General features: G+C 65.8%; 768 protein-coding genes, 1 tRNA gene, 3 rRNA genes, 41 pseudogenes and 1 riboswitch (2 of these 814 cut by a window edge). Of the genes and pseudogenes, 449 read left to right on the top strand and 364 right to left on the bottom strand.

The features are described from left to right. From OH799_RS04640 to OH799_RS04630, 3 genes are all read right to left on the bottom strand, one after another. Positions 1–404 carry the 5' portion of a response regulator transcription factor gene (locus OH799_RS04640; protein ID WP_357264826.1) on the bottom strand. Its footprint begins 307 nt before the window's first position, so the window shows 404 of its 711 coding nt (coding positions 1–404); it begins with the start codon at positions 402–404; the stop codon falls past the left edge of the window. Positions 405–1,113: 709 nt separating this feature from the next. Continuing rightward, positions 1,114–1,392 carry a hypothetical protein gene (locus OH799_RS04635; protein WP_357264828.1) on the bottom strand — a complete coding sequence of 93 codons (279 nt, stop codon included), beginning with the start codon at positions 1,390–1,392 and terminating at the stop codon, positions 1,114–1,116. Positions 1,393–1,776: 384 nt separating this feature from the next. Continuing rightward, positions 1,777–2,157 carry a hypothetical protein gene (locus tag OH799_RS04630; protein ID WP_406276114.1) on the bottom strand — a complete coding sequence of 127 codons (381 nt, stop codon included), beginning with the start codon at positions 2,155–2,157 and terminating at the stop codon, positions 1,777–1,779. Between OH799_RS04630 and OH799_RS04625 the strand changes: the two genes are divergently transcribed. Genes OH799_RS04625 through OH799_RS04610 form a run of 4 tightly spaced genes read left to right on the top strand, consistent with a single transcriptional unit; the run spans position 2,056 to position 3,636 of the window. Next, a complete protein-coding gene (locus OH799_RS04625; RefSeq protein ID WP_406281805.1) occupies positions 2,056–2,430 on the top strand; it encodes a DUF2267 domain-containing protein in 375 nt (124 codons plus the stop codon). The two genes, OH799_RS04630 and OH799_RS04625, sit on opposite strands and share 102 nt — an antisense overlap. A 5-nt stretch (positions 2,431–2,435) precedes the next feature. After that, positions 2,436–3,290 (top strand): Vms1/Ankzf1 family peptidyl-tRNA hydrolase, encoded by an 855-nt coding sequence (locus tag OH799_RS04620; protein WP_406276112.1) that lies wholly within the window; start codon positions 2,436–2,438, stop codon positions 3,288–3,290. Further along, positions 3,268–3,447, top strand: coding sequence for a hypothetical protein (locus tag OH799_RS04615; protein WP_406276110.1), 180 nt, complete (start codon positions 3,268–3,270; stop codon positions 3,445–3,447). Before OH799_RS04620 ends, OH799_RS04615 begins: the two co-directional genes overlap by 23 nt. A 21-nt stretch (positions 3,448–3,468) precedes the next feature. After that, a complete protein-coding gene (locus OH799_RS04610) occupies positions 3,469–3,636 on the top strand; it encodes a hypothetical protein (RefSeq protein ID WP_406276108.1) in 168 nt (55 codons plus the stop codon). 7 nt (positions 3,637–3,643) lie between these two features. Here the strand turns inward: OH799_RS04610 and OH799_RS04605 are convergent, their stop codons facing one another. From OH799_RS04605 to OH799_RS04575, 7 genes are all read right to left on the bottom strand, one after another. Next, positions 3,644–4,429 carry a SigB/SigF/SigG family RNA polymerase sigma factor gene (locus OH799_RS04605; RefSeq protein WP_406276106.1) on the bottom strand — a complete coding sequence of 262 codons (786 nt, stop codon included), beginning with the start codon at positions 4,427–4,429 and terminating at the stop codon, positions 3,644–3,646. Then, positions 4,419–4,850 carry an anti-sigma factor gene (locus OH799_RS04600; protein ID WP_357264834.1) on the bottom strand — a complete coding sequence of 144 codons (432 nt, stop codon included), beginning with the start codon at positions 4,848–4,850 and terminating at the stop codon, positions 4,419–4,421. The genes OH799_RS04605 and OH799_RS04600 overlap by 11 nt, the downstream gene beginning before the upstream one ends. A gap of 177 nt (positions 4,851–5,027) precedes the next feature. Beyond that, on the bottom strand, positions 5,028–5,711 hold the full coding sequence (locus tag OH799_RS04595) for a PAS and ANTAR domain-containing protein (RefSeq protein WP_406276104.1): 684 nt from the start codon (positions 5,709–5,711) through the stop codon (positions 5,028–5,030). Between the two features lie 83 nt (positions 5,712–5,794). After that, positions 5,795–6,214, bottom strand: a complete 420-nt coding sequence (locus OH799_RS04590; protein WP_357264836.1) for an STAS domain-containing protein — start codon at positions 6,212–6,214, stop codon at positions 5,795–5,797. A gap of 199 nt (positions 6,215–6,413) precedes the next feature. Continuing rightward, positions 6,414–8,546, bottom strand: a complete 2,133-nt coding sequence (locus OH799_RS04585) for a catalase (protein ID WP_406276102.1) — start codon at positions 8,544–8,546, stop codon at positions 6,414–6,416. A 574-nt stretch (positions 8,547–9,120) separates the two neighbouring features. Then, positions 9,121–9,639 carry a DUF6328 family protein gene (locus tag OH799_RS04580; RefSeq protein ID WP_406276100.1) on the bottom strand — a complete coding sequence of 173 codons (519 nt, stop codon included), beginning with the start codon at positions 9,637–9,639 and terminating at the stop codon, positions 9,121–9,123. Next, the gene (locus OH799_RS04575; RefSeq protein ID WP_406276098.1) at positions 9,626–10,048 is read right to left on the bottom strand and encodes a ChaB family protein; all 423 of its coding nucleotides are present in this window, start codon (positions 10,046–10,048) and stop codon (positions 9,626–9,628) included. Before OH799_RS04575 ends, OH799_RS04580 begins: the two co-directional genes overlap by 14 nt. 98 nt (positions 10,049–10,146) lie before the next feature. Between OH799_RS04575 and OH799_RS04570 the strand changes: the two genes are divergently transcribed. The 3 genes from OH799_RS04570 to OH799_RS04560 are packed head-to-tail and all read left to right on the top strand — an operon-like array spanning position 10,147 to position 11,727. Then, positions 10,147–10,746: a nucleotidyltransferase family protein gene (locus OH799_RS04570; protein ID WP_406281803.1), complete on the top strand. Its 600-nt coding sequence runs from the start codon at positions 10,147–10,149 to the stop codon at positions 10,744–10,746. Beyond that, positions 10,747–11,001 (top strand): BON domain-containing protein, encoded by a 255-nt coding sequence (locus OH799_RS04565; protein ID WP_406276096.1) that lies wholly within the window; start codon positions 10,747–10,749, stop codon positions 10,999–11,001. It abuts the gene before it with no gap. A 6-nt stretch (positions 11,002–11,007) separates the two neighbouring features. After that, the gene (locus OH799_RS04560) at positions 11,008–11,727 is read left to right on the top strand and encodes a metallophosphoesterase (RefSeq protein WP_406276094.1); all 720 of its coding nucleotides are present in this window, start codon (positions 11,008–11,010) and stop codon (positions 11,725–11,727) included. Positions 11,728–11,741: 14 nt separating this feature from the next. On the opposite strand, the gene OH799_RS04555 is transcribed toward OH799_RS04560, so the two are convergent. Continuing rightward, on the bottom strand, positions 11,742–12,161 hold the full coding sequence (locus OH799_RS04555; protein WP_406276092.1) for a CBS domain-containing protein: 420 nt from the start codon (positions 12,159–12,161) through the stop codon (positions 11,742–11,744). 214 nt (positions 12,162–12,375) lie between these two features. Between OH799_RS04555 and OH799_RS04550 the strand changes: the two genes are divergently transcribed. The 4 genes from OH799_RS04550 (at position 12,376) to OH799_RS04535 (ending at position 14,631) form a co-directional block, all read left to right on the top strand. After that, positions 12,376–13,314: a glycosyltransferase gene (locus OH799_RS04550; RefSeq protein WP_406276090.1), complete on the top strand. Its 939-nt coding sequence runs from the start codon at positions 12,376–12,378 to the stop codon at positions 13,312–13,314. 130 nt (positions 13,315–13,444) lie between these two features. Beyond that, a complete protein-coding gene (locus OH799_RS04545; RefSeq protein WP_406276088.1) occupies positions 13,445–13,786 on the top strand; it encodes a hypothetical protein in 342 nt (113 codons plus the stop codon). A gap of 75 nt (positions 13,787–13,861) precedes the next feature. After that, on the top strand, positions 13,862–14,320 hold the full coding sequence (locus tag OH799_RS04540; RefSeq protein WP_406276086.1) for a hypothetical protein: 459 nt from the start codon (positions 13,862–13,864) through the stop codon (positions 14,318–14,320). Then, the gene (locus tag OH799_RS04535) at positions 14,317–14,631 is read left to right on the top strand and encodes a hypothetical protein (protein WP_357264860.1); all 315 of its coding nucleotides are present in this window, start codon (positions 14,317–14,319) and stop codon (positions 14,629–14,631) included. The genes OH799_RS04540 and OH799_RS04535 overlap by 4 nt, the downstream gene beginning before the upstream one ends. Before the next feature lie 426 nt (positions 14,632–15,057). Here the strand turns inward: OH799_RS04535 and OH799_RS04530 are convergent. After that, positions 15,058–15,306 (bottom strand): annotated as a pseudogene (locus OH799_RS04530) (CsbD family protein). Between the two features lie 217 nt (positions 15,307–15,523). Between OH799_RS04530 and OH799_RS04525 the strand changes: the two are divergent. Then, complete coding sequence (locus OH799_RS04525; RefSeq protein ID WP_406276083.1) at positions 15,524–17,035, top strand: FAD-dependent oxidoreductase; 1,512 nt, start codon at positions 15,524–15,526, stop codon at positions 17,033–17,035. Positions 17,036–17,350: 315 nt separating this feature from the next. On the opposite strand, the gene OH799_RS04520 is transcribed toward OH799_RS04525, so the two are convergent. Both OH799_RS04520 and OH799_RS04515 read right to left on the bottom strand, forming a co-directional pair. Next, entirely contained in the window at positions 17,351–18,274 is a 924-nt protein-coding gene (locus tag OH799_RS04520) for an NAD-dependent epimerase/dehydratase family protein (protein WP_406276081.1), read from the bottom strand. Beyond that, positions 18,271–18,948 carry a TetR/AcrR family transcriptional regulator gene (locus tag OH799_RS04515; RefSeq protein ID WP_406276079.1) on the bottom strand — a complete coding sequence of 226 codons (678 nt, stop codon included), beginning with the start codon at positions 18,946–18,948 and terminating at the stop codon, positions 18,271–18,273. The genes OH799_RS04520 and OH799_RS04515 overlap by 4 nt, the downstream gene beginning before the upstream one ends. Before the next feature lie 77 nt (positions 18,949–19,025). On the opposite strand from OH799_RS04515, the gene OH799_RS04510 reads away from it, so the two are divergent. The 3 genes from OH799_RS04510 to OH799_RS04500 all read left to right on the top strand — a co-directional run bounded on the left by OH799_RS04510 (position 19,026) and on the right by OH799_RS04500 (position 21,082). Next, complete coding sequence (locus OH799_RS04510) at positions 19,026–19,670, top strand: MFS transporter (protein WP_406276077.1); 645 nt, start codon at positions 19,026–19,028, stop codon at positions 19,668–19,670. A gap of 222 nt (positions 19,671–19,892) precedes the next feature. Then, positions 19,893–20,315 (top strand): hypothetical protein, encoded by a 423-nt coding sequence (locus OH799_RS04505; RefSeq protein WP_406276075.1) that lies wholly within the window; start codon positions 19,893–19,895, stop codon positions 20,313–20,315. Further along, positions 20,312–21,082, top strand: coding sequence for a class I SAM-dependent methyltransferase (locus tag OH799_RS04500; protein WP_406276073.1), 771 nt, complete (start codon positions 20,312–20,314; stop codon positions 21,080–21,082). Before OH799_RS04505 ends, OH799_RS04500 begins: the two co-directional genes overlap by 4 nt. Positions 21,083–21,239: 157 nt before the next feature. On the opposite strand, the gene OH799_RS04495 is transcribed toward OH799_RS04500, so the two are convergent. The 4 genes from OH799_RS04495 to OH799_RS04480 form a co-directional block, all read right to left on the bottom strand. Continuing rightward, a complete protein-coding gene (locus tag OH799_RS04495; protein ID WP_406276071.1) occupies positions 21,240–22,100 on the bottom strand; it encodes an SDR family oxidoreductase in 861 nt (286 codons plus the stop codon). Between the two features lie 103 nt (positions 22,101–22,203). Beyond that, positions 22,204–23,241, bottom strand: coding sequence for a PP2C family protein-serine/threonine phosphatase (locus OH799_RS04490; RefSeq protein ID WP_406276069.1), 1,038 nt, complete (start codon positions 23,239–23,241; stop codon positions 22,204–22,206). Between the two features lie 359 nt (positions 23,242–23,600). Further along, complete coding sequence (locus OH799_RS04485) at positions 23,601–24,299, bottom strand: pentapeptide repeat-containing protein (protein WP_406276067.1); 699 nt, start codon at positions 24,297–24,299, stop codon at positions 23,601–23,603. Positions 24,300–24,569: 270 nt separating this feature from the next. Next, entirely contained in the window at positions 24,570–26,777 is a 2,208-nt protein-coding gene (locus OH799_RS04480; RefSeq protein WP_406276065.1) for a protein kinase domain-containing protein, read from the bottom strand. Positions 26,778–27,295: 518 nt separating this feature from the next. Between OH799_RS04480 and OH799_RS04475 the strand changes: the two genes are divergently transcribed. The 3 genes from OH799_RS04475 to OH799_RS04465 all read left to right on the top strand — a co-directional run bounded on the left by OH799_RS04475 (position 27,296) and on the right by OH799_RS04465 (position 30,113). After that, positions 27,296–27,436, top strand: coding sequence for a hypothetical protein (locus OH799_RS04475; protein ID WP_406276063.1), 141 nt, complete (start codon positions 27,296–27,298; stop codon positions 27,434–27,436). Positions 27,437–27,452: 16 nt separating this feature from the next. Next, positions 27,453–28,598 (top strand): LLM class flavin-dependent oxidoreductase, encoded by a 1,146-nt coding sequence (locus OH799_RS04470; RefSeq protein ID WP_406276061.1) that lies wholly within the window; start codon positions 27,453–27,455, stop codon positions 28,596–28,598. 120 nt (positions 28,599–28,718) lie between these two features. Beyond that, on the top strand, positions 28,719–30,113 hold the full coding sequence (locus tag OH799_RS04465) for an APC family permease (protein WP_406276059.1): 1,395 nt from the start codon (positions 28,719–28,721) through the stop codon (positions 30,111–30,113). Positions 30,114–30,159: 46 nt separating this feature from the next. On the opposite strand, the gene OH799_RS04460 is transcribed toward OH799_RS04465, so the two are convergent. Continuing rightward, on the bottom strand, positions 30,160–31,035 hold the full coding sequence (locus OH799_RS04460) for a VOC family protein (protein WP_406276057.1): 876 nt from the start codon (positions 31,033–31,035) through the stop codon (positions 30,160–30,162). Between the two features lie 85 nt (positions 31,036–31,120). Here OH799_RS04460 and OH799_RS04455 point away from each other — a divergent pair, with 85 nt between their 5' ends. Together OH799_RS04455 and OH799_RS04450 are read left to right on the top strand one after the other, a co-directional pair. Then, on the top strand, positions 31,121–32,071 hold the full coding sequence (locus tag OH799_RS04455; RefSeq protein ID WP_406276055.1) for an Lrp/AsnC family transcriptional regulator: 951 nt from the start codon (positions 31,121–31,123) through the stop codon (positions 32,069–32,071). Between the two features lie 237 nt (positions 32,072–32,308). Continuing rightward, on the top strand, positions 32,309–32,929 hold the full coding sequence (locus tag OH799_RS04450; protein ID WP_406276053.1) for an HAD family hydrolase: 621 nt from the start codon (positions 32,309–32,311) through the stop codon (positions 32,927–32,929). Between the two features lie 142 nt (positions 32,930–33,071). Here OH799_RS04450 and OH799_RS04445 read toward each other — a convergent pair whose 3' ends face one another. Next, positions 33,072–33,791 carry an SDR family NAD(P)-dependent oxidoreductase gene (locus tag OH799_RS04445; protein ID WP_406276051.1) on the bottom strand — a complete coding sequence of 240 codons (720 nt, stop codon included), beginning with the start codon at positions 33,789–33,791 and terminating at the stop codon, positions 33,072–33,074. 100 nt (positions 33,792–33,891) lie between these two features. Between OH799_RS04445 and OH799_RS04440 the strand changes: the two genes are divergently transcribed. The 3 genes from OH799_RS04440 (at position 33,892) to OH799_RS04430 (ending at position 35,557) form a co-directional block, all read left to right on the top strand. Continuing rightward, a complete protein-coding gene (locus OH799_RS04440; RefSeq protein ID WP_406276049.1) occupies positions 33,892–34,749 on the top strand; it encodes a helix-turn-helix transcriptional regulator in 858 nt (285 codons plus the stop codon). A gap of 116 nt (positions 34,750–34,865) precedes the next feature. Then, complete coding sequence (locus OH799_RS04435; protein ID WP_406276047.1) at positions 34,866–35,153, top strand: ribbon-helix-helix domain-containing protein; 288 nt, start codon at positions 34,866–34,868, stop codon at positions 35,151–35,153. Further along, positions 35,150–35,557: a hypothetical protein gene (locus OH799_RS04430; protein WP_406276045.1), complete on the top strand. Its 408-nt coding sequence runs from the start codon at positions 35,150–35,152 to the stop codon at positions 35,555–35,557. The genes OH799_RS04435 and OH799_RS04430 overlap by 4 nt, the downstream gene beginning before the upstream one ends. An 18-nt stretch (positions 35,558–35,575) precedes the next feature. Here OH799_RS04430 and OH799_RS04425 read toward each other — a convergent pair whose 3' ends face one another. The 3 genes from OH799_RS04425 to OH799_RS04415 form a co-directional block, all read right to left on the bottom strand. Beyond that, positions 35,576–36,460, bottom strand: coding sequence for an LLM class F420-dependent oxidoreductase (locus tag OH799_RS04425; RefSeq protein ID WP_406276043.1), 885 nt, complete (start codon positions 36,458–36,460; stop codon positions 35,576–35,578). Between the two features lie 104 nt (positions 36,461–36,564). Next, positions 36,565–36,777 (bottom strand): hypothetical protein, encoded by a 213-nt coding sequence (locus OH799_RS04420; RefSeq protein WP_406276041.1) that lies wholly within the window; start codon positions 36,775–36,777, stop codon positions 36,565–36,567. Then, positions 36,771–36,995 (bottom strand): hypothetical protein, encoded by a 225-nt coding sequence (locus OH799_RS04415; RefSeq protein ID WP_406276039.1) that lies wholly within the window; start codon positions 36,993–36,995, stop codon positions 36,771–36,773. The genes OH799_RS04420 and OH799_RS04415 overlap by 7 nt, the downstream gene beginning before the upstream one ends. 230 nt (positions 36,996–37,225) lie before the next feature. Here OH799_RS04415 and OH799_RS04410 point away from each other — a divergent pair, with 230 nt between their 5' ends. From OH799_RS04410 to OH799_RS04400, 3 genes are read left to right on the top strand one after another with little or no spacing between them, the layout of a single operon-like run. Then, positions 37,226–37,537 carry a nuclear transport factor 2 family protein gene (locus OH799_RS04410; RefSeq protein ID WP_406276037.1) on the top strand — a complete coding sequence of 104 codons (312 nt, stop codon included), beginning with the start codon at positions 37,226–37,228 and terminating at the stop codon, positions 37,535–37,537. A 43-nt stretch (positions 37,538–37,580) separates the two neighbouring features. Beyond that, complete coding sequence (locus OH799_RS04405; RefSeq protein WP_406276035.1) at positions 37,581–38,756, top strand: alkaline phosphatase family protein; 1,176 nt, start codon at positions 37,581–37,583, stop codon at positions 38,754–38,756. A gap of 54 nt (positions 38,757–38,810) precedes the next feature. Further along, positions 38,811–39,134 (top strand): hypothetical protein, encoded by a 324-nt coding sequence (locus OH799_RS04400; protein ID WP_357264902.1) that lies wholly within the window; start codon positions 38,811–38,813, stop codon positions 39,132–39,134. 10 nt (positions 39,135–39,144) lie between these two features. Here the strand turns inward: OH799_RS04400 and OH799_RS04395 are convergent, their stop codons facing one another. After that, positions 39,145–39,567, bottom strand: a complete 423-nt coding sequence (locus tag OH799_RS04395) for an MmcQ/YjbR family DNA-binding protein (protein ID WP_406276033.1) — start codon at positions 39,565–39,567, stop codon at positions 39,145–39,147. Positions 39,568–39,712: 145 nt separating this feature from the next. On the opposite strand from OH799_RS04395, the gene OH799_RS04390 reads away from it, so the two are divergent. Further along, positions 39,713–40,933, top strand: a complete 1,221-nt coding sequence (locus OH799_RS04390; protein WP_406276031.1) for a transcriptional regulator — start codon at positions 39,713–39,715, stop codon at positions 40,931–40,933. 169 nt (positions 40,934–41,102) lie between these two features. Continuing rightward, the gene (locus OH799_RS04385) at positions 41,103–41,495 is read left to right on the top strand and encodes a DUF779 domain-containing protein (protein ID WP_406276029.1); all 393 of its coding nucleotides are present in this window, start codon (positions 41,103–41,105) and stop codon (positions 41,493–41,495) included. A gap of 68 nt (positions 41,496–41,563) precedes the next feature. Here OH799_RS04385 and OH799_RS04380 read toward each other — a convergent pair whose 3' ends face one another. Further along, entirely contained in the window at positions 41,564–43,153 is a 1,590-nt protein-coding gene (locus OH799_RS04380; RefSeq protein ID WP_406281800.1) for a succinic semialdehyde dehydrogenase, read from the bottom strand. Between the two features lie 241 nt (positions 43,154–43,394). On the opposite strand from OH799_RS04380, the gene OH799_RS04375 reads away from it, so the two are divergent. Genes OH799_RS04375 through OH799_RS04360 form a run of 4 tightly spaced genes read left to right on the top strand, consistent with a single transcriptional unit; the run spans position 43,395 to position 47,109 of the window. Then, positions 43,395–45,731: a nitrate- and nitrite sensing domain-containing protein gene (locus OH799_RS04375; RefSeq protein WP_406276027.1), complete on the top strand. Its 2,337-nt coding sequence runs from the start codon at positions 43,395–43,397 to the stop codon at positions 45,729–45,731. A 1-nt stretch (position 45,732) separates the two neighbouring features. Then, positions 45,733–46,158: a roadblock/LC7 domain-containing protein gene (locus tag OH799_RS04370; RefSeq protein WP_406276025.1), complete on the top strand. Its 426-nt coding sequence runs from the start codon at positions 45,733–45,735 to the stop codon at positions 46,156–46,158. Next, positions 46,155–46,529: a DUF742 domain-containing protein gene (locus tag OH799_RS04365; protein WP_406276023.1), complete on the top strand. Its 375-nt coding sequence runs from the start codon at positions 46,155–46,157 to the stop codon at positions 46,527–46,529. The genes OH799_RS04370 and OH799_RS04365 overlap by 4 nt, the downstream gene beginning before the upstream one ends. Further along, positions 46,510–47,109: a GTP-binding protein gene (locus OH799_RS04360; RefSeq protein WP_406281797.1), complete on the top strand. Its 600-nt coding sequence runs from the start codon at positions 46,510–46,512 to the stop codon at positions 47,107–47,109. The genes OH799_RS04365 and OH799_RS04360 overlap by 20 nt, the downstream gene beginning before the upstream one ends. Positions 47,110–47,267: 158 nt before the next feature. On the opposite strand, the gene OH799_RS04355 is transcribed toward OH799_RS04360, so the two are convergent. From OH799_RS04355 to OH799_RS04335, 5 genes are all read right to left on the bottom strand, one after another. Then, positions 47,268–47,765 (bottom strand): hypothetical protein, encoded by a 498-nt coding sequence (locus OH799_RS04355; protein ID WP_406276021.1) that lies wholly within the window; start codon positions 47,763–47,765, stop codon positions 47,268–47,270. 32 nt (positions 47,766–47,797) lie between these two features. Then, positions 47,798–48,211 (bottom strand): NUDIX domain-containing protein, encoded by a 414-nt coding sequence (locus OH799_RS04350; RefSeq protein WP_406276019.1) that lies wholly within the window; start codon positions 48,209–48,211, stop codon positions 47,798–47,800. A 94-nt stretch (positions 48,212–48,305) separates the two neighbouring features. Further along, a complete protein-coding gene (locus OH799_RS04345; RefSeq protein ID WP_406276017.1) occupies positions 48,306–49,415 on the bottom strand; it encodes a winged helix DNA-binding domain-containing protein in 1,110 nt (369 codons plus the stop codon). A gap of 15 nt (positions 49,416–49,430) precedes the next feature. After that, positions 49,431–50,381, bottom strand: coding sequence for a M56 family metallopeptidase (locus tag OH799_RS04340; protein ID WP_406276015.1), 951 nt, complete (start codon positions 50,379–50,381; stop codon positions 49,431–49,433). After that, entirely contained in the window at positions 50,378–50,758 is a 381-nt protein-coding gene (locus OH799_RS04335) for a BlaI/MecI/CopY family transcriptional regulator (RefSeq protein ID WP_406276013.1), read from the bottom strand. The genes OH799_RS04340 and OH799_RS04335 overlap by 4 nt, the downstream gene beginning before the upstream one ends. A gap of 130 nt (positions 50,759–50,888) precedes the next feature. Between OH799_RS04335 and dinB the strand changes: the two genes are divergently transcribed. Next, complete coding sequence (gene dinB / locus OH799_RS04330; RefSeq protein WP_406276011.1) at positions 50,889–52,130, top strand: DNA polymerase IV; 1,242 nt, start codon at positions 50,889–50,891, stop codon at positions 52,128–52,130. Between the two features lie 73 nt (positions 52,131–52,203). Here the strand turns inward: dinB and OH799_RS04325 are convergent, their stop codons facing one another. After that, positions 52,204–52,605, bottom strand: a complete 402-nt coding sequence (locus OH799_RS04325) for a nuclear transport factor 2 family protein (RefSeq protein ID WP_406276009.1) — start codon at positions 52,603–52,605, stop codon at positions 52,204–52,206. Positions 52,606–52,868: 263 nt separating this feature from the next. Here OH799_RS04325 and OH799_RS04320 point away from each other — a divergent pair, with 263 nt between their 5' ends. From OH799_RS04320 to nuoN, 14 genes are all read left to right on the top strand, one after another. Next, positions 52,869–53,288, top strand: coding sequence for a hypothetical protein (locus OH799_RS04320; RefSeq protein WP_357264930.1), 420 nt, complete (start codon positions 52,869–52,871; stop codon positions 53,286–53,288). A gap of 500 nt (positions 53,289–53,788) precedes the next feature. Next, positions 53,789–54,157, top strand: coding sequence for an NADH-quinone oxidoreductase subunit A (locus OH799_RS04315; protein WP_406281794.1), 369 nt, complete (start codon positions 53,789–53,791; stop codon positions 54,155–54,157). Between the two features lie 51 nt (positions 54,158–54,208). Beyond that, a complete protein-coding gene (locus tag OH799_RS04310; protein ID WP_406276006.1) occupies positions 54,209–54,763 on the top strand; it encodes a NuoB/complex I 20 kDa subunit family protein in 555 nt (184 codons plus the stop codon). After that, entirely contained in the window at positions 54,760–55,530 is a 771-nt protein-coding gene (locus OH799_RS04305; protein ID WP_406276004.1) for an NADH-quinone oxidoreductase subunit C, read from the top strand. The genes OH799_RS04310 and OH799_RS04305 overlap by 4 nt, the downstream gene beginning before the upstream one ends. Then, positions 55,530–56,864 carry an NADH-quinone oxidoreductase subunit D gene (locus OH799_RS04300; RefSeq protein ID WP_406276002.1) on the top strand — a complete coding sequence of 445 codons (1,335 nt, stop codon included), beginning with the start codon at positions 55,530–55,532 and terminating at the stop codon, positions 56,862–56,864. Before OH799_RS04305 ends, OH799_RS04300 begins: the two co-directional genes overlap by 1 nt. Then, complete coding sequence (gene nuoE, locus OH799_RS04295) at positions 56,861–57,574, top strand: NADH-quinone oxidoreductase subunit NuoE (protein WP_406276000.1); 714 nt, start codon at positions 56,861–56,863, stop codon at positions 57,572–57,574. Before OH799_RS04300 ends, nuoE begins: the two co-directional genes overlap by 4 nt. Next, complete coding sequence (gene nuoF, locus OH799_RS04290) at positions 57,574–58,896, top strand: NADH-quinone oxidoreductase subunit NuoF (RefSeq protein WP_406275998.1); 1,323 nt, start codon at positions 57,574–57,576, stop codon at positions 58,894–58,896. The genes nuoE and nuoF overlap by 1 nt, the downstream gene beginning before the upstream one ends. Positions 58,897–58,919: 23 nt before the next feature. Continuing rightward, on the top strand, positions 58,920–61,430 hold the full coding sequence (locus tag OH799_RS04285; protein WP_406281792.1) for an NADH-quinone oxidoreductase subunit G: 2,511 nt from the start codon (positions 58,920–58,922) through the stop codon (positions 61,428–61,430). Further along, complete coding sequence (nuoH, locus tag OH799_RS04280) at positions 61,423–63,315, top strand: NADH-quinone oxidoreductase subunit NuoH (protein ID WP_406275995.1); 1,893 nt, start codon at positions 61,423–61,425, stop codon at positions 63,313–63,315. The genes OH799_RS04285 and nuoH overlap by 8 nt, the downstream gene beginning before the upstream one ends. Beyond that, positions 63,312–64,142, top strand: a complete 831-nt coding sequence (locus OH799_RS04275) for an NADH-quinone oxidoreductase subunit J (protein ID WP_406275992.1) — start codon at positions 63,312–63,314, stop codon at positions 64,140–64,142. Before nuoH ends, OH799_RS04275 begins: the two co-directional genes overlap by 4 nt. Continuing rightward, positions 64,139–64,438: an NADH-quinone oxidoreductase subunit NuoK gene (nuoK, locus tag OH799_RS04270; RefSeq protein WP_029892786.1), complete on the top strand. Its 300-nt coding sequence runs from the start codon at positions 64,139–64,141 to the stop codon at positions 64,436–64,438. The genes OH799_RS04275 and nuoK overlap by 4 nt, the downstream gene beginning before the upstream one ends. 1 nt (position 64,439) lies before the next feature. Then, positions 64,440–66,326 carry an NADH-quinone oxidoreductase subunit L gene (gene nuoL, locus OH799_RS04265; protein WP_406275988.1) on the top strand — a complete coding sequence of 629 codons (1,887 nt, stop codon included), beginning with the start codon at positions 64,440–64,442 and terminating at the stop codon, positions 66,324–66,326. Further along, positions 66,323–67,948 (top strand): NADH-quinone oxidoreductase subunit M, encoded by a 1,626-nt coding sequence (locus OH799_RS04260; RefSeq protein WP_406275985.1) that lies wholly within the window; start codon positions 66,323–66,325, stop codon positions 67,946–67,948. Before nuoL ends, OH799_RS04260 begins: the two co-directional genes overlap by 4 nt. Positions 67,949–68,104: 156 nt before the next feature. After that, a complete protein-coding gene (nuoN, locus tag OH799_RS04255) occupies positions 68,105–69,652 on the top strand; it encodes an NADH-quinone oxidoreductase subunit NuoN (protein ID WP_406281789.1) in 1,548 nt (515 codons plus the stop codon). A gap of 68 nt (positions 69,653–69,720) precedes the next feature. Here nuoN and OH799_RS04250 read toward each other — a convergent pair whose 3' ends face one another. Genes OH799_RS04250 through OH799_RS04235 form a run of 4 tightly spaced genes read right to left on the bottom strand, consistent with a single transcriptional unit; the run spans position 69,721 to position 73,093 of the window. Beyond that, on the bottom strand, positions 69,721–70,056 hold the full coding sequence (locus tag OH799_RS04250) for a winged helix-turn-helix transcriptional regulator (RefSeq protein WP_406275982.1): 336 nt from the start codon (positions 70,054–70,056) through the stop codon (positions 69,721–69,723). 49 nt (positions 70,057–70,105) lie between these two features. Continuing rightward, positions 70,106–71,308: a DUF418 domain-containing protein gene (locus tag OH799_RS04245; RefSeq protein WP_406275979.1), complete on the bottom strand. Its 1,203-nt coding sequence runs from the start codon at positions 71,306–71,308 to the stop codon at positions 70,106–70,108. After that, complete coding sequence (locus OH799_RS04240; protein ID WP_406275976.1) at positions 71,305–71,625, bottom strand: hypothetical protein; 321 nt, start codon at positions 71,623–71,625, stop codon at positions 71,305–71,307. Before OH799_RS04240 ends, OH799_RS04245 begins: the two co-directional genes overlap by 4 nt. Further along, complete coding sequence (locus tag OH799_RS04235; RefSeq protein WP_406275973.1) at positions 71,606–73,093, bottom strand: S8 family serine peptidase; 1,488 nt, start codon at positions 73,091–73,093, stop codon at positions 71,606–71,608. The genes OH799_RS04240 and OH799_RS04235 overlap by 20 nt, the downstream gene beginning before the upstream one ends. Positions 73,094–73,393: 300 nt before the next feature. Here OH799_RS04235 and OH799_RS04230 point away from each other — a divergent pair. Further along, positions 73,394–73,621: pseudogene (locus OH799_RS04230) on the top strand (cytochrome P450); the annotation flags it as partial. Between the two features lie 247 nt (positions 73,622–73,868). Here OH799_RS04230 and OH799_RS04225 read toward each other — a convergent pair. The 5 genes and pseudogenes from OH799_RS04225 to OH799_RS04205 form a co-directional block, all read right to left on the bottom strand. Then, entirely contained in the window at positions 73,869–74,465 is a 597-nt protein-coding gene (locus tag OH799_RS04225; protein ID WP_406275970.1) for an HdeD family acid-resistance protein, read from the bottom strand. Between the two features lie 99 nt (positions 74,466–74,564). Next, on the bottom strand, positions 74,565–75,191 hold the full coding sequence (locus OH799_RS04220; protein ID WP_406275967.1) for a maltokinase N-terminal cap-like domain-containing protein: 627 nt from the start codon (positions 75,189–75,191) through the stop codon (positions 74,565–74,567). A gap of 182 nt (positions 75,192–75,373) precedes the next feature. Then, entirely contained in the window at positions 75,374–76,309 is a 936-nt protein-coding gene (locus tag OH799_RS04215) for a hypothetical protein (RefSeq protein ID WP_406275964.1), read from the bottom strand. A gap of 549 nt (positions 76,310–76,858) precedes the next feature. Next, a complete protein-coding gene (locus OH799_RS04210) occupies positions 76,859–77,083 on the bottom strand; it encodes a hypothetical protein (protein WP_406275961.1) in 225 nt (74 codons plus the stop codon). After that, positions 77,071–77,250 (bottom strand): annotated as a pseudogene (locus tag OH799_RS04205) (hypothetical protein); the annotation flags it as partial. The gene OH799_RS04210 and the pseudogene OH799_RS04205, both read right to left, overlap by 13 nt. A 438-nt stretch (positions 77,251–77,688) precedes the next feature. On the opposite strand from OH799_RS04205, the gene OH799_RS04200 reads away from it, so the two are divergent. Then, positions 77,689–78,657 carry a hypothetical protein gene (locus tag OH799_RS04200; protein ID WP_406275958.1) on the top strand — a complete coding sequence of 323 codons (969 nt, stop codon included), beginning with the start codon at positions 77,689–77,691 and terminating at the stop codon, positions 78,655–78,657. 606 nt (positions 78,658–79,263) lie between these two features. Here OH799_RS04200 and OH799_RS04195 read toward each other — a convergent pair. Beyond that, the gene (locus OH799_RS04195) at positions 79,264–79,779 is read right to left on the bottom strand and encodes a putative immunity protein (protein ID WP_357264970.1); all 516 of its coding nucleotides are present in this window, start codon (positions 79,777–79,779) and stop codon (positions 79,264–79,266) included. Between the two features lie 371 nt (positions 79,780–80,150). Beyond that, a complete protein-coding gene (locus OH799_RS04190; RefSeq protein WP_406275954.1) occupies positions 80,151–80,882 on the bottom strand; it encodes a TioE family transcriptional regulator in 732 nt (243 codons plus the stop codon). Positions 80,883–80,943: 61 nt separating this feature from the next. Between OH799_RS04190 and OH799_RS04185 the strand changes: the two genes are divergently transcribed. Continuing rightward, positions 80,944–82,146 carry an erythromycin esterase family protein gene (locus OH799_RS04185; RefSeq protein WP_406275951.1) on the top strand — a complete coding sequence of 401 codons (1,203 nt, stop codon included), beginning with the start codon at positions 80,944–80,946 and terminating at the stop codon, positions 82,144–82,146. Positions 82,147–82,564: 418 nt separating this feature from the next. On the opposite strand, the gene OH799_RS04180 is transcribed toward OH799_RS04185, so the two are convergent. Beyond that, entirely contained in the window at positions 82,565–82,873 is a 309-nt protein-coding gene (locus OH799_RS04180) for a CopG family transcriptional regulator (RefSeq protein WP_357264977.1), read from the bottom strand. Then, positions 82,870–83,154: a hypothetical protein gene (locus tag OH799_RS04175; protein ID WP_357264979.1), complete on the bottom strand. Its 285-nt coding sequence runs from the start codon at positions 83,152–83,154 to the stop codon at positions 82,870–82,872. Before OH799_RS04175 ends, OH799_RS04180 begins: the two co-directional genes overlap by 4 nt. 698 nt (positions 83,155–83,852) lie before the next feature. Here OH799_RS04175 and OH799_RS04170 point away from each other — a divergent pair. Then, a complete protein-coding gene (locus tag OH799_RS04170; RefSeq protein WP_406275945.1) occupies positions 83,853–84,029 on the top strand; it encodes a hypothetical protein in 177 nt (58 codons plus the stop codon). Positions 84,030–84,177: 148 nt separating this feature from the next. Here the strand turns inward: OH799_RS04170 and OH799_RS04165 are convergent, their stop codons facing one another. From OH799_RS04165 to OH799_RS04155, 3 genes are all read right to left on the bottom strand, one after another. Further along, the gene (locus tag OH799_RS04165) at positions 84,178–84,756 is read right to left on the bottom strand and encodes a TetR/AcrR family transcriptional regulator (RefSeq protein WP_406275942.1); all 579 of its coding nucleotides are present in this window, start codon (positions 84,754–84,756) and stop codon (positions 84,178–84,180) included. After that, the gene (locus OH799_RS04160) at positions 84,749–85,414 is read right to left on the bottom strand and encodes an alpha/beta fold hydrolase (protein ID WP_406275939.1); all 666 of its coding nucleotides are present in this window, start codon (positions 85,412–85,414) and stop codon (positions 84,749–84,751) included. The genes OH799_RS04165 and OH799_RS04160 overlap by 8 nt, the downstream gene beginning before the upstream one ends. A 240-nt stretch (positions 85,415–85,654) precedes the next feature. Further along, positions 85,655–86,308 (bottom strand): TetR/AcrR family transcriptional regulator C-terminal domain-containing protein, encoded by a 654-nt coding sequence (locus tag OH799_RS04155; RefSeq protein WP_406275936.1) that lies wholly within the window; start codon positions 86,306–86,308, stop codon positions 85,655–85,657. A gap of 85 nt (positions 86,309–86,393) precedes the next feature. On the opposite strand from OH799_RS04155, the gene OH799_RS04150 reads away from it, so the two are divergent. The 5 genes from OH799_RS04150 (at position 86,394) to helR (ending at position 93,074) form a co-directional block, all read left to right on the top strand. After that, positions 86,394–87,878, top strand: a complete 1,485-nt coding sequence (locus tag OH799_RS04150; protein WP_406275933.1) for an FAD-dependent monooxygenase — start codon at positions 86,394–86,396, stop codon at positions 87,876–87,878. A 194-nt stretch (positions 87,879–88,072) separates the two neighbouring features. Continuing rightward, on the top strand, positions 88,073–88,624 hold the full coding sequence (locus OH799_RS04145) for a DUF402 domain-containing protein (RefSeq protein ID WP_406275930.1): 552 nt from the start codon (positions 88,073–88,075) through the stop codon (positions 88,622–88,624). 266 nt (positions 88,625–88,890) lie between these two features. Next, the gene (locus OH799_RS04140; RefSeq protein ID WP_406275927.1) at positions 88,891–90,093 is read left to right on the top strand and encodes a site-specific integrase; all 1,203 of its coding nucleotides are present in this window, start codon (positions 88,891–88,893) and stop codon (positions 90,091–90,093) included. Between the two features lie 451 nt (positions 90,094–90,544). Continuing rightward, entirely contained in the window at positions 90,545–90,766 is a 222-nt protein-coding gene (locus OH799_RS04135; protein ID WP_406275924.1) for a hypothetical protein, read from the top strand. Between the two features lie 106 nt (positions 90,767–90,872). Then, entirely contained in the window at positions 90,873–93,074 is a 2,202-nt protein-coding gene (gene helR / locus OH799_RS04130) for an RNA polymerase recycling motor ATPase HelR (protein WP_406275921.1), read from the top strand. A gap of 71 nt (positions 93,075–93,145) precedes the next feature. Here helR and OH799_RS04125 read toward each other — a convergent pair whose 3' ends face one another. Further along, on the bottom strand, positions 93,146–93,892 hold the full coding sequence (locus tag OH799_RS04125) for an ATP-dependent DNA ligase (protein ID WP_406275918.1): 747 nt from the start codon (positions 93,890–93,892) through the stop codon (positions 93,146–93,148). An 8-nt stretch (positions 93,893–93,900) separates the two neighbouring features. Here OH799_RS04125 and OH799_RS04120 point away from each other — a divergent pair, with 8 nt between their 5' ends. After that, the gene (locus tag OH799_RS04120; RefSeq protein WP_406275915.1) at positions 93,901–94,857 is read left to right on the top strand and encodes a tyrosine-type recombinase/integrase; all 957 of its coding nucleotides are present in this window, start codon (positions 93,901–93,903) and stop codon (positions 94,855–94,857) included. Between the two features lie 730 nt (positions 94,858–95,587). On the opposite strand, the gene OH799_RS04115 is transcribed toward OH799_RS04120, so the two are convergent. Then, the gene (locus OH799_RS04115) at positions 95,588–95,839 is read right to left on the bottom strand and encodes a hypothetical protein (RefSeq protein WP_406275912.1); all 252 of its coding nucleotides are present in this window, start codon (positions 95,837–95,839) and stop codon (positions 95,588–95,590) included. Positions 95,840–96,033: 194 nt separating this feature from the next. On the opposite strand from OH799_RS04115, the gene ligD (OH799_RS04110) reads away from it, so the two are divergent. Together ligD (OH799_RS04110) and OH799_RS04105 are read left to right on the top strand one after the other, a co-directional pair. Continuing rightward, positions 96,034–96,978, top strand: a complete 945-nt coding sequence (gene ligD, locus OH799_RS04110) for a non-homologous end-joining DNA ligase (RefSeq protein ID WP_406275909.1) — start codon at positions 96,034–96,036, stop codon at positions 96,976–96,978. Positions 96,979–97,057: 79 nt separating this feature from the next. Then, positions 97,058–97,228 (top strand): hypothetical protein, encoded by a 171-nt coding sequence (locus OH799_RS04105; RefSeq protein ID WP_406275906.1) that lies wholly within the window; start codon positions 97,058–97,060, stop codon positions 97,226–97,228. A 143-nt stretch (positions 97,229–97,371) separates the two neighbouring features. Here OH799_RS04105 and OH799_RS04100 read toward each other — a convergent pair whose 3' ends face one another. Both OH799_RS04100 and OH799_RS04095 read right to left on the bottom strand, forming a co-directional pair. Then, positions 97,372–97,683 carry an EthD family reductase gene (locus tag OH799_RS04100; protein WP_406275903.1) on the bottom strand — a complete coding sequence of 104 codons (312 nt, stop codon included), beginning with the start codon at positions 97,681–97,683 and terminating at the stop codon, positions 97,372–97,374. Between the two features lie 860 nt (positions 97,684–98,543). After that, positions 98,544–100,211 (bottom strand): GMC oxidoreductase, encoded by a 1,668-nt coding sequence (locus OH799_RS04095; protein ID WP_406275900.1) that lies wholly within the window; start codon positions 100,209–100,211, stop codon positions 98,544–98,546. Between the two features lie 310 nt (positions 100,212–100,521). On the opposite strand from OH799_RS04095, the gene OH799_RS04090 reads away from it, so the two are divergent. Both OH799_RS04090 and OH799_RS04085 read left to right on the top strand, forming a co-directional pair. Further along, a complete protein-coding gene (locus tag OH799_RS04090) occupies positions 100,522–101,805 on the top strand; it encodes a cytochrome P450 (RefSeq protein WP_406275897.1) in 1,284 nt (427 codons plus the stop codon). A 57-nt stretch (positions 101,806–101,862) separates the two neighbouring features. Beyond that, entirely contained in the window at positions 101,863–103,107 is a 1,245-nt protein-coding gene (locus OH799_RS04085; protein WP_406265588.1) for an IS701 family transposase, read from the top strand. A gap of 281 nt (positions 103,108–103,388) precedes the next feature. Here OH799_RS04085 and OH799_RS04080 read toward each other — a convergent pair whose 3' ends face one another. Then, positions 103,389–103,595, bottom strand: coding sequence for a contact-dependent growth inhibition system immunity protein (locus OH799_RS04080; RefSeq protein WP_406281786.1), 207 nt, complete (start codon positions 103,593–103,595; stop codon positions 103,389–103,391). Positions 103,596–103,630: 35 nt separating this feature from the next. Here OH799_RS04080 and OH799_RS04075 point away from each other — a divergent pair, with 35 nt between their 5' ends. From OH799_RS04075 to OH799_RS04060, 4 genes and pseudogenes are all read left to right on the top strand, one after another. Further along, on the top strand, positions 103,631–103,972 hold the full coding sequence (locus OH799_RS04075; RefSeq protein WP_406275894.1) for a hypothetical protein: 342 nt from the start codon (positions 103,631–103,633) through the stop codon (positions 103,970–103,972). 107 nt (positions 103,973–104,079) lie between these two features. Beyond that, positions 104,080–104,430: pseudogene (locus OH799_RS04070) on the top strand (hypothetical protein); the annotation flags it as partial. Positions 104,431–105,180: 750 nt separating this feature from the next. Next, positions 105,181–105,660, top strand: coding sequence for a winged helix-turn-helix transcriptional regulator (locus OH799_RS04065; RefSeq protein WP_406281783.1), 480 nt, complete (start codon positions 105,181–105,183; stop codon positions 105,658–105,660). Between the two features lie 458 nt (positions 105,661–106,118). Beyond that, on the top strand, positions 106,119–106,943 hold the full coding sequence (locus tag OH799_RS04060) for an enoyl-CoA hydratase/isomerase family protein (RefSeq protein WP_406275891.1): 825 nt from the start codon (positions 106,119–106,121) through the stop codon (positions 106,941–106,943). A gap of 688 nt (positions 106,944–107,631) precedes the next feature. On the opposite strand, the gene OH799_RS04055 is transcribed toward OH799_RS04060, so the two are convergent. Next, the gene (locus OH799_RS04055) at positions 107,632–110,412 is read right to left on the bottom strand and encodes a BTAD domain-containing putative transcriptional regulator (protein ID WP_406275888.1); all 2,781 of its coding nucleotides are present in this window, start codon (positions 110,410–110,412) and stop codon (positions 107,632–107,634) included. A 216-nt stretch (positions 110,413–110,628) separates the two neighbouring features. On the opposite strand from OH799_RS04055, the gene OH799_RS04050 reads away from it, so the two are divergent. From OH799_RS04050 to OH799_RS04035, 4 genes are all read left to right on the top strand, one after another. Then, positions 110,629–110,865 carry a hypothetical protein gene (locus OH799_RS04050; protein WP_406275885.1) on the top strand — a complete coding sequence of 79 codons (237 nt, stop codon included), beginning with the start codon at positions 110,629–110,631 and terminating at the stop codon, positions 110,863–110,865. Then, complete coding sequence (locus tag OH799_RS04045) at positions 110,862–112,526, top strand: PrsW family intramembrane metalloprotease (RefSeq protein WP_406275882.1); 1,665 nt, start codon at positions 110,862–110,864, stop codon at positions 112,524–112,526. The genes OH799_RS04050 and OH799_RS04045 overlap by 4 nt, the downstream gene beginning before the upstream one ends. Positions 112,527–112,558: 32 nt before the next feature. After that, positions 112,559–113,092, top strand: coding sequence for a hypothetical protein (locus OH799_RS04040; RefSeq protein ID WP_406275879.1), 534 nt, complete (start codon positions 112,559–112,561; stop codon positions 113,090–113,092). Positions 113,093–113,275: 183 nt separating this feature from the next. Next, on the top strand, positions 113,276–114,439 hold the full coding sequence (locus OH799_RS04035) for a hypothetical protein (protein WP_406275877.1): 1,164 nt from the start codon (positions 113,276–113,278) through the stop codon (positions 114,437–114,439). Between the two features lie 597 nt (positions 114,440–115,036). On the opposite strand, the gene OH799_RS04030 is transcribed toward OH799_RS04035, so the two are convergent. Together OH799_RS04030 and OH799_RS04025 are read right to left on the bottom strand one after the other, a co-directional pair. Continuing rightward, the gene (locus OH799_RS04030) at positions 115,037–116,278 is read right to left on the bottom strand and encodes a lipase family protein (protein WP_406275875.1); all 1,242 of its coding nucleotides are present in this window, start codon (positions 116,276–116,278) and stop codon (positions 115,037–115,039) included. A gap of 655 nt (positions 116,279–116,933) precedes the next feature. Further along, positions 116,934–117,485: a hypothetical protein gene (locus OH799_RS04025; RefSeq protein ID WP_406275873.1), complete on the bottom strand. Its 552-nt coding sequence runs from the start codon at positions 117,483–117,485 to the stop codon at positions 116,934–116,936. Between the two features lie 1,084 nt (positions 117,486–118,569). Between OH799_RS04025 and OH799_RS04020 the strand changes: the two genes are divergently transcribed. The 4 genes from OH799_RS04020 (at position 118,570) to OH799_RS04005 (ending at position 120,387) form a co-directional block, all read left to right on the top strand. Beyond that, a complete protein-coding gene (locus OH799_RS04020; protein ID WP_406275870.1) occupies positions 118,570–119,004 on the top strand; it encodes a hypothetical protein in 435 nt (144 codons plus the stop codon). Between the two features lie 125 nt (positions 119,005–119,129). Further along, positions 119,130–119,768, top strand: a complete 639-nt coding sequence (locus OH799_RS04015) for a site-specific integrase (protein WP_406275867.1) — start codon at positions 119,130–119,132, stop codon at positions 119,766–119,768. Further along, complete coding sequence (locus OH799_RS04010) at positions 119,762–120,184, top strand: tyrosine-type recombinase/integrase (RefSeq protein ID WP_406275864.1); 423 nt, start codon at positions 119,762–119,764, stop codon at positions 120,182–120,184. Before OH799_RS04015 ends, OH799_RS04010 begins: the two co-directional genes overlap by 7 nt. Continuing rightward, positions 120,160–120,387 (top strand): hypothetical protein, encoded by a 228-nt coding sequence (locus OH799_RS04005; RefSeq protein ID WP_406275861.1) that lies wholly within the window; start codon positions 120,160–120,162, stop codon positions 120,385–120,387. The genes OH799_RS04010 and OH799_RS04005 overlap by 25 nt, the downstream gene beginning before the upstream one ends. A gap of 325 nt (positions 120,388–120,712) precedes the next feature. Here OH799_RS04005 and OH799_RS04000 read toward each other — a convergent pair. After that, positions 120,713–121,372 (bottom strand): annotated as a pseudogene (locus tag OH799_RS04000) (nitroreductase); the annotation flags it as partial. A gap of 147 nt (positions 121,373–121,519) precedes the next feature. Here OH799_RS04000 and OH799_RS03995 point away from each other — a divergent pair. After that, on the top strand, positions 121,520–122,170 hold the full coding sequence (locus OH799_RS03995) for an FMN-dependent NADH-azoreductase (protein ID WP_406275858.1): 651 nt from the start codon (positions 121,520–121,522) through the stop codon (positions 122,168–122,170). Positions 122,171–122,505: 335 nt separating this feature from the next. Here the strand turns inward: OH799_RS03995 and OH799_RS03990 are convergent, their stop codons facing one another. Beyond that, a complete protein-coding gene (locus OH799_RS03990; protein WP_406275855.1) occupies positions 122,506–122,991 on the bottom strand; it encodes a MarR family winged helix-turn-helix transcriptional regulator in 486 nt (161 codons plus the stop codon). 116 nt (positions 122,992–123,107) lie between these two features. Here OH799_RS03990 and OH799_RS03985 point away from each other — a divergent pair. The 8 genes and pseudogenes from OH799_RS03985 to OH799_RS03950 all read left to right on the top strand — a co-directional run. Further along, positions 123,108–124,230, top strand: a pseudogene (locus OH799_RS03985) (FAD-dependent oxidoreductase); the annotation flags it as partial. Positions 124,231–124,470: 240 nt separating this feature from the next. Beyond that, positions 124,471–124,845, top strand: coding sequence for a hypothetical protein (locus OH799_RS03980; RefSeq protein ID WP_406281781.1), 375 nt, complete (start codon positions 124,471–124,473; stop codon positions 124,843–124,845). A gap of 617 nt (positions 124,846–125,462) precedes the next feature. Next, the gene (locus OH799_RS03975; RefSeq protein WP_406275852.1) at positions 125,463–126,659 is read left to right on the top strand and encodes an NAD(P)/FAD-dependent oxidoreductase; all 1,197 of its coding nucleotides are present in this window, start codon (positions 125,463–125,465) and stop codon (positions 126,657–126,659) included. A 388-nt stretch (positions 126,660–127,047) separates the two neighbouring features. Then, positions 127,048–127,944, top strand: a complete 897-nt coding sequence (locus OH799_RS03970) for an RNA polymerase sigma-70 factor (protein ID WP_406275849.1) — start codon at positions 127,048–127,050, stop codon at positions 127,942–127,944. A 96-nt stretch (positions 127,945–128,040) separates the two neighbouring features. Beyond that, positions 128,041–128,211 (top strand): annotated as a pseudogene (locus OH799_RS03965) (iron-containing alcohol dehydrogenase); the annotation flags it as partial. Between the two features lie 705 nt (positions 128,212–128,916). Then, positions 128,917–129,657 carry an SDR family oxidoreductase gene (locus OH799_RS03960; RefSeq protein WP_406275846.1) on the top strand — a complete coding sequence of 247 codons (741 nt, stop codon included), beginning with the start codon at positions 128,917–128,919 and terminating at the stop codon, positions 129,655–129,657. Beyond that, positions 129,654–130,139 carry an alpha/beta hydrolase gene (locus tag OH799_RS03955; RefSeq protein ID WP_406275843.1) on the top strand — a complete coding sequence of 162 codons (486 nt, stop codon included), beginning with the start codon at positions 129,654–129,656 and terminating at the stop codon, positions 130,137–130,139. Before OH799_RS03960 ends, OH799_RS03955 begins: the two co-directional genes overlap by 4 nt. Before the next feature lie 306 nt (positions 130,140–130,445). Then, positions 130,446–131,360: an MBL fold metallo-hydrolase gene (locus OH799_RS03950; RefSeq protein ID WP_406275840.1), complete on the top strand. Its 915-nt coding sequence runs from the start codon at positions 130,446–130,448 to the stop codon at positions 131,358–131,360. A gap of 553 nt (positions 131,361–131,913) precedes the next feature. Here the strand turns inward: OH799_RS03950 and OH799_RS03945 are convergent. From OH799_RS03945 to OH799_RS03935, 3 genes are all read right to left on the bottom strand, one after another. Further along, positions 131,914–132,372 (bottom strand): SRPBCC family protein, encoded by a 459-nt coding sequence (locus tag OH799_RS03945; RefSeq protein WP_406275837.1) that lies wholly within the window; start codon positions 132,370–132,372, stop codon positions 131,914–131,916. 929 nt (positions 132,373–133,301) lie between these two features. Further along, entirely contained in the window at positions 133,302–133,925 is a 624-nt protein-coding gene (locus OH799_RS03940; RefSeq protein WP_406275834.1) for a hypothetical protein, read from the bottom strand. 132 nt (positions 133,926–134,057) lie between these two features. Then, the gene (locus OH799_RS03935; RefSeq protein ID WP_406275832.1) at positions 134,058–134,438 is read right to left on the bottom strand and encodes a winged helix-turn-helix transcriptional regulator; all 381 of its coding nucleotides are present in this window, start codon (positions 134,436–134,438) and stop codon (positions 134,058–134,060) included. Positions 134,439–134,578: 140 nt separating this feature from the next. Between OH799_RS03935 and OH799_RS03930 the strand changes: the two genes are divergently transcribed. Further along, entirely contained in the window at positions 134,579–134,986 is a 408-nt protein-coding gene (locus OH799_RS03930; RefSeq protein ID WP_406275829.1) for a RidA family protein, read from the top strand. A 742-nt stretch (positions 134,987–135,728) separates the two neighbouring features. Here the strand turns inward: OH799_RS03930 and OH799_RS03925 are convergent. Next, entirely contained in the window at positions 135,729–136,532 is an 804-nt protein-coding gene (locus OH799_RS03925; protein ID WP_406275826.1) for a maleylpyruvate isomerase family mycothiol-dependent enzyme, read from the bottom strand. Continuing rightward, a complete protein-coding gene (locus OH799_RS03920) occupies positions 136,529–137,050 on the bottom strand; it encodes a TetR/AcrR family transcriptional regulator (RefSeq protein ID WP_406275823.1) in 522 nt (173 codons plus the stop codon). Before OH799_RS03920 ends, OH799_RS03925 begins: the two co-directional genes overlap by 4 nt. Positions 137,051–137,218: 168 nt before the next feature. Here OH799_RS03920 and OH799_RS03915 point away from each other — a divergent pair, with 168 nt between their 5' ends. Continuing rightward, positions 137,219–138,007 carry an SDR family NAD(P)-dependent oxidoreductase gene (locus OH799_RS03915; protein ID WP_406275820.1) on the top strand — a complete coding sequence of 263 codons (789 nt, stop codon included), beginning with the start codon at positions 137,219–137,221 and terminating at the stop codon, positions 138,005–138,007. Between the two features lie 64 nt (positions 138,008–138,071). On the opposite strand, the gene OH799_RS03910 is transcribed toward OH799_RS03915, so the two are convergent. After that, positions 138,072–138,338, bottom strand: coding sequence for a DUF4158 domain-containing protein (locus OH799_RS03910; RefSeq protein WP_406281778.1), 267 nt, complete (start codon positions 138,336–138,338; stop codon positions 138,072–138,074). Positions 138,339–138,794: 456 nt separating this feature from the next. Between OH799_RS03910 and OH799_RS03905 the strand changes: the two genes are divergently transcribed. The 8 genes from OH799_RS03905 (at position 138,795) to OH799_RS03870 (ending at position 145,235) form a co-directional block, all read left to right on the top strand. Beyond that, on the top strand, positions 138,795–138,926 hold the full coding sequence (locus tag OH799_RS03905; RefSeq protein ID WP_406275817.1) for a hypothetical protein: 132 nt from the start codon (positions 138,795–138,797) through the stop codon (positions 138,924–138,926). A gap of 180 nt (positions 138,927–139,106) precedes the next feature. Beyond that, entirely contained in the window at positions 139,107–140,231 is a 1,125-nt protein-coding gene (locus OH799_RS03900; RefSeq protein WP_406275815.1) for a tyrosine-type recombinase/integrase, read from the top strand. Next, complete coding sequence (locus OH799_RS03895) at positions 140,228–140,551, top strand: helix-turn-helix domain-containing protein (RefSeq protein WP_406275812.1); 324 nt, start codon at positions 140,228–140,230, stop codon at positions 140,549–140,551. The genes OH799_RS03900 and OH799_RS03895 overlap by 4 nt, the downstream gene beginning before the upstream one ends. Beyond that, a complete protein-coding gene (locus OH799_RS03890; protein ID WP_406275809.1) occupies positions 140,548–141,843 on the top strand; it encodes a hypothetical protein in 1,296 nt (431 codons plus the stop codon). The genes OH799_RS03895 and OH799_RS03890 overlap by 4 nt, the downstream gene beginning before the upstream one ends. A gap of 755 nt (positions 141,844–142,598) precedes the next feature. Beyond that, the gene (locus OH799_RS03885) at positions 142,599–143,900 is read left to right on the top strand and encodes a cytochrome P450 (RefSeq protein WP_406275806.1); all 1,302 of its coding nucleotides are present in this window, start codon (positions 142,599–142,601) and stop codon (positions 143,898–143,900) included. 168 nt (positions 143,901–144,068) lie between these two features. Beyond that, positions 144,069–144,308: a 3-oxoacyl-[acyl-carrier-protein] synthase III C-terminal domain-containing protein gene (locus OH799_RS03880; RefSeq protein ID WP_406275803.1), complete on the top strand. Its 240-nt coding sequence runs from the start codon at positions 144,069–144,071 to the stop codon at positions 144,306–144,308. Next, on the top strand, positions 144,308–144,661 hold the full coding sequence (locus tag OH799_RS03875; RefSeq protein ID WP_406275801.1) for an alcohol dehydrogenase catalytic domain-containing protein: 354 nt from the start codon (positions 144,308–144,310) through the stop codon (positions 144,659–144,661). The genes OH799_RS03880 and OH799_RS03875 overlap by 1 nt, the downstream gene beginning before the upstream one ends. 166 nt (positions 144,662–144,827) lie before the next feature. Continuing rightward, positions 144,828–145,235 (top strand): zinc-binding dehydrogenase, encoded by a 408-nt coding sequence (locus OH799_RS03870; RefSeq protein WP_406275798.1) that lies wholly within the window; start codon positions 144,828–144,830, stop codon positions 145,233–145,235. Between the two features lie 103 nt (positions 145,236–145,338). Here the strand turns inward: OH799_RS03870 and OH799_RS03865 are convergent. Then, positions 145,339–145,980: pseudogene (locus OH799_RS03865) on the bottom strand (asparagine synthetase B family protein); the annotation flags it as partial. 279 nt (positions 145,981–146,259) lie between these two features. On the opposite strand from OH799_RS03865, the gene OH799_RS03860 reads away from it, so the two are divergent. The 5 genes from OH799_RS03860 (at position 146,260) to OH799_RS03840 (ending at position 148,984) form a co-directional block, all read left to right on the top strand. Further along, positions 146,260–146,817: a hypothetical protein gene (locus OH799_RS03860; RefSeq protein WP_406275795.1), complete on the top strand. Its 558-nt coding sequence runs from the start codon at positions 146,260–146,262 to the stop codon at positions 146,815–146,817. After that, the gene (locus tag OH799_RS03855; protein WP_406275793.1) at positions 146,790–147,047 is read left to right on the top strand and encodes a hypothetical protein; all 258 of its coding nucleotides are present in this window, start codon (positions 146,790–146,792) and stop codon (positions 147,045–147,047) included. The genes OH799_RS03860 and OH799_RS03855 overlap by 28 nt, the downstream gene beginning before the upstream one ends. 288 nt (positions 147,048–147,335) lie before the next feature. Next, positions 147,336–147,674: a hypothetical protein gene (locus OH799_RS03850; RefSeq protein ID WP_406275790.1), complete on the top strand. Its 339-nt coding sequence runs from the start codon at positions 147,336–147,338 to the stop codon at positions 147,672–147,674. A gap of 215 nt (positions 147,675–147,889) precedes the next feature. Then, positions 147,890–148,384, top strand: coding sequence for a GNAT family N-acetyltransferase (locus tag OH799_RS03845; RefSeq protein WP_406275787.1), 495 nt, complete (start codon positions 147,890–147,892; stop codon positions 148,382–148,384). Positions 148,385–148,390: 6 nt separating this feature from the next. After that, positions 148,391–148,984: a hypothetical protein gene (locus tag OH799_RS03840; RefSeq protein WP_406275784.1), complete on the top strand. Its 594-nt coding sequence runs from the start codon at positions 148,391–148,393 to the stop codon at positions 148,982–148,984. Positions 148,985–149,414: 430 nt separating this feature from the next. On the opposite strand, the gene OH799_RS03835 is transcribed toward OH799_RS03840, so the two are convergent. From OH799_RS03835 to OH799_RS03825, 3 genes are all read right to left on the bottom strand, one after another. After that, complete coding sequence (locus OH799_RS03835) at positions 149,415–149,918, bottom strand: DUF3291 domain-containing protein (protein ID WP_406275781.1); 504 nt, start codon at positions 149,916–149,918, stop codon at positions 149,415–149,417. Then, entirely contained in the window at positions 149,911–150,558 is a 648-nt protein-coding gene (locus OH799_RS03830) for a helix-turn-helix transcriptional regulator (protein ID WP_406275778.1), read from the bottom strand. The genes OH799_RS03835 and OH799_RS03830 overlap by 8 nt, the downstream gene beginning before the upstream one ends. A gap of 807 nt (positions 150,559–151,365) precedes the next feature. Beyond that, entirely contained in the window at positions 151,366–152,241 is an 876-nt protein-coding gene (locus OH799_RS03825) for an alpha/beta hydrolase (RefSeq protein WP_406275775.1), read from the bottom strand. 78 nt (positions 152,242–152,319) lie between these two features. Between OH799_RS03825 and OH799_RS03820 the strand changes: the two genes are divergently transcribed. From OH799_RS03820 to OH799_RS03810, 3 genes are all read left to right on the top strand, one after another. Beyond that, positions 152,320–152,940, top strand: coding sequence for a TetR/AcrR family transcriptional regulator (locus tag OH799_RS03820; protein WP_406275772.1), 621 nt, complete (start codon positions 152,320–152,322; stop codon positions 152,938–152,940). A 203-nt stretch (positions 152,941–153,143) separates the two neighbouring features. Then, positions 153,144–153,305 carry a hypothetical protein gene (locus OH799_RS03815; protein WP_406275769.1) on the top strand — a complete coding sequence of 54 codons (162 nt, stop codon included), beginning with the start codon at positions 153,144–153,146 and terminating at the stop codon, positions 153,303–153,305. After that, positions 153,281–153,724: a hypothetical protein gene (locus OH799_RS03810; RefSeq protein WP_406275766.1), complete on the top strand. Its 444-nt coding sequence runs from the start codon at positions 153,281–153,283 to the stop codon at positions 153,722–153,724. The genes OH799_RS03815 and OH799_RS03810 overlap by 25 nt, the downstream gene beginning before the upstream one ends. Before the next feature lie 62 nt (positions 153,725–153,786). Here the strand turns inward: OH799_RS03810 and OH799_RS03805 are convergent. The 4 genes and pseudogenes from OH799_RS03805 to OH799_RS03790 form a co-directional block, all read right to left on the bottom strand. Continuing rightward, positions 153,787–154,386, bottom strand: a pseudogene (locus OH799_RS03805) (Sir2 family NAD-dependent protein deacetylase); the annotation flags it as partial. Positions 154,387–154,435: 49 nt separating this feature from the next. After that, complete coding sequence (gene lexA, locus OH799_RS03800) at positions 154,436–155,098, bottom strand: transcriptional repressor LexA (protein WP_406275763.1); 663 nt, start codon at positions 155,096–155,098, stop codon at positions 154,436–154,438. 539 nt (positions 155,099–155,637) lie between these two features. After that, on the bottom strand, positions 155,638–157,917 hold the full coding sequence (locus tag OH799_RS03795; protein WP_406275760.1) for a molybdopterin-dependent oxidoreductase: 2,280 nt from the start codon (positions 157,915–157,917) through the stop codon (positions 155,638–155,640). Between the two features lie 37 nt (positions 157,918–157,954). Next, positions 157,955–158,449 carry a nitroreductase family deazaflavin-dependent oxidoreductase gene (locus OH799_RS03790; RefSeq protein ID WP_406275757.1) on the bottom strand — a complete coding sequence of 165 codons (495 nt, stop codon included), beginning with the start codon at positions 158,447–158,449 and terminating at the stop codon, positions 157,955–157,957. A gap of 783 nt (positions 158,450–159,232) precedes the next feature. Here OH799_RS03790 and OH799_RS03785 point away from each other — a divergent pair. The 3 genes from OH799_RS03785 (at position 159,233) to OH799_RS03775 (ending at position 162,759) form a co-directional block, all read left to right on the top strand. Next, positions 159,233–160,558: a family 1 glycosylhydrolase gene (locus tag OH799_RS03785; RefSeq protein WP_406275754.1), complete on the top strand. Its 1,326-nt coding sequence runs from the start codon at positions 159,233–159,235 to the stop codon at positions 160,556–160,558. 397 nt (positions 160,559–160,955) lie between these two features. After that, on the top strand, positions 160,956–162,068 hold the full coding sequence (locus OH799_RS03780) for a Tn3 family transposase (protein ID WP_406275751.1): 1,113 nt from the start codon (positions 160,956–160,958) through the stop codon (positions 162,066–162,068). Next, the gene (locus OH799_RS03775) at positions 162,061–162,759 is read left to right on the top strand and encodes a tyrosine-type recombinase/integrase (RefSeq protein WP_406275748.1); all 699 of its coding nucleotides are present in this window, start codon (positions 162,061–162,063) and stop codon (positions 162,757–162,759) included. Before OH799_RS03780 ends, OH799_RS03775 begins: the two co-directional genes overlap by 8 nt. A 1-nt stretch (position 162,760) precedes the next feature. Here OH799_RS03775 and OH799_RS03770 read toward each other — a convergent pair. Then, positions 162,761–163,353 (bottom strand): annotated as a pseudogene (locus tag OH799_RS03770) (recombinase family protein); the annotation flags it as partial. Between the two features lie 180 nt (positions 163,354–163,533). Here OH799_RS03770 and OH799_RS03765 point away from each other — a divergent pair. Further along, positions 163,534–163,959: a hypothetical protein gene (locus OH799_RS03765; protein ID WP_406275745.1), complete on the top strand. Its 426-nt coding sequence runs from the start codon at positions 163,534–163,536 to the stop codon at positions 163,957–163,959. A 171-nt stretch (positions 163,960–164,130) separates the two neighbouring features. Here the strand turns inward: OH799_RS03765 and OH799_RS03760 are convergent, their stop codons facing one another. After that, entirely contained in the window at positions 164,131–165,504 is a 1,374-nt protein-coding gene (locus tag OH799_RS03760) for an FAD-dependent monooxygenase (RefSeq protein WP_406275742.1), read from the bottom strand. 34 nt (positions 165,505–165,538) lie between these two features. Here OH799_RS03760 and OH799_RS03755 point away from each other — a divergent pair, with 34 nt between their 5' ends. Continuing rightward, positions 165,539–166,225 carry a TetR/AcrR family transcriptional regulator gene (locus tag OH799_RS03755; RefSeq protein WP_406275739.1) on the top strand — a complete coding sequence of 229 codons (687 nt, stop codon included), beginning with the start codon at positions 165,539–165,541 and terminating at the stop codon, positions 166,223–166,225. 141 nt (positions 166,226–166,366) lie between these two features. Here the strand turns inward: OH799_RS03755 and OH799_RS03750 are convergent, their stop codons facing one another. Both OH799_RS03750 and OH799_RS03745 read right to left on the bottom strand, forming a co-directional pair. Then, positions 166,367–166,657, bottom strand: coding sequence for a hypothetical protein (locus OH799_RS03750; protein ID WP_406275736.1), 291 nt, complete (start codon positions 166,655–166,657; stop codon positions 166,367–166,369). 87 nt (positions 166,658–166,744) lie between these two features. Then, positions 166,745–166,963 (bottom strand): DUF4158 domain-containing protein, encoded by a 219-nt coding sequence (locus tag OH799_RS03745; protein WP_406275733.1) that lies wholly within the window; start codon positions 166,961–166,963, stop codon positions 166,745–166,747. 391 nt (positions 166,964–167,354) lie between these two features. Here OH799_RS03745 and OH799_RS03740 point away from each other — a divergent pair, with 391 nt between their 5' ends. After that, positions 167,355–168,074 carry an SDR family oxidoreductase gene (locus tag OH799_RS03740; RefSeq protein WP_406275730.1) on the top strand — a complete coding sequence of 240 codons (720 nt, stop codon included), beginning with the start codon at positions 167,355–167,357 and terminating at the stop codon, positions 168,072–168,074. Positions 168,075–168,384: 310 nt separating this feature from the next. Continuing rightward, positions 168,385–168,579, top strand: coding sequence for a hypothetical protein (locus OH799_RS03735; protein WP_406275727.1), 195 nt, complete (start codon positions 168,385–168,387; stop codon positions 168,577–168,579). Between the two features lie 10 nt (positions 168,580–168,589). On the opposite strand, the gene OH799_RS03730 is transcribed toward OH799_RS03735, so the two are convergent. Beyond that, positions 168,590–169,579, bottom strand: coding sequence for an NAD(P)H-dependent flavin oxidoreductase (locus tag OH799_RS03730; protein WP_406281775.1), 990 nt, complete (start codon positions 169,577–169,579; stop codon positions 168,590–168,592). A gap of 64 nt (positions 169,580–169,643) precedes the next feature. Continuing rightward, entirely contained in the window at positions 169,644–170,342 is a 699-nt protein-coding gene (locus OH799_RS03725) for a TetR/AcrR family transcriptional regulator (RefSeq protein ID WP_406275724.1), read from the bottom strand. 238 nt (positions 170,343–170,580) lie between these two features. Between OH799_RS03725 and OH799_RS03720 the strand changes: the two genes are divergently transcribed. Beyond that, positions 170,581–172,302 carry a GMC oxidoreductase gene (locus tag OH799_RS03720; protein ID WP_406275721.1) on the top strand — a complete coding sequence of 574 codons (1,722 nt, stop codon included), beginning with the start codon at positions 170,581–170,583 and terminating at the stop codon, positions 172,300–172,302. Between the two features lie 405 nt (positions 172,303–172,707). Next, the gene (locus OH799_RS03715) at positions 172,708–174,273 is read left to right on the top strand and encodes a serine hydrolase (protein ID WP_406281772.1); all 1,566 of its coding nucleotides are present in this window, start codon (positions 172,708–172,710) and stop codon (positions 174,271–174,273) included. Positions 174,274–174,764: 491 nt separating this feature from the next. On the opposite strand, the gene OH799_RS03710 is transcribed toward OH799_RS03715, so the two are convergent. The 7 genes from OH799_RS03710 to OH799_RS03680 all read right to left on the bottom strand — a co-directional run bounded on the left by OH799_RS03710 (position 174,765) and on the right by OH799_RS03680 (position 184,004). Beyond that, the gene (locus OH799_RS03710) at positions 174,765–176,249 is read right to left on the bottom strand and encodes an aldehyde dehydrogenase family protein (RefSeq protein WP_406281769.1); all 1,485 of its coding nucleotides are present in this window, start codon (positions 176,247–176,249) and stop codon (positions 174,765–174,767) included. Between the two features lie 522 nt (positions 176,250–176,771). After that, a complete protein-coding gene (locus tag OH799_RS03705) occupies positions 176,772–178,301 on the bottom strand; it encodes a GMC family oxidoreductase (protein WP_406275718.1) in 1,530 nt (509 codons plus the stop codon). 136 nt (positions 178,302–178,437) lie between these two features. Next, on the bottom strand, positions 178,438–178,638 hold the full coding sequence (locus OH799_RS03700) for a ferredoxin (protein WP_357265046.1): 201 nt from the start codon (positions 178,636–178,638) through the stop codon (positions 178,438–178,440). Then, on the bottom strand, positions 178,635–179,876 hold the full coding sequence (locus tag OH799_RS03695) for a cytochrome P450 (protein WP_406275714.1): 1,242 nt from the start codon (positions 179,874–179,876) through the stop codon (positions 178,635–178,637). Before OH799_RS03695 ends, OH799_RS03700 begins: the two co-directional genes overlap by 4 nt. 570 nt (positions 179,877–180,446) lie before the next feature. Next, the gene (locus OH799_RS03690; RefSeq protein WP_406275711.1) at positions 180,447–182,837 is read right to left on the bottom strand and encodes an ATP-binding cassette domain-containing protein; all 2,391 of its coding nucleotides are present in this window, start codon (positions 182,835–182,837) and stop codon (positions 180,447–180,449) included. Between the two features lie 301 nt (positions 182,838–183,138). Further along, the gene (locus OH799_RS03685; RefSeq protein ID WP_406275708.1) at positions 183,139–183,549 is read right to left on the bottom strand and encodes a VOC family protein; all 411 of its coding nucleotides are present in this window, start codon (positions 183,547–183,549) and stop codon (positions 183,139–183,141) included. Positions 183,550–183,554: 5 nt separating this feature from the next. Beyond that, positions 183,555–184,004 carry a helix-turn-helix transcriptional regulator gene (locus tag OH799_RS03680; RefSeq protein ID WP_406275705.1) on the bottom strand — a complete coding sequence of 150 codons (450 nt, stop codon included), beginning with the start codon at positions 184,002–184,004 and terminating at the stop codon, positions 183,555–183,557. Positions 184,005–184,223: 219 nt separating this feature from the next. On the opposite strand from OH799_RS03680, the gene OH799_RS03675 reads away from it, so the two are divergent. Together OH799_RS03675 and OH799_RS03670 are read left to right on the top strand one after the other, a co-directional pair. Continuing rightward, on the top strand, positions 184,224–192,746 hold the full coding sequence (locus tag OH799_RS03675) for an amino acid adenylation domain-containing protein (protein ID WP_406275702.1): 8,523 nt from the start codon (positions 184,224–184,226) through the stop codon (positions 192,744–192,746). Between the two features lie 37 nt (positions 192,747–192,783). Continuing rightward, the gene (locus tag OH799_RS03670; protein ID WP_406282941.1) at positions 192,784–193,329 is read left to right on the top strand and encodes a hypothetical protein; all 546 of its coding nucleotides are present in this window, start codon (positions 192,784–192,786) and stop codon (positions 193,327–193,329) included. A gap of 66 nt (positions 193,330–193,395) precedes the next feature. Here the strand turns inward: OH799_RS03670 and OH799_RS03665 are convergent. Continuing rightward, positions 193,396–193,497, bottom strand: a pseudogene (locus OH799_RS03665) (4-hydroxy-2-oxovalerate aldolase); the annotation flags it as partial. Between the two features lie 236 nt (positions 193,498–193,733). Here OH799_RS03665 and OH799_RS03660 point away from each other — a divergent pair. The 3 genes from OH799_RS03660 to OH799_RS03650 are packed head-to-tail and all read left to right on the top strand — an operon-like array spanning position 193,734 to position 197,623. Then, positions 193,734–194,564: an alpha/beta fold hydrolase gene (locus OH799_RS03660; RefSeq protein ID WP_406275699.1), complete on the top strand. Its 831-nt coding sequence runs from the start codon at positions 193,734–193,736 to the stop codon at positions 194,562–194,564. After that, the gene (locus tag OH799_RS03655) at positions 194,551–196,395 is read left to right on the top strand and encodes a non-ribosomal peptide synthetase (RefSeq protein WP_406275696.1); all 1,845 of its coding nucleotides are present in this window, start codon (positions 194,551–194,553) and stop codon (positions 196,393–196,395) included. The genes OH799_RS03660 and OH799_RS03655 overlap by 14 nt, the downstream gene beginning before the upstream one ends. Positions 196,396–196,402: 7 nt before the next feature. Next, positions 196,403–197,623, top strand: coding sequence for a cytochrome P450 (locus OH799_RS03650; protein WP_406275693.1), 1,221 nt, complete (start codon positions 196,403–196,405; stop codon positions 197,621–197,623). Positions 197,624–197,709: 86 nt separating this feature from the next. Here OH799_RS03650 and OH799_RS03645 read toward each other — a convergent pair whose 3' ends face one another. The 5 genes from OH799_RS03645 to OH799_RS03625 all read right to left on the bottom strand — a co-directional run bounded on the left by OH799_RS03645 (position 197,710) and on the right by OH799_RS03625 (position 204,384). Continuing rightward, the gene (locus OH799_RS03645; RefSeq protein ID WP_406275690.1) at positions 197,710–198,546 is read right to left on the bottom strand and encodes an aminoglycoside adenylyltransferase domain-containing protein; all 837 of its coding nucleotides are present in this window, start codon (positions 198,544–198,546) and stop codon (positions 197,710–197,712) included. A gap of 97 nt (positions 198,547–198,643) precedes the next feature. Next, positions 198,644–198,844 carry a DUF6186 family protein gene (locus OH799_RS03640; protein ID WP_357272117.1) on the bottom strand — a complete coding sequence of 67 codons (201 nt, stop codon included), beginning with the start codon at positions 198,842–198,844 and terminating at the stop codon, positions 198,644–198,646. After that, the gene (locus tag OH799_RS03635) at positions 198,841–199,248 is read right to left on the bottom strand and encodes a hypothetical protein (protein ID WP_406275687.1); all 408 of its coding nucleotides are present in this window, start codon (positions 199,246–199,248) and stop codon (positions 198,841–198,843) included. Before OH799_RS03635 ends, OH799_RS03640 begins: the two co-directional genes overlap by 4 nt. 222 nt (positions 199,249–199,470) lie before the next feature. Continuing rightward, positions 199,471–202,371: a UPF0182 family protein gene (locus tag OH799_RS03630; RefSeq protein WP_406275684.1), complete on the bottom strand. Its 2,901-nt coding sequence runs from the start codon at positions 202,369–202,371 to the stop codon at positions 199,471–199,473. A gap of 513 nt (positions 202,372–202,884) precedes the next feature. Beyond that, positions 202,885–204,384: a mannitol dehydrogenase family protein gene (locus OH799_RS03625; RefSeq protein WP_406275681.1), complete on the bottom strand. Its 1,500-nt coding sequence runs from the start codon at positions 204,382–204,384 to the stop codon at positions 202,885–202,887. A gap of 99 nt (positions 204,385–204,483) precedes the next feature. Between OH799_RS03625 and OH799_RS03620 the strand changes: the two genes are divergently transcribed. Next, positions 204,484–205,476 carry a sugar-binding transcriptional regulator gene (locus tag OH799_RS03620; RefSeq protein WP_406275678.1) on the top strand — a complete coding sequence of 331 codons (993 nt, stop codon included), beginning with the start codon at positions 204,484–204,486 and terminating at the stop codon, positions 205,474–205,476. A gap of 53 nt (positions 205,477–205,529) precedes the next feature. Further along, positions 205,530–205,782: pseudogene (locus tag OH799_RS03615) on the top strand (sugar ABC transporter substrate-binding protein); the annotation flags it as partial. Positions 205,783–205,815: 33 nt separating this feature from the next. Here the strand turns inward: OH799_RS03615 and OH799_RS03610 are convergent. Further along, entirely contained in the window at positions 205,816–206,727 is a 912-nt protein-coding gene (locus OH799_RS03610; protein ID WP_406275675.1) for a serine hydrolase, read from the bottom strand. Then, positions 206,724–207,608, bottom strand: coding sequence for a LysR family transcriptional regulator (locus OH799_RS03605; protein WP_406275672.1), 885 nt, complete (start codon positions 207,606–207,608; stop codon positions 206,724–206,726). Before OH799_RS03605 ends, OH799_RS03610 begins: the two co-directional genes overlap by 4 nt. A gap of 104 nt (positions 207,609–207,712) precedes the next feature. Between OH799_RS03605 and bla the strand changes: the two genes are divergently transcribed. From bla to OH799_RS03575, 6 genes are all read left to right on the top strand, one after another. Next, on the top strand, positions 207,713–208,657 hold the full coding sequence (bla, locus tag OH799_RS03600) for a class A beta-lactamase (protein WP_406275669.1): 945 nt from the start codon (positions 207,713–207,715) through the stop codon (positions 208,655–208,657). Positions 208,658–209,259: 602 nt separating this feature from the next. Beyond that, positions 209,260–209,964 (top strand): LuxR C-terminal-related transcriptional regulator, encoded by a 705-nt coding sequence (locus tag OH799_RS03595; RefSeq protein ID WP_406275666.1) that lies wholly within the window; start codon positions 209,260–209,262, stop codon positions 209,962–209,964. Positions 209,965–210,323: 359 nt separating this feature from the next. Further along, entirely contained in the window at positions 210,324–211,568 is a 1,245-nt protein-coding gene (locus tag OH799_RS03590; protein ID WP_406275663.1) for an IPT/TIG domain-containing protein, read from the top strand. 719 nt (positions 211,569–212,287) lie between these two features. Continuing rightward, positions 212,288–216,715, top strand: coding sequence for a beta strand repeat-containing protein (locus OH799_RS03585; protein ID WP_406275660.1), 4,428 nt, complete (start codon positions 212,288–212,290; stop codon positions 216,713–216,715). 121 nt (positions 216,716–216,836) lie between these two features. Next, positions 216,837–217,832, top strand: a complete 996-nt coding sequence (locus tag OH799_RS03580) for a hypothetical protein (RefSeq protein ID WP_406275657.1) — start codon at positions 216,837–216,839, stop codon at positions 217,830–217,832. 339 nt (positions 217,833–218,171) lie between these two features. Then, the gene (locus OH799_RS03575; protein WP_406275654.1) at positions 218,172–218,936 is read left to right on the top strand and encodes an alpha/beta fold hydrolase; all 765 of its coding nucleotides are present in this window, start codon (positions 218,172–218,174) and stop codon (positions 218,934–218,936) included. Positions 218,937–219,040: 104 nt separating this feature from the next. Here OH799_RS03575 and OH799_RS03570 read toward each other — a convergent pair whose 3' ends face one another. Further along, positions 219,041–220,051: a DUF6492 family protein gene (locus OH799_RS03570; RefSeq protein WP_406275652.1), complete on the bottom strand. Its 1,011-nt coding sequence runs from the start codon at positions 220,049–220,051 to the stop codon at positions 219,041–219,043. Between the two features lie 91 nt (positions 220,052–220,142). Here OH799_RS03570 and OH799_RS03565 point away from each other — a divergent pair, with 91 nt between their 5' ends. The 3 genes from OH799_RS03565 to OH799_RS03555 all read left to right on the top strand — a co-directional run bounded on the left by OH799_RS03565 (position 220,143) and on the right by OH799_RS03555 (position 223,607). Further along, on the top strand, positions 220,143–220,307 hold the full coding sequence (locus OH799_RS03565) for a hypothetical protein (protein ID WP_406275649.1): 165 nt from the start codon (positions 220,143–220,145) through the stop codon (positions 220,305–220,307). 39 nt (positions 220,308–220,346) lie between these two features. Continuing rightward, on the top strand, positions 220,347–221,144 hold the full coding sequence (locus tag OH799_RS03560) for an alpha/beta hydrolase family protein (RefSeq protein WP_406275646.1): 798 nt from the start codon (positions 220,347–220,349) through the stop codon (positions 221,142–221,144). 456 nt (positions 221,145–221,600) lie between these two features. Further along, positions 221,601–223,607 carry a polyprenyl synthetase family protein gene (locus tag OH799_RS03555; RefSeq protein WP_406275643.1) on the top strand — a complete coding sequence of 669 codons (2,007 nt, stop codon included), beginning with the start codon at positions 221,601–221,603 and terminating at the stop codon, positions 223,605–223,607. Positions 223,608–223,684: 77 nt separating this feature from the next. On the opposite strand, the gene OH799_RS03550 is transcribed toward OH799_RS03555, so the two are convergent. Next, the gene (locus OH799_RS03550) at positions 223,685–224,275 is read right to left on the bottom strand and encodes a transposase (RefSeq protein ID WP_406275640.1); all 591 of its coding nucleotides are present in this window, start codon (positions 224,273–224,275) and stop codon (positions 223,685–223,687) included. A gap of 177 nt (positions 224,276–224,452) precedes the next feature. Continuing rightward, positions 224,453–225,697 carry an IS701 family transposase gene (locus OH799_RS03545; RefSeq protein WP_406265588.1) on the bottom strand — a complete coding sequence of 415 codons (1,245 nt, stop codon included), beginning with the start codon at positions 225,695–225,697 and terminating at the stop codon, positions 224,453–224,455. A 113-nt stretch (positions 225,698–225,810) separates the two neighbouring features. On the opposite strand from OH799_RS03545, the gene OH799_RS03540 reads away from it, so the two are divergent. Further along, on the top strand, positions 225,811–227,445 hold the full coding sequence (locus OH799_RS03540) for an IS1182 family transposase (protein ID WP_406275637.1): 1,635 nt from the start codon (positions 225,811–225,813) through the stop codon (positions 227,443–227,445). 297 nt (positions 227,446–227,742) lie between these two features. Here OH799_RS03540 and OH799_RS03535 read toward each other — a convergent pair whose 3' ends face one another. From OH799_RS03535 to galT, 5 genes are all read right to left on the bottom strand, one after another. Next, complete coding sequence (locus OH799_RS03535) at positions 227,743–229,065, bottom strand: aminotransferase class V-fold PLP-dependent enzyme (protein WP_406275634.1); 1,323 nt, start codon at positions 229,063–229,065, stop codon at positions 227,743–227,745. A gap of 261 nt (positions 229,066–229,326) precedes the next feature. Then, entirely contained in the window at positions 229,327–230,613 is a 1,287-nt protein-coding gene (locus OH799_RS03530) for an MFS transporter (RefSeq protein ID WP_406281766.1), read from the bottom strand. 47 nt (positions 230,614–230,660) lie between these two features. Beyond that, on the bottom strand, positions 230,661–231,788 hold the full coding sequence (locus OH799_RS03525; protein WP_406275631.1) for a PLP-dependent cysteine synthase family protein: 1,128 nt from the start codon (positions 231,786–231,788) through the stop codon (positions 230,661–230,663). 820 nt (positions 231,789–232,608) lie between these two features. Then, positions 232,609–233,706, bottom strand: a complete 1,098-nt coding sequence (gene galK / locus OH799_RS03520) for a galactokinase (protein ID WP_406275629.1) — start codon at positions 233,704–233,706, stop codon at positions 232,609–232,611. Beyond that, entirely contained in the window at positions 233,703–234,818 is a 1,116-nt protein-coding gene (gene galT / locus OH799_RS03515) for a galactose-1-phosphate uridylyltransferase (protein ID WP_406281763.1), read from the bottom strand. Before galT ends, galK begins: the two co-directional genes overlap by 4 nt. Positions 234,819–235,337: 519 nt before the next feature. Between galT and OH799_RS03510 the strand changes: the two genes are divergently transcribed. From OH799_RS03510 to OH799_RS03475, 8 genes are all read left to right on the top strand, one after another. After that, positions 235,338–236,375, top strand: coding sequence for an extracellular solute-binding protein (locus OH799_RS03510; protein WP_406275626.1), 1,038 nt, complete (start codon positions 235,338–235,340; stop codon positions 236,373–236,375). 42 nt (positions 236,376–236,417) lie between these two features. After that, positions 236,418–237,476: an ABC transporter ATP-binding protein gene (locus OH799_RS03505; RefSeq protein ID WP_406275624.1), complete on the top strand. Its 1,059-nt coding sequence runs from the start codon at positions 236,418–236,420 to the stop codon at positions 237,474–237,476. After that, positions 237,473–239,269, top strand: a complete 1,797-nt coding sequence (locus OH799_RS03500; RefSeq protein WP_406275621.1) for an ABC transporter permease — start codon at positions 237,473–237,475, stop codon at positions 239,267–239,269. Before OH799_RS03505 ends, OH799_RS03500 begins: the two co-directional genes overlap by 4 nt. A 25-nt stretch (positions 239,270–239,294) precedes the next feature. Continuing rightward, positions 239,295–240,704 (top strand): adenylosuccinate lyase family protein, encoded by a 1,410-nt coding sequence (locus OH799_RS03495; protein ID WP_406275618.1) that lies wholly within the window; start codon positions 239,295–239,297, stop codon positions 240,702–240,704. After that, positions 240,685–241,728 (top strand): LacI family DNA-binding transcriptional regulator, encoded by a 1,044-nt coding sequence (locus OH799_RS03490; protein WP_406275616.1) that lies wholly within the window; start codon positions 240,685–240,687, stop codon positions 241,726–241,728. The genes OH799_RS03495 and OH799_RS03490 overlap by 20 nt, the downstream gene beginning before the upstream one ends. A gap of 767 nt (positions 241,729–242,495) precedes the next feature. Beyond that, positions 242,496–244,301: a DUF3556 domain-containing protein gene (locus OH799_RS03485; RefSeq protein WP_406275613.1), complete on the top strand. Its 1,806-nt coding sequence runs from the start codon at positions 242,496–242,498 to the stop codon at positions 244,299–244,301. A 26-nt stretch (positions 244,302–244,327) separates the two neighbouring features. Beyond that, a complete protein-coding gene (locus tag OH799_RS03480; RefSeq protein ID WP_406275611.1) occupies positions 244,328–245,740 on the top strand; it encodes a phytoene desaturase family protein in 1,413 nt (470 codons plus the stop codon). Positions 245,741–245,942: 202 nt separating this feature from the next. Next, positions 245,943–247,973: an FAD-dependent oxidoreductase gene (locus tag OH799_RS03475; protein WP_406275608.1), complete on the top strand. Its 2,031-nt coding sequence runs from the start codon at positions 245,943–245,945 to the stop codon at positions 247,971–247,973. 12 nt (positions 247,974–247,985) lie between these two features. Here OH799_RS03475 and OH799_RS03470 read toward each other — a convergent pair whose 3' ends face one another. From OH799_RS03470 to OH799_RS03455, 4 genes and pseudogenes are all read right to left on the bottom strand, one after another. Next, positions 247,986–264,413, bottom strand: a complete 16,428-nt coding sequence (locus OH799_RS03470; protein ID WP_406275605.1) for a type I polyketide synthase — start codon at positions 264,411–264,413, stop codon at positions 247,986–247,988. A gap of 275 nt (positions 264,414–264,688) precedes the next feature. Then, positions 264,689–275,971 (bottom strand): annotated as a pseudogene (locus OH799_RS03465) (type I polyketide synthase); the annotation flags it as partial. A gap of 94 nt (positions 275,972–276,065) precedes the next feature. Beyond that, a pseudogene (locus OH799_RS03460) lies at positions 276,066–283,520 on the bottom strand (alpha/beta fold hydrolase); the annotation flags it as partial. 541 nt (positions 283,521–284,061) lie between these two features. Continuing rightward, on the bottom strand, positions 284,062–284,718 hold the full coding sequence (locus OH799_RS03455) for a hypothetical protein (protein ID WP_406275602.1): 657 nt from the start codon (positions 284,716–284,718) through the stop codon (positions 284,062–284,064). A gap of 18 nt (positions 284,719–284,736) precedes the next feature. Here OH799_RS03455 and OH799_RS03450 point away from each other — a divergent pair, with 18 nt between their 5' ends. Next, positions 284,737–284,973 carry a hypothetical protein gene (locus OH799_RS03450; protein ID WP_406275599.1) on the top strand — a complete coding sequence of 79 codons (237 nt, stop codon included), beginning with the start codon at positions 284,737–284,739 and terminating at the stop codon, positions 284,971–284,973. A 382-nt stretch (positions 284,974–285,355) separates the two neighbouring features. Here the strand turns inward: OH799_RS03450 and OH799_RS03445 are convergent, their stop codons facing one another. Then, complete coding sequence (locus tag OH799_RS03445) at positions 285,356–286,129, bottom strand: IclR family transcriptional regulator (protein WP_406275596.1); 774 nt, start codon at positions 286,127–286,129, stop codon at positions 285,356–285,358. A 65-nt stretch (positions 286,130–286,194) separates the two neighbouring features. Between OH799_RS03445 and OH799_RS03440 the strand changes: the two genes are divergently transcribed. The 4 genes from OH799_RS03440 to OH799_RS03425 all read left to right on the top strand — a co-directional run bounded on the left by OH799_RS03440 (position 286,195) and on the right by OH799_RS03425 (position 289,994). After that, entirely contained in the window at positions 286,195–287,352 is a 1,158-nt protein-coding gene (locus OH799_RS03440) for a cupin domain-containing protein (protein ID WP_406275593.1), read from the top strand. Further along, on the top strand, positions 287,349–288,179 hold the full coding sequence (locus OH799_RS03435) for a fumarylacetoacetate hydrolase family protein (protein WP_406275590.1): 831 nt from the start codon (positions 287,349–287,351) through the stop codon (positions 288,177–288,179). The genes OH799_RS03440 and OH799_RS03435 overlap by 4 nt, the downstream gene beginning before the upstream one ends. Before the next feature lies 1 nt (position 288,180). Then, positions 288,181–288,801 carry a maleylpyruvate isomerase family mycothiol-dependent enzyme gene (locus OH799_RS03430; RefSeq protein WP_406275587.1) on the top strand — a complete coding sequence of 207 codons (621 nt, stop codon included), beginning with the start codon at positions 288,181–288,183 and terminating at the stop codon, positions 288,799–288,801. Between the two features lie 416 nt (positions 288,802–289,217). Next, positions 289,218–289,994 carry a PP2C family protein-serine/threonine phosphatase gene (locus OH799_RS03425; protein ID WP_406275583.1) on the top strand — a complete coding sequence of 259 codons (777 nt, stop codon included), beginning with the start codon at positions 289,218–289,220 and terminating at the stop codon, positions 289,992–289,994. Positions 289,995–290,075: 81 nt separating this feature from the next. Here OH799_RS03425 and OH799_RS03420 read toward each other — a convergent pair whose 3' ends face one another. Next, positions 290,076–290,912: a glutamate ABC transporter substrate-binding protein gene (locus tag OH799_RS03420; protein ID WP_406275581.1), complete on the bottom strand. Its 837-nt coding sequence runs from the start codon at positions 290,910–290,912 to the stop codon at positions 290,076–290,078. A 419-nt stretch (positions 290,913–291,331) separates the two neighbouring features. Here OH799_RS03420 and OH799_RS03415 point away from each other — a divergent pair, with 419 nt between their 5' ends. The 5 genes and pseudogenes from OH799_RS03415 (at position 291,332) to OH799_RS03395 (ending at position 297,749) form a co-directional block, all read left to right on the top strand. Then, entirely contained in the window at positions 291,332–291,979 is a 648-nt protein-coding gene (locus OH799_RS03415) for an alpha/beta fold hydrolase (RefSeq protein ID WP_406275578.1), read from the top strand. Positions 291,980–292,053: 74 nt separating this feature from the next. Then, positions 292,054–292,149 (top strand): annotated as a pseudogene (locus OH799_RS03410) (MerR family transcriptional regulator); the annotation flags it as partial. 223 nt (positions 292,150–292,372) lie between these two features. Continuing rightward, the gene (locus tag OH799_RS03405) at positions 292,373–292,729 is read left to right on the top strand and encodes a hypothetical protein (RefSeq protein ID WP_406275575.1); all 357 of its coding nucleotides are present in this window, start codon (positions 292,373–292,375) and stop codon (positions 292,727–292,729) included. Positions 292,730–292,987: 258 nt separating this feature from the next. Then, a complete protein-coding gene (locus tag OH799_RS03400; RefSeq protein WP_406281760.1) occupies positions 292,988–294,292 on the top strand; it encodes an amino acid permease in 1,305 nt (434 codons plus the stop codon). Between the two features lie 1,360 nt (positions 294,293–295,652). Then, a complete protein-coding gene (locus OH799_RS03395) occupies positions 295,653–297,749 on the top strand; it encodes a CARDB domain-containing protein (RefSeq protein WP_406275572.1) in 2,097 nt (698 codons plus the stop codon). Positions 297,750–298,943: 1,194 nt separating this feature from the next. On the opposite strand, the gene OH799_RS03390 is transcribed toward OH799_RS03395, so the two are convergent. Then, complete coding sequence (locus tag OH799_RS03390; protein WP_406275569.1) at positions 298,944–300,191, bottom strand: MFS transporter; 1,248 nt, start codon at positions 300,189–300,191, stop codon at positions 298,944–298,946. Positions 300,192–300,312: 121 nt separating this feature from the next. Between OH799_RS03390 and OH799_RS03385 the strand changes: the two genes are divergently transcribed. Beyond that, positions 300,313–301,281 carry a LysR family transcriptional regulator gene (locus OH799_RS03385; RefSeq protein WP_406275566.1) on the top strand — a complete coding sequence of 323 codons (969 nt, stop codon included), beginning with the start codon at positions 300,313–300,315 and terminating at the stop codon, positions 301,279–301,281. A gap of 96 nt (positions 301,282–301,377) precedes the next feature. Here OH799_RS03385 and OH799_RS03380 read toward each other — a convergent pair whose 3' ends face one another. Beyond that, the gene (locus OH799_RS03380) at positions 301,378–304,914 is read right to left on the bottom strand and encodes a CHAT domain-containing protein (RefSeq protein WP_406275563.1); all 3,537 of its coding nucleotides are present in this window, start codon (positions 304,912–304,914) and stop codon (positions 301,378–301,380) included. 65 nt (positions 304,915–304,979) lie between these two features. Between OH799_RS03380 and OH799_RS03375 the strand changes: the two genes are divergently transcribed. Both OH799_RS03375 and OH799_RS03370 read left to right on the top strand, forming a co-directional pair. Continuing rightward, entirely contained in the window at positions 304,980–305,336 is a 357-nt protein-coding gene (locus tag OH799_RS03375; protein WP_406275561.1) for a hypothetical protein, read from the top strand. Continuing rightward, positions 305,333–306,208, top strand: a complete 876-nt coding sequence (locus OH799_RS03370) for a hypothetical protein (protein WP_406275558.1) — start codon at positions 305,333–305,335, stop codon at positions 306,206–306,208. The genes OH799_RS03375 and OH799_RS03370 overlap by 4 nt, the downstream gene beginning before the upstream one ends. Before the next feature lie 252 nt (positions 306,209–306,460). On the opposite strand, the gene OH799_RS03365 is transcribed toward OH799_RS03370, so the two are convergent. The 5 genes from OH799_RS03365 to OH799_RS03345 form a co-directional block, all read right to left on the bottom strand. After that, the gene (locus tag OH799_RS03365; protein WP_406275555.1) at positions 306,461–309,904 is read right to left on the bottom strand and encodes a protein kinase domain-containing protein; all 3,444 of its coding nucleotides are present in this window, start codon (positions 309,902–309,904) and stop codon (positions 306,461–306,463) included. Between the two features lie 324 nt (positions 309,905–310,228). Then, the gene (locus OH799_RS03360) at positions 310,229–310,534 is read right to left on the bottom strand and encodes a hypothetical protein (protein WP_357270947.1); all 306 of its coding nucleotides are present in this window, start codon (positions 310,532–310,534) and stop codon (positions 310,229–310,231) included. After that, positions 310,489–310,965, bottom strand: coding sequence for a hypothetical protein (locus tag OH799_RS03355; RefSeq protein ID WP_406275551.1), 477 nt, complete (start codon positions 310,963–310,965; stop codon positions 310,489–310,491). The genes OH799_RS03360 and OH799_RS03355 overlap by 46 nt, the downstream gene beginning before the upstream one ends. Before the next feature lie 2 nt (positions 310,966–310,967). Beyond that, positions 310,968–311,117, bottom strand: a complete 150-nt coding sequence (locus tag OH799_RS03350; RefSeq protein WP_406275548.1) for a hypothetical protein — start codon at positions 311,115–311,117, stop codon at positions 310,968–310,970. 182 nt (positions 311,118–311,299) lie between these two features. Continuing rightward, a complete protein-coding gene (locus tag OH799_RS03345) occupies positions 311,300–311,458 on the bottom strand; it encodes a hypothetical protein (RefSeq protein ID WP_406275546.1) in 159 nt (52 codons plus the stop codon). A gap of 169 nt (positions 311,459–311,627) precedes the next feature. Here OH799_RS03345 and OH799_RS03340 point away from each other — a divergent pair, with 169 nt between their 5' ends. Next, positions 311,628–311,798 (top strand): hypothetical protein, encoded by a 171-nt coding sequence (locus OH799_RS03340; protein ID WP_406275543.1) that lies wholly within the window; start codon positions 311,628–311,630, stop codon positions 311,796–311,798. Positions 311,799–312,346: 548 nt separating this feature from the next. Here OH799_RS03340 and OH799_RS03335 read toward each other — a convergent pair. From OH799_RS03335 to OH799_RS03310, 6 genes and pseudogenes are all read right to left on the bottom strand, one after another. Beyond that, positions 312,347–312,607 carry a hypothetical protein gene (locus OH799_RS03335; RefSeq protein ID WP_406275540.1) on the bottom strand — a complete coding sequence of 87 codons (261 nt, stop codon included), beginning with the start codon at positions 312,605–312,607 and terminating at the stop codon, positions 312,347–312,349. Positions 312,608–312,650: 43 nt separating this feature from the next. Further along, on the bottom strand, positions 312,651–312,842 hold the full coding sequence (locus OH799_RS03330) for a hypothetical protein (RefSeq protein ID WP_406275537.1): 192 nt from the start codon (positions 312,840–312,842) through the stop codon (positions 312,651–312,653). After that, entirely contained in the window at positions 312,815–313,165 is a 351-nt protein-coding gene (locus tag OH799_RS03325) for a hypothetical protein (RefSeq protein WP_406275534.1), read from the bottom strand. The genes OH799_RS03330 and OH799_RS03325 overlap by 28 nt, the downstream gene beginning before the upstream one ends. A gap of 277 nt (positions 313,166–313,442) precedes the next feature. Continuing rightward, positions 313,443–313,748, bottom strand: a complete 306-nt coding sequence (locus tag OH799_RS03320; protein ID WP_406275532.1) for a hypothetical protein — start codon at positions 313,746–313,748, stop codon at positions 313,443–313,445. A gap of 528 nt (positions 313,749–314,276) precedes the next feature. After that, positions 314,277–314,867, bottom strand: a complete 591-nt coding sequence (locus tag OH799_RS03315; RefSeq protein ID WP_406275529.1) for a C40 family peptidase — start codon at positions 314,865–314,867, stop codon at positions 314,277–314,279. 454 nt (positions 314,868–315,321) lie between these two features. Then, a pseudogene (locus OH799_RS03310) lies at positions 315,322–315,471 on the bottom strand (catalase); the annotation flags it as partial. A gap of 79 nt (positions 315,472–315,550) precedes the next feature. On the opposite strand from OH799_RS03310, the gene OH799_RS03305 reads away from it, so the two are divergent. From OH799_RS03305 to OH799_RS03295, 3 genes are all read left to right on the top strand, one after another. After that, positions 315,551–316,603, top strand: coding sequence for a fused (3R)-hydroxyacyl-ACP dehydratase subunits HadA/HadB (locus OH799_RS03305; RefSeq protein WP_406275526.1), 1,053 nt, complete (start codon positions 315,551–315,553; stop codon positions 316,601–316,603). Between the two features lie 235 nt (positions 316,604–316,838). Next, positions 316,839–316,994 carry a hypothetical protein gene (locus tag OH799_RS03300; protein ID WP_406275523.1) on the top strand — a complete coding sequence of 52 codons (156 nt, stop codon included), beginning with the start codon at positions 316,839–316,841 and terminating at the stop codon, positions 316,992–316,994. A 369-nt stretch (positions 316,995–317,363) separates the two neighbouring features. After that, complete coding sequence (locus OH799_RS03295) at positions 317,364–317,813, top strand: response regulator (RefSeq protein WP_406275520.1); 450 nt, start codon at positions 317,364–317,366, stop codon at positions 317,811–317,813. Positions 317,814–317,884: 71 nt separating this feature from the next. Here OH799_RS03295 and OH799_RS03290 read toward each other — a convergent pair whose 3' ends face one another. After that, the gene (locus tag OH799_RS03290) at positions 317,885–318,241 is read right to left on the bottom strand and encodes a MerR family transcriptional regulator (protein ID WP_406275517.1); all 357 of its coding nucleotides are present in this window, start codon (positions 318,239–318,241) and stop codon (positions 317,885–317,887) included. Positions 318,242–318,385: 144 nt separating this feature from the next. Between OH799_RS03290 and OH799_RS03285 the strand changes: the two genes are divergently transcribed. From OH799_RS03285 to OH799_RS03265, 5 genes are all read left to right on the top strand, one after another. Continuing rightward, entirely contained in the window at positions 318,386–318,805 is a 420-nt protein-coding gene (locus OH799_RS03285) for an Hsp20/alpha crystallin family protein (RefSeq protein WP_406275514.1), read from the top strand. Positions 318,806–318,994: 189 nt separating this feature from the next. Continuing rightward, positions 318,995–319,174: a hypothetical protein gene (locus OH799_RS03280; RefSeq protein WP_406275511.1), complete on the top strand. Its 180-nt coding sequence runs from the start codon at positions 318,995–318,997 to the stop codon at positions 319,172–319,174. Beyond that, positions 319,171–319,455 (top strand): cold-shock protein, encoded by a 285-nt coding sequence (locus tag OH799_RS03275; RefSeq protein WP_406275508.1) that lies wholly within the window; start codon positions 319,171–319,173, stop codon positions 319,453–319,455. The genes OH799_RS03280 and OH799_RS03275 overlap by 4 nt, the downstream gene beginning before the upstream one ends. A 653-nt stretch (positions 319,456–320,108) precedes the next feature. Continuing rightward, entirely contained in the window at positions 320,109–320,834 is a 726-nt protein-coding gene (locus OH799_RS03270) for a cytochrome D1 domain-containing protein (protein ID WP_406275505.1), read from the top strand. Next, the gene (locus OH799_RS03265) at positions 320,819–321,766 is read left to right on the top strand and encodes an IPT/TIG domain-containing protein (RefSeq protein ID WP_406275502.1); all 948 of its coding nucleotides are present in this window, start codon (positions 320,819–320,821) and stop codon (positions 321,764–321,766) included. The genes OH799_RS03270 and OH799_RS03265 overlap by 16 nt, the downstream gene beginning before the upstream one ends. 29 nt (positions 321,767–321,795) lie before the next feature. On the opposite strand, the gene OH799_RS03260 is transcribed toward OH799_RS03265, so the two are convergent. Together OH799_RS03260 and OH799_RS03255 are read right to left on the bottom strand one after the other, a co-directional pair. Continuing rightward, complete coding sequence (locus OH799_RS03260; protein ID WP_406275499.1) at positions 321,796–323,094, bottom strand: cytochrome P450; 1,299 nt, start codon at positions 323,092–323,094, stop codon at positions 321,796–321,798. 619 nt (positions 323,095–323,713) lie between these two features. Further along, positions 323,714–324,136 carry a winged helix-turn-helix transcriptional regulator gene (locus OH799_RS03255; RefSeq protein WP_406275495.1) on the bottom strand — a complete coding sequence of 141 codons (423 nt, stop codon included), beginning with the start codon at positions 324,134–324,136 and terminating at the stop codon, positions 323,714–323,716. 85 nt (positions 324,137–324,221) lie between these two features. Between OH799_RS03255 and OH799_RS03250 the strand changes: the two genes are divergently transcribed. Together OH799_RS03250 and OH799_RS03245 are read left to right on the top strand one after the other, a co-directional pair. Next, entirely contained in the window at positions 324,222–325,007 is a 786-nt protein-coding gene (locus tag OH799_RS03250; RefSeq protein ID WP_406275492.1) for an SDR family oxidoreductase, read from the top strand. Then, entirely contained in the window at positions 325,004–325,594 is a 591-nt protein-coding gene (locus tag OH799_RS03245) for a pyridoxamine 5'-phosphate oxidase family protein (RefSeq protein WP_406275489.1), read from the top strand. The genes OH799_RS03250 and OH799_RS03245 overlap by 4 nt, the downstream gene beginning before the upstream one ends. On the opposite strand, the gene car is transcribed toward OH799_RS03245, so the two are convergent. The 3 genes from car to OH799_RS03230 all read right to left on the bottom strand — a co-directional run bounded on the left by car (position 325,548) and on the right by OH799_RS03230 (position 331,556). After that, positions 325,548–329,024 carry a carboxylic acid reductase gene (car, locus tag OH799_RS03240; RefSeq protein WP_406281757.1) on the bottom strand — a complete coding sequence of 1,159 codons (3,477 nt, stop codon included), beginning with the start codon at positions 329,022–329,024 and terminating at the stop codon, positions 325,548–325,550. The two genes, OH799_RS03245 and car, sit on opposite strands and share 47 nt — an antisense overlap. A 349-nt stretch (positions 329,025–329,373) precedes the next feature. Beyond that, positions 329,374–329,859 (bottom strand): glutathione peroxidase, encoded by a 486-nt coding sequence (locus OH799_RS03235; protein WP_406275487.1) that lies wholly within the window; start codon positions 329,857–329,859, stop codon positions 329,374–329,376. Positions 329,860–329,972: 113 nt separating this feature from the next. Continuing rightward, on the bottom strand, positions 329,973–331,556 hold the full coding sequence (locus tag OH799_RS03230) for a succinic semialdehyde dehydrogenase (RefSeq protein WP_406281754.1): 1,584 nt from the start codon (positions 331,554–331,556) through the stop codon (positions 329,973–329,975). A 274-nt stretch (positions 331,557–331,830) separates the two neighbouring features. Between OH799_RS03230 and OH799_RS03225 the strand changes: the two are divergent. The 4 genes and pseudogenes from OH799_RS03225 to OH799_RS03210 all read left to right on the top strand — a co-directional run. After that, a pseudogene (locus OH799_RS03225) lies at positions 331,831–331,926 on the top strand (aldehyde dehydrogenase family protein); the annotation flags it as partial. A 5-nt stretch (positions 331,927–331,931) separates the two neighbouring features. Beyond that, a pseudogene (locus OH799_RS03220) lies at positions 331,932–332,327 on the top strand (FAD-binding protein); the annotation flags it as partial. Positions 332,328–332,352: 25 nt separating this feature from the next. Then, a pseudogene (locus OH799_RS03215) lies at positions 332,353–332,499 on the top strand (TetR/AcrR family transcriptional regulator); the annotation flags it as partial. Between the two features lie 119 nt (positions 332,500–332,618). Beyond that, a complete protein-coding gene (locus OH799_RS03210; protein ID WP_406275484.1) occupies positions 332,619–334,205 on the top strand; it encodes a GMC family oxidoreductase in 1,587 nt (528 codons plus the stop codon). A 5-nt stretch (positions 334,206–334,210) separates the two neighbouring features. Here the strand turns inward: OH799_RS03210 and OH799_RS03205 are convergent, their stop codons facing one another. Then, positions 334,211–334,429, bottom strand: a complete 219-nt coding sequence (locus tag OH799_RS03205) for a DoxX family protein (protein ID WP_406281751.1) — start codon at positions 334,427–334,429, stop codon at positions 334,211–334,213. A 278-nt stretch (positions 334,430–334,707) separates the two neighbouring features. Between OH799_RS03205 and OH799_RS03200 the strand changes: the two genes are divergently transcribed. After that, positions 334,708–335,907 carry a cytochrome P450 gene (locus tag OH799_RS03200; protein WP_406275481.1) on the top strand — a complete coding sequence of 400 codons (1,200 nt, stop codon included), beginning with the start codon at positions 334,708–334,710 and terminating at the stop codon, positions 335,905–335,907. A 48-nt stretch (positions 335,908–335,955) separates the two neighbouring features. On the opposite strand, the gene OH799_RS03195 is transcribed toward OH799_RS03200, so the two are convergent. Next, on the bottom strand, positions 335,956–336,921 hold the full coding sequence (locus tag OH799_RS03195) for an AraC family transcriptional regulator (protein WP_406275478.1): 966 nt from the start codon (positions 336,919–336,921) through the stop codon (positions 335,956–335,958). Between the two features lie 824 nt (positions 336,922–337,745). Between OH799_RS03195 and OH799_RS03190 the strand changes: the two genes are divergently transcribed. Continuing rightward, positions 337,746–338,498, top strand: a complete 753-nt coding sequence (locus tag OH799_RS03190) for an LGFP repeat-containing protein (protein ID WP_406275474.1) — start codon at positions 337,746–337,748, stop codon at positions 338,496–338,498. 49 nt (positions 338,499–338,547) lie between these two features. Here OH799_RS03190 and OH799_RS03185 read toward each other — a convergent pair whose 3' ends face one another. Then, positions 338,548–339,189: a TetR/AcrR family transcriptional regulator gene (locus OH799_RS03185; protein ID WP_406275471.1), complete on the bottom strand. Its 642-nt coding sequence runs from the start codon at positions 339,187–339,189 to the stop codon at positions 338,548–338,550. A gap of 20 nt (positions 339,190–339,209) precedes the next feature. Here OH799_RS03185 and OH799_RS03180 point away from each other — a divergent pair, with 20 nt between their 5' ends. Then, on the top strand, positions 339,210–340,031 hold the full coding sequence (locus OH799_RS03180; protein WP_406275468.1) for a class I SAM-dependent methyltransferase: 822 nt from the start codon (positions 339,210–339,212) through the stop codon (positions 340,029–340,031). Positions 340,032–340,244: 213 nt separating this feature from the next. Here the strand turns inward: OH799_RS03180 and OH799_RS03175 are convergent, their stop codons facing one another. The 7 genes from OH799_RS03175 to OH799_RS03145 are packed head-to-tail and all read right to left on the bottom strand — an operon-like array spanning position 340,245 to position 346,453. Then, positions 340,245–340,805 (bottom strand): TetR family transcriptional regulator, encoded by a 561-nt coding sequence (locus OH799_RS03175; protein WP_406275465.1) that lies wholly within the window; start codon positions 340,803–340,805, stop codon positions 340,245–340,247. A 43-nt stretch (positions 340,806–340,848) separates the two neighbouring features. Further along, positions 340,849–342,315, bottom strand: a complete 1,467-nt coding sequence (locus OH799_RS03170; protein WP_406275463.1) for an AMP-binding protein — start codon at positions 342,313–342,315, stop codon at positions 340,849–340,851. Then, complete coding sequence (locus tag OH799_RS03165; RefSeq protein ID WP_406275460.1) at positions 342,308–342,910, bottom strand: energy-coupling factor transporter transmembrane component T family protein; 603 nt, start codon at positions 342,908–342,910, stop codon at positions 342,308–342,310. The genes OH799_RS03170 and OH799_RS03165 overlap by 8 nt, the downstream gene beginning before the upstream one ends. Then, positions 342,907–343,587, bottom strand: coding sequence for an energy-coupling factor ABC transporter ATP-binding protein (locus OH799_RS03160; RefSeq protein ID WP_406275457.1), 681 nt, complete (start codon positions 343,585–343,587; stop codon positions 342,907–342,909). The genes OH799_RS03165 and OH799_RS03160 overlap by 4 nt, the downstream gene beginning before the upstream one ends. A 40-nt stretch (positions 343,588–343,627) precedes the next feature. Next, positions 343,628–344,755, bottom strand: coding sequence for a thiolase family protein (locus OH799_RS03155; protein WP_406275454.1), 1,128 nt, complete (start codon positions 344,753–344,755; stop codon positions 343,628–343,630). Beyond that, positions 344,752–345,834: an AMP-binding enzyme gene (locus OH799_RS03150; RefSeq protein ID WP_406281748.1), complete on the bottom strand. Its 1,083-nt coding sequence runs from the start codon at positions 345,832–345,834 to the stop codon at positions 344,752–344,754. Before OH799_RS03150 ends, OH799_RS03155 begins: the two co-directional genes overlap by 4 nt. Positions 345,835–345,868: 34 nt before the next feature. Next, positions 345,869–346,453, bottom strand: coding sequence for a biotin transporter BioY (locus tag OH799_RS03145; RefSeq protein WP_406275451.1), 585 nt, complete (start codon positions 346,451–346,453; stop codon positions 345,869–345,871). Positions 346,454–346,686: 233 nt separating this feature from the next. Between OH799_RS03145 and OH799_RS03140 the strand changes: the two genes are divergently transcribed. Both OH799_RS03140 and OH799_RS03135 read left to right on the top strand, forming a co-directional pair. After that, positions 346,687–347,229 carry a hypothetical protein gene (locus OH799_RS03140; RefSeq protein WP_406275448.1) on the top strand — a complete coding sequence of 181 codons (543 nt, stop codon included), beginning with the start codon at positions 346,687–346,689 and terminating at the stop codon, positions 347,227–347,229. A gap of 164 nt (positions 347,230–347,393) precedes the next feature. After that, entirely contained in the window at positions 347,394–348,089 is a 696-nt protein-coding gene (locus OH799_RS03135; protein WP_406275445.1) for an NUDIX hydrolase, read from the top strand. A 162-nt stretch (positions 348,090–348,251) separates the two neighbouring features. On the opposite strand, the gene gndA is transcribed toward OH799_RS03135, so the two are convergent. Together gndA and OH799_RS03125 are read right to left on the bottom strand one after the other, a co-directional pair. Then, positions 348,252–349,697: an NADP-dependent phosphogluconate dehydrogenase gene (gndA, locus tag OH799_RS03130; RefSeq protein ID WP_406281745.1), complete on the bottom strand. Its 1,446-nt coding sequence runs from the start codon at positions 349,695–349,697 to the stop codon at positions 348,252–348,254. Positions 349,698–349,859: 162 nt separating this feature from the next. Beyond that, a complete protein-coding gene (locus OH799_RS03125) occupies positions 349,860–350,537 on the bottom strand; it encodes a FadR/GntR family transcriptional regulator (RefSeq protein WP_357271053.1) in 678 nt (225 codons plus the stop codon). Between the two features lie 215 nt (positions 350,538–350,752). On the opposite strand from OH799_RS03125, the gene OH799_RS03120 reads away from it, so the two are divergent. The 4 genes from OH799_RS03120 (at position 350,753) to OH799_RS03105 (ending at position 355,284) form a co-directional block, all read left to right on the top strand. Further along, entirely contained in the window at positions 350,753–352,234 is a 1,482-nt protein-coding gene (locus tag OH799_RS03120; RefSeq protein ID WP_406275441.1) for an amino acid permease, read from the top strand. Beyond that, positions 352,231–353,349: an asparaginase gene (locus OH799_RS03115; protein ID WP_406275438.1), complete on the top strand. Its 1,119-nt coding sequence runs from the start codon at positions 352,231–352,233 to the stop codon at positions 353,347–353,349. The genes OH799_RS03120 and OH799_RS03115 overlap by 4 nt, the downstream gene beginning before the upstream one ends. Further along, a complete protein-coding gene (locus tag OH799_RS03110; protein WP_406275435.1) occupies positions 353,349–354,779 on the top strand; it encodes an aspartate ammonia-lyase in 1,431 nt (476 codons plus the stop codon). Before OH799_RS03115 ends, OH799_RS03110 begins: the two co-directional genes overlap by 1 nt. A 208-nt stretch (positions 354,780–354,987) precedes the next feature. Then, on the top strand, positions 354,988–355,284 hold the full coding sequence (locus OH799_RS03105; protein WP_406275432.1) for a putative quinol monooxygenase: 297 nt from the start codon (positions 354,988–354,990) through the stop codon (positions 355,282–355,284). A gap of 8 nt (positions 355,285–355,292) precedes the next feature. On the opposite strand, the gene OH799_RS03100 is transcribed toward OH799_RS03105, so the two are convergent. The 3 genes from OH799_RS03100 to OH799_RS03090 all read right to left on the bottom strand — a co-directional run bounded on the left by OH799_RS03100 (position 355,293) and on the right by OH799_RS03090 (position 357,982). Next, positions 355,293–355,724, bottom strand: a complete 432-nt coding sequence (locus OH799_RS03100) for a transposase (protein ID WP_406275430.1) — start codon at positions 355,722–355,724, stop codon at positions 355,293–355,295. Positions 355,725–355,877: 153 nt separating this feature from the next. Further along, positions 355,878–356,918, bottom strand: a complete 1,041-nt coding sequence (locus OH799_RS03095; RefSeq protein WP_406275427.1) for an LLM class flavin-dependent oxidoreductase — start codon at positions 356,916–356,918, stop codon at positions 355,878–355,880. Positions 356,919–356,962: 44 nt separating this feature from the next. Then, on the bottom strand, positions 356,963–357,982 hold the full coding sequence (locus OH799_RS03090) for an alpha/beta hydrolase (RefSeq protein ID WP_406275425.1): 1,020 nt from the start codon (positions 357,980–357,982) through the stop codon (positions 356,963–356,965). 904 nt (positions 357,983–358,886) lie between these two features. Between OH799_RS03090 and OH799_RS03085 the strand changes: the two genes are divergently transcribed. Continuing rightward, entirely contained in the window at positions 358,887–360,437 is a 1,551-nt protein-coding gene (locus OH799_RS03085; protein ID WP_406275422.1) for an acyl-CoA carboxylase subunit beta, read from the top strand. 211 nt (positions 360,438–360,648) lie between these two features. Here the strand turns inward: OH799_RS03085 and OH799_RS03080 are convergent, their stop codons facing one another. The 7 genes from OH799_RS03080 to OH799_RS03050 form a co-directional block, all read right to left on the bottom strand. Further along, a complete protein-coding gene (locus OH799_RS03080; protein WP_406275419.1) occupies positions 360,649–361,233 on the bottom strand; it encodes a hypothetical protein in 585 nt (194 codons plus the stop codon). Further along, positions 361,215–361,874, bottom strand: a complete 660-nt coding sequence (locus OH799_RS03075; RefSeq protein ID WP_406275416.1) for a TetR/AcrR family transcriptional regulator — start codon at positions 361,872–361,874, stop codon at positions 361,215–361,217. Before OH799_RS03075 ends, OH799_RS03080 begins: the two co-directional genes overlap by 19 nt. Positions 361,875–362,226: 352 nt before the next feature. Beyond that, positions 362,227–362,445, bottom strand: a complete 219-nt coding sequence (locus OH799_RS03070) for a hypothetical protein (RefSeq protein WP_406275413.1) — start codon at positions 362,443–362,445, stop codon at positions 362,227–362,229. 98 nt (positions 362,446–362,543) lie between these two features. Then, positions 362,544–363,485 (bottom strand): helix-turn-helix domain-containing protein, encoded by a 942-nt coding sequence (locus OH799_RS03065; protein ID WP_406275410.1) that lies wholly within the window; start codon positions 363,483–363,485, stop codon positions 362,544–362,546. Between the two features lie 64 nt (positions 363,486–363,549). Next, the gene (locus tag OH799_RS03060) at positions 363,550–364,614 is read right to left on the bottom strand and encodes a fused (3R)-hydroxyacyl-ACP dehydratase subunits HadA/HadB (RefSeq protein ID WP_406275407.1); all 1,065 of its coding nucleotides are present in this window, start codon (positions 364,612–364,614) and stop codon (positions 363,550–363,552) included. A 192-nt stretch (positions 364,615–364,806) separates the two neighbouring features. Further along, positions 364,807–366,219, bottom strand: coding sequence for a lipase family protein (locus OH799_RS03055; RefSeq protein WP_406275404.1), 1,413 nt, complete (start codon positions 366,217–366,219; stop codon positions 364,807–364,809). A 230-nt stretch (positions 366,220–366,449) separates the two neighbouring features. After that, positions 366,450–367,673, bottom strand: a complete 1,224-nt coding sequence (locus OH799_RS03050) for a lipase family protein (protein WP_406281742.1) — start codon at positions 367,671–367,673, stop codon at positions 366,450–366,452. 297 nt (positions 367,674–367,970) lie between these two features. Between OH799_RS03050 and OH799_RS03045 the strand changes: the two genes are divergently transcribed. Beyond that, the gene (locus OH799_RS03045; RefSeq protein ID WP_406275401.1) at positions 367,971–368,204 is read left to right on the top strand and encodes a hypothetical protein; all 234 of its coding nucleotides are present in this window, start codon (positions 367,971–367,973) and stop codon (positions 368,202–368,204) included. Positions 368,205–368,214: 10 nt separating this feature from the next. Here OH799_RS03045 and OH799_RS03040 read toward each other — a convergent pair whose 3' ends face one another. Then, positions 368,215–368,445 carry a hypothetical protein gene (locus OH799_RS03040; protein ID WP_406275398.1) on the bottom strand — a complete coding sequence of 77 codons (231 nt, stop codon included), beginning with the start codon at positions 368,443–368,445 and terminating at the stop codon, positions 368,215–368,217. Between the two features lie 214 nt (positions 368,446–368,659). On the opposite strand from OH799_RS03040, the gene OH799_RS03035 reads away from it, so the two are divergent. The 4 genes from OH799_RS03035 to OH799_RS03020 all read left to right on the top strand — a co-directional run bounded on the left by OH799_RS03035 (position 368,660) and on the right by OH799_RS03020 (position 370,770). Then, positions 368,660–369,193, top strand: coding sequence for a DUF2599 domain-containing protein (locus OH799_RS03035; RefSeq protein ID WP_406275395.1), 534 nt, complete (start codon positions 368,660–368,662; stop codon positions 369,191–369,193). A gap of 34 nt (positions 369,194–369,227) precedes the next feature. Then, positions 369,228–369,887 carry an NAD(P)H-binding protein gene (locus OH799_RS03030; RefSeq protein ID WP_357271097.1) on the top strand — a complete coding sequence of 220 codons (660 nt, stop codon included), beginning with the start codon at positions 369,228–369,230 and terminating at the stop codon, positions 369,885–369,887. A gap of 64 nt (positions 369,888–369,951) precedes the next feature. Then, positions 369,952–370,254 carry a putative quinol monooxygenase gene (locus OH799_RS03025; protein WP_406275391.1) on the top strand — a complete coding sequence of 101 codons (303 nt, stop codon included), beginning with the start codon at positions 369,952–369,954 and terminating at the stop codon, positions 370,252–370,254. Between the two features lie 288 nt (positions 370,255–370,542). After that, entirely contained in the window at positions 370,543–370,770 is a 228-nt protein-coding gene (locus OH799_RS03020) for a hypothetical protein (protein WP_406275388.1), read from the top strand. Between the two features lie 246 nt (positions 370,771–371,016). Here OH799_RS03020 and OH799_RS03015 read toward each other — a convergent pair whose 3' ends face one another. Next, positions 371,017–371,904 (bottom strand): helix-turn-helix domain-containing protein, encoded by an 888-nt coding sequence (locus OH799_RS03015; RefSeq protein WP_406275385.1) that lies wholly within the window; start codon positions 371,902–371,904, stop codon positions 371,017–371,019. An 89-nt stretch (positions 371,905–371,993) separates the two neighbouring features. Further along, positions 371,994–372,215 (bottom strand): DUF397 domain-containing protein, encoded by a 222-nt coding sequence (locus tag OH799_RS03010; RefSeq protein ID WP_406275382.1) that lies wholly within the window; start codon positions 372,213–372,215, stop codon positions 371,994–371,996. 323 nt (positions 372,216–372,538) lie between these two features. On the opposite strand from OH799_RS03010, the gene OH799_RS03005 reads away from it, so the two are divergent. From OH799_RS03005 to OH799_RS02990, 4 genes are all read left to right on the top strand, one after another. Next, positions 372,539–373,336, top strand: a complete 798-nt coding sequence (locus tag OH799_RS03005) for an SAM-dependent methyltransferase (protein ID WP_406275379.1) — start codon at positions 372,539–372,541, stop codon at positions 373,334–373,336. A gap of 222 nt (positions 373,337–373,558) precedes the next feature. Then, the gene (locus tag OH799_RS03000) at positions 373,559–373,795 is read left to right on the top strand and encodes a hypothetical protein (RefSeq protein ID WP_406275376.1); all 237 of its coding nucleotides are present in this window, start codon (positions 373,559–373,561) and stop codon (positions 373,793–373,795) included. 262 nt (positions 373,796–374,057) lie between these two features. Next, a complete protein-coding gene (locus tag OH799_RS02995; RefSeq protein WP_406275373.1) occupies positions 374,058–375,320 on the top strand; it encodes a PucR family transcriptional regulator in 1,263 nt (420 codons plus the stop codon). Positions 375,321–375,424: 104 nt separating this feature from the next. After that, positions 375,425–375,859, top strand: a complete 435-nt coding sequence (locus tag OH799_RS02990; RefSeq protein WP_357271120.1) for a CBS domain-containing protein — start codon at positions 375,425–375,427, stop codon at positions 375,857–375,859. A 3-nt stretch (positions 375,860–375,862) separates the two neighbouring features. Here OH799_RS02990 and OH799_RS02985 read toward each other — a convergent pair whose 3' ends face one another. Further along, on the bottom strand, positions 375,863–376,288 hold the full coding sequence (locus OH799_RS02985; protein WP_406275370.1) for a pyridoxamine 5'-phosphate oxidase family protein: 426 nt from the start codon (positions 376,286–376,288) through the stop codon (positions 375,863–375,865). Positions 376,289–376,398: 110 nt separating this feature from the next. Between OH799_RS02985 and OH799_RS02980 the strand changes: the two genes are divergently transcribed. The 10 genes from OH799_RS02980 to ligD (OH799_RS02935) all read left to right on the top strand — a co-directional run bounded on the left by OH799_RS02980 (position 376,399) and on the right by ligD (OH799_RS02935) (position 386,644). After that, positions 376,399–377,685, top strand: a complete 1,287-nt coding sequence (locus OH799_RS02980) for an aminotransferase class V-fold PLP-dependent enzyme (protein WP_406275367.1) — start codon at positions 376,399–376,401, stop codon at positions 377,683–377,685. Then, positions 377,682–378,968 (top strand): heavy-metal-associated domain-containing protein, encoded by a 1,287-nt coding sequence (locus tag OH799_RS02975; RefSeq protein ID WP_406275364.1) that lies wholly within the window; start codon positions 377,682–377,684, stop codon positions 378,966–378,968. The genes OH799_RS02980 and OH799_RS02975 overlap by 4 nt, the downstream gene beginning before the upstream one ends. Next, on the top strand, positions 378,965–380,506 hold the full coding sequence (locus tag OH799_RS02970; RefSeq protein WP_406275361.1) for a decarboxylase: 1,542 nt from the start codon (positions 378,965–378,967) through the stop codon (positions 380,504–380,506). The genes OH799_RS02975 and OH799_RS02970 overlap by 4 nt, the downstream gene beginning before the upstream one ends. Continuing rightward, on the top strand, positions 380,506–381,831 hold the full coding sequence (locus OH799_RS02965; RefSeq protein WP_406275358.1) for a pyridoxal-phosphate dependent enzyme: 1,326 nt from the start codon (positions 380,506–380,508) through the stop codon (positions 381,829–381,831). The genes OH799_RS02970 and OH799_RS02965 overlap by 1 nt, the downstream gene beginning before the upstream one ends. Positions 381,832–381,905: 74 nt before the next feature. Next, positions 381,906–382,535: a TetR/AcrR family transcriptional regulator gene (locus tag OH799_RS02960; protein WP_406275355.1), complete on the top strand. Its 630-nt coding sequence runs from the start codon at positions 381,906–381,908 to the stop codon at positions 382,533–382,535. An 87-nt stretch (positions 382,536–382,622) separates the two neighbouring features. Beyond that, on the top strand, positions 382,623–382,856 hold the full coding sequence (locus tag OH799_RS02955) for a hypothetical protein (RefSeq protein WP_406275352.1): 234 nt from the start codon (positions 382,623–382,625) through the stop codon (positions 382,854–382,856). 18 nt (positions 382,857–382,874) lie between these two features. Then, positions 382,875–383,975 carry an SPFH domain-containing protein gene (locus OH799_RS02950; RefSeq protein WP_357271143.1) on the top strand — a complete coding sequence of 367 codons (1,101 nt, stop codon included), beginning with the start codon at positions 382,875–382,877 and terminating at the stop codon, positions 383,973–383,975. 39 nt (positions 383,976–384,014) lie between these two features. Next, the gene (locus tag OH799_RS02945; protein ID WP_406275348.1) at positions 384,015–384,413 is read left to right on the top strand and encodes a cold-shock protein; all 399 of its coding nucleotides are present in this window, start codon (positions 384,015–384,017) and stop codon (positions 384,411–384,413) included. Positions 384,414–384,560: 147 nt separating this feature from the next. Then, the gene (locus OH799_RS02940; RefSeq protein WP_406275345.1) at positions 384,561–385,646 is read left to right on the top strand and encodes an ATP-dependent DNA ligase; all 1,086 of its coding nucleotides are present in this window, start codon (positions 384,561–384,563) and stop codon (positions 385,644–385,646) included. Beyond that, positions 385,643–386,644, top strand: coding sequence for a non-homologous end-joining DNA ligase (gene ligD, locus OH799_RS02935; RefSeq protein ID WP_406275342.1), 1,002 nt, complete (start codon positions 385,643–385,645; stop codon positions 386,642–386,644). Before OH799_RS02940 ends, ligD (OH799_RS02935) begins: the two co-directional genes overlap by 4 nt. Positions 386,645–386,678: 34 nt before the next feature. On the opposite strand, the gene OH799_RS02930 is transcribed toward ligD (OH799_RS02935), so the two are convergent. The 3 genes from OH799_RS02930 to OH799_RS02920 all read right to left on the bottom strand — a co-directional run bounded on the left by OH799_RS02930 (position 386,679) and on the right by OH799_RS02920 (position 389,508). Next, positions 386,679–387,437: a DUF4190 domain-containing protein gene (locus tag OH799_RS02930; protein ID WP_406275339.1), complete on the bottom strand. Its 759-nt coding sequence runs from the start codon at positions 387,435–387,437 to the stop codon at positions 386,679–386,681. Between the two features lie 279 nt (positions 387,438–387,716). Then, complete coding sequence (locus tag OH799_RS02925) at positions 387,717–388,379, bottom strand: helix-turn-helix domain-containing protein (RefSeq protein ID WP_357271157.1); 663 nt, start codon at positions 388,377–388,379, stop codon at positions 387,717–387,719. Next, positions 388,363–389,508, bottom strand: a complete 1,146-nt coding sequence (locus OH799_RS02920) for an acyl-CoA dehydrogenase family protein (RefSeq protein WP_406275334.1) — start codon at positions 389,506–389,508, stop codon at positions 388,363–388,365. The genes OH799_RS02925 and OH799_RS02920 overlap by 17 nt, the downstream gene beginning before the upstream one ends. 474 nt (positions 389,509–389,982) lie before the next feature. Between OH799_RS02920 and OH799_RS02915 the strand changes: the two genes are divergently transcribed. Both OH799_RS02915 and OH799_RS02910 read left to right on the top strand, forming a co-directional pair. After that, the gene (locus OH799_RS02915; RefSeq protein WP_406275330.1) at positions 389,983–391,413 is read left to right on the top strand and encodes an SDR family NAD(P)-dependent oxidoreductase; all 1,431 of its coding nucleotides are present in this window, start codon (positions 389,983–389,985) and stop codon (positions 391,411–391,413) included. A gap of 60 nt (positions 391,414–391,473) precedes the next feature. Next, positions 391,474–391,866: a DUF2784 domain-containing protein gene (locus OH799_RS02910; RefSeq protein ID WP_406275327.1), complete on the top strand. Its 393-nt coding sequence runs from the start codon at positions 391,474–391,476 to the stop codon at positions 391,864–391,866. Between the two features lie 25 nt (positions 391,867–391,891). Here the strand turns inward: OH799_RS02910 and OH799_RS02905 are convergent, their stop codons facing one another. Continuing rightward, on the bottom strand, positions 391,892–392,653 hold the full coding sequence (locus tag OH799_RS02905; protein ID WP_406275324.1) for a thioesterase II family protein: 762 nt from the start codon (positions 392,651–392,653) through the stop codon (positions 391,892–391,894). A 177-nt stretch (positions 392,654–392,830) separates the two neighbouring features. Continuing rightward, positions 392,831–393,811, bottom strand: a complete 981-nt coding sequence (locus tag OH799_RS02900; protein ID WP_406275321.1) for an MBL fold metallo-hydrolase — start codon at positions 393,809–393,811, stop codon at positions 392,831–392,833. Positions 393,812–393,894: 83 nt separating this feature from the next. Between OH799_RS02900 and OH799_RS02895 the strand changes: the two genes are divergently transcribed. Then, positions 393,895–394,845: a LysR family transcriptional regulator gene (locus tag OH799_RS02895; protein WP_406275318.1), complete on the top strand. Its 951-nt coding sequence runs from the start codon at positions 393,895–393,897 to the stop codon at positions 394,843–394,845. On the opposite strand, the gene OH799_RS02890 is transcribed toward OH799_RS02895, so the two are convergent. From OH799_RS02890 to OH799_RS02880, 3 genes are all read right to left on the bottom strand, one after another. Further along, the gene (locus tag OH799_RS02890) at positions 394,830–395,774 is read right to left on the bottom strand and encodes a serine hydrolase (RefSeq protein ID WP_406275315.1); all 945 of its coding nucleotides are present in this window, start codon (positions 395,772–395,774) and stop codon (positions 394,830–394,832) included. The genes OH799_RS02895 and OH799_RS02890 overlap by 16 nt on opposite strands. A 70-nt stretch (positions 395,775–395,844) precedes the next feature. Next, the gene (locus OH799_RS02885) at positions 395,845–398,166 is read right to left on the bottom strand and encodes a hypothetical protein (protein ID WP_406275312.1); all 2,322 of its coding nucleotides are present in this window, start codon (positions 398,164–398,166) and stop codon (positions 395,845–395,847) included. Positions 398,167–398,501: 335 nt separating this feature from the next. Continuing rightward, positions 398,502–399,128 carry a TetR/AcrR family transcriptional regulator gene (locus tag OH799_RS02880; RefSeq protein WP_406275309.1) on the bottom strand — a complete coding sequence of 209 codons (627 nt, stop codon included), beginning with the start codon at positions 399,126–399,128 and terminating at the stop codon, positions 398,502–398,504. A gap of 120 nt (positions 399,129–399,248) precedes the next feature. Between OH799_RS02880 and OH799_RS02875 the strand changes: the two genes are divergently transcribed. Further along, complete coding sequence (locus OH799_RS02875) at positions 399,249–400,301, top strand: nucleoside hydrolase (protein WP_406275306.1); 1,053 nt, start codon at positions 399,249–399,251, stop codon at positions 400,299–400,301. Between the two features lie 67 nt (positions 400,302–400,368). Continuing rightward, the gene (locus OH799_RS02870) at positions 400,369–401,250 is read left to right on the top strand and encodes an amidohydrolase family protein (protein ID WP_406275303.1); all 882 of its coding nucleotides are present in this window, start codon (positions 400,369–400,371) and stop codon (positions 401,248–401,250) included. Between the two features lie 77 nt (positions 401,251–401,327). Here OH799_RS02870 and meaB read toward each other — a convergent pair whose 3' ends face one another. From meaB to OH799_RS02855, 3 genes are read right to left on the bottom strand one after another with little or no spacing between them, the layout of a single operon-like run. Further along, entirely contained in the window at positions 401,328–402,368 is a 1,041-nt protein-coding gene (meaB, locus tag OH799_RS02865) for a methylmalonyl Co-A mutase-associated GTPase MeaB (protein ID WP_406275300.1), read from the bottom strand. After that, positions 402,365–404,644 carry a methylmalonyl-CoA mutase gene (scpA, locus tag OH799_RS02860; RefSeq protein ID WP_406275297.1) on the bottom strand — a complete coding sequence of 760 codons (2,280 nt, stop codon included), beginning with the start codon at positions 404,642–404,644 and terminating at the stop codon, positions 402,365–402,367. The genes meaB and scpA overlap by 4 nt, the downstream gene beginning before the upstream one ends. After that, entirely contained in the window at positions 404,644–406,500 is a 1,857-nt protein-coding gene (locus OH799_RS02855) for a methylmalonyl-CoA mutase family protein (protein ID WP_406275294.1), read from the bottom strand. Before OH799_RS02855 ends, scpA begins: the two co-directional genes overlap by 1 nt. Positions 406,501–406,677: 177 nt before the next feature. Here OH799_RS02855 and OH799_RS02850 point away from each other — a divergent pair, with 177 nt between their 5' ends. Continuing rightward, positions 406,678–407,361, top strand: coding sequence for a TVP38/TMEM64 family protein (locus OH799_RS02850; protein ID WP_406275291.1), 684 nt, complete (start codon positions 406,678–406,680; stop codon positions 407,359–407,361). 101 nt (positions 407,362–407,462) lie between these two features. Here the strand turns inward: OH799_RS02850 and OH799_RS02845 are convergent, their stop codons facing one another. Beyond that, the gene (locus OH799_RS02845) at positions 407,463–407,831 is read right to left on the bottom strand and encodes a nuclear transport factor 2 family protein (protein WP_406275288.1); all 369 of its coding nucleotides are present in this window, start codon (positions 407,829–407,831) and stop codon (positions 407,463–407,465) included. Positions 407,832–408,577: 746 nt separating this feature from the next. Between OH799_RS02845 and OH799_RS02840 the strand changes: the two genes are divergently transcribed. Together OH799_RS02840 and OH799_RS02835 are read left to right on the top strand one after the other, a co-directional pair. Next, a complete protein-coding gene (locus tag OH799_RS02840) occupies positions 408,578–408,856 on the top strand; it encodes a hypothetical protein (RefSeq protein ID WP_406275285.1) in 279 nt (92 codons plus the stop codon). A gap of 80 nt (positions 408,857–408,936) precedes the next feature. Further along, positions 408,937–409,269 (top strand): ArsR/SmtB family transcription factor, encoded by a 333-nt coding sequence (locus OH799_RS02835; protein WP_406275282.1) that lies wholly within the window; start codon positions 408,937–408,939, stop codon positions 409,267–409,269. Between the two features lie 5 nt (positions 409,270–409,274). Here the strand turns inward: OH799_RS02835 and OH799_RS02830 are convergent, their stop codons facing one another. The 6 genes from OH799_RS02830 to OH799_RS02805 form a co-directional block, all read right to left on the bottom strand. After that, a complete protein-coding gene (locus tag OH799_RS02830; RefSeq protein ID WP_406275279.1) occupies positions 409,275–409,436 on the bottom strand; it encodes a TerD family protein in 162 nt (53 codons plus the stop codon). A 72-nt stretch (positions 409,437–409,508) separates the two neighbouring features. After that, entirely contained in the window at positions 409,509–411,230 is a 1,722-nt protein-coding gene (locus tag OH799_RS02825; protein WP_406275276.1) for an urease subunit alpha, read from the bottom strand. Further along, a complete protein-coding gene (locus OH799_RS02820) occupies positions 411,227–411,544 on the bottom strand; it encodes an urease subunit beta (RefSeq protein WP_406275273.1) in 318 nt (105 codons plus the stop codon). The genes OH799_RS02825 and OH799_RS02820 overlap by 4 nt, the downstream gene beginning before the upstream one ends. 9 nt (positions 411,545–411,553) lie before the next feature. Next, positions 411,554–411,856, bottom strand: coding sequence for an urease subunit gamma (locus OH799_RS02815; protein WP_357271322.1), 303 nt, complete (start codon positions 411,854–411,856; stop codon positions 411,554–411,556). 79 nt (positions 411,857–411,935) lie between these two features. Further along, complete coding sequence (locus OH799_RS02810; RefSeq protein ID WP_406275270.1) at positions 411,936–412,382, bottom strand: PaaI family thioesterase; 447 nt, start codon at positions 412,380–412,382, stop codon at positions 411,936–411,938. A 190-nt stretch (positions 412,383–412,572) separates the two neighbouring features. Beyond that, entirely contained in the window at positions 412,573–413,280 is a 708-nt protein-coding gene (locus tag OH799_RS02805; protein WP_406275267.1) for a hypothetical protein, read from the bottom strand. A gap of 151 nt (positions 413,281–413,431) precedes the next feature. On the opposite strand from OH799_RS02805, the gene OH799_RS02800 reads away from it, so the two are divergent. From OH799_RS02800 to OH799_RS02750, 11 genes are all read left to right on the top strand, one after another. Next, positions 413,432–414,418, top strand: a complete 987-nt coding sequence (locus OH799_RS02800) for a FecCD family ABC transporter permease (protein WP_406281739.1) — start codon at positions 413,432–413,434, stop codon at positions 414,416–414,418. Further along, on the top strand, positions 414,415–415,506 hold the full coding sequence (locus OH799_RS02795; RefSeq protein WP_406275264.1) for a FecCD family ABC transporter permease: 1,092 nt from the start codon (positions 414,415–414,417) through the stop codon (positions 415,504–415,506). Before OH799_RS02800 ends, OH799_RS02795 begins: the two co-directional genes overlap by 4 nt. Next, on the top strand, positions 415,503–416,423 hold the full coding sequence (locus OH799_RS02790; RefSeq protein ID WP_406275261.1) for an ABC transporter ATP-binding protein: 921 nt from the start codon (positions 415,503–415,505) through the stop codon (positions 416,421–416,423). Before OH799_RS02795 ends, OH799_RS02790 begins: the two co-directional genes overlap by 4 nt. A 52-nt stretch (positions 416,424–416,475) precedes the next feature. Continuing rightward, complete coding sequence (locus tag OH799_RS02785; RefSeq protein WP_357271308.1) at positions 416,476–416,868, top strand: BlaI/MecI/CopY family transcriptional regulator; 393 nt, start codon at positions 416,476–416,478, stop codon at positions 416,866–416,868. Between the two features lie 43 nt (positions 416,869–416,911). Next, the gene (locus tag OH799_RS02780) at positions 416,912–417,850 is read left to right on the top strand and encodes a M56 family metallopeptidase (protein WP_406275258.1); all 939 of its coding nucleotides are present in this window, start codon (positions 416,912–416,914) and stop codon (positions 417,848–417,850) included. Positions 417,851–418,025: 175 nt separating this feature from the next. Next, a complete protein-coding gene (locus OH799_RS02775) occupies positions 418,026–419,645 on the top strand; it encodes a DEAD/DEAH box helicase (RefSeq protein WP_406275255.1) in 1,620 nt (539 codons plus the stop codon). A 3-nt stretch (positions 419,646–419,648) separates the two neighbouring features. Further along, positions 419,649–420,494, top strand: coding sequence for a DMT family transporter (locus tag OH799_RS02770; protein ID WP_406275252.1), 846 nt, complete (start codon positions 419,649–419,651; stop codon positions 420,492–420,494). A gap of 170 nt (positions 420,495–420,664) precedes the next feature. Further along, positions 420,665–422,101 (top strand): GuaB1 family IMP dehydrogenase-related protein, encoded by a 1,437-nt coding sequence (locus OH799_RS02765; RefSeq protein ID WP_406275249.1) that lies wholly within the window; start codon positions 420,665–420,667, stop codon positions 422,099–422,101. 249 nt (positions 422,102–422,350) lie between these two features. After that, positions 422,351–423,733, top strand: coding sequence for a hemolysin family protein (locus OH799_RS02760; RefSeq protein ID WP_357271293.1), 1,383 nt, complete (start codon positions 422,351–422,353; stop codon positions 423,731–423,733). Then, positions 423,726–424,790, top strand: coding sequence for a hemolysin family protein (locus tag OH799_RS02755; protein ID WP_406275246.1), 1,065 nt, complete (start codon positions 423,726–423,728; stop codon positions 424,788–424,790). The genes OH799_RS02760 and OH799_RS02755 overlap by 8 nt, the downstream gene beginning before the upstream one ends. Further along, positions 424,787–425,806 carry a 3-methyladenine DNA glycosylase gene (locus OH799_RS02750; RefSeq protein ID WP_406275243.1) on the top strand — a complete coding sequence of 340 codons (1,020 nt, stop codon included), beginning with the start codon at positions 424,787–424,789 and terminating at the stop codon, positions 425,804–425,806. The genes OH799_RS02755 and OH799_RS02750 overlap by 4 nt, the downstream gene beginning before the upstream one ends. 86 nt (positions 425,807–425,892) lie before the next feature. On the opposite strand, the gene OH799_RS02745 is transcribed toward OH799_RS02750, so the two are convergent. The 12 genes from OH799_RS02745 to OH799_RS02690 form a co-directional block, all read right to left on the bottom strand. After that, positions 425,893–426,651, bottom strand: a complete 759-nt coding sequence (locus OH799_RS02745) for an NAD(P)H-dependent oxidoreductase (protein WP_406275240.1) — start codon at positions 426,649–426,651, stop codon at positions 425,893–425,895. Positions 426,652–426,780: 129 nt separating this feature from the next. After that, positions 426,781–427,353 carry a hypothetical protein gene (locus tag OH799_RS02740; protein WP_406275237.1) on the bottom strand — a complete coding sequence of 191 codons (573 nt, stop codon included), beginning with the start codon at positions 427,351–427,353 and terminating at the stop codon, positions 426,781–426,783. 714 nt (positions 427,354–428,067) lie between these two features. After that, on the bottom strand, positions 428,068–429,414 hold the full coding sequence (xerC, locus tag OH799_RS02735; protein WP_406275234.1) for a tyrosine recombinase XerC: 1,347 nt from the start codon (positions 429,412–429,414) through the stop codon (positions 428,068–428,070). 340 nt (positions 429,415–429,754) lie between these two features. Then, complete coding sequence (locus OH799_RS02730) at positions 429,755–431,737, bottom strand: hypothetical protein (protein ID WP_406275231.1); 1,983 nt, start codon at positions 431,735–431,737, stop codon at positions 429,755–429,757. A 39-nt stretch (positions 431,738–431,776) separates the two neighbouring features. Further along, positions 431,777–433,009, bottom strand: coding sequence for an MBL fold metallo-hydrolase (locus tag OH799_RS02725; RefSeq protein WP_406275228.1), 1,233 nt, complete (start codon positions 433,007–433,009; stop codon positions 431,777–431,779). Between the two features lie 64 nt (positions 433,010–433,073). Further along, a complete protein-coding gene (locus OH799_RS02720) occupies positions 433,074–434,816 on the bottom strand; it encodes a hypothetical protein (protein WP_406275225.1) in 1,743 nt (580 codons plus the stop codon). A gap of 31 nt (positions 434,817–434,847) precedes the next feature. Continuing rightward, positions 434,848–436,590, bottom strand: coding sequence for a hypothetical protein (locus OH799_RS02715; RefSeq protein ID WP_406275222.1), 1,743 nt, complete (start codon positions 436,588–436,590; stop codon positions 434,848–434,850). Positions 436,591–436,632: 42 nt separating this feature from the next. Further along, on the bottom strand, positions 436,633–438,363 hold the full coding sequence (locus tag OH799_RS02710; RefSeq protein ID WP_406275218.1) for a discoidin domain-containing protein: 1,731 nt from the start codon (positions 438,361–438,363) through the stop codon (positions 436,633–436,635). Then, positions 438,360–438,863, bottom strand: coding sequence for a hypothetical protein (locus tag OH799_RS02705; protein ID WP_406275215.1), 504 nt, complete (start codon positions 438,861–438,863; stop codon positions 438,360–438,362). The genes OH799_RS02710 and OH799_RS02705 overlap by 4 nt, the downstream gene beginning before the upstream one ends. Then, positions 438,860–442,846, bottom strand: a complete 3,987-nt coding sequence (locus OH799_RS02700; protein WP_406275212.1) for a discoidin domain-containing protein — start codon at positions 442,844–442,846, stop codon at positions 438,860–438,862. Before OH799_RS02700 ends, OH799_RS02705 begins: the two co-directional genes overlap by 4 nt. Then, positions 442,843–445,047 (bottom strand): hypothetical protein, encoded by a 2,205-nt coding sequence (locus OH799_RS02695; RefSeq protein ID WP_406275209.1) that lies wholly within the window; start codon positions 445,045–445,047, stop codon positions 442,843–442,845. The genes OH799_RS02700 and OH799_RS02695 overlap by 4 nt, the downstream gene beginning before the upstream one ends. Before the next feature lie 51 nt (positions 445,048–445,098). After that, positions 445,099–447,495 (bottom strand): DUF6603 domain-containing protein, encoded by a 2,397-nt coding sequence (locus tag OH799_RS02690; protein WP_406275207.1) that lies wholly within the window; start codon positions 447,493–447,495, stop codon positions 445,099–445,101. Positions 447,496–448,017: 522 nt separating this feature from the next. On the opposite strand from OH799_RS02690, the gene OH799_RS02685 reads away from it, so the two are divergent. After that, positions 448,018–448,503 (top strand): hypothetical protein, encoded by a 486-nt coding sequence (locus OH799_RS02685; protein ID WP_406275204.1) that lies wholly within the window; start codon positions 448,018–448,020, stop codon positions 448,501–448,503. Between the two features lie 150 nt (positions 448,504–448,653). Continuing rightward, the gene (locus OH799_RS02680; protein WP_406275202.1) at positions 448,654–448,821 is read left to right on the top strand and encodes a hypothetical protein; all 168 of its coding nucleotides are present in this window, start codon (positions 448,654–448,656) and stop codon (positions 448,819–448,821) included. A gap of 1,244 nt (positions 448,822–450,065) precedes the next feature. Here the strand turns inward: OH799_RS02680 and OH799_RS02675 are convergent. From OH799_RS02675 to OH799_RS02665, 3 genes are all read right to left on the bottom strand, one after another. After that, positions 450,066–451,133 carry a terpene synthase family protein gene (locus tag OH799_RS02675; RefSeq protein WP_406275199.1) on the bottom strand — a complete coding sequence of 356 codons (1,068 nt, stop codon included), beginning with the start codon at positions 451,131–451,133 and terminating at the stop codon, positions 450,066–450,068. A 96-nt stretch (positions 451,134–451,229) separates the two neighbouring features. Continuing rightward, the gene (locus tag OH799_RS02670) at positions 451,230–452,297 is read right to left on the bottom strand and encodes a polyprenyl synthetase family protein (RefSeq protein ID WP_406275196.1); all 1,068 of its coding nucleotides are present in this window, start codon (positions 452,295–452,297) and stop codon (positions 451,230–451,232) included. A gap of 17 nt (positions 452,298–452,314) precedes the next feature. After that, a complete protein-coding gene (locus OH799_RS02665) occupies positions 452,315–452,773 on the bottom strand; it encodes a hypothetical protein (RefSeq protein ID WP_406275193.1) in 459 nt (152 codons plus the stop codon). Between the two features lie 383 nt (positions 452,774–453,156). On the opposite strand from OH799_RS02665, the pseudogene OH799_RS02660 reads away from it, so the two are divergent. Further along, positions 453,157–453,354: pseudogene (locus OH799_RS02660) on the top strand (IS110 family transposase); the annotation flags it as partial. A 309-nt stretch (positions 453,355–453,663) separates the two neighbouring features. Here the strand turns inward: OH799_RS02660 and OH799_RS02655 are convergent. Further along, positions 453,664–455,175, bottom strand: a complete 1,512-nt coding sequence (locus OH799_RS02655) for an ISL3 family transposase (RefSeq protein ID WP_406281736.1) — start codon at positions 455,173–455,175, stop codon at positions 453,664–453,666. A gap of 110 nt (positions 455,176–455,285) precedes the next feature. Here OH799_RS02655 and OH799_RS02650 point away from each other — a divergent pair, with 110 nt between their 5' ends. From OH799_RS02650 to OH799_RS02595, 12 genes are all read left to right on the top strand, one after another. Continuing rightward, positions 455,286–455,486 carry a DUF1918 domain-containing protein gene (locus OH799_RS02650; RefSeq protein ID WP_406275190.1) on the top strand — a complete coding sequence of 67 codons (201 nt, stop codon included), beginning with the start codon at positions 455,286–455,288 and terminating at the stop codon, positions 455,484–455,486. A 228-nt stretch (positions 455,487–455,714) separates the two neighbouring features. Continuing rightward, positions 455,715–457,214, top strand: a complete 1,500-nt coding sequence (gene istA / locus OH799_RS02645; protein WP_406265554.1) for an IS21 family transposase — start codon at positions 455,715–455,717, stop codon at positions 457,212–457,214. Then, entirely contained in the window at positions 457,211–458,002 is a 792-nt protein-coding gene (gene istB / locus OH799_RS02640) for an IS21-like element helper ATPase IstB (RefSeq protein ID WP_406265551.1), read from the top strand. Before istA (OH799_RS02645) ends, istB (OH799_RS02640) begins: the two co-directional genes overlap by 4 nt. Before the next feature lie 703 nt (positions 458,003–458,705). Continuing rightward, positions 458,706–458,891, top strand: a complete 186-nt coding sequence (locus tag OH799_RS02635; RefSeq protein WP_406275187.1) for a hypothetical protein — start codon at positions 458,706–458,708, stop codon at positions 458,889–458,891. Beyond that, positions 458,888–459,958 (top strand): polyprenyl synthetase family protein, encoded by a 1,071-nt coding sequence (locus OH799_RS02630; protein WP_406275184.1) that lies wholly within the window; start codon positions 458,888–458,890, stop codon positions 459,956–459,958. The genes OH799_RS02635 and OH799_RS02630 overlap by 4 nt, the downstream gene beginning before the upstream one ends. A 135-nt stretch (positions 459,959–460,093) precedes the next feature. After that, positions 460,094–461,167: a terpene synthase family protein gene (locus OH799_RS02625; RefSeq protein WP_406275181.1), complete on the top strand. Its 1,074-nt coding sequence runs from the start codon at positions 460,094–460,096 to the stop codon at positions 461,165–461,167. Beyond that, positions 461,074–461,301 carry a transposase gene (locus OH799_RS02620; RefSeq protein WP_406281733.1) on the top strand — a complete coding sequence of 76 codons (228 nt, stop codon included), beginning with the start codon at positions 461,074–461,076 and terminating at the stop codon, positions 461,299–461,301. The genes OH799_RS02625 and OH799_RS02620 overlap by 94 nt, the downstream gene beginning before the upstream one ends. A 344-nt stretch (positions 461,302–461,645) precedes the next feature. Further along, positions 461,646–461,900, top strand: a complete 255-nt coding sequence (grxC, locus tag OH799_RS02615; protein ID WP_406275178.1) for a glutaredoxin 3 — start codon at positions 461,646–461,648, stop codon at positions 461,898–461,900. A 447-nt stretch (positions 461,901–462,347) separates the two neighbouring features. After that, positions 462,348–463,733 carry a cytochrome P450 gene (locus tag OH799_RS02610; RefSeq protein ID WP_406275175.1) on the top strand — a complete coding sequence of 462 codons (1,386 nt, stop codon included), beginning with the start codon at positions 462,348–462,350 and terminating at the stop codon, positions 463,731–463,733. Between the two features lie 390 nt (positions 463,734–464,123). Further along, entirely contained in the window at positions 464,124–464,906 is a 783-nt protein-coding gene (locus tag OH799_RS02605; RefSeq protein ID WP_406275172.1) for a methyltransferase domain-containing protein, read from the top strand. A 145-nt stretch (positions 464,907–465,051) separates the two neighbouring features. After that, positions 465,052–465,855 (top strand): dimethylarginine dimethylaminohydrolase family protein, encoded by an 804-nt coding sequence (locus OH799_RS02600; RefSeq protein ID WP_406275169.1) that lies wholly within the window; start codon positions 465,052–465,054, stop codon positions 465,853–465,855. A gap of 22 nt (positions 465,856–465,877) precedes the next feature. After that, positions 465,878–467,599: a carbamoyltransferase gene (locus OH799_RS02595; protein ID WP_406275166.1), complete on the top strand. Its 1,722-nt coding sequence runs from the start codon at positions 465,878–465,880 to the stop codon at positions 467,597–467,599. A gap of 532 nt (positions 467,600–468,131) precedes the next feature. On the opposite strand, the gene OH799_RS02590 is transcribed toward OH799_RS02595, so the two are convergent. Then, the gene (locus OH799_RS02590) at positions 468,132–468,488 is read right to left on the bottom strand and encodes a hypothetical protein (protein ID WP_406275163.1); all 357 of its coding nucleotides are present in this window, start codon (positions 468,486–468,488) and stop codon (positions 468,132–468,134) included. Positions 468,489–468,694: 206 nt separating this feature from the next. On the opposite strand from OH799_RS02590, the pseudogene OH799_RS02585 reads away from it, so the two are divergent. The 4 genes and pseudogenes from OH799_RS02585 to OH799_RS02570 all read left to right on the top strand — a co-directional run. Further along, positions 468,695–468,925, top strand: a pseudogene (locus tag OH799_RS02585) (transposase); the annotation flags it as partial. Positions 468,926–469,171: 246 nt separating this feature from the next. Beyond that, a complete protein-coding gene (locus OH799_RS02580) occupies positions 469,172–470,821 on the top strand; it encodes a fatty acid desaturase (RefSeq protein ID WP_406275160.1) in 1,650 nt (549 codons plus the stop codon). A 235-nt stretch (positions 470,822–471,056) separates the two neighbouring features. Further along, positions 471,057–472,460: pseudogene (locus OH799_RS02575) on the top strand (aldehyde dehydrogenase family protein). 281 nt (positions 472,461–472,741) lie between these two features. Then, positions 472,742–474,409: pseudogene (locus tag OH799_RS02570) on the top strand (GMC oxidoreductase). 561 nt (positions 474,410–474,970) lie between these two features. On the opposite strand, the gene OH799_RS02565 reads toward OH799_RS02570, so the two are convergent. Continuing rightward, the gene (locus OH799_RS02565; protein WP_406275157.1) at positions 474,971–477,148 is read right to left on the bottom strand and encodes a malate synthase G; all 2,178 of its coding nucleotides are present in this window, start codon (positions 477,146–477,148) and stop codon (positions 474,971–474,973) included. A gap of 442 nt (positions 477,149–477,590) precedes the next feature. Here OH799_RS02565 and OH799_RS02560 point away from each other — a divergent pair, with 442 nt between their 5' ends. From OH799_RS02560 to OH799_RS02540, 5 genes are all read left to right on the top strand, one after another. After that, positions 477,591–477,776 carry a hypothetical protein gene (locus tag OH799_RS02560; protein WP_406275154.1) on the top strand — a complete coding sequence of 62 codons (186 nt, stop codon included), beginning with the start codon at positions 477,591–477,593 and terminating at the stop codon, positions 477,774–477,776. Positions 477,777–477,818: 42 nt separating this feature from the next. After that, positions 477,819–478,004, top strand: a complete 186-nt coding sequence (locus tag OH799_RS02555) for a hypothetical protein (RefSeq protein WP_406275151.1) — start codon at positions 477,819–477,821, stop codon at positions 478,002–478,004. Positions 478,005–478,062: 58 nt separating this feature from the next. Further along, the gene (locus OH799_RS02550) at positions 478,063–478,608 is read left to right on the top strand and encodes an HNH endonuclease (protein WP_406281730.1); all 546 of its coding nucleotides are present in this window, start codon (positions 478,063–478,065) and stop codon (positions 478,606–478,608) included. Positions 478,609–478,636: 28 nt separating this feature from the next. Continuing rightward, positions 478,637–478,909, top strand: coding sequence for a WhiB family transcriptional regulator (locus OH799_RS02545; RefSeq protein WP_406275148.1), 273 nt, complete (start codon positions 478,637–478,639; stop codon positions 478,907–478,909). Positions 478,910–479,035: 126 nt separating this feature from the next. Further along, complete coding sequence (locus tag OH799_RS02540) at positions 479,036–480,700, top strand: VWA domain-containing protein (RefSeq protein ID WP_406275145.1); 1,665 nt, start codon at positions 479,036–479,038, stop codon at positions 480,698–480,700. A gap of 94 nt (positions 480,701–480,794) precedes the next feature. Here the strand turns inward: OH799_RS02540 and gcvP are convergent, their stop codons facing one another. The 7 genes from gcvP to OH799_RS02505 form a co-directional block, all read right to left on the bottom strand. Then, complete coding sequence (gene gcvP, locus OH799_RS02535) at positions 480,795–483,605, bottom strand: aminomethyl-transferring glycine dehydrogenase (RefSeq protein ID WP_406275142.1); 2,811 nt, start codon at positions 483,603–483,605, stop codon at positions 480,795–480,797. A 155-nt stretch (positions 483,606–483,760) separates the two neighbouring features. Beyond that, positions 483,761–483,860: riboswitch (glycine riboswitch) on the bottom strand. Positions 483,861–484,335: 475 nt separating this feature from the next. Next, positions 484,336–484,893: a MerR family transcriptional regulator gene (locus OH799_RS02530; protein ID WP_327115458.1), complete on the bottom strand. Its 558-nt coding sequence runs from the start codon at positions 484,891–484,893 to the stop codon at positions 484,336–484,338. A 188-nt stretch (positions 484,894–485,081) separates the two neighbouring features. Further along, entirely contained in the window at positions 485,082–485,555 is a 474-nt protein-coding gene (locus OH799_RS02525) for a bifunctional nuclease family protein (RefSeq protein WP_406275138.1), read from the bottom strand. Positions 485,556–485,712: 157 nt separating this feature from the next. Further along, on the bottom strand, positions 485,713–486,516 hold the full coding sequence (locus tag OH799_RS02520; protein ID WP_406281727.1) for a MerR family transcriptional regulator: 804 nt from the start codon (positions 486,514–486,516) through the stop codon (positions 485,713–485,715). A gap of 94 nt (positions 486,517–486,610) precedes the next feature. Further along, entirely contained in the window at positions 486,611–487,096 is a 486-nt protein-coding gene (gene garA / locus OH799_RS02515; protein ID WP_357271253.1) for a glycogen accumulation regulator GarA, read from the bottom strand. Between the two features lie 168 nt (positions 487,097–487,264). After that, the gene (gene gcvH / locus OH799_RS02510) at positions 487,265–487,663 is read right to left on the bottom strand and encodes a glycine cleavage system protein GcvH (protein ID WP_406275135.1); all 399 of its coding nucleotides are present in this window, start codon (positions 487,661–487,663) and stop codon (positions 487,265–487,267) included. A 42-nt stretch (positions 487,664–487,705) separates the two neighbouring features. Next, positions 487,706–488,356, bottom strand: a complete 651-nt coding sequence (locus tag OH799_RS02505; RefSeq protein ID WP_406275132.1) for a CDP-alcohol phosphatidyltransferase family protein — start codon at positions 488,354–488,356, stop codon at positions 487,706–487,708. 164 nt (positions 488,357–488,520) lie between these two features. On the opposite strand from OH799_RS02505, the gene OH799_RS02500 reads away from it, so the two are divergent. The 4 genes and pseudogenes from OH799_RS02500 to OH799_RS02485 all read left to right on the top strand — a co-directional run. Beyond that, positions 488,521–490,209 carry a GMC oxidoreductase gene (locus tag OH799_RS02500; protein WP_406275129.1) on the top strand — a complete coding sequence of 563 codons (1,689 nt, stop codon included), beginning with the start codon at positions 488,521–488,523 and terminating at the stop codon, positions 490,207–490,209. A 50-nt stretch (positions 490,210–490,259) separates the two neighbouring features. Then, a complete protein-coding gene (locus OH799_RS02495) occupies positions 490,260–491,657 on the top strand; it encodes a DUF2252 domain-containing protein (protein WP_406275126.1) in 1,398 nt (465 codons plus the stop codon). A 102-nt stretch (positions 491,658–491,759) separates the two neighbouring features. Further along, the gene (locus OH799_RS02490) at positions 491,760–492,656 is read left to right on the top strand and encodes a nuclease-related domain-containing protein (RefSeq protein ID WP_406275123.1); all 897 of its coding nucleotides are present in this window, start codon (positions 491,760–491,762) and stop codon (positions 492,654–492,656) included. A gap of 111 nt (positions 492,657–492,767) precedes the next feature. Further along, a pseudogene (locus OH799_RS02485) lies at positions 492,768–493,253 on the top strand (phosphatase PAP2 family protein); the annotation flags it as partial. A 61-nt stretch (positions 493,254–493,314) separates the two neighbouring features. Here the strand turns inward: OH799_RS02485 and OH799_RS02480 are convergent. Then, entirely contained in the window at positions 493,315–495,246 is a 1,932-nt protein-coding gene (locus tag OH799_RS02480; RefSeq protein WP_406275120.1) for an acyl-CoA dehydrogenase, read from the bottom strand. 101 nt (positions 495,247–495,347) lie between these two features. Between OH799_RS02480 and OH799_RS02475 the strand changes: the two genes are divergently transcribed. Genes OH799_RS02475 through OH799_RS02465 form a run of 3 tightly spaced genes read left to right on the top strand, consistent with a single transcriptional unit; the run spans position 495,348 to position 498,564 of the window. Beyond that, positions 495,348–496,001: a TetR family transcriptional regulator gene (locus OH799_RS02475; protein WP_406275117.1), complete on the top strand. Its 654-nt coding sequence runs from the start codon at positions 495,348–495,350 to the stop codon at positions 495,999–496,001. Further along, on the top strand, positions 496,001–496,933 hold the full coding sequence (locus OH799_RS02470; RefSeq protein ID WP_406275114.1) for an ATP-binding cassette domain-containing protein: 933 nt from the start codon (positions 496,001–496,003) through the stop codon (positions 496,931–496,933). Before OH799_RS02475 ends, OH799_RS02470 begins: the two co-directional genes overlap by 1 nt. Then, on the top strand, positions 496,930–498,564 hold the full coding sequence (locus OH799_RS02465) for an ABC transporter permease (RefSeq protein ID WP_406275111.1): 1,635 nt from the start codon (positions 496,930–496,932) through the stop codon (positions 498,562–498,564). Before OH799_RS02470 ends, OH799_RS02465 begins: the two co-directional genes overlap by 4 nt. A 339-nt stretch (positions 498,565–498,903) precedes the next feature. Here OH799_RS02465 and OH799_RS02460 read toward each other — a convergent pair whose 3' ends face one another. Then, positions 498,904–499,758: an LLM class F420-dependent oxidoreductase gene (locus tag OH799_RS02460; RefSeq protein ID WP_406275108.1), complete on the bottom strand. Its 855-nt coding sequence runs from the start codon at positions 499,756–499,758 to the stop codon at positions 498,904–498,906. A gap of 137 nt (positions 499,759–499,895) precedes the next feature. Between OH799_RS02460 and OH799_RS02455 the strand changes: the two genes are divergently transcribed. The 15 genes and pseudogenes from OH799_RS02455 to OH799_RS02385 form a co-directional block, all read left to right on the top strand. Continuing rightward, positions 499,896–501,416, top strand: a complete 1,521-nt coding sequence (locus OH799_RS02455; RefSeq protein WP_406275106.1) for a threonine/serine exporter ThrE family protein — start codon at positions 499,896–499,898, stop codon at positions 501,414–501,416. Between the two features lie 8 nt (positions 501,417–501,424). Continuing rightward, positions 501,425–501,601, top strand: coding sequence for a hypothetical protein (locus OH799_RS02450; protein WP_406275103.1), 177 nt, complete (start codon positions 501,425–501,427; stop codon positions 501,599–501,601). Positions 501,602–501,751: 150 nt separating this feature from the next. Then, positions 501,752–503,446, top strand: coding sequence for a bifunctional metallophosphatase/5'-nucleotidase (locus OH799_RS02445; protein WP_406275100.1), 1,695 nt, complete (start codon positions 501,752–501,754; stop codon positions 503,444–503,446). A 301-nt stretch (positions 503,447–503,747) separates the two neighbouring features. Beyond that, complete coding sequence (locus OH799_RS02440) at positions 503,748–505,775, top strand: SDR family oxidoreductase (protein ID WP_406275097.1); 2,028 nt, start codon at positions 503,748–503,750, stop codon at positions 505,773–505,775. 18 nt (positions 505,776–505,793) lie between these two features. Continuing rightward, positions 505,794–506,012 carry a cold-shock protein gene (locus OH799_RS02435; protein ID WP_406275093.1) on the top strand — a complete coding sequence of 73 codons (219 nt, stop codon included), beginning with the start codon at positions 505,794–505,796 and terminating at the stop codon, positions 506,010–506,012. Continuing rightward, the gene (locus tag OH799_RS02430; RefSeq protein WP_406275090.1) at positions 506,009–506,299 is read left to right on the top strand and encodes a TauD/TfdA dioxygenase family protein; all 291 of its coding nucleotides are present in this window, start codon (positions 506,009–506,011) and stop codon (positions 506,297–506,299) included. The genes OH799_RS02435 and OH799_RS02430 overlap by 4 nt, the downstream gene beginning before the upstream one ends. 138 nt (positions 506,300–506,437) lie before the next feature. Further along, positions 506,438–507,434: pseudogene (locus OH799_RS02425) on the top strand (glycine betaine ABC transporter substrate-binding protein). Positions 507,435–507,436: 2 nt separating this feature from the next. Next, positions 507,437–507,688 (top strand): annotated as a pseudogene (locus OH799_RS02420) (Fic family protein); the annotation flags it as partial. A gap of 233 nt (positions 507,689–507,921) precedes the next feature. Continuing rightward, positions 507,922–508,134: a hypothetical protein gene (locus tag OH799_RS02415; RefSeq protein ID WP_406275087.1), complete on the top strand. Its 213-nt coding sequence runs from the start codon at positions 507,922–507,924 to the stop codon at positions 508,132–508,134. Between the two features lie 95 nt (positions 508,135–508,229). Continuing rightward, complete coding sequence (locus OH799_RS02410; protein ID WP_406275085.1) at positions 508,230–508,514, top strand: hypothetical protein; 285 nt, start codon at positions 508,230–508,232, stop codon at positions 508,512–508,514. Positions 508,515–509,224: 710 nt separating this feature from the next. Beyond that, a complete protein-coding gene (locus tag OH799_RS02405; RefSeq protein ID WP_406275082.1) occupies positions 509,225–509,581 on the top strand; it encodes a YbaB/EbfC family nucleoid-associated protein in 357 nt (118 codons plus the stop codon). A 9-nt stretch (positions 509,582–509,590) separates the two neighbouring features. After that, positions 509,591–509,890 carry a hypothetical protein gene (locus tag OH799_RS02400; protein ID WP_406275079.1) on the top strand — a complete coding sequence of 100 codons (300 nt, stop codon included), beginning with the start codon at positions 509,591–509,593 and terminating at the stop codon, positions 509,888–509,890. Continuing rightward, complete coding sequence (locus OH799_RS02395) at positions 509,887–511,116, top strand: DUF6973 domain-containing protein (RefSeq protein WP_406275077.1); 1,230 nt, start codon at positions 509,887–509,889, stop codon at positions 511,114–511,116. The genes OH799_RS02400 and OH799_RS02395 overlap by 4 nt, the downstream gene beginning before the upstream one ends. A 208-nt stretch (positions 511,117–511,324) precedes the next feature. Continuing rightward, a complete protein-coding gene (locus OH799_RS02390) occupies positions 511,325–511,660 on the top strand; it encodes a hypothetical protein (RefSeq protein ID WP_406275074.1) in 336 nt (111 codons plus the stop codon). 210 nt (positions 511,661–511,870) lie between these two features. Further along, positions 511,871–513,440, top strand: a pseudogene (locus tag OH799_RS02385) (3'-5' exonuclease); the annotation flags it as partial. Positions 513,441–513,665: 225 nt separating this feature from the next. On the opposite strand, the gene OH799_RS02380 reads toward OH799_RS02385, so the two are convergent. From OH799_RS02380 to OH799_RS02360, 5 genes are all read right to left on the bottom strand, one after another. Further along, positions 513,666–517,697, bottom strand: coding sequence for a TIGR02680 family protein (locus tag OH799_RS02380; RefSeq protein ID WP_406275071.1), 4,032 nt, complete (start codon positions 517,695–517,697; stop codon positions 513,666–513,668). Next, a complete protein-coding gene (locus OH799_RS02375) occupies positions 517,694–518,950 on the bottom strand; it encodes a TIGR02678 family protein (RefSeq protein WP_406275068.1) in 1,257 nt (418 codons plus the stop codon). Before OH799_RS02375 ends, OH799_RS02380 begins: the two co-directional genes overlap by 4 nt. Before the next feature lie 34 nt (positions 518,951–518,984). After that, a complete protein-coding gene (locus OH799_RS02370; protein ID WP_406275065.1) occupies positions 518,985–520,517 on the bottom strand; it encodes a TIGR02677 family protein in 1,533 nt (510 codons plus the stop codon). Between the two features lie 56 nt (positions 520,518–520,573). Beyond that, a complete protein-coding gene (locus OH799_RS02365) occupies positions 520,574–521,698 on the bottom strand; it encodes a TIGR02679 family protein (protein WP_406275062.1) in 1,125 nt (374 codons plus the stop codon). A gap of 422 nt (positions 521,699–522,120) precedes the next feature. Beyond that, the gene (locus OH799_RS02360; RefSeq protein ID WP_406281724.1) at positions 522,121–523,125 is read right to left on the bottom strand and encodes a zinc-binding alcohol dehydrogenase family protein; all 1,005 of its coding nucleotides are present in this window, start codon (positions 523,123–523,125) and stop codon (positions 522,121–522,123) included. 223 nt (positions 523,126–523,348) lie between these two features. On the opposite strand from OH799_RS02360, the gene OH799_RS02355 reads away from it, so the two are divergent. Together OH799_RS02355 and OH799_RS02350 are read left to right on the top strand one after the other, a co-directional pair. After that, the gene (locus tag OH799_RS02355) at positions 523,349–523,987 is read left to right on the top strand and encodes a TetR/AcrR family transcriptional regulator (RefSeq protein ID WP_406275059.1); all 639 of its coding nucleotides are present in this window, start codon (positions 523,349–523,351) and stop codon (positions 523,985–523,987) included. A gap of 2 nt (positions 523,988–523,989) precedes the next feature. Then, positions 523,990–525,693 carry an FAD-binding dehydrogenase gene (locus OH799_RS02350; protein ID WP_406275056.1) on the top strand — a complete coding sequence of 568 codons (1,704 nt, stop codon included), beginning with the start codon at positions 523,990–523,992 and terminating at the stop codon, positions 525,691–525,693. 59 nt (positions 525,694–525,752) lie between these two features. Here the strand turns inward: OH799_RS02350 and OH799_RS02345 are convergent, their stop codons facing one another. Both OH799_RS02345 and OH799_RS02340 read right to left on the bottom strand, forming a co-directional pair. Further along, positions 525,753–526,703: an antibiotic biosynthesis monooxygenase gene (locus OH799_RS02345; RefSeq protein ID WP_406275053.1), complete on the bottom strand. Its 951-nt coding sequence runs from the start codon at positions 526,701–526,703 to the stop codon at positions 525,753–525,755. Between the two features lie 10 nt (positions 526,704–526,713). Then, positions 526,714–528,117, bottom strand: a complete 1,404-nt coding sequence (locus OH799_RS02340) for an amidohydrolase family protein (protein WP_406275050.1) — start codon at positions 528,115–528,117, stop codon at positions 526,714–526,716. Positions 528,118–528,313: 196 nt separating this feature from the next. Here OH799_RS02340 and OH799_RS02335 point away from each other — a divergent pair, with 196 nt between their 5' ends. Further along, on the top strand, positions 528,314–528,721 hold the full coding sequence (locus OH799_RS02335; RefSeq protein WP_406275047.1) for a hypothetical protein: 408 nt from the start codon (positions 528,314–528,316) through the stop codon (positions 528,719–528,721). Between the two features lie 55 nt (positions 528,722–528,776). Here the strand turns inward: OH799_RS02335 and OH799_RS02330 are convergent, their stop codons facing one another. From OH799_RS02330 to OH799_RS02320, 3 genes are all read right to left on the bottom strand, one after another. After that, entirely contained in the window at positions 528,777–529,160 is a 384-nt protein-coding gene (locus tag OH799_RS02330) for a VOC family protein (RefSeq protein ID WP_406275044.1), read from the bottom strand. Positions 529,161–529,320: 160 nt separating this feature from the next. After that, entirely contained in the window at positions 529,321–530,163 is an 843-nt protein-coding gene (locus OH799_RS02325; RefSeq protein ID WP_406275041.1) for an IclR family transcriptional regulator, read from the bottom strand. Positions 530,164–530,403: 240 nt separating this feature from the next. Then, on the bottom strand, positions 530,404–530,673 hold the full coding sequence (locus OH799_RS02320; RefSeq protein ID WP_406275038.1) for a three-helix bundle dimerization domain-containing protein: 270 nt from the start codon (positions 530,671–530,673) through the stop codon (positions 530,404–530,406). Positions 530,674–530,958: 285 nt separating this feature from the next. On the opposite strand from OH799_RS02320, the gene OH799_RS02315 reads away from it, so the two are divergent. Both OH799_RS02315 and OH799_RS02310 read left to right on the top strand, forming a co-directional pair. Then, the gene (locus OH799_RS02315) at positions 530,959–531,435 is read left to right on the top strand and encodes a nuclear transport factor 2 family protein (RefSeq protein ID WP_406275035.1); all 477 of its coding nucleotides are present in this window, start codon (positions 530,959–530,961) and stop codon (positions 531,433–531,435) included. 201 nt (positions 531,436–531,636) lie between these two features. After that, positions 531,637–532,686 (top strand): aminotransferase class V-fold PLP-dependent enzyme, encoded by a 1,050-nt coding sequence (locus OH799_RS02310; RefSeq protein WP_406275032.1) that lies wholly within the window; start codon positions 531,637–531,639, stop codon positions 532,684–532,686. 205 nt (positions 532,687–532,891) lie between these two features. On the opposite strand, the gene OH799_RS02305 is transcribed toward OH799_RS02310, so the two are convergent. Beyond that, entirely contained in the window at positions 532,892–533,968 is a 1,077-nt protein-coding gene (locus OH799_RS02305) for a diacylglycerol kinase (RefSeq protein WP_406275029.1), read from the bottom strand. A 1-nt stretch (position 533,969) separates the two neighbouring features. Then, a complete protein-coding gene (locus OH799_RS02300) occupies positions 533,970–534,761 on the bottom strand; it encodes an SDR family oxidoreductase (protein WP_406275026.1) in 792 nt (263 codons plus the stop codon). Positions 534,762–534,862: 101 nt separating this feature from the next. Between OH799_RS02300 and OH799_RS02295 the strand changes: the two genes are divergently transcribed. Continuing rightward, complete coding sequence (locus OH799_RS02295) at positions 534,863–535,744, top strand: helix-turn-helix domain-containing protein (protein WP_406275023.1); 882 nt, start codon at positions 534,863–534,865, stop codon at positions 535,742–535,744. Positions 535,745–535,889: 145 nt separating this feature from the next. Here the strand turns inward: OH799_RS02295 and rrf are convergent. The 3 genes from rrf to OH799_RS02280 form a co-directional block, all read right to left on the bottom strand. Then, a 5S ribosomal RNA gene (gene rrf / locus OH799_RS02290) occupies positions 535,890–536,006 on the bottom strand. Between the two features lie 105 nt (positions 536,007–536,111). Further along, positions 536,112–539,249 (bottom strand): 23S ribosomal RNA (locus OH799_RS02285). 336 nt (positions 539,250–539,585) lie between these two features. Next, positions 539,586–541,104 (bottom strand): 16S ribosomal RNA (locus OH799_RS02280). The 16S, 23S and 5S rRNA genes sit together here, the layout of an rRNA operon. A 938-nt stretch (positions 541,105–542,042) precedes the next feature. Between OH799_RS02280 and OH799_RS02275 the strand changes: the two genes are divergently transcribed. From OH799_RS02275 to OH799_RS02255, 5 genes are read left to right on the top strand one after another with little or no spacing between them, the layout of a single operon-like run. Continuing rightward, positions 542,043–542,921 (top strand): glycosyl hydrolase family 32, encoded by an 879-nt coding sequence (locus tag OH799_RS02275; RefSeq protein WP_406275020.1) that lies wholly within the window; start codon positions 542,043–542,045, stop codon positions 542,919–542,921. A gap of 9 nt (positions 542,922–542,930) precedes the next feature. After that, positions 542,931–544,451, top strand: coding sequence for an L-fucose/L-arabinose isomerase family protein (locus tag OH799_RS02270; RefSeq protein ID WP_406275017.1), 1,521 nt, complete (start codon positions 542,931–542,933; stop codon positions 544,449–544,451). 2 nt (positions 544,452–544,453) lie between these two features. Next, positions 544,454–545,935 (top strand): FGGY-family carbohydrate kinase, encoded by a 1,482-nt coding sequence (locus tag OH799_RS02265; protein WP_406281721.1) that lies wholly within the window; start codon positions 544,454–544,456, stop codon positions 545,933–545,935. Positions 545,936–545,993: 58 nt separating this feature from the next. After that, entirely contained in the window at positions 545,994–546,455 is a 462-nt protein-coding gene (locus OH799_RS02260) for a thioredoxin family protein (protein WP_406275015.1), read from the top strand. Beyond that, the gene (locus OH799_RS02255; protein WP_406275012.1) at positions 546,452–547,462 is read left to right on the top strand and encodes a glycoside hydrolase family 172 protein; all 1,011 of its coding nucleotides are present in this window, start codon (positions 546,452–546,454) and stop codon (positions 547,460–547,462) included. Before OH799_RS02260 ends, OH799_RS02255 begins: the two co-directional genes overlap by 4 nt. Here the strand turns inward: OH799_RS02255 and OH799_RS02250 are convergent. Continuing rightward, complete coding sequence (locus tag OH799_RS02250) at positions 547,453–547,959, bottom strand: hypothetical protein (protein ID WP_406275010.1); 507 nt, start codon at positions 547,957–547,959, stop codon at positions 547,453–547,455. The genes OH799_RS02255 and OH799_RS02250 overlap by 10 nt on opposite strands. Before the next feature lie 78 nt (positions 547,960–548,037). On the opposite strand from OH799_RS02250, the gene OH799_RS02245 reads away from it, so the two are divergent. From OH799_RS02245 to OH799_RS02235, 3 genes are all read left to right on the top strand, one after another. After that, the gene (locus tag OH799_RS02245; protein WP_406275008.1) at positions 548,038–548,373 is read left to right on the top strand and encodes a hypothetical protein; all 336 of its coding nucleotides are present in this window, start codon (positions 548,038–548,040) and stop codon (positions 548,371–548,373) included. Further along, the gene (gene xylB, locus OH799_RS02240; protein WP_406275005.1) at positions 548,370–549,776 is read left to right on the top strand and encodes a xylulokinase; all 1,407 of its coding nucleotides are present in this window, start codon (positions 548,370–548,372) and stop codon (positions 549,774–549,776) included. Before OH799_RS02245 ends, xylB begins: the two co-directional genes overlap by 4 nt. A gap of 188 nt (positions 549,777–549,964) precedes the next feature. Then, on the top strand, positions 549,965–550,132 hold the full coding sequence (locus OH799_RS02235; protein WP_406275002.1) for a hypothetical protein: 168 nt from the start codon (positions 549,965–549,967) through the stop codon (positions 550,130–550,132). Between the two features lie 158 nt (positions 550,133–550,290). Here OH799_RS02235 and OH799_RS02230 read toward each other — a convergent pair whose 3' ends face one another. Continuing rightward, a complete protein-coding gene (locus tag OH799_RS02230; RefSeq protein WP_406275000.1) occupies positions 550,291–551,172 on the bottom strand; it encodes a hypothetical protein in 882 nt (293 codons plus the stop codon). A gap of 89 nt (positions 551,173–551,261) precedes the next feature. Between OH799_RS02230 and OH799_RS02225 the strand changes: the two genes are divergently transcribed. Further along, positions 551,262–551,471 carry a hypothetical protein gene (locus tag OH799_RS02225; RefSeq protein WP_406274997.1) on the top strand — a complete coding sequence of 70 codons (210 nt, stop codon included), beginning with the start codon at positions 551,262–551,264 and terminating at the stop codon, positions 551,469–551,471. Here OH799_RS02225 and OH799_RS02220 read toward each other — a convergent pair. From OH799_RS02220 to OH799_RS02205, 4 genes are all read right to left on the bottom strand, one after another. Then, positions 551,460–552,350: a hypothetical protein gene (locus OH799_RS02220; protein ID WP_406274994.1), complete on the bottom strand. Its 891-nt coding sequence runs from the start codon at positions 552,348–552,350 to the stop codon at positions 551,460–551,462. The two genes, OH799_RS02225 and OH799_RS02220, sit on opposite strands and share 12 nt — an antisense overlap. A 213-nt stretch (positions 552,351–552,563) precedes the next feature. Further along, positions 552,564–553,139 (bottom strand): hypothetical protein, encoded by a 576-nt coding sequence (locus tag OH799_RS02215; RefSeq protein ID WP_406274991.1) that lies wholly within the window; start codon positions 553,137–553,139, stop codon positions 552,564–552,566. 159 nt (positions 553,140–553,298) lie between these two features. Further along, positions 553,299–553,781 (bottom strand): adenosine-specific kinase, encoded by a 483-nt coding sequence (locus OH799_RS02210; RefSeq protein ID WP_406274989.1) that lies wholly within the window; start codon positions 553,779–553,781, stop codon positions 553,299–553,301. 131 nt (positions 553,782–553,912) lie between these two features. Continuing rightward, positions 553,913–554,230, bottom strand: a complete 318-nt coding sequence (locus OH799_RS02205; RefSeq protein ID WP_406274986.1) for an ArsR/SmtB family transcription factor — start codon at positions 554,228–554,230, stop codon at positions 553,913–553,915. An 84-nt stretch (positions 554,231–554,314) separates the two neighbouring features. Here OH799_RS02205 and OH799_RS02200 point away from each other — a divergent pair, with 84 nt between their 5' ends. After that, the gene (locus tag OH799_RS02200) at positions 554,315–555,085 is read left to right on the top strand and encodes an SDR family NAD(P)-dependent oxidoreductase (protein ID WP_406274983.1); all 771 of its coding nucleotides are present in this window, start codon (positions 554,315–554,317) and stop codon (positions 555,083–555,085) included. A gap of 298 nt (positions 555,086–555,383) precedes the next feature. Here the strand turns inward: OH799_RS02200 and OH799_RS02195 are convergent. Beyond that, positions 555,384–556,613 (bottom strand): annotated as a pseudogene (locus OH799_RS02195) (alpha-isopropylmalate synthase regulatory domain-containing protein). Positions 556,614–556,864: 251 nt separating this feature from the next. On the opposite strand from OH799_RS02195, the gene OH799_RS02190 reads away from it, so the two are divergent. The 5 genes and pseudogenes from OH799_RS02190 to OH799_RS02170 all read left to right on the top strand — a co-directional run bounded on the left by OH799_RS02190 (position 556,865) and on the right by OH799_RS02170 (position 559,931). Continuing rightward, the gene (locus OH799_RS02190) at positions 556,865–557,536 is read left to right on the top strand and encodes a FadR/GntR family transcriptional regulator (protein WP_406274980.1); all 672 of its coding nucleotides are present in this window, start codon (positions 556,865–556,867) and stop codon (positions 557,534–557,536) included. Next, positions 557,533–558,351: pseudogene (locus OH799_RS02185) on the top strand (ABC transporter ATP-binding protein). Before OH799_RS02190 ends, OH799_RS02185 begins: the two are co-directional and overlap by 4 nt. Positions 558,352–558,451: 100 nt before the next feature. Further along, positions 558,452–558,871 carry a YciI family protein gene (locus OH799_RS02180; RefSeq protein ID WP_406274977.1) on the top strand — a complete coding sequence of 140 codons (420 nt, stop codon included), beginning with the start codon at positions 558,452–558,454 and terminating at the stop codon, positions 558,869–558,871. Further along, on the top strand, positions 558,775–559,329 hold the full coding sequence (locus OH799_RS02175) for a DUF6596 domain-containing protein (protein WP_406274972.1): 555 nt from the start codon (positions 558,775–558,777) through the stop codon (positions 559,327–559,329). Before OH799_RS02180 ends, OH799_RS02175 begins: the two co-directional genes overlap by 97 nt. 101 nt (positions 559,330–559,430) lie before the next feature. Beyond that, positions 559,431–559,931: a hypothetical protein gene (locus OH799_RS02170; RefSeq protein ID WP_406274969.1), complete on the top strand. Its 501-nt coding sequence runs from the start codon at positions 559,431–559,433 to the stop codon at positions 559,929–559,931. A gap of 109 nt (positions 559,932–560,040) precedes the next feature. Here OH799_RS02170 and OH799_RS02165 read toward each other — a convergent pair whose 3' ends face one another. Beyond that, on the bottom strand, positions 560,041–560,544 hold the full coding sequence (locus OH799_RS02165; protein WP_406274966.1) for a hypothetical protein: 504 nt from the start codon (positions 560,542–560,544) through the stop codon (positions 560,041–560,043). Further along, positions 560,541–560,870: a hypothetical protein gene (locus tag OH799_RS02160; protein WP_406274963.1), complete on the bottom strand. Its 330-nt coding sequence runs from the start codon at positions 560,868–560,870 to the stop codon at positions 560,541–560,543. Before OH799_RS02160 ends, OH799_RS02165 begins: the two co-directional genes overlap by 4 nt. Before the next feature lie 60 nt (positions 560,871–560,930). Between OH799_RS02160 and OH799_RS02155 the strand changes: the two genes are divergently transcribed. Beyond that, positions 560,931–561,524: a TetR/AcrR family transcriptional regulator gene (locus tag OH799_RS02155; protein ID WP_406274961.1), complete on the top strand. Its 594-nt coding sequence runs from the start codon at positions 560,931–560,933 to the stop codon at positions 561,522–561,524. Positions 561,525–561,542: 18 nt separating this feature from the next. On the opposite strand, the gene OH799_RS02150 is transcribed toward OH799_RS02155, so the two are convergent. Beyond that, positions 561,543–562,193, bottom strand: coding sequence for an HAD family hydrolase (locus tag OH799_RS02150; RefSeq protein WP_406274958.1), 651 nt, complete (start codon positions 562,191–562,193; stop codon positions 561,543–561,545). A 197-nt stretch (positions 562,194–562,390) separates the two neighbouring features. Here OH799_RS02150 and OH799_RS02145 point away from each other — a divergent pair, with 197 nt between their 5' ends. Continuing rightward, positions 562,391–563,059 carry a PaaI family thioesterase gene (locus OH799_RS02145; protein ID WP_406274955.1) on the top strand — a complete coding sequence of 223 codons (669 nt, stop codon included), beginning with the start codon at positions 562,391–562,393 and terminating at the stop codon, positions 563,057–563,059. Between the two features lie 219 nt (positions 563,060–563,278). Here the strand turns inward: OH799_RS02145 and OH799_RS02140 are convergent, their stop codons facing one another. The 3 genes from OH799_RS02140 to OH799_RS02130 form a co-directional block, all read right to left on the bottom strand. Then, positions 563,279–564,463, bottom strand: coding sequence for a sulfotransferase family protein (locus tag OH799_RS02140; protein ID WP_406274952.1), 1,185 nt, complete (start codon positions 564,461–564,463; stop codon positions 563,279–563,281). 63 nt (positions 564,464–564,526) lie between these two features. Beyond that, positions 564,527–565,303 carry an SDR family oxidoreductase gene (locus OH799_RS02135; RefSeq protein ID WP_406274949.1) on the bottom strand — a complete coding sequence of 259 codons (777 nt, stop codon included), beginning with the start codon at positions 565,301–565,303 and terminating at the stop codon, positions 564,527–564,529. Next, entirely contained in the window at positions 565,303–566,466 is a 1,164-nt protein-coding gene (locus tag OH799_RS02130; protein ID WP_406274946.1) for a hypothetical protein, read from the bottom strand. The genes OH799_RS02135 and OH799_RS02130 overlap by 1 nt, the downstream gene beginning before the upstream one ends. 82 nt (positions 566,467–566,548) lie before the next feature. On the opposite strand from OH799_RS02130, the gene OH799_RS02125 reads away from it, so the two are divergent. From OH799_RS02125 to OH799_RS02085, 9 genes are all read left to right on the top strand, one after another. After that, the gene (locus OH799_RS02125) at positions 566,549–567,448 is read left to right on the top strand and encodes a helix-turn-helix domain-containing protein (protein WP_406274943.1); all 900 of its coding nucleotides are present in this window, start codon (positions 566,549–566,551) and stop codon (positions 567,446–567,448) included. 9 nt (positions 567,449–567,457) lie between these two features. Next, on the top strand, positions 567,458–568,390 hold the full coding sequence (cysD, locus tag OH799_RS02120; RefSeq protein ID WP_406274940.1) for a sulfate adenylyltransferase subunit CysD: 933 nt from the start codon (positions 567,458–567,460) through the stop codon (positions 568,388–568,390). Continuing rightward, positions 568,390–570,225: an adenylyl-sulfate kinase gene (gene cysC, locus OH799_RS02115; protein WP_406274937.1), complete on the top strand. Its 1,836-nt coding sequence runs from the start codon at positions 568,390–568,392 to the stop codon at positions 570,223–570,225. Before cysD ends, cysC begins: the two co-directional genes overlap by 1 nt. 333 nt (positions 570,226–570,558) lie before the next feature. Continuing rightward, positions 570,559–571,251, top strand: a complete 693-nt coding sequence (locus OH799_RS02110; protein WP_406274934.1) for a GPP34 family phosphoprotein — start codon at positions 570,559–570,561, stop codon at positions 571,249–571,251. Between the two features lie 254 nt (positions 571,252–571,505). Further along, entirely contained in the window at positions 571,506–571,634 is a 129-nt protein-coding gene (locus tag OH799_RS02105) for a hypothetical protein (RefSeq protein ID WP_406274931.1), read from the top strand. Next, a complete protein-coding gene (locus OH799_RS02100; RefSeq protein ID WP_406274928.1) occupies positions 571,634–572,347 on the top strand; it encodes an SDR family oxidoreductase in 714 nt (237 codons plus the stop codon). Before OH799_RS02105 ends, OH799_RS02100 begins: the two co-directional genes overlap by 1 nt. 23 nt (positions 572,348–572,370) lie before the next feature. After that, positions 572,371–572,787, top strand: a complete 417-nt coding sequence (locus OH799_RS02095) for a hypothetical protein (RefSeq protein ID WP_406274925.1) — start codon at positions 572,371–572,373, stop codon at positions 572,785–572,787. A 455-nt stretch (positions 572,788–573,242) separates the two neighbouring features. Further along, on the top strand, positions 573,243–575,039 hold the full coding sequence (locus OH799_RS02090; RefSeq protein WP_406274922.1) for an acyl-CoA dehydrogenase: 1,797 nt from the start codon (positions 573,243–573,245) through the stop codon (positions 575,037–575,039). A 42-nt stretch (positions 575,040–575,081) separates the two neighbouring features. Beyond that, the gene (locus OH799_RS02085; protein WP_406274919.1) at positions 575,082–575,705 is read left to right on the top strand and encodes a QsdR family transcriptional regulator; all 624 of its coding nucleotides are present in this window, start codon (positions 575,082–575,084) and stop codon (positions 575,703–575,705) included. 35 nt (positions 575,706–575,740) lie between these two features. Here OH799_RS02085 and OH799_RS02080 read toward each other — a convergent pair whose 3' ends face one another. Both OH799_RS02080 and OH799_RS02075 read right to left on the bottom strand, forming a co-directional pair. Then, a complete protein-coding gene (locus tag OH799_RS02080; RefSeq protein ID WP_406274916.1) occupies positions 575,741–575,992 on the bottom strand; it encodes a transposase in 252 nt (83 codons plus the stop codon). After that, positions 575,938–577,140 carry a transposase gene (locus tag OH799_RS02075; RefSeq protein ID WP_406274914.1) on the bottom strand — a complete coding sequence of 401 codons (1,203 nt, stop codon included), beginning with the start codon at positions 577,138–577,140 and terminating at the stop codon, positions 575,938–575,940. Before OH799_RS02075 ends, OH799_RS02080 begins: the two co-directional genes overlap by 55 nt. Before the next feature lie 552 nt (positions 577,141–577,692). Between OH799_RS02075 and OH799_RS02070 the strand changes: the two genes are divergently transcribed. Continuing rightward, positions 577,693–591,585 (top strand): amino acid adenylation domain-containing protein, encoded by a 13,893-nt coding sequence (locus tag OH799_RS02070; RefSeq protein ID WP_406274911.1) that lies wholly within the window; start codon positions 577,693–577,695, stop codon positions 591,583–591,585. Between the two features lie 94 nt (positions 591,586–591,679). Here the strand turns inward: OH799_RS02070 and OH799_RS02065 are convergent, their stop codons facing one another. Further along, a complete protein-coding gene (locus tag OH799_RS02065; protein ID WP_406274908.1) occupies positions 591,680–592,705 on the bottom strand; it encodes a transposase in 1,026 nt (341 codons plus the stop codon). 35 nt (positions 592,706–592,740) lie between these two features. On the opposite strand from OH799_RS02065, the gene OH799_RS02060 reads away from it, so the two are divergent. Next, a complete protein-coding gene (locus OH799_RS02060) occupies positions 592,741–592,947 on the top strand; it encodes a HEAT repeat domain-containing protein (RefSeq protein WP_406274906.1) in 207 nt (68 codons plus the stop codon). 130 nt (positions 592,948–593,077) lie between these two features. After that, entirely contained in the window at positions 593,078–594,241 is a 1,164-nt protein-coding gene (locus OH799_RS02055; protein ID WP_406274903.1) for a MarP family serine protease, read from the top strand. A 19-nt stretch (positions 594,242–594,260) separates the two neighbouring features. Here OH799_RS02055 and OH799_RS02050 read toward each other — a convergent pair whose 3' ends face one another. Continuing rightward, positions 594,261–594,845 carry an NAD-dependent epimerase/dehydratase family protein gene (locus OH799_RS02050; protein WP_406274900.1) on the bottom strand — a complete coding sequence of 195 codons (585 nt, stop codon included), beginning with the start codon at positions 594,843–594,845 and terminating at the stop codon, positions 594,261–594,263. 291 nt (positions 594,846–595,136) lie between these two features. On the opposite strand from OH799_RS02050, the gene OH799_RS02045 reads away from it, so the two are divergent. After that, on the top strand, positions 595,137–595,328 hold the full coding sequence (locus OH799_RS02045) for a hypothetical protein (protein ID WP_406274897.1): 192 nt from the start codon (positions 595,137–595,139) through the stop codon (positions 595,326–595,328). Positions 595,329–595,583: 255 nt separating this feature from the next. After that, positions 595,584–596,159 carry a hypothetical protein gene (locus OH799_RS02040; protein WP_406274894.1) on the top strand — a complete coding sequence of 192 codons (576 nt, stop codon included), beginning with the start codon at positions 595,584–595,586 and terminating at the stop codon, positions 596,157–596,159. A 220-nt stretch (positions 596,160–596,379) separates the two neighbouring features. On the opposite strand, the gene OH799_RS02035 is transcribed toward OH799_RS02040, so the two are convergent. From OH799_RS02035 to OH799_RS01995, 9 genes are all read right to left on the bottom strand, one after another. Beyond that, positions 596,380–597,339 carry an AraC family transcriptional regulator gene (locus OH799_RS02035; protein WP_406274891.1) on the bottom strand — a complete coding sequence of 320 codons (960 nt, stop codon included), beginning with the start codon at positions 597,337–597,339 and terminating at the stop codon, positions 596,380–596,382. A 677-nt stretch (positions 597,340–598,016) separates the two neighbouring features. Beyond that, positions 598,017–598,196: a hypothetical protein gene (locus OH799_RS02030; protein ID WP_406274888.1), complete on the bottom strand. Its 180-nt coding sequence runs from the start codon at positions 598,194–598,196 to the stop codon at positions 598,017–598,019. A gap of 502 nt (positions 598,197–598,698) precedes the next feature. Continuing rightward, positions 598,699–598,824 (bottom strand): hypothetical protein, encoded by a 126-nt coding sequence (locus OH799_RS02025; RefSeq protein ID WP_406274885.1) that lies wholly within the window; start codon positions 598,822–598,824, stop codon positions 598,699–598,701. A gap of 233 nt (positions 598,825–599,057) precedes the next feature. Next, positions 599,058–599,384 (bottom strand): porin PorA family protein, encoded by a 327-nt coding sequence (locus OH799_RS02020; RefSeq protein WP_406274882.1) that lies wholly within the window; start codon positions 599,382–599,384, stop codon positions 599,058–599,060. A gap of 153 nt (positions 599,385–599,537) precedes the next feature. Then, positions 599,538–601,091 (bottom strand): bifunctional 3-(3-hydroxy-phenyl)propionate/3-hydroxycinnamic acid hydroxylase, encoded by a 1,554-nt coding sequence (locus tag OH799_RS02015; RefSeq protein ID WP_406274879.1) that lies wholly within the window; start codon positions 601,089–601,091, stop codon positions 599,538–599,540. Further along, positions 601,088–601,444, bottom strand: a complete 357-nt coding sequence (locus tag OH799_RS02010; RefSeq protein WP_406274876.1) for a DoxX family protein — start codon at positions 601,442–601,444, stop codon at positions 601,088–601,090. The genes OH799_RS02015 and OH799_RS02010 overlap by 4 nt, the downstream gene beginning before the upstream one ends. Beyond that, the gene (locus OH799_RS02005; RefSeq protein WP_406274873.1) at positions 601,441–603,345 is read right to left on the bottom strand and encodes an acyl-CoA synthetase; all 1,905 of its coding nucleotides are present in this window, start codon (positions 603,343–603,345) and stop codon (positions 601,441–601,443) included. The genes OH799_RS02010 and OH799_RS02005 overlap by 4 nt, the downstream gene beginning before the upstream one ends. Continuing rightward, positions 603,342–604,280 carry a fumarylacetoacetate hydrolase family protein gene (locus OH799_RS02000; protein WP_406274870.1) on the bottom strand — a complete coding sequence of 313 codons (939 nt, stop codon included), beginning with the start codon at positions 604,278–604,280 and terminating at the stop codon, positions 603,342–603,344. The genes OH799_RS02005 and OH799_RS02000 overlap by 4 nt, the downstream gene beginning before the upstream one ends. After that, positions 604,277–605,410, bottom strand: a complete 1,134-nt coding sequence (locus OH799_RS01995; protein WP_406274867.1) for a VOC family protein — start codon at positions 605,408–605,410, stop codon at positions 604,277–604,279. The genes OH799_RS02000 and OH799_RS01995 overlap by 4 nt, the downstream gene beginning before the upstream one ends. A 100-nt stretch (positions 605,411–605,510) precedes the next feature. Between OH799_RS01995 and OH799_RS01990 the strand changes: the two genes are divergently transcribed. Beyond that, on the top strand, positions 605,511–605,678 hold the full coding sequence (locus OH799_RS01990) for a hypothetical protein (protein WP_406274864.1): 168 nt from the start codon (positions 605,511–605,513) through the stop codon (positions 605,676–605,678). A gap of 19 nt (positions 605,679–605,697) precedes the next feature. Here the strand turns inward: OH799_RS01990 and OH799_RS01985 are convergent, their stop codons facing one another. Continuing rightward, positions 605,698–607,917, bottom strand: coding sequence for an MMPL family transporter (locus OH799_RS01985; protein ID WP_406274861.1), 2,220 nt, complete (start codon positions 607,915–607,917; stop codon positions 605,698–605,700). 267 nt (positions 607,918–608,184) lie between these two features. Here OH799_RS01985 and OH799_RS01980 point away from each other — a divergent pair, with 267 nt between their 5' ends. Next, the gene (locus tag OH799_RS01980; RefSeq protein WP_406274858.1) at positions 608,185–608,847 is read left to right on the top strand and encodes a TetR/AcrR family transcriptional regulator; all 663 of its coding nucleotides are present in this window, start codon (positions 608,185–608,187) and stop codon (positions 608,845–608,847) included. Positions 608,848–609,047: 200 nt separating this feature from the next. Here the strand turns inward: OH799_RS01980 and OH799_RS01975 are convergent, their stop codons facing one another. Next, positions 609,048–609,233, bottom strand: coding sequence for a hypothetical protein (locus tag OH799_RS01975; protein WP_406274855.1), 186 nt, complete (start codon positions 609,231–609,233; stop codon positions 609,048–609,050). Between the two features lie 90 nt (positions 609,234–609,323). On the opposite strand from OH799_RS01975, the gene OH799_RS01970 reads away from it, so the two are divergent. After that, positions 609,324–610,094 carry a DUF6882 domain-containing protein gene (locus tag OH799_RS01970; protein WP_406274852.1) on the top strand — a complete coding sequence of 257 codons (771 nt, stop codon included), beginning with the start codon at positions 609,324–609,326 and terminating at the stop codon, positions 610,092–610,094. Between the two features lie 167 nt (positions 610,095–610,261). After that, positions 610,262–611,173, top strand: a complete 912-nt coding sequence (locus OH799_RS01965; RefSeq protein ID WP_406274850.1) for a methyltransferase domain-containing protein — start codon at positions 610,262–610,264, stop codon at positions 611,171–611,173. A 57-nt stretch (positions 611,174–611,230) separates the two neighbouring features. Here OH799_RS01965 and OH799_RS01960 read toward each other — a convergent pair whose 3' ends face one another. After that, entirely contained in the window at positions 611,231–611,509 is a 279-nt protein-coding gene (locus tag OH799_RS01960; protein ID WP_357270343.1) for a hypothetical protein, read from the bottom strand. Positions 611,510–611,890: 381 nt separating this feature from the next. Between OH799_RS01960 and OH799_RS01955 the strand changes: the two genes are divergently transcribed. The 3 genes from OH799_RS01955 to OH799_RS01945 all read left to right on the top strand — a co-directional run bounded on the left by OH799_RS01955 (position 611,891) and on the right by OH799_RS01945 (position 613,544). Beyond that, entirely contained in the window at positions 611,891–612,046 is a 156-nt protein-coding gene (locus tag OH799_RS01955) for a hypothetical protein (RefSeq protein ID WP_406274847.1), read from the top strand. A gap of 229 nt (positions 612,047–612,275) precedes the next feature. Beyond that, complete coding sequence (locus OH799_RS01950) at positions 612,276–613,097, top strand: SAM-dependent methyltransferase (RefSeq protein ID WP_406274844.1); 822 nt, start codon at positions 612,276–612,278, stop codon at positions 613,095–613,097. Between the two features lie 90 nt (positions 613,098–613,187). Further along, positions 613,188–613,544 (top strand): hypothetical protein, encoded by a 357-nt coding sequence (locus tag OH799_RS01945; RefSeq protein WP_406274841.1) that lies wholly within the window; start codon positions 613,188–613,190, stop codon positions 613,542–613,544. Positions 613,545–613,566: 22 nt separating this feature from the next. Here OH799_RS01945 and OH799_RS01940 read toward each other — a convergent pair whose 3' ends face one another. Both OH799_RS01940 and OH799_RS01935 read right to left on the bottom strand, forming a co-directional pair. After that, positions 613,567–614,592, bottom strand: coding sequence for an NADP-dependent oxidoreductase (locus tag OH799_RS01940; RefSeq protein ID WP_406274838.1), 1,026 nt, complete (start codon positions 614,590–614,592; stop codon positions 613,567–613,569). Positions 614,593–614,648: 56 nt separating this feature from the next. Beyond that, the gene (locus OH799_RS01935; protein WP_406274835.1) at positions 614,649–615,422 is read right to left on the bottom strand and encodes an SDR family oxidoreductase; all 774 of its coding nucleotides are present in this window, start codon (positions 615,420–615,422) and stop codon (positions 614,649–614,651) included. A gap of 66 nt (positions 615,423–615,488) precedes the next feature. Here OH799_RS01935 and OH799_RS01930 point away from each other — a divergent pair, with 66 nt between their 5' ends. Further along, on the top strand, positions 615,489–616,202 hold the full coding sequence (locus OH799_RS01930) for a TetR/AcrR family transcriptional regulator (protein ID WP_406274832.1): 714 nt from the start codon (positions 615,489–615,491) through the stop codon (positions 616,200–616,202). 69 nt (positions 616,203–616,271) lie between these two features. Then, the gene (locus tag OH799_RS01925; RefSeq protein ID WP_406274829.1) at positions 616,272–617,078 is read left to right on the top strand and encodes an LLM class flavin-dependent oxidoreductase; all 807 of its coding nucleotides are present in this window, start codon (positions 616,272–616,274) and stop codon (positions 617,076–617,078) included. A 9-nt stretch (positions 617,079–617,087) separates the two neighbouring features. Here OH799_RS01925 and OH799_RS01920 read toward each other — a convergent pair whose 3' ends face one another. Continuing rightward, the gene (locus tag OH799_RS01920) at positions 617,088–617,711 is read right to left on the bottom strand and encodes a LysE/ArgO family amino acid transporter (RefSeq protein WP_406274826.1); all 624 of its coding nucleotides are present in this window, start codon (positions 617,709–617,711) and stop codon (positions 617,088–617,090) included. A 73-nt stretch (positions 617,712–617,784) separates the two neighbouring features. On the opposite strand from OH799_RS01920, the gene OH799_RS01915 reads away from it, so the two are divergent. Further along, on the top strand, positions 617,785–618,669 hold the full coding sequence (locus tag OH799_RS01915) for a LysR family transcriptional regulator ArgP (RefSeq protein ID WP_406274823.1): 885 nt from the start codon (positions 617,785–617,787) through the stop codon (positions 618,667–618,669). 471 nt (positions 618,670–619,140) lie between these two features. Here the strand turns inward: OH799_RS01915 and OH799_RS01910 are convergent, their stop codons facing one another. Next, positions 619,141–620,046 carry a helix-turn-helix domain-containing protein gene (locus OH799_RS01910; RefSeq protein ID WP_406274820.1) on the bottom strand — a complete coding sequence of 302 codons (906 nt, stop codon included), beginning with the start codon at positions 620,044–620,046 and terminating at the stop codon, positions 619,141–619,143. A gap of 573 nt (positions 620,047–620,619) precedes the next feature. On the opposite strand from OH799_RS01910, the gene OH799_RS01905 reads away from it, so the two are divergent. Both OH799_RS01905 and OH799_RS01900 read left to right on the top strand, forming a co-directional pair. After that, positions 620,620–621,552 (top strand): SAM-dependent methyltransferase, encoded by a 933-nt coding sequence (locus OH799_RS01905; protein ID WP_406274817.1) that lies wholly within the window; start codon positions 620,620–620,622, stop codon positions 621,550–621,552. 7 nt (positions 621,553–621,559) lie between these two features. After that, positions 621,560–622,264, top strand: coding sequence for a DUF6081 family protein (locus OH799_RS01900; RefSeq protein ID WP_406274815.1), 705 nt, complete (start codon positions 621,560–621,562; stop codon positions 622,262–622,264). Between the two features lie 292 nt (positions 622,265–622,556). On the opposite strand, the gene OH799_RS01895 is transcribed toward OH799_RS01900, so the two are convergent. Continuing rightward, positions 622,557–622,745 carry a hypothetical protein gene (locus tag OH799_RS01895; RefSeq protein ID WP_406274812.1) on the bottom strand — a complete coding sequence of 63 codons (189 nt, stop codon included), beginning with the start codon at positions 622,743–622,745 and terminating at the stop codon, positions 622,557–622,559. Between the two features lie 410 nt (positions 622,746–623,155). Here OH799_RS01895 and OH799_RS01890 point away from each other — a divergent pair, with 410 nt between their 5' ends. Beyond that, positions 623,156–623,452 carry a hypothetical protein gene (locus tag OH799_RS01890; RefSeq protein WP_406274809.1) on the top strand — a complete coding sequence of 99 codons (297 nt, stop codon included), beginning with the start codon at positions 623,156–623,158 and terminating at the stop codon, positions 623,450–623,452. 317 nt (positions 623,453–623,769) lie between these two features. Beyond that, complete coding sequence (locus OH799_RS01885; RefSeq protein ID WP_406274806.1) at positions 623,770–625,185, top strand: AIM24 family protein; 1,416 nt, start codon at positions 623,770–623,772, stop codon at positions 625,183–625,185. Positions 625,186–625,201: 16 nt separating this feature from the next. Here OH799_RS01885 and OH799_RS01880 read toward each other — a convergent pair whose 3' ends face one another. Beyond that, positions 625,202–626,473 carry a metallophosphoesterase gene (locus tag OH799_RS01880; protein WP_406274803.1) on the bottom strand — a complete coding sequence of 424 codons (1,272 nt, stop codon included), beginning with the start codon at positions 626,471–626,473 and terminating at the stop codon, positions 625,202–625,204. Between the two features lie 89 nt (positions 626,474–626,562). Next, the gene (locus OH799_RS01875; protein WP_406274800.1) at positions 626,563–627,072 is read right to left on the bottom strand and encodes a mycothiol transferase; all 510 of its coding nucleotides are present in this window, start codon (positions 627,070–627,072) and stop codon (positions 626,563–626,565) included. A gap of 291 nt (positions 627,073–627,363) precedes the next feature. On the opposite strand from OH799_RS01875, the gene OH799_RS01870 reads away from it, so the two are divergent. Further along, positions 627,364–627,705: a hypothetical protein gene (locus tag OH799_RS01870; RefSeq protein ID WP_357270191.1), complete on the top strand. Its 342-nt coding sequence runs from the start codon at positions 627,364–627,366 to the stop codon at positions 627,703–627,705. A gap of 103 nt (positions 627,706–627,808) precedes the next feature. Here the strand turns inward: OH799_RS01870 and OH799_RS01865 are convergent, their stop codons facing one another. Continuing rightward, positions 627,809–629,128: a glycosyltransferase 87 family protein gene (locus tag OH799_RS01865; RefSeq protein ID WP_406274796.1), complete on the bottom strand. Its 1,320-nt coding sequence runs from the start codon at positions 629,126–629,128 to the stop codon at positions 627,809–627,811. Between the two features lie 1,554 nt (positions 629,129–630,682). On the opposite strand from OH799_RS01865, the gene OH799_RS01860 reads away from it, so the two are divergent. The 3 genes from OH799_RS01860 (at position 630,683) to OH799_RS01850 (ending at position 633,773) form a co-directional block, all read left to right on the top strand. Then, a complete protein-coding gene (locus OH799_RS01860; RefSeq protein ID WP_406274793.1) occupies positions 630,683–631,606 on the top strand; it encodes an ABC transporter substrate-binding protein in 924 nt (307 codons plus the stop codon). 118 nt (positions 631,607–631,724) lie between these two features. Continuing rightward, positions 631,725–633,128, top strand: coding sequence for an MFS transporter (locus OH799_RS01855; protein ID WP_406274790.1), 1,404 nt, complete (start codon positions 631,725–631,727; stop codon positions 633,126–633,128). Positions 633,129–633,503: 375 nt separating this feature from the next. Next, positions 633,504–633,773 (top strand): FAD-dependent oxidoreductase, encoded by a 270-nt coding sequence (locus tag OH799_RS01850; protein WP_406274787.1) that lies wholly within the window; start codon positions 633,504–633,506, stop codon positions 633,771–633,773. A 312-nt stretch (positions 633,774–634,085) separates the two neighbouring features. Here OH799_RS01850 and OH799_RS01845 read toward each other — a convergent pair whose 3' ends face one another. Both OH799_RS01845 and OH799_RS01840 read right to left on the bottom strand, forming a co-directional pair. Continuing rightward, a complete protein-coding gene (locus tag OH799_RS01845) occupies positions 634,086–635,201 on the bottom strand; it encodes a zinc-binding dehydrogenase (protein WP_406274784.1) in 1,116 nt (371 codons plus the stop codon). Then, positions 635,198–636,094, bottom strand: a complete 897-nt coding sequence (locus OH799_RS01840; protein ID WP_406274781.1) for a fumarylacetoacetate hydrolase family protein — start codon at positions 636,092–636,094, stop codon at positions 635,198–635,200. The genes OH799_RS01845 and OH799_RS01840 overlap by 4 nt, the downstream gene beginning before the upstream one ends. A gap of 171 nt (positions 636,095–636,265) precedes the next feature. On the opposite strand from OH799_RS01840, the gene OH799_RS01835 reads away from it, so the two are divergent. The 4 genes and pseudogenes from OH799_RS01835 to OH799_RS01820 all read left to right on the top strand — a co-directional run bounded on the left by OH799_RS01835 (position 636,266) and on the right by OH799_RS01820 (position 639,397). Beyond that, positions 636,266–637,006 carry a GntR family transcriptional regulator gene (locus tag OH799_RS01835; RefSeq protein ID WP_406274778.1) on the top strand — a complete coding sequence of 247 codons (741 nt, stop codon included), beginning with the start codon at positions 636,266–636,268 and terminating at the stop codon, positions 637,004–637,006. A 129-nt stretch (positions 637,007–637,135) separates the two neighbouring features. Continuing rightward, the gene (locus tag OH799_RS01830) at positions 637,136–638,011 is read left to right on the top strand and encodes a VOC family protein (RefSeq protein WP_406274775.1); all 876 of its coding nucleotides are present in this window, start codon (positions 637,136–637,138) and stop codon (positions 638,009–638,011) included. Between the two features lie 418 nt (positions 638,012–638,429). Beyond that, positions 638,430–638,729, top strand: a pseudogene (locus OH799_RS01825) (protein kinase domain-containing protein); the annotation flags it as partial. Positions 638,730–639,076: 347 nt separating this feature from the next. Further along, complete coding sequence (locus tag OH799_RS01820; RefSeq protein WP_406274772.1) at positions 639,077–639,397, top strand: DUF4345 family protein; 321 nt, start codon at positions 639,077–639,079, stop codon at positions 639,395–639,397. Here OH799_RS01820 and OH799_RS01815 read toward each other — a convergent pair. Beyond that, positions 639,387–640,814, bottom strand: a complete 1,428-nt coding sequence (locus OH799_RS01815) for an amino acid permease (RefSeq protein ID WP_406274768.1) — start codon at positions 640,812–640,814, stop codon at positions 639,387–639,389. The genes OH799_RS01820 and OH799_RS01815 overlap by 11 nt on opposite strands. A 284-nt stretch (positions 640,815–641,098) precedes the next feature. On the opposite strand from OH799_RS01815, the gene OH799_RS01810 reads away from it, so the two are divergent. The 3 genes from OH799_RS01810 (at position 641,099) to OH799_RS01800 (ending at position 644,370) form a co-directional block, all read left to right on the top strand. Further along, entirely contained in the window at positions 641,099–642,286 is a 1,188-nt protein-coding gene (locus OH799_RS01810) for a serine hydrolase domain-containing protein (RefSeq protein WP_406274765.1), read from the top strand. A 67-nt stretch (positions 642,287–642,353) separates the two neighbouring features. Continuing rightward, positions 642,354–643,346: an LLM class flavin-dependent oxidoreductase gene (locus tag OH799_RS01805; RefSeq protein WP_406274762.1), complete on the top strand. Its 993-nt coding sequence runs from the start codon at positions 642,354–642,356 to the stop codon at positions 643,344–643,346. A 253-nt stretch (positions 643,347–643,599) separates the two neighbouring features. Continuing rightward, complete coding sequence (locus OH799_RS01800) at positions 643,600–644,370, top strand: siderophore-interacting protein (RefSeq protein ID WP_406274759.1); 771 nt, start codon at positions 643,600–643,602, stop codon at positions 644,368–644,370. 117 nt (positions 644,371–644,487) lie between these two features. Here OH799_RS01800 and OH799_RS01795 read toward each other — a convergent pair whose 3' ends face one another. The 4 genes from OH799_RS01795 to OH799_RS01780 form a co-directional block, all read right to left on the bottom strand. Then, on the bottom strand, positions 644,488–644,877 hold the full coding sequence (locus tag OH799_RS01795; protein WP_406274757.1) for a hypothetical protein: 390 nt from the start codon (positions 644,875–644,877) through the stop codon (positions 644,488–644,490). Between the two features lie 179 nt (positions 644,878–645,056). After that, the gene (locus OH799_RS01790) at positions 645,057–646,151 is read right to left on the bottom strand and encodes an ABC transporter substrate-binding protein (RefSeq protein ID WP_406274754.1); all 1,095 of its coding nucleotides are present in this window, start codon (positions 646,149–646,151) and stop codon (positions 645,057–645,059) included. Next, the gene (locus OH799_RS01785) at positions 646,112–646,999 is read right to left on the bottom strand and encodes an ABC transporter permease (RefSeq protein ID WP_406274752.1); all 888 of its coding nucleotides are present in this window, start codon (positions 646,997–646,999) and stop codon (positions 646,112–646,114) included. The genes OH799_RS01790 and OH799_RS01785 overlap by 40 nt, the downstream gene beginning before the upstream one ends. Further along, entirely contained in the window at positions 646,989–647,795 is an 807-nt protein-coding gene (locus OH799_RS01780; RefSeq protein ID WP_406274749.1) for an ABC transporter ATP-binding protein, read from the bottom strand. The genes OH799_RS01785 and OH799_RS01780 overlap by 11 nt, the downstream gene beginning before the upstream one ends. 341 nt (positions 647,796–648,136) lie before the next feature. Between OH799_RS01780 and OH799_RS01775 the strand changes: the two genes are divergently transcribed. Both OH799_RS01775 and OH799_RS01770 read left to right on the top strand, forming a co-directional pair. Next, entirely contained in the window at positions 648,137–649,825 is a 1,689-nt protein-coding gene (locus OH799_RS01775) for an ATP-binding protein (RefSeq protein ID WP_406274747.1), read from the top strand. Next, positions 649,807–650,478, top strand: coding sequence for a response regulator (locus tag OH799_RS01770; RefSeq protein ID WP_406274744.1), 672 nt, complete (start codon positions 649,807–649,809; stop codon positions 650,476–650,478). Before OH799_RS01775 ends, OH799_RS01770 begins: the two co-directional genes overlap by 19 nt. Positions 650,479–650,493: 15 nt before the next feature. Here OH799_RS01770 and OH799_RS01765 read toward each other — a convergent pair whose 3' ends face one another. Continuing rightward, complete coding sequence (locus tag OH799_RS01765; RefSeq protein ID WP_406274741.1) at positions 650,494–650,931, bottom strand: hypothetical protein; 438 nt, start codon at positions 650,929–650,931, stop codon at positions 650,494–650,496. Between the two features lie 43 nt (positions 650,932–650,974). Between OH799_RS01765 and OH799_RS01760 the strand changes: the two genes are divergently transcribed. From OH799_RS01760 to OH799_RS01745, 4 genes are all read left to right on the top strand, one after another. After that, complete coding sequence (locus tag OH799_RS01760; protein WP_406274739.1) at positions 650,975–652,027, top strand: Gfo/Idh/MocA family oxidoreductase; 1,053 nt, start codon at positions 650,975–650,977, stop codon at positions 652,025–652,027. An 85-nt stretch (positions 652,028–652,112) separates the two neighbouring features. Continuing rightward, positions 652,113–653,003 carry a bile acid:sodium symporter family protein gene (locus OH799_RS01755; RefSeq protein WP_406274736.1) on the top strand — a complete coding sequence of 297 codons (891 nt, stop codon included), beginning with the start codon at positions 652,113–652,115 and terminating at the stop codon, positions 653,001–653,003. A gap of 98 nt (positions 653,004–653,101) precedes the next feature. Continuing rightward, positions 653,102–654,697, top strand: coding sequence for a serine/threonine-protein kinase (locus tag OH799_RS01750; protein WP_406274733.1), 1,596 nt, complete (start codon positions 653,102–653,104; stop codon positions 654,695–654,697). Positions 654,698–654,983: 286 nt separating this feature from the next. Next, a complete protein-coding gene (locus tag OH799_RS01745) occupies positions 654,984–655,775 on the top strand; it encodes a M50 family metallopeptidase (protein ID WP_406274730.1) in 792 nt (263 codons plus the stop codon). Positions 655,776–655,918: 143 nt separating this feature from the next. Here the strand turns inward: OH799_RS01745 and OH799_RS01740 are convergent, their stop codons facing one another. Then, a complete protein-coding gene (locus OH799_RS01740; RefSeq protein ID WP_406274727.1) occupies positions 655,919–656,425 on the bottom strand; it encodes a gluconokinase in 507 nt (168 codons plus the stop codon). Positions 656,426–656,905: 480 nt separating this feature from the next. Between OH799_RS01740 and OH799_RS01735 the strand changes: the two genes are divergently transcribed. The 3 genes from OH799_RS01735 to OH799_RS01725 all read left to right on the top strand — a co-directional run bounded on the left by OH799_RS01735 (position 656,906) and on the right by OH799_RS01725 (position 659,636). Next, on the top strand, positions 656,906–657,313 hold the full coding sequence (locus tag OH799_RS01735) for a hypothetical protein (RefSeq protein ID WP_406274724.1): 408 nt from the start codon (positions 656,906–656,908) through the stop codon (positions 657,311–657,313). Positions 657,314–657,371: 58 nt separating this feature from the next. Next, complete coding sequence (locus tag OH799_RS01730) at positions 657,372–658,292, top strand: dienelactone hydrolase family protein (RefSeq protein ID WP_406274721.1); 921 nt, start codon at positions 657,372–657,374, stop codon at positions 658,290–658,292. 219 nt (positions 658,293–658,511) lie between these two features. Continuing rightward, entirely contained in the window at positions 658,512–659,636 is a 1,125-nt protein-coding gene (locus OH799_RS01725) for a PQQ-dependent sugar dehydrogenase (protein ID WP_406274718.1), read from the top strand. Between the two features lie 62 nt (positions 659,637–659,698). Here the strand turns inward: OH799_RS01725 and hutI are convergent, their stop codons facing one another. From hutI to hutH, 4 genes are read right to left on the bottom strand one after another with little or no spacing between them, the layout of a single operon-like run. Next, positions 659,699–660,859: an imidazolonepropionase gene (gene hutI, locus OH799_RS01720; RefSeq protein ID WP_406274715.1), complete on the bottom strand. Its 1,161-nt coding sequence runs from the start codon at positions 660,857–660,859 to the stop codon at positions 659,699–659,701. After that, a complete protein-coding gene (locus OH799_RS01715; protein WP_406274712.1) occupies positions 660,847–662,202 on the bottom strand; it encodes a formimidoylglutamate deiminase in 1,356 nt (451 codons plus the stop codon). Before OH799_RS01715 ends, hutI begins: the two co-directional genes overlap by 13 nt. Then, entirely contained in the window at positions 662,199–663,929 is a 1,731-nt protein-coding gene (gene hutU, locus OH799_RS01710; protein WP_406274709.1) for a urocanate hydratase, read from the bottom strand. Before hutU ends, OH799_RS01715 begins: the two co-directional genes overlap by 4 nt. 14 nt (positions 663,930–663,943) lie before the next feature. Next, positions 663,944–665,488, bottom strand: a complete 1,545-nt coding sequence (gene hutH / locus OH799_RS01705; RefSeq protein WP_406274706.1) for a histidine ammonia-lyase — start codon at positions 665,486–665,488, stop codon at positions 663,944–663,946. An 86-nt stretch (positions 665,489–665,574) separates the two neighbouring features. On the opposite strand from hutH, the gene OH799_RS01700 reads away from it, so the two are divergent. The 4 genes from OH799_RS01700 to OH799_RS01685 all read left to right on the top strand — a co-directional run bounded on the left by OH799_RS01700 (position 665,575) and on the right by OH799_RS01685 (position 668,319). After that, positions 665,575–666,363, top strand: coding sequence for an IclR family transcriptional regulator (locus OH799_RS01700; protein WP_406274703.1), 789 nt, complete (start codon positions 665,575–665,577; stop codon positions 666,361–666,363). Positions 666,364–666,443: 80 nt separating this feature from the next. Next, positions 666,444–666,890 (top strand): MarR family winged helix-turn-helix transcriptional regulator, encoded by a 447-nt coding sequence (locus tag OH799_RS01695; protein WP_406274700.1) that lies wholly within the window; start codon positions 666,444–666,446, stop codon positions 666,888–666,890. 2 nt (positions 666,891–666,892) lie between these two features. Further along, a complete protein-coding gene (locus OH799_RS01690) occupies positions 666,893–667,315 on the top strand; it encodes an organic hydroperoxide resistance protein (RefSeq protein ID WP_406274697.1) in 423 nt (140 codons plus the stop codon). Between the two features lie 17 nt (positions 667,316–667,332). Next, a complete protein-coding gene (locus OH799_RS01685) occupies positions 667,333–668,319 on the top strand; it encodes a zinc-binding dehydrogenase (RefSeq protein ID WP_406274694.1) in 987 nt (328 codons plus the stop codon). On the opposite strand, the gene OH799_RS01680 is transcribed toward OH799_RS01685, so the two are convergent. The 3 genes from OH799_RS01680 to OH799_RS01670 all read right to left on the bottom strand — a co-directional run bounded on the left by OH799_RS01680 (position 668,307) and on the right by OH799_RS01670 (position 673,404). Next, a complete protein-coding gene (locus OH799_RS01680; RefSeq protein ID WP_406274691.1) occupies positions 668,307–669,866 on the bottom strand; it encodes a phytoene desaturase family protein in 1,560 nt (519 codons plus the stop codon). The genes OH799_RS01685 and OH799_RS01680 overlap by 13 nt on opposite strands. Positions 669,867–670,087: 221 nt before the next feature. Further along, positions 670,088–672,052, bottom strand: a complete 1,965-nt coding sequence (locus OH799_RS01675; RefSeq protein WP_406274687.1) for an erythromycin esterase family protein — start codon at positions 672,050–672,052, stop codon at positions 670,088–670,090. 56 nt (positions 672,053–672,108) lie between these two features. Beyond that, positions 672,109–673,404: a PucR family transcriptional regulator gene (locus OH799_RS01670; protein WP_406274684.1), complete on the bottom strand. Its 1,296-nt coding sequence runs from the start codon at positions 673,402–673,404 to the stop codon at positions 672,109–672,111. A 90-nt stretch (positions 673,405–673,494) separates the two neighbouring features. Here OH799_RS01670 and pruA point away from each other — a divergent pair, with 90 nt between their 5' ends. From pruA to OH799_RS01645, 5 genes are all read left to right on the top strand, one after another. Then, positions 673,495–675,132 (top strand): L-glutamate gamma-semialdehyde dehydrogenase, encoded by a 1,638-nt coding sequence (gene pruA / locus OH799_RS01665; protein ID WP_406274681.1) that lies wholly within the window; start codon positions 673,495–673,497, stop codon positions 675,130–675,132. Next, positions 675,132–676,091 (top strand): proline dehydrogenase family protein, encoded by a 960-nt coding sequence (locus OH799_RS01660; protein WP_357270079.1) that lies wholly within the window; start codon positions 675,132–675,134, stop codon positions 676,089–676,091. The genes pruA and OH799_RS01660 overlap by 1 nt, the downstream gene beginning before the upstream one ends. Positions 676,092–676,257: 166 nt before the next feature. After that, the gene (locus OH799_RS01655) at positions 676,258–677,712 is read left to right on the top strand and encodes an amino acid permease (protein WP_406274678.1); all 1,455 of its coding nucleotides are present in this window, start codon (positions 676,258–676,260) and stop codon (positions 677,710–677,712) included. Positions 677,713–677,887: 175 nt separating this feature from the next. Continuing rightward, a complete protein-coding gene (locus OH799_RS01650) occupies positions 677,888–679,330 on the top strand; it encodes an amidase (protein ID WP_406274675.1) in 1,443 nt (480 codons plus the stop codon). A 58-nt stretch (positions 679,331–679,388) separates the two neighbouring features. Then, the gene (locus tag OH799_RS01645; protein ID WP_406274672.1) at positions 679,389–679,901 is read left to right on the top strand and encodes an Lrp/AsnC family transcriptional regulator; all 513 of its coding nucleotides are present in this window, start codon (positions 679,389–679,391) and stop codon (positions 679,899–679,901) included. A gap of 22 nt (positions 679,902–679,923) precedes the next feature. Here OH799_RS01645 and ald read toward each other — a convergent pair whose 3' ends face one another. The 3 genes from ald to OH799_RS01630 form a co-directional block, all read right to left on the bottom strand. After that, complete coding sequence (gene ald, locus OH799_RS01640; RefSeq protein WP_406274669.1) at positions 679,924–681,030, bottom strand: alanine dehydrogenase; 1,107 nt, start codon at positions 681,028–681,030, stop codon at positions 679,924–679,926. Between the two features lie 502 nt (positions 681,031–681,532). Next, entirely contained in the window at positions 681,533–681,964 is a 432-nt protein-coding gene (locus OH799_RS01635) for a nitroreductase/quinone reductase family protein (protein ID WP_406274666.1), read from the bottom strand. Positions 681,965–682,071: 107 nt separating this feature from the next. Beyond that, complete coding sequence (locus OH799_RS01630) at positions 682,072–682,479, bottom strand: TIGR03668 family PPOX class F420-dependent oxidoreductase (RefSeq protein ID WP_406281718.1); 408 nt, start codon at positions 682,477–682,479, stop codon at positions 682,072–682,074. A gap of 407 nt (positions 682,480–682,886) precedes the next feature. Here OH799_RS01630 and OH799_RS01625 point away from each other — a divergent pair, with 407 nt between their 5' ends. After that, positions 682,887–683,303 carry a hypothetical protein gene (locus OH799_RS01625; RefSeq protein ID WP_357270061.1) on the top strand — a complete coding sequence of 139 codons (417 nt, stop codon included), beginning with the start codon at positions 682,887–682,889 and terminating at the stop codon, positions 683,301–683,303. Between the two features lie 64 nt (positions 683,304–683,367). Here OH799_RS01625 and OH799_RS01620 read toward each other — a convergent pair whose 3' ends face one another. After that, positions 683,368–684,066, bottom strand: coding sequence for an MBL fold metallo-hydrolase (locus OH799_RS01620; RefSeq protein ID WP_406274663.1), 699 nt, complete (start codon positions 684,064–684,066; stop codon positions 683,368–683,370). Positions 684,067–684,255: 189 nt separating this feature from the next. On the opposite strand from OH799_RS01620, the gene OH799_RS01615 reads away from it, so the two are divergent. The 6 genes from OH799_RS01615 (at position 684,256) to OH799_RS01590 (ending at position 687,471) form a co-directional block, all read left to right on the top strand. Continuing rightward, positions 684,256–685,110 carry a helix-turn-helix transcriptional regulator gene (locus OH799_RS01615; RefSeq protein WP_406274660.1) on the top strand — a complete coding sequence of 285 codons (855 nt, stop codon included), beginning with the start codon at positions 684,256–684,258 and terminating at the stop codon, positions 685,108–685,110. An 81-nt stretch (positions 685,111–685,191) separates the two neighbouring features. Continuing rightward, the gene (locus tag OH799_RS01610) at positions 685,192–685,962 is read left to right on the top strand and encodes an SDR family NAD(P)-dependent oxidoreductase (protein WP_406274657.1); all 771 of its coding nucleotides are present in this window, start codon (positions 685,192–685,194) and stop codon (positions 685,960–685,962) included. Between the two features lie 205 nt (positions 685,963–686,167). Next, positions 686,168–686,566, top strand: coding sequence for an NUDIX domain-containing protein (locus OH799_RS01605; protein ID WP_357273324.1), 399 nt, complete (start codon positions 686,168–686,170; stop codon positions 686,564–686,566). Between the two features lie 78 nt (positions 686,567–686,644). Further along, entirely contained in the window at positions 686,645–687,019 is a 375-nt protein-coding gene (locus OH799_RS01600) for a MerR family transcriptional regulator (protein WP_406274654.1), read from the top strand. Then, positions 687,016–687,183, top strand: a complete 168-nt coding sequence (locus tag OH799_RS01595) for a hypothetical protein (protein WP_406274651.1) — start codon at positions 687,016–687,018, stop codon at positions 687,181–687,183. The genes OH799_RS01600 and OH799_RS01595 overlap by 4 nt, the downstream gene beginning before the upstream one ends. Beyond that, positions 687,184–687,471, top strand: a complete 288-nt coding sequence (locus OH799_RS01590; protein ID WP_406281715.1) for an LLM class flavin-dependent oxidoreductase — start codon at positions 687,184–687,186, stop codon at positions 687,469–687,471. Between the two features lie 108 nt (positions 687,472–687,579). On the opposite strand, the gene OH799_RS01585 is transcribed toward OH799_RS01590, so the two are convergent. The 3 genes from OH799_RS01585 to OH799_RS01575 all read right to left on the bottom strand — a co-directional run bounded on the left by OH799_RS01585 (position 687,580) and on the right by OH799_RS01575 (position 692,305). Next, positions 687,580–688,080: a flavin reductase family protein gene (locus OH799_RS01585; protein WP_406274648.1), complete on the bottom strand. Its 501-nt coding sequence runs from the start codon at positions 688,078–688,080 to the stop codon at positions 687,580–687,582. Between the two features lie 763 nt (positions 688,081–688,843). Next, positions 688,844–690,115, bottom strand: coding sequence for a cytochrome P450 (locus OH799_RS01580; RefSeq protein WP_406274645.1), 1,272 nt, complete (start codon positions 690,113–690,115; stop codon positions 688,844–688,846). A 360-nt stretch (positions 690,116–690,475) separates the two neighbouring features. Continuing rightward, on the bottom strand, positions 690,476–692,305 hold the full coding sequence (locus tag OH799_RS01575) for an acyl-CoA dehydrogenase family protein (protein ID WP_406274642.1): 1,830 nt from the start codon (positions 692,303–692,305) through the stop codon (positions 690,476–690,478). 189 nt (positions 692,306–692,494) lie between these two features. Here OH799_RS01575 and OH799_RS01570 point away from each other — a divergent pair, with 189 nt between their 5' ends. Beyond that, positions 692,495–693,217 carry a hypothetical protein gene (locus OH799_RS01570; protein ID WP_406274639.1) on the top strand — a complete coding sequence of 241 codons (723 nt, stop codon included), beginning with the start codon at positions 692,495–692,497 and terminating at the stop codon, positions 693,215–693,217. 908 nt (positions 693,218–694,125) lie between these two features. On the opposite strand, the gene OH799_RS01565 is transcribed toward OH799_RS01570, so the two are convergent. The 7 genes from OH799_RS01565 to OH799_RS01535 form a co-directional block, all read right to left on the bottom strand. Beyond that, complete coding sequence (locus tag OH799_RS01565; RefSeq protein ID WP_406274634.1) at positions 694,126–695,382, bottom strand: cytochrome P450; 1,257 nt, start codon at positions 695,380–695,382, stop codon at positions 694,126–694,128. Positions 695,383–695,549: 167 nt separating this feature from the next. Beyond that, positions 695,550–696,782 (bottom strand): cytochrome P450, encoded by a 1,233-nt coding sequence (locus OH799_RS01560; RefSeq protein ID WP_406274631.1) that lies wholly within the window; start codon positions 696,780–696,782, stop codon positions 695,550–695,552. Between the two features lie 11 nt (positions 696,783–696,793). Next, positions 696,794–698,068, bottom strand: coding sequence for a cytochrome P450 (locus tag OH799_RS01555; RefSeq protein WP_406274629.1), 1,275 nt, complete (start codon positions 698,066–698,068; stop codon positions 696,794–696,796). Next, positions 698,065–698,670 carry an ATP/GTP-binding protein gene (locus OH799_RS01550; protein ID WP_357273307.1) on the bottom strand — a complete coding sequence of 202 codons (606 nt, stop codon included), beginning with the start codon at positions 698,668–698,670 and terminating at the stop codon, positions 698,065–698,067. The genes OH799_RS01555 and OH799_RS01550 overlap by 4 nt, the downstream gene beginning before the upstream one ends. Beyond that, the gene (locus OH799_RS01545) at positions 698,645–698,989 is read right to left on the bottom strand and encodes a DUF742 domain-containing protein (protein ID WP_357273304.1); all 345 of its coding nucleotides are present in this window, start codon (positions 698,987–698,989) and stop codon (positions 698,645–698,647) included. Before OH799_RS01545 ends, OH799_RS01550 begins: the two co-directional genes overlap by 26 nt. Beyond that, on the bottom strand, positions 698,986–699,411 hold the full coding sequence (locus OH799_RS01540) for a roadblock/LC7 domain-containing protein (RefSeq protein ID WP_406274625.1): 426 nt from the start codon (positions 699,409–699,411) through the stop codon (positions 698,986–698,988). Before OH799_RS01540 ends, OH799_RS01545 begins: the two co-directional genes overlap by 4 nt. Then, positions 699,411–700,793, bottom strand: a complete 1,383-nt coding sequence (locus OH799_RS01535; protein WP_357273300.1) for a sensor histidine kinase — start codon at positions 700,791–700,793, stop codon at positions 699,411–699,413. Before OH799_RS01535 ends, OH799_RS01540 begins: the two co-directional genes overlap by 1 nt. A gap of 662 nt (positions 700,794–701,455) precedes the next feature. Here OH799_RS01535 and OH799_RS01530 point away from each other — a divergent pair. After that, on the top strand, positions 701,456–701,887 hold the full coding sequence (locus tag OH799_RS01530) for an SRPBCC family protein (RefSeq protein ID WP_406274622.1): 432 nt from the start codon (positions 701,456–701,458) through the stop codon (positions 701,885–701,887). Between the two features lie 277 nt (positions 701,888–702,164). Here the strand turns inward: OH799_RS01530 and OH799_RS01525 are convergent, their stop codons facing one another. Further along, positions 702,165–702,884, bottom strand: a complete 720-nt coding sequence (locus OH799_RS01525) for an SDR family NAD(P)-dependent oxidoreductase (RefSeq protein WP_406274619.1) — start codon at positions 702,882–702,884, stop codon at positions 702,165–702,167. A gap of 84 nt (positions 702,885–702,968) precedes the next feature. Between OH799_RS01525 and OH799_RS01520 the strand changes: the two genes are divergently transcribed. Together OH799_RS01520 and OH799_RS01515 are read left to right on the top strand one after the other, a co-directional pair. Then, positions 702,969–703,520: a TetR/AcrR family transcriptional regulator gene (locus tag OH799_RS01520; RefSeq protein WP_406274616.1), complete on the top strand. Its 552-nt coding sequence runs from the start codon at positions 702,969–702,971 to the stop codon at positions 703,518–703,520. 24 nt (positions 703,521–703,544) lie between these two features. After that, positions 703,545–704,330, top strand: a complete 786-nt coding sequence (locus OH799_RS01515; RefSeq protein WP_406274613.1) for an alpha/beta fold hydrolase — start codon at positions 703,545–703,547, stop codon at positions 704,328–704,330. A 187-nt stretch (positions 704,331–704,517) separates the two neighbouring features. Here OH799_RS01515 and OH799_RS01510 read toward each other — a convergent pair whose 3' ends face one another. The 3 genes from OH799_RS01510 to OH799_RS01500 all read right to left on the bottom strand — a co-directional run bounded on the left by OH799_RS01510 (position 704,518) and on the right by OH799_RS01500 (position 708,408). Beyond that, positions 704,518–706,056, bottom strand: a complete 1,539-nt coding sequence (locus OH799_RS01510; protein WP_406274610.1) for a DHA2 family efflux MFS transporter permease subunit — start codon at positions 706,054–706,056, stop codon at positions 704,518–704,520. A 218-nt stretch (positions 706,057–706,274) separates the two neighbouring features. Then, on the bottom strand, positions 706,275–706,931 hold the full coding sequence (locus OH799_RS01505) for a hypothetical protein (protein ID WP_406274607.1): 657 nt from the start codon (positions 706,929–706,931) through the stop codon (positions 706,275–706,277). 649 nt (positions 706,932–707,580) lie between these two features. Next, positions 707,581–708,408, bottom strand: a complete 828-nt coding sequence (locus OH799_RS01500) for an SDR family oxidoreductase (protein ID WP_406274604.1) — start codon at positions 708,406–708,408, stop codon at positions 707,581–707,583. Positions 708,409–708,544: 136 nt separating this feature from the next. On the opposite strand from OH799_RS01500, the gene OH799_RS01495 reads away from it, so the two are divergent. Together OH799_RS01495 and OH799_RS01490 are read left to right on the top strand one after the other, a co-directional pair. Further along, on the top strand, positions 708,545–709,108 hold the full coding sequence (locus tag OH799_RS01495) for a hemerythrin domain-containing protein (protein WP_406274602.1): 564 nt from the start codon (positions 708,545–708,547) through the stop codon (positions 709,106–709,108). Between the two features lie 140 nt (positions 709,109–709,248). Next, positions 709,249–709,932 (top strand): PAS and ANTAR domain-containing protein, encoded by a 684-nt coding sequence (locus tag OH799_RS01490; protein ID WP_406274599.1) that lies wholly within the window; start codon positions 709,249–709,251, stop codon positions 709,930–709,932. A 132-nt stretch (positions 709,933–710,064) separates the two neighbouring features. Here OH799_RS01490 and OH799_RS01485 read toward each other — a convergent pair whose 3' ends face one another. After that, complete coding sequence (locus OH799_RS01485; protein WP_406274596.1) at positions 710,065–710,223, bottom strand: hypothetical protein; 159 nt, start codon at positions 710,221–710,223, stop codon at positions 710,065–710,067. 223 nt (positions 710,224–710,446) lie between these two features. On the opposite strand from OH799_RS01485, the gene OH799_RS01480 reads away from it, so the two are divergent. Next, positions 710,447–710,641, top strand: coding sequence for a hypothetical protein (locus OH799_RS01480; protein WP_327115101.1), 195 nt, complete (start codon positions 710,447–710,449; stop codon positions 710,639–710,641). 107 nt (positions 710,642–710,748) lie between these two features. Here the strand turns inward: OH799_RS01480 and OH799_RS01475 are convergent, their stop codons facing one another. Then, on the bottom strand, positions 710,749–711,588 hold the full coding sequence (locus tag OH799_RS01475; RefSeq protein WP_406274593.1) for an RNA polymerase sigma factor SigF: 840 nt from the start codon (positions 711,586–711,588) through the stop codon (positions 710,749–710,751). Between the two features lie 315 nt (positions 711,589–711,903). Here OH799_RS01475 and OH799_RS01470 point away from each other — a divergent pair, with 315 nt between their 5' ends. Both OH799_RS01470 and OH799_RS01465 read left to right on the top strand, forming a co-directional pair. After that, on the top strand, positions 711,904–712,275 hold the full coding sequence (locus OH799_RS01470) for a hypothetical protein (RefSeq protein WP_357273276.1): 372 nt from the start codon (positions 711,904–711,906) through the stop codon (positions 712,273–712,275). Between the two features lie 58 nt (positions 712,276–712,333). After that, positions 712,334–712,687 carry a hypothetical protein gene (locus OH799_RS01465; RefSeq protein ID WP_406274590.1) on the top strand — a complete coding sequence of 118 codons (354 nt, stop codon included), beginning with the start codon at positions 712,334–712,336 and terminating at the stop codon, positions 712,685–712,687. Positions 712,688–712,767: 80 nt separating this feature from the next. On the opposite strand, the gene OH799_RS01460 is transcribed toward OH799_RS01465, so the two are convergent. Genes OH799_RS01460 through OH799_RS01450 form a run of 3 tightly spaced genes read right to left on the bottom strand, consistent with a single transcriptional unit; the run spans position 712,768 to position 714,668 of the window. Further along, positions 712,768–713,685 carry an aminotransferase class I/II-fold pyridoxal phosphate-dependent enzyme gene (locus tag OH799_RS01460; protein ID WP_406274587.1) on the bottom strand — a complete coding sequence of 306 codons (918 nt, stop codon included), beginning with the start codon at positions 713,683–713,685 and terminating at the stop codon, positions 712,768–712,770. A gap of 47 nt (positions 713,686–713,732) precedes the next feature. Then, positions 713,733–714,260, bottom strand: a complete 528-nt coding sequence (locus tag OH799_RS01455; protein WP_406274584.1) for a phosphopantetheine-binding protein — start codon at positions 714,258–714,260, stop codon at positions 713,733–713,735. 15 nt (positions 714,261–714,275) lie between these two features. Beyond that, the gene (locus tag OH799_RS01450) at positions 714,276–714,668 is read right to left on the bottom strand and encodes an acyltransferase domain-containing protein (protein WP_406274581.1); all 393 of its coding nucleotides are present in this window, start codon (positions 714,666–714,668) and stop codon (positions 714,276–714,278) included. 504 nt (positions 714,669–715,172) lie between these two features. On the opposite strand from OH799_RS01450, the gene OH799_RS01445 reads away from it, so the two are divergent. Next, positions 715,173–715,246: transfer RNA gene (locus OH799_RS01445), tRNA-Pro, on the top strand. Between the two features lie 85 nt (positions 715,247–715,331). Here the strand turns inward: OH799_RS01445 and OH799_RS01440 are convergent. Together OH799_RS01440 and OH799_RS01435 are read right to left on the bottom strand one after the other, a co-directional pair. Next, a complete protein-coding gene (locus tag OH799_RS01440; RefSeq protein WP_406274578.1) occupies positions 715,332–716,588 on the bottom strand; it encodes a hypothetical protein in 1,257 nt (418 codons plus the stop codon). A 224-nt stretch (positions 716,589–716,812) separates the two neighbouring features. Then, complete coding sequence (locus tag OH799_RS01435) at positions 716,813–717,106, bottom strand: helix-turn-helix domain-containing protein (RefSeq protein WP_406274575.1); 294 nt, start codon at positions 717,104–717,106, stop codon at positions 716,813–716,815. Between the two features lie 563 nt (positions 717,107–717,669). On the opposite strand from OH799_RS01435, the gene OH799_RS01430 reads away from it, so the two are divergent. Genes OH799_RS01430 through OH799_RS01415 form a run of 4 tightly spaced genes read left to right on the top strand, consistent with a single transcriptional unit; the run spans position 717,670 to position 720,130 of the window. Next, positions 717,670–718,104, top strand: a complete 435-nt coding sequence (locus OH799_RS01430; RefSeq protein ID WP_406274572.1) for a hypothetical protein — start codon at positions 717,670–717,672, stop codon at positions 718,102–718,104. Further along, a complete protein-coding gene (locus tag OH799_RS01425; protein ID WP_406274570.1) occupies positions 718,101–718,622 on the top strand; it encodes a hypothetical protein in 522 nt (173 codons plus the stop codon). Before OH799_RS01430 ends, OH799_RS01425 begins: the two co-directional genes overlap by 4 nt. After that, positions 718,619–719,149: a tyrosine-type recombinase/integrase gene (locus OH799_RS01420; RefSeq protein WP_406274567.1), complete on the top strand. Its 531-nt coding sequence runs from the start codon at positions 718,619–718,621 to the stop codon at positions 719,147–719,149. Before OH799_RS01425 ends, OH799_RS01420 begins: the two co-directional genes overlap by 4 nt. A 21-nt stretch (positions 719,150–719,170) precedes the next feature. After that, the gene (locus OH799_RS01415; protein WP_406274565.1) at positions 719,171–720,130 is read left to right on the top strand and encodes a DUF2637 domain-containing protein; all 960 of its coding nucleotides are present in this window, start codon (positions 719,171–719,173) and stop codon (positions 720,128–720,130) included. A 68-nt stretch (positions 720,131–720,198) separates the two neighbouring features. Here the strand turns inward: OH799_RS01415 and OH799_RS01410 are convergent, their stop codons facing one another. After that, positions 720,199–720,609 (bottom strand): hypothetical protein, encoded by a 411-nt coding sequence (locus OH799_RS01410; protein ID WP_406274562.1) that lies wholly within the window; start codon positions 720,607–720,609, stop codon positions 720,199–720,201. Positions 720,610–720,972: 363 nt separating this feature from the next. Here OH799_RS01410 and OH799_RS01405 point away from each other — a divergent pair, with 363 nt between their 5' ends. Beyond that, entirely contained in the window at positions 720,973–721,470 is a 498-nt protein-coding gene (locus OH799_RS01405; protein ID WP_406274559.1) for a hypothetical protein, read from the top strand. Between the two features lie 240 nt (positions 721,471–721,710). Here OH799_RS01405 and OH799_RS01400 read toward each other — a convergent pair whose 3' ends face one another. Next, positions 721,711–722,295, bottom strand: coding sequence for a hypothetical protein (locus OH799_RS01400; RefSeq protein ID WP_406274556.1), 585 nt, complete (start codon positions 722,293–722,295; stop codon positions 721,711–721,713). A 350-nt stretch (positions 722,296–722,645) separates the two neighbouring features. Between OH799_RS01400 and OH799_RS01395 the strand changes: the two genes are divergently transcribed. The 16 genes and pseudogenes from OH799_RS01395 (at position 722,646) to OH799_RS01320 (ending at position 734,840) form a co-directional block, all read left to right on the top strand. After that, a complete protein-coding gene (locus OH799_RS01395; protein ID WP_406274553.1) occupies positions 722,646–723,839 on the top strand; it encodes a hypothetical protein in 1,194 nt (397 codons plus the stop codon). After that, a complete protein-coding gene (locus OH799_RS01390) occupies positions 723,827–724,627 on the top strand; it encodes a hypothetical protein (RefSeq protein ID WP_406274551.1) in 801 nt (266 codons plus the stop codon). The genes OH799_RS01395 and OH799_RS01390 overlap by 13 nt, the downstream gene beginning before the upstream one ends. A 108-nt stretch (positions 724,628–724,735) precedes the next feature. Continuing rightward, complete coding sequence (locus OH799_RS01385; protein ID WP_406274548.1) at positions 724,736–725,947, top strand: hypothetical protein; 1,212 nt, start codon at positions 724,736–724,738, stop codon at positions 725,945–725,947. Next, positions 725,935–726,687: a hypothetical protein gene (locus OH799_RS01380; protein ID WP_406274545.1), complete on the top strand. Its 753-nt coding sequence runs from the start codon at positions 725,935–725,937 to the stop codon at positions 726,685–726,687. The genes OH799_RS01385 and OH799_RS01380 overlap by 13 nt, the downstream gene beginning before the upstream one ends. A gap of 62 nt (positions 726,688–726,749) precedes the next feature. After that, entirely contained in the window at positions 726,750–727,007 is a 258-nt protein-coding gene (locus OH799_RS01375; protein WP_406274542.1) for a hypothetical protein, read from the top strand. Between the two features lie 147 nt (positions 727,008–727,154). Next, entirely contained in the window at positions 727,155–727,418 is a 264-nt protein-coding gene (locus tag OH799_RS01370; protein ID WP_406274539.1) for a hypothetical protein, read from the top strand. Positions 727,419–727,454: 36 nt separating this feature from the next. Beyond that, on the top strand, positions 727,455–727,712 hold the full coding sequence (locus OH799_RS01365) for a hypothetical protein (RefSeq protein ID WP_406274536.1): 258 nt from the start codon (positions 727,455–727,457) through the stop codon (positions 727,710–727,712). Next, a complete protein-coding gene (locus tag OH799_RS01360; protein WP_406274534.1) occupies positions 727,702–728,187 on the top strand; it encodes a hypothetical protein in 486 nt (161 codons plus the stop codon). The genes OH799_RS01365 and OH799_RS01360 overlap by 11 nt, the downstream gene beginning before the upstream one ends. A 241-nt stretch (positions 728,188–728,428) precedes the next feature. Further along, positions 728,429–729,109 (top strand): hypothetical protein, encoded by a 681-nt coding sequence (locus OH799_RS01355; protein ID WP_406274531.1) that lies wholly within the window; start codon positions 728,429–728,431, stop codon positions 729,107–729,109. An 11-nt stretch (positions 729,110–729,120) separates the two neighbouring features. Beyond that, positions 729,121–729,423: a DUF2786 domain-containing protein gene (locus OH799_RS01350; protein ID WP_406281712.1), complete on the top strand. Its 303-nt coding sequence runs from the start codon at positions 729,121–729,123 to the stop codon at positions 729,421–729,423. A gap of 49 nt (positions 729,424–729,472) precedes the next feature. Continuing rightward, a pseudogene (locus OH799_RS01345) lies at positions 729,473–729,976 on the top strand (hypothetical protein); the annotation flags it as partial. Between the two features lie 145 nt (positions 729,977–730,121). Further along, positions 730,122–731,645: a bifunctional DNA primase/polymerase gene (locus OH799_RS01340; RefSeq protein ID WP_406274528.1), complete on the top strand. Its 1,524-nt coding sequence runs from the start codon at positions 730,122–730,124 to the stop codon at positions 731,643–731,645. A gap of 250 nt (positions 731,646–731,895) precedes the next feature. Then, the gene (locus OH799_RS01335) at positions 731,896–732,132 is read left to right on the top strand and encodes a hypothetical protein (RefSeq protein ID WP_406274525.1); all 237 of its coding nucleotides are present in this window, start codon (positions 731,896–731,898) and stop codon (positions 732,130–732,132) included. Between the two features lie 468 nt (positions 732,133–732,600). Beyond that, positions 732,601–733,899 (top strand): hypothetical protein, encoded by a 1,299-nt coding sequence (locus OH799_RS01330; RefSeq protein WP_406274522.1) that lies wholly within the window; start codon positions 732,601–732,603, stop codon positions 733,897–733,899. A gap of 93 nt (positions 733,900–733,992) precedes the next feature. After that, positions 733,993–734,359 (top strand): annotated as a pseudogene (locus tag OH799_RS01325) (single-stranded DNA-binding protein); the annotation flags it as partial. Positions 734,360–734,489: 130 nt separating this feature from the next. Then, entirely contained in the window at positions 734,490–734,840 is a 351-nt protein-coding gene (locus OH799_RS01320) for a hypothetical protein (RefSeq protein WP_406282938.1), read from the top strand. On the opposite strand, the gene OH799_RS01315 is transcribed toward OH799_RS01320, so the two are convergent. After that, positions 734,785–734,961 (bottom strand): hypothetical protein, encoded by a 177-nt coding sequence (locus tag OH799_RS01315; RefSeq protein ID WP_406274520.1) that lies wholly within the window; start codon positions 734,959–734,961, stop codon positions 734,785–734,787. The two genes, OH799_RS01320 and OH799_RS01315, sit on opposite strands and share 56 nt — an antisense overlap. Positions 734,962–734,970: 9 nt before the next feature. Between OH799_RS01315 and OH799_RS01310 the strand changes: the two genes are divergently transcribed. The 9 genes from OH799_RS01310 (at position 734,971) to OH799_RS01270 (ending at position 747,067) form a co-directional block, all read left to right on the top strand. Beyond that, positions 734,971–735,756, top strand: coding sequence for a hypothetical protein (locus OH799_RS01310; protein WP_406274517.1), 786 nt, complete (start codon positions 734,971–734,973; stop codon positions 735,754–735,756). A 96-nt stretch (positions 735,757–735,852) separates the two neighbouring features. Then, positions 735,853–736,236, top strand: a complete 384-nt coding sequence (locus OH799_RS01305) for a hypothetical protein (protein ID WP_406274514.1) — start codon at positions 735,853–735,855, stop codon at positions 736,234–736,236. A gap of 484 nt (positions 736,237–736,720) precedes the next feature. Beyond that, complete coding sequence (locus tag OH799_RS01300) at positions 736,721–738,742, top strand: polyprenyl synthetase family protein (protein ID WP_406274511.1); 2,022 nt, start codon at positions 736,721–736,723, stop codon at positions 738,740–738,742. Between the two features lie 1,123 nt (positions 738,743–739,865). Continuing rightward, a complete protein-coding gene (locus tag OH799_RS01295; RefSeq protein ID WP_406274508.1) occupies positions 739,866–741,869 on the top strand; it encodes a polyprenyl synthetase family protein in 2,004 nt (667 codons plus the stop codon). A 540-nt stretch (positions 741,870–742,409) separates the two neighbouring features. Next, entirely contained in the window at positions 742,410–743,237 is an 828-nt protein-coding gene (locus tag OH799_RS01290) for an alpha/beta fold hydrolase (RefSeq protein ID WP_406274506.1), read from the top strand. A gap of 672 nt (positions 743,238–743,909) precedes the next feature. Next, on the top strand, positions 743,910–744,158 hold the full coding sequence (locus tag OH799_RS01285; protein WP_406274503.1) for an SDR family oxidoreductase: 249 nt from the start codon (positions 743,910–743,912) through the stop codon (positions 744,156–744,158). A gap of 106 nt (positions 744,159–744,264) precedes the next feature. Continuing rightward, positions 744,265–744,945: a DUF4158 domain-containing protein gene (locus OH799_RS01280; RefSeq protein WP_406274500.1), complete on the top strand. Its 681-nt coding sequence runs from the start codon at positions 744,265–744,267 to the stop codon at positions 744,943–744,945. Between the two features lie 435 nt (positions 744,946–745,380). Continuing rightward, positions 745,381–746,151, top strand: a complete 771-nt coding sequence (locus OH799_RS01275; protein ID WP_406274497.1) for a 2-phosphosulfolactate phosphatase — start codon at positions 745,381–745,383, stop codon at positions 746,149–746,151. A 91-nt stretch (positions 746,152–746,242) separates the two neighbouring features. Further along, positions 746,243–747,067: a TnsA-like heteromeric transposase endonuclease subunit gene (locus OH799_RS01270; protein ID WP_406274494.1), complete on the top strand. Its 825-nt coding sequence runs from the start codon at positions 746,243–746,245 to the stop codon at positions 747,065–747,067. Between the two features lie 770 nt (positions 747,068–747,837). Here OH799_RS01270 and OH799_RS01265 read toward each other — a convergent pair. The 5 genes from OH799_RS01265 to OH799_RS01245 form a co-directional block, all read right to left on the bottom strand. Then, complete coding sequence (locus OH799_RS01265; RefSeq protein WP_406274491.1) at positions 747,838–749,676, bottom strand: heavy metal translocating P-type ATPase; 1,839 nt, start codon at positions 749,674–749,676, stop codon at positions 747,838–747,840. 60 nt (positions 749,677–749,736) lie between these two features. Beyond that, complete coding sequence (locus OH799_RS01260; protein ID WP_406274488.1) at positions 749,737–750,663, bottom strand: hypothetical protein; 927 nt, start codon at positions 750,661–750,663, stop codon at positions 749,737–749,739. Between the two features lie 56 nt (positions 750,664–750,719). After that, positions 750,720–750,932, bottom strand: coding sequence for a copper ion binding protein (locus OH799_RS01255; protein WP_406274485.1), 213 nt, complete (start codon positions 750,930–750,932; stop codon positions 750,720–750,722). 634 nt (positions 750,933–751,566) lie between these two features. Next, a complete protein-coding gene (locus OH799_RS01250; RefSeq protein WP_406274482.1) occupies positions 751,567–752,958 on the bottom strand; it encodes an MFS transporter in 1,392 nt (463 codons plus the stop codon). Positions 752,959–753,087: 129 nt separating this feature from the next. Further along, positions 753,088–753,933, bottom strand: a complete 846-nt coding sequence (locus OH799_RS01245; RefSeq protein ID WP_406274480.1) for a hypothetical protein — start codon at positions 753,931–753,933, stop codon at positions 753,088–753,090. A gap of 565 nt (positions 753,934–754,498) precedes the next feature. On the opposite strand from OH799_RS01245, the gene OH799_RS01240 reads away from it, so the two are divergent. The 4 genes from OH799_RS01240 (at position 754,499) to OH799_RS01225 (ending at position 758,066) form a co-directional block, all read left to right on the top strand. Continuing rightward, positions 754,499–754,606 (top strand): heavy metal-associated domain-containing protein, encoded by a 108-nt coding sequence (locus OH799_RS01240; protein ID WP_406274477.1) that lies wholly within the window; start codon positions 754,499–754,501, stop codon positions 754,604–754,606. Between the two features lie 524 nt (positions 754,607–755,130). Next, the gene (locus OH799_RS01235) at positions 755,131–755,517 is read left to right on the top strand and encodes a hypothetical protein (protein WP_406274474.1); all 387 of its coding nucleotides are present in this window, start codon (positions 755,131–755,133) and stop codon (positions 755,515–755,517) included. Positions 755,518–755,622: 105 nt separating this feature from the next. Further along, positions 755,623–756,750, top strand: coding sequence for a PLP-dependent cysteine synthase family protein (locus OH799_RS01230; RefSeq protein WP_406274471.1), 1,128 nt, complete (start codon positions 755,623–755,625; stop codon positions 756,748–756,750). After that, a complete protein-coding gene (locus OH799_RS01225; RefSeq protein ID WP_406274468.1) occupies positions 756,747–758,066 on the top strand; it encodes an MFS transporter in 1,320 nt (439 codons plus the stop codon). The genes OH799_RS01230 and OH799_RS01225 overlap by 4 nt, the downstream gene beginning before the upstream one ends. Positions 758,067–758,815: 749 nt before the next feature. Here the strand turns inward: OH799_RS01225 and OH799_RS01220 are convergent. Continuing rightward, entirely contained in the window at positions 758,816–759,715 is a 900-nt protein-coding gene (locus OH799_RS01220) for an alpha/beta fold hydrolase (RefSeq protein ID WP_406274465.1), read from the bottom strand. A gap of 28 nt (positions 759,716–759,743) precedes the next feature. Next, the gene (locus tag OH799_RS01215) at positions 759,744–760,334 is read right to left on the bottom strand and encodes a TetR/AcrR family transcriptional regulator (protein WP_406274462.1); all 591 of its coding nucleotides are present in this window, start codon (positions 760,332–760,334) and stop codon (positions 759,744–759,746) included. Positions 760,335–760,509: 175 nt separating this feature from the next. Here OH799_RS01215 and OH799_RS01210 point away from each other — a divergent pair, with 175 nt between their 5' ends. From OH799_RS01210 to OH799_RS01190, 5 genes are all read left to right on the top strand, one after another. Next, the gene (locus tag OH799_RS01210) at positions 760,510–761,934 is read left to right on the top strand and encodes an MFS transporter (RefSeq protein ID WP_406274459.1); all 1,425 of its coding nucleotides are present in this window, start codon (positions 760,510–760,512) and stop codon (positions 761,932–761,934) included. Positions 761,935–761,968: 34 nt separating this feature from the next. Continuing rightward, the gene (locus OH799_RS01205; RefSeq protein WP_406274456.1) at positions 761,969–762,247 is read left to right on the top strand and encodes a hypothetical protein; all 279 of its coding nucleotides are present in this window, start codon (positions 761,969–761,971) and stop codon (positions 762,245–762,247) included. Next, complete coding sequence (locus OH799_RS01200) at positions 762,247–762,615, top strand: hypothetical protein (RefSeq protein WP_406274453.1); 369 nt, start codon at positions 762,247–762,249, stop codon at positions 762,613–762,615. The genes OH799_RS01205 and OH799_RS01200 overlap by 1 nt, the downstream gene beginning before the upstream one ends. A 209-nt stretch (positions 762,616–762,824) precedes the next feature. Next, complete coding sequence (locus tag OH799_RS01195; protein ID WP_406274450.1) at positions 762,825–763,559, top strand: MFS transporter; 735 nt, start codon at positions 762,825–762,827, stop codon at positions 763,557–763,559. Further along, positions 763,556–764,347 carry an MFS transporter gene (locus tag OH799_RS01190; protein ID WP_406274447.1) on the top strand — a complete coding sequence of 264 codons (792 nt, stop codon included), beginning with the start codon at positions 763,556–763,558 and terminating at the stop codon, positions 764,345–764,347. The genes OH799_RS01195 and OH799_RS01190 overlap by 4 nt, the downstream gene beginning before the upstream one ends. A gap of 216 nt (positions 764,348–764,563) precedes the next feature. Here OH799_RS01190 and OH799_RS01185 read toward each other — a convergent pair whose 3' ends face one another. After that, complete coding sequence (locus OH799_RS01185; protein ID WP_406274444.1) at positions 764,564–765,406, bottom strand: alpha/beta fold hydrolase; 843 nt, start codon at positions 765,404–765,406, stop codon at positions 764,564–764,566. A gap of 538 nt (positions 765,407–765,944) precedes the next feature. Next, positions 765,945–766,169: pseudogene (locus OH799_RS01180) on the bottom strand (transposase); the annotation flags it as partial. 258 nt (positions 766,170–766,427) lie between these two features. On the opposite strand from OH799_RS01180, the pseudogene OH799_RS01175 reads away from it, so the two are divergent. The 7 genes and pseudogenes from OH799_RS01175 to OH799_RS01145 all read left to right on the top strand — a co-directional run. Next, positions 766,428–766,904: pseudogene (locus tag OH799_RS01175) on the top strand (hypothetical protein); the annotation flags it as partial. Positions 766,905–767,319: 415 nt separating this feature from the next. Then, positions 767,320–767,751 carry a nitroreductase/quinone reductase family protein gene (locus OH799_RS01170; protein WP_406274441.1) on the top strand — a complete coding sequence of 144 codons (432 nt, stop codon included), beginning with the start codon at positions 767,320–767,322 and terminating at the stop codon, positions 767,749–767,751. Positions 767,752–768,193: 442 nt separating this feature from the next. Further along, positions 768,194–769,153 carry a DMT family transporter gene (locus OH799_RS01165; RefSeq protein WP_406274439.1) on the top strand — a complete coding sequence of 320 codons (960 nt, stop codon included), beginning with the start codon at positions 768,194–768,196 and terminating at the stop codon, positions 769,151–769,153. After that, a complete protein-coding gene (locus tag OH799_RS01160; RefSeq protein WP_406274436.1) occupies positions 769,150–770,292 on the top strand; it encodes a phosphotriesterase in 1,143 nt (380 codons plus the stop codon). Before OH799_RS01165 ends, OH799_RS01160 begins: the two co-directional genes overlap by 4 nt. Positions 770,293–770,840: 548 nt before the next feature. After that, positions 770,841–771,248, top strand: a complete 408-nt coding sequence (locus OH799_RS01155) for a group II intron reverse transcriptase/maturase (protein ID WP_406274433.1) — start codon at positions 770,841–770,843, stop codon at positions 771,246–771,248. Positions 771,249–771,562: 314 nt separating this feature from the next. Next, a complete protein-coding gene (locus tag OH799_RS01150; protein ID WP_406274430.1) occupies positions 771,563–771,751 on the top strand; it encodes a hypothetical protein in 189 nt (62 codons plus the stop codon). A 107-nt stretch (positions 771,752–771,858) separates the two neighbouring features. After that, on the top strand, positions 771,859–773,127 hold the full coding sequence (locus tag OH799_RS01145) for a wax ester/triacylglycerol synthase domain-containing protein (RefSeq protein ID WP_406274427.1): 1,269 nt from the start codon (positions 771,859–771,861) through the stop codon (positions 773,125–773,127). A 155-nt stretch (positions 773,128–773,282) separates the two neighbouring features. On the opposite strand, the pseudogene OH799_RS01140 reads toward OH799_RS01145, so the two are convergent. Continuing rightward, positions 773,283–773,472: pseudogene (locus tag OH799_RS01140) on the bottom strand (IS256 family transposase); the annotation flags it as partial. A gap of 365 nt (positions 773,473–773,837) precedes the next feature. Here OH799_RS01140 and OH799_RS01135 point away from each other — a divergent pair. Together OH799_RS01135 and OH799_RS01130 are read left to right on the top strand one after the other, a co-directional pair. After that, complete coding sequence (locus OH799_RS01135) at positions 773,838–774,941, top strand: SDR family oxidoreductase (protein ID WP_406274424.1); 1,104 nt, start codon at positions 773,838–773,840, stop codon at positions 774,939–774,941. A gap of 2 nt (positions 774,942–774,943) precedes the next feature. Next, entirely contained in the window at positions 774,944–776,152 is a 1,209-nt protein-coding gene (locus OH799_RS01130; RefSeq protein WP_406274421.1) for a cytochrome P450, read from the top strand. A 40-nt stretch (positions 776,153–776,192) separates the two neighbouring features. Here the strand turns inward: OH799_RS01130 and OH799_RS01125 are convergent, their stop codons facing one another. The 3 genes from OH799_RS01125 to OH799_RS01115 all read right to left on the bottom strand — a co-directional run bounded on the left by OH799_RS01125 (position 776,193) and on the right by OH799_RS01115 (position 779,681). After that, positions 776,193–777,149 carry an aldo/keto reductase gene (locus OH799_RS01125; protein ID WP_406281709.1) on the bottom strand — a complete coding sequence of 319 codons (957 nt, stop codon included), beginning with the start codon at positions 777,147–777,149 and terminating at the stop codon, positions 776,193–776,195. A gap of 61 nt (positions 777,150–777,210) precedes the next feature. Further along, positions 777,211–778,581 carry an aldehyde dehydrogenase family protein gene (locus tag OH799_RS01120; protein WP_406274418.1) on the bottom strand — a complete coding sequence of 457 codons (1,371 nt, stop codon included), beginning with the start codon at positions 778,579–778,581 and terminating at the stop codon, positions 777,211–777,213. After that, positions 778,581–779,681 carry an AMP-binding protein gene (locus tag OH799_RS01115; protein ID WP_406274415.1) on the bottom strand — a complete coding sequence of 367 codons (1,101 nt, stop codon included), beginning with the start codon at positions 779,679–779,681 and terminating at the stop codon, positions 778,581–778,583. The genes OH799_RS01120 and OH799_RS01115 overlap by 1 nt, the downstream gene beginning before the upstream one ends. Before the next feature lie 130 nt (positions 779,682–779,811). Between OH799_RS01115 and OH799_RS01110 the strand changes: the two genes are divergently transcribed. The 10 genes and pseudogenes from OH799_RS01110 to OH799_RS01065 form a co-directional block, all read left to right on the top strand. After that, complete coding sequence (locus OH799_RS01110) at positions 779,812–786,462, top strand: SDR family NAD(P)-dependent oxidoreductase (protein ID WP_406274412.1); 6,651 nt, start codon at positions 779,812–779,814, stop codon at positions 786,460–786,462. A gap of 72 nt (positions 786,463–786,534) precedes the next feature. Further along, the gene (locus OH799_RS01105; RefSeq protein WP_406274409.1) at positions 786,535–786,801 is read left to right on the top strand and encodes an acyl carrier protein; all 267 of its coding nucleotides are present in this window, start codon (positions 786,535–786,537) and stop codon (positions 786,799–786,801) included. Between the two features lie 36 nt (positions 786,802–786,837). Continuing rightward, positions 786,838–788,085 carry a wax ester/triacylglycerol synthase domain-containing protein gene (locus OH799_RS01100; RefSeq protein WP_406274406.1) on the top strand — a complete coding sequence of 416 codons (1,248 nt, stop codon included), beginning with the start codon at positions 786,838–786,840 and terminating at the stop codon, positions 788,083–788,085. Positions 788,086–788,373: 288 nt separating this feature from the next. Next, positions 788,374–789,588, top strand: a complete 1,215-nt coding sequence (locus OH799_RS01095; RefSeq protein ID WP_406274403.1) for an acyl-CoA dehydrogenase family protein — start codon at positions 788,374–788,376, stop codon at positions 789,586–789,588. Between the two features lie 211 nt (positions 789,589–789,799). After that, entirely contained in the window at positions 789,800–790,558 is a 759-nt protein-coding gene (locus OH799_RS01090) for a MerR family transcriptional regulator (protein ID WP_406274400.1), read from the top strand. A 649-nt stretch (positions 790,559–791,207) separates the two neighbouring features. After that, positions 791,208–792,023, top strand: coding sequence for an oxidoreductase (locus tag OH799_RS01085; protein WP_406274397.1), 816 nt, complete (start codon positions 791,208–791,210; stop codon positions 792,021–792,023). Positions 792,024–792,569: 546 nt separating this feature from the next. Continuing rightward, on the top strand, positions 792,570–793,172 hold the full coding sequence (locus OH799_RS01080) for a TetR/AcrR family transcriptional regulator (protein WP_406274394.1): 603 nt from the start codon (positions 792,570–792,572) through the stop codon (positions 793,170–793,172). Positions 793,173–793,233: 61 nt separating this feature from the next. Beyond that, positions 793,234–794,142 carry an alpha/beta hydrolase gene (locus OH799_RS01075; RefSeq protein WP_406274391.1) on the top strand — a complete coding sequence of 303 codons (909 nt, stop codon included), beginning with the start codon at positions 793,234–793,236 and terminating at the stop codon, positions 794,140–794,142. Between the two features lie 565 nt (positions 794,143–794,707). After that, a complete protein-coding gene (locus OH799_RS01070) occupies positions 794,708–795,160 on the top strand; it encodes a hypothetical protein (protein WP_406274388.1) in 453 nt (150 codons plus the stop codon). A gap of 1 nt (position 795,161) precedes the next feature. Next, positions 795,162–796,121, top strand: a pseudogene (locus OH799_RS01065) (IS1380 family transposase); the annotation flags it as partial. Between the two features lie 138 nt (positions 796,122–796,259). On the opposite strand, the gene OH799_RS01060 reads toward OH799_RS01065, so the two are convergent. From OH799_RS01060 to OH799_RS01015, 10 genes are all read right to left on the bottom strand, one after another. Beyond that, positions 796,260–797,567 carry a fatty acid desaturase family protein gene (locus OH799_RS01060; RefSeq protein ID WP_406274385.1) on the bottom strand — a complete coding sequence of 436 codons (1,308 nt, stop codon included), beginning with the start codon at positions 797,565–797,567 and terminating at the stop codon, positions 796,260–796,262. 170 nt (positions 797,568–797,737) lie between these two features. Continuing rightward, on the bottom strand, positions 797,738–798,655 hold the full coding sequence (locus tag OH799_RS01055) for a patatin-like phospholipase family protein (protein WP_406281705.1): 918 nt from the start codon (positions 798,653–798,655) through the stop codon (positions 797,738–797,740). 362 nt (positions 798,656–799,017) lie between these two features. Then, positions 799,018–801,102 (bottom strand): DUF3556 domain-containing protein, encoded by a 2,085-nt coding sequence (locus tag OH799_RS01050; RefSeq protein ID WP_406274382.1) that lies wholly within the window; start codon positions 801,100–801,102, stop codon positions 799,018–799,020. Then, on the bottom strand, positions 801,099–801,302 hold the full coding sequence (locus tag OH799_RS01045) for a DUF3556 domain-containing protein (protein WP_406274379.1): 204 nt from the start codon (positions 801,300–801,302) through the stop codon (positions 801,099–801,101). The genes OH799_RS01050 and OH799_RS01045 overlap by 4 nt, the downstream gene beginning before the upstream one ends. A gap of 267 nt (positions 801,303–801,569) precedes the next feature. Continuing rightward, positions 801,570–802,511, bottom strand: coding sequence for a competence protein CoiA family protein (locus OH799_RS01040; protein WP_406281702.1), 942 nt, complete (start codon positions 802,509–802,511; stop codon positions 801,570–801,572). 969 nt (positions 802,512–803,480) lie between these two features. Then, entirely contained in the window at positions 803,481–803,822 is a 342-nt protein-coding gene (locus tag OH799_RS01035; RefSeq protein ID WP_406274377.1) for an Lsr2 family protein, read from the bottom strand. A gap of 454 nt (positions 803,823–804,276) precedes the next feature. After that, positions 804,277–804,891 (bottom strand): NAD(P)-dependent oxidoreductase, encoded by a 615-nt coding sequence (locus OH799_RS01030; protein ID WP_406274374.1) that lies wholly within the window; start codon positions 804,889–804,891, stop codon positions 804,277–804,279. Further along, positions 804,888–805,142: a hypothetical protein gene (locus OH799_RS01025; RefSeq protein ID WP_406274372.1), complete on the bottom strand. Its 255-nt coding sequence runs from the start codon at positions 805,140–805,142 to the stop codon at positions 804,888–804,890. The genes OH799_RS01030 and OH799_RS01025 overlap by 4 nt, the downstream gene beginning before the upstream one ends. Positions 805,143–805,178: 36 nt before the next feature. Next, entirely contained in the window at positions 805,179–805,697 is a 519-nt protein-coding gene (locus OH799_RS01020; RefSeq protein WP_406274370.1) for a DUF4254 domain-containing protein, read from the bottom strand. Positions 805,698–806,441: 744 nt separating this feature from the next. Beyond that, on the bottom strand, positions 806,442–807,188 hold the full coding sequence (locus OH799_RS01015) for a DUF6597 domain-containing transcriptional factor (RefSeq protein WP_406274366.1): 747 nt from the start codon (positions 807,186–807,188) through the stop codon (positions 806,442–806,444). A gap of 63 nt (positions 807,189–807,251) precedes the next feature. On the opposite strand from OH799_RS01015, the gene OH799_RS01010 reads away from it, so the two are divergent. Next, a complete protein-coding gene (locus tag OH799_RS01010; protein ID WP_406274362.1) occupies positions 807,252–807,833 on the top strand; it encodes a TIGR03086 family metal-binding protein in 582 nt (193 codons plus the stop codon). Here OH799_RS01010 and OH799_RS01005 read toward each other — a convergent pair. Both OH799_RS01005 and OH799_RS01000 read right to left on the bottom strand, forming a co-directional pair. Next, a pseudogene (locus OH799_RS01005) lies at positions 807,795–808,080 on the bottom strand (hypothetical protein); the annotation flags it as partial. The gene OH799_RS01010 and the pseudogene OH799_RS01005 sit on opposite strands and share 39 nt — an antisense overlap. 4 nt (positions 808,081–808,084) lie before the next feature. Then, on the bottom strand, positions 808,085–809,062 hold the full coding sequence (locus tag OH799_RS01000; protein ID WP_406274359.1) for a LysR family transcriptional regulator: 978 nt from the start codon (positions 809,060–809,062) through the stop codon (positions 808,085–808,087). A gap of 595 nt (positions 809,063–809,657) precedes the next feature. Here OH799_RS01000 and OH799_RS00995 point away from each other — a divergent pair. The 6 genes from OH799_RS00995 to OH799_RS00970 all read left to right on the top strand — a co-directional run bounded on the left by OH799_RS00995 (position 809,658) and on the right by OH799_RS00970 (position 817,857). Continuing rightward, positions 809,658–809,861, top strand: a complete 204-nt coding sequence (locus tag OH799_RS00995; RefSeq protein ID WP_406274356.1) for a hypothetical protein — start codon at positions 809,658–809,660, stop codon at positions 809,859–809,861. A 675-nt stretch (positions 809,862–810,536) separates the two neighbouring features. Continuing rightward, positions 810,537–810,953 (top strand): hypothetical protein, encoded by a 417-nt coding sequence (locus OH799_RS00990; protein ID WP_406274353.1) that lies wholly within the window; start codon positions 810,537–810,539, stop codon positions 810,951–810,953. A gap of 6 nt (positions 810,954–810,959) precedes the next feature. Beyond that, positions 810,960–811,361 carry a type VII secretion target gene (locus tag OH799_RS00985; RefSeq protein ID WP_406274350.1) on the top strand — a complete coding sequence of 134 codons (402 nt, stop codon included), beginning with the start codon at positions 810,960–810,962 and terminating at the stop codon, positions 811,359–811,361. Beyond that, positions 811,358–812,083: a hypothetical protein gene (locus OH799_RS00980; protein WP_406274347.1), complete on the top strand. Its 726-nt coding sequence runs from the start codon at positions 811,358–811,360 to the stop codon at positions 812,081–812,083. Before OH799_RS00985 ends, OH799_RS00980 begins: the two co-directional genes overlap by 4 nt. Then, positions 812,083–814,107 (top strand): hypothetical protein, encoded by a 2,025-nt coding sequence (locus OH799_RS00975; protein ID WP_406274344.1) that lies wholly within the window; start codon positions 812,083–812,085, stop codon positions 814,105–814,107. Before OH799_RS00980 ends, OH799_RS00975 begins: the two co-directional genes overlap by 1 nt. A gap of 828 nt (positions 814,108–814,935) precedes the next feature. Beyond that, positions 814,936–817,857, top strand: a complete 2,922-nt coding sequence (locus tag OH799_RS00970) for an AAA family ATPase (protein WP_406274341.1) — start codon at positions 814,936–814,938, stop codon at positions 817,855–817,857. Between the two features lie 201 nt (positions 817,858–818,058). On the opposite strand, the gene OH799_RS00965 is transcribed toward OH799_RS00970, so the two are convergent. Continuing rightward, positions 818,059–819,057 carry a dihydrodipicolinate synthase family protein gene (locus tag OH799_RS00965; protein WP_406274338.1) on the bottom strand — a complete coding sequence of 333 codons (999 nt, stop codon included), beginning with the start codon at positions 819,055–819,057 and terminating at the stop codon, positions 818,059–818,061. A gap of 208 nt (positions 819,058–819,265) precedes the next feature. Here OH799_RS00965 and OH799_RS00960 point away from each other — a divergent pair, with 208 nt between their 5' ends. Then, entirely contained in the window at positions 819,266–820,510 is a 1,245-nt protein-coding gene (locus tag OH799_RS00960) for an IS701 family transposase (protein WP_406265588.1), read from the top strand. 1,051 nt (positions 820,511–821,561) lie between these two features. Here the strand turns inward: OH799_RS00960 and istB (OH799_RS00955) are convergent. Together istB (OH799_RS00955) and istA (OH799_RS00950) are read right to left on the bottom strand one after the other, a co-directional pair. After that, positions 821,562–822,347, bottom strand: a pseudogene (istB, locus tag OH799_RS00955) (IS21-like element helper ATPase IstB); the annotation flags it as partial. Continuing rightward, positions 822,348–823,909, bottom strand: a pseudogene (istA, locus tag OH799_RS00950) (IS21 family transposase). A gap of 663 nt (positions 823,910–824,572) precedes the next feature. On the opposite strand from istA (OH799_RS00950), the gene OH799_RS00945 reads away from it, so the two are divergent. Further along, positions 824,573–825,343 (top strand): hypothetical protein, encoded by a 771-nt coding sequence (locus OH799_RS00945; RefSeq protein WP_406274335.1) that lies wholly within the window; start codon positions 824,573–824,575, stop codon positions 825,341–825,343. Positions 825,344–825,746: 403 nt separating this feature from the next. Here the strand turns inward: OH799_RS00945 and OH799_RS00940 are convergent, their stop codons facing one another. The 3 genes from OH799_RS00940 to OH799_RS00930 all read right to left on the bottom strand — a co-directional run bounded on the left by OH799_RS00940 (position 825,747) and on the right by OH799_RS00930 (position 829,509). Then, positions 825,747–827,051 carry a cytochrome P450 gene (locus OH799_RS00940; protein ID WP_406274332.1) on the bottom strand — a complete coding sequence of 435 codons (1,305 nt, stop codon included), beginning with the start codon at positions 827,049–827,051 and terminating at the stop codon, positions 825,747–825,749. Further along, a complete protein-coding gene (locus OH799_RS00935; protein ID WP_406274329.1) occupies positions 827,041–828,336 on the bottom strand; it encodes a hypothetical protein in 1,296 nt (431 codons plus the stop codon). Before OH799_RS00935 ends, OH799_RS00940 begins: the two co-directional genes overlap by 11 nt. A gap of 1,026 nt (positions 828,337–829,362) precedes the next feature. After that, complete coding sequence (locus OH799_RS00930) at positions 829,363–829,509, bottom strand: hypothetical protein (protein ID WP_406274326.1); 147 nt, start codon at positions 829,507–829,509, stop codon at positions 829,363–829,365. A 404-nt stretch (positions 829,510–829,913) separates the two neighbouring features. Here OH799_RS00930 and OH799_RS00925 point away from each other — a divergent pair, with 404 nt between their 5' ends. Continuing rightward, a complete protein-coding gene (locus OH799_RS00925) occupies positions 829,914–830,120 on the top strand; it encodes a glycerate kinase (protein ID WP_406281699.1) in 207 nt (68 codons plus the stop codon). Between the two features lie 291 nt (positions 830,121–830,411). Further along, a complete protein-coding gene (locus tag OH799_RS00920; protein ID WP_406274323.1) occupies positions 830,412–832,754 on the top strand; it encodes a hypothetical protein in 2,343 nt (780 codons plus the stop codon). 176 nt (positions 832,755–832,930) lie between these two features. Here the strand turns inward: OH799_RS00920 and OH799_RS00915 are convergent, their stop codons facing one another. Then, positions 832,931–833,923 (bottom strand): LacI family DNA-binding transcriptional regulator, encoded by a 993-nt coding sequence (locus OH799_RS00915; protein WP_406274320.1) that lies wholly within the window; start codon positions 833,921–833,923, stop codon positions 832,931–832,933. A 1,155-nt stretch (positions 833,924–835,078) separates the two neighbouring features. Between OH799_RS00915 and OH799_RS00910 the strand changes: the two genes are divergently transcribed. The 3 genes from OH799_RS00910 (at position 835,079) to OH799_RS00900 (ending at position 838,191) form a co-directional block, all read left to right on the top strand. After that, entirely contained in the window at positions 835,079–836,377 is a 1,299-nt protein-coding gene (locus OH799_RS00910; protein ID WP_406274317.1) for a cytochrome P450, read from the top strand. 233 nt (positions 836,378–836,610) lie between these two features. Next, the gene (locus OH799_RS00905; protein ID WP_406274314.1) at positions 836,611–836,889 is read left to right on the top strand and encodes an SRPBCC domain-containing protein; all 279 of its coding nucleotides are present in this window, start codon (positions 836,611–836,613) and stop codon (positions 836,887–836,889) included. A 57-nt stretch (positions 836,890–836,946) separates the two neighbouring features. Next, entirely contained in the window at positions 836,947–838,191 is a 1,245-nt protein-coding gene (locus OH799_RS00900; protein WP_406265588.1) for an IS701 family transposase, read from the top strand. Positions 838,192–838,375: 184 nt separating this feature from the next. Here OH799_RS00900 and OH799_RS00895 read toward each other — a convergent pair whose 3' ends face one another. The 4 genes from OH799_RS00895 to OH799_RS00880 all read right to left on the bottom strand — a co-directional run bounded on the left by OH799_RS00895 (position 838,376) and on the right by OH799_RS00880 (position 840,600). Continuing rightward, positions 838,376–839,179, bottom strand: coding sequence for an SDR family NAD(P)-dependent oxidoreductase (locus OH799_RS00895; protein WP_406274312.1), 804 nt, complete (start codon positions 839,177–839,179; stop codon positions 838,376–838,378). A gap of 172 nt (positions 839,180–839,351) precedes the next feature. Then, positions 839,352–839,690: an ArsR/SmtB family transcription factor gene (locus OH799_RS00890; protein WP_406274309.1), complete on the bottom strand. Its 339-nt coding sequence runs from the start codon at positions 839,688–839,690 to the stop codon at positions 839,352–839,354. After that, positions 839,687–840,136, bottom strand: a complete 450-nt coding sequence (locus OH799_RS00885) for an SRPBCC domain-containing protein (protein ID WP_406274307.1) — start codon at positions 840,134–840,136, stop codon at positions 839,687–839,689. The genes OH799_RS00890 and OH799_RS00885 overlap by 4 nt, the downstream gene beginning before the upstream one ends. Before the next feature lie 308 nt (positions 840,137–840,444). Further along, positions 840,445–840,600: a recombinase family protein gene (locus OH799_RS00880; RefSeq protein WP_406281696.1), complete on the bottom strand. Its 156-nt coding sequence runs from the start codon at positions 840,598–840,600 to the stop codon at positions 840,445–840,447. 132 nt (positions 840,601–840,732) lie between these two features. On the opposite strand from OH799_RS00880, the gene OH799_RS00875 reads away from it, so the two are divergent. Further along, on the top strand, positions 840,733–841,338 hold the full coding sequence (locus tag OH799_RS00875; protein WP_406274304.1) for a GNAT family N-acetyltransferase: 606 nt from the start codon (positions 840,733–840,735) through the stop codon (positions 841,336–841,338). Between the two features lie 212 nt (positions 841,339–841,550). Here OH799_RS00875 and OH799_RS00870 read toward each other — a convergent pair whose 3' ends face one another. From OH799_RS00870 to OH799_RS00825, 10 genes are all read right to left on the bottom strand, one after another. Beyond that, entirely contained in the window at positions 841,551–842,804 is a 1,254-nt protein-coding gene (locus tag OH799_RS00870; RefSeq protein WP_406274301.1) for an ABC transporter substrate-binding protein, read from the bottom strand. Between the two features lie 15 nt (positions 842,805–842,819). Continuing rightward, positions 842,820–843,575 (bottom strand): ABC transporter ATP-binding protein, encoded by a 756-nt coding sequence (locus OH799_RS00865; RefSeq protein WP_406274298.1) that lies wholly within the window; start codon positions 843,573–843,575, stop codon positions 842,820–842,822. After that, positions 843,572–846,307: an ABC transporter permease subunit gene (locus tag OH799_RS00860; RefSeq protein WP_406274295.1), complete on the bottom strand. Its 2,736-nt coding sequence runs from the start codon at positions 846,305–846,307 to the stop codon at positions 843,572–843,574. Before OH799_RS00860 ends, OH799_RS00865 begins: the two co-directional genes overlap by 4 nt. Before the next feature lie 611 nt (positions 846,308–846,918). Then, positions 846,919–847,227, bottom strand: coding sequence for a hypothetical protein (locus OH799_RS00855; protein WP_406274292.1), 309 nt, complete (start codon positions 847,225–847,227; stop codon positions 846,919–846,921). A gap of 398 nt (positions 847,228–847,625) precedes the next feature. Then, a complete protein-coding gene (locus tag OH799_RS00850; RefSeq protein WP_406274289.1) occupies positions 847,626–847,982 on the bottom strand; it encodes a hypothetical protein in 357 nt (118 codons plus the stop codon). Between the two features lie 226 nt (positions 847,983–848,208). Then, on the bottom strand, positions 848,209–849,711 hold the full coding sequence (gene aspA / locus OH799_RS00845; RefSeq protein ID WP_406274286.1) for an aspartate ammonia-lyase: 1,503 nt from the start codon (positions 849,709–849,711) through the stop codon (positions 848,209–848,211). A 127-nt stretch (positions 849,712–849,838) separates the two neighbouring features. Beyond that, complete coding sequence (locus OH799_RS00840) at positions 849,839–850,774, bottom strand: D-2-hydroxyacid dehydrogenase (RefSeq protein ID WP_406274284.1); 936 nt, start codon at positions 850,772–850,774, stop codon at positions 849,839–849,841. Next, the gene (locus tag OH799_RS00835; RefSeq protein WP_406274281.1) at positions 850,771–852,210 is read right to left on the bottom strand and encodes an aldehyde dehydrogenase family protein; all 1,440 of its coding nucleotides are present in this window, start codon (positions 852,208–852,210) and stop codon (positions 850,771–850,773) included. The genes OH799_RS00840 and OH799_RS00835 overlap by 4 nt, the downstream gene beginning before the upstream one ends. Positions 852,211–852,342: 132 nt before the next feature. Further along, positions 852,343–853,620: an NAD(P)/FAD-dependent oxidoreductase gene (locus tag OH799_RS00830; RefSeq protein WP_406274278.1), complete on the bottom strand. Its 1,278-nt coding sequence runs from the start codon at positions 853,618–853,620 to the stop codon at positions 852,343–852,345. Between the two features lie 26 nt (positions 853,621–853,646). Next, positions 853,647–854,321, bottom strand: coding sequence for a haloacid dehalogenase type II (locus tag OH799_RS00825; RefSeq protein ID WP_406274275.1), 675 nt, complete (start codon positions 854,319–854,321; stop codon positions 853,647–853,649). Positions 854,322–854,665: 344 nt separating this feature from the next. Between OH799_RS00825 and OH799_RS00820 the strand changes: the two genes are divergently transcribed. From OH799_RS00820 to OH799_RS00785, 8 genes are all read left to right on the top strand, one after another. Beyond that, entirely contained in the window at positions 854,666–855,583 is a 918-nt protein-coding gene (locus tag OH799_RS00820; RefSeq protein ID WP_406274272.1) for a transporter substrate-binding domain-containing protein, read from the top strand. Positions 855,584–855,637: 54 nt separating this feature from the next. Beyond that, entirely contained in the window at positions 855,638–856,507 is an 870-nt protein-coding gene (locus OH799_RS00815; RefSeq protein WP_406274269.1) for an amino acid ABC transporter permease, read from the top strand. Then, positions 856,504–857,271, top strand: a complete 768-nt coding sequence (locus OH799_RS00810; protein ID WP_406274266.1) for an amino acid ABC transporter ATP-binding protein — start codon at positions 856,504–856,506, stop codon at positions 857,269–857,271. The genes OH799_RS00815 and OH799_RS00810 overlap by 4 nt, the downstream gene beginning before the upstream one ends. Before the next feature lie 2 nt (positions 857,272–857,273). Beyond that, positions 857,274–858,422, top strand: a complete 1,149-nt coding sequence (solA, locus tag OH799_RS00805) for an N-methyl-L-tryptophan oxidase (protein WP_406274263.1) — start codon at positions 857,274–857,276, stop codon at positions 858,420–858,422. A 177-nt stretch (positions 858,423–858,599) separates the two neighbouring features. Further along, entirely contained in the window at positions 858,600–859,853 is a 1,254-nt protein-coding gene (locus OH799_RS00800) for an aspartate aminotransferase family protein (protein ID WP_406274260.1), read from the top strand. 84 nt (positions 859,854–859,937) lie between these two features. Continuing rightward, positions 859,938–861,392, top strand: coding sequence for an NAD-dependent succinate-semialdehyde dehydrogenase (locus OH799_RS00795; RefSeq protein ID WP_406274257.1), 1,455 nt, complete (start codon positions 859,938–859,940; stop codon positions 861,390–861,392). Positions 861,393–861,429: 37 nt separating this feature from the next. After that, positions 861,430–862,110: a GntR family transcriptional regulator gene (locus tag OH799_RS00790; RefSeq protein ID WP_406274254.1), complete on the top strand. Its 681-nt coding sequence runs from the start codon at positions 861,430–861,432 to the stop codon at positions 862,108–862,110. A gap of 323 nt (positions 862,111–862,433) precedes the next feature. Further along, complete coding sequence (locus tag OH799_RS00785; RefSeq protein ID WP_406274251.1) at positions 862,434–863,105, top strand: GntR family transcriptional regulator; 672 nt, start codon at positions 862,434–862,436, stop codon at positions 863,103–863,105. 461 nt (positions 863,106–863,566) lie between these two features. On the opposite strand, the gene OH799_RS00780 is transcribed toward OH799_RS00785, so the two are convergent. Beyond that, entirely contained in the window at positions 863,567–863,821 is a 255-nt protein-coding gene (locus OH799_RS00780; protein ID WP_406274249.1) for a hypothetical protein, read from the bottom strand. A 1-nt stretch (position 863,822) separates the two neighbouring features. Then, a complete protein-coding gene (locus OH799_RS00775; protein ID WP_406274246.1) occupies positions 863,823–864,494 on the bottom strand; it encodes a TNT domain-containing protein in 672 nt (223 codons plus the stop codon). A 711-nt stretch (positions 864,495–865,205) separates the two neighbouring features. Here OH799_RS00775 and OH799_RS00770 point away from each other — a divergent pair. After that, the gene (locus OH799_RS00770; RefSeq protein WP_406281693.1) at positions 865,206–866,561 is read left to right on the top strand and encodes an acetamidase/formamidase family protein; all 1,356 of its coding nucleotides are present in this window, start codon (positions 865,206–865,208) and stop codon (positions 866,559–866,561) included. An 88-nt stretch (positions 866,562–866,649) separates the two neighbouring features. Continuing rightward, entirely contained in the window at positions 866,650–867,114 is a 465-nt protein-coding gene (locus OH799_RS00765) for a hypothetical protein (protein WP_406274243.1), read from the top strand. 215 nt (positions 867,115–867,329) lie between these two features. On the opposite strand, the gene OH799_RS00760 is transcribed toward OH799_RS00765, so the two are convergent. Beyond that, a complete protein-coding gene (locus tag OH799_RS00760) occupies positions 867,330–867,836 on the bottom strand; it encodes an alpha/beta fold hydrolase (RefSeq protein WP_406274240.1) in 507 nt (168 codons plus the stop codon). A gap of 70 nt (positions 867,837–867,906) precedes the next feature. Between OH799_RS00760 and OH799_RS00755 the strand changes: the two are divergent. Further along, a pseudogene (locus OH799_RS00755) lies at positions 867,907–868,239 on the top strand (hypothetical protein); the annotation flags it as partial. A 910-nt stretch (positions 868,240–869,149) separates the two neighbouring features. Continuing rightward, the gene (locus OH799_RS00750; protein ID WP_406274237.1) at positions 869,150–870,502 is read left to right on the top strand and encodes a cytochrome P450; all 1,353 of its coding nucleotides are present in this window, start codon (positions 869,150–869,152) and stop codon (positions 870,500–870,502) included. 141 nt (positions 870,503–870,643) lie between these two features. Here OH799_RS00750 and OH799_RS00745 read toward each other — a convergent pair whose 3' ends face one another. From OH799_RS00745 to OH799_RS00730, 4 genes are all read right to left on the bottom strand, one after another. After that, positions 870,644–872,389 (bottom strand): ABC transporter permease, encoded by a 1,746-nt coding sequence (locus OH799_RS00745; protein WP_406274234.1) that lies wholly within the window; start codon positions 872,387–872,389, stop codon positions 870,644–870,646. Beyond that, a complete protein-coding gene (locus OH799_RS00740; RefSeq protein ID WP_406274232.1) occupies positions 872,386–872,580 on the bottom strand; it encodes a hypothetical protein in 195 nt (64 codons plus the stop codon). Before OH799_RS00740 ends, OH799_RS00745 begins: the two co-directional genes overlap by 4 nt. Before the next feature lie 35 nt (positions 872,581–872,615). After that, positions 872,616–873,635: an extracellular solute-binding protein gene (locus tag OH799_RS00735; RefSeq protein WP_406274229.1), complete on the bottom strand. Its 1,020-nt coding sequence runs from the start codon at positions 873,633–873,635 to the stop codon at positions 872,616–872,618. Positions 873,636–874,653: 1,018 nt separating this feature from the next. Continuing rightward, a complete protein-coding gene (locus OH799_RS00730; RefSeq protein WP_406274225.1) occupies positions 874,654–875,064 on the bottom strand; it encodes an RDD family protein in 411 nt (136 codons plus the stop codon). 659 nt (positions 875,065–875,723) lie between these two features. Between OH799_RS00730 and OH799_RS00725 the strand changes: the two genes are divergently transcribed. Continuing rightward, a complete protein-coding gene (locus OH799_RS00725; protein ID WP_406274222.1) occupies positions 875,724–877,313 on the top strand; it encodes an HAD-IB family hydrolase in 1,590 nt (529 codons plus the stop codon). 201 nt (positions 877,314–877,514) lie between these two features. On the opposite strand, the gene OH799_RS00720 is transcribed toward OH799_RS00725, so the two are convergent. The 5 genes from OH799_RS00720 to OH799_RS00700 form a co-directional block, all read right to left on the bottom strand. After that, positions 877,515–878,324, bottom strand: a complete 810-nt coding sequence (locus tag OH799_RS00720; protein WP_406274219.1) for a DUF1868 domain-containing protein — start codon at positions 878,322–878,324, stop codon at positions 877,515–877,517. Between the two features lie 72 nt (positions 878,325–878,396). Beyond that, a complete protein-coding gene (locus OH799_RS00715) occupies positions 878,397–879,290 on the bottom strand; it encodes a patatin-like phospholipase family protein (RefSeq protein WP_406274217.1) in 894 nt (297 codons plus the stop codon). Between the two features lie 85 nt (positions 879,291–879,375). Further along, positions 879,376–880,677, bottom strand: coding sequence for a fatty acid desaturase family protein (locus tag OH799_RS00710; protein WP_406274214.1), 1,302 nt, complete (start codon positions 880,675–880,677; stop codon positions 879,376–879,378). A 489-nt stretch (positions 880,678–881,166) separates the two neighbouring features. Further along, a complete protein-coding gene (locus OH799_RS00705; RefSeq protein ID WP_406274211.1) occupies positions 881,167–881,604 on the bottom strand; it encodes a hypothetical protein in 438 nt (145 codons plus the stop codon). 18 nt (positions 881,605–881,622) lie between these two features. Beyond that, positions 881,623–882,204 (bottom strand): hypothetical protein, encoded by a 582-nt coding sequence (locus tag OH799_RS00700; protein WP_406274208.1) that lies wholly within the window; start codon positions 882,202–882,204, stop codon positions 881,623–881,625. Between the two features lie 1,210 nt (positions 882,205–883,414). Between OH799_RS00700 and OH799_RS00695 the strand changes: the two genes are divergently transcribed. Together OH799_RS00695 and OH799_RS00690 are read left to right on the top strand one after the other, a co-directional pair. Next, positions 883,415–883,921: a Rid family hydrolase gene (locus tag OH799_RS00695; RefSeq protein WP_406274205.1), complete on the top strand. Its 507-nt coding sequence runs from the start codon at positions 883,415–883,417 to the stop codon at positions 883,919–883,921. 1,604 nt (positions 883,922–885,525) lie between these two features. Beyond that, the gene (locus OH799_RS00690) at positions 885,526–885,711 is read left to right on the top strand and encodes a hypothetical protein (protein ID WP_406274202.1); all 186 of its coding nucleotides are present in this window, start codon (positions 885,526–885,528) and stop codon (positions 885,709–885,711) included. 184 nt (positions 885,712–885,895) lie between these two features. Here the strand turns inward: OH799_RS00690 and OH799_RS00685 are convergent, their stop codons facing one another. Both OH799_RS00685 and OH799_RS00680 read right to left on the bottom strand, forming a co-directional pair. Further along, a complete protein-coding gene (locus OH799_RS00685) occupies positions 885,896–887,296 on the bottom strand; it encodes a sensor histidine kinase (RefSeq protein WP_406274199.1) in 1,401 nt (466 codons plus the stop codon). 32 nt (positions 887,297–887,328) lie between these two features. Beyond that, positions 887,329–887,613: a winged helix-turn-helix domain-containing protein gene (locus OH799_RS00680; protein ID WP_406274196.1), complete on the bottom strand. Its 285-nt coding sequence runs from the start codon at positions 887,611–887,613 to the stop codon at positions 887,329–887,331. A gap of 824 nt (positions 887,614–888,437) precedes the next feature. On the opposite strand from OH799_RS00680, the gene OH799_RS00675 reads away from it, so the two are divergent. After that, positions 888,438–889,070: a hypothetical protein gene (locus OH799_RS00675; RefSeq protein ID WP_406274193.1), complete on the top strand. Its 633-nt coding sequence runs from the start codon at positions 888,438–888,440 to the stop codon at positions 889,068–889,070. Positions 889,071–889,396: 326 nt separating this feature from the next. Here OH799_RS00675 and OH799_RS00670 read toward each other — a convergent pair whose 3' ends face one another. Next, positions 889,397–889,756, bottom strand: coding sequence for a hypothetical protein (locus tag OH799_RS00670; RefSeq protein WP_406274191.1), 360 nt, complete (start codon positions 889,754–889,756; stop codon positions 889,397–889,399). 715 nt (positions 889,757–890,471) lie between these two features. Between OH799_RS00670 and OH799_RS00665 the strand changes: the two genes are divergently transcribed. Further along, positions 890,472–891,134 carry a thioredoxin family protein gene (locus OH799_RS00665; protein WP_406274188.1) on the top strand — a complete coding sequence of 221 codons (663 nt, stop codon included), beginning with the start codon at positions 890,472–890,474 and terminating at the stop codon, positions 891,132–891,134. A 254-nt stretch (positions 891,135–891,388) separates the two neighbouring features. Here the strand turns inward: OH799_RS00665 and OH799_RS00660 are convergent, their stop codons facing one another. The 6 genes and pseudogenes from OH799_RS00660 to OH799_RS00635 form a co-directional block, all read right to left on the bottom strand. After that, a complete protein-coding gene (locus tag OH799_RS00660; protein WP_406274185.1) occupies positions 891,389–892,015 on the bottom strand; it encodes a suppressor of fused domain protein in 627 nt (208 codons plus the stop codon). An 82-nt stretch (positions 892,016–892,097) separates the two neighbouring features. After that, complete coding sequence (locus OH799_RS00655) at positions 892,098–892,754, bottom strand: DUF2625 family protein (RefSeq protein ID WP_406274182.1); 657 nt, start codon at positions 892,752–892,754, stop codon at positions 892,098–892,100. A 483-nt stretch (positions 892,755–893,237) separates the two neighbouring features. Next, the gene (locus OH799_RS00650; protein ID WP_406274179.1) at positions 893,238–894,413 is read right to left on the bottom strand and encodes a hypothetical protein; all 1,176 of its coding nucleotides are present in this window, start codon (positions 894,411–894,413) and stop codon (positions 893,238–893,240) included. A 298-nt stretch (positions 894,414–894,711) separates the two neighbouring features. Beyond that, positions 894,712–895,449 (bottom strand): FAD-dependent monooxygenase, encoded by a 738-nt coding sequence (locus tag OH799_RS00645; protein ID WP_406274177.1) that lies wholly within the window; start codon positions 895,447–895,449, stop codon positions 894,712–894,714. A 199-nt stretch (positions 895,450–895,648) separates the two neighbouring features. Beyond that, positions 895,649–895,895, bottom strand: a pseudogene (locus tag OH799_RS00640) (integrase core domain-containing protein); the annotation flags it as partial. A gap of 691 nt (positions 895,896–896,586) precedes the next feature. Next, a complete protein-coding gene (locus OH799_RS00635; RefSeq protein ID WP_406274174.1) occupies positions 896,587–897,765 on the bottom strand; it encodes an alpha/beta hydrolase in 1,179 nt (392 codons plus the stop codon). A gap of 676 nt (positions 897,766–898,441) precedes the next feature. On the opposite strand from OH799_RS00635, the gene OH799_RS00630 reads away from it, so the two are divergent. The 5 genes from OH799_RS00630 to OH799_RS00610 all read left to right on the top strand — a co-directional run bounded on the left by OH799_RS00630 (position 898,442) and on the right by OH799_RS00610 (position 910,997). Continuing rightward, positions 898,442–899,689 carry an MFS transporter gene (locus tag OH799_RS00630; RefSeq protein ID WP_406274170.1) on the top strand — a complete coding sequence of 416 codons (1,248 nt, stop codon included), beginning with the start codon at positions 898,442–898,444 and terminating at the stop codon, positions 899,687–899,689. Between the two features lie 109 nt (positions 899,690–899,798). Continuing rightward, the gene (locus OH799_RS00625; RefSeq protein WP_406274167.1) at positions 899,799–902,948 is read left to right on the top strand and encodes a non-ribosomal peptide synthetase; all 3,150 of its coding nucleotides are present in this window, start codon (positions 899,799–899,801) and stop codon (positions 902,946–902,948) included. After that, a complete protein-coding gene (locus tag OH799_RS00620; protein WP_406274164.1) occupies positions 902,945–909,325 on the top strand; it encodes an amino acid adenylation domain-containing protein in 6,381 nt (2,126 codons plus the stop codon). Before OH799_RS00625 ends, OH799_RS00620 begins: the two co-directional genes overlap by 4 nt. Beyond that, the gene (locus OH799_RS00615; protein WP_406274161.1) at positions 909,322–910,533 is read left to right on the top strand and encodes an ornithine decarboxylase; all 1,212 of its coding nucleotides are present in this window, start codon (positions 909,322–909,324) and stop codon (positions 910,531–910,533) included. The genes OH799_RS00620 and OH799_RS00615 overlap by 4 nt, the downstream gene beginning before the upstream one ends. An 11-nt stretch (positions 910,534–910,544) precedes the next feature. Further along, positions 910,545–910,997, top strand: a complete 453-nt coding sequence (locus tag OH799_RS00610) for a hypothetical protein (RefSeq protein WP_406274158.1) — start codon at positions 910,545–910,547, stop codon at positions 910,995–910,997. Between the two features lie 72 nt (positions 910,998–911,069). Here the strand turns inward: OH799_RS00610 and OH799_RS00605 are convergent, their stop codons facing one another. The 4 genes from OH799_RS00605 to OH799_RS00590 all read right to left on the bottom strand — a co-directional run bounded on the left by OH799_RS00605 (position 911,070) and on the right by OH799_RS00590 (position 913,927). After that, on the bottom strand, positions 911,070–911,783 hold the full coding sequence (locus OH799_RS00605; protein WP_406274155.1) for a hypothetical protein: 714 nt from the start codon (positions 911,781–911,783) through the stop codon (positions 911,070–911,072). Between the two features lie 45 nt (positions 911,784–911,828). After that, positions 911,829–912,533 carry a hypothetical protein gene (locus OH799_RS00600; protein WP_406274152.1) on the bottom strand — a complete coding sequence of 235 codons (705 nt, stop codon included), beginning with the start codon at positions 912,531–912,533 and terminating at the stop codon, positions 911,829–911,831. Then, complete coding sequence (locus OH799_RS00595; protein ID WP_406274149.1) at positions 912,530–913,114, bottom strand: SMI1/KNR4 family protein; 585 nt, start codon at positions 913,112–913,114, stop codon at positions 912,530–912,532. The genes OH799_RS00600 and OH799_RS00595 overlap by 4 nt, the downstream gene beginning before the upstream one ends. Positions 913,115–913,255: 141 nt before the next feature. Further along, positions 913,256–913,927, bottom strand: a complete 672-nt coding sequence (locus OH799_RS00590) for a DUF2625 family protein (protein WP_406274147.1) — start codon at positions 913,925–913,927, stop codon at positions 913,256–913,258. 308 nt (positions 913,928–914,235) lie between these two features. Here OH799_RS00590 and OH799_RS00585 point away from each other — a divergent pair, with 308 nt between their 5' ends. Beyond that, the gene (locus tag OH799_RS00585) at positions 914,236–918,570 is read left to right on the top strand and encodes a hypothetical protein (RefSeq protein ID WP_406274144.1); all 4,335 of its coding nucleotides are present in this window, start codon (positions 914,236–914,238) and stop codon (positions 918,568–918,570) included. Positions 918,571–918,608: 38 nt separating this feature from the next. Here the strand turns inward: OH799_RS00585 and OH799_RS00580 are convergent, their stop codons facing one another. Continuing rightward, positions 918,609–922,746, bottom strand: the 3' portion of a protein-coding gene (locus OH799_RS00580; protein ID WP_406274141.1) for a hypothetical protein. 212 nt of this gene lie beyond the right edge of the window; only the last 4,138 of its 4,350 coding nucleotides appear in the window; its start codon lies off the right edge, out of view — the gene reads right to left on this strand; it ends in the stop codon at positions 918,609–918,611.

Here is a 922,746-nt window from a genome sequence, read left to right as displayed (position 1 = left end):
AGAACCATCTCCTGCGGCGTCTCGCGCTCGGCGGTGATCCGTGCGCGACGGCGTACCGCGCGCATACGGGCGGTGATCTCCTTGATCTCGAACGGCTTGGTGACGAAATCGTCGGCGCCCGCCTCCAGCGCGGCCACCACGTCGTGGGTGTCGTCGCGGGCGCTGACCACAATGATCGGCACGTCGTGGTCACGGCGGATCTCCCGGATGCATTCGAATCCGTCCATACCGCCGAGCATCAGGTCGACGATCATCACATCGGGGACGCCGTTGCTGCGCAGATGGGTGAGGGCGTCCTCGGCTTCCCCCGCCTCATCGACGTCGTAGCCCTCGTCTTCCATGGCGAGTCGTAATGCGCCACGGACCCGGTCGTCGTCTTCCACGATCATCAGGTTTGCGCTCAAGACCTTATCCCTTGCAGACATGCGGATCCGTGCCATATGCGGAGAATCGCATCCCCATACCGACGCGACATTCCGCTTTCGAGCAACCTTGCCTGGTTACGTTTACCCGAACATACCGTCCGGTAAACCCGGCGGGCAGCCGCGCTCATCCGCCGCCGACCGCGCCGCCAACGGCCGTTGGAGCGGTGATCGGGCCGAAGACGGTCGAGCGTGACTCACCGTTCGGTGACAGCCAGACCGGCCGTGTCGCTACCCAACTCGATTCGGCCAGAACGTCTCTGCCCGCGCGGGGCATTGCTCGGCGGCGGCGCCGAGCGCCGGGCCCAAGGCCGAACATTGCCCCACTCGCTCTCTGCGGAGTCGAGGTCGATTCAGGTGCACCGGTGACCGGGCTCACGCCATCGCTCAAGCCGAGCGGCGCGCTCCGACGCCGACTAACCGGCGGAGAGATGATCGCGCACTCGGCGGCGGGTGCGGGCAACCATGGGTGGAACCGCGAGAACATCCGACTCGCGCCGCGCAGAGCCGAGCAGCAGATCTCTCGATAGGTGGGTGTTCGACCCCGGCGGTGGCAGATCGCGGCACACGTTCGGGAGATGGTGGTGATGCTGGGTGACGCCATGCCAGATGGCTGGAAGTAGGTACGGTCCGACTGGTTGGGGCGAGAGGCGCGATGCCATGGCCGTAAGCCCGATCCCGATCAGGGGTGTCACCGGTCGGGGTGCTCGAGCCGATTGAAATTGCTCGGCGTCCCATCAGGCCGCTGTTCCTGGTAGCGAAAATGCAACCGCCGCGCGTCGAACGTGGCGAACCATTCATCCCAGTCCACAGTGCGCAGCACCGCCCCACCGTACCCGGGGAAATCGAAGCGCAGCACACCGAGCCGCCCGTTGTACTCACTGCCGGGCAAGGTCGCGGGGCGGGCTCCGCGTTGCTCCGCCCAGCGCCGGATCACCTCATGACTCGTCGTCGTGCGGGTGTCGTTCATGCGGTCCGCCCGCTGTGCGGGGGGAGGGATTTCCGTTGCGTGTCTCGGCGACCTCGAACTGCCCGACCTGGGGTTTCGGGTGCCTGGTCGTCGCTGGTCGTTCATGACGAACTCCTCGAGCCGTTGGCATCGTTTGTCCGGCTTTCCTTCACGTACCCCACGCCACCGACGCGCAAACCGTCCGGGTTCACCGTCCGCCGAACGTCGTTGTCGATTCGGCTCCACTGAGGGCCGGCTGATTCGGATGGGAGTGCACGGGTACCCCCCGACGGCGAGGGCGACTGTCCGAGGTTCGGTTGGCCTGCTGCCCGTTATAGCCGATCACCTCGGTTATCGGCGCGCCGCTTCGGTGTCGCGTCGAGACATCGCAGAGCGAGGAGGAGATCAGCATGACCCGCCCGGTCCCACCGAATCCGAGCCCGATCCCGCCGGAACCGATACCCGACCCGATACCGCCGAGCCCCACCCCCGAGCCACTCCCCGATCCGGAACCGCGGCCGGTCCCGCCGACTCCGGAGCCGGAGCCCCCGCCACGCCCAACACCGGCACCAGGGCGGCCGCGGCCACCGATACCGGATCCCGGACAGCCGTTCCCGACCCCGCAGCCGCCGGGGCCGACACCGGATCCTGCGCCACCGGATCCCATGTGACCGCCGCGACTTCATCGGCCATGTCCAAGCCGAGGCGCGGCTGGCGAGCCGCGGCGAGGCGGAAGGCGCGACCCGCGCCACCCTGGAGACGCTCGCGGAGCGAATCCCGGAGCATCTGGCCGACAAGTTGGCCTCCCAGCTGCCCCAGGAACTTTCCGAGCATCTGCGCCGCGTCGCGGCGTCGCGCGAAAATGAGGCAGGCGACCGATTCGATAGCGAGGAATTCCTCGTCCGGGTCGCCCGGCACGCGCACACCACCGAGCCGAAGGCCGCGGAAGAGGCCAAGGCGGTGCTGACCGTACTCGACGAGGCGACTACCGGCGATCTGACAGGCAAGACGCGTGCTGCCTTGCCGCAGGACATCCGCCAACTTCTGGGAATCGGGTGATATCGATGGCCGAGTTTCGGCAGATCATCGAACGGGACGGACCGTTCGCTTCGATATGCTTCGACAGTTCGCACGACACCGAGGATTCGGCGCACCAGCTCGAGCTTCGCTGGCGTTCGATCGACGCCGAACTGGACGGCGCCGGCGCGAGCCCGCGGATCAGGGAGCTGCTGGAGCAGGCGATCGCCGATCGGCCTGCGACCGAGGGCAAATGCGGCAGGCTGCTGATTGCCGACGGAAACGAGGTACTCGCCGATCAGCGATTGCCGAACCCGCCGGACACAGAGGTCGTACGGGTATCGCCGCTGCCCTATCTGCTGCCGCTGATCGAGTGGGAAGCACAGCGGGTACCGCATGTGGTCGCGGTAGTGGACCGGGTCGGCTCGGAGCTGTATTCCCTCGATGAGCACGGCGCCGAACTAGCGAAAAGCCTTCGCGGTGTGGATCACCCGGTGCACAAAGTCCGCCACGGAGGCTGGTCGCATCGCACGCTCCATAAGCGTGTCGAGGAGACGACGCGGCGGAATATCCACGAGTTCGCCGCGGAGGTGACCAGGCTGGCCGATACCGTGCATGCGCAGATCATCGTCCTCGCCGGAGAGGTCGAGGCACGGTCTAGCTTGCATGCGGCGATCGAGCCGCACGGCCGGGACATCGTCGAAGCCGAATCCGGGTCGCGCGCGCCCGGTTCGGATCCGGTGGCCCTGGACGCGGAGGTCCACGAAATCCTCGACCGCGTGGCGGACGACCGGCGTGCGAGCGTGCTCGCCCGGTTCGCCGCCGAACTGGGGCGAGCCGGCGGCCTTGCGGTGGAAGGCCCTCCGCGATCGACTAGTGGTGACCGGGCCGAGACCGAATGAGTTGATCGGCCCGGCCACCGACGAGTCCGCACCGACGGTACGGCGGGCCGACGAGGCGCTACCCGTGGCCGCGTTGGCCACCGGCGCCGAGGTCACTCCGGTCGACGAGGCGGCCGCCCCGGCCGACGGGGTCGGCGCGCTGCTACGACATCGATAACGACAGCCCCGAGGAGGAGTCATGCAACGAGGCAACAGCAAGCACGGACCGGTCCGCGACGAACAACTCGCGCACGAATTGGAAGGCACCCTGCGTGGCAACCGATCGAGCCGAGCCGAGGAATGGCGGGAACCGGAACCGCCCGCCGACGACGACGCAGACACGCCCGATCGCGTCGAACGGCCCTGACTGGCGGTCAGTCCCGCAACGCCTGTTCGCGCAGCTGGTTCAACGTTCTGGAAAGAATGCGCGAGACGTGCATCTGGGAGACGCCGAGGCGGTCCGCGATCTGGGTTTGCGTCATTGATTCGAAGAACCGCATCACCAGGACTTGCCGCTCACGGTCGGGCAGCTCCTCGATCAGCGGCCGGACCGCAAGGTAGTCCTCCACCACGTGGTAGGACGTTTCCTCGGCGCCGAGGCTTTCCAGCAGCGGCAACGACACGTTCTCGATGTCGTCACCCGCGACTGCGTCGATGGACGAGGACTGGTAGGCGTTACCTGCGATGAGGGCCTGGGTTACTTCGACCAGGTCCACATCCAACGCTGCGGCGATCTCCCTGGCTCGCGGCATACGACCGAGGCGTTGGGACAGTGTCTCCACTGTGACGCCGATGGTCAGCTGGATCTCCTTGACGCGGCGAGGCACGCGCACCGCCCAGGTGTTGTCGCGAAAATGCCGACGCACCTCACCCATGATGGTCGGCACCGCGAAAGACAGGAAAGACGATCCGCGGGTGACGTCGAACCGGTCCGCCGCCTGCACGAGACCGAGGCGTGCGACCTGCAACAGATCATCGAAGTTCTCGCCGCGGCCGGAGAATTTCCGAGCGATGTGGTCCGCCAGCGGCAGGCATCGGCTGATCAACTCCGATCGCAGGGTATCTCGGCGGGGGTCATCGGGCTCCAGTGCGGCGATCTTCTCGAACAGGGGCTCTATGTTGTCGTAGCTGTCGCCGCGCGATCTCGATTCAGCGGTCATCCGCGACACCTCGAACCCAACTGAAGTCCACGATTGTCGGGTATCCGCCGAGCATCCCGTCGTAAGGGCTTTGCGCAGCGGCGATCGAATCAGTCAGGGTCCGGACGATGTGCCAGCCGAAGCCGCCTCCGTTGACCGCCGATGACGAGACGGCGACCGAGGAGACGTGGACGAACATCTGATTGGTGTCATAGGTGAAGTTGCAATCGATGGCCGACTCCGAGACGGCATCCAGGATGAGAGACGTCGCTACCTCGTCCAGCGCCAGCCGGATGTCGGTCACCTCATCGAGCGCGAAATCCGCGATGAGCGCGACGGTTTCGGCCAGGGCGCGCAGCATGGTCAGCTGCTCCAACCGGGCAGGCACTCGTACGCCGATCGTCGTCGTTTCGGTCGAGGATCGGGAAGTCCACTCGCCCATGCCCATCACCACCTCGTTCTCGCAGCCGACCGGAGACGGTCGGGTACCGCTCCCCGCGTTCCCGACCACACGAGCCCAGCGCTCGCGGCAATCGGAATACAAGAGGCCGCGACTTCCTCAAACCGTGGCGTACCCGTCGCATGATGCTCGAAACGGCTACGCTTCGAGCCACCGAAGTCAACCGTTTCGAACGCGCTCGTGTGCGGTGAGCAGTAGATGGTCGAAACGGGTGCGCAAACCGCTCGCGGAATCCGCCAGCGATGCCAGATCGGCGACCAACCGCTCCGCCAGCGCGCGCAGTTTGACGTTGGTTTCCTGCGAACGCCAACTGAGCACGCGGAACGCCTGCTCGGGACCGATGCCGTATACCAGCATGAGCGCACCTTTGGCCTGCTCGATCACCGCTCGCGTGGCGTACAGCTCCGGGAGCGCGTCATCGAGGGCTTCCTGCCGGTGCTCTTCGAGCGTGTCGGTGACGTCGATGTAGTACCCGGAAGTGCCGACCACCTGGTCGTGCTCATCATTCATAGTGTCGGCCACCACGATCACATGGTGGACTCGCCCGCCCGTGTCGATGATCCGGTGGCGGCTGGAGAACGGCTCGGTGTTCTCGATCGACTTCTCCAGCGCGCTCGCGACCTGTGCCCGGTCTTCGGGATGCTTGTGGGTCAGCAGAAGGTCCGTGGTCGGCGTGATACTTCCCGGCGGATAGCCGTGCATTTCCGCTACTTCGTCGGACCATTCCCAGCGGCGATCAGCGAACCAGAACCGGAAGGCACCAACGTTCTGCGGCGTGCCGAACCCGATCACCTGGCTCAGCACCAGGCTGTCCTCCGGCGGTAGCGACCCACTTTCAGTCATATCGCCAGTATCCTTTGTGGCCACACGCCACGCGAGCACACTACGCCACGCCACCCGGCGGGGTGCCTCTCCTGTGGAACCGCTCAGCCGTGCAAAGCGGCCCGCATCGAGGCATACCGGTGAAACAGCCCGCGGACCTCGGTGACCTCGAGGGCACGCTCGATCACCTGGCGTCCGGCCACGATACGGAGGTCAGGGCCACCACGGGCGTCTCGGTTTTGTTTGACCGCGCCCAGCGTCGCCGCGACCCGCAGGCTGAGGAATCGCGCCGCGCGCAAATCGACGACGATCGCGTGGCAGTCCGACTCGGCGGCACGATCGAGCGCCTGGAAGAACTCGGAGAAGGCCGCGGCGTCGAGTTCCCCTTCGACTCGGACCACGACGCATTCCCGGCGGCGGTCCACGTGCTGCGCCCACAATCGGGCCTTCCCGCGGGGTTTGGGCCCCGAGCCGTTCCGATGTACTCCGTCGGCGTGCTCCCGGAGCAAAGAAATGGCGGACATAACAGAACCTCCCGTACAAGGGGGGATTTCCAGCCCTACGCGGCGGGGGCGGCGGTCAGCGGATGGATGTCGCAACAAGGTTGTCGCTACTTCCGCCGATCGGCGGGCCCGGGGTTCGTGCTCTCCGCGTCGAACCGGGGTCGGCTGTAGTCTCAACCTGCCTCTCAGTCTGTCATGGTCCGGCACTGCTGTCATAGGTTCAGGCGGGAACTGCTGCTGTGGAGCGGCGCCATATCCGGTGACTCGCGATCGCGTCGGCGAAAGCGTCGATGAAAGTCGCCTCCACTTTTCCACCTGATGTCGGGGTCACGACGACGCCATTGGAGGTGGCGAGGTCCGAGTCCGGCGGCATGTCGGCGGCGATGCCTGCCACACGCAGCACCAAGCTGCCTGCGCCGAACGCCGCGATCGGCTTCGCGTGCTTGAACGCCTCCAGAAGAAAGTGCACGGCGGTGCCGTTGCGTGAAATAGTCTCCGCCGCGCTCGGGCCGCCCGCGACGACCACCGCGTCATAGAGCACCGACGCGGTGGTGGCGACGGACCGGTCGACCGTGAACACTTCGCTGTCGTCGTTGCGCACTGCGCCGCCGTGCAACCCCAGGACCTCTACCACCGCGCCCCGCTCGGTGAGTGCCGCGCCGACAGCGCGCACACCCGCCGCGTCGGCGCCGTCGGCGACCAGCACGGCGACCTTCCGGGTGGCGATGGTGTCCATGGTCGTGTTGCTCTGCGACAGCGCCGGGGAGGTCATGGTCGGTTCGATCTTCTCCGTCTTCGCCGGCGCGGACATGCCCAACTCGACCGCGACCCGCACGGCCAATTCCGGGTCCACGTGGGACAAGTGATCGAGCACCTGGCTGCGTATGTCGGGTACCGCGACCTTGCCCAGTTCGAAAGCGAACGCTTCGACGATGTGCTCGGCCTCGGTCGGCGACATGCTGCGCCAGAACATGCGCGGCTGACGGTAGTACTCCTGGAAACTGTCGGCGCGCCGCCGCATCTTCTGGCCGCTCACGTGCTGGGTGTAGTGCTGGAACACCTCCGAAGACGCCAACGCGGGACAGCCGCCGCCGAGCGAGTTCTTTGTGTAGCTTGCTCTGCCCTGTGGGATCGCGTGCTGGCCGAATCCGTCCTGCTGATGGTTGCGGTCGTCGGCGACCGGGCGATTGATCGGCAACTGCGCGAAGTTGGGTCCGCCGAGCCGGATCAGCTGGGTGTCCAGGTAGGAGAAGTTGCGCATCTGCAGCAGCGGATCATTGGTGAAGTCGATACCGGGTACGATATTCGCGGTATGGAACGCCACCTGTTCGGTTTCGGCGAAGAAGTTGTCGGGGTTGCGGTTCAGCACCATGACGCCGACCGGACGGACCGGTACCAGCTCCTCGGGAATGATCTTGGTGGAGTCGAGCAGGTCGAAGTCGAAGTCGAACTCGTTCTCCTCGGGTATCAACTGCACACCGAGTTCCCACTCCGGGAACTGTCCCGCCTCGATGGTCTCCCACAGATCGCGCCGATTGAAATCGGGGTCCCTGCCCGCGATCTGCTGACACTCGTCCCACAGCAGCGAGTGCACGCCCAGCCTCGGCGTCCAGTGGAATTTGACGAAGGTGCCCCTGCCCTCGTCACCGACGAATCGGAACGTGTGCACGCCGAACCCTTGCATCATCCGATAGCTGCGCGGCAACGCCCGGTCCGACATCAGCCACATGATCGCGTGCAGCGACTCCGGCTGCAACGCCACGAAATCCCATAGCGTGTCGTGCGCCGAGGAAGCTTGCGGAATTTCGTTGTGCGGCTCGGGCTTCACCGCGTGCACGAAGTCAGGGAACTTGATGCCGTCCTGAATGAAGAAGACCGGGAAGTTGTTCCCGACTAGATCGTAATTCCCCTGCGCCGTATAAAACTTCGTCGCGAACCCACGCACGTCGCGCACCGTATCCGCGGAGCCGCGGGAGCCGGCCACCGTTGAGAATCGAACAAACACGGGAGTTCGAATGTCCGGGCTGGTCAGGAACTTCGCCGCCGTCACATCAGCCAGCGAATCGTCGTACGGCTGGAAGTACCCGTAGGCACCCGCACCTCTCGCGTGCACCACTCGCTCAGGTATGCGCTCATGGTCGAAATGGGTGATCTTCTCTCTGGCGTGAAAATCCTCGAGTAGCGTCGGGCCACGTTGACCCACCCCAAGCGCGTTGTCTGTGCTGTCCACCCGCACACCCTGCTGCGTAGTCAGATAGCCCTGCTCGCGGTCGACTCGGCATTCGGCAAGCTGGCGCTGCTTGGCGTCGGCATCGGAATCGGAATCAGCGCGACCGTTCGTTGCCTTGCCCACCATTGCTCCTTCCTGCTTTCCACACGCGTACGCGCGGAAGAAATCGGTCTTGTTGTCGACTGCCCGCATACAGCCGTGACAAACAACCGCGTCGTCCGCGGCTGCCCGACCGCTCATCTTTTCCGATCGGCCGGACCGGACCGGGAACGTGGCGGCTGGCCGCCGCGCATTGTTTCGGTCGGCACCGCGAGGGCATATCCGGCACAAATCGGATCCACACATTCCCACCTGGCCGAGTGGCAACGCGCACTGTCGGCGTGCCGCTGGCCGCTACGGCTGGGATCGGATCGCAATGGAAACATTGACCGCCTACCACCACGCCGCACCATCGCGCACGGGTGATGTCTTCTCGTCGGAATCGGCAATGTCGTGACCACCGGAGTCGCCTCCGGTCGCGGCCACCGCCGAGTAGCAGGCAGAAGGCACAGTTCTGACCATCGAGCGGGGGCAAGCCGGAGAACGGATTGGGAATAGCCGTCCGGGCTACCGATTGAGAGCGGGTGATCGAAGTGGACTTGCGCGGCACGGTTGACATCGTCTGCGGCGCTGCCCGCGGTGCGAGCGGTGAGGCGTGTCAGCGGTCCACCCGCATGCTGGTCCTGCGCCACCGCCACGGCGCGACCAGCCAAATCGCAAGGAAAAGCGCTGCGACGACGGCGCCGGCGAACACCCCTTCGGCGGTCCCCGCGACCACAGCGACGACCAGAACCACCGCACCGGTGAGCGCGAGGCCGAGCAACGCGACACCGGCGAGCGCGCAACGGTGTGCCGCCGCCACCACGCTATCCAAACGGTGGCGCCGGAAGAGGATTCGATGCCAGGAGACCGGGGCCACCAAGAACACCGTCGCGCCGATCGCTGCACCGACAGTGGCGAGGTAGAGCAAGCGCAGCGGCTGGGAGAGTTCGCCGAAGGGGGCCTGGAACGGCAGAATCAGCAGCGCACCGACGAGGAACTGCACCCCGGTCTGTACAACCCGCAGTTCCTGCACCAGATCGCTCCAGTTGCGATCGAGCCGCTCTACCTCGGTTTCCCGGCGCGCCTGCCGATACCAGTCGTCATCCTCACTCGCGCGGTCGTCACTTTCGCGCACCGGCGGTCTCCCGGCGATTGCGCTTCTCGATCGCCGAGACGAGTTCGTCCTTGGTCATCTTCCACCGGCCGGTGATTTTCAGCTGGCTCGCGACGTCGAGGAGATGTTTCTTGGTCGCGTTGGCGTTCACTCCCTCGGCTGTCTCGCCCTTCGCGTTCGGCCCGCCGCTCTCGGCCCGCTCATCGGAGGGTCCACGCTGGGCTTTGGGTTCCCAATGGTCGCCGACCTTTTCGTAGCTGTGCTTCAGCGCGCTGTAGGCCACACGGTGTGCCCGTTCTTCGCTGCCGTATTCCTTCAACGCGGAATCGTGTGCCTTGGCGAAGGTCCGCTGCGCCTTGTCTCCCGACCGCTGCAGTGTGCTCGGCAACTCGGACTTCTTTGCGTCACCACGTGCGGTTGTCTTGGGCATTTCCGGCGCTCCTTCCTTGTCGAATCGACATACGGGCGGTCGCCGATCAGCCCGTGGCGGTCCGCCTCGTACGTAGTCGCGTACCCGGTCAGCGCACGATTAACCCAGCATTCCCCGGGTACCACCGCAGCATGGCAGCGACGATCGACCAACTGCTGCACGCACTGACTCGCGCGGTGAACGCGCTGTCCGGCGCCGGTATCAAGTTCGCGGTGGCGGGTGGATGCGCGATTTACGCGCGGGGCGGCCCGGTCAGCCATCACGATGTGGATATCTTCGTCAAACCGGAGGACGTATCACAGGCCGTGCACACATTGGCGCGCAGCGGATTGCGGGTGTGCGATCCGCCAGAGGATTGGCTGCGCAAGGTCTACGACGGCGATGTACTGATCGACGTGATCTTCCGGCCGAACAACCGGGAAGTGACCGACGATTTGCTCGACCGCGCCAGCATGATGCGGATCGGGCCCGCAGCGGCGCCGGTGATCAGCGGCACCGATCTCATGGTGGACAAGATGCTGGTCTTCGATGCGCACCGGCTCGACCTCAGCCCGCTGCTGCACACTGCCCGTGACGTCCGCGAACAGGTGGACTGGGCAGCAGTGCGCGAGCAGACCGCCGCGTCACCCTACGCCAGGGCGTTTCTCGGTCTGCTCGACGACCTCGGCATCACCGATACGCGGAGGAAGGCGGACTGAATGGAGCAGCCCCAGTACCTCGTTGCCCATCTGCGCAGGGCTCTCGCCGAAGATCCGCGGACCGCGGAACTCGGCGTGCACGTGACGATACGCGGCGACGTGGTCGTGCTCGGCGGCGAAGTGAGCAGCGAGCGCGTCAAACAGCAACTGGAAACAATAGTGCGCGAACAGCTTCCGCAAGTGCGGATCCACAACGACGTTCACGTCACCCACCTCGCCGCGCCCGCTGACATCGAAGATCTCGGAAGGGGCTGAACGGAAATGCGAATCGCGGCAGTCGGCGATGTCCACCTCGGTGCGGAATCACGCGGTCAATACCGGGCTGCGATGGTGGAGCTGCCCGAGCGTGCGGACATCCTTCTGCTGGCAGGCGACTTGACCAGGCACGGCACACTGGAGGAAGCCGAGGTCGTGGCGGCGGAGTTCAGCGGTATCGGTGTCCCGGTCGTCGCGGTGCTCGGCAACCACGACCACCACAGTGACGTCGAGCAAGACATCGTGAACCTGCTGACCGACCACGGCATCACGGTGCTGGAGGGAACGGCGGCGCGCTTCGATATCGACGGACACAGTCTGGGCGTCGCAGGTACCAAGGGCTTCGGCGGTGGGTTCGCCGGAAAATGCGCCAGCGTTTTCGGCGAGCGCCTGATGCGCGAGTTCGCCGCGCATACTGTGGAACTCGCAGGATCGCTGAGCAGCGCCCTGGCCGAATCGGGCGCCGACGTCACGATCGCGCTGACGCACTACTCCCCCGTCAGTGACACCTTGCACGGTGAACCGCGGGAGATATACCCATTCCTCGGCTCCTACCTGCTCGGTGAGGCTATCGACGCGACCGGCGCCGATCTCGCACTGCACGGCCATGCGCACGCCGGCGCCGAACGGGGCACCACCCCGGGCGGCATCCGGGTGCGCAACGTGGCCCAACCGGTGATCCGTTCGGCGTACGCGGTTTACGAACTGCATCCGGACGGGGCCTGATCGGCGCAGCGGGATCAGAAGTCGGTCGAGACCGCCTCAACCGTGCTACCCGCCTCGGCGTTGCCCAGCGATGTCGCGACGTCGGCCTGCGCGATGATGCCTACCAGACGGTGGTTCTCCAGGACCGGTACGCGCCGTACCTGATGCTGCGACATGACCGACATGACTTTGCGGACGTCGTCGGTCGCGTCCACGGTCACCGGCACGCCTTCGGCGAGTTCACCCGCGTCCACCCCGAGCGGGTCTTTACGTTCCGCGACCACCTTCAGCACGATATCGCGGTCGGTCAGCATGCCTTTCAGCCGATCGTCCTCGCCGCAGATCGGCAGCGCCCCCACGTTCAACTCCGCCATCCGTTGCGCCGCGGTGACGACCGAGTCGCTGGAGCGCACACATTGGACGTCCGCGGACATGATCTCTCGTGCGATTGTCATCAGAGTTCCTCCTCCTCGTGACGGAATGAGTGCGCCGGCCGTCCGGCCACTCGTTGTCCGCGTACCCGGGTCCAGCACATGTACACGTTCGCCTGCCCCCGGGTTTCGGACGTGGTGGCGCGGGCACTCGGCAGATATGGAAGCTCCGACGACTCATTCGAACGGGGCAACGAGATCTCTGAACGTCCTCGTCTGGCATGTGCACGGCTTCTGGATGACCTCGTTCGTACAGGGGCGCCACCGATATCTGTTGCCGTATGACGCCGAACTCGGTGATTGGGCACGGGGCCGCCGCGGTCGCGACTGGCCCGGCAATGCCATCGAGATCGCACCAGCCGACCTCGCCGACGAAGACATCGATGTCGTTGTCCTGCAACGTCCGCACGAACTGGACCTGGTTTCGGAATGGCTGCGCCGGTCCCCCGGCTCCGACCTTCCCGCGATCTACGTCGAGCACGACACGCCACCCGAGCACGCGGCGCTCACGCGGCATGTCCTGGCCGACCGCACCGATATCCAGCTCGTGCACGTCACGCACTTCAATCGGCTGATGTGGGACAACGGGCGGTGCCCGACCACGGTCATCCCGCACGGCGTGCTCGATCCAGGGCATCTCTACACCGGAGAACTCCCGCGAGCCGCCACAATCATCAACGAGCCGGTGCGGCGCTGGCGGATCACCGGCACTGATCTGCTCGATCCGCTGTCCGACGCCGCACCGATCGACGTCTACGGGATGGGCACCGAGGGGCTACACAGGGCACTTCGGGTCGATCCTCAACGGGTGTGCGGTGTCGGCGACTTCACGCAGGATCGCTTACACGTCGAGTTGGCCCGCCGGCGGGTCTTCGTGCACGTTCCACGCTGGACATCCCTGGGCATGTCGGTGATCGAGGCGATGTACCTCGGGATGCCGATCGTGGCGCTCGGCACCACCGAGGCCTCGGCATCCATCCCGGCAGAGGCAGGTGTCGTGTCCACCGAGCCGGGCATCCTCGCCGAGGCGATCCGTCAGTTCCTGCACGAACCGATGTTCGCCCAGCTGACGGGAAAGGCCGCCCGGCATTGGGCGCAGGCCAACTTCGGCATCGACGAGTTCGTCGCGAGGTGGGACCGCCTGCTGACCTACATCGCCGACGGACAGGGCGGATAAGTAAGCAGTCCTGGTGGCCGGACTGGACAGCGGCCGCCACCGAACGGCTCCTGCGGACACCGGTTGGTCCGCTTCGAACGGGGTATCCGGTCGAACACCCCGTTCGAAGTCAGGACGAAAGGACATCCTCATGCTTCCCGGACCCGATGAACCCACTCAGCGATACGACCCTGCCGGGCATGGCCTGCCCCGGGAGCACAGCTTCCCGGACCACGCGAGAACCGCCCGGAGTCATGCGGGCGAAGCCATCGAAGACGCTCGGAATTGGCCCGGGATGATCCTCGTCGGGGTCGGCGTCGTCACCGTCGCGCTCACCTTGACCGCCGCGGGCTACGGCTTCGAAGGCTGGGCCGTCATCGGAGGCATCGTCGCCGCGGTGTGTCTGCTCACCGGCGTATTCCTGATCATCGCCGAGCATCGAAAAGTCAAGGCGCGCGAAGGACGTGCGCTGACCGATCCAGGCGGCCACTGATTCGGCGCGGTCGAGCGGGGTATGCCAAATCGTGACGCTGTGCGTTACCAGCGGTTTCGATTCGGAGGAGACGACATGACACACCATCGCTACCGTGCGACGCGGGCCTTGCTGATCGCCGGTGTGCTAGTGACGGGCCCGGTCCTGGTCGGGTGCGCGGATGACAAGGACGTCGATTCCCCGCCCACCTCCCCGACCGATGCCACGGTTTCGATCACGATGCCTACGCCGAGTTCGTCGCAGGTGCCCAACACCGACGAGATCACCCCCGAGGCCGCGAAACAGTTGTGCGACATGATCCGTCCGGAAATCGACCGCTGGCGCGGCCAAGGACCCACGGTCGGCAAGGTGAGTTTCAACGGCACCGTACACAATTGGGCCGCCCGCAACGGAGGCCTGAACGACACGGTCGTTCGAGATCGCTCAGTCGTCGACGCCATCACCACCCAGAACTGCCCGGATGTGCGACAGCAGGCGCTCGAGGCGCTCGACATCCCGGATCTAGCCTCGGGCCTCGCGGGGTTCGGCCGATGAGAGCGGCACATGCCATAGCGGCTTGCCTGGTCACGACTGCTGCCGTGGTCGGTTGCGGTGACGAGGCGAAGAAGGCGGTGAATCGCGGCGGCGACACAAAATGCAGCGAGTTCGTCGCCCAGGACGCGGACAAACAGCGCATTACGGTCACGAAATTCTTGGAGCAGGAACGCAGTGGCAACGCGCCGCCGAGCGAGGATCGCACCATCGACGCCGCGGTAGCGGCGATCGAACTGATGTGCTCAGCGCAGGCCAATCCGGACACGCCGATCCGCAAGGCTGACCTCTCGGGTGTCCTCGTGCCCAAATAGCTGGTCGCGCCGCGGCCCGGCACTGGAGGCGGCGCGCGTTGATCCGGCCCCCGGCCTCCGGCCCAATGCCGCCGAGATGCCAGCCACTTCCGACCGGCAGTGGAACACGTGGAACAGTAAGGCAAAAATATGACGAGTACAACGACGCGCCACCACCAGAACGTCGTCGATTTATTGCTCGTGCAGCACAGCAGAATGCGCGAATTAGTCGATGAGATGCTGTCCGCATCGGACAGCGAACTTCGGGAACCGCTAGAGGAGTTGGCGCGCTTGCTGGCTGTACACGAGGCTACCGAAGCCGCACTCCTACACACCGCAGCGCGCTCTGGGTAATTCGGTACTCCGGGCAATTCATTGGCGGCCGGTCGGAATAAAAAGGGTTGTCCGACTAAAGCCTGACAACCCCTCCGTCACCGCCGACGTGGACTACTGTCGTCCGCTCTGGTGGGCACGCTGACGCTTCTCATCGACCGCCGCCTCGGCGCGCTCCTTCTCGGCGGCCGCCTCCTTCTGAGCGGCTTCGCGCTGAGATCCGGCCTTGTCTTGCTGGGCCTCGCCCTCGTCCCGCAGATCGTCCTTTCCGAAGACCGTTCCGGCAACCTACTTGACCTTGCCCTTGACGCCTTCCACGGCGCCTTCGAGCCCTTCCCGGGGTCCGCTCTTGTGTTCGGCCACGATATCCACCTCCGAAATATCGGTTACCAGGGACATCGATCGCGTACCGGGGGTACACAGGCTCAATCAGGACCCCACGCTGTCGGGGTTCTGGATTGCGACCGCCGAATATGGGTCGGCACGGCGGGATGAGCAGAAGTACCTTCGGCGGGAACCGGCGTATACGCATATTTTGCCGAGTGCGTTTCAGCACGTCGGTACCGGCTATGCCGGACCCATGACGTCATTGTGGTTGCATGATGCCCAGGTGCCGGCGCGGTTGCGGCTGACGCCCGGATCGCGCTTCGACACCGTCGTGATCGGCGCCGGGCTCACCGGTCTGGTGACCGCGTTACTGCTCGCACAGAGTGGCATCCAGGTGGCGGTAGTCGAAGGGCGGCGCGTCGGCACGGGCACTACCGGCGCCACCACCGGAAAGATCAGCCTCCTCCAGGGAACTCGCGCACAGCAGATCGCGCGCCACCATGCCGACCGCACCGTCCGCGCCTACGTCGACGCCAATCGCGAAGGCCAGGAGTGGTTGCTGCGCTTCTGTGCTCAGCGTGGGGTGCCGGTGCAGCGGGCGTCGGCATTCACCTACGCGCAGACCGAGTCCGAAAAGGCCGCGGTGCGAACCGAATACGCCGCGACGCAAAAGGCGGGGCTGCCCACCGAAATGGTCGACGAACTCGACCTGCCCTTCCCCAGCCACGGCGCCGTACGGCTGCCGGACCAGGCGCAGGTCGACCCGATGAAACTGTTGGCCGCGCTGGCCGCCGAGGTCGAATCCCATGCCGCGCCGATCTACGAATCGACGCTGGCCCGGGCGGTGCACCACGACCGAGATGGTGACCTGGTGATTGCGACCGAGCATGGCGACCTGGCCGCGGGCATTGTCATCCTCGCTACGGGCACACCGATTCTGGACCGCGGCGGGTTCTTCGCGAGACTCACCCCGCAGCGCTCGTATCTGGCCGCTTTCCGCGTGAACGAACCCATTCCGCACGACATGTATATCAGCGCGGGACAACCCACCCGGTCGCTGCGCTACGCCCCGGAATCTGAGGGCGATCTGCTGCTGGTCGGCGGCAATGGCCACGTGGTCGGCCGCGGCGGCTCGACGCGCGCGAAGGCCGCCGACCTGGTGAGTTGGACGCAGACCTGGTTCCCCACCGCCGAACCGATCTACCAGTGGTCGGCCCAGGACTATGCGCCGGTCGGCGAGCTGCCCTACGCAGGACCCCTGCTGCCCGGTATGGAGCGCATCCTGGTGGCCACCGGCTATGCCAAGTGGGGCATGACCAACGGTGTCGCGGCCAGCATCGCTCTGGCCGGAAGGCTTACCGGCAAACCACCGCGCTGGTCCGGAGCGTTCGCCAGCTGGCGTCCGGACGAACTGAAAGCGCTCCCGGCCGCGGCCCGCGTGAATTCCGCAGTGGCCCGGCACCTTTCGACAGACTGGCTGCGGGTCGTTGTGAATGGCTCCAGCTACGGCGAGGTTCCGGCCGAAGGCGGCGGCTCTGTCGAACGACACGGACTGCGGCCCACCGCCACCTGCACGGTCGACGGCACTACCACCCGACTGTCCGCGGTGTGTCCGCACCTGTACGGCATCGTGCACTGGAACGACGCCGAGCGCACCTGGGACTGCCCGCTGCACGGCTCCCGGTTCGCGCCCGACGGCACGCTGCTGGAAGGTCCAGCCACCAAGCCTCTCACCGTCTTTCATGCCTCGGAGGATCCGCGCTGACCCAGCTGGCGGGCCCGACCCGTGAGGTTCAGCCTCGACGGCATGGAAGACCAGCCCTCTACGCCTCGACGGCCACTCCTCCTCTCCCCTGCCCGACCTCGGCGTTACCACCGACCACCGCGCGAGCCGGACGCCCCCGACGGCGACTGGCATGGGTCGAGCCCCGAGTTCGTCCTGAGGGGATCCGGCGTCGAGGCGGCGGCTTACGACCTTTCGGGTGCTGCGAGCGCGCTGGTTGCTGTGGCCGAGATTCTCCACGCCCAAGTTCGGAACCTTATAGAGCGTTTGGTGGCGGCAATATACCTGTCGGGAATGTCAGAGTCTGATACATGTCACTGGTAAATCGTGCCGCAGCTTGCCGATCTCGAGTAGTTCGTGGATCCATGTCGGCACGGTGATTCGGTGACGTGCGATTTCCCGAACGGTCGCGGCGGCGACGGCGGCGGTAGCCAGAGATTGTCCACGGCCGGCCGCCCACCGTATCGGCCCGTTGGCAGCTCGGGCGAGTACCACCCATCGGTCGCTGCCGGGCATTCGCTGTGGTGCGAGCGCTCGTAGCGCCGGCGCCCACGTGAGACCGGCCAGTCCGGCGGTGGCGAGACGGGAGTCCAGTCTCAGGTAGGTGCGGACCGGGACACCGAATTCGCGCGTGAGCCGGTGTTGATCGGCGAAGTCGACGCGCAGCGCCGGGAACGGCTTGCACCCAGCTTGTTCGGGAAGCTTGAAATATGCAGGCTTAGTGAAGTTGCGGATGCTGGTGCCGTCGGGGTCGGGGAAGTGCTCTCCCATCAGTCGGTAGGTCCAAGCCGTGGCGGCGGGGCCGTGGTGTTCGCCAGAGCCGAGGCAGATCATGATGTCGACCGGGCCGAGGTCGTTCGACAGCGTGTCAACGGCGAGCAGGGTTGTCAAGCCGGGCGCCAATCCGACTCCGAGTACTACCGGCCCCTCGACATGCTGTAATGCCTGCACGTATGCGGAGGTCGCGGAGATCTCGACGAACGGAATCCCGTGGTGGGCACACTCATCGGCAAGCCGGACATCTTCGGTGCCTGCGCAATTCACCACGACCGACACCTCGGCCAACGCGGTCCTGAAACTCTCCACGACGGTGACATCGACCACCCGGTCCGCACGTGCTGCATCGCGTCCGGCCGTCAGCGCCGGGATGCCGTCCGTGCGTAGCATTCGTACCAGGTGTGCGCCGACCGCTCCGTATCCGCCCAGCACCAGCACACTCATCGAGCGTCCTTCGGCCCGCGCGTTGCCATGGTGTTCCCGCGCGACAGTCCTGGCGGGAGCAACTGCAGGGTGAGAGCGTCGGTGGCCCAGGATTCCCACTCGGCACCAGTCCAGCCGCGTTGGTGAACGAGCAGCCCGTAGGTCTCCGGGGCGAGCACGGCGAGCGCGACGTCGGCGGCTCGGGCCCCGGTGATGCCCGCCCGCAGTGGCGTCTTGGCGGCGAGAGCCTCGGCGAGGTGTAGCTGGACCAGGTGACGCTGGGTGATATTGGTTTGCCAGAGCTCGGCGAGTTCAGGGTCGGTCGTGGCGGCCGACCGGATCACCTCGAGCAGCGGACTGACACGGGCGTAGATCGTTGCCGCCGCGGCGACTTGAAGCCGGATCTGCTCGGCGGGCGCAGCCGCCACCGCCGCCGCGAACCACGGACGGTCGATGGTGGCGACCGGTTCGGTGTCGCCGGCGATCTCGACGTCGAGTAGTTCGGACAGGATCGCGCGCTTGGTGGCGAAAGTGAAGTACAGCGTCTGCACTGCCATGCCCGCCTCATCGGCGATGGCCTTCATCGTGGTCGGCGTGTAGCCGCGGGTGGTGAATAGTTCCCGTGCGGCTGCCAGCATTTTGGCTCGGTTGGCCGTCGTCTTGGCCGCCCGCACACCGGTGCTTTTCCCTGTCATGCCTTAGATACTACTTGACTAGAGTAGTACTCTAGTCAATTCTGACTGTAGTGATGCTCTAGCGAGAGGATGTGCTCATGGCGAGCAGAGGTGTACTCGGGGCAAGAGACCGGCTGATCCTGCTGTTGATCACCGTCGTCCATCTCGTCGTTTTCCTGGACACGACCGTGCTGAACGTGGCGCTGCCCAGCATCGGCGCGGACCTCGGTCTAGACGAGGCGGGACTGGGTTGGGGGGCCAACGCCTATCTGCTGGCCTTCGGCGGATTTATGCTGCTCGGCGGGCGCGCCGCCGACCTGCTCGGTCCGCGCCGGGTGTTCGCGGGCGGCCTCGCGGCCTTCACGGTGACATCCGCGCTGGCCGGTTTCGCCACAATGCCGGCAGCCCTCATTGCCGCCCGGGCGTTGCAGGGCCTCGGCGCGGCCGTGGTGATCCCTGCTCAGCTGGCACTGCTCGCCACGACGTTCACCGAACCTGCCGTGCGCAACCGCGCCTTCGGCGTGTGGAGCGCCATGGGGGCGGCGGGCGCGGCCATCGGCACAGCGGTCGGTGGACCACTTACCGATCTGTTCGACTGGCCGTCGATCTTCCTGATCAACCTGCCTGTGGTGTGCTGGCACTGGCCCTTGTCCGGGTGCTGCCGCCGGATCCGGCACGGTCGAATCGTGCCGTCGGCCGGCTCGACGTGCCCGGCGCGATCACCGGCACCGCAGCGCTGCTGATCATCGGCTACGCCATCGGCGCACTCGGCGACGAGTCGACCCGCACCGTGGCGGGCGCCCTGATCGTGACCGGGCTCGCGCTGCTCGCCTGCTTCGTATTCGTCGTTCCAGCACAGCGCCGCGGTCTTCACCCTCATCTACGACCGCCTCCTGCGACATGTCGCGGGGGCTCGCGGACTGAGCGAGAACGAACGCCGCGCCCAACTCATACACTGGCGCACAGTGTCGGAACGCCTCGGCGTCGCCGATATCCCGCACACCTGGCAGGACATGGAAGAACTCCTCGAATCCTACGAGCACAGCACGGACTTCGCGTATTCGCAGGCCGGACGGCGCCTCGCGAACGCGCTCATCGATCAGTTCGCGACCCGCTGGTTCCCGCGGCCACTCCGCTGGTTCGGACGCTGGCTGGCCCTGACCTTCTCCGAAGAACACGTCATCAACACCCTTGGCATCACACGACCGCCGGCGGCGTTCAGTTACGCGGTGCGCCGCCTGGCCCGCCCAGCAGTGTTCGCCAAACGACACCTGCTGCCGGATCCGCGAAACGTATTCCGGCTCAGCGACATCATCACCGAGCACAAGAATTCCGCACTGGTCAAATCATCAGCTTCGAGATCTGCAACCGCACGGCGTGAACGATGAACCAGCGCTGGGTCCCTGCGCGATATTCGCGGACTGCCGAGTACCTGTTTCCGGCGTCGCAGGTGGCGGTCGCGGCATTGGGTCTGCGTCACGGTGATGTTCTGCTGGACAGCGCTACGGGTACGGGAAACGCTGCCGTGGTCGCCCTCGATCGTGGGGCACGAGTCATCGGTGTGGATTCCTCACCCGAGCAGATCGACGCGGCCCGTGAACGACTCCCGACCACGGATGCCGAGTTCGTCGTGGCCGATGCAGAAGACCTTCCGTTGCCGACAGCACATGTCGACGCCGGCGTGTCGGTGTTCGGGATCATCTTCGCGCACGATCGAGCACGTGCTCTCTCGGAGTTGGTGCGATGCGTGCGCCCCGGTGGACCGGTCGCGTTCACCACGCTCAGCGCAGAAGGGTGGCCGAACAGGGCACGGACGATACTGGCCGACGAACTGGATGCACCGCCGCCGTCTTTCCCGAGTCTGTGGAGCAACCCCGAAGCGGCCGAGCGAGCAGCGGCGAGTTCCGGGCTGGAAACGATCGAGGTCCGATCCCACGCGTTGCGGTTGCCGCTGGATGGGAAGCGAAGCCTCGCCGATCAGGTCACCGAGCGGATGGGTGGACTGGCGGCCATGCGAACGCGACTGGAGACGCTCAACCGGTGGCACCAGGCGAGCACCCGACTGGACGAATACCTTGATGCGTGCGCACACTCCGACACTCACGCCCCCGTGCTGGTCGATCCCTATCTCTTGGTGACAGGGCGCAAACCCTGAACGGAGCAGGGAAACGTTCAGCCGTACGTTGGACCCTCGTGGACGCGGGACCGGCGACCCGGGGAAGCCATGGCGGCCGATCCGTGTCGCGGCGGCCGGCAAGTAGCCGCGGCAGCAGCCGGGCCGTACCGCCTCCCGTGCGAGGACCGCGGCAGCGTCAGCGTGCGGGGGCCGCGGCGTTCTGATCGATGTAGCGAGTCATCGCCCAGTTCAGACCGCGCATCGCCAGAGTGTATGCGGGCGGGATGTAGCGCTGCGCCCAGAAGCCGACGCGGATGTCGGACGAGGTGAAGATCAGATATTTGTCGCGCTCGACGCCGCGCACGATCGCCCGAGCGGCCGCTTCCGGCGTGACCGCGTGCCGCATGAACAGTGACATACCGCGCCGCACCGCGTCGGCCGTGGGATCCACGCCCGCGATGTCGACGCGGTTGACCATCGGTGTAGCCATCGCCCCCGGGCACACCAGGCTCACTCCGATGCCATGGCGGCGCAGGTCGAACCGGAGCACCTCCGACACCCCGCGCAGACCGAATTTTCCCGCGCTATAGGGCGCGTGCCATGGCAGGCCGAACAGGCCCGCGGCCGAGGATACATTCACGATGTGGCCGCCGCGTCCCGCCGCGATCATCGGCGGGACGAACTCCTCGATCATGTGGATCGGACCCATCAGGTCGATGTCGATGGTGCGCCGCCACTGTTGGTGGGTCAGGCGATCGACGGTGCCCCAGGTCGCGATCCCCGCGACGTTCATGACGATGTCGACGCTGCCGACGTCGGCGTGCACCTCGGCCGCCAGCGCGACCACTTGGTCATGGTCGCTGACGTCGGCGGTCGCGGCGAGGTGAACGGTCGCTCCTGCCGCCCGCGCGTCGTCAGCGGTCCGGTGCAGGCCATCCTCGGCGATGTCGGTGAGGACGAGGGCGGCGCCCTCGGCCGCGGCCGCGAGCGCCGTGCTGCGGCCGAGACCGCTGGCCGCCCCGGTAATCAGACAGGTTTTGCCGCCGAACTTCGTCATAGTGGACGACCATACGCAACCATGAACAGCATTGTCTATGAAAGGTAGACCGCAGAGAAGCTACTGTTCGGGCAACTGTGATGGCCGTTGTCTGCTTCGATATTCACCGATCCGCACATCGCGGAACCGAAGCCACCGCGACGGTGATGTTGTCACCGCCGCCGGAGCGCAACGCGAACTCGACCAGGCCGCGGGCCGCCGCCAAAGGAGTGCCCGCTGTCGCCGGTCCCGCCAGGGCGGCTGGAGCGGGCAGATAGTTCCACAGACCGTCGGAGCACAGCAGCAACACACCTGGGCCGACGGTGCGTATTGTCCGCACGCAATTGTCCGCCCACGGCCTGGGCGGGCTGTCCGCGCCGAGCCAGCGGATCAGGGTATGCGCACGTGGATCGTTCATGGCTGCGCGCTCGTCCATCGCGCCCGCGTCGACGAGGGCTTGGGCCCACGAATCGTCGGCACTCAGCCGCTGCGACGGCGCGTTCCACGCCCCGTCCGCAGAATCGGCCCGCAGCCAATAAGCCCGGCTGTCACCCACGTTGGCGATGGTGATCTCGGTTGTCTCCGCGGCGTGCGGCACGATCGCGCAGACGTAGGTGCACGACGGAGCCGGGCCGTCGGCGACATCGACATCCCGGACCGCCTGCGCCGCCGCCGCAAGCCCGGTCATGATGGCCTCGGTCGGTGCCTGCCCGCCCGCGAGTGCGGTGACGGTCGCGTGCACGCCGGCTCGGACCGCGGCACCGGAGGCCACCTGCGGCTGTGTGGAGGTGGACACGCCGTCACTCACCGCTATCACGGTGGCTGCGGGTGCCCCAGAGGTCGCGCCATCGACCACAGCGGCTGCGACCGCATCCTCGTTGCGTTCATGGACGAGGCCGCGATCGGTGATTGCCGCGACCGTCCCGAGATCGGCCTCCCAGCGATCTCGGCGTGCTTGCGGCCGACAGCATTCCACGCAACGCCCTTCGGCGTTGTAGCGGTCGCTGCCGCAGCCCGCGCACGGGCCACGTGGACTCGGATCGTGGCTCGGCAGCGCAACGAACCGGTACCCGAGTTCGCGTCCGCACGCTGGGCAGACGTTGCTGTCCAGGCCGACGGCGGCGCACCCCGCGCAACGTAGGTCGATCCCATCGTCGCTCATCGGCGTGTCCTCGGGCCGCCCATGCCCATCGATACCGACGCGGCGGCGGCGTTGTTCGCATGCAGTGCGCCCGGCCGTATCCGCAGTGGCCCGTTGCTGGTGCAAGGTTTCACACCGTCCTCCTTCATCTCCCCGGCCCGGCGACTCCGCTCGGAATAGTACGGGAGCTTTCTCGGAGGCAGATCCCGTGTCGGCTCGATCTAATCCGGGCCGCGACCGGCACAGTGTCCGATATCGGACATAAGGGGCAGGCGAGCAGTTTGGCGTCTTGACGACGCACAGCACTCGCTGCAAGGCCGCACCGGGCGCAGGACGGCCTTCGTCGGGAGTTCTACCGAGCAGTCGGTCGACTGCGCACGTCAGTCCGCGACGGTGACGCCGATGGCCCTCGCGAAGACAGGCGCCAGGGCCATCAGCTGCATGCTGCTGATCGTGGCGCCGCGCAGCGCGTCGAGTCCGTCGGTGATGTCCAGGTCGGCCGCACCACGCAGGTCCACCTTCGACAGCCGGGCCTTGTTCAGCGATAGCCCGCCCAGCCGCGATCCGGGGACGATGATCTTCGTGAGCTCGGCATCGCCGAAGTCGCAGTCGCGCAGCACACAATCGATGAAGGAGACCTCACGCAACCGGGCGGTGCGGAAGTTGACCGAGTCGAGCTTGCAGCCCTCGAATCGCACTCGTCGCAGGCTCGCACCGGTGAAATCGACACCGGACAGGGCGCCGGCGACCAGCTCGCCGTCCATCCAGACCGTGTCGGCGAGTTCGGTACCCACCCAGCGGACATGGCGCAGCCATACGTCGGTGAACCGGGTGTACCGCATGCTTCCCCGGTTGATCACCATCGAGGTGAACGCGGACTCGCTGAACCGCGCGTTCGGCACGTCGACGTCGTCGAACCGGCCGCCGTCCACCCGCACACAGTCGTAGTCGCCTTCGGGCTCGAAGTCGCCCTCCGGTGCGGTGAGGTATTGGGCGTAGGGCAGGTCATCGAGCTCACGCGGCATGCGCTCCTCCAGTTCGTCGCGGCGGTCGGTCGCCTCGCGAGTATGGCGGTCCACGCCGACAGCTTCGACGGGCCGGGTGCGACCGTGGACTCACTCGCCGGTCGCATTCGAACCGAGCGGTACGGGTGTGGGCAGGTAACGCTGTTGCGGCGTGCTCATGGTCTGCTGGGCGGCAAGCAGATCCGCTGCGCGGGCCGGCCACGGTATCGCCAGTCATCTCCAACAGGTGTTCGCTGCTGACCATTCTCGGACATCACTGCACGAACAACTTTCAACCTGACTACGCAGGGCGGCGACCAAGGCGTATGGGCTGCAGCAAATTTGCTAGACCACCCGCTCGAGCGCACGCAGGTCTGCATCCAACTTTCTGAACAACCAATAAATGGCGACGAACGCTAGCCCGGAGGCCGCGCACAACCCCAGAACCGAATCGCGCACGAGCGGAAGCTCCGCAGGCTCGAGTGCACTGAATCCGGCCAGCACCCCGACCAGCGGTACCGACGCCGTCACCGCGAGATAGACCGTGGTTCTTCGACGCTGCGCGCGAAGATCAGCGGAGTCGCGCGCCGTGGTGCGGCCGTGGCGCAAATAGATGGGATAAACACAGCGGACAACGTAGAACGTCGAAAGGAAAAACGTGTAGGCCACCGAGATGGTGCCCGTCACCAAAACGGTCGTTGCCGCATGGACGAGCATCCGCGCCGGGAGTTCGGTGAACCAGACAAGCAGCATCACCCCCGTCACAGTTCCGAGAACCGCGAACAGCAGCGTGTTCATCGCACATAGATCGCCCCAGAAAAGGGTTCGCGACCGCACCCGCGCGAGCATTACCTCGTCGTAGCGTCTGCCATCGCGCAAGCCGCGAGGAACAGCGAGCAAATCATGCGATATGTATACGTAGACGAGGACGGACAGCGGAAAGGCACAGAGATAGAAAATGATGGTGCCCTTGTAGAGCTGCCAGGCGGTGGCATCGGGCAGGCGCGCGGCGATCAGTTCCTCGAGGTGCGCGGCCAGGTAGACATGAGCCAGGCCGACGCCGACCATCGAAGATGACCACAGAATGGGGGTGGGCCGTCGTGAAAGTCGTGCCCGCCAACTGTTCGGCAGCGGATAGACAAGGTCGCGGGCCCTCTCCTCGAGGCACAAGTCGAGCTGCTGGGCCAATTCCGATCCGCACGAGTAGCGGTCTCCGCGGTCAGACGACAGACACTTCAGAAGCACTCGGCGCAGCGCCATGGGGCAATCCGAAGGAAGATCCGCCAAGAACTTGGACTCGACCGGTCTGCGCCGCAGTTCGAGCATGCGGGCCAGCGACGTCTCCGACTCGCCTGCGAATGTTTCGTCCGCGAACGGGCGTCGTCCGGTGAGCAACTCCCACAGCATGACAGCCAACGCGAAGATGTCGCTTCGGGTGTCGAGGTCGGCAGCAGTCGCCGACAAGTCCGGATGGCAGGCTTCGAGCTGTTCGGGCGACATGTACGCCAGTGATCCGCCGAAGTACGCCAGGGGATTCGTACCTGTGACGCGTGTGCTGAAGCTGACGTTGAAGTCGGCCAATTTCGGGATTCCCTCCGCGCTCAGCAGCACGTTCGCGGGTTTGATGTCTCGATGCAACACCCCTCGTTCGGACGCATGCTCGAGTGCCTCCGCGAGTCGGCGGCCCAGCCAGGCGACGGTCTCCGGCCATGTCAGTGCGGCGGTTCGTGTCCGAATGGCAGATTCTGTGGGCCGAACCTCGCCCTTATCGGCAAGTACATTGTCGATGGCATCGAGCAGCAGTTGCCCACTACGGTGTTCCGCGGGCGTCGTGCGTTGTAAGCGCAGCACATCGAGCAGCGTTCCCCCAGGTAGGTACTGCATATAGAGCAGCTTCAGGTCGCCATCGGCGATGAGTCGCTGGTCGTAGATACGCACGATGTATTCGTGGTCCAATTGGGCGAGGGTCTGTGGCTCGTTGCCGTGGTTGTGGGAAATCTTGACCGCGACCAGTCGCTGCATCGATTGTTGCCGAGCGAGATACACCTTGGCGAAGGCGCCGGCCCCGATTCGCATCAGCAGGTCGAAATCGTCGATATGGTCGCCGACGTCGATGGCGTCGAGGACTACTTGGGCACTTGGACGAGCAATCATCGTGCTGCGGTAATCGCCCATGAGCCGTGCCGGTTCAGGGCCGGTCGCCATGGCGGCGGCCTCAGCGATCATGGTCGCCGGCGCGTGCGAGCCCCGGCGCATGGCGTGGAATTCCTCGTAGACCAACTCGGCTGGAAGCGGACCATTCTGCAGCTCTGCGAATTCCGCACGATATTCGCTCAGTCGTTTGGGAAAGTGATGACGAAGCCAGCGGTATTCGAGGTCGATCTTGATCAGTTCGATCAATATCGTTCGCCGCTGAGCCGGTTCATGGGGTAGGTATGCCGACAGGTCGGGTGGGGACCCGGACGCCCAAGCCTCTGAAAACAGTGCCACGACAGTGGCAAGCGCTGTGCGGGTTCGTTCAGCTGAATCGACCAGATCGATCGGCTCGTGCATCGGTAGCTCGAGATCAGCCCCAGGCGATCACATGGCGGCTACGCGCGATGTGGCCCGGTATCGTGGTTGCCCCACATCATCTCCTTATCGCCAGTCCTCCCTGCTCAAGGGTATCGCTCCGAAACGAGCGCGTGGGTGTCGACCGGGGATCGGCCACGGCAGACTTGCTCAGGGCGGAGCACCGGAGCCCGCTGGCGCTGCTCGTGCACTACGTCATGAGTCGGAGGGCTCGATCGCGGCGCCGCGATCGAAGTACAGCGAGTCCATGCCGATTACCAGGAGGATCGCGTAGCTGCTCCCGGTCCGCTCTCTGGTGAGACGGCGGGCCATGCCCATTCCGGACAGGGCCTGCGCCGATGATCAGTACGTCGATATCCCGCGTCATCGAGGTACCCGTTTCGTCTGGTCCGCCGACACTGGGGGCGAACGCTGCGGCCAGAGTATATGTTATTTGAGGTTACCTCTAGTTGTGGATAGTGACAGGCGTGGCACTCGAATAAAAACCGCGGTGGTCCCAAATGGTGACTCCGGCCCGCCGAGCGCTCAGCATGGATCACTGCGGCGCCCAAAAGGCGCACTGCCTCTCCTATCCGCGCAATGTGTCGATCGCCGACTACACCGACACCCGCTTCAACGACATATTGCCCCCGGCCTCCTGAAGGGAGTTGGCTCAGCATGAGTCTGTCGTTCCACTGGTTCCTACCCACCTATGGTGACTCCCGCAGCCTGGTCGCGGGCGGGCACGGCACCTTTATGTCCGGCGACCGTCCGGCCAGCCTGCGCTACTTGAACCAGATCGGCGCGGCCGCCGAGGACAACGGCTTCGAGGCCGTGCTGACCCCCACCGGCGCCTGGTGCGAGGACGCGTGGCTCACCACGGCCATGATGGTGGATACCACCGAGACGCTGAAGTTCCTGGTGGCGTTCCGGCCCGGCCTGGTCAGCCCGACACTCGCGGCGCAGATGGCAGCCACCTTCCAGCGGCACTCGCGAGGCAGATTACTGCTGAACGTCGTGACCGGCGGCGAGCTACACGAACAGCAGGCCTACGGCGACTTCTTGGACAAGACCCAGCGTTACGCACGCACCGGCGAGTTCCTGCACGTGGTGCGGGAGCTGTGGAACTCGACCGAGCCGGTCACCTTCGACGGCGAGCACATCCGCGTGCAGGAGGCACTGCTGGGCAACCGGCCGGACCCGCTTCCTCCGGTGTTTTTCGGCGGCTCGTCGGAACCGGCCGGTCCGGTGGCGGCCCGCTACGCCGACACCTACCTCACCTGGGGCGAACCGCTGCTCGCGGTGAGCAGGAAGCTGGAGTGGATTCGCAGCCTCGCGGTGGACAACGGGCGTGTGCTCGACTACGGCCTGCGCGTCCACGTGATCAGCAGGGACACTTCCGAGCAGGCGTGGGCCGAGGCCGATCGCCTGCTCGCGGGCATCGAACCGGCGGATGTCGAGCGGGTGCAGGCCAATCTGGCCCGCAGCGAATCCGAAGGCCAGCGCCGGATGTCTGAGTTGCACGGCGGTCGTACCGATCGGCTGGAGATCGCGCCCAACCTCTGGGCGGGCGTCGGCCTGGTGCGCGGCGGCGCGGGAACCGCGCTGGTCGGGTCGCACGCCGAGGTCGCCGAACGGCTGGTCGAGTACTCGAAGCTTGGCATCACACACTTCATCCTGTCCGGCTACCCGCACCTCGAAGAGGCGTACTGGTTCGGCGAGGGGGTGCTGCCCATCCTCGAACGCAAGGGGCTGTGGCGACACCCGAACCGCACTGTGCGGGTCGCCGCCGCCACGCCCTTCGCGGTGTCGTCCAGCAGCTGAGCACCGCGCGGCCGGTATGGCCGTGACACCCCCAGTTATCGGTTCGTCGCCCCACGCGGCGAGAATCGTCTACCGTTCGGTCTACCGGCCGCGACCGGTAGACCATTTCGTGAGGGAGTCATGACCACCGCACCAGCTGGGCGATGGCGCCGCCGCCTGCCCGACACCGCGACGATCGCGGCAGGCGAGCCTACGCTCGCGCGCAGGCTCGGCCGGCTCGATCTCACCGCCATGGGCGTCGGAGCCATCGTCGGTGCGGGCATCTTCGTCATCACCGGCGTGGCCGCCGCCGAGAAGGCCGGGCCCGCGATCATGCTGTCGTTCGCCTTGGCCGGAACCGTCTGTGTGCTGGTGGCGCTGTGCTACTGCGAGCTCGCGGCGATGGTGCCCGTCTCCGGCAGCGCCTATGCCTACACCTACGCCACGCTCGGCGAAGGCCCGGCGTTCCTCGTCGGGTGGAACCTGCTGCTGGAGTACGTCATCGCCGGTGCCGCGGTGGCGATCGGCTGGTCCGGGACGACGGTGTCGGCACTGGACTCATTGTTCGGCATCACCATCCCGAAGGCGCTGGCCGGCGGGCCTGCCGAAGGCGGCGTTGTGAACCTGCCCGCCGTGCTGATCATCGCCGCAATCGTCGCGGTGCTGGTCGGCGAGGTGACGCTCACAGCGCGGATCACCAAGGCGCTCGTGGGGGTAACCATTGGCGTGTTGGTGCTGGTGGTGGCCGTCGGCGCGCCGCACATCGACGTCGGCAACTGGACGCCGTTCGCGCCGTTCGGACTCGGCGGCGTCATCGGTGGAGCAGCAATCGCGTTCTTCGCGTTTCTCGGCTTCGACGTCGTGGCCACATCGGCGGAGGAGGCCCGTGAGCCGCGCCGGGACGTGCCGTTCGCCATCATCAGCACGGTGCTCATTGCCACTCTGCTCTACGGGCTGGTCAGCGCGGTGCTCACCGGCATGGTTCCGTTCGCGTCACTGAACAACGGTGCGCCGATCGCAACCGCGTTCGGCGCTCTGCAGATCGGCTGGATCGGCGACGTCATCGTGATCGCTTCGATCATCGCCCTCACCAAGGGACTGCTGTTGATCGTGTACGCCCAGGCGCGGCTGATGTTCGCGATGTGCCGCGACCGACTGCTCCCGTACGGGCTCGCGGCGACCGGCAAGCGCTCGACCCCGGCGCGGCTGACGTTGCTGCTCGGCGGCCTCGGCGCGGTGATCGCGGGGCTGCTACCGATCGACATAGTGGTCGAGCTGGTGAACATCGGCGCGCTGTCGGCGTTCGCGGTGGTGTGTGTCGGGGTGCTGGTGCTGCGCCGGGTGGAGCCGGATCGCGAGCGCCCGTTCCGCACCCCGCTCGTTCCGCTGGTTCCGGTTCTCGCGCTGATCGGCTGTGTACTGCTCGCGACCACCCTCGATGTGCTCACCTGGGTGCGGTTCGCGGTGTGGGTGCTCGTCGGCAGCGCGGTCTATTTCGGCTACGGACGCGAACGCTCCACGCTGGTAGGGGGTTGACGCACCGCCACTGCTTCTCCCGACCACCCGGCACCCAAGTCCTGAGTCAGGCCTCCACGAAGAAAAGACCGGCGCCGTAGGCGTCGCGGGCGGAGACGAAGAACCCTTCGGCCGTCCCATGGGTGGGTACGCCCGCGTCTTCGATGATGCCGCGCGCGACGCCGAGTTCGTCCACCGCGATAGTCATGGCGGCCAGATATGACGGGGCTGGGATAGGTTCGCGCGGCAGCACGGCAACAGCGTCCGACGCGCGCACGATTTCGAGCTGCCCGGCGCCCATCTCCAGCACTGCCCGCGCACCATTGCGCACGGCCGACGCACCGAGTATCCGGCAGTAGCGTTCGGTGATCGCGGCGGCCTCGGCGTCGACGGCGACGATCAGGACAGCCGTGATGCCACGGGCTCCGTTCGGGTGTGATAGGTAGCGTGGCTGGTGCACGTACTCGCGGGTGAGATGTTGGGCGACGCCGAGCATCGCCTCCGGCGTCGAACTCGGATCCACGTGCACCGCGCGCGCCCGAACCGTGCGGGGACCGTCCTCGGTCTCGACGTCTCGCTCCAGGTCGAGGATCCCGGAGGCGTGCACGCCTGCTGCGACGAGCTGCCCACGCGCCGCCTCTATGTCGCCGGTTTCGAGATTCAGCAGCCGGAAGCCCTCGTAATCGTCGGCCATCGCCTTGGTGTGCCATGGGTCTGGCGCAGACTCGTCGACGATACCGAGTAATTCGAGGTAAGAGCCGCCGAACAGCGCGCACCGATTGGCGGTGCAGCCTTCGGTGGGCAGCTCGCCGGGTCGGGCGCTCAGCAGGTGCCGCGAGCGTGGGCTCAAGGTGAACCCGAGGTCGGTGTATCGGCGTTCCAACCCATCCAGATCGCGAGTCAGAATTCCGGTGTGGTGAATGGCATCGATCGTTTTCTGCACACCGCCCATCCTGTTCAGTTCATGGTCCCCGGGTCCTTCACCGCGGCCGATACGCCGGAATCCGACACTGCCCTACCCTGACAGAGTGGATTCGGTCAGCTTGGACGTCGTCGACCGGAGACTGCTGCACGCATTACAACTCGACGGCCGCGCGCCGTTCAGCCGCCTCGCACCGGTACTGGACGTCTCCGAGCGGACCCTTGGCCGTCGCTACAGTCGACTGCTCGCGACTGGAAGACTGCGTGTGACCGGGGTGGCGGACACCAGACGCGTGGGCAACGCCGAATGGCTGGTTCGCCTGCGCGTGCGACCGGATGCCACCGCCGCCCTCGCTCGGGCGCTGTCTCGCCGCGCCGACACCGCCTGGGTGACGGTGGTGTCGAGCGGCGCGGAGATCGCCTGTCTGTTCCGCGTACCGGCCGAAGCGCCACTTTCCGAACTTGCCCGCCACCCAGCCGTGCTCGCCATAGACGTATACCGGGTACTTCGACATTTCATGCAACACCGCTGGCAGGGCCGAATGTCGGCGCTGTCGGCCGAGCAGGTCGCGGCATTGCGGACACCCCCGCAGACTGGTGCCGGACCGATCGTCCTGAGCGACCTCGACGAGCGTCTACTGCCCATGCTGGCGGCCGACGGGCGGGCAGCGTATCCGCAGCTCGCACGGGCGGTCGGCTGGTCGGAATCCGCGGTGCGCCGTCGAGTCGACGAACTGCGCCGTGCCCGGCTCCTCGGCTTCGATGTCGAGATCGATCCCGCACTGTTCGGGTTCACCGTGCAGAGCCTGCTGTGGCTGACTGTCAGCCCTGGGCGTCTCGTTGCCGTCGCGAACACCTTGGCCGCCGACCGAGAAGCGGCGTTCGTCGGTGCAACGACCGGAGCGAGCAATCTGCTGGTCTGCCTCGTCTGCCGAGACATCGACGCGCTATATCACTACACCACCGAGCGGATCGCCGCGCTGGACGGGATCGAGCGAATGGAAGTCAGCCCGATCAGCGGCTACGCCAAGCGCGCCGCTCCGCCGCGATCCGCCTGACGCAAGGTCCAGTCGGATGCAGAATCTTCGCGGAGCAGCGGCTTCCACCTTTCTCCGGTGAGCCCATCGCAATAGCTGGGCGGCAGCGTTCGGACAGGCAGTCGGGCTTCAGACGTCACGCTGCAGCGAAGACAAGCCCCACAGCTCTTGCGATACGGCCGTGGCAGACGCGAAAGATTTCGAGCATCGGTCGGTTGCTGTCCGGGAATGCCGCGGACGCTGGTTTAGGGTCGAGTGGTGACCTGGACAGTGGGATTCGACCTCGATATGACGCTGATCGACTCGCGACCCGGTGTCGCACAGGCCATCGACACCGTCGCCGCCGAATTCGATCTCCCGCTGTCTGGCGCCGAATTCGCCGATCGGCTCGGGCCGCCACTGGCCAGCCTGCTGGTCGAAGCCGGGGCCCCGGAGGAACTTGTTCCCGCGCTTGTCGCGCGCTACCGCGCGATCTACCCGTCCATCGTGTCCGGCATCCCCGCAATGCCAGGTGCGCAGGCCGCGTTGGCCGCGATCCAGGCGCGCGGCGGGCGGGTACTCGTCGTGACCGGCAAACACGCCCCCCTCGCTCGGCTGCACATCGACGAACTCGGCTGGCGGATCGATTATCTGGCGGGTGATCTGTGGTCGGCGGCCAAGGCGACCGCGTTGCGCGAGCAGCGGGCGGATCTATTCGTCGGCGACCACGTCGGCGACATGCGCGGAGCGCGGGCCGCCGGCGTGGTCGCGGTGGGCGTCACCACCGGGCCGTGCGCGGCCGACGAGCTGCGTGCGGCGGGTGCCGACGTCGTCCTCGCGGACCTGACCGAGTTCCCCGGTTGGCTCGCGACGCAGCTCGGCGCGGCCGTCGCGGGTTAGCGGCGGTCCGCTCGGTGTATCGGGCGGTGCAGGTATTCGGCGGGATTACCACATCGTGGGTCCCGGTCGGAAAGTAGCCCCGCGACGCCGACGTGATAACTCTGTTCGAGGGCGCCGTGTGCGGTCTAGTCGCCGAGACCCCTCACCACGGCACGGGCCCGGTGCGGTCGAAGAATGTGCCCGTCGGCCCGTCCGGGCCGATCGTGGACAGCTGGACGACGGCGTCGGTCCCCTCGGTGACGGTCTGGAAACCGGAGTGTCCATTCAGATCTGTCGCGGTGTACCCGGGGTCGGCCGCGTTCACCTGAATGCCCGGCAGTGCGCGCGAGTACTGCGAGGTGATCATGTTCAGCGCGGTCTTCGACGCCGGATAGGGCAGGCCGAGCAGTGTGGATTCGATCCGGCTCGGGTCCGAGGTCCGCGTCAGTGAGCCGATGCCGCTGGAGACCATCACGATCCGCGGTTGTGCGGCGGCGCGCAGCAGCGGCAGGAACGCATTTGTCACCTGCACCGGACCGAACACATTGGTCTCGAACACCGCGCGGAAGTCGGCAGCCTCCACGTCCTGCGGCGTCTTGCGGGTGCCTCCGATACCCGCGTTGTTGACGAGCACGTCCAGCTGCGGCGTGCGCTGCCCGACCGCCTCCACTGCGGCGGCGATCGACGCGGCCGAGGTGACGTCGAGCTGGACGAACTCGACATCCAGCCCGATCTCGGCGAGTTCCGTCGCAGCTTCCTTGCCCCTCTCCGCGTCCCGTGCGCCCAGGAACACCCGCCAGCCCAAGCCCGCGAGCCTGCGCACGGTTTCGCGTCCCAGCCCCTTGTTCGCGCCAGTTACCAGGGCCGTTGTCGTCTCACTCATGCCATGAGCATCGCGTTCGTGCGCGCGGCGTACCAGGGCCCCCAACTCCTGGGAGTAGCGATCCCACCCCGGCTCGAACCGGCTGCGGCATGATCGGACCGTGGATCGAACCGAACTGGCCGCATTGCTCAGGCAGGCACGCGACCGGGTGCGCCCGGGCGACGTCGGCCTGCCCGCGGGCTCGCGCCGACAGGTTCCCGGGCTGCGCCGCGAGGAAGTCGCTCAGCTCGCAGGCGTCAGCGTGGACTACGTGGTGCGGTTGGAGCAGGGGCGTGGTCCCCGCCCGTCCAGCTCGGTGCTCGCCGCGCTCGCCCGCGCGCTACGGCTGAACGATGAGGACCGCACCCTACTTTTCCAGTTCGCGGGCGCCGCGCCACCGCAGCAGGGCCGGATAGAAATGGTCGTCCGGCCGAGCGTATTGCGCCTACTGGACCGTATGGCGGATCTGCCCGCGCTGGTGCTGTCGGCGAAAGCCGACGTGCTGGCGTGGAATTCGATGGCGGCTGCGCTGCTCGGCGACTTCACCGCCTGGCCGCCCGCACAGCGCAACATCATCTGGCAGCGTTTCCTCGGCACCGATCGTGGGCGGGTCGCTATGACGCCCGCCGAGGCCGACTACGCCGCGATATTCTCGGTCGCTAGCCTGCGCAGCGCCCGCGCTCGCTACCCCGACGATCCGGACCTGCTCCGCCTGATCTCCGAATTGCGTTCCCGCAGCCCACGGTTCGAGCAGCTGTGGAACGAGCGGCGCTCCGGGCAGTGGCGCAGCGCGAGCAAGACCGTCGACCACCCGGAGTTCGGGCCGCTGCGGCTGGAGTGCGACACCCTGCTGGTTCCGGATACCGACCAGGCCGTGGTCGTCTACTCCGCGGCCCCAGGCAGTCGCGAAGCCTCGGCGCTGGATCTGCTCCGGGTTACCGGAACGCAACAGTTCACGGTGGCGGAGCCTTCCGGTTAGGCCGAAACTACTCCCGCGGGCTGCAGCCGCAGCTTAGGTGGCGGTACACCCCTGCTCTGGCGCAAAGCCGCGTAATCGCCCTCCCGGCGGGCGCAGCGCCGGGATACAGTCGTGGTATGCCGTCGCCTCGGGACCATAGAACGCGGAAGGTCACCGTCACACTGCCTGAAGATGTCGTCGCGATTTTGGAACGGTGGCGCGCGGCCGGGAACATCGATTCGGTATCCGCGTTCGTCGCCGCATCGGTGCGGGCGGGGATCAACCAGTCCGAATCGCTGGCCAAGCTGGAGGAGGTCTTCGGCGGACGCCCGCCGCTGGATCTGATCAACCGCGCCCGCGCCGCACAGGGGTTACCGCCGCTGTCCGAAGAGGAGGCGGGCGGACCGCACGCCGGCGCCGCGTGAGGGCCGGGGCTCTGGGTGGCGTCGTCTTCGACGCCGCCGCCGTCATCGCGTTCGCCAACCGCGCCAACTACGCCCAGGCGGTCGCCTGGGCGACGGTGAGCGCGGGCAACACCATCGTGGTCCCGAGCACCGTCCTCGCCACGGCGCGGGCGCATATTCGGGCCGACCGGCTCGACATCCTCGCAGTGTTGCTCGGACTCCCGCACACCGTGATCCCGGCATTCGATCGAACGACCGCGGAACGCCTCGGCGTCGACATCATCGGCAACCCGACGGCCGAGGCGCTGATCGCGGCGGGCCACGCCACCCGCGAAGCGGTCACGCGGGATTGGCCCTGCCTTACCAGCCGTCCGAAGAAGCTCCGCCAGATCGATCCCCGCGTGATCATCGACCCGTTGCCCTGACATTCGGCCGTGCGGCGGTCAGCGCAGTAGGTGGATGACGGGGGCGAGCTTTTCCATACTGTCCTCGAGAACGGTGACGTAGCTGATGCCATAACGGTCGCGGCGGTCACGAAGACGATCGGCCATCTCCTCCGGGGTGCCGATGAGCAGGATGGGGTGCTCTTCCGGGGTGTCTGCGACATCGGGAGGCAACGCGGGGCCGAAGATCTCGAGGACGCTCGCGCGTTCGGCGGGCGGGACCACGCGCTGCACCAGGATGTTGAACTCGACCTTGTCCAAGCGAGGGCCGAGCAGTTCGCGCACGTAGGCGACGCGCTCCTCCGTTTCGGCAAGTCCAGCCATCTGCAATGGCGCGCCGTTGCGTGCGGCAGCCGCGCCGGTGAAGGCGATGATATCGGCGTGCTCCGCGGCCACGCGCAGCAGCCGGTCGCCCCAGCCGCCGATGAGCAGAGGCGGACCGTACGACTGCACGGGCCGCGGCTGGTACTCCGGATCGGCGAACAGCCGGCGCAGCGTGATCACCGTGCTCTCCAGGTGCTCGACCCGCTTGCGCCCGCTCTCGAACGGGATTCCCGCGGCTTCGAACTCCGCCTGCACATAGCCCGCCCCGAGGCCGAGTTCGACCCGTCCGTCGGTGAACTGATCGGCGCCCGCCACGTCGCGGGCCAGCAGCACCGGGTTGTAGAAGGGGGTGTTGAGCACGAACGTGTTCAGCCGTACCCGCTCGGTCGCCTCGGCGGCCAATATCATCGCCGGGAACGGCGCGGGCAGGCCGAGGTGGTCAGCGACGCCGATCACGTCGAAGCCGAGTTCCTCTGCCCTACGGCACTTTTCGATCCAACTCGAGCGGGATTCGGGAACCACCATGTTGACACCGAACCGGAAGGGGCGCTGCGCAGTCACGCCTCTTGTCTAGCGAATCGGGTTCGGCGCAGTCACCCCACCCCCACGATCACCGGGTTCAGCACTGAGCGAGCGTGCCCGCCATCTCCCCTATCCACATGTGCTCACCTGCGCAGATGTAGCGGTTGCCCGCGGCCGTGGGCGTCTCCAGGGCGAAGGCGGTGTGCCACCGCGAGATCGCGCACGTCCACCGTGGCCCAGCCGACGCGGGGCGAGCCGGGCATGTCCCTGGCCAGCAGCCTGCGCACCGGCTCATGCGAGGTGCTCGTCGACGCGGACCGCACCGGTCCGAGCACCATGCCGAGGTTGATCACCACCAGCTCGAATCCGCCGTCGGCTGGCAGCTTTTCGGCGAACTCCCAGGCCGCCCGCTCGGCGAGCGTTTGCTCTTCTGACAGGCCGGGCTGCGCTCGACCACCGCCCAGTCCGCCTCGGTGCGCAGCGTGTCGTCGGCGTGGCCGTGCGTGATAGCTGTGATCGAGGAGGTCAGCACCACTCGGCGCACCGCGCCGACGGCGACGTAGGCGCGCAGCACCCGCAGGGCTCCCTCGGCCCGCCGTGGTGATCAGCTCGTGCTCGTCGTCCGGCGGGCGGTGGGGAACGGCGAGGCGACGTGCAGCACTTCCGCATCGCATCTGCTCTGGTGGACGATGTCATGCAGACCTTCGCCGCGCTGATCGAGCCGAGCGCACCGCCACTGAACTAAGGTGGATGCCAATTATTCGCTGCCTGACGCTTCCCCCTTGATCCGAGAGGAAGACACGGATGACCGCACAGCTGGATCCGACAGTGCAGGAATTCGTCGACGCGCTCAACGCCAACGATCAGGAGCGGCTCTTCGCGGTGCTCACCGAGGACGCGACCATGTCCGACGACGGCGTGGAACGCAAACTCGCCCAGTGGACCGAATCGGAGATCTTCGGCAGCAACGCGCGCATGCAGGTCGAGTCTGTCGGCGACGGCGGCACCGAACTCTTAGCCGACTACACCAACTCACGCTGGGGTTCGATGCGCACGAGCTGGCGGTTCACCATCCGCGACGGTAGGATCAGCCGCTTCGAAACCGGGCAGGCCTGAGCGCCCTTGCCACCCGGATGCCGAAGTTGACATTCTGACGGGCGTGTTCGTTGCGCCCCGTTACGGTACGGGCTCCCTGGCCGATTTGTTTCCCTCCGTCCTCGCAGGGCTCGGCGTCCCCGGTACCGACGACCGCCTAGGTCTCGAAGTCACCGCCGCCAGGGTCTGTGTCCTCTTGGTGGACGGGCTCGGCGCCGACGCGCTGGCCGCGAATCCCGCTGCGGCGCCGTTTCTTTCCGGCCTCCCGCCGGTCACGCTGACTGCGGGATTTCCGACGACGACCGCCACCAGCCTGGGTTCGCTAGGTGTCGGCGTCCCGCCCGGCGAGCACGGGATCGTCGGCTATCTGCTCAACATCCCCGGCTACGAGCGGCTGCTGAATCCGCTCGCCTGGCGGCTGCACGGCGCAGCGGACAAATCGGATCTGCGGACCGAACTCGTGCCAGAGGAATTCCAGCCCATCCCAACGGTTTTCGAGCGTGCCGCCGCCGACGGTGTCGCGGTCGCCCAGGTGTCGCCGCGCTACCAGGAAGGGACGGGATTGACGAGGGCCGTGTTGCGCGGCTGCGCGTTCCGCCCCCAGGTGTCCTTCGGCGATTTGGTCGCCACCGTGGCCGAGGCGATGCGTGCCGGACCGCGCACGCTGGTCTACACCTACTACGGCGATCTCGACCTGACCGGGCACGTGCGCGGGCCCTCCTCCCTGGCCTGGCGCTGCGAACTCGCCAACGTCGACCGTCTGGCGGCGGCCATAGCCGAACAGTTGCCACCCGACGCCGCACTGATCATCACCGCCGATCACGGCATGGTGGAACTCGAGGATCGCGTCGATTTCGACACCACCGCCGTGCTGCGCGACGGCGTTCGCCAGCTCGGCGGCGAGGCGCGTGCCCGGCACGTCTACACCAGAGCCGGCGCGGCGTCCGATGTCGCAGCGACCTGGCAGGGCATGCTCGGCGCGGATTTCGCGGTGCTCACCAGGGACGAGGCCGTGACAAGCGGGTGGTTCGGGCCACGGGTCACCCCTGCTGTCGCCGAACGCATCGGCGATCTGGTCGTCGTGTCCCGCGCGCGGCGCGGCATCATCCGTAGCGGTGTCGAACCATTGCAGTCGATGCTGGTCGGCCACCACGGCTCGCTGACCTCGGCCGAGATGAACGTTCCGCTGCGGGTCGTCCACGCGGCCGGTCCGCGTAACATCGGCGCGCACTGGCTTTAGGCTGGACACCGATCGCGCGGGCATCACCGCGCGAGGAACATTCAGGAGGAGCACATGAACGCCACGCTGTCACGGACCGGCCGGACCGGCCTCGGGGTCGTGGCGGTCGCCATGGTGCTCGCGGGCTGCACCGATATCGAGCGGGCCCTCAATCGCGGTGGCGACACGCCGTGCAGCGAGTACATCAAGCAGGACCAGGACACCAAGCGCACGACGATCACCAAGTTCGTCAAGCAGCAGAGCAAGGACGACCACGAGCCCGCGGGGACCGCAGTGGACGCGACGATAGTCTCGGTCGACCTGCTCTGCGGCAGCCAGGCCAACGCCGACACCCCCATCAAAAATGCCGACGTCGCAGGTATTTTTATCAGGAAGTGACCGGGTCGGGTCACCGCGGCGGATGAGCGGCCAGCCAGTCGGTCGCTCGTTTCCGTGAGGCGCGGGCCAGCCAAGCGTCCTGGATCACTTCGGTGAGCTCCTGACGGCTCAGCTCGCCGATTCGGCTGCCGCGCACCAACACCGATGGGTGCCCGTCGAAATGCGGAGTGGTGAAGAACGGCGAGTCCGGGTCTTGGACCAGTGCCTGCTTATCCGACTCCGACGGCACCCACAACACGATCACATCGGTGTAGCGTTCGCTGGTCTCCGGATCGACGGCATCCAGGCGCGCGTTACGAAAGAAGACGAACGATTTCCCTCCGACCTGATAGATCGGGTTACCGTGTGGTCCGTCGACCCGTGCCACATGCGGCATGCCGGATGCCACCTCGTGTACATCGGCGAGGCGTGCCCGCCGCGGAACGGTCGCCATGTCAGCAGCGTAGGCGCTCGCGACCGCCTCGTCACCGAAACAGTGGTCGCCCGGCCGGTCTGCCATCAAAGCCGCCCGCATGCGACGCGCGTACGCCAGAATGAGAGAGCGAATGTGAGCTCACACGAGGATGGTGTTCTTCCAGGTGGCACAGTTCCATACCCTCACTCAGCAGCGGGTCGAACTGGAACGAGAATGGGAGCGCTGGGCGACGGTGCCGAATACCGCGACGCCACGCCCGCCTCGAACCACTTTGCTACGCGACGAGGTAGCGCAATCCTGGCGGCGGTCGCTGCACACCGTCGATCCTGGCCGCACAGTCGCACCCGGACTGGACGACATCGGCGAGCTGTGGGCCGAGTCCCCGCTGCGCGGCCCGGTAACCGAGCTGGCGACCGACCTGCGCGGGATCGCCGAGGACTCCGGGTACCTGGCCGCGGTCACCGACGGCGCGGGCACCATCCTGTGGTCGTGCGGTGATCGCGCCATGCGCAGGCAGGCAGAGCGAGTGAACTTCGCCCCGGGCGCCCGCTGGGACGAAATACACATGGGCACCAACGGTTTGGCGCTCGCCTTGCGCACCGGCCGCCCCTCGTCGGTGTTCTCCGCCGAGCATCTGGTCGCCGCACTACACGGCTGGGTGTGCTATGCCGCGCCGATCCACGGTCCCGACGGCACACAGGTCGGCGCCCTGAATCTGTCCAGCTCCTGGGACCGCTCGCATCCCGCGGTGCTCACCTCGGTACGGGCCCTTGTCACCGCGGTCGAGACGATCTTGCGAGCCAGCGAGCCAGCGCCGCCGGCAGGGATTCGGCTGGAATGCCTCGGCACCGCACGGCTGCTGCGTGACGGCAGGCCGCTGCGGCTGCCGCCCCGGCAGCTGGAGATCCTCACGCTGCTCGCGCTCGAGCCGGACGGTTTCACCCCCGAGCAGCTGCACACCGCAATCTACGGCGACCGCGCGGTTTCCACCAGAACATTGAAGGCCGACGTTTCCCATCTGCGCCGCGCCACCGGCGGCGAAATCAGCAACCGCCGTTACCTTTTGACCGGCCCGGTGGCCTGCGACGCCGTCGACTTGCTGGCCGCCATCGCGGCGGGCAACACGACAGCGGCGGTGTGGCTGTATCGCGGCCCGCTGCTGCCCGGCTCGGACACACCTGGCGTGGTGAAGTGGCGCGATCACCTCGACGTCGGCGTGCGGACCGCGGTTCTGGCCAGCGACAGCGCCGAGCACGCCGTGTCATTCGGCGAGCGCGCGGCGGATGACATCGAGGTGCACGAACACGCCTTGCGGCTGCTCCCATCCGACGATGTTCGCCGTGCGATGGTCACTGCCCGATTGCATACCGCATTGCGTGCCTAGCCTTCTCACACCAACCTCGCACCAACCTTCGCAGACCATAGTGACTCGGACGGTGAGGTTCGCGAGGAGCAAGTGTCATGAGTTACCCCAAGCCGGGATCCGATTCCGGTGTCATAGGCTGCGCCAAGTGTTGGGCCTGCGCCATCGGTGGTGGCGAGGCGGCCGGGTGATGTCGCAGCGGATTCATCGGGTGGACATTACGGACCGGGCGAGGATGGTCCTGCGTCAGATGATCGAACAACACGGCGCGGTGCTCTTCCACCAGCCCGGCGGAGGCTGCGATGGCGACGCTCCGGTGTGCCTTCCGGTCCGGGAGTTCCGGGTCGGCCGGGGGGATGTGCTGCTGGGGAATCTGCCTTGGCACACGCAATTCTGGATGAGCAGCGAGCAGTACGAACTCTGGAAGCACACCCACCTCACCGTGGATGTGGTGAACAGCCGGCACGCGCCGGAAGCGACCGAGGGAGTGTGCTTCACCCTCAGGTCACGGCTGCTCACCGACGAGGAAGCAGAGGCGCTGGCGGACGCACCGCCGCGCACCGGAGCCGACCGGTTGGCATAGGCCTGCACATGCGGACCGGCGGGGCGTCCGCCCGGGTGGGGCACGACCACCCGGGCGGACGTCGAGCGTCAGCGGCCGGGCAGGTGGCGCAGATTGCGGGCGATGGTCATCAGCAATGGATGCCACTTGTCATGCGGGAACAGTTTTGGTGGATCGAGGTTCAAGAACCGGGTCACTACGACAGTTTGGGGTTCGGTGAATTTCAGCAAGCCGTCGGGGCCGTGCCGGCGACCGACGCCGGAGATGCCCATGCCACCCATCGGCGCCGCAGTGGTGCCCCAGGCAGGCGCGTAGCCCTCGTCCACACACACAGTTCCCGCGCGCAACTGTCCGGCGATCCGCTCGCCGTCGGACTTGCTCGCCGCCCATACCGAGGCGTTGAGGCCGTAGTCGCTGTCGTTGGCCAGGCGCACGGCCTCGGTGACGCTGTCGACCGGGTAGATCGACACCAGTGGACCGAAGGTCTCGTTGCGGCCGCATTCCATCTCGTCGGTCACCTCCACCAGCACGGTGGGCTCGAAGAACAGCGGACCCAGGTCCGGGCGGGCCTTGCCGCCGGTGAGCACTTTCGCGCCCTTGGAGGTGGCGTCGGCGACGTGTTTGGACATGGTCTCGAGCTGGGCCTCGGAGATGAGGCTGCCGATGTCGGTCGAATAGTCGTAGGCCGCACCCAGTTTCGCCGCATTGACGGCGGCGACGAACTTCTCGGTGAACGCCGCGGCGATCGCGCGCTGGACATACAACCGCTCGATCGAGATGCACAGCTGCCCCGCGTTGGAGAAGCAGGCGCGCACGGCGGCCTTGGCAGCGGCGTCCAGATCGGCGCCCTCGGCCACGATCATCGGGTTCTTGCCACCGAGTTCGGCGGAGAAACCGATCAGCCTACGGCCACAATGCTCGGCCAGGGTGCGTCCAGTCTGCGAGGAGCCGGTGAACATCAGGTAGTCGCAGCCCTCGACGATGGCGGTGCCGACGACGGTGCCCGGGCCGGGGATGACCGCGAGCAGATCGCGTGGCAGACCAGCGCGGTAGAGCAGCTCCGCGGCGGCCAGTGCGGAGAACGGTGTCTGAGTGTCGGGCTTGACCACCACGGCATTGCCCGCGATCAGCGCCGGGATGGCGTCGCCGACCGACAGCAGCATCGGGTAGTTCCACGGTGCGATCACGCCGACCACGCCTTTGGGCTTGGCACGGACGGTGGCGCGGTTGAGCACAGGAAAAGCGCCGGGGACCTTGTGTGCGCCGAGCAGGCCCGGTGCGACCTTCGAGAAGTAGCGGGCCGCGAACATCATGCCCATGATCTCTTCCTGGGCCGCCCAGCGCGCCTTGCCGGTCTCGGCCTGCACCACATCCATCAAGAACTCACGGTGCTCCACCACCAGTGCCCGGTAGCGTTCCAGCACCGCGGCGCGCTCAGGGACCGGACGCAACGCCCACGATGCCTGCGCCACCTGAGCTTTCTCGAAGGCGGCCGCCACGTCCGCGGCGGTGCCCACCGGCACGGTGCCCAGCGGCTTGCCGGTAAACGTTTCGGCGATCGTCCTGTGTTGACGCGTCTCGGGCTCGGCCAGGGCGGCGAGCGCGCTCAGGCGGTCGAAGACGGCGGCTTTCGGCGCGGACATCGTGGCCTCCTCCTTGTAAGTAACCGCAAGATACAGATAATCTACGCTATCCCAGACCCGATCAGGAGCCGCTCCACACGGTCGGCGATTACGGACCTGGACATCGAAGGTGATCCCGTCCGCGCTCCACTGCGAATTCCCTTGTGGCACATCCGAAATGATGTCAAGTCACATTTGAATGCAATCATTCGGTCATACCGGCCGCGTAATGTCAAACCGAGTCCCGCTCAACGAGACATGCCATCGGGCAGGCGGTGATCTCGAGTACGTTGGGCAAATGTTCAGAAGGAGGCTCGGTGTCCGCGGCCGGATTTTGGCCATCGCACTCATTCCGAGTCTGACTCTCCTACTAGTCGGCGTGGGCACGGCCGGATACCTGGTGTTCAAGGGCGGCTATGCGCGGGTGTGGGCCATCCAAGTGCAGAAGTCGACACCTTCGGCCCGAGAGTTCACCGAGTCCGTCCAGCTGGAGCGTCGCCTGACCCTTGCCAAACTCGCTGGCGACCACGACGCCGCACCAGCGCTCGCCTCGGCGAGGGTGCGGGTCGACAAGGCGGTTGCCGAGCTACGCAGCGCCTCGGGTGGGCTGCAAACACTCGCATCGTCCTTGATCGGGGAGAAGGTCACCCACTTCCTGAATGTGCTGGACCGGCTCCCGACGGTGCGAGCACAGGTCGACACCGGAGCATTGCCCATTCTGGAGGCGTACGCGTTCTACAACGATGGGCTGCGGGCCATTCCGACCGCCACGCAGATCGCCCAGCAGTTCTCGCCGGACCCGGAGATCGCGATCGAACTCGCGGAGGGTCTGCGGCTGTTCTACGCGGCGGAGGCGATGTCGCGTAGCAACGCGCTGGCTCTGGCCTTGGTGAACGCACATGATCAGGCGACCTTCCCGGTGGCGGAATACCTCAGCCAAGTCGGCTACTACCACGCTCAGATCGACTATCTGACCAGCGAATTCGACGCACCGCAGCGTGATGCCGCAAAGGCGGCGGCCGCCTCCCCCGCATGGCGGCAACTGAGCTCGATGGAAGACGCCCTGACCCGGCGTGCTCTGCAGAGCCCCTCAGACGACGGTCAGAACACGACGACATCCGGCAACGTTCCCGAACTGCCGTGGAGTGTAGCGGACTGGCAGAACGCGGCGACCGATGTCAACCGTGGGCTGATCGACATCTGGATCAACCAGAACAAGCAGGCCCAGGAGGTCGCCGAAGACAAGGCGGGGGGCTCCGCGCTGACCTCGCTGCTGTTCGGCATCGTGGTACTGCTGGTCGCGATCGCGGGTTTCGTCGTCGCGGTCAAGCTGGCCAATCGGATCATCCGCAGGCTGAAGCTGCTGCGTGGGGAAACCCTCGCACTCGCCGACGAGAGTCTGCCCGACATGATGCGGCGCCTGCGCGCGGGTGAGCTGGTGGACCCGGCCGAGGAGACGCCACTGCTGGACTACGGGCAGGACGAGATCGGCCAGGTCGCCAAGGCATTCGGCCGCGCACACGCTGCGGCAGTAGCGGGCGCGGTCACCGAGGCTCGTACTCGCGAGGGGGTGAAAGCGGTATTCCTCAATATCGCCCACCGCAGTCAGATCGTGGTGCACCAGCAGCTGGAAATCCTCGACGAAGCCGAGCGAGGGCAGGAGGATCCCGCCTTGCTCGACACGTTCTTCCGGCTGGATCACCTAGCCACCCGGGAACGCCGCAATGCCGAGAACCTGGTCATCCTCGGCGGCGGCCAGCCCGGTAGGCAATGGCGTAACCCAGTGGACCTGATCGCTCTGGTGCGCAGCGCCATCGGCGAAACGCTCGACTACTCGCGTGTCCGCCTCGCCCGGCAGCCCGAGATTCAGATCGTCGGTTCCGCCGTCGCCGACCTGATCCACTTGCTCGCGGAACTGATCGACAACGCCACCTCGTTTTCCCCGCCACAGTCACGCGTGGAGGTGAGCGGAAACGTCGTCGGCAAGGGCGTGGTCGTCGAGATCGAGGACCAGGGCATGGGCATGCCCGCCGACGAGCTGACCAAGACGAACGAGATGCTGCGCAACCCACCGGATTTCGGTGTCGCCGCGCTGTCCGCCGATTCTCGGCTCGGTTTGTTCGTGGTCGCTCAGCTCGGCGTTCGATATGGGGTCTCGGTTCGGCTGGTCGAGTCCGACTACGGTGGCATCCGCGCCATCGTGCTCATCCCGTCCGCGCTCATCGCCCGCGAAACCGGCATGCCCACACCGAGATCGGAGGTATCCGGCGCAACGCCCGCGCGGACGTCGGCAACAACGCCCGCGCACCAGTCCCCCATGGACATGGCGGACCAGAGCAAGGCGTCCGTCGCCACGCTGGTCGCCAAGCCGACCGCGGCGGACCCGACACCGTCCGAGGACGCGACGGCCGCACCGACCGGTGACGTCGATGTCAGGCCAGCGCTGCCGCGCCGCAACCGCCAGGCGAATCTCGCACCGCAACTGAGCGAACCGGCCGCAACGCCGACCGAGCCGCAACGACAGCGCACAGCCGAACAGGCCCGCGATCTCATGTCCGCCATCGAAAACGGCACCAGGCAGGGCCGCAAACCTCTCTCCCACGACAATCCGAATCCGGACGATCAGAAAGACTAAGGTGACTTCATCCAACCCAGGTGATCTCAATTGGTTGCTCGACGATCTCGTCGACCGGCTGGCCGGTGTGCGGCATGCGGTGGTGCTGTCTACGGATGGATTGCTTCTCGGCCGCTCCGCCGCGATAACGCGGGAGGACGCAGAACATTTCGCCGCCATGTCCTCCACCCTCTACGGTCTCGCCCGCAGCGCGGGTAGCCGCTTCGATGGCGGCGGCGTGCGCCAAGCGGTCATCGAACTCGACCGCGCCGTGCTGTTCGTGACCTCCGCCGGCGACAACGCCTGCCTGGCGCTGCAGGCCGCCGAGTCAGCGAACTTGGGCATGGTGGCCTACGAGATGAACCTGACCGTCCAGCGCGTCGGCACCTATCTGTCCACCACTGCGCGGCAGGACCTCGTCGGACAAGTCGAGCCGAAGCTGCCATGACCCATCCGCGTGAGCCCTGGTTCGACGAGGCGGCAGGTCCGCTGGTGCGTCCCTACGCGCTCACACGCGGACGCACCAGGGGATCCGGACCCGAACTGGATATGCTCACGTCCGTGGTCGCGGACGAGTCTGCGCCCACGCTGCGCAGGAACGAACCCGAGTACACCGAAATCCTCCGGCTATGCCGGGTTTCGCAGACTGTGGCAGAAGTGTCCGCCCGGTTGCGGTTGCCGCTCGCGGTGACCAAAATCCTCGTCGGTGATCTGATCGGCGACGGGCAATTGATCTTCCGTGCCCCCGTTCCGACGGAGGCCGGACCCGATGACCTCAACATATTGCGAGCGGTACTGGATGGAATCCGAAAACTTTGACCCGAGCGGCACGCCGCACCTGGCCGCCTCGGTCAAGATCCTCGTCGCCGGCGGGTTCGGCGTCGGCAAGACGACCATGGTCTCGGCAATCAGCGAGTGCGCCCCGCTGCGCACCGAAGAGCTGATCACCGAGGTGAGCACCGGCGTCGACGACCTATCGGGCGTCGAGCGGAAGACCACGACCACGGTCGCGCTGGACTTCGGCAGGCTCACCATCGACGGCAATCTCGTGCTCTACCTGTTCGGCACCCCCGGCCAGGACCGGTACTGGTTCCTCTGGGACGAGCTCGCCCGCGGCGCGCTCGGCGCCGTGGTGCTGGCCGATACCCGCAGGCTGGGTAATTCCTTTGCCGCCGTGGACTTCTTCGAGCGCCGCGGGCTTCCGTTCATGGTCGGCGTCAACTGTTTCGACGGCGCGCCACAGTACACCGCCGACGAGGTGCGCGACGCCCTCGACCTAGATTCGATCACCCCGGTGATGCTCTGCGACGTCCGCGACCGCGGTTCGTGCAAGACCGTGCTACTGACCCTGGTGGAACATCTGATCGCGCGTGCGCAGCGCGCGCCGGTCACCACCTGACTTCAGCCCGCACGCACTGTGTCGAGATAGTCTCCGACGATACCTTTCGCCTCCCTGTCCTCGAGGCAGCCGATCAACCAGTGTGCTTGCCGAGCGCCCATCGCGCGGCCGCCGCACGGGACACTTCGTCGGCTGGGTGTATCCGTACTACTGAGTGCTCACGCCTGCCGCAGCCAGGCGAGGAACAGCAGCATGCCGCCAGTAGCCAGCACCAGCGCGACCAGGGCAGGCCACCGCGGCCCGTTCCGACCGAGCAAGCCACGGACGAGCCGCACCTGGAATGTGCCGATACCTGCCAGGATCAGCAGCCAGACCGGCAGAAGGCCGACACCGAGCCCGGCATGCACAGCCCAGGCACCTGCCAAAGTGGGCCCACCCCAGGAACCTTCCAGGTTCTCATCCGCTACCAGCGGGTAGCCGATCCCCCGGAGCGCGGCGACCACCGCGAGGAAAGCCAGAAACCAGGCGAGCAGGCCGACCGCACCGCTGAGCACCGAGTGCGAGAGCGACCGTGCCACCGAAAATCTATGCGGTAGAACGGTTTCGCCGAGCATCCGCCGCGGCACGCGCAGCCTGGTCGCGATTCGTCGGATCGACAGCGGCAGCACCCAGAGCGCGTACGCGGCATAACGCAGCAGCACTCGAATCCACGGCATGGCCTCGACGATAGCGATCTCGGTTCCGCGTTTCACCGCAGCCGGCCCACGCGCACCAGATCATCGAACAGCAACTGGTCGACCGGTGGCACAAGCGACCGGTCGGCGTAGGAGAACCACGCGACCTCCTCGATCTCACTGCTCGCGGCCAGCGTTCCGCGGTAATCGGCGGTGTAGCAACTCATCCGCACCACTGGGACGTCCCCGGGCCCGTGGACCGCCTCGTAGGTGCCGACGTGCGCGACTGTAGCCGGTAGCAGCGCGACCGTGAGCTCCTCCTCGATCTCGCGCAGCAACGTCTGCAGATCGGTCTCCCCACGCTCGCGCTTACCACCGGGAATGTAGAAGACGTCCTTGCCGCGCGGTCTGGCGCACAGAATCCGACCACCCTCGATCCGCACCCACGCGACCGTATCGATCAACCGCTCCACGCGCCCGTCCGCCACTGCCGCAGCCTATCGCCGTCGCGCATGTTCGGCCGAGCGGGAACCCGCTTCCGACCGCGAATGATGTCCGGGTTGCCCATACAACGCGATAGCGCTACACGGCCCGCGCCGTGAGCATCTCACGTCCCGTCACGAGCGCGACGCGCTCGATGGCGGCGTCGAGTTCTCGCTTCGGCAGCGGTGCGCCGTCGAACATGGCGATCTCGATCGCGTCGTCGGCGAGTTCCCACGTGCCGACGATGCGTCCGCCTGCGACGACGATCGGCGAGATCCACCCCGCGGTCCTGCTCACCTTCGCCCGGTGGTCGCCAGGCAGCAGGACACCGTCTCCAGTGCCTGGTCCGAGCACGTACTGGTCGAAGGCGCCGAGGAGGTGCACTGATGTGGCCGGCCTCGTCGCGGCGAGGTCGTCGAGGTGTTCGGTCGGCAGAAAGCCGCGGCGGCCTTCCACCTCGACTTCGCCGAGCCGGTCCTCCGATTCGGCGAACCAGCGCCGCACCGTCGCCTTGCGCAGGCTGCCGCGGCTGAGCCAGGCGTCGAACGCTTCCGGTGTCGCAGGGCCGTAGGCGCCCAGGTATCCGATGATCGCGAGCGGTGCCGCGGCGTCCGGGTCCGGAAGGCCCTTCCAGTCGCGGACCAGATGCGCGGGGCTGGTAAATGTCACCTTGGCGCCCCGCGCGGGTCCGTGGCAGAGCACGCCCTGCCAGGCCAGTGGTTTCAGCAGCGCGCCCCAGCCGGAGCGCAATTCCGCGCCGAGCCGGTGAAACCCGGGTTCCGACACGACCGCATCGACCAGTTCCGCACGGCTGAGCACCACACCGTCGAGCACCCGGGCGACCACCTCGGACAGCGCCGCGACCTCCGTGGGCGACGCTCCGAAGTTCTTCTGCCAGGAGGGCTTCTCCCAAGTGCGAGCCGAGCCGATGAGGGCGAGGCAAGCGGCGGCAAGGTCCGGCGTCAGCGTGTGCAGGGTGCCGCGCATTGCCCAGGTCTTCATCAGCGTACCGTCGTCGAGGGAGCGAACCAGCGCGCTCGAATCCGGCTTCATGCTGCGCAGCGCCACCGCCAGTTCCGCGGCAGAGGTGACCTGGGACTGCACCCCGCACAACCGTCGGGCAACCTCGACCGCACCGTCGTCTGCGCGCGACTCGACGTATTGGCGGCGCAGCCGCCAGGCGAAAACCTGGTCCCAGGTGACGCGCACCTGTCCTCCTATTGTTCAGGTCAGCAGCGCGCCGAGAAAAGGCACAGTCGCGGCCGCGAGCATCGAACCGATCACCGTCATCGCAATCACACCGACCAGCGCGGTGCAGTTGGTCGCCCGCCGGATCGTACCGACAGGATCGGCCAGCCGCTCCGCCCGCGCCAGCACCGCGGTGCTCGCCGCGCTCAGCGCGCCAGATGGCGCGGGCTCGGCGATACCGACAATCGCGAGCAGCCCGCCGAGCAGTGGCAGCGAACCGTGCTCCTCGGCAGCCTTGTCGTCGGCGCACATCTCCAGCAAGCGGGCGATCTCGGCCGCACCGGCGGTGACAAAACGAAGGCCGGGCAGCGTGGTGGCGACCGCGTGCAGCAGCGCCGTCAACGGTGCGTGCCTGCCGGACAGATGCGCGCGTTCGTGGGCGAGGATCGCGGCGAGCTGATCAGGTGTCAACGCCTCGAGCGCGGCGCTGGTGACGACGATGGTGTCGGGGCGGCCTGGTACGCAATAGGCTTGGCGCTCAGCCGAGTCCAGCACGACCGCGCCGACGCCCGGCACCCGCCTGCCGACCAGGCGCACGGCGCTCGCGTGGGCACGGGTGCGCCTGCGCATGTGCACGACGACGCTCACCGCACGCACCACGAGCGCGACCGTGGCCGTAACCACCAGTGTCGCCACCGCGAAGGTAGCCGCCTGGGTGGCCGCAGCGCCGTGCGCGTGGATCGGCGTCCACAGAATCGCGAAGCAGGCGCGCAGCGCGTCTTTCGGATGTCCCCAGTAGGTGGCGAATTCGATGGTCAGCGTGATCGCCGTGGCCGTCCACGCGGTCAGCGCACCGACGATCGCGGCGAGCCAGGCGATCACGCCGAGCCGCGGCGCGGCGCCACGACGGGTGAGGCGACGCAGCACGGGGGGACCAACGGCCGCCACCGCGCTGCCGTACAACGTCAGCGCGATCGCCAGGCTCACGGTACTTCTGGGATTTTGCGCGCCGATAGCTTGCGCAGCGCAGCGCGCAGGCCTGCCGACTCCTCAGCGCTGATCCGGTCGACGAAATGGCTGAGCACCAGGTCCGAGCGTCCGCCGGAGCCGAGCGCCTCCAGCATGAGCCGGGCGCTGTGCTCCTCCCTGGTGAGCGTCGGCCAATACCGATAGGCCTTGCCGGAGCGCTCGCGCGCCAGCCAGCCCTTGCGATGCAGGTTGTCCATGGTCGACATGACCGTGGTGTAGGCGATGTCCCGCTGAGTCGACAGTTCGTCAAAGATCTGGCGCACTGTTGTGTCCTCTGCGTCCCGATCCCAGATGCGGTCCATGATCACCGCCTCCAGGTCCCCGAATCCACGCATACTACCGACTCCCTCATGCCTAGCTGTGCCCTGTCGTGGGAACAGGGTACCTGGCAGACCCGGCTTACTACTGAGTGAAATCGTAGATTCGACTGCGCCCACCTGGCCCGTCAGCCGGGTATGGGAACATATGTTCGTGTCCGATTTACCCGCACTCGGATCCGGCAGACCCCGGATCCTCCCGCGGGCCGAGGCGTCGATCCTGCATGCCGACCTGGACTCCTTCTACGCCTCGGTCGAGCAGCGCGACGATCCGCGCCTGCGTGGCAAGCCGGTGATCGTCGGCGGCGGCGTGGTGCTCGCGGCCAGCTATGAAGCGAAGGCATTCGGCGTGCGCACCCCGATGAACGGCGGGCACGCGCGGCGTCTGTGCCCGCAGGCGATCGTGGTGCCGCCGCGCATGTCGGCCTACGCCGAGGCGAGCAAGGCGGTCTTCGAGATCTTCCGCGACACCACGCCGGTCGTGGAGGGCATCTCCATCGACGAGGCGTTCCTCGACGTCAGGGGGCTACGCCGGATCGCAGGCGAGCCGGTGGCGATCGCGCAGCAGCTGCGCGGCGAGGTGCGTGATCGGGTCGGCCTGCCCATCTCCGTGGGGATCGCCCGCACCAAATTCCTCGCGAAGGTGGCCAGTGCGGTCGCCAAGCCCGACGGGTTGCGCCTGGTACCCCCGGACGGCGAGCTCGATTTCCTGCACCCGCTACCGGTCGACAGGCTCTGGGGCGTCGGCGATGTCACTGCCCGCGTGCTGCGTGAGCATGGCATCACGCGAGTCGGCCAGCTGGCCGAGCTGGGCGAGAGCCCATTGCGCGCAATCCTCGGCCCGGCTGCAGCCCACCACCTCTACGCACTGTCCTGGGCGCGAGACCCGCGCCGGGTCGAGACCGGCAAAAGGCGCCGCTCGATCGGCGCCCAGCGCGCTCTCGGCCGACGCCACCGCCCGCCCGACGAGATCGAGGCCTATCTACACGGCCTCACCGACCGGCTCGGCAGACGCCTGCGCGCCGCCGACCGTGTGTGCCGAACCGTGGTGCTACGCCTGCGTTTCGATGATTTCACCCGCGCCACTCGCTCGCGTACCCTCGCCCGGGCCACCGACCACACCGGGACAATCCTGCGCGCGGCCGACATCCTGCTGGCCACAGCCATGCCGATGATCCAGGAGCGCGGCCTCACCCTGATCGGCCTCGCCCTGACCAACCTCGACAACGCCAACGCCGTCCAGCTGACCCTGCCGTTCGAAGTGCGCTCCGCCAACACCCTCGACGCGACGCTCGACAGCCTGCGACAACGCTTCGGCTCCGCCGTGGTTACCCGCGCGGCACTCCTCGGCCGCGGCGAGGGCCTTTCCGTGCCGCTGCTTCCCGACTGACAACCTCGCGAGGAATCGGCCTCACCCGTCGAGTTGCGCGAACGCCCGAGAACCGCAGCCTCGCGCGTCAGGGCTACCCCTCCGTGGCGGCCAGCGCCTCCTGTTGGATCCGCTCGAACTGGACGCCCATGGCGGCCGAGAGGGCTTGGGCACCCGACAGCGGCCGCACCATCACCATGAGGTCGTCGATCTTGCCGTTCTCGTCGAAATGCAGGAAATCGCAACCATTCACGGTCTTCCCGCCGACCGTGGCCTCGAAGACCAGCGCATGATCGTCCCCGTCGGCCCCGGCGATCTCGCGCACGTAATGGAAGTCTTCGAACACACGCAACACGGCGCGCAGTATCGCTGCGGTGATCGCCTTGCCCGGATACGGCTTGTACGCCACCGGACTGGTGAACACGACATTCTCGGCCAACAGTTCCTCCACCGCCGCGATGTCCCTGGCCTCGACGGCCGCGCGGAACGCGTTCATTCGATACCTCCGTATATGCAACTAGTTGAATAGGGCCGCCTCGACAATAGCCCACATCTTGCCGCCGGGCACCACGACGCAGTTCGGCCGCGATATGAACGACTTGTGCAGCATCTGATCAGGACGACGGGATGCTCGACCGACGGGCGGTTCTTCTCTGCAGCGCCGAGCCGGGCGGAACAGCGACCGGGTGCCGAGCCGCTGCGCGACGCACGGAAGCGATCTGAGCGAACCTGCCCCGCGGCAGCCCGCACGGACGTACCATGCCGTTCGTGGCCGATTCCGCTGGTTCTACCGCACTGCGGGTCCTCGTGTACAGCAGCGACGCCGATACCCGACGCCAGGTGATCCTGGCACTGGGCAAACACCCGCACTCCGAACTCCCCGAACTCGACTACCTGGAGGTGGCTACGGCCCCCGTGGTGATCGAGCAGATGGATGCGGGTGGTATCGATTTGGCCATCCTCGACGGCGAGGCGGCCCCGACGGGCGGACTCGGCATCGCCAAACAGCTGAAGGACGAAATCGACCAGTGCCCCCCGGTTCTGGTGCTCACCGGCCGTCCGGACGACGCGTGGCTGGCAAAGTGGTCGCGCGCCGAGGCATCGGTCGCTCATCCGATCGACCCCATCCGTCTCACCGAGGCCGTCGTAGGGTTGCTGCGCGACCGTTCCGCGGCCTGAACCCGGACGACTCCGGCGTGCGAAGCCGCCGCGACTCATAGCGATCATCAATAGATAGTCGGTCACCGTCGTCCGTGCCCGGACAACCGAGACCCGATCGATTCATCGCCGTCCTGACAACCGCTGGGCCACCGCTCCCCATCGCCGATTCCGACTCTGAACCCGCTCGGATCCACAAAGACGTCGGTGACAGCAACAGGCCAACGGCGCAACTGACCGATCGCCCGATGTCACGTGAGGCCGTCTCCGGATTACCACCGTTTCAGTCATAAATCGACGTACCGAATTCGATCAAACGCTGCATCGAAACGAGTTGTGTCTCGACCGTTCAGTTGTAGGCTGTGCCCTAGCTCACACGGAAGCGGGAACGGTATGGACCCGCACCGGAGCAAGCCGAGGGGCGAGTCTGGCCGAGGCGGACAACGACGTCAGCCCGCCTCGGACGCTGTTGTCACCAGCTCCAGCCCGCAAGGAGGGGAAGGGCAGTCGTGAACATCGAGATGCCGACTCTTGTACTCGGCGCGATCGCTGCGGCGTTCGCGCTGTTCTCCATCGTCATGGCGGCCCTTGTCGGCCCGAAGCGCTACAACCGGGCGAAGTTGGAAGCCTACGAATGCGGTATCGAACCCACCCCGCACGCTGTCGCGGGCGGGCCGGGAAACGTTACCGGACAGCGCTTTCCGGTGAAGTACTACCTCACCGCCATGCTGTTCATCATCTTCGACATCGAGATCGTGTTCCTCTACCCGTGGGCTGTCCACTTCGATGCGCTCGGTCTCTTCGGTCTAGCCGCGATGGCGTTGTTCATCTTCAACGTCTCTGTGGCCTACGCCTACGAATGGCGCCGCGGCGGTCTCAGCTGGGACTGAACGCCGCACGACCGCATTCGTAGACGACAAGTGGAAGTGAGTCAGTAGAACATGGGTCTCGAGGAAAAACTGCCCAGCGGGTTTCTGCTGAGCACGGTCGAGGATTTCGCTGGATACCTGCGCAAGGGCTCGCTGTGGCCCGCCACCTTCGGACTGGCCTGCTGCGCCATCGAGATGATGGCCACCGGCGGAGGCCGATTCGACATAGCGCGCTTCGGCATGGAGGCATTCCGCGCCTCACCCCGCCAGGCCGATCTGATGATCGTCGCGGGCCGGGTGAGCCAGAAGATGGCCCCGGTGCTGCGTCAGGTCTACGACCAGATGACCGAGCCGAAATGGGTGCTGGCAATGGGCGTCTGCGCGTCCTCCGGCGGGATGTTCAACAACTACGCCATCGTCCAAGGCGTCGACCACGTGGTGCCGGTCGACATCTACCTGCCCGGCTGCCCGCCCCGCCCGGAGATGCTGCTCAACGCGATACTGGCACTGCACGCGAAAATTCAGGAGATGCCACTCGGCGTCAACCGCGAGGAAGCCATCCGTGCCGCCGAACAGGCCGCGCTCGCCTCGACGCCGACCATCCGGATGGAGGGTCTGCTGCGATGACCTTCGATGCCTCCGACAACACCGATACCGCGCACGACGCGACCGATGCCGCGGCCACCGCGGGCCCCGAAGGTACACTGCCCGACGAGGATTCCACCCAGTCCGGCACCGAGGTGATCGGCGTGCGCCGCGGCATGTTCGGCGTCACCGGCACCGGCGACACCTCCGGCTATGGCCGCCTCGTCCGCCCGGTCACCCTGCCCGGCAGCACACCCACGCCCTACGGCGGCTACTTCGACGAGGTGGTCGACTCGCTGCGCGCCGCGCTCAGCGCGGTCGGCACCCGCTTCGACACAGCGCTGGAGAAGGTGGTCGTCTTCCGCGGCGAACTCACCTTGCACGTGCGCCGCGAGCACCTCGTCGCCGTCGCCCGCGCGCTACGTGACGACCCCGCGCTACGTTTCGAGCTCTGCCTCGGCGTGAACGGCGTGCACTACCCGGAGGACTCCGACCGCGAACTGCATGCGGCCTACCACCTCATGTCGATTACGCACAATCGCCGTCTGCGCATGGAGGTGTCCGCGCCGGACACGGACCCACACATCCCCTCGCTCTACGACGTGTACCCGACCACCGACTGGCATGAGCGCGAGACCTATGACTTCTTCGGCATCCTGTTCGATGGTCACCCCTCACTCACCCGGATCGCCATGCCGGACGACTGGCGAGGCCACCCCCAGCGCAAGGACTACCCGCTCGGCGGGATCCCGGTCGAATACAAGGGTGCGCGCATACCGCCGCCCGACGAGCGGAGGACGTACAGCTGATGAACGACACCGACACCCGGCCCGACGTCACCGGTGACACCGGGCCGGAGCCCACCGCGGTCACCGTCGCGGGACAGGACTGGGATCAGGTCGCCGAGACGCTATCCGGCGCGGGCGAGGAACGCATCGTGGTGAACATGGGCCCGCAGCATCCATCGACGCACGGCGTACTGCGGCTGATCCTGGAGATCGAAGGAGAGACGGTCACCGAGGCCCGCTGTGGAATCGGGTATCTGCACACCGGCATCGAGAAGAACCTCGAATTCCGCAACTGGACCCAGGGCGTCACCTTCGTCACCCGCATGGACTACCTGTCGCCGTTCTTCAACGAGACGGCGTACTGCCTCGGCGTGGAGCGGCTGCTCGACATCACCGAGCAGATCCCCGAACGCGCCACAGTCATCCGCGTCCTGCTCATGGAACTCAACCGCATCTCCTCACACCTCGTCGCGCTGGCCACCGGCGGGATGGAGCTCGGCGCGCTCACCCCGATGCTGTTCGGCTTCCGGGAACGCGAGCTGATCCTCGACGTCTTCGAGACCATCACCGGTCTGCGGATGAACCACGCCTACATCCGGCCCGGCGGTCTCATCCAGGACCTGCCCGACGACGGGGTCTCCAAGGTGCGCGAACTGCTCGCCCTGCTGCCCAAGAGGCTGCGCGATATGGAGCACCTACTCACCTCGAACCCGATCTGGAAGGCCCGCACGCAGGACATCGGCTACCTCGACCTGCAGGGATGTATGGCGCTCGGCATCACAGGACCCGTGTTGCGCGCCACCGGCCTTCCGCACGACCTGCGCAAGACTCAGCCGTACTGCGGCTATGAGAACTACGAATTCGACATCCCCACCACCACCGGCTGCGACTGCTACGGCCGCTACGTGATCCGAGTGGAGGAGATGAAGGAGTCACTGAAGATCGCCGAACAGTGCCTGGACCGGTTGCGCCCCGGCCCGGTGATGGTGGACGACAAGAAGATCGCCTGGCCCGCCGACCTCCAACTCGGCCCGGACGGACTCGGCAACTCACCCAAGCACATCGGCAAGATCATGGGTACGTCCATGGAGGGTCTCATTCACCACTTCAAGCTGGTCACCGAGGGCATCCGGGTACCGGCGGGCCAGGTGTACGTGGCCGTCGAGTCGCCGCGCGGCGAACTAGGTGTGCACATGGTCAGCAACGGCGGCAGCCGGCCCTACCGGGTGCACTATCGCGATCCCTCGTTCACCAATCTGCAAGCAGTCGCGGCGATGTGCGAGGGCGGCATGCTCGCCGACGTCATCGCCTCGGTCGCCAGCATCGACCCGGTCATGGGCGGAGTGGACCGATGACGGAAATCCTGCTGAAGCTCAGCACCCGGCCCGAGCCGTACCCTCCGTTCGTACGCGAGCGGCTCGAGACCGACGCCGAACAGATCATCGCGCGCTATCCGCATCCGCGCTCCGCACTGCTGCCGCTGCTGCACCTGGTGCAGTCGGAGGAGGGCTACGTCACCGGAACCGGCATCGAATTCTGCGCCGAGCAGTTGGGCCTGACCGGCGCCGAGGTCACCGCCGTGGCCACCTTCTACTCCATGTATCGGCGCACACCGACCGGCGACTACCACGTCGGCGTGTGCACCAACACGCTGTGCGCGGTCATGGGCGGTGACGCCATCCTCGCCGCCCTCGAGCGCCACCTGGGCATCGAGCACGGCGAGACCACGGCGGACGGGTCGATCACGCTCGAGCACGTCGAGTGCAACGCGGCCTGCGACTTCGCGCCCGTGGTCATGGTCAACTGGGAGTTCTTCGACAACCAGACGCCGGAATCGGCCCGCGCGTTGGTGGACGCGCTGCGCGCTGGACAGCAGGTGACGCCGACCCGTGGCGCGCCGCTGTGCACGTTCAAACAGACCGCGCGCGTTCTCGCCGGATTCCCGGACGAACGCCCCGGCGTCCTCGACGGAGTCGCGGGCGAGGCGACCCTCGCCGGTCTGCGCGTCGCACGCGAGCAGAACATGCAAGCGCCTGGGCCACAACAGGATTCGGAGGGCGCCTGATGACACTTACCCCTGTACTCACCAGGTACTGGGACGAGCCGCAGTCTTGGACGATCGACACCTACCGCCGCCACGACGGCTACCAGGCGCTGCGCAAAGCCCTCGACATGGACCCCGACCAAGTCATTCAGACCGTCAAGGACGCGGGCCTGCGCGGCCGCGGCGGCGCGGGCTTCCCCACCGGCATGAAGTGGAGCTTCATCCCGCAGGGCCCCGGCCCCGACGGTGTCAGCAAGCCGCATTATCTCGTGGTCAACGCCGACGAATCCGAACCCGGCACGTGCAAGGACATTCCGCTCATGTTGGCCGCACCGCACGCGCTGATCGAGGGCGTCGTCATCGCGGCGTACGCCATCCGCGCCGCCCACGCGTTCATCTATGTCCGTGGCGAAGTCGTTCCGGTGCTGCGACGGCTACAGGCCGCGGTGGCGCAGGCCTACGAGGCCGGGTTCCTCGGCCGCGACATCCTCGGGTCCGGCTTCGACCTCGAGCTGATCGTGCACGCGGGCGCGGGCGCCTACATCTGCGGTGAGGAGACCGCGCTGCTGGATTCGCTCGAAGGCCGTCGCGGACAACCGCGACTTCGCCCACCGTTTCCCGCCGTCGCGGGCCTCTACGCCTGCCCGACCGTGGTGAACAACGTGGAGTCGATCGCGAGCGTTCCGCCGATCATCCATAACGGCACCGCCTGGTTCCGGTCCATGGGCAGCGAGAAATCCCCCGGCTTCACCCTCTACTCACTGTCCGGACACGTGGCGAGGCCGGGACAGTACGAGGCGCCGCTCGGCGTCACGCTGCGCGAGCTGCTCGGCTACGCCGGCGGCGTCCGCGCCGGACACCGGGTCAAGTTCTGGACCCCGGGCGGTTCGTCCACGCCGCTGTTCACCGAGGAGCACCTCGACGTGCCGCTCGACTACGAGGGCGTCGCCGGGGCTGGATCCATGTTGGGCACCAAGGCACTACAGATCTTCGACGACACCACCTGCGTCGTGCGTGCGGTGCTGCGCTGGACCGAGTTCTACGCACACGAGTCCTGCGGTAAGTGCACCCCGTGCCGGGAGGGCACCTACTGGCTCGTTCAGCTGCTGCGGCGGATCGAGGCCGGCCGCGGCACGGAATCCGACCTCGGCAAACTTCTCGACATCAGCGACACCATCAACGGCAAGTCGTTCTGCGCCCTCGGCGACGGCGCGGCAAGCCCGATCATCTCCTCGCTGAAGTACTTCCGCGAGGAGTACGTCGACCATCTGCGGCTCGGCGAATGCCCGTTCGACCCGGCGCGCTCCACGGCATGGGCCGAGGCAGGAGAAAAGGTTCGATGAATCCAGTATCGCGTAGCGATTCGATGAGGCGTGGCGGTCGGGCGACGAGTGGGCCGGCCATCGCGACCAGCAACACCAGCGGGCTGGCTCCGGCCGATCTGGTCACCGTGACCATCGACGACACCACCGTCAGCGTACCCGCGGGCACCCTGCTGATCCGGGCCGCCGAACTGATCGGCATCCAGATCCCCCGCTTCTGCGACCACCCGCTGCTCGACCCGGTAGGCGCCTGCCGCCAGTGCCTGGTGGACGTGGAGGGCCAGCGCAAGCCGGTCGCCTCCTGCACCATGGCTGTCGCCGACGGCATGGTGGTGCGTACCCAGCTCACCTCCCCCGTCGCCGACAAGGCGCAGGAGGGCGTGATGGAGCTGCTGCTGATCAATCACCCCCTCGACTGCCCGGTGTGCGACAAAGGCGGCGAATGCCCGCTGCAAAACCAGGCAATGTCCACCGGCCGTACCGAATCCCGGTTCGACGGCGAGAAACGCACCTACCCCAAGCCGATTCCGCTGTCCACGGCCGTACTGCTCGACCGGGAACGCTGTGTGCTCTGCGCCCGCTGCACCCGCTTCTCACAGCAGGTCGCGGGCGACCCGTTCATCGAATTGATGGATCGCGGCGCGCTGCAACAGGTCGGCACGGCGCAGGCCGAACCGCTGGATTCCTACTTCTCCGGCAACACCGTGCAGATCTGCCCGGTCGGCGCACTCACCGGCACCAGCTATCGGTTCCGTGCCCGCCCGTTCGATCTGGTGTCCAGCCCGAACGTGTGCGAGCACTGCGCCTCCGGCTGCGCACAGCGCACCGACCATCGGCGCGGCAAGGTGCTGCGCAGGCTTGCGGGCGACGACCCGCAGGTCAACGAGGAGTGGAACTGCGACAAGGGGCGCTGGGCCTTCGTCTACGCCACCGAACGCGACCGGCTCACTACGCCGCTGGTGCGCGGGTGGGACGGCAAGCTCGCGCCCGCTTCCTGGTCCGAAGCGCTGGCTGCCGCCGCGGAGGGACTCGCCGCCGCGTTCGGCAATGCCGGGGTGCTCGTCGGCGGCCGGGTCACCGAGGAGGACGCCTACGCGTATGCCAAGTTCGCGCGAATCGCCCTCGGCACCAACGACATCGACTTCCGCGCCCGCGTGCACTCGGTGGAGGAGGCCGATTTCCTCGCCGCCCACGTCGCGGGTCAGGGCACCACAGTGACCTACGACAGCCTCGAGGCCGCACCGGTCGTCCTGCTGGCCGGCTTCGAACCCGAGGAGGAGTCGCCCATCGTCTACCTGCGGCTGCGCAAGGCGGCTCGCAAGCATCGCCTGCCGGTCTACTCAGTGGCGCCGTACTCCTCGCGCGGGCTCGATCGCATGTCCGGCCGCCTCCTGCAGGCCGTGCCCGGTGCGGAACCGTACCTGCTGGACGCCATCCGTACCGGCGAAAAACCCACGCCCGCGACTAATTCCACCCAGCTGGCCGACCTGGCCGGCCTGCTGCGTGAACCCGGGGCCGTGATCATGGTCGGCGAACGGATGGCGGGCATCCCCGGTGCGCTGTCGGCGGCCGTCCGGCTCGCTGATGAGACCGGAGCCGCGCTCGCCTGGGTCCCGCGCCGAGCCGGAGAACGTGGGGCCGTCGAGGCGGGCGCACTCCCCGGCCTGCTGCCCGGCGGTCGCCCGGTCGTGGATTCCCGTGCTCGCCAACAAGTCCGGGCCGTATGGAACGTGCCCGAACTGCCAGGCACCGTCGGCCGCGACACCGCGGCCATCCTGGACGCCGCCGCCGGCCTCGGTGCATTGGTAATCGGCGGCGTCGACGTCGCCGATCTGCCCGACCCGGTCGCCGCGCTGGCCGCCGTCGACGCCGCGCGGTTCGTAGTCAGCCTGGAACTGCGGCACAGTCCCGTCACCGAACGCGCCGACGTGGTTTTTCCGGTGGCCTCGGCCATGGAGAAATCCGGCACGTTCCGCACCTGGGAGGGCAGGCCTCGACCGTTCGCCGCCACGCTCGGCGACGATATGGTGCGCCGCCAGTCCGCCCCGCTGTCGGATCAGCGGGTGCTGCACGCCATCGCGGACGAAATGAGGGTGCGCCTCGGCCTGCCCGACACCGAATCCGCCCGCGCCGAACTCACCGAGCTCGGCGCGTGGGACGGAGCGCCCGTCGCACCGCCCGCGAACCGGCCGCATCCGCTCCCCGAGCTCGGACCGGGCGCCGCGGTGCTTGCCAGCTGGCGGATGCTGCTCGACCAAGGCCGCATGCAGGACGGCGAACCGAATCTGGCGGGCATCGCCCGCCCACCCGTGGTGCGCCTGTCTGCCGCGACGGCCGCCGAAATCGGCGTGATCACCGACGATCCGGTTACGGTCGCCACCGACCGTGGTGCCGTCACACTGCCGCTGATGATCAGCGACCTGCCCGATCGTGTGGTCTGGCTGCCACAGCACTCGCCGGGCTGCTCCGTCGCCGAGCAACTCGCCGTCCAACCCGGTGGCATCGTGCACCTGCGACGCGCCGACGAGAGGATGAAGGAACACCGTCATGAGTGATCTGGCTGCGCTCTTCACGGCGTCCACGGGGCCCTCTGTGGTTACGCACGCTGCCTCCTACGGGCCCGACGCGACCGCCGGTTTCGGACACGACCCGCTGTGGCTCGTGATCGCGAAAGCTCTCGCCGTCTTCGTCTACCTGATGTTCATTCCGCTGATCGCCGTGCTGGCCGAACGAAAGATCGTGGCACGCATGCAGATGCGGATCGGTCCCAACCGGACCGGCCCGTTCGGCTCGCTGCAGAGCATCGCCGACGGCGTGAAGATGGCCCTCAAGGAGGACATCGTCCCGGCGATCGCGGACAAACCGATCTTCATTCTGGCGCCGATCATCTCGGTAGTGCCCGCGTTCATGGCGTTCGCGGTCATCCCATTGGGGCCCGAGGTGTCGATTTTCGGCAACCGAACGGCGCTCCAACTCACCGACCTGCCGGTGGCGGTGCTGTACATCCTGGCGATCACCTCGATCGGTGTGTATGGCATCGTGCTGGCCGGATGGTCGTCCGGCTCCACCTACCCGCTGCTCGGCGGCCTGCGCTCGACCGCACAGGTCATCTCCTACGAGATCGCGATGGCGTTGTGCTTCGCCACCGTGTTCCTGCTCGGCGGCACCATGGCCACCTCAGGCATCGTCTCCGCGCAAGAGGGCACCTGGTATGTCTTCCTGCTGCTTCCGTCGTTCTTGATCTACTGCGTAGCCATGGTCGGCGAGACCAACCGGGCGCCCTTCGACCTACCCGAGGCCGAGGGCGAGCTGGTCGGCGGCTTCCACACCGAATACTCCTCGCTCAAGTTCGCCATGTTCATGCTGGCCGAATACGTCAACATGGGAACGGTTTCCGCTCTGGCGACCACCCTGTTCCTCGGCGGCTGGCGTGCGCCGTGGCCACTGAGTATGTGGGATGGCGCGAACTCCGGCTGGTGGCCGGTGCTCTGGTTCACCGCCAAGGTGTGGACGTTCCTGTTCGTGTTCATCTGGCTGCGCGGCACGCTGCCGCGTCTGCGCTACGACCAATTCATGAACCTCGGCTGGAAACTGTTGATCCCGACCTCCCTGTTCTGGGTCATGGTGGTGGCCACCGCGCGGGTGCTGCAAGCCGAGGGCTATCACGTGCAGACGCCGATCCTGGTGATCGTCGGCCTCGTGATCACCGGGCTGATGGTTCTCCAGTTCCTGCGGGCGGGCCGGGCAAAGGGCGCGCCGCCACCGGTCGACGAGCCCGCGGCCGCAGGCCCGACGGTTTTCCTCGGCTTCCCGGTGCCACCGCTGCCCGCCGACGTCCGCTCCCGAGACGCCGCCGAAGCCGGACTTCTGGACCCGCTCGCCGGATTCATGGTCACCGCCGCCACCATGTTCAAGAAGCCCAACACCGAGTTCTATCCGGAACAGAAGGTGCCCACCGCGCCTCGCTACCACGGCAGGCACCAGCTCAACCGGCACCCGGACGGCCTGGAGAAGTGCATCGGCTGCGAACTGTGCGCATGGGCCTGCCCCGCCGATGCGATCTACGTGGAAGGCGCCGACAACACCGAGGCCGAACGCTATTCGCCGGGTGAACGTTACGGCCGGGTCTACCAGATCAACTACCTGCGCTGCATCGGCTGCGGGTTGTGCATCGAGGCGTGCCCCACCCGCGCACTCACCATGACCAACGACTACGAACTCACCGACGACAACCGGGCCGACCTGATCTACGAGAAGGACCAACTGCTGGCCCCGATGCAGCCCGGCATGACCGCGCCGCCGCACGCGATGTACCCCGGCGCCGACGAGGCCGACTACTACCTCGGCAACGTTCCCGACGGCCCGCCGGAAACCGCCGCCGACGGCGCAGGCGTTCCCGAGCAGTCCACCCCCGCGGCCGCGAAAGGAGCAGTGCGGTGACCGACCTGATCCTGGCCGCTGAGCCATTGACCCGCACCTCCACGGGGGAGGCCGTCCAATTCTGGATCCTCGCCCCGCTGGCGGTGATCGGCGCGCTCGGCACGGTGTTCGCGCCCAAGGCCGTGTACTCCGCAATGTGCCTGGCCGCGACGATGATCGCGCTGGCCGCGTTCTACATCGCCGAGGATGCGCTGTTCCTCGGCGTCGTGCAGATCGTGGTCTACACCGGCGCGGTGATGATGCTGTTCCTGTTCGTGCTGATGCTCGTCGGCGTCGACTCCGCCGAATCGCTGAAGGAAACTATCCGCGGCCAGCGCCTCGCCGCCGCCGCGGTAGGCCTCGGCTTCGGCCTGCTGCTGGTCGGCGGCATCGCCAACGGCGTGCGCGACGCCGGAATCTCCTTCCCCGCCAGCGGTTTCGCGGGACGCGACGTGATCGGCGAGCTGGCCGAGCTGATCTTCGTACGCTACGTGTGGGCCTTCGAGCTCACCGGCGCCTTGTTGATCACCGCAACCATCGGCGCGATGGTGCTCGCCCACCGCGAACTGTTCGGGCCGCGGATGAGCCAGCGCGAGGTGTCCCGCCGCCGTTTCCGCGAAGCGGGCCACCGCGCCACTCCGTTGCCCACCCCGGGCGTGTACGCCCGGCACAACGCGGTCGACATCCCGGCGCAACTGCCCGACGGCTCCTTCGAGGAACTCTCGGTCAGCACCATTTTGCGGCACCGTCGCACCAGGGCGCTCACTGAAGCGGCCGTCCTCTCGGTCGGCACCGCGAGCTCATCGAACGGGACCGAGACTCAGAGCGACGAGGAAGGCAATCGGTGAATCCAGAGAACTATCTGTTCCTGTCCGCCCTGCTGTTCACGATCGGCGCGGCCGGCGTACTGCTGCGGCGTAACGCCATCGTGGTGTTCATGTGCATCGAACTGATGCTCAACGCGGTGAACCTCGCGTTCGTCACCTTCGCCAGGTTGCATGCCAATCTGGACGGACAAGTGTTCGCGTTCTTCACCATGGTGGTCGCCGCGGCAGAGGTCGTCGTCGGTCTTGCCATCATCATGACCATCTTCCGCGCCCGCCGCTCGACCTCGGTCGATGACGCCAACCTGTTGAAGTTCTGAGATGGACACGGCAACGCTCTGGCTGCTGCCCGCCCTCCCTCTGGCGGGTGCGATCGTCCTGCTGCTCATCGGACGCTACTGCGACGTATGGGGTCACCTGCTCGGCACCACGATGGCGCTGGCCTCCTTCGTGGTCGCCGGGATCGCGTTCTTCGCCATGCTCGGGCGCGATTCCGCCGAACGTGCGGTGCACTCGGATCTGTTCAGCTGGGTTCCGGTGGCGGGCCTCCAGGTCGACGTCGGACTCCAATTAGATCAGCTCTCAGTGTGTTTCGCACTGCTGATCACCGGCGTCGGCTCGCTGATCCACGTGTACTCGATCGGCTACATGAGCCACGACCCGGCACGGCGGCGGTTCTTCGCCTACCTCAACCTGTTCCTCGCAGCTATGTTGCTGCTGGTGCTCGCGAACAACTACCTCGTGCTCTACCTCGGCTGGGAGGGCGTCGGCCTGGCGTCCTACCTGCTGATCGGGTTCTGGCACGAAAAGCCTTCGGCCGCAACGGCGGCCAAGAAGGCGTTCGTGGTCAACCGGGTCGGCGACATGGGTCTGGCGATCGCCATGATGATCATGTTCGCGACGTTCGGATCGATCGGCTTCCGCGACGTGTTCGGTGCCGCGCCCGCCGCCAGCGAGGGCACACTCACCGCGATCGGCCTGTTGCTGCTGCTGGCCGCGTGCGGAAAGTCCGCGCAGGTGCCGCTGCAGTCCTGGCTCGGCGACGCGATGGAGGGCCCCACCCCGGTGTCGGCACTCATCCACGCGGCCACCATGGTGACCGCGGGCGTCTACCTGATCGCACGGTCCAACCCGATCTTCGACCTCGCGCCGAACGCGCGGCTCGGGGTCGTGCTGGTCGGCGCGGTCACGCTGCTGTTCGGCGCGATCGTCGGCTGCGCCAAGGACGACATCAAGAAGGCTCTGGCCGCCTCCACAATGAGTCAGATCGGATATATGGTACTCGCCGCGGGCCTCGGACCCGCCGGATACGCCGTCGCCATCATGCACCTGCTCACCCATGGCTTCTTCAAAGCCGGATTGTTCCTCGGCGCCGGTTCGGTGATGCACGCGATGGACGACGAGACCGACATGCGCCGCTACGGCGGCCTGCGCACGCTGCTGCCGATCACGTATGTCACCTTCGGCCTGGGCTACCTCGCCATCATCGGGGTCCCGCCGTTCGCCGGGTTCTTCTCGAAAGACCGGATCATCGAGGCGGCGTTCAACCAGGGCGGCATAAGTGGCTTCGCGCTAGGCACGGTGACTCTGCTCGGTGCGGGACTGACCGCGTTCTACATGACGCGCGTCATGCTGATGACCTTCTTCGGTGAGCGCCGCTGGAAACCGGACACCCATCCACACGAAGCGCCCGCGGTGATGACCGGACCGATGATCCTGCTCGCGATGGGCTCGGTCGGGGCAGGTGCCCTGTTCGTCCTCGGCTCCTCACTGCAGAACTGGCTCGAACCGGTGGTCGGCGCCCACCATGGCGAGGAAGTCGTCCCCGCGGCCATAGTCACAACGCTCGCGCTACTGGTGGTTGCCGTCGGCGTCGCGGGTGCCTACTACCGGTACGCGCAGCGTGCGGTTCCGCAAACCGCACCGGAAACCGTGTCGGCGCTGACTGTCGCGGCACGCAGGGACCTCTACGGTGACGCGTTCAACGAGGCGACGTTCATGCGTCCCGGACGGCATCTCACCCGGGCACTGGTCTTCCTCGACAATCGCGGCATCGACGGGATCGTCAACGGGACCGCTGCGATGATCGGTGGGCTGTCGGCACGGATCCGGCGGGTGCAGTCCGGGTTCGTGCGCTCGTATGCCCTGTCCATGTTCACCGGCGCGGCCCTGGTGGCCGCCGCCCTGCTGGCGGTGAGGTTGTGGTGAGCGATTTTCCCTGGTTGACGACGCTGTGGTTGGCGCCGATCGTCGGAGCGGCGATCGTACTCGTGCTGCCCGCCGCGCAACGCACCCTCGCCCGCTGTGTGGCGCTGGGCTGCTCGCTGGTGGCCTTGATCCTCGGTATCGGGCTCGCGGTGGAATTCGATCCCGGCGGCGCACAGTACCAGTTCGTTGAATCCCACCAATGGATTCCGGCGTTCGGCGCCGGTTACACGCTAGGGCTGGACGGGATCGCCCTGGTGCTGGTCTTGCTGACCGCTGCGCTTGTTCCGCTGCTGATCCTGGCGGGCTGGCATGACGAACGCGAGGTGGGCAGCGGCAAACGGGTCGCGCACACCTACGTTGCGCTCATCCTGCTCGTCGAGGCGATGGTGCTGATTTCCTTCGTCTCGCTGGACATCCTGCTGTTCTACGTGTTCTTCGAGGCGATGCTGATCCCGATGTACTTCCTCATCGGCGGCTTCGGGCCACGCACCGGGGACGTGCAACTGCGTCAGCATCGTTCGCGGGCGGCGGTGAAGTTCCTGCTGTACAACCTGTTCGGCGGGTTGATCATGCTGGCCGCGGTGATCGGCTTGTACGTGCTCACCGCCCGCGAAGGGCTGGGCGAGGGATCGTCGGGGACGTTCGACCTCCGCGCCGTGGTCGCGGCCGCCAACGCGGGACAGCTCGGCGCGGGGCCCGCGGTGCTCAATGCCCTGTTCCTCGGGTTCATGTTCGCCTTCGCGGTAAAAGCACCGCTGTGGCCACTGCACACCTGGCTGCCGGACGCCGCCGTCGCGGCGACACCGTCAAGCGCGGTGCTGATGATGGCAGTGGTCGACAAGGTCGGCACGTTCGGCATGCTGCGCTACTGCCTGCCCCTGTTCCCCGACGCGTCGGGAACCTATGCACCGCTGGTGATCACGCTCGCTGTGATCGGTATCGTCTACGGCGCGCTGCTGGCGATCGGGCAGACCGACGTGATGCGCCTGATCGCCTACACCTCGATCTCTCACTTCGGCTTCATCATCCTCGGCATCTTCGCCATGACCAGCCAGGCCCAAACCGGCGCGACGCTGTACATGGTCAACCACGGCATCTCCACCGCCGCACTGTTCCTGGTGGCCGGATTCCTGGTATCGCGCCGCGGCACCCGGCTGATCGCCGAGTTCGGCGGCGTACAGAAGGTGGCCCCGGTGCTGGCCGGGACATTCTTCATCGCCGGTCTCGCGACCCTGTCACTGCCTGGGCTCGCCCCGTTCGTCAGCGAATTCCTCGTGCTGGTCGGCACATTCACCCGCTACCAGTTCGCCGCGGTAGTTGCCACCGGCGCACTTGTGCTCGCCGCGCTGTATGTGCTGTGGCTCTACCAGCGGATGATGACCGGACCGGTGAAGGACGGCAACGAGCGGATCTACGACCTGGTGCCCCGGGAACTCGCCGTGGTGGCCCCGCTGATCGCCGCGCTGCTGTTCCTCGGCGTCTACCCGAAGGTCCTGACGGACTTCATCAATCCCGCGGTGAGCCAGACGCTCACCACCATCGGCCGGACAGATCCCGCGCCGCCGACACCCACGCTGCCCGAGGCAGGTTCAGCCGAACACCCCGGAGGTGCCCACAAATGAGCCGACTGATTGCGCGCCTTGACGTCACCGTCGCGGGAATGTTCGCCGCGATGACCGCCTTCTCGAGGACGGCCTGAAGTGAGCGACTTCGACTACGCGACAACGCTCGCCGCGCGTGTGCCCGCGCCGAGCATCGAATACGGCTACCTGTCCCCCATGCTGATCGTGTTCGGCGCCGCCGTGCTCGGTGTGCTCGTCGAGGCGTTCCTCGGGCGCCGCTACCGCTACGGCACGCACCTGGCGTTGAGCCTGGTCGGGCTGGTGGCGGCGCTGGTGGCCGTGGTGGCGCTGGCGGGCACCGAGTCCACCGCGATCGCGGGCGCCGTGGCGATCGACGGCTTCAGCCTGTTTCTGCAGGGCACCATCCTGGTGGTATCGATCCTCGGCGTCCTGTTCATCGCCGAGCGCGGCGCCGAACCCCATGTCGAAGCCCGTTCCGGCCCGGGAACTTGGAGTCTGGCCGCCGCCACCCTCGGACGCGGCGTGGATGCCTTCACGCCGCAGGCTTCCGCGGTACCCGGCAGCGCCACCGAAGCGGCGGCGGTGCGCGCGGGTGTCGCGACCACCGAGGTGTTCCCGCTGACGCTGCTCGCGGTCGGTGGCCTGATGCTGTTCCCGGCCTCCAACGACCTGCTCACCATGTTCGTCGCGCTCGAGGTGCTGTCGCTGCCGCTGTATCTGCTGTGTGGGTTGGCGCGGCGCAATCGGTTGCTCTCGCAGGAGGCGGCGCTGAAATATTTCCTGCTGGGCGCCTTCTCCTCGGCGTTCTTCCTCTACGGTGTCGCGCTGCTCTATGGGCAGGCAGGCACGGTGCGGCTCGGTGGAATCGCGGACGCCATCGCTCAGCACCCGGACAACGCGATGCTGGCACTGCTCGGGGTCGCGATGCTCGCGGTCGGCCTGCTGTTCAAGATCGGTGCGGTGCCGTTCCAGTCGTGGGTGCCGGACGTGTACCAGGGCGCGCCCACCCCGATCACGGGCTTCATGGCCGCGGCAACCAAGATCGCGGCAGTCGGCGCGTTGCTGCGGGTCCTGCAGATCGGGGTGCCGGGTCTGCGCGATGACTGGCGCCCGATCCTGGCGGCCGTCGCGATCGCCACTATGGCGGTCGGCGCGGTCATGGCAATCACGCAGACCGATGTCAAGCGCATGCTCGCGTATTCCTCGGTGGCCCATGCCGGTTTCATCCTCATCGGTCTGGCGGCGGCGAACGGTCGCGGTGTCGCGGCGGTGCTGTTCTACCTGCTGGCCTACGGCCTCGGTACACTCGGTGCATTCGCGGTCGTCAGCCTGGTCCGCGAATCCTCCGGTGCCGAGGCCTCCAGCCTGCCTCAGTGGGCGGGGCTCGGCCGCCGCTCCCCTTGGCTGGCCACGGTTTTCGCACTGTTGCTGCTTTCTTTTGCGGGTCTGCCGCTCACCAGTGGCTTCGTCAGCAAGTTCGCCGTCTTCGAAGCGGCCGCCATGGGCGGCGCGACGCCGCTGGTGATCGTCGGCGTGATCTGTAGTGCCATCGCGGCATTCTTCTACATTCGGGTAATCGTGCTGATGTTCTTCACAGACCCGCCCGCCGACGCTCCGCTGATCACCACCCCTGCGCTCACCACGACGATCGTGGCCGTCGCCGCGGCGGCTACCCTCGTGCTCGGCGTGTTCCCGCAGCCGCTGCTCGATGTGGCTGAGCGGGCGGCGACGTTCGTCCGCTGATCTCGTGGGCGCGGCCCGGCTGGTGCTGCCGCTGTCAACAGTGGAGGCGCCGTCACGTTCCGAGCCGATCAGCTTCGACGGTAGGAGGCCCGCTCGCGAGCGTGGTAGGCCTGTCGGGCCTGATCGACTTTGTCCAGGTTGACCGACCATTCGGCGAGTGTTGCGGCCAGTGGTGCGAGGCTGCGTCCCAGTGCGATGATCTCCAACTCCACCCGGGGTGGGGCCTCGGGGTGATAGGTGCGCACGACAAGCCCGTCGCGTTCTAGTTGCCGGAGCCGCTGTGTCAGGACCTTGGGCGTGATCGTTGTGATGCGGCGTTCCAGTTCACTGAATCGTTGCCGACCGAACTCGTTGAGTGTCCACAGGATCGGCGTGGTCCAGCGGCTCGAGACACGATTGACCACTGGTGCGATTGGTAGGCCAGTTCCGGAGGGAGCTGCGATGCGGTCTCGGTCACCCCGGACTACGTCGCCACGCCGGGACCCGCAGGTAGGTTGCGGCTCGCAGCAGCCACTCCACCGGCCCATACCGGAACCGACCCAACCAGCAGGCGCTGAGCGCGAGCTGGACGGCGTAGGTTAGTAGCGCGATGCCCAGCACACCGGCGGGCGGGACCGCGTCTACCAGGGCGAACCCATACCCGGTGTAGACAACCATCAGGACGATCGACTGCCCGATGTAGTTGGAGGCCGTCATCCGTCCTGCCGGTGCGAGCCCGCCGATCGCCCGCGCCGTGCGCGCCGACCGGGTCAGGCAGAGGATGCCCGCGATGTAGGCGAAAGTCATGAGCGGATTGACCAACTCCTGCACTCCGACCCAGAGTGTAGGCGGCTGAATCCAATTCATCGCGTCGGCGAAAGTCACCGCCGACACCGGAAGCCCGATCGCCATACCGCCCGCGAACGCTCGCGGCGCCCAACGGGCCACCGTCTTCTGGTCGGTGAACAGCCTCCGCTTACCCGCGGCCATACCAATCAGAAACATGCCGAGGCTGGTCACCCCCTGGGTGAGCCAGATGAGGGCGATGAACGCGGGCGCCAGCCACATCTGGTTGGCGAAAACGTCCCCGGCGTTGCCCGCATATCCGTCGTGTATCCGGTTGATGCCGAAAAAGGTCGCAAGCCCGGAGATCGCGCCGCCACCACCCGGTAGGAACGCCCACGCGCACCAGCCCGCGTACAGCACCGCCCCGGCGATGACCGCGGTGCGCGGCTTAAGGTCCTTCAGGATGATCAGAGTCAGGCACAGGTATGCGTACAGGGTGAGAATGTCGCCGATCCACAGGAGGAATACATGTGCGAGCCCGACGACCAATAACGCTGCGCAGCGCCGCAACAGGCGTGCGTTCGCCGAGACCCCTGCTCGCTGCGCCGCCGCGATCTGCAGCGTGAACGAGTAGCCGAACAGGAAGGCGAAAAGCAGGTAGAACCTACCCGCGAACAGCGCGTCCACCAGCCCGCGCACCGCCTCGTCGACCGGCCCCTGGAATCGCGGCCGCGGATCGTCGTCGGTGCCGGTGTACGACCACAGCGTGGTCGCGACCGTGACGTTGGTGATGAGGATGCCGAACAGTCCGAACCCACGCAGGATGTCGACCTCCGCGATCCTCCGCGCCATCGTGGTCGCGGGAAGCACGGATTCCATCGGCCCGGTCATAGTCCGAAACTAGGCGAACGCACTGGAATGACGCGACCGTCGTCGGACCGGTTCCCGCGCCGATTATAGCTCACTGACCGCGACCTGCGGCGTAATGACAATGGCCGCCACTGCGCGACCTCGAGATAGATCTGCCCCTCGACGGTGAGGAAGCCCGACTGCCCGTCAGCGGAGTCGGAAAACGCGGCGACGGCCGACTCCCCAGTGCCCGAGGACAACTCGGCGCACCCGCGCTCCCCACGGATGATCGGCTGCACGATCTCCTCGTCCAACCGCACCGCCTCGACAGGTATCGGCCTACCGAACAGATCGGTCATGCTCCGACTCAGCCGGGTCGCGACGATCTGGTCGAAGCTCGGACTGCGGCACGATCATCGACTTCAGGTCCGGTAGGCTGCCGATCCGCTGGGTCGCGGGCCGTCCCGGCGCGTCGGTCTGGGGTGAGCCGGTCTCACGCAGTCGGGCTCGCACCTCCGCAGGCGTCTTGCGTCCGGCCGCGGCCCCCGTCATGCCCTGGTAGCTCGCGACGGCGCCGACTACGATCGGCGACGCACTCGAGGTGCCGCTGAACACGTCGGTGTACCACAGGTCCTCGTCGGAACCGCCTTGTAGATCCCCATACCCGGTGGTGGTGACCTCCAGCCCCCAGCCCTGCACGTCGACACGCTGTCCGTAATTGGAGAACGCCAGCCGCGATCGCGCGGGGCCGTGATCGTTCCCGTGGAACCCGGGCGGTGGCGCGCCCGCGCCGACGATGATCGCCCCGGAATCGGCCGCGCCGCCCCGGAACGGGTTGCGCCATGTGGTCGGGAACTCCGCGGGCCGCGTGTCATATAGCGCGGCGTCGAAGTCTTCGCCGCCGTTGCCACCGGCCTCCACCACAATGACACCCTTACCGATCGCATAGCGGATAGCCGCCCAGTCGTCGGGCCACCATTCGATCGCGATGTAGCCGCGCTGGTCCGGCCTGCCCGCGTAGTCGAATCGCGGTCCGGGACGGTGCAATTCGAGCAGAATCACATCGCCAGCGCCCAACGCGTCCGCCGCTGAACGGATCGCCGCCGCCGACCCCGACCCGAAGACCGACACCGCACGGATATGCGCCTCGGGCACGATGCCGGTGATGCCGTAGGGGTTCACGTCACCACTGATCTCGCCTGCGACAGCGGTGCCGTGGTCACGCCAGCCCTGATCCGGTGACGGGTTGCCGCCGATCACCCCGCCCTGGTTGTTGTGCAGATCTTCGTGGGTGAACCGCCACGCGCCCTCGACATCCACCACGCGCACGCCTTCGCCGCGCCCACCAGGCACCCCCCAGGCCCATCGTGCGTCGATCCCCTGCGGGGCGGAGTCCAGATATCCTTGGCGTTCTTCGAGATTCGGAGTCGCAGGCGGTGCGTCGGCGACTGGCTTCGCGAAGCGCACGACACCTTCCGGCGCGATCGGCGGTTCAGCGGGCGGCTTCACATAGGCCGCCTCGACGGCGTCGTCCGCACGCAATCGCTCGGCGACGCCGTCGAGATCATCGGTGACGCCGCGGACGAAGAAGTAGTTCAGGTACTCGGCGCCTGTTCCCGCATGCGGGGTGCCGGTCAGCCTGCTCTGCAATCGGTTGGCCGGTCCGAAGATTCGGCCCAATTGGGCGCCCGCCGGAAGCAAGTCGTTCACTCGCGACTGTCCGTCGCGGTTTTCGCTGAGGGCGATAGGTGTGATCTCGGAATCGGTGCCGCGGGTGACCACGATCAGCTCGGCGGGCGATCGGAGCTCACGGTGCTGGGATGCCATGGTGCATAGTCAACCTTGTGCGCGGGCTGGCCGCCACCGCAATCGTTGGCGCGGTTACCGTGACCGGCACCGACACCTTGTTGGCGGATCCAGAGAGAGTTCGGCGCATTGCTGCTGATGTAGGCAAGTTGGGCGAGCTTTGTTCCGAGCGGTCGGTGATTCATAGTCGTATCCCTTGTACGGCAAGGACAGTGAGGTGAACTGCATTGAATTACCTTGTACTCCAATAGCTTTCGGATCTTCGAGTGGCCCTCGATCACCGTATTCGAATCCGCTTCGGATCAGGAGCGGGACCGCCCCGGAATTCGCTCGTATCTGGCATGGAGCACCGGGCCGCACACCTGCCCCGCCAAGTCAGTTGCATACCTGGTCGTGCAGGACGCTATCGATCAACTCCTCGACGCCCTCCCCGAGATGCAACTGGCCGTACCTGCAGACAAGCTGGTCTGGTGGCCTGACCCGTTCCACCGGGCTATGGCCGCATCGCTGGTCGTCTTATCCCAGTCCCCTCCGCTGACGCTGGCGTAAGAAGCGTCAGATGGAGCTCCCGATGCATAACCATTTCGCGCACAACCGATTACGTGCATCAGAATGAACCCGGAAACGGTTGAAGCGGCCCAATCTGCGCTTCCACGTCAGCAGCGTCGCCACCCTGACAGCGAAACCCGCCAGCTTCCCACGGCATACGAGAGATCAGCGATCATCGCCTCCCTACGGACCACCACCGTTGTCGGGGTAGCGGAAGTCCATTGCTGAACTCCCGCTACCCGACCAGTTACGGATTCAGCCGCGGGTTCGGGGCGAGCGAGGGCAACTCGACCGCGCCGCGGCGGACGACTGCGACGCCGAGCACCTCCGTCGACCCGATCACGATCAAGCACAGCCCGATCGCCCAGCCGAGCGCGTTCAGCGAGTCGGACGGCAGGACACCGACGATCACGCCCAGCATCATCGTGGCGAGGCCGAATACCTCCTGCCGTCCCTTGCCACGCAGGTCGTCGACCCACACCGCCACAGTCGCATGGCAGATGCCACGAATCGCCCACGCCGAACCGATCCACAACGACAATAGCTGCGCCGAGTTACCCCCCGCGAAGCACAGCGCGGCCAGCAAGGCCGACAGCACGCCGCTGACGAACACCAGTACGCGAAGCGCCGTGGCGAAGCGAGCGCCGAACGCCACGATCATTTGAAGCACTCCATGGAACAGCAGATAAGCGCCGCACAGCATTTCCGCCGTCGGCAGCGACTTGTGTGGCCACACCGCCAAGGCCACACCCATGATCATCGAACAGGCACCGGCCACCAGTACCGTCTGCCGGGCGCCGCCGGCCAGTGGTTCCGTACGCCCTTCGACCTCGGTTTCGGGCATAGCAACATGATATGACGACTTCTGTTCGCGGGGTGTTTGCCTTCGCTACGCAACGCCGAAGCGAATTCTCGAAATTCCAGTCCCCCAGGCCGCGGGCGTTCAACGTTCCCTTGGTCTCTCGGCGAATGACAAGAACACACTGCGGGCGGCCGCTCCCTCGGCAGTCCGCCACGGGGCAATAACATAGCCCGAACCACATGCCTCGGCGGGTGCGCCGGTAGCATCCAGCAGACGATGGAGGCGCACGGCTCGCTGTCCGACCGGAATGTCGGTGTAGGACAAGCTCTCCTGCGCTGGGCCGAATTCGTTTGTCGGGATGATCGTCTCGGCAGCATGTATCGCGACGGAGGGGTCCGAGGTGCCGCTTTCGCTCTGCGCCTGCGGCTTCGCCCGCCCGGCGAGCAATGCGACGATCTCAGCCACCGCGACCGGATCGCGCGCAGCGTCGTAAATCCATCGCTTGCCGAGGACACCATGCAGCGCGGTCCCCACAAGCCCCTCGTCGGCACCCGCCAGCGGCGATGCGCGATAGGTCAGCGGTACATGGTAAGCCCACGCCAGCTCGGCCGCATGGTCGGTGATCGCCATGAACTCGATCCCGACCTCACCACCGGGATCGTCCAGGCGGAACCCGCCGGCTATCCGTAAGTCGGGCTCACCGTCGCCGCGATACCACGTGCGAGTCGGCAACCAGGAACTCAGCAGCACCAACTTGGTTGGAACCATCGCGGTTCGGTAGATGACAGACATACGGAGCCTCCTGCACGCCGACGCTGTATCGGAGTGTAGCCAGGGTTCCGACCAGCCCATCCTTCACGCATCCGCCCTGGTTCAGCCGACTGAGGGTCGGACCACGATCCTGGTCGTTCAGGCCAGCCCACGCTCTCGGGGACGGCCTTCTCAGCCCATCACGCCTCGACGCGGGCACCGAGATCGGTGCCAGGCGGTTTGCGGCGCGCTTCTGCCAGGAGTTCGTCGAGTTGCGCTTCCGCGCGTTCGGCGCGAGCCAGGGTTTGGGCGCGGGCTTCGTCGAGCGCCTCGATACGGTGGGTCGCCTCCGCGCGAACCTTCTCGACGGCCGCCGCGGCATCGGAACGGACAATCGCGAGATCGGCGGCGGCGGCGCGGCGGGCTTCGGCGAGCTCGGCACGGGTGGCGTCGAGTTCAGCACGGACCCTGCGCCATTCGTCGCGTGCCTCGTTGGCGGCTTCGACTCGTTCAGCGGCGGCATGCTCGGCGCGTTCGGTCGCGCGTTCTGCCTCGGCGGCACGCTGGACCGCGAGGTCACGTTCGGACCTGGCGGCCGAAACCTGTGCGGCCGCTTCACGCCGCGCCTGCGCGATTTCCGTTTCGGTGCGCCGCTCCGCGCGCTGGACCTGTTCGGCGGCGTCCTGCTTGATGCGTTCGATCTCTTCGGTGCACTCGCGACGCACGGTACGGATCTCAGCATCGGCGTCGCTGCGCGCAGCGAACACATCGTCGGCCGCCTGTTTGGTGACACGTTCGACCTCATGTAGCGCGTCCTCGCGGGCCGAATTCGCCTCGGCGACCTGCTCTTCCGCCTGTTCGGCGGCGTTGGCCGCGTCGTCGGCCGCGGACTCGGCGAGGGTCCTGGCTTCGTCCGCCTGCCTGCGCGCTTGCTCGGCCGCGACGGAGCCGACCTCTGCCTCCGCGATACGCCGCGCCGCGTCCGCCTGCACCGCCTGCACTTGGGCCTCGACGACGGATGGGTCGGCCAGCGTAGACAATTCGGCGACCGCGGCGTTCAACGTGCTCGTCAGCTGATCGGCGAGTCCGCGAAACTGGGTGAGCAACTCATCCGCCCGCAATCGCGCAGCTGTCACCGGCCCTTGCTGCGTCACAGTGACGGAACCGGCGGGTACCTCCGACTCCTGTTGTTGCCGTTGACGTTCCCGCCAAGCGCGCCATCGCGTGTGATCCGGATGGTCGCAGTACTCCGACGGCCGACCAGGCCCGCCGCCGCGCGTGATGGGACGGACACAGCCCGGATAGTTACATACGGTGGACACCAATGAATCGTAGGTTGATTTCATCAGATATGAAGAATTGGCACCAACGAAACGTCCGGTGCCACGCCACCCAAACTCGATTCGTCAGATCCACTGAGTCGCGGAAATTCTATTTACACCACCAGGCTGTCGGCCCTGCCGCAGCCTCTCCTCACAGCGCAGATACTCGCCAACCGATCGCGGCAAGACCATCACAACAACTCCCTTACCGAATGGTGAACGAGCCGATACCGCAACCACAGTCGCATAATCTGTCAAAACGGGATGCCACCACCAAAGCTGGTCGGCCATGATTGGCGGCGCGCTCACATCGAGCTCACCGGCTGCGCCAGCAATCAGCGCCTCTGACCGCAGCGTGCCGGCTTACAGGCTCCCGAGTTTCCGCAGCGTATGCGCAGATTTCGAGCCCGGCTCGGCGGCGAACAGATCCAGTCCGCAGCACGACGGCTGGTCGGGCAGCGCGATGAGCTCGCCGTGGAGGGTCAGTTCACCCACGACCGGGTGGTGTAGCACGTACGCCCGGTACCGGACCTGCGCGACCGGGTGCTCTGCCCACGTCCGCGCGAATTCTGCGCTCAGATCCTGCATGGGTCGATATGCGCCGTGAGTCCGGAGTCGCCTCGATGCGGCCCGAGCAGAACGCGCAGATGCGCCACATGCTCGCGTGCCGCCCGCGCCCAACCGGTGCGGTGCAGCTCGCGGAGGTAGGGCTCGGTGAACAGCAGATGTGCGAGCGTGCGACGGTTCTGGCGACAGCGCTGAAAAGTCGCCGAACACCGTCACGGCGAGCTGGTTCCAGCCGACGATCTGGGTGTGCCGACCGACCAGCAGAGCTGGCGTCATCACGAACGATTGCAGCAGGTAGCGCAAGCTCAGAGGCGCTTCCGACTGGTTTGTGGTGCGATCTCGAACGTTGATGGCCTAATCAGCCCGCCACCCGCGCCACACCTCGTCCTGACGATCAGCGGGAATCGCGTAACCCCGCACCCAAACCTCCACACCGACATGATCTTCCACGCGGTGATGCAATGATCGTCGAGCCCGAGAGCGGTTTCCGAACACCGCTCAGGTCAACAACCGGTAAGGAAAGTGGTGAACTCTCACTGACGACGGTAAGGAACCTTCCCTCCGACGATGTGGTGGGTGTCGAATGAGGTTCTGACCGAACTGTTCTTGAACGAGAGACTCGGATATTGCGTTACACCACGCCCGCACCGCCAGTAGATATCACTGCGGAGGTGCCGGGAATCGCCGACTACGCCCGCACCACCATCCGCCTACACCCCCGGCAGGGGCAGCCCGGCGTCTCGGACAGTCATATCGGCGGCCCTCTGTGGTGGCCGGCCGACGAGCCGTGGCCCACCTGCACCGAGCCGTACCTGGTGTGGGTGCCGTTCACGAGACCTGACGGGGTCCGTGGGAAAAGAATGGTGCCGGCCGAAGTCGATGTACCGAACTACCTGGTACCCATCGCGCAGTTGTGGCGGCACGACTTCCCCGAGATCGACTACCCCGACGACACCGATGTGCTGCAGGTGCTGTGGTGCCCCAACGAGCACGAGCAGCTCGACAGGTGGGGCCCCACGGTCCAGCTCGTGTGGCGGCATACCGAGGGCGGTACCGCGCTGCTGGATTCGGCTCCTGCTCCTCACCAGGTCTCCTACGACTTCTACCTGCCACAAGCGTGTTCGCTGAACCCCGAACGGGTCGATGAGTACCCGGATCGTGAGGTGTATCCGCCGGAGCTGAGAGAGCGACTGCGGCAGTGGGAGATCGCCCATTACCCCACTGCTTCCCATGACGCGGTGTACGACGAGGAGCAGGTCGAGAAGTATGGGTGTACCTGTTATCAGTATCTGCTGTCGGTGGCTCCGGGCTGCAAAGTCGGTGGATGGACCTCGTGGCACTCGACCGACATGTATGCCGTGCCCTGCTTCGACTGTGGGGGCGAGACACGGCAACTGCTGCAACTGGACAGCTCGGAGTGGGATGGCGGTTCAGGGCCGCGCTGGAAGCCGGTCGTGGACGCGGGCACGGAGTTGCCGTCGGACGCAGAGCCGGAGAGTGAGCCGACAGGGCTGAGTCACGGTCGCTACGGAGCCATGACGATCTTCACATGTCGGACCGATACCCGGCACGCGCCGCGATTCACCATCCAATGAAGTGGGCCGCCGAGCGTGCCGCCCGGCGGTGTATATGCACTTTGCGGTCGTGACTGTTCGCGCTGTCCGGAAAATCTTTGTCCTGTCCCATTGAAATTGAGGCACGTTCGGTCTGCCGAGTGGCAGTTATTCGTGAGATAGACCTCGAGCCGAGTGTCTAACGGATCATGAGGCAGATTGTCGAGTTGCCGTCTCGATGGAAGTCGGCCATTGGTCGATGGAGGCTGGTCCCGACTTCGGCGAGGTAGGCCAGGCGAGTGCCGAAGTTCGCGCGGTGGATCGGTGATGGTGTTGCTGAGCGCGGAGAATGTCGGGCAGGGCAGCGACGTCGTATTGGGATGCCCAGCAGCTCATACCGCGATTGCTCGCAAATTTCTTTCACAATTCGGCGGTCAGGAGTCGGCTCGACCCTTCTGCCTGGGTGGCTGGTGTCCTGTCACCGCGACGAGCACGATGAAAACCAGTTCGGCTTCCGCAGTTCCGCCGAGCTCGATCGGCCCGAGGGCTGGGCGGCATGGGAAATGACCAGGGCGGAGTTCGAGCGAGCCTGGCCCGCAGCCGCGTAGGGCCGGGCGCGGCGGAAGCGGATGAGTGGCAGGCTTCAGATCAATCGAAGACGTGCCAGCAGATGGCGCTCCGGCGTTGTTGATCGTCGAGAACGAGTTCACGGATTGCGGTAGGGAGGTGCGCCCGCTGCCACTCCCGTTCCTCGGCCCGAGCTCGAGCGGCGTCGTGGGCTGGGACACGTGCGCTGGCCGCCCTGATGGCGTACGCCGCAGCGCCCAGGTCATGGGCGGCGACGTGAGCCACCGCAACCGCCTGACCCGCCGACAGTGCGGCGAACTTCGCTGGATTCGGCATCCCGCGCGCCGCGGCATTCGCCTGGAACGCCGCTCGGTGTGCGTCACTCATACGCACCTCACCGCGGATCCAGGCTCGACCGGTATCTATAGCGTCGCGGGGCCGGCTGTCACCTGATTGATGATCCTCGAACAGATTCAGCACGTGCTCGGCGCACAAGAGGGCCCAGTCAGCCAACAGTCGGTGGTGTTCGTCCGTCAGGGTGCCCCCACGTCGGACGGTGATCAGCCGAGGATCACGCTCTTTCGGGAGAATCGGCACACGCTCATTCCTACCATTCACGAAGTTCGCCTGTTCGGTGACCGCTGCGGTCGCTTCTGGGGCTGAAGTGCGCGGCACAAGGTGGAGTGGACGACACCATGGTGGGCGGCGATGGAGGTGACGGACTCCCCCGCCGGCGTGGCGGCCGCGGGCGATGTCGAGCTGGTCGTCGGTGATCGCCGTGGGTCGGCCGCCGCGACGCCCGGCGGCGGCACGTAGCCCGTCAAGGGTGCGTTCGCCCATGAGGTCGCGATCCATCTCGGCGCGGGGCGGCCACGGCGAACAGCAGCCGGTCGGCGAGTGCACGACCGGCTCAGCGGGAGTTGCTAGGCGGCTGAATCAGGTCCGTGGTTGACGAGACCGTGGTGTAGTCACTCGGCCTTTGTCCGGGTCGGGGCCGGTCGGTAGTCGAGGTAGGCGTCCAGTGCGGCGGCGCCGGTGAGCATGGCGCGGCTGCGCGCTGAGAGGCGGGCATGCCAGTCGCGCAGTGTCGACTCGAGGGGTGCGACTCCTCCGGCGGAGCGGATTCGGGCAATCAGCGGGGCGATCTGCGCCAGCAGGTAGCCGCCCCGTCTGAGCTGGTGGACGAGGAGGGCGTCGCGCACGTCGGCCGCGCTGTAGACGCGGTAGCCCGTCTGCGGGTCGCGGCGTGGTCGTACCAGGCCTGCTCGTTCCCATTTTCGCAGGGTGGCTGGGCGGATGCCGAGTCTTCTGGCCAGGGGGCCGACGAATGTGTCGCCGCGTTCTTGCGGTACCGGATCGAGGTCGCGCAGCGCGGCTTCGACGGCCTGGAGAGTGTGGCGGTCATCGAGAAGCTGGGCGTGACTTTCGTCGATGAGCCGAAGCGCGGCCTCGGTGTCGTCGCGATGGATCGCCTGCATGATCGACGCGGCCGTGTGGTGGCCGTGCCCGGGCAGGAGAGCGAGGAACGCGCGCAGCGCTTGTGCGTGCCATGGCGTGTAGGTGCGGTACCCATGCGGAGTGCGTTCGGCGCCCGGAAGGATGCCGTCCGCCTCGTAGTTCCTGACCGCCTGCGCGGACAGCCCGTGCTCGCGCGCAAGGTCAACGGGCCTGAGTCGGCCACTGTTTTGAAGGTTTCGCACCACTTACCTACCAATACCGCTAGAAAGTTTCAACAGCTGGTTCAACGATAGCGTTAACAGCATGACTGCTTCTATCAAAGACGCCGCACATGTCGTCGACGCTTCGACCGTGATGGGGTTGCTCCCGGCCCGGCCGCGGCTGCTCGCCCTGGGCGAGCCCACCCACGGCGAGGACGCTCTGCTCGACCTGCGAAACAACCTCTTCCGGCAGCTCGTCGAGCAGGAGCGCTACCGGACGATCACGATCGAGAGCGACTGCATGGTGGGTCTGGTCGTGGACGACTACGTCACCTCGGGCACAGGAACTCTCGACGACGTCATGGAGCGGGGCTTCAGCCACGAGTGGGGCGCCTTCGCGGCCAACCGGGAGCTGGTACGTTGGATGCGCGCTTACAACGACGGCCGGCCCGTGTCAGAGAAACTGCGCTTCGCCGGTTTCGACGGCCCGCTGGAGATCACCCACGCCGCGAGCCCTCGGCAGGCCCTCGCCGCACTCCACGCCTACCTGACCGCCTGGGTTGACGCCGACCTGCTTCCCTGCACCGCGGAAACGCTCGACCGCCTGCTCGGCGCCGACGATCGTTGGACCAATCCCGCCGCGATGAGGGACCCGTCGCAGTCCATGGGTCGGACGCCCGAGGCAAACCAGCTGCGGCTGCTCGCCGACGACCTAGTAGCGCTGCTCGACGCGCAGGCGCCACACCTGATCGAGGCGTCCGCACCGGACGACTGGAACCGGGCCCTCCTGTACGGGCGCACCGCCACCGGCCTGCTGCGCTACCACTTCTGGATGGCCGACACGTCACCGAGCCGCATGACGCGGCTGCTCGGCGTGCGGGATTCGATGATGGCCGCCAACCTGCTCGCCATCGCCGAGCGGGGCCCGGCGCTGGTGAACGCCCACAACGGCCACCTCCAGCGGAACAAGAGCAGGATGCAGATGGGCGACCTGCCGGTGGAATGGTGGAGCGCAGGGGCGATCGTCAGCGCCCAGCTGGGCGAGGAGTACGCCTTCATGGCTACGGCCCTCGGCACGATCCGCCACCGCGGTGTGGAAACTCCATCTCCGGACACCATCGAAGGGCTCCTGTACGCGCTTCCGGAGGACCGATACGTCGTCGACGCCCGCCGACTGGCCGCTATCGTGAGCGAAGTGATGCCCGCTCCCCGCGTGTCCGCGTGGTTCGGCTACTCTCCGCTGGACCCAGCTCACGTGGCCAGCGCCGATGGGATCGTGTTCGTCAAGGACGCCCCGCCGAGCTAGGCTCCTCAGCATTCAGCGCCGACTGGCCGGCAACGGTCAGGTAGCGACCGGGCGCCGCCGGCCTACTCGTCGACGGTGTCCGGGTCACGCAGTGGGCGTAGCGCCCTGTCGGTACGCGGGCTGAAGGCATACCGGCGGAGGCTCGCCGTTTCGTCAGATACATAGAGAGTCAGGACAGGCCAGTAAGAACCGTGTCACGATCGGCACTCGGGGAAGCTCGGCGTGGCGGTCACGGTGTGGGTGTAACTTGCCCTTGACCAGGCGAAGCCTCAGTGCCCCGACAAGTCCGCCGAGTCCAAGAAATGCGTCGAGTAGTGAGCGATGGCGCGGCGGATCCCGGGATGTACTGACTAACCCGACGACTCGGCAGCGCGCAGGAGCCGGAAACCACTTCCGGGGCTGACGTGAGTACCGGGTGTCAGGCGGACTTGGACAGCCCGGATAGAGCGCGGATGGCGTCGGTGAGTGAGATCGGGTGATCGTGCTCGATCGCGGCGAGCCCGGTCTCGAGCAGCTGGCGCATCAGCATGGATTGTGTGATGCCGCGATCGGCTGCGGCCGTTTTGATCCGCTGGTCCAGCTCGCTGGGCATCTTCAGCGACCTCGACACCATGATCCCGTCGGGGCCGGGAGTCGGAGGCAACTCGACTTCCTCGTCGGTGAACTCCAGACGCCCGGCAAGGGCGGCCATCTCTTCCGGGGTCTCGGGCCATTCGGGTGTGCTCATCGCGTCTTCTCCCACTTACTGAATTCCTGCAGTTGATCCGGTGTCATCTGCTGGACCGCGACGATCTGCCGATCGAATCCATCCAGCGCACGCAGGGTGACGATCAAAGGCCGACCGGCGTCTGTGCGCGCCCAGATGGTCAGCGCCCACAGCCCGGTCACCGGGTCGATACCGCGCCGCGGCCATCGACGTTCGGCGTAGAGCACCTCGATCACCTCGTGACGCTCGATCCCGGCCATCGCCAGCACGGCATAGGCGCCGTACCACCACTCGTAACCCACCACCCGATACTACCGCCTGGGTACCACGCATGTGGTACCCAAACGAGTGGGGGCCGAGGCGGCGCGGCCCGAACTATGCCAGGAAGCCACCCCCTGAACTCGAGCGCCAACCAAGAACCACTGCCTGCTCCCAGCACCAATCCCAAAACGCAACTCAAAGACGACGAGACGGCCGCACTCAACGCTCGGTAGATCGTTTTGCCGGCGAAACCACCCAGGGATATCGCGGCCCGAGCCGTCATTGCTGACCGCCGATAAGTGAACCTTATCGGCGGTCAGATTCGGGCGGACCCTTGAAATCGTCAGCAGGTATTTCGTTTACGTTTAGTTACATCATACGAAACGTAACTGCTACGTAACTGCCGAAAAACTAGCTCCCCCTGGACGCTCGTACCAGAGCTGTCGTCTCGCATCGGATCTGTCGTAAGCCTGGCTAGTTCTCATCCAATCCGTCGGAAACGATCACGAGCTCCAGGTGCAGCGGCAACGATGGACCGGTGCTGAACAACCGCGGGAGTCAAGGCGATCCAGCACCGCTCGACACTGAAGACTTCGATGTGGTTCTCGAGATCTTGACTGGCAAGTGCCATGGCGGTGATCGCCACAGGAGTGGATGAGATCGGGGCGCCGGTGAGATCGTCCGGTCGTTCAGATGCTAGAGAACATCCGGGCTGGTATTGGTCGGCGACGCTGGGGCGATGATCGGATTAGAATCGAGGGTCGAGCGAGATCTTCTGATCGCCCCGGATTCCGACCCTGACGTGGTGAATATCGTGTCGCAGCCGTTCTGGCTGTTCTGGCGGGACAAACGCGATTCGGAGTTCCGTCATGCGCCGGACTTCCTGGTCTGTTTGCCGGTGGTCGCGGGCTGGTAGTCGATTCGCGTCCACTGGACTTGATCCGAGACCGGGACGGAACGGAGTCGCGTTCGCCAAGACGTCCTGGGCATGCGCGATGGTTGACTGGGGGGCTACGCGCTGTGGGATCGCCTGGATCCGAAGTACAACCGTAGACCGCCAATCCCTAGTCGGTTACGCGGCGGGCAGCCCGGAGTCCGCGGTCGACGAAGTCGATCATCCAGTTGAAGCTGACGTCCGGGTCGCCAGTCCATTGGAAACCGTTGGATGCTTGCAGCGATGCGAACCCGTGGAATGTGCTGCGCAGACTGCGAAGCGCGTGATCCATTTCGTCTTCGGGGATGTTATAGCCGCGTAGTACTGCCGTCATCGAATCCGACAGGCGGGTACTGGGTTCCAGCAGCGGATCGTCAGGGCCGGTGAATTCGGCACCGATCGTGGCGGAGTACCGGCCGGGATGGGCGACCACATAGACGCGGAACGCGCGCGCGAAGGCCGACAGAGCGTCCGCGCCGAATAGTCCGTGCATGGCGTCACGGATCTCACGGTCGAGTTCGGTCATGGCCAGCACCGCGATGCCGCGCCGTAGGTCGGCCAGGTTCTCGACATGTTTATAGAGGGAAGGCGTTCGGACGCCGAGCCTTTCGGCCAGCAATCCCATGGTCAGATTGCCGTAGCCGACGTCGTCGGCGAGCTCGGCACCCGCCCGAACGACGTCGGCTGTGCTGAGTCCGGCTCTAGGCACGGGCATGCTCCTCGAGGAACGACAGGGCGAGTTCGGCGACACGGTCGGGGGAATCCGCGTGCGGGTAGTGCCCGGAGCCCTCGGCCAGCTCGGCCCGGCCCAGTCCCGCGGGCATCAGCGCCACGATGGCATCGCCTTCGGCCTGGGGGTCGGCGAAGTCGGGGTCCTCGGTGCCCATGATGATCAGTGCGGGACTGCTGACGTTCGCCAGCTGCGCGTCGGCGTCGGCCGGTGTGGACTTGCCGGTCTTCAGGAACTCCGCGAACCGGCCGGGTTCGCGCAGCTTCACCGACAGCTCGGCCATGTAGTGGTCGTAGTCGGCGGGCTTGACCGGATAGGCGGCATTCAGGTACCTCATCCACTGGCCGAGGCTCTTGAAGATCATCGCCGCCATCAGGTGCGTCATGCCCCTGCGGTAGCGCGAGACGGTGAATACGGCGCCAGCGGCGAACTTCTGGGTCTTGATGAACAGGTTGAGTTCGATGATCCCGCTGACGAGATCGGGGGCTTGGGCCGCGGCGATGGTTGCGGCGGCGCCGGAGAGGGAGTGGCCGATGATGACGGCGGGACCGCCGAGATGACGGATCAGGGCGAGCAGGTCGTCCGCGATGTCGGCGCGAGAGATCGCGTCACCGCCATCATGAGACCTCCAGTTCATGCTGGATCCCCATGTCCGCGCAGATCGACTGCCGCCACCCGATACCCCGCCGCGACCAGTTTCGGGGCCAGGAACCGGTAGGCCTGCCGACGGTCACCGGATACCGTGCGACAGCACGACCAGTGGCCCTGCCCCGCCCACGTCGTAGGCGATATGTCCACCGTCGATAGTCAAGTACTCGGTCATGTCGAACTCCCGAAGAGCTGGTAGCTAATAATGATAGCCATAAAGCTAACATTATTAGCTACAGGAGTCCGTGGATCGTGGTGAGCCGATTCCGACGAGGATGACGCGTAGGCCGTGGTCGAACTCTTCGTCGGGGTCGGCGGCAAAGAACTCGGTGACCATGCCAGCGGTCAGTGGATAGCGTTGGGAGTCGACGGCTGCGCCGATATGGTCCGCCTCGTACGGGTTCCCCTCGGCATACTCCGCGCCGGAGTGAGCCTGTTCCTCGATGACGAAGCCGACGGTGTAGTACAGCAGGATCGGGAAGACGCGCCGCGCCTCACGCTTGGCGAAGCCGGCGTCTTCGAGGGTGCGCAAGGTCAGTTCCACGGTGCGCCACATGACTTCGTCGCTGACGTAGGTGCCGGCCAGCACCTTCGCACCGTCGCGGTAGCGCAGCATCGATTGCCGCAGGCGGCTGGCGAGATCGACCAGCCAATCCTGCCAGCTCTGCCCTCGCCGTGGCGCCTCGATGCCGTCGACGGCGGAGACGAAGACGGTTCTGGCCATGGCGTCGAGCAGTTCTCGTTTGTTCTTTACGTGCCAGTAGAGCGCGGGTGCTTGAACATCAAGCGCCGCAGCGACTTTGCGCATAGTCAGTCCATCCAGGCCGACACCGTCGAGTAGTCCCAGCGCGGCCTCGGCAATGGACTGGGCATCGAGTTTCATCTTCGCCTCCGATCTTCGAATCCACTTGACAGATTAACAACGTTCTATTTAGCTTAACCACATTCAATTTAACATTGTTAAGGAGATGGTCGTGGAGACAACTGATGTGGTGATCGCCGGCGGCGGACCGGTCGGACTGATGCTCGCCTGCGAACTGCGGTTGGCCGGGGTCGAAGTGACGCTGGTCGATGGGCTGCGGGCGCGCACCGGCGCATCGCGGGCGGGTGGCATCCACGCCCGGACCATGGAGATCTTCGACCAGCGTGGCTTGTTGGAGCGACTACTGCCACAAGGACGGCCGATCCAGGCTGGTCACTTCGGTGGGCTGCCCCTGGACTTCACCGACTTCCCCACCCGCCACCCCTACATGCTCGCCGTCCTGCAATCGGCGATCGAACGTGAACTCGACCAGCGCGCAGCAGAACTCGGCGCTTCCGTGCACTGGGCCTCGCCGGTTGCCGGCTTCGACTCCGACACGGCGGGCATCGAGGTCGGACTCGGCGGACCCAACCCGCGCAGCATCCGCGCCGCCTACCTCGTCGGCTGCGACGGCGGCCGCAGCGTGGTCCGTAAGCTCGCCGGCATCGAGTTCACGGGCACCGACGCGACCATGACCGGAATGATTGCCGATGTCGAACTGTCCGATCCGCCTGCCGAAGCCTTCTTCGGACAGCGTCGCGGTGCGGGCGATTTCTCGGCAGTCCAATTCCAGCCCGATTGGTACCGACTCGTGGTCCAGCGGCACGACCGCGTCCTCGAACGCGGCATCGAGCTGAGCTTCGAGAATTTTCGCGCCAACTTCACCGAAATCGCGGGCACCGACTTCGGGATGCACAGCCCTCGGTGGGTCACCCGCTACAGCGACGCGGCCCGCCTAGCCGACCGCTACCGCGCCGGCCGCGTCCTCCTCGCCGGCGACGCCGCCCACATCCACTACCCCGCCGGCGGCCAGGGCCTGAACATGGGTGTGCAGGACGCGGTGAACCTCGGCTGGAAGCTCGGCGCCACGCTGCGCGGCAACGCACCCGCCGACATCCTCGACACCTATGAGACCGAACGGCGTCCGATCGCCGCCCGCGTTCTGCACAACACCCGTGCACAGACCGCCCTGTCCCGCTCGGGCGCCCACACCGACGCCCTGCGGGACATCATGAGCGATCTCATCGACCTCGACGAAGTCCGCCAACGGCTCGGACACATGATCACCGCGCTCGACATCCGCTACGACATCAAGGGCGATCACCCACTCACCGGCCGCCGCATCCCCGACGCCGACCTCACCACCGCGACCGGCGACACCCGCGCGCACGAACTGCTCCGCGCTGCGCGACCGATCCTGTTGCTGCTCAACGGAACCGAAACCTCCTCGGTCACCGGATGGGACGACCGCGTCGACGTCGTCCGCGCCACTGCCCGTACCGAGTACTGGGTGATCCCGCGCGTAGGCAAAATACCCACTCCCGCAGCCGTACTCATTCGCCCAGACGGTTACGTCGCCTACGCGACCACCGCACCTGGGGACGAGGGACTGACCGATGCCCTGACAGCATGGATCGGCACGGCATCCTGACCGCAACAGGCGTCGGTTTCGCACCGGAGGGACAGCCACCGACGCCACGTACGTCGACGCCACAATCCGTCCACTTCGGCATGGAGCTTTCATCCAAACCACGCCGGGCCCGACAGTCCAACACTGCTGCCCGATCACTAAGCTGCGTTCTCGTGACATCCTTCGCCGCAGGTCGAACGATCGTTATCCGGGACATGATCTACGGGAGATCGTTCACCGAGTGGCCGCAACGGGTGATCGAGGATCGCGGTGACGAACTCCGCGTGCTCCTCACTCCGGGGACAAAGGGACTCGGCCCGGCATTGTGGATAAAGTCGATGCGCGAGGACGATCCCGGGGCACGCCGCGAACTGCTGCAGGCCTATGCGCGCCGGGAGTGGGAGATGGCGCCCTGGACCTGGCAGCGAAACACCCGGCTGGCCATCATGTACACCGACCGCTACTTCGCCATCGCGCCGATGTGGAACGAGCGCAGAGAATTCCGCTGCTGGTACGTCAACTTCCAACTCCCCTTCACCCGAACCGCCGATGGCATCGACACCAGCGACCTGCACCTCGACCTGATCGTCGACCCGGACCTGACCTATCACTGGAAAGATGAGGACGAGTACGCTCTCGCCATCCGCCTCGGACTGGTACCGGTCGAATGGCAGCATGCCATCGATGCGGCTCGTGGTCAGGCGGTGGCGATGGTCGAGCGCCGCGATGGCCCGTTCAGCGAGGACTGGCGCTCGATGCCGTTGTAATCCGAGAGGATTCGTCATGGCATCGCAGGATGACCAGAACCGACACCGGTGGCAGAACGAGCTCGATGTCGCCGAAAGTCGCGACGTCGGGCGTTACGCCTGCGCCGGGTGGTAGGCACCCGCTGGTGCGCCGAACTTCGAACGCGACCGTCCTGAAACGGACCCACCGATGGGTTGCCGATCGTGTCGTAGGGTGAACTCTCGCGCCGGATACCGTGTGGCGCAGACAGCCAGCCAGTCGCCGACGTGAACACGGGAGCCGAGCCATGGACGATCGAGCCAGCGTCGTCGCAGTGCCGGAGTCGGTGCGCACGGAATTGCGCCGTGGCGTGCGCAGCGTGCTGGTGGATGCCACGGCGCTGCGCCTGGTGCGTGATCGATTCGACGACGATCAGGCAGGCTCGTTGCGCCGGTATCTCGAGGCCTCGCAATCGGCGAATACTCTGCGCGCCTACCGCACCGACTGGGTCGCCTGGGCAGCGTGGTGTACGACCGAGGGCAGGCAGGCACTGCCCGCCGATGCCCTCGACGTCGCCGTCTACCTGGCCGCAGCCGCCGACGCGCGCCGCGCCACCAGAGGATGGGCATTCAGCCCGGCGACGTTGGAACGCAAGTCGGCCGCCATCGCCGCGGTGCATGCCGCGAACGGGCTGCCGTCACCGACGCGTTCGGACGTTGTGCGCCTCACTCTGCGTGGTGTCCGCCGTACCCGCCGCACCCAGCCCGCACGCAAACGTCCCGTTCTCCTGCACACCCTTGACCAACTCCTGGCTGGACTTCCCGAACCGGGCTGGCCCACCGAACCTGCTCGCCGCCGGGATGCGCTCGCGCTGCTCGTCGGTTTCGCCGGGGCGTTGCGCCGCAGCGAGCTTGCCGGCCTGCGCATCGGCGACGTCTCGGTGACCCTCGATCACGGCACTGGCGAACCGATCCTGCTGATCCGGCTGCCCGCCACCAAAACCGACCCTACCGGCGCCGCCGAACAACGCGTAGCACTCCCGCGCGGCCGCCGCCCCGCCACCTGCCCGGTCTGCACCTTGGCCGAATGGCTGCGTCTACGCGAAGTTCATTGCGCCGCAGGAACTTTGGGTGTCCGCACTTGGCTGGCTGACCTGCCCGCCACCGACCCCGTCATCCACCGCTGCCATGGCTACACCGGCACCGTCGCCAACGGGGACCTCCCCCTCTTCCCCACCATCACCCGGCACGGCACCATCTCCGACCGCCCGATGTCCGGCCGCGCCGTCGCCGAACTGGTCAAGCGGTATGCCGCCCGAGCCGGATTCGACCCCGACCTCTTCTCCGGCCATTCACTGCGCGCGGGCTTCGCGACGCAGGCCGCACTCGGCGGTGCCAGCGACCGGGAGATCATGCGCCAGGGCCGCTGGTCCAATCCCCGCACCGTCCACGGCTACATTCGCACCGCGAACCCCCTAGAGGACAACGCGGTGACCAAACTCGGGCTGTGAGCTCGCCTTTCGCGCATTGTTGATTTGATGGCGAAACGGCATGGCGCAGCGTCGGGAGCCGATTCACGAAGGCGAGAACACGCAGCGCATCTCTATGTGGGCCAGTTGCAGGGCCGATGCACTGATGGATGCCGCGGCCCACCCTGGATATCGATCGAGTTGCGCGAAGGTGCCGGTCGTCGAACTCGGCCTGATTCCGGTTGACCGTCTCGATCGACAGCGCCACGGTCTCGCCCGCGCTTAGGTTGTCCGTGCACAGCGGGCAAGGAAAAAGAAAAGGAGAGTACTTACTCCCTTCCACTCTCAACATATAGCGCACCGGGGGGCTTGCGGCAAGACCCGGGTGGTGCCGCAGAATTGCCCGGCCAAAGCCAGAACCCGAGGAAATGGGAGTCGCGAAGTGCTTGTGTTGTTGGCGACGGATGAATCGCGCGGGGACGTCGAACCGCTCATGGGACTCGCAAAGCGGATGCGGGAACTCGGCGCGGAGGTGCGGGTGTGCGCGCCGCCGGACGAAGACTTCGCGCAGCGACTGGCCGGTGTCGGCGTGCCGCTGGAGACCCGCGCACGAGCGACCGCCGTGGCCGGCACGATCTGCACCGACTGGGCGACGGTGGCGGCGAGGCTGCTGCTCGACGCGCTCAGCCGAAAGGAGCCGCCGATGTCCGCGTGAACCACGCGGGATCATCGAGCCGAGGAAGGGCCCGCAACTGGATACCGTCCCTCGGCCAATGGGAAACCGCCGAACCCAACATCTGTTCAGCCACTGTGAGGGGCACGTGTCAACTCGAGAGTACGAAGACGAATTGCGGTCCGAGCGGAGCTACGTGGCCGGGCTCTACACGCGGCTAGACGCCGAGCGCGCGAAAGCAAAGGGCAAGTACAACGCGGCGTTGCGGGGAAACGGTGGGTCACCCATGGAACGGGATGTGGAGGTGCGGGCCCTGGCCAAAGAGGTGAGGCGGCTGGACGTGGCCGACAACGGACTGTGTTTCGGCCGGTTGGACACCCTTTCGGGCCAACATACCTACATCGGCCGGATCGGCCTCTTCGACGAGGAGAACGACTTCGAACCGCTGCTGCTCGATTGGCGGGCACCGGCGGCGCGCGCATTTTACGTCGCCACCGCCGCGAACCCGGAGAACATGTGCCGGCGCCGCCAGTTCCACACCCGCGGGCGACACGTGGTCGATTTCACCGACGAGGTGCTCGGCCGCCCCGATGGTGGCGAGCGAGGGGACGCGGCCCTGCTCGCGGCGGTCAACGCGCCGCGCGGTGACGGGATGGGCGACATCGTGGCGACGATCCAGGCCGAGCAGGACGAGATCATCCGACTCGATCACTCCGGGGTCCTCGTGATCGAAGGTGGCCCGGGCACCGGGAAGACCGTGGTGGCGCTGCACCGTGTGGCGTACCTGCTCTACACCCAGCGGGAGCGGATGGAACGACATGGCGTGCTCGTGGTCGGGCCCAACCCGGCGTTCCTGGACCACATCACCCACGTACTGCCGTCGCTGGGCGAGTCAAATGTGGTATTCACGACCACCGGCGAGCTCGTGCCCGGGCTGCGCGTCACCGCCGAGGACACCGCGGAAGCCGCGCGGCTCAAGGGTTCGCTGCAGGTCCTGGACATGCTCGCGGCGGCGGTCGCTGATCGGCAGCGGTTGCCGGAGCATCCGCTGCCGATCGAACTGTCGGACGTCACGGTGCGGATCGACGCCGATACCGTGGAGTGGGCCAGGGAGGAGGCGCGCGCGAGCGGGCTGCCACACAACGAGGCCCGCGTGGTGTTCCGCGAGATCGTCACGTGGGTGCTCACCGAACGGGCGATAGGCCGGATCGGCCGGGGCTGGCTGACCCGGGCGGACCGCGAAGCATGGGAGCAGCTGCGGGAGGACCTCCTCGAGGAGCTCGCGGACCATGACACGTTCACCGCCGCGCTCGACGAACTCTGGCCGGTCCTGACGCCGGAAACTGTGCTGGCACAGCTGTACACCTCCCCCGAACGACTGCGTGCGGCGGGCGCCGCCGCGGCGCTGTGGCGCGCCGACGGAGACGCCTGGACGGTGTCGGACGTGCCGCTGCTCGACGAGCTGGTCGACCTGCTGGGCCGCGACAAGCCCGCCGACCGGACCGCCGAGCGGGAACGCAAGGACGAGGCCGAGTACGCCGCCGGCGTACTGGACATCATGGTCAGCCGCGAGGACCTGATGGACGACGAGGACCATCTGCTCGCCCAGGACATGCTCTACGCCGAGGACCTGGCGGATCGCTTCCTCGAGCGCGACACCCGGCAGCTCGCCGAACGCGCTGCCGCGGACCGGGACTGGACCTACCGGCACGTCGTGGTCGACGAAGCCCAAGAACTGTCCGCGATGGACTGGCGGGTGCTGATGCGGCGCTGCCCGGGCCGATCCTTCACAGTGGTCGGCGATCTCGCTCAACGCCGGTCTGTGGCCGGAGCGACATCGTGGGACACGATGCTGGAGCCGTACGTGCCCGGCCGCTGGGTGTACCGGTCGCTGTCGGTGAACTACCGCACTCCGGCGGAGATCATGACCGTCGCCGCTGCGCTGCTCGCCGAGTTCGCACCCGGGGTCCAGCCACCGGCGTCGGTCCGCGCATGTGGCGTCCGGCCATGGTCCAGGCAGGTCACCGAGGACGAACTGCCGACTGCCATCGAGGAATTCGTACGGGACGAAGCCGGGCGCGAAGGAACCAGCGTCGTGATCGGGCCACCGGGTATGCCTGGCGTGGTGACAGCGTCGGAGACGAAGGGCTTGGAGTTCGACGCCGTCCTCGTCGTGGAACCAGAACGGATCCTCGCCACCGGCCCACGCGGCGCGGCCGAGCTCTACGTCGCACTCACCCGCGCCACCCAACGCCTCGGCGTCCTACACCAGGACCCATTGCCGCAGGCCCTGACTGGACTTGCCGAAACCGGGACACCCGACCAGGCTGGGAATCAGCGGTTGGCGTAGCGATTCGAGTGCGGGATTATGGTGCGCTCGGCCCTGCCCCAATCCCGGGGTGGCAGCCGCGGCGGAGCAGTTCAACCATTGAGTTCGCTCGAGGCACATTTCACTTGTCGCGCTTCCTTGTCGGGACGGAGCCCGCGCCAGGATGGGTGTCGAAGCCGACCGTCGCTGGTCCATTCAGTGAACGAGACTTCGCCGACGACTAGGGGCTCGACCCAGATGGCATCAGGAACGTCGGTGTCGGCGGTCGGCGTTGTGCGTTGCAGGGGTTGGAGTCTCGTCTTCAGGTCATCGAGCATCGGTTGGGTGAATCCGGTGCCGACATTGCCGATATAGGTCAGTGTTCCGGCGTCGTCATAGACGCCCATGAGCAATGAACCGATCCGTCCTGCTCGGCGGCCGGTGCCAGGCCGCCAGCCGATGATGACAACTTCTTGGTCGTTGACATTTTTGACCTTGGTCCAGAGCGGGCTGCGTCGTCCGGGGAGATAGGGGCTGTCGAGGCGCTTGCAGACGATGCCTTCCAGACCGAGGCGTCGAGATTCAGCGAGGATGTCGGCGCCAGAGCCATGCAGACGCGGCGGAACTCGCCAGTGTGGGCCCTGGAGGCCGAGTTGCTCCAACAGTTGCCGGCGCTGCTCGTAAGGCAGAACGATCAGGGAACGGGTGCCGATATGGAGGAGGTCGAAGATGACGTAAGCCGCTTTTACGGAGACGATGAGAGCTCGGATCGCTGCGGGGTCGCGCTGGTGCATTCGTGGTTGCAGTGTCTCGAAGGAGCTTCGGCCGTCGGTGGTGAAAGTGACGATTTCTCCGTCCATGATGGCACGTGCGGGAGCTCGTGGAATACCTGCGGGTGGCACCGAATCCGCAGCGCCTTCGGCGTTCTCCCTCGGCGCCGCCGCTGGGTTCGGTGAACCTCGTAACTGAAAGGCTTTACCCCACAAGGGGATACGCCGCGCGGACCATCAATCACCAGCTGACGGTGCTTTCGGAGTTCTATGCCTTCGCGATCGACGTAGACCTCGGCCCGTTGATGAATCCGGTCCCGCAGAGGACCGGCCGCGGTGGGGCCAGGCCCAATGCTCACCGCAATCCGATGGAACCGTTCCTGGTGTCACGGCGAGCGAAATACCGGCAGAAAGTGCCCAAGCAGTTGCCGCGTTCGATCCCCGATCATGCCGTGGAGAACCTGTTCGCGGCGCTGCGCAGCGATCGGGATCGGGCGCTGGTGGCGTTCTACTTGTCGTCAGGTGTTCGTGCATCGGAACTGTTGGGAGTGCGACTCGACGGCATCGATGCCGGACGACGGACCATTCAGGTGATCTCCAAGGGAACCCGAGAGCTCGCCGAAGTTCCGGCCTCGGCAGATGCATTTGCGTGGTTGGCTCTCTACCTCATGCAGGCTGCCCAGCAAGGATGTCTGGAAGATGGGCTTGCCTGGCACACCTTGCGCCGCCCGCATCGACCGTTGACCTATCACGCGATGCGGGCAGTCCTGATACGCGCCAACGAGGCGCTGGGAACGAACTATTCCTTGCACGACCTGCGCCATACCGCAGCGGCGCGCATGGCGGCCGACCCAGCGTTCACGCTGGTTGACGTCCAGTCGATTCTGCGGCACGCATCGATCACCACGACTCTGCTCTACACCAGACCACGCCTGGAGGATCTGATCGCCAAGGTGACCGAGCACCATGCTCGCCCACGCCCTGCCTCAGACATCCAGTTCGGGGCCGGATACGACCCGGCACAGGTCCGCGAACTGCTTGGGTTGCCCGAGTGAGCATTCATTCAACGACGGTGGCACGCAACGTCATCGAAGTGCCTAGAGACCACCGATACGGGCCCTCCGGCCGCGTCTATCTGCTCGCCGGCTACGACGCAGGTCAACCTCCACCCCGACGCCCCGCCGACGGCCCCGGCACCGCACTGCTCACACACGACATCGGCACGCTGACCGCGATTCTGGTCCAGCGGCTCGATCCGCTGATGCCGCCCGGCCCCACCAGTCGACAACGATGGATTCGACATCTGCGAGTAGTGCTGGAATGGCTTGCTGAATGCCCCGGGGACACTTGGGAGGAGCGGTGGTTGGCCAGCGGGGCCGACGAGGCACCACGGGCATGGGCGCGACAGCTCCAAAACCAAGGGCGGATCACCCGCGCCTTCGACGGGCACGGCGCGCTGACGGCTCTGGTGATCGCACGCGTCATCCGACGGTCGTATTCGTTTCTGTTATGCACCCAATTCCATGACTTGGCTCAGCGATTCACCCTGTTCAACGACGCGGAATCCTTCAACCGACTGCGGGAGCTGGAGTCCTACCGGATCCAGGTGAGACGGCTGCAGATGGACGCCGAGACCTGCCTGATTCGGGTCATGATCCGCACAGGCAAACCGTTGGACGCACCCGCGGCTACACCGCGGTCTTCCCTGAGGAAGTCATCCGACATCACCAAGAATTCATCGCCCGCCGACGAACCTTGCGCGAGTCCAGAGAATACCGCGACGCCTCACCCACTGAATGGGCCGAATTCGAGCAGCACTTCCTTCTCCGGCGTGTGGAGCTCGGCGACTGCTTCCGCCCCTACGGCACACCATGCATCCACGAACACGCTTGCACCCGTTGCCCGTTCCTGCGCCTGGACGCCACCCAGCAGCCCCGACTCGAAGAAATGCAGGACAACGTCCAGGCGCGCCTGGAGCAAGCCCGTCAGAAACAATGGCTCGGCGAGGTCACCGCTCTCCAAGAAACTCTGCGCCATATCGAATCCAAGAAATCCCAAGTCGTTCCCACCCGGAGCTGATACGACCGCGCCACCACAACTGCGAGAACAGCTACCTACGGAACTCGCCGAACAGTTCAACTTGACCAGTTAGACCGGTTGGTATTATTCAAGCGATTGTCGAGCAACACGTTCGAGTTCGCGAGAGGACCGACGATGGCGGCGAGGCGGGCGTGACCGGGCTGCCGCATTACGCGGCCATGCTGGCGATGGCTGGCAGCCTTCCCACGGATGACTCGCGATGGAACTACGAGGTGAAATTCGATGGCATCCGCGCTACCGGCTATATCAGCCACGACCTGCGGCTCCTCTCGCGCAACTGCAACGACATCACCGCGGCCTGGCCCGAAATCGCGCCGATCGCTCCCACTGACCCGGCGTTCGTCGTCGACGGGGAGATCGTCGTGTTCGACGCCGGCGGGCGCCCGTCGTTCGGGGCGCTGCAGCCGCGGATGCACCAACGCAACCCCGGCGCGATCCGCGCCCTAGCAGACACCATTCCCGCCACCTACATCATCTTCGACCTGCTCCATATCGGCGATCGTTCACTGATCCACCTGACCTACCAGCAACGGCGAGAACTCCTCGAACAGCTCGATCTCCACGGTCCACACTGGCAAACACCGCCTCGACTAAGCGGCCCCGGCGCAGCGATCCTCGGAGAGTCACGACGCCTCGGGCTCGAGGGCATCGTCTGCAAACGCCTCGACAGCCCCTATCTGCCCGGTCGACGCAGCCCGCTCTGGACCAAAGTGAAAAACGTCCACGATCAGGAGGTGGTGATCGTCGGCTGGAAACCGGGCACTGGTCGGCGGGCCGGGCACATCGGCTCACTACTGATGGCGGTTCACGACGACACCGGAAAACTGACCTACATCGGCAACGTCGGCACCGGATTCACCCAAACGATGCTCAACATCCTACGCGCGAAACTCCAACTGCTGCAACGCACCACGGCCCCCGTCGACGCCCCTGTCGCTGACGCCATCTGGGTTGAACCCGAACTCGTCGGTGAAGTGTCTTTTACCGAATGGACCGGCGACAGCCGCCTTCGGCACCCGTCCTGGCGCGGACTGCGGCCCGATAAGGAACCGAGCGAGGTCAAAATGCCTTTATAGGATCCCCGGCAGCCGCACGGTCGATGCGCCGATCGCGGCATGCACGCTCACCGCCCGACTCAACGCCCACGGAATCAGCGTGCGTGCTCAACGCAACAGTGCGCTGATCGAACTGGCCGGCGAGCTTCCAGGGCCGATCCTGGCACAAACCGCCGACATCCATATCTCCACCGCGGTCCGCTGGAGCACGCTCGCCGCCCGCGACTGGACCCACTACCTCGCAGCGCACGAACGCCCACTCGACCAGTAGCGACCCCGATCGCGAGCGGAGAAGAACTCAACGACGATTTCACTCGGAATGCCCTGTAATGCCGAAGAGAGTGCGGGGACCGATTCCGCGAGGATGTGGCGAACATCGCTCACCGCGGATACGGCGGTGCCTCAGGGCCAGGCTCAGCACGTGCCGTTCTGCACCGGATAGTGGATGACGACCGCACCACCGGTGGCGTAGTTGGCGACATCGGCAGCCACCTGCTGGCCCTGCGGAGACGCCCTCGCCGCGGTCATTGCCGCAGCGTCAGCGAACTCGGCCTCGAAGACCGCGAAGTACGGCGTCTGTCCCTGCGTCGCTGCCACCTCGAAGCTGTAGCGCCACGCGAGCAGGCCGGGCATGCGCGTGACCAGCGGGAGGTGGTTGCTCACGTAGTAGTCGCGGAAGTGGTCGGGATCGGCGGGCTCGGGATACAGGACCATCAGCTTGTGCATAACAACCTCCGTACAACCTCCGTTCAGCGGCGAGCGACCACAACACCCCGGAGTGCGCGATCAACGCGAGGTGGACAGTAGATCAGACTCCACGCCAAGATCAAGTGCATTGCGGATGAGCCGATCATCGGACCGGTGACCCAGCCCAGCCGGCGACACGACAATTCACCACCACGAACGCACTCATCTGCCGCATATCGCGCTGACCGAACCGGCCACACCTCCGGGTTGTCGACTGAACGCCTTTGCCGTGCAACAGATCCCACGACGAACGAATATTGCACGTTCGAATATCGCGCATCCGCCACTCCGACGAGGGCCATAGCCCATCCCAACTTGCCAAGTTCAGAGAAGGATCCCGTCGAACTTCACCGCGTAGGCCCAGTGCTCTTCGTCACCGGGGAGGGTCCCGGCCGTCGCCGGCATGGCCGCGTACTGCGGCAGCCAGCTCACGCCTGCCTCTGCATGGCCAGTCCTTCCAACGGCATGGAACGGCGTTCACCCTGCCTGCATAATACCGACTGGTCCGGTCGTTTGATGTGAAGGCAGAGCTCGGCCATCACTGCGACGCCGGTCAGTGAACTGTGCTCGTTCAATCGCGGCGCGTCAGCCGGGGAGTCCCCATACTTGTCGCGTGGCTATTCCCGATTGAAGGCTGTTCTACTTCGTGGCCGTGTTGTCTACGCCGCCCGCATTGCGCACTCTGCTGCCTGATGACTGGGCGGATTGGCTCGATCGCTGGCCGGTACCTGCACCTGGCACAGCCGTTCGATGCATTGTCGCGCAAGGTAGCGAATCGGATATCCGACCGAAGACGAACGCCGAGCGCTGTAGCCCGTCCAGACTCCGACGGCCATCAACTATCCCCCAGAACGAATGATCTCTTCGATATTGCGCTCAGCCAGCGCGCTGATCGTCAACGATGGGTTCACCGTTCCGGTGCTGCCGGGCACAGCAGCCCCGTCCATCACGTACAGGCCGCGATAACCACACACCCGACCGTACCCGTCTGTTGCACGTCCGAGCACTGCCCCGCCCAACGGATGTGAGGTGATCGAGGCGTCCCCTGGGGGGGCCATGGGCCGGCAGTGGCAGTCCGCCTTGTCGTTGACCTCCTGCGCTCGGGCGAGGTAGCCCGCCGCGCCGTCGCCTGGCCACTGCAGGTCCACCCGCCCGTTGGTCGGGTTGTACACGAACCGGCCGCGGGTGTCGTCGAGCACCATGCCGAGCGATCCGAGAATGCCGATGTCGTAGGGCGGCGCGCCGGGGATGTACCAGTTCTCCAACGACACGGGTGCGCCCGCCTCGTCCAGAATGCGGCTCGCGGACGGCGTGCCCTGGGTGCCCACATCGAGCGAGCTGAGCGTCCGCGCCAAGCCCACATCGCCATTGCTGCCCCAGCCTTCGCCGATGTGCTCGTTCAGGTTCGGTAGCGCGCCGGTCGCCCGCGCGCGCACCAGTAGCTCGGAGGTGCCGACCGAGCCCGCACCGAGAAACAACGTGTCGCAGGTCAGCGTCCGGGTTAGGACCACCTCGCCGGTAGGTGCCAGTTTGGACACCGTGACCGTATAACGACCCGACGCTCCCGGCTCCCTGGCGATGGCGTCCACACGGTGGCCGGGGTAGACCCGGGCACAGCCGGTGTCCTCGGCATAGCGAAGGTAGTTCTGATTCAGATCGAACTTCGCGCCGTTGGAATTGCCGAGGTTCGAACAGCCGACCGTCGCCGACGGCCTCGATCGTCCGGCAAGCTCGTCGCGGATAACGTTCCAATTCCACATACCGTCGATGCGCTGCGGCGCGTAGTCGGCCGCGCGGACCTGATCGTCCCAGGCCCGCGAGTGCGCGAACGCGATCGAGTGATAAAGGTCGTACGGCATCGGGCTCGGCCGCAACGTCTGTCGGACCCTTGGGTAGTAGACGTCATGCATCTCGCGGTAATCGACCACACCACGGAACACGTGCTCGAAGAACCGCTGCTCCGGCTCGATCATCACCCCGGTGAACACCACCGAGCCACCGCCCACGCACGCACCGCGCCACACGTCGATACCTGGGTAACTGGAAACGTCGAGCACCCCGCCGAAAGGATCGACCGACACAGGGATCCTGGTCGCGCCGGTAAAGGTGGTGCGGTGCCAGAAGCCGCGACCATCCGGAACGGCGTCGGCAGCGAAGATGTCGCGCCACGGATCATTCGGCCAGCGCGACCCACGCTCGAGCACCGCGACCTGGGTCCCGGACTGCGCAAGGCGCAGCGCGGTGATCGACGCCCCGAACCCCGATCCGATGACGATCGCAGGCACATGGTCGGCCGGATCCGGCAGCGGCGCGAAGATCTCCGGGACCAGGATGCGATACATCAACGATCTCGAGCTCAGGCTGTAGTCTTCGGCCCACGCCGGAGGCGTGGCCGTCGCGAGCGTGCTCAACCCCGCAAGACCCACCATCACAGCGGCCAAGCCGGCGCCCTTGACGAAACCGCGCCTGTCCATCGTGCCCGTCACCTGATCGGAATGCCGCTCCATCACATCCCTATCCCTCGTCGTGAGCGTCCGGAAAACTCGGTTACGCGGGGCGGGTCGTTGGGACATAGTGACGACCATCGCCATGTCCATGTCGATGCTTGCTGAACCAGGCAAAGGTCCTTTCGACCAACCTACCTGCGTGGCAGTACTACGAACCGGTGTCGGTGCGTTTGACCACCGTGACGGCCATGCGCAGCGCCTTCCGCCCACGTCACCAAGATCGCTGACGGCCGATAGCCGAAGAATAACTTAGTCGACCGTGCCAGCAGCGGCGCTCTATCATGAGAGGTGTCCAGCGTGGGAGGTGACAATGTTAGCGCGCGCATGGATCCGGTGGCTGGTCCTGCATCGCCTGCCACGGTCTTATCTGCTGTGGTCGGCGCGTCGGGGCGATCCCTTCGCACAGATGGTGATCGGCCCGGATCGCGGGCTCGGCTCGTCGCACTTCATGGAGGAGATCCGGCAGCGGGGCCGGATGCACCACATGTCGGGATTTTCCGTGACCGCGGACCATGAACTGTGCCGATTGATCTTGCGGGATCGCCGCTTCGGCGTGGTCACGCCCAACAATCAAGCCCTGCCGAAGCCGATCCGTTGGGTGATGACGAAGACGGATCTGGAACTGCCCAACCTCGCGGAACCACCCGCGATGCTGGTGACCGACCCGCCGAAACACACCCAATACCGACGCCTGGTCGGGCAGGCATTCACTCCGAAGGCGATAGCAAAACTGCGTGAGCGAGTTGTCGAAGTCACCGATGACCTGCTCGAACGCCTCGGGTCGACGCCGCGACCGGATCTGATCGGCGACTTCTCCGAGCAGTTGCCCATCGCGGTCATCGCCGAGATTCTCGGGTTGCCTGCCCAGATGCATTCCACCCTGCTGAAGTGGGGAGACACCGGTGCGCCGCTGCTCGAACGCGGCCTGACCTGGACCACTTTCCGCCGCGCCATCGAAGACCTGGCAGAGGGGCAACGGTACTTCGACCAGCACATCGCTGGGCTCAACGCCGAACCGGGCGACGACGTGCTCAGTATGTTGGTGACCGGTGGCGAGCTCACCCGCCGCGAGCAGATTGCCAACGCCGCCCTGCTACTAGACGCCGGATTCTTGACGACGGTAAACATGCTCGGCAACGGAATCGCCCTCCTGACAAGCCATCCGGACCAGCTGAAACTGCTGACGGCGCAGCCGGAGCTGTGGCCGGGCGCGGTCGAGGAAATCCTGCGCTACGACGGTCCGGTGCGGATAACGGGCCGCGTTGCGAGCTGTGACGTCGACATCGCCGATCAGCACGTCAAATCCCGTTCCTTGATCCTGCTCTTGCTGGCGGGCGCCAACAAGGACCCCGCCGTCTTCCCCGATCCCGAACGATTCGATGTGACCAGAGCCAACGCCGCGGAACATGTCTCGTTCGGCAGCGGGGTGCACAGCTGCCTAGGAGCCAGCCTCGCCCGAATGGAAGGAGCCATCGCGCTGCGAGCCCTCTTCGAGCGGTATCCGGATCTGTGCCTGGACGGCCCGCCGATCCCACGTGACCTGGTGAACCTGAACAGCTACCGTTCCATGCCCGCCAAACTATCTGCCAACTAATAGTGCTTTGTTAGGTGGTGCGAGATGTGTTGTGGTTGAACGGTGTTGGGTGAGGAGATGGAGTTGGTTCGTCCGGTGATCGAGGAGTTCGCGGCGGAGATGTTCGCCGGGTTCGCCCGTCGGGATCAGCGAGCAAAGGGACAGTTGTATCTGCGGGGCCTACTCTGCGACGGTAAGCGCAAGTCGATGCAGCCCATGGCGGCACGGCTGGGGGTGGATCATCAGCAGTTGCAGCAGTTCGTGACGACCTCGACGTGGGACCACAGCCAGGTGAGGGCGCGGCTGACCAGGTGGGCGGCACGGTTCGTCGATCCCGACGCATTGGTGGTCGATGACACCGGTTTCCCGAAGGACGGCACATCCTCACCCGGGGTGGCGCGGATGTATTGCGGGGCGCTGGGCAAGCGCGGGAACTGTCAGATCGGGGTGAGCGTGCACGCGGTCACCGACTGGTCCTCGGCCGCGCTGGATTGGCGGCTGTATCTGCCCCGTTCCTGGGACGACCACACCGCCACCGACCCCGCCGAAGCCCAGCGGATCGCGGCGCTGCGAGCACGCTGCGCGATCCCCGGCCACGCCCGGTTCCGGGAGAAATGGCGACTGGCCCTGGACATGCTCGACGAAGTCGCCGCCTGGGGCATGCCCGCACGCCCGGTGATCGCTGATGCCGCCTACGGCGACAGCACCGCCTTCCGCGCCGGGCTCACCGACCGAGGACTGGCCTATGTGCTGGCCGTCTCGGCCTCGACCAGCGTCCATCCCGCCACCGCCCGACCGGTGGCACCGACCTACTCCGGGTTCGGACGGCCCAGAACCCGCACCGACTACCCCGACAAACCCATGACCGCGAAGACGATGATCACCACCGCCGGCCGCGCGGCAGGACGGTTCGTCACCTGGCGGCGCGGCAGCCGCAAGACCCCAGGAAATCCCGGCGCGGTGATGCGGTCACGGTTCCTCGCACTGCGGGTGCGCCCGGCCAACCGCAACATCACCCGCGCACCCGACGGCAGCCTGCCCGAATGCTGGCTGCTGGCCGAATGGCCCACCGGAGCCCCGGAACCCACCGACTACTGGCTGGCCACCCTGCCACCGAGCATCCCGCTACGAGATCTCGTGCAGCTGGCGAAAATCCGTTGGCGCATCGAGCACGATTACCGCGAACTCAAAGACGGCCTGGGTCTGGACCACTTCGAAGGCCGATCCTGGACCGGCTGGCACCGTCACGTCACCCTCGCCTCCATCGCCCAAGCCATCTGCACCACACTGCGCCACACCCCAAAAGCCCCTGCGCAGGCCTGACCCTCTACGCCGTCCTGCGCCGACTCCAACACCTACTCGCCACCTGGACCGGACACTGCCACACCTGCCACCAACCCCTACCCACCCGAAAACAACCACCTCACACCTAACAAAGCACTACTAAGGCGTGTCTCATAAGTCCGGTGTGCGGTACGGTCTTCTGACCGCTTTTCTGGCACCCTGCGGCTGTCTCACCCGCCTGAGCCTCTCGGCGCAGCGGGGATGAGGCGGAGGCAGGACGCAATGTGTACTCGACCCTCGTGCGGTGGCCAAGGTTTCGGTCAACCGCTGGAAAGTTCATCGGCTACTTGCCTCAGCCATTTCGAGATCGTGAGCCCCTCACACCTTGGGTCGTGGCTGGCGCAGGCTCTCGCCAGCCACACCTCGGCCATCTGCTGGTCGCTCGCACCGGAGTCGAGCAGAACCTGAATGGCTTCGCGAACAGCCTCGACCTGTTCGGGAGGTTCGCCGATCCTGAAGTTCCGGATGACGCCATCGGTGAGTCCGCTTCGAGGTCGAAGTCTTGGTGGAAGTAGGCCTGCGCAAGATATTCGATCTCTGGACCGTCCACTGCCACTCCTGTTTCATCAGCCCGATGGTCGGGATCTGGACTCTGATCCTGAAAATGCTGCAAGCGGTCGCCGACGCGGCCGGTGCGATCGTGTCGGTGGTGAGCGGGGACTCCACCATCGCCCGCGCACACCGGCACGCCGCCGGTGCCCGCCGCGACGGCGCCGGACAGGCCGAGCCACCCGGCGGGGTCGAGGTCGAACCGACGACCACGCCCTGGGTCGTTCTCGGTGCGGCTGGACCACGAAGACCCATCTGGCCACCGAGCAGGGCCGCAAGACCCTGTCGATCGTGATCACCGCGGGCCCCAGCCGCCGTTGGACAACGCAGCCAGGAACCGCCGCAGTCGATCCGTCACCGACGGCCTCAAATTGCACCGACACCTGATGCGGTCGGCAGGTCATGTCCACACCCTGGTCATCCTGCGCTCCGGCACCCACGCCCGCTTTAGCACAAACCGTTTCCACGACACCTGGCACGTGTTGTCGGACGATCACGGCGCACACCTGCTGGCACGGTTGCTGTAGGGCCTGTCCTACCAGACTCGTCCAGGCACGATCGTGCTCATCGACCGCCCGTTCCTCACCCGAACCCGTTCGACGCCGACCCGGCCGACCCTATTGTTCTGGTTCCCGGCTGGTGCCGGACGTTCTCACCGCACGCCTGAACACGCTGGTCACATACGGCGTGATGGAGAAGGTGCCCTACCGGGAACCGGGAGAGCGGGCTCGCTTCTCGTACGTGCTCACGGATGCGGGCCGGGAACTCCTCGTCGTCCTGCTCGCCCTGCAGCACTGGGGCGACAAGCACCTGCCGTGGCCGGACGGGCCGAGCATCCTGCGCCAGGTCGAGGGCACCGAACGACCAGTGCACGTCGGGTGCAACGACGATGACGGAAGCGAAGTCGACGAAAGCTCCATGGCACTGATTCCGACCACCGCCTCCCCCGGCCGGAAGCAGCGCAGCTTCCAGTTCCGAGACGCGACCCTCCCAGGCTCTATGACCGGACATGAACGAACGAGGCGGCCTTGCGGCCCGCTCCGTGTAATCCGGAGCAGCGGGCCTTCGTCGGCGGCCGCCGCGCCTGACGGCTGGCCGGCCGCTGTTCCCGCAGCGCCGTCCATGTCCTGCGTCCGCTGCAGATGCCCCCGACAGCGTCTCCTTGACCAGTCTGGCTCGCCGGTCGTACTGGCAGCCCGCCTCGCCGTCACATGCGCCAGACCGGCAGCCCCAGCGTGTAATCGGCCCGGTCTGCGAGGGGATGCACGGTTGTTTCTTCTTACCTGCCGCGTTCCTTTGCCTGTGGGGGACCTTGCACGTGCTGCACGCCGTCGTCCCGTGGCAGGACCTGCCCGAGCCGCCCGCTCCCGCCCAGCAGTCGTACGTGCCAGCTGGCGGGTGATAGTAAACTCAGCTATACGGTGCATGGTTCGGGGCGTCTGTGGCCCCGAACGAGTACCCGGCGTCGATGTGGAGGTGAGTTCTGTGCCGTCAGGAAGGCACGTGTCCGGCCCCATGGATGACGAGCCAGCCTGTTCCATGGAGCGGAGCCTGCAGATACTCGGCGAGCGGTGGACTCTACTGGTGCTGCGTGAGGTCCTCTACGGAAGGCACCGGTTCGCCGAAATTCGGTCATCTCTCGGCATCGCGTCGAACCTGCTCAGTGACCGACTCAAGGTTCTCGTCGACGCCGGAGTGCTGCGGACACTGGCGTACCAGGAGGCCGGCAGCAGGCACCGGCAGAGCTACCATCTGACGCCGGCCGGGCTCGAACTGCAGCCCGTCCTGGGTGCGCTGCAGCAGTGGGGTGACCGTCACCGTCCGCGGCCCGCGGGTCCCTCCGTTTCCCAGCGGACCCGCTCCACCGGTCGGGCCGTCCACGTGGGATTTCTCGATGACGATGGTCGCGAGGTTCCCATGGAGGATGTGTCGCTGATGGCAGCACCTGACCCTCAGAGCTCATCCCTCAGCCAGTCCGGCTGAACGCGTCCCGCCAACGAGTTCCCGATCCCGCCCAGCCGACTGCAGCAGTATCCGGAATGCGGCGGAACGGCAGGGGTGCCGGCAGCCCACAGGACCCGCGCTGGGGCGGTACACAGAGAACCTGCCCGCACTCCAGTGAGCACTCCTAGGTCCATGGATCTCTCGAGGGTCCGGGCAGTCACCGAGGCTCCCTCCTGACACTCCTTGCTGCGGCGTCAGGATGCGCGAGAGCCTTCGCGGACTGAGCCATGAATATCAGCAAAAACCCCCACCTGCATCACCTCCCCCTCCGGCGGCTCGCGGCGCCATCCGCGCAGCCGGACGGCGGACGTGCCTGCTCAGCACCGATGCGGTGACAGTCCGGTGCCCTCGAACTCGCCGCTTCCCTCGAAAGTGGGGGCCTAGTCAGGCGTAGGCTGAGTTGCATTTTTAAAGTCAGACCCTCTAGAGTCGTCCCCATGAGCAATCACTCGCAATTTCATGTACATGCGGTGTCGCCGTCCTACTGGAAGGTGACCTTCGAGAACGCCCCGATCAACCTCATCGACCTGGACACCGTCGAGCAGCTTGCCGATCTGGTGACCTGCATGGAGGAGGACCCCGATCTGACCGTCGTGGTGTTCCAGAGCGCCAACCCCGACTTCTTCATGGCGCACTTCGACCTCCTGTCCGAAATCGAGCGCGTGTACAGCACGGCAGTGGGCCCCACCGGACTTCTCCCCTTCTCGGACAACCTTCTGCGCCTCAGCAAGGTCCCGGCTGTCACGATCTCGGCCATCAACGGCCGCGTCCGAGGAGCCGGAAGTGAGTTCGTCCTGAACACGGACATTCGCTTCGCCGGTACCAACGCCATCCTGGGACAGCCCGAGGTGGGCTTCGGCGCCGTACCCGGTGGCAACCCGATGGGGCGACTGGCCGAGTTGGTGGGCCGGGGCCGCGCGATGGAGATCGTGCTGGGAGGAGACGACTTCCCGGCCCAGCTCGCCGCCGAATACGGCTACGTCAACCGCGTTCTTCCCGAGGGCGAGCTGGACGACTTCGTCGACATCTTCGCCCGCCGCATCGCCGGCTTCAGCAAGGCTGGGGTCTCCGGCGCGAAGGAGTTCGTCGACGCGGCCACCGCAATACCAGCGGGGGACTACGCAGCCGCTATGGCCGCCTTCAGGCGCACGGCGGGGCGGCCGGAGAACGCGGATCGCGTGCGCAGCCTCTTCGAACGCGGCTTGCAGCAGCCTCAGGGAGTCGAACTCGATCTTGGCAAGCACGTCGCCGAGAAGTTCTGAGCCTCTCGGGCGTTTGTGCCGTCACCTGCTCCATGGGGGCATGCGCGGACGGATGCCCGCGAAGCGCAACGCAACCCGGAACACGGCGCCGCGTGCGAACGGCAGCCGCTGTGCTTCCCCGTCACAGCGTGAGAACGATCAGGAGAGCTGACATGACGACGAGCGCACCCAACCGCACAGACGTTTTCTTCGCCTCAGGGGGCGTTAGTTTAGCCCCGCCGCCGCACACGCTTAGCTCCGTCAACCTGATGCTGACATCGGTAGGCTCGAGACCGGGTCCGCTTGCCCGACCGGCGGCATGATTCAGCGGCGGAGGGGATATGGGCATCTCGCCTGATGAACAGGCAGCGTTCGAACTTGCTCGTCAGTGGCTGGGCGCTCTCGCACGTGATGCCAGCGAACGGGCTTCCTCGGGCGATCCGGAGTGGGTCCGACTCCGCGACGAATACAGTGCCCGGCTGCGGTAGTTGAGGGCAGGCGATTCGGCAGCGGTAGAGCACATATTCGGCGCTGACCACCAAGCGCTGATGTCCCAGGTCAGGAAGCCCACAATGGACTTTGCCGGAGCCCTGTCGATCTCGCTCGCTCTGGCGGGCAGGTAGCCACAAAGACCGACATGGCCGGTGGCAAAGTCCCAGCTCAGACGTTCATCAGACACCTTCAAGATCAAGTAAGTTCGGTCTATCGACTACCGGCCCACGCTGGCGTTGAGGAGCTTGGATTCGATCTCGACGGCGTCGGGGTGGGCCAGCGGTTCGAGGACATCGAGTGCTCGGGTCCACGCTTGGGACGCTCCAGGATGGTCACCCGCCGCCTGCAATACATCGCCGAGGTGGTCGAGGCTCTTCGCCTCCAGGTAAGGGCTGCCCAGTTCGCGGAACAGGACGAGTGAGTCGCGGTAGTACCGCGCGGCCTCGGTGTACTGGCCGAGATTGTGGTGTGCGCGCGCGAGGCAGTGGAGGTTGTGGGCGGTGCCGTCTCGATCTCCGATCCGGTCCAGTAGGGGTTTCGCCTCGATGCAGTGGGCGAGGGCTTGCGCGTGGTGGCCTGCTTTGCCGTGGCACCAGCCGATGGCGGTGAGTGTGAACGCCTCCCAAACGTGGTTGCCCGCCTCGCGACACAGCCGCAGCGCGTCGCGGGCCTGCAGCAGTGCCCTCGTGTGGCGCTGGCACAGGTCGTAGGCCGAGCTGAGGGAGAAATGGGTGATGGCCATACCGGTGGTGTCGCCGAGGTGCGCGTAGAGGTCAAGGGCGCATTGCAGGTGCTCGAGAGCCTCGTCCTGGTTGCCCAACAGGATTTCGGCTCTGCCGAGGAGGAGGTGGCAAGAGGCCCGGGCGTCGTCGTCGCCTAGGCGGTCGGCGGCTGCGAGTGCCGTGCGCTGTGACTCGGCGCGGTGCGCCAAATATCCTCGTCTGCTCAGGTACGTGCTGTGCACCCAGGGCAACTGCCATGCGTGCACGTCCAGGCCTGCGCGGACTGCGTTTGCCGTCGCGGCCAGCAGCGTGTCGTGCTCCGCGGTGAGCCATTCCATGGCCTGGTGGTAGTCGGTGATGGGTAGGTGCGGGATGTGGTCTTGTGCTGCGGTGGGTTTGATCGGTGGCCAGTGCGGTGCCAGATGCCGTTCGGCGGCGAACCCGGTGTGCAGGTAGAAGTCGAGGCATCGTCGCAGTGCCGTTCGCCGGTCGTGCTCGGTGTCCTCCAGCTCGGCCAGTTCCGCCGCGTACGCGCGGAGCAGGTCGTGCGAGCGGAAGCGGCCGGGGCGGTGCTCGTCCACGAGGTGCGTCCGCGTCAGCTCGTTCAGCAGCGTGCGGGTGTGCGACAGGTCGATCCCGGCAAGCGAAGCCGCGGCGAACCGGTCCGAGTCGGGGCCGGGGTGCAGGCTCAGCAGCCGGAACAGCCGGGCCGCTTCAGGGCTCAGCGTGCGGTAGGACCAGGAGAACACCGCTCGCACGCCCGAGGTCGTGCCGTCCGTCTCCAGCGCGTCCAGCCGCGCTCGCTCGTCGCGCAGTTCGCCGGCGAGCGCGCTCAGCGGGAACGCCGGGTTGCTCACCGCGCGGCCCGCCACCACCGCCAGGGCCAATGGAAGTCGGGCGGAGTGCGCGACGAGCCGCGCCACCGCGTCGGGTTCGGCGGCAACCCGGTCGGGTCCCAGTCGCCTGGTGAGAAGCGCCACGGCCTCGGTCTCGTCGAGCACGGTCAGGGGGACGGGCACCGCGCCCTCGTGGGCGACCAAGCCGGAAGACCGGTCCCGACTGGTGATCACCGTGAGGCAGTTCGCGTCGCCGGGGAGCAGAGGTCTGACCTGTTCGGCGTCGTAGGCGTTGTCCAGCACCACCAGCACTCGTCGGCCGGTCAGCATGCTGCGGTACAGCGCGGCCCGCGCGTCCAGACCGGCCGGGATCTGTTCTGGCTGCACGCCGAGTGTTTCCAGGAAACCTTGCAGCACATTCGTTGGAGGCAGTGGGCTGCCCACTCGGTCGAATCCGCGCAGGTTCACGTAGAGCTGTCCGTCCGGGAACCTCCCGGCCTCGCGGTGCGCCCAGTGCAGCGCCAACGACGTCTTCCCCGCCCCGCCGGTCCCCGTCACCACGACGATGCCCGCGGCGGCGTTCAGTGCGTCCTGGAGCAGACCGAGTTCGCGGGTACGCGAGACGAACCACGGTGACGGTGCCGGTAACTGCCGCGGCACCGGCTCCGAGACCTCGACCGTTCGCCGCTCGGCGGGAGGACGCGGTACCTCCGAGGTGAGCATCTGCTGGTGCAGACGTCGCAGTTGATCGCCGGGTTCGACGCCGATCTCTGCCACGAGCCGGGTACGGAACGTGCGGTACCGCGTCAACGCCTCCGTCCGGCGCCCGCATTGGTACAGGGCGAGCATGTGCTGACCGGCGAGCCGCTCGTCGAACGGGTTCGCCGCCGTCGCGGTCGTCAGTTCGGTCAGCAGTTCGGCGTGCAACCCGAGGTTCAGTGCCACGTCGTGACGCTGAACCTCGGCGGTGAACCGCTCTTCCCGCAGTTGGTCGCGCACCGACGCCAGCCACGGGCTGTCCAGCCGGTCGAACGGCACGCCGCGCCACATCCGAAGGGCGCGGTCGAACAGGGCCAGCGCTCGCCGTCCTTCCGCCGCTTCGCGAGCCTGTCCGAGGAGGCTGTGGAACAGGTGCAGGTCGACGGTTTCGGTGTCGATGTGCAGCACATACCCGCCGCCCTGGCGAGCGATGTCGAATCCCGCGACGTCGTCGGTCAGCACGGCCCTGAGCCGAGACAGGTAGCTGTAGAGCGTGTGCCGGGCTCGTACGGGGGGATGCTCACCCCAGACACGGTCGACGAGCTGGTCGGCGGTCACGATCCTGCCTGCCTCGACGAGCAGGATCGCGAGCACGGCCCGCCGGCGGGCGTGCCCGATGTCCAGATCCCGTCCGTCGACCTGAACGCGGACGTCGCCGAGCACGGCGAACTCGACCCCCACAGTAACCCCTGACTCCGTTCAGTACCCTCTCACCTGCTGATTCAAGGTTAGTGCAAGGTACGTACAGGCCTCATCACCCAAAGTAGTAGTCCCGAGGCCGGCGCTCGTGCCGGCTCGAGCACAGCGCACTGGAGGGTAACGATGGACGAGGTGCTCGGCGCGGATGCCCGCGCTTGTCGTTCTCGTACCCTTCGGCCGGCACGCGGTAGGCCTCGTATGAGGCTTCACCGCGGCCGCCCGGCGGTGCAGCTCGTCTTCGCCGTGGTCCAGCCGGTACTCGTGGTCGGTTCGGCGCTGGCCGGCCTGGTCGTGACCCAGCCCGCCGACGCCGTGTCGGACGGAACCGGACCTGCGTGGATCAGTGGCATCTCCTTGCTGGTCGCCGTGGGCGCACGCGTGATCGGTGTCGCGCACGGCGAGCGGCTCGTCGGTAGCGGGGTGCGTTCGTTGTGACCCGGGAAATCATGGGTGATTCCGGCGGCGGGAAAGGGCTGGGATACGAACCCGATCCGCACCGACGGACCATAGCGACCTGCGCGGTAATCGGTGGCGTCCTCGCGCTGGTGCCGCTGCTGCTTTTTCTGACCAAGCCGACAATGGAGATTCCAGCCGGCGGGTTCTCCGGCGGCTTCGGGGTCTCGGGGGCCGAGGCGTCCCGGTCGTTCTCCGTCGGATTCCTGTTCGTCTTCCGACTCCTGATGCTTTTCGTCCTGTATCGGGCGGTGCGCCGCCGTTGGCTGGCCGCCCCCGCCGCACCGGTGACTCGCACGCTGGTGGTCATGGCGTCGGTGCTGGCCGCACTGTCCGTCCTCCATTTGCTCGTGGCGGCCGTGCAGTTCGTCCAGCCGGAGTACCGAGTGCCGGAAATGGCTGCCGCGAGCATGAACGCCGGCACCAGTGCGCAGCTGTGGGCGTGCATGATCCTTGGCGGCGACCGACTCCTTCGCGCCCGTGCCACCGACGACGAGCGGCTCCGGCGTCGGGACCGGAACAGTCAGCTGTTGCTGGCATTCGTCTGTACCCTGCCGTCGATCGCGGTCCTGATCAAGCTGATCCACGGGATGGTCCAGAGCGGGGCGGATCTGGTATCCGCCGCACTGCTTTCGCTGCCCACGACGGCGATCGCGCTCTGGACCGTGCACCGGATGCAACGCTATCGGCGGATGCCGTTGCGGATCCTGTTCGCCGGGTTCGGCTGGGGCGCGGTGGTGGCCACCGGACTCGGCCTGGCGCTGCCGCTCCTGTACGACTCGCTGAGCTACCAATTGCTGGGCCACAACAGGGTCGTCGCGATCATCGACGGCTTCAAGGCGCCCGTCGTCGAGGAGCTGGTCAAGGCTGTCGGCGTGCTGCTGATCGCCGTCGTGGCGCGGCGGTGGGTCACCGACCTGGTGTCCGGTCTCGTCGTCGGTGCCGGTCTCGGTCTGGGGTTCAACTTCGTCGAGTCGATGTTCTACATGGCGGCCCCGAGCATGGGCGGCGCCCTGTACCAGCACTGGGTTCGGCAGGTGGTCGGGATCATGTTGATGCACGTGGCGTTTTCGGCGCTGGTCGGTGCGGCGATCGGCGCCGCCCGGCAGGTGCGGAACCCGAGGACACGGCTCGCTGTGATCGGCTGCGGGTTGCTGACCGCGATCTGCGGCCACTACCTGTACAACAGCCTGATCTCGTTGCTGCCATCGATGTTCCGGGTCAGCGAGCCGATGTTCGCCTTGGTCGTGCTGCCACTCCTGGTTCTGCTGCTCCTCGGCATGTTCCTCTTCATGTACCTCTTGCTGCTGCGCCGCGGCCTGCGTTACCAGGGGGCCGCGCTCGCCGTCGAACTTCGGCACGAGGCGAACAGCGGGTACGACGTGGTCACCGCCGCCGAGCTGCCGGTGCTGCTCAGCCCCGCCCGCAGGTTCCGCACCCGCGTCGACGCCTTCCGGCGCAATGGTCCGCGTGCCTACCGTCGGCTGTCCAGTCTGTACCAGGCCCAGCTCGATCTGGGTATGTGCCACTGGCACCAGGCACGTCAGGACCCCGACCGGGCGGACGTGGACCTCGCACTGCTGCGGCGGCGCGTCCAGGACCTCAAGACCGGTCTCGAAGTCCGCACAGGTGGGGGTCGTTGATGCATAACGTGTTCGGGCGGGCCGTCCTTCTCGTGACCACCATTCTCACCGCGCTGCTGCTCACCCCGGCGACAGCGGTCGCCCAGTGCACCAGCGGTCTGGTCAACACCCTGGGCGGCCCGGGAGACGATGGCTGCGGCGGTATCTACCCCGCCCTCGGCTCAGCGGCGGCGGTGGCCGCCGCCCTCAGCGCCGCCGCGCTCCACGCCGCGGTCAGCTATGCACGGGGTCAGGTGGATGGCGGCCAAGAGTTGCGCGTCAACCACTTCAATGGCGAATTCATAAAAGGCGACGTGCGTGGTGATGTGGTCATGAAGGGCGGGACCATCGAGGGCAATGTGTACGGCAATGTGGTCATGTGGGAGGGCGCGACCATCACAGGCGATGTTTACGGCGACGTCGTCCAGATTGGCCCGGCGAATTCGATTGACGGTGACGTCGGCCAGATCAGCTCGGCCGGCGCGAATTCGATTGGCGGTAGCGTACAAGGCAAGGTAGTCCAAGCAAGACGTGTCTCGGGCACGATAACAATCGGCGGTCGCACGGTCATTTCACCGGTCAGGTGAATGGGTCTATGGAGCGCGAATTCTGACACAAAATCCACCAGGGTCGCGGTTTCATGGCTTCCGCTCTGCGCGAAGCGTCTCGCCGAAACCCCGCGGAAACCTTGAATTCCCAGTTCGGAGCCCCGGGACTGGCGTTCGTCAAATCGATAGAAATGTATTCACGTGCAACGAAGGGGAATTCTGATGAACCGCACGAAAATAGGCAAACATATCTTGGCGCGCACGCCGTACAACCAAATAGTCTCCGCAGTCTCGCTCGCCTTGTTCATCACGGTGTTCGTGCTGGCGCGGTGGATCGGCCTGCTCGTCGTCTTCGTGCTGTGGCTGGCGGCACTGTTGTACGCGGGATACGCCTTCACGCGCCGGGAGTTCGCCGAGGCGGCGCGAATGCGCGACGAGGACCGACGTGCCCACGAGGACCTGATCGCCCGGCGCCGGAGGCTGGGCCAGCACATGGACGTGACCTATGAGGAGCGCTCGCTCTCATTGGCCGCCCGATTCGGGCGCGTCGACCAGAACGTCGCGGAGAACGGGGATCCGAGGCACACGGCCAGCGCACGGCACGCGGCAGAACTCGTCGCCGAGGGCGTGCTGCGCATGCCACTCGGCGGCTTCCCGGTCACCGTCTTCGACCTCGAGGTGGTCAACGAGTTCGACCTCGGCAACCTCGCCAGGATGGGCAGGGCCGACCAGGCGGTCGAGTCCGCGAAGTGCTACCTGACCGTGTGTGCTGTGACACTGCCTTACCCCCTGCCTTACCTGTCCTCGCTGGCCGCCTGGAACACCGGGCTGGTAGAAGAGATCGCCCAAGTGGTGGACGTCGGTGTTCCCGCGGAGTTGCGGCACACCGACGATCCCGGGTTCGCCGCCCTCTTGCTGTCCGTCCCGGAGGTGCTGCGAGCCGCGCACAACCTGAACCTGCTCTGGACGGTCAGCGGAGACCAGCTGGTCACAGCGACAATGACCAGCACCGGTATCACCCCGGAGAGCGCACTGCGGCGTGCCACCGACCTGGCCGCATTGGCCGGCGCCTTTCCCTGGGGCAGGCTGGAACCCTACCAGCGGGACACCACAGGCATGCCGGTGCCGTGGCAGCCGCACCGCAGCCCCTTCCTCGTCCACCAGTGGTGGATGACGAGCGACCTCTTCGGCCCTGGCGTGCTGCGCTGGGCACACGGACCGCTTGGCGCCACCGGGATGTACGCCTTCGAGAGCGTCGGAACGGACCTCGGACAGCCGCGCCAACACCCCGGCGATGGCCAACCCGGCACGGCCGTCACCCGGGCGCAGCCCGGATCCGGCGGGGACGGGCAGTGCGGTGGTGTTGTCAGTCGTGAGACCGCGTAACGGTCAGGACATACCAAAGAACTGCCCGTCCCCGGGCACGGCACCCGCCGGAACGGTCACGCCCCACCGCTTCTGGGCATCCGAGCGATCCGCGCCCGGACACTCAAAAACTTAGGGCTCCCCGATGACAGGCCTCGACGGCTCGCCAGCAACCATGCCGGACATGAGCGATCGGACAAGAGAGCAGTTTTGCCATCGGATGGGCGTCGACCCCTTGCAGTTGGCCCTGTCGAAGGTCGTGCCTTGGGCAGGACACGCAAAACATGGGCAACCGGAAAACGCCTGTTCATCGTGGGTAGGCACCCAATCTGTGGGTTGCGGTGAACGTGAGCGGGTCAGCCGATCGTTCCCATGTTCGCAGTGCCTCCGGTGGGGTTCGTCGTATTCGGCACCGGTATTGATGACCCGTCATGCGATCGACGTGAGCGGATGGTGGTGGTCGAGGTCTGGTTCACGGGTGGGACTGATAACAGGTGGAGTGCACACGTTCCGCGTGCTGGCGGTCGCCTGCGGCGGTGACCCCATCCACCCCCGCCACACGGCGGTGACCCCATCCACCCCCGCCACACCATGGCGGCGGGGGCCCGGGGCATCAGTTCATGCGGCGGTGGGGTCGAACTCGGCGGTGACGCGGTCCACGAGTTTCTTGGCTTGGGGGCTGTCGTGGTCGGTGGGCAGCTCCACGGGCTGTCCGTTGATCGGGACGGTTACCGGCCGACGGTTCGCCAGTATCTTCCCGGCACCGTCGCCGAGCGGTACACCGGCCGAGGCGAGGATGCGGCCCATCCCGGTGTCGGCGCCGACCGGCGGGAGGGCTACGACGCCCTGCGGCCACTGCGCGCCTTCGATTTCGAAGAACTGATGGTAGCCGCCTATGTGCTGGTACCCGACCTGTTGCAAGTACAATTCGTCTGGCGTCGAGCCTTGCGTTTGACTTATCTCTTTGTTGAACGTGCCTTGGAACACGCCGCTGGCGGGGTCGAAGTGTGCATAGTGGCCTGACACGGACGCCTGTGTCTCGAGCAAGTCGAACATAGCCTTCATACCGTCGGGAGCAGGCTGGTTGTTCTTGGAGTAGAGAGCCTTGGCGCTATCGATGTCGGGCGGGTTCCACATGTGCGGGACGATATCGAGGTCGTTGGCATAGCGCTGCACCCGTTGCAGGCGTTGGGTGGTGTAGTTGACGAATTCCTGATTGCAGAAACTCGGTCCGGCGGTCGAGAGCACGCTGATCCTGGCTTTCTCGGATTCGTCCCATAGCCACTGGGTGTCGCGCAGGAACAGGGCGAGCGTGGGTGACAGGGCACCACCGAGGCTGTGGCCGGTGACGGTCAGGTCGATAGCCTTGTCGTGGAGCGTGCTCAGGAACACGGGCAAGGTGCGACCGGCACCGGGACGGTCGCCGGAGGGGGTGATATTCGTGAGGGTTTTCACCCCGATGGCCGTGCCGATCGTGTGCGAGGCGGCGAGATTCGCGAACCACGGCGTCTGGAGAATGAAGCAGTCCTCGACGAGCCAGTCGAACACCAGTGCGTCGGTGCTGCCTGCCATGGCGATCACGTACCGGGAGCGATCCTCGGTGCTTCGCACCATGTACATGGCGTTGACCGCGTACAAGTCGGTGTCGAACAGCGCGACCCCAGGACCCCATACGATCTCCCACCCCCCGATGACCTCCTGGTTGGTGTGGAGATACTGCTGGATCTGCTGATAGAGCGTGCGCTCCAAGTCGCTGTCTTCTTTGCTGATGCTGTTGACCAGATTCGCGTACTCGCACAGCTGGTATGTGATCTTGTCTTGCAGAGTCGGCTCGTTGATCGTCGTGGATCGTGCAGTCATGTTCCGCTCCTTGCCGTATGAGTTTCATCCGAAACAGAGAGGAGAAAGCGGTGACGCGCATTCACAGGCCGGGTCCGCAGCGGGGACAGATCATCCCGGACCGGTAGCTGTGGATACGAGTCTAATCCGAAAATGGGGTGCGGGGGTGGGTATGTCGGTGGTCAGGCGGCTGGGGCGAGGGTGACGGTGTAGCCGAGTGCTTCGAGTTGGCGGATGTGGTTGCGTTTGATCGTGTCGGGGGTGGTGTGGCGGGTGAAGTGGTTGGGTCCGAGGTCGGTGAAGCGGGGCGCGCACCCGCCGCCTCCGTGCCGCCCCCGGACTCCTCTTCCGGTGAGGTACAGGGCATCTCGCCGGGCAGGCCGTGGCGGGCGAAGGTGGCCGTGGTGGCCGCAGTCGTGGCATCGGCGCCACTGCTCGCACCACCCGACCCGCCGGGCCAGACACAGGAGGCAGAGGTACCCGCACCGATCGCAGCACCTGCCCCGCCACAGTTCCCGGCCGGCTGCTACCCCTTCCAACGGGGCTGCTGAGGGGCATCGGGATGGGAAGACGACGTAGTCGCCGCGGATCGGATGCGGCGGCATTGATGTTCATGGCCGTCATCGCTGGGCTGGTGCGGAAGGCCCACCTCGGCCCTGTACGGTCGTGACTGCTTTCACCTGGCTGGGGTGAAGGAATGCTGTTCGGCGTTCTGCAGGTAGCCCAGGTACTTGCTGGGCTCCTGGCCGCGGAACAGGCGCAGCAGGAAGCTCGTCGCCGTACCCGCATGGAATTCCCAGTCTTCGCCACGGGCGGATTCGAGCGCGATCTGCCACGAGGCGGGGTCGGTATCGGGCCTGGCGACCCAGTGGAGGTAGTAGCCCAGGCTGGAGTAGGCCCATAGGACGGGGCGAACGCCGGGTTCGTTGAAGATCAACGGTTTCGTCTGGTCTTCGGGGTCGTCGTCTTCTTCGTCCTCCCAGATGATCTCCAGTCCGCGCATGCGCTCCTGGTGGATCAGCACCTGATCGTAGTTCTTATCAGTCGCGTACGGCTGCAAAAGGACCGTGTCATTGCCGATCAGGCCCGGACCCAACGCATCGACCAACGCGCGGAAATCGCCGGGGGTGCTCGCTCCCAGGGCTTGGCTGGCAGCTTCCCAGTCGGTCGGTGTGCTGCGGTACAGCTGGACTCCCAGGAGGTCGCGGATATCGTCGAGGTCGCTCATTCGTGTCCTTCATATGGCTGTCCGAATTCGTGGACACCACCCTTGTCCGATTTCGTGGTGCCGTCCAAATTCATGGACAGGCGCCGTCCAGATTGGTGGACGTAGCCAACCGAGACGACACGGTCTCTGGACAATTACGCGCGACCGGCGAACTGGGTACCGGGCAGGTGAGCTGATCGGGCTGGATCGGATCGAGGGCCTCAACCGGGTGGGTTCAGGCCCTCGACAAGGTGCCGTCCCCACGCCAGTGGGAGGCACCTGAACCCGGTGTTCGACTGCATCCCACTGCGCGAGTCCGGGAGATGAGGGCAGCATCGGCAACAGAATCGCTCCATGTGTTCTCCATAGGAACTGTAGGTGTCCAGGACCGCTGGCGGGGTGTCCGGCGGGCGTCCATCCCATCCAACAGCTGGTGAGGGGCGCTACCGGCCGATTCGCTGCACAGTTCTGGACGGAAAACCGATTCCGTCGGCCGATTCCGGACATCTGGACCCGGCCCGGACGGTTCCGGACGCTCTCTGGACACAACGCGTGGTCCTCGGATGTGTCCTCGTCTGAACACCGAATGTCGGCGGCGGACCTGCGGCGGGGTGATCTGCTGTTTCATGGGAATCGACCCATTCGCGTGAGTGAGAGTGGTCGGGGTCGAGAACGCCAGCTCGACCCGGTAACCAACCGCCACAACTTGTTTCAGTCTCGACTGCATCCCACCCCCGTGGGCCCGGGCGCCAGCCGCTGGGCCCGAACGATTCGCCCGCCCGGGCGAGTGAAGGACCGAGCATGACCCACCCCGAACCCTCTCCGCCGTCGCCGCGTTGCCGCCCCCGCAGGAGCGGGCAGTCACCTCCGCCGACATGGACATGGCCGGCCGCGCTGGTGGTATCCGTGCTCGTACCGGTCACTTTCGTTTTCACGTTCCTGCTCATCAGGACCGGCGTGCAGGCCACAGTGGCCTGTGCGCTCGCGCTGGCGGTGGTCACCGGCGTCGTGGTCTGTGTCGTGCCCGTCCGCCCGGCCTTCCCCACCGCCGGGGCCCGCCGGTGGGGCGCGCGGTGGCCGCGCTGCTCGGTGCGGAGGAGACGAAATGACCGACCGTGGACCCGGCTCGACCGCAGAATTTCTGTCCCTGCTGCGGCAGATGGCGCAGCAGTCCCCGCGTAGCAAGGGCCAGATCGCGGCGTTCTCCGGCATCCCGCGCAGCACCGCCTACAGCTTCATGTCACCGGCCAACACCGCTCTACCCTCCAACCCGGACCAGGTCCGCGCCTACGCCCAGGCATGCGGGCTGACCGCGGCCGGTATCGAGCAGTTGATGCGGTCCTGGAAGCAGCTCGATGCCGCCCGAGGTCGATCCGCTGTCGAGGAAACCATCCACCTCACCCCGCCGCCGGCCGAGCACACAACCTGGCACCCCCCACCCGGCTTGGCCGACATCCTCGACACCGGTGACACGGGTCGAAGCGTCCATATCGCCGGTGATGCGCAGTTGACTGCACCATCTGACCATCCTCCATCATGACGACGGTTCCGCTGTTGTGTTGGAGGAGAACTGGATTGGATATCCGTCAACAATTGATGCAAGGCCGAGTCCCGCTTCCCTGTCCCGGATTGGTCGTCCCGACCGACCGTGCACACCCACCATTCGTGGTGCTGGATCGCGCCGACGTCGAGATCGCCGCGGTGACCGAGTATCTGGCCGAGTTGGCACTCGGCGACTCCAGTCCCCTGACCTGCCGAAGCTACGCCTACGATCTGCTGCGCTGGTTCCGCTTTCTCTGGATACTGGACGTCGACTGGACGCAGGCCGCACAGTCCGAGGTGGCTGTGATGGTCGGATGGCTGCGCACCGCGCCGAATCCACAGCGTCGACGCCACAAGGCGGGGTCTCCAGCTCCGGGAACGGTCAACCTTCGCACCGGCAAACCGGCCCTCGCCGCCGGGTATGCGCGCACGACCATCAACCACGCCTTGTCGGCGGTCAGCGGGTTCTACGCCCACCACGATCGCTTCGGTCGTGGCCCGGTGATCAATCCGGTGCCGGTGTCACCACAACGGCGAGCAGCGCTGGCCCATCGGAGCCCGCTGGAACCGACGCCGCCGACCCGCCGTGCCCGGTCCCCGGCCTTGAGGAACGCCTTCACCAAGCCCAGCACACGCTTGCATCTTCCGGCATTGCGGTCTCCTTCCCTTCTCGTAACCGCTGCCGCCCTTCCCCATGCGCGCGGGCTTTCCCCGGCTCGGAGTACTGCGGCGGCTCCGTCATCGCCGGCGGCACCGTGTTGAACCAGATCAAACGGCTCTGCACCGAACTCGCCGAACACCATCCGGCTTTCCGGACCGTGCAGTTCACCCCGCACGACTTCCGCAGACTCTTCGCCACCGAACTGGTCAACAACGGCCTGCCGATCCACATCGGGGCAGCACTTCTCGGCCACATGAACATTCAAACCACCCGCGGGTACGTCGCGGTCTTCGACGAGAACATCGTCCACCACTACGCTGCTTTCTCGAAGAACGCCGACGGCTCCGGCCGGCCGACGAGTACCGGCCCCTCGCTGACGGAGAGTGGGACGAATTCGATGAGCACTTCGACAAACGCAAGGTCGAACTCGGGTCATGCGGACGGCCCTACGGGACCGGCTGGCAGCACGAACATGCGTGTGTCCGCTGCCCGATGCTGCACGTCGATCCCCGGATGATCACCCGGCTCGATGAGCTAGAGGACGACCTACTGCAACGCCGCCAACGCGCGAAGGAAGAAGGCTGGGCCGGGGAAATCGAAGGAATCGACATGACCCTGACCTTCCTGCGAGCCAAACGAGACGACACCCGGCGCCGGGTCCAACGGCCTACGGTCACACTCGGGCTACCAGGCGCACCACGGCGCCGGGCCAGGAAGTGAACCCATTCCCGCGAGTCCTCATCTTTGCCGATGAGAGCATCTGCGGGGCCGACCCTTTGTTGTCAGTGGCGGCCAGTACAGCCGATCCTAGCGGGCGACTCCGACAGCAGTGGGGCACAGCGAGTCTCGTTCGGGTCGTCGAAAGCCGAATGCCATAGCCACACCGGTTTCAGGAGGGCGCCACTGGGGAGCCGGTCGACGTCGAGCCGGATCACAGCATGGCCTTCGTGGAGGGCATGTGCGGAAATAGCCTGTGATCGGTTACGCGGGCGGGGCAGGAAACAGTGCCTCGACCAGCCGAGGAGCAATCGCGTCGCGGAGCGTCGTCGACGAACGTGACCGTCTCGTCGAGCGGCGCCCGGCCGGTTCGGGCGTCGCCCGCGGTGACGCTTTCGTACCCTACCGATACGCCACAGAACAGGACCAGCTCGTCCGGTGGTGAAAGGACCTCCGCGACGGTCCGGTGGAATTTCGCCCACGCCATCTGCGGGCAACTGTGCAGCCCTTCGGCGCGCAGGAGCAGCATGACGGTCTGCAGGTACATGCCCACGTCGGACCATTGAGGTCGGCCCATACTGCGGTCGATGTAGCAGAACAGGGCGGTGGGTGCGCCGAAACAGTCCCAGTTCGCGGCAGCGGCCCGCTGACGCGCCTCCAGGTCCTCTCGCGGAATTCCGAGCGCGCCGTAACGCTGCTCGCCGAAGGCGGACCGGCGCTCACAGTAGGGGGATTTCAGTGCGGGCGGGTACATCTCGTATTCCGGTTCGTCCCAGGGGTCGCCCGATTCCAGTCGCTCGCCGGCCCGCTTCTTGATCTCGGCCAAGGCCGAGCCGGTCACCGCGTACACGTGCCACGGTTGAATGTTCGATCCGGACGGCGCCCGTGCCGCGGCGGACAGCACGCGCTCCAGCACTTCCCTCGGGACCGGCCGGTCGGTGAACCCGCGCACTGCTCGTCGGCTCGTCACCGCCTCATAGACGTCCATGATCTCCCGCCTCCATCTACTCGATGGGTCTGCCTTCCCTACCCCATCAATGGTATCACTCGATACTGTATTGTTCGATACGAGTCTCTGATATCGAATCCCCCGCCCGCGGCGTCCGCTGCGGGCACAACACCTCGGAGAAAGCTCATGGCTACGCTGCTACACATCGACTCGTCCGTATTCCCTGTCGAGGCGTCCTCGTCCCGTTCGGTCACGGCCGCTTTCCGCAAGACATGGGAGGAGTGGTACCCGGAGGGCTCGGTGATCTACCGCGACCTCGCCGCCGACCCTGTTCCTCACATCACCGCCGACGCCTGGTCCGCTGGATACGCCACCCCCAATCAGCGCACCCCGGGGCAGTCCGCCGTGTTCGCGGCCCGGGTGAAGCTCATCGAGGAACTGGAGTGGGCCGACGTCGTCCTGATCGGCGCCCCCATGTACAACTTCTCAATCCCGTCGACCCTCAAGGCGTGGCTGGACAACGTGCTCTTGCTCGGCCGGACCGCCGGAGAGACTCCCTCTGCCCTGGGTACCCCGGTTGTCGTTGTCGCCAGCCGCGGTGGCTCCTACGCGCCGGGTACCCCGCGTGAGGGCTATGAGTTCGTACAGAACTACCTGGAGGCCGTCCTCGGGGACATCCTCGGCCTGGAGCTCGACTTCATCGTCCCGGAACTCACCCATGCCCCTCGCAATCCGGCCATGTCCGAACTAATCCCCCTCTACGAGGCGTCCCGCCGACGCGCGCTCGAGGAGGCGACCGCCAAAGCCGAGGAACTCGCGGAGCGCCTCACTGCATAATTATCCCGACCCGGCAACGCCGCGTGCCCCCAGCCGGGACGTCACACGACCTCCCGGACGCCTGCGCCGATTCCGACGGCGTTGTGGGACCTGAGGACAGGCCGCCCGGCAATGTGAACAGCCAGGGCCCGGTTCGCATCGAAATGACGATGATCGCGGGGGCGGGGAAAGCGCAGCTGCCCGGCAGTCACGCCGACCGCTCGCCCTCCTCGGCAACTCGGCCCTGACCAGCCACTGGTTATTGGGTCGAAGGTTCGAGGCAAGCGACCCAGGCTTCCTGGGTCCGGTTCGCCGTGGAGCAGCAGGAGTGCGCCGCCGCGGCCGACAACGGGCGCCTACGCCTCGTGGCCTGCGGGATCGGCGAGCCGGGTCAGGAGATCCATCAGCTTCTCGGGCTCACCGCGCCTCAGTTCGGCAACCAGACGCTCGGCCAGCGGCTCCGCCGCCACGTGGGCCGCATCGAAGAGCTCCAGTCCTTGCGCTGTGATCTCCACTGCCCGGATCCGTCGATCACCCGCAACGGCCTTGCGTACGGCAAGGCCCTTGTGTTCCAGGTCGTCGACGATGCGCATGATCCCGGCCTTGTCCGACCCCGTCGCCGCCGCCAGATCCCGCTGCGGCGTGGGCCCGTGATCAACCAGCTCGATCAGCACCGCGAAATGCCGCAGCTCGATGCCGAGCGGCTCGAGCGCCTGACTCATCACCGCGGCCGCATGCCAGTGCGCCCTCCGCAGCATCAAGCCGAGAGCGAATGGCGAGGAATCCCCAGGACGGCCGGTCGCACGCGAGGACGTGGTGTGGTCAGGAGCATCGGCAGCCATGACGCCAGATTACTTCATTCGATACGGTATCGCATGAAACTAAATGACCGAGTCAGGCGGCTGGTTCGACCTCGCGGGGAAGCGGCGGCGATCATCCACGTGCATCTGCTCGGCAAGTGAGCAATTTCTTTTCGGGCGAGCATCAGATCGCAACGTCGGTTCTCGTGATCGGCACCGGCGGGGCGGGTTTGCGTGCCGCTATCGAGTTGGCCGAGCGTGGAGTCGACGTGCTGATGGTAGGTAAACGGGCGACGGCGGATGCGCACACCACACTGGCGGCAGGTGGGATCAACGCCGCACTTTCGACAATGGACCCCGAAGACAGCTGGCAACAGCACGCCGCCGACACCATCAAGGAGAGTTACCTCCTCGCCCGTCCGGAGACCGTGCGAATTGTTACCGAGAACGCTGCTCGCGGAATCGAAGACCTGGAGCGGTGGGGAATGCCGTTCGCCCGCGAGCCGGATGGGCGGATCCCAGCGGTTCTTCGGTGCACACACTTATCGACGGACCGCGTTCGCCGGTGACTATACCGGGCTGGAGATCCAGCGGACACTCGTGAACCGCGCTACCCAGCTCGGCATACACATTGTGGACACCTGTTATGTGACGCGAATTCTGGTGCACGACAACATTGTGTTCGGCGCCTACGGGTTCGATCTCGTCAACGGTCGACGCTATGTGATCCACGCTGATGCCGTCGTCCTCGCTGCGGGCGGTCACACCCGAATCTGGCGGCGCACGTCGTCGAGGCGCGATGAGAACACTGGTGACTGCTTTCGCGTCGCCCTGCTCGCCGGTGGTCGAATCCGAGATCCGGAGCTTGTGCAATTTCACCCCTCCGGGCTCATCGAACTGGAGAATGCCGCCGGCACGCTGGTGTCGGAAGCGACGCGTGGTGAAGGCGGGATCCTCCGGAATGCCGGAGGCGAGCGGTTCATGCAACGGTATGACCCGGAGCGGATGGAACTGTCGACCCGTGACAGGGTGGCGCTGGCCGCCTACACGGAGATCAAGCAAGGCAGGGGAACCGCGAACGGCGGTGTCTGGCTGGATGTGTCGCACCTGCCGCGGGAAACGATCAGGCGGCGGTTGCCGCGTGTCTATCAGACATTGCTGGAACTGCAGATGCTCGACATCACCCGCGATCCGATCGAGATCGCGCCCACCGCGCACTACTCGATGGGTGGTGTCCGGGTGCGGTCGCAGGACCACGGAACCGACGTCGAGGGCCTCTACGCGATCGGCGAAGCATCGAGTGGGCTACACGGCGCCAATCGCCTCGGCGGCAACTCGCTGATCGAACTCCTGGTGTACGGCCGGATCGTCGGCGAGGCCGCAGCGCGGTACTCCGCCGAACTATCCGTCCAGCGCCGATCACAGGGCGCGCTCGCCGATGCGGGCAGCGAGGTGGACGAACTCCTGACCACCGATGGCAAAGAGAACGTGCGCGCCTTACAACGAGCCCTCCGCAACACGATGACCGAGCACGCCGGGGTGGTCCGCGACGACACCGGAATTCGAGCCGGCCTATCCGATCTCGATCAGATCGAGGAACGGATGAACAACATCGGAGTACATCCCGACCCCGCCGGCTTCCAGGATCTGGCACACGCGTTCGACCTGAAATCCTCCGCGATCGCCGGCCGCGCCACGCTGGAGACCGCCCTGGAACGACGCGAAACGCGCGGGTGCCACAACCGCTCCGATTACCCCGAACTCGACCCAGACCTGCGCGTGAATCTCGTCTGGTCCGGACCCGGCCGAATCGAACGAGAAGACATCCCGGACATCCCCGATGACCTCGCCCAACTCATGCAGGAAGTATCCACGGCCGGGAAGCTGGTCGAATGAACGTACGGTGAGAAATCGCGCCCCGCGGTGAGCGCATCGCCCGTGCGGCTGCGCATCCCTGCCTTGTTGTCGGTGATCACGGTGTGTTGCCGTGCTGCGCCGCGAGAGTTGTCCTGCTGAGCTCGTCGGGCTGGCAAGGCATCCCCATCCTCATCGAGGGCGTGCTTACGGATCCGCGCCGCGACCTTCCAGTCGACCGGCCAACTCGGCAGCCTTGGCGGCAACCGGGTGGTCCCTGCATGCGGTCGTCGTTGCAGACGATCCCGTCGTCGACCAGGGCGGAGCGTTGCACGTCGAGCCAGCCCATATCGTCGTAACTGATGACCGAGGAATGCCCGTTGTGCTCGTAGTCCAAGGGCGGTACGTCGAAGGTCCACACATCGGCACCGGTGCTGGTGGTCGAGGCTTGAAAAAAGGGCGTGCTCGGGCGGCAGACCGCACCAGCCGAGCCGGGCCCAGCAGATGCTGATATAGATCTTTGTCAGGGCGGCCTTATGCCACCCGCGGAGGGCCGGCGTTAGTGTGTGCTACCTCTCCTCCGCGGGTTGTTACGCCGGGCGGGCAGTTGGTGTCTCCATGTCGAGTCCACAACACGAGGAGACATGATGAACGGGAACATGACGAACGGGAACGTCGAGGTAGTCGTCGTCGGCGGCGGGTACGGGGGCGTGACGGCGGCCAACCGCCTGGCTCGGCGCGATGGCGTGTCGGTGACCCTGGTCAATCCGCGTCCCGAGTTCGTCTCGCGGATCCGCCTGCACCAGCTCGTGACCGGCTCCGACGACGCGGTCGAGGGCTTCGGTGAGGTGCTGGGCGGGAACGTCCGGCTGGTGGTCGATACTGCGACCCGGATCGACGCCGCCGGGCGCCGGGTGTCGCTGGCGGGCGGTGGCACGCTCTCCTACGACTACCTCGTCTACGCGGTGGGCAGCGGCGCCGCCGATCCCGGCGTGCCCGGAGCGGCGGAATTCGCTCATTGGTTGTCGGACTTCGAGGGGGCGCAACGACTGCGGTCGGCGCTGGATACAACGTCCGCGTCGGCTTCGGTGACCGTGGTCGGGGCAGGCCCGACCGGCCTGGAGACCGCCGCCGAGCTGGCGGAAGCGGGCCGCAAGGTCACCCTGGTCTGTGGCGACGTGCTCGGCCCCTCCCTGCACGCCCGGGTCCGCCGCCCGGTCGCCCGCCGGCTCGCCGTGCTGGGTGTGACCGTCATCGAAGGTCCCGGTGCGCGGGTGCGGGCAGTGACACAGGACGCCGTACTGCTCGACGACGGCCGCTCGCTGCCCAGCGCGGTGACCATCTGGACTGCGGGATTCCGTATCCCGGACCTGGCCGCCCGCAGCGGGCTGCGCACCGACACCGACGGCCGCCTGCTCACCGACGCGACCCTGACCAGTGTGGACGACATGCGCATCGTCGCAGCCGGGGACGCGGCGGGCATGACGGACCAGCCGTTCCGGATGAGCTGCCAGGCCGCCGTGCAGCTGGGCCCGGCAGCCGCCGATACGATCCTGCGCCGGATCGCGGGGAAAACACCCGCTCGCGTCCGGATGTTCTTCGCCGGGCAGTGCCTCAGCCTCGGCCGAAACGAAGGCGTCACCCAGTTCTCCTACCCGAACGACAAGGTGAACGCGCTCAGCATCAGCGGGCGGCCCGGTGCCGGCGTCAAGGAGATCGCCTGCCGGTTCACCCTCAACAAGTTGGTGTTCGGGGCACGCAAGGCCAGTTCACGCGCATCCCACGGCGACAGCACCGGCCGCGTGGCAGCGCCTCAGCCGGAACAGACGCCCTCCGGCACCCGACACACCGCTTAGGGTCTGTCCGGCCGATCATGCCGCAGACTGGGGGTGTGGCACGCGCTCCCCCAGAGGGGGTACCCCCAGCGGCATTGTCGTCGGTTGCCGACGCTCCGCGTCGACGCCCTCCTCCGCCCTGCAGCTGCACGCCCCCGCCCTCGGCCGTGTTCGAGCGGGGACCCCATCACCCGCTCACCGTCGCTACCGAGGGCACCGCCGATTTCCTGCGACCCGATCGGCCGGACAGGTTCCAGCCGTCACCCCTTCTCCGGCCGGACCGGCCCACGTAGGACCGAGCCTGATCAGTGGCGAGGCTGCCGCCGACAACCCCGTCGTCAGACCGGGAACATGATGCACGGCCGGCTACCGGCCCACCGGGCGACCGCGAGAGAGCGAAACGTAGGACATGAGCGACCACGGCACCGACCCCGCGACCGAGCCCTTCGTCGCCCACCGCAACCTGCTGTTCACCGTCGCCTACGAAATGCTCGGATCCGTGGCGGACGCCGAGGACGTCCTCCAGGAGACCTGGCTGCGATGGGTCGAAGTCGACCTGGCGCAAGTGCGGGACCAGCGCGCCTACCTGGTACAGATCACGACCCGGCAAGCACTCAACCGGCTGCGCACCCTCCAACGGCGCAAAGAGTCCTATGTCGGCCCCTGGCTGCCCGAGCCCCTGCTCACCGCGCCGGACGTCGCCGAGGACGTCGAACTGTCCGAGAACCTGTCGCTGGCACTCATGCTCATCCTCGAAACCCTCTCACCGACCGAACGCGCCGTCTTCGTACTGCACGAGGTCTTCGACTTCGGCTACGACGACATCGCGGCCACCATCGGCAAGAGCCCCTCCGCCGCGCGCCAGATCGCCTACCGCGCCCGCCGGCAGGTCGACGCCCGCCGACCGCGCACACCGGTTTCCCCCGAAGAGACCCGGGCAGCGCTCAATTCGTTCCGGTCCGCCCTCGCGACCGGAAACCTGCAGGGGTTGCTCGACGTACTCGCCCCGGACGTCGTGTTCGTCAGCGACGGCGGCGGCCTGAAGCTGGCAGCCCTGCGGCCCGTCGTCGGCGCCGACAAGGTGCTCCGCTACATGGCCGGCAGTGTCGACAAGGCCGGCGGCGCCTTCACCAGTGAGCCCGCGACGATCAATGGCAACCCCGGACTCATCCTGCGCGTGGACGGCGTGATCGACGGCGTACTGGCCTTCCACGTGGACAACGCCCGCGTCACCAGCCTCTACTACGTCCGCAACCCCGAAAAACTCACCCACATCGAGTCCGAAACGCCCCTCACCTCCCGCTGAAACTCCCCGTTCTCTTCTTCGCGGTCCTGCAAGCAGATCGGGACCACAGCCTGCCGGCGGCGATTCTCACCGGTGCGGGCTCGGTGTTCTCCTCCGGCGGCAATGTCGACGTACCTGGCCGGAGTCGCTTTCGCCTTCGCCGGATCGGGCCTGCACCACAAGATCTGCCACGTCCTCGGCGGCGCCTACGACCTGCCGCACGCGCAGCCTCACGCGATCGTTCTGCCCCGCGTGTTGGCCTTCAGCGCCCCCGCGTCAGTCGATGTCCAGTGGCAGCCGAAGCGTTTGTCGGCTGTCCCGTGGTGCTTTTCCAGCGATTGAGTGAAGTCGGATCAGGGCGTCTGCGAGGGGGATGGCCTCCTGCTCGATTCGTCGGGACCACGCGGGTCCTGCTGTTACGACGAGGTCGTACGCCGTGGCTTCACCGAGGGTGAGGTGTCCGAGCTTTGCTGAAAGGGTGGGATTCGGCGGCCGTGCCCACTCACCCGAGCAGGCCGCATGGAGGAGCCTCCACGGTTCGAGGGGATCGACAATTTCTTTGACATGGCGTGCCGATGAGCAGCGGGTCGATCACGATTGAGCTCGTCTTACCGGCCAATATTGACACGGTTACGCTTTCGGTTGAAGCTGGTGACCGGTGTGAACAGCAGTCTTGTACGGTGCGGTGGGTCGCTGTGCACAGCGCGGCGCGAGGCTGCGTTCACGTGATCGTGGCAGTATGGGGCCGATCGGCGAGCTTACGTTCGAGCGCGGCGCTCGGGATGGGCGGTGCCGGTGACCGTCGCCGCGACGGACCTGCTTGCCGGGCCTCGGCTATGCCGGAGCGGGAGCCGCACAACGCCTCCGTTCCGTCCGGCTGGCGCTTGACGTTTCCGCGTGTGTGGCAGATCGAGATCGCAATTCACCCGTCGTGTGCTGAATACAGGGGAATCTCGTTGACCCTGTAGTGCTACTCGAATGGAAGGAATGTGTATGAAGATCGTCGTGATCGGCGGCACCGGGCTGATCGGTTCGAAGCTTGTTGCTCGGCTGAGTGAACACGGCCACGATGCAGTTCCGGCCGCGCCCAGTACGGGCGTCGACACGCTTACCGGTAAGGGAGTGAAGAAGGTGCTCCAAGCCGTGGATGTCGTGGTCGATGTCTCCAATTCGCCGTCGTTTGCCGATGACGACGTCATGGAGTTCTTCCGGACCTCCACGACGAACCTGCTCGACGCTGCCCGCGAGGCAGCCGTCGAGCACTACGTGGCACTGTCTGTGGTGGGCACCGAGAGGTTGCCCGAGTCCGGGTACTTCCGGGCGAAAGCGGCGCAGGAGGAGCTGATAAAGGGTTCGGGGTTGCCGTACTCGCTCGTGCACGCCACCCAGTTCTTCGAATTTGCCGGCGCGATTGCCGATTCCGCTACCGACACCGGCAAGGTGCGGCTGCCGGGCGCGGCTCTGCAGCCGATGGCTGCCGACGATGTAGCCGCAGCCGTCGGCGAAACCGCGGCGGGTGCCCCACTGAACAGCACGGTCGAGGTCGCGGGGCCGGAGGTGTTCGGCCTCGACCAGTGGATCGGTATAGTGCTCACCTCGCGTCACGATCCACGCGAGGTGATCACCGATCCGCAGGCTCGGTACTTCGGGACGGTCCCCGACCGCGAGCTGCTGCCCAGCGCGGGCGCGCGCCTCGCACAGACGCGATTGTCGGAGTGGCTGACCCGTCAGTGACCCTATCGTGCGCGCTCGTCTATGTCGCCGCTTTCGCGCCGGCACAGGGCGAGCCCGTCCAACTGGCACTGGATCCGATCCGATTCCCCGGCAGTCAGCTGCTCCCGCCCGTCTTGCAGGTCAAGGCCGTCGACGACGCTCACGCGATCGGCGGCCGGAACCTCGACGGCTACGTCGCCGCCGACGCATTCCACCGGGTGTTCGCGCCGGATGTCAGCGATGCGACGGCTGCCACCATGCTGGCCCACCAGCGCTCGATCGCGCTGTGGGCCAACCTCGAGCCGTCCGGGCCGACCTCGTGGTCGAACACGCCGAGCTGGTCCCTGATCCCCACCGGCGACAACATCATCCCGCCCGCCTCGCAGCGCTTCATGGCGAGCCGCATCGGGGCGCACACCACCGAGATCGCCGCCTCACACGCTGTGCTCGTATCCCAGCCAGTCGCCGTCGCCGATGTCATCACCACCGCAGCAGGCAGCTGATGAGAAAGTCGAACCATGGACCCGCAGCCGAGCGGCACGGCCGCTGGCGTCGGCGGCGCGAGCAAGAACCCGGACCTGGCGATCACCACAGCACTCGTCGGCGCGGACCCGACGTGTAGAGCGTTGCGGGCATCAGGTCGCCGGCCAGCGACGAACCGGATCTCGAGTAGTGGCCGGAGCACCCAGCGCGGCGCGACGGCCGCTCCTCGGGCGCCACAACGACTGCAAAACACCGATCAGCTACTCCGACCGCCCTGGGCATCCGGGGCGCCGACCCCAGACACATACGACCGCGAGGAGACGACAATGAGCTCGGATAATCCCTCACAATCCGGCGGGCAGGCGCTCGACGAGTTGGTTCCGTCGCGCTACGCGCTGCAGGTCGGCGACATCGAGGTGCTGGTGATCAGCGATGGCGTTCTACCGATCGCAGCCGAGACGATCGCCTACAACGCCGACTCGGCGGACCTGGCGGCCTGGCTGGACGACATGTTCCTGCCACCGGAAGTGCTCGAGTGGCCGCTGAACGTCGTCGTGGTGCGTAGCGGTGACCAGACCGTGCTCATCGACGCGGGTCTGGGCCTGGAGTTCCCGGACTTCCAGCAGGCCGGGCGGTTGGCCATGCGACTGAAGGCCGCCGGCATCGACGTCGCATCCGTGACCGATGTGGTGCTCACCCACCTGCACATGGACCATATCGGTGGGTTGCTCGGTGACGGGCTGGGGCACGAACTGCGTCCGGACCTGCGGGTCCACGTGGCCGCCGCCGAGGCCGAGTTCTGGGAGGCGCCCGATTTCTCCCACACCTCCATGCCCGCCGGAGTGCCGGACGCGCTTCGGTCGGCCGCCACGCGGTTCCTGGAGGAGTACCGCGGCCGACTGCGGTCCTTCGAGACGGAGCATGAGGTGGCACCGGGGGTGGTCGCCGTTCGCACCGGCGGGCACACCCCCGGGCACAGCGTTGTTCGCCTGGCGTCCGGCAGCGACCGTCTGACGTTCGCCGGAGACGCCGTGTTCCAAGTCGCGTTCGACCGCCCCGACTGGTTCAACGGCTTCGAACACGACCCCGAGGAGGCTGCCCGCGTGCGCGTCCGTCTCCTGCAGGAGCTGGCGGCGAACCGCGAGGCGCTGGTGGCCACTCACCTGCCGTTCCCGTCCGTCTGCCACGTCGCGACCGCTGGCAACAACTTTCGTTGCGTTCCGGCAGTCTGGGACTTCTGACCGCTTCGGCTCCGACCAAGAATCCAGCCCCTGTTCGGCGAGCGGGAACGTGGATGCGTTCCCGCTCGCGCCGGCAGCGACGATCGCGCCCCGAACCACTTGCGTATCGCGACTCTTCTCGGATCTGTTCCGCGGTGAGCCCGGAGTGTGTTCCACTGCTCGGTGCCCGATCAGCTTGGGGGCGCGAGTATTCTTCGGCACCCTTTCCCGGTGGCGGCACAAGAACAGAGGAAGACCTCACACTCGTCGCCGACATCACCGTCAGAGCTCGTTTCGGCGAGCAAACGTTCGGAAAAGCGCATCGCCGGAACAGAGTCAGTTTCCGGTCTCAGGCCAAGCAGGTGCGCTCCGGAAGCGAGGCGCCAGGGTCATCCTGCTGAGTCCCGTTACCGATGACGGCATGGTCTCCTTGGATTGGTCGGGTGATACTCGAGTTGATCACCGTTGGGCATCCTTGAGGCCTCGGCGCCGATACGGCTGCGGACCGATCTCGACGCGATTCTCCGGTCCGACTCGGCTGCGCCGACCGGGGCTGTTCCGTCGGCCGGGTGTTTCAGGTCTGATTGGTTCCGTCGGTACGGGCCTCGACGGCCTCGACTGTCTTGTGGAATGCGTTTCGCAGGACGCTCTGGCCGACGGTGCCGACCACGGCTCCGACCGCGCGGCCCTTGAGGTTCTTGCCCTCGCGCACCACCGTGACATCAATATCGGTCTTGCCGTCGGCGCGGGGCGCGAAGGTGTAGGTGTGGCCCGAGTTGCCACCCCACAGATTGGAATCAGTGGTCGTCATGACAACGCGGTGGGGGTTGGACCAGTCGTAGTGCAGGCGTTCCCAGATACCGCGTGATCCCTCCGTGACATCGGCTTCGGTGGGGCCGCGGTGGTGCACCTCGAGGTATTCGTCGGTGCTGTTCCCGAACAATTGCTCGCGGTCGGGTCCGAAGTCGGTGAGCGCCGCGAGGAACTCTTCGGGTGTCGCGGTCGTCGTCTCGGTGAAGTGGAGAGTGGCCATGGATTCTCCCTTCGACATGAATCGTGAATGGTCGTGGTCGCGACAAACCGACGATGGCGTGCGCGCCCATGGTGCGCGCCAGTGAATATGCACATCGCTACGGTGAATCGCGGGCAACGTACCAATCCAACAAAGTCTAGAGCCGATAGCGCGGGACGAGAACCCGATCCAGGTCTCTGATATGGAACCGCCATTTTCCGGGTCAGTGCGCTGTAGCCGAGTAACGATGTGCTGTGATCAAACCCTTGCGGATCGCGCGGTCAACTTGCCGCCGTTGTGCTATTCGTATTCGTAACCGTGTGGCGCAAAAAGTCTCCAAAGCAGCCGCCACGCAGGACCACGCTTATGTAGGGCCGCGGCCGAGCACCGGTCTCGATCGCCTCGCCCGCTAGCGGCTCAACACCCTGGCAGGTCTCGGCAACCGCCCAGGATCGCCGGGGACTACAGATCAGAAGGTTAAGAGCCCAGCTGAACCGCGTCAGAATGACGCGAACGGCACCTCAGCCTGACACTCTCCGCGTCATCTCCAGGTGTGGCGTTGGCCCGTACCCCAACACCACATTCAGTTGCCTCGGGCCGATCGACCCGAAGGCATTCCGACGTGAGCCCGGGTGCATAGGGGCAACCGGCGTGAGCGAGCAGAACTCTGGGCGGGCCCGGGGAGGAGCGGGCCGGCCGGCAGCGGCGGATCAGGATCCAAGCCCGACCGGCACAAGACTGCTGCGCGGCAGTCTCTACCGAAGTATCCGCGCCTCCACAGGGTAGGAACCGAATACGCCGGAAAGGGTCCGCGGGAGGACGACGATTTCGTCGCTATCGCCGGAGTTTGTCCATCGCGCGCCGGGCCTGCTGTTCGGTGGTCCGCTGGATGTCGTCGATATCGGCGGTGGTTGTGGGCGCGACACCATGGGAGTGGCTGAGTTTGAAGCTCATGGCCACTTCGATATAGAGGTTGTCGTCGAGGACGCCGATCTGATAGTCAACCCGGTAGTCTCCCCGAATTCGATGACATCGCGCTCGAAGTATGCCTCTTGCCCGAGATTCGGCACGTCACCCCTCGACCTGTACTCCATGTGAGGCTCCCATGAGGGGTTCCCCTCGCTCTCATAGATGGTGCTGGCGCGGCGGTGTGAGGGCCATACCGAGGCGGAGACGGAGATCGTTGCGTCTACAGCCGTTCCCTCTATCTCCGGGGCCTGCGCATACGGGCCGCGCACATCGCTCGATGCAGTGCAGTCGTGGTAGCGATCGCCGACAATAGGGTTGTAGTCTCGCTCTCGCGTGGTCGAATTGGCGCCGGTCCATTTTCGTAGCACCGAGCCGTCGATGAGACCGCAGGGATTCGTCGCGTTTTCCGCGGCGTAGGTCGTCTTCGTCCAGGGGAGCTTGCCAGAGGACATCGAGTCGAATGCGATGGAGGCGACCGCGACGACGACCATTCCCGCAATCAGCAGTGTGATCCACACTATGCGGCGCGATGTGCGTGGCTTGCACAGCCGTGGCGTGACACCGCGCCACGGCTGTGCGCTGTCAGGGTGTTCGGTGTGCGACATCGGGATCCACCCAGACCACGGCCACCAGCTCCCCCTCGCTGAATGAGAGAAACGGAGAACTCCCCTGCTGGCGTCAGGACCAGCGGGGGAGTTGTCCGTTCAGGCGGTTGCTGGGTCAGTCCTCGGCGACCGTCAGGCTTCGAAGCGCTGCCGGGCGGACTCGATGTGCCGGAAGTATCGGTAGGTCCAATCGCACATCCCATCGACCGTCGCCCGCAGTCCGTGGCCCGCTTCGGTGAGGGTGTACTCGACACGGGGCGGGACGGTGGGGTGGACGATCCGCTCGGCCAGGCCGTTGCGCTCCAGCATGCGCAGGTTCTGGGTGAGCATCTTGTGGCTGATGCCCTCGACGCGGCTGCGTATCTGGCTGAAGCGCAGGGTGCCCTCCCCCAGGGCTTCGATGATCAACAGCGCCCACTTGTTGGCAACGTCGGAGAAGATCTCCCGCGCCAGGGAATCGGCGCGCCGCAGGTCGGCATCCTCGGCCGAGCCGCTGAACTGCTTGGTCACCATCAGGTTCCTCAGTCACCGAAAAGTGCGTTCTTCCATGTCAACGCACACTCTCCTACAGTGCCTGAGTAACTACAAGAGACCGCAGTGGTCTGGTTTGACGAACACGGACTTACAGGAACCCGGACAAGGAGACCGACAGCATGGCCATCACCCTGAAGAACCCCGATGGACTGCCGAAAATCGATGTCTACCGGCAGGTGGCGATCGCGTCCGGTTCGAAGCTGGTCTTCATCGCCGGGCAGGTCGCCTGGGACGCGGAAGGGGCCACGGTCGGCGAAGGCGACCTCGCCGCGCAGGTTGAGCAGTGTTACCTCAACATCGCCACCGCACTGGACGAGGCCGGCGGTTCCTTCGATGACGTAGCGAAACTGACCTTCTACGTCCTCGACTGGACTGCCGACAAGATGCCCCCGCTCCTGGAAGGAATCGCCCGGGCGGCCGCGAAGCTGGGATTCACTCCGGTGCCGCCGACCACACTGATCGGCGTCGCGGCCCTGGATGTCCCCGAGCATCTGGTCGAGATCGAAGCCACCGCAGTCCTCGACTGAAAAAGTGCCACTGAGCGCCGAAGCAGCCGGCTGGTGTAGGTCGGCGGCGGTAGTCCCCGATCAACCGGCCGCGCCGACGTGACGCCGGATCGGTGGCCGCCTGCCACCGGCCCAGCGCCGCGGCCGACGCCTTCATGTACTTCGCGAGGCTGCGCACCGAGGCGTGGCCGGACAGCGCCAGCAGCATCGGCGTCGGGCCGGAGGGTTAGGAGGTAGTCGCCGAGGGTGTTGAGACAGGCGACGCTGCACGCGACAACCCGGCTGGTGTCGCTCGGGCTCCAGTGAACCTGGCGATGATGCTGGTGCGGCGCACCACCGCCGGATCCTCGGGCTCGACACCGGTATATGGGGTCCAATGACGTGAAAAGTCGCGCTAAGCAGTTTCGGGCTGGTGAGACCCTGGATACGACCGTCGCCGGTCCGCGCGGGTTCCGGCCTGCTGGCGGGAGCGGTGGTTCGGTGATGTGAGGGTTCCTGACTGGCAGGGACCCCGAGCGACGGCACCTTCGAAGGTATCGAGATCAGGTCTGTAGGGGGCGGGCGGCAGGAGCCGCCGCACCCTGCTGACTGTGTTCTGTCGATAGTCTCTCTGCGATCGATGCATAGGGCGGTTCCAGCGCCCGTTCTCGACCTCGAATTCCGCGACGTCGGAGGCAGGTCGGCCCTCCCTTCACCGCGCCAGCATCGACATCCTCCGCGCCGCCGCCATCGCCCCGATTTTGGCGGGCTTCCCGGGTCCTGATCAGATGACGTTGACGGCGTCGAGGAAGCGGGTGGCGAGTTCGGTGTCGCCGGTGACCGTCACGTCGCTGTCGCGCCAGGACGACCGCTGCGTGCCCCAGTCGGGGAAGGTCAGCGCGGGGGCGGTGACGTGCGCGGCGACCGCGCCGTTGGATGGAGGCAGGCCGCCTGCCTCGTCGATCCACCAGGTCCCGCCACCGGGGCCGGTGAGAGTCAGTGCGACGCGGGCGTCGAGCCCGGCGACTGGCGCCTGCGTGACCTGATTGCGCAGTACGGCGATCATCCACGTCAGGAGCGCGCGCATCCTGTCTGCATCGGTGTGCGGCACGGGCCGGCCGAGCGCTGGGGCCATGTCGTGGCGTAGGTGCGTGTGATGGTCGAAGACGAGTGCGCCGCCGATCATCAGACCCATGCGGTAGCGACCGAGTTCGGCCAGCCGTACCCGCACTCGGGTGGCGGGCGTGCGTCTCACGACGTCCAGGAGCGTGGTGGCTCGACGGCTGGCGCGCTGGTACTCGGCCATCACATCAGCACGGCTCCAGTCTCGCCGTCGGTCGACGGGGTCTTCGTTCAGCTGTTCGAGGCTGGCGGCGAAGGTCGTGCGCAGCCCGGCGGGTGTGTAGAAGTTCCGCGCCGTCGCACCGATGTGGGCGACGACGTCGGTGATGCGCCATCCAGCTGCGGCGCTGGGCGCGGTCCATTCGTCGTCGGTGAGGCTGCTGGTGAAGTTCAGCATCTCGGCGCGTTCGGCGCGGAGGGCGGCGACGATGTTCGGCAGGTCCGCCGCGGGCAGGCGATCGGTCATGTTGTCTTCTTCTCTGATTGTGAGGTGGGACGGCGGATCGCCTCTACGGCCGCGTCGTACAGATCGAACTGGTCGACCTGTCCGCCCAGGCGCTTCCACTCTTCTGTTGCTGCCTGAAGGCAGGCGATCGCCGCGGCCGCGATCGCGCGCGCCTGCAGGGTGCGGCGGTCGGAGTCGGGCAGTCGCGGCTCGATCAACGGCGTGAGCAGGTCGTGCCAGCGAGCCTGCTTCTCGGCGTGCCCAGCGCGCAGGCTCTCATTGCCGAACAGCAGCGTGATCATCTCGAGCCGGCGCTCGGCACTCAGGTCGATCTCCCCGAGCACCTGGAACGCCGCGCGCAGCGACGTCCACGGGTCCTCATCGGCCGGGCGTTCGGCGAAGCGGGCGGCGATCAGCTCGCCCTGTTCGGGCAGGCCACTGAGTGCGAGGTCTTCCTTGTTGCGGAAGTAGTTGAACAAGGTTCGGCGAGAGACACCCGCTGCGGCGGCGACCTCCTCGAGTGTCGTGTCGTCGTACACCCCTTGGCGGCGAACAGTTCGAGGGCGGTTCGGGCGAGTAGCGAGCGGACCACCGAGCGGGTCTGCTCACGAAGAGGTGCCGGTACCTGAGCCATGCACCAATGGTACATCTCTTCGTGTTATGCAATAACTTGCACGACGTGCAGCAGTGTGCGTAGAGTGCATGTCATGAGCAAAATTGACTATCGCCACCAGACCGTCATCGTCACCGGAGCGAGTTCCGGGCTCGGCGCGGAATTCGCGCGCCAGTTGGCCCGTCGCGGCTCGGATCTCGTACTCGTCGCCCGCCGAGCGGACCGGCTCGAGAACCTGGCCGACGAACTCACCCACGCCCACGGCGTCGCGGTGACCGTCGTCGCCCGCGACCTCGGCCTGCCCGACGCCGGCCGCACGCTGCGCGCCGAACTCGAATCCCGCGATATCTACGCCACCGGACTCGTCAACAACGCCAGCTTCGGCACCCACGACGCCCTCACCGACGAGGATCCAGACCGCCTGCAGAGCATGATCGCGCTGAACGTCAGCGCGCTGGTCGACCTCAGCCGCGCCTACATCGACCCGCTGGCCTCCGCCGACACCGGCGTCCTGATCAATGTCGCGAGCCTGCTGGGCTTCCAGCCGACCCCGTACATGAGCGTCTACGGCGCCACCAAGGCCTTCGTTCTCAGCTTCACCGAATCGCTGTGGGAAGAGAACCGCGACACCGGTCTACGCGTCCTCGCCGTGTGCCCCGGCGCCATGCAGACCGAGTTCTTCGACGCCGCCGGTAGCCAGTCGGCCGACTACGGCGCGAAGCGAGCCACCCCTGCCGACGTCGTCAGGACGGCCCTCGACACGCTCGACCGCCGCTCCGCGCCCCCGTCGGTGATCACCAACGGCCGCCCGCTGGCCCTCGCCAGCAAGTTCCTGCCGCGCCGCCTGATCGTCCGGTTCATGGGCCGGATGGCCCGCCGTTAGCGGGCGCTGCTCCTGTGTCGCCCTCACCAGCAGCAAAGGAACAACATCATGACCATCACAGAAGTCACCTCACAGCCCCCCACGGACCCGGAGCGCTTCGGTCACATCCTCGCTGTTCTACTCGGCCAAGTAGTCGACCAGGTTGACCGGGCACCTCCAGCAGATCGGCCAGGAACATGCCCAGGTACCAGACCGTGACCAGCTGGGCCGCGAAACCCAATTGATTGCTATCGCGACGCCGCTCAGCGATCAGCTCGTGGTCGTGGTCGTGGTCGTTGTTGTCGTCGTCGTCGAGATGGAAGAACCGTTCCAGATCGACTCGCGTCAACACTCCGAACTGGCCATACCCAGGCGCCGCACCCTCATCCCGCACAGTCGCTCAGGAAACCACGAGCACCGCAACAATGCTCAACAATCACCCGAATCGGTCGATCCGACCCAACCGTCTCCACTTAGCGCGACTTTTCGCGCCACTGGACCCCAGCCCGCCCTGACCAGTCCGGTGCTGGTCAACTCAGGAAACTATCCGCGGCATCGGCCCCACATCGGGGTAGGGCCGCCAGTACCGTCGTACTTCTCGAATCGCCATGTCCACGCCATGTCCGTCTCCCGGGCTGTTGAGTTCTGGATATACGGCTGCGATACGTGCTGCGAAGCCAGCGTAACGAGCCGATTCCTCCGTGATGTCGCACTTCGCGAGCATCAGGCGGGGTGACCCATCTGAGGTCTTAGCGCCGGATCGGGCGGATTTGCTCCTCGACTCCCGCAGATCGCCAAAGCAGCGGGGTTGTCGTCATCGCGGGTCCACCAGCTCGTCGCCGAGGCTGATCTCGACGCCTTCGACACCGCGGTGGGCGCCCTACGGGTGCACATCGTCGACCAATGGGGCGACAACGCGCTCCAAGGCATCGGCCTCTAGCAGGTCTTTTGTGCGCAATGTTGTATCAGATGCAACACTGCACAAGTTGCGAGGATTGCGCTGACGTGCTGGTCTGCCGCGATTCACGGTAATGCACCAAGGAGCGACACACCAGCTTCACCAGGCAATATCGCCGGACATATGGACAAGATGCATCAATGTTGTATCTAATGCAACACCATGGAAGGGGTTGCCGAGCCGCCTGGTGCGGCTCATCTGGTGCTCGCTGATGGTGTTGTACATCTGGACCCCGAGCAGGCGGTGTTCCAGGCGATGCTGGACGGCTGGGAACGTCAGCAGCGAACTCGATTCCTGAAGGACGATGCGACGATCCGGCCCCGGCTGACGTTGCTGCGACGGATGGCCGAGTTCACGAATGCCTATCCGTGGCAATGGGAACCGGCCGATGGCGAGGATTTCATCACTCATCTGCGGTCGGCGGACCGTAAGCGGCCGATCGTCATGTCGACCGCCCGTGGATACGAGTTAGCGATCACGCTGTTCATGGAGTACGTCACCGACCGTCGCTACGAGTGGCCGTCGGTGTGCTCGCAGCGATTCGGGCAGGTGCCTCAGCAGGTCTTTCACGAGGGCAATTCCGTTGCCCACGTTGCTGACTTCGAGGGACAGCCCGGTCGTCGGCCGTTCACCTACGACGAGGTGCAGGCGTTTTTCGACGCGGCCGACGGCCGGGCTGAGCAGATCAGTAGACACGGACGCAAGGGAACGCTGGTCGCGATGCGTGACTCGGCATTGTTGAAGACCGTCTACGCCTTCGGATTACGCCGCCGGGAGGCGCACGGGCTCGATCTCAGCGATCGGCGGCGGGCTCCGAAGATGCCCCAGTACGGGGAGTATGGGGCCCTGTTCGTCCGGTGGGGCAAGTCCTCCAAGGGCAGTCCACCCAAGCGGCGGACGGTCCTCACTGTGCCGGAAATGGACTGGATCGTCGATGTCCTCGAACACTGGGTGGGAGAGGTTCACCCGCAGTTCAATCCCGGGGCGCTGGCATCGTTGTGGGTGAGCGAACGCGCTGCGCGCATGTCGATGCGCAGCATCAATCTGGCTTTCGAGCAGGCGCGTGCGGCGGCCGGGCTCCCGGCCGAGCTGGATTTGCATGCGCTGCGCCATTCTTATGTGACGCACCTGGTCGAATTCGATTATCTCGAGCGGTTCGTCTCCGAGCAGGTCGGCCACCGCTACGCCTCCACGACCGCGATCTACACCGGGGTGTCGGACGAGTATCGGACTCGGCTGATCCGCCGGTCGATGCAGGGCCACGACGAGCTATGGGAGACCAAATGATCAAGAAGATGGGTTACAGCTGGAACTTGCGGAAGGTGATGGCGCAGAAGGACTTGTTCCAGACCAGCGACCTCGTTCCTCTGCTGGCCGAACGCGGCGTTCATCTGTCCCGTGAGCAGGTCTATAGGCTCGTTACGCAGCCGCCGCAACGGTTGCTGATGGACACACTCGTCGCCTTGTGCGACATCCTGGACTGCACGCCGAACGACCTGATCGAGGTCGAGGTTGTCAATGTTCAGGTCGCCAAGACAGCCGGCGACTCCCCTGGGCCCCGGCCGCAGGCCCGCCGGACAACCATCCGCCGCCCGGGGCCGGCGTGACCAGCCCGCGCAAACCAGCCGAGTCGCGGCAGGCCGTAGTGGACCTGGCCGCTCGTCACGTCGCGGCCGTGATCACGGGTATCGAGTTCGCCGACGCCCGCGACTTCGTTGACCGCGCTGCGGGGACCCGCGCGTTTCGCCAGCTCGAAGCCCATCTCTCCGACCATCCCGATTCCCTGGTCTCGGGATCGTCGGATGCGCCGATCCCGGTCCAGCGGCTCGCGGAGCTGCTGTCGGAGGCCGGTCATTCCACGGTCGTCGTTCCACGCTGTCTGCGCTGCGGGAAGCCGAAGGAGTTGCGCCACATCGTTCCCGGCGGCCGCGCCTGCGAATCGTGCTACCTCCACTTCCGCCACCGCGCGCCGTGTTCGCGCTGCGGGCGTGATCGCCCGGTCCGCGGAAGAGACGAGCAACAGCGACCCCTTTGCGCCACCTGCTGCCGCGGCCGCAAGGTCGAGAATTGCGGAGCCTGCGGCCGGCTGCTGCGCGTCGCGGCCCGCCGCGACGACGGGGCAGCGCTCTGCCCGAACTGCTACCACGCACCGGAAAGCCGCTGTCACAGCTGCGAACGGACCGCCCCGACCTACGCCCACACCGACGAGGGGCCGATCTGCAAGGGCTGCTACCAGCGGCCCAAACGGCGCTGCGGAGCCTGCGGCGACGTCCGGGGCATGGACTGCCGCGCAAGCGCCGAGGAGCCGGACATCTGCGGCCGCTGCCGCGCCCGCCGCAAACGCGCTTGCCTGATCTGCGGAACTTTTTATCCAGCGAATCCCCTTGCCCGCCAACCTGTTTGCCTGCCATGCCGGGACGCCGGGCACATCCTCGAGCCGGGCCTGGCCGAGCCGGCGGACCGGACCCGGCGGCGAGCGCACGAGACCACTCACGATGCCTTGCGGAACAAGCTCAGCGACCTGCTCACCCACTCCGACCACGGAATTCCCGACCAACTCGCACCGCTGATCGGGGTCTTCGACACCGTTCCCCGGCCCGCGAACGTCATGAACTGGCTCCAGAAACGCGGCAGTGGACCGTGCCTGCTGCGCGAACTCGCGCTTCGCGCCCACACCGAACCCATCACCCACGAACTCCTCGATGGATATCCGCAGGGTTATGCCCTGCACCGAGCCCGAGACCTGCTTGTCCACGCCGGAATCCTTCCCGAACGCACCGAGCTGCTCGACCGCGTCGACGTCTGGCTGGACAACCTGCTGCGCGAACAGCCCGAGCACCACGCGAAACTGCTGCGGCCCTTCGCATCCTGGCAAGCGCTGCGACGGGCCCGGAATTGAGCGCGACACCGGCCGATCACCAGGAACGCCGCCACCTACATCCGCTCCCAGGTCACTATCGCCCTGAACTTCCTGACCTGGCTCGACGCTCACGGCAAGACCCTGGCCACCGCCACACAGGCCGACCTCGATCGCTGGCTCGACACGGGAACCCAGACCAACTATTTCCTGGCCACCTTCATCGATTGGGCGAACAAGCGCGGCCTCTGCGACCTCACCGTCCCGAGCCGGGCCCGCACCGACCCGGACACCTTCCTCGGCGAAGACGACCGCTGGACGACCCTGCGGCGATGCCTGCACGATGCGAGCCTGCCCCTCGATATCCGCGCCGCCGGCATCCTTGTTCTGCTATTCGGCCGCACCACAACAAGTTTCGCGCACCTGACCGTAACCGATCTGGAACGGGTCGACAGCGATACCTACCTGCGACTCGGGGACTTCACCGCGCTGCTGCCCCCGGCCGCCGCCGCGGTCTTCCACGCACTCGCCGACGCGACCACCGCCCGGGAAACCTTCCACCGCACGGAACCGCACACCCGCCTACTGGGCATCGACATCCACACCGCCACACGATGGGCCCAACGAACCCGACGAGACTGGACCGACTACCTCGCCACCCGAGCCGCCGATCAAGCGCACGCCATAGGGCAACGATCTATAAGCAGCGCTAACTCGCCTCAGGTCCCCCGGTATTGGGACGTGTCGGGCTGAAAGCCCAACCTCCCGGTTGTGGTTACGCACGGTAACCTCAAGAGGTGACTCGTTTTGCTGCGCTTGGGGTGGTTCGGGTGGTGGGAATGGTTTTTCGGGCCGGGGGTGATCCATTGCGGGTATTGACCGCGTTACCAAAGTATGGGGAAGTGGTACGGGTCGGGGTGGGAAAGTGGCAGGCCTTCGTGGTGTGTGAACCGGAATTGCTGTGGCACGTCTTGTCCGACCATCGGACCTACGACAAGGGCGGGGTGCTCAAGGAGCGGGTTTCCACACTGATTGGTAATGGGTTGTTGACGTGTGGGCACGCTGAGCACCGCAGGCAACGTCGGATGGTACAGCCAGCGTTCAGCCGCACAATCACCGCGGGCTACGTGTCAAAAATGCCTGATGCGATCACCGCGATTATCTCGGATTGGCGTGCTGGTCACGTGATCGATGTGCTCGACTTTACTCATGTGGTGAGTGCCAGGGTCACCTGTGATGCGTTGTTCGCCACCGGGCGCAGCGGGGATGGGTTCGAGCAGATGGCTAGTGACCTCGATATTTTCATGACACGAATGTATAAAACGTTGTTGGTTCCTTCGGCGGTGTGCTCATTCATACCGGGAAACCGCCGTTATCAGGCTGCGGCAGCGCGGTTACGTGGTATTGCCGGCGATATCGTCGATGCCGCCGGCGGTGAAGGTGATCACGGCGCGATCCTGTCAAGATTGAACGCGGTCCGTGATGAGGATGGGCGGGGTATGTCGAGGACGGAACTTATCGACCAAGTCACGACGCTCATGGGGGCTGCGGTGGATACCACCGCAGCGGCGTTGGCTTGGGCGCTGTACTTGCTCGCGGAACACCCAGATGCCGCTGATCGGGTATTCGACGAGGTCGAAGCTGTGCTATCCGGGCAGACTCCGACCGCGGATGATGTACCTAAGCTGGAATTCACCCAGCGAGTGGTCAACGAGGCATTGCGGCTTTACCCGCCGGCGTGGATGCTCACTCGTGTCACAACAACCGCCACTGAGCTTGCTGAGCAGCGGATTCCAGCGGGCACCACGGTGGTGTGTAGTCCCTATCTGGTCCATCACCGTGCTGATCTGTATCGGGACCCTGACCGTTTTGACCCAGAACGCGAGAATGGCGATCTGCCGCATGGTGCGTTTTTACCATTTGGTGCCGGGGCCCGTAAATGCATCGGCGATAGGTTCGCGGTGGCCGAATTAACTTTGGTATTGGCGATGGTGACTCGGCAGTGGTGGTTCGAGCCGATACCCGGGGCTCGGATTCGGCCCGCGGCAAGGATGGTGCTTGTGCCCGAGTCCTTACGGCTGCGCCTGGTTGCGCGCTGAATTACCGGGCAGTCACCCCGTTTTACCGCCAGGAAAGATGTGATCTGTGCCCATGGTCTCTCCGCAGGGTGAAGTCACCGCCGCCCGCAGCAGGGAAGAACACGGCATCCAAGGAAGCCAAGGCGGTGAAGGTGTGGCTGCGGCCGCTACGGAGATCGAACCCCTCCGGTGGTTGTGGACGGCGTGGTCGTCACCGCTGCGGCCCTGAAAGCACTTGATATACCCGAAGATCGGGTGCCACAAAACCTAGACCGAATCGGAAACACCGCCTCGGCCAGCATTTTCAGCGTGCTGCATGAGCGGATGGCCGACTCTATAAAACACGGTGATCATCTGGTCCTGTCCGGTATCGGGGCCGGGTATATCTGGGGTTCGCTATGCCTGCGGCACTATGCGGTAAGTAACTGATGCGAGCGGCGGTCGCACTCGGGACGGACCAGAACGACCCATTGCGATGTCTGCATGTCGGGGACTGGCCGGCACCGACGGTGGATGATCCGGATTGGACCACCATTTCGGTGGTCGCGGCCACGCTGAACCATCACGACCTGTGGACGTTGCGCGGTTCGGTGCCCGGGAAGCAACGCCTGCCAATCGTGCTCGGCTCGGATGCGGCTGGTATCGATGAGCACGGCAATGAAGTGATCGTGTACCCGGTCATCGGGGATCCAACTGCGGGGAACGGTGACGAGACGTCACACATCAACGTTGGACCCGAATCAGTCGGTGCTGGGGGAGGTATACGACGGAACCCTTGCTGAACGGCTTGCGGTGCCACGCCGCAACCTGATTCCGAAGCCGTCGGGGATGTCTTTCGAGGAAGCCGCGTGTCTTCCCAGCGCGTGGTTGACCGCTTACCGGATGCTGTTCGACCGAGCGGAGTTGTCCTGTGGCGATATCGTCTTGGTACAAGGCGCAGGTGGAGGAGTGGCTACCGCACTGATCATGCTAGGCGCTGCGGCTGGTTTTCGGATGTGGGTGACCAGCCGCACCGAGCAGCGCCGGAGAAACGCCGAGAAACTCGGTGCTGAGGCGACATTCGAGCCGGGTACGCGATTACCGCAGCGAGTGGACGCGGTCATGGAAACCGTTGGCGAGGCAACCTGGTCGCACTCCATCCGCAGTGTCCGCAACGGCGGTCGGGTGGTGATCAGTGGCGCGACAACCGGCGCTAACCCATCGGCGGAATTAACCCATGTTTTCTACCGCCAGGTCAGCATCGTCGGCTCGACTCTTGGCACCCGCGAGCACCTGAAACGGCTGACGGATTTCTGCACCCACACACGCCTTGAGACCAACCATCGACCGCGTACTGCCGCTGGAACACGTCGGTGAAGGCCTCGAAGCGATGACAGAGGGCGTTGCTTTCGGCAAGATTGTGGTCACACTGTTGTCCTGAATGTGCCATTGTGTCGGTTCAGGCACATTCAGGACCCGGTTACACCGCCACCGGGTATGTGGGTTCCTTGATGTCGGGTTTGACGCGGTGTTCGACGAAGATGCCGTGCCAGATCATGAACACCAGGAGTGTCCACAGCCGGCGGCTGTGGTCGGAGCGGCCGTCGCGGTGGTCGTCGAGCATCCGGGCCACGGCGGCTTTGTCGAGCAGGTGGTCGGTCTGGGAGTCGGTGATCTGGGCGCGGGCCCAGTCATACAGCTCGGTGCCGCGCAGCCAGTGTCGCAGTGGTACCGGGAAGCCGAGTTTCGCGCGGTTCAATACATGCTCGGGCACAATGCCATCCAGCGCCTGGCGCAGTGCGTATTTGGTGGTGTCGGGGGTGATCTTCTCGGACAACGGGATTCGCTCGGCGACCGCGAAGACCTCTGAGTCCAGGAACGGCACTCGCAGCTCCAGCGAGTTCGCCATGGTCATTTTGTCGGCCTTCACCAGGATGTCGCCGCGCAACCAGGTGAACAGGTCCAAGTGTTGCATCCGGGTCACCGGGTCCAAGCCCTCGGATTCAGCGTAGATGCGGGCGGTGACGTCCTGGTGCGTCCACTCCGGGCGGAATTCCCGGAGCACCGCGCGCAGCTGCGCGTCGTTGAAACTGCGGGCATTGCCGTAGTAGCGCTGCTCCAACGGCAGCTTGTCGGTACGCAGCAGCACGGTACTAGGCTCGCCATCAGCATCTCTGAATGCTGGGAAGACCGCTTCCTGCGAAGCTGTGCCTGTGCCAGCACAGCGGAATCGGGGGGAGTTACCGGGTGAAAAGCGATATTCACGTGCTCTGAGGTCCTTTCAGCTGGGCCATGCCGCGCCGTTGCCGACGAAGGATGACTGGACTAAAGGCTGTTTCAGCTGGTATTTCTCAGTAAATACCGCGTGTTCAGAACATCGCTACTCCACCGGTTGCAATACATGACTGGTGACGTCGCGGTATTGCGTGCGTGCGGCATCCTGGTTCTGCTGACCGTCACCGACATCGAACAGGCCGACGGAGAAACCTACCTGCGACTCGGGGACGCCACCGTCCTGCTGCCTGCGGCCGCGGCGGCAGTGTTTCACGCACTCGCCGCAACGACCACCGCGCGGGAAACCTTCCACCGCACCGACCCGAACACGCGCTACCTGTTCCCCGGCCGCTCCCCCGGCCGACCGGCCGCCGCCCACATCCTCGCTCGCAAACTCCGAGCCCATGGAATCCGCACGTTGACCTCGCGCAACTCCGCCCGCGCCGCCTGGGCACACGACATCCCCAGCCCCATCGCCGCGGACCTGCTGGGCATCGACATCAGCACCGCCACACGATGGGCACAGCGGACCCGCCGAGGCTGGACCGACTACCTGGCCACCCGAGCCGCCGATCACCTGAGGACCGCCTGGAATTCTGCCAGCGCACCAGCAACGCCCGGGCGGGCAATGTCGTCGCGGCATCGGGGTATTCCGCCGTGCTCAAGACCATCGACGCGGACGTGAAGACGCTCCTGGCGGCGAACCCAGGGATGTTCACCGCGAGCAGGGCCAAGGAAGTCATGGTTGAGATCCGGGACTTCCAGACCGCCGGGGTCGAATCGTTCGCGCGAGGCTGCCCGTTCTACGAGCAGAAGCCCGGCCGTATGGACATCATGGGCAAGCGTGTTGGTGTTAAGGGTGAGTATCTTGAGAACTGCATCCAGTCGATGCAATTACTCGTCGACGAGCTCTGAACTCGGTGACCTGCCGAGGTTAGTAGTCCCGTCGCGACCGTGATTGGCGGCAGTCGTCGGCGGGCCTCGTCGTTAGACGCCGCGTCCAGGTAGCCGTGCAGGGAAGTATTCGGGATACCGGTCTTAGATCCGCCGCGCCAATATCCCTGTCCCGCAATCCAAGACTTCCGAGTCGGCTCGACGCGCCCACACTGCATTCCTTGTCCTTGGCGATGGTCACTGAGGCCCGGATCTCACACCGACGCAGGATGGCAATACCGCTATGCCACCAGTCTTCACGGCTTCACCATGCCCGACACCGACGCCTTCAATCTCGCCGCATTGCAGCGCCACGGGGACCGACTGCTTCCCCTACTCGATCAAAACCTGACGCAGCTGGATCCCGGGTCATCGTTCCGACGTCGCCTGGGCGTCGTCAGTGGGCAGGTGGGCGCTGATGTGCCCCGGGCGCATCACCTCACCAGTGCTGTCGTACAGGGCGACGGCGGTGACATCGATTCCGTCCCTGGAAGGTTGCTGGCGGTCCCTGGCTCACACCCTGGCACCGACCACCGCCTCATTCTCGATGCACTGCTCGACGCCACCGCACAATTGAAGGCCGAACTGCGAGAACGCCTCCGAACCTGATACAGCCACGACCTCGACATTCCGGCGCGGACCGATTCGGCACCCCCACGCCGCCGATGTCCGCGATGAAGCTGGCGCTGTCCATCGAATACCGCAGGATGGCAATACCGCTATGTCACCAGTCACTAAGCCATGCTGCCTACCACGACATTTCACTGCATCGGCGCAGATGTCTGCCATGTCGGAACCAGTCGCGGTGGGGGATGATGACCGCCATGGATATCGAGTCGGTCCGCATCCACCAGCTCGGCCCTGACGACTGGCACCGCTTCCGCCGCATCCGGCTGCTGGCACTAGCCGAGGCCCCATACGCCTTCGGCTCCACCCTGGCCCAGGCACGGACCCGCACCGACCAGGACTGGCGAGACCTACTCGCCGCCCGCACCCAGTTTCTTGGCACCGCAGGCGATCACGATCTCGGTACCGTCGGCGCAATCGCGGAAAACAATGCCGCTCATCTGATCTCGATGTGGGTGACCCCCGAGGCACGCGGCACCGGTGTCTCCGACCTCCTCGTCCGCTCTGTCGTCGACTGGGCCACCGCCAGCGGCTACCCAGGTATCTACCTGGAGGTCTCCGACGGAAACGAAACCGCCGAACGCCTCTACCACCGCCACGGCTTCCGCCGCACCAGCGCCGCAGGAGCCATCTCCCCCGAAGATCCGCGCCTGGAATTCGAAATGCGGCTTACGCTACCGGCGAACCCGTAGCGCCCGGTGACGGGTGCCCACGCACGCCTTGGCTTGCTGTCGCAGTTGACCCGATCGGCTGCCCGCGCCCTGCGGTCGCAACGGTCGACGGCGCGGGTGGGCAGCGCGCGGTGCGCTGGCCTCAGCGTCTGCGGCGCCGGGCAGAGGCGCGGGACGGATGATGGGCTGGATGGGTCCTCGGTACTCTGCGAAGACCTTGAGGATCCCGCCCAGGTCTTCGCCCAGAGTTTCCGGCTCACCGGCCGCCTGCACCGCCCCAACCGGACTCTGAGCAAAGTTCTTCTCGCCGACGGGCTCAAACTGGTGAGCTCCGACAAAGGCCTCCCGCCTCGCGCCCGCCGCGATATCCAAGCCGCCACCCGCGCCGGACGATTCCAGGCACGAGATCAAGAACTGGCCATGACCATCGCCGCAGGTGCCGTCCTATGCCTGGGCGCACTCCTCCACAACCATCCGGGACGCGACGATGCCGAGGCCACCGACCAGGTGATCGAAGACCTATTGCGGATGTTCGGACTCCCGCCCGAGGAAGCGCACGAAATCAGTCGGCTCCCGCTGCCCTTTCTCGCTACCTCACCACAGGATCACTCGGCTGCCTGAACGCTCCACACCTCGACCCGAATCTGTTGAATTTCACCTAACCGGGCCCTATTCGTTATCAGGTCAGCGTCCAAGCTTCGGGCTGACTGAGCGGTTCAGGGGGCAAGGTGCCCCAGAAGAAAGTCATCCGCGCCGGTGACAGATGCAATTCCCGGCAGATCGCTTCGCTCCAATACCACTGATTGTCCTGCGCGATCGCTACAACGACCAAGCCTGGAGCCAGAAGTGTCACTGAGTTTTGGCCAGCAACGCACATTCATGCCGCAGCGCGCGCTTTCACCATCGTCCAGATCCCTTGGTCGACACGGCTTCCGGGCGCGCGCTCTTGCCGATTATCAGTCGGTTTCAGGAAGCTCGGCGGTGTGGCTGCCTCAGGTCAGTCACTGCATAGCGCGACGGGCTGCATTGCGCCTTGGGTTCGGGAGCGCGGTTACGCGAAGGCTTGCGCTTCCTCGGCCGAGTAGTTCTCCCGCAGCGAGAATGCCAGGGGCGAGGGGCCATTCGCGCGTAGCGCTTGCAAGCGGGCCAGCGCATCGTCCAGGGTCGGTGTCTGCCCGGCAGGTATCCACCACAGCACGATCATGTCATCGCGGGGACGCTCGAACCAGTCGCTGCGCCGACGCAGGAATTCCAGATGGCCACTGCGATAGACATAGTTCCAGAACGCTTCTCGCGTCTCCCACACAGATAGGTTGACGATGACATTCTCGCCGAGCGGGCGCATGGAGGTGGCGTCAACCCCGGAATCGTCCACCAGGCGCCATAGGTAGCCCAGTGAGCGCTCGGCGAGAGCATTGATCGGCTCGAGCATGGAGGTGAAGCCAGCCATGCGCGGATCGTCCAGAGGGTGCTTGAGGATGGCCGTGTTCAGTTCGGCGAGGTGATAACCGGTCATGCGGTCACCCCACCATGCCCACAACTCTATGTCAATCATAATTGTCTTTAGAGAGTTCTACGGCGACGCAGCAGATTCCGGGGCGGGCGTCGATGCGCACGCGCACCTCCTCGGAGTTCCCGAGCAGACCCTCCAGCAAGGCGAGATTCATGCCGCACACCAGGGGCGGATACGCCTCGGCGAGGGCATGGAATGGACAGTTGCGCATGCGGAGGGTGCCATTGTCGGCGAAGGGTTCATAACCGCGAGCACGAAGTAGATCGGCCACTTCGGGTAGGTCGTGCACGGGTGTGCCCCGTGCTGCCCGCCCTTGTTCACGGGCCGCCTTCTGCAACTCGACATCCAAGCGCGCCTCCTCGGCGATCTGAGCCAAAAGGCTTGCGGCCGTCCGATAGTCGCGCGGTGGCAGCGAGACCTGATGTTCGGCCGCAGCCCGACGGTAGAGCTTGGCGGGTCGTCCCGCGCCCGGCCCCGACCGGCCGGACAGCCGCCGGCTCTCGGTCTCGAGCAACCCCGCCTCGACCAGCTTGTCGAGGTGATGCGCAGCCAGCGTGCGCTGAATCCCGGCCGCGGTCGCGGCCTCATTGCGACTCACCGGCTCACCACGAGCCGCGACGTATTCATACAGCCGCCGTCGAACCGGGTCCTGCAGCACACCTATGGCATCGATGTCTTTCACTTGCCCATTCTAAGAATAATCGACATGAGAGATAGAAGGCCCCGCCCGACGCGGGTTCATCCACCCGGAACGCGCAGTCGCGGGTTCCACCGGGCGCAGGGCAATCCGTACTTACCCAGCACAGCGTGACCTACGGCAGGCAGTCACAGATTCCCCCGTTTCACGCAGCCTGGACCAAAGTGATGCCACGATCGGCTACCAATCATCAGCTGACCGACGTCCGCTCATGCCGCGATCAGGTCGGTTAGCCGGGCCGCATGGGTTTGTCGGGTTGTCTAGCGGATGGTCAGCGTGGGGTCCGCCTATCGGAACCAGATGGAGTGAATCGGGTGGGTGTCTCTTGCTCGTCGCGGCGACCTTCTTGCGATCAAAAGTAGATCCGTCCAATACGCCCTTGAAGTCGACTGACGCGTTGTTGACTGTGCCGAACGTCAGTTCCGCTCGAGCGGCGGCAGGGCCGCGAGTAGCACTACTGCCGCGGCGGGAGCGAACAGAAGGGGGATCATGCGCACGGATGTCTCCTACGAATCGAATGAACCGAACGGGATCGAACGCACTCACACGCGAGACAACGCACCCGCGAACCCAACATCCTGCCAGTGCGGGGCACCTCGTCGCACCATCATCGGCACATCAGCGTAAGACGTTCTAAACCGCATCAGTCAAGCTGGCTTCAGTTAGGGCGAGTGAGCGACAATGCCGCGATCCGCGCGATCCCGAGGGCCGCGGCACCGGTCGACGAACGCACTCAACTGCCGATGAGCGCAACCACTCCGGGCGCTTGGTCGGTGCTGCGTCGGCTTGGCGTTAAAGCAGATGTGTGGTGAGGAATTCGATCTGGTCGGCGAGGATCTTTTCAACTACCGGTGGGTGGTAGACGGTGAAGTGGTCGGCGTCGTAGCGGTTGAGGGTGGCGCGGGGCGCGGTGGCCGCGACTCGTCCTGCGATCGCGGGGTCGATGAGATTCTCCTGGTCGCAGGCGCAAACCAGCAGTGGGCAGCGCACGCGAGGCGCGGCCGACGCGGCGTTGTAGAAGAGCATGTCCAGACCGGACGCGGCGGTAATCCGGTTGTCGAAGTCGTATCCGGCGGGCATCACCGATCGCCAGCCTTCGAGTGCGCCGGGCTGGTTGACGAAGGCCAGTTCGCCCGGACGGCCGACCAGCGGCACGTAGCTCCTCGGGAGCCGCAGTGCGGCGCGTACCAGATCTGAGACGACGGGGAAGGTGAGCCGCAGCAGATGCCGTAAGCCCGCGCGGGAAACGACGGCGCGTCCGCTGAAGACCGGGCATTGGACGACTGCGGCGCGCAGGTTCTGCTGGCGTGCGGCGGCGGCCAGCACGTGGCTGGCACCGAAGGAGGTGCCCCATAGTGCGATTCGGTCCGCATCAAGTTCGGGTCGGGACCGAGCGAAGGTCAGTGCGGCGTCGACGTCCTGGGCGTATCGGCGTTGATCGACGAGTTGTCGTGGTTCGCCGCCGGATTCGCCGAGGTGGCGGAAGTCGAAGGCCAGCACGGCCAGTCCCGCGTTCGCGAATGCTTGTTCGTACTGGGCGAGCATCATCGCGTGGGTGGCTCCGCCTCCGTGGACGAGCACCACGACCGGGTGCGGCCCTGCCGATTCCGGCAAGGTCAGCCAGGCCGCGCATTCGTCGCTGCCCGAGTGAAAAGTGGTTCGGATCATCATGACACCTCGATTGGGTACGTTGTACGTGAACGACACAGAGTCAATCACGTACAACGTACTTAAACAAGGAGGGGTATGCCCGCGCCCAGAAAATTCAGTCGGGAGCAGCTGCAAACGGCGGCGTTGAACTTGGTCGACGAGCAGGGATTGACGGGGTTGACCATGCGCAATCTCGCCGCCGAACTCGGCACCGGGGCGATGACGATCTACAACTATGTCAACGGCCGCGAGGGCCTAGAGGAACTCGTGGCCGCTGCGGTGATGAGCCAGGCGCGGTGGGCTGAGACCGGTGACGACTGGGCGGCGCAGGTGGCGGCGATTGCCGAGGGAATGTGGCGGGCGGTGCGCGCACATCCCCATGCCATCCCGTTGATCTTGACCCGCCGCAGTTCCGACGTCGCCACGCTCGCCCACGCCGAGGCTCTGGTGCGAGCGCTGTCCAGCAGCGGAAGGTCAAGCCAGGAACTACTCGTAGCCTTCCGTACGGTGTTGGCATACATCACCGGCTTCGCCCAGGCTGAGCTCACAAGCCCACTATCCGCCGCTACACCCACGGTCGTCACCGAACGCATCGCCGCCCTGCCCGCCGACCTATTCCCGAAGCTGATCGAAATCGCCGCGGTCGCCGCCAACAGCGACCCGCAAGACGAATTTCGCGCCGGTTTACAACTGATCCTGACCGGCCTCCAGGCGTGAGGGGAGAACCGGCTATGCGCTCGACGCCGTCTGGAGTCCGTCCGGGATCGTTGCAGTGGCGAAGCCCGGCGGGATCCCAAGGGCAATCTCGTGTCCCACGCTTTGACAATGGTGATCAGCCCACCCTTGTCCGAAACGCGCACTTCAACCCACCATTGCTCACACGCAGTGCACCCCAATGCCCTGCAGCGCACGGATAACGGATGCCGCTCGACGCATTGATTTTGCGGCTGCTCATCGAAACGGCCTGCCGCCGGGGCGGTCTGATCCGGCTCACCGTCAAGGACCTCAACATCGCGGACTGCCTCGTTCGCCTCCACGAGAAAGGAGGCACGGTGCGGTGGCAACCGATCTCGCCCACTTGATGCAGCGGCTGCTCGATCATGTCGAGGCGCGCGGTGGCTCGCAGGCCACCGAGCGAGTACTCCGTTACCGCGACGGAAGGCCAGCGGGGCGGCGGCGCCTTGACTACTTGTTCACGCGGTCCAGACGTCTCCTTCCTTGGGCAGCGGCACTTGGGGTCAGTGCCCATTGGATACGGCACACGACGTTGACCTTCGTCGAACGGCAGTTCGGAATCTCTGTCGCGCGAGCATATGCGGGTCACGAGGACGGCCGTTCCACCTTGGGGCCAGTCACGTTTACCTACACCAAGGCCGGGCTGCTGGACGTGATCGAGGCACTGGTCGCGTTGACCGGCGAGCCTCATCCGCTGCTACCGAACTCCAATCGGCATCCCCTGTCCCCGAGCAGCGTGCAACGGCCCAGCGAACCCGACTCATGAGTTAACGTAACGCGCTATGAACACACACATGTGGCAAACTCGCTGCGGAATGGGTGTCCTTAGTCGGGCTTGAGCATCCCGCCACAGCGCTCACAGTCGACCATCCGGAAACCGTCGGTGTCGGCAATCACCGCGTCCGCGTCGGGCGCGACCTCCAGCCCGCGTCGGTGATCGCCGCGGCCGCGAAGCCGGAATTGGCCGCCTCCAGCCGCTCGGCCAACGACATCCGCGAGATCACCCCCCCCCCCCCCACCACACACAACCCAGGCAGCACACTCGCGCGTAGATGCCGTGCAGATCGATCACCCGGCGATGTCCCGCCTTCATGTGCAGCAGGTCCACATTCTGGGTGATCAACCCCGTCACGACACCCAAGCGTTCCAGCCTTGCCAGCGCGCGATGCCCCAGATTCGGCCTAGACTGTCCATCCGACGCCAGCCGACGTGATTGCGCGCCCAGTATCGCTGCCGGAACACCGGGTCGCCGACGAACTGCTGATACGTCATGGGATTGCGCGGCGGCGAGGACGGACCACGGTAGTCCGGAATTCCGCTGTCGGTCGAGATCCCCGCGCCGGTCAACGCTACGACCCGGCGCCCATCGAGCAGCTGTACCAGCCGCTCGACCATGGCGCCGGGATGCGGCCGCGTGCTGTCCGACATGCGGTTCAGGGTACGACGCCCGCCGCGCGGACCGGTGACGCGACCGCGTTCATACGCGCCGCATCACCGAAACGACCTTGCCCAACACGACCGCTTCGTCGCCGTCGATCACCTCGTAGGCGGCGTTGCACGGCTCCAGGAACACATGCCCGTTGCGCCGGCGGTACACCTTCACCGTCGCCTCGCCGTCGATCATCGCCGCCACGATCCCCCCCGAATGCGCCTCGTGCTGCTGGCGGATCACCACGATGTCCGCGTCGCAGATCGCCGCGTCGATCATCGAATCGCCGCGCACGCGCAGTCCGAACACTGTGCCGCGCCCGACCAGTTCACGCGGCAGCGTCATGGTGTCGTCAGCATGCTCCTCGGCCAGGATCGGCGTGCCCGCCGCGATGTCGCCGATCACCGGGACCGGCACCGAATCCTGGGCCGTCTCCCGTATTACCGAGCCCTGCAGGAACATCCGAACATCGATCGAACGCGAGACCGTCCGGCTGCGACGCAGAAACCCGCGCTCCTCCAAGGTCTTCAGATGCTTCGACACCGATGACGAGGACCGCAGCCCCACCGCGGCGCCGAGCTCGCGGGAATTCGGCGGATACCCATACCTGACCACCCAATCCCGAATCGTGGCGAGAATCCGCTGTTGACGCGGCGGCAGCGTCGAGGTGTCGAGGTGCTCGAACGCATCGAGCTGGTCATATCCGGTCACCCGGGAATGGTAGAGGTGCCGACGTACAAGCGGCCTCAACGGGGCACACGGCTCGTCGCGGCGAGCGGCGTCAGAGCGCCCGCCAGCAAGGCGTGCGCGAAAAGGCTGTCACGAGCGGTGCTACGACCCTGGCGCTTCGCACGCAGACCTGCACGCCAGACGCAGTACGCGCACTGCGCGAGATCTCACAACGCCATCCAGGCGGCACCAAGGTTCACATCCTGTTTCACGGCCGCACCGAGACCGCGCACTTCGCGATCGACCCACGCTGGCCGTCCACGTATCGCCCGCCGTTGCGAGGCGACCTGAAGGCGCTGCCCGGGCCGAACTGCATCACTGTCCGAGTAGCGGGTCACCAGCTGACGCCGACACCCACCGAACGCGCGGCACCCGCCACGAAGCATCGCGACCTCTACATCGCCAATGTTCGGATCCGGCAATTTACGGGTCGCGATCGAACTGCGTTCGATGCTCTCGATGCCCGGATGTGACGTCGTGCGAAGTTCGAGCCGATCTCCGACGCTCGACCGCTCCGCCTGCTACTCGGTCGCAGGCGGGTGGCTGACCGCCAAGTCCGGCACCGCACCCGCATACCGTTCGATCTCCACCAGTGTGAGCTGCCCTGTGCAGCCTTGACTGAGGGTGGAGGTGGGCCGGTCGGCGGTCAGCGCGTTCGGGTTGCCGTGACGGCAGAACGTCGGATCGTCCGGATCGGGGTCATACCACGCGCCGGTGGACAACTGTGCGATACCCACCCGCACCGAGTCATCGACCACGAGCCCGGCCAGACAGCTGCCGCGACCGTTGAAGATCCGAACGATCTCGCCCTCGTGCAGGCCGCGAGCCGCGATGTCTACCGGATGCAACCGGACCGGTTCTCGCCCAGCGACTTTCGACGACTGGCTGTGCGCGCCGACATCCAACTGGCTGTGCAACCTGGTGCGCGGCTGGTTGGCCACCAATTGCAGCGGGAACCGTGCGGCAGCCGGACCACCGAGCCATTCCTCGGGCTCCAACCACACCGGGTGCCCAGGGCAGTCAGCGTAGCCGAAGCCGTCGATAGTCTCGGAAAAAATCTCGATCTTCCCGCTCGGCGTCGTGAGCGGAAACCGGTCCGGGGCGGCGCGGAACTCCGCACCCAGCACCTGGTCCGGATCGGGCACCGGAAGCTCGAGGCTCTCGCTGGCCCAGAATGCATCGAAGTCCGGCAGGACGTGTCCCGCGACGGACTGGACCAGCCGCCACTCCTCGTACAGATGCCGCAACCAGTCGCCCGCGGAACGCCCCTCGGTGAATTCCTCACCGAAGCCCAATCTTTCGGCCATCTCGGCGAACATCCAGTAGTCGTCGCGCGCGCCGGCGTGCGGCCGGGTAAGTGCCCGCATCGGGAAGAACACTCGGTCGGCCTCCCCGACGCCGTAGTCGTCCCGCTCGATCGACATGGTCGACGGCAATACGATGTCGGCGTGACGCGCGGTGGCCGTCCAGAACGCATCGTGCACCACCACGGTGTCCGGGCGCGCGAACGCCGCACGCAGCCGGGCCAGATTCTGGTGGTGATGAAACGGATTTCCGCCGGCCCAGTACACCAGCCGGATATCTGGGTAGACCAGATCGATGCCGTTGTACTGGAAGGACAGACCGGGATTCAGCAGCATGTCGGCGATTCGCGCGACCGGGATGAAGGTCTCGATACCATTGCGCCCCTGCGGAAATCGCGGCACCGGAATACGCGCTGGCTCACCAAGACTCGCAGCAGACCCGTAGCCGTGCCCGAAACCACCACCCGGAAGACCGATCTGCCCCAGCATCGCCGCAAGCACCACCCCCAGCCACAGCGGTTGCTCGCCGTACTGTGCGCGCTGCAGCGACCAGCTCACCGTCACCAACGTCCGCGCGGCGGCCATCTCGCGCGCCAACATTCGGATACGGTCGGCGGGCACGCCGGTGATCGCAGCGGCCCACTGCGGATCCTTCACGATTCCATCCGCCGCACCGCACAGGTAATCAGCGAACCGGTCGTAGCCGACGGTGTATCTGTGCAGAAACTCGTTGTCCGCCAATCCCTCCGCGTCCAGAACCTGCGCCAGCGCCAGCATCAGCGCCGCGTCGCTACCCGGAAGCGGAGCGATCCACTCGGCCTCGCCTTCCTGCGAGGTGTCGTCGCGCAGCGGACTGATCGACACAAAGCGGCAGCCCCGCGCCCGCGCCGCGGCGATCCAGGTCCGCGCGTTGTGCCGGGACACCCCGCCCGGCGACACGGCCGCGTTCTTCGGCGACAAGCCGCCGAACGCGACGACCAGTTCGGAGTGCTCAGCCAGCACGGTTTTGGCCGTCGCACGCTGCATCACCCAGCCGATGTCGCCGATCACGTGCGGCAGCAACACCGTAGCGGCGCCCAAGCTGTAGCTGTTCGCATGCCGGACATAGCCGCCGAGACAATTGAGGAACCTGTGCAGCTGGCTCTGCGCGTGATGAAACCGCCCCGCGCTTGCCCAGCCGTACGATCCGCCGTACACCGCCTCCGCACCGTGCTCGCCGTAAACCCGGCCGAGCTCACCAGCCAGCAGATCCAACGCCCTCTCCCACGCCACCGGGACGAACCGGTCCGAACCTCGCGGCGCCGCGCCCGGCCCGTTCTCGAGCCATCCCCGGCGCACATACGGTTGGTCGATTCGCGTCGGATGATGTTGGGCCGAAGCGACATTCTCGATCAGCGGCATCGGCTCCGGGTCCCCGCGCCACGGCCGCACCGATGTCAGCCGCTCCCCATCGCTACTCGCCTCGAATGCGCCCCAGTGAGTCAGATGCGTGGTCACCGGTCAACCGTAGCCGCCCCACTGACAGCGGGCCGTTTCATTCCGCAGTGCTGTGAGGGAGGCGACGCAGCTCGAAGATTCGAAACAAGCGACCGCCAGAGAGTTCATACTCCATCTCGTAGCCGGGCCAGAACTCGACGGCCAGATCCCAGGCGCGCTTGCGATCGACACCGGTGATCTCGCGGACCGCGACCCGGAACTGCTCGCCCTTGCGCCGGACCGTGGCGGTTCCAGCGGCGCGCAGATTCACCGACCACACCGGGTGATCGGGACTTCCCCAGTTGGAACCGAGGATCAAGAAGTCCTCTCCGAGCGGGACGAACAGCAGCGAAGTTGTGCGTGGAATACCGGTCTTGTGTCCCGCGACGGTGACCTCGATCGAGGGCAGACCGGCCACATCGAGCACACCCATCCGGCCACCGGTCGCGCGCCGAATCAGCCGCTCCAATGGCAGCACCACCGGCGCGCAGCGCATCACCCAGCGCTGCTGGGCAACGCGCCGGGCCAACCGAGGCAACGGATTCGGAACCATACTCGAATCCTGACACGCCCGGGCCCCGAGATGAATCGACAAGCCGGGAGCGAGGGCCATCTCACATGGGCCGCGGCGGACAGCGCCGAGCCGCGGGGACGGCGATGCGCACCGGCCGGAACTCATGACTCAGACGACGGCGATCGCCGCACACATCCCAAAGGCGCAACGGCCTGCAGCGCGACGCGGGCATTGGCTACACGGTCCCATTTCTCCTGGAGCGCGCGGGCGTTCGGCTGCGTCGGTTCGCGCCGGCGCCGTCGCGGTCGCGTTGACTGGCTTGGCAACCCGCACGTAGACGGCGAGTCAGGCCACCAAGGCCCCCACCTCGCATACAACGGCCCCCGCCCGAGGCTTCAAACTTTTCCACGCGCTGGTCGTCGGGCAAACGGCTTGCTCCGGAATCGGCGCCTCCTCTTCGATGCGAGCAAGGGGGGTGACGTGAGATTTGCACTGACTGGATCGGCGGAAGTGTTGGGAATACATGTTTAAATGCTAATATCTACGTAACTACATGTAGATTACGGTGGTCGATTCCCTAGGACCCCGCCCGTCAACCGGCGCAGCAGCACCCCGCGGACGGCCCCCGTGCACAGCTTCTTTGCCCGAATTCCCACTCCCCTTCGCCGACGCCCACCTTTCCGCGCCCTCCCCTGCCCCGCTTCGACAAAAACGGACAATCGACCAGTTACCCTGTTCCCCGTGGTACCCACCTCGAGTCGGTGCGCGTCGGCGTACCGGCGATCCACGAGCGCCCGTCACCCCTCTCGGAACAGGACTTGGATGCGATCACGCCGTCGCCATGTCGTGGCCGCGCTCACGGCTGCCGCTGCGGCATTCGTCATGGGTGGCACCGCGCCGGCCGCCGCCCGACCCGTACCTCCGGCCCAGGTCACGCCGATGGGCGCGGATTTCCTCTGGGGCGTGGCCGCATCCGGCTACCAGTCGGAAGGGCACGCGCCCGACAGCAACTGGTCCCGCTATGTCACGTCCGGGACGACGGAGGACCCGTACGTCGATTCGGTCGAATTCTTCACAAAGACTGATGCCGATGTTGCGCTCGCAGCCAGCCTCGGGGTACAGGTCTACCGGATCAGCATCGAGTGGGCCAGGATCCAACCCAGCGCTGGCGTCTGGGACGAGGCTGGTCTCAGATTTTATGACCACGTGATCAATTCGATCACCGCGGCGGGCATGCGACCGATGCTGACCATCGACCACTGGGTCTACCCCGGCTGGGAAGTCGACCGCGGCGGCTGGGGCAGCCCGAACATCCTCGAGGATTGGCTGGCAAACGCACGCACCGTCGTCGACCGCTTCGCCCACAGCAACCCACTCTGGGTGACCTTCAACGAGCCCGCCTTCTACACCGTCAACGAACTGCGGCACGGCGGCATCTCCCCCACCGCCGCGCCCGCCATGCTCGACCGGATCGCCCAAGCACACAACAGCATCTACGACTACATCCACAGCATGCAGCCCGGCGCCCAGGTCACCAGCAACGTCGCCTACATCCCCGGCGGTGAAGACCTCGTGAACGGACCGCTGGTCAGCAAGATCAGCGCGAAATTGGACTACATCGGTATCGACTACTACTACGGGCTCTCCCCGGAAACCCTCCTCGCCGGCCCCCCGGACTTCCAGAAGCTCTGGACACAGGCCCTGCATCCCGAAGGCATCTACTATGCACTGCAACACTACTCACGCATCTTCCCTGGCAAACCGCTCTACATAGTCGAAAACGGCATGCCAACAGAGAACGGCGAACCCCGCGCGGACGGCTACACCCGCGCCGACAACCTCCGCGACACCGTCTACTGGCTCCAACGCGCCAGGGCCGACGGCATCAACCTCATCGGCTACAACTACTGGAGCCTTACCGACAACTACGAATGGGGCTCCTACACACCGCGATTCGGCCTCTACACCGTCGACGTACTCACCGATCCCACCCTTACACGCAAACCCACCGACGCCGTCCTCGCCTACACCACCATCACCCACAACGGCGGGGTCCCCGCCGGCTACCGCCCCACCCGCATTCCCAAATCTTGCTCTTTCGTCGACGCCGCTGCGAGTTGCACCGACCCAGTCACAGTGCCCGAGTAGACAAACCGAACATTCACCAAGTTCTGGACACCGCTGCCACTCGCCACACATATGACTGTCATCGATGCGGCCGGGCACAACCGACAGCGAGCCACCCGGCTCGGGGGTGCCGGTAAGAATCGTGTCACCAACGGCAAATCAGCATTCCGGATGTGCGGGGCTGTTTGCGGTGTAGCTTGCGGCCGTGGCTCGGGAGTTGGATCAGAAGAGCTGATCGACCGCTGGACGCTCGTCGGTGACAAGTTGGAGTTGGTGGCTGGCAAGCGCGGCGCAACCAAGCTCGGATTTGCTGTGATGCTGCGGTTTTACACCGAGCGAGGGCGTTTCCGTGCGGCTGGGCCGAAATCCCGGACAACGCGGTCGAGAACCATAGTACCGTGACTTTTCAAGCCATCCGGTGACCTCGGTCGCGGATCGGGGATTCATCCCTGAGGACGTGTTGGCCGAACGGCTCCTGCTGGGGATCTACGCCTACGGAACCAACACCGGCATCCGGTCGGTCGCCGGTGGCGACCACGGCCACAGTGAGGAGGATATCCGCTATGTGCGCCGCCGCTATGTGCGCCGCCGCTATCTGACGGCGGAGGCCGCGCGGCAGATCGGCATCGAGATCGCCAACGCCACCTTCCAGGTGCGCAGTGCGAGCGTGTGGGGCGAGGGCTCGACGGCGGTCGCGTCGGATTCGACGCATTTCGGGTCGTGGGACCAGAACATCTTCACCGAGTGGCATTCCCGCTACAGCGGGCGTGCCGTGCTGATCTACTGGAGCGTGGAGAAGGGATCGGTGGTGATCCACTCGAAGCGGATCAACTGCTCCGCCAGCGCGGTTCACGCGATGGTCGAAGGAGCGGTCCGTCACGGTACCGAGATGACCGTGGAATCGAACTATGTGGACAGTCACGGCCAGTCCGAAATCGGGTTCGGTGTCACGAAATTGCTGGGTTTCGACCTGCTGCCGCGGATCAAGCGGATCAACAAGTGCAAGCTGTATCGACCGGCCGCCGGGGAGGCGGATCTGTGGCCGGAGTTGCGGCCGGCGCTGACGCGACCGATCCGCTGGGAGTTGATCGCCCAACAGTACGACCAGATGGTGAAGTACGCGACCGCGATCCGTACCGGAACCGCGTCGACCGAGGCCATCCTGCGGCGGTTCATGAAGGCCAACGCCAACCACCCCACCTACCAAGCGATGATCGAACTCGGGAGGGCACAGAACACCATCTTTCTATCAGTTACGTGGAATCCGACCGTGGGACAGATGATTTCCCACGGCAGCGACCACGAACTGAGGAGATGCATTGGGCGGCACGGTGGTGCTGGAGAAGTGGCCGGTCCTGGGCCGGCACGAACGAGCGGCCGAATGGTTGCTGGTGTGGACCGATCTCGGGCGGGCACCGCGCACGATCGACGCCTACGCCTGCGGGCTCGCCGAGTATCTGGCCGTGTGCGAGTGGGAAGGCGTCGACTCTGTCACGGCGAACCACGCACATATCGCCGTCTACGTGCGTGAACTGACCGAGCGGCCCAGCCGTTGGGGTGCGAACGTCGTGTCGATCGATTCCGGCGCTGGTCTCGCGAACGCCACGATTCAGCAGCGCCTGGTGCCTGTGCGGCTGTACTACGACTACCTCATGGAGGAGGGCCTGCGAGAGTCGAATCCGGTTGGCCGGGGCCGCTATACGCCAGGCAGAAGCCGTGGTGGGCATGATCGCGGTCTCGTGCCCCGGCTGACGAAGCTGCCGGGGATTCCCGCCGAACAGCAGTGGCTCGAGATCCTGTCGGTGGCGGCCGCAGAGCCGATCCGCAACCGCGTGATGCTCGCGCTGGCCTACGACGCCGCTCTGCGGCGGGAGGAGTTGTGCTCGCTGCGCACCGACGACCTCGATCCGGCCCACAGGACCCTGCGAGTACGGGCGGAGACAACGAAGAACCGGCTGGAACGAGTGGTGCCCTACTCGGCGCCGACCGGTGTGCTGCTGTCGGGGTATCTGGCCCACCGGGCGAATATCAGCCGAGCCCGTGGCCGGTTATTCCTGTCGGAATCACGCCGCAACCGCGCGCAGCCGCTGACCTTGTGGACCTGGTCGAAGGTCGTGCGCCGGATCGCGCTGAGGGCCGGAGTTCCCCAGTTCTCGACTCACACGACTCGGCACCTGTGGTCTTCTGGCGTTCCAGGACCCGGTAGACCGTCGCCCGGCTGACGGAGAACAGTTCTGCGAGATCGGCGATGGTGTGCTCGCCGGATCGATGCTGCTGCAACAAGTGTGACTGCTGGCTGACCGACAGCTTGGGCTGCTTACCTTTCAGCTTGCCCTTGGCCTTCGCGACGGCCATCCCCTCGCGTGTCCTCATCCGCAGCAGGTCGACCTCGAATTCAGCGAAGGTGGCCAGGATGTTGAAAAACATCTTGCCATCGGGTCGGCGGGATCGTAGATGGTGCCGCCCAACGACAGCTTCACACCGCGTGCGACCAGGGAGTCACCGATCTCACGGGCGTCGGGCACCGAACGGGCGAGCCGGTCGAGTTTGGGGACGACCAGGGTGTCGCCGACGCGGACGGCCGCGAGAGCTTGGTCGAGACCTGGCCGGGTGCGGCGAATGCCGGTGAGGCCGTGGTCGAGGTAGATCCGGTCTTCTGCGACTCCGAGGCCACACAGCGTATGTCGCTGGGCAGTCAGGTCCTGCTCGTCGGTGGAGCAGCGAGCGTAGCCGATGAGAGTTGCGGTCACACGGGAAGCGTACGGTAGACCTCCCCTCAGCGGACAGATCAGCGGACACCCTAAATGAGACGGCATCTCGCCTGGTCGGCACATCCAGACAAAGGTTCTCCCGTGTGTCCGTTGGAGGTTCGGCTTACGGCCGCTGAGGTCGCGCGGTCTGCCGGGGCATTGCCGCTTTGCCCAAAGCCGCGATGCCCACCGGTGACACCGCATCGGTCTTCATGTACCTGGTGACACGATCCTTAACGGCACCCTATGAGCCGCGCCGACATCGCCGCCTTCCTCGTCTCCCAGCTCACAGACACCCGCTACCGCCTTCGGGACGCAGTGGACATTTTCAAGGCGACGATCACGGTCGAGAACACGCGGTCGACCTATGCGGCAGCGCTGGAAAAGCTGGTGGCAGATTTCGGGGCCGACACCGATGTCGCGTTGCTGGGCGAGGAGCCGCATCGGGTGAGTGGCTGGTTCACCTTCGTGTGGGGCGGCAAGGCGGCCAAGACCTTCAACATCCGGCTGACCGCGCTGGGCCGAGGACCGTGCGTCCACACCGGTGTTGATGAAATTGTCCGGCCATACCTCGGTTCGCAGCCTCGCCAAACACACTCGGGTGTCCGACGAGGGCTGTGCCGGTACCAGGCCGACAGCGACCCGGCCGCACGTCGGCGACCGTGCCGCTGAGCTCTAGGCCACGGCCGTAAGGCGCTCGGCTCGTTGATCTTCCGTAGGCACACGTCAGCCGCTTCGAACCGCGCGCGTTGCGGCAAAGTAGTGCGTTTGCTGGCGATGTTGATCTTCGAGACACTGCCGCGGCTGGTTCGAACGGCGCGGGCTGCGACAGCACAGGGCGTGCTAGCCGTACGAACGGCTCACGAAACCGTCAGGGCGGACCAGCACTGTCCCGTACAGCCAGCCATCCACGCGGTGCACCGGAATGTCGGCCTCCACGTCGGGATCGGCCGTGAGTACGCACCACTGCGATCCGACGAGATCTAGCGTGGACACCCCGTCGGCCACCCACATGTGCGGCAGGCGGGATCCCGGCGACCCGTCGAGGTCGAGGGCGACGTCCTCGGTGGACGGGAGTTCCGCGCCGCCGTACCGGTAGCCCATGTGCACCACCGGCGCGTTGATCGCCCCCGCTGCCTTGCGCGCCTCTGCCATGTCCTTTCCCCAGTGCAGGGACGGATCGTTGAACCGCAGGAGCGCCTGCTCCATCGTCATGAGGGCCACCGGATGGCGTTCGGCGTGATAAGTCTCCAGCAGCTCGGGTCCGGCCTCACCGCGCAGCACGTGCGCGAGCTTCCACGCCAAATTCTGCGCGTCGGCGACGCCGGCGTTCAACCCGAATGCGCCCAGTGGGGGGATCGCGTGCGCCGCGTCGCCCACCAGGAAGACCCGCCCGACGGAGAGCCGATCGGCCACCTGGCCGCGCCCCCGGAACCTCAGCACACTGCGGATCTCCACCTCGATCGACGGGTCGCCGAGCGCGGTGCGGATGAGGTCGGGAGTCGGCTCCGTGTCGACACGGGTGAGGAACACCCACTCGCGTTCGCCGTCGACGGTCACCAGCAGACCGGTCGCGTCCGGATGCTCGATATTGCACATTGCGAACGGCGTGCGCGGACGCAGATCAGCACCGAACAGAACACTCGTCGTCTCCTTACCGATCACACCGGGACCGGTGAGGCCGATGCCGAGGACCTGCCGAACCCGGCTGCGCACCCCGTCGGCCGCCACCAGATAGCGCGCCCGCACGACACGCCCGTCGGACAGGGTCGCCGTCACGCCGCCGGAGTCCTGCTCGAACGAGTCGAGCGCCACGCCGAACTCCACGTCGCCGGCCTTGGTGATCAGCACGCGGTCGAGCCGGTTCTGTGCGCAGGTGCCGCGGATCCGGGCCGGTGTGTAGGTGAGCTCGGCCGCGGTTTTCGTCCTCCACTCCTCGCTTTCGGTGAAGTCGGCCTCTGCGAGCGTGCGCCCTCTGATCTTCCCCGCCCGCAAGTCGACCGCGGCCTCGTTGACCGCTTGATCCAGGCCGACCTCGCGCAGGATCTCCACCGACCGCGACCCGATGCCGGTGGCCCTGGGGTGGGGCGACAGCTCCGGCTTCTCCTCGACGACGAGGGGCTTCACGCCGTGGTGGCGCAGCAGTACCGCGAGCGTCAGCCCGATGGATCCGCCGCCGGCGATCAAAACATCTATGGATACAGTGTGCCCGTTCATGGGCACACTGTATCCACTTCGGTAGACTCTGTCCATGTCGCTTATCTGGGAACGTGAGCCGTACCGGTCGAAAAGGCAGGTCCTGAGCGTGGAGCGCATCGTGGACGCGTCCGTCGCCATCGCCGATACCGAGGGGCTCGACGCGCTGTCGATGCGCCGCGTCGCCGCCGAGCTGTCGACCGGCACGACCTCGCTTTACCGCTACGTGGACAGCCGCGACGACCTGCTCGACCTCATGGCCGATGCGGTACAGGACGACCACGTGCCGCTGACGGGAGACTGGCGCGCCGACCTCGAGGCGTACGCCCACCACGAGCGCGAGCTGTGGCTGCGGCACACCTGGCTCGCCCCGCTGCTGGCCACCCGGCCATCGCTCGGCCCCAACTGGCTGCGCGGCCTGGAACACGCCCTCACCGCAGCCGCCCCGCTGACCTCCGACATCGCCGACGCGGCCTCGGCCGTCGGGCTGATCAGGGACTACGTGCGCGGCGCGGTCATGCGCGACCTCGCCGAGAAACAGACCCAGCGGCGCACCGGTCAGACCGAGGACCAGTGGCGCGCCGCCGTTGCCCCCTACATGCGCAAGGTCATCGAGAGCGGCGCATATCCCCGGGTTTCGCGCATGACCAAATCCGCCGACCTGAGCACGGCCGAACAGTTCTCATACGGGTTACGCCGCATCCTCACCGGGATCGCGGACTCTCAGCAGACGGCAAAGTGATCACGAATGCAGCGAGGCCGATCCCGCCCGAACGGGGGACCATCTACGCGACACACTGCATTCGGCATTACAGCTCACTTTGCTTGGCTACATCCATACTGCTGGGCGGGCCAGCCTGAGCGCCGCTACTGAGACCCCAAATCAGCGACGCGAGCGCTGGTGCCGACGACGTGGGTGAACGACACGGTGAACCCCGGATGCCAGCCCATCACCTTCAGCAGCATCTCCGGCAGGTCCACCCGCGGGATCATCGCGGGTGGACCTGCCGGAGCGGCGGCGCGGATCGATCAGGCTCGGCGGGTCCGGTACCGCCGACAACGCTGCCACGTGCAGTTTCCCGTCCTCGTCCACCGATGCCGGAGTGTCCTCGCGCAGCCGGGCGGCCAGTTCCCGGTAGGCGGCGGCGAGGCTTTGCGCCAGCTCACCCAGCACAGAGCGCGGGTTCTCGGGCAGGCCGAGCGTTCATACCGCTGCCGCGGGCTTGTTCCCACGCCATACCGGACAGCAGATGCGCGCGGGTCACCCCATTTCGAGGAGTGCTCGGCGAATACGTTGCGGTGCTCGAGATGCCGGTGAAACTGCTCCAGCAGGCACAGCGTGTATCCAGCGCGGTCCACCGTCTGCTCCGAGCTGGACACTGAACCCGAGGCGGTTGCTGTCGCGGCGCCGCTCAGGGATCAGCTTGCAGTCCTCGTCGTCCAGATGGAAGAACCACTCCCTTGCGGCCCCAAGGGACATACCGAGGACGCGGCAGCGGTGGTGGCATTCGCGCTGTCGGGCCAGGCAGGCTACCTCAACGTTTCCCAAGCCAGCCGAGGTCGACAATTCTCAGGTCTCGGCGGGACTTGCGCATGATGTGCCCGACATCGCCGGCGCAGGTTGCCGACCCAGCCTTGCGTACGTTTTGTCCCGTTCAGTGGGATGTCAGCCGGAGGCCGAGAGCAGCCGGGACCATACTTCGGGAGCTCATGCGCGCCACTGTTCGGCATCATCGGCGACTCCGCCGAAACAGTCGACTCGCGTGCGTGATCGGACATCACAAACGCCGGACACCGGCGACGGTACGACAGATCAAAGGAGATCCCATGGACCTGAAAACGAAGTTCAGGTTGTACCAATTCTCGGTGTGGTGCGGCATACTCGTCGCGATCGGGGCGGCGGCCGCTCCCTGGAGACCACGAGATACCCGGGACCGACCTCCGCCGACCTCGCCGAGACCGTTGCCCTGGTCGAGAAGCACGACCGCCGGATTGTCGCTCGCGAGGTCGACACCCGCGACTTCGACGCCCTCGCCGCCGCGGTCCGCGAGGGCGTCGTGGAGCTCGGCGGCCTTGATGTCGTCGTGGCTAATGCCGGCATGACCACGGCCGCCCCGACCTGGGAGATCGACGCCGACCACTGGCGCGAGAGCATCGACGTCAACCTCACCGGCGCGTTCCACACAGCGAAGGCGACCGTGCCGATCCTGCTCGAGCAGGGTCGCGGTGGCAGCATCGTGTTCACCGGGTCCGTCGCGGGCATTCGGGGCCTACCGTTCCTGGCTGCCTACGTCGCCGCCAAGCATGGCGTCGTCGGGCTGGCCAAGACGCTCGCGAACGAGCTCGCCGAGTACCGGATCAGGGTCAATACTGTGATCCCGCACGGCGTTTCGACCGATCTCCACGTCCCCGAGCTGTTCGAGTTGATGGAGTCGGCCCCGAACCAAAAACTGCTGTACATACCGGGCCTGCCCGAGGCCGTCAGTACCGTTGACGACATCGCCGCCGCAATCGCCTGGCTCGCCTCCGACGAAGCTCGCCACATCACCGGAATCCAGCTCCCCGTGGACCTCGGCCGGACCAACCGATGAGCCGCACGCACCGCTGACCTCGGCGATCCTCATCCAGCCGGCCCCGGCCGGGGTGGGGCGAGCGACCTCAGGCGCCGAGCAGCGTTCAGTTCCCCTTGCGGAGGTGACCGGTCACCACTGTCGTGGTGTAGCTGTTGTTGTCGGCGTAGCTATTCTCACGGATGAGATGAGGGCGGGCGCGAATGGCCCGATCGCGAAGGACTGCTCGTTCGTTGATGCCTGGCCGGCTGCGTCGGCCCGGTCACCGTGCCTCGGTGACGCGACGCCGTTACCGGCCGAACCAGGAGACACCACCGACAGGAGGCAAACGATGGCCGACAACTCCGTCGCGGTCCTGCGCCGCTGGCATGATTCCGGCGGTATCTGGCGCGTGGTCGGCCACCGATCCGGCGCGGTCACCGTCGCGCTCTACCCGTGTACCGGCGGCGAGGAAGTCGATCGCTTCACCTCCGCCGATCCAGACCTGATCGGTTTCCTCGGCGACCGGCACAGCAGCGAGGACTGATCGCAGCCGCTCACTCCTCGGCCGGGCGGCAAGTGATATGCGCGGTCGCGCCCGACCACAGCCGCTCGATCACTCGCGCAGCCGGTTCCACGGCGGTGACCATGCCGACGCCTTGCCCGGCGTCCACGGGCGCGACGTCGGGATCGTTCGCGGCGATCCCGGCGGCCAGCGCGTTCTTCGCCGACGGGTCCGCGGCGAGCATGCCCTCCCGCCCGTTCCAGCGCTCGGCGAACCCGTTGCGTAGCACTCGCGCGGGAAACCTTGCAGGCCAAGGCAATTCCATCCCGACGTCGAACGCGCGGGTGACCACCGTATCGTTGCTCCGCGCGGCTAGCAACGCTTGGCGACCCGCCTCCGACAGCAGTGATTCCGAGCAGGCTGCCAGGCAGGTGCCCAGCCACGCGCCGCTCGCTCCCGCAAGCAGCACCGCCGCCAGGTCCGACGACGAACCGATCCCACCGGCGGCGAGCACGGGAACCGACGCGACATCCAGCACCTCGTCCAGGAGTGGCAGCAGCGGCCTCGTCACCGCGCCATGTCCGCCACCTTCCATACCGCGTGCCACGAGAAGACCTACACCGGCGTCCTGCGCACACCGCGCGTCCTGCGCGCTATACACCTGGGTTGTCGGGACGATCCCCGCAGCCGTGACTCGGGCAACCCAGTCGAGGTCGACGCCGAAGCTCACCGAAATCAGCGCGGGCTGGGCAGCGATCGCGACGTTCAACAGCTCCGGCTGCGCGGCGACGACCCAGTCCACCAGACCGATGCCGAGCGGCCCGTCTATTCCGCGGACATGCGGCAGTTCTCGTTCCAGCGCTGCGACCGACCCGGTGCTGCCCATCCCGATCATGCCGAGCCCGCCGGCCGCGATCACCGCCGCCGCCAGCCGCCCGCCCGCCACCCCACCCATCGGCGCGTTGACCAGCGGAATGCGCAGACCCATCCGTCGCGACCATGCGGTCGCGGCACTCGGCTCGTCCGACGGAGATAGCTGCATTCCGAACTCTGTCACGTGCCCCATACCAACACACCGCGACAACGGGGTTCGGATCGGCGGTGGGTCAGCCGCGATAGCCGAGCATGTCCAGCAATGCGTCGAGCTGGAGTTCGAACAGTTCGTCGCGGTCGGCGAAGGTGTCGGTGCCGTACATGTCGAAGACGTCGGCGCTCACCACCCCGATCAGGCTGACCCAGAACGTCACGCCGCGGGCGACCAGCCAGTCCGGCAGGTCGAGCTGGAATTCGTCTCGGATACGCGCGAAATCACCTGCGAGCGGGGCGGATGGGCGTAGCTCACGATCGGGTGCGGCGAGCAGGTCCGCCTGGTGAGCGCGAGCGAACAGTGTCTGCATCGTGGCGATCACCCGGGTGCCTGGCGCGACGGTCTCAGCCGCCGGAGCGTCGTAGCCGGGCACTGGTGTGCCGAACAGCAATCCGTAGCGGGCGGGTTCGGCCAGCGCCCAGCGCCGGATGGTGCGGCCGACGATGCGCAGGTGTTCGATCGGATCGTCGGCATTGTCCGTCAGGCTGGCGTCGACCTCGTCGCCGAGCGCGTTGTAGCCGTCGATCACCAGCAGCGTGAGCAGTTCATCACGGCTGCGAACGTACCGGTAGACGGCCGAAGAGACCACTCCGAGGTCGCGGGCCACGGCACGCAGCGACAGCGCCGTGGCGCCATCGGTCGCCAGGTGTTCCCGTCCGATGCGGACGATGTCGTTCATGGTCTGGACCCTGGCGCGGGCGCGAGGTGTCGTCGGCATACCAGACACCTTGCACGCCTTCGAGAGCAATGTCAACCATTGTGAGCGCCGCTCTTGAACCGCCGAAGGCTGCTCGGCTAGCGCGGGAGGTAGCACCTTCACAGCAGTAGCGTGCAGCCCGGTCGGCGATCAGCTCGCTGTCGTGGCAAAAGATCCGAGGCGGAGCCACATTGCGAGGCGAAACCTACCCGGGAGTAACGTTAGCCGAGTCACTGGCGACACGATCGAGGAGTTTCACATGGACCAGCGGACGACGGATTTCGATGTGCTGATCGTCGGTTCCGGGTTCGGCGGCAGCGTCACCGCGCTCCGGCTGGTGGAGAAGGGCTACAAGGTCGGCGTGCTGGAAGCAGGCCGACGCTTCGCCGATAACGAGCTGCCCAAGACCAGCTGGGAGCTGAAAAAGTTCCTCTGGGCACCCGCCCTCGGCTGCTACGGAATCCAGCGGATCCACCCGCTGCGCAACGTCCTCATCCTCGGCGGCGCCGGTGTCGGAGGAGGCTCGCTGAACTATGCCAACACGCTGTACGTACCGCCGGAGCCGTTCTTCCAGGACGCGCAGTGGCGCGACATGACCGACTGGCGCGACGAGCTGACTCCGTACTATGCGCAGGCGCAGAAGATGCTCGGCGTGGTGCGCAACCCGCACATGACGCCCGCCGACAAGGTCTTCCAGGCAGTCGCCGACGACATGGGTGTCGGCGACACATTCGTGCAGACACCGGTCGGCGTGTTCTTCGGCGAACCGGGAAAGACCGTAGCGGACCCGTACTTCGGTGGCGTCGGCCCCGAGCGCACCGGCTGCGTCGAATGCGGCGACTGCATGGTGGGCTGCAAGTACGGCGCGAAGAACACCCTCGTGAAGAACTACCTGTATCTCGCCGAACAAGCCGGCGCCGAGGTGATTCCGATGACAACCGTCACCGCACTGCGCCCGCACCCCGACGGCACTTGGGACGTGTCCACCGCTCGCACCGGTGCGTGGGTCCGTAAGCGGCCGCAGACGCTGACCTCGGCGCATGTCGTGCTCGCCGCGGGGACCCGCGGTACCCAGAAGCTGCTGTTCGCTATGCGCGACAAGGGTGTGCTGCCGGACCTGTCCGATCGGCTCGGCGTGCTGACCCGCACCAACTCGGAGTCGATCGTCGGTGCGGCAACCAAGAAGGTCACCCCGGGCGTCGACTTCACCAAGGGTGTCGCGATCACCTCGTCGATCCATCCCACCTCCGACACCCACATCGAGCCGGTCCGCTACGGCAAGGGCTCCAACGCGATGGGCCTGCTGCAGACGCTGATGGTCGACGGCGGCGGCCACATCCCGCGCTGGCTGCGCTTTCTCGGCCTGGTGCTGCGGCATCCCATGAACCTGCTCAGCTTCCTGAGCACCAAGAACTGGAGCGAGCGGACCATCATTTCGCTGGTCATGCAGCACCTGGACAATTCGATCACGACCTACACCAAGCGTGGGGTGTTCGGCCGCAAGCTCACCAGCAAGCAGGGGCACGGCGAGCCGAATCCCACCTGGATTCCGATGGGCAACGAGGTGACCCGCCGGGTCGCCGAGAAGATCGGCGGCATCGCGGGCGGCAGCTGGGGCGAAATCTTCAATATCCCGCTCACGGCCCACTTCCTCGGCGGCGCGGTAATCGGGGCCGACGCGGAGCACGGCGTGATCGACGGCTACCACCGCGCATTCGGCTATCCGACGCTCAGCGTCGTCGACGGTGCGGCAGTCTCGGCCAACCTCGGTGTGAACCCGTCGCTGACCATAGCCGCCCAGGCCGAGCGGGCGGCGGCGTACTGGCCGAACAAGGGCGAGGTGGATGCCCGGCCACCGGTGGGCACCGGCTATCAGCGCATCGCCCCGATCGCCCCCGCCGAACCGGTGGTTCCGGTCAGTTCGCCTGCGGCGCTGTCACTTCCGATCGTCGAGATTCGGGAGACACCCGCCGCCGGATAGGACACTGACCGCCGGCGTTCCTCGGTGCGAAAACCCCACTGGACCGACCCACGCCGTGCACTCGGCAGTGGCCATGCGCGTACTACCTCGGGATCCTCAGGTTCGCATCGACGCGGGTCGCCGAGCACGGTATGGCCCAGAGCGTCCGTTGGACGCTCCGATACATGACCGGGAGCCGGCGTCCCAGAAGTCGGTCCCACCCGTCGCGGGTGTCGTTCCCCGTACGTCGCGCTGGGGCCCGTCTGCGTCTGCGATCCCGCCCGCTAGCTTTCCGCGCCGAGAGATATCGGAAACTTCCCGCGCAGCAACATCATCTCCACTAGTCTGAACTGGTCTTTTGTCGCTATGACAGCCAGGAGGCGACCTGTGAGCACACTACGGCGCGCACTGCTCGGTCCCGCGGTGATGGCGGCCGCCGCCGTTCTCACCGTTTCAGGCTGTAGCGGCGACCAGCGATCGGACTCCTCTTCCGGCGACGGCAGGCCGACCGGTTCCGCCTCGATGCCCAATCAGATTGCCGGAGTCCCCATCCCGGACGGACAGATCGGTGATGCGGTGGCCCAACTCGACCAACTCGCCGACGGCTTGCTGGCGTCCTCGGGCATCCCAGGAATGGCGGTCGCCGTCATCCATGGCGGAAAGATGATGTACAGCAAGGGGTTCGGCGTCCGCGACGTCGTCACCAAAGAAAAGGTGGACTCGGACACCGTTTTCCAGCTCGCGTCGATCTCCAAATCCGTCGGCGCGACGGTCGTCGCCCGCCGGATTGCCGCCGGGGGCGTCGCATGGGACACCCCGGTGCGCCGACTTCTGCCATCCTTCGTACTCGCCGACCCTTATGTCACCGATCACGTCACGATCGGCGACCTGTACTCCCACCGCTCCGGGCTGCCGGATCATGCGGGCGACCTACTGGAAGACTTGGGATACGATCGCCAGCAAGTGCTCGACCGGCTGCGCCTGCTGCCGCTCGGCCCCTTCCGGGACTCTTACGAGTACACCAATTTCGGGGTGACCGCGGCCGCGACCGCCGTGGCGGCGGCCGCGGGCACCGACTGGGAGACGCTGTCCCAGCAAACGATCTACGGTCCGCTCGGCATGGACTCGACCAGCTCGCGATACACCGACTTCGCGTCCCGCGCGAACCGCGCCGATGGCCATGTCCTCATCGACGGCAGGTATGAGGTGGCGAATCCACAACGCCAACCCGATGCGCAGTCCCCGGCAGGTGGGGTCAGCTCGTCGGTCGCCGATATGGCCAAGTGGATGGCTATGGTGCTCGCGAACGGCTCCGCGAACGGTCATGTTCTCGTGCCGCCTAACGAGCTGCTGCCCGCCATCTCGCCGCAGGCGGTGTCGGTGCCACCGAAAGCGCCGGACGCGCGGGCCGGATTCTACGGGTTCGGCTTCAACGTGAGCGACTCCGCTGCGGGCCGGGTCGTGCTCGGCCACTCCGGGGCGTTCAGTCTCGGCGCGGGAACCGCGTTCACGTTGATTCCCTCCGCTGACCTCGGCATCGTGACGTTGACCAACGCGGGGCCGATCGGGGTGCCCGAAACGCTGAACGCCGAGTTCGCCGACCTCGTCCAATTCGGGAAGATCCAGCAGGACTGGCGCGCCCGGTATCGCGAGGCGTTCAAACCACTCGCCGCACCGACCGGCGCACTGGCCGGCAAGCAGCCGCCCGCCGATGCCGCTCCCGCGCAACCCTTGCCGAGCTACGCGAGCACTTACGAGAATGCCTATTACGGCCCGGCGACGGTCACCGCCACCGACAACTCCCTGACCCTCGCCCTCGGCCCGAGGAACACGACCTTTCCACTGAAGCACTGGGACGGCAACACATTCGTCTTCACCCCGACGGGCGAGAACGCCAACCAGGGCACGATTTCCCAGGCGATCTTCGATAGCGGCAGGCTCACGCTGGAGTACTACGACAACGAACACCTCGGCGTTTTCACCCGGCCGTGAGAGGGCGCTTTCAGCCCGCACGTCGATCTGACGACGTCGCTCGAGCATCCCGGACCGGCTCCGCTACGGCACCAGTTCGACAACCGCACCCGCTGTGAGGATGCCGACGACGCGCAGGCATCAGGTACACCCACTCGGTCCGGGAACCGGACCGTTGTACGAGTCGCAGATCTCGGTAGGACACTCGCTGATCGTGTTGTCGCGTGGCTTCCCCCGCCAGACTTCACAATTGCGTACGATGGCTGCGCCGGGGACGTGGCGGCGTCTGCTCGGCAACGGGGAAGTGACCCGCCCGGACAACGCAACAGTACCGGGCGGGTCACACTTTCCACGGCCCGCGCCGCTGCGAGGCCTGCCGTCGACTGCGTTCGATCAGCAGGTCGACCAAGGGCGACAACCAACGAGAGCCATAAGCCGCCCAGGATGATCCGATCCCATGGTGTCCGTCGCCGTTGCCGCGGTTGTGAACTGCACGCCGTGATCGGACGGACTCAGACGGTGATGCCCGGCCCATGTCCGACCGGTACGCCGGAAACAATTTCTCTCGGCAGGTCGAGGGCGGGATCGACGGAGATCGTCTTCTGCAGCAGATACTCCTGCACCGCCCCGACGCCGTGCTCGCGCCCGAGTCCGGACTCTTTGTAACCACCAAAAGGAGACCCGAGATCCGCGGCGAATGTATTGACGGAGAAGGTTCCCGTCCGAATTTTCTTTGCGATGCCGAAACCGTGTGTCGAATCGGCAGTGAAGACGGACCCGGCCAGACCATAGCGGCTTTGATTGGCGATACGGATGGCATCCTCCTCACCCTTGTGCGCGATCAAAACGGCTACCGGCCCGAATATCTCGTTCTGCGCGATGTCCATGTCGTTGGTGACGTCCGTGACCAACGTCGGTTCGATGTACCAGCCTTCCGAGAGATGCGACGGTCGTCGGCCACCGGTGCGTATCGTTGCTCCTTGCTCAACGGCCCCGGCAAGATGAGCTTCGACTCGCTCCAGGTGCGACTTACTGATCACCGGTCCCACCACCGTGTCAGCGTCACGCGGATCGCCCACCTTCAGCGCTTCGAAAGCACGCGTGAATGCCTCGGCGTAGAACTCGTACTGTTCCTCGGGAACAAGAAACCGGGTCTGAGCGACGCAGCTCTGGCCGGAATTGGTGGCAACACTCGCTCCCACGAGAGTGGGAACGACAATCTCGGGATCGGCATCCGCCAGGACTATCGCCGCCGATTTTCCGCCGAGTTCCAAGACCACCGGTCGAATCAGTTCGCCGCACGTTGCGCCGATCTTCTTGCCGACTTCGGTGGATCCGGTGAAGCTCACCATGTCGACGCCGGGATGTCCGACGAGATACTCCGACTCGCCTGCTCGCGCCGCCACGATGTTGATGACTCCAGCGGGGAAATCGATCTCCTGCAACAGATTTCCGAGATTGAAGATCGCCAGCGGGTTCGGTTCCGTCGCTTTCACAACGACCGTGCATCCGGCGATCAGCGCGGGACCGATCTTCTGCGCTACGGCCGGAAGAGCGAAGTTATAGGCAGGAAATATCGCGACAACACCCACCGGCTCCTTGACCACCAGGCTTTTGCCCGCCATCGGAATGATGCCGACCGCATCCGCCGATCCCGCAAACGGGGACAGATCGCTGACACGGAGCTCACTGGTCTCCAGCGACTTTGCGACTTCGGCAGCATAATTCAGACTCATCACCGGCGCGACGGCCTGATAGACCCGCGAGAGCAGATGGCTGCAGCCCAGCTCGTCGGTGACCAGCTCGGCGAGTTCCTCCGCGTGTGCGGCGATCGCCGCCGCAAGGCGGACGAGATGCTCACCGCGCTGCACTGGAGTGAGATGCGGCCAATCGGAGTCGTCGAAACTCTGTCGGGCGGCGGCGACTGCCGCGTCGATATCCGCGTCGGTCGCGGCCGGCACCGAACCGATCGGCTTGCCGCTCGCGGGCGAAATCACCTCGAATCGGTCGTGTGAGGACGTCTTTCGCCAAGATCCCCCAATAAAGAATCCAGTGAATTCGCGGTTGATCACCCGAAACTCCTCTCACAGGCATGGCCATATAGTCGGCGCGTTGTTCGCCCACTTGAACCGAGTTGAACTCGGTTCGATTCCACTGTACCTCTGCAGTGATTCACTTCACAAGCAATTCCATTACTGAACTGACTTCAGTTTTAGACAATCTGCCGTAGCGCCCGCAGGCCGGTGACCAGCAACTTCGGCGGCGTCTCGCCCGCGCCATTCCCGGTATCGGCGCCTCGCCGAGTTGGGGATGACTCCCTTGCTACGACTGTGAGATTGAAGCTGGCGAGTGCGAGATAGACGGTCGACTCCCCAAGTCCTGAGCGGATACATCGGCATTGGCTTCGGCGCAATGCATCCGGAGGAGGAAGTCGCGGGCTGTTGACGCCGCTTCGACGCTCCGGGCCTGGTCGGGATAGTCATGCCCGTGCCCTTTCCCGTCCCGAATGCTCGGTCCGGCTAGGCGAAGGTGCCCTTGATGAAGTCCGCGCACCTTTCGGCGATCATCATCGTGGTGGTATTGGTGGGCACACCGACAATCGTTGGCATGACCGACGCGTCGGCGATGTACAGCGCATCGAGACCATGAACCTTGCAGTCCTGTCCCACAACCGCCCACGGACTGCCCCCGTCGCCCATCGATGCCGTGCCCACGGCGTGCGCGTATGTGTTCTTCGCTTCCAGGACTGCCTTGGTCAGTTGACCAGTCGTGACGACCGCCGGCCCTGGCCACAGCTCGTCGCCGACGTACTTCGCGAGTGGTCCGGAGTTCATCACCTGCCGCGTGAGTTCGACGCCCTGCACCAAACGGCGGAGATCATCGGGATGATGCAGGAGATTGAGCAGGATCCGCGGGTCTGTGTCGGGATCAGCAGATCTGATCTCGGTATATCCGATCGAGTACGGGCGAACCAGTCCGACGGCAACAAGAACCGAGCCGGATTCCAGGGTGAAGGGAATCACGTGTAGGTCGATGTCTGTTGAACTGCCCGGCCCTGCCGCACCCGTCGTCAAGACGACCTCCAATGGCGGCAGGAGCTCCCCGATGGCCTCCGCATCGCCGGAATAGGTCATGTACACCAACGGATGATCGCGGAGATTGCGGCCAACGCCTTCCAGCGGCACTTCAACCGAGATATCCAACTGCTCGAGCACCTCAGCCGGCCCGATTCCGGATCGCATCAGGATCGACGGCGTACCGATAGATCCCGCACACAGCACCACCAGATCCGCATCGAGGCGCTCGCCGTCGGCGAGCAGGACCGCACGCGGTCGTCCGTTCACAATCTCGAGCCGGTCGACATCAGCGCCGCCACGAACCGCAAGATTCTCGCGGTGGCGGGCAGCCGCGAGGTAGGTCACCGCGGCGCTCTGCCTGATTCCGTCCTTCTGGTTCAACGGGATCGGGCCGACGCCGAGCTGGCTTTCACCGTTGAGATCGTCGACCATCTGGTAGCCGAGGCTGACGGCCGACTCGACAAAGGCCGCCATGAACGGCCTCAGTCCGTCCCCTTCGCTCCATCGCTTGATCGGGACAGGTCCGTCGATGCCATGCAGTGGACCCCCGACAGGATCGTTCTCGAGTCGCTTCAGATACGGCAAGACCTCGTCCCACGACCACTTGTCCAAGCCAAGGCCTACCCACTGCTCGAAATCGCGCCGGGTCGGGCGCAGCGCGTTCGTGGCGTTGACCGAAGACGATCCACCCATCACCTTGCCGCGCAGAACCGGAAGTACTCCCTGCTCGACAATGGCGAAGGTAGGCGCATTGGCGGAGCCAGGGATGTGGTCGTCCGATACGTAGCCCCAGTCGTGTGACGTGAACCCGAAAGTGAAGGCGTCCTTCACGTGCTCATGGAGATCATCGACCGTCGGATAGTCGGGCCCCGCCTCGACGAGTACGACTTCGTTGTCTCGATCCTCGGACAGCCGCGCGGCCACGACACAACCACCGGAGCCACCTCCGACGACCACTATGCGTCTTTTCATTGCGTGCCTCCTCGAGGGGCGTCTGTCGGTGGTGTGGTCATTCGGAGGCGCATGCAGGGCTGGATTCGCGCGCCATCACGCAGCGGTCGAAAACATCGACTGCCCGCTGCTTTCCGCTCGCGGCCGAATCGACGAGTCACTGCGCGCTCAGGGTGATGGCCCCCTCGGGGCAGGTACCTTCCGCGTCGGCGGCCGCCTCCACCTGGTTGTCGGGCACCTCGATCGTCTGATCCCGTATCGTGACGTAGCCCTCCTCGTCGCAGGCGAGCAGGTCCGGAGCCATCGAATAACAGCGGCCGTGCCCAGTGCAGCTTGTGCCGTCGACCGTGATTCTCACGACTTCACCTCCCAGGCCAGCGGAAGCCGAGTCAGGGTCATCATCGCACCGCCGCCGCGCTCGGTCAGCTCGTCGTTGCCCGCGATGTGGAAGTCCGGGATCACCCGCAACCACTCCTCGACCGCGAGCTGCAGCTCGCGGCGCGCGAGATGGGCGCCCAGGCAGCGGTGGGGTCCGTTGGCGAAGCCCATATGTTGGTTGCGCTGGCGATCGATGAGGAACTCACCGGCCCGGTCGTAGACCCGCGGATCTCGGTTCGCTCCGGAGACGAGCGCGTAGACCATATCGCCCTGCTTCAGCTGAACGCCGTGAAACTCGATGTCGCGCGTCACCTTTCGGCCGTCGCCGAAGACGATCGTGTACAAGCGCAACACCTCCTCCACCGCGGACGGGATCAGCTCCGGCTCTTCGATCAGCTGCCGGCGATGCTCGGGGTGCGTCGCGAGGTGCCGGAACAGGTAGCCGAGCGTGCCGCGTGTCGTGTCGAGCCCCGCCAGCACGAGCACCGTGAGCATGTCCAGCATCTCGGCGTCGGCGAGCGGACGATCATCGAAGGTCGAGTGCAGCAGGTGCGTGGCGAGATCGCCCTCACGAGGCACCAGATCGGTGCGTCGCTCGGCCAAGGCGGCGACCCAGTACTCGCGGATACCGTCGAGCGCTTTCCCCATCGGCTCCAGACCGGCGGGGTCGCCGCTGAACCCGCCGAAGAAGTCCTCGACCCACGGCACGAAGAGGTCCGCGTCGCAAGGATCGATGCCGATTACGCTGAGGAACGCCTCGGTGGGAAAGCGCAGGGCGAACTCGCCGACGAAGTTGGACTCGCCCGAGGGGGCAACATCCTCGACGAGTCGGCGGCAAAGGCCGCGCATTGTCGGCTCCGCATCGTCGATTGCGTGCGGCGAGAACCACGCGTTCACGATCCGTCGGTACTTGATGTGATCAGGAGCGTCGATCTGCGTCGGTACGAAGCGATAGATCGGGTCCGGCTGCCAGGGCGTGATCGACTCGCTCGAGAACAGCTGCGGCGATTTGTAGATGTCGCGCACCGCGTCGTGGCGGGTGAACACCCAGTAGCCCTGGGCGAAGGTGTTGAAGAAGACCGGGCTCGTCTCGCGCAGTTCGTCCGCCACCGCCCAATGGCAGCCCGCCGCCTGCGGAGGAGCGAAGTCGCGATGCATCACCGGACATCCGCCCAGGTCTCGCTCGGGCGTCTCTGAATTGCTTGCGGTCTGCGTCATCGCGTCGTCTCCTCGGTCGGATCGATGTCAGCATACTGAACTGATTTCAGTTTTACTAGAAAACTGAAAGGTCGATCCGGTTTGTCAGTTCGACGTGTGCGACTCGGATCGGACATAGTCGGATCAGCCGACCTGAACCGCCGACCCACGAGCTGTCCCATGCGGCCAAATGCCCGCGATCGCGCGGCAACTGCGGTTTGGTCTGGGCAAGCGCGGGCACACAACCGCTCCCACCCCATCCGCTCACCCCGCAGCAGACCGCCGATGTCCTGATTCGAGACCCAACCGCGACGGCGAATACTTCACGAAACACCGGACGATGGCGTGCGACGACCAAACTCCGACAGCGAGCGCTTCTATCGCCGAGGCCGAACCCTTCTTTTGTCGACAGAAACGGCACACCGCCGCAGTCGCAATCAGAGCAGGCAATCCAGTGTGCTCCACAGGACCGAATATTTTCCGGCCGAATGCCGAATGCCGAATGCAATTGCCCGCCTGTCGAATTCGTCTCGCCGAAACCGACCTCGAGCGACGCGGCGATGGCCAGGGCCCTTCCCTCGCGGGAGTCGGTCAGGTGCCGACGTAGGCCGCAAGGTGCTCGCCGGTGAGCGTGGAGCGGGCAGCGACGAGGTCGGCGGGGGTGCCCTCGAAGACGATCCGGCCGCCGTCGTGGCCGGCGCCGGGTCCGAGGTCGATGATCCAATCGGCGTGCGCCATGACCGCCTGGTGGTGCTCGATGACGACGACCGACTTGCCGGAGTCGACGAGCCGGTCGAGCAGGCCGAGCAGCTGCTCGACGTCGGCGAGGTGCAGGCCGGTGGTCGGCTCGTCGAGGACGTAGACGCCGCCCTTCTCGGCCATGTGGGTGGCCAGCTTGAGCCGCTGTCGCTCGCCGCCGGACAGCGTAGTGAGCGGCTGGCCGAGGCTGAGGTAGCCGAGGCCGACATCGGCGAGCCGGTCGAGAATGGCGTGCGCGGCCGGAATGCGCGCCTCGCCGGCGCCGAAGAACTCCTCGGCCTCGGCCACCGACATCGCGAGCACCTCGCTGATGTCGCGGCCGCCGAGGTGGTAGTCCAGCACCGATGCTTGGAATCGCTTCCCCTCGCACTCCTCGCAGACCGTGGCGACGCCGGCCATCATCGCCAGGTCGGTGTAGACGACGCCGGCGCCGTTGCAGTTGGGGCAGGCGCCCTCGGAGTTGGCGCTGAACAGCGCAGGCTTCACGCCGTTGGCCTTCGCGAACGCCTTGCGGATCGGGTCGAGCAGACCGGTGTAGGTGGCCGGGTTGCTGCGCCGCGAGCCGCGGATGGGTGCCTGATCGACCGACACCACACCCTCCGAAGCGGGGATGGAGCCGTGGATCAGCGAGCTCTTGCCGGAGCCGGCGACGCCGGTGACAACGCAGAGCACCCCGAGCGGGATGTCGACGTCGACGTTCTGGAGGTTGTGCGTGGTCGCGCCGCGAACTTCCAATGTGCCGGTGGACTTTCGCATCTTGTCCTTGAGCGAGGCCCGGTCGTCGAAATGGCGGCCGGTGACGGTGCCGCTGGCCCGCAACCCCTCGAGGGTCCCCTCGAAGCAAACGGTGCCGCCCGCCGTACCGGCACCGGGGCCGAGGTCGACGACGTGGTCGGCGATCGCGATCGCCTCCGGCTTGTGCTCGACGACGAGCACCGTGTTGCCCTTGTCGCGCAGCCGCAGAAGTAGCTCGTTCATCCGCTGAATGTCATGGGGGTGCAGTCCGATGGTGGGCTCATCGAAGACGTAGGTGACGTCGGTAAGCGAGGAGCCGAGGTGGCGGATCATCTTGACGCGCTGAGCCTCGCCGCCCGACAGCGTGCCCGACGACCGGTCGAGCGAGAGGTAACCGAGTCCGATCTCCACGAACGAGTCGAGGGTGTGCCGCAGCGCGGCGAGCAGTGGTGCCACCGACGGCTCATCAAGGCCGCTGACCCATTCGGCCAGGTCGCTGATCTGCATCGCGCATGCTTCGGCGATGTTCATCCCCTTGATCTTCGACGAGCGGGCAGCCTCGCTGAGCCGGGTACCACCACACTCGGGGCAAGTGGTGAACGTGACCGCCCGGTCCACGAACGCCCGGATATGCGGCTGCATCGCCTCCTTGTCCTTGGCGAGCATCGACTTCTGAACCCGCGGGATCAGCCCCTCATAGGTCATGTTGATGCCCGCGATCTTCATCCTGGTCGGCTCGCGGTAGAGGAAGTCGTCCAGCTCCTTCTTCGTGTATTCGCGGATCGGCTTGTTCGGGTCGATGAAGCCCGACTCCTTGTAGAGCCGCATGTTCCAGCCGCCCGCGTTGTAGCCGGGAACGGTGATCGCGCCCTCGGCAAGCGACTTGGAGTCGTCGAAGAGCTGGGCGAGGTCGATATCGGACACCGCGCCCCGGCCCTCGCAGGACGGACACATGCCGCCGGTGATGCTGAAGCTGCGACGCTCCTTCACTGTCCGCCCGGCACGCTCCAGAGTGACCGCGCCCGCGCCACTGACCGAGGCGACGTTGAAGGAGAACGCCTGAGGTGAGCCGATGTGCGGCTGCCCGAGTCGGCTGAAGAGGATGCGCAGCATCGCGTTGGCGTCGGTGGCGGTGCCGACCGTGGAGCGGGGGTCGGCACCCATCCGCTGCTGGTCGACGATGATCGCGGTCGTCAGCCCGTCGAGTACATCGACTTCAGGCCGGGCCAGCGTCGGCATGAAGCCCTGCACAAAGGCGCTGTAGGTCTCGTTGATCAGCCGCTGCGACTCCGCGGCGATCGTGCCGAACACCAGGGAACTCTTACCCGAGCCGGAGACGCCGGTGAACACTGTCAGCCGGCGCTTCGGGATTTCGATGCTGACGTCCTGGAGATTGTTCACGCGTGCGCCGTGTACACGGATCAGATCGTGACTGTCGGCAACATGCAGCGCGGGCGACTGCGTGCCCTTCCTCGTGGCCGTGCTCATCGTGTCTCCATCTGTTACGCGGGGCCGCCTTCGCGGTCGCCGTCGGCATCGCCTGGCTTGATCTAACCAGCTTCGAGCAGTACGTCTGGTTCGCCTTCGCATCGGCCCGCGGAGCTACTAGGCCACGGCCGCGGCGTGCCCGCCGAGGCGTCGGACCAACCGCCGGCCGCCGCGCCTCAGCTTCCCGGTCGGACATCTCGCTCACCTCGCGTCAGGGCCTGGATGCGGCGGGGAGATGGGGAACCATCAGCAGCGCCGCGCCGTCCCAGTCGAAGGACAGCTATTACCAGGTACGGACGGCTCAGCGCAGCTCCTGGATGCGGACCAGGTTGCCCGCGGGATCGCGGACGGCGCAGTCGCGAACCCCGTACGGCTGCTCGGTCGGCTCTTGGACGACGTCGGCATCGCCGGCCTGCAGCCGCTCGAAGGTGCCGTCGAGGTCCTTGGTGGCCAGGAGGATGCCTGCGTAGGTGCCCTTGGCCATCATCTCGACGATGGTGCGGCGCTCGTCGTCGGTGATGCCGGGGTCGACGGCCGGCGGGTGCAGGACGATGGAAGTGCCGGGCTGGTCGGCGGGGCCGACCGTGAGCCAGCGCATCCCGTTGTATCCGACGTCGTTGCGAACCTCGAAGCCGAGGGTGTCGCGGTAGAAGGCCAAGGCTGCGTCCGGGTCGTCGTGCGGGAGGAAGCTCGAGTGAATGGTGATGTCCATAGCGATCAGGCTAGGTGCGGCTCGGTCGCCGGCGCTTCTCGATTCCTGATCGGTCTGGTCACCTGTTTCGCGATGCAGGACGGCATCTCCACCTTCGCGAGCGCCGCCTGGCGCCGGTAGGTGCTGGGTGGCATACCGACCAGCTCGGTGAAGCGAGTGCTGAAGGTGCCCAGCGACGCACAGCCGACCGCGAAGCAGACCTCGGTGACGCTGAGGTCGCCGCGACGCAGCAACGCCATCGCGCGCTCGATGCGCCGCGTCATCAGGTAGCCATACGGCGACTCTCCGTAGGCGCGCCGGAACTGGCGGCTGAGGTGCCCTGCCGACATATGCGCGTCGCGGGCCAGTGCCTCGACGTCCAGCGGCTGCGCGTACTCCCGGTCGATCCTGTCGCGGACGCGGCGCAACCGCGCGAGGTCGCGCAGGTGCTGCGCAGCGGCGGGTTTGCTGGTCACATGTGAGATCGTACGTCCACCGGAATCGCCTCAGCGCCCCCCACGCGTCCACCATAGCGCGACCCGATCCCGAAATGTTCGAGTGGCACATTGTTGGCAATTCAGCTTCGGCGCGCGCCGTGCCAGCTCAGAATGAAACTTGGCACCACTACAACGCAGTAGTTAACTTGTGGTAACTACCCGGGGTAGCTACGGCGCGGTCAGGATGAAGGTCTCGTCATGCAACAGTCTTCCGCTCCACCGATCGACACCGGTATCGGTCTGCCCGAGGGGGCGTTCCCGCTGTCGTCAGCGCAGCGCGGAATCTGGTTTGCTCAGCACATCGCGGGCGATATCCCGATCTCCATCGCCCAGTACGTCGACCTGGCCGGTCGGATCGACCTCGACCGGCTGGCACCGGCGGCGCGCCAGGCAGGGCGCGAGTTCGGCACCGGCTATCTGCGACTGGTAGACATTGATGGCCATCCATTCCAGTGCTTCGACCCCACTCTGGACGACAGTGCGCGGATCGTGGATTTCCGGCGTGAACCCGACCCTGTTGCCGCCGCGCACGCCTGGATGCGCGACGAATACTCGGCACCCCTCGATCTGATGAGTGATCGGCTGGTCTGCGTCGTCATGCTGCGGATCGCCGACGACCACTGGTTCCTGTACTGGCGGATTCATCACATCGTGCTGGACGGCATGGGCGTGTCGACCATGGCACAGCGTACCGGCGAGCTTTATACCGCGGCGATCGAGGGAAGACAGCCTCCCGCCGCACAAGCCGAGAACCTCAGGAAGATCGTCGACGCCGATCTGGCGTACCGCAGCTCCGACCGCTTCGCGGCCGACCGGGAGTACTGGCTCCGGCACCTCGAAGGGATGGCCGACCCGGTGAGCCTCGCGGGCCGCAACGCCAACGTCGACGCGCACCCGAGCCGCGTCGAGGGCACGCTGGCGCAGGACGCGGCGGAGTTGCTGGAGACGGTCGCGAAGGCGGCCTCCTCCGGTGTGGCACCCACGTTGGTCGCCGCGTTCGGCGCCTATCTCGCCGCGACGACCGGTGCACCAGAGGTGGTATTGAGCCTGCCGGTTTCTGCGCGCACGACGGCGATCATGCGGCGCTCCGGCGGCATGATCGCCAACGTCGTCCCGCTGCGACTCACGCTGGATCCGACCACGACCGTCGCCGAGGTGATCAGTGCCGCGCAACGCGAGCTGACCGGCGCGCTGCGGCGGCAGCGGTACCGTCAGGAGGACATCTTCCGCGACCTCGGCTGGCCGATGGATGAGGTCGCGTCGTTCGGTCCGTCGGTGAACCTGATGATGGTCGACACCAGGGTCCAGCTCGGCGCGGTCACCGGACAAGCGCATGTCTTGACCGCAGGGCTGATCGACGACCTGTATGTCAATCTGTATCCCGGTGTGGGCGGTGAGAGCACACACATCGATTTCCAGGGCAACGCGAACCTGTACAGCGACACCGAATTGGCCGCGCACCACAGCCGGTTCCTGCGGTTCCTGCACCGGTTCCTCGCTGCCGGACCGGACGCGGCGCTGTCGACGGTGCCTGTCGTGTCCGACGACGAGCTGGCCGAGCTGACACCGGCACGTGGACCGGCGGGTGTCCCGCCCCGGACGCTGCCCGAGATCCTGACCGCCGGTGCGAAGCTCGACCCTGAGGCGATCGCTGTTCGAAGCGGCGCGACCAGTCTGACCTACCGCCGGGCAGACGAATACACCAACCGACTCGCGCGCGTCCTGATCGCCTCCGGTGCCGGGCCGGAACGCAATGTGGCGATATCGATTCCGCGCTCGATCGAGTCCGAGCTCGCGATGCTCGCGGTGGCCAAGACGGGCGCCGCCTTCGTGCCGATCGACCCGACCTATCCCGCCGACCGGATCGAGCACATGGTCGGCGACAGCGGGGTCGTCGGCGGGATGACTGTGGCGGCCGCGCGAAAGTCGCTGCCGGACCAGGTGAACTGGCTGATCCTCGATGAGGAGGCGACCGGCCGGAGCATCGCCGAGCAGGACGCGGCACCGGTCGACGACACCACGCGGCGTGCCGCGGTGCACCTGGATCAGGTCGCGTACATCATCTACACCTCGGGATCGACCGGATTACCCAAAGGCGTGCTGGTCTCGCATCGGGGATTGGCAAATCTGGTCGCGAGTTCCGGTCGCCGGTTCGGCATCGGTGCCGGTTCCGTGATGGCACACGCAGTTTCGCCGAGTTTCGACATCTCGATCGAGGAGACCCTTGTCACCTTCGCCGCCGGTGCGACGCTTGCTGTCGTCCCGCCGTCGGCGTGCGCGGGCGAGGAGATGGCGGAAGTCCTCCGCGCGCAGCACGTCACCCATCTCAATGTCACGCCGGCAGTCGTGGAATCTCTCGACCCGGCGACACTACCCGACCTGCGCACCGTCATTGTCGGTGGCGACGCCTGCCCAACCGACCTGGTAACCAAGTGGTCCGACCGTGTTCTTCTCAACGGATACGGGCCCACCGAAACCACTGTCACGGTGACGTTGAGCGACGCGTTGACACCAGCCGCGCCGGTCACCATCGGTGGCCTCGTTCGCGGCGTCTCCGCGGTCGTGCTCGATCCATGGTTGCGACCAGTGGCTCCGGGCGTAATCGGTGAGCTGTATCTCGCCGGTGCCGGCGTGGCGCGCGGCTACCATCAGCGCAACAGCCTCACCGCAGGCCGATTCGTCGCGAACCCGTACGCGTACGGCGAGCGAATGTACCGCACCGGAGACTTGGCCCGCTGGACCAAGAGTTCCGGCATGTTGGAACTGGCCTACCATGGCCGCAGTGACTTCCAGGTGAAGGTGCGCGGTTTCCGTATCGAGCTCGGCGAGATCGACGCCGCCCTGCAACGACACCCGGACATCGACTTCGCGATCACCGTCGGCACCCAGACCGACTCCGGGGCCACCGTGCTCGCATCCTACGTGCTTCCCAAGCCAGGTGCCGAGGTGCATCCGGAAGCACTGAAAGCTGCTGCCGGTGAATCGCTTCCGTCCTACATGGTGCCGGCCGCGGTCGTGGTGCTGGACAGCATCCCACTGACACCGCTGGGCAAGGTGGATCGTAAGGCGCTGCCCGAACCTGATTTCGGTGCCCACGCGTACATGAGCCGACCGCCCTCGACTCCGCGCGAGGAGGTGCTGGCCGCGTTATTCGCCGAGGTTCTCGGGCTGGACTCGGTGGGCGTCGACGAGAGCTTCTTCGCACTCGGCGGCGACAGCATCGTGGCTATCCAACTGGTCTCGAGGGCGAAGAGCGCCGGGGTCGGCTTCAGCGCACGGGATGTGTTCGAGCGCAAGACCGTTGCCGCACTTGCCGCGGTGGCCGGGGAAGTGCGTGCCGAGTTGGTACACGAGCTGCCCGGCGGCGGCGTCGGTGTCGTCGAGCTCACGCCGATTGTGCACGCGATGCTGGAGCAGGGAAGTACCTGGCGCCGGTGCGGCCAGGCCGTCTTGATCGGTCTCCCGGCGGGCGTCGACCGCGCCCGGCTCGTCGCGGCCGTGCAAGCACTACTCGACCACCACGACGTGCTGCGCTGCTCTTTGCGGAACGCCGAACACGGCTGGGAATGGGTCGTCGCCGAGCCTGGTTCGGTCGAAGCAGACACTCTGGTGGATGTCGTGACAACAAGTCCCGACGTGGACCAGACCTGCGAACACGAATTGCAGCGCGCCGCCGATCTGCTCGACCCCGAGAACGGAATCGTCGCGCGCTTCGTGTTGATCGATCGAGCGGACGCCGCTCCCCTGTGCTGGCTGGTGCTGCACCACCTCGTGACCGACGGCGTCTCGTGGCGCAACCTGCTACCGGATCTGGTGACCGCGGCCATGGGCGGCGCCCTCGCTCCGGTCGGCACCTCGTTCCGACGTTGGGCGCACGGACAGCTCGAGCACGCGGCCGGACGCAGTGCCGAACTGCCCGTCTGGCAACACATCCTGACCACGCCCGATCCGCCGATCGGCACGGGCACACTGAATCCGGCCGTCGACGTCGTCGCCACCATGGCGACCTTGCAGACCACCGTCGCGTCGGACGTCGCGAACACAGTACTCACCACAGCGCCGGACCGGTTCCACTGCAGCGCCGACGATGTGCTGCTAGCCGGGCTTGCAATGGCGGTGAGCCGCTGGCGCGACCGAAGGTCATCGCTGTTCACGCTGGAGGGCCACGGGCGCGCGGAGGCCATCCTGCCCGGCGCCGATGTCGCGCGCACGGTGGGCTGGTTCACCAGCGTGTATCCGGTGGCCGTCGATCTGACGGGCATCGACCTCGGCGACGCGTTCGCCGGCGGCCCCGCGGCGGGCACCGTGATCAAATCCACCAAGGAACAGCTGCGCGTGGTGCCGGACAAGGGCATCGGCTTCGGCTTGCTGCGCTACCTGAACGCCGAGACCGCCGACGCGCTGGTGGACGCGCCGACCCCGCAGCTCAGCTTCAACTATCTGGGCCGATCGGCAACCGGCGGCGCAACCGGAGCCTGGCTGCCACGACGCTTCGCGGCAACGCAGGATGACCGAGCGCCGTTGGCCGCGGTCGTCGACATCAATGCCGTGTTGACCGACACCGGCCTGGAAGTGACCTGGGCCTACGCTTCCCGGCTTCTCGATGCGGCCGACGTCGGAGAAGTCGCCGAACTCTGGGCGGACGCGCTGCGCGCTCTGGGGGACCACGCCAGGACCGTGGGCGCGGGCGGGCACACGCCGTCCGACTTCGACCTCGTCCCGGTGACCCAGCGGCAGATCGACGCGTGGGAGCGCACCTATCCGAATCTTGCCGATATATGGCCGCTCTCGCCCCTGCAGTACGGCCTGTTCTTCCACGCGCTGTACGACCCCGACACCGCCGACGGCTACACGATGCAGTCGCTGCTCACCCTGGCGGGCACCGTCGACGCCACGCGATTACGCACCGCCGCACAGGCAGTGGTGGCACGACACGACAACCTACGGGTCGCCTTCGCGGAAACCGACGACGGGCCCCGCCAACTCGTCCTGACCGACGCCGACATCCGCTGGCAGGAGATCGACCTCACCGGAGTAGCCGATGCCGGGGAGCGGCAGCGGGAGCTCGACCGGGTGATCGCCCTGGACGCGAGGACCCGATTCGAGCTGACCTGTCCTCCGCTGGTGCGTTGCACGCTCGTGCGTACCGCCACCGACCGGTACCGGTTCGTGCTGACCAATCATCACCTTGTGCTGGACGGCTGGTCGACGCCGCTGCTGGTGCGCGAGTTACTGACGCTGTATGTCACCTCGGGCGACGCCTCCACGCTGCCGTCCGCGCACTCCTACCGCAGGTTTCTGTCCTGGCTGCGCGAGCAAGACTATGCCGCGTCGACCGCCGCATGGGCGCAATACCTGGCCGGCATCGACACCCCCACACGAGCAGTCCCGACACTGGCCGGGATGGGCTCGATCGAGAGCGCGATGGTGTCGGCCGACCTGTCCCAGGACACGGCCGACCGATTGGAAACGGTCGCGCGCGATTCAGACACCACAGTCAATACGATTGTGCAGGCAGGCTGGGCGATGCTGCTGGCAATGCTCACCGGCCGAACCGATGTGGTGTTCGGCGCAACGGTGTCCGGTAGGCCACCGGCACTGGCCGGTGTCGAAGAAATGGTCGGGCTGTTCATCAATACGCTGCCGGTGCGCGTGCGGCTCGATCCCACCGAGAAGGTGGTCGACCTTCTGGCCCGCCTGCAGAGCGAGCAGGCGCGGCTGATGGACCACCAACATGTCGGGCTCACCGCCATCCATCAGGCCGTGGGCCTCGCCGAATTGTTCGACACGCTCACCGTTTTCGAGTCCTACCCGATCGACCGGGAAGCGTTGTCGAAGCCGCTCGACATCGCGGGGATGCGGGTGATCGACGTCGAAGGCGCCGACGCAACACCATATCCGCTGAACCTGATGGTTGTTCCACTCCGCGGCAGCGATGGGCACAACACGCTGCGGATCACCCTGAAGTTCCTGGCCGACCAGCTGGACCCCGCGGCAGCCGGGCCCATGCTCGATCGCTTCGTTTGGTTGCTGACACAGCTCGTCGGCAACCCACGCGCCCTGGTGTCCCAGCTGCAGTACTGCGACGACGAGGAACGCGCTGCCCTGTTGCCCGTTCGCGGACCGGAGCCCGTGTCACCCCAGACCCTTCCTGAGATTTTCTGCGCCGGAGCGCAGATCGACCGCGACGCCATCGCGGTGAGCGCGGGCGAACTGACGGTCTCCTACGGCGAAATCGACGCCTGGTCCAACCGCCTCGCCCGAGTCCTGCTACGCCGAGGTGTCCGACGGGAGGTGTCCGTCGTGCTCGCCCTCACTCGGTCGCTGGAATCAGTGGTGGCGGTGTGGGCGCTGGCCAAGACGGGCGCGGCCTTCGCACCACTGGATCCCCACTATCCGGTCGAGCGGATCGAGCACATGCTCACCGACTCGAAGGCGCCGATCGGCGTGACTGTCACGGTGATCGGCGAGACCTTGCCGGACACCATCGACTGGCTGCTGCTCGATGACCTCGAGACGATTCGACGCGTCAGGACGGCCTCCGATGCGCCCATCACCGACGAGGAGCGCGGCGGCCCCATTCATATCGATCAGACGGCCTACCTGATCTACACTTCGGGCTCCGCCGGCAAGCCGAAAGCTGTGCTGCTCAGCCATCGTGGCGTGGCGAATCTGGTAGCGGCCCAACAGGAGTCACTCGGTCTGGATCCGACGGCCTGCACGCTGCATGTGGCCTCACCGAGCTTCGACGCGTCGGTCTCCGAGCTGCTGGCCGCGCATGGGGCCGGCGGCAGGCTCGTGGTCTCGCCGCCGGATGTCTACGGTGGCCCCGACCTGGATCGGCTGCTGCGCACCGAAGGGGTCACCCACGCGGTGGTCACGCCATCGGCGCTGGCGACGATGGACCCCACCGGCCTCGACCACCTGCGGGTGCTCGCTGTGGCAGGCGAGGCCGCGACGCCGGAATTGATCGAGCGGTGGTCGACCGGGCGGCGAATGGTGAACCTGTACGGTCCGACGGAGTTCAGCATTTGGGCGACCGGGCCCGCGGAACTCGTCGCCGGCGAACTGATCACCATCGGCGGGCCGATCCGCGGTGCCGCCGGTATGGTGCTCGATACCTGGCTGCGCCCGGTGCCGGTCGGCGTCGCGGGTGAACTGTATCTGGCCGGTCCCGCGCTCGCACGCGGCTACTTCAACCGATTCGAGATGACCGCGGGTCGATTCGTCGCCGATCCCTACGGCGAGCCGGGCGAGCGGATGTATCGCACCGGCGACATGGTGCGCTGGGTCCCCGGGCACGGCGGCGCGTACGAGCTGGAGTACCTGGACCGCAGCGACTTCCAGGTCAAGATCCGCGGCCTACGGATCGAACTCGGCGAGATCGATACCGTGCTGTCCCGCGACGAACAGGTCGAATATGCGGTGACGATCGGCCGCGCCGGACCGGCAGGGGCGACTGTGCTGGTGTCATATGTATTGCCCGCCCAGGGCGTCGAGCTCGACATCGCACATTTGCGCGCCGTCGCAGCCGATACCCTGCCCGCGTATATGGTTCCGTCCGCCTTCGTCGTGCTGGATGCGATCCCGCTCAACGCGGTCGGCAAGCTCGATCGGGCAGCGCTGCCGACACCGGAATTCACGGCCGAGCAGACCGAGTACCGAGCACCCTCGACACCGACCGAGGAAATTCTCGCCGCCATCTACGCGGATCTGCTCGGTCTCGATAAGGTCGGTGCCGACGATTCCTTCTTCGCCCTCGGCGGAGACAGTATCATCACCATCCAGCTCGTTTCCAGGGCAAGGCATCAGGGCATCAACTGCACCCCGCTGCAGGTGTTCGAGCACCACACCGTCGCCGCACTAGCCGCGGCCGCCGACACCGCAGCCCGCGCCTTCGACCCCGTACCCGGCGGGCTCGGGCTCGACGTAGTGTTGCCGATCCGGCTCGGCGGCACCGAACCAGCGCTGTTCTGCATCCACCCGTCGTCCGGACTGTCATGGAGCTACCTGGGATTCGCGGACACACTGGGACCGGGTAGACCAATCTATGGACTGCAGGCACCGGACCGGGGGGGCCACGAAGCACCGGCACGCTCGATCGAGGAGTTCGCCGATCGGTACATCCGCGAGATCCGCGCCGTGCAGCCCACCGGGCCGTACCACCTGCTCGGGTGGTCGTTCGGCGGACTCATCGCGCACGCGATGGCGGCGAAGCTGAAGAACGCCGGCGATCCCGTCGGCGTCCTCACGCTGCTGGACACCGATACCGCTGACATCGATGGTGACAGCATCGAGTGGCTCAGCGCGGGCGCCTTCGTCAATACTTTCGGCCCGATCTTCGGTATTCACGATGTGCCTGCTGAGGCGTCCGCACAGGAGGCCGCCGATCTGCTTCGTGCACGGCTGGGCGGTTTTTCGCTCTTCGACTCAGGCACCATCGAGCGGATGGCCCGGTCGTACAACGCAGGGATGCAGGCCAGAACGGGATACCAGCGTCCCGTATTCGACGGCGATATCGTGTATTTCAGCGCTACCGTCGACACCTCGGACATCTTCGGTCCGGCCGGCTGGCGGCGCTATGTTACCGGCGAAATCATCAACCACGACATCGACGTCACCCACGACGAACTGACCGCCCCACACGTGCTGCCGATCATCGCGCGCATACTGGACGAACATTTGGCAGGTCGAGGACGAGTTCCGAACAAGGAGTCGTAGACGCCACGAGGCGGGACTGGACGGTATCGTGCATGGTGTGGCGGACCGGGGGATCGAATTCAAGCCGGATGCGGATGACCCTAAGCGGGTAAAGCTGACCAGGGGCTTACCAAAAGGGGTTTCACGGGCAGAGATTACCTTTCGTGTAGAAGGCGGCCTCAGAAGCACGCGGGTGGTACGACGTTCCGAAGCGGAGTTCGCGCATCTTCGGACTGCCGTCGACAACGTGTACGAAGGCCCGTGGGGCGAAGCGAAACGACTGTCGCTGACGGAAGCCGGACGCTACATAGCTCACGCCCAAGAACGAATAATGCTGAGGGAAAACGAGGTCCGTCATAGGCGAGAGTCCGTTGACCTGACTTGCCCATGGTGTGAACGGCAACGGACCTACATCGGCGTTCTCGGTTTCATCACCGGACATACCGGCCTGATGTCCGACCATCCGAGTGAGTGGGGCCAGCAGGTTGTCGAACAACACGCCTACCGATGCGATCAGTGCGGCTCCATGATGTTCTTCGCCGACGGTTTCCTGGCCCATCCCTTGCCGGGCCGGACGACCATCGACGAGCGCACTCCCGATTGACTCGGCGGCGTTACCATTCGTGTCGTCGACCTGGGCGACTAATTCCCGCTGATGGGGCCTCGCGGTACTCACATCGGCCTCGGTGCAGTGGGTGGCCACGCGCACCGACCGGACGCCCGGCCGGTAGGCGTGCTCGAGTTCTTTGATGGTGCCGATGCCGGCAACCATCTGGACGACGGTCGTTGTCGGTAGGAGTGGGCGCAGACAGCACCCGCCTGGCAACCATCGCGCTACCCGCGAGCTGATCGCGGTGAGTTCGGCACACACATGCATAACCGATCGCCACCTCCCATCGTTGGGAATTCGAGGCCGATGGGGGCACCGCATCACTTGCTATTTTCTGCGCGGGAGTCGGCCTCGGCGCGACTCATCGGGCCCACGGACCAGGTGGTACTCACAAGCACATGTCAATAGCGATCGTCAATGGAATACGGTTGAGCTACCACATGGTCGGCGAAGGGCCGTTGGTTCTGCTGATCATGGGAAGCGGCAGTCCAGGCCGAGCGTGGCGGACCTACCAGGTGCCCGCCCTGGTACAGGCCGGATTCCGGGTCGCGACGCTCGACAACCGTGGGATCGCCCCGTCCGAGGAGAGTGCCGACGGCATCACCATCGACGATCTGGTGGCCGATTCGGCTGCATTGATTGAGTATTTGGGCACACCTGCGCATGTCGTGGGCACCTCGCTCGGTGCACTCGTGGCGCAAGAACTGGCCCTCGAGCGTCCCGAACTGATAGATCACGCGGTGATGATGGCGACAGCGGGTCGCCCGCATCCGATGCTGCTCGCGCTCAATGCCGGCGAGCGTGAACTCCATGACGAGAATGTCCGACTGCCACCCCGATACGGTGCAGCCATCAAGGCAACACTCCATCTATCACCCCACACCCTCGAAGACCCCGCAGCGGCCCAACACTGGCTCGACATGTTCGAGTTCTCGGCCTCGGCGACGGCAGCGCCCGGCGTGCGGGCGCAGCTCGGCATCGACTACTCGCGCAATCGACTCTCCGACTACACGCGGATCACTACGCCCAGCTTGATTATCGGATTCTCCGATGATCTGCTTGCGCCGCCGAAGTACTGCCGGGAAGTTGCCGCAGCGATACCTGACGCCCGCTATGTCGAAATCGACCGATGCGGCCACCTCGGCTACCTCGAGCGGCCCGAGGAAGTCAATCGCGTGGTGATCGACTTCCTATTCGGCCGGACACATCAGGATCATGATCGCCCGTAACCCCCAGGCTATTCCCATTGCTGGTGGTGATGTAATGCGCCAGGCTAGTCCCTCGCTTACAGTCACGACCGTGCAAACACCTGATGAGGTGCCGCTCCAACCACCGAATCGGACCTGGTTGCAACGGCTGGACGAACGAGCTTTCGGTGTGGCGCACGAGGTTGCGCTGACAAGTAGCCAGTTAACGCTGACATACCAAGATCTAGATCACTGGATCGGTCGAATCTGCCGGAAATTGACCGAAGTCGGTGTCGCCAAATCGGATTCGGTTGCCGTAGTGGTCCCATACCGACGCGATGCCCACACGACCGCAGCGATGTTGGCGATCTGGCGACTCGGCGCGGTATACGTGCCACTCGCCGCGGATCAGCCCCCGGAACGAAAACGATCGATGCTCGCGGTTTGCGCGGTTCGGGTAGCGCTGCTGGTGCCGGGACATCCACCGCCGGTGCTGCCGGAAGAGCTCGTCACGGTGCCGATCCCGCCGCCCGAATCCGCCGACACCACAACACAGGTTCTCCCGACGTACCCGGCCATCGACCCGGAAGACCTCGCCTATGTGATCTTCACCTCCGGCTCCTCGGGCGCGCCGAAAGGTGTCGCCGTGCCGCATCGAGGCATCTCAGCCATGGCGGACGCCACCGCGGCGGCACTCGAACTCCGACCCGGCGCACGCATGCTGCAATTCGCACCGGCTTCCTTCGATGCCTCGATCGCGGAAATCACCTCGACGCTCGGCGCAGGTGCAACGGCGGTATTCGCCGCGCACGATCAGCTGATCGACGGGGTAGGGATCGCCGAAGTCATTGTCGCGGAACGCATCAGCCACGCGATCATGGTGCCATCCGTGCTCGCGGCGATACCGGAGCACCGGATGCCACCTGGACTGCGACTCATCATCGCGGGCGAGTCGGCGAGCTCGGCCGTGGTCGAGGAATGGACCGTACGGCACCATCTCATCAATTCCTATGGCCCGACCGAAACCACCGTGTGCGCCACAATCAGCGATCCGCTGGTCGGTTCGCGGCTGCCCATCCCGATCGGCCGCGCCATCGAGGGCACCACTCTGCGGATCGTCAGCGACGATGGCGCCGGCTCGGAGCCTGGTGCCGCAGGCGAGCTGTGGATCGGAGGGCTCGGGGTGGCGCGCGGATACGTGGGATCGACACTGGAGACAGCCGCCGCGTTCGTCGACGACCCGGTGACCGGTCAAAGGTTCTATCGCTCCGGCGATCTCGTCCGGCAGCTGTCCGATGGGCAGCTCGAATTTCTCGGGCGGATGGACCGGCGCATCAAGTTGCGCGGTCGTCGCATCGAGCCGGGCGAAATCGAAACCATCGCGCTGCGCTGCCCCGGTGTCCGCCAGTCGGCGGTGGTAGCAACCGACACCCAACTGGTCTGCTGTGTCGTGGTCGACGGTGCGACCAGTGCGAGCGAGATCCGAGGTTTCCTTGCCGAACACCTGCCCGGCCATCTGCTGCCCGATCGCGTCGAGGCTCTGATCCAAATGCCGCGTACGCCACACGGAAAGATCGATTATAATGCCGTGGCAGAATCGGTCCGACGGCCCGGCTCGAGTCGCACCGCGCCGGAGACGATGACACCGATGGAGCGGAGGCTGTGCGAACTGTTCGCGGAAACCCTGAGCCTGCCCGAGTTTCACCCCGCAGAAAGCTTCTTCGATCTCGGCGGCGAATCCATGGAAGCCGCGAAGCTCGCCCGACGGATCCGCACCGTCCTCGGTGTGGAGATGACGATGCGCATGTTGCTCGATGCCCCATCGCCCGCGCAATTGGCCCCGCTGCTGCCGATTTCGGAATCGGGTTGGTGACCAGAGGATGACCACGCTGTTCCGGTCGACGAGCCAGGATGACATGCAGGTGTGGGATCTCACCGAACCGACAACACACTTGCGAGCGGATATAGCGGAATTCTGGCGCAACCGACGCCGTCGGCAGCCTGTCTTCTGGCACGACGGTGCGCCCGACCACCCCGGATTCTGGGTTGTCTGCGGCTACGACCCCGCGGTGACCATTTACCGCGACAGCAAACGGTTCACCTCGCAACGGGGTAACGTCTTGCTCACCTTGCTGGCGGGCCGGGACAATGCGGCGGGCAAAATGCTCGCAGTGACGGACCCGCCCCGGCACACCCGGTTACGTCGCCTGATGACAGCGGCGCTGACACGAACCGCGGTGCGCGCGCTGGCACCCCGCATTCAGGAACGCACCAGGCGATTGCTGGCCGAGTGGTCGGGTTCGGGCAGTTTCGATTTCGCGGAAGAGATCGCCTCCCGTATCCCGATCTGGACCATCTGCGATCTGCTCGGCATTCCGGACAGCGAACACGACGTGCTGGTCTCGTTGACCAAGCAGGCCCTCAGCTCCGCAGACGCCGCGCAGTCGGCTGTCGCGGCTTCGGCAGCGCGCCAGGAGATATTGCTCTGTCTGCTCGACCAGGTGGAAACCCAGCGGCGACAACCGGCGAACGGCCTGATCACCGCACTAATCGGCGAGGAATTCGAGGATGCGCCGCTGTCGGACGACCAGATCGTCACCAATTGCTACAGCATCATTCTCGGTGGCGACGAGACGAGCCGGCTTACGATGATCAACGCGGTATACGCGTTCGCCGGAGATCCGCGACTGTGGGATCGATTCAAGGAAGCCGACGACCTAGGCACCGCGGTCGAAGAGATCATCAGATGCTTCGCCCCCACAATGCATTTCGGACGGGTTGCGAACACCGACGTGGAGATACACGGCGCGCAGATCACGGCGGGAGAAATCGTCACGATGTGGAATGTCTCCGCGAACCGGGACGAGACCCGATTCTCCGATCCCGATGCGGTGTTGTTCGATCGAAAGCCCAATCCCCATCTGGCATTCGGGTACGGCGCCCACTTTTGCGTCGGCGCACACCTGGCCCGCTTGGAGATTGCCATCGTGCTGGACGAGATGCGGCGCTCAGCCCGAACCGTCGTCTCCAAGGGCACACCACAACCGTTGCATTCGAACTTTCTGCACGGGTATGCCACCTTGCCGATCGAGTTCGGATAGCCACGGCGTGGATTCGCCGATTCGCCGGCAACGCCTCCTCCACGCCGGCGCAGCCGTACCGCTCGGCCAACTCCCGTGGCCATGCCCTACGGGGCCAGGTCAGTGGCTGAGCGCTCCGGCCATGGGGCGGTTGTTTCGGCAGCGGTTTCTTCAACACGTTCGCGTACCCAGAGGAGGAATCTCCGCACGTCGGCGGTGGGTAGCGGGAGTGCTGCCGTGCGAGGACGCTGGAAGCTGCGTAGTCCGGTTTCGATGAGAGGTTGGAAATCGTTCTCGGACATGGCGATCATCTGTGCGGCTTTGCGCTTGGCCAGCCATCGGCCCGTGCGGCAGAACGCTACCGAGCGGCAGCCGTTGAGCACCTGGTTGTCGGTCAGGTGGCCTTCCCCGTTGGTGTGCTCACGAACCGAGGCCAGAATCGCGGCAAACAGGTCGCGGCGTATTGGTGGTGCAATAACCTGCCGCACTGGGCTCCCGTATAGGAGACGGCCGGTCTGATGGGCGATGGAGCGATCGATGACATACCAGAAGGCCGGTGATTCCGTCGAATCGAAGCTGGCGCGGTTCGACAGCAGCGGGCCGGTGTTGAGATCCAGGAGATATCCGGCCTCATCGGACGGACGAACGACGAAGTCCGAGTCGTAAACCACCAGCTCCAGCCCGGCTGCGGGGCAGGGCAGAGCGGGATGGGCGAGCGATTCGGCCAGTGTGCGCACAGCTTGCCCGGGAAGCGCCGGGTCGGCTACTACCGTCACATCGATGTCGCTGCGCCTGTGCCGATAGTCCTCGAGTGCGATGGACCCCACCGCGAAGACGCTGACGAGATGAGGCCCGCAGACGGCGCGGGTGCGCTGAACGAGGTCTGCCAGGTATGGACGCAACTCGGCGGGCAGGGATTGTGGGTCCACGAGGGTGCCGGTCATGTGGCCAGTATTCATCAGGGCTCGCGCCGGATACGGCTGTTCTCCGGCTGCGCTGGGACGCCGAATCCGGCCGGACGGCGAAAATGCGCATTAGCCCCTACCGCGCGAGAAAGTGCCAGCCGAGCCATGCCCACACGAGTACAGCGGCGACCCTCGCCGCCCGAGTACGGGTCAGGTACGCGATCGTTTCACCTGCGGGCGCGACCAGATCCCGGCGCACACGCGTGACCGCGACCACGCCGATCGTGGCCACCAGCACCAGCACGAACCCGACGATAACGACTGCCCGATCGCTCATCTCGACACCAGCCACCAGCCGACACCCAGCCACACCAGCCATCCCGCGAACCGCAGTGGCCACTGCTCGAGTGCCGGATCGAGCAGCGTCGATAATGTCGGGTGTTCGGCACTCGGCCGTGTCCAGTCCGGTTGCCGCGCCAACGCATACACCTCCCACCCCGCCGCCACAACCAGCAGCGTCGACCAGACGACCGCGCCGCGCCGCAGCCGAGCGGTGCGCGGACTCTGCTCGGGCCTCGCGCGCCAGGCCAGCACCGCAACCACGGCCGCCGGCACCCCCACCAGTGCAGTTGCCGACCAGCTGAACGGTCGGGTGGCGGCCCCACCCGCTGCCAGCACAGCACTGGCAGCCAGCAGCGGCACGCGCCATGATGGTTCCGAACGCGCTGGTTCCCTCGTCACATTGGCAGAATAGGGCGCTCGGCGACCGGATTCGGATAGGTTCGGGCCGCGTGGCCGGAGTCTCGATTACCGAGCGCAGTCGTACCTGGCACGCCGGGCGCAGACACGCATCAGCCGTAGCCCGTGCAACCGACCAGGACAGTGGGACTGGTGGCAAGGGCGTAGTCGAATTGTTCGTACCGCAGAAGGCGGGTCGAACACCGACGCTAGCTGACGGATGCGTCACCGGCCGGGACGGTTGAGGTCGTTCAACTGCTGTTGGAGACGGTCGAGGGCAGCACGGATGGCGTTCATTTGCGCGTTGAGTTCGGCGATCTTCGCCTGATCCACACCCGGCGGGGATTCCGCTGGTGGAGGCGCCGCCGGTGGTGGTGAGACGGACTGCTGGCCTGGTGGCGGCGGTGCTGCGGGGCCACCGCCGGGTGCGGTGGCGAGCCGGCCGGTGCCGGCCCCGAATACTTGGTCGAGCGCCTCTGCGAGGGTCGGGGCGTAGCCCACGCGGACGCCGCCGGTGCCAGGTTCGCGGTAGCTGACCAGCACCCGCGCCAGCTGCGGGAAAGTCGATCCGTTGGGGGTTGTCGAGATCCGCTCGGTGAAGAGCGGTTCAACGTAGAGCACTCCCCCATCGGCGATCGGCAGGGTGAGCAGGTTGCCGTACTGGATCCGATTCGAACGCTCGAGCAGCGTTCGCTCGGACGCCACTCTGGTGTCGGAGATCATCGAGTTCTGGATCTGCTGCGGACCCTGGGTGAGGGTGTCGGTGGGCAGCTGCAAGATGCTGATCTTGCCGTAGTTCTCGGGATCAGAGTAGGCAGAGACGTAGGCGGAGAGGAACTCCCTGTTGAACCCGACCATCGCACTGGCCAGCCGGAACGACGGCTCGGCGTTGGCACGGTCGCCGAGCAGAACGTAGAACGGGGGCTGATGCGGATTGGCGTCAACGGTCGGGTCGCTGGGCACCGACCAGAAAGCGTTGGTGGTGAAGAACTCTCGCGGTTCATCCACATGATATTTGGCGAGCATCTCGCGTTGGATGGCGAATAGGTCCTCCGGGTACCGGAAATGGGCTCGCAGCTCTGCGGTGATCGACTCCTCGGGTTCGACCGTGCCGGGGAAGACGTTCATCCACGCCGCAAGGACCGGGTCCTGACGGTCGACTTGATAGAGGGTGACCGTGCCGTCGTACGCGTCGACCGTGGCTTTGATCGAGTTCCGCACGTAGGAGACCGGTCGTGGGGACCGCGTGCGGCTGTCGCTCGAATCGGGGGCTTCGAGCGTGCTGCGTTTTGCATAGGGGTAGCCGTCGATTGTGGTGTACGCGTCGACGATCCAAACGATTCTTCCGTCCACGACTGCCGGATAGGGGTTGTTGTCGGTCGTCAACCACGGCGCGACGAGTTCGACGCGATGGCGCGGATCCCGATTGAAGATGATCTTCGATTCGGGACCGATCGCCTTGGAGAAGATGATGTTGCGTTCGGTGTAGGTTGCGGCGAAGGCCAAGCGGTTCAGCCAGTTCCCGATCGGGACGCCGCCGGCGCCGGTGTAGGTGTATTTGGTGGTGTCTGTGTCGTATTCGCGGGGTTCGGTGCCGCCGCCGACGATGGCATAGTCCGGGCTGGCGTGGGCGATGACTTCGCCGTAGTAGACGCGGGGCTGATGCACGGGGATCACTTGGTGCCTGGAGGCTTGGGACGCGATGTCGCTCACCGTGTAGATCGGGTATCCGCTGTTGCTGCTGGCAGCATCACCTGCGGCCTCGCGGACGGCGGCGTTGACGCGGTTGGCCGGTGCGGCGACGAACCCGTTTCCGTGGGTGTAGACGGTGTGCCGGTTGACCCAGTGGCGCTGGTTGCCGCTCAGTGCGCTCGGGGTCAGCTCGCGGGCGGCGACCACGTAGTCGCGCAGGTCCCCGCCGATGCGGTAACGATCCAGGTCCAGATGCGCTGGGAAGCTGTAGAAGTTCTTCAGCTGTTGCTGCTGGGTGAACGTTCGCGAGAGCACGTTCGGGTCGAGCAGTCGGGCGTCGGCGATCGTGGTCACGTCCGCCGGAACATCGGACGGCGACTTGGTGCCGACTCCGGAGTAGGCCTGATACTCGACCCGGTCGCTGCCGATCCCGTACGCCTGCCGGGTAGCTGTGATATTGCGTTCGATGTAGGCACGTTCCATGTCGGCGGCGTTCGGGCGGACCGAGAACTGCTCGACGGCCAGCGGCCAGACGGCGCCCACCAGGATCGACGACAGCAGTAGCAGCGCGGCGGCCATCGCCGGGATGCGTAGGTCCCGAACGACTACAGCGGCGAAGACCGCCACAGCGCAGATGACGGCGATCGCGAAGAGAATGAGGCGGGCGGGAAGCACCGCGTTGATGTCGGTATAGCCGGCGCCGGCGAAGGTGGGTTCTTTGCTGTCGCTCGAGAGCAGTGAATACCGGTCGAGCCAGTAGGCGGCTGCCTTCAAGGCTATGAATACGCCTGCGAGCACCGCGAGCTGGACGCGGGCCGCGCGGGTTGGTCCCGCCCCGTTTCCGGACAGGCGCAGTCCCCCGAGCAGATAGTGCGTCGAGAAGCTGGCCAGGAACGCGAGGACGATGGCGACGAACAGCCAGTTCACGACGAGTCGATAGAAGGGCAGATCGAAGACGAAGAACCCGACATCGTGTCCGAACTCGGGATCCGACACACCGAAGGATCCACCGTGGATGAACAGTTGGACTGTCATCCAACTCGACTGCGCGACGAGGCCGCAGATGACGCCCAGTGCCGCGGCGATGCCCAATCCGAACCGCAGTGGCCACCGGATCACCATCACGCGATACGGCCGGAGACTGTCTTCTTTCCCTGCGCCGGGAAAGTAAAGGGGGCGGAACCGGAACGCGAGCCACATTGCCGCGAAAAGGGCGCCGCCGATGAACAGTGCGACCGCAACAAACAGCGACAGACGTGTGAAGAGCACGGTGCGCCAAACACCGCGGAATCCGACTTCACCGAACCACAGCCAGCTGACATAGACGCCGATCAGCCGGGGAATGACCAGCAACGACACAACGAGCATCGTGACGGCGATCAACAGCACCCGAGTGCTGCGATTCAACCGCCGCAGGCCGTGGCGTGTACTCATCTCCCACTCCCATGGCTGCGTCACGCCGAGCGGTATACGGCCGACGCGAACCACCTCGCTTGATATTACCGTGACCACGACCGCTACGGGTCTTCCCGCGCTGGTGCGGCCTCCTTTCAGTGTGACCGGTATCGGGCCGCCCGTCGATGGATGTGGCCATCGTCGGCGTCCGTGAGCACTTGATTCAACTCGACAACGTCCAAGCCAGCTGAACTGTGACGGCATCAGTCACCCGGGCCGTCGCCCTACGACACGGTTGTCGACACAACCACAGAAACGCCCGCCGAACTGGCCAGAGCCGTACTGCGACGACAGCCGAGCACGCACGAGTGACGCCGTCCTGACCTATAGTCAACGCCGGAGGTCACCGCACGGAAGGCGATCACCTCGGCGAGCACGTCCACCACCACAGGATCGGCGCGACCGCGGGTGATGGGGGCGGGCCCGCACCGTTCACCAGCACCCGATCGCCCGCGTCCAGTCGGCCCTTCCGGACCGCCGCACGCATAACCGTCACCGCCTTTCGGTGCGTGCGAACTCGGCCACCGTCGCCAAGGCGCCATGGGCGTGCAGTGAATCCAGCGCCGCGATATAGGCGCGGACGAACCGGGGCTGGTCTATCAAGTCGCCGAATACCGCGCGGTCGCTGAGGAAGGCGGTGGGGTCACCGTGTTGGCGGCGGGCGAGCGGCGTCAACCGCTCGCAGAGCCGGTCGACGACCTCGATCGGCTCACCCTGCTCGTCGATGCCTTCGGCATAGCGCGCCCAACCGGCGACAATGGCTGCGGCACAGCCGATCTCACCGCCCGCGGCGAGCTGCTGACGAATGACCGGCAGCAGCCACTTCGGGATGCGGTCGGAGGATTCGGCGCACAGTCTGGCAATGGTGTCGCCGATCGCGGGGTTGGAGAACCGCTCGATGAGGGTGTGCTTGTACCAGACAAGATCGACTCCGGGAACGGAAGGAAGGGTGGGTGTCGCCTCGTGATCCATGTAGCGGAACAGGAAACGTTGGAAGACCGGGTCCTGCGCCGCCTCGTGCACCAGTCGGTAGCCGCTCAGATATCCCAGGTAGGCAAGTGCCTGATGGCTTGCGTTCAACAGCCTCAGCTTCATCAGCTCGTACGGTGCGACGTCCGCGACGAGTTGCACGCCGGCGGCGCCGAAATCCGGCCGCCCGAGGGCGAACGAATCCTCCAGCACCCACTGGGTGAACGGCTCGGTCACGACCGGCCACCGATCCTCCAGACCATAGCGTCGCGAGATCTCGGCGATCGCCTCGGGCGGTGTTACCGGCGTGATGCGGTCGACCATGGAGTTCGGAAAACGCACTTCGCGCTCGACCCAGTCGCCGAGGCCAGGGTCGCGCATCCGCGCGAAGGCTCCGAAAGCAGCGCGCGCGGCCTGCCCGTTGCCCTCGATGTTGTCGCACGACATGATAGTGAACGGTGCGATCCCACGCACCCGCCGCCGCGCCAGTGCCTCGGTGACGAGCCCGAACACGGTGGCGGGCGCCGCATCCGTCTCGAGGTCGGCGCGAATCACCGGATTTGCGGCGTCGAATTCGCCGGTCACCGCGGAGGAGTTGTAGCCACCTTCGGTGATGGTGAGCGAGACGATCCGGGTTGCCGGATCGGCGAGCTTCTCGAGTACGGCCTCGGGATCGTCGGGCGCATAGAGGTATTCGACGATCGAGCCGATCACGCGTGTGGACCATGTGCCGTCGGGTTCGATCACCGCCAGCGTGTATAGAGCGTCCTGCTCCGCCAGCGCATCACGCATCCGTTGGTCGGCGGGCAGCACACCCACGCCGCAGATCCCCCACTCGCGGGCGCCGCCGCGTTCCAGCAGCCGGTCGATGTACATCGCCTGATGGGCGCGATGGAATCCGCCGACGCCGAAATGGACGATGCCGGTCGAGATCCGGGACCGATCGTAGGTAGGTACGGAAACTTCCGGGATGAGGCTACCGATCGTCGCGGCACTCAGCGCAGTACCTGCGGTCCGAGTCATAACCACCCCTCGACTGTTGTGTTCATCACATCGCAATGCTAGCGTGTTGAGCAATTGTTCACGAGCTGAGCAAATTTTCACAGCCGATGAGGAGCTCGTGTGGCCACCGAACCATCCCGGCCGGGAACACCGGACGAGATCCGGCTCGCCTTGCGAGCCGCGCAGCTCTACCACCTCGAGGGCGCCACTCAGGCGGATGTCGCCGCCAAATTGGGCGTTTCCCGCCCGACCGCCGGGCGGCTCATCGCCCGCGCCCGGGCGCAGGGGCTGGTGCGCATCGAGATCAATGTCCCGGACGATCTGCGCTCGGCCGTGCACGCTGATATCGAGAGCCAGCTCGAGGCGACGTTCGGGCTCATCGAGGCGGTCGTACTCGGTGAGGTACCCGACCGGTCCGCGGCGAGCCTGCTGCCGTTGGGGCGCGCAGCGGTCGGAGTCCTGAATCGCCGGCTGCGGCCGGACGACACTCTCGGATTCACCTGGGGCCCGGATACAATCGCGGTCGCGCATGAACTGTGGACGAAGTCGGCCCGCTGCGCGACCGTTGTCCAGCTCGACGGATCGATGACCTCGGGCGACTATAAGACCGGCGTGGACTACACGCTCGGCCGCTGCGCTACCCAGCTGCAAGCCACCCCCGTTCGGTTGCACGCCCCGCTCTACGCGGATCCGGCGACGGTGACCGCCTTGGAAAACGACTCGATGCTCGGCCGCGCTATGGCACTGGGCCGCGGCGCCGACATCATGATGTTCGGCGTCGGACCGGTCTCCACCGCCACCACCCTGTTCGAAGGCAGCTACCTCGACACCGCGATCCTCGACGAACTGCGCGGACTCGGCGCGGTCGGTGAGATCGGCGGTCGATTCTTCCACGCCGACGGCAGCGACGTCGCAGGATCCCTTGCCGCACGCACCGTCTCGGTCGGACTCGACGCCATTCGGGCCTGCCGAACCGCGCTGCTGATTTCCGGCGGAAAGACCAAGCACGAAGCCGTCCTCGGCGCGCTGCGGGGCGGACTGGCCACCATCCTCGTCACCGATAGCGAGTGCGCGCGGTGGCTGCTGGAACAGAAGGAGAGCGCTGCCCGATGACAAACACCGCCCGATGAGAAAGCAGGCGAAAGCCGCGGCGGCCGTGATTAGGGGTGGGCGGTTGCGCGGGCGCCAGATCGTTCACCTCCGGCAGCAACACCATCGCGATGGTCTCGAACTCGCAGGTGCAGGACACCATCGCGCGGTCCGGCGAGTTCGAACGTGCAAACCCCAGCACGATACTCGAATTCGTGTCGTTGTCGGAGAACGAGGCGCGCGCCGAGATCATCGCTCGGTAGCCACACACGGTGGCGAATTCGATTCGTGATGGTCAGCAACTTTGAAACCCCGCAGTGGGCGAAGAACGACCTGTCGAACTACTGGACCACGGCGCTCTCATCATCTGATTTCAGCGTGACGTAGCTGGTCGCGGAGGGCTCGTGCTATGCGTGCCATGAGCACGTCGGCTTCGGGTTGAGTGGCGGCCGGTATGCGGGACTCGGTGAGCGCGGCGATCGCGAAGGTTTGGCCGTCGGAGTGTTCGACGACGCCGACCTCGTGCCGCAGGTTCAGCAGGGTCCCGGTTTTGGACGACCACCTCGAGGCGTCGGAGCTGAAGTCCGGTGCCAGGCGGTGCCGTATCAAGTTGTGTGCCATGAGTTCGCGCACGCGCTCGGATACGTGACGATCGATCTCCGACGGAGTCCACAAGGCCTGTAACAGGTCGACAAATGCCCGGGCCGAGCCCGAGTTTGCTCTGGTGACATCGAGTTGAGCGAGCTGGTGCCCGTGCCCGGCGGTGCCGCCTCCGATGGCCAGCGAGTGAGCCAGATGGACCTCGGCGGTGTCGAACCGTTCGGAGGGGGTCTGGGTGAGATCTCGCATCAAGTGCCGGGCGGTGATCCCGTGGACTTTCCACTTGCGCAGTGTTGCGGTGATCTCGGCTGGCGGCGTCATGTCGAACAGTGCGTCGGCGGCTATGTTGTCGCTGATCGACGTGCTCAGGTACAGCAGGTCTTCGATAGCGATGCGGGCGGGGTGCCGGAATCTGCTCAACCCTGTGGGGCCGGGGGTCGTCATGCGGCCAGGAGCTACCTGCACCGGCATAGAGCCGTCGAGTTCACCGCGCCGGATCCGGTCGAGAGTGACCGTCGCGAGCGGGATCTTGATCAGGGAAGCGATCGGAAACTGTACGTCGGGCTCGATGCCGAGTTCACACCCCGTATGTAGGTCGCGGACCAGGAACGAGCCACGAAGGCCGCCGTCGTCCAGCTCAGCGCGTAACTCCTGGATCAGCGCCTCCCGATTCACGCGGTCTCCATCGATTCGGTGATACCGAGGCATCGTGCGATAGCCGGCCACAGGCGGGTGCGCAGGCGGTCGGCATCGTCATGGATACTCGCCGTGATATCGAAGCCGCGCGCGAGCCGGAGTTCACCGATGGGTCGCCACTGTAGTTCGAGTTCGTGGGCCTGCGCGGTGGAGCACACCAGCAGGTCGGCCGACCCGAGGACCGCCGCGGTAGCCTCGGTCAGCGCTGCGACCGTCACCTGCGCAGGTTGTAGTCCCACAGAGTCGCGGACGCGCAGGACGCGATCACGAATATGGGGCACGTCGTCTTCCGGCTGGATCCACACCCGGCGTCGTGGTGGTCGGCTGGACCGCCCGACCCGAAGAGTCTCCAGGAACACCGCGCCAGGACGTAGCCTCGCGGCGCTGGCCACGCCCAGTGGCACGGTCCAGATTCCCTCCTCAGCGGGTACCGCGGTAAGGGCGGCACGTACTTCGTGGGTCCGCACCAGTTGGACTCGGTCGCCGGGTGTGCCTCGGCAAAACTCGAGGTATATCTCGTGTGCTCGGGCCTCGGCGTCGAGTTCGGCGAGGCTGCGGGTGGTGCAGATGTCGGGCACAGCTAGGCGCAGCGGGCGCAGCCGTGCTCGCTTCGCGTCTTGTTCCATGGTGTCGGCGAGCCGGACCAGACGTTGCGCCGACACCAGCATGTCCTGACCGAACCGCGTGAGGCTCGCTCGGCGGGTCGAGCGGTCGAACAATCGCTCTCCGAGATGACGTTCCAATGCAGCGATCCGGCGGCTGGCGACCGACTGGGGAATCCGCGCGGCCGCAGCGCCCTGCGTGAAGCTCCCCGTCTCACTCACACTCACGAACGCCCGGCAGCCAGCGATGAGGTCCACGCAGACACTCTATGCAGCTTTGGCATCGAACTTCTCGATTCTGTCTTGGACAGCATGAACAGGCTCCGCAACGATTCCGATATCCGTCGCGACGAGAGGAATTCATGCCCACTCCACCCATCCGTCGAAATGTGCGAGCCCCGATCATCACTCGCCGCGCTCTTCTCGGGGCCGCGGCACTTCTACCGCTGGCCGCATGCACGAACGGCAGGCTTCCCCCGGCCGTCGTTGCGCCATCCTCCTCCCCGGATGCCGCGACGAACGCTCGGCATGACCGCCTGGTCGAGTTGGAACGAAAGTTCGACGCACGCCTCGGCGTATATGCCCTCGCTACCGGCACCGGCACCTCGATCGCCCACCGGGCCGATGAACAATTCGCGTTCTGTTCGACCTTCAAGGGCCTGGCGGTGGCAGCGGTATTGCACCGTAATCCGCTCTCGCACTTGGATACAGTCGTCACCTACGCCGCAGACGATCTCATGAAGTCCTCGATCATCACCCGGCAGCACGTGACAGCGGGAATGACGATCGGTCAACTCTGTGACGCCGCGGTTCGATATAGCGACGGCACAGCCGCCAATCTCCTGCTCCGCGATATCGGGGGGCCGGCGCAGCTGACGGCATACGCCCGCGACCTCGGCGACACGGTCACGCGGATGGACCGGTTCGAGCCGACGATCACCGAAGCCACGCCAGGAGATCCGCGCGACACAACGTCTCCACGGGCATTCGGCACCGACTATCAGAAAGTTGTTTTGGAAGACGCCCTCTCGACCGAGAAACGAGCATTTCTCCGCGACCTGCTGGAGCGCAACGCCACCGCGGCCGGCGCCCAACGCATCCGAGCCGGCCTGCCGCAGGGCTGGACCGTGGCGGACAAGACCGGTACCGGCGACTACGGCACGCTCAACGATATTGCCATTGCGTGGCCTCCGAGGTCGGCGCCTCTCGTTATTGCGATCATGTCCAGCAAAGCCACCAAACACGCCGAATACGATCAATCCCTCATTGCCGAGACCGCCGCCTACGTGGCAGACACCCTCACATGAGCGGATCGTCGTGTCCGATAGCTCCACCGTGGCTACCGCACTGGTGGATGTAGTGCCGACCGTGGCCATCACCATCACCGGCGTAAGACCACGTGCCCCATCCTGTTCCATGGCCGCGCGCAGTGCCACCGGATCCATGGACAAGTCGGCGCGCGTCGCGACGAAACGCACCCCCGCGCAACCGAGAACGGCGGTGTCGCTACTCCGGTGTCGGCCGAACACGCCTACCACCGAGGGGCAGCGCTGGTGGCGAACTCGTTCCACACAGCGCGAGAGATCCGGCTGGTCTTGGGCCGGCCCCGAACGCCCCGCATTCTCCATGCCTGGCAGCCAATCCGAAAAAGGACGAAAACGGATCATGAGACACATTGCCCGGGTACCGGTCCAGGGGTCTTAATGGTATAGAGCCGGCGCTTAGAGGTCGGGCGCCCCAGGTGGGAAACCGCGCCACTACGGGCGATCGAGGTGAAGGTGGACGCAATCCCAGCCGGCGTCAAGGAGGAATGATGCGGTCGCTGAATCCTTGCGGCTATCGGTCCGGAGAGAGCACGAAGGTCATTGTCGCTCTGCTGATGCCGGGCTTCACAAAGGGGTGCTAGGGGATGCTCGAGGGGGCCCGTGCAGTCTGCCGAAGTGAAGAGTCCGCGTTGCGGATAGTCATCGTCTCGCCGATCCGGCTCTACCGCGAGGGGCTGGCGTCGGTACTGTCCGCGCTCGGCTGCATCGGTGAGATCGCCACGTGCGAGCATCCCGTCGACGGACTCCACCTTGCTCGCCATGTCGTCCCGCACATCCTCCTGCTGGACATGTCCGCGGAGAACAGTTCGGCGAGCGCTCGTCTGTACGCCAGAGAATTCCCGGAGACCAAGATCGTGGCTCTCGCGCTCCCGGAAACGGAGCAGCGTGTCGTCGCCTGCGCGGAAGCGGGAGTGGTCGGGTACGTCCCGCGCGAAGGATCTATCGACGATCTTGTCGCGACGATACGGCATGCCGCACAGGGGAAAACGCTGTGCTCACCGGTGATCGCGGCCGGACTGATGCGGCGCGTCGCAACGCTCGCCAACGAAAATCGTCTGCGCGGCTCACGCCCACTGTTGACCGCCCGCGAGGCGCAGGTCGCTGATCACATCGCGCTCGGCCTGAGTAACCGTGCGATCGCCACGTGCTTGGGAATCGAGGTGTGCACCGTCAAGAATCATGTGCACAACATCCTGGAGAAGCTCGGTGTGACTCAACGCGCAGACGTGGCCGAGCATCTCGGGCACAGAATCCGATCCCTCCCGGACAACTGCCGTCCGTCCGAGTGACCGAGCTATCCGGATCCGGGTAGCTGACCGAGCCCGTCAAGTTTTCATCTTGACGATGTCGCCGCAGTGACACAAGCGCACCGCAGTGATTGCGGTAGCTCCGAGCGAAGAACCCCTCGAAGCTGCAATCGTCTCCGATGCTGGACGCGCTGAACCGAACCGGCGACGAGGCGTCGGCGCGACCATGGGTCCGGATCCGGGTTCACTCGAAAACGGATCCGAGGACTCATTGTCCGAATGCCGGTGCTGGAGCGTTACTGGATAGAGCCGGGCCATGACAACAGTCGGCACACCGGTGCAGACGGAACCCTCTATATCCCGCGTCACCCTCTCCACCACATCAACAAGGAGGCAGCGCCATGCCTACCATCACTTCGATCTCGCCGACATCGGGACCTACCTCGGGATTCAACAGTGTGGTCATCACCGGCACCGACTTCACCGGTCCCACGACCGTGCGGTTCGGTACGACCGCAACCACTTTCACCATCGATTCCAGCACGCAGATCACTGCGATCGCTCCGCCGGGGACGGGTACGGTGCAAGTAACGGTCACCACTGGTGCCGGTACGAGTAACGGTGTTTCGTACACCTACGTATCGGTTCCTACGGTTCCCACGGTGGCTTCGATCACTCCGAGTTCTGGGCCGGTGACCGGCGGGACTTTGGTCACCTTGACCGGCACCGGGTTCACGGGTGCTACCGCGGTAAGATTCGGCGCTACTCCGGCGACGTCCTATTTCGTGTTGTCGGACAACCTGATCATCGCGTTGTCTCCTGCCGGGACGGGTACGGTGCCGGTCACGGTCACCACTGCGGGTGGTACGAGTGCTGGCGTTCCGTTCACGTATGTGCCGGTTCCCACGCTGACTTCGATCAGTCCGAATTCGGGGCCGGTGACCGGCGGGACTACGGTCACCTTGACCGGCACCGGGTTCACGGGTGCTACTGCAGTGTTTTTCGGTATTCTTCCGGCGACTTCGTTCACGGTGAATTCGGATACGCAGATTACCGCGGTCACTCCGGTGGGCCTCGGCACGGTACCGGTCACGGTCACCACTGCAGGCGGTACAAGTAACAGTGTTTCCTACACCTATGTGTTGCTTCCGATCCTGCTTTCGTTGATTCCGAATTCGGGTCCGTCCGCTGGGGGGACTACCGTCACTCTGACCGGTGTGGGCCTTTCCGGTGCCACAGGTGTGAGTTTTGGTGCTACGCCGGCAATTTCGTTCACGGTAGTGTCGGACACGCAGATAACGGCGGTTGCTCCTGCCGGGCTCGGTACAGTGCAGGTGACGGTCACCACTGCGGCCGGTACGAGTAATGGGCTGCCGTACACTTACGTGTCGGTTCCCACGCTTCCCACCGTGGCTTCGATCACTCCGAATTCGGGGCCGGCGATCGGGGGAACTCTGGTGATTTTGACCGGCACCGGGTTCACGGGAGCTTCCTCGGTACGTTTCGGCGCTACTCCCGCGACATTCTATTTCGTATTCTCGGACACGCTGATCATTGCGTTGGCACCTGCGGGGACCGGTACAGTGCCGGTCACGGTCACCACCGGGGCTGGTACGAGTAACGGCGTTTCCTACACCTACATCTGAGCCACCACCTGCATGCGCCTGCCGAGCTGAGGCATATGCGATCACCGATGGGACCGACCCGGATTCACGGGCCGGTCCCATCGCCGTTGTTGTTTCGGCAACCCTGCCCCGACTTTTCAGTCGACTTTTACCGTAGCGTGCCGGTTCGGCCAGTTGGTTCCAGACGCGATACCACTATGGGGCCGTTGAGGGTTTGCCGAAGGCGTGAGCGGGACGTGTTTATGGCGAAGTGGTTCAAGCAGCCACAGCAGCGCCGGTGAGAAATGTGGAGTTTGCACACCATCCGAGCTGTTATAACAGGAGGAAGACTTCGTCTGGGCGGGACGCTGTCCCAGGCGCTTTCGAGTGGCGGAGCGATCGGGTGAGCAGATCTGGCGCCTGAGACAAGCTCGGTACTCGAGGTACGGCCGCGAGTCGTCGAGCGGCGCCGCCCCTCGCGGTCGGCGAAACCATCGGCGACCGGTCTCGGCGCTGCGCCGACGACGGCACCACCGCGTCACCGAAAACGACGCTGCCACAACGTCCGACAAGGCCCTCCTAGCCTCGCTTTCGGCGCCGTCAACGCCTGGCAACAATCCGAAAACGGACCAAAACGGATCGGAAGACACGTTGCCCAGGTGCCGGTCTAGGGGTGTTAATGGAAAGTGCCGGGCCACTAAGCGAATCGGGCACCCCCCGGTGCAGAGGAACCATCAACCCAGCAACAAGGAGGCAGCACCATGCCTACCATTACTTCCATATCCCCAACCTCAGGGCCCGCCAATACCAGTGTCACGATAACCGGCACCGGCTTCGACCCTATTGTCACGACCGTGAAGTTCGGCAACGTGTCGACATCTTTCACGGTGGACTCGCCCACCCAGATCACGGCCATCGCCCCCGCCTATTTGTCCGGTACGGTGCTGGTCACCGTCACCACCTCGACTGGTGGCACCAGCAACGGGGTTCCCTTCAACTATGTCGCGGTTCCCGCGTTGAACAGCATCAGCCCCAACCAAGGGTCGACCTCGGGCGGGACGACGGTCACGCTCACCGGATCGGGTCTGACGGGAGCCACCGCGGTCAACTTCGGTGGCACACCCGCGACTTCGTTCACCGTCAACTCCGACACGCAGATCACTGCCGTATCCCCTGCCGGCACTGGGATCGTGCCGGTCACGGTCACCGGCCCAGGGGGCACCAGTGGTGCGGTCCCCTTCATCTATGTCGTGATACCTACTATCACTTCCATCTCGCCGACCGCGGGACCCCCGTCGGGCGGTAACACTGTCACGATAACCGGCACCGGGTTCACCGGCCCGCTGACCGTGCGGTTCGGCACGACCGCGACCATTTTCACCATAAACTCCCCCACGCAGATCACTGCCATCGCCCCTCCTGGGACCGGAACCGTGCAGGTCACCGTCACCGGCTCGGGTGGAACCAGTAACGGCGTCGCCTACACCTACGCCGCGGTCCCCAGCCTGACCTCCGTCACTCCCAGTTCAGGGCCGGCGGCCGGCGGGACAACGGTCATCCTCACCGGAACCGGGCTGGCCACTGCCTCCGCGGTCAACTTCGGTGGCACACCCGCGACTTCGTTCATCGTCAACTCCGACACGCAGATCACCGCCGTCGCCCCCGCCGGAACCGGCACTGTACAAGTCACCGTCACCACCGCGGGCGGAACCACTAACGGCGTCGCCTACACCTACGTCTCGGTTCCCACCCTGACCACGCTGGTTCCGAGCTCAGGCCCAGGCGCGGGCGGGACAGCAGTTGTCCTCACAGGGACAGGACTGACAGGAGCCACCGCGGTCAACTTCGGTGGCACACCGGCAACCTCGTTCACCGTCAACAGCGCAACCCAGATCACTGCCGTCGTCCCCGCCGGAACCGGCACCGTGCAAGTCACCGTCACCACCGCGGGCGGAACCAGCAACGGCCTTGCCTACACCTACATTCCGGTACCCACCCTCACCACGGTGGTTCCGAATGTGGGCCCCGTAACGGGCGGGACAACGGTCGTCCTCACCGGTACGGGACTGACGGGAGCGACCGCGGTCAACTTCGGTGGCACACCGGCAACCTCGTTCACCGTCAACAGCGCAACCCAGATCACCGCCGTCGCACCCGCCGGAACCGGCACCGTACCAATCACCGTCACCACCGGAGGTGGAACCAGTAACGGCGTCGCCTACACCTATGTCGCGGTTCCCGCACTGACCACGGTGGTTCCGAATGTGGGCCCCGTAACGGGCGGGACAACGGTCGTCATCACCGGTACGGGACTGACGGGAGCGACCGCGGTCAACTTCGGTGGCACACCGGCAACCTCGTTCACCGTCAACAGCGCAACCCAGATCACCGCTGTCGCCCCGGCGGGGACCGGGACCGTGCAGGTCACCGTCAACACACCGGGTGGAACCAGCAACGGCGTCGCTTTCACCTACGTCGCCGTACCCACGCTGACCACTCTGGTTCCGAGCTCAGGCCCAGTCGCGGGCGGGACAACGGTGGTCCTCACGGGCACGGGCCTGTCCACTGCCTCCGCCGTGAACTTCGGTGGCACACCGGCGACCTCGTTCACCGTCAACTCCGACACGCAGATCACCGCGGTCGCCCCGGCCGGAGCGGGCGCCGTGCAAGTCACCGTCACCACCGCGGGTGGAGTCAGTAACGGCCTCGTCTACGCCTACGTCGTGGTCCCCACCCTGATCACAGACGTTCCGAATGTGGGCCCGGTCTCGGGCGGGACAACCGTCGTTCTCACCGGCTCGGGATTGACAGGAGCCACCGCGGTCACCTTCGGTGGCACACCGGCAACCTCGTTCACCGTCAACTCCGACACCCAGATCACCGCCGTCGCCCCGGCGGGGACCGGGACCGTGCAGATCGCCGTCACCACCGTGGGTGGAGTCAGTAACGGCGTCGGCTACACCTACGTCGCGGTTCCCACCCTGGCGACGGTCGTTCCGAATGTGGGCCCGGTATCGGGCGGGACAACGGTTGTCCTCACGGGCACGGGATTGACGGGGGCCTCCGCGGTCAACTTCGGTGGCACACCGGCAACCTCGTTCACCGTCAACTCTGCCACCCAGATCACCGCCGTCGCACCCGCCGGAACCGGCACCGTACCAATCACCGTCACCACCGCGGGTGGAACCACCAACGGCGTCGGTTACACCTATGTCGCGGTTCCCGCACTGACTACGGTGCTTCCGAATGTGGGCTTGGAAGCTGGTGGGACAACGGTCATTGTCACCGGCACGAGCCTGTCCACTGCGTCCGCGGTCACCTTCGGTGGCACACCGGCAACCTCGTTCACCGTCAACTCCGACACCCAGATCACCGCCGTCACCCCGGCGGGGACCGGGACCGTGCAACTCACCGTCACCACCGCAGGAGGAACCAGTAACGGCGTCGCCTACACCTACATTCCGGTACCCGCCCTGACCACCGCTGTTCCGAACATAGGCCCGGCATCGGGCGGGACATCCGTCATCGTCACCGGCACTGGACTGACAGCAGCCACCGCAGTCAACTTCGGTGGCACACCGGCGACCTCGTTCACCGTCGACTCCGCCACCCAGATCACCGCCGTCGCCCCGGCGGGGACCGGAACGGTGCAACTCACCGTCACCACCGCGGGTGGAACCAGTAACGGCGTCGCCTACACCTACATTCCGGCGCCCACCCTTGCCATCGCACTTCCGAATGTAGGCTTGGAAGCTGGCGGGACAGTTGTCGTCCTCACCGGTGCTGGACTGACGGGCGCCACAGCGGTGAACTTCGGTGGCACACCGGCAACCTCGTTCACCGTCGACTCCGCAACCCAGATCACGGCAGTCGCACCTGCCGGGACGGGAACCGTGCCACTCACCGTCACCACCGCAGGAGGAACTAGCAACGGCCTCGCCTATACCTACATTCCGGTACCCATCCTGACTACAGTGGTTCCGAATGTGGGCGTCGAGGCGGGCGGGACGATAGTTGTCCTCACCGGGACGAGCCTGTCCACTGCCTCGGCGGTGAACTTCGGTGGCACACCGGCAACCTCGTTCACCGTCGACTCCGCCAACCAGATCACCGCCGTGGCCCCGGCGGGGACCGGGACGGTGCAACTCACGGTCACGACAATAGGTGGAACCAGTAACGGCGTCGCCTACACCTACATTCCGGTACCCACCCTTACGGCGGTTGCTCCGAATGTGGGCCTGCAAGCCGGTGGTACGACGGTCATCGTCACCGGCGCCGGACTGGCGGGCGCCACTGCGGTCAACTTCGGTGGCACACCGGCGACCTCGTTCACCGTCGACTCCGCAACCCAGATCACAGCGATCGCACCTGCCGGGACGGGAACGGTGCCACTCACCGTCACCACCGCGGCAGGAACCAGTAACGGCGTCGCCTACACCTACATTCCGGCACCCACCCTGACCGCAGCGGTTCCGAATGTGGGCCCGGAAACGGGCGGGACAACGGTCGTCCTCACCGGAACGGGGCTGTCCACAGGAGCCTCCGCGGTCACTTTCGGTGGCACACCGGCGACTTCGTTCACCGTCAACTCCGCAACCCAAATCACGGCCGTCGCCCCCGCCGGTACCGGGACCGTGCAAGTTACCGTCACCACCGCGGGAGGTACCACCAACGGCGTCGCCTACACCTATATTCCGGTTCCCGCCGTGACCATCGCACTTCCGAATGTCGGCTTGGAAGCCGGTGGGACGATAGTCGTCCTCACCGGGACGGAACTGACCGGAGCCACAGCGGTCAACTTCGGTGGCACACCGGCAACCTCGTTCACCGTCGACTCCGCCAACCAGATCACGGCAGTGGCACCTGCTGGGACGGGAACCGTGCAACTCACCGTCACAACCCCGGGTGGAACCAGCAGCGGCATCGCCTACACCTACCTCGGGGTACCCACCCTGAACACGGCGGTTCCGAACACCGGCCTGGCCGTCGGCGGGACGCCGGTCATCCTCACCGGGACAGAACTGACTGGAGCCACAGCGGTCAACTTCGGCGGCACACCGGCAACCTCGTTCACCGTCGACTCCGCAACCCAAATCACGGCGATCGCCCCCGCTGGGACGGGAACCGTGCAACTCACCGTCACAACCTCCGCAGGAACCAGTAACGGCATCGCCTATATCTATATCTGACGGCTGATGCGGCTGGGCCGCTGGCAGGTTGCTGCCGGCGGCCCAGTCTCGTTGCGGTTGAGCGTATAGCGACAGAGCCTCCGCCACCGTGACGGAGGCTGCAGGGGTAAGGGGGCTTTCGTTGGCGACTGTACTGAAGATGCTCCTGGCGGAGCGGCATCTCAAAAGTCATCCGGATTTTCTGGCCGCGTACGACAAGTGCGCTGCCCTGCTCGACCCGCCCATTCCCTCTGGTCATGGGCCGGCGAAGGCGCAGTACTACCAGTGGCTGTCGGGCCGCATGATCGGGCTTCCCCGCGACTACCACTGCCGGGTGCTCGAGAAGATGTTTCCGGGCTGGACGGTCGAAGGATTGTTTCAGATGGCCGACTCGGTACCGGCCGCAACTCGACCGCACGAGGTAGGTCCCTCCGGCGCCGACGTCCAGCTCCAGGCGTTCCTCGGAGCTGAGATGACCACCCGGGGTGCCACTGTGGTGTACCCGACGTTCGAGCTGACCGGGCCATCCGTTAACGCACTCCGGAAGGCTGGAATTTCCCGTCAGCGCACATTCGGGAAGAAGGACAGTGCGTTCGCGGACCGACATCACGTCGATGTCCCGGTGGTTGTGGCGGAGAACGATGTTCGAGGGTTGCTGTACGTGTCCTCCCTGCTCCAGCGCCGCACCAGCATTCCGATCACCCTCGAGTGCGACCGCGACATCGTCGCGCGCTGCGACCGCCCGTTCATCAGTTTCGGACTGAGCAGCAACGACTGCACCCATCTGTATCTCGAAACCGTCGAGCGTCCTCTCTTCACCATCCGCGACAGCCCTGCCGAGGACGGCTCCAATTCGGAGTGCCTGGAGCTGACCGATGGAACCCGGTATGTCTCGAGCGACAACCGCAACATCGGCATCATTGCGCGGGTGCGACCGAGCCCGGATCGGCACCCCGACCGATACTGGATATATTGCGCGGGCTTGGGTCGGCGCGGCACGGCCGGGGCAGGGTGGTATCTCGCCAACTATTGGCGCCCTCTACAACAGCGTGTCGGCGATCGTGAGTTCGTCGCGGTCATCGGCGTCCACAAGTACTCCGACCAAACGGCCGGTTTGGAGCATCTGTTGATCGAATAAACCACCAGTGGATGAGCGGCGCGAGCGTGGACCGAGCACGGCCGGCGGCACGAGAAATTCTCATCTGGTGCTCGACCACGCCTCCGCGCCGCTGGATCGGCAGCTGTTCATGCGAAGCTCAAGCCGGCCGCTGTCCTCGAATCACTCGGAGCAGGACGTCACCGCGCCGGCGAGCCGACAACAGCTGGAGATCCGACCGCAACCTCACCTCGACGCCGCCGCTCCGGAGACATTCTTAGCCATGGGAATATAGCAGGACCAGTAATTCCGTTGGGAGTCATACGCTTTCGAGCAGCGAACCCACGCCGGCGAGGTCGACCCGTCCGATTGTCGCCGCGTATGAAACGTGAGGACGACGAGGCATTCTCGATGAGCACTTTTGTTTTGATTCACGGTGGAAGCCACGGCGCGTGGTGCTGGTACAAAATGATCCCTCGGCTCGAGTCGGCCGGGCACCGGGTACTGACACTGGATCTTCCCGGACACGGCGTCGATCGAACTCCACTCGAGGGACTCACCCAGCACGACTACGCCGCAGCCGTCGAAGCAGTCCTGCGCACCCTCGAGGAGCCTGCAGTGCTGGTAGCCCATTCGATGGGGGGAATGACGGCGTCCTTGACCGCCGAGCGCTGCCCTGAAAAGATCGCCGCTATCGTGTATTTGGCCGCCATCGTGCTGAACGGAGGGCGGTCGATGATGACCGACCCGGACATGGCGCGGCTTTTCGGAGAACTGAGCTCTTCTCTAATTTTGGATGAGCAGAACGCAGCGAGCATCTTCCCCCCGGAGTTGGCGATTCGGTGTTTCTACGGCGACTGCGACGCCGCGGACACCGCTTTGGCGCTGCGCTTGTTGACCCCCGAACCCAACAGCGCGATGTCCACGCCGATAGATGTGACCGCGCAGCGTTTCGGCACCGTTCCGCGTTTCGGGATCCAGACCCTGAACGACGGTCTTCATCCTGCCGATCTCCAACAGATGATGTACAAGCGGAATGATTTTGCCGAAATCGTGAGCCTGCCGACCGCCCACTCGCCATTCCTGTCCGCTCCGGACCTGCTCACCGAACAACTTTTGTACTTCGCCGACCGAGCCCGGTCCTGAGTTTCCGCGAGGCATCAGCGCTGATAACTACGATTTTCTGGCAACCGCACGGCGCGCTCCACGCCGCAAGACGTCGGATTCACCGGCATGGCCGGTGCGCCCGATCATCGGTCCGCATGCACCTCGGCACAACCCAATGGCCGGGCGGCAGGGGCGATACGAAGGGCGCCTTGGTCGAGATCGAGCATCAGCGGCCCCTGGGTGGTTTGCAGCTGCCTCCGCAACTGGTCTGGTATGTAATCCATGGTGGCTATTCGGTTGCGGTAGTTGAGGAAGCTGTGGCAACCGATTGCCTGGATACCTGCTCGACGGGTGCTGGTGACGGCATCGGTCAAGGTCCATACAGCGTTTTCGACGGGCTGGATGATGTCGATGGCGTCCAGGTGGCGAGACCGGATCCGTTCCCTGAAGAACTTCGCCGCGAAGTGCCGGTAGAGCACATACTCTGAAGCGCCGGTCCATTTGGCATGTTCTACCGTCGTGAGGAACGCCTCCCAGAACGGTCGCTCGTGCTGATGCTCGACTCGCCGCATCAGATCGGCGAGAATCTGCCTGTCGAACACCATGTGGTGTTGCATTCCGCTGTAAGGGTCGACGGGACGCCACTCGGCGAGCAGCCTGGTCGCCGCGGCGATCGCGGAGTGATGAGAGGGCAGCCCATGCTCGCGAGTATCGAGGCGCCACTGCAGCGGATACCCAAGCGCCAGGCAAGCTCTGCCCTCCTCGTCGATGAACACGACGTTGTCGACAAGTGTGTAGTCCGCGTCGAGCACGAGGATGTGCTCGGCCGCACCCGGTAGGATCTCGAAGCAGTCCAGTTTGATCAGTTGCTGGAAATACCACGACGAATTGTGGTGATCGCCGCCCCCCGCGCGCAGAGTCGCTTCGATCATCGCGGGCTTCGGCGACACCGATTCCTCGCCGATCCACCGCACCACGCCGCCGACCCTCACCTGCGCCGCCAGTCGAGCCGACCCGACGACATTCACCGACCGGATCGGGTTGCGACTGTAAGTGATCAGCCCCGCGATACAGGTGTCCAGACTGGCAAGGTCCTTGGCTGCTACCGGGATCATGACATCGATCGCTGGTAGGCACGCACTTTCGCTGGCCACGTTCACTCTCCCCGAAGGCTGATCGGCACAGGCAACCATAGCCAAGACATTCGGCGTATGGTCCGGCCCTGACGTTTTCGCGGTTGGTCGTGTGGGCGGCATCGAGGTCGTCGTCCTTCTCGCCGAGTCGACGGCGCAGTTCCGCGACTTACTGCCGTCGTTCCAGCGCGCCAGCCGATGGTCGTGCCGTTGGAGTTCTCTGGCCGACCCACAGGACAACCCTCGGCCCGCCGCGCTGATTCCGCTGGTGGCGTAACCGATTCCCGGCACGCGACCATAGAACTACCGTGGCCGCATGCACTCACCGATCACAGGCACAGCCGCCGGCGTGCCGTTCACCGCCCTGCCACCGGCCGACAACGGACCCGCGCCGCTGATCGTCACCTGGCACATGCTAGACGCGCCGAGGTCGAACGCCGCGTTCGCTGCCGCGTTGCCAATGAACGACCTGCCCGCGTGGCGGGTGCACCTCGGCATGCCGATGTGCGGGGCGCGCATGGTCGACGGCAGCACCGCCGCCGTCTTGGAGCTGATCCGCAAGGACGCTCTGATGTCCTTTCTGTACCCGTTCGTCCGACAGGCGACCGAGGAGTTCCCGGCCGCACTGGCGTCGATCCGTGCGCAACTGCCGGTCGACGACGGCCCGATCGGCGTGCTCGGCGGCTCGCTGGGCGGGGCCGTCGCGCTGCGGATCCTGGCCGGCACCGAGATTCCGGTTGCCGCTGGCGCCGTCGTGAACGCCGCTATCCGGATGCGGTCCGTCGTCGACCTGTTCCCCGGCGACTACCGGTATGACGCCGAGTCCGACAAGGCCGTCGACAGCCTGGACTTCGTCGCCGAAGCGGGCGCCATCGCTGATCGCGCGCCGCTGCTGGTCGTCAGCGGCGAGCTGGATCACCCGGCGCTGCGTGCCGACGCGTTCCGCCTCGTCGACGCTTTAGGGGAACGGTCCGAACTGCTGTCGATCCCTGGTTTGGCACATCCGCTCGCCGACGAGCCCGGCATCGAGCCCGCGCCACAGCTGCCGCCGGCTCGCGAGGTGGACGCCGGCCTGACCACGTGGTTCCGACGCCACCTCACGGATGCAGGCTAGATGTGTTTCTCAGGACGGGTTCCACGGTGGTGAGGTTGAGTTCCACCGCCGCTGTCGGAAGCATTCGCACGGTTCACATTTCGACCCCATCCTGCCCTGCGGCAGATAGATTTCCGGCCAGTAGGAGCGGCTGGTGTCATCACCCCGCCCGCATAGGCGGTGCGGAAGGCGTCGGCCCCCGGTGAAAGCGAACCCACCCAGACCAGATACAGCACCGGCAGCAGGGTAAGTGTCAGCCCGATCGAGCGGCTGCACTACGCTGGGCGATCTCGCGTTCGCCGAGCATGCTTTGCCGGTCCCGGTAGACACGCTGTCCGCCGAAGTTGTCTACGCTGGCTCTGGCCCACGTGCGCATCAGAATTGGCCGATACGAACATCTTCCGCGCGATGGTGGTGTCCCATTGCCATTGATCGGCGGTGTGTAGATGACCGATGTAACCATTCAGGAGTGCCCACGTGCCACGTGCAATCGATTCCGCTGTCTTCCCGCATCTGGATGCGGACCTCGACCGGGTCCGTGAGGTTCTCGGGCCCATACGGCTGCCGGGCAGGCCCGAACTGACCGCACTCACAGACGATGGACCCGACACCTCCCGCCGCCTGGTCCGGCCCACCGTGACCTTGCTGTCGTACTACCTACTCGCCGATCCCGCAGCCCCGGCCGACGACCGGGCGGTGCGCGCCGCCGCCGCTGTGGAGTTGCTGCATCTGGGCTCGCTCTACCACGACGACGTCATCGATCACGCGTACGAGCGTCGAGGTCGCCCCAGCGCGAACGCGGTGTGGGGATCGCGCATGGCCGTACTGGGTGGCGACTCCGTGACGGCGTCGGGCGGGCGCATGCTGATCGAACTCGGCCAGCGCGAAGGGCTCGCAGGATCGATCGCGAGTGCGCAGATGTGCGCGGGCATGGTGATCGAGGCAGCCGACCAGTATGTGGCCTCCCGCAGCGAGCAGGCCTACCTGGACGCGATCGACGGCAAAACAGCAGCGCTACTCTCGCTGGCCTGCCGGGTGGGCGCGATGCAGGCCGGCCGCTCCGAGGAGCAGGAAGAGGCGCTCGCGCTGTTCGGTCGACACTTCGGGCTGGCCTACCAGCTGTATGACGACATCCTCGATCTGACCTCGACCGCCGAAGAGATGGGCAAGCCCGTCAACGCGGATCTGCCCGAGGGCATCTACACCCTTCCCGTGATCCGCGCGGCTGCCCGCGACCAGAACCTTGCCCGCCTGCTACGCAGGGCAATGACGGGTGAGGAAGCCGCACACGCCCGCGAGTTGGTGATCGCTTCCGGCGCCGTGGACCAAGCACAGGCGATGGCCGAGGAATTCCTAGGCCAGGCTGCCGGTCAGCTCGCCGCCGTGCCTGTTGACCCGCGGGCCCGTGACGCGATGATCGCCTACGTCCGGTCCGCACTCGATCGGCGAACTGCTGGTTTCGCGGTTCCCCGGCAGCCGGCGCAGCCATCCCGAGCGCACTTCGAGGCGCTCTCGCCGGAGGTCGCGCAATGGTTGAGGAATTGGATGGTGGACACCGGCCTTGCCCTCTCCGCGGCCGAGGCCGACCACCACCGATGGGCAGGCGCGCTCCGAATCCCGGCAGATGACTTGACCCCCGCGGACGCGGCCCGTGAACAGACCAGCGTCGGCCTTGCCGTGCTGGCCTTTCTGTGGGACGACCTGTTCGAGGATCCGCAGTTGAGGGATCCGGAGGCTGTCACCGCGCTCAGGCGTGGGATGGTGGCGATGCTGCGCCAGGACCCGGAGAAACCGTGGAGGTCCGGTGCGATCCCGACGGCGTGGGCGAGTTTGTGGCCGCGCCTGCGCGAGGGCCGGACCGCCCGCTGGCAGGAGCGGTTCCTGGACAGCCTCGAGGCGTGGTTCGGAGCCTGCGAACGCGAAGCGCACCATCGCATCAATGGCTATATCCCCGCCACGGCCGACTACCTGCCGCTGCGGAGGTCGACCAGTGGCATCGACATCGCCCTCGCCTGCGTGGAGGTGTACCAGGACCGGGAACTGCCGTCGAAGCTGCGCAACCACCCGGTGATCCGGCGTCTGGAGGAACTCGCCTTCTTGGTGACCTTCGTGGAGAACGACCTGGTATCACTGGATCGGGACGAGGCCGACCATGTCCCTTACAACCTGGTGCGGGCGGTCCGTCACGAGACCGGCTGCACCCGCCGCGAAGCCGTCGACCAGGTGCAGCGCCGGTTGGCCGATCAGCGCGCCCAGCTCGAGGCGGTGCTGCGCTACGCTCCCGCGCTCTTCCGCATTCTTCCCGGCCTGTCGGGCCAGGGGAAAAAGTACGCGTCGATGTACGAGGTCATCGCGCAAGGGGCGCTCCGAGTGAATCAGAGCGATCGGTACACGCAGAACTCCACTTCCGCGGCACCGGACCTGGAACGCTTGCGCCGTGAGATCTACCTCCCGGCCGACGAACCGGCTTTTACCGCACCGTAAGCCCCCAAGCCGGCGAAGCACCGAGGGGTCTTGGTAACAACAACGGCCTAGGGTGGTTGGTGTCGAATGGGTGTGTTTCATCGGTGACGTGAGCTGGTTGGTGGGGGCTTATCAGTCGACCGGTATCGGTGGTTGCTGGCGGTAGTCGGACGAGTCTGGTTGTGGCTGTTGATGTTCGGGCTCATGGTGTCGGGCGTTCGGGCTCGATGGGTGGGTGTCAGGCGGCGACTGCGGTCCAACCGCCTGTGGTGTGGGCGATGCCGAGGACTGCGAGGCGGGCGAGGTTGTGCGCAGCGGCGAGCAGTCCGCTCCGAACGCGCCAGCCGGGCCCGCATATCGACCAGAACGGTGTGCACAAACCCTGGATAGTCGAAATCCAGGCCCCCGGCCGCGTACTTCCAACGGGCATCGAACGCGAACCGCTCCACCGCCTCCCGATCCGAAAGCCCCTCGACCCGCTGCAGCACCATCACCACCGCCACGATCATCGGCGGCACCGACCGCCGCCCGACATCGGTGAACAGATCAGCGAACATCTCATCCGGGAACAACCGGACACATTCCCGGTGCAACACACCATAAATCGAGTCCTCACCCACCCGCCCGGCGCAGAACTCGACCGTCGACCGCAGCAGATCACCCTGACTCGGTACACGCCCCAACGTCACCCGAAGCATTCTGCTCGAGACAGGCCCGCACCGCACGAAAAACACCAACCACCTAGTAGTGCTTTGTTAGGTGTGAGGTGGTTGTTTTTCGGGTGGGTAGGGGTTGGTGGCAGGTGTGGCAGTGTCCGGTCCAGGTGGCGAGTAGGTGTTGGAGTCGGCGCAGGACGGCGTAGAGGGTCAGGCCTGCGCAGGGGCTTTTGGGGTGTGGCGCAGTGTGGTGCAGATGGCTTGGGCGATGGAGGCGAGGGTGACGTGACGGTGCCAGCCGGTCCAGGATCGGCCTTCGAAGTGGTCCAGACCCAGGCCGTCTTTGAGTTCGCGGTAATCGTGCTCGATGCGCCAACGGATTTTCGCCAGCTGCACGAGATCTCGTAGCGGGATGCTCGGTGGCAGGGTGGCCAGCCAGTAGTCGGTGGGTTCCGGGGCTCCGGTGGGCCATTCGGCCAGCAGCCAGCATTCGGGCAGGCTGCCGTCGGGTGCGCGGGTGATGTTGCGGTTGGCCGGGCGCACCCGCAGTGCGAGGAACCGTGACCGCATCACCGCGCCGGGATTTCCTGGGGTCTTGCGGCTGCCGCGCCGCCAGGTGACGAACCGTCCTGCCGCGCGGCCGGCGGTGGTGATCATCGTCTTCGCGGTCATGGGTTTGTCGGGGTAGTCGGTGCGGGTTCTGGGCCGTCCGAACCCGGAGTAGGTCGGTGCCACCGGTCGGGCGGTGGCGGGATGGACGCTGGTCGAGGCCGAGACGGCCAGCACATAGGCCAGTCCTCGGTCGGTGAGCCCGGCGCGGAAGGCGGTGCTGTCGCCGTAGGCGGCATCAGCGATCACCGGGCGTGCGGGCATGCCCCAGGCGGCGACTTCGTCGAGCATGTCCAGGGCCAGTCGCCATTTCTCCCGGAACCGGGCGTGGCCGGGGATCGCGCAGCGTGCTCGCAGCGCCGCGATCCGCTGGGCTTCGGCGGGGTCGGTGGCGGTGTGGTCGTCCCAGGAACGGGGCAGATACAGCCGCCAATCCAGCGCGGCCGAGGACCAGTCGGTGACCGCGTGCACGCTCACCCCGATCTGACAGTTCCCGCGCTTGCCCAGCGCCCCGCAATACATCCGCGCCACCCCGGGTGAGGATGTGCCGTCCTTCGGGAAACCGGTGTCATCGACCACCAATGCGTCGGGATCGACGAACCGTGCCGCCCACCTGGTCAGCCGCGCCCTCACCTGGCTGTGGTCCCACGTCGAGGTCGTCACGAACTGCTGCAACTGCTGATGATCCACCCCCAGCCGTGCCGCCATGGGCTGCATCGACTTGCGCTTACCGTCGCAGAGTAGGCCCCGCAGATACAACTGTCCCTTTGCTCGCTGATCCCGACGGGCGAACCCGGCGAACATCTCCGCCGCGAACTCCTCGATCACCGGACGAACCAACTCCATCTCCTCACCCAACACCGTTCAACCACAACACATCTCGCACCACCTAACAAAGCACTACTAGGTGGTTGGTGTTTTTCGTGCGGTGCGGGCCTGTCTCGAGCAGAATGCTTCGGGTGACGTTGGGGCGTGTACCGAGTCAGGGTGATCTGCTGCGGTCGACGGTCGAGTTCTGCGCCGGGCGGGTGGGTGAGGACTCGATTTATGGTGTGTTGCACCGGGAATGTGTCCGGTTGTTCCCGGATGAGATGTTCGCTGATCTGTTCACCGATGTCGGGCGGCGGTCGGTGCCGCCGATGATCGTGGCGGTGGTGATGGTGCTGCAGCGGGTCGAGGGGCTTTCGGATCGGGAGGCGGTGGAGCGGTTCGCGTTCGATGCCCGTTGGAAGTACGCGGCCGGGGGCCTGGATTTCGACTATCCAGGGTTTGTGCACACCGTTCTGGTCGATATGCGGGCCCGGCTGGCGCGTTCGGAGCGGCCGAACCGCATCTTCGACACCGTGCTGCAAGTCGCGCACCGGGCAGGGCTGGTGGGCCGTCGCCGGGTGCTGGACTCGACCCCGTTGTATGACGCGGTGGCCACGATGGACACCATCACCCTGGTCCGGTCGGCGATCCGGGGCCTGTTCACCGCCGCCGATGCGGAGCTGGCAACGATGTTGCGGGCGCGGGTCAGCAGCGGTGACGATTACGCCAGCGCGGCCAAACCGGTGATCGATTGGGACGACGAAGCCGCCCGCGCCCAGTTGATCGATTCCCGCGCCGGTGACGCGATGGCAATGCTGGCGGTGCTCGACGGGTGTGAACTCGAAGAGCCGACGGGCAGGGCCGCGCAGCTGCTGGCCACCGTGGTGGGCCAGGACATCACCGAAGGCGATGACGGCTGTTTCCGTATCGTGCGGGGTACCGCCGCGGACCGGGTGATCTCCACCGTCGATCCCGAGACCCGTCACGGGCACAAGACCTCGGCTCGCGGGTTCGACGGTTACAAGGGCCATATCGCCGTCGATCCCGACAGCGAGATCATCACCGCCACCACCGTCACCCCCGGCAATGCCGGTGACGCCGACGCCGCTGAGGGCCTGCTCGCCGATATCCTGCCCGCCGAAGCCGAAGCCGAAGCCGAAGCCGAAGCCGAAGCCGAAGCCGAAGCCGAAGCCGAAGCCGAAGCCGAAGCCGGTGGGGTGGCGGTGTTCGGTGATGCCGCCTACGGCGCGGGTGAGTTGCTGAAGCGGTTGGACGACAACGGGATTGGCAACCGGATCAAGGTGCAGCCCTCGCCGTCGGTGAAAGGGCATTTCGCCAAGGACCGCTTCACCATCGACCTGGACCGGCGGACGGTGGCTTGCCCGGCAGGGGTCACCGCGACGATCGGCGCCCGCACCGGGCGTCGGACCGGCACCGCCTGTTTCGGCGTCGCCTGCACCGGGTGCCCACTGCGCGCGCAGTGCACCACCGCGGCCGGTGGCCGCACGATCACGGTCGGTGCTTTCGAGGAATACCTGGTCACCGGTCGCGAGCGCCAACGCGATCCGGCTTGGAAGGCCGACTACCGTGCCACCCGGCCCAAGGTGGAACGCAAGATCGGGCACCTGATGCGCCGCCGCCACGGCGGACGCCGCGCCCGCATGCGCGGACGAGTCAAAGTCGCCGCCGACTTCGGACTGCTCGCCGCTGCGCACAACCTCGCCCGCCTCGCAGTCCTCGGCATCGCCCACACCACAGGCGGTTGGACCGCAGCCCCCGCCTGACACCCACCCATCGAGCCCGAACGCCCGACACCATGAGCCCGAACATCAACAGCCACAACCAGACTCGTCCGACTACCGCCAGCAACCACCGATACCGGTCGACTGATAAGCCCCCACCAACCAGCTCACGTCACCGATGAAACACACCCATTCGACACCAACCACCTAGGACCTGTCACGTTCCGTGACAGCTCGCGGGCCACCCCGGATCGTGAGAATGGAACCGGGCATCCATCACCGCCGGCGCCAGGAGTTGCGCCACCCAGCGCCGGCCGCGCCGAGCACTGGAGTGTGGCCTCAGACGCGGAACCGGCGGGCCACGTCGTGCAGCGCGGTTGCCAGCTGGTCGACGTGGCCGGCGGGGGTGAACTGGGCCGGGGTGACCCGCACACAGTCGCCGCCCGTGACCCCGCCACGCCGGACCGTGAAGATGCGGTACGTGTCCAGCAGGTAGCCGGCGATGGCCTCGTTGTCGGCTTGCGAGGTCCGACCGGAAAGCCGGAACGAGGTGATCGCGCCATACATCGACGAGTCGTCCGGGGTCAAGATCTCCAGGTTGTCGATCTGCCGGACCTGATCGACCCAGCGGTTACGCAGGTAGCGCAGCCGGGCTTCCTTGACAGAGGCGCCCAGAGCCTCATGACAGTCCAGAGCGGTCGGCAGGGTGAGGAAGGCAGCCACGTCCAGGGTGCCGGAGTGAACCCGGGAGCGAATGTCGCCGGCAGGGTAGGTTTCGTCGGCGAAGGCCGCGTCGATGTCTGCCAAACGGTTCTTGCGGACGTAGAGGAACCCGACACCGAGCGGCGCGTTGATCCACTTGTGCAGGGAGAACCCGGCGAATTCCGCATCCAGGTCGGGAATGGTGAAGTCGAGCTGACCCCAGGAGTGGGCCGCGTCGACGATCACGTCCACGTCCCGCTCCCTGGCCATCGCCACGATTTCCCGTACCGGCACGACCAGGCCTGTGCGGTTGTTCATATGGCTGAGCAAGAGCAACCTGACCCCGGGATGGTCGCGCAGCGCCCGGGAGTAGGTGTCGAGAACTGCCTGGCGGGTCGGCGGTTCCGGGATCACGATCCGCACGATCTCGACGCCACGCCGGTGCCGCAGTGCGTTCACCGCGTACTGACAGCTGTGGTAGTCGAGGTCGGCATACATCACGGCATCGCCTGGCCGCAGCCGGTTGTAGCCGGCGATGAGATTCTGCAGCGCCTCGGTGCCACCACGGGTCAGGGTGACCTCCTCCGCGGACACACCGGCCGCCGCGGCCAGGCGTTCCCGGATGTGTTCGAGTTCCGCTTTATAGGTGGTTCTCAGCAGGTACGAGTTCAACTGGTTGAGCCGGTCCATGTTGCGCAGGTACTCACGGCGCACCGGTGCCGACATAATCCCGTAGTAGCCGTTCTCCAGGTTGATGACTTGCGGGGTCACCGGATATTGGTTTGCCACCGTAGTCCAGAACCGCTCGTCCCTGGCGACCTCGTCGAGACCGCGGCCCGAGGGCGCCACCACCGGCGTGATATCCGATCTCCCGTCCTGGGTGTGGTCCCCTCGCAGGATGCCGGGCGCAACGGCACCGGCACCGAGCCCGGCCAACAGCCGACGCCGAGACACAGACATAACCATTCCTCTCAATAATTGCCTTGCACCGCAAGGTTTTTCGACATGCAGGGCCCACCGCTCCCGGTGGGCCCTGTCCCGGATCTACTGCAGCAGCATCTTCCGATCGCATCAAAGTCGGACTTCCCGCTGCGGTATGCACTCGACATAATCTGCGCTGTGCGTGCGACCGGTGCGGGACCGCAGCTGGTCGGGTTCCTGCTGTGGCCGGGTCCGATGTCGAACGTCTGGCGCGGATGTGACGTGTTCGCGACCGTGCGATCAGCGCATCCCGTCGGTTGCGTCGTCCGCCCCCGCGGGGACAGTTCCTCGACTGGCCGCGGGCACATTCGGCGGCCGGAACCGACCTACCGGGTGAGCGCCTGTGGTGGAGACAGCTGTGGGCCGGAAACGGTCGAGGCCGTGTAGTGCGAATGTCGCGATGACGCCGATCAGGCTGAGTCCCAGCCAAATCGCCCAGTCCGCTGCTGCGTCATGGGCGGCGCCGACAATGGCACCGGTGACGAGATTGCCGATCAGGATGCCGACACCCACGATGGTGTTATAGAAGCCGTAATGAGTCGCCACCAGTCTTCCACTCGAGAGTGTCACCACGGCGTCCATCTCGAATGGAAATATCGCCGCCGTGCCGACCGCCAGGATTGCGGCCGAGACCAGCAGTGCCCCGACCGCGGCTGCGACGCCGAATCGGTCCGGTCCGGATACAACCGCCAGCGGTACGAACGACGCGGTCAGGATCCCCATGCCGACGACCAAGCTACGGCCGGTCCCCCATCTCGCCTTGAACCATGCGGTGATTCGCAACTGCCCGGCGACCGCTACCACTCCGGATACCACGAACACCGCCGACACCAGCAGCTGCGATCGTGCGCCCGCGATGAATTCGGCCTGCAACGGCAGTGCGAGATACACCTGGAATGACAGCACATACGAGCCGATCATCGCCAGCGCGAACCACACGAACCGCCGGTTGGCAACGACCGTGCGCCAATCGTCGAGCACCGAGGGCTTCTCCGCCGCCGTCTCCGTGCGCCGGGCGGGCAAGGCGAACAGCTGCGCCACGGTCAGCGCCGCGAACACCACCGCCGCCGCACCCGCGGTCACCCGGAAATCCACCGCCATCAACGCCAGGCCGACCAGCGGACCGGCCAAGATGCCCGCCTGATAGAAGATGTTGAACACCGCGAACGCTTCCACCCGACGTTCCCCGGTATCGGCCGCAAGGTAGGCGCGCACCGCCGGATTGAACAGGGCCCCGGCGAAACCCGTTGCCGCCGACGCGATCAACAAACCAGGCAGTGAGGTCGCGAATACCAGCAGCGCGAACCCACCGGTACGCAACAGACACCCCACCACGATCAGCGGCTTGTACCCGAGCCGGTCGGCCAGTGTGCCGCCGACCAGGAACATGCCCTGCTGGGAGAAGTTCCGCACGCCCAGCACCAGCCCGACCGCCCACGCCGCCAAACCGAGCGGACCCGCCAAGTAGCCCGCCAGGTACGGCATCAACATGTAGAAACCCAGGTTGATGCCGAACTGATTGACCATCAACAACCTGGCGGCGAGGTCGAAACTACGGAACTTCCGGAACACCGTCACGAGACCGCCTCCTCGACCAGGGACAGCGCGCGTGGATCGACCACCGTCGCACAGCGAGTCCAAGACTGGACCACCCGCTCGCTCGGATGCGCGATAGTGTCCGGCTCGATCGGCGGGGCGCCGTCCAGCAGTCCGTGTTCGGCGCAGTACCGATCGTTGTAGACGGTGTCGAAATAGCGGTGCGGACCATCGGGGAACACCGCAGCGACTGTAGCGTCGGCGTCATGGGTGCGTGCCGCCCAGCCCGCGACCAGCGCCACGGCTCCGACGCTCCAGCCGCCGGCGGCATAGTGGGTCGCGGCGAGGGTGCGGCATGTCCACACCGCCTCCGACGGCGCTACCCAGTGCACTTCGTCGAAGGCGGCGTAGTCGATGTTCGGCGGGTAGATACTCGATCCCAGGCCGCGCATCAGGCGAGGGCCCGCGGGCTGACCGAAGATCGTCGAAGCCACCGTGTCCACGCCGATGAGCTTCAGGTCCGGATTGAATCGGCGCAGCACCCGGGCCACTCCGGCCGAGTGTCCGCCGGTGCCTACCGCGCACACCAGCACATCCACCACGCCGAGCTGTTCGATCAGCTCGAGCGCCAACGATTCGTAGCCGTCGACGTTGTCCGGGTTGCTGTACTGGTCCGGGCACCAGGCATCGACATCCTGGTCGAGCAGGTCCGCGACCCGATCGCGACGGGCTTGCTGCCAGCCCCCGATCGGGTGCGGCTCGGACACGACGTCCACCTGCGTGCCGTAGGCGGCGAGCATTCGCGCGACGATGGGCTCTAGACCGGGGTCGGTCACCACCGTGACCGGGTGGCGGTACACCATTCCAGCCAGCGCCAAACCCAAACCTAATGTTCCACTCGTGGATTCGATGATCCGCGCCCCAGGCGCCAGCTCGCCACGGACTTCCGCCCGCCGCACCATGTGCAGCGCGGGACGGTCTTTCATACCGCCGGGGTTGGCCGCTTCGATTTTGGCCCAGAACCCGCGCCCGACCGGTGCCAGCGGGGCGCCGACCCACAGGACGGGAGTGTTCCCGACCAATGCGTGGGGATGCCGGGCCGCGCCCGGCGCGGCACCAATCTCTGCGGGTATCTCGGTGCGCCTGTCGAACACAATCTTGTTCATGACTGTCGCTTCCTGTATCTGGACCGCCATCAAGACGGTCCGAACGATGAATGGGCAGCGAACACCGGCCGACGACCCGGCAACGTCGGCCTGGCGCTGACCTATCAGCGTCGCGCGATACAGAACCGCGTGAGTAGATCCCGCCCACCAGCAGCGGGCAGGGACGTCGCCGGTGGACCACGGACACCGCGGCCGGGTGGCGAGAAGACGACCGCGAGGACAACCGCGGCCGCATCCAACATCAACGCCAACAGTTGAAGCGATAGGGCCCTCGTCCCTGTGCTTGGCAGCACCGACTTGACGAGGCAGTGCACGATGTGCGGACCGCAGTCATCATCCGAATCTGTTGCAGCCCCGTGGGTGTGCTCCTCCGGCACAGAATGCGCACGGGAGGTGAAGTGCCCGACTACCGAGGCGGGCGATGGAGGCCGGTGCGCATGGGATCCCAGCAGTGCACAGTCGATCATGTGTGCCACGAGCAGCACCGACACGACAAGTGCGACCACGACTCCGCCGCGCCGCAACCGACCGAGAGAATTCACAATGTCCGACTATAGCAACCTACCGCTACGGGGTATACCTATCCGGAGAGCCGAAACGGGGCGCCACAACGATAACCGCGGCGCTACCGCTGTCCCCGCGGACGGCACACTGATCACCCGATGCACAGCCGAACACACCCGCGACACCACGGTGGCGGGCGACGACCTCACCCGACTCCACCGGTAGCGGCGGCTGCGCCGGGGGCGTTGGGCCAGGTGCTCGACGACGGGCGATAGCCGTCCATGCCGTCAGCGGCCGGAACCCGGCTAGCGCGGGATCACGAGATCCGACGTGCTCCGGCCGACGGTACCGCCACGAGGGTTCGGGGCGCTGCGAAGTCCTCGGTGTGGAACCGCGTCGCGATGGCCGCGGCGATGTGCCGCGTGTGCTCGGCGTCGGCGAGCGCGATGATGCTACCGCCGAAGCCACCACCCACCATGCGAGCTCCGTAGGCGCCGGCCGCCAGCGCCGTATCGACCGCGGCGTCGAGTTGCGGTGTGGAGATTTCGAAATCGTCGCGCAGCGAGGCATGCCCTGCGGTCAGGATCGACCCGATCTCGCGCGGATCGTGACGACCGCGCAGAGTGTGGAGGACCGCGAGCACCCGGGCGTTCTCGGCGACGACATGGCGGGCCCGCCGTCGCAGCACAGGATCGCCGATCCGATCCGTTTCGGCTACATCGGTGACTTCGCGCAGCGCGCGCACGCCGAGCGCCGCGGCGGCCTCCTGACATTCGGTGCGCCGCTTGCCGTATTCGCCATCGACCAGCTGATGCGGAGTATTGGTGTCGACCACCAGCAGTTGCAGGCCCGCCGCGGCCAGATCGAACGGGATCTGTGTGTGCTCACCCTTGGCGAAGTCGAGGAACAGAGCGTGCCCTGCGGTGCACAGCACCGAGGCCGACTGATCCAGGGTGCCGGTGGCCGCGCCGACGTAGGTATTCTCCGCGGCCCGGCCGATGTCGATGAGGTCGGTGTCGGCGACGGGCAGCGCGAACAGGTCACGCAACGCGATCGCCACCGCACACTCCACAGCCGCCGAGGACGACAGCCCGGCGCCGACCGGCACCGCGCCGTCGAGCTCCAGTGTCACGCCCGCGACCGCATGTCCGCGACGGAGGTATTCGTGCACCACACCCAGCGGATACCTGGCCCAGCCGGACACGTCGGCCTCTGCCAGTCCCGTGATCGGCGCGTTCACCGACTCGCCGGGATGCTGCCGTGAGGAAACCCGTGCCCTGCCGTCGCCGGTCGCCACCGCGGTACAGGTCACCACCTGCGGGACGGCGATCGGCAAGGCGTAGCCGTTGTTGTAGTCGGTATGCTCGCCGATGATGTTGACCCGCCCGGGCGCCGCCCATACCCCGCTGGTCACCGCATCTCCCGCAATTCGGCCGCGACCGTCTCCGGCGTGGTGTCGCTGATGAACACCGACATACCGGACTCCGAACCGGCCAAGTACTTCAACTTGTCCGCCGCCCGACGGGTCGAGAACAGCTGCAGGTGCAGCCACCAATCCTCGCGGGCCACACCGGATCCCGGCGTCGGCGCCTGATTCCACGCGGCGATATACGGCATCGGGCTGTCGAAGTAGTGCGCAAAGCGTTGCAGCACATCCAAATACAGTGTCGCGAATGCATCGCGCTGCGCAGCCTCGAGGTCGGGAAGGTCGGCGACGCGACGATGAGGATACAGCAGCACCTCGTAGGGCCAGCGCGCGAACGGCGGCACGAACGCCGTCCACTCCTCGTTGGCCGCCACTATCCGCAGCCCGGCCGCGCGTTCGTCAGCCAGCAGGTCACCGAACAGGTTGCCGCCGTGGGACTTCCGGTAGCGTCGCACATTCTCCGACATCCTGGTCACCCGCGGCGTGACGAATGGGTAGGCATAGATCTGTCCATGCGGATGCGACAGCGTCACCCCGATCTCCGCACCGTGGTTCTCGAAGCAGAACACCTGCCCGATGCCATCGATGTCCGCCAGTTCCGCACTGCGCTGCGCCCAGGCGTCCACCACCAATCGGGCGCGCTGAGGATCCAGTTGGGCGAAGGAGGAATCGTGATCGCTGGTGAAGCACACCACTTCACAGCGGCCGAAGCCGTCGCGCAGCGGCGTCAGCGGTGAGCCCGCGACGGTCGCGCCAACCGATCCCGCCCCTTCTGTGTCCGGCACTGCACCGGGCCCGATCGGGTCTTCGTGACTGGTGGACAGCGAGGGGAACCGATTCTCGAAAACGACCACCTGATACTCGGATTCGGGGATCTCGGTGGCCCGCTCCGGCGTGGACGGGCACAGCGGGCACAGATCGGCAGGCGGCAGGAAGGTCCGGGTCTGCCGGTGCGAGGCAATCACTACCCACTCGCCAAGCAGAGGATCGAAGCGCCGCTGCGAATGCGTGGTGGTCTGTAGCGGCTCGCGAGTGCCGGTCGCGGTGCGCGGAACGCCCGGGTCGGCGTCGAAGTACAGGATCTCGCGGCCGTCGGCCAGCTTCCGGCGGGTGGTGATCACTGGGCCGCCCGGCGGTAGACCTGGGCCGAGGTGGGTGGGCGGTGAAGTGGCGGCGGCGCCATGGCGACCTCCGATCGTCGCTCGAGGATTCGGTCGGACAGTACACCGACGACCGTGAACACTCACATCGGATGAATCGGAGCGGCCGGCGCCGTGAATGCGGTGCCACCGCCCTCCCTGCGGACGGAGGCAGCGCGGGCAGCGCACGACCCTGTCTCGCGCCGCTCCCGCGACACATCCTCGCGAGTCACGACTGCCGCAGCACCTCTCCAGGCGGAGACCGTCGATTGGACTGCGGACAAGGTCGGCACTGGACGGATCGCTCTGCTCGTGCGAGCTCGTCGGTGTGCCACATAGCTATTGACAGCGCGTTGGCTGGGATGGTTTCCTCTAGCAGGTCGGTAGATCGATCTACCACCTTGCGGATGGCTACACGGCGCGCCTTTCGGCCCTCAGTAGTCGCGGAGGTCATGTGTTTGCGCGAGAGGGCGTTCATCGATGAAGGCCACCAAGTCGTTCGTTGCGCTGTCCCTGGTAGCGGTGCTGGCATGGGCGGGCTCTGCGTGTGGGCTGACATCTGGGCCCACCGCGACCGCACTGACCATCTACACGGCACGCCCGAGCAGCATCTCGCAACCGGTGATCGACGCGTTCGAGGCCGCGAACCCGGAGTACAAGGGACGCGTACGGTTGCTCACCCTGGGGGCAGGCGAGGTGTTGGAGCGAGTCCGGGCCGAGACGCATCGCCCCCAAGCGGACATATGGTGGGGCGGCACACCACAGCAATTCGGCGAAGCCGTGCAAGCCGGCGTGTTGTCCCCTGCTCGTGACGACGTCATCGCCCGTGTTCCGGAACAGTTTCGAGGGTCGGACAATTTGTGGCTGGGCGAGATGCGCACAGTCAACCTGATCTTCTACAACCACGCGATGGTGGAGCCCGGGCAGGCGCCGAAAGATTGGGACGATCTCATCGCGCCGGCACAGAAGGGAAAGCTGCTGATCCGTGATGTAGCGGCGTCGGGAACGATGCGCAGCATCTACGGGGCTTTGATCGGTCGTTCCTATACTCGAACCGGCGACCCCCAGCCGGGTTATGACTTTCTGCGCGCTCTGGACCGCAATACCGAGGCGTACGTCCCGCATCCGAACGACCTGTATCTGCGCGTCCAACGGCAAGAGGCGCCGATCAGTGTCTGGAATCTGCAAGACATCCTGGTACAACGGGCCAAAGGCGCGCCGTTCACGCCGGTGGCACCGACATCGGGTGCACTGATGCAGCTCGACGGTGTCGGCAAGATCAGAAGTGGACCGCACGGCGGCAACGCAGACGCCTTCCTGGAGTTCCTGCTCCGACCCTCCACTCAGCAGATGTTGGCGGACCGGGCGTTTCAGCTCCCGACGGTGCCGCTCCCGCGGGATCCGGCCTGGCTGGCCGGAATCGATCTACACGAGATGTCGGTGGATTGGGCGACGGTGAATCGCGAGGAGGACAAGTGGATCGACTATTGGGTTCAGAACATCAAGAACCACCGCTGACAAAGCGCTGAGCAATTAACCTCCGGTCCTGTTGGAGACATCGTGATACCGATCGAACTCGATCACATTCAGAAGACCTACGACACCACCACCGAAATAGCCATGCACGCCACCATCGCCGCCGGCGAGCTGTTCACACTGCTCGGTCCGTCCGGATGCGGCAAGTCCACCCTGCTGCGGATCATCGCGGGCTTCGTCGACCCCACACAAGGTCGAATTCTCTTCGAGGACAAGGACGTCACGACGATGGCGCCCAACCGCCGGGACACCGGCATGGTGTTTCAGAACTACGCGCTGTTTCCCCACATGACCGTCGCCGAGAACATCGCGTACGGGCTGCGAGCGCGCAAAGTCGACAAGAAGTCGCGTGCCGCGCGTGTCGCTGTGGCGCTCGATCAGGTGGGGCTCGCCGGATACGGACACCGCCGAATCGACCAGCTCTCCGGCGGACAGCAGCAGCGTGTCGCGCTCGCTCGGGCAGTGGTCATCGCGCCATCGGTGCTGCTGCTGGACGAACCGCTGTCGAACCTGGATGCGAAGCTACGGGAGGAAACCCGTGCCGAGATCCGGCGGGTGCAGTCGGAAGCCGGCATCACCACCGTCTACGTCACCCATGATCAGGCCGAGGCGATGGCGATGAGCGACCGTATCGCAGTGCTCGATCGTGGTCGCGTGCATCAGATCGACACGCCGTGGGCCGTGTACCACCGCCCCGCCACCGCCTTCGTGGCCCGCTTCATCGGGCGCAGCAATGTGGTGCCGGTTACGGTCGTCGAGGTGAACGATCACGAGGTCGGTGTCAAGCTCGCTGGCGGGTCGTCCATTACGGTACCGATACCGGCATTCGGCCCGATCGGTGTCGGTGACGAACTCGCGCTGTCACTGCGTCCGGAAGCATTGGAATTCGCCACACCACAGCGAGCTGTCGCCGAGGGAAAAGTCACCGACATCGAATTCAGCGGCGCTACAAGCACTTATACCGTAGTAACGCCGGATCTGACGTTGCGGGTCTCGGTGTCCGACGCAATCGGCCGACCACGGATAGGTGACAGTGTCTCGATCGGTATCGCTTCCGGGCACCCATGGTTGGTGCAGCCATGACCGCCGTCACCGCCGAAGAAGCCTCGCCCGCCCCAGACGCCCCGAGACCACCGGGATCCGCGCCGAGCCGCTGGAAGAAAATGCGTCGCCGGCTGCCGGGCAGTTCCAGCGCAAGGTTCGTCTACCTGCCGACGGTGGCGGTTGTGGCAGTTCTCCTCCTCTTCGTCGTCATTCCCATGGTTTACACCGCGATCTCGAGCACGCGAGGCAAAGGCGCCCGGGCGAACTACGAGACATTCCTCCATGGTGGGTCGGGCACGGCGCTGGTGCTGTCGGTGGGGATCTCGCTCGCGTCGGTTCTCGGGTGCGGCATCATCGGCACTCTGCTCGCGGTCACGATGAACCGCTTCGATTTTCCGGGCCGTCGAATTCTCGAGGTCGCCGCGATTCTCCCGATGGCACTGCCGCCATTGATCGGCGCGGTGTCGTTCGTGCTGCTCTACAGCGTGACCGGCATCGTGCCGCGGACACTCTCGCAGTGGTTTGGTATCGATCCGGGTACGGTGGCGGTGAACGGCGTCGGTGGTGTGGTGCTGGTGCACGTATTCACGATGTTCCCGTTCTTCTACTTGCCGGTGGCCGCTGGGCTGGCCGGGATGGACTCGTCGCTGGAAGCCGCCGCGTACAACCTCGGCGCCAGCCGGATTCGGGTGTGGCGCACGGTTGTTCTTCCGATGCTGACTCCGGCGCTGGTATCCGGCGCCCTGCTGACGTTCATGATCTCGATGGCGTCGTTCACCGCTCCGCAGCTCTACAACGTGCAGACGCTGACGATGCAGATCGTCGCCACCAAGACCGGCGGTAACCAGGAACTGGCTGCCGCTCAAGCGACGGGGCTGGCGGTTGTGTCGATCTGCTTTCTCGTCTCGATGCGGTGGTATCAGGGTCGGCGCGTGCACCGCAGTCTGTCCAAGGGGATTCAGCGTGACCGGACCGCGAGCCGAGGGCCGATACGCTGGGTGGCCGCGGTCGCCGCGACAGTACTGGCCCTGGTGCTGATGGCGCCCGTGCTTACCGTGGTGCTGGTGTCGTTTTCGGTGGACAACTCATGGACGACACAGATCCTGCCGCCCGCCTACACGCTGGGCAATTACGCCACGCTGTTCACCGATCCGGGCAGTCTGCTGCCGATGTCGGTCAGCGTCCAGATGAGCTTTCTCGCCACGGTGGGGGCCGTACTGGTCGGTGTCGCCGCGGCGTACGTCGTCGCCCGCTGGCGCGGACCCGGCCGCGGTGTGATCGACATCATGGTGATGCTGCCGTGGGCCCTGCCCGGTACTGTCGTCGGCGTCAACCTGGTCAACGCGTTCGACGAACCGCAACCGAGCAATCTCGGGATCTCGCTGGTCGGGGCCTTGTGGATCCTGCCCGTCGCGTATTTCGTTCGATTCGTGCCGCTGGTATTCCGGTCGACCGGCGCGGCGCTGGGCACCGTCGATCCCGCACTCGAGGAGGCCGCGCTCAGTCTCGGATCCGGCCCGCTACGGGTATTGCGCACGGTCACGATCCCTTTGATCGCCAAAGGCGTTGTCGCGGGGGCATTGCTCGCCTTCGTCGACGGTGTGGGTGAGTACGTCGCGTCGGTGGTCGTCTATCCGGCCAGTTTTCCGCCGCTGTCGGTGGAGATCTACCACCGCATCTACTCGTCCGAATTCGGCACCGCTGCCGCCTACGGAACGCTGCAGATCGCGTTGATCCTCGCCGTTCTGATAGTCAATAACATTCTGCAACACAACCGGCGGCAACGGCGCCATCAGTCTGCGGCGCCGGTAGTCACTCGTGCGGGAATCTGACCACGACAGGAACGGATACTGATACATGGCAAAGCGATTCACCTCCGGCCGAGTGCCGCCGAGCGAGATGGAACCGATTTTCGATACATCGGCACGTTGGCAATGTTGGCTCGATGTCGAAGCGGCGCTTGCTCTTTCGGAGTCCGAACTGGATCTCATCCCTCCAGATGCCGGCTCCGCAATTGCCCGCGGCTGTCAGCTGGACCGGCTCGATGTAGCTCGCATCGAAGCCGAAATGGAACGAACCAGCCACCCCTTGATGCCCTTGATCGTCGAACTCAGCCGCACCGTGGAGCCACCACACGGCCGATGGGTGCACTGGGGAGCCACCACCCAGAACATCACCCAGACGGGCGACACGTTATTGCTGCGTCGCGCCTGCGTCCTGATCCGGAAACAACTGCTGAGCATCCTCGCCGCGCTCGCCGAACTCACCGACCGCAGCGCGGACATGGTCATGGCCGGCCGCACCCACGGCCAACACGCTGTGCCGATCACCTTCGGATACAAGAGCGCCGCGTGGATCGACGAGTATCTGCGCCATCTCGAGCGGCTCGACCAGCTGGCGCCGCGGCTGTTCGTCGCCCTGCTCGGTGGCGCTGCGGGAACCTCTGCGTCGCTGGGCGAGCAAGCCCCGCAACTGCAGCGACTCGTGGCCGACCGGCTCGGGCTGGCGCTGATGGCCGTTCCTTCCCGCAGCATCGGCGATCATCAGGCCGAACTGGTCACCGTGCTCGGGCTGGTCGCTGCGACCAGCGGAAAGATCGCCCGCGAGATCTATCAGCTGATGAAGACGGAATACCAGGAGGCGGAGGAGCCCATCCCGGCCGGCACAGTGGGCAGCTCGACGATGCCGCACAAACGCAATCCGCAGCTGTGTCAGGACGTCATCGGTATCACTGCCGAGATTCGGGCATTGGCACCGCTGGCTCTCGAATCGGCCATGGGTGAGCACGAGGCCGACCACGCCTCGTCTGTGTTGTTCGATACGCAGCGGCGTGCTTGTGAGCTCACCGCGGAATCATTGGCGCGCATCGAAGTCATCGTCGCCGGACTGCGTCTGGATCGAGAACGCATGCGCCGCAATCTCGATCTGTCCGATGGCATGATCTTGTCCGAGGCGATCATGCTGCGGCTCGGTCGAACCCTTGGTCGGCAAACTGCACACGAGCTTGTCTACGACGCGGCCCACACTGCGATAACCACCGATGTACCATTCGCTGCCGCCCTTACCGCGGATGCCCGCGTCGCCGGTAGGCTCGATGCCCAGGCCATCGAAAGTTTGCTCCAGCCCGACGCGCACCTCGGATTCGCCCCGGTCATCGCGCGTGAGCAGGTCGACCGGGCTCGTGCGGCGGTTGTTCGCTGCGCAGGAAGCGACCGCGCCGGCGCGGAGTGGGAGGCGGGCGCAACAGGTGACGAATCAGCAAGATGAGACCCGACACGCTACTTTGCAAGACGTAGCGAACCGGGCAGGCGTGTCCCGGGCGACCGCGTCCTTGGTCGTCCGCGGCACCGGCCGGGTGTCACAGCGGACGCGTGACCGCGTCCATCAGGTGATGGACGAACTCGGCTATGTCTACAACAGAAGTGCCGCTTCGTTGCGAGCCGGTCGCAGCAACGTCATCGGTGTACTGGTCACCACAGTGACCAACCCCTTCTTCGCCGAGGTGATCGTCGGGCTCGAACAGCGTCTGGCCCGACTGGGCTACGTGTCGTTGCTGGCGAACACCCTCAACGATGCCGACCGCCAGGCGCGGCTGGTCACTTTTCTCCAGGAGAGCAACGTCGCCGGTGTGGTGATGGTGCCAGCCTTCACCACCGATCCGCGTACCCTCCAATCGTTTGCCGCCCGCGAGATCCCACTGCTGTTCTTGACCCGCGCCGCAGGTGAGGACCCGGACCTCTACCTGCGCACCGATGATGTCGCTGATGGCGATCTGGCGGCAGATCATCTGTTCTGGCACGGGTGCCGCACCGTCGCCTATCTCGGCGGGCCGGCGGATTCGGTTGCTCGGCGCGACCATCTCGCCGGAGTGCGGGCCGCGGCGGAACGCCACAACCTCGCGCCGGTGCGGCTCATCGACATCACGTCCCCAACAACCGCGCGCGGGGGTCTGGCGGCCGGGCGCCAACTGCTTGCCAGCGAAGCGGCGTGCGATGGCATCATTTGTCATAGCGACGACATCGCGCTAGGTGTCTATCGCGCGCTCCACGATGCCGGACGGGCCACGAGCATCCCAGTGATCAGCTTCGACGATGTCGGCCATGCCGAGCTGATGGAGCCGCCACTGACCACGATCCGCCGCCAGCCGCTCGAGTTCGGCCGCCGGGCGGCCCAGCTGCTGCACGACCGACTCATCGGCGATGCCACCGGGCCGGTGACCACCGTCCTCCCGTCCGAGTTGGCCATCCGACGGTCCTGCGGTTGCTGCCCGGATTCGACCCGCACGGACTGAAAACCGGGTATCGGCGGCGCCGACCGCCACGCGACGGGCGGATTGAGCGTCGCGGAACCCGGCGAGCCCGGATTTATGACCGCCGATCGCCATCCGGATCGACGGCTGGGCGAGTTCGGCCTTGATGCGCTGAGTACCCTCGCGGACGGTCGAATCGGCGTCCACATCCATGCCCGGGGTGATACCCCAGTTCAGGCGCGGTGTAGGGGGCTCGAGGTAGCGCATTGTGCCAGCTGCACAAAAGGTGGCGAAAACTCTGGGATGCGGGGACATAGCCCGCACCGGCCCATTTCCCTACATTTTGAATGTAATACGCGTCACATACCAATTCGATGGTGAGAAAATCGTGCAGCAGGTAGCCGACATACCCCACGTTCTGGGGATCCGGAATCCAGCCGAGCCCTGTCTCGCCGACGATTTCGCGGTCATCCTGTTCCGCTGCATGGCAGCCAGGGTCCATGGTCAGCCAGGTCGAACCGGCTACGACATTCGATGAAGCGCGATACCAATCTCCGAATGCGCGGCGGAAATCGTGATCGCCGAGGGCGGATGGGGCCTCGAATCCGTGGACGGCGCAGAGGCGCTCGGCGCAGTGCCGGTCGCCCATGTAGTGGCCAGCATTAGCGCACCTGCCCGAGGATACGAATCCCACGATAGGAAAAGGATAGAAGACGACCGTCGTACGAGCGGCAATCCACGCCACTATCCGGTTTTCTGACATCGATGTCGAGCATTCGGAATACGGTCGCATAGAAAGGGCTGCAACCATGGGTTTCAAAACGGGAGATTTCCCGCCCGTCGACGTCGATACATTTCTCGACAAACCACTGCGGGAACGCATCCGAGTTCTCACATCACATTGGGTGGAATACGGCTTCGGCAGTCCGAAGATGATTCACACCATCTACGTCGTGAAACTACTCGTGCTCTATATCCTCGCAGGCGCGGCTGTGGTGACCTGGACCTCCGGCGTCGGCTCGTTCTGGGAAATCGGCGCTTGGTGGAACGAGCCGATCGTCTACCAGAAATTCGTGCTGTGGACGGTGCTGCTGGAAGCCATCGGCCTCGCGGGATCCTGGGGTCCGCTTGCGGGCAAGTTCAAGCCGATGACCGGCGGCATCCTTTTCTGGGCGCGGCCGGGAACCATCCGCCTGCGACCATGGAAGCGGGTGCCGCTGACCAACGGCGATATCCGCACCCGTCTCGATGTCACCTTCTACCTTGCGTTCCTGCTGACACTGCTGACCGCGATCTTGCTTCCCGGGGTTTCGAGCGCTGCGCTGCCGGCCGGCACCTCCGGGCTCATCGATCCGGAGCTGCTGATCGCACCGATCGTGCTGTATGTCCTGTGCGGTCTGCGGGACAAGACGATTTTCCTCGCGGCCCGCGGTGAGCAATACCTGCCCGCCCTGGTCTTCTTCGCGGTGCTGCCGTTCATCGATATGATCATCGCGGCGAAACTGCTGATCTGCACCGTCTGGATCGGCGCGGGGGTTTCGAAGTTCGGGCGTCACTTCACCAACGTCGTCCCTCCGATGATGTCCAACAGCCCCACCGTGCCGTCCAAGTGGGTCAAGCGGCTGCACTACCGCGATTTCCCGCGCGACCTTCGCCCCTCCAAGGTCGCCTCGTTTCTCGCGCATGTCGGCGGCACCACAGTAGAGATTGTCACGCCGCTGGTGCTGCTGTTCTCGACTGATCACCGGCTGACGCTGGCCGGTGTGGTGCTGATGGTGGTGTTCCACTTCTTCATCATCTGCACCTTCCCGCTGGCGGTGCCACTGGAGTGGAACGTCCTGTTCGCCTACCTGTCGGTATTCCTGTTTCTCGGCTACCCGGCGGCCGATGGCTACGGCGTCGCGGATATGTCCTCGCCGTGGTTGACCGCTGGGATCGTCTCAGCACTGATATTCTTCCCGATCCTCGGCAATCTGCGCCCTGATCTCGTCTCGTTCCTGCCGTCGATGCGGCAGTACGCGGGCAACTGGGCCTCGGCACTGTGGGCCTTCGCCCCCGGCGCGGAGGAGAAGCTGAACACGCTGCCGCACCGGCCGACCCGGAATCAGGTCGACCAGCTGCAGGCCACGGGCTACCCGAGGGCGGTCGCCGAGATCACCATGCAACAGGCCATCGCGTGGCGATCCATGCACAGCCAGGGCCGCGGCCTGTTCTCCCTGCTGTACAAGCACATTCCCGATCTCGACCGATGGACGGTGCGTGAAGCCGAGTTCGGCTGCAACTCGCTGATCGGCTTCAACTTCGGCGACGGGCACCTGCACACCATCGATCTCGTCAATGCCGTGCAGTCCCGGATCGGGTTCGCGCCCGGGGAGTGGCTCATCGTCTGGGTGGAGTCGCAGCCGATTCACCGCGGCACCCAGCGGTACCAGGTCATCGATGCGGCGCTCGGGGTCATCGAACGCGGCACTTGGGAGGTGCGCGACGCAGTGGAGGCGCAGCCCTGGCTGCCCGAAGGTCCGATCCCGCATCTGGTGACATGGCTTCGCATGGATGACCCAGAATCGGCACGCGCGGCCGAACCCGCCCACGAGCCGCCGCAGTGGGTCGGCTGACCACGGCCATCGGAACGGAGAGCGATATGAGCACGGCACTTGTGGTCGGCAGCGGCCCCAACGGTCTCGCCGCGGCGATCGTTCTGGCCAAAGCCGGGGTTCAGGTCACCGTGCTGGAGGCAGCGCACGATATCGGCGGCGGCGCCCGCACCCATGAAGCGATCGTGCCCGGTCTGCTGCACGACCAGTGCGCGGCCATCCACCCGATGGCGGTGGGCTCTCCGTTCCTGCGGTCCCTCGACCTTGCGCGCTACGGACTCACCTGGGCGTGGCCGCAGATCGACTGCGTCCACCCGCTCGACGATGGCAGCGCCGGAGTGCTGCGCCGCTCGATCGCCGAGACCGCCGCCGGGCTCGGCGCCGACGGCCGCGCCTGGCGCCTGCTATTCGAACGTCCCACCGCCCGCTACGACCGCATAAGCCCGGACATCATGCGTCCGCTACTGCGAGTACCCCGCCATCCCCTGAGCCTGGCGCGGTTCGGGATCCCCGCGCTCGCCTCGGCTGACCTCCTCGCGGAGGTCTTCCGGACACCACAGGCGCGCGGCCTCTTCGGTGGCGTCGCCGCCCACGCCTTCTCCCCACTGCACCGACCGCTCAGCGCTGGCATCGGCCTGGGCATCCTCACCGCGGGCCACGCCTATGGATGGGTCGTCGCGGCAGGCGGCTCGCAGCGCATCACCGACGCCATGGCGGCGCTGCTCGGCGACCTCGGCGGCAAGATCGAAACCGGCGTGCGAGTGGCCTCCGGCGCGGACCTCCCCGCCACGGACATCGTGCTGTGGGACCTCGCGCCGTCCGTCGTCGCGGAGATCCTCGCCGACCGGCTACCCGCCCGAGTCAGCGAAGCCTATCGCCGTTTCCGTTACGGCCCCGGGGCCTTCAAAGTCGATTTCGCCGTCGAGGGCGGCATCCCCTGGACCGCCGCGGCGGCTCGCCGAGCCGGAACCGTGCATCTCGGCGGAACTTACGCCGAGATCGCCGCCACCGAGCGCGACATCCATGCCGGACGCATGCCCGAGCGGCCGTTCGTGCTGGTCGGCCAACAGTACCTGGCCGACCCCGCACGGTCGGTCGGTGACGTCCACCCGATCTGGACGTACGCGCACGTCCCACACGGCTACACCGGCGACGCCACCGAGGCCATCATCAGCCAGATACAACGCTTCGCCCCTGGCTTCCGTGACCGCGTCATCGGCACCACCGTACGCACAACCACGGGTTTCGCCGAGTACAACGCCAACTACGTCGGCGGCAACATCATGACCGGTGCCAAAGACATCCCCCAGCTCATCTTCGGTCCACGAAAAACGTTGCAGCCCTATGACGTCGGCATTCCGGGCCACTACCTGTGCTCCGCCGCCACGCCACCGGGCCCTGGCCTGCACGGCATGTGCGGCGCCAATTCCGCCGAACGCGCCCTGCGCCACCTCCGCTGACGCCACAAGCGCGCCACCGTCGGATCCGATGCGGACAGCAGCCTGGCCCGCCACCAGAAGTCACTGCAGTCAGCGCGGCATGAGTGGGAACGCCGATCACTCGAGCCGAACAACGGCGAGTGTTCGATGCCCAGAAGAAAAGTGGGTACAACGCGTGGCCGTTCGCATTGCGAGGGTCGCGGACCGTCATTAAGTTCATTCCATGGGATCGGTTTTTCCGCGTTTACTCTCGCCGCTCGAACTGGGGCATGTCACGCTGCGCAATCGCGTGGTGATGGGGTCGATGCACACCGGCTTGGAGGAACGGGAGTGGCACATCGACCGGCTGGCCGCGTATTTCGCCGAACGGGCCCGCGGCGGTGTGGGCCTGATCGTCACCGGCGGGTACGCGCCCAATCGCGAAGGCTGGCTCTCGGCGTTCGGCGCCGCGATGCTCACCGAGGCCGACGCGCAGCGACACCGTCGCATCACCACGGCGGTACACGAGGCCGGGGGCAAGATCGCGATGCAGATCCTGCACGGTGGCCGCTTCTCGCATATTCCCAACAACGTGTCGGCCTCGGCCGTGGCGTCGCCACTCAGCCCGTTCGAGCCTCGGGCGTTGACCGAGCAGGAAATCGAATCGACGATCGCCGACTACGCGCGCTGCGCGCAGCTGGCGGAACGGGCCGGATACGACGGAATCGAGGTGATGGGCGGCGAGGGCTGGCTGATCTGCCAGTTCCTCGCGCCGTGCACCAACATCCGAACCGACCGATGGGGTGGATCGGCGGCCAATCGACGGCGGTTCGCGCTCGACATCGTTCGGCGGATCAGGGCGGCGGTCAGCGATGACTTCTTCATCATGTTCCGGATGTCCATGGCCGAGTTGGTCGAAAACGGACAGACCTTCGAGGAAATCGTCGAGCTGGCGAAGGATTTGGAAGCCGCCGGAGTGGACGCCCTCAACACCTTGATCGGCTGGCACGAGTCGCGGGTGCCGATCAGCGCGACCTTGGTGCCGCGGGCCGCGTTCGTCGAATACACCGCCAAACTCAAGGCACACGTGAGCATCCCGGTGTGTGCGTCGTATCGCATCAACATGCCCGAGGTCGCGGAGGAGATCCTGGCCCGCGGCGACGCGGATCTCGTCTCGCTGGCCCGGCCGTTGCTGGCCGACCCGGAATGGGTGAACAAGGCCGCCGAATCCCGAGTCGACGAGATCAACACCTGCATTGCCTGCAACCAGGCATGCCTCGACCATTCCTTTCTCGACCAAACAGTATCCTGCCTGGTGAATCCGCGGGCCTGCCACGAAACGCTGCTGCAGCTGCTGCCCACCCGGCGCGCTAAACGTGTCGCTGTTGTCGGCGCAGGCCCGGCCGGCCTGTCGGCCGCAATCGGGCTGGCCGAGCGCGGCCACCACGTCGAGCTCTTCGAAGCCGACGACAGGATCGGCGGCCAGTTCGATTTGGCTCGCCGCATCCCCGGCAAGGAGGAGTTCAACGAGTCGATCCGGTACTTCCATCGAAAGCTCGAACTCACCGGTGTCAGAGTGCATGTGAACACTCGCGTCACCGCCGAACAGCTCGCCGCGGGCAACTGGGACGAAGTCGTCCTGGCCACCGGCGTGCGCCCCCGCATTCCCGACATCCTGGGAATCGACCACCCAATGGTGCTGTCCTACCCGGAACTGATCCGGAGCGATAAGCCCGTCGGCAAGCGTGTCGCCGTCATCGGCGCGGGCGGGATCGGTTTCGATGTCAGCGAATTCCTCGCAGTCGACGGGCAGAGGGCCCTGACCCTCGAGGAGTGGCAGGCCGAGTGGGGCATCACTTACGACGACCGCGCGCCCGGCCAATTGACCACGCGCAGACCCTCCCCCGCCGTCAGAGACGTGACAATGCTGCAGCGAAAGTCGGGCCCGTTCGGAAGAAGCTTGGGCACAACGACCGGCTGGATCCACCGCGCGGCCCTGGAAGCCAAGGGAGTCAAGCAGATCGGCGGCGTCAACTACGAGCGGATCGACGATCGCGGCCTGCACATCAGCTTCGGCAACAACCGGGAAGACCGGCGCGTGATCGACGTCGACACTGTCATCGTCTGCGCCGGCCAGGAATCCGTCCGAGACCTCGAAGACCAACTCGAAACCCTCGGCATACGGGCACACGTCATCGGCGGAGCCGAGGAAGCCAAAGAACTGGACGCCAAACGTGCCATCAGCCAGGGCACCCGTCTGGCAGCCGAAATCTGAGCCCGCAACCCCCTACTCCGTCGTCTGTTGGTCGAGGAAGGCAAGGAGCTCTTCGGGATTGCTCGCTGCTGCGATGACGGCGCGGTCACTACGGGTGTCGGATTCGGGTTCTTTCACGGTTTCGGCCAGCGTTGCGCGGATGCGTTCGACGAAGTGCTCCTTCTCGCCACCAGACGACATGGTCGACAAAAACGCTCGAAGCGAAGCGATATGGTCATCGGCCGGAGACGTGGCTGGGCTGGTATCCAGCCGTGAGCGCAAGAATTTCGCCACTGCGTCGACAGTCGGGTAGTCGAACACCAGCGTCGACGGCAGCTTCACACCTGCCGCCTCGGCCAGCCGGTTACGCAGCTCGACACCGCCGAGTGAATCGAATCCCATTGTGCTGAACGGCATCTCGGCGTCTATTGCCGCCCCGGACGGGTAACCGAGGACCGCCGCGGCATGGTCGCGCACGAATCCGAGCACGAGCGCTTCCCGTTCGTCCTCCGGCGCGGCGGCCAAGCGCGCGGCCAACCGGCGGCCGGCTGCGGCGCCGTTCGTCGCGCGCAGTGCCCGTGCGGACGCCAGGCTTCTGAGCACATCGGGCAACAGACCCTCTCGGGCTTGCGCTGCCAGGGTGAGCTTGTCGAATTCGACACAGGCGACCATGGCCTCATCCGAGGCGACCGCGGCATCGAATAGCTCGGTCCCCTCGTCGTTGCCGAGCACCTTGATTCCCATACGCTCCAGCCGTGTCACCGCCGCCCGCTCCAGATGGCCGGTCATGCCGGTGCTTTGGTTCCACGGTCCCCAAGCCACCGACAAGGCGGGCAGCTGCTGGGCGCGGCGGGTGCGCGCGAGACCGTCGAGAACCGAATTCGCCGCCGAGTAGTTGCCCTGCCCCGGCGAGCCGAGCACCGCCGCAAGCGAGGAGAACACTACGAACGCCGAGAGATCGTGAGCTCGAGTAAGTTCATCCAGGTTCAGCACACCGTCGACTTTGGGTGCGAGCACGCGATCGATCTGCTGCGCGGTCAGCGATTCGATCATAGCGTCGTCGAGTACTCCTGCGGAGTGGATCACCGCCGTCAACGGGTGCTCGGTCCCGATCGAGTCGAGCACAGCCGCCAACTCATCCCGGTCACCGACATCACAAGCGACGACCCGTGTTTCGGCTCCCAGGCTGGCCAGCTCGGCGACCAGTTCCGCGACGCCGTGGCCCGCCTCGCCTCGGCGGGACACTAGAAGCAGGTGTTCGACGCCGTGTGCGATGACCAGATGCCTGGCCATCACCGCGCCCAGTCCAGTGGTACCACCGGTGATCAACACGGTGCCGTCTCCGAACGCGGTACCGTGGGTGTCGGCCTCGGAACCACCGCGGGCGATCAGCCGTGGCACGAACATTCGCAGGTCACGTACCGCTACCTGAGCCTGTCCCGACTCGAGCACGCGCCACAGGACATCGGCGCGCACAGCCTGCCCCGAAGACGTTTGTAATCCGGCGTCGCCGTCATGGTCCAACAGTACAAATCGGCCGGGGTGTTCCGATTGGGCGCTGCGGACCAGCCCGATCACCGCGGCCGCGGCCAACTCCACCGACTCGTTCGGCAGTCCCGCCGCACGGCGAGTCGCCACCACGAGCCGGGTGTCGGTCAACCGTTCGACCGACAGCCAGGAGCGCAGCATATCCCAGGCCGTGTGGACCGACTGCCGAATTGCCGCGGCACGCTCACCGCCCGGACCATGCTCGCCCACGGCGGAGCTCTCGGCGAGCGACCACACGACTACGTCCGGAATATCGTCGGCTGCAACGAGTTCCGCAACATCGGTGTAGTGGCGTTCGATTCCGGGTATCCGCGCCGAACCCAATGTTGCGGGCACCCAACCCGACGGCAGCGACGGTGCGGCAGGCAGCGCGAAGTCGGTCCATTCCAGGTGCAGCGGCACCGTGCGGCGCGCTGTGCTCGTCGCGGCCAGAACGTCGGCATCGATGAAACGCGCGCCGACCGCATCAATGCTCACGACGACCTCACCTGCGTCATCGACAGCGTCGATCCGGGCCTGCCCGCTCTCGTCCCGGACCATTCTCGCGCGCACCGCCGCCGCGCCGGGACGCCACAGCCGCACTCCGGTGAACGAGAAGGGCAGCAGCACCCGCCCCGGAGACGCTGGTGATTCGGAGTCGCGGATCGGCTCGTCGAGAGCGGGGTGCAAACAGGCGTCCAAGAGTGCGGGATGGATGCCGAACGCGGACGCCGAGTCGCTCACGGATTCATCGAGGGAGACTTCGGCGAACGTCTGCTCGCCGCGGTTCCACATCGCGGTCACGCCCTGGAATACCGGGCCGTAGTCGAAACCTCGCTCTGCCAAGCGGTCATAGAGGGATCCGTCGTCCGACGGCAGAGCACCCGGCGTCGGCCACAGCCCTGCCCCTGAATCCGGGGCGCGGTCATCGACGGCGGTCAGGGTACCGCGTGCGTGCGGTACCCATGGGTCCCCGTCGGCGGCTTCGGAGCGGGAGTAGATCGCGAACGTGCGTCGGCCATCGTCGTCGGGCACGTCGACGCTCAGCTGCAGATCCACTTCGGAATCGCTGGCGAGCCGGAGTGGGGCTTGCAGCAGCAGCTCCTCGATACTGTCGACGTTCAGTCGTGCTCCTGCGGCCAGTGCCATTTCCACGAAGGCTGTCCCAGGTAGCAGTACCGAGTCGAGTACCGTGTGGTCGGCTAGCCAGGGATGAGTCCGTATTGACACGTGCCCGGTGAACAGCCATTCGTCTTTTCCGGCGAGTTGCACCGCGTTTGTCAGCAACGGATGCCCGAACGAGCCGGTCGTGACCTCTGCGGTGGTCTGAAGCCAGTACCGCTGATGCTGGAAGGCATACGTCGGCAAAGTCACCCGAGTCGCGGTCGGAGCCAAGGCTGTTGCGGCCACTGCCAGACCGGCGCAGTGGGCACGGGCCAACTCGACAGTGACCTGTTGTGGTCCGCCATGGTCGCGTCGCAGCGTGCCCAGCACGGCCACTCGATCGGCGACACCGAGCGCTTCCGCTGTCGACTCGACCCCGATTGTCAGCACCGGATGGGGACTTATTTCGATGAACGCGTTCACCCCCGCACCGATCAATGCCTCGATCGATTCGGCGAACCGTACCTCCTCCCGCAGCCCCCGGTACCAATACCCCGCATCCAACGACTCGGTATCGATGTAGTCTGCGACCACGGTCGAGAAGAACGGCACCGAACCCGATACCGGGGCGACCGGAGCCAACTCCGCCGATACCCGATCCCGAATCGATTCCACGGCCGTCGAATGCGACGCGTAGTCCACCGGGATCCGTTTAGCCCACACGCCCTCGTTGGCGCACTCGGCCAGGAACTCGTCCATCGCTGATGCCTGCCCGGACACCACGACCTGTCCTGGACCGTTCACCGCTGCCACCGACAGCCGGTCCCCGAACCCGGACAGACGCTGCCCGACCGCGTCGACGCTCGAGCCGACCGACGCCATACCACCGGAACCGGCGAGTTCTTCTGCTACAGCGCGAGAACGCAGCGCCACCACTCGTGCACCGTCGGACAAGGAAAGTCCACCAGCGACAACGGCCGCCGCGATCTCACCCTGCGAATGTCCGATCACCACCGTGGGCTCTACTCCGCTCGAGCGCCACAACCGGGCCAGCGACACCATCACCGCGAACAACACCGGCTGCACCACATCTACCCGTTCCAGCGACGCTGCTTGCGGGTCTCTGCGCAGCACCGCGGTCAGCGACCAGTCAACGAATGGCGCCAACGCCGCTTCGCACTCGGCGATGGATTTCGCGAACACCCCACCCGCGGCCAGCAACTCCGCACCCATCTGTTCCCACTGGCTGCCCTGCCCCGGGAACACGAATGCCACCTGCCGCGCGGTAGCACGACCGGACACCACGCCATCGGTGTCCTCGACGGACTCCGCCAACCTCGCCAACCCGGCTTTCAGGTCGGCGGACTCTCGGCCCACGACCGCAGCACGCCATTCCAACTGTGAACGATGCCGCAGCAACGAGTACGCCACATCCGCCGCACCCGCGTGCGGGTGATCGACCAACCATTCCCGCAACCGAACCGCTTGATCTCGGATCCCCTGCCGCGTCTTCGCCGACACCACCCATGTCACGTACCCATCCGAGTCCGGTTCCGCGACAGTGGGTTCGGCTGAATTCGACCGCGGTGGTTCCTCGAGAATCACGTGCGCGTTGGTGCCGCTGATCCCGAACGACGACACTCCCGCACGACGCACCCGCTCACCCGCGGGCCACGGCTGTGGCTGGGTCAGCAACCGCACCGACCCCGCCGACCAATCCACATGCGGGCTCGGGGCGTCGACATGCAGGGTCTTCGGCAGAGTCTCGTGCCGCATCGCCTGCACCATCTTGATCAACCCGCCCACACCCGCCGCCGCCTGCGAATGCCCGATATTCGACTTCAACGACCCGAGATACAGCGGCTCCTCGCGCCCCTGTCCATAGGTCGAGATCAACGCCTGTGCCTCGATCGGATCACCCAACGTCGTCCCGGTTCCATGCGCCTCCACCGCGTCCACATCCTCCGGACGCAAGCCCGCAGCCGCCAACGCCGCCGCGATCACCCGCTCCTGGGACGGACCATTCGGCGCGGTCAAACCATTACTCGCACCATCCTGATTGACCGCGGTACCACGCACCACCGCCAACACGGTGTGACCCAAACGTTGTGCATCCGACAACCGTTCCACCACCACCATCGCCGCGCCCTCCGACCAGGTGATCCCGTCGGCGGCTGCCGAAAACGGCTTGCACCGACCATCCCGAGCCAAACCACGCTGCCGGGAGAACTCCACGAAGACCATCGGCGTGGCCATGACTGTCGCACCACCCACCAGTGCCAGCGAACTCTCTCCCTGACGCAGCGCCCGACATGCCGTATGCAACGCCACCAGCGATGACGAACACGCCGTGTCCACCGTCATCGCAGGCCCCTCCAAACCCAGCGCATAGGCCACCCGGCCCGACACCACACTCCCCATGACACCGGTGACGGCGTACCCCTCGACCTCGGGCCCGGCCTTATGCGCCAAAGCCGCGTAGTCCTGATACATCGCGCCGGTGTAGACACCGGTGTCGCTGCCCCGCAACGACGTCGGGTCGATCCCCGCATGTTCCAGAGCCTCCCACGACACTTCCAACAGCAACCGCTGCTGCGGATCCATCGCGGTGGCCTCACGAGGGCCGATTCCGAAGAAGCCCGCATCGAAATCGGCCGCATCCCGCAAGAACCCGCCCTCCCGCACGTAGGACGTGCCCGAATGTTCAGGATCCGGATCTATCAGGCGTTCCAGATCCCAACCACGATCGGACGGAAACGCACTGATCGCATCGGTTCCCGACAGCACCAGATTCCACAGGTCGTCCGCGGACGCGACACCGCCGGGATAACGGCAGGCCATTCCCACAATCGCGATCGGCTCATCGGCCCGCACCCGACGCGCAGGCTTCTGCTGCCGCTGTCCAACGGGGGCGCCCCCGACTCGGGACCGGATGAAAGTGGCCACCGCCCGGGTGGTGGGGTGGTCGAAGACCAGGGTCGACGGCAGCCGGAGACCGGTGACTACGCCGAGCCGGTTGCGGAACTCCACCGCGCCCAACGAATCGAAACCCATGTCACTGAACGGCGTATCGACATCGACCTGGTCGCCCGAAGCATGACCTAACACCGCGGCAACCTGATCGCGCACGAACTCCAGCACAACCGCATCATGTTTATCCGGCGCTCGAGACGCCAACAGTGTCGCAAGGGCCTGCCCCGGAATCGCTTTCGATCCGGAGTCCCCACCACCACTGGCGGCGCGACGCGGCAACGCCACCAATGACTGCAGCACACCGGGCAACAGACCCGCACGAGCCTGGGTGGACAACGCCGCGATATCGAGGTCCACCGCAACGACACACGGCGCGCCCACGCCGCCCGCCAGATCCAGAAGTGCGAGCCCTTCGGTTTCGGCCAATGGCCGAAATCCGTTGCGTGACAACCGATCAACCGCAGCAGCGCCGATATCGGCCGTCATTCCGCTGCCTGGACCCCATGGACCCCAGGCCACAGACACCGCGGGTAGGCCCGCGTGGCCGCGGCGCCGCGCCAGCGCGTCCAGCACCGAGTTCGCCGCCGCGTAATTGCCTTGCCCCGGCGATCCGAGCACCGCCGCGGCCGACGAGAACAACACGAACGCCGACAAGTCCCGTTCCACTGTGAGTTCATGCAGGTTCAGCGCCGCATCCACTTTCGACGCGAGCACCCGATCGACCTGCTCGGACGTGAGGGTATCGACGGTGGCGTCGGCCAGCACGCCCGCCGCATGGACAACAGCCGTCAGTGCGGGGCCGTCCGAGATATCGTCCAGCATCCTCGCCACTGCGGCACGATCGCTCACATCACAGGACAGCACTCGGGTCCGAGCCCCGAGTTCGGTCAGCTCGGTCACCAGTTCCGGAACGCCCTCGGCCCGCTCACCACGCCGAGACACCAACACCAACTCGCGCACCCCATGCGTAGCGGCCAGATGCCGCGCCACCACCGCACCCAAACCACCGGTGCCACCGGTGATCAACACCGCACCCGAGCCGACCGCCCACCCGTCACCCGACCACAACCCCTCATCGAGACGCTTCGCGCCGCTCGCCCGCCTCTCTACCGACCCGGTCGCCGGTGCCTCGCAGGGAACCAGCTGCGGCGCCAGCAGTGCACCCGCGCGCACCGCCAGCTGCGCCTCCTCGGTGGCCACGGCCTCTGCGATCAGTTCCGGGGTCACCTCGCCGTCGCGATCGACGTCCAGCAGGACGATTCGACCAGGGTTCTCCGATTGCGCGCTGCGCACCAAGCCCCAGGTGGCTGCCGCGGCCAGATCAGGATTCTCTCCGGGAAGACCCGCGCCATTGCATGTCACCACCACCAGTCGTTGCTCGGTCGCGGGAAGCCGCAACCACGACTGCACTGTTGCCAGCACCGTGTGCACCCGACTGCGCACAGCCTCGGCCGAAACCGACGACTCACCGTTCACAACCGACAACTCGCGACCTGAATCCGACGACTCACGGTCGAAAGGCGACAACTCGCGGTCGGACCACACCAGTACATCCGGGATGGTGTCCGCATCGCGGGAGGTGACCGTGCGCCACTGCACTTCGTAGAGCCGGTGTCGAACGGTGCCCAGCGCGTGGCTGCTCACCGGCCGCGCCTGCAGTGACTCGACCGTCAACACCAGAGCACCGGTGTCGTCGCCGAGCTCGAGCATGATGCTGTGTTGGTTTGCGGCATGCCCTTGGCCATCATGGTTATGCTCCGCTGCCGCCTCGGGCCTGACGCTCATGCCGCGGTCGGCTCCGATACGTCGGATCCGGGCCTGCACAGCCGTTGCCCCCGGACGGTACAACCGGACACCGTTGAACGAGAACGGCAGCGGCACTTGGTCGGCCGCGAAGCCGTCGGCCATCTCCTGTACCGCGGCATGCAACCCGGCATCCAACAGCGCGGGATGGATGCCGAACCGGGCACCCGCCATCGCCATCTCGTCAGGTAACCGCACTTCCGCCAGGACATCACCGCTGCCGTCCCGCCACAGGCGATCCACCCCCTGGAACGCGAGCCCGTAATCGAGCCCGCGCGCGGCCAGGCGGTCGTACAGTACCTCGCCAGGCGTCGCATCGTCCTGCGACATGTCCAGGTCGTACACCGGAGTATCCATCGCCGAGCCCGGCGCCAGAATGCCACGCGCATGTGTGATTCCGCTCGAGCCCTCCGACGGTTCGCCGACTGTCCGCGACGCCACGACAAACGGCCGCCGTCCGTCGTCATCAGGCGCTTCGACAGTGATCTGGATGTCGACCTCGGTTTCGGCGGCGATCCGCAGCGGCGCTTCCAGGACAAGCTCCTCGACGATCTCCACGCCCAACCGAGCACCGACCGCGAACGCCAGCTCCACGAAACCCGTTCCCGGAAACAACACAGCGCCGAATACCCTGTGATCGGCAATCCACGGATGCGCTGCCGTCGAAAGCCTGCCGGTGAACAACCACTCGTCCTTACCCGCCAGGGAGATCGCCGCCCCCAGCATCGGGTGGTCGATCGGCATCAGACCCGCACGCCCCACATCACCGACGCCGACGACCGGCTGTGGCCAGTACCGCTGGCGTTGGAATGCATAGGTCGGCAAGGAAATTCGAGGCGTCGACCGCCCTGCGTACATGCGACGCCAGTCCACCGTGAGTCCCGCAACGTGCGCGGTGGCCAGAAAGGTGGTGAACTGCACAACCTCGTCCGCGCCGCGCCGGGCGGTGGCAGCCACCACGGCCCGGGTCTCGACCTCCGGCTCGAGCGCCAGGCACTGGCTGGTCATTGCGGCCAGAACGGCGTCCGGGCCCACCTCCAGAAACCGTCGTGCCCCGGCGGCGACCAACGCCCGCACCCCCGGAGCGAACCGCACCGCCGACCGCACCTGACGCACCCAGTACTCCGGATCGGTCAACGCACCATCGGCCACCTCACCGGTCACATTCGACACGATCGACAACAACGGCTCCCGATAGGTCAACCCCACTGCCACTGCGCGGAACTCGTCCAGCATCGGTTCCATCCGCGCTGAATGGAACGCATGGCTGACCCGCAACCGATTGGTCTTCACCCCGGCGACAATGAGTTGTCGCTCGACCTCTTCGACGGCATCCAGGTCACCGGACAACACCACCGCCTCCGGACCGTTGACCGCCGCGACCGACAACCTGCCCCCGAAGTCGGCCACCATGGCGCGCGCTCGGTCCTCGGAGACGGCTGCCGCGAGCATCGCGCCACCTTCCGGCAGTGCCCCCATCAGCCGGCCTCGCGCCGCCACCAGTGCGCACGCGTCCTCGAGCGACCACACCCCCGCCACATACGCGGCAGCGAGCTCGCCGATCGAATGCCCCGCAACCACATCCGGTGTGAGCCCGAACCACTCCAGCAGCTGGAACAGCGCCACCTCGAACGCGAACAACGCCGGCTGCGTGAACTCCGTGCGATCCAGCAGTCCTTCGGAGGCGGAAGCCGGGTGAGCATCGCAGGAACGAGGAGCGGAGCCCGCCTGGAGCCGATCATCGAAAACAGCCTCGGCGAACATCACCTCCCGCAACGGCCTCCCGAGCAGACTGTCGAACGCCGTGCAGATCTCGTCCAATGCCGCAGCGAACACCGGGAACGCCCGGTACAGGTCCGCGCCCATGCCAGCTCGCTGCGCCCCTTGACCGGTGAACAGGAAAGCCGTTTTTCCCGCCCCGGCGATGCCGTCTACCACGCCTGCGGTCGACGCACCGGAGGCCAGCGCGGCCAAGCCGGCGAGTAACTCGCCGCGGTCGCGCCCGAGGACGACACCCCGTCGATCAAGCAACGCCCGTGAGTCCGACAACGACCGCGCCACCGCCCACACATCCACATCTGGACGCTCGACCAACCATGCCCGCAACCGGCTCGCCTGTCCCCGCAACCCCTGCGCCGACTTCGCCGACACCACCAACGGCACCACAGCGACATCGACGATGTCGACGTCCACTCCGGCAGACCCGGGCTCGACCGGCGATGGTGGTGTCGGCGCTTCCTCGAGAATCGCGTGCGCGTTCGTGCCGCTGATTCCGAACGACGACACCCCTGCGCGCCGCACCCGACGACCCGTCGGCCAGGGCTCGGGCTCGGCCAACAGCCGGATGCTGCCTGCCGACCAATCCACGTGCGGGCTCGGCGCATCGAAGTGCGCGATCTTCGGCAGTATCTCGTGCCGCATAGCCTGCACCATCTTGATCACACCCCCCACCCCGGCAGCCGCCTGCGTATGACCGGTATTCGACTTCAACGCACCCACTCGCAGCGGCTCCGACCGATTCTGCCCATAAGTGGCCAGCAACGCCTGCGCCTCGATCGGATCACCCAACGTCGTTCCGGTCCCATGCGCCTCCACCGCGTCCACATCCGCCGGCACCAAACCCGCGTCGGCCAACGCCGCCGCGATCACCCGCTCCTGCGCCGGACCGTTCGGCGCGGCCAAGCCGTTGCTGGCACCGTCCTGGTTGACGGCAGTACCACGTACCACGGCAAGCACGTTGTGGCCCAGGCGTTGTGCGTCCGACAGCCGTTCCACGACGAGGACTCCCGCACCCTCCGACCAGGCCGTTCCGTCGGCGGCGGCAGAAAACGATTTGCATCGGCCGTCCGGTGCCAGGCCGCGCTGCCGGGAGAAATCCACGAAGATCAACGGCGTAGACATCACCGTCACCCCGCCCACCAATGCCAGCGAACCCTCCCCCTGGCGCAGCGCATGGCAGGCCATATGCAAGGCGACCAGCGACGAGGAACACGCCGTGTCCACCGAGATCGCGGGCCCTTCCAAGCCGAATGCATACGACAACCGTCCGGACACCGCGCTCCCGGTCACGCCGGTCCCGATATATCCTTCGACCTCGGGACCGGCCTTGCGCACTACGTCCTCGTAGTCCTGGTACATCCGTCCCATATAGACACCGGCATCGCTGCCCCGCAGCGACAACGGATCGATCCCCGCGTGCTCCAACGCCTCCCACGACACCTCCAACAACAACCGCTGCTGCGGATCCATTGCCGCCGCCTCGCGCGGACCGATCCCGAAGAAGCCCGCGTCGAAATCGGCCGCGTTGTGCAGGAAACCGCCTTCTCGGGTGTAGGAGGTACCCGGGTTGTCCGGGTCCGGGTGGTACAGGCTTTCCAGCGGCCAACCGCGATCGGACGGAAACTCACTGATGGCATCCGTGCCCGACAACACCAGATCCCACAGATCATCCGGGGATTCGACACCACCCGGATACCGGCAGGCCATACCCACGATCGCAATCGGCTCATCGGCGCGCACTCGACGTGCAGGCTTCTTCCGCTGCTCGGCACCAGGTGTGTCCTCGATCCGTGATCGGATGAACGCCGCCACCGCCCTGGTTGTGGGATGGTCGAAGACGAGGCTGGCGGGTAACCGCAAACCGGTGGAGCCGGCGAGTCGGTTGCGGAACTCCACCGCGCTCAGTGAATCGAAACCCATTCCACTGAAAGGCTTCTCGACGTCGACGAACTCGCCGGAGGCATGACCGAGCACCTCGGCAACCTGCTCACGCACGAAGTCGAGAACGATCGCGTCGTGCTTGTCCGGCGCCGCCGACGCCAATCGAATTGTCAGGTCCCCACCACCGCTGCCGGCGCGGCGTGGCGCGGACACCAACGATCGCAACGGGCCCGGCAACAGGCCGGCGCGAGCCTGAACGGTCAACGCTGACATGTCGAAATCGACCGCGGCGACGAACGGTACGTCCGCGCCGCCTGCCAGGTCGAACAGCGCAAGCCCGTCGGCTGGGGCAAACGGTCGAAAGCCCATGCGCGACAGTCTGTCGACTCCGGCCGCGCCCAATTCGGCCGTCATACCGATATCTTGATTCCACGGACCCCAGGCCACCGAAACCGCGGGCAAGCCCGCGTTGACGCGACGCCGCGCCAACGCGTCCAGCACCGAGTTCGCCGCCGCGTAGTTGCCCTGACCCGCCGATCCGAGAATCGCCGCGGCCGAGGAGAACATGACGAACGCCGACAGATCATGATCGACAGTGAGATCGTGCAGGTTCAGCGCCGCGTCGACCTTCGGCGCCAGCACCCGGTCGACCTGCTCTGCTGTGAGCGTGTCGACGGTGCCGTCGGCCACGACACCCGCGGCGTGGATGACGGCCGTCAGCGCGGGACCGTCGGAGATCTGGTCGAGCATCGTCGCCACGGCGGCGCGATCGCTCACATCACAGGCCAGCACCCGCGTTCGAGCCCCGAGTTCGGACAACTCGGCCACGAGTTCGGCGACACCGTCGGCCCGAGCACCGCGCCGAGACACCAACACCAGATCGCGCGCACCATGTGCCGCGACCAGGTGCCGGGCCACCAGCGCGCCCAATCCGCTGGTGCCGCCGGTGATCAGCACCGCACCCGGGCCGCAGACAATGGTGGAGCCGGCCGCTGACCCGTCGCGACGAGCCAGCCGCGGCGCCAGCAACACACCCGCACGCACCGCCAGCTGCACCTCGTCGGACCGGACGGCCGCCGAAATCAGTTCGGGGGCCACCTCGCCGTCGCTGGCGTTGTCCAGCAAGACAATCCGACCGGGATTCTCCGACTGAGCGCTACGCAGCAGCCCCCACGTGGCCGCCGCTGCCAAATCGGTGTCCTCACCCGGCAGACCCGCTCCATTGCGTGTCACCACAACCAGTCGCGCATCGACCGCTACCGGAAGACGTAACCACGATCGAATCGTCGCGAGCACCGTGTGCAGGCGTCGCCGCACGGCGTCCGCGGACAATGATCCGACCTCGATCGACAGTGATCCATCACGGGCCGACGACGGGTCGGTGTCATCGAGGAACCACACCACTACGTCGATTCTGGGCCGCTCCGCGCCATCGTTCGTGTCCGGACCGTTGTTCCCAGCGATCGCGGCCAGCGCGGCCATGTCCGGGTACGTCGCGTCGAATCCGGGTACCGGCGTCGAACCCACGACCGCGACCCGCCCGATGCTCGTACCAACCTGTGCGCGCGATTCGACGGCACTCCACTGAACGTCGTAGAGCCGATGGCGACCGGCGGATCGACCATCGTTCAATGCCCGACTGTGCACCGGACGCGCCTGCAGCGCCTCGACGGTCAACACGAGAGCACCAGCGTCGTCGCCGAGCTCGACCCGCACACTATCGGCTCCGCTGCGCCGAATTCGCGCCTGCACGGCTGTCACCCCGCGGCGGTACAACCGCACACCGGTGAACGAGAACGGCAGCGGCGCCTGGTCCTGCGGAAGGTCCGCGGTCAGCACCTCCCCAGCGGCATGCAGTGCGGAGTCCAGCAACGCGGGATGTATGCCGAACCGGGAAGCGTCCGCACGGACCTCGGCAGGCAACCGCACATCGGCCACAACGTCGCCGCCATCGCGCCACAAGCGAGTCACACCTTGGAACGCGGGCCCGTAACCGAGTCCGCGCGCGGCCAACCGGTCGTACATCATGTCACCGGGCGTCACGTCGTCTTCCGCTGCCGGCACGGCCGCATTGTCGTATGCCGGAACATCGATCGCCACGCCGGGAGCGAAAATACCGCGCGCGTGGGTAATTCCGCTTGCTCCTGCGGACGGTTCATCGACCGTCCTGGAGGCTACGACGAACCGCCGGCGCCCGTCGGCGTCCGGTGCTTCGACAGCGACCTGGACGTCGATCTCGGCCCGGTCGTCAAACCGCAGCGGCGCTTCCAACACCAGCTCGTCAACGGTCTCGAAACCCAATCGAGCACCGGCCGCCAGGGCCAGTTCGACGAAACCCGTCCCTGGCAGCAATACCGTGTCGAATATCTTGTGATCGGCAATCCACGTTTGCAATGCCGTCGAAAGTCGCCCGGTGAAAAGCCACTCGTCCTTGTCGGCTATGGCGACCGCCGCACCCAGCAGGGGATGGTCCATCGATACCAGACCGGCACGACTCACATCGCCGAGGCCGTCAGTGGCCGGCACCCAATACCGTCGACGTCGGAACGCATAGGTTGGCAACGGAACTCGACGTACGGACCGGCCCGCGTAGAGGGGGCGCCACTCCACCTCGAGTCCCGCCGTGTGGGCGGCGGCGAGGAATGCGGTCAATTGAGCGACCTCGTCTTCACCGCGCCGTCCGGCAGCGGCCACCACCGACCGGGTCTCGACATCGGGTTGCTCGGACAGACACTGGCGAGTCATCGCCGCGAGGATCGCATCCGGGCCGAGCTCGAGGAACCGCCGAACTCCGGTCGCGGCCAGCACCTGAACACCCGGAGCGAACCGCACGGCCGCCCGTACCTGACGTACCCAGTACGACGGATCGGTCAACTCACTATCGACGACGGCGCCGGACACATTCGACACGACCGGCACGGTCGGCTGGTGATAGGTCAACCCTTCGGCCACTACCCGGAACTCGTCCAGCATCGGCTCCATCAACACCGAATGGAATGCATGACCGACCCGCAACCGAGAAGTCTTCACTCCCTCCGCCACCAGCCGATCCGCAATCTCCTCGACACCCTCCACGTCCCCCGACAACACCACTGACGACGGGCCATTCACCGCAGCAATCGACACCCGCCCCCCGAACTCGGAAAGCACCGCGGCCGCATGTTCCTCCGACACCGCCACCGCCGCCATCGCCCCGCCCGCCGGCAACGCACCCATCAACCGCCCACGCGCGGCCACCAGCGCACACGCATCCTCGAGTGACCACACACCCGCCACATATGCCGCCACCAGCTCACCGATGGAATGCCCTAGCAGCACATCCGGACGCAGACCGAACGACTCGACGAGCCGATACAACGCCACCTCGAACGCGAACAACGCCGGCTGCGTGAACTCCGTGCGATCCAGCAGTGTCGACTCGCGGCCGCTCGCGCCCTCGCCGGGCGCCACACCATCCTCGGCGAACATCACATCCTGCAATGACAGCGCGGAGCTCCTCGAGGGGTGGTGGTCGGTCGACGGGTGATCCCGGCCGAGAAGCCGATCCAACACGGCGCAGACCTCATCCAGCGCTGCCGCGAACACCGGAAACGCCGCATACAGCTGCTTACCCATGCCCGGCTGCTGCGCGCCCTGACCAGTGAACAGGAACGCCGTGCGTCCCGAGCCGACGCTACCGCGAACCACACCGACACCGCGGGTGTCCGCACCATCGGCAAGGGCTGCCAGACCCGCCAGCAACCCTTCTCGGTCCCGCCCCATGACCGCGCCGCGCCAGTCCAACCGAGCGCGCGACGTCGCCAAGGAATACCCGACATCCCACGCGTCCACGTCGGGATTACCGATCATCCACTGCCGCAATCGATCGGCCTGCGCACGCAAAGCCTCGCCGGACCTGGCCGATACCAGTAGCGGAACGATATTCGACCCGACGGCTTGCGCAGCAACCGTCTCCTCGGAATCGATCGTCTCCGGATTACCGCCGCACGCCTCGGTGACCGGATCTGCGGGCGCCTCCTCGAGGATGAGGTGGACGTTGGTACCACTGGCCCCGAACGACGACACACCCGCGCGCCGGACGCGTTCTCCGGCGGGCCACGGCTCGCTGTCCTGCAGTAGTCGCACCGTGCCCGCCGACCAATCCACGTGCGGCGTGGGCGCATCCACATGCAGTGTCTTCGGAAGAAGGGAATGGCGCATGGCTTGCACCATCTTGATCACGCCCCCCGCCCCCGCCGCCGCCGACGTATGACCCACATTCGATTTCACCGAACCCACCCGCAACGGCCCATCCGCACGCCGCCTGCCGTAAACGCTGATCAACGCCGACGCCTCGATCGGGTCCCCCAGCATCGTGCCGGTGCCGTGCGCCTCGACCGCGTCGATATCCGAGGGCTCCAGACCGGCATTCGCCAATGCCTGCTCGATGACACGTTCCTGCGATGGGCCGTTCGGCGCGGTCAACCCGTTGCTCGCACCATCGTGATTCACCGCACTGCCACGCACCACCGCCAGGACGGAGTGACCGAGTCTGCGTGCGTCCGACAGCCGCTCCAGCACCAGCACACCGAGGCCCTCGGAAAACCCCGTCCCGTCGGCGGCGGCCGCGAACGCCTTACACCGCCCATCCTGCGACAAAGCGCGCTGACGCGCGAAGGTGATCAACAGAGACGGATCCGACATCACGGTGACCCCGCCCGCCAGGGCGAGTGTGGCCTCGCCGTGCCGCAACGCCTGGCACGCCAGATGCAATGCCACCAGCGAGGACGAGCACGCGGTATCGACCGACACGGTCGGGCCTTTGAATCCGAACGTGTAGGAGATTCGACCGGACAACACGCTGTTCTGGACACCGAGGTAGGCATGGCCTTCCGTCTCGGCGGTGATGCTCGGGGAGCCGACGCGGGGACCGTAATACTGGTGGTTGACGCCGGCGAAGACCCCGGTGTCACTGCCACGCAACGACTCCGGGTCGATCCCCGCATCCTCCAATGCCTGCCACGACGCCTCCAACATCAGACGCTGCTGTGGATCCATCGCCGCGGCTTCCCTCGGACTGATTCCGAAAAAGCCGGCGTCGAAATCGCCGATGGAGTCGAGGAAGCCGCCTTGACGGGTGTAGACCGTGCCCGGCACATCCGGATCCGGGTTGAACAACCGCTCCAGATCCCACCCCCGGTCGGACGGGTAGTCCCCCACCGCATCGGTGCCGGAGGCGACCAGATCCCACAGTCGCGCAGGAGAATCCACCCCACCCGGATACCGGCAGCTCATCCCGACAATGGCAATCGGCTCTCGCGCACGCTCCTCCAGCTCCTGGATCTGCCGATTGGCGGCACGCAGGTCGCCGGCGAATTTCCGCAGCGTCTGGGTGAGTCGTTCCTCGATACTCATGGTCGTCCGAACTCCTCGTCGAGCAGATCCAATAATTCGCTGCCGGAATGGGCAGAAAGGTCGTCGTATTCGTCGCTCTGCCGCCGGTCACCGAGGTGGGACCGAAGACGGTCGCTGATGCCGAGCAGTCGGGTGACGGCCGCAGCGTCCTCGCCCGCCCCGGCGAGGACGCGGTCGACCATCGCCTCCAGTCGGGCGAGGTCTTCGGCTACGGCGCGTTCCGCGGGGGCGTCCATAGCGGCGATCTGTCCGCGGAGGAAGACGGCCAGTCTCGCCGGGGTGGGGTAGTCGTACAGTGCGGTCGTGGACAACTGCACACCGACTGCCGATTGCAGCCGGTTGCGGAGTTCCATCACGCCGAGCGAATCGAACCCGAGATCTGCGAACGGCCGGCGCGAGGCGATCACGTCCGCACTCGCCGGTCCCTGGACAGCCTCGACCTGAGCGACGATCACGTCGATGATGAGGCGATCCTGCTCGCCTGGCGAGGCGCCCGCCAGCTGGGCCATCAGCTCCGGCGTCCGGCTTGTCTCGCCGTAGCCGACGCTGTCGGTCGCATCATCCATACCCGGCTGCCGCACATCCGCCACACCGATCGGCTGCAACCAGTACCGCTGGTGCTGGAACGCATAAGTGGGCAACGAAATCCGCGACACAGCACGGCCCTCGAACAGCAGCATCCAGTCCATACCGACACCCACCACATGGGCTTGCGTCAGCGCCGACACGAACTGGGTCGACTCCTCGACCGAACGCCGGGCAGCCGCGACCACCATCGACTCGGCCTCGACATCCGGAGTCCCGGCCAGACGCTGCCCAACCAACACCGACAGCACCGCATCCGGTCCGATCTCCACGAACCGCCGCACCCCCGCCTCGACCACCGCGTCGATTCCGGGCCCGAAGCGCACACAGCCACGCACCTGCTGCACCCAGTACCCCGGATCGGTCATCTCCGCACCGACCACGGCACCCGAAACGTTCGACACGATCGGCACCGTCGGCTTGTGGTAAGTCAATCCTTGGGCGACCCTGCGGAACTCGTCGAGAATCGGCTCCATCATCACCGAATGAAACGCATGACTCACCCGCAACCGGGTGGTTTTCACGCCCTGCACGGCAAACGCGTCCTCGATCTCGGCGATCGCGAACACATCGCCGGACAACACCACCGACGACGGACCGTTCACCGCAGCCAACGACACCTGGCCGTCGAACTCGGGCACCACAGTGGCCGCACGATCGTCCGACACCGCTACCGCCAGCATCGCCCCACCCGCCGGCAGCGACCCCATCAACCGACCACGCGCCACCACCAGAGCACACGCATCCGCCAACGACCACACCCCCGCCACGTACGCGGCGGCCAACTCACCGATCGAATGCCCGATCAGCATATCCGGCACCACACCGAACGACTCCAGCAACCGGAACAACGCCACCTCGAACGCAAACAACGCCGGCTGCGTGAACTCCGTCCGATCCAAGAGTGTTGATGCGCGACCGCTCGCTCCATCGCTGGCGGCCGGATCGTCCTCGGCGAACATCAACTCCTTCAACGACACACCGAGCAGCGGATCGATCTGGGCGCACACCTCGTCGAACACTGTCGCGAACACCTCGAACGCCGCGTACAATCCCGCGCCCATGCCGGCACGCTGCGCACCTTGACCGGTGAACAGGAACGCGGTCTTGCCCGAACTCGCTGTCGCCGCGATCGCCCCTGGCGCACCCGTCGCCAACTCGGCCAGACCGGCCAGCAGTTCGTCACGATCACGCCCGACGACGGCTCCGCGGCAGTCGAGCAGGGCCCGCGACGTCTCCAAGGAGTACGCGACATCCCACGGGTCCGCGTCATGATTGTCGATCGCCCACTGCCGCAGTCGATCGGCTTGGGCGCGCAGGCCCGATTCGGAACTCGCCGACACCAGCCACGGAACCGCTGGGCCGGGGTCGGGGCGGTCTGCGGGCGCGGGCCGGGGACGCGGAACTCGAGGAACAGGTGCTTCTTCCAGGATGGCGTGGGCGTTGGTGCCGCTGATGCCGAACGAGGACACCCCTGCTCGGCGAATGCGTCCGTTGCGTAGCCACGGTGTGTCCTCGGTCAGCAACTCGACCGCGCCCTCCGACCACTCCACATGCGGGCTCGGCGCATCGACATGGAGTGTCTTCGGCAGAGTTTCGTGCCGCAGTGCCTGCACCATCTTGATCACGCCCGCGACGCCTGCCGCGGCGACGGTGTGGCCGATATTCGACTTCACCGACCCGATTCGCAGCGGCCGATCCGGTCGATTCTGCCCGTACGCGGCGATCAGTGCCTGCGCCTCGATCGGATCGCCCAATGTCGTCCCGGTGCCGTGCGCCTCCACCGCATCCACATCCGAGGGCTCCAACCCGGCATTCGCCAACGCCGCCGCGATCACCCGCTCCTGCGACGGGCCATTCGGCGCCGTCAGACCGTTGCTCGCACCGTCCTGATTCACCGCGGTCCCGCGCACCAGAGCCAACACGTCGTGACCCAGCCGCTGCGCGTCCGACAACCGCTCCAGCACCAGCACGCCGACACCCTCCGAAAACGCGACGCCGTCGGCCGCGGCGGAAAACGCCTTGCACCGCCCATCCGGCGAAAGACCTCGCTGCCGTGCGAAATCGATGTACAGGTCGGGCCGGGCCATGACCGTCACACCGCCGGCCAACGCCAGTGAACTCTCTCCCTGCCGCAGCGCCTGGCACGCCAGGTGCAGAGCCACCAGCGACGACGAGCAGGCGGTATCCACGGTGACAGCAGGCCCCTCCACACCGAGGACATAAGCTACCCGGCCGGACAGCACACTCTGCGTATTGCCGGTGAGCCGGTATCCCTCGAGATCTCCGACCACCCGATCGGCGTAATCCGAGAGGCACGCTCCGGCGAACACTCCGGTATCGGTGCCGCGCAACGATGTCGGGTCGATACCCGCGGATTCCAATGCCTCCCAGGACGCTTCCAGCAGCTGACGTTGCTGCGGATCCATCGCGGACGCTTCCCGTGCGCCTATCCCGAAGAACCCGGCATCGAAATCACCTGCGCCATCGAGGAATCCGCCCTGACGGGTGTAGGAAGTGCCAGGCTTGTCCGGGTTTGCATCGAACAAGTGCTCCAGATCCCAGCCGCGATCCGACGGGAACTCGCCGATCGCGTCGACTTCGGAGGCAACCAGTTTCCACAGCTCGTCCGGGGAGCCGACCCCGCCGGGAAACCGGCAGCTCATCCCCACGATGGCGATCGGATCAGCTGTCGACACCCGACGCGGAGCCCGCTGGACAGGTTCGACCGTCGTTGTCGGCTCGACCCGGGACAGCACCAACTTCGCCACCGCCGCCACGGTCGGGTGGTCGTACATCAAGGTCGACGGCAACGGCAGACCGGTGGCCTTGGCCAGCCGATTGCGGAACTCCAAGACGCCGAGCGAGTCGAACCCGATACCGCTGAACGGCTTGTCCACGGCGATCGAGTTCGCACCGGCGTGGCCGAGAACAGCCGCGGCCTGGACTCGAATCATCTCGACGATGATCTGTTCCCGCTCGGCCGTCGAACGGCCCTGCAGTTGTGCCGCCAGACCCGACGACTTGCTCGCGGGCCCGACCATCCGGCGATACGCACGCGGCGTCAGTCCGCGCATGATCGCATGCGACTCAGCAGGACTCGTCTCGACAAGAGCGGTTCGGTCGACCCGGGCCGCCACGAATAAGGGCCGTCTGCTTGCCAATGCCGCATCGAACAGCGCCATGCCCTCCGCGTCGCTCAACGGCGCGAAACCCTGTCGGCGTAACCGGGCGAAGTCGGCCGCACCGGTCATACCGGTGCGCTCCAGCCACGGCCCCCATGCCACCGACGTCGCGGGTAGACCGGACACCTGCCGGTGTTGCGCCAGGGCATCGAGGAAGACATTGGCAGCGGCATAATTGGCCTGGCCCGGATTACCGATCAACCCCGCGATCGAGGAATACAGCACGAACGCCGAGAGATCCAGGCTTTTGGTCGCCTCGTGCAGATTCCATGCCGCATCCACTTTCGGCCGCAGCACCTCCGCGATCCGCTCCGCCGTCAACGCGGCGAACACGCCGTCGGCCAGCACTCCCGCGGCATGGACGACGCCGGTCAACGGATGCTCCGACGGTATCGCCGCCACCATCGCATCCACTGCGGCCCGGTCGGCCGCGTCGCACGCGATCACCTCCACGTGCGCACCGAGCGCGCTGAGCTCGTCCCGGACCTCGGCGGCGCCGGGGGCGTCCGGGCCCCGCCTACTCGTCAACACCAGCCTGCGCACGCCGTATTCGGTGACCAGATGCCGCGCGGCCAACGCACCGAGCCCCCCGGTACCACCGGTGATCAGCACAGTGCCATCGGGCCGGAAGGACCCATGCCGTTCTGCGCCAGCCACGACCGCGAGCCGGGGTGCGTATGCCGTCCCGCGCCGCACCGCTACCTGATTGTCACCGACCAGGGTCGAAACCAGGACCACGGCGTCCCTGTAATCCGTCTTCTCGTCGATGTCCACCAGGAGAATCCGGTCCGGGTTCTCGCTCTGCGCGGTCCGCAGCAGACCCCATGCCGTCGCCGCGACCAGGTCCACCGATTCATCGGGATGCACCGCCACCGCCTGCCGCGTCACCACGACGACGGTCCCGTCCCGAGTCAGCAGCCGCTGCACTCGCACCGCCAATGCGGTGACCGAGTCCCGCACCGCCGCAGGAAGATCGCGGTCGGCCCGCGCATCGCCGAGGCGCAGCACCATGGCGGGGCTTTCGGCGATGGTGACGGTCTCGCCGTCATCGGCCGCTCCCCAGGCTTCAGCCACGACGTGCCGGTCCACAGGTACGGGGAGCGGTACCCAATCGACGCCGTAGCCGGTGTTGTCGGTCCGACGCTGCGCCGCGCCGAGCGCATCGGTCGACAAAGGCCGCAGGGTCAACTCCCCTACCTCGGCCACGAGCATGCCCGACGCATCGGCAAGTGTCATCGCGATCCGCTCATTCGCTGGCGACGAGCCGGCCGCGACCGCCCTGACCCGCAACGCCGTCGCTCCCGTCGCGTGCAGTACGATGTCGGCCCAGGAGAACGGGACGGCAACCTCACCAGCCCGGGTCACGGGAACCAGCCCACCGACCAGGACCGCGTGCAGCGCCGCGTCCACCAATGCCGGTTGTACACCGAATCCCGTGACCTCCGACCGAACCGATTCCGGCAGAACGACTTCGGCGAACACTTCGCCATCACGCCGCCACAAGCCGGTCAGTCCCCGGAACGCCGGTCCATACTCGTAACCCGCCGCCGCCAGGTCCGCATAGGCGGCATCGATCTCCACAGCCATCGCGCCGACCGGCGGCCAATCCGCCATGCCGGTGTCGATCGACGGCAGGTCCGACTGGACAGTGACGGTCGCGACCGCATGGCGGACCCACCCGGCCTGGTCCGCTGCGTCCGCTCCGTCGTCAGGGTCGCTGCCTGTGGCACGGGAGTACACCGACACCGTCCGCGCACCCCTCTCATCCGGTCCGCCCGCCATCACACGCAGCTCGACTGTGCCTGCGGACGGCAACGGCAACGGCGCTTCGATGACCAACTCCTCGAGCCGAGGGCAATCCACGACGGTTCCGACGTGCAGCGCCAGCTCCACCACAGCGGCGCCGGGCAGCAATACCACCCCAGCGACGGCGTGATCAGCCAGCCACGGGTGGGTCATCAACGACAACCGCCCCGTCAACACCACCCCGTCGGAGTCCGGCAACCGCACCATCGCACCCAACAACGGATGCCGCGCATCCTCCAAGCCCGCCCCCCGCACATCCGACACCCCCACCGGCTGCAGCCAGTACCGCTGATGCTGGAAGGCGTATGTCGGCAAATTCACCTGAGAGGCCATCGGCGCCAACGCCACCGCTGCGACCTCTACACCTACACAATGCGCCTGGGCCAGGGCGGTGGAGACCTGCTCCGGTCCCCCATGGTCGCGCTTCAACGTCCCGAACACAGCCACACGATCCGCCAAACCGATCGCCTCCAGCGTCGACTCCACCCCCATCGTCAACACCGGATGCGCACTCACCTCGATAAACGCATTCACGCCCGCACGCGCCAATACCTCAATCGACTCCGCGAACCGCACCGGCTCACGCAACCCCCGATACCAATACCCCGCATCCAACACCTCGGTATCGACATAATCCGCGAACACGGTGGAAAAGAACGGGACGGACCCCGACATCGGCGCCACCGCGTCCAGCTCGGCCGATACCCGATCCCGAATCGACTCCACCGCGCTCGAATGCGACGCATAATCCACCGGAATCCGCTTCGCCCACACCCCGTCGGCCGCGCACGCCGACAAGAACTCGTCTATGGCCGACGCCTCTCCCGACACCACCGTCTGCGCCGGACCATTCACCGCCGCCACTGAAAGCCCCTCCCCAAAACCGGCCAACCGCTCCGTGACCGCATCAACGGTCGAATTCACCGACGCCATACCGCCACGGCCCGCGAGTTCCTCCGCAACAACCTGAGAGCGAAGAGCCACCACCCGCGCACCATCGGATAACGAAAGCCCACCCGCAACCACAGCCGCCGCAATCTCACCCTGCGAATGCCCTACCACCACAGCAGGTTCAACCCCGCTCGCACGCCATAACCGCGCCAACGACACCATCATCGCGAAAAGCACAGGCTGAACCACATCCACCCGGTCCAGCGACGCCGCACCCGGCTCTCCCCGCAACACCGCTGTCAACGACCAATCCACAAACGGCGCCAATGCCGCTTCGCACTCCACGATCGCCTCAGCGAACACTCCACCGGCGCTCAACAACCCAGCAGCCATCCCCACCCACTGACTCCCCTGCCCCGGGAATACAAACGCCACCCGACGCGACAAAGCACGACCGGACACCACACTGTCCACGCCTTCAGGCTGCTCGGCTGCCGACGCGGTCAGGTCCGCCAACCCAGCCTTCAACTCGGCCAACTCCCGCCCCACTACGGCAGCCCGCCACTCCAACCGTGCACGGTGACGCAACAACGAATGCGCCACACCCGCCGCATCCACCTCCGCACGCGACTGCAACCACTCGCGCAGCCGAACAGCCTGGTGTTGCAACGCCTCCCGGCTCTCCGCGGAAAGGGTCCAGCACAGAATGTTCGCACCACGTTCGACAGCAACAGGTTCGGTGTGAGCCGGCGAGGGCGCCTCCTCCAGGATCATGTGCGCGTTGGTGCCGCTGATCCCGAACGACGAGACCCCCGCACGACGCACCCGGTCACCGGTCGGCCAGGGTTCCGCCTCGGTCAGCAGCCGCACCGCCCCCGCGGTCCAGTTCACATGCGGGCTCGGCGAGTCGACATGCAATGTCTTCGGCAGTGTTTCGTGCCGCAAGGCCTGCACCATCTTGATCACGCCACCCACGCCCGCTGCGGCGACCGCGTGACCGATATTCGACTTCAGCGATCCGAGACGAAGCGGCTGCGCATCGGAGCGATGACGTCCGTAGGTCGCGATCAGCGCCTGCGCCTCGATCGGATCACCCAGCGCCGTCCCGGTGCCGTGCGCCTCCACCGCATCCACATCCGACGGCACGAGACCGGCGTCCGCCAAAGCCGCCGCGATCACCCGTTCCTGCGACGGACCGTTCGGCGCGGCCAGTCCATTGCTGGCGCCGTCCTGATTGATCGCGCTGCCGCGGACAACGGCCAACACGTTGTGGCCGCGGCGACGGGCGTCCGACAAGCGCTCTACCACCAGCACGCCGACCCCCTCGCACCATGTCACGCCGTCGGCGGCGGCGGCGAACGCCTTGCACCGCCCATCGACCGCCAACCCCCGCTGGCGCGCGAATTCCACGTACAGACTCGGGCTCGCTACAACACTCACCCCGCCCGCCAACACCAGGGACGCCTCACCATGGTGCAGCGTCCGGCAGGCCAGATGCAGCGCGACCAGCGACGACGAGCACGCGGTGTCGACCGTGACCGCAGGCCCCTCCAGGCCGAGAACATAGGCGACACGGCCGGATATCACGCTGGGTGACGTCCCGGTCAGCCGGAAGGCCTCGTATTCGTCGGTCACCGCACGCGAGTAACCCGACGAGCCGGCACCGACGAACACGCCGGTGTCGGTGCCGCGCAGCGAGGCAGGGTCGATCCCCGCGTCCTCCAACGCTTCCCAAGAGACTTCCAGCATCAACCGCTGCTGCGGATCCATCGCGGCCGCCTCACGCGGACCGATACCGAAAAAGCCGGCGTCGAAAGCGCCCGCATCAGTCAGGAATCCACCTGCCCTGGCGTAGGTGGTGCCTGGCTTGTCCGGATCCGGATCGAACAACCGCCCTAGGTCCCATCCCCGGTCCGACGGGAACGGTGTGATCGCATCCCGGCCCGCCGCGACGAGGTCCCACAGGTCCTCGGCCGAGGCAACGCCGCCGGGGAAGCGGCAACCGATGCCGACGATCGCGATCGGCTCATCGGAACGAGTGCGACGCGTCATCCGCCGCACACCGAGATCCACACCTTCGAGCCGTGAACGCACCAGGCGCGCCACCGCGGTCGGGGTCGGATGGTCGAATATCAACGTGGTCGGCAACTCCACACCGGTGGCCGTCACCAGACGATTACGCAGCGTTTGCCCGCTCAACGAATCGAACCCGAACGCGGTGAACGGCCGGTCGGGATGCACGGCGTCGGGCGAATCGTGGCCGAGCACTGCCGCGGCCTGCTCGGCCACCACCGCGAACACCAACGCCTCGCGTTCGTGTTCGGGAACGGCGAACAGCCGCGGCGCCAGCGGACCTGTTATGACAGCGCTTCGACTCTCGGCCGAAGAAACGATGCGCTGCGGCGGCACAGTGGAGTCCGCGATCGCGGACTCCACTGACTCGACCGCGGGAAGCGTCCAGCACTGCCGCCGTTGGAACGCATACGTCGGCAGGTCCACCCGCGCGGCGGGTGCGGCCAACACCTCCGGTGTCACGTCGATCCCGACGCAGTAGGCGTGTGCCAGCGCGGCAGCGAATTGCTCCGGGCCGCCATGGCCACGCCGCAGCGTGCCCACGACAGCCACGTGATCGGCTTTGCCGACCGAGCCCGCAGTCAACTCGATCGCCGCCGACACCACCGGATGCGGGCTGACCTCGACGAACGCGTTCATCTCGAGACGGATCAACGCCTCGATCGCTTCGGCGAAGCGCACCCGTTCTCGCAGGCCCTGATACCAATACCCGGCATCCAACCCCGCTGTGTCCATAAACTCCGCGGTCACCGTCGAAAAGAACGGCACCGAACCCGATTTCGGGCGGATCGACGCCCACTCGGCCAGCAACCGATCCCGGATCGGCTCTACCGCCGCCGAATGCGACGCGTAATCGATCGGAACCTGCTTCGCCCACACCCCATCGGCCGCACACCCGGCAAGAAACTCAGCCAACGCCTCCGACTCGCCCGATATCACCGTCTGCCCCGGTCCGTTCACCGCCGCGACCGACAACCGATCACCGAACGGCGCCACACGGTCGGCCACCGCGTCCGCCGCCAGACCAACCGACGCCATGCCGCCCGAACCGGACAACACCTCGGTGAGAACACGAGAACGCGCCGTCACCACTTGTGCCCCATCGGCCAACGACAACCCGCCGGCCACCACCGCCGCCGCGATTTCGCCCTGCGAATGCCCCACCACCGCGGCCGGCTCCACCCCACCGGCCCGCCACAACCGCGCCAACGACACCGATACCGCGAACAAAACCGGCTGCAGCACATCCTCCCGGTCCAGCGACGCCGCACCCGCCTCCCCCCGCAGCACCTCTGTCAACGACCAACCCACGAACGGCGCCAACGCCGCCTCACACTCCGCGATCGACTCCGCGAACACACCCCCCGACGCCAACAACGCCGCGCCCATCCCCACCCATTGACTTCCATGCCCCGAAAACACGAAAACCGCCCGCCGGGACGCGGCACGACCCGTCACCGCAAAGGGCTCGCCCACAGCCGGATCGACCAGTGCGGCCAATCCCGCGCTCATCGCGTCGAGGTCGTGTCCGACCACCGCACCCCGCCACACCAACGGCATGCGCGAACGGATCAGCGAATACCCCACCTCGGCCGCACCGACTCCCGGGCAATCGGCCAACCACTCCCGCAGCCGAACGGCCTGCCCCCGCAACGCCTCCCGACTCTGGCCCGACAACACCCACACCAGCGGCCGCGAAGTATCCGTGTCCGCTCCATCCACAGACGCCGCGGGCGCTTCCTCCACAATCACATGCGCGTTCGTGCCGCCCATACCGAATGACGACACTCCTGCCCGGCGCAGCGCTACGGTATCAATCGCAGCGCTGGCTCGGCCCTCATGGCTATGCTCCAATGCGGCCTCGGGCCCAGCGCTCGACACCGCAGCAGGCCAGTGCTGCGTCGTGGTCTGCACCCGCAAACCCAGCGTATCGAGCGGGATCCGCGGATTCGGAGCGTGAAAGTTCAGACTGGGCACCAGCTCCCGATACCGCAGGCACAACGCCGTCTTGATCAGACCGGCGATCCCCGCGGCACCTTCCAAATGCCCGATATTGGTCTTGACCGAACCGACCGCCAACGCCGCGCCCGCAGGCCGACCTACGCCATAAGTTTCCCCGAGAGCCGTCGCCTCCACCGGATCGCCTGCGGGCGTGCCGGTGCCGTGCAGCTCCACATAATGCACCGACCCCGGTTCCACCTCCGCCGCCGCCAGTGCCGCCCGAACAACATTCGTCTGCGCCGCCACGCTGGGCGCGCTCAACACCTGACGCTCGTTACCGCTGTTGACCGCACTACCACGGATCACCGCGTAGACCCGGTCACCATCGGCGACCGCACGCGCAAGCGGCTTGAGCACGACGATGCCGCCACCTTCACCACGGACCGTGCCATCCGCGCGTTCATCGAAGGTATGACACTTTCCCGACGGGGAGTGCGCACCGAAGTGTTCGTAACGCTCGCCGCTCAACGGCGACAGAATCAGATTCAGCCCACCCGCCAACGCCACATCGCATTCGCCGCTACGCAGTGATTCACACGCCAGATGCACCGCCACCAACGACGAGGACTGCCCGCTGTCGACAACCATGCTAGGGCCGGTGAACCCGTAGTAGTTGGAGATCCGGTTGGCGGCCACACTCCTACCGACCGCCCACAACGAATGCCTGCCGACACCGGATTTACCTTGCGCGGCCACTATTTCGGCGAAATCGGTTCCGGTGCAGCCCAGGAACACCCCGGCCCGGGCGCCATTCCGGTCACGGTAGCCCGCGTCTTCCAACGCTTCCCAGCTCAGCTCGAGACCCAGCAACTGCTGCGGATCGATCGACCGCGCCTCATTCGGTGACACACCGAAGAAGTCGGCATCGAATTCCGACGCCGAATCGAGGAACCCCGCCGTCTCATCGATCCCCGGACGATCAGCCGGAGCCGAACCGACAGCGTCACGGCCCTCGCGCAGCAACCGCCAAAAGCTCTCGAGATCGACCGCACCCGGCAACCGGCACGACATACCGACAATGGCAATCGCACCGCTCGTAAGGTCCGGTGGTACGCCCCGCTGCCTCCTCGGGCCGCCGTCTCGCAGCGCGGGGGCAATCGCATTCGCTGCTTCAACCATCGGCCCGCACCTTCGCCTCGAGCCAGCGCCGTATCTCCTCCGCCACTCCGGAGGACTTCCCTCCGATGATCGAGAAGTGGTCCGCGTCGATCTCCACCGTCTCGCCCGTGTGCAGCCAGGCCGGCACCCGCTCGACGAGCTCCCCTCCGGGCAACGGCGTTGCCGCACTCAGGCTCAACATCGGCGCGACGATCGACGCGGGTTGCCGTTCGTCGAATATCTGCATGTACTTGGCCATGGCGACCAGGCCGTGGTCACCGATCTCGGTCATCTCGTCGCCGAGATCGAGCAGCGAGCCCATCGCACTCACGAACACCCGCCTACGTTGCTCCGCATCGTCAGGCGAATAGGGGTCGAGCAATATCACCGCCGCGGGACCGTGCCCATTCTTCTCGAGGCGATGCGCCAACGCCTGCGCGATCGCACCACCCGCCGAATAGCCGACGAGAACGACCGGTCGCGAGTCCCCGGCTTCTTCCACAATCGCCGCGAGGCAATCCAGCAACCCCTCCCACGACCTGGGCAACAATTCCCCGGACCGGGTTCCCGGCAGGCGCAGCACAGTTATCGGGTAGTCGGCGCCGAGCTCACGCGCCAGCCGACCGAACATATGCGGTCCGGTCCCGACCATGAACGACGGAACACAGATCAACGAAGGGCCGACTGGAGCACGGTCGCTCCGCAAGCTTCGCTCCGTCCCTCTGCTCAGCGGTATCGGGGTCGGGAGAACCGGCAGATCGTCGATGGTGGTGAAGGTCTCGGCGAGCTTGGCGATCTCCAGCAACATCGGTATCGCGGTGTCGACTCGCCCGCGCCGGTGCGCGGCCACGACCAGATCGGTGAGCCAGTCCCGAGTCCCGGTTTCCACTGTGGTGTCCGGCATCGGCAACGAGACCCGCACCGGAGCCCGACCCGCGAACAACGGCCCCCAATCCACGTCGATCCCCGCATGGTGAGCGTGCGCGAGGAATGTCAGAAATTGCGTCACCTCGTCGACACCGCGGCGGCCCGCCGCCGCGACCAGCGGCGCGACATCCCCGGGCCGACCGGCTAAGCACTGCCGGGTCATCGGCACCAGCACTTCGTCCGGCCCGATTTCCAGGAAACGCCGCACACCCATGTCCACCATGGCGTCTACCCCGGCCTCGAAACGAACCCGGTCGCGTGCGTGACCGACCCAGTACATCGGTTTGGCGGCAGCCACGCCCGCGACCATGCCGAACACGGTGGACACCACCGGCAACAGTGGTCGGCGGTAGGTCACCCGGTCGGCCACGGCGTCGAATTCCGGCAGCATGGGATCCATCGCGCCATCGGTGGACGGTGTCCCCGTCAACCGATCCCGCGCCACAACCAACGCGCAGGCATCGGCCGGCGACCACATCCCAGCCACGTACGCGGCAACCAACTCGCCGAGCGAATGCCCGATGAGCACATCCGCAGTGATCCCGAACGACTCGACCAGCCGGAACAACGCCACCTCGTACGCGAACAGTGCCGGCTGCGTGTACTCCGTCCGATGCGGCCACGCAGTTCGGTCCACCCCGGCTTCGCCCACATCACCGAAGACGATGTCCTTCAACGAAACATTCAGCAGCCGGTCGAACTCGGCGCACAGCTCGTCGAACGCTGACGCGAACACCGGAAACGCCGCATACAACCCGGCACCCATACCGACCCGTTGCGCACCTTCCCCGGTGAACAAGAACGCGATCTTCCCGTCGACCGGCACACCCTCGGCCACACCCGGCACAGCCGATCCCGGCAGACCTTCTGCCAGATCGGCCAACCGGGCCAGCATGGTATTCCGGTCAGCTGCGACGACCGCCCCGCGCCACTGCATGCGGCCTAGCCCGGTCAGCAGCGAATGGGCCACGTCCACCGGTTCCACGTCCGGATGCACCGACAACCACTCACGCAGTCGAGCCGCCTGCGCACGCACTCCCGCTTCGGATTTCGCCGATATCAGCAACGGCACCATCGCCGATGCCACCGCGCCGGAGCCTGATGCGCTCGGCTCGACCACGCGCCGGGGACTCGCGGGCGCTGCCGCAACATCGACCCGGGACAGCACGAACGCCGCCAACGCCGCCGCAGTGGGATAGTCGAACACCACTGTCGACGGCAATCGCACATCACAGGTTTTGGCGAGCCGGTTACGAAGCTCCACCCCAGCCAACGAATCGAACCCGAGCTCGGTGAACGGCGCATCCGGATCGATAGCATCAGCGGAGATATGTCCCAACACACCGGCGACCTGCTCACGAACAACGTCGAGCACAATCGCCGTGTGATCCTGCGCTGGTGCGGCGGCCAACCGCCGCACCAATGTCCCGCCATTGTCCGCCGCGCGCCGCACCGGCACCGTGACGATCGAATGAAACATACTCGGCAGAGTTCCACTGCGCGCCTGCGCCGACAGCACCTCGGTGTCGAGTTCTATCCCGACCACCGCTGGCGCCACTGCGGCGATGGCGCGATCGAACAACGCCAAACCATCCCAGGTCTCCAGCGGGCGCACCCCTGTTCCGGCCATCCGCGCCATCGCCACGCTGTCCAGACCGCTGGTCATGCCGCTGCCCTGGTTCCACGATCCCCACGCGATCGACACCGCGGGCAGGCCCGCCGCCCGCCGGTGCGCAGCCAGCGCGTCCAGGAACGCGTTCGCCGCGGCATAGTTGCCCTGCCCCGGCGAACCCATCACCCCCATAATCGATGAGAACAACACGAACGCCGAGAGATCCACGCCCTCGGTCAACTCGTGCAGATGCCACGCAGCCTCCGCCTTCGACGCCAGCACCCGGTTCAGCTGCTCGGCGGTCAGGGTCTCGACGGTACCGTCATCGACCACGCCCGCCGAATGGATCACCGCGCTCGGCACGAACTCGTCCGGCAACTCCGCCAGCAGCGCCGCCAGCGCGGCACGATCGCTCACATCGCAGGCCGCCACCCGAATCTGCGCGCCGGACGCCGTCAACTCGCCCACCAACTCGGCTACCCCGTCGGCCTGCATACCTCGCCGCGACACCAACACCAACCGGCGCACACCATGCACTTCGACGACATGCCGAGCGACCAGTGCTCCCAAACCGCCAGTGCCACCGGTGATCAACACCGCACCCGCCCCGAACGCCGAAGCGGCTTCGATGACGGTGTCCGCGTGGGCCTCCATGGTTGTGGAGACTGCCGCCTGCGACCCTGACGCTCCCCGCCCCGTCGCCGCGGCCGATTCGGCGTGCCGCCGCAACCTCGGCACCTGGATGGCGCCGCCGCGCACGGCCAGCTGCGGCTCGTCCGAACCGACCACTGCGGCGATCATGTCGGCTGTCAGGCTCTCCTCGACACCTGCGTCGAGGAGAATGAACCGCCCCGGATGCTCGAATTGAGCACTGCCCACCAAACCCCGCACGGCTGCGCCCGCCGGATCCGGCGCTTGACCTGTCGCTCCCCGCGTCAGCACGACCAGTCGCGAGTCGCTGAGCCGCTCCCGACTCTGCCACTCCTGCAACAGCTCCAACGTCGATCGCAGCCACACGCGCGTCCGGGCCACCACATCACCGTCACCGCTGGGTGACCACACGACCAGCTCCGGCACCACTCCACCGTCGAGCAACCCCGCGAGTCCGGTGTTATCGACACCGAGCATCGCAATCTGCCTTGGAGTGCTCTTATCCAACGACCGCACTTCCGCCCCGGAGTCACCCGGCACCGCCATCCATTCGACTTCGAACAGCGATACACCACGCCCGGCGCCCTTGTTCAGCGTCGTGGCGTCCACGAGACGGACGACCACCGAATCGAGGCTCAGCACCGGTGCACCGGCGTCGTCGAAGGCGACCACCCGCATCCGCCCGGCGTCCAATCGCACCAGCCGCATGCGCACGGCCGTCACCCCACTGCGATACAGCCGCACTCCGCCGAACGAGAACGGCAACGGCAGCTGCCCCGCCGGCACGTCGTGCGCGAATTCGGTGATCAGCGGGTGAAAGGCGGCATCCAACAACGCGGGATGTATCCCGAACAGCGCTGCCTGATCGCCGGATTCGCCATCGAGCGACACCTCGGCGAGCAGATCGTCACCGTCACGCCAGACCGACCTGACCCCCTGGAACACCGAACCGTAGCCGATCCCCATGTCCGCCAACTGGTCGTACAGCCCATCAATCGACACAGGATCGACGCCGTCGGGCGGCCAACCTCCGGAAACCGCCGATTCGACCCACGCCGGAGCGGCCTCCGCAACCGGCGTCAGCATGCCGTTGGCATGCGAAACCCATTCGGCCACATTGTAATTCTCATCAGAGACAACACGGGAATGGATCACGAACCGACGCCGGCCCGCACCGTCGGCGGGTTCGACGCCGATTTGAATATCTACTGCAGTGTCGTCCGCCAACAGCAGTGGCGCTTCCAGCAACAGCTCCTCGACGAACTCCGCGCCCGCCTTCGCGCCCGCGGCCAGCGCCAGTTCCACAAAACCGGTCCCGGGCAACAGCACCGAACCGAAAGCCGCGTGATCCGCGAGCCACGGATGAGTACGCACTGACACCCGACCCGTGAACAGCCATTCGTCCTTGCCCGCCAACGGCACGCCGCTGGTGAGGAGCGGATGATCCGATGACCCCGCCGAAGAACCACCACCGAATGGCTTCAACCAGTACCGTTGGCGCTGGAACGCGTAGGTGGGCAAGGACATCCGGCGCAGCGCCCGGCCCCTGAACAATGGTCGCCAGTCCACCTCGATACCAGCGGTGTGTGCTTGCCCCAGCATTGTCACACACTGCGTCACCTCGTCGACCGAGCGTCGAGACCCGGCAGCCACCACAGAGTCCGCCTCGATGTCCGGGTATTCGGCCAGGCACCGGCGAGTCATCGAGGCCAGCACCGCGTCCGGCCCCACCTCCACGAATCGTCGTATTCCAGCCCGCACGAGAGCGTCCACACTCGGCGCGAATCGCACACACTCGCGCACCTGCTCGACCCAATACTTCGGCTCACACACCTCATCGGCTGCCTGCGCACCCGAGACGGTCGAGAAGATCGTGACGGTCGGCGCGCGATAGGTCAAACTTTCGGCTACAGCATGGAATTCGACCAGCATCGGGTCCATCCGCGCCGAATGGAACGCGTGGCTGACCCGCAATCGTGACGTCTCGACCCCCTGGTCGGACAAGGTTCGCGCCGCCTCGTCGACGGCGTCATTATCACCGGACAGCACCACCGACGACGGACCGTTCACCGCCGCGACCGACAGTCGATTCCCATACAGCGCCACGATCTCTACGGCACGCTGCTCCGTCACAGCGACCGCCACCATCGCCCCGCCCTCCGGCAACGCACCCATCAAACGACCCCGTGCCGCCACCAGCACACACGCATCCGCGAGTGACCACACCCCCGCCACATACGCTGCGGCCAACTCCCCGATCGAATGCCCGACCAGCACATCCGGAGTCACACCGAACGACTCCAACAGCCGGAACAACGCCACCTCGAACGCGAACAACGCCGGCTGCGTGAACTCCGTCCGATCCAACAGTCCTTCGGAGGCGGAAGCCGGGTGAGCATCGCAGGAACGAGGAGCGGAGCCCGCCTGGATCCGACCATCGAATACAGCATCGGCGAACATCACCTGCCGCAACGAACCACCGAGCAACCGGTCGAACTCCGCGCACACCGCGTCCAACGTCTCCGCGAACACCGGGAACGCCGCAGCCAGCTCCGCCCCCATCCCCACCCGCTGCGCACCCTGACCGGTAAACAGAAACGCCGTCTTGCCCGCCCCGGCCGTTCCCTCGACCACTCCTGGCGACGACGAACCGCTCGCCAACTCCGCCAGGCCCGATACCAACTGCCCCCGATCGCCGCCGACCACCACAGCGCGGCGATCCCACTTCGCCCTGGTCTCGATCAGCGATGACGCCACGCTCCACAGGTCCGCAGCCGGATGGTCGATCAGCCATTGCCGCAACCGATTCGCCTGGGCGCGCAACGCAGCACCAGACTTCGCCGACACCAGCAACGGCAGAACATCCACCGTGGCCGTGGGAACCGCGTCATCCTCGACCGAGGAGACAACTGGCAAGGGTGCTTCCTCGAGAACAATGTGCGCGTTGGTACCGCTGATTCCGAACGAGGACACTCCCGCCCGCCGCACCCGCTCACCCACACGCCACGGCTGGGCCTCGGTCAACAACCGGACCGTGCCTGCCGACCAATCCACATGCGGCGACGGCACATCCACATGCAATGTGCGCGGCAATGTCTCGTGCCGCATGGCTTGTACCATCTTGATCACCCCACCCACACCCGCGGCCGCCTGCGAATGCCCGATATTCGACTTCAACGACCCCACCCACAGCGGCACCGCACGACCCTGCCCATACGTCGCGATCAACGCCTGGGCCTCGATCGGATCACCCAACGGCGTCCCCGTCCCATGCGCTTCCACCGCATCCACATCCCCCGGCTCCAACCCCGCCGCCGCCAACGCCGCACCGATCACCCGCTCCTGGGACGGACCATTAGGCGCAGTCAAACCATTCGACGCGCCGTCCTGATTCACCGCGCTACCACGAACCACCGCCAAAACCTCATGCCCCAAACGCTGTGCATCCGACAAGCGCTCCAGCACAAGCACACCCACCCCCTCGGCCCACCCCGCTCCATCCGCCGATGCCGAAAACGCCTTGCACCGCCCATCGCGTGACAAAGCCCGCTGCCGGGAAAACTCCACAAACGACAACGGCGTCGACATCACGGTCACACCGCCCGCCAACACCAGTGACGTCTCCCCGCGCCGCAAGGCCTGGCAGGCCACGTGAATCGCCACCAACGACGACGAACACGCGGTGTCCACCGACAACGCCGGGCCCTCCAAACCCAACGTGTACGCAACCCGACCCGACACCACGCTGCCCGCCGACCCGGTACCCGCGTACCCCTCGGCAACCGGACCCGCCGCCATGGCCATATGCTGATAGTCAGCATGCATCACGCCCGCGATTACGCCGGTGTCGCTGCCGCGCAACGAGGTCGGATCGATACCCGCGTCCTCCAAGGCCGCCCAGGACACCTCCAGCATCAGCCGTTGTTGCGGATCCATCGCCGACGCTTCACGCGGACCGATCCCGAAAAACCCCGCATCGAAATCACTGATCCCGGAAAGGAAACCGCCCTCCCGCGTGTATGTCTTCCCGAACCGGTCGGGATCGGGATCGAACAACCCCTTTACATCCCAACCCCGGTCCACCGGAAACCCGCCCACGGCATCCGAACCGGAGTGCACCAGATCCCACAACTGTCCCGGCGACTCGACGCCACCCGGATACCGGCAGCTCATCCCCACGATCGCAATCGGCTCGTCGATCCGCGCCCGTAACTTTGTCAGCTCGTCGCGAGTCTCCATTAGCTCGACGGTGTACTTTTTCAGGTACTCAAACATGCGTGCGGACGAATCGCCAGCGCTTGTGTCCACGGTGTCACATCCAAATCCAGCGTATTCAGTGTCGTCGAAGAAGCCCGACGGCGAGCGGGGCCATCGGGCTATTGATATCGGTCGGTCAGGTGTCGGTTCCGAGGCGGCGACTCGCCGAATACCGATTGATTCGACCGCTTGACAACCCCTTGGTGAACCGAGACTCCTTTCACTGCGGTGAAAGGTACGCCGGAAGTGTCATAGGTCTTGCCCGACTCGAGCCCCGCGGCCGGTGCCCTACTTCCCAGAAGACGAAATCAGCACTCATCCAACATCTCTCTTCGCCGAGCAGGCAGCAACAGAGGCGCCCATGTTGCCTGCTGAGCAGCAGCTTGCCAGCGGTATCGGGTTCTCGCAACTCGTGCAAACGCTCGCTCCTGAGCAGGCCGCGGCCAAGACTTCGTTCGCCCGAATCGAGCCCGGTCACCGCTGGTCGAGCACACATAGCGGCGGGATCTGCCGGCGCTGCTGCGTGAGCGGCCACGGCGTTTCGCGTCGCGGAACTCGGTGGTCAGGAGTGTGTCCCGGCGGGTGTCCGGACGACTATTTCGCCACCCAGTTCGTAGTCACCGGACAGCTGTAGCCCGTCTCCGCTCCAGAATCGCCCGGGGTCATACCAGTTGGGGCTGCGGTGCTGCGGCAGCAGTCCCATCGCCTGGTATGTCACAGCCACGATCTCCGCGCAATACGCGCTCTCCAACTCGCGGGCGGCTGCCTGGCGCAGCTTGTGGCGCGGCAGGCGCGCCCGGCCGCGTAGCCAGCGCCCGGCGAGACCGGCGGTGGATGGGAACGGGGTTCCGTCGAGCCGGGCAATGGTGCGCAGCAGGCTGTCTTCCATCTCTTGGGTGGCCGGACGGTTCAATTGGCGCAACCATGCCTGCTGACCGTAGCGGTGCGCCCACACCAGTACAGCATCGCGCAGATTGTGCAACTGAACGCCACGGTGCGCGACTCCCGACCACATGTCGGGCAGAGACCGGCCGAGCTCCGCATGCCAGATCAATGCGGGCAGATCGTCGATCACGACCGACATACCGACATGATTCACCGGACTGTTCGTCGTCATCCGGATCGCCCGGTCGACTGCCGAATGACCACGGAACAGCCAAATGTCGCCAGTTCTGGTGAGCTCGAGCGCTCGGTCCAGACTGATGCCCGCACCCGTCATGGCAGTAGCCTATGCGGTATGAGGTGGTGGAAGGCAGTGGGATTGGCGGGTGCGGCCGGTGTGGTCGCCACCGGTGTGGTGATCGTGCGCGCCGATCGCCGCCGCCGTGCCTACACCCCAGATCAGGTCCGCGAACAACTACACCTGCGATTCGCCCGAGCGACGCCGGCTCAGGCCGCTGCCGAAAGCACCCCTCCGGCACCGCGGGACGCCTCTGGTATGCGCGGGCGCATCCGACGTTTGTTTCGGCGCTGACCACAGCCGGGAAGCGCAGGGGGCCGCGGTGGTCGTCGGATGGGTAGAGCTATTCAGTCGCGTTGGTTCGGCGCCGGGCAGGCTTCGGGGCACGTGGACGACGGCGAGCACTGGGCTGTCAGCGTGTGATTCGATACCACTAACGGTCGGTACCGACCTGCTGATGTCGAGTGTCGATGCGCCTTCGATGTTCCCGCCGACCGCGGACGGAGAGTTTCCGAGCAGCACACGCCCGGACTGCGTGCTCTCATGGAGCAGCGAATGACTTTCCCCGTCCGGGACGTAAATGCTGATCGGTGGCGCTGGGCTGTCGAGCACGACGAGATGCCGGACGCCCGTCCTCGCCGAGAATGTAGCTCCATCCATGTAGTGCATGTCTCGCTCAGTCGCCTCTGCCGGATTCGATGGCACCGGCCGCTCGATGGAGCGTGGCGACGAGGGCCGGCAACTGATGACGGTCGTAGCGGACAGTCGGCATCGAGATCGAGAGGCCAGCGAGCGCCGTGCCGTCGGCGTCCCGAACCGGGACTCCGATCGCGACCACACCTCGCTCCGACAGGCCGTTGTTGAGCGCGAACCCGGCACGGCGGACGCGGGTCAGCTGGGCCCGAAGGCTCGGCACGTCCGGCCGTTCGTCGGGGCGCTCGACATACCGCTCCGCGGCATACAGTTCGTCCAACTCAGCCGGGTCGAGGGCCGCGAGCAGCACCAGGCCGGCGGTAGTTCGGTGGGCCGGGAACACCATACCCTCGCGCGAACCCACCCGGAGGGCGTGCCGACACTCGACGCTTGCGATGAACCGCGTCGTGTCGCCCGTGCGGATCGTCAGGTTCGCCGACTCGCCCACGACGTCGACGAGCCGCTGGAGATGCGGCAGGGCAGCAGTCCGGAGCCGCGACGTACGGGTCTGCGAGTGCGTTGCGAGTTCGAGGACCGGACCAGGGTGGTAGACACGCTGGTCGTCCTGAACGGCGAAGTCGCGGTAGACGAGCGTCCGCAGCAATCGGTGGGCCGTCGACCGCGCCACCCCGAGCCGCTCGGCGACCTGGCTCACCGTGAGCCCGCCCTCCAGCTGCAGCATGACCGCGGCCCGGAGCGCGTGGTCGGCACTGGTCACGACGTACGTCGGCGGGGTCTTCGGTTCAGCGTTGCCCATGCCTGCTCGTTCCGCTGTCCAGAATCTCGTGTTCCGCTGATGCGACAAGTGTCAATGTAGGCGACATGAGCACGACTGACATCCCTGTCCGCTTACAGGCGGTCGCGCTGCCGGACCAGCCGGAGGTGACTCCTGCGCTCGAGGAGCTGTACCGCGGCTTCGAGCAGGAGCTGCTCGTTCCGCTGTGGACCGAGATCGGTGACCTGATGCCAGCGCATCCGCGGTCGCGCGCAGTGCCGCACCTGTGGCGATGGGAGAACCTGCTCCGCCTAGCCGAGCAGGCGGGCGACATCGTCCCCGTCGGCCGCGGCGGTGAACGTCGTGCGATCGCGCTGGCGAACCCGACCCTCGGCGGTCGGCCGTTCGCCACCCCGACGCTGTGGGCGGCGATCCAGTACCTCATGCCCGGCGAAGACGCCCCCGAGCACCGCCACACCCAGCACGCCTTCCGTTTCGTGGTCGAGGGCTCGGGGGTGTGGACCGTGATCGGGGGCAGCGGTGAGGTGTCCGTCGGCGACGCCGTCCCGATGCGCCGCGGCGACTTTCTGCCGCAGGCCGGCTGGAACTGGCACGCGCACCACAACGCGACCTCGGAGCCGATGGCATGGATCGACGGGCTGGATATCCCATTCCAACACGTCATCGAGTCGCAGTTCTTCCAGTTCGGTCGCGAGGAAATCAGCGAGCCCGAGCGAATCACCTCGGAGCGCTCGCGCTCCGAGCGCCTGTGGGGCCACCCAGGCCTGCGGCCGCTCTCCGTGGGCGAGGTCGCCCCCGGCTCGCCGCTGCTCGCCTACAAGTGGGAGCACACCGACGCCGCCCTGAACGACCAGCTGCTGCTGGAGAAGAAGGGGTACGGTGGCACCGTCGAGCCCGGCCACGCGGCCGTCCGCTTCTCCAACCCGCACAACGGCTCCGACGTACTGCCGACCATCCGCGCGGAGTTCCACCGGACCACCCGCGGCGCGGAAACCGCACCGGTTCGTGAGACCGGGTCGTCGGTCTACCAGGTCTTCGACGGCTCCGGCACGGTGACCGTCGGTGACAAGACCTGGTCGGTCACCCGCGGCGACCTGTTCGTTGTCCCGTCGTGGGAGCCCTTTTCCGCCAAATCGGAGGCCGGCGACACCGACTCCGACTCCGGTGCACTCGACCTCTTCCGTTTCTCCGATGCGCCCGTCTTCGAGGCGCTCCAGCTCAACCGTCAGGAGACCACCCGATGAAGCTCGCCACCCTCCGTGTCAACGGTGGCACCCGCGCAGTCCGGCTCGACGGTGATCTCCTGGTCGACCTGGGCTACGACGACCTCGGCGCGCTCTTCGCTCAGGACGAGTGGCCCACGATCGCCGCCACCGCCACCGGTGAGACCTGGCGGGCCGAGGGCGCCGACCTCGCCGCCGTCGTGCCCAATCCGTCGAAGGTGATCTGCGTCGGCCACAACTACACGAACCACATCAAGGAGATGGGTCGCGAGCTCCCGAGCTACCCAACCCTTTTCACGAAGTTCGCCGACACCCTCATCGGTCCGAACGACCGGATCGTGAAGCCCGCCGAGACCGACGCCCTCGACTGGGAGGTCGAACTGGTGGTCATCGTCGGCAAGCCGGTCCGCCGGGCGACCGAGGACGAGGCCGCCGCCGCCATCGCGGGCTTCACCGTCATGAACGACGTATCGGTGCGCGACTGGCAGTTCCGAACGATCGAGTGGACCCAGGGCAAGATCTGGGACTCCTCCACGCCCGTCGGCCCCTACGTCGTGACTCCCGACGAGGTCGGCGGCGTCCGCCCGGCGCTCGAGGTCAAGACGGTCGTCGACGGCCAGGTCATGCAGCACGACGACACCGGCACGCTGCTCTTCGACCCCGTGCACCTCATGCAGTACATCTCGACCGTCATCCGGCTCAACCCGGGCGACATGATCGCCACCGGGACGCCCGCCGGGGTCGGCCACGCCCGTGAACCCAAGGTCCACCTCGTCGGCGGCGAGACCGTCGTGACGGAGATCGCCGGCCTCGGGGCATGCACCAACCAGGTCGTCAAGGAGTCGTGAGGTGCGCACGCACGCGGACTCGCTGAAGTGGGTCGAGCATGGTACGGAGCTGCTCGCCGCGCAGGTGACCATGCTGGAGGAGCAGGAGATGGCGGAGCCGAGCGCCCTGCCCGGCTGGACGCGCAAGCACCTCGTGGCGCACGTCGCCGCCAACGCGGACGCACTCGCCAACCTCGTGCACTGGGCCAGAACCGGTGATCGCACGCCGATGTACTCCTCGATGGACCAGCGCAACGCCGACATCGAGTCCGGTGCGAAACTGTCCGCGACCCAGCTGGCGGCATGGATGAACGAGGCAGCGCGCAACTCGGCCGTCGCGATGGATGCCCTGACCAGGGAGCAGTGGCGCGCCGAGGTCGTCACCGCGCAGGGCCGGACCGTGCCGGCCACGGAGATCCCGTGGCTGCGGGCGCGCGAGGTGTGTGTGCATGCCGTCGACCTCGGCACTGGCCTGACCTTCGCAGATCTCCCCGACGAGTTCCTCTCCGCGCTCGTGGCGGACATCCAGCTCAAGCGCGGTCTCGATGAGGTTCCTGACGGGCAGCTACCCGAGGTCGCCGCCTACCTCGCCGGTCGTCCCCATTTCCTCGCCGACGTCCACGACCTCGGCCCTTGGCTCTGAGGAAGCGGCAACCTGGACGTGAATCGTCACGGCGGCCGGTGGACCCGATGGTCCGCGATCGGGTGCGAGCGGTAGTGCCCGTGGTGAACAGCAGGGCGCCGTCCCGGGCCTCGCGCATGGCCGGCGCGAGCCACCGTGATGCCGTCTCGGCAATGTGCTCTCAGGGCCATTCGGCCCTATCGAGTACCGCGGTTGTTCTGCTGAAGTGGGTACCGAATGATGCGCACACCCGAGTATGTCGTGGAATGCGCTCCGGTCTTTCATGCGATAAATGGGCATGAACCGAACAGGTCTGGACGATCCATGACGAATTCAGAAGCCGACGAACCGGGTGACGGACACGGAAATTCTTCTGCGCGCTCTGTGAGAGAGTCAGCGTCGCAAAGATTTTCGACGTGGCGGGTGTCATGGGTGCTATGACGACTGCCGCGTCGACCTGTCGTGAGGTGCTGCGGTCCGCCGGAGCCTCGTGGGATTCGGTGAGCAGACGTGGACCGCGCTCCATCAACGCCGACGCAGTCGCCGCGATCTCCGACCCGAGTACGGGTCGCATCGCCTGCGTCGTCGCCGACGGTGTCGGAGATCATCTGCTGGCGGCGCGAGCGGCACGGGCTTGTGTCGCGGTCGCCGCGCGAGTCGGCGCCCGCGCTGGAGCGCGAGCCGCAATCCTCGCCGCACAACGGGAATTGCTGCGTGAATTCCCGCAGCCTGAAGCGGACACTGTCCTGGTCGTCGCGGTGCTTCCGGCATCCGACCAGCCCGACGCGCCATGCGACATCGCTTGGGTCGGTGACTGTCGCGCCTACCGATGGAACGGGCGAGTGTTGCAGCAGATCACCACCGACCACACCGTCGCGGAGTTCTGGCGAGCTCGTGGGCGCAAGCCCGATCCCGGGATGGATCACATCGTCACCACCTCGATACGCACCACTCGTCCATCCGACATCGGACACGCCGCCACGGGATCCAGCAACGGCAGACTGCTGCTGTGCACCGATGGCGTGCACAGGCGTCTTGGTATCGCCACGATCAAATCGACGCTCGCGGACAACACAACAGCCCGGCTCGCCGCGGACTCCCTGGTGGACAACGCACTGTGGATGGGAGGAACCGACAACGCCACCGCACTCATCACAGACGGTAGACCACCTATCGCCGACGTGGACAGCGATCCGCTCGAGACCACTCGATGAACACATTCCGGGATGCTGCCATCCCCTCCCACCGGGTATCACTTCTGTGTGTCCTTGTCGGTGGGAATCGGTGGAGTCCGATCAGTACCGGTCGACGGTGGGCGGCGTCAGCGTCGAGTCCCGGAGCGGACCGATAGTTTCCTCGAACGCCTTCGTCCAAGAACCGTCGGCGATCATTTCCTCGATCGCGTCGTTGATCCTCGCCCGGGTCTGCTGATCGCCCTTCTTCAGCCCGATGCCGTACTTCTCTATGGTGAACGTGTTGCCGACCAGCTTCAGTTCGCCTGATGCCTGCCCAGCGAAACCGGCGAGGATGATGTCGTCAGTGGTCACCGCGTCCACCGAACCGCTGCGCAGGGCTTCGACGCACCGCGAGTAGGTGTCCAGTTCCACCAGTTGGACGTCCTTGGCGTAGTTGTCCTTGACGTACTGCGCCGGGGTGGAGCCTTCGACCGAGCAGAGCTTTTTATTGCCGGTCAGCGACTCGACACCGATGACATCAGTGGTCTCCTTTTTCACCAGCAAAGACTGCCCGGCCACGAAGTACGGCCCGGCGAAGTCGACTTTCTCCTTGCGTTCGTCGGTGATCGAGTAGGTGGCAACGATGAAGTCCACCTCGCCGTTCATGATCATCGTCTCGCGTCGAGCTGTCGGCGCCTCTTCGAAGGTGATGCCGTCGGGCCGCACGCCGAGCTTGCCGGCCACGTATTCGGCGATCTCGACGTCGTACCCTTGATACGAGCCGTCCTTGTCACGAAAGCCCAGTCCGGGTTGGTCGAACTTGATACCGATGGTCAGTTTCCCCTCCCTCACGTGATCATCGGTGGTCGCGGTGTCGCTGCCGCCACCGCAGGCGGTAGCGACGAGGGTGACGGCGATCGCCCCGATAACGAGGCGGAATAGTCGGTTGATCCTCATCGCATTCGGTTCCCTCTCACGCTGAGCCGTCAGGCCGGATCGGAGGCCCGGGCGCTGACGGTAGGTCATTTTTCCCGGGACTCCGAGCGCCCGTATCGAATGCCTTCCCAACAGTGGAAATGTGTTCGTCCGCGTAAAATAGCGACTCTGCAGCTCCGCACCGGTCACTGCCGGACGTCGGCGAATTCGCCGGTACCGACTACGCCGAAGCAGCGTGCTCAGTGCATCGCGATAGTCAATGGAATTGCAATAGTCAATAAAGGCGAAGCCGCCGCAGGCCCGGGCCATCCGGGAACTCAACGCCGAGCACGATCACGGAGTCCGCACATCGCCCCGCGGCAGTGCGTCCTGCGCACGTTTCGGGTACTGCGATGGAAAGGCTTGACCCTGACCCTGCGTCAGGGTTGGAGCCTTGTCGCATGACGAACAACATCACTTCCTCGGCTCAGTTCGCTCCACCGATCGGAAGGTTCCACGAGGTCGACGGCCGTCGCATTTTCGTGCATCGGTCGGGCAGTGGCGGACCAGCCGTCGTGCTCCTGCCGGGCGCGAGCGCGGTGGGGCTTGACTATTTCGGTGTCCAGCAACAGGTTTCGCAGTTCACCACCGCCGTAGTGTACGACCGCGGCGGCACGGGCTACAGCGATCCCCTCCCGCTGCCGCGCAGCGCCGCCGCGGTCGCCACGGAACTGCACGAGCTGTTGCACGCCCTGAATATCGCCGCCCCATACGTGCTCGCGCCACACTCCCTGGGCGGCTTCTACGCGCATCGGTTCGCGCAGCTGTACCCGCAGGAGGTGGCCGGCCTGGTCTGGTTGGACGCCCTGCACCGCGACGTCCCGGTGGTCGCTCTCACCGTGTTGGGCGCCGACCCCGCCCAGCCGGAGCGGGCGCGGCAAGAGATGCATGACGCCAAGACGAGAATGGACGCGGCCCTGGTGAGCGCGGTCTCGCACGGGAAACAACGGATCCTCTCCGACACCTCCCACCACCGGCTCTGCGTCGACCGCCCTGATGCCGTGGTCCAAGCGATCCGCTACGTCGTCGACCGGGCGGCTCGCCCCTAGACTCGGCATGACCATGCCCGACGATCAGAGGTGAACGGTTGCTTACGATCAGCCAGCTCGCGGCGACCGCCGGCGTGACCGTGCGCACCGTTCGCCACTACCATCACATCGGTCTGTTGCCCGAGCCCGAGCGTGATGCCTCCGGCTACCGCCGTTACAGCGCGCAAGTGGCGGTGGATCTCATTCGGATCAGGACTCTCGCTGATGCCGGTGTTCCGCTGGCCCGTATCTGCTGCATGCACAGCCGACCGAGTTCGCCGCGGCCATTACCGACATCGACGCCGAATTGCGACGCAAGGTCGACCAGCTCACCGAATACCGCCGCCGGATCGCTGAATTGGACAGCGGCGAAAGGCTTGTCCTGCCCCCGAGGTGGTCGCCATCCTGAACCGGATGCGCAGTCTCGGGGTCAGCGAACGGAGGGTACGACTCGAGCGCGACTCGTGGATTCTGATGCAGGCACTGGATCCACGCGCCATGCCGCAGCGGATACGGGACAAGAATGCCGGCTTCGACGATCCCGAGACGACGCGCCTGTATCTCGCCTGCGATCAATCAGTCGACTGGGATCCGCACGATCCACGCCTGGACGCATGGGAGATCAAACACCAACGAGACAGCAGCCGGCCGGGGAACCTGAAGCTGATCTCTTCCCGGATCTCCGAGGAAACACCGGCGGCATGGCAACGCATCCTCGATGCGCTCGCCGACCGCGCCGAGCGGCGCCGGATCGCCGGGCACGCCAGCTGAAGCCAGCACCGTGGCCACGTCCGACAGCTGAGGCAAAGTGTGTGACGAATCCCACTTCACTGCTATCTTGCCTGAATTCAACTGAGCTACGGAGGCTCGATGGCACTCAGCCGCAAATCAGACGTGAATCCCCCAGCAAGGGATGGGGCGCCGCCGGTGACTTCCACCCACGAGGGAGAGGGAAACCCTCCGGGTGGGGCATCGGGGCGGCCAGTCCGGATCCTCCACAAGGGCGGGTTACGGCAACGGCACCTGACGATGATCGCCCTCGGCGGAATCATCGGTGCCAGCCTGTTCGTCGGCAGCGGATCGGTCATTCAGACCGCCGGACCGGCGGCCGTGTTGTCCTATGCCCTCGGCGGGGTGCTCGTCATCTTCGTCATGCGAATGCTCGGTGAAATGGCCACCGCCAAGCCCACTCTCGGTTCGTTCATGGAGTATGCGCGAGAGGCCCTCGGTGAACGTGCCGGCTTCGTCGTCGGGTGGTTGTACTGGTATTTCTGGGTCGGCGTGGTCGCCTTCGAAGCCGTCGTCGGCGGCAAACTCCTCGGCGGATGGTTCCACGTACCGGACTGGGTGTTCGCGCTGGTGCTCATGTTCATCCTGACGGCCACCAACTTGCTGTCGGCGCGCTCGTTCGGCGAGACCGAGTTCTGGCTCGCCTCGATCAAGATCGCCACCATCATCGTATTCCTCTCCGTCGGTGCGCTTGTCGTCCTCGGGCTCTGGCCGGGCTCGCAGCTCTCGGTCGCCAACATCGGTCAACACGGCTTCATCGTCAACGGTGGGTTCTCGATCCTGCAGGGCGTCGTGGTGGTGATCTTCTCCTACTTCGGTGCAGAGATCGTCACAATGGCGGCCGCCGAATCGGAGCACCCGGCCAAAGCAGTGGCCAAGGCCACCAACACCGTGCTGTGGCGGATTCTGCTCTTCTATATCGGATCCGTGGCCCTGTTGCTGATGATCACCCCATGGACGGAGATCCCCGGCGACTCCAGCCCGTTCGCGGCGGCCTTCGACAAGTTCGGCCTTCCCGCGGCCGAGCAGATCATGAATGTCGTCGTGCTCACCGCAGCACTGTCCGTCCTCAACTCCGGCCTCTACACCGCCTCTCGGATGTTGTTCGCCCTCGCCAACCGCGGATGGGCACCGAGCTGGACCAAGGATTGCAACCCCCGCGGGGTTCCCTGGAAGGCGATCCTGCTCAGCACGATCGTGGGCTATGCGGCGGTCGTCATGAACTACGTCTCACCAGATCGGGTGTTCTCGTTCATCATGAACTCCGCCGGGGCGGTGGCCCTGTTCGTCTATGTCATCATCGCCCTTTCCCAGCTGAGCCTGCGCTCCCGCATGACCGACGAGGAGAAATCCGTGCTCGGCCTGAAGATGTGGCTGCATCCGTGGCTCGGCATCGTCACCGTTCTCGGAATCGTCGTCATCATCTTCTCGATGAGCCTGATCGAGGCCACCAGGCCGCAGCTGTGGCTGAGCCTCGTCAGCCTCGGCTTGCTCTTGGTGGCCTACTCGGTCACGCAATGGGTGCGCCGCCGCGCACGAACCTGACCGTCCCGCTCCTGAGATGGCTTCGCCTCTCCCGAGATTCGCGGCCGTCGAGGAGAGACGTCCTACTTGTAGGACACAGTGATGAGTAGTTCGGTCCCACTCGAATGAAAACTCGCGACGGACGGTGCATTCGGCGCGAGTCGGGTCCGAGATGGAACCGGGCGCCCCGTGAGGTGCGCCTTACGTTCCGAAAGAATCGCCCGAATCCCCGAACCGAGGAGCCATCCCCGTGGCTACCGCCGACCCCGCGGCGTCGCCTACCGCGTTCGTCGTGGTTCCCGAACATGTCTGCGATGCCGTGCCTCGTCCGTCGTCGTCCCAGCATAGCGGTGATGGGGTTGGTCCCGGCAGCGTGTAATCGGGTTGAGGTGACGACGGTCGGGGCTGCCCGTGATGTGCGTCGAGATCACGGCGTGTCTCTATGCCGCGTGGTGCTCGCCCCGATCGGCCACTCGATAGTTCGCCGAAATATTCAGGCAATCACCGTGATTGGGGTGCTGGTTCGTCGTGTGCCGCGGGTGGCGGTGTGTGGGTCCCAGCGGTTTCTGGTGATGATGACGGCGTGGAGGTGGCGCAGGATCGTCGCGACAATGGCCTTATCGGCCGGGACCAGCGCCCGAAGCCGCGCAAAACGCGCGTTTCGGTTGCGATCACCCCGCGACAAGCCCCTACCGTTACCCACGAACGTCCTCCTACTGCGATGGGACACCGAGCCCGACAAGCGCATCAGGAGGACGCTCCCTCGTCCAGACACCCGGCGCATAGAACGACCTTCAATGCCGCGACGGCAGCCCGAGCGACCGGGCGATCGCGCTGAACCACTCAACAGCCCAGCACCGGCGCCACGCTTCGACCTGACGAGCAGCAACATCCCGGACCCCCGCGCCCAAACATACACGCCGACAGGGTTATTCACTCGGCGATGCGGTGATCCTTAGGGGACAAGAACGATTCGCGGACACCGCCTCTGACCAGCTCGTGACTCGCAGCGTTGCGTGGCAGCGTTTTCGCGTTGTCAGGTGGCGCCAGAGCGGAACCGGCAGGATCACCGAACGGATTTCGGGGTATGCAATTTCGGGGATCACGCTTTGCCGAGCCTCTGCGGCGTGCTGGAGGGGCTCGACGTTGTCCGGGTTCCGTTCGGCTCGACAGCCGGTCCGGGATCGGGGTTCATCTGAAAACGGACGAAAACGGACATCGGGATTCATTGTCAAAGTGGTGCTGCGGAGGCGTTACTGGATAGTGCAGTGTCCCAAGCGAATTCGATGCTGCTGCGCCGAAAGTCCACACCGCGCGGCACCGTCGGAGGCCACCAATGCCTTCTCGACTGCGGAACCGCTGAGCGATATGGGGGAAATCAATGACCACACCCGTCCCGCTCCGTGTAGCGCTGGTCAACGGTAGCTTCGAGGCGCCCGTCGTCACCAATTACGAATTGTTGCCCGACGCCTCGCAAACGCAGGCACCCAAGCGCGTTCCTGGCTGGCGGACCACCGCAACCGATCACCAGATCGAGCTGTGGCACTCGGGCTTCAACGGCGTGCCCGCGGCGGACGGCGCCCAGTTCGCCGAGCTCAATGCCAACCAGGTCTCCACGCTCTACCAAGACCTGCCGACTACCCCCGGCACCACACTGTACTGGCGGGTGTACCACCGCGGCCGTAACGGCCAGGACACGATGGCGCTGGACATCGGCGCGCCGAGCGCGGTGGTCGAGCAGCGGCGGTTCACCGACGGCAACACCGCCTGGGGCTCCTACTTCGGCACCTACACCGTCCCGGCAGGCCAGACGAGCACCCGCTTCGCCTTCCGTTCCGTGTCCGCCGCCGGCGGAAACCAAGCGGTCGGAAACTTCCTGGACGGGGTGTTCTTCGGGACCGCGCCCCTGGTGGAACTCGCCAAGACAGCCATCCCCGAGGGGCCGCTGGAGGTGGGTGAGGTCATCACCTACCGCATCACCGCTCGAAACGAAGGTGGTGGCGCTGCCGAGGCACTCACGCTGACCGACGCCATCCCTGCCGGGACGACGTACCTGCCGGGGTCCATGCGCATCGTCGACGGTCCCAACACCGGAGCGAAGACCGACCAGAACGGGGATGACCAGGCATATTTCGACGCCCAGGGCAACCGGGTCGTCTTCTACCTCGGCAACGGCGCCTCCAGCGGGCAGCCTGGCAGCCTGCCCAACACCGAGACCCTGCCCGCAGGGACCACGGTGGAATACCGGGTCACCATCGACCAGAGCAGCGCCGGCGGACAGGTCGCCAACACCGCCACCGCCACCTACGAAAACCGCCTCGGTCCCACCCCGGAGCCACTGACCGCCACCTCCAACGAGGCCATCACCCCGGTCCTGCCGGCCGCCGACCTGAGTGTGGCGAAATCGGCCGACGCCACCACTGTCACCGTCGGCGAAACCGTCACCTACCGCATCACCGTTCGCAACACCGGACCCAACCAGGCCACCGGCGTCACCGTCATCGACCAACTCCCCGACCATCTCATCTTCCTGTCGGCCGCCGCCTCCCAAGGCAGCTACGACCCGGCCACTGGCCTGTGGACCATCGGCGACCTCGCCGACGGCGCCACCGCCACCCTCACCCTGCAAGCCAAGGCCACCGCGGCCGGCCCGATCACCAACACCGCCACCGTGGACGGGAACGAAACAGACCTCACCTCCGCCAACAACACCGACACCGTAACCATCTGCGTCGAACGTGCCTCCTCCTGCTGCGACCCCTGCACCCCACACCCACAACCCCCCGGCTCCTGCTGCAGCAGCGTGGACATCGACCCGACCGGCTGCAACGCGCTGACCTGTACTCCGTCGGGCCTGCTCGTCCCGCAGACCCGTGTCATCGGAAGCTCCGGCCCGGCACCGGCCCGGATCGCCAACGACCAGCAGTCCATCGACGTCGTCGTGCAACGCCCGCCTGCCGATGACTGCCCGCAGAACTACAGGATCCAGGCATACCTGACGCCTCTGCGTGGCGAGGCCGGTCGAGTCGCTGATGTCGACCTGCGGCCGACCCGTGTCAGCAATGACTGGGCGAACACGGCATTGCAGGTCACGCTTCCCGATCCTGGCGTGTACCTGGTGATCGGCGATATCGACACGAATATCTGCGCGATCATCGACTACGGGGGCGGCACGAACCTGTGGACCGAGGTGCGCCTCATCCATGTGCAGTCCGGCGCCGTCGAATTCGCACCCCGCATATCAGCCCAACACCAGTTCCGGGCAGCGCCAGAGACCCGCTTCCAGCATTGTTCCCACGGTCCGACCTCGCTGTCCGGGCTCGTCACCGTGACCGCGGCGCAAGGGTCGAAAACTGTCCGCGTGCAAGCGATCCTGCACGGCGGCGGCCCAGGCGACGGCATCGACGATGCCACGCTACAGACCTCGTACTTCCAAGGAGACCGTTCCTACCTGACATACGTGAAAATCGCCGACTAGCAGACCCGCTGAATACCGAGGTGTCGAGGCCGACAGCACGGGGCGAGTGACTCTTCCGGGACACCCGTGCTGTCGACACTTTCCACGGATGCTTGATCCCAAGAGGTTTGGGTGGCCGATTCCACGCCGGTCGGAGGCGGCCGCTCTGCGCATCGCCCACCCCCTTGGAATCGAGCATCTCAATCTGTCGGTCGATAAGAGCAAGCAGCTCATCAGCGCTGGCGGCCGCCTCGACGGCCACGCGAACGCTGCGAGTCGGGGATTCACGTTCGGCTGCGGCCTCGGCCAGCGTCGAACGGATTCGCTCGACCAACCGCTCCTTACTCATCGGCAGACGTCGTCGCCAACAACCGCCGCAGTGAGACGATCTGGTCATCGACCATCGACCATCGACACGGTCGCGGTGGCTTCCCAACGCGAACGCAAATATTTCGCCTCTTGCCATATTGCGCGGCGGTGCAACACCTGGCGATGGTTCGGGTCGGTCGGGAGGGCCAAGGTCTGGGCGGCGAATCGTTCGATGTCGACCATGTTTTCATCGCCCATAGCACCGACGCGTAGGAGATGACACCGCGCAAGCGGCAGCCTCGGCGGAGTCGATTTCCCAAATCATCTCCACCCGTGACCTTTCGGTTCGAGTGCGGCAAAGTGTAGGTGGGTAGACACATGTGGTCGACATGTCGTGAGAGACCGAACCACGGCACCTGGACAGTCGGCACTGTCGATCTCCAACCTGTTCCGGTCGTCTTCGGACAGTTTGGAACAGCCCCTCGAGGAGGGAGGTGGACACATCGTTCACCGGAAGATGGAAAGGATTTCCTTGTTGTTCTCGGCAACCACATCCACTGCTCCGCGTCGGATATTTGCCCGCGTGGCCATCGCAGGCACAATCGCTGCTGTTCCTCTGACAGCATCCACGATTCCGGCCTCAGCCGATCCGGCGACACCCGCAGCCGTCGGCACCGAAATCAGCCACGAGCGTTGGGCGGACCGTCCCAGCTTCCAGGACATCGACCGTGACCGCGGACGCGGTGATGATCGGGGATGGGACAATGACCGCGGGCGTGGTAATGATCCGCTGTGGCGAATGTTCCGCAATCTCATACCGGGTGGGCTGTTCGGTAGCAGCTGAGCGGGATTCACGCAACGCAGCGGCCCACACCCGTCTCGCTGTCGGGCCGCTGTCGCTTTTCTTCATGCAGCCCGGACATCTTCGGCCGACGCGGCGGGCTCAGGGTCGGACAAGTGGGTCCGTTTGGGCAGCAGGAGCGGGGTGGCGAGCAGGAGAATGCCAGACATGGTGATCGCGGCGAGCGGGCTGGTGAGTGTGGCGAGGATGCCCCAGATCACCATCAGGGCAGATTGTAGGAGTTTGCTGCTGACACTCCATGTAGTGAGGACTCGGGCGGCATGATCCGCGGGAACTCGTTGCAGGCGTTCTGTTGCGTAGATCGGATTGAAGATGCCCATGCAGGTGATCAGCAGGCCCTCGACGATGATCACGGTGAGGAGTCCGGGAATGCCGGGATGGATGAACGCGAGACCGAGTGGGAAGAGCGATCGCAGCCAGCCGGAGATGATCATGACCCGGTGCCGGCCGTAGCGGGTCACGAGGCGTGCGGAGAGGCGGGCGCCCACGAAGCCGCCGAGCGCCGGGATGCCGAAGGCAAGACCGTATTGCCAGGCCGGGAAGTGATACTGGCCAAGCAGGAGGACGGACAGGAGCGGAACAGTGGCCATGATCAGGCCGCTGACCAGGATTGAGTTGAGGAAAAGGCGACGCAGAGCGCGGTCGCGGAGGATGAACCGCCAGCCGCCGAGGAGGTCGGCTCCGCGTAACCTGGCGGCCGGGTCACGGAGTGCTGCGACGTCGCCTCCACGGATGCGGAGGACCCCGAGCGCGGACAGCAGGTAGCTGAGGGCGTCGGCCATGACAGTGATGACCGGACCGAGCAACCCGATGAGCGCGCCACCGAGCGGCGGGCCTGCCGCGGTCGCCACCCAGCTCGTGCCCTCGAATTTTCCGTTCGCGACAAGGAGGTGCTCGCTACGGATGAGATACTTCAGATATGCGCCGGAGGCGGCGGTGAAGGCGATGCTCGCCGTCCCGGAGATGACCGAGACGACCAGCAGTTGGCCGTAGGACAGCAACCCGAGGACGTACGCGATCGGAACACTTGCCATCGCGACGAACCGGATCAGGTCCATCGCGATCATCACCGGACGCTTGGCTCGGTGCTCGATCCACGGCCCGAGCGGGAACGCAACAATCGCCGCGACGGCAAGCCCAGCCGCCTCCAGAAGGGAAATGGCGAATGCCGGCGAGTGCAGCACTCGAACCGCGATCAGCGGGAACGCTCCGAAAGCAATCCACGTGCCGTATGTACTGACGGCGTAGGCCGACCACAGCCAACCGAAGCTGCGCCCCAACTGCACGTGCATGCGACTCCTTCGCGACAACCGATGTTCGGGTCTCTGAATCACATCAGCCGCACCGGCGCAGGATCAAACAACCGACTCCCCGGCAAGCCACAACAATCAGTTGGGTACGTAAGCTAGATCAATGGATACCGAGGCGGTGCGATCGTTCGTCCGCGCGGCCGAGCTCGGACAGCTGCAACACGCGGCCGACGAGCTCGGCGTGACGCAACAGGCCGTGTCGAAGCGGATCGCAACCCTCGAGCGCGTACTCGACATCCGGTTGTTCACCCGTACCGCGCGAGGGGTCGAGCTGACACTCGACGGCCAGGCGTTTCTTCCTCACGCACGAAACATCATCACGGGAGTCGATCGCGCCATCACCGCGGTCAGGCCAGGATCGCGGGCCCTTCGGATCGACGTTCTCGGCCTGCGATCCGCGCAGGCCGTCGTCCTGCACGACTATTGGCGGTCGCATCCCGAAACCGACCTCGATGTGGTGACCCTCAGGGTCAACGACCCGCGCGTGGCGGTCGCCGCCGTCCAAGCAGGCGATATCGACGCCTCATTCCGCACGGTCACCGACCTGGCCACGCTGCCGCGGGACGTGCAAATGATCCACGCCTTCGACTCCCCGCTGGAACTGCTCGTCGGCCCGAGACATCCGCTCGCTTCCGCACGAACACTGACACCACCTCAGCTGCGCAAGCACCGGATCTGGGTACCGGGTATCGCCCCGCGAAGCGAATGGGCAGAGTTCTACGATCAGCTCGCCACCGAATTCGACCTCCGTGTCGACGCCGCGGGCCCGAACTTCGGCAACGAGGTACTCCTCGATATCCTCGCGGACTCCGCAGACGTGGCCACCCTCGTAGGCGCGCGCGACCGGTACATCTGGCCGACGAACTACGACCTACGCCGCATCCCGATCGTGAATCCGACGCTCGCATACCCGCTCTCGCTCATCCTCCCCAGAACGAATCCACACCCAGGACTCCGGGCAATCATCACCCACTTCGGAAGCCTGACACCGCTCACTGAGACAGCCTGGCTCCCTTCCTGGGCCACGACACCACACCGCAGCGACGGAGATATCGAACACACCCGACGCTAACGGTCGCTTCCACTCCGACAGTTCCCGTCCGATACGGACCCCGACCTTCGAGAGCGGGGCTGCTGGTGATCGAGGCGTTCCACCACCACGAGTAGCTCAATCGCCGACGTGCACGTGGGCGGCCCACCTGGTCGGCACGGCTGGATAGGCGTTACGCATGCGGCGCATCGTTTCGGTGAGCGCGGTGGCCGCCTCGGCCGTGTCGGCAGGCCGGGTGCCGTGCGCAGTGAGCGCCGCGTAGACCGCCTCGGCGGTCTCGGTGCTGTCCGCGGTGTGCCACAGCGTGCCGATGACGCCACGGAAGCCCGCGAGGTGGAAAGCCGACGCCAGGTTCAGCGGCTCATCCAGCAGTACCGGGTCGGGGCCCGCGGTGTCGCACGCGGACAGGAACGCGAGTTGTGCCTGCGTGGTGCGCAGGTCGCGCACGAATGAGGGCACGAACATCCCGTCGCTGAGCATCAGTCCGCCTTGGTCGGGGTGCTTTGCCGAGCTGACCGCCTGGCCGTGGCAGGCGAAGTGGGCGATCGCGTGCTCGTGCAGGCCTTGCTTGATGGCCTCCGGATCGGCGGCGGAGTCGATGAGCACAGTGGAGCCTGGCAGCAGCCCCGCCACCGCCTCGGCCTCGGCGCGGGCGCTCGGCAGCACGGGCACGCCTCGACGCTCGCCGACACCGACGATGAGCGCGGTGTGGCGGGCGTGGTGCGGCCGAGGCGTGGTCAACGTGTCGGCGAGCGCGGTCAGCGACGGCGTGTACGAGGAGACGACCCGGTCGAACACGGTCTGCCCCGCGCCGTCGCGGTGCCTGCCCGCCGCGTGCAGTGGCAGCTGGGCCGTGATTCCGATCGGGCACCACCACAGCCGCGTCGTCGTGACGTGGTCCAGCACCGGCCCGGCCGTGGTGTCCCACAGCCATTCCAGTACGGCGTGCACGTCCAGCTGGGCCTGCTCGCGCCGTTCGAACGAGCACGCCGGGTCCTTCACGTCGGCGAGCGCCGCTCGCAGCCGCCTGACCTGGGCGCGGGCGGTGGTCTCGGTCATCTGCCGTAGCGGCACAGCCTCGACGGGCTGCCAGTAGTCGGCGGGCACCACCAGCGCGGTGCCCGCGGCGCTGACGACCACCGCGGTATGCCCGGCCGTGCGCGTGCGCAGGACTTCGAGGTTCGGCGGCGCCAGCAGATCCTCGAACCCCGGCACCGCCCGCGCCTCGGCGAGCAGTCGGTCCCGCCGCACCGCGAGCCGCCGGATCTGTTCGACGGCCTGTGGTCGCGGGTCCCAGTCTCGGGTGGAGGTCCGGCCGTCGAACTCCACCTCGATGTGAAACGTCACGTCGGCGTACGCGTCGGCCTCAGCGAGCTCGCGCTCGACCTCACTGAGCTCCTCGGCCAGCTGCGGCCGTATCTCACGCAGTCGCGCCCAGCCTCGGCGGATACCCCACGCGTCGCCGAACAGTACGCCGCGGCACCGTTCGATTAGCTCCAGCGCCCGGTCGAGCTGGCAAGACCGCACTCCCGCGTCCGCCACCCGGTCGGCGAGGCCGTCCAGCTGCCGCACGGCCTCCAGCCTGCGGTACCGCGACAGGGCCCGGCTGACCGTGGCGGGAATGGCGGCAATCACGCGTTCCTGCGCGTCCAGCCATGTCGCCGGGTCCGCCTCGGCGAGCATCGCGGCCTGGGCCTGTTCGCAAAACATCTGGTACTGCGCGCTGGTGGCCGGGTGTGCGGAGACCGCCCGGTAGTGGGTGATCGCGAGCTGGCGGAGCTGGTCGGCACGCGGCCCGCCGAACCTGGCGAGCTCACGGGCCGAGCGCGCGAGTGCGATCGCCCGCAACGGCCACCAGTGGTGGGCCTGCGGTGTCTGATTGACGGCTTTCTCCGCGAGCTCGAGCGAGTCGTCCAGCGCGTCGAGGTCGCCGCACTGCCGGTATCGGTGGTACAGCACGTCGGCGATGGTGCTCTCGATCCGCGGAACGTCGGGGTGATCGGGAGCCACTAGCGCGAGTGCGGCCCGATAGGCACGTTCGGCCTCGCGGAACGGTTCCGCGTCCGTCACCTTCGTGGTGACCGCTTGGGTCTGCACGGCGCCGGCGTAGTTGTAGAGCATGCCGACCCGGCGTACGTCGTCCGCCGGGATGGTGGCCACGGCAGCCGCACCTGCGTCGACGGCTTTGGTGAACAAGCCGTGGTCACCGGCCTCGGCCGCCTTCTCGGCCGCCATGGACAGCGTCGACCAGCGCAACGGAAGATTCGAGTCGCCGGGTGGGGTCAGCGCGACGGCTTCCTCCGCGATGGTGACGGCCTCTTGGCCCGCGGCGGGGTTGCCGCCGACTTGGAACTGCATGATCAGCGCGGACGCGAGTGTGGAGAGCCGGAGTGCGCGCTGGCCATGGTCTGCGGGCGGCAGGTCCAGCGCGGCGCGGGCGGCATCAACCGCCTGCTTCGCCTCGTCGTGGGAGCCGGTCCGCATGGCGGCGGTCGTCGCGGAGTTGGCGAGTGCCTCCAGCAGTTCCGCCCGGCCTGCGTCGTCCGGTGATGTGGTGAGCAGCGCTTCGGTCACCGTGTCGTAGGCGAGCGCAATCGCGTCGGTGTCGCCGCCGATCTCCCAGAGGTCGTTGTGCGCGTGGTGGAGGTCCAGCAGCGCGTCCAGCCTGCCGTCGTGGTCCAGCGGCAGCCCGATGGCGAGCACCCACGCCTGGTCACGTCGCTGCATGAGCACATCAAGCGTGACCGACTGCTGCTGCAGGCTCCGGACCAGGTCGTACTGCGCCTGGAGAACGCGGGGATCGCGATGGCAGGTCAGCAGGAACCGCGCAATTTCGGGACCGATCCGGCCGCTTACCTCTTGCTCGAGCTGCCGGAGCGCGGGCACCGTAGCCGTGTTGCCGTAGTCCCGCTCCAACGCGTCGGCGAGGTCACGGCATGCGACCAGCGCACCCATCAGGTGGATGGGCGTCCGAGCGCCCGCGTAGAGATCGGACTGGTACTGGGCGAGCTCCAGCACGACGTCGCGCCACACCGGGCGTTCCCGCAGCGCCAGCTGGGCAGCGGCCCGGTAGTCGGCGAGGATCTTCCCCGGCCGCCTGCCTGCGTTCACTTGTGCTCGGGCGCGGTCGACCAGCCTGCGGGCGCGTTGCGGATCGTCGCGGGGTGTGCGGGCGATCGTCCAGTTCAGCCCGTTGAGGACGATCTCGCGGTAGATATCCGTACCGTCGTGCTCGTCGAGCATGAGCAGCAACTTGGCATGGTCGGCGGTGAGCGCGGCCTTCATTCGCTCGTCGTCCAGCACGTTCATCAACGCCGTGTAGGCGTTCGCGAACAGCGCCAGCGACTCTCGGTCCTGGTATTCCTGGAACTCGTCGCGTGCCTCGTCCAGCGCCCGGTACTGCGGCATGGCGGTGACGCGCGAGACCGCGGGATCACCCGGCCTGCCCGCGATGGCGGCCGAGATCTCCCGGTCGACCAGGCCGGTGAACCCACTCTGCGCTTGGAACCGGTGCCAGTGCGCTTGGGCGAGGTGGAGCAGCAGGTGCCGAGGGCACTGCTGCGGCGGCGGCAGACTTGCGGCGAGCAGTGCGCCGACGTCGCCGGTGTACTCGAAGTTCTCAACCACCAACTGGACGTCGTCGTACACTCGCACCCCCCAATCCCTTTCGGTCCACGGTAGCGTTATCTGGATCGCGGAGAAGGAGGTTCGCAGTCGGTATGGCACCAACGACCGGTCCTCGGGTCGAAGTCCTGTGCGAGCTGGCGGGAGAGGCGCTGACCGAACGCGCTTCTCGCTACGGCGTCGCGGACGTGCTGGCCAGAATCGTCGCGGCGGCCGAGCGAGGCGACGTGTCCGAAGCAGACCTCGACCTGCTCGACAACGCCTTCGCCCGGCACGGTATCGACAACCTGACACGGGCGCACCGCGGCTTCGAGCCGTGGAAGGGAGCGCGGGGCGTCGTGGTCACCGCGTGGGTGTGCCCCACGGGTGCGTGCACGCGTGCCGCGACCGACGAACGTCCGTTCTGCCGGCTCACCGGGCAGCCGTGCCGCGTAACCAGGATCGACCTGTGAACGCGTTTCTCACCGAGCTCGGCAAGAACCTGGCTACCCGCTGGGCTTCCGCGCTCGCGCTGCCCGCAGCGGTTTTCGTAGCCGTCGTCGTTGTGGCGGTCATGCTCGGGCCTTCTCACGCACTCGATTTCAACCTGTTACGGACGAGACTGACAGCGGCGTCGACCGGGCCCGCGCTGGTGTCGGCCGCGGCGACGTTCCTCGCCGCGACCGCCGTGGTGGGGTTGGTGGTGACCGCGCTCGGCGGCGTCGTGATCGCCGCATGGGGAGCGACAGGCACGGGTGCCGGCAGGCCGTTCGTCGTGCTGCGCCACCACCGTTGGCGGCGGGCAGCGGCGAAGGCGGACGCCGCGGTCAAGGCAGTGCTGGCCGACCGATCGGACCTTCGCGCCAAGAGCAAAGCGCGTCGGGCCGTGCTGCGGCGCGACGCGATCTCCGAGATCGAACCGGCATGCCCAACGTGGGCGGGCGACCGGCTGCGGACCGTGGACGACCGCGTCAGCCGTGGCACGGGACTCGACCTGACCACGACGTGGCCGCGGCTGTGGCTTGTGCTGCCCGAGGCTGCGCGGACCGAGGTGACGATGGTCCAGGAACGGTGTGCCTCCGCCGCCCGCACCTCGGTATGGGGCTTGGCCTATCTGGCAGTCGGTGTGTACTGGTGGCCAGCGCTCGTGCCGGGCGTATGCGCATTGCTGATGTCACCCCGTCGGATCCGCCGTGCGGTGGGGGTATACGCGGACCTCGTGGAGGCTTCGGTCGACCTGCACGCCCGGGACGTTGCCAACCAGCTCGGGTTCGAGCTGACGGGCAGGTTGACACCGGCGATCGGCGAGCAGTTGACCGAGGTGCTGCGGAAACGGCCTAGGTAGCTGGTGTCGGCCCAGCTCTCCGGTAATCCCGGCAGGCTGCAAGATAAAACATTGCCGCTGGTCATGGGCACGATCACTGACTTACCAGAGCGTGAGTAGCCCGTCCTTGCACCACGAAGCAACGCCGTGACCAGCACGAACACAACACGGCCTTACGACCGCATGACGAGGCCAGTATCAATGGCCATCTGTAGGTCGTCAGCGCCGAACGAGCCGGAGAAGCGGTCCGGTCGCCGGGATTGTGCCGGAGCGTCAGTGTCTGTCGAAATAGGGCTCCGCCAGGGCTTCTCGGAGAAAGGACCGCGGTAGTCCGGGTGCCGACGTCGGGTCCATATCGAGGGCAGCCAGTATCCGATGCATCGGCCAGCCCTCGTCGGCTGCGAATCGGGTCAATCCGTGCTCAGCACACCGCGTGAGCGCCGGGACGGCAAGGGCGATCGCCTCGTCCGGTCGTCCGGACGCGGAAAGGGTTGCTGCCCAGAGGAGTTCGGCTGACGTCAACGCGCGGGGGCGGTCGAAGGTGGCGATTTCGCGCACCAAGCGTTCGGCGCGCGTGCACGCTTGCTCGGCTGCTACGTGCGAGTGGTGATCGAGCAACAGCCGAATCGCCGTGTCCTGCTGGAGTTCCGCTGTGAGTCTGTGTAGCCCGTCCGGCTGATGGAGGTCGAGTGACAGCTGGATGAGCTCGTCATGGTCATCCTGATCGATCGGTAGTCCGATGCGCACGCGTTCGTTCACGATGCGGGCGGCCAGCCGGGGCAGGGAGAGGTTGGCCGCGATCTTGGCTCCCTCCGCCAGCCGCGCCTCCGCCGCGTCCCGGTCGCCGCGCAGCGCCTTCACCCGGGCCCCGATTCCGTAGGTGGCGTTCATGAATTCGACGAGGGCGCCTTCGGGGCCGAGCGCGGCGCTGTCGTCGAGCAGTTCCTCGGCGCCGACGAGGTCGCCGCGGTGGTATTGCAGCGCGCCGAGCAGTGCGGATGCCAGCGTAGCCCCGTGGGTACGGTTTCCGATCGTCCGTGCCATTGCGAGTGCCGTCCGCAGGTCGGATTCGGCCGCCGCGATATCGAGCTGTTCGTAGGCCGCTATCGCGCCCATGCAGTATCCGTAGACGACGGCGAATGGCCCGTTGCATTTCGGGCGATACGGTGCGACCCAGTGTTGCCAACGGCGAGCCTCGTCGAAATCGAAGCGGTTCAGCGCGCATGTGGACCCGGTGCTTGCGGCGACCATGGCGAAGAAGGGATCGAGCTGTCCTTCCGCCCCCTCCACATGCAAAAGCTGCTCGATCACCTCCGGCAGGCGACCGTAGTTATCGGTGAAGTTGCCTGCCCCAGTGCGGATCAAGGATGCCTCCACCCGCATGGCGGCGGCGGCCTCGTCCGGTACACCAGCATCCAGCACCGCATCGACCAGATCCAGTGCGGTGCGGGCCGCCAACGGCCGTTGTAGTGCGACGGTAGCCCAGGCCACCAAGAGCTGTACCCGTGGATTGGTCGTCGCGTACGCCGACGGCAGTTTCGCGACGAGGCCGAGCACGGTCGCCATCTTGGCCTGTTCCAGTAGTTCCCGCCCGTGTTCTTCGATAATCCCGACCGCGCCGGTAACCTCGTTGGCTGCCAAGGCGTGATCGACGGCCTCGTTGAGCATCTTGTGATCGGCGAACCATTTCGAAGCGGTCTGGTGCAGCCGTCGGAGCCGGTCGGGGTTGTGCCGGGTGAGCCGGTGCCGCAATATATCTGCGAAGAGCCGATGATAGCGGAACCATGTGGACTCATCATCGAGTCGATGCAGAAACAACTCCAGATGCTCGGCTTCCTCCAGCATTTCCTGCCCGTAACCCACCCCCGCGAGCGCATCGGCGAGGTCGCCGCAGACGGTCTCGGTCACCGAGGTCGCCAGCAGGAAGTCGAGTAGGGCGGGGTCTAGCGTGTCCAGGATGTTCGATTCGACGTATTCGCTGATGGCGTAGTTGTGCCCGGACAGTTGCCCGATACATTCGGCGGGATTGTCCTTGCCGCGCAGCGACAGTGACGCGAGTTGCAGTGCGGCCGCCCAGCCCTCGGTCGATTCCTGCAGGCCGGCGACGTCGCTCGCGGCCAACTCCAGTAGATTGATGTCGACCAGGAAGGAATTGGTTTCTGCTTGGTTGAATCGCAGGTCGTTGGAGTCGATTTCGACAAGCTCGTCACATACCCGCATCCGGCTGATCGGGAGCCCGGCGAGGCTTCGGCTGGCAACGACGATGCGCAGGTGGTGGCAGGCATTGTCGAGCAGGAATTCCATCGTCGCGATGGCTGCGCGGTTGGTCACCCGATGCCAGTCGTCGATCACTATCGCGAATGTCTCTCCACTGGAATGGATTTCGTTGATCAGCGCGGTGACGACGTAGCGGGTGGCATCGGTGGCTCGTTCCTCGAGAATCTGATCCAGTTCGGCGCCGAGCGAAGGTCGTGCGCGGCGGACCGCCTCGACCAGGTGCGCCAGAAACCAGACGGCGTTGTTGTCATCGGCATCGATGGTGAGCCAGGCGACCTGGGTCTGATCGGCTGCCATCGTCTTCGCCCACTGGGCGGCCAACGTGCTCTTTCCGAAACCAGCCGGCGCATGAACCACCGTCAACCGGCGCTGCTTGCCCTTCCGCAGGATCTGCAGCAGCCGGGGCCGGTCCACGAGTGCCCGCGGCGGTGTCGGCGGGCGGAACTTCGTCAGCGCCGTCGGCGGAGGTGCGGCCTGGCGCACCGCGCTCGCGCGTGACGGAACATCCGGCAGTGCCGGATACCCGGACTGCCTCGGAGGGCCGGGGCCGGTGGCCGGAGCCCAGCTGCCCAGCACGTCCCGCAACTGGCGTTGGTAGGCGGCAGCGGATTCCGGGCGCGCCCGAGGGTCGCGTGCCATAGCTGTCTCGACCGCGGCGACAGCCTCGGCGGGAATCCCAGTTCCGCGCAGGTCCGGGATCGGTTCGGTCATCACACGCAGGAATTGCGCGATGACGCGTTCGTTGGTCCGGCGCTCGAAGGCCGCATGCCCGGTCAGCAGGCAGAACAGCGTCGCACCGAGACTGTAGATGTCCGAGGCCGGGTTGGGTGGTTCACCATCGAGAACCTCGGGTGCGGTGAATGCCGGGGTGCCGGTGATTCGCCCGGCCGCGGTCTCGAAGCCACCACTGATGCGGGCGATGCCGAAGTCGGCCAGCTGCGGTTCATCGTAATCGGAAACCAGGATGTTGGCGGGCTTCACATCGCGGTGAACGGTCCGGGCGGCATGCGCGGCTGCCAGGGCTCCGGCGATGCGTTCCCCGATCGACAGTACTTCGCCCCACGGGATCGGCCCCTTCGAGCGCAGCCGGCTTTCCAGTGATCCCCGAGAGAGGAAGGGCATGACGATATAGGGTCGGCCGGTAGCCGTGATGTCGGCCTGCAGGATCTGCACGACGTTGGGATGCCCATACAGACGTCCCAGCGCGTGCTGCTCGCGGACGAAGCGCTGTCGGTCTTCACCAGCGAATTCTGATGTGAGGACCTTGATCGCAACGGCGCGGTCCAATGATCGCTCGGTGCAGCGGTACACGACGCCGAATCCGCCCCGTCCGATCTCCTCGGCGTCGAAGAATCCGGCCGCGGCCAGTTCCGCGGCCAGTTCAGCCGCGAGATCGACCTGCAGGTCACGCTGGGTTGTGGCGGGTTCGGATGCCGACATGACACGCGCCCTCGGTCACCATGCCGGATCCGCGTCATTCGGCGCTGCCGACCGTGGCCGAAAGACGACTCCATCCGCGTTGTGAAGGTAGGTAACCATTCGATCACCTCATGAAGCAGAAACCTTGACTACTTCTGATCATAGACGATCGCTATGGCGTCCGAGGTTTGTGTCGCGGCCGATGTGAGGTAGTCCGGCGGTGGTAGTGAGCACCCGAGTTCACACCCTGCTACCGCATCCGGCAGCAGAGCTCGACTCGGCTGCCTCAGCGCGGCAGCGATGAGGAAGGAAGAAATGAATTCATTGAAGACCCACTTCGATGGCTTACAACCACAGCTCGGGAGGATCGTCGATTTCGAGCCCCGCCCGCCGGGCGATGATCACCATTTTCTTATCCCATTCGCGGTGCATGCGTAGCGCTTGGCGCAGTTCACCGAGCTGTTCGGCCATCAGCTGTGTCTGCGCGATTGCGGTGTCACTCAGCGTCTTTGCGGCGTCCGCCTTTGTCTTCGTCATGCTGGCGTCGAGATTCTTGCGGCTGAACCACGTCGTCGCGATGGAAGAAACGACCGAGGAGCTGGCGATCAGCACGAACGCCGCGAAGATCGGCGACTGCGAGATGCTGTCCATGCTGCCTCCTCTTGCATCGACGCGCGTAAGTGCTTGACGTCATTCCATACCTGCTGGCGCTTCCAGAGAAATGCGACGCCGAGCCCGATGACCAACGGGCCGCCGAGCACTGTAGCGGGCGACAGAGCATGACGCTGGATCTGCAGCAGCAGTACCTGCGCGCCGTATGCCACCAGCGACCAGCCCGTCGCCATCAAGCCGATCTGCTCGACGAGGTAGCCCCACACCCAGCGTGAGAGCACCCCACCGAGTGTGAAGACGCAACCCGCCGTCATCAACACCAGCCATACCATCCGGAACCCGGGGGGCAGTGACGCGGCCGTCGACCCCGGCGGTGCCCCGTGGAAGAACTGAAGCACCGCAGAGACCCCGAACACCACGCATAACACCACCTCGAAGGGGTCATAGTGCACCACTCCCAAACGTTGCATGATCACTGTCCCTTCCCGACCGACGTCACCTTGCCGCGGGCCAGCTCGACAGCCCGAAGCCCGAGCAAAACCGCGACGGCAGCGAGGATGTATTGCGACAAGGCCCAGGTGCGTACCGGCTCGCTTTCCAGGTCAGAGAGCAGCTTGTCCATAGTTCTCCCCTCGTCGGCCCTGCGGATCGCGCAGGCGCATATCGGGGCCGTCGACAGAGTCCATCTCAGTGTCGGGCGTGGTCGCGAATAGACGCGACCTTGTCGAACCGCTGGTATGCGCGGGTGTCCCAGGAGCTTCGCAACTCGGAGGCCAGCGGCTCGTTCTCGTACGCCGGGCGGTTTCAGCGGTCTCTGATCGCGCAGCGCACCCAGTAGGCATCCCGACCGTCGAGCCGATAGATCGCACTGCCCAGGAAACCCGGTACCAGACCGCCGGGGAGATCGGTGTAGTCGGTGATCGGATGCCCCGAAGCGCCTGCATCCCAGCCGGTGTCGTCCAATTCATCGTCAGCGGCTCGGCACCGACCGTCGCGTCCGGGCGGGTTTCGCTGAAATACCCGATCACACCGGTGTATCCGACATTTTTGATCGCCGGCGGGTCGATGAGCCGGGGTGAAAAGTCGATGAGCTCAGCCATGATTACTTCACTCCTCCGAGATATTCGCGAACATGGCCGTCGGTGCGAAGGTTCGCGTCGAGCTGCTTCTCGTCTCAGCCGACGAGGCGGGCCGTCCGCAGGGCGAAGTCCTCGACAAGATCGCGGTGGCGGCCTCCGATATCTTCGGACATCTGGTGAGTGACGGCACCGCAAGACATCTGTCAGCCGTCCACTCCCGGTAACCAATCAGCGCGCGGATCAGCGACGCGACAGCACAACCCGATTCGCGAGGGCGGCCCGGCTGGAGGCGTCGATACTGTCAGCCGGCATCTGCCGCTCACCCCCCTTCGTGTGATTGCTCGTCGACGCATGAATTGCGCCGACAACCATTAGAAACCCGCCACACCGGGTTCGTCAATCAGTTGCGCAAGTATTCGATTCGCGCGACGCGGAAGCGGAATGACCGACCATCGCACCCGAAGGCCGGGCAGACGATGCCTGCACCGCACTCGATCGACTTCGCCCCGGCAAGCACCCAGCCACCTTGTGCGGCGCGAGGTGATCGCTCCCCGAACTCGCTGATACCGCAGCTGGTCATCGAAAACACCGACGCCGCAGCGGTATTGGTCGCCGAACCGACCAAGATTGCGGCTCTTTCCGATCGGCGACTCCGCCAATAGAATCCGACCGGCTCATGGCCCTGAGCACCGACGCATCCGGTCACGAGAGCTCGAATCGGTGGCTGCAGGGTTCACAGTAAATCGAGGAGGACCGCGACACCCGCGACCGGTCAGCGGAAGTCGGTCGCGTGGTCTTTCGTCCACTGCCCGAACGTGTGCGCGGGGCGACCGGTGACCTCCTCGATGATCGTCGACACCTGCGGTGGTGCGGCTGTTCCGGGCTTCCATCCGGCCAGGACGGCCTCGACGTCGATCGACGGCATGGTCTCGCTCAATTCCGCACGTGCCTGTTCGACGGAGATCACCTCGAAAGCGATCTCGCGGCCGATGGCCGCACCGATGTGCCGCAGGGTCAGTGACTCGGGGCCCATACGGCGTAGGCGTGGCCGTGGTGACCCGGCTCGGTCAGAGCGGTCACCGCGACCGCTGCGAGGTCCACTCGTGGACGGGTGCGGTCCGCGCGTCGGCATATGGCACACGGACGACGCCCTCGGCGCGGATGGACTTCTGCCACCACAACAGTGCGTTCGTGGCGAACATGCCGGGCCGAATGAATGTCCACTCCAGACCGGACGCCTCTATGGCGGACTCGACGACGGCATGCATCCGGGCAATCGGGTTGCGCTTGGGTTTCCCTGCAAGACGGCCCCGGACGACAGGAATACCACGTGCCGTACCACGGCGCTCTCGGCCGCCGCCACGAAACCGTCGATCCCGTCGGGCTTGGCGTCGAGGAACACGCGCTCCGCGCCTTCGAGTGCGGCGGGCAGCGTTTCGGGGCGTTCCAGATCGGCCGGGACGACGTGGCCGCTCGGGGGAAGCCGGCCGTGTGGGGTTCTCCGCTCGTCAGACGGGCCTGCTCGCCCCTTGCGATCAGGCCCGCCGCGACGACCGACATTGCCTCTGGCTCCGAAAACGACTGTGACCATGACGGCAGCGTAGGCCGCGAGATTACTATCGGTCGCGAGATTACTATCGGTAAGGACATTCCTTTGGGGCTCTGCCATTTCTGCTGGGCACCATGAATAGAGGCGCCAGAAGCGCCATTGAATCGGGCCATGCCCACCGAAGTTTCGATGCCAGCCGGCGGAGGCTATGAGCCTCGTTACGACACGCGATCACCGGTAGTAGCACACCAGCAGCGAAGAGTTGTCGACTGTGGTCGCGGCCGCCCGGGCGTGAGCACACCGGCTGGTCGCCGAGGGGTTATGAGGCGAACCCCCCGCCGGTAACGTAACCCATGGGGCCCATGCAGTAAGCGGAGACCGGTCCAGGGGCAAAGAACGTCCCGCTCACTACTCCGGTTGCTCCCGGAGTATTCATGCCGAAGCCCCAGCCGGGACCGAGGACCAAACAGTTGTAGCCCGCCACGCCGGCGGTATCGCTGAGGATTCCGTCGATAGGCGCCCCGAGCGGCCCGGGATTCACAACCGGTACGGCTGATGCTTGACCGGCCCCTACGACGAGGAGCGCCGCGGCCGCCAGGGCCGAGCCGAGTGCTGCTTTGACCATTGCCTTACCTTCTTTCACGATTCTCGCGTCTGCGTCCAGCGAGCCAAGGAAACGTTGTGAGTGTGTCTGGCCGATGCACAGCGCCGCGTAGTGCGGCGCTATGGCAATCTCTTTGCGCCAGCCAATCATGCTGACCACCAGCGCAATCGCCGACTAGACAGCATACAGTTACCACACAGCATACATTGGCCGCCACACTGCCCCCAGCTTTTCGCGGTCCAGAATTCGATTTCGAGCGGCGAATCGTCGTATCGAGTTCGCCTGCGTCGGTTGGCTTCTGCACCGGGAGCGACGCGGGTGGATCACGAACCGCCGACAACTCGGCACACACCGTGGCCGAGGCTCGTTCGACGACGACGAACGGTCGATGCTGCCGCAAGCCGATCGAGACGCCGGGGAAGCTCAACGATCCTCGGCGACGGCGAAAGCCGTCTCGCGGTACGCGCCGTAGCGGGCGGTGCAATCGGGCCGCTGGCCGGCTTGGAGGATCCCGGCTCGACAACCGTGGGCGCACCGCCCGCCGCTTGGTCAGAATCGGCGCGCTCCGGCATACGGCATCGATGAGATCGGCGCGAATTTCACACCGGTCCCATAGGTTGCGGCGTGGATGACGTTGCCATCTCCCGCATAGAGGGCGGAGTGGCTGCCGCCGTAGAAGGACACGACATCGCCCGGTCGTAGATCGTCCTGCGACGCAGGGCTGCCCGCAGCGAGCTGCTCGTAGCTGGTCCGCGGCAGTTCCTGGCCAGCCTGCCGGTAGGACCACTGCACCAGTCCGGAGCAGTCGAAGGCAGACGGCCCCGCCGCGCCGCCCACGTAGGGCGCGCCCAGTTTGGTCAGGGCGGCGTCGACGGCACGCTCACCCAAGGACTTCTCCGGAGCCGGGGGCGCGGGTGGCGTGAATCCTGGAATACTCGGAAAAACGAGAAAACCGGGTAAGGGAATTTCCTCGGCGCTCTCCGAGCTGCCCGCACCCGGGAACGGCTGGGCGACTGCAGGTGCGGCAGCTTCGATCACTCCGACGGCCGCAAGGGCAACAGCCCCCGTGGCGAGAGCGAGTGTGCGGCATGAAGTGCGTTGCGAGCGTTGATCAGGTCGAACATCGGCGCTGAACGCCATGATGCGGTCCTCCGATCTACGTCGGCAGGCCCGGTGAGACGCATCCGGTATCGCAGGACTTCACCAAGCCTCGAATGAATTCGAAACACCACGGTGTTGTCAATCCAGCGGATCCGAAGAGTCATATTTCAGCACAATCTCTAATTCGCAAAGCCGGACACACCGGAATTCGATAACAAAACGATAACTGGAAACTTTCCATGGTCACACGCATATTCGGAAAGGAAAACGCGATGTTGTCGACCAGCCGCTGGCGCGCCACGTCGTCGAGGACCTCGCGGACCATCGATACGCCAGCCCGCCGACGGGCGGAAACCGCAGGAGCGGCGTGCGGGCCGCCCTTCGAGTTCGGCACGCACACCGGGCCGCCAGGGTTTTGCGGTGGCGCATCGCGCCATCCTTGGCGCACGCCCGCACGACCGCACGACCGCACGACCGCACGGTGGGCGCGTGCGCCGAACGCTCCGCCGCCCTTGGCGTGCGGTGACGTTCGGGCACCCGCTCCCGGTTGAGGTCGTCATCTTCTCGATCAAAGGGGCGTAGTCGAGCAGAATCGGGCCGTCGAACCGACCGTCAACGAGCGCTCGTCGCTGGGGAGCGGGATACCCGCGTGGTGAAGCCGCGAAACGGCGTGCGATGCGGGCTGACCGGAAAATCGCGGTCCATTGGGTAGATTCCCCGCGATGTCCAGTAACCGTTCGACGTCCGGTGAGACCGAAGTGATCGATCCCGCAGTGCTTACGTCTTCGATACTCGGGCGGCGGTACCGCACCTGCGATTACTACGAGGTCGGGCGCGAGAAGATTCGCGAGTACGCCAGTGCGGTGCGAAACTACCACCCCGCGCATTGGTCAGAGGACGTAGCGGCCGGCTTCGGCTACGACAGTCTGCTGGCGCCACCGACCTTCGGCTCCGTGCCCGGCTATCTGGCCTATGCCGAGGTGTTCGACATAATCCTGCCCGGTTACGAACTGGGCAACATGATCCAGACCGATCTGATGATCGAGTTCCACCGCCCGCTGCTGGCCGGTGATCGAGTCGGCTTCGAGATGTGCCTCGACTCGTTCCGCCCAGCGTTCGGCGGCGACCTCATCGGACTGCGCCAGACCATAGTCGACCAGAACGATCGGCCTGTCCTCACTTCCCGGACCAGCCTGTTCGGCCGCGCCAACGGCGCACTCCCCCGCTCGGTCGATGCGATCGTGATGCACGGCGCACACCCGGACGCGCGGAAGTCACACCGGACGCCGCCGCGGTACGTCGGTACTCAGACCTCCGAGCCGGTGCGCCCCGTGCCCGCGGCTACAGCACCCGCGCACGCGCTGTCCTTCGACGCGGTGGCCATCGGCGACGAGTTGCCCCCGCGCACGCTCGCGCTCAGCCGTGGCGACCTGGTCAACTATGCCGGCGTCGCAGGCGATGCGAACCCGATCCACTGGAGTGCCGAGATCGCCACGCAGATGGGGCTCGATACCGTTGTCGCCCAGGGCATGCTGACGATCGGGCTCAGTGTGGACTTCTTCACCTCGTGGCTCGGCGACCCCGGTGCGGTGCGGGCCTACAACGTGCGGCTGACCAGCCCGGTTCATGTCACCGAGACCGGTGGGCGAATCGAGTTCCGCGGCCGGGTGAAAGACCTGGATCCGGACACGCGGACCGCTACGGTGGCGATCACCGCCGAGCACGACGGACGCAAAATCTTCGGCCGCGCGACGGCCGAGGTCGCCCTCGCCTGATCGCACGCCCCTATCGCGCACCACCGCTCCGCGGATTCGTGGCCGCCCGGCGACGGCGGGATCGACGTTCTGGTGATCGGCGAGGTGTCATGGGTGCGGACTCGGTGTGTTTGGTCCGGAGGAGTCGGGGCACGTTGGACACGGAGCAGGCGCTGCCAGTATCGGCGGTCCCGCGCTCCGCATCCATGAAGCGGGCATCCCCGCCCGCTCGCGCCCGAAAGGACCGGTATCTGTCGTGGTTGCGCTTCTCGCTGCGGTCGGCTCTGCTTCCCTGGCGGTCATAGCGGCACATGTCACGGTCGTCGCCCGCAGCTTGGCGGAACTGCGATCGCCGCGCCGCGAGGGCGCGCCCGACCGCGCCGAGCAGACATCCTGCACCCCCACGGTCTGATTCCCACCAAAACACCGTTCAGACGCCGAGTCCCGCTGGTCGCCGTCACGTCTCCACCCGACCGAAGATCGGATACGATCGCTGGTACCTCTTCGGTCCAGCAACCGGCCGCTGAGATGGCCGGCATGCTGCTGGCGTCACCATTGGTGATCGGAGGCCCCGTTGTCGGTGCTTGCCGACGACGGCATGTGCTGTCAGTCCTACTTCCCGAGTGCACCCGACCGGCGGCGTCCGCGCGGCGTGACCGATCGGTCGACCTGCCTCGGGTGGTCGTCGCCGTGGAGTTGCCATGGCAGGAACTCTCACGCCGCACTCCTGGAACCCGACCACCCACACCGCCGACCCTTTCGCCCGTGAAGGAGCATCCGCATGACCGTCCCCGGCCGTCCCATCGACATCCTGCTCGTCGAGGACGACCCCGGCGACGAGTTGATGACCCGGGAAGCCTTCGAAGACAACAAGATCGGCAACACGCTACACGTGGTCCGCGACGGAGAGGAAGCTCTCGATTTCCTCTACCGCCAGGGCGCACACGCGGAGGCGCCCCGTCCGGATCTGATCCTGCTCGATCTCAACCTGCCCAAGTACGACGGGCGGCAGGTCTTGGAGAAGATCAAGGCCGACCCCGGCCTCGGGCACATTCCTGTGGTCGTGCTGACCACATCGGCAGCCGAAGAGGACATCCTGCGCAGCTACCGGCTGCACGCGAACGCGTATGTCACCAAGCCGGTCGACCTCGACCAGTTCGTCGCCGCGATCAAACAGATCGACGAGTTCTTCGTCCAGGTCGTGCGCCTGCCGCGCTGCCACTCGTCATAGTTCGCTCGACGGCCGCCGAATCAGAGCCATCCGGTACGCCGTTCCGGAGGCTCGACCGCGGCAGCAACGATTTAAATGCCCTCGGGCGGTGATTCTTCCGCGCCGCGAAGGCGAACGTTGTCGGCCTGCAACCGGTCGTTGTCCACGTGCAGGTCGGCGTTCGCGTCCTCCAAGTCGAGAATGCGCCCGATTCCCGCCAGGTTGACTCCTGCGGAGACCAGCTCGGTGATGCGCTGGAGGCGGGCCAGATCATTGGCGCTGTAGCGGCGCGTGCCGCCTCCACTGCGCTCTGGAGTCAGCAGACCGTGGCGCTCGTACAGCCGCAACGTCTGCACGCCGATGCCGGCGAGCCCGGCGGCCACCGAGATCCCGTACACCGCTTGATCGGGATCCGGCAGATGCCCCGACGCGCCTCGCTGCTGCACCATCCATCCCCACTTCTCCATTGCGAACAATATTTCCTAGTCTAGCTCCTTGAACTCACCATCTCTCAATGGTATAAAAAATCTACATCAGATGACATAGGTTATCTGCCCTACGATAGAGAATGGAGTGAGTTGGAGGTGGCGACCATGCTGATGCGTACCGATCCGTTCCGTGATCTGGACCGTCTGACGCAGCAGGTGTTCGGCACAGCGGCCCGCCCTGCGGTGATGCCGATGGATGCCTGGCGCGCGGGCGACGAGTTCGTGGTCGAGTTCGACCCGCCCGGCATCGACCCCGAGTCCTTGGACCTGGACATCGAGCGCAATGTGGTGACGGTACGAGCACGTCGCCCGGAGCTGGATTCGGGGCGTGAGATGATCGCCGCGGAACGTTCCCGCGGCGTGTTCAGCCGCCAACTGTTTCTCGGCGAGACCCTGGACACCGACCGCATCCGCGCCGACTACACGGACGGCGTCCTGCGTCTGATGATTCCGGTGGCGGAGCAGGCCAAGCCACGCAAGATCGAAATCGCCCACGGTAACGGACGCAAGGCCATCAACGTCTGATCCGCGCCTACTCCGATACGCACCGCCGTCGGAAGCGAGGTGATGCCGAAATATCTGCAACGAGTGTCATATCCACCCCTTCGTGCGGGCCCGGGAGACCGGGCCCGCACTCGGCGGAAACGCGAAAGGCGTTGCCGCATTGGGGATTATCCCCTAGCACATGGATCACCTGATGGAGTAACCTCGATCATGGCACCCACCGAATACCGGTATACCCCGCCGAGACCGTCCACCACCGAAGCCACTGGCACGCCCGAGACCCCGATCGTCTGGCCCGACCCCAGCCCCCTCGACGCCTGGTGGCGGCACATTATGCACGTCGACCGACCTCGGCACGGTCGCGTGCCCGCGGCCACCCAACCCACGTGATCGGTCGGCAGCAGCGTCCCAGCACGACCGCGGAGTCCTGGCGCCGCGGCATCGTGGTCTGGTTCAACGTCGAGAAGGGTTTCGGATTCCTGCAGCCCGACGACGACCCCACGCCGGTATTCGTCGAGTACACCAGCATCGAGACCACCGGCTACAAATCCCTTGCCGCCGGCCAACCAGTCATCTTCACCGCAACCGTGCGCAAACGCGGCCCTGAGGCTATTGCCGTGCGTCCGCTGCTTCCCGGTCCAACGAACGCCGGAACCGCCGCCGGCGGCTGACCGGCCGAGCACCTACAGCAGAAGCGACCTGACAGCGTCAGACCGCGCGACTGGCGCGGGCACGGTATTGTACCCTCGCTCATCGCCTGGACGCGGGCCACCGGGATTGCGTGGCCCGCGCCGAGGAGATCTGTCGGAAGCTTTTGGGGGGCAAGCATTTCCGTGGCCCGACATATGGCGGTTGGACGCAGAGCTGACGCCGGTGCGGGAATATGCCTCGACCACGCGGTTCGATCGCACTGGGAGTCGGGCCGTGCGGCGAGAAGTGATCTTTTACTCAATTCCCCTAGCAATAGTCGAATTCGATGAAACAAGGCAGTCGGAATCCGCCCTGAGGCTCTCAGAAATCCTGGCTTGCGCACGATTTCCAGCTCGGTTTGCGCCCAAATCTCAGCGCTTCCGGCGTGTCGCGAAGTCGATGTGCGCGAATTCCGGTGTGCCGGCCGACTCGTAGTGTAACGATGGTGGCACTGCCGAGGGGGCGCTGATGTCGAAGGTGTCGAAAGAGTTTTACGCGGTGACCAGCCGGGACATTCCTACAGGCAGGCCCGAGCCGGTGTGCCTTTCTACCATCTCTCGGCCATCTGGCCGTTCGCCATCCTGAAAAGTTAACTATTCAAAGGGGGATTCTCATGTTCACCACTGCGTGATCGTTGTCTCTGCTCGGCCCCGACACCGGGGACCTTGCGCCCGCGGTGCTTTCGGCCGCCGACACCGTCTTGCCGGTGGGTGGCGGCCCCCTGGGGGTGGCGCTGTCTCCCGACGGGGCACGCGCCTACGTGGCCGGCAGTACGTCGAACACGGTCACTGTGCTCGACACCGCGACCGACGGTGTCGTCGCGACCATTCCTACAGGTGCGGGGCCGAGGCTCTTTGCTTTCGCACCCGACGGGGGTCACCTTTATCTGACCGTGGCCGAGGATGGCTTGCTCACCGTGATCGACACCGCCACCAACACGATCACCGCGAGTGTCCCGGTGGGAGCGGCACCCACTGGTGTATCAATCACTCCGGACGGCGGCCACGTCTATGTGGCGAACCAGGGCAGCGAATCGGTCAGCGTGATCGACACCGCGACCAATACCGTCACCGCTACGATCGCGGTGGGAGTGCTGCCGAGCGGTGTGGCGGTCACTCCGGACGGGACCCGCGCCTACGTAGGCAACACCCTCGGCGACACCCTCAGCGTGATCGACACCGCCACCAACACCGTCACCGCTACCGTCCCTGGAGGCGGCGGCCCCTCGATAGTGGCGATCACCCCGGACGGCACGCGCGCCTACGTCAGCAACAACTTCGCCAGCACTCTCAGCGTGATCGACACCGCCACGAACACCATTACCGCTACCATCCCGTCGGCGTCGTGCCGCGTTTCGTGACCATCAGCCAGAACGGCGCCCACACCTATACGGCGAACTACGGCTCCAACACCGTCAGTGTGATCGACACCGCCACCAACACGCTCACTGGAAACCTGCGAGTCGGGCAAGGCCCGAGCGGTGTCGCGGTCACCTCGGACGACTCCCTGCTCTATGTCACCAACACCGACGACAACACGCTCAGCGTCATCCCTCTGACCCTGGTTCCACGGGAAGGGAGCACCGCGGGTGGCACCCTCGTGACCATCAACGGCCACAACCTCGCCAATGCCAGCGCCGTGCACTTCGGCACCACCGAAGCCACCATCCTCACCAACACTCCCACCTCGATCACCGTCGTCACCCCTGCGGGGAGCGGAGCAGTCCCTGTGACGATCACCACCCCGGGCGGCACCGGACCTCTGGGGTACTTCATCTACTTCCCACCGCCGCTGATCAACAGCATCAGCCCCGCCGAAGGCTCCCCCGACGGCGGCACCGCTGTCATCACCGGCTTCAACCTGTCCGGCGCGATCGCCGTGTCCATCGGCCCCAGCCCCGTCATCATCCAGTCCGCCACGCCCACCCAGCTCACCGTCAGCACCATCTTCGGACAAAGCCCCGGCACGTTTCCGGTCATCGTGACCACCCCGGGCGGCAGCGTCGACGATCTCACCTACACCTACCTCGCTGGCCCCAACATCAACAATGTCGACCCGAGCGCCGGGCCGGCTACCGGCGGCAACGTCGTGACCATCACCGGCAGCAGCCTCGCTCACACCGACACGGTGACCTTCGACGGCATCCCGGCTAGCTTCTCTGCCATCTCCGACACCACGATCAGCACCATCGCCCCGCCCCACCCCGCCAGCCCAGGAATCACCCTCACCGTCACCACCCCCGGCGGCCAGAGCTCCTGGACCTACAGCTACGAGCAATCCCCGGCCCTCTGATCCGAGCGCGTTGCATCGCCGGACCCTTGTCAATAGACAGTGAGCGGAGGTGATTTGGGAAAGTCGACGGGCAGGGACACCAGCGCGCGGTGGAACGGGCCGGGCCGCCAGACCAGGTCCTGCGCCGGGACGGCGAGCCGCAGCTCGGGCAGGGCATCGAGCAGCTGATCGATGGCGTCCTGGGCGATGAGGTATGCCGCCGACCTGGCCGGACAGGCGTGCGGTCCGAGACTCCATGCGAGATGAGCTCGGTTGTCGGTGTATTCACCCGTATTGATAGCGGGGTCGTTGTTGCAGCCGGTCATGCTGATCACGACCGGCTGGTGCGCGGGCAGCCAGACGCCGTCGATGAGGATGGGCTGCTTCGGGTAGCTGACGCAGTAGTTGGCCCCTGGCGGATCACTGAACAGCACCTCATCGAGGGCGTCGCGGGTCGACAGGCTACCGCCGAGGATGCCGCTCGCGAACCGGTGGTCGGTGAGCATCAACCGCAGGGTGTTGACGATCAAGTTCTGCGTCGGCTCGATTCCCGCGCCGTACAACGTGACCAGCTGGTGGATCATCTCCACGTCGTCGAGGGCAGCGGGGTGCCGCAACAACCGCGAGGTGATGTCGTCGCCCGGTTCTTTCCGCTTCGTCTGCACCAGGCTGTAAAGCGCGTCGGTGATCATCGCGTTGCCCTTGGCCGCGTTGACGCCCTCGAAGATGGCGGCCATGCCGGTCGCGACGTGCTGCCCGATATCCGGTGGGCAGCCGAGTATGGCGTTGAGCACCGCGAAGGTGAGCGGAAACGCGTACTGGCTGACCAGTTCCGCCGCGCCGTCCTGGCAGAAGGCATTGATCAGCGGAAGGGCGATCTGCTCGATAGTGGCGTGCAGGGCATGCAGATCGACCTCGGCGATGGCCGCGACGGTGGCCTGCCGATAGCGCAGGTGTTCCAGGCCCGCGCTGCGCAAGGCATTGGGCCTCCACTCCAGCATCGGCAGGATCGGGCACTCGCCGGGGATGTTCTTCTGCCAGGTGCGCGGATCGGCCGGAAAGTGCTCGGGGTCGTGGAGAATGCGCAGGGCCGTGTAGTAGCCGATGACCAAGGTGGCGGGCACATCCGGTGCCAACTCCACCGGAACGAGGGGACCATACCTGTCGCGCATCTCGTCGTAGGCGCGGTGCGGATCCGCCGCGAATGCCTCCGAATACAGTGCGACCCTAGGGCCGTCGGTGTCGATCGGCGAACCATGCTGGACGGGGCAGCCAGAATCGGACGTCGACGTGGGTGGCGGGAAATGTGGCGTGGTCAAAAGACGGGACTCCAAAAAGGAAACAAGCATTCGACGCGTGTTCGGTACGCGCGGCACGCGGCTCGGTCACATGCCCAGCTTTTGTACGGGTAACGGTTTTCAGGTCGATCGGCGCGCGCCTCGATCGGGGCGGGGTACAACTGGACCCGTGATCGGTTATCTCCCTTCCTGATCGGTCTACGGCATTCCCTCGCGCCCAGCTGATCGAGGCTAACACCTGGCAGCCCATGGGGAATGGTATTGGAACCATCGTTGTGGATGAGTGTCTGACGCATGCCGAAGAACGCTTGCCGGACCGGACGAAGCACTTGCCCGGATTCACAGCGTCAGGCGCCGAGGTCCGATCGTGTAGGTACTACTGGCATTGACGCGGCCACCTCGTCGCGGCAGATTCTGTGTCAGAGCGGCCTTTGTCCTAGACGGACCTTGATACAGTGACGACTTCTCACATCAACGTGAAGGATCTCATGAACCGTGCCATGCTGAATGTCATTGCCAATTTCGCGCCCTCGAAGAGTTTTTCGTGAGCTACCAGCCGGACAAGACCTAAACTTTTGCTGAACATCGGCCCCGACGGTAGCGGCCGGATACCGGGCTGCAGCAGGTGCCACGTCGCGCACTGGGCACCTGGTGGTCCGCGTACCGAACGTCACACCGCCGCGGACGCGGTGTCATAGACCGTGCGCGCGGCGGCGATCTCGCCTTGGTGGGTTTCGGTCCAGGTCACCAGAGCCTGGATGGTCTCGTGCAGGCTGCCGCCGAGCTCGGTGAGTTCGTAGTCGACCCGCGGCGGAACTACCGGGTGGACGGTCCGGCGCACCAGACCGTCCCGTTCCAGGTGCCGCAGGGTGCGGGTGAGCATGCGCTGGCTGACTCCGTCGATCTCACGCTGCAGCTCGGTGAACCGCATGGTCCGGCCCGCGAGCAGCGCGATGGCCAGCAGCGACCACTTGTCGGCGATCCGGTCGAGGATCTGGCGCACCTCGCAGTCCTCGCGGGAGTCCCACTGTTTGGCCGTGTAGTCGACGGTATCCGGACAGTAACTATGGGACATCAATGTGCCGTCTTCCATAGCAGTCAATGGTGACGCATGATGCTGTCAGTTACAAGGAGTAACTGACCGGCTCATCGGTAACTTGAAAGGAAGGCATCCGGTAGTGAGTGCATACGCAGGCAAGAAGGCCGTGGTCACCGGCGGCACCCACGGCATGGGGCTCGCGATCGTCGAGGCGCTGCTCGCCAAAGGAATGGAGGTGGTGCTGACCGGCCGCAATCCGAGGACCCTGGACGAAGCTCGGACCCGGTTGGCCGGACGCGCAGCACATATCGTGGCTTCGGATGCCGCGAGCATGACCGATATCGATGACCTCGGGGCCGTGGTCGAGCAGCAACTGGGCCGTATCGACGCGCTGTTCGTCAACCACGGCACCGCGGAATTCCAGACGCTCGACGAGGCCACCGAGGAGTCGTACGATCGCCAGTTCGCGGTCAACACCAAGGGTGCGTTCTTCACCGTGCGCAGACTCGCGCCACTGCTCGCCGACGGAGGCGCGATCGTCTTCACGACCGTCGCGAACGACGTGGTCTTTCCCGGACTCAGCGCGTACTCCGGATCGAAGGAGGCGCTCCGGGCGATCTCCCAGGTGCTGGCCGCGGAGTTGCTGCCGCGGCGGATTCGGGTCAACGCGGTGGCGCCCGGATTCATCGAGACGCCGACCATGGGCGTGGTCGGACTGACCGAGCAGCAGCGCGCCGACTTTCTCGCACAAGGCGAGCGAAGTACACCACTGCGGCGCAACGGAACAGTCGACGAGGTCGCAAAGGCGGCGCTTTTCCTCGCTTTCGACGCAACTTTCACTACCGGCGTCGAGCTTCCCGTCGACGGCGGCTGGGGACAGGGACTCACGGTTCCGTCCGACAATACGACCGGAGCGGCGGCATGACGCGCAAGGTCGGGTCGTTCGCGGAGATCGAGGCGGAGTTCAACGCATTCGTCGGTCGCATTGTCTACGCCACCATGGTGACCGTGGACGCGCAGAACCGGCCACGCACCCGGGTACTGATTCCGGTGTGGGAGAACGTCGACGGCCATCCGCTGGGCTGGCTCGCCACCTACAAGACGCCGGTCAAGGCGGCGCATATCGCGCGAAATCCGCACGTGAACTTCTCGTATTGGGCGCCGAATAACAATTCGGTCGCGGTCGATGCCACGGCGAGATGGGTCGATGATCCCCAGACCAGGCAGCGGATCTGGAACCTCTACGCGCGAACCAGCCCACCGGGAGCCGGGTATCACCTGGGGCAGTTCTGGCGTTCGCCCGACGATTCGCAGCTGCACATCATGCGTCTGGATCCGTGGCGGATTCAAGTTATTCGGGGCATGGATCTGCGTAGCCGGATCTGGCAGATTCCGGCCGAGACGGATGGCGGGGTGCCGGATGCGCGCCCCAGAGAAGAGGCACCCGGGTCGACCCGCGCGACGCTTACAGCAGGCCCCGAAGTTCTAGGTCGGTCGCGTATTTCTCGATGAGCCCACGCGACACGTGCGGAATATCGTGACCGGCACCGATATTCGCGGCCTGGACAGCGGATCGGAATTTCTTCGTGGGAAGGGCGGAGCCGCGAGCGGCAGGAGCCGGGCACCGGTAGGCGTGCAGCAACGGCAGCAGCGAGGCTTGGCGCTGCTTTTCCGGTAACGCCCGCAGCGCGGTCTCGAAGCGGGCGAGCCACTCGCCGTAGTCGGCGATCCGCTCGATCCGGTGACCTGAGTCGATCAGCCAGTCGACGAACTCGTCGAGCGAGACGCCGTCGTCGTGTGGGTTGAGCACGTCGAACGTCTGGAACCCCGCGGTGGCCGCGGCGCCGAGGGTCGTGATCGCCTCGGCGGTGAAGTCCGCGGGCAGGCCGTCGTAGTGGGCGCGCGGCCGGTGGCCCTCGGTGTCAATGCGGTAGAAGGAGAACGGCGCGATCCCGGTGGCGATCAGGCTCGCCAGCAATCGAGTGAACATGTCCGGCACGTTGAGCTGACCGGCGTAGCGGCTGTGCGCCAGGATCATGTCCGAACGGAATACCGCGACCGGCAGACCACACAGGTCGTTGGCCTCCCGCAGCAGCACCTCCCCCGCCCACTTGCTGTTGCCGTAGCCGTTGGCGTAGCTCTCGTCGACAGCGCGCGTCGCGCTTATCTCACGGATGTCGCTGTCTTCGTCGAAGTCGGGCGAATCGATCTGCGCGGCCACCGCGACGGTCGACAAATAGGTGAACGGCTTCAGCCGGGTGGTGACGGCCAGGCGGATCAACTCGGCGGTGCCGACCACATTCGGCCCGAACAGCTGCCGGTACGGCAGCACGTGGTTGACCAGCGCGGCCGGGTGCACGATCAGATCCACGCTGCCGGCGAGCCGGTCCCACGTCGCCTCGTCCAGGCCGAGGTTCGGCTCGCCGATGTCGCCGGCGAGCACCTCGAGGTTCGTCGCGGCCAGTTCCTGGAAATGCTGGATCAGCACTTGGTCGCCGCTGTCGAAGGCGGCGTCGAGGCGTTTGCGTGCGGCGGTCTGGTCGCCGCCGCGCATCAGGCAGATCAGCGTGCCACCGATCGCGTTCAGCCGCTCCAGCCATGCCAGGCACAGAAAGCGGCCGAGGTAGCCGTTCGCGCCGGTGAGCAGCACGGTCCGGGTGGGGCCCGCGGGGTGTGGCAGCGCTGCCGCGTTCGCAAGGGTGCCGGCGTCGAGGAATTTGTCGAGCGTGAGCTCGTCCGCGCGGACCCGCGAGCCGTCGCTATGCACGGAGGCGAAGGTCGGGCGCGGATCGCCCGAAACTCGCTCGGCCGCAAGGTAGTCCGCCACCTCACGCAGACCGTTGGCGGGGCTGATCACCACCGACACCGGTACCTCGACGCCGAAGATGTCCTGCAGCAGGTTCGAGAAGGACAGCGCCGAAAGGGAATCACCACCGAGGTCGGTGAAATGCGCGTCGGGTCGCAGGTCGGTGCTCGCGCAACCCAGCAGTGCCCTGGCGGCGCGGCTCACCGTCTCCAGCACAGGCAGATCGGCCGCGGCGCGGCGCAGGTCGAGTAACTCCTTGGCCTGGCCCTCGGCCAGCTCCGCGTACAACTGCTCCAAACGCTGCCCATAGCGCTCTTTCAGCTTGGGCCGCAGCAACTTCCCGATGCCGCTGAGCAGTCCGTTGTCGGTGGTGAATGGCTGCGTCTCGATCAGGAAGGCGCGCGGAATCTCATAGGAATGCAGGTCGGCGTCCACGGCGAGCTGCTGCAGCGACTCGCTCAGCGCCGCCTCTAGTTTGCCGCGGTCGCCGTCTGCCGACGCGTCATCGGTGGGCACGATCACCGCGAGCAGGTAGGCGCGTTCGCTGCTGCCGTACACGAAGATCTGCCGGATCAGTGGGCTGGTGGCGTAGACGGCCTCCAGATGCGATACGGCGACGAATTCGCCCTGGGACAATTTCAGCACGTTGTTGCGGCGGTCGACGTAGACCAGCCGATCGGGTTCGAGTTCGGCGACGATGTCGCCGGTCTTGTAGAAGCCGTCCTCATCGAAGACCTCGGCGGTGATCTCGGGCCGTTTGTAGTACCCGGGAATCATGGTGGTGCTCTTCAGTAGCAGCTCGCCGCGCGGATGCGGTTTGTCGGTACGGAAGTAGCCCAGCTCGGGGACGTCCGCGAGTCGGTAGTCGAGCACCGGCGGCCGCCGCACCTGGTTGTCGATCAGGATGCCCCCACCTGCCTCGGTGGAGCCGTATCCGTCGTGCAGATCCAGGCCGAGCACGGACTCGATGAAGGCTTTCATCTCCGCTGCCACCGGCGCGCTCCCGCAAATGGCCGTCATCACGCGCCCGCCGAGGAAGTCTTGGCACAGTTCGGCTTTCACCTCCGCTTCCAGCGCGGCGCGATCGATGCCCGGTCCGCCGCGCCGGTCCACTTCGCTCTGATAGCGCTGGAACACCATGTCGCACACGCGCGGGACGAAGAACAGCTCGGTAGGGCGGGCCAGCGCGACGTCGTCGAAAAGCGTGGACATGTCGCTCTCGGCGGTGAAATACGCCGTGCCGCCGCGCGCGAGCACACCGGTGAGCGACACGCGGCCGGCGACGTGGCTCATCGGCATGTAGTTGAGGTTGATCGCGGCTGCCTCCGGCCGGTCCAGCCACGCCGCGGTGACCAACCGTTCGGTGTACATCGCACCCTTGGGCGTACCCGTACTTCCCGAGGTGTAGATCAGCAGCGCCAGCGGGTCGTCTCCCGACTCAGCAACGAACAGCGGCGCAGGCGGCAGGCGACGTCCACGCTCGAGCACCTCGTCGAGCGATTCGACGACGACCGGGCTGCCCGCGGCCGCCAGCCGTTCACGTGCCGCCTCGAACGCCGCCCGCTGGCCGTCGTCGCGTGCGTGGTAGTCGAAGACCACCAGACACTCGGGCGCGGGACCTGCCAAGACGCATTCGACGGCCGCGTCCAGCAGTTCTGGTGTCGCGGCGAGCACCCGCGGCACGGTCTCCCCGACGATCGCGGTCAGCTGGGCGACGGATGCAGTGGACTGGAGAGGAACGGCGACCAGTCCCAAGTGGACGCAGGTCAAGTCGAGTGTGGTGTAGTCACTGCTCGTGAATCCGAGCATGGCTACGAAATCACCTGCGCGCAGCGGATTTTCCGCGTCGCCGTGCCACGCGGCGGCAATCGTGCGGACCCGTTCCCACAACACGCCGTAGGTGAGGGTGTCGAAGCGTGGCAGTAGCGTGCGCGACGTGCGGCCGGTGGTCTCGTCGGTCCGCAACTGCACCGCACGCTGCCCGAGGGCGGGCCGGTCGGCATAGCCGACCATGACCTGCTCGACGATCTGCGCGAGCCGCAACCCGGGCTTGCGGATCGCCTGCACAACCTCCGCACCCGGTGTGGCATTGCGGATGTCTTCATGTTCGGCGTACAGCTCGGCGATGCGGCTCATCACCCCTGCCTCGCGCGTCCCTGCCTCCACGGCCGACCTCCTTTTTCTGGAAGACGCCTCCGACCTTGAATAAGTTAGCTTGCCTAATCATTCTAGGCCGATCATAGGCTGTGGCAAGTGCCAGTGGCACGAGACACGACATGCCAAATGTCGCAAATGTGCGGTGGATTTTCTTCCGTGTCGCGCTCAGCCGCCGGTACCAGGTCTACCGGGCCTGTTATCCCCGAACTCCAGGAGCGGGATGTCTACCGCAGCGCGTACACCAGCACCACGCTGCGGCAACATCTCGACCTACTCGAGCCCAGCACCCCGGCAGTCCTGCCGCCCCCGAGTTCTGCGTCGTCGATCTTCAGAGAACGGATTCGATCGCCGACACCAGTTCCGGCGCGTCGGGCGTGACGGTTGGACGGAAGCGGCCCGCCACCTTGCCGTCCCGGTCGATCAGGAACTTCTCGAAGTTCCACTGGATGTCACCGGCGTTACCCTCGGCGTCGGCGGTCTTCACCAAGGTCTGATACAGGCCGTGCCGGTTCTCGCCGTTGACCTCGGCCTTCTCCAGCAACGGGAAGTCGACGCCGTAGGTAGTGGCACAGAACTGCTGAATCTCCTCCGCGGTACCCGGCTCCTGGCCCATGAACTGGTTGCACGGCACGCCTACCACGCTGAACCCGCGCGACCCGTAGGCCTTCTGCAGGTCCACCAGGCCGGAATACTGCGGCGTCAGCCCACATTTCGACGCCACGTTGACAACCAGGACGGCGTGGTCACCGACCAGGTCGGACAGCGTCGTCGGCTCACCGGACAGTGTGCGCAGCGGTACGTCTCGAAGGCTCATTCGTATCGGACCTGCCAATTCTTGATTCCGTTGATCCACCCCGAGGGCCACGGTACCGGATCGAGCAGGTGCGGGCTCGGGCGCGATGCCGGACGGGCGGTGCGGAACGGTACTCAGCGCAACCTGGTTCGGCGCATGAGCCGCAGCGACATCAAGGTCATCTTCAGCTGTTTGCCGTAGGGCTGACCCGATCGCGCGGCGAGCACCTGGCGCTTGAGCACGCCGACGTTCACTGTGTCGGTATACTTGAGCAGGCCCTCGTCTCCGTGGCGAATGCCGACACCGGACTGCTTCACCCCGCCCGACGGCGTGGACTTGGCGGCATAGGTCGCGACGAACCCGTCGTTGATGTTGATGCTGCCGGCCTGGAGCTGGGCGGCGATCTGGTTGGCATGCCTCGGATTCCGGCTCCATACGCTCGCGTTCAGTCCGTAGTCGGTGGCGTTGGCGAGGCGGACCGCCTCCTGCTCGTCGTCGAACGGGTACACCGTAACGACCGGGCCGAAGGTTTCCAGCGTTGCGTGCGTCATCTCGGGGGTCACCCCGGTCAGCACGGTGGCCTCGTAGAAAGCGGGGCCGATGTCCGGGCGCGCTTTGCCGCCGACGTGGACCGTGGCACCTTTGGCACGCGCGTCCTCGACGTGGGCGGCGACCCGCTCGAGATGCTGCGGGGAGACCAGGGAACCGAACTCCGGCGCGTAGTCGTACGCACCGCCGATCTTGCCGTTCAATTCGTCTGTAGCCGCGACCAATCGGCGCACGAACTCGTCATGGATACTGCGGTGCACGTAGATCCGCTCGATGTGCATGCACGCCTGGCCCGAGTTGGCGAACGCGGCGAAGACCGCCCCGGGGATCACCTCGTTCAGATTCGCGTCCTCGAGCACGATCATCGGGTTCTTGCCGCCGAGTTCCAGACCGCAGCCGATGAGGTTACGTCCCGCCTGTTCGCCGACGACCCGCCCGGTGGCGGTGGAGCCGGTGAACATGACGAACTCGACGTTGTCGATCAGGGCGGGTCCGATATCCGGCCCCTCGCCGCACACCACCTGGACCAGTCCGCGCGGCAGCCCGGCACGGTGCAACAGTTCGACCCCATAGAGCACGCACAGGGCCGTCTTGTTGTCCGGCTTCAGCATGACTCCGTTGCCCGCCATGAGTGCCGGCATGGCATCGGACATGGCGATAGCGAAGGGGAAATTCCACGGTGCGATCACCGCGACCAGCCCCTTGGGCCGACGCTCCTCGGTCGAGGTAGTCAGCAGCGGCATGGGGCCCCCGCGCCGTTTCGGCCGCAGCACCCGGCGTGCGGTCTTCAGATAATGGCTGATCACCATGGGCACGTCACAGGATTCCTCGACGGCCATCCGGCGGGTCTTGCCGCAACCGATCTGGATGAGGTCGGCGATGGTCTCCACTTCGACCAGGATCAGCTCGTGCAGACGCTCGAACACACGCAGGCGCTGCCGCAGCGGCAGTGCGGACCATTCCCGCTGCGCTGCGCGCGCTCTCGCGCACGCCGCAGCCACGTCCTGCGGTCTCGACTGCGGCAGTTCACCGACGGGCGCGCCGGTGTAGACCTCGGTCATCGTGAACGGCGCCGCGCTGCCGTCTGCGGCGACCAACCCGGTCAGCCGGTCGATCATCTCGTGGGTGATCCTGGCGGGTACGGCGGTCTTCTCGGTATCTGTGCTCATCGGATCTTCTCCATGACGTCGGGCATCACCGCAGGTGTCGGGCGTTGCCGCACCCAAATTAGAACACGTTCCGGTTCGATTCCATACTATTCGCAGCGGAATCCGGCGCGTACCTGCCATGACCGGAGAATTTTCGCGCAGCGTCCGTGACGATCGACAGTGCCCAGGTCGGGCAGTAGCCGCGCGCTCGACGTCGGCACGCGCCTGCAAGGCCTGGACGTCGAAAATCTCGAACTCGGCGTGCTTCGGAACGTGAAATGTCTCCGGCGCCGCCACGACAGTGAAGAAGGCGTTCCTGGAGCTGGGCGGCAAGTCGGCGTTCATTGTGCTCGACGACGCCGATACCGCGGGAGCTTGCGCGGTGGCGGCATCCCGCGGCCGCCGACCTGGGCGGCGGAGAAGGTCGCCGAACTGGAGTCCGACATGGGCCTGCCCGCGCAAGCGTTGCAGGCGACCGTGGCGTGCTACAACCTGCACGCCGCGGAGGGCAAGGACCCATTGCTCGGCAAGAAGCCGCAATGGGTCCGTCCGCTCCAAGGCCCGCTGGCCGCCTTCGACCTGCGCGGCTCCACCGCGGGGTTCACCCTCGGCGGGTTGCGCACCGATCTCGATTCGCGGGTGCTGCACGTCTCGGGCGAGCCGATCCCGGGGTTGTTCGCGGCGGGCCGGTGCACGTCCGGTCTGTGCGCGGGCGACTATGTGAGCGGCGCGTCGCTGGGCGACGGCAGCTTCTACGGGCGCAAGGCCGGCGTCGCGGCGGCCGAGAACTGAACCGTCCCGGCTCACCTAGATCCGCGCCCTCGGCCCGGACCCGGACCCGGATGTCGTCGAATCGCTCGAACTGCTTTACGCGGGTGCGCTGGTGCGCGCGGGCTTGGGTTACGGGTCCTATGCCGAGCTCGCCGACCGGATCGAGCAATCCGCGCTGCTCATCCTGCGCTAGCGCCGACCACGGCCGAGCCACCTCGACTCCGATGACTTCGCCGGGTTGGCCGGAAACCGAACCCTGGGCGATCGCTTGCTCGTATCTTTGCCGTAGTCGGTACAGATCGGAGTAAAACAGTGCAACCAGATGGGCACATCGCGGATTACGTCGTCGTCGGGTCGGGATCCGCGGGTGCGGTCGTGGCCAATCGGCTCAGCGCCGATCCCGGAACGACCGTGGTGCTGCTCGAAGCAGGCCCACCGGACAAGAACAAGTTCATTCATATCCCCGCCGCGTTTGCGAAACTCTTTCGCTCCGAGGTGGATTGGGACTATCTCACACAGCCGCAGCCGGAACTGGCGAACCGCGAGATCTACTGGCCGCGCGGCAAGATGTTCGGCGGCTCGTCCTCGATGAACGCCATGATGTGGGTACGTGGATTCCGTGCCGACTACGACGAGTGGGCGCTGCTGGCGGGTGCGGAGTGGAGCTTCGCCGCGGCCGTCGAACAGTTCCGTCGGATCGAACTGGTCGAGAACGCTCAGTATCCCGACGAGGGGACCGACGGACCGCTGCACATCTCCCGCCAACGCAGCCCGCGCGACCTCACCGCCGCGTATCTGGCCGCGGTCGAGGAGGCGGGCTACGACGTCGAGCCGCCGAACCGGCCGCAGCCGGAGGGGTTCAGCGAGACCATGGTGACTCAGCGCGGCGGGCGCCGCTGGAGCACCGCCGATGCGTACTTGCGGCCCGCCCTGCGTCGCCCGAACCTCACGGTGCGCACCGAGGCGCTGGCCACGAAAGTGCTCTTCGACGGCACGCGCGCTGTCGGCGTGGAATACCGCAGGGGCGGCGGCACGCACACGGTGACCGCGCGGCGCGAGGTCGTGCTGTGCGGCGGTGCGATCAACAGCCCTCAGCTGCTGATGCTTTCGGGCATCGGCGACCGCGACGAGCTGACCCGCCAGGGCATCGAGGTCCGCCGGCACGCGCCGGACGTGGGGGCGAACCTGCAAGACCATCTGGTCGCGGCTGTCGGCTACAGCGTAGCGTCCGATTCACTGTTCGCCGCCTTGAAACCGCGCCAGCTGCTGGACTACCTGCTCCGGCACCGCGGCATGCTCACCTCGAACGTGGGCGAGGCGTACGGGTTCGTGCGCAGCAGGCCGGAGTTGGAGGTGCCCGACCTGGAGCTGGTTTTCGCACCCGCCCCGTTCTTCCACGAGGGACTGGTCGACCCTACCGAGCACGGCGTGGTCCTCGCGAGTGTGCTGCTGCGCCCGCACAGTCGCGGGCGGATCACGCTGTCCTCGGCCGATCCGTCCGCCAAGCCGCTGATCGATCCGCGTTATCTGTCCGACAGCGCGGGCGCGGACCGTGCGGCCATGATGGCCGGGTTGCGCATCTGCGCCGACATCGCGGCCGAGCCGTCGATGAAAGCGGTGCTCGGCCCGCTGATCTACCCGCCGCAGGCGCCCACCGAACGGGAAGCCGTCCTCGAACTGACGCTCAACGCCTACTCGCACACCCTCTACCACCCGGTCGGCACGTGCCGGATGGGCACCGACACCAGTAGTGTCGTCACGCCGCGGTTGGAAGTCCGTGGTGTGCAAGGACTACGGGTCGCCGACGCCTCGGTGATGCCGCTGATCATCCGCGGCCACACGCACGCGCCCGCAGTATTCATCGGCGAGCAAGCGGCCAAGTTCATCCTCGCTGGGTAGTGGGCTCATGACGCCACGAAAAGCCCCAGCGAGGCGGCCGCCAGCGCGAGATACGGCAGCGGGTACCCGATGTGCGAGTACCACCGCGCCCGCACCACGGTGAGCCCGGCGCCGACGAAGTAGGCGACCAAGCCGACGGCGGCGGCAGCGCCGATCGGTGGAACCGCGCGACCGGCCAGCAACCCGGCCCCGCCGACGGCCTTGACGAGGGCAAGTGGGAACAGCGACGACTCCGGAACCCGTACGCGCGCATGTTCCCACGCACCCAGTCGGCACGAACGACGTCGATGGTTGCGGCGCGGCGGAAATCTCTCGTCGGCTGCGTCACGATGCCGATTCCGCCGCTATGACTTGCTATGGGCCGCTGCGTCGCTCGGCAGCCGTCCCTTACGTTTTGGTGTCTACCGGTTCCGTTCTGAGGCAGGTAACGCGCGTACCACGCACTCCGCACGTGCCGAAGACCGAGAATTTCGGTATCAGCCCGAACCGGTTGGGAGACAGCATGTCCGAGCAAGCGATCCAGCTGCCCACCGCTGGAGAGTCCACCTTCGAAACCTTTGACCGAATTCGTAAGCGAGGCGAGGTCGTTCCTATCGAATTGCCAGGCGGTGTGCCCGCCTGGATGGCGACCAGCTACCGGGCCGTCAGTGAAGTCCTCGATGACAAGCTGTTCAGCAAGAGTGCGACGCGATGTCCCGCCTTGCAGGACGGCACCATTCCGGCCGATTGGCCCTTACGCTCGCTGACCGATATCGACCACATGCTCAACAAGGACGGTCTCGACCACCGGCGGCTGCGCAAGACCATCAGCCAGGCGTTCACGCCGGCCAGGGTCGCCGCGCTCGAACCACGCATCGAAAAGATCGCCGCGAACCTGATCGCGAACTTTCCCAGCGGCGACCGAATCGATCTGGTCTCGGCCTTCACCACGCCGTTCCCGGTCCGTGTGATCTGTGCACTGTTCGGCGTACCGATGGCGGCACAGCCGCGGCTCAAGGACTGGACCGCGACGATGGTGTCGCACACCAGTACGGCTGAACAGGCGCAGAACGCGATGGCAGGCATGATGGGCTACTTCACCGAGCTGCTGGAGTGCAAACGGCGGGAGCCGGGCGATGACCTCACCACCGCCCTGCTCCACGCCGACATGGAGAACGAGCTGACGATCGATGAGCTGTGCAACATGCTCTGGATAGTGATCGTGGCCGGACACGAGACCACCGTGCACCTGTTGGGCAATGCCGTCGTAACGCTGTGCACCCATCCTGAACAACGCGCCAAAGCGCTCGCCGAGGACCGATGGGCCGATGTCGTGGAGGAAATGCTGCGGTACAAGTCGTCTGTCGTCGGCGCCCTCATGCGATACGCACGCCACGATGTGACCGTGGCGGGGGTCGATATTCCCGCGGGCAGCATGATGATGTGGTATGGCGGAGTAGGCAGGGACGCGCGGCACTATCCGGACGCCGATACGTTCGATATCGACCACGACCATCGGGACCAGTTGGCGTTCGGTCGCGGCCCGCATTTCTGCCTCGGTGCGCCACTCGCCCGACTCGAGAGCCGCATAGCACTCTCCATGCTGTTCAATCGCTTTCCGCGGTTGAGCCTCGCGTGCGATCCGACGGATATCGAGTACGCCCCGCAAATCAGCACCAACGGCCCCCTCGAGCTTCCGGTGCGACTCGATTCCACCACCTGACGACGTGGGCCGGATGCGGCTCCCCGCGTCCGGCCCCCTCGGCTGCGGTCAGTGCGTCGCCACCGACTCCCGAGCACCGCCGCGCTCGGTGAGTTCCGCCAACCTGCGGCGCCGGAAATCCCGTGGCGTCTCACCGAAACGCGCCTTGAATGCCGCGGAGAACCAGGCGGGGGTGAAACCACTGCGGATGGCCAGGTCGCGGATGGGCACTGCCTCCCGTGCCGGGTCCTCGAGCAGGTCCCGGGCGGCGCGCAGCGCCTCGTCCCGACGCACATCACGGAACGTGGTACCCGACTGCTGCAGGACCGTTCGCAGCTGCCGGGGAGACCAGCCCAACGCGTGTGCCACCGCGGGCAATCGCACGTCACCATGACCTACGTTCGCCCGCACATATCGCCGAATCTGCTCGGCGATATGTGCGTGATGAGCCCGCTGCGGTTGGGTGTCTCCGAGCGATATCAAGGACAGCAGCTCGGCGAGCCGATCGCAGACCGCGTTGAACTCACGGTCGGAGAGATTCGACTGCTCGGCGTGGGTGCTGCGGATCAGGGCCTGAGTGATCCGGCCGAGGCCGGAGCCCAGGTCGAGCACCCTGCCCCCCGAGCCGGAAGACCCCGTGCGATGGTCGATCTCGGTGCGTGGCACCTGGAACGCGTACGCCGATAATTCCGGGATGTATTGCTGGCACACGTCATCGAGGGCGGTCAGCGCCGCGTGGCCGGGATGCGTCCAGGTCACCTCATCCCGATAACGGACCGAATATAAGCCCTGTTCGGGGAGGACGACCCAGTAGAAGTCGTCGCAGGGGCCGTGACGGATGTTGGTCCGCGTTCGGGAGGACGTGCAGGTTCCGCGCTGCTCCCAGCGCAGCAACCGATATACCGTCGACTCCTGAACCGTCAGCCCCGAATGCCACCGATCGGGATCGACGTACTCATAGTCCATCGGAACGAAGCTGTTGGCGACCATGGTCCACGACTTCGAATCACTCGCGGTCACCTCGTAGCATTTCATGGTGACAATCCCAACCTATCGCCGTCGAGCCACCGATACCGTATTGTGCACCAACACAATACGGTTGCACCATAGACAACGCCCAGTTCGATCTCGGCATCCGTCCACATATAGACGCCAGTCGTAGTACCAGGCACCGGATGCCACGGTCTGAGGCAGTGTTGCCAGATCATTTCCGTATCGAGACGAGTGCGGCGAAAGTGGAGCGTGCCAAGGGTATTGACAGCGTCCTGACCTTGTCGCTGTCTGTCTGATCCCGCCAGCCGGGCAAGAAGAAGGCCTTCCCAGCGCCAGACCGGGAATATCTCGGCTCGCTGCTCGACCCGGCGGACGAGCACCCCGAGCTGCTCGAGCCGTTGCGGCGGCACATCGCCGACAACCTCAACCAGCAGGGCACCGCGCCTGCTGCCCGTGCACACCGATACGGTGGACTACCGGCTCGAGTGGATCGGGCAGCTGACCGGGATTCGATCCGTCGCAGCCGTCAAGCTGCGGTATCTGCGCTTAGCGCTGGTGGCCCGGACGTCCCGGGCGAACTGATCACCAGACGACAGGCCCAGCAGGCGAACCCGGTGCGGTCTTGTCCTCGCTCACAGGCTCGAACACACCGACAAACTCAGCGAGACACTGTTCACCCACACCGTCACGGGCTAGATTTGCCACAACCGGATCGAACGCGCGCCACTTTGTCGTCAGCGTGTCAAAACGGCCGACTTCGTCACCAAAGAATGATGCCGCCCTAACGATCAGCAGCACGCACCGACTCAGGAGATGTCGTGTGTCTGACCACTCGTAACCAGCCAACATCTGTTCAGGGAGATCCCTTGGAACCGCTGATCCGCAACCGACCAGGCACACGCAATGCAGTCGCTACCACCCTCGTCACCGCGGCCCTGCTCGCCGCTCCCCTCGGCTCGACCGACGCCACCGCGCGTCCCATCGGCCCCTTCGACGTCGGCGGAGCTATCGAAGTCGAATACGACCAAGCAGGCGGCCCCGCCTTATTCGGCGACGCCACCAGCCCCGAAGCCGACGCCGCCCGCGGCGGCCGCTATCAAACCTTTCAGCGCGACGCCTCGATTTACTGGCACCCCGGCACCGGGGCCAACCAAATCGGCGGCGCCATCCGCGGCAAATGGGGCAACCTCGGCTTCGAGAACGGATTCCTCGGCTACCCCGTCACCCGGGAAGCCGCCACTCCCACCAAACCCGGCGCCTACAACCACTTCCAAGGCGGCTCCATCTACTGGTCTCTCGGCACCGACGCCCACCAAATCGGCGGCGCGATCCGGGACAAATGGGGCAGCTACGGCTGGGAAGCCAGCCCCCTCGGCTTCCCCATCACCGACGAAACCGCTGCCCGCAAAGACAACGGCCGCTACAACCTCTTCGGCGGCGGCGCCATCTACTACTCCCCACGCACAGGAGCCCACGTCGTCTGGGGCGCCCTACGCGATACCTGGGAAGCCGCAGGTTCCGAAGCCGGCCGCTACGGCTACCCCACCAGCGACGAATACGACTTCGAAAACGGCAAAGCCCAAGACTTCCAAGGCGGCCGCATCACTTGGACTCCCTGAAACGAAATGAACCGGCCCGGCGAACTCGCTGCACCACCGAAGATTCGAATCAGCGGGGCAGCGCCCCGGCGATAACCGCGGTTACCATCTTGCGGACTGCTCCGGCCTCGGGCGGTGCGCCTTTCCGGTCGGCGAACAGCAGGTGCCCGGCCCCGATCAGCGTGGGAGCGAGTGTGTCGACGTCGGCATCGGCGGCGATGCGACCCAGTTCACGCTCCGCGGCGAGGTAGGAGGCGATCATGTTCGCAGCTTCCGTGAGGATCGGGATACCGGCAGGCCAAGTCTGGCGCAATCGTCCGCGCAGCTCGTCCCGGAAAACGAGGAGGGCGACGATTGCCACAGCGACCGACCCGAACAGCGCCGTCAGCGCGTCAGCGAGGTTGTCGGCGATCGTGCCGGTCCCGGCGGAGTCACGCAGGGCGGCGGCCTGAGAATCCATCCGATGGATGCGATCGAGCACGAATTCGGCGAGAAAGACGTCGAAGTCATCGAAGTGCCGGTGTAGAACACCCTTGGCACAGCCTGCCTCCGCCGTGACCGCCCGGCTGGTCAGCGCGCTCGGCCCGTCCCGGAGCAAGACCCGCTCGGCAGCGGCGAACAGCTGCTCCCGTACGTCACGGATAGCCAACCCGGTCGGCACCGCGCACCCCTCCTTGCCTCGCTCGGTACCACTCGATTGACGAGTGGGCACACGCCCACTATGGTGGGCGCATGCCCACTCTACCGCCGGAGCGAGCGCGTCTGTCCGAGAATCAGCCACACCGACATCGACAGGTAGCAGAGTCGTTCGGCTCGGACCCAGAGCGCTACGACCGGACCCGGCCCCGCTATCCCGACGCCATGGTGGCTCGCATCGTGGCCGCCAGTCCCGGCCCCGACGTCCTCGACGTCGGCTGCGGCACCGGGATCGTGGCCCAGCAGTTCCAAGCGGTCGGCTGCAAGACACTCGGCGTCGAACCCGACGCGCGGATGGCCGACTTCGCGCGCCGCAGCGGAGTCGAGGTCGAGGTGGCCACGTTCGAAGCCTGGGATCACGCCGGGCGGGAATTCGACGCGGTCGTCGCCGGACAGGCCTGGCACTGGGTCGACCCGGTCGCCGGCGCTGCCAAGGCTGCGCAGGTGCTGCGCCCCGGTGGACGGCTGGCGCTCTTCTGGAACGCGTTCCAGCCCCCACCTGATGTGAGTGAAGCCTTCGCGGCGGTCTACCGTCGGGTCATGCCCGACTCGCCGATCTATCAGCGCGGGATGCCCAGCCCGGACGGGTACTCGGCGCTCTGCGCCAACGCCGCCGACGGCATCCGGCAGGTCGGCGGGTTCTGCGCCCCTGAGCAGTGGCAACTCGAATGGGACCGGCCCTACACCCGGGACGAGTGGCTGGACCAGCTACCTACCCATGGCTTCCACACTCAACTCCCACCGGCCGAGCCGCGGGAAATACTCGCGGGGATCGGCGCCGCCATCGACGCAGTGGGAGGCACCTTCACGATGCGTTACACCGCTGTGGTGGTCACTGCGGTACGAACCGCCACCTGAGCCGCGGGTGCCGCCTGCCCCGGTAAGGATGGCGCCTGCCGCCTTCGACCATCCGGGATCGCAAGTTTTCGAGTCTCCTGGCTCGCCTGGGCGATTCATCGGCCGCAAGTCGAATATTGCCAGCCGGGCGCAGCACTGCCCGCGAAAGGCGACGGCGCAGCAGAATGCCAACGTGGGATCTGACGAAAGTTCGATCGCCGCGCCCGGGCCGGGTCAACCGTGCAGCCCGCGTTCGAGCAGCGACCACGCACGTATGGCTGTCTCCTCCCGGGAAGGCGGCGCCGTCTTCGCGAGCATCGCGGCGAGCATCGCGATCGCCATGATGACGTCCGAGGCCGTCACGTCCGCGCGCAGCGCGCCACGCCTGTCCGGGTCGTCGAGCTTGCGGTTTATCAGGTTGATCAGGCGCCACGCGACCTGGAAGAGGCGAGGGTCGTCCGTGCCGGCGGGATCGAGCATCGCGATGAACGCCGCCGAAGAGGCGAGCTGTGCCACGATCACGGCGAGAACGTGGTCGACGGTCGCGTCCGGATCCGCCGCGATTGTCTCGACCTCACTGATGTTCTCCTCGAACACGGCCAGCGCAATGCTTTCGCGATTCGGGAAGTGGCGATACAGCACGCCCTGCCCTACCCCGGCGGTGCGCGCGATCGAGCTGAGCGGCGCGTCGAAGCCGTTCTCCGCGAAGACCAGCCGTGCAGCCCGAATCAGTGCGGCTCGGTTTCCCGGTGCCGCCCTCGGCCCGCGGTTCGCCCGGCGTGGTGCTATTGCCATTCCTGAAACATTAATGCACCGAATCCGGTGGCTCGGCCCGCTGTCAGGTGCACCGACGGACCACCGCATGCGACCCGGATTCGGTGGTCTGATCCTTCGACCCGTCCCCGATGTCGATGGGTCGCCCGGCGCTGCGGTGGGTGGCGAGAGTAAGGGACAGAGCCCGCCGATCGAGCTTTCCACGCGGTGTGCGCGGCAGGCTGTCGACCGCCAGGACTTGGACCGGCATACTCGGACTCGGCAGGGTCGCGCGCAGGTGCCGCCACATTTCATCGGAGCTCGGAGCATTGTCGTCCACCACGATCGCAGCCGCAGGCACCTCGCCCATTCGCACGTCGGGCACTCCGACGCAGGCGGCCTCCGCGATACCCGGTATCGCGATGAGCGCCGCTTCGACGGCCGCAGGTTCCACGTTGAGTCCCGCCCGGATGAGCATGTCGCTGTCACGGCCGAACAACTGCAGGCGGTCGCCGACCACTCGGCCCCGGTCGCCCACCGACATCCACCCCTCGACGGGACCGTCCACCACACCTTCCTCCGTCAGATAGCCGTCGAACAACATGTCGCTGCGCACGAACACCCGGCCGTCTCGGATCTCGACCTCGACGCCGTCGAACAGTTCACCCGCCGAATCCCCGTCGGCTGTCCCGAGCCCCCGAGAGAACGACACGAAACTCAATTCGGAGGCGCCGTAGAAGTGCACGAGAGACGCGTTCGGCACGATCTCCTGCAGCGCTCGGCGTCCCGGGTACGGCCATCGGGCCGCCGAGGACAGCACCCCGCGGACGCGCTCGACCGGAGCCATTCCCGACCGCACCACGTCCCAGGCGATCGTCGGCACCGAATACAGGTGTGTGGGCCCGTCGCGCAGAGCCTGTACGACTGGTCGCAGGTCCACCGACGCACCTCGGGTGAGGGCATGCAAGGCGCCGTACAGGAAATGTGTGTGATCGAGGACGCCGGGCACCGAGACCCGACTATGGCTCGCGATGTCGAACGTGCCGTCCGAACGATCGAGAGTCGTGGCCCACGATCGTTGATTGCGTACGAACAACTTCGGTTCACCGGTAGTTCCCGAGGTGATGCCGACCAGCAGTTCGGTGTCGGGATGAGCTCGGCCGACCGGACTGTCGGATTCCAGCGCGACAGCCGTATGGACGATCCCGCAATATCCCAGCCTGCGCAACCGGCGGTGTTGTTGCGACGCAGCCACGACGGCACCGGGTTTCGCGAGCTCGAGCACCCGGGCCAGCTGACTCGGCAGCAAGTGCCGGTGCAGCAGCACGACGCTGACACCGGCGTGCATCGCCGCCGTCACGACGACAAGCGATCCGACATCCGACGTGGGTAGCACGGCAACCCGGTTCATGCCGCAGAGCCCTGCGGCAGTGCGAGTGACCCTCGACCAGAACTCGCGATAGTCGACGCTCTCACGTCTGGAAACGATGGCTGTCGACTCCGGATGGTCGGCGGCTTGTCGGGCGATACGCTCGGCCGGCAACTCAATCATCGCCCACTCCCCTCGCGGCAAGGGCGTCGCCCATCGCATCCGCGGTGCGAAGCGCCCGGACCAGCACGGGCGTGGCCAGTGCCGTCATCGACCATTGCAGCCCGCGAGCGCGCCGTGCCTGAGCGACGTCGTGAACGATCCCGGTCAGCAACGGAACACACCGGATAGCCAGAGCCAGCACGAGCCCCACCCGATCGGGATCGACGCCGACCTTCCGTAGCGGTCCGAGTGCACGCGTCACGGTGTCGAGCATGTCCGTCACGCGAGTGGTGAGCGTGACCAGCGCCGCGAGCGCCACCGAGATCAGCAGGACGCCGCTCACCACAACAGCCCGTGCCGGCGAGGTGATCAAAACTTGGAACACTGCGATGATCAGCACCACCCACACCACCGGACGCAATTGCGCCAGAACGACTTTCACCGGAATACCAGCCGCCGCGAGGAATCCCGCCACCACCATGCCGGCAAGACCGACCTGCGGCGGGGTGCGCACGAACACCGTCACCGTCACGATCGATGCGATCAACAGCACCAGTTTCAGCCCGGCGGGCATCCGGTGCAGCAGCGAGTCACCCGGGAGGTACACGCCGATCATTCGACCAATTCCCGGTAGGCGGGAACGGCGTCGTCCGGGGTTCCATCGAACACCACGCCACCGTCGTCGATGACGATGACCCGCTCGAAACTGTCCAACAGCGACAGCTGATGCGTCACTACGATCACCTGCTGGTCCATGGAATCCAGTGCCTCGGCGACCACACGGGCGTTCCGTAGGTCCAACAGGGTGGTCGGCTCGTCGGCGACGATCACCTCAGGCCTGCGGATGAGGACGGCGCCGATGGCGAGCAACTGCTTCTGCCCGCCGGACAACAGGTGGGCGGGATGGTCGGCGTGCTCGTCGAGCCGGAACCGAACCAGCATCTCCTCGACGCGCGCCGCAACCTCCTGCTTGCTCAGTCCCGTTCGCCGCAACGAGAAGGCGAGATCCTCCGAGACCGTGGGCATGACGATCTGGGTATCGGGATCGGTGAACACAAACCCGACCTTGCGCCGCACCTGCGCGCCCTTCCTGGCTGCGTCGACTCCGTCGACCGTGACGGTGCCGGAGGTCGGCGTCAGCAGTCCGTTGATCATGCGCGCCAAGGTCGATTTGCCGGAACCGTTCGACCCTATGATGCCGACACGGCGCTCGCGGATGCGTAAATCTACGTCGCGCAGGACTTTTCGATTCCCGAAGGCATGGCTCACCGAGTGGAAAATGATCTCGCTCACGACTGCGCCCTGTGCTCTCGGTTCACTCGCTGACACTCGCTCACGACACACGCTCCACAAGCATGGCGATGCCTTGCCCGCCGCCGATCGCACATGCCGCGAGCCCGACTGCGGCTCCGCCCTGGCGGAGCATCTGACTTGCCAACCGCACCAACAAGATAGCTCCCGACGCACCCCAAGGATGACCGAGTGCGATGGCGCCGCCCTGTGGACAGATCTTTGACTCGTCCAGTCCCACTTCATCCGACACTGCCAGCACCACCGACGCGAAGGCCTCGGTGATCTCGATGACATCGAGATCAGCCGTGTGGAATCCGGTCCGCCGCAACAGCTTACGTATGGCCGGTACCGGTCCGAGACCAGGAAAGGCAGGGTCGGATCCGGCCACCGCGGAGCCGAGTATTCGCAGCGCCGGCAGCCCCGCTGCCCGCGACGCACTGGTGACCGCCACTACCGCAGCCCCGTCGGAGATGCCACACGAGTTGCCCGCTGTCGCCGTTCCGTCTGCCCCGAAACCGGGGCGCAGCCGCGCGAGCCTGGCCTCGGTCATCCCTGCGCGAATGCGTTCGTCCCGGTGCATATCGCCGATCGGCACGATCTCAGCCGAGAAGTCGGCCGCCGCGGCGAGCGTGTGCGAGCGCGCCGCATAGGCATCCTGCCGCTCACGGCTGATACCACGGAATCGCGCTAGATCGTCCGCGGCCACACCCATGTCGGGATCGGGAAAGCCTTGCGGCGCAAACGGAGCGCGGGAGTATCGCACCGGGTCGGCGCCCGGTATCGGCGGCCAGAACCGCCACGGTGCCGTGCTCGCCGATTCGACGCCACCAGCCAGAATGAGCTCGTCCGCGCCGCTGTGCACACGCCACGCCGCCTGCATGACCGCGTCGAGGCCGGATCCGCACTGACGATCGATGGTGACACCGGGAACATGCACTCCCAAGCCGGCCTGCAATGCCGCGATTCGGGCCGGATCGCCGCCCGGCCCGAGGCAGTTGCCGAGGACCACATCGTCCACCTCGGCGTCGATCCCGGCACCGCGCAGCGACGACAGCACGTCGCGCAGCACAGGGGCGGCCAGATCAGTGGTAGTCAGATCGGCGAACCCGTGTCCGGCGTTGCCGATCGGCGTTCGACGCGGCGCTACCAGAACGGGAACATGGTTCATGTCAGCAAGTCTTTCAGGCGACCACGGGCAACCTTGCCGTTGGCAGTCCGCGGCAGCGACCTGAGCAGCATCCAGCGACGGGGAATTGCCTCCCTCGTCAGCACCCGACGTGCCCGCGAGCGAACATCATCGAGCCTCGCGGCGCCATCGAGTTGCACTGCCGCCGTGACGATTTCGCCGAACACGGCATGCGGAGTTCCGATAACGGCCGCGGCCGCGACGCCCTCGAGCGTCTCGAGGATGCGCTCGACATCCTCGGCGACCACCGTGGTGCCGCCGACATTGATCGCATATTCGCCCCTGCCCCGGACGGTCAGCTCGCGGTTGTCCCCGAGCTCCGCGAGGTCGCCGACGCCGAACCACTCCGGCGCTCCGATCACACGGTAGGGGGACCGGACGTAGAGCAGCCCACCGCGAACGTCGGCATCGACGCCGTCCACCAGTCGAAGCGGCTCGGGCACGCGCCGCGCCGCGACAAGCGAGACTTCCGCGGACCCGTAATACTCGATGATCTCGATGCTCGCCGCCGCTGTCCGAGCGCCGTCGTCCAGCGCGATGCCCGCAACGATCGCGGTACGCAGCTTCGGAGCACCACGGACCACCTCACGCAGGACAGCGGGGACAGCGTGCACCACCGTGGCCTGGGACAGGTCGTCGGTGACGCACGCACCTCGCCACAGCGCATGCAGCGCACCGAACAGATGCATCGTCGCGTGTAACGGGCCGGTGATCAGCACACGGTCCGCGGGCTCGACGCCGGTGATCGTGGTGAACGCGGGGAAACTGTCGAACCAGGATGCCGCCGTCCGGGCCAGAGGCTGTGGACGTCCGGTGGAGCCCGACGTCGCCACCAGCAGAAACGCTGACGGCGGAATGCTCGGGCGGTCGGGACGTGCATCGGGGTTCTCGACTACCGCCGGGACGCCGCGCCGCGCCGCGGCACAGACGCAGATCAAAGCGTCCGGAACCGCGAGCGCCGACGCGTCGTAGACGACCGCGTGCGGTCCCTGCCGGTCGATCCACCGCTCGATCGCATCATCGAGTTGCCGGTAGGTGTAGATGCGGCCGTCGAAGTCCATCGCGGGCTGATCGCCCCCGCCGCCGAGTTCGAGACTATGCACCGATCACACCGGGGTACGCACGGTGTACTCCCTTGGCGACCACAGTCGCGACGGCAACTTTTACCAGGTCGCCTGGAATAAACGCGAAGTTGGTGGTGGCGGCTGGACCAACCGCGAGGTCTGTGCGGAGCACGAGCCCGATGGTGCCGAAGAGATAGACGATCAGAATCCCGCCGACCGCGTTGACGAGCAGACCGAGAACAATCGGGTATCGCGGTAAAATTCGGCCGGTCAGCAGGCCGATGAACAAGACTGCGGGAATCCAGCCGATGAGGTAACCAGCACTGGGCCCTGCCAGCGCGGTCAATCCGGTACGGCCACCGGACAGCAGCGGCAAACCGATCATCGTCAGCGCGAGGAAGACCACCACGGCCGCCGTGCCCTTGCGGCCCCCGAGCACCGCGCCGGCCAGGATGACACCGAGGGTCTGCACGGTGATCGGCACGCCACTGAATCCCACTGTGATGGCGCCGGGCAGACCCAACGCGGCGATCAGCGCCGCGAACACGGCGATCTGCGCCATGTCCCGCGCGGAAATTCCGGCCTGCGACTCCCGAGAGTTCTCGACACCCTCCACGACGACATCCTCCGCTACACAACTTGAACGACGTTCAAGATAGCAAACCGCACGGGTGGCGGGCCGCCCGAATCCGGTTTGCGGCACCGATGCGCAAGCTCTGCCGGACTCCTAGACTTGGAAACTGCGGCACGGTCGACCATCGAGGCGCCATCGCGACTCAACGGCCGGCGTATCTAGAAGTCCCGATCCAGCCAAGGCCCGAATTCGCTCCCGTTCCCGGAGGAGGCCACATGTCCGATCCGTCGCACATGAAAGTCTGCCTGTTCGGCCGGGGGTGCACTTGTCCCACCGTCACGCTGTTTCTCGCCCCCGAGCCCCTGATCCCTGGCGGCAGCATATTGCACCTACTAGAACAGGCGCCGCTCGCCGACGACACAGCCGCGCCGAGCCTCGACGCAGGATTGGTCGAGTCGGTGCAGACCGAGTCGGCTTCCGCCGATCCAGGATGGCTGGTGCGCATCGAGTTCCAGGCGTTCCGATCCGATCTCCCGGACCCCGGCACGGTTCGTGCCGTCTTGCACGATCATCACATCTCCGACACCGCACCGATAGGTCTGGACGTCGGCGACCCCGCCGAACTGACGCGGCTGGCGCTACTCCCGGAGCGGCTCATCGGATTCCGCCGCACCGAGGACTTTCAGCAAGACGCGACACGCAGCGCGATGTTCACGGTATACCGCCATTTCGAGGTCGATCAGCGCATCCGCCTGATGTACCACGGCTTCGCCGATCCCGCGACAGGCTGGTTCACGCTGCGCACCGCGATCGCCTGAGCGCTCGGTACCGGACTTCCGATCAGGGCCTGCGGTGTCCCGTCGACGGACGCGCATGGCTGTAGCCAGTCCGCCCATCCGCTCCTCGGTCCGACCGGTGCCAACTCGCGAAGCAGGTCCAGTGCCCGCGCCGATCACTCGCGCGGTGGGGCAAGATCGACGATATGGGCTCCACCCCGGGACAGCGTCTCCCCGAGAAGATCAATGACTTCCGCGTGCTCGCGAACACCCGGCTGGCCGATTTCCCACGCATCGACATTCCGGATGCTCCGGGTACTCGCCGCGCGGCGGTTCTGCTGTGCGCGGTTGAACTGGACGGACGGCTGTCGGTGATCGTCATCAAACGGGCTTACCGTGGCCGCAACGCCGGCCAGTGGGCACTGCCTGGCGGCCGACTCGACGAAGGCGAGACTCCCGAACAAGCCGCGATGCGCGAACTACACGAAGAACTCGGCCTGACAGCAGATCCCGCCGATCTCATCGGCAAGCTCGACGACTTCCCTGCCGCATCGGGATTCGCGATCACCCCGATCGTCATGGCGCTGACCGACACCACCGATCTATGCCCCAGCCCCGACGAGGTCCACTCCGTACACCTGGTCGATCTCGCTCGGCTCGCCGCCGAGGACACCCCGCACTGGGTCCACGCCGACGACGCAGTACGACAAGCAGTACTTCGCGACAACGCCCCGCCGACCGACGAAACCGGCCTTCTCCAAATGCGACTCGGCCCGAACATGACCATCCACGCGCCGACCGGCGCACTGCTCTGGCAATTCCGCGAGATCGTCCTCCTCGGCCGAACCGCATCCACCGCCCGAGTCGCCCACTTCACCCAGCCCGATTGGACCCATCGCTAAGCCGCGATCAACCGGACATGGCTACGGCTGTGCACCTGCGCACTGTCGCTCGAGGCGAGACCGTTCTGCGGTGCTTCGGTGAATTCCACCGCGATGTTCGCTGCGGATGAAGTGGGCGAACAGGGTCGTGGCCCGGTTCAACGGCACTATGCCGACGTGGTGTCAGTCTGCGGAGACTTCGCTGCGGTCTCCGCTCCAGAGGGTGTGGAACTTACCGTCCGCGTCGATGCGCTCGTAGGTGTGCGCACCGAAGAAGTCGCGCTGGCCCTGGGTGAGGGCGGCCGGGAGCCGCGCGGCGCGCAGGGCGTCGTAGTACGACAGCGACGATGCGAAGGCAGGCACTGGAATTCCGAGCAGGGTGGCGGTGGATACGACTCGCCGCCAGCTGTCGATGGCCGTTTCGATCGCGTCGCGGAAGTACGGCGCGAGAATCAAGCTCGGCAGTGCGGGGTTCTCGTCGTAGGCATCTTTGATCCGGTTCAGGAATCGAGCCCGGATGATACATCCGCCGCGCCAGATCGTTGCCAAGTCGCCAGGGTGCAGGTCCCAGTTGTACTCCGCACTGCCTGCGGCGATCTGGTCGAAGCCCTGCGCGTACGCGACAACTTTCGACGCGTAGAGAGCCTGCCGAATGTCTTCGGTGAATTGCGCTGTGTCGGTGGGCTTTTCACCGAGTTTGCCCGGAGCGAGGCCGGCCGCGGCTTTCCGCTGCTCGCGGGAACCGGACAGTGCTCGCGCGAATACCGCTTCGGCGATCCCTGTCACCGGTACACCGAGATCGAGGGCGGCCTTCACAGTCCAGCGACCGGTGCCCTTCTGCTCAGCCGCGTCGACGATGACATCGACAAGCGGTCGGCCTGTTTTCGCGTCGACCTGATTCAAGACCTCGGCCGTGATTTCGACGAGGTAGCTTTCCAAGTCTCCAGAATTCCACTGGGTGAACACCTCGGCGATCTGCTTCGCACCGAAGCCGAGCGCATCGCGGAACAGATGGTAGGCCTCGCCGATGAGCTGCATATCGGCGTACTCGATGCCGTTGTGGACCATCTTGACGAAGTGCCCGGAGCCATCGGGGCCGATATGTGTGCAGCACGGCGTCCCGTCGACGTTCGCCGCGATCGATTCCAGCAGGGGTCCGAGCGAGTCGTACGACTCCTTCGGACCGCCGGGCATGATGGCGGGACCGTTCAGCGCACCCTCCTCGCCGCCGGAGATGCCTGCGCCGACGAAGTTCAGTCCACGCTCTTTCATTGCGGCTTCACGCCGAATGGTGTCGGTATAGAGCGCGTTACCGCCGTCGATGATGATGTCGCCCGGCTCCATGGCAGCGGCGAGCTCCTCGATGACGGCATCTGTCGGATCGCCCGCCTTGACCATGATCAGCACCCGGCGCGGCTTCTCGAGTGCCGCGACGAACTCTTCGATGGTTTCGGTGCGCACGAAGTCGCCGTCCGCGCCGTGTGCCTCGAGGAGTGCGTCGGTCTTGCCGATGCTGCGGTTGTGCAGCGCCACCGTATAGCCATGCTTGGCGAAGTTTCGGGCGATGTTGCTACCCATGACCGCCAGGCCGGTAACCCCGATCTGTGCGCGCGCTGTAGAGGACGCCATGAACCCGCTCTCTTCGTTCGATAGATGTAATTGGGTGACCGCGCGACGCTGCGCGGCGGCATCGTGGAGTTCTTCCACAACACCTCGACCTTTCTACCCCTTACCCGCACGGCAATGAACGAGCGACGTCTCCTGCCGGCCGTCTTGCCATTGTCGCCGTGATCACTCGCCGATGCGGCCCAGGGTCTCGGCTACTCGCGCCAGATGCTCGGCCATCGCCGAACGAGCGCCCTCCGGCGAACCCACCTCGATAGCCCGGACAATGGCCTCGTGTTCCCGATCGGAATCGGCGCGGCGGTCTTGGGTCAAGTTGAGGAACTCCGACTGGATGTCCAGCGCTCTGCGGGTGTCCGCGACCAGGGTGGCCAGCATCTTGTTTCCACTGGCGGCCGCGATCGCGGTGTGCAACTCGCCGTCGTATCGGACCCATTCATGGTCATCGGCGGCGACGGCAAGTTTGCCGAGTATCTCGTCAAGCCGCTGCAGTTGATTCAGTGAGCGACGTTCGGCCGCGAAGCCCGCGGTGGGGATCTCGATGAGCTGGCGAGCCTCGATCAGGTCTTCGGCATCCACACCGGCGAACGTCAGTTGCGAGCTCTCCTTCTTGGAGACGACGAAAGTGCCTCGACCGGTTCGTGTCTCGGTGAGGCCCAAAGTCGCGCAGGCATGCAGCGCTTCCCGGACCACCGGACGGCTCACGCCGAACTGTTGAGCCAAGGCGAGCTCGGCGGGTAAGCGGTCGCCAACCGCATATTCCTCGCTTTGGATCAGGCTTTTCAGCCGACGAAAGACCGCTTCTGTGGCGCCGATGCGCTGGACCCGTCCTTCTTCGACCGTCACGTGACCCAGTATGGAGATCCGCTGTTATGGCGTCAAAACGCTTCGTCCAGCACGTATTGGCAGCGGAAACTCCCGCGTTGACAGCGGGTGTGACCTACGTTACCGTATTCCTGTCTTACAGCCTGACAGCATGGCAGCTTTACTGACCTGCCGCTCTCGATGAGGGGGAGCGGCGGGCTGTCTCGGAGGCTGAAGCAGGCCCAAGGAAGGTTTCGATGACACACCACGATGAACTGTCGGCCCGGCCAGCCGCGACACCGGCACCGAAGCTCGACCTCGGCGATGTCGGCTATCAAAAACGGCTGCGCAAGCGCCACATGCAGATGATCGCGATCGGCGGGTCGATCGGCACCGGACTATTCCTCGGAGCCAGCGGCCGCATGGCACTCGCCGGCCCGTCATTGGCCATCGTCTACATCGTGTGCGGCATCTTCACGTTCATGGTCGTGCGCGCGCTCGGCGAGTTGGTGATGTACCGCCCCTCCTCCGGGGCGTTCGTCTCCTATGCGCGCGAATTCCTCGGCGAGCGCGGAGCATATTCGGTCGGCTGGCTGTACTTCCTCAACTGGTCGACCACACTGGTTGCCGATATCACCGCCGTAGCGCTGTACGCGCACTTCTGGTCGCTGTTCGTACCGATACCCCAGTGGGTGCTCGCACTCATCGCGCTGGCTGTAGTCGTGGGACTCAACGTCGTGTCGGTGCGACTGTTCGGTGAGCTGGAGTTCTGGTTCGCGTTGGTCAAGGTCGGCACCATCGTCGTCTTCATGGTGCTGGCCGTGGCATTCATCGTCACCGGCACGTCCGTCGACGGAAATGTCCCCGGCATCTCGATGATCGCCGACAACGGTGGCTTCTTCCCACGCGGTCTTGCTCCGATGCTGACGATCGCGCTCGGGGTGGTGTTCGCATTCGGCGGAACGGAGATGATCGGCGTGGCCGCTGGCGAATCCGACAACCCCGGCGCCGTCGTTCCGAAGGCGGTCAACTCCATCATGTGGCGGATCATCCTGTTCTATGCCGGCTCGGTTGTCCTCTTCACGCTGCTGCTGCCGTGGACGGCGTACTCCCCCGACGAGAGCCCATTCGTCACGGTGATGAGTTCGATCGGTATCCCGCACGCTGGTGACGTCATGAATCTGGTGGTTCTCACCGCCGCGCTGTCGAGTCTGAACGCGGGTCTGTACGCGACCGGTCGCACCCTCCGGTCGATGGCCGTGGCCGGGACGGCGCCGCGCTTCGCCGCGCGGATGAACCGCCATGGTGTTCCTTACGGCGGGATCTTGATCACCAGTTCGGTCGGCATCGCCGGTGTTGTGCTGAATCTGCTCATGCCGCAGAAGGCATTCGAGATCGTGCTGAACCTAGCCGGGCTGGGCATCGTCGGCACCTGGGCATCGATCATGATCTGTCACTGGATATTCGTGCGGAAATCGCAGCGGGGCGAGTACCGTCGACCGGATTTCCAGCTGCCCTTCGCGCCGGTCCTCAACATCTTGACCCTCGGATTCCTGGCCATGGTCGTCGGACTGATGTTCTTCGACGCCGAGATCGGGCGAATCACCCTCGCGGTGTTTTCCGTCCTCGTCGCCGCCATGATCGTGGGATGGTTCCGAATCAGGGGCCGTCTCGATCCGGACGTTCTCGGCCCGGTTGACCGGCCCGGCGCGGCGACCGCTGGAGTGCTGGGCGAATGACCTATCGAGAAGCCCGTGCCCACGAGGATTCAGCGCCTGCTCCGGCAACGCTTGCGGCACATCACCACTCGGCATTGCGGGTCCGTATCCTCTACACCGGAGGCACCTTCGGGATGGCCGATGGGGGCGCGGGTTTGCGCCCCCGTTCGGGGATCGGCGACGAAATCGCCGATATCATCACCCGATTCGAGGATGCGGAGGGCAGGTCGGTCGAGTTCCGATATGCCGAATTCGACCGCGTCATCGATAGCGCCGATGCCGGCCCCGAGACCGCATGCCGAATTGCTGAGTGGGTCCGGTCCGGCACCGAATCGGCACAGCCGGATGGTGTCGTCGTTATCCACGGGACCGACACGATGGCCTACATGGGTGCCCGCATGGCGTTCGAATTGCGTGAGATCGATGTTCCGGTCGTGCTGACCGGCGCCCAGATACCCTTGGGCCACCCTGGCAGCGACGCGCGAGACAACCTGCACCTGGCATTGCATTCGATTGCCGCGCAACCAGGTCCAGGGACATTTATCGCATTCGGCTCGACACTGCATCGCGCCGTGCGAGCCAGCAAACGCGCCTGCGACAACTACGACGGCTTCACCACACTCGGCGAATTCGCACCGCCCCCGTCCCCGCCTCCGGCACTCGCCACGCGGAGACACAGTGCAGCGACCCGCTTGCCGGTCGGGCTGCTCACTGTATTTCCCGGCATGCATGCCGACCTTCTCGCCGCAGCAATTCGTCATTACCCCGGCGGGATCATCCTCGAATGCTATGGCTCCGGCACGTTGCCACTGGACGGGTCAGAAACAATCGAGGCGATTCGGAGCGCAACTCGGCACGGAACGCCGGTCGTCGTCATCACCCAGTGTGACAGCGGTTCGGTTGATCTGGAGCGATACCTGCCAGGACGAACTCTGCTGGACGCGGGCGCCATCAGCGGAGGAGACATGACCAGAGAGGCGGCGCTCGCCAAACTTGGCTACCTCGTCGATCTCGGGCTCTCCGGTCGACAATTGCACCGTTGGATGACGACCAACCTGCTCGGCGAGTTGTCGAAGCTCGCCGCGCCCACAGCAATCCATAGCCAAGACACCTACCTGACTGCCTGGAGTCGATAATGACCGACAGCACCCGCACCGAACGTGACTCCCTGGGCGCCCGCACTGTGCCCAGCAGCGCTTACTGGGGCATCCACACCGCACGCGCGCTGGACAATTTCGCCATCACGGGCGACAGCATCGGACGATACCCCGCGCTCATCATTTCGCTCGCCGCGGTCAAGCAGGCTGCCTGCCGTGCCAACCGAGAACTCGGCATCCTGGACGCCCGACGCGCCGACGCGATCGAATCAGCTTGCGACGAGATCAGGGCCGGCGCGCTGCACGATCAATTTCCTATCGACCCGATCCAAGGCGGCGCGGGAACTTCGACGAACATGAACACCAACGAGGTCATCGCCAACCGGGCGCTGGAATTGCTCGGCCACGACCGTGGAAGCTACGCCGAACTCGATCCGCTCGACCATGTCAACCTCGGGCAATCCACCAACGACGTTTATCCGACAGCCATCAGACTCACTGTCGTTCAACACATTCGGGAACTCGTCGCCGCCTTGGGCCGGCTCGCGGACACATTCGGCGGCAAGGCGACCGAATTCGCCGATGTCATCAAAATGGGCCGTACCCAGTTGCAAGACGCCGTGCCGATGACGCTGGGACAGGAATTCGACACCTTCGCGGTCATGGTGCGCGAGGATCGCGACCGGCTCGAGGAAGGCATCGCACTGCTGTGCGAAAGCAATCTCGGCGGCACCGCGATCGGAACCGGAATCAACGGCCATCCGCGCTACCCCGCACTGGCATGCGCCCACCTGGCCGAGCTCACCGGAGAGCTCGTCATACCAGCGGCCGACCTGATCGAAGCGACCCAGGATTGTGGCGTCTTCGTCCAAATCTCCGGAATCCTCAAGCGGGTCGCGGTCAAGCTGTCGAAGACGTGCAACGACCTGCGTCTTATGTCATCCGGTCCCACAACAGGTTTCGGTGAAATCAACCTGCCCCCGGTACAAGCGGGGTCATCGATCATGCCAGGGAAGGTCAACCCGGTCGTCCCGGAGATCGTCAATCAGGTCGCGTTCGAGGCCATCGGAAACGACCTGACCGTCACGATGGCCGCCGAGGCCGGGCAACTGCAACTCAATGCCTTCGAACCGATCATCGCCTACAGCTTGCTGCGCACCACGACGCACCTGACCGCCGCCGTCGAGGCGTTGGCAACCAGATGCGTCGCGGGCATCACCCCTAACCGCGACCACTTGGAACAAGGGGTCCGACGCTCCATCGGCATCGTCACGGCCCTGACCCCGCACATCGGATACGCCGCCAGCGCCCTTATCGCCAAGCAGGCGCTGCAAACCGGAGAATCTGTCAGTGACATCGCGATCGAACTCGGACTCCTCGCCCGAGAAAGAATCGACGAAATCCTCGCGCCACGCCGACTCGCGGGCATCACCGCTCCCTCGGCGGAAACCACCGGGCCCCGCGAGTAGCCCATGTCGCCGGTGGTAACACAGGACATCGCCATCCTGCGATTCGATCTCCACGACCGATGGCTCGCCGGCCTTGCCAGAGCTAGTGCCTTGTCTCGAAAGGTTGACGAGGTAATTCGAGTGATCGGAAGGTCGCTTCCCCCGGTTGGCGGTGGACGGCTGCGCCCAGGTACCGGTATACGCTCGGCCGATGGATTCGACTGTTTACGTGATTGCCGATGTGACGTCCAGCCCGGAGAACGCCGATCGGCTGGGCGAGGTGATCCAGCAGTTTGCGGAGGTCTGCCGCACCGAGCCTGGTTGTGTCGATTATGACGTCTTTCGGTCGGTCGAGCAGCCCGAGCGGTTCGTCAGTATCGAAACGTATGCAGATGCTGAGGCATTCGCAGCACACCGGGATTCAGCGCACTTCCAGGAGATCGGTGCGGCTGAACTTCTGCCCCTCATTACGTCCCGCGATGTACGGACATTCACGGGCTCAGAGTCGGTTGCGCCGAAGCGCTAGTGCCTGTGTCAAGCAACGTTGGCCAGGTAATCGGGTAATCGGATCTTGGAGTTGACGGCGAATTCGCGCTTGGGTTCGGCGTGTTGGTTGCGCCAGCGGATGGAGGCGCCGATGGCGTCGTCCTGCTCCCCGTGGCTGCGGTGGTCGGTGCCGTTGAGCGCGATGTAACGCAGCGCGGCGAACTCGGACTCGATCCAGTTCAGCCAGGACGAGTAGGGCGGTGTGAACACCAGCTCAACGTTGTTTGCCGCCGCCCATTCCCGCACTTCCCGGCGTTTGTGCGGCGAGAAGTTGTCCGCGATCACGTACAGCTTCTCTGCCCGCCAGCGGGCAAGCAGGATCTCGAGGAATGCCAGGAACTCCGTCCATCGCTTGCGATCTCGGATCCGGTAGTACATCTGGCCGGTGGCCAGGTCGAGCGCACCGAACATGTGCCGCACGCCCGTACGGGAACGTGCCTACACCGCAATTCTTCCTCGCCATCGGCTTCGTCGGCTTGGGCATCGCGACACTTACGCTGCAGCTGACGTAGCACCGGGCCGGGTTTGCCCGGTACCGCGATGTGTCTGCAGTGGCTGGCGAAAGATTTCTTGTCAGGCCGCCGTGCCGGGCTGGCGCACGTCGGCGCGATCGCGCGACAGGCCGGTGAGCCGCGCCAGCCTGCGGTGCGATTCCAAGCGAACGGCACGGTCGTAGGTACTGGTGTGCACGAGGATCTCGTCGGCGCCGGTCCTGGTCACCAACCGCTCCAGCTGATCGGCGACCTCCTCTTCAGTGCCGTGAATATGACCGCGCAACGCTTCGTCGAGTATCCGGCGCTCCCGGTCGGTCATGGTGAGCGCTTCGATCTCAGAGGGCGGAATCAGGGTCGGGAATGTGCCGTGGGTACGTGAGTACGCAGTGGACCATGCCTCCGGCAGCAGCAGTCGATGCGCCTGCCGAGTGGTATCGGCGATGACGACCGAACCCGAGACCATCACGTAGGGTTCGGCACCGGGGGTTGCGGGACGGAACCCGGCCCGATAGCGCTCGATGGCCGCGATCATGCGGTCTTCGCCGCCCACGGCAGCGATCACCAGCGGGAGTCCGAACCGAGCGGCACGCTCCGCACCGGATCCGGTCGCCAGCAGGAACGCCGGAATGCGCAGCCCTTCCGTCGGCCAGGCGTGCACGCCCTCCTGCCCGCCGTGAGCGAAGTACGCCAGCAGCTCGGTGAGCTGGGCGTCGAAGTCCTCGGCGTCGCGCTTGTCATGCCCGAGCGCTCGCCGCACGCCGTTGGTGAAGCCGACCGACCGACCCAGCCCCATGTCGATGCGTCCCGGATACAACGACTCCAGCACGCCGAACTGCTCGGCCACAATCAGCGGCTGATGGTTGGGCAACATCACTCCGCCGGTACCGATCCGGATCCGTACGGTCGCGGCGGCCGCGGCGGCCGCGAGCACGGTGGGCGCCGAGCCCGCCACGCCGGGCACGCTGTGGTGCTCGGACACCCAGAACCGGTGATAGCCCCACTGCTCGACGAGCCGGGCGAACTCGACGGTCTCCCGCAGCGCCGCAGAATGGCTCTGGCCGCGCCGGACCCGCGAACGGTCGAGGACGGAGAACCGGATAGAGCGAAGTGCCGAGGTCATACCGGTGTCAACGCCACGGTGACGCACTGATTCCGCGGCGCCGTTCACTGGGACTTCGACAGCTCCAGCGCCTGCGCCAGCACCTGCCACGCCTTCGGCAGTTGCGCCTCGAAATCCGGCCAGGTGTGCATTCCGTCGGCCGTGTACTCCACGGCGGCGGGAATTCTCAATGCGGCGAGCCGAGCGGCGAACAGCTCGGTGCACGACCGTGCCCCAGCCTCGAGCGCCGCGCCGCCGCCCGCGGTCGCCAACGCGTCCACGATCGTCGACGAGTTCGCCACCGCCATCAGGTCTGCGCCGGTGGGCAGGCCGGTGGCCGCCGAGAGGTAGATCGCGGTGCCGCGCAGCGCTTCGGCGTTCAGCACACTGTCGTGCGCGGCCCATTCGGGTCCGACCGGCGGACCCCAGAGGTTGTCGACGTCGCCGCCACGTGAGGCGACCGTGATCGTGGTGACGGCGTGACCGAGCGGGTCGGCGGTGGAGTAGCATCCGCTCATCCCGGCGACGGCGCGGTACCAGCCAGGGTGGCGCTGGGCCAGCATGATCGCGGCCTGCGCCCCCATCGACACGCCGGCGATCGCCCGCCTGCCGTCGGAACGCAGCAGCGATTCCACGATCGGCGGAAGCTCGGTGGTGAGGAAGGTCTCCCAGCGATTGAGCCCCAACTGGGTGTCGTGACGGACCCAGTCGCTGTACATGCTGCCGGTGCCGCCGGCGGGCAGCACCACGTCGACCGGTTTGTCCGCGAAGAACTCCGCTGCCCTGCCCTTGGTCAGCCAGGCGGAGGTGGCGTCGCCATCGACGCCGTCGAGCAAGTACAGGACCGGCCGAGGCGCCGCTCCGCTACCGCGCAGGACGTCGACGGTGATGACGCGGCGCATCGCCGCCGAGGCGATCGACAACCGCTCGCGCTGCGGCGCGACCTGCTCGAGCGAGACCAGGCCGGTCCGGGTCATGTCCGGATCGACGACGGGCGGCGGCGTGGGCGGCGGCACCGGATCGGCAAACACGGTCGCAGCGCTCACCGAGGCGATGACCACCATCGCCGCCACCGTGATCAGCACTCGGAGACTCATCCGGCCGCAGGAGCCCGTTCTGCCTGTCTGGCCCCGGCGTACTCGCTGTGCTCCTCGAACAGCCGTGTACGGACCTCCAGCTGTTCGAGCCACGATGGTCACAGGTACTCCTTTGCGCACTCCGAGACATCAGGGCGCAGTCGACGACAGCGACCAAATGTCAGGCCGAACGCCCTGACTACCTGATCGTTGGGCGAGGTGACAACAACCATGGGGCCCTGCTGAGGCAATCCACAACCGCTCGAATCACCGACGGCCGCTGCCAGCGCCCTTGTCGTGACACCGCCGGGCACGCCATGGCCGGGGTACCCCGCCGAGTGTGCGAGTTTCGATGCCGGCGCCTCGGTACTCGCGCTCAGCTGTATGCCCGTCATGCCTCCCGAAGTTTAGCGACGGATCGTGATGGAATCGAGATATGCTGGAAAGTATCAGGAAGTCATCAGAGTCGACATTCGCAGTTGGCTGAACCACAAGCACTCGAGCAGATCCGAGGCACTCGGCGCGTCGGACTGTCACAATTTCCGCGGCGCCTCGTTTCGGCCTCGTGAATTTCCTATCCTGGCGATTTCGTGGGTTTCCGACAGTGCGTGACGCAACGACGACCACGCATTCCGGTGGTCACCATAGAGACGTCCGACGGCCGCGGATAGGCCCCCCGCGACGGCGTAGGAACCATTCATCGGCGCGACGGTGCGCGACTGGTAAGTTGCACAAATCGCCGCGCGCCGCGGCGCCGATGCGGCTCCTGCCGTGAGCCACGGGCGTGGCGGGCAAAGCGGCGAGCCGTCCCATGAGATCATCCCAACGCGTGTGCAGCAGGACTCACCACCGATAACATCGAGCGCCGTGCCCATACGGCGAGGCGACGAGTTCGAAGGGCGAAATACCACAGATGAGCGGTACGCGAGAAAAGCTGGACGAGCTGCGAGGGATCCTCGAGCTGGCCGAAGAACCCGCCGGCGAAACCGGAATCGCGAAGCGCAAGAGCAAGGGCATTCCGAGCGCGCGGGAACGGGTACGCGCACTGCTCGACCCGGGCAGCTTCGTGGAGATCGGCGCCCTGGTGCGCCAGCCGGGTACCTCCGATGCCATGTACGGCGACGGCGTGGTCACCGGCCGGGGCCGCATCGACGGCAGGCCCGTCGTGGTGATCGCGCACGACCAAACCGTGTTCGGCGGCTCCGTGGGGGAGATGTTCGGCCGCAAGGTCGCCAAGGCGCTGGACTTCGCCACCGACAACGCCTGCCCAGTGGTCGCGATCAACGACTCGGGCGGCGCTCGCATCCAGGACGCGGTCACGTCGCTGGCCTGGTACGCACTCATGAGCCGCCGCCAGGAACGACTGTCCGGTTTCGTGCCGCAGGTGTCGATCATGCTCGGCAAATGCGCGGCGGGGTCGGTCTACGCTCCGGTCAATACCGACATCTTGATCGCGACCGAGAAGTCGTACATGTTCGTCACCGGGCCGGAGGTGATCAAAGAAGTCACCGGTGCGGAGGTGACCATGGAGGAACTCGGCGGAGCGCAGGTCCAAGCAGCCAACGGCACCATTCATCACGTCGCCGCCAGCGAGCAGGACGCGTTCGATTGGGCCAGAACATATTTGAGCTACCTGCCATCGAGCTGCCTGGAGCAGGGACCGATCGTCAACCCGGGCATCGAGCCGGAGATCAGCTCGCACGATCTGGAGCTGGACTCCATTATCCCGGACTCGGACCGGGAGGGCTACGACATGCACGAGATCCTGCTGCGCCTGTTCGACGACGGCGAGTTCCACGAGATCAGCGCCGCCACCGCGCAAAATCTGATCACCGGTTTCGCCAGGGTGGATGGACGCAGCGTCGGCGTGATCGCGAATCAGCCGCTGGCCCTCGGCGGCGCCATCGACGCCAAGTGCTCAGACAAGGCGACGCATTTCATCCGGCTGTGCGACGTCTACGGGCTGCCGTTGATCTTCGTCGTCGACACCCCTGGCGTGCTGCCCGGTGTCGAGGAAGAGCGTAGCGGCGTGATCAAGCGCGGCGGGCGGTTCTTCCGAGCGGTGATCGAGGCGACCGTCCCGATCGTCACCGTCGTGGTGCGCAAGGCCTACGGCGGCGGTTACGCGGTGATGGGCTGTAAGCAGCTGGGCGCCGATATCAGCCTGGCCTGGCCCACCGCACGGATCGCGGTGATGGGCGCGGAGAGCGCCGTGAGTATCGTCGGCAAGCGCCAGCTCGCCCAAGTGCCCGCCGAGCAGCGGGAGGCCGCGCGGGACTTCTTGATCGACCAGTACAACACGACCGTCGCCACGCCGTGGATCGCGGCCGAGCGTGGCTATATCGACGCGGTGATCGAGCCCTCCCGGACCAGACTGGAGATCCGCCACGCGCTGCGGCTGCTGCGCGAGAAGGAGGCGAGCGTGGAGCCGAATCCGCGCAAGCACAGCCTCTTCCCGGTCTGATCCGATCCCACCGCGCCAAGCGGTTATGTTGTGTCACACCAGAACCGGCTGCCCATCGTGGGATGTCCGGTGATCGACACCGAACCGGGCGCCCCGGGGCCCTGATGTGCACAGCGTTGCCGGACCTCTTCGCTCGCCGTGTTGTGGGCTGGCCCGCGACCTGCCCGCTGCGCCCGTCTCTACCAGCGCTGCGGGCACGCCGCGCTCCTGGTCAGCCATGACTACCCCAGCTGAGATCGGCGGCCGTCCATTCCGATTCCCACTTGTGCAGGCGCCGCCGGTCCAGACCGCGACGCAGCAGGAAGTAGCCGCCCGTGAGCACGACAAAGACGCCGAGCGCCGCGCCCGAGGTGAGCAGGACCGCCTTGCTGGCCGCCTGGGTCGAGGACGGCGGCTCCACGATGGTGCCACCTTCGTTCGACCAGATCGAGACCGTGGAACCCGGCTCGACGACGGTGGTCGACTGGTAATCGCCCGTGTGCGTCACGCCGTCGGTATCCTTCCAGGACACCCGCGCGGGCATGATCGGCGCGTACAGCGGCGCCTTGCCTGTCTCGATCACGGTCGCGTCGACCTGGTGCAGCTGCGCAGTTCGAGCTTGCACCGCTGCCGTTTCCGTGCGATACACCCGACCACCGACCGTCATGGCAAGCACCGGAACGACGAGCACAAACACCAGTGCGAGAAACATCGCGACCCCGGCTTGCAGGCGGTCTTCCTTCCGTCGCAGCGGATTACGGTCCAGCCCGACGCGTCGGCACGTCCGGCGGTACATATTCACCGACCCTGTAGACATGACGGTGACTCCTCGTTCCGGAATTCGGTTGTGATAGTGACGAGGGTGTCGAAGAACTCTTCGACGAGAGCAGACAGGCCCATCGGGTCCGGGCCCGCCGCCCAGGTTTGCAACGCGGCGAGCAGCATGCCCGCACCGGCGCCTACCGCGGCGGCCGGACGTGGATCCGTCAGCGGATCCACCCCCAGCCTCGCCGCGATGATCCGTACCGATTCGCGCTGCCCATCGATGCGGATGCGCTGATAACCGGCGAACAGCTCGGGCTCGTCCTCAAAACGCTGAAACAGCGCCCAACGCCGCGCCAGCAAAGCCGCGCGGGCTCCGCCGTATTCGGTGGCCAGCCAGTCGTGGACGGCGTGGTGATAGGCGGTCAGCGGCGGCTCGCCGATCGGGCGGCGGCGCAGGGCTTCGTTGAACAGGTGCACATCCTGGTCGACGTCGCCGAGAATCGCCTCCTCGATGGAGGCGAAATGCCTACTGAAGGTGCGCCGGGTGACGCCGGCCCGCACCGCGATGTCCTCGACAGCGACCGCCTCGAGCCCCCGCTCGGTGAGCAGATCGAAGGCGGCACGCGATAGCGCCTGTCGACTACGCCGCGTGCGCAGCCGACGACCATCGAGATCGACACCGTCGTCGCTCATGTTCAAAGGCTACCACCTTATTGTCTCATTGGGACAATACTTTGCCCTTTCTTCGCTTGCACGACGCGGCTGGCTCCGCCGGGGTGAGTTCAACCCTGCTCAGCACTCCGCTGTCGACGTAGCGTCCGATGGCACGAGTATTCGTCTCGGTTGTCACATGCCCAAGTTCAGCGACACCCAATCAGTCGCCGAGCTGTTCGGCGTGGTCACCGCGGAGACGCGCGAGGCAGAGACCGCCGGATTCGTGATGGACCACGTCTATCAGCCGCCCGTTATCGGCAGACCAGACGAGCCGAGGCCGGATACATGTACGGGTCGGCGATCTTGTCGAGATAGAGCGCGCGCCAACCAGCTAGCTGGAGTAGTCGATGCGGGGTAGGTCTGTCGCGGGGAAGCGCAGCATGAGGAACGCGCCGTCGGGGCGAGGACAGCCGCGCTGACGCGGTCGGTCGGGATCTGGATCGGTATGTGTGGTTTGCGCCTCCGCGCGCAAAAGCTCGTCGCGCTGGACGCGCCAGACAGCGGAACCACCGATCCTGCCGCGCAGCGCGCCTCTTCGACGATCAGCCATCAGCTGTGGGGCTCCGGCCGGTGCCGAGCTCGCGACGCAGGCGAAGGACGACGCGGCACCCGATCGACTTCGACCGATTGGGCGCGCTCGAGCCGCCGTCAGATGTCGGACGGCTGATCCAGAGTCGATGGATGACGTTCCCGCAGTGCCTCGATGAGTTGGCTGGTGTATTCGGGCGGCGCGGCGTGGACCGAGAGAAGGTTCGCGACCGCACGGTACGCGGCGAGATCGGCGTTCTTGTCCAGATAGAGCGCACCGGTGAGCTGCTGGAGATAGACGATGTCCGGCAAATCCGGCTCGGCGAAGCGCAGCATGGTGAACGCGCCGTCGGCGAGCGCGGGCCCGCCGACATGGTCGGCCAGCACCTGCACGGTGATGTTCGGTCTGTCCGTGGCGCGCAGCACGTGGTCCAACTGCGCGAGCCACACCTGCGATCCGCCGATCCCGCGGCGCAGCGCAGCCTCCTCGACGATCAGCCACAACTGCGGCGGATCCGGTCTGGTCAGGATCTCCTGGCGGCGCATCCGCAGCGCCACCCGCCGTTCGATCGATTCCTCGTCCTCGTTCGGGTGCGCGAGAACCATCAGCGCGCGGGCGTAATCCGGAGTCTGTAAAAGCTCGGGGACCACACGCGGCTCATAGCAACGGATCAACTGCGCAGCCTGTTCCAAGCCCAGGTAGGTGTCGAACCACTTCGGCAGCCAGTCGGTATCACGATGCCACCAGCCCGACGTGTTGGCCTGCTTGGCCAGCTGCTTGAACTCGGCGCGCTCGTCTTCGTCGATGACCCCGTACAGATCGAGCAGATCGAGCAGGTCGCGCTCCCGGAATCCGGTGCGGCCCAGTTCGAGCCTGCTGATCTTGGAATGCGAACCCCGGATCGCCTCGCCCGCGTCTTCGAGCGAGATGCCGCATGCTTCCCGCAGTCGCCGCATCCGCCCGCCGAGAATCATCCGCAGGACAGTCGGCCCACCCTCGTCAGCCGGAGTTGTTCCGCGAGCGATGGATTCGTTGTGATACCGCACTACCGAAGCACGCATTCCACGAGTCTTGCATGTGCGTTGTTCACATTCCAGATCGAAACCGCTCGGTCCGAAGAAGGCGCTAGCGCAACAGCACCTCCGCCGTCGCGCGGCCGAACAGCTTGTGCCCGTGGCAGGTCGCAGTCAGTGCGATGGCGGCGGATCGGCGGATCGGGTCCAGTTCCTTGACGCGGCCGCGGAATTCGATCGCGCTGGCCTTGTCCGCCGGCACCGGCGCGAACCCGGCGAATCGAACTCCGTAATTCGTCACGGCGGTCGGATCACCCAGCCACTCGGTGAGATACCCGGCACCGAGTCCCATCGTCAGCAGCCCGTGCGACACCACATCGGGCAGGCCCGCCCTGCGCGCGACGAGATCGCTGAAGTGGATGGGATTCGAATCACCGGAAACTCCCGCGTAATTCACCAGGTCACCCCGGGAGAGGACCATCGTGCGCGGGGTCAGTTCCATACCGACCGACAGCTCCTCGAAAGCGAATACAGTACGCGGCGTCCTGCGCCGCTCGTCCGGATCAGGGTGTGCCACGTGGTCGAATCGCTCCACCATGCCCGCGTGCTCGTCCCTGGCACGCGCGGCCGCCGCGTCGGACCGGTCGCCGGCCGACTGTCCGGTCATGATCACGCCCGCGACCGCCGCGCGCAGGTCGGTGGCGATTTCGACCCCGGTCTGCGCCACCGCCGTGGTGTGGGTGGTCTGCAGCACCTCTTTGTGCTGGTTGCTGAGCACGTTCTTGGTGACCATGAAGTCCTTGTCACCGAACTGCCGGAACGACTCGATATAGGAGTCGCACCACAGCTTGTCGCCCGCGACAATCGGCCGATGCACCCGGATGGACTGTTCGGTCTGCAATACCTGCCCGAGATCGTAGCCCGTGAGCCAGGACTCGAACATCTTGCGCTGCACCAGCATCAGAACGATGGAGGAGAAAGTCAGCGGCGCGACCAGCGCCTCGAAGCCCAGCTCCGCGGCGGCGCCCTCGTACCGGTGCGCCGGATGACCGTCCTGCACGGCCCGCGCGAACTCCCGGATCTTCTCCCGTCCTACCTCATAGTGCTCGGTCATGCGGAAATGCCGCCCGACCAGCGCCGTGGCCTGTTCGGACGCGGTGGTCGTAATGTCGTTCATCTGCCTCTTTCACGAATCCGGCGTCACCCCGCCTGGACCGGCCCACCGTACCGAAGCCGCGACGACGACGCACTGCCGCCCCGGACAGTTCGGACATCGCAGCAACCGACCGACCGGGACCGGGCCGGGCATCAATCGTGGTAGTCCGGCACACCGCAACATCGGATGTCCCCGGGCAATACCGGCGAACCGTCAGCACTCGCTCGGCGCAGGCACTCCTCGCAGCCGATCGTCCAGCCAGAGCATGGCCTCCGGATAGCCGAGAGCCGCCGCGACGATGTGCTCGCCGAGCACACTCCGGTACACCGCGGGAACGCCCAGACGGCACTGTTCACGATAGAGATTACGCGCGCCCTCGGCGGGGATCCAGAATTCCTGCTCCCCGTTGTAGATGTACAGGGGGGTCGCCGACTTCATGTCGGCCATCCTGGTCACGCGGTAGATGTCCGTGGCCAGATCCGAATGCAGTGGATCGGGAATGTTAGCGGCGATATCGATCGGCAGCATCAGCACGCCGACCACTCCGAAGCTGCTGCCACAGAGGTCCTTCAGCCGCGACGTGGCCGCCCACTGAGCGAGATTGTTCATCCTGGCCAGGATCTCCGGCCGTTCCCGGCCGATCCCGAACACCGCACCCATGAACACCGCCGAGGCGAGATTGCCATTCATGCTGCGGGCCAGGATCTCGTAGTCGGCGGGCACGCCGCCCAGCGCGGCGCCGACGATCACCTCCGCCAATTCCGGTGCGTAACTGGAGATCAGCTTTACCGCACCGTGCGTGGCGATGGCACCGCCGGAGTACCCCGCCATGCCGAACCGACTGGCGCCGAACTCGTCCGGCAGCAGTCCGCGGACGGCTCTGATCGCGTCCAGCACCGCGTGACCGGCCACGACCGGTTCGGCATAGGCCATCGAGGGGCCCTCGTGGTCCGGGATCAGCACGGCGTACCCACGCAGCGCCGCCGCATGGGTGGTCGGCGGGACGAAGTCGGTGAAACTGGTGTCCGAATTGGCTCCGTGCGCGAGGGTGTATCCCGGAGTACAGGTGCGGCCGAGCGCGTCGATCGGCAGGTTGTTCACCACAACCGGCCGGGGGCCGGGACCCGGCCAGGCCGCGGTGGGAACGATGAGCGTAGCCGTGGCGTAGGAGGGGGCGCCATGGGCGTCCGCGGTCCGGTACTTCAGCAGCAGAGCCCGCTGGATCGGCATCAGCATCAGCGGGGCGGTTGTCGCGCTGACGTCGCGGTAATCGATGACCTGTCCCTCGGTCAGCTCGCCGAGATTCGCGGGCCAGGCGTCGAACATCGGATCACCGATCGGCGCGGGCAGGGTGGCTTTGCGAAGCGCCGCCAGCGAGGGCGATAGCGTGGCCGCCTGCTGAGTCGGCGAAATCGGGTCCGGCACAGGTGTGATCGGTGGTGGGGGGATTATCCGGTCGATGAATTGCTGCAGGCCGGGTAGCAGTCCGCCCGGCGGCGGGAACATGCCCGACACGTCGGGCACTGCTGGCGCCGGTGGCGTGGGCAACGGCTCGGCGACGGCCTGCCCGGCCATAGCCGGACAAACAACGAGCAACGTGACCGCGATGGCACGTAAGCATCTCATGGCACATGCCTCTGGGTGCGACGTCAGGTTCGTCTGGCGCCCGGGCAACGCGGCCTTCGGCCCCCGAAAATGCCCCCTATCATGCCGGGGCCAGAAGGCCAGGCTACGTCACTACACCCAACTCGAGATGCAAAAGCGCTCGAGTTGTGTATGTCGCGTGTCCATTTCGCAACAACCGAGCCGAGACCGCTAGGGGAGAAGGGGCCGACTCGGTCGTCACGTACGGTTGGTCAGCAGTTGTTCGGAGGGGGCTCCCCGCGGAAACGGGCGTCCAGCCAGCTCAGTGCCGCCGGGATGCCGACCACCGCCGCGGTGAGGTGGTCGGGTACCGGAATCTGCTCGGTCTGTACCGTGGCACCGGCGGCACACCAGCGCTTATCGGTATTGACCACAGAGTCGATCGGGATGAGCCCGTCGATCGGCGAATGCCATTCGAACACTGGCGTCTTGGGCACGCCGTCGTAGAGCTCGAGACTGTTCTCCTCGACCACGGCGCGGGCGGTGTCGTCGTTGATCATCGAGGTCGTTTTCGCGAAGTCCAGCGCGCCGCGGCCCGCGCCGGCGGCCAGGATGTCGTTGGTGCAGCTGTTGGCGATCTGCGTGCGGGCGGCGAGGCCGCGGTCGTTCAGCTGCTCGCTGAGTGGGAATCGGTCCGGATACTCGCGCTCCAAGCCGAGGCCCGCGGCCAACGCGAGCCCGAACACCGGGTGCGAGTTCAGCCCAAGCGTCTCGAGCATCTTCACCAGGTTCATCGGCACGCCACCCACGGCCGCGCCCGCGATATTCAGCTCCGGCGCGTATTTCGGCTGCAGGGCAGCCGCCCACGCGGTGGCCATGCCGCCACCGGAGTAACCGACCATCGCCACCGGGCTCTGCTGTACCTCCAGGTCGGCCACCTGCTTCACCGCACGGACGCTGTCCAGGGTGATCTGCCCGCCGAGTTTGGCTGCGCCGTAGGCGAAGTTGGGACCGAGGTGGTCGGGCAGCACGACGCTCCAGCCACGGGCCAACAGCACATTCCAGCCCGGCGCCTCGCGCACGATCAGGTTCGGGTCTCCGGTATAGAGCACGCGGGAAACCGAGCACTCCGCGCCGAGACCGTTGATGATGTGCTGGAATGACAGCAGCGGCCCATCCTTGCGGTGCATCTTCGGGGTGAGGACCGTGGTGGTCGCGGCGATCGGCTTGCCCTCGGAACTGGTCGACCGGAACCGCACCACGGTCACAGTGGTGTCCGGGAAAATCATCAGTGGGGGCATCACGCGGGTCGCGATCACATCCCCCGGCTTCTTGTCCGCGATGTCCGCGGGGGTCGCGTAGAAGGGGTCCGGATCCGCCGCAGGATACAGCGGCGCGCCGACGGCCGCCCCGGCCATACTGGCAACCAGCACGAGACCCGCGGCCACCGCACTGAACGCTCGTGCGAGGCGCCGTCGCCGCACTCCCCTACCCATCGACCGTGGGCCCTGACTCATCGACGTGTGCCTCCTGCATCGTTCAACGCTGTGCTCATCCTCGACAACAGCGCGCGCGCAGGGCAGCTGCCGACGCGAACGTGTTGACAATTCACAAGTTTCGGGCGACCGACCTGTGACCGTAGTGTGCCCCCGCCGGTGACTCTACCTCGGTTGCCGTGTGCCCGCGCTGTGACAAATCCAGCCGATTGCCTAGAACATGTTCTCAGCAATGGTGGGAGCTTACCGTCGGTCTTAACGGCGCGCCGCCGCGCCGGCCCGGAAGGAGACGGTGGCATGGACGGCATGGCGCACAAGCTCGCCGACGACACCGAGACGCCGACACGGCGGATCACTGTCTATTTCGACGGGCCCACACCGGAGGACGCGCTGATCCTCGAATACGCGGCGACTCGGACAGAGGCGGGGGAATTCACCTCGGCCGCCGCACACTCTGGGCTCACCGTCACCGTGGACGGGGACGTGCGTCCCGACCTGCGCAGGCTGCCTTGCCGATCGCTCTGGCGCTGAGCGCGGCCGCCTACCGGCGGTCGAGCACACCGTCCAGGAGCGCACACGCATCGGGGATCGCCTCGCGGGCTACACCGAGATGGTCACCGGGATAGATGGCCACCCGCAGGTCCGTACCGGACGACCACAACTCCGCGATCAGCTCGAGCGCCGGCGGCACGGGCACCTCGCGGCCGGTCGGCGTCAAATGCCGGTCGACATCGCGCTCTGCTGGGATCGCACGCAATCCGGCCAGGCGCATCGTGCAATAGGTTGCGGCGGCCCTCTGCGACAGAAGTCACGGCAGCCAGAGCTCGCGAAGGGAACAACAGGCCCAGGTTCGACGGCGCACCCGTCGCGGCCGCATTGCACAGCAGAAAACCACCACAATCCGTGGCACTCGCCGAGGCCGCTCGCGCTCGCTAGGCTCGGATGGGCACGCCAGCGGTGCCGAGGAGAACACAGGAGGTTCGACAGTGGCACAGCGGTACCCGCGCCGGAACGGGGTCCGGCACCGTACTGCCGCGCTGCTGTCCGTCGCGCTGCTGCCGATGGCTGTTGCGGCCTGCGGTTCCGACGAGTCCGCCTCCGCGCGGGGCAGCACCACGACGCCCCCTGCCACAACCACGCCGACGCGAAACGCACCGGCCTCCGCGGCTTCCGCACCGTTGAGCGCCGTGCCCACCGTCGATCCCTACGCGGGTTTGCCATTGATCGACCACGTGACCTGGACCGAAGCCGTCGACGGGCCGCGGCTGCTCGTGTTTCCTACCTCGGCCGGGCGGCAGACCACCTTTCCCGGGTCCGACGAGCGCGCCTGGCAGGAGGTGATCGCCCAGTCTTCGGACGCGGACGCACCCGGCATGCGCGATCAGTTCATCTGCCACTGGGACTGGGCGCGGCTGGTACAGCCGAACAAACCCAGCTGGAATCTGGAACCCTGGCGTCCAGCGGTCGGTTACTCGGCCACCGTCGACGCACGCTGTAATCCCGGCGGTCCCGAGCGCTGAGCACGGGCACCGTCCCGACCGAAAGGACCGATTCATGCGCGTCGTCATCGCAGGCGGACACGGGAAGATCGCACTGCTACTCATCCGATCGCTCACTACCGGCGGCGACGAGGTCGCCGCGCTCATTCGCAATCCGGACCACGCCGCCGACGTCCTGGCCGCAGGCGCCGATCCGGTCCCGTTCGACTTGGAGAACGCCGGCACCGATGATCTGGTCGCCGTCGTAAAAGGTTCCGACTCCGTGGTCTTCGCGGCCGGGGCGGGACCGGGCAGCGGCGTGGACCGCAAGTACACCGTCGACCTGGGCGGCTCCGTCCGACTGGCCGAGGCCGCCGGACGAGCGGGCGCGCGCCGCTTCGTGCAGATCTCCACGGTAGGCGCCGGTCAGCCGCCCGCGCCCGGCACCGATGAGGTGTGGGCCGCCTACATCGATGCGAAGACTCAGGCCGAGAACGATCTGCGGGACCGGGATCTGGACTGGACGATCCTCCGGCCGGGCCGCCTCGTCGACACTGCGGGCACCGGACTGGTGACGCTCACACCGCCCGTTGGCTGTCGCGGCGACGTCCCGCGCTCCGATGTGGCCGCCGTGCTCACCGCACTACTACCCGCCACGCACACCTTCGGTACGACGCTCGAACTCGTGTCGGGAACCACTCCGATTAGCCAGGCAGTTGCACAACTGGCAGATTGAACCGAGGCGAACCCGACTGCCGCCCTTGCCGATTGATGCCCACGGTCACGATGGGAGAACAACCGTGTTCAGCCGTATCGTCTCGATGAAGATCCGCCAAGGCTCTCGCGCGGAGTTCCTCGCGGCCATATCCCGGAGCGCGGATGCCTCGGTCCGGACCGAGCCCGGATGTCTGCGCTTCGACATCTGCGCAGATCGGGTCGATCCGCACCGATTCTTCCTCTATCAGCTCTACACCGACGACGAGGCGGCGGAAGCGCATCGCTTCACCGAGCATTTCCTTGCCTGGCGGGCCGCGGCGGACCAATTCGTCGAGCCTGGTACGCAGATCGTCTACAGCACGGACGTGCTATTCGGCCGCGATTGAATTCCCTCTTCCCAGCACTGCGTCCGCAAACTCACAGGTACGAAATGCCTACTGCGAATACATAATCGACCGTGCAGATGTGCTTGCATCTGAAAGGGACGGCGAATTAAACTCAGTCCCGCAACGGTTTACAGGGGACAACCAGGGGAGCCCGCGTGGGCGAGCCGAAGGCCGAAGTCGCCGCAGGTTGCCGCCGCCACACAACAGGGATGTTCGAATGGAACAACCACTTTTCGGCTCGGCTCAGCCGACATCGTACTGGCCGACCAGCCAGCGAACGGTAGAAGAATGAGCACACCGTCGGCCAGGAGCGGCCACGCCGATACCACATTCTCGCGGGAATCCGCCATGGCATACGTCATCGATGCCGTCGAATCCACCGGTGCGGCGACCCGGCATGATTTCGATATCGACCGAATCGTCACCACCGTGTACGCGATGGCCGACGACTGGGATTTCGACACCTTGCAGCGCGCGACGTTCTGGCGGATCACCTCCAGCTTCATCAAGCTCTGACCCCGCTTCGGCCCGATGCCCAGCGGGCACCGAATCTCCTTGTGCCACAAGCATTGAGTCGCCGCGCCCGGCGTCTTTCGCATTCCACCGCGGGCTGGCGCCGGGCATCACCGCCGCGGTCAGTCGGTCTATGTGGCCGCTGGAAACACCACACGCCGGACATCCATTGCCCGTTTCGGAGGTTACGGCATGGTGTGCTTGTCGTTCTGACCGATCGGGTCTGCGTGCAGAAACCCCTCAGCGGACTCAGAGTCCGTCGGCGTACCTATCGATGATCGCGATCGACCCCTCCGGACGTTCGGCCTGGACGCTGAGCCGGTCCATGACCGAGAGATATAGCGCAAGGTCCTGCCGCCGATCAAGGTACAGCGCGCTGGTCAGGTGCTCGAGGTAAACGATGTCGGGCAGTTCCGGCTCGGCAAAGCGCAAGATACTGAACGAACTACCCGCCGCAGCGTGCGCGCCCGCGGAGTACGGCAGCACCTGAATTGTCACGTTCGGCAATTTGGCGAGCTTGCTCAGATGTTGCATCTGCTCACGGTGCACCGCCGCACCACCGACCGGCCGGTGCAACGCCGCTTCATCGATCACCGCCCAGACAATCGGCGGATCCGATCGAAATAGGATCTCTTGCCTACGTTGCCGCACCGCGACCCGCCGATCCGTATCGGCGTCCTCGTACCCGAGCGCCACGACCGCCCTTGCGTATTCGGGCGTTTGCAGCAGTCCGGGAACAAGATGCCCCTCGTAGGTGCGAATCTTGCTCGCAGCCTGTTCCAGACCGAGGTAGGTGCCGAACCACTGCGGCAGCAGGTCGCTATAGCGATGCCACCAGCCCGGCTCGTTCGCCTGCCTGGCCAGTTCGAGAAACGACTCGCGCTCCTCGGTGTCGAGTACTCCATAGAGGGTCAGCAGGTCGCGGATGTCGCGTTCCTTGAAACCGGTGCGGCCCAACTCGAGACGACTGATCTTGGCGTGTGAGCCCCGGATCGCGTCGCCCGCCGCCTCGCGGGTGATGCCTTTCTTCTCCCGGAGCTTCCGTAACTGACCCCCCAGTGCGATGCGTAGCACGGTCGGACCACGTTCCGTGACAACAGCTTGCACATGACCATCGTCATCGGGTTCAGCGATCATCGAGTTCGTCTCCGATACTCCGGGGTTGCCCACAGTGTGTCACAACCACCTGTCGCGAGACACACCGCACCGACCGCTAATGCTACCGCTCAGCTAGTCAAATAGTCGAACTCTCCGGACTTGGCGCCGCGGACGAACGCATCGATCTCCGGACGCGTATAGAAGAGCACGCCCCCTTCCGGATCCCGGGAATTGCGTACTGCCACCTGGCCATTGGCCGTCTCGGCGACCTCCACGCAGTTGCCGCTCGGATTGCTGAAGGAACTCTTGCGCCAAGATCCGATGATCTTGTTCATGGATGTATCCGACATCTTCCCCACTCCTCGGTTACATGGTCAGCGAATTGGTTCGTGCAGATGCACGCTCAAACGTTCTTGCATTTGCACCAACACTCGGACGATAGCACGAGGTTCGCCCTTGCGTCCTTACTACGGCGACCCACTCGGCCGAGAAGGGGAATCACGATCGGTTCGACACCGAAAACACGTGATCAGCTCGGCGATCCCGCCAGCCCCGCACAACGAATCTTGTACTGTCACAGTGCACATCGGATATACCAGTCATTCGCGACACCCCGCAGCGCCCACCCGCACGGGCCGTGCCGCCGACACGTTTTGCCTGAGGAGTCCTACCCATGCCCGACGACCACAGCCCCCTGATCCGGACAGACATTCCGCACTCCGCGCGTATCTGGAACTACTGGATGGGCGGCAAGGACTACTACGAAATCGATCGCGTCGCCGGAGACGCCGGCATCGAGGTCGACCCCGACATCACCACCATGGCGGTGCAGTCGCGCCAGTTCCTTATCCGTGCCGTGCGCTACCTCACGGGCGAGGAGGGCATCCGCCAGTTCCTCGACATCGGCACCGGCCTGCCCACCATGCAGAACACTCACGAGGTCGCCCAGAGCGTCGCTCCCGAGTCCAAGATCGTCTACGTAGACAACGACCCCTTGGTGCTCACGCACGCAAGAGCACTGCTGACCAGCACGACCCCCGAGGGCGTCACCACCTACGTCGACGCCGATTACCACGATCCCGAGCGGATCATCGCCGACGCCAAAAACGTTCTCAACTTCAACCAGCCGATCGCCGTCATGTTCATGGGCGTGCTCGGCCACGCCAAGACCTATGACGACCTGCTGCGGATCGTGCATACCGTGCTGGACGCGGTGCCCTCGGGCAGCTACCTGGTGATGTGGGACGGCACAGACGACAGCAAGGCTTACGTCACGCTGTGCGAGAACTACACCGGCACCGGCGGCGCTCCGTACGTCCCCCGTCCCCAGGCTCAGATCAAAGCGGTCTTCGACGGCCTGGAAATGGTGGAACCCGGCTTCGTCTCCCTTACCCAATGGCGCGCCGACAAAACCGAAGTGGGCGAGATTCGGCCGATCTCCGCCTACTGCGCGGTCGCCCGCAAACCGTAAGCCCGGTAAACGCCAAACCGCAAGCACCACAGCGGCGGTCGTCGGCTCGAGACCGACGGCCGCCGCACCATTTCTACTCAACCGATCGTGCAGATGTACTTGCATCTGTAAGCAACGGAGGCATAGACTCATACTCGAAATCGGGGAAGTACGCAGGGAGTTCGCGCCGGCGTCACCATCACATCGCACTCCCCGCCACACGCAAACGCGAGGGGTAGTCGAATGAGCCAGCCATTCCTAGCTCCCCGCCGGGTTGCCGTCATCGACGGCGCCGGTGCCGAGCCCCCGCGCCAGTGCCTGGTACCGGAATATTCGATGTCCGATTGCGGATTCGAGCCACGCGGCCTCACCTACCGGCAGGCGCGCGACATCCTCTACGCTCACGAGGTACACGGCCCGCAGTGCAGGCAGTGGCTGGCGGCCGCCGCCTACCTCTCGGCCGGACTGGACGACGAGTAGCCCTCTGAATCGCTTGGCGCGCATGGATATCGATTGGCGCGCAAGAATGTCGCCGCAGCGTGAATCCTCCTCGGCACAACGTGCGGTCGATGCGGCGCCCCGCTCGCAGCGCCCTTGGTCACACGCAGGTCATCGAATAGTGCGGAAGGTTGCCATCGATCTCGCCGATCGCTCGCCGTGCGCACGAGCCTTTCGTATAGTGATCCGATCGACTCGGGCGCAGCTCTTTCCACGCCCGAGGTGGCATTGGAGCGAACTGGTAATGACCTTCTCGGCGTTGGATCTGTCCACTGATTCGTCCGACCCGGTGCTCGAAATCGGCGGGCAGCCGGCTTCGATCCCACTGCAGAACACTGATCGCGTGGCTTCGCACATGGTCGGATACTTCGAGACCTGCGTGGCCCCCTGTCGCACACTGCCCGGCGAGCAATTGCGCGGGGACGTCACGAGACTCACCCGCAACTGCCTCACCCTCGTCGCCGAGATGTTCGACCAGCGCACCGTACCGGACGGCGAAAAGCTCGGCACGGTACGTGAATCCGCGACCCGATGGGCCCGCGAGGGTGTGCCGCTGAGCACCATCCTGCGTGCCTACCACGAAGGGGTGCGCATCGCGTTCGGGCTGGTGACCGCGCACGCCCAAGCCGACGACGTCGATGAAGTGCTGATCGCCACCGATTTGGTGCTCGAGTTGCTGAAGACGCTCACCGCAGCGGTGTCCGACGCCTACGTCGATGAGCAGCACCTGGTCGCGAAGGAACATCAGACGGCGGCGCAGACACTTGCCTCGGCACTGCTGAGCGGGCGAGGAAGTTCGGCGCTGGCCCGGCAGACGGGCATCCCGATTGCGGAGTCCTATCAGGTTGTCGCCCTGTCGATTCCAGAACACGCGGACGAGCGCGATCCGCAGGTCGACGCGAACGTCGCCGCCCGACGCAAGCTACGCAGACTGCAGTCCGAGCTGGCAGCCGTGTTCGTTTCCCGCGCCCTGGCACTGCTGAGCACCAAGGGCGGCACGCTGCTCATCCCGCTGGGCTCGGACGACGAGACCATAGTCAACGCGGCGACCCTCGATCTGTTGGCCGAGGCCGCCGAGGTCCCGCTCACCGCGACCTCGGTGGCCGGCGACACCGATCGGATTCCGGAATCAGCCGATCAGGCCCACGAGCTGCTCAACCTGGTCCGGGTCGGCGACAAACCACCCGGTCTCTACCAGATGTCGGATCTGGCGGTCGAATATCAGCTCACCCGCAGTGGCCCCGCGACCCGGCGGATCGCCACCATACTCGATCCGCTCGAGCACCATGCCGAATTGCGCGACACCATGCGCGCCTACCTGGGCAACGACATGAACCGCCAGCTCACCGCGCGCCAGCTCTACGTGCACCCCAATACCGTCGACTACCGGTTGCGCCGCATCGCCCAACTGACCTCGATCGATCTGGCGACCTCGGCCGGCATCTCGCAGGCGGCGATCGCGCTGCTGGCCCGCGATCTCGACCGCGGCGTCACTCGGCGCCTGTGACCGATGCCCGCTCCGTGACCGATGTGGCTTGTAACGAGTTCGTGCTGGTTATCCAACCACGAACTTGCGATCCTGGAAGTGCCGCGACGTCTGGATGGTGAAACATGCGAATTTCGGAGATCCTGCGCAGGAAGGGTAGCGACATAGCCACCGTCGCGCCCGACACGACGGTACGCACGCTGCTCGCCGCACTGGCCGATCACAATATCGGCGCGGTGGTCGTCTCCCCCGATGGGAACACGATCGCGGGTATCGTCTCCGAGCGCGACGTGGTGCGCAGCCTGCACGCCCGCGGCGCCGACCTACTGGATACCCCGGTCACCGAGATCATGACCTCCGACGTTCGCACCTGTGCACCCGACGACCCGGTCGACGGGCTGCGCCGCACCATGACCGAGCACCGCATCCGACATCTGCCTGTGGTGCACGACGGCAGGCTGGTCGGCATCGTCAGTATCGGCGACGTCGTGAAGAGCGCGATCTCCGAACTGGCGACCGAACGCCAGGCTCTCGTCGAGTACGTGCAGGGCCGGTACTAGTTACTAGCTGAGATTGCCCAGGTCGGCCGAGAGCCAATGCTCCGGCCGCAGGTAGACCGCGACCTGCTCACCATAGGCCTCAGCCGCCTTCAGATAGCCGTCGACCGATTCCGCGGCCAGGTATCGCGAGGCCATCTCGTGGTGCATCTCGTCGGTCATGGGGGTTATCCGGGTGACCGGACCTTCCACGCTCACGTATCGGATAGTTGGCTGCAACTGCTGCACCATGAGGGTGAACCGGCCGGATTCCCGGATGTAGCGCATCTTCTGCGACTCCGGGCCGGTGAGCACCCACACCTCACCACCGGGGCTGTATTGGTACCAGATCGGGACGGTGAGCGGGCCACGACCAGGGCCCGCGGACACCGACAGCGCCGCGATGTGCGGCTGCGCGAAGAACTGTTGACGCTCGTCCAAGGTCAGCGGCATAACGCCCAGGTTAGTGCTTGAAAGCCGTTGCCCGCGACAAAACTTCGAAGTCCGTACCAAAAATGCGTATCGTTGGGGGCGTCCAGTGATCGGGTGAAGGGAGCGTTACGGTGCGGTCCCCCGCCTCGAGATCGCACGTCGCGCGGCCGGAGGTTGTGCGACTTCCGGCGCCGACACTCACACCCGCCGCGGTGCGCGCGCTGTTTCCCGCTTTGGCCGACACCACCGAGGTCTACCTTGACAGTGCCGCCACCACGCAGAAACCGCTGCCGGTCATCGAGACCATCCACCGCTATCACAGCTCCCGCACCGCCAACTCGGGACGTAGCACCTACCCGTGGGCGACCGGCCTGTCCGCCGGGATCGCCCGAGTCCGGGAGCGTACCGCCGCGTTCATCGGCGCCGAGCACTCCGACGAGGTGGTCTTCACCGGCGGTGCCACGGCCGCGCTCAACGCCGTCGCGCTGTCGTGGGGGCTGGCGACACTGGCCGACGGCGACGAAATTCTCTACAGTGCAATGGATCATGCCTCCAACGTGCACCCGTGGCATCATCTGCGTGGGCTGCTCGGGCGGTTCGGGCGCCGCATCGAGTTGATTCCCTATCGGGTGACCGGCGCGGGCGAGGCGGACACCGACGACATCCTGGCCAAGATCACGCCGCGGACCCGGCTGATCACGACCAGCCATCTGCACCACGTCTTCGGCGGCCTCACCACCCTGGAGGAATTGCGCGGCCGCATCGATCCCGCGATCCTGCTGTGCTTCGACTGCTCGCAGAGCGGTGGACACCTTCCGGTCGACGTGACCGAGCTCGGCGCGGATTTCGCGATCTTCGCCGCACACAAGATGTTCGGCGCGCCGGGAACCGGAGTGCTGTACTGCCGCAGGCGCGTACACGACAGCCTCGTGCCATTTCTGCCCGGCGGAAACTCGGGGGTGCGTCTCGGCGTGGACGGGCTGACGCCGCAGGCAATGCCCGATCTGCTGGAGGGTGGCACGCACAACATCCCTGGCATCCTCGCACTCGGCAGCGCGCTGGAAGTGCTGGAATCGTTCGACGTCGGTGCGATCGCCGCGCACAACCGTGACCTGACGCAGCGCCTGATCGACGGCCTGCGACCGATCCCCGGGCTGGAGTTCCTGCCCGGCCCGGCGCACTCCGCCTGCGCCGTCGGCTACGGGATCGTCTCGTTCACGCTGAATGGCATCTCCGCGGCCGACCTGGGATTTGTGTTGAGCGAGCTGGGCTTCCTGGTGCGCACCGGCGCGCACTGCACCCCCGCCGTAGGCGATGACGTCGACTCGGTGCGGGTCAGCACCCACGTCTACAACACCCTCGACGAGATCGGCCGCTTCACGGCCGGCATCAAGACGATTGCCGAGGAGGTCGCGTGACGATCGACATCCCGCGCTATGACCGGCGCGCCGCGTCCCGCGTGCTGGCCGGGCTGGCGCAGCCGGGGCTGTTCACCGCGCCGGTGCCGCCGCTCGCGCCGCGCAGTATCGAATTCACCTGTGCCGCAGTACGTCTCGAGCCGAGAAGTCATCTCACCTACGCACAGCGGCTGTACCTGGAGCGATTCATGCGGCCGTGCCGGGCAGACCAGGTGACGAGCGCCACCCACCGGATCACGTGGACCGACAGCGAGGGCATCCCCAACACGGGACACTTCCGCTCCGATGGGCTCGGAGCGCTGGTGCCGATCGCGATGCGCGAGACCGTGCTGACACTGTGGCACGCGTTGGATGCGAATACCGGATTCGCCGATCGGATTTCGAGGCTCGGTCCGCACGAGCACGCGGTGCTGGATGGAACGACCACTGATCACGATCCGCTCGACATCTTCCGAGTGGGCATCGAGGCCGCCGGGCGGGTGCTCGCGCAGCACGCGCTGCTGGCCGGGCAGACCCCCTATCGCGGCGCCGCCGAATTCGCCAGGGGCATCCACGATTCCGGACTGTTCGCCGCCGCGGCCACCCGCTGGTTCTGGGAACTGCAAGCTTCGACCTACCGGCGCGGCATGATCCCGGTGACGCTCGTGGCACAGCCCGACGGCACCGTCCGCTATTCGGCGGAGACGGTGGTGACGCTGCGCGCGATGAAGGACGCCACCATCGCCGACGCGCATACCGTCATGCGCCGCGCGATCACCGTCGAGGGGCTCTCCACCCAGGACGCGATCGCCAAGTACCACGACGACCTCGACCTGATCTCCCGCCAGTACGCGCTGCTACCCGTAGGCACCCGCCCCTCCTGCCTCGCCGCGGTGCCGCACCAGCTGAACGGTGCGGCCTACAGCATCCTGCCCATGGTGGTCGACCGGTTCGTCACGACGTTCACCGAGATCGCCGAGCGGTGCGAGATCGTCGACGTGAGCTCCGATCCGGACGGGGCGACCGCGGGCCGCGCCGCCACCACCGAGGACCAGGTGTTCTACGTCCCGGACATGACCTGCAAGCACTGTGTCCGCACGATCGGCGGGGTGCTGGAGTCGATGGACATCCGTGTGTTCGACATCGACCTCACCAGCAAGCGCGTGGTCGCGGAGTTCCGCAGCCCGCGCAACCGGGCACGGGCGTTCGAGGCCATCCGCGATGGTGGCTACAACCCGGTCGCCGAGCAGCCCGAGACCGCGGCGCCGGGAGCCGCCACGGAGCCGTCGGAAACCTCGGTATGACGTCGCCGTTCCCGACGCTACCCGCGAAGCTCCATTCGCTGGTGCGCGCCTTCCTCGACACACCGGATGCGGTAGCGGAGACGCTGACTCGGTACGGCTCCCCCGCGCACTTGATATTTCCGCAAGTGTATGCGGAGAACCTCGCGACTCTGCGCGCCGAGCTGGAATCGCGGCTGCACCGGCACCGGATCTGCTACGCGCACAAGGTGAATCAGTCCCGCGCGTTTGTCCGCACCGCAGAGCACGCGGGTATCGCCATCGACGTGGCCTCGCCGTACGAGTTCGCCAGAGCCGTCGGCGCGGGGTTCGATCCGACGCGCATCGAGGTGACCGGGCCCAAGGGCGAAGCCTTTCTGCGCGACCTCGTCGGCTGCGGGGCGACCGTCAACGTGGACAACCTGTGGGAACTGCGCCGGATCATCGAGCTCGCCGAGGAAGGCGCGCGCGTGCCTGTGCTGCTTCGGGTATCCGGTTTCGATGCGGGCCAGGTGAGCCGGTTCGGCGTGCCCTTCGCGCATCTCCCACAGGCATTCGACCTCCTTTCGACGCAACGTAGCCGAATCACGTTCCTCGGCTTTGCCTTCCACCTCGACTCCGGCGACCTCGGCGAGCGGGTCCGCGCGATCGACGCCTGCCTCGCAGTGGTCGAGCGGGCCTACGACTGGGGGCTCGCACCGTCGGTGCTCGACATCGGCGGTGGATTTCGTCAGGTGTTCACCGCCGACGCCGAGCGGTTCGACGCCTACGTGCTCGCGCTGCGCGAATCGCTGCTCGGCCGTGGCGAGCCGATGAGCTGGAGCAGCAACACCTTCGGTTACCACATCGCGGGCGGCGCCGTGCACGGCACACCGGTGTTCCACAAGTACGCCAACACCGTGCCCGCGAGCGGGATGCTCGCGGATCTGCTCGACGCGCCTCTGGAGCGCCATGGCGGGCGCACCGTGGCGCACGTCGTGGGCGAGAACCTGCTCGAGCTGTGGCTCGAGCCAGGTAAGGCGCTGGTCGATCACGCGGGCATTACGGTGGCCACGGTCGAGTTCGTCAAAGAGCTTGCCGACGGCACGGTACTGGTGAACGTGGACCTCAGCCGTGATTCCGTGACCCCCGCCGACCAGGAGGTCATGGTCGATCCGATCGTCCTGCCCGGCGCCGACGGCGAACCCGCCCCCGCAGGATGCCCCACCGCGCCCCACCCGATGGCCGAGTCCGGCCCGGTCGGCGTGTATTTTGCCGGACGTCTGTGCCTGGAGCGAGATCTGATCACCAATCACAAGGTGTGGCTACCCGAACGGCCGCAGCCGGGTGATCTGGTCGTGTTCCCGAACACCGCCGCCTACCACATGGACTTGTCCGCGGCGTCGGCCTCGATGCACCCGCTTACAGCAAAACTCGCCGTCTCACATCACTCGAGCGGTTTTCAGGTCGTCGGCGACACCGATTACGAGCCACACGTCCCCGCCGATCTGCCGCCGCGTCCTGTCGTGCCGCACTCTCTCCGCCGGCCCCCGAGGCCGGTCCGACCCGCCGAGGCTCCCTGATGCGCTACGAACACATCACCGAACTCATCGGCAATACGCCTGTGCTGCGCCTTGATCGCGCGGTACACGGGCTGGCGAATGTCGAGCTTTACGCCAAGTTGGAGTCGCACAATCCGTTCGGCTCGGTCAAGGACCGGGTGGCCTGGGGCATGCTCCGCGACGACCTGGATGAGATCCGCGCGAGCGGGCAGACCCTCATCGAGGCCTCCAGCGGAAATACGGCCAAGGCGCTACGCGTCCTAGGGGCGATGCACGGGATCGGCTTGCGCGCGGTAACCAACCGAATCAAGGTGGCCGAGGTCCGTGATCTGTTGCAGCTGGTCGGCACCGAGATCGTGGAACTGCCCGGTCTCTCCGAATGCCCGGACCCCACCACACCGAACGACGTCTACTCGGTCATCGAGGCGATGATAGCGCAACAGCCCGGCACGTATCGCCACCTTTCTCAGTACACCAACGAGAAGAACGTCGAGGCACACCATCACGGCACCGGCCGGGAAATCCACGAGGACCTCGCCGCCGACGGCATCACCAGGGTCGACTATCTGATCGGCGGGCTCGGTACCACCGGGTCCACCCGAGGCGCCGCCACTTATCTGCGCAAGCACAATCCCGAACTGCGCACCGTCGCCGTGGTGTCCGAGCGGTCGGATTTCATTCCGGGTATCCGGTCGGAGAGCGAGATGTGGGATGTCGGGTTGTTCCAACCCGACTTCTACGATCAGATCGTCACTGTGGCGGCGGGCGATGCCGTTGACGCGACGCTGCGGCTCGCGACGGGGTACGGGGTGCTCGGCGGTCCGACCAGCGGCGCGAGCTATGCAGCGGCCCTGGAAACACTTGGCGCACTGGATCATTCGACGGCCGAATCGAACGAGCCGATCGTCGCCGTGTTCATTGTCTGCGACCGGCTCGAGCCGTACCTGTCGTATATCAAGAAGCGCAGGCCCGACCTGTTCGGCCGCGCCGACCGCGTACCGGCGCCGACGCCGGCCGATCTGGCCGCCACGCCGACGTTGTCGCCCGAGCAGCTCGCCGAATTGGACCGGGCCGGTCGACCGACCATCGTCGACACCCGTGGCGCGATGGCCTACCGCCTCGGCCACGTGCCCGGTGCGCTGAACATCCGCGACGACCAGCTCGACGACATGTTCACCCACGGAATCCCGTTCCCGCGGTCGCGACCGGTGATCTTCGTCTGCCCGGTGGGCGAGTTGTCGCTGCGTTTCGCCGCTCGAGCCCGGCAGGCGGGATACGACGCCGCCAGCCTCGACGGCGGCATCGTCGCGTGGCGTGACTCGGGCCTTCCCATGGAACGCGGCTGAATCAGGACTTTGTCGCGGAATGCCGGCGGCGGCGAGGTCGCGTCGGCGGGGGCACCAGGCATTATCGTGGGGCCGTGCAGACAGGTCAGGAATCAGAGGACGATGCGGGCCCGCGGATTTGGGGTGGAACGACGCTCTTCGAGCGCAGGGAGGCGCGCCGGGCGGCACTGCTGGAGGCCGCGCTCGATCTGATCGGCGAGGCGGGCGCGAGCGGGGTCACCATGCGCGCCGTGTGCCGCAAGGCGAACCTCACCGACCGCTATTTCTACGAAAGCTTCGCCAGCCGCGACGAACTGCTCGACCTGCTCTACCGTCGGATCGCTGATGAATTCCTGGAGCCGATGACCGCATTCGCCGCCACTGACGACCCGTCCCGTGACCGCAAGCTGTCTGAGCTCCTGGTGGACCGGGTGCTGGCCGACCCGCGGAAGTCGCGACTGTTTCTGGTGGAACCATATTCCAACACCGGACTCGGCCAGACCACCATCGCGGTGATGCCGGTCTTCACCCGAGTCGTGCAGGACCATCTGTTCGGCCACATCGACGACCCGGTCAAGCGCAGGCTGGCCGCGGTGACGATGGCCAGCGGCAACGCGGGCATGTTCTCGGCATGGCTGAACGGCTCGCTGCGCGCCACCAGGGACCAGATCGTCGACCACTGCGTCGCGATGCTCACCGCGTATCGCTCGCTGTACCGCTCTTGACCGCATGCGCCGATCGATGACCGTATCGAAAGCTGCTGCGCGAGAAGTAGGGTGGCGATCCGGGAGCCAGCAGGAGAAGATCGTGGGATGACCGACCCTGTGGTGGGTTTGACAGGTACGCTCACATCGTCGATCCGGGGCGCCGGGGCGTTGAGTGAGGTCCTGGTCGCGATTCGAGGGGGAACCGAGCTGTACATCGCACAGGCCACCGAGCCGATTCCGGCCGGATCGGCCGTACTGGTCATCGCGGTCCATCCTGGGCGCGTCGTCGATGTCGTTCCGTGGATTCCGCTCGGCCCGGATTCACTCGAAGGAATCTGAACAGTAAGGGAGACAGACGTGCTGGGTTACCACGTGCCAGACCCGGACGAGGCGATGCTGGTCAGCGGCGGCACCAGCCGCGACAACGCACCGTTCAAGGTGATCATCGGACGCGGCGCCTGGGTGATTCCGCTGTTCCGCAAGGTGCGGTACCTGTCGCTGGCGATGTTCGAGTCCGAGATCAAGGAGCGTTGCGTCACCAAGCAGGCTATCCAGCTGGACGTCCGCGCGGTGATCGCGTTCAAGGTCGCCAACGACACACAGTCCATCGTGAACGCGGCGCAGCGGTTCCTCTCCGAGCAGGAACGGGAGATGTCCGTGCTGACCGGACGTATCTTCTCCGGGCACTTGCGCTCGATCGTCGGCTCGATGACGGTCGAGGAGATCATCCGGGAGCGCCAGAAGTTGGCCGACGAAGTGCTCGTCGCGTCGAAAGTGGAGATGAGCAATATCGGCCTGTGGGTCGATTCCTTCCAGATCCAGTCCATCGACGACGGGAACCTCGGCTATATCGCCGCACTCGCCGCGCCGCACAACGCTGCCGTGCAGCGCGACGCGCAGATCGCGCAGTCGCAGGCGGCGCAGGCGTCGGCGCAAGCCGAGCAGGAATCTCAGCGCAGGCAGGCGGAGTATCAGCGCGAGACGGCGATCTTGCGCGCGCAGTACCAGCGCGACATCGACAAAGCCAATGCCGAAGCCGCCCAGGCCGGTCCGCTCGCCGAGGCGATGGCGCTGCAGGAGGTGCTCACCGCTCAGGCCGAGCAGGCGCGCAAGGAGGCGGAGCTCCGCGAACAGCAGTTGCAGGCCGAGGTCGTGAAGCCCGCTCGGGCCGAGGCCGACCGGGTGCGCATCCTGGCAGAGGCGGAGGCCGACCGTACCAGGATCCAGGCCGCGGCGGCCGCGTCGAACAACCGGATCGCGCTGGATCAGTTGTTGATCGAACAACTTCCGGAAATCGTCAAGCAGGCCTCCACCGGGTTGGCGAACGCGAATCTCACTGTCCTCAACGGACCCGACGGAGTGGGCGAACTGGTGAACGGAATGGTCGGTCAGGGACTGACTGTTTTCAATTCATTGCAAAAGGCGCTTTCCTCCAACGACGGCGAAAATGCGGGTTAAAGTAGCCGAGTAGCGTCAGAGGATGAGGAGTGGGTGTTGGTGTCCATCGGGAAATTGGTGTCGTTCGACAGCTCTCGGGGATTCGGGTTCATTCGGCCGGAAGACGGTGGGCCGGATGTGTTCGTCCACGTCAACGACATCGGTCTGGACGAGGATGAGTTGCGCCAGGGACGGGTGTTCGAATTCGACATGACCGAAGGCGACCGCGGGCCCAAGGCGGTCAATCTCACGGCGATCGGCGGCCCGCCCGCTGTTCCGCCGCCCCGACACAAGGGAAAGGACAGGCCGAGTTCCGGACAGCTTACCGTTGCCGACCACAAACGCCTGATCACCGAGTTGCTCCTGGAGGCGAGCCCCGCGCTCACCGCGAGCGAGATCCTCACGATCCGCGATCGGCTCACCGCTTTCGCCGAACAGCGCGGCTGGCTGGAGAACTGAGCAGACGGCCACGGCACGGAACGCGCCCGAAGTCCACGATCTTGTCCGGGCGGCCGCCTACGATCGAGTCGAAGCCGCATCACGTACCGATGAGTTTGCGCCGCGCGCGACGTCGGAACGGGTGAGGATCGACCCGAGGAGGATCGCGTGGACCTACCGGTGCTGCCGCCCGTACGGCCGATGCTGGCCAAATCCGCGGCCCTGGTGCCGCGCGAGCCGGGCCTGAGCTACGAACCCAAGTGGGACGGCTTCCGTTGCATCGTGTTCCGGGACCGCGACGAGGTGGAACTCGGTTCACGCAACGATCGGCCGCTGACCAGGTACTTTCCCGAAGTCGCTGAGCTGCTGAAGCAGGCGCTGCCGGACAAGTGCGTGGTGGACGGCGAGATCGTGGTGGTCACCGAGCACGGCCTCGACTTCGACACCCTGCAGAACCGCCTACACCCGGCCGCCTCCCGGGTGAACAAGCTGGCCGTGGAGACGCCCGCCAGCTTCGTGGCCTTCGACCTACTCGCGCTCGGCGACCAGGATCTGACCGGTGCGCCGTTCACCGAACGCAGGCGACTGCTGGAGACGATCCTGGACACCGAACTCGCCCGAGTCCATCTGACGCCGCTCACGCATGACCCCGACGTGGCCGAGGACTGGTTCACCAGATTCGAGGGCGCGGGATTCGATGGCGTCGTGGTCAAGTCCGACGAGTTGGCCTACCTGCAGGACAAGCGGGTGATGGTCAAGGTCAAGCACGAGCGCACCGCGGACTGCGTGGTGGCGGGCTTCCGCTGGCACAAGGACGGCGTCGGTGTCGGTTCGCTACTGCTCGGGCTCTTCGACGACGACGGCACCCTGCACCACGTAGGTGTGGCCAGCAGTTTCACCGCGGCCCGGCGTAAGAAACTAGTCGAGGAGCTGGCTCCGCTGCGGGAGAACGCGCTGGACAATCATCCGTGGCGGGACTGGGCCGACGCCACGGCGCAGGCCAAGGCGGACGGCAAGATGCCTGGTGGAGTGAGCCGCTGGACCGGTGGCAAGGATCTGTCCTGGGAAGCGCTGCGACCGGAACTGGTCGCCGAGGTTCGCTACGAGCACGTGCAGTCTGGCCGGCTGCGCCATGGCGGCAGGCTGGTGCGCTTCCGCCCCGACCGAACACCGGAATCATGCACCTACGCCCAGCTCGACGAAGTGGCGCCCGCGGAGCTGGGTGCCCTCTTCGGCGAAAGCGCGGCGCGATGAGCGAGTCGACAGATATCGAGGTCGACGGCAGAACTGTCACGATCAGCAATCCCGGCAAGGTGTATTTCACCAAGCGCGGCGAGACGAAACTGGATCTGGTGCAGTACTACCAGGCGATCGCCGAACCGTTCCTGAATGTGGTCGGCGGGCGGCCCCTGCTGCTGGAGCGTTATCCCGACGGCGCGTCCGGCAAATCATGGTTTCAGAAGCGGGTGCCGAAATCCGCGCCGGACTGGCTGCACACCGTGGAGGTGTCCACGCCGAACGGCACCACCAGCGACGCGCTCGTCGCACATGATCTCGCGCACATCCTGTGGGCAGTGAACCAAGGCTGCCTCGGATTCCATGTCTGGCCCAACCGCGCCGACAACCTCGAGATCGCCGACGAACTGCGCATCGATCTCGACCCCTCCCCGGGCATCACATTCGACGATCTCAAGCACGCCGCAGTACTCACCAGGGAACTGTTCAGCGAACTCGGCATCGAAACGCGGATCAAGACCTCCGGTTCCCGCGGATTACACATCTATGTGGCGTTGGAGCCGAAATGGGACGGCTACCAGGTGCGGGCGGCCGCGGTCGCGCTGGCCCGCGAACTGGAGCGCAGGCACCCGGAGGAGATCACCGCGCACTGGTGGAAGGAAGAACGCGGCAATCGGGTCTTCGTCGACTTCAACCAGAATGCCCCGCACAAAACGGTTTTCGGCGCATGGTGCGTACGGCCGAAGGTCGGTGCACAGGTGTCCACACCGATCACCTGGTCCGACCTGGATTCCGTGGTACCCGAAGAACTGACCATCGCCACCGTGCCCAAGCGCTACGCCGAACTCGGCGACCCGTGGGCCGACCGCGAACCCCAGTCCATCGCCCCGCTGCTGGAGCTGTCCGAACGCGACATGGCCGCGGGTCTCATGGACGCCCCCTGGCCACCCCAGTACCCGAAGATGCCCAATGAGCCGCCCCGCGTCCAGCCGAGCCGCGCAAGGAAGGCCGAATAGCGTAATCCGTCGATATCTAGTGTCGGGTCAACGGCTATTCGGTCCACAGGATCCATGTGCCGCTACGGCCGCTGACTTCGCACACCAGGGCGCGGCCGTCGAAGGTACGGCCGGTCTTCGCGCCAGTGGCATCGCATTTCGATCCGGCCTGCTGCACGGCGGTCGCCACGATGTGCGGGCCGGACCACCGGTAGCCACCGCTGGTGGTGAGGCAGAGGAGGGTGCCGCCGTCGGCAGCAGAGCCGATCTGGCCCAGCTGGGCCTCGGTGCACGGCGAGCCCTTGATGACGGGGCCCTGGCTGGTCGCCGGTGCGGTCGTGAGCGCGGGACTGGGTGCGACGGTCGTCGTGCTCGCCACCGGTCGCTCGACGGTCAGGGGCACCGACGTGACGGATGTCGGGGCGAGCGCGGCCGGCCGGTTCACCACGTCCGACAGCCAGTTGCTGGACAGCAGCACGAATCCGGCCAGCGCGGTCACCTCCGCGAAGCCGATCAACAGCGCGAACATCGCCATGACGCGCCCGCGGGGATGGCTGAAGGCGATGAACCCGAACACGATCGCGACCGGGAACAGGCCGACCAGCGCGGCGACCAGCGCGACGATCGCGTATGGATTGACGATCGGCGGAATCTCCACGCGTATTCGCCCGGTCCTGCGGCGGCTCGGTGCCTGCTCGGGGCGACGCTCGTCCTCCTCGTCCGGCCAGCGACCGTCGACTTCCGGCTCCGCCCAGCTCTCATCCGGCTTCGCCGTCGGCCAGCGGTCCGTCTCGAGTCGTTCTGCCCGTGCCATCAAGGTCCCTTTCCTACACCACACCGCGCAGGAATCTCGGACTGCCCGGACCCGCCCCGATATACCGACACAGAATAGGGCGCGAAACGCGAACAGAGAATCCGAAATATCGAATTTTCGTGATCGGGCCGTGATATCGAACACGCACCGCCGGTGCGGATCGGGACTACGGCCGGGATGTCCTGCTCCCTGGAACAGCATCATCGGCCCTCAACGCGGCCGCGACCGCGTTGAGGTGGATCGCGGGCGTCGGCGCATCTGGGCGCCGGACGCCGGCCCTCACCGTCGCCGGTCCGCCTTTGGCAACGATTCGGTGACCAGGGTCAGCAACATGTCCGACAACAGTTCGTGCACCTGCTCCCGGGTGAGGGTGCCGCGGGTGATCCATTCGCGTCCGGCGACCTTGACCATCCCGCCGTACGCGCGGACCATCGCGCGCAACTCGGTACCGTGTGCCGAACCGGCGAGACCGACCATCAACAGCAGACGCTCGGCGGCCGCGTCGTCGGCTTCGTCGAGGATCTGCTGCACCTCGGGGTCGTCACCGACGCCCTCGTGGCTGGTGACCTTCACCCAGGTGCTGCCGTGCTCGGCGATGGTATCCAGCAGCCAGTGCACACTGGCATCGACGCGCTCGCGCGCAGCGCCGGTGGGCACGATCATGTTGTCGAGCTTGGGCAATGTCACCATTCGACGAACCACCGCCAGATAGAGATCGCGCTTGTTGCCGAAGTAGTGGTTGATCAGGCCGCGAGCCACCCCGGCCCGCTGCGCCAGCTCGGCGGTCGACACCGCCGCGTACGGCCGCTCACCGAACATGTCGATCGCGCGGGCGAGGATCTGCGCGCGCCGCTCGTCGGGTTCGAGTCGACGGCGGCGCGGTAGCGCCGGGTCGGCGCCGCCGTCCGCGGTCTCGCTTCTGGTGTCAGAGAGACCGGGCAATGAGATCCTTCATCACCTCGTTGCTGCCGGCGAGGATGCGTAGGACGCGGGCGCCGGTGTAGAGCTGCGAAATCGGATACTCCGTCATGTAGCCGTAGCCGCCGAACAGTTGCAGGCAGCGGTCAACCACGATACCGAGCTGGTCGGTAAGCCAGTACTTCGACATAGCAGCGGTGGGAATATCGAGTTCGCCGCGCAGATGCCTGCCGATGCAGTCGTCCAGGAAGGTGCGGGAGACCTTCGCGATGGTCGCGCACTCGGCAAGTTCGAATTTGGTGTTCTGCATGGCGAACAGCGGCTTGCCGAACGCTTCGCGGCCCTTGGTGTAGTCCACGGTGAGCTGCACGGCCTTCTCCATCATGGCGACCGCGATGATCGCGGTGACCAAGCGCTCCTGCGCGAGGAGCTGCATCATCTGGTAGAATCCCTGTCCCTCGGCCACACCGAGCAGGTTGGACGCGGGCACGCGGAGGCCGTCGAAGAACAGCTCGGCGGTGTCCTGGGCCTTGCCTCCGATCTTGTTCAAAATGCGCCCACGCTGGAAACCCGGAGTGTCATCGCCGACTTCGGCGAAAACCAGCGAGACACCCGCCGCGCCCTTGGCCGGGTCGGTCTTGGCGGCGATGATGATGCCGTCACAGAGCCAGCCGTTGGTGATGAAGATCTTCGAGCCGGTGATCACGTACTCGTCGCCCTCGCGCACCGCGCGGGTCTTGATGTTCTGCAGGTCCGAACCGGTGCCCGGTTCGGTCATGCCGATGGACAACACCATCTCGCCGGTGGCCGCCTTGGGCAGCACTCGCCGTTTGAGCTCTTCGGAGCCGAACTCGTGGAGGTACGGCGCGATGATCGCGCTGTGCACGGGCATGCCCATCGACCCGTCGCCCGCACGGGACTGCTCCTCGATGATCGCGGCCTCATGCGCGAACGTGCCGCCGCCCCCGCCGTACTCGGCCGGGATCGCGGTGCAGAGCAGACCGAGCTCGCCCGCGCGGTTGTACAGCGCGCGATCGGGATGTCCCTGGGCGACGAACTTCTCCTCATGTGGGACGACCTCTTTCTCGAAGAAGGTCCTCGCCAGGTCACGTACCGCCTCGACCTCGTCGTCACTCCACGCCACGCGTGCCATCGCTCGATCCTTTGCTCGCTCCGGTCCGATCCTGTCGCCGGTTCTGCCCTTACAGTTCCCAACTATTGGCGAACTGTCAATAATGGCGATACGCGTATCGAAGCACTTTTGCCGACCTGCAGTCGACGAAGCCCGCCCGGCACAGCTTCCGTCGATGCCATCTGAGATCCTGACCGGATCGCCGTGCGCCTCCGCGAAGCCCGCGCCGACTGCCTCGAATACCACGCGCGGCGGTAGGTGGGGTCGGAGGCGACCAGCGCGGCACCCAGCTGGCCGACGGTGTCCTGGCGCATCGACCTCGTCGCTTGAGGGCGGAATCGCGGAGGCCAATCTGCTGCATCACCTGGGTAACGCGGGTGCGGCGCACCCCCGTTCCGATGCAGCTGCTCGCGACCAGGCGCCGACCCGCCAGGCGGGGTTTGCGACAATAGCCCGGTCAATTGCCCAGCTCGATGAAGGATGTCCGTAGCCGCGATGGCCGAAAGCATGATCGATCCGGAGGACCTCGCGACCTGCCTACGGGTCCTGGAGCTGGCCGGAGCGCTGGAGAAGGAACATCCCGACTCGGTGACCGTGCAGCGCGCGGTCGGGCACATGTTCAAGAAGCTCAAGCAACGGCGCAGGTCAGAGGCGCGCGAGGCGGTTTCTACCGCCGATCGCGCGGTAGTCGCGGCCACCGCGACCGGCTCTCCGAACCGGATCGATGACGAGACCGCCGGCATCCCGATCAGCTCCAGCACGGCCGGTGCCAGCGCGGGCACGTTGGTCCGCCCGCGCCCGTGTTATATCTGCAAGCAGCGATACTCCCAGGTGGATGCCTTCTACCACCAGCTATGCCCGGATTGCGCGGCGAGCAGCCACGCCAAGCGGGACGCTCGTACCGACCTGAGCGGGCGGCAGGCGCTACTCACCGGCGGCCGCGCCAAGATCGGCATGTACATCGCGCTCCGGCTGCTGCGCGACGGCGCGCACACGACCATCACCACGCGCTTCCCGAACGACGCGATCCGGCGTTTCGCCGCGATGGATGACAGCGCCGACTGGCTGCACCGGCTGCGCGTCGTCGGCATCGATCTGCGCGACCCCGCCCAAGTGGTCGCCTTGGCCGATGACGTCGCCGCCCACGGCCCCCTGGACATCCTGATCAACAACGCCGCACAGACGGTACGCCGCTCCCCCGGCGCCTACAGCGCGCTGGTCGAGGCGGAGTCCGGACCGCTGCCCGCCGGCGCGCTGCCGGATGTGGTCAGCTTCGGCAAGACCATGCAGGCGCACCCGACCGCTCTCACCGCCTCGCTCACTCCGACGCTCTCCGCCGCCGACGTCGCCGAGCTGGCGTTGGTCGCGGGATCTGCGACGCCGGACCGCATTGCGCGGGGCGTGGCGATCGACGCGGGCGGTCTGGTACCGGATCTCGCGCACACCAACAGCTGGGTGCAAACCGTCGCGGAGGTCGATCCGACCGAGCTGCTCGAAGTACAGCTGTGCAACTCGGTCGCGCCGTTCATCCTGATCTCTCGCCTGCGCCCAGCGATGGCAGCCGCGGCAGCGCGACGCAAGTACGTCGTCAATGTCTCCGCGATGGAGGGCCAGTTCTCCCGAGCCTACAAGGGCCCGGGACACCCGCACACCAACATGGCCAAGGCCGCGCTGAACATGTTGACCCGCACCAGCGCCCACGAGATGTTCGAGGAAGACGGCATTTTGATGACCGCCGTCGACACGGGCTGGATCACCGACGAACGCCCGCACTACACGAAAGTCCGCCTCGCCGAGGAAGGTTTTCACGCGCCGCTCGATCTGGTCGACGGCGCGGCGCGGGTCTACGACCCGATTGTGCAGGGCGAGAACGGCACCGACCTGTTCGGTTGCTTCCTCAAGGACTACGAGCCTTCCCCGTGGTAGTCCGCCACGGCCTGCGCTGAAGCCCGGATACCCCGGTCGAGTGCGGGCTACCCTTGAAGCGTGCTGTACCGGCTACTGGCCGATACCACGGCCGCCGCGCATTTCGCCTTCGTGGCCTACGTGGTGGTCGGCGGATATTTCGCGTGGCGCCTGCCGCGCACCATCTGGCCGCACTTGGTCTCGGCCGCGTGGGGATTCAGCACGATCATATTCGGATTCGACTGTCCGTTGACGCGCCTGGAGAACTGGGCGCGTGACCGCGCGGGCCAGGCGCGGCTGCCGTCGAGCGGGTTCATCGACTACTACATCACCGGCGTGCTCTACCCCGCGGACGCGCTGGGGCTGGTACGCGTCCTGGCTGCCGCGCTGGTAGCGGTGTCCTGGATCGGTTATGTGTGGACTCTTCGGCAGCGGCCCGGCGGGCCGACCGTTCGCTTGAATGCCCCGAGCTGACGAAACTTCGCGCAGGACCGAGGTTTCAGGCACTCCGGAGATGGCGGCCGACGAAGTCGGCGACCTCCGCGACGCGCTCGTCGAGGTAGAAGTGGCCGCCGGAAAACGTCGCTCGTTCGAAGGCCCCGCGGGTGTGGTCGCGCCACTCGTCGGCCTGCTCGGGCCGCATGGTCGGGTCCTCGGTGCTCACCAGCGCCACGATGTCGGCGCGCAGCGGGTCACCCGGCTGGTAACGATAGGTCTCCACGGCCTGATAGTCCGCGCGCACCGCGGGCAGTACGAGTTCGGCGAGACTCGGCTCGTTACGCAACAGTTCCACCGGTGCAGGGTCGGCGGCCAACCGCTCCAGATCCCGGATCAGCTCGTCGTCGGAGGCCAGATGCAAGCGCTGGATCTCCAGAAAGGTCGGTGCGGGACGACCCGACACGAACAGCGTCGCGATCTGCTGCCCACAGCGTTCCAGCCTGCGCGCGGTCTCGAACGCCACGGTGGCGCCCATACTGTGCCCGAACAGCGACAGCTGGGCGATCCGCCCCTGCGCCAGCACTTCCTCAGCGATCCGATCGGCAAGCTCACCGATATCTGTGATCGGCGTCTCAGCCAACCGGTCCTGCCGACCCGGATACTGCGCGGAGAGGACGACGACGCCCGCACCGAACCGCCGCGCCAGTTCTCGATACGCCGTGGCCGGTCCCCCGCCGGGCGGGAAGCACAGCAGATGGTGGCGCGCGGTCGCCTCGAATCGCAAGGTCCGCAACCACTCCGAGTTGGCGAGGGTTCCAGCCACGTTCGGTCTCCTTCTCCATCGTCTGTGTCGGCGCCCGCACGGGACGAAGGCCACCGTAGTCGTCGAGTGCGCCCTGTCGGGACCGATCCTGCCGCGCACCGCCGTGGACCGCTGGATCGGCGCGACCGGCCGAACACCGCCGAAAACGTTCTCCGTCCGGAATGCGGCGCGGGACGGTTACGGCGTGAAGGTACGCAGATGGTCGACGGTGACGAAGGTACTCTGCGGGCTCGCCGCAGCGACGGCAGCACGCAGCGGCTCGAGACCGCCCCAGTCGCGGGCCGGAGCGGTGAGCGGATAGTCGAAGTCGTCCCAGTGCGTCGGGAGCACATATCGCGGGTTGCCGGTGACGCGCAGCAGCCGCGCGACGTAGTCGACGATCTTTGTCCCGCCCGCGGGAAGCAGCAGCACGTCCGGGCGCAGGCCTCCCAGTTCCGACTCGATGTAGTTCGATCCGCCGAAGTCCAGCACGCTCACCCCGCCGCCACTCACCTCGTACGCGAGGGTGCCGCCCTCGACCAGATCACGAATTACCTTCGGCTCGGCGAGCTTTCCCGCGCCGAGCCCGGGACGGGTACCCGCGAACGCCACCGTCGCCCTCGTTCCTGACGCCGAGTGCAGCGACCGCAGCACCCGGATCGAGTAGCCGTCGAAACGGAGGAACTCGCCGCCCGTGGCCAAGGACAGCTGATCCTCCGGCGCACCGAGCGCGGCCATCAGGTTGAGATGCGTCTCGGTGCCCAGGACTGTGGCGCCGGTCTTCTTCGCCAGGTACGGCACGTCGGCGAGGTGGTCGTAGTGCCCGTGGGTTACCAGAATGTGGTCGGCGCGCAGTTCGCCGCTGTCGACATAGCGGTCGATGAGTGCGGTGTCCACCGTTATCGGCGTCTCCGGGTCTGCCCCCGCTTCGGTGTAGGTTCCGGTATGGAACCTGGTCAGCCACGGGTCGATGAGCACGGTCTTGCCGGCGGGCAGACGGATCTCCCAACTGTTGTTGCCCCACCAGCGCAGCGTCACGCCGCCCGGCGCGCCGCTGCCCTCGGTCGCGACCGTCGCGCTCCGCGTTCCAGAATCCGTTGTGCCACATGCGACTAAGCCCGCCATAGCCGCTGACCCCGCAGCTGCGCCGAGCAGTTCCCGCCGTCCGAAACCTGTCATGCGGGCACCTCATCACATCCGCGCACCCCCTGTCCAAGACCAGCCTGGATCCCCGGTGATATTGAAACAGATATCATCCCAGCATGGACCAGCTGCGCCAGCTGCGATACTTCGTCGCCGTGGCGGAAGAATTGCATTTCGGCCGCGCCGCGCAGCGCCTCGGTATCGCCCAACCGCCGCTGAGCCAGCGCATCCGCCGCCTGGAGACCGACCTCGGGGCCCGCTTGTTCGAGCGCGACAGCCGCCACGTCGAGCTGACCGAGGCCGGGCAGATCCTGCTCGCCGAAGCCCGCGATCTGCTCGCCCGTTGGGACCGGACCAAGGCACTGGTCGGCAAGGCGCATCGGGGCGAGATCGACGCGCTGCGCGTCGGCGTACCCCCCGAACTCGCCGGACGGATCCTTGCCGCGTTGCTCACGGCGTTCGAAGCCAGGGACGTCCGAGTGGACCTGCAAGAGCTGACGACCGCCGAACAGGTGCGGCTGCTGGCCGACCGGCAACTCGACGCCGGGCTGCTGCAGCATCCGGTCGACGTGGTGGGACTGGCACTCGGTCCCGTCGTGGAGACACCGCTCGGGGTTGTGCTACCGCGTGATTCACCGTTGGCCGCGCGCTCCGCACTCGAGCTGGCCGACCTCGCCGGGCACGGCTTGGTGATCTTTCCGCGCGCAGCGGCGCCCGGGCTCTACGACGAGACGCTCAGACGCTGCTGGGAGCACGGCTTCCGGCCCACGTCGGTGCAGCACGCCCGCAACCCCGAGTTCGTCCTCGGCATGGTCCTTTCCGGGCGAGGTGTGGCGTTCGACCAAGGCATGGTGGCGCAGAAGGAGCCGCGCGTGGTGTGGCGGCCGCTGCCGGAAGGCACGCTCAGTCGACGGCTGTCGCTGGCGTGGCCGGTGGGGTTTCCCCCTTCGCTGGTGTGCGAACTGGCCGAGCTGGTCGTGGCCGTGGTGCAGGGCGACGGTGCGTCGCGGCCCGCGACCGTCCCGCTGCCGCAGCAGCGCCCGTGGAACGTCGTCTACGGGAGGCCGTGAGCGATACTTTCGATCGCGCGCACTGCGGCGGCGCCGATGGCGCGGTCCACCTCGGGCAGCCGCTGAGCCAGCGTCGATCCTCTGGTGAAAACCGCGACGGCGTAGCGCTTTCCGTCTGGATACTCGACCACACCGATCTCGTTGCGCACGCCGGGCAGTGTCCCGGTCTTGGCCCAGATCTGCACCTGCGGCGGAAATGCGGCGGCTAGGCGGTGCCAGCTCACCTGCTGGCGCATCAGATCGCGCACCCACCGGCACGCCTCGGCGGCGCCCGCCCGGTCCTCCGCGAGGAGGGTGAGCAGCCGGACCATTTCGCGCGGAGTGCTCGCGCTCGTCCGGTGTGGGTCGAGCGCCCGGGTGCGCAGTACCTCCTCAGGGCTCAGAGTGGGAAACCGCCGGGCGAACTCGGCGGCGTCCCGGGCACCGATGTCTTCGGCCATCGATTGCACGACCGCTCGAGGCGGGCCGACCACATGGGTCGCCGTGAGGCCGAGCTCACGCAGCAGAGACCGCACATTGTCCAGACCGACACGGTCGAACAGCAGGTCTGCTGCGGTGTTGTCGCTGAGGGTGAGTGCGAAGTAGGCGGCGTCGCGCAGGCTCAATTCGACGTCGTCGGCGCAGCCCGCCGTGCCGATGCCGCCGAGCCGGTCGCCGGCACCGGCGCGTACTCGGTCGGCGGGATCCAGCTGACCCGCCACCACCTGCCTGGCGAACTCCAGCACCATCGGCACCTTGACCACGGACGCGAGCACCACGGGCTCATCCGCGCCAGAGCCCGCGTCAGCTCCACAGTCCATGCAGCGGGCATACACCCACCCCTGGACGCCGACCGCCCGAAAGATCTCCTCCACCGGTGCAGCATCCCCGGCCTGCTCGGCATCCGTCGCACCGGGGGTGATCCATTGAGACCCATGCCGTACGGGCATCGTCCCCATGCCGGTGTAGGGCCAGTCGGTGAGTTCCCGGACTGCATGGCCCGTCGCCGACGGTGGGTCGCTAGAACCGCGGGATCGCCTTCGACGGCGTCAACTTGACATTGCCTGTCCAGTATTCGGAGTTCGCCATGGTGTGCAGAACGTTCGACGCTTCTTTGAGGTCTCCCGCCTCCGCGGCGGTGCGGTACCGGCTGGCGAGATGCGGCATAATGAACCTGTTCATCAGCTCGCCGCGTTCCTGGCTCCAGCCTTTGAACTGCTCTGGTAGCGGGTAGCCCGGGTTGGACTGCACCTGGTTGCCATGGGCGTCTTCGATGATCTTGCTCCCCCCTGCGAGAGCCTGGATGCCCCTGATCTTGTCTCGGGTCGGCGTGTCGAAGTAGTCGTAAAGGTAGTCGAGTTCGGCTCGCGTGAGCGCGGATTCCGGGACACGATCGATGTAGCGGCGGTTCGCGAGCCGGTGCGCCGTCTGCTGGAACAGCGCCATGTTGGCGGGCGAGCGCCCTAGTTTGAGCACCGCGAGCGACGCCGCGGCCTCGCCGATGTACTTGTCGCCGTCCCACACGCTCGGCGCGAAGTTCTGGCGGTAGTTGTAGGCCCGCATGGCATCGATGATCATCTCTTGATCGGTGAACCCGGCATCTATCATCGCGGTACCTATATCGCCCATACCCCCGCCGCGATTGACGATGCGGTCGACGGCTGCGGCGGCGCTGCGGGCCGTGTGCCGCCCGCCATGCTCGCGGACAGCGCTCCTTGCCGCCTCGATGATCTGTTCGCGGGTTCGCATGTAATTGACATTCCAGCCCTTTTCGTTGATCAAAGCGTTCGATTGCCAACTCCCGCGCTCCGCACGGTTGCGCAGTCGCGCGTTCGGGTCGAGCGGGTTGCGCTTGTTCCCGAGCAGCAACCCGGCGATCGGGTTGCTGTTGATGGTGTTGACCGCCGCGAGCCCGGTCATCAGCCCGGCTGCCATGGCATGTGCCGTGCCGCCGGGGCCCATCCCGAGAGCGGTGCCCGAACCGCCGCCCTGGCCGCCCCCGCCCTGCACGGCAAGTGCGAACCGGTTGGCGATCCAGTCGTTGCCGCGGCTGAGACCCGCGCTCAGCCGCTTCAGCTGGAGAATTGCGATGACCTCCACGATGGCGCCGAGGACGAGCACCAACGTCACCTGGCCGCGAGCTTCGTGGAACAGATTGCCCAGGAACAGTACGTACACCCCGAGAAAGATGGTGTATGCCGCCATTCGCCCGGCCGCGATCACGCTGTCCACGACATTGCGCACCAGGAAGGTCTGTGTGGGCCCGTAGACGAATCCCCCTGCCGCGAATCCGAAGATCGACATGAAGCCGTGATAAACCGAATCCAGAGCGGCCCAAATGATTTTGATCCCGAGATACGCCCCGAAGCAGAGCAGGACCGCCGCACAGAACAGCAACACCAGACCGGAACCGATCTGCCCCATTTTGGGATGGTTCGCCTTGGCATACGCCATCGGGTCGCCGCAGGCGCGCATGCCGTTCACCACCCGGGAATCCTCACCGGAGCGCACCGCCGCCGTCCAGGCGGCCGCACACCGCGGCGACTCGTCGACCACGTGACCGAAGTTCCACACCTGCACCGGCCGCCGTGCGAAGTTGTCGGCCAGATCGCCCTGCATCCTCGCGATCAACTGGTCGGGATTCGCCGCGGCGTGGCCGTTCAACCCCGCGGCCACCGAGATTCCGAGGTCACGTCCCTGTGCCAACAGCCCGTCCGACGACAACACTTCCGCCAACGGCGCCACCAGCACGAATGGGCCCACGAGCGCGACCCCCAGCATCGTCACGATCTGCATGGTGGCCTTGGCGTGGTATCCGCGTATCACGAACCAGCCGACGAAGAACGCGCCGATCGTCGCCGCCAAGACCATCAGGATCGGGGTGGCGATCTGGCCGGTCAGGCTGTCGGCGACCCCGCTCAACGCCCGCCCGAAGGGGTCCAGCCACTGGAAGCTGATCGCGAAACCGATCGCCCACACCGCGCTGGTCACAATCACCATGTACCCGACGAACTCCAGGCCGAGCACCGTCGACACCGCGGTCTCCACCGGATTGAACAGGCCGCCGCCACTGGTGGCGAATACATAGCCGGTCAACGGGACCCCAGCCGAATCCCGAATATCCATCCAGCTCAACGCATCGATACTGGATCCCACCGTGGTCGAGTCACCCTCCCCCACCGCCACGGCAGTAGCTCCGACAACTCCTGGGAAGACGAGCAACACGGCTGCGATGGCCAGAAACGACACTACCCTGCGTCGCACGCGCGAGGCGCCGACCCACGCATGGCACCGCCCCAGCAGCACAGGAAGCTGCCAGCTCACCGGATCCCAGAACGCCATCTCGCGAGCCGACCATGGCCTCCGTGATCGCGAGTTCCGCACCGAAGCAATGGGCTTCACGGTTGACGACGAGAGGTTCGACGGCACAGTCATCGGGCTCTTTCGGTCGAAGATCGGTCGGCCGACATCGATGGGGCCCTTAACTAAATTGGTACGTAAGTACCATTTCTGGCCTGCGCTACCCTACCGCTCTTCTACCCTTGCGCTACCACCACTCTGGTCACGACATGAACTGAGAACGATAGAGAGAATCGCCAGCGCGCTTCGTCCGATCATGGTAGGACGTACCGAAAGGCGACCAGAGATATGCGATCAACGTGATCGCAACATGGCCACTAGCATCCCCCGGCGGGGTCGACCGTGTGGCCACTTGCATTCCAGCCAGCCGCGGGCACGTCTCCCATGAGGGCGGCCACAGCTTGCGCCAAACGGTCCCCGTCGGGGAGCCTCACATCCGGAACGATCGTCTGCAGGACGCCGAGTCCCTGGACGAGCACGAAGTACAGCTCGGCCATCGCCTCCGCCTGTTCCGCGCGCAGGTGCGGGTGCGCCTCGCGCAATGCCGCCGCCGTGTCACGATAGGCCCCGGGCAGACTCTCGGCGAAGAATCTCTGCGACTCCGGCGACCGCGCGACCCGGACCAGGTTCTCCATGCTCGCGAGCATGGAGTCCCGGTTGTCCGCGAATACCTTGGGCATCGCGTTCCACATCGCGACGAACGCTTCGAGCGGCGCGACGCCGCTTCCCTCGCGGATCATCTGCTCCATGCTGTCGCCGATCGCGGTGCCCAGGGTGTCAGTCAGCGCCTCGGTGATCAGTTGCTCCTTCGAGCCGAAGTGATATCCGATCGCCGCCAGGCTCACGCCCGCGGCCGAGGCGATGTCGCGGGCCGTTGCCTTGGCGACGCCGCGCTCGACGATGACTTTCCGTGCCCCAGCCAGTAGATCCTCGCGATTTCCCATGACTCGAGGCTACAACGTCTCAGACAAATGTACTAGACGCTCGTACCACCGCCCACCGCCGATGCCGGCGAGTTGCCGCCTCGGCGCGGCGGGATCGCTCCGACTCGCTAGTCTCGTGCCGTGCGGCAGAAAATCATCATGGACGTCGATACCGGCATCGACGACTCGCTCGCGCTGCTCTACCTGCTCGGCTCCCCCGACGCCGAGATCGCCGGGATAGCTGCCACGGCTGGCAACGTGTCCGCAGCACAAGTCGCCGCGAACAATATCGCGTGGCTGGATGTCTGCCATGCCCCCGACATCGAGGTCGCGCTCGGTGCCGCCGACCCTATCGCGATCCCCTTACGCACCACCGAGGACACCCACGGACCGCAGGGCGTCGGCTACGCCGAGCTGCCCGCCTCCACCCGCCTTCTCTCCCCGCGCCCGGCCGCGCGAATGTGGGCCGACCAGGCTCGCGCGCACCCCGGCGAGCTCGTCGGACTCTGCACCGGCCCCTTGACCAACCTGGCCCTCGCCCTGCGGATCGAGCCCGAGCTGCCGGTCCTGCTGCGCCGCCTCGTGATCATGGGCGGCGCGTTCAATCACCCCGGCAACACGACACCGACCAACGAGTGGAACGTGCACGTCGACCCCGAGGCCGCCAAGGAGGTTTTCGACGCGTTCGCCGCGGCGCCCGCACAGCGCAGGCCGATCGTCTGCGCGCTCGACATCACCGAGACCATCGAGATGCGGCCGTCGCACCTGGTCCGGCTCGCCGAGCGTGCGAAAAGTTTTCCGGTGGAATTGGTTTCGGAGAACGATCAGCCCGAGGCCCGCTCGGCCGCGAGCAATCCGATCGTCCGGTACGTCACCGATGCCGTGCGGTTCTATTTCGACTTCCACCGCAGTTACGACCAGGGGTACCTCGCCCACATGCACGATCCGTTCGCGGCAGCGGTAGCGCTGGACCCGACGCTGGCCCGCACCCGTCCCGCGACGGTCGACGTCGAGCTGGCGGGCACCCTCACGCGCGCGACCACGGTCGCCGACTGGGCGGGCATGTGGGGCAGGGAACCCAACGCCGACATCGTGATCGGCACCGACCCGGAGTTGTTTTTCGAGCGGCTGATCACGCGGGTCGGCGACTTCGCGCGGGCCGTCCATCCGCCCGCCGCCCAAGAGGTGCGATGAGACGCCGTCGCGCAGCGCTCATCGGTGCCGACCCGACACGCCTGTGCCGCAAGATCTCGGAGCTGCGATGACCGAGGACGACACCACGGACCTTTCCGCGTTTCGCACCAGACTCGGCTTGCCCGGAATCATCGACGTGCACACCCATTTCATGCCCGACCAGGTACTGCGCAAGGTGTGGGCGTACTTCGATTCGGTAGGTCCGCTGATCGGCCGCAGCTGGCCGATCACCTACCGCGCCGACGAGCAAGTCCGCCTGAAGACGTTGCGCGACTTCGGTGTCCGGGCGTTCACGTCGCTGGCGTATCCGCACAAGCCGGATATGGCCGCGTGGCTCAACGAGTGGACCGCCGAGTTCGCCGGGCGGACCCCGGACTGCCTGCACACGGCCACGTTCTTCCCCGAGCAGCAAGCGGAGGGCTACGTGAAGGCGGCCATCGAGCGGGGCGCGCGCGTCTTCAAAGCACACGTGCAGGTCGGCGGCTACCACCCGGGCGACCGGTTACTGGACCCGGTGTGGGGCTTGATCGAGGATGCTCGGATTCCGGTTGTCATCCATTGTGGTTCCGGACCCGCACCCGGCACGTATACCGGACCGGAACCGATCGCCGGTGTACTGCGGCGCTTTCCGCGCCTGTCCCTGGTCATCGCGCACATGGGGACCCCCGAGTACTCCGAATTCCTCGATTTGGCCGAGGATTACGCGGACGTCAGGTTCGACACCACCATGGTGTGGACCGATTTCTCGGAAGCGAACGCTCCCTTCCCTACCGGCGAGCGCGGCAGGCTGCGCTCCTTTGCCGACCGCATCCTGTTCGGCAGCGACTTCCCCAATATCCCGTACCCCTACGGCCATTCGATCCAAGTTCTCGAGCGCCTCGAGCTCGGCGATGACTGGTTACGGCAGGTCTGCCACCGGAACGCGGCCCGGCTCTTCGGCGTCGAATAACCTGCTCGAATCACTCGACGACGCCGCCTGACTTGCCCACTTCGGCCGACGTGCCAGTAGCCGGCGCCATAGCTGGATCAGCGACCGTCGAAGGCCCGCAGCAGTTCCTCGGCCGCGAGCGCGGCGGTCAGGGTGCCATCGCGGACTTGCTTCTCCACCTGTGCCCGAATCGCTTTCACCTCGGGGTTGTCCGCCAGCCTGCGCAACAGCTGGTCGTGCACCATGGTCCAGGTCCAGTCGATCTGCTGGCGGCGGCGCTTCTCGTCGAACTCCCCAGCATCGGTGAGCACCCGGCGATGCTCCAGCACGGCGACCCAAAATTTGTCCAGTCCCATGCCCTGCAGTCCACTCATGGTGAGCACCGGCGGCCGCCACAGCGCGTCGTGCGGGTGGATGAGGCGCAACGCTCCCGCGAGTTCGCGGGCCGCGGCTTTGGCCTCCATCTCATGTTTGCCATCGGCCTTGTTCACCGCCACCAGGTCGGCCAGCTCCAGCACACCTTTCTTGATGCCCTGCAGCTGGTCACCGGTGCGGGCCAGAGTGAGGAAGCAGAACACGTCGACCATGTTCGCGACCGTAACCTCGGACTGGCCGACCCCGACGGTTTCCACCAGGATCACGTCGTAGCCCGCGGCCTCGAGCAGCACGATGGTCTCGCGGGTCGCCTTGGCGACGCCGCCGAGCGTGCCCGCGGTGGGCGACGGGCGGATATAAGCGTCGCGTTCCACCGACAGCCGTGCCATCCTGGTCTTGTCGCCGAGGATGGAGCCGCCCGTCCTGGTCGAGGACGGATCGACCGCCAGTACGGCGACCCGATGTCCTCTGCCGATCAGATACATGCCAAGCGCGTCGATGAACGTGGATTTGCCGACGCCGGGAACACCCGTGATCCCGACCCGGTTCGAGACCGTAGCCGTCGCGGAACCGCCGCCCTCTGGTGTCACCTTCAGCAGCAGTTGCTGCGCCAGCGACCTGTGATCGGCGCGGGTGGACTCCACCAGGGTGATCGCCCGCGCCAAGGCGGACCGCTCGTTGTTGCGGACCGCCTCGGCGAGCGCGTCGACATCGATCGTCCGGCGCGCGGTCACCTTCGCGACCGGCGAACCCGCTTCGCTCATTCGGTGGCGGCGGAATCCGCGGCGCCGCTCCCGAGTTCGTGACCGAGTTCGGCGCCGAGCTTCTTCAGCAGGTCGATCGCCGCGTCGGCGATCACCGTGCCGGGCGGAAAGATCGCCGCTGCGCCCGCCTGGTAGAGCTCGTCGAAGTCGCCGGGCGGGATGACGCCGCCGACGATGACCATGATGTCGGGACGTCCGACATCCGCCAGTGCGTGCCGCAGGGCAGGTACCAGCGTGAGGTGGCCTGCCGCCAGCGAGGACACGCCGACGACATGTACGTCGTTGTCGGCAGCCTGCTGCGCCACCTCCTCCGGGGTCTGGAACAGCGGGCCCACGTCGACGTCGAAGCCGAGATCGGCGAAGGCGGTGGCGATCACCTTCTGTCCACGGTCGTGGCCGTCTTGGCCCATCTTGGCGACGAGGATGCGCGGACGGCGGCCTTCGGCCTCCGCGAACTCCTCGACCAGCTCGCTCGCCTCGGTGATGTTCGTGACCTTTCCAGCCTCGTCGCGGTATACACCGGAGAGCGTCCGGATTTCGGCCTGATGGCGGCCGTACACCTGCTCCAGCGCGTCGGAGATCTCCCCGACGGTGGCCTTGGCGCGCGCCGCGTCGATCGCCGACGCGAGCAGGTTGTTCGCCATGCCGCCCTCCGAAGAGGCTGCGGCGCGGGTCAATTCGGCCAGCGCACGCCGCACTGCGTCGGGATCACGCTCGGTGCGCAACCGCCGAAGCTTCTCGATCTGCTCGGCGCGCACCCGGGAGTTCTCGACCTTGAGAACCTCGACCTGCTGGTCTTCTTCGACCTGGTACTTGTTGACACCGATCACCGGCTGCTGGCCGGTGTCGATACGCGCCTGGGTCCGCGCGGCCGCTTCCTCGATACGTAGCTTCGGAATGCCCTCACCGATCGCCTGCGCCATGCCGCCGTGCGCCTCGACCTCGGCGATGTGCGCGCGGGCTCGGTTGGCCAGCTGATGGGTCAGCCACTCGACGTAGTACGAACCGCCCCAGGGGTCGATCGGACGGGTGGTATTGGACTCCTGCTGGATCAGCAGCTGCGTGTTGCGGGCGATGCGGGCGGAGAAGTCCGTCGGCAGCGCCAGAGCCTCGTCGAGCGCGTTGGTGTGCAGCGACTGCGTGTGGCCCTGGGTCGCGGCCATCGCCTCGATGCAGGTGCGGGCGACGTTGTTGTAGGCGTCCTGCGCGGTGAGTGACCAGCCGGAAGTCTGCGAATGAGTGCGCAACGACAGCGATTTCGCGCTCTTCGGGTTGAACTTCGCGACCAACTCGCTCCACAGCAGACGCCCGGCACGCAGCTTGGCTACCTCCATGAAGAAGTTCATGCCGATGGCCCAGAAGAACGATAGCCGTGGTGCGAACTTGTCGACCTCCATGCCGGCGTCGATGCCCGCGCGGATGTACTCGACACCATCGGCGAGGGTGTAGGCCAGCTCCAGGTCGGCGGTCGCGCCCGCCTCCTGGATGTGGTAGCCGGAGATGGAGATCGAGTTGAACTTCGGCATCTTCGCGCTGGTGTAGGCGAAGATGTCGGAGATGATCCGCATCGAGGGTTTGGGCGGGTAGATATAGGTGTTGCGGACCATGAACTCTTTCAGAATGTCGTTCTGAATGGTTCCGGCCAGCTGCTCCGGCGCGACGCCTTGTTCTTCGGCGGCGACGACATACAGCGCCAGGATCGGCAGCACCGCGCCATTCATCGTCATCGAGACACTGACCTGGTCCAGCGGAATGTGGTCGAACAGCTGGCGCATGTCCAGGATCGAGTCGATGGCGACACCCGCCATGCCGACGTCACCCTGCACCCGCGGATGGTCGGAGTCGTAGCCGCGGTGGGTGGCCAGATCGAACGCAACCGACAGGCCTTTCTGGCCCGCCTGCAGGTTGCGGCGGTAGAACGCGTTCGAGTCCGCCGCGGTGGAGAAGCCCGCGTACTGGCGGATGGTCCACGGCTGGTTGACGTACATCGTGGGGTACGGCCCGCGCACGAACGGCGCGATGCCCGGCACGCTGTCGAGCGGATATCCCTCGGCGGCAACGGCATCGCGGTCGGCCTTGGTGAACACCGGCGGCACGTCGATACCTTCCGGCGTCGACCACACCAGCTGCTCGGGCGTGTAGTGGTTGGCCACCGCTGCCGCCCGTACGTACGCCTCCACCTGTGCCGCGTCGACGGTGGCCGCCTTCTGCGCGCGCTCGGCCAGTGGCACGTCGGCAAAACTGCCGATCAGATGCTTGATCTCGCGAGTAGTCATCAGGCTCCCACCTTCTCGAGCAGGGCGGACAGTGCCGCGACCGCGTCGATGCGCGCCGCGAGGAATCCGTCCGGACGCTGCGCGTCACTCAGTTCGGTGACGGCCTCGGCCGCACCGGCCAGCAGCACGGTCGGCACGCCTGCCGCACGCAACTGCTGCACCGCGGCCCCGGCTTCCGCCGCGTACCGCGCGTCCGACCCGCACAGCACCGCGATCGGCGCACCGGCTTCCGTTGCCGCGGCGACGATTCCGCTCACCTCGAGCGGACCGGGGCTGATCGATACAATCCCGCCCGAGGCCAGCAGGTTCGCGACGAAGGTGACCCGAACATTGTGCTCGGCTACCGAACCGAGCGGCACCAGAAGGGCTTTCGGCCGGGCGCCGGTAGCCGCCAGGTAGGCGTCCGAGCGGTTGCGCAGTTCCTCGAACGCCGCACCGTAACGGGCGACCCGGCCCGGCCGCCGCGCTGTCTCGGACAGTGGCCGCTCGGCCAGGTTGGGGAATTCGTTGACGCCGGTGACGGCAGTCTTGCGATGCGCGACATCGGTGTCGCGCGCGGTCTTGGTGGCGGCGATGCGCTCGGCGAGCAGTCCGGAGTCCAGTGCGGCGAGGTAACCACCCGCCGCCTCGATCTCCTGCATGAACTCCCACGCCTTCGTGGCGAGCCCGGCGGTAAGGTCCTCGACATACCAAGACCCCGCGCCCGGGTCTTGCACGTGGCCCAGATGCGATTCCTCGAGCAGCAGCAACTGGGTGTTGCGCGCCATGCGGTCGGAAAACGATTTCGAGACGCCGAGCTCACCTGGTGGAAGCGCGCCGTCGAAAGGCAGCACGGTCACAGTGTCGGCGCCGCCGACGCCCGCTCCGAACGCGGCGAGTGTGCTGCGCAGCATGTTCACCCAGGGGTCGCGCTGACTCATCATGGCCGCCGAGGTCACCGCATGTTGCGGCGCGCCCCCGAAATCCGGTGCGCCGCACACGTGCGCGACGCGGGCCCAGAGTTGGCGTGCGGCGCGGAACTTCGCGGTGGTGGCGAACTGGTCGTCGGTGGCGGCGAACCGGAACTCCAGCTGCTCCAACGCGTCCACGATGTCGAGACCCTCGGTCAGCGACCGCAGGTAGGCCAGCCCGGCCGCGACGGCCGCGCCCAGCTCCTGGGCATCGGAGGCACCCGCGTCGTGGAAAACGGTGCCGTCCACGGTGATCGCGCGCACCGTCTCGGCGCGCGCGGCGGCCTGTCCGGCGAGCCTGACCGCCTCGGCGAGGTCGACATCGGCGAGGCCGGCGAAGCTACTGGTCAGCGGCGCGGCACCGAGGGCGACCCGAATATCCTTGCGGGACGGTCCGGAATAGCCGTCCAGCGCGGTGAACATCCGCGCCGCCGCGTCGGCGGCCGCGCTGCCCGCGTCCAGGGTCAAGGGAGCCAGCTCGAACAGCAGACCCGCGACAGCGGTCGGCAGGTCGGCCACCGGCAGGCCGCGCTCGCCGACCGTCAGCCAGACGGCGCTGATTCCGTTCTCCAAACCGGCCAGAATCTCCCGGTTGGCCGTCGCGGCATCACGTTCGCCGACCCGGGCGCTCACGTACCACCCGCGGTGCACGTCCCGGGTGGCGTCCCGACCCCGGACGAAGGGAAAGAAGCCCGGCAGCGGCTGCTCGGGCAGCTCGTCGCGCAGGGTGTACAGCGGGGCAATGGTCAGCCCGTCATAGGTGGTCTCGTCGAGCAGCCGCTCGGGCTCCTCGGGAAGTTCGGTGACTTCGACCCGGCGAGACTTCGCCAGCACGCCGGCCACACCCTTGCGCCACGCGGCGTACTCGGGCACCGGATCCACCCCAGGATCTGAAGCAATCGGCATATTGCTGTCCCTCTTCCTCAACACGGGCGTACCGCCTCCATGGGCCAGGTACCCTCACATCTGCCCAGCTCAACGACCACTTTGGTTAACGAGCATTCGTCCCGCTTCCTTCGATGCTAGCGGGCGGTTTCGCGCCGGTTGACCCTGCCCGCCACTACCAACCGGTAACCTGTCGCGATGACCAAGCTGATCCGTGACCCGCGTATCGCCGCGCTACTCGTCGGCGCGGCCGCGTTGTTCGTCGCGGCGGTGCTGGTTCCGCTGCCGAGTCCACATCAGATCCAGGTCTGGGCGACCTCGGTCGGCCCCGTCTTTCCCCTGCTGTTCTTCGCAGTCCATGCATTGGTCACGGTGGCGCCGATCCCGCGGACCGTGTTTACGGTGAGCGCGGGGCTGCTGTTCGGTCCACTGCTGGGCAGCACGCTCGCGGTGGGGGCGACGACGGTCAGCGCGGCGCTGGCGATCCTGCTCGTACGCGCGCTCGATCGCGATCAGGTCGCCTCCCGGCTCACCCATCCTGCGGTGCGCGCCATCGACGACCGCCTGCGACGCCGAGGCTGGCTGGCAGTCGGTTCGCTGCGGCTCATCGCCGCGGTGCCGTTCTCGGTGATCAATTACTGCAGCGGGTTGTCCTCGATCCGGTTCTGGCCGTACCTGATCGCCACGGTGCTCGGCGTACTGCCCGGCACCATCGGCACGGTCATCCTCGGTGATGCGTTGACCGGGGCGACGCATCCGGCGATGCTGGTGCTCTCCGGCGTCTGCCTCGCGGTGGGCGTCGTCGGCCTGGTCGTCGACGCGCGGTGGCGCATGACCACACCGCCGGTCCAGGAGCCCGCGCCCGTCCTGGTTCCGGAGTAGTCCGGTCGCGATGCCGGAACGCGGACGGTTGAGCTCGCGGGGCCGGATGCGATGATCCGGCCCGCGACGAGTGTCGACGCCCCCGCGCTCGAGAGCGGGGATTACGCCGACGGCACCCGGTCCAGGAAGCCGTGTACGCCGATGATCCGGTCGTCGGCGGAGAGCGTGATCACGTCGGAGCCTGCGACCGGTGCACTGCCGTCAGCGAGTGAGACCAACTCCCAGGCGAAGCGCGCGACGTCGTGGTGGCCGTCGACCACGCCGATCCGACGGAACTCGAAACCCGGGAACTGCGCCTGCACTCCCCCGATGGCCGCCGCAAGCTGGTCGTGCCCACTGACGTCCGCCAGCGGGTCGATGTAGAACCCATCCTCGGTCCATGCGGCGGCGACCGCCTTCGCCCTGGACTCCTCCTCGGTGGCATTCCACGCTTCGAAGTACCGATCTACCGCTTCCTCGTATCGCGACATAGCGAATCCTCCTGTGTAGAAAAACTTTTCGTTATCCGACCCGGGTTTTCGGATCGGCTTCCTCCACGATGCCCGGCCGCGTGCGCCAAGTCGATTACGCGCGAGGTAATGATCCGGCGGACCCGGATCAGCGGAGCCAGCCCGCGTTGGCAGTTGGCGACTACCGGAAGGCAGAAGAAAGTTGCCGGTCCCCCGACGCGGTCGCGCGCGGCGGCGAAGTCCACGCCGAGCCGTTCCCGGAGCACGGCGGCGGTGTCGACGTCCTCGCGGGCCAGGGAATCCAATGCCGCTGGAGCACTTCAGTGTCGAAACGGTCCACGGTCACGGCGTTGAAAGGGTGGTCGTCGGCTATCACCTGGAAGAGGCGATCACCGACTGCGACAGCGCCTTTGGGCACGACGGTGAACATGTGCGCCCCGGTCGATCAACACGCCACCCATCCGGACCCGCAGCGTGGGATGCAGAGCCCGATCAAACGCCGTAGCAAATTAGTAGCAAACTTGAGTTCTCCTCGCAATCATCGCATGACAAACTACGCAAAGCGCCCGCTATATCAGTCATTTCGGACAGAAACCCGAGGACACCACACGAAATCAATCGGAGCGACACATACTGTTCGGTAAAGATTTGGCTATCCCCTGGAATGCATGGTAGAGGCTGCGGCAAGACACCAGATCCCGTAGCCAGGAGCGGCCCGGGAGGCTAGCCGTGCCCCCTACGCCCCACGACCCAGAGTGAGTGCAGCCATGATTCTCACCGCCGTTCACGAAGTCCTCCTTGCCCAGATCGACAATCCCACGCCGGAGGCGCCGCCCGGCTCGGAGAAGATCCTGCAGATGGTCCGCTATCTCACTTGGTTCGTGCTGCTGTCGGGCGTCTCCGGCATCACCTACGCGGGAGGCAAATTCGCCTGGGAGAAGTGGAGCGGCGGCACCCTCGATTCACCGAAGATGGTCGCGGGCGCCATGATCGGCGGTGTCGTCGCCACCAGCGCGGGGACCATCATGAACGCCGTCGTCGGCTGATCGGCCCCGCCGCTACCTGATCCGCGCCCGGTTGCGCAACCGATCACGCCGTGCCACGCTACGACAGGTTGGAGGCGGACGTGACCAAGCACGGCGAGCCGCCGGGCCTTATCCCGGCGGACCGATTACAGGATGCGGCGGCGGTTTTCGGAATGCTCGCGGCCACCGCGCGTTTGCAGATCCTGTGGCTGCTCAGCCAGGACGAGCGCGATGTCGGGACCCTCGCCGCCGCGATCGGCCAGACGGTGCCCGCCGTAAGCCAGCACTTGGCCAAGCTCAAACTCGCCGGTCTCGTCCGCGCCCACAAGGACGGCAGGCGCAACGTCTACGCGATCGCCGACCCCGACGTCGCCGACATCGTCCGCCTCGCCTTCCGCCACCAGCGCGGCGCGATAGCAGGACCATCGGAGTGACCGCGTTACTCTTCGACCTCCACTCCGTAGTCACGGGCCAACCGAGCCGGATCGGTCGGATACCCGTGCCCGACCGCACGCAACCGCCAGCGGTCACCGGGCAAGTAGATCTCGGCGAGCACCAGCGCCCGCTTCTCGGTAACCGCACGGAGCGGCGCGCTCGCCACGACCTCTATCTCGACGCCGGCCGGCCGCGCCGAAGGTGACCTCCGCGCCCAGGGCAGCAGCCAGCACGATTCTCAGAACAGGAAGTAGCGCTGGGCCATCGGGAGTTCGGTGGCGGGCTGCTCGGTCCAGACCTCGCCGTCGATACGGACGGTGAAGGTGTCCGGGTCCACCTCGATGCGCGGCATAGCGTCGTTGTGCGGGAGATCGGCCTTCGTGACGCGGCGGACGTTGCGCACCGGGGCGAGTTCGCGCCGCACCCGCAGCCGGTCGGCCAGACCGTCCTCGATCGCCTGTTCGGAGACGAAATGCAACGAGGTGGCCGCCGCGGTCGAGGGGGCGGCGCCGAACATGGGACGCGGCAGCACCGGCTGCGGTGTCGGGATGGAGGCGTTGGCGTCGCCCATGGCGGCCCAGGCGATCGTGCCGCCCTTGAGCACGGCATGCGGACGGACACCGAAGAACGCGGGTTCCCACAGCACCAGGTCGGCCAGCTTGCCCACCTCGACCGAGCCGATCTCGTGGTCGAGGCCGTGCGCGACGGCCGGGCATATGGTGTATTTCGCGACGTAGCGCTGGACGCGGGCGTTGTCCGCCGCGCCGTCGCCCGGCAGTGCGCCGCGGTGGCGCTTCATCACGTGCGCGGTCTGCCAGGTGCGCATCACGACCTCGCCGATACGCCCCATGGCCTGAGAATCGCTTCCGATCATCGAGATGGCGCCGAGATCATGCAGCAGATCCTCGGCGGCGATGGTGGACGGGCGGATACGGCTCTCGGCGAACGCGAGATCCTCCGGTATGGAGGCGCTCAGGTGATGGCACACCATCAGCATGTCCAGGTGCTCGTCGAGGGTGTTGACCGTGTGCGGGCGGGTCGGGTTTGTCGAGCTGGGGAGCACGTTGAGCTGGGCGGCGACGGTGATGATGTCAGGCGCGTGCCCGCCGCCCGCGCCCTCGGTGTGATAGGCGTGGATGCCGCGGCCCGCGATGGCGCCGAGGGTGTCCTCGACGAAACCGGCCTCGTTCAAGGTGTCCGAGTGCAACGCCACCTGCACACCAGCGGCGTCCGCGACGGTGAGGCAGGCGTCGATGGCAGCCGGGGTGGAACCCCAGTCCTCGTGCAACTTGAAACCCGCTGCGCCGCCGCGTAATTGCTCCCACATGGCTTCGGCGCTGACCGTGTTGCCCTTGCCGAGCAACAGAATGTTCATCGGCCAGCCGTCGGTGGCCTCCAGCATGCGCGCCAGATGCCACGAGCCGGGGGTCACGGTGGTTGCCTTGCTGCCCTCGGCGGGACCGGTGCCGCCGCCGATCAGCGTGGTGATGCCGCCGCCGAGTGCCTCTCCCATCAGCTGCGGGCAGATGAAGTGAACGTGGCAGTCGATGGCGCCGGCGGTGAGAATGCGGCCGTTGCCCGCGATGATCTCGGTAGATGGGCCGACGATCAGGTCCGGGTGCACCCCACTCATGGTGTCCGGATTGCCCGCCTTCCCGAGGGCGCAGATGCGGCCATCCCGAACACCGATGTCCGCCTTGATGATTCCCCAGTGATCGATGACCACCGCGCCGGTGATCACTGTGTCCGGGGCGCCCGCGGCGCGGGTCGCTCGGCCCTGGCCCATCGATTCGCGTAGCACCTTGCCCCCGCCGAACACGGCTTCGTCGCCCGCCAATCCCGGTCCGCCGCTGCGGTCCTCGGTGATCTCGATCAGCAGATTCGTGTCGGCGAGGCGGATCCGGTCACCGGTGGTCGGCCCGAACAGCTCGGCGTAGCGCGCGCGGCTCAGTTGGCTCATGCCGGTCCATCCAGCAGTCCGGGCGGGGTCGGACTGATACCGTGCACCTCACGTGTCCCGCCCAACGGGACCAGCGAAACCCGCTGGCCGAGGCCCGGTTCGAAGCGCACTGCGGTGCCCGCCGGGATATCGAGGTGGCGGCCGTGCGCGGCCGCGCGGTCGAACCGCAACGCGGCATTGGCCTGCGGGAAATGCACGTGGCTGCCGACCTGAACCGGTCGATCACCGGTGTTCAGCACATCGAGCTCGATCCGGTCGGCCCCGGCGTTGAGCTCGATCGCGCCCTCAGCGCACAGATACTCGCCCGGAATCACGCGGTCCTCCTAACCGATCGGGTGGTGCACGGTGACGAGCTTGGTTCCGTCCGGGAAAGTCGCCTCGACCTGGACGTCGTGGATCATCTCCGGCACACCCTCCATCACGTCGCCACGGGTGAGAACTGTTCGCCCCGAGGACATCAGCTCGGCGACAGTGCGGCCGTCCCGCGCGCCCTCGAGCACGTGGTCGGTGATGAGCGCGACCGCCTCCGGATGGTTCAACCTGAGTCCGCGCGCCTGCCTGCGCCGGGCAAGCTCGGCGGCGTAGCTCAACAGCAGGCGCTCCTGCTCGTGCGGCGACAATCGCATCCGGGCTCCTCACCGGGTGGGAGTGGCTGGGTGACCGACATTCTGGCACGCGCGTTCCGCCGTTGCCGGACGAGCGCACTCAGGGTCGATGCGGGAGATTCTGCAGCCGCACCTGGCCGTGCGCCACGGTGCGGCCCTGCTCGTCGGTGATGACGACCTGCCACAGCTGCTGAAGCCTGCCGCGATGCACGGGCGTCGCCTCGCCGGTCAGGGTGCCCTCGCGAACCGCGCGCAGAAAGTCGGTGTTGTTGTTCACGCCGACGACCATGCCCTGGTCGCCGAACCAGATCCCGCCCGCCATGCTGGCGAGTGTCTCGATGACAGTGCAGTACACACCACCGTTCTGGATGCCTGCGGGCTGATACAGGTGCGGCTTGACGACCCACTCGCCGCGCACCCGATCGGCACTCAACTCGGTGTAGCGCAGGCCGATCAGGTCGGTGAAGGTGCCTTCGCTGAGTTTGTTCACCTGCTCGGGTGTGAGCTCCGCCAGCGAGCCGATGGCCTGGGTCTCCTGCTGTGTCATGCCTTCACTGTCGCACAACGCGAACGACCGCCCGCCGCACACCCGGCGTCTTGCGGGTCGACGGTCAGCCATGGGAAACAGAGCGACGGGCCCCACCGGAGTGGAGCCCGTCGCGGCAAGGGATCGGGGGTCACCGCAGCCCTCGGGACTCGCACACGATCCTTACGCCGAGCATGAGTATAGGCCAGGCTTACCTAACTAAGCAACCCGCGGGTCGACACACCGGGAGTCCGCGGTCGGCGAGCGCGGCCAGCAGCCCCCGACCACGCCGCACGCCGAGGACCGAGTCGGTCCGCGCGAGGTCGGGCACGTAAGTCGAAGCGCCCGCGATGGACTCGCCGACAAGAGACCAGAACCGGCGCGGGCTCAGCCTGGAGCAGTGCGCCATGCTCGTCTGAATGAGCGCCAGCGGGGGCTCGCAGCGATGTGCGAGCCAGACGTACATAGCCTCCTCACACGGCAAGCTGACCACGCCAGGCCCGCCAGCGAGCCGATCACCGTCCAGCACCCGGATCGTGGTGTCCTCCAAGCCGGCCCAGTCGATCCCGCCGTCATTGTCGGTGTGTATCCAGAGGTTCTCCAGACCCGGATCCCAAGCGCGACCCTCCGCGACAAGCAACGCGACCACGCGACCCACGACCGCGTGAATCAGAGCTGTCGCAACGACCTCCGCGGCGATGTCGGCGCTGATCATCTCCGCGGCGTGACGCCGGTACATGAGTTCGATCCGACCCTCGCGCGCTCCGTCCGACAGCCGCCACCAGCGTCGTTTGCCCTGCTCAGCCATCGCTGCCACGGCGTACACCCGCGGATGCTCGGGTTGCAGCGCGCGCAGCCGGGCACAGGCGCGCCCGAATACCGGCTGGGATCGGTGCGGTGTGGTGACGAGCTCAGTCATCGAACCTCCTCGGGTCGGCGTACCTCGAAAGATAGGTTAGGCTTACCAGACCTAGCAAGTATCGCGGTTCGAGTCAGGAGCGGTCGTCGCCGTGAAACACCTTGGCACCGTGAGGCGGCGTCGCCTTTCCGGACTCATCGTCTTGACCACCATGCTTCTGCTCGCCGTTATGGCAGGCGTCGCAGTCGGCACGCGCTCGCTCGCTCCCGGAACCGTGTACGACGCCGCGCACCACGCGTTGAGCTGCCCCAGCGGGCCCTTCACCTGCCCGGCTGGCTCGACCGAGGAACAGATCGTGCGCGGCCTGCGCATCCCCCGCACCGCGCTAGCGCTGGTCTGCGGGCTGGCGCTGGGCATCGCGGGCGTGCTTATCCAGGGCTACACCCGCAACCCGCTCGCCGACGCCGGCCTACTCGGCCTCAACGCGGGGGCGGCATTCCTGGCGGCGCTGAGCGTGTATCTGTTCGCGTTCACCGCGCCGGAGCAGTACATCTGGTTCGCCTTCGCAGGAGCGTTGATCGCCGGTCTGGTGGTATTCGGAATCTCGGCCGTCGGCGGCGGCAAGGCGAGTCCGCTGAGCCTCGTGCTGGCCGGCATCGCGGTGACCGCGTTCTTGCAAGCGATGACGAACGCCATCATCGTGCTCGACGCGTCAGCGTTGGACACTTACCGGTTCTGGGTCGTCGGCACGGTAGCGGGCCGCGATGCCGGGGTGTTCTGGCAGGTGCTTCCGTTCCTGGCACTCGGCACGCTGCTCGCGGTCGCGGTGTCGCCGAGACTGAATGTGCTCAGCCTCGGCGACGATGTCGCGCGGGGGCTCGGCGTGCACGTCGGCCGCAGCCGGGCGGTAGGACTGGCGGCCGTAGTACTGCTTTCGGGAGCGGCGACGGCGGCGGTCGGGCCGATCGCATTCCTCGGCCTCGCCGTCCCCCACCTCGCCCGGGTGTTCACCGGTCCGGACTATCGCTGGCTGGTTCCCTACTCCGGGCTGTTCGGCGCGTTGCTGCTGCTGGTCGCCGACATCGTCGGCCGCCTGGTGGTCCGGCCCGGCGAGTTGCAGGTCGGGGTGACGCTCGCCGCCCTCGGCGCGCCGTTCTTCCTCACGTTCGTCCGTCGCCGCGAGCTGGTGAGATTGTGACGATTTCGCTGGAGACCACGAGCAGGAGACGCGCACTACGGGTGGGACCGGTCTCGATGGTGCTGCGTCCGGCGATGACGCTGATCGTCGTCGCGCTGGCCGCGCTGGCGCTGGCGCTGTTCTGCCTCGACATCGCCGTCGGCGAGTCGCACCTCCCGCTCGGACGTGTACTCGACGTACTGACCGGAGGCGGCACCCACTCACAGCGGTTCATCGTGCTCGAATCCCGGTTGCCGCGCGCGCTCACCGCTCTGGTGGTCGGCGTCTCGCTCGGCCTCGCGGGTGCGATCACGCAGTCGATTCTGCACAATCCGCTGGCCGCACCCGACATACTCGGCATCACCTCCGGCGCGAGCCTCGGCGCGGTCGCCGTCCTGGTCGGCACCGGAGGCGCCGGCACAGGACTGGCCGCCACGGTCGGCGCGCCGCTGGCCGCGCTGATGGGCGGGCTGCTCACCGCGGTGGCCGTCTACCTGCTCGCCTGGGGACGCAATCCCACCGGTGAGCGCGGCACCACCGGCCTTCGGCTGGTGCTGATCGGCGTGGGCGTCAACGCGCTGCTGGTCTCGGGCGTCAGCTGGCTGCTGACCCGCGCCAGCTCGGTAGACGCGCAGCGCGCGCAACTGTGGCTCAACGGATCGCTCAACACAGCCGACCGCGCTCACCTGGCGCCCGCGGGGGTCGCCGCGACCATAGTCGTGCTCGTCGCGCTCGGCTCGGCCCGCACACTCGCGGCGCTGCGCCTCGGCGCGGACACCACCCGCGCGCTCGGTGTGCGAATCCAGACTCAGCAGGCTGTCTTGATCGGCGCGGCCGTGGTCGGCGCCTCGGTGGCGACGGCAGCCGTCGGGCCGGTGGGCTTCGTCGCGCTGGCGGGCCCGCAGATCGCGCGCCTGCTGCTGCGTACTCCGGGCGAACCACTGATCGGCTCAGCGCTGATCGGCGCCATCCTCGTGGTCGGCGCGGATGGCGCCTCGCGTGCGTTGTTCCCGGCAGAGCTGCCGGTGGGCGTCGTTACCGCGGCATTCGGCGGTCCGTTCCTGCTGTACATGCTCGTGCGGATGAATCGGAAGGTGACGCTGTCATGACCACCGCGGACATCACCACTACGGACACCACGGGCCGCCGGGCGAACGTCCCGGCGCACCGGCTGGGCGCCGACGGCGTCACCCTCGGCTACGGCGACCGGGTGATCGTCGAGGGGTTGAGCCTGGATATCGCCCCCGGCGTGATCACCACGGTGATCGGGCCGAATGGCTGCGGCAAATCCACGCTGCTGCGCTCGCTCGGGCGGTTACTGCGCCCGCGAACGGGCCAGGTCCTGTTGGACGGCAAGGCCATTTCGACGATGAAGGCCAAGGACGTGGCCCGCGTCGTCGGCATGCTTCCGCAGTCGCCGGTCGCACCGGAAGGGCTCACCGTCGCCGATCTCGTCGCGCGTGGTCGCCATCCGCATCAGTCCTGGTTCCTACAATGGTCGGCGACCGACGAAGCCGAGGTCACCACCGCGCTGGAACAGACAGGGATCGCCGATCTGGCCGACCGCACGCTCGACGAGCTCTCCGGCGGCCAGCGCCAGCGCGCCTGGATTTCCATGGCGCTGGCCCAGGGCACCGACATCCTGCTGCTCGACGAGCCGACCACCTACCTCGATCTGGCGCATTCGGTCGAGGTGCTCGATCTCGTCGACCGGCTGCACGCCGACCTCGGGCGGACCGTCGTCATGGTGCTGCACGATCTGAACCTCGCGATCCGCTACAGCGACCAGCTGGTCGTGATGCGGGCAGGGCGCGTCGTCGCCGCCGGCGCCCCGGCTGACGTCGTGTCCGTCGAGTTGTTGCGCAAGGTCTTCGACTTGGACGCCGCAGTGCTCGAGGACCCGGTCTCGGGCAGGCCGATGGTCGTGCCGATCGGCACAAGGCACGTGCGCGGCACAGCGGGCGGACCGGCTACCGTCACGCCGGAAACCGCAGCTATGAGAAATGACACACCAGCTATTCCATAGTTACGACGTCCTGTAGTACGCATCGACGTCGTTGATTACCTAAAATTGTGGAATGGCAGGTCTTGGTGAACTCGAGAAAGCGGTTATGGACCAGTTGTGGTCGGCCGACGAACCGCAGACGGTCCGGCAGGTGCACGAGGCGCTCGCCGCACGCCGTGAGCTCGCGTACACCACGGTGATGACCGTGCTGCAACGCCTCGCGAAGAAGAACCTCGTGGTTCAGCAACGCGACGACCGCGCGCACCGCTACGCACCCGTGCACACGCGCGACGAACTCGTGGCCAGTTTGATGGTCGACGCCCTACAACAGGCCGACGAGGCGGGCAGCCGCGCCGCCGCGCTCGTGCACTTCGTCGAACAGGTCGGGAAGGATGAGGCTGCCGCATTGCGGGAAGCACTCGCTAAGCTCGAAGCAACCGAGGATTCGGCACCGCCACCGCAGTAGCCTCCTCGGGCGCCCTGGCCCCACAACGCAGTGAGCTGAGTCGATGAACGCAACCGCGCCGGTCTTCGGCGGACTCGCATTGCTTCTCGCGGGGCCTGCCCCGCGCTTGCTGAGTCGGGCGACCTGGACTTACCGGACGCCCCGGGCAGCGCTGGTGCTCTGGCAGGCCATCGCGCTTGCCGCAGTGCTCAGCTCATTCGGGTCGGGGCTCGCCATCGCGGCCGAACTGCTCGTTCCCGGCCCGGACGGACGCCCGACCACCGCACCGACCCGCGAGATCGACGCACTCGGCCTGCCGCTGTGGCTGGCTTACGTGCTCGTCTTCGCGCTCACGCTCTTGGTCGGCGGCCGGCTGATCTACGCCATCGTCCGGGTCGGCGTGCACACCCGCAGGCGCCGGGCGCGCCACCGCATGCTCGTCGACCTGCTCGACCAGAGCGGTCCGCGGCGGCGCGCGGCGGATATCCGGGTGCTCGCCGCCACCGAGCCGATCGCCTACTGCCTGCCAGGCCTGCGCCAGCGTGTCGTGCTCAGCGAGGGCACGCTGACCAACCTGGCGGACGCCGAGGTCACCGCCATCGTGAGCCACGAGCGGTCGCACCTGCGGGCCAGGCACGATCTGGTGCTCGAGGCGTTCACCGCGGTGCACGAGGCCTTCCCCAGGCTGGTGCGCAGCAAGGCGGCCCTCGGTTCGGTGAAACTGCTCATCGAATTGCTCGCCGACGATTCCGCCGTCAAGGTCACCGGTCCGAAACCGCTGGCCCGCGCCTTGGTGGCGTGCGCGAAGTCCACCGCCCCGCAGGGCGCGCTAGCGGCGGGCGGGCCGACCACGCTAATCCGTATCCAGCGCCTGAGCGATCGGATCGGCGACGTGCGCATCGCCACGGCAGCCTATCTCGGCTCGGCCACCATTCTCGTGGTTCCGACACTGGCTGTGGCCGTACCCTGGCTCGTGGAACTGGGTCGGCTGTTCCACGGCTGAATCGCGGGCACGTATCCTGGACACTCGGCCCGCTCTCCGGTCGGCCGCACCACCTCACCACCGGCACTCGATCGCTCGCGCCGCAGCGCGGCGAACCGATCGTGCACCGCTCTCGATCCCACCGAACAGTGCGTTCCCGTCGAACGCGTTGTGCGACGAAAGGCATACACACCTCGTGACCCCCTCGACCACCGTCGCCGCGGCGCCCACCGTGACCTTTGCGGAATTGGGCCTGCCCGCCGTGCTCGTGCAGGCACTGCGGCGCGACGGCATCGAGACGCCGTTCCCGATTCAGTCCGCCACCGTGCCGGACGCCTTGGCCGCCAAGGACGTGCTCGGCCGCGGGCCGACCGGTTCCGGGAAGACCCTCGCCTTCGGCCTTCCGATGCTCACCCGTTTGGCGGGCGCGTCCGCCAAGCCGGGCCGACCGCGCGGGCTCGTGCTGGTACCAACCCGCGAGCTGGCCGCACAGATCGAGCGGGCGCTCGATGAGCCTGCGCTCGCGCTCGGTCTCCGCGTTGCCTCGGTAGTCGGCGGAGCGCCGATCAGGCGCCAGGCCGACCGGCTCGCCCGCGGCGTCGACCTGCTCATCGCCACGCCGGGGCGGCTCGCAGATCTCCTCGCGCAGGGCGCCGCCGACCTGTCCGACGTGGCGATCACCGCCCTGGACGAGGCCGACCACATGGCCGATATGGGCTTTCTGCCACAGGTGACCAAACTGCTCGACCGTACACCGAAAGACGGCCAGCGCCTGCTGTTCTCGGCCACCTTGGACGGCGATGTAGACAAGCTGGTCAAACGCTACCTGCGCTCGCCGGTTACCCATTCCACCGCGCCGCCGTCGGCTTCGGTCGCGACGATGTCGCACCACCTGCTGTACGTACGGGACAAGATAGCCAAGCGAGCTGTCGCCACCGAGATCGCCGCGCGCGACGGTCTGACCATCATGTTCGTCCGCACCAAGCATGGCGCCGACCGCCTCGCCAAACAGCTGCGCGGCGCGGGCATCCCCGCGGGCGCGCTGCACGGCGGTAAGGCACAGAACAACCGGACCCGCACCCTCGCCGCATTCGCCGACGGCTCGGTGCCGGTACTGGTCACCACCGATGTCGCCGCCCGCGGCATCCACGTCGACGGCATCTCCCTTGTCGTGCATGTCGATCCGCCAGCCGAGCCGAAGGCATACCTGCACCGGGCCGGGCGCACCGCCCGCGCCGGCGAGGACGGCGTCGTGGTCACGCTCGTCATGGATGAGGAACGCCGGGACGTCGAGTCGATGGCGCGCAAGGCCGGCGTCGAGGTCGACGGGGTCGACGTCCGTCCAGGCGACCGCACGCTGATTCGGATCACCGGCGCGCGCCGACCATCCGGAATTCCGGTCGCGGCGCCGACCGCACCCGCGGTGGCGCCCGCCACCGACCCGGCGAAATCCGCTCGCCGGAAGCCGGGGCGGCGCGGGGAGGCTTCCGCAACCAGTGGGCGCGGCGCGGGTGCGGCGAAGAAGTCCGGCGGACGTTCGGGCGCGGCGTCCTCGGCGGGCCACATCAGCGGCCCCGCCAAGGGAACGTCAGGCCGACGCAGCGCCGCGAAACTCACTGGAAATCCCGCCGCGGGCAACAACGTGGGACGGCATGCGGGCACGCCGAAGGCGGCACCCGGACGCAACTTCGATGCGACGGCCGAATTCTCGGCTCGAGCGGGAGTTTCCGGGTCCGCCGACACGCCCGGGCGTACGAGGCGACGCGCCGTGCGAGCACAGCAGTCACCAAGGCTTGGCAATCGCGGAGCGAACTAATTGGTGGCCACCCATACGCTCGGAGCCGTCGTCTGCGCGCTGATCGCGGCGCTGCTGTTCGCGGTCGCCGCGGTCGCACAGCAACGGGCAGCGGCCGCGGTACCGGAAGGGAACTCCCTCGTCGCATCGTTGTTGCGCAACCCGCGGTGGTGGGCGGGCATCGTCGGGGATGCGGGCGGATATGCCATGCAGGTCGCGGCGCTCGCGCTGGGCGCGGTGCTGTTGGTGCAGCCTATCCTGGTGAGCGCGCTGGTATTCGCGCTGCCGCTGGCAGCGCGGCTCAATAACCGCCGAATCGCAGCCCGTACTTGGGCGACCGCGCTCGCTCTGAGCGCCGCGCTGGCCTGTTTTCTCCTCGTCGGCGATCCGACCCCGGGCAATGCCAATGCGCCGCTGCGTGAATGGCTGCTTCCGCTGGGAGTATTACTCGCTCTGATCCTCGCAGCCACCGCATGCGGCATCGTCACGGAGGACCCGGCGCGGCGGGCGCTGCTGCTCGGTGCGGCCAGCGGGTCCTTGTACGGTTTGGCCGCCGCTCTCACCTCCTATGTCACCGGCCTGTTCGAGCATGGTCTCGGTGACGTGCCCGGCGCCTGGCAGACCTGGGCGCTGGTCGCAGCGGGCATCACCGGCGTTTATCTGCAGCAGCGCGCGTTCCAGGCCGGGTCGCTCACCGCGTCACTGCCCGCCGTCACAATCGCCGAGCCGCTTGCCGCCGCCTTCCTCGGCGTCGCAGCGCTCGACGAACGGTTCCGCACCGGCACGGTGGGCCTCGTTGTCACCGGGCTCGCGGTGCTGGTCATGTGCGCTACCGCGATCGCGCTCTCCCGCTCCCAGGCTGCCGCCTGATCGCCGACGAAGTGCGGCGGGACAACGGCGTGGTTCCGGTCGCCGCGAGGCAGACGCGGGAGAACCAGTGCATGACACGCCGATCAGCAGATCGATCGCCGCGGCGGGATAGTCGCCAGAGGTGCCAGAGAACGGCGCACTCGCACCGCCTGCCGGTTATCATCGGTCAAGTGCACTTTCTCCCTGGTCACCAGCCGCCGTACGATCTGACCTACGACGACATCTTCCTCGTCCCGAACCGGACCGATGTCACGTCACGCTTCGACGTCGATCTGTCGACGGCCGACGGGTCCGGCACCACCATCCCGATCGTCGTGGCCAACATGACCGCCGTCGCCGGGCGCCGGATGGCCGAGACCGTGGCCCGCCGCGGCGGCATCGTGGTTCTCCCGCAGGACCTGCCGATCAGCGCCGCCGCCGACACCATCGCTTTCGTCAAGGACCGCTCCCTCACCGCCGACACCCCGGTCACGCTCGACCCCGACCGCTCGGTCTCCGAGGCCGTCGCCCTCATGCACAAGCGTGCCCACGGTGCCGTGATCGTCGTCGACGCCGGACGTCCGATCGGCGTCGTCACCGAGGCGTCCTGCGCCGACGTCGACCGCTTCGCCCGACTGCGCGAGGTCGCGGTCACTGATTTCGTCCAGGCGCCGGCAAGCGCCTCCCCGCGCGACATCTTCGACCTGCTGGACAGCAAGCACGCCACATTCGCCGTGCTCACCGCTGCGGACGGCACCCTGGCGGGAGTGCTGACCCGCACCGGTGCGGTCCGCGCCGGCATCTACCAGCCCGCGGTCGACGCCAAGGGCAAGCTGCGCGTCGCGGCCGCGGTCGGCATCAATGGCGACGTGGCCGCCAAGTCCAAGTCCCTCGTCGACGCAGGCGCCGATCTGCTCGTCATCGACACCGCGCACGGCCACCAGACCAAGATGCTCGAAACCCTCGCCGCCGTCCGCGATCTCGGCCTCGGCGTCCCACTCGTCGCGGGCAACGTGGTCTCCGCCACGGGCACCAGGGACCTCGCCGAGGCGGGTGCGGACATCATCAAGGTCGGGGTCGGCCCCGGCGCCATGTGCACCACCCGCATGATGACCGGCGTCGGCCGTCCGCAGTTCTCCGCGGTGGCCGAATGCGCCGCCGCCGCCAGACAACTCGGCGTGCACACCTGGGCCGACGGCGGGGTGCGCCATCCCCGCGACGTGGCGCTCGCACTGGCTGCGGGCGCGTCCAACGTGATGATCGGCTCCTGGTTCGCAGGCACCTACGAGTCGCCCGGCGACCTGCGCGTCGACCGCGAGGGCAACGCCTACAAGGAGAGCTTCGGCATGGCGTCCAAGCGCGCCGTCGCCGCCCGCACTGCCTCCGACAGTGAATTCGACCGTGCACGTAAGGCGCTGTTCGAGGAGGGCATCTCCAGCTCACGAATGCGGCTGGACCCCGAGCGTCCCGGCGTCGAAGACCTGATAGACCACATCTGCTCCGGTCTCCGCAGCGCGTGCACCTACGCGGGTGCGCGAAGCCTCAGCGAATTCCATGACAAGGCCGTGCTCGGCGTGCAGTCCGCGGCTGGTTTCGCCGAAGGTCGTCCACTGCCCAGCGGTTGGTGAGTCGAGACACGCGCGAACAACCCGCCACCGGCCCACGCGACCTGACGCGTGGGCCGGTAACATGGTGGTTGCCGGACTCCGGCACCATGGCTCATTCCGCGAAAGGATCCAGTTGTCACCCGCGTCCGAGGGCGCCGCACAGGAGGGCTCCTCTATCGAGCCGGGTGACAAACCCGGCGTCCTCCTCTTCGCAGTAGTCGTCCCATTCCCCACAGGCCGGTTCCCAGCACTGTTCGGATGGTGCTGACGATGTCCGTCGCGCTCACCGCGCTCAGCTTGATCGGGCTCGTCGCTCTCACGGTAGGCACCGCTCTGTTCGTCGCCGCCGAGTTCTCCCTCACCGCACTGGAACGCAGCACCGTCGAGGCCCACGCTCGCACCGGTGACGTGCGCGCGCGGATGGTCCGCAAGGCGCATCGCACGCTGTCGTTCCAGCTGTCCGGCGCACAGCTCGGCATCACCATCACCACGCTGATCACCGGCTACATCGCCGAGCCTGTGCTGGCCAGGCTGCTGAACCCGGTGTTCACCGGGATCGGCCTGAGCGACGCCGCCGCGCACGGCGTCGCGCTCGCGCTCGCGCTGGTGCTGGCTACCTCGCTATCGATGATCTACGGCGAGCTGGTGCCCAAGAACATCGCCATCGCCAAGCCACTGGCCACCGCCCGCACGACGGCCGGCCCGATGATCGGCTTCTCGGTGGTATTCAAGTGGATGATCCATTTCCTCAACGGCACCGCGAACTGGGTGGTCCGCAGGCTCGGCGTGGAACCCGCCGAGGAGTTGCGCTCGGCGCGGTCCCCGCAGGAACTCGGCTCCCTGGTGCGCACGTCCGCGCTACGCGGCGCGCTCGACCAGCGCACAGCCCAGGTGATGGATCGCTCGCTACAGTTCGGCGAGCGCAGCGCCGAGGAGCTGATGACGCCGCGGGTGAAGATCGAGTCACTGGACAAGCTCGACACCATCGCCGATCTCATCGACGCGGCGGGCCGCACCGGCTATTCCCGGTTCCCGGTGATCGACGGTGATCTCGACAACACCTTGGGCTTCGTGCACGTCAAGCAGGCGTTCACACACCCGGCGAACGCGCGCAGGACCATCCCCTTGCGTATGCTCGCCCGCCCGGTGCCGATCGTGCCCGCCAGCCTCGACGGCGACGAAGTACTCGAACGCATCCGGGCCGACGGTATGCAGGTAGCGCTCGTCGTCGACGAGTACGGCGGCACCGCGGGCCTGGTCACCATGGAGGACATCATCGAGGAGATCCTCGGCGACGTCCGCGACGAGCACGACGAGGAGGAGCGCGATGTGCGGCGTGTCTCCGACGGCTGGGACTGCTCAGGCCTGCTGCGCATCGACGAGGTATCCCGGGCCACCGGATACGACGCCCCCGAGGGCGAGTACGAGACCCTGGGCGGTCTCGTACTGACCAGGCTGGGCCGCATCCCCGTGGCAGGCGACGAAATCGTGCTACCGAATCCCCGCTCACAGCAGTGGTCGTCGGCGGACACTCCTCGCACAGGCGGCTGGGTCGCCCGCGTCGAGCGGATGGACGGGCGGCGCATCGACCGGGTGCGCCTGATCCCCGTCGCCGCCGACGCCCTCGCCACCAGGGAGCACAGCCATGGGTGACCTGTTCGGCGTGCTGCTCACCGTCGTGCTGCTCGGTGGCAACGCCTTCTTCGTCGCGGCCGAGTTCGCACTCATCTCCGCGCGCCGCGACCGGCTGGAAGCGCTGGCGGCGCAAGGCAAACGGAACGCGACCACGGTGATCCGTGCGGGCGAGAACCTCTCGATGATGCTCGCGGCGGCCCAGCTGGGCATCACGATCTGCTCCATCCTGCTCGGCCGCGTCGGCGAGCCCGCCATCGCGCATCTGCTCGAGGGCCCCTTCGAGCTGCTCGGCCTACCCGAGCAGCTGTTGCACCCGGTGGCGTTCACGCTCGCGCTCACCATCGTGGTCATCCTGCACATCCTGTTCGGCGAGATGATCCCGAAGAATATCGCGCTGGCCGGGCCGGAACGCTGTGCACTGCTGCTGGTTCCGGTGCACCTGATGTGGCTGCGGCTGGCCCGCCCGCTCATCGCGCTCTACAATCTCGCCGCCAACCTGTCGCTGCGGCTGCTGCTGATCGAGCCGAAGGACGAGCTGCAAGCCACCGTCTCCTCGGTGGAGCTCGCCGAGATGATCGGCGAGTCACGCTCGGAAGGCCTGCTCGACGAGGAGGAGCACCGCCGCCTCACCCAGGCGCTCGGCACGAGCGACCGGGTAGTCGCCGACGTCATGGTGCCGCTGGACGCGACCCGGTCGATTCCATTGCGTGGTAACGGGACCACCCTCGGCGACATCGAGTCCGCCGTCGCCGAGACCGGCTTCTCCCGCTACCCGGTTCGGGCGAGCGACGGCTCGCTGGTGGGATACCTGCACGTCAAGGACGTGCTCGACAAGGTCGCCGACGAGAGCGCCGGTCCCGCGACGCCGATCCCGCGCACCGACATCCGGCCGCTGCCGACCGTCGGCATGGGCACCACGCTCTATGAGGCGTTGGCCCGCCTGCGGCGCACCAACAGCCACCTCGGCCGGGTGGTCGACGAGCGGGGCAACACCTCCGGCGTCGTCGCCTTGGAGGACCTCGTGGAGGAGTTCGTCGGCACCGTCCGGGACGGTACGCACCGGGTGATCGAATGAATACCGGGCGAGTTCCCACCGCCTCGGCGACGTGGCGACGGGATGTCGGCATAACCGTACTGCCTGCGGCGCGCTGGCGGGCGAGCGCTGCCGCCCACCGGGCCCGGCTCGACGAGCTGGTCGGGCCATACTTCGAACAGCGGGCGCAGGGTTCGTCGCATCCGGTGATCGACTTCTTGTTCACCTATTACGGTCACAAACCCGCCCACTTGCGGCGTTGGCATCCGGGTTACGGCGTCGCGCTGGCGGATGCCGCCGAGTACGAAGGCTTTCGCGGGTATCGCCATATGACGGTGGAAACCGCTACCGGAAGCGACGGCGCGGCACACGCATCACCCTGCGGTGTTTTCGATAACGTCTGCACGGCCGACCCCGCCTATCTGGCCAAGCGCCGTGATACCGTCGAGTTCGTCGCGAACCTGCTGCGCGCTACCGCCTCCCGGCCAGCACAGCTGTCCTGCTTCGGTCTGCACGAGTGGGCGATGGTGTATCGCACCGACGACGTCCGCCACCAGAAAGTGCCGCTGCGGCTGGGGCGAGCGGGCACCGACGCTGTGGTCGAGTCGATGTCGTTGCGCTGCACACATTACGATGCCTATCGCTTCTTCACCCCGGACGCGGTGGGCCGGAATGCCGAGCCGCTGACGCGCGCCGACCAGGTGCTCCGCGAACAGCCAGGATGCTTGCACGCCAACATGGACCTGTACAAGTGGGGCTTCAAGCTGGTCCCGCTGATCTCCTCCGAGCTGCTGCTGGACTTTTTCGAATCGGCCTGCGCCGCCCGCGTACTCGACATGCGCGCCAGCCCCTACGATCTGTCCGAGTACGGCTACGAGCCGGTCCGCATAGAGACACCGGCGGGCCGCGCCGAGTACGTCCGCGCACAATCAGCGCTGGCCGATCGCGCGGCCGAGTTGCGCCGGATCTTCCTCGGCGTATGCGACGGACTTCTCGCCCAGCACTCCGCCTCGGCCACCGTTCGCTCGGCCGGGTCAAGGAGAGCGCTCGCTCGATGATCCACCAGCAGGGTCAGGAAAACGGAGCTGATGGGCATACTGCTCACCCAGCGCGGGGGCGCGGCTGTCCTGACCGGCACGCGCCGTCAGGACGCCGCGTGCAAACCGAACCCGCTCGCACCCTTCGCTTCCCGGCCGGGCTCGAGGCGCAGGCTCCGGTCGTAGTCGCCACCGCCCTGCGGGCGGTAGCGGATCGGTTCCAACTTCGCCAGATTCGACATTCGCTGCCTGAGGTCGTCGGCGACCTCGTCGAAACGCTCCGAGCCGAGGCGAATCGTGCCGTACACGAGGAACGGCGGCAGCACATCCATGCCCGGATAGTAAAGAATGCCATGGTGAATCGGGAACAGCAGGTCGTCGACCGGCCCGTTGACGCCGCGATCGGAGTACGACGGCTCCCTGCCACCGATACTGACCACCAGCATCGCACGCCGGCCCGCCAGCACGCCCGCCCCATACCTCGGCAGCGCATTCCCCCCGGCGCCGTAGGCGAACCCGCAGGTGAAAACCCGATCGACCCAGCCCTTCATGATCGCGGGCATGCTGAACCACCACAGCGGGAAATGCAGGAGGACGGTGTCGGCCCAGAGCAGTTTCTCCTGCTCGGCGCGGATGTCGGAGCTCAGCGTCCCGTTATGATAGGCGGCACCTGAGGCCAGCATGAAGTTGGTCTCCTCGACCACACCGAAATCGTCGGGGTCGGCGTGGGCTTTCCAGCCCATGGCGTACAGATCCGTTATCCGTACCTCGTGCCCGTCGGCCCGTAACTGTTGCACTGCCACGTCTTTCAGCGCACCGGTGAGTGAGTCCGGCTTCGGGTGGGCGTACACGACCAGTACGTTCATTCCGGCTTCCGTCACATTTCGGCGCAACGCCACTCGCGACGAAGGAATTCCTTCAAGTCTCCGACCTGCACGATCACCCATGCAGCCACAGCGAAATCACTCGACGAGCTCTTCGGCGACCAGCGCCTGTCAATGGTGCTCCACGAATCGGTACCAGTGCCCCTCGAACGTCTCGTACTCGACGCCGTTGGTGGCGGGCGGGCCGATGTGGGGTGGGGTCGCGGGGTCGCTGAAGTAGGCGAACCCGCCCGAGTTCGATTCGTGTGCTTGGGTGTAGAACAGGCAGCCACCGTCACGGGAAGTGATGTAGGTGATCGTGTAGATGCCGAGACGGGTGCGGTGGCCGGGGTTGGCGCAGTCGGCGGCCTGGTCTTCGAGAATCGGGCGCGAGAGCCGCCAACCGGTGGCTTCGGGTATGTCGAACCAAACCAGCGCTACCAGTACGCCGAGCAGCAGAGGCGACACGAGACTGTAGAAGAAGGCGCGGTAGCGCAGCAGGCCCAGCAGCCCGAACAGCAGGGCGATCGCGCCGAGCACTCCGAGGACGAACCACAGCACGACGATGGTCGGGAGCGTCCCCTCGGCCGCCAGCTGCCAGAACAGCGCTGAACAGGACACCGCGACAAGGGCGGCCAGGAGCCCCATCCAGAGAACGAACCAACGAGGAATACGCGCCCGTGCACGGGATCTGGTGGTGCTCACCTGATCAAGATACGAGCGCCGCGGGCTTCGCGGGCGTTATCGAGGACGAAATCGCCCGACCTGCTGGCGGTCACGATGCTGTGTATCCCAGCAGACGGGACGTTCGGAGGAGGGAAGCCCGCGCAACCTGTATACACCTACTCCGCAAGCAACCGAGCGCTGCATGATCAGGCTGACTATGTCAGCGCCGCGCTAACCCTTCGAACTTTCTGACGATCCGAGGATCACTTGCCGTCGCCGCGCAACTCGCAATCGTAAAAGCACGCTTCGGTTCGGCACCGGCCTCGGACACGAAAAATCCCCCGGCCAGTAATCTGACCAGGGGATTCGACGACGAAATCCATCGCTTACAGCGGCGGGAACCCCGCCGACCCGGTAGCCATCCAATTCCAGAACATCGCGGCCCGGTTGACCAGCAATGCCACGATGTCGAGCACAACGCTTCCCATAAATCTTCCTCACAAATCGACGATCTCTGTGCGCCCAAGGGTAACGGATTGATAAAGGGGAGTCGAAGCTCGTCGTGGTGCGGAAAAGCGCGACGCGATTACACGGAGGCCAGCGCCTTCGCCTCGCGGCGACGGCGGTGCAGGATCGGTTCGGTGTAGCCTCATGACTCTGCTTCCTCGCCTGACCTGCGGTTTAACTTAGCTCAAATCCGCCAGTGACCGTTTTGTGGCCGTTTTAGGAGGGTCACCACCAACCACCTGCGTATCACCGGGCATCGGCAAGATCAACAACGTGGCGAGTCTCTGGGACGTAGTGCCTCGCGGTTACGGCCGAATCCACCTCGTGACCCAGGATTAGCCGGGCAGCGGGAAGCCCGTACTTTTCGGCTACGCGCGTCGCGCGGGTGGAGCGGAGCGTCTTTACCGTCGACCACTCGAGGTCCAGCCCCTTGACAACCGCCGCCCAGGTCTTGGACATCTGTTCCGACCGCACCACTTGGCCGGTCCGGCTTGGGATCACCAGTTGGTGACCGGGTGACGCTGCTATCTGTCGCCGACGCAACATTGCCATGCAGTCAGGACCAACCTTAATCGTCCGCATCGATCGTGCGGTCTTCGTGAACGGCTGACGGTAGGCGACGCAGACAACGTCGTCATCGTTGTAGTTCGGCCATCCACGAGGCATGACGATCTCGTCGTGAGGCAGCCGATACTGCTCGATGACTTCCTTGAGTTGCCGCACACGCAGTTCGGTATCAACGATAGTGCCAGAAATAGTCACTTCATGTGTGTCGAAGTTGACGTCGTCGAAGCGAACTGACAAAGCCTCGCTCGGGCGAGCAGCGAGTTCGTACATCAGCTTCGTAAAATCCATGTATCGCTGTTCGAACACTCGGGATTGCTTCGGGCGAGGGAAGTAAGCACGTTCGGCCTCCCAGTACGAGGTGAGCTCTTGGGGGGTGAACGGCTGCGGCTCATCGGGGAAAAACGGATTGCGCACCGTGCTTGCGCGGCTTCTGGACTGTTTGGCCCGAATTACCTTGTACCCCTTCACTGTGTCGACGGGATTGTCATCACGGAAGCCGTCGTCAACAAGCATCTGAAACGCGTTCCGCAGGATGGACTTCTGGCGGGCGTTCTTGTACGAAAACCCGCTCAGCAACTCCAAGTGTATGCGGATGTGGAACGGCCTCGTGTCGGCCGCCTTCATCCTTCCAAGGACCGACCCAGCTAGCGTGATCTTGTCGGATTTCGCTCGGCCCTTCGTGGCCGGTTCGATCTCGCGCCGATAATGCTTTGCGTTCTGAGGCCGCTTCTGTTTGTCGTTCTCATAGGTGCGGAGCCACGCCCTGCACAGCTCCTCGACGGTCACCTCCGGCGGATAAGTACCAACCGATTGGGCGCGCGGTTTCCATGCAGCGAGCCGCTTCTTGAGATTCGCAATGGCTTTCGGTTTGGTCTTTCCTGAGGCATGGACTTTCGCTGGATCACCATACGGCTCGCCAACCAGGCAATGAACCTGGTAGATCTTTCGAGCTTCGTTAAACGTCTCAAGGCCGGGCCGCGCGCGGCGATCGGCGCAGCAAGCAACCGGGCGACTCGACACGAACACCCGATCCGAACCCGATCTCTCCGAAACTGAAATCTACGCCGAGACGTCGGAATCACCCGTGGCGGATGGGAGCTGGTTCGTCCTCCCTGACGCGACCGTCATTTTACGAACGCCCGACCGTCGCCAAGATCCCCCTCCACCGTCCCGGCTGCTATGCTCCGATCCTCACCGATATGGGCTCGCGCCCAGCCCGACTGAGCGCCGGGTTCGTGAGCGCGTGCCCTGTCGGCAAGACCTTTGCGGACTAGAGTTGCCAGCCTTTCATCGGTCGGAGGACGCGATGGTTGTCGGGTCGCGATCCGCGTGGGACTCGACGCCTCGACCTGGGTGGAAACGAGGGTCACAAGAGCTGGTTGATGGCGGTGGCCTGCTCCGAGGTGATGGGTTTGGACGCCCAGCTGAATCCAACGTCGGTGAGGACGATGTCCCGGTCGGCGGGTACGGCGGTACCGACGAGTGGCAAGTTCGACAGCCTGGCTTCCAGTTTTCCCGCGACGAGTACGGCGATGGCGCGATTGGGGGCGGTGCCGACGGCAGCGGCGAGGACGCCCGCGTGTTCGGTGTCAACGGTGAGTGCGAAGGTCCCGGTTCCGGTGTCGTATCCGACGACCGCCGCGCAGGCCTGCGGCCACAGCAGATCCGGTAGCTGGGTGCGCAGCTCGCTGGTGTCGACGCCGACGCCGGCCAGTAGATCGAGCACCGGGACTGCGGCGTCCGCTGATGCCTCCCATCGGGCGACGAGCTGGGAACCTGTGGCGCCTGGACGGCTCTGGAAGGTCACGGCAAAAACCAGTTCGCGCGGCGGCGCGTCCGCGATCTCGGGGACGGCCAGGATCCGCAGTTCACCGCCGATGGTAGCCGCTTCCCCGCGTCGCGCACTGACCTGGACCAGCAGCTGAGCGTCTTTGTCGCCCAAGGCGAATCGGGCGTCGCCCAGGAATTCGATCACACCGTCCGATCCGAATCGCAGCGCCAGCTCATCGATCGTCAATCCCTCGAGTTCCGATGGTGGGGTGATCCCGAGCACGCTCATGACCGTGGCCGGTTCGATGCCGATGGCGTGGGCGCTGAACTCCCATCCGATGGGCGCCCAGCTGCCCGTGACGTCGAGGGCGCCATCAGCGAGGGTCCAAATACCTGTGATCTCACCTGATTTCACGCCGCCCACATCGGCGAGCCGCAGGGTGATCCCGCTCAGTTCGATGCCCTCGGTGAAACTCCACACCCCGGCGAGGGTGAATTCCAGCCCGTAACTTTGGTTCGGTCCCTGGGCGAGTTCGGCCCACAGTTCCAGTTCCTCGAGTGTGAGGTTCGCCAAGGGTGCGGGCACGATGCCATCGAACCGCGCGTCCAGCAGCGGGCCGATCGGCACCGGCTCCACCAGCCGACCCTGAAGAAACCGTCTGGGCAGACTCACCCCGACCTCTACCGTGACGTCGTCGGCAAGGGTAACGATTCCGCCGAGCATCGACGCGACGTGGCAGGCGCCGAACGGATCTGCGATAGAGAACACTGCATGGGGATCTTCGATGATGATACCGGGGATCGCGTTCCAGGATTTGTCGATGCTCACCTCCAATCGCATAGCCCGCCAATCGGACTGCACTCCCCAGGGTCGGGGCCCGGCTAGGGCTCGCCGTGACTGTTCGGGAGTTACCAAAACGATCGCCAAGGCCCGTAGTGCGAGTGCACCAAGGACATCGCCCGGAATATCGAAACCTGTTGGGGGCAGGCCGAAGAACCGAAGCAGGGTGTCCAGATCCGGGATGGCGACCTCGTCGAACTCGGACCTGAACTGCCACGACTGTCCGGGCCGCATCGGCGGGGCACCCCAAATGTAGGGTCGCGGAATGGTGTCGGAGTCCGGGAACAGGATCTCCGCGCCGAACCCGACTACCGGCCGGGGCGGGTATGTTCCCGTGCCCGCCTCGATCCCGAGTACCAGATGCAGTTGACCCAGGTTTATCTTGGCCAGCACATCGCGCGCTTCTGTCAGGAAATCGGGCAGCCCCCGGCCGTCCGGCAGCAGGACGGCATCGATCCAGACACCCGTCACAAGTTGCTCTGCGTCATCGGCGAGGAACTCCACTTCCGCCCGGGACGCGGCCTGCCCCAGCAGGGAGATGCTGCCGACAATCGTGAGCCCATCGACATCCACGTCATCCACGGTGACATTCCGCAGCTCCAGCAGCGAGTCGGTGAGATAGTCCTGGAATAACTCCAGCGCCGGTTCCAGACCGAACTCACTGGCAGCCATCCGCAGATATCCCGCACCAGCGGCCTCCTGCAGTGCGACGCGTAACTGGTTGACGGTCAACGGCATGATGGGTCTCCTCGCACCTGCTCGGACGTGTTTCGGGTCTTATTCGGCGTGGATGGAGTAGGTGCCGTCCGTAGGATGGTCCAGGCGCAGGTGCCAGTCGGCTCCGCGCCATGCGTCACGGTTTCCGGCGAGCAGCGGTTTGTCCAGCTCCGCCGGTTGCGGGAAGGCCATTCCCGGCTCGCAGAAGTTGCTGAAAACGCCCTGCGTGGTGGACACCGCCCAGATCTGCTTCGGATCGGCAGTCGGCTGATATCCGTAGATCCGGGATCGAGCAGTCACCACCGGGTCCGCGATCCCGTTCGCGCCCCGAACCCTCTTCCACGTTGGCAGCACCCGACCGCGAATATTGGCTTCGGTGAAGGTCGTCGAGGCCCCGCTGAACTGCAGCATGCCGGTGCTGACGAACAGCCCGTCCGGGGTGGTGTGCTCGATCCACTCGTCGCAGGTCGAGGTTGCGCTGCCGTGGTGGCCCATCTTCAGCCACAGGTTTGACTGTCGGCCCATCCAATCCTTCTTTTTATCAAACCCCATCAGCAGCATTTCGGTGATGTCCACCGCATCGCCCATCAACAGCACCCGCTGGCGTTTGCCGCCACTGTCCCGTTCCCCCTGTAACACCGTCACCAAGCTGCTCTGATTCGCGATTTCCTCCTTGGTGTACTCAACACGTTTCCGTTTCGGGCCCTTGCGTCCATGGATTACACCGTCTCCGTACCAGCTACCACCGAGCATGAGCAGATTCGCTCGGGACGTATCCCGGCTCAGCAGAGGAAGCGGTTCGGTCTGAGGGTCCATCGCAATCGGCCTCTCCTCGACCTTGTGCCCGGCCGGGCTCGTCAGCGTGTCCGGATCGGTCAGCAAATCCTTCATGAATGTGCCACCGCCCTCGCGGTACTCCATGGGATCAAGGGTGTAATAGAGGGCCTTGATGGTGTACGCGAGCTTGCCCGTGGCGTCGAGCAGCACTTTGTGGAGCAGGTTGAAGTGGTCTTTGTCCGGGTGCGTGATGATCAGCGCATCGAGGGTGCGCGGGTTGTCCAGCCGCTCGAGGTAGTTCGCGAGCTTTGCTTTCAAGTGGGCGACCATCAGGGCGCTCGCGTTGCCCTTGGCGCCGGTGGGCGGTGTCATCGGCGCTACCGCTCCCGATGATCCGCAATCGATGAGGATGGCGTGCGTGCCCTTTCCCGTCGCTGGATCGACACCTCTGTCGTAGAACCACAGCAGGGTGCAATCGCCCTGACCGACATTGAAAAAGATTGCCTCGACCGGCATCTCGCCCTCCGCTCACGAGTTCTATTGACACCTGCCACACGTTGTGTGGCTCGTGGGATCGGCGTTACCCGACTCCCGAAATGGTTCCAGTGCCCAAGGGCATCCACAGCAAGGTCGCCGATGAGCTGCCCGAGCCGGTGTATTTCACGGTGGTGGCGTTGCCTTTTCGGACCGGGAGGATGGCCGAGCGCACCTCGGGTTCACCCGACGCCGTCGGCGGACTGGCCCATACGGTGGCCCCTTCGCTGCCGATCCTGGCTTCCCCCGTCGCGCCGGGCTGTCTGGTGACCGAGACCATGACGTATCCGTCGGTGGGCGGGGTGAAGGTCTGCTCGACACCGCTGCGCATCGCGAAAATCTGCGGCGCACCGTGCAGATGCGATATACCCAACCGGGCGTCCAGGCTACCGACGACCTCGACATCGCCGGCGGTGTGTATCTGCGTGCCCGAAAGCCCCGCGGCCCCGGTGACCGTCAGCGAGTCTGTCAGGACAGCGCCCCCCGTCACCCGGATCGGTCGCTCCACCGTCAGCCCCCGGGTTGTCACCCCCGGCGAACCGATGGTGATGCCCGCGCCGCCAGCAAGCACGACTCTCTCTGTGACGGTGATGTTTTCGGTTGCGGTGAAGTCGGTAAAGGACAGCGCCTTGCGGCCCACCTCGAGGTGGGTGGTGAGATGCCGGACGTGTCCGCCGCGGGTGGCTGTGAGCGTGAAATTGGTCGCGTCGAACAGCGGAGGCGATGTCCAGCTGCCGCCACTCGCCTGCGCCGTCTGTTCGGCACCTGCCGAATCCCGGAAGGAGATCGTGTATTTTGCGTTCTGCACGCCGTCCCACAGCAGGGTCGCGGTCCGGTTGTAGTCGACGACGGTGCTGGCCGGGCGGAAGCTGTGGACGTAGAACTCGTTGGCGACCTTCTCGACTACATATCGGCTGCGGTTGACGAAGTAGTCATCCGGGCGCCACCCATATGCCGCCACCTGGTCCACGCTGATCGGTACTCTCCACGGCGCACCGTTCACCTCGAGTCCGGACACGGTGAATTCCACCCGGCGCGTGTTGTCGAAGGAGTCCCGACCTTCCGGAACGAAGCGGAACACCGCGATATCGGGGTCGGAAAGGTCGGGCGCCAGCGGCGTCCAGCGCACGCCGGCGTTTCCGGCATTCACCGAACACGCGGCGGCGGCGGCGTTGTCGGCCAAGGCCTGCGCACGGCGGCCCAGCGGAACACGGATCGCGATACCCGTGCAATGTGTCACCTGGTCTGCCCCGGACATCGGGCCCAGGATGATCCGCAGCCGACCATACTGAAGTTCGTCGAAGGTGCTGACGGGCAGCGGATTCGGGGTGGAAGTCAGAATGGTCGGAATCTCGTGGTCTGCAACGATGTCCAGCGTGCGCACCGCCACCGGATCGCTACACGGTTCGTCGACCACCAACTTCAGGGCCGTGACACGCGATGATCCATGTGAGAGCGGAACTTCGATTTGTTGTACCCCCGCCCCCACCGGTCCGACCGAGCGCCAGCCTTGCTCACCGTAGACGCTGTACCACACACTGAACTTCGGCCACAGGTGGTTGCCTGCACCGTCGCCTAATTCGATCACCAGGTGACGGAGACGGTACTGGTAGCCCAGCACCATGCGGATCTCCGCACCCGCCTGCGGCGCCTCGGCACTCAGATAGAACGTCGACGAATTGTCATCGATCATGTTTTCCGCCGGGTATCCGTCGGCGGCGGGCATTGCCGCAGTGATCCGGCCCCATCGGATATCGGGATACGAGCTGGCGCTTTCGCTGGTCGTCATGATGTCCTTTCCGATTACGGGTTCGCGACCGTCACCCGGTCAGGGAGATTGCGCCGTTGCCGAATGGAATCCAGATCAACTCGGCGGACGACGATCCGGTGCCGGTCAACCGCACCTCGGCGAGATTGCCCTGGCGAACCGGCAGCAGTGTCGTGGCCTTGGTTGTGGAAGAGGGATCGGCCCACACCGTGATCCCTTCGGTGGTGATGCTGGCCAGAGCGCGGGTGGTGGTCCTGGTGACCGTGAGTATCGCGTAGCCGTCCGTGCGAGGGGTGAACCGCCGGGTGGCCCCGATCGACAGTGAGAATCGCTGCGGTGTGCCGAACAGTTCGATCGCATCGTCACCCGGCTCGACGAACCGGGATACGACCAGGTCCTTAATGCGCAGCGCCTCGGTGTCCCGGATCTGGACTGCACCGCGAGATGTCAGCGACGCGACCTGGACGGGGCCGTGCGAGGTCAGCGAGCCGATCGACAACTCACTTCTGACCAGCATCGAGCCATCGATAGTGAGTGGATCGCTGGTGCCCGAGGCGATGGTGGCGGGTGACAGACTGCCGGTAACTACCCTGGCCGCGGTATTGGAGTGTGCGACAGTGAGATACGTGGTGAGGTAGTGATCCTCGTTGCCCGTGGTCGCCTTGAGTGTGAAGTGGGTGCTTTCGGACAGCGTTGGCGTCTCCCAACAGCCGTCGCTCACCGCGATATTCGTCTCGGCTCCATTGGTGCCCCGGTAGTACATCCGATACTGGGCGCTGCCGGGCCCCTCCCACCGCAGCCAAGTCTTTGTGCCCGCCGTGATTGCTGCGGTGTCCGGTCGCAGACTGTGGAAATAGAAGCCGCCAGGTACTTTTTCGACGGCGACCCGGCTACGGGTGGTGACGTAGTCGTCGTCCCGGCCGGACGGCGACACTACCTGGTCGATGTCGAGGAACACGGTCTGTGCGACACCGGTGAGTTCGATATCGGACAGGGTGAGATCGACCTGCCAGGTTCCGTCGAAGATGGCGGCATCCCGCGGCACGAAGGAGTACACCGCGTACTCGGGGTGCCGATCGTCGAGTTCCTGTGGCTCCCACTCGGTCCCTTGGTCGGGGCCCTCGACCGCGCTCGCCGAGCATCGGACCGCTGCGGGGTCCAGGGTCAGCGCCCAGCCCTGACGCCCGGCCGGTACGCGCACGGAGATCGCCCGGCAGTAGGTCGGCAGCGCCGCGCCGCTGCCCCAGTCACGGCCGAACGAGAGGTGCACGGTCCCGAACCGGGCGTGTGCGAAGGTGCTCATCTGCAGGGGAGCCGGATCGGTGGTGAGCAGGGCAGGTACCCGGCTGCGCGCCGCAACCTGGAATCGGCGCACGGCCACCGGAACCGCACCCGCGGCGGTGGCCCGCAACCGCACGTACCGGGCAGCGATCGGGCTGGCGGAATCGACATCGATCCGGTCGATCCCGGCATCGTAGGTGCCAAGCGGCCACCAAGCCGACTTGTCGGGCGAATACTCCAACACCGAATCAGGCCAGAGGTTTTCACCGAATCCGTCGCCGAGGTCGACCGTGACACTGGACAGTTCCAGCCAGGTGCTCGGCGGCAGTGTCACCGTCACGGCATCATATTCCTGCGGATTCCGGTTGCCGAGGTGGAAGGTCCACATCCGCTCGTCGAGCATGTGCGCCAGTGGATGACCGTCGGCCGCACCCATGGTTGTTTCGGCGGTCAGCAGCCACTCGCTGGACTGCGTGCCGGCATCCGCGGTCGCGGGAAGATCGGAGGGGGTCACGACTGCCCTTTCAGTGAAGTGAGTGAGGTGGCAGGCTGGAACTCACCAAGACCGTCCGCGTGGCTTGAATTCATGTTTTGTCCCCTGCGCGGAATCCGGTTGGTGTGCCCTCGCTACGACATAGCAGCCAGGGGATGCGACAAGTACGGCTGCTGCGGTGTCCCCCGAATCCGCCTTTGCCTCGGCGACGATCTTCGCGTTCCCGTGGTCCAGTTCCATGCGGCTCATGCTCGGGCCATCCGCTGTGGAAGACGCCACCAGCACGTATATCACGCTTTGCGATCCCCCACTCCAGCCGTATGACGGGGACGACTGCAGGTCCAACAGCGCGACCGCGACTTCCCGCACGGATAGCCGGCGACCCGTAAAAAAGTCGGAGCTAGCTTCGATACGATCAGCGCCCGTGACTTTCCCCTCGATCTCGACGTCGCCTCCGACATTGACAGGATGTGCACAGACGAGCTCGCCGTCGGATTCGACGGTGAGATTTCCGTGGACGGTGTGCAGGCTGGTGCCTGCGAATTCGATAACCTGCCCGTCTTCCGCGGTGATCCGCGGGGTCGTGAGGGTGCCGGTCACCCGAAGCGACGCGGCATCGATCGCACCGCCCTCGACCTTTACCGACGTGGTGAGATATCGCTTCTGGCCACCGCTGGTGGTGGCTTCGAGGGTGAAATTGGCGTTCTGTGTGCACCGGGGTGTGGTCCAGAATCCGTTGTCCACCTCGACACTGGTCTCTTTACCGTCCACATCGCGAAAGTACATGCGGTATTGCGCGTTTCCCGATCCGTGCCAGAGCAGATCGATCGGCTGGTTCCAGCCGACCACCGCGCTGCGTGGTCGCAGGTTCTCGAAATAGAACTCATCAGCGCTCTTAGCCGCCGCATACCGGCTCACCCGCGTGGTGAATGCGTCCGGCGAATCCGGTAGCGCGGTCTCCTCTTCGATATCTATCCACGCCGTTCCTGCCGCACCGTTCATTTCGATGCTTGCCAAAGAAATAGTCAACGTCCACCCGGCGTGAAACCGCGCGGTCACTTCCGGTCGGCACCGGAACACCGTCACCTCCGGGTCGGTGCTGAGGCGGGTGACATTCCAGTGATAGCCCTGTTCCTCCCCGGCCACCGGCGCCGCGCCCGACCGGATTCGTGCGGGCGCGCTGGTCAACGCCTCGGGCCGACGCCCGGTCGGTACCTTGATCAGAATCGACTTGCAGCGCACCGCCGTCGAGGCATTCGACCCAGCGGGCCCGGTGAACGAGAACACCAGTTTGCCGTACGCCGGCACCGCGAAAGTACTGACCCGCAACGGAAACGGAGCAGGCGCCACCGACGGCGGCAGGAGCCCCGGCGCCCGTACCTCGAACGAGCGGATGGCAACGCGATACCCCTGGTCGGCGAGGCAGAGCAGTCGTAGGTACCGGGCGGTCACCGGCGTATCGGCGTAGTGATGGAATGTCGCGACCCCGGACGGCACGGTGGCCAACTCGGTCCAGCCGGTCGAGTCATCGGAATACTCGAGCACTCCGGAATGCAGAGTCCACTGGCCGGTGCCGCTGCCCAGTAACAGTGTCACCGCGCCGATCGCCCGGGGCGCGCCGAAGTCGAGCATGACCCAGTCGTCCCGCTTCGGATGAGCGGCGCTGCGATAGAACGTGTCCGGATCACCATCGAGCATCAGATCCACCGGATGGCCGTGGTCCGCCCCCACGGAGGTGGTCACCACGGTGTCGGTCATGTCTGGTGCACGCTGTGACATGATTCCCTCGCTCATGCTTGTCCTTTCAAACCGGCCAATGACCCGGCGGTGAGGGTGCTGATCCGCACGTGCCCGCCGCGGTCGGTGAAGGTGGATGCGACCGCGGTGTGTTCGGTGATGTCGACGATGTCGCTGTCGAAACCTGGATTCATCTCGATCTGGAACGACACCGACCACGAACCGTCGAACAGCGCGGGTTCCTCGGGCCGGATGCGGAAGACCACCCTGGCGGGGTCGGTGGTGTCGGGAACAATCCACCACTGCTGTCCGTGTGCGCGCCCGCTCACCGCCGACACCGCGGTGCTCAGCGACACCGCGCGCGCGGCAAGCCGCGGGTCACTGTGTGCGGCAACCGAAACGGTGAATCCGCGACATTGCACCGGCTCACCCGATTCGATTTCGCCGTCCCCGACTGTCAACCGGAACTGCCGGTGCGTCGGCCCGGTCTCGGCGCGGGGTTGGGGTCCGGCCTCTATCCGGTAGGGCAATAGCAGTGTGGAATCCGGCGTGGTCATCGGGTTCCTTCCTCTTCCAGACCTGTAGGCCGCAGCTGCAGGTATCCGGCGCGGGCGATCGGGATGGCGTCACCGAAATGGGCTGCGGTGTCGGCGGCCAGGATCGACAGATCGGTCCACATGTCGTGACCGTCACCGGTTTGTGGTTCGGCCCAAGTCCAGTCGCCGAACCAGGACGCGGGCTTCGGCATGACGACACCGCCGTCTGCTGGATCGGTGACCACGTCGAATCGTCTGATCGCCCACGGCATTCCGTTGTCTGCGCTGGTGGATCGAAGGCGGACGTAGCGGCCGGCGACGGGATCTGGGAGCCGCAGATGGTGTTCTTCGACCCGATCGGGCAAGTCGCCCAACGGCCTCCACGCCTGCTCGTCGATGGAGTACTCGAATATCCCAGAGTGCAGGGTGCGCTCGTGCGGCCCGTGCCCGTCGCCCTGATAGAAGTGCACCTCGGCGATGTTGCGCTCGGATCCGAGATCGAGCATCACCCAGTGGCTGGTGTCGGGATGGGCGGTGCTGCGGAAGCAGGTCGACAGGTCCCCGTCGAGCATCAGTTCCACCGGATGGGCGGGATCGACCGTGAGTGAGGTGGACGCGATTGCTGTGCCGCCGGGTCGTTCCGGTGCGAGCAGCGGGTTGAGCCGGAAGGACGCGCGCACGGCGGCCAGTGCCCGATGGGTGACCTCAGCGTCGACCTTCAGGGTGGCGACCGGGAGGATGTCGGTGGTGGCGTGCACGGCCGTGTGCGGGCAGACCAGCAGCGTCACGCATCGGGTCATCGGCTGGTCGACCGGACGGGCGGGCAGAGCCAGAGCCGCGCCCGTGCCGATCGGCGCGAGATAGCCACTCATGCCGACGCTGATCCAATCGGTGACGCACAGTGTCCGGTAGTCGGTGTCCTCGCCTAGCTCGGAGGTGAAGTAGCCGATCAGCCCATCGGCCAGCTGCTGGTACTCGCCGAGCCGGATCGGCCACCGGTGGGCCGGGTAATTCTCCTCGGGCGGGTTCAACGCCGTATCCCAGCTGGGGTCGGTGAGCGTCGGACCGAGCAGTTCCACCCCGAGCCGGGCCCGGACCAGGGCGACCGGGCGGCCGATCAGCCGGGCCGGAGCACGGTCCTCCTCCGGTGCTGGGTCGGTGATCGCGTCCAGCGCGTTATCGATGGTGGCGATCAGGTCGGTGAAGGCGGCCAGACCCGCCTCCCGAAGTCCCACAACGAATCCGGCCATGTGCGGGTAGACGGCGGCGAATTCCTCTGGTTCGGCGAAAGCGGCGTGCGGCAACGCCGTCCAGGCGAGCGCGTCGATCGCGTCGGCCTGGCGAATCATGCGCAGCTCACCCAGCGGGCTGCCGTCCGGTGCGTACACCAGCAATGTCCGGTCGAGGTTGTTGACCAGCACCCAACCCGCCACCGGTGTGTCCATGCCCGGCTCGGTGGATGAGGCCGCGGTCAGCGGCGCGTCATCCTGGTGGCGGACCGGCTCGAACACCAGCCGGGTGTCCTGCAACAGCCGGGGCGGCAACTGGATGAACCGATCCTGATTGGGCAGCGGAGGGGTGCTCAGCGGTTTCTCCGCGACGACACTAGTCGCGCGCACCGGCTCGAAGTCGATCGGCTGCTGCTGTTCGGGACCGACAAGGCGCAACGCCCGCCCGAAGCGGTCGATGATCCGCAGATCGGTGAAATAGAACTGGCCCGCGCGCACCGGCTGGAACCGGCGCTGGCGGCGATCGCCCGCACCGTCGGGAACATGGTTGCTCTGGCCCGCCTCGGTCAGGATGGCCGCGTCGGTGACCGGCTGAGCGGCACCGTCGAGTTGCAGCAGCCAGTCGTTGAATCCGTCGAGATTCTGCGACAGCAACTCCAGCTTGCCGAAATCCTCCATCAAGTTGCGCAGCGGTCCCGCGAATTCCGCTCCGGCACTGTCGATCAGGCGCCTGGTCTGCTCGCGCAGCACATACGGGATGGCCGGAGTGAGGAAGGCGCGCCCGGTGAAATGTGTCCAGCGCAGCGCGCCGACACCGTCACCGGACGGGGCGCCGGTCCCCTTCCAGTGGTAGCCGTCGTCGTAGAACTCCCAGTGGTCGGTACCGTCGGTCTCCAGCGGGGTCGGGCAGTAATCGACCTCCCATTGCAGGAACAGCGGCAGCCATGGTTGCCCCCAGACGCGCGTGTATTCGGGGAACGGGCCCTCGGTGAAAGTGTCGGGGTCGGCGATGATGTCGTGCAGCGCGGTCGTGTCCGTTCCGGTCGCGGTGCGCGCCGCCTGATCGAGCATGGCCATCTCAGCGATCAGTGGCTTGGCCCACTCCAACCCGCTGATGTTGGGCGCCAGCGGATTCGACTCCGGTCGCAGCGTGGTCGAACCGACCCTCACCTCGGTCAGCAGCTGCGCGGGAAGTCGGCATGGCAGCGGGTCGTCTCCGTCGCGGCCCAGTGGCCGGGTGGCGCCGGACCCGGTGAGGACCAGAACCGGATCGTTCGGCCGATGATAGTGGGCACGCGGTGCGCGGATGAGTTCCTGATGCCTGGGCAGGCCCTTGTTCGTCGCGTATTCACAGATGGCCGTTGGGAGTTCGGCGGGGTCTTCATGCCATGGGATCTCGGCGCGCGCCGCGGCAAGTTCCCGCTGGCGATCTCGGGCCGCCGTGGTCAGTGCGCTGACCTTGTTGTCCCACTCCGTCGCATCGAACTGAAATCCAGACGGTCTGTGATCTGCGGGCAGATGCCGCAACCACCACAGCGACCACAGCCGCCACTGGGCGTCGGCGAGCGCGGCCGCGGCGGTGTCGTGCGTGGCCTGGTCGGCGTTGAGTGTGTCCAGCCAGTCGGGCTGCGCCGGCGGCGCGTGCGGGGTGTCGGCATCGTCGCCGACACGGTTGACGACGCGCCATAGGTAGCCGCCGTCGCGTCCTGCGAACCATGAGCGGCGCATCAGTTCGTTGAGATCGATCGGCCCGTCGGCGTCGTCCAGGCTGTCCGGGTTGCCGAGGAACAGCGCGCGGACGAGTTCACCTGTGCCGGGCTGTTGAGATTGGTGATTCACCAGGGCCTCGGCTGCCTCGTCGAGACTCTGCCCGATCGCGACAGGCACATCGCTCGGGTCAGGGAGCGCGGGCCCAGGGAAGCCGATCTTGTGTTTCCATTCGACGCCGAGGGCTGTCCCCGAGTAGCGGGTGCGTTCGATGGTGTCCGGCATATTGCTCGGTGGCCGCCAGCCCAGCGCCTCCAGCACCGCGTGCAGTCCGCGCTGACGGGCGTCGGGGGGCAGCAGGCTGGGAATGTCGGCCGCGCGCCGCAGGATATCGGCGTCGTCGTCGGAGTACCAGCCGAGGACGCAATAGCTCAGCGTCGCGGTGGCCGGTCGTCTACCGCCGACTCCGAGATCTTCCAAGGTGTCCTGGAAGTGGAAGACGTTCTTGTGATACGCCGCGAATGCGGCGAAAGCGGGCAGACCGGCGCCGATCGCGGTGAGGAACAGGCCCCGAGGCGTGTTCGGTTCCCGCCACGGGCCGTCGGACAGGGCATGCGCCCGGCCGATTCGATCATAGGTGGGGCGCTCGGCGTGTGGGTTCAGGTACGGGTTCGAGGTGGCGACACCGAGACCGTCGGAGGCCAGGCAGTCGCTGTGCACTACCCAGCCCGCCGTCCGGCGCGTGGTGCCGATCGTCGAGTACCGCACGACCAGCCAGCGATTGGGCACCAGCGGGAACACACTGTCGCCGGTCTCAGGATGAAAGTAGCCGGTGGTCAACGCTTCCGGCAGCTCCCATTGCAGGTGCACGCCTTCGAAGAGGTCGTTCTCGTGCACCAATTCCCCGTTCTCATACGGCCGTGGTTCGCCGGGGTACTTCTCGGTGGGATCGACCATGAGCGAGAAGGAGGGCACCCAGCGGGTGAAGTAGCCCTCCTGTTTGCGCACGTTCTCGTTGGCGACCAGCGCGTGCAGTTCGATCGGGACGATCAGGTCGGTGTCGGTCACGGGCGGTCCTCGCTGTCGGCATTGTTGCGCGCGATGAAGCGCTGTTCGACGGGGGTGTTGACCAGCTGGATGGCGAAGGCGCCCGGCGACATATCGGTGCCGGGGAATTCGGTGGCCAGCGCCGGTATCAGCCCACCGCTGCCGGTGAGTTTCAGCACCACCGGACGGCGACCCGAAACCGGTTGGCGCACATGGCTATCGATGACGCTGCCCGTGGCGGGGAAGTTCCTTTCCAGCGAGTGGCCGAGTCCGTCTCCTGGTGTGAGGTCGCGCAGGGTGATGACCTCGCCGTGGTCGAGGCCGAAATGGATGCCCTGACCGGGCTCGCGCATGATGATCTCGTCGGGCATCAGGTCGAACAGGCACAGCAGGGTGTCCGGCGCGACATGTTCGTGGCGCAGTTCGTTGATCTCCAATCCGCCGGCGTTGATCACCATGTCGAACTCCGGTAGCTGCTCGATCAGCGCCGAGCGGATCAACAGGCCCGCCTTCGGTCTGGCGGGATTGCGGACACCGGCGATGCCCGCGCGGAACTCGTTGTGTAGCCGCTCATCGAGGGAGGTGTGGATGCCGACATCGATGGCACCGGCGATCAGCGCCTCGATCCACGCCTCGTCGACGCGGAACAGCCGCAACGATTCCGGCGGCAGCAATTCCGGATGCGGCACCAGGTAGCTGAACGGCACCCGCCGCAGCGACTCGAGCTCGTCCAGCCAGACGGGCACGGTCGGTGCGCCTCTGATGGCGGTAGCCCGCAGAAGCTGTTGCCTGCGTGGCTCGTTCAGCGTCGCCCGCGCCTGCACCCGGCCCAGCCGCGGCCGACGCGTCGCGGGCCGCGGGGTGCTGCGCCCGGTGACCGCCGGGGCGGCAAGCGTCTGGAGCAACCCCTCCCCGAAACCCGGCTCGGCCAGCCGCGCCAGCGCCGAGGCACCAGAATCCGACACCATCGGTTCGGCGCCGAATGCCATCATCTCGACGGCCTTGTTGGCCAGCTCCCGGCGGGCTCTGGTCACCTCCTCGGTGAACACCGGGTCCGCCAATGCGAGCGTGCGACCGAGGGTGTAGGCGGCGGCGTAGCCGATGTCGAACAGCCCGTGCTGGGTTTCGTAGATCAGCGCGTGATCGGCGGTGGTGTGCCCGGTCTCGCCGACGACCGGTGGTTCCGGCGCGGTGATCGGGGTGAACGGCCCGCGGTACCAGGCGTAGGTGAGTTCCCCCGAGGGCATCCGATACGGCACCGGCACATAGCCGAGCCGCAATCGTTCCCGTGCGTAGCGCTCCGATTCACCGGGCGTGCCCGACGGCGCCGCTGGGTTCAGGCGGAGGTTGAGTGGTTCCGGATTGGTGTAACCCGGCTCGGCCAGCCCGGCGAACAGCGCGGGGATATTCAGCGTCCCCACCGGATCGTTGGTGAACGACCACGATTTCAGCACGCACAGCCGTACCGCGTCGGTGTTCGGTCCCGGCCCGTCCGGGCCGAGGCGATCCTTGAACCCTTCCAGCGAAGCCAGGTGCACCGCATAGGAACCCGGTGCGCGGGGAAATCTGTTTGCGGTCAGCACGGAGTACATGCCCTCGGTCAAGACCTCGGGGTCGTCATCACGACGCTGGGCCACGGTCCGCACATCGCGGACGTGTGCCAGGTGCGGCAGCTCATCCTCGCGCGGCACGATCGCGGTGAACAGCGCGGCCGGCACATCCAGAGTCTGGCAGGGGCTCTGCTGGATCGTGGGGCCGATACCGAGATCGCTGAGTTCGGGTCCCTTGACCCGGGCTTCGTCGGGGGCGCGCAGCTTGGCCACGGTCCGCGTGACGGTCAAGCCGAGGGCCTGCGGGTCATCGGGCAGTTCTCCCTCGCCGAACACCAGCAGCGCCAGCCACTGCGGCCGATCCGACCGCCCGAGCAGCCGCCGCTCCCACGGCAGGATCGCCCGATCCAGCGTGATGTGCGGCAGCACCCGCGAATACGGGCCGCTCGCACCTGCGCCGGGATAGAGCGCGTGCACCGAGGATTCGTCCAGGACGAAGCGGACCGCCCGGATCTCGTACTGCTCCTCGACCCGCAGTACCTCCCCCCCGGTGACATCGGAATCGTTGTGGGTGAGTTCTTGTTCTGCCCGGAACGTATAGACACCCGCGACAGCCTTGGGCATCAGATTGTCGCGAAAGCGGATTTCCAGCTCGGGATCGGTGGTGGTCATCTCGGCTCATCTCAGGATCGGATCCACGAAAACTGGTGCAGCACAACGTGATTACGGTGCGGCAGCGGTGAGCGGCGCGTCGGTGAAGTAGGTGGCCGCCTGGTCGGTGAACATAGTGAGCGGACCGTCGGCGCCCGGTGCGAATCCGAGGGCATCCAGCGCCCCGTACACCGCGGCACGCCCTGCGCGCGCCGCACTCGAGTCGATACCGCTCTGGGGGTCGATGATCGCGGCGATGGATCGCGGATCCGCCACCGGCACCGGGCCTTCGGGCGCGGTACCCCGGGGCGGCAGTAGCGCGGGCTGCTGGGGTTCGATGATGAACGCGGTCGAGGAGACCGGGCCGAGGGTGTCGCCCAACGTCGGTGGCGGAACCTCGAATCGGAGCCCAGCCAGCGAACCGGTCAACAGCCCGTCACCGTCGAGGACATCCGTGGGCTTGTTCAGCTTGTCGCCCCACAGCGACTTAGGCATGTCCTCCTCGACGACGGTCACCGTCCAGCCGTTCTCTTCATCCTCCGGATCGAACACCGACCGCGTACCGGGTTCGGTGACATCACCGAGCCACACGCTGACCTTGTGGACCGACCGGACGCCCTGCTTGTCCATGGGGCGGATGTTCGCGGTCGCGTCGCCGGTCCCGGCAAAGCTTTTTCCGTTCAGGGTGATTTCGGTGGCGGGTATAACGGCAGCGGTCGCAATCGTGAATCCGTCCGAGGACACCAGCGTCGGTTCGCCATTGCCGTTGCGCACCGCGATCTCGGCGGGAGCGGCATCGGCGAGGATGCCGTGCAGAGGGGTAATGCTCAGCGCAGACGGTAGTTGTACCCGGAATTCGTCCCAGCCGATCGCAGCGGGCCCGTCGCGGCTCGCGCCGATTCCGATGGTGAAGGAGATGAACCACACCTTGACCCTGGCTCGCCCGCCGATCGGCGGGCCCCACAGCTCCAGATCCACCCCGACCGACAGCGATACCCGGACTCTGATGAACCACACCTTCACCGTGGCGGCCACACCGATGCTCATGCCCATGGACAGGTCGAAATAGAACGGTTTCCACTGCACCAGCACGTCGAGCCAGGCCGAGAACCATGCCTCCACCCGGATGCCGTGATGGGCGTCGTAGCGGGCGTCCAGGGCACCACCGGCCATGAAGGCTCCATCGGTGACCGCCGCGTATACCTGTCCGCGGATCGCGATCGGTCCCAGCTGCCACACCCATCCCACCCGCGGCACCACCGGGTAGTACGACGGCTTCTTGAACTTGCGGTGATAACCGCCGAGGGTGAACACGAACCCGCGACCACCACCGACCGCCGTGCGGTCCTTGCCCCAGATGTACAGCGACAGACCACCGGTCAGTTGCGCGGCGGGATCGAGAACGTAGGAACCGGGCGCGACGACTACATCCATCGAGAACAAATTCTCGTCCGCGCGGTAGGCGATGGCGAGATCCACCGCGACCCGCGCGATCGGTTTCTTCGCCGCCTTGCTGCGCGGCAGGTCGACGACCGCGCGGCCCAACAGCATCACCTTCCAGTCCTGTCCGCCCTCGACCAGCAGCAGCACCTTCGCGTCCAGGAATTTGAACGAGGAGAACTCCAGGCCGCCAGCACCCCAGTACTGGCCCTTCCTCGGGGTGATCCACCCACCCGACCCGGTCAGCCGTTCCAGCACCTGTTCCGGTGTCGTTTCCCCGCAGCCCGAAAGGCGTTGCACGAGGGGGAATTCCGACACTTCATCAATGCCGGGTTGGCGGACCGTCGAATTGATGCCGAAGCCGAGCGATATCGCGTTGACCCGGAACGCGGGCGGACCGAACAGCCCCAGCTGGGGGTTGCCCGCGATCTCACCGAACAGGAACATCGACGTCCAGCCGTCGTGGCTGCGCACATAGCTGCCCGCGGCGAGCAGCGCGAAGAATCCGGTCTCGATCGTCAGTAGGCCATTGATGACCTCGGCGTACCGATCGTCCGAACGCCGTTCCAGCACACCGGTCAACCGCACCGGCGGCTTGTCCATCGATACGCCCACACCTTGCAGTAGTGGGGTGAACTCGAATCGCGGGGTCACCGCGACGCCGAGTCCGATCAGCGCCAGCTGCACCGGTTCGACCGTCATCACTGCGTCGAAGGCGACCCGGATCTGCCCTTTCACGAAACCGACGGCGATCTTCGACACCCGCACCGGTCCCGCTGTCAGGTTCAGCTCCCGTGAGATCCCACCATCGGCGGCGATCACCACCTCGGTGCTGGTCGAGGGGGTGACACTGCCGCCGTCGATGGCCGCGATGACGGTCTCGTTGCTCGCCGTGGCGCCGGATCCGGATGTCAAGGCCAGTACCAGCGGCGGATTGGCGGAACCGGCGATCTCGAACCCGACCATCGCAGACACCCCCGCGCCCATCCCTGCTGGAGGCATTCTCAATCCGAGGTTCTCTGCTGCCATGATCAGCACTCCATTCCCCGCGACTGTCGCGATCGACGAGAACGCGACAGGTGCTCACCAAATTCGGTACGCTCTATAACCCAGACGGGCTCATCAGACATTTTCCGGGCAGAACTTCTATCGGCTCATCAAACGCACGACGAACCGCAAATATCAATTGAACGGGTTATAGAACTGGACTACGTGGTCGCTAAACATCAAGTGCCAGTGAACTCTCGCAACTAAAGCGATTGGCATAATCGTACCCCGGTCTAGTCCGGCGCGGGCCGTATCGGCGAAAGCCATCCGGAATGCTGCGTGGTGGTAAATCCCATGCGGCGCAACGAGTTGCCGCCACACTCGCACTGCACGACCTCGCTCGGTTCGTCAGGCTCCCACTCCAGGTGACCGGGTTCGGCGAGATCGGCCCGGACTGCAGCCGGGCCGGGATCCCCGCCCAAATCAATGCCGTCAACTTCCCACACCACGGTTGGTGCTGATGGATCCGCAGCGGCCGGGGAGGTGTTCTACATCCCGCCGGGGATGACTCCACCCACCGCCGAAGACATCGAGGCCGGTAGGCAGGCGCGGGCAGAGCTGGCCCAGATACAAGACAATCCCGAGGTGTGGGCAGAGGCGAAGTGGTGGGGGTTTCGGGTCTTCCTCAACCATGAGGCCGTCAACGTGGCCGCCGAGATCTATCCCCGCATCGGCACCCTTGTCGGGCAGTTCCTGCCCTCGCCCATCGGTACCTTGGTCAGGTTGTACTACAAGGCGCACAGCATGGTCATGAAACGCGTCGACCAGGACCGGGGAATCGTGCTGACCTCGCCGTGGATCGCCATCGCCGCGCTGGTCCCGACGCCTATCGGCTGGCCCTCCTCCGACACCAGCTTGTGGTGGACGGTATTCGAGGAGGAGCACGGGTGGAGTCAAGACAAAGAGTTCCCCAAGCATGCCAGCGAAGCAAACCCGGCGCTGGCCGCGTTCGAGGGCAAGCTGCGTGCATCGCGGGGGCGGCTCGGATAAGAGCCTGTGGCAGACCCTCTACGACCCCGACACCGGGTGGACCGAAGACCGGCGTTTCGCGAATCATGCCAGCGACGCCGATCCCGCACTCGCAGTGTTCAAAAACAAGCTGTACTGCGTGCGCCGCGGATCAGGAAGCAGCCAGAACCTGTGGTGGAGCACCCTCGCCAGCAGCAACTCGAGCTGGTCGCGGGACGCGGCAATCCCGAACGCGGCCTCCGACGCAACCCGGCGCTGGCGGTCTTCCGTGACAGCAGCGGCGTCGAAAAGCTGTACTGCGTCCACAAAGGCAGTGGCAGCGACAGGAGCCTGTGGTAGACGACCACCACCGACGGGCAGAACTGGAGCCATGACAAGCAATTCCCGCAGCACGGCACCAGATCGGGTCCGGCGCTTGCGGTGTCGGGGTTGCGGTAGAACTCGCCGAAAATCCAACGATTTTCGGCATACGCCCTGATCAGGCATGGTCATCGGCAGTCGATAGACTCTGCATCAGATGCGAGGAAGTCGCGTCAGATGCGAGTCCTCGCCAAGACGGTGTCCGGAGACCTTCGTTCGCGGCAGGACAGTTCCGCAGGTCGAACCTGTAAACGCATGTGTCGGTATAACCGGTAAGGATCGTGTCACCGGGGTACATGACCGCGTTTGCGGAAGCGGGCGTCAGCGATCTTTCACTTGAATCCGATTGGCGTCGGGCGGCGCTACGGCTACTCCGAGCCGGTGATCGAGCAGTTCCTGACCATGATGAGGACACGAATATCGGCCAACGCACGGACCGACGCCGTGGGAGATGTCGGAGCCGGGGCATAGCTTGGCGAACATGTACAACACCGATGACCTGGTGCCTCAGCTCGTCGAAGTCTGACACTGCAGCCTCCGTCGCCCGCTACCTGAGCGGCTCCGCCGCGACCGCGAAATGTCAGTCGTGACTCGTCATTACTGACATCTCCGGGGAGGTTCTGCGAACGATTTCGACTCGGCCACCCTCATCTCAAATATGGGGCTTGACCAGGTCTTTACTGACATCTCGTGAAACTGACATGAGCGGGAAGACCGCAGGTCAAAGCCCTGACATCCTGGTGGGAACTCTCAGCTGAAGGCGGATTGTATTGTCTGGCTTCGGTTGGCCTCCCGGTATCCGTACCAAGACGACGTCACCCATGGGCAACGTTGTACAGCGCCCAACTGCAGTTATCTAGCCCCGTACAGCTCACGTCCATTGTTGCCAGTTGTGTTGCTGGCGGGCCGGATCTGACGCATTAGCGCTGTGGCTGTCAGCGCTATCGCTCGTATCGGTGAAAAGTGGCGTCACGGATCAGGGCGCGTCTCAGCATCTGGGCACGTCGAGCAAACGCGCTGTAAGTAACCCTATGAGGTGATGTTCGGCTGGGTTGTGTGGGTTTCGCCAGCTTGATGCGGAAGGCCCCGTAGCGCGGTCCGTTCAGGGGATGTCGTCTTTTGAGATGGCGAGAAACAGCGTGGGGAATGTCTCAGCCACCGCAGCCTCCGCAGGCCTTGAAGTTCCTGGGAGGCGGATGTTCGACAGCGTGGGTGGACTCGTGTCACAGACTGGTGGGGTCCACTTGGTCCCACCACCAGGCGATGGAGGGAATAGACGGCGGTTCGGTGCTGGGGTCTAGTGGGGTGGTGGTGCGGGGGAAGTCTTTGCCGGGCGAGTCGGGGAACAGGTAGCGGATGCACGTGGCGCCGAAGTCGATGTTGCCGACGATCAGGAGGTCGAGGATGTGGAAGTAGGTGCGTAGCTGGGGGCTGGCATGACGAAGCAGTTGGTCGCGCAGCCTCAAGTACAGGGTGAGGCAGCGATCTCGGAGGGCGACGCCGTCGTGGAGGGCTTGACGGAAGGTGTGGTGGGGGTTGTCATTGCGGATGACGGTGAAGATGTCGGTGGAGTCCTCCTCCTCCCTGACGGCTTTGAGGTGGGAGTAGCGGTCGTTGTCCAATACGGCGACGGTCATGGCGGCTTCGGAGGCGGCGGTGACGGCGGGGTGGTCGCGTTGCTGGGCGGACAGTTCGAGGTCGTGGCACATCTCGCCCATCGCGATGGCTTGGGCTGCCCCGGCAGAGGTCAAGCGCAGTGGCAGGTAGGTGTTGAGGTCGATGGGCTGGTGGAGTTCTTGGAGGGAGCGCTCCCAGATGAAACCGGCCATCCATTCGCGGAAGCTGTCGGTGAAGCGCTGCCTGTGCACGGGGCTGGCCCAGCGGTGCACGTCGCTGATCATCGAGGCGAAGGCGGCGTCCAGGGGGTGGTCTCCGAGGAGCCGGGCTGCGGGGTTCTCGGTGCTGCGCACGAACGCTGACAGGGCGGGGACCACATCGCAGGTCCGTTTTCCCAGCTGACCGTTCTCGATCATGTCGTCGAGGATGAACGCCCACGCTGAATAGTTGCAGAGGTCCTGGAGTCGTGGCGGTGGCGCGTCGGGATAGAAGCAGAGGGTCATCGCGACCCCGGTGAGCACCGACTTGTGGAGGTAATCGGGGTCTTCGGCCAGCCCGAACCTGGATACCCACGTTGTGGTGGCGGCGATGAACTCGCCAGGGTCGGGGTGGGGCAGGGGCTGGATCGGGCAGAAGATGGGTGGCGCGTCTGGTGCGTAGGCGTCGGCGGTCATCGTTTTCCTCCACGGTTCGGCGAGCACGATGGGCCTCGTGCTCGGGCTTGCAATGTTGGTCGGCGATGTGGTGTGGGCGTGGGTGGTGTCGGGGCGTCATCGGGTTCGGTTGGCCAGCAGCTCCAGCAAGCCGGTCAGGTCCGCCGCCGCGAGGGGGGCTGGATCGGTGGCGCGCAGGCACGCGGCGGCCCGGCGGAGTTGGTGGTCGGCCTCTTGTCGCGCCCATTCCCGAGCTCCGGTGTCCTCGATGAGGGCGGCGGCCCTCGCGAGATCGGCCTCATCGAAGCGGGAGTTGGCCGCGTACACCCGGGCCAGTTCGCGGCCCGCGGCGGTCTCGGAGACCAGGGCGGCCACCACCGGTAGGGACTTCTTGCGGCGGCGTAGGTCTGAGCCCGCTGGTTTGCCGGTAGCAGCGGGATCGCCCCAGATGCCCAGCAAATCGTCGACGAGTTGGAACGCCACGCCCAGGTGGGCGCCGAACTGGCTCCACAACAGTGTGCGGTCGGGATCGGCTCCTCCGGCCAAGCCACCCAGCAGGCAGGCACATTCCATCAAGGCCGCGGTCTTGGCCTGGGACATGGTCAGACACTGGGCCAGAGGCACACTGGGGGCGGCCTCGAAGACGGTATCGGTGTACTCCCCGTCGATGAGGCGCTCGGTGGCCCGAACCAGGTGCAGGGTCGCGTCTGAGGCCCAGGCGGCGGGGCTTGCGGCAAGCACGCGGATCGCCAGGAAGAACAAGGCGTCCCCGGCGAGGATGGCCGCGGGCATCCCGAAGGCTGACCACACGGTGGCACGGTGCCGACGCACAGCGTCGCCGTCGATGACGTCGTCGTGCAGCAGTGAGGCGTTGTGGATCAACTCCACCGCCACGGCCGCGGGCACCGCATCGGAGGCGCGACCCCCGGCCGCGCGGGCGCAGCCCAGCACCAGGGCAGCGCGGATGCCCTTGCCCACGCCCGCGTTGTCGATGCCCCCGGTGGCATCGCGCCAGCCCAGGTGGTACTCGCAGATAGGACGGATCGACGCAGGAATGGTGTCCACAGTCGCGCGCAGCGCAGGCAACACCTGTTCGCGCGCGTCCGCGAGCATTCCGCTCGGTGATCCGTGAACCGTGTCCTGGTGCTGGCGCACGGCGCTCTCGTTATCAGGGACTTGTTCCATCAGACGGCTCCCGCTGGTCAACTGCGCGAACGGATAGTCAAACGCGTCGGGCGCCCACGAGCCACTCGAGTTCGGGGCCAAATCGGTTGGCTGCAGTTGGGTTGGGTAAGAACCTGTTTGCCGAGCACAGGCAGATCGCGCAGCAGATCAGCGCCAGCATAGGAAGTTTCCACCGCGATCGCCGACACCCTCGGCGGGAACAACACGGCCCCGCCGCGGGCATGTGCCTCGGTGAATATCCCTCCCGCCTCCGCGATCTCGGCGGCAGGCAGCAACCGATCCAGCGCGTCCACCAGCAGCCGCTCCTGATCCGACAACTCCAGCACACGGCACGCGCGCGCCGCGGCACGCAACGCGACTCCCATCAGGAAATTGCGCGGCCCCACATGCTGCACTCGCCTGGACGCCGAGGACCCGTCCATCAGTCCGCTCAGCCGCGCGGTGCGCTCCTCCCGCGTCGAATACCAATCCGCCATCGCCACAACCCTTCTCGCGCCCGATAGCTGACATGAATGACTGTATAGACGTGGCGCGCTCCGGCCGTCGAGATCGCCCGAACATACTGGAGAGACTGTTTATCCGCGCTGATCGACGCGACCCGAGCATCGGGGAAGATTCAACCGCACGCGAAAACCTGGAACCGACACCAACTGTCATCAGCAGGCAGCGGTAGTGCTCGACTCGACGCAGCATTGCAGGATGTTCAGTCGACTGCGGCGTGCCTTCGGCACGCTCGGGTTTGTCAGCTGAAGATGCTCCTATAGATGTCGAGCGGCTGGAGCGAGTTCGTTGATGAGTTCGGTGGTTGGGACCGCCACCTGGCGGCCAAAGCGAGTAGCCTTATTCATCCGATCCTGGTGTCTTCTACTACTCGGCGATGGTGTCCATCAGCTGCTGCCCCGAATCGCGCCAGTTCTACGACCGGAAACGGTCCGAGGGCGAAAAACACACCCACGCCGTCCTCGCCTTGGCCCGCCGCCGAGTCAACGTGCTCTGGGCACTGATCCGCGACAAACGGACATACCAACCGCTGCCACCCGCCGCCGCTGCCGCCTGAAAACGTAATCGGAAGTCACCTTCCGGGGTTGACAACTTCGTTGGGAAGCTCCAATCTCGACGGGACTCCAGCACTTTCATAGACCAACCCGCGATGACGACCTGAGGCTACCCGAGGCTCTGCCCCGGGCTAACCGTTCACCCTGCGTGTCCTCCTACGAGACCGGTCGAGAACATCGATCCGTGACCCCGGCACCAGCGCACGATAAGCCGACTACGATCAGGTGCGAGCCCGTACCGTTGAACCCGCAAGGTCCGCCTACGGAGGGACTGTCTGAGATCTGGCTCTGTCGCACTTTCGGTGGTGGGGTTATCCGAGCAGGATCCGGTGTCGTAGGAGCCGGAATCCGGCTCGTCCGTACATTTGCCTCTTGAGCAGCTTCGTTTTCGTGTTGACTCCCTCGCATGGCCCGTTGCTGTAGGGCAAAGTCAGTCCGGCGACCGCGGCGTCGTGGTCCTGGTCCAGACCGCGCAGGAACGGCTCGAGCTGGGGCAGTCCTGCCTCGCGGGCCTGCTTGATCCAGCAGTCGAGGTCGGCGCCGCGCCGGTCGGTCATGATCGTGGCGAAGTCACGGACCAGTTCGGTCAGCCGGGTCATTTCCGGGCAGGCGGCGACGAGTTCGCCGAGGTGGCTCCGGCGGGTTTCGGAGAGGTCTGATGGCCTGCTCATGATCCAACCGGTGAGTTTGCGGGCCGAGACGACGACCCGGTCACCGGTCAGGCGCCCTTCGTTGAGGTAGCGGTAGAGCAGGTTCAGCCCACCTGTGTAGCCGAGGTCTTTGATCTCGGCAAACAGGTGCGTGACCGGCACACCCGGCTCAGCGGCCCGCCGAGCCCGCAGATGATCACGGTATGGGTCGACCAGTCCGGGCCGGTACTGTGGCGGACGGCGCAGCGAATCCGGTTCAGGCGCCCGGGAGTACCGCTTCACAGTGTTCAACGCCAGGCCCAGCCGCCGGGCGCAGTCCAGCAGCCCGACGCCTTGGTTGAGTAAGTTGTGCACGGCATGCCAGCGTTCGATGGTGGTGGTCTCCCGCGCCATCCGGTGCCGCTTCGGGCCCGAGGCGGCCCAGCAACGTCCGTGCGCGGCGACGGCCGTCTCGACGGCACGGGCCAGACCATGCCACAGATGCCACCGGTCCGACACTTGTGTCGCCGCAGGTCGTGCGCGTCGCACGGCTTCGGCGTAGGTGGCCGAACCGTCCCGTACGACGGTCGTCACCTCGGGATGATCGGCCAGCCAGACGGCCAGGGTGTCGGATTTGCGGTCTGCCAGCACATCGACCCGGTCGTGGGACACGGGGTCGATCACGACCGTGGCATACCGGTGGCGGCGCAGCAACGCGAAATCATCGACGCTCACCACCGCCGGAACCGGTCGCCGCGGCAAGGGGATACCCAGCAGCACACGCACAGCGGTATGCCGGGACAACCCAATCGACAATCTGGCCAGCAGCCGGGCACCCGCCCGACCGGCCAGTTCCCGAACCACCGACCGCACCTGGCAGGTCAGACGCGTCGTACGACGCTGGTATCGCTCCAGAACACCGACGACTTGCTCGCGAAAGGTATTGCGGCAGCCCGCTGTCGGGCAGACCAGGCGGCGGACCTGCACGCACACGATCACCGGGCGGCCGTCGAGCGGCACGTCGGCCACCGTCCGCCAGTGATATCCGTGCACTCGCGCGGACTCGGCTCCGCAGCCCGGACACACGGCCGGGCAGTCAGGCGTCCGCGCCCACACCACGATCTGGTTTCCCTTGTCGACCACATCCTCCACCACCAGCGGCGACAACCCCGAAAGCGCCACGGCAGCAGGCATATTCACCTCAGACACCGCAACATCGTGCTGTCAGCGCCATCGCGGCACCACCGAAAGTGCGACAGAGCCAAAATTCCGACAGTCCCCCTACGGAAACGAGGAGGCTTCACATGCATGCATCGAAGGGCGACAGACTGGTCGTGCACGGCCGCGTTGTCGGCCAGCAGGACCACGTCGTCGAGATCGTCGAAGTTCTCGGCCCCGACGGCACGCCTCCCTATCGAGTTCGGGCCGAGAATGGCCACGAGACCATCATGTCGCCCGGGCCGGACTCTGTCGTTGACCATCGCAGGGCATCGGGCACCGAGTGACAGCTTCGAGCTGAAGCAGTCATCGTTTCTAGGTTTCGACCATAAGGGCCGTCCCAGCGTGTCCATGGCCGTGACAAAGTCCCCGCTGGTGGCTGGTTGTAGGTCGCCGCTGGCGGCCAGGTAGAAGTCCCCATTCCTCTTGCTCGTCGTGTCATGCCCGGAGCTCATGGCCTGGGCGGTGACGGTGATAGCGCCAACTGTCATTCCGTCACTGCCCAGGGAGTTCCATTGAAGTCTGCGAGGGAGCGAATGGACATCATTTCCGCCTATCGAGAGGTCGGAACCTATCGGGGGGCCGCCGAGCTGTGCGGCACCACGCACAAGACGGTGAAACGGGTCGTCGAGCGTGTCGAGGCCGGCGGCCGGCCGCCGGAGCGGGCACCGCGGTCCCGAAATTACGACTCGGTGCAGGATCTGGTCGCCGAACGGGTCGCCAAGTCGAAGGGCCGGATCTCGGCCAAGCGGCTGTTACCGGCCGCTCGCGCTGCCGGTTACGAGGGGTCGCCACGGAATTTCCGGCGCCTGGTGTCGGAGCAGAAAGCGTTGTGGCGCAAGGATAATCATCGGGGTCGTCGTCCGGCGGTGTGGTCGGCGGGTGAGTATCTGGTGATCGATTGGGCCGAGGCCGCGCCTGGGTTGCAGCTGTTTTGTGCGGTGCTGGCGTTCTCGCGGTGGCGGTTCACCGCGTTCGCCACCGACCAGAAACAGTCGACCACCCTGGCCATGCTCGCCGAAGCGTTCACCGCGATCGGCGGCGTCCCCGCCCGGGTGCTCGCCGACCGGATGGGCTGCCTGAAGGGCGGGGTGGTCGCGAACGTGGTCGTCCCGACACCCGAATACGTTCGGTTCGCAACACATTACGGTTTTCGTCCCGACTGGTGTCACGGCAGCGATCCGCAGTCCAAGGGCATCGTGGAGAACCTGTGTGGCTATGCCCAGCGGGATCTGGCGGTCCCGCTGCTGACCGAGGCCGCGATGACCGGGACGGCCGTGAGCCTGCGCGAGGCCAACGCGGCGGCGAGGACCTGGTGCGCGGAGGTGAACTCGCTGGTGCATTCGGAGATCTGTGCCGTCCCCGACGAACGCCTGGTCGTCGAGCGGGAGTTGTTGCGGGGATTGCCGTCGCTGCGGCTCGAGGTCGGTGCACCGGCGGTGACGCGCACGGTCGACCGGCTCTCGTGTGTGCGTTACGGGTCGGCCCGCTACTCGGTGCCGACCCGCCTGATCGGTGAGAAAGTGCAGATCGTCCTCGACTGCGGCGCGCTGCTGGTGCTCGAACCGGCGACCGGGGTGATCGTGGCCGAGCACGAACTCGTCGCTCCCGGTGACGCGTCGATCCTCGATGACCACTACGACGGGCCCCGGCCCGCGCCCAACCGCGGGCCGCGTCCGAAAACCACTGCAGAACAGCAGTTCTGCGCCCTCGGGCCGGACGCGGAAGCGTTCCTGGTCGGCGCGGCCGCGATCGGCAACACCCGCCTCGGCGCCGAGTTGGAGATCCTGCTCGCGCTCGGCGCCGCCCACGGCGAAGCCGCGCTGGTCGCGGCGTTGCGGCGGGCGGTCGCGTTCGGGCGGTTCCGCGCCGCCGACGTCCGCTCCATCCTCGCCGCTGGCACCGGCACCCCGCAGCCGCGGGGGGCCGGTGACGCGCTGGTGCTGGACCTGCCCACCGCACCGATCCGGTCCCTGGATGCCTACAAGATCACTCGTGACGGGAGCGCCTCGTGACCACAGCTCGATCGAAAATCGTCGCTCCCAAGCCGATTCCGGAACTCGCCGCCGATCTCGACGCTGGGCTGCGGCGGTTGAAGCTGGCCACGGTCCGGCGCACCGCGCCGGAGGTGCTGGCGGTCGCGAAAACCCAGCGCTGGACACCGGAAGAGGTGCTGCGGACTCTGATCGAGGCCGAGTTGGCTGCCCGCGACGCCTCCAACGCGGCCAACCGGCTCAAGGCCGCCGCGTTCCCGGTGACCAAGACTCTCGACAGCTTCGACGTGTCGGCGTCGTCGATCCCGCAAGCCACCTTCGACTACCTGTCGAGTCTGGAATGGGTTCGCGCGCAACACAATCTCGCGATTATCGGTCCACCGGGGACAGGCAAGAGCCACACCCTGATCGGGCTCGGCCACGCTGCGGTCACCGCCGGCCACAAGGTCCGCTACTTCACCGCCGCCGATGTAGTCGACACCCTCTACCGCGGCCTGGCAGACAACACCGTCGGCCGAATCATCGACACCCTGCTGCGCGCGGACCTCGTGATCCTCGACGAGATCGGGTTCGCGCCACTGGACGACACCGGCACCCAGCTGCTGTTCCGGCTGGTCGCAGCCGCCTACGAACGCCGCTCGCTGGCCGTCGCGTCGCACTGGCCGTTCGAGCAATGGGGCCGGTTCCTGCCCGAACACACCACCGCCGCCAGCATCCTCGACCGGCTCCTGCACCACGCCACCGTCGTCATCACCGACGGCGACTCCTACCGCATGAAACACCGCAACAAACGAGGTGACCGCCCCTGAACTAACCACCCCACCCCCAGCAAAGGGGTGGGGACTTCAACCCCGGCCACCAGCGGCGACCTGAAAGTGGCCATTGACACAGCGCCTGCAACGGGGCGGCCCGTCGAATGTCCGCAAATGCCGCATAGTGCGCTGTTCGAACCGGCCACGCGGCACGACCGAAGATCGATGGGCGAGATCATCTCGGCATAGGCAACGCACTGAATTGCCGAATTGAGCGCCGTCTCGGTGATAATGGCGTCGGCATCAGGGTGCGTTTCAGATCCTCGAGGATGTGCTCGGCGATGCAATCACCAGCCGATGTAGATCATTGGCTGTCCGAAATGATCGCGGTTCTCGATTCTCGGTTCACCGTCTATGTCGAACCCATGATCCTGCCGGCCTCGGCGGTTCCTGAAACGTATTGCGCTCGAGCATGTTTCGCTTTTCGTGCGGGTTCCGATGAGATGTCGGCTTGATGACATGGCGTTCGAAAAAGGGCGGGCGATTCCAGTACCGGCATACGCACTGATGGATGGTCTGGGTTGAACGCGACTCGGCAAACCCACTCTGCAGCGAATTGCGTTGTGTTAGAGTAATTTTCGAAGTTCAGCCATCTCGGACTCACACAAAATTTGATGACAGGCTCCAGACCGACTCGCAACGTCGCGAACGTGGAACTCTGGATCGCCCGGTCCGCTATCCGTTTCCCGGAGGTGCTGCGATGATCAGTAAACTGGCCCACACCTTCGCCCGCGACGACAGCGCTGGGGACAGCAAAGGAGAAGTCCTGGTTCCAGGTCAGGTCGTCGGCACCGTCCCCGAGCACCAGATTGCTGAGGTCTTCCTCGAACAAGCGCGCCGGTCGATCCAACATTGCGAAGAACCTGAGCCGGGCGGTGTGCTGTGACGATCGGGGTCCACGTGCCCCTGGACGCGGATGATATCCGTTCCGGGGTCGAGAGGGTGCTGCGCGATTTCCTGGACATTCAGGAGCGAACGGCCGCCGCCCCTGAGCTGGCCTTGTTCACCGGCCTGCTGCGCGAGATGCTCACCGCTGGAGGAAAACGTATCCGGCCGTTGCTGTGTGTCACGGGCTGGTACGTCATCCGTGCCGAAGCACCGCCACCGGTGGTGTGGCGGATGGCGGCATCGCTGGAGTTATTCCATGCTTTCGCGCTCATCCACGACGACATCATGGATCGCTCGGATACCCGCCGCGGTCGCCCCACCGCACACCGTGCCCTCACCACTGCGCACGCGGGCCACACCGGGGCCGAGTCGTTGGGCATCAACGCCGCGATTCTGCTGGGCGACCTCACCCTGGGCTGGTCCTACGACCTGCTCTACGCCACCGCCGACCTGGCCCCACCCCAAGTGGCCGCCGTCTCGGCGGTGTTGAATGCGCTACGCACCGAATGCCTCGTCGGCCAATACCTCGACCTCACCGCTGCGGGCCGGCGCGAGGTCGACGTCGACGCCGCGTGGCGGACGATCCGTTACAAAACCGCCAAGTACACCATCGAACGGCCCTTACAGCTCGGTTCGATCTTGGCCGGTGCCGACCCACAACAGCTACAAGCGTTGTCCGACTACGCCATTCCGCTCGGCGAGGCGTTCCAACTCCGCGACGACATCCTGGGAGTCTTCGGTGACCCAACGCAGACCGGCAAGTCCGTCCTCGACGACCTGCGCGAGGGCAAACACACCGTCCTGGTCGCTATGGCCTACCGCAATGCCACGCCCAGTCAGGCCCGCTACCTGCGGATACACCTGGGAAACCCCGACCTCGATTCCGCGGCAGCCGAGGAGATCCGCGCCATCCTGACCGCCTGCGGTGCCCGAAGCGCCGTGGAGCAGACCATCACCGCACGATACGAGCAGGCCGTGGGCGCCCTGGACGCCACAACACATCTTCTCCATCGCACCACATGGTTGCGGCAATTCGCCGCGAACGCAACCTACCGCACCACATGACCCGCCACGAATGCGTGTCAGGTCTTGTTCAGTTTCCGAATCAGCTCATGACGAAATCGGCGTCCGATAACGCGGCAACCGTTGCGTCATCGTCACCACGGATCCAGAACTCAAACTAGTCGGAGGAGAGAAAGAATGTTTACGTCGAGGAGAGACGTCACCGAATTCTTCTACGTGCCGAATGATTGGCCTGTTCACCCCGATGTGGACCAAGCGCAATCGCACAACCTCGAGTGGGCGGCAGAAATGGGTCTGGTGCGAAGCTCGGTGACAGCCGGTATGAACGAATCATGGAATATCGCAAGTACCGCCGCGTGTGCATACCCGCGGGCCCACGGAGAAGCTCTGACCTACATCACCAACTGGATCACCTGGGGATTCTCCCTCGATGACAGCCTCTCGAGCATCTGGCGTGAACCATCGCGGGTCGCTGGCGTTCTGGACGAGGCGCTACGCGTCCTGCACCATGACCCATCCGTTCGGATTCCTCGGCCGCTGCGCGGATCCGACCGAGCGCTCGCCGATCTCATCCGCCGGGCATCCGCTGTCATGTCCGCGACCTGGATGACAAGATTCCGTGCCGATATGGAAACGATGTTTCGTGGCTTTTTCGCCAAAAGCCTGGCACTGTCGAGCAACCGCACCCTCGATATCGAGGAGATTATGGCAATTCGCCTCGATGATATCGCCATGAGGCCCCCCATGAACTTTATTGATATGCTGGAAGGCTTCGAAATCTCCCCCCTTCTGATCGGCACACCCCAAATGCGGCGCGCTCGCGATCTGGTCTGTGAACTCCTCACCCTGCAGAACGACGTTTTCTCACTCTATCGCGATGTCGATGACAACGGCGAACTCAACGTGGTCCTCACTCTCGAGCGGCTCCACACGATGACCCGCGAGAACGCTCTGTTGCGGTTGCGGGACATGTATCGGGAGCGATTGGAGGAGTTGCGATCGATAAAGGTCGAGTTCGAGAAGATCTGCGTGCTACTTGGACTCGACAATAAAGACAAGATGCTGACCACCACCTATCTCGAGGACCTTGAAGGTCTTGTCCCCGGATGCTGTCACAGTCATTTCGCCGCTGCACGGTACCGAACAGAAGCACACGCATTTCCACCGATCGTTTCCGAGCTACTTGCCGACTACGACGGCTGCATAATGCAACCTTTCACGGCGTTAACGCCACGAAAGGCCGATCAGTAGACTCCGAAAAGAAGGCGGGCCGCCCGTCGAGGTGGACGAAACGGCAGCTCATCGATGGGATCCCGTGGCGTGCCCGGGTCGGTTCGCCGTGGTGGGATGTGCCAGCGCAGTACGGGTCGTGGCAGGCCGTCTAACCGTGGCTCATCGGGCGGCAGACCACCCGCGTTCATTGACCGCAGACATCAGCTCGATGCTGGACCGTCGACCAGGTGAGAGTACGGCGACGCCAGCACCTGCGAAAACTGCCAGGCGCCAGTATCGGGCTGAGATGACAGCCCTCCGGGCCCGCCCAAGGAATTGCTACCGCCGCAGTCGTGTAGCAACGTATCAGTTTCCACGACAGTCTTGGTTCCGGCTCTGCGCGAGGACCTGCCGTGTCAGACTTGCTGAAGCGCGACGATGTGACTCGACCTGGAGCGTCGACACACGACCTGTAGTCGCTACTCCACGGTCTCCCGACGGCAGAGGAGCAGACGTCATGCAACACGTCATCATGTACACCACGGAAGTGAGTCCGTTCTGCGTCAGGGCTGAGAAACTGTTGAAAGAGAGGGGTGTTGCAACGATCGAAAAGATCCGCATCGACCTCGACCCTGCGCAACGCGACATCATGGTGGAGAGGACCAAACGCCGGACCGTGCCGCAGATCTTTATCGGCGACACCCATATCGGCGGCTTCGACGACTTGGCTGCGCTCGACCGGGACGGCAAGCTGGCGCCCCTCCTCGGTTAACGGTTAGCCCGAGTCCCTACGGAAGGGGCTGGATCGTCGATCCAGTCTCGAGGACACCCGAGATAACACCGGGCAATCGAACCTGAACTGTACCAATACGACCCAACCGCGACATCGGGGACACCTTCAGCAAAGCTAACTATAGTGCTCTATGCCGACGAGCGGACGTTGGCCTGGGACGCCGGTGTGCGCGTCGAGTACTGCGAATCCTGGCATGCCACACGGTTTCCGCATGGCGGCCGGAATATGCTCCCGACAGGCCGACGACGCGATCGGCAAACGTAGGCGTAGCCGGGCTGGAGGCCGCGCGGCCTGCAAACAACCGGCCGACCGGCCCGTCCACACCCCTACTCACGACCACTGCGACAACGTGACAACGTGACAACGGGACAACGGGAGTCGGCTATCGAACACGCACAAGATCCGAGTCGCATCTACGGAGCCCACATGAGCGTCCCCCCGATCTTGCTGAAGGCGATCCCACCGACCGCTGCCGCCGCCGCACTGCTCGCTTTTGCCGCGACTCCACGCCTCGCAGACGCCTACAGGCTCCGCTTGCTCGCCAATGGCGACGACCCGGCCGATGCCCCGACGATCCAGATCCCCAACCGGGACATCCATGGGCATCTGCTGGAGAAGCTGTTCGCCCACAAGTCCGCAAGCCAACGCGGACATACCCACGTGCGGCGAACCTTCCTCTACTACAACAGGCCAGCCGACGAACACCAGGAATGCATCGACACCAACCACCCCCACTACACGGAGCTGGCCAAGGCGACGTTGCGTACCCTCTCCGTTCCACGCGAGGAGATCCTCGCCATGGCCCGCAGGTACACCCATCAGGTCCTGGAGGACCTCTGGCCCGTCGGCACCACAAGCCGCGTACTGCGACTCACGGACCTGACCGTCCCTATCGCCTCCCGTCTCATGTTCGGACTGGTCTTCAGGGCCGCGCCGTCGCAGGAACAGATCGCGCTGATCGGTCGTTGCGCCACTGATACCGCGAAGAACTTCAAGGGACTTCGGAACTCGGGAAACATCTCCGCCAAGCTGGAGCTCCTCGACCTTTTGCGGGCCAAGGTGACCGAGTATGCAGGGTGCCCCGACATCTTCGGCCCCGACAGCACGCTCGACACGAACTCCAGGGCGAAACACCTGCTGGGGATGTTCTTCAGCAAGGGCGTCAACCAGCTCTCCGAATGTGTCTGCCATACCGTGCTCGCGGCATCCCGGCATCCCCATGTCGTCGAGCGGATCATCGAGGGCGACGCCCGCTACCTCGACCACGTCCTGTCGGAAACACTGCGGCTCTACCCCCAGCACGCCACGATCCAACACCTCGTGGTGGACGACGTCGCTTTGAGCCCGACGGTGACGATCCCGCGCGGGACTCAGCTCCTGGTAGACATCAGCCGCCACCAGCGAATGGGCCACACAGCACCAGACGCGTTCATCCCGGAGAGATGGGAACAGCGCAGCCGGGCCGACAGCGGATTCGTGGTTTTCGGCAAGGGGCAACGGAAATGTCCTGCCGAGCGGTTCTCCCGGACAGCCGCAGCAGTGATCGTGCGAGAACTGCTGAGCTCTTTCGCGGTACACGCACCCATCCGCCACACCCGGGCGCTGGAGACTGGCGGCCTGTGCTGCCTGGTGCCCCGCGGCTCGGCCGCACATGCCGGGATCGGGTTCAACAAGACCCTCGTGTGGACACGCGACCGCGCGGAGGGCCTCGCCTTCGGCGCGGCACAGCTGATCTATTTCTCCCGGGCAGCCCGAGCAGTGCAGCGCCTGCCACACGGCACCAACAGCCACAACGTTCCCTGCCGCACATGATCTCGCCGGCCAGGCCGCGATGTTCTTTCCGGGCGACCTTCTCGACTGACTGACGTCAGGAGGGCTGGGTCGCTACGAGTGGCTGGAGGAGAGAAACGCTGTAGCGCCGACATCCGCTCATGTCGCGACGAGTGGATGTTGTGGAACGGACTCGGGTTCATCGCACGTCGGGGTCGCCTCTCATCTCGATCGCGACGATGGGCGGCGGACCCGACGCCGAGGGAAACCGCGGTTGCGACGTATGACCGCCGGATTGTCGCAAGCCTCGTAGACTCAGATGAGATATCAACGCGTCCAAGGGTTGTCGAGTCTGTCACAGATCGTCTACATAACCAGTCGTCTCGTCGTCGAGCGCAACTCGGATTGATTCTTCCACGGAAAGGTTGATCGATGAGTGTTGACCGAGTCCGAGACGGTGAAGTGGTCGAGCACTACTACGGGCGGGCCGCCGACCATTACGCCGCGACCTGGGATCCGGGCGGCCGGATGCATTGGGGCTACTTCGAAGATGCTCCCGCCGACGTCGCTGTCAGCTTGGGAGAGGCCATCGAGGCGTGGGATCGCCGTCTGTGCCACCAGGCGGGGATCACCGGCGAGTCCGTCGTGCTGGATGTGGGATGCGGCACCGGCGCCACCACATCCTGGCTGGCCGCGACCACCGGCTGCGCGGCCGTCGGGGTCGATGTGCAACTGGATCGTGGCCACCGCCGTTCGGCTATACCGCTGGTCCGGGGCGATGCCATGCGGCTGCCCTTCGGCGACGATCTGTTCAGCCACGTGTGGTGCCAGGCGATGCTGTGCCATGTCCCGGACCGGTCGACCGTGCTCGCCGAGGTGTGCCGTGTGCTGGCTCCCGGCGGCATCCTCGCCCTGGACGACGTGATCACACCGTCGTCCGAGGTAAGTCCAGTCGGGCGCGCCTACTACTACGACCGGGTCGCCAATATGGGCCCTCAGCTCACCCACGGCGCCTACCTCGCGCTGTTGACCGCCTGCGGCCTGACCGTGCTCGACACCCAGGACCTATCCGCCCACATGCGTCGCAGCTACGAGCACGCCTGCGAACGCATCGCGGCCACCCACCCCGACGCTGCCGACACCTACCGCGGTGTCATCCGCACCATCGACCTCCGTGACCTGGGCTGGGCGGCGTTCATCTGCCAACGACCGTAACGGAGACTACGTACTCCTGGTGATGGTTGCCGATTTCGAAGCGTGCCCGTCCCGCGTGTCGGGCTGTGATACTTGTTGTAGGAGCATGACTCTGGTGATGGGACGGCGGTGCTGCGGGCCGCTGGTGGATCCTAGGAGGATCAGGGTGATCAAGAAGGTCCTGATGTGTCCACCGACGTACTTCGACATCGAATACTCGATCAACCCGTACATGGATGTCACCAACAGGGTGGACAAGAACAAATCCCAGGCGCAGTGGGACCACGCCGCCGGCACCCTGCGTGGGCTTGGAGTCGAGATCGAGGTTCTCGATCCGGTGTCGGGGCTGCCGGATATGACGTTCATCGGCGATGCCGGGATGCTGCACAACGGCAAGTTCCTCGCGACGAACTTCCGTCATTCCGAACGCCAGGGCGAGGTGGAGCACTACATCCGGTGGATGCGCGAGCACGATGTGCCGGTGTTCACCGTCCCCGAGCACGTTTGTTTCGAGGGTCTGGGCGACATCGTCTACTACGGGGAGGACATTCTGTTCGGCTACGGTCAGCGCTCGTCACCGGAAGCCATTCACCATGTCCGCGAGGTCTATCCGGAACTCGAGCTACGCGGTGAGCTGCACCTGCAGGACGAGGGCATGTACCACCTCGGGCTCGCGGTCTCCTACATCGACGCCGGCACCCTGCTCTACTACCCGGGAGCATTCACCGACGAGAGCCTGGCGTTTCTGCGTGCCAACTTCGAACGGCGCATCGAATGCGGCGAGCAGGACGCGAAGAACTACTTCGTGTGCAACAACATTCCGCTGGGTCGGCATCTGCTGATGGACAACTGCACCGACGAGCTCGGACACGAACTGGCGCAGTGGGGTTACCAGGTCGTCAAGACCGACATGAGCGAGTTCAAGAAATCCGGTGGCAGTGTCCGCTGCCTGATCCTGGCCATCGGCTGACGCCCCCTCGAGGACACCGACGATGTATGTGCTCGGCCTCAACCACGCATACCACGAATCCGCCGCCTGCCTGATACACGACGGCCGAGTCCTCGCCGCCGCCGAGGAAGAACGGTTCACTCGCGTCAAACACGCCAAACCGGCTCTGGTGAGCAACCCGCACGAACTGCCCGTGCACGCCATCGCCTACTGCCTGGACCGCGCGGGCATCACCCTGGCACAGGTCGATCACATCGGGTCCTCGATCGACCCGGCCAAACGGCTGCGCAACAAGGACTTTCCCGACCGTATCGTCGCCGGGGACTGGGGCAGCGACATCGGTGAGACCGTCTTCCACGACAACCTCCGGCAGGTGCCCGCCCAGCTGCGGGAAATGAGCTTCGGCGGCGAGTTCCATTGGCTGAGCCACCATCTGTGTCACGGCGCCTCCGCCTACTACCCGTCTCCCTTCGCCGATGCGGCCGTGCTCGCCGTGGACGGCATCGGTGAAACCGCTTCCACCCTGCTCGCTTGCGGGCAGGGCATCCGGCTGTCACCAATCGATGAGATCTCCTACCCCGCTTCGATCGGGTTCCTGTGGGAGAAGCTCGCGCAGTTCCTCGGCTTCAGCGAATACGACGCCAGCAAGGTGATGGGTTTGGCCGCCTACGGCGACCCCGAACCCTACCGAGATCATTTCCGGCAGATCCTCACACTGCTACCCAACGGCCGATTCGCCATCGACAACGACCTGCTGCGTTTCCGTATCGCCGACTACTCCAGCCTGACCAAACTGTTCGGGATCGGCCCCCGCACTCCGCATTCGGAGATGACCAGCACCTACGCCGACATCACCGCCGCCCTCCAAGCGGCCACCGATGACACGATGGTGCACCTGGCCACGCACGCCGCCCGCCACCTCGGTACCCGTAACCTGTGCCTGGCCGGCGGGGTCGCGCTCAACTGCGTCGCTAACGCACACATCGCCGCGACCGGACTGTTCGACAACCTCTACATCCAGCCCGCCGCCCACGACGGCGGCACCGCACTCGGTGCGGCACTGCTCATCTGGCACGACATACTGGGCCGAGCCGAACGCGACCGAATGCGCCACGCGCAACTCGGCCCCGAATACGACGACACCGACATCGAAGCCGCACTCCGGGACTCATGCCTGCACTACCGTCGGGTCCAGGACATCACCACCGAAGTGGCGCGACTACTGGCCGACCAGAAGATCGTCGGATGGTTCCAGGGCCGCATGGAATTCGGGCCACGAGCCCTGGGCAACCGCAGCCTGCTCGCTGACCCACGCCAGCCCGGGATGCGCGAGCGGCTCAACCGCATCGTCAAAAAACGCGAAGACTTCCGCCCCTTCGCCCCCAGCGTGCTAGCCGAGGAAGCAGCGAACTGGTTCGACATCCCCCTGCCATGTCAAGCATCGGATTTCATGCTGATCGGCTACCGCGCCCTGACACCGGAGAAGATCCCCGCCGTCGTCCACGTCGACGGCACCAGCCGCATCCAAACAGTCCACCACGACCACAACCCCCGCTACCACCGGCTCATCAGCGAGTTCCACCGGATCACCGGAATCCCACTGGTCCTCAACACCTCCTACAACGACCGCGAACCCATCGTCTGCACACCCACCGACGCCATCACCACCCTCCGCCGCACCGGCATCGACTACCTCGCCATCGGAAACTTCCTCGCCCAACCCACACCCACACACCTGAACACCCCGCCAACCCACGACCAGTGAACACGCGAACACCGAATCAGGACACCATCCGCCACTCCGAATGAGACGAGCTACGGAAGCTTCGAAGCGTCCGGGAGAAGCATCCCATAAGTAGCCGCTTACAGATCGGTTTTTTTCCTGGTCGCGGCGGTGTGGTCCACGCTGGGGTGCGGGACTATAAGACTCTTTACATGCCGTTGTCCGGGCGAGGTCGCAGGTCGCGCGGGTTGCGGTTCGCATCGAACACCCGTTCGCCCGAAATTGGGAAAGTGGAGGTGCGTCAAATCCTCGCAGTTCGAGCGGAGTGGCAAGTCCGTCGTGCTGCTACCGGTATTGCTGGTGATGCCGCAGCGGCTTGCGAGATGAATGGCGATGGCGGTCAGGCAGGGTGCCAGGCGGTTCGCAACTACGGTTTTTGCCCTATGTGGTTCTCCTCAGCGGCCCGAGAACCTCACCCCCACACGGTGAGAGGATTGCCGGGGCCCTCGGGGTCGCCGTAGAGTTTCCGATCTATAGCAGGGGCATTTTCCGGTGCCGATCCATGAAGCGGGCGTCAATCCACCATAATCCGATTGGCGTGGTTTTGAGCCTTCACTATGGTGCCTCCAGCCGTTCCCGTGGCCCCCAGGCGATCTCCATCCCAGACCGTGGTGTTCTCCAGCGGAGTCGTAGCCGCTCGTCCGCCGACGACGACATAGAGGTCGAACCTGCCGCTCTTCCCTGTCGCAGGACTGACCAGAGTGATCTGGCTATCGCTGTCTACCGTGTAGTCCACCACGTCATATCTATTGCCGTTCATATCTCTGAAGTACAGCTCGCTGGCCCCCTGTAAACCCGACCCGGTCACGACGATCTCAGTGCCGCCCAACTTCGTGGCTGAGTTGGTGTTCAGCCATTTGATTGCAGGCATCGTCCTATCCCTCCTTCGGATTGAGCTGCTTCGGTACGGTTTCAATCCAAGCTTGACAGAATTGCAGGGTCCGCCGCAGGCCATCGGCCCCACAACTTTCTCTGTTCGTGGCACACACTCGACAAAGTGGTGTCTCAGCGGGTCTGTGAGGTTCACCCCGGGTAGTGGACACCGAGTTAGCAGGATCGAAGATTCTGCTGGTAAGGATGTCTACTATGCCTCCTCGCAAGCGTCGGTCGTTCACGGCCGAGTACAAGGTCGAGGCTGCCCATCGGGTGATCGATTCCGGTCGCTCGATCGCCGAGGTCGCGCGTGAACTCGGTATTCACGAGACCGTGTTGAGTACCTGGGTCAAAGACGAGCGGCGCAGGATCGCCGCGGCCGAGGTCAACGAGGAGAAACCTCTGGATTCGGTCGAGCGGGCCGAGTTGCTGCGACTGCGCAGGCAGGTAGGACAACGCGTTCTTGGTAAAAGCTTCGGCGTACTTTGCCGCGATGCAGAAGAACCGACCCGGTTCGATCTGATGGCCAAGTACGCTGTCGCCTGCCAGCCTGAAGGGTTCTGGCGCAGAAACCGTGATCACACCGCTGGGAGGTGTTGGTCTGCGGTGGCGTGGCTGAGCAGTAGACGCTTGCGCAGCAGGTCGAGTTTGGCCCGACCGAAGCATTGGCGTTTCTGATGCTTGAGTTTATTCACGGTACCCTCAGTAGGACCATTCGTCAGCGCCGCACCGTGGTGGCAGCTGCCCGTCCGCTTCCCGGCCATGGACCTGCCGTATATCAGTTTCTTGGTGCGTAACGTGCGCCGGCGACCACGCGCCGAGGTCCTGGAAACGGCGACGTTGATGACCTTCTCGCTGACGGTCATCGTGGCGGCCGCGCTCACCGGACAGCTGTGGACGCTCGCGGTGATCTGCCTGATTCCCGGGCGGGTGGCGATGTTCGTGCTCGCGTGGTGGTTCGACTGGCTGCCCCACCACGACCTGGAAGATACGCAGCGCGAGAACCGCTATCGCGCGACCCGCAACCGCGTCGGCTCGGAGTGGATCCTGACTCCCCTGCTGTTGTCGCAGAACTACCACCTGGTCCACCACCTGCACCCCTCCATCCCCTTCTACCGCTATGTCGCGGCCTGGCGACGCAACGAGGCCGCCTACCTCGAGCGGGACTCGGCGATAAGCACCGTTTTCGGGCAGCAGCTCGACGCCGCGCAGTACCGCGAATGGAAACGCCTCAACGGCAAACTCGCCGCACTACTCCCGGCCCGAATGCCGCGTTCCTCCGCGGCACGCCATGCCAGTACCCACCCGATCCCCGTCAACAGCGTCGAGCCTCTTACTCCGGGCAGCGTCAAAGTTACCTTCGACGTTCCCGATCATCTGAGCGACCAATTCCGATTCCGGGCGGGCCAGAACCTGACGATTCGACACCGCATCGGTGGGCGGGAGGTGCGGCGAAACTACTCGATCTGCACCTCGGCCACCTCGGGAGAACTGGCGATCGGAGTACGGCACATCGCGGGCGGGATGTTCTCGCGCTTCGCGGTCGAAACGCTGCGAGCCGGTGACGTCCTGGAGCTGATGACGCCCACGGGCAGCTTCGGCGCACCCCTCGATCCCCTCGCCCGGCGCGACTATGTCGCGGTAGCGGCAGGAAGCGGCATCACGCCCATCCTGTCGATCATGCGCACCACGATGGAGATCGAGACCGAGAGCCGCTTCACCCTCTTCTACGGCAACAGAACCGCAGAGTCGACCATGTTCGCCACCGAACTCGACGAGCTCGAATCTCGATATGCCGACCGGTTAGGCATATTCCACATCCGCTCCGGCGAGGCCCACCACCCGGCCGCTTTTCGTGGCCGAATAGACCTGGCGATGGTTCAACGGCTGCTCGACAACGACCTCACCTCGATCGACCGGTGGTACCTGTGCGGCCCAGCCGATCTCGTCACGACAATGCGCGATGACCTCACATCCGAAGCAGTGCCGACCGAGCGGATACACCTCGAACTGTTCCGCGGCCCAAACCGATCCACACACGTCGACGGCTTCCCCAACTCGGAAGTGACCATCACCCTGTCCGGCGCGGATCACACCGTGGAACTCGCCGCGGGTGACACCGTCCTCGAATCCGCGCTGAAAAACAACATCGACGCGCCGTATGCCTGTCTCGGCGGCGCATGTGGCACGTGCAAAGCCAGAATCACCACCGGAGCGGTATCGATGGAGCAAAACCTCGCACTTACCGCAGCCGAGGTCGACGCCGGTTTCATCCTGACCTGTCAATCGCATCCCACCACCCCAACGGTCGCAGTCGACTACGACAGCTGACTTGGTGGTCCACCTCCCGCGACGCCCCAACGCGTGATCGCCGGGCTCGGAATCTTCGTCGGTCCCCTTCGTATGGGTAGCCGAACCATCTACCGGAGACCCGACCCGTTCCCGGTCAACGACACATCCTGCGCGGCAAACACTTTCGTGGCAGGGCCGCGGGCACGGAACGACTTCTCGAACACGGTCTGATTCCGTCGCCGGAGGCGTGACGGAACTTCTCAGAGGTAATGAAATGTCTACACCGACGACCGCACGAGCGGTCTCTGATTTGCCCGACATTCCCGCAGCGATGGCACGGGTTCGCCGCGCGTTCGCGTCCGGCCGGACCCGAGACCGCGCCTGGCGTGAGGAGCAGCTGCGGAACGCGATCCGGCTGCTGGATGAGCAGGAGGATCGGATCGCAGCCGCGCTGGCCAGTGATCTCGGACGCAGCCGGGCCGAAACCTGGTTCGGCGATATCTCGTCCACCAGGGGTGAGGCCGTGTTCGCCCTGAAACACCTGCGCCGGTGGATGCGTCGGCGACGGCAGCCGCTGCCGCTGGTGCAGTATCCGGGTTCGGCCTGGGTGCAGTACGAGCCGCTTGGCGTCGTCCTGGTCGTCGGCCCGTGGAATTACCCGGTTTACCTGACGCTTTCACCGCTGGTGGCCGCTGTGGCCGCGGGCAACTGCGCGGTGCTCAAGCCGTCCGAGCTGGCGCCAGCCACGTCGGCGGTGCTGGCTCGGCTGGTTCCGGAATATCTGGACTCCGAGCCGGTCATCGTGGTCGAGGGCGACGCCCCGGTCACTCGGGAGCTGCTGGCGCAGGGTGTCGACCACGTACTGTTCACCGGCGGCGACCAAATCGGACGAAAGATCATGGCCGCGGCCGCGCCGACGCTGACCCCGGTGACCCTGGAGCTCGGCGGAAAAGCCCGGTGATCGTGACCGCCGACGCCGACCTGGATATCGCGGCCCGCCGCATCGCCTGGGTCAAGTGCGCGAACTCGGGGCAGACCTGCATCGCGCCGGACTACGTGCTGGCCGATCACCGCATCCGGGATCGGCTGGTGAACAAGATTATCGCGGCGATCGAGCAGTTCGAGCGGGAGGGCAGCGCGGACGGCCGCCGGATCGTCAACAAGCGCCAATTCGCGCGGCTGGCCACCTATCTCGCGCAGACGCGCGGCACGATCGTACTGGGCCGGACGGGCCACCGAGGCGTCGCTGTCGATCCGGCCGACCGTGATCGTCGACCCGCATCCCGATGATGCGGTCATGCAGCAGGAGATATTCGGACCTATCCTGCCGGTGCTGTCGTACGAAAGTCTCGACGACGCAATCTCGTTCGTGAACCCCCGGCCGAACCCGCTTGCCGCGTACTACTTCACGAAAACGACCGCGGTGGGCGAGCGCCTGGTGGACGAGATCCCGTCCGGCGGTGCGGTGATCAACCATGTCGCCATGCACTGTCTGGTGCCGCAGCTGCCGTTCGGCGGTGTCGGCGCCAGCGGCATGGGCGCCTACCACGGCCGCTGGGGATTCGAAGCACCCAGCCACCGGAAAGCGGTGTTGCGCAAGACCTTCCACCCCGATCCGCAGCTGATCTATCCCCCGTACAGCGAGCGGGCGCTGCAGATCCTACGCAAGATCTTCTAGCTACTCCGACCTGAAAATTCGCCCCCTTGGGAAGTCCAACCAGTTTGTCTGGAACCGGAGGTTGATTCGTGCTCGAGTTGCTGAAGATCTTCGCGCCGCTGTTCGGGCTGATGTTGTCCCCGCTCCTGATACCCGCAGCGGTAGAAATCGCTGGACACACGCGGGACAGCCGACAACGGAAACAACCGTGACCGCCTACCGCCGCGAGACCCCTCGGTTCGATCCCACCGACTACCGGATCACCTCGGTCGACCGGACGCGATCCTGAAGGCAACGTGTCCATGACCTTCGATTACGACGTCATCGTCGTCGGCTCGGGCTTCGGCGGCAGCGTGAGCGCGCTGAGCCTGACCGAGAAAGGGTACCGGGTCGGTGTTTTCGAGGCCGGCCGCCGGTTCGCCGACGACGAGTTCCCGCAGACCTCGTGGCGCATCCGGCGCTACCTGTGGGCACCGGCGCTGGGCTACTAAGGAATTCAGCGGATGACGCTGCTCGAGGACACTTTCGTGCTCGCCGGAGCCGGGGTGTGCGGCGGCTCCCTGGTGTACGCAAACACCCTGTACGAGCCGCCGGATACCTTCTTCGCCGACGGCCAGTGGGCGCAAATCGCCGACTGGAAGGCCGAGCTGGCCGCGCATTTCGACCAGGCGAAGCGCACGCTGGGTGTCACTGTCAATCCGACGATCACACCTGCGGACCGCGTCATCGCGGAGGTCGCGCAGAACATGGGAATCGCCGATACCTACCAGCGCACACTGGTGGGTGTGTTCTTCGGCGGGCCCGGGCGCCAGCCGGGTGAGGATGTGCCCGACCCGTTCTTCGGCGGCGCCGGGCCGGACCGGCGCGCCTGCACCCACTGCGGCGAATGTATGACCGGCTGCCGGCACAACGCCAAGAACATTGGTGAAGAACTACCTCTATCTGGCCGAGCAGGCCGGCGCCACCGTGCATCCGCTGACAACGGTGACCGATGTCCGCCCGCTGCCGGACGGCGGTTACCAGGTCACCACGGTCCGCACCGGCCGGCGGATACGCAAGCGCCGGCATCGATTCACCGCCGAGCAGATCGTGTTCGCCGCCGCTGACCTGAGCACGCAGCGGCTGCTGCACCGGCTGCGCGACCGGGGCTCACTACCCGACCTGTCCGCCCGGCTCGGGTATCTGTCCCGGACCAATTCCGAGGAGCTGCTGGGGTTCGCAGCCGAGACAAATCCAACGAGTTCACCAAGGGCATCGCGATCACCTCCTCCGTCCACCCGGATCCGGACACGCACGTGGAACCGTTGCGATACGGCAAGGGCAGCAACGCCATAGCACTGTTGACCACGCTGATGGTCAGCGGCGACCGCCTGCGCGGACTGGGCTGGCTGCGTGAACTCGGCCGGAGCCGCCGGGATCTGGTCCGGATCCACAATCCGCGTCGCTGGTCGGAACAAACACTCGGCCTGCTGGTGATGCAGTCGGCGGACAACTCCCTCACCGCCTACGCCCGCCGCGGCCTGTTCGGCCGACGCACGACACCAAATAGATTGAGGGACAATCGAAATCCGGCCTTGACCCCGGCCGGCCACGAGGTCGCGCGGGGGCTGGCCGAGAAGATCGACGGTGTACCCACCGCGGCCACCAGCAACAGCGGCTTCAACATTCCGATGACCGGGCACTTCATCGGCGGCTGCACTATCGGCGACAGCGCAGACACGGGCGTCGTCGACCCCTACCACCGGCTGTTCGGCTATCCCGGCCTGCACGTCGTCGACGGATCGACCATCTCGGCGAATCTGGGCGTGAACCCCTCGCTCACCATTACCGCACTGGCTGAACGGGCGATGTCGTTGTGGCCCAACCGCGGTGTCAATCGGAGCTGCCCTGACACTGCTACTGCCCTACGACCAGCAGTTTCCGCTGGTGAAGTAGGTGTGCGTAGTGGTCGAGTCCCCCTCCCGTCTTGAACCCCCACCGAGACATGCCACGCGAGCGGGTCCTCACCCGCGCGCTGCGGTCTTCGCGCGCCGCCCGCCAAGGCCGCTCCAGAGTGCCCCGAAACCAGGCAGCACCCCAAAGATTGCCAGAAATTAGCTTCCGCGAAAATTCGTCAGCGTGTCGGCGCGACGACACGCCAGAAGCACATAATCGGTGAGTTGCGCGGCCGTGCCGGTCGCGGAAGCGGTTGACGCTCGGACCTCATTCCGGTGGTGGACCGCTGACGCAGTGGCCGATCCACTGTATCCGGGCGACGCGCACCATCGGCCGCCCACCAAAATCTCGCACTTTCGTTACGCCACGACCGTACTCATCAAGGATGGCGGCAGTCATCGGCGCTGGTAGGGCATCGCTTTCTGACACCGACCGCCTTCCCGCGTGTGACCGTTTTTGTGACCGTTTTGAGCGTGACGGGCCGGTATCCAAGCTGATCTCCCGTGATTACAGAGGCCCCTCACCTGGTGTTCCAGGTGAGGGGCCGCATTTCGAAAAGAGCTGTCAGAAGCTACTTTTCAATCACTGAACATCACTCACTTGCACGTGGCCTTGGCCTCACGGCGACGGCGGTGCAGGATCGGTTCGGTGTAGCCGTTGGGCTGTCTGGCGCCCTCCAGGATCAGTTCCTTGGCGGCCTGGAAGGCGATGCTTCCCGCGAAGTCCGGCGCCATGGCCCGGTAGTTCCGGTCGCCGGCGTTCTGCCGGTCCACAACCGGGGCCATCCGCTCCAGGCTGGCCACCACCTCCTCGGCGGTGACGATGCCGTGGCGCAGCCAGTTGGCCATTAGCTGGCTCGAAATGCGCAGGGTCGCACGGTCTTCCATGAGCGCGACATCCTTGATGTCGGGCACCTTGGAGCAGCCGACGCCCTGATCGATCCAGCGCACTACGTAGCCCAGGATGGATTGCGAGTTGTTGTCCAGCTCTTGCCGCTTCTCCTCGTCGGTCCAGTTCGGCTGGGTGGCCAGCGGGATCTCCAGAATTTCCTCGACGGTGGCGCGGCGGCCGCCCTTGACGATCTGCTGCTGTCGCTGGAACACGTCGACCAGGTGGTAGTGCGTTGCGTGCAGAGTGGCAGCGGTCGGCGAGGGGACCCACGCGGTGTTGGCGCCCGCACGCGGGTGGCCGATCTTCTGCGCGAGCATGTCGGCCATCAGGTCCGGCATGGCCCACATGCCCTTGCCGATCTGCGCCTTACCCGGCAGGCCCGCGGCCAGACCGGTGTCGACGTTCCAATCCTCGTAGGACAGAATCCACTGTTGAGACTTCATGTCCGCCTTGCGGACCATCGGGCCGGCCTCCATGGACGTGTGGATCTCGTCGCCGGTGCGGTCGAGGAAGCCGGTATTGATGAACACGACGCGCTCTGCGGCCGCCTGGATACAGGCCTTCAGGTTCACCGTGGTGCGGCGCTCCTCGTCCATGATTCCGACCTTGAGCGTGTTGCGATCCAGTCCGATCACGTCCTCGATCCGGCCGAACAACTCGTTGGTGAACGCGACCTCGTCCGGGCCGTGCATCTTCGGCTTCACGATGTAGACCGAGCCGGTCCGGCTGTTCTTCAGCTCGGTGTCGCCGTTCAGACTGTGCTTGGCGACCAGCGAGGTGACCAGGCCATCCATGATGCCTTCGGGCACCTCGTTGCCCTCGGCGTCGATGATCGCGTCGGAGGTCATCAGGTGACCGACGTTGCGCACGAACAACAGCGAACGGCCGTGCAGCACGAGCTCCCTCCCGTCCAGCGCGGTGTACACGCGATCGGGGTTCATGGTGCGGGTGAAGGTCTTCTGGCCCTTGCTGACCTTCTCCGCCAGGTCGCCCTTCATCAGGCCGAGCCAATTGTGGTAACAGAGCACCTTGTCCTCGGCGTCCACCGCGGCGACCGAGTCCTCGAAGTCCATGATCGTGGTGACCGCGGACTCCAGCACGACGTCCTTGATGCCCGCGCTGTCGGTGCTGCCGATCGGCGAGGCCGGGTCGATCTGGATCTCGATGTGCAGACCGTTGTGCTTCAGCAGGACCGAACTCGGGGACTCGGGATCACCGAGGTAGCCGACCAGTTGCGAGGCGTCGGCGAGGCCGACGCTGGTGCCGTCCTCCAAGCCGACCTCCAGCTCGCCGTCGACGATCTTGTACGACGTCGAGCCGATGTGCGAGCCGGTGATCAGGGTGACCGAGTCGTCGAGGAAGTTGCGCGCCCACTCGATGACCTTGTCGCCGCGCACTTTGTTGTAGCCGCTGCCCTTCTCCGCGCCGTTCGCCTCGGAGATGGCGTCGGTGCCATAGAGCGCGTCGTAGAGCGAGCCCCAGCGCGCGTTCGCGGCGTTGATCGCAAAGCGGGCGTTCATCACCGGCACCACGAGCTGCGGTCCGGCGGTAGTGGTGATCTCGTCGTCCACGTTCTGCGTGGCGATCTGGAATTCGGCGGGCTCGGCACGCAGGTAGCCGATGTCGGTCAGGAAATTCTTGTAGGCAGCTTTGTCGTAGTTCGCGCCAGGATGCTCCGCGTGCCAGGCGTCGACCTTGCCCTGGATCTCGTCGCGCTCGGCCAGCAGGGCGCGGTTGCGCGGCGCAAGATCGTTGATGATCTGCTCGGCGCCGGCCCAGAACGCGGCGGAATCCACGCCGGTCCCGGGGAGCGCCTCGTTCTCGATGAACTCGTGGAGAACGCTGGCCACCTGGAGCCCGCCGACCTGAATCCGCTCTGTCATCTACTGCCTCACTTCTGAGAAAGTCGGGTGGGAAAAGACGCAACCATGTTACCCGTGGGTAGTGATGCCACCATGCGTTGGGTCGACACGCCGTCTGCCCATTCTGGTCCGCCATGCCGGTCGTGAGTGGGTCCAGCACTCGGCGGGTCGCAGAGGTGTCGGAGTTCAGGGCACCAGGGCACGTGCAGGCGTTGATCGTGACTGCGATCCCGGCGCCTTGCGGATCGGCCCCACCCGCTGTGAAGCCCCGGGTCAAGACTCAGCAGGTATTGGCTGCTCATCTTGTCCATGAGCCCGGCCCGCTCGAACTGGCGCAGGCGCTTGGCGAGCAGGCTGCGCGACAGGTCGAATGGATGACGTGCCACGCCGGTGTTCGCCACAAAGGTCGCGGGCGCGATCCTGCTGGGACACGCTCGGCCTTGGAGCCAGCGGCTCGCACACCGTGGTTGTCGAGGACGTGTTCGTGCCCGACGCGGCGGTATCGCTGACCCGCCCCGCGGACGCTTGGCCGCCGATACCGAACACGGTGATCGGTGCGGCGATGCCGCTGGTAAGGGCGGAGGCAGCCGTGCACGTCGGGCAGCTGCGACGCACCTGGGTGGGACGTGAACCGACCACCGGGAAATGACCCGACAACGGCGGGTGTGGTGTGTCACCATGTGATTCGACGATGACCACCGGATCGAGGCTGGTCGCCGAGCAGTGGAGAGGAGGGGCGGCAGTGATTCCGGAGAAAACGAATCGGGTGGATCCCGACACGATGCAGCGGTTGTCGACCGCGGGCGACGCGTTCGGCACGCAGCTGTGCGTAGTGCACGGCGAACCGGACGACAGCCGCCTCCCGGCTGTCTGCTGACGCCGGCGCACATCTCTCCCTTCTCTCGCTCGATATCGCACGAAACATGGTGATTCCCATGCTCTTCCGCCGTGCCACCGATCAGGTGGTGTTGACCGCCGACAACTGGATACACACCGGAGTGCTGGTCCTGAACGCCTCCTACGAGGCGCTCGACGAGATCAGTGCCGACCGGGCAGTCGTGCTGCTCATCGCCGGAGCGGCGGAGACGGTCACCGACCGCGAACCACACTTCCCGATTCGGTCTCGGCGCGTGGAACTCGCTCTGCCGGAGACGATTCGGCTGCTGCACTATGTGTACATCGAACACGCCGCGCGGGTGCACGACGAGAGCCGAGCGACGCTGGCCGGTGTGCTGCGCCGGGACAATCACCGGTGCGGCTACTGCGCGGGCTGGGCCCACACCGTGGACCATATCCGGCCACGCTCTAGAGGCGGTCCGAACATTTGGAGCAACCTGGTGGCTTGCTGCGCGCCGTGCAACACGGCCAAGGCTGACCGCACCCCGGCGGAGGCGGGCATGCGCCTGCTCTGGGAACCGAAGGCGCCCAACCACCGCGCCAAGCAGCAACGGCGGATCTGGAAGCAACTCGCCGCCACATGACCACGATCCGAGGAAGGAGAAGATCGCGATGACGCACACCGAAACCGCCACCGTCGCGGAGTTGACCCTGGCCGACCTGCTCCCCCTCTCGGATTCCCGAGAGTGGCACCGAGCAGCCTGCCGCGGCGACCCGAACCACGAAGCCTGGTTCCCATACCCCTCGCAGGACTTCGACTATGCGCGCGAAGTCTGTGCGGTTTGCCCGATCCGAGACGCGTGCGGCGCCTTCGCCGCACGCACCGGACAGTCCGGTGTCTGGGGCGGGCACGAGTTCGACCGTGGACGCGTGACCCGCCAGTGACGATCCGCCGTCACGCCCCGCCAGGCGCGACGGCGGAGCATCGCATGCGATACGCACCGTCCGCCGGGGCACAGGTGGGAGAACCTCGCCGATCCGGGCAACCGCGGGTGACCATACACTGAGTTCGTGGGCACTCATCGCAGCGGAACCAGGTCCCGGGGCGTCAGCAAAGGTCCGGTTATCGCAGTGGTCGCTGTTGCGCTCCTCGTCGTATTCGTCGTCGGCTGGTTTCAACTGCGGGATCGGGCGGCCGATCAGGACATCGCGGCGGCAGCCGAGTGCGTGGAGGGGCCGGCGACGCTCTCTGTGACGGCTGATCCGGACATCGCGTCGCAGGTGCGGGCCGTCGCCGACAGCTACAACGCGACCAAGCCGCGGGTACGCGACCACTGCGCGCAGGTCGAGGTGACAGCGCAGCCATCCTCGGCGATCGTCGCCGCGTTCACCAGCGGCACAGCGTGGGACCGGGCGCTCGGCCCGCAGCCTGCGCTGTGGATCGCCGATTCGACCCGCTCGATCGAGTCGATGCGGGTACCTGGGCTGATCGAAGGCACTCCGGTGTCGGTAGCCGGGAGTCCGATCGTGCTCGCGGTGCCGGAGGATCTGCGCAGCGCGCTGGAGCAGGCCCAGCTCGGCTGGGCGGATCTGCCACGCCTGCAACAAGGTTCGCTCGGCGAGCTCGGACTGTCCGGCTGGGGCGGCCTGCGCATGGCGTTGCCCTCGGATGACGCCACGCTCGCCGCGGCGACCGCGGTCGGCACCGCGGTGTCGGGCGCCGACCCGCTCAACGCGGAGGCCGCTCAGTCCGGTCAGGTCATCGCCGCGGTCTCGGGGCTCGCCGCCGGCGCTCCTGCGGCACCCGACACCGCGGCCGCGCTCTCCATACTCACGGGTACGCAGGACGCGCCGATTCACGCGGTGGCTGCTACTGAACAGCAACTAAAAGCGCGACCTGGGCTCGCCGCGTTCCGCCCCACCGGGTCCGCGCCGATGGCAGATTATCCGGCCGCGCTGATGTCCGGGCCGTGGGTGGACAAAACGCAGAATCTCATCGCCGGACGCTTCATCGACTACCTGCGGGCCCCGAGTCAGGCGCAGAACTTCCTTGCGGCCGGATTCACCACCGCACCGCAGTCCGCGGCCGCTGCCCCGCCACGTGCTGCTCTCGACAAGCTGCGGGCCACCCTCGCGAATCCCGTTCTCGGCGTGCGGTCCACGGTCCTGGTCGACGTATCGTCCTCCATGGCCACCGCCGAGGGCGGCACCACGCGGTTGGCGAATGTTCTTGCCGCCTTGAACTCCACGATGACCGTCATGCCACCCGATTTCGGCCTCGGCGTATGGACCTTCGGCAAGAATCTCGACGGCACCGCCCCGTACCAGGTGCAGGCCGCCACGGCGCCGCTCACCGCCGATCAGCGCACAAAGATCAGCACCGCCCTGAATTCCGTGCGCCCCAGTGAGATTCGGTCCGACCAGGCCTACCCGTCGCTGATCGCCGCGTACAAGAGCGCCCTCGCCGGGTACACACCGGGCCACACCAACTCGGTGCTGCTGATCACCGATGGACCCGACGACGACTCGACGGTCTCCGGAACCAAGCTGGCAGCCGACATCGCCGCCGCGATCGACCGCGCCCACCCGGTCCGGATCGACGTGATAGTCCTCGGCAGCGGCAGCCAGACCCTCCAAGGCTTGGCGCAGCAGACCGGCGGCACCTACAACCGCCTGGCCACGTCCGACGACATCAGCTTCGGTTCCGCCGTCGTTCAGGCCCTCACCACGCCGTAGCCGATCTAGGTCCGCTACACGGCCGGACCAGTGAAATATCCGGCCACGCCATACCGGCCTGCCCATCGAACGATCCGGCACCGGCCCATGCGTGTCAGTCGGCGTAAGTCTCCAGCGGCGGGCATGAGCACACCAAGTTCCGGTCGCCATAAGCCCCGTCGATCCGGCGTACCGGCGGCCACACCTTGGTTCTGGCGTGCGCAAGGCCGCGGGGATAGACGGCGAGCTCCCGGCTGTAGGGATGCTCCCACTCCGCCACCAGCGACGCCGCGGTGTGCGGCGCGCCGCGCAACGGATTGTCGGTCGCCGGCCACACTCCCGCGGCGACCTGGTCGATCTCGGTGCGGATGGCGATCATCGCCTCGATGAAATCGTCCAGCTCGGCGAGGTTCTCGCTCTCTGTCGGCTCTACCATGAGGGTGCCCGCCACCGGAAAGCTCATGGTCGGCGCGTGAAAACCGTAGTCCGCCAGGCGTTTGGCCACGTCGTCGACGGTGACGCCGCTCTGCTTGGTGATCTCGCGCAGGTCGAGGATGCATTCGTGCGCGACCATGCCATGCTCACCGGTGTAGAGCACCGGGAAGTACTCGTCCAGCATGCGGGCGATGTAGTTCGCCGAGGCGATCGCCGACAGCGACGCCCTGCGCAGGCCGTCGGCGCCCATCATGCGGATATAAGCCCAGGTGATCGGCAGAATCGAGGCCGAGCCGTACTTCGCCGCCGACACCGCGTGCGAGCCTGACTGCAGCGGATCGCCGGGCAGATACCGCGCCAGGTGTGCGCGCACCGCGACCGGGCCGACACCGGGACCGCCGCCACCGTGCGGGATGCAGAACGTCTTGTGCAGGTTGAGGTGGCTGACATCGCCGCCGAACCGGCCCGGACGAGCAAGGCCGACCAGAGCGTTCAGGTTCGCGCCGTCCACGTAGACCTGGCCGCCCGCGTCGTGCACGAGCGCGCACAGCTCCGCGACCTCATGCTCGTACACCCCGTGCGTGGACGGGTAGGTGATCATGATGCAGGCCAGCCGGTCGGCGTGGTCGGCGATCTTGGCGCGCAGGTCGTCCAGATCGACATCCCCATTGTCGCGGCACCTCACCACCTCGACGCGCAGCCCGGCCATGGCCGCCGATGCCGCGTTGGTGCCGTGCGCGCTGGACGGGATGAGGCAGGTGTCGCGGTGCGGGTCACCGCGGTCCAGGTGGTAGCGGCGGATAGCCAGCAGCCCGGCGTACTCTCCCTGACTGCCCGCATTCGGCTGCAGGCTCACCGAGTCGTAGCCGGTGATATCCGACAACCAGTTCTCCAGGTCCGATATCACCCGCAGCAGTCCGGTCGCGTCCTCGACTGGCGCGTACGGGTGCAGACGGGCGAAGCCGGGCCACGTGATGGCCTCCATCTCCGCGGTGGCGTTGAGCTTCATGGTGCACGAGCCGAGCGGAATCATGCTTCGGTCCAACGCGATGTCCTTGTCGGACAGCGACCGCAGATAGCGGAGCATCGCCGTCTCGGTGTGGTACTTCGTGAACGCGGGATGTGTCAAGAACTCCGAGGTGCGGGTCTCGATCGCGGCGATCGGGGCAGCCGCGCCCTGCTCGGACGACAGCGCGGTCCCGAACGATTCGAGCACGGCCGCGACGTGCGCGTCGGTAGTCGCCTCGTCGCAGGCGATGCCGACGCGGTCGGCGTCCACGAGGCGCAGGTTGATGCCGCGCGATTTCGCCTTCGCCACCACGGCTTCCGCTCCCCCGGGCACAAATGCGAGCACAGTGTCGAAGAAGGTGTCGTACACGACGGCGCCGTCCAGCCCCGCCGCGATCGCCGCAGCGTGCCCGTGCACCCTGCGGGCGATGGCGCGCAGACCCTCGGCGCCGTGGTAGCTGGCGTACATCGCGGCCACGATGGCCAGCAGCACCTGCGCGGTACAGATATTGGAGGTCGCCTTTTCTCGGCGAATGTGCTGCTCACGGGTCTGCAGCGCGAGACGGTAGGCGATGTCGCCGTCTGCGTCCACCGAAACGCCGACCAGGCGACCGGGCAGCTGACGAGCCTGCGCCTTGCGCACCGCGAGATACCCGGCGTGCGGACCACCGAAGCCGAGCGGAACACCGAAACGCTGGGTGGTGCCGAAGCACACGTCGGCGCCCTGCTCGCCGGGCGGCGTGATGAGCGTCATCGCCAGCAGGTCGGCGCCCACCGCGACCAACGCACCGCGCTCATGTGCCGCGGCGATGACGCGGGTCCAGTCCACGACGCGACCGGAGGCGCCGGGCGTCTGCGCCAGCACACCGAAGAACTCGCCGTCGGGCAGATCGCCAGTGGACAGATCCGACTCGACGATCTCGAGGCCGAGCGGCTCGGCCCTGGTGAACAACACGGTCCTGGTCTGTGGGAACAGATCGGTGTCGATGACCAGGCGCGAGGACTTGGACTTGCTCGCTCGACGCAGCAGCGTCATCGCCTCGGCGGCGGCGGTGGCCTCGTCCAGCATGGACGCGTTGGCGACGTCCATTCCGGTCAGCTCGGACACCATGGTCTGGAAGTTGATGAGTGCCTCGAGTCTGCCCTGGCTGATTTCGGGCTGATACGGGGTGTAAGCGGTGTACCAGGCGGGGTTCTCCAGCAGGTTGCGCACCAGCACCGGCGGGGTCAGCGTGTCGTAGTAGCCGAGCCCGATCATCGAGCTCGCCACGGTGTTCGCCTGCGCGAGCCCGGCGAGCTCGGCCAGCACCTCGTGCTCGGTGGCCGCCGCGGGCAGTCCGGTCAGGCCGGTGCTGTCCCGGATGCCGGCGGGCAGCGCCTTGGCTGCCAGTTCGTCGAGCGACGGCACGCCGACGACATCGAGGATCCGGGCGAGTTCGTCTCGGTCGGGTCCGATGTGGCGGTCGGCGAATGAGCGAGTCACGGCAGCTCCCAAGGTCGGGCGGGGTTCATCGGTGGTCGGCGGATACCGGACCTCCCCCTCTGTCGTGGCGCCTGAGAGATTCGGGTGGCGCGGCCGGTGCCGAGCCCCTTTCCCCATGGGCGGGCAGCTCGAAGCCACCGCTTTCCAGAGGCGCCGAAGCCCGCACGGTCCTTGCTGCCTGAGAGATTGACGGGGAGGTGCTGCTCCTTCGGCGCCCGGACTCATGTCGAGCCGGGACTCTCCCGCACGGCGGCGACGCATCGGTAGTTTATGCCGACGCCACGCCGAAGCGCGCCGCAGGACCCCGCCCAGCCGTGTCGTTCTCGTCACTCCCGATCGCGAGCCGCCCTGACCGCAAGACCGTAGCGCAGCCGGATCGCCGCGAGCGACAGTGCCTCCGCCCAGGATCGCCGTGCCGCAGCGCGACGTAGTCCCGGCGGCCGCCTCCCCCAGTGCCGCGACCAGGTCGACGCACTGTGCCGTGAGCCGGTCGGCCATCGCGTCGAATCGCGGCAGTTCGAAGACGCCCTGCGCCACGGTGCGCGCACCGCGTGGGTTGGACGCGATAGATCGGCACGTTCGCGGTGACGAGCCGCTCGGTCAGCGCCAACGAGTACCCTGGCCACCACCGGTGGTGTCGAAGAACTCCGCGTTGTGCAGCGAAGCGATCAGGGCGGACGCGTGCGGTCGAGCGACAGCGCCGTCGCTCCGATCGCGCCGCGGACTTGACCTAGCCCGTCTTGCGGTTCATCCGCGCCTTGCGGCGGAAGGATAGCTCGTCCTCGGGGCGTTCGGTGACAGCCGATGCCCGTTCCGCGGGGAAATTGGCGATCGCGCCGGTCAACTCGCGCATGGCACCGCTGACAGCGATCCCGAAGACACCCTGCCCGCCCTGCAGTAAATCGACGACCTCCTCGGGCGAGGTGCACTCGTAGACCGAGGTGCCGTCGGAGAAGAGCGTGATGCCCGCCAGATCCTGCACGCCGCGGCTGCGTAGGTGGTCGACGGCGATGCGGATGTTCTGCAGCGAAATGCCCGCGTCCAGCAGCCGCTTGACGATCTTGAGGACCAGGATGTCCTTGAACGAATACAGCCGCTGGCTACCCGAGCCGGCGGCGCCACGAACGGAGGGCACGACCAAACCGGTGCGCGCCCAGTAGTCGAGTTGCCGGTAGGTGATCCCGGCCACCTGGCACGCGCTGGGGACGCGATAACCGACCAGGTCGTCAGGTACCGAGTCGTCCGGGAACAGGCCTGGCTGTACCACATCCTGCGATTGCTCTGCCACTGACCACTCCCTTGCTTCGCCGACGCATTCACAGCCTCATCGATGACCCGGCTCCGTTGGTGGCCGAACCGGGTCGGATCCGGCCGAAACGGACGTGGCCCCAACTGTCGAGATTACTCCCTTCGATTGTCCAGGGAGCGCCCTCATCGAGCCAAACGCGACGCGCGGTAAAAGTCTCGACCTCTACTTCAGCTGTCGGTCGCCTTGAAGTCGTCCGGTGACACCGACTCGAGAAATTCCTTGAACTTCTCCACCTCGTCCTCGCGCTCGTCCGGCATGACCAGCCCGGCCTCCTCGAGGACAGCCTCCTCGGCATAGATCGGGCAACCCACCCGCAAGGCGATCGCAATCGAATCGGACGGGCGCGCGGAGATCCGCAGATCGTTCTCGAAGACCAAGTCCGCGTAGAACGTGCCCTCCTGGAGGTCGACGATCCTGACCTCCTTGAGCGTGTGCCCGAGCTCGGTGATCAGGATCTTGATCAGATCGTGCGTCAACGGGCGAATCGGTGTCACCCCCTCCTGCTCGAGCACGATCGCCGTCGCTTCGGCCTGCCCGATCCAGATCGGCAGATACCGATCCCCCGCCACCTCGCGGAGCAACAGCACGGGCTGGTTTTGTGGCTGTTCGACACGTATGCCGATCACGCGCATTTCGCTCATCGCACTGCCTCCCATACTCGCCGCCAGCCCGGTATTACCGCTGCCGAACTCGCCGTACCACGAGTCTAAGCGAACCAGCACGGGTGCAGCGATCCGTGTGCACAGCCGAAATCGGCGTGTTGGCTCGACGAAACTCGCGGGCCGGCGCGGAAGGGGCTCAACCGCCCAGTGAACTCCGGACCGAAGCCTTGACCAGACAGGTGTGCAGGGTCAGCGACAGCGCCGCTAGTTCTCGCACCGTCTCCTCCGCGCGGGCTCGCGCACCCGCGTCGCGGCTCTTCGCAATCGGGGCGGCGATCTGCGCGACAAGCGCGGCCTCACGATCGGCGGCGAGCTTGAAGGCGCGCAGATGCCTTGCCTCCAAACCGAATTCGGCCATCGCACGCGCGGCCTTCGCCAGCGTCACCGCGTCGGCGTCGAAGTACCCTGCGGGGCCCGGCGTGATCAGGTTGGCGCGGATCAGATCGTTGAGGAACTTTTCCTCGATCTCGGCCTGGTCGAGCAGATCCGCCCGGGTGACGCGGATTTCCTGATCGAACCGCAGATCATCCGGGGAGATCTCACTCGGCACGACGCCGAGCCTCCGTGGCGCGGCCACCTGCCGCCCGCCATGTTCGGCACCCGAGGCGGGATGCTCGGCGTCCGGCGACACGCGCCCGGACTCCGCGGCATCGACACGGCCGACGTGCGTCCGGGCGCGGGCTTCCCGGACGCCGAGCGTCGCCGCACCGCTGTCGATAGCTTCGAGCTGCTCCTTGATCACCTTCAGCGGCAGGTACTGATCGCGTTGCGCGGTCAGCACGAACCGGAGCCGTTCGACGTCCGCGACGGAAAATCTGCGGTAGCCCGAGGGCGTCCGCTCCGGCCGGATCAGGCCCTCCGCTTCCAGGAAGCGGATCTTCGAGATGGTGACGTCGGGAAAGTCGGGGCGCAGCAGGTCGAGCACGGAGCCGATCGACATGCCTCCGCGGGCCCACTGCGCCGCACCGGTCACCGCGCCAGGTCCTTCATGACCCCGAGCCTTTCATGAGGTGTGAGACCCAGCGCCGCCATTGTCATAGACTGCCCGCACCCGCCGACGAGTCGGTCACCTGCGCGCGCGGTCCGGTCAGGAACACCAGCCGGAACTTGCCGATCTGCACCTCGTCACCGTTCTGCAGCTCAGAGGAGTCCACCGGCTCCCGGTTCACGTAAGTGCCGTTCAGGCTGCCCACGTCGACGACCTGGAATGAATCGTCGTCCTGACGAAACTCGGCGTGCCGACGGCTGACGGTGACGTCGTCGAGAAAGATGTCACTGTCGGGGTGGCGCCCCGCCGATGTGGTCGGCTGATCCAGCAGGAACCGCGAGCCCGCGTTCGGGCCGCGTTTGACGACCAGAAGGGCCGCGCCAACGGGCAGACCCTCGACCCCTTGGACCGGCTGCTCGCCGGCCGTCTCTGCGGCGCGCGACGCGTCGACCTCGTTCAGGAAATCCGCGCGGAAGACCGACGTCGTCTCGGCCGCGGTCTCCCCGTAACCCGGGTCTTTGTTCTCGCTCACCGTTTCTCTCCTCCTCGAACCTGATTATCCATGCAAGCAGGTGATACCTGTGGCACCACGACCTGCCCTCGAGTGCCTGGACTCCCGGCACAACCGCCGGATACGTCTGTTGGCATTGACCGTACCCTGCCGGGCCGCACCCGTGCAGGTAGAACTGGGAAGGCTGATTCAGCCCCCGATAACTCCTTGATAACCTGCGGCATCCAGCAGTCCACCGAGCGTCGCATCCAGGCGCTCCGTGTCGCTCACCTCCAACTCGAACAGCCACCCGTCACCGTAGGGATCGGTGTTCAACGTCTCCGGCTCCGAGGTCAACTTCTCGTTCACCGCAACAACTTTCGCGCTCAGCGGCGCGTAGATGTCGGACACGCTCTTGGTCGACTCCACCTCCGCGATGCTGTCCTCGGCGGCCACATCCATGTCCGTCTGAGGCAACTGTACGAACACAACGTCACCGAGTTGAGACTGGGCGTAGTCGGTGATGCCCACCCGAACCCGGGTCGGGGCGATCCGGCGAACCCACTCATGCTCCTCGGTATAGCGCAAATCCTCGGGGGTCTGGGTCACAGGCCGTCCTTTCGTTTGAACGTTGCACGCAAACTCTATCGGCTACTCCGCCCGGGCCGGCACAGCCGGTATCGCTCTTGCGACCGAGATGGCCCTGCCGGTGTAGAGAACGCCGGTCCACACGTAGACCGCCGTACCCCAGACCAGTAATGCCCCACCGAGGGCTCGCCCGAAACCGGCGGCCGCCCAGTCCATCTGCCCCGCCAGCAACCAGGGCAGCGCGGACATCAGCGCGAAGGTGGCCGCTTTGCCCAGGTAGATCACCTCGGGCGGGGGCAGATCGCGACGCTTGTAGACCGAGAGCGTGAGGGTGAGCACGAGGTCGCGGCCGACCAGGATCACGGCCACCCACCACGGGATCAGGCCTCGGATCACGAAGGCCACCAGCGTCGTGATCAGATACAGCCGGTCGACGAACGGATCGAGCAGCGCCCCGAGCCGCGAGGACTGGTCGAGCAGCCGCGCGAGCTTGCCGTCCAGGAAGTCGGTGACGCCGCTGGCGACCAGCAGCACGCACGCCCAGCCATCGGCCCGCTCGACCAGCAGCAACCACAGGAACAGCGGAACGCCGAGCAGGCGCAGCACGCTGAGCACGTTCGGCACGGTTAGGACGCGGTCGGCGAGGACACCGGTATCCGCGCCATCGGCGCCCGCGCGCTCCTCCGGTTCCGTTCTGCCCGATTCGGTTGTCACGACCCGTGCATACCGCACCGACCCCCACCACCGCCATCTCCCCGCGCCGATTCTCCGATATCCCCGCCGCCGATGCCGGGCGGCGATGGTTTTCGCCACAGATCGACAGTGAAAGAATGAGTATGAAACTATCTCATCTATCGGTAGATGAGTGAGAGGTAGGTATGTCCGCATTCGACTACGACGTGGTAGTGATCGGTTCCGGCTTCGGCGGCAGCGTCAGTGCCTTGCGGCTCACGGAGAAGGGATACCGGGTCGGTGTCCTCGAGGCGGGTCGACGGTGGAACGCCGAGGACATTCCGCGCACGAACTGGAATGTGCGCTCATCGATCTGGGCTCCGCGACTCGGCCTCACCGGACCGCAGCGGATCAGCTTGCTCGGCAAGTGCGCCGTATTCTCCGGCGCGGGCGTCGGCGGGGGCTCGCTCATCTACGGCAACACCCTCTACGAACCGCTGCCGAACTTCTACACCGACCAGCAGTGGGCCCATATCACCGACTGGCGTGCGGAGCTGGCGCCGTACTACGACCAAGCCAAGCGCATGCTCGGCGTCGCGCCGAATCCGCGCATGACCCCGGCCGACGAGGTGCTCGAGCAGATCGCCGAAGACCTCGGCGTCGCCGACACCTTCCACCCGACCGACGTCGGCGTGTTCTTCAACGAGAGCGATCCGGGCACCGAAGTCGACGACCCGTACTTCGGTGGCGCGGGGCCGCGCCGTAACGGCTGCGTGCACTGTGCGCGGTGCTTCACCGGCTGTCCGCACAACGCCAAGAACACGACGACCACCAACTACCTGTATCTGGCTGAACAGGCAGGCGCGCAGGTACACCCGCTGACCACAGCCACCGCCGTCCGCCCGCTGCCCGACGGCGGTTACGCGGTCGACACTCAACGGTCCGACCGCTGGGTCCGCAAGCAGCGCAGGACTTTCTCCGCCGAGCAGGTGGTGTTCGCCGGAGCCGCCCTGGGCACCCAGAAGCTGCTACACAAGATGCGCGACGACGGCGTGCTGCCCAACCTGTCACCGCGACTCGGCGAGCTGACCCGCAGCAACTCCGAGGCGATCCTCAACGTGGTGAGCCGGTCGCGCCGCGACTTCGCCGAGGGCATCGCCATCACCTCCTCGATCCATCCGGAGGCCGATACCCATGTCGAGGTGTGCCACTACGGCAAGGGGCAGAACGCGCTGTTCCCGATGTCGGCACCGATCGTGGACGGCGGCGCGTTCCGTTTCCTGCGGTTCCTGCTGGCGATACTGCTGCACCCGCTGGTGTTCCTGCGCAGCCTCAACGCACGGCACGCGTCGGAGAAATCGGTGATCTTGCTGGTCATGCAGTCGCTGGACAACTCGCTGACCTCGTTTCGCCGGCACGGGCAGCTCGTGACCAGGCAAGGCACCGGCCAGCCGAACCCGACGTGGATTCCGCTGGCCCATGACATAGGTCGTAGGTTCGGCGCGAAAATCGACGGCGACACCCACGGCCTGATCATGGACGTATTCGACATCCCGGCGACCGCCCACTACATCGGCGGCTGCGTGATCGGCGACAGCACAGAGACGGGAGTAGTAGACCCGTACCAGCGGATCTACGGGCACCCCGGCCTGCACATCGCAGATGGCTCCGCGGTCACCGCCAATCTCGGCGTCAACCCGTCGCTCACCATCACCGCGCAGGCCGAGCGCGCGATGGCATTCTGGCCCAACCGGAACGAACCCGACACCCGGCCGGAGCTGGGATCGTCCTACCGACGCGTCACACCGGTGGCGCCCACCCATCCCGCGGTGCCCGCTGCGGCGCCCGGCTCGCTGCGGCTACCGATCGAGCCGGTGCCGCCACTGGCGAAGTGAGGCCGACACCACACCGTTGCGGGGCCACGCACCCACTAGCGTGAATCGGTGTGTCAGAAGGTGGTATCGACCTGCGCTCCTATGTGCCCGCCGACGATGTCCGTGCCAAGGGGCGCACGCTGCGTCAGCGGACTCCGGTCATCGCGCGGGACCGGGAGGCGACCAGCGTGCGCCGTCCCAGCGTGCTCGAGTTCGTCGAGTTGAGCAACGCCGGTCGGCTGCCGCACCTGGTACCGCTGCGCATCGGCCGCATGATCACCTCCCCGTTCACCTTCTACCGCGGCGCGGCGGGGTTGATGGCGGCCGACCTGGCGGGTGGTCCGGACAGTGGGCTCGTCGCCCAGTTGTGCGGCGACGCGCACGCCGCGAACTTCGGCCTCTACGGCACCCCTCGCGGCGAAATCATCATGGACATCAACGATTTCGACGAGACTATCGCAGGACCGTGGGAGTGGGACCTGGAGCGGCTCGCTGCCGGCTTGGTGCTGGTGGGGCGCGAAGGCGGCGCCGGTGAGGACGACTGCCGCACGGCGGCGCGCGATGCGGCCCGCTCCTACCGTCTGGCTGTCGACGCCTTGGCCGCCATGCCGTTCATGGAGTCCTGGAGCGCGCTGCCGGACGAGTCGGTGATCAGCCGCGCCAAGGCCGACGACCTGCTGGACGACTTCAAGAAGGCCGCGAAGAAGGCACGTAAGAACACCAGTGCCAAGGTGGTGGCCAAGTGGACCGAACACCTCGACGACCACGAAACCGGCATCCGCCAACATCGGTTCGTCAGCGACCCACCGATTCTCACCCTGGTAACCGACCACGTCGCCGACGCGGTGATCGCAGGACTCGAACGCTACTCAGGGACACTGCGCGAATCCAGGCGCAACCTGATCGCCCGATTCGCGGTGTCCGACATCGCGTTTCGGATTGTAGGCACCGGAAGTGTCGGGCTGCACAGCTACCTCGCGCTGCTGCACGGCAACGACGGCGAGGCGCTGGTCCTCCAGGTGAAGCAGGCCGCTCCCTCCGCACTTGCCCCGTTCCTGCCCGCGGCCGGCACCCGGCACGAAGGAGAGCGAATTGTGCGGGGCGCCAGGCTAGTTCAGTCCGAGAGCGATATCCTGCTCGGCTGGACCTCGATCGACCCGACCGGCGCGGGGGTCGAATTGCCTTTCACCGTACGGCAATTCCGCAATCTCAAGGGCAGCATCGACCCCGCGCAATTGCCCGCAAACGACCTCGACGACTACGGAAGGCTGGCGGGTGCGCTGCTGGCCAGAGCACATTCCCGCTCGCTGGACCCGCGGCTGCTATCGGGATACCTCGACGGCGACGAGCATTTCGACGACGCGGTGGCGAGTTTCGCTGTGCGCTATGCCGATCGCACCGAGGCCGATCACGCCGAACTGGTCGACGCGGTCCGTGTCGGCCGGATCGCGGCAGAACAGCCGGAGTAGTCCCGGTCCCAACACGCCGATTGTTGCCGTCGGCGCGGCGAACTCGGCGCGGGACCTCGTATCCTGTCCACTGTCGAGTGTCGACGTGAAGGGCGGTCGCCAATGCTCGTGCGAGTCCAGAACGCCGCAGGCACAAATGCCGAGCGGGCGCTGATCGATTGGCTGCGCACCTGGAAGGATCCCGACACTCCGCATGGTGTCGCGACCATCAACTGCAGCCTGTTCCACCAGGACCGGCTGCACCAGTTCGATGCCGTGGTGTGGACGCCGACCAGCTGTGTGGTGATCGAGGCCGAGGCGCTCGTCGCCCGGCAGGACGGCGTCCTGGAGGTCCCGCTCAATGGCCAGTGGACGATCAACGGCGCGCCCGCCGCGATGGAGGGGCGCGACCGCGGCACGCCCCTGGAGAGGTCCCGCGAACACACCTTCGCGCTGCAAAGCTGGCTCGCCGCCCGCAGCCTCGGCCAGCGATCCGTCCACGGCCTCGCAGTGATCGTCCCACTGCGCGGCGCCGAGTTGCGGATCGAACAAGCGTGGACCGATCCGAGCTTCGACGTGATCATCGGAGACGATGCCGCGCGGCTCCGGCACTACTTCGACGTGCTCGCCGAGGAGGAGAACTTCCTCTGGACGGCCAACGACGTCGCCGTCGCGTTCCGCGGTCTCGGCATCCTGCCGTATCTGCCCGCACCGCAGGACCTGCTCAACGAAGGTTTCCTCGGTCCGATCGATATCACGCTGTGGCACGGCGGACCGAACCAGGCGCAGGCCGAGGCCTATGCGGAGGAGCTGGCGCAGGCCGAACGCGACGCGCAGGCGTCCGCCTTCACGATCGAGGCGCCGTGGTACAGCCCGTGGAAGTTGTACCCGAGGGAGGCCGGCGATCTGGACCTCGGCCGCACATTCATGCGCACCCTTTTGGTGATCGGCATGATCATCGGCTTCGCCTGGGTGCTGTGGTTCGTGGTCACCGCGATATCGACCTATGGCCCCGGCTGACCCGGCGACTATCGTCGAGCGGTGCTCGCAGTTCCGGAGAAACCTGTCTCAGGAAATATCGTCCTGATCGGCGTCGCCGGGGCAGGAGCCGCGGTCACCGCCGGGCTGCCGATGACCCTGCCCGCCGACGGCGGTCCGTCCGCAGTCGATCGCGCGATTGCCGATCCCCTCCACTCGACGCTCGACGCGCGACCCGGCGTGTACGAGGCCCTCGTCGTCCCGAGCAACTGTTACATCCTGCTCCCGCTGCTACTGCTGGCGGGCGCGTGGTTCGCGTATCGCGGCGACCGGCGCCGCGCGGTGACGATGGCCGTGGTGCCGGAACTCGCCGTCGCGGTGAACACCTGGCTGCTGAAACCGCTGTGGGGACGGCAGTGGCAGGACTACCTCGCCTACCCCAGCGGGCACACCGTCCACCTCGTCGCTATCGCCGGCACGTTCGTGCTGTTGGCCGACACGCACCGCACGCGATGCACGGTGTGCGCCATGGCGAGCGTGGCACTACTGGCCGCCGCTGCCGGGATGGTCGGCCTCGATTACCACCATCCGACCGACATCCTCGGCGGCACCACAGCGGCGATCGCGATGGTCATACTGCTGTGCTGGGCAGCCGGATTCCGGCGCGGCCGCATTTCTACGCCCCGCGCCGGGCCTCGGACTACGTCCGGTCGAACACACTCGCGTCGTCGAGCATTGCCGCACACAGCATCGACTCGGGCACGCCCATCGCCTCGACCAGAGCCGGCGCGTGCGGACGCAGCCGGTCGACCAGCTCGTTCACACCCCGGCGCACCGCCTTCGCCCGGTCGACCGACATGAACCGGTGCATGATGTACCAGGCTTGGTTCTCCTCGATCGTCGAGTAGACGAACAGGTCGCACATGGAGTCGGCGAGCGCGCGCGCGTCCGGGTCCTCGATGTCCGCGACGCCTTCGATGAACGCCTCGAGCACCAACCGGTCGATATGCGCCGCGCCGGCCGCCAGGATGTGGTCCTGGGCGTTGTTGAACGCCTCGAACGGGCGGGTGTCCGCGGCCCGGGCGCGCAGCCGGTGTCCCGCGGTGCGGACCAGGTAGTCCTCTCGGTCGGCGAACAGCTGCAGTTGCACCGCCCGACGCGACAGGTCCCCCTCGTCGATCGACTCGTCACCGCGATCCTTGAGGGTTTGGATCAGCTGGCGAACGCCCGATCGCTTGCGCACCACATCGCCTGCCATGGTTGCGGCGAAGCGCACCCAGCCGAGCGCGTCCAGGTCGCGCACTTCGTCGGCGTAGGCGGTGAGCAGTTCCTTGGCCACCAACTGGGTGAGCACGACGTTGTCGCCTTCGAAGGTGGTGAACACGTCGGTGTCCGCCTTCAACGTGACGAGCCGGTTCTCGGTCAGATAGCCCGCGCCGCCGCACGCTTCGCGGCACTCCTGGATCGCACGGGTGGCGTGCTCGGTCTGCGCGACCTTCAGGCCCGCCGCACGCTTCTCCAGCGCACGCTGCGCGCCCTGGTCGAGGTCCTGGCCGGTTTGCACCAGATGCATCCGACGTACCAGGTCGTTCTGCGCGAAGGCGAGCGCGTAGGACTTCGCGACCAGCGGCAGCAGGCGGCGCTGGTGGCTGCGGTAGTCCAGCAACACCGTCTCCGCGCCGGTGTCCGGGTCGGCGAACTGGCGCCGCTTCAGTGCGTAACGCACCGCGATGCTCAGCGCCACCCGCGCACCGGCAGCCGCGGCGCCGCCGACGCTGACCCGACCGCGCACCAGCGTGCCCAGCGTGGTGAAGAACCGGCGGCTCGGGTTCTCGATCTCGGAGTGGTAGGTGCCATCCGGCGCGACATCGGCGTAGCGGTTGAGCAGGTTCTCCCGGGGCACGCGCACGTGGTCGAAGACGATGCGCCCATTGTCGACACCGGGCAGGCCCCCCTTCAGTCCGTCGTCGGAGGTGGTCACCCCGGGCAAGCCGGCGCCGCTCTCGTCGCGGATCGGCACCAGAAGGCAGTGCACACCCTCGTTCTCGCCGTTGGTGATCAACTGCGCGAAAACCGCCGCTATTCTGGCGTGTTCGGCCGCGCCGCCGATGTAGTCCTTGCGCGCCGACGGCGTCGGCGAGTGCACGACGAACTCCTCGGTCTGCGGATCATACGTCGCCGTAGTCTCCAGATTCGCGACATCGCTGCCATGTCCGGACTCGGTCATGGCAAAGCATCCGAGCAGATCCAGCGAGATCAGCTGTTTGATGTACTTCCGGTGCCGTTCGCTGCCCAGATTCTCCACCGCGCCGCCGAACAATCCCCACTGCACACCCGACTTCACCCACAGCGACAGGTCCGTGTAGGCCAGCATCTCCAGTCCGACCACCGCCGCTCCCGGCTCGCCGGTTCCACCGTTCTCCCGCCGAAAGCCCCGCTCGGCGTAGCCGATCGCGGCGATGGCACGCATCTGCGCGAGCACCCGCGCCCGCGCCGCCTTGTAGTCGAGGTAGGGGTCACCGGTGAACTGCTTCCCCGCCAGCTGGATGCGAGCTTCGTCGCGGACGGCCGCCCAGGGTCCATCGAGTGCCGTGCGTAGATGATCGGCCGTCGTTGCGGTGCCGGAAGTCATAATTCGACGATAGCCCGGCACCCGAACGGTAAAACGTTGACGCGACATGTCCGCCGAAGCCCTTGCCAGAATCTTGAACGCGCGTTTAGTATGCTGAACATGTGTTTAATCAACAGCCCGTTTCGCAAGGACCCGCCGACGATCTGACCACCGCGGCCCGCATCCGCGACGCCGCGATCGAGGTATTCGGCGAACACGGATTCCAGGTCGGTGTCCGGACGATCGCCGCCGCCGCCGGCGTCTCACCCGGGCTGGTCAATCACCACTTCGGTTCCAAGGACGGCTTGCGTGTCGCCTGCGACGACCGCGTTCTGCAACTGATCCGCGATGAGAAGGTCAAGGCGATCACGGCACCCTCCGTCGCGAAGGGCATGCTCAACGCCCTCGCCGAGATCGAGTCGTACGGACCGCTGGTCGCCTACATGGTGCGCAGTCTCCAGGCGGGCGGACCGATGGCGAAATCGCTGCTCGATCATATGGTTTCCGACGCCGAAGGGTACCTCGAGCAAGGGGTCGAGGCGGGCACTGTCAAACCGAGTCGCGACCCGGCGGCACGCGCCAGATACCTGATGTTGCTCAATGTCGGCGCCACCCTGCTGTACATGCAGATGCGTCAGCGACACGGCGAGAAGATCGACTACCGCAAGGCTGTTCGAGAACTCACCGAAGAACTCACCGCACCCGCCCTGGAGTTCTACACCCAGGGCCTCCTCACCGATCCAACGATCTTGGACACATTCACCAAGGAGAACTGATGTCCGACGTCATCGAAGTCCACGATCTCCGCAAAACCTTCGGACACGTCACCGCGCTCGGCGGACTGAATCTCAGCGTGACCGAAGGCGAGATCCATGGCTTCCTCGGACCCAACGGCGCAGGCAAGTCGACCACGATCCGGGTGCTGCTCGGCATCCTGCGGGCCACCGCGGGCCTGGCTCGGCTCTTCGGCCGCGATCCGTGGGCCGACGCGGTCGCCCTGCACCACGAACTGGCTTATGTCCCCGGCGATGTCACGCTATGGCCCTCGCTGTCCGGCGGCGAAACCATCGACCTGCTCGCCAGGATGCGCGGCGACATCAACGAGAAACGCCGCGCCGAACTGATCGACCGCTTCGACCTCGACCCGCGCAAGAAGGCGCGCGCCTATTCCAAGGGCAACCGCCAGAAGGTCGCCCTGATCTCCGCGCTGGCCTCCGACGTGCGCCTGCTGCTGCTCGACGAGCCGACGTCCGGCCTCGACCCGCTGATGGAGCAAGTCTTCCGGGAGTGCGTGCACGAGGCGCGGGAGCGCGGTACCACCGTCCTGCTGTCCAGCCACATCCTCTCCGAGGTCGAAGTGCTGTGTGACCGGGTGACGATCATCCGCGCCGGGCGCACGGTGGAGAGCGGCTCACTGTCGGATATGCGCCACCTCTCGCGCACCTCGATCACCGCCGAATTACTCGGCGATCCCGGCGATCTCAGCCGTATCCCTGGCGTGGAGGACATCGAGCGGGACGGCGCCACGCTGCGCTGCCAGGTCGAGGGCGAGCACCTCGGCGAGCTGATCCGGGTACTCGGCGACACCGGCGTGCGCAGTCTGATCAGTGCTCCGCCCACGCTCGAGGAACTGTTCCTGCGGCATTACCACGTCGACGGCCAGACACCGGACACTGCCGCGACCACCGGGGAGAAGGTGCGGTCATGACCATCTCCACCGCCGACCGCGCCGCCGCGGCACCGACATTCGGCGACTCCAGCGATTTCGCGGGCACCCGCCAGCTGCTGCGGCTGTATCTGCGGCGGGACCGGATCGTGCTGCCGCTGTGGACGCTGCTGATCGGCCTGATGCCCGCTCTGCAGATCGCCAGCATCAAGGATCTGTACGACACCCAGGGCGAGCTCGACAGCTTCGCCAGAACCACGGCCGACAGCCCGGCACTGCGCGCCATGTACGGCCCGGTATTCAGCTCCGAGCTCGGTTCGATCGGCACCTGGAAAGCAGGCGCCATGTACACCATGATCGCCATAGCCACGGTGCTCACGGTAATCCGGCACACCAGGGTCGAGGAGGAGACCGGGCGCGCGGAGCTGGTGGGCGCCACCAGCATCGGCCGGTATGCCGGGCTCACCGCCGCGCTGATCATGACCTATTCCGGCGCGCTGTTCGCCGGAATAGTGTGCACCCTGTCGCTCTCCGGCAATGACCTGCCTGGCGCGGGTTCGCTCGCCTTCGGCGCCGCGCTCGCGGCATCAGGCATCCTCTGGGGTTCCGTCGCCGCGGTGGCGGCCCAGGTGAGCGCGGGCGCGCGGGTGGCGCGCGGCGTGGCGTTCGGCACGCTCGGCGCCGCGTTCGCGCTGCGGGCCGTCGGCGACGCCGGAAACGGTGTGCTGTCCTGGTTTTCACCGATCGGTTGGTGCCTGCAGATCCGGCCGTACGCGAGCGAACGCTGGTGGGTGCTGGTCCCGCTGTGCGCCGTCGCGGTGCTCGGGACCGCCGCTGCGTACGCGCTGCTCGGCAACCGCGACACCGGCTCGGGGCTGCTCGCCGAGCGTCCTGGACCGCCAGCCGCGGCCCCCAGCCTGTCCGGCCCGCTCGGACTGGCCTGGCGGCTGCAACGCGGCACGCTGCTGGCCTGGACCGTCGGTTTCGCGCTCTACGGCCTGCTGATCGGCGGCGCGGTCAACAGTGTCGGCGACATGCTCGATGGCAGCGCCACCATTCGCGACATGGTCACCCGGATGGGTGGCTCCGAGCAGTTGCAGCAATCGTTCATCACCTATGCCATTGTGATGCTCGCCGCGGCCGCGTCGGCCTACTCGATCTCTGCCGCCCTGCGGCTGCACGACGAGGAGTCCAGCGCACGCGTCGAGGCCACGCTGTCCGGCGCGGTCGGCCGCTCCCGATACGCGCTCAGCCATATCGGTTTCGCGCTACTCGGTCCGGCGGCGGCGCTGCTGGTCGCCGGAGCGGCGATCGGCGTCGTGTACGACCTCTCGGCGGGCGATCTGGGTACGAAGTTGCCACAATCGATCGGAGCGGCGGCCGTGCAATTGCCCGCGGTCTGGGTGGTTACCGGCATCACAGTGGCCCTGTATGGTCTCGCGCCGCGGTTCACACCCGTCGCGTGGGGCGTGCTCAGCGCCATGGTGGTGCTCTACTTCGTCGGTTCCCTGGACGGGCTGCCGCAGTGGATGGTGGATCTGGTGCCTTACATCCATCCGCCGAAGCTGCCTGGCGCGGAGTTCCAGGCACAGCCGGTACTGTGGCTGCTCGGAATCACCGCGATCCTGCTCGGCGTCGGTATCGCCGCGTTCCGCAGGCGCGACCTGCGCTGACCCGCCCGATCCCGCGGCCCGCCGGCTCCGGCCCACGCTTGGTCGTGCTCGTCTCGCGACGGCGACGACACCAGCGCCGTGCCCGACCCGTGCGAGGTGGCGCGGGAGGTGAAGCAGCGTGGCGTCGACCTGACCATGCACTCGATCGGCTTCGCGGTGGACGCGAGGGCACGCGCCCAGCTGACCTTGGCGCAGGCGACCGCCGACGGGGCCACCGGGTCGGCGACCAAATGGCTTCTGGTCGCGGGACTCGACGCGGGCGCCGTCGTCGGCGTGATCGCGGGCCTCTTGGTGTCCCGCAGGCGCGGCTGGCATCGTGGGAATTCGAGCGCGCTGGCGTCACTGGGTTTCCTCGATCCCCAGTTTTCCCGCCAGCCGTGTGAGATAGGCTCTGACGTCGTCCGCCGATCGGTCGGGTACCCCGAAAACCACTTCCGTGACGCCGAATTCGCCCCACTGCGTCAACTGTGCCGCGTCATGCCTACCGGCAAGGGCAACGATCTCGGGCGTGTCCGCGCGATCGTGCTCATGCCAGATCCGGTGCAGAAGTGCGATTTTGTCATCCAGGCCGTCCTCCTTGGGGGTCGTGATCCACCCGTCGGCGTTCTTCGCCAGCCACAGGAATGTCTTCTCGGTCCCGGCAGCACCGAGCAGCACCGGAATTCGCTTTCGCACCGGCTTGGGCCACGACCAGCTGGCACCGAAGGTCACGAACTCCCCGTCGAAGTCGGCCTCCTCCTCGGTCCAGAGGACGCGCATGGCATCCAGATGCTCACGCAGCACAGTCCTTCGCTTGCCAGCGGGCACGCCGTGGTGGGCCAACTCGTCGGTGTTCCACCCGAATCCCACGCCGAGGCTGACCCGGCCGCCGGACAGATAGTCCAGCGAGGCGATGGTCTTGGCCAGCGTGATCGGATGATGTTCGGCGGGCAGCGCCACCGCGGTGGACAGCCCGATGCGACTGGTCACGGCGGCCGCCGTGCCGAGTGCCACCCAGGGATCGAGGGTGCGCAGGTACCGGTCGTCGGGCAGGCTCGCGTCGCCGGTGCGCGGATGCGCCGCCGCGCGGATCACCGGGATATGGGTGTGCTCGGGCACATAGAACGTGTCGAAACCGGCACGTTCGGCGGCCACCGCCGCATCCGCGGGGCTGATTCCCCGGTCGCTGGTGAACAACACGATTCCGTACCGCACCGTACACGCTCCCATCGCCGAATTAGAACAAGTTCTATCACGGTTCGCGAGACCGACCAAGAGCCTCGGCAGGACCGACACGCCCACCCTGACGCGCCCGGATGCCAATGACACGCCCAGTGACTAGGTTCGCGGTCATGGGTCCTGACGCATTTTCCGGAGGCGACATCACCGCCGAGCGAGTCGACCACCTCGGCTGGCGCCGTGGGCTGCGCCTGCGGCGGGCACGCCGGATTCCCGTCGTCAGCCAAGCCGTCGGTTTGCTCGTCGCGGACCGTCAGGCGACCGCGGACACCATCGTCTCGGCGCCGACGCCGCTACAGCCGATCGACCTCACCGACGACGCCCGCGTCGCCGAGGTCCTCGATCTCTCGGTCCGCGTGGGCGAAGTAGTGCTCGCCTCCGGCACCGGCGTCGTCGACACCACGACGACGGTGCGATTCATCGCCGCCACCTACGGCCTATCTCGCTGCAGCGTTGATGTCACCTACGACGCCATCAGAATCTGGGCCGACCGCGGACCGCAGCTGCCACCGGCAAGCGCCGCTCGGATCGTCCATTACCGAGCCCTGGATTTCACGCGCCTCGCCGCGGTGGACCGGCTTACCCGGCGGATCCGCAACGAGCTGGTCCCGCCAGACCAGGCGCGCGCCGCGCTCGACGCGATCACCTCGGCTCCGCACCCCTATCAGCGCTGGACCGCCACCTTCGCCTGGTCACTCATGGCGGCGGCGATCGCCGCACTGCTCGGCGGCGGCGCCCTCGTCGCGGCCGTCAGTTTCGCCAGCACCGCGGCGATCGACCGCACCAACCGAGTTCTCAATCGCTACGGCCTGCCGTTCTTTTTCCAGCACGTGGTCGGCGGCGCCATCGCCGCGATACCGGCCATCGTGCTGGCGACCCTCGCTGCCTGGCTGAATGTCGACGTCGACCCGACCCTGATTATCGCGGCGGGAATCACCGTGCTGCTCAGTGGATTACAATTGGTCGGCTCAGTACAGGACGCGATCACCGGCGCCCCTATCACCGCGACCGCCCGCATGCTGGAGGTGATGATGATGACCGGCGGGATCATCGCGGGTATCGCACTCACACTGCGCATCGCCGATCTGGTCGACGCCACCGTGCCGCCGGTCTATCTCACCTCCGCCCGCGACATCACCGACCTGCCGATGAAGATCATGGCCGGCGCCATCGCGGCGCTGGCCTTCGCGCTCGCCTGCTATGCCGAACGCCGCGCCCTCGCCGCCGCGGCGGGCAGCGGCGCCGCGGGCACCATCTGCTTCCTGCTCGCGCAGCAAGCCGGGTTCGGTCCGGTGATCTCCTCCGCCGTCGCCGCGACGCTGGTCGGCCTGGCCGGTGGTCTGATGGCCCGCCGGGCGCTGACTCCCCCGCTGGTCGTCGCGGTCGCGGGAATCACCCCGCTGCTACCCGGTCTCAAGGTCTATCGCGGCTTGTCCGCGCTACTCAACGACGAACTGTTGATCGGAGCCAACCAACTACTCGCGGCAGTCGGCGTCGGCTGCGCGCTGGCGGCGGGCGTCACCCTCGGCGAGTGGTTCGACCGGACCGTCCGCAGGCCCCAGATACTGCGGCGATTCGGCTCGCTGCGACGCCCGATCGTGCGGCGTCGCCGCCGGTCGGCGCCGGTTCAGTGAACGGCGAGATGCGTACGGGCCCCGCGCCCCACCCGGCCCTCGCGCCCACCTGGTCCCCTGTGCTCGACCGGCTGCCGCTCGGCGATCTGGAGCGCCGCCGAGTGCTCGACGAGGTCCTGCGCGCCTTCGCGGTGAACACCGCGGTCTTCCAGGAGCTGGCCGAGCAGTTCCCGGCCGCCCGGTAGGCGTCTTCCGCCGCGACGGGGCGGCAGAGGGCCCAGGGGAGAATCAATTGGCCCGTACGGCCGTGGCTGCGAACCGCGAGTGGCCCCCTTCCGTGGGTGCGGATTCCGCAGTGCCCTGCGTGGACAGGCATGGCGTGAGACATTCGTGACATGAGAACGCGCCGCCGCATCGCGATAATTCTTGTCGGTCTTGTGGGTTTGGTCGGGGGATGCGGTCGGACGGATGCCGGTGGGGGGCCTGCCTCCTCGACGGCCCCGCGAGTGGTGCCGTTGGTTTCGACGAATGATCTGCCTGCGGCGCACCCCGACGAGGTGCACCTGTTCGGCTTCAACGACCTGCACGGAAACTTGCAGCCGCCGGGCGGGCCGACCGGAAAGATCGCGGGTTATGACGCGGGCGGGGCGGCGTATCTGGCCACCCACCTGAGGCGCTTGCAGGCCGCGTATCCGGTGAGCGCCGTGGTGGCGGCCGGAGACAACATCGGGGCCAGCCCCCTGATCTCCGGGCTGTTCCACGACGAGCCGACTGTCACCTTCATGAACAACGTCGGGGTGGCCGCGTCGTCGGTGGGCAACCATGAATTCGACGACGGCGTATTGGAATTGGGGCGAATCCAACAGGGCGGTTGCGCCCCGGACGGCTGCTCCCCCGGCGCGCCGTTCACGGGCGCGAGATTCCCATATCTGGCCGCGAACGTCACAGACGCGCAGGGCCACCTGCCGCCCGCGCTGCGCCCGTGGATGTTGCTCCAGGTGGGCGGGCACAAGATCGGCATAGTTGGGACGGTCACGCCCGACACGGCGAATATCGTTCTACCCGAAGGTATTCGCGGCTACACCTTCGGCGACGAAGCCGACGCCGTCAACCGCTACGTGCCAGAGATGCAGGCGGCCGGCGCGGAGGCGATCGTGGCCCTGATACACGACGGTGGCGCCCAGCGACCGGGCAAGGACGCGCCGCTCGACTACAACGGGTGCGCCGACATCTCGCCGAACGTCACCGGGCTTGCCGAACGGGTCGACCAAGCGGTACGCGCGGTGATCACCGGCCACAGCCATCAGCCCTACGTGTGCACGATCGGCGGGAAGGTGGTCACCCAGGCCGCTTCGTACGGGCGGCTCATCACCGACATCACCCTGCACTTCGGCGGCGACGGGGTGCGGGCTTCCGCGATCAACCGAGTGGTGTCACGCGAAGTCACACCGGACGCCTCGGCGAACGCGCTCATCGACTTCTTCAACGAGCAGTCCCGTTCCCGCGCCGACCGCGTCGTCGGCGCGACCGCGGACGCCCTGTCGCACGAACCGGGCCCTGCGGGCACCTCACCGCTCGGTGACGTGATCGCCGATTCCATGCTGTCGGTCACCGAGGGCCGCGCCGGGGCCCTCGCCGCGTTCATGAATCCCGGGGGTGTGCGCGCCGATCTGGAGGCGGGCCCGATCACCTACGGCGATATCTTCGCCATTCAGCCGTTCGGCAACCAGGTCGTCACGCGCACGCTCACCGGCACTCAGATCCTGCGCCTGCTCGAACAGCAGTGGGACAACATGAGCAAGCCGACTGTCCTGTCCCCCGCCGGCATCACCTACACCTATTCCGACACGGCCCCCACAGGCGCGAAGGTGATCGCCGACAGCGTCCGCGTCGCGGGAAAGCCGCTCAACCGGGTCGCCGCCTACCGCGTCACCACCAACAGCTTCCTGGCCTCCGGCGGCGACGGTTTCACCGTTTTCACCGAGGGCATCGACCATGCCACGGGCCCGACGGATTTGGACGCCTTCGAAACGTTCCTCCGCGACAAGCCACCGCTGCAGACGCCACCCGCCCGGGTCGAGAAGAAGTAGCGGCACCGAACGCCGCCAGGTTGCTGGATACCCGACCGGAATCAAGATAACTGGAAATCTTTGTAACACACACCCTTTGACCTGGGCAGACGGTGACCATTGCCACAGCTGAACCGGACCATGATCGCTTGCTCGCATCACGCGCTGTCAGTTACTGTTCAGTAACAAGTCAGGACGAAGGTGTTCCTACTTTCGGCCCGACGGACTGTCATGGGGGCCGAATCGAAGCTGTCCGCATCCACTGCCGCATGCTGGATGACTTGTGCGACAACATATTTCGAGCGAACGGCAGGAGAGGGCGATGGCCTCCTACATCGTTACAGGCGGTACCGGATTTTTGGGCCGGCGGGTTGTGCAGGATCTCCTGGATCGCGATCCCGAGGCGATCGTGCACGTGCTGGTGCGCGAGGCGTCGCTGGCAAAATTCACCGAGCTCGCAGCAGGTTGGCGTGGCGGCGAGCGCGTCTTCGCGCTGATCGGCGACCTCACCGCCGACGGGCTCGGCCTGGCTTGCGAAGCGCCGGCGGCCGACCACATCATCCATCTGGGCGCCGTCTACGACATGACCGCCGACGAGGACACCGCGCACGCCGCCAACGTCGCGGGCACCCGCTCGGTCCTGTCGCTGGCCTGCGAGTTGGACGCGGTACTGCACCACGTCTCCTCCGTCGCGGTGGCAGGCGATCACAAAGGCAAGTTCTTCGAAGAGGACTTCGATCTCGGGCAGCAGCTGACCTCGCCGTATCACCGCACAAAATTCGCCGCTGAGAAGCTTGTTCGCGAGTCGCGCGGTGTGCGCTGGCGGGTGTACCGGCCCGCGATCATCGTGGGCGATTCCCACACCGGCGAGATGGACAAGATAGACGGCCCGTACTACTTCTTCGCCGCCATCGCCAAGCTCGGCGCGCTGCCGACCGACCTGCCGATGCCCCTGCCCGATCTCGGCGCGACCAATATCGTCCCGGTCGACTACGTCTCCGCCGCCATGGTCGAGCTGGTCCGGCGCCCCGGCCTGGACGGACACACCTTCCACCTGGTCAACCCGGAGACACAGCCGTTCAGCGAGATCTACGGCGCACTCGCCACCGCGGCGGGCGCACCGACCGGCGTCGGCACGGTGCCCGGCAGCGGCCTCGCGCTCAGTGGGCTCGCGCACATCCCCGGCGTCCCTGCCGTGCGCGATTTCCTCTTGGAGCAGTTGGGCATACCGGCCGAGGTGGCGCCGCACACGTCGTTCTCGGCCGAGTTCATCAGCGACTCCACCCGCGCACAGTTGCGCAGCGCGGGCCTCACCGTTCCGTCGTTCGACAGCTACGCCGAGCACCTGTGGCAGTACTGGCGCGACCATCTCGATCCGCAGCGCGGCCGCGTTTCCTTCACCGGTGATCCGCTCGCCGGCCGGGTCGTTCTCATCACGGGCGCCTCCTCCGGCATCGGTCTTGCCACCGCACACGCGGTCGCCAGGCGCGGCGCCACGGTACTCATGGTCGCCCGCGGACATGACGACTTGGCCGCCGCCGCCGACGCGGTGCGTGCGGAAGGCGGTGTGGCACATTCCTATCCCTGCGATATCACCGACTCCGACGCGGTCGAGAAGCTCGTGCAGTGCGTGCTCGACGACCACGGTCACGTCGACTACCTGGTGAACAACGCCGGCCGCTCGATCCGTCGTTCGGTGCTGAACTCGACCGATCGGATGCACGATTTCGAGCGCACCATGGCGGTGAACTACTTCGGCGCTGTGCGGCTCATTCTCGGATTGCTTCCGTCCATGCGAGCACGCCACTTCGGGCATGTGGTCAACATCTCCTCGATCGCGGTGCAGACCAAGGTGCCCCGGTTCGCCGCATATGTGGCGAGCAAGTCGGCGCTGGACAACTTCAGCGAGATCGCGGCGGTCGAGAACCGCGATGCCGGAATCACCTTCACCTCGGTGCGGATGCCGCTGGTGCGCACACCGATGATCGCGCCCACCGACCTGTACCGCGCGATTCCGGTTCCTGACCCGGAGCAGGCGGCCGCCATCGTGATTCGCGCACTGGAGGACCGTCCGCATCGGATCGACACCCCGGTCGGCACTTTCGCCCAAGCGGTCGAGCTGCTGATGCCGTCGGTGAAGCGTCAGATCATGCACCAGGGCTTCCGTCTGTTCGGGGAATCCCATGCGGCACAGGGCAGCACCGACTCCACGACCAAGCAGCCCGCCACTCCGGACGCGCGGCAGAGCCGCAGCCCCCTCGCTGTGCTCGCCCCGGTCATCCTGCCGCTCATGGCCCTCCCCGGCCCCGCGGCGCGCGTCGCGCGCATCGTACCGGGATTGCACTGGTAGGTGCGCGATGATCGGACGATGATCGAAGGCATTGTCAAGTTCTTCCACGCCGAGAAGGGTTGGGGCGCCATCGCGTCGGCCGAGTTGCCCGGCGGGCACGACGCGTGGGTGCACTTTTCCGTTATCGAGGGCACGGGGTTCCTGGCACTGGAGGCGGACGATCGCGTCGCATTCCACTACGAGGCCGCTAGGCAGGACAGCTTTCGTTATCGAGACACCCGAGTCAGGAAGCTGTGATCCCGGGCACCGGCGACTCCGCGCTCATCGACCTGTTCCAGGAGCGGGTCACTCGCCTGGAGAACACAGTGCGCTGGGATTGGCACAACGACGATGTCGCACTGTGGGACAACCGAGCCACCCAGCACTACGGAGTCGCCGATTTCGGCGAGCACCGCCGCCAACTACACCGGGTGACGTTGGCCGGCGACATCCCCGTCGCTGTGAATGGCCGTCTCAGCGAGACCGTCGCGGGCAACCCGGAGAACTATTCGCCGATCGTGGCGGCGCCAATCCTGCCGCTGTGAAGCGCGGCAGGCAGCGGCTACGCCGTTACCTCGGCCAGGCGTGTGCACTATTCTCTTCTCCTGCAACGTCTCCCATGCTCGCGACTGCGTCGTGGCAGAAATTCCCAGGCCAAGTGCTTCAATGAGACGAGTTCAGCCATGAGGCAACATCGGCGGACAACTCCACGACGCCGGTACTGCTTTGCGATAATCGTGGCCGCGACCACGTTCGCCGCCGCATGCGGCGTGCAGGCCGGCTCCTCCCTCCCGTTCACCATGGGCCCTGGTTCCATCCAGCACAACGACAACCTCAGCGGTGTCACCCTGACCGTCGGCTCGAAGGAATTTACCGAACAAGTCCTCCTCGGCTACATACTCGCGTTCTCGCTGCAAGCCGCGGTCGCCGAGATCCGGGACCTGACATCCATCATCGGCTCGCAGAGCACCCGCGCCGCCCAACTCTCCGGCCATGTGCAGCTCACCTACGAGTACACCGGCAACGGCTGGATCAATTATCTCGGCCACGACAAGCCCCTGCCCGACCCGATGGAACAGTTCAAGGCCGTGCGCCACGCGGACGTCGCCGAGAACAACTTCGACTGGGTGGCGCTGGCTCCGATGGACAACACCTACGCGCTGGCGCCAGCAAGGCCGTTGTCGAACGCACCGGCGTCCGCACGCTGACCCAGTACGCCGAACTCGCCAAAACTACATCGGACCAAGCCAAAACCTGCGTCGACACCGAATTGAACGTCCGCGAAGGCGGCTTCCCCGGAATGGCCCAGGCATACAGCCTCGAGCCGGCCACGATATTCCGCTCAGTGCTCCAGACAGGCATTATCTACAACGCCACCGCGGGCGGCGCCGAATGCCCTTTCGGCGAGGTCTACACCACCGACGGTCGCATCAAAGGACTCGACTTGGTGCTGCTCACCGACGACCGGTCGTTCTTCCCGCACTACAACCCGGCCGTCACCCTTTCGACCGTCCTCGCCCCCAACACCCCGAGATCGAACAGATCATGACCCCGGTCTCCCAGGCGCTGACCAACGACGAGGTCATGGAACTCAACCGACGCATCGACGTGGAGGGCGAGGATATCGCGGCCGTCGCGCGGGATTGGCTGGTGGACAAGGGGTTTGTTTCGGCCGGGTGAGTCGCGCCAACTCGACGGATGAGACGCTGCTCGCGGCGCTGCTCGGCACGCCGATTTTCAATGCCGACACCGCACAACGGATCGCCGGAACCACCGACGCCAGCACTTACCGGGCCCTCGGACGACTGACCGATGCAGGAATCCTCGAGGTGCTGTCGGAGAGCAACCGTAACCGCGTTTGGGCAGCGACCGAGGTCCTGGCTGAACTCGACGCACTCAGCACCACCATCGGCAAACGCACTACCGAACATCTGGCACCACGACCCGGTAGCTCACACTCAATGCCTCGAGCCGCAACCCGGTCGGTGAGGGTGTGTTGTGGTTGGCCGCGGTTGCCAAGTAGCCTGACGAGCCGAACAAATCCGAAACATGCTGTGTCGCACAGACTTTCGACTCAGCGTTCCGACGGGCTCGTTCGTGAAAACCTACACGGCATGGACCTGCTCTGGACATAATGGGCCCATAGACCAAGATCGAAGGGGGAGTCATGACGTTCGACGGTGGCCAGTGGTTGATACGAGTTCACACCAGCGGTGACACACTGCGGGCCGAGCGGCTGACGCACGAGCTACTCGGCGAACTCGACGTAATCCTGTTCATCGCGACTCGGTCCGACGAGGTAGCGACCGAGGTCAGGCAGATGCTTGGGTCCGAGACTCCGACACCCAAGCTCGATGTCAGACCCGGCTGGTACTTCTAGCCTCGGCCATTCACCCTATTTCCGGCGCTGTGCGCCGGAAATAGGGTGAATGGCCGAGGTTAGAGTCCGAGCCGATCCGTGTGCTAAACGAAGCCGTGGATCGCTCCGATTCGCTACTTGCCGATCATGAGGATGCGACGCGGCACGTCGAGCGTGTTATCTCATTGTCGGAGGGCTTCAGCAGCATGTACGGCATGGAGCTGTTAGCTAGCGTCCACTGGGCCGCAGCACACGGGAATTCCCAGAACAGACATGAAATCGTCGATTACGTCCGAGCCTGGACAGAGCGCAAGGGTTCGCTTTTCACCGATGCGCATATTGCTGCCGCGATCGCACGGCTTACCGAACAGCATTGGCTTCCAGTGGAACTCATAGATTGAGCCTCTCCGGGTAGCGATGTGCCATGGCGGTCAGGTGGTGCGGCCGTGTTCGATCTGCAGCAGCACGAATGCTACGGCGACGATGGCGCAAATCCGGCAGGGGCACAGGCTGATTCGCCGCAAGGCAAGGCTCTACGAGACGCTACACCAGTGCCGCACGGTTCCTCAGGAACTCCCGTACCTCGGGCATTGTGGCGTGACTACGAACCCGATTGGCCATCGAGTCGATTCGCTGATGCAATCGTGTGGAGGCAAGGTCACTGATGGTGTCGAAGTTGTCGACAAGCAGCGCGCAGCCTCGGGCGGTGCCCCGGCGCGGGGTCGACGCCATTCCACTCGACCTCACCGATCCACCTCAACCAGGCCGGGACGGCGACACCACCTGCCAAGTGCTCGTCTCCGGGTGACTCCCGCGCCAGCGCTCGACGCCGTTAAAAAGGATGCCGGATGATGATCGCGGCTGTGCCGTGTCCTGCCGGAGGTGATCCGCCGGACGCGCGGCAGTCCTCACACCGATCGATTCGATTGCGGGATCATCTAGTTCATGTCGCTGTGCGCGCACATGATTCACGATGTGGGTGACTACCCACAGCTGCGGGTTCGCGCGGAAACCGGGGATGCGGACAGAGTCGCGTGCGCCCGCGACTACATCGGACAACTGTTACCGTTGACGCGGAAATGGATACGAGCAGGCGATCCGGGGGAGCAAGATGATCGAAGACGCAGACGAGCTGGCGGCTCGGGTCAAGCGGATCAATGAGGCGACAGAACGGGTGCGCGGGCACGCGCAATCCGCCGACGGCACCGTCTATGTCGAAACCGACGCCCGCGGAGCGATCACCGATCTCCGTCTGTCGTCCTATGCGCGGGAGCATGATCCGGATCGGCTGGCCGCGCTCATCGCCGACCGACATCGTGTCGCGTACACGAATGCCGAGGCGGAGGCCGAGCGGATCTTCACGGAGTTGTCATCGGAGTACCAACCGTCGTCGTTCGGCCCGGCGAGCCGGCGCGATGTGCGCGGTCCCGGTCGCGGCGAGTCCGGCGACCGCGGATACGTGATCTGAGGTCACTGAATGTTCGATATGGATCCGGGCCGAGTCCGCGAACTCGCCGGTCAGATGCGTGGGCGCGCGGAGACGATCGGCGGCAAAGCGCCGATGGCCGTGCCCGCCCGTGATGAAGCACGTTACGGAGCGGAGCAGTCACTGGCACTCACCCGGGCGCAGGAGACTTTGCAGGCGCTCGACGGAGTGCTGAAGTTCCATGCCGGTCGATTTACCGGTGTCGCCGACATCTTGGACCAAGCGGTGACCGATTTCGAGAACCTGGACCAACTACGGGCCGCCCAGTTCAACCAAGCGGGTCCGCGATGAGCGAGGCGAAAAAGCTGCTGATCTCGCAGGTCTTGGAGTGGGATCTGAGTCCCGCAAAAGAGCTCGCGACAATTCTTTCCCGGGTAGCCGGGGACATCGAAGCGGAAGTCGAGGCAGCCGCTCGCGCGGTCGGTGACTCGCAGCCGTACTTCCAAAACGCAACCGGCGATGCGGCGCGTCAGCGCACCCAGGACGATCGCAAAGACGCGCTCACCACAGTAGACCTTTACAAGTCGATGTCCGGTACGATCGCTTCCACGGCAGCCATTTTCGACGGCATGATCCTCCTGATTCGCGCCGTCATCAAAGAAGTCGAAGACTCCGAGTGGGACCTGTTCTACCACGATGACGGTGGAGTGTCGTCTCGGAAATCCAACTGGGAGTGGATGAAGGAGTACTGGTGGGCGCCGGGCACTGCGGTCGCCAGAAAGGAGCTCGAGGAAATCCGGCTCACCGGCGGACTACGCCAGGCCCTGAGCAGAATCCAGGAGTCCGATCTAACCGCCGAGGGAAATATCCAGAATCTGCTCGAGCAGATACCGAACTCTGCCAAACAGGCACTGGTCGCCATGCCGACCGACCCTGCTCTGACGAAGATCCTCGCCGACTACCAAACCGATGCTTCGGCATCCGCCCCGGTGGTCTGGCCGAGCGGCTGGCTGCTCGACTACATCCGCAGCATGAACCCGAGCTTCCAGCCGAGCTCACTCCCTCGCGAAGAGGCGAATGCCTTGGAGATGCTGGTCGCCCAGCACGGCGCAATCGGCCTCTGGGACTTCTACCAGATCAAGAACGAGGCAGAGCAGGCTGGTTTGGATCAGTACAAAGGGTTGGCGAATGAAGACCTTCGGGGGAAGGCCGACGCCGACGGACACGGAGACGCATTCCGTCACGCGTACTGGAATGCGCGGATGACACAGGAATTCGGCGACGATTGGACCAAGGCGTACACCACCGCACACGAGAAGACCGGCGGTAATCCACCCGCCCGCGAAGCGATGGATCTGTTCAACAACGAAAAAGGCCGGGAAATCGGCCGGGACAACTCCGATGCCAGTCCAGAGGAACTGAAGGCCAAGATCGGTGCGGCTATCAGAGATGGGAAGATGGTCGTGCTCGACACTCCGACCAATGGCACAAATCCTCAGATCGCATGGAGCAATGGTGTACGGCCTGGCCATACAGACATCCAGCCGGGAGTCGGCATACCGCTTCCGGGGAAGTAACGGTCTAACGATGAACAGTAAATACTTGACCCTTGTCGCGACACTGGTGCCGATGCTGAGTGGCTGCATCGGGCCGTTCGCGTCATCGCCATCACACGAATTACCCTGCACCGCAGAAGTTGTCAACTTCAGCGGCAGGCTCGAGACGCTCGGTTCGAGCACGAGGTTCACCGAAGCACTAGGGAACGCGATGCGGGATTCCGACTCCGTGACGCTCATCGATGTCACCCGGGCGGCCGGATGGGCCGACGGCTGGGAACGAATGGTGGATGTGCAACCGGGAATGGACCCCGAGGATCTGAGCCGTGCCGCAATGGCTAACGTTGCGCCAGGCTGTTGGAAGGGAATACCCGACAAGGTCGATTACAGCAGCAACTCCGCAGTGCCGTCAGGGTACTACCTGTTCTTCGCCGACGACAAGCCCGTCCAGAAGGTGCTTTGGACAGGCGACAAAAAGCCGCTTCGTCTGAACGACCGGCTCGCCCTCACACCTCCGTCGGTGTTGATCCGCGACCCGGAGGAAGGTCTCATACCCGCGCCGTGAGATCCCCGACCGCCGGTGATCATTCAATGGGAATCGACACCGTGGCTCGGTGTCGTTCCGAGGGTGAATAGTCCGCCGTAAGTGGCTTTCCGCTCCCAGGAGAGACGATGAAGCGGGCCATGCTCGCGCGCGGGCTCGGCGACAGCGAACTGCACACCGCCGTCGGCGCACGCGGTGCATTGACACTCGTTACCCGCCAAGGCTATTCGGGACCGGATCCGCGACGCCTACGGTTTCACGGACAGACCGGTGGACGGCACCCTCAGCGAGGACGACCAGATCCTCGCCGCGATCGACCATCCTGCGTCGGAAGTGCAGTTCACCATTATCGATGACAATGACGAACTGCGCCGTGTGATCGAGGGCGGCGACTTCGCCAAGTGGCGTACCTTCCTGCACCCGACGCAACGCAAGTACGCCGAGAAGAACTACCGGGGAACGTTCCGGCTGTGTGGTGGCGCGGGCACCGGGAAAACAGTCGTCGCCTTGCATCGAGCCAGGAATCTCGCGAAGCGGAACAAGGACGCACGAATCATCCTGACCACCTTCAACAAGACCCTCGCCCTGGACCTCAAGGCTGATCTCCGGATCGTCGATCCGGCGCTGACCATCGCGAACAAGCCTGGCGAGCCCGGTATTTATGTGGCGGGCATCGATCAGCTCACCAACGCCGTCCTGAACCAGTCCCCCGATCTCGGCCCCGCCTTCGACGTGGCGGGAGGTGGTGCAGACTGTGGCCAGCGGGCTCGATCATCGGCTCACGCACCCGAGCTTCCTCGAAAACGAGTACGTCGCAGTGGTACTCGGCAATAGTGTGACCAGCCTGGAACAGTACGCGAAGGTCATGCGAACCGGACGTGGGGTGCGCCTGACCCGACCGCAGCGCATCGCGGTCTGGAAGCTGATCGACGGGTTCCGCCGACGCAGCCGGATGGACGAATCGGTCAGCTTCCCCGAGGTGCTGGTCTTGGCGGCCGAAGAGCTTCAGCTGCGTGCCGAGTCCGCAGCCGAGCGCCTGGCCGACCACGTCATCGTCGACGAAGCCCAGGACCTGCATGCCACGCATTGGGCACCACTGCGCGCACTCGTCGCCGAGGGACCCGACGATCTGTTCATCGCCGAGGATTCGTATCAGCGAATCTACGGTCAACCGGTGGTGCTCAGTCGCCTCGGCATCAACATTCGTGGTCGCCGCTCGAACCGGCTCACGCTGAACTACCGGACCACCGCACAGAATCTGCATTTCGTGGTGAACATTTTGGCGGGCGAAGAATACCGCGATCTCGAGGAGGGCGAAGAGTCGACAAAGGAATACACTTCCGCCCGACTCGGGCCGAATCCGCGCCTGCTCGAATGCGATTCCGCCACCGACGAACTGTGCAAGATCGCAGATCGGGTCAAAAGATGGCTTGCCGACGACGGCATCGCCCCGGGTGGTATCGCGGTCCTGACTCGTGGAAAGAGCGATCGCGGCCAACTGGTGCGCGCCCTCGGCGAACGCGCCGTCGAAGCCCGCGCGCTCGACGACAAACCCGCGAGCGCCGACCACGTCCAGGTGCTGACCATGCACCGATCCAAGGGCATGGAGTTCCGGTGTGTCATCCTCACCGAGATCGACGACGCCCATGTCCCCTCCCCCGCGACACTGCGCGGATATCCGCAGGAAGAGCAGGCCGAGGCGATGCAACGCGAACGTTCGCTGCTGTATGTCGCAGCCAGCCGTGCCCGCGACCAGCTGGTCGTGACCTGGAGCGGGAAACGGTCGGAGCTACTCGGCTGATCCGGTGCACGGTCGATTCGCGCTGTCACGCAACTCCACACTCCAATTCTCTGCACGACTGCGATGTCAATCGGCTCGAGGGCGGTGTCAGCGAAGCCCTTGAAGCGGAAGCGAGATTGTCGTCATCGGGAGTGTGTAAGCGCGGCGCTCGAGCAAACGGGTCGTGCCGCAGTTGTGTCCACTATTGCTCGGTCTGTGGCCGTAGCGGCGCGGTGCGAAGATGACTCATACTGGCAGCAACTCTTCCCCATCCCACGTAAACCGCGCCGTCGTCACCGCATCATCCCCATCTCCGCCCACGATGTGATGAATTCCGATCCCACTCAACTCCGCATACGTGCACCACTCGTGATCCGACGTCAGCATCAGATCCAAATCCAGCGCCGACAGCAGCGCGAAAATCTGCCCCCGATTCACGCTGTCGACCCCGACGAACACCTCGTCCAGCAAAATGACGCGCGGAGCCTGCGGCGCTGCCTGATAGTGGGCGGCGACAGCAGCGAACAGCGGCAGGTGCAGCGCGATGGCCTTCTCGCCGCCTGACAGCGCGCCGTGCAGCTTCTTGGTCAGCTCCTGGAAGCCTTCCCCATTGCCGCGATCAACCTTGACCACGAACCGATGCCATGCTGTGTAGTCGAAGACCTGGGCGAGCTGCTGTTCCCAGCTGGTGGCGGTGTCGTCGGTTTTCGCCTCCTCGATCCGGTCACGCAGGAAGCGGTGCAGGGATTCGCGGTCGGCGTCGCTGAGGCGGACGGGATCTTTGAGCAGCAGATCGCGGGCGGCCTTGGTGCCGGGTGGGAGATCTTTGCCTACCTGCCAGACGAGTTGGACGGCGACATCGGAGGCGGTGCGCACGCGCTTCAGACGCGCGTTCATGCTGTCCACGAGGTCGTTGGCCTGGCGGATGCGGGCGGCGAGGTGGCGACGGGTGTCGCCGGTCAGGGTTTGGTCGAACAGGCGCCGTTCCTGCTCGGTGATTTCGTTCCTGCTCTGTTCGGCTTCGGTGACGAGGAGCGTCGATAGTTCGGCGCAGCCGACCCGGACACCGTCGATGACCGCGGTGAAAACCTGGATGTCGTCGTCGGTTTCGAGATCGAGATCGGCGCGGGCGCTGAGCGCGGTGCGGCATTCGTGCACCGCTTCATTGAGGCGGCGCACCGCTTCGTTGAGGTTGGCCAGGGCGTATGGGATGGTGGGCCACGCCGCGGCGACCAACCGGGCGGCGTCGAGGGCGGCGCGCACACCCTCCGAACCGGCCAGCGTCTCGCGGAACTTCGCCACATCGGGGATTGCACTGTCGTCGGGGAAGGTTCCCGCAGCCAGATGGCGAAACCGCAGGGCGACATGGTCTCTCGTCACAGCCGCATTATCACGTGCTGCGGAGTCGACGGCGTGCTGGGCCGCGAGACGACCAACCTCCATGGCGAGCTTCGTGAGGTCCGTGCGGTCGTGTTCGAGGTCGTCGGTGAGTTCCTTGATTCGGATGCGCAGATCTGCGATTTCGGCCAATACCTCACGGTAGTCACGCCCGACGGATCCTTCGATCGCTTCGAGTTCGGACGCCGATTTTCGGTGCTCGTCCTCTGCTTCGGCGGCGGCTTCGGCACGCTCCGCCGCGGCGTCGGCGGAACGTTGAGCGCGGTCGGCGCGGTCGGCGGTGGTCGCACGCGCCTGACCCAAGTCGCGGCGAGCGTCGAGCCACACCTCGGCTTGACCGACGAAATCGTCGATGGCGCCGCGCAGGGCCGTGAGTGCGGTGCGTTCGGTCGGGAGTCCGGTGTCGGCGGCGAGCGCAGAGAGGGCGTGCAGAGTGCTTTTGACCGCGGCTTCCTTGATGGACACGATCTCGAGGCGTTCGCGCAGCTGGCGATCGGCTGCGGCCAGGTCCGATTCGGTTCGGGTAAGCCGGTTTTCGGCCGCGAGCACGCTGTCGTGTCCGGGGCAGCCGTCACGTTCGGATTCGATGAGGGCGCGGTGGGCGACCAGCTGCCGCCGTTGGGTATCCAGGTCGTCGAGCCGCCGGTCATACCCGGCGATCTCGTTGTCGAGCTGACGGATGCGACGCTGTCTGGTGCGTTGGCGGGTCGAGGCGCCGATGTAGGCGGCCTGGTCTTTTCGCCAGCTACCGGTGAGATTGCCGATGCGCCAGCCGCCGTCGGCGCCGACGGCGACTACTGACGCGATGGGCAGGCGGTCGTCGAAGGCGATGGTGGCCAGCAATCGACGCACCACGTCCGGGCTGACCTCGGCGTTGGATGCGGGAACGAGCGCGTCCGCCAAGGAGCGCCCGGTCACCGGCTCCAATGCGGTGTGGTCTGCGAACACATCGTGGCCTTCGACCTCGCCGCGCGGCCCGATCCAGGCATCCACGAGTCCAGCGGATTCGAGGGCGGCCTCAATGCCTGCCGCGGTGGTGTCCAGCACTCCCTCGGCGAAATCGACCAGGCGCCAGAGTGGCGCGCCGGACATCCGGCTCCGGTCGGTGGTGCGCCAGGGCGGCGGGGTCGGGGGAATGTCCTGTTCATCGGCGAGGCGGTCCCGTTCGGCGACCAGGTCTTCGCGCTCGCTCGTGGCGTCGGTGATTTCCCGCTCGCACCCGACCGCTTGCCGAGCCACCTCCTCCAGCGCTGAGGCGGCCGCCTTGTTCACCGTTTCGATCACCGCCGATTGGCTGTCCGCGAGATCGGCGACAAGATCGGGATCATCGAACGACAGTGCGCAACATCCGATCGCCCAGTCCCGCAGGCGCTCACGCAATGCGTCGAGTTCGCGGGCGCGCTCCTCGGCGGCTCGGGTCTGCGATTGTCTGGCTTCTGCGAATACCGTCCTGGCCGCCTCCAACGCGGTTTCGGCGTCGGTGCGCGAATCGACCGCACGTTCATGGATGTCGAGTGCGCGCGTCATGTCGTCCAACCGGTCGCGTCTACTGCGCACCGCTGCCCGCAGCAGAGTTCGAGAGTGGTCGGAGTCGGGGTCATGCGCGAGCTCGTCGTACACGCTGACGAGTCCGGCGCGGTGGGCTGCCTGTTGGGCTTCGATATCGCTGTTGTCGGCTATCCGCGCCCTGCCCTGTTCTGCCTCGACAGCGGCGGCGTGGTCGGCCGCGTCGCTCGCGGCGACCCGTTGCAGCCGCTGTGCGTCGGCATCGGCCCGGTTGGCCCGCGCTTCGGCGCCTCGGGTCTGTATGCGCAGGTCGTCGAGTTTCAAGCCCTGCTTGTAAGCGTCGGTCTTCATCAAACCATCGCGTCTGGATTCCGACTGCGACACATCGGCTTTCGCCGCGTCGATGCGTTGCTCGGTCGCACGCTTGCGCTGCTCGGTGCGCTCGCACTCCTCGGCGGAGCGCTTGGCTGCGCTGGAGATTCGGTCCAGGTCGGTGGTCGCCGAGATGAGCGCGGCGGCACCGGCACGCAGCACCCGCTGGGCGTAGGTTCGCTGATAACGCGCCAGCGTGCGAGTGGCCGCCACCTCGGCATCCAAGCGCACCAATCGTTCCCGCTGTGCGTCGAGGCGCTCGAATCCCTCAGCAAGATCTGCGATTTCGTCGTGGCTCAGCGGCGGCAACGCGCGAGAGAGCAGCGTGGACAGTAGGGCGGGGTCGAGGCGCTGCGATAGTTTGGGTGTGCGCAGTTGCAGTAGTGCGGTGATCAGCGCGTCGTACCGCTGTTCGTTCAACGTCGGGAACAGGGTCGCACGCACCGCGGCGCGGTAGTCGGCCGCGCTGTCGTGCACAGTACCCGCCGCGCCGAGCCGCTCATCCAGTGCCGCGCGGGTCAGCGGGCGACCGGCATCGGTCAGGATCAGCTCGTCGCCGGAATCCCACGCGCCGACGCGCAACTCGGTCGTGAAATAGTCCGCGTGCACCGATGTGGTGCGACTGGTGGCCTGGAGTCGAGCGCCACAGGTGAACCACTGGTCGAGGTCCCCCACCAGCCGAAACTCGAGCCACACGTACCCGACCCGGGTGGCGCCAGATGCGCCCTCCCCCATCAGGTTCCAGTGCATTGTCCGCTCGCTGGTGCCGAAGGTAGACAGCCGGTTGGCCCGCAGATTCGCGTCGAACAGGAACGGCAGCAACAGCTCCAGGGCCTTGGATTTGCCGCTACCGTTCGGACCGCGCAGCAGCAGACGCCCTTCATGGAATTCGAAGACCTCGTCGTAGTAGCGCCAAACATTGAGAATTCCCGCGCGGGTCGGGATCCATCGGACGCTCTCGCCAGTCTCGGGCAACGGTTGCGGCAACTCGGTCACGGTCATGACGGTTCCTCGGTCGTATCGGCTGTGCGGATCGCGCTCACGCGGTAACGGGCCGCGGCGGGTAGCGGGGTGACCAGGCCCGATGCCGACGCGCGGACCAGCCCGAACGACTTCAGCACCGCAAGCGCATCGGAAACCAGTTGTCGTGCACCGTCTTCCCCTTGGAATGTACGGGCCCAGCGGGGAAAGCGGCCCAGTATTCCGGCGGCGCTGCGCTGCAACTGTTCGACGGTGGTTGGGCCCGGCATGGCATCGAGGAGCAGCAGCGCCGCCACCTTCGCAGTGCCCGCGTCGTCGGGAAACCGGCCGTCGGTGGCGATGCCGTCCGGGTCGACTAAAAGCAAGCCTTCGGCTCGCTCTTCGAGGACGAAGCCGCCCTGTTCGGCGGCGCGACGCAGCAACTGTCTGCCGGTGGGTGAGGCGAGGTAGGCGCGTTCGTCCGCGGTGAGGTCGTCGAGGTACACGACCGGGTCCTCGACCATGCGCCGAAACACGCTGTGCCGCAACCACAAGTTGCGCTGCACATCGGAGACACCGGCGTGCTCGGCATGCCTGCCCGATCGCGCACCCGCCAGACCGTAGCGACGTTCCCTGGTGAGTTCCGCGAGGACGTCATCGAACCGCAGCGGCACCTCTTCCGGGGGCACGCCCAGCTGCGAGGGCCCCGACGGGACCGCCAGCAGCCGCAGCAGCAGCGTGGCGTCGACCCGGAACAGCACCTTCGCCGTATCCGACTCCACGAACGAGTCGGCCGATCCGTCGATCGCCTCCAGCACGCTGAACGATTCCAGGAGCCGCAGCGCGTCCACGAACGCCATCCGCTCACTGCGGCTTGCCGTATCGAAGCTCGCCACCACAGGATCCTCCGCGGTGGCGGCACGCACCCGTCCGGCGAGCAGACCGATCGTCGTCACGGGCGCGGCGAACAGTTCCGCGGCCACCACACACAGCAGAACATACCGTCGGCGATCGAATTCCGCTCTGCCCGACCGCAATCGGCGCGCCGGCCGGGTCGGGTCGATTGCCGCGCCCACCTTGACCAGCCGGGCATAGCCGAGCCGGGGCTCGACGATCAGCGTCCAGCCGCAGTAGTAGTCGAACCATTTCGCGATCGGACCGCGCCGCCGCCGGATCACGTCGAACACGTCCGGTGCGGCACGTTCGGTGATCAACGGGTCTGCGAGCAGGTGCCGCACGCCTCGGGCGACCTCCTCCCGCTCGGCGATCACCAACTGGTTGGCGAGCTCGCTCATGGCTGCCTCCTGAGATTCACCCACCGCGCCGTACTCACGCGGAGGCTCCCCGTCGGCACGCGCCACGCCCAGGTGCGGCAACCTCCACGATGTAGTCGAGTCCGCGAAACACCCCGCGCGGCGTTTTCAGCTCGGCGATTTCGCTGTCCGGCGGCGTGCGCAGGACAATCTCGACCCGACCATCCATGGTGCTGCCCCGCCGGGTTCCGTTCGGATCCGGCGCGCTGCCCAGCGCGCGACCTAACAGCTCGAGCAGCCGCTCGAACACCTCGTGTTCCAGTTCGCCGAATGCCGAAAGACGCATGGTGCCGCCGGTATCCAGCATGTCCCACGCCGCCTGCAGTTCGGCGCGTTCGACCGCGGCACGGGCCGCTCTGGCCGCCCTGATCGCGGCGACATCGGGAATCGCACCGGTTCTGCCGAAGCGCTCGGCACGACCGGACGAACGCAGCAGCGGTGAGATCTCGACCGCGGGCGCCTCATGCCACGGCGCGGTGTAGCTCACCAGCTCCTGGTCGGGGTTGGCCAGATGCGGGTGCCGCGCGGAGCTGAGCCCGAAGGCGGTGGACCACAGCCGGTGCAAATCGTCCTGTTCCGGCAGGACCGAAAACCACCGCGCCAGCTCGCGGAAGTCCGCCGCGGCGCTACTGGAACGCCTGCGCGACTCGGTGATCCGGTCGAGCACCTGCAGCAACGTGATGATCGCCTTTCGACCGACTTGGCGCAGCTGGTCGATGCGAGGCGCCGTACCGTCGACGGGCAGGAACCAGGCTCGCAGACCGTCCCAGCGCGCTCTGCGATGTTCCAGCCATGCCCCTCCGGGATCGGCACCGGTCAGTTGCGGCAGTTCGGCTCCGAGCAATGCGCGCTGGTGCATGCGCGTCAACCCGTAGTCCTCGATCGCCTGGATCCGAGACGCGATGGCGTGGCTGCGGTATTCGATGTTGGTGAGGAACTCCTGGAGATAGGCCACGGTGGCGGCCTTGACCTCGTGGAATACGTTGATGTCGACGCCGTCGGCGCGTAGCAGTCGCTGCAATTCGCCGTTGAACTGTTTGGTGTTGCCGCGCAGCGCCTCGAGATGGGACTCGAGCTCGCTCAACACCGTGAACACTCTGCGGTCCGATCCCGACTCCAGTTCATGCGACAGGTCGGCGAGCCGGTCGGAGATGGCGTCGAGCACCGCGGTCTGCAGGGCGCCGGTCGAGGCGAGGACGGTCATCGCGTGCACGACACCGGCGAACGCGGCTTCACCCTGCCTGGTGAGCGAGTACTGCAGATTGCGACGTTCGTATTCGGTTGCGGTGCGGTAGTTCTCGGAATGGTTCTGGATGACGTCGACCAGTTTCCAGGCGCGCAGCTGGTCGAGCGCCGCGGTCAGGTCGTCGTCTTCGATGGCCTCCAACCATCCGACCGACCGTAATCGGGCCCGGATGTCATCGATACCGAGCGCCGTCTCCAGCCGTTCGTTCGCCTCACCGAACGCATGGAGCACCGACACGTACAACCCGGCGCGATCTCCACCGGTGAATCGGAACATCTCGGGTGGTACCCGAATCGGATCCATATCGGCTCCCCCTGGCTGGTGACTCGGAGGACCACCATAGCCGCACGGTCTGATAACTACGGCGCCATATCCTCGAGCAACAGATCGACGACGCGTTCCTCTGGCACCAGCCGGCCGACTCGACGCATATGCTCGGACAGCTCCGGGTCCCACGGCGCCTGCGTCACCCGACCGACTGACGGGCCGTCGGAGCCGACCGCCGCGAGATAGTCCGTGCTGGTCATCCGCCATGGCACCACGCCGACCCTGGCCACGAGATTCGCGGCGATACGCAATCCCTCCCCATCGAGGTCGCCATGGTAACGCAGCTCGGCACCCGCTCGTGCCAACTGGTCGAGCAGCCGAACGCCCGCGCTGCTCGGCCAGCCCGCCGTGCACACCATCGGCGGACAGCGGTCACCGAAGCGCGCCAATGCCATTGCGAGGATGCTGGGGTTTTCGATCACCCACACCCGGGCAGCCACCTCGGTCAGCTCCGCCTCGACGCGCAGCTGTTGCAAGGTCAGCACCGCGGCGAGCCCAGCCCCCGCACAGGTGTGCAGGATCTGGCCGATCACCGTGTTCGAATCGTCGGTCGGCACTCCCGCGACAAGAACTGTCGACGACAGCTCGTCGTCGGCAATGCCCGCTCGCTCCCACAATGCCCGCAGCTGGACGACATCCTTCGGCGGCTCGCTGTCATAGATCGCGGTCAAGGCGCGAATCACCATCGCCTGCGTGCGGGTGCCATCATCGAGGCCGTGCGGATCCCCCAGCATTCTGGCGGCGAACACGGGCAACGGCACCCCGGGCCCTGGTAACTCGCACAGGACGCGCAACGCGCGCTCGAGCTCGATCGTGGTCCGCTGGACCGATCCCTCCACCAGTCCGTTTCGCCGCATCAACGCCGCCCAGCCGACCAGCGCGGGCTGGGCTCGCACCACCTCGTGATCGAACAACCACTCCCACAACCGGTTTCGCTCGGCAGTAGCGGCCGCGCGCTCGGCCGACCGATTTCCGATCGAACCGACCAGGTGCTCGACGACGGTGTAAGCGTCGCAGCCGGTCGCTTCGAGCAGCACCGTGTCCACCTGCGCCAAGCTGACCATCCAGTATTCGCCGGGCATCCGCGCGGATCCGAACAGATCGGCGATGGCCGCCCGCTGCCCGGCCTTCAGCGGGCCGACTTTGACGCGGCTCACCGAACGCCCCGTCGACAGTCGTCGGTGGAGCGCTTGCCACAGCGGCGCCAGATCCGCTGATAGCTGCCGCGGGGACTGCGCGCTGCTCATCGGACGCGTCGGCCGGGCCACGCTCTGTGTGCACCGATAGCCATAGGGCCATTGTTACGCAGTCTGGATAAAAGGTGGCGATGGCGTGCAACTCCCAGCCCATGCGGGCCGGTCGATCGGACACTGCCGGATCATGTGCGTGGAGAAGCGGCAGCTCTGCGGTTAGCGCGATCCACCGCACCACCTTCGACCAGTCCACAACGCCGAAGACTCTCCCCGGTGCGGCGTGATTCCGACAAGAACAGCGGGCCGCGAATCCGACTGGGCGTAGCTCGGTGGGCCAGGCACCCGACAACAGCACTCTGGCCGAATCGTCTCCTTCGGCGCTTTTCCTATGGAACGAGAACCGCTGCGCCAGTAAACCTTCCGTGTGCTAGGTCGTTCAGCGCGCGATCGGCTGTATCGAGGGAGTACCCACGCGTGGTGAGGTGTATCCGGTGTTCGCCCGCGAGCTCGAGGAATTCCTGGGCGTCGACGCGAGTGTTGGCGGTTACGGAGCGAATCTCTCGCTCCTGGAATAGATGCCGCTGGTAGTTCAGTGACGGGATGTCACTGAGATGAATACCCGCGATGGCCAGGACGCCGCCGCGATCGAGCGCCTCCAGTGCGGGGAGCACCAGGTCGCCGACCGGCGCGAACAAGATCGCCGCATCCAACCGCACCGGAGGCGGATCGGCGGCACCCTGTACCGAGGCCGCACCCAGCGCGGTCGCCAGCTCGCGTGCCGCGGCGTCGCGCGTCATCACGTGCACCTCAGCCCCCTGCGCGGACGCGATCTGGGCCGCGATGTGGGCGCTGCCGCCGAAGCCGTAGATCCCGAGTCGTCCGGCAGGCGGCAGACTTGCCCGCCGCAATGCCCGGTATCCGATGATGCCCGCGCACAGCAACGGCGCGGTGTCGGCATCGGAGTAGCCATCAGGTAGGCGCAGCGCGTACGCGACGGGCACACAGGCGAATTCGGCGTACCCACCGTCAGCATCCCAGCCCGTGTAGGACGAACGCGGACAAAGGTTTTCGGCACCGCGCAGACAGAACTTACACACCCCGCAGGTGTGCCGCAGCCAGGCGATGCCGACCCGATCCCCGACCGCGAACCCCTCCCCCGCGGTCGCCGACTCGAGCGCGATCACTTCACCGACGACCTCATGCCCAGGCACCACACCCGCACGGTGCACCGGAAGGTCTCCCTCCGCTACATGCAGGTCGGTCCGGCACACGCCGCAGGCGAGCACGCGCACCAGCAGCTCGCCCGGTGCCGGTTCTGGAACGGCCGTGCGCACCTTGTCCATCGGCCCGCTATCGATCGGGCCCGGTCTGCGCACCTGCCAGCAGAGCATCGACGTCGTTCCGCCCGGCACCTCGCTCATCGGATCACCTCGCACCGATCGACTCGACACGGACGGGACATCCCGACGAGGGCCGGGCGCCCAGCCCACCTTACTCGGCGGTCTCGCACTGTCGCGGCACCCAACTCTGATACATTTTCGTATTGAATACACTTATGTATCTGATGGCCGTGAATCTGATTGCTGCGATCAGCCCGATCCAAGGAGGTGCACGGTGGCGTCCGATGCCGCGCAGGCTGCACCCACCCGGGTCACCCGCCGCCGCAGCGAGACCCGGAATCGGCTGCTCACCGCCGCCTACGAGGCTTTCGCCGATGAGGGGTTCGGTCGTGCTACCGTCGAGCGGGTATGCGAACGGGCCGGATTCACCCGTGGCGCGTTCTACTCCAACTTCAGCTCGCTGGACGAGCTGTTTCTGGCCATGTGGGAACAACGCTCGGCGGTTATGCTCGCCGACGCCGGCACCATCCTCGATGACATCGCAGCCCAGGGCGCCGACGATGTCCGCACAGCGATCGAACGGCTGGAGCGGGCAGTCCCGGTCGAGGACGGCTGGTACCGGATCACAGCGGAGTTCACCGCGCACGCCCTGCGCACACCCGCCCTGCGTCAGGTGATGGCCGCACGAGAGGAGGCGATCGTCGCGGCCCTCATGCCGACGATCGTCGCCGCGCTCGGCCGAGGCGGGCGCACCGTGCCGGACCCGGACGCGTTCGGCCAGGCGCTCATCGCCGTCCACGACGGCACCAGCGTGCAGGTCCTGATGGAGCCGGACAGCCGCGTCGTCCGCAGGCGGCGCACCGAACTCTTCCACCACATCGTGCTGGCCTACAGCACCGCAACCGAAGGATGAACATGCCCCACAGCAGTCCCGATGTGGCACAGAACGCGGACGTCATCATCGTCGGCGCCGGGCTGGCCGGCCTGGTCGCCACGCACGAGTTGGTCAAGGCCGGCCACACCGTCCATGTGCTCGATCAGGAGAACCGCAACAATCTCGGCGGTCAGGCGTACTGGTCGCTCGGCGGGCTGTTCTTCGTCGACAGCCCCGAGCAACGCCGCCTCGGCATCAAGGATTCTTACGATCTCGCGTTGCAGGACTGGCTCGGCTCTGCCGGATTCGACCGCGATGACGAGGACCTGTGGGCGCGGCAGTGGGCGCAGGCATACGTGCGGTTCGCCGCCACCGAGAAGCGCGACTATCTGCGGGACCTCGGCTTGCGCGTGACACCGCTGGTCGGCTGGGCCGAGCGCGGCGGCGGATTCGCGGACGGACACGGCAACTCGGTGCCGCGCTTCCACCTCACCTGGGGCACCGGCCCCGAGGTGGTTCGGGTGTTCGCCGAGCCGGTGCTCGAGGGCGAGCGGCGCGGGCTGGTCGGCTTCAGCTTCCGCCACCAGGTGGACGAGCTGATCGTAGAGAACGACGCGGTGGTCGGCGTGCGCGGCACCGTTCTGGAGGACACCGATCTCGAACGCGGCAAGGCTTCGTCCCGAAACAAGGTGGGCGACTTCGAGTTCCGCGCGAAGGCGGTGATCGTGTCATCCGGCGGGATCGGCCACAACCACGAGCTGATCCGCCGCAACTGGCCGACAGCGCGGCTCGGCCCGTGCCCGGAAACGATGATCTCCGGTGTGCCCGCCCACGTAGACGGACGGATGCTGGGTATCACCGAGACGGCGGGCGGCGCTATCGTCAACCGGGATCGCATGTGGCACTACACCGAGGGCATCGTCAACTGGGACCCGATCTGGCCCGACCACGCAATCCGGATCATCCCGGGCCCGTCCTCACTGTGGTTCGACGCGAACGGAAAGCGGCTGCCCGCACCCTGTTTCCCCGGATTCGACACCAACACCACGATGAAGGAGATCCTGAAGTCCGGCTACGACTACTCCTGGTTCGTGCTCACACAGTCGATCATCGAGAAGGAGTTCGCACTGTCGGGCTCGGAGCAGAACCCGGACATCACCGGTAAGGACCTCACGTTGACGCTGAAGAGCCGGGTCGCCAAAGGCGCGCCGGGCCCGGTGGAGGCGTTCAAGCGCCACGGTGTCGACTTCGTCGTCGCGGACACGCTGCGTGAGCTGGTCGACGGCATGAACAAGATCGGGCGGGCCGGGATCGACGGGCACCTCCCCCGGCTCGACTACGACGACCTGGAACGCCAGATAGTCGCCCGGGATAGGGAACTGGCCAACAAGTACACCAAGGACGGCCAGCTGATGGCGATCACCAACGCCCGCCGGTATATCGGCGACAAGGCGGGTCGGGTCGCCAAACCACACCGCATCCTCGATCCGACAGCCGGTCCGCTGATCGCGGTCCGGCTCAACATCCTGACCCGGAAAACCCTGGGCGGCTTGCAAACCAACCTGGACTCCCAGGTGATCAGGCCGGACGGCACCGCGTTCCCCGGCCTGTACGCCGCAGGCGAGGTCGCCGGATTCGGCGGCGGCGGCGTGCACGGCTACAACGCCCTGGAGGGCACCTTCCTCGGCGGCTGCATCTTCTCCGGCCGAGCCGCCGGGCGGGCGCTGGCCGCGAAACTCGCCTGACCGCTACGGTCACACCGCGGCGAGGGCAAGTCTGCGTTGCGTACCGAAGCAAGCCCGCGTCAGTTGTAATCCCAGTACTGCAGCCACTGCACGGACGCGAACAACAGCAGCGTCAGGGCGTAGACCACAACAACCACCGCGGCTCCGACGGCACTGATTCGCCACCCCGCACCATCGATCGGATCGAGCCACCGCCGGAAGCATGCTGCGACCGCGGGCGACAAGAACCAACTCATCAATGCGACGCTGACGATCTGGCTCAGCCACATCGCCAACCACGGCTCCGCTCCGATCTCGTCCAGCACCGGGCCGAGAAACCTCGACAATGTCATCACCGTCGGATATAGCACCAACAGCACCAACATGGCGATCTTCCACGTCGGCGTGATTCGGGTCTCGCCGTCGACTGTTCGGAGCGTGGACCCGAACGGTGTGGTGTGGGCATCGACCGTGAAATCCTCGGTCAACTCCGAGCGCAATTCCGGCAGGACGGCGGCGCGTTCCTCCGAGTGCATCCAATCCGACAGTTGATGTCCCGTTCGGAATCGGAGCACCGAAAGCCATTGCCCGGCTTCGCTCATGGGAAAAAGGGCGGCGCCCTCGAATCCGGAAAAAGTAGAACTCGACGCGACCAAGCGCGATTCCGTCGCCGCGAATTCGTCTTCCTTTCCGCGGGCGACGCTGTGCCGAAACACGCCGATCCCCGCAGGCGGCAATCCACCTTCGACGATTATCAGGTCCGCACTCTTGCGTCGAAACCCAAGCGACTCGCCTTCGACCAGCAAGCGCGCCCTGTCGGTCGAGTCCAAAAAATCGTGCACTGCCCGTTCGGATCGGAAAGTGACACTGAAACCCGATTCGAGCTCCGGACCATTACGCACCGCAACGGATGAATCCACGAATCCCTCTGCGGCTTCGGCAATTTCGGTCATCCGCGCCAGCCAAGCATGAAATCCCGCGCGGTCCGACGGATGGTGAAAGACGGTTACGGCGGTTGCGGTAGCTGTCATCGGCATGCCTCTAGACGCCGTCGATGCGATGGCCCCGCACGTAGACCTCCGAGATCGCGGGCTCGCGCATACCCATCAGCAGTGCGAACAGCGTCTGATCCCGCGCTGATGTGGGGTCCTCGGAACGAATCCCCCGCGCCAACGCAGCCGCCGACGCCGGCCAGCGTGCCGGTTCGACGACGATGAAATCGGCTTCCTTGCCGAGGTCGAAATTCCCGAATCGACTTTCCATGTCGAGAGCGCGCGCGCCGGCCAGCGTACCGGTGAACAACATTTCCGCCGGGTGCATCGACACACCGTCGTCACCCGGCTCGGAGATATGGACCTTGAACGCGGCCGACAACACCTGCGGGATCAGCCATTCGTCGCCCCCGCCGAAGTCGGTTCCCGCGGCCACGTTGACTCCCGACGCGATCGTTCGTTTCCACGGCATCGTGCCGGATCCCAGAAACTGTTGCGATACAGGACAGTGTGCGACCGAAGTGCCGGTCTCCGCCATCCGCTGGAGTTCGATGTCTTGACAGTGCACGCAATGCGCGAGGATGCTGCGCCGACCGAGCAGGCTCTTGCCACCCTCGGCCGAGCCTGCCAGGAACTTCCCGTCGTAGGTGTCGAGGTACGCATCGACTCGGTAGACCTGCTTGGTGGTTTCGACCTCACCGGTTCCAGGGCGATTGTTCTCGTTGAGGTGGCTGTGGAAATAGACGCCGCGGTCGCGCACCGAATCATATAGTTCACCAAGGTTCTTCAGTGTCTCACGCGTCACCGATAGCGAAAAGCGAGGAATGACAGCCACATGCAAGAGTGCCGTGTCGACGTCACCGGTATCGGCGGCATGCCATTTATCGATCTCCTCCCTCGTCAACCTGAGGGCGTCTTCCTCGGAGGTGATCAGGGGCGCCGCAGATTCCTCTCCCGTCGTCTGGATACCGCGGCCGCTGACCATCCGCAAACCGTGCCGTAGCGTCTCGGTGAACAACGCGTCTTGCGCGTGCGGAAAGGCCGACCCGAAGACCATCGCCGCGGTTGTTCCCGCCGCGATACGTCGCGCGCAGAATTCGACTGCCGCCTGCTGCGCGAAGTCGGGTTCGCCATACCGAGATTCCGCGGGGTAGATGCAGAGATTGAGCCAATCCAGCAGTTGACCACCGCCGTACGCGTCGCCGGCGAAGGTCTGCGGAAAATGAACATGGGTGTCGACGAAACCAGGAAGAAGAAAGCCTGGACGGTGATCGAATGCCTTTCCGTCGCGGTAGTCGGACGGGACCTCGTCGCGACTACCACAGTAGCCGATCCGACCGTCGTCACCGATTGCCAAAGCGCCGTCCGGCACAGAGACCAGAGCATCAGCCGCATCGTCGGCAACGGGACGCCCGGCAATGTGATAAATGTGCCCCAAGTGGACTTGGCTCACTATTCGAGCAGAACACAAAATGACGGGTCATATCGGTGATTCGACAAAAAGGGTGTCCAACCTCGGCCATGGCGCTCGGCGACGGCGTCGTTGCCGCCAGAAGGCCAGCGGCGGTCACGTCCCCACAGCGTTGGCCGGCGCTGAGTCGATGCCATTCTCAGCTCAGCTGTCGTTCCGGAGGGAGGAGACTGAGGGTGTGACGGATGACAGGGTTCAGCTGATTGTGGTCGATGCGGCGAATGTCGTCGGCTCACGGCCCGATGGTTGGTGGCGCGACCGTACCGGTGCGGCTGGGCGATTGCTCGTGAAGATGACGAGGCTGGATGAGCGCTTGGAGCTCCCGGCCGAGGTGGTTGTCGTGCTCGAGGGTGCGGCGAAGGCCGCGGTTGCTGACGAGACGAATCCGGAGTTCGAAAGCCTACGTATCGTGCTGGCGGACGGTTCGGGAGATGACGCAATCGTTGGCGTGGTAGCGACAGCCGTCGAGGAGGACAGCGACCGTTTGATCACTGTCGTGACCGCAGATCGCGGACTGCGCGATCGCGTCGAGGCGCTCGAGGCACACACAGTCGGGCCGCGCTGGCTTCTGGAGCGCATCGGATAGTAGCGGTTGGATTCGGCGGACAGCGACCGCAATAGGTCACAGCGATCGCCGATCGTCACTCGTCGGGCAGCCAGACAAGACAGAAGGTGTGTCCTACCGGATCCGCATAGACGCGGAAGGCGCCGTCGGTGTCCAGCTGGACCGGAGTCGCACCCAAAGCGATCGCCTTGGCCTGGGCCACTTCGATGTCGTCGACCAAAATGTCGAAGTGGATCTGCTGCGACGCGTGGGGATCCGGGAAGCGCGGCGGCTTGTACTCCGGCGCCGTCTGGAACGCGATCCGCCGGCCCGACTCGTCGATGAGGACGACCCAGTCGTCGTCGTTGCCGTCGAGCAGTTCGGCGCCGAGCAGTCCACGATAGAACTTCGCGAGCTCGCGCGGCTCGGGACAATCCAGTACGACGCTGCGTAACTGCCCGATGCCATCATCCGCTGTCATCCTCCGACCTCCTTCTGGTGCAACCCTCGTCGCTTACCCGTGCCGCGACGGAACAAACACCAGCACCCCTCCAAGGGCTGCCGGAAGCGCGCGGTCCGGATTTCGATGGAACTGGCCGATACAACGAATCCTTCTATACTGCAGCCGATTACCGAATAAATTAGCGCGAGCGCTCGTGACGCGGGAACAGCGAACGTCCAGCCTCGTCGGCGGCCTCCACCAGCAGGCGGCCGAGACGCGCGGTGTCCAACACCGTACGTTCACCGCCGATCTGGCCCGACAGCGACAGAGCGGCCACCGCAACGCTGCGCCCACGAATCGGCACAGCGACGCACCCGATGCCGGGGACGGACTCCTCGTTGTCGACCGCGACACCCTGCCGATGGCGGATACGCATCAGCTCGCGATGCAGTTCGGTGCGATCGCAAATGGTACGCGGGGTGAGTTGCGGGATCCGGTCCCGGAAAGACACCTCGACGATGCTCGGTTCGAGCGAGGCGAGCAGCGCTTTGCCGAGTGCCGTGCTGTGCGCGGGCATCCGGCCGCCGAGCCGAGTGGGAACGGTCGCTGCGCACCGGCCACCAGCCTTGTCCAGGTACAGCACCTCGCGCCCGTCCAGGACGCCGAGGTGGCCGACCATGCCGGTTCGTTGACAGAGGTCGTACAGCATCGGACTCACCACGTCACGAATCTCGTTGTGGCCGGCGGCAAGTCCGCCCAACTCGAGCGTGCGCATGCCGAGCCGGTAGCCGCCGGGCGTGTGTGCGAGCCAGCGCAGTCGGATCATCTGGTCGAGGATGCGGTGCACCGTAGACCGCGGCAGCCCGGTGCGTTCGGCGAGGCCTAGGAGGGTGAGGGTGGGCGTCGCGCCATCGAAAGCGTCCAGTATCAACGTCATTCGCTCGATCATCGACACCGGGGGCTGCGCGGGCCGTGTGGCCGCGTGTCCCGATCCAGTCCACAACTCTCCGGACTCGAGATGGGTCACCACCTCGACCGTCATGCTCACCTCCACACTGCGCGCTCGCCTAGAGCTTAGAAGCAATTCGACCAGTATGTACGTTTCCGGCCTGCCCGCTTGTGCCGTCCCACCACAATGCCCCGTTCGGAAATGCCGTAAACAACAAAGCCCGGCTACGGATGTTCCCACGTGGTTTCGTCCGATCGCGACGCACCGGACTGCGGGGGGCGATGCTCGCCCGCGTGGGTGTGTCGACGCCGCCGCACAGCGACGCTCACCCCTCTACCCGGACCGCTGGCCAGAACGCTGGGAGTCGACCAGCGCCTTCAGCCACTCGCGGGTGTAGCGCTCGGCGAGCAGCGGCAGGAAGTTGGCAACAGTCGCGTGGTCGGCGAAATGATCGTACGAGGAGTGCAGGAAATCCTCCACGGCCTCTTCGCTGACAACCCCGTCGAATTCATCCTCCAAGCGATCGGCCGCCGCTTTCAGGGCGAGTTTTTGGTCTATGGCGGGCTCACGGTGTGGATCGCGGGCGGCAGGACGGTCGGTCATCGCAGACTCCCCGGTCGTGACGAATCGGTGCTGGCGGCGCCTTCGCGGCCGAACGACCGCACGCCCCACGATCGGGTACCCGACCGACCGCGTTCGACACCGCCGAAGCACCGCATCGCGCCAGGAATTATCCGGGCCGCACCACCGGATCATGTCCACCGAATGTGTCGAGCTGGTGTGCCGTGCGGCCGAGCCGGCGCGCCGATTGCCCTTCAAGGCACGCACCGTAGGCCATAAATAGAACACGTTCTTGTCTTGCGAGCCCCTACGTGCCACCCTCGACAGATGGATCTCGACGCCATGGAAGCCGTCCGCCAGCTGAAATACCGCTACTTCCGAACCCTCGACCTCAAACGGTGGGACGAGTTCGGCGACACCCTCACCATCGACGCGACGGGCCGCTATGGCACCCATGCGCTCGGCGAGCCCCTGAACCTGGACGGCCGTGACGCCATCACCGCGTTCATGCGGGAAAATCTCGGCCCCTCGGTCGTCACCGTCCACATCGCCAACCATCCGGAGATCAGCGTCGATGGCGAAACCGCCAAGGGAACATGGGCTTTCGAAGATACGGTGATCGCAATGCAGTACGGCGTCCTGATCCGCGGCGCCGGTTACTACACCGACACCTACCGCCGCGACATCGATGGCCAATGGCGCATCACCTCGACCGGCTACCAGCGCGTCTATGAATCTATGCAGTCGCTGTCCGATACACCTAGCTTCCAGCTGTTATCCAACATGTGGGCGTCCAAGAAGTAGATTGCCGTCCTAGGCCGTCGCCTGGATATCTCGACGATACCCGGCAAATGCCGGCCAACCTGCGCTCGGCTAAGTCGAGCTCGCCAACGGATGGCCGGAAGGCGGCGCGAGCGTATCGACGCGGGTCTGCGCCGGAGAATCGGTCCACTATTCGTCCAGTGGCGCTGGACGGCACCGGGAATCGCGGCGGAGGCTGCGGATATGTCCTCCCTAGCGCCGCACGAATTCACGCCAGAGACCACCTATCTGAACACGGCCTCCTACGGACTGCCGTCCACGCGAGCACTGACCGCGGTCCGCGACGCCAGCGCGACCTGGGCGGCGGGCCGCGGCGGCCCGACGGAACTCGATCAGCTGGTGCCCGAACTGCGCGCGGGGTTCGCCCGCCTGCTCGACGGCGCGACGCCCGATGACATCGCGCTCGCCGGCGGAGTCGCCGGGCTCATCGCCCCGGTGGCCGCCACACTGCCGCCGGGCGCCGAGGTGCTGCTTGCCGAGGGCGAATTCTCCTCGGTCTCCATGCCTTTCGTGTACCGCGGCGACCTCGTCGTGCGATTCGCCCCGCTGGACGAGTTGGCCGCGCAGGTCCGGCCGGAGACCGCGCTGGTGGCGGTGAGCGTGGTCCAGTCCGCGGACGGACGCATCATCGACCTGGCCGAACTGCGCGCGACGACCCGAGCCAACGGCACCCGGCTGCTGGTCGACGTCAGCCAGGCCGCGGGCTGGCTGCCGTTGCGCTTCGCCGACGCGGACTACTGGGTGTGCGCCTCGTTCAAATGGCTCGTCGGCGCGCGCAGCGTCGCGTTCTTCGCCGCGGCGCCCGAGTTCGCCGCCCAGCTGCGACCGGTCGGATCCAGCTGGTATGCCGCGGAGGATCGCTGGGCTGAGCTCTACAATCCCGTCGCACTGCCGACTACCGCACGGCGCCTGGACGCGACGCCGGATTGGCTCGGCGTCATCGCCGCGACGGCGGGCCTGTCATTGATCGAGGAACTGACGGTCGAGAAGATCGGCGCGCACAACATCGAGCTGGCCGACCGGTTCCGCGATCGACTGCGCGAACTCGGTTTCAAACCCGTCGAAGCCAGCTCCGCCATCGTCGTCGTTCCCGGCGCCGGCGATGCGGCACCCCGCCTGGAAACGGCACAGGTGATCGCCTCGGCCCGCGCGGGTGGCCTGCGGTTCGCCTTCCATCTCTACAACAGCGACACGGATGTCGAGCGGGCACTGGCAGCGCTGCGCGCCACGTAAGCACACTCGAGCGACGCGGGCGGCCATCCGCGTCCGAGTCTGCGAAGTCCGCGACGCACGACATCGCGCCGCCCGACCTCTCCTAGATCATGCTCGAACGCGGCCGTCCGGTCGTGCTCCGGTCGCGCCCGCACCGCCTCATCCGGATCCAGCGTTCGAACGGCGCCGTACGCGGCGCGCGTTGCGCCGCACGTCCTCATCCGGATCAAGTGGGCGGCCGTGCCGCGGGGCCGGTAATCAGCGGCAGGTCGAGCGCGGTGAGTATGCCCGCCGGCGCAGCGACTACGGCGGGAACGGCATTGACAATGCGCATGCCGGTGGCGAGCAGTGTCGCGTAGTTGTGATCGCCGTTGCGGCTCGAGGTCACCAGATCCAATGCGTAGCTTGGTTCACCCGTGAGCTCGACCCGGTAGGAACCCGCTGGGTGGGCAGGCTGCGGCCAGTCGGGGCACAGGTCGTGGCGCAGCCTGGTGACATGCTCGAGCACCGTGACGGGGACATCGCCGACCATGCCACGAACCTCGAAACGCAATGCGGCGGCGGTGCCTTCAGCAATGTGCCCGGTGGCGATGTCGAACGGCTCCCGCGCGGGAATCCGCTCGTAGGTCTCCGTGACGGCATCGAGCGTGACGCCGATTCCCGCCGCAAGCTGACGGACCGTGCCGCCCCAGGCCAGTGCGAGCACGCCGGGCTGTAACAGCATCGGGATGTCGTCGACCGGCTTGCCGAAGCCCATGATGTCGAACATCACCTCGCGGTTGTCGTAGCTGGCGTAGTCGACGATCTCCATGCAACGCAGCTGATCGACGCGCAGACAGGTGCCCGCGAGGGCGAGCGGCAGCAGGTCGTTGGCGAAACCCGGGTCGATGCCGTTCACCCACAGCGACGAATCGCCCTGCGCAGCCGCCTCCCGCACCGGATTGAGCAGGTCGTCCGGAAGCACACCGTAGGGGTACTGGAAGAAGACCGGCGCGCAGGCGACGACGTTGATTCCCGCGGCGAGGATGCGCCGCAGATCCTGCACGGCCTCGAACAGGCGGTTGTCGGTCATCGAGCAGTAGACGACGCAGTCCGGACGCGACGCCAGCAAGGCATCGGCATCGGTCGTCGCGGCGACACCGACCGAATGACCCAGTCCCGCGAGCATTCCCGCATCGATTCCGTCTTTCGCGGCTCCGGATACCCACACGCCGGTCAATTCCAGGTCGGGGTTGGCGATGACGCCGGCAAGCGCATGCCTGCCGACATTGCCGGTGCCCCACTGCACTACACGACAAGTCATGTCACAGGTCCGGGATAGGCAGGTCGAGGTTAGGGATGATCAAGCCGCCGTCGGGCTCGAGGATCTTGCCGGTGAGGTACTTGCCGGCGGGCGAGACGAGGTAAAGGGCGGCCGCGGCGATGTCATCGGGTTCGCCGATGCGGTGCAGCGGGGTCTTGGCCTCCAGTTCGGTGCGCATCGCCTTGTTGCCGGCGACAATCTCGAGCGCGGAGGTCAGGATCGAGCCGGGCGCGATCGCGTTCACCCGGATGCGTGGATTCAGGTCGAGCGCCGCAAGCTTGGTGTAGTGAGCGAGGGCGGCCTTGGCGGTGCCGTAAGCAGCGAACGCGCGACCGGGCAGGCGTCCCATGGTTGAGGTGATGTTCAGTATGGAGCCGCCACCGGCGGTTTCGAGCATACGCGGCGCCGCGGCCCGGACCAAGGCATGCGCGTTGACGACGTTGAAGTTGAACGCGTCCGCCAGCGCCTGAGGTGTCGTATCGAGCAACTGGCACGGCAGCGCCCCGCCCACGTTGTTGACCACTATGTCCAGTCGCCCGAAGCGTTCGACCGCCGTTGCCGCGAGGGCCGCCGTGGCATCTACATCACTCAGGTCCGCGGGCACCACGTGGGCCTGCCGTCCGGTCGCCGCCACCTGCTCGGCGACCTCCTCCAGCTGGCTTTTGGTGCGTGCGGCGATGACGACGTCCGCGCCCGCCTCCGCGAACGCCAAGGCGATCGCCGCCCCAAGGCCGCGACCTGCTCCCGTGACGATGGCGACCTGTCCGTCGATCCGGAACCGATCCAGAATCATGCGCGCTCCCTACGCACCGCGATGTCGACTATTCGACACCACGGGATCTAATATTCGTCATCGTAGGTCGCTAGCCAGAGCTGAGACAAGGGGTCGCCGCAATGCCGGAAGGATCCGCCTCGCCACCGACGCGTCGCGTCGTCGAGATCGTGTCGCTGCTCGCCGCCTCCGGCGAGCCGATCAGTGTGGCAGGGATCGCCGAGCGGCTCGGTATCGCGCGGGCGACCGCGACCGCGATCCTGGTCGAGTTGAATGCGGCCGGTTGGGTTATCCGCGACCAGGCCCGCGGCTACGGCATCGGCCCCGCTCTGGCCGGGCTGCACGGCACCATGCTTCCGAACGGTGTCGGCGAGATACTTGCAGCACTAGCGGCCCGCACCAGGTCTGGTGCGACGTTCAGTCGGATCGGACCCGATGGGCTCACGGTGCTCGATGTTCGGCACGGCGTCGACCGTGTCGTCCCCGGTATTCCGGTAGGGCATCGCATTCCGTTGCAGTTCCCAGCAGGCGCGAGCGTCATGCCATGGCGCTCGGCGAGCGAGCAGAACACCTGGTTGGGCACCGCTGCGGGCGCGGACCGGCGAATCGCCGGTTCGCTGCTCACGCTCGTCCGCGACCGCGGCGTTGCCGTCTTCCGTCCACGCGCCGATGACGCGGGGTTGGTCGACCTACTTGCCGACCTACTCGGCGCGGTCGGCTCCCAGCTGCTGCAACCGCACCTGCGCGCCCGCGCCTTACACCAGCTGGCCGCACTCACCTCGCGGCCGTTCACCCGGGCGGAGCTGGATTCCGACGACCCGCTGCCCCTGAGCTATCTCGCGGCACCTGTCTTCGATGCGGCAGGCAGCGCCGCTTACGAAATCCAGCTCGGCCCGCTGCGCGCCGCTACGACGAAAAGCGAACGCGCCGAGTTCATTTCGGCCACCCTCGCGACCGCACGTGACGTCACCGCGGTACTGGCAGCGGGCAGGCGCAATGGCTGACGTGCGCCAGCTCGGCTCTGTCGGTTAGCACAGAACCACAGCGACCTTGTCGCGACAGTAATTCCGTCGAGAATTGCGAAACATGGTTTTCGCTTGGGAAATGCCGAAGGCCCTCGACGGTGTCGAGGGCCTTCGTGAAAGGATGTTCCGGCGGTGTCCTACTCTCCCACACCCTGTCGAGTGCAGTACCATCGGCGCTGGCAGGCTTAGCTTCCGGGTTCGGAATGGGACCGGGCGTTTCCCTGCCGCTATGGCCGCCGTAACTCTGTGAAACTGTCACACGCCACACTGTTCACCTTGTTGGGGGTGGGTGGTGTGGTGTTTGTGTGTTGTTTCAGATACTGCACAGTGGACGCGTAGCTTCTTTGTTGGTAAGTCCTCGGCCTATTAGTACCAGTCACCTCCACACGTTGCCGTGCTTCCAGTTCTGGCCTATCAACCCTATGGTCTGTAGGGGGCCTTAACCACTCGATGGTGGTGAGAAACCTCATCTTGGAACAGGCTTCCCGCTTAGATGCTTTCAGCGGTTATCCCTTCCGAACGTAGCTAACCAGCGGTGCCCTTGGCAGGACAACTGGCACACCAGAGGTTCGTCCGTCCCGGTCCTCTCGTACTAGGGACAGCCTTCCTCAAGTTTCTGACGCGCGCGGCGGATAGAGACCGAACTGTCTCACGACGTTCTAAACCCAGCTCGCGTGCCGCTTTAATGGGCGAACAGCCCAACCCTTGGGACCTACTCCAGCCCCAGGATGCGACGAGCCGACATCGAGGTGCCAAACCATCCCGTCGATATGGACTCTTGGGGAAGATCAGCCTGTTATCCCCGGGGTACCTTTTATCCGTTGAGCGACACCGCTTCCACTTGCCGGTGCCGGATCACTAGTCCCGACTTTCGTCCCTGCTCGACATGTCTGTCTCACAGTCAAGCTCCCTTGTGCACTTGCACTCGACACCTGATTGCCAACCAGGCTGAGGGAACCTTTGGGCGCCTCCGTTACATTTTAGGAGGCAACCGCCCCAGTTAAACTACCCACCAGGCACTGTCCCTGAACCAGATCATGGTCCGAGGTTAGAAGTCCAATACGATCAGAGTGGTATTTCAACGATGACTCCACGAACACTGGCGTGCCCGCTTCGTAGTCTCCCACCTATCCTACACAAACCGTACCGAACACCAATACCAAGCTATAGTGAAGGTCCCGGGGTCTTTTCGTCCTGCCGCGCGTAACGAGCATCTTTACTCGTAATGCAATTTCGCCGAGTCTGTGGTTGAGACAGCAGAGAAGTCGTTACGCCATTCGTGCAGGTCGGAACTTACCCGACAAGGAATTTCGCTACCTTAGGATGGTTATAGTTACCACCGCCGTTTACCGGGGCTTAAATTCTCAGCTTCGCACCCCGAAGGGCGCTAACCGGTCCTCTTAACCTTCCGGCACCGGGCAGGCGTCAGTCCGTATACATCGTCTTACGACTTCGCACGGACCTGTGTTTTTAGTAAACAGTCGCTTCTCTCTGGTCTCTGCGACCACACCCAGCTCGGACCGCGAGGGTCGTCACCAGACGTGGTCCCCCTTCTCCCGAAGTTACGGGGGCATTTTGCCGAGTTCCTTAACCACAGTTCTCTCGATCGCCTCGGTATTCTCTACCTGACCACCTGTGTCGGTTTGGGGTACGGGCCGTGTATCAACTCACTAGAGGCTTTTCTCGGCAGCATAGGATCACTGAATTCACCTCAATCGGCTACGCATCACCTCTCAGGCACGTGTTGTGCGGATTTGCCTACACAACGCCCTACAGGCTTACACCAGTACAACCACTGACTGGCCCAGCTACCTTCCTGCGTCACCCCATCGCTTGACTACTACCAGCCGGGGTCGTGTGCAGCCCCTCACTCGAGACCCGAAGGTCTTCTCGGAGGTTTTGGACACTTAGCACAACTGATTCATCATGGGCGCGGATACACGGGTACGGGAATATCAACCCGTTGTCCATCGACTACGCCTGTCGGCCTCGCCTTAGGTCCCGACTCACCCTGGGCGGATTAACCTGGCCCAGGAACCCTTGGTCATTCGGCGGACGAGTTTCTCACTCGTCTTTCGCTACTCATGCCTGCATTCTCACTCCCACACCCTCCACCACTGGATCACTCCGTGGCTTCCCTGGATGCAGGACGCTCCCCTACCCACCCGAACCACTGCACACCCAACCGGAGTCGGATGCGGATGTATTGTTCGAGTGCCGCGGCTTCGGCGGTGTACTTGAGCCCCGCTACATTGTCGGCGCAGGATCACTTGACCAGTGAGCTATTACGCACTCTTTCAAGGGTGGCTGCTTCTAAGCCAACCTCCTGGTTGTCTTCGCGACCCCACATCCTTTTCCACTTAGTACACGCTTAGGGGCCTTAGCCGGCGATCTGGGCTGTTTCCCTCTCGACTACGAAGCTTATCCCCCGCAGTCTCACTGCCACGCTCTCACACACCGGCATTCGGAGTTTGGCTGATTTCGGTAAGCTTGTAGGCCCCCTAGACCATCCAGTAGCTCTACCTCCGGCGTGAAACACGTGACGCTGCACCTAAATGCATTTCGGGGAGAACCAGCTATCACGGAGTTTGATTGGCCTTTCACCCCTACCCACAACTCATCCCCTCAGTTTTCAACCTAAGTGGGTTCGGGCCTCCACGACGTCTTACCGTCGCTTCACCCTGGCCATGGGTAGATCACTCCGCTTCGGGTCTAGAACACGCGACTGGAACGCCCTATTCGGACTCGCTTTCGCTACGGCTACCCCACACGGGTTAACCTCGCCACATGCCACTAACTCGCAGGCTCATTCTTCAAAAGGCACGCCATCACCCCCGGCAGACTCAACTGCCCAAAGGCTTTGACGGATTGTAAGCGCACGGTTTCAGGTACTATTTCACTCCCCTCCCGGGGTACTTTTCACCTTTCCCTCACGGTACTAGTCCGCTATCGGTCACCAGGGAGTATTCAGGCTTACCGGGTGGTCCCGGCAGATTCACAGCAGATTTCACGGGCCCGCTGCTACTCGGGCACCCACTACAACAGGGCACGTGTTTTCGTCTACGGGACTCTCACCCTCTACGACAGGCCGTTCCAGACCACTTCGACTAACACGAACCTTTCTGACTGTTGCTCGCCACGGCAGTGACAAGAAAGTGAGCCCCACAACACCACACGGACAACCCCTGCCGGGTATCACATCCGCATGGTTTAGCCTCATCCGCTTTCGCTCGCCACTACTCACGGAATCACAATTGTTTTCTCTTCCTGCGGGTACTGAGATGTTTCACTTCCCCGCGTTCCCTCCACACACCCTATATATTCAGGTGCGGGTAACACGACATCACTCGTGCTGGGTTTCCCCATTCGGACATCCTCGGATCTCAGCTCGGTTGACAGCTCCCCGAGGCTTATCGCAGCCTCCTACGTCCTTCATCGGCTCCTGGTGCCAAGGCATCCACCGTACGCTCTTAAACACTTACAAACAAAGATGCTCGCGTCCACTGTGCAGTTCTCAAACAACACACCCGACTCGAACGAACCCACCACCACGACCACCCCGAAGAGTGCGGTCTGCGTAGCATCCGAACCGGATCATGTATTCGCCTAGAAAGAAACACTCGCGTGTTCTCTCAGGACCCAACAGTGTGTCGATATATCCCACCGCCAACCAGTCACGAAACCAGTTGATACCGCGGAGGAAAGTGTCAGCGTTCCACCCATGAGCATCCGCAGTCCCACAGACGAGGACTCAACGGTCTCTGGCACCAGCGTTTACCATCCCCGACTCTTCGGGGTGCCGTGCAGAAGTGCTCCTTAGAAAGGAGGTGATCCAGCCGCACCTTCCGGTACGGCTACCTTGTTACGACTTCGTCCCAATCGCCAATCCCACCTTCGACGGCTCCCTCCCACAAGGGGTTAGGCCACCGGCTTCGGGTGTTACCGACTTTCATGACGTGACGGGCGGTGTGTACAAGGCCCGGGAACGTATTCACCGCAGCGTTGCTGATCTGCGATTACTAGCGACTCCAACTTCACGGGGTCGAGTTGCAGACCCCGATCCGAACTGAGACCGGCTTTAAGGGATTCGCTCCACCTCACGGTCTCGCAGCCCTCTGTACCGGCCATTGTAGCATGTGTGAAGCCCTGGACATAAGGGGCATGATGACTTGACGTCGTCCCCACCTTCCTCCGAGTTGACCCCGGCAGTCTCTCACGAGTCCCCGCCATTACGCGCTGGCAACATAAGATAAGGGTTGCGCTCGTTGCGGGACTTAACCCAACATCTCACGACACGAGCTGACGACAGCCATGCACCACCTGTACACCGACCACAAGGGGGCCTACATCTCTGCAGGTTTCCGGTGTATGTCAAACCCAGGTAAGGTTCTTCGCGTTGCATCGAATTAATCCACATGCTCCGCCGCTTGTGCGGGCCCCCGTCAATTCCTTTGAGTTTTAGCCTTGCGGCCGTACTCCCCAGGCGGGGTACTTAATGCGTTAGCTACGGCACGGATCCCGTGGAAGGAAACCCACACCTAGTACCCACCGTTTACGGCGTGGACTACCAGGGTATCTAATCCTGTTCGCTACCCACGCTTTCGCTTCTCAGCGTCAGTTACTTCCCAGAGACCCGCCTTCGCCACCGGTGTTCCTCCTGATATCTGCGCATTTCACCGCTACACCAGGAATTCCAGTCTCCCCTGAAGTACTCAAGTCTGCCCGTATCGCCTGCAAGCTCACAGTTGAGCTGTGAGTTTTCACAGACGACGCGACAAACCGCCTACAAGCTCTTTACGCCCAGTAATTCCGGACAACGCTCGCACCCTACGTATTACCGCGGCTGCTGGCACGTAGTTGGCCGGTGCTTCTTCTACAGGTACCGTCAGTTTCCCTTCGTCCCTGTCGAAAGAGGTTTACAACCCGAAGGCCGTCATCCCTCACGCGGCGTCGCTGCATCAGGCTTTCGCCCATTGTGCAATATTCCCCACTGCTGCCTCCCGTAGGAGTCTGGGCCGTGTCTCAGTCCCAGTGTGGCCGGTCACCCTCTCAGGTCGGCTACCCGTCGTCGCCTTGGTGAGCCGTTACCCCACCAACAAGCTGATAGGCCGCGGGCCCATCTCGCACCGATAAATCTTTCCACCCACCAGCATGCACCAGCAGGTCCTATCCGGTATTAGACCCAGTTTCCCAGGCTTATCCCGAAGTACGAGGCAGATCACCCACGTGTTACTCACCCGTTCGCCGCTCGTGTACCCCGAAGGGCCTTACCGCTCGACTTGCATGTGTTAAGCACGCCGCCAGCGTTCGTCCTGAGCCAGGATCAAACTCTCCGTTGAAGACTCACAACCACACCCCCGAAGAGGTGCAATCAAAAGTATGAACCAGAGTCCGAAAACCCAGCAAAACAAAACGCCAACAAAATGTTGACTAAAATGTCCAACCTTCCAACCGGGGGGAAAGAAAGGCCGGAACCAATATAAAAATTGGCACTGACATTCATCGACACACTATTGAGTTCTCAAAGAACACACGCACACACCATCACCCGGATTTCAAACCCGATTGATCAGTGAGGCAACCTACCCAGCTTAGCTCAACCCGATCACCCGAACAAAATCAGGATCCCGCTCGAACCAGTGTGAACGCCAGGCGCTCCTCGTCCTACCTCGTTTCCCGATCCTTCCGCTCAGCGTCTCCGCTGGGCTTCTCGGCTCCGGGTCGGTGTCCGTGTCGCTCTGACCTGGAATAAGTTACGCGGCGGAAAACGGTACGTCAAATCGCCTGCGCAGCGCGATATTTCGCAGGTCAGAGGCTTGCGATCGGCCCGGACGGCGGCCTGACCGTCCAAGTGTGATGCAGGCCACCACAAGATCGTTTCGAGGTGCCTGCGGCCGTTCGCGAGCGGACCCGAACCGGCGAGGTCCCCGATACAACAGCGCCGAGGCTTGCACCGTCAGACCACCCGGGAAACAGCGACCACCTGCCAGTCCACGACGGCCGGTCGGTTCGCGGGTCCGGGAAGTGTGGACCGGGCCGAGATCATCGCACCGCACCTACCTCGGTAGCAGGGATCCGCTGCGTCGACTTTTTGCCAAGGGACACGACATTCAGCAGAGGCTGTTCAGCTTCGACTCCGGCAGCGGGAGTAGCGAATGCGGATACATTGCGATGCCGTTCGCAGGGGTGCCTGGCACGTCGTCGGCCCGCCCTTCCTGGCCATACCGAAATCCACGTGGCGGCACCGTCAGGGCGGTCGCGGCGGCATCATGAACGTATGGTGACGCGCGAGGCGGTTCGAGCAGGCGCGTTCGCGAGAATCTACGACCCGAGCGCCGATGAGCAGCGACCGTGGTACATCAACGACCACACACTCGTGCGTGACCTCGACGGGCGATGGCACATGTTCGGGATTACCCACCCTGAGCCCGCGGACCCGTACGACGAGACCGAATTCGCCCATGCCACAGCCGCGCGGCTAGGCGGGCCGTGGCGAAAGCGCCCGCCCGCGCTACGCGTCGACCGGGACTACGGGGAGACGCACCTGTGGGCGCCGTACGTGGTCGGCGCGCACCGTCGGTACTACATGTTCTACGCGGCAGGCGGCGCCGATCGCACCGGCTCGGCGCTGAACCTTGCTATCTCCACCGACCTGTTCCATTGGACGAGACACCAGACCGGCCCACTGTTCCGAGACGGCTACGACGCCCGCGACCCGATGGTGGCGCGTGTGGGCGACCAGTGGGTGATGTATTACTGCGCGACCAGCGCCCCCGCAGGGGGACGTCACGTCGTCGCCTACCGCACCAGCACCGACCTCGTGCACTGGGGCAACCGGCATATCGCCTACACGGATCCAACCCGGGGCACCGAGGCGGGCAACACCGAATCCCCGTTCGTGGTGCGGTACGACGGCTGGTGGTATCTGTTCATCGGCCCGCGCCCGTGCTACGTCGGCACCGACGTGTTTCGTAGCGACAGCCCGTTCCGCTTCCGGATAGGTGACAAGGTCGGCCATATCGCGGCGCACGCCGCCGAGGTGGTGCACGACAACGTCCGCTGGTGGATCACCAGTGCGGGCTGGGGTCAGAACGGCGTACACCTGGCACCGCTCACCTTCCCACAGTCGCGCGTCGTCAAAGCGGTTCCGCGGTAAGCGGTCCCGGTGGGCCGGGCCGGGCTCGATTTCGCGAATCACGCCAACGGACCCGGCCCCGGCTGGTATCTGTTGAGCGAGTCGAACTCTCCGACCACCCACCTACGGGAGGGACGCATGGCCCGTATCGGCGTTATCAGCATTTCCGATGGCCGCGACTATGTGCATGCGGGCATCGCCGATTTCATCGCAACCGCCGAGGATCGGCTGGTGGAGGCGCTCACCGCGGCCGGACACGATGTGGTCCGCGGCGCGGAACTCATCAGCGACAATGCCTTGGCGAGTTCGGTGGCGCGCACGGTCGCCGTGGGAGGGGTCGATCTGACCATCCTGCACTACGCGGTGTGGGCATTCCCGCACTTCACCATGCTCGCGGCGGGCGCGACCCCCGGGCCGCTGCTGTTGCTCTCGAATATCGACCCGGTGCAGCCCGGCATGGTCGGCATGCTCGCGGCCGGTGGTGCGCTGGACCAGATCGGCCGCGGGCACAGCAGGCTGTGGGGCGATCCGTCCGATCCCGCACTGATCGAGGCGATCGGCGTGCGGGCACGAGCCGCCGCGGCCGTCTCCGGTTTGCGCGGTTCGACATTTGGTCGCTTCGGTGGGCGGCCGATGGGCATGAACACCGCGGTCGCCAATACCGACCAGTGGCAGCGGCTCTTCGGCATCGACGTCGAAGAGATCGACCAGTGGGAGATCGTGCGCCGCGCCGAGCTGGCAGACGCCGCGGAGACGAAGGCCGCACGCGAGTGGTTGGAGCGGCACACCGCGGGCGTGCACTACGACGGCGCGAAGCTCACTCCGGAGCTGCTGGAACGCCAGATCCGTTCGTACCTCGCGGTGCGCGAACTGATCGCCGAACGGCGCCTGGATTTCTCCGGCATCAAGGGGCAGCCCGAGCTCACCCAGTACTTCGCCACGATGGACGTCACCGAGGCGTTTCTCAACGATCCCTACGACTGGAACGGTCCGAAACTGCCGCATGTCTGCGCCACCGAGGCGGACATGGACGGCGCGCTCACCATGCAGTTGCTCAAGCAGATCGCGGGCACTCCGGTGCTGTTCGCCGACGTGCGGCACTATCACGCCGACCGGGACATCTGGGATCTGTGCAACTCCGGTCAGCACGCCACCTGGTTCGCCGCGCGCAGCAGCGACCCCATGGAGAATCTGGCGAAGGTGCACCTGTATCCGGAGGTATTCTTTTTCCCGGCGGGCGGCGCCTCAGTGCATCATCTGGCCGCGCCGGGACAGATGACCCTCGCGCGGCTCACCCGCATCGACGGCAGCTACCGGATGCAGCTGATGCTCGGCGAATTCGAAAACTACGACCAGCAGACCAACGAAGCGCTGATGAGACAGTCCACCCGGGAGTGGCCGCACGCGTTCGCCCGGCTGGACGCGCGCGCCGAGGATTTCCTGTCCCGCTTCGGTGCCAACCACATCCACGCGGTGCCCGGCGATTACCGGGCCACCGTGCGCGCGGCGTGCGAACTGCTCGATGTCACGCTGGACGAGTTCGCGCGGTGACGATGTTCCTCGGCATCGACATCGGAACCGCCAGTTCCAAGGGCGTGCTCACCACGGAGGACGGCACTGTCCTCGCCAAAGCAGAACGGACGCATGGCGTTTCCATGCCGCGCCCCGGGTGGGTGGAACACGACGCGGAGGCGGTCTGGTGGGCCGAGTTCGTCGCGCTTGCCCGCGACCTGGTGCGTGCGGCTGACAGCGCGCCACTCGACGGACTCGCGGTATCAGGTATCGGCCCGTGCCTGCTGCCCGCGGACGCCGAGGGCCGGCCGCTGCGCCCGGCCATCCTCTACGGTGTCGACACCAGGGCCGGCGCCGAAATCGCGGAGCTGAACGACGAATTCGGTGCGCAGGCGGTGCTCGAGCGCGCCGGGTCGCCGCTTACCAGCCAGGCCGTCGGTCCGAAGGCGCGATGGCTGGTCAAGCACGAGCCGGAGATCGCGGAGCATACCGCGATGCTGCTGATGGCGAGTTCCTTTCTGGTGCACCGGCTCACCGGCCGATACGTGCTGGACCACCAGGCCGCCAGCCAGTGCGTGCCCCTCTACGACCTGCGCGAGCGGGCGTGGGCCACGGACTGGGCCGAACGGGTGGTGCCAGGATGGTCCCTTCCGGATCTGGCCTGGCCGACCGAGATCGTCGGTCACGTGACCGCCGACGCGGCGGCCGCCACGGGCCTTCCGGCGGGGCTGCCGGTCACGACCGGCACCATCGACGCCTGGGCGGAGGCCGCCAGTGTCGGCGTTCGCGCGCCGGGCGACGCCATGATCATGTACGGCACCACCCTGTTCTTGGTGCAGGTGCTCACGGATCCGCGTCCACATCCCGGACTCTGGGGCACCTGCGGCACCTGGCCGGGCACTTACACGCTCGCCGCGGGCATGGCGACCTCGGGTGCGGTCACCGACTGGCTACGCAAGCTCGTCGGCGGCGAGTTCGCCGATCTGGTCGCCGCGGCCGCCGACGTCCCCGCGGGCAGCAGGGGGCTGCTCATGCTGCCGTACTTCGCGGGTGAGCGCACTCCCTTGTTCGATGCGGACGCGAGGGGCATTGTCGCCGGTCTGACCCTCGAGCACGGCCGCGCCGAGCTCTATCGCGCGGTGTTGGAGGGCATCGCCTACGGGGTGCGGCACAACATGGCGGCTATGACCGAGGCCGGTGGGCAAGCCAGGCGGCTGGTCGCGGTCGGGGGCGGCACCAAGGGCGGGCTGTGGACCCGGATCGTCTCCGACGTCACCGGCCTGCCGCAGCAGCTTCCGGCCGACACCGTCGGCGCCTGCCTCGGCGACGCTTTGCTCGCGGCCGAAGCCGCCGGTGTCGACACGTCCGGGTGGAATCCCGTTATCGACACGGTCGAGCCCTGTCCAGAGCGCACCGCGAAATACGAACCGTACTATCGGCGCTACCGCGAACTGTACGAACGCACGACCGATATCGCGCATTTCCTGGCATCCGAACACCACCGCGCCGGCGCGGCTTCCTGATTCCGACTGTTCATGCGAAGATCCAGGGTTGGTTTGTAGGACAACTTACGAGGACGCCATGCCCACCATCGACCTGACTCAGCACACCTTCGACACCATCATCGCGTCCAACCCCATCGTGCTCGTGGATTGGTGGGCGGGATGGTGCGGACCATGTCAGTATTTCGCCCCGGTGTACGAGGCGTCGTCGGACCGCCATCCGGAGATCGTGCACGGCAAGGTGGACATCGAAGCCGAGGTCACGTTGAAAACCAATGCACGGGTCACCCAGTTCCCGACACTGATGGCGTTCCGGGAAGGCATGCTGGTGTATTCGGAGGCGGGCGCTTTGGCCGGCGACGCGCTGGAGGACCTGGTCCAGCAGATCCTGTGGCTGGACATGGAGCAGATCCGGCGGGAAGTCGCCAGGCAGTCCGAAGCCCAACAGCTCGCCACGGCGTCCGCGTCATCCGCCGTTCCCGCCGCGCGTATGGCGGGACCGGCGCCGATACCGAGTCGGTATGGGTGGCCAGGATTGTGACAGCGCCGGACGGGGACCTGTGGCGGCTGGACGACGCGCGGACGCGATCCATCAGCGCCGAAAACCCCACCGGTGCTCCTGGCGCGGGCGCGCGGGCGCGCGACGGCACCGGCGCGTACGCGGCCCGGCTGCTAGGCGTCGGCTGGAAAGTGTCGCCCTCGATCGCGCTCACCGACAGCGAAACCGCCACGCTGGCAGACGTTTCCGGCCCCGGGGTGTTCCGGCACTTTTGGCTGACCACGGAGCGCACCGCGCTGCGCGCACTGACCCTGCGGATGTACTGGGACGACGAGCCGCAGCCCGCGATCGACCTGCCACTCGGCGATTTCTTCTGTAATGGGTGGGGCGAGTTGGCGCTGCTGAGTTCTGAGATGGTGGTTGTCGCCCCCGCGGGCGGGCTGAACAGCTACTGGCCCATGCCGTTTCGGCACCGGGCTCGGATCACGCTCGAAAACCGCTGCGGACAGACGGTTCCGGTGTACTACCAGGCCACCTACACCGAAGAGGAGGTGCCGGACGCCGCGGGATACCTGCACACAAGCTGGTCGCGCACCACCCGGTTGGGCGTTCCGGCGGTGCACACGATCCTCGGGACGGCGTCAGGTCCGGGCCGCTATGTCGGCACCTATCTCGCTATTCGCCCGGGCGCACCGGGATGGTGGGGCGAGGGCGAAGTCAAGTTCTATCTCGACGGCGACGACGTGCACCCGACCATTTGCGGCACCGGTACCGAAGATTACTTCGGTGGCGCGTGGAATTTCGATCTCGACGGGACATATCGGACATATTCCACGCCCTATCTCGGGCTGCACCAGGTGCTGCCGCCGGAGGAAATCTATCGACCGGACCAGCGATTCGGGATGTATCGCTGGCATGTACGCGATCCGATCTGTTTCGACAGCAATCTGCGCGTCACAGTTCAGGCGCTCGGATGGCAGGACGCGGAAACCTATCTTCCACTCACGGACGCCGAGATCGCGACCACGGCGTGGTGGTATCAGTCCTGATCCGGTGAATCCGCTGGATTCGGTTCCGGAAAGTCCATTGCCATCAGCTCGTCGGCGCGCGCCAGTGCCGCGTCCATGCTCGCAGTCACGTCGTCCAGCACGGTCAAACCGTCCAGCATTCCTGCGAGTTCTTCCTGCACGGCCTGTAGTTCCGCGATCGCCGGATCAACCCGGTACCAGGCGACCGCGTCATGCCACCACGGATCGTCGGAGAGCCACGCCCGCAGCACGTCGCGCACCAGCACCGCGTCGGAGGTGTACATCTGGAAGGACTCGTTCGCCGACCCGGCCCGATACTCCAGCTCGTAGACGCCGTCGGACAGCAGACGGGCCCGGATATCATGCAGGTCGGCGCGGCTCAGTTCCAGAATGAGGCAGTCCGGATCGGGCGGTTTTTCCAGCAGGTCGCCGAGCATGGCCTCGGTCAGCTCCGGCAGCGGGGTCCCGTCTCCCGCACGAATGCGCACGTCTGCGGGCCGGCGCGGATTGGTGCTCACCCTGGCCAGTCTGCCCGATGTCGCGCCCGAATACCCGAAATGTGCCGAGCAGAGGCACTTCGGGTGCAAGGTGTTGGTATGCGTGCGGTGGGCGAGGCGTTTGGTCGGCTTCCGGTGCAGGAGTCATCGGACACGATCCCGACGTTTCGCGCGCTGGTGCGGGTCTACGCTGTCGGCATCCGCACCACTCACCGGCGGGTCGACAGCGAACTCGCGCTGACGCCGTATTCCATCGCGCCGGCTCACGTATCCACCGGCCCGCTCATCGCGTCCGAGGCAGGCAGCCTGCCTGAAGGCACGGGGGTTGCGGTCGATGCCGCGCGGTTCTGCGACGCCTGCCGGTGCTGCTCGATCGGACGACACGGCTCAGGCGAGCAGCGGGGTCTGATCGGCGACCTGGGACGGGCCACATGACGACGGTCGCGGGGGTGGACAGTTCCACCCAATCCTGCAAAGTCGTCATCTGTGACGCCGACAGCGGCGCGATCCTGCGCCGAGGACAGGCAGCGCATCCCGGCGGGACGGAAGTCGACCCCGACGCCTGGTGGAACGCATTGCGCACGGCTAGCGCCGGGTTGCTCGACGGCGTCGACGCGATTGCCGTCGCGGGGCAGCAACACGGTTTGGTTGCCCTGGACGCCGAGGGCGCTCCGGTGCGGGATGCCCTGCTGTGGAACGACACTCGCTCCGCCGAAGCGGCTGAGGACCTGATCGTCGAATTGGGCGGCCCGCAGGCATGGGTCGACGCGGTCGGCAGCGTGCCGGTGGCCGCGCTGACGATCGCCAAACTGCGCTGGATGGCCGATCACGAACCGGAGCAGGCCGACCGCACCGCGCACGTCCTGCTGCCGCACGACTACTTGACGTGGCGGCTGCGCGGCGGCGAGCCGGGACGGATGCTCCCACCGACCACGGACCGCGGCGACGCCTCGGGCACTGGCTACTGGTCACCCACCACCGGCGACTACCGCGAAGACCTGCTCACCATGGGCTTTCGCGGACGGACGCCCGCGCTCCCCCACATTCTCGGCCCGACCCAACTGGCGGGGCGGACGCCGTCGGGCACGCTGGTCGCCGCGGGAACGGGCGATAATGCCGGGGCCGCGCTGGGCCTCGGCATCGCCGAGGGCGACGTGGTGGTTTCCCTCGGCACCAGCGGAACAGCCTTTGCTCGCACCACCGGCGCCAGTGCCGACCCGAGCGGCGCGGTGGCCGGATTCGCGGACGCGACCGGCGCGTTCCTGCCGCTGGTCTGCACGCTCAACGCCGCCCGCGTCCTGACCTCCATCGCCGATCTGCTGAACGTGGACTTGACGGCTCTGGAATCGCTTGCTGCGCAATCTTTTCCGGGCGCCGACGGCGTCGTGCTGCTCCCCTATCTGTCTGGTGAACGCACACCGAACCTTCCGCACGCGGCGGGTAGTCTGCACGGGCTGCGCCCGGGGGCCATGCGTCCTGCGACCATCGCACGCGCCGCCTTCGAAGGCATGCTGTGCAACCTGGCCGACGCGCTCGACCATCTCACCGGCATCGGGGTAGCGACCCGACGCATCCTACTCATCGGCGGCGCCGCCCGATCCTCCCTGGTCGCCCAGATCGCCGCCCAGATCTTCGGCGTCGCCGTGACGGTGCCGGAGCCGAACGAGTACGTCGCGCTCGGCGCCGCCAGACAGACCGCCTGGGCGCTCAGCGGCGCGTCGCAGCCGCCCGACTGGCCCGCGCACACGGTCGCGGAAGTCCCCGCACCGCCTGACGCCACGGTAGGTCGGCAAATCCGAGCGCGATACCGGCAGGCCCGCCAGGCGCTCTACGGCTGACCACGACATCCTTGCGTCCGGCGGCACAGCGACCTGGCAGGACACTGCTCCGCGTAGGTGGCCGGTTCCGTAGCATCTTGCCCGACACCTGAAAGTCCTCGGACGGCCGATCGCAGCGCACGTGACGACGCCGCGGCGTCGATGGCCGAGGATCTGCTGAAATCGCTGTGGGACAACGTCGATCACCTGTGGAAGCCGCCGGGTGCGGATTCACCGGCGCGTTGAGCCATGACGTCATCCATGGCTTGGACATCACCGTGGCGCTGGGAATCGACCGCCGAGTGCCGCAGGATCGGCTGTACCTGGTGCTCGACGCGCTGAATCGCAAAAGCGTCAAGTTCTTCGGCATCGACTGAACGGCATCGAGGCGCGCCGACGACCTGGATTTCAGCTACGGTTCCGCACGGTACTGTCGGGCTCCGCCCAGGATCTCCTGCTCGTGCTCTGCGGCCGCACAATGCCGGAAGGGCACCACCTCAGCGGCGCTCCGGCGGCACGATACACCATGCCCGGCTCACCTGCCTGAATCGTCCGAGGACTGCTTTCGCTTCTTCTTTTTCTTGCGTCGGTTGGCAGAGTTGCCCGCATCGGAGGGCTTGCCCTTATGGCGGGCGGATTGGGCCGCATCCGGTTGCTGGGAAATGACGATAGAGGAGCCCCAGGGTAGGCGGATAGCTCCGGATTCGGTCCTACGCACGCGAACCCACTGGCCCAGAGCGGCCATGGCTGAAACGACAGCTATCGCGACAGCGAACCACGCGACAGAAGTGAGACCGGCGGTGACGTAGGAAACCCGTTGGCGCCCCGGCACCGGTATTTTGCCGTTGCCGGCGGCCCAGCGAATCAGCTGCCCGACCTGGGTGCCCAGATCCCGCTGGCTTCCGGCGCCGAGCATGCCCCGCACTGCGGACGCTTGACCGTTCAGGTGGACCACGGCAAGGACGACGAAAATCGCCATGGCGACCGAGGAACCCACAACCAAATACGACAGTGCCGCGCTTCGTACTCGGAGATTGATTGCTACCGCGAAGACGGTGACAGCGCAGGCGGCGCTGGCAAGGACTGCCCACATGCCGTTGATATGCGCCGGAGGCGGTGGCGAGCCCGACCAGAGAGCCACGAGGGAAGTGGATATCTGAAGCTTCCCAAAGGGGTTCGCCTTGATCCCGCCGTCGCGCCCGGTGGCGTCGAGCCACGGCTGAAACAGCAGGGCAAACGTGAGGATGCTCCCGGCCGCGGCAAACAGGTAGCCCCAGTACCCGCGGAGCCAGGCCAGAACCTTCAGGACGATCTCGTCGTTGAACTCGCGGCGGCGGGAACCGTCTTTTGCGCTACTGGGCGAGCTGGGCTCTCGGTCTGGAGTTTTGCTCGCTTGCCAGGGAGTTGGCTGCACCATTGCCTCAGTTTAGGAGTTGGACAGCGGGTGAGAGCTCGAGCCGAGTTCACCTCCAGGGGGAAGCCTGTGCTGTGCTCGGCACTGGCTCGATGCCACGAGGCTGGGATGCGCCGACGCTCTGGGCGGCCGAGGATCTGCTGAAATCGCTGTGGGACAACGTCGATCACCCGTGGAAGCCGCCGGGACTGCGCGCCGACGACCTGGATTTCAGCTACGGTGCCGGCACCGTACTCCGCATGGCGGCGTTCCAGCGGCTCGATTCACCACACCGGCCACCGCCTGAATCGTCAACTGCCTGAATCGTCCGAGGGCTGCTTTCGCTTCTTCTTTTTCTTGCGTCGGTTGGCAGAGTTGCCCGCGTCGGAGCGCTTGCCCTTGCTGCCCTTGTGCCGAGCGGGTTGGGTCGCGTCCGGTTGCTGTGAAATGACGATAGGGAAGTTCCGCGGTAAGCGGATGGCTCCCAATCCGGTCGTACGCCCGTGAACCCACTGGCCAAGAGCAGCCATTGCTGAAACGACAGATATCGCGACAGCGAACCACGCGACAGAAGTGAGACTGGCGGTGACGTAGGAAACCTTCCGGAGTCCCGGTACCGGGTAAGTGCCGTTGCCGGAGGCCCAGCGAATCAGCTGCCCGACCTGGGTGCCCAGATCCCGCTGACCTCCGGACCCGACTATGCCGCGCACTGCTTCAGCTTTACCGTTCAGGTGGACCACGGCAGAGACGACGAAAATCGCCATGGCGACCGAGGAACCCACAGCCAAATAGGACAATGCCGCACTGCGTGCTCGTAGATTGATTGCTACCGAGAAGACGGTGACGGTGATGGCGGCGCTGGCAAGGACTGCCCACATACCGTTGATCTGCGCGCCAGGTGGTGGCGCTCCCGACCAGAGAGCCACGAGGGAAGTAGATATTTGAAGCTTCCCGAAGGGGTTGGCCTTGATCCCGCCGTCGGGCCCGTTGCCGGTGAGCCACGGCTCGAACAGCAGGGCAAACGTGAGGATGCTCCCGGCTGCGGCGAACAGATAGCCCCAGTACCCGCGAAGCGAGCCCAGAACCTTCAGGACGATCTCATCGTCGAACTGACGGCGCCAGGAACCGTCTTTTGCGCTACTGGGCGAGCCGGGCTCTCGGTCTGGAGTTCTGCTCGCTTGCCAGGGAGTTGGCTGCACCATTCTCCCAGTTTAGGAGTTGGACAGCGGGCGAGAGCTCGATCCGAACTCACCTCCCGTGGGAAGCTCGCGCTGCGCTTCGGCCGCACCGACGGCGCAGCGGCGCAGATCCTCATCGGTCAGCGGCTGTGGCATCTGGTGCGGCAAGGCCGCTGTGGCTGACATCCGCATGGCTGACATCCGCGAAGGGCGAAGGCCGCTCAGCTGCCCGGGACATCAGCCTCCTGCTATGAAGCTAGCGATGATGGAGCCGTCGGCTTGCCTGCCGCCGAGGACAAAGATCCTGGCTCCTAACGCCACCTCGGACACCCGCGTACCGAAAAACACAAGGACGTTTGTCTTGGCAGTGGTGTGCACGGTGGTCGTGGCACCCCGGATGCCCTCGATCTTCAGCGTTTTACCATCGTTCGCGGTGACCCTGCCGATGGTCGTCATTCCATGTACGACCGCAGGGGCGGGTGGCGCGGTGCTGGCGGGCCTGGCGGGCCGGCTTGTCGATGCCGAAACGGTGGACTCGTTCATGTACAGGCGAGTGCCCGCCAACACGAGAAGGATAAGCGCGACACTGATTCCGACAAGCATGCCGATTCGGGGGTGGGTAGTTGGCGCTGGCGGACTCGGCATTTCGATCTCGGGCGTGTTCGGCCGTGGGGCGCTGCTGCCGAAGCTCGACGGCGACTTCTCGGCGGCGGTGAGTGAAGGTGCCGGATCGCGGGTCTGCCGCGCATCGCGGAACTGCTCGCTGGACCGGCCTTCGGACGGATTCGTCCACGGAGTCCCCTGTTCACCCACAGAGTAAGGGTAAGCCGCCGGCGTCAGGTGACTATCGTCACTGGCGGGAGCATTCGGACAGCCGCCGCCGCACGACGGCGGCGTTCGATAGGTGGCCGACTTCCGCCCTGCGGGCATAGCCGCCGACGGGCACCGCTCGAGGGCCGTCGACGCGAGCGTCTACAACTTGTAACCGATCTGGCGCAGTAGCTGTCTACGGTCCGCCTGATCGTCGGCATTTTCGACGCCCAGCGGCGCGGTCCCGTCAACCACTCCGACGATTCCCCTACCGAGTTCGGTTTCGGCAATCAATACTTCTACGGGATTAGCTGTGGCACAGAAGATTCCGCAGACTTCCGGGACGTGCTTGATCGCATTGAGCACATTGACCGGGTATCCCTCGCGAAGGAAGACGATGAACGAGTGTCCCGCGCCCACCGCGACCGCGTTTTTCGTGGCGAGCTCGGCCAGTTCGTCGTCGTTGCCGGAGTGGCGGACCAGGCACGGCCCGGATGCTTCGCAGAATGCGAGCCCGAACCGCAGGTGGGGACCGACCCCGACCAGCGCCTCGTGCAGGTCCTCGACGGTCTTGATGAAGTGGGCCTGCCCGATGACGACATTGAGATCGTCCGGTTTGTCGATTTGCACGGCTGTCAACTCCACAAGAACATAGTGCGCCTCACCGAACCGGATTCTCAGCACTTCGGCACCGATTCGCGTGGCGAGGACACCATCTGCCCGGACCCGCCGACAGGCGACCGCCAGCTCGGGCTCGCTGAAGCCTTCGCGGCCGGTTAGTCGACCGCGGCGTCGCGGCGTGCCGCGGCGAGCAGGGAATCCAACAGACCGGGGAAGCGGGCGTCGAGATCCTCGCGACGTAACGACAGCAAGAGTTCTCTGCCGGATGGTCGCTGCCAGATGACGCCGGCGTCTCTGAGCACACGCCAGTGATGGGTCAGATTCGACTTGGCTACTTCCGGCAGGACGGACCCGCAATTGTGCTCGCCGCCGTCCGCCAGCACTTGCACGATCCGCAGACGTAGCGGATTTCCCATGGCGGTGAGCACATTCGCCAACTGGATCTGCGTCCGTTCGGGATGTGCCCTGATCACACGACTGAGGATATCTCGACTATTGACATACAGTCGAACTGTACGTGAGTATACGTATTATTCTACTCTCTGAGAGGTCATACCGTGGGTGCTGGCATTTCTCGATTCGACGGCAAGGTTGCGCTCATCACCGGCGGCTCGAGCGGCATGGGACTGGCCACCGCACACCGACTGCTCACCGAAGGCGCACACGTCATCATCACCGGCCGCGACAAAACCCGACTCGACGCCGCCATCGAAAAAATCGACGGCGGCGACCAGATCTGGGCACTACCCGGCGACGTAGCAAACCTCACCGATCTCGATGCCCTGACCGCCGCGATCCACAACCGGCACGGACACCTCGACGTACTCTTCGCCAACGCGGGCATCGCCGCATTCCAACCAACCATCGACATCACCGAAGCCGAATTCGACCACGTCGTCGACACCAACTTCAAAGGCGTCTTCTTCACCATCCAAAAAACCCTCCCCCTACTGACCGACCACGCCGCGATCGTCATCAACGCATCGTGGGCGCTGCACCGCGGCGTGCCCGGCGCCTCCCTCTACTCGGCCACCAAAGCAGCCGTGCACAATCTGGCGCAGACTCTCGCGGCCGAACTGGCGCCCAAAGGAATTCGAGTCAACTCCGTAAGTCCCGGCTACATCGAGACCCCGTCGTACCGCGACAACGTCTCTGCCGAAGCACAAGCCGCGGCCGTCGCCGCGGTGGCTGCCGGTCGCCTCGGCACCTCCGAGGATGTCGCCGACGCGGTCGCTTTTCTGGCTTCCGACGAAGCGTCCTACATCAACGGACAGGATCTCCTGATCGATGGCGGCCTGATCGCCGCCATCCCCGAGCGGATGGTGTAGCTACAGCACCGGGTGTATGTGCACATGATCAGGAGCGCAGCCGGCACGACGGACACGCGGATCTGTTACGCGCGCGGATCGACGGCCTCACCGGCGCCCGACGATGAGGCCGGGTGCCTGCTTACGCGGCTGGCCACCCTGGCCACCCAGTGAAGCCTGGCACGGCAGATCACACGGGCCAACCACTCGACGCCTGCGATCCGCCGGTCGGACGGCAGCGCGGCGCCACACGCCCGACCAAACCATCACGTGATCAACATCCCGTCGAGTTGCCCGCCGCGCGCACCACCGCCGCCAACTACGCCGCAAGCACGGAATTGCTTCGCCCGCAGGCCCATCCGGTCCCATTGTCGCCGCGATACTCCACATACGTGAGGGCGACGCCGTCGTTGCCCGACCCGGTCGACTGCTGGGTCAGGCCGAGCACTTCGATCGAATAGCCGGCTTCGGCCAGCGCCTCGGTGAGCGCCGCGACCGGGCCGACGCCGCGATGCTCGGTGCGGTGGGTGATTCCGTCGACGGTCAAGGTGATCTCGGTGGCCGCCGCGGGGCCGTCGCCGCGGGCGCGCCAGTCCTTCAGATCGATCCGGGGCGTGTCGTCGAAGTAGGTCGCCTCGAACAGATCATAAAGTTCGGCGGCGGTGATCTCCACACCTGTGTCGTCGGCGCGGGCCTGCACATGCTTGGCGAAATCGATCTGCAGGCGGCGCGGCAGGTCGATCCCGTACTCGGCATGCAGCAGGTAGGCGATGCCGCCCTTACCAACTCGGCACAGGCGATACCGGTGCCGCGGTCGTTGTGCGGGTGCACCGACAGAATGACGCTGTCGCGGCGGGCCAGATTGCGGTGCATATACTCGATCTGGTCGGCGTACACGTTCGGGTGGCGACCTCGACCGTTGCGGGCAGGTTGAGGATCACCGGCCGCTGCGCGGTGGCGTCTCACAGCGTGGTCATGCGGTCACAGATCGAGAACGAAGTCGGGTCCGTCAGGTTGAACACCTCGGGCGAGAACTCGAAGCGCACGTTCGGCAGGTCGTCCGTGCATGCCAGCACGTCGCGGCCGCCGGCGAGAATCAGCTCGCGCAGCGCGTCGCGTTCCTTGCGAGCACGGTGTCGCGCCAGGTAGGGGCGGTGGCGGTGTACATATGGATCACCACGTCGTTGCGGATGCCGCGGACCGATTCGACGGTGCGCTCGATGAGGTCGCGCCGCGCAGGGGTGAAGACGACGATCGCGACGTCCTCGGGTGCGAGATCGGTGTCGGCGACGAGGCGCACGAAGTCGAAGTCGGTCTGCGACGCGGACGGGTATCCGACCTCGATCTCCTTGTAGCCCATAGCGATCATGAGTTCGAAGAAGCGCCGCTTGCGCGCCGGGTCCATCGGCTCGGCCAGCGCCTGGTTGCCGTCGCGCAGGTCGACCGGAACCCACAGCGGCGCTCGGGTGAGCCTAGCGTCCGGCCAATGCCGTTGGGTCAGTGGCAGTTCCACGCGGTCGTAGACGTCGCGGTAACGGCGCGAGGGCATCTGCGAATGCCGCTGTCGGTTCCATGCCGGAGCCGCGTCGGGAACAGCACCCGCGGGCGTATCGATGGTGGGGAAAACGGTGTAGGCCATAGGTCTGCTTTCTGGCCGTGCGACGAGATGTGACCGGCCAGGGCAGAGCCCCACGGCAAGGCGGCCGGTCGGTCAGGCCTCGCCGTGGCGGCTGAGCAGAAGTTTGGCACGCCTGATGGTTAGATTATACCTAACTCCTCAGACAAGTAGAGAGGTCGGTGATGATTTCGCAGGTACGGCGCCATCCACTGGCGGCGCAGACGGCCGAGCTACTGCTGGCGCGCATCCGGGCGGGCGAATGGCCGCTCGGTCACCGCCTGCCCGGCGAAACGACACTCGCCGCGCAGCTCGGCGTCGGGCGCTCCACACTGCGCGAGGCGATCCGCGAACTCGCGGGTAAGGGTGTGCTCGACAGCCGTCAGGGCGCGGGCGTCTTCGTCACAGCGCTCGATGCCACCGAGGATTGGGACGTGGTGCTGCGCCGCGCCACCATCGCCTCGGTGATCGAGGCGCGCATCGCCATCGAAGCCGAGGCCGCCGCTCTCGCCGCCCACCGGCGCACCCCAGCCGACCTTCGGGCGATCCGCCGTGCACTAGCCGCCCGCGAGGCGCACGGCGAGCCGGTTGCCGCGCACGTCGACGCGGACATGGCGTTCCACCGGGCGGTCATCATCGCCGCACACAACGACGTGCTGACCCAGTTGTTCGACAGCTTCCTGCCCCGGCTGCGCCTGGCGATGATCGACATGCTGAAGATCCGCCCAGCGCCGTCCGAACTTGCGGACCACGCCGCGCACGAACGACTCGCCGACGCGATCGCCGCCCGAAACCCCATCGCCGCAACGGAATACAGCCGCTCGCACCTTACCTTCCTGAACGAGGCATTCACGTGACCGATGTCCCGGTGCTCGAACTTGGACGTGACGTTCCGCCGCGAAGGCAAGAAGATCATCAACGGCATCTCGCTCACCGTGCGCGCGGGCGAACACTGGGCGCTGCTCGGCCCCAACGGCGCGGGCAAGAGCACCCTGCTCGGCTTCTGCGGCGCGGTCACGTTCCCGACCTCAGGCACCGTGCGCGTGCTCGGCGGACAGCTCGGCCGCGTCGAACTGCAGCGCCTTCGCCGCGGCATCGGACATGTGAACCCGCGCCACCCGCTGCGTTCTCCGCTCACAATCCGGGAGGTCGTGCTGACCGGCATCACCGCGACAATCGACACCCCGATGCGCTGGACACCGACACCGGAAGAGTTCGCCCGCGCCGACGCCGTCATCGATACCGTCGGCCTGACGGGCAAGGCGCACGAAATCTGGCCACGCTGTCCCAGGGGGAGCGCGGGCGCACGCTGATCGCCCGTGCGCTGATCGCCGATCCCGAGCTGCTGCTGTTCGACGAGCCGTCCACCGGTCTGGATGTCGCCGCCCGGGAACAACTGCTGGAGACCATCGATTCGCTCGATCGGACCCACCCCGATGTCGCGTCCGTTCTGGTCACCCACCATCTGGAGGAACTGCCGAGCACAACCACCCACGCGCTGTTGATTGCCGATGGCAACACTGTCGCGACAGGTCCGGCACTGGAGACGGTCACCACCCAGAACGTCACCACCGCCTTCACACATCCGGTCGAGGTCCGCTACGACGACGGGCGCTGGACCGCTCGCGCCGCGCGCAAGCAGACCGCATGGACATTCCGCAACAGGGACTGAGCCGAACTGGTGACCTGGCGTTTTCGGCAACTAGGCTGCGGCGGCACGAAATCTTCGGAAAACTTTCGTGCAGCATGTCGATTCGGGCGGTGGTCGTTCGATGCAGTGGTGTGAGGGTCGGACGATCCTGACGACAACCAATCAAGGATGCCGAGATGCGATGCATGATGCTCATTCACGTGGACCCGACCACCGAGCCGGAGCCGGACGACACACTGTTCGAACAGGTGGGCAAGGTGATCGAGAGATGACCAAGGCGGGGGTGCTGCTGGACACCAACGGCCTACGCCCGATCACCGAAGCCACCAAGATCATCCAGTCCGGCGGCGCGCAGACCGTGCTGGACGGGCCGTTCACCGAGTCCAAAGAGGTTGTGGGCGGGTACTGCATCCTGCAGGTCAAGTCGAAGGAGGAAGCGGTGGAGTGGACCTCGCGTTTTCTCGGCGCGCACGGTCCGGCCCGGCCAAGGATGTCATCCTGCTCGCCGATCAAGACCGCTCGCGCTGGGACCGGCTGTTGATCCGGCGGGGGTTGGCCGCCCTCGGCCGGGGGAACGGCATGGCGCGCAAGCGCGGGGTGCCGCCGGGCCGATACGCGCTCCAGGCCGCGATCGCCGCGGTGCACGCGATGGCGGCGACGCCGGAGGATACCGACTGGCGCCGCATCACGGGCTTGTATGCCGTCCTGGCCCAACGCTTTGCCTCCCCCGTCATAGAACTCAACCGCGCCGTTGCGGTGAGCAGGGTGCACGGGCCGGCGGCGGCGCTGGAACTGGTCGACACGCTCGTCGCCGCGGGCACCCTGGACACCTACCACCTCCGCCACGCCGTTCGCGGCGACCTGCTCGCCCAACTCGGCCGGCACGCGGAGGCGAGCGCCGCATTCACCCGCGCCGCCGAGCTGACCGGCAACAGCGCCGAGCAGGCACTACTGCTCGACCGCGCGGCCGCATGCGCACGGGATGCCGGCCGCAACTGACCCGGCCTGTACCACGGTGGTAACTCCGCTGTCATCGCAACACCGCAATCGCGTGTGAGCATGCAACGAAATCCCACTACCACCAAAGGGAATACGAGCACGTGCGGCAGCCCTATAGAGCAGTACTCCTCACCGGCGACCACCGCCTGCTCGGCTACGTCGAGCCGGGCACGAAACTCACCGAACACGCCGGGATCGGCCACCATCTCGTCCAGGGGATCGAGCGGCTACTCGGAACGCCCGCCCGGGTGGTGTGGGCGGGCCGTGACGCGCCGCCTCAGCATGACGACGAAAACCTCTACGAGACAGCGGCTTCCGTTGCCCCCCTGGCCACACCGGAACACGGCGCCATCGGCAGGTATCTGCTCAACCACGACCGGCGGGCCTTCGTCGACAAGGCGACCGTTCTGGAGAACGAAACCCGCCACCGCATCCACCCACTGCCGCTGCTCACCGCGGAGCCCGTGCCCGCAGCCGACGACCGCCACACCGTCGGCGACCACACCCTCATCGGCTCCTGGGCCCGCGCTCTCATCTCGGTGCGCGACACCGTACCGAACGGATTCGAGCAGCTGAAGTTCGATCTGATCGAGCGCCGGTAGCTCTCGAGTGCGCTGATCCGCCCATCATCTCGTCCAGGCCGCCGATCGTGTCCCCGGCTATCAGCTCGCAGGACATCGGGCCTCAGGCAACCGGCGTGCGACGTGGCATTCAGTCCCCCGGCGGGCCGCTGCGATGCTCGGCCTCGGCGAGGTCCTTCAGCGTCCGCAGTTGCTTGCGCATCATGAGCACGTCACCGAGGGCCAGCGCCACGGCGATCGGTTTCGGTGCGCCACAGCGCATGCGCACCACCAACCTGGTCCCCTTCGCTTCGGGCCGCACCGCGTAGGTGACGCAGATCTTGCCCGCGACCAGCGTGATGTGGCGGCCGAGGAGGAAGGAGACCAGCTGGAATTGGGACATGAACCGTTGTCCCGCTTCGAGTTCGGTGAGCATCGGGTCGCGCCGGTGTGGGCTGCGGCGTCCGAAGTTGTCCAGCAGGTCGTAGCTGTAGGGAGCGACGCGCAATTGGCACAACCAGGCGTAGACGAGCGCGGGCGGGGCGTCGATGCTGATCGCCCGATCGGCCTGCAACCCACCGGGGCGCAGGCCGTCGCACGGCAGTGGCGCCTCACGCTCGGCCTCGGTGGCACCCCACACGGTCCCGGGGATCATGCCGCGGCCGCGATCCGGTGCAGGAGTCGCCGCACCACTATCCGGTGGCCACCCGACCCGATGACCAGCGCCCGATAGATCCTGCCGTGCAGCCCGGGGAAGTCGGCGAAGGACCGCGCACGGACGCGGGTCCGGCTCGGCCCCTCCTCGTCCAGCTCGAAGATCAGCGCGTACTTCGAGAACCAGTGACTGCCTCGCAACGCCAACCGGTGCGGCTCCTCAGCGGAATCCAGGGCGAACCCGCTCGGCGCCGACGAGGGATCAGCCGGGTCCTTGCAAACAACTTTCAGCAATGCCTTCCACGCCCGATCGCGGTTCACGTCCACCGATCTGGCATGCTCGTCTATATAGGGTAAACGCTCCATATAGAAGGAACGTACTAGTACATGGCACCACCCCGCAAGCACCACACCGATGTGATCCTCGACGCAGCACGCACTCTGGTACTCGCCGACGGCCCGCGCGCGGCCAGCGTCGCGGCCATCGCCGAAGCCAGCGGCGCACCGGTCGGCACCCTCTATCACCGCTTCGGCAATCGCGACGGCGTGCTGACCGCAGCCTGGCTGCGCGCGCTGCGGCGCTTCCAGGACCGCACCCTGGCGGCCGCCGAGGACCCGGATCCGGTCGAGGCCGGCGTCGCGATGACGCGCGCCGCCCTGCGGTTCGGACGCGAATTGCCCGACGACGCAAAGCTTCTACTCAACCTGCGCCCCAGTGACTTGCTCGACGCCGGCCCCGACGAGGAGTTTCGCGGCACTCTGGCGCGGATGAATGCGCCACTGATCCATCAGCTGCGCCGCATCGCGAGCGCACTCTTCGGCCGCGACGGCGACCGCGAAATCGACGCGGTCAGCCGCGCCATCGTGGACCTTCCCTACGCCGCGCTGCGCCGCCACGCCCACGCCGAGTCCCTGCCCGACTGGCTCGACGACGACCTAGCCACCGCCGCCCGTACCCTCCTGACCTCTTACCGTCCCTGACGGCGCAGCGGCGCCGGATCAACCGCCGACCAGAGCGGGGGTCAATTCATCGAGGTCGGAGACCACGTGGGCGGCCAGGGCCAGCGCGTCCGGAGCGGGTGGGTACTCCGGTCGGGGGGCGGCGATGACGCGCATGCCCGCGGCATGAGCCGAGCGCAGGCCGTTGCTCGAATCCTCCACGGCGGCGCAGTCGGTGGGCTGCCGGCGCAGGAAGGCCGCGACCGCCTGGTAGACATCGGGCGCGGGCTTGCCACGGTCGACCTCCTCGGTGGAGAAGGTGACGGTGAAGAACTCGATGAGACCCGTCTGCCCGAGCACGGCATCGATCAGGGCGCGCGGCGACGAGCTGGCCAGACCGAGCGGCCATCGTTCGCTGATCCGCTGCACCGCCTCGACCGCGCCGGGCAGCAGCGGAACGGCATTGTCGTAGTGCTCGGACATCCGAGCGACGACGTCACGCGCGACCGTCTCCGGCGGCTCGCGGACCCCTAGTGTGCCGCTGAGATACTCCGACCATTCCTGGGTGCTCATACCCATCAGGCGCTGCTGGGTATCGGGCAGCCAATGGCCGCCCTTCTCGACGACGTAGGCGCGGCGAACCTTCTCCCACACCGGCTCGGAGTCGATCAGTACACCGTCCATGTCGAAGACGACCGCCGTGATACTCATGCGCCCATAGCCTTTCGCCAGCCGATCCGGTCAGTGTCGGGGTGGGTCGACCTCCCACTCCGCCCACGGCCCCTCCGGTGCCACACCCGGAAGGCGAGTTTGCCGATCGCGCCCCAGCCTAGGGGAAACAGCTCGGATCGGCGCGACCCCAGCACCCGCACGGCGAACATCCGACGGGCAACCTATAACGTGTTCTCATGAACGAACAGCAGGCCGGCTCGCTACCGAACGAGGAGCATCACGAGGGCGGGTTCCGGCCGATGACGGAGCTGATCGCCGCGCACGAGGCCGCCCAGGACATCACCCGCGGCGGCCCGCACTACGCTGAATTCATCGAGCAGATCCGCGGTCTGATGGACCGCGCCCGCCTGGCCTGTCCGTCCGACGAACTGGCGGTGGAGGCGATCGGCGTCCTGAAGGAGCTGAACGACAAGCTCGACGACGCAGTGGTGGACGAGTGGTCGACCCCCACCTGGACCCGCTTCGACCTACCCGCACGCGGCAACATCACGCTGCCACCGTTCCTCATCGACCACGCCGACCAAGACGGCGTCGACGCCCGCATCACCTTCCGCACCTTCCACCTCGGCGGCAACAACGCCGCTCACGGCGGTCACGTGGCGATCGGCTTCGACGACCTGCTCGGGATGACCGCCGCAGTGCACACGGGCGCGGTGACCAGAACCGCTTCGCTCACCGTCGACTACCGTGCGATCACCCCGTTGAACACCGAACTGAGGGTGCGCGCCTGGACCGAACGGCGAGAGGGTCGCAAAGTCTACGTCCGCGCCACTCTGCACGACGGCGAGCGCCTGTGCGCGGAAGCCCGCGGATTGTTCATCGTGCTCCAGCCCGGGCAGCCCTGACCTGTCGGAGCGTGTCCGGCGCGGCGATAGTCGGCCCGCACGAGGGTCGCGTTGCGCGGCAAGCAGTTCACGAAGGCTCGAAGAAGTGCACGTCGAGAGTCGATGCCCGGACCTGGAACCCGAAACCTGCGCGCGACGCGGATATGCGCCAGACGCCATGACGGTCCACGTATTCAGACGCTCGCCGGTCGAGTCGCATGACCGGCGAGCACCGAGCCATTACCGCCCCGGGAAATGCGCCTCCCGATACGCGCCGAACCGGGCGTCTACTTGATCGGCGGTGAGCCCGAAATCAGCGAGGGTGTATCGATGCGCCGGACGTGCCGCGCCCGACGTACTCTCCGCGTGCAACGCCGCCATCGCCGAGGTCGCCTCGTCGGTCAGCGGCAGCCCGAAGTGCCGGTAGATCGACTCGACCGTGCCGATCGGATCGGCGACGAAATCGTCGTAATCGACATCGCAGAACTGGGCCGCGTCGTGCCGTGCGCGGTCCGCGAGGAATCGTTCAGCGCCACGCCCCCACAGATCCAGCTGCGCCGCGCCGACCACCGGCCCGCGGAACGTCTCCGACCAGCCCGCCGACGCCTGTTCGTTCAGGCTGCACACCGAGGCGATGATGGTCCGCGGGTCACGGTGCATCTGGATGACCAGCGCATCCGGATAGACCTCGAAGAGGGCGTCCAGCGCGAACAGATGGCTCGGATTCTTCAGCACCCACTGCTTCCCGGCGTCCGGCAGACCGATCAACTGCAGGTTGCGCCGATGTCTGCGGTACGCGGGCGTCCAATTCCGCTGGCGCAGCCATTCGGAGTAGCCGGGTACGTAGGACAGGCACTCGTAGGACACCGACATGGCCGACTGCCGCAGCAACTGCCAGCACTCCTCCACCTGATCGGCCGAGATGTGGTGGACTCCCATGAATTCCGGGTGCTCCACGTGGTGCTTCTCGTAGGCAGCCTCGAGGCGCTGATACATCGGGTCGCTCGCCCAGGTGTCGCGCGGCGGGCGCGGCTGCGGCATCTCGGTGAGCCACATCTCGAGCCCCTGGTGCGCCGGGTCGGCGTTCAGCAGCCGATGCACCGCCGTCGTGCCCGAGCGCGGCAGACCGGTCACGAAGATCGGCCGCTCGATCGCCACGTCGGCATGTTCCGGAAAGCGCTGCCAAGCCGCCTCGCTGAGCAGCCGGGCGATCAGCGCGCCGCGCAGGAAGGCGCGATTCACCTTGTTGCCGATCGGCGTGAGTTCCGCATCTTCGGCATACGACTCGAGCAGTACCTCGAGTCCCTCGCGGTAGTCGTCGGTACCGAAATCGTCCAGTCCGACGACCTTGGTCGCCGAGGCGTGCAGATCGTCGATGGTCCCGACGTCGTCCCTGCCGATCACGTTCATCTCCTCAATGTTCATGCGGGACACCCGCACCCGGTCAAGATCGCGAGCACTGCGCGTTGGCGGCTCACGATGCCCTCCTCAGTGGTGGTATTCGCCGGCGTTGACGTCCAGACACGCTCCAGTGATGGCGCGCGCCATGGCGGACGCGAAGAACACGACCACGTCGGCGATCTCGTCGGGCTCGGGCAGCTTGCGCAAGTCGATGGTCTTCGCGGTCTCGGCGTAGACCTCTTCGGAGGTGATGCCGCGCTGCTCGGCCAGGTAGTTGAAGTACCACTTGAGGTTGTCGGCCCAAATGTATCCGGGCGCAACCGAATTCACCCGGATTCCCTTGGGGCCGAGCTCGGTGGCCAGGCTCTGCGCCAGCGCCAGAAGGCTCGCCTTGGCCATCTTGTAGGGGCCGAAGGTGCGCCGCGAGTGCCGCAGCACCGCCGAGTTGATCATCACCACCGAGCCTTTGGTCTCGGTGAGCGTGGGCACGAACAGTCGGGTCAGCCGTAGCGCGGCCAGCACGTTGGTTTCGAACCCGGCGCGCACCTGATCCAGGTCGACATCGGCGAGATCGACGATGGGCGGGATCGCGAATGCGTTGTTCACCAGCGTGTCGACCTTGCCGAACGCACTCAGTGCGACCTCGACCAGGTTCGCGGCCGCGGCCTCGTCGTTGATGTCGGTCGGCACGACCACAGCACGCCTGCCCAGTTCGGTGATCTCCTTGGCCACCTCGGTCAGCCGCGACTCGGTCCGCGAGGCGAGCACCACATCGGCGCCCGCCTTCGCACTCTGGACCGCTATTGCGCGGCCGAGGCCGGGCCCGACACCGGAGACCACGACAATCTTGTCCTGCAACAACATCAGCCGAGCATCCTTTCCGCGACGGCCGCCTGCCGTGCCGCGATCCGTGCGCGCCATTCTTCAGGCGTGACACGCGCCCGGTCGTAGAACGGCAATCTCTCCGGCAGACCGGCGACCGGTACCACCTCCACGGTCGGGCCGTCGTCAGGCTTCATGTCCCTGGACAACCGCTGCCAGCGGAACTGCAGGTACCCCCTCGCGTGCCCGGTGCGTTCGATCCAGTTGGCCAGACCGGGGTCATGCTCGGCGACCACGAGGCGGATCATCCCGTCCGGGTCCAGGTGTGCCTGGTCGGCGGTGAGGCTGGTCTGGTGGTTGATGTAGTCCAGCGACAGATACCACATGCTGCCGAGCTGGAAGCCCTGGTAGGGCGCGTCGGATTTCGGCACCGTGATGATCATCGCCTGGTCGTCGTCCAGCTCGTAGTGGCCCACCGAGGAGAACTGCGTGGTCAGCCCGCCCGGGGTGGACCTCGGCTCGGTCATCGTGTTCACCGGCAGGTTCAGATAGAACCATTCCGGGAAGGCCAGGAAGGTTTTCAGCCGCGACACCAGCATCTTGCCTGCGACGCCGTATCTCTTGGTGAGCACGTCCTTGGTGAGCGGTGGCGGGGCGGCGCCGATCCGGTCGACCCGCTGGATGCGCAAGGTGCCCGCCTTCTCGATGGCCCAGTCGCTGTGCACCTCACGCACGACCAGCATCTCCGAGTCGGGACTCAGATGCACGTACCCGGGGCGCGCCGCACCGGGACCGAAACGGATCTCGAAGCTCCCGTCCGGGCCGATTTCCAGCTCGCGGTCGTCGAAGGCGGTGAGGCTGTCGGGGACGTCGACCGGCGAGTAATTGCCGTTGAGCACCTGGAAGCTCAGGTCGCGTGTGGTCCCGCGCTTGCCGGTCACCACGTATTCCGCGTCGGGCCGCAGGTAAGAGTGGAAATAGAGGGTGTCGGGGTTGTCCAGGCCCATCTTCGTGTACGGCCCGGTGGACTGCACGAAGAACGGGAAGTCCCGCTCGTAGGCCCACGCCATCTGCAGCGAGGCTCGGATGCTGCCCGCCAGATAGTCGTACCCCTCGACGAGGTCCTGTTCGGTGCGGATGTGCGCGGCTGCGGTGATGATCTGCTCGGCGGCGGCGATGGCGTCCGCGAACGGCTGTGTCAGCAAAAGGCTCTCCGGTGTTCCAAATACGTACCACTCTGGTACATTTCAACAAGAGAAAGATTAGAACGCGTTCTAGGAGTGGTCAATGGTCGGCCGTCGGTCCGCTCCCACCGTGCGGGTGGTTCAGGTACTGGATTTCTTCGTAGAGCAGCGCGGCAAACGCTTCGGGCTCTCCGAGATCGCCCGCGCACTCGACCTGGCCAAGCCGACCTGCCTCGGCATCTTGACCGAGCTGACCGCGGCCGGGTACCTGGTGCGCGATGCCGACTCGCTCACCTACGGCCTCGGGCCCGCGCTGATCGCGGCGGGGCGGGTGGCGCAGGACAGCTTCGCGATTTCGGCACTCGCCCGCGTCGAGCTGGAGAAACTCACCGCGAACTACCGCACGACCTGCACCGCGTCGGCCGTGGTCGGCGAGCAGATCATGGTGCTGGAGAGCACCGGACCCGGCCTGGTCAAGGTCGGCGCGGCCTACCACTTCGCACCGCCGGTCGGCCTGATGTACGTACTCTGGGACACCGACGCGGCCTTCGACGCGTGGCTGGCCAAGCCGCCGGCGGTGCCGTTGCGGCAGGACGAGGCCCGGTTGCGCCAGGTCGTCGCCGAGTGCCGCGCACGCGGTTTCCTGGTGGAGAGTATGACCACCGCTGGTCGCAGGCTGTACTCGCTGCTGGCCGGCGTCGCCGACCGTGATCTACCCGACGGCCTGCGCGAACTGGTCGGCGAGCTGGTCACCAGCCTCGGCGAACGCGTCTACCTGGGGTCGGATCTGCGTCCACGCAAGGAGCACGCCGTGAGCCTGCTCGCCGCGCCGACCTACAGCGGTGACGGCAGGCAGAACATGGTGCTCACCATGTACGTCGGCGCGGCGATCACCGGCGCCGAGATCGCGAGACGGGGCGCGGCACTGGTGGCCGCCGCCGATGCCGTGACGGCGAGTTCGGGCGGATACAAGCCATTGACCAACGACCGAAACGTGTTCTAGTTTTGCGGTGTGAGCCAGTACGCGAAGTCGACGGCGAGCACCTACGAGCTGCCCCATCTGGACGCGCTCGAGGCGGAGTCGGCGCATATATTCCGTGAAGTCGCAGCGACGTTCGAACGTCCGGTGTTGCTGTTCTCCGGCGGCAAGGATTCGGTGGTGATGCTGCATCTGGCGGCCAAGGCCTTCTGGCCTGCGCCGCTGCCGTTCCCGGTGCTGCATATCGACACCGGCCACAACTTCGACGAGGTGATCGCCTACCGCGACGAGACGGTGGCGCGGCTGGGACTGCGCCTGACGGTCGGGCGAGTGCAGGACGACATCGACGCGGGACGGGTGATCGAGGAGACCGGCCCGCGCACCTCCCGCAATCGGCTGCAGACCACGACATTGCTGCGTTCGATCCAGGAGGGATCGTTCGACGCGGTGTTCGGCGGTGCCCGCCGCGACGAGGAGAAGGCCCGCGCCAAGGAGCGGGTGTTCAGCTTCCGCGACGAATACGGCCAATGGGAACCACGCAGCCAGCGCCCCGAGCTGTGGAACCTGTACAACGGCAGGCACCGGACGGGCGAGCACATCCGGGTGTTCCCGCTGTCGAACTGGACCGAGCTGGACATCTGGAGCTACATCGCCGCCGAGGGTATCGAGCTCCCTCCGCTCTACTACGCGCACCGCAGGACGGTGGTGCAACGCGACGGAATGCTGTTGGCGCACACCCGTTTTCTCGAACTCCTCGAAGGCGAGCAGCCCTACGACGCCACCGTTCGATTCCGCACCGTCGGCGACGCGACCTGCACCGGCTGCGTCGAATCCACCGCGGTGACCCCGGCGGAGGTGGTGACCGAGGTCGCCGCAGCACGCGTCACCGAACGCGGCGCCACCCGCGCCGACGACCGCATTTCCGAAGCAGGCATGGAAGACCGCAAGCGAGAAGGCTACTTCTGATGACGACCACACTATTGCGCTTGGCTACCGCGGGCAGCGTCGACGACGGCAAGTCGACCCTGATCGGTCGTCTGCTCTTCGACTCCAAGACCATCTTCACCGACCAGCTCGCCGCGGTGGAACGCACCAGCCGCGACCGCGGCGACGACTACCCCGACCTTGCCCTGCTCACCGACGGCCTGCGCGCCGAACGTGAACAGGGCATCACCATCGATGTTGCGCATCGCTATTTCGCCACGCCGAGACGGAAATTCATCATCGCCGACACCCCGGGGCACATCCAGTACACCCGCAACATGGTGACCGGCGCGTCTACAGCGGATCTCGCGTTGATCCTGGTGGATGCCCGCAAGGGCGTGGTGGAACAGACCCGCCGCCACGCGTTTCTCGCAAGCCTGCTCGGCATCCCACACCTGGTGCTGTGCGTGAACAAGATGGACCTGGTCGGCTGGTCGCAAGAGCGGTACGAGGAGATCCGTGCGGAATTCGCGCGGTTCGCCTCCAAACTCGACGTTTCGGACCTGACTTTCGTCCCGGTGTCGGCGTTGCACGGCGACAACATCGTGCACCGTGGCGCGAGCATGCCGTGGTACGAGGGCACCCCCCTGCTGCACCATCTCGAAGAGGTGCACATCGCCTCGGACCGCAACCTGATCGACGCCCGATTCCCGGTGCAGTACGTGACGCGCAGGCACGCCCAGGATTTCCGCGGTTACGCCGGAACCGTGGCCAGCGGGGTATTCAAGCCGGGCGACGAAGTCGCGGTGTTGCCTTCGGGATTCACCACCACCGTCGAGGCGATCTGGGGGCCGGGCGGCGTTCCGGTCACGGAAGCCTTTCCACCGCAGGCGGTCACCATCCAGCTCGCCGACGAGCTCGACATCTCCCGCGGTGACCTGATCTGCCGCCCGAACAACCGGCCGCACGCCGGCCGCGACCTCGACGCCATGGTGTGCTGGTTCGCCGATGACGCCCAGCTCACTCCTGGCGCGACCTACACGATCCGGCACACCACCCGCACGGCCACCGCCGCGATCCGTACCCTGGACTACCGACTCGATGTGAACACGCTGCATCGCGACGAGGACGCGGAGTCGTTGTCACTCAACGAGATCGGGCGTGTCCAGCTGCGGACGCGCCAACCGCTGCTGTTCGACCCGTATCGCCGCAACCGCGCCACCGGCAGCTTCATCCTGGTAGACGACGCCACCAACAACACCGTCGCAGCGGGCATGATCACCGGTCCGAGCCTGCCATCCTCCCGGGTGGTCTGGCACTCCACGGCGGTCGAACGCGACGAGCGCGCCACGCGGGGCCTGACGGTCTGGCTGACGGGCCTTTCCGGCTCCGGAAAGTCCACGGTCGCAGTGGAGTTGGAGCGCAAATTGGTGGCGGCGGGCCGTCCGGCGTTCCTTCTCGACGGCGACAACCTGCGTCACGGACTCAACTCGGACCTCGGGTTCAGCGCGGACGATCGGAGGGAAAACGTTCGGCGCGTCGGCGAAGTCGCCAGACTGTTCGCCGAAGCCGGTGTGGTGGCGGTCGTTTCACTGATCAGCCCTTATCGGGTCGATCGCGACCGCGCTCGGGCGGCGCATCAGGCGGCAGGAATTCCGTTCGTCGAGGTATTCGTCGACACCCCGCTCGAGGTATGCGAAGCCCGCGACCCCAAGGGCATGTACGCCAAGGCCCGTGCGGGCGAGATCCGTGGCTTCACCGGCATCGACGATCCCTATGAAGCGCCGACGGATGCCGAACTCGTCCTGCGGCCTGACCACGGCGATCCCGCGGCGATGGCCACGACGATCCTCGCAAGGCTGGCCCGGCTGGACTGAACCCACGCACGTCGAACGGGGCAGACGGTGTACCAGCCATGGGCGTCGCCAGAACTGTTCGCGGTTTTGCAGTCCAGAGCGGACAACCGCTACCAACCGGTCGGGCGGTCGTCGACGACGCGTATCCCCTTACCCGGTGACCCGGGCGCGCCGTTACGGGTCGGACACCACGGGCATGCGGAGATAAGCGATGATGACACAGGAACTCCTGGTACAGCGACGATTTCAGCAATCGCTGCGCTACGAGGAGTTCACTCGAATCTCGGAGTCCACGGCGACAGCCCGGGTTCTCAGAAGAGACTAGAACGACCAGATCCTGGAGAAGGAGGCCCGATGCTGACGCTGGCCGAAGAATTTCTGCTGCTCGCCCTGGATGACGACACCGGCAGAAAGTCGGTGGACAGCACCAGGATGGACGCCGCCGTAGCCGGCGCCGCCATTGTTGAGCTCACCCTCGAGGGTGCCCTTCGGCTGACCGAACAGGGCGACCCCGATCACAAACCGGGCAGGCTTGTCGCCACCGACAGGCAGCCGCCTGACCAGCGGCTGGCGAAGCTCGTCGCCCTCGCAGACAGCCGCAAACCCAAGGACGCCATCGGCAAGGTTGCGGGGTTCGGCGGTTGGCACAGTCGCGCAAGGAATCTCCAGGAAGCGCTACTGAAAGATCTCGCCGCCGCCGGCTATCTCACCGAGGCCAAAAGCAAAGTACTCGGCGTCTTCCCGACCACTGTGTGGATGCAAGCGAACCCAGCCTTCGAAGCCGAGATCCTCCAACGAGTCCGTGGCGTCATCGTCGACGACCGCGAGATCGACGACCGTACTGCGGCGCTGATCTCGATCCTGCACGCCATCGATCTATTGCCTAAGCTCCTCCCCGACATCGACAAGCGAACCGTCAAGCGACGCGGCAAACAGATCAGCGACAGCGAATGGGGCGGACCGGCAGTACGCAAGGCCGTTCAGCAAGTCCAAGCCGTTACCATCGCCATCATCGTCAGCACAACCTCAGCCGTCACCAGCAACTGACCGCTGCCGCGAGCCGAGAGCATCGTCGCAATCCGACACTGATCGCTCCGCGCACAGTACGTTTGGGCCACATTGGGGCGCGTCCAGATCGCGAGCTGCCCTGGCGCGATGGCTTGGCGCGACTATCCGCGCGTAGTTCGGGCCATAGCATGTGCGGACACTTCGTCGAGTGCCGGCCACCTTCCGTTGACATACCTTTGTCTTCAAATTATCTTTGATTACAAATACAGTCGAGTGGTGGAGGTTATCGTTCTATGCCCGGTTGGAAAGCCCCGAGATCCAAGGCTGAGCGCGATCCGGCTGTTGTCGGCTACCAGCGCAACACCGAACGGGTCGGCCCGGGCATCGCCCTGCTGCCCGGCGACGTTCGCGTGGACCTGTGATGAGAGAAAAAGAGATTGCACTGGTCACGGGCACCAACAAGGGGTTGGGACGGGAGATCGCGCGCAGGCTGGCCGCGATGGGGATGACGGTGCTGGCGACGGCACGCGACGAACCGCGCGGCAGATCGGCTGTCGCCGAACTGGCAGCTGGTGGAGCCGAGGTGCGGTTCGCTGTGCTGGACGTCACCGATACGGACTCTGCCGCCGCTGTGGCGCGCCGAATCGGTGCGGAGTACGGCCGACTCGATGTGCTGGTCAACAACGCCGGTGTCGCTGCGGGAGCCGGGCACACAGCCGAGGAAATGCGCCGCCTCTACGAGACCAACGTCTTCGGGGTGGTCACGGTGACCAACGCGCTGCTGCCGTTGCTGCGGCGCGCACCGACCGCTCGGATCGTCAATATGTCCAGCACCATGGGCTCCCTGGCGTTGCACGCCGGCCCGAACAGCCCCGGGCTGGACCTGTCGCACCTGGCCTATTCTTCGTCGAAGACCGCGCTGAACGCGGTTACGCTCCTGTACGCCAATCACCTACGCGCGGACAGGATCAAAGTCAACGCTGTCTGTCCCGGCTACGTCGCGACCGACCTAAACCAGCACAGCGGAATCCGCACCGTCGAGCAAGGCGCCGAGATCGCCGTGCGTTTGGCGACCCTCGACACCGACGGTCCTACAGGCACTTTCGTAGACGACAACGGCGCCGTCGCGTGGTAACGATCGATTTGAGGAGAGCAGAGATGGCCAACTCGGCGACAACGAAAAATCGCATCCTCATGATCGGGCTGCACCCGACCACCGTGGACTACAGCCGCTTCCCGGGTCTCGACGAAGCGACCTTCACACAACGGATCGAAGCCGGAAACCGGGCCATCGACGAAGCGGGATTCGACGCGGTGTCTTGTCTGATCGGCACGTCGCCGGACGAGGCCGAATCGACAATCCGCGGCCAGCTGGCGGCCGACTCGTTCGCGCTGGCCATGGTCGGCGCAGGCATACGCACTCTGCCGGAATACACCCTGTTGTTCGAACGAATCATCAACGTACTGGGCGCTGCCGCACCCGGTATCCAACTCTGCTTCAACACCTCGCCCGAAACAACCATCGACGCACTGCGCCGATGGGTCCGACCATTGGGCGACACACCGCAGCGATGATCGCGACCGTCATCGCGCCGCTGACCAGATCGGGCAATCGCGCTGCGGCCCACTGCGGGCAGCGTTCAAGCCTGCGAACAAATCAGCAGGACACACCGCCGAACGCGCCAGGCAGCTGGCGGACCGCGCCGGGATCACCCGCGATGAACCCGCCGGTCGCCCCGCCCGGCCGACCGTGCGGAGCACTTCCAGCCGGACCCCCCGGGAACAGGACGTGCTTCGACTGGTCGCCAAGAACTGAGTAATCGTAAAATCGCGACCGAGCTGTTCATCAGCGGCAAACACCGCAGGGTGCATATCTCGCGCATCCTCCGCCGAGCCGAGCGTGGCCACCCGCACCGAAGCCGCCGCGACCGCACGGCCTGCTGGCTCGAACGGCGTGATGCCATGGCCGGCGATCCGATCGCGCCACCCTAAGATACAGTGAGTAGAAGATGTCTCGAAAGGACGGGCTGATGCGGTCGACCTTGCTGTCCCGGCGTGATCTCGATTTCCTGCTCTACGAGTGGCTGGACGTCGAGGAGCTCACCAAACGCGAACGGTACACCGAGCACTCGCGGGAGACCTTCGACGCCGTGCTGGACCTCAGCGAACAGCTGGCCACCAAGTACTTCGCGCCGCACAACAAACTCAACGACGCCAACGAGCCGACCTTCGACGGCGAACGCGTCACCATCATCCCCGAGGTGGGCCAGGCACTCGCCGCGTTCGCCAAATCTGGAATGCCTTCGGCCACAATGGATCATGAGCTCGGCGGCGCGCAACTGCCGGCGACCGTCGCACAGGCGGGCTACGCCTGGTTCCAGGCGGCCAACCCGGGCACCGCGGGCTACCCGTTCCTTACCGCGGCCAACGCGAATCTGCTTGTCGCCCATGGCGGTCCGGAGTATGTCGAGAAGTTCGTCCGGCCCATGTTGGCCGGACGGTTCTTCGGCACGATGTGCCTCTCGGAGCCGCAGGCGGGTTCGTCGCTCGCCGACATCGTCACCCGTGCCGAGCCGCAGGACGATGGCACCTATCGGCTGTTCGGCACCAAGATGTGGATCTCCGGCGGTGATCACGAACTCGGCGAGAACATCGTGCACCTGGTACTCGCGAAGATCCCCGGCGGGCCCGCGGGCACCAAGGGCATCTCGCTGTTCGTGGTACCCCGGTTCCTGGTCGGCGACGATGGCGCGATCGGCGAGCGCAACGACGTCGCACTGGCCGGGATCAACCACAAGATGGGCTTCCGCGGCACGGTGAACACCGTGCTGAACTTCGGCGAGGGCCGCTGGACACCCGGCGACGCGCCAGGCGCCATCGGTTACCTGATCGGCGAGCCGCATCGCGGGCTGAGCTACATGTTCCACATGATGAACGAGGCGCGGATCGGCGTCGGCCTGGTCGCCACCGCGCTCGGCTACACCGGCTACCTCGAGTCGCTCGACTACGCGCGAACCCGCACGCAGGGACGGGCTAAACTACCCGCCGATCCCGCCGCGCCGCAGCGGCCGATCATCGAGCACACCGATGTGAAGCGAATGCTCTTGGCACAGAAGGCGTACGCGGAAGGCGCCCTGGCGCTGGTGCTCTACTGTGCGCGACTGGTCGACGAACAGCACACCGCGCACACCGAGGAGGACCGCCGCGCGGTTACCCTCCTGCTGGACATCCTCACGCCGATCGCCAAGAGCTGGCCCTCGCAGTGGTGCCTGGAGGCAAACAACCTCGCCATCCAGGTGCTCGGCGGCTACGGTTACACCCGCGAGTACAACGTCGAGCAGCACTACCGGGACAACCGGCTCAACCCGATCCATGAGGGCACACACGGTATCCAGGGCCTGGATCTACTGGGGCGCAAGGTAACCCAACAAGGCGGCGCCAGCTTGCTCGCACTCGGCGAGCGGATCGGCGCCACTATCGAAGCCGCCGGCGCCGCGGGCAGCGAGGCGGGCGAGCTTGCCGCCCAGCTGGATTCGGCGTGGCAGCGGCTGGTCGAGGTGACCACGAGACTGTTCGCATCCGGCGACATCGAGGCCGCACTGGCCAACAGTTCGGTATACCTGGAGACGTTCGGGCACATCGTGCTGGCCTGGATCTGGCTCGAGCAGTTCCTCGCCGCCGCCGACCGTTCCGGCGATTTCTACGAGGGGAAGCGGCATGCGGCGCGTTTCTTCTATGGCTTCGAATTGCCCAAGACCGCACCAGCACTGGACCTGCTCGCCCGTCTGGACACGACTACCCTGCGGATGCGGGACGAATGGTTCTGAGCACCAGTTCGATACAGAATTCGTACGATGTACCATTCCCCGGTGACCGATTCCAGCCAGCCGACCACCCGACCTCCCGGCCGACCGGCCTCGGCGACCAGGGAACAGGTCATCGAGCTCGCCCGGCAGGCATTCCTGTCCGGCGAACGCGTGGATATCCAGGCGATCGCCGGGCAACTCGGGCTCAGCCGCGCCTCGATCTACCGTTGGTTCGGCTCCCGCGACGGCGTGCTCGGCACGGTCCTCGCCGGTGAATTCGAGGCGCTGCTCACCCGCGCGGACGCGCGCCGCCGCTCCACCGGCGCCCGGCGCATCCTGGACGTGCTATACCGGGTCAACCGCTGGATGGCCGACAACGAACCGTTTCGCCGCTACTTCGAAAACGAGCCGCTGTCGGGTCTGCGCATCCTGACCGCTAGCGACGGACCGGTGCAGCCGCTGGTCGTCACCACCGTCCGGGCGCTGATCGCCCGCGCCGAGCGGGAGGACGGCTACCTTCCGCCCATAGAACCGGCACTGTTGGCCTATGCGTTGGTCCGGCTCGGCGAGGCGTTCCTCTACAACGACAACGTCGCCGGCATTCGCGGCGACATCGATCGACTGCACGAGGTGCAGGCGGCACTGCTCGGCATCCCTGAGGCCATCGCCCCGCGACCCAGCCGCTAGCTCGACTCTGTCGGTGATCTTGTTTGCGAGAGCGGTCAGTGGCTGACTGCCCGCCAGGAAAGCGGCCGTGAGAGCCCGTGCCGATCCAGGAAGTCCTGGAAGGCCGTCGGCGATCGAGACGGACGTAGTGGCAGTGACGGTGATTGCCTGCTGAGTCGTTCGACGTTCACGGCGATGGCGGTGAGTACATGCTGGACATGGGCCTTGCCCTCGCCGCGGTAGCGGCATTGCCTCATGCCGTGCCCGTTCGCGAATTCGCAGACGGTGCCCTCGATTCCGGAACACACGGCATACCGCTGCCGCCAGGCGGTGTCCTGTTGCTCGGCCCGGGCTCATACTTGCAGGTCGAGGAGTTCTCGCGGGCGGCCCGCTCCATATGGACCACCGAGGTGTAGCCGCCGTCGACCAGGTGCTCGTCAGGCAGCAGGCCACGACGCTGCAGCCGGGAATGGATCCCGGCCAGGGACGTGGAGTCGTGGGCGGTTGCCGGGGCCGTGGCCACGTCGGTAATCACGTTGGTGCCCTGGGCCGCGCATGTCTCGGTCAGGTGGACCAAGAACCCCTTCCACCTGGTGACCTGTCCTCGGCGCGCGTAGCGGGCCTGGATGTCGTTGGGAGAAACGATCGCCACTGCCGACGGTGGCAGACCGCCGTCGTCGGTCCGCCAGCGAAGGCGGCCCTTGTCGTCGTGGTGGTAGTTCTGCAGGACGATCTGTCGCAGGACCTGGGGGCCGGACAGATAGTTCGGCCCGTGCTGTCGCAAATGCTCGAACATCCGATAGGCGTCCTCGCCGGCGGCGAGGATCCTGGTCTTGGGGCGGGTGGGGTTGCGGCCCAGGCGCACTGGGCGGCCGTAGCGGCGTCCCCATTCCTCGTCAACAAGGCCGGTCAGGATGTGCGGGGCAGTACGGGCGAGTTCTTCGAGTGCGGCGCGCACAGCCCCGGTGATCAGCTCGAGCCGGGTCAGGTCGCGTACCGCGGCCAACACGTGGGTGGAATCGGTGCGCTGGGTGGCGCGCTCGCACACCAGTCCGGCGTCGGTGAGCCGGGCCAGAGCAAGATCGAGCAAGCGGTCGGCGCGGTCGCCTTCGGCGAGCCGGTCGCGGAAATCGCTCAGCACGCTGTGGTGGAAACCAGGGTCGTCCAACTCCAAGCCGAGCGCGTACTTGAAGTCGATGCGGCAGCGCACGGCCTCGGCCACCTGCCGGTCGGACACGTCCAGCACGTACTGCACCACGCACACGGTGGCCAGCTGGGCCGGGGACAGACCCGGCCGCCCATCGCGTGGATACCAATCGGCGAAATAATCGTTGCTCCACAGATTTTCGAGCCGGTCGCGTATCCACATCGCCGTGGTGCCCCGGGGATTACTGGCGCGGGCCACCCGCACAGTCAGCGGCGGAACCGTCTTGGCCAGTCCAGATCCGAGTGACATTCACCTATTCCTTCGAGGACGCAATGCTTTTCGCGCCTCGCAGTGTGGCAGCCCATCAACTGCTACGTGTGCCGAATTCCAAGATCACCGACAGAGTCACGCTAGTGACCCGAGTCGTCAATTCGTCACCAACATCCGAAACCCGCGGCTCCACTCGGCATTTCGCTAAACGCGGATGAGCGTCATCACGCACGCCAGCACGGTTATGCCGATCCCAGCCCAATACACCATGCCCACAGCCGTAATCCTGCCAGTGCCGGTGTACGTGGCGAACAAGACCGGCTCAATAGCACTCCCGCTGGCATCCGGCCATCTTCCAGCCTGACGGGATCGCCGCCGCCCGCACCACTGTTACGGGTACGCAGGACCCCACATTATGGGGCGTGTCCTCCCTTGGGGTGGTCAGTACTGTCAGAAATGTATTCACCACGCGTGGCCGTTGTCGCCTCGCCCGGGGGAAGTCCGGTTCCAATGTCTGAGCGGTGACGCCTTTTTGGGCTGCATGCGTTCTTCCCCGGCTGGTGTGCGTTCGAGGGAAGGTGATGGGGCAGCATGCGGAAGAGGATGCCGTTGACCGCGGCGCAAGTCGATGTGTGGCATGCCTGTCAGCTGGATCCCGCCGTGCCGATGAATATCACCTCCTACGTGGATCTCGACGGCGAGCTGGATCGGCGGTTGTTGCGGGAGGCCGCCATTGCCGCGGGTGTCGAGCTGGGCTCCGGATTCGTGCGGTTCGAGGAGGACGGCGGCCGGATCTGGCAAGTGGTGCAGCCGCGGCCCGACGATGAGCTCGAATACGTCGACTTTCGGGCCGCGGTCGATCCGGAAGCGGCCGCCCGGGCATGGATGCGGCGGGCGACCGGGCATGTACTGGATGTGCTGACCGACCGGCTGGTGAGCATGGCGGTGCTGCGGCTCGATGAGACGCGGTGGTTCTGGTTCGTCCGGGCGCATCACATCGTCATGGATGGATTCGGTGCGATGAATCTGCTGACGCGGACGGCGGCACTGTATTCGGCAGCCATCGCGGGGGAACCGCGCGAGACGGTGGCGAGCGACGAACTCGATGCCCTGGTCGAATACGACCTCGCCTACCGAGGCAGCACCCGCTTCGACACCGACCGGAACTATTGGCTCGACCGGCTCACGGCGTACCGGGAGGGCAGTGGGCTCACCGGGCGGACCGCCCCACCCGCGCCGGTCAGCGGCATCATCGGAGCCGACCTGCCGACGGACTCCGGCCTCGACGCGGCGGCCGCACGGCTGGAGACCTCGGATTCGGTGCTGTGCATCGCGGCCTTCGCTGCCTACTCGGCGCAGGTCACGGGCACGCCCCAGGTGACGTTGAGCCTGCCCGTCGCCGCCCGCACGACTGCGCTGCTGCGCCGCTGCGCGGGCATGGTGGCCAATGTGGTGCCGCTGTGCTTGCGTGTTACGCACACCACGACGGTGTCGGATTTGCTGCGCGAGGTGCAGGTCGCGGTGAGCGGGGCGCTGCGGCATCAGCGCTACCGTGCCGAGGACATTCGCCGCGATCTCGCGGAGTCGGGACGCCCCGCCCGCGGCTTCGGGCCGCGGATCAATGTTTCCCCGCTGGACGGCGGCATCAGGCTCGGCGCAGTCGTCGGACAGGTGCATGTGTTGTCCACTGGCGCCGTCGACGACCTGGTGGTGAGCATCTATCGGGCGGCCGAACAGCAACGGCACCGGGTGGTTTTCGAGACCAATCCGAATGTGTACTCGGACGAGGACGCGCACCGCCAGCACAGCCGGTTTCTCGGATTCCTACAGCGATTCATCGCATCGAGCGGCGACGACCCGGTGTGGGCGGTGCCGCTCACCGTAGCCGACGAAGCCGCGCGGGTGGTCGTCCAGTGGAACACCACCGATTTCGACGTACCCGAGGTCCTGCTGCCCGCCTTGCTGGATGCGCGGGCGGCCCGCACGCCGAACTCGATCGCGGTGGAGTGCGACGGGGCTTCGCTCACGTATGCCGAGCTGACCGAACGCACAAACCGGCTCGCCCGCCATTTGATCGCGATCGGCGTCGGACCGGAATCCTTTGTCGCACTGTGCATGCGGCGCTCACTGCATGCGGTGGTCGCCATGCACGCGGTGTTGCGGGCCGGGGGCGCGTGGGTCCCGATCGATCCCGATCACCCGGCCGAGCGCACCGCGCATGTGCTGCGCGGCGCGAATCCGGTCGCTGTGCTCACCGATTCGGCCGACCGCGTGGATTTGCCGTCGGCCGTCGACCGCATCGAGGTCGACATCCTCGACCTATCCGGATATGCGAGCACACCGGTGACCGACGAGCTACGAATGCCATTGCGCGGCAGCAACACTACCTATGTCATCTACACCTCCGGTTCGTCGGGCAAACCCAAGGGCGTTGCGGTCACCCACGCGGGGCTGACCAATCAATTGCTCTGGATCCTCGGCACCTACGACCTGAACGCCGCGGATGTCTGGCTGCACAAGACACCCACAACCTTCGATGTGTCACTGTGGGGTTCCTTCCTGCCGCTGCTGACCGGCGCGCGAATGGTGCTGGCCTCCTCGGCGGACTATCAGAATCCGATGCGCCTGGCGGCGTTGATCGCCGAGCACAAAGTCACCGTCACCGACTTCGTCCCGTCCGTGCTCGATGTCTTCCACACGGTGGCCACGATCGAGCAATGCCGAACCCTGCGCCACGTCTTCGCCATCGGTGAAGCGCTTTCCCCGCACACCGTGGCGGCATTTCGAACGCTGAGCACGGCCGAGCTGCACAACCTGTACGGCCCCACCGAAGTCACCGTCAGCGCTACGCACTGGCCGACCGACCCGACCGTCTCCACCGTGCCGATAGGCCGCCCGGCCTGGAATACCCGTGTCTACGTGCTGGATTCGCGACTACGTCCCGCTCCCGTCGGCGTCGCAGGCGAACTGTATCTCGCAGGTGTCCAGCTGGCTCGCGGCTATATCGGCCGCCCAGACCTGACCTCGGATCGATTCGTCGCCAACCCGTTCGGCGCTGGGGACCGCCTGTACCGCACCGGTGATCTGGTCGTCTGGCGCGAGATCGACGGCACCGGCGTCCTCGAATACCTCGGCCGCACCGACTTCCAGGTGAAGCTGCGCGGCCAGCGAATCGAACCGGGTGAGATCGAATTCGCCCTGCTGGCCGAGCCGAGCGTCGGCCGGGCAGCGGCGGTGGTCGTGCCATCGGAGCTCGGCGATCGGCTGGTCGCCTACATTGTGCCAGCCCACGGGGTCAGGCCGGATCACGACGCGTTGCTCGCAAAACTGGCGAACACGCTGCCCGCCGCCATGATTCCATCGCTCATCGTCGAACTGGACGCGCTGCCACTGAACGCGAGCGGCAAACTGGATCGCGCCGCCCTGCCGAAACCGGTCTTCACGCGCCCGGACTTCCGCGCTCCTGGGACGCCGATGGAAGCGGCCATCGCCGAGGTGTTCACCGAAGTGACCGGATTCGACCGGATCGGCCGAGATGACGACTTTTTCGCCCTCGGCGGAGACAGCATCCAGGCCATCCGGGCAGTCGTCCGCGCCGCGGAGCGCGGTATGCGGCTCACGCCCAGAGCCCTCTTCGAGCACCGCACCGTGCAGCAGCTGGCCCAATTCACGAGCAGTATCGACGATTCTTCCGACCACATCGCGAACCCGCCCGCACTTCTTCCGTCCGACACCACCGAGCTGGCTCGTCGCTACCCGAACATGGTCGAGGTCTGGCCGCTGACCCCGATGCAGTCGGGCATGTTGTTCCATGCGCTACTCGCCGAATCAGACGCCTACATGATGCGGTTCGCCCTGGATCTGGACGGACAAGTGGATGCAAGCCGCCTGCGCACGGCGGCGCAGCGGGTCCTTGACCGCCATCCGAATCTTCGCGTCGCCTTCACCGAGGACAGCACGGGCACTCCGGTTCAGGTTGTACTCGCGGATATTCGAGTGCCCTGGCAGGTAATCGATCTCGACCCGGATGCCGACTTCGACTCGGTCATGGCAGCCGATCCGGCGAACCACTTCGATATGCGTATCGCCCCGCTCCTCCAGGTCACGCTGCTCAGATCGATCGACCGGCACCGACTGCTGGTGACCGGACACCACATCCTGATCGACGGCTGGTCGCTGTTACTGCTGGCGCGAGAGTTGTTGGCGCTGTATGCGTTCGGAGGCGACGGCCGAGACTTGCCGCCCTCCCGGCCATACAACGACTATCTGGCGTGGCTCGCGGCGCAGGAAACATCGGATGCCGAAAACGCGTGGCGATCCGCATTGGCGGGATTCGCCGAACCGACGCTACTGGCTCGACACGGTACGCACAGCAGTTCCGGCGCTACCGGTGGCATGGGCGAAGTGGGATTCGAGCTGACAGACGCCGACACCGAGCGGCTGCGACGTGCGGCGCTCGGGGGCAGGGTCACCGTCAACACCGTTGTGCAGACAGCGTGGGGGTTGCTGATCGGGCGCACCGTGGACCGCGACGACATCGTATTCGGTGCGACGGTGTCGGGGCGGCCGGCGCAGCTGGCTGGTGTCGAGGACATGGTCGGGTCCTTCATCAATACGATTCCGGTGCGCGTGCGCCTGACTGGGGCGGACACCGTGGCCGAGCTGCTGCGGAGATTGCAGTCCGAGCAGGCTGCGCTGCTGGAGCATCATCATCTCGGGTTGAGCGAGATACAGCGCATTGCTGGTGTGGAGACGCTGTTCGACTCGTTGCTGGTGTTCGAGGCCGCCCCCGCCGATGTGGCGCTACAGGCCACCGTGCCCGGCGGACTACGGGTCACCGGAGTCGCGGCGATCACCGACACGCATTACCCGCTGACCGTGCTGGTCGGCTTGGGCAGTCGACTGCGGGTATCGATCCGGTACCGGCGTGAGTTGGTCGGTGATCCGGTCGCGGCTGCGCTGGCCGAGCGGTTATCGATGCTGATCGGCCGTCTGGTTGCCGAGCCGCAGGCACGCCCGGCGAGCATCGACGCGGTTGTCCAGGCCGAGCGCGCGGCACTGACGGCCCGCAATGCGACCGAAGTGTCCGAACTATTGGACAATTCGACGCTGCTGACATTGTTCGACGCGCAACTGGCGCGGTCCGGGGATGCACCGGCAGTGATCCACGGGTCCACCACACTGAGTTATGCCGAGCTCGATGCGCGGTCGCGGCGGCTGGCGCGGGTGTTGGTCGCCCGGGGCGTGCGTCCGGAAAAACCGGTGGCGGTCGCGATGCGGCGCGGCGTCAATCTGGTGGTCGCGCTGTATGCGGTGCTGCGGGCGGGCGGTGCCGCGGTGCCGATCGATCCCGATCACCCGGCCGAGCGCATCGGGCACGTGCTGGCGAGTACGGCACCGGTGTGCGTATTGACCACGGCGGCAGACGATTTCACGACGGCTGCGAACGTAGCGGTCCTCCGGACCGACGTCATCGAATCGGACAGGCACGAGTCACTTCCCGTCGTGCGGGCGGACAACGCCGCATACGTCATCCACACCTCCGGGTCGACGGGGCGGCCGAAGGGCGTAGTGCTCACCCACCGGCAACTCGTCCATCAGTTCCGCTGGGCGCAGCACACCTATCCGCACCGCCCCGGTGATCGCGTACTGCACAAGACGCCCATCACCTTCGACATCTCCGCGTGGGAATTATTCTGGCCGTTGCAGACCGGCGCTGCCCTGGTCATTGCCGATCTGGACGGTCATCGCGATCCCGGTTATCTGTCCAGAACGATCGATGACTACGCCATCGGCACAGTGCATTTCGTGCCGTCGATGCTCGATGCCTTCCTGGAGACGGTCACGGCGGCGGGATCCGGGCAGGAATCGTTGCGGTGGGTCTTCGCCGCGGGCGAGGCGCTGCCGACCGAGACGGCGGCGCGGTTCGCTGCGGCCATCCCGCATGCGACGCTCGTCAACTGGTATGGCCCTGCGGAAGCCACCGTCGTGACAGCCGCTGTCGCGGAGGACCTTTCGGCCGCGACGATTCCCATCGGCACACCTGTCGCCAATACTCGGGTGCACGTGCTGGATCGCCACCTGCGACCGGTCCCGGTGGGCGCGGCAGGCGAACTCTATCTCGAAGGCGTTCAACTCGCCCGCGGGTACTTCGGCGCTTCCGGGCCGACCGCCCAGCGATTCATCGCCCACGCGGGCGGCGCGCGCCTGTACCGCACCGGTGACGTGGTCCGCTGGACGCTCGGCGCCGACGGCATGCCCGGTGTGCTCGAATACCTCGGCCGCACCGATTTCCAGGTCAAACTGCGTGGTCAGCGCATCGAACCCGGTGAGATCGAGGCAGTGCTCCGCGCACACGAAGGTGTGTCCCGCGCCGCGGTGAGCGTGGTCAACGGGAAGCTCAGTGCCCGGCTGGTCGCCCATGTCGTCCGCCAGCCGGGCGTGGAGGTGGACGAGTACACGCTCCAGGCGCAGGCGCGTAAGGCGTTGCCGTCGTACATGATTCCGGACGCCGTCGTATTCCTGGACTCCATGCCGCTCAACGCCAGTGGAAAGCTCGATCGAAAAGCACTGCCGGAACCCGAGTTCGGTGCACCGACCTATCGCGGACCGTCGACGCCGCTCGAACGGACCGTCGCCGCGGTGTTCGCCGAGGTACTCGGTAGCGAGCGAGTCGGCGCCGACGACGACTTCTTCGCGCTCGGCGGCAACTCGCTGAGCGCGACCCGGGTAGCCGCCCGGCTCGAAACCGCACTGGGCAAGCGGGCTTCGGTGCGGTTGGTCTTCGACGCACCAACGGTCTCCGCGCTGGCAGCCGCGCTCACTGGGGCGGCGGATCAGCCGGAGCACCCCGCGCTGGTCGCGCGTGAGCGGCCGCAGCACGTGCCGCTGTCGTTCGCGCAGCAGCGCATGTGGCTGCTCAACCAGTTCGACACCGGATCGGCCGCCTACAACATCCCGGTCGCTCTGCGCCTGCGGGGTGACCTGGATATCCTCGCCCTGCGCCTGGCCGTCGCCGATGTCATCGCACGGCACGAGGTGCTGCGCACGGTGTATCCGCAGCCCGATGGGCACACCACGGAGCCGGTGCAACGGGTCCTCGGTCCACACGAGGTGCGCATCGACCTGTCGCCCGTCCCGATCGACCCCGATCGAGTGCGCGACGAACTGCGCCGGATCGGCTCCGCCGGTTTCGACGTCACCACTCAGCCCCCGCTGCGTACCCGGTTACTGCGACTGCGCGGTGACGAATACATTTTGGTCCTGGTGGCGCACCACATCGGCATGGACGGCTGGTCGTTCGGCCCGCTCAGCCGCGACCTCATGCGCGCCTACGCCGCCCGCGGCAACGGGCAGGAGCCGCGCTGGACCGCGCTGCCGGTGCAATACGCGGACTTCGCGCTGCGGCAGCGTACGCTGCTCGGCGTCGGCGAGGATCCGGAATCGCGTGCTGGACAGCAGCTGTCGTACTGGCGGCGTGCTCTGGACGGACTGCCGGACCAACTCGACCTGCCCGGTGCCCGGCCCCGGCCCGCTGCCCGGTCCTTCGTCGGAGGGCGAGTAGATTTCGGCATTCCCGCACCCACCCACGCCGCGCTGCTGCGCCTCGCGCACGGCCATGACGCGACACTGTTCATGGTGTTGCATGCCGCCTTCGCGGCGTTTCTGTCGCGCGTATCCGGCACCGACGACATCGCCATCGGCACCCCGGTCGCCGGTCGCGGCGACGCGGAACTCGACGATCTGATCGGCATGTTCGTCAACACGCTCGTCCTACGGACGCGGGTGCGCTCGGCCGCCGGTTTCGCGGACCTGCTGAGCAGCACCCGGGAGGCCGACCTTGCGGCCTTCGCGCATGCGGACCTGCCGTTCGAATGGCTGGTCGATGACCTCGACCCACCCCGCTCCCCCGGTCGGCATCCGCTGTTCCAGGTGATGCTGACGCTGCAAGACTTCACCGACGCCGCCATCGAGCTGCCCGGTCTGACCCTCGAACTGCTGGAGCCGGACGAGGAACCCGCGAAATTCGATCTGGCACTGAGCATTCGGGAACAGTTCGCAGCGAACGGGGATCCCGCCGGGTTGCGTGCAGTCTTCGGATTCGCGCGCGATCTGTTCGACGACAGCACGGTATCGGTCTTCGCGCAGCGCTTCGCCCGGCTGCTGGAGACAATCACCGAGCGGCCGGACCTGCCGGTGGGTGATGCGGAGCTGCTGTCCCGCCCGGAATACGAACGGCTGACGCACCCCCCGGTCGACAGCGGGCTCGGCGGATTGCTGCCCGATCTGCTGACACGCGGCCTCGCTCATGGCGAGCATCGCCTCGCGGTGCGCGACGCCGGTCGTTCGGTGACCTACGGTGCGCTGGACGCGTACTCGTCGCGGTTGGCGCGGTTGTTGATCGATGACGGCGTCGGCCCGGAGAAGCTTGTCGCGGTGGCGCTGCCGCGTTCGTACGAGATGGTGGCCGCCGTCCTCGCGGTGGCCAAAACGGGTGCGGCCTACGTTCCGGTGGACCCGGGCCATCCGGCCGATCGAGTGCGGCATATGTTGACGGATTCCGGTGCGGTGCTCGGTATTACGACCCGCGAGTTCGCGGGCGCGCTACCCGACGCGGTCGACTGGCTCGTTGTGGACACCCCCTCGACCACGACGTCGCTGGCGGATCGGTCGCCGGATCCGGTGACCGATGCGGATCGTCTCGGCCCGCTCTCCGATTCCCAGGTGACGTATGTGATCTACACCTCCGGATCGACCGGACTGCCGAAGGGTGTCGCCGTCACCCATGCGGGGCTGGGTGGCCTGCTAGAACAGGCCGTCGACCTGTACCGGCTCGGACCTGACCATCGCATGCTGCACATCTGCTCGCCGAGTTTCGATCCGTCGGTGCTGGAATGGATGTGCGCGTTCGCGGTCGGCGCGACCCTGGTGATCACGCCGCCGGAAGTCATCGGCGGCGACGAGTTGGGCGCGCTACTGCGCGCCGAGGAAGTGACGCATGCGATCCTCACGCCCGCGGTGCTCGGCACACTGGATCCCGACGGGCTGACGGATCTGAAAACACTGTCCGTTGGCGGCGATGTCACCACGCCGCAACTGCTCGGGTCCTGGCAGCCGGGTCGCCGCTTTATCAACGGATACGGCCCGACGGAGACGACGATCATCTCCACCTTCGCGACATTGACTGCCGGGCAGCACATCACCATCGGCGGAGCGGTCCGGGGCGTCGCCGTATACGTGCTCGACGATCGGCTGCGGCCGGTACCGCCGGGTGTGACCGGTGAGCTGTATTTGGCAGGTGCGGCCTTGGCGCGCGGCTACTGGAATCGACCGGGCCTGAGCGCGGAGCGGTTCGTCGCGAATCCGTGGGCGCCGGGTGCGCGGATGTATCGCACCGGTGACCTCGTCCGGTGGTACGCGAATCCGGACCACCAGACCGGAAAAGACGCGCTGGCGACCACGGACTGGCAGCTCGACTATGTCGGCCGCGCGGACTTCCAGGTGAAGATCCGCGGGTTCCGGATCGAGCTCGGCGAGATCGACGCCGTCCTCGGCGCTCACGAGGACATCGAGTTCGCCGTCACACTCGGTCGCGAGCGCGACTCCGGCGCCACCGTCCTGGTCTCCTACGTGCGCGCCAGGCCGGACCGGTCGCCCGACCCCGCCGCACTCATCGCCTTCGCCGCACGGAGGCTGCCGTCGCATATGGTGCCCGCGGCGGTCGTCGTGCTCGACGAGCTGCCGCTGACCCCGGTCGGCAAACTGGATCGAAACGCCCTGCCAGAGCCCGAATTCGCCGCGACCGCGTACCGGGAGCCGTCGAGTTCCTCTGAGCAGCTCATCGCCTCGGTCTTCGCCGAGGTCCTCGCCGCCGGGCAGGTCGGCGCGGACGACGACTTCTTCGCTCTCGGCGGCAACTCGCTGATCGCGACGCAGGTGATGGCCCGTCTCGGCGCCGTATCGGGCACGCGACTTCCGGTTCGCCTGCTGTTCGAGGCATCGACGGCGGCGGGACTCGCGGAACAGGTGGCGCGGTACGCCGGGGCGCACTCGCGTCCGGCGCTGATCGCGGGCCCGCGCCCGGATCCGATCCCGCTGTCACCCGCACAGCAGCGAATCTGGCTGCTCAACCGGATGGACCCGACCGCGGCCGCCTACAACATCCCCGTCGCCATCCGCCTCACCGGCACCCTGGACCTGCCCGCGCTGCGGTCGGCGGTGTCCGATGTAGTGACTCGGCACGAAGTGCTGCGCACCCGCTACCCGGAGGGGGACGGTCACGCGCGGCAGGAGATCCTGCCTGCGGTACAGGTCGTGGTCGAGCCGGAACCGGTGGCGACGGAAGCGTTGCACGGCCGCATTGCCGAGCTCGCCGCGACCGGATTCGACGTCACCGCCGCGGTGCCGTTGCGGATTGCCGTACTGGAACTGGCGGCGGATGCCGAATACGTGCTGGTCTTCGTGGTGCATCACATCAGCGCGGACGGCTGGTCGATGGGACCACTCACGCGGGACTTCATGCTCGCCTACGCCGCGCGGACGGCGGGCACCGAGCCGGGGTGGAGTCCGCTGCCGGTGCAGTTCGCCGACTACGCCCGGTGGCATCGCGAGCTGCTGGGCAGCGCTGCCGATCCGAATTCACCGGTCGCCGCCCAGTTGGACTTCTGGCGTGGCGAACTGGCCGAGCTGCCGGTGGAATCCACCTTCCCCGCCGATCGCGCTCGCCCGCGGCGGCCCTCCTACGCAGGCGGCACGGTTCGATTGACCATCGACGCGGCGACCGCGCACGGGTTGCGCGCCGTCGCCAAGGCACATCGCGCGACCCTGTTCATGGTCGTCCACACCGGGCTCGCGGTCCTGCTGGCCCGGTTGTCGGGCAGCACGGACGTGGCGATCGGAGCGCCCGTCGCGGGACGCGGCGAAGCCGAAATCGACGACCTGATCGGGATGTTCGTCAACACGCTGGTGTTGCGGACGCGCTTCGATCCATCCGAGTTTGTTGCCACGCTGCTACTTCGGCAGCGAGACGCCGACGCCGCCGCTTTCGCGCACGCGGATGTGCCCTTCGACGATGTGGTGGACGCGCTCGCGCCGCAGCGCATCTCGGCACGGTCGCCGTTGTTCCAGATCGCCTTGGCCTTTCAGAATTTGCCGCGGACCGATATGGAACTGCCCGGTGTCCGGGCAGCCATTCTCGACGTACCCAACCCGACCGAGAAATTCGACCTCACTGTCACGGTCGACCACACCGCCGCGGGTGCGCTGCCCATGGCAGTCTCGTATTCGCGCGACCTTTTCGACGAACAGACCGTCCGCCGCATCGGCGACCGGCTGCTTCGAGTGCTGACCAGCATCGCCGCGGACTCCGCCATTGCGGTCGGTGAAATCGACCTGTTTCTCGAAGGCGAACGCGAAGCGCTGCTCCGGCAATCGAGCCGTCCCGGCGTGCAGGGGCAGGACACCACGCTCGTCGAGCTCGTCGACGCGCGGTGCCGCATGCATCCGGACAAGGTCGCAGTCCGTGCCGGAGCAGCCACGCTGACCTACGCCGAACTCTCACGGCGAGCCGACGGCGTGGCACACCGCCTGGCCCAGCGGGGAATCGGCCCGGGATCCCTGGTGGCCGTGGCGCTCGAACGCACCGCGGATATGCCGATCGCGCTGCTGGCGGTACTGCGGGCGGGTGCCGCCTACCTGCCCATCGACCCGGCCTACCCCACGGGCAGGATCGAATTCGTGCTGGCCGACGCCGCGCCGTGCTGTGTGCTCACCGCCGACCGGCTCCGTACCGAACTGCCTGTTGGCGATATCCCGGTCGTGCTCGTCGAATTTATGGACAGCACCGCGGACTTCGCGTTCTCCGGCCCGGTCGCGCACCCGGACGACCTCGCCTACGTCATCTACACCTCCGGTTCCACCGGCACTCCCAAAGGTGTCGCCGTTACCAATCGCAACGTCGTGCACCTGTTCGCGAACGCCCTCCCGCTGTTCGACGTCGGCAGCGCGGACGTATGGACCGTATTCCATTCCTTCGCTTTTGATTTCGCGGTGTGGGAGCTGTGGGGCGCGCTATCCACCGGCGGGACCGCGGTGATCGTCGACCACATCACCTCGCGCTCGCCGGATATGTTCCGTGACCTGTTGATTCGTGAGCGCGTCACGATGCTGAGCCAAACCCCCTCCGCTTTCCGGCAAGTGATCGAAGCCGACCGCGAGGCCGGTCCCGATCGCCCACTCCCCCTGCGGTATGTGGTGTTGGGCGGCGAGGCACTGGTTTCCGGCGTACTGAACGACTGGTACAACCGCCACACCGCCGACAACCCGCGCCTGGTGAATATGTACGGCATTACCGAAACCACCGTGCACGTGACGTTCGGAGAACTGAACGGCGAGACGCGGGAATCCTCGGCCAGCGCCATCGGAGGGGGCCTTCCCGGATTCGGCGTACACGTTCTCGACAGCCGGTTACGGCCGGTACCGACGGACGTCACGGGTGAAATGTATGTGGCTGGAACGCAAGTCGCGCGCGGCTACCGCAACCGGCCCGGGCTGACCGCCACCCGCTTCATCGCCAACCCGTGCGGTCCGCCGGGATCCCGGATGTACCGATCCGGTGATCTCGGCCGCTGGCGTGCCGGGCTCGAGTACCTCGGCCGCGCCGATCAGCAAGTGCAATTGCGTGGATTTCGCATCGAATTGGGCGAGATCGGAGCCGTTCTCGCCGCGGTCGATGGCATCGACGAGGCGAAAGTGATCACCCGCGACAACCGGCTGCTCGCCTATGTCCGGCACACCGGCGACCTCAATCCGGCGCAGCTGTATCGGCAGATCGCCGTCCATCTTCCGGAGCACATGATCCCGGCGGCCATCACTCCGGTCACCGCCTGGCCGCTGACCGTCAACGGCAAGCTCGACATTCAGGCTCTGCCCGAGCCGGACTTCATCGCCCGCGCCACCGGCCGAGCGCCGCGCACCGAGCGTGAGTCCGTCGTCGCGGCCCTGTTCGCCGAGGTGCTCGAACTCCCCGCAGTCGGCATCGATGACGATTTCTTCACCATGGGCGGGGATTCGCTCGGCGCGGTCCGCCTGCGTGCCCGCTTCCGCGACGTGCTCGATGCGGATCTGACCGTGCAGCAGGTCTTCGAGGCCCGCACGGTAGCCGCGCTCGTTGCCCTGCCGATCCGACGCAACGGATTGCCCACCCGTGCCGGGACCCACCGTCCTGATGTCGTCCCGCTCTCTTTCCCGCAGCAGCGACTGCTCGAACTCAACGACCGTGAGCGCCGGACACGCGGCCCCGGCCGGGCGTATGTCTTCACCTTGCGCATGACCGAACCCACCCGCCCGCAGATCGTGCGGCACGCCATGACCGATCTGGTTGCGCGCCACGAAATCCTGCGCACCGTCTTCCCCGGCATCCAGCGGGTATTGCCCAGCGACACCATCGATTTCGCCACCGTGGTTGCGAACGACATTCCGGCGGCCATCGCGACCGATATCGCCAGGCCATTCGACATCCGCACCGACGTGCCATTGCGGGTGCGCTTCTACCCCAGCGGCGATTCCGGTGCGCTACTGATCATGCTGCACCACATCGCCGCCGATGGCTGGTCGGCCGCCCCGCTCATCCACGATTTCGCCACCGCCCTGCGGGCTCGCGGCCTGGGCGCACAGCCGGATTGGCAGCCCCTACCCATCCAGTACGCCGCGCATGCGGCCTGGCAGCACGAATTGATCCGGCGTCTCGGTGCCAGCCCGCCGCTCGACACCCAACTTGCCTATTGGACAACGGCTCTCGATCACCTGCCGGAGCCCGCCCCCGCCTTCCGACGACGACCGGATGCCCCGGACCCGCAGGCCGCCCAGGTCTACCTGGGCGTGGCCGAAGATCGTTACCAAGGGCTGGAGGCCTTCGCCAACGCCAACGCCGCCAGCGTCTACATGGTCGTGCATACAGCATACGCGCTGATGCTCACCGAATTCGGCCTCGGCCGCGACCTCGCCATCTGCGCCCCCACCGCGGGCCGCACCGAACCAGGAATGGAAGCCGCCATCGGCCGATTCACCAACTTCCTGGTCCTGCGCACCGACCTCACCGATGAGCCAGCCTTCCCGGACCTGCTGGCCCGGGTCTGCCGCACCACCCTGGCCGCCCTCGACAATCAGGACATCCCTTTCGAATTCCTCACCGACCGCCTCGGAATCCGCCCACGCATTCGTCTCCGCCTGGCATTCCAAAACATCCCCACAGCCGACCTGGAACGCTCAGGCCTCCCCGCCCACTGGGATCCGGTCGCCACCATAACCCCAGCCGACTTCGACATCTCCCTCATCCTGTCCGAAGTCCCGTCCGCTACAGGGCGACCCCAATCCCTATGGGGTATCCTCGAATACGCCACCGATGTGATCGATGCCGTGACTGCGGAGAAAATGAAAGTTAGATTCGAAGAAATCCTGTTCGAACACCTCGAATTCGAGAATTGACCGGAGCCGCGCGGTCATATTGAGCCGAAACTATGTCATTTCCTCCGGGGTCGTGTAGCGGACGTACGGGGCGCGCCGCCGCCTGATCCTACAGTTAGCCAACGGATTTCAGGCGCGGAACACTAGCTTGAGTTTTAACCTTTGCGGCGAGGTCGCGACCCGGCAGGTTTCGATGCTTGCTGGTTGCTGGGGGTCTTGATGTGCACGTCGTAGCGGGGTGCTGGTTGCGGTGACCGGGTGGTCGTCCGCGTCCGGGCCGAGAGGGTTTCGGTGCACTGGCGGGACAGGCGGCTTGTGTGCGTAGGTGCCGAAACCCTCGTCGGACACGTGCTGGTGTAAGTCGTTGCGGGGCAGCGGGTTTCCCCCAATGACGACAGAGGTCCGCGGCGAGGCCGCGAGCGAGGCGCAACTGGGTGTAGGCGGCGATCAGTAGCCAGGTCCATCGGTCGGCCGCGTGTGGGTCGCGTGGTTTCGGGCAGGTCCAGCCGAGGGTTTGCTTGAGCATGCGGAATGTGTGCTCGATATCGACTCGGCGCAGGAACGCCTGCCACAACAGGTCGACCTCACCGGCATCCAGATCGGTGACCGAATGCCACAACCACACCGGTTTCGGGATGGCGCCGCTGGGCAGCCGGTCGACGTCGAGGCGGATCACGGTGCCTTCGAGCACCGGCAGGCGCCCGGTCTGGTCGCCCCAGGACGAGCGGTGGGTCAGTCGTGGATGTAGCCGATTCCAGGATCTGGCGGTGACCGGCCCGTAGAGGCGGGGCTCGGTCGTGGTGGCAGTCATCGATTCGCCCCAGGTAGCCGGGTCGCCGAAGACGAACTCGCCGCCGTGCCGCGGCGGGCGACCAGTGGTGCCGGGCAGCCCGGGCGGCGCGGCACGGCGCAGCACCCGGTCTGATCGCATCCGTCCCAGGACCGCGACGGGCAGGTCTGCCAGCAGGAACGCCAACCGGGGTGCGTCGTAGCCGGCGTCGGTCACGATCCAGATGTCCGGGTCGTCGGGCCGGTGGTGCCCGGCGTCGATCAGGTTGCCGATCACGGTGCGCAGCTGGTCCTCGCGCAACTGGGCGCCGAGCCCGCTGACGTGCTCACCCTGCGCGCCGCGCGGCGGCACTCGGCCTGGCAGGTCCGGGTGGGTGCGGCGCGGGGTTGGCAGGTACAGACCCGGAGCTCGCGGTGCCGATCCTGGCCGAGGCCCTGGGCGACCCGCATCTCGACGTGCGCAAAGCGGTGGTGCTGTCGCTGGCGGCTCGCCCGGACCCTGCCGCGCAGGAGGCGCTGCGCGGCGCGATCGAGGACTCCGAGGCCGACGTTCGCGCGTATGCCCGGCGGGCGCTGGATAAGGTCACCGCCTAGCGCTGCCTGGTTGCCGGCGCCCGAATCCCTGGTTAGATTGACGGCTTAACCGTCGCTGCACGCTAGCTGGACCATAGCCCGCCGGTGCCGCGGGCGACGGAGATAACCGACGACGACTGTCGGTGTCTCGATGATCAGCGACGGGAGTGTGGCGTTGACCTTGCCGAACTGGCTGGATCTCGCCGTGTTTGTCGCTATGGTGGCCGCCGCGTCGTTCGGGTGGCGCCGCGGCGCGATCGTGGGGCTGCTCGATTTCGCGGGTGTCATGGCGGGCGCTGGCCTCGGTGCGACGATCGGGGGAACGGCGCTCACACACCTCGCCCCCGGCTCCGTACGGCTGCTGTTCGTGCTGGTTCTGCTCATCGGGTTGGTCGCGGTCGGCGCGACCGTCGGACACCGGGTCGGACGCGCCGCCCGGACGGCCGTTTCCGGCTCCGCTGCCCGGCGCGCCGACGCCGTCGGCGGGATCGTCGCCCATGTGGTCGCGGTGCCGCTGGTGGTGTGGCTGTTCGCCGCACCATTGGGTTCAGTGGCGACCGTGCGTGACTCGACGATCGTGCGGGCAGTGGACGATGTCGCGCCGTTCTGGCTGACCGGCCTGTCCGCCGCGCTCACCACGCCCATCGTCGACGCGGGCCTCGCCCGGCCGCTCCCGCCGCCCGATCCGAGCATTCTCGACGGACCGGCGCCGGCCGAGCTGCGCCGGAGCGTATTTCGCATCAGTGATCTCGCGCCCACCTGCGGGCTGCGCCAATCCGGTTCCGGATTCGTGATAGCGCCGGAACGGGTCCTGACCAACGCCCACGTCGTGGCGGGATCCACCAAGGTCTCCATCGACGCCACGGCGGGGCCGCTCACGGCGACCGTCGTGCAGTTCGATCCGACGATGGACATCGCCGTGCTGGCCGTCCCTGGTCTCACGGCGCCCACCGTCACCGTCGCGCCCGAACCCGCCGAACCCGGTGCCGACGCGATCGCCCTCGGCTACCCGAAGGGCGGGCCGTACACCGCGGCTGCGACCCGGGTGCACAGCACAGCCATACGCCGAGTTCGCGACATCTACCGCACCGGGCTCGGTGAGCGCCGGATCTACACCGTGGACGGCTCGATCCAGCACGGCAACTCCGGCGGTCCGCTCATCGATACCCGCGGCCGAGTGCTCGGGATCATCTTCGGTGTCGACGAAAACGACGACAACGTCGGATTCGCCACCAATCTGCCGGAGGTGCTCGATCGCTTGAACGACGGCCTGCGCTCCGATCGCCCCGTCGACACCGGTCCCTGCGCCGCGTAGTCGGCGCTCGTCGGTGTTTTCAGGACGCGTCGGCGATGATCACGACGCCACTGGACGCGTCGAGCAAAGGGATCGTCCGCTCGGCGGCGGCGTCGACGTGCACACGTGGGTGAACCGGCAGCTCTGTCTCGTAATAGGTTCCCGGACCGTAGAATTGGCCATACTTCACCACCACGCCGTCGATATCGAGCACGGCTGCTTCGTGCGCCTGGATCACCTCACTCCGCCCCGAGGGCGGCTCCCAGGCAATGCTCTGGGCGAGAAATTGTTTCGCTCCGGCGGCCCGCGCCGCGGCGATCAGGTTGTGGGTGCCTTCGGTGCGGATCCGCGCGTTCGCACCTGCTCGTGCCGGCAGCAAGGCGGCGTCGTCGGGCAGATCGGTGAGCTGATGCATCACCATCTCGGGCCGGAACGCGACAACGGCAGCGGTCAGTGCGTCCGCGTCGTACACATCGCAGACGACCGGCACGCCCCCAACGGCACGCACCTGATCTGCCTTCGTGGCCGACCGGGTCATGCCCGCGACCTCGTGCCCCGACTCGATCAGCAGCGGGAGCAGGCGGACTCCGATAACGCCGGTCGCACCGGCCAGGAAGATGCGCACCGATCCACCGTAATGGGCGTCTTCCTGCGGCGGACGACAACGATGAAGTCGCTGCTCTCGCTGAGGTCAACGGCAGCGGAGGCGACCAGCGCGAAGCTATTCCGGGCCGGGCGCGCCGACCCGAACTCGGTAGACGTGTGGGGTTGAGCCAGCCCGCGTCAGCCCGCATGGTAGATGCCCTCGTAAGTCGGCAGCTCGCCGAACGACGTCCCGGCCAGGCCCGCGAGGTCGCTATCCGGCTCACCCGGCGCGGCCGCCGTACTGCAGATCCTCGCTGCGCGCAGTGGCCGGTTGGCGCAAGCCTTGGCCGTGCTCGACCCAGCGGAACGCGCCATCCTGTCCGGGCTACTGGATAAGGTGCTGACCGGGCTGTACGCCGAAATCGGCAACGCAGATCTACTGTGCCGCCTGTGCGATCGCGCCTCCTGTACCACGGATGCCACCTGCCCGGTCGGGCAGGCCGAGCGGGAGCGGAACGGATGACGGGCGCAGCGCTGGCGCTCGCGTCCGCTGCGGCCTATGGTGTCTCCGACTTCGCCGGTGGGCTGCTTGCACGGCGTATCCATTTCCGCACCGTCGCCTTGTTCGGGCAAATGGGCGGACTGGTAGCCGCACTGGCCACCGCGCCCCTGTTTCCCGCCGCACTCCACACGGAAAGCCTTGTGTGGGGCGCTGTTTCAAAGGTCGGCACCGCCTTCGGCATGCTGTTCCTTCTTCCGCGGACTCAGCACGGGCGCGATGAGTGTGGTCGTCCCGGTCAGCGCTGTCGGCGGTGTGGCGCTGCCCGTGCTGGTCGGCGTGCTCTGGCTCGCCGAACGACCCTCGCCGCTGGCCTGGGTCGGGATCGTCGCGGCAGTTCCCGCGCTCTGGCTGGTCTCGCACAACCGCGACGCCGTAAGCAGATCAACCTCCGGAACGGTCGACGCGCTGATCGCCGGCACCGGCATCGCAGTCCAATACCTCGCACTCGCCCAGGCTGATGCAGCAGCCGGTACCTGGCCCGTCATCAGCGGACGCCTAGCCGCGATTGTGACCCTTGTACCGCTCCTGCGCGCCGCAACCCCAACCGGCCGACTGCGCTCACTCACCATCGCCTTGTCACTCATGACTGGTGTCCTGGCCGCCCTCGCCCTGATCAGCTACCTGCTCGCCATCCGGGAGCAGTTGGTCGTGATCGCCATCGTGCTGTCCTCCCTGTACCCTGCGATCCCCGTACTGCTGGGCATAACCTTGCTCGGAGAACGCCTGGTCTGGCAACAGACCCTCGGCCTGGCCGGCGCGACAACCGCCATCGCCCTGCTGGCTCTAGGCTGACGGGCCGACGGATGGTCGGTCGGACGTCGTCGCACCGACCACCTGTTCGCTCGATGCAGAACCCACCTCCCCGGCGCTGCGACCCCTGGTGTCAGGGCCACCGGCTGCGGCACACGATCCTACTTTTGGCCGAAGCCTGCTCGACATCGCGGCCGCGCGCGTTCGCGACATCGCGATACGGTCCAGCTGAGGCGCCCCCTGGTTCAGGACAGCACGCCTGTCAACCGTGGCGGACATCGCGCGGGCTGGCGCCGAACCGGCGACGGAAAGCTGTGCTGAAGGCGCTGGCCGAGCTGAAGCCGAGTCCCATGGCAAGGTCTGTGATGCTCCAGTCACGGTAGACGGGACTGCGCAGGCGCGAATAGGCAAGTTGCAGACGTTCTTCCTTGATCAGTTCGCTAGGTGTGGTGCCGGCATGCTGGAACGCGAGCTGGATTTGTCGCAGCGACCAACCGAGAGCGCGCGCGATCGTCGCGCCTGTGAGGTCGTGGTCTGCGGCGTGGGTGCGGACGTAGTGTCGAACAGCAGCTTCCACGTCGGCGAGATGGCCGGGGCTGGTGGGCTGGTCGCCGATCAGGTGCATGCACAGCAGTTCGACCAGGTGGGAAGAGATGGTGTCGAATTGATGTCGAGTCAGGTCGCCGCCTTCGGCGAACAGCCCGGCGGCGAGGTCGGCGACTACCCTACCGAGTCCCGACGTGAGGTCGGCGGGAGTAGCGGGTAGCTCCGGCGTGCGGCCCAGGCGATGGTCGACCTCGCGTCGGGGGATGGTCATCAGCAGTCCCCTGCTGCCATCACCTAGCGAGAATGCGAACGGTCGGTCGATAGTCACCAGGCAACCGACACCCGATGGCAGGCGCGCGTGCTGGCCGGCCTGCCAGAGGTCCACCTGCCCGGCGGTGGGTAGCAGCAGTCGAAAATCGTCGTCGGAGTCGCCGCGCACATGTCCGGCGCTACGGTAGTAGGTCACCGCGTCGGATTTCCAGCCGATGAGCTGGTAGTCGCGGGTGCGTCGCAAGGTCGTACGACCCTCGAAGCCACTTCCTCCATGTGGGAAGGCATAGCCCAGACGCCGGTGATACGAGTTGATCAGCTCGGACCAGTAGTCTGCGCGCTCATGCGGGGCGACGACGCGTGTCGTGGCGTTTTGGACAAAGACGGCTTTATCGTTCACCGTCACCACTTCCCTACTCCGTGATCGGTTCACACCCGAGCACGCCAGGCATCCGACGAGTCGGTGTAGGCCAGAGTAGTCCGTCGCCGGGGTCACTGCCTCTCAGATCGTTGCTGGTCGCGAGTTCGCCCGGCGAACGCGGGTGCCATCGGCCCCTGACGTCGAGACGGCACCGTGGAATTCAAGATCCCAACAGCCGCCGCAACCGCACTTTCGTCAGACACTGACTTCCAGAGCGTCGAGGAATTCTTGCCATCTCTCGTGTCGGCCTCGCACGGCGCATCGATCACGCGTCTCGGCCATTCGCCCTCAGCGGAAAGGACGCCGCAAATGGCCTCCTACATCGCCCAGTGGCGGCGGGCGAACTCGTCGACAGTACCCCTGACAGCAATGTTCGCGAATGCCCAACCACCTGCCGCACAGCTTGATGCGAAGAGGTGAACGCACCTCACCGGAACCGTCTCCAGGTCCACACCGTTGTGAACCGCCGCCAACGCCGTTGTAGGGGTAGCGAGGGTGTCGGACACCCTCACCTGGAGACGAATCCATCCGGGCTCCGGTGACAACGCTGTCACCCGATCTGCGGCCAGGTAGTCCGACTTGCCGCGGAAGCTGTGATTCCAAGGCATCGATCGCGAGCCGCGACGATCGGGTCGGTCCGACTTATTGGGCTCATTGACGGTTCAGGGCTCCAGATACAGGCGTTCGTTGGGTAGGCGTGGGTATCCATGGGCGTCACCAGGGATCACCGCGACATGCTTCGGATAGCGGCGGGCGCGGCAATCCTGTATGAACAACAATGCCGCGGTAGCGCAAGCCGTGAAATCGAAGCGCACATTACCGAGTTGCACTGCAAGGTGCACATCCGATTCCTCGGGATACGGAGATATCTGGCTGTCCGCATCCCGCTCGCGCCTCGTCGAGCACCGGACAGAACTCCTCGTGGCCATCAATCGCGGAGACACCGATCGAGCTCCAATTCATCAGTCGTTCCTTGAAATGTGCCGATTACGCCCGGACGCGACGGACGCCGCCGCACAACCTCCGGTGACCTGTCGGTGAGTGCGCCGACGAGGATCGAGGTCGAACGCGTATTTCGCGGCGTCGGACACTCCACTACTCCTCCTTGGGCACTCGCTATAACTGCGCATATGAATCAGGCTATGAGCCGAGCTGTGGGCGGACTACGCTCTCCGCGAATGAAAGTTTGCGCGGAGCGCACCTGCAGCACCTGCAGCACCTGCAGCACCTGCAGCACCTGCACGAACGGATCGGATACGCCCAGACGTCCGACCGGGCACCACCGCTGCGGCAAGCAGCAAGTCACAGCCCATACATTTCGTCGGCGGCGCCACAGCGGATACCTCACGACCTACGCAGCACGGGGGTGAGCCGACTATCCGGTGTGCCGCGATGATTGTCATCGGCACGTTCCTGCTCGTCGAGCAGGAGATCGGCCGACGCGTCCCACCGGTCCGGCACAGTGGACACTGATCATCGTAGATATGGTGCGAAATTCCTTCGGTAGCAATAGAAATGCTCAACCGAGCATTTCACCAATGATCAATACGGGCACCTCGGACGTTGAAAGTCGAGCTAGCGGCAGCGGGCGGCAGTTGTTGCGGACCAAGGATGACCCACCGACCCGCCGCCGTGCGTGCCGAATTCCGGGCGCTGATGGCCCGCTTTGTCTCGAGCGGCGGAGTAATGCAACGACAGCGCGATCATCTCGTCGTCGCCAGTGGGCGATCCAGCCTCGTCGACTGCTGAGCGACGCGCAGGGTCACCGTTCGGGAATCTGTCGGTTCGATGCTGGTCACCAAGGTCGACAGTTGAATGGGGACCTCGTGTTGGATTTGTAGCCTCCCCTGAACCAACAGGTTGAGATCCAGCACCGTCCCTGTGCCCGACGAAATGGTCACCTGCCGTACCTGAGCTGGGAACTTGATCAGTACATCGGCTACGTAGCTCGGCAGAATTATCGCGACCACAGCAAGCAGGGCGGCGATCGCGAGTGCGACGTATCCGAGGGCGCTGCGGCGGTGTCGCACACGCCTTCTGACGCTCGGGCGAGGATCTCGGCTCACCTGAACCCACAGGAAGATAATCAGTCTTGGACATATAGGTTCCCTTTGAACTTCGACCTATGCCGCGGACTGTCGTGGCGAGCGCCGGGTCGGCGAACCAGCTTTTACCAGACTTGATCAGCGGACGGTCGGGACATCGTTCGATTCATGACGCAGGGTCCGGTGGGTCCGTAGCCCGAATCGAGGCAGGGCGATGCAGATAGCCGACAGGTACGCGCTGGTGCACTGTACGGTTCCATCGGGGCGGACGAGGGCGCTGTGCCCCTGGCGCAGCCAGCGGCACAGTTCGCTTGCGGGGCCGGCGATCACCAGGATCGCGCCCCGTTCTCGGATCTGGGTGCGTTGTGCGGATGTCGGCTCGGCGGTGGTGACGATCGCGTACCGGCCCGCGGCGACGTCGTCGTAACGACGGCCGTCGTCCAAGACCGCGTTGGGAATCAGCCTCCCCACCCCGCCAGGGAGCAGGCGCGACCGCAATACGAGGTCGGACCGGTGCAGCGGCGGCGTTTCACCACTGGTGACCAGTTCGTGGAAACCGGGCAGGCGGTGCAGGTGCGGCGTGATGAGACGGCGGACGAGGTTGCCCAGTTCACCGCCATCGGTCATGGCTATGCCGGTGACCTTCGCGAGCCGGATCATGGTCCGCGCATGCGGTTTCCGCTCGACTTCGTAGGTATCCAGTACGCGCTCGGGCAGCTCGGCGGCAAGAACTCCGGCGAGCTTCCAGGTCAGGTTGGCCGCGTCACGCAGTCCGGCGCCCATGCCCTGACCGATGAACGGCGGCGTGAGATGGGCCGCATCGCCCAGCAGGAAGACCCGCCCCGCACGCCAACGGTCGGCGAGCTGAGCACGGAAGGTGTATTCGGCGACCCGGATCAGTACGAGTTCCTCGACCGGAATCGAGCCGGTCCACGGGCGAATCAGACCGTGCAGCCGCTCGATATCGTCGTAGTCGGCCGCGGCCTCATCGGGACCCAACCGGAATTCCCATCGGTAGCGGGATTTTCCGATTCGCATGTATGTTGCGGCGCGGAACGGATCGCAGACCTGGTGTACGCCTTCCCATTCCCCGAGTTCGGCGGCGGTGGCTATGTCGACTACGAGCCAGCGCTGCTCGAAGTTCAGGTCGTGCACGGTAGCGCCGATCGTGGCTCGAACCAGGCTATGGGCGCCATCGCAACCCAGTACGTACCGTGCCAGGACCGACTCCGCTGCGCCGGTGGTTCGGTCGGTGAAGTCGACGCGCACGCTGTCGGTTTCCTCGGTCACCGCGGTGACCTCGACGTCGTCCCGGAGGATGACTCTCGCGTGCCGTGCGACCGCGGCCCGCAGGATCGTCTCCAGCTCCGGTTGGTCGAACATGTTCGCGTCCGGATACCCGTGTCGCCCGCAAGGGCGGCGGTGGAACTCGGCCAGGATCTTCATGTTCCGGTCGACCAGCCGGAGACCGAGGCCCGGCCGCGAGATCGCCGCGAACTCGTCCGCGAGCCCGAGACGGGCTAGGATACGGTGGATTTCACCGTCCAGATGCACCGCGCGCGGCTGCGGATAGATTTCCGTCCACCGCTCCAGCACCAGAGTGTCGACACCGTATCGGGCCAGCAGTGTCGCGGCGGTGAGTCCGGTCGGTCCCGCTCCGACGATCACGACCGGAACCACGGGCGTACTCATCCATGCCCTCCTGAAAGCGTTGCGAGATAACCGATCGATACGAGCCCGGTGATCAACGCGGGCACGACAGCGTGGATACCGTCGTCGGCACGCAGATGCGCGACAACGGCACCGGTCAGCAGCAGCACCAGGCCGGTGCCGGCCGCCGCGCCGACCACCGGCCAAGAGATGCCGACCAACAGCCCAGCAGCTCCGGCGATCTCGGCCGCACCGATACCCCGAAAGGCAGCTGCGGCGAAGCCTAGATGGGTGGCCCGACTCCGCATCGGCTGCACTCCTTGTACTTTCGCCGCGCCGAGCAGCAGGAAAACGAGCGCGAGCGCGGCGGCGAGGACGGTCGAAGCGCCAGTCATTGCAGCACCGCGACCTTCCATTCGATCGCATAGCGGCCGAGGATCGCCGTCACAGCCTTCTCGTCGCCGACAGGGTCGAGTTCGACGGTCGCGACGATCACGCCGTCTTCGACGGTGGCGGCGATGCTGTGCACTCCGGCGATCTCGGCGAGGGCGTCGAGGAGTGCGCGACGAGTCGCGTCCGCGCGCAGCCCGAGCTTGTAGGGTTTGCCCACGTCGGTGACCGGCAGCGTATCGAGCACCGTGACCGTCTTGGGAGCCGCGGCGCGCTCGGGTACATGCCGGCTCGCCCACTCGAGCAGTTCGGCTTCGGTGACGGCGGCACCGGGCGCCAGGGTGACGTAGGCGACCGGCATCTCACCGGCATGGATGTCGGGGCGTCCGACCGCGCCGGCCGCGGCGACCTTCGGGTGAGAGAGCAGGGCGTCTTCGATGATCGCCGGGTCGATGTTGTGCCCGCCGCGGATGATCAGATCCTTGGAGCGACCGTGCAGATGAATGAACCCTTCCTCATCGATGTGGGCGAGGTCGCCGGTGTCGAGCCAGCCGTCGACCAGTTTGCCCATGCCATCGAGCACGTGGCCGCGCTCGGTACGGCCGATCACGTATCCCGCGAACACCGTGGGGCCGCCGATGACCAGCACTCCGACCTCGCCGACAGGCAGGTCCGCCCAGGTTCCGTCCTCGCCGACACGCACCACCTTCATTTTCTGATAAGGCATGCGCTGCCCCACCGCATGAGGTCGAGGCAGATCGGGGAAGCTGCGCGCGCTGGCACAGGTCGCCTCAGTCAGTCCGTAACCCTCGACCAGGGTGATTCCGGTGTGCATCTCGAAGCTCTCCCGGACCGCGGGCGGCAGTGGCGAGGCACCCACCATCGCGTAGCGCAAACTGCCGATGTCGGTGTTGACCGGGCATTGCGCCAGCACCGCGTACACGGTGGGCACCGCACTCATCGCGGCGAGCCGGTAGTGCTCGACGATGTTCCAGAACTCGGCGTAGATCGCGAGGTCCCGGTAACCGAGCGGTCCGGCCCATACCACCGACTGCCCTTTGAACAGGGGCGCGAGCAAGGTGACGACCAGAGCGTTGACATGGAACAGCGGCAGGGCCGCGAACACCACGGAATCTTCGTCGAACAGGGAGTTCGCAGCAATCATCCACGCATTGGCGACCTCGCCCGCATGGGTGTGCGCGGCCAGCTTCGGCACACCGGTGGTGCCCCCGGTATGGAACAGTGCGGCAAGATCCGAGGCGGCCGGGGCTTTCCCGGCGAAGGTGGTCGAATCGTGCGCTGCCGCCGACTCGTCGAGGTACCCGACGCGCACGCCGTCGATCCGCTGCAGCGCCTGCGGGTCTCCCACCGCCGCGGTCGGGCGCAGCACGAGTACCGCGTCCAGCAGGCCGTCGGCAGCCAGCGCACGCACGGAATCCCAGACGTCGTCAGATAATTCAGGTCCAGCCGCGACGAGTACCCTCGCACCCGTGAGCCGCAGTAGTTCGGCGATATGCGGCCGGGACAGCGAACCATTGATCGGGGCGGCGATCCCGGCCAACTGGGCAGCGATTGTCGCGGGAATCAGCTCGGCACAGTTGGGGGCGATCAAGGCCACCGCGTCATCGCGCCGCACACCGAGTTCGTGCAGCACGTTCGCGTACCGGTGGACATCGCCCAGCAGCTCAGCGAAGCTGCGCCGCAGGGGTTCCCGCCACCGCGCCGCCTCGGGCAACACGGTGACGGCGGTATGCTCCGGCCACAGTTCGGCAGCCCGCACCAGCAGGGCATAGGTCGATTCCGCCAGAGGGCGCTCGGCCAGCGGCACGGATTCGATCTCGGGCAGGTCGCTCGGCCCCGCGTAGCGTGGCCACAGCAGATCCTCGGTTATCAGATCGTCCGTCATCGGGTGTGCCGCACGACCGTACGCTGCCGGCCCAGCTCGATCGCACCGTCGTCGGTGGACACGGCGGCCTCGATGACATCGCCGTCCCGCAGATACTTCGGATTCTTGGCCTGCCCCTTGAAGAAAAGCTTCCATTTGATCGCGGCAGGTAGCAGGGACCCGATGATTTCGACCGACTTGGCTGGAGCGCTGATCGCCGTGCCCACAGGCGTCCCGGTCAGCAGCAGATCACCGGCATCCATACGCTGGAAACGGGTCAGCGCCTGGAGTGTTTCCACGGGGCCGTAGATCATGTCCGCGACGGTCATGTCCTGGCGCGGCTCGCCGTTGACCCACAACCGCAGCCGCAGATCGGTGAACCGCTTCAGCTCATCGGCGTCCAACAGCACGAGCGCGGGCCCGACCGGGGTGAACGTCGGATACGACTTCGCCTCGTAGAACTGGGTTTTCGGCAACTGCACGTCACGCGCCGACACGTCGTTGGTGACGACCAGGCCTGTCACGTAGTCCGCGAGGTTGTCCGCGGTAATCGAGGTTCCTACCGGCATCGAACGGCCGAAGACGAGCCCGATCTCTACCTCGTAATCCAGCAGCCGCACATGGGAAGGCCGCACTACATCGTCGTAAGGGCCGCTGATCGACCCGGAGGTCTTGCGGAAGAACGTCAACGGCACAGTCTCCGGGTCCATGCCCGAGTCCTTGACGTGCGAGGCGAAATTCGTCATCTGGGCCACCACCCGGCACGGCGCGGTCACCGGCGAGACCAGTGAAAGCGTTTCGATCGGCACGACCTCGGTGCTCACGGCAGCCGCGACGATCGCCTGCCTGTCGGCCAGCAGCTGACCGGTGGTGGTCGCGGCGGTGCCGACTTCGGCGGCGCCGGAAGGTTTGGCCACCCACCAGGCATCGGCGGTGCGGAGGACGGAGATACTCATGAATTGGCTACTTTCATCAGGCCACGTAGGCGGTCGAGGTCGAATTCGTTGTCCTCGCGCAGTGCGCCGACCATGGCGCGCAGCTCGCGAAGGGCTGCCCGGCCCGGCTCGAGGCCGAGGAAATCTTTGCTGGCGGGCGGCCCCCACTGGGCCAGCCCCGAGGCACTCATCGGTGCCCAGCCCGGTTCCAGGGTGCAGTCGAACATGTCGCCGTCGCTGAAATGCTCGACCAGCAACCCGTCCGGATCACGCCAGTAGTCGAAGAGCTGGCTGCCCTGGTTATGACGGCCGATCCCCCATGACCGGTAGTAGCCGTGGTCGAGCAGGTACTCCCCGCCCGCAGCCATCGCGTCCAGGTCGGCGACCTGATAGGCCGAATGCACATACCGGTTGGCGCCACCCAAGACCAACGCGAGCGTATGGTGGTCGGTCGGTGTGGAGCCGCGATCGCAGCGGATGAAGCTCATCACCGGTCCCCGCTCGCGCTGCCCCGCGTAGTAGAGGAAGTCGCTGACGATCAGACCCAAGTGCTGCAGATACCAGTCGAGCGTTCGGCGGTATGTGGTGGTCTGTACCACCACATGCCCGAGACGCTGAACTCTCGCCGGCTCACGGGGTGGCCGCTGTGTCCGATTCGCGCGGGCGACCTCATGCCCAAAGTTCAGTAAGTGCGGAGCTTGCACGGGCAGGGCCTGAAGCTTGTGGGTATCGGCGACAACCCGCACCTGCAAGCCGCTCGGGTCGATCAGGTCTACGGTCGATCCGCCCAGACTATCGGGCAGGTTCACTACCTTGTTTCCGCCGGCTTTCGCCAGCCGGAGCAGATCGGCGGTGTCCGCCGCACGGAAGGCCGGACCGACGAATTTCGATCGCGGCCCTCGGCGAATCACCACACACGGCGCGCCCGGGTCCGTACCACGTAGCCGCAGTTCGTTCGGAGTGCGCAGGGACGTCGCGAATCCGAAGGCATGCGCGAAGGTTTCGGCTCGGTCCAGGTCCGGCTTCTCGAACTCCAACCACGACAGATCGTGCACCTTGACGATCGGATTCCGCGCCCGACCCGGATGTTCACCGGCTGATCCGCCGTGCTCGCTGTGCAAGCCGGTATGTGGGTCGTGATGGTCGGTCATAGACCACTCCCTCCAAGGTATTGACGATATCGTCACATAAGATGTTATAGTCAGTCAAGAAATTTTGACTTATTCGTCACTACTGATGCAAGGCGATACCATGGCGGCCGGATCGTCATCCCTGCGCCGCACCACGCTCGGCCGTCCCCGCCGGAATGCGGGCGTCGTCAGCCAACTGATCGCATCCGATGCTCTGCTCGCGGCCGGAGCAGATGTGGACTTGTGCCGCGCCGGGAACAGGACGGTGCGCGTGGTCTATCCGGGCTGAGGCCCGCGGCGATCCGGCATCACGATGTTCCCGTAAAGCTTTGTGGCACTTCGGCTTCGGCGTCACGCTCGAATCGGCGTTCGAGTTCTACACCTTCGATGTCGAGGTCGGGGACGTAGCGCGCGAACCAGCGAGGGTGGTACCACATGCGGTTTCCGATCAGCGCCATGACGGCGGGCACCAGCGTCAGGCGGACGATGAAAGCGTCGAGAAGGACACCGACGGCGAGGGTGAAGGCCAGCGGTTTGACGATCGGGTTGTCGACGGTGGTGAAGGCGACGAAAACGGCGAACATGATCAGTGCTGCGGCGGTCACGACGCGTGCCGAGTGCGCGACCCCGTTCTGTACCGAGGTGATCGCGTCGGCGGTGCGGCTGTGTTCCTCCTTGATCCGCGAGACGACGAAGATCTGATAGTCGCTGGAGAGCCCGAAGATGATGGCCAGGATGATGATCGGCAGGAAGCTCAGCGTCTGCGTCTTGACGACGCCGAAGAGGTCGGCTCCCCAGCCCCATTGGAACACTGCGACTTGGGCGCCGAGGGCGGCGAAGACCGACAGGATGAATCCGACGATCGACGACAGCGGCACCAGCACGGTGCGGAACGCGATCGTCAGCAGCACCAGGGCCAAACCCACCACGACCGCGAGGAAGACCGGCAGCGCCTCGGCCAGCCGGTTGGAGGTGTCGATATTCGCGGCGGTTGTGCCGCCGATCAGATAGGTTGCCCCGGTGCCGTTTACGATATCGGCACGGTCGTCACGCAGCCGGGACACCAGATCGGCGGTCGCGGTGTCGTCGGGACCGGTCTTCGGAACCACTTGGATCAGCACCAGCCCGTCTCCGGTGCCGCCGGGCTGCACCGCGGCGACGTTCGGCTCCTGCCGCAGCCGGCTCATCACCGTTTGCGCAGCGTCCTGGCTGGTGGCGTTGGACAGGTCGGTCACAACCAGCAGCGGCCCGTTGAACCCGGGACCGAACGAACGGCTGGCCAGGTCGTAGGCCTTGTGCGCAGTACTCGATTCCGGTTGCGACTCGCCACTGGGCAGCCCGAGATGGATCCGCGTGACCGGGACAGCCAGCACGCCCAGAACCGCGATACCCAATACCAGCAAGGGGATCCGGAACCGGGTGACAAACCGTCCCCACGCGTGTCCCACAGTGCGCTCGGGCTCGTACGCGGCGATCCGCGCCACCTCCTGCGGCCGTCCCGGATGCAGCGGCGGTGAGATGAACCGAGCGACCGTTCCCCCGGCGAATCCGAGCAGCGCCGGCAGAAGCGTGAGCGCGACAAGCATCGCCACCAGCACAGCACCAGCCGCCGTCAAACCCATCACGGTCAGGAACGGGATGCCCGCGACCGACAGCCCGCACAGGGCGATGATCACTGTTACCGCGGCGAATACCACCGAACTGCCCGCGGTCCCTACCGCCAGCGGTATCGACTCCGCAGCCGGGATCCCTAGCACGATGTTGTGCCTGTGTCGCGACAGAATGAACAGCGCGTAGTCGATCCCGCACGACAAGCCCAGCATCAGCGCGAGCGACGTCGCCGCCGCGGGCACGTCGACGAAGGACGCGACGCCCAGAATCCCGGTGAGCCCGATTCCCACGCCGATCAACGCGGTGACGATGGGTAGCCCCGCCGCGACCACCGCACCGAAGGTGATCAGCAGGATGCCGAACGCCGCGGCGATGCCGAAGATCTCCGGTGTCTCGGGAACTTCGGCCGTGAAGCCCGGGTACACCGCGCCGGAGAATTCCACTTCCAGGCCCGCATCTCGCGCCGGTTCGGCGATGCGATCCACCTCGCCCAGAGTTTCCTCGGTGACTTCGCCGGCCGACACCGAGAACTGCACACTGCCCAACGCGACACGCTGGTCCGGCGACACGGTTTTGGCCTGGAACGGGTCGACCACGGCGGCGGCCTGCGACAGTCCCTTCAATTCGGCCATCACCTGCTCGATCTGGGCGCTCGGCTGCGAGTCGGTCACCTTGACCATGCCTGGCGTAGCGAACACGACCTGCATCTGGGCACCGCTGAACGCCGGCATCCGCTGCTGCAGCAATGACACAGCATCCTGCGACTCGGTGCCGGGAACGGTAAAGCTGTCGGTTGTCTTGCCGCCCGTCCCGACAGCGAAGCCGATGGCGCCTGCCAAGAGCACCACCCACACCGCCAGCACCCACCAGCGGCGACGCGCCACCAACCGACCAAGACCGAACAGATACCGAGACATACTGCCTCCCGTCGAGTCACCAACTGACGCATCACCGATAGCGATCGCCTGCGACTTCGATACGATAACACGATTAATGACGAATTCCTCATAAACGCAGCAATGGTCAGCAAACTACTACGGCGCGGGCGACCGCTGGCGGCGATCGTCGGACAGCTCGCCGCTTCAGCTAGCCAAGGCACTCACAAATAGCTTTTGAGTGAATCGTCACTGCTGACCAGTGGCGCTAGGATGGCGACGAGTTCCGTCAGAAGGAGGTGGACCGCGATGACCGTGCAGACCGGTTCGGAACCCAACCGCCTGCAGCGCCGCAAGGCGCGTACCCGCGCCGCGCTGGTGAGTGCGGCCCAGTCGCTCATCGCAGCGGGAAAACTCAACGTGCCGATCCTCGAGATCACCCAAGCCGCCGACGTCGGGATGGGATCGTTCTACAACCACTTCCAAAGCCGGGAAGAGCTGTTCGCCGCCGCGGTCGAGGAGGCACTCGACCAGCACGGCGCCGTCCTCGACCTACTATGCGAAGACGTGGACGACCCCGCCCAGGTGTTCGCGCAAAGCTTCCGGCTCACCGGCCGCCTGCACCGCCGGAACCCCACACTCAGCAAGGTGCTGCTCAACAACGGACTCACCCTCGCCGGCTCCGACAAGGGCCTCGCCCCCCGTGCCCACCGCGACATCGAGGCCGCCGCCCATGCCGGCCGGTTCCAGGTCCGCGACCCGGAACTTGCCATGACCATCGTCGCCGGCGCCGCTATCTGCCTCGGCCGGCTCCTGCACGACCACCCCGAACGCGACGACACCGAGGCCGCCGACCAAGTCGCCGAGGACCTCCTACGCATGTTCGGCCTGCCGGCCGACGAAGCCCACGAGATCTGCCGGCGCCCACTACCCTCCCTCGACGCACCGCCACAAGACGACACCGCCGCCTGACCACCGGCCGCGGGAGAGCCCTACCCGATTTCTCCACCCGGCTCAGCGGCGGTCCCGTCGCAGTCCCGAATGCTGCGGGGGAGCAAAGGCGGCAGTATGCGTCGAGGGACGAGCTGGGCTATGTGAGCGACTTCGGGTGGGCAGCCCTCGGATGTGCCCGCCAGTTCTACGCGGGCCCTTCGCTATCGACGCTCGTGAGTTCAGCTCACCAGCAATGGATCAGGGGCCGCCCACACCGCGGCGAGCGCGCTGACCCCGCCATGTCGATATTTGTCGCTGCGCTCGTCCGCGTAGCCGCCGCCCTGCGGATCGATGTCGACGCAAGAGTCTTTCAGTACGGAGGAAGCGAGACGTGTTGCAGCGTAATAGATTCGCACAAACCGCACTGCCTGCCGACCGACCGAATCTCGATAGGCCGTTGGGATCGGTGCCGCACCAGCGGAGACGGGGAATCAGGGTTGACTACGCTGCTTAGCGTGTCCGAACCTGTGCCACTGACGAGGCTGCTCGATGACGCGGGGTTGCTGTCGCTCGAGCACCGACTCCACCTCGAAGAAGTGCTGGGCGCACATGTGTGGCAAGCCGATCTGGATGGACGTCGACTCGAATTCGTCGGTGCAGAGCGCTCATTCGTGTGCACCAATGTCCACCTGCTCGGCACGGCCGACGCCGAGTCGTGGTTGTGGGGGTGGGCAAATCCCTGGGGCTACCCGCCTGCGCTGATCAAGGCGTCGCAGACGGTGCGCGAGTTCGGCTTTCGGTACGGCGTAGCCGAACTATGCGCAGCAGAACTGCCCGTCACCCTCGCGGGTGCGGCACCCGAGCCGCACCAAGTGGCCGGGCTGCTGGCCGACGCCGCGAAGGTCGTCTGTGGGCGCTGGAGTTCCTACTGCGGTATCACCGACGGCACGTGCGTGGCGTTTCTCGTCGAACATCCGGCGTTCGTGCTGCCGCCAGCCACCGCGTCCGGCCTTGCGCGCGTGCTGGCCTACGGCGTCGGTGCGCTGCCGCTGACCGATCATCGACGCGCCGTCCACAGCTACCTGACCAGGCGGGGCCTGCTCACCGAATTTCTCGATGACTACCGGTGGCTGGAGTTCAGCGGCCACGGCGTCGCGGGCGACATCGAATTCGATGCTTCCGGACATGTCGCACACTTCGATATCCAAGTGGTCATGGATCGGATCGAACTGCCGTCTGGGCCGATAACGCAGTCGGCCCATGCACACCGAACGCCGGTCACCTGACTGCCATCCCTCCATCGACGGCGCAGCAGTTCATCGCGAGGGCCGAAACCCAAGCGAGACAGTGGACGCGGCGACCAGGGCGTCGAACGAGCAGTTACTCGCCACCGACATGGTCGCGGCGAGCACGCGGACGCCGCCGGCGGGCGGTGTGGGATTACTGTCGGAGCATGCCCAGCGAGCAGGCGACACCCCGCCCTTCACTGTCCTTCCATTTGGACGCGATTCCCTCCGATCGCACCGAAAGCGTGCGAGACGATGCGGCTATCGACGACCCGATGACCGCACTGATCGGCATCCTCGATCTTCAGGCAGCAATACCGGGTATTCAACGGATGCGCCGCTGGGGACACGACGCCTTGGCCGTTGGGCCGGGAGAATACGCGCTCGACATAGGCGCCGGAACAGGAACCGAGGTGCTGGAATTCGCCGACCGCGTCGGCCGCGACGGCGACGCGGTCGGCGTCGATCCGAATCCCGCGATGCTCGCCACTGCCCGGGCGCGAGCCGAGGCCGCGGGTTCGCGGGCCCGCTTCGTCGAGGGCACCGCCTACCACTTGCCGTTCCCGGACGATTCCTTCGACGCGGTGCGTTGCGAGCGCGTCTACCAGCATCTCGATGACCCGGCCGCTGCCACCGCCGAGATCGCGCGGGTACTGCGGCCCGGCGGGCGGGTGCTGCTCGTCGACAGCGACTGGCACACCGCGATCGCCCATCCTGGCGACGCCGATGTGATCGCCCGGCTGACGACGACGATGCTCGCAGCTACCCCGAACCCCACATCGGGCCGCCGCCTGCGCGGTCTGCTCACGGCCGCCGGATTCTCGATCGAAGACATCGGATCCGAGGCAGTGATTTGGGATCCGGACACCGTACGTTCCCTGTTTGCGCGGATGACCGAACGCGCCCTCGCCGACGATGTGATCACCGAGCAGCAGCGCCTCGACCTGATCTCCGGAATGGAGGCCGGCATCGCCACAGGCGACTACCACCTCTCGGTGACGATGTTCGCGGTGCTCGGCCACCGACCACCACTCGGTGGAGCAGCCGCCGGGATCGGCACCGCGATCCTCGTCACCTAGCAGCGGCCCGGCAGAGATAACCCCGCCGAGCCGGTGGCCACGAGTCTCCGCCGCGCGTCAGCCGAGGACGGCGTTCATGATCGTGCCCGCGCTGGTCGCCACCACGCCGCCGGTCATGGCGCTGGCGACCATCTTGGGCGATTGCAGGGTGCCGCCATTCCACTTCTCCCACGCGAACCTGCCACCGCCGTAGGTGATCGCGGTGACGCCGGAGAGCTGGACCAGCCAGGTGAAGTACTGGCCCATCTGCATCAATTTGTCCGCCAGCGGCGGCGCTTCCGGGGTCGGATTGTCAATCTCCGCAAGAACGGTGTCGTATAGCGCGGCGAGAATCATGCTCACGTTCGTGCTCCTTTTTCGCATGCTGAGGTGATGCCGGAGGTAGATTCGAGAGAAGATCTGCGCTCCCGTGGAATTCGGCGCGCCACGGGCACTGCGACAGCTATGTACAGCCGCCGACTCAGGCGTCCCGTGTCATGGCTGTCTCCTGTTTTCCACGTGGTTGCTGGGAAGACTCGTGACAAGATCAATTGAACCCGATCGAGATGGGGTGATCCGGCCGACACACCGGTCAGCGCATGACTCGACTCACAGTCGCAGGCCGTGCCTACCGCGGGCCGTTGCCTTTAGGATTTGACCCGTGCGGGGGTGACATCATTCGGTGCAGTGTCGCGCCGAACCTTCCGCTGACATCACTGTGACCGCGGGGAGGGCACAATGTACACCGCGTTTCTGATTCCACTGCTGATCGCATTGCCGGTCGTCACGGCGGGGGCCGTCGTGGCAGGCTACGCCACCGCTATCGCCGCATATTGGTTCGAGTTGCGCTCCACCGAACGACACGGCGGCCGCCCGAATCCTTCGCTGCGCTGACGGGGGCGATTGCGCGGCCCGTGAGCGGTACCGCGCCGGAAATCCGGACAGAATCGGCACGTCCGGACAGCGTTCGGACTCCGGTCGGTATCCAGCGATCCGCGTCGTGCCAGGCGTTCGCTGGCATATCCTGAACAAGGAAATTCATAGCACAAAGTCGTCGCTCGAAGGGCGGCTTCGGTGTCGCGCAGGCGCCCGACACGCGGCACCACCTCAGGAGGGAACCGCCATGCCCCACAGCGATGCGCAGGTCACTACCCGGTTGCCGGCCAAACTCGATACGAGCGTCCCACACGAGGCGCGCGTCTACGATTACTGGCTCGGCGGAAAGGACAACTACCCGTCTGATCGCGCGCTCGGCGACACGATCGCCACGCACATTCCCGCCATTCGCAGCATGGCGCGCGCCAATCGCGCGTTTCTCGGCCGCGCGGTGCGTCATCTGGTGGGTGCGGAAGGTGTCGATCAGTTCCTCGACATCGGAACCGGCATGCCGAGCGCGGGCAACACCCACGAGGTGGCCCAGCAGCTCGATCCGGCGGCCCGCGTCGTCTACGTCGACAACGACCCCGTCGTGCTCGCGCACGCGCGCGCGCTGATGGCGAGCACACCGCAGGGCAGGACCGCGTTCGCCCATGCCGACCTGCACGATCCGCACTCCATCCTGGACGACCCCGCCCTGAGCGCCCTCGATCTCGACCGGCCGATCGCAATCATGCTGGTGGCGATCCTGATGTACTTCCGGGACTGCGACGATCCGCACGGCATCATCGGTCGGCTCTTGGACGCGGTGCCCTCGGGTAGCTATCTGGTGATCACCCATCCCACCGCCGACTTCGACGAGCGCGCGGTCGCGCGGGTGGCGGCGGCGGCCGCGCACGCGGGCCTCATCTTCCATCCGCGCAGCCGCGTCGAAACCGAATCTCTTTTCACCGGAACGGAAATCATCAATCCTGGTGTCGTGCCGGTGGCCGGGTGGCGACCGGACCCCGGCGTCGCCGTCGACCCGGAGTCCGCCTGGTATTGGGCGGGCATCGGCCGCAAACCCTGATCCCGGTGTCGACCGGGTGACGTTTGAGCCACGTTCGTTCGGCAATCACCTCGGATGGACCCGAACGCTGGGTGCGACGAGGCGGTGAAAATGGTCAACGACGTCGAGAAACGCTGGCGCGACCCGCGCACATTCCGCCGCGCCGCGACCTATGTCTGCTCTGTCCTCGCCACGGCCGCGCTGGTCTTCGTGCTGGCCCTGCTCTGGACCGCAGAACGGCAGAACTGTTCGGAAGCCGACACGCTGTTGTGCGATAAGCCAGCCCAGGCCGCCATGCTGATCGGACCGTCGTCCGTCCTGCTGATCGGCGGCATCGGCGCCTTCGTCGAAACCTATGTGCAGTGGCGCCGCGGCCAGACCTGGCCGATCTGGCAGGGCGCGGGCTGGTTTCTGTTCACCCTGATGGTTGTCTATCTCGGGATCGGCGGCGGTTCGCTGACAGCCTGAACCCCGGCCGCGAACAACGCGGTCACTCGGCGACTTTCACAACGAGCTTGCCGAAATTGCGACCCGTGAGCATGCCGATGAACGCATCGGGGGCGGCGGCCAAGCCGTCCACGACGTCCTCCAGATAGCGGACGCGGCCGTCGGAGACCCATTCGCCCATCTCGCGCAGGAAGTCCGGATAGAGTTCGCGGACGAACTCGGTCTGGATGAACCCGCGCACGGTGAGGCTTTTGAACAGAATCCGGCCATAGAAGGCGGGCAGCCGGTCCGGCCCGGCCGGTGCCCCGGTCGCGTTGTAGTGAGCGATCAGGCCACAGACCGGTACGCGCGCATACGTATTCAGCAGCGGATAGACCGCGTCGGCCACCGCGCCGCCGACATTCTCGAAGTAGATGTCGATGCCGTCGGGTACGGCCGCCTTCAACTGTTCCGCGAAGTCGGGGGCGCGATGATCGAGTGCGGCGTCGAAGCCGAGCTCGTTCAGGTAGGCGACCTTGCGCGGCCCGCCCGCTATGCCGACGGCACGTGCGCCCTTGATCTTGGCGATCTGCCCGACGGCCGAGCCCACCGGGCCGGTAGCGGCGGCGACCACGAGCGTCTCACCTGGCTGCGGTTTGCCGATCTTGCGTAGACCCGCGTACGCGGTGAATCCCGGCATACCGAGCACACCCAGCGCCGTCGAGACCGGAGCCTTCGCGGGGTCGAGTTTGCGGACATCGCGGGCGCGCGCGACGTCATGGGTCTGCCACCCCGAATAAGCCAGCACCACTTCGCCTTTCGCCACCGAAGGGTCGCGGGACTCGAGCACTTCGGCCACCGTAGCGCCGACCATCACCTGGCCGACTTCGACCGGTTCGGCGTAGGACTTTGCGGAGTTCATCCGGCCGCGCATGTACGGATCGAGGGACAGGTACCGTGTGCGCAACAGCACCTCCCCCTCGGCAGGCGCAGGGAGTTCAGCCGTCTCGATACGGAAGTTCTCCGGGGTAGGCGTGCCCACCGGCCGGGAAGCAAGCACGATTCGCGTCGACTCGACCATGCCGCTCATCCTAGTCGGATGGCGCGGGCGCTTCCGGCACCCGCGCCAGCTCGCGCGTAGGGCGATCACCAGGACGGTGTCTTGGGCCCCAAGAACAAGCCCCCGTTGACCTCCAGCGTCTGACCGGTGACCCAGCGGCCGTCACCGGAGGCGAAGAAGGCCACGGCGTCGGCGATGTCCGCACCCCGTCCGACCCGCTCCAGCGCGGTCATGCTCGCTACGCCGGAAATCGCGCCGTCGTTGGTGTGCAGCCAGGAATTCATCTCGGTATCGGTGATGCCGGGCGAGACGGTGTTCACCGTAATCCCGCGCGGCCCAAGGGAATTCGCCAGCGAGCGGCCGAGGACGTTCAGCGCACCCTTGGTCATCCCGTAGACAACTTCCGGCGTGGCGAACCAGGTGACGCCGGAGGAGATGTTGATGATGCGCCCGCCGTCGCGCAGTATGGGCAACGCCCGCTGGATGATGAAGAACGGCGCGCGCACATTGATCGCGACCAGTCGGTCGAACTGCTCTGGCGTGGCCTGCTCGATAGTGGCCTCGTAGGTAATGACCGCTGCGTTGTTCACCAAGATGTCCAATGGCCTGCCGTCCAGCCCGGCCATGAGCTCGCCGAACAGCCGGTCGATATCGCCCTCCACGCCCAGTTCCGCGCATACCGGGAACGCCCGCCCGCCTACCCGCCGAATCGCGGACACCGTCTCGTCGGCCGCCTCCTTATTGGTCCCGTAGTGCACGGCCACCTCGGCGCCGTCGGCAGCCAGCCGCTCGGCGATGGCGCGCCCTATCCCGCGTGAGGCACCGGTGACCAGGGCGGTCTTTCCAGTCGGATGGGACATATTTCGCTCCTGCGCGGTTAATAGGGAACGTTCCCTAACATTGCTGACACGAGCTACTCTAGACCCGTGGAGCCGAAACGTCGAGCTGCCGCGGAGACCAGGGAACACATCCTGCTCGTCGCGCGGGAGCTGTTCTATCAGCAGGGGATTCGCGCGACCGGTGTGGACCGCGTCGCCGCCGCGGCAGGCGTGGCTCCGCCCACTCTGTATCGACTGTTCGCCTCCAAGGACGACCTCGTCGCCGCCTACCTCGAACGCGAGGACCGTCATTACCGGGACTGGTTCAGCGCCGCCGCCGAGGGCGACGGCCCGCGCGAGCGCATCTTTGCCCTGTTCGACGCGCTGGCCGACCAGGTCGGTCCCGAATCATGTCGCGGCTGCCCGTTTCTCATCGCCCTCGGCGAGTTCCCGGACCGCGACCTGTCCAGCCACCAGCACGCCGTCGGGATGAAGAGCTGGGTGCGTGAACAGTTCAGCACACTGGTCGACGAACTTGCGGCAACCACGACGATCCACGACCCGTCGGCGCTGGCCGATCAGCTGATGCTCGTGATGGAGGGCGTCTACGCGACGACCCAGGCGTTCGGAGCGACGGGGCCCGCTGCCGAGTCCAGATCTCTGGTCGAGGCGCTCCTCCCCCGCCCGTCCGCTCCCAGTGAGCCTCTGGGACGCAACGCGTCATTCACCCAGGACCCGGTCGACGCCGGCCACACTCCGGTGCGGATCGACCCGAGCGCAGCCCGACACCGAATCCCCTCGGACACCAGCGGGTCGGCATGAGCGTTCAAGACATCGAGATGAGTCGCCGAGGCATTGGCATGGCCGCCAGAGGTTCGTAGCGTCAAGAATATGACCTTGGAAATCGGCACCATCCTGCCCACCTCGACGCCCGATCCCGTGAATCCCATCCTCGGAGACGTACGGGCAAGCGCCCGATTCGCCGAGCAGATCGGGCTCGACTCGGTGTGGGCCACCGATCATCTGGTGGCCAGCGCACCGATCCTGGACAGCACCGTCGTACTGGCCACCGCCGCCGCGGCAACCGAGCGCATCCGCGTCGGCTACGGCGTGATGCTGCTGGCGTTGCGACCAGTGGCCTGGGCGGCCAAGCAGATCGCCACACTGCAGCACGTCTCCGGTAATCGCCTGGTCCTCGGCGTCGGCACCGGCAATCCGGCGCACGGCGATGTCGCATGGCGCGCCGCCGGGGCAACGTTCGCCGACCGCGGGCGGCGCACCGACGAGGCGCTGCGAGTGTTGCCCGACCTGGTCGCCGGGCGGCCGACGACGCTACCCGACGGCACCGAGGTCACGCTGTCGCCGGGCGCACTCATGCCGCCGGTCCTCGTGGCAGGCGACGCACCGCGGGCACGCCACCGCGCCGCCGCCTACGGTGACGGCTGGGTCGCCATCGGACTCGAGCCACGCCAGGTGAGCGCGAGCGTGACCGAATTGGGTGCGCTCGCCGACGAATACGGCCGACGGCCTCCAGCCGTCACCGTCGTCGCACCCCGCCTCTCGACCGATCCCGGCCGAGCGGCCGAACAATTGACCGCCTACGCCGACGCGGGCGCCGAACGGGTCGTCCTCGCCCTCTCAGGTCCGGAGTGGCGTGACGACTATGAGTTCGTGGCAAAGATCAAGGCACAGTTGTGAATTCGCTGTTCACCCGCTGCACAGTAGCCCCAGTCCGAGTACGAGCAGCACCACCGCGATCACCGAATCCAGAACCCGCCAGGCCAGCGGGCGGGCAAACAGCGGTCCGAGCAGTCGCGCGCCGAATCCCAGTGCGGTGAACCAGAGCAGGCTGGCCAGCATCGCGCCCGCGCCGAGGAACCAGCGGTCCGGGCTCGCGTAGGTGCTCGCGAAGGAGCCGAGCAGCAGCACGGTGTCCAGGTAGACGTGCGGGTTGAGCCAGGTCAGCGCCAGGCAGGTTGCCACCGTGGCGCCGAATGCGGCGGTGGCCCTGGCAGCTTCGCACCTCAGTGCGTCAGGCGACAGCGCCCGCCGGGCGGTCGGCACGGCATACCCGATCAGGAACACCGCGCCCGCGTAGCGCGCCACCACCAGTACCCCCGGGGCAGATTCGACGATCACGCCGAAACCGCCGACACCAGCCGCGATCAGCACGATGTCCGACACCGTGCACACGGCGACCACAGCCGCCACATGTCTGCCGCTGATCCCCTGGCGCAGCACGAAGGCATTCTGCGCACCGATCGCCACGATCAAGGAGAGGCCGAAGCCCAAACCGGATACGGCCGCCACCGCCGCGGAAGAAACGCTCACGTCGGTCGACGCTAAACCCGGCACCATAGCGCGACAAGCTAAAGGTTCTTATCTATCATTAAGATCTCTTAATATGGATCTCCAGCTCGACCAGCTTCGCGCACTCGACGCCGCCATCACCGAGGGGACGTTCGACGCGGCGGCGCGCAGACTGAGCGTGACGCCATCGGCGATCAGTCAGCGGATCAAGACGCTGGAGGACGCGGCGGGGCGTATTCTCGTGCGGCGAACGAAACCGGTGCGTGCCACCGAGTCCGGGCTCGCGGTGCTCCGGCTGGCCAGGCAGATCGAGTTGCTCGCCGGGGACACCGCGCGCGAACTCGGAGACGAGCTGTCCAGGGGTCCGACCCGGGTACCGATCGCGGTGAACGCCGATTCGCTGGAGACCTGGGTGATGTCCGCGCTGGGGCGTGGGCCTTCCGGGGTGTGCTTCGAGATCCATCGCGAGGACGAGGAGCACACCACAGGGCTGCTCCGCGACGGCACCGTGATGGCCGCGATCACGGCCACCGCACAACCGGTGCAGGGGTGCAAAGTCGAGCGACTCGGTGCGATGCGCTACCGACCGGTGGCCAGTCCAGAGTTCGCCAGGACCTGGTTCGGTGACGGCGCCACCACCGCGGGGGCCTATGCGGCGGCGCCGGTGGTGCTCTTCGACCGCAAAGACGACCTGCAGGATCGGCTCCTCCGTCGCCGCAGCCGCAAGCCACTCGATCCGCCGCGCCACTACGTCCCGTCGTCCACGGGATTCGCGGCGGCCGTCCGCCTAGGACTCGGTTGGGGCATGCTGCCCGATCTGCAAACCGAGGATGATCTTGCTGCCGGTCGGTTGGTACCGATCGACCCCGGCGTCGTCATCGATGTCCCCTTGTACTGGCAGCAGTGGCGCGTACACTCCCCCGCCCTCAGCGCTGTCGCCGCCACCATCGCCGACGCGGCGGCCGACGCGTTACGCTGACCCCTGCCCGACCACGCACGCGGGGCCCGCGACTCCGCCGGACCAGAAGGGCGGACACCCAGGCCCGGCGACGCCGTATCCGAGAAGGCGCGACCGTGGGCACGGCAGCACCGCAAGGTGATTCGGAATCGCAGACTGGTCGGATGGGAACTACTTTCCGCACCGCGGAAACAAGGAAGGCAACCCGATCCGGCTCGTCCTCATACCGCAGGATTCGCTGGTCGCACCCTTCGGTCCCGCCGGTGGCCCCAATTCGTATCGGGGCCGCCGTGGGCGAACCAGCCAGTGCCCGAGTCTATCCTCAGACCCCGACCTCGAAAGAAATACTGCCACATCGATCCAACCGCGTCGCGTCGGCGAACTCTCCCCCATGAGGACGTGTCTCATCCGTGGAGCCGCTACCACCGAATCGAGGTTGTTCGGCATCGCGCCGAGAAGGGCACCGGGCGGTGCCATGCGGCAGACCACACCTCAGGCAATCCCTTCGCCCGAGCGCATCTCCGAAAGCAGGTCTTTGAGGAATTGCAGGCTGCCCGGTGGTGACAACGCTTCCACGCTGAGCCGGTTCATGACCGACATGTACAGCTCGACGTCGCGCCGTTTGTCCAGGTAGAGCGAACTGGTGAGTTGCTCGGTGTAGACGATGTCGAGTAGTTCGGTCTCGGGAAAGCGCAGGATACTGAACGGCCCACCCGCGGCAGAATGCCCTCCGGCCGAATACGGCAGCACCTGAATCCTGATGTTGGGGCGCTCGGCCATCTCGACCAGGTGCTCGATCTGCTCCAGGAGCACCTGCATCCCGCCTACCGGTCTGCGTAGCGCGTTCTCATCGATGACCGCCCACAGGGTCGGGGCGACGACCCGAAAGAGAATGTGCTGTCGACGCACTCGGATGGCAACCCGCCGCTCGGTTTCGTCCGTGTTGCCGAGCTGGATCACCGCACGGGCATAGTCGGCGGTCTGCAGCAGACCAGGTACGAATTGGGCCTCGTAGGTGCGGATCGTGGTCGCGGCTTGTTCGAGGCCGATGTAGGTCTCGAACCAGGCAGGGAGCAGGTCGCTGTAGTGCTGCCACCAGCCCGGGTCATTGGCCCGGCGAGCCAATTCCAGGTATGTTTCGCGTTCAGCGGGGTCGACAACACCGTAGAGGGTCAGCAGATCCCTGAGATCGCGCTCCTTGAACCCGGTCCGCCCCAACTCCAGACGACTGATCTTGGCGTGCGATCCGCGGATGGAATCGCCCGCGACCTCCCTGCTGATCCCGCAGCCTTCGCGCAGCTGACGCAGCCGACTGCCGAGCGCGATCCGCAGTACCGTCGGACCACGTTCTGCCGCGAGAGATTCCGCGTCTCCACTGTTGTCTTCGTCATTCGTCATAGATGCCTCCGGCCGATAGGGGGTAGACCGCGGGGCGCACTGCCTCCACCATTACAGATCATCTGATGTCGGCTGCCGATCCTACTCGGCGCGCACGAAGCCGGACAACGACGCGAGCACAGGTTGAATCCGCGGTGTGGAGGCATGGATTCACAAGAGCGACAAGGCAATAAGCTGAAGGCAATTCCTGGCAACCGAGCCGCCCCGGTACGTAGAGTTGCCTACGGCGGCGGCTGACCTGTTCCACGACCACCGAGCCCGGCCTGACATCGAACGTTCCGCGGATCACCGACCGGGACGTCCGGGCGAAGCCGGCCGATGTCCTCAGCTTCACCAGCATCGACCTTGCGACTTCCAGGACGGCGTCAACTGGTGCTCGGACTGGGTCGCGAGCTTCCACCGCGGTTCTACCCGGCGGCACCGTACAGTATCCACCGCTCGGTCGTGGTCGAAACGATCGCCCTTCGGCGAGATGAAATCATCACTGGCCGAACATATCCGAGGTTATTGCCGTGATAATCGGTGGACTCTAGGCTGGTGAGCCAGGCTGCGGCAATGCATAGAGAGGTCTTCATGTCCGATCCCACTCCCCAGACCGGTGTCCGTGCGCCGGTCGGCGTGGACACGACGCGGGCGAGCATCGCCCGCGTCTACGACGCCACCCTCGGTGGCAAAGACAATTACGAGGTCGACCGCTACGTCCGCGACAAGGTCGCCGAGGTCGCGCCACGCCAGGGCGACGTGGCCCGGATGAACCGCCGCTGGCTGCACCGCGTGGTCAGGTATCTGTCCGGGACCGTGGGCATCGACCAATTCCTCGACATCGGGGCGGGTCTGCCCACCGTGGGCAACACGCATGAGATCGCCCAGCAGCAGAACCCCGAAGCGCGGGTCGTGTACGTCGACAACGATCCGGTCTGCAATATCCACGGCCGAGTATTGCTGGAACGCAACGAATTCACCCACTTCGTGCCTGCCGATCTGACCGAGCCGAAAACCCTGCTTACGCACTCGGAGGTCACCCCGCATCTCGACCTCACCCGCCCGTTGGCGCTGATCCTGTGCGGAATCCTGCACCACGTCGACGATGCGCTGGATCCTGCCGGAATCATGCGCGACTACATCGACGCTCTCCCCGCCGGTTCGTACGTCGGCATTACGCATTTCTATGACCCCGCCGACGGCTCCGAGGCCCACGACATGGCCATCGAGCTGCAACGGCGTTTCACCGAAATGGGTTTGGGCTCCGGCTGGTACCGGACTCACGAGGAGATCGCCTCGTACTTCGGTGATCTGGAGTTGATCGAGCCCGGCCTGGTCGAACTCGACGACTGGTGGCCGATGGGCCCGGCGGTGCGCCCGCGGCTGACCGAGGAGCGGCTGCTGCTGGGCGGACTAGGCTACAAATCCGGATCACCGGACACCGTCGTGACCTCCCTGCATCGCAGGGCGGCAAGCAAGAACTATCGACCTGCTTCCGCCAGCGGCGGCTCGACGGAAAGGTAATGCGACAATGACCTATGACGAACTGAACGGACCAGACCTCCGGAACGACCGGTGGCGTTTTCTGGAAGTTCCGCTGGGGGAAGGCCAAGCCTGGAGCTACGCCGACCCCTCGGCCCGGACCGACATCGAAGACGGCACCGTATCGGTCCGTATCGACGCCTTCACCCGGTCGCACTCGGACGTCCAGATCCTCGACAACCCGAAGCATCTGCTGGTGTCGGTACAGGAATTCGACCTCAACGGCGGACCTCGGACCTTCGCGGTGGAGATGGCAGCCGAGAACATCGGCTCCACCGGCGAGGATTACCGGGACGGGTTCGCCGCCTTCAATGTCCTCGACATGGGCAGCGCCCAAGTGTTCGACCTGATCGCGACCAGCAAGCACGCCTACGCGATTCACGAACGGCTGTTCGTGCCTGGCGTCGTACCCAAGGAACAAGCGTTCACGCATATCGTGCACGCTCCGCTTGCGGGCATCGACATCAAACCCGCCGAATTCCACCATTACGCGGTCACCATCGACCGCGATGCCAGCACCGTCGGCTGGTCGGTCGATGCCACCCCCGTCTACACCGCACACGTGCTGAACCTGCCGGAGAAAGTTCAGATCGGATTCGGCATCATCACCCTGCACCCGATCCGTGACGGGCAAAGCACCTCGCTGCGCGGACAGGGCCTGCATGGTCTCTGGCGAAAATTCACCGTGGACTGAGCACACCCGCTGACCGGGGCCTGCGCTTGCCTTGGGCACGCAGACCTGTGATGGCTCTGGCCGACGACCACGATGACCTCGGCGGAGTTGGCGCCCAGCCGAGTACGACTGGGCGCCATGCTGTCCGGGCGGGCGGATGTCCACCACGGGATCACGTCGTGCGATCTCACCGCTGTCGAGCGGTACCAACCCGGTCGTGCGACCCAGGAGTAGATGTTCGACATCACCGGGCATCACAATCCGTGACGCCGAACTACCTGTCGCAGTGGGGCGGCGCCGACGCCGCCATCGCTCAGATCATTTCCTTACGTGGCCACTCACGGCGAGTTCGGGCGTAATCCTGTGCCATAGCGTCACTCTCGGCCAGATCTCGCTCGAACTCGTCCAAACTGTCGTCCCGGCGGCGCGGATCCCACACCATGGCCGCGGCCGAACCGACCAACAACGTAACGACAATGGCCGCTACGATTGCGTACAGCACGTCTTCCACCTTCCTGAGATTCCGAACCGATGGCGCGGGCTATTGCGGATACTCAACGCGCACAGCCTTTTTCATGCCGCACGCATAGTAGACCGCGATCCTCCGCATGGCATGCGCAGGACCCATCACCCCCCGGGCATCGGGAGAGATTCGCATCGAAAGCGCATGCGCACCGATTCGCGGAAACGCCACCGCGAACCATTAGCGTCGCCTACGCTCATCCCTGTCCCGGTGGCCCCGGGACATGCAGCGCGGGACCGGTACGCCCAAGCCGACCGCGATCGCTGGTGGTAGCGGTGAGGTTCGACGGTTCGATGAACCTCACCGTCACACCTATCCCGCAGCAAATCCTGCGGACATTCGCTCGGAATAACGCGCATCCGGCATCCTCCGGGCTACCGTCTTCGGTCATGGACGACATCGAACTGCAGCCTCCGACCGTCGCCTCCGCGAAGCAGACCGGACTGGTCCTGGACATCGCCGACCTCGACATCCACAACCCCCTCGCCGTGCCCGGCGAAACGACCTACCCCTACATCCGCTGCACCGACCACCGAGTTCTGCGTCTACCCCGTCCACTGCACCGCTGGGCGACCGACACCATCGCGCTCAATTACGCCCAGCACGCCAGTGGCGCGGTGCCACTGTTCCCCGGACAGGTCGAATTCGGCATCCTCGACGGCACCATGTACGCCGAACTCCTCTGACCAGCACCCGCCACGGCGAGGGCCTGACCGATACGGCCGGGCCCTCGCCGCCGACATGTGCGGACCGGGTCCCGCCCTGCAGGGTGCGCAGGCAAACCACCCTGCCGACATCGGACACTCTCGCCCGCGGTGTCCCGGGCGATGTCGGCCCCGGCCACCTGTTCGGGCGATGACACGCGGGTCCGACGGCCCGAGCCGCGGTGGAGCGTGAGCGGCTCAGACCCGGCTCGGTAGCGAACACTCCGGAGGCACGACACACTGGAGGCCGTGAATCCCATGTCATTCGGACGGCGCGCCTGCGCACTGGAGGGCCCGCCGTGACCGATCTCGCCCGCGGTGAGAACCGCCCCGCTCCCGGCGATCGGCTGACGGTCACCGTTACGTGTTCGGTCCCCGTGGACGTTTCGGCGTTACTGCTGAACCCCGAAGGGCGAGTACGGTCCGACGCCGACTTCGTGTTCTTCAACCAGCCGGTGGCCCCCGGCGTCACCTACCGGCACGGCCGCGGTTCCGGTGACGTGGTGGAGATACAGGCCTCCGCCTTACCCGCCGACGTCGACCGCGTGGTCGTCACCGCCAGCCTGGACGGCAGCGGGCCCGCCACCTTCGCGAGCGTCGGCTCGCTGCGCGCGACCATCGCGGCCGATGCGGGCCGGCTGGCCTTCCCGATGAGCGGACTCAGCACCGAGACCGCCGTGGTGTGCGTGGAGATCTACCGCCGCGGCGGCAGCTGGAAGGTCCGCGCGGTCGGCCAAGGCTACGACAACGGCCTGGCCGGGATCGCGACCGCGTTCGGCGTGAGCATCGACGACGAGCCCGCACCTCCGACTCCGCCACCCGCCGCGCCTCCCCCACCCATGTACCCACCGACCAATCCGGTGGCACAGCCGTATCACCCCGCGTCACCGACTTTTTCACCGCCACCGGCCTATCCCTCGTCGCCTACCCCGGTGCCGCCACCACCGATGCCCTCACCCCAGCAAGGAGCGCTGCCGATGCAGAGCGAACTGTTCGCCCCGAGCCATGCCGAAGTCACCGGCGCCGGCATCCAGAAGCAGGGCGGCAAGATGATCAAGGTCGCCGTCAACGGCGAGGTCATGGCCCGCGCCGGGTCGATGGTCGCCTACCAGGGCGACCTGCAGTTCCAGGCGCTCGGCTCGGGCGGCATCGGACGAGCGATCCAGCAGCGGCTCACCGGAGAGGGTGTTCCGCTGATGAAGGTGTCCGGCCGCGGCGACCTGTTCGTCGCCAACGGCGCCGCCGATGTGCACACCATCGATCTCGACGGCACCGACGGCCTCACCATCAACGGCGCCAACGTGCTCGCGTTCGATTCCACGCTGACATACAACGTCCGCATGGTGCAGGGCGCCGCCGGATTCGCCAGCAACGCGGGGCTGTTCAACTGTGTCTTCACCGGCCGGGGCCGCATCGCGATCACCACACACGGCACACCGGTCGTGCTCAACGTCGACCAGCCGACCTATGCCGACCCGCAGGCGGCAGTGGCTTGGTCGTCGAGCCTGCAGACCGGGATCAAACGAAACGATTCCTTCGGCCTCGGCCGGCTCATGGGTCGCAGCACCGGCGAGGGCATGACGCTATCGTTCTCCGGCCGCGGTTTCGTCATCGTGCAGCCCTCGGAGCTGCCACCCGGCGGCTTCATCGGCGGCACGGGCGGCGGCCAGGAGGCGGGCCAGAGCGGCGGGGTCCTCGGCGGACTGTTCGGATAGCGCGAGCGTTCGCGTGTCACGCCTGCGGTGACACGAGTTCCACGACGGTGATGTCCGACGGTGCGCCTATACGCACCGGCGGACCCCACGCCCCAGCTCCCCGGGTGACGTACAACTGAGTATCGCCGTACCGCTCCAGACCGGCGACCGTGGGATTCACAAGCCCCGCAAGGTAATTGCCCGGCCAGATCTGGCCCCCGTGAGTATGGCCGGAAAGCTGCAGATCGACACCGTGCGCTACCGCGTCATCGATGAGCACGGGCTGGTGTGCCAGCAAGACGGCGGTCCGCGAGCGGTCCCGATCGCCGAGTGCCTTGCCGAAGTCGGGGCCATGCCCGGTACGTTCGCCTTGCAGGTCGTTCACGCCCGCCAGATCGAATCCGGGCAACTCCGTGCGGGCGTTCGCAAGCAGGTGCATCCCGAGCTCCTGAACGTGGTCGATCCACTGTTCGGCACCGGAGAAGTACTCATGGTTGCCGGTGACGAAGAACGTACCGTGGCGCGCGTGCAAGTCGGCCAGCGGCTCGACGGCGGACCGCAGGTGCTCGACACTGCCGTCCACCAGATCACCGACGACGGCGATGAGGTCCGGCTGAGTGTCGTTGACGGTGTGGACCACCCGCTCGGCGAAGCCGCGGCCAAGGATCGGGCCGAGATGGAGATCGCTGACCACCGCGATGCGGAACCCGTCCGCTCGGCGCGGCAGTTTCGCCAGAGGCACGGCCACGTGCTTGACGCTCGGTCCGTTGAGAACGCTGTAGGTCCCTGAGCCGACTGTCGTCGCCGCGACGGCCACGGCCGCCCCGCCCACGACGCGAGAGACGAAGACCCGGCGCGGCACCCGATCGACCGAGGCCTCAGGTTGCGACTGAACAACAGTGTCGGTCAACGCATGCGACTCGGATGCGGAGTCCGCGGACACGACGGCGGCGACCGGTTCGGGCACTGATTTCTCGCCGAACCGCCGCAGCACGAGCTGCACCAGCTCGCCGACGAACAGCGCGAACAGTAGGTAGACGAACAGCACGCCCCACAGGTAACCGGGCCAGGCGATAATGCGAACGAACGGCAATGGCGCCGAGACCAATTCGGCCACCACCGTGCCGACCAGCAGCAGCGGGCACGCCACCACGACGGCGGTGCCGACGCGCCGCGCGCGGGATCCGGCGGTGGTCGTATCCCGCACGAGACGCCGCCACACATACCAGTGCAGCACGCCGAACAACGCCAGGACGACAAGGCACAACGCCAGGACGACGATCCCGACGAGAACGATCACAACGACCACGGCTGCACTCTCTGTGAACAATCCGGTTCCGCGGCACCAACTTACGTCACCGCATCGACAGTGCGTGCCGCGTCCGGTTCACTCCCGGCTCATGTCGTCCGCTCGATGACGCCACGCACGAAGGCGGCCTGACCCGCGTGCTGCAGATCGTCGGAGATCACACTGACCAGCCGTACGCCGAGCGTCACCGGCGGATCCCATCGGATGTCCACGATCCGTTCGAGGTCACTGTCGCCCAATTTCCGGACGAAGCGCAGCGTCTGCTCGTGCACCGCGTCGTAGTAGCCGACGAGCAGCTCGGCCGGGGCGCGAATGACGGCGACGTCGACGGAACGGTCACCGTATCCGGTCGCCCTCGCATCGATAGACAGGCCGAACCGGTCGTACCAGCGCCGCGCCGTCCACACCTGCTCGACGTCGGCGACTTCGGAGACGTGGTCGTCTTGCACCCGGGTCAGATGCCAGATGAGCCACGCGATCGAGTTGGCGCCCTTGTCGATCCGGTGCGCCAGCTCGTCTTCGCCGAGCCCGTCCACCGCTTCGTGCACCACCTCTCGAATCCGTTCGAAAGCATCGGTCAGCACATCGGCACTCGTCATCGTTGTCGGCTCCTACATCGATGTCTGGTGCCGTCGACCGTACCCACCCATACGCCGACGCGCCGGAACATTCAGCCAACGCGCGGGACTCGATTCCCATTCGGTGCGAATCGGATCGACGGTCCGAGCATCGAATTCCCGTACTATTGCGCCATATTGAACGAGCCGTTATTTAACGGTACGATATAAACCGGCGAGGTTGGTTCTCTTGCCTCCCGAGGGAATTGATGTCGACCAGACCAGCCAGTTGGTCACCGACTGGACAGTACGTACCGAAGTGAGGAAGTACCGATGATCCAAGACGTCGACGCCGGACGTGCCCGGCGAGTGATCGCCCGAGTGGCGCTGGCTTCCGCGATCGCGCTGACGCCCGTCGCCGTCACGGCGGCACCCGCGCTGGCGCAGGGGCCCACCGTCGCGGTCGAGCAGACGAACCAGGGTGAGGAGATCCACGGCGGCTGGGGCCACGGCGGGCGGCACCGCCACGGCGGCTGGGATCGCGGGGGCTGGGGCGGTTACGGGGGCTGGGGCGGCTACGGCGCCTGGGGCAACCCCTTCGGCTATTGGGGCAGCCCCTTCGGCATCTGGCCGGGCCTCGGATTCTTCCTGCCCGGCACCGGAAGCGCGTTCTGACCACGACGACGCGCACCTCAGGCGACAGGTGATTTCCGACTCCGCGCACGCCGGTCCAGATAACCAGCACAGCGGAGCCGGAAATCCCTGGCGCCCAAGAAAATCAGTTTTCGGCAACGCCGACGGGCTCGCGTGCGGGCCGCATCGGTGAATCCGGCCGTGGGACCGGTCGCGACACTCCGCGCGTGCCGCGCAGGACGACCCTGATCGCATGCATGCCCGGCCCAGAACGATCCTCGTCGGGGTCCAGCTCTCTCCGCCGACCGACGAGCACCACTCCCGCCCCTACCAGCACCGCCGCATAGGCGACGACGTAACCGTTCATCAAGATCGGTGCGATCGGCCACCACGGCGGGTACAAGAACAGCCCGACACTCACGTAGGTCTCGCTCCACTGATAGGTCCACGCACCGATCGAGACGTACAGGGTAGCCGCACCGATCCACCACCCAGGGCGGGTCAGCGCCTTATGTACGAGGTAGACCAGCAAGGGCACGAACCACACCCAGTGATGCCCCCAGGAGAACGGCGAGATCGCGCAGGCGGTGAGGCCGGCGAGCACGATCGCGAGCAGCCGTTCCCCGTGTGCGTGCAGCCGCGCCGCCACCACCAGGCTGGTTGCGGCCACGGCGCCCGCCACCGGCAGCCACAGCCACATCGGTGCGGGATGACCGGTCAGATGCGCGATGGCGCCGCGGAGGGATTGGTTGGAGGGGTGGATGTCCAGCGCGATGCGATCGGACTGGAGGAACGTCGAACTCCAGTATTGCCATGAGTCGGCGGGCAGGATCGCCCACGCGAGGCCGACCGACGCCACGAAGGTCGCCGACGCCGTCAGCGCCGCGCGCCACTGCCGCAACGCGATGAAATGCGCGACGAAATACAGCGGAACGAGCTTGATACCCGCGGCCACGCCGACACCGAGCCCGCGCAGCCCGCCGCGATCGCCGCGCGCGCAGTCCCACAGCACCAGCAGCATGAGGACCAGGTTGATCTGCCCGTAGTACAGCGTGGTGCGGACCGGCTCGATGAACGCACAGGTGATCGCCAGCAACGCGCAGGCGAAGGTCGACCGCACATCGAGCCGATACCCGAGGATGCGCCAGCTCATCTGGATACAGCCGAACAACACGACCAGGTTTACCGCCAGCCATGTGTTGGTGACCCACCCCCACGGCAGCAGATCTATGGGGATGAAGACGAGGGTGGAGAACGGCGTGTAGGTGTAGAGCAACCCGAACACGCTGGGTTCGGTGTAGAGCGGATGCCCGTGTAGGACGCGCCATGCGCCGTCGCGGTAGACGTGTGCGTCGAGACCGCCGACCAGAATGCCCGCCTTGTCGAGCCACGGATCGACCGTGGTGAAGACCAGCATCAGCGCGACAAGGGCGCTGCCCACCAAGACGTAAAGCGCTGGGCCCATCCGCGGAACCTCCAGCGACCGCGAATTGCGCACCCAAGCCTCATCGTTGATCGAGCTGTGTATTCGATATCACATCTGTTGCCGTGCAGCGGTTTTGCCGACGCTCAACCTACCCAACCACGTTACGGCGAGCATGCCCCGAAGATTTGGGTCGTTTCGTCGGGTTTCACCCGCTTCTCCCATGGTTATGCCCGGTCGCACAGATATCGAAACCTGCGCGCTCACGAGGAATCCGGTGAAGACGGCCGGCCAGGGCACATGACCTGGTACAGCACGTGCCATGCCCGCATCGTGGCCTGAACGCCGATGGCCTGTCTTCACGGACGGGGACGAGCATCGGCCGGGAATCCGCAACACGCCGGCAGCCTCGAATTGTCATGCCGCACAAGGAGAACACGAGGAAATCGATCGCCGTGACGCCAAGGCCCTCAGTGCGGCGCATCGCGATACAGACTTCCAGCTTCGACACAGCACATGTCGTCGAACTCTACCTCGCGGAAGACCTTCCAGTAGTTTTCATTGAGATACGCATCGAATAGGCTGACATGTCGGCTAAATCAGCACACTATCCGCTATTCGATTAACTCATCGGATGAGTCCGTCGAAGTCCACACGGAATTCACACGCGACATCACTGGCGACGCGCCAACGTTTTCCGTCGAATGCGCAGAACGATTGCTTCGGGAGGGCCGTCCGGCCAGACACGGACATCCGCGCATCGAGCACCGTCCACGCCACCGGGGTCGCGACGACCACAATGCTTCCCGCGTCATCGTCATCGTCATCGTCATCGTCATCGTCATCGAAGGCTCGACATGCAGCACCGCCCGCGCATGCGCGATACTCGCCGATCTGCCGCCGACCCGGTTCGACGCACTCGCTCCGCTCTACCGACAGCCTCGCAACCGCGACTCACGACGTTCGTCATCCTGATTGCGAATCTGCGCCGATCGGCCACCGAACTCCCTACCACACACGCCACTCGCGCGACCTTTCTGAGGCCATGCGGTGAGTTCGGTTGCCGCTCGTAGACCGCTCTTCCCACGCCCTCTGCACTCCGGCGTCTCGAGAGTGCCGCGCGTATCCGGCCCCGCATGGATGCCCGGGTGCCGACCTGGGGAGGGCAGGGCTGTTCTTCCCGCTCGTTACACGCAACCGAAGCATGTGTATTCACTTTCGGTCTTCGATGCCTGTCCTAGTTCACTCTTCGTCGAAGTTGCCACGACCTCCCCGGGAGCAGCTTCGCGAACTTATCGCCTCGCGAGGTATTGACGTCCCATGCAGAATGTGTGCACACTATCGCCATCTCGGGTCCTCTGGGCGGAAGAACCCGTCCCGGGCCGCCAGAGAGGTCCGTGAAGCTGCCCACGAACTCCCCTGACGCTGAATGTCGCCCCACTGCCCTGGCTCGCCGGGCGTCGCACAGCCCCACCGCACCGCCCCACCGGCCGTGCACCCTCTCCGTGTCCGCTCGGCGCCTCGTCGCAGCCGACCGGCGCTTCGTCCCGCGCGATCGGAACCGAGGGCACGCGGCCGGTATCCCCAGGAGGTCACATGTCACAGATCCCCGCAAAACCTGATCAATTCAGCGGGCTGACCACGCTCCACCCGTCCGACCAGCCCATAGGACAGCTGACTGTGGCCGTGTTCCCCGGGGCCGGCTCGGTGCACCTGTACCACGCCCTCGACTCCGGGTACTTCGACCAGGCGGGCCTGGAGGTGAAGCTGATCGAGGTCGTCTCATCCGATCAACAGATGACCGGCTGGAACGACGGCGACTACGACATCATGCACACCTCCCCCGACCACCTGCTGCGCTCGCTGCTGGGGCGGGATCCGGTGGCCGTCCGGGCCGAAGGTGTGGGCGAACTGGCCGTCCACCGGCGCCCCGGCGATCCGCTTCCGACGGACCGGTGGGCGGTAGACAACGCGCGAAGCGCCTTCGCATTCGTGTTGCGCGCGATACTCGCCGACGTCGCCGGCTCCCCGGTTATCGACAGCCAACTCGCGCCGGTCGGCGGTACTTTGCAGAGATTCAACGTACTGCGGACGGGCGCCGTGGACGGCACCACCGTTCATCCGCCCTTCGACCTGCTCGCCGCCGAGGAGGGATACCCGCGTCTCGGCGGCCACCTCCAGATCGCACCCGACCTCATCACCACAGCGGTGATCGTCCCGCGCGCCACCGCCACCGCGTGGTACACCCGCGCCTACCTCGAGGTCTGCCGCCTCAGCACCTCGGAACTCCTGGCCTCTGGCGCGCGGGGCATCGAAGCGGCCCTGGCCCGGCACGGTTGGCCCCCGGCCATCGCCAGGGCCGCCGTCCCCGGCCTCCTGGGGCCCGCCGGTCTGTCGACCTCACCCGAGGTGGCCCTGCGCGGCTTGGAGGTGGTGGCCGACCTGCGCCGACGATTCGATCCTGCCTGGCGGCCCTCCTGCTCGCTCGGGTCCCTGATGGGACCGGGCCAGGGGTCCTGACGACGGTCGCTCAGCAATCACGGATACAGCCTTCGACGTGCGAACAGGCTGTATCCGCACGGCCACCCGGAGTTCGGCCGAAAGACACCCCCCGACACAGAAATACGATAGGACTCTCATGCACGACGACAATCGAAAAGGAACCGGTAGCAACGTCACCTGGCAGCCGGTGACGCTGCTGGTGCTTGCCATCTGCGGGATCACCGTCGTCGCCGACGGGTACGACGTGGTCGTTTACGGCGCGGTGATTCCGTCCCTTCTCCACGAGCCGGACTGGGGCCTGACTCCGGCCGGTGCCGGTCTGATCGGTTCGGTGGCTCTGGTCGGGATGCTCACAGGGGCGACAACCGTCGGCACGCTCACTGACACGCTGGGCCGGCGCAAGATGCTGATCGGCTGCCTGATCTGGTTCTCGGTAATGACGGGCCTGTGCGCGATGGCGCCCTCCCCCGAGGTGTTCGGTGCGTTCCGGTTCCTCGCCGGCCTCGGCCTGGGCGGTGTGCTGCCGACCGCCACTGCTCTCGCCGGTGAGTACTCGCATCCGAAAACACGGAATCTGGTTTTCGCGATCGTGTTCAGTGGTTTTCCTGTGGGCGGCATCATCGCCGCTCTCTCCGGGATGTTCATCATTCCCCGGTTCGGTTGGCAGCCGATGCTGTTGCTCGGTCTCGTCCCACTCGTGCTGGTCGTGCCGCTGGCCGTCAAATACCTGCCGGAGTCGATCGCGTTCCTCCTAGCGAAGGGCCGGTACGCCGAGGCCGAGAAGACAGCTGACCGCTGGAACATCCCGCTCGATGACGTCCAGGAGGAAGCACCCGTTTCGGCGGAGCCACCGTCCGGATTCGACGCGGGCGGCATGTCGTCGGTGAAGGCTCTCTTCTCGCGCAGCTACGTCGTAGCGACTCTGTGCTTCCTGGCCATGACGTGCCTGTGCCTGTTCATGATCTATGGACTCAACACCTGGCTCCCGGAGATCATGCACCGGGCGGGTTACTCCGCCGGCTCGGCTCTCGCTTTCCTCCTCGTGTTCAACATCGGGGCTGTCGTCGGCATGATCGTCATTTCCCTGGCAGCCGATCGACTCGGCTCGAAGCCGATCATCGTCACCACATATCTCCTGGCCAGTGTGTCCGTAATCCTGCTCAGCCTGCGGCTGCCTACTGCGATGCTGTACGTGGCCGTTGCCCTGGGAGGTGTCGGTACGATAGGGACGCAGTCGTTCGTCCTCGCGTATGTCTCCAAGCATTTTCCGGTGCGGATGGGTGCCACGGCGATGGGCTGGACGCTGGGGTTCGGTCGCCTCGGTTCGATGCTCGCGCCGCCGGTGCTCGGGCTGATCATCGGGGCCGGGTGGGCGTTCCAGTGGAACTTCTACGCCCTCGCCTGCCCCGGCGTCCTCGGCGCCGTACTGATCGTGTTGGTTCCCCGCATGCCGGGCGCGGAAGCCCCATTGGCAACGGCCAGGCAGGCGAAACTGAGTCCTGGCGCTGCTTCCCTCAGGTCGACTGTTCGCATCCGCTGAACGAACGCGGCGATGCCCGACCGCATGCGCTTGTGTGTCGGCAGCCCCTCACGGCACGGCGCCTGAACCCAGCCCTCGGGAGATACCGGCCATCAAGACGGCGGGCACCAGCAGGTGGGTCTGGGCGTCGGCGCCAAGCGGGCAAGCAGATCAACATCGTCGCGTTCGGGCCCGCCCACGACTGGACGACGGAGTCGTGGTCGGCCGAGGGGCGGATCGAGGACCTGCGCGCCGAGTTCGCCGGGTGGTCCGACGACCTGGAAGTGCTGCTCTCGGCCTCGGAACGTACCGGGCGGTGGGCGTTGCTCGACCGAGATCCGCTCCCCCGCTGGACGGACGGGCCCGTCGCGTTGCTCGGCGACCGCGGCGCACCCGATGTTCCCCTTCTTCGCCCAGGGAGCGGCGCAGGCGATGGAAGACGCCGCCGTCCTTGCGGGCTGCCTCGCCGACCGACCGGAGGACCCGCCTGCCGCGCTGCGCCGCTACGAAGACATCCGCCGCCGGCGTGCCACTCGCGTGCAGCAGATGAGCCGCGGCAGGGCAGAGAGCAACCACCTGCCCGACGGGCCCGCTCAGCAGGCCAGGGACGGCTCGTTCACGAGGGAGGACCCCTTCCGCGCACAACGGGTGGATCTACGGGCATGACGCCGAGCTGGCTCTACGGGAATCGACGGCGGGACGCTGAGCCGTATGGTCAGTCCGTCGCGGTCGACGTGGGTGTTTCCGGATTGTGGCGCGTACCGCGCCCTCCACGGTATGAGGAGGCTCGACCCGCGCGGCCACTCGGACAGCAGCTGAGCACCACCGGCGTCGGTCAGTCCTGAAGCCAAGGGTATGACCGAACTCCGGCCGTGGCACCCTGGCCCGACTGGAGCGTGCTGGGCAGTCCTTGGGGGCGATGCTGTTGCGTCGCCCCCAAGACAGGATCCATCCGGAGTTCGCCGAAGCTCCGCGTCGTCAGACGTCCCAGTCGTGCGGTCCCACAGTCAGTGCTACGCGCCCGACGCTGTTGTCGTCCTCCATGTAGCGGTGGGCATCGGCGGCACGGGCGACGGGAAACGTGCGGTCGACGACGGCACGGAACCCATGCTCCACCTGGGTCCACAGGGTTGCGACCGAGGCCGGGTTCCCGGTGCGTACGCCGATGATGCGGTGGCAGCTGGAGTACAGGCGAAGCAGATCGACCTGGACCTTGCCTCCCAGGAAGGCACCGGAGGTGACCACGGTGCCGCCGCGGGCGAGGGAGTCGAGGGTGGCGTCCCACACGGTGGGGTCACCGAGGTTGTCGACGGCGATGTCGACGCCATGGCCGTCGGTGGCCTCGCGCAATCGCTCGACGAAGTCGGGGGCGGTGGTGTCCAGTACGACGTCGGCGCCCGCCGCGGCCAGCGCTTTGCGCTTCTCCGGCGAGCGGGAGGTAGCGATGATCCTCGCGCCGAGGTACTGGGCGAGCGCCGCCGTGGTGGAGCCGAGTGCGGAGGCGGCGCCCTGGACGAGCACCCAGTGCCCGCGGTGGAGTCCCGCCTGGGCCAGCTGGTTGGCGGCCACCGGGCCGACGAGGGCCAGGGAGGCCGCCATGGCGGGCGGAATGCCGTCCGGGACCCGGTGGACGTTGCGGGCGGGCGCCGCGCAGAACTGCGCGTAGGCGCCGGGACGGTGCGTACCAATCACGGAGAGACCGGCGCAGGCTTCTTCGCGGCCCTCCGTGCAGTGGCCACAGCTGCCGCACGCGACCGCGGGATACACAGCCACTCGGTCTCCGACCCGGACGGACTCCACCCCGTCTCCCAAGGCGGCCACGACGCCGGAGTGGTCCGCGCCGAGGACGTGGGGCAGCTGGAAGTGGGCGTAGGGATGGTGGCCCGCACGCGCAGTGAGGTCGAGCAGCCGACCGATGCCGACCGCCGCAATCTGCACCAGGACCTCGCCGGGGCCGGGGCGTGGCGTGGGGATCGTGGCCTCTTCCAGGACGTCGGGCGGTCCGAAGCGGCGGAACACCATGGCGCGCATGGAGGCCGGCACCGGCATCGGCTCCGGCCAGCCATGCGCCGAAGCGGTCGCAGTGCCGTTCATGACGCGACCACCTTGTTCTCCAGGCGGCCGATCCGCTCGATCTCCACGACGACCTCGTCCCCGGCGGCGAGGAACTCCCCTCGCGGTACTCCGCAACCGGCCGGTGTTCCGGTGAGGATGACATCCCCTGGTTCGAGCCGGGTGAGGCGGCTGGCCGCCGCGATCACTTCGGGTATCGGCACCATCATCTGTGCTGTCGAGGAGTCCTGTTTCAGCACGCCGTTGACGCTGAGCCGGATGCGCAAATTCTGCGGGTCGGGGATCTGCCAGGCCGGCACCAGTCCGGGACCGAGCGGGCAGAAGCCGTCCTGTCCCTTGTGGCCGAGCCAATCGTAGGCGAACGGTTCTGCTACCGGCATCGCCGAGGTGAGGCGGTCGCGGGCGGAGATGTCGTTCGCCGCCAGGTAGCCGGCCACGTGGTCGAGTGCCTGCTCGGGTGCGATGTCGCGCCCGGCACGGCCGATGACGACGGCGAGTTCGGCCTCCCAGTCGACACGGGCGCCGGCGTAGCCGGGCAGCGGCACCGGGTCTCCCGGTCCCGTCACGGTCGTCGTCGGCGGTTTGAGGAAGAAGAACGGCTCGCCCAGCGCGTCAGGGCGCTCGATGCCCATCTCGGCGATGTGGTCCCAGTAGTTGGCGCCCGCGCAGAGCACCTTGCCCGGATACGTCAGCGGGGGCGCGATCCGGGCGCCGGCGACGGCTTCTGACGCTGCCGGGGTCCACTCGCGCAGCAGTCGTGTGAGGGAGTCCCAGTGGCCCAGCGCCCCCATCAGCGTGAGATCGGCGGTCTCGGACGGTCCTTGAAGCACGGTGCCGTTGAGGCTTATGCCGACAGTGACCTTCTCCGAGTCATCGACCCGGTACTGCACGAGCGACCATTCAGGCGGTTTCATGGCTCCTCCAATAAGCGGCTCTCTGAAGCAGCTGAACCATAGTGCATACACCTTGCGGCGGCAAGGGTAGGCTGCGATGGGTGTATCGATCGACGACCGGAGGCGGAGACCAATGACTCGGACAGGACCGCAGGAGTGACGGGGCCTTTTGTGGACGACATGGTCAACGGCATGCCTCGACCCGTCATCTCCGACCCCAGGCGCACGAGCGTCGAGATCCATGACCATCTGCGTCGGCTCATCCTGGAGGGCCTCCTGCCGCCGGGCACGGAGCTGAAACAAGCCGAACTGGCCCGGGCATTCGACGTCAGCCGCACCCCCCTGCGCGAGGCGTTCCGGATGCTCCAGGAAGAGGGGCTGATCGACGCCGACATCAATCACCGCGGCCGGGTGACCTCCCTGGATGCCGCCGACCTCGACTGTCTGTACGCCGCGCGGATCTGCCTCGAAGGGATGGGGGTGCGTGTGACCGCGGGGCGCCTGACCCGCCAGGAAGTGCAGGAGGCGTCCGCTCAGCTGCACGACATGGACCGCGCGGAGCGGGGCGCGGATCTCGCGGCCTGGCACGAGGCTCACCGCGCTTTCCACCTGCTCCTGGTCGCCCGGTGCACGCCCGCTGTCCTGCGCACCATCGCCTCCTACGGCGAGCGAAGTGAGCGCTACGTCCGGGCGGCGCAGGAGCGGCACCAGGACGAATACGCGCAGCGCCGCCAAGAGCACTACGACCTGTTCGCCGCAGTCGTGGCCGGCGAGCCGCACCGGGCCGCCCGGCTCATCGCGCGGCACCTGGCCCGCACTGCGCACTGGGTGATCGAGGACATCGCTCCAGGACAGGAAGCCCGCGATGTCCAGGAGGCGACGGACATGATCTGCGGCCCCGAACCTGAAAAGGTCGGAAATGATTCCCCCTGAAGCCTGGACGCCAAACCAGCAAAGGTGTACACACTTAGGGGGGTGGGTCCGTTGCGACGCGGGTCCACCAGAATCATGAGGAGAGTGCACATGTTGCGTGTCAAAGGTCTTCTGCACTACGGACTCCAAGTGCCGTCGCTGGAGGCGGGTGAGAGCTTCTACAGCGCGTTCGGGCTGGAGACGGTGGGGCGTGGTAACGCGGTGGTGATCCGCTGCGATGGCCGGGAGCAGGACCAGACGGTGCTGATGGAGGGGCCGGTCAAGCGGCTGCACCACGTGGCGTTCGCCGTCGAGCCGGGCTCCCTGCCCGAGTGGCAGCGCCACCTGGAAAGCCTCGGCCTGAAGCTGCTCGACGCGCCGGCCGACGTGCCCGGCGGGCTGTGGCTGCGCGATCACGAGGACAACCTGATCAACCTCCGTGACGAGGGGATCGCCCCCTGGCGCGACTTCGGCACCACGGACGCGCAGGACGCCAACGTCGGCGATCGTATTCGCCGTGTCGACCAGGCGCGCTGGCTCAACGCGAACGAGAAAACCCGCCCTCAGCGCCTCGGGCACATGCTGATCTTCAGCACCGATCTGGACGCCTCCGAAGCCTTCTACGCCCGCACCCTCGGGCTACGCCTGTCCGATCGCATCCGCGGGATCGCGTGCTTCATGAACTCCGGGCCTGGTGACCACCACGTTTTCGGCTTCGTCCCGGGAACGCACCCGGGCCTGCACCACTCCAGCTGGACGGTGGCCGACATCGACCAGATCGCCATGGGTGCGCAGAACATGGCCGCCGCGGGCTACTCCAAGGGCTGGGGCCTGGGCCGCCACACCCTCGGCTCGAACCTCTTCCACTACATCCAGGACCCCTGGGGCAGCTGGATCGAGTATTCCGGTGACATGGACTGCATCACCGAGAACTGGACGCCGAACAACTGGGACTGCCCGGCCGCCGTGTGGAGCCCCGACATGCCGGCCGACTTCATCACCAACCTGGAACAGAAGCCCGCCTGACGTCGTCGGCCTGTTTAGGAGGCGACGGCGAACCAGGCGAGAAGCGCATTCGAAATGTCGGCGACCACTGGTGGTGGCGCGCCAGAAACGTTGATAATCGCGTGTTGTCGGCACTGTGACAAACTGCTTGCGCCGTGAATCGCCGCTGTTGGTCCCGCCGTTCCGTTGGCCCTGAATGGGCGCCTTCGTCTGGTTTCGGCTCGATCGTGTCGTGGAGGGTGTCAGCAATCGCCGCATGGAATTGTCCGGAGTGCCGCGCGGCAGCCGCTTCCGGCTAGTGGAGCGGCCGATGTCGCGCTACGCGCGTTTCCAGCTCGATATTTCGTCGACGTTCATCGGCGATACGCTGGGGGCTGGCGAAAGGCGAACGCATGTTGGCTGGCGTCCAGAAGCATGCTGGTGGGATAGCACTCGGCCGATGAGCGAGGACGATCCGCTGCGGACGCGCCGTGAGGTGGTAAAGCCCGTCACGGCGGAGTTGGCTGCCGCTGGTTTCGAGGAGCCGGTGGAGATCGGGCGCGGTGGTTTCGGTGTGGTGTACCGGTGTACACAGGTGGCGTTGGACCAGACGGTGGCGGTGAAGGTTCTGACCGCCGAATTGGACGCCGACAACCAGGCGCGGTTCCTTCGGGAGCAGCGGGCGATGGGCCGGATGACCGGGCATCCGAACATCGTCACCGTATTGGAGACGGGTACCACCGCCAGCGAACGCCCCTACCAAAGCACAATCGGTACCCGACCGATCAAGGTGCTGTGCGTCGGCTGCCAGATGGCCTCGCTGCAAGGGGATTTCCAGTCCGCGGCCGTCCTCCTGGAACAGGCACGAGTGCTCGCCGCACAGGCCACCACCCCGCAGATCCAGGCGCGCCCTCCGTGCGGGTCGCCGACCGCGGCTTCTCCTCCGAGGCCGACCATCGCTACCTCCGCAAGGGCGGCGGACCGATAGCGGGTTTACAGAAGCGACGGCACCGGAGTACGACGCATGCTGAGCTCCTGACCGAATCGAGACTTGGAGGAAATAGTGGCTCTGGCCGTTTGCGCGATCATCGGGGTTTTTTTCTGGGGATGGGAGGCTATGCGCTGGCCGCACCTGCCGCGCTGATCCGGCCGTTCGGCATCATGCTCACCGAACCGCGCGCACGTTACGAGGTGCGCGCGGTCTACGGAGGCTTCGGCCTGGCGATGGCGGCCGTGCTCGCCGTGGCGGCGCTGGACCCCGGATCGCTGCGCTCTGGGATCATGGTCGCCGTCGGCGCGGCGCTGGCAGGCATGGCACTGGGGCGGGTACTTGCTGCTGCGCTCGACGAACGAACGGCTTTCTACCCCAATTGGTTCTACTGCGCGGTGGAGGCGATCGCAGCCACGGCGCTGTTTCTCACCGCGTAGCGGTTGCTGCGCTGGACTTTCCGAACTTTTTCAAGGCAAGGTAGCCAGCCGATACCAGCACCGCCCACACCACGCCGACCACAATCGCCGTGCGCCCGCTCTCGGTGAAGAACAGCAGCACGACCACCAGACCGAGGAAGGCCAGCGCCAGCACGGTGGTGTAGGGCGCGGCGGGAAGTCGGTAGTCGCTCGCGGGGAGCTCACCGCGAGCGACCTTGGCGCGGTAGAGCAGGTGGCAAACCAGGATGATGCCCCAGACGAAGATGATGCCGATGGTCGACACCGAGGTGATGTAGGCGAACGCCTTGTCCGGGGAGATGATGTTGACGATCACGCCGATCACCATCGCAGCCGCCGACGCGGTGATCCCGGCGTAAGGCACCGCGTTCACGCTCAGCTTGTTCAGCCGGGCAGGCGCCTCGCCGTGCAGCGACAGAGTGCGCAGCATGCGGCCGGTCGAGTAGATCCCCGAGTTGCAGGACGACAGCGCCGCGGTGAGCAGGACGAAGTTGATGATGCCCGCCGCACCGGGAATGCCGATCTGCTCGAACACCTCCACGAACGGACTCTTGCCCGCGTGGAAGGTGCGCCAGCTGGACACCGACATGATCACCACGAGCGCGCCGACGTAGAACAAGCCGATGCGCATCGGCAGCGTGTTGATCGCCTTGCGCAAGGTCTTGCGCGGTTCCCGGGCCTCCCCCGCCGTCACGCCAACCAACTCGACACCGACATAGGCGAACAGCACGATCTGCAGCACCAGCAGCGACTGTCCGATGCCGTTGGGGAACACGCCGCCCTCGGCCCACAGATTGGTGACTGTCGGGTCGGCGGCATGGCCGAAACCGAACAGCAGCACGCCGATGCCGAGCAGGATCATGCCGACGATCGCGGTGACCTTGATGGTGGAGAACCAGAATTCGCCCTCACCGAACAGCCGCACCGAGATCAGGTTCGCACCGAACATCACCGCGAGCACGACCAGCGCGGTGATCCACGGCTCGATGTCGAACCAGTACTGCACATACTTGCCCGCGACGGTGATCTCGGCCATGCAGGTGGCGACCCACACGGCCCAATACGACCAGCCGGTCACGAATCCGGCGAAGCGGCCGAGGAATTCGTGCGCGTACTCGGCGAAGCTGCCCGAGACGGGGCGATAGGTCAGCAGCTCTCCGAGCGCCCGCATGATCACGAAGATGGCGACGCCCGCGGCCAGATAGGCCAAGATCAGGCCGGGTCCGGCCTGCTCGATCGCACCTCCCGCACCGTAGAACAGGCCGGTGCCGATCGCGCCACCGATGGCGATCATCTGGATGGTGCGCGGGCTCAGCCCCCGGGCGTAGCCTTCCGAGTCGCCGGTGTCCGCCGGGCTCAGCGGCCCCGCCTCCTGGGCCTGACGGTCGGAGGCTGTCATAGTGCGGTCCTTCCCCTCTTGTCACAGCGGCACCGGGATCGTCGCTCGCTGCGCCGACCGCATAGCGTCGGATCATCGCCTGTTCGGCATCGATCAGCTCGTCACGCTACCGGCCCGCGCCGCCGCGCGCCCGCCGCTCCGGACCGACCGCCCGCCCCTTCCAAGCCTTTCCGCCCAACCGCCCGACATGCCATCATCGGTGTCAGCACTGATGATGGCGGCGAGGACGGGCTACAGCGAATGACCGGCACACTAGCGTGAACCATGCGACTCGAGCACCGTCGATGATCGAACAGCCCACCCGGTGGCCGCGACTACGCCGCTACGCCCTCCGTACGGTTGTCGCGTTCGTCGCGGTCGTCGCCGTCCTGATCGGCGCGGCGTTCGCGGCGACGACGGTGCTGCACATCCCCTCGCCACCGACACTGCTGCGGCTCACGACGACGCCGCCTTCCAACCAGGGCGAACTATTCCCGAGCCGCACCGTGGCCGCCTCCCCCACCCCGCGCCCCTTGCCCGTCGCGACCGCGCCGCTGCCGGCGACGGTTCCGTGGCGCGGATCGCGAATTTCGGTCGCACAGTTCCTCGACACCACGCACACCAACTCGTTCCTGGTTCTGCGCGGTGGTGCGCTGACCCACGAGTGGTACCGCGACGGCATCGAGGCGACTACGCGCCATTCCTCATGGTCGGTGGCGAAGTCGGTCGTGTCACTGCTGACCGGCCGGGCCATCGACGCGGGGAAACTGCGCGAGGACGACCGGCTGGTGGACATCCTGCCCGAGCTGGCCACCGGCGGCGAATACGACACCATCACCATCCGAGACCTGTTGGACATGACCTCCGGCGTCGACGTCGCAGAGAACTACAACAAGTACATGCCGCTGACCGGAACCGCCCGGATGTATCTCACCGAAGATCTGGCCGGCTTCGTCCACTCACACCGCGGCCTCCGGTTCATCCCGGGGAGCGCGGGCGAGTATCGCAGTGTGGACACCCAACTGCTGGGCATGGCGCTAGCCAAGGTCGAGAGGCTACCGCTGGGCGAATTGTTGCAGCGCGACATCTGGGGTCCGATCGGCGCGCAGGACGACGCGCTGTGGAACCTCGACCGCGCCGGCGGACAGGAGAAGGCGTTCTGCTGCCTCAACGCCACCGCCCGCGATTTCGCGAAGATCGGCAGGTTGGTGCTGGACGGCGGGCGGGCCGGCGACGCGCAGATCGTGCCGCCCGCATGGCTCGACCGCATCCGCATTCCGGCGCCGCACCAGGTCGGCGACTGGCGCTATGGGGCGCAGTGGTGGCACCCCACGGGCGGAAACGACCAGGAAATCTCAGCAGTCGGGGTCTATGGGCAGTACATCTACGTAGACCCGCTGAGCGGCACGGTCATCGTGAAACTCAGTGATCACGGGACAACCCAGGACGAGCAGGAGACCGTCGACGTGTTCCGTGCGATCGCATGGAGCTGAGGCGGCACGCGAAATACGCCGGACTCGCCGAGCGTTGGGACTGGCGATCGCACCTTGGAGGAGACCCATGATCGACGTCCCGCTGTCCGTACTGGATCTCGCGCCGGTGCAATCCGGCCGCACCGTCGGCGAGGGACTCGACGCGACCACCGAATTGGCGCGACGCACCGAGGGGTTGGGCTATCACCGCTTCTGGGTCGCCGAACACCACAACATGCCGGGCATCGCCAGCTCGGCGCCGAGCGTGCTGCTCGCCCACCTGGCGGCCGCCACCTCGACCATCCGGGTGGGTTCCGGCGGGGTGATGCTGCCCAACCACGCGCCGCTGGTGGTCGCCGAACAGTTCGGCACGCTACACGCGCTGCATCCCGGACGGGTCGACCTGGGCATCGGGCGGGCGCCCGGCACCGACCAGGCGACCGCCCGTGCGCTGCGCCGGACCGAGGACGGATTGTCGGCGGAGTCGTTCCCCCAGGAACTGGCGGCGTTACTCGGCTACTTCCGCGGCTCCGATCCCGGTGGCATCGCCGCGACACCGGGCCGTGGCGAGGAGCCGGAGGTCTGGCTGCTCGGCTCCAGCGGCTACAGCGCCCAGGTCGCCGCGGTGCTCGGCCTGCCGTTCGCCTTCGCCCACCACATCAGCCCGGCCAACACCGAGTCCGCGCTGGCGCTCTACCGCGAGTACTTCCGGCCGTCGGCACAGCTGGAGCGCCCGCGCGCGATGGTCGCGGTGGCCGCGATCTGCGCCGACACCGACGAGCGCGCCGAAACCCTCGCCGTGCCCCGCGACCTCGCCTTCCTGAACCTGGTGAGCGGCAGGCCGCAGGCGCTGGCGAACCCGGAGCAGGCGGCCGCGTTCCGGCCTTCCGAGCGCGAGCGCGTATTCATCGAGCAGCGCAGGGCCGGACAATTGCTCGGATCGCCGGAGACCGTGCGCGCTCAGCTGGACGACCTGCTGCGGCGCACCGAGGCCGACGAGTTGATGATCAACACGCTGGTCTACGACATCGACGACCGCGTCCGCTCCTTCGAATTGATCAAGGAGAAGGTCGCGGCCTGACCACCTCACCTCAGCCGGATAGCGGCGCACCGAGCGACGCTCGTGCAGCACCCGCAAGGCCGGGTTCTCTTGGGCGGGTTCGACCGGTTCGGGGTCGCGGTAGCGCTGCTGCACGGCTCGCGTCAGGGTCAGCATGGTCTGCGTCGTAGTCGTCATCCTCCCGCGGCGCTCGGCTCGCCGTCCGCAGCCTGAGCCGAAACGCAGGTAGCCTGAGTAAGGTAATCCTAATAACGCCCACAATTGGAGGTTCCCTATGGCACGACCCCGCACCACCCTCACGGTGCAACGCACTGAATGGCTGACCCCGCACCTGATCCGCGTCCACCTCGGCGGGCCTGGTTTCGCCACGTTTCGGCCCAGCGAGTTCACCGACTCCTACGTGAAGTTCATCTTCCCGCGTGACGGGAGCGAGGTGGTGCGCACCTACACCGTCCGCTCAGTGGATCAGGCCGCCGGGGAGATCGCCGCGGACTTCGTCTTCCACGGCGCGGAGGGAATCGCGGGACCGTGGGCGGCCTCGGTACAGCCGGGCGAGACCATCGACCTCTACGGCCCCGGCGGCGCCTACACCCCGCGCTCGGACGCCGACTGGCACCTGTTGGCCGGTGACGAGGCAGCGCTGCCCGCCATCGCGACCGCACTGGAGGCAATGGACACCGACGCGACCGGGCTCGCGTTCGTCGAGGTCGCCGGCCCCGACGACGAGCTGCCACTGAAGAAGCCGGACGGCGTCGAGCTCACCTGGCTGCACCGCGGCGTCCGCCCGCCGGGCGAACTGCTCGCACAGACCGTCCGCCAGGCGCCGTGGGCGCCGGGGCAGGCCCAGGTCTTCATCCACGGCGAGGCGCAGACCGTCATGCACGAGCTGCGCCGCTACGTGCGCCGAGAACGCGGCGTGCCCGCCGAATGGGCCGCGTCGATCTCCGGCTATTGGCGCCTCGGTCGCACCGAGGAGGGCTTCCGGCAGTGGAAGGCCGAACTCGACACGACGGAGTCCGCGGCGGCCGCCTCGGCCAACAGCTGAGCTACGCGACCCGCGGCGCCCGGGGGTGGTATCCACCTGAAGACATTGCCGCCCAACGCTATTCAACGATCAATCCTCGCAGCCGCAGCCAAGCTCCCGAGTGGCGCCTTGCGCCGATCAGCCAGCGCCTGAGCTTCGATGACGTCGGCCACGGCACGGCTGCCACCGAGTCGTGGAAAGGCGCCGTGCACCAGATCGCCGTACCGGTTGCAGGTCGGTCGGCGCGCCACCGACATCGATGCCGATACCGTCCACGGCGATCCAGGTCTCCAGCGGTCGGCGCCTGCGGTATACCGGCGAGTCGGTGAAACCCGAGGTGTGGGCGGCGATCGCGTCCCAGATCATGTCCACCCTCCTGTCGGTGACACCGTTGTCCTCCAGGAACTGTGCGGCGAAGTCGGCGCCGTCGAACTCGAATCCTTGGTCGCCGCGTGCGATGTCGGCCAGGCCGATGTCGCGCAGTGCGCAGATGAGATACATGGTCTTGTCGTCGTAGTCGAACGTCATCGCTCGCCTCCATGAACGCAGTCTCGAGCCCACCCGGCAAGGACACGTCTCCCACAGATCCGGACAGGCCGGATGCCGGCTCGCCCTCACCGACGATGATCAGGGCCTCGCGGCGGCGAGCCGCAGGAGGGCAGTAGTGGCCCTCCGGCGGCTCGCCGGATATCCGAGACGAACTCGTGCTACTGCTGGGGCGCGCGCAACGCGTCCTCCACGAACTTCGTGGTGTACGTCTCGGACAGGTCGATGCGATCGCGCACGGGCCGCACGTTCTTCGAGTACTTGCCGAGAATATCCAGAACGTTTTGCGCGCCTTCGAGTTTCATCAGCCCGTCGCCGTTGAACATGCCGATCGAGTCGCGGATCGACTGGACGTAGAGGTCCTTGCCCGCGCTGGCATACTGCGACGGCATCTTCGCCGCGATCTCCTCCGGCGTGTGCACCTTGATCCACTGCAATGTCTGCACGAACGCCGCGGCGAGCTTGCGCACGATGTCCGGATGGGCATCGATCGTCGCGCAGTTCATGTACAGCGAGGACGCCGGATACAACCCGCCGAGCGCCGCCCTGGTGCCTGCTTCGGTGCGCATGTCGACCAGGACTCGCGCCTCGCCGGAGTTCACCATCTGCGCGACGGTCGGGTCGGTGGTCATGCCCGCGTCGATGCCGTCGTGGTTCATGCCCGCGATGAACGTCTGGCCGGCGCCGACTTTCACCCGCGTGTAGTCGGCGGTGGACATGCCCTCCTGACCTGTCAGCGCCTGGGTGAGGAAGTCGGTCGAGGAACCGAGCGATGTCACGCCCAGATTCTTGCCGCGCAGATCGGCAAGCGAGGTGATGGACGCCGCGTCCGCCGCCGACACCAACTCGACCTCGCCCGGTACGTCGGACAACTGCACCACCGAGCGGATGCACTGATCCTTGGCCTGCAGATCGATGGTGTGGTCGTAGAACCCGACCACGCCCTGCACGTCGCCGGTGAGCAGCGCGGTTTCCGCGGTGGCGCCGGACTGCTCGCCGAGCAGCTTCACGTCGATGTCGTTGCGTTCGAAGAAGCCGAGCTGCTGGGTGAGCATGGCGGGCAGATAGATCACCTTCTCCAGCCCGCCGACCATGATGGAGATCTGCGGTCGGCCGTCGGACATCGGAATACTTCGGGAATCCCGGCATCCCGTGGCCAGCAGCAGCGCCGCGACCGCGACGACGACAAACGTCAGATGCTTGCGGTGGCTCATGGTCAGATCCCGTGGTTCGAGGTCGCCTGCGACGGACGCCATTTCAGCAGCCGATTCTCCGCCATACCGATCGCCCACTCGGCGATCAGCGCGATCACCGTGATGATGATCATGCCTGCGTAGATGCCCGCCGAGTCGAAGGTGCCCTGGGCGTTGCTGATCAGCAGGCCCAAACCCTTGCTGGCTCCCGCGTATTCACCTACGACCGCGCCGATCAGAGCGAAGCCGAAGGCGGTGTGCAGGCTGGACAGAATCCAGGTGGTGGCACTCGGCAACACGATGGACACCAGCACCTGCCGACGGCTTGCACCGAGGATGCGGGCGTTGTTGATGACATTGCCGTCCACCTCACGTGCACCGGTGAACGCGTTGAAGAATACCGCGAAGAACACCAGCACCACGACGGTCGCGACCTTCGAGCTCAACCCGAGACCGAACCAGATGATGAACAGCGACGCGAGCACGATGCGCGGAACCGCATTGAGCGCCTTGATGAACGGCGCGAGTACGTCGGCCCAGTACCGGCTGCGGCCTAGTAGCACACCGAGTACGACGCCTGCCACCGTGCCGATCGCGAAGCCGAGCACCGCCTCCTGCACGGTGGTGTAGATCTGCAGCCAGACCGAGCCGAACTGGGTTCCGTCAGTAAACCATTCGACCAGACGCGCCCAGATCAACGAGGGCTTGGAGTAGAAGAACGGATCGATCCATACCGACGCGGTGAGCTCCCACGCCCCGAGCCACAGTGCCACCAGCACGGCGCGCAGGCCCCAGGTCCGGACGCGGGCACGCCGGACACTGGTCCGAACCCTGGCGAGGATCTGCTCCTCGGTCTCGTTCTCCACCACCGGCGTGACGGCGCCGTTCTTGTCCAGCACGTCATGCGACACGGGAGGCTCCCTTCGCTCGAGCCGCCTCGACCTGGTCGCGCAGCGTTTCCCAGATTTCTTTGTAGATGTCGCGGAACTCGGTGGTGAGCCGCACGTCCTCGACACTGCGCGGCCGCTCGAGCCCCACGGTGAAGTCGCCGCAGACGGTGGCCGGGCTCGCGGTCATGACGACAACCCGGTCGGCGAGCACGATCGCCTCCTCCAGATCGTGGGTGACGAAGATGACCGCGGCACCGGTGCCCGCCCAGACTCGCAGGAGTTCGTCCTGCATGAGCTGGCGGGTCTGCACATCCAGCGCGCTGAACGGCTCGTCCATCAGCAGGATTTCCGGTCCGTTGACCAGTGTCTGCGCCAGCGCGACGCGCTTGCGCATGCCGCCGGACAGCTGGTGCGGGTAGTAGCCCTCGAACCCGGCCAAGCCCACCTTGCGCACCCACGCCGAGGCCTTCACCCGCGCCTCGGATTTCGACGCGCCACGCAAGCGCGGGCCGAGCGCTACGTTGTCCAGCACGCTCTTCCACGGCAGCACCGCGTCCTGCTGGAACATGTAGCCGATGCCGTCGGGGATGCCGTGCACGTCCTTGCCATACACCAGTGTCCGTCCGGCCGAGGCCGGTTCCAGGCCGGACACCAGGGAGAGCGTGGTGGACTTGCCGCACCCGGTCGGGCCGACGACGGCGACGAATTCGCCGGGGCGCACCTCGAGATTCAGGTTGCGCACAGCGGTGTGGATGCCGCCGCCGCTGCCGGGGAAGCGCTTCGTCGCGCTCCGCAGCTCGATCAGTGGTTCAATCATTGCTTCCTACTCCTGCGAGATCGGGATAGGGCGAACGTACGTGTCCCGAGTCACACCTCGGAGCTTGTGCGCACAACCGCCACAAACACGGGATTCGCAGGTTTTGCGCATTCTGCTCACGCTGCGGGGAGTGGTCTGACAAACTTCGCCCGCCTCGGACCGCGCCGGGTCGAGCGAAGGCGAGGCAGCCGCACAACAGGCGCAGCCGGACGAAGTCCGCCCTCGGACCGCGCCGGGTCGAGCAAAGCCGAGACAGCCGCACAACAGGCGCAGCCGGACGAAGTCCGCCCTCGGACCGCGCCGGGTCGAGCGAAGGCGAGGCAGCCGCCTATGCTGCGGCCATGGCCACTGAGCGCGTACGGGCCGTGCGGTTGCGAACCCAGGTTCTGCTTTTGCAGATCGTGGTCGTCACGCTGACGCTCGGTGTCGCGTTCGCGGTGTTCGGTTACCTCACCGAGCAGCGGCTGCGCGACGCATACGGGCAGCGCGCGCTGGCCATCGCCCGCACCGTCGCGGCCGACCCGGTGGTGCGCGGCGAGGTGAGCGGGTACGCGCCCGGTGTGGTTACCGCCGACCCGGAACTGCACAGGGAGCTCGCCGCGGGGCCGCTGGAGCGGATCGCGGTCGACACGACGCAGCGGAACGAGGCACTGTTCGTGGTGATCACCGACGACGCGGGCATCCGCCTCGCGCATCCGGACCAGAACCGGCTCACCGAGCACGTCAGCACCGACCCGTCCGAAGCGCTCGCGGGCCGGGAGGTGATCGACGAGGAGCGAGGCACGCTCGGCGACTCGGTGCGGGCGAAAGTTCCTGTGCTGGAACCTGATTCGACGCGTGTCGTGGGCGCGGTGAGTGTCGGCATCGCTACCGACGCGGTGCACGATCAGCTGCTGGACGATCTGCGCACCGCGGGCATACTGGTCGGTGCCGCGCTGCTGGTCGGCATCGCCGGTTCGATCCTGCTCGCCCGGCGCTGGCGCGGGCTGACGCTCGGGCTCGAGCCCGGCGAGCTCGCCGAACTCGTGCGCGGTCAAGCCGCGGTGCTGCACGGCATCGGCCGGGGGGTGCTCGCCGTGGATTCGTCCTGGCGTACGACGTTCGTCAACGACGAGGCGCGCAGGCTGCTCGGCATCGGACCGGACATCGGGCGACCGGTGGACGAGGTCGGCTTGACCCCTCGCGTCTTGGAAGTGTTTCGCGGCCTCGACGAACAACCCGCTTCCGCGACGGTCGGTTCGCATATCGTCATCGTCTCCGCGCGGCGGGTCAGCCGCGACGGGCGCGATCTCGGCGCGGTGCTCACCGTGCGTGACCGCACCGACGTGGAGTCCCTGACCAGGCAACTCGACGCCGTGCAGTCGATGAGCACGGTGCTGCGCGCGCAGCGGCACGAATTCTCCAACAAGATGCATTTGATCAGCGGCCTGCTGCACAGCGGACGCGTCGAGGAGGCGTCGCGATCGATCGACGAGCTGATCGGCGCGGGACCGCTCGGCGCCGCGACACCGGGTATCGATGCCATTCACGACGCCTACCTCCAGGCGTTCCTGGCCGCCAAGGCCGCGCATGCCAGGGAGAGCGGCGTCGAACTCGTGCTCGGTCCGAACACCTGGGTGGAGGGCAGCCTCGCCGACCCAGTGGACGTGACGACGGTCCTGGGCAACCTACTCGACAACGCGATAGAGGCAGTCCGCGCCTCCGGCCGTTCACTGCCGCAGGTGGAAGTCGAATTAGTGCAAGAGGATTCGACATTGCACATCACCGTCGCCGACAGCGGTGACGGTGTCGCGCCCGAGCTGGTCGATTCACTCTTCACCGAGGGGACTTCGACCAGGGAGGACCACGGCGTCCCTGGCGGACGTGGGGTCGGCCTGGCCCTGATCCGTCAGATCGCGCGTGCCCACGGCGGCGACGTGCGTCTGTCCAGCGCCGGCGGCGGCGAACCACCGCTCACCGGCGCCGAATTCATCGCCCGCATGCCCGGAGTGCTTGTCGACAGCGAGGTGCCATGGCCGCAGCAGATCTGAAGGTTCTCGTCGTCGACGATGACTTCCGGGTCGCGAATCTGCATGCCGGAATCGTCGACTCCATCGCCGGTTTCACCATCGCGGGTACCGCCAACACCCTCGCGACCGCGCGGGAACGCGTCGCAGCAGAGCCGATCGACCTCGCGCTGGTCGACGTCTACCTCCCGGACGGTTCCGGCATCGACTTCGTTCGCGAGATCTTGTGCGACGCCATGATTCTCACCGCGTCCGCCGAGAGCGACACCGTGCGGGCGGCCATCGCGTCGGGCGCGCTGGCCTACCTCGTGAAGCCGTTCCCGCATACCGAGCTGGCCGCCCGGCTGGCCGCGTACGCCCGCTATCGCCGCATCCTTGCCGTACCGCAGGTCGACAACGCTCGGGTGTCAGCCGCGCTCCATGCGCTGCGGCCCGCAGCAGCCGCCAGTATTCCCGCCGTGGTCGGCTCCCCCACCAAAGACCTTGTCCTGCAATCCATTGTCGATGCGGGCGCACCCTTGTCCGCGGGCGAGGTCGCCACCGCCATCGGCATCTCGCGCGCCACCGCGCAGCGCTATCTGGCCACCCTCGTCACCAGCGGCGCGGTGCGCATGGGCCTGCGCTACGGCAGCACCGGCCGCCCCGAGCAGGAGTACTCCGCCGCGCCCCAGCGGTGAGTCACCACGCACCGTTCACCAGCGATCGACGACCGACGGGAACCGCCGTGCGTACGGCTCGTACGGGTGTGCGCCGCGCTCATCACGTCGCTGATCAGCCGATACAGGTGCGGGTGCAGCGCTGGACCATGACACGTGGGCCCCCGCGACACTTGCCCCTTCGATACTGATGATGACGGCCGACAGCGTGGCGCACGGATCGAAGTCTCCGGCGAACCCGCCCGGGTCGGCGGCCCACCGCGTCCTCGTCATCGGATCGGTGGGCAGCTGGGCGATGGCTGCCTGGATCACCGGCGCCGACAGCTCCACCCCGGACCGGGCCACCGCGCTCGCGTGGCCATCGGAAACTCCTGCCGGGTCGCCGCGGCGTCGCCGGAGCCGCAGGTCGAACAGTCTGCGCGCGAGCGGTCTGCGCTGCCGAACCGGTGTTGTCAGGAGCGAAGAAGCAGCCATATCTCGACGGGCGCGGCGGATCCTGGCGCGGTAGCGTCAGCGCATGCGCAGCCTCGAAGTCGCCATTATCGGGTATGGCTTGGCCGGGTCGATTTTCCATGCCCCATTCATCGCCGCCGAGCCTCGGATGCGGGTAGCTGCTGTGGTCACGTCGTCGGCGGAGCGTGCCGCACAGGCGCGGCGCGAACACCCGGGCGTGCGTGTCGTGTCGCACGCCGACGATCTGTTCACCGAACCAGCGGGGCTCGATCTCGTCGTAGTCGCCACGCCCAACCGGTCACACGCGCCGTTGGCCGCGCAGGCGCTCGACGCGGGACTGCCGGTGGTGGTCGACAAGCCGTTCGCAGTCTCGGTGACCGACGCGGAGGCCGTGGTCGCGCAGGCCGAGCAGTCCGGCCTCGCGCTGTCGGTCTTCCAGAACCGGCGCTGGGATGGTGACTTCCAGACCGTGCGCGAACTCGTGGAGACCGGAAAGCTCGGCCGGGTACGACGGTTCGAGTCGCGATTCGAACGCTGGCGGCCGGTGCCGAAGGGCGGCTGGCGGGAGGTCGGCTCCGACGAGGACGGCGCGGGTATTCTCCTCGATCTCGGCAGTCATCTGGTCGACCAGGCCGTGACGCTGTTCGGCCCGGTGCTCTCGGTGTACTGCGAACTGGACCAGCGGCGCGAGGGCGTGCGCAGCGACGACGATGCCTTCGTCGCGCTCACCCATACTTCCGGCGTGCGCTCGCACCTGTGGATGAGCGCCGTGGCGCCCCAACTCGGTCCGCGTTTCCGGGTTCTCGGCTCCGAGTCCGGGTTCGTCAGCTATGGACTCGACCCGCAGGAGGACGCGCTGCGGTCCGGCCGCCGTCCCGGCGATGGCGCACCATGGGGCACAGTCGAACCCGAGCACTGGGGGCTGCTGGGCGCCGAACCGGACACCGTGCCGACACCGACCGCTCCGGGCGACTACCTCGCGTTCTACTCCGCGATGGCCGCGGCGCTTCTCGACGGCGCGCCCGTACCGGTCGACCCGCGCGACGCCGTCACCACGCTGCGTCTGCTGGCCAAGGCGCGGGAATCGGCGGACACGGGTGTGACCGTGACCGCCTGATCTGGTCACCTCCACTGCTACTCGATAACGTCGGCACCTGGTGTCGACGGCATCGCGTCGACCACTCGGCGGAGAGGACATCCGAATGGGTTCAACGATTTTCGCGGTACTTCTACCGCTGGCCCTCGCCTTGGTGATGTTCGGGCTCGGATTGACGCTGACACCGGACGATTTCGCGCGGGTGCTGCGGTTTCCGAAGGCCGCGGTGATCGCGCTGGTGTGCCAGATGGTCGTGTTGCCCGCGATCTGCCTCGGCTTGATCTACCTGTTCGGCCTGGACGGCGCGCTGGCGGTCGGCATGATGCTGCTCGCCGCGTCGCCGGGCGGACCATCGGCCAACCTGTTCAGCCATATCGCCGGGGGCAACGTGGCGCTGAACATCACGCTCACCGCGATCAATTCGGTGCTCACGGTGTTCACCATGCCGCTGGTCGTCGCCCTGTCCTACACGTTGTTCCTGGACGGCGAGGGATCACTCGGGCTGCGACCGGACAAGTTCGCCCAGGTCTTCGCCATCGTGCTGGTGCCGGTCGCGATCGGGATGTGGGTGCACCGGCGGTTCACGTCGTGGTCGGAGCGGATGCGCGGCACCGTGAAGATTCTGTCCATCGTGGTGCTCGCGCTGGTGGTCGCCGCCGCGGTGGGCAAGAACTTCGACACGCTCACCGAGAACATCGGCACGCTGGCCTCGATCTGTTTGCTGTTCGCGGTCGCGAGTCTGACCATCGGCTACTTCACACCCCGGTTTTTCGAGGTGGATGCCGACCAGGCGATCGCCTCGGCAATGGAGATCGGCGTCCACAACGGGGCGATCGCGATCGCCGTCGCCGCATCGGTACTCGGCAACGACACCATGGCCGTACCGGGAGCGGTGTACGGCGTGCTGATGAACATCCCCGCGGCCATCGCGGCATATCTGCTGGCCAGGCAGGCGCGCCGGCGCCTGCCCACGCCGGTGCCGAGCGCGGCGGGCTAGCGGCAGGTCAGCGGCGACTACGGGCGATTCGGACACGAACCGGCCCGGTGAGTAGCCTTTCGGAAGTTCGACCCCATTCGAAGGGAGCCAGCTGCGCGATGCAACCGCTCGGTGCGAACGATCCGACGCGGATCGGGGAATACCGGCTGCTCGGCCTGCTCGGCGCGGGCGGCATGGGCCGGGTCTATCTGGGGCGGAACGCGGGCGGGCGCACGGTCGCGGTCAAGGTCATCCGCCCGGACATGATCGATGCCGAATTCCGCGAGCGCTTCCGACGCGAGGTCACCGCGGCACGCCGGGTCGGCGGACGGTTCACCGCGCCGGTGCTCGATGCCGACGTGGACGCCGATCCGCCGTGGCTGGCCACGGGTTATGTGGCCGGGTTCTCGCTGGCCGACGCGGTCGACAACTACGGTCCGTTCACCGAGAACTCGATACTCGTGCTGGCGCACGGGCTGGTCGAGGCACTGGTGGCGGTGCATGGGGCAGGCGTGGTGCACCGCGACCTCAAACCCTCGAATGTTCTCCTCGCCCTCGACGGTCCCAAGGTGATCGATTTCGGCATCGCCCGCGCTGTCGATGACAGCGCGCTCACCACCACCGGAAAGGTCATCGGCTCACCGGGATTCATGTGTCCGGAGCAGGTGACTGGCGATCCGGTGGGCCCGCCGGCAGACATCTTCGCGCTTGGCGGGGTGTTGGTGTTCGCGGCGACCGGCCACGGGCCGTTCGGCGTTGGCGAAACCGTGCAGCTGCTCTGGCGGGTGGTGTACGAGAAGCCGCAGCTCGATGATGTACCGGAACGGCTGCGGCCGCTGCTGGCAGCCTGCCTGACCAAAGATGTCGCGGCACGCCCGACGCTGGACCGGCTGCTCGCCGAGCTGACGGCACTAGGAATTCCCGATCGCGGCGGCTGGCTCCCGGCCCCTGCGCTCGAGGAGGTCAGCAGGCGCGCGGTAGAGCTGCTCGACCTGGACTCCGGACCGGTCGACCGGTCGGAGCCCCCGAAACCCTGGCCGCCGGATCCCGCACGAACCGCCGATACCGTGGTCCGCTCGACGCCACCACCGCACCAACAGCAGTATCCGCGGGGTAGCGACGCCGGACGGTCGGCGCCGACGCAGGGGTGGCGCGGAGGGTCTGCCACACCAGCGTCCACACCACGCCCGGCCCGCGCCGTGTTGATCGCGGGGGCGCTCGTAGTCGGCATCGCGGTCGCGGCTGCCTCGTTCGTGGTCGGCGCCCAGCTGCGGAGCAAGGACTCGAACGGCTCCGACGCGATGACCGATGGCCGCTCCCCGTCGGCCGTAGCGGATTCCACGGGCACACGGACGGTCAGCGGTTCTCCCTCCTCGAAGGTGCCGAAAGCGTTAGTCGGCGAATGGAAAGGGGTTGCCCGCGACAACTTCGCGTCGTTCGACATCGTGCTGACCATCCGGGACGGAAAAGTCGGCGAAGAAGTCGCGGCGTCGTCGAACACCGGCAAGGTGTCCGGTAGCCGCTGTGAACGCGCTGAAACCCTGACCAGCGCCACCAAGACCGAGATCGCCTTGGTCGCGCGGCTTTCCGGCGGTGCGGCCGACTGCCTGGATAACGGGTCCGCCTCCACCGTCAAGCTGCTGCCGGACGGTTCGGTGTCTTACAGCACCTCCGGCTTCATCGGCAACATCGAAGGCGTGCTGCGCAAGGGTTAGTGCGGCGGCGCCCATTTCGAGAGCCTCGTACGCAGGCGGGTAGCGCCACACGCGATGCTCCAGCGCGAGTGAGAAACAGAGCCGGGCGCATGCACGCTGGAGACCGGGCTTGCCTCCACCTCATGGAGCGTGCCGTCGCTGGGGATGGGAGCTGGGACGACTCAATCCATCGACCCGAGGCGGCCTACTCAGGCCGTTTCGTGCCGACGACGCCGTCTTGGCTGGTGGTCGCCGCCCGGAAGGCACGCCGTGAGCGCGGCCGTCCGATGGCGGTTAAGGTGCGGCGGTGGATAGAGCCGAATTTGTCGAGCGCGGTGCCTCCATCGCCGACCGTCTGACGACAACCCAAGCACAGCCGCCGTGGTGGCTGGTCGCCGCCGCCGCGGTGGCCGCGCTCATGCTGGTGGGGTACACCCCGATCTGGCGGTTGACTCGCAATATCGTCACCATCGCGCACGAAGGTGGTCACGCCCTGGTCGCGCTGCTGACCGGGCGCAGGCTCAACAGCATCAGATTGCATTCGGACACTTCGGGTCTCACGGTGTCGAGCGGAAAACCGTACGGTCTGGGGATGATCCTTACCACGATGGCGGGCTATCCGGCACCGCCACTGCTCGGTGTGGGATTCGCGGCGCTACTCGGCGCGAGCCGGATCACATTGATGCTCTGGACCGCCATAGCGTTGCTCGCCGCGCTGCTGATCAAGATCAGGAACATCTATGGCGGCATTACCGTGCTCGGTCTCGGAGCCGCCGTCTTCGTCGTGTCGTGGTTCGGAACCGACACGCTGCAAGCCGGTTTCGCCTATCTGGGCGCCTGGTTCCTGCTGTTCGCCGGGGCGCGACCGGTGGTCGAACTCCAGCGCGGGCGCTCCCGGCAGCAGCGATCCCGGCACCATGACGTCGACTCCGACGCCGACCAGCTCGCCCGGCTCACCCATCTGCCCGGCCTGCTGTGGGTGGTGGTGTTCGTCGCGATCGCGGTGGGTGCGCTGCTGCTCGGGGCGGGGCTGCTCGTCTCCGACATCGCCGAACTCTGCCTTCCGCAGTTGTCCTCCGGCGCCTGCCCCGCGCGCTGACCCGCGCCGCTACCGCCTTCATCGCGCTCGGTGGCGTCATAGCCGCCGCGACCAGCCTCCGGGTCGCGATCGGATCCACCGCCGTGGCACTGCTCGCCAGCTGCCTAATGCTTCCATGGCGACCGTATAGTCTGTAAGTGCCGCTATCCCAGCGCCGCTACCGCGTCCGTGACCAGATCCTCTGGTGTGCGGGTTGCGTCGATCGTGATGCCGTTCTCGTCGGCGGCCAACGGCTCCAACGCCGCCAGCTGCGAATCGAGCAGGCTCGGCGGCATGAAGTGCCCGCGGCGCCCGGTCATGCGGCGCGCGAGTTCAGTTCGCGGCGCGGCCAGATGCACGAAGAACGCCTCGGAAACCCCCGCCCGCAACCGGTCTCGGTAGCTGCGCTCGAGCGCCGAGCAGCTGACCACGCCCCCCTGCTCGGTGTGCTCGGCCATCCACGCGGCCACCGCGTCCAGCCAGGGCGCCCGGTCCGCGTCGTCCAGCGGCGTCCCGGCCGCCATCTTCGCGACATTCGCCGCCGGATGGAAGTCGTCCCCTTCGGCGTACTCGACGCCGAGCACATCGGCCAGCCGGGTGCCGAGCGTCGACTTCCCGGAGCCCGACACTCCCATCACCACGATCACCGGTGCGCCTTCCCGTGCCGGCATGTCGAACTCCTCCCCTGGTGTCCCGAACCAGACCGATCCAGTGTTCGGCCCGGCATATCGGACACCGACACTATCGGCGGAGATCTGGACAACCGACGCAGCGCACCCCACACCGTCGGCATGCTCGCCATAAGGCCCACCATCCTGGCGTCGGTGCTGCCCGGGCTGATCCGGAACCCGCGAGGCAGGGTCTCGGGCTCGATGACGAGCGCGGCTTCCGCCTCGTCACTTCTCCGGACATGTCGAATCAGGCTTTGGCGCCCCCGACTCGAGTTGCTCGGGGTGGTCCAGGCCGCGGCGATTGCCGAAGGCGCAGCGATCAGCGTTTGGCTATCGGCCTCCGTGACGCACCATTTAGTGCGGTTCTCCCACGCGGGGCGGCCGAAGGCTGGACCATAGATTCGTGCAGTCAGATGGGGGGCCGCGTTCTTTTCTGTTGTGTTCAGCGATCCGTATCCGCCACTCAGGAGGAAAAGATCCATGATGACTACTCGGAACTGTCAGCGCTCTGCCCGCACTGCGGCTGTCTTCGTAACGATGGGTGCCGCCCTGGTGTTGGCCGCTGCTCCCGCTCTCGCCGACAACGCTGTCGACATCGCTGGTGTCGAACCGGGCAACGTCGGAGTCAACTACAGCTGCGATGCCTCCGCCGGGGCGACACGCCTGCAGGCGATGGCGGGGGAACCCACCGCGGAACAACCTGCAGCCGCCGGCAACCAGAACGACCTCATCTGTGACGGCACCCAACATGTCGCCACCGTCCCCTTGGCGGGAGCCAACGGCGAGGCGCCACTGCAGTCGGGCAAGGTTGTGCAGGTGCGAGTTGCCTTGACCGGTCAGGACGATGTCGTCATATCCGGGCAGACGAAAGTGCTCACTCTGGGGTGAGCCTTGTCGTTGACTCGAAGGGCGCGGCAGGGCACCTACCCGGCATAGGGTTGGGCACATGACGCCGCTGCAGCGCTATATCGCAGAAGAGATCGCCATCGACCACGCCGACGGCATCCTCACCCGGCGGGAAGCGTTGCGCCGGTTGACTCTGCTCGGCTTCGGGGTCACCGCCGCGGGTGCGCTGCTCGCCGCTTGTACCGGCGGTGACAACGGAATCACCGATTCGGCGCCCTCGCCTGCGACACCCTCGCCGCCGCCCACATCCCCGTCGGCTCCGCCGGGCTCAGCCACCGCGGCCACCACGACTGCCATCACGTTCGGCGGACCCGACGGGAAGCAGCTACAAGCCGCGTGGGCGGCGGCACCGCAGCCGCGCGGCGGGGTGCTGGTCATCCACGAGAACAAGGGCCTCACCGACCACATCCGCTCGGTGACCGGGCGATTCGCGGGTGCCGGATACTCCGCGCTCGCGGTCGACCTGCTTTCCGCACAGGGCGGCACCGCCGCGTTCACTGATCCGGCCGCGGCGACCGCCGAACTGAGCCGCATCCCGCAGGAACAGTTCGTGGCCGACCTGCGGTCCGGGCTCGATGAACTGCAGCGGCGGGTCGAGGGAAAGAAACTCGGCACGACCGGCTTCTGCTTCGGCGGCGGCCTGGTGTGGTTGCTGCTGGCCTCCGGGCCGTCGCCGCTTTCCGCAGCAACGCCCTTCTACGGACCGTTCCCGGGCAACGGTGATCTGTCCGCGTCCAAGGCCGCCGTGCTTGCCATCTACGCGGCGGCCGACACCCGGGTGAACGCCTCCCGCCCGGCCGCCGAGGCGGCGCTGGTTCGTGCGGGCGATCCGCACGAGATCTTCATCGCCCCGGACGCCGACCACGCATTCTTCAACGACACCGGCCCGCGCTACAACGCCACGGCGGCCACCGAAGCCTGGCGCCGCGTACTGGACTGGTACGGCACCTACCTCGGCTGACCCGATTCCGCCCACTGTGCAGGGGCCACAAGCGCCGCGGCACGGCTGCGCGGTCGGCAATAGCGCGAACGGGCGGAGGTGCGTCACAGTGAACTGGGTCCTCGAAAGGAGGCCGCGTTCGCGCGAACAGGACCGGCCCAGGCCGAAGCCGAGGCGGATCGGCCGTGGTCGATGACAACGGACGATTCGACGTCCGCAGACCATCGAAGGTGGACACGCATGAGACAGGTGAACGCCCGCGACCGAGGCCCGCGCGCGGCGATCGCCGCACTTGTGGTCACGGGCGCCGTCGCGGCATGCGCCGGCGGCACCACACCTGCACCGACCCATCTTCCCGGCTCGGCAGGCGTCGGCACCACCGCACCGAGCACCCCGGCGGGTCGACCAGATCTCGACGCTGCCGAGGAGGTGGCAGGCTACGTCGACGTCCCGTGGGGCCTGGCGTTTCTACCCGGAGGCAGCGCGCTGGTGGCCGAGCGAAACACCGGACGGATCCTGCGGCTGGCACCCGGCCTGGCGCCGGAACAGGTGTACCAGCTACCCGGCGTCGCCGCACGCGGCGAGGGCGGGCTGCTCGGGCTCGCCGTCCCACCGGACTATGCCGAAAAGCTTTATGTCTACGCCTATTTCACCGCCGACACGGACAACCGGATCGTGCGATTCCGGCTCGACGGGCCGCCGGAGGTGCTCGTCACCGGTATCGCGAAAGCAGGCAACCACGATGGCGGGCGGATCGCGTTCGGGCCGGACGGCATGCTCTACGCCGGAACCGGTGACGCCGGGCAGAGCGCCCGGTCACAGGACCCGGCGAGCCTCAACGGCAAGATCCTGCGCATGACCCCTGAAGGCCGCGCCGCGCCGGGCAACCCGACGCCCGGTACGCCGGTATACAGTCGTGGCCACCGCAATGTACAGGGGCTCGCGTGGGATCGCTCGGGCCGGTTGTTCGCGTCCGAGTTCGGCCAGGATCGGTTCGACGAGATCAACCTGATCGAACCGGGACGCAACTACGGCTGGCCTGCCGTCGAGGGCGCGGGCGGCGCCGATCGCGGCTACACCGATCCGCTCGTCACCTGGACCACCGCGGAAGCCTCCCCCTCGGGCATCGCGATCGCCGGAGACACCCTGTACGTCGCCGCACTGCGCGGCCGGCGGCTCTGGACGGTGCCACTCCAGGCCGGCGGCCTTGGCGAGCCACGGGCCGCATTGCGCGATCGCTACGGTCGATTGCGCACCGTGGCCGTGGCGCCGGACGGTGCGCTGTGGCTTACCACCTCCAACACCGACGGCCGGGGCGACGTCGGCAGTGGCGACGACCGCGTCCTCCGGTTCCCGGCCCGCTGAGCCGGACTCGTGTCGTTGCCGTCCGCCGTAACCGCGCGTGTCGGCCCCGATCGCCGATCTGGTCAGCCGAAAGTCGGCTGCGGCGGCACTCGCCTGCCGAAACGCCACACAGCCGGAGTCAGCGGTACTCCTGGGCGGTAGGCCAGATGGGCGACGGACGGAGCGTCCAGCACCTGCAGATCCGCACGGGCGCCGACCCGGATCGAGCCGACATCGTCCCTACGCAGCGCCGCTGCCCCGCCCGCGGTCGCGGCGTACACCGCCTCCGGCACCGACAGACCCATCTGCAGAACGGCGGTCGCCACGCAGAAGGCCATCGAGGTGGTGTACGAGCTGCCGGGATTGGCGTTGGTGGCCAAGGCGACTGTGGCGCCGGCGTCCAGCAGGGTGCGAGCGGGCGCAAGGGGCTGCCGGGTGGACAGGTCGCAGGCGGGCAGGAGGGTAGCGACGGTGTTCGACGCGGCCAACGCCTCGATGTCGTCGGTGGCGAGATAGGTGCAATGGTCCACACTCGCCGCGCCCAGACGCACCGCTAGTTGGACGCCGGGGCCGTAGCCGAGCTGATTGCCGTGTACACGCAGGCCGAGCCCGCGAGCAGCGGCGGCGCGGAGCACCCGTTCGGCCTGGTGCTCGTCGAAAGCGCCTGTCTCACAAAATACATCGGCCCAGCGCACATACGGCGCCACCGCGTCGAGCATCGGACCGCACACCAGGTCCACGTACGACTCCGGGTCCGTGCCTGTCGGTACCAGATGCGCACCGAGATAGGTCACCTCGTCGGCGGAAGCCGCGGCGATGCGGGCGGAGCGCAGTTCGTCCTCGACACGGAGGCCGTAGCCGGTCTTGGTTTCCAGGCAGGTGGTGCCCTGGCGCCTTGCCTCCGCGAGATGGCGAGCGAGGTTGGCGACCAGATCGTCGTCGGTGGCCTCGCGGGTCGCGGCGACGGTGGTGGCGATGCCACCGGCCCGGTAAGGGAGCCCAGCCATCCTGGCTTCGAATTCGGCGGTCCGGTCTCCGGCGAAGACCAGGTGGCTGTGGCTGTCCACCCAGCCGGGCAGCGCGGCGCGGCCGCCGACGTCGACCTTCTCGTCAGCGGCGGGGGCCGCGGCGGCCGACCCGACAAAGGCGAAACGGCCCCCCTCGAGCACGACCGCGGCGTTGCGCACCGGGCCGTCCTCGACGTTGGTCGTGAGCTCGCTGATGCCGGTGATCAGGATCGCCATAGCGCCTCGATTTCCTCGCACAGCAAATTTTCCGGGCGAGGCAACAGCAGGTGGTGGTGGTCGGATACGACGGGACGTCCGGCGACCAGCACCTCACGTACGTCGCCGGCGGTGGTGGCGAAGAGCGCGGCGGCGGGGGCGGTTCCCGCGGTGCGAATCGAGTCGAGGTCGACGGTGACAAGGTCGGCGGCGGCACCCGGTGCGATCCGGCCGCACTCGGGCCAGCCGATCGCAGCGTGATCCGTTGCCGCGCAATATAACTGCGCAAGGGTGAAGCGGCCGCGAGTGTGGCTCACCAGCCGCTCGTGAAGCTCGAGCGCCCGCCACTCCTCGAACGCGTCCACGGTGGCGTGACTGTCGCTGCCCAGGCACAGTCCCACACCCGCGTCGAACAGCGCCCGGGCGGGCCCGATGCCGTCACCCAGGTCGCGCTCAGTGGTCGGGCAGAAGCACACACGCGCACCGGTTTCTGCGAGCACACGAATGTCGGTGGCGGAGAGGTGGGTGGCGTGCACGGCGACCGCACGCGCACCGAGCACGCCCGCCGCGGCCAGCAACTCCGTCGGGGTGCGACCGTAAAAGGCCAGACAATAGCGGTTTTCGGCAGGCTGTTCGGATAGGTGCACGTGGACCGGGCGCCCGGCCGCCTGCTCCGCGACCACGCCGAGTGCGGCGCGCGGCACGGTGCGCACCGAATGCACGGCTACGCCGGTCCGCACCAAGCCCGGTTCCGGCATGAATGCGGCGGCCCGCTCGGCCCAGGCGCCCACGTCGCCGTCACCGAACCGAAGCTGATGCTCACCGAGCGGCATCCCGAATTCCCCAGTGAGATAACACGTGTCGAGCACCGTGAGCCGAATGCCGGCATCGTCGGCGGCTGCGACGAGCGCCGCGCTCATCACGTTCGGGTCCGTGTAGCGTCTGCCTCCGGGCGCGTGGTGCAGGTAATGGAATTCGCCGACGCTGGTATACCCGGCCAGCACCATCTCGGCGTACACCGCGCGGGCGAGCCGGTAGCAGGAGTCGGGATCCAGCGATGCGGCGACGATATACATCCGGTCCCGCCAGGTCCAGAAGGAGCCGCGCTCGTGCTGCGTGCGACCGCGCAGGGCACGGTGGAAGGCGTGCGAGTGCGCGTTGGCGAACCCGGGAATCGTCAACCCGTGCAAGAGTTTTCCGCGCCGACCCGCACCACTGGCCACCGAACGGATCGTCGATCCATCGACCTCGATGGCGACATCCGCGGCGAGCCCGTCCGGGAGCCAGGCGTACTGGGCCCAGTACACGTTCGTCGCGCTGCTCGCGGGTACGCGATCCGCACCGCCCGCGTCCTTGCCGGTCACGCGTTCTCCCGCATCGGAATTCGCACGCCATGCTGTACGGCGATGTCGCTGGCACTCACGTAGCCGGCGTCCACGTGACGGATTACTCCGGTGCCCGGATCGTTGGTCAGCACCCGCTCGAGCTTCTGCGCCGCCAGTGGCGTTCCGTCGGCCACACACACCTGTCCCGCATGCAGCGAGCGACCCATCCCGACGCCGCCGCCGTGGTGGATGGACACCCAGCTCGCGCCGGAAGCCGTGTTGAGCAGCGCGTTCAACAGGGGCCAGTCGGCGATCGGGTCCGAGCCGTCGGCCATCGACTCGGTCTCTCGGTAGGGCGAGGCGACACTCCCGGAGTCCAGGTGGTCCCGCCCGATCACGACCGGCGCCCGGAGTTCGCCCGAGGCCACCATCTCGTTGAAGCGCAGTCCGGCCAGGTGCCGCTCGCCGTAGCCGAGCCAGCAGATTCGCGCGGGCAGCCCTTGGAAGGCCACGCACGCACCGGCCATCTCGATCCAGCGGCGCAGAGATTCGTTCTGGGGGAACAGTTCCAGGACAGCACGATCGGTGGCCGCGATGTCGGCCGGGTCTCCGGACAACGCAACCCAGCGGAACGGTCCCTTGCCCGCGCAGAACAGCGGACGGATGTACGCGGGAACGAACCCCGGATAGTCGAACGCCCGGTCGCACCCCCCGAGCGCGGCCTCGCCACGCAGCGAGTTGCCGTAGTCGAACACCTCCGCGCCCGCGTCCAGGAAGCCGAGCATGGCGCCGACGTGGTCGGCCATGGACTCCCGTGCGCGGTCGGTGAATTCGTCGGACTTGTTCACCGCGTAGTCCGACCAGTCCTCGACCGCGACACCACGCGGCAGATAGGACAGCGGGTCGTGCGCCGAGGTCTGATCGGTGACGATGTCCGGGTCGAACCCACGGCTGAGCAGCTCCGGCAAAACGTCGGCGGCATTGCCGATCAGACCGACGGACAACGCCTTTCGCTGGCCGCGGGCGGCGCGAACCCTGGCCACCGCATCATCGATGTCGGTAGCGATCTCGTCCAGGTAGCGGTCCCGCAGGCGTCGTCCCGCGCGCACCGGGTCGCAGTCGACGACCAGCGCCACACCGCCGTTCATGGTGACCGCCAGCGGTTGCGCGCCGCCCATGCCACCGAGTCCCGCGGTCAGGGTCAGCGTTCCCGCGAGGCTCCCGCCGAACCGCTTGTCGGCGATAGCGGCGAATGTCTCGTAGGTGCCCTGCAGGATGCCCTGGGTACCGATGTAGATCCATGAGCCCGCCGTCATCTGGCCGTACATGGTCAGCCCGAGCGCCTCGAGTCTGCGGAACTCCGGCCAGTTGGCCCAGTCCCCGACGAGATTCGAGTTGGCGATCAGCACGCGCGGCGCCCACTCGTGCGTGCGGAACACGCCGACCGGCTTACCCGACTGCACCAGCAGCGTTTCGTCATCCGCCAGAGTCGTGAGACAGCGCGTGATCGCATCGAAACTGGCCCAATCCCGCGCGGCCTTCCCGGTTCCGCCGTACACGACCAGGTCCTGCGGACGTTCCGCGACATCGGGATCGAGATTGTTGTGCAACATGCGCAGCGCGGCCTCGGTCTGCCAGTTCCTGGCCGTGCGTCCAGTGCCCCGAGCCGCCCGCACCACCCTGGGTGCCGACCGCGACGAGTGCCCAATCGACGATCTGTCGCGCGACGATGTGTCGCTCGGCGGTGTCCGGGGCGGCGTGGTCATGGTGGTCCTCCGCATCAGGTGAGATCGGGCGTGACGGTTCGGGTGAAAGCTCCGGTGCGCAAGAGGGATTCGGCGGTGGCGATTTCGGGAGCGAGATGACGGTCGGGGCCGAGGCCGTCGACTCGAGTGCGCAGCAGGGCCACGGCCGCGGCGGTGACAGGAGCTGGACGCAGCGGAGCACGGCAGTCCAGGGCCCGCGCCGCGGTGAGGTATTCGATCGCGAGCACCGTGGTCAGACCATCGATCGCCGTGCGTAGCTTGCGGGCCGCCGACCACCCCATCGAAACGTGGTCCTCCTGCATCGCACTGCTCGGGATCGAGTCCACGGACGCGGGCACAGCGAGGCGTTTGAGCTCGGAAACCACGGCCGCCTGGGTGTACTGGGCGATCATGTGGCCGGAGTCGACGCCAGGATCGGCGGCGAGGAAGGCAGGCAGGCCGTGCGAGCGCGCGACATCCAGCATGCGGTCGGTGCGGCGCTCGGCCATGCTCGCCACGTCGGCGACCGGGATCGCGAGGAAATCGAGCACATAGGCCAGGGGTGCACCGTGGAAGTTGCCGTTGGACTCCAGCCGTCCGTCGCCGAGCACCACCGGATTGTCGATGGCCGAGGCGAGTTCACGATCGGCGACCGTTTCGGCGTGGGCCACCGTGTCGCGCGCGGCGCCGTGCACCTGCGGGGCGCAGCGCAGCGAATAGGCGTCCTGGACCCGGTGGCATTCGGGGCCACGATGGCTCGCGACGATCTCCGATCCGGCCAGGGCGGCGCGCATCCGCGCCGCCGAGTGCGCCTGGCCGGGATGTGGGCGCAGCGCCTGCAGGTCCGCGGCGAACACGCGATCGGTGCCGAGCAGGGCTTCGACACTCATCGCGGCAGTGATGTCCGCGACGTCCAGCAGAGTGCGCAGGTCGGCCAGGCCGAGCACCAGCATGCCGAGCATGCCGTCGGTGCCGTTGGTCAGCGCCAGGCCCTCCTTCTCAGCCAGGGTGACCGGCCCGATTCCGTTGGTCCGCAACGCATTACAAGCGTCCACTAGCACACCGGTGTCGTCGGTCACAGTGCCCTCGCCCATGAGCGTCAGCGCCACCGCGGCCAGCGGCGCGAGATCGCCGGAGCATCCGAGCGAGCCGTACTCGTGCACCACCGGCGTGAGGCCCGCGTTGAGCAAGGCGACCAACGCCTCCGCCGTCGCGGGCCGCGCACCGGTGTGGCCGGTGGCGAGCGTACGCAGGCGCAGCACCATCAGCGCGCGCACCACCTCGCGCTCCACGGCCGCGCCCGCCCCGGCCGCGTGTGAGCGGATCAGCGACCGCTGCAACGCGGTGCGCCGCTCCGGCGGGATATAGCGAATCGCCAACGCACCGAATCCGGTGGAGACCCCGTAGGTCGGGAGGGAGCCCGCCGCGAGCGCATCGACATGGTCGCGCGCGGCGGCCAGCCGCCGCAGCGCCGCCGGACTCAGACGGACCTTCGCGCCGTGCCGCGCGACCGCGACGACCCCATCCCGGGTGAGCGGCCCGTCGAAGTCCACGATCGGTGGTTGCGCAGTGTCCGGCATGGGTCCATTCCACCGCCGCGACAGTCGGTGCAGAATGAGGCTGCGGCCGATTTCGTCTGAGATCCCAGACATACCGAGGAGAGAGTGTGGGAACGAGCAGCGACGTCCCGGCGTTGCGCCGCGGGCTCGCCGTGCTGCAGCTACTAGCGAGCCGAGCCGGGCCGATTTCCGCCACGGCCATCGCCCGCGAACTCGGCCTTCCACGCTCCACCACCTACCACCTGCTCGCTGAGTTGGAAACGGCCCGGTTCGTCACCCGGCTGCCCACCGAGCGCCGCTACGGCCTCGGCATCGCCGCCGTCGAACTCGGTTCCGCCTATCTGCGCCACGATCCGTTGGAGCGCCTTGCTCACCCACTGCTGCGCAGTCTGGTGGAGCGTGTCGGCCACACCGCCCACCTAGGCGTTCTGCACGGCAACGAGTTGCTGTATCTGATGAAGGAGCAGCCCGGACGTCCGGAGACACTGGTCACCGGTGTCGGCGTCCGGCTGCCCGCGCACCTGACCGCCTCCGGCCGCGCAATCCTGGCCCATCTGCCTGCCGCCCAGGTCCGCGCTCTGTTCCCGTCCGCGGCGGCGTTCGTGCACCGGACCGACCGCGGTCCAATCACCCTCGCCGCATTGCGCACGACGCTCGCCACCGACCGCCGCCGCGGCTGGGCCTGCGAAGATGGCCACGTCACCCCCGGCTTCGCGTCCGTCGCCTATCCCGTTTTCGACCACAATCACCGCCCGATCGCCGCGATCAGCGTCACCTTCCGCCACCACTGCGCATCCAGGCCGTGCTCCGCCGACTGGACGTCGCTCGCCACCCAGGTCCGGGCCACCGCGACCATCCTCACGCACCGCATCGGCGGGTTGCCGGACGGGAATTGACGCTGACGGTGCGCGTCATGTGACCAGCGCCACCGACATATCTATTGTGCACAATATAGTTGTCCACTACGTTTATCGACATGACCGATCACCTCACCCTCGACGAGCAGCTTTGCTTCCCGCTCTACGCGGCGTCCCGGGCGATGACCGCGGTCTACCGCCCGAAGCTGGAACGGCTCGGGCTCACGTACCCGCAGTACCTGGTGATGCTGGCACTGTGGGAACGCGACGGACGCAGTGTCGGCGAGGTCTGCCACGCACTCGCCCTGGATTCCGGCACGCTCTCCCCGCTGCTCAAGCGGCTGGAGGGGGCAGGACTGGTCGAGCGGCACCGGTCGGCGGCCGACGAACGTCGCGTGGATATCCAGCTAACCGAACGTGGGCGCGCGCTGCGGGCCGAGGCGGGCGACATCCCGACCCAGATGGCCGAGGCCGTGGGCCTGTCCCAGGACGAGTTCCTCGCGCTGCGCGAAACATTGCGACGACTGACGCATTCGCTGATGTCCCAGCTGAACGAAAGAGAGTAGACATGCAGATCCTGTACACCGCCGAGGCCTTGGCGACCGGCGACGGCCGCAACGGGCACGCCCGCACCACGGACGGCAAGGTCGACGTAGACTTGTCTGCCCCTAAGGAGCTGGGCGGCGACGGCGAAGGCACCAACCCCGAGCAGCTGTTCGCGGCGGGCTACGCGGCCTGTTTCCATTCGGCGCTGCGCCTGGTCGGCAAACAGGCCGAGGCGAATATCGACGACTCCGCGGTCGGCGCCAAGGTCGGCATCGGCCCCAACGATGCGGGCGGGTTCGGGCTCACGGTCACCCTCGAGGTCTCGCTCCCCCATTTGTCCAGGCAGGACGCACAGGCACTCGCGAACAAGGCACACCAGGTGTGCCCGTACTCGAACGCGACCCGTGGCAACATCGACGTCGAAGTCCTCGTCGCCGAGGACTGATCGGGAAGGGAGCGACCATGCGTGCCGTAGTCATCGAACGATTCGGCGAACCGAAGGACGTACTCACCACCGAAGAGCGGCCGGTGCCCGAACCAGGTCCCGGCGAAGTCCGTCTCCAGCTGATCCTCGCGCCGATCCACAATCACGACCTGGCCATTGTGCGCGGCGTGTACGGCTACCGGCCGCCGCTGCCCGCGATTCCGGGCACCGAGGCCGTCGGGCGCGTCGACGCGGTGGGGCCGGACGTCACCGGTCTCGTCGTCGGACAACGCGTCACGGTGTCCGGGGCACAGAACGTGTGGGCGGAGTGCTTCGTTGTCCCGGCCGGACAGGTGGTTCCGGTGCCGGACGCAGTGTCCGACGAAACCGCGGCCCAGCTACTCGCCATGCCGCTGAGCGCGCTGATGCTGGTGGAAGACCTCGCCCTGCAGCCGGGCGAATGGCTGGTGATCAACGCCGCCAACGGCGCGGTCGGCAGGCTGGTCAACGTCTTCGGCAGGCAACGCGGTCTGCACGTGCTCAACCTGGTGCGGGGCCCCGCTTCGGTCGCGGCGCTGCGTGAGCTCGACTACGAACCGGTGCTCGACACCGAAAGCGCGGACTGGCGCGCGCGGGTCGAGACCGTCACCTCGGGCGCGCCCATCGCGCGTGCCGTCGACCAGGTAGGCGGTCGCGCCGGCGCCGACGAGCTGGTGCTACTCGCGCCGAACGGGCACCTGATCATCTTCGGCGCGCTGTCGGGCAAGCCGCTGTCGCTCGATTCCGGCAGCCTCATCTTCAAACAGGCTGTGGTCAAAGGCTTTTGGGGTGCCAAGCGGATCGAGCAGATCGGCGCCGAGCATCGAGGGCGGCTGATCGGCGAGCTGATCGACCTCGCGGCCCGCGGCGAGCTGCGGTTGAACATCGAGACCGCCTACCCGCTGGAGTCCGCGGCCGACGCCGCGGTCGCCACCGAAACGCCGGGGCGCAGCGCCAAGATCGCGCTGTCGGCTCAGCGGGCCTGATCGACGTCGAGCACGGCCATCGCGGCGTTGTGCCCCGGGATGCCGCTGACCCCGCCGCCGCGGATAGCCCCAGCACCGCAGAGAAAGACGTTGCGATGGCTGGTCGATACACCCCACCGGGCGGCGGGGTCAGCCGGATCGGCCGCCTCCGGTAGGTAGGGGAAGGCCAGATCCCGGTGGAAGATGTGGCCACCAGGCAGGCCGATCTCACGCTCCAGCTCGAGCGGGGTCTTCGCCTCCAGACACGGCTCGCCGTACCGGTCCGTCGCCAAGCAGTCGGCGATCGGTTCGGCCAGCACCGAATCCAATTGCGCAAGCGTAGCTTTCACCACCTTCGCCTTCGCCCCCTCCGGATCGGCGGCGAACAGTCTCGCCGGTGTGTGCAGACCGAACAACGTGAGGGTGTGCATGCCTCGCGCGGTCAGATCCGCGGAAAGGACCGACGGGTCGGTCAATGTGTGACAGTAGATCTCCGCGGGCGGCGCAGACGGTACGCGGCCGATCGCCGCCTCGCCGTATGCCTGGTCGAGTCGCGCGTACGACTCGCCGATGTGAAAAGTTCCCGCAAACGCCTCGCGCGGATCGGTTTCGGTGTCACGCAATCGTGGCAACCGGCGCAGCAACATGTTCATCTTGAGCTGCGCGCCTTGTGGTTTCGGCGGTAGTGGCGTGCCGAGCAACTCCGCGAGCGTGTACGGTGCGGCGTTGACGAGCACGTGACGCGCACCGACCGTTCCGTCCAGATAGCTGACTTCGGCTGTGCTGCCATCAGTTTCGAGGTCAGTCACCTCGCATTCGGTGACGATCTCGGCGCCCGCCGAGCACGCCGCCTCGGCCAGCGCGTCGGTGAGCGCGCCCATACCCCCGACGGGCACGTCCCAGTCGCCGGTGCCGCCGCCGATCACGTGGTAAAGAAAGCAGCGGTTCTGCCGCAGCGACGGATCCTGCGCATGGGTGAACGTACCGATCAACGCGTCGGTGAGCACCACACCGCGCACGATATCGTCGCGGAACGTCGACTCGATCGCCTCCCCCAGCGGACGCTCGAACAGCGCCTCCCAAGTCGCAGCGTCGTCCACGGCAGCTCGCAGCGCCGCCCTGGACGGCAGCGGCTGCGTCAATGTCGGGAATATGCGTTGCGCCAGCCGCCGCGTGGCGCCGTAGAAACGCCGCCACGCAAGGAAATCCCGATCCGACCCGGTGAGCAGCCTGAAACTCGCCCTGGTTCGCTCCGGCGACCCGGAAACGAGCAGGCCACCGTCGCCGACCGGCGTATACGACGAGATATGCCTGCGCCGTGTCGTGAACCGCAGCCCCAGCTCGTCCACGATCTGTCGCGGCAGCAGGCTCACCAGATACGAGTACCGCGACAGCCGCGCGTCGACGCCCGCGAACACCCGCTCCGACACTGCGGCGCCACCGGTATGCGGCAGACGCTCGAGCAGCAGCACCGACCGCCCGGCCCGCGCCAGGTACGCGGCGGCCACCAACCCGTTATGGCCACCGCCGACGATCACGACATCGTAGAACGACCGTGTCGGCTTCATCCGTCCTCGATAGCACGGATAGCCCCTCCGCCGACAGTGACCACGCCCGCAACGACGGGCCGGACATTCCGGACGCGTCCGCGCGATGACGGCGGGATCGCCCACTCTTCGCACCTCGCCCATGCCGCCCCGCCCGATGAGCCGATCCAGGCGGTAGGACCCGAATCGCGACCGCACCGTGAACCTTCAGCTGCGAGCGGACACTTCTGTCACGGTTGTGGTCAGACCGCGTACGGATAGGTTTCGACGTCATCCCGGTCCCAGGGCGCGGCCCGATCCAGCGGAAGCAGCGCGGTGGTCTGCTCGATATGGATCAGGGCGTCGAACTGGTCGGCCGGACGCGCAAAGAAATAGTGACTCCGACGCTCGGTCTGCGGACGATAGACCACACCGATAGCCCGCTCGAGTAGCGGGCTCCGGAGCCGGTCCGCCACCGGCGACTCGGAGTCCAAGCGCACCAGGAAAGACTCGGCGCCGACTTGGTGCAACATGTGCTCCACGCTGCCGTACAACGCCGGATTCACCCGCATCCGACGCGCCGGTCCGCCCCAGTCCTCGGCCGCGGTGACCGATCCGGTGTAGGTGGTGAAGCCGAGCAGCCGGGCAGAATCGGGGCTGTCCGCACGCACCAGTTGCCCGAGATTCAGTTCACCGGAGTCGCTCATTTCCGTCGCCCGTGCGTCGCCGAGATGTGAATTATGTGCCCACACAATAATTTTCGACTGTGCGCCGAGGTGCTCGCGCAACGCGATCAGCGTGCTGAACATGTGCCGATCGCGAAGATTCCAGGATGTTACCCGGCCCCCGAACATGGAGCGGTAGTACTCTTCGGCCGCCAGCACCGAGCAGGCGTTCTGTTCGGCGTAGAACAGTTCGTCGTGATCGGTCACGCCGTCGAGCCGTACCTCATCGGCAATCTGCCGCTGCAGTTCGGTCAATTGCGCGACCACCTGGTCGTGACACGACTGCCCGGCGCCGAACGCCGCCGCGAAGCCGTACTCGTCAGCGTGGTGTTCGAGACAGCTGTAGCGTTCCCTGGCCCGCTGGGCGGCGGCCGGGTCGATACGGTCGAGGTAGGCGATCACCTCCTCCGCCGAACGGTGCATGCTGTACAGATCCAAACCGTAGAAGCCGACTTGGTCCTCGGCGGCGCATCGGGAATTGTGCCCGCGCAGCCATTCGGCGAAGTCGCGCACGACCGTGTTGCGCCACATCCACGCCGGGAATCGCCGGAACCCACGCAACGCCTGCTCGGCGGTCCGGTCGGTGCCCTGCCCGCGGACGTACCGGTTGACGCGGTAGGCATCGGGCCAGTCCGCCTCGACCGCGACACCGCGAAATCCCTTCTCCTCGACCAGTCGTCGCGTCATGGCGGCACGCGCGGTATAGAACTCGTCGGTGCCGTGTGACGCCTCACCGATGAGCACCAGACGTGCGTCGCCGACCAGGTCGAACAAGATGTCGTCTGGTGGCGTCCCGCCCGGAGCCGGAATACGCGCGCGCCGAAGCAGGTCCCCATCGTCGGGCTCGGTGTCCGTCTTCGCGGGCGCTCGCGCGAGCAGGTCGCGGACTTCGGCGTCGGTGGTCTGTTCGAAGTCCCAGTACGAGTTGCCGACCGCGATGAACGGCGCCGGCGTCGAGGCACAGATCACCTCGTCGACGAGTTCGCGTAGTTCGACGCAGGTCGACTCCGGTGCGGCGGGCACGGCGACAACCACTCGTGCCGGATGCAGCCTGTGCAGCGCCTCGATCGCGGCGTTCATCGTCGCACCGGTGGCCAGCCCGTCGTCGACCACGAGCACCGTCCGCCCGGTGACGTCGAGCATCGCACGGTCACCGCGGTAGACACGCTCGCGACGAGCGAGTTCCTGTCCTTCGGTGAGGATGATCTGCTCCAGCGCCTCGGGCGCGACGGCTTGGGCACGAAGCACATCGTCATTGGTGACCAGGACGCCGCCGCTGGCAATGGCTCCCACGGCCAGCTCCGGTTGTTCGGGCGCACCGAGCTTGCGGACCACGAGCACGTCCAACGGCGCGCCGAGCACCGCCGCAACCTCATAGCCGACCGGTACCCCGCCGCGCGGCAACGCCAGAACGACGGTGTCGGCGGAATCCCGGTAGTGCTCGAGCAGCCTCGCGAGCACGCGGCCCGCCTCACGTCGATTCCTGAAGACACTCCGCACCATGTCGGGGCCCTACCCGCCGCCGCGCCCGACAAACGTTGCTTCTCGAGCAGATCGGGTCAGGCAGATGGGCCCGGCGGGCGGGTGTGCGGTCGGCGCTGCAGCGCCAGCTGGATCTCGAGCAACAGGCGATCTGCGTGGTCGCCGAGATCCATGCCGAGGATGTCCTCGACGCGGCGGATGCGGTAGCGAAGCGTGTTCGGATGTACTTGCAGCGCGGCCGCGGCGTTGCGCACGTCGCCGTGCTCCCGCAGATAGGTCTCCACGCTGTCGCGCAGGCTCGCCGAATGCTTGCGGTCGTAGTCGAACAGAGCGCGCAGCCGAGGATCGTGCAGTTCGGCGCGCGAACCGACGAGATCGAGCAGCTCGCCGAGCAGCACGGCGGTGCGGGATTCGGACAGCGTGGTCACCCGCCCCTTCGGGTAGGTGGCGACGGTGCTGTCCAGTACGCGATCGACCTCGGCCCGCGCGGCACCCACCGCGCCGAGATCGGCGACGGGACAGGCGATCGCGGCCCGCAACGCCAGCGACCGTGTCGCCTCGAGCTGTTCAACCAGTTGCCGCGTCCACGACGTCACCGCGTGCGCGGACCGGTAGCCCGGCAACAGCACGTAGACGCGGTCGCCGAGCGTCGTGGTCACCGAGTCGACCCGAAAGGAGCTGGCGCGCAATCGCAGAATGCTGCCGAGTGCCGCGGGCTCGGTGGCAGTGGCCTCCTCGGTGGCGGTGAGCGCGAACGCCACCACCGCGGCGGGACCGGCCTGCGATAGGTTGAGCGCGGTCGCCACCGTTTCTATCTCTACCGCGGTCCCTCCCGCGCCGAACAACCGCTGGATCAGCAGCGCCTCGGTAGACGGTGCGTCGAGACTACGGGAGATCAGACGGCCTGCGATGGCCGAGGCACCACGCAGGATCTCCGCCGCGTCCGACTTGAACGGCTGATCACCCTGCTGTAGCCAGATCGCACCGAGTACCCGCGGCGCCCGCGCGGTCGCGTCCGCGGGATGCCGGATACCGACCACCAGCCTGCGCTTGATGTTCAGTTCTTCGTGCGCGGGCACGTCGATGACCTCGTCGGTGTTGCGCAAGCGATCGAACACACCCCACTTCCGCAGCACGGTCAGGTAGTCGCGCGGGCCTTCCCGGCCCAGGATGGACAGCACGCGCAACTGGTCGGCGGTCTGGTCGGACGCCGAGTACGCCAGCACGTGGGAGTGCGGGTCCTCGATGGACACCATCCCGCCCGCGTTGTGGGCGACCATCTGCGCCAAGCCGAACAGATCCATGTCCGCGGCGGCCGACTCGCTCTCCCCGGCCACGTTCCCGTCCTTCGGCCAACTCGACAACGCACTCATCCCATCTTTGTCCGACTGGCTCATTCTCCAGGCAGTTTTCCGGTGTTGACTTCGGCTTACCGCAAAATCGCCTACCCAGCAGGAGGAACCATGGACGCCATCGTGTCCACACCCCAGCCGGTCAACGAGCCGGTCGGCACATTCGCCCCGGGCAGTGCGGAACGCGAACGGTTGCAGGCGAAGCTCACCGAGCTCGGCACGACGCCGACCGAGGTCCATCATGTCATCGGCGGCGAACACCGGCGCGGTTCCGGCGAGCAGGTCCGGGTGGTGCAGCCGCACCGGCACGCCACCGTGCTCGGTACGCTCACCACCGCCGAACCGCGCGACGTGGCGGACGCCATCACGGCCGCCACCGCCGCGGCGCCGGGCTGGCGGGCGCTTGCCTTCGAGGATCGTGCCGCTGTCTTCCTCCGCGCCGCGGACTTGCTGGCCGGACCGTGGCGGGAAACAATCGCCGCCGCAACGATGTTGGGCCAATCCAAGACCGCGTACCAGGCCGAGATCGACACCCCGTGCGAGCTGGTCGACTTCTGGCGCTTCAACGTCCACTTCGCCCGCCGAATCCTGCAGGACCAGCCGATCTCGACACCAGGCGTGTGGAACAAGGTGGAGTACCGTCCGCTCGAGGGTTTCGTCTACGCGATCACCCCGTTCAACTTCTCCGCGATCGCGGGCAATCTCCCTACCGCGCCCGCGCTGATGGGCAACACCGTCGTGTGGAAGCCCGCCGTGACCCAGTCGGTCGCGGCGTACTGGACGATGAAGCTGCTGGAGGCGGCGGGGCTGCCGCCCGGCGTGATCAACATGGTGCACGGCGCCGGTCCCACGGTGTCCGACGTGGCGCTCACCGATCGCCGCCTGGCCGGCATCCACTTCACCGGATCGACCGCGACCTTTCAGCACCTGTGGCGCACGGTCGCGGCGAATATCGCCGATTACGACAGCTATCCACGCCTGGTCGGCGAGACCGGCGGCAAGGACTTCGTCGTGGCACACAGCTCCGCCGATCCCGACGTCCTGACCACGGCACTGATCCGCGGCGCCTTCGACTACCAGGGCCAGAAGTGCTCAGCCGCCTCCCGCGCGTTCATCCCGAGGTCGGTGTGGGCCAGGATGGGCCGCGAGTTCGTCGACAAGGTCGCCGCCCTCAGCTACGGCGATGTCACCGACTTCACCCACTTCGGCGGCGCGCTCATCGACAAGCGCGCCTTCGACAAGAACGCCGACGCCGTGGCACGCGCCAAGGCGACTCCGAGCCTGACGATCGCCGTGGGCGGCCACGCCGACGACAGCGTCGGCTACTTTGTCGAGCCCACCATCCTGCTCGGTGACGACCCTGCCGACGAGGCGTTCCGCACCGAGTACTTCGGCCCGATCCTTGCCGTGCACGTCTACGACGACTCCGCCGCCGGATCGTTCGAGTCCACGCTCGACCTGATCGACAAGGGTTCGCGCTACGGCCTGACCGGGGCGGTCGTCGCCGACGACCGCACGGCCATCGCCACCGCCACCGAACGGCTGCGGTTCGCGGCGGGCAATTTCTACGTCAACGACAAGCCCACCGGCGCGGTCGTCGGACAACAGCCCTTCGGCGGGTCGCGCGCGTCCGGCACCAACGACAAGGCAGGGTCGGCGCAGAACCTGCTGCGCTGGACCTCCGCTCGCACGATCAAAGAATCGTTCGTCCCAGCGACCGACCACCGCTACCCGCACCAGGAACTCTGATGGCATTCTCCGGGCTGCTCCGTCCCGCCGTGCTGGCGGCCGCACGCTCCCCACGCATGGAGCGCACGATCAGCCGCATGCCGTCCACCAAGAAGCTGGTGGACCGTTTCGTCGCGGGCGAGACCGAGGAGCAGGCGGTGGCCACGACCGCCGCTCTCCTCGAATCCGACCGCCGCGTGACCATCGACTATCTCGGCGAGGACACCACCGACCTCGACCAAGCCCGTATCACCGTCGCGCACTATCTTCGTCTCTTGTCGGCGTTGACCGAACTCCCCGCCGCGGCGGCGGGGACCGCGCTACCGCTGGAGGTGTCACTCAAACTGTCCGCGCTGGGCCAGGCGCTCCCCCACGATGGACACGCTATAGCTCGTGAGCACGCTCATCAGATCTGCACCGCCGCGACAGTCGCGGGGGTCTGGGTCACCATCGACGCGGAGGACCACACCACCACCGACTCGACGCTCTCGATCGTGCGCGAGCTGCGCACGGATTTCCCGTGGTTGGGCGCAGTATTGCAGGCCTACTTGAAACGCACCGAGGATGACTGTCGGGAGTTCGCCGGCCCCGGCTCGCGAATCCGGTTGTGCAAGGGGGCCTATCGCGAACCCGCGGCGGTGGCCTATCAGGGTCGTTCCGCCGTCGACGACGCGTATCTGCGCTGCTTGCGCATTCTGATGGACGGTGACGGCTATCCGATGGTCGCCACGCACGACCCGGCGCTGATCGATGCGGCGCTGCGCCGCGTCCACGAAACCGGGCGCGCGCATGACGATTTCGAGTTTCAGATGTTGCACGGCATCCGGGACGCCGAACAGCGGCGCCTGGTCGGCGCGGGACACCTGTTGCGCGTCTACGTCCCCTACGGCGACCAGTGGTACGGCTACTTCATGCGCAGGCTGGCCGAGCGTCCGGCGAATGTCGCGTTCTTCCTGCGCTCGTTCGGCCGCGACCGCTGAGCCGGGCACATCCGAGCCGCGCCGTCCGGTGGGCCGAGGCCCGGTTGAAAATTATTTGTCCAACTGACCGATCACAGCGTCGTGTGATCGTATTCAGCTAGTCACAGCTCGAAATGTGGTCTGCGTTACGGCACCGCCGGGTACCGCAGAGGACGAAAGGATACACATGTCCATCGCGGAGTTGCGCAGCCAAATGTTGCGTCGCAAACCCCTCGGCGAGGTCGAGGACGAATCCGCCCCTGCCGACGAACAGCTGTCCCGATCGCTCGGCCTGTGGCAGCTCACCGCGATCGGCGTCGGCGGGATCATCGGCGCGGGCATCTTCACGCTGGCCGGTTCGGTCGCGCACTCCGTGACCGGACCCTCGGTGCTCATCTCGTTCCTCATCGCCGGCGTCGCCAGCGCTGCGGCCGCACTGTGTTACGCCGAGTTCGCCGGGATGGTCCCCAAGGCCGGGTCCGCTTACACCTACGGCTACGTGTCGCTCGGAGAGCTCGCGGGCTGGTTCATCGGCTGGGATCTGCTGCTGGAGTACATCGCGGTCGCCGCGGTGGTCGCCATCGGTGTGTCCGGATACTTCCGGTTCCTGCTCGGGCAGGTCGACATCGCCCTGCCGGACTGGATGATGGGGGCCTCCGGCACAGGCGAGGGCCACGTGGTCGACGTATTCGCCATGCTGTTCTGTCTCAGCACAGCCTGGCTGCTGTCGCGTGGCATCAGGAGCGTCGGCCGGTTCGAGACCGTCGCGGTCGGCATCAAGGTCGCGTTGGTCGTGCTCATTATCGTGTTGGGCGTCTTTCACATCGACAGCTCCAACTACACGCCGTACTTCCCGTTCGGCGCGGGCGCGGTGTGGACCGGTGCGGCCACCGTCTTCTTCGCTGTTTTCGGCTATGACGCGATGAGCACCGCCGCCGAGGAATCCACCGACGGCAAGAAGCACCTGCCCAAGGCGATCATCTACTCGCTGGCCATCGCCATGGTGCTCTACGTGCTGGCCACCCTGGTACTGACCGGCATGCAGAAGTACACCGAGATCAGCCCGACCAGCGGTTTCTCCACCGCGTTCGAGTCGGTCGGTCAGCCCGGCGTCGCGAACATCATCGCGGTCGGCGCGATCGTCGGCATCGTCACCGTGGTGCTCACCTTCATGCTCGGCGTCACCCGCGTCTGGTTCGCCATGAGCCGCGACGGGCTGCTGCCGGAATGGTTCGCCAAGACCCATCCGGTCCGGAAGGTGCCCACCCGCGTGACCTGGATCGTCGGCATCGGAGCGGCGCTGATGGCCGGGTTGCTGGACATCACGGTCGTCGCGGAGTTGACCAACATCGGCATTTTGATGGCCTTCATCGTCGTGTCCGTCGCGGTGATCGTCCTGCGGCGCACCCGACCCGACGAGCCGCGAGAGTTCCGGCTGCCGTTCATGCCGGTCGTCCCGCTGGTAGGCATCGGCTTCTCGGTGTATCTGATCTGGTCGTTGCCGTGGCAGACCTGGGCGCGCTTTGTGGTCTGGCTGGTCGTCGGCTTGATCGTCTACTTCACCTACTCGCGCACTCACTCCAAGCTCGCAGGTACCGACTCCGCCGCGACGGCAGGTCTGCCGAACCCCGAGCTGCCCTGACGACGGCTCCGCGACCAGTTCGGGTCTCGGTTTACTCGAGGATTGAACCAACTCGGCGTTCACGGAGTAGTCATTGCAAAATGATCGCTCGACTACATAGGGTCGAAGTGTGGGCATCGGCAGACGACGCCTCTGCCACGGCGGCTCGTAATCGGGCCGAGAGGAGTGGTAGCAAATGGATCTCCGGGACGTCGTCGCATCGGGCGTACTCGAACAGCGTGAGCTGTTGGAGCAGGGGGTCCTCTCGGCACAGCTGCTCGTCGAGGCGACGCTGAACGAGATCGATGCCGCCGCGGATCTCGGCGCCTTCACCCGCGTGCTCCGCGACGAAGCCAGAGCCGAGGCGATCGAGCGTGACCGGGAACGCGCGGCAGGCGGCGCCGTGGGCCCGCTGCACGGAATCCCGATCGCGATCAAGGACGAGTTCGACGTGGCCGGCGTGGTCACCACGTTCGGCACCAGGGCGAACTCGAACCCCGCCGCGGCGGATGCGGAGGTGGTGCGCAGGCTGCGCGCGGCGGGGGCGGTGATCGTCGGCAAGACCGCGATGCCGGAGTTCGGGCAATGGCCGTTCACCGAGTCCAGCACCTTCGGTGTGACCCGCAATCCGTGGGATACGACGCGCTCCACCGGCGGGTCCAGCGGCGGGTCCGCCGCAGCGGTGGCGGCCGGCCTCGTTCCCGTGGCGCTCGGCGGCGACGGTGGCGGCTCGATCCGCATCCCGGCCGCGTGCTGCGGGTTGTTCGGCCTGAAACCGCAACGTGGGCGGGTGCCGAATGCACCGAACGAGCACCTGTGGTGGGCACTGGGTGTCGCAGGACCGCTGACTCGCGGCGTGCTCGATGCCGCGATCGTCTACGACGTCCTCCGCGGCAATGCGCCGAGCGATCGGTTCCAGGCCTCCGAACCGGTGATGTCGTTCGAGGCGGCGGCCCGCAAGGCGGCGCAACCGCTGCGGATCGGCTACAGCATGAAACCTCCCACGCCGCCGCTGGTGAAAACGGATCCGCTCAATGTCCGCGCGGTTCGCGATACCGCGAAGCTCCTTGCGGGACTGGGGCATATGGTGGTCGAGATCGACCCTGATTACCCGAATTCGACGAGCGCCTTCTTCCCCCAGTTCTTCGGCGGCGTCCGCGCCGAGGCAGCCGAAGTGGATCATCCGGGGCGGCTCGAACGCCGGACCAAGCAAACGGTCGCGCTCGGCGCATGGGCGCGGCGACCCGTCGTCGAATGGGCGATCCGGCAAGGAGAATCCTTGGGGCGCAAGGTTGATCGGATCTTCACCGAGTGCGATCTGCTGCTCACCCCGACCATCGCGATCCGCCCACCCCGGCTCGGCGTCCTCGACGGAGCGAACACGATAGGCGCCCAGCTCGCCTCCCTCCCGATGGTCGCCTACACCGCCCTGTGGAACGTCACCGGCAATCCTGCGGCCGCACTGCCCGCTGGCGTCGGCGACGACGGGCTTCCCCTGTCGGTCCAACTGGTCGGACCCGCGAATGGCGAGACGACCATTCTCACGGTGGCGGCGCAGGTGGAGCAGGCGCGTCCGCATCCGCGTTCAGGCAGCGCGACACGCTTCCCGAGGCACGAGCAACCCGATCGCCGTTCGTAGTCGAAGAACCTTCATCGAGACCCGGTGCGCGGCGAACCCGATTCGGTACCGTCGGGTCATGCGCAAGACCGACTCAGCACGCAGCCCGGTCGCGCCCGGCCACCCGCCGTCGGGCGCCCCGATCGACGACATCGACCGGATTCTGCTCGACCAGCTGGCGCGGGACGGGCGCATGACGAACAACGCGCTCGCCGCGGCCGCCGGCATCGCACCCTCCACCTGCCTCGGGCGGGTGCGAGCGCTGGTGGAGCGCGGCGTCATTCGCGGATTCCACGCCGACATCGACCCGGCGGCGCTCGGCCGCAACCTGCAAGCCATGGTCGCGGTGCGGCTGCACGCGAGCGCGCGCAGGCAGCTCGCCGAGTTCGGGCAACGCATGTCGGCGCTCGATGAGGTGCTCAACGTGTATTTCATCGCGGGCGCCGACGACTACCTCATTCATGTCGCCACCGCCAACACCGACGAGCTGCGGGTGTTCGTCCTGAATCACCTCAGCGCCCATCCGGCGGTCGCCTCGACCGAAACGATCCTCATCTTCGAGCACATGCGCCCGCGTGCGGGATCTTCGTGACGGGCGCACCGCCGGCGAACCGTTACGCGGCCAGGCTTTCCGTCACGTAACCGTGCGCCTGCGCCACCGACTCCGACAACAGCGCTCCGCGATGAGTGCTCAGCCCTGCGGCGAGGCCCGGGTCGGCCGCCACCGCATCACGCCACCCACGTTCGGCGAGCGAGAGCACGTACGGCAGCGTGGCATTGGTGAGCGCGACGGTCGAGGTGTTGGGCACCGCGCCGGGCATATTGGCGACACAGTAGAACACCGACTCGTGCACCGAGTAGGTCGGTTCCGCGTGCGTGGTCGGCCGTGAGTCCGCGAAACACCCACCCTGGTCGATCGCGATATCGACCAGCACGGAGCCCGGCTTCATTTGCAGGACGAGGTCGTGGGACACCAGGGTGGGCGCTTTGGCTCCCGGCACCAGCACCGCGCCGATCACCAGGTCCGCCTCGCGAACCGCGGTATCGACCTCGAGCTTGTTCGACATGATGGTCCGCACCTGACCGCGGTACTGCGCGTCGATCTCGCGCAGGCGCGTGATGTTCAGATCCAGCACGGTGACATCGGCGCGCATGCCGTGCGCTACGGCGATCGCGTTCCCGCCCGCGACGCCCGCGCCGAGCACGGCGACCTTCGCGGGCCTGGTGCCGGGCACGCCGCCCATCAGCACGCCGCGCCCGCCACCGCTGCGCATCAGGTGGTAGGCGCCGGCCTGTGCGGCCAACCGGCCCGCGACCTCGCTCATCGGCGCGAGCAGCGGCAGGGAGCCATCGCGTCCGGTCACGGTTTCGTAGGCGATCGCGGTGCTGCCGGAGGTCAGCAGAGCGTCGGTGCACTCCTTGGACGCGGCCAGGTGCAGGTAGGTGAACAGCACCTGGTTCTCGCGCAGCCGCCCATACTCCTCGGCCACCGGCTCCTTCACCTTGAGGACCAGATCAGCGGTTTCCCAGACTTCGTCGGCGGTGTCCAGCACCCGCGCGCCCGCGACGGTGTACGACTCGTCCTCGAAGGCCGAGCCACGCCCGGCGCCCGCCTCCAGGTACACCTCGTGCCCGCGCGACACCAGCTCGTGCACGCCGGCCGGCGTGCACGCCACGCGATACTCGTGATTCTTGACCTCGGCGGGAATTCCGATTTTCACCTGCACTCCTGATCGTCGATGGACGCTGCCGATGATCCGCACGAATGGAATCACCGCTCGTCAAAAGTATGAATATTCTGCATCATTTCGGCTAGTCCAATGAAAATAATTCGATACACAAGCTTCAAAGTATTCAAATACTCGGCCTATACCCACTTTTATCCCCGCTGTCCGCAACATCTTCGGCAGCCGTCGCGCAAACGAGCTGACGAGGGCCGATCCGGGCAACCGGCCCGGCTACTACGATTCGCTGGGCGAACGCCGGCAGCGGATGAACAGCGGCGCACTATGCCGCGATCGGGTCGACATCGCTGAGACATCACATAGCACGCGGTTCGCGGACCCGATCGAAGCGGCCGACCCGGACGGCTTCGACCACGCGCCGGCTGAGCATCTGTCCGGCGTCCACCAGCTGCAACCACCACCGCGCCCGGCGGCACGACTGTCTCGACACGGTGGCGGGACGTCGCCCGCCATGATGTTCGCGACTACCCGCGTCGCGTCAGTTCTTCGGCGTCAGGAGGACAAGCGGGATTTCTCGCGTGGTCTTCGTCTGATAGTCGGCATACACCGGCTGCGCCTCGACAACCCTGGGCCACAACGACGCTCGCTTCTCGGCTGTCGCCACCTGGGCCGTCATCGGCACCCGCGGGCCGCTCTGCACGGAGACCACGACGTCCGAGTTGTCGCGCAAGTTCAGAAACCATGCCGGGTGCACAGGATCGCCGCCACGCGACGCGACGACGACGTAGGTGTCGCCATCGACGACCGGCGCGGTGAGCATGACCGCGTGCGGCCGACCCGATTTACGACCCGTGGTCGTGAGCTCGAGAGACGGCATACCCCCGACCTCGTTCCCCAGCTTTCCGAAACTCGCCTTCAGCAGGGCACGATGCGCCGCATTCATCGCCTTGAGGGCGAAATTCGAGGGCATGGGATCCTCACAATCCAGTCAGCAAGTAGCTCGGCGCCCCAGGGGAACGCACCGCGGCGAGTCGGACTGTACCGGATGGCACCTTGTCCGGGGCCGGCACCGAATGGTCAGTGCGCCCGCCATCCGGACCATCGCGCGACATCGATAGCGATCACCGGTCCTGGTGGTGGCTGGGCGGTGTAGTCCGGATAGCGTGCGGCCAATCGCCGTTTCGCCACCGCCGCCTCGGCCGTGTCCGCGATGCGTGCGTCGCCGTCGGCGCGTGCCCACCACAGTTGGGTCCAGTCGTCGCTGTAGAAGTCGACGAGCGCGGTGACCGCCGGGTTGGCCTCGATATTCGCGAGCCGTCGCAGCATCATCGTCGTCTTCGGCTTGGCGTCGATGCTGGTGTAAATGACGTCCCCGACCACGACGAACACGATCGGGACCAAATGCGGCCGCACCGAGGCCGAGACTGTTGCCAGCCGCGCGACGGGACTACGCGCGAACCGCCCGCGCGCCTCGTCGGAGCTCAGTCGCACTCGCCCTCCTCGAATTCGCTGGGGTCTGCCCGCCGTGCACCGGGTCGACGCTCGAACTCCGACTGACCCGGAACTCGCGACACTGGGTGGCGTCTCCCACGCCAGTGGTTCAGCGTCCGAACCAGGCAATCAGAATGGCCCTGATCTGCGTGCCGACACGCCGTTGCGCGACGGTATGTCGACCGCGACGCCGCCGTCTCGTCGCCGCTGTGTCCCGAAACATCTGACGCAGCCCATGATTTCGACTGCCGCAATCCTGACAGAACCGGGGCTAGAGTACGTTCCGCTCCCTAGTTAACCGGACATTTGCCACGAAATCACGGCGACCGCAGTCGCCCACGCTACGGTCGAGTCAATGTTCGACCCGTCAACAGGCGATACCGCCAGAAGGTGAGGCGCTCGTGGACATCGATGTCACAACCCGATTGAATCTCGCATTCGAGATGTGGGAGCGCGCGCACGGGCGCCCGCTGGCCGACGAGACGGTCGCGGGATGGATGACCGCCGCCGGGTACGACATATCCCCCGGCTACCTGGCGCGCCTTCGCCGCGGGCAGGCCACCGCGATACCGGAGCGTACCCGTACCGGATTGGCCCACGTATTCGGCCTCGATCCCGGCTATTTCGGCTGTGACCCCGGCCTCGACCAGGCCGACGACGCAGAAGTGATCGCGCACCTGGACAATTCGTCCCTGCGGCGCCTCGGCCAAGCCGTGTCGGGAACCTCGATGCGTACCCTGCTCTACTTGGAGTCTGTCGCCGACGTCCTACGCCGCGCCGACGGTCTACCTCCGTGCGAACACACCGCTCAACTCTGATCGAACAGCCCGTCGGGCTTCCTCCGGCCCCAGGATGGGCACCGACGTCCGAACAACCCCGCGGTCAGGCGCGCGCACCGTGCCGAGACCGCCAGGCCGCGACGGCGGGGCCACGGAGGACATCACCGTGGCCGACGCAGATCGTCTCGACATCCAACGCGGCAAACCGGAGCACAGCGCGCTCGACGGCGGCGCTGTCGACGTTGAAGACTCCCGGCATGGTGGCACCGCGAACGTTAGCCAGTGTGTCGCCTGTGAACAGCACCCGGTGCTCCGGCAGATGCAGGGCTATACTGCCCGCGGTATGCCCCGGAACGGCGATCACCTCGGCGCCCCCGCCGAAGGCTATCCGGTCGGCATCGTCGAGTTCGTGGTCAACCCGCGCCGCCTCCGGCGTCGGGATCGGTGGCAGCGCCTCGGCGATGGCGAGTTCCCATTCCCGCAGCTTCGGCTCCGGCGGCGCGTGTCGGCCGCGGACCACATCCGCATCCGCATGGTGCACCAGCACGTCGGCGCCCCAGTCGCCGATCTCGCGGGCAGCACCGATGTGGTCGGGATGCGCGTGCGTGATGATCAATCGCCGAACATCGGCACGCCGGAAGCCGATCTCGACGAGTCCGCGGCCGATCTCCGCGGCCGAGCCCGGCATTCCGCTGTCGACCAGCGTCACCTGAGACTCGTCGTTCCACACGAAGACGTTCAGATCGTTCACCTCGGAGAACTGGAGCACATGCAACTGGGCGTGGACTTCGAGGATTCTCATCGCCATAACACTAGAGACCGCGGACCGCATCGACCCAGCAATTTCCCTGCGGGCGAAAATACTTGTGGGTGGTGCGTGCCGTCGCGTTCGCGCGCACTCGCCAGCTCCTCGGCGTAACGCCATGGCGGGCACGCAACCGCGATCACTTCCGGCGAAATTCGGTGCAGCCGCCCATTGTTACCGTGACGTATGACCAGCGAATCCCCCGCGGTGACACGAAATCGCCGTGAGCAGCTCCGCGACTTCCTCCGTACCCGTCGGGCGCGGCTGACGCCCGGCGACGTCGGTATAGCGGCAGTAGGTAGGCGCCGGACGCCGGGCCTGCGGCGTGAGGAGGTCGCCACGCTCGCCGGGGTCGGCGTCTCCTGGTACACCTGGCTCGAGCAGGGGCGAAACATCAATGTCTCGACAGAGGTGCTCGACGCGATCGGTGCGGCGCTGCGCCTGACCGAGCCCGAACGGTCGCATCTGTATCTTTTGGCCGGCCTCAATCCGCCGCCGCCGGACGCGACGCGTGACGCGGACGTCCCGGCGGAGCTGCGGCACCTCCTCGACGCGTGGCGGCCGGGGCCTGCCGTGCTGCGGGACCGGTACTGGAATCTCCTCGCGATCAACGAGACGGCGCAGACGGTATTCGGGTTCGGCGATGCCGACCACAACTGCCTGATCTCGTTCTTCACGAACGCCAGGTACCGCGGCATGCACATGCACTGGAACTCGGTCGCGCCCGCTGTCGTCGCCGCCTTCCGCGCCGACGCGGCCCACTTCCCCGGCGATCCAGAGTTCGGCAGAGTGGTCGACGATCTCAGCGCCGCCAGCCCCGAGTTCGCGGAACTGTGGGCCCGCCACGAGGTCGGCGCCGCTGTCCAGGCGGTGAAGGCGGTGCGCCATCCCGAGGCGGGCGAGCTGTTTTTCGACACGACGACCCTGGCGGTGGCCGATCGCCCGGATTGGTTTCTGGTGCTGTACAACCCGCAACCTGGTACCGAGACCGCAGATCGGGTCGACCGACTGTCGCGGATCCGCCTCACCGCCCCGGCTTGATCCATCCGCGGAACCTGGTGGTGCCACACCTATGTCAACTACGCACTGTTCGGATCGCGGCCCCATCGGCACCCTGGCCTTATGACGCACAGCATCTCTCGATTCGATGGCAAGATCGCGCTCATCACCGGCGGCTCGAGCGGCATGGGACTGGCCACCGCACACCGACTGCTCACCGAAGGCGCACACGTCATCATCACCGGCCGCGACAAAACCCGACTCGACGCCGCCATCGAAAAAATCGACGGCGGCGACCAGATCTGGGCACTACCCGGCGACGTAGCAAACCTCACCGATCTCGATGCCCTGACCGCCGCGATCCACAACCGGCACGGACACCTCGACGTACTCTTCGCCAACGCGGGCATCGCCGCATTCCAACCAACCATCGACATCACCGAAGCCGAATTCGACCACGTCGTCGACACCAACTTCAAAGGCGTCTTCTTCACCATCCAAAAAACCCTCCCCCTACTGACCGACCACGCCGCGATCGTCATCAACGCATCGTGGACGCTGCACCGCGGCATGCCCGGCGCCTCCCTCTACTCCGCCACCAAAGCAGCCGTGCACAATCTGGCGCAGACTCTCGCGGCCGAACTGGCGCCCAAGGGAATTCGAGTCAACTCCGTAAGTCCCGGCTACATCGAAACCCCGATGTTCCACGACAACGTCTCGACCGAGGCGCAAGCCGCCGTCCTCGCCGAGGTGGCAGCCGGTCGACTCGGAACTGCGGACGAGGTCGCCGACGCGGTGGCGTTCCTGGCTTCCGACGAAGCGTCCTACATCAACGGACAGGACCTGATCATCGACGGCGGACTGGTCGCGGCCATCTCTCGCGCGATGGTGTAGTTACAGCTCGCGCGTCCGTGCGGTGGGCGGCGGGTCGGCGTCCGCCGGGCCTCCATCAGCCGCTGGCAATCCGAGGTCGACCATGGGCTGCACGCACGTTTGCCCGGCGAAATACAACTCTGGCAGCGATCCGTTCCGAAATAGCGATCGACACCGGCTGAAAACCGGTTGGCGCCCGATTTCGACTGCTCAGTACAGTGAGCCGGTGATTCGCACCGCCGCGTTGGCCCACGTCCGGGATCGTCGCCTGCTGCAGGCGCGATCGGTCGGCAAGGACGTCTTCTACATGGCAGGCGGAAAGATCGACCCCGGCGAAACTCCGGTGGCGGCACTACACCGCGAAGTGCGTGAGGAACTGGGTGTCGGCGTCGCGTCGTTCGATGAGCTCGGGGTATTTCTCGCAGAAGCGTACGGCCACACACCCGGCACCCGCCTGCACATGACCTGTTTCACCGCGGAACTCGACGGTGAACCTCAACCGACCAGCGAAATCGCCGAACTGCGCTATTTCACCGTGAGCGAATATGCCGCCATGGACCACGTCGCGCCCGGCTCGATGATGGTGTTCCGCAGGCTGCACGAACTCGGCACGGTGGATTGGTAGTCGCGAGAAGGCTTCTACTTGCCTTGACGTCGGCGAGAAGGTTTAGCGTTGCCGTGGGGGTCGGGTCAAGGAGGATGAATGCGGATCGGTGAGCTCGCGCAGCGGACGGGCACCAGTACCCGCGCTTTGCGCTACTACGAGGAGCACGGCCTGGTGCAGCCGCAGCGCGCCGCCAACGGATACCGCTCCTACGACGAGGCGGGGCTGCTGGTCGTGCGCAAGATCCGGGCGCTACTCGGCGAGGGCTTCGACCTCGACGACATCCGCCCGTTCGTCGCCTGCCTTCGGGCGGGCAATGGTTCCGGCGGCGTCTGCCCGGACTCGGTTCCCACCTTGCGGCGCAAACTGGCCGAGGTCGACTCCTACGTCGAGCGGCTGGAGACTGTTCGACATCAGTTGCGCGGCCGGCTCGTCGCAGTATGCGAGTACGACAGAATGGAGGATTCGCGGTGAAGTTCGCGGTCAGCTACAGCACGCCGTTCTGCGGTGCCGATCCCGACCGGCGGATCGACTACGCCAGGCATGCCGAGCGCTGCGGCTTCGAGGCCCTCTACCTGCCCGAGCACATCGCGCTGTACCCCGGCGCGGCGGTTGGACCCATGGAAATCATGCCGTAGCTGCCCTATGCCGACCCGCTCGACGCGCTCAGCTTCGTCGCCGCGGCGACGAACAGGATCCTGCTCGGAACGGCGGTGCTGCTGTTGCCCTATCACCACCCTGTGGTCTTGGCCAAGCGCCTGGCGACCATCGATGTGCTGTCCAAGGGCCGGATGCGGTTGCTCACGGTGGGACTGGGCATCCTGCCCGGCGAGGCTCAGGCGGCGGGCGTGGATTTCGGTACCCGCGGCTGCCACTCGAACGCGTCGAAAGCCTTGCCGCGCAGGGCGTCACCCGAATCGTGGTGAGCGCGAGCACGGCTGACCCAGACCTTGCTCGCGACGAGCTGTCGGCCTTCGCCGAACGCTTCGGACTCGCGACCGCATCAGCCGACCGACCGCGGTAGGCGGTCCGTCTCATACCGGGTGGCCCGCGCTCAGGCGGGCCACCGCGTGATAGCGCAGTGTCTCGCCTGGGCGTCGGGGCCCCGCGCCATCCTCCGGATCGAGCAGCACCCCGACGTGGTCACCGAAGTCGTGTCGTTCGAGAATTCGGGCGCTGAACCAGCTGTGCACCGTTTTGAGCACCGGCACACCGCCGGGGCCGACATGCCAGTCACAGTGCACGAACTTGTCGATATCATCACCGGTTTCCCCACCGAAGAGACGGGCCAGCGAGAGCTGCTCACTACCGAGCACATGCACGGCCAGCCGCTCGGCGTGCTCCGCGACCCGGTAGGTGTGGTTACGTTTGGACAAACCGACCAGGAATCGGCGCGGCTCGATACTCACCTGCGTCGCGAAACCGACGAGGCATCCGGCGCGCCGACCACCGGCCTGGACGGTGACCACCAGCATGGGGTAGTCCGCCGCCGCGACCACCGCGTCGAACAGGGCGGTCCGGTCTTCGGTAGCCATCGGTCCTCCCAGCATGATGCGACGTCTTCCCCGGATGCCCGCGCGATCACCGGGCAAACGTGCCGGACCGAGCACCACTCACCCTACAGCCATGGCGGGAAATCGTCTGAGACGGCCGCGCCGAAGAGGGATTGGATGCCCTGAGACGGCTGGCGTAGATCAGGACGTTCGGATCTACTTCTGGTGGATCATAGTCGAGCACAACATGTTCCACGTGCACCTTCGCGACAACCTCCACGTTCGTCCAGCACCGCTATCGGGAGACAGGAGTCCGGACTACTGGTAGTTGGGGATGTTCATTCCCGCACCCATAGCGGCGCTCCCGGTCGCTTCGGCAGCGGCACTTCCGGTCGCGATCAGGCCGGCAACGAGCATAGCGATAATCATGAATCAGGCCTTTCTCAGGCAGGAGATCTTCCCGTAATCGCTGGGGGCAATGGATGAATCCGCCATTGCACCGCGCGTTCCCTACGCAGCGTATGCCCGATTTCGCCACGGACAATGGATCACGGCTGATTGCCTGCCAATTGACAGCCCGCTCACAGTCTCGAATTCGGTTTGTCCGTGAATGTCCGGATCACGGCCCACGTTTCAGAGTTCCCGATCCGCCGGAAGAACTCACCAAAGGACCGGGAACATCGCAGCACGTGCCGGGCGCGACTCCGTACAGCGAGCACGCCCACCGCGTAGACGGTGACCGCACCCATGGCGGCGAATGGAATACGGTGCGCCGCGTTCTCACGCACCGAGCGGATCGGGACGACTACGAGATGTTCAGCGGTGGGGATTCGGGGAAAACGATCGGTAGAGCGGCCAGCGCCCGGTGGAGCGGACCGGGTCGCCAGACCAGCTCCTGCGCCGCGACGGCGAGCCGCATATCAGGCAGGGCGTCGAGCAGCTGGTCGATGGCGTCCTGGGCGATCATGTACGCCACCGACCTGGCCGGGCAAGCGTGCGGCCCGAGACTCCACGCGAGATGAGCTCGATTGTCGGTATATTCGCCCGAATTGATCGCGGGGTCATTATTGCAGCCTGCCATGCTGACGACCACCGGCTGGTGCGCAGGCAGCCAGACACCGTCGATCAGGATCGGTTGTTTCGGGAAGGAAACACAATAGTTCGACAGCGGCGGGTCGGTGAACAACACCTCGTCCAATGCGTCGCGCGTCGACAGGCTTCCGCCGAGGAGGCCGGCGCCGAACCGGTCGTCGGTGAGCATCAGCCGCAGGGTGTTGACGATCAGGTTCTGCGTCGGCTCGATTCCCGCACCGTACAGGCACAGCACCTGGTGGATCATCTCCCCGTCGTCGAGGTTGGCTGGGTGTTGCAGCAGCCCAGAGACGATGTCATTGCCCGGCTCGGCTCGTTTGAGAGTCACCAGGTCGAACATCGCCTGGCTGAACATCGCGTTGCCCTTGTCGGCGTCCACGCCTTCGAACATCGCGGCCAACCCGGTCGCGGCCCGCTGTCCGATTTCTGGCGGGCAGCCGAGCATGGCATTGATCACCGCGAAGGACAGCGGCAATGCGTACTGGCTGATCAGGTCGGCCGAACCGTCCTCGCAGAAGGTGTTGATCAGCGGAATGGCGATCTGCTCAACGGTGGCATGCAGGGCGAACAGGTCGATCTCTTCAATGCCCGCCACGATGGCCTGCCGGTAGCGGGAGTGCGTCGGTCCGTCGTTGCGGATCACGGCCGGACGCCACTCCAGCATCGGCAGGACCGGGCAATCGCTGGGGACATCCTTCTGCCAGGTGCGCGAATCGTGCGGGAAATGGTCGGGATCGTTCAGGATCCGTAGCGCGGTGTGATATCCGATCACCAGTGTTGCCGGTACGCCAGGCGCCAATTCCACCGGCGCCAGCGAACCGTACCGGCGATGCATCTCCCGGTAGGCTTGGTGCGGATCCGCCGCGAATGCCTCCGAATACAGCGCGACCCGGGGGCCGCCGTCGGTATCGATTGGCGATCCGTGCTGGACGGGGCAGGCGATCGTGGACGCCGAGCTGTGCGGCGGGAACTGTGACGTGGTCAAAGACGAGACTCCAAACAATCGAACAGGATTCGACAAGCATGCGCAACGAGCGCAAGCACGTGCCTCGGTCACGTGCGTCGAGTGGCGTACGGGCGTCGGTTTCGGCCGAGAGTCCACGCATGCCTCGTCGAACGGGTACCGCGCGGTTCCTCGAACCGAACCCTCCGCATACCGTACGCGAATCATGCTGAGGGCGGCCAGATCTCGTCAGCGCATCTCGATAGACCGTCGATCCCCAGAAGCGGATCAGCACCCCCTACGACGGAACGAAGCGACGACTCGACATGTCCGTCCGGGAGGATGGGGGGTGCGGGACCTACCGCAATCAACCGAGCGCAACCCGCACCCCAGCAATCCGTACTACTCTCCCCCCCTGACCAGCTGATCCCAGCCAGCGAAATCCAGCCATGCCTGCTGATAGTCGTCGGTGGCAATCGGTGCCGCCAGGCGAGGGATGCCGAAAGCATTCACCAGCGTGTCGAGGTGGGCAGCGAGCTCGCGACGGCAGGCGGTGAGTTCGACGCCCAGCTGAGCCGCTCGCTCCGAGCTCAGCAGGCCCTGCGCGATGTACCAGAGGGCATGCGCCTGCAGCCGTTCCAATCCATAAGCCGCGGCCAAGACACCGAGAAGACCACGGGCGCTTCTATCCGAACTATGCTGCGCCGCAGCCAACAAAGAGTCGGCGGCTAGTCGCTCGGCTGTTGCGGTGGACAGCTCGATCGCTGCGGAGTCAGCTCCGAAAGCGTCCGCACCGGTGTCGCCGTCCTGGGCCGTCGACGCCAGCGCGCGTTCTCGCTCGGTGAGTAGCCGCTGCCACCACGGTGTGTCGACAGGCGAATTCGCGACCTGCAGCCCTGTGATATCCATATGACGGGGCGCACGCCCTTGGGTCACTTGCCGAGGCAACTTCCCAGTCGTCACTTGAAGAACCTGGTTCTCGCCCTCCGCCGTGACGATTCCTTCCACGTTCCCGGCCCACTCGGTGAGGTAGTTGGCGCGCAGGGCTCCCTGGGCTGCGCAGCGTTGCCGGCATACCGACAGAATCGCCAATGCGGTATTCGACAGTATCGGTTTGGCCAACATCGCCCGTACCGATCGGGTCGCGTCGCCACTGGTACCGAAGCGTTCGCGCACATCTCGGGCAAGCGTGGTCATCGCGTACACCTGCGCGACAGCAGAGGTGAGGTCCCGCAGGAAGGCATCGCGTTCACTCAGGGCCGGACCGGCGCCGGCGCGGCGCTGTTTCGCATAATGCCAGGTGATAGCCGTTCCGGCCCGGGCACCGGCCACCGCCGCACCGGCCAAGGTGATCCGTCCGGTCTGCAAGGGATTGATGGCCCGATGGAAACGCTCGCCGCGCGACAGGTCGCAGACCAGCCGCCCGCCGACGACCCGGGCCCAGTCCCCTCCCAGCAGTCCTTCGGCGGGAACCACCGCATCGCGGAACATGATCATCGCGTTGTCCATCGGCGCCCACGCCTTGTCGGGCAACGCCGCGACGTCGACACCAGCAGCAAGACCCGCGGTCGTACGTAGTCGTAGGAGAAACGGAAACACTCCTTCATCGACGCCGTCGATGATCAGCCGGGCGGTGATGATCACCGTCTTCGGGACTCTGCCCTCGGCGACGTTGGGCATGAACTTCACTGCTCCGGCATGCGGAGTGCGCAGCAGGAAAGTACCGTCGGGCTGGTGGACCGCCAGTGTCTGCATATCGGTGCCGTTGGTGCCCCCGAGTTCGGTGTGCAGCAGTACGCCGATCGCATCCGCCCGATCCAGTTCGTCCAGGCACTGCTGCTGATAGGGCGAGCCGCTGCCCAATTCGTCGATTCCGCCGACGACGAGGCGGAAATGCCCGGATAGTATCGGCAGCAGGCGGGGAGCGGCGATCGCTGCCCAATCGAACACGGCACTGAGCAGTGCGGTGTCGGCGGCGATGCTCCGGGAGGACCCGCCCAAATCACGTACGAGACGGCGCAGCATGTCGTAGCTACGCCGCACATCGGAATCGTGTGTGGCGCCCGGGGCGTGACGATCGTCGAGCGCGACCATCGCCTTCCGGACCCGGGTCTGCAGGTGGTGGTCGTCGCCGAACAGGGCGTCCTGCAGGGCCATTGTTGTAGTGTCGACGCGCTGCGGCCGATAGGACAGCGGTGGTGCGAGCCGGGGGGGCGGGTCGGTGATGGTCATGATTTCCCCTGAGTTCGTTGGTGTCTCGGGTTGTGCCCTGGATGCCACGGGGCCGCGTGGTATAGCTGACGACATTCCGCAGAGGTGTTGTTGCCCAGAAGGGGGTAGCTGCCTGGCCGTGCTGGAACACACTTCAGCTGCTGATTGAGAGCTGATGCGGGTCGGCGCTACTCAGGATCCACGACGGGGTTGTCCACGGGTCCGGTCTGTGCCGAGAAGATGGCGATACCGGCTGTGCGCCAAGAGATCTTGATCGGCATCCGCACCAACTACTACATCGACCGAATGGCCGCATACGTCAACCGCGTGAACCGACTGCGAGTAAAACTGCTCGGCTCGATATTCTCTGGATCCGAGGCAACTTTCGACTACTGCGCGCGTGCCCCGCTGATCCTGGTCACCGCGCGGTGCGCGACAGTGGAGAGGCAGGCGGCAGAAATCGATGGTGTCATAACACATCGCACCCAGAACGGCGCAGCGGCCGCCGCGATCGGCAGCACCGTGACCGCCGCCGTCGCGACAACCGAAGCACACACCCTCGCGCTGTCCGGCGAAACCGATACCGCGATGCTGGTCAAATTCCTGGCCATACTGTGGCCCGAAACCGAAGGCCCACCCCGGCAGTTGTATGAAGGCGAAAGCAGTAGGATGATCCATACTCAGGCCCTCTTAGCACTTGCCGACCGACTGGTCGACGCGCTGGAGGCACCGCTGAGCGATAGACGCGAATTCACCCGCGAAGCGTCTACACCCACTGTCACTGCGACTTGGCACAGGCATTGGGAATCCTTCCTTGCGGGGGCACGGCAGGGCGATAGCGCCGATCCGCGTTTGCGGTCATCGGCTCGCCCACATAATCAAGATTTCCGAAGCGGCGTTAGGGGTCGTGCAGCGTCAGCCCGATTTCGGTGACGCTCAGCAACATCCGAGCGTTTCTCCCGATTGCAACATCTTCACTCTCGTCGAGTGATGCTGGAGTTGCACATCCCGAAGCAACCCTCCCGCCCATGTTTGGCGACCTAATGAACAGGGTATGAAGCCTGCGTGACGTAGCCGACCACAGCTCCGCGCCCCAAGGGTGACAAATGTCCTCTGATCGGACAGGCCCTGCTAGTGAACTCTCACAACTTTGCCATGAGCAAATCATACACGTAGGCAACGATTTTCACGTGCCGAACGCTAGCTGATTCTTAACCCATGTACCGAACCGCCGGTGGCAAGTGCCGCCGTCAGTAGTCCGACGGCCGGATCATTCGGTCACTCAGCAGATTCGCTTGCGGAGTAGGCCTACCGTTACCGCGGCCGAACATCTGTTGTTCGAGACAGGTGACCGCTGCCGGGCCAGCACGGGCGGGCGGCCGAGCGGCAGCAAGTGTGGGACTGATCTGGGCAGGACACCGCGGGCAATCGACCTGTGCGCGTAGGTCGGCCGAGTGCTTGCTGATGTACAGAAGAGTGTGATCGCATCGCCGCCAGCGAGCGTCGCGGTCTATGTTCGGAAGCCGACGGAACGGTCGAGCTTGCGCGGAGCGAACAGGGTGTCGACCAATTCCGTCAGTGGCCTGACACGTGCGTCGACCGGCTCGAACGATCCATCACCCGACACAGGCATCGGTAGAATCCCCGCCGCAAACGTCGGCGGTCTCCGCGACACCGGCCGAACCGATGTCAGGTACACCGATCACCGAAGCCTCAGTTGTGAAACCCGTTCTGTAGCAACAGAATAACCAACCAATAGTTTCGTCACAGACCGACCTCGGGGGCCGAATAGACACCCGAGGTCGAGCCGAGTCATAGCTTGCCCGCCCCTGCGGGCTTCCTCAAAAGACGTTCAGTGGTGGCGATTTGGGAAAAACGACCGGCATTGCCGCCAAGGCACGATGGAAAGGCCCTGGCCGCCAGGACAATTGGTCGGCCCGGCAGGCGAGCCGCATTTCGGGCAGCGCGTCGAGCAGCTGATCGATGGCGTTCTGCGCGACCAGGTACGCAACGGACTTCGCGGGGCAGGCGTGCGGCCCGGTACCCCAAGCCAGATGCGAGTGGTTGTCGGTGTACTCCCCGTCGTGGATGGCGGGGTCGTTGTTACAGCCCGACATGCTGATGACCACCGGCTGGTGTGCGGGCAGCCAGACACCATCGACCAGGGTCGGCTGCCTCGGGTAGGTGACGCTGAAGTTCGCCAACGGCGGGTCGGTGAACAGCAGCTCGTTGAGCGCATCACGCGTCGAGGGTGCCGAGCCGGGCACTTTTCCGGCGAACCGATCGTCGGTGAGCATCAGCAGCAGAGCGTTGGCGATCAGGTTCTGCAGCGGTTCGATTCCCGCGCCGTAGAGGGTGACCAACTGATTGATCAGCTCCGCGTCCCCGAGCTTGGTCGGATGGACCAAGAGTCGCGTGGTGATGTCGTCGCCGGGCTCGGCCCGCTTGAGAGTGAGCAGGTCGAACAATGCGCCGGACAGTATCGTGTTGATCTTGTCGGCGTCCACTCCTTCGAACATCGCGGCCATGCCGTAGGCCACCTGCTGCCCGATGTCCGGCGGGCAGCCGAGGATGGAGTTGAGCACGGCAAAGGTGAGCGGGAAGGCGTACTGGCTGATCAGGTCGGCCGCGCCGTCCTCACAGAACGTGTTGATCAGCGGAACGGCAACCTGCTCAACGGCACTGTGCAGCGTGAACAGATCGATCCCGTCGATGGCGACCGTATTGGCCTGCCGGTAGCGCGCGTGCTCGAGTCCCGCACTGCGCAAGGCATTCGGGCGCCACTCCAGCATCGGCAGGATCGGACAATCGCCGGGTACGCTCTGCTGCCATGTGCGCGGGTCGGACGGAAAATGATCTGGATCGTTGAGGATTCGCACTGCGGTGTGGTATCCGATCACCAACGTGGCAGGAATGCCGGGCGACAGGTCCACCGGCACCAGCGAACCGTACCGGCGCCGCATCTCACGGTAGGCATGATGCGGGTCGGCGGCGAATTCCTCAGAGTACAGCGCAATTCGGGGAACATCGGTGTCGATCGGTGATCCGTGCCCGACGGGGCAGGTACCGGCTTGGGTTGGGTGCTGTGGCGTGGTCAAAGACGTGACTCCAGGAAAGGAACAGGAATACGACGGGCGTGCTGACTGAACTCGGGCGTGTGCCCTTGTGTAGGAGAGCCGTGTCGGGGTGGGTCGGGTCTCGATCATGGCGCCATCCGCCGCCTTGACGACACACCTCGGTGCGACAAACCCTTAGAGAGGTGTGGCTACTCCCCGGCAGTTAGATAGACCGGTAGCGTCCGGTGCCCATTCGAGACGAAACTGACCACAGGTTCCAGCTCCGACAGAGCCACGGCCAACCGCAGATCCGGGAAGCGCCGGAAGACAGCCGGGAGGGCGATGGACGCCTCCAGCCGGGCCAGCGGGGCGCCGATGCAGTGGTGGACCCCGTAGCCGAAGGCCACGTGTTGGTCCTTGGTCGAACGCGTGGCATCGAACTCGTCGGCAGTGGCGCCGTGCACCTTCGGATCGCGGTTGGCGGCTGCGTAGGAGGCCAGGATCGCCTCCCCTTTGGGGATGTGGATCCCGCCGATCTCGATGTCATCGACGGCGTAGCGCAAAGGCAGATGTGCGACCGGTGCCTCGAAACGCAGCGTTTCCTCCACCAGATCCGACCAGGAAACCCGGCCCTCGACCACGTCGGCGCGCTGCTGTGGACGGGTCAGCAGCGCCAAGATAGCCTGATCGAGCAGGTTGACCGTCGTCTCGTGCCCGGCGTTGATGACCAGCATCAGCGTGTCGACGAGCTCCTTCTCGGTCAGCTGCGATCCGTCGTCCTCATCCTGGGTGGCGATCAGCACGCTGGTGATGTCATCGCCAGGTTTCTCCCGCCGATAGGCCACGAGTTCACTGACGAGTCGATACATTTCGAAGTAGTTGGCTTGGGCTTGCTCGGGCGTGAACGAGCCGTCGAAGAATCCGTCGACACATTTGTGCATTGCGGGGCCCAAGTGGTCCGGCACCCCCATCAACTCGGTGATGACCTGGATCGGGACCGGGTATGCGAATCGCTCGCGCAGGTCGACCATCACACCCCGCGGGGTCGCCGACAGCTCGTCGAGCAGGTTGTCGGTAATCGACTCGATGCGCGGACGCAGCGCGAGGGTACGACGGTGAGTGAACGCCGGCGCAACCAATTTCCGTAGGCGACGGTGGTCGGCACCGTACGCGGTGAACATGTTGTCCGCCGACACCCAGGGGTGTAGCGGCCAGTCCTGCGTGATCTCGCCGTTCATAAATGCCGCCCAGTGCTGCCGTGGGTCCTTCGACACCCTGGTGTCGGCCAACAGGCTCTTGAGCACAACGGCGTCGGTCACCGACCACGCGGGCACGCCGCCGGGTAATTCCACCAGAGTGACCGGCCCCCGCTCACGGATCCGCACCGACTCGCCCTGGATATCGGTGCCGGTTGTGTCCAGAGCTATCGGTTCACGCTGCATCGGACGCTCCTTTACGGCATGTTCAATGGCGGGGACTTCGGGAAGACGACCGGTAATGCGGCCATGGCCCGGTGGAACGGACCGGGCCGCCACACCAACTCGTCCGTCGGCACGGCCAGCTGCATCTCGGGGATGGCATCGAGCAGCTGATCGATAGCGTCCTGCACGATCAGGTACGCCACAGACTTGGCCGGGCAGGCGTGCGGCCCGGCGCCCCAAGCCAGATGCGAGCGATTACCGGTATAGTCCCCGCCCCGGATCGCGGGATCGTTGTTGCAACCGGTCATACTGACGACGATCGGTTGGTGGGCGGGTAGCCAGGTGTTTTCGATCAGGATCGGCTGCCGCGGATAGGTCATACAGTAGTTCGCCAGCGGCGGGTCATCGAACAGCACCTCGTCGAGGGCGTCGCGGGTCGACAAGCTCCCACCGAGGACGTCGCCACCGAACCGTTTGTCGGTGAGCATCAGCAGCAGGGTATTGGTGATCAAATTCTGCTGCGGCTCGATACCCGCACCGTAGAAGCTGATCAGCTGAGAAAGCATCTCCGCGTCATCGAGTTCGGCCGGGTGATGCGCCAGCCGCGAGGTGACGTCGTCGCCGGGCTCTGCGCGCCGGAGTTCGACCAGCTCCATCAGCGCCTCGCTGAGCGTCTGCATACCCCAGGCGGCATTGACCGTATCGAAGAGCGCGGCCATGCCGGTCGCGACCCGCTGGCCCAGTTCCGCCGGGCAGCCCACCATCTGGTTGATGATCTCGAAGACGAGTGGGAACGCGTATTGAGTCACCAGGTCCGCCGAACCGTCCGCGCAGAAGGTATTGATCAGCGGGATGGCGATCTTCTCGACCTTGGAATGGAGTTCGTGCAGATCGATTCCGTCGATGCTCACGGTGTATGCCTGCCGATAGCGAATATGCGCGTCTCCGCTGTTGCGCAGCGCGTTCGGGTACCACTGCATCATCGGCTTGATGGGTGAGTCGTCGGGGATGTTCTGCTGCCATCGACGTGGATCGACCGGAAAATGCTCGGGATCGTTGAGGATTCGCAGCGCGGTGTGGTATCCGATCACCAACGTCGCAGGGACATCTGGCGCCAACTCCATCGAGACCAGCGAACCATGCTGCTGGCGCATCTCGTGATACGCGCGATGCGGATCGGCGGCGAACTCAGGGGTATACAGCAGAACTCTGGGGCCATCGTTGTCGATCGGCGAGCCGTGCGCGACGGGACAGGTTCCGGTCGTGCTGTCGTGCGGCACGACAGGTGGGGACTGCGGCGTGGTCAATGAGTTGACTCCAGACGATGGAACAGGAATTCGACGAGAGTGATCAGCGAGCGCAGACACGTACCTCGGTCACGTGCGTCGAGCGAGGTCAGCGGCGTGTCGGGTTCCAGGTCGAGCGCGTCGCGTACTTCCTCGAGGGCGTAACGCCTGGCACCCTCGAACTGGTTGACGGCGACGGAATACGGCACGCCACGTTGCTCGAGCACCGACAGAACCTCGTCCGACTTCTCGATACGCCGGGTGTCGACCAGTACCAGCGCGCCGAGCGCACCGCGGGCCAACTCCTCCCACAGCGGAACGAAGCGCTTCTGTCCGGGCGTGCCGAACAGGTAGAGCGCCAGTTGCGGGCTGAGCGTGATGCGGCCGAAGTCCATGGCGACGGTGGTCTCCGATTTGCCGGTCAAACCGGCCATGTCGTCGACGCCGACGCTGGCCTCGGTGATGGTCTCCTCGGTGCGGAGTGGCCTGATCTCCGAGACGCTGTTGACGAACGTGGTCTTTCCGACACCGAAGTTGCCTGCGACAAGCAGCTTCACCGACCGGACCACGGTATCGGGCACGTAATCGACGGCGTTATCAGACCGCGAGAGCACGGAGCCCATTGAGTACCTCCTCCAGCAGGGCGATCTCCGGCAGGTTTTCGGCCGGGGTTGGGATGACCATATGGTCGCTGTCGAGGAGGTCGGCCACGATGATCTTCACGACGGACGGCGGCAGATCGAGATAGGCGGCGATCTCGGCGATCGACAGGGCACTGCGGCACAGCGTCAGGACCCGGCGGGCGTCGGGGCTCGCACCGGCCGCCGGATCCTTGGCGGCGACGGCCAAGGTGACCAGATCCAGTTCGCGAGTGGGACGCGAACGTCCCCCGGTGCGCACGTAGGCGCGCACCAGATCGGGATCACGCCGGGACCTCGTCATGGCACTTCGCTGCCGTCGGGCCTCCTGCGGGGCTGGCTGCCGAGCTCGCGCCCGACCCGCGAGGCAAGCTCGTTCATCCGATGCGCGACGAGACCCACGTCGATATCGGTGGTGGTGGCGACGCCGAGTAACGCACCCTCACCCGCTGCGGTGATGAGGATCATCCCCTGGTCGTACTCGGTCATGTTCTGCCGTACACCGTTGTTCGCGCCGCCGCAGAACTCACCGAGCGCCTTGCCGAGCGACCGCAGTCCCGAGGCCGCCGCGGCGAACCGCTCGGCATCGTCCTTGCTGATGCCGCTCGAGTGCGCGATCCGCAGACCGTCCTCCGACAGCAGGACCGAGAACCGGACACCGGGAATACTGAGGTCCTCGAGTAGCCAGCCCAGTTTGTTGCTGCTGTCGGTCACCGGTGTGCTCATCAGGATGTCATCCCTTCGGTGTGATCGGTTGCGGCAGCGCGGCCGCTCTGAGAGCCGCTCTGCCACGCGGCCGCGATATCGGGGCGGGCGAGTCCGGTTTCGGTGCGTGGGCCACCCGGTGCCGATTCGGACACCGACGTCACAGTTCGGCGCCGCCGCTTGGGTAGGCCGCCGCTGGTAATCTCGTGCACGGTGGACCGCTCATCCTCCCTCGGCTGCTCGTTCACTCCGGCCAGCACCGGTACCGGCTCAGGCTCAGGCTGTGCGGGACTGCTGGCTTCGACAGACTGTTCGACATTCTGCGGGGCGACCAATAGGGACTCGGGGATGTACACCATCGCGCGCATGCCGCCGTAGACGTTGGGACCGTCGATGTACACGGTGAAACCGTAGCGGCGGGCCAGGGCGGCGATACCGGGAAATCCAACCTTGGGCGCGGGACCGAGCTGGTGGATGTCGACCGGTCGCTCGTTCGCGAGCACCTGCCGCGCATCTTCCATTTGCTCGGCGTTCATCCGCACGCCCGCGTCATCGATGATGACGGTGACGCCGTGGTGCCCCTCCTGGAAACTGACGTCCACGAAAGACATCGGCGGAGAATAGCGCAGCGCGTTGTCGAGCAGAGTGGCCAACGTGTGTACGAGCGGTTCCACGGCCCGGCTGATGACGATCCGATCCAGCTGGCCGGAGCGCACGCGCAGATAATCACGAACGCGGCCGGTTGCGCCGCCGACGACGTCGGTCAGCGATTGCTGTGGCCAGCGCCGACCGGGCAGGCCACCGCACACGATCACGAACGCCTGCGCTTGGCGGATCATCTGCTGGATGGTGTGGTCGATGCGGGTGAGCGTCGCGTAGACCTCGTCGTCGCGGTGTTCGCGCAACGCGGCGCTCACCACCTGGCTGACGTCGGCGCCGAGGCTGACCACGGAGGTGCCGAACGAGCGGACCGCGGCGCTGGTCGCCTGGCGCGACGCTGCCGACACCTCCGTGCGCGCGGCCTCCTCGGCGGCTTTGATCGCCTGGTGCGCTTCGTTGTTGGTCTGCTCCCTGGTCTCCGAGCGCATCAGGCTCAGATCGTCGGCGTACCGCTCGGAGATCCAGCGCAGACACTGCGCGAGCCGCGAATTCTCCATGCCCGCCTGCACTTCGACCGGAGGCACCTGCGACTCGAACCGGCGGATCGAGTCGGCCACCGCGGGTAGCGTGGTGGCGGCGAACCGCTCCAGCGTGTCCTCCGTTGCGCGCTGTTCCCTGGTTAGAGCCTCGACCCGGTCTCGCTGTCCGTTGGCATACTGCACTGCGTATAACGCCCCCGCTACGGCGATCACCAGAGCGGCGGCGAGGACCCATGAAAGCACCACGGCGATATCTTGGTTCATCAGTTCTTTCGTCGTTGACTTGTCTCGAGGAATCGGCTCTCTGCCATCCTGCTTCGCTCGCCTTCCCTCGCCTGCCGACCATGGACTGACCGGGTCGGTCGCGTCCGTGTCGGAGGACCGGAGCTCCGCTTCGGCACTCACCGCGCCTACCGCACAGTGCCCGCGGGGCAGGCGATTACGCGTTGAATCGCCGACCGTACGGACCGTGTCCGAACGGTTACCAGAACCCGACCATTCGCACATTAGCAGTATTTCAACGAAGTCTCTCCCCATCCCCACCGACACTTTTACGCTTTCCCGAACCGGGACGACCGGTGCCGCAGGTCGCAGCACGGATGCGCAATAATGTTGGGTTGCAATGGAATCCGATCACCGTTCGCTCCGCGAGGGCCAGTATCGCGGATGGGCACCGACCGAGATGGTGGCGTGCCCGCATGCGCCGACGGTCCTCGACACTGGGAATTCCCAGGCAGAATGGGCGTTCACTGATCTATCAACGAGTCTTGACGGCGCATGGATTCGATTACCTCCTCAGGTGCCCGACGAGATGTCCAGCGCGTTGGACCTATCACTCGAATACCGTCGGCCGACTCCCTTCTCGGCACAACCACACCCGTCCGCCCTCACATCGGAAGACCGCCGGTACCGGATACCATGCGCTCATGGCAAAGCTGAGGGTCTCCGTCGACGTCCCGATCTCCCCCGAGGATGCCTGGTCGCACACCTCCAACCTCGCCGAACTCGACAAATGGCTGACCATGCACGAAGCGTGGCGCGGTCCCGTCCCCGCCGAACTGACCGTCGGCACGCAACTGGTCGGCATCGCCTCCGTGAAGGGCCTGCGCAATCGGGTGTCCTGGACTGTCCAGGCCGCCGAACCGCCGCGCCGCCTGCGACTGATCGGCGCGGGTAAGGGTGGCACCAAACTGGGCCTGCAACTGCTCGTCGCCCCGAAAGGCTCGGGCTCCGAAGTCACCGTCGACATCGAACTCGGCGGCAAACCACTGTTCGGCCCGATCGGCTCCGGCGTCGCCCGCGCGGTCAAAGGTGACATCGAACGCTCCCTCGACCGCTTCGTCGCCCTCTACGCCTGAGTTCCTACCCCGAGATCCGCTGGTGCGGCATGCACGTCACCGCGAGAGCCGATCCACCCGCCGATCATTCATACCGCGTCCTCACCGACCGTCGCGAGCCAGGATGCGCTGCCGGCCTGTATTTCCTGAGAGCGGCCATGAGATCAGAGATCCGATTCGTGCATTCGGTGTGGCTATTACAAGACTTCAGATCTGATGCCGGCCCGCCGATTCCGCGAGCTGGCGGCCGGCGAGCCGGGCGTCCTGCCGGATCTGGCGCAATCGCTGCCCGAGCGCCTCACGATCCGGCGAAGGCGTCGAAGACTTCCTCGGCGCGGTCGCGATCGCGGTACATGTCCCAGGCGGTGTCGGCCAGGCGATCGGGGTCCAGGGTGTGGCCTTCGGGGCTTCCGAAGCGGGCCGGGTCGGCGGTAACCATGGCGTGGATGTCGCCGCGTTCGACGAGGCCGCCGACGGTGAGGGTGCCCACGTAGACATTGCGCTCGGCCAGGGCCGCGTTGAGGGTGAGAGCGTAATTGCGCAGGGCTGCGGTCGCCAGGGCGAGGTGCCCGAGCATCGGCATCGGGCGGACGCTGGACAGGCCCCCCGCGAAAAGCAATGCGCCGTCACCGCGGTCGAGCATGCCGGGCAGGACGGCGCGCACCACTTCGACTGCGGGCCAGACCCAGTCGAATGCGGATTGCGCTGTCGCGATGTCGATTTCGGTGATCGGCACGGGCTGCTGAACCGGGCCGGGGCCGTAGTAGGCCACGGCGACGTCGCCGTCGCGGCGGATCTCGCCGAGTATCGCAATCAGGCGTGACCGGTCGGTGACGTCGGCTACGTGAGCGCTGGCGTCGATGCCGCGGGACGCGAGATCCGCGAGATACGCGTCGTGCCTGGTATCGCTGCGCGAGACGAGCGCTACACGGAAGCCTTCGCGACCGAAGCGCCGTGCCATCGACATTCCGAGGCCGGGTCCGACGCCGATGATCAGGGCCGTTCTGCTGTTCGACATTATTCTCCTTTAATTTGAGGGGTGCCTCGACTTCTGACGATAGCACGAATTCGAGGCCGCCCTCAGATTTTGTAGAATGTCGCCATGACCAGACCGCTGCGCCGGGACGCGGCACGCAACCGCGAGAAGCTGTTGCGGGAGGCGGCCGACGTATTTACCGAGCAGGGCCTCGACGGCTCGCTGGAAGAGGTCGCGCGGCGCGCAGGGGTCAGCATCGGAACGCTGTACAACCATTTCCCGACTCGCGACACGCTGATAGACGCGCTGATCCCGCCGCGGGTGGCGGCGTTGGACCAGATCGCCGCGCGAGCGGCGACCGAACCGGACGCGTGGGCGGCGTTCACCGGGTTCGTGGGCGACCTGCTCGACCGGCTGACCGCCGATCGCGGACTGCTCGAGGCGTTGACCGGCGACCATCCCGCGGCGGCCCAGCTGGTCGAGGCGTGTCATCGTGGCATGTCGCAGCTGTCGACAGTTCTCGAACGCGCCAGGAAGTCGGACGCCGTGCGAGCCGACGCGAGCGACGAGGACGTCGTCAACCTCCTATGGGCGCTAGCGCTGCTCGGCGAGGCCACCGGCCCCATCGCATGGCGCCGATGCCTGGATTTCGTGCTCGACGGCCTCCGGGCCAACTGACCCACGGAAAGGATTGCGCATACCGTGCCATACGCCAAGGCTTCCGACGGGGTTCGCCTCGCCTATCAAATAGCGGGCGCGGGCAAACCGCTGGTCCTGCTCGCCGGGCAGGCCAACAACCACCACTGGTGGGATGGCATTCGCGATGACTTCCAACCCGAGCACCGCACGATCACGCTCGACTGGCGCGGCACCGGGGATAGCGACAAACCCGACGAGGTCTACAGCACAAAGGAATTCGCCGAAGATGTCGTCGCGGTGCTCGACGAGATCGGCGTCGAGCGAGCGGCCGTCTACGGCACATCCATGGGCGGACGTGTGGCCCAATGGCTCGCGGCCCGCCAACCGGATCGGGTGCACACCCTGGTGCTCGGCTGCACTTCCCCCGGAGGCAGGCACAGCGTCGAGCGCGGCCCTGAGGTCAGGAGGTCGCTGGCGCAGCCGGATCCGTTCGCCGCGAGACAGGCTCTGCGGGAACTGATGTACAGCCCGGCGTGGCTGGCGACCAGGTCCGGACCGTGTAATACGCTCGGCGATCCCACCATGCCCGCCTACGCGAGACGCAGGCACCTCTACGCCAGCAACAAGCACGACGCCTGGGATGCGTTGCCGGATATCCGAATTCCCACGCTGGTAGTGCACGGCACCGAAGACAGGTTCAATCCGACCGCGAATGCTTCCCTGCTGGCCGAACGTATCCCCGGCGCGCGACTGCACCTCATCCCCGGTGCCAGGCACGCGTACTTCGACGAATTCCGCGCCCTCGCGAGCCCACTCGTTTTGAGCTTCCTGGACGAGGCATGTTCCTGATCCCCGGGACGATATGCGGCCGAAACCGCCCGCCTTTACGCCATCGACGACATCCTCCGAGCTGAGACGGCCTCGCGCCCGAAAGTGGTCGTCGCGGCCAATTGCCACGTCCGCATGGCCGCGAAGCCCGGCGGACGGCGACGTCCCGAGATCACCGCGTAGGTGGCGATCCCGGGACACCACGGAACTACACGTGGATCGCAGTCGCCGCGTCGGCGGCCTCCTGGTTCTTCGGCTTGGTCCGCGGCAGGAAGAACGCGGGGACCAAGGTGAGCACGATCAGAACCAATGCCACGACGTAGGTGTGACTGAACGCCTGCGCGGCCTGCTGCAGACCCGCCTCGACCGCACCCGGCGGCAGTTTGCTCGCCAGTGAGGGGTCGAAGTTGGCCGCGACCGCCGGGCGGGCGAGCGGCTCGTTGTTCAGCAGGTTGGTCAGCACGACCGACATCGTCGCGGTCCCGATCGACCCCGCGGTCTGGTTGACGATATTCATCAGTGTCGAACCACGGGCGACCTGCTGATGGGTCAGGGTCTGGATCGCGGCGGTCATGATCGGCATCATGGTGCAGCCCATACCCAGACCCATGACGAACAGGGCGGTGAGCAGGAAGACGTAGGAGCTGTCTGCGTCGAGCTGCACGAAGTAGGCCGTGCCGATCGCGATCAGCGCTATACCGAAGATCACGATCTTGCCGGGACCGATCTTGTCGACCAGTCGGCCGGCGATCGGCATGGTCAGCATCGCGCCCAAGCCCTGCGGCGCGATCAGCAAACCGGCCTGCAGCGCCGATTCACCGCGGACCTGCTGCAGATAGGTCGGCAGCAGCAGCCCCGCGCCGAAGAACGCGACCGCGAACAGCACCATGGTGAGCACCGCGAAAGTCAGTGCACGGTTGCCGAACAGGTGCAGATCGATCAGCGGATGCTCGGTGCGCAGCGCGTGGAACACGAACGCGATCATGAGCAGCACGCCGATGATCGCGGGAATCAGTACCTTCACCGCCAGGACCGTCCCCTCGCCGGGGATGGAGGAGACACCGAACAAGAACAGTGCGAGACCGGGCGAGGCCAGCAGCATTCCGAGGAAGTCGAACGACTCCGACGGCTCTGGTTTGTCGGCGGGGAGCACGATGACCGCGAGCAGCAGCGCGACCGCGCCGATCGGCACATTGATCAGGAAGATCCAGTGCCAGCTGAAGTTCTCGATCAGCCAGCCGCCCAGGATGGGGCCGCCGATCGGGCCGAGCAGCATCGGAACACCGAGCACCGCCATCACCCGGCCGACCCGTTGCGGGCCCGCCGCGTGCGTCATGATGGTCATGCCGAGCGGCATGAGCATGCCGCCGCCGATGCCCTGTATCACGCGAAATGCGATGAGCGACTCGATGTTCCATGCCGTGCTGCACAGCACCGAGCCGAGCACGAAGAAGGTCAACGCCATGATGTACAGGCGTTTGGTGCCGAAACGGTCGGCGGCCCAGCCGGTCAGCGGGATCACGCTGGCCAGCGCGAGCGTGTAGCCCGTCATCGTCCACGCCGCGATAGCGTAGCTCGTGTCGAACTCGCGCTGGAAGGTGGGGATCGCAACGCTGACGACGGTGATGTCGAGGATGGACATGATTGCGCCGAGCACGACTACGCCTGCCACCTTGAAGACGGCCGCGTCCAATTTGTCGGCCGACGGGTCAGGCCGAGCCGCCTGAGTATCCGGAGGTTGTGTCACCGCTTCAGCGTCGCACCTCCGTGGTCTTCACACCAGCTGTTTACGGTTCCTCATGCTGAAAATTCGTCAAAGGGCCCCCGCCGGGCAGGAGAGACAAATCGTTCAGCCCGCTGCCGCCTCGGGGACGAACCCGTCTCGCCTGTCGGCGCGGCACCGGAAATCATCCCACGCCGTGCGGGCCCCGGTTCGCGCTGCGGAGCTCGGCGGAGCGCAGACCATCAGTGCAGCCGATATCGGCTGGTGGGCACGAGATCCAGGTTCCGGTCGCCGCCGAAAGTGGCCACGCTCGTCATCAGCAGGCCGATCCGGCGCACCAGCTCCGCGTCGTCACCGCCGCTGCCGTAGAACGCATGCGGATCGCTGAGCGCCTCGATCGGGAACAGCTCCTCCACGATGCCCGCGATGACGGGGGCGTCGTTCGTGGCCGGTCCGGTGACGAGGTTCTGCACGTAACCGAACGTCGCCTGGGTTTCGATGGCGATCGGAGTGTGGTGGGTGCGCCAGCGGTCCAGCCACTCGGCGTGCGACAGGTCCTCCGGTTTCCGCAGGAAGGCGATGTTCGCCAGACCCGGCGAACGCACCAGCGGAGCGACGACCGGCGGAACGATCGGCGTCACCTCCTCGACGTGCCAGCCCACCACCCGCTCGGCGAGGGTGCCGAGCACGTCGGCCGACGCGTCCGGTTGCGGATCCGCGGCCCACCAGACTCCGACGACCGCCTGGACTGGCGAATCGAACGTCGTGATACGCAGCATCGCGTTTTCGACCGCCGCGTCTGAGACGTTCACCTGCACCGCCTCGGCACCTGGGAGCCGCCGCGCCAGGTCGGCCGCGAGGAGGTCACGGACGCCCCACAGCGCGAAGATCGACTTCATCGGCGCACCACTTTCTAGAACATGTTTCACTAACTGTGTGCAGCCCAGCCTACCGATCACGGATCGGGGTCTGCATCGCTGGCAGCATGCGCCACTCAGCGTCACCTGGGGAATCAGCCAACTCCGTGCGGCGCCGGAGACTGTGATCGGGCCGACCGAGGGTCCCGATCTCGGCTGCTGTCAGTGGTCAGTTCTGCATCGGGTCGGCAATCGATGTGCGGGTCCGAGGCGGATCGATGGGCCATGACGTCGGCCCACCACGAGCTGAGTGGGCTCGGGTCGGGCCAGACCACGGGTTCTCGTTCCTGATCGGCGGTACGCACACTCGGGTTCTCGATCATGATGCCGTTCCTCTGCGGTGGAGCAGATATCGCGGAGGACCCTCGTGTTCGTGGGTGCCGGTCGGTCGCGACGCGTCGCCGCCGATCCCGGCGGCTCGTCGAGCAGCGCAGGTCCCCCGCGGTTCCGGGCGGTACGACCGCGCTGTCGGCCCGATACGTACGGCGGGTACCACCGGAAATACACAACAAACATATCGGTCGGTAAAAGACTCCCATGCTGTAGCCGCAGCCGCGATCGTCCATGCGGGACGATCGCTATCGTCGGCAGGTCCAGCGAGCGAACCCTCGAGCGTGGGTCGTGAACGCCACTACGGCTGCCGCCAATCCTCGTCGGTGAGCAGGGTGCTCGCCTGCGGCCCCATCAAGAGCATCCCTCCATCCACCACATACGACGCGCCGGTCACGTAACCCGCCGCCGGCGTGGTCAGGAAAGCGACAACCGCGGCAACCTCCTTGGCATGGCCTGGGCGGCCCAAGGGCAGTCCGGGACGCCGTTGCGCTCGCGGATCGACGTCCTCTTGGCCGGTCATCGGAGTCGAGATCTCACCAGGGGCGACAGAATTCACTGTGATGTCGTGCTCGGCAAGTTCCAGGGCGAGCACTTTGGTCAGTGCGCCGAGCCCGGCTTTGGCCGCGCAATACGGCGCGGAGCCAACACGTGGAGCATGCTCGTGGACGCTGGTGATATTGATGATGCGGCCGCCTTTTCCCGCGGCGATCATGTGTTTCGCGGCGCGTTGGGAGCACAGGAATGCCCCGTCGAGGTCGACCGATAGTACGTGGCGCCAGGTGTCGAAATCCATGTCCATAGCTTTCTGCGCCGAGCCGGTGCCCGCGCAATTCACCAGCACGTCGATGCCACCGAGTTCTTCGGCCAGTTCGTCGATCACCGACGCCGCGGTTGGCAGGTCGCCAAGGTCCAGACGACGCACTGCTGCCGTGACGCCTTGGTCGCGTACCTGTTCGGCGGTCCGGTCGGCTCCCTGACGGTCGGAGTGAAAGGTGATGCCGACATCGGCACCGCCGCCTGCCAAGGCGACGGCCGTGGCCGCGCCGATGCCCGAGTCGGATCCGGTCACCACAGCACGTAGTGGCGCGCCGACGCGATCTTGCGGAAGCGGAGCGATTGTTGCCATGGCCGGCGAATACCCGGTCATGCGATGTTCACGCTCCGCTGGCGCGAGGCCGAAGGGGTGTCCTAGGTGATTGGTCGGGTCCACCACGGGTAGTGCCGGTAGGGATCGGAAGTGCCGACTCGAAAGGATGACCGCAATGGCCGCTGGCACCGATGAAAGCGTGATCGACCTATTGCTGCATCAGCATGACGAGGTCAAGGATTTGCTCGATCGGCTGCGCAACGAGCGTGGTCCGAAACAGGAACAGTTCAACGAACTGGTTCGCCTCCTGGCAGTCCACGAAAGCGCCGAGGAACAGGTCGTTCACCCGGCTGCGCGACGAACCGAAGCGGGCGACGAGATCGTGGAGGAACGACTGCACGAGGAAAACGAGGCCAAGCGTGTACTGACCGAACTTTCCGACCTGGGTGTGGACCATCCCGAGTTCAACGCGAAATTCGACAAGTTCGCCACCGCTGTGCTCGCCCACGCCGCGCATGAGGAGAACGAGGAGTTCCCCGCACTGCGCAACTCGACCTCCCAGGAGCAATTGCGTCGGATGGCCGACGCGGTTCGCGTGGCCGAAGCGGTCGCGCCGACCCGGCCGCACCCGCACGCCGGCGAGTCAGCCACCGCCAACGTCGTTGCGGGCCCTCCTTTGTCCCTGTTCGACCGTGCTCGCGACGCTGTGCGCAACTGGGCTCAGGCGCATCGACCCTGATCATCGTGGCGGCGCCGAGGGCGAGTCGCCCGCGCCGCCGCGTTCGAGCCGAACTCGAGGGCACCCGACCGCGCGCGAAAAGAGCACGAAAAGTCGCATTGCGACAAACCGTACGGTCCGACGGGTGAATACTCGGAATCATGACGCACGGCGGCGATCTCTCGACAGACGAAGTAGTGGAACTCGAGCGTGCGATCGGCGTAGGTAGTCCGCAAGACATCGGCAGCTTCCGGTTCTGCTTCGCGACCAAGCGCTGGGAGTGGTCCGCGGAGGTCGCGCGCCTGCACGGTTATGAGCCCGATGCGGTCGAGCCGACCACCGAGCTCCTGCTTTCGCACAAGCATCCCGAGGATCGCGATCGGTTGGAGGCGATGATCACCTCGGTCGAAGACGGCGGTCCATTCTCCAGCCGGCACCGCATCATCGACGCCGGCGGTCGCGTGCACGAAGTTATGGTGGTCTCCGATCGGATGATCGACGACAACGGTGACGTCATCGGCACCTGGGGCTACTACATCGATCTGACCGACACCCTCGCCGCGTGTCGCCGGGAAGCTCTCGATGACACCTTGCCGCAATTGGTCGAAGCCCGGGAAGTGATCGAGCAAGCCAAGGGAGCACTCATGCTGGCCTATGGCATCAACGCCGATCAAGCATTCCGCGTACTCAAATGGCGCTCCCAAGACACCAACACCAAACTGCGAACTCTCGCCGCGCGGGTAATCGCCGAGTTACCCGCAGTCGCCCGCGACGAGATCGGACTTCGGACACGACTCGACCACCTGCTGTTGACCGCACATCAAAGAAATGAACCAGTCGCCTGAGCGGGCGGCACGCCGGTCACAAAACCAGGTCGACAGTCCGATCGAGCAGATCGCCACCGGGGCCCCGCGCTCCGGCCGTCGACGGATCGCGGCGACGAGTGATCCTTCGATGTGCGCGGCGCTGCCCAAGAGTTATCGCTCGTCGAGGTCGTCGAGCTGTTCGCCGCCGCGAGCCGCTTGCAACGCGGTGGCCAACTCGGCGCGAAGGCGATTGGCAGTCGGTTTGTCGCCTGCGTCCTCGGCGGTGGTGATGTCCTGGCGGAGTTGGGCGATCATATCCGGTGAAACCATGGGATCCTCCTGTGCGCGTTTTACGATGCTTCCCTTCCGCGACCGAAGGGCACGCGGGGCACGAAAGCGGTAATCCGATTCGCGGGTGCGGAATGACCCGTTTCATCGCGCCGAAACACAGCCAGCCGGACACCGGGGCGTCGTCCTTCCAACCCGGTTTGACGCCAACTGGACCGGGTAGTCGCGCCGGGGAACACCCCTACCAGTGGAGAGGTTCCACACCATGATGATTACGCGCGGTGCGAAGCTCATCCGTCTCGATAACAACGACGTGGCAATTCAAGTCGCGGCGATCCGGCGCGGTCCGGTCCCCTACGCAGAGATCGAGCCGCGCGGAGGAGGACGTCGCCGCGCGATTTTGCTGCAGGAACTCGAACGGGACTATCGGCTCGAACCCGGACTGGCAAGGGATATGTAGGTGCGCCGGCGGTCCCTGTTCCTGAGGGACCGGTTCAGCGGTGTGGGCCCGGGTACTGCGTGAGTGTGGGGCCGAGCGGGAACTCCCGCTCGGCCCAGCCGGGCCGGTCAGGCAACTGCGGTAGGCCTTCGCGCGGGTTCGGCCGCGACTTGCTGACGCAGCATGGCCAGAGTCCGCGACAAGATGCGGGAAATCTGCATCTGCGACACACCCAGCAACGCCGCGATCTGAGACTGGGTCTTGGACTCGAAGAACCGCCAGATCAGCACCCGGCGTTCACGGTCGGGCAGCGCTTCGATCAACGGCCGCACCGCCATGGCATCTTCCATCAGCCGATAGCACGGCTCGTCGGCGCCGAGGCGGTCGAGGATCGACGGCGGCGTGTCGTCCTCCTCGTCGCCGAACACCGCATCGAATGAGTTCGCCTGGTAAGCGTTGCGCGCGATGAACGCGCGGGTGACTTCGTCCAGACCGAGGTCGAGTTCGGCAGCGATCTCACGAGCGGTGGGTACATGTCCGAGCCGATGCGTCAGCAGTTCTGTGGCCGGGCCGATCAGTGCTTGTATCTCTTTCGCTCGCCTCGGCACCTGGACCGCCCACGTGTGGTCTCGAAAATGGCGACGGACCTCGCCCATGATCGTCGGAATCGCGAATCCCAGGAACGGCGCACCCAGGGAGACGTCGAAGCGGTCCACGGCGTGTACCAACCCCAGCCGCGCGCTCTGGAGCAGGTCATCCACCGGCTCGCCGCGGCCACTGAATCGATGCGCGATATGGTCGGCCAGCGGCAGACACATCCCGATGATTTGGTCGCGCACCAGTCGCCGATGCGCATCATCGGCTTCGAGGGCAGACAGCTTCTCGAACCACGGCTCGATGTCGTCGTAGCTCTCCCCGGGGCAGGGCCGATGTGGGGACTGTCGCTTCCAGTCTGCCGACTCGCTCATCAAGGACCTCCTCGCTGCCAACCAGCTTTGCCGATGCACCCGCGGTACCCGACCGGTAGTGGCCGAAACCCGAAGACTCGGGTGCGAGCAAGAACGGTGTCCGGGCATTTCCGCGGCTCGGCGCCATCGTTCCCGCTGAGAGCGGAATCCGCCGTTGGCTACTTCCGGTGCTTGGTTTCGAGCCACTGCCTGCGGGTAGGCGGCATTCGCCGCCCGGGTGTTCGGCACTCGCGGTCTCCGCTGCCTGCCTCGCAGACAAGCAATTCGCGCTGGTGCCGTGCAATCGGAAATCGTCTATACGAGAGGGGCGCAGCAATGAGCGAACCGCATGAGACTTACGACCCACCGCAGGACACCGGGCTACCCGACTCCGTCGAGACCGACCCGGCGGCGCTCAGCAGCGCCGAGGACCTCGATGAGGACCGACTGCACGAAGATCCACTCGAGCGAGGAATGGATCCGCCCGAACACTGGTCCGGTGCAACGAAGTATGGCATGACACCCTGGGAGGAAGGCCATCCGCGGCCACTCGACGAACGTCTGGCCGAGGAAGAGCCCGACACTCCGATCGAGCCTTCGCAGGCGAAGCCGCCTTCCGACCATTACGAGGAACGACTCGGGATCGCCGCCGACATCGCCGGCGGCTCGGTGCCCCAGGATGTACGCACGCCGGAGCCACCGGAGTGAGGCACCGCGCACGGACCGACAGCCGCGAGCACGATGGGCCGCCTGGGCGGGCAGTGCGATGGCTGCCCGCTCTGCATGGTGCGCTACTGCGCCCCCTGTCGAGCAGCGCGAGTTCCTCGGCGAGGATCTTGACGGCATCGCGAATCTGGTCCTCGGTATGGCAGGCGGTGACGAAGAACCGAAGGCGCGCAAGGTCTTCTGGAACCGCCGGGTACAGGATCGGATTGACGTTGATGCCGCGGCACAGCAACGCGTTGGCCAGTTTCAGGGTCTTCAGCGAGTCGCCCACGATGCACGGGATGATCGGGGTGTCGTTGCTGTCGCCAGTGTCGATCCCGGCATCCCGGGCAAGCCGCAGAAACAGCCGCGAGTTGTGCCGCAGACGTTCGAGTGGCTCCCGGTCCGCCCGTAGTTGTCGAATCGTCGCCGCGGAGGCCGCCGCATTCATCGGTGTCATGCCGACGCTGTAGACGAAACCGGGCGTCGTGTACTTCAAGAAGCGATCAGCTCCGCACTGCCCGCCACGTAGCCACCACAACCGGCGAGCGCTTTCGACATGGTGCCGGACCACAATTCGACGTCGCGCCGGTCGATGCCGAAGAATTCGCCGCTCCCGCCGCCGCTCCTGCCGAGCACCCCGATGCTGTGCGCCTCGTCGATCATCATCAGAGCCTTGTGCTTCTTCTTGACCGCGATGATCGCGGGCAAATCAGGGATATCACCATCCTGGCTGTACACGCCCTCGATGAGGATGAGGACCCGGCGGTACTGGTGGCGGATTTCGCTCAGCAGCCGGTCGAGTGCGGCATGGTCGTTGTGCGGGAACGGCCGACGCGCCGCGCCCGAAAGCTTGCAGCCCTGCAAGATGCTGTCGTGCGCCAGGCTGTCGTGGATGACAAAGTCTTCCGGTCCGACGATATGCCCGATGATCGTGACATTCGTGGAGTGTCCACCGACGAGTGCGATCGCATCGTCGGTGCCGAGTAGGGCGGCAAGTTCGGCCTCGAGCTCGCGGTGCGCCGGCTTCTCGCCGGAGAGCACCCGGCTGGCCGAGCATGAGCTGCCATAGCGGGCGACGGCGTCCTGCACTGCCGCTACGACCGTCGGATGACCGGACATGCCCAGGTAGTTGTAGCTGGCGAAGTTGAGTACCGGTGCCCCATCGATAACCGAGGTGTCTCTGGTGACTCCGTCGTTGATCAGAAAGTACGGATTGGACAGGCCGAGCACCTCGGCACCCGATAGCCGATCGGTGATCGCTTTCACCTCGGCGAAGTCCGAGATCCGGTACTCCGGTGCCACGGCTGCGAGCTGGGGTTCTGGTACGTCTTGGCCGGTGTGGGCGCTGCGGGCCGGTGCGGCGGCACAGGGGCCGGATGAGCCGACGATCCGACCCGTTACCCAGGTCACGACGTCGCCGAGTGTCGTCGTCGGCGTGAACCAGGACGGATCGACGGTCAGCCCGGGAGCTTGCGGACGAGCCCACCGAACAGGTCGGCCAGCATCATAGAATCGAAGCCGAGTTCGTCGCTGAGGGTTTGGGCATCGCGGAGCCGGTCGGCCGGGAGCCCGCTCACCCTGGCCAACTGTCCGCGGACGACACCGGCGACCGCCTCCGGGGTCGTCCGCGGGGCAGCCTGCTGCGGGGAGCCGAGATCGGACGGTCCCGCCACGAGGCTCGCCAGCACTGCGTTCTGCTCACGGAAGAGCGCGATGAGATTGTCCATGGTGATTTCCTCGGAGGGCGTGGAAGGCGTTGTGCGAGCGGTCGGTTCGGGCCAGAACCGATGCTCGGTCGAGAACTGGTACGCCCGCAGACGACGGCGGACACGTTGTGCCGGTTCGTAGAGTTGGTCCCAGTCGGGGTCGAGCCCGTCGCGGTACAGCGCGGCCAGTGTGTCGGCGAGTTCGCTGCCGGTCGCGCCGGGCCCTGGGCTGGGGGCAAGGCAGCGCGCTACCAGGTCGGACCAAGGAAGCGAGGACACGGCGCGGGCCGACTTCTATGACATAGGTGGGGTCGGCGCCGAGGGCGGCCTCGATGGCGTCGCCGAACCGGACAGAGCACGGATGTGTTCGGTCCAGTACGCGGCGTCCATCGTCTCGTGTCCGTCGAGCAGGCGGCCGTGCACGGTCGAGTAGATCGGAAGGCTGGGAGTGCGGAAGGTACATTCCCGGGCAATGGCCTCGAACTCCCCCAGCATCGGTTCCATCAGCGGACTGTGGAACGCGTGGGACACGGTGAGCGCCTTCGTGGTCACCGCACGCGAGGCGAGCTCGTCCCGGATCCGTGCGATCGCCGCGGCGGCACCCGAGAGCACGAGGTCCCCCGGCCCGTTGACGGCGGCGAGCGCGACCGCCGGTTCGTCCGCGAGCAGGTCGGCAACGTCGGCCATGGCAGCTCGTACGGCGAGCACCTCAGGAATCTTCCAGCAAACCCAAGGGTGGGCACCGCCCCACCCTTGGTGTCGATCGGCACAGTTCAGTGGACGGGCTTGACCTCCACGACCGAGCGGGCGCAGCCTGCACACCACCGATGCACCTGCTCAGGTCCACTTATTCCACGACGACGACTCCGGTTCCACAGGCAGGTACCCGACATTCGCTGCGCGAGCGCCGGGGCACCGGATCGTTCGGTTGCCGGTTTACTATTCGGTCGGCCGAAGCCCGGCTTCGGCTTCCATTACTGCCAGGTGCACCGCCGCGAACACGCAGCTTCACAACACCGCAGCTACCAGGGCCCAATCCTTACGACCCAACCCCATCCCACGCTTGATATGTCCTGATCCTCACTCTTCTTGACGAAACCATCCGGACACCCACCACGTCCTGACTAGGCGATTAGCTCCCTCGCCGGGTCGTGCGGTAATCTCTTCGAGCGCCCGCACGACGGACGCGAACGGGCTGTGGCGCAGTTTGGTAGCGCACTTGACTGGGGGTCAAGTGGTCGCAGGTTCAAATCCTGTCAGCCCGACCGCAAAAACCCCTTCCGACCAGCGTCGGAAGGGGTTTTCTCGTTCGCGAAGACCGGCCGGATTCGAACGGTTCTCACAGAAATCTCACGTTTTCGAGCCGGTGGAGCCCCGAGCCCATCGTTCGAGCACGTCCCGATTGTCCGGAACCGTCTCGGGTGCATCGATGTAGTGCGTCTTGGCCACCGCGCGCGTGTTGCCGAGTTGGCGGGCGGCGCGTTCGGGGTCACCGTAGGCGTGGTCCACCGCGGTCGCCGCACCTTTGCGGAACGTACGCGGAGTCACCCACGCGAAGTTCTCCCCTCGGGCCGCGCGCCAGATCCGGCCGAAGTTGTTCGGGTTGCGCACCGACCCGTTGCGAGCGGGAAACAGCAGCCCCATCGGGTTGGGGCGATCGCAGGCCTCCTGGTCCTTCACGGCTTCGCGGATCGCCTCGACGGTGTGGTCGGGCAGCAAGATGCGCCGCCACCCGTTGTCGGACTTCGGGGCCGGTTTGCGCACCCACTTCCCTTTCACCTCCACCAACGTCCCGGTGACATCGAGATAGGGATCCTGCACATCGAGATCGATATCCTCGAGCAGCAGCGCGAACACCTCATGCGGGCGCATACCACTGCCGGTGATCACGTCGACCACCCACACCACCGCCCAGTCCCGCGGCGGTCCGCAGGTGTAGGGCGCAGTGCCGGGTATCGCTTCCCCGGCTGCCCAGGCCCGCACCTGGGCACGGAACGCCGGCAACGCGTCCTGATCCTGCACTTTGCCGCGGGCCGGCGGTTTGCGCCGGGTGAACGCGGCGACCCCGTCGATCGGGTTGCTGTCGAGCACCCCGTGACGGACAGCGATCGCCATCATCGCGCGCAGGATGATCTTGTGCTGTTTGGCTTTCCGCCGCAGGCCCATGGCAACGAGACGTTTGAGGTGGCGGTCCAGCTCGCCAGCGGTGGCCTGCCAGATCTGGAGATTGCCGACCGAGTTCTCGATCTTGATCGTCTTCTTGCTGGCACGCTTGTCGGTGGAGACATAGATCTCGCGGCGATAGTCCTCGACGTTGCCTGGCGTGTAGGCGTCGTCTCCCTCCATCTCCATGATCAACTCGGCCGCGAGGTCGATCAGCTTGGTGTTACGCGTGTTCCGCGCGTATCCCAACTGCTCCCGGTGATCACGCATGGCTTCGGCGAGACGGTTACGCGCCTCGTCGGCGGTATCGCCCATCCGCTCGAGTTGCTGCGGCCCCTGCGTGCTGTAGAAGCGGACCGTCGCACGCCATTTCCCGTTCTTCTGCTTCTTGGGCTTGCTCGGCTGGCCAAAGGTGCCAACCGGCTTCGGCAGTCTGCCTCCCATCGATCGCCTTTCGATCCGTCGAAAATGCCCGAGCCACCTCGCCATTACCGTGCTTTCGCATGGCTGGGTACGCCGATTCAGGTAGTGCGGGGTGGGCTTTTGAGATTCCGCGACCCGGCGGCCAGATTCAAGAGAGAAATATTTGCCAGAAGTTAGCTCCATGATACGGGGTGCGTGGCTCGGGACCGGTGACAGGCGACAGGAACGTGTTCGCCGGATCGCGCTCAGGTGGACCCCGCGCTGCTTCCCCCGCCGTTGGCGAGTTGCTGTTCTTCCCAGGCAATGAGGTCGGTGACCCGGTAACGCCTGTATCTACCCATACGCGCGAACCGAGGGCCGCGACCGGCGGAGGCCCACGACGCCAAGGTCTTGAGCGGAATCTTCAATCGCTCCGATACTTCACGCGTACTCAACCAGACCTCGTCACTCGCCGGTACCGCATCGGGCTGGGATCTCGCAGTGGCCCGCGGAGCTGGCCGCGATGGATCGGGCCGCGATGTTGGGGACTCTCCGGACATAACGGGGTACCTCATTTCTTCAGTCCCCAAGCAGCAGACGTACCCGACAACCATTAAACCTCTGGCCGGACGCCATTGCCAGTCACACTCCCGCCGATCCTGGTCGCCGAACATCGATGCAGCAGTGAGGTTCTCGATCGTGGCATGGCTACCGGAACCCGATCGGAAGTACGCCTACGACGACCAGGCTGAGTGACGTAACGGCGTCGCCCAGTGCCCGGAGAAGCGAACCGCCCGGCCCCAGGCGCCCGCACGGCTCGTTCCAATCAACACCGCAGAGCCGCACCCGCAATCAGCGCTAAGGTCGCTCCGCGACAGAAGGATCCGGCAAACACGCCAGATTGAGGCGCTGGTCAGCACCGACTTCCAGCTGGGAGTCCCCTCTCGCGCACGGATTCGCAACAAATCTGTCATTTTTCGGTGCCGTGTGTGCGAGTGCACTCGAACACACGGAGGATGACCAGTGATTTCATGTCCTGACCTGCGCCGATATGTGTGGCATATCTGCCGGATTCCGCGTCCACAGCGACCTCGCGAAAGTTTGCTGGCGGGGGTGATCGGTGATGATCGCACCCGTCGTGCCGCCGCTGTCCCCGCTGCAGGAACTCATCCACGGACCACAGGCCACCACCCACGCGGTACGCACCGCCGACGGCGATGTCGTCTACGGCATGTGCATGGTCGGTGAGTCGGGCCGCATCCTCGACAAGACCAGCTTCGCCGCCCTGGGCTGGGGGCCGGGCATGCGCCTGGAGCTCACACTCCTGGACGCCGGAGTGCTGCCGGCCCAACCCGCCCAGCACGGACAAGCCGCCATCACCACGGGCGGGTTCTTCCGCGTCCCCTACCGGCTGCGACGCCGGGTGAGCCTGTTCATCGGCGACCGCACCCTGCTCATCGGGCACCGCACCCGCAACCAACTGCTGATCCACCCACCCGCCGCACTGGATGAACTGTGCGCCGCCAGCCTGCGCCTGCTCCAGGCCGTGCACCGATGACGACACGCATCCAACCTGCGGCCACTGCCGAAACCGTCGCCGCCGCCCGATTGCTGCTGACCCAAATGGGCATCTCCCCCGCCGATCTCGTCACCGCCGGCGCGGCGGTCCCCACCTTCGGCGAAGTCATCCCGAACCTCCGGGCGCGGCTGTCGGCGGGCACGCTACGGACCTACAACACCCACCTCGAGCATCTGCTCGACAGGTGGCGCGATCACCGCCTCGACGAACCGACGAAAACCGACCTCGACGAGTTGGCGCGTATCATCCAGGCCACCGCCCGCACCAACCGCACCTCGTGGCGGCAGTGCGGTGGAGCATTTCACCAGCGCGGTGCGATGCGTGTACCGGTATGCCGAGGACAACGGCTGGATCCGTCCCTGCGACAACCCCGCCCGCCAACTCACCATGCCCGTACGCCGCCCGTCGCACAGGTATGCGATCCCCTCGGGCCAGCTCGCGGAGATCTGCCGGGTCGCGGCCACCACCGGCAACGACCCCGACCTCGACGCCGGTGATCCTGCGGCTGCACATCGAAACCGCCTGCCGCCGCGGCGGCGCGCTGGCGCTACGCCCACACGACCTCGACCCCGACCAGTGCCTTGTGTTTCTGCGGGAGAAGGACGGCACCGACCGGTGGCAACCGGTCTCCCCCACCTTGATGCGGCACCTGCAAGAGCACGCCGCGCAACGCCACAGCCCCCAATCGGGGCAACTGCTGCGCTACCGCAACGGCAAACCCATCACCGCACGACGTTTCGACTACCTCTGGAACAGGGTCGGGGAAGCCCTGCCGTGGGTCGCCGCCCAAGGCATCAGCATGCACTGGCTACGCCACACCACACTCACCTGGGTCGAGCGCACCTTCAGCTACGCCGTCGCCCGCGAGTACGCCGGACACCGCGGCAAAGCCAGCGGCACCACAGCCACCTACGTCAAGTCCTACCTACAGGAAGTAGCCGCTGCCCTGTCGGTACTCACCAGCGAGCCACATCCGCTCGTGTCCGCACACCAGCCGAGCACCCACCTCCCGTCCGCACGCTGACCAGACCGCACAAGGACCTCTATGACCGCCACCGCCACCGCCACCGATCAGCCCACCACCGACCTGCACACCGCGCTGCCCGAGTCCACTGCTCGGAAGCCGCGTGCGCACGCCTTCGTCTGGACCGTGCTCGGCGCAGCAGCCACAGTCAGCATCACCGGCAACGCAACCCAAGCCCTCCTGCACGACACCGCACTCCCCGCAGTCGCCGCCGCAGTCGCGATCATCCCACCACTGGCACTACTAGCCGCTGTCCACGGAGTATCAGTGCTGTTGCGTGCGCACGCAGGAGCGCGGGCCACCCACCTGATCGCGACCGCGATGACCGCACTCATCGCCACAGGCGCGTTCTGGCTGTCGTTCACAGCCCTGCGGTCGCTGGCGGTCACGGCCGGTGTCCCGCACGGCGAGGCGTGGTTGTGGCCGCTGATCATCGAGGGCTCCATGGCCCAATCCACCGTCGCGCTGCTCGCACTCGCTCACTCCGCCACTCACAGCGACAGCGGTACCGCCACCGCAGACCACCAGCCGTCCGAGCAGCTGTGCACGGCACCTGCGCCCCCTCTTACTCAGGATCAGTCGCAGGCCACACCCGAGAGCGGTTACGTGCACACGCCGTCCCCCACTGTCGACCGATCCGACCGGGGGTTCAGGGAATTGGCCGTGCTTCTGTGTGCACGCGACCCGGCCCGTCGCCGCGACCCCGAGGTAGTCGCCCAGGCGCTGGCCACCACCACGTCGACGGGTGGTCTCCCACCCGAATCGCCTGCGAGCTCAACAAAAGCCGGTCGACGATCAGCCGAATGCTCAGCGACGCCGCAGCAATCAGAGATCCGGACGCACTCCCCGATGAGCCAACCGCACGAGGTGGACCTGACATCGACCGCGCTCCGGACCACTCCACTCCCACACAGGACGAGCCTGTTCCTGAGGTCCAGCAACTGGTCGAGCAATGAGCGCGCACTCTCAACGAGGACGTGACGCCTGCGTGGGCCGTGCGCCCCGAAACACACAGGACCCGGCCGGGGGCCTTCGGCTGTGCGAGCGGACTATGCCGCCGGGCGGCGGTGCTCGCGGTACCGGAATACGTCGAAGAGCCGCGCTTCCCACGAGCTGCGGAGCTCCTCGTCGCTGCTGCTCTGGGGCACGCTCTCCGAGCCAGCCGTGACCGTGTTCGCCAACTCGACGTCGGTAAGTGGTACTCCGGCCAGCATTGGCACCCCGTCCTGGACGGTCACTGTGATGATGTCGCCCTCTTGGTTACGGGGCGGTGTACGGGAAACCGGCGACAACGTCCCAGGCGAATGCTCGGCGGACTTGAGGAGCGACATGCCGCAGCGGCCGGGGTCGGTCCAGCCCATGAGCAGCGTCGTGTTGGCAAGTGGCACCGCCCGCCGCATCTGCCGCCTGTTGCCGGTCGGCGCCATGATTGTGAACCGGTCGAGCAACTGCTCATTCATCTCGGCCCACCTCGGCCGGTACAGGTGGCGACACTCGTACTTGCGCTCGATGGTCGGTTGGATCCGGACGCCTCATGAACCCTGCAAGCCAGCTAGCGACGGCGAAAGGACTGACCGATGCATCAGCTCACGACTACCTCTCGACAGCAGATCACTCACGGTGTTGGATACCCCACAGAGCTTTCGTTGCGGGTGCCAGCACTACACCCGCGCCGCTACAGCGCAACAGCTTGGGAGGGCAGTCCCGCATGGACATCGACATCACTTGTCCGCACTGCCGCCAACTCGACTTGGTTCAGAGCGTGCCCGCCTTGCACGCGGACGGGGTGTCAAACCACCTCCGGGACCAACCTCTATTCCGGCGTGGGAGTGGCTTCCAGCGGCCTGGTGCCGGTCTTCGGCACTGCGACGGTCGAACGCACTCACACCACCGCGTTGGCGCACAGTCTTGCACGCGAACCCGCTCGGCGACCGGTGGGGCGGCTCACCACGCTCGGCTTGTTATTGCTGCTGCCCGCATTGTTGGCCGTGGTGATCGGTATTGCGTCCGTGGCGACGTCAGATGATCCCGAAGCGACAAACGTGGGCATATTGGCTGGGGCAGCCTTGCTTGTCGGCGGGATCGCAGCGCCGGGCTTGCTCGTGCTCGGTGTTGCTGTGTTTCGTGGCCGTCGCAACGGGCGCATTTCCCGCGGACGCCGCACCGCTCACGCTGTGTGGCAGGCAGCGTTTTACTGCCATCGCTGTGGCGTGGCGTTCTGGCCGCTGTCTCCCGCACCGGGCATTCCCGCCAACCAGGCATTCGCACCCCAGCACTTCCGATGGTTGGTGTGGAACGCCGGTGGCTACGCCAACATCTGACGCCGCCTTGGGTTCAGCCGTGACTTTGATACGAGCGCAGCGTTCGTTCGTACGGTTAGGTCGGAGGCCTGACGTCGAGGGCGTCGATCTCGCCCGACACGCAGGCGCACCAGCTCGGATGCCGCAAGGCACCGGCGAATTCCCGACACCCGACCGTTCGCCAACATGAACGATCTCACTTACGCCATGCCAGCCGACCAGCTCTCGCGCAATCCCCACGCAGGGAGTCGGCAAAAGCCGTTACGTGCTCTCGTCACTTGATGCCTCGCCGCTGCGTCCCGGCACGACGGGCCCGACAGTGTCGAGTGGTGCGCTGACCTGGCCTACCCCCTGTTCCCGAACGGGATTCGCAGCGCCCGATCGAGCTTCCTTGGGCTGCGCGGTTGGTGTGGCGGTGGGTTTCGGTGATGCGCTCGGCAAGGTTTGGCCGTTGTTTGTGCGCGCGGTGTTGATCAGTTGCTGGGCTTGTTTGGTGTCGATTTCGAGGAGTTCGGCGACGTCGTCGTCGGTCTGGCCTTGATCGCGAATCGTGGCCGCGGCCAGCGCCTGCTCAGCGCGATAGCCCGCGATCCGCTCGGCGGCACGCGCTTGTACTGCGCGGATCTGCTCGCGCAGCGCCTCTATCTCGTTGTCACGTTTGTTCTCACACTCCGTGATCGCCTGCCATCCCGCGATGTACTGCTTGACCGCGGAGGTGATGGCTTGTTCGCGGTGACGGGCTTGCGCGCGGCGTGCCCGCACCCGTTCGCGTGAACGTTCCAGTCGTGCACGGACTTCCGGAGTGCGAGGCGAGCGTGGGGAGCGTTTCGAACCTGCAGCGGGCATAGCGGACTTCCTTGTTCGGCCCGTCTGCCTGATTCTCCCAATCCCCAGCGTACCCAGATCGGAGGAGCTGATGCTCGCCGCAGAAGGAACCTTCGAGCTGCCCCAGACTTTCGGCTCCAACCTGGCGCCTGTGTGGTGGACGTATGGGATGAGCCTCTAGCGGTTCGCGACTGTTGCTGGATCGATCGCCCTCGAGTCCCGCGTATTCGGTACGTCCGCCTTGTGCCCGCGATATCGGCAGCCCTTTTGCTGTGAGCCCATGAAGTAACAACCCACCGTGTTGCCCCTGAACGCCAGGCCGGAATCACCTTCCGCCCTGGCGTTCTTTCGTTTACGAAAGGCGGCGCACCATGCCCGATATCACCCTGTCTGCACCATGCGCGGTCTGTGGAACCCGTAACCCGGGTGATCGGTACCCGATCGAGGATCAGCCGGTCTGCGGTGACTGTGTGCCGCAGTTGTCGCGGTGCGGTCACTGCCGCGAGTTCGCCATCGCGCTGACCGAGACGGCGGACGAACGGCGACTGTGCGCGCGGTGTGTGGCCGGCTGGTTGCCGTGCGTGTCCTGCGCGGGGGTGACCGACCCGCGGGTGCGCACCGACGCCGACGAGGCGGTGTGTCTGCGGTGCGCGGCGGTGTTCTTCGACATCTGTTTCCAGTGCAGCCGCTACAGTGCCGCCACCCGCTATGTCTCCGGCGGTCACCGCGCCTGCACCCGCTGCGCCGGCCACTACGAAACCTGCTCGGATTGCGGCACCCTCATGCGCGCTGGCCGCACGTGTGACTGCTGCACGCGCCGCGAGCATGTGTGGAACTACAGCTACAAACCCGACCCCCGCTTCCATGGGGACGGCCCGCTGTATCTGGGGATGGAACTGGAGATCATCGTCCCCGACCACCGCTACCGCGAATGCGTCGCCGTAGCCGGGGACTACCTCGACGATCTCGGTTACCTCAAGCAGGACTCCTCGATTCGGCCCACCGGATTCGAACTCGTCACACACCCCATGTCGTATCGGTATGCGATCGACCGGTTCCCGTGGCCGCTGCTGGGCGCGCTCGAAGAGCTGGACTGTGAGACCGACACCAGTGTCGGGCTGCACGTTCACGCGAGCCGCGACGGGTTCGATTCCCCCGCCCACATCTACCGGTGGATGAAGTTGTTGTACCGCAACGAGTCCGCGGTCTCCATGATCGCGCGACGCCGCTCGCACTACGCCCCATTCGACCGCGTCGCGCGGGCGCGGGTGAAGGACACCGCCAAAGGTCACCAGCACGCGCTGGGCCTGGACAGGTACCAGGCGATCAACCCCTACCCCCGCAAAACCCTCGAGCTGCGAATCTTCGCCAGTTCCCTGAATGTCCAGCAAGTGCAGGCCGCGTTGGCATTCACCATCGCCTCCATCGACTACACCCGCCACCTCCGTGTCGCGGATGTCCGCGCCGGCGCCTGGGAATGGTCGCGCTTCGCCGCGTGGGTCCGCCACCACCCCGACTACCAGCCCCTGCGGGCGGAGATGGAAGACCTCGCATGTGCCTGCTGACCTACTGCCCGCCCGGCGCGACCCCTGATCCGATCGCGTTGTCGTTCGGCGCTTCAGCGAATCCGCACGGGCACGGCTTCGCGATCCTCACCGGGGATCGCATCCACGTCGGCCGCGGTATGCGCGCCGCGACCGTCATCGACCAATTCATGCAGGTGCGGGCCCGCTACCCGGATGGGGCGGCGTTGTTCCACTCCCGTTTCGCCACCCACGGAGTCTGCGCTCTCGGCAACTGTCACCCGTTCCGGGTCGGCGGCGACCCACGAACAGTGTTGGCGCACAACGGCACTCTGCCCAAGCGGGTGCACCCGGGACCGTACGATCCGCGCTCGGACACCCGTATCGCCGCCGAGGACTACTTGCCAGATCAGCCGTTCGGGTCGATCGACACCCACCGCGGCGCCCGCGGGCTGGCCTCGTGGCTGGGGTCGAGCAAGCTGGTCATCCTCACCGTCGACCCCACATATCAGCATCACGCCTACCTGTTCGGCGAGCAGGCAGGCCGGTGGGACGGCGGGGTGTGGTACTCCAACACCAGCTCCCTGCCGCCGTCGCTGCGCTGGCCGACGCGGCGCCGGTATGTGTGCGGGTACTGCCAGCGGTTCGATTTCGATCGCACCGGCCGTTACTGCACCCGCTGCGGCTGGTGCTTCGACTGCGAGACCGCCTTCCCCGACTGCACCTGCCTCATCCCCAAGCTCAGCCCATCCAACCCGCCACGGCGCCGATCACGAGCGCTGATGCCGCCGACACGGCACCGCTCCTGCCGTCAGGCCAAGTCTGGCTGAACCGGCGGCTCTGCACCAGCAGCTGATCTGTCCCTCGAGAACCCCGCACGCAGTCCATTCCTGCTGTGTGCGGGGTTCTTCCCATTTCCCCCGAAAGGTGGATTCGTCATGCCCTCATTCACGCTGGTCGACCCCCTGTGTGAGGAATGCTCCGACCCGGTCACCGCCGCAAACTTGATCTCCACGGTCGAGGGTGACCGCTTGTGCCCGGACTGCGCCGAGGAACTGGTGCGCTGCGACGGCTGCGCCGCGCACACCCGCACCACCAGTCTCACGACCGAGGACACCCTGCTGTGCAGCGAGTGCCTGAGCGGGTGGGAACGGTGCGGGGACTGCGACGCCTACGCGCGCAGGATCCGCACCGTGATCGGCGGCGCCGACGTCTGCGACCACTGCGCTGAGCACTACTCCAGCTGCGATGACTGCACGGAGTTGGCCGCCGAAACCTATCCGGTCGACGGCGGCAACCGGGTGTGCCCGACGTGCGAGTACGACGACTACCGCGAGTGCTCCGAATGCTTCACCCTCATCCGCCGCGAAGAGACCTACTGCGAGAACTGCCTGGATGAGCATCCCTCACATGACGCGGTGCACGGCTACGACTACAAACCCGCACCCCACTTCCACGGTGCCGGCCCGCTGTATCTCGGGCTGGAACTCGAAATCAAAACCCCCTCCGGCCACTTCGACGACGCGGTCGACACCGTCCTGGCCCATGTCAGGGACCTGGCGTATCTGAAGGAAGACTCCTCGATCCGCCCTTGCGGATTCGAATTGGTCACCCACCCCATGGACTACGCGTACGCGCAGGAGCGATTTCCGTGGCCGCTGCTGGCACGGTTGCGGCTGCTGGGCTGCTACACCGACGCCGACGTCGGTATCCACGTGCACGTCTCCCGTACCGGGTTCTCCTCCCCCGCCCACGCCTACCGGTGGCTGAAGTTCGTGTACCGCAACGAAGCTCCGGTCACGACATTGGCGCGACGGTCCTCCACCTGGGCGGAGTTCTCCCCATGGGCGCGCTCGCAGGTACGTGACTACGCCAAGGGGCAGCGATCAGCCGCCCGCTACCAAGCCATCAACGTCCGCCCAGCCGAAACCTTCGAACTGCGGGTCTTCGCCAGCTCCCTGACCCCGCAACAGGTGCAGGCCGCGCTCGCCTTCGCCGCGGCGTCGGTCGAATACACCCGCGGTCTGTCCGCCGCCGACATCGCCCGTCGGCGCGGCTGGGAATGGACCGCCTTCACCACCTGGGTCCGATCGCGCCCCCAGTACTCGCCGCTTCTCGCCGAAATGGAGGCCCTCGCGTGTGCATCCTGACGTTCATCAAACCCGGTATCAGCCCCGACCTCGACGCCCTGCGCAGCGGTGCCCTGGCCAACCCGCACGGCCACGGCTACGCGGTCCTCACCGACACCGGCATCACCGTGGGACGAGGCCTCGACGCCACGGCGGTGATCAGCGAATTCGCCGAAGCACGCGAGCAGCACCCCGACGGTCCGGCGTTGTTCCATTCCCGCCTGGCGACCCACGGCCTGCGGACAGTAGACAACTGTCACCCGTTCCTGGTCGGTGATGACGAGCGAACTGTCCTCGCGCACAACGGGATCCTGCCCGCGAATGTCCATCCCGGGCCGGGGGATCTGCGCTCGGATACCCGTATCGCCGCGGAGGACTACCTACCGACCCGGCCGTTCGGGTCGCTGGACTCCTGGGCCGGGCGCGAACGGCTGGAACGGTGGCTACACAGCGACAAGATGGTGCTGCTGACCCTGGATCCGGCCTACAAACACAGCGCCTACATCTTCAACGAACGCCACGGGCACTGGGACTCGGGCATCTGGTACTCCAACCACAGCTACCTTCCCGACCAGTGGGCCAGCGACGCCTACTGGGACTACTGCGAATACTGCGGCGCGAACGACGTCGACCGCCTCGGCCCGCACTGCACCTACTGCGGCTACTGCGACGACTGCTGGCAGCCCTTCCCCACATGTGAATGCCCGGACCTCGACGGCGTCGAGCGCTACGCCGACCTGCTCGAGTACGAAACCGCCTAACCGCCACGCACCGCACGCCTCCGGGGGGGGCAAGCCCATGACTGCAGAAAGGTCAGCTATCCATGCATCGCACGCTGAATCTGCCCATCACCCTGCTGCGGATCCACGACGAAACCGACCACCATCTCGCCGTCAGCACCGACGGACGCCTGGTCCGGCTGCTGATCCTCGACACCCACGCGCCCCAAACACGGTGGTGCTCCATCGATCTCGACCGCGACGACGCCGACACCCTGGCTGCCGGACTCGCCACCCGCCACCGGCCGCGCCCGATCCGGCCGCTGGCGCGGTGGCTGCGCACCAGAAACATCCGTCGATGACCGAACCCACCAACCCGTCGCTGCCCGCTGGCGCAGAGTCCGAGCCGCAGTTCCTGCGCGAGGTCCTGCAAGGCATCGATCACTGGTTCGACGACGCCGCCGATCTCGGCGATCTCACCCGCTTTCGACACCTGCTGCGCCAACACCTTGCCGTCCTCGACGCCCGCGCCCGCACCGGGCGACGGCAACGAAGTCGGGACCACCAACCCGGTGGTAGAGGTCATCGGTGTCGAACTGCATCGGCTGCGCCGCGACCAGATCCCGGCCACGCTCATCACCCGCGGCGGCTACGTCTACGAGCAGGTCCCCATCCATACAGTGCACCGCCACCACGCCGTCCTCAACGGAGGCGACCGTCCCGGTGTGCTCGTGCCTCTGGCCTTCATCGAATCGGTCCAGCACCTGCCCTGACCACCACCCTCCCCTACCGAAAGGGACTGCAATCCCATGGGAACAGCGATGCCGTTGACCCGCGACGAATTGACCGCCGAGCTGCTAGCTGCACTCGGCCAACACCTCGACACCACCACGCAGCTGGTCACCTTCGCCCAGGGCATCGCCGATGCGCTCGGTGGTGATGCCCTGGCCGTACTGAACTACCTGGCCACCCGCTACGAACACACCGACCGGCTCGTCCGGCTCTACCACCAGGCACTGACCATTCCACCCGCCATCAGCCTGCCCGGCGCCGCTGATGGGGACTGATCTCGACCGCTACACCGCGCCGATCACGCCCGCTCCACGCGATCGATCGCCGCGTTCCCGCACGACCCGCGTGCTCATCGCTGGAGTCCACGCCGCGTTCGCGACCCCACCCCGACCAGGCACCGTCGTCGCCACCTTCGACGACTTCGACATGCACGCTCGCCCCGACGAGCTTCCCATCGTCGCGCTGGTGCGCGTGGAGTACGCCACCCAAGTCGTGACCGCGAACCGCGACGGCAGTCGCCGAATCCGCTGGGAAAGAGATGTTTTCGGTCGACTGCCGACCGGTATCGGCTGGCGTCTGTCGCCCGCCGCGACGGACCCTACCGGGCGGATCGTGATCGGGCAGGGGTGGTGGGCCGCGGGAGGCCGCGAGATCATCCTGCCTGCGGCGGTGCGTGCGCAGGTTCCCGGCGTACCCGCCGCGGTTGCCCTGCACGATCACGACCCTCACACCGGGTGGCGTCCGTGGTGATCTCCAGCGCCGCCGACATGGTGGCTTGGGTCGAAACCAACCTTCCCGACCTCGACGAAGACCGGTTCGCCCTTGGCGGGTCGAACCACCCGTGCCAGGAGGCGGCGCGGTGATCGAGGTCCGCATCCAGGCGTCCGGCTTCGGTGACCGGGCGATCCGTGTCGAGCTGTCGCCGCCGGCCAACTCCCTGACACCCGTCCTGCGCCACCCGTGGTGGCCCCCAACTGATTCGAGGTGATCCATGTCAGATCCCGCTACACCGGCACGCCCGCCGGTGCCGATGCGCCTGGCACACCAGCCCGTGTCCCAGGGGCTGGTTGTTCCGCACATCACCCTCGCTCACCGTGATCGCTCCCGCCCGGTGTGGGGCAAGGTCGATCCGGAACGGCTGTGGGACACCTTCTCCCGCAAGCTGTGCCAGATCTGCGGCCAGGGGCTCGGTGACCGCGTGGTGCTGTTCATCCGGCCCGCCGACTACCTTCATGGTCTGGCCGTAGAACCGGGATGCCACCCCGAATGTGGGCGCTACTCCAGCCGTGCCTGCCCGATGCTGGCCGCTCGACAGAACCGCTACAACCCGCACCCGCGCGAGCGGTTCAACCGCTGCAGCGACCCCGCCTGCAACTGCTGGCAGTGGCGGGCCAGCGAACCCGACCCCCGCGAGGCGCCGCGGGAAGGCCAGCCCGCCGAAGCCTGGTATGAGGCGTCGATCTCGATCGCCGAGTACAGCGTGATCCACGATCCCGGCACCGCCGACACCCCACCCGCGGTCGGCATCAACCTGCGGGGAGTTGAGTTATTGAAGTTGCGCAAGGTCCGTGATGCCGCACCCGCAGCTGACAGGCAGTCGCAGCCTGTCGATCTGCTGGCCTCGATCGTCGCCGTGCGCGCGCTGTTCGGTGAGAGCGGTGAACTGTCGTGACGTCGCAGTAGATACTCGCCCGCATCGGCGCGGTCCGCAAAGCCGAGGGCACCGACAACGCGCACGAGACCGACGCGTTCTCGTCGAGGGCGCAACGGCTCGCCACGCAGCATTCGATCGGTCTCGCGGTAGCCCGCCCCGCCGCACACGGCCGCGCGAAACCGATGCCGGTAATACGGCAGATCCCGACCGGTGAGCGCGGCACCCGCGGGATGGCGACCTATCCCCCAGCTGTTCGTCGCGATCGCTCGCGCCAACGACGTACGCGTCGACGCCGCCCACAACTCGACCTGGGTGATCGCCTTCGGCCTTGAATCCGACACCGCCGCAGTCGAAGTCCTCTACGCCGGTCTGCTCGAACAGATGGTCCGCGGCTCCCGAACCCACCTGCGTTCGTGCGTGCCCCGCGAGGACCCCGTCGGCGGGCACCGGGTTTCGGGGGTGAGCGCGCGGCTGGCTTACCAGCGTGCCCTTCGCCGGACACGTCGGCTATCGCCTGCAACCCGCCCGCGACGACGCCCGCCTCGCCGTCCGCAGGATATCCAGCACAGCAGGGTGTACGACGCCGAGCAGCATGTCCGGGAGGTCTTCGACAGGGCCGACCAGATCCCCGGTCGCACGGCCGAGATGTTCGGGTCGCGGATCTGTCTCCCGGTCCAGCGGCGGATGGTGTCGCTCGACTCGATCTCGACCTACCTTGACCGCGCGGGAATCCCGGTCACCGTCCGAGCCCGGGGCGCTACTCGCGCCCACTACGAACCCGCTATCGCCACCATCGCGGTGCCGCTGCACAACCGGACCGTGCTGCGGGAGTTCGTGCTGCTGCACGCGCTCGCCCATCACTTGCCACCACCGGCAAGTGTCGGGCACGGTCCGGCGTTCTGCGCCGTCTTCGCGGATCTGCACGACAGCGTCTTCGGGCCCCGAAGCTGGATGGCTGATACGCGTCGCCTTCGCCGATACGGGAGCCCACATCGGATAGCCCCCTCACCTGGAAGGAGTGCCCCCAACTATGGATCTTGTCGACCTCGCACACGACATCGCCGCTGCGCTCGGGCCCGGCTGGGTCGCCGAACGCGGATACATGATCCGAGCCCACACCGTGCTCTACGGGCCCGATCAACAGATCCTCCCCATCACCCACGGCGACGACTCTCTCCGCTGCAGCGACCACGGCAGGCTGCGCATCCACACCGGCTACGGCGAATACTCCCGCCTCCTCGCCACCGGTGAAGGCGACGAGTCCATCACCGTCGCCGCCCACCGGGCTCCGGCCGCGATCGCCGCCGACATCACCCGGCGGCTGCTGCCGGACCACGAACAAACCCTCCGTCTGTGCCGTGCCCGCGCTCGCGCCGACACCGAACGCCTCATTCAACGGCGCCGCACCCTCGACACACTTCGGCGGCCCCAACGACGCTGTGCACGGGGTGATCCGTGTCCTTCACAGCGGCGACGCCACAGCCGAACTCCACATCACCCACGACCACACCCTGGAGGTAGCACGCCTCATCAGCTCCGCCCGACCCACCCCGCAGCCCAGCCGCGAAACCCCGTGACCGGATCGGCCTCATCAACCGACACCGCCCGCCTCATAGGTGATGCCTCCGCTACCAACAGCTTCCGTGATCACGCCGCCCTGCGACCCTCAGCAGGACGTCGCAGCGCCGTTCGTGTTCTGCTGCACGCGGCGCTCGACAACGCCGACCGCGGTTTTCACGTCTTCCCGCTACACGCAGGGGCCAAGGTGCCTGCGATCAAGAACTGGGAAGACAACGCCACCCGCGACCGTGACCAAATCCATCGTTGGTGGCACCGATGGCCTTCCGGCAACCTCGGGATCGCGTGCGGGCCCAGCCGACTGCATGTGCTCGACCTCGACACCAGCCACGACCAGGACCCGCCGCCACCGTGGGGCGGGGCCCGCGACGGACGCGACGTCCTGGCCCGCCTCGCCGCCGAGGCCGGGCATCCGCTGCCGGTGCCGACGTTCGTGGTCACCACCCCATCGGGCGGCATACACCTGTACTACCGGACGCCGCGAATCCCGCTGCTGCGCAACACCATCGCTCGCCTTGGCTGGCGTGTCGACAGCCGCGGTGTCGGCGGTTATGTCGTGGGCCCCGGCTCGCGGCTGCCGTCGGGCCGGTATCGGATCCTCGATGACCGCGATCCGATCCCGCTACCCCGCTGGCTTGTCGGACTCCTCGCACCACCACCGCCACCGCTGCTGCTGCCAGTGCGGTCGGTCGCCGAGATCGCGCATCCGGATGCCTACGTCGCGGCGGCGCTACGCAACCAGGCCGACCGGATTCGGTTCGCGCGCACCGGCACCCGCCATCGTGCGGTGCTGCTGGCGGCCAACAGCCTGGGGCGGCTCGTCGGCGCGGGCATGCTCGACCGCGACCACGCCTACCGGGTCCTGTTCGACGCTGCCGCACCGCATGTCGGTGTCAACGGATTCACCGATACCGAGGCTAGCCGCACCATCGACGACGGCCTCACCTACGCCGCCACCCACACCACATCGAATTAGGCGGAATTGAATTTGGTGTTCGCGGTACCGGGACCGGCCGATGCCGCGGCGTCGGCGGGATGTCACCAGTTGATCCAGGTCGGGTCGCGCCCGCCCGGTCACCACCACTGCCGCACTCCTGGCGGTGATCGGCTCGCCGTCTTCGCTGATCATCCCGGCAGCAGCACCGTTCGCTGCCGTTTCCAGGGCGTTGTCGTGCTCGGTCGAGGCGGCAGCACCGTGTCCGAAATCGACTGTGTCGGAGGTATTCATGTCCTCGAATCCTGTTGCCCTGCAAAGCATGACCCGCGCGGAGTATCAGATCCGCGTCGAGCGCGGCTATGCCGGTCCGGTCACCGCGATCCCCGACACACCGGGGCTGGAGGGCTGGCGGTCGCAGTTCCCGGACTGGCGCGGCCGGAACTGGACCTACACCGAAGACGACCGCGGCGCGCTGCGGCTGCGGCCGGTCAACCTCGCCCGGTCGCGCAGCGCCCGTGCCGCCTAACCCACCCGCGCCCCAGGTCCCACGTCCCTGGGCTGTCCCGTATCCATATTTTCGGCGCGGCACCTCACCCCGCTCATCGCGAGGGATGGGTGCCGCGCCGTCTGTTCTGTGAGGAGATCACCGTGAGCACTGCCTCCCTGTCCGTCGTCCCCGACACCAGCCCCACGCCCGACATCGTGGATATCGAGAGCACCGGTGTGACGTCCGACGCCACCACCACCGATCCCGATCCGATCGTGTCACCGCCGCCGAAGGCCGAGGCGGCGTATCTGGATCCGAATGAGCTGGTGATCGATGAGAACGTGCGCACCAGTATCGAACTGGAAAACTATTCCAAGGAGAAGGCGTCGATCAGAATGTTCGGGGTGCGGGCCCCGGCGTTGGCCGAACGCGAGCCCGACGGGTCGGTGCACGTCTACGACGGCCAATTGCGGGTGCTTCTGGCCCGCGAGGGTCGGCCTGGCGAGAGTGCCGGTGTGGATCACCGACGCCGACCCCGCCGTCAACGACAACGAACGCCGCATCGCGCGCACGATCGACCAGATCAACCTCAACGAGCGCCGGATCCCGTTGCCCGACGCCGACCTTGCCAGCGGTGTCGCGCTCACCCTGGAGCTGGGGGCGAGCGCGACGCGGGTGGCCGAAGGGTTGCAGCGCAAGCGATCCGAGATCACCAAGACCGCCGCCATCGGGGCGTCGCCGACCGCGAAACGGCTGCTGACCGAGAACCGGCAGATCGATCTCGACCAACTCGCCATCATCGCCGACTACGAGCAGCGCGGCGACACCGACGCCGTGCAGCGCCTCGAACGCGCCGGGCGCTACGACTTCACCTACGTGCACAAGCGCATCGACACCGAACGCGCCGCCACCCGCGCCCTGCTGGAAGCCGCACTCCCATATGCCGCTTACGGATTCGGCATCCTGACCACCGAACCCGACACCAACGCCGGGTTCGTATCCGCCGCGACGCTCACTACCTCCGACGGTGATCCGGTCACCGCCGACCATCCCTATGCCGACCCACGGAAGTGGGTGGTGTGGTTGGCGGTGGAGAAGAACGCGTTGCTCCTCGACAAGGAAACCGGTGCGCTCGTCGAATCCGAGGCCGTGGACTGGAACACCCGCCACAACCCCGACGCCGAACCTGGCGAGGGACTGCGCCACGCCGAGTCGGTGCAGCGGGCGGATCGGTGGACCCCGACCTATTACCTGCCCGAGGATGCACTGGCGGGCAGCGGATTCCAGGTCGTCGTGCCCGAGCCCGACCCGGAGATCGAAGCCGACACCGCAGCCGTGCGGGAGCAGGCTCGGCTGGCGCGGCGGCGGGTGATCGAGTTGAACGTACGCGGTGAGGCCGCCAACGAGCGTCGCAACAAATTCCTGCCGCGGCTGGTGGCCGGTGCCACCCTGCACCAGTCCACCGCCAGGTTCGTCGCCGAAACTCTCGCGCACAAACTCAACCACACCGAGCGCACGAAAGTGGCCTCGCTGCTGCGGATCGACGCCTCTAGCGAGGCACTGGTCACCGCGATCAGCAACGCCTCGCCCAACCGGGCGTGGACGATCGTGCTCGCCATGCAAATCGCCTCCACCGAACTCGAGATCGGCAAGAGCCTGTGGCGCGACGCCCTGCCCGCCACGCAGCGGTATCTGCGGTTCCTCGGCGAGGCCGCAGCCGATCTCGACCTCGATTTCGCCTTGGTCGACGTCGAACAGGCCGCCGCCGAACTCATCGACTACCACGACATCGACATCGAGTCCTGAACCAGCACAACCACACAAACCGCACCCGCCCACCACGGATCTGTTCGTGGTGGGCGGTGCTCGTCACTCACCCGAACAGAAAGGGAACACCTCATGGCCGGAGACACCATAATCACCGTGATAGGGAACCTGACAGCTGATCCGGAACTTCGTTTCACGCCGAATGGTGTGGCGGTCGCCGATTTCACCGTCGCCTCCACACCCCGTTACCCCGACCGCAACACCGGCGAGTGGAAAGACGGCGAGGCGTTGTTCCTGCGCTGCAACATTTGGCGCGAGGCCGCGGAGAACGTCGCCGAGACCCTGACCCGCGGAGCCCGGGTCATCGTTAGCGGCAGGCTTCGGCAGCGTCGCTGGCAGACGCGCGAAGGAGAGAACCGCACCACCACCGAACTCGAAGTCGACGAGGTCGGTCCGTCGCTGCGTTTCGCCACCGCCAAGGTCAACCGCGCCCACCGCGACACCTCGTTCACCACCCTGGTCGATCGCCCTTCAGGCGGGTCACCCGACCAGCCGCCCACCCCTCGTGTTGCGAGAAGCGCACGCGATTCCCGGGGTGGGTTCCTTTCTCGCGAGACAGGACATTCGTCATGCCCAGTGCTTTCCACGATGCTCTGTTCCACCTGCACTGCCTGCACGCCGACAACCCGCGCGTTGCGCGCACCCGGTTCCCCGGTGTGCTCGCTCTCGCCACACCGGCCGAGCGCGCGTTCCTCGATGAGCTCGCCGACACCTTTACCCGCTATCGGTTCGAGACCGCGCACAAGCGGCTCGACGCGATGTGGAAGGCCGCCGACCCCGAGCGCCGGGAGCTGATCAACCTCTGCGCCCCCGACACCGACCCGGCCTGCACCACCGCGAGTTGCCGGGGATCTTCGAGGTCTCCTACACCGCCGCCGAACTCCCGCCGATGCCGGTACGCAACCGGCCCCGCCCGCTGATCCCGACCGCGCCGAAGCCACCGAGCTGTGGGACCGCGTCTATGTCAACTATGTCGCAGGCCAATACGACGACGAGCATCGCGCCGCATGGTGTGCCCGCCGCGAGCGCGACGGCAACCACACCGACGAGATGTTGGACGAACGCACCAGCGACTACTTCGACAGCCACGACGACACCGCGCCGCGGGCTCGGCGCCCGCGCCGACGCGGCCAGGGCGGTGCGCCGCGGCGCAGCGGCCGGATCACCGAGGACGAGGCGAAGGCGTTCGCCGATGCCCGCACCGGGTTGCGGGTCCGTGACGATGCTCGTCCGGAGATCCCACGCGAGGGCAACGGCCTGGACTACGACGACGCGGCGATGGTCCCGGCGATGGGATGGCGGTGTGTGTCCTGCTTCATCGAACGCGCCATGACCGACCAGCGGCCCATCCACATCCGCGACGAACAGCTGGTCTCCGATGACGGGCTCTGCGATTCCTGCCACGACGAACACCGCCCCGGGATCGCACCGCTGCCCGACCGATTCACCGCCGAGGACTTCGTGTTCTCCCGCTGTGAATTCTTCGCCGCCACCTACCCTGCTGCGGCACACGCTCTGATCGTCGAGGTGTGGCACCGGGCCGCACCGCACCCGATCTGCCGCCACATCACGCGCTTCCCCGCCACCCATCCCGAACTGACCCCGAATCCGGCCAAGCCGCTCCAGTTCGCCGCCGACCTCACCGGCACCGAGGTAACACCCCGCCCCCGCGCCGCCACGCGGAAGAGGCGGGTGACGTTGGGAGCCGATCAGCGCCACGGCCGCTGCGATGGCTGCACCCGCTACACCGTCATCCACGCCGACAACTACTGCCTCACCTGCCGGATCGACCTCGGCCTCGTCCCCGCCCGCCCCCATCAGTCGCAGGCGGCCTGACCCGACATCCCACTACACCCCCTGATCGCCGCTCCGCCGTGGCTGCCTTGCGCCCACGGCGGACCGGTCCACCACCAACCTTCAGGAGCCCACGTGATGCACCGACCCCCAACCGGCCTACGCCGCCTCACCCGAACGTTGCGCCGCGCGTTCACACCACACCGCCGTGCCGTCATCGTGCGGGTGCTCCTCAACAGCGCCCCGCACTCCTTGCTCCACGGCTACACCCCCGCCCCGCCGCTGATCCTTGCCTACGAGTACACCATCCCTGTCGGAGGGGCCCCGGCCGACGCGGTGATCCTCGAACGCCCCTTCGCCGCGTTCAACGGACACCCCGAGCGCCCCGACGACAACGCCCACGCCAACGCGTGGGCCGACAAACGGCTGCGGTCACTGTCCGTCGGCGACGTCATCGCCATCGACGACCGCCACTACGCCTGCCAATCCGTCGAATGGACGCGCATCACCGCGCCCGCCTGAATCTCCGCTGCGCCGACGACGAGGTACGGGACCCCCACCACCGGTCCCGTACCACCACCAACCGCACTGTCACAACCACAGGAACACCATGCCGCTCCCACACCCCAACCGCACTCCCCGCATCCATCCACACGTCACCCTCTCACCTTCACCTTCTCCACTTCTTGTCCGTTCCGCGCGAACCTTTCGGATCGAGCCACAGCTGACCTGGGGCCCGCGAGGTTGGCCGGACGGTTCGAACTTCCCGGGTGTTCTGACCTGCCTTGCGGATTTGGGACTCGAGTCCTCCCTGGCTGATCGTTGTCTCTCCGGCAACGTCGATCGGGGCTGCTCGCCCCCAACGGCACTGACCAACCGGCATTACCCAAGTAGTTGGAGGCATCAAAATTGGCGGATACCAACACCTTCCGCATCAGGGTGGTGTCGAATTGCCATTGATCGGCGATGTTGTCGATGACCGCTGTAACCAGTCAGGAGTGTCTGCGTGCCACGTGAAATCGATTCGGCTGTCTTCCCGCATCTGGAGGCGGACCTCGACCGCGTCCGTGACGTTCTCGGACCCATACGGTTGCCGGGCAGGCCTGAGCTGGCCGCACTCACAGACGAAGGGCCCGACAGCTCTCGCCGCCTGGTGCGTCCTACTTTGACGTTGCTGTCGTACTACTTACTTACCGATTCCGCGGTACCGGCCGATGAGCGGGTGGTGCGCGCCGCCGCTGCCGTGGAGTTGCTGCACCTTGGCTCGCTCTACCACGACGATGTCATCGATCACGCGCACGAGCGTCGCGGCCGTCCCAGTGCCAACGCGGTGTGGGGTTCGCATCTCGTTGTATTGGGTGGGGACTCCGCGATATTCGCGAGCGGGCGCATGCTGGCCGAACTCGGTCAGCGTGAAGTTCTCGCGGGGATGATCACGGGCGAGCGGATGTGCGCGGGCATGGTGATCGAGGCCGCCGACCAGTATGTGGCCTCCCGCAGCGAGCAGGCCTATCTGGACGCGATCGACGGCAAAACAGCGGCGCTGCTGTCGATGGCATGCCGGGTGGGCGCGATGCAGGCAGGTCGCAGCGATCAGGACGAAGAGGCGCTGGCCCAGTTCGGCCGGCACTTCGGGTTGGCCTACCAGCTGCGTGATGACATCCTCGATTTGACCTCGACCGCCGAAGAAATGGGCAAGCCCGTCAACGCGGATCTGCCCGAAGGCATCTACACACTTCCCGTGATCCGCACAGCTGCCCGCGACCAGGGCCTTGCCCGCCTGCTGGGCAGAGCAATGACGGGTGAGGAAACCACACGCGCCCGCGAACTCGTCATCGCCTCCGGCGCCGTGGACGAAGCACAAGCGGTGGCCGATGACTTCATGGACCAGGCTGATAGTCAGCTCGCCGCTCTGGCCGCTGCCCCGCGCTCCCGCGACGCGATGACCGCTTATGCTCGGTCCGTACTCGATCGGCGAACTCCACTGCCCGCAGTCTCCCGACAGTCGAGGCAGGCACCCCGCAACCATCGTGAGGGCCTCCCGCAGGAGGTGACTCGATGGGTGAGGAGTTGGCTAGTGGACACCGGCCTTGCCGCCTCCGCGGCCGAGTTGGACCACCGCCGGTGGGCAGGATCGTTCCAGCTGGTGGCGGCCGTGTTCCCAACCGTGACCCCAGCCGACGCGACCCATGAACAGACCGCCGCCGCCCTGGGCATGCTGTGTCTTGTGTGGGATGACCTGTTCGAAGATCCGCAGCTGAGGGACCCGGAAGCCATCACCGCGCTGAGGCGTGGCATGGTGGCAACGCTGCGCCAGGACCCGCAGACACCGTGGCGGCCCGGCGCGCTCCCGACGGCCTGGGCAAGTTTATGGCCGCGCCTGCGCGAGGGCCGCAGCACCCGCTGGCAGGAGAAGTTCCTCGACGACCTCGAGGCGTGGTTCGAAGCCGCCGAACGCGAAGCACACCATCGCCTCAACGGCTACATCCCCTCCACGGCCGACTACCTGCCACTGCGGAGGTCGACCAGCGGATTCGACACCGCCATCGCCATATTGGAGGTATTCCACGACCGGGAACTACCACCGACACTGCGCAATCACCCCGTGATCCGCCGTCTCGAAGAACTTGCCTTCTTTGTGGCCTTCGTGGAGAACGACCTGGTGGGAATCGATCAGGACGAGGCAGACCAAGTCCCCTACAACCTGGTCAGAGCCATCCGTCACGAGACCGGCTGCACCCGCGACGAAGCCATCGAGCAGGTGCAGCGTCAACTGACCGAGCAACGCGCCCAACTCGACGCGGTGACCCGCTACATGCCGAAGGTCCTCCGAATCCTTCCCGGCCTGTCCGGCCTGGGGAAGAAATACGAGTTGATATACGAAAGCTTGACGAACATGACGCGGCGGGTGCCCCAGAGCGATCGGCACACGCAAACTTCCGGTACCCAAGCGCCAGAGCCGGACTTCGAACGCTTGCGCCGCGAGATCTGCTATCCGGCCGCCGAACCAGCTCCTACCGCGCCGTGAGCCCCGCAGCCGGCAAAGCAGGGTTTGTCCCGCGCGTCCACCGTGGTTGGTTGCGCGGGACGCCCACTCAGTGCGTCGCCGGCTGTCCGGACATCGTCGGTCCGGGAATGTGGGGTCCGGGTATGCGGATCCGCATCGTGGTCGAAGAGACGAGCGGGTACGCAAACGGAAAGCAGCCGAGCCCATTACACGCGGCGCGAGTCACCACGAAAGAGTCGGCATCCCGCGGCTTGATTCGCTGGGAGGCCGGCAGCCCACCACCAGCGCGGCACCGTCGACCGACCAGGCGAAGTAGTCCGGCGTGAACGTGTCTTGCCCTCCGGTGTGGTCCAGAACAACCAGAACGGCCGCGCTGCAATACCGATCACGTCCGAATCGAAATCGAGCAGCACAAGCCGATCGAGCTTCAGCCACGACTCGTAGCCCACGAGTGCTCCGGTCGTCGCCGTCCACCAACAGCCGACGTGATAGCGCTGCCCTTTGTAGAAAGGGACCCGCGCACCGGCAGGCACCCTCGAACGGCACCGACCACGCATCGATCAGCGCCACACGCCGCTTTCCGGTCGACATAGGCGATCTCGACTCCCGAGCCCACGGCGACGCCGCGAACCACACTCAGGCCGGCACGGGCACGCAGGTTTCCGAGCCAACCGCCCTACGTCCTCAGAACCAGAAAACTATGTCCGAACTCCGCAAGCACCCACGAAACCTAACCCGAACACCGAAACCTATACCCGATGTCACTTCTCGTTTGATCTGTCGGGGCTGTGTTGTTGGCCTGCGGTTCGCCATTCGCTATCCGATCGTCGTCGGTCGCTACTTCTCATTTGAAGTGGCGGATTTCAGGGAGTGGGATGTCTCGGTTGCGGATGGTTCGGGCGGATTGCCAGTGACCGTGACGGGCTTCCTGGTGCTCGGACTCGAGTTCTCCCTGGCTGATCGTTGTCTCTGGCAACGTCGATCGGCGGTGCTCTCCCCCAACGGCACTCACTAACCGGCATCACTCGGGTAGTGGTGGCATCAAAATTGGCCGATACCAACATCTTCTGCGTGATGGTGGTGTCGAATTGCCATTGATCGGCGGTGTTGTCGATGACCGCTGTAACCAGTCAGGAGTGCCCGCGTGCCACGTGAAATCGATTCGGCTGTCTTCCCATATCTGGAGGCGGACCTGGACCGCGTCCGTGACGTTCTCGGCCCCGTGCAGTTCCGGGGCAGGCCCGAACTGACCGCGCTCACCGACGAAGGGCCCGACACCTCTCGTCGTCTGGTGCGCCCCACGTTGACGTTGCTGTCGTACTACCTGCTCACCGACCCCGCGGCGCCGGCCGATGACCGGGTGGTGCGCGCCGCCGCTGCCATGGAGTTACTGCATCTGGGCTCGCTGTATCACGACGATGTCATCGATCACGCGGACCAGCGTCGCGGCAGCCCCAGCGCCAACGCGGTGTGGGGTTCGCATATGGCTGTATTGGGTGGAGACGCCGTGACGGCCTCGGGCGGGCGCATACTGGCCGAACTCGGTCAGCGCGAAGGGCTTGCGGGTGCGATCGCGAGTGAGCAGATGTGTGCGGGCATGGTGATCGAGGCCGCCGACCAGTATGTCGCCTCCCGCAGCGAGCAGGCCTATCTGGACGCGATCGACGGCAAAACAGCGGCGCTGCTGTCGCTGGCATGCCGGGTGGGTGCGATGCAGGCCGGCCGCGCCGAGGACCAAGAACAGGCGTTGGCCCTGTTCGGTCGATACTTCGGGTTGGCCTACCAGCTGTATGACGACATCCTCGATTTGACTTCGACTGCCGACGAGATGGGCAAGCCCGTCAACGCGGATCTACCCGAAGGCATCTACACACTTCCCGTGATCCGCGCGGCTGCCCGCGACCGAAGCCTGGCCCGCCTGCTGGGCAGAGCAATGACGGGTGAGCAAGCCGCACACGCCCGTGAACTCGTCATCGCCTCCGACGCGGTGCAGGAAGCACAGGTGATGGCCGAGGATTTCATGGATCAGGCTGCCGGTCAGCTTGCGGCCGTGGCCGTCGACCCGCGCGCCTGCCACGCGATGAGCACCTATGCCCGGTCCGTACTCGACCGGCGAACGCACCGCCCTGTCGCCTCCGCACCCTCGACGCTGCCACCCCACGCCGACAGTGAGCTGGTCTCGCCGCAGGCCATGTCATGGTTGAAGAGCTGGATGGTGGACACAGGCCTTGTCGCCTCCACCGCCGAAGCCGACTACCACCGGTGGACAGGAGCGTTCCGGTTCCCGGCACAGTACATGGCCCCGGCGGATGGGGCCCATGAACAGACCTCCGTCGGTATCACCGTGCTGATCGCTGTGTGTGACGACCTGTTCGACGATCCGCGGCTGACCGACCCGGAAGCCGTCACCGCGCTGCGGCGTGGCATGGTGGCGATCCTGCGCCAGGACCCGCAGGCGCCGTGGAGGTCCGGCGCGATCCCGACGGCGTGGGCGAGTGTGTGGCCGCGCCTGCGCGAGGGCCGCACCACCCGCTGGCAGGAGCGGTTCCTCGACGACCTCGAGGAGTGGTTCGACGCCTGCGAACGCGAAGCCCACCATCGCATCACCGGCTACATCCCCTCCACGGCCGACTACCTGCCGCTGCGGAAAACGACTGCTGGGTTCGACATCGGCATCGCCTGCCTGGAGGTGCGCCAGGACCGGGAACTGCCGCCGAAGCTGCGCAGCCACCCCGTGATCCGCCGTCTCGAGGAACTCGTTTTCTTGGTGATGGTTGCGGGGAACGACCTGGCGGGGTTGGATCGGGACGAGGCCGACCATATCCCCTACAACCTGGTCAGGGCGATCCGTCACGAGACCGGATGTACCCGCAGCGAAGCCATCGAGCAGGTGCAGCGCCAGATAGCCGAGCACCGCGCCCAGCTCGACGCGGTGGTCCGCTACCTCCCCGCGCTCGTCCGCATGATTCCCGGCCTGCCCGGCCAGGTGAAGGAGTACGTGTCTCTCTACGAGAACGTGACAAACCTGCTCGAGGCGCATCAGTCCGATCGGTACACGCCGACCTCGGCTTCCGCAGCGCCGGACCTGGAACGCTTGCGCCGCGAGATCTACTACCCGGCCGCCGAACCGGCTCCCACCGCGTCGTAAGCCCCCGCAGCCGGCAAAGCAGGGTGTGTTTCGCGCAATCCACGGTGGGTGGTCGCGCGGGACGCGCCCTCAGTGCTTCGCCGGCTGTGCGGACCTCGTCGGTCCAGGGATGCGAGGTCCTGGGATAGTGGATCCGCATCGTGGGTCGAACACACGAGCGGGTGCGCAAACGGAAAGCAGCCGAACCTATTACACGCGGCGCGATTCACCGCGAACGCGTCGGAATTCGTCAGCGGCGCAGCCTGTCTCTTCTCTCGGTCCCAGCATCAGAACATCCTCGCCACATCAGCTGAGAATCCGCCACCCCACCGCCACATCACATGAGAACTCGCCACATCACCTTAGAACTGACACCCGAACAGGACAACTGTCTGTTCCGGGTGATCACTTCGGGTTGAGTAGTCCCTGAGCTGCGACCCGAAGTCTGTGTCGTTATCACAATCCACGTGTGGTGTTCGGATCTAATTTTCGGATTTCGGTCGGTCGTGCGAGACCACACAGTAGATGCATTCTTAGGTAAGCATATGTTAACTTCACGATATGGAGTCGATTGAGAGCCGCGCGGTGGCGTTCGAACGGGACCTCGACCGGAAACAACTGCGACTGGGCACGCACGACTGGTCCTATTATGCCGGCGGCGATGGCGAGCCCGTGGTCCTGTTGCCAGGCGGGGCGGGCATCGCGATCGGATGGCTCGACCTGACACCCACACTGCGGGACTCCCGGGTCGTGACCGTCGACTACCCGCCGACTGCCACGTCGTTTGACGAGCTCGCTGAGGGTGTGGTGGCGATCCTGGACACCGTCGGTATCGAGTCGGCGCATGTGGTCGGGCAGTCGGCGGGCGGGATGCTGGCGGAGGTGCTATCGCGACGGGCGCCCGAACGGGTGCGGTCGATCGTGTTCACCGGCACCGGCCTGTACGGGCCGGAGGACATTCCGCGGTTGGAAGCCCGTGTGGCAGCGACGGAGTCGACGCCGTGGGAACAGACCCGGTCGGCGGCACGGGAAGCGTTGCGCATCACCTGGAAAGACTCCGGAGAGGCCGAATTCTGGGTCAAGCGCGTCGACGCCGCCTATGCCAGAGCCGGGCAACAGGGCGCCGTCAATGCCATGCGCTGGCTGCTCGACCTGGCGCGCCGGGCACCCGAGCTGCAGCAGCAGCCGGCCTGGCAGGGCCCGGCGCTGATCGTCCGCGCCGACGACGACCCGCTGATCACCTCGGTCCATGTCCAGCGGTTGCGGGATCTACACCCGGGCAGCGAGTTCCGCGCCTTCCCCGAGGGCGGCCACTCGCTACTGGTCGGCCGCCCCGACGACTATATTGCCGCGGTGACCGGCTTCCTCGACCACCAGGCCACCGGTTAGCCGCTGCCGACGCCGACGCCTCGCCGCAGGCCACGCTCGACACGGGCGGGCAGTCTGCCCGCCAAGCCCCTACTACATCCACAGAACCCGAAAACTATGTCCGAACAGGACAACAACTGTCCCGTCCAGACGTAGTCGGCGAGCGGTGCGCCGCTGAGCTGCGGTTCGCCAACTAAACCTGGACACGACGACAAACAAATCTGTCTGTGCCGCGCGAACCTTTCAGATCGGGCCACAGCTGACCTGCGGCCCGCAGGGTTGGCCGATCTGTTCGGCGGCGCGGGTGTTCGGATCTACCTTGTGGATTCGGTGCCGCGGTTGCGGTCCGGCGGGGGCGGATCCACGGTGCCGGCCCGTGTCTTTCCTGGTCGCCCACCCATCCCCGCAACCTTCACCTGAACTCCGCAACCAGTCCCGCAATCTAAGTCCGAACTCCGCAACCTACGTCCGAACAGAACAAACATCTGTCCGTTCCGGATCATCGTTTCGGTTGGGGTTGTCGTTCACCTGCGGCCCGAAATTTTGATCGTCTCTCTTCGCATGGGGTTGTTCGGATTTAGATTTCGGATTTGATGGGCGCGTAGCGAAGTCGGAGGTTGCCGGTCGTGAGGAGCGCTGTGTTGCGGCAGATCGTTTGACCTGAACTGGTATTGAGGTTCTAACTTTGCGTGCATGATAAACACGCAAACGTCGGCGAAGACGATCCTGGTGACCGGCGCGACTGGCAACATCGGCAGAGCACTGCTGACAGAACTGGCTGAACATGGTGAGGTCCGTGTGCGAGCGGCGACCCGCAACGCAACCTTCGCCGGGCTGCCCGAAGAGATCGAGCCGTTCCAGGCCGATCTGCAGCATGCGGACTCGCTGCGGTCCGCGGTCGAGGGTGCGACCGCGTTGTTGGCCCCGGACGCCCGAAACTGACACTAGCCGCAAGGTAGCGGCTCCATTCCGCTGACCTTTGATCGGCGGTCGCTGTACGGTTCGCTCTCGTGCGTCGGGAGTGGTCGAGCGAGGAACTGGTGGCGTCATGGATGCTGATCGGCGACGATTGGCAGCTCGTGGGCAACAAGACCGGCGCAACACGTTTGGCCTTTGCCCTGGTTCTGAAGTTCTTCGAGATCGAGGCCAGGTTCCGCGCGGCGGGGACGAAATTCCTGCTGCCGCGGTCGTCTACCTTGCCGAGAAGGTCACGGTCGATCCGGGCGAGTTCGCCGCATACCGCTGGACCGGACGAACGATCGAGTATCACCGCGCACAGATCCGGGACGCTTTCGGCTTCCGCGAGTTCACCCGTGCGGACGAGGAAAAGCTTGCGGACTGGATGGCAAACGAAGTGTGCCCTGTCGAGCTGCGTGACGAACAGTTGCGCGAGGCGCTGCTGGTGCGGTGTCGTGCCGAGCGGCTCGAACCACCGGGCCGCATCGAGCGGATCATCGGATCGGCGCGGACCGCGTTCGATCAGCGGTTCCGCGACCGCACCGTGACCCGGTTGGGTGAGCACTGCACCGAACGGCTGGACGATCTCGCCGATCGGCAGCTGCTCGCCGAGTTGAAAGCCGACCCTGGCCAGGGTCGGACTGGAGACCCTGTTGCGCGAAATCGACAAGTTGAACGCGATCCGCGGCCTGCGCCTGCCGCCGGATCTGTTCGCGGACGTGTCGGAGAAGCTGGTCGAGGCCTGGCGGGCTCGCGCCGCCCGGTCCTATAACAGGATCGCCTCCTTGCCGCGCATGCGCCGCAGGTCGTCTGGAATGGGTGAGTGGGGGACTATCGGCTTGACTTTGTGCTGGGCCAGGCTGCTGCGGGTGTGGTGGCGCTTCGATCACCGATCCGTCCCATTTCATCTCGATCGCCCATACGGCACTGTCCGGCGGCCGTCCCGCGACGGCCAACATCGGTGCCGGGACCGAAACCACAAGATCAGCATATCCACAGCTATCGATTTCTGTGACAGAGCGCGATATCTGTCACTAATGCTGCCGCGCGACGTGGCAGTTGTGATCGGCGGGAGCACGCTATCTGTCACCGTTTTTGCACGGTAGTTGTCACCAGATGCCGAAGAACGGGTTGGCGCGGTGGTTGATACGTGGCCTGGCCCTCTATCGTCGATGCCGGATCAGGGTCGTCTCGGGAGGGGAAAGCTATGTTGGGTGACATCGATTGGTCGAGGCAGGGGCTGTGGGGCGTGCGGCTCGAGTGGGGGCTGGCCGGGGCGAGGGCCTTGGGTCCGGATAGTGCGTGCATAGTGGTTGTCGATGTCCTGTCGTTCACGACATCGGTGACCGTCGCTGTCGACGCTGGTACACAGGTCGTGCCTTATCGCTGGAGAGATGACACGGCCGCCGAATTCGCTGCGAAACACGGCGCGGAGTTGGCAGTGGGACGTCGAGCTGTGAGCGCGGAGCAGCCTTGGTCGCTGTCGCCGGCCGCACTACGGCGGGCACCGGTCGCGGCGCGTCTGGTGTTGTCGTCGCCCAACGGATCTGCCATCTCGGCAGCCGTCTCCGGTGTGCCAGTGGTCGCGGCATGCTTCCGGAATTCGACTGCGGTGGCTCGCTGGATCAGTCGACGGGGCTGGGGAACATCCGAGCGGCCGATCTCCGTGGTTGCTGCCGGAGAACACTGGCCCGGCCAGAATATTCTTCGGCCCGCGGTGGAGGACTGGCTTGGTTGTGGAGCGGTCGTCTCAGCGCTCGCAGACTGCGGAGCCGGTCCACTGTCGCCGGAAGCTTTCGCCGCCAAGGCATGTCATGACGGCGTCGACGACATCCCGTCGTTGATTTCCAACTGCGCTTCTGGTCGAGAGCTGACGAGCGGCGGGTTCGCGGAGGATGTCGTCATTGCCACGGAACTCGACGCGAGCGGTGTGGTGCCCACGCTTGTCGATGGAGCATTCATCGATACAGGCCGGTAGTTATTGCGCCGAGGAGGGTCTACCTCTCGGTCTTCGTCGGAATGGTGCGACTGTCCTGCGCGAGTGACCGTGGATAGGCTTGGATGTCGCGGTGAGGTTGAGTCTTGAACCGGTGTGGTCGCACACCTGCCGGTGGACCGAATTGGCTATTGCGGCATCGGTTTCTGATGAATCGTGGGAGCGGTTGCGGTGGGACACGCCGTGGTCGGTGTCGTGCCGGGTGGGCGGGCGTGAGGTCTCGGTGCCGGTTCGGGATCTGGGCTCGTTGCCGATGGCGGGCCGGGAGCCGGTCCGCGGATTCTCCTGGCGGCAAGGGCAGCGGCATCGGTCGGGGTTGCAATATCTGGTGGGCACGGGCCGGCATCATGGGTATGAGTCGCTAGCAGAGGCTCGGCTGCTGCTGATGCTGGACTTCGCCGGTGCGGTGACGGATGTGTTGTCGCAGCCGTTGCGGCTGCGATATGTCTCTAATGAGGGTCGGGCGGAGCATGTTCCGGATTTCCTGGTCGCCACGGTGTCTGGGTGGTGGTTGATCGACGTGCGCCCGGCGGCGCGGATTCGTTCACGGGACGAGGTGGCGTTTGCCGCGACCGCGCAGGTAGCGGCGCTGAACGGTTGGGGTTATGTCGTGGTCGGAGGATGGCAGCCGCATGCGGCGGTGACGGTTGACACTTTGTCGGCGCAGCGTCGCCTGTTGGACGACCAGCTAGGCATCGGCGAGGTTCTGATGTCGGATGCGGCGACGGGGCCGGTGTCGTTCGGCGAGCTGGCTGACTCGACATCGGCGCCAACGGTCGCTCGGGCGTTTCTGCTGCATCTGTTATGGCATCGCCGCCTGGGCATGGACCTGTCGCAGCCGCTGACCGACCGGACGCTGATCGTTGCGGCGGCGGCCGAGGGCCGGAAGGCCGGGTAGTGGATCGGCTGGACTTGTCGCCTGGAACGGTCCTCGTGCTCGACGGCGCCGATTGGGTGGTCGAGCGTCTGGAGCCGCAGTTCGGGCATGTGATGCTGGTCGCCGTCGTCGGCGGGCAAAGGATGCAGACCGGTGTCGGTGTGTTGATGCACCATCCCGGCTGCCGGGTTTCGAGCAGCGCGAGCGCGCTACTACCGGCGGCGCGGGGACGGCAGGAACCGTCGCTGGCGGATCTGACCGAGCACCAGCGGGAGCTGGTGGCGTTGCGGATCTCGCACTTGCTCGAGATCGAAGCAGGTTACCGCAGTGGGGATCCGCTGCGGCCAGGACCGGGTGAGCCGAAGCCCTGCTACGACCCTGCGGCGACGACGCTGACGCAGCGGCGGCGGGCAAAAGCGGCTGAGCTGGCCGCACTCGACCGGGAACAGGCACGGTTGCTGGGTCTGGACCGGGTGGGTTTGCGCACGTTGATCCGGTGGGAGACGCGTCGCCGTCAGGTCGGTGCGATCGGCTGCGCCGATGACCGGTGGCTGCGGCCGATGTCGGGGCATCGGATCGAGGAGCTGGTTCGTGAGGCGATCCACGCGGTCCACACCGAGTGCCTACACCGGTCCCGTGTGAGCATGCGCACCAAGGAACGGATGATCCACCAATACGTCCGCGAGCAGTTCGGACCCGAAGCGGCACAACAGATCCCGAGCTACGACACTCTGCGCCGGGCCTGGCGTGAATGGTTCGGATCCGGCGGCGGCCGGCAACGTTACGTCCGGTCAGCGGCGAAACCCATTTCGGGTGAGCACGTGGCGATCCACCGGCCCGGGCAGGTGGTGGTGCTGGATTCGACGGTCCTGCCGGTCAAGGTCCGCGAGACAGTGTTCGGTGAACCGGTGTCGGTTCACCTGACCTTGGCCTTGGACGTGTTCACCCGCTCGATGGTGGGGTTCCGGTTGACGCTGGTGTCCGACAGTGCGATCGATGTCGCGATGTTGTTGCGCGACATCACGATGCCGCTGCCGATGCGCCCGGACTGGGGTCAAGATATGGAGTGGCCTTACCCGGGCCTTCCGGCGAACGCGGTCGCCGAGTTCGCAGGCCACCGCGTCGCCGGGCTGCCGTTCTTCACCCCGGAGACGGTCACCACCGACCACGGATCGGTCTATCGCAACCATCACCTGGTCGAGGTTCAGCAAGTGCTGGGCTGCAACATCCTTCCGGCGCGGGTGCTGCGTCCGACGGACAAGCAGGCGGTCGAAAGAGCGTTTGGCGCGGCACGTTCGCTGCTGTTCGAGCAGTTGCCCGGCTACCCGCCGGGTCGATTCCAGCACCTCGGGGCCCTTGATGAGGATGCCGAGCTGGGCGCCGCGTCCGGTGCCGACCATCAGTGCGGTCGGGGTGGCCAGGCCGAGGGCGCACGGGCAGGCGATGATCAGCACGGCGACCGCCGCGGTGAACCCCGCGGCGATCGCGCCGCCGGTGCCGAGCCAGAAGCCGAGGGTGGCCACCGACAGCGTGATGACGATCGGGACGAAGATGCCGGAGATCTTGTCCGCCAGCCGCTGTGCCTGCGCCTTGCCGGTTTGGGCGTCCTCGACCAGCTTCGCCATCTGCGCGAGCTGGGTATCGGAGCCGATGCGGGTGGCACGCACCACGATTCGTCCGCCGACGTTGACGGTCGCGCCGACGACGGTGTCGTCCACGCCGACCTCGACCGGCACGGACTCGCCGGTCAGCATGGACGCGTCCACGGCCGAGTAACCCTCGACGATCACCCCGTCGGTGGCGATCTTCTCACCGGGACGCACCACGAACCGGTCCCCGACGGCCAGCTGCTCCGCCGGGATGCGCTGCTCACCACCGGCGCGCAGCACGGAGACCTCCTTGGCGCCGAGCTCGAGCAGCGCTCGTAGCGCGGCACCGGCGCGTCGCTTGGACCGGGCCTCGAAGAAGCGTCCGGCCAGGATGAAGGTGGTGACACCGGCTGCGGCCTCGAGGTAGATGCTGCCGGTGCCGTCCATCCGGGAGATGGTGAATTCGAACGGGTGGGTCATGCTGGGCGTGCCAGCGGTGCCCCAGAACAGGGCATACAGCGACCAGCCGAACGCGGCCAGCGTGCCGATCGAGACCAGGGTGTCCATGGTGGCGGTGGCGTGACGCAGGTTGGTCCAGGCTGCCTTGTGGAACGGCAGCGCACCCCAGACCACGACCGGTGCGGCCAGTGTGAGCGAGAGCCACTGCCAGTTGGTGAACTGCAGCGCCGGGATCATGGCCATGGCGATCACCGGCACGGTCAGCACCAGCGAGACCAGCAGCCGGGTGCGCAGCGAGGCGGTCGGATCTTCCTCGGCCGGTTCGGCGGCGGTCGCCTCGACCTTCGGTGCGGGCAGGGCCGCGGTGTAGCCGGCCTGTTCGACCGTGGCTATGAGGTCCGCGGGGGAGACATCGCCGGTGAAGTCGACGCGGGCCTTCTCGGTGGCGTAGTTCACCGTCGCGGTGACACCGTCGAGCTTGTTCAGCTTCTTCTCGATGCGGTTGGCGCAGGACGCGCAGGTCATGCCACCGATCACTAATTCGACCTGCCCGGTGGCGGGTGGTTGTGTCGCGGTGGTCATGGGTCGCTCCGTTCTGTGGTACCGGGAGGAAATGGGTGGTTGAGGCGAGGTTGGTCGAGGTCAGTGGCCGTGGCCGGGTTGCTCGCCGCTGTGCCCGGACTGCGGCGCCGCCGCGCCGGGGACAGCCTGCGCGGTGAACTCGGCGGTCCGGACGACGCCCTCGTGCTGGAAGTCGAGGAACAGCTGGTAATCACCCGGGGTCGGCGCTGTCACGGAGAAGGTGATGCCGGGACCGGCCGGGGTGACCCCGTCGCCGGGCTCACCTTCGGGATGCACGTGTAGATAGGCCAGGTCGGATGCGCGCAGGGCGACCAGATGACCGTACGCACCGAGGTAGGGCTGCAAATCGGTGACCGGTCGACCGCTGCGGCTGACCGACAGGGTGATCTTCGAGGACTGGCCCGGGGTGATTCTCCCGTCCAGCGTGACGGTGTACTCACCGACGGTGGCGGTGGTTGCCGACGCCGGCAGCGGCTGCGCGTCGTACTGGCCCGCGACCCGCAGGTCGGCGCCGAGCGTCAGCGCTTCGCCTCCCTCGGGGGTGAAGTCAGCGTAGACGCGATAGTCGCCGGCTCGGGACAAGTTCAGCGAAGCTCTCCAGGTTCCCGTTTCGTCCAGCACCGGGTGCACGTGCTGGAAGGCGGCCATATCGCGGCGGACCACGATCAGGTGCAGGTCCTTGTCGTGTGAGCGCACGTATCGAGTGACGGGCGCGCCGTCGGCGTCGAGGATGCGGAACCGGAGTTGGGCGTCGGCCGCGGTGGTGGTGGCGTTGTCCAGACTCAGCGTGTAACCGGCCACGGTGGCGAGCAGGCCGCCCGCCGGGTCCGTGGCGGAGCCGCCAGCGGTGGCGGATCCGGCCGCGTGGGAGTCGTGCGCGGCCGGTTCGGAGGGTTCCGGACCGACCGCGGCGCCGACGCCGAGAGCGATCCCGAAGACCGCCGCGAGGCCGAGGGCGAATCCGGCGAACTTGGTGGTTGTGTTCATCGGGAGGCTCCCTTTTCCGAATGGTGGGTGGTTGGCGTGGCTCTGTCGGGATGGATTCAGTCGGCCAGCTCGTAGCCGGCTTCCTCGACAGCCGCCGCGATCGCGGCGCGCTCCACAGGAGCCGCGCTGCCGATGGTGACCAGCCCGCCGGCGAGGTCGACATCGACGGAGGTGACCCCGTCGATCTTGCCGACTTCCTCCCGGACCGAGGACACGCAATGGCCGCAGGTCATGCCGGTGACCGTCACGGTGGTGGTTGCGGCGCTCATCTGTATCTCCCTCCTCCGGATGTGGCGGCTCCGACCGCTGAACAAACTCCATAATACCCCCATGGGGTATGTGGTCTAGGGGTTGTGATGCTTCCCTCAGGGGCGTCACCGAAGCTGCTGCCGCCGGTCCACCGATCATGTCGCTGGTACGTTCGATCTGCGGTTTCCGAATCGATGCGCCGCCCACCTCATGGTGGCGCCAGGCAGTAGGTCGCCGGTTTGCAATTCCCATGCTCGGCACCGCGATCTCAGCGGCACCTCGGTGGGAGAATTAGTGAGCGTCGGCGGAGACCACCGCCGCGTCGCAGCGCCAGGCTCGCCAGGGGCCGTCCATGGACCCGTACCGACGACCCGGCATAGGGCTACCGCAGACCACGACAGGAACTAGTGGCGCCGTTGCTGTATCTCGAGGAGACATATCGTTCGCGCGCGCCTGGTGAACTCCGCGATGACGCGCTCACCACAGAACGTGCCGCCCGCAGCGTGCGCGTTCGGGGCAGCGGCCGAGACGATCGACGAGAGGCACGGACGGGGCTCGTTGCACTCACGCCGAACGGGCCGTAGATGGGCCGACCCCCGTGGTGGGCACCCGGAATTCGGGTGCCCACCAGGTGCATGGGTTCGATGGGGTTGTTCAGGCGGCGGCGGTTTCGACCAGCCGCTGTTGTGTTGTCGGCCAACGTGGGTGTTCGGCGTCGATGACGTAGGCGTGGGTGTGCCGGTAGAAACGGTCGTCCACGCGTACGGCGTCGATCAGTCGAGCCGGATCGATGGTGCCGACTTCGTGCAGATGGGTCATGACCTCCGGATCGTGATGCGGCCACATCCGCAGTGCCACAGCAATTCCCGCAACCGCGAGCACGGCGAGGACCACCCAGGTCGTGGTGAAACCGGCGACGGTGGTCAGCAATCCGGTGATCGGGTAGGTGAGCAGCCACGCCAGATGCGACAGCGAGAACTGGGCCGCGAACAGTGCGGGGCGGTCAGCCGGCCGGGACGAGCGGCGCAGTACCTGCCCTGTGGGTGTCAGTATCGCCGCAGTGCCCATACCGACGGTAGCCCACACCGCGATCGCGGCGGCCCAGCGCCAACCACCGGCATCGGCGAAGGACAGGGCGATGGCCGATCCGAGTCCGGCGAGCAGGGTGGCCGCGCCGGTGAGCATGACCGGTCGGGCGCCGAGGCGATCGAGCACGCGGGGAAGGGACAGGGCGACGAGCATGGTGCCGAAACCATTGGCGGCCAGCAACATCGCGACGCCGGACTGGGTGCCACCGAGGGTGTCGCGGACGTAGTTGACCGTGTTGATCATCAACACCGATCCGGCGGCGGCGACAACGAGGTTCAATCCGAGCAGGCCGCGCAGTCGCGGTGTGGCCGCGAAGATGCGCATGCCCACCGCGATCCGTTCGCGGAAGGAGCCCTCGGTCGCGGCGGTCACGTTCGGTATGCGGGTGGTGATCACCAGCGCCGCCGAGATAGCGAATCCGATCGCGGTACCGACGAACAGCCAGTGGAAGCTCATCACGGTCAGCGCGGCCGCGGCGAGCATGGGGCTCAGAAGGGTCTCCATGGTGGCGGCCAACTGGGTCGCTGACAGGGCCCGGGTGTATTCGCGCTCATCGGGCAGGATGTCGGGGATGACGGCCTGGTAGGTCGGAGTGTAGGCGGCCGAAGCGGTTTGGAGTACGGCGATCAGCACGTAGATCTGCCAGATCTGGTCGATGAACGGCAATGCGAGCACGACGGCGGCGCGAATCAGATGCAGTGACACCAGGAACAATCGGCGGGGAAAGCGGTCGGCGTAGGCGCCCACAATCGGCGCGACCGTGACGTAGACGAGCATTTTGATGGTCAGGGCGGTGCCGAGGACGGCGGCAGCGGCGGCCCCGGCGAGTTCGTAGGCGAGCAATCCCAGTGCGACGGTGGTCAATCCGGTGCCGAACAGACCGGTCACCTGGGCGGTGAATAGGCGCAGGTAGTCATAGTTGCGGAACGGTGAGCTGGTCATGAGCGCGGAACGCATCGCAAATACTTCCTCGGACGAGTTGGGGTGGGTCACGGGTGCTTCGACAGCAGCACTCGCACATCTCGGGCTCCTTCGCCGGTAGTGGTGAGCGGGCGCACCATGCGCCCGCTCACCAGCGTGCGGTGATCAGTGGGTAACAGTGGGCAGAGTGAAGGCTGCGGTGCGCACGACCTCGCCGTGCTTGAAATCCAAGAACAGGCGGTACGTGCCGGGTCCGGGTACGGCGGTGTGGAAGGCGACATCCGGTCCGGGCGCGGTCACACCGTCGCCGGGTTCACCGTTCGGATGCACGTGGATATAGGCCAGATCGCCCGCCCGCAGGATCACCAGATGCCCGTAGGCGGCCAGGTACGGCTGCAGATTGGTGACCGGTGCGCCGGCCTCGCGCACGGTGAGAGTGAGCAGGCGGCCCTCACCGGGCACGAGATCACCGTCGAGGCTCACCTCGTATCCGTCCACGATCGCGGTGCGCGCGCCCTCCGGAGTGGGTTGCGGTCGGTACGGACCCGCCACGGCGAGATCCGCGCCGAGGGTGATGGTCTTTCCGAGCGCGCGCGGAGCGATATCGGTGAATACGCGGTATGCGCCCGCTTCCGGTAGGTTCAGCCGCACCGCCCAGGTGCCATCGGCGCCCAGTTCGGGGTGTACATGCCAGAACCCGGTCAGTTCGCGCCGCACCACGATGAGGTGCAGGTTGCGGTCGTGGATGGCGGTGTAATCGGTGACCGGTTTCCCGTCCGGTCCCAGGATCCGGAACCGGAAGTCGATCCCACCCGGCTCGGTGATGGGTTCCGCCAACTCCAAGGTGTACCCGTCCTGGGTGATCTGGAGCCCGCCCGGCGCTCCGCCGCCGTGCGCGGCGTGATCTCCGTGACCGGCGTGGGCGGACGCGGCCGCGCGCTCGGCGTGATGACCGTGACCGATATGAGCGGCGTGCTGGCCATGGTGATGAGAGTGAGTCTGAGTGGTCATTGTCGCGGCCTTTCCGATCCTGCTGTGGTGGACACCCGAAAACATAATACCCCCTGGGGGTATATGCAAGAGGTGGGTGTCCATGGCATGGCTCACTCACAGTTCGTCGAGGATCCGGCCTATGTCGCCGGGTTCTCATCGTGACGCGGGTCGAGTGCCACGGCGCCGGAACATCCTGCGCCGGCCACTCGATCCCGGCCCCGCGTTCGCGCCGCACTTCTCGATCCCGCCACAGGCCCGCCCCATCGAGACTGCCGCGGGCCACGGTCCGCGCGGACAGGCGCCGGCCCCGACCGCCTCTTCGCGGTTCGCTCCACATGGCTGGCCGCCGGGCGGGCACCCGACTCCGTCGACCCCGGCCGACGGGCGCCCGAGTCGAAGGAACTCGTCGCCACGGCCATAACCCGGCGAGACGGTCACACCACCCGAGGGTGAACCTTCGGCGGGCATCCACCCGCGTGTGTTGACATATACCCCTGGGGGGTAGAAGTACATTTGGTAGTGTTCGGCCCCGTGACGGGTGATCAACTCGGATCGGGTCCACGCTCGTTCGAAAGGGAATGACATGAGTACTTCGATCGTCACCGTCGCGGCAATGACCTGTGACGGTTGTGCTTCCAAGGTCCGGACGGCACTGGGCGCGGTTGCCGGTATACACCGGTGTCGACGCTGATCCGGCCACCGGACGGGTCACGATCGAAGCCACCGACGCGGCCGACTCCGATGCCGTCAAGAACGCCATCGAAGGTGTCGGATCCCGAGTCCTCGCCTGAGCAACGCGCCAGGATGAGGGCGATCCCTCGGGATCTGCAGCGATTCGCGCGCCTGCCTGCCCGGCCATGGCTGCGCGGATAACCCGCCGGGGTGGCGCGTGATTGCTTCCCACGCCCGGCGTCATCGGTAGCGCTCCTCACAGGACGGCGCGGATCATGGAAGTGGATAGTAGGTTGTTTCGCAAACGGCGCGCTCGTGCGTCGCCGATATTGCAGCGCAGCGCGAGGGATGAGTGGCTCGAAGGAGGTGGTGCAGGTGAGTGAACTGTCCGAACATGCCGATTCGCAGAGGCAGCGTGTGGATCGGGTTCCACGCCGCCGCATCGGCGCACCTCCTTCGCCCCACCGGGCCCACCGGCGGCGACCGCACCGGTTGCCCGACTCCCAGCGGTGCACGGTGAACATTTTCGGACGTCTGCGGGGTGTGTTGCTGGCACTGCTGCTAGCGATGCTGCTCATCGCTCCGATGGTCGATTGCGCATTGCACGGAGATGATGAGCACACTCACCTGGGTGGAGGTGCGGTCGCTGCAGTGGCGGTTGGCTCCGAGGCTCATCATCTGCACGCCCTGGATGCCTATCTGAGCGACCACTGTGACCAGCACATGATCCATTGCATCGAGAAAGCGGTGCTCCCCTCTGGTGGAGCAGCCGTTGCGCCGTTGCCGTGGCCGGCGCTGATCGCAGCAGTTGCGCTGGTCGCGCTCGCCCTGGTCTTCACCGGATCCCGTGGCACTCGCGGGCCCCCCGGCGTGTTACCCGTATTGAACGGGCAGGGCATTCTCACGAAATTCTGTATCGCCCGACGCTGATCGGTCAGCGCCAGGCCGGCGCCGTTGCGCCGTCGGCCGGTGTTCGCTGCCTGCTCACCGTCTTCACCGCCCATGGTGGCGGTTCGGATACAGAAAGCATCAAACATGAACAACGTCGCGTTCCGAGTGCCCGCCGGGGACACTGTCAAGACGTTCGCGCCTCCGGCCCCGGCGCGGGGGTCGAGTGGTCTGGTCGGCAATACCCCGGTGGTGTGGGTGGGTGCGCCGTTGGCGCCGCCCGGTCGTGGGTTCTGGGCGAAATTGGAGGGCTTCAATCCCGGCGGGATGAAGGATCGTCCCGCCTTGCACATGGTGTGCCGCGCCAAGCAGCGTGGTGATCTGGCACCGGGTGCCCGCATCATCGAGTCCACCAGCGGCACACTCGGACTCGGCTTGGCGCTGGCGGGGATGGTGTATCACCATCCGGTGACCGTGGTGACTGATCCTGGACTGGAACCGATCGTCGCGCGACTACTGGCCGCCTACGGTACGCGGGTCGATCTGGTGACCGAGCCGCACCCCAGCGGCGGCTGGCAGCAGGCCCGCCGGGATCGCGTCAGCGAACTGCTGGAGAACGACCCCGGTGCCTGGTGCCCTGATCAGTACAACAACCCCGACAACGTCGAGGGCTACGAGTCGCTGGGACTGGAGTTGATGCAGCAACTGGGCAGGATGGACGTGCTGGTGTGCGCGGTGGGAACCGGCGGACACTCAGCCGGGGTCGCGCGCGTGCTGCGACGGTTCAACCCCGCTCTGCGACTCATCGGAGTCGACACCATATCCTCGACCATCTTCGGCCAGCCGGCCGGGCCGCGGGTGATGCGCGGGCTGGGCTCGAGCATCTTCCCCCGGAACGTCGACTACCCCGCGTTCGACGAAGTCCATTGGGTCGCGCCGTCGGAAGCGGTGTGGGCCTGCCGCGCCTTGGCCGGCACCCACTACGCGACCGGTGGATGGAGTGTGGGGGCCGTGGCGCTGGTCGCCGGGTGGGCCGCGCGCACACTGTCGGAAGGCACGCGCATCGCCGCGGTGTTCCCGGATGGACCGCAACGCTATTTCGACACCATCTACAACGACACCTACTGCGCCGAGCACGGACTGCTCGACACCGACCCGCCGATCGAACCGGCCCTCATCGCCCATCCCGCCGAGACGGTGGTGCGCTCGTGGACCCGCTGCACCACTATCGTTGACCCGCATGCGGTGAACCGGGCAGGAGAGAAGGCCTCGTGACCGTACTGAGGAGCTTCCGCAGCTTCGACCTCCCGGCGCGGCTGCTGATGATCAACCAGTTCGGCATCAACCTCGGCTTCTACATGCTGATGCCGTACCTGGCCGGCTACCTCGCCGGGCCCCTGGGGCTGGCGGCGTGGGCGGTCGGATTGGTGCTCGGGGTGCGCAACTTCTCCCAGCAGGGCATGTTCCTGATCGGCGGCACACTCGCCGACCGGCTCGGCTATAAACCGCTCATCGTCGTGGGCTGTCTGCTGCGTACCGGCGGTTTCGCCCTGCTGGTGTTCGCTACCTCACTGCCGGGGCTGCTGATCGCCTCCGCCGCGACAGGGTTCGCGGGCGCCCTGTTCAACCCGGCCGTGCGCGCCTATCTGGCCGCCGACACCGGTGAACGCCGCGTGGAAGCGTTCGCGGTGTTCAACGTCTTCTACCAGGCCGGCATTTTGGCCGGGCCTCTGGTGGGCCTGGCGTTGATGGTCCTCGACTTCCGAGTGACCGCTGCGGTCGCTGCGGTCGTTTTCGCGATCCTGACCGTGGCGCAATTGTTCGCCCTGCCGGTACGCCGCGCCGAGCAGTCGGCCGAGAAGACCTCGGTGCTGCAGGACTGGCGCACAGTCGCGGGCAATCGCCGATTCCTCTGGTTCGCTCTGGCGATGATCGGATCGTATGTGCTGTCGTTCCAGGTGTATCTGGCGTTGCCGCTGCAGGCCGAATATCTGGCAGGCGCCCACGCTCAGGTGCTGGTATCGGCGTTGTTCGTGATCTCGGGGGGCGTGGCCGTGGCCGGACAACTGCGCATCACCGGATGGTTCGAACAACGCTGGGGAACTGGGCGCAGCCTTGCGGTCGGGATGGCGATACTCGCCGCGGCGTTCCTGCCTCTTCTCGCGGTGCCCGGGGCCGACCGGTTCGGCACCGTGGCCGGTGTCGTCGCGCTACTCGTCTCGACGGCGCTGCTGGCGGTGGGCACAGCGGCGGTGTTCCCATTCGAGATGGACACCGTCGTCTCGCTGGCGGGCGGGAAGCTCGTCGCCACGCACTACGGGTTCTACAACACCATCGTCGGCGTGGGGATCCTGGTCGGCAACCTCGCCACCGGCACCGTCGTCGGAGCCGCACGCGCCGCCGGCGCGGACTGGGCGGTATGGGCCGGGCTCGGCCTCATCGGAGCCCTCGCCGCCTTCGCATTGCTCCGACTCGACCGATCCGAATCCGCGCAACCGATCACGGGCGACCAGATCGACACGCAGCCCACCCCACCGCCCCGACACCCGCAACCGGTAGGACCGGTCGAAACCAATCGTGGCCAGCGATGAGAACCGGTGTCGTCGTGTGGCGGCTCGGCAACAGCCCGGTCGCACGCGCAGCGCCGGGACCGGAGGCCGTATGGGCCGATCGGTGGCCCGCGGCGGGCGGGCTCACCCCGGACATCCGCGTCGCCAATGCCGCCGAAGAAAGGCGAGCGGGCGCAGCTACCCCTGCCTCGAAATCGGACCTGTCCGCGCTCTGCACCTGCACGGATACCCGTTCGCCCACCGCGACCCCGGGTAGCGCAACGACACCGCCACGATCGGTCCGCTGCGCACCGCGGAGACCGAATACGACGCCGACAATCCGGCCAAGTGAGTACTGCACCGTCACGACGCCGACCACCAGGCCACCGCAATGGTGACGACCTGGTCCACCGGGTAAAGGTCCAACGCACCTGCCCGATCGTGGCCCGACGCGCCCGTGCTCTTCCTCAGCACCCGGCAGTCGCAGTGATCCCATACCACCTGGCACCCCTCGGCGTGCCGGGTGGTGCTCGACGCGATCGCCCCTGCATTGTGTTCCAGACCGGGGTGGCGGGTAGTAGCAGCTCACCGGCAGGCTCGAACCGACTATGTCGGGCTGTGTTGAGGCAAGTCGCCGGCGGCGTCCTCGGCCGGTCGGCGTGTGGTGCGGCAGCGCGTCGACGATTGTCGATGCTCCCCGGTGGTACGGCACGGACACCGATCAGAACAGGCCCGGGGCGTTCGCGGCGGTGCCCGCACCGTTTAGATGGTGGAGGGGTTCCGACACTATGTCATCCGAGGTCGGCCGAGAGGAACGGACGGAGTCGTTGCATAGTCGCGTCGGGTAGATCGTCGTGTAGCGAATGCCCGCCGCCGGGCAGGAGGTGCGCTTGGACGTGCGGGAGCCGGGCGGTGAATCGTTGCATCAGCCGGACCGGGAAGTAGCGGTCCTCGCTACCCCACAGCAGCAGCACCGGGGCATCGACCGAGGACAGGTCGCGCTCGGTGTCGCTCCACCGCACGGATCGCTCCACCCGCAATAGATCCGCCAGCCGTTCGGCCCGGCCCGGCGCTTGCCGCATCATGCGCACGTAGTCCTGAATCAGGTTGTCCGGGATGCGATCTCGATTGGCGAACGACTTGCGTATCATGTGCCGCACCGATGCGGTGGAGATCAGGTGGACGCCGATCTCGCCGAGCACCGGCAATCGCAGCAACCGGAATTCCCACCTATCCGCGACGTCCAGGCCGCCGGGCGCGATGAGCGCCAATCGTGTGAGGCGTTCGGGGTGGAGCTGGGCGAAGCGTAGCGCGAAACCTCCGCCCCACGAGTGGCCAACGATTGCGGCGCGCCGAATACCGACGGCATCGAGAAAAGTGCGGATGGAGTCCGCGACCGCATCGGTTCCGAACCTTGTGGAACGGTCGTGAATCCGGGTCAGTCCCTGCCCGGGTGGATCGAGGGCGTACACCGTGTGACGACGTGCGAGCGCTGCAGTGAGATCGGTGAGGGTGAGTTTCCAGCCGCCGCTGCCCGGCAGGAGCAGTACGGGGGGCCCGGTTCCCGCCTGGGCGTAGTGGAAGTGGGCGACGGCGGTGTCGATTTCCGCTTCGCGGATCGATGGGGTGCGCCGGCTGTCGTCCCGCTGGGGCGAGGTCTGGTTGTCCGGTCGACCGCTGGTGCTGTCCATGCTGTTCCTCGGCTCGGCGTTCCTGCCGTTACGGCTGCTTCGTGTAGGCGGCCAGCAGGGTCTTGGTGATGAGTTCGGCGGCATCGTCGTCGCTGAGACGGCCGACGGCGATCTCTCCGGCAGCACCGTGCACGACGCTGTGGTACACGGTGACCATCCAGGACAGCGGCAGGTCGTCACGGAATACGCCTTCGGTGCGGCCGCGTTCGATGAGCCGTTGGACGCGGCGCATGGGTCGGTCGTGGGCGGCGCGGATGCGTTCGGCGGGAAGGTGATTCTGCGCGGCGGCCAGCAGTGCGCGGAACCTGTCGATGATCTTCCAGGAGGCGGCGACGAGCCGGGCGAGCGCCTCGCGGGGGTCGCCGTCGATGTCGACGGTGTCGAGCGTCTCGTCGCTGTCGGCGACCGCACGGGTGAACACGGCGTCGATGAGCTCCGCGCGGGACGGGAAGTGGCCGTAGAGGGTGACGCGACCGACGCCGGCCTTCTTCGCGATCTCGGCGACGTTGGCGTCAGGGTTGATGACCAGACATTCTTGCGCGGCGTCGAGGATCGCGGTGATATTGCGCCGCGCATCGGCGCGCTTGGCCGCACTTGTCGCGGTCTTCGCAGGTGACACGGACCGATTCACCTCTTCTCGAACAAGCATGTACGGGTTTTGCCGCCACTATATGCCACACCAACGACGGACGATGAAGTGTCGCACATCACACATCCCCTTCTTCTTGTACACGCGTGTTCGAGTTATGGTCTCGTCATAACTCGAACATACAGGTTCAACTTAGGAGGGTGTCGTGCACGCGCAGTCGTCGACACATCACGACCACGAGGCCACCATCGTGCCCGATCCGCGTCGTTGGCGCGCTTTGGCGGTGCTCGCGGTCGCCCAGTTCATGCTGATCCTCGATATCACCGTGGTGACCGTCGCGCTGCCCGATATTGGGGGTGATCTCGATCTGAGCCGGGCCGCCGCGACGTGGGTCGTCACTGCGTACACGTTGCTGTTCGGTGGGCTGATGATCTTCGGTGGCCGTGCAGCCGACCTGTTCGGTGCCCGGCGGATGGTGATGGCCGGTCTGGTCGTGTTCACCGCGTCGTCGCTGCTGGCCGGGCTGGCGGTGACCGCGCCGATGCTGGTGGGCGGCCGGGTCGGGCAGGGCATCGGCGCGGCACTGCTGTCGCCGGCGGCGATGTCGATCGTGACCACGACCTTTCATGGCGCCGAACGCAACAAAGCCCTTGGGGTGTGGGGTGCGCTCGGCGGCACCGGCGCCGCGGTCGGTGTCCTGGTCGGTGGCCTGCTGACCGCAGGGCCGGGTTGGTCTTGGATCTTCTTCGTCAACGTGCCGGTCGGTGTCCTACTGCTGGGTCTGACCCCGCGCATGGTGCCGCAACCGCCGATGCGGCAAGCAGGTGGGATAGACGTCCTCGGAGCGGTTCTCGCGACGACGGCGACCGGCGCGGCGATCTATGGACTGATCAATGCCGGCGACGAGGGCTGGGGCGATTCGGCCACCTGGATTCCGCTGCTGGCCGCGTCGGTGCTCTATGCCGTGTTCATCGCCTATGAAAGCATCACCGCGCGGCCGCTGCTGGATCCGCGCCTGCTGGTGCGCCGCCCGGTCGCGGCCGGTGCGGTGCTCATGCTGGTGGCGACCGGGCTGCTGATCACCGGATTTTTCCTCGGCTCGTTCTATCTGCAACAGGCGCAAGGCAAGTCGGCGCTGGTGACCGGTTTGTTGTTCGTGCCGGTCGCGCTCGGCACGATCGTCGGTGCCCACAATGCCGGGCATGTCATCAGCCGGTTCGGCTATCGCCCTGTCGGCGTCGCCGGTCTGGTGGTTGCCGCGGCTGGGGCGGCGGTGCCCGCGCTGTGGAGCGGAATCCCCGGGTTGATCGTCGGTCTCACCATCGCCGCGGCCGGTCAGGGAGCGGTCATCGTGACCGCCACCACGACGGCGCTGGCCAACATCGACCACAGTCAGGCCGGTGTCACCTCCGGTCTGGTGAACACCTTCCACGAAGTCGGGTCGGCACTCGGTGTCGCGGTGATCTCCACCATCGCGGCGGTCAGCCTGCGCACCCTCGGCACCGAAACCAGTGGATTCACCCACGCTTTCACCTTCAGCGCCGTGACCGCGCTCGTCGTCGCGATCGCGGCGGCGGCACTCGTCCCCGCAGGGAGGCCACCCGCCGGACTGCGGGTCAGCGCCCACTGACCGAGTATCGGCTTTTCTCGAAAGGAGTTGTGCCATGACACGAACCGAGGAATTACGGTGTCCAATTCCGTGGCAGACAGCGCGCTGCTGGGGGCACCTCCAGCCGGCGACGGAGACCGTCGCTGCGGACTACACGGGCACCGTCGAGCGCCGGCGTGACGAATGGGCAGGAACCATCCTGCTGGACGCCTGGACGCCGATGCACGAGGGACCGGCCGGAATCTGGTTACATCCGCGTGGCACCTTGCCCGGCGCCTGCTACTGCCAGCGGCGGCACGGCCGACGCCGGCACCGCAAGAATGGTGGCGGCTGATGAGCGCTCTGGTCCGGATCGGACTATTGGAGTTGGCGTTCGGGACGCTGCTCGGCTGGGCGGTGGCGGCCGACATTGCGGCCCCGGACCGGGTCCGGCGCATTGGGGTCGTCAGCCCGCGGCGGATCCTGCAGGCTCACCTCGACTACATCATGATGGGGCTCGTCCTCGTCGCGGTCGGACTCGCAGCGTCGGATCTGTCCTTCTGGATCGCGCTCATGGTGGTGGCGGGTGCTCTGCTGAACCCGACGCTGTTTCTGCCGGTGGCCTTTCGGGAGAGTCTGGCCGAGGCGCTGGCGTATCGGAGTTTGTCCGTGTGCTCGTTCCTCGCGATCAGCATCGGACTCGTCGCCGCCGCCTTCAGCTAGTCACGGTCGGACCGTGCCTCCGCCAGTCGCACCGTGGGTGCCTGCACCAGCAGATCAACCCACGCTTTCACCTCCAACACCGTCACCGCGCTCATCGTCGCGATCGCTTGTTGCGGCGTTCGTCCTGCCGGGAAGCCGCCCGCCGGACTGCATGTGAGCGCTCCCTGACCGATCGCATCCGACGCATAGTTCTCGAAAGGAGTTGCGCCATGGTTCAGCTGCACGACACCGCGAAGGTCTATCCCAATCTTTTGCGGCGCAATCTGATCCTCACGGTGATGAGCCTCGCCCTGGTCGCAGTTGTGGGAATGATGGCCTCGCTGATGGTCGCCGTCCCCGACATCGCCACTGATCTGGGCGCGACCGAGTCGCAACTGCTGTGGATCGTCAACGCCTACGGCATCACCTTCGCCGGCCTGCTGCTCATGGCGGGCGCACTCGGAGATCGCTACGGCCGCAAGGCCATGCTCATCGCGGGACTACTGCTGTTCGGGATCTCTTCCGCGGCGGTACTCGCGGTCGACCACATCGGCGTGATCATCGCAATGCGAGCAATCGCGGGAGTCGGCGCCGCCGCGGTGATGCCCATGACACTGTCGATCATCACCCGGGTGTTCCCGCCCGAGGAACGCGCCCGCGCCGTCGGGGTCTGGTCGGGAGTCACCGTCGGTGGTGCGTTGATCGGCTTGCTCACTGCGGGCGGCCTGCTCGAAGCGTTCTCCTGGCGGTCGGTGTTCGTCTTCAACGTCGCACTGACCGCGATCACCGTGGCCGCCAGCGTGATCATCCCGGGCCGCGACCGTGACGGCGGTGAGCAGGTGGATGTCGGCGGCGGATTGCTGTCGGTTCTCGCCGTGGCGTCGGCGGTGTTCGGGATGATCGAAGGCTCGCAACAGGGCTGGGGTTCGGCTCGCGTCGTCCCGCGTTCGTACTCGCCGCGGTGAGCGCGGCCGTCTTCGTGGGATGGGAACTGCGGCACCCGCATCCGCTGCTGGATCCGCGGCTGTTCCGGCAGCACGGCCTGGCTTCGGGCGCCACGGTCATCACCTCGGAGTCGCTGGCGATGTTCGGGTTCTTCTTCGTCGGCCTGCAGTACCTGCAAGTGATCAAGGGCTACTCGCCGTTCGTCGCGGCGCTGGCCCTGATGCCGCTGGCCTTGGCCGCCATGGTGTTCTCACCGATCGTGCCCGCCCTGCACACAAAGCTCGGCTACCGGCCCGTGGTCACCGCGGGCATGATCATGATTGCAGCGGGGCTGATCGTCATGACCACGCTCACCGCCGACTCGTCCTACTCACCGATCGCGATCGGCGTGTTCGCGCTCGGCAGCGGAATCGCCTTCGCCGCCACCCCGGCCACCGAAGCGATCATGGCCGCGCTGCCCGCCGAGAAGCAGGGCGTGGCCTCCGCACTCAACGACGTCACCCGCGAACTCGGCGGCGTCCTCGGAATCGCCCTGCTCGGCAGCGTGTTTGCCAGCACCTACCGCGATCACACCACCGCCTCCGCCGCTCAACTGCCCTCCGAAGCGGCTCGCGCCGTGGAGGATTCGGTCACCGCGGGTGTGGCGATCGGATCCGCACCGGGCGCCCCACCCCAACTGCTGCCGAACGTCCTGGACAGCTTCCACACCGCCATGGCTACCGCACTCATCGCCGGTGTCGCGGTCGTCATCGCCGGCGCGTTCCTGGCCCTCGTGACAGGACGGACGTCGAAGAAGCGCTCTCGGTGAGCGCGGTGGCGATGGAGGTGCCGACCCGCGGCGAGCAGTCCGCGGGCCTCGGACTCGAGGCAGATGGGCCGGGACCTTACGGTGCACAAGTGCTGCGGATTGTCGTACGCACAGACAGAACCATCCCGACGGAGACGTCGAGACGGGACGCGACCGTCGACTCGTATCGGTCGGGTTGTGGGACGCGCAGTCGATCGACGGGGTTTCCGCGGAGTTTCAGTCGGCGAAGAACTCGGCGACGCGGCCGGTCCAGCTCTTGATGTCCTCCACCGATTTCGCCACGTGCAGTGTCGAATTGGGCATCAGTTCGTGCAATCGCTGCGCTGTGGACACCGGGTGCAGCGGATCGGTGTCCCAAGCGAGGATGATGGTGGGATGACGCAGTGACGCGATCGCATCGGGGTCCGGAAGCTCGGACATGCCGACCCCTCGCAGAACCGAGGGAAGTAGTTCGTCGGCGACATCCGGTATCAGATCGAAGCGCGGATAGTCGGCGAAGATGGGCAGCGGCTCGGCGTGGACCGACTTCTCCCGCCACACCGCCGGTCCCAATGTCTCGATATCGTCTGCGGTGTCGAAATACCACTGTGTTGCCCGGCCGGGCCTGCTCTCCCATGAGGCGGGCGGGATCAGCAGCGCCAGCCGACGGAACCGGTGCGGCTCGGCGATCGCGGCACGCAGCGCGCAGTCGCAGCCCAGCGACGAACCCGCGAGGTCCATGGGCTCGCCGAGATCCACAGTGTCGAGCAACGCAAGCAGATCCGCGGCGAAGTTCTCGAACCGGTAGTCCTCCACAACCGGCCGCCCTGTCGAGTGACCGTGCCCACGCTGGTCGTAGGTGAGCAGGCGGCGGCCGGGCGCCAGCGCGTCGAAGTCGAACAGACCCAGCCGCCGGACCGCCGCACGGCTCAGCGGGACGCCGTGGGCATAGCCGACCGGTGGTGAGCCGGAACCGGTGAGCCGATAGGCAATTCGTGCACCCTCCCAGGCGAGATAGCTGTCCGAGGCCATCAATTTCTCCCGATCCTCATGCGCGAGCTCCAACATGATCATACCCATACCGGGTACCTTGAAGCGGCCGCCGCAATAATTCCGGCGATACGCCGGGGATGACACATCAGAGCGGTGCGGCGACTCGCACCGACCACGACGACGTAGCCTTCCTGAAAGGATGTACCCACACCGTGCGCAGGCGACGGAAACGGCCGATCCGGTGCCTGCCCGTTCGCAGGACCAGCGAGTGTTCGATTCCGCCGCCCGTATCATGACCGCGCCGCAACCCGAGCGGCGCAGAACGGTTCGCTGCTGAAGCAGGTCGGCAAGCCGGCACCGTCGGCCGATCCCGATGCCTCAGAGCATGGCACGCCCGGAAAGACGGTGACGCGAGCAGCATCACCCACGACATCGCCCCACACAGCAGCAGGAGATCGACCGGATGAACAGCATCCTCGACCAGAGACGACCCACCACGACGGCACTGAGCCGCGTTCCCTCGCCCCGGGATCGGATACGAGCGAACCGGAACAAACAGGCGTAGTGACTACAGTGTGAGTGTGCGGCCAGGACACGGCAGCTGATAGGTGGCCGTGCCGACGTTACGTGCGCCCGGTGAGACTCTGAGTGCGGTGAACGCTTGGGCCATCAGCGCGTCGATGAGCCGGTCGTTGTGAACGTACCGAGCGGCCACGACTTTCTTCTTGCCGGAGGCACGCGTAATCGGGCTGGTGCCTGCATAGTTTTTGCGGCACTTTGCGTTGGCGTAACGGGTGGGGTCGTCTCCGAACTCGGCGAGCACCCGGGCACCGGTGATCGTGCCCAGCCCGGTCTTCACCGCTTTGTCCGACCCCGTCGTTCTGGCCAGCGCGATCACCGCGCGCACCGGCCTGTGCCACCCTTGGTGCGGGTGATCGAGTATGGTTTTCGGTTCCGTGCCAACTGAATGATCTTCCGTGCACCATACGGGCTGCAGTGATCGCCTCGTTCACAGTGGGCGTGGTCATCGTGCGACCAGTGCCCATACCGGCAGCAACAGCAGTGCGACAATGGATGTCTTGACTACCACGGAGGCGACGCGGCCCAGCGCATGTACGACGAGGACAACCACACCATGGAGGAAATCGCCGCAGCGTTCAACGTCGCTGTCTCGACCCTGTACCGCAAACTCGGTGCCTACGAGGGCGACTGCGCGCTGATCGTGTACCGCAGCAGCAGAACCAAGGTGAATCCCGACACCAACCGCCGCTATGGCGAAACCTACGCCAGCGAAATGGTCCAGCATGAGGCCGACCGGCGTTGGTGGCCGATCGCCTCGACCCGCCGCCGCAAGCTCGAGGCCATCGTGTACGTCGTGGACGGCACCGTGGCCCGCGTCCGGGCCGTCGACCCCGACATCGCCTGCAATCCCGACGACGACCGCGGCTACGCCGATATCGGCAAAGCCCTCTCCGCGCCGCTGACCGAACTACAGATCGCCCGCCGGCTGCCGACCCTCGGCGTGCAACTCGGCGACCCCCGGCCACACATCAAAGGCAAACTCCGCGAATACATCCCGCTCTGATCCCGAAAACAGCTGACTGAAGGATCGACCGACAACACGCTATCGCTGCTGGTCAAGCCAAGGTCGTTGTTTTTCGCGATTTGCTACCGGAACCCCTTGTCAGGTGGCGCTGATGACGAGGGTGCTGCGTGGTTCCGATCTGCTTTGCAACGTGCCAGCTGCGGCTGTCACCACTCCGGGCGCTCGACAGGCGGCATGAGAGTGGGTTCGCCAATCGTCTGTGCTCCGCTCCTCCCGACCGACCGACCCGGGGATGAAGCGTCCGAGTCCTGGCTGTCGCGTTTATCCAATACTGCGACTCGATCAGCCTGGTTGCCTTGAACCGCATGGCCACCGCCTGCAAGTACTCGATTCACACTGGACGACCGGGCCGAACCTCGACCTCCGGCCGAACCTCGACATAGGAGCCCCTTCTTTGCCACCCAACCTCGCCCTGAAGGCAATGAACATCGCGCACCGCGGCCTGATCCGGGCCAGCGGCAGGAAATTGGGCAACTCCTTCAGCGGCATGCCGGCGCTGAAACTGACCACGGTCGGACGGAAGTCGGGACGATCGCACACGGTGATGCTCACGGCCCCACTGGTCGACGGCGACACGATCGTCGTCGTGGCGTCCCGCGGTGGTGATCCGGTCCACCCGGCGTGGTATCTGAACCTGCGGGACCAGCCCGAGGTTGACGTGTCGTTCCGCAGCGGCCCCCGTCGATGCATGACCGCCCGGATCGCGACTGCGGAGGAACGCGCCGAGCTATGGCCGAAAGTGATCGCGAGATATGACGGCTACGCCGCCTATCAGCAGCGCACCACTCGCGAAATTCCGCTGGTCCTGCTCACCCCGAGGGACTGAACAGATCCAACGCAGACCGACCGCGGCTTTCAAGGGTCGCCGTAGTATCGGCCGAATTCTAGGCGGATATGGGCCTACGCACGGGATGCCCGGGAGTCTGTCGCGAGACACGTTCAGGCGCAGGCTCCTCCGCACAGGTCCGAGCGCAACGGTTGCCGCGTACGCGGCGACGTCAGCCAGTCGCGGTTGGGCATGCACCTGACACCCCTACCGGCGCCGAAGCGTAAATACGCCCGATTTTCGGCGAGCACTACCGCGACCCCTAGACCGCCTCATCTTGTGTGGTGATCGCGTGCAAGCCCGTCTGTGGCCCCCCGTCGATGGGAATGCGCTGAAGTCGGGCCAGGTTGGGGCGCGGGCGATCATGAACGATCACCCGAAGGGAGACCGTGTGTCCGAGCACGCCAAATCTGTTGTGGTGCCTGCGAATCCCAGTGCTGCGGTGCGGAATGCATCTCGTGTTGCCTTTCTGTTGGTCGCGACGGTTGCAGCGGGAACGCTCAGTCCGCTGCAATCGGCTGTCAACGGGGCGCTCGGCAGCACGGTGGGGGACGGAAACGCTGCGGCGGTCGTTTCCTTCGGTACCGGGCTGCTGATCATGACCGCTGTCGTGGGTGTTCATCGGCGATGGCGTGCCCGGGCGCTGAGGCTTCCCCAGCTCATGCGGAGCGGCACCCTGGGCTGGTGGAATTATCTCGCGGGCTTGTGCGGGGCGGCGGTCGTGCTGTCCGAAGGTGTCTCGGTGGGATCGCTCGGTGTGGCCGTGTTCCAGATCTCGTTGATCTGCGGACTGATCATTTCCGGCGTGGTCTGTGACCGGATCGGTGTCACGACGGCGGTACCGCAGCTTCTGTCCGGTGTTCGGATCCTGGGAGCTGGCTTGGCCGTCGTAGCGACCGCTGTGGCGATCTCCCCGAACTTCCATGTACCGCATGCGATCTTTCTTGCGGCATTGCCCTTCGGCGCGGGGCTGCTGGCTGGATGGCAGCCCGCCGGAAACGCGGCGGTAGCCCGGCACAGCGGATCACTGATCGTCGCGATAGCCTTCAACTTTCTTGTCGGTTTCGTCGTGTTGTCAGCGGGGCTGCTGATCCGATTGGCCGTGGGGACGGCGCATTTCAGGCTTCCAGCCGTGTGGTGGATGTACACCGGCGGAGCACTCGGATTGTTGTCCATCGGGTTGATGGCGCTGCTGGTGCGCGGCCTCGGGCTGCTGCTGCTCGGCCTGGCCTCGATCGCAGGCCAGCTACTCGGCTCACTGCTGTTCAACGGAGTCGTGCCCGGAACCTATGCGTCGCTTCATGTCGTGACAGTGGTCGGGACCGTCCTCGCGCTCGCTGCTGCTGGGATCGCCGCGATTCCGGCGCGCACCACTGGTCACCGCGCAGGAGCAGCCCGGTGACCGCTGTGCAGACGGTCACCGGCCCCGTGCCGGTGAGCGAACTCGGGATGGTGCTGCCGCATGAGCACCTGTTCAACGAGCTGGCCGGTGCTCGGGATCAATCGAGCCACAAGTTCACCGAATTCCTCACCACAAGCACCGTCGCCGCCGCTGCCGCGTGGGCGTTGCGCCACGACCCGTACTGTTGCCTCGACAACCTGACCGCTAAACCCGTTGACGAAGTCGTCGCCGAGATCACCGAGTTCGCCGACCTCGGCGGGAGAACCATCGTCGACGCCACATCCAGCGCCGCCATCGGACGCAACCCGGACGCTCTCGTGAAGACCGCGCGGCGAACAGGGCTGAATATCGTGATGGGTTGCGGGGCATACCTCGAGAAATCCGAAGGGCGACGGATCACAGCCACCACCGTCGATGCACTGGCCTACACCATCGCCGACGAGCTGGCCCACGGCGTCGGACCCGACAGTGTGAAACCCGGCATCATCGGCGAAATCGGTGTCTCCCCCGGGTTCACCCCAGCCGAACACGCTTCGCTGCGCGCCGCAGCGCTGGCACAACTCGACCATCCCACCCGCGCCCTCATGATCCACCTCCCGGGATGGCAGCGACGCGCGCACGAGGTACTCGACATCGTGGTCGACCAGATCGGAGTAGCACCACAACGGGTCGTCCTGGCCCACATGGACCCGTCCGCCGCCGACACCACCTACCAGCTCAGCGTCGCCGAACGCGGAGTCTGGCTCGAATTCGACATGATCGGCATGGACATCACCTTCCCCCACGAAGGCCGCTCACCGGACCCCGAACTCATCGCAGCCGCGGTCGCGAACCTGGTGACACGCCACCCGGATCAAATCCTGCTCAGCCACGACGTCTTCCTCAAACAAATGTGGACCCGCAACGGCGGAAACGGATTCGTGTTCATCCCGACCGTCTTCGCAGACATGCTCACCGAGCAGGGAATCAACCCCACCCTGATCAACACACTGCTGCAAGACAACCCCGCCCGGATGCTGACCGGCCACAACCAGACTGAGACCCTGAACATAGCGTGCGGCCTCAGTTCGGACCTTTGCCGAAGCGGGGAACTCGCCAAGCGGGGACCGGGCGACTTGTCGTCCGCAGAGCACGCATAGCGAGTAACTATGTGCGGTAACTCGTTAGCGCCGGATCGGGCGGATTCTCCTCGACCCCCGATAAGCACCTGCGTGCCTACCGGGTGTGGTCTCCGGCACCCATCTCGAGGATCGCGGGGTCGATCGGGCCCAGATCGGACGACACTCTGTCCGGTGGGACAGCATCTCGGTCCGATGCACCCATTAAATTCCTCCTCCACGCACATGAGCCTTGCGCCGGACCTACGGCCGACTACCAACCGGCGCGCGGTGCGCGCGGTTGTCAGCGTTATAGGCGCACATCGTCGAAACCCCCTTCCTAGAACCGAAGTTCGGCGAACCGGACGCCCTCAAAGGGATCTACCGACTTCATCCCCATGAATCAGTGAGAGCAATCACTTGCGAGACACCCTGCACGGCAGGGTCTTTCCCAGGACGGCACTCGCCAACCTACGTCACCCAAGTTGTGTAAACATCAAAATTGGCTGATGCCAACATTTTCCGCGCCGAGGTAGTGTCGAATTGCCATTGATCTGCGGTGTGTAGATGAGCGATGTACCCAGTCAGGAGTGCCCGCGTGCCACACGAAATCGATCCGGCTGTCTTCCCCCATCTGGGTCCCAGGAGAAAGCACAGGCGCGGCACGGTTCCTCGGCTACGAGATCACCGTCCAGCACAACGACACGAAGAAGACCGGCCGTTACCGTCGCGTCAACAGTCAGATCGCTCTTCATGTTCCGCGTGAGGTGATCGAGGCCAAGTCCGCCCCTTATCTGCGCCGCGGCAAACCTGCCCAGCAGGCGGCCCTGACAAACGGCAGCGACCACACCATCGTCGCAACCTATGGGGCTATCTATCGGGGCATCGTCCAGTACTACCTGCTCGCCAGGGACGTCTATCGGCTACACCGGCTGCGCTGGGTCATGGAGACCTCCATGCTCGAGACCCTGGCAGGCAAGCACCGCTCGTCGATGTAGGAGATGGCGGCCGAGCACAAACCCAAAATCATGACACCGCACGGGCTACGCACCTGCTTCGAAGCACGTATCGACGCGACAGCAGGAACCCACTGGTCGCACAGTTCGGCGAGACACCGTGCACCGGCAGAAAACGGCGACAGTCGTTGACACCCAGCCGATCCGGGTCGACCATCCGCACAAAGAGGTCCTCACCCGCCTCCTCGCGTTCACCTGCGCACTCTGCGGCTCCGTGGGCAAGGTCGAAGTCCACCACATCCACAGGCTCGCAAACTAGAAGACCCGGACCGATTCAGCCCCAATGGATTACAGCCATGGCGAACCGGAGAAGCAGGATCCTCGTGGTCTGCTCCACCTGCCACGACCACATCCACACCGGGCAACCGCGCGCACCACTCAGATATCGGCATCTGACCATCGGCTACGAACGCCACGGCCATCTCTTCGCGGCGTTTCTCAACCATGCTGCCGCGCTCATCTGCTACAAGAAACTCCCCACATGAGACACCCTCCGAGATTCGACGGACACGGTACGGGCACATAGCAGGCGATCCGGTCGTATGCTTTTACGAAGGTGGCTCGGGCTGATGATCGGGGTGGCAGGATAACGATGGTCGCGATCCGCAGTGTCCGCGGGGCGTCCGCCGCAGCGGTGGACCGGGCATTCCGGGCGCTGTTGCCCCGCTCCCCCGATACGCAAATGCTTGTCGGCGCGGTCCTCCACGTGGACGGTGGACCTCCAGAACTGAGCGAGCTTCGGGACCACATTGCCGCCCGATTACCAGTACTACCTGCCCTGACTTCGTATCTGGCCCCGGGAGCCACCCGGTGGACAGTCTCCTGTTACCCAGATCTCGCGGTTCATGTGGCAGAGCGTGCGGCGCCCGGTGAGCAGGAAAACTTGGAAAGTGTCGTCGCCGAGCTGACCAGGACCGAATTGCCTGACGACGCACCGCATTGGCGACTGTGGCTGCTCCACGGCCGTACCCCACGGCAGTATGCACTGCTGTATCTGGCCCACCACTACCTGCAGGACGCCGGAGGCATGCTGCACACTCTGGAGTCGCTGTTCGGCCCGGAAATCCCCGCGGAGGCATCCTCAGCGGTGTATCACGGTTACACCCGGCACCGCCCCACGGCGGCGGACTATGGGCGTTCTCTTATGATGTCCGTCCGCAACGTTCGGCAGGCGAGAAAGTGGAATGTGCCGCACTGTCGAACAACGCCCGATCGTACGCTTCACTGGAGCCGTGTACCCACCGACGCGCTCGGATCGATCGCTGCGACCTTCGACGGAACCCGTAACGATGTGTACATCGCGGCCATCGCCCACAGCCTGGCGCATTGGTTGGATACGATGAGTGATATTCCCGCCCGACGCGACCTGGCTTTCGCGGTGCCAGCCAATATCCGCCGGCCGGAGGAGGTGGACCTGCCAGGCAACCGAACCGCTCTTACCCACATCAGACTGCCCGCAACGTCTCTCGATCCGGCGCAACGGATAGCCGGCACGATCCGTGCGACCATGCCATTGAAATCTCCGTGCGTCCGAACAGCGCTACGTGCCGGCGTCGACCACGTGCCCATGTGGCTTGCGCGCGCCACGGTGAACACGATCGCAGGTCGTCGACGTGGCCCTGTCGGCGCATCACATATCGCTCTTCGTCATCGTCTGGCGTTTCGGGGCAGCCCCGTCACCGCTGTATACCCGGTGATGTGCGCCCCTGCGGGGACTCCGCTCGCGGTACTCTCGTTCACCTACGAGGGCTACGCCACAGTATGTTTCAGAGCGGACAAGGGCTTTCCCGGCCTCGACCGAATTCACCACACGTGGCAGGACACAATCCGAACCTGGAACGCGAGCCCGCTCCGAAGCTGACTGTGCGATGTCCAGCGGCAACCCCCGTCTCCGGCGTACGGACGAACCGGCAAAGCAGGGTGCCCACCACCCCGACGCCTCTGGCGCACCGACCTGGTGCCGCTGAATGTCCTTGCCGCCGTGTAGCCGGCCTCTGCAATTCTCGTTCGGGCAGCTTTGCCCATATGGAACATCGCTCCGTTGCGGACGAGGGCGACGAGTTCAGGGCGTTGGCCTTGTGCCAGCGGGCCTGGGCGGCTTCGAGCAACACGTCGAGATCATCGACGATCTTTGCGACCGTTTGGGATACTTTGTGCCGTAGTTGATTTCGAAGTCTTTCACCGCGAGTTGCGCTTTGTCGATGTCCCTTGGTCATGTCGCAACGCCCGCCACGCCGCGGATTCTCACGCACGATCTCATCCAGCGGCGACACCCGCGGGGGCGCGCCGTCCGGATTGGAGTCGGACCCATCGTCGACTACTTTGAGCATGGGACGTACCTTTCCGCCCGTCGATCGAAACCCGTTGTCTTTCAGGGCATCCGGGAACGCATTCCTCCCGGTCGTCCACAAGTTTCGATCATTGCTCCCCGGGACGACCGAGACAGCGGCCCCGGCTCAGCGCCGAATCTCCTCGGACCGGCATCGGACGGTGGTTTTCGCACCGATCCGGCCGAGTCCGCAGTGAAGAACCGGTAGTCTGGGATTCGCCCGGCGGTCAGCAAAGGTCCTCATGTCTTCTGTTGCGGTTACTGGTGCGACCGGTTTTCTTGGTCTTCACCTCGTTCGTGAGTTATTGGTTCGCCACCACGATCTCGTCGCTCTGGTCCGTGATCCAGGGGCGCTGGATCGTATCGCGAGGTTTCTCGAACTCGTGGGCGAACCACCTCGGCTGCTGGATGCGCTGCCCCGGCGGATCCGCATCGTCGAATCGGATGTGTCGTTGCCGATGCTCGGGTTGTCCCGCACGGCCTTCCACCGGCTGGCCGACGAAGTGGATGTCGTCTGGCACAGCGCTGCCAGCACCGAACTACACGGCGACTTGGAATCGCTGTGGCCGATCAACGTGGACGGAACCCGCCACATACTCGAGCTCGTATCGGCCGGGCGACGCCCGCCGCTGCTGTGTCACGTCAGTACCGCTTTCGTGGCAGGAGCCCGTCGCGAGGGGGTCGTGTACGAGTCGGAACTGGACGGTTCGGCGGGGTTCGAAAACGCTTACGAGAAGTCTAAATTCGAGGCGGAAACGCTGGTTCGGGACTGGTCTCGCCGGCACGACCGGGCTGTGGTCGTGGCGCGTCCCAGTGTCTTGGTGACCGACCGCCCGCCACATGCGGATCTGCCACCGCATACCTTGTTGTCCCTAGGACAGATCATCCGAGATGCTGCTGCCCGCCTGTGCGGGACATCGCGGGCTGTGGTGCGTGTGATCGGATACCCGCAAGGGCATTTGAACTTCCACCCGGTGGAACGCGCCGCGCAGACCCTGGCCCGGCTGACCGACGCAGAGCACCCCCGTCGTACGGCGACGTACCATGTCGTGCACGGGCACGACGTTTCGGTGCGAGTGCTGATGGACCTCATGGAAACTCTGGCTCCGTTGCAGATGACGATGGAATCCTCGGCGCATGCCGAACGAACCGCACTCGAAACATTCCTCGACAGGTCGCCCACCGCAGCGATGCTGAGTCATCGGCGCAGGTACGACGACACCCGGACAGTGTCAGTACTCGGTCCACCCGCGTCACCGGTCCGCATCGACCTCGACTACTTGTCGGCGGGCATCGGTATCGCCTCGGTGGCTCCGCGGGCCCCCCGCCTCGGAGATGGGAACTGAATATGGCCAACGCCGCATACGACTACGACTTGCACACCACTGGAGCGAGAAACGATCCCTATCCTGTCCTGGGGCGGCTGCGGAACGATCGACCGGTGACCTTCAGCGAACACCTGCAGGCCTGGATCGTCACCAGCTATACGGACGTCCGCTACGGGCTGGCCGCCCCGTCGATCTCCGCCGATCGAATCAGCCCACGCCTGGCGCAGTTTCCCGCAGGCGAACGGAACCGGTTCATTCCGCTGTATGAGGTGTTGAGCCGCTGGCCGTTGATGCTCGATCACGGTGAACATGCTCGATTGCGGATCCCGATCACGCGGGCGATGACACCGGCGACCGTAGCGGGCTTCCGACGGCTGATCCGCGATACAGCCCGGACGTTGCTGTGGGAGGGAGTCAAACGCGGCGGCATGGACATAATAGCGGAGCTGGCTTTGCCGCTGCCGTTGTACGTGACATCGCGAATCCTCGGCGTCCCCGACGACGCGGTGGGATTGCTGAAGCGCTGCGCTGTGGACATTGTCGACTTCTTCGGTGCGGATCCGCAGGCTTACCTACCCCGCGCAGAGGCCGCGATGGAAGCCGTCCTACAGACGAGCGACCTGCTCTGTCCGATGGTGCACGCCCGGCGCGAGAAGCCGCGGCACGATCTGCTGAGCACACTCGCGGGCGATCCATCGCTGAGCGATGACGATATCGTCGCGATCTGCCTGATGATGGTCTTCGCCGGATTCGAGACCACGAGCAATCTGATCGGCAACGGGATCCTGCTGCTGCTTCGGCATCCGGAACAGCTCGCTGCGATGCGCCAGGATCAAGAGCTGATCCGCGGCGCTGTGAAGGAAGCGCTTCGTTACGAAAGCCCCGTGCAGCGAATCTCTCGCCTGACGACCGCCGAGACCATCCTGCGCGGCATCCGGATCGAAAAGGGTAGCCTCGTGTACTTCCATGCGGGCGCAGCCAATCGGGATCCTGAGGTCTTCCCGGACCCGGATCGGTTCGACATCTGGCGCGGCAGCGACCGGCACCTCGCGTTCGGTTATTCGGTACACACCTGTCCCGGTTCGACGCTGGCACAGACGGAAGCGGAGATCGTGCTCGACGAGTTGTGCCGCGTCACGCCCGCTGTGCGGCTCACCGGTGAGCCGATTCGATGGCGGATGAACCTGTCTGTTCGCTCGCTCGAATCGCTGCCGGTGACCTTCGTTTGATCCGCGGCGGGCCCGGTCACAGACCACCGATCGGCCGCCGTCACAGGCCCAATTGCCGGGCCATCGCGGGGTCGCAGCGTTCTCCGGCGACGGAGGCCGCCGGAACCGCGGCCGAGAGGTCACCGAGTTCGGATTCGGACAAGACGAGATCGGCCGCGATCACATTGTCCTCCAAATACTTTCTGCGCTTGGTACCGGGGATCGCCACCACGTTCGCACCACGGTGGTGTACCCACGCCAGCGCCAACTGCGCTGCTGTCACACCGTGGCGGTACGCGAGCGCCTGCAACCGGGCAGCGATCGGCAGGTTGTGTTCCAGGTTCCCGTCGGCGAACCGCGGCTGCGTTGCCCTGCGGAAGTCCAGTGGCTCGAAATCCGCCGCCGAAGTGAATCTTCCGGTCAAAAAGCCCCGGCCGAGAGGAGAGGCCGCTACCAGGGTCACACCGAGTTCCCGGCACGTTCTCAGAACGCCGTCCTGTTCCAGATCGCGGGTCCACAGCGACCACTCGCATTGGACAGCGGCGAGGGGATGTACGGCGTGTGCCCGCCGGATCGTCGCGGCACCGGCTTCGGACAGCCCCAGCTCCCGGACCTTGCCCGCGGCAACCAGCCCGGCCATCGCCGCGACGGTTTCCTCGATCGGGACCGCCGGATCGACGCGATGCTGGTAGTACAGATCGATATGGTCCACCCCGAGACGTCGCAGTGACTCCTCGCACGCCCGCCGCACATAACCGGCATCGCCACACACGGTCCTCGCGTATCCGTCCGCGGCGCGGACCAGGCCGAACTTGGTGGCGATCACCGCCTCGTCGCGACGCTTGGCGAGCGCCTGCCCGATCAGCTTCTCGTTCCCGCCCCGGCCGTAGATGTCGGCCGTGTCGAAGAGTGTGACACCCAGGTCCAGGGCCCGATGGATGGTGACGGTCGACTCGACATCGTCTGTCGGCCCGTAGAATTCGCTCATCCCGGCGCACCCCAGTCCCTGGGCTCCCACGGTCAGACCACCGATTCGGCGTATTTGCACCGAAAACCTCCTCCGTGTTCCGCCCGTGTTGTCATCGCAACACCACTCTGCCGCGCATCAGGAAGTCCGCGAGATATCCGTCCGGTGGAATACCCGCCTCCATAGCGCATGTCGGGTGGCTGCCGATATGTACATTGCCGATCGACGGCTCGACGACCAGCCGGTCGATCAGTTCCTCGTCGTCGGTCACCACCGTCAGTACGAGTGTGTCCCGCAGCGGCCCCGACCCGTCTGCCCGAGACCACGGGGCGACCCACACGCAGGGGAAGGGCAGCTCGACACCGATTCCCGCAGCCCCTGCCCGGTCCACTTGCAACACCGCCGGCCGCAGCGCAGCGCTGCCGTCACCCAGCTCGTCTACGACTCCGTCGCTACCCAGCCATATCCGAGCGCCCTGCACGTGACGCAGCAGGTACTGCTCGATCACCCGTGCGCTCGCCAGTGAGCGCACGGGAAGCACTGCCCGGTCGTCCTGCGGCGGCAGGCTCGGCAACTCAGCCAACCGCGCGGCCAGGGCCTCGGCGAGCGGCGCCGGATCCCCCTCGACCAATACGGTCGTCGCATTCACACAGGCGGTGCCACCGTCGTGGGCCACCGACCGCACGACCATGTCCAGATGGTCACGCCAGCCGTCACCGGCGAGCAGGACCTTCGACCTCCCGGCGCCGTGCGCTGCGACGGTGCGGTCGGTCGCGTACCGACCGGCCAGGTCCGCGCCGTACACCACCGCCAGGTCCGCGCCGTGGATCAGCGCATCGACGCCGTCGGAGTCGGTCGGCAGCAAGTTGACCTGATCCGCCCCGAAGCCGGCCGCGCGCAGCGCGGCAACCAGCCGGTGCGGGGTGAACGGTTCCTGCCAGGAGGGGCGCACCGCGACGCGATATCCGAGCGCCGCCGCCTCCAACCACTGCGATTGCACGGCGGGGTGATTACCCGCCGCGCAGACGGCGAGCACGTCACCGCGCCGAGCCCAGGTGACGCGGCGGATTCCGAGTTCGGAACCGGTGCGAGCGCCGTTGTCCGCCGCCGCTCGCGGACAGGCATCGGTCACCGCCCGTTCGACATGTTCCGCGCAGGTCTGTATCCATTGCGTCGCGCGGCGCACCGCGGCGATCGGCACACCACTGACCCGGCAGGTCAGCCACTGATAGTCGGCAGGTGACAGCCCGCACAGCGTGCTCGTCGCGAACAGGTGGCCCGCCCGCGCCAGCATGGCGATGCGCTCATCTGCCGGCGGCACCGACGCTTGTCGCAGAGCGGACAGTGCGCGGCTCACGAACACCTGCGGCGCCAGGCTCAGCTCGGCAACCGAACTTCCGGTGACATCGTCGATGCGTCGGCGGGTTACGGCACGGAACGCACCGCGCGGGCCGAGCACGTCGAGCTGCACAGGGTCCGGCATCAATACACGCCCTCGATGACCGTGGTCCCAGCGAAGGCAGTCATCGATGTGATGTCCGCGACCGAGTCACCGAGCCGCCCCGGCGGCGGTTCGACTCGGACAGCGAGATCACGCTCGGAGTTGTTGGGCAGCAACATCGCCCGGCTGATGTGGTTCACGATCACCTGGCCGCGCTCGCCGTATGCAACAGGTAGTCCGGTCTCCGGATCGACGACCGCGAGGGTGATGTGCGGAGAGAAGGTGTCGTAGACGCACCGACTGTCGTCGGACGGACCCGGGCGCTCGATCGTCGTGCCCAGCATCGTGACGTTGCCGTAGTAGCCGTACAGCTCGATGCCCGGGAACACATCGGTGCGCAGGAACCGACGGGTATCCGGATCCATTCGCGCTCCCCCCCAGACGATCAGCCGGACCTTGGCGTTGATCAGCTCGACCAGCTCGTCGTCCCGGCACAGCCGCTCCAGCAAGGGTGGAGTGCACACCAGTACTCCGACGTCCTGGCTGCGCAGGACGTGCGCGCTCTGCGCTATGAGATGGTCGACGTAGCGGTCGGTGACGGCGGATTCACCCGCACCGATCATCCTCTTCACCCAGCGAGGATCCATATTGATACAGAAACGGACGCCTCCCCGGCGCCGGACCAGCTCGGCGGTCCAGTCGCCGAACAGTTGCGGCCCGCTCGGGACCAGAGTCAGCCAGTTGACGCCGTACGGGTGACCGCGGGTGTCCATGTCCCGCATCGCCCAGTCGACGACGCGGTCCATCCAGTCGGCCAGGAAGACCAGGCGTTTGGGACTGCCTGTCGTACCGCCGCTTTCGTAGACACCGAACACCGGGGCGTTGCGGCCATATCCGCGCGGAATCAGGTCCTGGACCGGCACTGTGCGTAGTTCGTCGACAACGTTGGGAAATCGCCGGAGATCGGCAAAGGACCGGACATCGTGTACCGGATCGAAATCGAGCCTCACGGCGCGGTCGAGCCAGAAGTTCGACCCGGTGTCCGGGGAGAAATGCCAGCGCATGGCCGCAGCCAGAAAATCCTCGGTGTCGGGCGTTTCCCCGATGGGCGGTTCCAGAACCGAGTCCGTGAAGCCTCGCATACGGATTCCTTTCGATCCCAAGTGTTTTCGCCTCTGTGCACGATACGATGATGCCTCGACACGCAATTCGAACACTTTCCGGCGAATGCCGACCCACCTGTGATGTAAAGGCCCACAAAGGAAGTGTGCTGTGAACTCTGGCGAAGAGTCAATCGTTGCTTCAGATCGTAAGCATCGGGGAGACAGTGGGTTCGGTGTCGCCGACGACGAGCGGCGCCTCGCCGAACTTGTTCGCGAGGCAGCCGCCCGAGCGCACGGAAACCTTCCGGCCGAGGCCATCGCGATCGACCGGGCGTTCTGGGACTCGGGTCTCGGATCGATCGCCGGCGTACAGTTGGCCAACCTCCTGTCCGACGCGCTCGACGTGCCCATCGAAGCGAGTGTCGTCTTCGAGTACCCGACCCCGCGGGCACTCGCCGAATATCTCCGGAGCGTCCTGACCGCCGCCACGCGCCCGACGCGACCGACCGCGGCCGCACCGGATCGCGTCACGTCCGACGAGCCACTCGCCATCGTCGGGATGAGTTGCCGCCTGCCCGGCGGGGTGGCATCCGCCGACGATCTGTGGCGCCTGGTCGCCGAAGAACGCTCAGCCCTGTCCCCATTCCCCAGCAACCGGGGATGGGACCTGGACAGCCTCTTCGACATGGACCCGGATCGCCCAGGCACTTGCTACGTGCGCCACGGCGGGTTTCTCGCCGACGCCGACCGCTTCGACGCGGCGTTCTTCGGCATCTCGCCCCGCGAGGCACTGGCGATGGACCCACAGCAGCGCCTGGTGCTGGAAACGACGTGGGAAGCGATCGAGCACGCCCGGATCGATCCGACCAGCCTGCGTGCGACACAGACCGGCGTATACCTCGGTATGACCACCCACGGGTACGAGAGCCTGTCGCATGAGCCCGGCCAGGACGGCGCGTACCTGGGCGCCGCCGACTCGTTCGCGGTCACCTCGGGACGCGTGGCGTATGCCCTCGGATTCGAGGGGCCCGCGTTGACGGTGGACACCGCCTGCTCGTCATCCCTGGTGGCACTGCACTTGGCGGGTCAGGCGCTGAGGGCGGGTGACTGTTCGTTGGCTGTGGCGGGCGGCGTGTCGGTGATCTGCACTCCGAAGCCCTTCGTGCAGTTCAGCAAACAACGTGGCCTGGCGCCTGACGCCCGGTGCAAGGCGTTCGCCGCAGCGGCCGACGGAACCGCCTGGGGCGAAGGGGCAGCGGTACTGCTGGTGGAACGACTGGCCGACGCCCGCAGGAATGGCCATCGGGTGCTCGCGGTCATCCGCGGATCGGCGATCAACCAGGACGGCCGCAGCAATGGCCTGACCGCACCGCACGGCCCCGCGCAGCGCCGGGTGATCCGGCAGGCACTGGTGGACGCCGGCCTGGGGCCGCACGATGTCGACATGGTCGAGGCCCACGGCACCGGTACCCAACTGGGCGACCCGATCGAAGCTCGAGCGCTGATGGCGACCTACGGTCACGAGCGGCCGCCCGAGCGGCCGCTGTGGCTGGGCTCGGTGAAATCGAACCTCACCCACACTCTGGCCGCTGCCGGGATCGCCGGTGTCATCAAGGCCGTGCAGGCCATGCGCCACGGCGTGCTGCCCAGCACGCTGCACGTCGACCAGCCGGCGGAGTTGGACTGGTCGGCCGGTGGGGTATCGCTACTGACCGAGTCACGGCCGTGGCCACGCGTCGAACGCCCACGCCGCGCCGGGGTGTCCTCGTTCGGAATCAGCGGGACGAATGCACACGTGATCCTGGAAGAGGAAGCCACGTCCGACGGCCCGGTCCGCTCCGGACCGAGTCCGGCGCCCGAGCCCGGAACCGTGCCTTGGGTGGTATCCGGCCGCGGCGGTCCCGCACTGCGCGCGCAGGCAGCCCGACTCGCCGATCACCTGCGCTCTCACCCGGATCTCCCGATGGTCGATATCGCGTATGCCCTGGCCACCACCCGCACGGCGTTCTCGCACCGCGCCGTCGTGCTCGCGGACGACCGGGACGGTTACCTCCGTGGTCTCGAAGCGATCGAGGAGGGTTACGAGCAGCCAGGTGTGATACAGGGGACGGCGACACCGGACCCGAAGATCGCGTTCATGTTCACCGGCCAAGGGGCCCAGCGTGTAGGCATGGGACGCGAATTGTACGACCGCTCCCCCGTATTCGCGGACGCACTGGACACGACCTGCGCCCATCTGGACCCGCTGCTCGACCGGCCGCTGCTGGAGATCCTCTTCGCCGAACCGGGGTCCGCGGACGCCGGACTCCTCGATCGGACCGAGTTCACCCAACCTGCCCTGTTCGCGTGTGAACTGGCACTCGTGCGCCTCCTGGAGGTGGCCGGAGTACGACCGGACGTGCTGTTCGGCCACTCGGTCGGCGAACTCGTCGCCGCACATGTCGCGGGCGTGTTGTCGTTGGCGGATGCGTGCACCCTCGTCGCCGCGCGGGGCCGGCTGATGCAGGAGATGCCCCCCGGCGGAGCGATGCTGGCGGTCGCGGCCGGTGAGCGCGAAGCCGCCGAGGCACTGGCCGTGCACCACCTCGACCTGGCCATCGCGGCGGTCAACGGGCCGCAGTCCGTCGTACTCTCGGGCGATGCCACAGCTATAGCCGACCAGACCACCTATTGGGAGTCGTCGGGGCGCCGAACCCGGCTACTGCGGGTCGGCCATGCCTTCCACTCACCGCGCATGGACGGCATGCTCGAACAGTTTCGGCAGGTGGCCGAGAGTGTCACATTCGCCGCACCGCAGATCCCGGTCATCTCGGGTGTCACCGGCGCTCCCCTCACCGCCGCGCAGGCCTGCTCCCCGGAGTACTGGGTCCGACAGGCCCGGGACACAGTACGCTGCTACGACGCGCTGCTCCGGATGGACGCCGACGGCGTCACCGGGTATCTGGAGATCGGCCCGGACGGGGTGCTCACCGCATTGGCCCGCGATTGCCTGCCCGAGGCTCGGCAACTCGGTCCGGTCCTGCGTCCCGGCCGGCCCGAGGCCCGCACCGTAGCGACAGCTCTGGCCGGAGCCCACGTCCACGGCGTGCCCCTGCACTGGGACACTCTCTTCGCCGCACTTCGACCGAAAAAGGTCGACCTGCCGAATTACGCCTTCCAACGGCAACGCTACTGGCCTGTAGGCGGGACCATCACACGGACCGGCGCCGACGACCACCCGTGGCTTTCCGCACCTGTCGAGCTTGCCGGCACCGCCGGGCACGTCTTCGACGGCCGGCTTTCCCGCCGCGGCGCATCGTGGCTCGACGACCACACCATCCGCGGCAATCCGGTACTTCCGGGAACGGCCCTGATGGAGTTGGCGTTGCACGCCGGTGGCCACCTCGGCTGCGATCGGCTCGACGAGCTGATCCTGCAGGAACCGCTGCTGCTGCCCGACAACACCGATATTCGGCTCCAGGTCGAGGTCGGCGCGGCGGGTTACGACGGTGACCGGCCGGTGACCATCTACGCCCGGCCGGAAACAGGAGTGGATACCGGCAAGCCCGAACCGTGGACTCGGCATGCGACCGGAGTCCTGCGTTCCGACGCCGAACCGCCGGCCGGCGATGTGCAGTGGCTCCCGCCCGACGCGGTCCCGCTACCTGTGGACGACCTGTATCAGCAGCTCGCCGCGCGCGGAATGGTCTACGGTCCTGCGTTCCGTGGCCTGCGAGCGGCTTGGTGCTCGGATGCCGACGTATATGTGGAAGCAAATCTGCCCGAGGGGGTATCCGTCGGTGGGTTCGGCATCCATCCCGCTCTCCTCGATACCCTTATGCACGCCACCCTCGACACCCTTATGCACGCCACGCGATTCGCGGTACCGACCGGATTATGGCTGCCGTTCTCGTGGAGTGGCGTCACTCGGAGCGCCTTGCGGCCCAGCACGCTTCGGGCCCGGATCCGGGTCGATGGCCCCGATGCGAACGATTCGATGAAGTTGTCGCTCCACGTGACCGACGAGACCGGACGACCGGTCCTCGACGTAGCCTCGCTCATGTTGCGGCCCGCGCGGGGGGCCGAGGCCACGTTGTGCCCGCATCCGGAGGTGAAGCACCGGCTCTTGGCTCAGTCCACGGCGGAGGCCCTGTTCCGGCTCGACTGGGTCTCTGCCCCGGAACCGGACGCCGCACTGCGTTCCGCGAAACGCAGCATCGCTGTGCTGGGCACCGACCGGATCGGCGTGACCGCCGCTCTCGCAACGAGCGGGCACTCGGTCCTGACCGTGCCCGACTGGAACACACTCGCCCTGGCGGTGGGCGCAGACGCACCGGCACCAGAGGTGGTGCTGGTCTCCTGCGCCGGCCCGGACGAGCACGGCACAAGCGTGATCCAGGCGGGACATGCCGAGACCGCCCGCGTCATGGATCTGCTTCGTTCCTGGCTCGCCGATGAGAGTTTCGCCGACTCGCGCCTGGCGGTGGTAACACGCGAAGCGGTAGCGATCACCGCGGGCGATCACGTCGCGGATCTCGCCCGCGCACCGATCTGGGGGCTGGTCCGTGTGGCACAGACCGAGAACCCCGACCGGATCCTGTTGCTGGACGTGGACCAAGGCGCCGGCCTGCCTGCGGCGCTGAGCGCGGCGCTCGCGTCCGGACAGACGCAGTCGGCGTCGCGGTCCGGCACCCTATACGTGCCGCGACTGGTACGCGCGAACACCGGGACCACGGAACTCAGGCCCCCCGCCGATAGCTCATCGTGGCACCTGCACCTCGAGGAGCCTGGCGACCTCGACCGGCTGACTCTCGTATCCCACCCTCTCGCACCGCTGCCGCCAGGGCACGTGCGGATCGCCGTGCGCGCAGCGGGTATCAACTTCCGCGATGTGCTGGTCGCCTTGGACATCTATCCGGGCGCGTCGAGCATGGGGCGAGAGGCTGCCGGAGTGGTGACGGAGGTGGGCTCGGACGTCACGACCTTCGCCGTCGGCGATCGGGTGATGGGCGTGTTCGACGACGCCTTCGCGACCCAGGCCGGCGCCGATCACCGCTGCCTGATCCACATCCCGACCGGTTGGTCGTTCGCCCAGGCGGGCGGATTCCCCATCGCGTTCCTCACCGCATATCACGCCCTGGTCGATCTGGCGCATCTCACACCCGGCGAGTCGATCCTCATCCATTCGGCCGCAGGAGGTGTCGGCACGGCAGCCGTGCAGTTGGCCCGTCATCTCGGAGCCGAAGCGTTCGCTACCGCGAGCCCAGGCAAATGGGAGGCCCTGCGCCGCCAGGGCCTCGACGATCGGCATATCGCGTCCTCGCGAACGCTCGACTTCGAAGAACTCGTCCGGCAGGCCACGGACGGACGCGGAGTCGACGTAGTGCTCAACGCCTTGTCCAGGGAGTTCACCGACGCCTCACTGCGCCTGCTGCCACGGGGCGGACGATTCCTGGAAATGGGTAAGACCGACCTCCGCGACCCCCACACCGTCACCGGCGAGCATCCCGGCGTCACCTACCGGCCGTTCGACCTCGCCGATCTCGAGCTCGACCGAGTCGCCGACCTCTTCCGGGCGCTGCAGGCACTGATCGATAACGGGGCCATCGGCCCACTGCCGGTCCGCGCCTGGGACATCCGGCAGGCCGGAGACGCACTCCGCTACGTCAGCAATGCGCGACACACCGGCAAAGTCGTACTTACCGTGCCGGTACGGCCGGATCCGGAACGCGCTGTGCTCATCACCGGGGGCACCGGCACGCTCGGCGCCCAGATCGCACGGCACCTGGTAACCCGGCACGGTGCGCGGCGCCTGGTGCTGGCCGGCCGCAACGCACCGACAGCTGAGTCGGTCTCGGAACTCACGACCGAACTTGCCGCGCGGGGAGCCGATGTTCGCATCGTGTCCTGCGACGTCTCGGTACGCGAAGAGGTAGCCGCACTGCTGGCCTCGATTCCCTCCCTGGGATCTGTCGTGCACGCGGCAGGCATCGTGGCCGACGGCACCCTCGAATCTCTCGATACCGACCGGCTGGACCGTGTCCTGCGTCCGAAACTGGACGCCGCTTTTCACCTGCACGAACTGACCCGCGATCTCGATCTTTCCGAGTTCGTGCTGTTCTCCTCGGCCGCAGGTGTCTTCGGCAATGCCGGTCAGGCGAATTACGCCGCGGCCAACACATTTCTGGACGCCCTGGCCTACCACCGCCGGGGCGCGGGACTGCCCGCCTGCGCGGTCGCATGGGGCCTGTGGGCTTCACCGTCGCCGATCAGCCGCGGACTGGACCCGATCGGCCACCGACGCGTCACCCGTGGCGGAATGGTCCCGCTGTCCGCCGCCGATGGCATCGAGATGTTCGACGTGGCCCGCCACAGCACCAGAGCGATGACGATCGCGGCACGGTGGGATCTGTCGGTCCTGCGCTCTTCCCGAGCTGAACAGCCGCCGATACTCCGCGACCTCGTTCCCGAGCGCGAGAGCAGGACCGGCACCACCACCGAACCGGCCCGACACGAAAAGGGCTCGTGGACCGACAAACTCGTCGGAGCCACCGAACCGGAGCGGGACCGTCTCGTACTCGAACTGGTTCTCACACAGGCAGCCGACGTCCTTGGCTACCCCGTCGGCCACTCGATCGCCGCAGACGAGACTTTCCGTGATCTCGGATTCGACTCACTCACCACCGTGGAGCTCCGCAACCGGCTGAATCGGCTGACCGGCCTGCACCTGCGCACCGACGCACTCTTCGACAATCCCGATCCCACCGCCCTCGCACGCCGAGTGAGCAAGGAAATGCTGCGAAGCACGGCTGCCGATTCCCAGCCATCGGCTGGCCGGTGACCGGCCGACTGCGCGCGGCCGACGAGAACACAGTTCAGACCCCGCCATCATTGTCGAAGGGAGTTCAACAGCATGTCGAGCTGGTTGAGCGACAAGCTATGCCATGTCCTCCAAAAAGATCTCGCCCTCGATGTGGAGAACATCGATCCCGACGATCGCTTGATCGAAGACCTCGGAATGGATTCGGTGGCATTCGCGATCGCGCTGGTCGCCATCGAGGAACAAACGGGACTGCAGCTGTCCGGACAACGACTGATGGAGTGCCGCACGATAGGCGAAGTCGAGGCCTTGGTTCGGGTCGCGCTTGCTGACGGTCCGGGCATGTCGGCGGATGCATAACAGTCTCCATTTGGACGAGAGAGGAGTGCGATTGTCATGCCCGCCGAGATGGAATTGAGCAGCCTCGACAGTCACCACTTGCGCCTAGATGTTCCCGCGCATCCGATGAACTGGGTTCTTGTGCTCGAATTGTCCTCCGACGGCGAGCCCGTCCGGATCGACGATGTGCGGGCGCGAATCGCACATCGGGTCAACGAGAGTGATCTGTATCGGTTGGTGCTGCCGACACGTCCTCGACGCAAACCCCATTTCACCATCGCAACCTCGATAGACCCGACCGAGCATGCGAAGGAGCATCATGTCGCGGACCGATTCGGGATGCTCCGCCAGGTGGAAGAACTCATGGGTAGTCCGATGCGGCGTGATGCTCCCCCATGGGACTTCACTCTGGTCCACCAGCAGGACACCAAAGCTCAGACTTTGTTGTTGCGTGTGCATCATGCGCTGTCGGACGGGCTCGCCGCGGCCGGCTTCGTCGCCATGCTCATCGATACTGTCTCCGGAAGCACCGCCGAGTACCAGCGCTTTGTCAGCACGCCGCGATTCAAGGTCGGTCCGGTCGATGCGGTCGCGGCCTTGGCGGCCGGGACGCGGAGTTCTCGACTGGTCAGGCGTAAAGGCCGGCGCCGGGGACACGTGCGCCCCGTGGGGGACCGGGCCGTGCGTCGGGTAGCCGAGATCGCGGTCCCCACCGAGACGGTGCGGCAGAACCGACTGAAGCTGGGCGCCTCGACGCAAGAGTATGTGTACGCGGTGGCCGGGCTCGCCTTCGCGCGGGCTTTCCCGGAACACGCCGATCGTCCGCTACGCATAATGTTTCCGGTATCGCTGGACCATACGCTGGCGCACACGGGGAATGCCGCGTCGCTGGCGATCCTCGAACTACCCGACGCGGCGGATTCATTGTCGAAGCGAGTCCACGATGTCCAGGCTGCGCTGCACAGATCGGATCCGTTGCGCCAAGCCATGGACGCCCCCAAGACCTCACACGGATTGAGCTATCTGCCATGGCGCGCACAGGTGTTGATGACCCAGCTGATCGCAGCCGACAGCTGGGACCTGGCGGTAGGCGTCAACCCTGCTTTCAGTCCGGACGACCGGCTGCTCGGTCGAGAGATAACGAATGTCGTCGGCTTCCACCCGATGCTGGGTCGTGAGCTCGCGGTAACCGCCCTGATCCTGCGCGATCAGGTCACGATCGGGATGATGGCGGACCCCGCCGCGTTGCCAGATGTCGGTCTGTTCGCCAAGCACCTGCGCGAACTGATGGTGGGACAGGTGTGACGTGGGTGCGGCGCTGACCAGAGATCCCGATCTCGAAGGGACGTACCGAACGTCTATTGGTGGTTGCCGAGTTCAGTGGAATACGGGCCACCGGCACCGAAGATCGGATCATCGCCGCGGTAACGGCTGAATGCGGTGTGGTTCCTGGGAAAGTTGAGCTGGTGAAACCAGGCGAACTACCTCGCACGACCTCCGGGGAATTGCGGAGGGTGGAGGTGGCGACATGGTTCTCGTGATGTCGCCACGAAATACGTTGGATTGTACTGGACAAGCATCGGAGGCCTCGTCATGTCGAATAACGCGGTGACGAAAGGCAAATCGGTCGAGAATTTCCGTGCCGAAGTCGAGGCCGTGCTCGACGACAGATTCCGCGAGACGGCGGCGGAGGCAGAGCGGCAGCGCGTTTTTCCACGAGAAGTTCTTGCCCGACTCGGTGCTGCCGGGATCTTCACCGACAAATGGGCGGGAGGGTATCGGTTCCAACTCGCCAAACTCGTCGGGTTGCACACGGCACTCGGTGCGGCATGCTCGGGCGGCGTCGGCGTAGGAGTGAGTCTGCACGATTCAGCACTCGCCATACTCCATCGATTTGCCAGTTCGGATCATCTCCGCTCGCTCTGCGCCGACGCGATGGCAGGCACTGCGGTGCTCTGCATCGGCGCGTCGGAAGAGATGGTCGGCTCGGACCTGCAAGCTGTACGGACGACCGCCGTCCGCGACGGTAGCGGGTATGTGCTGACCGGGGCGAAAGCGTTCGTATCGCTGTCCAGCGTAGCCGACTTCGCGTTGGTGCTCGCGCAATGTGTAGACAATGGAGGCGGCCATCGGCCGGGGAACCTCGGTTTGTTCGTACTGCCCCTGACGTCGGCGTCGGTGGGTAAACCGTACGACCAGTTGGGGGCGAACTCATTGGACACGGCCCCGATCGAGTTCGACACGTGGTTGCCCGATGAGGCGCTTTTGGGTCGTCCCGGCACCGGATTGGCCGCGATAACGTGGGGATTGACGCATGAGCGCCTGGCGATCGCGGCTCAAGTTTCGGGCGCATGCGACCGAGTTCTCGGCCTCACCGTTGCGCGGATGATGCGACGAGAGCAGTTCGGCAAACCTCTGTTCGACCACCAGGCATTGCGCCTGCGGGTGGCAGATCTGCACGCCAAGGTCGCCATGCTGCGACTCGCATTGCAGGGGATTGCGGCGGCGGAGCAGATCGACATACGAACGGCTGCGGGCTTGAAAGTCACCGCTGCGCGGCTGGGCCAAGAAGTTGTCGGTGAATGCCTCCACATCTTCGGTGGTCTTGGATATCTGACGGAAGAAACCCCGCTCGCCAGATGGTGGCAGGACATGCGGTTGTCCCGGATCGGCAGCGGTACCGACGAAGTGCTATGGGAACTCGTCGCCGCGGGAATGAAGCCGGACTTCAACGCATACGATGCGCTGTTCGGACACCAGATGCTCGACCGACCAGCCCGCAATGACCCCAGCGCCGAATCGAAGTAGCTGGCGCACCGCCCTGATCGGGGTGAGCCGGTACACCTACCACAGCCTGCGGTGATCACCCGCGGTCTACACAAACCTCATCATCGATGCGGTGGGCGGACCGAATTCTCAGCTGATTCGGCGCATTCCCGCTTGACCTTCACGTAACGGCAACTTTTACGGTCGAAGACGAGGCCGGAGGGACCGGCCTCACGCAACGATGGGAAGTGTCATGAGCTGGTCGATCGCGGATGTGGCGAGGATGTCGGGCGTCACCGCCCGCACCTTGCGGCATTACAACGACATCGGACTGCTCGAGCCTGCCTGCGTGGGCACCAACGGCTACCGCTACTACGAGGAGGAGCAACTGCTGCGCTTGCAGCAGATCCTCGTCCTGCGCGAACTCGGCTTGAGCCTTGCCGAGATCGCGCAGGCGGTCGACTCCGAGCCGGACACGCTCGCCGCCCTCAAACGGCAGCACATCCGCCTACTCGGAGAGCGCAACCGCCTGGCGCGTATGGCCGACACCGTGGCGCGCACCATCGCCGAACTCGAAGGGAAGACGGAAATGACAGTCAAGATCAACCGCCCGGAGAACCTGTTCGAGGGCTTCGACCACACGCAGTACGACGACGAGGCCCGCGAGCGCTGGCCGGAGGAGTTCGAGCAGTCTCAGCACAGCACCGCGATGATGACTGCCGAGGACGTCGAGCGCATGCAGCGTGAGATGACCGCGGCGATGATCCGTATGGCCGAGTTCATGGCCGCCGGCACCCCGGTCGGCGACGTGGCGGTCCAGGCCGAGATCCACACGCAATACCAGGGCATATGCCGCTTCTGGACCCCGGGCCGGGAGGCGTACAAATGCCTGGGGCAGATGTATCTGGACGACGAGCGGTTCAAGGCGAACTACGAGAAGATCGCCGAGGGCCTGGCCGAATATCAGCGGGACGCGATGGTCGTCTACGCGGACGAGCGGCTCGGCGAGTAGCCCTCGGGGGCGGGGAGCAGATCCGCCCCGATCCGGCGCCAAGCGGGCAGGTCACGGGGCTGGCGCGGGACGGGGCGGACCAGTCCCGACCCCCGACATGAACACCTTCCGAAGACGATAAAAGGCCCCCCGGTGAGCTACCGGAGGCCTCGATGTCGACTACATCGACTCGAGAAGTACGCGGCACTCCTCTCGCCGGTCGGCCTGCTCGAGACACTCCCGTTCCAGCCGGTTGAGTTTCGTCAACCGAGGCGCCGAACGTGCGCGCGAAGCAGGAACGGGTTCCCGGCGTCCAACGCAGCACTAATTCTGCCGTTCTCGCAGGTCGATCTCTGTGGTTGACGGGTGTATCCCCCTCGCGATATGACCACACACGCCGCCCAACGATCCGCAATACCTCTCGGTCCAGACGCATCCGAACGCCGAGTCACGGAACGCCGAGCCCGACCATGGCTGATCCGCTGCCGCGTCGCCCGCTTGCGCTCCTTGCAGTACCGCACCGCATGCTCCTTCACCCGTCCGCCTGGTGGTCCTCGTCTCGCCCTCCATTGAGAGTATGACCATAATTTAATTTCCGGCAGGACTCCCCCTCGCGACCGCCTACCCGCTATGGTAGTACGAACGTAATCTAAACCATCGGGAGCCAGTGATGACAACAATTCAGCAGGTCGCGCTCGTAACAGGCGCCACTTCAGGCATCGGCAAGGCGGCAGCGATCGCGCTGGCCGCCGCGGGCTTCGAGGTGATCGGAACCGGCCGCAACACCGCGCGCCGCACCGCGCCCGCCGGGGTGACCTACCTCGACCTGGACGTGACCAGCGACGAATCGGTCGCCTCAGCGGTCAAGCAGGTGATCGACCGGTTCGGGCGCATCGACGTCCTGGTCAACAACGCCGGCGTCGGCTCAACCGGCGCAGGCGAGGAGTTCTCGATCACCCAGACGCAGGACATCTTCGACATCAACGTCTACGGCGTCATGCGGACGACCAAGGCGGTCCTGCCGCACATGCGGGCGCAACGGCAGGGACGCATCATCAACGTCTCGTCCCTCAGCGGGTTCGTCCCCAGCCCGTTCATGACCGTCTACGTCTCGACCAAGCACGCGGTCGAGGGCTACTCCCAGTCGCTGGACCACGAGGTTCGCGAGTACGGCGTCCGAGTCCTGCTCGTCGAGCCCGGCCCGATCAACACTCCGTTCGCAGGCCACAGCGTAGAGGCCGACACTCCCATGCCGCTCTACGCGGCGGGACGGCGCAACTACGACGAGCTGCTGGAGAAGAACCTCAGCAGCGGCGACGACCCCGCCGTCGTCGCCAAGGTGATCGTCGCGGCGGCAACCGACCGCAACCCGAAACTACGGCGCACCGCCGGTACGACCGCCAGGACCATCAACGCGGTGTACCGCGTCGCCCCGCCCCGGATCTTCGACCGCGTCATCCGCAGATTCAACCGGATGCCGAGCTGATCGCTGCCGAGATCCACTAACCAGCCATTCGCAGATCTACCGAGGAGAGTCATGCAGCAGCAAAGCCAGCAGACTGCCGATCGGCGCCAACGGGCTCAGGTTCCACAACGGCGCTCTGTGGGTCAGCAACTTCAACTTGGGAACACTGTTGCGGGTACCGGTCACTCCCGCGGGCGCGGCCGGTCCCATCCGCCTTGTCGCGGACGGCCTGCCCAACATCGACGATCTCAGCTTCCTGACCCCCCAGGTCCGATGTCGTGTTCGTCGCGCAGAACGGCTCCTCCTCACAGAACGGTCCGGACAGATCGTGGTGGTCTACCCGAACGGAACGGCACCTACAAGCCCGTCCTGACCAGCGCGGACGGTCTCGCCTCGCCCTCCGCGACCGCGGTTCGCGGCAACCGGCTGTACATCACGAACGGCGGCGTCCCCGAGCCCCACGACGCGAAGCTGCAGACCAGGAGGATCAACGTCGCGGCTCTCTCCTTGCCGACGCGGCGCACTGACCTGGTCAGGGCGGTATCTGGAGCGTAAGCCCGGGCTGAGATGAAGGAACGCACGGTGCGGTACACGAAAGAACACAAGCAGGAAACACGGCAGCGGATCATCGCGACGGCTGGTCGACGACTCAAGCGAGACGGCATCGACGGCTCCGGAGTCGCGACGCTCATGAAGGACGCGGGCCTGACCAACGGCGCCTTCTACGCCCACTTCGCATCCAAGGACAACCTCGTCGACACCGCGATCGCCGACCAGCTGCGCACGCTGCACGTGAACATCGTCGAGCAGGCCGAGCCCGGCCCGGCCGGCCTCGAACAGATCGTGCGCTGGTACCTGTCGCCCGACCACCGGGACGACCTCGACGACGGCTGCCCCAACGCCGCCCTGCTCGACGAGATCGCGCGCAGCGGCGACACGACCAGGCAGGTGTACACCGACGGCGTGCTGGTCGTCATCGACGGCCTCGCCGCCCGCATGACGCCCCAGGATCCGCTCGCGTCCCGCGTGAAGGCGCTCAGCCTCCTCGGCCTGATGGCCGGGACGCTGCAGCTCTCCCGCGCCCTGATGGACCGCCAGCTTTCCGACGACCTCCTCGAGCAGGGCCTCCGCAACGCCTTGGTCCTGGTGGACGCCGAGCTCCGACCATGACCGACACTTCCGCTGACAAGCCGGCACACCCGGCGACGTCGCCCTCCCGTCAGGAAAAACGATGACCGAGCACCCCTTCAACCCACAGCTGCGAGCCGCGCGGTTCCTTCCCCGCACCATCATCAACGCCCGAACGCTTCCCACGCTCCGTGTCCTCACCAAGCTCATCGGGAGCACTCGGCGGCCGGACGCGCAGGTCGTATCCGTGGACGCCGACGTGTCAGTACACGTCTTCCGGCCGGCTTCGGCCCGGCCTCGGACTCCGGCGCTGCTGTGGATCCACGGCGGCGGAATGGTGCTCGGCGACGCGGCGCAGGACAGCGCCTTCTGCCGCCGGATCGCCGATCAGCTCAACATCGTCGTCGTCTCGGTGGAGTACCGGCTCGCACCCGAACACCCGTTCCCGACGCCGCTGGAGGATTGCTACACCGCGCTACAATGGCTCGCCCGCCAGCCCGACATCGATCCCGCACGCATCGCCGTCGGCGGCGCCAGCGCCGGCGGCGGTCTGGCCGCCGCGCTGACGCTGCTGGCGAAGGAACGCGGCGAGATCCGTCCGGTCCTGCAGCTGCTGTCCTACCCGATGCTGGACGACCGGACCACCACCCGCACCGACATCGACCCGCGGCGGCTCCGCATCTGGAGCCCGGCCAGCAACCGGTTCGGCTGGGGTGCCTACCTCGGCCCCGCCACCGCGGACTGCAACGTGCCCCCGCTGGCCGCGCCGGCCCGCTACGGCGACCTCTCCGGCCTTCCGCCCGCCTGGATCGGCGTCGGCACCAACGACCTGTTCCACGACGAGGACGTCACCTACGCTCGGCGACTGCAGCAGGCGGGCGTCGACTGCACCCTTCACGTAGTGCCCGGCGCCTACCACAACTTCGACTCCATCGAAGCGAAAGCCGCCATCTCTCGGGCCTTCGTCAAGGCCCAGACCACCGCCCTGGGCGAAGCACTCAACGGCGGCTGAACGGGCGCCCGCAATGGGTTCAGGTCGGTGACCATCGGGCCCCCGCCTTCATCGAACGCTTCCGCAGCGCCTACACCGAAGAATTGGCCGCCTTTGGTCCGTCGTGATCGGCGATCTCGACAACCCTTGTAGCCCCACCGATGCCCTCGAGGCGTTCTATATCGCTGAGGCTTGCGAAATATCGCGCCAGGAAGCACGGCCGGTCAAGGTAGCCGAAATTCGCTGAGGTTTCCGCTCATCGGTCGCCCGCATGCCTACCGGCCGCCCCGATGCCGCCGGCCGCCGAAGCGCGCAGCCGCGTCAATCGCCTCTGGCGTGGTTCGCCGTCCCGTTGGCTGTTCGTTCCAACGAGTTTGCCTGTGACGACCTACCAGCCTTAGTGGTCCTGCCCGCAAGTCTGTCGGGGGTCAGCGGTAGAGGCCGCAGGCGCAGTCGAGGGCTTCTTGGGGCGTGCCGATAGGCAGGCCGCTGGGAAGCCACCGGCTGCGACCACCAGCTGCCGCAGCACCGGCCGCCGCGTGAATCCCCGAGTTAATTACGGGCGGGACCACTAAGCTCGACGGTCGTGAACGAAGCTCTCACCCTGCGCTGCCGCGCGGCGTTCGCGCGGAAGCTCGTCGCGGTCGTCCTGCTCGGCTACATGTCGATTGCCGTGCCGGTCTTTCTGATCACCGAAGGCAGCAACGAGGGCATCATCGAGACGCTGCTCGGCGGCTGCCTCTACCTGGTCATCCTCGGCGCAGCGATCGGTAACGCTTTCGGCTTGCGCTGCAAGATGATCCTCGACGACGGAGGTGTCACCTTCGTCGAATCGGCGAGCGAGATCCGGTTGGCCTGGACCGACATCACCGCCATCGAGGTCAGCGGCGACTCCCATACTTGGGAGGTCGAAGTCCGCACAGCGACCGGCGACCACCGGCCGAGCGCACTGAAATGCCTGCGGTGGTTCGGTCAGCCGAAGTCGCTGCGGCAAACGGTCGAAACCCTCGAGCGGCATCGCCGGGCTGCCAGCGCTTAGGCTGCGGCCGGTCTACGGCCATCAGAAGCAGGGCGCCTCCTACGGGCACACCAAGATCGCCGGGAAACGAGTTCTCCGTAAAGGGCTTTCACCGTTGGCGGCCACACTCAGCACCGATATGGCCGCGCCGGTGATCGCGGAATGCGGTTGCGTGCTGGGAAAACCGGTTCCGGCAAAGGCGCGGGCTCGATGGTCACCGCCGCGATCGGCACCGCCCGCGCAGCCGGGGCGACCGGCACCATCCTGGTGCGCGGCGATTCCGCCTACGGCACCGACAAGGTCGTGCGCGCCGCACTGTGCGCCGGGGCCCAGTTCTCGCTGGTGCTGACCAAGAACCCCGCCGTCACCAGGGCCATAGCCGCGATCGGCGAACACGCGTGGACACCGGTCCGCTACCCCGGCGCGGTTCGTGACCCCGACACCGGCTGGTGGATCTCTGATGCCGAAGTCGCCGAAATCGGCTACACCGCTTTCGCTTCCACCAAAGACAAGAACGACCGCCCGACTGATCGTGCGCCGGGTCAAAGACGCCCGCTACCCGGACGCGTTGTTCCCGGTCTGGCGGTATCACCCGTTCTTCACCAATTCCACCGAGACCACCGCCGACGCCGACATCACCCACCGCCGCCACGCCATCATCGAGACCGTGTTCGCCGATCTGATCGACGGCCCCCTGGCCCACATCCCGTCCGGGCGCTTCGCCGCCAACTCCGCATGGGTGCTCTGCGCCGCGATCGCCCACAACCTGCTGCGCGCCGCCGGAACTCTCGCCGGCAGCTCACACGCCCGCGCCCGCGGCGCCACCCTGCGCCGCAAATTCGTCAACATTCCCGCACGGCTCGCACGCCCCCAACGCCGCCCCATCTTGCACCTGCCCGCTCACTGGCCCTGGACCGAACCCTGGCTTACCTTGTGGCACAACACAATCGGTTACAGGCCACCAAAAACCGCCACCGCCTGACCGCCCCCGCCCGAACCGGGCCGAACGAGACCGAAGTGGAAAAGCTGGGAAGACCAGCAGCTACGCCCTACCCACAAACCGACGTTCGGCGCACCGCACGCGCGCCGACCATCACCGACCCCATCCACGGATTGAGGTTTAGCTCTTCGAGTTGCCGGCGGCCCGGATTTTGGATCCCCGCGAAGAGCGCGAGTGCGCACCGCTACTGTCCGGCTGTATTGATTTGGCCTTGGCGAGTGCCGTACGAAGGCCACGGCGCTTGCCGGTGACGGGGTCAGCCGGAAGCCGATCTGATGTCGCATGCTGGCTCGATACACCTATGAATTTGAGTTCGGAGCTGGTCTCAGGCGCGTCGTCAACGGTGCGACGCAACAACCTATCGGGCAGTGCGAGTTTATGGATCGTCCGCAATGCCTGCAAAAATTGCTTGGTCAGCGAACCACTGGTGTAGGGCAAGTCGTATTCGTCACACAGCGCACGTACCCGCACCGCGATCTCGGCATAGCGGTTACTCGGCAGGTCGGGAAACAGATGATGCTCGATCTGATAGCTGAGATTTCCTGACATGAACGCCAACACCGGCCCCGCCTCGAAGTTGGCGGTGCCTAGCAGCTGCCGGAGATACCACTCACCACGGGTTTCGTTGTCGAACTCCTCGATAGTGAACTTCTCTGCACCGTCGGGGAAATGCCCGCACATGATGACGATGAACGACCACAGGTTCCGCAGCAGCAGCGCGGCGGCATTGGCGCCGAGCGTTCGTTTGAACGCTGGACCTGTCAGCGCCGGATAGAAGACGAAGTCTTTGCCCAGTTGACGGACGATCTTTCGCGCGAACTCCCTGTTCGGCTTCGATAACAACCGCTGGCGCGATGTGTGCGTGAACCGGCGTTCCAGCGCCCAGTCGTGCACCGAGATCGCCCACTCGAAAAACGCCGCGACTACAAGGCTCGACACCGGCTGAAACAGGTGAACCGGACGCCACGGTTCGTCCCGAGTCATTCGCATGACGACGAAGCTCAGGTCCTCGTCCATGCCGAAGACATTGGTGTATGTGTGGTGGAAGTGGTTGTGCGACCGCTTCCAATGCGCCGACGAACCGACGAAATCCCACTCCCACGACGTAGAATGAATCTCCGGATCGTTCATCCAATCCCACTGACCGTGGCTGATGTTGTGTCCGAGCTCCATCATTTCGATAATCTTCGCTAGAGCCAACATCGCTGTGCCCACCAGCCACGCCGGTCGCCGTCGACTCGCGAACAACGTCAATCGTCCGCCCAACTCCAGCATCCGCTGCGCTCTGATCACACGCAGAATATAATTGGCATCGCGCTCACCTCGTGACAATTCGATGTCTCGACGAATCGCGTCCAGTTTCTGGCACAGGGCATCGATATCTGCTTGGTTCATATGGGAAAACGTCTTTATGTCCGTGATCGCCACGGGAGTCCTTTCTACTGCTTGGAGCGTTCACTCGTTGCCGTCGAGCGCCGTAGGGCCGGCCGGCGGGTTCGACAGAAAATCCGCCGCGGACTCGGGGCCGCACCGGCGCTGCTGAAGCCACCGTGAATCGCGAAGCGACAAGCATCCGCACCTCATGTTCCGGTCTACCGTTATCGCCGAGCGCCGAGCGCCGCGGCATCCTCGGCCGGTGACACCGGCATCAGCTCACCGAGTACATCTGGATCGACGACGGCGAAGAGTTGGTCGGCAGTGCGGGTGTCGACCCACGTTGCCGCGATGTCGTAGCCGTAGTCGAAGAGCTCCTCGGGCGAACGCGTCGGGGACTGCAGCGCCGACCCATATGGCATCTCGGCGAAAATTGTTCGCGCGCACAGGTTTTCGTCACGGAAAGGTCGTGGACGACGGGGGATCATCGGCAGTGACGAGTGGGCCAATGGGAGCAGCAGACCGCCGCGGCTGTAGTGCGGCTCCGGGGCGTAGAGGTCAAGAATCAGCGCGGGATGAGATCCGAATACCTCATATGGGACACGATGGTGTGTTCCGCCGTCGAAGACGTGATCGAGCGCGGTGGCGGCAGGGAGGGCTCCCGGTATCCGTGTCGCCGCGACCAGTGCATCGGCTACGGGCATATCGGTCAAGCCCAGCTTCGGCAAATCCTGTGGAAGGAATAACGTGCCATGCTCACCCGAGTAGACCGGAATGATCAAGGAGGAAACGATCCCCGACGGCTGCCGCCGAGCCAGGTTCGGTTCCAGCACGAAATCAGCGAACGTCCGATCGCCGACCACCGCGTGTGCGAGTTCGCGTAGGCGAGCATCGGGGTAGAGCGTGCGTTTGGTCAACATCGCCCGAAGGCTTCGGTTGCCGACTACTTCGTTTGCCGGATGATCGACGGCGATCTGACGCAGCTGCGCGCGACTCATTCCCAATGCTGCGGCGGCGGCCCCGATAGCCCCTCCGCTGACACCTAGTACGACTGGCTGAATAGGTATCGGCTGTGTGACACCACGATCCACCAGAATTTTCGCTCTCCTGGAATTCAAACTATCCACGGCGCCATTGACCATCCCCGCCATAAGAGCGAGGCTGAGCCCGGCTACACCGGCCAGAATGCGAACCGTAACCGTTTCCTCAACCAACAGACTATCCTACTCGAAATCGAATCAGTTCGGAGCACAAAGAATTTCGCAACGCAGGCAGCCATGCCGATCCACCCGGCGAATGATCTCGCCGCCGGCCACGGACCTCGATTGAAGGAGATCCCCGCGCCGGTCGTTCTATTGTGGGCCGCACGGGCCGAAATACTCGCCGCAACCTGTCGCAGCAAACCACCGAAGAATTATTCCGACGTCATTGATTTCGGTGTACCCGTAACGCTTTCTTCCGGTGGTGTAGCACCGCGTGCCGTGCCTGCAGAATTATCGGCTAATCAGGAGGATCGGCGCAGGACGGTGGCACCGAGGAAGCGGCAGACCTGCAAAGCCAGCGCGATATCGAGTTTGTCGTGTGGGGCGGTGCCGACGCGGGTGGCCTCGATCGCCTTGGTGACGCGGTATTTGACCGTATTGCGGTGCAGAGTGAGGATTTGGGCAGTACGCACATGGCTTTCGCTGGTGGTGTAGTAGGTGCTGAGGGTGCTGCGCAGAGCGGCTGCCTGGTCGGTGTCGACCGCCAGTTCGCCCAGGACTTCACGGACCCACGCGCGGGTGGAGTCCATGTCCTTGGCCAGCAAGGAGATGACGGCCACACCGGGATCGCCGAAGCCGACGATCGTATGCGAGGACGAGATCCCAGGAACGCTGGCGACGAAGTATGCGGCGATGGCCTGTCGATGCGAACGGCGGAATCCGCCGCGTGCGCGTCCGGGCAGTCCGACCGTCAATCGCACCCCGTCGGCGGGATCCATCATCGCGTGCAGTTCGGTGGTGTCGATCACCGGGTGGCGGTGACCGAACGGTAGCCACGCCCATGCTGTGCGGCGGTCGATGGCCGTGACCAGTGCCGGGCCCTCGGCGCGCAGGCCACGGGCGAGCGTCCGTGCTTGGGTATCCAGGAGGTTCCAGGTGCCCGGTTTCTCTTGGCCGGGGCGCCACAGGATGAGAGCCAGGTGGGTTTGGTCGAGCCGGTAGCCGGTCTCGGTCTCGAAGGCAGTTGTATCGGCTGTGTCCTCGGACAGCACGGCGTGGACGGTGGAGGAGTGCACGCTGCCGCGGGCATTCACCCACCGGCTGCGCTCAGCCTCGTAGGCACCTAACACGTGGAGGGTGATCCATTCGACGTAGGCGTAGAGGATCTCGGTGAGCCTCTTGACGACGGCGAGCGCGAGTGGCGCGGGCAGGCGGCGGCGATCGATCTCGTCGTGGCAAATCCGCAGCATGTAGTTCTGGCCCATGTGGTACGCACGCACCAGCGAATGGGACGGAACTTCCCGCTGGGCGAGTCGCATTGCGTTTTCGACGGCCGCGGTGGTGGGTTGTAAATGGTCGAGGGGAATATCGTCGGCCAAGACATGGAGGCAGGCGGTGAGATTGCCGTGCACACTGGCCTCGAACATTTCCATCAATTGCGGGTCGTTGTCGAGGTGGTCGACTGCTCGCGCAATCATGGCGCTCATCGCCTGGGCGATCTCCCGTTCGCGCGACTTCAGCGTGCGTGCGATGTCCGCTATGACCGCGACGGCATCGTCCGTGGCCGGGACCTGGGACAACTGGCGCTGATGGGGCGAGCCGGGAAAGGCGATCATAGGTGCGCCTCCTGCGTGACCGGCGAACGAGGAGGTGTCCGCGGATACCGCAGTGCTGAACTTCGCCGGTTGCGGTGGACGACGGTCGACTGCCTCCGCCAGTTGACCTTCGACACCGTGCCGGGATATGCGGACGGCTGCGGCGAGCCATCGGGTCCGCCGACGACGGCTGTGGTCACGTCCGCCGAACCTCGGCGGCCGAGGAAGCGGTGCCGTGCATAGAGACTCCTGCAGATCGGTCTGGTCGAAGACCGGGTCGGTATGCGAGTCCAACACCCACTCCATGTCGAATGGGATGGGGTTGTTGGGCAACCAGGGCTGTTCGGCGACCGCGTCGGCGACCAGGTCGGTGCCGGTCTCGATCGTTTCGAGTCCGGCGCCGATGACCTTATAGCGTTGGGTAGTGTTGCGCATGGGCTGAGATCCGACGGGTGGCCGGTGCACGGCTACGTCGGCGACGTCGGGCGGATAGCTGGTCAGGAATCGAGTGCGGGTACTCGAGACGGGCCGGGGCATGAACTGGTCCAGTTTGCCCTCCGCGCCGGGCGCGAAAGTCCATGTCGTCGTCGCCCAGTTGCCTGTGTACTGGCACATGGACGGCAGCAATGAGACCAGGCCGCGCCGCGGACTACCCAGCATTGGGAAGTACCCTAAGTCGGACGTGACCAACAGCGGCAACCACGGAATCGACATATCAGTGACGCCGAATCCATCGTGGTTCGGAAACCTTGGAACAGGAATACCGCAGCGTAGGAGAACAGAATTTTTCACTCCGTCGGCGCCGCGAGCGGGAACGTCGACACGATGAAGAAGTGGAACGCGACCGCCACACCGAGCAGGATGGTCACCGGATGCGGCGAGAGCAACACCAGCAGCGGGACGCTGATCTCCACGAACCTTCCGAGTACATGGGGCACTCCGCCAGCCGCCGCGGAGCGACGCAGATCGTCGGGATAGTTTCGATAGCCCACGTATCCGGTTCGGGAGGAGCAGTTGCTGGAATGTCGGCGGGTCGACCGGCGGAAGATCCCCTGTGGTCAATCCCATATTTCCTCCTCAGGAGACCACGAGCGCGAAAGCAATTCGGGGAAAATAAATCCGGATGGCGTCCGTGCCGCCAAAACGGCCACCTCGAGTGGAGCCGCGGAGGGCCCCGAAACGCTCGGTGAACTCTCAGACATCCTTGTCCTAGAATATACGGACAGTCCGATTCGGAAGCGCGCCGCCATATGAAATGTTCAATGGCCACAGCCGTGACCTCGACCATTTTCGACTTGCCACGAAGTATGAGTGTAATGGGCGTCTCCGAGGCCGGAAAGGTCTGCGGGCACACACTTTCGGGCGGGATTTGTGCTTAGTGCACATCCGCCGCCGGGATGGTGCGGTGTCGTCGTGCCGAGTGCGAGGTCGAACGTGCGTGTCGATTGCGCTCGGGTCGGCGATGGCGCGGGCGGGGGTGCGGAAGTGCCAATTCGACGGATAACGGAGCAGCGGTTGCGGCCCGTCCCGGCGAATGAGACCAGACGGTCTGAAATTCTGGTGGCCCGTTTGGGGGTGGAAGGGACGATGATAGACATGGCTGGTCGGAAGCGGCATTCGGCGGAGGACGTTGTGGCTGGTGGGCCCCTTCGGCACCGCGGCGCTGCGCGGGCAGCCACCGGCCACCAGCCTGCGGATCCTCGGTGGCGTCGTGAGTGTGCTGCGCCGGCGAGGAGGCTGATCGTTCGGCTGAACGGGTCGAAGTCCCGGAGGTGCTGACGGCCGTGGGTGAGCACTACTCGGTGCACAGGAGTCGCTGGATCCCATAGCCATACGTCGGCGATGCCGTGACGGCGGTAGCCCTCATGGTGGTTGATCCACTGGGCATCGGTGAGGCGGGAGCGTCGCGCTTCGATCATGATTCGAGCTCCGTCGTCGAAGGTCACCTGGACATCGCAGCGCCGGTCGAAGTCGGCAAGCCACGCCTCGATGTGTACAGCGGTGACGCCGGTTCGGGTGGTGGCCCATTCGGCGAGGACGGCTTTGCAGGTGATGTGCCATGGCGATTCGAACTCGTGCTGGAAGCCTGCCGGAGATTGGCCTGGCGGATGCGCGAAGTGGGACGCCGACGCCCACCGATCCTGCCTCGCACAACGGCTGGGACCGTGCTTCCCGGTTGCGCGTCGATGACCATACAACACAGCGCACACACCAGCGTCCTGTCACCCGTGTAGCTCTTGGCACGCAACGTGAGCATCCGTGATCGGCGGCAACGATTGGCGCACAGACCGTGTGCGCCAATCGTCGTGTCCAGCGCGACAACGAGATTGTTATATGGACACATCAGGAGCAACCCTTGTCGAATAGGCGAACGCCCGTCCGGAGATCCGGAATGTCAGCAGCACGCCAATCCGGGATCTGGCATAAATTTGGTGATCGCGGATCACGGGTTGCCCACTTGCTCAACAGGATTCGTTTTCGGAGGAGGTTCGGTCTTCGCTCGGCCCGAAACATTTGCCGTTAAACATCTTGATGCGGTTGACGTGCCCTTCGACCGTTCCACTGCTCCATGCCGTGGTTAGGCCCGCGGTGACTGCGTCCTGGTCGCGGCGCAGTCCTCGGACGAACGAGTGCAGTGCCGGTGGATCGTCGGAGTCGACGGCGACCATCCACCGCTCGAGATCTCGACCGCGCCGCCGGTGATCACGTCGACCACCCACACCGCCGCCCAGTCCCGCGGCAGTCCGCAGGTGTAGACCGGAGTGCCGGGTATCGCTTCCCCGGCTGCCCAGGCACCTGGGCACCGAACCCAAGCAACGCGTCCTGATACAGCACTTTGCCGCGGACCGGCGGTATGCGCCCGGATGAACGCGGCGGCCCGGTCCATCGTTTCTCGGCTACTTGCACAACACCGACGCGCCGATCAGCGCCGATTCCAAGTCGGCGTATCACCGGGCGGTCGAGATGTGCGGCAGCCTGCGCTACGGCACGACCGTTGACCAGTTGCAGCAGGCCTCGACGAACATGCTGACAAGCGATGGTGCACTGCTTACATCAAGGATGCAGCGACCATTGTGTGTCCGGAGCACGCCGCGAAGTTGCGCGCTCGGTAAATAGCTGAGGGCATGAGATGTACTCATGCCCTCACGCAACCCCTACTTGCCAGGGCGTTAAACCGCCTGCCGGTACTGATCGATCACCACCTGCGGCACCCTGCCGCGAGCAGGGACAGCGATCCCCTTTCCGATCGCCCACTGCCGCGCGGCAGCAGCCTCATTCTTGTCGTTCGGCCCAGCGGTGCGGCGCACACTCCTGCGCCCACCGACTCGCCTGGCAGCCGTAATGTAGGGGTCCAACAGCTTGTGGAACTTATCGCGGTTCTTCGCACCCAGATCAATCTCGTACTCGACCCCGTCGACAGAGAAGATGGTCGTGGGTTTGTCGACGATGTTCAGATCAATTTCGTCGCCGCTGATGTCGTCATAGTGTTTAACCACCGTCTTTTGAGCCATTGCGTCAGATTAACACCGTACCGGCGCAATAGCTAAATGAGCTACGGGTGGCTGCTTTCCCATGCGAAATCGAACGGCCAGCCGCCGCCCACTTGGTCCATCCCAAATGGGAACGGCCAACAGATGTTCGGTGCCGAGTTGGTGAGGTGGCCGACCGACTACGCCGGCTACTCGGTGGGCTGCATCGCGGATTCCGGCCGGTTCAGTCGAGTTCGTCGGCTTTCCAGCTGGGCTGGCAGGTCGGCTTTCTCTGCCTCCAGCTCGGCTACCCGGCCCTTGGCCACTATCAGCTGGTCAGCGAAAATTTGAATGAAGGTCGGTAGCTCGTGCTGCGCCCCATGCCTGCCTCGCCCGGTCGCCTCGCCACTTGCGCCTCCGTGCGATGACCATTGCGAGTGTTCAAGGTTGCGTCATGGCGGCTCACCGCTTGGATCGCGGTGGGCCCTCATACTGTCTAGTACGACACCGAATAGACGGTTCGTGCTCTTCCAGGGGCGGTTGCTCGTGCGACCATGACTTCGGCAAGATCCGCGCGCGATATCCGCATTCCACCGGAAGGAAGCCCGGACGTCGATAACCGATATCGGCCAGTTGACGGCTCGTCGGTGAGCCGCGGCGCTCGAATGACAACCCAGTCGGCGTCACTTGGACACACAACCGATTCCATGGCTCTGACATCACGGAGTACATTCCGCAGCACCGTTGCGATCACCCAGCCGATGGGATTCAGTCCCGGCTTTACCGCAGTGATCGATACGGTTACGAAGCGGGTGATTCCGGACCGCCGCATCGCATCGAGAGCATGTACGGCGCCGGTTCGGCGGACGACGCTGTAGTCGATTCCAGGTGAGCCCAGGGCACTGATCACCGCGTCCGAACCGGTGACCACGGCCTGGACCGCGTCGGGATCCAACGCATCGCCGACGACGACGGTCACGAGACGCTGGTCGAACAACGGGAAAGCAGCGGGATCCCGTACGAGCACGCGTACGGAATGACCGTCGGACACGGCACGGGCCACCACACGCCGACCGAGTGCACCACTGGCCCCGAGGACAGCAAGTCTCACCGCACCTGTCCCCCATTCGAGCCGTCCCACAAGGACACAACCACCGCACGAGCCAGGCAGTCCGCCAGGACGCCGCCGATACAGCCCGCGATGCGGGTACCGGCTTCGCGGGTGGTGCTTGCGAGGCCTTCCCTGGCGCAGAACTCGCCGGAGGCGGCGATGAGTCGTTCACGCATCTGCCGATCCTGGCCGCGCATGGTGCCCGCCAGCCAAGAAAGAGTTGCGGCGTAGCCGCCTGTCGGGCCGTGCACATCGCATGCTCGTCCCGCCTTCACATCGCCGCCCGGTCACCAATCCTCCCCTGCTGGCACCGGCAGCCGCCGCACACCACGAACCACCTGTGTGGTCAGATCGTTGTATCCATCGACCAGCTCAGCCAGTCGATGCCAGGCGGCGTGCACCCGGGGATCTCCCGCGCTGGCACACGCCATCAACGCATCATCGGCGCGCACCTGGGCAGCAGCGATGTGATCGATCACCGATCCCAGCGTCTCAGTGTGCAGCGCCACACCATGACGATGCTGTGGCACATGTTGCTCGGTCCACACATCGATCCGGTGCACAAGATCACCACGTGCACAACGGCGCTCGGGCACAAGCACGGCATCGTTGGCGAGCAGGGCTGAGCGATACAGACCGGCCAGCAGAGACGCCCACTGCGCCAGCGGGTGACCGCCGACATGATTACCGCGGATTCCGCACAACAACTCCTCGGCCGGCAACAACGGCTCCACCCGATGCGCGGTCGTCCGCTCCACCGGCCAGCCACGATGCCGACGTCGCAATACCACAAGCAGTTCGTCCATCACCATCACCGCGCTGCCATCGGCTGCACGCGGCTCACCGCACTGCCATGCCGCTTCACTAGAAACCCGACAACCATCACAGGTTTGCGCCCCATCCCACCGAGGGCACACCCGGTCGGTGGCACTGAAGACGTGCGCTCCCCTCACCAGCCCTGAGTCGCAAAACGACTCGGTCGTGTCGTCGATATTTCCTGGCAACATGTTCTCGTGTTTCACTTCTCGCACTACAGTGGCGTCGGACCCGAGCGCCTGGGTCTAGTCGTCGCTTCACAGCGATAGCCCTCCACGGAAGAACGTCGGCGGCGCCGAGGACAGACATTCCAACACCGGTTTTCGAACTCATTTCCCCACCTACCTCTCCATCATCACAAAACGCATCAAAGAAAGTCTATTATGCGTCCATCCCCGAAAGAATTCTCTGGTCCAAACGGTTGGAAACCTAAACGAATCGTCCACAATCTAAACAATCCCGCCGCAGCCCCACACAACTACACGTACATCGGACTCATCCAGCAAATATCCATTAACTAACCCGTGGCGTTCGATGACCAGAACAAAGGGGCACCGGGACCCAACTACCGGTTTCAGAAGAAGCTCATCGCGCTGTCCGCTGTTTGATAATGGCGCTGCCACGACCCCATCCATGTCGTCGCGCCGCACGATACACGATCCAGCCGGTTACCAGGCGGAAGGGACCAGTTCGGATCCTTTGCCATGAGCATGGACGACAATTCTGACCATGTGCTACCGGTACCGCTGGGCATACCAGGTCGGCGATTCGCTGAACATTTTCTTGAAGTCCCGGGCGAAATGAGCCTGATCTGCATATCCAAGTGTGCCCGCGAGTGAAGCCCAGTCGATCTCCGCGGTGTTCGTCAGCCGTTCGGTCACCTCGTGCAACCTGTAACGGCGGATGACCCACTTCGGGCCGATGCCAACGTATTCGGCGAAAAGACGTTGCACAGAGCGAACACTCATGCCGAACAGGCGTGCTACTGCATCGACTCGGGTAATTTCGGGTTCGGTAGCGATCGTTGCGACGATCTGCGCAGCTTGTTCTGCGCGCCAATCAGGCTCGGGTTTCTGTAGTCTGAGGAACCTCTCGACGGACTCGACCTCCACTGATTCTGGTAAATCGGGCCCGAACACCTTCGTCGCATCGATCGAGCAGTTCTTGATCGTGGAAACCGGCGCACCCAGGAACGGCCTGAAGCACCCTGGCCGGAACGCCACGCCGAACACACTGCCCGTACCTTCCAGCACCCTGATCTGGTGCGCGCTGGAGACGCCGCGCACGGTCGCCGCACCATCGTGGAATGTCAAATGCACGTTCGGATAGGGCACGATCAGCTGCCTATAGGGCTCCTGGTAGTCCCAGGACACCACCCAGTAGTGCTCGACATAGCAAGTCAAGTCCGAGGAGGGGCGCAGGAACCTATGGCGTTGGAAATTTCTCCACGCACTGCCGAGCTCACGAACGTCTCTGCTCACGCCGTGAGTCTATGACGCGTTTGTTCAAGACAACTTCGCTGTACCCGTGCTTACCTGGTGCCCATGTTCGAGTCTGAGTTCATAGCCCGCGCGGCCGCACCCACGGTAGCGATCATCCAAAATGTCACCGCCGACCAACTCGGAAGGCAAACCCCATGCACTGAGTTCGACGTCCGGAGGCTGATCAACCATTTGTTGTTCTGGGGGCCCACGCTAGAGGCGGCCGCACGTAAGGAATCCGTCCCGCCTTTGGCCGCATCCGAGGCGGACGTAGACCTGACTGATAGTGACTGGGCTACTGCTCTCGAAAGCCAGCTCGATCGTATCGTTGCCGTATGGAGCAATCCTGAAGCGTGGCTCGGGTTGACGCAGATGGGTAGTCCCATGGAACTGCCGGCCTCGTTGATCGGCGGCATGGTCATCGGCGAGGTTGTTGTGCACGGGTGGGATCTGGCACGTGCCACCGGCCAGAACCCCCACTGGGATGACGATCTCTTGAAGTATGTGTACGAGGAGACGGCGAAGAACGCCGACCAAGGGCGGGAGATGGGCATTTACGGACCCGCGGTCGCTATGCCGGCGTCCTCACCAACTCTGGACCGCCTGCTAGGCCTGACCGGCCGCGACCCTCATTGGACGCCGTGAGTGCCCGTCCGGTTCCCAGGTCAGAGCATTCCACTGGAATGGGGAATCGACAGTGGTGGAGTGCTGGATCGCCGCGCCGATGGCAACCGGCGCGGCGATGAAGATCTGACCGGCCAGGCGCCCAGGGCGCCGATCGCGATGATGCCGCCCGGGCAGCCGATAGCGGCGGCCGAGCCGAAGAGGCCGGTGATCGGGGCCGAGGCGACGGTCGGCCCGCGATGCGGCCCAGGACGCAACCGGAGATCGCTCGTCTAGGCGATTCTCCGGTTGGCGGGGAAGTGGATCGCACCCGCGGCGGTCACTGAACTGTGCTGTGCGACGACGTCGGCGAAAGCACGGACGGCACGGGTCTCGAATTCCGTGTGCCATACCGGCAGGAGCACGCAAGGTGGCAGATCGGACACAGGGACCAGTGTCAAGCCGGGGTACGGGTGGTAACTCAGGAGGGAACCGACAGTGAGATAGGGCAGGCGGTAGCGCTCGACCATCGTCATCACATCAAGGATGGTGACCGGCTCTCGTCCGAGCAGGAAGGGCAGATCCGTTTCGGCCCGGCGCAGCAGCTGCCCCATCGGCGTATGCGGTGGTGTCCAAGCCGCCGCGAAGGCTGGAGGCGCGTCGGCGCTGACGTCCAGCACCTCATAGCCGGCGACCTGCTCGATGCTTATCGCGGATCCAGCCGTCAGGGAATGATCGCTGGGAACCAGCACAGCTCGTTCGACACTGGCCAGAACTGGGCCCGCGACGCGTCCCTCACCGGCCACCGCATCCGCGTCACCGCCCGGGGACCATGTCAACAGGACGTCGACCACGCGGTTGCGCAGTATGTCGAACCCGGTGCTTGTGAACTCCGCGGTGGTGGCTACCTGAATTCCTGGGTGCCGGGCCTGGCACTCGGTCGCCAGTTCTGCGACCAGGGGGGCGCCGACGGAGGCGAGATATCCGACTCGCAACACCTGCTTGTGACTGGCCGCCAACGCATGCGCGCGCGCGACGGCGGCGCGTAGTAGTTCGAGGCTGTGGCCCGCGTCGGTGCGGAACTGTTCGCCGAGCGGGGTGAGATGAACCTCCCGGGAGGTCCGGGCGAACAGAGACCCGCCTAGTTCCTTTTCCAGTGACCGCACAGTCTGGCTGACACGGCCTGTACTGAGGTACAGCCGCCCCGCCGCTCGACGGAAGTGCAGTTCCTCGGCCAAGACCAAGAAGACTTCGATATCTCGTAATTGCATGCGTTCCACCTATGGAAGTCGGTTCCCACGCACGACATCACTTCGATTCAGAATTCAGAAACGATGTCGAGGTTATGGAGCCGGTTGGAGCCCGGTTACCTGAGGGCCGGGGTCGCTCGAGTCAACGCACCCCGAGTAGTCTCACCCGGACCGAGCATCTCGCCCGTCGTGAGGCGGGCAATCAGCGGTCGGTGTGGCGAGCGTGACCAGAGCTTTGGATTCTCAGCGTGAGAGATCGGCACGAGCTGGAAGCGCTGCAGAATCATTGCGAGCACGAACTACATCTCGGCCATGGACAAGGTGCTGCCGAAACAACACCGGAGGCTGGTGCCGAATGGATGGTGGCCGGGCAGGTCTCGCTTCGCGCCGTCCTTTCCCGTGGAATGGCCAGGATCGAACCTGTCGGATTTGGCTGAAGGCGCGTAGTTTTTCGACCACAACACGACACTCGCACGTCTGCGTGCACCGGGGGTATGGGGAAAATCCCTACGCCGCTCCGCCCGCGGCTGGCGTCTCGATCAGGTAGGGGGTGTCCTGCGGCCGCGCACGCGCGGATTTGGAGCCCTGTGAGCGGTCCAGGGTGTTGGAAGTTCTGATGGGAGCTCCCACGAAAGCAGAGCAGATCGCCGCGACGCGCCGATTCTTCCGGAACTGTCGGGAATGGGAGTTGCTGCCAAGGCGTTTCGACCCGAGCCGCGCGCTTGCCGCCCCACGCGGCATCGCCACTCTGCTCGGCCCCGATCCTCGCGTCATCGCCGACTTCATCTGGGCGAAACCGATGTGGGCTGCTGAACCTTGACGCCGAGGACCTTCCGCAGTCCCAAGGCGGGTACTTCTATCCCATGAACTGGTCCGCGCCATCACCGTGACCTGGTTGTTCTCCGGATAACGCAGTTCGGCGCGACCACTTCGCGGTCAGTCCGTCGACCTGTTCGGCGAAAGAGCTCGCCACGCACTCGATTTCAGGACACAAGAACCGTCGCACGGCCAACCCCAGGTGCAACACCCATCCGGTGATGGCAGCATCGGCAAACCGGCGCAGATAGCGGGAATGCACACGTGCAGGCACGATTTCGCATTCAGTGCACCGCGCGGTCGCGGCGGCAGTAAACGACCTCGACAACTACTGCATCACCATCACTACGAACATCACCGATCACCAGATCTCCTAAGTGCGGCAACAACTACCACAGTCCCCCTGCCGGTGCTGGGAGCGTGGGGGCAACCGTAGGCATTTCACCCATATCGGATGGATGGACGGGCTGGGGAGAATGTCGCTGATGAATTCGTCCTGAACGGCGCAGACGTCGTCATCCACGCCGAGAAGGAGAGATTCGCCGACCCAGGAACCGGTAGGAAGACAAGCGGCACTCGACAGGGCCGGAAACTCGACAACGGCATTGCCGACGTAGTGAACGAGCAGGGCCGAGCTGGTCAGTCGCCGGGCGTTCGGCCACGGGATGAGTGAGAACCTATGAGAGACATCCACCCTGACGTGCGCGCCGCACTCGACATGGCGCGGGTGTTGGGGCACCGCGTCGCCGAGATGCGCGAACGGGCGGACGGGATCGTTGCGCGTCGCCCCTCCCCAAGCGGCTTGGTCATTCCCGAGGTCGACGCGATGGGACGGCTGCGCGACCTGTATCTGGCCCCCGGAACCTCGGCACGGTTCGGCAATCGGGAACTGGCCGCTGAAATCATGGCCGCCATCACCGAAAGCACCGAGGACGCGCATCGGCAGTACGACATCGCCATGAACGACACCGACAATCTGCCGCGACCGCTCGCGGATGTCATGCGCCAGTGGCGGGCCGGGACCGAGCCGGACCTGCAGGTCTCCAACTCGATAAGGCGGAACGATGAACCTGAGGTAGATGGCGGGAGGGATTAACCGAGCATGCCCGGATACCTGAAGGTCGAGCCGGAGCAGCTGCGCGCAATCGCAAAGCAGCACGAGCTGGTCGCCGCAAACATCCGGAAGTGGGGTGAAATCCCGAATGCCTGGCTCGCCGACTTCCAATCCACCTATGGCATGATCGCCGACCCGGTGCGGGCGGCTCTGGTGGACTACTACGACCGGCGCCACGACACTGCGGAACGACTTGCCGCTGAACATGAGCGGACGCGAGACGAATTGATCGCGGCAGCAAGAGCACTCGAAGACGCCGATCAGGCCGGTGGACGCCAGATCTCCCTGGTGGGTGGTTTCGACGACGAAACCCCTCCGGGCGGTCCGACACGCCGCGCGCCCACGGATCCCGCTGCGCCGGTGGGCACCAGCCCGGACACGCCGCTATGAACGGCACCAAGTCGAGGCAGCCCGCCGTCACCACTCCCGACGCCCCGGGCATGCTCGACGAGACCGGCCGCTCCGACCAGGTCCACATGCCACCCGCCGCATCGGCACCACAGACCTTCGGCACCGCGCTCGCCGGAGCGGGCGCGCCGCCCGGGACGACGCTGTCCTCGGTCGGCATACCGGAGCCCGTCGCCGCCGACAGACCCGTCACTTCGGCCGTCGACGCGAACAGTGCCCCGGGGATGACCGGCGATGCGAACACGGCCGGCGGAACGCCAGTACAACTGGCGACAGGCTCGTTCGTGGCAGTGGTAGGTGCTGACATGGCCCACGATATGCCTGTACCACCGGCGACGGGGCCGTTCGTGGCAGTGGTCCGCGCAGCCGAGGGCAGGCGGCCGCTGCCGCCGTTGGTGGTAGGGGAACAGATTGACGAGGGCTTGACGCTCGCCCGCACACTGCTCGCCGCGCGCCTTCCCGCCGTCTCTGATTCGGCGCTCGAGTACCCGCTGTTCCCGGCGGCAGCCGGTGTAGTGGCGGCGCAGGAGACGGAGACGACCGGCGCAGGTATGGCGGTCCCGGTCGTCGAGGTTTGCCGCAGTGTCGGGTCCGAGGCCGACGGCACCAATTCCATCGGCCTCGGCGGGGCTGCCACGTCGATAGCCGAATTGCTGAAAGGTCTGCCAGGGCCTGAGTGCTCCGGCGAGCACAGGAGAGCCTGATGAGCAGAGTAGACGACGTCGTCGGTCAGATCAAAAACTGGTACTACACCCGGAACTGGCATTTCCTTGTTCAGGACGACGAGGCCAGGAATTTGCTGGATGCGCTGGCAGGATTGAATTCGACCGAGTTCAAGGAGGCTTTCGACAAATCCACTATTTGGTGGTCGTGGATGAATACATTAGACGTGAGACAACAGCTTGCCTTCGATGCTGAAGACCTCGAGGATGACCCCAAGTACGCGGATATCCTCAAGGCGCTCAGCAGCGGTGACCCGACGGCGGTCGTCGACGCCAAGAAGGAGGAAGAGGCTGAGAAGGAGGAAAAGGCTAAGGCAGGCAATCCGGAGTTCGCGGACTACGGATTCGATAAGTTTAAAAACGAGGAAAAACATGCGCATTATGTTGACCTTTATGAGCCGAAGGGGGCCAGCGAGGCGCTGAAATTGCTGATCCGGGACACCGAGTTCTTTATGCAACGGGGATTCGACACACTCGGCTCCCATGATCCGAAGGCCGCGCCGGACCCCACCAACGTGCTCGACGGCGAACAGGTTACGACCGCAAGCGGCTGGTCAAAAATCAGAGACGCGCACCAGGAACTGAAGGAGCAGCTGGACAAGCGGCGGACCGAGTACATCAAAGCGCACGAAAGCGTTCAAGGCACGACATACGAGTCTGCGAAAACGGGCTCCGCAATATTCAACACACTCAAGGGAATCACGGACGAACTCAACGAGCGCCTCGAGTACGAGATTTCGGGCACGACGCATACCGGCAACAAGATCACGGAAAGCTCTGGGGGCCCTCCCATTTCCGAGATGCAGGTCACCGTCTACGAGAAGAACGCGGACGAGAAGAGCGATGATTTTGGCAAATACTTGCTTACTGCCGAAGCGGAACAGAGATACTATGTCAGAAACATCGACGAGGCTGTCGAGAAGTGGGAAACGGCGTACGCGGCAGCGATCAAAGAGTTCCAGGAAAAATCCGCGACGATCGACAAAGAGAACAGCAACGACAAAAACAATAATAAACGAGATAACTGGAACGGGGTCAGCAACAACTCTCAGAATACTGTCACGCAACCAACCGGCCTCCGGGAGGATTTCAGCTCCACATTCGACGATTTAGGTCTGGGTTCTACGGAATCCACGGCTTCTCTGGACGGTATCCAGCCCAGCCTTGGCGGTGCTAGTGATGATACGCCGTCGAGCATGGATCCCAGTTCTCTGATCCAGGCGGCGATGCAGGGCTCCGGAAACGGATGGGGAACCAGTAACAAAACTGCCGATCCCACGGGCTCCGCTAGCAATGACAATGGCGCCGGTGCGTTAGGGCAACTCGCGATGATCAGCGCTCTGGGGAATATGGCGAACCAGGGAGGCCGTCAGCCCGGCGATGACCGGGGCCATGACGACAGGGATTCGCGTGAGGCCCGGCAACTCGAGCGGAACCGCACCGCTCCCGCACCCACCGCCGATCCCGATACTCAGGCGCCTACTCCCCCGGTGACGGCGCCAGCCTACGCAGGTGGCCCACCACCGATAACGGCACCGGACGCAATGGTGGATGTCACCATCGGCGATACGAAGGTAGAGGCATCCCAGCCAGTCGCTGATGCTCTGCGGAATCAGATACAGAACGTCGCCCTCGATGCGAAATCCGCATATGAGGGAACCGCGGGTGAGAATATACCGGGCCAGCATCCGTGGGCAACGGTCGATGATGTCGCCCGGCTGAAGACGGGGGATACTGTGGAGTGGGACAACAACGGTGCGAAGCATTATGGTCTGATCGTTAGAAAGCAGAATGGTTTGCTAATCCTGGACAACGGTCAACTTATTCCCTTCGATCCCAACAGTCCCCCGCTGATCGAAAAGTATGGGAATTTCACGGGCTACTTCCACCCGACCGGTTTGGATGTCGCCGGCAATGCCGACCCCGGATCCGCGGCGCCAGCTCCGGCGACTGTAAGCGCCGCACAGCCTGCCGGTCCACCACCCGTTGGACCGCCGCAGGTTTGAGAGGCCGGAAGGAATGGGCCCGAAGGTACGGAGGGCAGCAGGCAAGCTGTATCCGGCTGCACCAATATGGTCGAGAGCTGGAATGGATTGGGCGCTGCTGAGCAACCTGCGGTCGCTGGTTGTCGAACCTGCGCGACTGCGCAGCTGCGCCTCGTACCTGACCTGACCTCCAACTTGCCCGTTACGCCGGCGGTACACCTTCACCGATCGCGCTCACCCCCGTCGTCCCCTCGACACCAGTCGCGTTTGTTCAAGACATCTTCGCTGTACCCGTGCTTACCTGGTGCCCATGTTCGTTTCCGAGTTCAGAGCCCGCACGCGGCCGACCGGTGGACCTGGCTGCCGCCGGTTGCCTACACCCAACCGCGCTCGGCCCGCGGCGTCGCTGCGGACCTACGTCGCCCCTGGAAGAAATCCGCCGCCCCACAATGGCTTACACCGGCCCGCGTCCGCCGAGGGTTTCGGCGCCTGCGCACACAAGCAGCCTGCCCCGCAGGGTGCGCCGAAACCCTCCGGCCGCGGACCAGGACGACCAGCACCAGGCACCCGATGCCCTTCCCACCGAACATCAGGTTCAGCCAGTCAGACCAAGATCAGCTCCGCCGTCTTTCAGACACTCCCTGCGGCGCTGCCTGTTCGCGTAATTCAGGTCGCAAATCGGGAGTCCCTCAAAGAAGGATGCCGACGCGGCGCGGCGGTAGGGTGGAATTCATCCATATGGGCGCTGAGGTTCGCGCTACGCAACTGGTGGGCCTGCGGTGTCTGTCAGGAAATTGAAAGGTCGGCCATGATGGTTCCACGGGGGCGCTCCATTACTCGGGGTGCTCGATGGCGCTGACCTCTACTGGCCCGGATCCGGGTGCCAGGCTGGTCGGCAGGTCGCCTGAGCTGCAGACCATGGACGAGATGCTGACTTCTGCTCTGGCAGGCTCTGTGGGTGCTATCGCCGTTTTGGGCGAGCCCGGGATCGGCAAGACAAGCATGTTCGATGTGTTGTGTGAACGAGCCGCCGCCGCGGGTTTCGACGTCTTGACCGGCCGTGGATCCGAATTCGAGCGGGACGTACCCTACGGTCTGGTGGTCGAAGCCATCGATGAACGGTTCCGTGAGTTCGAGTCGGAGGTTATCGGGGGCCTTGACCAGGACCGATTGGCAGAGCTCGCCGCTGTGCTGCCGTCGTTGTCCGGTCGCGGCGGCAAACCCGCGAGCCGATTGGACGTCGAGCGATTCGAGTTCCATCGCGCCGTTCGAGCGACATTCGAGCGACTTGTCCGCAGCCGGCCGCTGCTGTTGGCGCTCGATGACGTGCACTGGGCAGACCCGGCGTCGGTGGAGTTGATCGGCCACCTGCTCAGACGCTCGGTGCCCGGGATGGTGTTGGCGTTGGCCTACCGCCCGCGGCAGGCGCCGCGCATGCTGCTGGCTGCCGTCGAACAAGCCGCGCGCGAGGGATTCCTGCGCGAACTGGAATTGGCGCCGTTGACGGTATCCGAGGCCGCTGACATGTTGGGCCGGCAACTGGATACATCTACGGTCCGGTCATTGCACGCCGAGAGCGGAGGGAATCCTTTCTATCTCGAACAGCTGGCACGGATGACACGAAAAGATCCAGCGGTCACCAGTCGTAGTGCCTGGGTTCACCGGGAGGACGGGACCGGTATACCTGCCGCAGTGCGTGCGACCCTCGCTCGAGAACTAGTTGTCCTTCCGGCGCACACGCTGGTGGTGCTCCAGTCGGCTGCGGTGGCCGGAGATCCGTTCGACGTGGGGCCGCTGGCCGAGATCGCTGACGCCGAGGACACGCGGGTCCTCGAATACCTCGACGCCCTCGTCGCGGTCGATCTCGTCCGGATGACCGACACCGCGGGACGGTTCCGGTTCCGGCATCCGATCGTGCGAAGAGTGGTGTACGACGGTGCGGGGCCGGGGTGGCGGCTGGGCGCGCACAAGCGGGCAGCGCTCGCACTTGCCCGGCGCGGCGCTTCCCTCGGTGTTCGAGCGCACCATGTCGAGCGCTCGGCTTCCGTCGGCGACGAGGACGCCGTCGCCATCCTGACCGACGCGGGGCGTGCGGTCGCGGCCCGTGCGCCTGCGGCGGCGGCCAGATGGTTCGAGGCCGCCCTGCGGCTGCTGACGGAGACCAGCGAACCCGAACGGCAGCTCCCACTGGTCATCTCGCTCGCCGGTGCCCTCGCTTCGTGCGGACGCCTGCGCGATTCCCGCGCGACACTCGAGCGGGCGCTGGAACTCATACCGGCCGACTCGCCCGGCTTTCGTGTACAGATCATCGGCATGATCGCCCGTGCCGACCTCGGTATGGGACGGGCCGAGCAGGCCCGTCGCCTCATCACCACGGCGCTCGAGCAAGCGACACCGGACAGCGCGGACGCCGTGAGACTGTGTCGGGACCTCGCCGAGAACCAGCTGATGATGCGCGAGTGGAACCAAGCCATCGACACCACCCGGCACGCCCGCACGCAGGCGCAAACTCTCGGCGATCCAGAACTGCTTCTTGCCGCGACCTCAACCCTTGCGTGGCTCACCGGTTACGGAGACAACAACGTCGCCGAGGCACAGGAGCTGGCAGGCCTCGCCGCCGAGGGTATGGACGCGCGCGATGTCGACCTAACCCCCGAGCTACTCGATGCGCTCGCCGACTTGGCCTACGCGGAGGTGTGCATCGACCGCTACCGCGCCGCCAGCCGCCATTCCGAACGCGGTCTGCAGGTCAGCCGCGCTACCGGGCACGGCTACGCTTTCGGACGCCTCGCCCTCAGTGCGGCCGCGTCCAAGCTGTGGCTCGGACAGCTTCATGACGCCAGGTCTGCTGCTGAGACCGCCGTCGAGGCGGCGTTGTTGCTGGATAATGATCAGCTGCTCTCGACAGCGGAAGCCCTGCGGTGCTGGGTAGAGACCTTGCGCGGCGACCTCGCGGCCGCGCTGGCCGCCGGCCGCGCAGCTGTACAAGCAGCCGATCGCCAGCCCGACGCGCTGTTCGCGTGGATGGCACACGCCTGTTACGGTGAGGCGCTCATCGAAGCAGGCGAGCCCGAACGAGGCTGCCTGGAGATCTTGTCTGCCAGCGGACCGGAACTCTCTCAGATACCCCCCAACGCGCGCGTGTTCTGGTCCCAGGCCCTCATCACGGCAGAACTGTCCGTCGGCGGAATCGACGCGGCGGAAGCAACAGCTCGACGCATCGAGCAAACTGCGTCGGGACTGCCTTCCCGCCAGGCTAATGTGCACTACGCCCACGCTCGAATCCTTCTTGCGCAGGGCGACTACGGATCGGCCGCAGCACCTGCCCTCGAGGCAGCTCAGTGCTTCGACGCCGCGGAGATGCGCATCTGGTCCGCTCGCGCACAACTCATCGCCGGCCGAAGTCTCGCTCATGCCGGCCAGCAGGCCGCGGCAATTCGCGAACTCGAGCGGGCCCACGGCATCTTCCATGACGCCGGGGCCGAACGGCTACGGGATGAGGCCGCGAAAGAACTTCGAAACCTGGGAAGACGCGTACACCGCCAGCCCACCGCCAAGGAGTTGGTACACCCGCCGATCTTGACCGAACGCGAACACGGCATCGCCAAGCTCGTCCTTCAGGGTTACACAAACCGCGAGATCGCCGCAGAACTGTTCGTCAGCCCGAAGACCGTCGAGAAACATCTCGCCCGGATCTTCACGAAACTGGGCATCTCGTCCCGCGCCGGAGTGGCAACGGCACTGAGCCGACACAGAACCGATCCGAGCTGACGGGTGCGCTCGACAACAGGCCCATAGGTGCTGCGGCAGATCACAATCGGCCGGTGGTACCCACGGGACAGCTTCGCGACGTGGTGGATTGCATTGCACGCTGGCGATCCGGGCCAGCACCCACCTCTACTTCGATGTTGTCGCCGTCCCGAGAAAATGGGCAGCGTTTGTCGGGGTCTCCGGCAGGAGCCGAGGGCGTGGTCATCGTCGCAACGACCGGCTACAGACAGAGGTAGCCGTAATCGCCCCACTTCGAGGGCCTGGGTGCGTAGGCATTCTGAGGTCCGGTGCGAACCGCGTCGTCGCTCTGACTGCGCTGATGAGTTCGGCCAGCTCAACGCCGATGTGGATGTCCAACGGCAGTTGGGGCAGTCGCGGGTCACCGGCATTGATACCAAGAAAGCGCAAGCCTGACTTCAGGATGGCTGGCAACCCGTGGCCGGCCACGGTGGCGAACAGCGGCGCGAGCTGATCGAACAACACCGCGGCCGCGATGTCCTGTTCGCAGTTCAGCAGCCGCCATAGTCGTACGACCTGCTCGGGCACCAGACATGCTGCGGCCGTGTACCACCCGCCCGCACTATCGTGAAAGGCTTGTGGTACGTGCAGGTCGCTGCCGTTGAACAGTGAGATCGAGCCACCTATCAGGTCGGTGATGCAGTTCATCCGCTGGACGCAGCCACTGAATTCCACAATCATCGTGATGGAGTCGATGCCGGTAACCAGATCTACGAGGAATTCGGTGGTCATGTCGATGCCTGTTGCCGCGGGGTCGTTGCCGATCGCGATCGGCGCACTCACGAACTCCGCGACAGTGGCGAAGTGCTGCCGCAGTTCGTTCTCGCTCAGTCGCCCGCAGGAAAGCGGCCTGATCAGGATTGCGGCAGCGCCGAGCTTTTCAGCGAACCTGGCACGTTCGATGGTGCCGGCCGTGGTGATGTCGGAGACGTCGAGGATCGTCGGTACACGCCCGGCAACCTGCTCGAGGCAAGCCGCCGCTGCATGCCGCCACTCGGTTCGATCGAGATAAATGCTCTCACCACTGTCCCCCAGCGGCGTGACCGCATCGACACCGGCACCGATCATCCGATCCAGCAGTCTGCGTAGCACGCGCACATCGATGCAGCCGTCGGCGTCAAATGGGGTCACCAACCGAGCCACGACCCCGGAGATGGCGTGATGCGCCACTGAATCGCTCATCGAGATCACATCCGTTCGAGCTATCGATGTTGGTGGTACGGGGCTCCCAATCGCGGCCCCGGCAAGCAGCATCGCTTGGACCACAACGCGATATTTCCATGTCGGCGCATACGGGGATATGGGGAGAAGCCCGCTCCCGGCCCGCGCCTAGTAGTGCTTTGTTAGGTGGTGCGAGATGTGTTGTGGTTGAACGGTGTTGGGTGAGGAGATGGAGTTGGTTCGTCCGGTGATCGAGGAGTTCGCGGCGGAGATGTTCGCCGGGTTCGCCCGTCGGGATCAGCGAGCAAAGGGACAGTTGTATCTGCGGGGCCTACTCTGCGACGGTAAGCGCAAGTCGATGCAGCCCATGGCGGCACGGCTGGGGGTGGATCATCAGCAGTTGCAGCAGTTCGTGACGACCTCGACGTGGGACCACAGCCAGGTGAGGGCGCGGCTGACCAGGTGGGCGGCACGGTTCGTCGATCCCGACGCATTGGTGGTCGATGACACCGGTTTCCCGAAGGACGGCACATCCTCACCCGGGGTGGCGCGGATGTATTGCGGGGCGCTGGGCAAGCGCGGGAACTGTCAGATCGGGGTGAGCGTGCACGCGGTCACCGACTGGTCCTCGGCCGCGCTGGATTGGCGGCTGTATCTGCCCCGTTCCTGGGACGACCACACCGCCACCGACCCCGCCGAAGCCCAGCGGATCGCGGCGCTGCGAGCACGCTGCGCGATCCCCGGCCACGCCCGGTTCCGGGAGAAATGGCGACTGGCCCTGGACATGCTCGACGAAGTCGCCGCCTGGGGCATGCCCGCACGCCCGGTGATCGCTGATGCCGCCTACGGCGACAGCACCGCCTTCCGCGCCGGGCTCACCGACCGAGGACTGGCCTATGTGCTGGCCGTCTCGGCCTCGACCAGCGTCCATCCCGCCACCGCCCGACCGGTGGCACCGACCTACTCCGGGTTCGGACGGCCCAGAACCCGCACCGACTACCCCGACAAACCCATGACCGCGAAGACGATGATCACCACCGCCGGCCGCGCGGCAGGACGGTTCGTCACCTGGCGGCGCGGCAGCCGCAAGACCCCAGGAAATCCCGGCGCGGTGATGCGGTCACGGTTCCTCGCACTGCGGGTGCGCCCGGCCAACCGCAACATCACCCGCGCACCCGACGGCAGCCTGCCCGAATGCTGGCTGCTGGCCGAATGGCCCACCGGAGCCCCGGAACCCACCGACTACTGGCTGGCCACCCTGCCACCGAGCATCCCGCTACGAGATCTCGTGCAGCTGGCGAAAATCCGTTGGCGCATCGAGCACGATTACCGCGAACTCAAAGACGGCCTGGGTCTGGACCACTTCGAAGGCCGATCCTGGACCGGCTGGCACCGTCACGTCACCCTCGCCTCCATCGCCCAAGCCATCTGCACCACACTGCGCCACACCCCAAAAGCCCCTGCGCAGGCCTGACCCTCTACGCCGACCTGCGCCGACTCCAACACCTACTCGCCACCTGGACCGGACACTGCCACACCTGCCACCAACCCCTACCCACCCGAAAACAACCACCTCACACCTAACAAAGCACTACTAGTGCCTGTTCAGGTAGGGAGTCTGGCGCACGCACAGCCCAAGTTGTTTCTCCTGGAACAGGGACTCGGCCGGCCCCCGCCGCGCTCGCCTGGCCCTAAGTGCGAATTCTGACACCACTTATCGGTGAATTTTGACGTCAGTCGGGGCCGATCCGGGGCGGGTGTATCCGTGAATTTTGACGTCACCCCCGGTCGGCGTGTCCGGTCGCTAGGTGTGTCAGTGTCTTCTGCCAGTGAAGTTGGACTTTCGCCATCGATGTTGGTCCATCGTGGAGTCTCTGCCATTGCAGTTGACCCGTTCTGGTCGAGTTCTATTGATGGGAGCAAGAATTGGCCTCGGGTCCGGCGAGCTCCTGGCTGAGCGTCATGACCTCGGGGGGAGCTCCTGGAACCAGTGCCCGCGGACGCCCTCCGCGGCGGTATGGAACGAGTGCTCCTGGTCGGTCATCTGCCGGAACAGGAACTCCGTTGCCGTGCACTCGAACCGGGCGCTCTCGTCGAGGCTATCCACGGCGTAGATGGGCCACCGATCGGGATCGGGCCCCTCGGTGATCCAGGAGTACGTCTCCTCGTGCTCGTTGTTCGACCAGGGAATCAGCCCGCCTTGGGCCGGGAACGGCGGATGCTCGTCGCCGAACGTCATGTCGGCGCGGGCGTGATATTCGGTGTGCCAGATGAGCTGTTCTGGGTCGAATACATCGAAGAACCCGTTGAACATGCCGTCGCAGCCGAACGCCTCGACGAGCCGCTTGTAGTCGCTCGGCAGGGATGTGCCCAGCCGCGACTCGACCGCTGCCCAGTCGAGCGCGGGGACGGGCGCCGATGGCCCGCCCGTGATCGCCACCAGCCGCTGCACCCACGACATCTCCGCGGGCGGATCGACTGGCTCCGGGATGGTCCGCTCCGCGACGACGAGGCGCAGTGGTGGTAGCGGTGTTGTTGAGGGCGGTGCGGGTGAGCCGGTAACTGTCGGTGCCGGTTTCGATGATCTGCCCGCCGAAGGTGAGGCGGTCAACGATCGCCGCGCAGAGCCGCGGTTCGGGAAATGTGTTCGACCAGCCGGAGAACGCCTCGTTCGAGGCGATCGCGACAGAATTCTTTTCCTCGCGCTCGGTCAATACCTGGAACAACAGCTCGGCGCCGCACTTGTCGAGCTCCATATATCCGAGTTCGTCAATACAAAGAAGATCGACTCGCCCGTAGCGGGCGATCGTCTTGGCCAGCACTTTCTCGTCGGCGGCTTCGACCAGCTCGTTCACCAGTTTTGTGGCGAGAGTGTATTTCACGCGGTAGCCGCGCATCGCGGCTTCGGTGCCCAACGCGATCAGCAGGTGGCTCTTGCCGGTCCCGGAGTCACCGATCAGGCAGAGCGGTGTGCCCTTGCGCACCCAGTCGCAGTGGGCGAGGGTGTTGGCCACGGCGGGGTCGATGTTCGGGTTGGCGTCGAAGTCGAAGGCCCGCAACGATTTATCTCGCGGGAATCCGGCGGCGCGGATGAGGCGTTCGGAGCGCCGCCGCGCCCGGTCGTCGCATTCGACGAGCAGCAGCTCAGCCAAAAACGCCCGGTAGCTCATCTGGTCGCGGGTCGCGGTTTCGACGATGTCGTTGAACTGGGTGCGGATGCTGGGCAGCCGCAGCATCCGGCATGCCTGGTCGATGGCGGTGTCGGCGGCCTGGTCGGTCATGCCGTGGCGGCGCGGGGTCGGGCTGGTCATCTAGGGATTCCCTTCTGCGGTTTTCGGTTTGGTGATGCGGAGCAACTGGTCGTAGATGGCGACCGAGGGCAGGGGCCGGGTGTCGGGCGGTAGTTGCGCCAGGCGCCGCGCGGTCAGCGACGCAACCGGATCCGGGTCGGGTTCGTCGAGATCGACCACGTTGGCCAGCCGCGGCGCGGCTTCGGCGGCCTTGCGGGCCTCGAGGGCGACCGCGTCCGCGGTCACCGCTCCCGCGCGCAGCGCGGCGTCCAGGCCCGCAACAACCTGGTCGTGGGGCATGCTGCGGTGCAGCAGAAGAACGTCGATGATCGCGCGGGTGCCGTCACTCTCGCCGTGGGCTTTGCGGACCGCGGCCCACCACGCGTCGTGGCTCTTGGTGAACTTCCCGCTCTGGCGGGCTTGTTCGAGGGCAGTCGCGCCCGCCATCGCGCCGGGCTTGCGGACCAGCGCTTCGAGATAATGATCGAGTTCCACTCGGAGCGCTTTGCCGATCAGGCGTTCGTGGCGGGCGATCTCGGTGCGGCCGTCGTAGACGACCAGCCAGGATGCAAAAGGATCCGGACCGGGCGACCGATGAACCGGATCGGGACACTGTATTTGTTGGTCCGCGCCGCGACCATCGAACGGTCCACCCGCGTGGCCAGCCACGACCCGGTCTCGAACTCCTCCTCGGGCAGCCGTTTCAGCGTCGGTGCCTCCAGCGCGAAATGCTCGCCGATCGTGCGCGCCCGCGCCCCGATCCGCCGCGTCAGATCCTGGGTGTCCCACTGCTCGACCAGCGAGTTCAGTTCCTCGAGGGACTCGACCTTCGGGACGGGGACGAAGTGGTTGCGCCGGTAGTACCCGATATGGCCCTCGACACCAACCTTCTCGTGTGCCCCCTCGATGCCGGGGATGCAGTAGAACGGATCATCGATGCCGTGATGGCTGCGGAACGCGGTCCAGCGCTCGGATTCGGTTCTGGCCCTGCTCAACCCGAGAACCTTCACCACCGCGGCCTTCAAATTGTCGTAGCGGATCTTCCCGTGCGGCACCCCGCCGAGCACGGTGAACGCGTGGACGTGCCCCTCTAGGAACGCTTCCTGCCCGCCCGAGGCCGACACCCGCTGAACGGAGCGGCCCGACAGCGACATCCGCAGCGAGAACAGGTAGAGCACGACCCGCTCACCGCGCAACTCGACGGTCACCTCCCCGAAGTCGACCTCGGCTTCTTCACCCGGGCGGTGGGTCTGCGGGATGAACACCTGCGGCGGTTCGCGGCCGGCCTCGACCCTGATCTGCGGCTTGCGCTTGTCGACGTAGTCGCGGACCCGCTGATAGGACACGTCTTCCATACCGTGCTCGTCGATCAACCGCGCGTAGATCCGTTTGATCGTGTGCCGCTGCTTGCGCGGCGCATCCAGATTTGTGCGCAGCATCTCGTCGATGAACGGCTTGAACGGATCCAGCTTCGAGGCCCGCGCCGGATACTCCTTGCACTTCTCCGGGAACGCCGACGTCAGCGCGGCGTTGACCGTGCGGTAGCCGACGTTGTACTTGGCCTGTAGATCCCGGCCCGACATGCCCGCTCTCGAGTCCCGGCGGATCGCCGCATACAGCTGCGCCTTGGATTGGTTCGGCAGCACGGGTCCACTCCTACGGGCCGTTGCAGACTGATAGCAGGGTGATCCGGCCACTGGAACCCGCCAGATGGTGTCAAAATTCGCGGATGCCAACACCTTCCGGCACAGGAGTGGTGTCGAGATTCACCGATCAACGATGTCGTGATTCACGGATAAAACCACTCGCCAGAACAGCCCTACCTGGACAGGTCACTGGCCGCGGGCGCGAGCATCATAGGGATTCTCCCCATATCCCCGCATGCGCCGACGTGGAAGTGTCGTGTTGCGGGCCAAGACGATGCTGCTTTCCGAAAAATGATTGCGGCTTTGTATAGCCGAATTCGACAGGCTCGAGCGAATGTGATCTCGATGAGCAACACAGTGGTGCATCACGACATGCCGCCAGATTAGTGGGTACGAATGGTGTCGTTCCTGTCGGCTGAGTTCGACGATGATTAGCAGAGGGTGGTTGAAATGTGGTTGGGCTATGTACGCTCAGAGTTGATCGCCGACCAAGTAAGTGACGAAGTTTGCCGCAAGATTTGCGACTTTGCATCCGCCTTCGACTTCGGGGCGGGGCAGGTAGTTTTCGAGCCGATCCCGCGGGAGCAGGTACTGCTATCGTTGCTCGCGGAGACCGATCGCCGCGACCCGTCCGCCAGGGTCATGCAACGGCTGGAGTGGGTGGCGGAGTCCTGGGGTCTCGATCTGGAGCGAGTGTTCGACGCCGGCTCCCCTCGCACGCAAGTGTTGTGGGAGTTGATGGAAGAACTCGAACGCCAGGGCGGCGGGCACCTGGTGGTGCCCTCTCGTGCGCATCTGACCGGCCTCGGTCCATCTGGTCGGGCTGTGGTTCAGCATGTCACTCGCATGCCAACAGCCCACATCTATTACCTCGATGCCGACCTTATCGCCACAACCAGTCACCGGGACACCACCCCACTGGTTGCCGGCGACCAGGACAAAAAGGTGCTGGTGGAATCGCGAGTGGGCGCTGTCTCAATTCCGGCCAGGTTCGACATGATCGAGCTCCTAGCCCGCCAGCGTTGGCCGGAGCTGATCGAGCCGGTCGACAAGCTGTACTTGGAGCTGGTAGAGGATGCTGATCGCGCCGCCGGCAAGGCGGGCGATCTCGGGTTCGGCCCAGGTGGTAATAACGGCGTCATCCGATTGTTGCACGAGACGAATGGGCTGGTGGTGGAGTTGGAGGAGACCCGCCAACGTAGCGATCATCCCGCCGAGGGTTTGAAAGCCTTGTGCCAGGACGTTGTTCGGTTCCTCGATCGCGGCCGGACGGTAACGCGGTGCACGCTGCCGCTGGCGTGCACTCCCCCACGCGAGTGCGCACCCCCACTCGAGTCGGTCCATACCGCGTCTCCGGGTCTGGCATGGTGAGAAGCATGCTGGCCGTGCACGGACCGGTTCCGTCGGTGTCCCTGCGCGAGTAGCTGATCCGGCCCTCGCCCCAACGGCGCTGTTCTCGCCTGTTCAGCCGCTCGCGGCTACCGCCGGCCACCTCGCGCAAGAATTATCGCCGATCGGGTGGGTGCGGGAGTTGGGTAACCTGCACGCGGCCCTGATCCCGAGACAGCTCGATCCGGTCCGGCGTTGTCCGACTCCGACGAGGCCGCCGCTCCCTGATACCGCCGTACGATTCGCCATGAATGGGGTATGCGTTGCAGTGGCCGAACAACGCTTCGGAACCGCGCGCGGCATACCTGATGCTCGAACGCAGCCGCGAACACGGCGCGCTTCGCGCGGCCGGTGCCGCCAGAGTCGGTCCAGACTGTGGGCGGGATCACATCATTCGAACCGTCATCCTCAGCTGGCTGGGTACCAGGGTGGCGGACGCCGTCTCGACGGTGACAGATGTGGGGACGAGGCGACAATACGCTGCGATTGTTGTTGCCACGGTGGCTATTTCGAGCATGGCAAAGCCTTCACCGATGCAATTTTGGGGTCCCGCTCCGAAGGCCAGATATGCGTGCCGATTGCTCTCACCGAGCCGGTCAGGCAACCATCGGTCCGGGTCGAATCGGTCGGCACTCGGGAAGTTGTCCGGATGCCGCTGGATCGCATAGGGACTGAAGAGAATAGGGGCGTCGGCCGGGAGTCGGTACGGCCCCAGCTGGACAGGCTCCCGGGTTTGCCTCGATACCAGCCACGGCGGTGGATATAGACGCAAGGTCTCGCGAGCGACGCGGCGGGCGTAGTCGGTCGTGCTGGAGCGTGCGCTACCGCGGAGGCCTTGCTGAACCTCAGGGTGCCCGGCGACAGCGTGCCAGAGCCAAGCCATCGCGTTGCCCGTAGTTTCGGTGGCCGCGAACAGCAGGTTCACTATCTCGTCACGGATCTGATTGTCTTCCATGCCGACTCCGGTGTCCGGATGACGGGCGGTCAGTAGCAGAGACAGCAGGTCACCATGGTCGATGCCCTCGCTCCGGTAGCGCGCAACCAGTTCCGCAACGATCTGGCGGAGGCGCTTGTTCGACACCTGGAAGCGCCGGTTGGCCGGCAGTGGCAGACGCTCAATCGTTGATGAGGGCAGCAACACCCGCCAGGCGACGCCACGCATGACGACGGGAAGATCCCGCTGGATCACATCCATCGCCTGCGGGCGGAGTGCGGTCGAGCACAGGGCTTCGGCTGCGATGGTCAGCGAAAGTTGCCGCATGGCATCGTCGACCGCGACAACTTGGCCCTCACGCCACTCGCCGACCAGACGAGTGGTGGCGTGGCGGATGAGGTCGGCGTAATGGCTGATCTGTCGCTGGTGGAAGGCAGGTTGCATCAATCGTCGGCGGTCGCGGTGGTGCACACCGCTGGTGGTGGACAGCGAGTTACCGAGCAGCGCCCGCAACTTGTCATAGTGCACGCCCTTCGAAAAGCGTGCGACATCGGCGACCAGGACTTGCCTCACGAGGGCGGGATCAGTAACCAGATAGTTGGTGGTTCCGGCCAGCTGAACGCGAACCACCGGCCCGAGGCCGCTGACCGAGCAAACGAATGGCAAAGGCGCGCGGAGCAAAATGGGGATATGGCCCAGCAGCGGCAGTCGACCGGGCGCGAGCGGAATCTCAGAGTCGACGGGATCAGATCGCATAGTCGCCGACCAGAGTGTCGTAGCGATGGGAATACAGCTTCTCATGGAAGGCGACGAAGCGTCGGGTCACTTCGGTGATCCTGCGATCGTGCAGTCGGCAGTCCAAATCGTCCAACTGTTGGTGGAGCAGCGTGCGGTGCCGGGCATAGAGGTCAGCGAAGTAGTCCAGTCCATCCATGAACGCCGCTAGACCTTCATCTATGTCGTCGATCCGGTACAGGTCGTATAGACAGATGTTGAACTCGCCGTTGAGTAGATCCTTGCGGAACCGGTTCAACACCGGATGGTCAGCGGCTCGCGTCAACAGGTCGATGGCGGTGTGTGTGTCGACTACCGCGAAGCTCAGTCGCAGTGTTTGAACCAGTGCTGACCTTTGCTGCCTCGACATGAGCAACAAAGGCGTTCCGATATCGTTCTGCAGCCGGACGATCAACGACGCCGTATCGAATGCTGCCACGAGCGTTCCGTCCGCCAACGTCTCGAGATACCCCGGATCGGTATGAGATATCTCGCCGAACACGGTAGCGAAATAGCCGAGCGTCGGCGCGACGAGGATCGCCTGTCGACCGGTGTCGACAAGGTCATCGCGCGAGAGGTACTGCGCGAGCAAAGTACGGTCCACCGCCCGGTACCGCTCGACGGTTTTCGCCCGAACCAGCGGTTCACCACGGGTGCCTGCGATCGCGGCCAACACGTCACGCCCTGACTCGAGGTTGGCCACCAACCCACTCCACACTGTTCGTTCGAGCACGCCTCTCGCGAGCCGCAGCCTGGTGGTCGCGAGGTAACGATCAACGAGCTGCGCCTGGTAGCGAGATGTCAGGCTCTGATCGAAGCTGGAGATATGTGCGCTGTGCGGCCGCAGATCGGCGAGTAATTCCGTGGCCGGCCGGCCCGTGGGATGCCGGAGATCGTCAGCCGCGACTGCATTGAACTCCAACACCAGATCACGCACGTCCGACTGCTCATCCGAACGCACCGCGGCCAAGCCGATACCCAAATTATCCGAAACAACCTCGAAAATTTGGTACAGGTTCACTGGAATGGCATGCCGAAGCAATATCGGCCAGTCATCCCGCCCCTGCAGGCCCGTAAGCATAGCCGCAGTCAGGTTACCCAACTGTGTCAATGCGATAATTCGGCTGAACAATTTTCGATCAGGGTTCCGATCGGACAACGCCCACCTATAGTACGCACGCTGATCGGTGTCGGGCATATAGCGCTCGAGCCGCTCGATCAACTCCTGCCGAGTCGTCTGTACGGCATCCTGTCGATACTCACGCATCGAAATCATATATCTATCCTGTGACTGGTTCATAGTCAGCGCCGGTGCGTCCGACGTGGCCGTTGGACCGCACCCAGGGACGCAAGACGTATTACACAGCGGGCCAATAGGGGTTAATCCGATTCTGGCGATGTGGCCATTTACCTATCCACCCGAATACGCTAGGCTTTTCTCTCGGATCCATAGGCAATCGCAATCGGCCGACGAACCCGTCGAGGTCCACCAGCCCTGATGAGCATGGACTCCAGGTCCACACCGTTGTGAACCGCCGCCGACACCTTTGTCGGGGCAGTGTGGGTGCCGAGCACTCACACCTGGAGCGAATCCATTCGGGTTCAGGCGACCACGCTGTTACCCGATCGACGGCAGGTAACCGACCGCAGCGCCCAGCACGACATCGTTGCTCCCATTCCTTCAGCGACCTGCCCACGTAGCATCTACCCCTCCACGCGAAGGGAGTGATCGGCGTGTTGTCACCGTCGATGGTGCCTCGCATCATCTTCTGGCGCATGGTGTGGGTTGGCCACTAATGCGACATTTCCACGTTGTCGGCCAGGACGGCATGGGGGAAATGCCTACGATGCCCTCCGCGCGTCGGCATTTCCGTGAGGGCTGTTCGTATGATTCCCCGCTGGGAAGACCAGACTCTCCGTACAGTCCTACCGGAACGAAGGTTGCTGCCGATCTCACCGCATCCGGCAATCCGCCTTGCTCGCCCAATAGACGACCACATCGGACGACAACCAGGGCCGCGCCCCTGCGGGACAGTCGGGCAAAGTGCGTTCAACCAGGTCGGCTTGCCCTGGCGTACCCCGACCGCAGCTTTCAGGCCGAAGCTTCCTAGGTAGAGAACATCGGATAGTTCCGCAACGTAGTGGGCCGACAAATAATGTCACCAACCAGGTGTGGCGATGGCAATACGATTATGAGCAGAGGGCTGCCTGAATCACAAATACGAGGGTCGGCCATCCATACCCCGCGCCGATCGAGCATCGGGAATCATTTTATTTTTGTTCGCGCAAACCTCTATCGCTCCTGTTGGGAATCCAGCTCGACCTTGGCTTCCGCTTTCGCCCGGGTGTATTTATTTTCCAGTTCGAGTATCCGCTGCTGACGCTGCTGTGGCGTGAGACTGGCCAAGCCCAATTGCTCGTCCCCGATTTCCTGGGACATCTGCTCCCCTATGTTCGCTTCGGCTGACTCCCGATTGGGCTACACTGGCCGATCCTGCACATCCATTATTGACAGCGATCCTCTCAGCCCTCCGAATCGGGCGGTATGGGGGAAATGCCTACGATCACTGATCTGATATTCCCACGATCCCGGACGAGATCTGCCGCGCGTGCGTAAGTTGCGGCCGCGTACGGGCGAGGAGATCGCGTTCCTCGAGCTCGGCGACGGCGCCCGCCGTCAGCTGGTCGAAACTGCGGCCAACAATGCCTCGCGGACCTCGCGACTATGACTCCGCGCCCGCGAACTAGCTTCCTTATCGGCACGGAGTATTAGGTCAACGTTGACGTTGCAAATATCTCTTCGACAGACTCTCTGCCAAGGTCTGCCTCCAATTAGCTGCGGATCTGATCGCCGGTGCCGACCTGGTAATCACCGGCGAGGGATCGCTGGACGCGCAGAGCCTGCACGGCAAGGTCGTAGGGCAGCCGCGGGGTTCGCAGGCCTCTACATCTCGCCGAGCTGGAGCCCGATGCGTTGATGTCGACGGCAGACGCGGCTGCACTGTTGCGGCAGGTGGCAGGGTGCATCGCATAGTCGCTTCAGAAGCATGACCAGGATCAGCGGCAAGCGGTTGACGCGGTGGAACGCCACCTCGAGCGCGGGCATGGGTCACCGCGAGCATGGCCCGCAGCTGTTTGACCCCAGGCGGCAGTTGCCGATTCGGTCGGCGCGGTTGCTCGACGCTGTTGGAATCTAGTCGGTCGGATACTGACAGAGTGGACTGACCGTGCATAATTGCGCGTCAACGTTGACGTAATCTGGCAGCTGCGGTGGAGCGGCAGCAGATAAGGCTGCACCTGCGGCCGCCAAGTGTTTTGCTCTGACTGGAACGGTGGTATCCGATGACGACAGGTATCGGGTCGGGGAATAGGCGGTGGCCGTCGGCGTGGGAGCTGGCGTTCTGGGATCCCGCCCGGTGGCAGCTGCGGCCGGTGGCGCGGCGGTGTGGTGATTGGGTCAACGCCACACTCCGCCGGCGCAGAACCATGTGGCTTCTGATCGTCACCCTTGCCTTGGTGGTGATCCCAGGCCCGGTCGGCGCGGTGGCGACGGCGCAGACGCGCAGTGTCACGCCGGGAATGTCCGTGATCGACGGGATCAGTTGGATGGAGATCCGGGATTCCTCTGGAGTCCCCTTGGCCGACTACATGTTTGCCACCAACCACGGCAGTCTGTTGCATCCGGACAACACAGCTGTGTCGTTGGTGATCGGCCTGGAGTTCGCGGGGTATATGGCGATTGTGGTCACCGCGATCTGGGTGATGAGCTTTGCGCTGACCTTCCAATGGCTCGACATGTTCAGTCGAGTGTTGACGGGGACCGCCGACAGTCTGACCCGTCAAGTAGCCACTCCTATGGTGTTGACAGTGGCGGCGGCGGTCGGTGCGTTCTTTGTCGCCTGGTTCGTAGTGCGTGGATATCACGCCAAGGCCGTGATGCAAGTGATGACCCTGGTGGGGGTGGCGGTGCTCGGGCCGATATATCTGGCAGATCCGCTGGCCGATGTGCTTTCCTCGCACGGCCTTCTGGCCCAAGGTCGCGACGTCGGCGTCTCGATAGCAGCGGGCCTCAACGGCGACTCCGATCCGGATCCCGGCAATGTGGTAGCCGGTATTCAGGGCAGTCTGGCCGACGGTTTCGTGCGGCGCCCAGTGCAGGTATGGAACTTCGGTCACGTGGTCGACGATTCGCCGCGCTGCCGCGCGGCTTGGTCGGCGACAGTCCAGTCTGGTGACGACTCACAGGTCGTGAACGCGATGAAGACATGCGGGGACTCGTCCGCGTACGCCAAAGCCAACCATCCCGGTTTCGGCCAGATCACCACGGGACTGCTACTGCTGATGTTCGGAACCATCCTGTTATTGTTCGGCGCCTATCTGGGGATCAAGATTGTCTGGAGTGCTTTGGACTCGATCTACCACGCCATCATGGCTATTTTCGGGTTCGCCGCAGGCGGGTTCATCTATGGACCCACGCAGACGTTCCTGGTCCGTAATATGGTCGATTCCTTCGTCTCGGCCGCAAGGATGGCCGCCTACACCGTATTCCTCGGCGTATACGCGCTATTTCTGGGTGACCTGTTCGAGCAGGCCCGCGGCCAGGTCATGACGGTATTCGTCCTTGCCGGGATAGTGATGCTCATCGCCATCTTCCAGTTGCGGCGCCTGGACAGTAGCCTGCACCGCGGCAACGACTGGATAGCCAACCGATTCGCCCTCGCGTTGCAGGGCGCGTCGAGACCCGCCGCCGGCGCCGCCGGTGGCACCGCCCTGGGAATGGGCACGGTAGGGACGAATCACACCATGTCGGCGGCTGGCCTGGTCACCCAGCTCGCCGCCCTGAACACCATGAACGCCAACCCGATAATCGGCGTGATCCTCGGACGCAGGACGCCATTCGACCGTCACTCCAGACTGAGACACCGGGCGGAGCTCGCAACATGGGACACATTCGCGAACACGAATATTTACGGACGCAACGGTCAAATGGTCAATATGTACCTGGACCGGGACCAGATCAGGGCTGGCGCAAGCTACGCCGCCCGACGCGGTGGCATCGGCACTACTAGAGGTGCCGCAGCTGCCGTCCATGGCGTAACCGATTTCGGTGGAACCCTCCTCAATGCTGGTGCCGGCCTCATCGCTACCGGATGGACCGATAGCGACCAGGTCTACGAAGCCGTCCGGCTCCATTCGAGAGTTCTGCGAGATGCCGAGGACGAAACTCTCCTGTCCAAGCCCGTCGGCAGACTTGTCACCGCGTTGAGGCTCGCCGACACGGAGGAGCACTCGCCGGCCAGCTACGGAACACTAGAGACCTTCGCGGTGAAGTTTCGAGAAGCCAACGGGGAACACGTTATCCGCGGCCTCACCGATGCGGAACGGGCGCGTGCGGACGCTTACCTCAGCAATCCCTCCAAGCTGGAGATACAAGCGATAAGGACCTTGGCGACTGACGGCGTGGGCAATGACCTCGCAAGCGGCGGCCGCATGATGACCTACATCGGAACCGAACACGCTAGGAGAAGCCTCGAGGCCGTCAACCTCCTCATGGAGGCCCCCAATGACTATGCCCGCTTCCAGGCAGTCCAAGCCGAGGTCAACGCCGCTCAATACTCCGACCTCTGGGCAGCCGGGGTCAACAGGACCCCGTGGAATGCGCCACCACCAACGACACGCCCCTGAACCCATCCAGCCCGCTGATCGCCGCCCAAGCCGAGAATCCCACCTTCTCGGGACGCGCACCCGTCGGGTCTGATCCTCAGGGCCGACCGATGGGCGCGGCTACCCGCGCCGCCGTCGATGAGTCAGGGGACGGACATATTGCAAAGTCCGAAGCTTCGTTTCGTCAGAAATTTCCGCTATCGGGCCGACGGGATCTCTCCGGAGCCTCGGGGAATGATGCGAGTAGGCAGAATCACTACCTGCGGAGTGGAATCATCACCGTTTATGCGGGCGAGGAGTCGCTCGGTTGCGATTCTGCCCATGTCGGAAATATCATGCGTGACGACGGTAAGGGGTGGCTCCAGCATGTCGGCGAGTTCCATATTCTCGACACCCACCAGCGCCCGATCGTTGCTGATTCCCCGCGCGCGCAAGGACCGGATGGCGCCGACTGTGCAGTGGTTACCAAGTGTGAAAAAGGCGGTAGCGGGGTCTGCCAGGTCGAGTAGCTCGTCGGCGGCAGCCTCCGCCTCAGATGCTCCCTCGGTGTCGAGGCGGATGAGATTTCGGTCTACACGGATACCGTGGGTCTCGAAAGCCGCACGATAGCCGCGTAGGCGCTCCGAGACGGTATACGCCGATGCAAATCCTCCGATCACGCCGATTCGCCGATGCCCGTTTTCCATCAGATGAGCCGCCGCGGCATAGCCTCCTCCGAAACAGTCACTGAGCACGGCATCCACAGCGATTCCCGCAGGAGGTCGATCAATGAATACCAGCGGCAACCCAGCCGCTTGTTCGGGTCGTAGATAGGCTTGATCGAAGCTGGCGGGGACAATGAGTAAACCGTCGACTCGCCTGGAGGACAGCGCAAGCAGCGTCGCTTTCTCCTGGTCAGACGAGCGCGAAGTGGCAGTGACAACCAACAATTCATGTCGTTCCGCCACGTCTTCAATGCCACGGATCAGCTCGACGAAGAACCGCGTAGACGATTCCTTCAAGACGAGACCGATCGTGTTGGTACGACTGCCTTGGCGCAATCCGCGAGCAAGTTCGTTGCGGCGGAAACCCATTTCCTCGGCGGTGGCGAGAATGCGGTTGGCAGTCTCAGGCGAGGCTCCGCCCTCCCCGTTGAGGACCCGGGATACACTCTTGATGCTCACACCGACCCGATCGGCTATGGCCTTCATCGTAGGTCGCACCGAGGGACGCCGTGCAGGCCGACTCATCGCTCCTCCAAACAGCTCGCCAGATTCGATCGTGCCTCGGGTCCTCACGGATCGTATCTGTTGGCCGCCTACCCACCGAATCCCATTGACCTTGAACCGCTGCCAGTAACACGACAGGTCAGTTCGTGTACCGGCAATTTCTGGCAATGATGTTGTCCAATTCGCTGTATCTAATGCCTTGACCAGCGTGGATCAGGACCGTGGCAGCTTGTCGGCCGAGATATTGGCATGATCTGTGGAGGGGCTTGTCCAGGCGAGGTCTGTACCTGGCTGGCTTGCGATCAGCTTCGTCGGGGCGGCGTTGGGCTGGTCGCTGCCGGGGGCGGTTGTGTGTGGTGTGAAGGTTCGGCACTCACTGAGCTGACCTTCGGTACCGGGCGAGGATTGCGGCGCCGACCGGTTCCACCGACCGACACTCGAGATACAGCGGCGGTCGGTTGGCCGGAAATAGTTGATCGCCTGCACCGAGCACCGTCGGGAGATCAACAGCCGGTACTCGTCGACGAGATCGTGGGCCGTCAGCGACTGGACAATGCTGAGGCTGCCGGTGACGATCACGTCCCGATGCCCGCTGTGGTCACTCGCGATCGTTCGTTGCCGCGACGGCAGCACCTGCAGGACGGTCTTAGTCGCCGTTCCGCAGCAATCGTCCCCCACGGAAGAGCGACGACGGTGCCGAGGACAGACGTTTCAGCACCGGTTTTCGGACTCATCGGAGCACCGCCCCTCTACTATCACAGAAAGCATCAGAAGAAAGTCTGTTATGCGTCCATTTCCGAACACATTGTCCGATGCAAACGGTAGAGAATCTAAACTAATCGTCCGCCGGCTAAACAATCTCACCGCAGTTGTTCAGGGCAGCGCGTGCACCGGGGTCATACGTCGAAGATCTATCAGGTAACTTCTGGGCCATCCTGCTGACCGACCGGATGCTTTGCTGAGCCACTTGTACGCTCACGATAGTTAAACGATCGGTGTAGATATGAAAAGAGTCGATCGCCTGGTACACCACAACGATTTTCCGGATAGGGGGATGATATTGGAGTGCATGACCAAATAGATTCCCAACGCTGCCGAGTCGACCCGCCCGGGTCCCGAAATCTACTATCGAGTACCGTGCTGTTCCCGCGTGATCCGCTGCGATTCGTCACCCGCCTGATCGCCGAGTACGGCGACATCACGCGGTTCCGGCTCGGCCCGATCCCGATTATCCTGGTCAACCATCCAGACCATATCCGTCACATCCTCGTCGACGGAGCCGGGAACTACGAACGCGACTCGACGCCGCATCGGATTGCGCGAACGATCTTCGGCAACGGCCTCGCCTCCGTCGTCGGCGGGGAAAGCTGGCTCGAGCAACGCCGCATGCTGCAGCCAGCCTTCCACAAGAACCGGATCGCCCAGCTCTATGAAACCATCCGGGACACGGTGCTCGCCGGACTCGACACATGGGAGCAGCATGTGACCAGTGGGCGGCCCATCGATATCGAAGCGGAGATGAACGGGCTCGCACTCCAAGTCGTGTTGCGTTCTTTGTTCAAGCTCGACCTCGACCGGGCTTGCCTACATCAGCTCACCGGTTCGGTGGCCCAGGCCAATCGGGGATTGGCCGCTCACGTCCGCACCCCGTTCATTCCACTATCGGTACCGACGCCCGCACACCGGCGTTTCCGGCGCAGCATGCACCAGATCGATGAGATCGTGAACGGCATAATCGACCGACACCAGCACATCGACGGCGATGGCGCGGACCTGCTATCGATGATGATCAGCGCCGAAGACCAGGACACCGGTGAGCGAATGAGCAAGCGCCAGTTACGCGACGAGGTGTTCACCATGCTGTTCGCGGGCCACGAAACGAGCGCGAACACACTGTCCTGGGTGTGGTATCTGCTGGCGAAGCACCCCGAGATCGAGGAGAAAGCACACGCCGAGGTCGACGCCGTGCTCGGCGGGCGGGTACCGACGACGGCTGATCTCGCCCGGCTGCCGTGGATCCGGGCGATCATCGATGAGACGCTGCGTCTGTACCCGCCCGGATGGCAGGGTTATCGCAGCGCGCGCGTCGACGACAACATCGCCGGCTACAGCGTGCCGCGCGGCACGACGGTTTTCTACAGCTCCTACCACCTACATCGGCATCAATCATTCTGGACCGATCCCGAACTCTTCAAACCCGACCGCTTCCTGACTGTCGAAACCGAGCGACGCCACCGCGGTGCGTACATTCCGTTTGGCGAGGGCCGCCATCTCTGTATCGGAAAGCCGCTGGCGATGTTGGAGATACCTCTCGTCATCGCCGCTACACTGCAGCGATACCGGCTCACCCTCACACAGGACGAAACCGTCGAACCCGCACCGCTGGTGACACTCCGGATGACGAACCCCGTCCGGATGCAGGTGACCCGACGATGACAAATTTCCCGCCAGAGCGGAATAAGAATGAGTGATCAGAGCTTTACCACCGCCTTGTCGGTAGTCGGCACCCCGAAAGAAGCCTTCGACGGCATCAACGATGTTCGCGGCTGGTGGTCGGAGGACATCGAAGGCGAAACCATCAATGTCGGCGACGAGTTCACCTACAGTTACGAGGACGTACACCGCTGCACGCTTCGCGTAATCGAATCCTTGCCGGGTGAGAAAGTCTCTTGGCTCGTGCTGGACAACTACTTCAACTTCACCGAGGACAAGACGAGTGGAACGGCACCACCATCAGCTTTGACATCGCGGAGAAGGACGGCAAGACCGAAATCAACTTCACCCACCACGGCCTGGTCTCCGAGTACGAGTGCTACGGCGCCTGCTCCGAGGGATGGACTCACTACATCACCAACAGCCTGCGGGACCTGATCACCGCCGGTACAGGGCAGCCCAATGGCAAGGGCAAGGCACAGACGAACACGGAAAAAGCACTGACCGGCGCCTAGTAGTGCTTTGTTAGGTGGTGCGAGATGTGTTGTGGTTGAACGGTGTTGGGTGAGGAGATGGAGTTGGTTCGTCCGGTGATCGAGGAGTTCGCGGCGGAGATGTTCGCCGGGTTCGCCCGTCGGGATCAGCGAGCAAAGGGACAGTTGTATCTGCGGGGCCTACTCTGCGACGGTAAGCGCAAGTCGATGCAGCCCATGGCGGCACGGCTGGGGGTGGATCATCAGCAGTTGCAGCAGTTCGTGACGACCTCGACGTGGGACCACAGCCAGGTGAGGGCGCGGCTGACCAGGTGGGCGGCACGGTTCGTCGATCCCGACGCATTGGTGGTCGATGACACCGGTTTCCCGAAGGACGGCACATCCTCACCCGGGGTGGCGCGGATGTATTGCGGGGCGCTGGGCAAGCGCGGGAACTGTCAGATCGGGGTGAGCGTGCACGCGGTCACCGACTGGTCCTCGGCCGCGCTGGATTGGCGGCTGTATCTGCCCCGTTCCTGGGACGACCACACCGCCACCGACCCCGCCGAAGCCCAGCGGATCGCGGCGCTGCGAGCACGCTGCGCGATCCCCGGCCACGCCCGGTTCCGGGAGAAATGGCGACTGGCCCTGGACATGCTCGACGAAGTCGCCGCCTGGGGCATGCCCGCACGCCCGGTGATCGCTGATGCCGCCTACGGCGACAGCACCGCCTTCCGCGCCGGGCTCACCGACCGAGGACTGGCCTATGTGCTGGCCGTCTCGGCCTCGACCAGCGTCCATCCCGCCACCGCCCGACCGGTGGCACCGACCTACTCCGGGTTCGGACGGCCCAGAACCCGCACCGACTACCCCGACAAACCCATGACCGCGAAGACGATGATCACCACCGCCGGCCGCGCGGCAGGACGGTTCGTCACCTGGCGGCGCGGCAGCCGCAAGACCCCAGGAAATCCCGGCGCGGTGATGCGGTCACGGTTCCTCGCACTGCGGGTGCGCCCGGCCAACCGCAACATCACCCGCGCACCCGACGGCAGCCTGCCCGAATGCTGGCTGCTGGCCGAATGGCCCACCGGAGCCCCGGAACCCACCGACTACTGGCTGGCCACCCTGCCACCGAGCATCCCGCTACGAGATCTCGTGCAGCTGGCGAAAATCCGTTGGCGCATCGAGCACGATTACCGCGAACTCAAAGACGGCCTGGGTCTGGACCACTTCGAAGGCCGATCCTGGACCGGCTGGCACCGTCACGTCACCCTCGCCTCCATCGCCCAAGCCATCTGCACCACACTGCGCCACACCCCAAAAGCCCCTGCGCAGGCCTGACCCTCTACGCCGTCCTGCGCCGACTCCAACACCTACTCGCCACCTGGACCGGACACTGCCACACCTGCCACCAACCCTACCCACCCGAAAAACAACCACCTCACACCTAACAAAGCACTACTAGGGCACCAACGTAAGTGAGCAGGCCATGCTCATGGCGAACCGGTGCCGGACTGGTCTTCTCTCAGTCGACAAGTGCGCCAGCGGACAAATTGGCGATTGTTCCGGTCATGACTCCAGCTCGATCCGAGGCCAGGAACGCGGCCGTCTCTGCGACTTCGGAGAGCGTAGGCAGCCTCTTCAGCAGCGTCCCCTGCGCCATCGCCCCGCCTTCGAGCAATTCGTGGACTGACTGCCCGGCCGCTGCCGCGGTATGCGTGAAGAGGTCCTTGGTGTAGGAACCCGCTGCCGGCGCGTCGACGACAGCGTGTGGACGGATTCCGATGACCCGGATGTTGCTGGGTGCCAGCTCCGCGGCCAGATTCCGCGAGAAGGCCTCCTTGCCTGCCGCGCTCACGGCGTGTCCCAAGATGCCGCCTACAGCCAGTTTGGAACCCGGCTCAGATAAAGTCAGAATGACGCCAGGACGCTCGCGCCCCATGTGCGGTGCCACAGCCTTGCTTGTGATGAACAGCGTCCGCAGAAAGCCATCGATCGGCCGCATGAACTCCTCCAGCGAGAGGTCCGCCAGCAAAGTCCCCTGGTCGTGCAGGACACTCACGGCGTTGAGGGCTATGTCGATGCTGCCGGCCGTCGCCGCGACCGCATCGGCGTGCTTGTCGACCGCCTGTTGATCGAAAACGTCAACTTGCGCGGTCTCGACTGTCCCGCCCGTGGCGGCGATATCACGCGCCACGGCATCGAGATTCGCCTGCGTCCGCCCGGCGATGAAGACCCTCGCGCCTTCCCGGGCGAATACCCGTGCGACAGCGCCGCCGATAGCGCCCCCGCCTCCATAGACCACAGCGTTCTTGCCCTCGAGCAGCAATCCGCTCATTTTGTCCTCCAGGTGATTTGATTTTTCCGGATGCTTACGCAGGCTCGGTGATCACACCGTCGCCGCCGCGGGCTCTGTCGCGTCCGCAATTACCGGAGGCTTCAGAAGGCCGGCGGCTGATGCCGCCGAGAGTCGCCGGAGTTCTTCTCCGGCGACCTGTCGGTCAGTCGTGGTGCTGACGCTGGATTTGTTCCGCGATCCGCTTGATGCGGTTCAGGCGTGCATCCCAGGTCTTGCCGACTTCATTCAGTTGCCGGACCGCGCGGGAGAGCTGCGCCTCGTCGACTTCGTAGCGCCGCTCACGGCCCATCGGTGTCACATACACGAGCCCGGCGCGATCGAGGACGCCCAGGTGCTTGGTGACCGCCTGGCGCGAAATCGGGAGACGATCGCTCAGGCTGGTCGGCGTACCAACTCCTTCCGCGAGCAGCAGGTCGAGCAGACGGCGCCTGATCGGGTCCCCGATCGCCGACCAGAGCTCGTCGTCGACAGCGACGGTCATCGCGGCACCACGGAAGGGGCGTAGCTCTGCAGCCTGGGCAGGAACAAGTCCCAGCCGCGCTCGTGATCGTGAAAGGCCTCCTCGAGCACCGCGGCTTCCCACCCCTTCTTCCGCCAGCCGCTCTCGGTCAGGCGCAGAATCGTGCCGTCACCGGAAGGCTCGAGCTCGAAGGTGACCAGGAGAGAGTTGTCCGCGTCGGGCAGCTGACCATCAGGAGCGACCCATCGGAACGCGAACTTGCGGGGCGGGTCCACATCGACCACCTTGATCGAGGCGACCTCGGCGCGGTCGCCCCAGACCAATTCGCCGACTTCGCCCGGCACTGGCTCGAACGACGCGTCATCGGGCCACCACATCTTGATGTGCTCGGGACGGCTCACCACTTCGAACACGATCTCCCGTGCCGCGTCGATGCGGATCTCGCGCTCCAACTTTCCGAACTCCACACGAACCTCCAATAAGCAACCATTAGTTGCATATGACCCTAACTGCCGCCCCGGCAATCTGCAACCTCTTGTTGCATAATGATCGTAAGGTCGCCGCAGGCTTACCCCAGCGACTGCGAGCCTCGATCGACAGGACGCCTTGCTATCGGCCGTAGCGATCAGATCATGCCCAGGTGCTCTACCACGCCGGCTCGAGCCCGCCGTACCCGTAGGTCGGGCCGTTGATCGGAGTGCGCGCCCGCCACACCCGTATCGGGGTCCCGTCGGCGAGCGGTGGCACCGCGGCGGCGTTCCTGATGGTCGGCCACCTACAGCATCGACACTGCCCGGTGGGTCGTGATCGCGTGGTTGTGGGCCCCGATTCCCTTCTCGCCAAGGTCGTGTACCAGTTTCAGTACCTCGCGCAGGTTCCGGCCGAGCCGGTCGAGGGTGTAGGCCACAATGGTGTCGCCGGGCGGGCGAATTCGAGCAGTTCAGTCATGGCCCGCTGCCCACATCGAACGACGGACAGCCCCACCAACAGACTGCCGCAAGTCCCATTCTGGTCGCGGCAATATTGTGTTGCCCGACTGCTAGGCAGGGGCCACGATCGTCAAATGGAATCCGGGCTTCCCCCAGCGCTGGCGCCGGAAGTTGCGGCGCCTCCGCGCATAGACCTCGGCGACATCCTGATCCGCCGATGGCAGTCGCAGGACCTCGTAGCCCAATTCGAAGCGATCACCGCGTCGTTCGAGCACCTCCACGCATGGATGCCGTGGTTGGCCGAGCCTAGGACGCTGGACCAGCAGCGGGAGTTCAACGAAGTCGCGACCGCGAGCTGGCCCACAGCCGACGGGGACTTCAACTACGGCATCTTCGACTCCAGGGGAACTCTGCTCGGCGCAATCGGCCTGCACGACCGGGTCGGGTCCGCAACGTTGGAAATCGGGTATTGGTGCCACATCATGCACACCGGCCGCGGCGTGATCACCCGGTCCGCCGCGGCGCTGACCGAGACGGCGTTGAGTCTGTCTGGGATCAGTCGCGTCGAAATCCATTGCGACGCAGCCAATACTCGCAGTTCTGCCGTTCCCCGCCGCATCGGGTACCGACTGGATCGGATCGTGCCGCGCGAACAGCGCGCGCCGGCCGAGTCCGGCCGCGGGATGGTATGGGTGACAAACCCGATCTCGATGTCGGGCCGAAAACCCTGCAACGACTGACCCGTGACAGCCGGATTTGACCACATCCCGACCCACCCACCTGTTGCGAATACAGCACGAAGCCCTAGAGAACTCCCTGGGCTTCCCGCTGCGTGGGAGCGGAAGCTCATCCCCAGTACTCGCCGCGCCTTTTCCGCTCCTCCACGTCGGCCCGATACCGGACTTCCTGGTCGGCCCCAATTTTATCTTCGAATTCCGTTTGTCTCAGCCCGTTACGCGACGGGCGGCTTCAGCAGCCCGGTCACGTCAACCGCCTTGATGTCGACCACGGTGCCGTCTTCCTCGGCTGTTCCCAGCAGACCCTCCTTCGCGCAGATATTCGGCGCGATGGCGACGACCTTGCTGCCGCACTGGAAAGTGATCCCCGCACCGAGCGGCATCGGCTGCGGCGAGGGCATCGCACCCAGGTATGCGGTGATGTTCTGGCGCGTCGCCTCGCCCTGGAATCCGGTCATGGCGCGGGCGAAGCCGAGGACGGCCTGATAGCCGGTGGGCGCGGTAGCGGTCTTGAGCTTGCCATCGGTGTACTTGTCGATGACCGCGTCGTAAATCTTGGTGTCCTGGGCGCTCGGGTCGGTCGCAGACTGCGGCGCGACGAGCAGATCGGCATAACCGCCAGGGATTTGCGCAGCTGTGGTCTCATCACCGATGCACTGGCCGATCACAGCTATCGGCTGCTCGACCTTCAGCGTACGCATCGCTTTGAGTGCGCTGGTGCAGAAAGCCGGATCGCCCAGGACATGGAACATCTGTGCATGGTTGTTCAGCGCGGCCTGGACCTGCGGGGTCTGATCCGGTGTGCCAGGCGGCACCGGAACGATATCGGGCGTGACTCCGGCATTGCCGTACACCATTGCGCCGATCTGGCGCAGGGGTTCAACGGAGCTGGGCACATCCATGGTCAGAATTGCCACGCGCTGGATGTTGTGCTCCTTCGCGTAGGTGGCCGGCACCGCGACCACGGCGCCGAGGGTGTTCGTCATCACATACGAATTCGGCGAACCGAATGCCCCCGCAGTGGAGCCGAGATTGAAGTACGCCAATCCGGCAGTGCTGGTGACCTCGAGGGTGGTGTCCATGAATATGGTCGGTCCGCTTACCAATGCGACGGCATCGGACTGCACGAACTTGTTGGCACAGTCACGTGTCCGGCCGGGCTGGCCTTGGTTTTCGCAGACCAGGTTGATTTCGATCGGTCGGCCGTTGATCCCGCCCAGGTAGTCGTTGACGTACGACGCGGCCGCCTTGGCTGCCTCGATCTCTGGGGTCGTGTCGAACTGGGCCGCCTTCCCCTCGGAGCTGAAGGCGATCTTGATCGGTGCGCCGGCGGCCTTGTTCGGTATGCCGAGTGCGGATTCATCTACCGTCGAGGTAGTCGAATAGCTGGAGCAGCCGGTCACCGCGAGCGCGACGGCCAGCGCGGCACACGGCAGCATCGCCCACTGTTCAGTTCGAATGGTGAACATCTTGATCTTCTTTCCTTAGTTGATGTTTCGGGTTCGGGATGGCTGGGCTGCGGCTGATGGAACGGGTCCGGGATCCATGCCACCGAGGTAGGCGGCCTCGATCCGGCCTGGATCGCGGGCCAGTGTCGCGGCGGCACCGCGGAAGGTGACGTCGCCGTGCACGAGGACCAGTGCCTCGTCGGCGATCTCGAGCGCCAGCCGGACATGCTGTTCGACCATCACCACTCTGGTTCCGGTCTCCTCGGCGATACGCCGCACCGCTGGCAGCATGTTCTCGACGATGACCGGGGCCAGCCCCGTGCTCATCTCGTCGATAAGCAGCACTTTTGGTTCCTGCACCAGGGCCCGGGCCAATGCAAGCATCTGCTGTTCGCCGCCGGATAACGCTGCGGCCGCAACAGACCACCGAGTCTCGAGCGCGGGAAACAGGCCGATGATCTGGTCGAGCGGCGGTCCGCTGCGGCGCCGAGCGATGCGGAGATTGTCGGCGACTGTCAGTCCGGCGAATAATGCCCGGTCATCGGGAACCAAGACGATGCCCGCGCGGTTGGCCCGGGCCGGCTTGCCGCTGGGCAGCGTCTGCCCGTCCAGCCGTACGTGACCGGCGAGGCGCGGCAGCAGGCCGGCCAGGGTCGATAGGAGAGTAGTCTTGCCCGCACCATTGGGCCCGAGCACGGCTAGTACCTCGCCGGCATAGAGTTCTATGTTGATGCCGCGCACCACCGGGATTCGGCCGTGTCCGGCGATCAGTTCGCGGCACTGCAACGTCATGCCGTCGCCTCGTCGGCGTGTGCGCTGCCGAGATATGCCTCGGCGACGGCGCGGTCACGATGGATCTGTGCAGGAGTGCCAGTGATGAGGGTGCGGCCGAAGTTCAGCACATGGATCCGGTCGCATAGGCCTAGGACCAGACTCATGTCGTGCTCGACCAGGAGAATGCTCACTCCGCTGCCCCGAATATCCCGTAATCGTTTTGCGAGCCAACGACTTTCGGTGGTGTCGAGCCCGCCGGCAGGTTCGTCGAGCAGCAGCACGTACGGCCGACCGGCGAGCGCCCGGGCAATGGAGACGAGTTGACGCATTCCGTGCGAGAGTTGGCCGACCGGGACATCGCCGAGTTCGGTGAGGCCGAGCAGATCGAAGACTTCGTCGAGTTCGGCCTGTCCCCCTGCGCCGCGACCGCGTGCGGTCAAGCCGACCAGGGCGTTCTCCCGGACGCTGAGATCGTCGTAGAGTTCAGTGGCCTGGAAGGTTCGACCGAGGCCGGTCCGAATCCGTTCGAAGGCGGGCAGCCGGTCGATCCGCTTGTCGCCTATGGTCATCACGCCGATAGCTGGTGTGAAGCCGCTGATCGCGTCGATGAGGGTGGTCTTGCCGGCGCCGTTGGGGCCGATCAGCCCGACGATCGCGCCGCGCGGCACGATGAGATCGACCGCATCGACGGCGACCACACCGCCGTAGTGGACCGTGACGCCTCGCACGGAGAGCGCCGTGTCGTCAGCGATCGTCATCGGCCCTGTATCGGGGTCAGGGTAGTCCGGGACGCATGCAGAACCTTTCCTGACGGGGGCGAGCGTCCGATTGTTCAGACGCGCGATTGTCTGGTGCACCGGGCCGACAAGGCCTTCCGGGTTGAGCAGCACGGTCAACACCACGCCGGCACCAGCAGCCACCTGATACCAGTCGGCGCCGCCGAGCACCTTCTCCAGCGCCAGGAATGCGGGGCCACCCACACTCAGCAGTCCGGCCAGCACACCACCTGATACCGAGGTGACACCGGCCAGGTAGACCGTTGCGAACACGGTGAGCCCGGTCAGCGCGGCGAACGGTTCGAACGACACCGACGTCTGCTGGTAGGCCATCAGGCAACCACCCAGACCCGCGATGAAACCGCCGATGGCAAAGGCGACGAGTTTGGTGCGGACCACGTTGATGCCGGAGGCCGCGGCCGAGCGTTCGTTGGCGCGCACAGCAAGCATGCGAGCGCCAAACCGGCTGCGCCGAAGCTGCGCTACCGCTATGCACACAACGACCAGCACGGTCAGACACAGAACGCCGAAGGGAAGCCGCGGATACTCGGCACCGGAGCCGATCCCGAGGTCGTAGTCGAACAGCCGGGGCGACGGGACACGCACGCCGCTGGAGCTGACGAAGTCGCTGTTGCGGAACCATACCGCCTCGAGCGCATAAGCCAGGGCAAGTGTCGCCACCGCTACCGTGAAGCCACGCACCCGCAGCGCGGGCAGGCCGACAACGGCTCCGAGCAGCGCCGCGCCCGCCGCCGCCGACAGCGGCACGAACGGGAACGGAATACCCCAGTTGGCGGTGACCGGGCCGAGCAGGAACCCAGCCGCGCCGGCGAGCGCCAACTGAGCGAGGGACACCTGGCCCGCGAAACCGGTCACGACGACCACCGAGAGCGCGATGACGGAGAAGATCAGCGAGGCGATCAAGCTGGCACGCCATTCGCCGCCAAGAGTGACCAGCGCGCCGAGTGCGGCCGGCCCGGCAGAGACCGTGCACAAGAATAGGTGATTGGGCCTCGGTGCACGGCCGAGTGTTGCGGTCGATTGCGCGCCGCGTATCGGTAGTTCACGCGCCCGCACAACCAGCAACAGCACAATCAACAGCAGCGGGATCAGCTCGACCAGTCCGCTCGACGGCAGCCAGCCGTACTGCCCTGTCAGAAACTGAGCCTCGGACTGCAGCATTCCTATCACCAAGCCGGCCGTTACCGCGCCGACCACGGACGAGAACCGGCCCAGGATGGCGGCGGCAAGCGCCGGAACGATGAACAGGGTGTACGACGTCGGGGCGAGCGGCACGATCGGGGCGATCAGGATGCCCGACAGTCCGGCGACCGCCGTGCCGATCATCCAGTTGTACGCGGCAATACGGTCCGGCGACAGCCCACTGACATAGGCGCCTTTCTCGCTCTGAGCCACCGCCCGGGTGGCGAGGCCGAAAGAGCTGGATCGATATAACACGGCCAGCACTCCCGCCACCGCCAGAATCGTCACTGTAAACCAGACGCGGTCCCGGGGAAGTTGCATATCGCCGAAACTCCAACTGCCCGTGGGGAATATAGGCTTCACTCCAATTGGTGCCGTGCCTATCCTCTGGACCGCGAGCGCGGTGAAAGCCAGCATCAGGCCGATCGAGGCGACCGTGCGGGCCACCGGTGGCGCGGTGCGCAAGGGCCGAAAAACCAGCAGGTACAACAGACCCCCGAGCGCTGCGGCGATCATCAGCGAAATCGATACGGCAGCCCAGAATCCGGGATCACCACCTATCTCGATGCTCCTCGGCAGCCCAGGCACCAAGACCAGCAGCTTCCCCTGGCGGAGAAAGGCATACGTGTAGGCGGTGCAGAGCGCGACGGAACCGGTGGCGAAGTGGACGACACCGGAGCTGCGGTAGATCACAACGAGCGCTAGTGCGATGGCGGCGAAGACGGCGCCGCCGCCAAGACCGAGAAGAAGGAACTGAAGATGGTCGGTCACGGGTAGGCCTCCGTGCTGCCGCTACCTGGGAGGTCGAAAAGGTAACGAGCATTGGCATTCATGCACCGATGCGGGCTTCGGCAAAATAGGTAGCTATTTGTACAGCCGCCCCGATTCAAGGAGTCATTCACAGCTATACCCCTGATCTCGACAGGACCGGTCGGGCACATATCGGACGTTCGCCATCCGCGACCCTGCGGTAATCGCCGCCAGTACCGCATCGGCGGTAACCCGAGCCCGGGTGGGTACTGGCGAAGTCACCTCGGCCGGTTGTCATGATCAGCCTAGATGTCCATCGCGGAGGCAAAACTCGATCCACCACTGCGAAACCCGGGTCGAACAATGTGTCACCTTTTCGCAGCCGTTTCAATTTGGTCTGAGTCGATATTCTGACACGGCCGAACCTCGGCAACCCTTGTCAATAGAGCCATCGTGGACAGCCGAATTTTGAACAGTTATCCAAATCACTAAACAATCTGGACAACGTGGTCCAGCGAAGCGAACAGTCGTACGCGGACGGTGCAACGGCGCTCGACACCTGGCACACGAGGTGACTGAGACCGTGCCTCACGTCGCTGACGCCGGCCGCCCACGGGACTTGAAGGTGCCGCCTATTCTTCGATGTCTCGGGCTATCAGAGTCAGAGTCTCGAGGTGGCCGCGAGTCAGCGGGTCGGATTCGAAGCGGGAGACGATCGCGGGAACCAGGTCTTCGCGTAGCAACCGCAGAATTTCCCGCCTCGTCTCAGCAGGCACTATCCGCAAGTCGATGGATCCATGGTGGTCGCGGAGAACAGTCACGAATTCCGCCTTGGCGTCCTGATCGGCGACGTGTTCGATCAGGAACTCGACCACCCACTCGAACAGGCCGAAGGATGCAGTCCAGGCGTATTCGTCGGTGACAAAAATAGTCATGGCCATCAAGCAATCATCTGCGATTCGCGCTCGGTAGGCAGATCACATCGCAGATCTCGCCTTCACGAGGTTCTTTACCGCGCTACCGGACACGCCGATGTCACCCTCTACCGCGGCACCAGCAGAACGAGCGCTGGCGACCCGAATGGCCGGAGGTGCCAGCGGACTTCCTCGCCAGGTTGGTCAGTGCAGAGGTAGTGCACGCGATTTGATCTCGTCGATCGATGAACTACTCGATCAACGCGGCCCTGATCGGGATCCATGCCCCAAACGACACCACCCGCGTGCGTCTCCATCACAGGCGGACCCCGATCGGCGCCCAGAGGATAGCGAATCGAGGCATTCGTCGATGGTGTAGGACTGCTCGACCTGTAAATCTATTCTTCGGTGTTCGGCGGCGGGAATCATGGCGCGCAGTCCGGCATTGTTTGTCCGTCAGAGATCGTGGGAGCGACGGTGTCAGGAGCCGTCACCGCCACCGCATAAGGCGGGTAGGCTTGCCGCAGTTCGGCCAATTCGGATTTGTCACCGGACATCTCGGTGATAATTTGCCAGAGTCTTTCGATGAACCGCATCGTACAGATGCCGAATTTGATAAAGGTCTCCTCCTCCGGGACACCGCCGAATGGTGCCCAGATGCGGGCGAAAGCAAGAATGTCCTCTACTTCTTTTTCCTGTTTGCTGAGCTGTTTCGGGCGGTGGCGTTCGGCTTCTCGTTGTCGTTCGCGCCGTCGGCGGTAACGCCGAATATCTGACTCCACCGGATCGAATCCGCCCGGTACCATGTGGCCCGGTCGATCTGGGCTCCTCCTCGGGTGTGCCCCATTGTCGGGTATAGACATTGGTTCTCTGTTCAACAGTGCGGTTCTGGGTCGAGGCTGGCCGGACGGGGTGATCGGCTCGAGCGTCATATCTGCAGGGTTCGGTGGGCATGATCGTGAGTCTGGTGTCGGGAATCATGACGCGGAGTCCACTACCGCTCGGCCGTCAGCGGTCAAGCGGTGCTCCGACAGAGTCAGGACCTGGCACCGCGACCGCAGTAGGCATCCGTTCCGTGGTGTGGGCTTGTGGATTGGCCAGGCGCTCGGGGCGCAGAATTTCGTCGAGCTCAGTGGCGGTGAGCAGTCCCCTTTCGAGCACCAGGGAGGTGACGCTGCGACCGTCGGTCAGAGCCTGGCGGGCAATGGACGCTGCTGCGTCGTAGCCGATCAGCGGGTTGAGGACGGTGACGACTCCGATGCTCGCTTCGACCTGGGAGCGCAGGAATTCCTTGTTGGCGGTGATCCCGTCGATGCAGCGGTCGGCCAAGCTGGTGCATGCCGCGGTCAGAGAGGCCAGGCTGGCGAACAGTGAGCGTGCAATGATCGGTTCGAAGGCATTCAGCTGTAACTGTCCGGCCTCGGCCGCCATAGTGACGGTGAGGTCATAGCCGATGACCTCGAAGGCCACCTGGTTGACCACTTCCGGGATGACCGGGTTGACCTTTCCGGGCATGATGCTCGATCCCGCCTGTCGTGGGGGAAGGTTGATCTCGGCGAAGCCGGCCCTGGGTCCGGAGGACAGCAGCCGCAAGTCGTTGCAGATCTTCGACAGTTTCACCGCAACGCGTTTCAGCATCCCGGAGAACAGCACGAAGGCCCCGCAGTCCTGGGTCGCTTCCACGAGGTTGCCGGCCGTCACCAGCGGCAGCCCGGTGATGCGTTGCAGGTGAGTGCAGGCTCGGGCGGCATACTGTGGATGAGTGTTGAGGCCGGTGCCGATGGCAGTTGCCCCCAGATTGATCTCGTGTAGGTGAACCAGAGCTTCGCAAATTCGGCGTTCGTCCTCGCCAACCATCACCGCATAGGTGCTGAACTCTTGGCCGAGGGTCATGGGCACGGCATCCTGCAGCTGGGTTCTACCGACTTTCACCACATCATCGAACTCGCGGGCTTTGCGCGCCAAGACCAGGCGCAGATGACCCATGCCGGCCAACAACTCTTGGGTGGCTTGGATGGTCGCGATCTTGATCGCGGTGGGATATACGTCGTTGGTGGACTGCCCCATATTCACGTCCCCGTTGGGGTGAATCCTGGAGTACTCGCCCTTGTCGAATCCGAGGATCTCCAGTGCACGGTTGGCGATGACCTCGTTGGCGTTCATGTTCGTCGAGGTGCCGGCGCCACCCTGGATTACGTCGACTACGAATTGGTCCAGCAGTCGGCCTTGTTCGATGTCCTGACAGGCCTGGCTGATGGCGTCCTTTTTTACCGCGTCGATCAAGCCCAGATCGAAGTTTGCCAGTACTGCTGCATGCTTGATCTGGGCGAATGCCTTGACGAGCAGTGGATACGAGGAGATTTCGGTACCGGTGATCGCGAAATTCTCTATTGCGCGCAGTGTCTGGATGCCCCAGTAGGCCGCGGCCGGGACTTCCCGGGCACCCATGAAGTCTGTCTCGATCCTGCCTCCATTGGCTTCCAACAGGGACGGTTCGGTCATCTGTGCCATTGCTCTCGGTTCTCGCGATGGTGGTCTGGGGTGAGTGAACGGATGTTGTAGGTGGGATGATCTCCCGGCCTGCCCGGCAGCCCGCGACCGTTGTGGCGCTGCTCCCGGGCCGCGGAATGCGGCGGATTCAAGTATTGGGAACGAATCCGAGCGCCTTGTCTACGACATTGTGTAGTGGTTCGCGATCGCGGAATCGTTTCAGATTGTCGACGAACAATTTGCTGAGGTCATCGAGATAATTGTCGGTGTCCCCGCTCATGTGGGGGGTGATGATGACATTGTCCATGCCCCATAACGGGTGTTCGTCGGGCAAAGGCTCGGGGTCCACGACATCAAGGGCAGCGCCGGCGATCGAACCCGATTCCAACGCCTCGGTCAGGGCGCCGGTATGAACAAGTTCCCCGCGTCCGACGTTGATGAGGCGTGCGGACCCCTTCATCGCGGATAGCACTTCGCCGCTGACCAATCCCCTCGTCTGATTGGTCAGCGGCGCTGCGAGCACGACGTAGTCGTAGTCATGGACCATCCTCGCCAGGTCCCGGGAGGAGTGGATCTGGGCGAAATCGTCATCACCGGGCCGGCTGGAGCGGGCGGCGCCGCTGACCTTTATGCCCACAGCATGGAAGAGACGGGCGATTTCGCGGCCGATGGAACCGGTGCCTACCACCAGCGCGGTTTGCCCCTGGAGCTTGCGAGTGACTCGGTGTTGCCAGCGGTGTTGTCGCTGCAGCCGGAATGACGTCTGCGCGCCTTTGGCCATGTCCAAAACGAATCCGAGCGCGAATTCGGCGATGGCCCGGCTCAGGACGCCCCGGGAGTTGGTGTAGACAATGTTGCTGCCGATCAGGTCGTCGAACAGGAGTTGGCTCACCCCCGCCGCGGAGACATGGACCCACTGCAGGGAGGCGGCGGCATCCCAGTTCTGCCGCAAGGCCGGCGAGAACGAGTGCCATTGGTATAACACGTTCGCGCCGTCGAGCGCGGTGGCCAGACCGTCGGCTTTGGTCGCCTCTCGGTAGAGGACCGCGACGACGGGCCGGGTGCGTTCCGCAGCCGTCGTCATGACACCGGTGATGGCTTGACGGCCGACTCTGGCAGGCCGCCCAGCAGTTGCCAGAGCGCCCCCGATTCTCCGAGGTTGACAATGGTGTTCTTGGGTTCGGTCATCGCATGCACGGCGTACCGCACCCCTTCGCGGCCGACGCCGGATTTCTTGCAGCCGCCGAACGGCATCGAATCGATGCGGACGTCGCTGGTCTCGTTGATGACCACGGCGCCGACGTGCAGTTTGTCGGCGATGGTCAGGGCGAGCTCTATCGATTGGGTGAAGATACCTGCTTGGAGTCCGAACTCGGAGTTGTTGGCGGCGTGGACGGCGTCGGAGACCTCGACGAACGGCAGGATGGTCACGACCGGACCGAACACTTCGTCGCGGATAACCCGGCACTCCGTCGGCACGTCGGTCAGGACGGTGGGTTCGTAGAAGGCGTTCCGTCGCTGGCCTCCCACGTGGACCGACGCCCCCGCAGCGGTGGCCTCATCCACCCATTCCTCGACGCGCCGGGCCTCGGCCTCGGAAATGAGCGGCCCAACGTCGGTGCGGCGGTCGAACTTCGGCCCCGTGCGGAGTGCCTGGGTGCCGCGGGTGACCTCCGCGAGGACCCGCTGGAAGAGCGATGTGTGCACGTACACGCGTTGCACCGAAAGGCAGTTCTGGCCGGCGACCCCGAATGCTCCGGCGACGATCGCGCGGGAGGCGTAGACCGGGTCGGCGTCGGCGCAGACGATCGTGGCGTTGTTGCCGCCGAGTTCGGAGAGGATCTTCTTGGCGCCGGCGGCGGCGGCGATCCGTTCGGCGGTCCGGGGACCGCCGGTGAAGGAGATCAGGTCGATCTGGTCGTCGGTCACGAGCGCTTCGGCCACACCGGGACCGCCGACGATCGCGGCGATCCGTCCCGACGGGACTCCCGCCTCGAGCAGCAGCTGGACAAGGGCCAGCCCGCTCAGCGGGGTCCGCTCGGAGGGCTTGAGTACGACACCGTTGCCGGCGATCAGGGCCGGGCCCAGCTTGTGCGCGACCAGGTTGAGGGGATCGTTGAACGGTGTGATCGCCGCGACGATTCCCACCGGTTTGCGGCTGTACCAGCCGATCTTGTTCCCGGCCGCGGTGCTGTCATCGAAGTCCAGGGTCGATCCGGACAGCTCACTGGACGCGGCAGCCGAGAGCCGCAGCGTCTCGATGCAGCGGACGACCTCACGCTCTGCCTCGGTGATGGTCTTGCTGCTTTCGGCGGCGATGATGGTGGCGAACCGCGCGGACTGCTCGTCGAGCAGTCGAGTTGCCTTTTCCAGCGCCTGCCGGCGCAGGCGCAGCGGCCATGGGTCGACCTGTAGGTGACGGTGGATGTACGCGATAGCGCGCCGTACGTCCTGCGCCGTCGAGGTGCACACCCGGCTGAGCAGGAACCCATCCTCGGGATCGCGCACGTCCAGGGTCATCTCGGTGGACTGCCAGCGGCCTTCGAGAAAGGCCCCTCCGGGCAGAGTGGCAATCCCTGACCGACTGTCGCTTGTTTTCGGACGCGAGTCGACGGCGCTTGAAGACGGAACCATGAGATTGCCTACCTCTACCTATTTGATGCGGTCGATGATCTTCGCGGCGCCGCCGATGATCGGCAGGAACCACGGGGGCCCGAAGTGTCCCGGGACGGGGGGATTCTTCAGGTCTTCCCAAACGTTTGCGGTTTTGTCGCCGCCCATGTAGCGGACCATCTTCTTTCCCATGTGGGCCGCCATCTGGACGCCGTGGCCGCTGTAACAGAGGGAATAGAACACTCCGTCGTGAACGCCGGCATGGACCATCTGGTCCATCGACAGATCGACCAGTCCACCCCAGGTGTAATCCACCTTGGCGTTCGACAGGTACGGGAACAGCTCGATCATCGCCTTGCGAAGAATCTTGCCGCTCTTGACATCCGAATCCGGGCTGGAGAGCGCGAAGCGGGCGCGACCGCCGAACAGCAGTCGGTTGTCCGGGGTGATGCGGAAGTAGTAGGTCAGCATCTTGCTGTCCGAGGACTGTCGCCGGTTCGGCAGAACGCGGTCGACCACCTCGTCCGGCAGCGGTTCGGTGACGATGATGAAACTGCCCACCGGAATCACGCGCCGCTGCAGCCAGGGCGTGACGGCGCCCGTGTAGCCACTGGTAGCCACCAGCACCTGCTTCGCTCGGACGACCCCGCGGGTGGTGTGCACATCGTGAACGGTTCCCGAGACCTTGTGCAGTTCGGTGACCGCTGCGTTTTCGCAGACAACAGCACCCGCGGCATCGGCCGCCCCGGCCAAGCCGTGCACGAACTTCCCGACGTGCAGTCCGGCTCCCAGCGGATCGAGCATCGCTCCGTGATAGAAATCGGTACCGATCTCGCTGTGAATCTCGGACTTCGGGATGGTGATGACCTCGTGGTCGGCCAGGGCGGCCAATTGCTCCTGCGACTTCAGCATTCCCTCGTAGTGGGAGGGATGAAAGGCCAACGAGAGCTTCCCGAACCGCTGGAAGTCGCAGTCGATGCCATAGTTCTGCACCAATTTCTCGATGGTGTCGATGGCATCGTTGTATTCCCGGAACATTTCCACGGCGCGGGTGCCCCCGTACCGCTTCACCGCCCTGTGGAAGCTGATCGCCAATCCCGTGGTCGCCATCCCACCGTTGCGGCCAGATGCACCCCAACCCACAGTATGCCGTTCGAGAACAGCAACACTCGCACCTTGCGTAGCGAACTCGACCGCCGCCGAGAGCCCGGTGAATCCGGCGCCGATGATGGCGACGTCGACCTGTGCGGGAACTGGTGTCCGGCGGTAGTCGCCGGACGTCTCAGCAGTATCCAGCCAATAGGGGGTGAGTTTCATGATTGACCTTTCACCTTGACCGCGGCTCAGAGACCGAGCAGTTTGTTGAGCTCATCGAGAGAATCGACGGTGGTGTAGTTGTACGCCAGGCTGTGCGGGTCATAGCCGCGGTCCAGCAGCACTTTGTTGGTGAACCCCAGGTCATCGGCGGGCATCAGGTCGTAGCGCGTGTGCGAGGAGACGTGCAGGAAGTCCTCGGGCGAGGCGTCGAGCTGCTCGACCATGTATTCGAAGGCCTCGTAGCGCGGCTTGTAAAATCCGGCCTGTTCGGCGGTGTACACGGCGTGGAAGTCGGCACCGAGCTTGGGCACACTGACATCGAGGAAGCTGGTGTCGGCGTTGGAGATGATAACCAGCTTGTAGTTGTCACCCATGATCTTCAGCGGAGCCGGAATGTCCTCGTGCGGACCCCAGTTCAGCACGGCGGCCGCGAACTGGGCCCCGGCGTCCGCGGTGAGCTCGAGGTGCCATTTCTTGCAGGTGCGGTCGTAGGCGTCCTGAAGCACCTGCTCGTACGCGTAGTACGAACCACACACCTGGTCGTAACGGTAGTTGCGGAAATCCCGAAGGAAGGCGGGCATCTGTTCTTCGGGCACCCGGCCCGCAAGCAGGTCCCGGGTGGTGGGCACGATCTGGAAGTTGATGAGTGTGCCGTAGCAATCGAAAGAAATGTACTCCGGTCGGAAAGTCTTGTCTGCCATGATCATCCGTTTCATCGAAGGGGCAGCGGACAGTTCGGGAACCATTGCTGTTCCCGTGGGAATGCGGAGTTACGGGCGGTCGTCGCCACCCTCACTCAGGACTCTGTTGACCTGCTGATTCGACCCTAAGCCGCAGAATTGTCAATTGTCAACAGTTCGCAAGAGGGGTAGTGTGATCCACTGCACTGTCAAACCGACTGGTTGGATATGGTCTAGCCGACAGTGCAGATGCCTCGCACACATGCCCCGCCACCTGCGGCGACGGGAGACCTACCGGCCGGGAATCCGAGACCCCCGCGACCGTTCAGCAAACCCTCTTTCGCTGAATCATTCGAAGGAAACCCATGAAGACAAGAACAAGACTCCAGGCCGCAGTGGCCGGCTTCGCCCTCCTGGTTGCCCTGAGTGCGTGTAGCACTGTCGACAGCGATGGGGCAGCGGGCTCGACGTCGAATACGGCCGATATCTCCGAGGGCGTGCAGCCGGACGCCGCCGCGGTCGCACTGCTGCCCGCCTCATACAAAGACAAGGGCGAACTGACGGTGGCGATGGACCTCCACTACCCGCCGACCACCTTCTTAGCCGATGACAACACCACTGCGATCGGCCTCAACCCAGACGTCGCCCGCCTGGTCGCCAAGAAGCTCGGACTGAAGATCAAGTTCGCGAACACCAGTTTCGACGCCATCATTCCCGGCATCGAGGGCGACCGATACGACTTCACCGCCACGTCCATGTCACCCACACCCGAGCGGCTCGAGGTCCTGGACATGATCGACTACTTCGATGCGGGGGTGTCCGTGGCCGCTGCCGCCGGAAACCCGCTGGGCCTGAGCAATGACAATCTGTGCGGCAAGAACATCGCCGTGACAAAGGGCTCCAACGCGCAGCTCAAGCACCTACCCAACATCTCCGAATGGACGTGCGTGTCCCAAGGAAAGCCGGCGATCAATGGCATCACCCTGCCCAACGTCCAGGAAGCGCTGACCCAGCTGGCCTCCAAGCGGGTCGACGGTGTCTTCTACGACACCGCGGCCCTGGTGTGGGCAGAAAAGCGCCAACCCAACGCCATCACCGTCCTCACCCCCCAGGTCGACACGCACACGGAGCACATCGTCACCGTCGCCCTCAAGAAGGGATCGCCGCTGACTCCCGCCTTGCAGGCAGCCGTCCAGTCTGTCCTCCACAGCCCCGAATACCAGGCCTCCCTGTCCAACTGGGGTCTTACCGCGGGCGGCGTTACCGAAGCCAAGCTCAACTAGGGAAACACCATGGTGCAACCGACTACCCACGGAAGTAACGCGATAATGAACGGGATGGACCCTGCCCTCAAACCGAGGCTTCGGCGGCGAAGTGCGTTCGAGTACACGACTTGGGTGGTGTGCATACTGCTCGCCCTGGGGATACTCGTCTCGGTCTCGATCAATCCCAACTTTCAGTGGGAAGTGGTCGCCAAATACTTCACCCATGAATCAATCCTGCGCGGGCTGGTCCTGACGATCTACCTGACGGTTGTCAGCATGGTCCTCGGCACGCTGCTAGGGCTGATCTTGGCGATCATGCGGTCCTCGAGCATCAAACCGATTGCCGCAACGGCAGGGATATACATCACCTTCTTTCGCGGCACACCGGTGCTGGTACAGCTCATCTTCTGGTTCAACATCGCCGCGCTGTACCCGAACCTGTCGATCGGCGGCATGGGCATCGACGTCAATGCCCTCATCACCCCCATCACGGCCGCGGTTATCGGCCTGACGCTCAATGAAGCGGCGTACATGGCGGAGATCATCCGCGGCGGGTTCTCCTCGGTAGGCAAGGGCCAGATCGAGGCCGCTGACTCATTGGGAATGAGCGGCGCGATGAAGATGCGCAAGATCATCATTCCCCAAGCGATGCCCTCGATCATTCCGGCAACCGGAAACCAGGTCATCGGAATGTTCAAGGAGACATCACTCGTCAGCGTTCTCGGCGTCGCGGAGCTGCTCCAAAGCGCGCAACTCATCTACGCACGCACCTACGAGACCATACCCCTGCTGATCGTCGCCAGCCTGTGGTACCTCGTGATGACCCTGATTCTGAGCTACCCGCAATCCCAGCTCGAGAAGAAGTACTCCCATTCAGCTTCCAGGCTTCCCCGGAAAGCTAAGAACGTTCTGCTGACAGACCCGGAAGGTATTGCCCGATGACTTGCGACGGTACGATCCACGGCCGGGGAATCCGTAAATCCTTCGGCTCCAAAACGGTTCTGCAGAACATCGATCTCGATATCGCCAGCGGCGAGATCTGTTGCATCATCGGCCCCAGCGGCTCCGGAAAATCGACATTGCTGCGCTGCGTCAACGGCCTCGAAACCATCGATCTCGGAGTATTGAAGGTCAACGGAGAACACTTCGGCTACTACGAGACCGACACCGCATTCCATGCCCTGAGCCGCAAACGCCTGGCCGAACAGCGCACCAAGGTCGGCATCGTTTTCCAACAGTTCAACCTGTTTCCCAACATGACCGCTGCCGAAAACATCATGGCCGGCCCCGTACTGGTCAAGCGCGGCGACAAACAGCAGGCCGCCGATCAAGCAAAGCAGCTGTTGGCGAGCGTGGGACTGAGCGGGTTCGGCGGCCACTATCCCGCGCAGCTGTCCGGAGGACAGCAGCAGCGCGTAGCGATCGCGCGAGCGTTGGCCATGAATCCACAGATCATGCTGTTCGACGAGCCGACCAGCGCCCTGGACCCCGAAAAAGTCGGTGAAGTCCTCGCCGTCATGCAGGACCTGGCTCAAAAGGGCATGACCATGGTCGTGGTCACCCACGAAATGGGATTCGCGCGCGAAGTCGCCGACACCCTGCTTTTCATGGACGAGGGCTGCATCATCGAACGCGGAGACGCCCGCGAAGTCCTTGCCCATCCGAAGGAACGCCGGACCCAGGCTTTCCTCGAAAAGGTACTGTGACGATGGACGGACAACTTGCCGTCATCGGCCTGGGCAGCATTGGCAGCATGGCATTGTGGCAAGCGTCCCGCGCGTCCGACTCGGTGGTCGGATTCGAGGCGCAATCGCCGGGCCATGCCCGCAGCGCCGGCGGCGGTGACACACGCCTGTTCCGCATGCTGTATCGCGGAACGCCGAACTACTACCCCATCCTGAAACGCTCCCGCCGTCTCTGGGCCGAACTCGAGGCCGACTCGGGTCAGCACATCCTGACCCGTTGCGGCGGACTGTCGATCGGAACGGTGGACGGTCCGTATCTTCCGAGCCTGCTCGAAACCACCCGGTTGAACGGAGCTGACCACGAAATACTGAGCCGCGAGGCGATGGCCGAGCGGTACCCGCAACACAACCTGCGGCCGGACGGCCGAGCGGTGTTCGATCCCCATGCAGGCGCCCTGCGGACCGACCGCGCAGTCACTGCAGCGGTGGCCGCCGCACAGGCGAACGGGGCAACGGTACTCACCAACACTGCGATCGACGACGTACGCGAAGCAGACGACGGCGTCGTGGTGACAGCCGGCGCCAATTCCTGGAAGTTCGAAAAGGTCATCATCTCCTCCGGCGGCTGGTCCCAGCACCTCATGCCCGATTACCTGAAGGCAGCAACCGAAACACGCCGGATCTTCCTGTCGTGGTTCGTGGCGCGGGACGCCTCCGAATTCACGCCGGAAAAATTCCCTATCTTCATCCGCATCTCCGGAGATCGCTCCATGTACGGGGCCCCCAGCGTCGATGGGGTGACCGTCAAGGCAACCCTGGACGGTCGCGGGGCACCCACCCCGCGCGCCGAAACAGTGCCCAGGGAGCTCACGGCAGACGAGATTGCGGAGACCACCGAGACGGTCACCGAGTTCTTGCCCGGCCTTTTTCCCAATATTGTCCGCTCCGACGCTTTCCCGGACCTCTTTACCGCGGACCAGCACTCCCTTCTCGGCCCCCTGCGGGAGAACAGCGGAATCTATTGCGCCACCGGATTTTCCGGCGCCGGCTTCAAGATGGCCTCCGGCTTCGGCGAGATCGCCGCCAACGAGGCCTTGGGCACGCGGTCCTTCCGAGGGCTCGACTTCCTGCGGCCCCAACGGTTTCAGCCACCCCACCCGCGCGAGGGCTAGGGCCCTGCCGACGAGGTGCCTGACAACCGTCAGCACGCAAGGTCCCTACGGCTCGAGGTAGGTCACGTGCCGCGTGGCGAACCGGGGGTTCAGCCTCGCCACGCGGCCTTGCGACTAACCCATCAACCGGATTGTTGATTGTTGACAATTGACAATTTTCAAGAAAGAATGACTGCCATGGCAACTCTCAGCCCGGTTCTCGAGCAGGCCACCCCCGTCGTCGTCGAGTACGCGGCCGGCAGTTGGGTGTACGCGACCGACGGCAAGAAGTACCTCGACTTCACCACCGGAATCGGCGTCACCAGCACGGGGCACTGCCACCCGGATGTCGTGGCCGCGGCTCGCGAACAGGTCGGCAAGATCGTTCATGCCCAGTACACGACGGTGATGCACAAGCCACTGCTCGAGCTCACCGAGAAACTGGGCGACTTCCTGCCCGCGGGACTCGACAGTGTCTTTTACGCCACCTCCGGCTCCGAAGCGGTCGAGGCCTCGGTCCGTCTGGCACGCATGGCGACCGGACGACCCAACATCATCTCGTTCCACCGCGGATTCCACGGCAGGACGGTGGGTGCCGCCTCGCTGACCACCGCCGGCACCAAGTTCCGTTCCGGGTTCTCCCCTTTGATGGGCGGGGTGCATATCGCTCCCTTCCCCCATGCCTTCCGATACGGCTGGGACGAAGACGTAGCTGTTGCCTTCGCCCTGAAGGAACTCGATCACCTCCTGCAGACCATCAGCACCCCCGCCGACACAGCGGGCTTCATCATCGAACCCATCCTCGGCGACGGCGGCTACATCCCCACCCCCGTCACCTTCCTGCAGGGGCTGCGCGAGCGCGCCGATCTGCACGGCATCGTGCTCATCGTGGACGAAGTCCAGGCAGGCGTGGGGCGCACCGGGAAGTTCTGGGGACACGACTGGGCCAGGATCAGGCCGGATGTCGTCATCACCGCGAAGGGTTTGGCCAGCGGATTCCCCATCTCCGCGATCGCCGCCCCCACCGAGCTGATGGCCAAGGCATGGCCGGGCTCCCAGGGCGGCACGTATGGAGGAAACGCGGTCGCCGCCGCCGCGGGCGTCGCAACGCTGGGCGTGATCGAGCGCGAGAACCTGGTGTCCAACGCCCAGATTCGAGGCGAGGAGTTGCGCGCGGGCCTGGAAAGCCTCCGGACCGACTTCGCCGGGATCGGGAACATCCGCGGCCGCGGCCTGATGCAGGGCGTCGAGTTCACCACCGCTGACAATGCTCCCGATGCGGCGATGGCACTGGCCGTGCAACAGGCCGCTGTCACCGAAGAACTGCTGCTTCTCACCTGCGGTCCGTACGGCAATGTCATCCGCATCATTCCGGCGCTCAATGTCACCGGCGACGAAATCCAAAACGGCCTGAACAAATTCACCCAGGCGCTGAAGACGGCCACCACATAGACACACATCCCCCATGGTTCCGCCGGCGACGGACTCCCCTCCGGACCGGCGGAACCCATCTCCCTCGATCACCGAAAGTGTCACATGAGCCCTTCCTTGGACCCCTCCACCTTCCACACGGACCTGTTCATCGATGGTGTCTGGCGGAAAGCCACGGGCGCAGCCACCTTCACCGTGGAAAACCCGGCAACGCAGGAAGTCATCGCCGAGGTGGCCGACGGCGGGCTCGACGACGCCCTCGATGCCATCGCCGCGGCCGGTCGCGCGCAAGCGACGTGGCGCACATCCACCCCTCGGGAACGGGCGGACATCCTGCGCCGCGCCTTCGACCTGGTCATTGCCAACACCGACCGGCTGGCCGCCATCATGACCGCCGAGATGGGCAAGCCTCTTGCCGAAGCCAAGGGCGAAGTGGCCTACGGCGCCGAGTTCCTGCGGTGGTTCTCCGAGGAGGCCATTCGTATCGGTGGAGACCACACCACCTCCGTTGACGGCAACACCCGAATCCTGATCAGCAAGGAACCGGTCGGGCCGTGTGTGTTGGTGACGCCGTGGAACTTCCCGCTGGCAATGGGTGCCCGTAAGATCGCCCCGGCCATTGCCGCCGGGTGCACGATGGTCTTCAAACCGGCGGAACTGACACCCCTGACCTCTCTGGCCTTGGTGGAGATCTTCCAGCAGGCCGGCCTTCCCGACGGCGTTCTCAACGTCGTCACGACGTCCGATGCCGCCAGCGTGGTGGAGCCATGGATGAGCAGCGGGATCGCACGCAAGGTCAGCTTCACCGGGTCCACCGAGGTCGGCAAGATCCTGTTGCGTCAGGCAGCGGAGAACGTTATGCGCTCCTCCATGGAACTGGGAGGCAACGCCCCCTTCATCGTCCTGGCAGACGCAGACGTGGACCGGGCCGTCGACGGCGCCATGAAGGCCAAGATGCGGAACATGGGCGAGGCATGCACAGCCGCGAACCGCTTCTTCGTACACCGCTCCCTGGCAGAGGAATTCGGGGAGAAGCTGGCCAAGAGAATGGCCGAACTACAGGTAGGCAACGGCGCGGTGGAAGGAACCGAGGTCGGTCCCCTCATCGAACAGGCAGGACTGGACAAAGTCGACGGTCTGGTCGCCGACGCCGTCGCCAAGGGTGCCCGCATCCTGACCGGCGGAAGCCGACCGCAGGGTCCCGGGTACTTCTACACACCAACGGTCCTGACGGATGTCCCCCTGGATGCGGAACTGATGAGAACCGAAATCTTCGGGCCAGTCGCGGCAATCACACCCTTCGACGGGGAGGACGAAGCGGTGCACCTGGCAAACGACACCGACTGGGGGCTCGTCGGATATGTGTTCACCGAAAGTGTCGACAAAGCCATGCGGTTCTCCTCCGCGCTGGAAGTAGGAATGGTCGGCCTTAATACAGGCCTCGTGTCGAATCCAGCAGCGCCGTTCGGCGGCGTCAAGCATTCCGGACTGGGACGCGAAGGCGGCAAGATCGGAATCGACGAGTTTCTCGAGTACAAGTACACCGCAATAGCGCATTAGATCGCTCTGCGCCGATGACTGAATCAAGGGAGTTCGCATGGCGACACCCGAGGGACCGCTTGTATTAGATGGACGACCCACTGCACAATTGATTGCCGATCACCTGCGGGAACAAATCATCCAAGGGGACTTCCGTCCCGGTCAGCAGATCAACGAATCTGTTCTGGCAGGTCAGCTGCGCACATCCAGGGGACCAGTCCGCGAAGCACTGCAGCGGCTGGCCCAGGAGGGAATCCTCGTCAGCTTGCGGAACCGCGGTGTTTTCGTGCCGGAGCTGTCGATCGACGATATCAAAGAGATCTACGCCGTCCGCGAGGCAGTGGAATCAGCCTCCGCAAATATCCTCCTGGCCGCCGGACAAGAACAAATCAACCGCACTTGCCAGTCGCTGAAAGAAACTTTGACAGAAATGGCGACGCAGGTTGCTTTGTCGGACTGGCAAGCACTCACCCGACTGGATATGAAATTCCATACCTCATTTGTCGAAAGGACAGGAAACTCGCGTTTGATCCGGATTTACGACACGCTCGTAGCTGAATCGAGAATGTGCATTCTCAACCTCCGAGTTTCCTATCCGCGAGTGGACGTTCTGGTCCAGGAACACCAGAATCTCCTGGACTTGCTGGAAGCCGGCGATAACGAAGGACTTCAGCAGGCGATCAGTCGTCACATGCGCAAGGCCGTTGACGATCTCACCACAACAACGCACCAGAATTGACTGGGCCCAGGACCGGGACCGCGGGGATTGGCACTGCTCCGATCTATCGGCGCGGGTAGGCCACGGTGTACGGCGTGCCACTGAGGTGTAGGCTTGCCAACTGTCAACATGTCGACAAAGGCGGCAATAACCATCCATCAGGAGGTGCGACGGGACTTTGACCAACTTCGAGATCGGTACTGTGGGCCTGCCCAGCCAACGGGGCGCCCGTCGCAGAACGTCATCGACAAGCGACTCGGATACGGTCACATCCTTGATCCACCACAGTTGACGGTGCACCGGGAAAGCAGCAGTAGATGTCAGGTATCGACAACATGGTTCCCATGCCTCTTCGGGTCACCTCTGCGGTGATCGCGGAACAGCTGCGGGAACGGATCCTCGAGGGCAGCTTCGCACCGGGTGAGCAGATCAGCGAGGCACAGCTGGCCGCTCGGCTGAAGATGAGCCGTGGTCCCGTCCGAGAGGCCGTGCAGCGCCTCGCCCAGGAGGGACTCCTGGTCAGCCACCGCAACCGAGGCGTGTTCGTCGTCGAGCTCGACGTCGCCGACATCGAGGACATTTACCGTAGTCGGCGCGCCGTTGAGAAGGAAGCGGCGAGCACCGTGTATGAACGCGGAATTCCAGCCGGACTCGCGGCTCGTCTCGAAGAAATCCTGGGAAACATCGCACAATACATGGACGCCGGCGACTGGCCGAAACTGGCCCGCGAGGACCTCTATTTCCACGAAACGATGGTCGAAGCCGCGCAAAGCCCACGGCTGATCCGAATGTTCTCCACGCTGGCCGCCGAGACCATGCTGTGCATGTCGGCTTTCGACGAGCGGTACATCCGGCCGCCTACAGCGGTCGAGGAACACCAGAGGTTGCTCGACCGGCTGCTGGGGGGCGATCTCGCCGAGATGCTGGCGGAGATCGATCGGCACTTGACTCACGCGGTCGACTCGCTGACCAGTGCACGCCGGGAGCGGGACGGCGACGAAGCAACGAACGTGTAGCCGCGTCGTTCTCACCCGCTGCGCGGCAATCACGGAGTCGCTCTCGCGAATCAGCCATCAGAAACTCCTCGTCCGTCGTGATGAACAGCGGGCTGATCTACACGGCGTTGCCGCCAACGTTAGGCATTCGACGAGATACCAGTCACCGGCTGTGAATTGTGATTTGCGGACCGATGGTCACAGTCGTCGTGCTTCCGCCCGGTGCTATTCGCCGAGCGGAAGGAAGACGGGCAGGCCGCCGGTCTGTTGCGGCTCCACCTTCTGAAGAAGGGACCGAGTGGCTTGCATCCAGGTCCCGCCGCCATGAAGTTCCCGCAGGCCGATGGCGCGGTGCAGGAAAGCATGCGGGCGGCGTGGGAAACCAGTCGTTTCCCACAGCCTGCATTGCGACTTCGCTGTCGCAGCGCGCGATGTACGACGAACATAGGATAGCGATCGACGAGCGGGCCGGAATTGGCACGTTACGCGCCTGAGGGAGCTTGTCCGGTGAGGGTGCGGTACAGCCAGGCCGCTGCATCCGGCTCGGTGTCGAACCGCTCGCGCACATCGTATTTCCCGCGCTCGTAAGCGCCGACCTCCCAGTCGCCGCGTGTTCCCTTCCGGAGGAACCAGAAGTCGGTCGGGAGCGGATCGTGAGTATGGGTGCCCGAGATCTGGAACGATTCCGGGGGTAGTCCGGCCGCCAGCAACGCAGCGTTGAGTTGCTTACGGTCCATGTCAGGCAGGCCTTTCTTCGACGAGGTATCCGTTCTGCAGTAGCCACGTGACGCTCAGTGCCGATCCGGCTTCGGGGAGGTGCGTGGCCTGTAGGAGGAATTGGGTTCCACCACCGGGTTGCTCGAACCATGCGGCGATCGGACCCGCCTCGACCTTGAACGGTTTGAGAACACAGTAGAGGTGGTAGTTGCTCGGTGGAGTTCCCGTGGGCGTGTTGAGGTTCTGCGGCGGCAGCGCCCGCGCTTCGAACTGATCATTTGCTGGTGCGAGGAAACGTCCACCTGGGTAACCGAACCGGTCGATCCGCTTGCCGGGCGGCAATTCCTGCGGGTGCCGCACGGCCTGCCCACCGATCACCTGGAATCCGTCCTCAGGAGGGTAGATCCAGCCGGAGTCGTGGCGGTACTTGGCCACGAAGTCATCCGCGGTGAGCCCGCCAAACCGCTGGTACCCGATCAGCAGCGGCTGTACCGGCAGACCCTGTGGGAGCGGATCGGGGCCGAGATACTGCCGATTCGGGTCGTAGAAGCTCGTCGTCGGTGGTGCGTTATCCGGAATTGCTGGGGTGCAGGTCGGCTTCGCAGGCCCTGGTTGGGCAGGTGCCGTCCACGGTTGTCCGACCAGAAGCATTAGTGAGGTGAAGGTCGCGGTGATGAAAGATCGGTAGCGCACGATACCCCCAAAGCGCTTGAAAGTAGTTACAGCTCAGAGGATAAGGCCGATCAGTACCTGCCACATGCGGTTCGAGAGCATCTGGGGTCTTGGACCGGCGGGCCGCTGAGGTGTCGACACGAGCCTTGCGAATCGGCCTTCCGACCCGAGGACGCGCACACGTCGGTGCAGCGACGCGGGAGTGTCGGTGCACAAGAATGGCTGTAGTGCGATATCGGCGAGCGGTGGCGAAGGCCGCGGGAATCGGCGCAGAAGTCCGAGTCTCGCCGAGCCGGACGCGAAGGCGTTACAGCCTCGTTCCTCGAAGTGTGCCGCTGCCGGGAGCGTCTGGGAGACTCACCGTGCTGACCCTCGTCGTCCACGGTACCGACGACCCGTTCTTTCCGTACGGCAACGGACAGGCCGTGGCTCGAGAGATCCCCGGCGGCCCACTTGCTCGCCGCCCTGGTAGCGCAACACCCGGCCAGGTGACCACCGTAAAACGGAACCGTCCGCCGCCAACCGATTCCAGCAACCGCACCCGCTCCATAATTCGCCTGTGACCCACCGCCCACGGGGCAACAGCAAACCTTGTGTTTATGGTCGTCAGGTCAAATGTCCAGCGCTTACACGACATCATCCCATGACTTACACACATCCGAAACATATCAGCAACAGAATCCTTTTAGGTTCATGGTGTCCATCCGACGATCGAGATCACGAGGTAGCAGAATGAACAACGATGGTGGGCTCGACGCCGCTCAAACGCTGGAGCAAGGTCTCGGACGCCGTGGTTTTCTGCGAGCCGTCGCGGCGATCAGTGGTGGTGTAGGGGTCGCAGGTGCCGCCGCCGCGTGCTCACACGGTTCCGGAGCAGGGGTTTCGACGGCATCGACTTCTCCTGTCGGCGTGCTGCAGCCAGGCAGGGGCAACGTCCCTGGCGCTCACTACCTGCGCTCGAATCCCGATGAGGTGCTGTGGGGATATGTGCCGACGGTGCACAGCACTCCAGTCATGCGGATAAAGTCCGGCGAAACGGTGACCATCGACAGCATTTCCCACGAGGGCATCCTCGAGGACCAGGGCCGTAATCCTGTGGAGTACTTCGGTAGCAAAGGAGTGGCGGCGTCGGACGTACTGGAGGACGCCATCGCGGTTGCCGCCGAGTACAACCGTACCCCGCGCTCCTTCGACAAGGACGGCCCGCACGTGGTGACCGGTCCGATCTTCGTCCAAGACGCCCGCCCCGGTGACGTTCTCAAGATCGAGACGCTCGAGGCCACCCCACGCGTTCCATACGGAGTGGTATCCAGTCGGCACGGGAAAGGCGCGCTCGGGGTCACCGCCGATCGTGCCGCGCCAGCAGGCATTTCGCTGGACGAGGTGATGCCGCCGATCGCAAGCGACGGCCGCGCGAACGGCACCCCGACCGAATACGGCAATGTCTCGACCTTCACCGCGATCGAGGACGGACACGGGGTGCTGCCCGTCGGTGACAAATCCAAGGTGCGATTTCCCTTGCGGCCCTTCATGGGAATGATGGGCGTGGCGTTCGCGAGTGACACAGATCCAACCTCACCGAACGCGAATTCGATCCCACCGACCCTCGGCGGCGGCAACATCGACATCCGCCAGCTCGGCATCGGATCAGCGTTCTATCTTCCCGTTTTCGCGGACGGCGCACTGTTCTATGTCGGCGATCCGCACATGTCGATGGGCGACGGCGAGGTCTCGCTCACGGCCATGGAAGGGTCGCTGCGGGGAACATTTCGACTGACGGTGTGCAAGCCTGGCTCCGGCGACGCGCCGTCGGTCGCCTTCCACTATCCGTTCGCTGAAACCGACGAGTCGTGGATCCCCATCGGCCTGTCCGATCCCAACGGCGCCGTCGACGGCCAGATCAGCGATCTCAACGTCGCAATGCGCCGTGCGGTCGTCAACGCGCTCGACTTCCTCGAACACGATCGCGGCATGGACCGCGCCACCGCCTACGCGTACCTCTCCGCCGCCGCGGACTTCACCGTTTCACAGGTCGTGGACCGTACAGTCGGCGTCCACGGGCTGATCTCCAAATCCCACTTCGTCTGAGACCGACCCCCCGAAGTCACGAACCGCACGCAACGCCAGCATCGCCCGGACCCCGTCGCCCCCAACGGCCATATGCGTTGGAGGATCGATGAGTTCCGCTCGGACGGCGACCACCGACGAGGACATCGAGGACGACACGGCGAAAGAAGCCGAGATCCGCTTCTTGGATGCCTTCGCCGCTCGCGTCGCGGCCGAAGGCATCGAGGCGGGCTGGGCGCCGATCTTGGCCGGGTTCCCGCCTGTCGTCGGTGCGATGGTGCGTGACGCCATACCCCGATCGGATCCGGCCAGCATTGTCGCCGCTGCGGCGATAGGCCGGGACCGATCCTTCCGCAACGTTGCCGAACTGGCCGCGATCACCGCGCCGACGCTGGTGTTTTCTGGATCGGATGCGCGTCACCCCACCGCACTTGCCGGCGAGGTCGCCCGGATACTGCCCCATGGCCGCTTGGCGTCGGAGGCAATATCGAGTGACTTGCACACCGCCGAAGACCTCGCGCGCGTGACCGCCCCCGCCCTTCGAGAATTCCTCGACGAGATCACCCAGGCCTAGCCGGGGACACCTCTATGTATGGTCGGGACGAAGAAACGGGTGGAGCAGTGCGTAGGTTTCCCCAGGCAGGTCATCGTGCAGTGAATGACCGCCGCCGACCAAGACGTGAGCCTGCACCCGTGGCAGCTGGGAGGTGAACCGCTCGACGAGTTCGACCGGGAAGTACCGGTCCTCGGTCCCATAACAGCAGGACAGGCGTGTCGACCAGCGGCAGATTACGTTCGGTATCGCTCCATCGCACTGATCGCTCGACTCGCAGCATGTCTGCGAGCCGGGCTGCTCGTCCGTCGGGTGTTCGCATCATCTGCACGTAGTCTCCGATCCGATCGGCGGGCACGCTGGCGTGGTCGGCGAAGGACTTTCGGAGCATATGTCGCACCGACGCTGTGGATGTGAGGCGAACGATGATCTCGCCGACGAGAGGCAGTCTCAGGAGCCGGAATTCCCACACGTCCGCCACATCCACACCGGCTGGCGCGATCAGCGTCATTCGACTCCACTCGATCATGGTGGGTCCGGGCGAATCGGAGGGCAAAGCCCCCGCCCCACGAATGGCCGACGACGGCAGCGCGTTCCACGCCGACGGCATCGAGGAAGTGACCTATCGACGCGACAACCGCATCTGTGCCGAACGGGCCTGACCTCTCGACGATTTCGGTCCGGCCTTGACCGGGCGGGTCTGCCACGAAGACGGTGTGCCCGTGCGCGAATTCCTTGATCATCGCGGCGAAGGTCAGTTCCAGCCGCCGCTGCCGGGAATCAGCAGCACCGGCGGTCGCCCCGCGTGACCTCGGCCGGACCATCACCCTCGGCGCCGACCTCGCCGTCGCGGGCAGCTACGACCCGCAGCCGGCACCCGCGCACGCCCGGACGGTTGTCGTGGATGGTTACGAGGTTGCACTGCACCGGGATCTGATCCCTGGTGGGGGCCGACTGCTCACGCTGACCGTGCGAAAGGACGGCGTGGCTGTCACCGATCTGCAGCCCTACCTCGCTGCATACGGGCATCTGGTGGTGCTGCGCACAGGCGACCTTGCCTACGTCCACGTCCACCCGAACGGCGAGCCCGGCGACGGCGTGACCGCCCCCGGCCCCGACATCACCTTCCACACGGAGTCGAAGTCCGGGCCGGACAACGCGGTCAGCGACGCCATCTGCTCCTGCGACATCATGCCGGCATTCTGTGATGGCGGCATTCCGTGGTCATCGGCCGGTTCGTAGATCGCAGGCGTGAAGATTCGTCAGCCTGACCCTGCGCCCGGTGTGGCGAACATTGCGATGTCATCCAGGGAGTCGTCGGACCCCAGCGGACTTCGGATCCTCCGGAAGGTCGCGGGGTGGGAACGACACGGTCGCGGACGATGTGATGGACTTCAGGGTGAGTGTCTTCGGTGCCGGCGTCGTCGACGGCCCAGGGGACGGCGGTACTGAACGATCGCTGGTCTTCATCGTTTCACTCGGCAGCAAACACGAACGACATTACGGCCTGATAGCGCTCGATTCAGTCGTCCCCGAAACAGCCCGGTAGATCCTCGGCCGTGTCTGTACCCGCACAGCGCCGGTCTGTGCGCGGCTGGCCGATCGTCACCGGGTGATCGACGACGCCAGCCGACCAGATCGACATCACCGGTGCCAGATCGGGATTGGCCGGAGCCGAAGCGATCCGCACGTCATCGACAACGGGCATTTCCAGTTCTACGGCTAAATCACCTTGCCTGAGATGATCGGATAGTTCCGAATTGTGTCACAAACGATCTCCTCTTTCACCGGGATGATGGCGAGCCACCACTCCACTGATCCCAAATCCCAACTACCCCGGCGAGGGCCGGAACTCGGAGTCGGCGTTCGACTTGCCCGGAAGGCTCGGATGCACTCGCACCAGGAAAATTCGGGAATCAAGCGGAGGTAAATTCTGCGCCTCGCACGCTCGGATGCCGTCTACCGCAAATATTCTCGGCACAGACGAGAATGGCCGACGGCGAGGCGCCGACGGCTCGCGGACTCCCCCTTTCACGCGTAGCGAGAGAAGCCGACGATGACACGGTCCACTGTTCCCGACCCGACTACGCACACACCGCCCTCCGCCGGTGTCCGGCCCGGCCTGATCCGCGATCCCTTCCGCTTCGTCATGGACGCTGCCGCGCGCCATGACGGCTTGGTGCGGATCGGGGCAGGACCACTGGAAACCTATATCGTGAGCCACCCCGAGTATGTGCGCCGGATCCTGGTAACCAACGCCGCGAACTATGTCAAGGGTTCGCTGATGAAACCGTTCCGCACCGCGCTCGGCAACGGGCTCGTCACCAGTGAGGGCGAGCACTGGAAGCGACAGCGGCGCCTGATGCAACCAGCCTTTCACGCCGCGCAGCTGCGGACGATGGAAGGACATATCACCGCGTGTGTCGAGCGTGCCGTGCAGCGCTGGGAATCCGCGGCCGACGCGGGCCGGGCGGTGAACTTTCTCGACGACTGCATCGAACTCAACGTCGAGATCGTGCTGGGGGTACTGTTCAGCACGTCGATCGATACGGCGCGAGCGGAGCGGCTGCGCGAACTCACTTCCCAAGTGTTCGTGGGACTCTCATCGAAGGTATGGACGTTCTTCCTGCCCGGCTGGTTCCCGATGCCTGGCGCGGTCCGGTATCGCCGCGCGGTGGCGGCACTGGACGCCGAGGTGTACGCGCTCATCGAGGAGCGGCGCGCCGCGGATGCCGAAACCGACGATCTCCTCGGATTGTTGCTGGACGCCGTGGATGCCGAGACCGGGGCGGGAATGAGCGATCGGCAGCTGCGCGACGAGATATTCACCCTCTTCATGTCCGGATACGAGACGACGGCCACCGGATTGACCTGGTCTGCTTACGAGCTCGCTCGAAACCCGGAGGTGGTGGCGGCGATGGCAGCCGAGCTCGATCGGGAGACAACCGGTGTGATCCCCACGTTCGCCGAGCTGCCGCGTCTCGAGTACGGAAAGCGCGTCATAGATGAGGCGTTCCGGCTGCACCCGGCGTTCCCGATCTGGTTCCGCAGCACCGTGGAACCAGATTTGCTCGGCCCCTATCAGCTGCCCGCAAACGCCAAGATCGTAATCAATCCCCATATCACGCACCGTGATCCGCGATTCTGGGACGATCCCGAGACATTCGATCCGCAACGCTTCACCACCGAGCGGTTCGACGCTCGCACCCGGCACGCGTACTACCCGTTCGGCAAGGGTAGCCGCGTCTGCATCGGAGAACGGCTGGCGGTGACCATCACCCAGATGGTGCTGAGCGCGTTCACGCGCCGGTTCCAGTTCGCCGTGCAGCCGGACTTCGAGGTCGTACCCCACTATGTGGTCACCTGTCAGCCCAAAGGGGGGCTGCCACTGATCCTGCGCAACCGCTGAGCCGGTTCGAGTCGCACACGGATCTCGGCCTGAGATTGCAGTCTCGTTTGTCCAGTCCACCCTGCGGATTCGTCGATGGCTCCGCCTGCGCGGCCGTTTGTTCGCGGAGCGGTGAATCGCTATTCGTCAGGAACTTTCGAGTCAGGCAAAGGTTTCGGTCGCCGCGGATTCGGTGTGGCGGTGTCCGCGCCGCAGGATGTTGTCGATAACCAGAACGCTGAGAATCAGCGCAATCTGCAGCGTCCCGTACGCGGCCGCGGTGCCGAACTCGGAGGAGTAGATGCGGTTGTAGATCTCGACCGACAGGGGCGGATAGCTGGCTGGATAGATCACGACCGAGGCGACGTACTCGCCGACACCGTCGACGAATGCCAACAGCGCACCGCCGATGATTCCCTTCGAGATCAGTGGGATGGTGATGGTGCGCAACACCATCCACCAGCTGGCACCGAGGTTGCGGGCGGCTTCTTCCAGCGACGGGTCGACGATCTCCAACGCCGCGCTGGTCGAGCGGAAGACCAGCGGCACGAACCGGATGAGGTAAGCGATCGGCAGGATCCAGAGCGTGCCGACAAGGGATACGCCGAGGTTGGACGGTTTCGGCTCGTTGAACGCGGTGACGAGGTTGAGGCCGATGATGGTGCCGGGCAGCGCCCACGGCAGCATGATCATGAAGTCGACCGAATTGCGCCCCGGCCCCCGCCAACGGGCGACGATGTAGGCACCGGCGACACCGAGCACGATGGCGCCCAGAGTCGCGAGAAAACTCATCTGGACACTGACCGAAATCGGCAGCAGACTCTCCGGATCGGTGAACAAGGCCGTGTAGTTGGCGAACGTGTAGTCCGGCGGCAGGATCTGTGTGGTCCACGAACCATCGACGGAGAACGACACCAGCACAACGGTGAGCACCGGAGCCATGAGCAGGATCGCGAGCGCCGCCGAGCCGGCTCCGGCGAGCCAACGGATCGGACCGTGGCTGACGACGCGATCGCGCTGCACGCCCTTGGAGAGGCTGCGGTGCACGCGGCGGGCCTGGTACCACTTCATCGAGACCAGGAAGAGAATTGACACCATCGCGAGCACGGTCGCTTGGGTCGCGGCCAGTTCTTGATTGCCAGCGGTTTTCGTGGCGACGATCTGCATGGTGAGGGTCTGCACGTTGTAGAGCTGCGGCGCGGTGAACGATGCCATCGAGATCATGAACGTCAAGAGCGTTCCCGATACCAGCGCGGGGGTGAGCATGGGCAGAATGACAGTGCGCCACACGCGGATCCGGTGCGCGCCCAGATTGAAGGCGGCCGACTCGAGCGAGGAATCCAACCCGGCCAGGCCCGCGGCGACCGGTAGGTAGAAGAACGGGTACATCGTGAAGATGTGCACCATGAGCACGCCGACGACGCCGTTCACCGAAACCGCGGCGGGATCGGCGTCAAGCACAAGCGACAGGCTGCGGGCAACGATCCCGGTCTCGCTGTAGAGCAACACGAACGACACGGCACCGATCAGTGGGGGCAGCGCCATCGGCAGCAGGGCGGTGGTCTCGAGGGTCCGGCGGCCGGGAAAGTCGAAGCGCGTAAGCAGGATTGCCAACAGAGTTCCGACGACGCCGCAACCCAGCACCGACCCCAGCGAGATACCGACCGACAGCAGCAGAGCGGTGCCTGAGGCTCCGCTGAGAAACGTGCCGTAATTCGTGGCGGCGCCGTCGCCATCGACGCTGACGACCGAAGTGCGGGCCATCGGGATCAGGACAAGGAACGCGAGGATGGCGAGCACCGGCGCCGCGAGCACGTAGACGAACCGGTCGCCGGAACTGCCGGGCAACCGTGGCCGGCCGATCGGCCTCCGCCGGGGGCGCCCAACGTGCGCGGTGGTCGTGGTCACGGCCGCATCAGCCATGGACGTCCGGAGGTGACGCCGACCGACGTACCGTCCCCGGTTCCCGGGCCCACGGCACTTTCGGGCACCGTGACCTGCAGGAACACATTCTCGCCGACACCGATGGTGGTGTCCGTTCCGATATCGGCTGTCGCGCTGTATCTTTTGTGCTGTCGGTCGAAAGTTATCGATGTCACGGGTACTCCGGTCGATCCGTATTCGAGCGGGTTGGTCAACCGCGGTTTTTGATGTTCTGCACCCAATAATTGACCCATCCGGACTCCTCCCGGCTCACAGTGGTCCAGTCGACCGGCATCTCGCGCAATCCCACCTCGGCCAGCCACCTCGGCTCCCTTGGCAACGCGACAGTGGAAATCTGAAAGAATTTGTCCGACAGCATGTGTTGTGTGGATGGACGGAGCAGGAACTCCATGAACAGGTCCGCTGCGTCCCTGTGCGGACCGTTCTTGATCTTGCCGACACCGTCGGGCAGCATCGGAGCACCCGACGCCGGCATCACCACCGTCAACGGCGCTCCCGCACCGCGCTGGATCAGCACGTCCTGCAAATTCCAGACGCTGACCGGCGCTTCCTGACGCCGGATCCGCAGATACAGATCGCTGGGATTGGCGACATAGTCTTTCGTGTTGCGGTCCAGGGCGCGCAGATACGCGTACCCGACCTGCGGATCGCCGGATCGCGCGATCAACGCGGAGATAATACTGCGCATCGTCCCCGATGCCGCGACGTCGCGGATCAGTAGCTTTTCCCGCATATTCGGGGTGACCAGATCGTCCCAGTCCTTCGGCGCATCGTCCGCTGTGAGCATCGTGTGGTTGTAGAAGATGATTTCGGCCGTGCGCATCTCCGCCAGCCATAGCTCGTCCGGCCCTCGGTACCGTTCTGGCACCCGCGCGACGATATCCCGGCGAGCTTCGGTCAGCACACCGGCCTGTATCCCCTGCGTGAACTGTTGCGACGTACCTCCCCACCACACATCGGCCTGCGGACGGTGCGTCTCCGCGCGGACGCGATGCACCAACTCGCTCGCCCCCAGGGTGAGTATCCGAACCCGGCCCCGAAATTCGGGATTCGCGGCCTCGAAGGCATCCACGACACTCCGCGCGATCGCTTTCGGGCGCGCGGTGTAGATAGTAAGCGCGGTGGAGTTCGGCCCCGATGCCAAGCCGCAGGCCACCAACGTCGACACCAACACGATCAGCAGAGCGAGCGCGGCCGGTCTGGTCCTCATCAGTTCGTGACGTCCTCTCACCGGCCCGCGGAGCAGCGAGCCCAAGCACGCGAACCGCAGGAAGACATGTGAGTAACCATGTTCCAAGGAATCGGGGCCGACGGGTCCCACCCCGGCAATGTGATGACAGTTTTTACAGCCGTCTGAGATTCGACGTTTCGGCCGCACATTGTCCATCCACTATCCGCACCGCGGTCGACTCGAGCCGAAGCGTCCGAGTTCCCGTGGTCTCCGGCTGATCAGGCGGCGGTGAACACCGCGCCACACGCACCGGCCCCGCCGAGCCGCGTCACCGACTCGATGTGCTCGTACCAGCTCTACGTCGGCGTCGTATTCGACGCCAACGGGATGCTGCTGGAACGGCGCCCGCCACCGACCGCCTCGGCTCCGACCTCCTGCGCTCACAGCCGACATCCCAACCGTGGGCATATAGATTTGCACAACACCGGCTTGATGCAATCAGATTTGCATTACGCTACAGGGTTGCTTCCACCACCACGAACAGGCATGTACATGAACACCCTTCAACTAACCGCGCTCACGGTCATCGCCGTGGAGATGCTCGCCATTCTGGCGGCTCTATGCTGGCCCCAGCGGGGCGGCTCGGCTCGCCGGCGGCCTATGACTCTGGATCGCCTTCGCAGACGAGAACACGGTGTTCATCGCTGACCGGCTTCCGGTGCACCCGTTCGTGGTGCCTCCACCTCAAAGTGCTGTAAGTCCTCGGATTTCACTGGACATCATGGCCTTTGGCGACCGTATTCTCTTGATGGGGAGTCGGCAGTCCCCTCATCCTGCCGACTCCCCTCCGCGCGGTGGCTGGGCTTGCAAGACGGCAAAGGCCGCCGCCTCAGCCGATCCCGCCTTCGGGTCGCCTGCCGCGTCCGCGTCGCACAACGCAACCGCGGCCCGCCGCGGATCTGCCGAGACAATCCACCAAAATTGGAGTATGCCAACACCTCCGGTATGCGATCACGATGCGCGTCGACACGATCTCGGCCGTCCACCCGGAACCCGCTCACCGGACAACGGAGAACTCGTCGCGGCGGCGCACGGTCCGCAGACCGCACGCCTGCCCGACGCCGCCACCTTCTTCCGCCATCGCCATCACGGCAAGCAAGACGAAGCCAGTGAACCACCGGGCGACCGACCGCCAGAAACCCGGTCGGCGACCGTCTTTCGCGCGGACCACTCGCAGACCGAACAGCAGTTTGGCGACACTGCCGCGGAACAGCAGGTTTCCGAACACGTGGTTGACGAACGAGCACACTAGTGCGCAACCGAGAAAGACCGGAACGAATGCAAGATCGCCGAAGTCGTAATGGAAGACACCCACCGTGATGACGGAGGAGGCACCCAGCGCAAAGAGGCCATCCGTCATCGCCGCGAAGACCAACCGCCCCTCGCCCGCCTCCTCCGGCACGTGCACCGGCCGCGGAAACGAGTATGGTTGCCGACTTCCTCCAAGACCTGGGCGTGACACACTCACCTGCGCATTGTGCCACGAACACCGTCATCGAACACCGCGTGAACGACGGGATCCCGACGCCCAGCCAGCGTTTTTACACATAGCTGAGATTCGCCCGCATGGTGCCGGAACTTCAGCGAGACGGTGCATACCGAGCCGAAATCGGCGGCACGACCGAGTCGGAGACCGAGGCACAGGAAGCGATCGAGGCGCTGACCGCACGACAGGACGGCGTCCCAAATCCGTGCCCACCGGGATGTAGGGAAGCGCCCGATCCTAAATAGGATGTAAATAGTAATCCCGTTGTTTGCCCAGCGGAGCCGCTCCCACCAGAATCTCCGCTCGGGGACCTTCCGATCCGAAGGACGACTCGGCAGCGACGACGAAGGCGTCGGGGCGAAGATCGCCGACCATCGCACACCCGGAGATGAAAGGACTGCAGCCACCCCGCCGCTCGCCATCCTCCCGGTAGTGGCCCCGCCGCGGCCTGCCTGATGAAGATCTCACGCACCTACTCGTCGAAGACCTGGCCGTAAATGCCATCGACGCCCCGTCTTCGGTGTTCTGTTGGCGATCGCGGCCTCCACAGTTCTATACATTTTCGGCCCCGAAGGTGACTCTTGAATTCATTTTCCGATGGAATGCACCACAAGTCCATCTTTTCCACACCGTTGATCACCGCATACGGCCGAAGGCGAACTCGGTATCGCGGCGAAGTCCACGACCTGAACACGCTGCCGCCACAAGAGGTGGCCATTGCGGCGACATTGCACGATATCCGGACCGGCCCACAGGGTTCCAGCGTCGGGGCGTTCTTCGACTTCGACGGCACCCTCCTGCAGGGATTTCGTCGAAGCCTTTCCGGTCCGTTGACGCCGTTGCGAGCCGTGAGATCTCGAACTCTGATCTGGTCACTGCTGGCCGGACTTTCAGGCCGGAAGACCACCGCACACCTCGACCGCATCCACCGACTGATATCTCAGGTATGGCGTGGCCGCACGGAGGAAGATTTCAAGGACATCGAGGATCGGCTGTTCTCCCGTTTCATTGCCGGGCACCTGTATCCGGAAGTCTGCCAGTTGATTCGGGCACACGATGCTGCCGGCCACACACTCGTGATCGCGACGGCGGCGGTGCCCTTTCAGGTTCGTTCCACGGCTAGGGAACTCGGCATCGATCGTATTCTGTGCACCGAAACGGCTGTCTCCGAGGGGATACTGACCGGCGGTGTCGACGGCGAAATCTTGTGGGGCCAGCGCAAGGCGGACGCTGTGTCGGGGTTCGCGACCGCCAATGGCGTAGAACTCGCACGCAGCTACAGCTACTCCAACGGGGCGTCGGATATCCCGCTGCTGTCGCTCGTCGGCAATTCGATCGCGGTGAATCCCGGCCGCCGACTGTCCGCCGTCGCGGACCGTCGAGGCTGGCGAGTACTGCGATTGCGTCCACGCTGTACCGCAGGCCCCCACCGAATAGTGCGAACCATCCTCGGGCTTCTTGCCGTCCTTGCCGCGGCGGCTGCGGCGGCGGTCTGCTCACTCGGTCGTGACCGACAGTCGGCGATCGACAGAATGTATGTATGGGTTTCAACCGCTGCGCTTCGCTGTGCTGGAGTGCGGGTGCGGATAACCGGTTCCGAGCACATCCGTGCCCATCGGCCAGCGGTCTTCATCTTCAACCATCAAAGCCAGATCGACGCTTTGATCGTCCCCTATGTGCTCCGAACCGCGTTCACCGGGGTCGTCGCAATGAAGGCTCGCCGCTACCCGATATTCGGTTCCCTGCTGCGATTCGTCGGAGTCATCTTTGTCGACCGGTCCGCACCCGACCGCGCCAAGCGGACACTGGAACCCCTTGTCACTGACCTACAGTCCGGGAGATCGGTCGCGATAGCGCCCGAAGGCCGCGTATCACCCACCCCGCACCTGCTGCCCTTCAAGAAAGGAGCGTTTCACCTCGCAGCTCGAACAGGTGCTCCGATCATCCCGATCGTCATCCGGAACGCCGGTGAAATCCTCTGGCGGAGTTCGGTGTTGGTCCATCCCGGAACTATCGACGTAGCGGTACTCGAACCAATCGACATCAGCTCATGGAACCCGGACGCTTACAACCAGAACATCGAAGAGATCCGAAACCTGTACCACGAGACACTCATGCACTGGCGAACGAGCAAGGATAGCGAGTACTCACAAGCGCACGGAAAACCGTGAGGCACGGAGAAATTACGGTAGCAGTGGCCTGTTTCCAGCCTTTGATGGCGGGTGGTGACAACCCAACGGGTGCCGAACACCGAGGCGAACATTGAAGAACGTCGATGTCCCAGACGAAAGCAGTGGGTGAATCCCGTACGCGTGCGCAGCGGTGAACCGCCGAAGCCTCGAACCGGCCGATTGGGTCCGACCGAATCGCTGCTACAGGACTGTCAGTTGTGGGAAGGCGAGCATGTCGTCGAAGATGTTGAACGCCAGCGGGTCCACAGTCACGGTGCCGGCATCTCCCGCGAAGTATTCGGTCATCTCGTTCTGCAGTGCGTGTACTTCCTCGTGTTCGGACGGCAAGGGCTTAACCAGCCGGTAGCCCATTGTCGAATGGAAGCGGTAAGTGCCGAACCCTGTGCGGCTGAGCCCGAGTAGCTCAGTGACCTGGTCGCGGAACCGGTTGAGTGCATCGGCGGTGGCGAAGTCGATCGGTGCCAGGGCCACGATGAATCCCGTGGCCATATCGCGCAGCCCGTCGGCTCGCATCGTCACGGTGCGCGGCACGTCCAGCCGCGCGGACTCGAGGCGTCGCAGAAACGGGATGTTCGTGTCCACGGTCGACGTCGCGTGTGCCATCCAAGTCGGCCAGTCGGCCGTGCCCAGCTGGTCCTGGTTGACGCCATCGAGCACTGTCATGTGGAAGCTGTTGTACGGGGTCAGGACGTAATGCCGAGAAAATGCGCTGGCCCGCAACCGATCCTGGGCCTTGATCTGAGCGTGGAGGAACGCCGAGTTTCGCGGAATCGGAGATACGAAGGTGTTGCCGGTAAACCGTTGAGCGTTGCCGTGGATGTCCCATTTCTGGCCGGGACCGGCGGCCAATGGTTCGTGTCCGTCGATCGGTAACGGCGTAGCAGGCAACGTAGGGACGACCTCTGAGCCGACTCCATGCGCGCGGCAGCCCGCGACCACGGAAGCCATCGTGAACACACCAGCCGCGCTCAGGACCGCCCGACGTTTCATGTAATCGCCCCTGATTATCTGCTCGAGCCGAACTCGACCTACCGCTGACCGGTCCGCCCTGATGGGCTGGATTCAACCAGCCGCGACAGTTTCATCCGACAGACCGAGAACATGCGGGCCGACTATGTTGCGAAGTTGCTCATCGGTCCGGGAATGGATCCACGACGTCGCGATATCGTAGCCACAGTCGAAGAGTTGTCCAGGCTGCCGTGCTGTGGCCTGGAGTGCGGACCCGTACGGCTGGTGGGCGAAAATGGTCGACTCGCGCAGGGACCTGTCATGAAACGGGCGCGGGCGATTGGGAATCGGACGCAGGGACGGGTGGAGGAGCGGAAAGATCAATCCACCCCGGCTGTTGTATGGTCGCGGTCCGTAGAGATCCAGAACCAAGGCTGGATGCGGGGAGAAGACCTCGTGCGGGACGCGGTACTGGCAACCGCCGTCGAAGACGTCCTCGAGCCCCGCGGCAGCGGGCAGAGCTCCCGGGATGCGGGTCGCCGCGACCAGCGCGTCGGCAACCGGCAGGTCGGTCAGGCCCAGCTTGGGTAGGTCGCGCGGCAGCAGCAGCGTGCCGTGTTTTGCCGAGTAGACGGGAATGATCAACGACGATGCCGTCTCATACGGGCGCGGTCCGGGCGGCTGCGACGTGAAAGCGAAGTCGGCGAATGTGCGGTCGCCGACGACGGCATAGGCGAGTTCGCGAACTCGCGCCTCGGGGTACAGCGCACGCCGTGTCAGCAGTGCACGAAAGCTTTTCCTGCCCAGCACGTTCTCTTCCGGGTGATCGACCGCGATCTGCCGTACCTGGTCGCGAGTCATACCCAGAGCCACTGCCGCACCGCCGATCGCACCTCCGCTCACACCTACGACAACCGGCTGTAACGGGGCGGTCGCCAGCTGTTGCCGGCTGCTCCGCGCTCGCCGGGCAGAGAGCGCGTCCACCGCACCGATGTTCATCCCTGCCATCAAGCTGAGGCTGCGACCGGCCACTCCGGCGACAATACGCACCACCGGACCTTGTCGAGTCAATGATTTTCCTTCCGCTGTTCGATCAATGCGTGCCCACGACCGACTTGATCCATTGCCACCCGAACCGCTCCTGTGCCGCCTTCCGCTGTGATGAACGGGCCGCTGCCAGAGCGGTTCGAAGACCACGCCGTTCGCCGGTGATCAGGTCGGACCCGTGCCAGTCGGACGCATCCCGGGTCGAAGGGAGCGAGACCGTGAGGAATTTTCGTTCCGAGCTGGTCTCCGGTGCGTCATCGGAGGTGCGACGCAGGAACCGGTCCGGCAGTGCGAGCTTGCAGATGGTGCGGGAGGTCAACCAGAACTGTTTGGGCAGCGAGCCGGTCGTATAGGGAATGTCGCACTTGTCGCACAGTCCGCGAACACGCTCGGCGATCTCGGCGTAGCGGTTGCTGGGCAGGTCGGGGAACAAGTGATGCTCGATTTGATAGCAGAGGTTTCCGCTCATGAACGCCAGCACTGGCCCGGCCTTGAAATTCGCGGTCCCGAGCAGCTGCCGTAGATACCACTGACCGCGAGTCTCGCCCGCGAGCTCTCCGGGCGTGAATTTCTCGGCTCCGTCGGGGAAGTGACCGCACATGATCACCACAAAGGACCACAGATTTCGGACCAGAAGCGCCGCCGCGTTGGCCGAGAGCGTGCGCCGGAAACGCCTGCCCGTCAGGGCGGGAAAGATCAGTAGATCTTTACCGATCTGGCGTCCGAACTTTCGCGCCAGCTCCCTGGTCGGTGTCGACAGCAGATGTCGGTCCGGTGTGCCGGAGCCCCTTCGCGTGACCGCCCAGTCGTGCACGGCGATCGCCCATTCGAAGAATGCTGCGATACCCACAGCCATCGCAGGTTGGACAAGATGAACCGGGCGCCATGGTTCGTCGCGGGTCATTCGCAGGACAGCGAAACCCAGATCGTCATCCATGCCGTACACATTGGTGTACGTGTGATGGATGTGGTTGTGTGTCTTCTTCCATTGCGACGAAGGGCTGGCGAAATCCCACTCCCATGAGCTGGAGTGGATCTCGGGATCGTTCATCCAGTCCCACTGACCATGGCTGATATTGTGCCCGAGCTCCATCATCTCGATAATCTTGGCAACGGCCAGTATCGCCGTGCCCGCCAACCACGCAGGTCTGCGCTCGCTCGCGAAAAGCATTGAACGTGCGGCCACTTCGAGGATCCGCTGCGCCCTGATGACACGCGTTACGTAGGCGGCGTCCCGCACCCCGAGTGATCGTTCGACGTCTCGACGAACCGTGTCGAGCTCGGCGGCAAAAGTTTCGATATCCGACTCGGAAAGATGAGCGAATGACTTGATATCGTTTATCGCCACGAGCGCCCTTGTTCAATTCTCTTACAAAGCATTTGAATACACATAACTTGATCCAGGATCGACCACTCATAGGCACCGAGCAAGTCGGCCGACGATCTTTTACACTCACTTGAGAAGCATCTCCGCGGAAATCCGCGAGGACTCTTGTGACCGAGTCCAGAGTGGCGGATCGAATCCGGCGAATCGAGTTACGGTCGGACGCCGCGGGCCCCGACCGAGCAGCCGGGCCGGAGCCGACGGGTCCTTCTCCGACCTCGGCGGCCACTTCCTGTTCGCCGTGCAAACGACGAGGTAGCCGAGCACGCCCGCACGCCATCACGAAGTCCGTCGACGTCCCGGTCTGCCTGCTCGGCCGCCGCTGCATACCGTGCGGCTACACCTTTCCGGCGCATTCGGCCCGCGTGGACTGCTTGCGTTCCCAACCCGACAGCAGCCCGGCATGAACTCACGCACCCGAGCCCGTCGCTCGGAGCGCGTGAAGTTTCAGTCCTACTTGCCGCAGGTCTTCGTGATGTGGTCCCCGATGTTCTTCGAGGATTTGGCCATCTTGTCCGTGTTGTCCTGAGCGGAGGTCTGCTTCTTCTGCATCTGCTCCAGGGAGGATGTCGGATCGGAGGGGTCGATATCGAAGTTCAGCGCATCGAGGACGGCCTCGTGAGCATCGGCGAAAGTCTCCCAATCCGCTGCGATGTCAGCGGGGGCGATTCCGGCAATCTCCCGCGCTTTGATGACAAGCTCATCCGAGCCCTGCTGCGCGGTGAGGTCGCCCAGATCCTTGACCGCGGCGCAATATGCGGAGGTATCCGAACCCGCGCTCTCGGACGAGGCCGCATTATCACTTCCGGACGACGGCGAGTCCTGGCCGCATCCGGACAGCGCTCCGATACAAATGACAAGGGCGGCGAGGATGGTGACAGTATGACGCATGAATGCGAACCCTTCCGATTACCTGTCGTGTTTCTTCATCACGGCGTCGTACGCCTGCGCGACTGTCGCGCCGGCGCCGAGTTTGTTGCATTCACCGTCCACCAGCGCCGCTGCGGTGTTGAACCGACCGTCGAATTTGCTACCGGGCCGCACCAGGTGCTGTTGCAACAGCGCCGCCTGCTCCGGGCGCTTCATCTTCAACCACACCGAGCACTTGGTGTTCGCGTCACCGGATGCCGACGTGTCACTCGGCGAGGAGGGGTCAGTGGACGACGACCTGTCGGAGGACGAGTTGCCCCGGTTCAATTCATCCACGAGCTTGGCGACCCGCACCGTATCGCCCGCGTTCCTCTTCCTGGCCACCTTGCAGCCAGCGTCGACTTTGCGCACAACCGTGGTGGGCTTCGACCCGTATTTGTGCCCTGGCCGCGCCTCCAGAAGATCCTTGATGGTCGACACCCGGTCACTCAGCTTTTGGCTCGAATACTCCGCGCAGCTGATGCTCTCCACATCAGACGGCGCCGCCGTAGCCGGCGCCGCGCATACGAGCATCGACAGCACGCCCCCCGCAAGCATGGCGGCCGAGATCGTACGTTTCATTTGAGAATTCCTTCCGTTGAGAATTTGCAAGAGCCCATGAATCGCGGCCCTTTTCCGTCTTCCTCCCTGAGACGGCCCTGGCAGGTTAACCAGAAAAAGACCGAGTGGCACCCTGGGATCACGTAATTTACAGTCACTTGAGATATCGTCGCGAGCCCGAGAGAGCCAACGCCTTTCCCACCGGGGCCACTTCGGTCCAGTCGCGATTCAGCACATATCAAGGGAGTGTCAATTCAGCACCGACCGCTGGGCACCATAGAAATCAAACCTCTACCATGAAGACGGCCGGGATCGAAGCCGGAGCGTGGTTTATTGCACTGACAAAACAGTGTCGGGAAAGCGGCAGAGGAAACGAACGATACTAGTTTCAGGTGTCCTGGTGGATGGACGAGACGATCCGTTGCAGTGACAAACGGTTCGGCTCCGGGTAGGGGCGAGTCGGCCAATCCGGTGACTTCCACACCGCCATAGGTCTGCAGCACCGTGCCTTAGTCGGACATCGTGGGATTGGTATCGATCTTATGCGCAGTAAACACCCGGTTGCACGGCGCCTCGGGGACTGCAGCATCGCCGTCGAGTACCACATCATAAAAACCGATGGAGACTCTCGGACCGGGCATGTTATTTTCAGTCCCGGCGATCCGGATTACGCCTTTTGGGATTCACAGATCACCCAGTTCGGGAACGCGTTGCCTCGGCCTCTCAGAACCGGCCGTGCCCGATTTCCAGGCACCGGCTCGAGTAAGCCCTGAAGGCGCACAAAGCAGTCAGAAGTGCTGGGCCCGTTGCTATTACTGGTCATCCGGCGCCAGCAGTGTGCATGCACGAGATGCAGCGCGGCGCGTTTGTCCGGCGTGCCTATCCCCGCTGTGGCGGTGATCGCGGGTGTGCGGATTGCTTTGGTGGGTGGCCACGAGCCATTGTTGCCACTCTTGTGGAGCTCAAAAGGTTGCAAATACGTTCTCCCGACCTTGCTGCGGCAGATGCGGACACGCCATAATCCACCTGCCTGGCGGAGAAACCGCTGATCGACGGCAAAAATCAATCCCGAATCGAGGCCGGCATTCTGATGCGTAGTCGACTCATTGCTGCGGTCTTGGCATTGCTCAGCACCGCCGGCCTCGCGAGCGGGTGCTCATCGGGCCCGAAGTCATCACCTACTGGGGCGCCAAACGTCCGCGCAGTCATCCAGACAGGCAAGCCAGAGGCCATGTACGCAGACGGCATTGCCGTGCCCAGCGGAGCGACTATCTACAGGACAGCCGGAACGGGCCCGAAAGACCTGTACACGATCGCATCAGAGGGCACGCCAGAGCGCTACATCGACACCGATCTACTGACCGACGGTCGCCTTCCACAGGGCGTAACGATCACCGAAGCGCAGGCCATCAGCGCCTTGAAACAGATCCGAGCCAACCTGCAATCCCAGGGTCTCGGACTCACGGATGTGATTGCGATGCACGCATTCTTAGCGAATCCGCCGGGCTCGGACAAAGCCGACTTCGCGGGCTGGAACCGCGCCTACCGCCAATTCTTTGCCAATACCGACCTCGATACCGGCGCTACATCTATGGTGCCGTTGGGTAGCGGCCGGCCTGCACCGCCGATCGAGCGCAATCCCGCGAGACCGACACGTACAACACTGGAAGTCGACTTGGTCGTTCCTGGCTGGCTGGTTGAAATTGAAGTCGAAGCAGTGGTACCTGCACACAGATAGTGGACGCGACGGGGCAAAGCCACTGATCTTCGCCGCCACCACACCCACGGTCGACGATGTGGTGCGCAGCCGATGCCAGACAATGTCGTTATCTAAATCCTTTGGAGACATGCCCAGTTCAGCCTGTATGGCGCGTTGCAGGCTGCGCCCGAGGTCCTCAGCCGGCGGCGGCCGACCAGCAAACGGTCCAGCTGGGCTTCACCAACGGCAACTGCAGCAAGACCGTCATCCAGGCGAAGGCGGGAACGCGTGTCATCCTCGATGTCGTGACTGCGCGGCGATTGCTTCGGATCGCGACGAAGAACACGGTCGGCTGATCCGGTGCGGCAGTTTCCCGTCGGTGACAGCGTCGCGAACAGTGGCAAAAGTGTCGGATCCGACACTTTTGCTCCCTTCGCGAGGCTCGTAGCGTCGATGCATGACAGCGCCTCAGCCCCTCCGGTCCCGCACGCCCACCTGGCGGCCACGTCTCGAGGCGACGCCCGAAATCCCGCACATGACCGGCCGTGAGATCTTGCAGGAAACGCTCGACGGACGGTTCCCGGAGGCATCGATCATGAGCACGCTCGGCGTCCGGCTGGTGCAGGTCGGCGACGGGACCGTGGTGTTCGAGGACGAGCCGGGCGATCACCTACTCGATCCGATGGGCGGCGTGCACGGTGGCTTCGTGACCGCCCCTGCTGGACTCGGCACTCGCCGCCGGCGGACGCTATGCCGAACGGCTGCGAAAGTTGGTCACGATGTGGCGCGTGCGGCTTTCATCCACCGCCACCGGCGGGTACCGCGACGGAAACCTCGGGCCGAGCCACCAACTCGAAGTCGCCGGGCGAACCGTCGAGGACCCCAATCTCGGCGAGCCTCCATCACGCCCGGACCTTCTATCCTGCGCAAAGGTGCGGCGGCTGGTCTGGTCCCGGTCAAGCCGCATCCAATCCTTCCCTTCGGGATTCACATGCCCTCTATCAATACGACAGGGCACGCACCACATCCGGCTGATGCGGCCGACATCGTGCGGTGCCGCGCCTTCTACCAGGACGTGCTTGGCTTCCAGGTTGCGGCGGAGCCGCCCGGCAGCCCGGACAATCCACCGGTGCGCAGCGATCCACACCATCACGTGCACGCAATATTTGCATCATCCGCATAGTATGCAACTAGAATTGCATCAATCCCGCTCCCCAACACCACGAACGAGCATGCACATCACGATCCTTCAAGTAGCCGCACTGACGGTCATCGCCGTGGAGGTGCTCTTCATCCTGGCAGCCCTGTGCTGGCCGCAGCGGGGCGGCTCGGCTCGCCGACGGCCTACGACTTCAGCTCGCCTTCGTCGGCGAGAACACGATGTCCAGCGCAGACAGGGCGTCCGGCACAGCCGTCGCGGCGCCCTAGAGCCGCACGACGACCGCTCACGCAAGCAACAGGACCACGTGGACGGGACCGATCTCTGCCTCCCAGCACCGTCCCACGTAACCCGCTGAGTCAATGGACACGCGCGATTGGTGTGGCAGCTGATGCGCACCAGGACCTCGGCGGTGTAATCGGCCATCGCCTGGAACAGCACCGCACTGTCAGCTAGTGCTGATCAGACCTCTGACCTCCACAGTGTGCCGCTGGCGGCCGAACCCGCGGGTTATGAGCACCTCGGCGTGGACGGCCTATTGATGTACACCGACCGTGGCCGCGAACCCGGCCACACTTTGAAGAGCAGGAAAGCGGTGGATCTGTGGTGGTCCGGGAAACATCATCACCACAGCAACAACATCCAGATCGTCACCGCCCCAGACGGATAGCCACTGCGAACCTCGGAAATGCGGCCGGGCCCCGAGCACGACGTCACCGCGCTGCGCACCCACCCGGGCATGCTGCCAGCGTTCACCGCCTGGATCGATGAGAACCCGCCGGCACTCGGCGATCTGGGCTTACGCGGGCCGTGGTGTGCTCGCCGATGAGCAGAAGGCGGCGAACACCGTCCTATCACCGGGCCATCGGCAACCGAATGGCCACATGTAATCCATGCGGAATCGCCGCCGTAACCGTGAGCCGCCCCTGGTACCGTTGCGCCAGCGCCGCCGCGATAGGCAGACCGAGTCCGGAACCACCCGGAAGCGCCGACCTACCACGAAAGAACCGAGTGGCTAGTTTGTCGATTTCGTCTTCCGCGACACCGACCCCGTTGTCGAACACCGATATGGTCGCCCACTCGGGCTCCGCCCATCCCGACACCCACGTCCGGGCGCCCTCGCCGGCATAACGGCACGAATTACTCAGCACCACATCGAGAATTTGCACCATCGCGTCCTCGGGCGCCGCCACCACGACAGACTTCGGCAGCGTGTTCGCGGACAGGCTCATGCCGGCCCGCTCATAGGCCGCCTCCCATGCCTCCACCTGCTCCACGAGGATCTTCCCCAGATTGCAGCGACTCGGCCAATCCACCTCGGCATGGACCGGATTGAAACCATCAGGCGTCTCCGCCACTGCGAGCCGCAGCAGGCCGTCGAGTATCGCGGCGAGCCGGTCGACCTGGGAACTGGCCCGCCGGAACGACTTCTCGGCCTTCGCCGGAATCACCGCATGCAGCGCCTCCAATCGAATGGAAAGCGCCGCCAATGGATTCCGGATCGCATGCGCGGTATCGGCGACCAGCTGACGCTGCGACTCCACGGAATCGGACACCGTCTGCGCCATCGTGTCGAACGACTCCGCCAGATCGCGTATCTCCGGCGGCCCGCCATACCGCTGCGTCATCGATGTGGGCGGGGTGGGCACATCCGACCTCGGCAGAGTTTCGGTCAGCGCCCCGACCGCCCGCGACAACCTCCCCAGTGGGCGCAGAATCCAACGGCTCAGCACCAGCGCCAGACCAGTGCACAGCGCCAGCGACGTCCAGGCGGCGACCGCGATCAACGACCACCGGTCGGCGATATCCTGTTGCGCGCGCCGCGCCGACGCCTCGACCAGCACCGCACCCTCGAGGTCCATGCCGACCCCGATCGGGCGGGCGATCAGCATCGTCTCCGGATCCCAGGTCAGCAGGCGCTGCGGCGGCCGTGTCGAATACCGATTGCTGCGAGCCTCGGCCAGTATGCCGACCATCTCCGGATCATCGGCGTCCACTCCGGTGTTGGCGTACACGACACCGCCGGCGTCGACCACAAGCACGCGCTCACCGTATAGGCGGAGGTAGCGCTGCAGCTCGGCATCGAGATACTGCCGGTCACCGGTCGCCATAGCATGGCTGGCGAGCTTAGCGAACCATTCGGCGTCCACGTAGCGGCTGAACCACAGTTGCTGAGTACGTGATGTGGATACGGCGGCTCCCAACGGCACCGCGAATCCGAAGACCGCCAGGCCCGCGAATATCAGGAGGATCACCAGCAACCGTCGTCGCAAAATTCACCCCACACTCATTGTGCCAACCGATACCCGAAACCCCGGAGCGTCTTGATCAGGTCCGGTCGGCCGAGTTTGGCACGCAAAGTCGAAATATGCACATCCAGCGTGCGAGACACCGCCATGCGCGCATCGCCCCAAATCCGGTCCATCAACAGTTCCCGCCTCACAGCGGAACCCAGCCGTTCCACGAGCGCACGCACGATATCGAACTCCTTCTGAGCCAGCTCGACCGGTACGCCGGCGACCTCGACCTGCCGCGCCGCGAGATCCACCCGCACATCCCCGGTGACGATCACGGTGGGCTCAGGGCCGGACGACGTGATCGCCGAGTCACCTCTTCCAGTCGGGCCACCAGCTCGGCCATCCGCACCTCGAATCCACCGCCGAGTCGGTGCGAAGTCGGAGCGCCTAACCTCTGACCGGCCTCTAGAGGCACGTCTTCGACCATGGCTCTTGAATATTTCCCGGCGGCTGATGTCGCAACGAGATCGCCAATACTTTACAGCCGCTTGAGATCTCCAACTCATCGCGATTCGACCGATCGAACTATTCCACCGGGTAGGGGTTGCGCAGCGCGCGATGGGCATATCTGCGCGCAACCGGACCAATCCCGCAGTGGCTACGCGTCGAGGACGGTCGGTCGAGCGACGGCACCGACGTGACGGCGTGTCAGCCGGCGAGGCATAGTCGTGACCCCTTCGAATGCCGGAGCCAGTGACGTGCTGTTCTCGCAGCCAACTCTTTGGCATCCGTAGCCCGCCCTCCAACACCCTCAGGCCGTACCGGCAGGCACGGCCGGTAATCAGCGGCACCAGCCTCCTCGAACAGGCTCCGCACACACCGCGACGTGTGGAGCCTGTTCGACGTCTGTGATTCAGACCCGGCGCGCACTGTCGCGGCGGTAGCCACTTCGACTCCGAAACCTGGTGCGCTCCCGGGATTTTCCCTCAGCAATACTGGACTGCACAGCGAAAATCAACGAGTAGCCGCACTCGCCATCTCAAAGGAACGTAAAACCTGCAGCCGCGGGGTAACCGTTCCGCGATCGACATGATTGAATCACGATGGCGGAAACCGCGATCTGTCGTCGGCGAAGATAAGGACTTGCAGGACTTCGAATATGACTGGCCCACAACATCACAACCCCCACAGCCAACCCGGCGGATTGCCGCCGCAGCAACCCTACGGCGCGCAACCCCCGCCGCAGCCATACGGTGCTCCACAGCAGTACCCACCGCAGTACGGCGCGCCGCAGGCCTACGGGCAGCCACCGTACCCGCCGGCGCCCGGCGGGCACTACCCACCGCAGCCCGGCAAGAGCGGGGGTGCCGCAGTGCCCCTGATTCTCGGTGGCGGCTTCGTGCTCATGGTCGTCATCGGCATCGTTGCCTACTTCCTGTTCTCCGGTGGCGGCATCCCTGGCACATCCAACAGCCCACGTGAGGTGGCCGAGGCGTTCGTCAATGGCGGTGACAACAAGAAGGACCTGATCTGCAAGGCCGATCTGGCGAAGGCCGACGGCGCGCCGAAGCCGAGCTCCGCGCCGACCGGGGTGCCGAAGATCGACGCGAAATCCACACTGAAGAGTGTCGATGTGCCTGAAGGAAGTGACAAGGGCACCTTCACCGTCAGCGTCGCAGTGAAGGTCGGCGGGCGCACCAACACCCAGAACGTGACCTATGACCTCGTCAAGGAAGATGGCGAATGGAAGGTATGCGGCCTGCTCAAGGCACTGAACGCCGGTATCAGGTGATGGCCGGCCACCCTCTCACTTGTCCGCCGGTCGATTTCGAATTCGCGCGGTTCGGCATGCCGCGCCCACACCATCGCCAGATACTCGGCACCTTCGATTAATTCCGCAGTGACCTGGGTTCGCCAAATCTGACGGTTCAGTATGTCGATACGCTGACTATCCTCGCTACGACGATGATCGCCTCGAATTCATCGAGACGGTCGATTCCACGCGCCAGTCGAAGCCGACACGGGCATGACAAAGATGGTGGTGGAGAGGCTGTTTCCTCTCCACCACCATGCACTCGTCTGTAGTCGGTCCGCGTACAGCACCCAAAGCGGGCAGATTCAGCGTCCTAGAAAATCCACCGCCTCGGACAGCCGCTGCGCGAATACGTCGGGCTCATTTTCGGCCAGTTCGGTGTACAGCGACACGGAACGCTCCGCCAAGGCGAGAACTTCCCGCGGGTCGCGCTCGCGTAACAGCAGGGCTCTCACCGTGACCACGCGCATGCACAAGGCAAACACGCGACAGTCCGGGGTCGACAGGGCGAAGGCCGAGCTGCGGCGCAAGCCCGGCAGTACCGTCGGCGTCCCCGATGCCGACGATGACCGGCTCCGCGAGGTCAAGAGCAGCAGGGTCACGTCAACCAAGCCGAAATATCGATCCGCCGCCACAACGTGGTCATCAGTATCGTCCACCACCACGACGGCGTCGGCGAGGGCAAGTTCACCAAGCCATTGATGGAGCTGTCCACCATTGATGGAGCTGTCCCCCCTGGCGCTGTCGAAGTTATGAATCGCCCTCAACTGTCAAAGCCGAGATGAAGCACCGTGGCCGTTGACCGGCGGGCAAGCCTCGGCCGGTCCCGTCAGCGACCGGTGCACCGATATCGTGCGTCCGGCCGTTGCGTACGAGCTCGGGGATACGGGAGCAGGACAGCGTAACCTTTCCAGCGAGGTCCCTCACACCCCTCGATCTCAGGGGCAACCGGATTACTCTCCGCCGAATTCTCGGTCTGGCAATGGATCATCGCGCCGATCGTTCGGTTGGCTTCCAATCCACTGGAGGCTATCGAGGCAATGCTGTACCCGGCGGTGCTGCCGCCCTGGATCACGATCGAAGCCGCTGCCACACAACACCTTCCCCGTCGTGACCCTAAGTGATCGTCAAATCGTGAGTGTGGCTGATGACATTTCAGGAGTCCCGGTGTTGAGTCGAATGCCAGGCTGTTGCATGAGCAGGAGGGGCAGAGATCAGGCGCACAGCGAAGGAACCGCCCTGGCCGGAACAGGCTGACCAGACCCCGGAATCCGAGTGGCGGCAGCCCTTCCCGACGTCGGGACGCCGCAACCAGCACCGGACGCAACCACCATACTTCGCGACCGGGAAATGATCGTTCGCACCACCAGGAGATAATCCGTGTACCTCATGTCCGACTTCTCGCGTGTATCAGAGGCCGCCACTCGCGAACAAGTGATCGACCTCGTTCGATCCCTCGGCGAGGGAGAGAATTCGATAGCGATCCTCGGCCGCGAGGATCAGACCTACATTCAAACGGTGTACCTATCCGACCGCGACGTATTCGGGCTCGACTTCCGCAATGGTGAACCCCGCCGGCACTACACCGTGAACGTTCCGTCCAAGGCCACCGTTATGGATGCTTTCCTCAGCTACTTCGACGGGGACAATCGGTGGCGGACGATGGTCGAGTGGGAGCGCGATTCGCACTACGAGCAGATTCAAAGGCGGCCCGAGCAATTCGCGGACGACTCGAACGACGAGTTGCTGGCTGGACCCGGATTGCGGCTGGTCGTGTTCAGCACCGACGCGAGTCCGGGAAGCCAAGTTCTCCAGCGGCAGCTCGCGGACCTCGAACGCGAGACGGGCGACCGCGTCGACATCGAAGTCGTCGATATCGAGTTGGCGCCACGGATCGCCGCCGCCTGGGGCGTCTCAGCGTCCGACCTGCCGGTCCAGGTCATCTTCGACGACGGAATCCTCCAGCACGTGGTACTCGGCACGCGATCGGCCCGCAATCTGATATCCGAACTCTCCCCACCTGAGCGACCTCTGACAGCATGAACAACGGCTCTGCGTCCCGCGCGCTATCGGCGGAAGCGGCCCCGGTGTCCAGGTCGACGATCAGGGCAGCTGAATCAAAAGTAGCTCGATGTGCTCCGAGCGGTCTCGATCGAGTCCGCCAGTCCCCCAGTCCTGCCGAAGACCGCGTATACGCCGCACAGCGCAGCGGGCACGGGCACGGGCACGGGCACGGGCACGGGCACGGGCACGGGCACGGGCACGGGCACGGGCACGGGCACGATAAGACTCCCCGTTCACTGTGCCGGGGTGACGAGCGGTCCGCGACCGATATCGGTGACGTACAAGGGCAGATAGGGCGCGAGATAGTCCAGCAGAGCCTTCGCCTTTCCGCCCTGGGCAGCGGCGTATTCTTCCGGCGTCAGTCCAACGACCTGCAGGAACTGAAGACTGCCGTGCGGTGTTTCGACTACGCCGAGTTCCGGATCGATGGCGAAGGTCAGCGCACGGATGGTGCAGTGCGGGCGATCCGCGGCGATCGGTCCGTTCGCGTTGATGGTGTGACCGGGCTCGAACCACTTTTCGGTCTTGAAAACGTACCGAGCCAGATTCTGCAAAAGGCCGGCCGGCCAGACCGGCGGATCGGTGTCCTCGGTCCGACGAACCAGGCGAAAGGTGAATTCGAAGCCCCATCCGGAGACCTCCGTATTCGATGATTCCTTTTCATACAGCTCGGACATGCCATAGCTGACGTAATGCCAATGCGGTGTCGGGTCCGTACGCGCAAAAATGCTGATGCCGTCCAGCGGGTCCGAACCGCCGAGTGCAAAAGGATGTTTTGTCCCTAAATGAAAAGGGTCGATATCTCCGTAGATCCGTCTGAGGGCGCCGTCGATGGCCGCCCATCCCAATGCATCACTCACCAGACGAATTGTAATGGCGATCCACCTCTGCAATCGACCGGCGCACGCTCAAATCGAGGTAAAATCATCGGGCGAATATCCGTCACCACTCTGTCAGCGCGCCCAGTTCCGACAGCGGAACGGGTCGTCGGCTGGTAGCGGCTAGATTCTCCTGCGCCTCTCGGGTATTCAACGGTGGGTAGATCGAGATACCTTGATCGAGCCGAAGGTGCCGAGTCTCGTCCTCCCAGCCCTGCCAACGCAGCCCTTCATAGAAGGATGTCGATCCACCGGCCGCGATCCAGCTGAGCCAGGCACCGTAACCTTCCACATGAGGTTCCCACTCCAGGCTGTCGGGGGCGAAATAGCAGATATCGCCAGGTTCACCGGGCCGCCCCAACGCATCTGGGTCGGCCCCGTTGACCTCGAAACGCCCACCGATGGCATCGACACCTACCAACAGCGCGGGCGGATGACCGGCCGACAGATCGTTCAGATCGGCCAAGCTCACCATCCATCGCGCGGCGTTGCCGCCACCGAGGACGCGCAACCACCCGTGATCGACCAATATGCCACCGGTATTGAATGCCAACGCCCCCAACGCGGACCGCGTCGTCACTTGCAACGCTTGCAGGCATCGCGCACCGTCCAACGAATGGACCGGCAGTATTTCGATCGCCACTGGGGCGTCCGCGAACTCCTCACGAATATACGGCCACGCCGGATCATCGACATCGGTCAGCTCCGCGAACGTTCGCACCAGCCAATCATGCCAAGCATCCGCCCGCTCGTGAACTGAACTAATTGTAAAATCTGCGCCGGAGAGCGCCCTGCGCCACCGCCTACACAACTCTGATCACGGTGCGTCACATCGGATCGCCCACGAAATCGGACAGGAAGATACCCGAGGTCTCGATCTCATGCGCGGCCTAGGTGTCCAAATCCCACCTGATCGTCGCCGCGTGATCTCTCCACTCCAAGCCGAACTCCACAAGCAAGACTTGAATAAGTCGGTCCAAATCGATGCCATTCCGGTGTAACGCATCCCACACACCGCAACGCCCATGATCAGGGCCACACCAATTGTTGCTCGGACGCTGAACAGGATCGCCACAGCCGCGTCGAACAGCGTCATCGGCATTTCGTAACGGATGGTGCCGCCATGGAGCCGAGCATTGTGGTGAAATGCACGCTGCGATCGAGGTTCGGCACCGGACGGCCTCGTATGCGATGGACGCTCGGCTCACGTCGCGCGGGGCCAGATGTGTTCGGTCACCTCGGTGGAGATCGGCACGACACGGGGCAGGCGGGGTCCCGCGTACCAGCGGGCCTTCGCCTTTCGAAGGACGTTGTCTCCGTCGCGTTCCCAGGAGAAGTCCGGTTTGCGCAGCAGCTTGGCGAACAGTCGGCTGGCGTTGTGGGGGTAGGCGGCGGCGAGCCGGGCGAGAGGGACAGGTGGGAAGGCGTCGTTGTGCAGATACGTGACGACGGCATCGCGGTAGGGCGGTTCGTCGACCAGGTCGGGGTCGGCGAAGACCGCGCGCACTGTCGCGTAGTTGACATAGAAGCTCAGCCCGTCGACCTCATCGAAGATCAATGTGACGTCGTCGGAACCAGTGATCGCCTCGGACAAAGGCGGAAAGGCCTCCTCGTTCCAGGCGCGGCCGGCGTCCAGGCACGACTGACGGTAGGACACCGTCCAAGCGTCGTGCGCTTGTGAGCCGTGCACCATCACGGTGTCGCTACCGTGGTAGGCGATGAAATCGGCGCGTTGAGCGGCTTGCAGTTTCCAGCCCTCGGCGAGTTTGGCGGGGTTGCGGAACACCAAGTCGGGGTTCTCCCGCTGCAGTCGCGGCACCTTGGCGAGCTGCGCTTCTGCGGCTTCGGCGATGAAGGTCTGGGCACTTCCCATGAATATCCACTCGTCGGCCCAGGATGCGAGCCGTCCGATGATCAGCATCCCTGATGACAAGAGGGAAAGGGCGTCTTCGCCGCGGGCAGTGCGTATCGCATATGTCAGCTCATCGATGTGGTTGAACAGACGCAGCCCGTCGACGAGTACCTCCTTGATTTCGAAGAGGCCTTTGAAGTTGTTCCGCCAACCCAACAGCATCGTGCGGTCCGCATCCGACAAGTCGTCGCGCTCGACGACGAACTGCTCGACGACGAGGTAGCCGGTGTCGAGCCGATGATTGAGCAGGACGTTGTAGAACTCGTGCGCCACAATGTCGTCGTTGCTGTGGTTTTCGGGCGAGATGCGCGCGAGCACCGCTGCCGAGACGGCGGCGCGATACGGCTCGGTTGTGCCGAAATCGTGTAGTTCTCGAAGGAGTTCCGCTGCCCGGCCGAACGATTGGCTGTTCACTGTGTCCTCTCGATTGCCCACGATGACCTTCGCGGATATGATTCCGTAAACCATGCTGTTGGTCGATTCCATGAGTGCTCGCCATGGGACAGTCCGCGGATACGGGGATCGGTCACAGAAGGATTTCGAGGTGTAGTTATTGATGTACTTCTCTCCGGCCGCCTCGGCACCCCGGCACCCCGGCAACGAGCGCCACCGTCGCGATCCGCGCTGCATCGAGTTGCACCGGATACCCGGCGACAGCCCCGAACTCATCCTGACGAGATCTTCACGCCGACCTCGAGTGGCAAGTCCATGCCACCCGCGCCCGCAGTGGCGACGAGCTGGCCGATATCACCCGCCGGTCGCTGGACTATCCCACTCGACTCCCGCCGCGGATTCGGTCGATGAGCGACGCCGGTTGTGTGGGTGTGGCGTCGCCGCTGATCCCGAAGGGGCTGTCGTCCTCGACGACCTCGGTGTTGCCCAGGTCGAGCAGGGCTTCGCCGATACCGGTCGCGAAGCGTGAAATGGCCTCCGCGACAGGGCGTCGCTCGATTTCATAGGCGTCCAGCAACCGCGGACCCGCCCAGCCGGCGTGCACCGCGGCCAGCATCCAGGCGAGGTGCGCCGCCTCGCTGATTCCCGTGTTCATCCCCATGCCTGCCATCGGTATCCACAGGTGGGCAGCGTCTCCGGCGATGAAGACCCGATCGCTGCCGTAGCGGTCGGCGACCAGGCGGCGTCCGGTCCACCGGTCGACGCCGAGTATCTCGTGCGGCACTTCGGATCCGACGGCCCGCGTGATCAGGGTTCCCGGATCGATGAGGTCGGTATCGGTGTCGGTGGGCAGGAAAGTGTGGGTGAGCCACAGGGCCTGTCCGTCGATCGCGATGGTGACGCCCAGCGCGTCATGATTCATCGACCAGGTCATCCAGGTGCGTGGGCGAATGTATTCGTTCAACGCCGGTGCCCGGAAATAGGTGGAAACGGCCTGGAAAACGGTATCGGTACCGGTCAGTTGCGCACCCAACTGCTGTCGTACCAGGCTGTTGCCGCCGTCGCAGCCGACGAGGAAGTCGAAGCGATCCGGCCAGATAAAGCCGCTCACAGGGCAGTCTCGGATACTGTTCGGCGTCGTCTATGAACACCTCGACCGCGCCGTACCCATACCGGACCCGCCAATCCCGAGCGAATAGGCACGCCACGGTGACGCACGCGGCGGAGCCCATCCGTGCACCGTGCCAGTACGCCGATAGATGCACAACGATCTCGGTCGCGATTCGAGAGTCCTTGGCGCTCGAAATGTTTCACCGCAGGCCGTATGAGGCCGTCACGTCGGTGACGCGGGTGCGGAGGCGGCTGACTGGGGGCTGGGGGCTGGCTTCCGGCGGCACTGTGGGGTCGGTAGTTGTAGTGGATGTTCCAGACGCAGAGGGCCTCGCGGCGGGTGTCTTCGCTCTGCCAGATGCGGGCCTGGAGGAATTCTTCGGCCAGTATGCGGTGGTGGCGCTCGACCTTGCCGTTGTGCCGTGGCGTGTATCGGGTGATGCGTTGGGCCGCGAGGCCCTCCGCCCACTCGCCGTCCGGCCCCACACCGTCATCGAGCGAGAGCGGCCCATCGGTGGAGAACTCGCCGTACTCTTCGTTGCCGTCCTCCCACTCGTCCCAGCGCCGCTCCATCTCCCCGACGGCGTCGAGCTCTCGTAACAAGTCGATCTTGCGGACCCATCTCCTCGAGGTGACTCACCATTCGCATCCCCTGGCTTCGAATCCACAGCTTCATACTTCGAGCCGAAGGAGGACTCGAAAACTTGGGAATCATACCCACCAGCCACCCGATAAAGAACCCGCCCCCGCCACACGTCATGTGCCGCCGTCACCGCCACAGACGACTCCGCGATCGGTGGCCCACTCGTGCCGACACAGATCCCCGCCGACCATCAGACCCCCAGATATCCCTCTCACCGGTCCACGAAAACAGCGTTCAGGGTATCCGAGGCCGCGGCGCAAGGGTCGGGCCGTCCAGGGGACCCGACTGGCATTGTTCCGCAGCGGTCGTGAGCGCACGTCGTATTGCTTCATCACCGTCCGACGGTCAGGAATGACCAAAGCTGGACCTGAAATTCCCCGGGCTGATGGTGATTTCCGGTACACCGGCATCCCGCCCCGAACTCTGAAGCCGATCATGGGCGATTCACGTGCTCCGCCCTCGGTAGTCGCTTATTTGAGTCGGCAGAGGACTCAGTCAGTCGATATCGAGTGCCTCGGCGATGGTGGGCCAAGATCGAGACAGTTCGTCGGCCCAGTACGGCCAGGAGTGGGTGCCGGTGGGCCGCAGATTCACCGTCGCCGGAATCTGTAGTTGTGCGAGCCGGTTCACGAAGGCGAGTGTGCATGTGAAGGCTCCGGCTTCGAGCGGGCCCCCGACGGTGATGGTGTCGGGGAGGTCGACCCGACCGGGTACGTCGTGTTCGCCGGGGACTCCCGTGCCGCTGGACAGGTAGAGTGCGGTACCGCGCAGCGCTTCCGCGTGTGCCATGACGTCGTGGGCGAGCCAGTCTGGGTCGGTCGGCGGGCCGAACATATTGTCCGGATTTCCGCCATAGGTTGCCACGATCCCGCGGGCATGGGCTTGTCCGACACCGGAGGCGAGGGTGTAGCAGCTGCTGTGGGCCGCGACGGCCGAGTACAGGCCCGGGGTCCGGAACGCGAGCATCATCGCCGCCTCGGCACCCATCGAGACCCCCTCGATCCCGTTGCGTCCGTTGCCCTCGAAATGTGCGTCGATCAGCGGCGGTAGCTCACGGGTGAGGAACGTCTCCCATTTATTTGCGCCCAATACAGGATCGCGCCGCTGCCAGTCGGTGTAGAGATTGGCCGGACCGCCCGTGGTCAGCACGACGTTGACGTTCTTGGCGTCGAAGAACTCCACGGCACCACCGTGCGCTAACCAGTTGCTTCCGTTCTCCGGTGCACCGCGACCATCGAGCAGGTACAGAGTCGGTCGCGGGCGACTGCGGTCGGCCGGCACCAGCACTTGCACCTGCACGACGCGGTTCATCGCGGGCGATTTCACGAATACCCGCAGCCAACGATCGGTGATCGGCTCGATATGGCCGACCACCGGCCGGACTGGGAGACCGAGACCCTCCGAGGGGGCTTGGTAACCGCCCGATGACCCGGTATCCGGCGGCACCGCGATGGCAACCCCGGACGCCATCGCCACAGCCCCCAGTATCACCACTACAGCCGCGACCACTTCGGCAGTCCACCGCCCACAAGCACCGACCATCGCGGCGAACGACCGCCATAGACAGACCTGAACCTGCCCGCACCGGTCACCGTTGTGCGGCAAGGCGGCTTCGATCGACATTTCTTCGCGGGCTGGCTCCGCCAGGGCGTACATGAGGACCTCCGAAGACACGAAACTTTCCCAAGTGAACCAGCAAAACTTCAGATTCTCATCATTGGGAATAATTCAACCATCTGAAGGAAAGGAAGTGTCCAAGCCGCCAACCTTCAGGGGTTGTAAAAGATGAGCCCCGAGGATGCGTGGAGTGATCCGGCATGCATAAGGGCGTATCGCGGTGTCGAACACGCCGCCACCAGCACGCTCATGGCGAACATCCTTTCCCTGCCCATCCAAGGACAAATCAGCCTGTAATTCGGTACGCCTCCGGCGAATGCACTCGCCACTGAGCCAGCCGTCGGGCCCGGTTCCGACACCTTGGACCCGGCCCTTCTCCCAAACCCGCACGTACCAATCAGGCAGCCGGTATGCACTGTCGCCGCGAGCGAACCCCGACACACACCGCTAATTGAATATTTGCATAGCGTCGCGATTTTTACATTCCCATAAGGTAATTCTGTCCACTGCACCGAACGATCTCGTCCATCGTCGCCCGGATGCCTCGCGTTAGATCAAATATGTGTAAGGTCTCCATTTTACTGTCCGGCATTGTCGGCCGCGACAATATGCTCTTGCGCAGGTGGGGAAGCGCTTACAGAGTAAGGACTTCGATGAGCTGTCCTCCGGTCCTGGAACCGGTGAAGTCCGGCGCCGATGCCGCCGCGCCGACGACGGACGACAGGTCCCGCCGATGAGTGCCGCGACAGCCCTCCGCCTCGGCGTCACGACCACACTCCGAGAAACTCCGCTGACGGTCCGGTATCTTTTGGCCGGCGTCATGGTGAATCAGCTGGGCGCATTCACACAGGCCTACCTGATGCTGTACCTGACGCATCAGGGCTTCTCGGTCGGACAAGCCAGTTCGGCCCTCACCGTCTACAGCATCGGGGCCGTACTCGGCATCATGGCCGGCGGCGAATCGACGGCTCGGATGGGCGCACGCACCGCCATCATCACCGGCATGACCGGTTCGGCACTCGCTCTCGGTCTGATTCCGGCGGTGAGCACACCCGGCAGGTTTCCGGTGCTGATGGCTGTGGTCGCCCTTGCCGGGTTCGCCGCCCAGTCTTACCGCCCGGCCGCCGCGGTCCTGCTCGAGGATCTCATGCCGGCTGAGCATCGGGTGATGGCGTTTTCGATGTTTCGTATCGCCCTGAACACCGGTGCGGCTCTCGGCCCCTTGATCGCCACCGCACTCATCCCGATCAACTGGAATACGCTGTTCTGGTTCAACGCGTGCACGGCGTCCTGCTGCGCACTGATCGCTTGGCGGCGATTACCGAATGTCGCGGCCCCGGTGCGCGCCGATGCCCTGGTGTCGCAACCGGAATCCGGGTACGGCGCGATAGTGCGCGACCGACGTTACCTACTTTTCCTGACCGCGACATTTATCACCGCGCTGATCTGGGTGCAGTTCCTGGCGACACTGCCGCTCAGCTCGGCGGCACATGGCCACTCGATCGCCCTCTACAGTGCGATGCTGACGACCGCGTCGGGAATACTGATCGCGTTCGAGCTGAAAGTCACCGCCTACGTGGAACACTGGCGGCCGAACTCAGCGGTCGCCCTCGGCATCGCGATTCAGGGCATCGGTCTCATCACCTATGCGCTAGCGGGCTACGGCGCCGCGCCGATCGCCATCGGCACCATCGTGATGGTGGTCGGCATGATGATCCAGGGCCCGACCATGTTCGCCTACCCGGCCACCTTCCCAACAGCGGTCAGAGCCCGTTGTGTCGCCGTGCATCAGGCGCTGTTCGGGGCCGGTCAGGCGCTCGGGCCCGCGCTCGGCGTGCTCGCGTGGCAGACAACCGGCCAAGGCGTGTGGCTGCTATGCGGAATTCTCGGAATGGTCGGCGCGTGGTGCGCGTACGCGGGAATGTGCACGGACACAACGGGATCGGCAACGAGCGCGCCAACCGGGCACGACAGGGGTTGATTCGCCACGACAGACTTCCGTGCAAAACGGAGGAGTATCAGCGATCCAGAACTCGGGGGCCGACTGTTGATCGGCCACAAGATATACATATGAGCCGGAAGAGGTCGGCATGTCATCGAGTCGGGAACAATTTCCACTAACGCGCGAGCAGGTTGATGTATGGCTTGCCCAGAAAACATTCGATGCCGGCAGCTGGCTCGTCAGTCAATTCCTGGTGATCGACGGAACGATCGACGAACCCCTCCTCGAATCCGCCATACGACGCGTGGTGGACGAGGTGGAAGCGATCAGGGTTCACATTACCGAGACGAATGGCAGCCTCATCCAGGCTCCGACCGATTACCCGGACTGGCGGCTGCCGTGCTACGAACTCGAATCCGAGGCGGACGTGTATGCGATCGCGACGCGTGAGTTGCATGCGAACATGTCGGTGACCGGGCCGTTGTTCAGATTCGCGTTCTTGCGGACCGCTGGTGAACGGTCTTTCCTCTTCCTGTGTGGACACCACATCGTGATGGATGGAACCACCCTGGCGCTCATCGGCAACAGGATTGCGGACATATACTCGGCGTCGAGGTCGGGGGCGGATCCCCAACCGCATTCCTTCGGCTCGTTGCGTGATCTTATTTCGATGGAGTCGGAATACCAAGAGTCCGCCGAATATATCGCAGACCAGAAATATTGGTCCGCGATCTCTCATCCGGAAAACCCAGTCGATTTCGACGGCCGCACCGATGTCGATCGGTATACGCCGGACACATTCTCAGCACCCATGAAGTTCTCTCCTTCCGTCCGGGCAGCCATCGAAGAAACATCCCGAACCAAACGCATCGGCCGGGCGGCGATCATCACCGCCGCGTGCGGGCTCCTGACGTCCATAGCGACCGGGAACTCCGAGGTGTGCCTGGATTTTCCGGTTTCGCGACGAATCCGCGCGAGGTCCAAGAGCCTGCCCGGCATGATCGCCGGTGTGGTGCCCCTGCTGGTGACCATCCGGCCGGGCCAGACTTTCGCCGACCTGTGCGAGCAGGTCGACCAGCGGATACAAGAGGCATTGACACACAGCCGGTTCCCGGTGCGGAAGCCGCCTCACCGCGACTGTGGCTCCTATCGCGGGTCGAGTGTGGAGGTCAATCTTTTCCCGCCATTCCCGACACGGGATTTCGGCGGCGCCTCGGCGACTCGGGTGTTGCTCTCCGCGGGCCCCGTACCGAGCCTGGGTTACTACTTCTTTGTCGACGACGGCGACCTGGTGCTCCGAACCATCGGCACCAGGGCGAGCCTCGATGCCGGACGCCTGCACCAGGCGTTGTCGAGGGTGATGGCCGATCCGAAGGCACCGATCGTATCCGTCGGCCTGCTCGACGAGCAGGAACACCGAGAGCTCGACAGCTTCGGCAACCGATCGATCCTCACCGAACCGCGCAGCACCGGGATGTCCATCCCCGCACGGTTCGCCGCCCGCGTGGCCGACGCCCCGGACAAGATTGCGGTGGTATTCGAGAACAGTTCGCTGACCTACCGCGAACTCGACCTGAACTCCAACCGGCTCGCCCATCTGCTGCGCGACCGCGGCGTCGGTCCGGGAGACTGCGTGGCGCTGCTGCTGCCTCGATCGCTCGACGCCATCGTGGCAATACTGGCGGTACTGAAAACCGGTGCGATGTACGTGCCGATCGACTCGAGCTATCCCGATCAACGCATTGGATTCATCATCGGTGATGCCACCCCCGCCCTCGCGGTGACGACTCCGCAGCTGTCCGCACGCCTGGCCGCTCATGGCATGACCTACGTCCGAACCGATAACTCGGCAATCTGCCGATATCCTGATTCGCCACTACGGCATCCGATTTCGGAATCTCCGGCGTATCTGATCTACACATCCGGAACCACTGGCACTCCAAAAGGCGTCACCATTACACATGCCGACGTATTGAATCTATTCCATGCTGCGGCAAAACATTTAGTGCTCGAGCAGCAAGTGTGGTCACAATTCCATTCCTATGCCTTCGACGTCTCGGTATGGGAGATCTGGGGTGCGCTGCTACACGGCGGGAAGCTCGTCGTCGTCCCCGAATCGGTGGTGCGCTCGCCCGCAGACTTCCTACGGCTGCTCATCACCGAACAGGTCGACACCCTCAGCCAGACGCCGTCAGCGTTCTACGCACTGCAAGACACGGCGCTGCAGGGTGATTCACCGGACCGGCTGGCATTACACGCGGTGGTATTCGCGGGTGAGGCACTCGAGTCCCGCCGCCTGCGCCGATGGTTCGACAACGCGATCCGCGCGCCCCGGATGATCAACATGTACGGCACAACAGAGACAACTGTCCATGCTTCGTTCCATGAAGTCACCGCGAAGGACACGCTCGACACCGCAAGCAATGTCGGTGTCCCACTGGCCGATCTCGCCTTCTTCGTCCTCGACCCGAGCCTACGACGCACACCCGTCGGTGTGCGAGGCGAACTGTACGTCGCGGGCCACAGCGTCTCGCAGGGTTATCACAACCGCCCCGCACTGACCGCGACACGCTTCGTCGCCAATCCATTCGATCCACACGGAGGTCGGCTGTATCGGACCGGCGACATCGTTTGTTGGGATACTGACGGCGAACTCGAATACGTCGGGCGCAGCGACGACCAAGTCAAGATCCGCGGCTACCGCATCGAACTCGGCGAAGTACAAGCCGCGCTCTCGGAGGCCGCGGGCACCGACCAAACCGTCGTCATCGCCCGAGACGACAACCTCGGCGACAAACGCCTTGTCGGGTATGTGGCCGGCGATATCGATTCCCGGTCGGTGCGTGCCCGAATGGCCGACCGGCTCCCAGAATTCATGGTGCCCGCCGCCATCATCGCGGTCACCACGCTGCCTTTGACATCGAACGGGAAACTCGACAAACGTGCATTACCCGTACCCGACTACCGCCCAGTGGTGGCCTACCGAGCGCCATCGACTCCCACTGAAAGAACGCTCACCGAGATCTACGCTCGAATTCTCGGCGCAGACCGGGTCGGTGTCGACGACTCATTCTTCGACCTCGGCGGCCACTCACTGCTGGCCATGCGCATAATCGCCGCCGTCAAAACGGAACTCGATGCCGAAATCGAGATCCAGACCGTGTTCCAGAAGCCGGCCGTATCCGACCTTGCCGAGGTCATCATCGCACGGGCGAAACAAGATAACCGCACGCAAAAACCCGCGCTGCGAAGGTATTCGAGGGATCAGCTGGTGCACCGCTCAGGAGGTTCGTTGTGATTCCGTTGTCGTTCGCACAAAGTCGGCTGTGGTTCACCCATCGCATGGAGGGGTCGTCGGCAACCTATAACCTTCCGGTCGCGGTACGACTGCACGGTGCACTGCACGTGCCGGCCCTGACTGCCGCGTTACGCGATGTCGTTGATCGGCACGAAAGCCTGCGCACCGTGTTCTCCGAAACCGACGGAATCCCCGAGCAGGTGATCATCAGCTCCGACGAGGCCGAATTCGCTTGGGCGATCACCGACGCGACGGATTGGCCGCCGCAGCAGCTGACCGACGCCATCGGCGAAGAAGCACGGAAAGCATTCGACCTGACCCGACAGATCCCATTCCGGGCACGGTTGTTCACTGTATCCGCGCTGGAACACGTCCTGGTCGTCACCATGCACCACATCGCCACCGATGGATGGTCACTGCGCCCGCTGTGGCGGGATCTGAGTACCGCGTACTCGGCGCGCTGCGCCGATCGCGTACCCGGCTGGGACGAGTTGCCGGTCCAGTACCTCGATTACACGCTCTGGCAGCGCGAATATCTCGGCGAACTCGACGACCCGGACAGTCGAATAACGAAAGGACTGACCTACTGGGAAGATACGCTGGCCGAACTACCGGAGCGGCTCGAGCTGCCCACCGATCGACCGTACCCGCCGATCGCCGATCACCACGGCGACAGTGTCACCATCGACTGGCCTGTCGAGTTGCACCGTGCGATCCAGCAGGTTGCCATGGACAATAACGCAACCAGCTTCATGGTCGTCCAAGCGGCCTTGGCCGTCCTGTTGACCCGACTGACCAGCAGCACCGATATCGCGGTGGGAATACCGACGGCGGGCCGCACCGACGCCGCGCTCGACGATCTGATCGGCTTCTTCGTCAACACCCTGGTAATGCGGACCGATACCTCCGGTAACCCCAGCTTTCGAACGCTGCTCGACCGGGTGCGCCAGCGCAGCCTCGATTCCTACGCGCATCAAGATATTCCATTCGAAGTACTGGTCGACCGGCTACGTCCCACCCGATCGCTCTCCCACAACCCCATTGTCCAGGTCTTGCTCGCCTGGCAGAACACCGCGGCGATCGAGTACGCATTCGACGACCTCGCCGTTACCGGCATACCGGTTCATACTCGCACCGCCCGAGCCGATCTCACGATCAGCATCGAGGAACGCCGCACCAGCACCGGACTACCGACGGGACTCGGTGGCAGTGTCGAGTTCCGCACCGATGTCTTCGACACGGCCACGATTGCTCGACTCATACACCGTCTGCACCTGGTCCTGACGGCCGTGGTGACCGAACCTGACCGGTCGATCGGATCGATCGATATCCTCGATCACCACGAGCTGGCGCAGCTGGCGGTGCTGTCCAATCGCGAGGCCCTGGCGGAAATTGCTGCGGGCCAGACCATTCCCACACTATTCGCCGAACAAGTTCAGCGGAGACCGGATACGACGGCCGTGGTGTTCGAGGACAGGTCGTGGAGTTACCGTGAGTTGGACGAGGCGTCTTGGCAGCTCGCGCACCTGCTGATCGAGCAGGGTGCGCGACCGGGCGACACCGTCGCCCTGCTGCTGCCGCGATCAGCCGATGCGATCGTGGCGATTCTGGCGGTGCTCAAGACCGGCGCGGCGTACGTGCCGATCGATGTGAAACTTCCGGACAATCGCGTCGATTTCGTCCTTGCCGATGCGCGGCCGGTGGTCGCACTCACCGTCGCCGAGCATTCCCACCGGCTGGCCGGGCGCGGCGTAGTCGTGGTAGATGTCGATGATCCCGCGATCGCGTCGCAACCGGTGACCACCTTGCCCCCACCGCGCTCTGCTGATCTGGCCTACATAATCTATACCTCCGGTACCACCGGCACGCCGAAGGGCGTCGCCATCCCCCATGAAAGCGCGACACAGCTGTTCGAATCGGTGCGCAAGAGTGGATTCGTGGCCGCGGCGGGCCAGGTATGGACCCAGTGCCACTCATACGCGTTCGACTTCTCGGTGTGGGAGATCTGGGGTGCGTTGCTGCACGGCGGGCGGCTCGTGGTCGTCTCGGACGAGGTCGTGCGATCCGTGCCGAACTTCTACGCGCTGCTGGCCGCCGAGCGGGTGACAGTGTTGAGTCAGACACCCTCGGCGTTCTATGCGCTGCAAATCGTGGAAGACCGTTATCCGCGGCCGCATTCATTATCCCTGGAGACCGTGGTATTCGGCGGAGAAGCGCTGGAGCCGTATCGACTGCTTCCGTGGTGGCGCAGCCATCCCGCAGCACCGCAACTGATCAATATGTACGGCACGACCGAAACCACGGTGCACGCTTCGTTCCGGGAGGTTCGCGAAGCCGATGCGAACGCGATGACCAGCCCGGTCGGTGTTCCGCTTGCGCACCTCGCGCTCAGCGTGCTGGATGGTGCGCTGCGCGAGGTGCCGGTCGGTGTCGTGGGGGAGCTCTATGTCGCGGGCCGCGGTGTGGCACGTGAGTATCTGCGCCGGCCGGGACTGTCGGCATCGCGGTTCGTGGCATGCCCGTTCGGGCCGCCGGGTTCGCGCATGTACCGCACCGGTGATCTGGCGAGGTGGAACTCCTCCGGTGAACTCGAGTACATCGGGCGCCGCGACGATCAGGTGGAGATTCGCGGTTTTCGAATCGAACTGGGCGAGACCGAATCCGTGCTGGCTGCGGTCGAGGGGGTCGTGCAGGCGGTGGTCCTCGCACGCGAGGCGCCGCCCGGGATGAAGCAGCTGGTCGGATACGTCACCGGAGCGGTGGACGCCGCCGCCGTGCGGGCGGCGGTGGCATCGCGGCTGCCGGATTACATGGTGCCGGCGGCGATCATGGTGTTGCCCGCATTCCCACTCACCGTCAACGGGAAGCTGGACAAGCGCGCCCTGCCCGCGCCCGCATTCGATTCCGGCATGCCGTATCGGGCACCGTCGACACCGGCCGAAAAGGCCCTGGTGGAGATCTACTCCCGGATCCTCGGCACCGAGCGGATCGGTATCGACGACTCCTTCTTCGATCTCGGCGGCCACTCACTACTGGCCATGCGGGTCATCGCCGCCGTCGAAACCGAACTCGATGCCGAGATCGGTATCCACACCCTCTTCCAGAAACCGACGGTATCGGGCCTGGCCGCGATCGTTGCCGAACGAGCCGGGCACCGCGTACACACCAGAAGAGCGGCACTGGAACGACATTCGAGAATCGACCTGGGGCTGGATGTCATTCCACTGTCCTTCGCGCAGAGCCGCCTGTGGTTCGTGCATCGGATGGAGGGGCCGTCGGCCACCTACAACATTCCCGTCGCGGTGCGGTTGCGTGGTCGGTTGGATCCACCCGCGTTGGGCATCGCGCTACGCGATGTCGTCGGACGTCACGAGAGCCTGCGCACGACGTTCGCCGAATCCGACGGCACGCCGGGACAGGAGATCATCGCCGCCGAGGACGCCGATCTCGGCTGGAGCGTCACCGACGCGACCGACTGGCCGGAGCACCGCGTCGTCGAGGCAATCCGCGCGCAGGCGCGGTACGAATTCGATCTGTCCACGCAGATCCCTTTCCAGGCCAGGGTTTTCGCCGTTTCCGCGGAAGAACACATCCTCGTGATCACCATGCATCACATCGCCGCCGATGGCTGGTCGTTGCGACCGCTGTGGCGGGACCTGAGTACCGCGTACTCGGCACGATGCCGTGGTCGCACCCCCGGATGGGACGAATTGCCGGTGCAGTACATCGATTTCGCCTTGTGGCAGCGGGATTACATGGGCGAACTCAGTGATTCCGAGAGTACGATCACCGAACAGCTCGCGTATTGGGAGGACATCCTCACCGGCATTCCGGATCGGCTGGAACTTCCGACCGATCGTCCATATCCGCCGGTAGCCGATTACCGCGGTGACAGTGTTGTGGTGGCATGGCCGGCCGAGTTGCACCAGGAAATACACCGTTTCGCCAAAGACGCCGATGTCACCAGTTTCATGCTGGTCCAGGCCGCTCTGGCGGTCGTGCTCTCGAAGCTGAGCGGCAGCAACGACATCGCCATCGGGATACCCGCCGCAGGCCGCACCGACGCCGCGCTCGACGACCTCATCGGATTCTTCGTCAACACCCTGATCCTGCGCACCGACACGTCCGGCAACCCCACCTTCCGCGCATTGCTCGACCAGGTACTCACCCGCAGCCTCGACGCCTACGTCCATCAAGACATCCCGTTCGAGGTACTCGTCGACCGCCTGCAACCAACGAGATCACTCACCCACCACCCGCTCGTCCAGGTCATGCTCGCCTGGCAGAACAATGCGGCGGTCGAATTCGGTTTCGACGGACTCGACATCACACCGGTGCCGGTCGACACCGGCACTGCCCGCACCGACCTGACCTTCAGCCTCGAAGAAACCTTCACCGATACCGGACAACCAGCGGGAGTCACCGGCCTTGTCGAATTCCGAACCGATGTCTTCGACACTGCCACGATCGAGCAGCTCATCGCCCGATTCCGGCGGGTGTTGACGGCGGTGGCGAGGGATCCGGATGTACCCATCGGATCCATCGACCTACTCGGCGCGGACGAATTCCGGGTCCTCGACGACTTCGGCAACCGCTCGGTCCTGGCCCGGCCGCGAGCGGCCGGATCCTCGATTCCCGCCATGTTTGCCGCCAGGGCGGCCGACACGCCACACGCGATCGCCGTGCGCTTCGAGAACAGGTCACTGACCTACCGCGAACTCGCCGAGCACGCCAATCAACTCGCGCACCTGCTCCGCGACCACGGAGTCGGCGCGGGTGACCGCGTGGCGCTGCTGCTGCCCCGTTCGATCGATGCCATCGTGGCCATCCTGGCCGTCCTCGAATCCGGCGCCGCGTATGTGCCCATCGATCCGGCTTATCCGGAACAGCGGATCCGATTCGTCCTCGACGATGCCGCACCCACACTCGCGATAACCACCCCGGATCTCGAGAGCCGACTGTCCGGACTCACCGTCCCCGTCGTCCGAACCGATGATCCCACGAGAGCAACGTATCCGGCCCAGCCGCTTCGGTATCCGAACCCCGAAGGGGTGGCGTATCTGATCTACACCTCCGGCACGACCGGTATTCCGAAAGGTGTGGCGATCACCCACACCGACGTGGCGCGAATGCTCGCCGCAGTCGGAGCGCACCTTCCCCTCGAAGGACAAGTGTGGACGCAATTCCACTCCTACTCCTTCGATTTCTCCGTCTGGGAAATCTGGGGACCGCTGCTGCACGGTGGGCGGCTTGTCGTCGTTCCCGAAGCCACCGTCCGCTCCCCTGCGGATTTCCTGGACCTGCTCATCGACGAACAAGTCACCGTGGTGAGCCAAACGCCTTCGGCCTTCTACGCCCTGCAGGAGTCGGCTCTGCGCACGGATTCCGACGAGTTACCGGATGGCCTGCGACTCGATGCGGTGGTGTTCGGCGGTGAGCAGCTCGATCCGAACCGCCTGCAGCGGTGGTTCACCGATCATCCGCGACCGCCGCGGATGATCAATATGTACGGCACGACCGAAACCACTGTGCACGCGTCGTTCCGCGAGATCACGGCGCAAGACACCCGAGACGCCTCGAGCGTCATCGGCCGCCCGCTCGAGAACCTCGGGTTCTTCGTCCTCGATACCGGTCTGCGGCGGGTGCCGGCAGGAGTGACCGGCGAACTCTATATCGCAGGCCACAGTCTTTCGCACGGCTACCACAACCGCGCCGAATTCACCGCGGCGCGGTTTGTGGCCAACCCTTTCGGCCCCAACGGCGCCCGGCTGTATCGCACCGGCGATCTGGTTCGTTGGAAGGCCGGTGGCGAACTCGAATATCTCGGGCGCGGCGATGATCAGGTCAAGATCCGCGGCTACCGCATCGAACTCGGCGAGGTACAGGCCGCGCTCTCGCGGGCAGCGGACACCACTCGCACCGCCGTCATCGCCAGAGAAGACCAGCACGGCGACAAACGCCTTATCGGGTATGTCGTCGGCACGATAAACGAACGCGCGGTGCGGGCGAGAATGCGCGAATGGGTGCCCGAATTCATGGTGCCCGCCGCGATCGTCTCGGTCGACGACCTGCCGCTGACCCACAATGGAAAGCTCGATAAGCGTGCACTTCTCGCCCCCGAGTTCACCTCGGACAACCAGTTCCGTGCCCCCGAGACCCCCGCGCAGCGGGCCCTGGCCGAGCTCTACACCCGGATCCTCGGCGTCGAGCGGATCGGTATCGACGACTCCTTCTTCGACCTCGGCGGGCACTCACTGCTCGCCGTGCGTTTGGTGAGTGCGATCCGGTCCGAGCTCGGGATCGACATGCCGGTCCGAATGGTGTTCGAAATGCCCTCGATCGGCGAACTGGCGACGCGATTCGATCGTCAACAGTGAGAAGATCCGACCACGCCGGCGGTAGGTGTCACCCGGTACCGGAATCCACCACACCCATCCGCGCCGCCCTGGCAGCCGCAGCAGACGACTGGATCGTCTTCGACCTCGACGGAATCGCGGCGCTGCTGCGGGAACTACCCGACATCTCCGTCCGCTTCGCTATGAAGGCGTGCCCGGTGGACGAAGTCCTTGCCTGCCTGGCGCGGCAGGGCGCCGGCTTCGACGCGGCCAGCCCTCCGGAGATCGCGCAGGCCCTCCGCACCGGTGTACCGGCCGAGCGGATCGATTACGGCAACACCATCAAGTCCGACTCGAACATTGCCGAGGCGTATCGGCTGGGTATTCGGGACTTCGCGACTGACAGCACGGAGGACGTGACGGCGATAGCCGTCCACGCGCCCGGCTCCCGGGTGTTCTGCCGACTCGCCACCAGCGGGGACGGGGCCCTTTGGAGCCTCAGCCGGAAGTTCGGCTGCTCGGCCGAGGACGCCGTCTCAGTGCTGGAGGTTGCGCGGGCCGCAGGCCTTGTCCCGTCCGGCCTCTCCGTTCATGTGGGCTCACAGCAGATGACCTCCGAGGCGTGGCAGAGCGCGCTGGACAGGCTCGCCGCAACGGTCGAGTCCCTGAACCGGCGGGGGATCACACTCGACCACGTCAACCTTGGCGGCGGTCTGCCGGCCGTCGGCTGTCTCGATCGCCAGGGTCGGCCGCTGAATCCCCCACTGGACAAGATGTTCGCCGTGATTCGGGAGGGCACGGCCTGGCTCCGCGAGCTGTCGCCCTCGCCGCTGCGGTTCCTGATGGAACCGGGGCGGCACTTGGTGGCTGACCACGGCGCCATTCGCGCCCATGTGGCCCGTCTGTCCTCCCGGCGCCAGTCGGCCGGTACATGCAGCTGGCTCTACCTGAGCTGTGGGAAGTTCAACGGCCTCTACGAGATAGACGAGCTGCAATATCGGCTGGAATTTCCTTCCCACGGGGGCGGGGAATACGTGTCGGCCATGGTCGCGGGACCCACCTGCGACAGTGACGACGCCTACGCCAGCGATGGCGGTCTCGTCCAAGTTCCGCGTGCCGTCGTCTCCGGGGACCCGGTTTGGATCTTCTCTTGCGGCGCGTACGCCACTGCTTACACGACCGATTCGAACCACAGCAAGTCCCGCAGTCACTCTTGCTTGCACGCCGCTACCACCACGACCGATTCATAGACTGGAAAATCATGAGCATCCACCTGAACGATCAGGGCGTCCTGGTGATCCCGGACGAGTATGACGCCACGCTCGGGACGTTCCTGTTCCTCGATATCGGCTACGACCCGTACAAGTGCCTGATGGCCCTGTACTACACAGCGCAGATCGAGCAGCGCCGGTCGGAGCGGGAGGTCATCGGAGGCGAAGAAGTAACCGTGGCACTGACTTCGGAACACGCGGACATGGAAGACCATTTCGACCCGTCGCGCAGCAAGCGTATTCCGTTCGCGGAGTTGAAATCCGCGATCGAGGAACTCTGGGTGGTCCGCTACCGCGCGAACCCCGAGCCCCACGCGGCTCTCGTCTTCCACCCGGATCTCAGCCCCGCCGCGGAAAGCCTGGCGGCGTGGGAGGAAGCATTCCAGCAACGTCACCCGTACCGGGGACGGATCGAAGGCATACCGGCCTGGGATCCTGACTGACGTCCGAATCGACGGCCAATGCCCCCGTCGCTCACGTCGGCAACAGCCGAACGGATACTGACACCGCGGCCATCAGGATTCCCAGATCGGCCTGTTATCCGGCCAGGAATGCGGCATAGCCCGGGGCCGAATCCGGTGTGGGGGCTGCCGCTCGATGGTCACGCACACCGGATCCAACCCGCGCATCTGGTAGGCCGCCACCTTGTGGTGACCATCCAGCAGGTACCAGATCGCGCCTGCGGAGTGCGCCAACAGCACTGCGGCCGGCCGGCCGGCCGCGATCAGTTGCCTGCGATAGTGCTCGATCCTTTCCGCATCCGGCGGTGGCCACCAATGCGTCGGAATCACCTCGACGTCCTCCGGCTGTTCGAAACCACCCCGGTACCATCCGACCGGCTTCGCGCAATCCACTGCGACAATCCGAATATCGCTGACAGGGGTCAACCGGAGGGTGTACTTGCCGTCCTCGAGAATTTCCAGTAGGGGCGCCAAGGGGTCCGCCAGCCGCTCCACCGGAGTCGGATCGGCCAGCCACGCACGCAGCCGCTGCCACTGCGCCTCGTCCACCCACTCGGTGAGCAGATGCAGATCCCCGGCAACCGGCGGTGCCAGATATCGCTCGGCGAGCCAACCGAGACTGCCACTGTAATCGCTGGAATCCACCAGCACCGGCTCTCCCGCGATCGACAGCAGCGACCCGGTCTGCCCACCACGCACCGAGATGACATCGAGTTCACTCGACACCGTCACGACCTCGGGTGGCCGCTTGCGCTTGGATTTCACCATATCCGGTCCTCGGGGGTCACTGGCGCATGAGACCCGCGCCTGTCATCACCAAATCGGCCTATTGTCCGGCCAGGGATGCGGCAGCTCCCAACGGCGCACACCGTGCGGTGGCTGCCGGACGATACTTACACACACCGGATCCAATCCGCGCCGCAGATAGGCCGACATCTTGTGGTGGCCATCCAGCAGGTAGGACAGTGACTCCGCGCTGTGCGACAACACAATCGCGGCGGGTCGGCCGCCGTCGGCCAACTGCCGACAATATTGCTCGATCATTTCCGTATTCGGCGGTGGCCACCGATGCGTCGGGACCACCTCGACGTCCCAGTCGCCGAAACCACCCCGGTACCACTGGTGACGCTTCCCGAAATCCACGGGGAAAACCCGAACGTCGTTGAGCGTGCACAGCCGGAGGCTGTACTCCCCATCCTCCAGAATTCCCAGCAAAGGCGCCAACGGATCGGCCAGCCGCTCGACTGGAGTCGGATCGGCCAGCCACGTGCGCAACCGCTGCCACTGCGCCTCGTCCACCCACTCGGTGAGCAAATGCGGATCCCGCTCACCCGGCAACCATATGTGCCGCTGCACGATCCAACCGAGACTGCCGGAGAAATCGCTGGAATCCGTCAACACCGGATCACCGGCGATCGACAGCAGCGACCCGTCACTTCCGCCGCGCAACGAGATGACCGCCAGGCCACCGGATACCGTGACGACCTCGGGCGGCGAGGGCTTGTACTTGCCTCTCACCGCGGCCGCTCCCCCGGGGTGAGTTGCTCGACACGATCCTGCATGATGCCGAGCAGATCTTCGAAGAAGTCCGCGAAATCAGGATATGCGGTGCGTTCGGCACCACCGTCGAACCAGATCACCCGGCCGGCCCGTGCACCGCTGTGCACCATGAGCACCAGATGCTCCACCGGACCGGCGACGATCGGCAGCACCTCATCCGCCACGATCCCGGAGTCCCGCAGCGTCCCATTATTTGTGTAGCGCCGCAACAACTCCAAGGCAGGCATCCCGTTCTCGGCGCCGCGCAATTCCGATAGTCCGAAGAGGCCCAAGTCGAAAAAGCATCCTTCCCACCCATCCGCATGCAGCAGGAAGTCACGATAGTCGGACGGGATCGTCAATCGCCGTTCGTATTCGAACTGCTGAATCGCGGCATCGGTGTTCTTGACACGCGGCAATGTCTCCCACTGCTGCTCGGAGTCGAGTCGCAGAAGTTCGTACTTGGCCTTGATTGCCAGCCCGAGCAGGACTGGCCAGGAGTGCTGGGAAGTCAGGGTTCGGTCCTCTGTTCGGTCGTCATCGGTGCCACATATGGTCATCGCTGCAAGCGACCTACACTAAACGCGATACCCGGTCCCGCCAAATTGTTTTACAGGCCTTCGAGTGATGAGCTTCCGCCGAGATAAAGCCGGTCTGAATGCTTTTGACGATAGGGCGGCCGACGCCGATCTGCTCGATATCTACCGTGAGCCCGCGCTGTTAGCGAGAAATCCGTGCAATTCCGCTAGCGGCACGACTTTCCGGCTGATGGCCACCGGATTATTTTGGGCTTCCTGGGTGAACAGCGGCGGGTAGCTCGAAAACCCTTGGTCCAGCCAAAGATTACGGGTCTGCTCGGCCCATCCGGACCACCGCAGATCTTCGTAGAACGATGTCGTGCCGCCCGTGGCAAGCCAGCTGAGCCAGCTACTGTGGCCGTCGAGATGCTCCTCCCACTCCAGGGTGTCGGGGGCGAAATAGCAGATATCGCCTGGGCTTCCGGGGCGACCGAGCGCGGCCGGATCCGCGCCGTTGATCTCGAAACGGCCACCGATGACATCGACGCCGACGAGTAATGTCGGCGGATATCCCGCCGTCATATCGTTCACCTCGGCGAGGCCGGGCATCCGCCGGGCGGGATCACCACCGCCGAAGACCCGCAGCCACCCGTGGTCGACGAGCACTCCGCCGGTATGGAGAGCGAGCGCACCGAGCGCGGATCGCGTACTGACTTGCAACGCATACAGGTTCCGCGCGCCATTCGCGGGATGGACCGGCAGAATCTTGATCGGGACAGGAGCCGATGCCAGCTCCTGATGGATTTCAGGCCAGGCGGGATCGTCGGCCTCGGTGAGTTCGGAAACCGTGCGCATAGGCCGATGATGCCAGTGATGACGTTCGGTGTCTGCGCGGAGCAGTCCGATAGCAAGCGAATTCAACCGCCATCGGACGCAACGGTCAGGCGGCGACCTGCGGGAAATGGATATTCGGATCCAAAGACTCAAATGTATGTAAATTCCCATGCGCGTGGACGGCTCGCACTCGGGATTCTCCGGACCGGTCGGCATAATGCCAGGGATGAGCGTGTCTGATTCGCACCGGAGCGGTTCTACTCGGGACGTCCACCGCGGCGAGTTCCGGACCGGGTGGGACCGGTGCCCGGCGGAGCACTGCTGAGCAGGTGACTTCCGACACCACACACCAGATTCCGGTACTGCCCGAGGAATTCGCCGACCAGTTGAATTTGCTGCTGGCGGACGTGGTTTGGGCCCTTGCGCGGGACAATGATCCGCAACCTTCCGCGAAGCTGACCGCGGCACTGAATAAGTGGCAGGAGCACCCGCTGGTCTCCCGTGCCGCGGTACTGGCCTGCGATGCGGCATCGTTCCCGTCGTGGGGGTTCGAGTCGCTATGGCGGGCGCTGGTGCGCGCCGCGTATCACACCTGGCGCCGGGACCTGGACCGGACAGCACGGATCGACCTGTTGAGCCGCCGCGCGAGAGACGAGAACGACGACGGCTCCAGCCCGGTGGCGGCCGAACTGCTCAACACGGCGATCGCCCTGCGCGAAGAGTGGGAAGTCGACGGCCCGACCGAGGGGCTACCGGCGATCGCCGATCTCCTCTGGCAATTGCTGCGAGCACTGGAGGAATACGGTTCGGCCGGGCCGACCGACCACGCCCGGGTAATGACGCAGGGCGCGCACGCCGGCCGACGCTTGGTGGCCATATACAGCCAGCTGGTCGAAACCGATCGCGCCGCACACCTCTCGTCGCTCGCCGAAGCGATCACGACATCCGCCGGCTTCATCGCCTGGGTCGACGGCCCCCTCGCAGGCGCCGACCAGTCCGAACGCGGGGTTCTCCTGTTCGAGGAACTCGCTGATTCGTTCACCTCGAGGGGATTCCGACGGCTCAGCCGTGCCTGGTCCGAGCACATCGCCCTACTCGACCGAGCCGGTTTCGCAAGCCGGGCCCGCGAGTGGGAGCGGCACCGCACCGAGAAGTTGCGCATCCTCGCCGCGGCGGGATCCGCGGTAGGCGCCGATGCCATGGCACTGCTCGGGCTGCGGAGCCTGGCTCGGCTGCTGAACAGCCACGACCTGCACGCCGAGACCGTATCCCTATCGGCGCATATGGTGACACTCGCCGAAGCCGCGGCCGTCGACCATGCCACGGTGACGAACCTGGCCGACATCGTCCGCCAGCACGGTATCTACCTGCATCGCGCCGGGCAGCGCGCCGAGGCCATGGCCACCTGGCATCGTTGCGTCGAGGTGCAACGGCGGCTGATCGGCACCTCGGCCGATATCGACGGCACCGTGGTGGCGGACGCCTATCACACAATCGTCCAGCAGGCCGAGAAGATCGGTGACCGTTCGGCGGCCATCGAATTCGGCGGCCGCGCGATCGATGAATTGTCACGGTCTGCCGAACTGGATCGGGTAACGCACCTGCCCCATCTGGTTGACAAGTTACGTGCACAAGCGCGTCGGCTGGACAACGCCGGCCGGCGCGACGAGGCCGTCGAGGTGGCCGAGCAGTCCGTGGCTCGGGCCCAGGATCTGCTGATCCTCGATCCAGAGCAGTACCGGCCGAACCTGAGCTGGGCACTGACCTGCGCCGCCGGCGTCCACTTCGGTTCCCGGCGGGCCGAGGCGGCGGACCTGCGATCACGGCAGGCGTTGGACCTGATCGAGGATCTCGCGCAAACCGGCGAGTACACCGCGGCACTGGCCAATGCCCTGCACAATCGGGCCCTGGCCCTCAATCTCCGCGACGACTACGCCCTGTCCATGGAGTCATCCGCCCGGGCGGCAACGTTATACGAGGAACTGGCCGCCGGTAAGGCCGTCCATCGAGCCTCCTGGGCCAATGTGTTGTGCACGCGCGCTATCAGTGCCGAAAACCTGCGCGATTTCGATACCGCGCTCGACTGTGTCACCAAGGCCCAGGAGATCTACTCGCAACTGGCCGAACGGAATCCGGCGAAGTACTCGGGCGATCTCGCCTACGTGCTCAACCGGCTGGCCTCGATTCACCAGAGTATGGGTTCCGCGCAGGTAACCGCGCTGGCGGCCGGGTCGCTGGAGATCTGCGCCGCGCTGCCCGAGGGTCGGGAGCGTGACGATCTGCAGACCTCGGCGCTGAATGCCCTGATCCGGAACCTGACCGGCACCGGACAACCACGGGAGGCACTCGCCCATTCGACGGTGCTGCTCGAAGTGCAGGAGCGGATGGTGGCGCGCGATCCGGCCGAAACCGTCGACCTCGTCATCGCACTTGGCAATCACTCTCTGTGCCTGTCGCAGCTGGGCCGCGAACACGAGGCGCTCGAATATGCTTGCCGCGCCGTCGATCTCGTCCGCCCGCCAGCCGAATCCGAGCCGGGCCCACACCTGGCTCCGATGGCCTCGGCACTCGGCCGGTACGCGAATCAACTCGCCGAGACCGGCCAGGCCGACCGGGCCGTCGAGGTGTCGGCCGAGGCCGTCGCCTGCTATGAGCAACTGCTGACCGACCACCGCGACCTGCACCTGCGCTCCGCCGCCATGTGCTTGGACAATTACGCGCTGTGGCTGGACCGGGTCGGCCACACCGAGGAGGGGTTCGCGGCGGCCGCGCGCAGTCTGGCAATGTTCGAGGAACTACTGGAGCGCGGTGGCGATCGCGCCGATCTCGGCACCTGCTTGCTGAACCATGCCAACCGTCTCCAGCATCAGGAGCGCAATACCGAAGCCCTCGGCTACGCCACGCGCGCGCTCGAGCTGTTCGAAGAGTTGGCGCCCGAGAACCCGGGCGCCCATGCCCCCAACCTCGCCCGGGCACTGCACCTGCAGTCCACCGCACTCGACGGCCTCGGTCGCCACGACGAAGCGCTACCACCGCAGCAGCGGGCCGTACGAATCTGCGCGGCACGAGCGGCGCACGATCGACAGCTCAACCTGACCTTCCTGGCCAAGACCACCTGCGGACTCGGGCAACGACTCGCCCATGCCGGGCAGTGGCCGCAAGCGCGCGACCAGCTGCGCACCGGGGTGCGGCTGTGGGAGGAACTGACCGAACTCGACACCCGGCTGCACTTGGACGGACTCGCCGCGGCGCTGGGCACTAACGCCCGATTCTGTCTCGATCACGACGAATGGGACGAGGCGGCAGCATATTTCGAGCGTGCGGCGACCGCATACGAGGAGTTGGTCGCCCGCGATCCGCGCGCGCATCTGGCGGATCTGGGCTGGGCGGTGGAGAACCACGCGTATGCCCTTCAGAAGCTGGGACGGCGCCGCCGCGCCTCGGCGCAAGCCGATCGCGCGCTGTCCATCTGGCGACGGACCGTAGCGGAATTTCCCGCGGAGTTCCTGCCGAGACTGGCCGCCGGTGAAGCATGGGCGGCGCGGTTCCGGCTCGACAACAACGAATTCGACCGCGCGGCCGGACATATGGAACGCGGTGTCCGCCACTACTGTTCACTTATCGACGCCGGACGCGACGACCTGGTGGTGAACCTGGAAATCGCGCTGCACCGGTACGCACGGACCCTGCACCAGGTGCGGCTCTGCGCGTGGGCCGCAGCAGCAATGGAGGACGTGGTGTACTTGGCGCGTCAGCTGTTCGAAACCGACGCTGCGCAACACCATTTCCGCTTGGCCGATACCCTGCGTGATCAAGCGTGGCTGTATTCGGATGCCGGCCGGCGCCGCGACGCGGTCGACGCGGGACGCGAGGCGCTCGACGTATTGACCGATCTCATCGCCTCCGACGACGAGGATCGCCGCTCGACCCTGGCCGATTATCTCGACTCCCAGGCCGACAGCCTCGCCGAGGTGGGACAGCTGACCGAGTGCCTGGAACTCAACGCTCGCGCAGTGGCGCTCTGGGAGCAGCTTGCGATCGAAAGGGAAACGACAGCGGTTGATTTGGCGTGGTCACTGTGGCACCGAGCCCGCTGGCTGGCCGAACGCGACGGGGACGTCGCGACACTACCCATCTCGCAGCGCGCCATCGAAATACTTCAGCGGACGTCCGAGAATCGTCCGGGCGACGTCAAATACCTGGCGGACGCACTGGTGGATCACGGCCTGCACCTCGCTCGCGCCGGATGGCACACGCAGACACTCGACCACAACAGCCGTGCGCTGGTGTTGTGGGAGGCTTTGGCCGCGGACAAACCCCGGGAACACATTCCGGGGCTCGCCGGTTGCCTCCGGCGACGCGCCACCCATCTGGCCGAATCGTTCGACATCGAAGCTGCCCTCGAAACGTCGTCGCGCGCAATAGAATTGACCGCGCAGGCGACCGAATGGACCCGACGGCGCCACCTACCGGACCTGGCGGCCTGCTGCCACGAGGCCGCACTGCTGTGGCGCGACCGTGACTCCGGTCAGGCACGCACCCTGGCAGTGCGCGCCGTCGGGCTGTACGCGGAATCGGCCCGGCAGGAGCCCGGTATCTTCGACGATCGACTGGCACAGGCGCGGACCACGGCAGCGCTGATCGAGAACGACGATCGACCGTGATCATTCGGGGATAGCGAAATGCTGTCACGAGCGCGGTGTCAGATTCGTGGTCGGCAGATTCGATGAACGGTGTCCTCGGCGTCGGCATGGCGGTCGGCAAACGCATCCGGTTCCGCGGCAGCCAATTCCGCGTACAGCGTGACTGCACGCCCGGCAAGGTCACGGGCTTCCGCGGGATCGCGATCACGCAGCAACAGCGCCGCCTCGCGAGATGTGGCGGCCAACTCCGGCAGGTAACGCAGGCGCATCCACTCGACGGCTTCCTCCGCCAATCCCAGTGCCCGCCGGGAACAGTCGATGGCGGCATCATCCGCACCGGCCGCCGCCAGGTGAGTAGCGTGCCAGCGCAGGCAATCGCCGAGGCCGGGCCCGTGCTGGCGAGGTTCGTCCTCGACGAGGCTCTCCCACAACCGCAGCGCACGGGAACTGTGGTCCAGCGCATCGGCGTTGCGCCCGGCACGCGCGAGATGGCGGGCGTGATCTACCAGTGATCCGGCGAAGTCGGCACCGTTGTGCGGCTGTTGCTCCCACGCCTGTTCGTATAGGTCGACAGCCTGCCGCGACAGCGTCAGCACAGTGCGATCGTCGACTCCGAGCTCGGCCTCCCAGCGTGCCCGATGCCACAGTGCCCATGCCAGCTCGCGGGATGCGTCGTCGTACTCCTCGACCAACTCCTCCCACAGCGGTACGGCCTCGTCGAGGTTGTGCAGAGCATCGGCCAGCAGACCCATATCCGCGAGGGCGTCGGCGAGGGCAACGCGGAATTCGGCGAGCTGCCAATACGGGTCCTCGGCACTGGACTCGGGATTGTCCGCCACCTCTTCTTCCAGCAGCGCCAGTGCCTCCCGCGCCGCGGCGACGGTCTCCGGGCGCCGACCAGCTTCCGAGCAGCACGATGCCAGATCACGCAGTAGATCGGCCATGCGGAATCGATATGCGGCACGGTCGCTTTCGAATAGTGCGCGCATCAGTCGAACCGGTTCCGCCAATCGCGTCACCGCCTGCTCCGAATATCCCGTTTCGCATAGAGTCGTCGCGTACCGGTGGTGCGCATCGATCAAGTCCGGCACCAGGTCATCAGCTCCGTCCAAGATGAGCGAATGGTACTGGCCGACACTGCGTTCCAGCTGTTCATGCGCGAGCTCGGGTTCACCGTTTTGCAGCCACATCCGCGCCGCCCACGCCGTGCAGGCGGCCAGCGACGGCAACGACCACTGCGGATCTTCCACGACCGCGATACGCCAAATCGACAGGGCACGTGTGATTTCCGCTGCCGTCCGGTCGCGCTGGCCGAGTCGACACCGCGCCCACGCATGCTGCTGTACCGCCTCCACCCATCGGGAGCGGTACTGCTCGAGATCGCGGGCGGTCAGCTCCTCGCAGGCCGATACGGCGCGTTCGAGGTACGCGGCGGCCTCCTCCCATTCGTGCTCCGCACCGCAGAAACGGGCATGTTCGCCGAGGACGTGCACCAGATCCGGTAGGTGCAATTCGGCACCACCGTCGACAAGTTCCTGCCACAGTCGCACGCCGGTCCGCGAATGCTCGCGCGCCCGCGGCCAGTCGCCGGCGTTGATCAGCCGGCAGGCGAGATTGTATGTGGTCGTGGCCAACTGCTCCAGTGCCGACCGCCGATCGTATGCCGCCTCGGTGGCAAAGATGCGGACGGCTCGCTCCTGAGCCACGACCGCATCGTCGTGACGTCCGAGACGATCCAGGGCGTACGACCGATTGTGCAGTGCCCGGGCCAGATCCCGCGCTCGGGAATCCGTTGGCTCACAAGCTAATTGCTCGAATATCGCGACCGCGCGATCGGCCTGTTCGAGCGCCTCCGCACTGCGTCCGAAATCGGTGAGCAGTCCGGCGCTGTTGAGCAGGCTCGTACCCAGAGACGGCCGATGGGTGCGCCCGTCGATCGCTTCCAGTTCTTCGAACATGGCTATGCCGCGCCCCGCGATGTCGATACCATCCGCGCCGCGGCCCACCGCGTCCAGCCGCAGGGCGTGATGGTCCAGACACCGGGCGGCAGCCTCGAGACACCGGGCTCGATCGTCCTCCAGTAGCCGATCGAACCGGTCGACGGCGTCGGCAGACACCTCGACGGCGTGCTCATGCCGACGTGTGTCGGCCAGACATTGCGCGTACCGGTCCAAGGCGGACGCGAGATGCTCCCGATAGGGAACGGGATTCGACTCCGACAACTGCCGAAACAGCTCGAGCGACCGCCGCGCGTACTCGACGGCCTCGAGTGGTCGAGCGCTATCGGCAAGGTACACAGCGTGATTTCCCAGCGCGACCGCGAGCTCAGCGGATTCGCCCGCTGGGTCGCGGGCGGCCATCCGCTCCCGCAACTCCAGTAGCAATGTCGAATGGTCGAGGCCCTCCGAAGCCCGGCCATCGCGCATCTGCGACCGTACCAACGTGTGCAATGCCGCGGCCCGATGCTCATCCTGGTCGGGTCCGGATGCCAATCGGTCGCAGATCTCCAGGGCCGCTATGGCCGCGGCCCGCGCATGATCGCGATTGCCGACATCGATCTGGATCGCCGCCACCTTGCCGAGCGCATACGCGAGCTCCGCGGTGTGCACTTCCGGATCGCGCTCGGCAAGCTCCGCGTAGATCGTCTCCGCGCGAGTGGCGTATCCCAGCGCTGCATCGAGATCGCCGAGACGCGCCACTGTGGTGGCACGCGTACACAGTATGTTGGCCAATGATGCGCGATCGCTGTCGTCGTCACCGGATTCGACCAGCTCCTCGCATAGTGCGACGGCCCGAGCCAACAGCGCTGTCGATTGCCGATAGTCGTCGAGCTGGTTGAGTACCAGGGCGCGGTTGTGCAGTGCGTCGGCCAGCGCCGCGTTCGCGTTGTCCGGTACCGCCGCGGCGACCTGCTCGATCACCTCGATCGCCGCGCGGGAACTGGAATCCGCGCGCTCGTCGTACACGTGCAGATGTGCCAGAGTGGCGCAGGTCAGCGCCCAGCCCAGCCACGGCCGGTACTGCTCCGGGTCGATCGCGACCAGTTTCCCGGCCTGCTCGACCGCTCGTTCCCAGAGATCGGACGCCTCGACGCCGCGACCGGCCGCACTCAGCCGATCCGCTTGGGCGCGAAGCGCATGCACCGACTCCGGCAGATGCCGCTGGTGCTGCCGGGCCAGCCGGGACCATTCGCGCACCGCTCCTGCACCGAACTCGATGGCTGCGTCCGGATCGTCGAACTCATCCGCCGCCGCGGCAATCCCGTCGAAGCCGTTCGCCACGGCGGTCGCACACTTCGTGCCCGGGCGATCGCGGATGCGCTGCCGAAGCTCGACGAAACGCCACCACGCCGCCACCGCCTCGGGACGGCGACCGACACAGTGCAAATCGCAGCCATACCCGCGCATCGCCTCGGCCAGGTGGGCAATCACGGACTCATCCGTCGCGGCGGCCGCCTCGGCCATCGCCACGACCCGCTCGGATACGGTCACCGCCTCGGTGTACAGGGTGTGCCGCCGTAGCAGCCGGGTGAGATCCGACAGCGCATACAAGGTGGCGGCAGGAGCGATCGCGGTGGCGTACCGGCGCAGCGTCTCGCCGCGATGCTGTTCCCATTTCCACACCACGGACTCGAATCCACCGCGGTCCGCCAGGGCGATATGTTCCGACCACGATCGGTCCAGAGCGCCGAGCTTCGAGAGACCGCTGACCTCCGCCAACTCTTCGTAGAGACGAACGCCGCGCTCGGACAGCTCGGCAGCGGCCGCGTACCCGTCCACCGACTCCACGAAGCCGGCGGCCGTCATATGAGCCTCGGCGAGCGCAGCCAGGTGGGCGACCCGGTCGACCGTGACCAGTTCGGTGTAGATCTCGATCAGCCGCCGGCCCGCCACAGCACCGCGGGTGGTCACCTCGGCCTCGTCGTCCGGATCATGGAGGGCGGCCTCGGCAAGGACAGCCACCAGCTCCCCCAGCAGCTCCGCCACCCGCGACAGGCCCGGAACCCGATCGATGGCCTGGTCGTCGCAGAGGGCTATGGCCGCGGTGAGCAGATCCGCGGCGACCAGGGAGCATTCCTCCTCGTGTTCGCTCGCCGCTCGCCGTCGCAGCCTCTGGACACGTTGCGAAGGCCGTGGATCTTTGGCCCATTCGCCCTGCGCGGCCCGCACGAGTGCCCGATGCAGCGGTTGCAGCTCC

This window comes from Nocardia sp. NBC_00881 (assembly GCF_045207455.1).
GTDB lineage: Bacteria > Actinomycetota > Actinomycetes > Mycobacteriales > Mycobacteriaceae > Nocardia.
The sequence above is the reverse complement of the archived record's forward strand: the minus strand, read 5'-3'. Positions and strand labels throughout refer to the sequence as shown.

Coding starts and splice junctions, on each gene's coding strand:
- OH799_RS02745 (WP_406275240.1), bottom strand. CDS start 426,651: ATGAACGTACTGGTCGTGTACGCCCACCCGAAGCCGGACTCACTCACC.
- OH799_RS04610 (WP_406276108.1), top strand. CDS start 3,469: ATGCAACGAGGCAACAGCAAGCACGGACCGGTCCGCGACGAACAACTC.
- OH799_RS04595 (WP_406276104.1), bottom strand. CDS start 5,711: ATGACTGAAAGTGGGTCGCTACCGCCGGAGGACAGCCTGGTGCTGAGC.
- OH799_RS00930 (WP_406274326.1), bottom strand. CDS start 829,509: ATGTCCCAGGAAATCGGGGACGAGCAATTGGGCTTGGCCAGTCTCACG.
- OH799_RS01560 (WP_406274631.1), bottom strand. CDS start 696,782: ATGCAGCGTGAACCGATAGCTCTGGACACAACCGGCACCGATATCCAG.
- OH799_RS04025 (WP_406275873.1), bottom strand. CDS start 117,485: ATGAGCGACCTCGACGATATCCGCGACCTCCTGGGAGTCCAGCTGTAC.
- OH799_RS03435 (WP_406275590.1), top strand. CDS start 287,349: ATGAAGCTCGCCACCCTCCGTGTCAACGGTGGCACCCGCGCAGTCCGG.
- OH799_RS03325 (WP_406275534.1), bottom strand. CDS start 313,165: ATGGTCACAGTCGTTTTCGGAGCCAGAGGCAATGTCGGTCGTCGCGGC.
- OH799_RS03295 (WP_406275520.1), top strand. CDS start 317,364: ATGACCGTCCCCGGCCGTCCCATCGACATCCTGCTCGTCGAGGACGAC.
- OH799_RS03030 (WP_357271097.1), top strand. CDS start 369,228: ATGCGCGTCGTCATCGCAGGCGGACACGGGAAGATCGCACTGCTACTC.
- OH799_RS01120 (WP_406274418.1), bottom strand. CDS start 778,581: ATGCCGGACCCTGTGCAGCTCGACGTGCTCGGCCCGCGCGGTGCGTTC.
- OH799_RS01940 (WP_406274838.1), bottom strand. CDS start 614,592: ATGAGCGGCATGGTCGAGTCGACGCGAATCGTGCTTGCTTCCCGGCCG.
- OH799_RS01805 (WP_406274762.1), top strand. CDS start 642,354: ATGATCGACGTCCCGCTGTCCGTACTGGATCTCGCGCCGGTGCAATCC.
- OH799_RS03950 (WP_406275840.1), top strand. CDS start 130,446: ATGAGCTCGGATAATCCCTCACAATCCGGCGGGCAGGCGCTCGACGAG.
- OH799_RS03015 (WP_406275385.1), bottom strand. CDS start 371,904: ATGATCGCTGAACCCGATGACGATGGTCATGTGCAAGCTGTTGTCACG.
- OH799_RS02370 (WP_406275065.1), bottom strand. CDS start 520,517: ATGGATCCGATTCGGGTACCACCCGAGATGTTCCGATTCACCGGTGGA.
- OH799_RS03170 (WP_406275463.1), bottom strand. CDS start 342,315: ATGATTGAGTTGCCGGCCGAGCGTATCGCCCGACAAGCCGCCGACCAT.
- OH799_RS04155 (WP_406275936.1), bottom strand. CDS start 86,308: ATGAAACTCGATGCCCAGTCCATTGCCGAGGCCGCGCTGGGACTACTC.
- OH799_RS03930 (WP_406275829.1), top strand. CDS start 134,579: ATGGCCATCACCCTGAAGAACCCCGATGGACTGCCGAAAATCGATGTC.
- OH799_RS01010 (WP_406274362.1), top strand. CDS start 807,252: ATGTTCGAGTCTGAGTTCATAGCCCGCGCGGCCGCACCCACGGTAGCG.
- OH799_RS03500 (WP_406275621.1), top strand. CDS start 237,473: ATGACCGCCGTCACCGCCGAAGAAGCCTCGCCCGCCCCAGACGCCCCG.
- OH799_RS04325 (WP_406276009.1), bottom strand. CDS start 52,605: ATGAACGCGTTCCGCGCGGCCGTCGAGGCCAGGGACATCGCGGCGGTG.
- OH799_RS04160 (WP_406275939.1), bottom strand. CDS start 85,414: ATGAACTGGAGGTCTCATGATGGCGGTGACGCGATCTCTCGCGCCGAC.
- OH799_RS00890 (WP_406274309.1), bottom strand. CDS start 839,690: ATGACCGTCGCTGTCGACGACGAGCTCTGGTCGGCGATCGGGGACCCG.
- OH799_RS02800 (WP_406281739.1), top strand. CDS start 413,432: ATGCTTCTGCTCGCCGTTATGGCAGGCGTCGCAGTCGGCACGCGCTCG.
- OH799_RS03980 (WP_406281781.1), top strand. CDS start 124,471: ATGACCGAGCACGCCGGGGTGGTCCGCGACGACACCGGAATTCGAGCC.
- OH799_RS01545 (WP_357273304.1), bottom strand. CDS start 698,989: ATGACGAGGTCCCGGCGTGATCCCGATCTGGTGCGCGCCTACGTGCGC.
- OH799_RS04560 (WP_406276094.1), top strand. CDS start 11,008: ATGCGAATCGCGGCAGTCGGCGATGTCCACCTCGGTGCGGAATCACGC.
- OH799_RS03875 (WP_406275801.1), top strand. CDS start 144,308: ATGCGAGCGGCGGTCGCACTCGGGACGGACCAGAACGACCCATTGCGA.
- OH799_RS01195 (WP_406274450.1), top strand. CDS start 762,825: ATGGTTCAGCTGCACGACACCGCGAAGGTCTATCCCAATCTTTTGCGG.
- OH799_RS02265 (WP_406281721.1), top strand. CDS start 544,454: ATGTTCCTCGGCATCGACATCGGAACCGCCAGTTCCAAGGGCGTGCTC.
- OH799_RS01855 (WP_406274790.1), top strand. CDS start 631,725: ATGCACGACGACAATCGAAAAGGAACCGGTAGCAACGTCACCTGGCAG.
- OH799_RS02705 (WP_406275215.1), bottom strand. CDS start 438,863: ATGACCACGCCGGATTCCACACTGCTATTGCCCTACCGGATAGAGGCC.
- OH799_RS01725 (WP_406274718.1), top strand. CDS start 658,512: ATGAGACAGGTGAACGCCCGCGACCGAGGCCCGCGCGCGGCGATCGCC.
- OH799_RS01430 (WP_406274572.1), top strand. CDS start 717,670: ATGATCGCACCCGTCGTGCCGCCGCTGTCCCCGCTGCAGGAACTCATC.
- OH799_RS01275 (WP_406274497.1), top strand. CDS start 745,381: ATGTTGGGTGACATCGATTGGTCGAGGCAGGGGCTGTGGGGCGTGCGG.
- OH799_RS01695 (WP_406274700.1), top strand. CDS start 666,444: ATGACCGATCACCTCACCCTCGACGAGCAGCTTTGCTTCCCGCTCTAC.
- OH799_RS01955 (WP_406274847.1), top strand. CDS start 611,891: ATGTACACCGCGTTTCTGATTCCACTGCTGATCGCATTGCCGGTCGTC.
- OH799_RS02990 (WP_357271120.1), top strand. CDS start 375,425: ATGCGAATTTCGGAGATCCTGCGCAGGAAGGGTAGCGACATAGCCACC.
- OH799_RS03070 (WP_406275413.1), bottom strand. CDS start 362,445: ATGGCTGATCGTCGAAGAGGCGCGCTGCGCGGCAGGATCGGTGGTTCC.
- OH799_RS01310 (WP_406274517.1), top strand. CDS start 734,971: ATGTTGGACGAACGCACCAGCGACTACTTCGACAGCCACGACGACACC.
- ligD (WP_406275342.1), top strand. CDS start 385,643: ATGAGCGAGTCGACAGATATCGAGGTCGACGGCAGAACTGTCACGATC.
- OH799_RS01575 (WP_406274642.1), bottom strand. CDS start 692,305: ATGACCATCACCGACCCGCCCCCCCGGCTCGCACCACCGCTGTCCTAT.
- OH799_RS01965 (WP_406274850.1), top strand. CDS start 610,262: ATGCCCAGCGAGCAGGCGACACCCCGCCCTTCACTGTCCTTCCATTTG.
- OH799_RS01135 (WP_406274424.1), top strand. CDS start 773,838: ATGTCTTCTGTTGCGGTTACTGGTGCGACCGGTTTTCTTGGTCTTCAC.
- OH799_RS04320 (WP_357264930.1), top strand. CDS start 52,869: ATGCCGTTCGTGGCCGATTCCGCTGGTTCTACCGCACTGCGGGTCCTC.
- OH799_RS02435 (WP_406275093.1), top strand. CDS start 505,794: ATGATCGAAGGCATTGTCAAGTTCTTCCACGCCGAGAAGGGTTGGGGC.
- OH799_RS00605 (WP_406274155.1), bottom strand. CDS start 911,783: ATGGTGAAATCCAAGCGCAAGCGGCCACCCGAGGTCGTGACGGTGTCG.
- OH799_RS03285 (WP_406275514.1), top strand. CDS start 318,386: ATGCTGATGCGTACCGATCCGTTCCGTGATCTGGACCGTCTGACGCAG.
- OH799_RS03900 (WP_406275815.1), top strand. CDS start 139,107: ATGGAAGGGGTTGCCGAGCCGCCTGGTGCGGCTCATCTGGTGCTCGCT.
- OH799_RS00840 (WP_406274284.1), bottom strand. CDS start 850,774: ATGACGACGGCTGCGGAACGCACCCGGCCCGTCGTCGCGGTCCTCTAC.
- OH799_RS02790 (WP_406275261.1), top strand. CDS start 415,503: ATGACCACCGCGGACATCACCACTACGGACACCACGGGCCGCCGGGCG.
- OH799_RS00820 (WP_406274272.1), top strand. CDS start 854,666: ATGAAGACAAGAACAAGACTCCAGGCCGCAGTGGCCGGCTTCGCCCTC.
- OH799_RS01130 (WP_406274421.1), top strand. CDS start 774,944: ATGGCCAACGCCGCATACGACTACGACTTGCACACCACTGGAGCGAGA.
- OH799_RS01540 (WP_406274625.1), bottom strand. CDS start 699,411: ATGAGCACACCGGTGACCGACAGCAGCAACAAACTGGGCTGGCTACTC.
- OH799_RS02885 (WP_406275312.1), bottom strand. CDS start 398,166: ATGGCGTTCTGGGATCCGGTGAGCTGGCAGCTTCCTGTGCTGCTGGGG.
- OH799_RS04535 (WP_357264860.1), top strand. CDS start 14,317: ATGAGAGCGGCACATGCCATAGCGGCTTGCCTGGTCACGACTGCTGCC.
- OH799_RS02710 (WP_406275218.1), bottom strand. CDS start 438,363: ATGAGCGAGGGAATCATGTCACAGCGTGCACCAGACATGACCGACACC.
- OH799_RS01915 (WP_406274823.1), top strand. CDS start 617,785: ATGGATCTCCAGCTCGACCAGCTTCGCGCACTCGACGCCGCCATCACC.
- OH799_RS01900 (WP_406274815.1), top strand. CDS start 621,560: ATGACCTATGACGAACTGAACGGACCAGACCTCCGGAACGACCGGTGG.
- OH799_RS02720 (WP_406275225.1), bottom strand. CDS start 434,816: ATGACGACCAGCGAAAGCGCCAGCTCGTATCCCGATATCCGATGGGGC.
- OH799_RS00975 (WP_406274344.1), top strand. CDS start 812,083: ATGAGCAGAGTAGACGACGTCGTCGGTCAGATCAAAAACTGGTACTAC.
- OH799_RS01755 (WP_406274736.1), top strand. CDS start 652,113: ATGGGTTCAACGATTTTCGCGGTACTTCTACCGCTGGCCCTCGCCTTG.
- OH799_RS03975 (WP_406275852.1), top strand. CDS start 125,463: ATGACGAACGGGAACGTCGAGGTAGTCGTCGTCGGCGGCGGGTACGGG.
- OH799_RS01835 (WP_406274778.1), top strand. CDS start 636,266: ATGCCTCGACCCGTCATCTCCGACCCCAGGCGCACGAGCGTCGAGATC.
- OH799_RS02220 (WP_406274994.1), bottom strand. CDS start 552,350: ATGGTGCAGCCAACTCCCTGGCAAGCGAGCAGAACTCCAGACCGAGAG.
- OH799_RS04360 (WP_406281797.1), top strand. CDS start 46,510: ATGGAATCCGAAAACTTTGACCCGAGCGGCACGCCGCACCTGGCCGCC.
- OH799_RS01680 (WP_406274691.1), bottom strand. CDS start 669,866: ATGAAGCCGACACGGTCGTTCTACGATGTCGTGATCGTCGGCGGTGGC.
- OH799_RS01740 (WP_406274727.1), bottom strand. CDS start 656,425: ATGCCGGCACGGGAAGGCGCACCGGTGATCGTGGTGATGGGAGTGTCG.
- OH799_RS02545 (WP_406275148.1), top strand. CDS start 478,637: ATGACGCACACCGAAACCGCCACCGTCGCGGAGTTGACCCTGGCCGAC.
- OH799_RS03535 (WP_406275634.1), bottom strand. CDS start 229,065: ATGTCTGTGTCTCGGCGTCGGCTGTTGGCCGGGCTCGGTGCCGGTGCC.
- OH799_RS02590 (WP_406275163.1), bottom strand. CDS start 468,488: ATGCCTGCAATCAAATGGCTGAACACCAACTCAGCCACGAAGTTGGGC.
- OH799_RS03745 (WP_406275733.1), bottom strand. CDS start 166,963: ATGTCCCTTGGGGCCGCAAGGGAGTGGTTCTTCCATCTGGACGACGAG.
- OH799_RS00750 (WP_406274237.1), top strand. CDS start 869,150: ATGACACGGTCCACTGTTCCCGACCCGACTACGCACACACCGCCCTCC.
- OH799_RS03785 (WP_406275754.1), top strand. CDS start 159,233: ATGCGATCACGCCGTCGCCATGTCGTGGCCGCGCTCACGGCTGCCGCT.
- OH799_RS00855 (WP_406274292.1), bottom strand. CDS start 847,227: ATGGCCATGACTATTTTTGTCACCGACGAATACGCCTGGACTGCATCC.
- OH799_RS03595 (WP_406275666.1), top strand. CDS start 209,260: ATGCTCGAGGGGGCCCGTGCAGTCTGCCGAAGTGAAGAGTCCGCGTTG.
- OH799_RS03475 (WP_406275608.1), top strand. CDS start 245,943: ATGGGATCGGTTTTTCCGCGTTTACTCTCGCCGCTCGAACTGGGGCAT.
- OH799_RS03440 (WP_406275593.1), top strand. CDS start 286,195: ATGAGCACGACTGACATCCCTGTCCGCTTACAGGCGGTCGCGCTGCCG.
- OH799_RS02780 (WP_406275258.1), top strand. CDS start 416,912: ATGAACGCAACCGCGCCGGTCTTCGGCGGACTCGCATTGCTTCTCGCG.
- OH799_RS03470 (WP_406275605.1), bottom strand. CDS start 264,413: ATGAGTATCGAGGAACGACTCACCCAGACGCTGCGGAAATTCGCCGGC.
- OH799_RS03765 (WP_406275745.1), top strand. CDS start 163,534: ATGAGCCGCGCCGACATCGCCGCCTTCCTCGTCTCCCAGCTCACAGAC.
- OH799_RS03405 (WP_406275575.1), top strand. CDS start 292,373: ATGCGCAGTCTCGGGGTCAGCGAACGGAGGGTACGACTCGAGCGCGAC.
- OH799_RS01320 (WP_406282938.1), top strand. CDS start 734,490: ATGCCCAGTGCTTTCCACGATGCTCTGTTCCACCTGCACTGCCTGCAC.
- OH799_RS00960 (WP_406265588.1), top strand. CDS start 819,266: ATGGAGTTGGTTCGTCCGGTGATCGAGGAGTTCGCGGCGGAGATGTTC.
- nuoE (WP_406276000.1), top strand. CDS start 56,861: ATGACGGAAATCCTGCTGAAGCTCAGCACCCGGCCCGAGCCGTACCCT.
- OH799_RS03040 (WP_406275398.1), bottom strand. CDS start 368,445: ATGCGCCTGGCCGGATTGCGTGCGATCCCAGCAGAGCGCGATGTCGAC.
- OH799_RS01475 (WP_406274593.1), bottom strand. CDS start 711,588: ATGAGCGAGTCGGCAGACTGGAAGCGACAGTCCCCACATCGGCCCTGC.
- OH799_RS01840 (WP_406274781.1), bottom strand. CDS start 636,094: ATGAAACCGCCTGAATGGTCGCTCGTGCAGTACCGGGTCGATGACTCG.
- OH799_RS00980 (WP_406274347.1), top strand. CDS start 811,358: ATGAACGGCACCAAGTCGAGGCAGCCCGCCGTCACCACTCCCGACGCC.
- OH799_RS02330 (WP_406275044.1), bottom strand. CDS start 529,160: ATGACAGCGGATGATGGCATCGGGCAGTTACGCAGCGTCGTACTGGAT.
- OH799_RS03375 (WP_406275561.1), top strand. CDS start 304,980: ATGGCACCAACGACCGGTCCTCGGGTCGAAGTCCTGTGCGAGCTGGCG.
- OH799_RS01660 (WP_357270079.1), top strand. CDS start 675,132: ATGGCATTCTCCGGGCTGCTCCGTCCCGCCGTGCTGGCGGCCGCACGC.
- OH799_RS04240 (WP_406275976.1), bottom strand. CDS start 71,625: ATGACCGATCTGTTCGGTAGGCCGATACCTGTCGAGGCGGTGCGGTTG.
- OH799_RS03155 (WP_406275454.1), bottom strand. CDS start 344,755: ATGAACCATGTTCCCGTTCTGGTAGCGCCGCGTCGAACGCCGATCGGC.
- OH799_RS02125 (WP_406274943.1), top strand. CDS start 566,549: ATGGTCGGCCGTCGGTCCGCTCCCACCGTGCGGGTGGTTCAGGTACTG.
- OH799_RS01875 (WP_406274800.1), bottom strand. CDS start 627,072: ATGACGAGTGCCGATGTGCTGACCGATGCTTTCGAACGGATTCGAGAG.
- OH799_RS04375 (WP_406276027.1), top strand. CDS start 43,395: ATGTTCAGAAGGAGGCTCGGTGTCCGCGGCCGGATTTTGGCCATCGCA.
- OH799_RS02995 (WP_406275373.1), top strand. CDS start 374,058: ATGACCTTCTCGGCGTTGGATCTGTCCACTGATTCGTCCGACCCGGTG.
- OH799_RS02755 (WP_406275246.1), top strand. CDS start 423,726: ATGGGTGACCTGTTCGGCGTGCTGCTCACCGTCGTGCTGCTCGGTGGC.
- OH799_RS01395 (WP_406274553.1), top strand. CDS start 722,646: ATGCCCGATATCACCCTGTCTGCACCATGCGCGGTCTGTGGAACCCGT.
- OH799_RS04550 (WP_406276090.1), top strand. CDS start 12,376: ATGACCTCGTTCGTACAGGGGCGCCACCGATATCTGTTGCCGTATGAC.
- OH799_RS02730 (WP_406275231.1), bottom strand. CDS start 431,737: ATGCCGTTGACCGTCAACCAGTTACGCGTCGCACTGCAGGAGGCCGCT.
- OH799_RS01450 (WP_406274581.1), bottom strand. CDS start 714,668: ATGGCCGACGTTGCCGACCTGCTCGCGGACGAACCGGCGGTCGCGCTC.
- OH799_RS02915 (WP_406275330.1), top strand. CDS start 389,983: ATGGCCGAAAGCATGATCGATCCGGAGGACCTCGCGACCTGCCTACGG.
- OH799_RS03495 (WP_406275618.1), top strand. CDS start 239,295: ATGGCAAAGCGATTCACCTCCGGCCGAGTGCCGCCGAGCGAGATGGAA.
- OH799_RS03455 (WP_406275602.1), bottom strand. CDS start 284,718: ATGACGGGTGCGGGCATCAGTCTGGACCGAGCGCTCGAGCTCACCAGA.
- OH799_RS00830 (WP_406274278.1), bottom strand. CDS start 853,620: ATGAAACTCACCCCCTATTGGCTGGATACTGCTGAGACGTCCGGCGAC.
- OH799_RS00705 (WP_406274211.1), bottom strand. CDS start 881,604: ATGCGTCATACTGTCACCATCCTCGCCGCCCTTGTCATTTGTATCGGA.
- OH799_RS03095 (WP_406275427.1), bottom strand. CDS start 356,918: ATGACCTCGGCACTTCGCTCTATCCGGTTCTCCGTCCTCGACCGTTCG.
- OH799_RS02380 (WP_406275071.1), bottom strand. CDS start 517,697: ATGACCGTGACCGAGTTGCCGCAACCGTTGCCCGAGACTGGCGAGAGC.
- OH799_RS01055 (WP_406281705.1), bottom strand. CDS start 798,655: ATGGTCAATGGCGCCGTGGATAGTTTGAATTCCAGGAGAGCGAAAATT.
- OH799_RS00675 (WP_406274193.1), top strand. CDS start 888,438: ATGACTGGCCCACAACATCACAACCCCCACAGCCAACCCGGCGGATTG.
- OH799_RS01100 (WP_406274406.1), top strand. CDS start 786,838: ATGCCCGCCGAGATGGAATTGAGCAGCCTCGACAGTCACCACTTGCGC.
- OH799_RS04060 (WP_406275891.1), top strand. CDS start 106,119: ATGAGCAATCACTCGCAATTTCATGTACATGCGGTGTCGCCGTCCTAC.
- OH799_RS00650 (WP_406274179.1), bottom strand. CDS start 894,413: ATGGTTTACGGAATCATATCCGCGAAGGTCATCGTGGGCAATCGAGAG.
- OH799_RS00790 (WP_406274254.1), top strand. CDS start 861,430: ATGGCGACACCCGAGGGACCGCTTGTATTAGATGGACGACCCACTGCA.
- OH799_RS01985 (WP_406274861.1), bottom strand. CDS start 607,917: ATGTCTCGGTATCTGTTCGGTCTTGGTCGGTTGGTGGCGCGTCGCCGC.
- OH799_RS01585 (WP_406274648.1), bottom strand. CDS start 688,080: ATGGCTACCGAAGACCGGACCGCCCTGTTCGACGCGGTGGTCGCGGCG.
- OH799_RS01620 (WP_406274663.1), bottom strand. CDS start 684,066: ATGAGAATCCTCGAAGTCCACGCCCAGTTGCATGTGCTCCAGTTCTCC.
- OH799_RS04465 (WP_406276059.1), top strand. CDS start 28,719: ATGACCACCGCACCAGCTGGGCGATGGCGCCGCCGCCTGCCCGACACC.
- OH799_RS01820 (WP_406274772.1), top strand. CDS start 639,077: ATGGGAGGCTATGCGCTGGCCGCACCTGCCGCGCTGATCCGGCCGTTC.
- hutI (WP_406274715.1), bottom strand. CDS start 660,859: ATGGCGATCCTGATCACCGGCATCAGCGAGCTCACGACCAACGTCGAG.
- OH799_RS01505 (WP_406274607.1), bottom strand. CDS start 706,931: ATGAAGTCGATCTTCGCGCTGTGGGGCGTCCGTGACCTCCTCGCGGCC.
- OH799_RS01075 (WP_406274391.1), top strand. CDS start 793,234: ATGACCGAGCACCCCTTCAACCCACAGCTGCGAGCCGCGCGGTTCCTT.
- OH799_RS02110 (WP_406274934.1), top strand. CDS start 570,559: ATGCTGACGCTGGCCGAAGAATTTCTGCTGCTCGCCCTGGATGACGAC.
- OH799_RS02165 (WP_406274966.1), bottom strand. CDS start 560,544: ATGATCCCCGGGACCGTGTGGGGTGCCACCGAGGCCGAGCGTGAGGCG.
- pruA (WP_406274681.1), top strand. CDS start 673,495: ATGGACGCCATCGTGTCCACACCCCAGCCGGTCAACGAGCCGGTCGGC.
- meaB (WP_406275300.1), bottom strand. CDS start 402,368: ATGAGCGAAGCGGGTTCGCCGGTCGCGAAGGTGACCGCGCGCCGGACG.
- OH799_RS01950 (WP_406274844.1), top strand. CDS start 612,276: ATGCCCCACAGCGATGCGCAGGTCACTACCCGGTTGCCGGCCAAACTC.
- OH799_RS02415 (WP_406275087.1), top strand. CDS start 507,922: ATGACGTTCGACGGTGGCCAGTGGTTGATACGAGTTCACACCAGCGGT.
- OH799_RS03365 (WP_406275555.1), bottom strand. CDS start 309,904: ATGTCGGCATCCGAACCCGCCACAACCCAGCGTGACCTGCAGGTCGAT.
- OH799_RS03255 (WP_406275495.1), bottom strand. CDS start 324,136: ATGGAAGACGGCACATTGATGTCCCATAGTTACTGTCCGGATACCGTC.
- OH799_RS03590 (WP_406275663.1), top strand. CDS start 210,324: ATGCCTACCATCACTTCGATCTCGCCGACATCGGGACCTACCTCGGGA.
- OH799_RS03630 (WP_406275684.1), bottom strand. CDS start 202,371: ATGAGTACACGCCACGGCCTGCGGCGGTTGAATCGCAGCACTCGGGTG.
- OH799_RS01635 (WP_406274666.1), bottom strand. CDS start 681,964: ATGCCCTCGAATTTCGCCCTCAAGGCGATGAATGCGGCGCATCGTGCC.
- OH799_RS02400 (WP_406275079.1), top strand. CDS start 509,591: ATGTTCGATATGGATCCGGGCCGAGTCCGCGAACTCGCCGGTCAGATG.
- OH799_RS01260 (WP_406274488.1), bottom strand. CDS start 750,663: ATGAACACAACCACCAAGTTCGCCGGATTCGCCCTCGGCCTCGCGGCG.
- OH799_RS01610 (WP_406274657.1), top strand. CDS start 685,192: ATGACGCACAGCATCTCTCGATTCGATGGCAAGATCGCGCTCATCACC.
- OH799_RS02930 (WP_406275339.1), bottom strand. CDS start 387,437: ATGGCACGGGCAGAACGACTCGAGACGGACCGCTGGCCGACGGCGAAG.
- OH799_RS02395 (WP_406275077.1), top strand. CDS start 509,887: ATGAGCGAGGCGAAAAAGCTGCTGATCTCGCAGGTCTTGGAGTGGGAT.
- OH799_RS03060 (WP_406275407.1), bottom strand. CDS start 364,614: ATGAACGACATTACGACCACCGCGTCCGAACAGGCCACGGCGCTGGTC.
- OH799_RS01500 (WP_406274604.1), bottom strand. CDS start 708,408: ATGGCAACAATCGCTCCGCTTCCGCAAGATCGCGTCGGCGCGCCACTA.
- OH799_RS02465 (WP_406275111.1), top strand. CDS start 496,930: ATGACCATCTCCACCGCCGACCGCGCCGCCGCGGCACCGACATTCGGC.
- OH799_RS02305 (WP_406275029.1), bottom strand. CDS start 533,968: ATGACTTGTCGTGTAGTGCAGTGGGGCACCGGCAATGTCGGCAGGCAT.
- OH799_RS02845 (WP_406275288.1), bottom strand. CDS start 407,831: ATGTCGCGATACGAGGAAGCGGTAGATCGGTACTTCGAAGCGTGGAAT.
- OH799_RS00900 (WP_406265588.1), top strand. CDS start 836,947: ATGGAGTTGGTTCGTCCGGTGATCGAGGAGTTCGCGGCGGAGATGTTC.
- OH799_RS03660 (WP_406275699.1), top strand. CDS start 193,734: ATGTCAATAGCGATCGTCAATGGAATACGGTTGAGCTACCACATGGTC.
- OH799_RS02450 (WP_406275103.1), top strand. CDS start 501,425: ATGCGTACGGGCCCCGCGCCCCACCCGGCCCTCGCGCCCACCTGGTCC.
- OH799_RS00865 (WP_406274298.1), bottom strand. CDS start 843,575: ATGACGTTGCAGTGCCGCGAACTGATCGCCGGACACGGCCGAATCCCG.
- OH799_RS01220 (WP_406274465.1), bottom strand. CDS start 759,715: ATGGACAGCACCAGCGGTCGACCGGACAACCAGACCTCGCCCCAGCGG.
- OH799_RS00695 (WP_406274205.1), top strand. CDS start 883,415: ATGTACGCAGACGGCATTGCCGTGCCCAGCGGAGCGACTATCTACAGG.
- OH799_RS01355 (WP_406274531.1), top strand. CDS start 728,429: ATGTCAGATCCCGCTACACCGGCACGCCCGCCGGTGCCGATGCGCCTG.
- OH799_RS03685 (WP_406275708.1), bottom strand. CDS start 183,549: ATGGACATCACCATTCACTCGAGCTTCCTCCCGCACGACGACCCGGAC.
- OH799_RS03755 (WP_406275739.1), top strand. CDS start 165,539: ATGTCGCTTATCTGGGAACGTGAGCCGTACCGGTCGAAAAGGCAGGTC.
- OH799_RS03650 (WP_406275693.1), top strand. CDS start 196,403: ATGACCACGCTGTTCCGGTCGACGAGCCAGGATGACATGCAGGTGTGG.
- OH799_RS03675 (WP_406275702.1), top strand. CDS start 184,224: ATGCAACAGTCTTCCGCTCCACCGATCGACACCGGTATCGGTCTGCCC.
- OH799_RS04395 (WP_406276033.1), bottom strand. CDS start 39,567: ATGGCGACCGTTCCGCGGCGGGCACGCCTCGCCGATGTACACGAGGTG.
- OH799_RS02880 (WP_406275309.1), bottom strand. CDS start 399,128: ATGGGAAATCGCGAGGATCTACTGGCTGGGGCACGGAAAGTCATCGTC.
- xylB (WP_406275005.1), top strand. CDS start 548,370: ATGACGACGGTCGCGGGGGTGGACAGTTCCACCCAATCCTGCAAAGTC.
- OH799_RS04185 (WP_406275951.1), top strand. CDS start 80,944: ATGACTGCTTCTATCAAAGACGCCGCACATGTCGTCGACGCTTCGACC.
- OH799_RS03560 (WP_406275646.1), top strand. CDS start 220,347: ATGCACTCACCGATCACAGGCACAGCCGCCGGCGTGCCGTTCACCGCC.
- OH799_RS04150 (WP_406275933.1), top strand. CDS start 86,394: ATGGTCGTGGAGACAACTGATGTGGTGATCGCCGGCGGCGGACCGGTC.
- nuoN (WP_406281789.1), top strand. CDS start 68,105: ATGCTGATCGTGTTCGGCGCCGCCGTGCTCGGTGTGCTCGTCGAGGCG.
- OH799_RS01435 (WP_406274575.1), bottom strand. CDS start 717,106: ATGTCCGGAGAGTCCCCAACATCGCGGCCCGATCCATCGCGGCCAGCT.
- OH799_RS03485 (WP_406275613.1), top strand. CDS start 242,496: ATGGGTTTCAAAACGGGAGATTTCCCGCCCGTCGACGTCGATACATTT.
- OH799_RS04480 (WP_406276065.1), bottom strand. CDS start 26,777: ATGCACGAGCCGATCGATCTGGTCGATTCAGCTGAACGAACCCGCACA.
- OH799_RS01535 (WP_357273300.1), bottom strand. CDS start 700,793: ATGAACCAAGATATCGCCGTGGTGCTTTCATGGGTCCTCGCCGCCGCT.
- OH799_RS04005 (WP_406275861.1), top strand. CDS start 120,160: ATGCTGCACGTCGATCCCCGGATGATCACCCGGCTCGATGAGCTAGAG.
- OH799_RS02900 (WP_406275321.1), bottom strand. CDS start 393,811: ATGACAGGTTTCGGACGGCGGGAACTGCTCGGCGCAGCTGCGGGGTCA.
- OH799_RS01410 (WP_406274562.1), bottom strand. CDS start 720,609: ATGAATGAGCAGTTGCTCGACCGGTTCACAATCATGGCGCCGACCGGC.
- OH799_RS03245 (WP_406275489.1), top strand. CDS start 325,004: ATGACGCGCAAGGTCGGGTCGTTCGCGGAGATCGAGGCGGAGTTCAAC.
- OH799_RS01750 (WP_406274733.1), top strand. CDS start 653,102: ATGCAACCGCTCGGTGCGAACGATCCGACGCGGATCGGGGAATACCGG.
- OH799_RS03360 (WP_357270947.1), bottom strand. CDS start 310,534: ATGGACAGCATCTCGCAGTCGCCGATCTTCGCGGCGTTCGTGCTGATC.
- OH799_RS02190 (WP_406274980.1), top strand. CDS start 556,865: ATGATTTCGCAGGTACGGCGCCATCCACTGGCGGCGCAGACGGCCGAG.
- OH799_RS02655 (WP_406281736.1), bottom strand. CDS start 455,175: ATGCCTGCTGCCGTGGCGCTTTCGGGGTTGTCGCCGCTGGTGGTGGAG.
- OH799_RS04115 (WP_406275912.1), bottom strand. CDS start 95,839: ATGGCGCAGAGTTTCTTGGAGAGCGGTGACCTCGCCGAGCCATTGTTT.
- OH799_RS01530 (WP_406274622.1), top strand. CDS start 701,456: ATGGCAAAGCTGAGGGTCTCCGTCGACGTCCCGATCTCCCCCGAGGAT.
- OH799_RS00760 (WP_406274240.1), bottom strand. CDS start 867,836: ATGATCAAGGAATTCGCGCACGGGCACACCGTCTTCGTGGCAGACCCG.
- OH799_RS04285 (WP_406281792.1), top strand. CDS start 58,920: ATGAGGCGTGGCGGTCGGGCGACGAGTGGGCCGGCCATCGCGACCAGC.
- OH799_RS00800 (WP_406274260.1), top strand. CDS start 858,600: ATGGCAACTCTCAGCCCGGTTCTCGAGCAGGCCACCCCCGTCGTCGTC.
- OH799_RS00590 (WP_406274147.1), bottom strand. CDS start 913,927: ATGCGCACGGTTTCCGAACTCACCGAGGCCGACGATCCCGCCTGGCCT.
- OH799_RS04475 (WP_406276063.1), top strand. CDS start 27,296: ATGGTGACTCCGGCCCGCCGAGCGCTCAGCATGGATCACTGCGGCGCC.
- OH799_RS01845 (WP_406274784.1), bottom strand. CDS start 635,201: ATGAACGGCACTGCGACCGCTTCGGCGCATGGCTGGCCGGAGCCGATG.
- OH799_RS02015 (WP_406274879.1), bottom strand. CDS start 601,091: ATGAGTACGCCCGTGGTTCCGGTCGTGATCGTCGGAGCGGGACCGACC.
- OH799_RS01375 (WP_406274542.1), top strand. CDS start 726,750: ATGCATCGCACGCTGAATCTGCCCATCACCCTGCTGCGGATCCACGAC.
- OH799_RS03315 (WP_406275529.1), bottom strand. CDS start 314,867: ATGGCGTTCAGCGCCGATGTTCGACCTGATCAACGCTCGCAACGCACT.
- OH799_RS01425 (WP_406274570.1), top strand. CDS start 718,101: ATGACGACACGCATCCAACCTGCGGCCACTGCCGAAACCGTCGCCGCC.
- OH799_RS04410 (WP_406276037.1), top strand. CDS start 37,226: ATGACCGCACAGCTGGATCCGACAGTGCAGGAATTCGTCGACGCGCTC.
- OH799_RS03400 (WP_406281760.1), top strand. CDS start 292,988: ATGATCGCCCTCGGCGGAATCATCGGTGCCAGCCTGTTCGTCGGCAGC.
- OH799_RS03115 (WP_406275438.1), top strand. CDS start 352,231: ATGACCTATCGAGAAGCCCGTGCCCACGAGGATTCAGCGCCTGCTCCG.
- OH799_RS01525 (WP_406274619.1), bottom strand. CDS start 702,884: ATGTCGAACAGCAGAACGGCCCTGATCATCGGCGTCGGACCCGGCCTC.
- OH799_RS03725 (WP_406275724.1), bottom strand. CDS start 170,342: ATGCCGACGACACCTCGCGCCCGCGCCAGGGTCCAGACCATGAACGAC.
- dinB (WP_406276011.1), top strand. CDS start 50,889: ATGTTCGTGTCCGATTTACCCGCACTCGGATCCGGCAGACCCCGGATC.
- OH799_RS03135 (WP_406275445.1), top strand. CDS start 347,394: ATGGGCTCCACCCCGGGACAGCGTCTCCCCGAGAAGATCAATGACTTC.
- OH799_RS03425 (WP_406275583.1), top strand. CDS start 289,218: ATGACGACTGCCGCGTCGACCTGTCGTGAGGTGCTGCGGTCCGCCGGA.
- OH799_RS02005 (WP_406274873.1), bottom strand. CDS start 603,345: ATGACGGACGATCTGATAACCGAGGATCTGCTGTGGCCACGCTACGCG.
- OH799_RS03050 (WP_406281742.1), bottom strand. CDS start 367,673: ATGGGTAGGGGAGTGCGGCGACGGCGCCTCGCACGAGCGTTCAGTGCG.
- OH799_RS01020 (WP_406274370.1), bottom strand. CDS start 805,697: ATGGACGAACTGCTTGTGGTATTGCGACGTCGGCATCGTGGCTGGCCG.
- OH799_RS04140 (WP_406275927.1), top strand. CDS start 88,891: ATGGACGATCGAGCCAGCGTCGTCGCAGTGCCGGAGTCGGTGCGCACG.
- OH799_RS02405 (WP_406275082.1), top strand. CDS start 509,225: ATGATCGAAGACGCAGACGAGCTGGCGGCTCGGGTCAAGCGGATCAAT.
- OH799_RS01935 (WP_406274835.1), bottom strand. CDS start 615,422: ATGTCCCATCCGACTGGAAAGACCGCCCTGGTCACCGGTGCCTCACGC.
- OH799_RS02805 (WP_406275267.1), bottom strand. CDS start 413,280: ATGACTGAGCTCGTCACCACACCGCACCGATCCCAGCCGGTATTCGGG.
- OH799_RS03075 (WP_406275416.1), bottom strand. CDS start 361,874: ATGAGCGACGACGGTGTCGATCTCGATGGTCGTCGGCTGCGCACGCGG.
- OH799_RS03995 (WP_406275858.1), top strand. CDS start 121,520: ATGGCTACGCTGCTACACATCGACTCGTCCGTATTCCCTGTCGAGGCG.
- OH799_RS03735 (WP_406275727.1), top strand. CDS start 168,385: ATGGCCGACAACTCCGTCGCGGTCCTGCGCCGCTGGCATGATTCCGGC.
- OH799_RS03990 (WP_406275855.1), bottom strand. CDS start 122,991: ATGGCTGCCGATGCTCCTGACCACACCACGTCCTCGCGTGCGACCGGC.
- OH799_RS02610 (WP_406275175.1), top strand. CDS start 462,348: ATGAGCGTCCCCCCGATCTTGCTGAAGGCGATCCCACCGACCGCTGCC.
- OH799_RS02565 (WP_406275157.1), bottom strand. CDS start 477,148: ATGACAGAGCGGATTCAGGTCGGCGGGCTCCAGGTGGCCAGCGTTCTC.
- OH799_RS04470 (WP_406276061.1), top strand. CDS start 27,453: ATGAGTCTGTCGTTCCACTGGTTCCTACCCACCTATGGTGACTCCCGC.
- OH799_RS01980 (WP_406274858.1), top strand. CDS start 608,185: ATGACCGTGCAGACCGGTTCGGAACCCAACCGCCTGCAGCGCCGCAAG.
- OH799_RS03080 (WP_406275419.1), bottom strand. CDS start 361,233: ATGTCTACAGGGTCGGTGAATATGTACCGCCGGACGTGCCGACGCGTC.
- OH799_RS00780 (WP_406274249.1), bottom strand. CDS start 863,821: ATGGACCGTAAGCAACTCAACGCTGCGTTGCTGGCGGCCGGACTACCC.
- OH799_RS01995 (WP_406274867.1), bottom strand. CDS start 605,410: ATGACCGACCATCACGACCCACATACCGGCTTGCACAGCGAGCACGGC.
- OH799_RS03000 (WP_406275376.1), top strand. CDS start 373,559: ATGAGCCAGCCATTCCTAGCTCCCCGCCGGGTTGCCGTCATCGACGGC.
- OH799_RS04605 (WP_406276106.1), bottom strand. CDS start 4,429: ATGACCGCTGAATCGAGATCGCGCGGCGACAGCTACGACAACATAGAG.
- OH799_RS02625 (WP_406275181.1), top strand. CDS start 460,094: ATGTTTACGTCGAGGAGAGACGTCACCGAATTCTTCTACGTGCCGAAT.
- OH799_RS01000 (WP_406274359.1), bottom strand. CDS start 809,062: ATGCAATTACGAGATATCGAAGTCTTCTTGGTCTTGGCCGAGGAACTG.
- OH799_RS03055 (WP_406275404.1), bottom strand. CDS start 366,219: ATGAGATGCTTACGTGCCATCGCGGTCACGTTGCTCGTTGTTTGTCCG.
- OH799_RS01860 (WP_406274793.1), top strand. CDS start 630,683: ATGTCACAGATCCCCGCAAAACCTGATCAATTCAGCGGGCTGACCACG.
- OH799_RS01150 (WP_406274430.1), top strand. CDS start 771,563: ATGGCGAACCGGAGAAGCAGGATCCTCGTGGTCTGCTCCACCTGCCAC.
- OH799_RS01760 (WP_406274739.1), top strand. CDS start 650,975: ATGCGCAGCCTCGAAGTCGCCATTATCGGGTATGGCTTGGCCGGGTCG.
- OH799_RS03340 (WP_406275543.1), top strand. CDS start 311,628: ATGGCCGTCGGTGCGAAGGTTCGCGTCGAGCTGCTTCTCGTCTCAGCC.
- OH799_RS03970 (WP_406275849.1), top strand. CDS start 127,048: ATGAGCGACCACGGCACCGACCCCGCGACCGAGCCCTTCGTCGCCCAC.
- OH799_RS01905 (WP_406274817.1), top strand. CDS start 620,620: ATGTCCGATCCCACTCCCCAGACCGGTGTCCGTGCGCCGGTCGGCGTG.
- hutH (WP_406274706.1), bottom strand. CDS start 665,488: ATGCCGGACACTGCGCAACCACCGATCGTGGACTTCGACGGGCCGCTC.
- OH799_RS04310 (WP_406276006.1), top strand. CDS start 54,209: ATGGGTCTCGAGGAAAAACTGCCCAGCGGGTTTCTGCTGAGCACGGTC.
- OH799_RS03720 (WP_406275721.1), top strand. CDS start 170,581: ATGGACCAGCGGACGACGGATTTCGATGTGCTGATCGTCGGTTCCGGG.
- OH799_RS03200 (WP_406275481.1), top strand. CDS start 334,708: ATGTCCGAGCAAGCGATCCAGCTGCCCACCGCTGGAGAGTCCACCTTC.
- nuoF (WP_406275998.1), top strand. CDS start 57,574: ATGACACTTACCCCTGTACTCACCAGGTACTGGGACGAGCCGCAGTCT.
- OH799_RS03120 (WP_406275441.1), top strand. CDS start 350,753: ATGACACACCACGATGAACTGTCGGCCCGGCCAGCCGCGACACCGGCA.
- OH799_RS03280 (WP_406275511.1), top strand. CDS start 318,995: ATGGCACCCACCGAATACCGGTATACCCCGCCGAGACCGTCCACCACC.
- OH799_RS01645 (WP_406274672.1), top strand. CDS start 679,389: ATGCGCAAGACCGACTCAGCACGCAGCCCGGTCGCGCCCGGCCACCCG.
- OH799_RS00915 (WP_406274320.1), bottom strand. CDS start 833,923: ATGAAGGCCATAGCCGATCGGGTCGGTGTGAGCATCAAGAGTGTATCC.
- OH799_RS00825 (WP_406274275.1), bottom strand. CDS start 854,321: ATGGCAGACAAGACTTTCCGACCGGAGTACATTTCTTTCGATTGCTAC.
- OH799_RS04620 (WP_406276112.1), top strand. CDS start 2,436: ATGGCCGAGTTTCGGCAGATCATCGAACGGGACGGACCGTTCGCTTCG.
- OH799_RS03335 (WP_406275540.1), bottom strand. CDS start 312,607: ATGGGCCCCGAGTCACTGACCCTGCGGCACATCGGTGCGGCCATCGGC.
- OH799_RS04030 (WP_406275875.1), bottom strand. CDS start 116,278: ATGACTGCACGATCCACGACGATCAACGAGCCGACTCTGCAAGACAAG.
- OH799_RS02090 (WP_406274922.1), top strand. CDS start 573,243: ATGCGGTCGACCTTGCTGTCCCGGCGTGATCTCGATTTCCTGCTCTAC.
- OH799_RS02040 (WP_406274894.1), top strand. CDS start 595,584: ATGAGTGTGGTCGTCCCGGTCAGCGCTGTCGGCGGTGTGGCGCTGCCC.
- gndA (WP_406281745.1), bottom strand. CDS start 349,697: ATGGCGTCCTCTACAGCGCGCGCACAGATCGGGGTTACCGGCCTGGCG.
- OH799_RS02955 (WP_406275352.1), top strand. CDS start 382,623: ATGACCGACCCTGTGGTGGGTTTGACAGGTACGCTCACATCGTCGATC.
- OH799_RS00835 (WP_406274281.1), bottom strand. CDS start 852,210: ATGACCCTGGACGTGCGCGATCCCGAGGATGGGTTCCTGCTCAGCCGG.
- OH799_RS04335 (WP_406276013.1), bottom strand. CDS start 50,758: ATGCGTGGATTCGGGGACCTGGAGGCGGTGATCATGGACCGCATCTGG.
- OH799_RS00870 (WP_406274301.1), bottom strand. CDS start 842,804: ATGTTCACCATTCGAACTGAACAGTGGGCGATGCTGCCGTGTGCCGCG.
- OH799_RS01335 (WP_406274525.1), top strand. CDS start 731,896: ATGTCCTCGAATCCTGTTGCCCTGCAAAGCATGACCCGCGCGGAGTAT.
- OH799_RS02300 (WP_406275026.1), bottom strand. CDS start 534,761: ATGATTCTGGATCGGTTCCGGATCGACGGACAGGTCGCCATCGTCACG.
- OH799_RS04050 (WP_406275885.1), top strand. CDS start 110,629: ATGAGGCTTCACCGCGGCCGCCCGGCGGTGCAGCTCGTCTTCGCCGTG.
- OH799_RS02480 (WP_406275120.1), bottom strand. CDS start 495,246: ATGACTTCCGGCACCGCAACGACGGCCGATCATCTACGCACGGCACTC.
- OH799_RS02295 (WP_406275023.1), top strand. CDS start 534,863: ATGCCGGAAGGATCCGCCTCGCCACCGACGCGTCGCGTCGTCGAGATC.
- OH799_RS04300 (WP_406276002.1), top strand. CDS start 55,530: ATGAACGACACCGACACCCGGCCCGACGTCACCGGTGACACCGGGCCG.
- OH799_RS00920 (WP_406274323.1), top strand. CDS start 830,412: ATGACGACAGGTATCGGGTCGGGGAATAGGCGGTGGCCGTCGGCGTGG.
- OH799_RS01925 (WP_406274829.1), top strand. CDS start 616,272: ATGACCTTGGAAATCGGCACCATCCTGCCCACCTCGACGCCCGATCCC.
- OH799_RS02815 (WP_357271322.1), bottom strand. CDS start 411,856: ATGCGATTGTCGCCGCACGAGCAGGAGCGCCTGCTGTTGAGCTACGCC.
- OH799_RS02895 (WP_406275318.1), top strand. CDS start 393,895: ATGGACCAGCTGCGCCAGCTGCGATACTTCGTCGCCGTGGCGGAAGAA.
- OH799_RS04095 (WP_406275900.1), bottom strand. CDS start 100,211: ATGGAGCGGCATTCCGATCAGGTGACGGGCACGATGGACAGGCGCGGT.
- OH799_RS01770 (WP_406274744.1), top strand. CDS start 649,807: ATGGCCGCAGCAGATCTGAAGGTTCTCGTCGTCGACGATGACTTCCGG.
- OH799_RS01815 (WP_406274768.1), bottom strand. CDS start 640,814: ATGACAGCCTCCGACCGTCAGGCCCAGGAGGCGGGGCCGCTGAGCCCG.
- OH799_RS02840 (WP_406275285.1), top strand. CDS start 408,578: ATGATTCTCACCGCCGTTCACGAAGTCCTCCTTGCCCAGATCGACAAT.
- OH799_RS02100 (WP_406274928.1), top strand. CDS start 571,634: ATGAGAGAAAAAGAGATTGCACTGGTCACGGGCACCAACAAGGGGTTG.
- OH799_RS02850 (WP_406275291.1), top strand. CDS start 406,678: ATGACCAAGCTGATCCGTGACCCGCGTATCGCCGCGCTACTCGTCGGC.
- OH799_RS01490 (WP_406274599.1), top strand. CDS start 709,249: ATGACGCACGGCGGCGATCTCTCGACAGACGAAGTAGTGGAACTCGAG.
- OH799_RS02135 (WP_406274949.1), bottom strand. CDS start 565,303: ATGTTGTTGCAGGACAAGATTGTCGTGGTCTCCGGTGTCGGGCCCGGC.
- OH799_RS03575 (WP_406275654.1), top strand. CDS start 218,172: ATGAAACGTGAGGACGACGAGGCATTCTCGATGAGCACTTTTGTTTTG.
- OH799_RS03195 (WP_406275478.1), bottom strand. CDS start 336,921: ATGAAATGCTACGAGGTGACCGCGAGTGATTCGAAGTCGTGGACCATG.
- OH799_RS04520 (WP_406276081.1), bottom strand. CDS start 18,274: ATGAGTGTGCTGGTGCTGGGCGGATACGGAGCGGTCGGCGCACACCTG.
- OH799_RS03420 (WP_406275581.1), bottom strand. CDS start 290,912: ATGAGGATCAACCGACTATTCCGCCTCGTTATCGGGGCGATCGCCGTC.
- OH799_RS01245 (WP_406274480.1), bottom strand. CDS start 753,933: ATGACCACTCAGACTCACTCTCATCACCATGGCCAGCACGCCGCTCAT.
- OH799_RS04020 (WP_406275870.1), top strand. CDS start 118,570: ATGACCGACCGTGGACCCGGCTCGACCGCAGAATTTCTGTCCCTGCTG.
- OH799_RS03690 (WP_406275711.1), bottom strand. CDS start 182,837: ATGAGCACGGCCACGAGGAAGGGCACGCAGTCGCCCGCGCTGCATGTT.
- OH799_RS01870 (WP_357270191.1), top strand. CDS start 627,364: ATGATCCAAGACGTCGACGCCGGACGTGCCCGGCGAGTGATCGCCCGA.
- OH799_RS04035 (WP_406275877.1), top strand. CDS start 113,276: ATGAACCGCACGAAAATAGGCAAACATATCTTGGCGCGCACGCCGTAC.
- OH799_RS04355 (WP_406276021.1), bottom strand. CDS start 47,765: ATGCCGTGGATTCGAGTGCTGCTGCGTTATGCCGCGTACGCGCTCTGG.
- OH799_RS03585 (WP_406275660.1), top strand. CDS start 212,288: ATGCCTACCATTACTTCCATATCCCCAACCTCAGGGCCCGCCAATACC.
- OH799_RS03020 (WP_406275388.1), top strand. CDS start 370,543: ATGAGCACACCGTCGGCCAGGAGCGGCCACGCCGATACCACATTCTCG.
- OH799_RS03390 (WP_406275569.1), bottom strand. CDS start 300,191: ATGCACGTGCAGTTGGGGCGCAGCTTCGGTTGGCTGTGGTCGGCCTAC.
- OH799_RS02075 (WP_406274914.1), bottom strand. CDS start 577,140: ATGTCACTCGGATCTGGACTGGCCAAGACGGTTCCGCCGCTGACTGTG.
- OH799_RS03815 (WP_406275769.1), top strand. CDS start 153,144: ATGCCGCTCGACGCATTGATTTTGCGGCTGCTCATCGAAACGGCCTGC.
- OH799_RS03625 (WP_406275681.1), bottom strand. CDS start 204,384: ATGACTCGGACCGCAGGTACTGCGCTGAGTGCCGCGACGATCGGTAGC.
- OH799_RS04590 (WP_357264836.1), bottom strand. CDS start 6,214: ATGTCCGCCATTTCTTTGCTCCGGGAGCACGCCGACGGAGTACATCGG.
- OH799_RS02595 (WP_406275166.1), top strand. CDS start 465,878: ATGTATGTGCTCGGCCTCAACCACGCATACCACGAATCCGCCGCCTGC.
- OH799_RS04245 (WP_406275979.1), bottom strand. CDS start 71,308: ATGACCGGGCCGATGGAATCCGTGCTTCCCGCGACCACGATGGCGCGG.
- OH799_RS02360 (WP_406281724.1), bottom strand. CDS start 523,125: ATGCTCTGCTGGCAGGTGCGCAGACCGGGCCCGATCGATAGCGGGCCG.
- OH799_RS03385 (WP_406275566.1), top strand. CDS start 300,313: ATGGATACCGAGGCGGTGCGATCGTTCGTCCGCGCGGCCGAGCTCGGA.
- OH799_RS04100 (WP_406275903.1), bottom strand. CDS start 97,683: ATGCACAAGCTGATGGTCCTGTATCCCGAGCCCGCCGATCCCGACCAC.
- aspA (WP_406274286.1), bottom strand. CDS start 849,711: ATGGCACAGATGACCGAACCGTCCCTGTTGGAAGCCAATGGAGGCAGG.
- OH799_RS02260 (WP_406275015.1), top strand. CDS start 545,994: ATGCCCACCATCGACCTGACTCAGCACACCTTCGACACCATCATCGCG.
- OH799_RS02010 (WP_406274876.1), bottom strand. CDS start 601,444: ATGACTGGCGCTTCGACCGTCCTCGCCGCCGCGCTCGCGCTCGTTTTC.
- OH799_RS03005 (WP_406275379.1), top strand. CDS start 372,539: ATGCCCGACGACCACAGCCCCCTGATCCGGACAGACATTCCGCACTCC.
- OH799_RS02180 (WP_406274977.1), top strand. CDS start 558,452: ATGCAGTGGTGTGAGGGTCGGACGATCCTGACGACAACCAATCAAGGA.
- OH799_RS01470 (WP_357273276.1), top strand. CDS start 711,904: ATGAGCGAACCGCATGAGACTTACGACCCACCGCAGGACACCGGGCTA.
- OH799_RS01615 (WP_406274660.1), top strand. CDS start 684,256: ATGACCAGCGAATCCCCCGCGGTGACACGAAATCGCCGTGAGCAGCTC.
- OH799_RS02490 (WP_406275123.1), top strand. CDS start 491,760: ATGCTCGTGCGAGTCCAGAACGCCGCAGGCACAAATGCCGAGCGGGCG.
- OH799_RS00610 (WP_406274158.1), top strand. CDS start 910,545: ATGAGCATCCACCTGAACGATCAGGGCGTCCTGGTGATCCCGGACGAG.
- grxC (WP_406275178.1), top strand. CDS start 461,646: ATGCAACACGTCATCATGTACACCACGGAAGTGAGTCCGTTCTGCGTC.
- OH799_RS02470 (WP_406275114.1), top strand. CDS start 496,001: ATGTCCGACGTCATCGAAGTCCACGATCTCCGCAAAACCTTCGGACAC.
- OH799_RS03915 (WP_406275820.1), top strand. CDS start 137,219: ATGAGCAAAATTGACTATCGCCACCAGACCGTCATCGTCACCGGAGCG.
- OH799_RS01520 (WP_406274616.1), top strand. CDS start 702,969: ATGACCAGACCGCTGCGCCGGGACGCGGCACGCAACCGCGAGAAGCTG.
- OH799_RS00990 (WP_406274353.1), top strand. CDS start 810,537: ATGAGAGACATCCACCCTGACGTGCGCGCCGCACTCGACATGGCGCGG.
- OH799_RS02785 (WP_357271308.1), top strand. CDS start 416,476: ATGGCAGGTCTTGGTGAACTCGAGAAAGCGGTTATGGACCAGTTGTGG.
- OH799_RS02725 (WP_406275228.1), bottom strand. CDS start 433,009: ATGCCGGTCGAGGCAATCTTTTTCAATGTCGGTCAGGGCGATTGCACC.
- OH799_RS03415 (WP_406275578.1), top strand. CDS start 291,332: ATGACGAACAACATCACTTCCTCGGCTCAGTTCGCTCCACCGATCGGA.
- OH799_RS02145 (WP_406274955.1), top strand. CDS start 562,391: ATGAACGAACAGCAGGCCGGCTCGCTACCGAACGAGGAGCATCACGAG.
- OH799_RS03180 (WP_406275468.1), top strand. CDS start 339,210: ATGCCCACTCTACCGCCGGAGCGAGCGCGTCTGTCCGAGAATCAGCCA.
- OH799_RS01340 (WP_406274528.1), top strand. CDS start 730,122: ATGGATCTTGTCGACCTCGCACACGACATCGCCGCTGCGCTCGGGCCC.
- OH799_RS02695 (WP_406275209.1), bottom strand. CDS start 445,047: ATGACCACCACCGATCCCGAGCTGGAAATCCGCTTTCGCGACAATCTG.
- OH799_RS03230 (WP_406281754.1), bottom strand. CDS start 331,556: ATGAGCACAGATACCGAGAAGACCGCCGTACCCGCCAGGATCACCCAC.
- OH799_RS02855 (WP_406275294.1), bottom strand. CDS start 406,500: ATGCCGATTGCTTCAGATCCTGGGGTGGATCCGGTGCCCGAGTACGCC.
- OH799_RS02550 (WP_406281730.1), top strand. CDS start 478,063: ATGCTCTTCCGCCGTGCCACCGATCAGGTGGTGTTGACCGCCGACAAC.
- OH799_RS01185 (WP_406274444.1), bottom strand. CDS start 765,406: ATGGGTATGATCATGTTGGAGCTCGCGCATGAGGATCGGGAGAAATTG.
- OH799_RS04170 (WP_406275945.1), top strand. CDS start 83,853: ATGATCGGATTAGAATCGAGGGTCGAGCGAGATCTTCTGATCGCCCCG.
- OH799_RS02500 (WP_406275129.1), top strand. CDS start 488,521: ATGTCCGCATTCGACTACGACGTGGTAGTGATCGGTTCCGGCTTCGGC.
- OH799_RS00735 (WP_406274229.1), bottom strand. CDS start 873,635: ATGAGGACCAGACCGGCCGCGCTCGCTCTGCTGATCGTGTTGGTGTCG.
- OH799_RS02230 (WP_406275000.1), bottom strand. CDS start 551,172: ATGGTGCAGCCAACTCCCTGGCAAGCGAGCAAAACTCCAGACCGAGAG.
- hutU (WP_406274709.1), bottom strand. CDS start 663,929: ATGACCACGCCGCCCCGGACACCGCCGAGCGACACATCGTCGCGCGAC.
- OH799_RS02325 (WP_406275041.1), bottom strand. CDS start 530,163: ATGACGGTCGAGGTGGTGACCCATCTCGAGTCCGGAGAGTTGTGGACT.
- OH799_RS01035 (WP_406274377.1), bottom strand. CDS start 803,822: ATGGCTCAAAAGACGGTGGTTAAACACTATGACGACATCAGCGGCGAC.
- OH799_RS01495 (WP_406274602.1), top strand. CDS start 708,545: ATGGCCGCTGGCACCGATGAAAGCGTGATCGACCTATTGCTGCATCAG.
- OH799_RS03935 (WP_406275832.1), bottom strand. CDS start 134,438: ATGGTGACCAAGCAGTTCAGCGGCTCGGCCGAGGATGCCGACCTGCGG.
- OH799_RS01480 (WP_327115101.1), top strand. CDS start 710,447: ATGATGATTACGCGCGGTGCGAAGCTCATCCGTCTCGATAACAACGAC.
- OH799_RS04495 (WP_406276071.1), bottom strand. CDS start 22,100: ATGACGAAGTTCGGCGGCAAAACCTGTCTGATTACCGGGGCGGCCAGC.
- OH799_RS02675 (WP_406275199.1), bottom strand. CDS start 451,133: ATGACCGCCGACGCCTACGCACCAGACGCGCCACCCATCTTCTGCCCG.
- OH799_RS02245 (WP_406275008.1), top strand. CDS start 548,038: ATGCGTGCGGTGGGCGAGGCGTTTGGTCGGCTTCCGGTGCAGGAGTCA.
- OH799_RS01385 (WP_406274548.1), top strand. CDS start 724,736: ATGCCCTCATTCACGCTGGTCGACCCCCTGTGTGAGGAATGCTCCGAC.
- OH799_RS01240 (WP_406274477.1), top strand. CDS start 754,499: ATGAGTACTTCGATCGTCACCGTCGCGGCAATGACCTGTGACGGTTGT.
- OH799_RS00970 (WP_406274341.1), top strand. CDS start 814,936: ATGGCGCTGACCTCTACTGGCCCGGATCCGGGTGCCAGGCTGGTCGGC.
- OH799_RS02105 (WP_406274931.1), top strand. CDS start 571,506: ATGCCCGGTTGGAAAGCCCCGAGATCCAAGGCTGAGCGCGATCCGGCT.
- OH799_RS04220 (WP_406275967.1), bottom strand. CDS start 75,191: ATGGTTCCAACCAAGTTGGTGCTGCTGAGTTCCTGGTTGCCGACTCGC.
- OH799_RS02000 (WP_406274870.1), bottom strand. CDS start 604,280: ATGAGTATCTCCGTCCTCCGCACCGCCGATGCCTGGTGGGTGGCCAAA.
- OH799_RS02525 (WP_406275138.1), bottom strand. CDS start 485,555: ATGAGCGAAATGCGCGTGATCGGCATACGTGTCGAACAGCCACAAAAC.
- OH799_RS01685 (WP_406274694.1), top strand. CDS start 667,333: ATGCGTGCCGTAGTCATCGAACGATTCGGCGAACCGAAGGACGTACTC.
- OH799_RS04500 (WP_406276073.1), top strand. CDS start 20,312: ATGAACCAGCGCTGGGTCCCTGCGCGATATTCGCGGACTGCCGAGTAC.
- OH799_RS03530 (WP_406281766.1), bottom strand. CDS start 230,613: ATGGTCAATCAGTTCGGCATCAACCTGGGTTTCTACATGTTGATGCCG.
- OH799_RS02635 (WP_406275187.1), top strand. CDS start 458,706: ATGATCAGTAAACTGGCCCACACCTTCGCCCGCGACGACAGCGCTGGG.
- OH799_RS02140 (WP_406274952.1), bottom strand. CDS start 564,463: ATGAACATTGAGGAGATGAACGTGATCGGCAGGGACGACGTCGGGACC.
- OH799_RS04575 (WP_406276098.1), bottom strand. CDS start 10,048: ATGCCCAAGACAACCGCACGTGGTGACGCAAAGAAGTCCGAGTTGCCG.
- OH799_RS04490 (WP_406276069.1), bottom strand. CDS start 23,241: ATGAGCGACGATGGGATCGACCTACGTTGCGCGGGGTGCGCCGCCGTC.
- OH799_RS04135 (WP_406275924.1), top strand. CDS start 90,545: ATGGGACTCGCAAAGCGGATGCGGGAACTCGGCGCGGAGGTGCGGGTG.
- OH799_RS04400 (WP_357264902.1), top strand. CDS start 38,811: ATGAACGCCACGCTGTCACGGACCGGCCGGACCGGCCTCGGGGTCGTG.
- OH799_RS02605 (WP_406275172.1), top strand. CDS start 464,124: ATGAGTGTTGACCGAGTCCGAGACGGTGAAGTGGTCGAGCACTACTAC.
- OH799_RS03235 (WP_406275487.1), bottom strand. CDS start 329,859: ATGAGCCTTCGAGACGTACCGCTGCGCACACTGTCCGGTGAGCCGACG.
- OH799_RS02920 (WP_406275334.1), bottom strand. CDS start 389,508: ATGGCACGCGTGGCGTGGAGTGACGACGAGGTCGAGGCGGTACGTGAC.
- OH799_RS01415 (WP_406274565.1), top strand. CDS start 719,171: ATGACCGCCACCGCCACCGCCACCGATCAGCCCACCACCGACCTGCAC.
- OH799_RS02685 (WP_406275204.1), top strand. CDS start 448,018: ATGACTCCACCCACCGCCGAAGACATCGAGGCCGGTAGGCAGGCGCGG.
- OH799_RS01390 (WP_406274551.1), top strand. CDS start 723,827: ATGTGCCTGCTGACCTACTGCCCGCCCGGCGCGACCCCTGATCCGATC.
- OH799_RS04085 (WP_406265588.1), top strand. CDS start 101,863: ATGGAGTTGGTTCGTCCGGTGATCGAGGAGTTCGCGGCGGAGATGTTC.
- OH799_RS04225 (WP_406275970.1), bottom strand. CDS start 74,465: ATGCCCGAAACCGAGGTCGAAGGGCGTACGGAACCACTGGCCGGCGGC.
- OH799_RS03760 (WP_406275742.1), bottom strand. CDS start 165,504: ATGAACGGGCACACTGTATCCATAGATGTTTTGATCGCCGGCGGCGGA.
- OH799_RS00940 (WP_406274332.1), bottom strand. CDS start 827,051: ATGCGATCTGATCCCGTCGACTCTGAGATTCCGCTCGCGCCCGGTCGA.
- OH799_RS00785 (WP_406274251.1), top strand. CDS start 862,434: ATGCCTCTTCGGGTCACCTCTGCGGTGATCGCGGAACAGCTGCGGGAA.
- OH799_RS03525 (WP_406275631.1), bottom strand. CDS start 231,788: ATGAACAAGATTGTGTTCGACAGGCGCACCGAGATACCCGCAGAGATT.
- OH799_RS02155 (WP_406274961.1), top strand. CDS start 560,931: ATGGCACCACCCCGCAAGCACCACACCGATGTGATCCTCGACGCAGCA.
- OH799_RS01255 (WP_406274485.1), bottom strand. CDS start 750,932: ATGAGCGCCGCAACCACCACCGTGACGGTCACCGGCATGACCTGCGGC.
- OH799_RS01440 (WP_406274578.1), bottom strand. CDS start 716,588: ATGGGAGGCAGACTGCCGAAGCCGGTTGGCACCTTTGGCCAGCCGAGC.
- OH799_RS02150 (WP_406274958.1), bottom strand. CDS start 562,193: ATGAGTATCACGGCGGTCGTCTTCGACATGGACGGTGTACTGATCGAC.
- OH799_RS01910 (WP_406274820.1), bottom strand. CDS start 620,046: ATGACGAATGACGAAGACAACAGTGGAGACGCGGAATCTCTCGCGGCA.
- OH799_RS04235 (WP_406275973.1), bottom strand. CDS start 73,093: ATGGCATCCCAGCACCGTGAGCTCCGATCGCCCGCCGAGCTGATCGTG.
- OH799_RS01265 (WP_406274491.1), bottom strand. CDS start 749,676: ATGACCACCGCGACACAACCACCCGCCACCGGGCAGGTCGAATTAGTG.
- OH799_RS03150 (WP_406281748.1), bottom strand. CDS start 345,834: ATGGACTTCGACGGCCGCATCTACACCTACCGGCAACTCGATGATGCG.
- OH799_RS01250 (WP_406274482.1), bottom strand. CDS start 752,958: ATGCGTTCCGCGCTCATGACCAGCTCACCGTTCCGCAACTATGACTAC.
- OH799_RS04305 (WP_406276004.1), top strand. CDS start 54,760: ATGACCTTCGATGCCTCCGACAACACCGATACCGCGCACGACGCGACC.
- OH799_RS01990 (WP_406274864.1), top strand. CDS start 605,511: ATGGCGGCCGGATCGTCATCCCTGCGCCGCACCACGCTCGGCCGTCCC.
- OH799_RS02690 (WP_406275207.1), bottom strand. CDS start 447,495: ATGGCAGCAGAGAACCTCGGATTGAGAATGCCTCCAGCAGGGATGGGC.
- OH799_RS01305 (WP_406274514.1), top strand. CDS start 735,853: ATGCACCGACCCCCAACCGGCCTACGCCGCCTCACCCGAACGTTGCGC.
- OH799_RS01795 (WP_406274757.1), bottom strand. CDS start 644,877: ATGACGTTCGACTACGACGACAAGACCATGTATCTCATCTGCGCACTG.
- OH799_RS02670 (WP_406275196.1), bottom strand. CDS start 452,297: ATGGAACAAGTCCCTGATAACGAGAGCGCCGTGCGCCAGCACCAGGAC.
- OH799_RS01810 (WP_406274765.1), top strand. CDS start 641,099: ATGATCGAACAGCCCACCCGGTGGCCGCGACTACGCCGCTACGCCCTC.
- OH799_RS00815 (WP_406274269.1), top strand. CDS start 855,638: ATGGACCCTGCCCTCAAACCGAGGCTTCGGCGGCGAAGTGCGTTCGAG.
- OH799_RS03655 (WP_406275696.1), top strand. CDS start 194,551: ATGATCGCCCGTAACCCCCAGGCTATTCCCATTGCTGGTGGTGATGTA.
- OH799_RS02345 (WP_406275053.1), bottom strand. CDS start 526,703: ATGACAGCTACCGCAACCGCCGTAACCGTCTTTCACCATCCGTCGGAC.
- OH799_RS03645 (WP_406275690.1), bottom strand. CDS start 198,546: ATGACCGGCACCCTCGTGGACCCACAATCCCTGCCCGCCGAGTTGCGT.
- OH799_RS04210 (WP_406275961.1), bottom strand. CDS start 77,083: ATGCAGGATCTGAGCGCAGAATTCGCGCGGACGTGGGCAGAGCACCCG.
- OH799_RS02055 (WP_406274903.1), top strand. CDS start 593,078: ATGATCAGCGACGGGAGTGTGGCGTTGACCTTGCCGAACTGGCTGGAT.
- OH799_RS01890 (WP_406274809.1), top strand. CDS start 623,156: ATGGACGACATCGAACTGCAGCCTCCGACCGTCGCCTCCGCGAAGCAG.
- OH799_RS01090 (WP_406274400.1), top strand. CDS start 789,800: ATGAGCTGGTCGATCGCGGATGTGGCGAGGATGTCGGGCGTCACCGCC.
- OH799_RS01850 (WP_406274787.1), top strand. CDS start 633,504: ATGTTCCCCTTCTTCGCCCAGGGAGCGGCGCAGGCGATGGAAGACGCC.
- OH799_RS00965 (WP_406274338.1), bottom strand. CDS start 819,057: ATGAGCGATTCAGTGGCGCATCACGCCATCTCCGGGGTCGTGGCTCGG.
- OH799_RS00795 (WP_406274257.1), top strand. CDS start 859,938: ATGAGCCCTTCCTTGGACCCCTCCACCTTCCACACGGACCTGTTCATC.
- OH799_RS01730 (WP_406274721.1), top strand. CDS start 657,372: ATGACGCCGCTGCAGCGCTATATCGCAGAAGAGATCGCCATCGACCAC.
- OH799_RS00985 (WP_406274350.1), top strand. CDS start 810,960: ATGCCCGGATACCTGAAGGTCGAGCCGGAGCAGCTGCGCGCAATCGCA.
- OH799_RS03450 (WP_406275599.1), top strand. CDS start 284,737: ATGAGGTGGTGGAAGGCAGTGGGATTGGCGGGTGCGGCCGGTGTGGTC.
- OH799_RS03925 (WP_406275826.1), bottom strand. CDS start 136,532: ATGACCGATCGCCTGCCCGCGGCGGACCTGCCGAACATCGTCGCCGCC.
- OH799_RS03140 (WP_406275448.1), top strand. CDS start 346,687: ATGTCCGATCCGTCGCACATGAAAGTCTGCCTGTTCGGCCGGGGGTGC.
- OH799_RS01960 (WP_357270343.1), bottom strand. CDS start 611,509: ATGATTCTCGCCGCGCTATACGACACCGTTCTTGCGGAGATTGACAAT.
- OH799_RS00630 (WP_406274170.1), top strand. CDS start 898,442: ATGAGTGCCGCGACAGCCCTCCGCCTCGGCGTCACGACCACACTCCGA.
- OH799_RS01670 (WP_406274684.1), bottom strand. CDS start 673,404: ATGAGTGCGTTGTCGAGTTGGCCGAAGGACGGGAACGTGGCCGGGGAG.
- OH799_RS03825 (WP_406275775.1), bottom strand. CDS start 152,241: ATGATCCGAACCACTTTTCACTCGGGCAGCGACGAATGCGCGGCCTGG.
- OH799_RS01205 (WP_406274456.1), top strand. CDS start 761,969: ATGACACGAACCGAGGAATTACGGTGTCCAATTCCGTGGCAGACAGCG.
- bla (WP_406275669.1), top strand. CDS start 207,713: ATGCCCACTCCACCCATCCGTCGAAATGTGCGAGCCCCGATCATCACT.
- OH799_RS03395 (WP_406275572.1), top strand. CDS start 295,653: ATGACCACACCCGTCCCGCTCCGTGTAGCGCTGGTCAACGGTAGCTTC.
- OH799_RS02985 (WP_406275370.1), bottom strand. CDS start 376,288: ATGCCGCTGACCTTGGACGAGCGTCAACAGTTCTTCGCGCAGCCGCAC.
- OH799_RS04630 (WP_406276114.1), bottom strand. CDS start 2,157: ATGCTCCGGGATTCGCTCCGCGAGCGTCTCCAGGGTGGCGCGGGTCGC.
- OH799_RS02650 (WP_406275190.1), top strand. CDS start 455,286: ATGCATGCATCGAAGGGCGACAGACTGGTCGTGCACGGCCGCGTTGTC.
- OH799_RS02070 (WP_406274911.1), top strand. CDS start 577,693: ATGCGGAAGAGGATGCCGTTGACCGCGGCGCAAGTCGATGTGTGGCAT.
- OH799_RS03945 (WP_406275837.1), bottom strand. CDS start 132,372: ATGGCCACTCTCCACTTCACCGAGACGACGACCGCGACACCCGAAGAG.
- OH799_RS04315 (WP_406281794.1), top strand. CDS start 53,789: ATGCCGACTCTTGTACTCGGCGCGATCGCTGCGGCGTTCGCGCTGTTC.
- OH799_RS03695 (WP_406275714.1), bottom strand. CDS start 179,876: ATGACGCAGACCGCAAGCAATTCAGAGACGCCCGAGCGAGACCTGGGC.
- OH799_RS01360 (WP_406274534.1), top strand. CDS start 727,702: ATGGGGACTGATCTCGACCGCTACACCGCGCCGATCACGCCCGCTCCA.
- OH799_RS02350 (WP_406275056.1), top strand. CDS start 523,990: ATGCCCCACAGCAGTCCCGATGTGGCACAGAACGCGGACGTCATCATC.
- OH799_RS02890 (WP_406275315.1), bottom strand. CDS start 395,774: ATGCCCGTACGGCATGGGTCTCAATGGATCACCCCCGGTGCGACGGAT.
- OH799_RS00720 (WP_406274219.1), bottom strand. CDS start 878,324: ATGAAACGTCGGGCGGTCCTGAGCGCGGCTGGTGTGTTCACGATGGCT.
- OH799_RS02970 (WP_406275361.1), top strand. CDS start 378,965: ATGACGTCGCCGTTCCCGACGCTACCCGCGAAGCTCCATTCGCTGGTG.
- OH799_RS04435 (WP_406276047.1), top strand. CDS start 34,866: ATGCCGTCGCCTCGGGACCATAGAACGCGGAAGGTCACCGTCACACTG.
- OH799_RS03510 (WP_406275626.1), top strand. CDS start 235,338: ATGAAGGCCACCAAGTCGTTCGTTGCGCTGTCCCTGGTAGCGGTGCTG.
- OH799_RS03355 (WP_406275551.1), bottom strand. CDS start 310,965: ATGCAACGTTTGGGAGTGGTGCACTATGACCCCTTCGAGGTGGTGTTA.
- OH799_RS02520 (WP_406281727.1), bottom strand. CDS start 486,516: ATGTCGATCGGCTCCGTGCTCGACCTGCTGCGCCCCGACTTTCCCGAC.
- OH799_RS03480 (WP_406275611.1), top strand. CDS start 244,328: ATGAGCACGGCACTTGTGGTCGGCAGCGGCCCCAACGGTCTCGCCGCG.
- OH799_RS04555 (WP_406276092.1), bottom strand. CDS start 12,161: ATGACAATCGCACGAGAGATCATGTCCGCGGACGTCCAATGTGTGCGC.
- OH799_RS01550 (WP_357273307.1), bottom strand. CDS start 698,670: ATGGGCTCCGTGCTCTCGCGGTCTGATAACGCCGTCGATTACGTGCCC.
- OH799_RS00875 (WP_406274304.1), top strand. CDS start 840,733: ATGGAATCCGGGCTTCCCCCAGCGCTGGCGCCGGAAGTTGCGGCGCCT.
- OH799_RS03940 (WP_406275834.1), bottom strand. CDS start 133,925: ATGTCGCACACCGAACACCCTGACAGCGCACAGCCGTGGCGCGGTGTC.
- OH799_RS04515 (WP_406276079.1), bottom strand. CDS start 18,948: ATGACAGGGAAAAGCACCGGTGTGCGGGCGGCCAAGACGACGGCCAAC.
- OH799_RS03290 (WP_406275517.1), bottom strand. CDS start 318,241: ATGGTGCAGCAGCGAGGCGCGTCGGGGCATCTGCCGGATCCCGATCAA.
- OH799_RS01765 (WP_406274741.1), bottom strand. CDS start 650,931: ATGGCTGCTTCTTCGCTCCTGACAACACCGGTTCGGCAGCGCAGACCG.
- scpA (WP_406275297.1), bottom strand. CDS start 404,644: ATGACTACTCGCGAGATCAAGCATCTGATCGGCAGTTTTGCCGACGTG.
- car (WP_406281757.1), bottom strand. CDS start 329,024: ATGAGCCGCATCGCCGAGCTGTACGCCGAACATGAAGACATCCGCAAT.
- OH799_RS01200 (WP_406274453.1), top strand. CDS start 762,247: ATGAGCGCTCTGGTCCGGATCGGACTATTGGAGTTGGCGTTCGGGACG.
- OH799_RS03640 (WP_357272117.1), bottom strand. CDS start 198,844: ATGAGCGATCGGGCAGTCGTTATCGTCGGGTTCGTGCTGGTGCTGGTG.
- OH799_RS04365 (WP_406276023.1), top strand. CDS start 46,155: ATGACCCATCCGCGTGAGCCCTGGTTCGACGAGGCGGCAGGTCCGCTG.
- OH799_RS00765 (WP_406274243.1), top strand. CDS start 866,650: ATGAGTTCCGCTCGGACGGCGACCACCGACGAGGACATCGAGGACGAC.
- OH799_RS01945 (WP_406274841.1), top strand. CDS start 613,188: ATGGTCAACGACGTCGAGAAACGCTGGCGCGACCCGCGCACATTCCGC.
- OH799_RS01085 (WP_406274397.1), top strand. CDS start 791,208: ATGACAACAATTCAGCAGGTCGCGCTCGTAACAGGCGCCACTTCAGGC.
- OH799_RS00700 (WP_406274208.1), bottom strand. CDS start 882,204: ATGAAACGTACGATCTCGGCCGCCATGCTTGCGGGGGGCGTGCTGTCG.
- OH799_RS01465 (WP_406274590.1), top strand. CDS start 712,334: ATGGCTGCCCGCTCTGCATGGTGCGCTACTGCGCCCCCTGTCGAGCAG.
- OH799_RS00995 (WP_406274356.1), top strand. CDS start 809,658: ATGGGAGCTCCCACGAAAGCAGAGCAGATCGCCGCGACGCGCCGATTC.
- OH799_RS03820 (WP_406275772.1), top strand. CDS start 152,320: ATGCCCGCGCCCAGAAAATTCAGTCGGGAGCAGCTGCAAACGGCGGCG.
- OH799_RS03320 (WP_406275532.1), bottom strand. CDS start 313,748: ATGGTCAAAGCAGCACTCGGCTCGGCCCTGGCGGCCGCGGCGCTCCTC.
- OH799_RS01485 (WP_406274596.1), bottom strand. CDS start 710,223: ATGGTTTCACCGGATATGATCGCCCAACTCCGCCAGGACATCACCACC.
- OH799_RS02445 (WP_406275100.1), top strand. CDS start 501,752: ATGAGAACGCGCCGCCGCATCGCGATAATTCTTGTCGGTCTTGTGGGT.
- nuoH (WP_406275995.1), top strand. CDS start 61,423: ATGAGTGATCTGGCTGCGCTCTTCACGGCGTCCACGGGGCCCTCTGTG.
- OH799_RS02440 (WP_406275097.1), top strand. CDS start 503,748: ATGGCCTCCTACATCGTTACAGGCGGTACCGGATTTTTGGGCCGGCGG.
- OH799_RS01735 (WP_406274724.1), top strand. CDS start 656,906: ATGATGACTACTCGGAACTGTCAGCGCTCTGCCCGCACTGCGGCTGTC.
- OH799_RS01780 (WP_406274749.1), bottom strand. CDS start 647,795: ATGATTGAACCACTGATCGAGCTGCGGAGCGCGACGAAGCGCTTCCCC.
- OH799_RS02275 (WP_406275020.1), top strand. CDS start 542,043: ATGGTGACGCGCGAGGCGGTTCGAGCAGGCGCGTTCGCGAGAATCTAC.
- OH799_RS03705 (WP_406275718.1), bottom strand. CDS start 178,301: ATGAAAAGACGCATAGTGGTCGTCGGAGGTGGCTCCGGTGGTTGTGTC.
- OH799_RS04125 (WP_406275918.1), bottom strand. CDS start 93,892: ATGGACGGAGAAATCGTCACTTTCACCACCGACGGCCGAAGCTCCTTC.
- OH799_RS03065 (WP_406275410.1), bottom strand. CDS start 363,485: ATGCGTGCTTCGGTAGTGCGGTATCACAACGAATCCATCGCTCGCGGA.
- OH799_RS02455 (WP_406275106.1), top strand. CDS start 499,896: ATGGGTCCTGACGCATTTTCCGGAGGCGACATCACCGCCGAGCGAGTC.
- OH799_RS04540 (WP_406276086.1), top strand. CDS start 13,862: ATGACACACCATCGCTACCGTGCGACGCGGGCCTTGCTGATCGCCGGT.
- OH799_RS04145 (WP_406275930.1), top strand. CDS start 88,073: ATGATCTACGGGAGATCGTTCACCGAGTGGCCGCAACGGGTGATCGAG.
- OH799_RS04385 (WP_406276029.1), top strand. CDS start 41,103: ATGTCGCAGCGGATTCATCGGGTGGACATTACGGACCGGGCGAGGATG.
- OH799_RS02750 (WP_406275243.1), top strand. CDS start 424,787: ATGAATACCGGGCGAGTTCCCACCGCCTCGGCGACGTGGCGACGGGAT.
- OH799_RS04445 (WP_406276051.1), bottom strand. CDS start 33,791: ATGAGTGAGACGACAACGGCCCTGGTAACTGGCGCGAACAAGGGGCTG.
- OH799_RS00595 (WP_406274149.1), bottom strand. CDS start 913,114: ATGACCATATGTGGCACCGATGACGACCGAACAGAGGACCGAACCCTG.
- OH799_RS01145 (WP_406274427.1), top strand. CDS start 771,859: ATGGTCGCGATCCGCAGTGTCCGCGGGGCGTCCGCCGCAGCGGTGGAC.
- OH799_RS04545 (WP_406276088.1), top strand. CDS start 13,445: ATGCTTCCCGGACCCGATGAACCCACTCAGCGATACGACCCTGCCGGG.
- OH799_RS02375 (WP_406275068.1), bottom strand. CDS start 518,950: ATGAGCGAGCTCGCCAACCAGTTGGTGATCGCCGAGCGGGAGGAGGTC.
- OH799_RS04600 (WP_357264834.1), bottom strand. CDS start 4,850: ATGGGCGAGTGGACTTCCCGATCCTCGACCGAAACGACGACGATCGGC.
- OH799_RS03835 (WP_406275781.1), bottom strand. CDS start 149,918: ATGATTGACATAGAGTTGTGGGCATGGTGGGGTGACCGCATGACCGGT.
- OH799_RS03860 (WP_406275795.1), top strand. CDS start 146,260: ATGACTGGTGACGTCGCGGTATTGCGTGCGTGCGGCATCCTGGTTCTG.
- OH799_RS02315 (WP_406275035.1), top strand. CDS start 530,959: ATGGATCTCGACGCCATGGAAGCCGTCCGCCAGCTGAAATACCGCTAC.
- cysC (WP_406274937.1), top strand. CDS start 568,390: ATGACGACCACACTATTGCGCTTGGCTACCGCGGGCAGCGTCGACGAC.
- OH799_RS04090 (WP_406275897.1), top strand. CDS start 100,522: ATGTTAGCGCGCGCATGGATCCGGTGGCTGGTCCTGCATCGCCTGCCA.
- OH799_RS00935 (WP_406274329.1), bottom strand. CDS start 828,336: ATGCGTGAGTATCGACAGGATGCCGTACAGACGACTCGGCAGGAGTTG.
- OH799_RS03330 (WP_406275537.1), bottom strand. CDS start 312,842: ATGCATGCCGTCGTCGAGTCCGCCATAGAGGCGTCCGGTCTGGAGTGG.
- OH799_RS02870 (WP_406275303.1), top strand. CDS start 400,369: ATGACCGAGGACGACACCACGGACCTTTCCGCGTTTCGCACCAGACTC.
- OH799_RS02965 (WP_406275358.1), top strand. CDS start 380,506: ATGCGCTACGAACACATCACCGAACTCATCGGCAATACGCCTGTGCTG.
- OH799_RS01290 (WP_406274506.1), top strand. CDS start 742,410: ATGGAGTCGATTGAGAGCCGCGCGGTGGCGTTCGAACGGGACCTCGAC.
- OH799_RS03545 (WP_406265588.1), bottom strand. CDS start 225,697: ATGGAGTTGGTTCGTCCGGTGATCGAGGAGTTCGCGGCGGAGATGTTC.
- OH799_RS02095 (WP_406274925.1), top strand. CDS start 572,371: ATGGCCAACTCGGCGACAACGAAAAATCGCATCCTCATGATCGGGCTG.
- OH799_RS01675 (WP_406274687.1), bottom strand. CDS start 672,052: ATGGTGCGGAGTGTCTTCAGGAATCGACGTGAGGCGGGCCGCGTGCTC.
- OH799_RS03445 (WP_406275596.1), bottom strand. CDS start 286,129: ATGGGCAACGCTGAACCGAAGACCCCGCCGACGTACGTCGTGACCAGT.
- OH799_RS03085 (WP_406275422.1), top strand. CDS start 358,887: ATGAGCGGTACGCGAGAAAAGCTGGACGAGCTGCGAGGGATCCTCGAG.
- OH799_RS03715 (WP_406281772.1), top strand. CDS start 172,708: ATGGCGGCCGCCGCCGTTCTCACCGTTTCAGGCTGTAGCGGCGACCAG.
- OH799_RS00770 (WP_406281693.1), top strand. CDS start 865,206: ATGAACAACGATGGTGGGCTCGACGCCGCTCAAACGCTGGAGCAAGGT.
- OH799_RS01285 (WP_406274503.1), top strand. CDS start 743,910: ATGATAAACACGCAAACGTCGGCGAAGACGATCCTGGTGACCGGCGCG.
- OH799_RS03175 (WP_406275465.1), bottom strand. CDS start 340,805: ATGGCAATAGCACCACGCCGGGCGAACCGCGGGCCGAGGGCGGCACCG.
- OH799_RS01115 (WP_406274415.1), bottom strand. CDS start 779,681: ATGCGAGGCTTCACGGACTCGGTTCTGGAACCGCCCATCGGGGAAACG.
- OH799_RS01095 (WP_406274403.1), top strand. CDS start 788,374: ATGTCGAATAACGCGGTGACGAAAGGCAAATCGGTCGAGAATTTCCGT.
- OH799_RS04180 (WP_357264977.1), bottom strand. CDS start 82,873: ATGAGCACACCCGAATGGCCCGAGACCCCGGAAGAGATGGCCGCCCTT.
- OH799_RS03045 (WP_406275401.1), top strand. CDS start 367,971: ATGGACGGCATGGCGCACAAGCTCGCCGACGACACCGAGACGCCGACA.
- OH799_RS02760 (WP_357271293.1), top strand. CDS start 422,351: ATGTCCGTCGCGCTCACCGCGCTCAGCTTGATCGGGCTCGTCGCTCTC.
- OH799_RS01865 (WP_406274796.1), bottom strand. CDS start 629,128: ATGGGCCCAGCGCTTTACGTCTTGGTGGGCAGCGCCCTTGTCGCGCTG.
- solA (WP_406274263.1), top strand. CDS start 857,274: ATGGACGGACAACTTGCCGTCATCGGCCTGGGCAGCATTGGCAGCATG.
- OH799_RS03010 (WP_406275382.1), bottom strand. CDS start 372,215: ATGTCGGATACATCCATGAACAAGATCATCGGATCTTGGCGCAAGAGT.
- OH799_RS01800 (WP_406274759.1), top strand. CDS start 643,600: ATGGCACGACCCCGCACCACCCTCACGGTGCAACGCACTGAATGGCTG.
- OH799_RS02310 (WP_406275032.1), top strand. CDS start 531,637: ATGTCCTCCCTAGCGCCGCACGAATTCACGCCAGAGACCACCTATCTG.
- nuoL (WP_406275988.1), top strand. CDS start 64,440: ATGGACACGGCAACGCTCTGGCTGCTGCCCGCCCTCCCTCTGGCGGGT.
- OH799_RS03260 (WP_406275499.1), bottom strand. CDS start 323,094: ATGCTTGTTTCCTTTTTGGAGTCCCGTCTTTTGACCACGCCACATTTC.
- OH799_RS01105 (WP_406274409.1), top strand. CDS start 786,535: ATGTCGAGCTGGTTGAGCGACAAGCTATGCCATGTCCTCCAAAAAGAT.
- OH799_RS04565 (WP_406276096.1), top strand. CDS start 10,747: ATGGAGCAGCCCCAGTACCTCGTTGCCCATCTGCGCAGGGCTCTCGCC.
- OH799_RS02665 (WP_406275193.1), bottom strand. CDS start 452,773: ATGGCGGATTGGTATTCGACGCGGGAGGAGCGCACCGCGCGGCTGAGC.
- OH799_RS04510 (WP_406276077.1), top strand. CDS start 19,026: ATGGCGAGCAGAGGTGTACTCGGGGCAAGAGACCGGCTGATCCTGCTG.
- OH799_RS04525 (WP_406276083.1), top strand. CDS start 15,524: ATGACGTCATTGTGGTTGCATGATGCCCAGGTGCCGGCGCGGTTGCGG.
- OH799_RS01650 (WP_406274675.1), top strand. CDS start 677,888: ATGGATCTCCGGGACGTCGTCGCATCGGGCGTACTCGAACAGCGTGAG.
- OH799_RS01655 (WP_406274678.1), top strand. CDS start 676,258: ATGTCCATCGCGGAGTTGCGCAGCCAAATGTTGCGTCGCAAACCCCTC.
- OH799_RS01400 (WP_406274556.1), bottom strand. CDS start 722,295: ATGCCCGCTGCAGGTTCGAAACGCTCCCCACGCTCGCCTCGCACTCCG.
- OH799_RS01790 (WP_406274754.1), bottom strand. CDS start 646,151: ATGGCGTCCGTCGCAGGCGACCTCGAACCACGGGATCTGACCATGAGC.
- OH799_RS02825 (WP_406275276.1), bottom strand. CDS start 411,230: ATGAGCCAACTGAGCCGCGCGCGCTACGCCGAGCTGTTCGGGCCGACC.
- OH799_RS01690 (WP_406274697.1), top strand. CDS start 666,893: ATGCAGATCCTGTACACCGCCGAGGCCTTGGCGACCGGCGACGGCCGC.
- OH799_RS01230 (WP_406274471.1), top strand. CDS start 755,623: ATGAACAACGTCGCGTTCCGAGTGCCCGCCGGGGACACTGTCAAGACG.
- OH799_RS02320 (WP_406275038.1), bottom strand. CDS start 530,673: ATGACCGACCGTCCTGCCGCCCGCGATCCACACCGTGAGCCCGCCATA.
- OH799_RS00810 (WP_406274266.1), top strand. CDS start 856,504: ATGACTTGCGACGGTACGATCCACGGCCGGGGAATCCGTAAATCCTTC.
- OH799_RS03730 (WP_406281775.1), bottom strand. CDS start 169,579: ATGCAGCTATCTCCGTCGGACGAGCCGAGTGCCGCGACCGCATGGTCG.
- OH799_RS03845 (WP_406275787.1), top strand. CDS start 147,890: ATGGATATCGAGTCGGTCCGCATCCACCAGCTCGGCCCTGACGACTGG.
- OH799_RS00715 (WP_406274217.1), bottom strand. CDS start 879,290: ATGGCAGGGATGAACATCGGTGCGGTGGACGCGCTCTCTGCCCGGCGA.
- OH799_RS02225 (WP_406274997.1), top strand. CDS start 551,262: ATGCCACGAGGCTGGGATGCGCCGACGCTCTGGGCGGCCGAGGATCTG.
- OH799_RS03110 (WP_406275435.1), top strand. CDS start 353,349: ATGACCGACAGCACCCGCACCGAACGTGACTCCCTGGGCGCCCGCACT.
- OH799_RS01080 (WP_406274394.1), top strand. CDS start 792,570: ATGAAGGAACGCACGGTGCGGTACACGAAAGAACACAAGCAGGAAACA.
- OH799_RS00625 (WP_406274167.1), top strand. CDS start 899,799: ATGTCATCGAGTCGGGAACAATTTCCACTAACGCGCGAGCAGGTTGAT.
- OH799_RS01280 (WP_406274500.1), top strand. CDS start 744,265: ATGGATGCTGATCGGCGACGATTGGCAGCTCGTGGGCAACAAGACCGG.
- OH799_RS01365 (WP_406274536.1), top strand. CDS start 727,455: ATGGGAACAGCGATGCCGTTGACCCGCGACGAATTGACCGCCGAGCTG.
- OH799_RS03165 (WP_406275460.1), bottom strand. CDS start 342,910: ATGATCGGCGTGTACCTCCCGGGTGACTCGCTGCTGCACCGGATGCCC.
- OH799_RS03960 (WP_406275846.1), top strand. CDS start 128,917: ATGAAGATCGTCGTGATCGGCGGCACCGGGCTGATCGGTTCGAAGCTT.
- OH799_RS03350 (WP_406275548.1), bottom strand. CDS start 311,117: ATGGACAAGCTGCTCTCTGACCTGGAAAGCGAGCCGGTACGCACCTGG.
- OH799_RS01775 (WP_406274747.1), top strand. CDS start 648,137: ATGGCCACTGAGCGCGTACGGGCCGTGCGGTTGCGAACCCAGGTTCTG.
- OH799_RS02555 (WP_406275151.1), top strand. CDS start 477,819: ATGACCACCGGATCGAGGCTGGTCGCCGAGCAGTGGAGAGGAGGGGCG.
- OH799_RS02810 (WP_406275270.1), bottom strand. CDS start 412,382: ATGACACAGCAGGAGACCCAGGCCATCGGCTCGCTGGCGGAGCTCACA.
- OH799_RS03895 (WP_406275812.1), top strand. CDS start 140,228: ATGATCAAGAAGATGGGTTACAGCTGGAACTTGCGGAAGGTGATGGCG.
- OH799_RS03305 (WP_406275526.1), top strand. CDS start 315,551: ATGTCCAGTAACCGTTCGACGTCCGGTGAGACCGAAGTGATCGATCCC.
- OH799_RS04635 (WP_357264828.1), bottom strand. CDS start 1,392: ATGAACGACACCCGCACGACGACGAGTCATGAGGTGATCCGGCGCTGG.
- OH799_RS03790 (WP_406275757.1), bottom strand. CDS start 158,449: ATGGTTCCGAATCCGTTGCCTCGGTTGGCCCGGCGCGTTGCCCAGCAG.
- OH799_RS01600 (WP_406274654.1), top strand. CDS start 686,645: ATGCGGATCGGTGAGCTCGCGCAGCGGACGGGCACCAGTACCCGCGCT.
- OH799_RS03850 (WP_406275790.1), top strand. CDS start 147,336: ATGCCCGACACCGACGCCTTCAATCTCGCCGCATTGCAGCGCCACGGG.